Below are 922,746 nucleotides of genomic sequence, written 5' to 3'. Positions count from 1 at the left end.
CTCGTGAAACATCACCAAGTCCGAATGCATGGCTTATCGCCACTTTACCTTGCAGACCAGCCTCCTTCGTTAATTGAGCTAATCTTCTCATTGTAAAGGTACCTAATTGATCCGGGTCATGTAAATGCAAATCAACACCAGCATTTCCCTCCACAGCGAGCTCCACCATTTGTTGTAAGGATGCCTCAATATCGCCATCCACAGTAGCTGGATCAACACCACCTACTAAGCCTACGCCCATGCGAAGGGCTTCTCTTATTATATTTGTCGCCTTCGTTCGCAATAGTCCGTGCTGCGGAAAGGCTACGATTTCATATGACAACCTTCCTTCAAAAGTTTGTAAAGCCATTTGAACTTCCTCTAAATTTTTTAAGCCCACCTCGGGATACAAATCCACATGGGTACGAACATGGGTAACCCCAGACTGTACATAACGTGAAAGCAACTCTTCTGCGCGTTGTTGTGTAGTGGTATGTAAAGTAGGAAGAACCTTTTTTTCTATTTCCAGACGTTCAAAAATATTGTTCACAGGTGTGACAGCAAGCCACTGATCGCCTAAAAGTGTTTTATCCAAATGACAATGTTTTTCGATGAAAGATGGTAGCGCTAATAGTTGCTTCATATCTTTTTTAGGGAAATGATCATTCAATTGCATTTCTGCCGAAACAATATCTGAAATTTTCCCATCCTTAATGAGGAGATGTGAGCAGGCGGTTCTTGTCTGTGCAACCATACCATTTTCAACATGATAGCCTGTTTCAAGTCGTACATTGGTTAACCAAAAAGTAGCATGCATTTTAAATGTATCCTTTCTATTTTCAATTTTAAAGTTCACCAGAAACTATTTTTCCTTTAAAGAGCACTGCCACTCTTTTCGCCCTTCTAGCCACAGCTTCTGCCGAACAAGTTGCTTCAACAAAAACAATATTTGCTTCATCTCCAACATTCGGCCATATTTGATGACCATCCTTATTTAGAGGTGTAATACCACCTGTAATGTATTTTAGGCTTTGACCAAGTGAACGCTCATCACTTAAACCAAATCGTTCTGCAAGTGTTCCTGCTTTTTCTAGACTATCCCCTTTGCCGAATGGTGACCAATGGTCCGTAATACTATCATCGCCAAGTGATATGTTTACCCCTTTATGATCTAAGAGAGGAATAGGGATAGTGTGCTCAATTGGCACAGTAGAAGTAATAGCTATGCCAAGATGTGCAAGTAATTCTGCTACTTCACTCGCTTCACTAGTAGGAATATCTGCAAAAGCCATGGCATGACTAATTGTCACTCTCCCTTGCCAACCAGCTGCCTCTGTTAACGCTGCTAGTCGTTTAAACGTAAAAATGCCGAGATGGCCAGGATCATGAATATGAAGATCTACATCTGCATTTGCGTCTACCGCTAATTCCATCACGGTTTGTAATGATTTCTCAATATTTTCATCGATTGTTGCTGGATCAACACCTCCTACGAGAGATGCCCCGTTACGCAATGCTTCTCTTACTAAAGAAACCGAATCACTACGTAATAGCCCATGCTGCGGGAATGCTACAATCTCCATAGCAACTTTATCTTTGTAAGCCTCTTTTACTCTTAAGACCGCCTCTAAATTTTTCAAACCGATAAACGGGTCAATATTACAATGCGTACGAATATGTGTGGAGCCTGCATTTAATAGTAGATCTATTAGTTTTTTTGCTCTTTCCTCTGTTACAGGTAATAAACTAGGAAGGAGTAATTCTTCCTCTTTTAATCTAGTTATAAGACCCTCTGTTGGAATGGTAGGTGCCTTCCATGGCCCACCAAAATATGTTTTATCAAGATGAATATGCATATCCCTAAAAGATGGTAGCATGAGGTAGCCTTGAGCATCCAATTGAGGTAAATCCGTCTCTAGTGGTTGATTTCCACGTTTAATTTGCTGTATTATCCCCTTTTCAATTTGTACATTAAAAAGCTCGGTTTGTGTTCCAATTACAGTAGTATGATTGTAATGTAAACCTGTTTCTAGTCGTACGTTAATGAGCCAATATGCTAATGGTGTCATTATATGAACCTCCTTTATTTTTCTTCAAGCTGAACCATCTGAATATCCCTCTCTATATGTGGTAAGGACAGTTGATGATAGACATAGTCTTGGCAAGTATTGCTAGCATGAAAATAATAGACTGTTGTTAATTTGGCATAATAGATGGCACTTAAACACATCGGACAAGGTTCTGTACTTGCATACATTTCACAGCCTTCGAGATTAATTGTTTGCAAAGTATGGCAAGCTTGGCGAATCGCTTGCATTTCTGCGTGATTCGTCAAATCATTTGTTTTGGCTACCTCATTAACACCCGAACTAATAATTTGCCCATTTTTTACTACAAGCGCTCCGAATGGTGCTCCATGTTCTGATAGTGCATTTTCATTTGCTAAATCAAGCGCTTTTCTCATAAATTCGTGTTGATTCATATTCTATTCCTCCTAGTAAAAGCAGATATATCACGTTAATAGCTGTAATATAAACTGAATGATGTCCAGTAGCCAAATGCTTTTAACCTCCTTATCCTGAGTTGTGCCTATACTAACTTTTGCTCTTATAGACTAGTCATTTCAGCAATCATTAATCATTACGAGCCTTCTAGACTTAGCGTTGTGGCATCACCGTATCATAGCCAGAAGATTCAGTCTTTTTAACCAATTCTATGAGACATTAATAATGAATCTAGGTTTCCCACTTTAATTTCACATAAAAGAGTTCCTTCTTTACTTTTCCTTTATACAAATATGCTAACATGAAGACTATTATATGAATAATATAAAAAAAGTAAATTTCACTTAAGTTTTCCCTATACTAAAGTTTCTTGAATGGCAAAATAAAAAAGAGCCGCTCCTAGCGACTCTCTGTTTTAAGCATTCACTTGTTGTTCCTGTTCTCGATTCATCATCGTTCGAACCACTTGTGCAATCTCCTCTGAGTTCTCATCTTGAAATTCAACGGTTGAATGAGCCGAAGCTGCTTCTTGATTCGTGCCTTCAGGAGTAGTTTGTTCATTTTCTGCTAGTTCACCTTCAACTGCTTCCTCATCTACCTCTGGCGTATACAAAATGTATGCTATTAAAAAACGTACAATATACATGACAAGGAATACAATGATTGCTGTAACAAAAGATCCGATAATGATACGAAGGGGCGTGTAGGGCTTTAGAAATGTACTAAAAAAATAAATAGTAAAAGCCATTAATGCTCCCCATAGATTATAAAATATGGAACCAAACATTAGATTTCGCTCACTCCTTGGTTAACTGTTCGAATATGTAATGACGATGTGGCAGGATTAAATTCTATCGTTCTACCACTGTTTCCACCAGTATCCTCGGCTACTAAAGGAATTCCATGCCTTTTCAATTCATTTTTGACAGCTTCTACATTACGAGGACCGATGCGCATCGAATCTTTATCCGAAGTAAATTGAAACATCTGTGCGCCCCCAGCAATTTTTGCCTTTAGTTTAAACTTTTGAACGCCCTCTAATTTTAATAGATCAATCATTGCTGCTATTCCAGAATCCGCAAATTTTGCTACATTGATTGACTCAGATCTTCCCAAGCTTGAATCTGGTAACATCACATGGATTAAACCAGCAATTTTTTTTGACTCATCATATAAAATAACGCCAACACAAGAACCCAGACCAGAAGTTCGAATCGTGTTAGGTAGCTTTACTACATCCATTTGTGCAATTCCTACTTTAACCACTTGCCCACTACTACTGCTTAGCATCATTAGGAAACCCCTAATGCTTTAAAAATAGCATCAAATGAGTCGGGATCTGGTAATAGGAAGAAATGCCCTCTCACAGTTTCATGGTCTTCTACACCTTCTTCAAAAATGGATGTATTTATAACAATGACATTATCACTTACATGTGATAATTCTATTAAACCAATACTTATGATTGCACCAAACATATCAACGCTTAGCCCCGGTACAGTTGGATAAATTTTCAAATTAGTAAAGTCCGATAAGGCAGATAAATAGGAACCTGATAAAATATTTCCCATTTCTTGCATAGCTGATAATCCTAGTTCAGAAACAGGTCGTTTTTTAAAATCAAATGTTTCATCATAAATGAGACGACGGATAAAACGGTTTGCCTGTTCAATAGGTAGTATAAAGAACATACTTCCTTCTGCATCACCCTCAATGCGAAGGTAAATACCAACAACTACATTTTCTGATCCCCCAGCCAATTCCATCATATCGTTAAAGGACACCATTTCTACCTTTGGGACACGCATATCAATTTTTTTCCCAAGTAAATTGGAAAGTGCTGTCGCGGCATGCGCAGCACCAATATTGCCAATTTCCTTTAATACATCTAAATGTAGCGAGGTAATCTTTTGATTAAATGTCATGATCGATCCCTACTTTAGTGGATTTAATACTTTTTCTAAATGTAATAAGATTAATAATCGTTTTTCTACTTTAGCAACACCTGAAATAAATTCTTCCTCAAGGGAGCCAACAACTTCTGGTTGTGGTTCAATCGCACTTGCAGGAATATCAATTACATCGTTTGCTGAATCAACAACAAAGCCTACTTCCATATCTTCTAGTGAGATAATGATAATGCGAGTTGTTTCCTCATGTTCTGAAATAGGTAATTCAAAACGTTCACGTAAATCCACAATTGGCGTTACGACACCACGAAGATTGATAACACCTTTTACATATTTTGCCGTTTTCGGTACGCGCGTAATATGCATTAGCTTTTCTATACCTTGAACATGGGACACCGGAATAGCATATTCTTTATTCGCTAGTTGAAATACAATTACTTTAATACTTTCTTGTTCCACTGCGTTTGTCATCTTTTACACCTCTCTTATTCATTCACCTTATTTTATTAATGCGTTACAATCTACAATTAAGGCTACTTTACCATTTCCTAAAATAGTTGCACCTGAAATAGCAAAAATATTTGTTAAGTAATTTCCTAAAGACTTCAAGACAATTTCTTGTTGTCCGATGAAGGAATCTACCACTAAACCAGCAAGTTTTTCACCTTTACGAACAATCACTACTGAATGGAATTCTTCATCTTGCGACTCTTTACGAGGTACTTCAAAGATTTCCTCTAAGAATACCAATGGTACAACCTTGCCACGGAAGTCGATTACTTTTTGATTATGCGCATTCATAATCTCCGATGAACGGATAATAGATGTTTCAATAATAGATGATAATGGAATTGCATAAATTTCCTTTTCAATTTCCACGAGCATCACAGAAATAATCGATAATGTTAGTGGTAATTGGATAGAAAAGATGGAACCAACATCTTGTGTGGATTCAATTGAAATATTACCACCAAGTGATTCAATTGTTGTTTTAACAACATCTAACCCTACTCCACGGCCAGATACATCCGAAATGACATCTGCAGTCGAGAAGCCTGAAGCTAAAATAAGCTCATTGATTTGATTATCAGACATTGAATAAGACTGTTCTTGTGTCACAATGCCTTTTGCAATAGCTTTCGCTAGTACTTTATCACGATTAATTCCTGCACCATCGTCTTCTATTTCAATAAAGACATAGTTTCCACTATGGTAAGCACGTAGGACAACCGTTCCTTCTTCCGGTTTGCCTTTTGCACGACGAGATGTTGGATTTTCAATGCCATGGTCCACAGAATTTCGGATTAAGTGAACAAGTGGATCACCAATTTCATCGATAACTGTACGATCTAGTTCTGTTTCAGCACCAATGATTTCAAGATTAATTTTCTTATTTAAATCTCGTGATAGCTGACGAATCATTTTTGGGAAGCGGTTGAACACTGTTTCAACTGGCACCATGCGCATTGTTAAAATAATAGTTTGCAGGTCACCCATTACACGGCTCATTCGCTCCACAGTTTCGTTTAGCTCACCATGGTTTACTTCTGTGGCAATAGATTGTAAACGACCACGGTCAATAACAAGTTCTTCAAACAAGTTCATTAAAATATCAAGACGTTCAATATTGACACGAATCGTTTTATTCCCAACAGGCGCATGATTTTTTTCAGCCTTTGCAGGTGCGGCTGTTTTTGCAGGCTGTGCGGCTGGTTCAGGCTTAGAAGGTACAGTAGCAGGTGTAGACTCTACTTCCGCTACAGCTGATGCAGTTGCAGCTACTTCTTGCTGTGATTCATACTCTCTTTCACTAAATTTCTTTTGGTCTATTGTTGTGACAACAACTTCTTCAACCTCAGAAACTTTCATGATCTTTTTCTGCATATCTTCTGCTGATTCTTTTGTCACATAGGCTACATAAAACTGTTGATCAAATTGTTCGTCTTCTAGCTTTTCAACAGATGGGCTCGATTTAATAACTTCGCCGTCTTTTTCTAAAATCTCGAAGACCATAAATACACGTGCAGCCTTTAAAAGACAATCTTCTCGTAATTTCACTGAAATTTCATAGGCCTGGAAACCTTGTTCAGATGATTGTGCGATAACTGTTTGTTCAAAGCTATCATATTCTAAAACACTTTCCACGGCTGCTGGTTCTGCAACGGTTGCAGCCACCTGAGGTACTGCTTCCTCACCTAATTCTATGCGCTTAAGTTGAGCGACTGTTGCTGACACATCACGCTTGCCATCTCCACCATTCGCAATATCCATAACCATTTCTTCCAGATGGTCAACAGATTCAAAGACCACATCTAAAATTTCTGGTGTTACGTGGATTTTTTCATTACGAATCGCATCTAACACATTTTCCATTTTATGTGTTAAATCGGCTAAATCTTCAAAACCCATTGTGGCAGACATACCTTTTAAAGTATGGGCAGATCGGAATATTTCCCCAACAATTGCCAAATCATCTGGATTTTTTTCTAATTCTAATAAATGTTCACTACATGCTTGTAAATGCTCTTTACTTTCTTCGATAAACATCTCTAAATATTGATTGACTTCCATAAGAGGACACCCCTTTTAAGGCAAATATTTCATTATTGTTAGTGCTATATCATCTACATCGGCAACTTCATCAATTAGTTGCGTTTCTACCGCTGCTTTTGGCATACCATATACAATGCAAGTTTCTGCTGACTCAGCTATGGCCATGACATTACCGGTCTTTTTCAGTGCTTTTAGTCCATTTGAACCATCATGCCCCATACCTGTCATAATCACTGCTACTTTATCAAAATCCTTATATTGACTAACATCTTCAAACATCACATCTACAGATGGTCTATGGCCTGACCTTGGTGCTTCTTGATTATCAAGAACAATACCAAAAGTTGTCCCTACTTTCCTAAGCTTTAAGTGATAGCCACCTGGGGCAATATAGGCTACCCCATTTTGTAAAATATCGCCTTGTTCAGCCTCCTTCACAACAATTTCACTTAGCTGATCTAGACGAGTAGCGAGTGATTTCGTAAATCCAGCAGGCATATGCTGAACAATGAGAATAGGGGCTTGAATAGACTTAGGAATTTTTGTAATGACCTCCTGAAGCGCACGAGGTCCTCCTGTAGATGTACCTATTAGCACAATCTTTTTACCTGCTTTATTCCATTCTGTTTGCGCCTTTGTTACAGCTACTTTAGTAGCAGTAGCAGTCACAGGAATCGGTATTTGACCATGTTGTTGTAAATCCTTTATTACGGTACTCACTTTTGTCACTGAATCTTGTTGTCGTTTACTACCAGAAGGTTTTTTCAATTTGGATATTGGCACCATTGCAGCTTGCTCTACTTTATGGACAAGCTCACTTTGGATTTTATGTAAATCAAGAGATATTGTTCCGCTTGGCTTTGCGACAAAATCTACAGCGCCACTTTCAATAGCTGCTATAGCATTTTCTGTTCCACGCTGAGTGGTACTAGAGAGCATGATTACAGGAACTGGACATTGTATCATTATTTCTTTTAATGCATCTAGCCCATTCATTTCAGGCATCTCAATATCCATTGTCACAACTGATGGCTTCAATGATTGTATCTTTTTGATTGCATCTTTTCCATTACGTGCAGTTCCAACTACTTCCACCTTCGAGTTGCCAACAAAAAAGTCACTAATTAGCTTTCTCATAAAAGCAGAATCATCCACAACTAATAGCTTGCTTTTATGTAAAAAGTCCAATTAATCACGCCCTTTCGAAAAAATACTTCTTAGTTTCGTTAAAAATTTCTTTGCTGTCTGATCATGTGCATGTATTTCCTCCACACGATGCTCCATAAAACGAATCACTATGAGTTGTAATGTTTTAGAAATCAGTGCGTCTGGATAAGCAAGTGAAAATGGGACTTGCTCACGCACAGCCTTCCGCACAATCGAATCTTCGGGTAATGAACCGAGTATCGTGACTTCTTTGTCTAAAAAACGTTTCATGGCTAACTTTAAACGCTCGTTTGTTTCGATGCCTTCTTCTTTACTAAATGCACGGTTACAAAGGACATAAAATTGCTTATCAGCATCCCGCATATGAATATATTTCATCATCGAATAGGCATCCGTAATTGCGGTCGGCTCTGCCGTTGAAATAACGATAATTTCGTCTACTGATGTGAGTAAATCTAGCGACCAATTTGTCGCACCCGCCCCCATATCAAATAAAATATAATCATAGTTTTTCTGAAGCTGTTCAAATGCATGAATAAGCTGTTCAATCATCATCTCTGACCAATTAAAAATATTTGTCATACCCGACCCACCTGATATATACCTTAAACCATGGGGTCCCTCAAATATTACCTCATCTAGTAGTTTATTTCCTTCTAGGTAATCTTTCAAACTATTGGAAGCATTTTTCCCAATTAAAATATGGATATTTCCCATCCCAATATCCATATCTACAATGACAACTTTTTTTCCCTTTTGGGCCAAAGACAAGGCAAAATTCATCGTGAAGTTACTTTTTCCAACCCCGCCTTTGCCACTAACCACCGCAATTGCTCGACCTAAATCGCCTTGCTGTCTCATCATTTTCAAGCGTAATGTTTCAGCTTGGTCTCTCATTTCTCTTCACCTTGAAAAAACAAATTAAGCACTGCTTCTAAATCAGCTTCTTCAATATCTTCTGGTACTTCTTGACCATTCGTATAGTAAGCAAGTCCTTTATTATATTTAATCATTAAATTGAGCATTGTGCCAATAGAATTTGTTTCATCAATTTTCGTGAAGATAAATTTTTCAATTGGCAGCTGATTAAATTGGTCGATAATGTTCGCCATATCCTTTTCTTTTGTAGTCATCGCGAGTACTAAATAGGATTCTGCTTGATCATCAAATTTTATGAGACGTTGGAGATCATCTACATACTTGACCTCTTTATAATTTCGACCAGCTGTATCGATAAATACTAAGTCTAAATGCGATAATCTTTGGATAGCTTGTTCGAAATCTGTTGCGTTGTAAGCAATTTCAACAGGTGCCTGTAAAAGGCCCGCATACGTTTTTAGCTGTTCAATGGCTGCGATTCGGTACGTATCTGTCGTAATAAATCCGATCTTCTTCTTCTTTTCTAAAACTGCCCTAGCTGCCATTTTGGCGATCGTCGTTGTTTTACCCACGCCTGTAGGACCTAATACGTTGATATATTTTCTTTCATAGGACAATCCTCCGATAGGTAGGCTTTCTAATCTCTTACGTAGTAAATTTTTCGTGACCATTTTACATTGTGAGAAATTGATTTCTGACGCTTCTTTGAAATGCATAAAAAGCTCATCACCTATCGTTGTGATGAGCTCTTCATTTAGCTCTTGCTGTCTTAAGTATTCAATGAAGGGGAAGAGTTCATCGGGATATTGAGCTTGGGTAGTCTTTTTATGCATCGATTGCATTAAAGATTTTAAATCTGCAATTTCCTTCCTCAATTCTTCAGAAATGCCAGTGTCCTCATGTTTAACTACATCATGTGATGATTGATCTTGGTGAATTTTCACTTGAATCGCATTTGTAATATCTTGTAGTCTCGCATTTTCCTTAGTCGCGTTAGGTAATGCTACGGGCGTTGGTACTGGAGCCACTTGATTTGGCTCCACTCCATCTACTCCTGCAACTACCTCAAAACTTTTCTGTTTAATCATACCGAAAAATTTCTTCGTGATGACTACTTTAGAATTCAAAATAACAGCGTCCTCACCTAGTTCTGCACGCACTTGCTTCATAGCCTCTGGTATGGAGGATGCATAATATTTTTTCATTTTCATTAAACATTCACCACCCCAACACTTTGAATTTCAATAGAAGCATCCAATTCATTATATGAAAGAACTGGAATCTGCGGGAAATAACGCTCCGTCAGTTGTCGTAAATACATACGCACAGCCGGAGAACATAAAATAATAGCGGATTGTTCCATAAAGGACACACGCTCTATTTCTGCTGCAATCGTCTCTAGTACCGTTTGAGAATCTTGAGGATCCATTGCTAAATAATTTCCGTGATCTGTTTGCTGAATACTATCAGCAACCATTTTTTCTACTTTACCTGAAACTGTAATAACTTTTAATGCCGAACTATCCCCCACATATTGGGCAGTAATTTGACGAGCCAATGATTGACGAACATACTCCGTTAAAATATCTGTATCGCTAGTTACCTTCGCATAGTCTGCTAACGTTTCAAAAATAATGGGTAAATTACGAACAGAAACATTTTCTCGTAGTAGTTTACCAAGAACCTTTTGGATTTCTCCAGTTGATAAAGGTGCCGGTGTCAGCTCTTCTACTAAAATAGGATGGGTTTCACGTAAGTGATCTATTAACTGCTTCGTCTCTTGACGACCTAATAATTCGTGAGCATTCGCACGGATTATTTCAGTTAAATGCGTGGATACCACGCTTGGTGGGTCTACAACCGTGTAGCCATAAATTTCAGCATCCTCTTTCACTTGCTCAGTAATCCATTTAGCTGGTAATCCAAATGATGGCTCCACTGTATCAATTCCTTCAATAGAATCATCATCACCTGGGCTCATCGCTAAATAATGATCTAGTAAAAGCTCGCCTCTTGCCATTTCGTTCCCTTTTATTTTTATTCGATACTCATTTGGTTGAAGCTGAATATTATCTCGAATACGAACAACTGGGATGACAATTCCTAATTCTAGTGCTAACTGTCGACGAATCATAATGACACGATCTAATAAGTCCCCACCTTGAGCAGCATCGACTAACGGAATTAATCCATAACCAAATTCAAATTCGATTGGGTCCACATTTAATAAATTCACAACATTTTCAGGGCTCTTCATGCCATCTGTTGCCACTTCTTCTTCAATTTCAAGTAATTCCTCTTCATCCTCTGGTTTCTTACGTTCCATCATATAAGCCCCAACAATTAGGGAAAGACCTATTGGAAGTGTTACCCAGTTAGGGATTGGTGTAAATAGCCCTAGTAATACTATGGTACCTCCAGCTACATAGAGTAACTTTGCTTGAGCAAATAATTGTCCTGTTATATCTTGACCAAGACTTCCTTTAGAAGAGGCGCGAGTTACCACAATCCCTGTTGCTGTTGAAATAAGCAAGGCAGGAATTTGCGAAACTATACCATCCCCAACGGTTAGCTTAGAAAAATGAGTTGCTGCTTCAGCAAATGGGAGTCCCATTTGTACTACCCCGATGATGATTCCGAATAATAAGTTGATAATAACCATGACCATTGAGGCAATGGCATCCCCTTTTACGAATTTCGTGGCACCATCCATCGCTCCGTAGAAGTCCGCTTCACCGGCTACTTTTTCACGTCGTTCGCGTGCTTCCTTTTCGGAAATTACTCCTGCATTTAAATCAGCATCAATACTCATTTGTTTACCTGGCATCGCATCAAGTGTGAAACGAGCTGCTACTTCAGCTACCCGCTCTGCACCCTTTGTAATAACAATAAACTGAATTAATACTAGAATTAAAAAGACAACTAAACCTACGAGAATATTTCCCCCGACTACGAAATCACCAAATGTTTCTACGACAGAGCCCGCATCCCCAGTTGCTAAGATCGCACGGGTTGTGGAAACACTCAGTCCTAATCGGAATAAGGTTAACAGTAAAATAACCGAAGGAAAAATAGAAAAGTCTAATGCTTCCTTCATACTCATTGCTGTTAGCAGTACAATTAATCCTAATGTAATATTAATGACAATTAAGAAACTTAACATCCACGGAGGAAGAGGGATGATGAGCATCGCAACGATTAAAATAACCGCACCTAAAACCCCAATATCGCGAACTTTCATTTGTGTCCCTCCTACTAAAAAGCTTTAAATTTTACGTTTAATACGGTAAACATAAGCGAGTATTTCTGCTACTGCTTTGAAAAATTCTTCTGGTACGGGATCACCAATTTCAACTTGATCATACATGGCGCGAGCTAAAGGTCTATTTTCCACCATAATGACGTCATGCTCTTTGGCAATCAGCTTTATTTTTTGAGCGATAAAGTCTGTACCCTTTGCAATTACGCGAGGTGCATCCATATTTTCCTCGTCATATTTGAGCGCAATCGCATAGTGAGTAGGGTTGGTAATTACCACATCTGCACTTGGAATCTCTGACATCATACGACGCATCGCCATTTCGCGCTGACGTTGTTTGATTTTCGATTTTATGAGCGGGTCACCCTCACTATTTTTATATTCATCTTTAATATCTTGCTTAGACATTTTAAGATTTTTTTCATAATCAAATTTTTGATACATCCAATCCAAAATGGATACACAAAGTAAAACTAAAGATGCTGCTATGCCCATAATGCCGACTAGCTTTCCGACAGTAATGAGCGTCATCCATGGACTTTTAAAGGATAAAGCTAAAACTTCTGGCAAGTTTGTCCAGATAATAATTGTCGTTACACTACCGATAAAGCCAATCTTTAACACCGATTTCAGCAACTCAACAATTGCCTTAACCGAAAAAATCCTTTTCAACCCTTTGATAGGGTCCATCTTTTTCAAATCAAACTTCATTGGCTCCAAAGTAAATAAAAAGCCAAACTGCAAAAAGTTACCTGCAAGTGCTCCAACAACTGCTATCGCCATAATCGGTACAATAATGAAAGCCATTTGTATTAATGTTTCTATAAATAAGTGCATCACACTATCAATCGTTAGTGTTTCGATGCGTATGTTATGGATAAAGGTTTGTCTAAAAAACGCTAATAGCTCATCCCGTAAAGAACCTGCAAAGAAAATTAAGAAGATAAAGACCATCAGCATAACGATGGCACTAGTTACATCTTGACTCTTAATAACTTGTCCCTTTTTTCGAGCATCTTGACGTTTCTTTGGCGTCGCCTTCTCAGTCTTTTCACCTGAAAAAAACTGGATATCTAAATTCAGTAGTAGTTTCATATTATCCACCACCTAAAATGGCCATTAAATCACGCATGCCGTAAATCATAATAGTGATTAACTTTTGAATGACTTGAATCATTACAGCCATCATTGTAAATAACACTAAAAAACTAACGGCTATTTTAATAGGAAAACCAACAACAAATATATTTAATTGTGGTACTGTTTTCGCAGTTATTCCTAAAGCTAAATCGACTAAAAATAAGGTAGCCACAACAGGTGCAGCCATCTGAAATGCAATAGCAAAAACAGCTGTAAATGTTGTGATGATAAATTGGGGAAAGCCCTCATTTGTAAAACTAGGGAATTGATCCATAGGCAAAAACTGATAACTATAGTAAATTCCATCAAGAATCATATGATGGCCATTAATTGCTAACAATAAAAGGAATGCTAACATATTAAAAAACTGACCGATTAATGGACTTTGAGCTCCTGTTTGCGGATCAATAATATTGGCAATGGCAAAACCCATTTGAAAATCAATAAAGCTCCCTGCAATTTGAATGGCAGACATGATTATATAACCTACTAGACCGAGTAACAGCCCAACAAGTGCTTCTTTCATCACTAATAATATGTATTCATCATTGAATGCAAACGGCTCAACATCAATTGTATAATACATCATCCAAGCTAAAACCAGTGCGAGAGTAATTTTGACTTGTGGTGGTATGGTTCTATAGGAAAAAAAAGGAACCGTAACAAAAAATGCTGAAACACGCACAAGCACCAATAAGAAAACCGTTAAATGCGGAATTAATTCATTCATGGACTCACCCTATATAACGTGTTAAATTCTCAAAAATGTCTCTCGCATAGCTAGTAACTTGAGATAACATCCATGGGCCAAAGAACACTATGGCCACAAAGACGGCGATAATTTTCGGTACAAATGCCAAAGTTTGCTCTTGAATCGAAGTGGTAGCTTGAAAAATACTTACAGCCAAACCAGTGATTAAAGCTACTAATAATAACGGACCGCTTGTTAGAAGGATAATCATAATGGCACGTTCTGCAACGGAAATAACCAATTCACCTGTCATACTGTATCATCCCCTAAAAACTTTGTAGTAGCGATTTCATGACGAGATACCAGCCATCGACCAGAACAAACAATAAGATTTTGAATGGCAATGAAATCATTACTGGCGGTAACATCATCATCCCCATCGACATTAATGTACTCGCAACAATCATATCGATCACTAGGAATGGAATAAAAATCATAAAACCTATTTGAAATGCTGTTTTAATTTCACTTAAAGCAAATGCTGGCACAAGCATTGTCAGTGGGATTTCTTCCACTGATGCTGGTTTTTCTGCTTGATTGTACGATAAAAACAAGTCAAGATCTTTTTGTCTTGTATGCTTACTCATAAATTCTTTAAATGGCAAGCTTGCCCGATCATAAGCTTCATCTAAACCAATTTCTTCAGAAAATAGTGGTTGCAAAGCCTCTTTATTGACCTCTTGAAAGGTTGGTGCCATGATAAAGAACGTTAAAAATAAGGCTAAACCAACAATCACCTGATTAGGTGGCATTTGTTGTGTAGCCAGTGCTGTACGCACAAAGGATAAAACAATGACAATTCGAGCAAAGGATGTCATTAAAATTAAAATACTTGGTGCCAGTGATAAAACGGTTAATAGTAGTAAGAGCTTAACGGATGTTGAGACGTTGGTTGGATCGCTATTGGAAAAAATATTGACTAAATCATTCATTTATCATCCTTCTCCTTTTGCTTCCATCGCTCAATCTCTTCACTGCGCTCCTGTTTAATTTCGGAAATCTTTTTTTCAAAGAGTTTGCCAAATGTCTCTTGCTTTTGTTCATTTTGCAAATTCACTCTATCTTTTTTCTTAAACTTAGAAAATACTTCTGCGATATACGGTGATGTTGCTGCAAGTTCTTGCCTTTCGTTATAAAGTGCTAACAGTGCTTCTATTTCTTCAGGATCAGTAATTTCACGTAATAGCTGAACGTCTTCACCGACCCCCACTAAATACATGGTTTTCCCTACTTGTAAAAGCTGTACTGATTTTTGTGCACCTAACGATAAACCGCCTAAATTTTGTATCAGTTGATTACGTTGAAAGTTTAAATTTCGTTTATTTAAAAACTTCATTAAACCATAAAACAAAGCTACAACAAAAATAAGCGCTAAAACCATTTTTATGTATTCCCATGCAGATATATCTCCAGCTGCTGATACACTTGGTTCTTGTTTAGCAGCTGGATCGGTAGTATCTCCATAACAAGCTTCTGGGTCTTTAATGCAATCTGTCACACTATTCGTATCAGAGTCTGCATAGACCGAAGTTGGTGTCGGGTACAAAAACAGGAAGGATACAAGAAATGCAAAAATCATCGTGAAACGAAATGATTTTAACATTTTCATGCAATCATCCTAGCGCTTTTTGGATCGCTTCAATTACTCGATCTGCTTGGAAAGGCTTAACAATAAAGTCTTTCGCACCAGCTTGAATTGCATCGATTACCATTGCTTGTTGTCCCATTGCTGAACACATAATTACAGTTGCACTTGGATCTGATCCCTTAATTGCTTTAAGAGCCGCAATACCATCCATTTCTGGCATTGTGATATCCATTGTTACTAAATCTGGTTTTAATTCATTGTACTTTTCAACAGCCTGTAATCCATCTGCCGCTTCTCCAACAACCTCAAATCCATTTTTCGACAAAATATCCTTGATCATCATACGCATAAATGCAGCGTCGTCTACAATCAAAATTCTTTTAGACATGGTTAACTCCTCCAATTGAAACTATCTTAAATTATTTAAACGCTCTGCTTGACTTAAAACATCTGTAATACGTACACCAAAGTTTTCATCAATAACAACGACTTCACCTTTAGCGATTAAACGACTATTAACTAATATATCAACAGGCTCCCCTGCTAATTTATCTAACTCAATAATCGAACCACTTGATAGTTCTAAAATCTCTTTAACAGAACGTTTCGTACGTCCTAACTCTACAGTAACTTGCAATGGAATATCAAGTAGCATATTTAAATTTCTAGCTTCAGATTGAGAGATTACATTTGAATCAAAGCTAGCAAATTGTGCTTGTTGAACATTCACTGGCTGTGCAGGTCTCGCTGGTTGCGCAAACTGCTGTGGTTCCTGATAAACCGGTTGCTGCATAGTTGCTTCCGGCTGCTGATAAACAGGCTGTGCAGGCGGTGGCATAACAGGCGCTTGTTGTTGAACAGGTGGTGCTGCAATTGGCGGTGCCTCAGGTGCAATCGTTGCAGCCACAGGTTCTTCTATTGATTCAGTTTCACCTAATAGAGATTTTACGATGTTTTGACTAAATTTAAGCGGTAATAATTGCATTAAATTCGAATCAATTAAATTACCAATTCTTAATCTAAAAGATACTTTGACTAGCAAATCATCTTCAGGGATGTTTTCTCGACCTTCATTTTGAGAAATATTCATTAAATCAATTGTCGGAGGCGAAATATCCACTTTTTTGTTGAACACTGTCGACATAGATGTAGCCGCTGAGCCCATCATTTGATTCATGGCCTCTTGAACAGCACTTAACTGAATTTCTCCTAAGTCAGGTTTCGGATTTAATCCATCGCCACCTAACATAAGGTCTGCAATAATTGCAGCATCAGATTGTTTAATAACAAGTAAATTCATACCTGTTAAGCCAATCGTATATTCCACTTGTACAGCTACATAAGGATGTGGAAACTCCTCTTCTAATTTATTTCGATTAATCATTGATATACTTGGGGTAGTAATATCTACTTTTTGTCCTAATAATGCCGAAAGTGCAGTGGCAGAGCTCCCAAAGGAAATATTGCCTACCTCACCTAGTGCATCTTGTGCAAACGAATCAAGGTAATCCTCTACTCGTATATCATTTGTTTCATCAATTGAAGAAGCTTCAGTGCCGCTGTTTTTATCTTCCAACGTCTCGCCCCTTAATAGCGCTTCAATTTCTTCTTGGGAGAGCATTTCATCACTCATCTTCGTCTCCTCCTTTCAAAGGGTCGATAATCTGGATTGCTAATTTTTTGCCTTGCTTACCTGGTTGAACAGTGAATTTTGGTAATGTCCCTACCTTTAATAGAAGTGGATCATTAATTTTTTGCTCTAGCTGTATAACATCACCAACTTGCATTGTAAGGAAATCCTCGATCGTGATATCCGTTAGCCCTAATTCAACCGAAAGCGGTAATTTTGCTTGTTTTACGCGTGTTTCAAGCATTTTTGTTTGCTCTGGAGACATTTCTTTTGTATTTGTTTGCATCCAATAGCGAACAGAAAGATTGGGAACAATCGGCTCCAATACAACATGCGGAATACAAATATTGATCATACCGCTTGTTTCACCAATGATCGTATTTAATGAAATGACAACTACTGTTTCATTAGGTGAAATCATTTGTAAAAATTGTGGATTAACTTCAAGCTCCACTAAAATCGGATCAATTTCCGCTACATTTTCCCACGCCTCACGTAAATTGTCGAATGAGCGTTCAAAAAGGTTTGTCATAATTTTTGTTTCAATTTCTGTTAGATTATCTACATTACTATGACTCGCCCCACTACCGCCCATTAAACGATCTAGCATGGAATAGGCAATGTTCGGATTTATTTCCATCAATATATTACCATCTAATGGTGGCACTTCAAACACATTAATGAGCGTCATATTCGGAATCGAACGAACGAACTCTTCAAATGGTATTTGGTCTACTGATGCAACTGTAATTTGCACATAGCTTCTAAGCTGTGCAGAGAAAAAGGTTGTCAATAGTCGTGCAAAATTTTCGTGTATTCGGGTCAAACTTCGGATTTGATCTTTTGAGAATCGAAGCGCTCGTTTAAAGTCATAAACTTTAACCTTGCGTCCCTCATCCTCCTTTTTTATGTCATCTGCTGACATTTCCCCAGTCGATATAGCGGAAAGCAGCGCATCTATCTCGGATTGAGATAACACATCTCCTGCCATTTGCCCACCTCCATTTCAAGCAGTTTCTATTTTATTGAGTGATGAAGGAGGTAAAATATACTTCCTGGACTTCTCCCTCTTGCATCAATTCATTTACTCTAGTTTTTAATGATTTTTGGAAAATTTGCTTTCCTTGCTTACCTTCTAAATCTTTTTGCTCCATTTCAGAAAGTTCTTGTATAGCAATGTTTTGCACTTGGAAAACACGCTTTGTTAATTCTGCAGCAGCATCTTTGCTTGTCGTTTGAACTTTTAATGACAAGCGTACTACTCTTTTATCTGCAAGATTCGTTGTGATTTCCGGAATCTCCACTGTTGCCTCTACAATTTCATCAATGGTTGGTTCAATAGCTCCTGTCGGTTTATTAAATTGTGTAAGCAATACAAACAAAATAACCCCGATCAGTATGACTGCTACTAGCAAAATAATAATCATTGTTAACATTTTATTATTCTTCATCTTTTTCACCTCTTAGATGCGGGTTGGATAGTATTTGTATATTGTTATAAAAGGCAGTTACCTTTTGTCGCACCTCATCTTCACTCTCTAAAACAATTAATTTTGTTCCAGTTGTTAAAGTAATAGTCGTATCTGGAAATGATTCGACTGTTTCTATGTATAAAGCATTTAATGTAAATGCTTTGCCATTAAGACGTGTTAGTTCAATCATTGAATTAGGGCCGGGTCTAGCATGAGAGCCGGCCCGACCCTCCCTCATATGAAAATATGTTTGTTAAAACGTCCGTTATGAATGAAAGGACTATTCAATCATTAACGTTTTAAGTTTACTAGCTCTTGTAACACTTCATCTGATGTTGTAATAATACGAGTATTCGCTTGGAAACCACGTTGAGCAACAATCATCTCTGTAAACTCTTCAGATAAGTCAACATTCGACATTTCTACAGCTCCAGGCACTACTTTCCCCATCCCTGCTACAGTTGCTACTTGTCCATATGCAGCACCAGAGTTCGCTGTTTGTTGATAGTAGTTCCCACCACTCTTAGCAAGACCACCAGCGTTCGGGAATTTAGCCATAATCAGCTGTCCAGCCCATTTGCGCTCACCATTTAGGTCTACATATTCAATCGTGCCATTAGCTCCGATGCTAATCTCTTTAGCAGTCGTAGGGATACGAATTGGACCTACAGTTCCATCATCAGGTGTTAGTACACCATCATCATCAAATAAGTTTGCGCCTTCATCCCCTGAAGCAACTGGTGCATCATCTGGATTGATACCATCATCATCAGCTTCCATTACGATATCCTCTCCAGCAGATACACCTACTAAATATTTACCGTCAGCATTCACTAAATAGCCATTGCTATCCATATAGAAAACACCATTACGAGTAAATAGAGTATTGTTGAAGCCTTCTTCGTCTATGAAACCACTATCTGGATCAGGAGCACCATTTGCATCAGCTACCATGAAAAAGCCATCACCCTCAATTGCTAAGTCAAGACCACGTCCTGTACTTTGTAAGGAACCGCCCCCATGAATCGTATCAATGGCAGCTAATTGTGTACCCAAACCAACTTGTTGTGGATTCACACCACCTCGTGTAGCTGTTGCTGCAGATGCACCAGCTTGTGTTTGAGACATTAAATCTTTAAAAAGAACACGTCCTTTTTTAAAGCCAACAGTATTAACATTTGCAATATTGTTACCAATAACATCTAGCTTTGTTTGGAAATTTTTAAGACCTGAAATACCTGAATACATAGAACGTAACATAAGTTTTCGTTCTCCCTTCATTTTTTATTTGTGTGCTTCTATCAATCAGCATCACGAAGGCTTCCTTTCATAAGAAGGTCCAGCCTTTAAAGAACGATTGTGCCATCAATATTTGTAAATAATTGTTGTTTTGCTTCCGTGCGATCCATTGCTGTAATGACAGTAGCGTTTTTAGCACTGACAATTAAAGCTGCTTGATCCATCAAGACTAATGGCTGTTTAACACCTTTTGAGTGAGCTTCAAATACCTTATCCGAGACAACCTGCCATTCTTGTTCAGAGATGTCAATTTTACGCTCCATAATACGTTCATGCGCATGTTTGCTCACCTTCAGCTCTTGCTTTGATGCTTCCTGTAAATGGGCTTTAAAGGATTGCTGTGAATGAATGGACGTAGGTTGAGTTGCACGAATAGATGGATGCAAGGGTACACGATGAATTGAAAATTTATCCATCACTTTTCCCTACCTTTATTCGCTAATAACTGTAAAATCTTTATCCGTAAGTTTTTTATCATTATCTAATACGTAGTAAATAACGCCATCTTTATTGGAAACAGAGACGATTCTCCCTTGTAGTTCCTGCTCGCCATCTTGATATGTAACTTTTTTACCTATCAATTTACTCGCCTGAACAAGTGGCGTTTCTTGCACAGGATTATTTCCATTTGAACTTGTTCCAGAGCCAAGAATTCCAGAAATATTACCAGGCGTTATTTCCTTCCCATCTGCTAATTTGAAGACAACACTACCATCTACAAATTTCAAGGATTCAATCACACCTGATCCTTCATTTACAACTGGATCTCCTTTTTCATCTGTTTTATCTGTAATTTCATGCCATTTGACTTCTTTACCAACAAAGGTTGCATAGTTCATCATTTGTGTTTGTTGCTGTGATGCTAATAATGATTCTACTGCCTTTGTCATGTTCTGCATTTGTTCTAAAGAAGAAAACTGCGCCATTTGAGAAATGAATTCTCGGTCATTCATAGGATTTGTTGGGTCCTGATGCTGTAATTGGGTAATTAACAGTTGAAGAAAGGCATCCTTACCAAGTTCACTATTCCCAGTTTGTTTGGTTGGTTTTCTATAATTAGAATAGTAAAGATCGTCCGTTATGGATGTATTGGTTGCTTTAGATGTTGCATCCGCCATCAATTACACCTCCTCGTTTAATAAATAGTCACTAAATGACATCTCTTCATCGTCATCCTCAGTTTTTTGTTGCTGTTCTTCATCCTGTTGTTGTCTAAAGAAATTATTAAAGAAGTTTTGATCACGTTGCTGACGATCTGCATCCTGTAATGATTGGGCAATATCAAGACGGTCTACTTGAATGTTCTGCTGCACAAACGCCTGCTTTAGCTGATGTGCTTGACTATCAAGCATTTCACGTCCATGAGCTGTAGAAGCTAGTAGACGAGCTGTCAGTACACCATCATTTTGCACAAGCTCTATACGAATGGTTCCTAAATTTTCTGGATACAACTTAATCGTTAATCGTGTAATCCCCTGTGCATTAGAAATTTGAGCTCTATTGATAATGGCTTGCATTTCTTTTAATAAAGCCTCTGACTGTGCAGGTTTAGCAGTCGGTAATGTTACTTGGAACGTATCCGGTTTGGTTTGCACCGTTTGTGGTGTTACCATTTCATTAGAACTTGTCTCACTTTGCTTCGTCATTTGGACTTGCTGGAAGCCTTGTAATGACAATGTTCCTGTTGATTTGGTTGTTGTTACTTGTATTGTTTCTACTTGGGTTTGTAATGTCGTTAAAAGACTTTTAACGGTTGTTAACAAATTTTCTTGTGGAGCTGTTAAGTCCGATTTCTGTCCTACTAATTGTGCTAGCTTTAACACTTGAAGTAATTGCGTTGCTTCTTTTGGTGTTACTTGACCTTCTCCTTGTAATGCAGCACCTATTTGCGCTTGAAGAATTGGCGCTTGGGCATCTACTAAGGATAATAGCTCCCAAATATCACTAGCTTCTTTTTCTTCTCCTAATAGCTGCTGGACTATTTTTTGAAGCTGTTCATCATCAATACCTAATGCATTTAATATATTGTCCAGATCCAGCATTTCGTCCATAGACACTGCTTTACCGTCTTCTCCCAGTTGAAGGATTAACAAACCATCATCGTGGGGGATTCCTAATAAATCGAGTACCTCTTCCAATGAATCAGCGTTTAAAACCTGCTGTAAATCAGCTAGCTCATTATTTGGCGTAGTTTGAGCAGTTTGATTTGATTGAGCTGAGGAAGATAGGACTTGTCCAAAAACAGAGCCGAATTTCGATAAATTATCCTGTTTCGAAGTTCCGTTGATCTTCCCATCAGCACTACTAGCTGCTGTTGTTGGCTTTGTTGCCGCATTTTTAGTCGGTACTGATTGAGTGATCATTTTCATCATCGCTATATCCACTATTTTCACCTCCTTTCATGAACTCTATTGTTTAGCCATGAGCTCCGTATATTTTGCTGCATCTTTAGCGTCCATTTTCTCTAAAATTGCTGCTAGTTTATCAGGTTTTAAATTGGTTAAAATGCGCAGTGCTTCTGTATCACTCATATTGATTAATACAGGTGCTGCAGATTTCGGAGACATTTTATCGAAAGTCGATAGAATATCGTTGAAATCGCGCTTCACATCATCTTGCTGTCGATTTAATTTTTCAATTTCAAATTGAAGCTGCTCTTTTTCTATCGTGAGCTTCTCTTTTTCAGTTGTTGTCGTATCTAACTTTTTTTGCAGCTGTGTAATTTCTGCTTCTTTTTCTTGAATCTCTGCCTGTAAATTAACTATTTTCGAGTCATTGTTTACGACAGCATCTTTCGCTTGCTGTTCTTCTGACGGAACAAAAGGTAAACTGCCAATTGCCTTTTTACCTAAATCAAAAACATTTGTATTCATTAATGTAGCCACAACAAGTAAAACTGCTACGACAAACATAAGTGGCAGTACGATCCAAGTAAAAAACTTTAGAAAGCCTCCCGTTTTTTTCTTAGGCGGCTGTTCTACTAATTCCGCTTTCAATCGATTGTCTTTTCTCACCATGAAATCACCTGATTTCTCTCTTGTTATACGTTAATAATGAAATTTCATCTAAAAAAAGGCTTTCTATACGATCCTGCTCTTGTTTGAAAAGCTTAAAATCCTTTTCTCTCATTTTTTCAAATTTACGTACTTCCAAGTTTTTTTCTAATAATTTATCTTCGTGCCAATTCATTTTTGCACGAGCTTGTATCACTTTCTGCTGAACATCTGCAATTGTTTTTTCAAGACTATCAATAAAACGTGCGTAGTGATGAATTTCATCAATAGATGAACCAACCGTTAAACGATCCTGCTGGAAGGCAATTAAATCTTCTTTCTTTTTAAGCAAGTCATATAACTTCGTAGCCACTTCCTCAAAAGATCGGACAGATTCTTTATAGGCCATTTCAGTTTCGTTTTTTTCTTGCTCACGAATTGTTAATACTTTTTCAAAACGATACACATAGCTGACCATCTAGTTCACACCACCGTTCGATAAGGATATTAGCTCATTTACACTTTCTTCCAAGGTCACTTTGTCCAAATAGCCCTGTTTAAGATAAGTAGTAATAAGCGGTTCATAATGAATAGCTTCATCAATTTCTCTAGACGTCCCTCGTTTATAAGCGCCAATATTGATTAAATCCTCAGATTTGTCGTATGTATAATAAAGTTCTCTTAATCGTTCTGCAGCTTTTTTATGCTCTGGCTCTGCTACATGATTCATTAAACGACTAACACTTTTTAAAACGTTTATAGCAGGGTATTGACCTTTATTAGCTAAATTTCGATCAAGCACAATATGACCATCTAATATCCCTCGCACCGTATCAGCGATTGGTTCATTCATATCATCACCATCTACTAGGACCGTATAAAACGCCGTGATAGAGCCCTTTTCATTAGTACCTGTACGTTCTAATAATTTAGGTAAAATCGCAAATACAGATGGTGTATACCCCTTCTGTGCTGGTGGTTCACCTGTAGCCAGTCCAATTTCACGTTGAGCCATGGCAACACGTGTTACAGAGTCCATCATCAACATGACATTTAATCCACGATTTCTAAAATACTCGGCAATTGCTGTTGCAGTAAACGCCCCTTTTATCCTCATTAATGCTGGTTGGTCAGAAGTAGCAGCAACAACAATAGAGCGACTTAGACCTTCAGGACCTAAATCACGTTCAATAAATTCACGAACCTCACGCCCACGTTCTCCAATCAGCGCAATTACATTCAAATCTGCCTGCGTATTTCTCGCAATCATTCCAAGAAGCGTACTTTTTCCGACCCCTGAACCAGCGAATATCCCGACCCGTTGGCCATTACCAACCGTTAACATTCCATCGATAGCTTTAACGCCGACCTCAAGTCTTTCATTAATTGGCGGACGTGTTAGTGGATTTGGCGGATCTTGCTCTGTCGGAACCGTCATTAGTCCTTTTGGTAATAAGGTGCCATCAATAGGATTTCCCATTGAATCCAACACTTTTCCTATTAGCTCTGGGCCCACTTTTACTTCTAGTGGAGCCCCCGTCCCTTCAACAAGACAGCCAATAGATATTTCTCTTAAAGAAGTGAAAGGCATTAAAACAACAATTTCATCTTTAAAGCCCACCACTTCAGCTAAAATGATTTGGTGACCATTGTTTACAGTTTCCACATGAATTTTACAAACATCACCTATGGAACTATCTGGACCTTGCGACTCAATCATCAAGCCGACAACTCTAGTGACTCTACCAAACTTTTTAAAAGTTGGCATATGAGGAATATGTTCGATTAATTGAGCCGTCTTCATCTAGATCATTCCCTACTTTCTAATATTTCATGAAGCTTTAATCTTAGTTCGTTCAATTGCTCATCGATGCTCACAACTATACGTCCATGATTTGTTTCGATATAGCAATCTGTTTCATTGTTCAAATCTTCATTAACAAAAATCATGAATGGTACATCAACCGGGAACATTTCCGCTAATTCATCACGATTAGCAGTAATTAAAGCGTGATAGGTTGGCGACACATAAATTTTAATTTCTTTCATCTCTCTAGCTTCTTTTAAGCCTCTACGAACAATCGACACAAATAGATCGGGATCACGTTCTAAAGATGTGCCAATTATTCGTTCTGCTGTCGTTAGACCAAGCTCTAGCACCACAGCTTCTTGATCATCAATATATTTTTTTGCGTTTTCTTTTGCTTGATTAATGACCTCATTCGCAGTTTGAAGTGACTCGGCCATTGCTTCAGTGGATTTGTTCACACCGTCTTCATAGCCTTGGCCAAAGCCTTCATCATAGGCTTCTTGAACTCGATTCGGTCTTTCTTCTTCCCAACTTAACTTCAAATGCTCAATCTCTTGATAGTGCATGTGCTTTTCTTGCTCAAATGCTTCACGTTCTGCTTGTAAAGAAGCTCTAGCCTCTGCAAGCAAACGATCTCGCTCAGCCATTATTTCTTCTATTGTTAATTGATGTTGGGATGAAGCATCATCACCATCTTCCAAATCAAATCCTTCAAACATATCGCGAATTTGTATCTCTTTTACATTATCGCTATCGGATTGAGTGTAAATTGAACGGATGATTCTAGACAATGACGTCATCTCCTCCACCACGTGCAATAATGATTTCACCAGCATCCTCTAGGCGACGAATAACAGCAACAATTCGAGATTGGGCCTCCTCTACGTCACGTAAACGTACAGGTCCCATAATTTCCATTTCTTCTTTAAATGTTTCAGCCATACGTTGAGACATATTGCGGAAAATAATATCTTTTACTTCTTCGCTTGACACTTTCATTGAAAGCAGTAAGTCTTCGTTCTCACAATCACGAATAACACGTTGAATGGAACGATTGTCGAGTGTAACGATATCTTCGAATACAAACATGCGTTTTTTGATTTCTTCTGCAAGCTCTGGATCTTGAATTTCAAGTGCATCAAGGATCGTTTTCTCAGTTTGTCGATCAACACCATTCAGTACTTCAACGACTGCATCAATACCACCAGTTTCAGTGTAATCTTGGGTAACTGTAGATGATAATTTACGCTCTAACACCGATTCAATTTCACTAATTACTTCTGGTGAAGTCGATTCCATAACAGCTATACGTTTTGCAATGTCAGCCTGTACTTCCTGTGGTAATGAAGATAAAATCACTCCCGCTTGCCCTGCTTCTAAATAAGAAAGAATGAGGGCAATTGTTTGTGGATGTTCATTTTGAATAAAGTTAAAAATTTGTGCCGGATCAGCTCTCCGTGCAAAATCAAACGGTCGCACTTGTAACGAAGATGTCAGACGATTAATGATCGTCTGAGCTTGTTCTACACCTAGCGCTTTTTCTAATACTGTTTTCGCATAACCAATACCACCTTGCGTGATATAGTCTTGAGCTAGCGCAATATTGTGGAATTCTTCTATAATCTCTTCCTTGACGTTTGATTCTACTTTTTTAACACTTGAAATTTCTAATGTTAAACGTTCGATTTCTTCCTCTGTTAAATGTTTATAGACTGAAGCTGAAACTTCAGGTCCTAATGAAATTAACAAGAGAGCGGCCTTTTGTTTTCCGGTTAATTCCTTATCTTTCTTGGACACAGCCGAACCTCCTAGTTAGTCTTCAGCAATCCAACTACGCAGTAACTTCGCAAAATCGTCTGGCTTATCTTTTGCCATTTTTTCTAGCTGCTTACGACGCATTGTAGCTTCCGTTTCAATTTCTTCATTAATATCGTCAATCATTAAATCTTCTTGTTCTTCTAGGATACTTAGCTCTTCTTCTTCCTGCGCACGTTTACGAGAACGGATAATGAAGAATGCTAACAATACAATAACAGCTAATAAGATACCGCCAATAACCCAAACCCACCAAGGAATCATTGGTTTTTCATCAGCAACCTGTGTGGCCTTACCATATAGAGGCTGTACAGATACGGCTACTTTCTCATCAATTTGCTCTTGAGTAAGCTCAGCTGCTACGTCTTTAGAAATCGTTGTACGAACGATCGTGCTTAAAATTTTCTCAATATCTTCGCGAACACCGTCTGGTAATGACGCTGCATCTGTTGCTGTTGGTGGTTCAACAATCACTTGAATTCCAATATCTTGCACCTTATAAGGTGCTTCTTGAATATCTTTACGTATACGATTCACGTCATTGTTAATAGTTTCTTCTGTACGTTCATAATCACCGTTACCCGATGTACCTTCATTATAGGTAGTAAAGTTATCAGTAGTTGTTTCAGCTTCAGGTGTTCCAGTAGCGGCTGCCGCCCCTGTTCCAGAATATTGCTCAGTAATTCTTTGAGCACTAATGGCAATTCCTTCCATATTCTCTTCATCAACAGGTGTCACAAGATTTTCTTCGCGATTTTCCTTCTTGAAGTCAATATCCGTAGTGACAGAAACCATTACTTTATCTTGGCCCATCAACGTACCAAGCATATTTTGCACTTGACGTTGTAGATCACGTTCGACTAACTTTTTCATTTGTAATTGACCTTCAGCCGTTGCTGTAGATGTTCCATCTGTTGTGGCTGCATTCAAGTCAAAGTACTCTGAGAATTGGTTAGAGATTACGATGTTCTCAGTTTTTAAATTCGGAATACTTTTTGACACCAAATTATACATAGTTGTAATTTGCTGCTCTGTAAATTTATATCCTGGATCTGTATTTAATACGATAGATGCAGTTGCATCCTCTTTCACATCTGTTACGAAGACCCCTTCTTCAGGGACAGTAATCATTACCTTTGCATCTTTAACGCCTTCAAGGTTTCTAAAAAGCTTAGCAATTTCAGTTTCAGTGGCTGCTTTTTTTAATAGATTAAATTCGTTATCTGTCATCCCAAACCCTGAACTGTTTGCAAATGAGTAATCAATCGTACCCGTTTGTGGATATCCTTCTGATGCTAATTGCACTAATAAGGAGTCAACTTGCTCCTCAGGCACTAAAATAGATGTTCCGCCTGGCGCAATTTGATATGTTACACCTTGTGAATCCAGTGCTTCCTTTACTTGTCCAATTTCTCTTGTAGATAAATCTTTATAAAGTGGAACATATGTAGTTTTTGAAGCGAAAAACGTTACAATTGCAGCAAGAGCGATGACGCCTACCAAGGAGCCAATCATAACTATTTTTTGCTTTTTACTTCGACTTTTCCAAAATTGACTGGTGTCGTTTTTTATTTTCGTCAATCGTTCATTCATTATGAATCCTCCGGTTATAGTGAATAACCTAGCCATCAATAATTTGCGAACTTCAAGAGCCCACCATTTAGGTAGTCATTAATCTGCATTGAGAGGGGCTCTCCCCCCTCAATAAAAGATTAAACGCTCATTCGCATTATTTCTTGGTAAGCTTCAATCACCTTATTGCGAACTTCAATTGTTGCGTTTAATGTAATGCTCGCCTTTTGTGAAGCAATCATTACCTCATGCAATTCCACATTTTCACCTTTAATTAGCTTTTGAGTAAAATTATCGGATGTGATTTGCTGGTCATTAACTTTGGCTATTGCCTCTTTTAACGAGTTCGCGAAGCTTTGTTGGGCTTCATAAGGTGTCGTATTAAGTTTATTTGTTTCATTTACAACCTGAGTAGGTGTCATTAGCGAAACGGACGAAATTGTCATTATGTATCTTCCTTTCTTCTTATTTATTTACCAATCTCTAATGCCTTTGTAAGCATAGATTTATTTGCGTTAAATACTGTTACGTTTGCCTCGTAAGAACGAGTGGCTGACATTAAATCTACCATTTCTTTTAATGGGTCGACATTCGGCAAATTGACATAACCATCTGCATTTGCATCTGGATGAGTTGGGTCATAAACAAGTTTGAAAGGTGTTTCTCGGTCTTCTGCAATACGAGTTACTTTCACACCATTACCAACACCGCTTTTGGCGTCTTTCCCAAGTGCTACATTCATAAACTTTGAAAATTGTCCTTCTTGTGCTGTAAACGTTACGGACTTCCGTCGATATGGCTCCCACTCCCCATTAACTTGACGAGCTCGAGTTGTATCCATGTTTGCCATATTAGAAGAAATAACATCCATGCGTAAGCGTTGTGCAGTTAAAGCTGAGGCAGTGGTATTCATCCCATGGAAAATAGACATCTATTACTTACCTCCTTTAATAACTGTGTTTAATGTGTTTAATTTCCCGTTTACACGATCAATTAAAGCATTGTAGTAAATTTGATTTTCTGCTAATTTTGCCTGTTCAGCATCCATATCTACTGCGTTGCCATTATTTCGGTATCGTAGATTTTCTATATTATTGACACCAGGTGTAGATTGTCGAATTGTGAAATCATAATGTCTATTGTCAGTTCGATAGGCAGAAATAGAGATATCCTTTTGTTCCGCCAACATATCCTTAAAACTAACATTTTTCGCCTTATAATTAGGTGTATCGACATTCGCAATATTGTTTGCGATTGTTTTATGATTCAAAGTCGCATAGGAAAGTCCATTTTCCAAGCTACTAATAGTTCCTCCAAATAAATTCAAAACTGTTCACCTCAATTTATTAAATTCTATGTACTTGTTAATATATTCAATAATACAATTGTAATTAAGATGCTACCTAGTGTCTATTGTCTTTTGTCACTTTTTAATAGTATATACGCCCTATTTTTTTAACGTCTCAACCGGGACAATACTTCTGCATCCCTTGTAGCTCTAGGCTTCATGAAAGGTTGGTTAACATCTAGTTATTTTACACTATTTCGACAGTGTTTACGATTTTAGTATTAAATTTGCCTTTTTATGAGCTTTATCGCCTTTTAAAATGAAATTAATTTAAGGTTCCATTTTACTAGTTCGACAAATGGCTGAATATTCTAATATAGACAATTAACAGTTTATTCACCATTATTCTAAAGTATCACATATTTCATTTTTATATGCTAATTGTAGTGACAATTTTATGAACGACATTAGGATAAAAGAAACAAAAAACATCAATATTCTCCAAATTTGTATTTATACAAAAAATAACAATCAATTACATCGCTAAATATCTAGTGAAATGCATACAAAAAGGCGCCTAGTTTTACCTAGACGCCTTCATTATCTTCTTCAAGAAGAATTATTTCATTTTAATTTCAGCTAATGCATTTAAGAACTTATCATTTAACACTTTAATATAAGTTCCTTTCATACCTAGAGAGCGAGACTCAATAACACCCGCTGACTCCAGTTTACGTAATGCATTGACGATCACTGAGCGTGTAATTCCCACTCGGTCTGCAATTTTAGAGGCAACCAGTAAACCTTCGTTACCATCAAGCTCTTCAAAGATATGCTCAATAGCTTCTAATTCACTGTAAGAAAGTGAGTTTATGGCCATTTGCACAACCGCTTTGCTACGAGCTTCCTCTTCGATTTCTTCAGACTTTTCACGTAAAATCTCCATGCCAACTACTGTTGCGCCATACTCTGCAAGAATTAAATCATCATCTTCAAATTGAGAAGATAAACGTGCAAGGATTAATGTTCCTAAACGTTCACCACCACCAACGATTGGTACAATTGTTGTTAATGCGTTTTGGAAAAGATCTTTGTTTTCCACAGGGAAAGCAGTATGTTCGTTATGGATATCTAAATTAGAAGATGTTTCTGAGATTGTAAATAAGCTATGTGTGTATTCTTCAGGGAATTGTCTCTCTTCAAACATTTTTTTCATACGCTCATTTTCAATTTGTTGGTGAATTGAAATACCTAATAATTTACCTTTACGGCTTAAAATATAGACATTACTATCAATAATATCTCCTAGTGTATCAGCCATTTCCTTAAAGTTTACAGGCTTACCAGCAGAAGCTTGTAGCATTGAGTTAATTTTACGTGTTTTTCCTAATAAATTCATTATATGTTCCTCCTATAAATAATCCGAAGAGTATTCACTTAATATTCTAAAGTTTTTTACTACTGAATGATACTGATCAGCTTTATCTTACAATATAAACTGTGACAAATCTTTGTTTTTTACAATACCTGCGAGTTTTTGATCTACATAAGCTGCGTTGATCGGTATACTCGCTGGTGCAATTTCAGCTGCTTCAAACGACAGCTCTTCTAGTAAACGTTCTAAAATCGTGTGCAAACGGCGAGCTCCGATATTATCTGTTTCCTGATTAACCTCTGTGGCTATTTCCGCAATACGTTCAATGGCATCAGATGTGAAATTGATTTCCACACCTTCCGTTTCTAGCAATGCCTTATACTGCAAAATGAGCGATTGATCTGGTTCTTGTAAAATACGGACAAAATCTTGTTTTGTTAATTTTTCAAGCTCTACACGAATTGGGAAACGACCTTGCAATTCCGGAATCAAATCTGAAGGCTTCGACATATGGAACGCTCCTGCAGCTATAAATAGCATGTAATCCGTTTTCACAGCACCATACTTCGTAGTTACAGTTGAACCTTCTACTATTGGTAATATGTCTCGTTGTACACCCTCACGAGATACATTGGCAGAAGAATTTCCTTCTTTACTAGCTATTTTATCGATTTCATCAATAAAAATAATACCAGTTTGCTCCGCTCTAACAATTGACTCCTGTGCCACTTCATCTGCATCTATCAACTTATTTGCTTCTTCTATTGTTAAAATACGACGTGCATCCTTTACCTGCACACGGCGTTTTTTCTGTTTTTTAGGCATTAAGCTAGATAGCATATCTTGCATACCATTATTGGCGGACATATCCATTCCCGTGCCTTGTAATGCATCAAAAATGGATGGAGTTTGTTCTGTTACCTCAACCGTAATCCATTCATTTTCCAATTTACCATTTCGTAAATCAATAGCAATTTGTGCACGTTTAGAGCGTACTTCTGTTTCCTCAGACGACGTATCTTCCGTTGAAGTTTGTTCTTTCCCACCAAATAACATTTCGAATGGATTTTGCATGCTCTGTTTCTTACGCAATGACGGGACTAAAAGTTTCACAATCGCTTCATTTGCTAATTGCTCTGCTTGTTCCTTAACAGATTCCATCATTTCTTCTTTTACAAGACGGTGAGAAGCTTCTACTAAGTCACGGACCATTGATTCAACATCACGACCTACATAACCTACTTCAGTAAATTTTGTCGCTTCCACTTTTACAAAAGGTGCATTTGTAAGCTTCGCAATTCTTCTGGCAATTTCCGTTTTTCCGACACCAGTTGGCCCAATCATTAAGATATTTTTAGGAATAACTTCTGCCTTCATATCTTCATTTAGCAATGAACGACGATAGCGGTTTCGCAACGCAATGGCTACAGCTCGCTTAGCTTCATTTTGCCCAACAATATAACGATCTAAATGCTCAGTAATTTGTCTTGGCGTTAAATTTTTTTGCGTCATTAGCTCAGCGCCTCCACGATAATATTATGATTCGTAAATACACAGATTTCAGCAGCTGTTTCTAATGCTGCTTCAGCAATTTCACGAGCAGTCATCGTTTCACCTGCATATTTTTTTAATGCTCTACCCGCTGATAAAGCATAATTCCCACCAGAACCAATGGCTAAAATTCCATCATCAGGTTCAATGACTTCACCAGTACCAGAAACAAGTAGCAAAGTTGTTTTATCCATGACTAATAGCATCGCTTCTAATTGGCGCAGCATTTTATCTCCGCGCCATTGCTTGGCAACCTCTACTGCAGCACGTTGTAAATTACCGTTATATTCATTCAATTTGCCTTCGAACATCTCAAATAGTGTAAATGCATCTGCAACAGAGCCTGCAAAGCCTGCCAGAACCTGCCCATTAAACAGACGTCTGACCTTCTTCGCTGTACCTTTCATCACAACTGCATTTCCTAAAGTTACTTGACCATCACCAGCCATGGCACAGCCTCCGTTATGATGAACTGCAAATATCGTAGTCGCATGAATTTGTCCCATCTGCTTTCCTCCTTAACTCTATTATGCCCTTGGATGAGCATTCATATATGTTTGACGTAGGTGCTCTTTTGTTACATGTGTGTAAACCTGTGTAGAAGATAAATGCGAATGGCCTAATAACTCCTGCACCGTTCGCAAATCCGCGCCATTGTTTAATAAATGTGTTGCAAAAGTATGGCGAAGCATGTGTGGGTAAATTTTCGTATGGAGTGAGGCCTTGTCAATCATTTCGTTTAAAACATGACGTACCCCTCGTGGAGTAAGTTCCCCACCTCGCATATTGACAAACAATTGCTGATGATTAGTCTTTTTCATCAATCTAGGACGAGCCTGCTCTATGTAGTCCAGCATTGCTAAACTCGCAAATTGACCGAATGGGATAATTCGTTCTTTCCGACCTTTTCCCATAACTCGTATGATGGAATAATGAAAATCTACATCCTTAACTTGAATGGAAGTCAGCTCACTTACACGAATACCTGTCGCATATAACAGCTCTAATATAGCCATATTTCTCAATGATTTCAAATCATCCCCGGTATTCGCATCAAATAACTGCATCAATTCTTCTTCATAGAAGAAATTTGGTAAACGAGATTCTTTTTTTGGATGATAAAGAGAACGAAATGCCCCATCATCAAATCCATACTGTCTATTTAGAAAGCGGAAGAAGGAGCGTATTGAGGATATTTTTCTAGAAATAGAAGCCCTTGCTCTTTTTTCGTCGTACAACTTTGTTACATAAAGACGTGCATGTATATATTCAACACTCGCTAAATCATGAATTCCTTCCCCTTGTAAGAAGGCCAAAAAATCCAGCAGGTCTGATTCATATTCTCGCACTGTATGAACAGAGAAGTTCTTTTCAACTTGGATATAAAGCATGAACTGTTCGAGTGCATCTTGGGACGAAACTAACATAGAAAGATTCACCACCAATAATTTATTAATAATTTTCTCAAATGACTGACACTTGTAATATAACGGATAAATAATTCTTTGTCATCTCTTACAAGTTTGTATCGTAAACCATCATTAATAAACATACATATTGACACTATACCTATCTTTGTAAGATAGCAAGTGTAATTAGTTATATTTTGAGAAAATCTCCATACAAAATAATAAAACATGTCTAAGCAAGCATTTTATCTACAAAAAGAAAAAGCCTCTAAGAGTATAACAACTTTTAGAGGCTTTTGGCAATTAAATTGTTTGTGAATTCACAAAATTGTGAATTGTGCTTATTGCGCGTGTTGCATGCATTTCAGCGCGCTCTGGTTTTGAACGGCGACCAGGTGGTAATTCAGGGAAAATACCAAAGTTAACGTTCATTGGCTGGAAGTTTTTCGATTGCGCTTCTGTTATATAACGCGCCATACTTCCTAACGCCGTTTCGAATGGGAAAATGATTGGCTCATGTCCCAATGCTAAACGAGCTGCATTTATTCCAGCTATTAATCCACTTCCAGCTGATTCAACATACCCTTCAACACCTGTCATTTGACCGGCAAAGAAAATATTCTTTTGTTCACGAAGTTGGTATGTTTTTTCTAACACTTTTGGTGAATTAATAAAGGTATTTCGGTGCATAACACCATAACGTACAATTTCCACGTTCTCTAATCCTGGAATTAGCTGCAATACTTCTTTTTGAGGACCCCATTTTAGATGTGTTTGGAAGCCAACAATATTATAAAGAGTACCAGCAGCGTCATCCTGGCGAAGTTGTACTACGGCATATGGACGTTTCCCTGTTTTCGGATCTTCTAGTCCGACTGGCTTCATTGGGCCAAATAGCATTGTTTTCTCTCCACGAGCTGCCATAACTTCGATTGGCATGCAGCCCTCAAAGTAGATTTCTTTCTCGAATTCTTTTAAAGGCACTACTTCTGCTTCGATTAATGCTTGACGGAAACGATCAAACTCCTCTTTCGTCATTGGGCAGTTTAAATAAGCTGCTTCTCCCTTATCATAACGAGATTTTAAATAAACCTTATCCATATCTATACTATCTTTTTCAATAATTGGTGCAGCAGCATCATAAAAGTATAAATAATCCAGACCTGTTAAACCTTGAATTTTTTCAGCCAAAGCTTTCGAAGTTAAAGGACCTGTAGCAATAACTGTTATACCTTCAGGAATTTCTGTCACTTCTCCGTGAATAACCTCCACCAATGGATGATTTTTCACTGCCTCTGTCACATAACCTGCAAACTCATGACGGTCTACTGCTAATGCTCCTCCAGCTGGTACAGAACATTGGTCTGCTGCCTTTAAAATGACAGAATCAAAAATACGCATTTCTTCCTTAATAACACCTACAGCATTTGTTAAGCCATTTGCACGTAGCGAGTTAGAACAAACAAGCTCTGCAAATTTATCTGTATGGTGTGCAGGCGTTTGCTTTACGGGACGCATTTCATACAGTCTTACTTTCACACCGCGTTTTGCTATTTGCCAAGCTGCTTCACTACCTGCCAGGCCCGCTCCTATTACATTTACTACTTGTTCAGTCATGATTTTACCATCTTCCTATCATTGTGTTGGTGCTTCTTCATAGTCACATTTTGTACATTGAATTTGGACACCTTTTTTAATCTTTTTCTCTACTAATAATGCACTACATTTCGGACATGGTCTACTAATTGGTTTGTCCCAAGACACAAATTCACATTCCGGATATTGATTACAACCGTAGAATAGACGCTTCGTTTTACTTTTACGCTCCACAATTTCGCCTGTTTCACACGATGGACATTTTACACCAATAGGTTTCATAATAGCTTTTGTATTTCTGCAATCCGGGAAATTCGAGCAAGCCATAAATTTACCATATCGCCCTAGCTTATAGACCATTGGTGATCCACAAAGCTCACAATCTTCTCCAGCTGGCTCATCTTTTATTACTACTTTCTCCATTGCCTCGTCTGCATGTTTAACATGGACTTCAAAGTCTTTATAAAACTCTTCCACAATATTCTTCCATTGACGACTACCTTCTTCAATATCATCTAAATCTTGTTCCATTTGTGCAGTGAATTCGATATTGATGATATCAGGGAAAAATTCTAGTACGAGTTGGTGTACGATTTCGCCTAGCTCTGTTGGCATAAAGCGTTTTGCATCTAACACAACATAGCCACGGCGCTGAATTGTATCGAGGGTCGGTGCATATGTGGATGGGCGACCTATACCTAATTCTTCCATCGTTTTAACAAGTCGCGCCTCTGAATAGCGTGGTGGTGGCTGTGTAAAATGCTGCTTAGGTTCAATTTCAAGCGATTTTACTTGATCACCAATTTCCATCTCAGGTAAAAGCTTTGTCGTTTCCTCTGTTTGATCGTCGGTACCTTCGATATAAAGCTTCATAAAACCTGCAAATTTAACTTGTGAGCCGTTCGCACGGAATAAAACATCACCATTTTGAAGATCTACCGCCACAGTATCAAGTATAGCCGGAGCCATTTGACTTGCAATAAAGCGCTCCCAAATCAAGCGATATAAACGTAACTGATCACGACTAAGGACTGCCTTTAATTCCTCTGGTGATCTCATCGTACTTGTTGGACGAATTGCCTCATGGGCGTCCTGCGCATTTGAAGCCTTTTTCGTCTGCTTTATTTCTGTTGCAATATACTCTTTTCCATACTTTGACTCGATGAAAGAAACCGCTTCTGTTTTTGCCGTTTCAGAAATACGTGTGGAATCGGTACGCATATAAGTGATTAAACCGACTGTTCCCTCTTTTTTACCAATATCAATACCTTCATATAATTGCTGTGCAAGCATCATCGTCTTCTTTGCTCGGAAATTTAATTTTCGCGCTGCTTCTTGTTGTAACGAAGAAGTTGTAAAGGCTGGTGCAGCATTTCGTTTACGCTCTTTTTTAGAAACATTAACAACATTAAAGTTTGTCCCTTTAACACCTTTTAAAACGGTCTTTACTTGTTCCTCATTTGTTAGCTTAATTTTTTCTTTGCCATTTCCATAGTAAAGTGCATCAAACGATTTTTTTCCTTTTTCAAAAGTACCTTCAATCGTCCAATATTCTTCTGGTTGGAAGTTTTTAATTTCATTTTCTCGATCAATAATCATGCGCAGCGCTACTGATTGTACACGGCCTGCTGATAAACCCTTCTTCACCTTTTTCCAAAGAATTGGGCTAATGTTATAGCCAACAAGTCTATCTAATATACGTCTTGTTTGCTGCGCATCTACTAAATCCATGTTAATAGGACGTGGGTTTTTAAAAGACTCAATAATCGCATCTTTCGTAATTTCGTTAAATACAACTCGACAATCCGAGTTAATATCGATATTTAATGCAGTCGCAAGGTGCCAAGCAATCGCTTCTCCCTCGCGGTCTGGATCGGCCGCTAGATAGACTTTCTTCACTTTTTTAGCCGCAGATTTTAATTCCTGTAAAACAGGTCCTTTACCACGAATCGTAATGTATTTAGGTTCAAAGTTATTTTCCGCACTCACACCCATTTGGCTACGTGGAAGATCTCGTACATGTCCAACTGATGCTTTCACCTTATATTTTTTGCCTAAATAACGTTCAATTGTTTTTGCTTTTGCTGGTGATTCTACAATCACTAAATAATCCGCCATCTATGTCTCCCCCTTAGCGAGGTCTTTTACTAAATTTTTAAGTTACCTGTTGCAAAATGTATAACAGATTTTAAGATAATGCAACTTTTTTTCAATTTTTGTTAGAAAACAGGTCCAGTGTTTCAACGATTTGATGACCATTTATTACTGGAATTGCTCCATCCACAAGTAATTGATTGGTCCCCTTGGACTGTGTTGCATCAATAGGTCCCGGTACTACAAATACATCCTTCCCTTGCTCTAATGCAAGTTCTGTTGTAATAAGCGTACCACTTTTTAACGCTGCTTCTGTCACAACTAACGCTTGAGCTAAACCACTAATGATTCGATTACGCATTGGGAAATGCCATTTTTCGGGTTTCATATATGGAGGATACTCAGTTATTAATAACTGTTGATTAGCCATTTCCTTCGCCAATATTTGGTTTACTTTTGGATAGAGATAATTAAAACCATGCCCAAGCACAGCCATTGTGTGCCCACCCATATCGATTGTTGCCCTATGTGCCATTGTATCAGCGCCTCTAGCTAGCCCGCTTACGACCGTATACCCCCATTGAACTAGTGATGGGACAATTAGGTCTAATGCTCTTTTCGAATACGCTGTAGCCTTCCTAGAGCCTATAATAGCTATCTGTTTCTTGTTTGTTAACAGGGAATACTGACCTTTCACATACAATACAGTAGGAGGACTGGATATTTCAAATAATTGCGCCGGGAAATAAGGATGATAAAAAGGTATGGGGAAAATATTGGCCCGTGCATAGGCCTCTTCAAATGGGATTGTCATAATTTGTCGAAAGCTTCGAGAAATTTGCAATGCTTTATGTGACGATATTTGTAAAAAATTTGCGATTTCATCATAATGAGCTTCTTCAAAAGTGTTTAAAACGTTCACTGGGGACAATAATCGTTGAAGTTTTTGAAGAGGTAAAGGATATACATAATGCAAAGCTAGTAATCTCTGTGTATCAACTGCAAGGATCATTCTATAAACCTCCTTTATAATAGAAGAAAGTAAATGACCGCATGATGATTTGAACACAACTTCGTGATGTAATTTTCAATACAGTAAATAGGAAATTGTTTAATGAAGGGAGATAAACAGTGTATAAATAAGGAAAAAGATGTAGCAACTATGTGCTACATCTTCCATTTTAATGGGTTTTACACTTTTCGTATAGCCCTTTTTCTTTAATTACTTTAATCAGTGTTTCACCAATAACAGATGGTGTTTCTGCTACTTCAATGCCTGCCGCATTCATAGCTTTAATTTTCTCTGCAGCTGTTCCTTTACCACCAGAAATGATAGCACCTGCGTGCCCCATACGTTTGCCTGGAGGTGCAGTTTGTCCACCAATAAAGCCAACGACAGGTTTCGTCATATTCGCTTGAATCCATGCAGCTGCTTCTTCCTCAGCTGTACCACCGATTTCACCAATCATAACTACTGCATACGTTTCTGGGTCATTATTAAACGCTTCAAGAACATCGATGAAGTTAGTACCATTTACAGGGTCTCCACCGATCCCAACAGCTGTTGTTTGACCAATGCCAGCTTGTGTTAATTGATGTACTGCTTCATAAGTTAATGTACCAGAACGAGATACAACTCCTACATGGCCTTTTGTATGGATATAACCAGGCATAATACCGATTTTACATTCATCAGCTGTAATAACACCTGGACAGTTTGGACCTACTAGGCGAGTCTTTTTGCCTTCCATGTAACGTTTAACCTTCACCATATCAAGAACAGGAATATGTTCAGTAATACAGATTGTTAATTCTAATTCAGCATCAACAGCTTCTAAAATAGCATCTGCTGCAAATGGAGCAGGAACGTAGATAACTGAAGTTGTCGCGCCTGTTGCAGCTACAGCTTCTGCCACTGTATTGAAAACAGGAACTCCTTCGATTTCAAGTCCACCTTTACCTGGTGTTACACCTGCTACGATTTTAGTACCATACTCAAGCATTTGCTTCGTATGGAAAAGAGCTGTTTCGCCCGTAATCCCTTGTACAATTACCTTCGTATCTTTGTTAATAAATACAGCCATTGTTCTCCCTGCCTTCCTTAGCCTACTAGTCCCACAATTTTTTGTGCACCGTCAGCCATTGAATCAGCTGCAACGATGTTTAAACCAGATGCATTTAAAATTTCTTTTCCAAGTTCTACATTTGTACCTTCTAAACGTACAACTAGTGGCACAGCTAAACCGATTTCTTTAGCAGCTGTCACAACGCCTTCAGCGATAATGTTACATTTCATAATTCCGCCAAAAATGTTTACAAAAATGCCTTTTACATGTGGATCAGAAAGGATAATTTTGAAAGCTTCTGTTACTTTTTCAGCTGTTGCACCGCCCCCTACATCAAGGAAGTTGGCCGGGCTACCGCCGTAGTAGCTAATTGTGTCCATAGTCGCCATAGCAAGACCAGCACCATTAACCATACAGCCAATGTTACCATCTAAAGAAATATAGCTTAAATCATATTTTGACGCTTCAATTTCTTTTGGATCTTCTTCATCGAAATCGCGTAATTCGACAATATCTTTATGTCGGTATAATGCATTCGCATCAAAATTGAACTTAGCATCTAGTGCCACTACATCGCCTTGTCCAGTTACTACAAGTGGATTAATTTCAACAATTGATGCATCTTTGTCGATAAATGCTTGATATAAACCTAACATTAATTTAACAGCTTTCCCTACAAGGTTTGCTGGAATATTCATATTAAACGCCATACGACGTGCTTGGAAACTTGTTAATCCAACAACTGGATCAACTACTTCTTTGAAGATTTTTTCCGGATTTGTTTCCGCTACTTCTTCAATATCCATACCGCCTTCTTCAGATCCCATCATTGTTACGCGGGAAGTTGCACGGTCTAAAACTAAACTTAAATAGTATTCTTTTTGGATATCAGAACCTTCTTCAATGTACAAGCGTTTTACTTCTTTTCCCTCAGGACCTGTTTGATGAGTCACTAAAATTTTCCCTAATAATTCTTTTGCGTACGTACGTACCTCGTCAAGGTTTTTAGCGATTTTTACACCACCGGCTTTACCGCGTCCACCTGCATGAATTTGCGCCTTGACTACAGTTACATTAGAGCCAAGTTCCTTCGCTACTTTCACTGCTTCATCAGGGGAAAAAGCAACTTTTCCGTTTGGTACAGCTACACCATATTTTCTCAGAATCTCTTTCCCTTGATATTCATGGATATTCATAATACATCCTCCCATCAAACATTTGCATAAAATTGTTTTACTAACATAGTCTATTCTAACGAAACATTCTGATAAAGTCTACACTTTGTCTTTTGTTCGAATTTTCTCTATTATTATGACGCATTCTTCTAATTTGTGTACTAAAACAGCTTGTAAAAATAATCAGAATACTTCATTTTTTCTATATTTTCGCGCATGCTCTTGATCTAAACGATATATAAAAGCAAATACCTCTGCCACAGCCTGATATAATTCCTCAGGAATGGACTCATTTAAATCTAATTGACCAAGCAGATGTACAAGGTTAGGATCCTCATAAATCGGCACATTATGCTCATTTGCTCTTGCCAAAATGTTCTCGGCAATTTTCCCTTTTCCCTTTGCTACAACAGTCGGACTATCGAATTGACCGAGTTTATAAGTTAGCGCAATTGCCTCTTTACGGGTAAATTTTTCTTCGCTCATACGCGGATATCCACCCCACTCTGTTCCTCTTGCTGTTCTACTACAGGACTATTTTTGACCGCCTGGCCCTTGTCAAATTGTTTCATAAAAACGCCTGATAGTTGATAATTTTTTTCTGCCAACCCTACTTTTAATGCTGCCTTTAGTGGTTCTGCAATCGATTGAATCTCCAAATGTTCATTAAAGACCGTTACTGTAACTACTCGATTTTGAACCTGCATATCAATGACCGTTTCTTGCATGGATGCCATTTGTAAATAAAATAATACCCTCGCATAGTTGGCATCAATTTTACCATCATCTTTCATGCGACCATTCCATTGCAATGTAGCATCCATTCTCTTACCGAAAAATTCTAGCGGAACTTGCATAATCAGTTGATGTTGGTGTCCATTTTCGCCTGATGATAGCTGCATCCCATTCATTCGTGTCATTAACATTTCTGCCGCTTCCTTCAATTGCGGTGTCATATTAGTTTCCTGCAATAATGTATGAAGCTGCGGTTTTAATTGATGTGCAATCATTTGTAAATCCGCTGATTTGTTTCCGAGTGTCGCCTCATAGCTAATCCCTAAATTTTTTAACACTGTTTTCATCGCATGCTCCATTGCCTTACTATCCATCGAATTTTGTACAAGAGCGTCTGCTTGTGTCACTATTTGTTGAATGAGGGGCTGTGAAGAAGCGATGCTATTTTTTACAAGATTACGCATAAAGGCTTCATTTTGTAAGGGAGAAGCTACCTCTTGCTTCAATAAAGACAGTAGATGATCTTTTACTGACAGTCCTTTTATGTCCTGTGTAAATAAATGATTGGACGTATTTTGAGAAAAGGTTTTTAATAATTGATCCTGCATTTGTTTAGCAAAAATATCTACTGTTTGCTTTGTGACAGGTAACTGATTAAAACGATCAATTAGCTGATTAATCTGTTGCTTTTGATCATTTGTTAAAAATTGTTGATTTGTTGTCCAAGATTTAAGTTGCTCGATCAGCTGAGCGGCATTTTCAGGCTTCGTTGTTAGGATAGTCTGAACGACTTGACCCGCTTGCTGCATTTGCTGAGAAGCTTTTCCCTCGTTCATACTTGACCAATTTTGCAATGTTGCCTGATTCGGAATTATCCCCGACTCCTTTAAGATCGACAAGGCTTGCATTTTTTCACTAGTTGTAGCAGCATTATTTGTTAAACTTTCTAGAACTTTTGCAAGAACCACGCTACCTGTTTCTACTTCAAATGGCTTTGTAATTGCTTGTACTTGCTGCATTAAATTTTGTTTAAGCTGTTCAGGCAAGGCTGTATCTTTTGCTAGAAGCTGTGCAAAGTTTTCCATAATAGCCGCCATACCAGAAGTCTTTTGTCCACTCATTAGCGCTTGAAACACTTCATTAGTCATTGGCATTTTAAGCTCTATCATTTTTTGAATCGTTTGCAAAGCATCCATTTTAGATATACCCTCTGGTAATGCCTTTAACCACATTTCAGCTTGTAAAAGTTGATCTTTTGAAATTGGTAGCTCTGCCTTCATAAAATGTCCTAATAATTGCTGCATCTCTGCTGACTTAGGTAAATTCATAGACTCTAATAGCTGATTAATTTGTTGGCTTGGTGAAGTGGTTGGCGTCATCGGTCCTGACACCACTTTCAATTCTGCTTGTGGATCTGTTCCTGTTACCTGAAAAAAATGGGCATCTCCAGCTTTTAATGGAACTTCAAGTTTAGCGATAAATTTTTGATTTCCTACTTGTATCTCCGCCATTTGATCTGGGTATAATTTCTTAATCGTTCCATGAAATACTTGTCCCTGTTTTAAGGCCAGTGGCTGATTATTTGCAGTTATTGGGTTTTGTTGCATCTGGATCGGATTAAATGATGTGGCTGTCATATATATACTCCTTTCATCAATTACTCCTTCGGTAATTGGTGTTAACGTATTATTCAAACATGGATTTAACCGGCTCAAACGATTTACGATGGTGAATCGTTGGTCCGTATTCTTCTAGTGCTTTTAAATGCTGCTTTGTACCGTAGCCAGCATGTTGTGCAAAACCATACATAGGAAAATCTTTATCTAATTGTTCCATATAATCATCTCGGGCTGTTTTAGCTAGAATGGAGGCTGCTGCTATTGCTAAGCTTTTGGCATCTCCTTTAATGATGGAATCCTGAGGGATAGCCATAGGTAATGTCATGGCATCTACTAAAACATAATCTGGTTTTCTCGATAACGATTCCACACTTGCCTTCATAGATTGTTTGGTCGCCTCATAAATATTAAGCTCGTCTATTTGTTGAGCCGGTTGGAAGTGAATAAAATAACTAATTGCATGTTCTTTAATTAAAGCGGCAAAGGCATTTCGTTTATCCTTCGATAATTGCTTAGAATCATTCAAACCAACTAGAGCCTCACTATTTGTTGGCAAAATTACAGCCGCTGTAACGACTGGCCCAGCAAGAGGACCACGCCCCGCTTCATCGACACCTGCAATTAAAGCATCTATTCCCCCATAACTTAAATCAAATGCCACTTTTGCTTGATGTTCCTGAAGTAATTGGCGCCTTTTTTCTTGTTTCTTTTGCCAAGAAACCCAAGCCTTTTGTACACCTACTCGTTCATCTTCTGCAATACCTGACATCCACTCTTGCCATTCTTCCGCATCTTTTAATGCTACTGTAATTTCTTTAATACTTCTCATTTCTTACTCCTTCTTGCCTCTACTTATTAAACCTATATATCCATTTCAGTCATTATGTAGCTTCATTTTTTTCCTCTATATAATTATTATCGGTAGGAAAATTCATTCCTAAAAGAAAAACTGTCACAAAGAGGGTGTGACAGTTTCCAATACTTTTTATTGTTCTGATTCTTTTTCTAGTTGTTCATCCACAAAATCAAATGTTAATTTGCCTAATTGCAAGCCTCGAATATCTCGAACGATTAGTTGAGCTACTTGATCATAATCAATTTCTCCACCTGCACCAAACACGCGACGAAGTTTCCCAATATGGTCAAAGGTTTCAACCAAATCTTCATGGACGAATTCAAAGCCGTAACGCTCCTCCATACGCTTTGGATAATGAACGGATAAGAAACGTAAGCCGTATACTGCTAAGTCTTCCATGTTTGTGATGGTGTCTTTAATAGCTCCTGTTAAAGCTAATTTAAAGCCCACTTCTTGATCTTCAAATTTTGGCCATAAAATCCCTGGCGTATCTAATAGCTCAAGTTCTTTCCCGACCTTAATCCATTGCTGTGCCTTTGTTACACCCGGTGTATTTCCCGTTTTAGCAATATTTTTTTTCGCCAAGCGATTAATCAGTGTTGATTTCCCAACATTCGGAATACCAACAATCATTGCACGAATAGCTCGAGGCTTCATCCCTTTTGCTTTCATGCGATCAAACTTTTCTTTTAATATTTCCTGCGCTGCCTTTGTTACTTGTTGTAAGCCTTTACCCTCAAGGGAGTTAATGGCTACTGCTTTATGACCACGCTGTGCAAAATAATCTACCCATTTGCGTGTTTCTTGCTCGTCTGCCATATCCGCCTTATTCAAAATTAAAAGACGTGGTTTTTGATTAATGACTTCATCTATCATTGGATTACGAGACGATAAAGGTAAACGGGCGTCTATTAACTCAAATATAATATCAACAAGCTTTAATTTTTCTGTTACTTCACGTCGGGCCTTTGCCATATGCCCGGGAAACCATTGAATTGTCACTGCTTTGCCTCCTAAATTAAAAGAAAAAGGGAGTTCATAAACGCTCCCTTTCTTGCATTACTTTACAATTTTTATGTCATTAAACGGCCAGAAAATCAAACTTGTATTGCCGATGATTTCCTTTTGATCTACAAGACCAATATGTCGACTGTCTTTACTATTTCGTCGATTATCCCCCATGACAAAAACATACCCCTTTGGAATCTCATCTAATGAAACATCGATGTCTTTTAAGGTAAAGTCTTCTGTTAATGTTCCCCCTGCGATTTGAGCTTTATAAGCATCTAAATAGGGCTCATCAATTGGCTCACCGTTGATATATAATTGATCGTCTTTATATTCCAGTGAATCCCCTGGCAATCCAATTACACGTTTAATGTAATTTTTTTGTTCAGGCGCATGAAACACAACAATATCAAAGCGTTTCGGTTCACCTATTTTATAACCAATTTTATTCACAATCATGCGGTCGCCATCTTCAAGGGTTGGCATCATGGACTCACCATCAACTGCAATTGGTGTAAATAAAAAATATCGTATGATTGCAGCAATCGCAAATGCAATTAATAGCGCTTTTGTCCATTCCCATAATTCATTCTTTTCTTTCACCTGTTTTTCCATTGAGAAATGCCCCCTTGTCTAACACTATTTTAGTTGATAGGGAATTAAGATGACAAGCAAAAAGAAAAGGAGCTTGCGTACAAGCCCCTCACTTTTAAGTCATAATTATCGAATTTCTTTAATACGAGCAGCTTTACCACGTAGGTTACGTAGGTAGTAAAGTTTAGCACGACGTACTTTACCACGACGTACAACTTCTAAGTTAGCGATTTTTGGTGTGTGTACAGGGAATGTACGCTCAACACCTACACCGTAAGAAATTTTACGAACTGTGAAAGTTTCGCTAATACCGCCACCACGACGTTTAATTACTACACCTTCGAAAAGCTGGATACGTTCACGAGTACCCTCTACTACTTTCACGTGTACCTTAACAGTATCACCAGGACGGAAAGCAGGTAGATCAGTGCGAAGTTGAGATTTTGTAATTTCTGTAATAATGTTTGACATTGTTTTCTCTCCTTAGACAGATGCTCTTGCACGCAATCTATGCCACAGCGGAACACCGTAATTCAGTACTTCACATAGAAGTACAGATTAAATGTTATCATAAATATACTAGGCAATCAAGCATCTTGTTGATTGTTTTTAAGTTTTTCTAAATACAATTTTTGCTTGTCAGTTAAAGGATAATCATCGAGTAAATCAGGACGACGTTCAAAGGTTCTTTTCAACGATTGCTCCTCACGCCATTGCTCAATTTTTGCGTGATTGCCCGATAATAAAACATCTGGCACCTTCATTCCTCGAAATTCTGCTGGTCGAGTATAATGAGGATGCTCTAAGAGACCCGTTGAAAAGGAATCTTGTATATGTGAATCTTCTTGGCCTAATACACCTGGTAATAGGCGTACAACACTATCGATAACCGTCATTGCTCCTAGTTCTCCACCTGTTAAAACGAAATCTCCAATAGAAATTTCATCTGTTACAAGGTGCTGGCGTATACGTTCATCATAGCCTTCATAGTGACCACATAAAAAGACTAATTCCTTCTCCTGTGATAATTCTTCTGCTTTTTTTTGGGTAAATCGTTCTCCCTGAGGGCACATTAAAATGATGCGTGGTTGTTTTCCTGCACAAATTGCTTCTACAGCGCTAAACATCGGCTCAGGCTTTAAAACCATGCCTGCTCCGCCGCCATATGGATAGTCGTCCACTTGATTGTGCTTATTCCCCGAAAATGTACGGATGTCGGTTACCTCTAGCTTAACCGCATTTTTTTCTTGAGCTTTCTTTAAAATAGAAGCCCCGAAAACACCTGAGAACATATCGGGAAAAAGACTCAGCACATGAATATTCATCATAATAAACCTTCCATTACGTGAATGACAATTTTCTTCTCTACCACATCAATATCTTTCACGATATCTTCTATATAAGGGATATAATGCTCTTTCTTCGAGCCTTTAACCACCCATACATCATTAGCACCTGTTTGTAGAATATCGTTCACAACGCCAATTGTTTCGCCTTCTTCAGAAACAACTGTACAACCTATAATCTCATGGAAAAAGAATTCATTTTCTTGAAGGAGATCGTCAGTCATTTGATCTTTTGTCACTTTTAACAAACCTTCTTTAAACGGCTCGACCAAATTGATGTTATTCATACCTTCAAATGTTAATAAAATAAAGTTTTTATGACGACGCACTGATTGAATCGTTACCCAAGTTGGTTTTTTATCGTCCTTTTTAAAGGCAGCAAGCTTATTCCCTACCGCAAAACGTTCTTTTTCAAAGTCTGTTGTCGATAATATACGCACCTCTCCTCGAATACCGTGTGTATTGACAATTCGACCTACATTAAACCATTCCATTCAACTATCACCTCATTAAAAACGTACTACTCTCTCCCATTGCATTCATTCTCTTACTCAAATTCACTTTGGAAGAATGTAGGTTCAGCTAAGACAATCAATTGTCTCGTCCATATTAATATAATCAATTGTCTCTAGCTGTAATCTTTGTTGCTATATGCCCTGTTTGTCCAAAATAAAAAGAACAACTCTAGGCGAAATAAAGAAAAAAAGGAAGGAACCTACAAGCTCCCTCCTTCTTAGTCCAGATATTACGCTTCATGCTAAAGTCCACTTCGAACTCCTAAGCGACATGTAAACACACCTATCAGGACTCAATTGTACTCGTTGCAAGAGCGCGAAAATCTTTTCTATTAATCCAATATATCGACGTAGGTCTTCTTTTGATGGTGACTACCTGCCGCTGAATAAACAATTGTACGAATCGCTTTCGCTACTCGCCCCTGCTTGCCTATGACTTTCCCTCGATCCTCTGGATGAACAAAAAGTTTATAAACAATTCGATTTGCATTTTCATCCGTCTCAATACGAACTTCTTCTGGATAATCGACTAACGGTAAAACGATTGCTTCAATCAGCTGCTTCAAAGACGTCGCCCCCGATTATTTACTGAATTTTTGGTTATGGAATTTCTCCATGATACCTTGTTCTGAGAACAGGTTACGTACTGTATCTGATGGTTTTGCACCGTCAGCTAACCATTTAAGAGCTTTCTCTTCATCAATGTTTACAGTAGCTGGTTGAGTTAGTGGGTTGTAAGTACCAACTGTTTCGATTTGACGGCCGTCACGTGGTGAACGAGCGTCTGCAACTACGATACGATAGAAAGGAGATTTTTTAGCTCCCATACGTTTTAAGCGAATTTTAACTGCCATTTTAATAGCACCTCCGAATAAGTTTCACACAAGATAGTATATTATCAATGTTTAGGTTGTTTGTAAAGTGTTTTTTCTTAACACCTAAAAATTATTATTTAAACAATGAATCAAAGCCTGGTAATTTCATTTTTTTCTTGCCCTTACCACTAGCCATTCCAGTCATTTGCTTCATCATTTTTTTCATTTCATCAAATTGCTTGATCAGACGATTCACCTCTTGAATAGAAGTCCCTGAACCTTTAGAAATACGCTTTTTACGGCTACCATTAATTAATTCAGGATTCGTCTTTTCTGCAGGCGTCATCGAGTAAATAATCGCCTCTACACGTCCCATTTGCTTATCGTCAACTTTAACATTATCTAAGCCTTTGATTTTGTTTGCACCAGGGAGCATTTTTAAAATTTCATCTATAGGTCCCATTTTTTTAACTTGCTGCAATTGCTCCACGAAATCATCAAGTGTAAAGGTTTGAGTCTTGAATTTTTCTTCTAACTCTTTGGCTTTTGCTTCATCTACATTGGCTTGGGCCTTTTCGATCAGCGATAGAACGTCTCCCATACCTAAAATACGAGACGCCATACGCTCAGGATGGAAAGGTTCTAGCGCATCCATTTTCTCACCCATACCGACAAACTTAATTGGTTTCTGCGTTACAGAACGAATAGATAATGCTGCACCACCACGAGTATCACCATCAAGTTTTGTTAAGACAACCCCTGTAATACCAATAGCCTCATTAAAGCTTTCTGCTACGTTTACAGCATCTTGACCTGTCATTGCATCGACAACAAGGAAGACCTCATCTGGCTCTTTTAATGCGCGAATATCTTTTAATTCTTGCATCAAATCCTCATCGATATGCAAACGACCAGCCGTATCGATAATTACGACATCATGATGCTCTTCTTTCGCCTTTTCAATTGCCTGACGTGCAATCTCTACAGGGGAAATATCAGTGCCTAACGAAAAAACTGGTAATGAAAGTTGTTTACCTAATGTTTCTAATTGTTGAACAGCTGCTGGACGATAAACGTCGGCTGCTACTAACAATGGTTTACGATTATATTTTTTCCTTAGAACATTTGCCAATTTACCTGAAGTTGTCGTTTTCCCTGCCCCTTGGAGGCCGACCATCATAATAACAGTTGGAGGCTTCGTATTAAATTTAATTGGACTTTGCTCGCCACCCATTAATTCTGTTAATTCGTCTTGTACAATTTTAATAACTTGTTGACCGGGTGTTAAGCTTTGCATAACATCGACGCCAACAGCACGTTCACTAACCTTTTTTACAAATTCCTTGACTACTTTTAAGTTAACATCCGCCTCAATTAAAGCAAATCGGACTTCACGCATCATTTCTTTGACGTCTTGCTCCGATACTTTCCCTTTGCCCTTAATTTTTTGGATCGTTCCTTGGAGTCGTTCCGCTAATCCTTCAAAAGCCATTGCTTTCGCCTCCTAATCCCATTCTTTCAGCTGTTCGATAAGCACTAGCTGCTCTTCAGCCGTCATACTTTGTTCTGTTATCCCCATTGTTAGCTGTGAAAGCATTTGGGTACGTTGTTGAAATTTTTCAAGTAAACATAATTTTTCTTCATATTCCTCAAGCATTGCTTCTGTTCGACGAATATTATCGTAGACAGCTTGGCGTGATACACCATACGATTCAGCGATTTCACCTAGTGAGTGATCATCCAAATAGTATAGTTCCATATAACTTCTTTGCTTATCTGTTAATAATGCTTGATAAAAGTCGAAGAGAAAGTTCATGCGTGTTGTTTTTTCAAGTAGCATCGAATGTTTCTCCTCCCGCTATTTAGTCATTTGTATCATAACGAAAAGCGCCCGTCTGTGTCAAGGTAATCTCCTTGTCTAAAAGCCTAATTTACTTACTTTCGGGCAATTCTTGCCTGTAGCTAGTATGACTCTTTCCAACAAGTCAATTCAACTGATCACAGTCGAGCGTTTCTACTCCACTACACTCAGTGGATTGGTGCCACATTTCTTAAGTTAAACATCGAGAGGTTAACCTAAAATGAATGACTCATAAAAAAACAAAACAAACATTCATCCCCTCCGATACATGAAGGAGATGAATGCTAGATCAAGATAAAATGACACTGCCCATTTTACTGTTATTCTTCATTATTTTGTAATTCTTTATCTAAACCATCGGCAAATAATCCATAGACATATCGTTCTGCATCAAATGGCTGTAAATCGTCCATTTTCTCCCCAAGACCTACAAATTTCACAGGAATGTGTAATTTGTTACGGATTGCAAGTACAATACCGCCTTTAGCTGTACCGTCCAGCTTTGTTAAAACGATACCTGTCACATTCGTTGCTTCTTTAAATGTTTGTGCTTGAACAAGGGCATTTTGACCAGTTGTTGCATCTAACGCTAATAATACTTCATGTGGAGCACTTGGAATTTCACGGGAAATGACACGATGTACCTTTTCAAGCTCGTTCATTAAATTCACTTTGTTTTGTAAGCGTCCTGCTGTATCACAAATTAACACATCTGCTTTTCTGTTTTTCGCAGCACGAATTGCATCATACATAACTGCCGCTGGATCAGAGCCCTCAGATTGTTTAATAACCTCACAGCCTACACGATCTCCCCACACTTGTAATTGATCGATAGCACCTGCACGGAATGTATCACCCGCAGCTAAAACAACTGTTTTGCCTTGGGACTTGAGACGACGAGCGAGTTTACCAATTGTCGTTGTTTTCCCTACACCATTCACCCCAACAAATAGAATGACTGTCAGTTCACCATCAGGCTGCATATTTAATTCAATTAAATCATCTTCACCTTGCTCATAAATTTCTACAAGCTTTTCAGAAATTAAAGTTTGGATACCATTTGTATCTTTTATGTTTTTACGTTGTACCTCGAAACGTAATTTATCCATCAGTTCCATGACCGTTTCAAAACCAACATCGGCCTGTAATAAAAGATCCTCTAATTCCTCAAAGAAATCCTCATCCACTTTACGATAACGTGCAACAAGGTCGTTCACTTTTGATGTAAAGGAATTACGTGTTTTTTCAAGGCCCGCTTTAAATTTTTGCGTAATAGACCAAGCAGAAGGTTTTTTCTCCTCTGTTGGTTGTTCCTCAATAATTTGTACTTCTAGCTGCTCTTCTTCCTCTATTGGAGAAGGCGGCTCTAAATCCTTTGTACCTTCGATGTCCGAAGATTGTTCGGATTCTGTAGTATCTTCTATTGGTGAGAATTGCTCAGAAGGTTCTTCAACAACAGTCTCAGTAGTGGCAGGTTCACCGCCTTCTTCTAATTCCTGTGGATGAGAATCTAAATCATGTTCAATGGCTTCTAGTTTTTCTTCGTCCGCTGGATTCCCCATCAATTTATCTTTTATACGTTTAAAAAAGCTCATCCTTATTTGCTCCTTTGCTCCGCAAGTACGGGTTCGTCTTCTAATTTTACTGATACAAGTTTTGATACGCCTGACTCCTGCATAGTTATACCATACAGGACATCCGCTCCCTCCATCGTTCCTTTACGATGTGTAATGACAATGAATTGTGTTTCACCACTAAACTTCTTCAAATATTGGCTGTAGCGCACAACATTTGCTTCATCAAGGGCAGCCTCTACTTCATCGAGAATACAGAATGGGACAGGTCTTATATTTAAGATGGAGAATAATAAAGCGATCGCCGTTAGCGCACGTTCACCACCAGAAAGCAAACTTAAGTTTTGTAACTTTTTCCCTGGAGGCTGAGCAACAATGTCAATGCCTGTTTCTAGTAAATTCTGCGGATCAATTAGCACTAAATCGGCTTGCCCTCCACCAAATAATTCACGGAATACACGTTTAAATTGTTCGCGAATCGCATAGAACGTTTCGCTAAAGCGCATTGTCATTTCTTCATCCATTTCTTTAATGGCTTCATGCAATGTTTCTTGCGCCGCAAGTAGATCCTCTCGCTGTTCAGTTAAGAAAGTATGTCGTTCAAGCACTCTTTCATATTCTTCAATCGCGCCTAAATTAACAGGGCCTAGCTCTTCAATTGATTTTTTAAGCAATTTAACACGTCGACGTACAAATTCCTCATCTTCTATAGCCTGTGCTTCTTCTTCTGCCTCTTCAAATGTTAACTGATAATTCTCCTCGAGCTGAGCTGTGAAATTGTCCATTTCAAATTCAACACGATTTCGTTTCAACTCATTTGCACGTATCGCTTCAAGATACCCCTTATGGATACGTTGTAATTCCTTCAGCTGAGCCTCTAACGATGAAAGTTCATTCTGTTGCCCTACTTTTTCCTCTTTTTTCTGAGAAATTGTCTCTTGTAGCGCATCTCTTCTGTTCTTCCATGTCAACACCTGTTCATCGACCTCTTCATCACTTAAATAATTTGTCGATTCATCAGATTGAAGCCACGATATTTCCTGAGAAATATTTTCAACTTTTTGTTGAGCTTTGTTTAATTGTAGGGCTAAGTCAGCTGTAGCTATTTGAACTTGTGACATTTGTTCTTGCATAACAGCTAATTGTGAGCGTTTTTCTGCCAATTGCTCACGTAATACATCTTTCTCTGTCTCACTTTGTAGCTTAACCTTACTTAATTGCTCAACGGTTTCATTGATTTCGATTAATTCTCCTGCAAGCGCACTTAAACGTTCCTCTGCTTCTTGCTTTTGAGCCAATAATGACTCTTCACGTGTTTTAACATCCTGTGTTTCAGTCGAAGCAAAGGTTACTCTAGCCGATAAGCTTTTTTCTACAGCCTCTAGCTCACGTAAACGACCCGCCTGCTGCATCTCATCTTTTCGTAATTGCTCCCCTTCAAGCTTCAATAGCTCTACTTGATCTCGAAGTGTTGCTAGCTTTTCTTTTTCCGCTGCAACAGCCTGTTCTGCACCATAAATGGAAGCTTGCAATGTCTCTAACTTAAGAATTAAACCATCTAATTCTGCTTTTCTTGTAAAGAGTGAAGATTGCTGTTTAAGGGCACCACCCGTTAACGAGCCCCCTGCATTAACAATATCTCCATCAAGTGTAACCACTCGATAACGGAATCCACATAATCTAGCAATTTGACTTGCCCCTTCAAGATTTGCTGCAACAATGACATTGCCTAGAAGATTTTCAACAATCGTTCGATTATCTTCATTAAAAGTCACTAACGCATCCGCCATCCGAATGAATGCTGGGTGCTCAGTTGCTAATTGGATAGTCGCTAAATTAATTTTACGTGATTTCATTACGGTTTTTGGTAAAAAAGTAGCACGCCCAGCTCGCTTTTGCTTTAGCCAATGAATAGCCTGTTGGGCATGGCGTTCATTAGTTGTAACAATATGCTGAGAGGCGGCTCCTAAAGCCGTTTCTATCGCTTGTGAGTATTTCCCCTCAACCTGGATTAATTCAGCTACAGCACCCTCAATACCTTGTAATTCACCTTTATCTCGTGCAAGCAGCACTTCTTTAACCCCTTGGAAAAACCCTGAAAAGTCAGCTTCAAGCTCCGCTAACGTATCTTTTCTAGCTTTTAGTTGCTGTTGATGCTGATAAGCCTTATAAAGCATATCTTGCTTTTCAGTAAAGGTAGAATTAACATTTTTCAACTGTATTTGTAAAGCTTCATATTGTTCTAGCTTTTCTTGTAAGTCATTTGTTGTTGAAGTATGTGCAGCTATTAGCTGTTCTTTTTCAGCAACAATTTGCATAAGCTCTTGCCCGATTTCATCAGTTTGGTCGGACATTCGTGTTGCCATAGCTTTTTGTTGAGCCAACTGCTGATCGATATTTTTCAACTCATTTTTGATGGTCGCTTCTTCATTCAACGAATCGATATATCGGTTTTTTTGCTCCTCAATTTCTTGTTCGATTTCCGTTACGGAGCGATTTAAAGATTGCTCTAACTGTTTAATGCTTTGTTTGAGCACCAACACGGCTTGTTGTTTTTCAGAAAATACGTCTTTTTTCTCCTGCTCCTGCATAAACAGTGCCTCTACTTCTGCTTTGGCCTCTTGTAATGACGTATTCAGCTGCTGTAATTGATTGGACGCATTTTGACGCTTTTCAGCCATTAGCGCCTTTCGTCCATCCCAACGTTCTACCTCCATTGTGGCATTGACTAGGTCAGCTTGAGAAACATCCAAATATTCATCAAGTTCTTTTAATAGCTTGCGAATATTAGTTGTCTGTTTATCGAAAGTAGCAATATCTTGAGCTTGCTTTTGCTCTATCTCAGATAGGTTTGTGTACTCTTCTTTAAGCGCACGCAAAGATTGTGCACAATTTTTAAAATCATGCACAAGAATGGCAATATCAAAATCTTTTAGCTCAGTAGACATTTGTACATAGTCTCTTGCACTAGATGCTTGCATTTCAAGCGGTCCAAGTCGACTGTCTAATTCATGAAGAATATCTAATACACGATATAAATTCTCATCTGTCTCAACAAGCTTATGCTCTGCTTTTTTCTTTCTTATTTTATACTTTAATACGCCAGCTGCCTCTTCAAAAATCGAACGACGGTCATCAGGTCGGCTATTTAAAATTTCATCGACACGACCTTGTGAAATTATAGAAAATGCCTCTTTTCCAAGCCCTGAATCCATAAACAAGTCCGTAATATCCTTCAGGCGACACTGCTGGTTATTTAATAAATATTCACTATCACCTGAACGGTATACGCGTCTTGTTACGCTGACCTCTGTATAGGAAAAAGCAAGTTGCTCGTCGGTATTATCTAATATTAGTGTTACCTCTGCAAAGTTGAGTGGCTTCCGAGAGTCACTCCCTGCAAAAATTACATCTTCCATCTTTGATCCACGTAACGACTTTGCCGATTGCTCACCAAGTACCCAACGTATTGCATCTGTGACATTACTTTTTCCACTGCCATTTGGTCCCACAACTGCTGTAACACCGGGTACAAAATCAATACCAATGCGCTCCGCAAATGATTTAAAGCCAATCACTTCTAGTCGTTTTAGGAACATCTTTTAAGCCTCCTCTTTCGCAGCTTCTTCTCGCATCATTCGCATCGCACATTGTGCAGCTTGCTGCTCGGCTTCTTTTTTCGATTTTCCCCGACCTATACCAAGCTCTTGTCCGTTCAGTAAGACGCTTGATACAAAGGTACGATTATGTGCAGGACCTTTTTCATCAATGATTTCATAATGAAGAAGTCCATTATTCGTTTGCTGTACCATTTCTTGCAATTGGCTTTTAAAATCCATCACATGCGAAAAAGCACCGACTTCTACTTTTGGGAACACGATACGTTCTAAAAAAGACACGACCGTTTGTAAATCCTGATCTAAATATAGGGCACCTACAAATGACTCAAACACATCTGCAAGTAGTGCTGGGCGTTCCCGTCCACCTGTTAATTCTTCACCTTTTCCAAGTAAAACAAAGCGACCAAAGCCTAGTTCATTCGCAAAAATAACTAGAGATGGTTCACAAACAATGGATGCTCGTAACTTTGTTAACTCACCCTCGCTCATATTCGGGTATTTCTCAAAAAGATATTTAGAAACAGACAGTTCAAGTACTGCGTCTCCTAAAAATTCAAGACGCTCATTATCCGTAAATAACTTACGGCGATGCTCATTCACATAAGATGAATGCGTGAATGCTTGATACAATAAATTTTTATTAACAAATGTGATATTTAATTCATGCTGTAACAGCTCGAATTGATTGCGTACTTTTTCAGGAAGTACGCCAGATTTCTGCATAGTTCCTTTTCTTTTCATAGCCATTGAACAAATCTGCCTTCCTAATAGTTTCTACCGTTTTAGTGTACCTTTTTCAAAGCGTTTATGCAAAAGTATTTCGGCTTAAACACAATATTTTGGAAAATTTTTAGAAAATTTATTTCAAATTCAATAAAGCCTTGGCACATTTGCGTCCGAATCGATCTTCGGAATATAAATCCACTGTATAATTGACACAAAAAAGGGACGTCCATAGATCGTAAACCGATCTATTTCGTCCCCTTTGAATACATCTTTGTCTATTAGATCTGCTTCTTTGTAAAGAAAAGCAGTAAACTATTTCTCTTTATTCAACCAATCATAAATACGATTTGTATAATTACGATAACCATTACACCTATAAGGGTGATAAATTTCTGCTAAATAAAGTATAAACGAAATTAGTTAATTTTACTTTCGATGTATGAAATTGCAGAACCTACTGTTGAGATTTTTTCAGCATCTTCATCAGAAATTTCCATATCGAATTCGTCTTCAAGCTCCATTACAAGCTCAACTACGTCTAATGAGTCAGCACCTAAATCATCACGGAAAGAAGCTTCAAGTGTTACTTCGCTTTCTTCAACACCTAAACGGTCCACGATTACTTTTGTTACGCGTTCTAATACTGTAGACAAATGATTCACCTCCCCTCAAATGATTATACAGAAAATTAGCGCCTATGCCTAATTCAAATTACATGACCATACCACCGTCTATATGAAGTGTTTGTCCTGTCATATAGTTAGCGTCTTCAGATGCAAGGAAAACAACTGCCTTAGCAATATCTTCCGGCTGCCCTAGTTTCGCAAGTGGGATTTGTGTTAACATCCCTTGTTTAATATCTTCTGGTAACTGATCAGTCATTTCTGTTTCAATAAAGCCAGGTGCAATAGCGTTGACTAAAATATTACGTGACGCTAATTCCTTCGCAGTTGTTTTAGTTAACCCAATAACACCTGCTTTAGCTGCAACATAGTTTGCTTGGCCCGCATTTCCAGCTACGCCAACAATCGATGAAATATTGATAATACGACCGGCACGCTGCTTCATCATTTGGCGTGTTACCGCTTTGGTACATAGGAAAACACCCTTAAGATTCGTATCTAATACATCATCCCATTCATCTTCCTTCATGCGCATAAGTAAATTATCTCTTGTAATACCAGCATTATTCACTAAAATATCAAGGGAGCCAAATGTTTTCACAGCAGTATCCATTAAGGCTGTCACTTCTTCTGTTTGAGAAACGCTAGCTTGTACAGCAATTGCCTCGCCACCGCCCTCTTGAATCATAGCAACTACTTCTTCAGCTTTTGCTTGCGAGCCGCTATAGTTCACGACAACTTTTGCACCCTCGTCAGCAAGCTTTAATGCAATAGCACGACCAATTCCTCGTGAAGCTCCTGTTACAACAACTACTTTTCCTTCAAGTTTACGCATTGATTGACCACTCCTTTGACGCTTCTAAAACCGCTTCTAGTGATGCCTCATCATAGACACAATAGGCAGTAACAGAGCGATCGATTTTTTTCAAGAGACCACTTAATACTTTACCTGGGCCACATTCAATAAAGACATCCACACCTTGTGCAATCATTTCGCGCATAGAGGCCTCCCATTGTACAGCACTATAAACCTGTTCAACAAGCTCTTGTTGAATGGCTGGAACATCCGTTAACTCCTTCGCCATAACGTTCCCTACAACAGGAATTTGCGGAGCAGCTAAAGTAACATCCGCCAACACCGCTTTCAACTTCTCTGACGATGGTCGCATTAGCTCAGAATGGAATGGACCACTTACAACTAATGATATAGCACGCTTAGCCCCTGCTTCTTTTGCAGAGCTTGATGCCTTCTCAACACCCTCTTTTGTACCTGAAATAACGATTTGACCCGGACAATTAACATTGGCTACCTGCACAGGTTCCCCTGCTGCTGACACTTGCTCAGTTACTTCATTTAACGCTTCTAATTCCATGCCTAAAATGGCTGCCATAGCACCTTGTCCAGCAGGTACAGCTTCATTCATATATAGACCACGTTTATGCACAATCTTCACTGCATCTTCAAAGGACATGACACCCGCTATGACCAATGCGCCATATTCTCCAAGAGAGTGACCTGCTGCATAATGAGGTTGAATTCCTGCTGCACGTAGCTTCTCTGCTACCATTACCCCAGTAGTAAGTAGTGCTGGCTGAGCATGATATGTTAATGTTAATTCCTCTACTGGACCTTCTAACATAAGCTTAGATAGCTCCAATTCAAGAGCTTGATCTGCACGATCATAGAAGGCTCTACTTTCCGCAGCATTTTCAACAAACTCTTGCCCCATTCCTACTACTTGCGAACCTTGTCCTGGAAAAATAAATGCAATTTTCGTCATTTGAATAGTCCCCTTTGTCTAATCAATTTCTATGTGGCGTACTGTCTCTGTAATTGTCGAAATAACAGTATGTTCTACCATTGTGTTTGCTTGGCGGATAGCACTAAAAATCGCTTTCGCATTAGATGATCCATGCGCCTTTATAACGGGTGCTTGTAAGCCAAACAATCCAGCACCACCATATTCTGTATAGTCCATTTTATGTTTTAAGTCACGTAAATTATTTTTCATAAGGACAGCTGAGATCTTCGTTTTTGTTGAAGACATAAACGCCTCTTTTAACATTGAAAATAAAGCACCTGCAGTACCTTCAATTGACTTCAGCACCATATTTCCTGTAAAGCCATCCGTAACAACGACATCAGCTACTCCTTCAAGTAAATCACGTGCCTCTACATTACCAATAAAATTCAAATCCGCTTCCTTTAATAAATCAAAGGCTGCTTTTGTTAATTCATTTCCTTTTTTATCTTCTGTACCGATATTTAATAGGCCGATTCTAGGTTTTTGTAGGCCGCCAACTTTCTTCGCATAAATATCGCCCATAATAGCATATTGCACTAAATGTTCTGGACGGGCATCTGCATTTGCACCTAAATCAAGCATTAAAAAGCCCTTACCATCAAGTGTTGGTAATGTCGTAGCTAAAGCTGGTCGAGCAATTCCCTCAATACGACCTACTTTAAATAAACCGCCTGCCATTAAAGCACCTGTATTTCCTGCTGACAGGCAAGCCTCTGCTCTACCCTCATCCACTGCGTCCATCATGCGCGCCATGGAAGAATCCTTTTTTCTACGAACAGCACGTGCTGGATCGTCCGTTCCTTCAACGACTTCCTCACAATGTACGATCGTTAATCGATCATGTTGTTTTAAAAATGGCTCGAGCTTCTCTTGCTGTCCATATAATTGAATTTCTAAATTTGGAATTTGCTCTAATGCTAAGAGTGCACCTTCAATTACTGATTTTGGTGCATTGTCTCCACCCATTCCATCAAGCGCTAATTTCATTATTACTCACCCTTACCTTTCGTACGGTACATATCAAATTCACCAACAAAAACGGTTTCACCATTCACAGTAGATGTTACCTCGACTTTTGTCCGATGATTTTTATCATCTCGTCCGACAACAATCGCTTTTGTAATAACACGATTTCCAGCACGAACAGGTTTCACAAACGTAATAGTAGAATGTACTGTCAATGCTAGTTCATCGTTAATAACGGCTACCGCTAAGGAGTTTGCTTGCGCGAACAAATGATGTCCTCGTGCGATGCCGTTGCGCTGGAAAACATGTTCTTCTTTCACATCAAAAATCGAAAGTGCTCGATTATCTAATTCAATATCAACAATTTCTCCGATGATCTCATCAATCGGTAGAGATTTTACTTCATTTTCATAGTTTTTTGAAGCGACATCTTTAATACGCTCTCGTAATTCTGGTATGGATAATTCCATACGATCTAAACGAATTGTTTGAACACTTACCTGAAACTGTGTTGCTAGCTGTTCATCTGTGACGAATGGATTTTCAGCTATCGTTTCAGATAGTAGTCGCTGTCGTTCTTTTTTTGTTCGTCTCAACATCATTCGCCACCTTTTGAGTTGTTATTAGCACTTGGTACTAATATCAGTATATAGAGGTTAAAAAAAGAATGCAAGACTTGTTTTGAAATCAAGTCCTGCATTCTCCGCATGAATCATCATACAATTATTAATCGAAGCGCTCCCCTTGCAAAACGCCAGAATTTTCTAACATTTCTCTCAAGTACCGATAGTCGTCACCATGCCAAAAATCATCGGTTTCAAGCATCGTAGTAGCATCCTTTCGAGCAGTCTCAAGAATCCGGTAATCATGTACTAAATCAGCTACTTTGAAATCTGGTAGACCACTTTGCTTACGTCCAAAGAAATCCCCTGGTCCTCGCAACTCTAAGTCTTTCTCAGCTAAGCGGAAACCATCATTTGTTTCTGTCATAGACTGCATCCTCTCTTTCCCCTCGTCAGACTTAGGATCAGCCAGTAAAATACAATAGGATTGATGTTCACCTCGTCCAACACGCCCTCGTAGCTGGTGCAATTGTGCTAAACCAAAGCGTTCAGCGTCATAGACAATCATAAATGTAGCATTCGGTACATTCACCCCTACTTCAACGACTGTCGTAGAAACTAAAACCTGTATGGACCCATCACTAAAAGCACGCATAACAGCATCCTTCTCATCTGCAGATAAACGTCCATGCATTAGACCAACTTGATAGCGGCCTGTAAAATAAGTTGCTAGCTGTTCATAGATTTCAACTGCATTTTGAACATCCAGTTTATCTGATTCCTCAATAAGAGGACAAATGGCATAGGCCTGCCTTCCAGCGGCTAGCTCTCCTTCTAGTTTTGATATAACCGATCCGAATTGTTCTTTTTTCATCCAATGGGTTTCAATCTGCTTACGCCCTGCCGGCATTTCATCAATCATCGACACATCCATTTCTCCAAACGCTGTAATGGCAAGTGTTCTGGGAATTGGAGTGGCTGTCATAAAGAGCACATCCGGGTTTTCCCCTTTATCTCTCAATATGCGACGTTGTTCAACACCAAAACGATGTTGTTCATCGGTAATAACAAAACCTAGATTTTTAAAAATAACATCAGGTTGGATTAAGGCATGTGTACCAATTACAATATCGAGCTCTCCATTTGCCAAATCTGCAAGTATAACACGGCGCTCCTTCGTTTTGGTTGAACCAGATAATAAAGCCACACGAACGCCAAATGGTTGGAACCATTCTAGCAAGTTCTCCAAGTGTTGCTCTGCTAAAATTTCTGTTGGTGCCATTAACGCACCTTGATAACCTGCTGAAACTGCAGCGTATAGGCCTATAGCTGCCACCACGGTTTTCCCCGAACCTACATCACCTTGTAATAAGCGATTCATTCGATGTGGCTCCTTCAAATCTTTACAAATTTCATTGACAACACGTTTTTGAGCATTGGTTAATTCGTATGGTAATGCCGCGATAAATTCACGTAGCATATGCACATCATATTGAATGACAGTTCCTTGTTCATTTTCCTTCCGTACCTTACGTAACGCCTGCATACGTAGTTGAAAATTTAATAGCTCTTCATAAGCAAAACGTCTTCTCGCTTGTTTAGCATGTTGTGCATCTAGCGGAAAATGAATACCCTCCAAGCCTTCCTGTATAGGCACAAGCTTATAGGAATCCTGCAAATCTTGTGGAATTGCATCAGGCAAATTAGCACCATAATCGTCCAATACTTGTCTCATATATTTTCGAAATCTTTTTTGTTGAATCAAACCTTTCAGACTGTAGACAGGCTCAAAGTCTACTTGATCCGTTTTAGGACCAAATATAACAGAAGTGCCATTGATTACTTGTCTACCACGATCCCATTTACCAGTCACCGTAATAATAGAACCAGGTACAAGCTTTTGCTTTAAATAGCCCTGATTGAAAAATACGACTTTCACTAAATGTCTTCCTGCTAAAACGGTTACTTGGAGTCTTGATTTATTGCGACCTAAAAATAAAACCGTAGGCTCCCGCTCCACCTTACACTCAACTGTAACCCGTTCGTTATGTGGTGTTTGCGCTAAATCTTTTAAACGAAAATCTTCATGTCGATGTGGGAACGTCCATAATAAATCAGCTATTGTATTGATTCCTAGTGATTCAAGATGTGCTGCTGTTTCTTTCCCGACGCCTTTTAATTCATTGACGGGTCCATATAATTCAGTCATCTTATCCCACACTCCCTTCATTGCTTGTTTATGTAGTGTTATAGCCTCTCTCTCTAATGTACCATAATTTTTTTCCCTAACCCTACACATAAGCAAAAACCCTACCAATGAATGATAGGGTTAAATTTTTGATTATTTAATTTCACAAGAGAAACATGTAATTTCTTTCACATATTGCTCATCAACTTCTATACCTAATCCAGCTTTATGGCTTAACTGCAGGATGTCTTTATAGTATGTAACATTTGCCACATCTTTTACAAACATTAAAGGCCCAACCATCTCGTTTGTATGGATAATAGACTTACTGATCGCTAGGTGCGCTCCAGCCATTGTTCCGATTGCTGATTCCACCATAGAGCCTACTTGACAAGGCATCTCTGCAGCCTCAGCCAGACTTGCAAGAGCTAGAGCTGGATATATTCCACCTGATTTCATTAATTTTATATTTAGCATATCCGCAGCACGCATTTCTATGACATCGACTAAATCATAAATATTATGAACACCCTCGTCTACCATAATACTACAAGGTGAAAGGGCTCTGATTTCTTTTAACGCTCTTAAATCATGTGCTTTTACAGGTTGCTCGTACCAGTCTACATGACAAGCTGTAGTTTCTCTTATTACTTTTAGTGTCTCCATCCTATTCCAGCCTTGATTGGCATCTACCCGCAGTTGCACCTCGTCACCTATTGCTTCTCTTACCGCACGAATACGAGCAATATCTGATTCAGCATTTGTACCAACCTTAATTTTAATATTACGGAAGCCCGATTTTACAAATTCACTTGCATCTTTAGCCATTTCCTCAGGACTCTTAATACTAATCACTCTTGGCACCTGTAATTCCTCATGTGCTTTTCCACCAATTAATTGATAAACAGGTTGTCCAGTCATTTTTCCCATCAAATCATAGAGCGCAATGTCCAATGCTGCTTTTGCTGAAGGGACTCCATCAATTTTTTCATTAAACTTTTTATGAATACGCTCTACAGCAAATGGATCTTCATTAATCAATAATGGGGCTAATTCATGTTTAATAACATGATACGTACTCTCCCAAGTTTCACCAGTCACATTTTGATCAGGCACAGCTTCGCCCCAGCCAACTACACCCTCATCCGTCTCTATTCTGGTAAGAATAGTTGGCATATCATCTAAATGAACATACGAAATAACGAATGGTTCCTTTAATTGTAAACGTGCTGCAAACACTTCAATCTTTTTTATCACGACGTATAACTCCTTTTTGTATAAATAGTCTAATTATTTATGTTGCAAGATAATGTTTATAAATAGTTGAATAGCATTAGGGAAAACATCTTCATCTACATCAAATCGTGGATGATGATGTGGATATTGGCTTTTTTCACCACCCATACCTACAAAAACAAATGCTCCAGGCTTATGTTGTAAATAATAAGAAAAATCTTCTCCACCCATGACTGGTTCGACTACTTTAAATGCGGTATCTCCAAATTGTTCCCGTACAATCGATTCAATATTTCGTGATTGTGTCGGATCATTTATGAGCGGAGGTGTTCCTAAAATAAAATCGATTTTTCCCTCTGCTCCAAATGCTCGACAAATTCCTTCTGTTAAACTTACCATTTTCGTTTTAATGATTTTTATAGTGTTCGGTGTCAAAGCTCTGATCGTTCCAGTTAATTTTGCCGTATCAGGAATAATATTATAAGTGGTTCCAGCTTGAATATTACCTACTGTAATGACACCCGCATCAATAGGATTGACATTTCTACTTATAATACTTTGAAAAGCTTGCATTAAATGGCTCGCTATATAAATAGGATCAATTGTTTCATGTGGCATTGATCCATGGCCACCATATCCTTGAATTATAATTTCAAAATCATCAATAGAAGCCATCATTGGTCCATGTGTTAGACCAATCATCCCTTTCTCTAAACCTTGCCATAAGTGAATGCCAAAAATAGCCTCTACATCTTCCAACACACCTTTTTGAATTAATAAATCAGCTCCACTTGGGGTGATTTCCTCTGCCGATTGAAATATAAACTTGATATTCGGCTCGATTTTCTCTCTATTTAAGCTTATCCATGCAGCAACTGCTAATAAAATCGCAGTATGACCATCATGGCCACACATATGAGCAACACCTTGCTTGTGAGAAATATATGGTTTGTCTCCCTCTTCTTCTATAGGTAATGCATCTATATCGGCACGTAATGCAATAGTTTTTGTTCCATTTGTCCCTTTTATAAATGCCACTACACCTGGAGGTTCGTAATCTAGAATTTCTATGTCTAACTCCTCTAGTCTTTGGCGAATAAACTCACTTGTTTCGTATTCCTGACCAGAAAGCTCTGGATATTGGTGCAGATGACGGCGATCCTCTATTGCCTTTTCTGCTAATCTTTTTATATTCATTATTTCCATTGTTAAACTCCTTTAGAAAGGTCCGTATTGTATGACTTGTGCAATAATAAGCGATATTACAGCAACTGTTACTTGAATAAGCATAAACGGAAAAATCCATTTTATCCATTTACCCCAAGGAATACCCGCAATTGATAATCCCGCCATTAAAAAACCTACAGTTGGGAAAATAATATTCGACATACCATCTCCAAATTGATAGGCAAGTACTGCTGTTTGTCTTGTAACGCCAATCATATCTGATAAAGGCGCCATAATCGGCATTGTTAAGGCAGCCTGTCCACTTCCTGATGGTACTAAAAAATTTAAAAATAACTGGAAGATAAACATCCCTACTGCATTTAGTACAGGTGGAACTGAATCAAGCAATACAGACGTGTAAAATAGGATTGTATCAATCAATCCTGAGTTATTGAAAATCACTAAAATAGACTGTGCTAATCCAATGATAAGAGCGCCACCAACTAAATCACCTGCACCCTTCATAAATGAATTAGCAATATGCGAAGGTGATAGTTTGCCAATAAGTCCCATTAAAATACCAAACAATAAAAATAAACCGGCTATTTCGGTAATGTACCAACCTAGTTTTACAACCCCGTACATCAATACGATAAAATTCAAAAGAAATGTAGCCATAACAAGCTTATGTCTTATTTCCATTTTCGAATTCGCCTGTACAATACTACCTTCATTATTAAGAAAATTTCCATAAAAGCCAATTTTAGGATTATTTTTCACTTTTCTTGCATAGCGATAAACATATATTGTTGCTACTGTGTATAAGACAATAAATATTACAATTCGAAAAGCAATTCCTGAAAATAATGGCAAGCCCGCAATTTCTTGCGCTATTCCTACTGTAAACGGATTCATAACAGCTGCCGAAAATCCTACAGATGCACCTAGAATAACGATAGCAAAACCCGTAATTGCATCAAAACCTAGGGCAACAGCAAGCGGTGCAAGAATCCCTACATACACAATCGTTTCATCAGACATCCCCATTAATGACCCAGCACAGGCGAAAAACAACATCAATACTGGTATTATTAACATTTCACGTTTAGCCATTTTTACAGATAGCATGGCGATAAAGGATTCCAATGCCCCTGTGGCTGATAGTATTCCAAAGGTACCTCCTACAATCAATACGAAGAAAATAATACTTGCTCCTTGCATCATGCCAGAATGTACGCTGCTAAAAATATCTAAAAATCCAATAGGGTTCATATCTGTAAAACTAAATGTTCCTGGTTGAATTACTTGACGTCCATTAACTTCTTCTCGTTGAAATGAACCAGCTGGGATAAAATACGTTAAAATGGATGATACAACAATAAGGCAAAAGATTAACACATAAACATTAATTCCTTTTGGTTGCTCTATTTCTTTATTAGCTATAAATTTACTCATCCGTCATCCTCCTTAGTTGAATCATTGATCAAAAACAAATTTTTATTACCACTATCAATGCATATCGCATCTCTCCAACATAAAAAGCCATCCCCTTTTTTTGAAATTTCCGTCTTCTTCATTGTAATTGATTAAAAAAAAAATAAAAAATTACTATTTCGAATAGTTACTATTGATAAATTTACATATAAATTCATCGGGATACATCAAAAAAATTACAAATAAAAAGAACATTACATTCCTGCGATTTCACCAGGCTGCAACATTCTTTTCATATACAAACCATTTAAATTGTTTTCCATGTATCTTTAACTAAATCAATAAAAGTACTTACATTACTAAATGTTTTAGCATTTTGAGGAAAGATTAAATAAGTAGGTAACTTTTTAGGAAATCGGTAAAGAACCTGAAGACTCCCTTTGCTTACCTCTTTTTGAATAATAATATCACTCAGCAAGGCTAGACCTACTTGTTCCATTACTGCTCGCTTAATTGCTTCCTCGCTTCCAAATTCCACTATCGTTTGGGGCTTACACTGAATTTCTTGAAGGCAACTGACAATACAGTCATCCATACCATAGGTTATAAAGGGATAATCATCGAATATTTCCTGCACAGTACGATCCTTTATAATAAGCGGATTTCCAACCAATACCAAATCCTCTTCCTCCAATAAAATCCCCTCTACACCAGCGTAACTAGGGTATCCAGCTATAAAACCTATATCTGCTTGATTTGAACTCACAAGTTTGGCTGTTTCTTTACTATTGGCACAAAGAAGTTTTAGGTTTACCTGAGGGTACTGTTTTAAAAACGAGCCAATAATATGGGATAAATAATAGCCACAATAAAATTCTGGTGCAGCGATTGTCAAATGGCCAAATGGCTTTTCAAAATTCTTCAAATCCTGTTCCATTTCTTCAATAATCCCAAATAATTGATCTGTATGTTCCTTTACTATTTTTCCTACTTGAGAAAGAAACATTTTCTTGCCTATTCGATTAATTAAGATATGCCCTAATTCTTCTTCTAACGCTTTAATCTGTTGGCTAATTGTAGGCTGGCTATAATTTAAAATTTGAGCCGCTTTTGTAAAGTTGAGGTAAGTTGAAACAACATGAAACGTTTTCAAATTACGTAAATCCATCTCTATTCACATCCCTGCTATAAATTAAGATAAATATTTTTTCCTTATTAAAATTTAATTATACTTAAATCGACTATGTACGTAAGAGGGTTTTTCTTTTCATTAAGATATCAATCAACATAAAAACATGCTACCTATTCAGATAGCATGTTTCTTCATTTTTATTGAATTGCCTTAATACTTTGTAATCCACCATTTTCGAGAATGGCTTTACTAATTGCCTTACCTGTTGGCGTTGCTGCTAAACCACCGCGTGCCGTCTCTTTCAGGTTTGGACTCATAGATTGTCCTATGCGATACATCGCTCCAATTACTTCATCACATGGAATTCGGCTTGTCACACCTGCAAGCGCCATATCTGCTGCTACAAGAGAGTTAGCAGCGCCCATAGCATTCCGTTTAACACATGGTACTTCCACTAAGCCTGCTACTGGATCACAAACAAGGCCAAGCATATTTTTTAACGTAATCGCAAATGCTTCTGAACATTGTTGCGGTGTTCCACCAGCCATCTCAACGATAGCTGCCGCTGCCATACCTGCCGCTGAACCAACCTCTGCTTGGCAGCCACCTTCAGCACCTGAGATGGAAGCATTATTAGCCACAACAAAGCCAAATGCACCTGATGTAAATAAATAACGAATCATTTGCTCACGAGTTGGATTTAATTTATTTTTTACCGCAAAAAGTGTTCCAGGTACAACCCCAGCTGAACCTGCTGTTGGCGTTGCACAAATTGTTCCCATTGCTGCATTGACTTCATTGGTTGCAACCGCTTTACTTACTGCATCTAATAATAAATCACCTGATAGTGATTTTCCTTGTGCAATGTAATTTTGAAGTAATACGGCGTCCCCACCTGTTAAACCTGTAACAGATTGTACACCTTGTAAGCCGCGTTCTACCGCTTCTTCCATCACCGTTAGGTTTCGATCCATTTGTTGAATGATTTCTTCTCGTGTTCTGCCAGTTATCAACATTTCCTGTTCAATCATAATTTCTGATATTAATTTATCTTCCTGTTCTGCTCGTTCCACAAGCTCGCGAACATTATGAAATAAAACGTCCATCTTGGGACACCCCCTTAGTTATTAATCTTTGATACTTTTGTAATATATGGGATTAATGAAATCTGCTGTAGTACTTTGTCTTCTATATTTTGATCGACTTCAATAACCATTAAAGCCGTTAAACCTCGTTCTATACGTGATACTTCCATATGTCCAATATTAACTTCGTGCATCGCTAAGCAATTGGCTACGTTCGCTATGCAGCCAGCACGGTCATCATGTACGACAAGAATCGCTGGCATGCCACCTGTTAAACGCAATTTAAAGCCATTTACTTCACTTACTTCTATTTTACCGCCACCAATAGAAATACCGACGACAGACATTTCTCCTTCATCGTCTCCAATAACTAGACGTGCCGTATTTGGATGCTCCGTATTAGCTGTTTCTGGAATAAATTCATATTCCAACCCTGCTTTTTCTGCATCTTCAAATGCCGTTTTAATACGATCATCAAATGTATCGTAGTTCAATAAGCCCCCAATGATTGCAACATCTGTCCCATGCCCTCTATACGTTTCTGCGAACGAACCATATAAATGAATTTTCGCCCATTTAGGTTGTCTACCAAATAAATCCCTTGCAACTCGTCCGATACGAGCTGCCCCTGCCGTATGAGAGGAGGAAGGCCCAATCATGACTGGCCCAATAATATCAAAAACCGAAGTAAATTTCATACAAACACCCCTCTATTCTATTCCTATAATAATATTTATATTTACTTATATCATGCTTGATAGTTACCACAAAAGTAAAGTATTTAATTTGTCAGCTTTCAGAAAATTACCACTACTATAATTTGTAGCCAATCGTGATATGTTTTACATTGTCCATACCCTGTGCACACATAATGAAAATCATTGATATTCCAATATTTCCAATTTTTTATATCCTCTACATACGTACATTCAACTATGAATAGTACGTATGTTTCCGACTAAATATAGATAATACTCTCTTTGTAGCATAAACAAAAGCAGTACACATTTTGTGCACTGCTTTCTTTACGGAATAGCAAAGTAGCATGTAATTATTCTACCGAAATAATATATGGGTATAACCCTTGTTTTCCATTAAATAATTCAACTTCTACGTCTGGATAGTTCTTCTCAATGAATGCTACTAACTCTGTAGCATCTTGTTCAGTTGTATCCTCTCCATAAATGACTGTTACAATTTCAGCATCCTCATCAACTAAATCAACGATTACTTTTTCAGCTGCATCTTTTAAAGCTGGTGTAGAAAGGACAATTTTTCCTTCTGCTAACGCCATAAAATCATCTTTATGGATTTCAACACCATCAATAGATGTATCACGCACAGCATAAGTTACCTGACCTGTTTTTACATTTGCAAATGCATCCGTCATTGTCTTTTTATTTAAGTCTACAGCCGCTTCAGGATTAAACGCTAAAATCGCAGCCATCCCTTGCGGAATTGTCTTCGTTGGGACAACTGCTGCTTCAATTTCTAAAAGCTCAACAGCTTGCTCTGCAGCCATCACTATATTTTTATTATTAGGTAGAATTAAAACTTTTTCTGCACCAATTTCTTGTACTGCTTTAACGATATCTTCTGTTGAAGGGTTCATCGTTTGGCCACCTTCAATGACATAAGATGCACCGATCGAACGCAATAAACCTGCAACACCCTCCCCCATCGCAATTGTTACAATAGCATAGGGATGTTTTTCTAATTTTTTCGTTGTCGTAGGTGCCTTATGTTCTTCACCGACGATAGCTGAATGTTGTTCACGCATATTATCGACTTTTATTTTCATAAGACTACCATATTTTTGTCCAATTGATAAAACAGAGCCTGGTTGCTCAGAATGGATATGAACCTTGGCAATTTCTTCATCTGAAATAACAAGTAACGAATCACCTAAAGGACTTAATTCTTGACGGAATTGCTCCTCATTAAATGGCTCTTTCCCATCTTCTAAACGCACCATTATTTCTGTACAATAGCCGAATTCAATATCTTCAGTATTCATAAAGTCTTGAGCTCTATGATGCTCTGCATTGATTAAATCATCTAATGTCGCATCATTTTTTTCTGGGAGAGGCTCTCCTTTTAAAGAAGCTAAAAACCCTTCATATACAAACAATAATCCTTGGCCACCACTATCGACAACCCCTACCTCTTTTAAAACAGGTAGTAAATCCGGTGTTCGATCTAGCGATGCCTTTGCCTCTGCAGTAAAAGCTTCCATAACCGCAATGATATCGGTTTCAGTTTCTGCCACTTCTACGCCTTTTTTCGCCGCTTCTCGAGCAACCGTTAAAATAGTTCCTTCGACAGGTTTCATAACGGCTTTATATGCTGTATCTACCCCAGCTTGGAAGGCACCTGCAAAACCTTTTGCATCAATTGTTGCTTCTTTTTCAATGAATTTCCCAAATCCACGGAATAATTGTGATAGAATTACACCTGAATTTCCACGCGCACCCATTAATAAACCTTTTGATAAGGCCTGTGCCGTTTTACCAATATGCTCTGAAGCATAAAGCTCCGTTTCCTTTGCACCAGATGTCATCGATAAGTTCATATTTGTCCCTGTGTCACCATCCGGTACCGGGAAAACATTTAATGAATCTACATAATTTGCATTTTGGAATAGGTGATGCGCACCCATTTGTACCATTTCTGCAAACTTTATACCGTCTAAAGACTGCATTCGATTTAGTTCCTCCTCTTAATTCGCTACACGAACGCCCTGTACAAAGATATTGACAGATTTTACGCTCATACCCAATGTTTTATCTACTGTATATTTCACTTTCGACTGTACTTGGTAAGCAACTTCCGAAATTTTTGTCCCGTAACTAACAATAATGTACATATCAATATGTAAATCGTCGTCTTGTTGTCGAATCACAACACCTTTTGCGAAGTTTTCTTTACGTAAAATATCAGTTAGACCATCACGAATTTGATGTTTAGATGCCATGCCAACAATCCCGTAGCATTCTACAGCAGCACCACCAGCAATTTGTGCAAGTACATCTGTTGAAATATCAATTTGGCCGAATTCACTGTTTAATTCAATTGACATAGAAATGCCCCCTTGGCTCTTTTTGACTAAACTATATTGTAACACTTTCGTTGTAATTTAAGCAACCTAAGGGGGTAAAGAAAGGCTATGTAGCAACGTTTTGTGACTTTAAATCGACGTATTTATGAATTCATCAAAAATGGCGTTCTTACAATAAAATTTATTTCCGCCTAATTGTGTTATGACGTATAACGCTCGGTCAGCAAGCTCATAGCCTAATTATATATGCCCTTACATCAAAATCTTATTAGGACACATGCCTATATGGCCTCTCTTTATTAATCTTAAACATCACAGTCAATTCTAGATAAAAAAAGTTGATACTATGAAAGCATCAACTTTATATTGCATTAAATTAAACTTTTTATAAGGGTATCGATCATAACTGGCATTTCTTTAAAGGCACTATCCACATGTAATCTTTCTGTTTTTTGATGCGCATCCTTACCAAATGGTCCTACATTTAAGACCGGCCCTTGTAAAGCGGTCATTTCTTTAAATGGGATACTATACGTTTCCCCCCATACAGGTGTATTGCGTTCGAAGGCTAACCATTCATCTGATTCATCTGTATAGTTCACATAGCTTAAATCACAAATTCCATTAAAATAATGGATTTGCTCCACCGCAACATCGAATGTTTGCGCCGTTTTCTTCATTAATTCAATCGATTTTATAATAAGTGGATGATTGGATGAATTAATAGCCGGGTAATAAGGTGGAGCATATAACAGGACAGTAGCTGGTGCTAATTCCTGACAACGTATCATAAGCTGATCAACAATGCGTATTGACTTTTCACGGTCATCCCACGTACTATGCTGAAGAACTTGAGATTTGATAGAATCGACTTCGGCAGCTCCCAGTTTCCGGATGGCATGTTCTAAGAGAGCTTCATATCGCAATACTTTGACTGTCCCAACACCTTGTACTTTTTCTCGTTTACAAATTTGCACATACTGTTGATTACAAGCCGTCATTGCTTCGAATGCGACCTGTTCAAATATATCCATCACTTCTGCTGCTGTTCGTTTTAATAAAAATACATTGTAAAGAGCCGCAGCACGATATGGCGTTTGTGTAGAGTATTCCATTTTTAAATCTTTTAGCTGTAAAGAGACTGGTAGTGGTGTACTCTCTCCTAAATCTGTTTCACGGAAAAGAGGATTCCACTCCATATGCTGTGTCATATAAGAAGCAATGAAATTAGCTGTCATTCCTTTTAAAGGTTCACCGACATGTGTTTCCTTCCCATAAAACAGTGCGGCGGGCATTATCTTACCAATGGTGCCTGAATAAATATATTCATTCGTATCAGATGGTCCTTGTGAAAAAGACGGTTCACTATTTAAAAATAATTGATACGTTAAATCATACTGTTCTCGTATTCTTACAAGCTCCACTACAGCAGCTCTCATTCCCGCTGAATTTACTTCTTCATCGGGAACCGCTGTTAAAATCAGATTAATTGGCCATTGCTCGAAGCTTGCTTTTTCAATTAGCTGCATGTGTAATGCCAGTCCCATTTTCATATCCATTGTGCCACGACCAAACAAATAATTGCCTGATTCCAAATCCAATCTAGCAGCTTCTGGTAAATCCTTTTTGTACTTAGGCTCCATAAGCTTTTTAGTCAATTCCTCAGGGAAAACAGCTAGAGGCTCTAATTCTCCATATTCTTCAGTATGCACTGTATCAAAGTGACTAATTAGCACTACTGTGTTGGTTGCTGTAGGATGTTTATATAATGCTGTTACAGCGTTTCTTCCTAGACCTGCTTCATGCAATTCGATCAACTCAGGATGCTTATTAAAATATGGAAGCGCCATCAATTTATTTTTCAATTTATAGGCAAATTCATTTTCACCCTCAGTCAATGTTCTACTGTCCCAGCTGACAATTTCACATAGTAGTGCTCGCAGTTTTTCTGGTGTATTCCACATATAATTATCCATAAAAATTCTCCTTTAAATCTCATTCGTTAAAGGTTCTTAACGAATATCTAGTGACTCTTCATTTTTGGTATCTGTAGTTGCCATAGGTGCTTTTTTTAATTTCAAGCGATAAAAAATCATACAAGCAATAAAGAAGCCAATGCCATACAATAGGCCAATTCTTTGGGTTGGATCAAATGCTAAAAAAATCAAAATCACTAAACAAAAGAAAATACAAAATATAGGTATTAATGGAAATAAAGGTGTCTTAAACTTTAAATCTGCTAAATTTCCACCCGACTTAATATAACGATAGCGGAACATTAATTGAGAAGCACAAATCCCCATCCATGAAATCGTGACAGATATTCCTGCAACCGACATTAATAAAACAAATACCGCATCTGCTTCCATCACACTTGTTAGTAATGATAAGAGTGAGAAAACCATCGTAAAGATCAGTGCATTTAGAGGCACTTTATTTTTAGTAAGACGACCAAATAATTTTGGTGCCATTCCCTCATGAGACATCGAGAACAATAAACGAGTTGACGCATACAAACATGAATTACCAACGGATAGAATCGCGGTTAAAATAACAAAATTCATGATACCAGCTGCATAGGGAACACCCGCTAAATTCATCAACGTCACAAATGGACTCTCCATTAGACCAAGCTCTGATGATGGGAAGATGGCTGATAATACAATAATAGAAGCAATATAAAAAACAATAATTCTAAAAAGTATTGTCCGGATAGCTCTTGGAATATTTTTTTCTGGATTTTCGGTTTCACCGGCTGCAATTCCCACAAGCTCTGACCCCTGATAAGAGAAAATAACATTCATCATCGTCACAAAAATAATGGTAATACCTGCTGGGAATAAGCCAGAAGGTGCTAAATTTGTGAGATGAGGTGTTGGACGATCTGCTAACGGTATCATACCAAAAATAGCAGCCCCACCTATTATAATAAAGGCAATAACTGCGACTACTTTAATACTCGCAAACCAAAATTCTGCTTCAGCAAACCCCTTTGTAGTTAAAGCATTTAAGACAAATAAAAGAACCATAAATACAGCACACCATATCCAAATAGGGATATCTGGAAACCAATGCTGCATTAAAATTCCGGCAGCTGTGAACTCAACACCCGCTGTCGCTGCTGAACCGACAAAGTACATCCAGCCTAATGAAAATCCGGCTGAGGGGCTAATGAAACGTGTAGCATATGTTTGAAAGGAACCAGTAACAGGCATGTAAACAGCTAATTCCCCTAGACAGTTCATTACCATAAATAAAATTAACCCACCAAATAAATAACCAATAAGTGCTCCACCTGGACCCGCTTGATTAATGGTATAGCCTACATTTAAAAATAACCCTGTTCCGATAACCCCCCCAAGTGAAAGCATTAATAAGTGACGACTTTTCATTGAACGGTTTAATTGTTGATTGTGAACTTGATCCCCTTTATCCAACATTCATCCATCCCTCCCATATAATGTGAATATATTGAATATTCTGATATACAAATAACGAAAGCACCCAACCAATTTATTTTTTTAAAATTGATTGGGTTCAAGTAGTATTACTTAAAAACGTAATGATAAGCAGCTTAAGCCACCATCATGTTTTCTAAATTCGGACATTTCAAGTTCAATCGTTTGATAACCTAGATCGAGTAATTTACGATTTGTGTCCGGGTATCCTGCTGGAATAATAATATAATCATTGACTTGAATACAGTTAGCAGAATATTCATCTTCCTTTGGAATAATAATTTTTTCATAGGATTCAAATGCCGGATGATCTACGAACTCACCAGCTAGCACCATACGATTGTCTCCTACATAAGCAATACCCGTTTTTAAATGGAAGAATTCTTTTAATGGGATAATCGTCGCCTCATACCCCTCTTGTTCAACGATTTCCTTAAATTGTTGTGCCCCTTCTTCATTTGTACGATCTGAAATTCCTACATAAAATTTCTTTTCAGCCTGTAATATGTCCCCTCCATCAAGCGTTCCAGATCCTTTTATATAATAAATTTTATCGTAGAATTGCTTTACAGCAGGTTCGATATCTTCAATTTCCCGGTTACGGGCAGCAGCTCCTGGATTTGAAATGATAGCAAATTCTGGTGTTAAAACTGCCGTATCCTCTACAAATGTTGAGTCAGGAAATGCCTCATTCGCTGGTAATTGTGTTACTTCAACCTCACATTTTTTTAAAGCTTCTACATACTTGTCATGCTGCTCGTATAATTTCTCTAAAATCGGTTTTCCTAAATCACTAGTTGTTAAACCGTTTACAAAACTATTTCCTGGATTTTTAACAATAACATTTTTAAACATTTCTTTTCTCTCCTTTTATGCTCTTATTACAGGACAAGTCAGACATGTAGGCCCGCCTGTTCCTAACACAGAAATTTGTTGACCTTTATATTCAAATACCGTTGCACCAGCTTCGATTAGTTGCTGTTTTGTGACCGTGTTTCCTTCAGGAAGAACACAAACTCTAGGTGCAAGCGCTAACACATTACAGCCAAGTGTATCGTATTCATCCTTTGGCACTTCCACTAACTGAATACCTCTTTCCACTAGTAATTGGCGGAAAAATACAGGCATTAAACGGGAATGTACAACTGCTAAATCTTTATCAACCATACTAATGAAAGACATAAGATGTAAGCATTCAGCTTCACCTAAATCATGTGGTAGCTGTACCACTATAAATTCATCTACCATTTCAGCTGTCATTTCTTTTAGCTGACGAATGGCCTCATCATTTGTTCGATAACCTCTCCCAACAGCAAGTGTTCGATCATCTAACCAAACAATGTCTCCACCATCTGCTACTGCATCTCCAGTGAGTTCTCCGATTATGGAAATACCCTTGTCCTTTAAAAATTCTTTGTAGATGGAAGCTTCTGGCTGTCTTAATTTTTTTCCAGACTTTAATAAAATGGCACCCTTCGGCGTAAATTTGACTGGATCATGGGCATAAAGCGAGTCCAACCCTACCTCATCTGAAAGTGGTAGATAATCAATTGTGTCAACATACTTCTTAAGAATCTCAACAAATTCTGCATATTCCTTTAATGCTTCTTCAAAGTTGGGCTCAGATAAGTAGTTAAAAGTTTTCCATTCATCACTAAGATGTTTCTGACTTCGAAAAGCATCTTTTGGATGTTTTACTATTACGTGTTTTAAAGGTGTATACATCGACGAGCAATAATGCATTCCCTTCACTCCTTTTCCGTGTAGTGGAAAACGTTTCCGTTTAGAGGAAAGTTTATATGAAAAATATATGCGTTTTATGTTATACTGTCAATATATTTAGAAAACTTTTTATTTTTCATTTTCTTCTCAAACCACTCTCAGTAAGCCCTGTTGAATTAAGTCTGAATTTTTCTAAAAGGGTATTCTCTTTCTTTTTGTATTCAATGAACTCATGGTCTCAGTAAGATTGGAACTAGACGTAGATGGAGAATAAAAATAAAATAGGAGAAAAGGAGGTAGGACAAATGCAATTATTAGAGCGGGCTATGACTATTGCGAAGGTTTTAGCTTCTGAAGCAAATGACAGTAGCTTGTCCATTTCGGAGCTTTCTACAAAATGTGATTTACCTCTAAGTACTTTACATAGAATTTTAAAAGCGATGATTAATCAAGGAATGATTGAGCAAGATGAACAAACTAAACATTATCGACTCGGGACCATTTGGATGGAACTCGGCTTGCAAGTCTATGATACGATGGATTATATTAGCAAAATCCGACCAGAGCTAGAGCGATTAGCAAGAGATGTTGAGGAAAGTGTCTATTTAAGTAAGCCAGCAGGTTTAGACACGATTATTATTGAAAGAATAGATAGCGCTGCCAATCCAATTCGTATTTATGACCAGCTGGGCATTCGTATACCTCTACATATTGGAGCAGCCAATAAGGCCATTCTCGCCTCTATGTCTGACGCACAATCGAAAGAAATATTAGAACAACTAGTAACGCAAGATGAAATGCCTGAACTGGAGGAGCAACTTCGTCAAATTCGACAACAAGGTTATGCGATTAGTCACGGAGAACGAACGGCTGGTACTTCCTCCATTGCCGTTTCCGTTTTAGATGGTTTTGGTGAAGTAATAGGAGCAGTAAGCATCGGTTTTGTCAGCTTTAATGTTTCTCAAGAGCACATTCTAACACTCATTGAACGTTTGGTTAATACCGGCAAACGCGTCTCACTGAAACTCGGTTATCGAGGAAAATATTAGAAGAACTGATTCCTTCAAAGAAAATCTATTTTTGTTCATCAATTTTGCCTGTAAAGGTTTTTTTCTTGAAAGGTTATGTGAAAACTGTTGCACTGAACGCCATCGTATGTTAAATTATTATGGTATGTGAAATACCGAACTGAAATATAATAATCTTTCAGCATCAACAGTAAGGAGGGAATACAACATGCCAAAACAATGTGTAATCACTGGACGTAAAGCTCGTACTGGTAACAACCGTTCCCACGCTATGAACGCTAACAAACGTACTTGGGGTGCTAACCTTCAAAAAGTTCGTATCTTAGTTGACGGTAAACCAAAACGTGTATGGGTTTCTGCTCGTGCATTAAAATCAGGTAAAATCGAGCGCGTTTAATCGACGCTTCTAAAAAATCGATTTCGCTTTGAGCGTAAATCGATTTTTTTCTTTGGTTATAGAATGATTACTGCAGTAAAAATCTACATATAGCAAAGAATGAAAAAATCCGACTACTATTAGTCGGATTTTTTTACTTTCTTATCTTTTTTAAATAGGTTAATACACGTGCGCGTAATACTACTAACGAATTTCGGCAATTGGAACGTATATACTTTCAGGACTCTCTCCCCCTTACGCTAATCTATGCTTCTTATCATTAAACATATGCCTCTTGAGAAAGATATAGACCCTGAAGTTCCTATTATTTCATTACTTGTAAATCGGGATGTTCCTAAAGAAATTTCTTCTTTCGTCGTTTCATATTTCACTTGCCTTAATGTCACATCTTTTATCGGCTCTTCATGAGCAAAGAAGGATAAGTACCGATATCGGTTATCTGCATAAATAGGATGTGTACCCGGCAATAAAAATTGTAACATATTTGTATGATTAATAATCTTCAATACAATGTGTGGATGCTCTTTTTGTAAACGATATATAGAACGAACAGCTGCCTCATAATGATCTAGACGCCCTCCCGTAACACCTGTCAAAATAATTTCTTCTGGTGCATACGTAAATGCTTTAAGCAAGGCCAAATCCGTATCTGTTTCATTTTTCTCTTCTTGAAAACGTTGTTGATCATTTGTCCGCGCCATCACCCGCTGATATTCTTCTTCTGATAAAGAATCAAAATCTCCAACAATTGCATGTGGCGTAATCCCCTGCTCTATTAAATATAAAGCACCACGATCTGCGCCAATAAACACTACATCCTGTTGTAATTGAAACGATGTGAATGAACACAGCTCTTGTTTTGGACCACCTGCACAAACAACGACTGTCGTCATCCGTTAATCGCTGCCTCACCAGCCGCTAAAATTTCTTGAAGCGCAGCTGTTCGATCCTCTTTACTATAGATGGCTGATCCTGCCACAAAAATCGTCGCTCCTGCCTGTGCACATGGAACAATCGTTTCGGCTGTAATGCCACCGTCAATTTCAATGGCGATGTCCAATCCACGCTCTTTAATCAGTGAAGATAAAGCCTCGATTTTAGGCACAACCGAATGAATGAATTTTTGTCCGCCGAACCCTGGATTGACAGTCATTAATAAAACCATATCGATATCTTCAAGAACATGCTGGATAGATTCTATCGGTGTATGTGGATTTAAAACGACACCCGCCTTTATACCATACGAACGGATTAATTGAATTGTACGATGTAGGTGACGACAAGCTTCAACATGTACGGTAATATAGTCTGCTCCAGCTTGAGCAAACTGTTCAATATACTGATCTGGGTTTTCAATCATTAAATGTACATCTAATGGTAAATCTGTTAATGGACGGATAGCATCCAATACGATTGAGCCAAATGAAATATTCGGCACAAAATGACCATCCATCACATCTATATGAATTAGTTTTGCACCCGCTTGCTCTACTTCTTTTACTTCTTCTCCTAATTTTGCAAAATTCGCTGCTAAAATTGATGGTGCTATTTGTATCATCATTAATACCTCGGCTTTCGATCCATAATTTCTTGCATAAATTGTTCATAATGCTTGTAGCGGTAGTCACGAATTTCCCCTGTCTCTACGGACGCCTTGACTGCACATTTGGGCTCTTTCATATGTAAACAGCCTCTGAATTTACAATGATCCGCTACTCTAATCATTTCTGGAAAACATGCGCCTAATTCTTCTTTCTCAATTTCATCAAAATCAAACGAACTGAAACCAGGCGTATCTGCCAATAAACCATCACAGACCTCAATTAGCTCAACGTGACGCGTCGTATGTTTTCCACGTCCTAGGCTCTGTGAGATAATTCCTGTTTTTAAATTCAATTCAGGAATTAATGTATTTAGTAATGTTGATTTTCCAACACCAGATTGGCCTGCTAGCACAGTTGTTTTTCCCTTTAATATAGGCTGTAATCTTTCCACTAATTCTTCTTCATCTTTATAAGTTTGAAGAACGGTATAGCCCATATTTTCGTAATCAGCGATATAACGCTGTAATTCCTCATGTTCGTTATTTTCTAGTAAATCCATTTTTGTTAGACAAATAATAGGGTGTACATGGAATGATTCTAAAACAACTAAAAAGCGATCGAGTAATATCGTATTGAAATTAGGCTCTTTTACAGAAAAAACCAAGATACCCTGATCAATATTGGCAATTGGCGGCCTAACTAATTCATTTTGACGTTCTAAAATCTTTTGAATAGTGCCATCCGATCCTTCTGTTTCCAATGAATATTCTACAATATCACCGACAAGCGGGGATTCTCCACGATTGCGAAAGACCCCACGTCCTCGGCATTGAATAAGCTGATGACCATCATAAACATAATAATAACCGCTTAACGCTTTTCTTATTTGGCCTTGCGCCATCCAATTCCTCCTTAATTGACATCGTTATAATTAACTTTTTCTTCTAAGATGATTTCTGAGTCACGGATAATTCTATAACTCGCATCTTTGCCTTCTTCAATAACAAGCTGTATATTGTAAGGCGTATCATTTAAAATTTCCAGCTCCGTAACTGGTTCAGAAAATGTATGATTTTTATCTTGAATTTCAATTCGAACTTTTTGAGGTACACCCTCTTCTTTAGGTTTATACTCAATGACTACGGGCTTAAGCAGAAGTTTCTCAGGCTTTTTAGCTGGTCCCTTACTAATTATAACCGAAATAGCAGAACCTTCCTCCACCATAGTACCTGCTTTTGTCAATTGCGAAATTACACTACCAGCAGGGATCGATTCATGATAGTCTTCACGAGATACTCGCCAGCTGAGACCTACTCTATTCACATAGTTATCCATATCCGCTTTCGAATAATTCACAACATTTTCTACTCTGACCATACGAACACCTTGACTTACTTTAAAGGTAATCGTTTCCTCTTTCGCTACCACTTCCGTATCTGCCGCAATACTTTGCTCAATAATTCTACCTTCAGGTTCACGAGAAGGAACTTCCTCTTTCCTTACTTCTTTATACTTTCCTTTTATTAAAGCCTCTACTTGACTATAATTTTGTCCGACATAATTATCAACGGTCGTCGTCTCCACACCTAAACTAACAATTAGGTCAATCTCTGAGCCTTTTGCGCGCATCGAGTTTTTCTCTGGATCGGTTTCTATAACATGACCCTTTTCAATGTCCTCATGATTTCGTTCCTGATGCTCCTCACCAACAACAAATCCCTCGGCTTCTAATTTTTTTGTAGCTTCCTCTACAGTCAAATTTATTACATCTGGGACTGCCACTTTTTTCGGGCTAAATAAATCTGCTGCAAATATGAAGAATAAGAAGATGATAATTACCGCTATTAATAATCCCGCCACAATCTTAGGCCATTTTTTCTTCTTTGCTTTAACAGGAGTAGGTTTTTCTACAGGTTTTTTAGGTGGTGCCTGAGCTGGAGATTTATATTCCACAATGGGTTCAATAACCCTTGTTTTAGTTAAATCTTCATCTTTCTTTAGAGCTTCCTCTTTAATAATTGGAATGGCCTTTGTCGCATCATTATCCACTGGAATAACAAACTTTGGTTCATTTATTCGGGAAGATGATAAGACGGTTTCCAAATCATCATACATTTCTTCCACTGTATTATAGCGATGAGATGCATCTTTTGCTGTAGCCTTGAGCACCACATTTTCCAAGCTTTGCGGAATAGTTCCATCAAAAGCGCGAACTGAAGGTGTTTCCGCTTGTAAATGCTTAAGGGCAATAGAAACAGCTGACTCCCCTGAAAAAGGTAATTCACCTGTTAATAATTCATACAATACAATACCCAGTGCATAGATGTCCGATTGACTTGTAGCCGTCCCACCCCGAGCCTGCTCTGGTGATAAGTAATGCACTGTCCCTAGCACAGAATTCGTTTGAGTAAAGGATGTAGCGCTTAACGTCATGGCAATGCCAAAATCAGTTACTTTGACATTTCCCTCTGCATCCATCAAAATATTTTGTGGTTTAATATCACGGTGAATAATATGATTTTCATGGGCATTAGCAATAGCAGACGTTAATTGCTTCATAATATGCACACTTCTAGACGGAGAAATTGGTGCAAATTCTTGTATGTACTGCTTTAACGTTTTTCCTTGAACAAATTCCATTACAATATAGTGTAGATCCCCATCGTCACCTACATCATAAACACTAACAATATTAGGATGTGTAAGACTTGTGGCAGACAGTGCCTCACGTTGAAAACGTCGATGTAACTCATCCTCATTGGAAAAATCATAGCGTAATATTTTTATGGCTACATCACGATTTAATATCATATCATGAGCTAAATAAACATTGGACATACCTCCGCCACCAATGAGGTCTAATATCTTATAACGGTCACTAATTCTTTTACCTACCAGCATTCTTACACCTCCTCATCCTTTTTAGTTAGTAGCACGAGGGAGATATTATCTTCTCCCCCGCTAGCATTTGCTAATTCTACAAGTTTACGTCCTTTTTCCAATATAGGATCGGGATACGTAATGATCGAAGCCATTTCATAGACAGTTAGTTTATTGCTTAATCCATCTGAACAAATGAGTAAATACGATTTTGGTGCCAACTCTACTTCATAAAAATCTGGTTCTATTGCTTCCTCTGTACCTACAGCTTTTAAGATGAAATTTTTCTTTGGATGCGTCAATGCTTCCTCTTCACTAATTTCTCCATTTTCAACCAGTACATTCACATAAGAATGATCTTTTGTGATTTGTTGTGCACCATCTTCAAAGAAATAATACACACGACTATCTCCAACATGTGCAATGAAACAATGATGTCCTTCTATTAACACTGCAATAAACGTCGTGCCCATTCCTTTACAGTCTTCGTGTGATAAAGAATAGTCATAAATATTTTTATTCAATTGCTTTACTGTTTGTAATAACCATTCTTTCTTTGATGTTGTTGATACAAAATGATGTGCGTCTGCCTGTAAAAAAAAGGTCTCCATCTGTTTTATTGCCATATCACTTGCCACATCTCCAGCATTATGACCACCCATGCCGTCCGCCACAAGTGCTAGCGCAAGCCCGTCAGGACGTTTAAATAATGCAGCACGGTCTTCATTAATTGATCGTTTTAAACCAATATCACTTTCGACTGTGTATTCCAACACTGGTCACCTCGTTTCTTCAGATCTCTCTTGCGCACGTAATTGACCACACGCAGCCGCAATATCAGAACCCTGCTCTCGGCGGATCGTTACGTTTATCCCATTTTTCTTTAATGTTTTTTCAAACGCAAAAATTTGGCTACGAGACGTACGAACATAATCACGTTCTGGTACGTAGTTAACAGGAATTAAGTTAACGTGACATTTAATTCCTTTAATTAAAGCAGAAAGCTCTTCTGCAATTTCTACTGAATCATTTTCACCAGACATTAATCCATATTCAAAACTTACACGTCTGCCAGTCTTTTTAGTATAGTAACGAACGGCTTCCATTAACTCTTCTAATTTATAGGCACGCGCAATTGGCATAAGCTTTTGACGAGCCTCTTGATTTGGTGCATGTAAAGATACAGCAAAGTTAATTTGTAGTTGTTCATCAGCGAATTGATAAATTTTTGGAACGATACCTGATGTGGATACAGTAATGTGACGCGCTCCAATGTTTAATCCCTTTTCATGATTAATCACTTTTAAGAAGTTCATCATTGCATCATAATTATCGAAAGGTTCTCCAATACCCATAATAACAATATGTGATACTCGCTCACTTACTTCATCTAAAGTTTGCTGCACTTTTACAACTTGTTCTACAATTTCCCCAGCCAATAAATGTCGTTTCAAGCCACCTAAGGTTGAGGCACAAAATGTACATCCAATGCGGCAGCCCACCTGTGTTGTCACACAGACAGAGTTTCCATATTCATGGCGCATTAATACCGTTTCTATAGAGTAACCATCTTGCAATTGGAATAAAAACTTAATGGTACCGTCTTTAGACTCTTGCTTGATAATTGTTGACAAGGTAGATAAGGCAAAATTTGCAGCTAGCTTGTCCCGTAATCCCTTTGAAAGGTTTGACATTTCTTCAAACGTCTTAACACGTTTATTATATAACCAATCAAAAATCTGTGCTGCACGGAAAGGCTTTTCTCCGTTTTCCTTTAACCATTCTTCTAATTGATGTGGCTGGAATGAATAAATCGATTCCTTTAAATTTGGTTTTTCCTTTTTCACACGTCGAACTGGCTTTTCTTCTGCCTCTTCAACTAAATCGTTGATACGTTCATTAAATTCCTTTTGATCCAGCATTAGTTGGATTCTCCTTTTTTACGAAAGGCGGCAACGAAGAAACCGTCACTGCCAAAGTCTTGTGGAAAGACTTGAAGCATGCCATTAGCTTGCTTTTCCGCTAATTTTGTTGGTAAAGATTCTAGTTGTATCGCTTCCATTTCTGGATGCGTTGCTAAAAAGGCTTTTACTGTGCCTTCATTTTCTTGTTTATCGACGGTACAAGTACTATACACAAGCTTACCCTCTATCTTCAATACTTTTGTCGCTGCATCTAATAATGCTAGTTGGATTGTTTGAAGATTTTCTAAATCTTCTTCTCGCTTCGTATATTTAATATCTGGCTTACGTCGCATAACTCCTAGTCCACTACATGGTGCATCCACTAAAACGGCATCATAAGACTCTGCTTGTAAAAATTCAGGTGCTTTGCGACCGTCAATTGGGGCTGTTTCAATAATATCTAGCCCTAGACGTTCTGTATTATGGTCGATTAAATCTAATTTATGTGGATGAAGATCTGTTGCTAAAATAGAACCTTCATTTTTCATGATTTCAGCTAAATGCGTTGTTTTACCACCTGGTGCTGCACACATATCCAAGACACGCATACCAGGAGATGGGTTTAGAACATTGGCTGGTATCATTGAACTCTCGTCTTGAATAGTAATATGCCCCTCTTTAAATGCATGAGTACGAGCGGGTTGACCATTTGTTAAGTGTAGACATTCTGGGATGACCTCACTTTGCTTCGCTGTTAAACCTTCCGCTTCGAGTTCCGCTATCGCTTGCTCAACAGTTACCTTCGTTATGTTGACACGAACAGTTTGCATAGGTGGTACATTATTTTCATGTAACATTCCTGTAGCTACTTCTAGACCGTAATTATCAACAAAACGTTGTACTAGCCAAATCGGATGACTTGTTTCAATAGCAAGACGCTCTATTGGATTTTCAATATCAGTTATAGCAGGTACACCTTGACGCAAGACAGATCTTAAAATACCATTGACCGTCGAAGCAATACCACGATGCCCTCGGCGCTTCGCAATTTCTACTGCCTCATTAACGGCTGCATGCGCTGGGATACGCGTTAAATACTGCATTTGATACAAAGATATACGCAATAACCAACGAACCCAATGATCTATAGAGCCACGGATAAAAGGCTCTAAATAATAATCAAGGGTCATTTTATGTTGCAATGTGCCATAGGTTAATTCTGTTAATAAAGCACGGTCCTTCGCCTCTATTTTATGTCGTTTAATGGTTTCATTGAGAAGTAAATTGCTATAGGCTTGATTTTTATCAACTGCTAACAGAATAGACAATGCGGCGTCTCGCACATTTCCATCCCAAATTACTACACTTTTTTTACTCATTTAAATTGGTCCCCAATCTGTAATTTAGAACCTGTACCACGTAAATATTCCTCAGCTGTCATGCGCTTTTTACCTGCAGGTTGTACATCAAATAATGCTAAGGTTGTCCCATTGCCTGCCGCTACTTCAAAATGATCTTTTGCAATCGCTACTACAGTACCAGGAATCGTATCATGCTTGCTATTGCCAATAATTGCCCACCATACTTTAAAATTCCCATCCTCAAAAGTTGTATATGCTACAGGCCACGGATGAAGTCCGCGTACTTGATTGTAAAGAGTTGTGGCATCCTTTGTCCAATCAATACGTTCCTGTTCTCTCGAAATATTGCTCGCAAAAGTAACTTGCGTTTCATCTTGAACTGTACGGCTATTTGTTCCATTAATAATAGATGGAAGTGTGTCCTTTAATAAATCACGACCAACTATACTTAGCTTTTCAAAAAATCCACCTGTATGATCATCTTGTTCAATTGGAATAGCTCTTTGAGAAATAATATCACCTGCATCAAGTTTTTCTGCCATATACATAATTGTGACGCCAGTTTCCTTTTCACCATCCATAATAGCTTGGTGAATAGGGGCGCCTCCACGATATTTTGGTAATAACGAGGCATGGACATTAATACAGCCGAGTGCAGGAGCATCCAATAGTTCTTTCGGTAATATTTGTCCAAATGCAGCGGTAATGACTATATCTGGTTGTAACGCAAGAATCTGTTGTAGCTCATTTGATCCACGTAGCTTTTCTGGTTGGATAATAGGTAATCCTAGCTCTAATGCTGCTGCCTTGACAGGTGGTGGTGTCAATACACGTTTACGGCCTACTGGTCGATCAGGTTGTGTCACTACTGCTTTAATATCGTACCCTTCTTCATGTAGCATACGCAAAATGGGTGCAGAGAAGTCAGGTGTCCCCATAAAAATAATCGAAGTCATTTTATTCCTCCTCGTTTGCATACATTTCTTCAAGTTCTTCTGCAGTTATAACACGTTTAATTTTTGAATCAAATAGCACGCCATCTAAATGATCAATTTCATGTAAAATTGCTCTAGCATCAAAGCCCCCTGCTTCTAATTCATAAACACGTCCTTCACGGTCACATGCTTCAATTTTTACATAGCTAGGGCGTTCTACCTCACCATATAATCCTGGGAAACTCAAACAACCTTCAATATCTATTTCCGCCCCATCCGTTTCAATAACAGTTGGATTAACCATTTCTAAAATATCGCGTTCTTCACCTAGTTCTACAATCGCTACTCGTAACCCTATATCAATTTGTGGGGCTGCAATGCCAACACCATCATATTCCACCATTGTGTCATATAAATCATCCAGTAATGTAATGAGTTCATCGTTAATTTCTGTTACTTCAGCACATGGTGTTGAAAGTACTTGTGCTGGGTGTTCGATTACTTTTTTTATTGCCATTTTTATTTCCTCATTTCCGCTTTTAGCTTGAGCCATACCACTTTATTTATTTTTATGGTCTTATGCTCGTAAAACTGTGTTTATACTCTCTTATATAGTAGACGGATCTAAATCTACCGTCATTAATATTCCTTGTTTGATCCAATCTGCTCGATACATAGCGAGCAGACGCTGTAATACTGGAATAAGATTTGGTTCAATTTTATATTTTATCAAACATTGATAACGATATCTATTTTGGAGTCGAGCAATACTTGCCGTCGTTGGGCCAATAATAGCTACTTGATTCGATAAATTTCCACGGAGCCAATCTGCCATACGTCCTGCATATTCAGCAGCCATCATAACATCCTCATGAGAAATCTGAACAAGCGCCACATAGTAATATGGAGGGTAACTGGAACGACGGCGTAAAAACATCTCTCGCTCATAAAATGGCTCATAATCCTGCGTTTTAGCTAATTCAATAGCATAATGCTCAGGTGTATAGGTCTGAATAATTACCTCTCCGGGTTTATCATGTCTTCCTGCCCTCCCACTTACCTGTGTTAAAAGCTGAAATGTACGTTCTGCTGCACGATAATCTGGTAAATGTAAGGAGGTGTCGGCGCTCAGTACACCTACAAGTGTAATATTTGGAAAGTCAAGCCCTTTTGCAATCATCTGCGTGCCCAATAAAATATCTGCGTGCCCTTCACCAAAAGCAGCTAATATTTCTTCATGTGCACCTTTATGCTTTGTCGTATCTACATCCATACGTAATACCCTTGCTTCTGGGAACAGCTTATATATTTCTTCCTCCACCTTTTGTGTACCAGTACCAAAATAACGAATATGATCACTTTGACATTGTGGACATATTTGAGGAACATGTTCCTCATAACCACAGTAATGACATTTCAATTTTTCAGTTGTACGATGATAGGTTAATGAAATATCACAGTTGGGACATTGTACAACGGTCCCACAATCCCGACAGAGCACAAAAGACGAGTAGCCACGTCGATTTAAAAACAACACCATTTGCTCTTTTTTCTCTAATCTAACACGGATTGCTTCTATAAGGGATTGCGAAAACATGGATCGATTTCCTTGTCGAAGCTCCTCACGCATATCTGAAATAAAAACGGTTGGTAATGACTGATGTAAGGCTCTCAGCTTTAATGAAAGTAAGGTATAAACACCCTTTTTGGCTCTTGCAAAAGATTCTAACCCTGGTGTAGCACTACCCAAAATAACAGGGCAATTATAATATTCACTACGCCAGATAGCTACATCTCTTGCATGGTAACGTGGTGAATCTTCTTGCTTATATGTTGACTCATGCTCTTCATCCAAAATAATAAGACCTATATTTGTAAAGGGGGCAAATATTGCTGAACGAGCACCAACAACTACTCTTACTTTCCCTTGTTGGATTTTACGCCATTCATCATACTTCTCGCCCACAGACAATCCGCTATGCATAACTGCAACCATCTCTCCAAAACGACTACGAAATCGCTCCGTCATTTGAGGTGTTAAAGAGATTTCAGGTACAAGCATAATAGCTTCTTTGCCTTCGTTCAACACTTTTTGTATCGCCTGCAAATAGACCTCTGTCTTACCACTCCCTGTTACACCATGCAATAAAAATGTTTGCGCTTGTTGCTTCTCCATAGCCACGGTAATGGCTTGTAAAGCAATTTGCTGCTCATCTGTTAATTGTAAGGCTTGCGTACGTGAAACTTCTTTCGTAAACGGGTCTCGGTATACTTCTTCTTGAATAAATTGCGCCGCACCTTTGTCAATAACGCTCTCTAAAACTGAAGAAGAGACTCCTGCTTCCTCACAAATTTGCTGAGGTGACAAAACTTCTCCTAAATGCTGCCTCATCCATTCTAGTAATAGACGTTGCTTCACAGCTCTAGCTGATTGCTCAATCGCTTTTTCAATAATGCTTGGCTTTTCTATAATTTTCACCATTCGTATTTCTTTTACATGACCCTGTTGTTTCACAACATGATCAATAGTCACCATATTTTGGGCAACTAATTGCTTTAATAAAGGCAGTAAACCTGCACGTTCAAATTCTTTAAAATTAGCCTTTTGTCGTTTACCAAAAATCACTTGTACTTCACTCGGGATATTTGGATCTTCATGTAGCTTTACAATTTTTTCATATTTTGCACGTAATGCTGAAGGTAACATTACTTGTAAAGCATCTATTTCATAGCAAATCGTTTGATTCTTCAACCACTTTGCCATTTGTAGCATTTCATCAGTTAGTACCGGCTCCATATCTAAAATTTGAGCAATTGATTTTAATTTATTGAGGGGCACGTCTGTTTCAGTTTTTATGCCCACGACAAAGCCTAAAACATTTCTAGGACCAAATGGCACTTTTACACGACAGCCCATTTCTATTACATTTACCCATTCAGGTGGTACTTGATAATCGAAGGGACGATCCACATGGTAGGTCGAGACATCTACAATGACTTCCGCTATTAAAAAGCTCATTGCTCCTCACCCTTTAGTATTTGAGCCCATAACGTTCGGGCAAAGTGCTGTGGATTAGTTGTAGCAATAATCTGCCCATTTATTTGAGCTTCCTCACTGAAGTCAATCCAACGCTCCGATTGAATGCTTAGCAGAGGTTCGCCAAGCACTTCTTGTCCAAATGTGACAGCCTTGATACCCTCTACTGAAATAAGTGGTGTTTTCTCTATTGTCGGTACATTAGCTGCATGTATGAAGAGAACCTCTGGGTCCTGATTTTTATAGTTTTCCAGCTGTTGCATCAAATCATTCAAACTACTATCTTCTATTTGAATCACATGTGCTCCTAAGGTCCTGGCTTCATTAGCCAAAGCCTGTCCAATGACACCATTCGCTGGTGGTTTAATCATATGCTTTTCATCGAACGGTACATACAAAGCACCAGCTGTCACTACTACCGTTTTATTAGTAAGTGGTTTTGGTGTAGCCGTCGCTGAAAAAAAATCCTGTACAATAGTTGTTATTTTTTCAGGTTCCTCTAAGCGCCCCTTCCCAACATAGCCACATGCTAAAAATCCTTCTGAAGGCTCGATAAATTGGTAGCCATCTGCTGCTAACCTATCTAAGTTACGCTTTACTGCTGGATGGTCATACATATGTACATTCATAGCTGGAGCTATCCACACAGGCGCAGTAGTAGCAAGTAAGGTTGTTGATACCATATCATCTGCAATTCCATTGGCCAATTTCCCAATTATATTGGCAGTTGCCGGCGCAACTAAAATCAAATCAGCCCAATCCGCTAAATCAATATGGGCAATCACATTTGAATCTTTTTCATCAAATGTGTCAAAATAAACATCATTTTTGGACATCACTTGAAAGCTTAATGGATTCACAAACTGTCTAGCTGAGGCAGTCATTATCACTTTTACGTTCGCCCCTGCTTGTGATAGCTTGCTAACTAGAGCAACAGCTTTATATACGGCAATCCCGCCTGAAACACAAAGTAAAATATTTTTATTCATGCTAGGTGTCTTCCCTTCAAATGATAAGCTCCCAAAGGAGGATTCCCTGGGAGCTCTCGGCATTCTGTATAATCAAATCAACTGCTGACTAACTTGAAGTTAAATTTCGTCTTCGTACACAGTTGACTCATCCTGTGATACTTTCGTAAGTACACCTGCCGCTACTTCTTCAAGTGCTTTTCCTACGTATTTATGAGATACGTACTTGTGTAAACGTTCTGTATTTTGCTCTTCCTGCATTTGACGAGCACGTTTTGAAGCAAGGCTCACTAGTGAATATTTTGAATCGATTTCTTTTTTTAAAGCATCTACTGATGGGTATAACATTGTTTATTCTCCTCTCAACATTGACAAATATCTTTTTTCAACACGTTCTCTACGGCAATGCTCTGCTTTAATAATCGCATTAATACGATCACAGGCATTTGTCACTTCATCATTCTCTACAACATAATCGTATAAGCTCATCATTTCAAGCTCTTCACTTGCTGTAGCAATACGTTTTGCTATGATGTCCTCTGTTTCCGTCCCACGTCCAACTAAACGATCTTTTAATTCAGTTAAACTTGGAGGGGCTAAGAAAATAAATAAGGCATCTGGTGCTTTTTTACGAATCTGCGCTGCACCCTGCACTTCTATTTCTAAAAACACATCGCGACCTGCATCCAGTGTTTCATTCACGTAGGCTAATGGTGTACCATAGTAGTTTCCTACAAATTCAGCATGCTCTAATAAGCCACCCTGTTCAATTAACGTTTCAAAGTCTTCACGTTTCTTGAAAAAATAGTCTACACCATCGATTTCACCTTCGCGAGGATTTCGTGTCGTCATCGAGATGGAATACTCATAATTCGTATTCGGCTGAGAAAATAATTCTTTTCGCACTGTCCCTTTACCTACACCAGATGGGCCAGACAGAACAATTAATAATCCACGTTCTTTTATCATTTATTCTCTATATCTCCCTTAATTTATAACAGACACGTGCAAGTTATTCGATATTTTGAACTTGCTCACGCATCTTTTCTAAAATTGTTTTCGCCTGAACAACAGCAACCGCTGCTTCTGTAGATTGATTTTTCGAGCCAATCGTATTGATTTCACGATGAATCTCCTGCATTAAAAAGTCTAATTTTCGTCCAACTGAAATCGTTTCATGTAACGTTTCTTCCAATTGATTAAAATGACTATCCAATCTGTCTAATTCCTCAGAAATGTCAACGCGTTCTGCAAAAATCGCTACTTCTGCTAGTAAACGGTCATCTAACAAAGTTCCATCTGCAACCTCTGCAATCCGTTCTACTAATCGTGTACGATATTTTTCAACAGCAAGAGATGAACATGAACGTATTTGGTTCACTTGTTCTTTTAACTGTTCCTTATATTGTACAACAACTTCCTGCAATTCTTGCCCCTCACGCTCACGCATAAGTACGAGCTGCTTTATCGCTTGTGAAATCGCATGTTCAACAGCACTAAGTAAATCCTCAGGTGTTAATTGTGGTTTTTGCTGTACGAGTGCTTGCTCTAACGATAAAAGCTCCTGCATCGTCCATTTTTCCTCTAGTGGTACTTTACTTGCTAATTGCTCTTTTGCCTTACGATACGCTTCAATTAATGACCAATTAATCTCTATAGATTGCTCTACATTTTCTAAGTCCTTCACATATACCATCACATCAATTTTGCCGCGTGACAAAGCTTGAGAAATAAATTTCTTTGCAAAAATTTCAGCTTCAAGCCATTCTTTCGGAAATTTAGCGTTAATTTCTAAAAAGCGATGGTTGACCGAGCGCATTTCTACGGTTAATTGAAAGTCTCTAGTTGTTGTGACACCTCTGCCAAAACCAGTCATACTACGCACCAAGGTTCGTCACACCTTTCTTTGCATACTGGGAATATTATAACATAAGCTCTATCGAATATGACGAATCTCCAAAAAAAATTGGATCGAATAAGAGCTAATTCTACCACAATTGAAGCTATATTTTAATATTCGCCTAAAAAATGCTATGATAAACATACAATTAGTGCTCTGCTGAAGCTTGGAAATAGCGAAAGCAAGTGCAAAAAGAAAAAATACGAAAGTACCAAGATGCTTGCTATCATTGGAAAGAGGAATTCATATGGCATTTGACGGCTTATTTACTTATTCAATAACAGCCGACCTACAACAGCTTGTGACAGGTCGAATTACTAAAATACATCAACCTAACGCTCAAGAGGTTATTTTACATGTTCGTGCAAACGGGAAAAATCATAAATTGCTTTTTTCTATTCATTCTTCTTATGCACGAGTGCATCTTACGGAACAATCGATTGAAAATCCAGCAGAACCACCTATGTTTTGTATGCTGCTGCGCAAGCATTTAGAGGGTGGTTTTATTTCCTCCGTTAAACAGCTTGGATTTGACCGTATTATAATAGTAGAAATCGAAAGTAAAAATGAAATTGGCGACCCTATTGTTAGACAACTACATGCTGAAATTATGGGTAGACATAGTAATCTACTTTTAATTGATAAAGAGCAAAATAAAATTGTTGATAGTTTAAAGCACTTACCTCCATCTGTAAACAGTTTTCGTACCGTATTACCTGGCCAGCCTTACTTGGCTCCACCAACACAAAATAAATGGAATCCTCTATTAGTTACAGAGGAAGAGCTAGCAACATTTTTTGTGGAAACTAAAAATGCCAAAGATGTTGTGACACAATTTACTGGCTTTTCACCTCTTCATGCTGAGGAATTATTGTACCGCATGACATCAGCATCCAATCGAGTACAATGCTTTAAGGAATTTATAGCCAGCTTTGCTAATGGTGGAACGAGCCCTATGTATGTATTGGCTGATCATAAAACTTACTTCTCACCAATTGAATTAACTCACTTACATGGAGATATGACAGCATATCCGAATGTTCACGAGCTTCTTGATCGAGTATTCTTTGCACGTGCGGAGCGGGACCGTGTCAAGCAGCAAGCGGGTGATTTAGAAAGATGGCTACAAAATGAAATTGATAAACTGGCTTTAAAAACGAAAAAGCTAACAAAGGACTATGTGCGTGCCTCAAAGCTCGATCAATTTCAGTTATATGGTGAACTGTTAATGGCTAATATTTACTCCTTTGAAAAGGGTGTCAAGGAAGTAACGGTCATTAATTACTACAGTGAAAATAGCGAGGAGATTACGATCCCCGTCAGTGAGCGTAAAACACCTATAGAAAATGCTCAAGGCTATTATACAAAATATACTAAGGCCAAAAATGCATTAATCATGGTGCAACAACAACTTGAAAAAACAAAAGAAGAAATTACTTACTTTGAAATGCTGGCACAACAAGTGCAGCAAGCATCACCAGGAGATATTGAAGAAATTCGTGAAGAACTAGCCGAACAGGGCTACTTAAAGCTACGTCATTCTAAGAAAAAGAAAAAGCCTGTGAAACCTGAACCCGAGCGCTATATTTCTTCCACAGGTATAGCCATCTCTGTCGGCAAGAACAACAAGCAAAATGATATGTTGACATTTAAAATTGCAAAACGCACAGATATATGGTTACACACGAAGGATATTCCAGGCTCTCATGTTGTCATTCATTCTAGTGAACCCGATGAAACAACTCTACGGGAAGCAGCCACATTAGCTGCTTATTTTTCAAAGGCAAGAGAGTCTTCTTCTGTTCCAGTCGATTACACTGACATTCGTCAGGTCAAAAAACCAAATGGGGCTAAACCCGGTTTTGTGATTTACTTCGAACAAAAAACTTTGTATATCGATCCAGATGAGGCACTCATATTACAATTAAAAAAGCAGTCGTAAAGATAGAGACCGAGATAAATTTTCTCGGTTTTTTCTTTTTTTCAATTTATAGCACGTAATCCGTACTATAAATCAATGAAAACAGCCACACCTTGATTGATTCTTACAGACAATCTTCCTTATTATAATAACAATAAAAAAACATATGAATCATCTGAACTGTTTCTTACAACAGTTATTGACTTCTACCTTTTAGCAAAGCAAAATCAAAATATAAAAGATTGAATAGCATTTCGGAAAGGGCGTATCAATATGTCTGTAGGCAAAAAATTAAGTTTCGGTTTCTTTACCATTATTCTCACGTTAATCATTTCATTAATGATTATGTTCATGCTATTTTCAAACATAGAAAAAAAGATTGAAAATGCATTAGAAGTTCACGTAGCCCTTGTGGAATTAGCAGATGATATTCAATTTGAAATGGCCATGCAAGGTCTATTTATCCGCGCCATTATTATCGAAGACAATCCTGCGAATAAAGAAAGTTTTACAGAACATGCAAATTTACTCGATCAGCTAGTAGCTGAAATCAACGAAAAATCAAATTCCTCTGAAATGCATACATATGCAAACGAATTAAATACGTTTAATGATGCTTTTAATAAATCAGCTACTGAGGCACTCGCACTTTTTGAAGCAGGCGACCTAGAAGGAGCTTTACAAAAGGTTAATGGTGAAGTGCAGCAAGCTAATAAAGGCATCCAAGATATATCCAATAAAATTGCGAACTATCAAAAGGGACAACTCGAAACGGTTACACAAGAATCTAAACAAGCTGTGTTCAACTCTCAAATCATTTCAATTATTGCCATCATTATTGGTGTTGTCCTTGGCATTATTCTGATGGTTTATATACAGCGAACTATTTCTCGCCCTTTAAAATCGGTAGTCCATTCAGCAAACCAAATTGCAAACGGAGAATTATTCCATCAAGATGTCACTCACCATTCTAAAGATGAAATCGGTCAACTTTCAACGGCCTTTAATTCAATGAAAGGCAATCTGAAAAATTTATTAACCCATATTCAAGACAATGCTGAGCATTTAACAGCATCAGTAGAAGAACTTTCTGCTTCTACCGAGGAAATTACTTCCTCAGCTGATGAAATAACGGTGCGTATTAATGAAACAGCCAATGTTGCTAAAGCAGCCACAGTTGCTGCCAATGAAAGTGCTCATGCAATGGATGAAACAGCCGTAGGTGTTCAACGTATAGCAGAAGCAACGCAACAACTTCATCACAGTGCTGTAACAACGAATGAATTAGCTACAAACGGGAACAGTACCGTAGAGAATGCTCAACAACAAATGAATGTAATCAATGATTCAACACAAATAATAAATAATCTTGTTCAAAAATTAAGTAAACAATCAGAAGAGATTAGCCAAATCACTACAGTTATTACAGCCATTACCGATCAAACTAATTTATTAGCACTCAACGCTGCCATTGAAGCAGCCCGTGCTGGGGAGCATGGAAAAGGATTCGCGGTTGTCGCTGATGAGGTTCGTAAGTTAGCTGAGGAATCTAAACAATCGGCTAATCAAATTGTTGCCTTAACGCAGGAGATTCAAGAAGATACGCAAAATGTAGAGAAAGCTGTTTTAGATGGCCTCCATTCGGTTACAGATGGAGTCAAAATTATTGGACATGCAGGACAAGCATTTGAGGCAATCGTGAAAGCCATCAATGTAATGACAGATCAAATAGAAGATATATCAGCAACTTCTGAGGAAATTTCAGCTAGCGCAGAACAGGTAGCTGCTTCTGTCGCAGAAATTGCTCACGGCGCTTCAACTAGCTCAGATAGTACACAAATAGTGGCCGCTGCTAGCAAAGAACAAACAATCACGATGCAACAAATCAATCAAGTTGCCGCACATCTAAGTGAAAAGTCCTTAGATTTACAGCATCAAATTAATCAGTTTAAACTTTAATGAAGCAAATGGTGCATTCTTTATATTGGAATGCACTATTTTTTATTCATTATGTTATGTAAATCTTCTGAAGGACAAAGCACAATACCTCAAACAGGAGATTTGGCAAAGAACTTGAACGTTAAAAAAATCAGATTTTTAGTAATTATTTGCATAATCAATCCTCGCCAGTAAGACAAATGACAGCCTCAAAAAAACACTACAAATAAAATGGATTAAATTAGCAAAGGGCGTACAGAATTCAAGGTATTTATATACTTCATCTTTAATGAATAAAACTTAACCTGATTGCATATATACATAGCTAACCTCATTCCAAGGAAATTATTTCAATAGAATATATTTAACATAATCAATCTTTCATTAAATCCATTTTTTTCTTAGTATGGGTACATTTTTTCATAGATTAACTCTATTATTTCTTTTCACACTTCATAATTGGATAATCCTAGAAAATTACAAAATAAGTTTCTTATATATCATTAATAGATAGAAATATTCATATTTCGAGATCATAAATTACAAGAAATTACCTACAAATGAATGTAATTCACTTAGTTTTGCTTAGATTTTCTACAAATCTATACAATATCCTCAAAGTATTACATCTATGACTTTTGTATCATTTTTCAAATATTGATATTATTATCGAAAAAATAGGAATTTTCTATATAGTAAATCATTTTTTTATTTTTATTCTATTTTTGATATTCAGAATAGGTAAATATCAAATTTTTATTACATAAGCACTCTATTTCATTAGCGTGGTAAATCGGAAAAATTTATTATTCTCTTAACTGTCAGATAATACTATATAAATTTGAATCTTTTTTATTTTGTGCACAATGATTTTTTTGGTATATTAAATAGGAGCTTCACAAAAGGCTTAAAAATTGTATAAGGGGGATTCACATGAATAAAAACAAAAAGTTTTTATTACTAACAGTTCTTGCAGTATTTTCTTTAGTACTTGCTGCATGTGGCTTCGGTGGAGATTCGTCTGAAAAATCAAAAGACGATGGAAAAGATTCTGGTTCATCAGAAACAGCTTCTTCAGGCGGCGAATTAAATGTAGTAGTAGCTTCTGAACCACCATCACTTCATCCTGCATTAGCAACAGATACAACTTCTGGAGTTATTCTTACAAATACTTTTGAAGGATTAACAACGCTTGATGCAGACGCTCGTCCAGTTGCAGCTGCGGCTGAAAGCTGGGAAGTTAGCGAAGATCTAAAAACATACACGTTCAAATTACGTGATGCGAAATGGTCAAACGGAGATCCAGTAGTTGCTGGTGACTTCGAATATGCTTGGAAATGGGCATTAAACCCAGACAATCTTTCTGAATATGCTTCAATCCTTTACTCTATTAAAGGTGCTGCAGCATACAACAATGGTGAAGGTTCTGCTGATGACGTAGGCGTTAAAGCTGAAGATGACAAAACATTAGTAGTAACTTTAGAAAACCCAACACCTTACTTCTTAGAATTAACAGCATTCAAAACATACGCACCATTAAACCAAAAAGTAGTTGAAGGTAATGATGAGTGGTACACAGATGCTGGTGAAAACTTTGTAACAAACGGTCCATTCACATTAGGTGAGTGGAGACACAACGATACAATCGTATTAAAGAAAAACCCAGAATACTGGGATGCTGATAAAGTGGCTTTAGATACTGTTAATATCGGTATGGTTGAATCTGAAGCAACAGCAGTAACAATGTTCAAAGGTGGCGAAATTGATTACCTTGGAGCACCTTTCCAATCTGTAGCACTTGATGCTATCGATGGATTTAAAGCTGACAAATCTTTAAATATCAATGACCAAGCTTCTGTATACTGGTACAAGCTAAATACAAAAGATAAAATCACTGGAAACGCTAACATCCGTAAAGCGTTAGCATTAGCAGTTGATCGACAAGGATTAATTGATAATGTTACTAAAGGTGAACAAAAACCTGCATTAGGTATGGTTCCTACTGCGGTTCATGGCTTTGAGGAAGACCGTGGTTACTACAAAGATAATGATATCGAAGGTGCAAAAGCTGCACTTGAAGCTGGTATGAAAGAACTTGGTATTACAAACCCAGCAGATGTAAAAATTAACCTTTCTTACAACACAAGTGAAGCACACGCTGCTATCGCACAATTCGTTCAAGAGAACTGGACTAAAAACCTTGGTATCACTGTAGGTCTTGATAACTCTGAATGGCAAGTTTATTTAGAAAAGCTTAACCAATTAGACTACCAAGTTGGCCGTATGGGCTGGGTTGGTGACTACAATGATGCTTATACTTTCTTAGAAATGTATGACACTGCTGCAAACGGTAACAATGATACAGGTTGGGAAAATGCAGAATACAAAAAATTATTAGATCAATCTAATACTGAAGCAGATCCAGCGAAACGTCTTGAGCTTTTAAAACAAGCTGAAGCAATTGCTGTTTCTGAGTTCCCAGTTGTTCCAATTTACTACTACACGAACCTTTCTGTAGTACAAGATTATGTGAAAGACATGAAGGCAGACATCCTTGGTAACATCTCTCTTAAAGAGGTTAAAGTAGAGAAATAATCAACAACATTTCGCTTATTTAGCTCTACAGCGAAGAGCTGCCTCGTAGCCCCTACGGCGCGAGTCAGCTCTTTTTAAAATACGAAGGCATATATTTGTCAGACAATTGACAAATAGAAGGAGGAGTTTTATGTGATTAAATATATTTTGAAAAGGCTGATGTATATACTTCTCGCGCTTTTCGTCATCGTAACTGTTACGTTTTTCTTAATGCGTCTCGCTCCTGGTAGTCCTTTTGCGAGTGAACGTAATTTCCCACCTCAAATCGAGGAGAAGTTAAACGAAACGTATGGATTAAATAACCCTTGGTATATACAATATAAAGATTATTTAATCGATACGGCCACTTTCAATTTCGGTGAGTCAATGAAATATAAAGCGCGTTCTACAAATGATATGATTTCTGAAAGTTTCCCTGTTTCTTTAACATTAGGGATTGAGGCTATGCTATTAGCAATTGGATTCGGTGTTTTAATTGGCGTAGTTTCCGCGCTATATCATAATAAGTTCCCGGATTATTTGGCAACGTCCTTTGCGGTGCTCGGTATATCAGTACCTTCATTTATCTTAGCAGGTTTAATGCAGTATTTCTTAGCCTTTAAGCTAGGTTGGTTCCCAATCAGTGGATGGAAAGGCTTTGTTTATAGTATATTGCCAGCCCTTGCAATCGCTTTCTCACACATGGGCTTTATTGCAAAGTTAACTCGTTCAAGTATGCTAGAACAAAACAATAGTGAATATGTAAAAATGGCTCGTGCGAAAGGTATTGGTAAATGGACAATCGTATTCCGCCATACATTACGAAATGCCCTATTACCAGTTGTAACGTACATTGGTCCTTTAACAGCTGGGGTTGTTACAGGTAGTTTCATTGTAGAGCAAATTTTCGCTATTCCTGGACTTGGTAAACACTTCGTTCAAAGTATTACAAACCGTGACTATACGGTAATTATGGGTACGACAGTGTTCTATTCCATCATCCTTTTATTTGCGGTATTAATCGTTGATATTCTATATAGCGTAATTGATCCGCGTATCAAGCTGAAAGGAGCGAAAAAATAATGACACAGCAACAAATTGAAAAAGATAAGTTTAAAATTGTTGGTGGCAATCATGAAGCAACGGAAAAATTAGCTGATAAATCAGTCTCCTTTTGGAAAGAAGTATTTCTCCGTTTCTCTCATAATAAATTGGCCATTATCGGTATAATTATTTTAATCGTTGTCATTTTAATGGCAATTTTTGTACCAATTTTATCTCAATATAAAGCAAGTGATCAGCTTGGTGTATACAATGCACCACCATCTGCACAATTTTGGTTTGGAACAGATGATCTAGGTCGTGACATTTTCGTTCGTATTTGGGAAGGAGCTCGTATTTCCCTATTTATCGGAATTGCTGCGGCGGTTATTGACTTAATTATCGGTGTTATTTGGGGAAGTATTTCAGGTTTATCAGGCGGTCGCGTTGATAATATTATGATGCGTATTGCTGACGTTTTAACAGCTGTACCCTACCTTTTAGTAGTAATCGTACTTTTAGTTGTTATGCAACCAGGTTTATTCCCTATGATTATTGCCTTATCTATCACTGGATGGATTAATATGGCACGTATCGTTCGTGGTGAAGTATTATCTATTAAAAATCAAGAATACGTTCTTGCTGCCCGTACATTAGGTGCAAGTACAGGACATTTAATTATTAAACACTTAGTTCCGAATGCTCTTGGTGCCATTTTAGTAACGATGACTTTAACAATCCCATCGGCTATCTTCACTGAGTCATTCTTAAGTTATCTTGGTCTTGGGGTTCCTGCTCCAACTGCTTCATGGGGTACAATGGCTTCTGACGGTAATAAGGCTATAGCTAATGCACCATGGCGCTTGATTTTCCCAGCAGTATTTATCTCACTAACAATCTTTGCGTTTAACGCAGTTGGTGACGGCTTACGTGATGCTCTAGATCCAAAACTACGTAAATAAGGAGGTGGCCGAAATGAGTAAAACAATTCTTGAAGTAAAAGATTTAAAAATTAACTTTAAAACTTATGCTGGGCTTGTTCATGCTGTACGTGGTGTTAACTTTGATTTAAAGGAAGGTGAAACACTAGCTATAGTTGGTGAATCAGGTTCGGGTAAGAGTGTTACGAGTAATGCATTAATGAAACTAATTCCGCAGCCACCTGGTATTTATGAGTCAGGACAAATTTTATTTAATGGCCGTGATTTAGTTCCGTTAACTGATAAAGAAATGTCTAAAGTACGCGGAAATGAAATTGCGATGATTTTCCAAGATCCAATGACAAGTTTGAATCCAACTATGAAGGTCGGACGTCAAATAACTGAAGTAATTTTGCAACATAGAAAAGTTTCTAAAGTAGATGCAAAAAACCGTGCCATCGAGCTTTTAACACAGGTAGGTATCCCCTTCCCTGAGAAACGCTATAATCAATATCCACATGAGTTTTCAGGTGGTATGCGTCAACGTGTGGTTATTGCGATCGCCCTGGCGGCTGATCCTAAGCTATTGATTGCCGATGAGCCAACAACAGCTCTAGATGTTACCATTCAAGCACAAATTTTAGAGCTAATGAAGGAAATTCAAAAGAACTCGAAAACATCTATCATTTTCATTACACACGATTTAGGTGTTGTGGCGAACATTGCAGATCGTGTAGCCGTAATGTACGCTGGACAAATCGTGGAGTATGGTACTGTTAATGATATTTTCTATAATCCAAAGCACCCATACACATGGGGTCTACTAGGTTCTATGCCTGATCTAGATAATGATACAGATGAGTTATTGCGCACGATTCCTGGTTCACCACCAGATCTTACGAACCCACCTAAAGGGGATGCATTTGCAGCACGTAACGAGTTCGCAATGGCCATTGATTATGAACAAGAACCACCAATGTTCCAAGTGAGTGAAACGCATTTTGCAAAAACGTGGTTATTGCATCCTGATGCACCAAAGATTCCTCTTCCTGAAGCAGTTGCTAAACGTATTGAAGGGTATTTAGCAAAGGAGGCACAAGAAAATGACTAAAATTGGTGCTAAAAAAATTCTTGAAATTAAAAACTTAAAGCAGCATTTTGGATCACCAAGTAATCCAATCAAAGCCGTAGATGGTATTAGCTTCGATGTTTATGAAGGTGAAACACTTGGTCTTGTAGGCGAATCAGGTTGCGGAAAGTCAACAACGGGTCGTTCAATCATTCGTTTATATGATATTACAGGTGGCGAGATTATTTTCGATGGGGAAAATGTTCATGGAAAAAAATCTAAAAATGAGTTAAAGAATTTTAACCGCCAAATGCAAATGATTTTCCAAGATCCTTACGCTTCTTTAAATCCTCGTATGACAGCTGGTGAAATCATTGGTGAAGCCTTTGATATCCATGGCCTTTACAAGGAGAAAAATGAACGTCGTGCAAAAATTCAAGAGCTACTTGAAGCTGTTGGTTTAAACAAAGAGCACGCGAATCGTTACGCACATGAATTCTCTGGTGGTCAACGCCAACGTATTGGGATTGCACGTGCGCTAAGCTTAGATCCTAAATTTATCATTGCCGATGAGCCAATTTCTGCGCTTGACGTATCGATCCAGGCTCAGGTTGTTAACTTACTAAAACAACTTCAAAAAGAACGTGGCTTAACATATCTTTTCATTGCCCATGACCTTTCGATGGTAAAATACATCAGTGACCGTATTGCTGTTATGTACCGCGGTAAAATCATGGAAATAGGTAAAGCAGATGATATTTACAATCATCCTGTTCACCCGTATACAAAATCTTTATTATCAGCAATCCCACTTCCTGACCCAATGTCAGAGAAACGTCGTCAACGTATTCCGTACAAGCATACTGAAGTTGACGAAACTGCATCGTATCATGAAGTAGGCGACCAACACTATGTATATGGCACTGCTGATTTAGTTAAAACTTGGGTTAATAATCGATAAAACTAACTGTATATCCATCCATTGGTGATTTCCAATGGATGGATTTTTAATTGGGATATTAATGCCTTTTCCCCTTTTAACTTATTTTAAGCCAGATACACTTCTTTTTTTGAAAAAAACAGCCTTTCTTCTATCAAGAAAGACTGCTTCTTCGATACCAATTATTTTATTGGAGCATCTGCTGTTAATTCAATATCTTGCAGTTCTGTAGAATTTCCATATTCCACATTATAGTTTTTCACGCGTTTATTAACAGGTATAACTTCTGTACGGAAGAAAGTCGGCACTACCATTGCTTTTTCGCTCATATATTCTTGCCATGCTCTAAATGCTTTTGTACGTGTATCTTGATCCATAGCCTCTTCTGAGTCAATGGCGTCTAATAATTTTGTTAATTCAGGAGATACATAACGGCTAAAGTTAAATTCAGCACCTTCACCATATAATCCTTTTGGAGATGGATTTGTTCCAGTTCCCCATGCAGCTTGATACATATCGATTTCAGGATCATCTGCTTGAACTTTATCATAGAATGCGTTGAACTCGATAAGACGACCAGTAGTTAATTGTACGTCTAATCCTACTTCTTTCCAGTTTTGACGGAAATATTCAACAATTGCTTCATCTGTTTCTGAACCAGCCATTGAGGCTAAGCGAATAGAGAATTTCTTCCCATCTTTATCTTCACGAATTCCATCACCGTCAACATCTTTAAAGCCAGCTTTATCTAATAATTCTTTGGCTTTTTCAGGATCATAATTATAGCCTTCTAATGTTGCATCGTAGAATGATGTAAATACTGGTGGGATTAAAGAATTTCCACGCTCACGTAAGCCTTGATAGAATTTTTCTGCAACACCTTCAACATCCATTGCAAACGCAACAGCCTGACGTAATTCAATACTATTCATTTTTGATTTTTCATCAAATACGTTTACTTTATTTGTTGTATCATATTTTCCTAATTTAAAGCCGATATAAGAATATGATAATTCTGGTCGACCTAATAACGCTAAGTTTTGTAGATCCTTAATACTATCGTACTGATTAGTTGGATATGATGTTGCAAGATCATATTTCCCTGTTCTTAGTGCTTCACCAATTGAAGTTGGTGGAACAACCTCAAGTACTACTTTATCAACTTTCGGTTTACCTTTAAAATAATGTTCGTTTGCTACAAACTGTACAGATTCACCATTTACGACTTTATCAATTTTAAATGCACCAAGTGTTACTGGATTTTTACGCACTGCATCTGATGCAAGTAAGTCTTTCACTGGAATAGATTCTAATTGATGTTTAGGTTCTGCATACGCCCATAAACCGTCACCAATGGAGTAAATAGCTGGTGACACTTTTTTAAGTTGGATTTTAATACTCTTGTCATCAACTTTTGTAATACCATAAATTGTATCTGCTTTACCACTATGGTATTCTTCTGCACCTACAATGTTTTTAAAATCATCATCATAACGAACACCTGTATAATCTGGATGACCAATTAGCTCATATGGGAAAATTAGATCATCAGCTGTTAAAGGTGTACCATCTGACCATTTATAATCACCTTGAATTGTAACAGTTGCTGTTTTTGCATCAGCATCAACGTCTAATTTTGCAATACCTTTGTCTGTAACAAGGAAGTTCCCATCTTGTTCAAAAAGCACATTTGAAGCAAATGCTAAAATTTCTGAATCATAAGCATCCTCATATAGCTCCCAGTTAAAAATACCTTGGAATGGAGAGCTTGTTACAAGTCCTACGCGTAATGTACCACCTTGGATTGCGTCTCCTTCATTTGTTACCTCCATTGGTAATAATGAATCTTTCGTTTCTTCTGATTCGCCTGCTTTTTCTGTTTCACCTGATTTTTCTGTGTTATCAGTTTCCGTGCCTTTTTCAGACCCATTGCCTCCACCACTGCAGGCTGCTAAAACTAGCATGAATGCAAATAGAATGGACAAAAATAACCAATTCTTCTTCATGTGTAAATCCTCCCCTTTATCCTAATCGTTGTTTTGCGTCAGCTGCACGTCTTAACGCTTGACCGACATAATTTATACCAAGCATCAAAACTAGAATTAATAATGATGCGGGCAACCAAATCCACCATTTTGAAGATAATACTATCGGGTTTGTTGCATAGCTTACTAGCGTCCCTAAGCTAGGTGTAGATGGCGGTAAACCAAAGCCTAAGAATGATAGACCCGTTTCAATGCCCACATTTCCTGCAAAGTTTAACGTTAATTCTACTATTAGCAACGAACTTAAATTTGGTAGTATCCCTTTAAACATAATGGCAAAATCACTAGTCCCCATTGTTTTCGAGGCACTAACATAATCTCTACGCCCTTCAGATAAAGCTTTACTTCTGACGAGACGTGCAGTCCCTATCCATTGAAAGGCACTTAAAATCAAAATCAACTCAAAAACACCATATTTCGGAATAATTGTAACTAACACAATGATAATCATTAATGTCGGTAAGGTCATAAGGAAATCAATGATACGCATAAATAAATTATCGATAAAGCCGCCATAATAGCCCATTATAATGCCAAGGGCGATCCCTAAGGCATTCGCAATAAGGGTAATAGCAACTGCAATTAATATAGAATTTTTCGCACCGATAATTAGCTGTCCATACATATCACGACCAGCCTCATCAGCCCCAAGGATATATCCATTAACACCAGGCTCTGTAAAACGCTCTAATAATTTAATCCGTAATATTTCATCCTGATTCATAAAGGCGGACATAATCAATATTACAATTATAAGCAATGTTATTCCAATAAATGACAATAACGCTAATTTATCTTTTCTGAATTCACGGATCACGACTTGAATTCCTGTTGGTGGCATACTTTCAACTTTCACTACATCATTTTTTTGCTCCATTTTATTCACCTCTCCTTATGCGTTCAATGTAACTGTTAGTCTATGCGGATACGTGGATCAACAATGCTCATAATGATATCTGACAATAGACTACCTAATAACGCTAAGAAGCCATAAAGCATAACAAGAGCTGTAATAACACTATAATCGCGACTTGTTACGGAATGGATGAATAATTGACCCATGCCCGGGAAGCCAAAAATTGTCTCTATGAAAATCGAGCCGCCTAATAAACCTGTAATTGTAAAGCCAAGGAAGGCCGCAATTGGTAATAAAGAGTTACGGAAAATATGTCTTCTATAGATTTTTTTCATCGGTACGCCTTTACTACGAGCTGTCTTAACATAATCCTGTGTTTTGGCATCAATAATCTCTGAACGTAAGTATTGAATAATCGTCGTTGTCGCTAAAATGGCATACGTCATTGCAGGTAGTATTAAATGATACAAGCGATTCCAATAATACTCGAGCGTTCCAGGCTCTACACCTACATCGACTGTTCCACTCGTCGGAAACCACATTAAACGATAGCCAAAAATATATAAGAAAATTAAGCCCAATACAAAGGTTGGTATTGCATAGCTTATAAAGCTATACAGAGTAATCGACTTATCATACAAAGTATCCTGCTTACGTCCTGCTATCATTCCTAATGGGATAGCTATTAAATAAACAAGGATGGTACTAAGTAGGGCAAGCCAAAATGTGTTTAATGCACGCTCGCCAATCAATGAGGACACTGCAAGTTTATATGTATAGCTTTGTCCAAAATCACCCTGAAAGGCATTGATCACCCAATGATAATATTGTACATACCATGGATCATAATAACCCGCTTGAATTCTAAGTTCTTCTATACGTGCAGGATCTGTTTCTGGTGTAATTAACCCTGTAAAAGGATCACCTGGCATTTGTTTTGCTAAAATAAAAATAATTAAGCTTAAGACAAACATTTGAGGAATCATTAAAATTACTCTTCTAGCTATTGTTTTCCACATTTCACATTCCTCCTGACATTGCAACCATATGTGTGTCTGAAATGGATTTCAGTGGATAGACTTTTCCATGCTCATCATAATATTTATGTTGCTCTTGTTGATAATTTCCTTCTACTTGTTGTCGAACTAATTTACGTTCATTCCTAGTCTCTGGTTCGATATTTGGAATGGCTGATAAAAGTCGGTTCGTGTATATATGCTGCGGATTTTTATAAATATCATGTCTTGTGCCAGTTTCCACAAAGCGTCCTTTATACATAATAGAAATGTGATCGCACATATGTTTAACAACGCCTAAATCATGGGAAATGAATAAGTACGTTAGACCATACTCATTTTGAATATCTTTCATAAAATTCAACACTTGTGCCTGTACAGATAAATCAAGCGCTGAAACAGGTTCATCCGCAATAATCATTTTAGGGTTACAAGCAACCGCTCGCGCAATGCCCAGGCGTTGCTTTTGACCACCTGAAAATTCATGGGGATACTTTAGTAAAACATCTTCTGACATCCCAACAATAGCAAGCAACTCTTTAATGCGCTTGCGTTCCTCTTGGTCACTAAGCTTCATAAAATTACGAATAGGCTCGGCTAGTATATCGAGAACGCGTTTTCTAGGGTTCATACTGGAATGAGAGTCTTGGAAAATCATTTGAATGTCTCTGTTATAAGCAGAATCCCTTTTTCTCTGCTGATTTGTCACATTTTCACCCTCATAAAAAATTTGACCTGAGGTGATTTTTTCTAAGCCAATGATCGCTTTTCCTGTTGTTGATTTACCTGATCCTGATTCTCCGACTAACCCATATGTCTTGCCCTTTTCGAACTCCATTGTTACGCCATCCACTGCATATACTCGATCAACAACGGTATTAAAAAATCCACCACGTATTGGATAGTGAACACTTAAATCTTTAATTTGCATAAAGCTCATACAGTCCCGCCCCCTTCTTCACCTTCAAAATGAAAGTGTTTCCAGCAGGTACATCTCACAAAATGTCCTGGTGCAATTTCATGTAATTGTGGTTTTGCTTCGTGTGAAGATGTATCAATCCACGGAATACGTCCTGAAAAACGACAACCTTCTCGAGGTAAATTAATTAAGGATGGTACCATTCCTTGAATAACCTCGAGTCTTTCATTTTCGCTATGTGTTTGTGGAATTGAATTTAATAGTGAACGAGTGTAAGGGTGCCTTGGATTATTGAATAACTCCTGAACGGGCGCCTCTTCTACGACTTCACCTGCGTACATAACTACAACTCGGTCAGCCATCTCTGCTACAACACCTAAATCATGCGTAATGAGAATAATGCCTGTCTCAGTCTCAGTCTGTAATGCTTTTAACAGGTCCAGAATTTGGGCCTGTATTGTAACATCTAAAGCTGTTGTTGGTTCGTCAGCAATTAAAATAGCAGGCTTACATGATAAGGCGATTGCAATCATGACACGCTGACGCATCCCCCCCGATAGCTGATGAGGAAATTGTCTAGCTACACGTTCTGGGTTTGCAATCCCAACTTGATTTAGTAATTCTAATACTCTTTCACTTCGCTGTTGTTTTGAAAGCTTTGTATGATAGATTAACCCCTCTTCAATTTGTTCGCTAATTCTCATTAAAGGGTTAAGTGCTGAAAGTGGGTCCTGAAAAATAAATCCTATATCATTACCACGTAAGTTATTAAATTGTTGGTCATTCAATTTAGCTAGATTTTGATTATTATAAAAAATATCACCAGTAACCTTTGTATTTACTTCGTTGTGCAAGCCTACAATTGTAGTCGCTAACGTACTTTTACCACAACCGGATTCTCCAACTATTGCTAATACCTCATTTTTTTGAAGCGAAAGTGAGACATCATCTACAGCAGCGTGGTATGTATCTTTTATGCGAAAACTTGTAGTCAAATTTGTTATTGTTAGTAATTCTTTTGCTGTATTCAAACAATCTCTCCTCTATAATTCAATATTCTGAAAATACAAACGGTACTTTATATCAGAATTATATATAGTTTTTCTCTCTTCTCCTCTCCTTTTTATCTTGGCAAGCGTGATTTTAATAATTTTTTTGCCTTCCACTTGTCATCCACTGATAGAATTATCTGAAAATTAAACCGTGCTATTATTTTAGCTAGAAAACATGTATAAACGCAAGTCCCTTTTTCAAATTTTTTCAATCCGGCATATAAATTTCCACCATACATCTCCCTTTTAAAAATAGTTTTTTTATATTTTGGTTGTAAGAAATATTTTACTTCTTCTTTACAAAGTTACAATTTTCACAAATAAAAATTATTTTAATATAACAAAAATAATCATGTCATAAATTTATATTCACAAATAAAATGCTATTAATCTTAAAGAAACAAGTAATTCATAGCAAAAAATTAAAAGTTAACTTTTAGGGTAAAGTTATATTTCACACATTTTTACTTTCAATGAATAATTTCGGGCGTTGAAGTGCTAATATTTCAAATTACTTTGAGAAAACAATTTAAAGCTTTTAATTTTTGGCTATCTACCATACTTCTTAATTATTCCGAATTGACGAATTTTTATATAATATTCAATATAAAAATACTATTTAGAATATTTTTAAAGGAAATTACATGTTTTTATGTTAAAATTTCCAATGACAAAGTTTTATTATATTATTTTTTAATTTCAGCATATGGAAAGGTTGTCTGTGATGGCAAAAATTAATGATGAATGGTTTACAGTAGAAGAAATCAATAATGAAACGTATGCTATAAGTGAATATGGTCATTGGGAAAAAGTACATTCTTTTTTATTAATTGGGGAAAAACGCGCTGTTCTCATTGATACAGGTCTTGGGATCGATAATATTCAAAGGATTAGTAAACAATTAACATCTCTCCCCATTACTGTGATTACAACACATGTCCATTGGGATCATATTGGTAGTCATGGGGCGTTTCATGATATTTATGTTCATAAAGAGGAAGTTGATTGGCTAATCCATGGTATCCCTAAATTATCTATCGAACAGATTAGAACGGATGTTGGCCGTAATATTACGTTACCCACACCCAAAACGTTTAATCCATCGCACTACAAGCCTTTTCAGGGACAGCCTTCAGGTGTATTAGAAGATGGAGATGTTATAAATATAGGGAACCGAAAATTATCTATTCTCCACACGCCAGGGCACTCTCCTGGCCATATTGCGCTTTTGGACCATAAATATGGTTATTTGTTTACAGGGGACTTACTATATGATCAAGCTCCTATTTATGCATTCTTTCCAACTACTAGCCCTGAGGATTTAGTCCAATCTTTAGAGAAGATAGCTAACTTACCTTCTCTTACTAAAATTTTTGGTTCACATCATACATTAGGTCTTGACCCTTCTATCTTATTAGAGGTAAAAAAGGCAGTTATTACACTTCGAGAGAATAATCTAGTACATTTTGGGACAGGTATACATCGTTTTAATGGTTTTAGTATTCAATTTTAAATACCCTCTCCCTATTTAAATAGGAAGAAAAAAGCTGTTCTACAGGTCAAATAACCTATAGAACAGCTTTTCATTATAGCTCTCCTGCCTTTAATTTTGCATGCCACTCTTTTAAGAATGGAATATCATCTTCTTTAATCGCACCTGATTCATTTGCTGCTTCAATCAGATAATCGAAGTTAGTTAATGAGACATATTGGATGCCTGCTTCATCAAATGCTTGTTCAGCTCGTGGGAGATTATATGTGTAGACACAAACAACTCCTAGTACTTCACAACCTGCTGCACGTAATGCTTCAACTGCCGTGATCGAAGAACCACCTGTTGAGACGATATCCTCTACTACAACTACTTTTTGACCCGCTGCGTATTTTCCTTCAATTTGATTGCCACGGCCATGTTCTTTCGCTTTAGAGCGTACATAAACCATTGGTAATTCTAAAATATCACTTACCCATGCTGCATGTGGAATACCTGCTGTTGCTGTACCTGCTACTATTTCCGTCGCACCAAAATTTTCTTTAATTACAGCTGCTAAGCCATTTGCAAGTTGTTTACGAATAATAGGGTCCGAGATTGTTAAACGTGTATCACAGTATATAGGTGATTTAATACCAGATGCCCATGTAAATAATTCAGTTGGATTTAATTCTACAGCACCCACCTTTAGCATAGCGTGTGCAATTTCATTTTGTAATGTCATTATTTATGCCTCCCATAATTCACTTACGATTTTATATGCCGCTACTGGATCCTGTGCACCTGTTACAGCACGTCCAACAACAATGAGTGAAGAACCATCACGCTTTGCCCCATCCGGTGTGGCAATACGTTTTTGATCGTGTGCAGCGCCACCTGCTAAACGAATCCCAGGTGTTACACGAAGAAAATCATCACCACACACTTCAGCTATTGCCTTCGCCTCGTGTACTGAACAAACGACACCTTGTAAGCCAGCTTGTTTTGTGAGACGTGCATAATGTAGAACAGACTCCTGTAAGGATAAAGTAATTCTTTGCTCTGCCTGCATTTGCTCCTCTGTTGTGGAAGTTAATTGTGTTACGGCAATTAATGCTGGACGTTCCTTGCCAGCAGATGTTCCGGCTTCTAGACCTTCTAGGGCAGCCTCCATCATTGGACGACCACCTGCCGCATGGACATTCACTAAATTTACTCCTAGTTTTGCTAAGCCCTTCATAGCAGAGCCTACTGTATTCGGGATATCATGCAGTTTTAAATCAAGAAAAATATCATGACCTAATTCTTTTACTTTGCGAACAATATCAGGTCCTTCTTGCATATATATTTCCATACCAATTTTCACGAAAAGAGGCTCATGGAAGTGCTTTAAGAAATCGAATACTTCTTTTTCTCCTGGAAAATCTAATGCTAGTATAGGTTTAGTATTCATTAACGATGGCTCCTTCCAATAATATCTGTTATATGTTCTACTCCAAGTGCGTCAAGTTTTGCTGGTAATTCATCAATAATATTTGGGCAAACGAAGTGGTCTACAAAATTTGCTGTGCCTACTGCTACAGCCGAAGCACCTGCGGACATAAAATCAATGACATCCTGTGCTTCTGTCACACCTCCCATGCCAATAATCGGAATATTGACAGCCTTGTATACTTCATAAACCATTCGGATGGCTACGGGCTTTACAGCAGGGCCCGATAGGCCACCTGTGCCATTCGCGATGACTGGTTTCCCTGTCCGCTCATCTAAACGCATACCTACTAATGTGTTAATCATTGTTATACCATCTGCGCCACCCGCTTCCACAGCCAAAGCAATGTCTACGATATTCGTTACATTCGGTGATAGCTTCACATAAACAGGAACAGTGGATACAGCTTTAACCGCTTTAACAAGCTCTCGCGCTGTGGTAGGGTCAGTCCCAAATTGAATGCCACCACACTTAACATTTGGACAAGAAATATTCAGCTCTAGAGCTTGGACATTAGGTGCTGCCGAAATACGTCTTGCTACTTCTACATAATCCTCAGTCTCCGTTCCGGCCACATTGGCAATGATTGGCACATCGTAGCCCTCTAAAAATTTTAATTCCTCATTCATCACTTTTTCAATGCCTGGATTTTGTAGGCCAATTGCATTTAACATCCCTGCTGCTGTTTCAGCTACACGCGGCGTTGGATTACCTGCACGAGTTTCAACTGTTGTTGCTTTAATCATGATTGCCCCTAGCTTAGATAGATCGTAAAGCTGTGCATATTCACGTCCAAAGCCAAAGCAGCCGGAAGCTGGCATAATAGGGTTTTTTAAATCTAAACCTGGTAATTGAATGTTTAAACGACTCATAATGCCACCGTACCTTTCGGGAAAACTGGACCATCAGAGCATACTTTGACATAATCTTTTGCTACTTGATCGGTTGTTTTGCAGACACATGCAAAACAAGCACCAATACCGCAGCCCATACGCTCTTCAAATGATAAAAATCCTTCTTTTTCTGGATAGAAGCCTTCAAGCGCTTTTAACATTGGTAGAGGACCACAAGAATAAAAGATATCGAATTCAGGTGCTCGGGACTCTAACACATTTGTCACAAAGCCTTTTGTCCCTTTAGAGCCGTCAACCGTTACATAGTGCGTTTCTCCAAGGGCACTGAATTCTTCCTCGTAGAAGCATACATCTTCCGTTTGAAAGCCGAGCACATGTATTGTTTTAACACCACGTGCGTTTAATTGCTTGGAAAGCTCGTGTAGTGGAGGCACTCCGATTCCTCCACCAACTAGCAGGGCTGTTCCTCCCTCTTTTACTGCGTCTACTGGGAAACCATTGCCAATTGGACCAAGGACGTTGACCTGTTGACCTTCACGATTTGTCGCTAACACTTTGGTACCACGACCCTCAGCACGGTAGATCATTGTAAATTCATTGTTGTCTTTATCTATATTTGCAATACTAATCGGTCGACGTAAAAGCGGCTCCAATGAATCCGACACCTTTACATGGACAAACTGGCCAGGAGTCATATCCTGAACCAGTTGACCATGAAGTGTCAGTTCGAAAATGTTTGTCGCAATTTGCTTTTGAGAGACGACCGTCATTTTCTCTTGACGTATCATATTAGTGTACTACCTCCGCTTTTGGCATTTCCTCTGCTGTAAATGTCATAGATTCGATGACACGTACCATTGCTTCTGCTGTATCTAATGATGTGAGACAAGGTACGCCATTTTCTACAGACTCACGACGGATTCGGAAACCATCTCGAGCTGGTTGCTTACCTTTTGTTAATGTATTAACAACAAGCTGAGCTTCACCATTTTGGATCAGATCGATCAGTGTTTGTCCCTTCGCACCAATCTTGCCAACGACATCTGTGCGCACTCCAGCTTCTTCAAATGCTTTTGCTGTTCCTTCAGTCGCTACAATGCGATAGCCTACTGTTGAGAAACGTTTCGCTAATGCGATTGCTTCTTCTTTATCCTTATCAGATACTGTAAACAATACTGTTCCTTCTGTGCGAATTTCCATTCCAGCTGCAACTAAACCTTTATAAAGTGCTTTTTCTAAAGTTGCATCTTTGCCCATTACTTCCCCAGTAGATTTCATTTCAGGGCCTAATGTTATATCTACACGGCGTAATTTGGCAAATGAGAACACCGGAACTTTCACAAATACACCTTTTTGTTCAGGCGCTAACCCTGTTGGATAGCCCTGCTCGACAATTGATTTCCCTAGAATAGCTTTCGTTGCAATATTAGCCATAGGGATATTTGTAATTTTACTTAAGAATGGTACTGTACGTGATGAACGTGGATTCACCTCGATGACAAATACCTCACCTTGGGAAATTACATATTGAATGTTCATTAAGCCAACGATTCCAAGACCTTTTGCAAGACGTGTTGTATAGTCTACTAATGTATCCTTTTGATGCTGTGTTAATTTCTGTGGGGGGTAAACTGATATAGAGTCACCAGAGTGTACCCCTGCGCGCTCAATATGTTCCATAATACCTGGGATTAATACATTTTCTCCATCACAGATAGCATCTACTTCAATTTCCTGACCTGTTAGATAACGGTCCACTAAAACCGGATGATCTGGAGATGCTTCCACTGCGTTCTCCATGTAGTGCTTTAACTCTTCTTGATTGTAAACAATTTCCATCGCGCGTCCACCTAGCACATAGGAAGGACGAACAAGTACTGGGAAGCCTAGACGCTCACCAATGGCAAGTGCTTCCACTGTAGAAACCGCTGTTTCACCCTGTGGCTGTGGAATATCTAAGTCTCGTAAAGCTTGTTCGAATTTATCGCGGTTTTCTGCACGGTCGATATCCTCTAGAGAAGTTCCTAAGATTTTCACACCATTTGCAGCTAACTTATCAGCAAGATTAATCGCTGTTTGACCACCGAATTGAACAACAACTCCGATTGGCTGTTCTAAGTCGATAATATGCATAACATCCTCGATTGTTAATGGCTCGAAGTATAATTTATCAGAAATTGAGAAGTCCGTAGACACTGTTTCTGGATTTGAGTTAATAATGATTGCTTCATAGCCTGCCTCTTGAATGGCCCATACTGAATGGACAGTAGCATAGTCGAATTCTACCCCTTGCCCGATGCGAATCGGTCCTGAACCTAGTACTACTACAGACGGTTTTTCTGACTTAATCGATTCGTTTTCTTCCTCGTATGTGCCGTAGAAGTAAGGTGTTTCAGATTCAAACTCTGCTGCACATGTATCAACCATTTTATAGACAGGAATAATTCCATGCTCTTTACGATATGCGTAGATTGCTTCTTCTGTCGTGTTCCAAAGCTCAGCAATTTTCTTATCGGCAAAGCCTAAGCGTTTTGCCGTACGTAGCACTTCTTGATCATCTTTATGGTCAACTAGTGTTTGTTCCATATCTACAATGTTTTTAAATTTATTTAAGAAGAATAAGTCAATGGCTGACCATTCATGGATTTGTTCAATTGTCACACCACGGCGTAATGCTTCCCCGATGAAGAATAAACGCTCATCCCCAGCCTTGCGGATACGTTTTTCGATCCAAGAATCAGAGTTGTCTTCAGGATGCTTTAGCTCTAAGTGAACTTGACCTGTTTCAAGTGAACGAACCGCTTTTAACATCGCTTCCTCGAATGTACGGCCTAGCGCCATCACTTCACCAGTAGCCTTCATTTGCGTGCCAAGATTACGCTTAGCTGATTCGAATTTATCGAATGGCCAGCGTGGGATTTTAGCGACAATATAGTCTAGAGCAGGCTCAAAGCAAGCATATGTTGATCCTGTTACAGGGTTTTTAATTTCATCTAATGTTAAACCAACTGCAATTTTTGCTGCTAGCTTGGCAATTGGATAGCCTGTTGCTTTAGAGGCTAAAGCAGAAGAACGTGATACACGTGGATTTACTTCAATTACATAGTAGTTGAAGCTATATGGATCTAGTGCTAACTGTACGTTACAGCCACCTTCGATTTTTAACGCTCGGATAATATCTAATGAAATATTACGTAGCATTTGATTTTCACGATCTGATAGTGTTTGAGTCGGTGCTACTACAATCGAATCACCTGTGTGAATTCCTACTGGGTCAACATTTTCCATATTACATACCACAATGGCATTATCGACTGCATCGCGCATTACTTCATATTCGATCTCTTTATAGCCTGCAATTGATTTTTCTAGTAAGCATTGTGTTACGGGTGAATATTTAAGGCCTGATGTTACGATTTCCTCTAAATCCTGATCATTGTAGCAAATACCGCCTCCTGTACCACCTAGCGTAAAGGCTGGACGAACAATAACAGGGTAACCAATTTTGACTACAAACTTTTTCGCTTCGTCTAAGGAATGGATAATATCAGACTCAGGTACTGGAGCACCCAATTCGTACATTAAGTTACGGAATAAATCTCGGTCCTCTGCTTTATGAATAGCATCTAGTTTTGTTCCAAGAATTTCTATACCAAGCTCATCTAAGATGCCTGATTGATCTAATTCAATCGCCATATTCAGACCAGTTTGACCACCAAGCGTTGGCAAAATAGCATCTGGGCGTTCTTTACGTAAAATGCGAGAGACAAAATCAAGAGAAATCGGTTCGATATAAACTTTATCCGCAATTTCTGTATCAGTCATAATTGTGGCAGGGTTTGAGTTGATTAAGATAACACGGTAGCCCTCTTCTTTTAATGACAAACAAGCTTGTGTTCCTGCGTAGTCAAATTCTGCTGCTTGTCCGATGACGATAGGGCCTGAGCCGATTACTAAAATTGTTTCAATATCTGTACGTTTAGGCATGTTGTTTCCCCTTCCCTGCTTCTACTTCCATCATTTCGATAAATTCATCAAATAAGTGGTTTGAATCTTCTGGTCCTGGTGATGCTTCTGGGTGGTATTGTACTGTGAAAATTGGATATTTTTTATGACGTACACCCTCACATGTACCGTCATTTAAGGCGATATGCGTTAATTCTAAATCAGTATCTTGTAATGATTCGATATCGATAGCGTAGCCGTGATTTTGAGATGTTAAATCTGTACGACCTGTGCGTAAATCTTTTACTGGATGATTGCCACCACGGTGTCCAAATGGTAGTTTAAAGGCTTTCGCTCCACTCGCTAACGAAAAGATTTGATGACCTAAGCAAATACCGAACATTGGCACTTTTCCGATTAAGTTACGTACTGTTTCGATACCTTCTTGGACATCTTCTGGATTTCCTGGTCCGTTTGATAGCATGATGCCATCTGGATGCCAAGCTAAAATTTCTTCAGCTGACGTATTGTAAGGAACGACTAGTACATCACAATCACGTTTATTTAATTCACGAAGAATGCCGTGTTTCATGCCGTAGTCAATTAAGACCACTCGTTTACCTCGTCCAGGTGATGGATAGGCAGCTTTTGGCGATACTTCACGTACATGGTGTGTTATAGCTGGTGTCGTTTGCAATTGCGCGATAACCTCACTCACATTTACTTCTTCATCGGCTGCTGTCAAAATCGCCTTTACTGATCCTTTACTACGAATAATACGTGTTAATTTACGCGTATCAATTCCCTCAATACCAGGAATATCTTTCGATGTTAAATAGTCATCTAATGTTAAATCGCAACGGAAGTTAGAAGGCGTTTTAGCTAGTTCGCGTACCACAAATCCACGTATAGCTGGCGTGATGGACTCAAAATCATCTCGGTTAATGCCGTAGTTTCCTACCATTGGATACGTCAATGTAACAATTTGACCGTAGAATGAAGGGTCTGAAATTGTTTCTTGATACCCTGTCATACCTGTCGTAAATACAACCTCACCCTGTGAAGCACGATCACTCCCAAATGCTGTACCTGTAAATACTGTGCCATCCTCTAAAACTAGTAAACGTTTTTTCATTACTCTGCCTCCTGATATACGATATTTCCTTCAAAAATGGTTAGTACCGGCCAACCTTTTGCAACCCAACCGTTAAATGGTGTATTACGTCCTTTTGATACAAAGCCTTCCGCATCAATTGTTTGTTCTTTTTGAATATCTATTAAAATCATATCCGCTGAAGCACCAACTGCTAATGTGCCATATGGTAGATCAAAAATTTCAGCTGCTTTCACGGACATCCAGTCGATTAATTGTTTTAAAGTCCATTTTCCTGTTTCAACAAATTGTGTATAGAGTAGTGGAAAGGCTGTTTCGAAACCTACAATGCCAAATGGTGCGCCCACCATACCACAGCATTTTTCTTCCACTGTATGTGGCGCATGATCTGTCGCGATACAATCGATAGTCCCATCAAGTAGTGCGGCATGTAGCGAATCTTTGTCATCAGCCCCACGCAATGGTGGATTCATTTTCCAGTTCGCATCATCAGATGGAATATCCATTTCTTCAAGTAATAAATGATGCGGACAAACCTCAGCTGTTACACGAATTCCGGCTGCCTTTGCATCTCTTACCGCACGAACAGATTCTTTTGTTGATACGTGACAAACATGGTAGCGTGCACCTGCAGCCTCAGCAAGCAGTACATCTCGTGCAATTTGAACGGATTCGCAAATTGAAGGAATCCCTGGAAGATCAAGCTCCTTATTACGCTTTCCTTCATGCATAACCCCATCATAAATTAATGAATTGTCCTCGCAATGCGCTACAACTACCATATCGTGCTGGGCAGCATCCTTCATTTGCTCGTACATGGTTGAAGCAAGCTGAATTCCTACGCCATCATCGGAGAACGCTACAGCTCCATTCGCCTTTAACTCCTCCACATTTGTTCGAACTTCCCCAGAAATATCCTTTGTTAGCGAACCGTATGGGAGTACTCGAATAACAGCACTTTCTTTAATCAGCCCATTAATAAGCTGCATGTTTGCCACTGAATCTGGTACCGGCTTTGTATTTGGCATGGCGCAAATTGTCGTAAAGCCACCTTTTGCTGCTGAGGCAGACCCTGTTGCGATTGTTTCTTTATGTTCAAAGCCTGGCTCTCGTAAATGTGTATGCACATCGACAAAGCCTGGCGCTACAATAAAGCCTTTACCCTCAATAACCTCCGCACCTACTACCGTTACATCTTGGCCAATTGCTGTAATTATTCCTTCTGCCATGGCGATATTGACTGTTTGCAGCTCACCTTGTTCATTTAACATTTGCACATTTTGAAGTACTTTCGTCATGTTATTCTCTCCCCCTTAAAATGGTTTCCACAATGGCCATCCGTGTGTAGACTCCATTTCGTACCTGCTCGAAAATTCGAGAACGTCCACACTCTACAAGCTCAGTAGCAATTTCTACATCACGATTCACTGGTGCTGGATGCATAATAATAGCTGATTCTTTCATTTGCTTTTCTCGTTCCATTGTTAAGCCGTATTCTTGATGGTAGCCTTCTTTCGAAAAGCTTTTATTTACTTTATGACGTTCATGTTGCACACGTAATAGCATAATGACATCGCTATTCTCGATTAAATCATCCCAAGAATGATGAGCTTCAAATCCTCCTGACCATTCTTCTGGACAAAGGAAGTGAACATTTGCCCCTAAACGTTGTAATGCATGGGCATTTGATTTTGCGACTCGACTATGTGAGATATCCCCAACAATCGTAATATTCAACCCTTCAAAATAACCAAACTCTTTTTTTATCGTATATAGATCCAATAATGATTGGGATGGATGCTGACCTGCGCCGTCTCCTGCATTGATGATAGCTACATTAATACCATTTAGTAGCTCATTATAATATTCATCTTCTGCCGCTCGAATAATGACTGCATCTAAACCAATCATTTCTAAAGTTTTGACCGTATCGTACAATGTCTCCCCTTTAGTCACACTCGAAAATCCAGCGTCGAAAGGGATGATATGACAGCCAATTTTATGCTCAGCCATTTCGAAGCTTGATTTTGTCCGTGTACTTGGTTCAAAAAATAAGTTGGCAACGTTGTATGTCCGAGATAACGATGATGTTTCACCATTTTCAAACGCTTGCGCAAGATCTAGGATGTGGTTAATCTCTTCTGTTGTTAAATGTTCCATCGATAATAAGTTCTTCATCATGTGACCCCCATAAGGTTGTGTGTCATGAACGTCTATGTATGACGTTCTTTTCATAAAGTAAAAGCCCCGTTGATGTCATCAACGAGGCATAAGGAGGCGTGACAAACTACAGCAGGGAATCATCCTTACTTTAGTCTATCCACAACGTCCCTTTTTTTGCCTCTCTGGACAATTCATTAAAAGGTACTACTATGAATTTTCATTTTGATTGTATGGTACAGGTTTTTCGGCTTCTTTCTTACCTGGTAATAGGGCATTCAATAGCACACCGATGATAGCGGCTAGTGCCATTCCTTCAATACTCAATGATTCTGAAATGACGAACTTCGCTCCGCCAATCCCTATGACTAAAATCACTGAAGCAATTACTAGATTACGACTATTCCCGAAATCAATATGATTATCTACTAGCATTCGTAAACCACTAGCTGCGATAATACCGAAGAGTAAGATGGACACCCCACCTAATACTGCGGTTGGAATAGTTGCAATCACTGCCATTGCTTTCCCGAAGAATGATAGTAAGATGGCTACTATTGCAGCACCTGCGATAACGTACACACTATAAACACGAGTAATTGCTAGAACCCCAATATTTTCACCGTAAGTTGTCTTAGGGGGACCACCGATTAGCGCACTTACGAATGTGCCAAGTCCATCACCTAGTAGGGAGCGGTGTAAACCAGGTTCCTTAATGTAATCACGGTTAACTACTTTCCCTAATACAAGCTGATGACCAATATGCTCAGATATCGTTACAATCACGATTGGTACCATGACAAGTAGAATTTTTGTTGTGATTTCAAATTCATAATGGACACCGGGTAGCAAGAAGTCTGGCATAGCAAAGAATTTTGCGTTGGCAATCGGTGTATAATCTACAATGTCGACAATCATGGAGTAAACATAGCCTACGATCAAGCCCATCAAAATTGGCATTGTACTTAAAATTCCTTTAAAGAAAATCGTGAAGATAATCGCTGTAAACACTGTGACTAAAGCTGCTGAGAAGTGTAAAAAGCTATACTCCCCATTGACATTCATCGCCATATTCACGGCCGTCCCCGATAGGCCTAGTCCAATAACCATGATTACTGGTCCAACTACAATCGGTGGTAAAATTTTCATGATCCACTTATAACCACTTTTCCAAATGATTAAGGATACGATTCCGTAGGTGATTCCGACAGCCATTGCGCCAATCATGGCATTTCCTGGGTTTACACTGGAGCCATCCTCGTTCAAACCGCCTGCCGCCAATAATATGGGAGCAATAAAGGCAAAGGAGGAGCCTAAGTAAGCCGGTACCTGAAATTTTGTAATTAATAGGAAGAATATTGTTGCAATCCCACTTGTTAAAAGGGCAATTGCAGGGCTAAGACCTACTAACTGTGGCACTAAGATTGTTGAACCAAACATCGCAAACATATGCTGGAAGCTTAATGTCACTAGCTGAAGTGGGGTTGGTTTATCCTTAATATCTAATACTGCATTTGACATTTTGTTTCCTCACTTTATTGTTCGTCTTCTTTATAAATAATAACGCAATCTTCTCCATCCACATCTTGTAAGTTGACAATGATGCGCTCAGAGCCAGAAGTCGGAACATTTTTCCCTACGTAATCTGCTCTGATTGGTAGCTCTCGATGACCTCTATCAACTAGAACAGCTAGTTGAATTTGTCCAGGTCTTCCTAAATCCATGACAGCGTCTAATGCTGCGCGAACTGTTCGTCCTGTATAAAGAACATCATCGACTAAAATAATTTTTTGATTTTTCACTTCATGCTCAATGTCAACTTGCTCAACATGTGCTTGTTCATTTTCATGCTTCATTGTTAAATCATCGCGGTAAAGTGTAATATCAAGCTCGCCAGTACGAATCGGTTTACCTTCGATCTTTTCAATTCGTTGTGCCAAGCGTTTGGCTAGAAAGGCACCTCGTGTTTTAATGCCAACTAAAATACATTCATCAATTCCTTTGTTACGTTCAATAATTTCATGAGCAATACGTGTTAATGCTCGTGCCATTGAAGGACCATCTAACAATTCATTTTGAGCCAAATTCGTTTCCTCCTCTCTACCATCTAATGTGGCCATATGTCCATAAAAAAACCTCTCGAGGCGAATAGCCTGAGAGGGTTGTATACGTGTTAAAAAAGCATGTTGAAAAATTTGCAGCACAAATTTTTTGCAACACTATCACATGACCCTTCTCAGCCTCTCTGGACTGCTATTAAAGGTGAATATTTAGTTAGGTTGTTCATTCACTGTCGTTAGTATAGACTTTCTTTGCGTATACGTCAATGCTTATTTCGTAATTCATTTAATAATTGCTCATAATCAGCAGGAAGTGGTGTTTCAAACTCTAAGTATTCACCTGAAGAAGGATGATTGAAGCCTAGCGTTGCTGCATGAAGAACTTGTCCACCAAAATCAATTGTCTTTTTCGGTCCATACTTTGGATCTCCAACAAGCGGGAAGCCGATATAATTCATATGCACACGAATTTGATGTGTTCGTCCTGTTTCTAGACGACACTCTACAAGCGTATAATCACCAAAGCGCTCTACCACATGGAAATGAGTTATTGCATGTTTACCATTATCAACAATAGCCTGCTTCTGACGGTCCTTCTGATCACGACCGATTGGCGCATCAATAGTCCCTTTATCATGTGCAATATGCCCATGTACAAGAGCAATATATTTACGAGTAACAGTTTTATTGACTAGCTGATCCACTAATGATTCATGAGCTACATCGTTTTTGGCAACCATTAATAAGCCGGATGTATCTTTATCAATACGGTGGACTATACCTGGACGCATAATCCCATTGATCCCCGATAAATCTTTACATTGATACATTAACCCATTTACTAGCGTGCCTGTCAAATGCCCTGGTGCTGGATGAACGACCATACCCTTTGGTTTGTTCACAACAAGAACATCAGCATCCTCATAAACAATATCAAGTGCTAGATTTTCTGCGATTACATCAAGCGGTTCAGCTTCTGGTACATCAATAGCAATAACGTCCCCCGCTTTTACCTTATATTTTGGTTTCACAGCATCGCCATTTACTTTGATATTTCCGTCACTAACCCAGTTCCCAATCTGCGTGCGCGACCATTCAGATTGTAAGCTTGAAAGTGCTTTATCAATGCGCTCTCCTTGCTGTTGTTCTTCGATTGTATATGTTACTTGCGTCATTGTTTCACCTGTTTCTTCTCTTTTTTATCTTCCATAATTAAGCCAATCATAAGTATAACAACAGCAATCGTCAATGCAGCATCTGCCACATTAAAAATTGGGAAATCATACTTAATAATTGGAATTAAAACATCTACAAAATCGACCACTTCTCCTCTAAATATACGATCGATAAAGTTCCCTATTGCTCCACCAAGTAATAGCATTAAGCCCACTTGAAAAATTGGCTTCCCTTTTGCCTCTCTATGATAAAAATAGACAATGGCACAGATAACGGCAACTGTTACGATACTAAACAACCACATTTGCCCTTCTAGCATCCCCCATGCTGCACCTCTGTTACGATGAGACAAAATGCCAAACCATGGGTCTAATACAGCAATACGTTCACCATACTCCATATTTTTCACAATCAACCACTTTGTCCATTGGTCCAATAAGACGACAAAGGCAGCCAATCCATAATATTTATACACAAACATTCCTCCGTTCGCTCAACATCTAACCTATTCTACCATATCAGCACCATTGACAATAACTAATATCACATCAAAATATGGCGGATTCCAAATCTCTTGAAAATACAAAAAAGCTATCTCTATCACTTTTTGAGCAATAGAAATAGCCAAACTTCTAGTTTTATACTGTTTCAGATTCTTTTGAATGGACGCGCTTCATAAAATCATTGACATCAGCAGGTACCTTTCGATCTAATAGTGACACAATAATCACTGATAAGAAACCGACAGGAACCGTCACAATCCCTGGAATTTTAAACTGTAAGAAACTCGGTAAAGTTCCTGGTAAAAAAATCATCCACATGGACACAGCAAGTCCAATAAGTAATCCCGCAATGGCTCCTTTTTCTGTCATGCCTCTCCACCAAATACCTAAAATGAATATTGGCGTAAATGTACTTGCTGCGACTGTAAAGGCGAGCGCCACTAAATGACCGATAGATGCATCCTTAACAAGAAGCCCCAGGGCCCCATATAAAATACCCAATAGGACGATAGCAAATTTCCCAGCAATGACGCGCTGTTTTTGCGTAATGTCCTTTTTCATAATGTTAGCATACAAATCATGAGCAAGTGCCCCAGAGCTTGTAATAAAGAGCCCTGAAAGATTGGAGAATATAGCTGCAAATGCCCCCGCTATAACTAAGCCAAGCAACCATTTACCACCTAGAGCTAGCGCTGTAGTCGGTATCACCATGTTGTTTCCGCCCAGTACAAGATCACGCATAACCTCTTCACTCGCTGTTCCCGAAATGAAAATTGAACGACCAACAACACCCAAATAAACCGCTAATAAAAAGAATGTACTAGCAATCCCAATAGCCATCAGCGCGGATTTTCGAGCTGCTTTAGCACTTGGATTCGTATAAAAACGCAATAAAATATGAGGAAGTCCAATCGTTCCTAAAGCTAAACCAATCGTCATGCTAATCGTTTGCCAAAATGTTGGGAAATAAAAGCCTGTCCCTGTCCATGCGGCACCATCAAAAATAACATCATTCCCATCTAAAGCATATGGGGATGTGCCCGTAATAGGACCGCTAAAGGAATTAATAGCTGCAAGAATTTTATCGTAATGCAAGCCACTGTATACCGCTGCTACTAGCATCACAATAAATGCACCAAGACGAATCCACAGCTCCAAAGCTTGGTTAATGGTTGTTCCTTTCATACCACCAATACCTACATAAAAAATCATGACAACACATGTAAAGATAATACCAAATTCATAGGAAGTGCCGAAAAACATACTTAAAATTTGAGCAGCGCCTAATAGTTGCGGAGCTGCATAAAAGCCTGAAATTGCTAATACTACTGCAACCGCTACTAGTCGTGCTCGTTTACTATGAAAACGATAGCCCAAAAAATCCGCTACCGTAAATGCACCAAATCGTCTCAAAGGGCCTGCTACAAATATAGCTAATAAGGTTAAACCAATTGAGAAACAAAAAGCATAATAAGCCCCGTCATATCCTAGTTGAAATGTTAAACCCGCAATACCGAGGAATGTGGCTGCACTTAAATAATCCCCACCGATTGCAGAACCATTTGTAAACCAGCCAAAGCTTCTTCCTCCTACAAAGAAATCCGATGCAGTTGCATTTCTTTTTGTTAAATACGTAATGTATACAATCGTTCCCATTAATGCAATGGTCATTAACATCTTTGGTTCTAAAAGAGCTCCCATCATTCAACTCATCCCCCTTGTTTCAACTACTTATTGGCTAAATCATATTTTTTCAGGCGTTTTTCGTACATGGCAGTATGCACATAAGCGATAATAAATGCCATCGCCATCATGACAACAGTTGTCACAAACCAAGTTACCGTCATGCCACCCCACATTTTCTTAAAGGCAAATGCTGGTGCAAACCAATTCATAACAGGGATACTAAAAATTAATATAAAATAAAATACCGATAAGCCTAAACCCGTTGTAAATTCATCTTTCATAATTTTATTTGTCTCCGCATCTAGAGGTGGAAGATCCTTTACATCAATAGTGCCTGCCTCCACGTATTCATAATCATGACTTCCTACTTCTGCCATAGCCAACTCCCCCTTTATTTGTATCAGTAAACAATTATCTGAAATTTAAAATTATTATTCACTACAATTATTTTATTCTATTTCAGCCTCAATATAGATATAAAATATTGCTGTATTAGTACAAAAAAATGCTATTTTAAGTTAAAATATTTCTAACATTTTTATTCTTGGGGGTTGGTAGCATTTTAAAGGTGGTATGGTTTATGGAAAGCTCATTGGATAAGCAACAAATGAGAGATTGGTTAGAAGAAGTTTTACCAAACGCTTTAATGGAGTGTAAAGAGCCAAAACCAGAAGATGACACCCTTATTGTCTATGAAGTCAATCGGTTATTTGATTGGGTGAAGATTAAGCGACTAAAAAGAAATTATCCTAATAGTATAATTGTCCCAATTGTTACAGAACACCTCACCTACTCGACTGGTATAGCAATTGAATTAGTTTTACCTGCACTTCTCATCAAACCATTACAAAAATCAAAATTTTTACGAATTGTAAAAAAGTTACACACTTCCTATCAGGAGAAAAAGGGTAGCACACTTACCATGCTCGAACTGACACAACAAATTTCCCAACATCAAACTTCTCCTTTCCGAGAAGCTTTTTTAAAACGTCTGATACGCGGTGAGATCGATAATGAACAGGAAATCATACAATCTGCATCCTTTTTATCGACTAACTGTATTCCTAATATGGTGTTCTTAATACAAGGCTATATTGATGTAAATGAACAGAGAGCTCATCCACAAGATGCGTGTAGCATTATCACAACTGTTATTCAGCAGAAATTTGCCGATAAAGCGCCGTTGTCCTTTTTACATTTTGAACGCTATTTACTTCTTCTTTTGCGAATTCCAAAAGACTATAACTCATTCAAGCATTGGTCAGAGGGCAAAGCATCTTTATTAGAGGTCATCGAGACACTAAAAAAGGACCATTGTATCCACCTTTTCATGGGGGTTGGGGGAGTATTTCAGGATGCTATGCAAGTGAAGGAATCCTATACTCAGGCACGAAAAGCTCGAAGAAAACCGCCTATTGAACATTCATATACGGTATTACGAAGATTTAACGAAGCACCCACAGCTTCAAAAAGCCATTCAATTTATAGAGGAGCATTTTGACGAACAGCTTTCTATAAGTGAAGTTGCGAAATATATAAGCTTTAGCCCAACACATTTTAGCAGGCTATTTAAAAGAGAAACGGGTCGCAATTTTGTTGACTATGTTGCCTTTACACGTATTATCAAAACTTTACCCTTTTTACGAAAGTTTGATTATACGGTTGATAAAATCTCCTCTACCTGTGGGTTCAATACACCGAATTATTACAGTCTAACCTTTAAAAAATATGTTGGAATATCGCCAACAGACTACCGCAATACGAAAGAAATTTTGTTTAAATAGGATGTAGTTTTTCGAGAATCTGCAAAAACCACATGAAAAAAGCAAGCCCCTTAAAGGAGACTTGCCTATAAGCTACATAGAAAGCAGATTCTTATTATTCACTGATTCCACTTACGCGTAATATTTTTCTACTACTTCTGCACAGCGCGCACAAACTGTCGGATGTGCCTCATTCGCACCAACTGTTTCCGTAATAGACCAGCAACGTTCACACTTCTCACCTGTAGCCTTTTCAACAACAATGGATACATGTTCAAGTACCAAAGCATCTGCTGGTGCTTCTTCAATTGTAGCTACCTCAAAAGCAGAAACGATAGATAGTTGTGCAAAATCAATGTTTGCATCGTTCAATAATGATACTATATCTTCTTTTGCATATACTGTTACTTTTGCTTCAAGAGACTTACCAATCGTTTTAGCATTACGAGCTTCTTCCAATGCTTTTAAAATATCATCACGTACATCAATGATTTTTTCCCATTTTGCACGAAGATTTTCAAAATTAGCTTGTACATTTTCCATTGGGAAGTCCGTTAATTGAACAGAAGCTTCCTCTACAATACCTTGAGCATGTAAGTATGACCACATTTCATCTGTAGTATGAGGGATGATTGGTGTCATAATTTTAACTAAAGTCATTAATGTATCATAAATAACTGTTTGCATTGCTCGTCGATCTTTGTTGTCAGAACCTTCGATGTAAACTACATCTTTTGCAATATCTAAATAGAATGAAGATAACTCTACTGCTACAAAATTATTCACAACATGATAAACAGCAGCAAAATCATAACGATTATATGCAGCACGTACAGTTTTTAGGACATCCTGTAAACGCATATACACATATTGATCCATTTCACGAAGCTCTGCGTAGGCTACACGATCTTTTGTTGGATCGAAATCAGCAATATTGCCGTGTAGGAAACGGAAAGTGTTACGAATTTTACGATATACTTCTGATACTTGCTTCAACATATCCATAGAAATTCGCACGTCAGCAGTATAGTCTACAGAAGCAACCCATAGACGAAGAATATCTGCTCCATATTGATCCATTACCTTTTGTGGAATGATGACATTCCCTAATGATTTACTCATTTTACGACCTTCACCATCAAGAACGAAACCATGCGTTAAAAGTCCTTTATATGGTGCTAAGCCATTAATAGCTACTGATGTAATAAGTGAAGAGTTAAACCATCCTCGGTGTTGGTCAGAGCCTTCTAAATATAGATCAGCAGGGTATTTCATGCCACGTTCTACAAGTACACCTTGGTGTGAAGAACCTGAGTCGAACCATACGTCCATAATATCATTTTCTTTTGTAAATTCACCGTTCGGGCTACCCGGATGTGTAAAGCCTTCTGGTAACAACTCTTTTGCTGTTTTTTGGAACCAAATATTTGAGCCATGTTCACGGAATAGTGCTGAGATATGGCTAATTGTTTCAGGTGTAATAATTGGTTCACCATTTTCAGCGTAGAAAATTGGAATTGGTACGCCCCAAGCACGCTGACGAGAAATTACCCAATCTCCACGGTCACGAATCATATTGTAAAGACGTGTTTCTCCCCAAGCTGGTGTAAATGTAGTTGCTTTAACAGCCTCTAATAGCTCTCCACGGAACGCTTCAACAGACGCAAACCATTGCGGTGTAGCACGATAAATAACTGGTTTTTTTGTACGCCAATCATGTGGGTATGAGTGTGAAATGAAACCAAGACTTTCTAATGCATCTACTTCTTTTAGCTTTTCTGTCACTAGTTTATTGGCATCATTATAAAAGACACCCTCAAACCCAGGTGCTTCATCCGTATAGCAGCCACTGTTATCAAGTGGACTAAGAATGTCTAAGCCATATTGCTTACTAATATGATAATCGTCTTCCCCGTGTCCTGGAGCTGTGTGAACACAGCCAGTACCTGCGTCAGCAGTAACATGTTCCCCTACCATTACAAGTGAATCACGATCATAGAAAGGATGCTGAGCGACAATACGATCTAATGCTTCACCCTTCACTTCTTGAACAACTTCATATGCTTCCCATTCAAGAGCAGTTGCCACAGTTTCTAATAAATCTTTTGCAATGATGAATTTTTTATTTGCTACTGCAACGACAACATAAACGAACTCAGGATTTAAAGAAATCCCTAAGTTTGCTGGTAATGTCCAAGGAGTTGTTGTCCAAATAACAAATTTAGCATCTGCTGGTACAACACCTTTTGCATCTTTAATAGCAAAGCTTACATAAATGGAAGGCGATTTAATATCTTTATATTCAATTTCTGCTTCAGCAAGAGCAGATTCAGAAGACGGTGACCAATATACTGGTTTTAAACCTTTATAAATATATCCTTTTTCCGCCATCTTTCCGAATACTTCAATTTGACGAGCTTCAAACTCAGGTTTCAATGTAATATAAGGATTTTCCCAATTACCACGGATCCCTAAACGACGGAATTGATTTCGTTGATTGTCAATTTGCTCATATGCATATTCTTCACAAAGTTGACGGAAAGCTGCTACTGACATTTCTTTACGTTTGACACCTTTATTTGTCAATGCTTGTTCGATAGGTAGACCATGCGTATCCCAGCCAGGAATATAATTAACATGGTAACCAGTCATTGAACGATGACGTGTAATCATATCCTTTAATACTTTATTCAATGCATGTCCAATATGAATATCACCATTTGCATACGGAGGGCCATCATGAAGTACATATTCAGGACGACCTTCCGTACGCTCCATCTGTAATTTGTTAATATCCATCTCATTCCATTTATCTTGCATTTTTGGTTCATTTGCTGGTAAATTTCCACGCATTGGGAAATCCGTTTTTGGCATTAATAAAGTATCTTTGTATTCCACCATAAAAAAATCCTCCTTTATTTTACATCAAGCATAACGACACTCTTCTCATACGACAGTTATGGGCTAACTTTTCTGAAACAATTCGCGGACAAATAAAAAAAGCCCTCATCCACTAAGGGACGAGAAGCTTCTACTCGCGGTACCACCCTACTTGTAGCACAATCCAAATAGGTTGCACTACCTCTTTCAAGCACATTAACGTCGTGCATCACGAAATAACTTACTTTTTTCAGTTATTTAGCTCAGAAGTGATGTTCATTGTTAGTTGCTTGTTTGGGCTTCCACTATCCCCAAATCGCTTCACCACGCCTAACAAATACTGTCTTCGTCTCTGCTTCTATGCATATGTCTGTACAAAATAATTGCTATAACAAAGTATATGAAATTCAAACAATCGCGTCAAGTTTCATTTAAATTTGATCCTCTCCATGAAAAGGAGAGTTACATATCTTCTGCTTCTTGCGCTTCATCTACAGAAGCCTGAATTTCTGTTAAATCGATATCATACTGAAGCAAATGCTCCCAATCGTCAGCATTTAATAAATCAAGCTGGGCTTCAACAAGCATTTTGAAACGATTACGGAACACCTTAGATTGTTTTTTCAGTTCATCAATTTCAATTGTAACCTTACGTGCTTTCGTTAAAGCATCATTAACGATTCGATCAGCATTTTTCTCTGCTTCTTTGACAATAAGCTTTGCCTCTTTTTGAGAATTTCTACGTACTTCATCTGCAGCTTCTTGTGCAACCACAATAGACTTTTGTAATGTTTCTTCTAAAGAGCTAAAATGCCTCGCTTGCTCTAAGGCCATTTCTAGTTGCTTATCAACCTCTTTTTTTTCACGCAGCAAAATTTCATAGTCTTTAATGATTTGATCTAAAAATTCATTTACTTCATCTTCAGCATATCCTCTGAAAGCTTTTGTAAACTCCTTATTATGTATATCAATAGGTGATAATGGCATACTATCCTTCTCTCCTTTTCGTGTACATTCGTAATTCCTATTATACAATTCTTCCGACAACTTAGCAGTATAAAATAATGAAATTTACTTTTCTTTTAGCTTTTTTGAGCCAATCGACCGACTTGTAGACGGATTTTATCTTTTTTTGTACGGCCTTCTGTCATAATTATTTTCAAACGACCGCTCCCTCTTATCGATAAAATATCCCCTTCTTGTAATTCAAAAGCAACGGCATCACGCTCTGTCCAATTGACACGCACTTTTTTACCAGTAATTAAAGCTTGTGCTTTTTGACGAGACACTTTCAAAACGGTTGCAATAATAACATCTAATCGCATGGAGGTAACCGTGTGAGATTCCTCCAGCCATTCATCTTCATTAATAAGGAGAGGCTCCTGTTCTTTAAGGGATTCAACATGTACCTTTACTTTACCAATGCCTGTTAAATGTAAACGGACATATTCTGCCACTTCTTTTGCAACGACAAATTGGATTTGATGCTCACTCACGCGAATATCACCGAATTTACTACGATTTAACCCTAATGATAACAAGGCTCCTAAAACATCAGGATGGCGTAATTGTATAAATTTAACGGGATACTGAAGTGTAAAAGCTGTCAGTTGAAAGTCTTTATCTGTAGGCTCATAGTAGGCTGGATAAATGAGCATACGTTGTCTCTCCGCCTCATTAAATAACCCCGCACATAATGTATTCATTGAGTCATCCTGTCCAATAATAGATGTCACTATAAAGCGCTGTCTTGGATCAAGAAAATCAGTCAGCTTAGGTGCATAGCGATCCTCTACCTCCCGCTGCCAGCTTAATACCTGTTCAATAAAAGGTTGCTCATCTTTCCGAAAATGCTGAATCAAGTGCTCCATCTCGTTGTCTCCTCTTTCATCGTTCCTATTTGCCTCATGGATTGGATAAACATAGTATTCCCAATCATTGGTACTTTGACATCATGGCATTAAAATTTTTTCGAGTTCACTCGAATAGCCACTTTAAAATTCGCGACGTCTGCTTTTCCTCTATTTTCAATATAAATAAAAAACCCCCACTAAAACGTGAGGATTTTATATTTATACGAACATAAGAAATAATTTCTGAATGACTATCACAAGTCCTCTTTCAATAAAATTCAGCATAAAGATTGCCACAATTGGTGAAATATCAATCATACCAAGCGGTGGGATAAACTTTCGGAATATCCCCAAATAAGGCTCACACACTTTTTCAAGCATTCGTCCAATGGCTGAATTTTGAGCGGCAGGCACCCAAGACATTAAGATATATGCAATTAGCATAAATGAATAAATCCTAAATGCTAATGATACATAACCAAGTATTATAAAAAAAGTCATATAAACTACAATCCTCGCTATTAATTATCGTCTAAAATAAAGTTTGTAATTTCACCAGTCACTTCTACATTGTCTGGCGTGCAAAGGAAAATATCTTTTCCGATACGTTGTATATCCCCTGCAAGGGCATAAACTGTGCCACTTAAAAAATCAATAATGCGTTTACCTTGCTCTCGCTCAATACGTTGTAAATTGACGATAGCTGCACGTTTATTTTTTAAATGTTCCGCGATATCTTGTGCTTCTGCATAGACTCTAGGCTCTATTAAGACAACTTTTGCTCCTTTGGAACTCATCGCAGCTTGTAAGCTGACAATATTATTAGGCGTAGCTGTACTTTGCGGCACAATTTCATGGATCGATGCCTTACGTTCTTTAATTGTTTTTTTAGGCTTTACTGAATGAATCGGTTGCTGTTGTTGTACAGGTTGTTGCTGCTGAATAGGAGCTTGCGTGATTTCTTCTTCTAGTTCTTCTTCGAGGTAAAAGAAGTTTTTAATTTTATTTTTCATGCTCATCCTGTTCCCCTCTTTCATTTCCAACAAGAGCCGTTCCGACTCGAACAAAAGTAGCCCCTTCCTCTACCGCAATTTCAAAGTCATTAGACATGCCCATTGATAACTCGGTACAAGGTGCGTGTGCGAATCCTTGCTCGGCTATTTGCTGTTGACATTGTTTTAATTGCTTAAATACAGTACGAATAAGTGCTTCGTCTTCTGTGTTTGGTGCCATTGTCATTAAACCGACAACTTCGACTTTTGTAAAACTTTTCAATGATTCTACAAAAGGTAAAACTTCTTCCATGCTTAAACCATGTTTTGATTCTTCCCCTGAAACATTTACTTGTATAAAACATTTTACAGGCTTTACTGCTCTTTTTTCAATTTCTTCTGCCAAACTCAAACGATCTAATGAATGTAAATAATCAATGCTGTTAATCACTTGTTTTACTTTACGTGTTTGTAGTGACCCGATATAATGCCAATTGACATGAGCTTGAATCGCAGATAGTTTACGATTTAAACCTTCAGGTCGGTTTTCTCCTAAATGAGTCAATCCAGCTTCAATTGCTTCTTGGGTTCTTTCTACAGAAACCTCTTTCGTCACAGCTATTATTTGGACATTATTGGCTTCACGATTGACTCTTGTTTCTGCTGCTGCTATTAAATCATTTAGTTTGTTTAAATTTGCTAAAATTTTTGTCACTGTTTTTCCCAACTTTACAACAATAGTTTCTCTTATTGTAACAAGCAATGCTTGATTTATCAATGAATAGCCTGACCTATGTCAGCCTTTTAGGAAAGTGCCTTTACCAAAATAACATCCTTGCCAACGACAAGCACATCTTTCATATACACTTTTCTTACAGATTCTTCTCCTTTAAAAAAACCAAGATATTTTCGGGGCTCGGCAATTAAAAATGCTGTTACATAGCCCGTTTCTTTTGATACCTCAGCATCTACCACAAATCCTATAAATCGTCCATTTCCTGCTTCAATTACTTCTTTTTGTTGTAATAATGAGAACCGCAATGAAAAACCTCCTCTATCCATTACTCTTTCATCTAAATTATTTTTCTCTATCATCAAACTTTGCTGTCTCTTTATATTTATGTATCAATCGTTCATTGAATGAAGATAAAATGCGCACCGAATAATTCGATGCGCATTTTTTTATTTGTAATCTTTTTGCATTGTTTCAATTGCATTTTTTTCAAGACGTGAAATTTGTGCTTGTGAAATGCCTAATTCCTTAGCAATTTCAGTTTGTGTTTCACCATAATAAAAACGTTTTGCCACGATCATTTGCTGACGTTCATCTAGTTTTTGCAAGCTTTCCTTTACCGACACATAGGCAACCCATTGATCTTCTGATACATCATCATCACGTAATTGGTCCATCATATAGACAGCGTCCCCTCCATCTGAATATATGGGCTCTTGTAATGACATTGGGTCTTGAATTGCATCTAAAGCAAATAAAACATCTTCTTTTTTCATCTCGATCATGTCAGCAATTTCTTCAATCGTTGGTTCGCGCAAATTTTCGGTTATCCACTGTTCTTTTGCTTGCATTGCCTTATACGCAATATCTCTTAAAGAACGAGATACTCGTAATGCATGATGATCACGCAGATGGCGACGAATTTCACCAATGATCATTGGGACAGCATATGTTGAAAATCTCACATTATGCTTTAAATCAAAATGATCAATGGCTTTCATGAGGCCAATACAGCCTACTTGAAATAAATCATCTGCCTGTTCACCTCTATAGGCAAATCTACCAACAATACTTAGCACTAACCTTAAATTGCACATGACAAGCTCTTCTCTGATTTCAGTTTCACCAGCTTGTAAACGAATGAAGAGTTCCTTCATTTCCTCGTGCTTTAAAATTGGCAAAGTCGATGTATCTAAGCCGCAAAGATCTACTTTTGTTCGCATATTCGATTCCTCCGGATGTTATTCTCTGACTAAACCGTGACATCAGTTTGTCCGAGAGAAACAAGAATATGCACAAAAGCTATGACCAATTTTAGGTAGGTTAATTTTCCCTTTCTAAGAAATTGGCTGATTTAAATTTTCACGTAAATCCTGAATAATTTTCTTTTCTAAGCGGGAAATATATGATTGTGATATCCCTAAATGATCTGCCACTTCTTTTTGCGTCATTTCTACTTTCCCATTGAGACCAAAACGGCATTCCATAATATATCGTTCACGTGCACCTAATAAATTAATGGCATGGAACATATGCTGACGTTCAATTTTTTTCTCTACATTATCAAGAATAATGTGCTCTTCTGTACCTAAAATATCTGATAGTAATAATTCATTTCCATCTGCATCAGAGTTTAATGGTTCGTCTAATGACACTTCACCCTTCATACGACTAGTTTTTCGTAAGTGCATTAAAATTTCATTTTCAATGCATCGTGATGCGTATGTTGCAAGCTTAATATTTTTATCTGTATTGAACGTTTCAATCGCCTTTATTAACCCGATAGAACCAATGCTGATTAAATCTTCGATTGGCGTCCCCGTATTGTCAAAACGTCTAGCAATATAAACAACAAGACGTAAATTACGTTCAATTAGTGTGTCTCTAGCACGTAAATCACCTTTCATAAAGGATGCAATGACTGTAACTTCTTCTTCTCGACTTAGTGGCACTGGCAATGAATCATTTCCCCCTATATAGTACGTTTCACGACTACGAAACTTACTCCAAAATTTTTTCAAGCTAGCAAGTAGCCTAAGAAGCAATAGTTCTCCCCCTCTATGAGTTATTTGAAAGCGCTGAAAAATGTAAAATTGCTGCTGTGCTATTTGGAAAATTTTTAGCCTTTTTTGTTAAAACGATATATTCATTCGATTTCACCTGCGAAGGCTCCCCCTTTATAAGCCATTCATCAAAGCGAAAACCTAATACAACAGTTTGTTGCTGTACAGTATTGATATGAATAAATCGTATATAACGCTGATAATCTTCTGAAAACATAGATACATTGTACGGATCTGTTTCTTGCCATTCTATTAATGATTTGCGGAAATCCGCAGGTAAATGTGGACTTAAAGCTGTATATGAGACGAAATGAACGGGCTTACCTGAAAGCGGCTCAATTGCTTGGTTACCTGTATCCACAAATGCTGAAAGTGGTATTATTGCACCAAAAATTTTTAAAGTTGTTTCAAATACAAATTGTCCACTTAAACGCTCTAGCTTCACAAATCCCCATTGCTTATAGAATGCAACGAGATTTAAAACTGCGAGTACAAAACAAATCATTATAAAATGGGTGGCAGAAAGATTTTTTAAAAAAGGTTGTAGTGCTGTTAACAATCCGCCGATAACGATCGTCGCTGTTAAAACGATCGGTCCTTGCTTCTGGAAGCTCCGAATCCTAAAGCGAAAAGCTATACCTATAAGTAATATAAAACTAAGAACCGTTGTCCACAGCATTTGACCGCCAATTACAGCTACTAAACTACTACAAAACGAACTCATTAATAATCTTGAATTCTTGACTAGAACCCCTGTTACTCTTGCTGTAAACGTGAGTATCGCTAGATTAAAAAGCGTATTAATGAGCACCAGCCATTCTCCATACATAACAGCCGCCTCCTACTTACAAAGTTAGCATGTTACTCCCACAAATATTGTCAAACAATCGCATCATTTCCTTAAAATGTTTTGACAAAATACATGGTTTCCTTACACAAATGAACATCTCGACAACAAATTTAAAAAGCTCGTATTTTACATATGTAAAATACGAGCTTTTTAGAAGTTGTTTGATTTCAATTAACCACGATTTTTGCGATTACGTAAAAATGCTGGGACTTCAAGCATGTCATCCTGTGCATACTGTTGCTGATTTTGACGTGGCTGCTCTTGTTGAACATGCATTTCTTGTCGTTGTTCACGAATTGGTGCTTGTTGTTGTGGAGCAGACTGTCTATTTATATTGAGTGATGGTTTTACTGTATGACGTTGTTGTTGTAAAGCTTCTTCCGTAAAACCTGTTGCGATAACTGTCACAATGATTTCATCTTTTAGGTTTTCATTAATGACAGAACCGAAAATCATATTTACTTCTTCATCAGATGCAGAAGCTACAATATCTGCTGCTTCTTGTACTTCAAATAAGCTAAGATTAGAGCCACCTGTAATATTCATAAGAACGCCTTTAGCACCATCGATAGACGATTCTAGTAAAGGACTCGAAATGGCTTTCTTTGCTGCTTCTGAAGCACGGTTTTCACCAGTAGCAATACCGATACCCATTAATGCTGAGCCTTTGTTTGACATAATTGTTTTCACGTCTGCAAAGTCTAAGTTAATAAGACCAGGTGTTGCGATTAAATCAGAAATACCTTGGACACCTTGACGAAGTACGTTATCTGCTTCTCTGAAAGCTTCTAGCATTGGTGTTGATTTATCGACAATTTGTAATAACTTGTCGTTCGGGATAACAATTAGCGTATCCACGGCTTCTTTCATACCACCAATTCCGCCGATAGCCTGTGTTTGACGTTTACGTCCTTCAAACGTAAATGGACGTGTCACAACACCTACTGTTAGTGCTCCTAACTCACGAGCAATTTGTGCAATTACTGGCGCTGCACCAGTACCAGTGCCTCCACCCATACCGGCAGTGACGAATACCATGTCTGCGCCACGTAGAACCTCTTCTAATTGCTCACGGCTCTCTTCAGCCGCTTTTTTTCCTACTTCTGGATTAGCACCTGCCCCTAATCCACGCGTCAGTTTAGCACCAATTTGAAGCCTAACCTCTGCCTTTGATAAATTCAATGCTTGTGAATCTGTGTTAACTGCGATAAAGTCAACACCTTGTACACCATGTTCTATCATTCGATTGACAGCGTTGTTACCGCCGCCACCAACACCTATGACCTTTATTACTGCAAGTTCATCTACATTTGTATCAAATTCTAACATCTCTTTTTCCTCCCACGGTAACTCGACTCTGTATCAATCATTACGCATTCTAGTTAATCAAAAAACTTATCAAATAATTTTTTTGCTCTCCCGATTACGCTTTCTTTTGGTTCTGAAGGTGCAGAATACTCTTGCTTTTTAGGCATAGCTGCTTGAGCTCCTACAGCTGCATATTCAACAGGTTGCGTATTCGTACTTTTACCGTAAAAATCATCTTCTAAATAGGCGTAACGAATAAGTCCAACCGCTGTTGCAAATGAAGGCTCTCTAACGCCAATATAATCGGGTGTATAAATTCTTACACGCGTTTGTAGAATTTGACGTGCTAACTGGGCGATACCTTCAAGTTTAGCAACACCACCAGTTAAAACAACGCCGCCAGGTAAATCTCTAACACCTAGACGTGCTAACTCGTCAATCACTAATTCTAGTAATTCTTCTAGGCGAGCGCCAATAATTTCTGAGATATAGCGTTGGCTATATTGATCAGTAGAATCTGTTCCTACAATTGGTACTTCAAAGATTTCATCGTCAGATGCATCATCATAAAAGGCATGTCCAAATTGGTGTTTGATATTTTCAGCTTGTTCTGTTGGTGTCTTTAAAACGATGGAAATATCTTTCGTTATATGATCACCACCAACTGGTAGGACGCCTGTATGCGTTAACAATCCCTCTTCAAATACCGCGATCGTAGTAGAGCCGCCTCCTATGTCTACAAAGGCAGTTCCTTGGTTTTTTTCATCTTCAGTTAATGCAAAGTAGCCTGATGCTAATGGTTGCAAATATATTTCTCGTATACTTAAACCTGCACGCTCAACACAGCGAAGAACATTGTGTAAAAGCGTTTTGGATGTCGTTATCATTGTTGCATCCATTTCTAGACGGATGCCAATCATACCACGAGGATCTTTAATTTCATCAAGGTTGTCCACAATAAACTGTCTTGGAATGATGTTAACTAATTCACGTTCAGGAGGTATTGACATGACTTGTGCAGATTCTACCACTCTGTCTAAATCATCATCTGTAATTTCTCTGTTTTCACTATTTACAGCGACAACACCTTTAACTAGCTGTAACATCGTTTGGTTAGCAGGAACGCCTAGAACGACTTCTTGAATTTGATACCCTGTCATTCGTTCGGCTTGTTCTACTGCTTTTCGAATAGATTGAACTGTTGCATCGATGTCAACAATTGCTCCTTTTCGAACCCCATTCGATTTTACATTTCCGACGCCAATTACATGTAATTGTCCGTCACTCATTTCACCTATTAATACCTTGATAGAGGAGGATCCAATATCAAGTGAAATGTATAAATCTTGCTGATTCAATTCGCTGCACCTCCTTGAAAAATGCTCTTATTTTCATTCTATTGTAAATTTGGCATAATGTCTAAGCAAATCGAGTATTTTGGTCAATTTTTCTCTTAATCTATGGAAGTTTTTTCTTTCTTGTGACGTTTCTCATCCAAGCGAGTTAGTAATATACGCCTAATTATTGCAATATTTTGGAATAAACGTACTCCGAAAGCGAAAATAGCTGCTAAATACAAATCTATCCCTAAATTCACACCTATAAACGCTAACCCTGCTGCGAGAACTATATTAAAAAAGAATCCTGATACAAAAACTTTATCGTCGTACACTTGCTGTAATTGAGCACGGATACCACCAAATAATGTATCTAAAGCTGCTAAAACTGCTATTGACAGATAATTTTCATACATAGAGGGGATTTGTATATTTGTTAACAAGCCAAGGGCAAGTCCAAATATCAAACCTAAAAATGGTAGCCACATAAATTAATCTCCTTTTTTTACCTCTGCTAAGTAATCATTTGTCAATGGCTGATCAAATGCTGGAATTTGTAATTGATCTATTGGCTCTTCAATTACTAAATTATAATTATCTAAATAAAATGAATCTATAAACGTCGAGGCTTGAAGCGAATTATACATTTTTTGAGCTGCTTTATAGTCGCTTGTCCCAACATATATATCAAATTTAGGTGACAACAATGGTACACTATTCACCGTTGTCTTCCCATTAATGTCCCGAATGGCCGTTGTTTGAACAACACGATTGCCATCTATTGAAACACTGGTTGCATCGTTTTTAAACAGCGTATTTAATAATTGAGTTAATAAATCGGGCGATATTTCTTTAATTTCATAGCCCATCTCTATTAATTCAGGTGCTGGTTCAATCCGAAGTATGACACCAGGCCCTATCACTTCTGTTAGTCCAGCCTGTTGCTTTAAACGATTTAATGTTTCATGTAAAGCTGCTTGCTGATTTACTTTTTCAGATTGCTCATAGCGATCCACTACTTCATGAAGTGAGCGAATTTCTGCCAGTAATGCGGAATGCCTTTGCTTTTCTTGTGCTAATTCCTCTCTTATTGCCCAAATATCTCGTGTATCTCGCTCTGCTGGTTTTTGTATGGTATTGTATTGTACCGCTATCATCAAACCGATAATAAATAGCACGATCGTTATTCGGGTGTACATATTTCTTCGCAAAATAGCCCCTCCTAGACGTATCGTATGCCCCTCAGTAGTCAATGTAAAACTTCCCTAGAGGCTGAAATTAGACTTTAAACATGAACTAGGACTTGTCCTTAACTTTCTACTTTTACTCTTGGCATTGTAAGTTTCTGATGTTCTTCTAAAGACACCACAATATTGTCATTTAATAATTGATCAACGACACCGCCATTTAAATTTAAAGAAGCCATTAAAGTATCGGAATCTCCTACAGCTTCTATTACAAAAGGAGCGGGATGCTGTGTACCATCAATAGTTATTACTGGACCATTACATCTGATATAGGAATTGGCCAAGACACGTTGCCCATTAATAGCAATTGCTTGAGCACCCGAAATTTTCAATTCATTCAACAATTTAAAAACATGGCTTTCATGAACGATATAATCATTCGGATTCAAAGATTTTGGATCATAATCACCATCTTGGAGAGTAATCCGTATTCCTTTTCCATCACTCTTCAACTCACCAAGTAAGAGCCGTAAATCCTCCGCTTGTTCAACAAGCTTCTTATAGTCTTTCTCATCAGAAGCAAATGATTTCTCATACTTCCGAATTTGTTCCTGTAGGCTATTTAACTCTTCCGTTAGCTCTTTATTGCGTTCTTGCTGAGTGATCAATTCCTCACGATAAGAATCTTCTTGCTCATAAAGCTCTGAATTAATTGTACCTGCTTCGCGGTTATCTTTTGCCTGATTATATGAATAGCCGATGATAAACCCTGTTGTCACACAAACAATCAATAGTTCAAATTGTTTTCTAGAAAAAAAACTCCCTTTGCTATTCTTCTTGTTGTTCATCTTCTGTCACTTCCTGGTCAACCATTTCCCCATCTTCATTAGCTTCCATGTCGATGCTTATTTTGTTGTACTCCTCGTTAAAAGGACGATAATAGGAACCGACCTCTAAATCAATTACACCTTTTTCTAAATTTGCAATTTGTGCAACAATGGAGGGGTAATAATTTAACTTATCTGCAAGCGTCTGAATAATAGCTCGTACCTCATAGCCATCATTCATATAAAGCTTTACCGCGTTCGGATTTGTATCATTACTATTCGTGTTAACCTGAGAAATTAAAGCTAATACTTCTGGTTTTAATTGTGCTAACTGTGCAACTAGTTTTTTAATTGTTTTTTCACCAGTAATTCCAATAAAAACAGGGGCATCAATTGGAGTATCATTCCCTTTTTGCTCAAAACGTTCACCATTTTCAAGCAACGGATAATAGGTGCCGTCCCCAGCCAAATACGCAACTTTTTTCCATTCCTTCACATCTATCGTTACGCCTCGAAGCCAGTTACGTTTAACATGTGCTTCTTTTACCCATTTATCCTTTAACAGAAGATTCTCCACGTCTTCTATTTTGAACCCCCACATTGATTTACCTAGCGCAAGGGTACTTGTCTCCACATAATGTTCATTATCTACCAGCTTCGCACCATTGACTGTTATTTTATTGATGTTACTGTAAGGAGATTGAAAATAAAGGAGTACCGCTAACACAATAAAGAAAAGTAATATTAGCACGATAAATTTACGATTTGTACGCTTTTTTCGTCGCTTTTTTAGCGTAGGTATACGATCTTCTATATCAATTACTTTCTCCAAAAAGTACTCCTCCTTTATATTTATTTCGCCAATTGATAAATAATACCTATTATTAACCACATTGTGACTAAAGATGTTCCTCCATAGCTAATAAAAGGCAATGTAACACCGGTTACAGGTACTAAACCTATTACTACAGCTATATTAAGAAACGCTTGCACCATCAGCATTGTGACTAGCCCTATAATCGCATAATAGGATGTTCGATTTTTAGCCTGTACAGCAAATCGATAGCCCGCATAAATTGTCAGTACGAATAGTGCTAAAATAAAGAGACCACCAATCAAGCCGACTTCTTCCAAAATAATAGCGTAAATAAAGTCATTTTGTGGCTCAGGCAAATATAGAAACTTTTGCCGACTTTGTCCAAAACCATGACCAAAAATTCCGGCAGGACCAATCGCCATTAGTGATTGCACTGCTTGGAACCCACTTACCAAGGGATCAGCCCATGGATCGAGGAATGCTTCTATTCGCTTTAGTCGATATGGTGCAGTTGCAATTAACCCTACTAGTCCCGCTATACCAACCAACATAATCATGGCATATAGCTTTAACGGGTACCCAGCGACAAAAAACAATAAAAATACAGCCACAACAAGAATAAATACTGAACCGAAGTCAGGCTGCAACATAATCAAAGCAACAGGGATTAATAGGATTAAAGCATGGCGCCAATTAACAACGGGCGTCCCTGTTTTATGCTGCGCTAAAATATGACTCAGGTAAACAATGACAGTTATTTTCGTTAGCTCCGCTGGCTGGATTGTCAATGGACCAACCCCTATCCAGCTTTGCGAACCATTTCGAACTAGCCCAATACCAGGTATTAACACTAGAACAAGTAAAATTAACGAAAATATATAGGCCATTTTCCAAAAGGACTGCTCTCTCAAAATATTTAATCGAATTGTGATTAAAAATACAATTATGGCTACCACAAAGTATACGCTTTGCTTCATATAAAACGGCATTTTTCCACTATAATGAATGGCACTCCAATAAGTCCCCGCAGAATAGACGAAAATAATGCCGATTACTGATAGCATCAAAGTTGTGACGAGCAATAAGTAACTTTCTTTCCCTCTCAGTAATGCCATCCTTCCAAGTCAAGTATATTCTAAAATAGTTACAGGCTCATTACAGCTTCATTACAGCATCAATAAAAACATCTCCGCGTATTTCAAAGCTGTCATATTGATCCCAGCTTGCACATGCTGGAGATAATAAAATAATATCTCCCTCTGCTGACATCGGTGCTGCATAGTGTACAGCGTCCTCCACATTTTGAGCGATAACTGTTTGTTGGACACCACATGATTTTGCAAATTCAACAAAACGTAGTCCAGTTTCTCCGAATGCGACGACGCCTTTCACATGATTCATACTTGATCGAAGCTCCTCAAAAGAGTGTCCTCGATCTAAACCACCTGCTAGCAAAATAACCGGCGCTTGGAATGCGTCTAAAGCACTTTTTGTTGCTAAACAGTTTGTAGCTTTGGAGTCATTATAAATCTTCCGACCATTCCATTCGCGTACGAATTGAGTACGGTGTCTCACTCCGCCAAATGTTGCTAAAACCTCTTCCATCTTCCCTTTGTCACAGCCAACTAAAATACAGGCTGCCACTGCTGCTAGGATGTTCTCTAAATTATGCTTACCAGGCAGCGCGATATTCGCCCGGTCCATATAAGGTTCCCCTTGCCAATATATCGTTGTCTCATCTGCACTGATTCCGTTGACAGTACGTCCATTTGAACTGAATGGAATTTTTTGCGCATTTGATTGCGCTGCATATCCAACTACAATTGGTTGATCAGCATTATAAATAAAGTAATCACTTTCATCTTGATTACGCGTCACAGCAAACTTCGCTTCAGCATAATTATCAAATGTTCCATGATAGTCAAGATGGGCATCATAAAGGTTTGTTAGAATAGAAATTTTAGGCTTAAATGTTTTAGTCCCCATCAATTGGAACGATGACAGCTCCGTTACAATAATGTCATCTTCATTAGCTTCTTTAGCGACGCCACAAGCAACTGTACCAATATTTCCTGCAATCAAAGGATTTTTACTTCCGTTGTTCAACATATCGAAGATTAAAGTAGTCGTCGTTGTTTTACCATTCGAGCCTGTAATACCTATAAATGGTGCATCACTTATTAAATAAGCAAGTTCAATCTCCGTCCACACAGGAATATCGCGATGTAGAGCATCCGCTACAATGCGATTACTATAAGGAATGCCTGGGTTTTTAACGACTAATTCAAAACCTTCATCCAGTAAATCCTCAGGATGGCGGCCACAGATCACGGTAATCCCCCTTTGTAATAGCCCCTGAGCATCAGGGCTTTCATCAAATGGTTTGGAATCATTGACTGTGACAAAGGCGCCGAGCTCATGTAAAATTTCTGCAGCTGCCACACCACTTTTTGCTAGGCCTAACACAAGTACTTTTTTATGTTGTAAATCTGTATAGTTTTTCATTAAAACGCCTCCGATAAGACTGCAATCAATGCTACTGCTAGGGCAGTTGACCAGAAGACAAGCACTACTTTCCACTCTGACCAACCTGATAATTCAAAATGGTGATGGATTGGACTCATCTTAAAAATACGCTTTTTACGCAGTTTAAAGCTTCCTACCTGTAAAATAACGGATAATGTTTCGATGACAAATACCAAGCCAACTAGTAATAGTAAAAACTCTTCTTTTACTAATACCGATACCATGGCTAACGCCCCACCTAATGCTAATGAACCCGTATCACCCATAAATACTTTTGCTGGATTCGCATTAAATAATAAAAACCCTAATAATGCTCCTGTAACAGCAAAGGCAAATAAAGCAATATCAGCTTGGCTTTGGAAAAGTGCAATAACACCAAATGCCGCAAAAGCAATCGATGCAGTTCCTGCCACTAGTCCATCTAAACCATCTGTTAAATTCACCGCATTGGAGAAACCTACTAACCAAAAAATTAAAAAGGCAACATAGAAGACACCAAGATCAACTGTCCAATTTGTAAATGGAATAGCAAGTGTTGTATCAAACGATCCAACATGCAGTAGAAAATATGCAAGGATGGCGATAACAATTTGACCAATTAATTTTTGAAGAGAGGTTAACCCTAAATTCCTTTTAAATACAACCTTCAAACCATCATCCAGTAAACCTATTAAGCCAAATCCTGCTAATACTAGTAAAAGTACTACGGTCTGTGTCGTTAATAAATCTAAAAAGCTTCCTACACCAACAGTTGTTAGGACGATAGAAATTAAGAAAATTATACCGCCCATTGTTGGTGTACCAGCTTTTTTCATATGTGATTTTGGTCCCTCTTCACGAATACTTTGCCCAAACTTTAGGCGTCGAAGAAGTGGAATACTAATTGGTGCCAGGATAACTGTTACTATAAAAGCAAGAGCTAAAATGGTAAGTGTTGTTGCGAGTTTCATTGAAAAATCTCCTTTAAATCTTGTTTCACTTTCTTCGTTAGGAAAAAAGCATAAACTTTCATTTATTTATTACTACCCTTCATAATAATAGTGGTTCTTTCCCATTTTTTAAAGGTAAAGTTATTTCAGTTCTCCAAATATAAATGAATGGTACCATCTTGTTTGATAACACTATCCACTTCAGGTAACTGGTTACCAATTTTAGTCCCTTCTCCATGCCATTCTATACGGAATGGATAAAACTGCTTGGCAATATCATCCTTTGTTTGCCCGATAAAATTCGGTACCTTCACAGTAATTGGATCCCCATAACGATAATCCTTTTCGAGCTGTTCCTTCGATTTTTCAATACCTATAAACGGTGCAACATCCTCAATAATTTGCCCAACAATAGGTGCTGCTACAACGCCACCAAACTGCGTCGTCTTTTTAGGGTTGTCGACTGCTACATAGACGACAATTTGCGGATTGTCGGCTGGCGCAAAGCCAATAAATGATACGATATATTCTCCACTTTTGTAACGGCCGTTTTCAACCTTTTGTGCTGTTCCTGTTTTACCGCCAATTCGTAAACCATCTCGGAAGGCTTGTCGACCTGAACCATTCGCTACAACAGACTCCAATGCGCCCCGAACCTTTGCAGAAGTCTCCTCACGAATTACCTGATTTTTGACAACAGGTTTAGTTTCCTGTATGACTTCGCCTGTATTAGGATTAAATACTTTTTTCACAACATAAGGCGTATAAAGCTTGCCTCCATTTATTGCTGCTGCTACCGCTTGAACTTGCTGAATTGGAGTTACCGCTACCCCTTGCCCAAATGAGGTTGTTGCCTGTTCAACAGGTCCGAAGGCTTCCTTAGAAAATAATATTCCTGAAGCTTCACCAGCAATATTGGAACCAGTCTTTTGACCAAAGCCAAAATCTTTAATATATTGCAATAGTCGCTCATTACCTAACCGCTGCCCTAATTCAATAAAGCCTGGGTTACAGGAATTCTCCACAACTTCTAAAAAGGTTTCATGTCCATGCCCTTCACGCTTCCAACAACGAAGTCTTGCTCCAGCAACCATCGTATACCCTGGATCATAAAAAGTATCATGCTCTAAATCCACTAAATTTTCTTCCAATGCAGCGCTAAGGGTAATAATTTTAAAAGTAGAACCTGGCTCATATGTCATCCACACTGGTAAATTTCGATTATAAATCGCAGGCTCGACTAATTGATATTCAGCCGGATTAAAGGTTGGATAGGAGGCTAACGCTAAGATTTCTCCATTATTTGGATTCATAGCAATAGCCAATGCTTGGTCCGCTTCATAGCGCTCCATAGCCTGTGACAATTCACGTTCAACGACCTGTTGGACATCGACATCGATCGTTAGCTCAATAGTTGCCCCATCCTCGCCAGCCTTCCAAGCACTCGCGACATTCGGTAAATTATTGCCCTTTGCATCGGTAAATAGGCGAATTGCAGATGAATTAGCCTGCAAAAACTTATCATATTCATATTCGATACCAGCTAAGCCTTGTGCATCATACCCTGTAAAACCTAAAAATCGAGATAAAAGTGTCCCATATGGATAGTCTCTTGAGTAGTCGACACCACTATATAATCCTTCAATTTGTAAGCCTTGTAATTCCACAGCTTTTTCATAGGGGATATTTTTCCCCTCAGGCGCTAGCTTTACTAAATAGGCTTTTTTCTTCATCTTCTCTAAAAGTTTCTCTTTGTCCACTTCTAGAACTTGTGCAATTTTTTCAGCTGCCCCTTCAATATCTTTACTCTGGGAAGGCATAAAATATAATGTTGGTGCTAGCTTATTGGTTACAATACTCTCACCATCTCGATCAGTAATATGCCCTCGTTCATTAGCAAATGGGATTTCTCGGTCCCAGTTCTCTTCTGCCTTCGTTGTCAGTTCCTTTTGATCCAACACTTGCAAAAAGAAAAGCCTAATCACTATCGCCACCGCCGCACACATAAACAACACATATAAAATACGTAAACGCTTTTTAGAATGGATAGAAATCCACTTCATTCGACATCACACCTTGTTTTTTACAACGTATGAAATAAAGTGGACTTCTATTCAGTATTATTCATCTTCTACTTGTTCAATTTCACCCTCAGAAGCTGCCTCGACATCTTGTACAAAGCTTTCAGCAGGTGTTTTGAGCTTAACAACAATCGGTGAATTATCCGTTATAGTAGTGCCTGGAGACACACTTTGACTCGCTACAAAGCCTTCACCGAAAATCTCCATCTCTACCCCTGTCATAGATTTGAAAACAAGTAAATTTCTCAATGACCAATTCGTAAAATCTGGCAATATGATATCTCCATCTGTCTTCAAAAATACATAACTACCTTTAACTAGTTGTTTTGTATCTTTCGGATATTGATCTATGATTTTACCCCCGCTTCCAACAATAACAGGCTGTAATCCATCATTCCCTAGCTCTACCTCAATCGCCTCAGCACTTTGACCTGTATAATCCTTAATATCTACCTTATCCACATACTGTACATCACCTGGATTAATATTAAGGTGCTTTAAGCTATTTAACATAACAGGATTAAACACTTTAGATACTGGGACTGATCCAAGCTCATTATTTAACTTAGGTTTTTTCACTGAGACATACATGATGAGCTGAGGATCATCGACAGGAGCCATTCCTAAAAATGAATAGAGGAATTGGTTAGCACCCCAAGCATACGTACCATCTGCTCTCGGAATTTGTGCTGTCCCTGTCTTCCCTGCAACCTCATAATCCTCTAGAATAAAATCCTTCGCAGTACCAAATTCTGATGTTAGTGTAGAGGCAAGGATTTCTCGTACTTGTTTGGCTGTATCTGCTTTGATTGGTTGTCCTTTTTCAACAGGTTCATGGTTTTGAATAACCTTCCCTGTTGATGAATCAACAATACGGTCAATCACATAAGGCTGCATCATCTTGCCATCATTCGCAATAGCAGTCATGGCTTGGATCATTTGGATAGGCGTTACGGTTGACCCTTGTCCATATGTTGTTGTCACTCGTTGGATCGGGTATTTAGATAATATTGTACCTGTCGCTTCGTTCGGTAAATCAATTCCTGTTTTGTGGCCGAAACCAAAACGGTCTAAATATTCCACAAAGACATCATCGCCAATCAACTTTAATAAATGGGCCATGGCCGTATTCGAAGATCGTTGGAATCCTTCTAAATAGGTGATAGGGCCCCAACCGACCTGATTATGATCTCGGATAGTACGATCAAGTATAGTATAAGAACCTGATTGGTAGAATGTGTTTGGTTCCCATGTATTTGTATCAATAGCTGAAGCTAGTGTAAATGTTTTCATCGTTGAACCAGGCTCAATTGTTTCTTCAATTACCTCGTTCAGCCACTTCATATTTTGACTATCACGTGTTTCTGGGTTAAATGTAGGACGCTGGGACATCGCTAATATTTTCCCAGTCTTCGGATCTGCTACAACAGCCGTCATGGACTCAGGATTATATTCCTGTTCAACCTTTGTCATTGCTTCTTCTAAAAAGCTTTGGATGGTTTTATCGAGCGTTAAATAAATGTCGTCCCCATCTTTAGCAGGTGTCACCATCTTCTCGCTGTTCGGTAATAAATAACTGAAAGCATCTGTTTCGTATTTCATTTTACCGTTAACACCTGTCAGTTCTTTGTCATACGTATATTCTAGGCCCATTTCGCCTTTTGTAGTAACAGTTCCATCCGCATTATCCTTTTTCAGTGCATAGCCAATTAAATGGGAGGCAAAGACACCATTTGGATAATAACGTTTTAAATCACTAACAAATAGAATTCCTGGTAATTTTTCTTCCTTTATTTTACTCATAACCTCGTGACTAATACCGCGTCCAGAACTCCCAAATTCCACTTGATATAATGGTTCACCATCGCTTCTATAACGGTTATTTAGTTTTTTCAGAACTTCATCTTCTTTTCCTTGCATTGCCGGAATATACTTCGCTAAAACTTGAGCCGTTTTTTCAGCATCTACAACATGCCTAGGTTTTTTTGGATCTGTTGTAGCAGCTTCACTCACGACTGCAACTAGACGATAGCTTAACGTATCTTCTGCAATCACTTGACCGTTTTGGTCATAAATTTTTCCTCGGTTTGCTGTGATAACACTTTCCTTACCATACTTAGCAGCTGCTCTTGCTGCAAGCTCCTGTCCTTCTACTTGCCCTGTCGCCTGAATGTTCACCATTCTTGTGAATAATAGAAAAAAGAGCCCTCCATAAAAAATCATTAATAGAAAGGCTCCCCATTGGAATCGAAATCTCTTTTTTTTCATTCTCCCGGCACTACCTTTACATTTTTCTCATTTTGAGTTAAACCGAGTTCTTTCGCTTTTTTCCATATGTTATCGTATGTAGAAAGTTCACTTACACGAACCGTTAAGTCAACATTCTGTTTTGCAATCTCATCTGCTTCTGATTCGATCTTTTGAATGTCCATGCTTGTCGTTTGAATAGCTGCTTGTTTATTTAATACTAGGACTCCTAATACAGCAATAATGCTAACTAAAACAATTAGCATTGTTTTCTCAAACTTCTGGTTCGTTTTTTTACGACGTATGATAGTGGGTTGTGGACTAGGTGGTGTTATCGGTTGTTGCACTTGTTGATGTTGGTGCTGTTGCCTTACACGTACGGCTGCCATTTACTCACGCCCTTTGTCGTTAATTTTCTCCACCACTCTAAGCTTTGCTGAACGAGCCCGATTATTCACTTCTAATTCTTCATCTGATGGAAGAATTGGCTTTCGTGAAATAAGCTTTAAAGTTGGCTTCATGTCATCTGGAATTACTGGTAAATTTGGTGGTAATTCCGGTAATGATGACGCTTCCTTAAAGATTGTCTTGCATAGGCGGTCCTCCAATGAATGGAACGTAATGACACTAATGCGTCCACCTACGTTTATCATATCAATCGCATCGACTAATGAATCCTCTGCCGCGCCTAACTCGTCATTGACAGCAATTCTTATTGCTTGGAAAATGCGCTTTGCTGGATGCCCACCTTTTCGGCGTGCCGCTGCTGGAATACCCTCTTTAATAAGCTCTACAAGTTGTCCAGTTGTTTCAATTGGTGCTGACTTACGCGCCTCTTCAATTTTACGAGCAACTTGCTTTGAAAACTTTTCTTCTCCATAACGGAAAAAAATACGTACTAAATCTTCATATGCCCATTGATTGACAACTTCAAAAGCTGTAAGTGTTGCCGTTTGATCCATGCGCATATCAAGTGGTGCATCATGGTGATAGCTAAAGCCTCGTTCAGGTGTATCTAACTGAGGTGAAGATACGCCTAAGTCATATAAAATACCATCCACTTGTTCAAAACCATGAGCTAATAATTCTTCTTTTAAATACCGGAAATTCGAATGTATAAACGTGACGCGCTCAATATAAGGCGCTAATCGAATTTTCGCATTTTCGATAGCCGTCATATCTTGATCGAAACAAATTAAACGGCCTTTATCAGATAATTGTTGAACTAAATATTCACTATGGCCTGCACCACCTAACGTACAGTCCACATATACACCATCAGGATCGATGTTCAACCCATCAACAGTTTCTTTTAATAACACGGTTGTATGATCGAACATACCACTCGCTCCTTTCAGGCCTTAACCTCATGTCATCTTTGAATGGACATGCTTATCAAAAGTTAAAAATCAAAGCCAATCATATTTTCTGCAATTTCATTAAAAGATTGTTCGGACTCGCTGAAGTAAGCTTCCCATGCATCTTTAGCCCAAATCTCAATTCGATTTGAAACCCCCAACACTACACATTCCTTTACAAGATGTGCATGTTGCATAAGAGTAGCTGGAATATTAATTCGCCCCTGCTTGTCTATTTCTACCTCTGTTGCGCCAGAAAAGAAAAACCTTGCAAATGCACGTGTATCCTTTTTGGTCATCGGTAAATCTTTTAACTTTTCTTCGAGTTTTCGCCATTCATTCATAGGATAGCCAAATAGACAGTTATCGAGACCTCTTGTGACAACAAACGCTTCGCCTAAAGCTTCACGAAATTTTGCCGGCACGATTAATCGCCCTTTCGCATCAACGGAGTGTTGATATTCTCCCATGAACATACTACTCACCCCACTTTATTAAATAATGTACCACATCCCCCCACTTTCCTCCACTTTTTTTAAAAAAAACTTGACATTTTATCTCTTAATATGCAATTAGACCTTGATGGAAATTTTTGATATATGCTAAATGACACAAAGAAAGAGCTATCCTTAGGAGGATAGCTCTCTAAATACTATTTTTATAGACAAAATTCATCAAATCAATATTGTATCAAAAAATCATCTAGGTATAAAGAACCTGGCAGATAGGTTTATAAATAAAGTAAATAGTGGTGTTTGCCAATACTATAGTTTTGCTTTAACATTTCAGCAATCAACATAGGTCCAAACTCATTAAAATATTGATATGGATTATAAGTTCTTTCCTGGAAACCTTCGTTTGGATACAACTCATTTTGTAGCGTCGTAAATTTGCGGATAGTAGTTTCATGCTTGTCGAGTACAGTTTGCTCAATTTTTTGCTGCAGGTAGTCAAATTGTTTTGCATGATTTTCTTGATTTTTCACAAGGATTTTATCTAAAGTTAAATGCTGTTCCTCTAAATACGATGCAAGCTCACTGTACTTTTCTGCTAACAACTGCTCCATAGCCTGAATTTGGCGTTTAGCCTCACTATCCTGCACATCATCAATAAAACGCTCTTTCATTTCTAAAGCTTTGCCATTCCAAACATCCGTAACAGTCAATTGATGTTCACACAATAATTGCTCTACATGACGCGTCACAATCGTCATATGAAGGCGCGGGGCAAAAATAGGCATTTGTAGGTCTAGTACAGAAAATGCACTTTTTAATGTTGCCCAATAAGCTAATTCACCAGGGCCACCGACGAATGCCAGTACAGGGAACGTCATTTCCTGCATTAATGGACGGGACACCACGTTATTACTCAAGCGCTCTGGATATTTCTTGGCAATCTCTAGTAGCTCTTCACGAGTAAACTTAAGGTTTGCGGCTAAATTAATAAATAGATCATTTTTTCTTTCCAAAAGATGACGTTCTCCGTCCTCTACATAGAATAGATTAGCTGCATCTCTTGTCGCTAAAATAGGTTTACCGTAGCCCGTTTGCTCTAACAGCTCTTCCTTTTCTGTTACAACTCTAGCAATTTCTTCGCTATGCTGAATGATGTGTGCAAAATTGTCACTTTCATATTGACGGAAATTATAATCCGCTGCATCAATGAACAGTAACCCTTCATCTTTAAATAATTGGTTCATTAACCGCGCAAAGAAATCAGTAAATGTCTCACTTTCGTTTAGCACATCTACTAATTGTTTAATAAGGGCCTCTGTATACTCGGTTTCCCCAATGTCTCTAATAATGGTATTGATAAATTGTGTCATCGACTCTTTATTGAGCATTGTTGCCGATGCCATTGTTTTACGTCTAGAGCGCTCACTGTATGCTCGTTTTTTTAATAACTCTCCATGCACCGTATAAGTATGATTAATTTCTTCCAAATCATGATCTTCTCCAGCTATCCAAAAAACAGGTACGACAGATTTTTGAAGCTTCGCACTTTGTTCTTTTGCTAACACAATGACTGAAATCGCTTTATGAACGGAGTAAAGAGGGCCAGTTAAGATACCTGCTTGTTGGCCACCGATTATGACCATAGCTCCTTGTTCTAGTTGTTGTAAATGTTCATTCGCTTTTTGTGATAACCCTAGTGGCTCCATAAATTGACGGATGATGGCTGTCAGCTCTTTTTGATCTCTGGCATGTTGTGCTAAATGCTTCGCTCTTTCCTCAAAAGCCTGATCATTAAAATCGTATTCAAAAAACTGATGAATGGCAGTATTTGGCGACCAGTAATCGGCTAGCACATTATTTTTTATAGGTACTTGGATAGACTCCAGTTTCATTTAATATAAGCTCCTCTACTCACTCAATCATTATTTTACTTATAACGAGAAATTGATTCCTCACATATTATGCACTTGAGGCTGTAAATGTTTTTAGCCCATATTGCATTTCCCCCACCATGAACATAGCACTGTGCAATATTACTGAACTATTCTTTTAGCACTAGGCTTTATGACATTTAATCAGTTTCCCATCCATAAAGAATGATTTTTTATATCTACTTTATAATGCTATTATTTTAACCCTTATAGCTCCAACATGAAAAGAAAATGCTTAGGCAACCTGTAAATAGTCTACAAGGGACTGAATGACACCGATTATACAGATCACAACATACGCGGTGCTCAGTAATAAAAATAAAAAACGCCAAATTTTCTTTAATAACGGCTTCACTTCTATTTCTTTTTTTGTCCGCCATTCAATATATGTAAAAATCATAGCCATCATTATTGCAAGGATGACTAAAAGTCCCCCTACATTTACTTGCCACAGTACTCCAATGCCTAAGGGGACTGAAAAGAACAAGCAGAAGGTTGTCACATCAGACGCCGCACCAAATGCATGGGTACCACGTATTTTAACTTTCCGGCTAATTAGATAGACTATAATAAAAAGAACAATTGGGCAAAAAATAACGATACTAACAATAATATGTAAAAGGTCTTTCAACTTTGTTCACCGCTCTCCTCTATCGCAAGTACTTGGAGATATAAAGTACGCAAAGTAGGCAAATGATGACCATTTGTTAAAGCCTTATCCAAAATGGCACCAACAATTGTTTCAATCTCACTTTTTCTTCCCTGCATACGATCTGCAAGCATGGAAGATGTATTTTCGGCTGTTTGCCTACATAAGTCTACCACATCTCCAAAAGATATAGTGCGCTCAATATCTTCGAACGCAATCGTTAACTCCTGATAAATATTCTTCAAAAGGGCATACACTCGTGTATTAGTCACTAGTTCCCCGTTCTTTATTTGTAATACATAAGTTAATGGATTGATTAAGCTATTAAATATTGCTTTTTCAAATAGCATCTTCTCTGCATTATCGGCCATTTCAACAGGAAACAATGGATTTTGTAATTGTAATAACTTTAGAAAAACAGGTTGTTTCCCTCGTTCGATAGCTATTTTACAAGGACCAATCCCTCTATGTTGAACAGTTGTTTGATTCCGCAATTGTGCACCAAAAGAAACGGAGCAAAACGCGATATTTTTTTGAGGTAAACTTCGTGCCTCCTCAAAATGAGCCAAGCCATTTTGCATAAAGAGCAAAGGTATTTCATTTGATAGTGACGCTAATTGGTCATAGAGATTTTGTAAATGAACATATTTAACAGCAATCACAATTAAATCTTGAGGTGGTAATGCAGTTAAATTTGTTGTAGAAGCAATTTTTTGTACAGTTTTAGTTCCATCAATATTCATTCGCGTTAATTGATTGGTAGTTAGCTCTTCTACCTGCTTCTGTTTTCTTGTCACTAACGATACTGACATTCCCGACTCTGCTAAAAAGCTTGCTGTTAATTGACCAACCGCTCCAGCACCAATAACTGCTACCTTCATCATTTCATTTTACACCCTTTCCTCTCCACATTATGAAGCTATAAGAATAAGGTGCCTCAGAATAAATTCTAAGGCACCCCTAAGTAGGTTCTTCTATTATACAAGATTGGCTGTTTATTGACGATATACAGAAAGGGTTTTATCTCTAGGAAAGATAAATATTGTATGCTCTTCATAGTTACTGAAGTTTAATCTTTCATTAACGAATAACCTTGCTGCAGCCACTTCACTAATTTCTCATGTTCATTTTGCAACTCACGATGTCTCATTTCAAGGGTTTGATAAGCATCTGTTAATTCGTCAAAACTTGTCAATGCCAATTTCAAGTGACTTCGCATAGATTGTTGGGGTTGATTTCGTACAGCTAATAATGACTGACTATATTGACCACGTAATGTTTTATTCCAACGGAAGCCACACGCCTGCTTTGTACGGCCCAGTTCCATAGCCGCCATTTCAAAAGCCTCCAACTGCGTTTTGCCATTTTGCACATTATGCAAGACAATTTCTGCTAGTCTTTCATCGTCTTCCTTTGTCCATTGATCTTTTCTTTTTTTCAATTCCATAATCTATCACCCTCGCATTTTTTACTACTATATGCAGTAGCGAGCAAAATAGAATCATTGCATGAAAAAAGACAGTGATTATGTTTTTCTTTCATCACTGCCTTTATACATCAATTATTATTCTTCTTTGTTAAGAAATTATTAACAGCCAGATGATGCGCTTCACTTTCCCACAATTTTGCACACGTACGAACTTCCTCCATCACCCGCTCATACATATTTCGTTCTCGCCATTTACGAAGCTCGATTTCCTTATAAGCTTTATGAACAGAAGGATGAATTTTTCGCATATGTTCAATAAAATCATTTAACGCCTCATCCTTTGAGCCTTCAAAAACTCGCATTGCCCATCCAATTTCATATAGCAACTGCGCAGGATACGGCTTCGCATCCACAAGCATTTTTAATGCACGGTCATGACGTAAACCTCGTTCAAAAAGATATGTACCACCACCCCAACCACTCGTAATGGCTAAGGTTCCTTGAATAAAACCACATTTCGCATGGTTTGCCACTAAACGAAAATCACAAGCTGTGGCAATCTCACAACCTCCACCAACTGCGGTACCATTTATAAGCGCTATAGTGGGTACCGGGAGTGTTGCAAGGTCATATAATATTTTCCCCATCTTACTTAACATACCAAATGCCTCATCCTCCGTCTCCAGCGAATGAAACTCAGATAAATCCCCTCCAGAGCAAAATGATTTATCTCCAGCACCTGTCACTACTAAAAAACGCACATCCTCATGTTTTCGAATATACGTAATGACTTCCTGAAGACCATTCATAACCTCATCATTGACAGCATTACGCTTCTCTTCTCGATTAATCGTAAAAGTCATAACACCATCATGATTGTCGATTGTATAACTCACATTATTACCCCCTTTGTCTCCATGAATAAATTGTATCATACAATTATTTCACTATTATATTAAATTTCGCAATCAACGCAATATTCTGTTTTTAAGCCATCAAAAAAAGGCTAGTAAAGAGCCATGGTCTCTCTACTAGCCTTTTAAGTGAGCAAACACTGTATTATTTGCTTACTACTTCTTTACCTTTGTATTGTCCGCAAGCTTTGCAAACACGGTGTGATAATTTAGCCTCACCACAGTTAGGGCAAGTTACCATACCAGGTACAGATAATTTGAAATGCGTACGACGCTTTCTTTTTGCAGTTTTAGAAGTTCTTCTAAATGGTACAGCCATTGATGGCACCTCCTTACAGATCGTCTATTCGTCTGTTTGATCAAAATACTTAGCTAAAGCAGCTAGTCTTGGATCCACTTTTTGTTCGTCAGCTTTTTTGTGTAGCTCTACGTCTTCATCTGTTGCATAAGACCAGCTTTTACCGCCTTGCACTTGTCCTTCGGTATTTTCCTTGAACACTTGCATAGGTACCTCGAGCAGCACTAGCTCCTCAAGAACTGGTTTCATGTCGATGACTTCACCGTCAATATAGTGAATGTCTCCGTCATCGTCTCCTCGTTGATCTTCGTCAATCCAGCTGAAAATTTCAACTGTCTCAACATCGATAGGAAACTCAACATCCTCCCACGTGCGAGCACATGGTAGCGTTAACGTCGCTGTCACAGTTAACTGACATGTCATTTGCGATGCACCAAAAGTACATAGCCCTTTTACATGAACGGGCGAAATTGCTCGAATATCCTGGTTTCGCTCCATCACTTCGTCCAGTTGGACAAAGGCATCGATTGGCATCCCGTTTTGGCGGTATTTAGATAATTGATGAATTGACCATTTCATTCGTTTAATCACCTCGAGACAACAATGTTGATTATATAATGTGTAAAAATAGATGTCAAGATAATTTCTTGTCACCTCTTTAAAACCTACCTATAATTATATACTATAAGAAGTATATTTGCTCTAAACAGCTTACCATAAAACATAAATGATCAGGAGGGAAAGCATGAAAGCAGTTGGAATTGTTGTTGAATATAATCCTTTTCACAACGGACATGCCTATCATTTAACACAGGCTAAAAAAGTAGCGAAAGCAGATATTGTCATCGCTGTTATGAGTGGAACATTTTTACAACGTGGTGAACCAGCTATGGTAGATAAATGGACACGTACAAAAATGGCACTCGCAGGTGGTGTAGACATTGTCATTGAGCTACCTTATGTCTATAGTACAGCCCCTGCTACTGATTTCGCCAAGGGTGCGATTTCATTATTAACTGCTGTTGGCTGCGACTCGTTTGCTTTTGGTAGTGAAGATGGCTCTATCCAACCATTCTTGAACACGTTTGAGTTGATCGACAATAATCGTACAGAGTATGACGCACTTATTAAAGACAGCCTTAAAACAGGCGCTAGCTATCCTAAAAGCCTATATTACGCCTATGAACAGCTTACTCAGAAGTTCCCTGCTCCATACATCGATCTTGCACAACCCAATAATATTCTTGGCTTTCATTATCTAGAGGCGGCGAGAACGCTGAACAGTAACATCCAGCCACTTACCATCCCTCGTATTGCAGCAGGCTATCATGATGCACTTAAAGAGGACGCATCCATCGCAAGCGCTACGGGAATACGTAAAGCCCTAGCAACTACAAGTTCTTTACAGAGTGTTCAAAAGGTTGTTCCGGAGGCATCTTTTAATTATTTGGCAGACTGGCATAGACACTATAAAAAATTTGCTAGCTGGGAAGCATTTTGGCCACTTTTACAGTTCACGATTATGAGACACACGACTTCTGAGCTCACTCGTTATGCAGAAGTAACTGAGGGGATTGAGAATGCTATTATGAAAGCAGCCAAAAGCAGCTCATCCTTTAATAGCTTTATGGAAAAAATAAAATCGAAACGTTATACCTGGACCCGCCTTCAACGTATGATTACACATATTTATACAGGATTTACAAAGGAACAGCTACACAGCTTTGAAGCCCCATCATTTATCCGTTTACTAGGCATGAGCGAAACTGGCCAAGCTTATATAGGAAAGCGTAAAAAAGATATCGAATTACCTTTAATAAGCCGTGTTGCAGCTGCAAAAGATGCTATGCTGGCCATCGATATTCATGCAGCAGAGCTATACAATTTAAGTATAGAGCAAGGCGTTACAGCGCTAAGTCTTCCAAAAGATTATCAAACACCACCAATCCGTTATTAAAGTCATAAAAGGGATGCTAGATGGGTTCTAGCATCCCTTTATTGTTTTTTATTTTGGTTGTAGCTGCTTTAAATAATTGATGGCATCGTCCACGTTTTTCACAGGTACAATTTTCATCTTTGTCCCAATTTCCTTCGCTGTTTTTACAGCAGTCGTATAATTGGATTCTAACTCTGGATACTTCGCCTTCATTTCTGGAGAAATTTCATCATCAGGGGCAAAAAAGATTTCCATATCATCACGATCAGCTGCTATAATCTTATAGTCAATTCCGCCAATTCGGCCAACAGATCCATCAACTAGCATTTCTCCTGTACCTGCGATGGCATAACCTTTCGTTAAATCCTCATCCAGAAGTTGATCTAATATTTCAAGTGTAAACATCAATCCTGCAGAAGGACCACCAATATCCTCTGTCTTCATTGTCACCTGTGGATCGGTTTCTATCGATTTGCTTTCTGTATAAGAAATCCCTAAACCGGCTCTATGCTCCTGTGCATTTGGTATTTCTTTCAATGTAATTGTTGCCTTCTGCTGTTCTTCATTACGTATAAATTGAATCGATACTTGATCCCCGAGCTGTTTAGGCTGTAAAAGCTCAACAAGCATTTGCTGATTAGTTATTTTTTGTCCATCTACTTCAATTATTTCATCCCCAGCTTTTAAGATGCCATCTGAAGCGCCACCATCCAATACATTTAAGATAAAGACACCATTAAAATGAACTTTTGTCTCTAATCCAGCTCTTTGGAAAGCTACATATTTAGCATTAAATTGGGAATCCGACATTAATTTTAACTGTCGAACATTATATTCCTCATCATCCTCTAATGGATTTCGGACTTGTTCAATATCCATGAGCTTTTGATACTTTTGAGTTTTAGCCCATAAATATGAAAATGGTGTGGCTTGCTGCATGGCGACCGTCATCAAACTCATAGATCCTAAACTATCTGCCTCCTTGCTATCGACCGTAACAAATTTACTGACATCATAGGCACTACCAGGTTTCATAATATACGCGTCTAGTCGGTATAACATCATAGAACAAATCACGACTATTAACACCGCATAAATGCCAATTTTTCTCTTCACTTGAATACACCTCCTAGGACGCTTGCAAAACCATACGTTCATGTTTTTGCCTTTCACACATATATTAATTTTAGCATTTGCCTATGTGAATGACAAAAAGTTGAAACGAGATGATCATATGTTTGCTACAATTCAAATAGCGCTCTGCATAATTCTAATTCTCTTACTCTTGTTATTCCCACAAACCGCTCATAGTGGTACTGATTTAGGCTTATCTCTTTTCATGGAGGCGCTATTTCCGTATTTACTACCGTATTTGGTGTTAACACAATGGCTCCTGCGTTTAACAGCCCCTATGCGTACCAAAACAAAAAGAGCTTCTTTATACGTACAAGCCTACATTATTAGCGCACTTGGAGGCTATCCTACTGGAGCGACCACTATTGTTTATTTAAAAAACAGTGGACAATTACATCCTAAGGAAGCAAATTTTCTACTAGCCGTTTGTCATGCACCAAGTCCATTATTCGTGTTAGGGTTTGTAAGCCTTGATTTACTACACAGTAATACGTTTGGATGGTTGTTTTTATGTTTACTACATATGTTTAATATTTGTTGCTTAGTAACTGGTTACTTTTTATACCGCAAAACGGATTCACCAACCATCACTGTACACAACACTACACTGTACACAGCTCCCTTTTCAGAAAGTATTAAAGAAACTGCCCCAACCATTTTATTAGTGGGTACAACCATTATCTTTTTCACAACCATTCAGACTATCGTGCAACAGGGCTTAGATCAATTAATACCGAAGCTACCTTATACGATTGAACTGTCCTTAGCCGCCATCCTAGAAGTGACAAATGGTCTTAAAATGACCGTCACGGCCTTCCCTGATTTCCCGTATACCTCTTTACTAGTCGTCATTTTGTTAACGATGCAAAGTATAAGTATTCATTTACAAATTTTTGTGATTGCTAAATCCGCCAAACTTTCTGTGAGACCTTATCTAAAATTTCGCCTCCTTAGCATAATCATTGTACCAACTATTTATGCTCTATTTTTTCTGAAATAATTAGTTTTCATCGATAAAAAAGAGGATGTTCAGCGTATAGTACCGACATCCTCTTCAACCACTATTGGATAAAACCATATTTTTCTTTTAAAGCTTGTACAACACAATCTGGAACTAACTCATTGACATCACTTCCATATTTCGCAACCTCTTTTACAATACTGGAACTTAGGAATGAGTATTGATTCTTCGTCATAATGAAGAATGTTTCGATTGTTTCATCTAGGAAACGGTTCATAGAAGTAATTTGCATTTCATATTCAAAATCTGAAACTGCTCGTAAGCCACGTACAATGGCCTTAGCTTTTTTTTCTTTAGCATAGTCTATAAGAAGACCTGAAGAACTTTCTATCCGAACATTAGGTATCGCTTTCGTTACTTCAGCCATTAAAGCCATACGTTCCTCTACAGAAAACAGCGGATTTTTTGCTGAATTGTTTAATACGGCTACATAGACGATATCGAACACATCGGCTGCACGTTTAATAATATCTAAATGGCCAAATGTCACAGGGTCAAAACTTCCAGGAACTACAGCAATTTTCTCTGACAACTTATTCTCCCTCTTCCTCTGTACAGCGATAAACAGAAATAATTGTTCCGCCATATGTTTCTTGTCTTTTTAAAACAAACTCACCAAAACTTTGAGGTAATGTTATTTCTTTTGCATGTTCACATAAAATAATACCATTTTGTTGAATTTTTTCATTATCAACGAGTAATTGCACTAAGTCATAATATTCCTTTTGATGATAAGGCGGATCTAAAAAAACTAATGAAAAGGTAATATCACGTTTTAATAGCGCTTTCACAGCACGCTTTGCATCAATGCGAAACAGCTCAGTATGTTCTTCGTAACGGCATTTTTTAATATTTTCTTGCAGCACCTGAAAGGCTTTTGCATCTTTTTCAATAAAAATAGCACGCTCTGCCCCACGACTTAGTGATTCAATACCTAAACCACCGCTTCCTGCAAACAAATCAAGTGCAGTACCTCCATCAAAAAAAGGACCAATCATATTAAAAATCGATTCCTTCACCTTATCAGTTGTAGGTCTCGTCGTATTCCCAGCTATCGCCTTTAGCGGCATTCCTTTACGCTCTCCTGCTACCACTCTCATATAAGCTATCACCGTACTTTCATCCATATAAAGTATTTTTGCAGCGAAAGGAAAGCCCTCCGCTGCAAAAGTTATTGTTGCTCTTGTGTTAATACTTGAATACGTTCCTCTTTCTTTTGTAATTCAACTAAGAATAAACGCTGTAACCAAGCCTCTTCCACATAATATTGATTAGCAATTTTAATAATTGGCTCTGAAATAGTTGGATATCTTCGCTGATTAAATACATAAAAACCAGGTTCTTTAGGGAATCGGAATGTGCGATGCTCGCTATTTACATAATAGCCGTTCTTCCCTTCTCCAACTGTATACCCAAGATAAGGTAATAACGTATCTGCTGTATATAACGCTTGTCCTTCATATAGAATAACATGAACGTCTTCCTTCAATACATCATTTACATACACATCACGAGAATCCTCAAATAATAATGGGTACGTTCCGTCTTTCTGGGCTGCATTTAACGTAAAGTAAGATGTTTTAGCATCTAACACTTGTGATAAATACTCATCCATTGTTTTTGGTGATAGAGGATCATCTCCAAGTTTTTTCAACTTATCCTGCCAAGCCTGCTGTTGACTATCTGTCATGTAATCATTTAATGTCTTCACAATTTTCTTTGCTTTGTCTCCACCAATTGGATCGTTTACTAAATAGGATGCCATAACTTCAAGCAACCATTCTGGAGAGTCTACAAATGTATATTGCGATTTTATTTGGGACAAAATGACTTCCTGTTCAACAGCTTGTGCTGTAAGTGTTGGTAAAAATAATAATCTTTCATCATGAACTGGGACAGGACTTTTCTCTTGAATAATTGCAATATGTTCATCATTTAAAAACTGTAAATTCTCTAATGATTTTAGGAAATCATTCGGAATAGCCTGTTGTGCATAAATCGATAATACAGGCGTTTGTTCTTGTACTTTGAGTTTTCCTGCTTGCCAATAAAGGTCATGAACAGTGCCGTTGCCTCTAAACATCGTATAGTTAACGAGTGATAGCTGTTGTTGACCTACTAATGGCAAACCTGTAATCCATTGTCCATTAATTTTACTATCTGTAGAAATATGAACAATTGAATAGGACGCTTCACCATTTATTAGTGTAGCAAAAACATCTTGAAGGAGCATCTTATTTTTCAAGCCACCCTCAATCGGGATTATGTATGACACAGATTGTGATTTTGTTTCCCCTTTTGCAAAATAAGAGACCTCATCTGATAAACGATCACAGCTTTTTTCATTCTCAATAAAGCAACTAGGGTTTGTTGCCTTTTCTGGCCATTTAATTTTTACCTTTTGATTGGGTAAATTTTTAAAATGCTGACGAATATCTAAGCTATTTTCACGATAAACAATCTCTATTTCCTGCGAGTAATGAAAATCCCCTATGCCGGTTTCTAAATCAGATGAGTATGCATGATACTGGAAAAATAACGTTCCTGAAATAATAAGTACTAAAATAGAAAAAAAGCTTAATGCAAATTTCATGTGCTTGACCTCCCGCAGCATGATACTATGAGTATTGGAAAGGATGTGCAGTTATTATGCCACAACAATTTATAGAATTAGGAGAAGGCTATGGTGATGTATACGAGCTACTTGAAATTATTAAAACCAATCAGGAACGCTTTCATCAGGCCTTTTTACTAACATCTACAAAAGGAGATAAAAAGGTAATCTCCTTAGCCGTTGCCTTCAAACCAGTTGGCGAAAGTAAATTCATGCCCATATATATTTGTCGCGAAGGCATCCCTTATCATGATGGGGAACCAACTAAGCGACAAAAAATGTTTGAAGCACAAATTGAACAACTAGACCGAAAAGCAGTTGTTGTAGAAATAAAGCACTCATCTATATTTTCGGAATCAAAACTATTTTATCAATACTTAATCGGCATATTAAGACTAAATAACTATATACCTGCATTAGCATAATATTATAGACCTACTTTATAGTCATATTCCTTTGCTTTATCCGGCTTTGCATTTTCATATTCAGTTTTGACAAATGGACGATAAGATTCAACAACGTCTTTCACAAAAGGAAGGCGTTGTAGTTTTATTGTCAACATTTCAATATCCTCACGATTACAATACAGCGCTACGTATTTTTGTCTTCTAGAAATATAAAGAACATGACCATATTTCCGAAGAGACTTCGCATGTTTTAATTGATGGACGTAAACGATTAGCCCTTGTCGTTCGTTCATATTGGATTCCCTCATTTCTTACCTAAAAGAATACCATAGACCAGAAAATGATAGCAACAGAGTTTAGCTGACAGAACACTCGATTTTCCGTTATAATGGAAAAGCATACTACGTTAAACATCGTAGGAATTCGAATCAGTTGTTTTAAATAGCTTACATGATTATTTTTCCACGGAATCAATGTACATTTTGCTGAAGGATGATAATGCCTCATACCTCCATCATAGGAAGTATGAAAGAATCATCAATCACTTAACTAATTACTAGTTTTATAAAGCTCTCGGACGGATGTGGGAGCTAGTCATTACACAATGAATTCACCATTTACTTTAATAGGTAAAAAAATTGTTAAGGAGGACGAATATGGGGAAGAAAACTAAAATAGCAATTGCAATCGCAGCTGCAAGTGCGGCAGCTTGGGCAGGTAGTAAAGCTATTTCTAAACCACAGCAACGTGAAGGTAAACAAGCATTACAATTTGATCGCACAATCATTCTTGCACACCGAGGCGGAGCTCATTTAGCACCTGAACATACTATGATCGCCTTTGACAAAGCAGCGCAGTTAGGCGTTGATGGATTTGAAATAGACGTACGTTTAACAAAAGACGAAGAAATTATTGTTTTTCACGATGATACAGTTGAACGAACAACAGACGGCTATGGCCTTATAGCTGATATGACATTGGCAGAAATCAATGCCTTGAATCACGGCTATCATTTTGAAGATTTGGATGGAGCCTTCCCATACCGTGAGGATAAATTACAAGTTGTAACATTACGAGAGCTACTTGAGGCGTATCCACATATGTTGATCAATATTGATATTAAAGATGCCCCTGAAACTTATGAAGGAAGTCTAATGCCTTCTAAGCTTTGGCGTTTAATTGAAGAACTAGGCGCAGAGGATCGTGTCGTTGTAACAAGCTTTTACGGGGAGCAAATAGATCGCTTTAACTTATATGCTCAAAATCAGGTAGCGCTTGGTGCAGGAGAATCAGATGTGAGAAAAGCATTTGCTTCCTTCTCCAGTCAATTCGGACATTTATATCATCCAAAAGTAGATGTGTTCCAAATTCCTCCTAAATCAGGGGTTATCGCTTTAGATTCTCCAAAGTTTATTCAGTTTTTAAATAATCTTAACATTCCTGTTCATTATTGGACAATCAATGACTTAGACACAATGAAAAAATTAATTAATAACGGCGCAAAAGGAATTATCACAGATCGCCCAGATATAGCCGTAGAGCTATTTCAAACGCAAGAGTCTTATTAAATCAGTCCATGGAAGGGTTAATGCTCTAAATAAGTCCTTCCCACCTACTATAGACAAAAGCCATAGGGATTTGATCTGACCCAAAAAAGTTAGACATATTTAGTTAAGCAACTGCTAAGACCTGAGTTCGGTACTCCACCGGGCTTAGGTCTTTTAATTTCATTCGTTTGTGATTGTAGTAGTGAATATAGTCTTTGAGTTCCTGTTCAAAATGTGCCATGGATTTAAATTCTTGTAGATACAGGAGTTTTAGTGTCTAACTTTTACGGGGCAGTTCATTACTAGTTGGCTTTTGTAATATTCAAACAATACTTGCCCTGTTTTCATTGATAAACAGATTCTAAATATTGTAATACTGCATCAGTTACTTCTCGTAATGTTGCTGTTCCACCTAAATCAGGGGTTTTTATACCTTGCGTTAATGTTGATTCGATAGAGTTCAAAATGTGTGTTCCTGCTTCTTCGTAGCCAAGAAAATCAAGCATCATTTTTCCCGTCCATATTTGCCCTATTGGATTAGCAATCCCTCGCCCTGCTATATCTGGGGCAGAACCATGAACAGGCTCAAACATAGAAGGAAACACGCCTTCTGTATTTATGTTGGCTGCAGGCGCTATTCCAATACTCCCCATAATAGCACCTCCTAAATCTGTTAAAATATCCCCAAATAAATTGGAGGCAACAATGACATCAAAGTTGTCCGGCTTCATGACTAAAAAGGCCGCTAATGCATCAATATGATTGGATGTTCCCTACGTCTTCATACTCTTTCCCTATTTCCGAAAATACTTCATCCCAAAATGGCATACTGTAGGTGATACCATTTGATTTTGTGGCACTTGTCACATGTTGTCGACGGGCTTTAGCAAGCTCAAATGCATACCGCATCGCACGTTCTGTACCCTTTCTAGTAAAAATGGCATTTTGGATTGCAATTTCATCTTGCCCACTATGTATTCTCCCACCACTTTCCGCATACTCCCCTTCAGAATTTTCTCTAACAACAATAAAATCAAACCCATTAGGTTGACGTAAAGGTGAGGGTAAACCTTGTAGTAGCTTTGCAGGTCGTACGTTAATAGATTGCTGTATTTCTCGACGTATTTTTATAAGTAGCCCCATAAGGATATATGGTCTGGCACCAATTCCGGCATGCCCACCGCTCCTAAAAAAATTTGGTCATATTGCTTTAAAATCTCTATCCCATTTTCAGGCATCATACTACCCGTCTCTAAATAATAATCACAGCCCCATGGAAAGGTTGTCCATTCGAATTGAAAACGACCATCCAATAATGCCACTTTATTGAGTACATCTATGGCAGCTGGTACTACCTCTTTTCCTATCCCATCTCCTGGTATGACTGCAATCCGATATGTTTTCATGTATGTTGCCTCCTTTCATAATTGTATAGAAAAAGACTGTAAACAAACTCAGTTTTACCTTTGAGTTGTGTACAGTCTAGTAGAGATGTGTTTGAACACATCTTAATTTACGCTGAGCAAGAGCATGAACCGCCCGAGCCACATCCTCCTCCGCAAGATGAGCCAGATGCAAAGAATGGATTGCTTACAGGGACTTTTACCGCTTCAGAGACTGTTTTCCCTACAAGTAGGCTAATCTCATCAAGCAAGTCCTGAAAATCGTTTTCAGCAATTTTTAAAGCTGAAACCTTTTCATTTAAGTCGAGCGCCCTTTTCTGTTGGCGAATCGACTTCATAATTGTATGGTAGTCCGGATGATATTTTCCGAAACGTTGTACATCTTCGTACTGTTCTTTCATGCGATTAAACGCGTAAATAGCTTCTACAATTTGTGAATCACTATAAACGGCATCATACGCTTGCTGAAGCGCCATCGCTGGTTCTGAGGAAACAATCATCTCACAAAGCGCTTCCGCCTCATCTAAAATGAATACCCAGTCAGAGGTCATCATCATTTTTAATTCCCCCAATCTCTTACCCATCATAACAGATTTTATGGTAATTTTACATTATTGAGATTATTAATGAAAGAGGTTTTTCCAATTGATGACAACACCCAAAGAAAAAATCGATCTATTATTAGGGGCAATTTTACAAGATAGTACGGAGGAAGATGAAGAAGTTCTTTTACATCTTTTAACTGGGCTCCGCGAAAAACAGCAAGGTATTCATCGTCGTTATATTAACGCCGCCTTACATATGGTTGGCAAGTTTGAGCCTGAAGTCAGTGAGGTACGTATTCCAATTACACCAGTTATTCATAACACAATTAAGGTGCCACACGGGGGCATCATTGCGACGATAGCCGATGCGGCAATGGGGGGACTTGCTTCCCGTTCTGTACCAGAAGGATTTAATGTAGTAACTACAAATATGAATGTCACGTATATTGCCACAACAACAAATAAAGAATTAATTGCGCGTGGTCGTTTTGTCCATAAAGGGCGGCAAACACTAGTAATGGAATGTGATATCGAAGATGAGACAGGGCGCAAGCTAGCCATTGCTACAGGATCATTTTTTGTTATTCAGCGTCGGTAAGTAGACCTGTAAAATAGTCCTTAATACACTGTTGATCGGAAAAAGGGAATTTTTGATTTTTAATTTGCTGTGTTTGTTCATGCCCTTTTCCGGCAACAAGGACAATATCCCCTTTTTTCGCCTTCGCTAATGCTTGATGGATTGCAACTTTACGGTCTAAATAGATTTCATAGTATTGTTGCTCTGTAAAACCAGCAATAATACTTTCGTTAATAATGATCGGATCTTCATCTCGAGGATTATCCGTTGTTAAATAGATAACGTCTGCATATTTACTTGCTACAGCGCCCATAGCAAAACGTTTCGCTTTATCCCGATTCCCACCACAACTAAAGACAAGATAAATCGTTTTCGAGCGATCGAATGTTTGTAACACGGCTTGGAGGGCTTCAGCCGTATGGGCATAATCTACATACACATCAATTCCTACTGGGTTATCAATCTTCTCGAGCCTGCCTTCAGGAAGCCTTAGGGACCACATATGTTCAACTATATCATCCATTGGAGTTCCTAAGCGCCATACTGCCATCAATGCTGCAACCGTATTTTGTACATGGTACTTCCCTACAAAAGGAATTTCTATAATATGCTCACTCGCAGATGTTTGTAAGCAGAGCACTGTTTTGCCAACTGTTTCACTGACAATTTGGATATGTAAATCATTGTGATTATCAAAGCCAAATGAGCAGGATTTTTTCTTATCATAAATTCCAACAGAGCGACAAAAGTTATCATCGCCATTTAATACTAGTTTTTTAGATAAATCAGCTAATCTTTTCTTTGCCCGTTTATAGGCTTCTAATCCTCCATGATCTTCTAAATGATCTTCAGATAAGTTTAAAAACACGCCGCAATCAATGTCACAATGATCGAGTCTATGTTGCTGTAACCCCATTGAAGATGCTTCTAACACTACATGTGACACACCTTTGCGTACACATTGTTTTAATATCGGATGCAATTCTTTCGCCTGCAATGTGGTAAGTTCCTCGTAAGAAGTTTGTTGCTTTTCGCCATCAAGATAAAACCCAATTGTTCCTATAACCGCCGCTTTTTTATGTAGAGCGTTTAAAAGCTGACTGACAAAATGACTCACTGTCGTCTTTCCGTTTGTCCCCGTTATGGCAATAACACTTAATGCTTCTGCTGGAAAAGCTGCTAACTTCGCGCTTGCATACGATAGGAATAAGGCTGTATTAGGAACCCATACAAAAGGAATTTCTTTATCAATAATTGGTAAGGAAATACTTTCCTCTGAGACAATTGCTGCTGCTCCACGGGCCAATGCTTCTTTGACAAAACGACTTCCTGAAGTTTTTTTGCCTTTTCGTACAATAAAAATGTCGCCAGGTTGTACAGCCTGTGCATAATCCTCTACGCCTGTAATTTCTGTTCGAATCGATCCTCCCGTTACGCTACATGGCCAGTCTTTCAATAACTCAGCTAATTGCAAGCCTCTTCCCCCTTTCAGTTCTCTATCATATGACGGCCTTTGTAACGGTGTGACGAAAAATGTAGAAGCCACTTAGGGCAACTGGAAGCACAAAAAAAATGAAGACAAGTCCATTCAGCGAATGCTTGTCTTCATGTAAATTTATTATGTTATGGCGATTGATCGGTTTTCTCTTCCTCTACAGGTTCTTCACTTTCAGACTCTTCATTATTTGAATCCTCACTATCCATCTTCAGTGAAGCAGGTTCTATATAAATTTGTGTATAATAATCCACGAAAACGCCTGAACCAACTTGTGAATATTTATCATTTAATAGAACTTTCCGGTGTTCGGTAGAATTTGTCCAGCCATGCATTGCCTCAATCGCATCAAAATAGGCAGTTGCTAGATTTTCATTCGCATCGCTATAGTCAATGCTCTGCGCTTGTAACCTCTTTTTAAGATCTCCATATTTGGGAGATTCATGTGATAAAAAATTTTGCACCTTCATATCTTCGCTATGCATTCTCGCTGTATTTTCCAATGATTCATTCATCTCTACAGGCGGCAACCCATGATGCTCTCGCGTTACATTTAGTAAATCATCGAGCTGTTTGGCATTCGCCCTATCAATTTCCTGCTGTAAAAATGAAGAAGGCGGGGTACGTCTAACAAGCTCTCCTTGATAACTCATTTCATATGGCTGATGAAGGACAAGTGTTTTACTATTGGTATATCGTATCCCCTGTAATTCACTCGTTTCCCGGTCAATATAAAGCTGCGCGTATAGTCCATCAAATTTGATCAGTAATCTTGTTTGCATATCTTCTTCATTCATGGAGAATATGTAAATATTATCACCAACATTAGCGGCTACCTCATAATCAATAATCGTCATGCGGTAAATTTCATCTCGTTTTTGCCCAACTTTAAAAGGAAATGCATTGATATCTTGCCCTGCTATGTAAACTTGCGTGACGACGTTATTTTCAACACCAATCATAAAAAAAGTTGAAACATCTTTATTATAGACCCACCATTCATACCCAAACGAGGAGGGTTCCTTCCTTTCTGGTTCTCCATATTGTTCCAAAACGGTTTGTGTGCCTTTCCCTATTAATGTTGAAATACCCGATTGTGGACGTGTCATTGCTCCTATATCGGGCTGTTTTAGCTCTGTTTGAGGGATTATATTAGAATTGGTATTTGGGCCTTCTAGTGGTTCATTTTCCTTAGGGGTATTAAAAAACATAAAGCCGATTAATGCAATTGCACCACAAATCATTAATATGCGGAATAACGCTTTCATATAGGACTCCTTTCATCACCATTATTGTAAGTTATTATATCAATTGTAATTGGGTTGACACAATGTTGTCATTGCAACAATGTCGAATATGCTCTATTATAAAAATGAGCGTATACTTTGTACGAGAACCTAAAGGAGGATTATACATGTATTTTGAAAATACTAACCTTGAAAATTTAACCGCTGATCAAGAGCTAATTGTCAGCATTATGAAAAAACATGGTTTAGAATGTGATGGCGGTTGGGATTATGAACGTATGACATTCGATAAACGTTTCGATACTCGTGAAGGTCGTTATTACCTACGCGTTTTCGCATATGCCATTTCTGGTGATGTTGGTGCTCATGATGCCATCCTTACATTAATGAAACCAGCACTTGGTAAGTACTATTATCCACATGGTGTTGAATATGGAGAAGATGAAGTTTTCCCAGCACATATTGTGAAAAAATGTGAAGAAATCTTAAAAAAGGTTAAATTAGAATTAGATCAATTCTCAATCGAGCCTACAAATAAAAATAACTTTGAACCTGTTAACGCACGCTAATCTTTATTAATTGAAAAGTGATAGCAAGTATAGCATTAAATAGCTTCATAGTTACGAAAAGACTGGTAGTCCAGTCTTTTTTATTTTGAGTAAAAATTAGATTTCTTCTCATACTACCTATATCTAGAACAAAATGTAGGTGAGAAAATTGTTGTCATTTTTTAATCGTCCTTTTTTTCGTCATCCCATTATCGTTATCGCGATTGGGATTTTTCTCCTCTGGTTTATTTCAATATCATTGCCGATCTTACTTGCCTACTTAACTGCCTTACTTTTAGAACCTATTATAGTTCGGATGAGCAAACGTTTTCGAAAAAAGCGTAAAATAGTGGTTTCCATCTTTTTTTTATTCTTCCTAAGTATCTCTTTATTATTATGTACGCTTATTATTTATGTAAGCTGGAAACAATTTTCATCATTTATTATTGATATTCCAGATTATTTGAATCAACTTTCTGCACTATGGATTCAAATGCAATCTAAACTAAGTAACCACACCTATCATTTACCTGTAGAACTAGTTTCACAAATTCAATCCATGATTGCAAGAGCTTTAGCTTCCACTGAAAAATTTGCACATTCCTTAACAAACATCGATGTCTGGTCTGCCTTATTAACGTATATCCCTACACGATTATTTGATATTTTTGTCTATTGGATTGTCTTGTATATGTTGCTTTTGGAATTGCCGACCATCAATCAAAAAATATTAATGCCCGTCCCTTTCCACTACCATCAGAAAATTGTGTTTATTGGTGAACGAGTTAAATTAGCCTTATTTGGATTTTTGAAAGCACAATTGCTTGTCGGATTAGGTATTTTTGCTTTAGCTATCGCAGCCTTTTATTTTCTCAAAACGCCATTTCCTCTATTATTAGCATTGTTGCTTGTCGTCTTAGACTTTATTCCTTTTCTTGACTCATTTATTTTATTAGTCCCATGGGCAATCTATCAAGTTTTTGCTGGGGATTATATTTACGCCGCTGTGTTAATTGTATTAACAGTAGGTCAATTTTTAGTTCGTCGTATGATTGAGCCAAAAATAATAGGTGATAAAATTGGACTTTCTTCTCTTTCAACCTTTATTGCGATGTTTATCGGATTTAAAATTTTTGGATTTTCAGGTATTTTAATTGGACCATTACTTTTTGTAGTCGTTCTCTCATTAATTCAGCCAACGACAAAAAATCTCCCACCTACTGAAAAATAAGGTGGGAGATTTTTGTTATATGCCTAAAATGGCTTTAATAACCGATGTTGTTTCGCCCGGTTCAAATAAAATATACAATAATAAATAAACAAGGACACCTGTTATAGCGACGAAGAACCAAATAATACTTGTAATCGGTCCAATACGACGGTGTAATTTTAAATTCGTTTTAAGACCCGAAACTATACTAACTATCCCAAATACGGCCCCAGAAGTTGCCAAAATAATATGGAAAATCAAGAAGAACGTATAATAAGGTTTTAAATGTTCTCCACCACCAAAGGCAGTATTTCCAATAAACACTGTACGGGAAGCATAAATAATAAAGAAGATCAGTGCAGCAACACCTGCAGCAAGCATTACTTTTTTATGCCCTTCTACATTTCTTTTTATAATTAAGCCCCATCCTATTGCTACTAGTACAGCACTAATAACGATAAACGATGTACTAATAGTAGGCAAAATTTGTAATTCCATTATCAAAACCCCTTATACAAAGTAAATTTCTATTTTATAATTAATGTTGCTGTTGACTCTCCCATTTTTTTTGATGGGCAGCTAATGCATCAGCAGTAATTTTATCTGGATCTTTTTGTTCAGCACGATACCATTTTGTAAAGATCGCACCTAATAATATACCAAAAATCAGCTCTTGAATAATTTTCATAAGCACGCCGCCTAACTGCTGATCAGCAACCGGTTTCATATCCGTAAATAGCTCAGGTCCTGATAATGATAGTCCCGACAACGTAGAGGCCGGAACACAAAGCTCCATTGCCTTTAACCAAGCATCACCATTCGTATACGTTTCATACATAGCATTAGGTGCAAAAATGATTAATCCACAGGCGGGAGTTATTAAAACGGCATTGGCAATAATATAGCCTAATTTATGCAAGGGCTTCATTTGATCTTTACCTGGCATATTTTGAATTAAAGGCCAGTACATGAAAACAGCTGATAGAAATAAGACAAATGTATAGGTACCATGTAGTGTTTCATTTAATTTAATATAATCTAATACATCCGGTAAGTGATAGAAGGAAAATAGACCAATAAACACAAACACTGCAACTACTGGTAATGTTAGTACTTTAAATATAGTTCTAACAACTGGTGCTTCAATCGCAACCTTCCAAACCCACCAAGGTATTCCTTTAATTAAGAAAATCGGTACAAGCAATAATAAAATAGCCATCTGAACCATATGCATCGTAAACATAATATGAGCCATTAAATCAACTGGAGACCCTTTAATAATATAAATGGTAATCATTGCTAATACAAAATAAATCGCTTGTCCCTTTTTTAAAGGTTCGCTTTCTTTAAAATCCTGACGCCACTTTACTGTGACTAAAAAATAGACGATTGTTATAAAAACAAGAACCCCTATCAAATATGGGCTCCATAACGCTTGGAAACCAAATATACTAAGTGGCATATAGAACGCACTCCTTTAAACTTCAGTACTCCTATTATAAAACGCTTACAGCTATACTGCAATGAACGAAAGGTGAACAAATGTTAAGTTTGCCAGTGTTTGCTTCTTTTTGCAACCCTCACTAAAAATTAAAATACAAAAAGCACGTTCGTACAAAGTGACGAACGTGCTTTTTTTGGTGATTACCACCAAATAATTGTTAAGAATGCTAAGAAGAATGTAAATGCAATTAAGATTCCCATCCACATGAAGAATCCAATAACTCCACCGTAGTGTGTTTTTTTGTCTTCTAAGTGCATGAAAGAATACAGTTGAAGTACAACTTGAACACCCGCTAATAATAAAACGAATGGCATAATTAAGTATTTAGAAAAATCAGCTGCAACTACTGCGAATGCGATAAAAGTAAAGAAAATCATAATTGCAAAGTTGAGTACTTGTTTACGCATATGAACGGCATTATGATGACGATCATACTCATATTGTGCCTGTGATTTAGCAACTATAGGTGTATCGTGTGAAGACATTATCCGATCACTCCCATCAAGTAAACTACTGTAAAGATGAATACCCAAACAACGTCGATAAAGTGCCAATATAAAGCAGCTACGAAGAATTTAGGTGCATTGTACAAGTTTAAACCACGTTTAGCATTACGAATCATTAAAGTTGCGATCCATACAAGTCCTAAAGTTACGTGGAAACCATGTGTACCAACTAAAGAATAGAATGCAGTTGCAAATGCAGATTGGTTAAATGTAAAACCAAGATGCACATAGTGTTGGAACTCATAAATTTCAAGAGCTAAGAAACCAAGACCTAAAGCTAAAGTAATGGCTAACCATGTTTGCATCCCTTTAAAGTTAAAGTTACGCATATGGTAAATTGCATAAACAGATGTTAGTGAAGATGTTAAAAGTAACATCGTCATAGCAAATGCTAATGGTAATTCAAATAACCCTTGAGTTGTGAACTCCATGCCAGCTGGCCCTTTGTTCTTAAGCGCTAAGTAAGTAGCGAATAAACTTGCGAAAAGTACAACTTCACAGGCAAGGAAAATCCAGAAACCAACGACTTTGTTTTTACCTTCCAGCGTTGCTTGTTCAGGATGATCTGGCCAAGTATGAGGAGTAAATTTAGTATTGAAATCCATTATTTATTTCCCCCTTTGCCATAAAGTTGTTCTTCAATTTCAATAATTTCTTCTTTGTGTAAATGGAAGCCGTGATCATCTTTAACAGAACGGACAATCATTGCACCAAATGTAATTGCAAGACCAGCAATTAAAATATAGATTGACCAAGGTTTATCAGCATCAGGATTATAAAGCGCACCGAATGCTGCAATAAACATACCTAATGAAATAACGAATGGTATCGCTGAGTTATTTGGCATATGAATATCGCCTAGTGGCTCAGCAAATGTAACTTCTTTGTTGCCTTCTTGTTTCTCAATCCACCATGGATCTAAACCACGAACAAGAGGTGTTTGACGGAAGTTGTAGAATGGAATTGGTTGTGGAATTGACCATTCTAATGTACGTCCATCGCCCCATGGATCGCGACCTGCTGGTTTGCCTTTGATAGACATTAAGCAGTTGATTACCATTAAGATAACCCCTACACCCATCATTAATGCACCGATTGTAGAGATATAGTTGAATTGATCCCAACCTTGACCTTCCATGTAAGTGAATACACGACGTGGCATACCCATTAAACCAAGGAAGTGTTGAACGAAGAACGTTAAATGGAATCCGATAAAGAATACCCAGAAAGTAATTTTACCAAGCGTTTCGTTTAACATACGGTTGAAGAAAATTGGCCAGTAGAAATGTGCTGAACCAAATAATGCAGTAACGATACCACCAACGATTACATAGTGGAAGTGAGCTACGATAAAGTAAGAATCATGTAATTGGTAGTCAAGAGGTGCAGATGCTTGCATAACCCCTGTAACACCACCCGCAACGAATGACGGGATGAAACCAAGTGCATAAAGCATTGGCGTTGTAACTTTAATTGATCCGCCCCAAATTGTTAGGATCCAGTTAAATACCTTCATACCTGTTGGAACGGCAATTGCCATTGTTGCTACAGCGAAGATAGCGTTTGCTGTTGGCCCAAGACCAACTGTAAACATGTGGTGGGCCCAAACCATGAACCCTAAGAAACCGATTAAAATTGTTGCGAATACCATTGAAGAGTATCCGAATAAACGTTTACGAGAGAACGCAGGGATAATCTCAGAGAATAATCCGAACGCAGGTAATACTAAGATATAAACTTCTGGGTGTCCGAAGATCCAGAATAAGTGTTCCCAAATAACTGTGTTACCACCCATTGTATGGTCAAAGAAGTTACCACCGAACATACGGTCAAATAACATCATTAATAAACCAATTGTTAATGGAGGGAATGCGAATAAAATTAATGCACTTGATACAAGAGCTGTCCATGTGAATAATGGCATACGCATGAATGTCATACCAGGAGCACGCATCGTGATAATCGTAACGATGAAGTTAAGACCCGAAATTAAAGTACCTGCCCCTGAAATTTGTAAACCAAGAACATAGAAGTCAATACCATGTCCTGGAGAATATAAAGATAATGATGCATAAGAAGTCCAGCCCGCATCAGGAGCGCCACCCATAAAGAATGACAGGTGAAGGAATACTGCACCTAGGAAGAATAACCAGAACCCTAATGAGTTAAGGAACGGGAATGCAACGTCACGTGCACCAATTTGTAATGGTACAAGCATGTTCATAAATGCGAATAGTAATGGAGTAGCAGCTAGGAATAACATTGTTGTTCCGTGCATTGTTAATAATTCATTGAAAAAACCAGCTGACACGAAATCGTTATTTGGTTTCATTAACTGAATACGCATTAATAACGCTTCAAAACCAGCGATAGCGAAGAACAATGTACCGGCTAATAAATACATGACTGCTAACTTTTTATGGTCAACAGTAGTAATGTAATCCCAGACAGTTGCTCCAAAGCCCTTTTTCTGTGTGTATGAGCTCACAACTTTTACCTCCCTCAAAAATTTGTTACATAGAACGGAAATTATTTTTCAACTGATAAGCCCATGATATAAGTTGCAAGAGCTTCAATTTCTTCGTCAGATAAATCGCCGTATATAGGTGCAGTACCTTCAGCATTCATCATTAAGTTACCTGGTTTAAATTCCTCAGGGTTTTTAATCCAAGCTTGTAAGTTTTCTTCATTGTGTTCTAGGAAACCAGCAACACGGTTACGGTCACCAAACGTAGTTAAGTTTGGACCTGGTGTACCGCCTGCTCCTGAACCAGAGATAGCATGACAGCCCAAGCAGCTGTTAGCAAAAGTTGCTTCGCCAAGATCTGTTGAAGCTTTGTCCGCAGTTTGTCCTTCTGTTGCTTTCATCGCATCAACCCAAGCGTCAAATGCATCTGGGCTTAAAGCTTTTACTTTAAAGTCCATTAAAGCATGTGAAGGTCCACATAACTCAGCACATTTACCATAAAATACGCCATCTTTTAGATCTTTCGATTCTTTATCAAATACTAAGTAGAATTTGTTTAAGTTTTCTACGTTTGTATCCATTTTACCGCCTACAGCAGGAATCCAGAATGAGTGCTTAACATCGGCAGCTTTTAAATTAAAGTAAACCTTTTCACCTGTTGGTACTACTAGCTCTTGAGCCGTTATAATACCTTGGTTAGGATATTCGAACTCCCACCAGTACAATTTAGCTGTTACATTGATTGTTAGGGCAGTTTTATTCCCCTCTTCATCTACATCATCCATTGCAGCAACATCTGCAAATTTATAAGTAGTTGTAACAACTGGTACAGCAATAATTAATAATAAAATAATTGGTATAACTGTCCAAATCACTTCTAACGTATGACTACCCTCTACTTGCTTAGGGATAACGTTTTCACCAACGCGTGAACGACGGTATTTCAGGAATGCAATTAAATAAATAACGGATACTATTACCACTACTAGCGTCATAATTACAGTAGTTAACAGTAATAAATTTAATTGTTGTTTACCTACTTCTCCAGATGGTTTTAGTGTAGAAAGATAATCTTCACCACAACCTGAAAGGAAAACCATCATCACTGCTAGAAGTGAAAAAAGACGCCATTTTTTAAGCCCTTTCATCATAGCTTAATTAAACCCCTCTTTCTTTGTTGTATTTTCATGTGTACATAGGACATTAGTTCTGTCTATATGAATTCTTTAGAAAAAGAAAGAATTCCTAAATTTAGCTAAACACCGCAAATATTATGATGGATACAAATAGTATGGTCATATGATTCAATGAATAAATAAACATTCTATTTGCCCATTTCATATCATCTTTTGCTGTAAAGCCTTTCAGAGCTAGTATTAACCAACCCAGGTTCAATGTAGTAGCAAGAGTTAAAAAGCCAATTCCAAGCTCCGGTAAAAGGAAAGGTAACGGTAATAATAAAAGAATCCAGAATAACATTGAGTACTTTGTACGTTTAAATCCCTTTACAACAGGTAGCATTGGTATTTTAGCTGCACGGTATTCCTCTGTACGTTTCATAGCAAGCGCGTAGAAATGTGGTGGTTGCCATGCAAACATAATTAGGAATAAGGCAAGTGCTCCTGGACCTAAAGCAGGCTCGACTGCTGCAAATCCAATAATAGGAGGAATAGCCCCTGAAATGCTTCCTACAACCGTGTTACTAACATGCTTTCTCTTTGACCACATTGAATACAGAACGACATAAGCAAATATTCCTGCTAGTCCCCACATGCCGGCTGCAAACGATGCCGCAAATAACAAAATTTCACCTACAATTAAAAATGAGAGGGCAATGGTCAATACAAAATTCGGCTTGAATCTGCCAGTCACTGTCGGTCTTGCCTTCGTTCTTTTCATGATCGGATCTATATCCTGATCAATAAAGTTATTCATTGCACCTGAGCCACCAATGATTAATGCCGCACCCAGCATGGTGAATAAGATGACATCCAGCTCTTGCAAGAAGTGTCTACTAGTAAATTGAAAAGCCAGCCACATCCCTGTAAACGTTGTGACAAGATTCGAGTTTACAATGCCAATTTTTATTAGTGCTAAGAAATCTTTTACAACTGATGTTGTTTCTGGACCAGTATTTCTAGTAGCCGCCAGTGTACGACCGTTTGACATACTACCTCTCCTTTCATTTTTGTAAGCATATTCCGCTAACAATAACTATAGCGAAATTTGCGATTGATTTCTAGACATTAAGTGAAATTTAGATGAAGTTGTAAAAATTAGTTTTGTCTAGAAATATAATTAAAATCAACATATCTATAGTAAAACATTTTCTAAAATGAATTGTGAAGGTTAAAGCACGAAATTATGAACAATTTGTGAAATGGAATCGACATCTAGTACTCCCTTCCCTTTACAAGTTGTTTTTTAAACGTATTTTCGATATTATCTAGTAGCAGAAACATTACTTTCTTGTAATGTTGATAGATAAAGTAGGTGACTCATTTTATGCAACACAACAGATATTTGAAGTGGTTTGCTGTTGCCGCTACGCTAGGGATGCTCCTTATATTACTCGGTGGAGCTCTCGTTACTAAAACAGATAGTGGCTTAGGCTGTGGTCGAAACTGGCCTGATTGTAATGGATCTCTTATTCCAAAGGAGATTACACCGGAAGTCCTTATTGAATTCTCACATCGTCTTGTTACTGGAGTCGTATCTATTTCAATTCTTGTGTTAACAGTTTGGACATGGCGTAAGCTCGGACATGTTCGTGAAGTAAAGCTTTTAGGTTTCTTAGCAATGTTTTTCTTAATTGCGCAGGCTCTTATTGGAGCTGCTCAAGTACTATGGGGGCAAGGTGACTTCATCTTAGCACTTCATTTTGGTATTTCTCTTATTTCCTTTGCCGCGGTTCTGCTTCTCTCTATGATTGTATTTGAAGTTGATCGGAAATTTGATGCCGATAAAGTATTTATTGGTAAAAAGTTACGTTGGCATACAATTGCTGTCACAATTTATTCTTATTTGGTCGTTTATACTGGCGCGTTAGTTCGACATACAGATTCGAGCTTAATTTGTCCAGACTGGCCATTTTGCTATAACGAAACACCGTTAGCATCCCCAAATAACATGTACGAATGGGTGCAAATGGGACATCGTTTAGCTGTTCTTATTATTTTCATTTGGATTGCATACATAACTTGGCACGCTGTGAAAGAATATAAAAACCAACGTGTGGTTTACTATGGTTGGATTATTGCTTTTACTATAGTATGTTTACAAGTGATCGCTGGTATGTTAGTAGTCCTAACGAAGCTGAACTTAACAGTCGCTTTAATGCATTCATTATTAATTTCTCTATTGTTCGGTCTATTATGTTACATGATCATGCTCGTTGCTCGTAGTAACTACAATGAAAAAGTGAAATAGTTAAATAAAAAAGATTCGTTACCATATTGTAACGAATCTTTTTTATGCTTATCGTTGTTTCTTCATAGATTCAGTTCCTATAATTCCTACTATTAAAATAATCATAGATACTAGGGCGTAGTCTTTAAAGAATGTTGTAAATGGAATGTCAAAATATCGACAAATTGCCGTTACAAGACGGCCGCCTAATAGGATCAAACCAATGACAAACATCCAATTAAATAAAGCTTTAAGCATTGTTAGTTTCCTCTACTTTCATGGCTGACCAGATGATGTTGATGACCTCTGCACTATATTGTTCTACTTCTATAGAAAGTGGTCCCCCAATTAACATATACTCCCCAATTGCTCTTTGAATAACCTTTGCCATTACATGGACCGAAGTGATAGTAAATCTCCCTTGTTCCTTTCCCTTCGTTAATATGTTGCACAAGGCTTTTAACAAAGGATCCTCTCCATCATCTGGCAATTTATAAAAAGGAATGTCATCTGCAGTACGAGCATTAAAAACAATTTCTAGTAGCGCTATATTCTCTTCTGGGTGTGTTGCTTGATAAGCAATACTCGCCTCAATAAAATTAGCTAATTGCGAAGCTGGTTCATCCGCAGCATATGTTTTCGTCAAAATATATGTAGCCGATTGCTCAATCAGTGCTTGCAGACTTTGTTCAATTAAATCTTGTCGATCTGCGAAATGATACGAAATTAAAGCTGTGCTGATGGAAGCACGTTTTGCAATTTGGGCTAAACTCGACTTTACATAGCCAATTTCACTTAAAGTCCTTATAGTCGCATCAATAATTTGCTGTTTCCTTGCTTCCTGAATAAAGGTACTTTTATTAGCTTCCATAAACTCTCCATTTGATTATTCAAATATTTTTTTGATCACTTAATCAAATTTTATGCAATTTTTCTCATTTCCACAATAAAAAAGGTATGTAGATGTTAAAAATGCATCTACATACCCTGTTTTCACTACCAGTTATTCAATTTCAATCAGCAAATCACCAGTTGAAATAGCATCTCCTGCACTAGCATAAACCTCTTTTATAATACCATCCTTTGGTGCTTGAACAGTCGTTTCCATTTTCATTGCCTCTGTGATCAATAGGTGATCACCACGTTTGACAGGGCTTCCTTTGGACACAACGACCTTCAATACAGTACCAGGCATTGTAGCACCAATTTGATTTGGATTACTTGAATCTGCCTTTAATGATAAATTGCCATCTACCTCTACTGTCATATCTTGAATGACCAATTCACGGGATTGACCATTTAGCTCAAAGTACAGGACACGCGTTCCATTGTGTTGTGGTTCGCCGATAGAGACCAGTTTAATAATGAGCGTTTTTCCTTTTTCTATTTCAACTTCAATGATTTCGCCAAGCTTTAAGCCATAAAGGAATGTTGGCGTATCAAGAACTGAAATATTGCCAAAGGATTCTGCCGTTTTCGCATACTCTTCAAAAACTTTTGGATAAAGGGCATATGCCAATACATCCTTTTTCGACACCGGTCGATTTAATTTTTCCTCTAGCACTGCCTCCAATTGTTCAAATTGAATAGGCTCTAATAACTCACCAGGTCGAACCGTAATAGCTTTACGGTCTTTTAGCACTACTTGTTGCAATGCCTCAGGGAACCCACCGTGTGGCTGTCCTAGATAGCCTTGGAATAATTCAATAACAGAGTCTGGGAAATCAATCGTTTTGCCCCTTATTAATACAGTGTTTTCATCTAAATCATTTTGTACCATAAAGAGTGCCATATCCCCTACTACCTTTGAAGAAGGTGTTACTTTAACAATGTCCCCAAATAATAGGTTCACACGGGAATACATACGTTTGACTTCTTCCCAGCGATCGCCAAGACCAACAGCTTTTGCTTGTTGTTGTAGGTTACTATATTGTCCACCAGGCATTTCATGTACATAAATTTCAGAATGCGGGCTGATCATGCCACTTTCGAAATCCTTATAGTATTTACGCACATCTTCCCAATAATAAGATAATCTTTCCAATGCATCGATGTCTGCACGTAGCTCACGCTTACTACCCTTCATGGCATAGTAAAGTGAATTTGCACTTGGTTGAGATGTGAGACCCGCCATGGACCCTAATGCTGTATCAATGATATCAACACCTGCCTCAATGGCTTTAGCATATAAGTAAATACCATTACCACTAGTGTCATGGGTATGCAAATGGATTGGGAGACTTGTCGTCTCTTTTAACTCGGAAATTAAACGATACGCTGCTTCAGGCTTCAATAAACCAGCCATATCTTTAATAGCTAGAATATGGGCACCAGATGACTCCAGTTCTTTGGCCATGTCTTTATAATATTGCACAGAATATTTCGCACGAGTATCATCCAAAATGTCGCCTGTATAACAGATTGCCGCTTCCGCAATTTTTCCTGATTGACGGGCTGCATCTATAGCTACTTCCATTCCCTTAATCCAGTTCAGGCTATCGAAAATACGGAATACATCAATACCTGATGCAGCTGATTCTGCGATAAATTCACGGATTAAATTATCAGGATAGTTCGTGTAACCTACAGCATTAGCACCACGCAACAGCATTTGGAATAACACGTTTGGCACTTGCTCACGTAGCTTTGCTAAACGCTCCCATGGGTCCTCCTTTAAGAAGCGATACGCCACATCAAACGTAGCACCGCCCCACATTTCCAAAGAGAATAATTGATGCATCATACGAGCTGTTGCATCTGCAATTTGATACATATCATGCGAGCGTACTCGAGTAGCAAGAAGTGATTGGTGAGCATCACGGAAAGTAGTATCTGTTAATAGCACATCATCTTGGGCTAAAATCCATTGCACTAAGCCGTCTGCACCCTCGGTATCTAAAATTTGTTTCGTACCAGCTGGTGGCACAATTAAACGGTCTATTTTAGGAATATTTGGTTGAACAAAAATTGGCTTTGATTGCTTTTCCACACCAGGGAATCCGTTTAACGTCACATTACCGATATAGCTTAACAGCTTTGTCCCACGGTCCTGACGTACTGGGAAATGGAACAGCTCTGGTGTAGTGTCAATAAAGCTTGTATCAAAAGCACCAGATAAAAATTTCTCATGTGTCACAACATTATTTAAAAACGGAATATTCGTTTTGACGCCGCGAATACGGAATTCTTTTAAATTTCGGTCCATTTTCGCAGCAGCTTCTTTAAAGTTCATGCCAGATGTAGAGATTTTTACGAGTAAGGAATCGTAGTATGGTGTGACAACTGCGCCTTGGAAACCATTGCCGGCATCTAAACGGACTCCAAAGCCACCACTAGAGCGATAAACCATTAACTTTCCTGTATCCGGCATAAAGTCGTTAGCAGGATCCTCTGTTGTTACACGTGCCTGAATCGCATAGCCAATCATTGGCATATTTTCTTGCTTTGGCATATGAATTTCTTCGCTAAACAGAGCATAACCTGCTGCTACCTTAATTTGGGTATGGACAATATCTACACCTGTAATCATTTCTGTAATCGTATGTTCTACTTGAATGCGAGGGTTTACCTCGATGAAATAAAAATCGTTCCCTGCGACTAAAAATTCCACTGTCCCTGCATTTATGTACGAGACATTCTTCATTATTTTCACAGCAGCAGTACAAATACGATTTCTTAACTCTTCGGAAATCGAATGAGAAGGAGCAATCTCAACTACCTTTTGGTGACGACGTTGGATTGAACAATCACGTTCATATAAATGCACAATATTGCCCTGCTGGTCACCAATAATTTGCACTTCAATATGCTTAGGTTTAATAATGGCCTTTTCTACATACACCTCATCAGAGCCGAAAGCAGCTTTTGCTTCTGATTTTGCACGTTCATAGGCTGATGCAAGCTCCTCAGCTGCATGTACAAGACGCATACCGCGACCACCACCGCCAAGCGCTGCCTTAATCATAACTGGATAGCCAACAGTGCTAGCAAACGCCTCTACCTCTGCTAAATTGGCTACAGGGCCATCTGTACCAGGAATAACAGGAATGTCAGCCGCAATCGCCTGCGAACGTGCTTTAACCTTATCTCCAAACATATCTAAATGCTGAGAAGTTGGTCCAATAAAGATAATACCCTCTTCTTCACAGCGACGTGCAAATTCAACGTTTTCAGATAAAAAACCATACCCTGGGTGAATCGCATCAACATCTGCATCTTTTGCGATGGCAATAATACCTTCAATATCTAAGTAAGCATCAATTGGTTTCTTGCCCGCTCCCACTAAATAAGCTTCATCGGCTTTAAAGCGATGAAAAGCTCCACTATCTTCTCTTGAATAGATAGCAACAGTTTGGATATTCAGCTCCGTACAAGCACGGAAAATACGAATTGCAATTTCTCCTCGATTGGCTACAAGGATTTTGTTGATTGATTCCATAGGTATCCCCCTTTATGATTCTGTTTTTTTCCTCTCTACCTTTTCAAACATAGAAACATTGATTAATATTCCCATCGCTAAAGATAGAATGATTATAGATGTACCGCCATAGCTTATAAAAGGTAACGTTACACCGGTTAACGGGATTAACCCGGTTACACCCCCAAGATTGATAAACGATTGCCAGCCTATCCAGCTCGCAATACCAGCCGCAATCATGCGTGCCATTGGATCCTTTGTTCGCAATGCAATAGAAAAGCCTTTATATACAATAAACCCTAAACCAGTCAGGACAATGATAACTCCCCAAATGCCTAATTCTTCCATAATTATAGCCATAATAAAGTCTGTTTGTGGTTCAGGTAAATATCCTAATTTTTGAATGGATTGACCAAGCCCTCTACCTTCTAAGCCGCCTCCGCCAATTGCATAATAACTGTTGGCCACTTGGTGACCACTACCATTTTCATACTCGAACGGATTTAAATAAGATAAAATCCGCCCTTTTCGGTTCTCCGTTAATAGTTCTCCCTTGAATAACAAAAGTATACCAAGAATTGCTGCACCGAATGCTGCCAACACACCAAAAAATTTCCAAAACGTCTTAAAAGGAATGCCACTGGAAGCAACGACAGATACGGCAATTCCACATAAAATGATTACTGCCCCTAAATCTGTTTCGAATGCAACACCAGCAACTACTAGGATCCATAGAAAAATGGGATAAAAAATTTCTGTCGGTTGAAGTTTTTCAAATGTATATTTTTGTGATTTTCGATAAAATGCAGCCGCAAAATATAAAATTATAAATAGCTTTGCATATTCAGATGGCTGAAAGTTCCCTAAACCAGGCACATGTATCCAACTTTGTGACCCTACATCTTCTGCACCATGCCCTGCTATCTTTAGCCAAGTAAATAGAACAGCTAATACGATGGTTAGCAACATCATAATATTCTTATTCGCATAATGCTTATAAGGGAAAAATGCTGCCACAATAAAACCTAAAAAGGCCACTATTAAATTGGTGATTTGCTTTCGATAAAAATAATCAGGTGCTTCTCCTTCTCGTGCAATAGCGACCATCATACTTGAACTATAAATCATGATTAATCCAAATAAGCTCAATAATAGGACAGTAAAAAATAAAGGGTAATCAAAATTTTGTGCATATCGTTTTAAGTATTGTTTCATCTGAAAAACCTCGTTCTAGTAAAAAAACTCAAAGCGCAAAAAAGCGTTTGAGTTTTTCTTTTTATTTGTCTGTATACGCATCGTGTAGTACAGAAAGCTCTTTCTCGAGTGAATCGAGAATTTCCTTGCCTTTTTCACGTTCAATCAGACCTAGCTTCACAGCAAAGTCAATTTCACGAGACAGGCCGAACATTTGTGTATCTAATACTTCCTCATATAAAGGGCATTGTGGCATTGTTAAATGATCCATTTGTACTCGAATAAGGCGAGCAATCTTATCTGCATCAGCAACTAAAAGCTCCAAAGCCTTTTCTTGAAAAGAAGTTTGTGATTTCGTATCCATGAGGACGCCCCCATTATCTGATATTTCTTCGATTCTATCTTAATAAAGTTTATCTTCTAGTCGTTAAAATTGCAAGTGTCTTCATTGGAAAATACCGAATTCAAATTTTATTTCTTTATTATTTTTAGGCATTAGCGTTATACTATGTCATGGATATACAAGATTTGAGGAGGATTTCTATCATGGAAACAATAATTCCTATCAAGGGCGCTGTAACATATCAATTAACATTAGATCCCACTGTTTGGATTTTCGATGATCGTAAATTAGATTTAAAAACGTATTTCACGACACAAGATGTTAAGGAAGATTCAGACATCAAATATATGCGTGAGGTTGGTGCTCACTGGTCTCGTGAGATTATGGAGGGAGCTACATTCCCGCCTACATTAAAATCAGAGCGTAAGTTTGACCGTAAAGGAATGGAAACAGGGACATTTGGTATCGAATTAGGTCATTTTTTGAAAAATGCTGAAATTAAACCTGAAGCAACAAAAATTATCTTTGAATGTGAAACTGGTCAGGAGTATCCTTTTTCTATTGAAGAAGCATCTACACTTATTTTAAAATATAGCCAAGATGGCAAGCCACTCTTAGAGGACGGTCCCATTCATGTATTAATGAGAGATGGTTCAAATATTGATAATCCTATTAAAAACGTAATAGCCATTCGCGCTGAATAGGGGGGAATGCAATGCGCGTTAAATGCGTAATTTGCGATACGATTCAAAGTATAGACGATAATTTACCTTTAGCTAAAAAATTACGTAATCGTCCAATCCATACTTATATGTGTGAAAATTGCCATGATCGTATTAAAGAAAACACGGTTGCACGATTAGAAACAGGGAATTTCCGTTTTTATAGAACTTCACCACAAATGGATAAAGAATTTTAATATTGAATGAACCCAAAAGAGGTGCCTCCATCGGGAGACACCTCTTTTCTTTATTAGCCGTTATTTTTAATAACCGACTTTTCTATCAACTCAACCACCTGATACATGATTGTTGCAAAAAATGCAATGATGAGCAAGGACATGAGCACGAGGTTAAAATTAAACACTTGGAAGCCATAGATGATTAAATAGCCAAGACCTTTTGAGGCCACTAAAAACTCACCTACAATAACCCCAACCCACGATAATCCTACATTCACCTTTAATGTTGAAATGATAGTCGGAAAAGATGCTGGTAAGATGACTTCACGAAAGATTTGCCACCTAGATGCACCAAATGTTTGTAAGACCTTACTATAATTCGGATCGACACCTTTAAAAGCCGTATATACCACAATGGTTGTAATAATGATAGAAATTAAAGCCCCCATTGCAATAATGGAAAAATAACCTGGCCCTAGCGCAACAATAAGAATAGGCCCTAACGCAACTTTTGGCATCGCATTTAAAATAACTAAATATGGGTCCAGTACCTTCGACAGAAATGGTGACCACCACAAAAGGATAGCGATGAACGTCCCTAGTAAAGTCCCCGCAATAAAGCCAATCACCGTCTCCATTAATGTCACACCAACATGCAAAGTTAAAGTTCCATCAGTTACTTTTTCGATAAATGTATGCCAGACTTGTGTGGGTGAACTAAAAATTAAACGGTCGATCCATTCTAATCTAGAAAGCAACTCCCATCCTCCAAAGAACAGAAGCAGAATAATAAGCTGATACAGCCGTACAAAGCGTTTTTCTTTTTTTAACATTTGCTGATATTGTTTAAATAATGTGTTATCCAAGGCTCTCCAGCTCCTTCCAAATCATTTGGAATACATCTGCATAGGTAGGATGCTGTCTTACATCAAACGGTGATAATTCACGAAGTGCCTCAGGTATTTCAAACACTTTATGCAATGTCCCTGGATTGGCAGAAAATAAAAAGACACGCTCACTCATAGCTATTGCCTCTCCAATATCATGCGTCACAAGAACTGCTGTCTTTTTATAGGTCTTTAATGTTTCTACCACTAGATCCTCAAGCTTTAATTTCGATTGATAATCAAGAGCCGAAAATGGTTCATCTAACAATAAAATTTTAGGATTTACCGCTAAAGTACGAGCAAGTGCCACACGTTGTCTCATACCTCCTGATAATTCTCGTGGATAGATGTTCCCCACATGTGGTAATCCTACTTCTTGCAAAAGAGCATTGGCCGTTACTTTATGTGAATTATTGCTCCGCTCCATAATTTTCAAACCAATCGTGACGTTTTCTTCAATGGTTTTCCATGGAAATAAATAGTCCTGCTGAAGCATATAGCCAATGCTTGATTGATTATGTGCTGCTAGTTCATCACCATCAATATAGACCTTGCCTTCAGTTGATGGAAACAAACCAGCGATTATTGATAATAAGGTCGTTTTCCCACAGCCACTAGGCCCGATAAACGACACGAATTCTCCTTCACGAATGGCTAAACTAATATCACGTAATACTTCCTTTGCCTGTGTGCTTGAAAAATAACTATGGTGAATATTTTCTAGCTGTAAAAATTCCATATTACTCAGCAGCCTTTTTAGCAAAGGTTGTGTTCACAAGTTTTTCATACTCCACGCGTTGAGGAAGTTCACCTGCTTCCTCCATAATTGTTTGCAAGTTATCCCACTCCCCCTCATCGAGGATAGGGTCTGATGCATAGGAGCCTTGTGCTTTATAACGCTCGATTACTGTTTCGATAACCGCAACATCTACATTCTCAAAATAAGGTTGAATAATTTTTGCCACTTCTGCGGCACTTTCATTCTGTACAAAATCTTGTGCCCGTTGTAAGGCATTTGTAAAGGCTTGAACTGTCTTCTCATCATCCTTTAAATAACTACTTTTCGCCATATAGGACGTGTAAGGCAAATTACCAGACTCTGTACCGAAAGATGCTACAATATAGCCTTTCCCCTCTTTTTCAAATACGCTAGCAGTTGGTTCAAATAACTGTACATAATCACCAGTACCTGAAGCAAAAGCAGTGGCTATATTTGCAAAATCAATATTTTGAATAAGGGTTAAATCATGAACAGGGTCAATGCCGTGCTTCTTCAGCACAAATTCACCTGCCATTTGCGGCATCCCACCTTTACGCTGCCCTAAAAATGTAGAACCCTTCAATTGATCCCATGAAAAATTATCCGTTTTTTCCCTTGCAACTAAAAAAGTACCGTCAGTTTGAGTTAACTGAGCAAAATTCTGAATGGGATCATTCGCCCTTTGTAATGTGACGTAGATTGAAGTTTCCGAACCAACTAAAGCAATATCAATACCATCTGACAGCAATGCCGTCATGGTTTTATCGCCACCTGCTATCGTTTGTAGCTCTACAGAAAGACCTTCATCCTCGAAGAATCCTTTTTCAAGCGCTACATATTGAGGCGCATAAAATATCGAACGAGTTACTTCTCCAACTTTGACTTTTTCTAGCTCTGCTTTATTACATGCCGTCAAAGAAAGGAGTAACAAAGCAATGACACCTAATAGAAAACCTTTTGTAAGCCAACGCATTCCCTTTCCTCCTTGATGTGATGAAAATAAGCCTATCGACATTAACTTATTCACATCAGAAGAATTCGGTGCCAACCAATTTATGTTGATTTTACAATTGTGTAGGATCAGCTATGCCAAATAGGATTTTTGAAAAAGTTTTTTAGTTATATAAGAAAACAGCCTTAGCGACTATTGCGCTAAGGCTGTTTGATAAACGATAAAAGTTCTTATTATAAAATACGTACTACCTTTTATTGATTGGCAGCTTGTTGCTCTTCTCTTTTTTCACGCCATAATCTTGTTTTATAAACTATTAAAATTAAGGCGGCTACAATCAAACCTTCAATCATTGGCAAGAATAGAGCAAAGAAGGTTAGCATGATACAACCTACAAAGAGGAACGCATAAATAATAATGTTTTGAGATAGTTTTAATTTCTTGGCAAAGCCTAGCTTATAGACAATGGCAGAAAGTGCAAATACAAGAAGAAATACAACATAGCCTGCAATTTCATAGCTTGGTAAATTTTCATATAAAAATCTCGTTATACCCGCCATTCTTCCAAAAACTCTTGTTGTTTCCTCGGAACTTGTCTGTGCAGCAACTTGAATAACATTTAGTTCACCCAATAAAGCGGACTTAATATCCAAGACTCCTCTTCCTTTCATGTCAGCGAAAATTATTGTTCTGCGTTACGTAATTTTTTCGCTGCTTTCTCACGTTCATTTTTATCTAGAATTTTTTTACGCAGACGAATAGATTCTGGTGTGATTTCTAAATACTCATCATCACCTAGGTATTCAAGTGCTTCTTCTAAAGATAAAATACGTGGTTTTTTAATAACATTCGTTTGGTCTTTATTCGCTGAACGAATGTTTGTTTTTTGTTTCATTTTTGTGATGTTTACAGTGATATCAGCGTCACGAGTATTTTCTCCAACGATCATACCTTCGTAAATATCTGTACCTGGCTCTAAGAACAGTGTACCACGATCTTCAATTTGCATCATACCATAAGTTGTTGATTTACCAGTTTCCATAGAAACTAGTACACCTTGGTGACGTCCACCAATTTTACCTGGTAGTAATGGTTGGTAGCAATCAAACGTATGGTTAATAATACCAAAACCTTTTGTCATCGACATGAATTCAGTCGTATAACCGATCAAACCACGAGCTGGTACTAAGAACGTTAAACGAACTTGACCACTTCCATTATTTACCATATCAAGCATTTCACCTTTACGTGTACCAATTGATTCAATAATTGAACCAACATTTTCTTCCGGTACATCGATTTGAACGCGTTCGAATGGTTCACATTTTACGCCATCGATTTCACGCACGATTACTTGAGGTTTAGATACTTGTAATTCGAAACCTTCACGGCGCATATTTTCAATAAGGATTGATAGGTGAAGCTCACCACGACCTGAAACTGTCCAAGCATCTGGAGAATCAGTATCTTCAACACGTAAAGATACGTCCGTTTGTAATTGAGCACGTAAACGCTCTTCTACTTTACGAGAAGTAACCCATTTCCCTTCACGACCAGCGAATGGAGAGTTGTTTACTAAGAATGTCATTTGTAAAGTTGGCTCATCGATACGTAATGGTGTAAGTGCTTCTTGGTGCTCAACAGGACAAACTGTTTCACCTACGTTGATATCTTCCATACCTGAAACGGCGATTAAATCACCAGCTTTTGCTGTCTCTACTTCCTCACGTTTTAAACCGAAGAAACCAAAGATTTTCGTTACACGGAAGTTTTTCACTGTACCGTCTAACTTCATCAGTGCAACTTGTTGTCCTACAGAAATTGTTCCACGGAATACGCGACCAATTCCGATACGTCCAACGAAGTCATTATAGTCAAGTAAAGCTACTTGGAATTGTAATGGGTCTTCTGAGTTATCAACTGGTGCTGGGATAGATTCAATAACTTTTTCAAATAGACATTTCATATTTTCTTCTTGTTTAGATGGATCAGCGTCTAAAGAAGCTGTACCATTTACACCTGAAGCATAAACAACAGGGAAGTCTAATTGATCGTCATCTGCACCCAACTCGATAAATAATTCAAGTACTTCATCTACTACTTCTAGTGGACGAGCTGAATCTTTGTCTACTTTATTTACGACTACGATTGGTGTTAGACGTTGTTCTAATGCTTTTTTCAATACGAAACGTGTTTGAGGCATACAACCTTCATACGCATCGACAACTAGTAAAACGCCGTCTACCATTTTTAAAATACGTTCTACCTCACCACCGAAGTCAGCGTGTCCAGGCGTATCAAGGATGTTGATACGAGTTCCTTCATAGTTTACTGCTGTATTTTTAGCTAAAATCGTAATACCACGTTCGCGTTCAATATCATTAGAGTCCATTGCACGTTCTTCAACACGTTCGTTTGAACGGAATGTACCTGATTGTTTTAGTAATTGGTCGACTAGGGTAGTTTTACCATGGTCAACGTGGGCGATTATTGCGATATTGCGAAGATCTTGACGTAAGTTTGTCATTATTCCACTCCATATTCTTTTTTCGAATGTTTAACTGTGATATTATAGCACAAGAAGGATAGAAATGTCCTTATTAGAATTTACATCATTCTAAAAAATATATATGAATTATAATTTTTTATATAGGAGGCTAGGCTATGAATCGTGCAAAATTCGTAATGGCTATTTATGCATTAGCAGCTGTTTTAGCAATGTGCTCAATTGGCTATTCAGTGGCGGCTAGTAGTGTATTTGGTGCAATAGCAGGTATTGTGGCTACTTGTGTCATTTTCATGACAGCCTTTAAAATGAAGCGAAAACTGCGTATGCAAGGGTTACTGTAGTTAAAAAAAGGAGCTGTCTAGTAAATAGACGGCTCCTTTTTATTCATAAGGTACAATATATTTTTCCAATAATTCTTTGTGAATGGAAGGATTGGCGATAATAAAAGTATCTTGATGTAAGAAGTCAAAGCCTTCTCCGTGCAAGTTTGTGGCAATGGCCCCAACCTCTTGAGCAATAATGGTACCACCTGCTATATCCCACGGTGATAGACGCATGGAAACATAAGCATCCAACTTCCCACTAACAACAAATGCGATTTCCATGCAAGCTGAGCCATATGAACGTGTGCCCCGAACTTTGCGGACCATCTCAATGACCTTTTCGTGATGAATATGTCGATTAGGAGCTACCCAATGTGCATTGATACCAATGACTGATTCCTCCATCGTAACAGATTGAAGTTTCCGCAGTGGCGAATCGTTATACCACGCGCCTTGGCCTTCAATCGCATAAAATAAATCCTCGCGCATGACATCAAATATGTACCCTAACTTACCTACCCCATTAATAAAAATACCAATAGAAATCATAAAGTGACGATGCTGTTTAACAAAATTCATCGTGCCGTCTATAGGGTCAATAATCCAAACTACACCATCTAATGACTCTACCTTTTCCCCCATTCCTTCTTCGCCTAAAATTTTGTGGGCAGGATTAAAAGCTTTAATTTGGTCGATAAAAAATAACTCGGTCTCTCGGTCAATATTTGTTACCAGGTCATTGGCACCTGATTTTGTCTCGATCACTAAATTATACGAAAAAGCTTCTCGAATACGTCTTCCAGCTTCAAAGATTATACTTTTCGCAAATTCATCCATTTGTTGTAAATCCAATTAAAACCCACCCTTCGAATATAAGAAAAAGCCTTTACTTTCCTCACACTTTATTCATAAATTTTACCTTGTCCATTGTCTTTAATGCGATATACAACATGAACTTCAAAAAATACTGAAATTCTTTACGCTATGATATAGTATCTATTTTACCCTTTGTTACAATAAAAATCACCTGCTGTCGGAATATTCAGCAAGTGATTTTTTAAATGGGTATAAGATTTTGATTACGCATAGGCGTGGAAGCTTTCAAGTTCCATCTGGATTTCTCCAAGACGTTTTTTACTTTTTTCAATTTCAATATCATTTTTTTCATTCATCGCTGCAAAAAGCGAAGCTAATTCATAATCTAATTCTAATTGTAAAATGTGTTCATATTGCTTTTCAATGTCAACTTTACGTATAATTTTTACGATTGGTTTCATAAAAACACTTCCTTTTTTAAATTTTTTTACAAAAACTTTTCAAATTCGATAAAGTTCTTGTTATAAGATTTTTTCCCAAAATCAGCGTAAAATAAACCTTATAAAACGAAAGGAGCAAAATAAAATTGCCGAAAACAAAGTGGACAAACAAAGATTTTAATGTTTTTAAAATAGATGGTTTAGAACAAAGAATGGATGCATTAAACGATCATGTACGCCCAAAATTCCATCAGCTTGGTGATGATTTTGCTGCCTATTTCTCAAGCCAGCTAGGTGAAGAATTCTTCCCTCATGTTGCCAAACACGCTAGAAGAACTGTCAACCCTCCAAAAGATAGTTGGGTTGCCTTCGCCCCATATAAAAGAGGTTATAAATCATTGCCTCACTTTCAGATTGGTCTATGGCACTCACATTTATTCATCGTCTTAGCTATTATTTATGAAGCTCCTCAAAAAAATGTGATGGCTGAACGTTTACTCGCTCATCAATCCTTATTTGAGCAGCTACCTGGTGACTTTACTGTGTCAGGTGACCATATGTCCCCAGAGGCCATTTCACTTGAAGAAGCGAAAGAAGACAAGCTTGAGGCACTACTTTTACGTCTGCGAGATGTAAAAAAAGGTGAGTTTTTAATTGGTCGTCATATTCCAAAAGAGCAAGCAATAAAATTATCAGCCAGTGAATTCCACCAGTTAACGGAGCAAACATTCAACAGCTTACTACCTTTTTACAACGTCATTGTTGGTAAGGATTTAAAATAAGCTTTAATCTCATGTTATTTGTTGAAGTAGTGTATGCAAAATGTCGTTTTTTAACACAAAAATATAAAAAGCGGATGTGAGTTGTTCTCACATCCACTTTTTTATCGATTTTTTTTAGGGACTATTTTTATCATTGTACCATCTGCGGCTTCTTTTGTTTGCTTAACAACCGGATAGCTTATATAGCCACTCGCCTCTTCAAATTCACGAAATATTGTTTTTTCCTCCGCTTGTGAAGGAACAATTTCCTTAAAGCGACGATATTTAGCCATCATGACCTCACGCTTGATGCCCTTTTCATGAGCTTGTTCAATCCCTTCAAAAAATTGAACAACGTCCACAATCTCCTCTGTAGACCAATCTGTTGAAAACGGATAAGAATATTCCATTCGACAAAACCACCTTTACATTATTGCCCCCATTTTAACCGGATACTTTCCGCTTCTGCAACCATTCGATTGATTAATTCCTCAACAGTAGGAATATCATGAATCATCCCTGTCACTTGTCCAGCCCAACCAAAGCCTTGTTCTTGTTCACCATCATAAATAAAGCGCTTATTCACTGTACCACTTATATATTCCTTTAACGCTTCGTAGGTTGGCTCTTTTTCTTCAATTTCTAAAATTTTTGCCGTAAACTCATTACGTAAAGCACGAGCTGGTGCACCGATAGTACGTTTTATGATCGTCGTATCAGCCTCTGTGCTTGCTAATAGTGCCTCTTTATAAGCTGCGGAAGCATCAACACATTCCTTTGTTGCAATAAAACGAGTACCCATTTCAATTCCTTCAGCTCCCAGTGCATGGGCAGCCATCCAGCCTCGGCCATCGCCAATTCCACCTGAAGCAATCACTGGGATTTTCACACTATCAACAACCTGTGGGACGAGCACCATCGTACCTACATCATCCCTACCAAGATGTCCGCCACCCTCTTGTCCAACAACCATTACAGCATCTGCTCCAAGCTGTTCAGCTTTTTGCGCTTGTCTACGTGCAGCTACAAGTACCAATTTTTTAATATCTGTTTCTGCTAATAAATCAAAAATGGGTGCAGGATTACCACCAGTCATCGTTACAACAGGTACTTCTTCTTCCACTGCAACGCCAACCATTTCCTCATAGCCTGTACCATGCATACCAATAGCAAAGTTTACGCCAAAAGGCTTATCTGTTAATGTTCGTACTTTATGAATCTCCGCTCGCAATAAGTCAGGGTTTCGTAAACTCATAGCTGTGATTTGACCTAACCCTCCAGCATTCGACACAGCCGCCGCTAAATCAGCATAGGCTAAATACGCTAAACCGCCTTGAATAATTGGGTATTTCACTTGTAAAAGCTCTGTCACCCGTGTATTCCAAATCATAATACCTCCCCCTTCATTCGGTATTAATTTCTCGATATCCTTAAAAAATCCTTTTATTTTTTATGAAAAGTCTATTTTTTCGTGTCGTTAGGTGCTATAATTCATTTGTTTTCTTAGATAATTTAAAGTGAGGTGGTACCTGCGTTGTCACAACTAGAGACTCCATTGTTCGACGTATTACTTAAACATCGGAACAGACATCCTATTCAGTTCCATATTCCAGGCCATAAGAAAGGGCAAGGGATGGACCCTGCTTTCCGAGAATTCGTCGGCGACAACGTTTTATCAATTGATTTAATTAATATTGCTCCACTAGACGATTTACATTCACCAAAGGGTGCTATTAAAGAAGCGCAAAATCTTGCAGCAGAAGCTTTTGGTGCTGATCATACATTCTTTTCCGTTCAAGGTACTAGTGGCGCCATCATGACGATGATTCTGACCGTCGTTGGTCCAGGTGATAAGATTCTAGTGCCGCGGAATGTCCATAAATCTATTATGTCGGCGATAGTTTTCGCTGGTGCAATTCCAATTTTTATTCATCCTGAAGTCGATAGTGAATACGGGATTTCTCATGGCATATCCCCTGAGGCTGTCGAAAAAGCATTAAATGCTTATCCTGATACAAAAGCTGTGCTAGTTATTAATCCAACTTATTATGGCTTCACAGCAGATTTAAAACGCATTGTCGAAATCACTCATAGCCGTGATATTCCAGTAGTAGTAGATGAAGCACATGGTGTACACATTAAATTCCATGATGACCTTCCCTATTCAGCAATGGAGGCAGGTGCCGACATGGCTGCTACAAGTGTTCATAAGCTTGGTGGTTCTATGACACAAACGTCCATTTTAAATGTTCGAGAAGGACTTGTTTCAGCAAAACGCGTACAAGCTGTTTTTTCTATGCTAACAACGACATCAACATCTTATCCATTGCTCGCTTCCCTTGACACAGCTCGACGTCAATTAGCGATTCACGGATATGATTTGATTGACGATGCATTACGTTTAGCAAAGGATGCTCGTAAACGAATCAACCAAATCCCACATTTAAAATGTGCAGGCAAGGAAAAACTACATTCATCCGCTACTTATGATATGGACCCTTTGAAACTTCTTATTAGCGTCAAGGATTTGGGTATTTCTGGGCATAGAGCTGAGGAATGGTTACGTTATAACGCCAATATCGAAGTAGAATTGTCTGACCTTTACAATATTTTATGTTTAGTGACATTAGGAGATACGAAAAAAGAAATTAATCTTTTAGTCAATGCATTATCTCGTATGTCAAAAGCATTTGATTCAGAAGCGGCTATCACAGAAGCTGTCGTGAATGTCCCAGATATTCCAGCGCTAGCTATGTCACCTCGTGATGCATTTTATGCTGATACTGAGGTAGTTCCACTTGCTGAAGCAGATAACTGTATTTGTGCAGAATTTATTATGGTATATCCTCCTGGAATTCCAATTTTTATTCCCGGGGAAATAATTACTCAAGAAAATATTCATTATATTCAAATGAATATTGAGGCGGGTTTACCCGTTCAGGGACCAGAGGATTCAACATTAAAAACGATTCGTGTTATTAAAGAAAGAAAACCTATTATTTAATCTTAAAAGCTAGCTCTTCTTGAAGAGCTAGCTTTTTCATTATTTATAAAAAGCAGAGGTTAGTATCAATATAATCGGAAAAGCTACTACCAATAATGCCATAAAAAATCTCCAACTGTTTTAACGAAAGCCGTAGCTACTTTAGAAAATTTCTCTTTCACATTTAATAAAATTATCTATATCAGGATAACCTTTTCCTAACTGCCATTTAGACACAGCCTGCCTTGAAATATTATAAATACTCTACCACTTCATCCTGAGTATAGTGATGCTGTTCCCTTAATTTCTTTAAACGATTTTCAAAATCATCCGTATTATTTATTACAAAATAGATCGCAATTAAATATGCAACGAGCATTTATTAGTTGATTTTATAAGCTAAAAGTTAGAATAACAAATGCACATTATCTACAATAGAGAAAAGGAGGAATGATTCATGAATACATGGAATCAACGTTTTCTAGAATCTGAATACGTTTATGGCGAACAACCAAATGCCTTTATTAAAGATTATGTATCTTTTTTGAAAGAATCCCCTAATATCGCAGCCTATGCTGAAGGTGAAGGGCGCAATGCTGTTTTTTTAGCCTCTAAGGGCCATACTGTCACTGCCTATGATTATGCACAAAGTGGTCTTGCGAAAACAGAAGAATTAGCTCAGAAACAGCATGTGTCAGTTCAAACTAGGCTAACCGATTTACTACTGGATGAGCTTCCTGTGGAGAAATATGATGCGGCTATTATGGTTTTTGGTCATTTTCCATTGCAACAACAGCAGGCAGTCATCCAAAAGATTATCGATTCAGTGAAGCAAGGCGGACGGATTATGATGGAATTATATTCTATTTATCAGCTCGCCTATGCGTCTGGTGGTCCACAGCAGCTTGATTTTTTATATGACCCAAAAGATATCCTGCAATGGTGTGAGCCACACAAAATTATCCATTTCTTTACAGGTGAGCAAATACGCCATGAAGGAGCGTTACACACTGGACTAGCCCATACCATTCAATTCATTATTGAGAAAAAATAAATGAGTTGTCTCTAAACAGTTGAGACAACTCCTAAAGTGAAAATTTTTATAAAAATAAATACACAAATAATGGACAGAAAAATGCCCCAATAATAGCCGTTAAGCCCATTGATAATGAACCAACTGATAATTCCTGTTCTCCATATTCCCTTAATTTCACAAGTCCTACACCATGCGAGGCACTGCCCACTGCCACCCCTCTACTAACGGCCGAGTCGATTTTGCCATATTTAATAACTAAAGGACCAATAATAGCTCCTACAAACCCTGCTATCATGACAAAAACAGCTGTTAGTGGCGGAATACCCCCTATTGTTTCGCTGACCTGCATTCCAACAGGCGTCGTTAAAGATTTAGGCAAGGCTGTCAGCATCCAACTAGATTTTACACCAATCCATTTTAACAGCACGAAAATAGTCACTAATCCTGTCACCATGCCGATGAAGAGCCCTGATAAAATAGAATATTTATATTTGATAATAATAGCTCGTTGATTATAAAGAGGATAGGCAAGTGCGACTACAGCTGGCCCAAGCATTTTCTGAAGCCATTCTCCACCCACCATATATGTAGAATATGGAATATTAAATATTAGTAAAATCACTGCACTAACAACTGTAGTCGTGACTAAAGGAATCATAATAGGATGCGGAAATCGCTGATAAAGCTTCGTAAATAATATGAACATAATGATGGTGCTCAGGACAACAATTGCTTCAATCAACCGTTAACTCACCCTTTCCTTCTTCAAGAATAGACTCCGTTCCTTCCTTTTTCTTTAATTCTTTCTTCTCAATTAGTTGCGTCAGTAATCCTGTGACATAAATAGAGATTAATGTACTAGCAATAACGGCTAGAATGATAAGCAAGCCAGTGATTGACATGAGTTCTGGGTAATCAATAACGCCCACTGTTGCTGGTATGAAAAACAGCGTTAAAACGCCAATTAAAAAACTTGCACCATCTTGAATATATTCAACCTTTATGATTTTAAAAATGAGTGAAAGTACTAATAACAGTAATCCAATGACACTTCCTGGAAGCGGTATGTGTAAATAAGTAACAATTCCTACTCCCATATAATAAAAAATGGTCAGTATGCCGATTTGAACAATAATCCGAACAACTCTCAACAACAGCGCAGCAAAATTTCCGTTCAACATTTCGCTACTTTTCACCCCCTATATCGTTCATTCTACATCTGTAGGAATTTTCTGTCTATTGTAATTTTAGAAAAATAATAATCAGCATCAGAAAGAGCTAAGTTCCATATTCCCAAAAATCACATGTATACATATATAGTGTTTTCATCGATATTTAGGGTAATTTGTCACTCGGACTATTCAAATAGCGTTCTTTCCCTATTATGAATATCCACCACCTATCGCCTTTAAATTTTCATCACTAGCTAGCAAATTTCAGAAATTTTATATATAATCGAAAATTACAAAAGATACTCATTTCTCAAACAATACTATAATTTCCATAATACACAATAAGGTGGGATCTTCTATTATCCTTAAAACATTAAAACTCCAAACTCGCTTTGCTTATTACAGTAGCTTTTTAATTTTTCTTATCGTCACTTTAGCTGGTTTACTTTTTTACGTAACGATTTCTGATGCACTGCAAACACAAATTGGTAATCGAGCACTATACTTGGCGGAAACAACCGCTAGTAGGGGCGACGTTATAGAAGCCTTTCACACTGACAACCCATCAAAAAGTCTGCAAACAATTAGCGATGATATTATGGACGCTGCAAAAGCCACGTATGTTGTAATCGGTGATAAAAATGGCATTCGCTACACCCACCCTCTCGCCGATCGTATTGGCAAATCGATGGTTGGTGATGATAACGACAAAGCATTGATCAACGGTGAATCTTATATTTCAATTGCCGATGGTTCAATGGGACAATCTATTCGTGGAAAGGCGCCTATCGTTGATACGAATGGAGCCATTTTAGGAGTTGTGTCCATTGGCTATTTAACGAGTGAATTAGATAACTTATATTTTTTATACTTGGATAATATTTTTTATACGATCATTATTGCACTCACCATTGGTATTATCGGCTCCATTATTTTATCCCGGAATATTAAAAAGCAAATTTTTAATTTGGAGCCAAATGAAATTGCCAATCTATTAACAGAAAAAAATACTTTAATAGAATCCGTGCGGGAAGCTATTATTACGGTCAATGATAAAGGTGAAATTACAACGTTAAATAACGCCGCCGCCAATATCTTAAATTTACCCGATGCTGCTTCTATTATTGGCGATAATATTAAGCAACATATTCCAAATACACATTTACTGAATGTATTGATGAATGGTGAAAAACAGCTTGATAAATTGATGATTGTCAACGGTGATGAAATTATTGTCAACCGCGTTCCTATGAAGGTGAAAGGTAAAATTGTCGGTGCTGTAGCAAGTTTCCGGCTACAATCAGAAATTGAGCAAATGGCGATTGAATTATCACAAGTAAAACAATATACAGAAGCTTTACGTGCACAAACACATGAGTTTAATAATATCCTTTATACCGTTTCTGGCCTTATTCAATTAAATGCATCCGATGAGGCTTTAACAATTATTCATAAAGAGGTACAAGGACATTCCTCTTTAACACAATTTATTACAAATCGTGTTAAAGACCCATTCTTAAATGGTTTAATTATCGGATTTTTTAATCGTGCGCGTGAATTAAAGATTCAGCTGATATTTGATGAGGATAGTTATTTAGATATCTTTCCTGAAAATATAGAAAAAGGCCTTATTATTTCGATTATGGGTAATTTACTAACCAATGCTTTTGAAGAGGTCGAAAAAAATAAAGAGCAACGGCCTATAGTAAGGCTTTTTATATTTGATAATGGAGAAGAAATCATTTTTGAGGTCGAGGATTCTGGCAATGGCATAGCACAAGAAAAACTAGATGTATTGTTTTCAGAAAATATTTCAACAAAAGATAGGAAGCATCGAGGCTATGGGTTAAGGAAAGTAATTTCCAGCATCCAAGATTTAAATGGCACACTCGCTCTTGGGGAAGGCGATTTAGGAGGTGCCCTATTTATCGTATCTATTAGTAAAAGGGGGATTATTAACAATGACTAATATCGAAGTACTAGTAATTGAAGACGATGTACGTGTAGCAGATGTACATCGTCGTTTTTTAGATAAAATTGAAGGATTTACAGTAATTGCGTGTGCAAACACTGGAGAAGAAGCTTTAGATTGGCTACAATCATTTTCACCACAGCTAATATTACTCGATGTATTTTTACCAGATATATTAGGTGTGGATTTAATCGATAAAATCAATACAATTAGTCCAACTAGTAGCATTATTTTGATTACTGCTGCCACAGAGGCTCACATTGTACAAAAAGCGTATCGTAAAAATGTTACAGACTATATTTTAAAGCCATTTACATTTGATCAATTAAAAGAAAGTATAGAAAAATTCCGTTACAAACATCTACTACTCCAAAATAATGAGAAATTTACACAAGAAAAGCTTCAATACCTTTGGCCAAAAGCGACTTCATCCATCTCTGAAGATACACAGCTACTATTACCAAAAGGCATTGATTTAACAACGATGAATCATGTCATCAACTATTTAAGTACAATGAAAGGTGGTAGTACAGCTGAACTGTTAGGGAAAAATATTGGTGTAAGTCGTTCCACTGCTCGCCGTTATTTAGAATTTTTAGTCACACAAAAGCAGGCCTATATTGAGCTAACTTATGGCACAGTTGGTCGTCCTGAACGACGATACTTTATTTTCTCATAAACTTTATGCACAAAATGACGTTAATCCACAATATCACCACAATATTTTAACAATTCTGATATAAGTTATAGTTATGATAGCGCTCGATTGATAGCGCTATCATTTTATTTTTAAGGAGGATTTTTATGTGGAGAAAGATTTCAAAAGTTATGATAGCTGGCTTACTATTTACTAGTTTAGTTGGTTGTTCTTCATCAAATGGAGAAACAGCTGATGGAAAGCAAGCAAGTAATTATCCGAAAAGTAATATTACCATTGTTGCTCCATCAGGTGCGGGCGGTGGTTGGGATTTAACAGCTCGTGCAGTAGCAAAAACAATGAATGATACAGGTTTAATTAATAAATCGATTCAAGTCGAAAACAAGCCTGGTGGTGGTGGCGCTGCCTTTATGGCAACATTTGCTACAAAGGAAGCAAGCAATGATTATATGTTAATGGTTAAATCACCGCCAATTCTTATTAATCATGAAAAAGCTGAAGGAAATAGTAAATTTGGCTACAAGGACACTACGCCTTTAGCACAATTAACGCGTGACTATGGTGCAATTGTTGTTAAAGAGGATTCGCCATTCCAAACGCTTGAAGATGTATTAAATGCCCTAAAAGATTCGCCAAAAGATGTTACGTTAGCAGGTGGCTCTGCACCAGGCTCTATGGATCATCTAGTGGGGATTATCCCCGCCTATAAAGCCGGTATAGACTTAAAAACAATTAAATACGTTTCTTACGATGGTGGTGGTGAAGCTGTAACCGCATTACTAGGCGGCAACGCTGATGTCATAGCAACAGATGCTTCCACAATCGCTACTTATGTTAAATCAGGAGATGTACGCGTATTAGCCGTAAGTTCCTCTGAGCGATTAGAAGGTGAGCTAGCAGAAGTTCCTACATTTAAAGAGGCTGGTATTGATGAAGAATTTACTATATGGCGTGGTATTTTTGGTCCAAAAAATATGAGTGAAGATGCGGTTACCTACTGGTCCGAAAAATTACAAGCAATGTCTGAATCAGAAGAATGGCAAGCTGAGGTGACACGTAATGGCTGGCAAGCAGAATACCGAAATGCAGAGGAATTTACCACATATCTAGACAATCAAAATAAAATCATCGTAGAACTACTGACAGCTCTTGGTATGCAAAAGTAAAGAATAGACTGTGTTGCAAAAGAGCACAAGTATTTCCATCCAATAAGATCTACTTGTGCAACCTACATTTATTATCAACGGAGGTGTAAACGATTGAATTACACATTTGATAAAACATTTAGCATTATCCTATTAGCTGTTAGCATTTTATTTATATTTCAAGCAACGCAAATTTCTGATAGTGCTTATGGATCTACAGTCGGTCCTAAAATATTTCCACTAGGTTTAGGTATTATTTTAGGTTTATTAAGTCTTCAACTATTTTATGAATCATGGAAAAATGCTGTAAGGGAGCGAATCATAGGAGGACCCACTGCACCTTCTAAAACCTCCTCTACTGAGCTCAAGAAATTTTTAATCATTTTTGGTAGTGCGATTGCCTATGTATTCTTCCTAGAAAAAATAGGCTATGTGATCACAACGTTTTTATTTTTATGTATTAGCTTCCAAACGATGGAACGAGCAAAGCTTATTTATTCAATCATTATTGCAGCTGGATTTTCAATTGGTGTCTATTATTTATTTACAAGTTTACTAGGCGGTTCATTGCCTAGCTTCCCAACTTTTTAATGTAAAGGAGTGAACATATGTCGACATTGCAATTTTTAGCTGATGGATTTGCGATTGCTTTTCAATGGCAAAATCTTTTATTCGCTCTTGTCGGTGTCATAATTGGAACAGCGGTTGGTGTCCTTCCTGGCATAGGTCCAATGAGCGGCGTTGCTTTATTAATCCCAGTAACGGCAACCATTACAGCGGGATTACCTACGGAGGCCGCCGCTACGAGCTCAATTATCTTACTTGCAGGGGTTTACTATGGAGCCATGTATGGTGGTTCAACAACTTCGATTCTATTAAATACACCTGGTGAATCCTCATCAGTTGTTACAACATTGGATGGCTACCAAATGGCTAAGCAAGGACGTGCCGGAAGTGCTCTTTCCATTGCAGCCATTGGTTCATTTTGTGCTGGTGTTATAGCATTACTTGGTCTAATACTATTAGCGAATCCATTATCAAAATTAGCACTTAAATTTGGACCAGCAGAATACTTTTCATTAATGCTACTAGGGCTTGCTGCAGTAAGTGGACTTGCAGGCCGCTCTATTACAAAAGCTTTAATTATGACCGCCTTAGGACTGATGCTCGGGACAGTTGGTATTGATGCCGTATCTGGTATCGAACGCTTTACATTTGGTCAGCCCATGCTGTTCTCGGGTATTGAATTTTTAACAATTGCTGTTGGTTTATTCGCGTTAGGGGAAGTATTTAAAACGATTCTTGAAAGAGATGAAGAAGATGGTCAATTAGCAAAAATTAATCGTGTATTACCAACAAAGCAGGATTTAAAGGAAAGCGCTATTCCTATTGCTCGCGGTTCACTACTAGGATTTTTCATTGGCGTTTTACCTGGTGCAGGCGCAACACTTGCCTCATTCTTTTCTTATATTACCGAAAAGAAATTCAGTAAGACACCTGAGAAGTTTGGAAAAGGCCATATTGCCGGTGTTGCTGGACCTGAATCAGCGAACAATGCTGCATCAGGAGGCGCAATGATTCCATTGCTAACATTAGGTATCCCCGGTTCAGGTACAACTGCTATTTTAATGGGTGCACTTATTATGTATAATATTCAGCCAGGTCCATTATTATTTGAAGAGCATCCTCAAGTCGCTTGGGGATTAATTGCCAGTATGTTTATAGGAAACTTAATGTTATTAGCATTAAACATGCCTCTCGTTCGTATCTTTGCAAAAATCATAGAAACACCGAAAAAATATTTATTGCCCATTATTGTTGCAATTTCAATTTTTGGTGTGTATGCCGTACAATTCGCCACTTTTGATTTATTTTTATTATTAGCTTGTGGTGTGCTCGGCTATCTATTTGCCAAAAATGACTATCCAGTGGCACCTTTAGTACTTGCACTTGTACTAGGGCCAATGATTGAAAATAATATGCGTCGTGCATTAACTATATCTAATGGTGACTTTTCTATATTTGTAGCAAAGCCATTGTCATTACTATTTTTAGTAGCTGCTATTTCGTGGTTACTTATACCACTGTTCATGAAAATGCGTGGTAAAAATGTTCTGATTAATGAAGAAGGATAATCATAAAATCCACTACACATTCTATCAATGGAAGTATAGTGGATTTTTCTCTATAATGCGTGACCAGAGCCACCATCAATATTCAATGAAGTCCCCGTAACATAACTTGCTGCATCAGATACTAAAAATGTAATAACGTTGGCCGCTTCTTGCGTATCACCTACACGACCAAGTGGAATAGCTTGCCCTACTTTACGAGAATAGTCTTCCCACGATAAACTTGGATCTTCCTTTTTCCATTTCTTTTCGATTTGATCACTTCGAATAAGCCCAATACATACGGAATTGACGCGGATATTATCCTTTCCTAAATCCTTGCTCATCGCTTTAGTCAAAGCAAGTCCCGCAGCACGGCTGACAGTCGTAGGAAGCGAGCTAGCAGGAGGCGTCTTAGCCATCACCGCAGTCACATTCACGATTGCACCCCCACCAGCCTTACGCATATATGGTGCTGCATATTTTGAGCAATGTATAGCGCCAAATACCTTTAAATCTAAATCTGCTTGCCACAGCTCACTACTCACCGATTCAAAAGGATTTGCTGAAGCTGTCCCAGCATTATTAATGAGAATATCAACGTGTCCAAAATGTTCGACCGTACGCTCAATTAGATTCTTACAATCTTTTTCCTTAGTAATATCTGTTGGAACAATTAAAACATCTACACCTGTTTCATTTTTAATACACCCAGCGGCCACCTGTAGCTGTTTTTCTCCACGTGCACAAAGTACAACCTGAGCACCCTCTTTAACAAGTTGCATGGCCGTATAATAGCCAATACCTTTACTCGATCCTGTTATAATTGCTACTTTCCCCTTTAAGCCTAGTTCCATTATAATCACCCCAAATATTTTCGAATATTCTTAACAATATATTTACTTTAACAAAATTATAGATAATATACAAAAAACGGCTACAAAGCAATTCGCTTTATAGCCGTTTAAACGGTTTTACATTATTTTTTTGCTACAATGTGAATTGGGTTGCCAAGTAATACTTCAGCAGCTTCCATTGTAATTTCCCCTAATGTTGGGTGAGCATGAATTGTTAATGCGATGTCTTCAGCAGTCATTCCGCCTTCAATTGCTAAGCCCATTTCAGCGATCATATCAGATGCACCAGCACCTACGATTTGAGCACCGATTAATAAGCCATCTTCTTTACGAGCAACAAGCTTCACGAAACCTTCTGATTGGTTTAGTGCAAGAGCACGACCATTTGCTGCGAATGGGAATTTCGCTGCAGTGTACTCGATACCTTCTGCTTTTGCTTGTTCTTCGTTGTAACCAACTGTCGCCATTTCTGGATCTGTGAAACATACAGCAGGTACAGCAAGATAATCAACAACTGATTTTTCACCAGCAATTGCTTCAGCAGCAACTTTACCTTCGTAAGAAGCTTTATGTGCAAGCTGAGGACCAGCAACGATATCACCAATTGCATAGATATTTGAAATATTTGTACGACATTGTTTATCAACATTGATTAGACCGCGTTCACCGAATTCAACACCGATTTCAGCAAGGCCCATTTCATCAGTATTTGGACGACGACCTACAGTAACTAATACATAATCAGCTTCAACTTTTTTCTCTTCTCCGCCAACTTCATAAGTTACAACTACGCCGTTTTCTGTTTCTTCAACGCCTTTTGCAGATGCGTTTACTTCCATTTCAACGCCTTTCTTTTTAAGGCCTTTTTTCACGATTTGAGTCATTTGTTTTTCGAAGCCAGCTAAAATATCTTTTCCGCCTTCAATAATTGTTACTTGTGAGCCAAGGTTTGCATAAGCAGATCCTAACTCTGTACCAATGTAACCTCCACCAATTACTACTAATTTACCAGGTACTTCTTGTAAAGAAAGTGCACCAGTAGAATTTAGTACGCGCTCAGAGAATTTGAATGTAGGAATTTCAACTGGACGAGAACCTGTTGCAATAATGACATTGTTAAATGTGTAAGTTTGAGCAGATTCACCATTGATGATACGCACTGAATGAGCGTCAACGAAATAAGCTTCACCTTGTACAATTTCAACTTTGTTCCCTTTAAGTAAGCCTTCAACACCGCCAGTTAATTTTTTAACAACGCTGTCTTTAAATGCTTGTGCTTTTGAGAAGTCTAATTTCACATCAGAAGCGATGATTCCCATGTCATCTGAATGTTTAGCTTGCTCAAAACGGTGACCTACTGAAATTAATGCTTTTGATGGAATACAACCTACGTTTAAGCACACACCACCAAGTACATTTTTTTCAACGATTGTTACTTTTTGGCCAGTTTGAGCTGCACGAATTGCTGCTACATATCCTCCAGGACCTGAACCAATGACAAGAGTATCTGTTTCGATTGGGAAATCTCCTACTACCATTTTTGTTACGCCTCCATTAATAATAATTCTGGCTCACTTAACAAACGCTTCAAGTGATTTAAAGCATTTTGCGCAGTGGCTCCATCGATCATACGATGATCAAAGCTCAATGATAATGCTAACACAGGTGCGGCTACAATTTCACCATTTTTTATTACAGGTTTTTCTGAAATTCGACCAATACCTAGAATTGCTACTTCAGGATGGTTAATTACTGGTGTAAACCATTGACCTCCTGCAGAACCAATATTCGTAATAGACATAGATGCACCTTTCATTTCATGTGGCGCAAGTTTACTTTCACGGGCTTTAGTCGCTAACTCATTGATTTCATTTGACACTGCAAATACAGACTTGCGATCTGCATGCTTGATAACTGGGACAAGTAAACCTTTTTCAGTATCCGCTGCAATACCAATATTGTAGTAATGCTTTTGGATAATTTCTTGTGTTGCATCATCTAATGAGCGATTAAATTCTGGGAATTCGCGTAATGTTGAGATAAGTGCTTTTACTACATAAGGTAAGTATGTTAATTTAACACCTTTTTCAGCTGCGATATCTTTGAATTTTTTACGATGCGCTACAAGAGCTGTTACATCGACTTCATCCATTAGTGTAACATGTGGAGCCGTTTGTTTCGAGTGTACCATTGCTTTTGCAATCGCTTTTCGAATACCAGACATTTTCTCACGAGTTTCTGGGAATTCCCCTTCAAGAACAACTGGTGCTGCTGAAGTAGTAGTTTCTTGTTGAACCGCTTCTTCAACTGTCACTCCAGTTGCTGATTCAGTGTCAACAGTACCTCCACCATTTAAGAAGTTTGTAATATCTTCTTTCAAAATACGACCATTTTTGCCTGAACCTTTTACTTCACGGATGTTTACGTCGTTATCGCGTGCAAATTTGCGGACAGAAGGCATCGCAATCACACGTTTTGTTTCATCAACAACTGTTTCAGCTTTTTCAGGTGCTTGCTCTGGTGCTTTCTCCTCTTTTGCAGGAGCTTTTTCTACGTTCTGACCAGATTCAGCTGTTGCTTGAACTTGTGCTTCAGTTTTCTCTTCAGCGTGACTATCACCTTTTAGCTTTAAGTCTTCATAGCCAGGTGCATCCAATCGGATTAAAACATCGCCTACGACGGCAACTGTTCCTTCTCCTACTAAAACTTCCTCTACTGTTCCTTCAACTGGTGAAGGAATTTCTACTACTGCTTTATCATTTTGTACTTCACAAAGAATATCGTCTTCTTTTACTGTATCTCCAGCCTTGACGAACCATTTCACGATTTCGCCTTCGTGAATTCCCTCGCCAATATCCGGTAATCTGAATTCAAATGCCATGTGTACCCATCCTTTCTATTTACCGATGTTCAAGTTTAGAAGCTTCATTAGAATGTTAAAACTTTTTTTGCTGTTTCCATTACATCTTTGTAGTTTGGTAACCAAACACCTTCAGCTTGTGGGAATGGGTACACAGTATCTGGTGCAGCCACACGAAGAACAGGCGCTTCTAAGCTTAAAATTGCGCGTTCAGTAATTTCTGCTACTACATTTGCCGCGATACCTGCTTGTTTTTGTGCTTCTTGTACAACGATTGCACGACCTGTTTTTTCTACAGACGCAATAATTGTTTCGATATCAATTGGTTGAATTGTACGTAAATCAATTACTTCAACAGAGTGGCCTTCTTTTTCAAGTTCTTCCGCAGCCTTTAAGCTTTCATGAACCATTAAACCGTAAGCAACAATTGTTAAATCTTTACCTTCACGTTTTACATCCGCTTTTCCTAGTGGAATTTCGTATGCTTCTTCTGGTACTTCTTCACGGAATGAACGGTAAAGTTTTAAATGTTCTAAGAAAATAACTGGGTTGTCGTTGCGAATAGATGAAATTAGTAAACCTTTTGCATCGTAAGGTGTTGATGGTACAACTACCGTTAAACCTGGTTGTGCAGTCATTAAGCTTTCTAAGCTATCTGAGTGCATCTCAGGAGTATGCACACCACCACCGAATGGTGAGCGAATTGTTACTGGTGCGTTGTATACGCCGCCACTACGGTAGCTCATACGTGCTAATTGACCACTGATTGAATCCATTACTTCATAAACGAAGCCGAAGAATTGAATTTCAGGAACTGGACGGAATCCTTGTAGAGAAAGACCGATTGCTAAGCCACCAATACCTGATTCTGCTAACGGCGTATCAAAAACGCGGTCAACTCCGAATTCTTTTTGTAGGCCTTCTGTCGCGCGGAATACCCCACCGTTGACACCTACATCTTCCCCGAATACAAGAACGTTTTCATCATTCTTTAATTCTGTGCGAAGTGCATCTGTAATTGCTTGAATCATCGTCATTTGTGCCATAGGTTATTTCGACTCCTTCTCTTTATAGATTTCATACTGTTCTTTTAAATTAGATGGCATTTCGCCTTTATACATGTTTTCCATCAGCTCTGTTACTTTTTGTTTTGGAGCAGCATCAGCTTTTTTGATGGCTTCTTTAATTTCTTCTTTAGCACGCTCAATGACTGCTTCTTCTTTCTTCTCATCCCATAAGCCTTTTGCTTCTAGGTATTTACGGAAGCGAACAAGTGGGTCTTTTTGAGCCCATTCAGTATCTGTATCAGAAGTACGGTAACGCGTTGGGTCATCCCCAGCCATTGTATGTGGGCCATAACGGTAACACATTGTTTCAATTAACGTTGGACCTTCACCATTAACAGCTCGCTCACGTGCATCACGAGTTGCTACGTAAACTGCAAGCGCATCCATTCCATCTACTAAAATACTTGGTAAACCTGCTGCCACACCTTTTTGAGCGATTGTTTTTGCAGCAGTTTGTAGTTCACGCGGTGTAGAAATTGCATATTGGTTATTTTGTACAATGAAGATCGCTGGAGATTTAAATGCACCAGCAAAGTTAATACCTTCATAGAAGTCCCCTTGTGATGAACCACCATCACCTGTATATGTTACTGCAACAGCTTTTTTCCCACGCTTTTGAATACCTAGTGCAACACCTGCTGCTTGGATAAATTGAGCACCGATAATAATTTGTGGTGCTAGAACATTTACACCCTCAGGTACTTGGTTCCCCATAAAATGTCCACGAGAGAATAAAAACGCTTTATCTAAAGGTAGGCCATGCCACACGATTTGTGGAACATCACGATACCCTGGTAAAATCCAATCCTCTTGTTCTAATGCAAAGTGTGAAGCAAGCTGAGAAGCTTCCTGACCTGCCGTTGGTGCATAGAAACCTAAACGGCCTTGACGGTTCAGTGAGATTGAACGTTGGTCTAAAATACGTGTATAAACCATACGTGTCATTAGTTCAACTAATTCTTCATCCGATAATTTAGGATCTGCCTCATTATTTATAATTTCGCCTTCTTCATTCAAAATTTGAAACATTTCAAACTTATCTTCGATTTCAGTTAGCGTTTGTTTAGCATCAAAAATATTATTGTTTTTCTTGCTCATTTGTCACATCTCCCTTTCAGCTGTATTAAAATAAATCACCTTTTTGACTAGTACAACTTATTCTTGACACTCAGTATACTGAATAAAATACTGTCGGTCAATCATATATTACGGCTATAAACAAAGATTTTTTCTAAAATAACAATTAATCATCTCTGTCCTATACTGTATTACCAATATCGAAAATCTGTATTAGAACACCATTTTTACGCCTTGTAATTCTTAAGTTTTCCAACAGGTTTTCCAATAGTAGAATACCCCATTCTAGAAAATCTAATAGCATTCGAAAAATTTTTTAAGTATATTCAAATAAGGTCTTTTTTCATGTGATTGTTTTTAGACGTGATGTATACTTATAAATAGAGCACTACAAAGATGAAAGGAAGATTACTATATGATTTTAATGGATGATATTATCCGCGAAGGTCATCCGACTTTACGCACGAAAGCAGAGGAAGTTAAATTCCCTTTATCTGATGAAACAAGACAGCTTGCTGAAGATATGCTTCAGTACTTAATTAACAGCCAAGATCCTGAAATGGCAGAAAAATATAATTTACGCAGCGGCATCGGCTTAGCTGCCAATCAAGTAAATAGTCTACAGCGTATGTTTGCACTTCATTTGCAAGATGATGCTGGTGAACAATTAAGCTTCGTAGCCATAAACCCCAAAATTGTCAGCCATTCAGTTGAAAACACATACCTTTCTGCTGGAGAAGGTTGTCTTTCCGTTGATCGTAATGTTCCTGGATACGTCCCACGTCATGCACGCATTACAGTAAAATTTAAAACTATAGATGGGGAAGAAAAGAAAATGCGCCTTAAAGGCTTGTCTGCCATCGCCTTTCAGCATGAATTAGATCATTTGAACGGCATCATGTTTTATGACCGCATTAATGAAAAAAATCCATTTGCTGATATCCCAGAGTCCATCCCATATGAGCGTGACTAAAAGCGAATCAACAAAACAAACCTCAGCATTTACGCAGAGGTTTGTTTTTTCTATGTTCTCAATTTTTATTCGTTCATGTCATTTGCAAGCACTTCATTTATCTTATTAATTAATATAGGTAGGTCTTTCATCGTTTCAATGGTATAGTGTGCACCAGTCTTCTCAAAAATACGTTTTGTTTTTTCAATGGCTTGTTGTTGTTCATCAGCGGTTAAAGCTAAGAACTCTTCTTCAGCCAGTCCCATTTCTGAACTTCCAATAATAACACCAACAGCCCATACACCAGCATTCAAGGCTTCTTTTATATCTGAGGTTGTATCGCCAACCTTTACAACTTGCTTGGTTGATTTCGATCCCAATGCCTCCATATTTCTGAAAATCATATACGGATATGGCCGCCCCTTATCACTCACTTGTGTCGGAGTCACTAAAAAATCTGGTTGATAGCCCTTCATAGCAGCATGTTTTGTTACGACTTCCATCATAAAATCTGTGTAGCCGGTAGTAGAACCAAATCGAATACCGGCTTCTCTTAATTGCTGTACGGTCGCTGTCACATGCTGAATAGGAACTGTGTAGGTTGCCAAAGACTCCATTAATTTCGATTCAAATTGATTGTATAGAACATGTACATCTTCCTCTGAAAAATGCTGATGATGAACTCGTTTCCATTCTTCATTAATCCTTGGCATTTCAAGCATCGTACGAATATGATCAATTTTCAGCATGCCCATAGGTTTACGAGCTTCTTCAAGGGTTACTGTTACACCAGCATCTTCAAAAATCGTTAAAAAGACATTTACAGGGGCAAAGCAACCAAAATCAACTGCTGTACCTGCCCAATCCAAAATTACTGTTTCAATTTTCATTATTTTTCACCACCATATAATTTTCAATGACTTCGCATAAGGCCTGCATATCTTCTTCATATATATCACCAATATTACCAATACGGAATGTATCTACATCTGTCAGCTTACCAGGATAGATGACAAATCCCGCCTTTTTCATCTCCTGATAAAAATGTTCAAAAGAAAACTCTTTATGTGGGAACAAATAAGTTGTGATAATTGGTGATTGTAGCTCTTCAGAAATATATGCATCGAACCCTAGTACTGATAAACGAGAACGCAGTAATTGATTATTATCTGCATAACGTTGGTAACGTGCGTTTACTCCGCCTTCTTCCACTAACTCTTCTAGCGCCTTTGCAAAGGCCGCTACTACATGTGTCGGCGAAGTAAAGCGCCACTTCCCATCCTTTTTCATTACTTCCCATTGACTATATAAATCTAATGCTACACTGCGTGCTTGTCCTTTGCATTTTTCTAACACCCTTGTTTTAGCAATGACGAACCCAAAGCCAGGAACACCTTGAATACATTTATTCGCACTACTAATACAAAAATCAATATGCGAGTCAGATAAATCCATTGGTACCCCACCAAAGCTACTCATAGCATCTACGATAAATGTTTTGTTGAAAGAGCAGACAACTTCTCCGATTTCTTTAATCGGATTTAAAATACCAGTAGTCGTTTCACAGTGTACAACCGCCACATGTGTAATACTTGCATCTTTTTCAAGTAAACCTTGAACTTCTAAGGATGATGGCTGTTCATCATAAGGGACACTATAAACGACATGCGCTAACCTCAACACTTCAGCCATTTCTGCAATTCTTTCACCATAAGCGCCATTCGTTATTATTAGCAATTTATCATCTTCACCAACAGCTGTTGTCAGCACCGACTCTACAACAAAACTACCACTACCTTGCATTAGTACTGCTGTATAATCAGACTCATCGACTTGCGCTAAATTTAGGAGCTGCTTCCGAATCACTTGTGTCACATTTTTATAGTCATCATCCCATGTACAGCGATCTTTTAACATTTCCTGTTTGACTGTCTTAGTAGTTGTTAATGGTCCTGGTGTTAATAATTTATAGTTGCTCATTTTCTTTAGCTCCTTATTTTTGGGCTTCTTTAAAGAAAGCTTGGTGTTTTTCTAATAAATCTACTGTCAATGTTGTATCCCACTTTTTTAGATGCGCCGGCACATGCTCAGCCTGTACCTGCTCTTCTTCATAAAGTGCTACTGGATATTGCTCTAAAAAACCATTTCGAGCCTCTGTTGCAATTACCTTTGCCATTTCTTTGGCTAATGTTTCATCTCCCTCTTTATCTACAACAGCTACTGATTCTGTTAGCGTAAAGTTCCCTTCTGTTGGGTCAATATATTCTATTGGTAATCCTTCTTCCTTAGCATCAATTGCTTGAATACGTAAACCAAATCCAGCTGCTACTTCACCTGTCTTCACTTTTTTTATTGGTCCTGACCCAGAGCTTTCAATATGAGGTCCAGCATTGTTAATTAAATCTGCCAAAACCCTTTGCCCCTCTTGCTCACCATATTCTTTAATAATGGCTTGTACTAATAGCCAACCGGTTGAGGAGTCCATTATATTTGGGAATGAGACTAAATCTTTGAAGGCAGGGTCTGTCAAATCTTTTATCGTTTTTGGGACAGGCAAGCCCTTTTGTTGCAAAACATCCGTATTTATAAAAATGGATCCTACATTTCCTAAAATCGGCAATGCATATGTAACACCGCCATCAAGAGGTTTTAAATCCGAAGAAATATCCGCAAACATGGATTTAGAAGTTTGTGCGCTTTCTATAAAATAAGAAGCCATCGTTACGATATCCGCTTCAATATCTGTACCTTCAGCCATCATTTTTCCACCCAATTCTGAAGTACCGAACGATTGAATTAAATATTTTCCTTTATAACCTTTTTCATCTAATGTAGATTCCATTACTTCAATTGCCTCATCATCTGCATTAGAATAGATAATTACTTCATCCTTCGAACCTGCTTCTACCCCTCCACATGCAGTTAAAACTATCGCTGCCGCACTAACTGTCCCTAACATCATCACCGTTGATTTTTTCATTTTGAAATCTCCTCCACTTTTTCTTTATGTGCTGTTATATAATCACAACCTAATTTCACAATAAGGTTTGTACATAAAATGAATATCGAAAGTACGAAAATATCGGTATATTTTGCGAAATGCTGAAGCTCTTTTATTCTTGTCGATACAAGCATAGTTTTTGTGCTAACAAGGAAAATAACGCCACTGACCGTGACCATTGCATTTAAAAAATAGTAGCTTAACATTTGATAAATGGTCGGTCTAATATTCGGCAAAATGATACGTATGACTGTTTTTAACCAAGAATCCTTTAATAGCTCCGCCGTCACTTCCCAGGTTGGGTCCATCTTTTGCAATGAATTTTTAGCCATTAAATAAGGAGTTGTAAAGAAATGCACAATATTACAAGCGATAATGATGAGAAATGTACCCTTTAATGAACTTCCATTAAAGAAAAACAAATACGATAGACCAAGCACCATCCCCGGAACTGTGTTAGTGATCATTGAGGCAAGATCTAAGCTTTTTCTTCCTTTCAATGGCGTCCTCGCATTAAGAAGGGCAGACATAAATGTAATGCTTACACCTAAAACAGCTGTTAAAACCGCTACGATAAGGGAATTCACATAAACCTTTGTTAAATCTTTCTCCGCTAACACATTTCGAACATGTTCAAATGTAAAGCTGAAATCATAGGGATAACCCTTCGTAAATGGAACGATAAACATGGTTGAAAAAATGATAAATACGACTGCAACAGAGGCAATTGAATAGAGCGTAAACAGCGTGTCACGAAGACGATGTTTAACAAGTTCACTTCTCCCCGTCTGTTTATAATGAAAATTAAAGCGTTCTAATATCGTTAACATGAGGACGCCCAGTATAGCTGGGACAAGCATTAACACTGAAATAACTGCCCCACGCTCAAAATGCACGATAGAACCTAGCATAGCTTGATAAAGTTCAGTGGCAATCACCCTATAATTTCCGCCTACTGATGCAGGAATTCCGAAATCTGTAAAGCTTAAAATAAATGTTAAAATAAACGCACCACCAATTGTCCCTAACATCGGACGGAATACCGTATGATAAAAACGACGGAGCGGACGATCATGCATTAATATAGACACTAGCAAAAATCGTTTATCGATATATTGCATAGAGTTTTGCATGAGAATAAAAGCGACTGGCAATGTGTATAAGATGTAGCCTATCACCAGTCCGTTATATCCATAAATCGTGAAAAGTGGTTGTCCAGCTAATCTTGTTAGGATTCCTTGATTACCAAATGTATAAATCAATACGAAGCCATAGGTGATAGTTGGCAATAGCATAGGCAACGTAATACCTATCTGTACTAGCTTTTTTGTATGGCGATGCATCGTTGTAAAATGAACAGCGTAGGCCAAGAAAAAAGCTAAGATAGTCGTAATGACCGATGCCACAAAAGAAACTTTAAAGCTATTGAAGAAAGCATCACGAATTTCTACATTTTTTAAAGCATCTATATAATGTTGAATGGAAATCTCATTTCCTACTTTCAAGGACTGCCAAAACATATAAATCAATGGCACAACTAAAAAGAATAGGAGAAATAATAGAATTGGTAGAAAGATTAATTTCATCATTTTATTCGTTTTAAGCATATGTTTCTCCAAACAATTGATAGATGTTGTGGCGCTTAATATGAAGCTGTCTTAAAATAAAGTCCTCAATAAATGAATTTTTCGGTGCCTCTACGATTTCATGTGGTGTACCGAATTGAGCAACCGTTCCTTCATTTATGATTAAAACTTTATCCGATAAGGTTAGCGCTTCTTCTGGATCATGCGTCACAATAATCGTCGTCAAATTAAATTCACGAGCAATTGATTTAATACGTTCCTTGATAGATTCCTTAATGACTCCATCAAGTGCACTTAACGGCTCATCTAGCAAAAGTATTTTGGGTTGCATAACAAGCGTTCTAGCAATAGATACACGTTGCTTTTGGCCGCCTGATAATTCGTGAATCCTTTTATGCAGATGCGGAGTCAGTTCTAAAAAATCGATATATTCCTGTACATCTTCTTTGGACATTTGACTATTTTTATTTTTCAACCCATATACAATGTTGTCGTAGGCATTTAAATGAGGGAATAACGCAAAATCCTGAAAAACAATATTGAATCCTCTTTCTTGCATGGATTGCTTCGATATATCTTGCCCATTGTAGATCAGCTGACCACCCGTTTGCTCTGCAAGCCCTAAGATGATATTAAGCAAAGTAGTTTTACCGCAACCACTCGGCCCTAATAAAGATATAATTTCACCTGATTCGATGGTTACATTGATATCTACTAAAACTTGCTTATTTTTATAGCTTTTTGAGATATTTTTTAGTTCTAACAAATTGGTCACCTCTCTTAGTTCTTAGCTTTAGTATAGTGACCATTTGTAAAGGAAAATGCGTTTTCGTGTAAATGTTGAGTAAATTATGACCAACTGTTGACAAAGTTATGCATACTTTGAGTAAATATCTAATAGAGGTGATGAAATGTATATGATAGAAAGACAACAGCAAATATTACATTTTGTAAGACAGCATAAGGTTGTAAAATTAGTAACACTAACAAAAGAATTCAATGTCTCCATGGAAACAATTCGTCGCGATATTCAACAGCTAATGCAAGACAAGAAAATTGAGAAGTTTTATGGGGGAATTAAATATATTGAACCTGTAGAGGGACTAATTGATCAACGACTACATGAACAGCTAACAGAAAAAATCGCCATCGCTAAAGCAAGTGCTTCTCTTGTTCAAGATGGAGAATGTATTTTTATCGATAGTGGAACAACTACATATCAAATGACACCATTTTTATTGGACAAGGAAAAATTAACAGTCGTGACAAACTCATTGCCGGTAGCTTTCGATCTAATCGGTTCTAATATTGAAGTTATCCTGCTCGGTGGAAAAGTGCGTCACTCCGAAAAATCGGTGACATCGAATGAATTTCTCTTCCACTTTGAACACCTAAATATTAATAAGGCTTTTATTTGCGCTAGTGGGGTATCTCTTGAAAAGGGGATTTCTGATTTTAATCTAGAAGAAGCTATTACTAGAAAAAAAATTATATCCATCTCTCAAACGGTCTATGTCGCTACTGATTCCTCAAAATTTAACAAGGTTGTAGCCATACAAGTATGCCCCCTTGAAGAAGTAGATGTCATTATTACAGACAACGCACTGTCTAAAAAAACGATTCAACATTTTTCAGATAAAGGTATTGAAATAAAACTAGTGAATACTTCTGAAGAACACCAGTAATTTAGCAAAAAAAACAACTAGTTGCTATAATTGACAACTAGTTGTTTCTTTATTATATGATGGCAAGCTTGCGCATTATTTTAGCGAGACCATCTTCGTCTACATGATCGGCAATATGATGTGCAATAGCCTTCACTCGTTCATGACCATTTCCCATTGCAACACCTGTCCCAACCGCTTGCAGCATTTCTATATCATTAATGCCATCTCCAAAAGCAATTGCATCCTTTAGTGTGATCCCCATTTTATCCAATACTTTTTCAATTCCTACCGCCTTCGAGCCGCCCTTTGGCAAAATATCGCAAGAATACGGATGCCAACGGACAAATTGGACATTCGGAAACATTTCACAATATAAAGGTTCATCTTTTTCTTCCATAAATATAAGTGTTTGATATACGTCGTTCTGCATATAATAGGATGAATCCAATTCTGGATAAGGATATCTAAGTGTATCCAAGCTTTCTGCTACCATCATATGATCACTAACAGATGCAATCATCCGTTTGTCATCTAAAAATACTACTGGTTCATTACGTGCGTCACCAAAAGCAATAATTTTAGCTAATTCTTCTTTTTCAATACCATTCGTATAGACAACCTCACCCTTGTAAACAACATATTGCCCATTGAAAGTCACATACGTATTAATATCAAGTTCTTCTAGTAATGATTCAATCATAAAAGGTGCACGACCTGTAGCAATCGCCAATTCATAGCCATTATGGCGTGCTTCCAAAAGAGCATTTTTTGCAGATTCAGGTAATTTTTTTTCGCTGTTATAGAGAGTGCCGTCAACATCAAAAAACAAAATTTTATTCATTTTATAATCCCTTTCTATAAATATTACCCATCAAGGTGAATGACTTTACATAGACAATAATTTTTATTATAATGATCCTAAGGAGTGATGTGCCATGCTGAAGAAACTAAAACGAAAATTGTTGAAGCAACTTCGTGGCGTACTCGGAAAAAAATCAATTGCCTAACATTTGCCCTTCATTATTTGAAGGGCTTTTCTTTATTTTAGAGGAACTGCGTGATAATATAAAGGAAATGCATTTATTTGGCTATACGCAACCACTGTCTCACTACTTCCTATTCATTTTATAACATAGTGCACAACCGACGTATTGAGATACAAGGACTACAAACGTACATTTCTTCTTATAAGAAATTCGTTGTTTTCTTGTAGCACGTGTGTGGTAGTAGTCAAAGGTGCAATAAAATTGTACGCAATTAAAGGAGAGCAAACTATGATTTACAAAGTTTATTATCAAGAAAAAGCAAATGAGATTCCAGTTCGCGAAAACACTAAAAGTCTATACCTTGAAGCTGCTTCAGAACGAGAAGTACGTCAAAAGTTAAAAGACCGTAACTACAATATCGAGTTCGTTCAGCTGCTTGAAGGTAACTATTTAGAGTACGAGCAAGCAAGCCCGAACTTCATCTTGGAGGAAATTTAACAAACATGAAGTTTGTTAAAAATGACCAAGCAGCTGTTTTCGCGCTCGGCGGACTGGGCGAAATCGGCAAAAATACTTATGGCGTTCAATTTCAAGATGAAATTATTTTAATTGACGCTGGCATTAAATTTCCAGAAGATGACTTACTCGGCATTGACTATGTTATTCCTGACTATACGTATTTAGTACGTAACGTCGATAAAATCAAGGGACTATTTATTACACATGGACATGAGGATCATATTGGCGGTATTCCTTACCTTTTACGTCAAGTGAATGTCCCAGTCTATGGTGGTAAGCTCGCACTTGGCTTATTACGTAATAAATTAGAAGAACATGGCTTGCTACGTACAACTAAACTCATCGAAATTAAAGAAGATGATGTCATTAAATTTAGAAAAACATCTGTTAGCTTCTTTAGAACAACTCATAGTATTCCTGATGCTTATGGAATTGTTGTTAAAACACCACCTGGTAATATCGTTCACACAGGTGACTTTAAATTCGACTTTACACCTGTTGGCGAACCGGCCAACCTAACAAAGATGGCCGAAATTGGACGAGATGGCGTACTTTGCTTACTATCAGATAGTACAAACGCTGAAAAGCCTAATTTTACAATGTCAGAGCGTACAGTCGGCAAAAGTATCGATGAAATTTTCCGTAAAGTGGATAGCCGAATTATTTTTGCTACATTTGCGTCAAATATTCACCGTTTACAACAAGCAACAGACGCAGCTATAAAATATGGAAGAAAAATTGCTGTCTTCGGTCGCTCAATGGATAATGCGATTACAATTGGGCGTGAGCTTGGTTATATTAATGCTCCTAAAGATACATTTATTGATGCTCAAAGCATTAATCGACTTCCAGCAAATGAAGTAATGATTTTATGTACAGGCTCACAGGGTGAACCAATGGCTGCATTATCACGTATTGCCAATGGTACTCATCGTCAAATCCAAATACAACCTGGTGATACAGTTATTTTCTCTTCTTCACCGGTTCCAGGTAATACTGTGAGTGTCAATAAAATCATCAATTTATTGTTCCGTGCAGGTGCAGAAGTTATTCATGGTGCATTAAACAATATCCATACTTCTGGTCACGGCTCACAAGAAGAACAAAAATTGATGCTACGTTTAATGAAACCTAAATTCTTTATGCCTATCCATGGCGAATACCGTATGTTAAAAATGCATACACACTTAGCGGAAGATTGCGATGTACCACTTGAAAATACATTTGTTATGGAAAATGGCGATGTATTAGCATTAAGTGCCAATGAGGCACATGTGGCTGGTCGTATCCCTTCTGGTGATGTTTATATCGATGGTAATGGTATTGGAGATATCGGCAATATTGTGTTACGTGATCGTCGCATTCTTTCTGAAGAAGGCTTAGTTATCGTAGTCGTAAGTGTCGATATGGAAAATCAAAAAATTGTTTCAGGTCCTGATATCATTTCTCGTGGCTTTGTCTACATGCGCGAGTCAGGTACGATGATCAATGAAGCTCAAAAAATGCTTAATCGTCATCTGAATGAAACCATTCAAAGCAAAACTCCTCAATGGACAGAGCTTAAAAACGAAATTACAGACGTTTTAGGTCCTTACCTATTTGAAAAAACAAAACGTCGTCCAATGATTCTACCGATTATTATGGAGGTTTAGCCTCATGGAAAGAAGCTATGTACTATGTACATAGCTTCTTTCTTTTTGTTGGACAACAAAAGGTGAATTGTAAATTTACTTATTTTTTATCTTTTTTTGAAACCTCTTTTTTTATTTTTGCGTATATAGTAATAACAACATCAAAAAGGAGCGTTTTTATGCTAGATAAAATTCTTCATTCCCTACTCAATGGTAAATCCAAACGTCACTATTCTTCATCAAGCAGTCGTCGCAAATATTCTAAACGCCATAATTATTATGGGCATAAGCATTATAAACGTAGTTCTCGTAAAAGCTCACGTAGTTTTTTTAGCTCTTTAAGTTTTTTCAGTAGCTAATGTGGTGGAAACGACTTTCAGAAAAAAACTTTGATCATGCCGTAGAGCTTTTCATAGCCGAGCATCCAGATTTCATGTTTAAAAAATTTCTTGGCTTTGGCTCTTATGGTCGTGCGTACCTAATTGAAAATTGCTCATCAAAAGGTCCGTTCGTCTTAAAATGCCTGCGTCCTAAGCATCGTCATCACCAAAAAACGATACATAAATTCAGGCAGGAAATTCAAATTCTACAACAATTATCATTGCCGAATTTACCTAAAGTCCATTCGACTGGAACTATTCAAGATGTGCCTTATTTTATAATGGACTATATAGACGGCCAAACCTTTGAACAGCTTATTTTCCAAGAAGGTATTAAATTTACCGTCGCTCAGTCACTTGAAATAACAAAACAGCTTTTAGAACAAATTATCCTGCTACACAATCATGGTATTGTCCATCGGGATTTGCGTATACCTAATATCTTATTAGTTGATCAACAATTACACATTATTGATTTTGGTCTCGCAACGACATTACAAAAGGCAGTTGATCTTTCTTCCATACAAAACCCGAAGCGAGCTGAAAATCATATTAGTGATCTATATTTCGTTGGCCATTTTCTATTGTTCTTACTTTATTCAGATTTTAAACCAAGTAAAAAGAAAGAGGATGCTTGGCAACAAGAATTGAATTTACCGATTGAAGTGAAGGATTTTCTCGAACGATTATTATGGATTCAAGACCCTTTTAGTAGTGCTTTAGAGGCGTGGCGATCAATGCCCCATTTAATAACACCTTCCATGCATTCGAAAGAAAAATAAAAAATAGAATTGTTCACCCTCTAAAGTGAACAATTCTATCCTACCATTTAAATATTTAAGTATTTTGCACATACATAAGCAATCCAATGATACGCCGGATTAAGTCGTAAATTTTCTATTAGCCCCTTTACGATGGCTTTACTGTATGTTGGCTTTTCTATTTCGAGTTTTAACAGCTCCAATGATTCTTTTTCTATAGAATCCTCTATATTATCAATATTTTGTTCAATTAATTGCAGTAATATTTCCTTTGAAATGTCTTGTTCGCAAGGCTTCGCAATAAAAGTAACAAGTTCCTCTGTAATAAATGGTATCGTCGTATGACGTGCAATAATATCTGTTTTCTCTGCTAAAGATTTCGCAAGTTGTTCTAAATCAAGAGGCATATCTGAAAAGATAAACAGTTCCGCATAGCTTTTCATAAAACCTTTTATACAATACATGACATCGTATTTTGTTTTTTGTAATTTATCCTGATACAGTTGCTCCAGCATATAAATGATAGATTTAGACATCTCTGCTTCATATGCTGTTATTTTATAAAAAAGCTCTTTTTTTGTTAGAAAAACCTTTTCGTTAAAAAATACCCTAGCAGACGCAGAGTGTTCTTTGAAAGCCTTGAAGATACTTTTATAAAATTCAACCAACATCGTTTCTTTGTTATACGTCCTTCTGACTACACGGTCAACATCTGTAATGAAGTGTTGTAAATGGTAGTCAACCATAGAGATAACAAGCTCATCTTTTGTTTTGAAGGATAAGTAAAACGCACCCTTAGAAATCCCACAACGTTCTGTTATTTGCTGTACAGATGTAGCCTCAAAACCTTGTTCAGAAAACAACTCTAATGCTTTCTCCATAATTAATTGCTTTTTTAACATATTTTTGACTCTCTCCTAATGCATTTCGTTGACAAATGACCGATTAGTCATTAGTATAAATAATTGAATTTAGTTAGTCAATAAAGGGTAGGTGTGAAGGTGAAAGGTTTAGTTAATTTCGTATTGAAAAACAAATTGGCAGTGTGGTTATTAACAATTATCATCACTGTCTCTGGTATTTATTCCGGTACAAGAATGAAAATGGAATCTATACCTGATATCTCAATCCCATACTTAATTGTCATGGGCGTATATCCTGGTGCAACGCCTGAACAAGTCATGAATGATCTTTCCATCCCATTCGAGAAATCTATAGAAAGTTTAGAAGATGTGAAGGCAGTTTACTCAACATCCTCTTCCAACGTAGCACAAGTGCAAGTTGAATACGACTATGGCATTGATATGGATGAAAAAAAGCGTCAGTTAGAAGCAGCTTTAGATAATTTAAAATTACCTGAAGGTGCCCAGGAGCCAACTATTATGGCCATCAGCATGAATATGATGCCAGTAGTAGCTCTATCCGTAAGTAGTTCTAAGGAAGATATTGTCGATCTTACGTCTACAGTAGAAGATGTTTTACTTCCTAAAATTGAAAAAATTGATGGTGTTGCCTCTGCAACCATTACAGGTCAGCATATTGAACAAGTATCATTTAAATATGATGAAGAAAAAATGGCCGCATTAGGTTTAACAGAGGAATCAGTCAAGCAAATGATTCAAGCAAGCGATATGTCATTGTCACTTGGATTATATCAATTTACTGTTGGCGAACAAGCAGTTTCCGTAGACGGTAAAGTACAATCCGTAGATGAACTAAAAGATTTATTAATTCCAGTCACACCTTCAGCAACAAATCCTTCACCATTTGTTCGTCTAGGTGATATTGCAAAGATTGAAGTAGAAGGTAAAGTACAATCTGTGTCCCGCACAAACGGTCAAGATGCTATTGCAATTCAAATCGTTAAGGGTCAAGATGCTAACACTGTAACTGTTGTTAATGCCGTTAAAGACCTTATGAAAGATGAAGAAAAACGTTTAGATGGCCTAAACGTCGATATCTCTCTTGACCAAGGTGCCCCAATTGAAGATTCTGTCTTTACTATGATTGAAAAGGCAGTATTTGGTGGTGCAATTGCTGTATTAATTATCTTGTTATTCTTACGAGATTTCAAATCAACAATTATTTCGATTGTTTCAATCCCAGTTTCAGTTTTCATGGCACTACTACTGCTAAACTGGATGGATATTACATTAAATATTATGACCCTTGGTGCGATTACCGTTGCCATCGGACGTGTTATCGATGACTCGATTGTAGTTGTTGAAAATATTTATCGACGTATCCATTTAAAACAAGAAAAATTAACAGGTCGAGCATTAATTCGTGAAGCAACAATTGAAATGTTTAAACCGATTCTTTCGTCAACATTAGTGACAGTGGCTGTATTTGCTCCACTTATTTTTGTAGGTGGTATGGTTGGTGAATTATTCATGCCATTTGCACTGACAATGACGTTTGCATTAGGTGCATCATTATTAGTAGCAATTACTATTGTACCTGCATTATCTCATTTCTTATTCCGTAAAAAATTATACGGTGAGAAAAAAGAAAGCCAGCATAAAGAAGTTGGTAAACTAGCAACATGGTACAAAGGTGTTTTAGAAAAAGCTTTAAATCATAAAATTATCACGTCTCTAATTGCCATTTTCTTACTTGTAGGTTCACTAGCGTTAACTCCTTTAATTGGATTTAGCTTTATGGGATCACAGGAAGAAAAAGTTATGTACCTAACTTATACCCCTTCAACTGGTGAGCTTGCAGATGAAACTGCGGCTAATGTTGAAAAAGTAGAAAAAGAATTAATGAAACGTAAAGACATTGATATTTTACAAGTTTCCATTACAGATGCGAACAATGTCGATCCATCAGCCATGATGATGGGCGGAGGCGCTGGTGGTGCTTTAATGTACCTAATCTTTGATCCAGATATGAAAGACTTCCCTAAAGCACGTGAAGAAGTGGAAGACTATGTATTTAATATCGGTCAATCAGGAGAATGGAAATCTCAGAATTTCTCTTCAATGTCTATGTCTTCAAACGAAGTAAGCTACACACTATACAGTGATGACTTAGATAAACTACGAGATGCTGTCAATCAAGTTGAAGGTGCTTTAAAAGATGTGGATGGCCTAGAAGATATTAAATCTGATAATGAAGATCCATATGTAGAAAATGTACTAAAAGTAGAACAGAAAAATGTCCTTCAATATGGTTTAACAACGGCTCAAATTGTGATGGCTTTAAATGCCAATACATCACAAGAAGTTTTAACAAAGGTGAAAAATGATGGAAAAGATATTGATGTCATTGTTCAGCGTGATGCTAAAGCAGCCGCGACTTCGCTTGATGATGTTTTAGCAACTGAAATTAAAACAGCATTAGGCACAACGATGACTATTGGTGAGCTAGTAGATGTTGAAGAAGGTACAACTCTTAACTCACTATCTCGTTCAAAAGGTGAATACTTCGCAACTGTATCCGGTACGATTATCGGCGATGATATTTCAAAAGCAACTTCTGCTGCCGATAAGAAAATTGATAAATTAGATTTACCAAAAGGTGTAACAACAGGTGTTGCTGGTGTTGCAGCAGATATGCAAGAAACATTCACGAAGCTGGGTGTTGCTATGCTAGCGGCAATAGCGATTGTATACTTCATTTTAGTTGTTACATTCGGTGAAGGTTTAGCTCCTTTCGCTATTCTCTTCTCACTTCCATTCGCCGTAATCGGTGCATTTGTTGGTTTATTCGTAACCGGTCAAACGATTTCTGTTTCTGTTATGATGGGTCTACTGATGTTAATCGGTATCGTCGTGACCAACGCCATCGTATTAGTTGACCGTATTATTCATATGGAACATGATGGTCTAGCCATGCGTGAAGCTATTCTAGAAGCCGGTGCTACTCGTTTACGCCCGATTCTTATGACAGCCATTGCAACAATCGGTGCGATGGTTCCTATGGCACTGGGTTCTGGTGGTAGTGGATTAATATCAAAAGACTTAGCCATTACTGTAATTGGCGGTTTATTATCTTCCACTCTATTAACATTAGTTGTTGTACCAATTGTGTATGAAATGCTTTCAAAAATGTTAAAGAAAAATCGTAAAGATACGGAAGAAAATTAATAAAAAACAGCTACTCATGCGGTTTAATCACTTGAGTAGCTGTTTTATTATTTATTGAACTTCTTTCACTACAAAAGCTTCCTTGCTTTCTATACCTGTAGCAGATACAGCCGTAATGCCGTATGTATAGCTTTGCTTAGCAAGAGCTGACTTGTCCACAAATTGAGTGATGCCATCCTTATTATAAACAACATCCATTATATTTTGAGGGTCATGGTAAGAACCTTCTTTATTCCCTTTAAAACGATAAATAACATACTTACGTGGCTGTGTTTCATTATCGTCAATAATTTCAACCTTACGACCTGCTGCTTCCTTTGTCACTTCTACATAAGTCGGCTTGTTCGGCACTGTGTCATCATTCCAAGTTGTTTCTGGAGTCAATGCCGTATAATTATATAATTGTTGACTAACAATTGTTGCATAGCCTAATTTATTATTTTGAAAGCTTCTTAACGAGAAATGCATTTGCCCATCGGCTGCTACCTTTTCTGAACGATTTTCTAGTATTTGACTTGGCAATTCCATTTTATTTTTCCATGCAGCATCACTGTCATTACCAACTTTATAATCAGCCAGTCCAATGTATAGATGAACAGGGTGCGTTTTTGCATATGTTTGTACTTCGTGGCTCCACCAATTCAGCAAGGTCCCATATTTCGCAACAGACAATGTTCTGGACCAATAAATTTGTGGGGTAATATAATCAATCGTGCCATTTTGAATCCACGTTCTGACGTCTGCATATAAATCATCGTAATTATTGACACCAGCTCGTGTGTCACTTCCTGTGTTATCCAATGATTTATTACGCCATACTCCAAATGGTGAAATACCAAATTGTACATATGGCTTTGTTTCTTTAATAGCTGTATAAAGATTTTCTACAAGCTTGTTCACATTATCTCTTCGCCAATCCTCCACTTTTTTAAAGGAAGCACCATATTTTTTATAAGCTGCTTGATCCGGGAAAACCTCATTAGCGATTTTGTATGGATAAAAGTAATCATCCATATGAACGGCATCAACATCATAATTGGCTACTAGCTCACTTACTATTTCAACTAAATAGTCTTGCACCTCAGGTAAGCCAGGATTTAAGTAATATTGTTTGCCATATTTAACAACCCAGTTTGGATGTGTTCTAGCTACGTTGTCGGCAGCAAGGTCAGTTAGCTTTTGTCCAGACATTGTTACACGATAAGGATTCATCCAAGCATGCAATTCCATCCCTCGTTTATGTGACTCCTCTACTATTATCTCAAGAGGATCGTAACCGGGATTTGTACCTTGCTTTTTCCCTGTTATGTAGGACGACCATGGGGCTAGCTCAGACGCATACATTGCATCATTTGTTGGCCTTACTTGATAAATAACAGTATTGAATTTATTGGCTTTTAATTGATCCAATGTTTGGCGTGCCCAAGCCGTGTACTGCTCCTTCGTCATACCTGCTTTCATATCAAGATTAAGAACCGTTGAAATCCAGACAGCCCGCATTTCTCTTTTCGGCTGTGTCGTGCTTGCCTTCACTGTATTAGCTGGGATTGCGGATAGGCAAAACACCAAAATCATAGCGACTAAAGCAATAAGTTTCCATTTACTATTTTTCTTTCTCATATTTCCTCCATTTGCTATTTTTCTATTTTAGTATATGATAAGTTCTCGCTATATGCACGTCCCCGAAGCAACTTCTTCACTTGGTGGTTCAAGTCATGTAATCTTAATTACTCCCATTAATTTATAAGAAGCATGAAACAAATTAATTCTTTTCCAAAATCTCGACTAGATACCCCCAAAATATGTATAATTATAATCCCCTCAAAAAATAGATGACCTATATATACATGATTATTCCAAGTTTATATAATCATTGTTACAATTTCCTTATTTTAAAATTCAAGCTAATTTTTGTTTGATTCTTTCTTTACCCAGTCATGAACTGTATGCTACAATCAACACAGCTTATATAGAACGGAGGGTATTCCAAATGACAGCTTCAATTAGACTACGATTTCACATTACTAATTAAATATGCGTACACTTTGCCTGCTGTGCAAGGAAAATGGAATTAGGTCTAGTCTGTTTTAGGAATACTGGAAAAGAGGGGCTTCTACTCCCCTCTTTTTTGTTGTCTTTTTACTTTCCACACAGGCACTACTGTTAGAAAGGGATGACGAATTTGGAACATTGGAAACGTAACACAATACTTTTTTTAAGTAGTCAAACGATTTCACTTTTTGGCTCTGCTCTTGTACAATATGCCATTACATGGTATATCACGCTTACAACGCAATCAGGTAGCATGATGACCATTTCGATTATTTGTGGCTTTTTACCAACCTTCTTCTTAGCACCTATTGCTGGTGTCTGGGCAGATCGCTATAACCGAAAATGGCTTATTATCTTGGCAGATGGCCTGATCGCCTTATCCACGCTCATTTTAGCTATTTTATTTTTAATCGGCTATGATGAGCTCTGGCTACTATTTGTTATATCAGCGGTACGTGCAGTTGGTGCAGGTATTCAAACACCAGCTGTTGGCGCTATTTTACCGCAATTTGTACCTGAAGAGCATTTAATGAAAGTTAATGGTGCAAATAGTAGTATTCAAGCTTTTATTATGATTCTTGCACCTATGGCAAGTGGAGCATTATTAACGATGGCTTCAATCGAGTCTATTTTCTTTATTGATGTTACGACGGCTGCTATTGCCATCGCTATCTTCTTAATATTTCTGCACATTCCTGCCCATGCAAAAGCTAATCAGCCACAAACAACAAGTTATTTTAGTGATATGAAACAAGGCTTCATCTACATTAAAGAGCATGCTTTCTTAAAACATTTATTCTTGTTCTTTGCCTTTTTCATGCTGCTTGCTGCACCTGCTGCCTTTTTAACACCTTTACAAGTTACCCGTAGCTTTGGTAATGATGTCTGGCGTTTGACTGCCATCGAGATGGCCTTTGCCATTGGGATGTTAATGGGTGGTATTGCAATCGCAACATGGGGTGGCTTTAAAAATAAAGTGCATACGATGACATTATCTGCCTTATTATTTGGTCTTTGTACATTGGCTCTAGGAGTCATACCGTTTTTTTGGCTGTATCTTATGATCATGACCGTTACTGGAATAGCTATGCCAATCTTTAACACACCCGCAACGGTGTTATTACAAGAAAAAGTGGATAGTGATTATATGGGAAGAGTATTTGGCATTCTCAGTATGATATCTACCTCTATGATGCCTTTAGGTATGCTAATCTTCGGTCCAATTGCAGATATTATTGCTATCGAGTGGCTACTTATCGGTACAGGAATCCTCTTATTTATCCAAGGATTTTTCCTTTTGGGCAGTAAAGTCTTATTAAAAGCTGGCAGACCTACTGCTGAGCATATGGATGTTGAAACACTAGAAAAAAAGTGAAGACTTCGTATAAGAGATCATTGCTGTTGATAAAAAAATAATTAAAACTTAGCTTTTATATTTTAGACGCTAAAAAGCCTGCTTTATGCAGGGCTCAGACTGTTGACAAAAGTCATCGAGAAGTTCAGTCTAGACGGCTTTTGTCATTTTTCCTTCTTTTTTATTTTTCAATATTTGGTAAATAACTGCCATTTTCAATATATTCTTCGAGCATAGTTGCTATTTCATGGCAGCAAATGTAAGCATCGCCTGCATGGACAATTTTTCAGGACCTCTTAAGGTTGTCCATCGCATACCATGCTTTTCCTGAATACGGAGTTTTTATGTAGAAGTTGATTGGAACGGAGGGCGGTGACTCCTGCGGGAAAAGCGGGAAAGTCGAGATCCTGGACTGAGCGCAGCGAGGGAAGCAGCTCGACCCCGCCCGCGGAAAGCGTCCGCCCGTAGTGGAAATCAAAGGCGTTACTTTATTTCATTGTAAAAGAAAAAAGACTGTAGGAAAACTCAAAAATCATTGAGTTTTCCTACAGTTGAAAGCCCTGCTTTCTTGCTTCAATACCTGAATGATATCTATTCACGTAAAAAAATTATTAAGTCTACATGACTTACTTTTTCCTCTTTTGCCCGATTAACAATGTGATTTGTGCCATCGTGAATGGTAATGAAGATTTTTTCCGATAGGCTACATATTTGGGTACCCAAAAATCTGCATATTTTAACTTGAAGTTTTTTAATCCTTTAAAATGATAAAAATGCTGTCCGTGTAGAAAGATTTGCGCAGCTATTTTTTCACTTAAAAAGGAATATCTAGACTGTCCGACATTGGATAAAGGCGACATCCCCATATTAAAGTCACGATAGCCCTCCGATTTTGCCCATTCAAATAATGATAGGAAAATGAAATCCATTGTTCCAGATGGTGATCCTGGCTTAAAACGCATCAGATCTACTGACACCCTTTCGCCTTGATCATACATAGGCATAATACTAGCAAAGCCGAACGTTCCTTGCGCGCCACGTAAAACAGCAATCTTGGAAGTGCTTAAATAGTGTTCATCAAAAAAACCAAGTGAAAAACCTTTCTCTGCCCTTCCCTGCAACCATTTTGTTGAAACCTCTTTCAATTCCTTCATGACTTCCTGAGAATAAGGAGGACTCATTATTTCTACTATATAATTTTCCCGTTCAAACTTATTTCTTATCGCTCGACTGCCCTTCATTTCTTTACCCGTGAACGTAAATTTCTCTAAATCTACAAAGGCTTCCTCGCCAAGCTTAAAGAAACTATATCCATACTCGTGTAATGCAGAGAAAATTTTATTGTTAATTTCATAAAAGACAGGTGTATAGCCATGACGATCAGCCAATTCCAAAAATTCCTGGATAGCAGATAAAAAATCAGATTCATTACCAACCGGATCTCCAAGAACGATAATCTTATCTGCATAAATTTGATAAGAGAATAAAACAGTTCCTTTTTCATTCCAATGTACAAATTTATCATGCAAAAAAATCAAATGTGAATACTCCGTTCCTCCATAGGACTTCAAATGATCTTTAATAGCTTCCTCCTGCTCTTTAGATAAAAGCTTTACCATTTTTTTAGGTGTCCGTATAAAATAACCTATATAAAAAATAACAATGGCGATCAGAATGCCGATGATCGCACTATTAAAGAGGTCCTGATAATCGGTTATCATATAGTCTTGTAGGGCACTAGGAAAATGAATTTTAGCCGAGGGTAAATTGACATAGCCAATTACCACATACATCGCTGTGATAACAGTTACTACAGCAAGGTCAATTATGACAATCCCCCACGTCAAAACATAACTTTCTCGATAAAACTGCTTTTTGGACACCATTAATAACACTGCGACAATGACTAAAAAAATCGCTTCCTCATAATCAAAACCCTTAAAAATTGAAAATAGCGCCGAACTACTTAGCACCACAATCGCGAGCTGGTATGCCCTTTTTACTTTGTATTTGATTCCCCTACATAATCCTAACAGTATAAAGCCAGCTGCCACGGTCAATTGATGGGATACATTCATAATGGGCGAGGATAAAAACTCCTGAGCAATTTTTAGACGACTTAGTACCCCAGGCAAAGCTGCAGATAGCAATAAAATAATGCCAGCTATAAACACCAATATGGTTAATAGCGTATGGCTGAGTTTCTGAAAAATAATAGTAGGTAAGTCATCCCAAGATTCATTCCAACGCATCCAATATTCTTTAATAAATAAGAGTACGGAAACTAAAAATGGTAGAACAAAATAGCCGACACGGTACAAAATTAATAGAAACAGCACCTTTTCATCAGCAATTCCTATACTTTGTGTTCCCCATAAAAAAACGAGATCAAAGGAGCCAACTCCGCCAGGTATCATACTGACTATTCCTGCACTAGAAGCAATTAAAAATATGGGAATTAATGCTGATAAACCAATTGGAATCTTCACGATAAGTGTTAAAGCCCAGATCACGAAAAATACAGCTAGCCACTCTGCTACTGAAGTGATCATTAATTGAAGAGATAGTTTTGGTTTTAAAGAACTTTCCTTTTTATAGCGAATCAGATACGTCGCCCAAAAAGCTAGTACATATAGGCTGACCAGTATAACAGCAATCGATAACCATCGCTCTTCTTTGAGCAACGGAAAATCCCAAAAGAATATATACATAACCCACGTTAACAAAGAAATTCCAGTTAAATAAAACAGTGTTACCGAAGCAATACTTTTTATCATGCCTTCTTTATCTTCTTTATATTTTGAATAAAAGTAATCACGTAAGAATATACCTACTAACCCGCCAAAGCCAATAAGATTTGAAAAAGTATTGACAATAAATGAATGATTAAGCAAATTACGTTTATTGATTTTAATACCTAATATATTTACTAAAATAACATCGTAAAATATCATTGGCGTAATCGCGACAAAGGTGATCAGAAAAATTAATAAAAGCTCCCATAGCTGCAGCTCATTCACTTCTTTTTGTAGTAAATGAACATCTATCCCACTCACTGTTTGTTGAATTTCATAAATAGCAATCGCCAAAAGTATTACTGGGAATAATATTTTCAAAAATTTCAACAGTGCCTCTTTTCGAACGTTAAACATATGCCTAACCTACTTCCCATAAGCTAACTTAAAAATTTTCTTTTACCTAAACCATTTTACTTTTTAAGGTAACGGACCATTTCCATATTGTAACGTATTCTTTGCTATATGTATTGTCAAAGTAAGGTACTACTATTCATACTAGTAAATAAACTATTGCTCAATGTTACGCTCCTAAATTGCCAACAACAAAAAAGGCCATTTTCATCCCTCTATATATTAGAGAAATAAAAATGACTATATGGGCTCTATTTTTTAGAGTCACATACATGTAAAGGGGATTACTTTTCCACCTATAAATCTAGAAAACTAATGATTAAATATAATAACGATGAATAGGACGTCCTACACTTCCATATTGGATATCTACTTTTAATAGATTTTGCTTTTCTAAAAAATCAAGATAGCGTCTAGCTGTAACACGTGCTGTACCTATATAAGTAGATACCTCCTCGGCAGATACTGCCCCTCCACTTGTTTGAATATAGGCAAGTACCTTATCTAAAGTAGCTCGATTAAACCCTTTTGGTAGCTCCGCTATAATCATTGCTTCCGCTCCTGTCGTTGTAACGACAACTTGCTCCGGAAGACGTTGCTGCATAAGATGGTCTACATCATGTTGGGTTAAATCCTGCATACCGCTTATTTTTTTCCTGTAGCTTTGATAATTTTTTAAAGTTTGCTCAATCCGCTCAAATGTAAAAGGCTTCATAATATAATCATATACACCTAAGTGTAAAATACGTTGCACAGTGGGCATATCATTCGCGGCAGTTACCGCGATCACATCGACAGGAAGATGCTCCTCTCTGATTTTCCCTAACGTAATAATGCCATCTTGCTCTGGCATAAAAATGTCCATAAAGACAAGCTCAGGGGTTAATTGTTTAATTTTTTGAATTCCCTCAATACCATTACTAGCATAGCCAACTAATGAAAAACCTTGGATTTGCTCAATAAATTGCCTGTTCACTTCACGTACCATTGGATCATCTTCAATTAATAAGACATTTATTACATCCATCTATACTTCTCCTAACTCAAATAAAATTAAGAAACTTGTTCCTTTCATAAATTCACTCACTACTTCAATATCTCCATTGCCTTTTCTTACAATTTCATAGACTAAATGCAAGCCAATGCCCCGATTTTCATTAGCCTTTGACGAAAATCCATTTTCAAACATACGATCCTGTACCTCTTTGGACATGCCAATTCCATTATCGGAAACTGCTATCGCTAAGACGCCATCATGCTCATCTACAGAGATGGCTACATACTTATCTTCCTTCGAAAGGACATTTAAAGCCTCAAAAGCATTTTCGATTAAATTGCCCAGTAACACAACAAAATCATGGTGATCTAATAGAGGAGGAAAGCGTTTAAAATGGCTTTTTCGATCAATCTCAACCTCGATACCAAGCTCTTTTCCATAGCTTACTTTACTTAATAGCAAACCTGAAATATTTTCATTATGAAAGCGTTCGTTTAAAAATTTCGTCAAGGATGCTTCAATTTCAGTAGTGACTGTAACATATTCAAGCGCTTGCTTTGTATGTCCCAATTGTAATAGCCCAGCAATTGTATGAATCTTATTTTTATGCTCATGGGTTTGCACACGTAATGCTTGAACAAAGGCCTTTACACCTGTTACTTCCTCCGCAAGCTTTTTCACAGTTGTTAAATCCTTAAACATAGCAACTGCACCGACTAACTCGCCATTCACAATAATGGGTACACGATTACTTAAGATACTATGATGATTAATGTACAGCTCTTGATTATAAACAGGTGTTGCTGTTTCAACAATTTCAGGCAAACGGGTATCGGGCAAAACATCATAAATTTTTTGTCCAATACAGTCCTCTATTTTCCTAGTAACGCCTAAAATAACAGCCGCTTTCTCATTAAAAATCGTTATATTCATTTCCTTATCAACGGCTATTATTCCTTCATGCATAGCATTAAACGTTTCTGTTCTTTCCACATACATTTTTGCAATTTCATGAGGTTCAAGTCCAAACATTTGTTTTTTTATATGCCTTCCAAGTGTATATGCACCAAAAATACTGAAAATCAGCGAGATAACAATGGTAATCATAATTTCTCGCTCATAGCTTTGTAGCATTTCTAGCAAAGTTGGTAATGAATAGCCTACTACTACAATCCCCACTTGTTCCCTTTTGTCATTTATAATGGGCACAAAAGCGCGTATCATAACACCCGATTCTCCACGTGCCTTTGATACATAATAATGCTCACTAAATGCTGCATTTAAATCCTGCGACTCACTACGCTCTCCTAATTCCTTACTTACTGGATGTGATAATTTAATACGTTCCATATTCATCACAACAATATACTCTGCTTTATTAATCACCCTAATGCCATCTACTATTTTATTAATATTTTTCGCGGATTCTTTTATATTGTCATTGTTCAAATGAACACTTAACTCTGGTACATTCGATACGGTTCGTGCTACAAGCATTGCTCGCTGACCATAATCTTTTTCCTGTTCAGATAATAGGTTACCGAGTACAAAAATACCACCTAGTAAAAAAGAGAGTGCAATGATTAAAAATGTCACTAACAGTATTTTGCCGTTCACAGGCATTTTCATCATTCAATAGTTCCTTCCTTTCAAATTCGCATTCTCATTAGTAGTGACACACTTTTTATGATATGGTTTTAAGATTATCTGCAAAAAATTCTTTTGACAACACTTTAGTCTATATAAGTAGCAGAAAATATTGAATTTAATGAACAATATTATTATTTGATTATTTATAATGAACTTTATTATTACTTTATGCTTTTGTATTATAACAATAATATATTAACTATAGCGTACCATAACAGAGATAGTTATTGATTTTACTATATTTATATGTGGATATAAGGAAATGTACTTAATGAACGTTATGTTTCTTATTTTCTAAATCTCTTTTTTTATGAAGTATTCGCTATGATGATTCTAGTGAAAGCGATATCAAAGAGAAAATTTAGAAAAGAGGTAGCAAAAAATGAAGTTACTGAAAAATTTGACTGTTCAGGTTATAGTAGCTATCATCCTTGGGATTATTGTCGGAGCCATTTTCCCCGAGTTTGGTGCTAGTTTAAAAATCTTAGCAGATCTATTCATTAAATTAATTAAAATGTTAATTGCTCCAATTATCTTCCTAACAGTCGTTATTGGAATTGGCAGTATGGGAGATATGAAAAAGGTCGGGAAAATCGGAGGTAAAGCATTACTTTACTTCGAAATCGTTTCTACAATTGCCTTAGCAATCGGCATTGCTGTTGCTTTAATTGTAAGTCCTGGTACAGGTTTAGATACATCAGGTGCATCTGATGCTGATATTTCGAAATATACAACTGCTGCAGCTGAATCTGAGCAGGGCTTAGGTGCATTTATCTCTAGTATTATTCCCGAAAATGTAGTTGGCGCATTAGCAACTGGTCAACTATTGCCTGTTCTATTTTCTGCTATTTTATTTGGCTTAGCAGCTGCCTCAATCGGTGCACCTGCAAAACCAGTCATCACATTCTTTGAGCAAGTAGCAGAAATTTTCTTCAAGATTGTCAGTATGGTTATGAAAATATCACCAATCGGAGCTTTTGGTGCAATGGCCTATACAATTGGGAATTTTGGATTAAAATCTTTAGGTAATCTAGGTCTATTAATGGCTGCCGTATATATTACAATGTTTTTATTTGTTGTCTTTATTTTAGGCGGCATTGCAAAGTTCTTTGGATTTAATATCTTTAAATTTATTGCTTACATTAAAGATGAGATTTTCTTAGTAATTGGGACTTCCTCTTCTGAATCTGCTCTACCATCTATGATGCGAAAGCTTGAGAATTATGGCTGCTCGAAGCAGGTTGTAGGTTTAGTCGTTCCTACTGGGTACTCCTTCAATCTAGATGGGACTTCCATTTATCTATCAATGGCTGCCTTATTTATTGCACAAGCATATGGGATGGACCTAACTTGGATTCAAATCATTACACTACTTGGAATTTTAATGATTACTTCTAAAGGTGCAGCGGGTGTAACTGGGTCAGGATTTATTACATTAGCAGCAACTTTAGCTGCCTTCCCAATGATACCAGTGGAGGGAATAGCACTTTTAATTGGTGTCGATCGTTTTATGTCTGAGGCTCGTGCTGTTACAAATTTAATTGGTAATGGCGTAGCATGTGTTGTAGTATCAAAATCCGAAAAAGAATTTGATGTAACAATGGAAGAACGTGCCCTTCAAGGGAAGGCCACTATAGTATCCTAAGAAAAAGGGCAGTGAAACAGTCATGGCTGTTTCACTGCCCTTCTTATGTTTTTTATCCAAGGGTAGACTATGAATAACACTTATGTTTAAACTCTAGTAAAATGGTGAAAGTGTATAGTAAGAGGTGATCATAAATGACTAATAAAAAACAATCAAAAACTCGCTATACAAACAATCCCGATGTGTTGGATACAGGGAAGGAAAGTATTTTTGATAAACATGAGGATATGAAAACTGTTGATCCTATACCTGTCGAAGAACTAAATGAAAAAGTCAAAGATGAACAGCATAAAACGAAAACAAAGGACTCCTCTGCAACCGATAAGCGCTATCCGTAAAGAGAAATTTTGCCTAGAAGATGTGTCCACAGATGATAAATATCCCCTCATCTGCCTGTTAGAAAAAGTTGACCCCATTCATTCTGAGGTCAGCTTTTTTGTATACTCTAATGTTAAGGGAGGAAAACATATGCAATATACTATACCCATTTTGAAAACGGAAAGGCTACTTTTAAGACCTATTACCCAGCAGGATGTAGAGGCTATGTTCGTTTATACTTCTCGAGAAAACGTAGCCCGTTATGTTACATGGCATGCCCATACAAGTATAGAGGACACTAAAGCTTTTATGATGCTCATATTAAGTGGGTACGAACAAGAAAATCATTTACTTTGGGGTATTGAATATTCTGGGACTCTAATCGGAACCATCGACTTTGTAACGATTAATCACACACATAAATTGGGGGAAATCGGTTATGTTCTTTCGGAAGATTATTGGAATAAAGGATTAACAACGGAGGCCACAAAAAAGCTGATTGACTTTGGATTTAAAGAATTGAAAATCGTACGTATTCAAGCGAGATGCTTGGAAGAAAACATTGGTTCTCAAAAAGTGATGGAGAAATCCGGAATGCAGTTTGAAGGGCTGCTACGCAAAAGTATGTTCATTAAAGGACAATATAAAAATGTCAAAATGTACGCTATAACTGATGATGATGTAAGGAATCCATCATAAATAAAGCCTTGCCAAATTAGCAAGGCTTTGTACTTATAACCATTGTTCGATACAGTATATCTTTTTAGCTGTAGCATCTAGCCTCACTCGTTTACCGATTGCTATCGGATGCATAGGCTGTGTGTGACAAATATCCACTTCCGCCAAAATAGGTATGTTTATACCGTCCAATTGTTCTAGTAAAATATCAGATGGTTGGCGTCCGGTTCCTAGATCATCGTAACATTCATGCTTACCCAAAATAATTCCACTTATTTTGTCAAAAATTCCGTGCAATTTGAGCATCGCAAAATTCTTTTCCACGATCGCTGCATTTTTCATACAATCTTCCATTAATAAAATGTCACCTTCAGCAATGACAGGGAAATAAGGTGTCCCAATAAAACCATACATGGCATTTACATTCCCCCCCATTAGTCTTCCCTCTACAACTCCCTCTCGAACGGTTTTCCATTCATTCTTGATTACCTTTTTCTCTACTGTTTTCTCTAGCCAATTGACTGGCTCATCTGACCAATAAGGAGGCTTCTGTATTTCATAAGGGAGTGTTTGAGGCTGCAAGAAATACTCCTCAAAAAATTTGTATGTATCGTTGACTAATGGTTCAAACTCACCAAAGGATGGCACGAGCGCTGGACCATAAAATGTTGAAATACCAGTCTTCGCATAAAGTGCCAGTAGAATGGCTGTTGCATCAGAGTAACCTATAATCATTTTTGGGTTTCGTTGGAAAGCCTCATAATCAATATAAGGAAGCATACTATTGGAATTGGTACCTCCAATCGTAGACATAATAATATCCACACTAGGATTGCGGAGTAATTCATTTAATTCCTCTGCTCGTTTTTTTGGTGAGCCTGAGCGATAATAATCAGATTTGCCAGTAAGAGAACCTTCTACAATATGAAAATTTTTCTCTTCTAGAAATGCTTTTGCACGCTCAAAACGTTTCGACGCAGAAACCGTCGCTGGAGAGGAAGGTGAAAAAATACCGATAGTCGTCATCTTTTACTCCATTTCTTAGATAAGTTTTGACATGTAATATTCATTGATATATTGTCCATCCACATACAAGGAATCCCGTTTCGTTCCCTCTATCTCAAAGCCCATTTTCTTATATAAAGCAACTCCAGCCTCATTATTTTCCATAACCGTTAACTCGAGACGATGGATACCATTCTCTTTAGCCCATTGTTCTACATGATTAAATAAGGCTGATCCAATTTTTCTGCCCCTATAATGACTATGGATGCCAATGACAAGATAAGCACGATGAGCAATTCTTGTTGCTTCATTCCCTTGTGCAATTAAATAAGCCACCACCTTGTCATCTATTTCTGCTACGAATAATGCTGAATGACGGCTATGATAAAGCTTTTCTAAATAATTTGCAAATGTCTCGGGCTCCATTTTTCGCTCGCCAGGACCAAATAACATCAGATTGGATGCCTCCGCATTTGTCATAACTGCTATAATTTGAATACTATCATTTCTTGTTGCTTCTCGTATTCGCATGTAAAGTACCTCACTTCCTATTTGTTGTCTTTATCCATTAGAAAAGATTATCTAAAACCCCCAATCTCTGCTTTTAAAGCTTTAGCATGTTTGACCTGACCATAATCTTCTTCCCTTTTAATAGCATTGGATTTTAGCAACTAGTTTTTCATTGTTAAAATGAAGCGTCTCTGCATCATTCAGCGTATATGCCTGCAATGTTGCATTATTTTTTTGCCAGCTATTAAATAGCCTGCTTCGTTCAGGATCATCATAATGTGGACAAAAAGTTCCTGATAATATCCCTAGTCCGTTGTATTCCTCATAATGATTGTGTTGATTTTCACTAAAGCATTTGTCAAACCAACACATTGCCCCAGCACTCATGCCAGCTAAAATAACGCCGCTTTTATAAGCTTCCTTCAATAGCTCCCCGAATTGATAGGCATGCCATTTATCTAAAAGATGCTTGGTATTTCCTCCGCCTACATAAATAATATCCTGTGCCAATATTTTTTCTCGAATTTGTATGTCATTCATGTCCTCTTGCAAAATATGAGTAGCATCACAATGTGTAAAAGCTGAATAAAATTTATCGATATACCCCTGTGCATCATTACTTGCTGTTGGAATAAAACAAATTTTGATGCGTTCAGCTGTCTTAATTAGACTCAAAATATAATGGTCAACAAATGAAGGGATTTGCTGAGAGAATCCTCCGCCTGATATGGCAACAATTTGTCTAGTGACAGCACTCGTTTTTTTTAATTTATAGACCGCTTGCTCTCGACCAAATCTTTCAAGTACCTGTACTTTTTTCATCCCTAGCTTTTCGAGTAGTCGACAAGATGCACGATTAGCAGTTTGTGTCTCTGCCACGATAGAGGAGATATTTAAATACGTCAAACCTTCCTCAATCACTTGCGTTAGAACTTCAAATGCTAACCCCCGCCCCCAATACTCGGGTAAAAATTGATAGGAAAGTTCATACATCTCATGCTCATGATACTCATCGATGGATACAAGGCCTATAAATTCCCCTGTTTTCTTTAATGAGATATAAAAATATGTATTAGGAAATGGTGCCTCTAGCATGCCTCTAAAGGAAGCTTCGATATAGTTTTTTTGTGGAATTCCTCCAAGATACTCTCTGACGCTTTCATTTGTGTAGAGCCCTTGAATATCCATGAAATGTTTTGATTGTATACGTTCGATCACACATCGATTAGACATAAACCTCATGTATTTTACCCCCTTCTTTATGTCACAGTTTAATCGAACTGCCATACTGAAATCAAACATTTTTTCCAAATATTACTTTTCTATAAACTAAAAAATAGTGACCAGCCATACGTGCTGTGTCACTACCTTCATTAATGTTGATATTGCTCAAGTAAACGTTGAGTATTGGTTGATTGTTCTAAAACTTTTTTCTCTTGAGCCCAATAAATCATATATTGATCGTCACCGATTGGAAAAACCATTTGTTGCAATTCTTCGCTTAGCTCAGAGCTAATCGCTACCTTTAAAATGTCCACTTCATAAAGCGGTTTGTCCTTTATTTTATAAACAATATGATAGGCGGGCTCTTCTTCAAAAATTGCTCGTTCTTTTTTAGAAAGCTTCTTTACATGACTTAAAGGGTATTTTTCAATAAAGTTCTTCGCCTCGCCGTCAGACCCTCGAAATACCGTTTGTTCCCCTTGGAATAATTCGATTGAATCAATTTTTGTAGCTTCATTTAAAATAAGAGAAATCGCTTCCTGCTCATTTTTTTCACGAGATTGCATAACAAAAATTCCGATCAGTAAAATAGCCGCAAATATAATTAGTCTCCATCTTCGTTTTGTCATTGCCAATTACCCATTCAATGCCTTTTTTACAAAACGATTTATATCAACATCAGCACCAATTACAAGCATAATATCTCCCAATAAAATCTTATCACTTGCTTGAGGTGATACGATAATATCAGCACCACGCTTAATCCCTACGATGTTAATCCCATATTTAGCTCGAATATCTAAATCCATAATCGAATATCCGGCAATAGCATCATTCGCCTTTAATTCCATAATAGAGTGTTCATCTGAAAGCTCTAAATAATCTAGTACTGTATTCGATAGCATATTATTGGCAATACGAATACCCATATCTCTTTCAGGATGGACTACAAAGTCGGCACCAATTTTCCGCAATACCTTCTCATGGTAATCATTTTGAGCCTTTACTGTAATTTGCTCAACACCAATTTCTTTTAAAATAATGGTTGTTAAAATACTTGCTTGAATATCTTCACCAATTGCTACAATCACATGTTCAAAATTACGAATACCTAATGAATTTAGAACCGATTCATCTGTTGAATCTGCAATGACGGCTTGTGTAGCAATAGAAGCAAATTCGTCTACACGCTCTGAAGAATGGTCGATTGCCATCACTTGAGCACCCTGACTCATTAATTCACGAACTATACTCCCCCCAAAACGTCCAAGCCCAATGACCGCAAACTCTTTTTTCATCATAAAAAATCCCTCCGAAAACTACTATACCATCATTGTAGCGTATTCTTTGCGATATGTATTGTCAAAACAAGACGCGGTTCGTCATTGTTGGACAACGCTTCAAACATAAAAAAAGACGAGGACCTAAATCCCCGTCATCACTAACTATGATTATTCAGCGTTACGCATTTCGTCTAGTACGCGATTTACACGTTTTTCTAACATTTTCATACCGCTACCACCAGCTTGCATATGGCGCAGCTGACCATCTTTATCGAACACAAAATAAGCAGGTACATATTGATTTTCAAAAGCATCTGTTAACTTCATTTCGCTATCCACAAAGATTGGTTGCGCAATGTCATGCTCAGCCGCTACTGCCTTAATCGTCTCTAAATCAGTATCTGCTTCAGAACGTGGCATATGTACTGCTACAACATTTAGCTCATCTTTATATTGATCACGGAAATTATTAACATCTGGCATAGCTTCTTTACATAAATGACAGCTCACTGACCAGAAATGGATTAATGTTGGTTTTTTGCCTACTAGTTCTGCTTTTGTTACTTCACCATTTAACCAAGTTGTTGCGCCAACTAGCTCTGGCATTTGTTCACGAAGTTTCATGAAAAATCCTCCTCTATTAAATCGTTGTTCTTTAGATACATTAAATGTTGGGTAAAACTCCTCCCAAAAAATATTGCCATCTAAGATAAAGTAAATTAGCACTCGCCACTTCACTTAAAAGTCCCCACAAGCATGTCGTGGGGACTCTTTATTTGTTACATCATGACGCAACTCTATTTTATTATAGAGTTGCTTGACCTGGACGCCAGTTTGCTGGGCAAAGACCGCCAGTTTGTAATGCTTGAAGTACACGTAACGTTTCATCAACATCACGGCCGATGTTATTATCGAATACTGTTTGGTATTTTAATTCACCTTCTGGATTAATGATGAATAAGCCACGTAGCGCGATACCTTCTTCTTCAATTAACACACCGTAATCTTTAGAAACTTGGTGGTTTGTATCCGCAGCTAATGGATATTTTAATTCACCAAGACCATTTTGAGTGCGGTCTGTATTAATCCACGCTAAGTGAGTGTGGATTGTATCAGTAGAAACACCGATTACTTCTGCATCTAAGTCTTCGAACTCGTCATAACGATCGCTCATTGCAGTGATTTCTGTTGGACATACAAATGTGAAGTCCATTGGATAGAAGAAAAGTACTGTCCATTTATCTTGTGCTTTAATATCTTCTAATGATACTTTACCAAATGATTTGTCTGAAAGTACTGCTTCCATTGTAAAGTCAGGTGCTTGTTTACCTACCATGCGTTCTGCCATAATAAATCCCTCCGAATAAATATGTAGTTTATATATTCTATTCCATTCGCACAAGCGAACTCGTCTTCTACGATAGCAGAGTAAACGTAGTTTTTCAAACAAGTAAGCTCCGCCCCATTACCCGATTGTAGTGAGTCGACAAAAAATCGTCAAATCCAAAATTGGAATTTCTGCTACATCCTATTTATTAGCTATTTTTGACAACTATATTCTCCTTTATACAAATTTTTTCTCCACTACATTTATGACTCCTTTTTTAACATTTTACAGCGATTTTTTTCATAAAAAACGATTGCAAATTTTTATTTATTATGTATAATTGTAATGGTTTTAGTAAACTAAAAGTTTCGTTAAAGTAAACTTCATATTTCAAAAGTTTATCATTGCTAAACTTCTTCTAGGAGGGAAAAGATGCAAATAGGAGCAAAAATTAAAGCGCTTCGTTTAAAAAAAGGTCTTACCCAAGAGGAACTTGGAGAACGTACAGATTTAAGTAAGGGCTATATTTCCCAATTAGAACGTGATTTGAATTCACCTTCTATTGAAACACTTTTTTCTATATTAGAAGTGTTAGGGTCGACACCTAAGGAATTTTTTGATGATGGAACACCTGAACAAAAGGTTGTTTATACAGAGGAAGATCAGTCCATCTTTACGGATGAAGAAAAAAAATACGAAATTCAATGGCTCATCCCTACATCCAACGAAAAAGAAATGGAGCCTATTTTCTTAACATTTGAAGCCAATGGCGAATTCAAGCAATTTGAGCCATCACTCTCGGAAACATTTATTTATGTAGTGAAAGGGCGTATTCGTCTCGTTTTAGGGAATGAACAATATATCGCTAGTGAAGGCAATGCTCTTTATTTTGACGCGACAGACCATCACCAAATTTTTAATGCACATGCTGCTGAAACGAAAATTTTACTCGTTGCAACGGATTCATATTTATAGCTTAAGGAGGCGCATCAATGACAATGAATTCCATTATCCGTTTTGAAAATGTATCCAAGTCTTATAGTGACGGAACAGTTGTCTTAAAGAATATTAACTTGGAGCTTGAAAAGGGCAAATTTTATACTCTCCTTGGCCCATCTGGTTGTGGGAAAACAACCATTTTACGAATTATTGCTGGTTTCACAGAGCCTACAACAGGGGATGTGTTTTTCCATGATAAAAAAATAAATTCTGTTCCTGCCAATGAACGTCAGGTGAATACTGTTTTTCAAGATTATGCGCTGTTCCCTCATTTAAATGTATTTGAAAACGTCGCATTCGGACTACGTATTAAGAAGTTACCTGAAAAGGAAATTAAAGAACGTGTTGCGGAGGCTTTAAAATTTGTCAATTTAGCAGGCTATGGCAATCGTGAAATCTCCGAAATGTCTGGTGGTCAGCGTCAGCGTGTAGCGATTGCACGTGCTATCGTTAACGACCCTGAAGTAATTTTACTGGATGAACCACTTTCAGCATTAGACTTGAAATTACGTACAGAAATGCAATACGAATTACGTGAATTACAGCAACGTCTTGGCAAAACCTTTGTTTTCGTTACGCATGATCAGGAAGAAGCACTCGCTATGAGTGATGAAATTTTTGTTTTAAGTGAAGGACAAATTCAACAATCTGGTACACCAGTAGATATTTATGATGAACCTATTAATCGCTTCGTAGCAGATTTCATCGGTGAATCCAATATAGTGCCTGGTGTCATGATAGAAGATTTCAAGGTTGAATTTGCGGGTAAGATTTTCGAATGTGTTGACCAAGGTATGAAACCAAATGAGAAAATTGATATCGTTATACGCCCTGAGGATTTAGAAATGACGACTATTGATAAGGGGAAACTTGTTGTTAAAGTAGATACACAATTATTCCGTGGCGTCCATTATGAGCTATCTACGTATGATAAAGATGGCAATGAATGGCTAGTCCATTCGTTGAAAAAAGCTGAAGTAGGGACAGAAATTGGCTTAGACTTTGATCCAGAGGCGATTCATGTAATGCGCTTAAATGAAACAGAGGAAGAGTTCGATAAACGATTAGAATCGTACGGAGACGACGAAGATGCAAGCTAAGACAGCAAAATCAGCGTTATTTCCATATGTTTTATGGATTGCCCTTTTTGTTATCGCGCCGATTGCACTCGTTGTTTATTATTCCCTACTCGATTTACATGGCAATTTCACGCTCGATAATTATAAAGCGTTCTTCACTTCTGTTTACTTAAAAATGACATTAAGCTCGTTCTGGTATGCATTTTTAATTACATTCTTTACATTATTAATTTCATATCCAACTGCTTACTTTTTAACAAAAACGAAACACAAGCAGCTTTGGTTATTGCTTATTATTATTCCTTCATGGATTAATTTATTGTTAAAAACATATGCCTTTATCGGTATCTTTGGTTTATACGGGCCGATCAATGCATTTATCGAAGTGTTTGGCTTTGATCCAAAGCAAATGCTCTTTACAGATATTAGCTTTGTTTTTGTATCCGTGTATATTTTTATTCCGTTTATGATTTTACCGATCTTTAACTCTTTAGATCGTTTAAATCCAACACTTATTTATGCGTCTCGTGATTTAGGCGCATCTGCTTTTACAACGTTCCGTCGCGTTGTTTTGCCATTGACAATGGATGGCGTTAAATCAGGTATTCAGGTTGTCTTTATCCCTGCTCTATCACTTTTCATGATTACTCGCTTAATTGCAGGAAATCGTGTTATCACCCTTGGTACAGCGATTGAGCAGCAATTCCTTGTGACACAAAATTGGGGAATGGGTTCAACTATTGCCGTGTTCTTAATTTTATTTATGGTAATCATTATGCTTATTACGGGACAAAAAGATAAAGGAGGTCGCGTACGATGAACAAACTTTCTGCATCAGCCAAAGTCTATTTAACGATTGTTTTTATCGTTCTGTATGCACCCATTCTCTATTTAATCTTTTACTCGTTCAATAGTGGTGGCTCCATGAATAACTTTGAGTCCTTTACTTTAGAGCATTATCAGGCTGTTTTTGAAGATTCAAGGCTACTTGTTATTTTAATTAATACCGTTATCGTAGCATTACTTTCAGCTCTAATTTCTACTATTATTGGAACGTTAGGAGCAATCGGTATTGTAACAGTCAAGGATTCAAAAATGCGTAATACATTATTGTCCTTAAACAATGTTTTAATTGTCAGTCCAGATGTCATCATTGGTGCAAGCTTTTTAATCTTATTTACAATGGTGGGCATTAAATTAGGCTTTGCTTCAGTATTATTAGCACACGTAGCGTTTAGTGTACCCATTGTAGTGTTAATGGTTTTACCTAAATTGTTAGAAATGAATAAATCACTAATTGATGCGGCATTAGATTTAGGAGCAACCAAAAAGGATATTATGATGCGTGTCATTTTACCTTATATTCAGCCAGGTATTTTTGCAGGTTTCTTCCTAGCTCTTACGTATTCATTAGATGATTTTGCAGTGACATTTTTCGTAACCGGCAATGGCTTCAGTACATTATCGGTAGAAATCTACTCGATGGCTCGCGCGGGAATATCTCTAACAGTTAACGCTATTTCCGGTTTAGTATTCTTTGTAACAGTTATCGTTGTGGTTGGCTATTACTTCATTACAAGTCGCACAAGCAAAAGAACGGAGGGACAACAATGAAGTCATTAATTCAAGCGACCATCGCTATACTTGTTGTTTCTGCCCTTTTATTTTATGCTGCTGACGCCTTAAGTGCGGGTGGAGGAAAAAGTGGAAAAGACACTTTAACCATCTTTAACTGGGGAGAGTATATTGATCCTGATCTATTGAAAGAGTTTGAAAAAGAAACAGGTATTCATGTCATTTATGAAACATTTGATTCCAATGAAGCTATGATGACTAAAATACAGCAAGGTGGTACAGCGTATGATATTGCTGTCCCTTCTGAGTATATGATTGAAAAAATGAAGGAAGATAATTTATTGATTCCTTTAGACAAAGCAAAAATCCCGAATTTTAAAAATATCGATCCATACTTTTTAGATTTACCATTCGATGATAACAATCAATTTTCAGTTCCTTACTTCTGGGGAACAGTAGGAATTGTATATAATCCAAAGCTAGTTGGGAACTTAGATTTCTCCTCCTGGGACGATTTATGGGATCCTTCATTAAAAAGAAAAGTATTTTTAGTAGACGGTGCCCGCGAAGTGATTGGGATGGGTTTAAATAGTCTTGGACACTCCTTGAATTCATTGGATAACGATGAATTGCGTGAAGCAACTGACAAGCTGATTACACTTGCGCCAAACGTAAAAGCGATCATTGGGGATGAAATTACACCATTAATGATCAATAATGAAGCATCAGTGGCCCTCACTTGGTCTGGTCAGGCAGCGGACATGATGTCTGAAAATGAAGAGTTGGACTTTGCTGTTCCTGAAGAGGGCTCCAATTTATGGTTCGATAATATGGTTATACCAAAAACCTCAAAAAATATTGATGGTGCACATGCCTTTATCAATTTTATGCTAAGTGCTGAATCTGGTGCTCAAAATGCCGATTATGTTGGCTATTCGACGCCTAATATCGCTGCGATGGACTTAATGGACCCTGAAGTAGTTGCTGATGAACGCTATTACCCTTCTGAAGAGCAACGTGATACATTAGAGGTCTATAAAAACTTAGGCCCAGATTACTTAGGTAAATATAATGAGCTGTTTTTAGAATTTAAAATGAGTATTCGATAATTTATAAGAGCGAATTGGTCTAGAAACCAATTCGCCCTTTTTATGTAAGCATTCAGTTGTATTACTATATTTAGAAAGCAATTCTACTAGTAGCCTGTAGTAGTTCATCTTCGCAGCCCCCTCTCCTATAATCCCTTTGGTCTATGTTTAAGCTAACAATCATTTTCACCTCTAGATCCAAGAAAAGACCATAGATACTACGTGCCAATACATATGCCCATCATAGCTTCATCTTAAACAATATTATTCACTTTTATCACGCTATTTCATTTCAACAAAATTACTTCTAGCAAAAAGTTCATACGCTCTCCTAACTATTCATGTTTATTAATCAATTAGATACTATTACATTGTGAAGTTTTCTGAGAAAAAAACTTTTCTGGAAAACCATTCTAACGATTGGATCAGTTACAGCAATCTCAACTATTAGCCAGCCATAATTCTTTATGATAGACTGTACTATATTTGATTACATAAAGGGGGTTTTTCGATGACCCAGCAGAAGTCCAATAAGGCGGCTTTGTATATATTAATGTTTAATATGTTTATCGCAATGGGGAGTATTGGAATTATTATTCCTGTAATGCCGGAATATTTAAGAATATTTGGAGCAGCAGGACAAGTTCTAGGCATGCTTATTGCAACGTTCGCCTTGGCACAATTTGTATTTTCTCCAATTGCTGGGAATCTTTCTGACCTGTATGGGCGGAAAAATTTAATTATTTTCGGTCTTATACTAACAGGACTTGCACAAATCGGTTTTGGCCTTTCTACAGATGTTTGGATGCTCTTTTTGGCACGCTTTTTAGGTGGCCTTGGCTCTGCATTTGTTGCACCTCCTATTATGGCTTTTGTAGCAGACGTGACAACTTATGAAGAACGCGGAAAAGGAATGAGTATGTTAGGAGCTGCAATGTCGTTCGGCTTTATGATTGGCCCTGGAATTGGTGGTTTCCTCGCAAAGGTTAGCTTACATTTTCCATTTTTCATGGCGGGAGCTGCCGCCATTTTAGCGTCTATTTTATCGTACTTTTTATTACCATCTACAAAGCCAAATACTGCGCAAAATAGACAAAAGCAAGATAATCTGGTGAAACAGATGGCTCGCTCTGTACATATGCCTTATTTTGTTATGTTAATTATTATGATGGTATTCTCATTTGGGATTGCTAACTTCCAAACAACCTTATCACTATTTGTGACAGAAAAATTTAATTACTCACCTGGCGATATTGCTACCATTCTAGTGGTTGGTGGAGCATTTGGGGTAATTGTACAGATGTTTATCATAACGCCACTCTTTAAACGCTTTGGTGAAATGAAAGTAGTTTTGGTCAATTTATTTATTGCCTCCATTGCTATTTTCTTAATATTATTTGTTTCAGGTTTTGCACTAATATTAGTTGTAGCAACCATCTTCTCTACGGCAACAACATTAATTCGTCCAGCTGTTAATACACTCATCTCAAAACTTGCTGAAACAGAGCAAGGGTTTGCAGCCGGCTTGAACAATGCCTATATGAGTCTTGGAAATATGATTGGACCCGCTTTAGCTGGTTTCTTATTTGACTGGAATATGAATAGTCCTTATATTTTTGGTGCCATTATCTTATTAGCCTGCTTCTTCCTTGCCCTGATTTGGACATTGAAAAAGGCACCACAGCTTATGCATCCAGATTCACACTAATCATCAAAGCTTATTGACTATTGATTGAAGTATGTTACACTTCTAAAAAATACTTACCACTAGGGGAGTCTTTTAAAGGCTGAGACGTATATGGTTATATACGGACCCTTCGAACCTGATCTAGTTCATGCTAGCGGAGGGAAGTGGCGCTTCTTGCTATTTTCAGTGTATAAGCAAGGCCGCTTCCTGTCGTTTGAAGGAAGCGGCTTTTTTCATTTTCCTAGTGGCTAAAACGAAAAGGAGCGCACCTATCATGTCTATTCGAAAATTAACAATTATGGCTTTATTAGTAGCGATTGCCGTTGCAGGCTCTACGTTCATCTCCATTCCAACTGGGATTGCTCGTGCCTACCCTGTGCAGCACGCTATTAACGTAATAGGAGCCATTATACTTGGACCCGTACCTACAGTTGTAGTTGCCTTTGTTACGGCTATCATTCGTATCCTTACAGGAACAGGCTCACTGTTAGCCATTCCTGGTAGTATTATTGGAGCATTATGCGCAGGTCTTGCCTATAAATATAGCAGTAAAATGTGGCTAGCTGGTATGGGTGAAGTGATCGGCACTGGTCTTCTCGCATCGCTTGTAGCAGTGCCCTATGCAAAGTTACTTATGGGGACATCCGTAGCGGCCTTATTTTTCATGCCTGCCTTTTTAATATCAAGTTCAATTGGAGCAATCTTAGGTATTGTAGTAGCTAGCAGTTTGCGTAAAACCGTGCTAGTAAAATATTTTAATTCCCGCTCTTTTTATTAAATAACGTTGTTGATATAACTTAGAGGATTTGTCTCCATGCATATACAAAAAGCAGTGCGAAATAATTCGCACTGCTTTCATCTAACTAAATTATTGGCGTTTTTTCATACCCTTTAATAATTGTGCCACGTTCGTGTTTTCTGCCTGTACGGGGTGATTCTCTACAATTTGCTCCTTTTTCTTCGGCTTCGTTAGGAAATTCCAGCCAAAGCGTCTTATTGTAATATCAATAAAGAATAAGAGCATACCTGCAAGGAGAAGCCATGTCGCAATGTTTTGACGATCCGCCCCTTGCTTTGTAAAGTCACGGAACACTTCTTGTGGTTCTTTTAAAATAGCACCCCCAGTTTGTTCGGTTAATTCTTCTATTAATTTATCATTAGCAGGAAGAAGTTCATACTCAGCACTATAGGGAACACTTAATCCAGCCTGATAAATCGTTTCCTTTTCATCAGCGATACGGAAGAAGATTAATCCCGGGTCAGCTTGTACTACAGCACGCACCTGAGAGGCTGATATAGTTTCAAGCTGTGTGTCTAACTCTTCACCAGCTTCATTAACCGCAACAATATCTAAAAAGGCTGCTTCATTTGTAGGATCTGTAATCATAAAGGACCCATCTGATTCTATTCTTACATCATAGGCAACATCATTATAACTTGGGAGCATTTGTGAAATAAGCGTTTGCCAAAATGTGCCCCAGTTTTGCCATCTTGCCCAGTCGCCCGACCACTTTCCTGTTGAATCAGAAGTGAATGCGAATGTTTTGCCAAGACCGTATTGCCATTGTGCTAACACCGGATCTTCTTTTTCGCTTTCAGCCACGACGGTAGCACCCTGCTTTGCGGTTGTTCCGATATAAGCATTCATTTGTGGAACGCCATTGGCAAATAGCGTATTCCATCCCCCTGCATGATAGAGTATTGGATAAAATGGGTTATCCTCAATGTACGTACGGGAAATCATAGCTGTTTCACGAGATAAAATGGAAGGAATAGTTTGCTCATCGATAACATTGTAGAAACGTCCGCTTCCCATCTCACTCAGAGCTTCCAATAAGTTAGCATCCGCATCTTGACCAATAGCCACTGTTGATAAAGTTATTCCAGTATCTTTTCCTTGTTCAATTAAATCTTCATAATTTCCTGGCTGTGATTGTCCATCCGTTAAAAGAATAATATGCTTACGTTGCAGTTTTATATCTGCTAGGTTTTCATATGCTTTTGCAAGTGAACCATAGATTTCTGTCCCGCCTCCTGGTGTAACAGATAAAATGGTATCCACTGCCTCTTCTTTATTGTTCAGAGGACCAGTCTCTATAATTTCCCATGGTCGATCATCAAATGCTATAAATCCTAATGTATCTTCATCACGTAGCATTTCAACTGAACGTGCTGCTGCTTCCTTTGCAAGCTCTAGCTTGGATCCTGACATACTACCAGAGCGATCTAGTACAATGACAAGTCCTAATGAAGGTAATTGTTCTTTCCCCTTAATTTCCATTTCAACAGGTAATAATGTTTCAATTGGCGTTTTAAAATAACCACCTAAACCAAAGCTATTTTCTCCACCAACCATTGCAAAACCAACACCAAAGTTTTTGACTGCTTGCTCTATCACACTCATTTTCGCCTCACCGACTAAATGTCCTGGTACATTATCGAAAATAATGGCATTATATTGCAAATAACTAGAGAGTTCATTTGGTAAGCTTTCAGGTGATTTTATATCATAGGCTATTGATTGCTGACCAAGTGCCGCCGCTATTGGTGAAGCTGTTTCATAGCCATTCACAATGAGTAAATGTGGTTCGCTTTGTACCATTGTGACACTTGTTAATTTATTGTTTTCAAATATTGCGTCTTGTCCTACTTGAACAACGGCTTCATATTTCACCAGCCCTTCACCAGTCGCTGCATGTTTATAGGTAAACATATTCGTTCCTTCGGCTAGCTCGACTGCCTCACGATGAATCAGTTCATCATTTTCATATAATAATAGCTCGCCTTGTCCAGCTGTTGTTGCATGCACTTCTGTTACCAGTTGTTGTTGCTCACCCACATAGGCAACTTGTGGGGACACAAAGCTTATTAATGAAACATCATTCACAACAGGCTGACTAAAGGGCACAACATCCACACTAATATTGGAGCCTTTAAACTTCGTGGCGAAATCTAAAGCATTGCCCTTTGTCTCATTGCCGTCCGTTAAGAGCACAAAGCGTGTTGCTTTTTTCGGATCTATAATACCTGTGGCAAGTTGCAGGCTTTGTTCTATATTCGTTTGATCAGTAGCCTTTATTTCCGTAAACTTTGGTACTTCCTTTAATGTTTTAGTCATAATGGCTTCTGTTTGTAATGTTGATGAGAATGAATACAGCCCTGCAAGCTGTTCGTCTTTTTTCGATTGTAAACTATCCTGTATAAACTGTACCATCTCATCTTCAGTCCCATTCATGGAAGCTGAGCGGTCAATTAGATACACGATTTGTTCTTCTTTTATAGGTAATAAAAGATACGGCCCTGCCAATGCGAAAACTAAACAGCCTACCGCTAGCATGCGAATCATAAGTACGATAGCATGACTCTTTTTTAGTCGCTGTCGTTCTCGCCAATAGGTCCAACCAAAATAGATGAGTAATGGAAGTAATAGCAACAATATTAATGGCATATCAATTCGTAAATCCACGACGTCGTTGCACCTCCCACTCTGAAACAAGTAAAACTAAAATAATAAGAATTAGCCAAGGGACAAAAGAAGCCTTCGAAATCTCAGCCTTTCCGTTATCAGAAATATCCCCTAATGTATAGCTTGTTCCTTGTTCAATAACACGTTCTTGCGCCTGCAATTGTACAATAAAATGTTTTTCTTCATTATTAGAACGCACAAAATAGATGCCAGGTTTTGTTGGCGCAGTTAGCATACCATCCGTAACCAATGATAGAAATTCATCTTCTTGTGAATATACACTCCAGTCTTCCTGCGCTAAAGCTACTACTCTTTGTTCATTTGGTGTGAAAATACCGAGTGAACCAATGGATTCTGATAACTGCTGTTCAGTACTCCATAAGAATAACGGGAATGATGGGTGTAGTGGCCAATCCGTATCTGCAATATCTGCTAAGACGACGATATCCCCTTTAGGAGAGCGCTGTATAAACGGCTGTTCTCCAACAGTAGCGATAGTTTCATAATTTACAAATCCAGGATACAAGGCGCTAACATAAACATCCTTGAGCTCGCTAAAAGCAAATAAAGCATCACTTTTAGTACTTACTATGCCACTTACCTCTACCTTTTCGGCATCATCACGGCCAAATAACACAAGAGGTTTGTCCATCTTTTCCAGCAATTCAGCTTGATTAGTGATCACCGTGGCATCCTGATTGTCTACTACTTGTAAAGGCGGAACGATTTTCACACCCGTACTTACGGATTGAAACCCTTTTTGAATCAATTGATGCATGCCCTGATCAACCACAATTTTTGAAGTAGCTGTTTGTAGTAAAACGGTTTGTTGATTATCTACTGCATAATCATCTTGCACATCAATGATTGCTGTCATTGATTTTTCTAAAGGTAACTCCTTAAAGGTTTTTGTTATCGCTTCCATTGGAGGAACAGCGATATTCTCAGCTACTAACTCTTTACCCTCTTCATTTAGTAATGCTAGTGTGACCTTTTGCTCGATGTCTGTATCATTATGAAGCTGCACAAGCGCCATTGTAGCCTGTCCATCTGTTGTTGCAGCAAATCGAGTAATAGCAATATTTGTTAAGTCCTTCGCAGCACCTCTTATTAGCCATTTAACAGAGTCCTTGTTCATAGGTAGTTGTTTTTTATCGAGTGCATCTGTAAATACATAAATTGAAGTCGGTGTATCTCCAACAAATGCTTGTGCCACATCTAGCGCCTTATCCATTTCTGCCGTTTCATAGGTTACTTGTAAGTCTTTAATACCTTTTTCGATATCTTTAACATTTGTCTCTTGCTGCAAAATCGCTTTTGGTGCTGAACCAGTCGTAATTAACGTGACTGGTCTCCCATTTAATTCATCTATAAGCGTCAGCATTTCCTGTTTATGTGTGTCAAAGGTAGATTGCCCCTTACCAGCTAACATTGTTGCAGAAGTATCAACAATAAATATAGTTTGCTCACCAACAATCGTTGATTTTTTCACATAGGGATTCATGAGTGCCAACACAAGGAGTAGCAATGCTAGTAACTGTAAATAAAGTAGGGCATTCTTTTGCAAATGCTTTAAATACGGAGATACCCGTGTTTCCTGCATAATCTCGGACCAGAAAAGTGTTGAAGAAACCGTCTGATCTGTATATTTTTTTCGAAAGAAATAATAGAGTAGGACAATGACCGGGATGATGGCCGTCCAGCTAAATATGATTTGACTAAAGCCCAATACGGCTCACCTCACCTAATCCAATGTGCTTTTAATAATTGCTGAAAGATTGCCTGTTGCAAACCATCTTCCACCTTCAATTGTAATTTCCGAATGCCGAAACGCCGACAAATGGCTTCAAATTCTTCTTCATGTAATAAACGTCTTGCGTGATAGGTTTCTAAAACTTTTGTGGACATTGTCACATTGACTTCATTACCTGTTTCACGATCCAGAAGGCGAACATCACCCGAATAGTTTGGTGATAATTCTTCTTGCGTCACAATTTGTAAAATCCTGACATCACCAGCATAGCGTGGTAGCCTTTTTAAAAGTTGCTCCCATTCCTCGATGGACTCTAATCCATCTGTCACAATAAATAACACTGTACTGTCTTTTGGTAAAGCCTTTAAGGCACCCTGTGCAAAAGGATTCGAATAACTCGCTTCCTCTATATCTGTCACTATTTGTAAAAATGTTCGGCGATACATAGCACCCTTCCGACGAAACGGTGGCTTCGCATCATCCTGTAAAAATGAAAAAGACAAACGATCGTCTCGACCAAGTACCATAAAACCAAGGGATGCCACTATTTGACGAGCAAAAATCCACTTGGCTTCTGTCCCCATTGATTTTGTGGTATCGAGTAAAATGTGTACGCGCATTTCTTGTTCATCTAAAAATCTTTTAATAAAGTATTTATCCGTTCGGGCAAAGACGTTCCAATCCACTTGTCGTACATCATCACCTAAATGATATTCTCGAAAATCCGAAAAATCGAGGGAAGCCCCAAAGCGCTGTGAACGATGCGAGCCTTTATGCTGCCCGCGTAGTTTGGAGGCAGTCGCTATTTGAAAACGACTAATTTTTGCTAACCAGTCTTCGGGCAATAAGTAGTTGGCTGTCACTTGCTAACACCTTGCTGAATTTTTTCTAAAATAACATCAATGACATCATCTGCTGTCTTTCCTGAAGCCTCCCCTTCATAGTTCAACAGCATTCGATGACGTAATACAGGCTTAGCTACAGATTTAATATCCGCTACCGAAACATGGAACCGCCCATTCATCAGCGCTCTAGCTTTAGCTAATTTTATTAAACTTTGCAAACCACGAGGTCCACTTCCATACATGGCATATTGCTTGACCTCGTCCAGTGCATCAGCTCTTTCTGGGTGCGTTGCCACCACTAAATCAGTGGCAAATTCCAGCATTTCATCAGCAACCAGCACTTCTTTCACCATTTGCTGTGCTTCTATTAGAGCCTCAGTGTTCATCAATTTTTGTAAGCCAATTTCCTGAGCACCTGTCGTACGTTTCATAATTTCCATTAGTTCATTTTTTTCTGGATAGGGAACAAGAATTTTACAAAGGAATCGGTCCATCTGTGCTTCTGGTAACGGATATGTCCCTTCCATTTCAATAGGATTTTGCGTCGCTAACACGAAAAAGGGTCTCGCCATTTTTTTTGTATCTCCCAAAATCGTTACCGTTTTTTCTCCCATTGCTTCTAACAAAGCACTTTGAGTCTTCGGTGTAGCACGATTTATCTCATCCGCTAACACCATCTGACTAAAAATCGGACCTGGCTGAAACGTAAATTGTTGCTTCCCATCTGGGGTACGTTCAATCATACTTGTTCCAGTTATATCAGCCGGCATAAGATCTGGTGTAAATTGTATTCGTGAAAACGACAAGTCAAGTACTTCAGAAATTGTACGGATTAACATCGTCTTCCCTAAGCCTGGTAAACCTTCTAATAATGCATGACCATCTGCTAGTACAGCGTACAAAGTATAATCAATTGCATCCTCTTGTCCTACAATAAAGCGATGGATTTCATCTTTTACTTGTTGTAATTTTGTACTCATTTCTACATACTGTTGCTCTGTAAATGCCATTTCATTTCCTCCTACTGCGACTCAATTGACGTGAAATAAGATTGCACGACATTTTGTAAATCCTTCGGTAATTGTAAACGCTCTGAGCTTTCTAAATAGCTGTCTTTATAGGAGCCAATTACTTCTTCATACGGTCGAATGGTACCCTTTGTTATCGGACCATTCCCCTGTTGCTCAGAAACATGGGAACCATCTCCCAATGCTCCCCCATCTACGGATGTCTCGTTTGACCCACCTAGACGATTCGGTGTCGTCAATAAATCACGACCACCTTGACCTCTGCCTGCGCCTTGTCCCTGACCTTGACCTTGTCCTTGTCCTTGTCCTTGGCCCTGTCCTTGGCCCTGTCCTTGGCCCTGTCCTTGGCCCTGTCCTTGGCCCTGTCCTTGGCCCTGTCCTTGGCCCTGTCCTTGGCCCTGTCCTTGGCCTTGATTATTACCATTCTGTTGTTGGGAACCACTTTGAGCATTATTTTGACCAGACTGGCTTGCCTGCCCTTGCTGATTGCTTGGCTGGGAATTCCCGGATGACTGCTGACTACCTTGTTGTTGGTTATTATTTTGATTGTTAGTGCCAGCATTATTAGCACTAGCAATCGCATTTTGTAAGGAATTACTTGCTGGTTTACCAAGTTTACTCATAGCTGTTTGTGTGGCATTTGCATTTTGTGTGAGGTTTTGCTGCATTTGAGCAAGTTCTTTCAATTGTTCAACTTCTGCTTTCGATAAGCCTTGTTCGTCGGTAGCACCGTCTTGACTTGCCGTTTGCTTATCCTTTAATTGCTGCTCCTTAAGAGCAAGCTCCTTTTGCTTCTTCACCACTTCGCGCAGTGCCTCTTCAGCTGTTTCTGCTTCCTTAAGCGTGTTTTGAAGCTCTTGCAATTGCTCTTTTACTTCTTTTGTCTGTGCTTTTTTCTCCAGCTCCGCAACTTCCTTCTTCATATCGTCGATTACAGCTTGCTCATTTTCAACTTCTATCGCTTCAATTTGAGTCGCTGCTGGGAACATATAAAGGATTGCTAGGACGACTGCTGTGCCAAATAATCCAATAAACGCCTTTGGTCGAAACAAATTTTTCTTCCGAGCCTTAAAGCGTATGAAAGCCTGTTCAACATTCTGTATTGCCTTTAATAATAATGCTTGAACAAGTGGGTCCTGATCGTCTTTCAATGATAAAGCAGTCACCAACTCATTATGTGAAAAATAATGATCCAATGTATGCAAAGCTTCTTTCTCTTTAACACGTCTCCACCAGATGTAAACTATCGTTGCAATCAGAAGCGTAACAAAGACAGCCAACGCAATTTGGCGATAATAGGGCCAGACAAATAATCTTGAAATAAGAACAAGAGAAGCACACGAAAGCAATGCCAAAAACAGACCGTATTGTGCAATAGGGATGCTTTTTTCAAATGTTAAACTCGACTTTGCACGCTGAATGTATTTTCGTAATTGCTTACGACGCTCCATAATAATTCCTCCTCATCGGTTACTTTTCATGTTGGCACGTAATTTTTTTATCGCAATCGTTAAACAAAGTACAATAATCAATACATACGCAATTAAATAAGTAATCCACACAGGTAGTTCCACTCCTGAAAGCTCAGCTAACGCATTGCCCATCTCCGGTGAAATCAGCGTCAGCATTAAGGCACCTGGATTAATTGAAGCCCAAAAATAAGTCATAAAGGAGGTACTTGCACCAACGGCATTACCCATTTGATGGAAAGCCATTGTTAAAAAGAAGAAGAATGCAGTAATCCCTCCTAAAAAGATAATAGATCCATATGTGGCTATCATGGCAACTATTGTTTTTTTAGTAATCGTTGAAAACATGACGCCAATACTACCTATTGCTACAACAGTAACTAAGTAAAATAAAAATATAGAAATAAGCTGAGAAGGTGAAACTCCACCAAATAGGAACACTAAACTATATAATGGTAATCCTGCTACGAGCATTAAAACTAGAAACGACACGGACGATAATAATTTTCCAATGACAATTTGTGTAGAGCTTTGTGTCGTTGTTAGCAAAATATTTAAGGTTTGTTTTTCACGCTCACTACTGATAGCTCCTGCTGTTAAGCTTGGTGTAATGAATAGAACTAATGCCATTTGTAAAATCGTTAATACAGCAAACATCATAAAACTTGTTTCTGGTCTAAAAAATCCTTTGCCAGTAAATTCAGTTGTCAGCAATAAAAAGCCTGCAATGAAAATACAAAGTACTGCTAAGTAAAACATTAATCCTGAGAAGCTTTTAAAAGAACGGAATCGTAACTTTAACTCTTTCACAAATACTGGATTATAAAATCTTTCCATCATTGACTGTCCGCTCCCTTCGTAATCGCCATAAAGACATCCTCTAAATCTTTTTCTTCCTCACTTAACGCATAAATTGGTAAATCGGCAAGTATGGCCTTTTTCAGTAATGCCACCTGCTCTGCATCTGTTCCACGATAATTAAAGGCTATTTCAAGACGATGCTCAAGAACATCAATAGACGAAATATGGGGATCTTCTTCTAAATATGAGCGTACTTCATTTATACGATCTGTCACTTTCATTACAATACGCTTTTCTCCCTGTAGCTGTGCCTGAATGGCAGCAACATTTCCATGTGCAATTAATTTGCCATTATCAATGACGCCAATTTCATCACACATTTCAGCTAGCTCCGGCAAAATATGAGAAGAAATTAAAATGGTTTTACCCATAGACTTTAAATTTCGTAAAATATCTCGCATTTCCACACGGGCGCGAGGGTCTAATCCAGATGCTGGTTCATCTAAAATCAATACTTTAGGATCATGAATAAGTGCACGGGCAAGACATAAACGTTGCTTCATCCCACGCGATAATAAATCTACGTATTCATAACGTTTACTCGTTAAATTTACAAGTTCTAAAAGCTGTGGAATCAGCACTTGGCGTTCTGCCAGTTGTATACCATAGCTAGCTCCATAAAAATCTAAGTATTCATCTACTTTTAGCTGATCATAGACACCAAAGAAATCAGGCATATAACCAATCTGCTTGCGTACTTCTTTCGGTTCCTTGACGACACTTTTACCGTTTATCAACGCATCGCCTGATGTCGGTGACAATAATGTCGCTAAAATAGAAAATGTTGTTGATTTCCCTGCTCCATTTGCACCAACAAAGCCAAACACGATGCCTTCTTCTAAGGACAAATTTAAATGATCCAGGGCCGTAAAGGAGCCATATCTTTTCGTTAAGTCACGAATTTCAATCATTATTTTGCCACTCCCTTCAGCTCTATTTCAGGTAATTTCGTTTGTTCGCCAGTTGGATCTGGGCCATATTTTATTTCAAGTCGAACTTCACTATCTTGATTAATATAATTTTTAATGTTATTTGTAAACACTTGCTTTGTATCCACTAATGGCTCATACATATTCGTCGCATTATTCCATATCGACAGCTGCATACGCTTAACATCCTTATTAGAAATAGTTAGTTCATTAAGTGATTCCACAGCGTCCATAAATTGATCGGGCATTGCCATTGTTAATTCGTATAAACCATCAGATAGATACCAGTTATTTAATTCCTCATCAATTTTATCGAAGTATCCACTCGCCGATAGTGAGTTTAATGAGTACGTGAAATTATTACGTTTCATTGTAAAGGGTCCTGATAGTTCGACTTTCCCTTTAAACGGTTGAACAAGCATTGTAATTGGAGACATATTTGCACTTGTTTCAAGTTCAGCCCCTACAATTGCTTGATCTGTCCATGCTGTCAGTACTGGCTGTCTATCATTCTCTACAAGTGGCAATGCTAATGTTTTCATTCGTTCAACACGCATAGGATCTACCTCATCCTTCTGAGATGGGTAACTATAATTATAACTATTAAAAACAGATGGCTTTTGAAGTACTGTTGTCTTCATTTCCTTGTCTACTTGTAAGGTTCCGTTTGCTTTAATATCACCCAGTTTTACTTCTTTCACGCCAGAGATTAAAGTGACGTCTTTTAATTCAAATGGGAAATTATTTTTTATTGTTCCAGTTAGCTTCTCATTTTTCAACGTTATATCAACATCCATTTTGCCAATATTTTGAGCAGATGTTTTCCCTCCAAATGATTGAACAGACCAATAATTTAAATCACGTAATGTTAACGTTGAACCGTTGGCATTTTCCTTAATATAAGAAGATTCATGTAAATCACCCACTGAACCCGTGAAATTATTATAATTTCTCATTGCAACAGCCGTTGTGTTTTTATCCGTATTCACAATAAAATCCCCGCTACGATTCGTTAAGATTGATTCAACATAATACCCATTTAAACTACTATCCTCATTGACCTTATAAAATGCGGATTGTTGTACTTGTGGCTGAACAATTCTGTCTTTTGCTCCAACAATGAAAAGACCAATCGAAAGAACGATTGAGAACACCGGAATAATCCACCATGCATGCTCTCGCTTATCTACCTTTTTCAGGACAAAATAAAGAACTGGACCAATGATGATAATATAAAGAATAATGACGATAAGCATATAGCTTACTGAAACTTCAAAGGACGGGAATAGTTCATTTATGTTACGAAGCTCATAAGAAATTTGATCGAGTGGGGATTGTCCCTGACTCATCATTCCTTGCTGTGAAATACTTTGAATATCAATTATCTTTGCTAGGAGGGCTGCATAGCCATCCATTGAAGCGAGCGGCTGATCTCCTAAAGAAAAGGCTGTTTGAATAATTTCGCCACTGCCAATTTTTTTCTTCGAGGCTAGGACTACATTATTCTCCGTTAATACAGGTAAACTTTCTTCATGATTAGTAGCTGTATGAATCGAAATTGGCTGCGTAAAAATACCACCGCCCGATAATTTTGTTAATGTTTCTGCAGAAATAGATGTCATTTCTTGTGATAATGACATTGGTAAATAATCTTTAAAAACCCCTGCTGTGGCATCTACTTGATCAGTAGCCCCTAAAAGTAATGTACCCCCATCTTGTACCCATTTCAGCAATGCCGCTTGTTGTTTTTGTGCTAAGTCGGCTATTGCTACTTCATCTATGACGATGACGTTTGCCATGGCAAGTCCTTGTTCATCTTCTGGGAATGTATAATCCTTTAATTGATTAATATTAAATATTTCCACATTGTTTTGAGGAACAAATGATGATAAACGTAAAAGTGCAGATAGTCGATCACTTTTATCTGTTAATGTATAGACAAATGTTGATGTAGGATCTAAAAAATTGGATTGTAGGCGCTTGGTCCCCTTATAGGCAATCTTTTTTCCCTTTTCAATATTCCCTTCATAAAAGGCAAATAAATCTGCGTCCGAATATCCATTGTCAGCTAAACCATCTAGATAGAAGGTAAATGTCTTCTCTTCTCCTGCTGCAATATCAATTGGAACGACAAGTGCGGATGCTGCTTCATAAGAATTCGAAGAATTTATTGCCATATCCCCAGAAAAATCTGCACCGTTATTTTTCACTGTCACTTGTAATGGCACAACTGATTGATATTTAGCTTTCCCTGATATACCTGCTGTTGCTTTGACCTCTAATGGTGCAGCTGCTTGCGCCTGTGTGGAAGGCAGCAGAAAGCTCATCATCAGCATAACTAATAAGGTCAGTGCCGTAATTTTTGTCTTTTTCAAAAGCTCAACCCCTTTTTATGTAAGTAGATGGTTACATAATTATACGATTTAAATTGCATTTTGTTCCATTTCTTATGATATCTTCATCAATATTCATAAACTCTTAAGAAATCACCGAGCCAAACGAAAAAGACAATCCCCTAATAGACTGGAATTGCCTTATTTTTTATTTTGTATAGTCAAACAAACAACGAGCATGGTCTTGCACTACTTCTACAAATGCTTCTACCTGTCGCAATTCAAAAGATGATTCATAGCCAATGAGCCATGTATCGCGTGTAATTCCAAATTCCTTTTCATCGTTTGTTAAAGGTATTTTATGAATTTCATCATGGTCATTTAATGTAATGGATGGTAGTATAGCATACCCTATTCCATTTAAAGCCATCTGTTTACAAATTTCTATTTGATCGACTAAAATTTGTTTTCTTGGATTGGAGGCAAAGTGCTGCTGCCACCATTGTTGAATTTCCTGATAATAGTTCGAGTCACTTTTATATTGAATAAAAGGACGATCTGTTGTCAGCACATCTTCAATTGTCTTCACCTCTTTATCCACCAAATAAAGGGTGTCTCTGAAAAGGTGAATCTTTTCCCCTTTCCAATCTACCTGACCTCGTACAATTCCAATATGTGCCTCGCCCTCATAAAGGGCTTTCACAATTTCAGAACTCCAGCCCGTCATAAGTGATATTTTTGCATCGGGATATTTAGATACAAATTCCTTCAGGATTTTAGGCAACCAGTTTTGACCAACAATAGACGCACAGGCAATTTTCAAGGTTCCATTTACCTTTGTCGTTAAGGATTGAATCGTTTCAAATATTTCTTCCTTTTTGGCTAGCATTTCCTTTGCATAAGCAATAACCTGTTCACCAGCAGGTGTTGCTGTTAAACCTTTTTGTGAACGAATAAATAATTGTGCACCCCAGTCCTTTTCAATCGTTTGTAAACGTTGGGAAAGGGCTGGCTGGGATAGAAATAGACGTTCAGCCGCTTTCCGCATATTGCGTTCCTCAGCTAAAATTTTTAAAATCTCTGCCTCTGTTGCCATCAATCTGTAAACCTCCAATTACAAGCAAAGAGGGCCTCATGATTTTCATATGAGCTCCCTCTTAAACTACTACTCTTTTTGATAAATATATTTTTTCAATTGCTTTAAAATAACACGTCTTGTTAATATCCCTGCAAAAGTACCATCTTCGTCCACTACACATAAAAATGCGTGGTTAATGACTAAATCCAAAGCTCGCTGAAATGTATCTGACAACTTTAATACAGCGATCTCTTTTTCCATAATAGAGTCAACTTTAATATCAGGAAGCTTTTCATACTCAATATGCTCGAGTCCTAGAATCGATTCCGTTATCATTTTCATGCTCAGTAAACCTTGAAGTCGATATTTCAAATCTAATACAGGTATGGACGAATATCCTGTACGCGTTAGTACAAGTAGTGCGTGCTCAGCACTATTGCCACTTTGTACATGCGCAACTTTTTCAGAGGAAATGATAAAATCACTAATTGGCATTGCTAATAAGTCTTTGCTGTTAGTTGAAATCATGAACTTCTTCTCCTTTTCTGTCCTGGCTGTGCAGAACAGTCCTTCCCTTTCATCATATCACAACTTTTCTATGTCTGACCATGATCAGGACGGGAAGAGTTTTTCAGGAATAACGAATTTTTTTGAGCTATTCAACAAAAACTAAGTACACCCTCAATCAGTTAAAGTGTTTCATCTCTGATTGAGGATGAGTTATTTCTAATAGCCAGCCTTACTCCAGTAATAAAAAATCATGATCCCTAAAAAGAGTAAAAATATCAGATATACCCATACGATTGGATTGAGCATCGTTGCATACTCTTCAACCGTTTCTGAAATCGGAGTATCCTTTTCAGACTTCCGTTCAGAAGTCATCTTTGCAATTTTCAACGTGGATACAAACGAAATAACACAAATAATTATCATGGCAATTAGAGCTGGTATTAACCACATACCCATTGTCAAAACTCCTTTCTTTACCCTTAGTATGCGTCAATCCAGCTCTTCATTATGCAAACATTTTTAGAATGGATATTGATTGAGCCACTGACCACCATCCAGTGTCACACATTCTCCGTTCATATAGCTTGCCTTATTAGACATCATAAATGTAGCTAAATCAGCTATTTCCTCAGGTGTACCCGTACGTCCTAGTGGAACAGAATCTAATGTACGCGCAGCAGCTGCTTCAGATTCCCAAAGCTTATCAGCACCACCTGTTCGTTCTATTGGCCCTGGTGCTATGGCATTGACGCGAATACCATATTGCTTCCCCCATTCTACTGCTAATGTTCTCGTCAATGATAATACTCCCGCTTTTGCTGCAGCTGAATGGACCACACCAGCTCCTGCATTCCAAGCATAAGTAGCAACCATATTCAAAATAGAGCCCTCAATATTATTTTTAATCCAATATTTACCTACTGCTGAAGAACAGAAGAACGTACCATTTAACACGATATCTACTACTGCCTTCCAGCCATTAGGTGTTAAATCCTCAGCATGTACAATGAAATTACCAGCGGCATTATTAACAAGACCATCAACCTGTCCAAATTTTTCAACAGCAAATGCTAGCATCGCCTCGGCATGTTCTGGTACTCGTACATCCATTTGGAAGGTTTCAATCGTTGAGCCAGCCTCTGCAATAAACTTTTTTGCCTCTGCTAAACGTTCTTCATTGCGCCCTGTGATGACAACATTTGCTCCTTCGGCAACAAATTGCCTCGCCATATAAAGACCCATTCCACTTGATCCACCTGTAATTATAATTGTCTTCCCCTGCAACATTCCATTTCCCCCTTTGTCAAAAATGAATGGTTATTCATTAAAATTTTACTATATTTTCTCGAAACTGTCATTTTAATTCTGTCAATTGCACTTTTTATTTTCTATAAAAACATAAAAGAGCTATCCACATGAATGAATAGCTCGGAAATTTTTTAGAATTCATAAGTATAAGCTGTATGATATAACTCCATTAGTTCCTCTTTTGTTGGTATCTTTGGATTATTGCTAGGACTACCACTTGCAATTGCGTCTTCGACCATTTTAGGGATGGCCTTATAATACGCGCCTTCCTCTATCCCCCACTGTTTTAAATTTCCAATATTCATTCGTTTACACATTTCTTTAATGGAAGAAATAGCTAACTGAGCAAGGTCTTCTTGTGATAGAGTTTCATTCTTTTCATGAAAGAACTGGCCTAAAACTGCTAACCGATCTATACAAGCTTCTTTAGAAAATTCTAAAACCACTGGTAAAAGCATAGCATTGGAAATACCATGGGGCACGTGGAATAACGCACCTATTGGACGAGACATTCCATGTACTAATGCAACCGAGGCATTAGAAAAAGATAGACCTGCCTGCATGGAGCCTAATGACATAGCTTCTCTCGCATCTACATCATCCCCTTGCTCATAAACTCTCAAAATATTATGGACGATTAAATCCATGGCAGAAAGAGCAAGTACATTTGAATATGGATGGGCTAAACGGGACAAATAACTTTCAATGGCATGGCTTAAGGCATCAATCCCTGTAGCTGCAGTAATCGCAGGTGGTGATGTAATCGTTAAAATAGGATCAACAATGGCAACCGTTGGCATAAAGGCAGGCTGCTTAATCATCATTTTGACTTCACTCTTTGTATTGGTAATAACAGTGGCATCTGTTGCCTCTGAACCTGTTCCAGCTGTCGTTGGAATAGCAATATGTGGGATTGGCACTTGCTCTGCCATTTTTGCCATTTTCATATAATCTCCTATGTAGCCACCGTTTGTAGCCACCACTGCAATCGCCTTTGCTGTGTCAATACAGCTTCCACCTCCAACAGAAATGATAACATCACAACCTTCCTGCTGAAGAAGATGTAGCCCTTCCTTTACATACGTGTCATCTGGTTCAGTTACTACCCCTAAGTATGGAACCGCTTCTATTCCATATGTGTTTAACAAACTTCTACATTGCTTCACAAAGCCTAAGCTGTCCATAATTGGATCACTAATAATAAGTGCTTTAGTGCCGAGTTTTTTAGCATACTCGCCCACCTCTTCAAAGGAATCACGCCCATACACAAGCGTTCCAGGTGAATGAACGGTAAAGCTTGTTTTTGTTTGAATCATCTTTTTCCCTCCTACACTATTGAGCTGTATACCCACCATCTAAAAGAATAGCTTGACCCGTTAATCCTTTAGCTAAATCACTCGCCAAATATAATGCAAGCCCTGTAACTTCCGATACATCAAGTAAGCGTTTTTGAGGTACAAGTGGATAGAGCACCTCTTCAAGTACTTCTTCTACTTGAATTCCTCTAGTTTTCGCTAAATCTTTAAATTGATGGCGCACTAGTTCGGTATCAACATATCCTGGACAAATCGCATTTACCGTAATTCCATCCTTTGCTACTTCCAGCGCAGCTACCTTCGTTAAACCAATGACTCCATGCTTTGCCGCATTGTAACCTGCCTTACCTGCAAATCCAATCACACCATTAATGGAGGCCATATTGATAATACGACCAAATTGATTTTTCTTCATATGAGGTAATACATATTTCATCGCAATAAATGGTGCAACGACCATTACTTTTTGCATGTCTTCGAAAATTTCCGTCTTAAAGTCTTCAATAAGGGAGACATGTTGAAATCCTGCATTATTAATTAAAATATCTAACGTTGTAAAGCGATCGATTGTCCATTCAATTGCCTCTCGTATGACTTCTTCATTTGACACATCACATGTATAAGCCGTTAAGGAAGGATTGTTTTCAACGGCCTCTCTTAAAAGCTGTTCATTTTTATCCGTAATTACGACATTGGCTCCTTGTTCGGTAAATGCTTGTGCCATGGAAAGACCAATACCACGAGCTGCTCCAGTAATGAATACTGTTTTTCCTTGCATACAACATTCCTCCTACATCCCTATTGAAAATAATATAATGGCAATTATTGTACCGATGGTTGGAATCATAACCGTCAACGCTCCAAATGGCATATAGGCGTCCTTATGCTTTTCATTACAGACTGAATTAATGGTAGTGACAACATAACCACCATGTGGCAAAGAATCAAGTGATCCTGATGCAATGGCAATTGTCCGGTGCAATGCCTCTGTATCTACCCCCATATCAATATAGTGGGGTGCAAGCAAAGGCATCGCAATTGTTTGACCACCCGATGCTGAACCTGTTAAACCTGCAATGACAGCAATCGCTAGGGCTCCCCCAATTAATGGACTACCAGGAATATTTGTCATGACATCTACTGTAGCCAAAAAGGATGGCGTTGCTTTTACGACACCACCAAAGCCTACTACAGCCGCTGTATTAGCAATAGCAATAATGGCACCCATTGCTCCCGCTGCTAATGTCGCTCCAACGGATTTGGCATACTTGTAACTCACTAAATAGGCGACAATACAACCACTTGTCAAAGCGACAATTAAAGCAGAAGTTCCAAGAGAATTATGGAAAGCAAAAGAAATCACTAAAACGACTAGTAATGGTATTTGACTAAGTAGTGGACTAGGAAGCTTCTGCGTTTCATCAACCACTGGATCTGTTGAGCGTTCAATAAATATTTCCCCATTGTTCACAGCTCGTTTAATCATCCAATTCAGCCAAAGTGAACCACCAACAGCCATAAAAATAGCGACAACAATACTAACTTGCCATCCTGCATAGGGTGTCGTTCCAAGGTATTGAATTGGAATCCAATTTTGAATTTCAGGTGAGCCAGCTGACGTCATCGTAAAAGTGACCGAGCCTAGACCAAGTGCAGCGGGGATAAAGCGTCGTGGAAAGTTCGCTTGTTTGAATAAACTGATGGCCATTGGATAAACAGAAAATGCAACGATAAAAACAGAAACACCCCCATATGTGAGGACCGCTGCGGCTAATACAACCGCATATGTTGCATATTTCACCCCGATTTTTTCAACAATCCATTTAGAAACACTATCAGCTGCTCCTGTATCCTCCATAACTTTCCCGAAAATAGCACCTGCCATAAACATTAAATACCAAGAACCAACGAAACCAGTAAATCCATCCATATAGCTCGTTAGAAAATTAGCTTGATTTTCATTAGCGGTTTGTGGAAAAAACGCAAGACCATTAGTTAAAGCAGCTAACAGTGCAGTTAACGGTGCTGAAATAAGTAAATTAACGCCTCTCATTGTTAAATACACTAATAATGCTAAACTACCAAAAAGACCAATGTACGCCAACATGTACATCCCTCCCCTCCCCTTTTTTTTGGAAAAAGAGCTGTATATTGCTACAGCTCTTTGTTGGTACTAATCGTTATTGCTTGGGAATGCAAATGTTGATGCAATTGATGTATCACTTACCATCCAGCGTTCTGAAACGGTTTTTGTCTTTGTAAAAAATCGCGCCTGATCTGGACCAAACATATGCCCTTCACCAAAACGAGACCCTTTAAAACCAGCAAAATTATGGTAACCTACTGGAATAGGAATTGGTACATTCACTCCTACCATGCCGACGTCTATTTCTGTTGTGAATTTACGAGCTGCTAATCCATCATTTGTAAAGATAGTGACACCATTTCCTAGCTCATGCTTATTAATTAGTTCAATAGCCTCCTCCAGAGAATCTACGCGTACAACATTACGAGCAGGTCCAAATACTTCTTGCTCATAAATTTCCATACCTGGCTTTACATGATCTAATAATGTAGGACCTACATAGAAACCTTTTGACTCTTTAACAATATCCAACTCACGACCATCACAAATAATGGAGGCTCCCTCAGATTCTCCACGATCAATGGCAGCGAGTATTGCTTCTTTTGATTGTTGAGAAATAACTGGACCAAAGTCTGAATCTGGATTTGTATATGGACCCACCTTTAGATTAGTAATTTTTTCCTTTAAAATCGACACTAGACGATCAGCAGTATCTTTTCCTACAGGCATGATTGTGGATATCGCCATACAACGTTGAGATGCTGCTCCATAGGCTGCCCCTATAAAGGCGTTTGCAACTTGTTCAAGATCTGCATCTGGCATGACAACCATATTGTTTTTTCCACCGCCAAGTGCCGTTACACGTTTCCCATGCTTAGAACCAGTTTCATAAATATACTTGGCCACTGGTGTTGAGCCCACAAATGAAATCGCTTGCACAGCTGGGTTCTCTAAAAGTTCATTGACTGCATCTTTATCACCATTCACCACTGTCCAAATTCCATCTGGTAAGCCCGCTTTTTTCCATAGCTCACTAACATATAAAGCAGTCATTGGTACACGTTCAGATGCTTTTAAAATCACAGCATTTCCGACCGCAATGGCCATACTCGTTTGAGCTAAAGGCACCATGATCGGGAAGTTAAAGGGTGAAATGGCCGCTACCACACCAAGTGGATATTTTGCGGAATAAGCGTTTATTTGACCTCCAACATTAACGGAGTACTCACCTTTCATGAGATGTGGGGCACCGATGGCTAAATCGACAGATTCAAGACCTCGTGTAATTTCACCTTTGGCATCTTCCAACGTTTTTCCGCTTTCCTTACAAATAATTTGTAGTAGCTTTTCCATATTTTCTGTCATAAGATTGCGGAACTTTAAGACGATTTCTGCACGTTTAGCCACAGATGTATTACGCCATAATGGAAAGGCTGCTTGAGCCTGCTCGATTGCCTCTTTTGTCTCCTCTACTGTTGCCAGTGGCACTTTAGCAATGACATCACCCGTAGTTGGATTGTATACAGAGCCAAATCTGCCACTTTTCCCTTCAACTAACTGTCCACCAATAAAATGCGTTAATGTTTTTACCTCTTGAGCTGTCGTCATCATCATTTCCTCCTCTTATAATTGTTTTATTTTACATGTATCCTTTAAGCTTAAATAAGCTGCAGACATATCATTTTCACCATAGCCCTGCTGAGCAATCTCACTATAAAGTTCCACCAATTTTTCCCCAATACGTAGAGATACACCAGCTTCATCAGCCATGCCCTTTGCTAACTTCAAATCTTTCAATAATAGATTCGTTGAAAAACCAGGTGCATAATTATTATTTTTCATATATTCCACATAGTTACGCTCATAAATCCGACTTTGACCGTAGCTATTACTTAATACTTCATACAGCGTATCCGCATCAATCCCCATTTTTTCACCAAGCACAATCGTTTCAGCTACAGCCTCTGTGTAAAACCCGATCATTAGATTATTTAATAATTTAAGACGTGTACCTACACTTGAGGATAAACCTAGATGATAAATATTTTTACCGACTATTCCGAATATTTCACTTGCACTATCATAATCGTCCTTGCCACCACCGACCATTATCGTTAAGGTAGCATTTACAGCTCCTATGACCCCTCCACTTACAGGTGCCCCTAAATATCGTAATCCCAACGTACTTGCTTCTTTATGTAACGAATCATTTAAGTCAGGATTGACCGTACTAAAGTCAACCAGTAAGGCACCTTTCTTAGCATGATGTATAATGCCCTCCTCTGATAAATACACCATTTCTACAATTTGAGGAGTTGGTAGGCTAGTCATTACCACATCACATTGCTTTGCAACATCCTTTGCTGATGCAAGACCTATTCCGCCAGCTTCTGTAAATAGCTCCACTGCCTTTGCATTTGTATCAAAGCCATACACCTCATAGTTTGCCTTTAATAAGTTAATAGACATTGGTAACCCCATATTTCCTAACCCGATAAAACCTAATTTTCTATCCATATGGATATCCCCCAATTCTTGAAAATTCAGCAATAGTGCTGGATGGTCACTAGCCAACTACTGTTTTTTATCGTAACATTAATAACGAGATACCTTTAATTGACCTCGGTCAGTGACTACGGTCAATTAAATCATAATCAAAATAAATCCATCTCGTCAATTAAAAATTTTATATTTTCAGAATTTTTAATTTAGAAAATATTTTACAATACTTAATATCGGAGGTAATCTCACTATGGAATCTCTAACTAACAGGCAAAAGAAGGCATTAGAAACTCGTGATAAATTATTAAAAACATCATTAGATCTATTCAACAAATTCGGATTTGAACATGTTACTGTCGAACAAATTACAAAGGCTTGTCATGTCTCAAAGGGTACATTTTATACACATTTCCCATCTAAATATGATGTTATTTTAGAAAAATTTAAAGAACTGGATCACTTTTATAGCACTGTAGAAAAAAATATCGACCCTACATTATCGGCAAGTGAAAAAATTTTATTCGTGTATCAAGAACAAATGAAATACTTAACGAATGTTGTAGGAAAGGACCTGTTACGCACTGTGTATACTGCTGCAATGACAAATCAGGTAAAACAGGATCATTACTTAATTAATCCCGAGCGCAAGATTTTTCAAATAATGAATACATATATTGAGGAAGGGCTACAACAAGGTGAGCTAAGACATGATGTATCAGCTCATGAAGTGCAAGCCATCATACAACGTTGTATGCGTGCCAATGTTTATGATTGGTTAATTCACGGTGAAGACTTTGACTTGGCCGCTGAGATGAATCGATTTACAGCTATTGTGTTAAACGGCCTCAAAAGCGTCAAATAAAAAAAGTAGCACTTCATCCTATGATGATGAGTGCTACTTTTTTAACTAGCTGACGAAATATTTCTGTACAATTGTTTCAACGGGTAAAGGTTTATTATACAAATAACCTTGTCCCTTTTGACAATGATGACGTTTAAGGAAATCAACTTGTGTGGGCTCTTCGATTCCTTCAGCAATTACCTCTAGCCCTAGGTTATGAGACATCGAAATGATAGCTTTAATGATGGCCTCATTTTTGTCATCTTTAGCGATATCTCTAATAAACGATTGATCGATTTTTATAATATCGATTGGATAACGCTTTAGATAGCTTAATGAAGAATAGCCTGTTCCAAAGTCATCTACTGACACATAAACCCCTAATTGCTTCAATTCCGTAAGAATCGAAAATGTCTCATGAACATTTGTCATAGAGCTTTCGGTAATCTCTACCTCCAGAAGTTCTGGAGGCACCTCGTATTTCTTTAATGCCGCTTTTATTTTTCGTGCGAAGTTTTCTTTTCTGAACTGTTTTGGTGATATATTGACGGCTATTCTTACAGGACGATACCCTTTGGATTGCCATTCATTTTGATGACGACAAACCTCGTCAATAATCCAATCACCAATTTCAATAATTAATCCTGAAGCCTCCGCAATAGGTATAAATTGTGCTGGTGACACAAAACCAAATTTACGGTTATTCCATCGCAATAAAGCTTCAAAGCTATTGATGCTATTATTTGTTAGGTCCATCTGTGGCTGGAGATGCAAACTAAGTTCATTAAATTCAATAGCACGTCGTAAATGCGCTTCCATTAAAGCTTCATTCGGGAAAATTGCCGTCATATCTTCACGATAATAACGATAGTGAGATCGTCCATGCTCTTTAACAGAAAATAAAGCCTTATCAGCTTTCCTTACAAGTGTCTCTAAATCCTTGCCATCTGCTGGACTAAGGGAGATACCGATTGAAACGCTAATAAAATATTCCTGTCCTTCTATCATAAATGGCTGCTTTAAAACTTCCAAAATGGCATTAGCGGTATGTTCAATTTTTTGAATAGTCGCATCTTTTAGTACAAAGATAAACTCATCACTGTTATAACGAAAAAGGGCACATTTTGAATAGCACAGTTCATTAAGCCTTTGACTAAACATACGCATAAGCTCATCCCCCTTACTTTCACCTAGGGATTCATTAAATTTTTTAAAACGATCTATATCCACTAAAATAAGGGCTGCTTGCTTATGCTCTTGTTTTTTATCGTTTAGATGATGTAGCCAATGCTCCTTGAATGCCTTACGGTTCCAAATACCTGTTAATTCATCCATTAGCGCTAGGTAATAAAATGCCTCATGATCATTCATAAATGAATTTGCATCTTTTACAAATAAATGGACACCTATAACCTCACCATTATAATAGGTAGGGTGTGTTCTTAAGTAAAAAGGCTCTTTACTTAGCAATTGGTTCTTAAACAAGCATTTCGGCATACCAAAAGCTGAGCCTTCAATAGTTTTAGCAAATAATAATTTAAATTCTTTCATATATTTACTTTCCAATAATGAAAAAATATCTCGTCCTATTAGACATTGCTGCTCTCTAGAAAGTGCTGACGTAACGGCCATATTTTGATGAATAATTCGGCCTTGTAAATCGACCGTTAGCACAGGACTCACATGTTGTTCCACGTATTGTAAATAAGGTTTATCTTCTATCTGTGTTTCTCTCAAAATAACCGCAACCATGGATTTAGAAAAGTGTTGTACATGAATAGCAAATGCTCGTTCATAATAACCGGTACCTAATTTCAGGACATGCTGTGTATGGTCTTCTTCGTTTAGAAAATTCGACAACTGCAGCCAGCATTGCTTGGTAAAAAAACGTTCAGCGTTCGTCGCTGCTTTATCTTGCAGCTCCATAAATGATAATAACTTATCATTAAAATCAACGACCTCGAACACCTTTTTATCAACTTTTCTCAAACAAATGACTGCATCAAACGGATTCATTTGAATGAGTTGTTGATAATCTGCAAATGGCGCTACACTCTCTCTATAATTTTTCATTCTATCCCTCACTAAGTATCGTGTTTGCTCTATTCTTCGTCTAGCGTAGGCTTTAATGCATCTTGTAAGAAAATCTCCTGGCTATTCAATGGATCTTCACTACGATCAAAATCTTTATAATGATACTTACCATTGGAATCTTGAATACGAGCCTTAGCAGTATCCATTAATTGTGTATTCATTATGTCAATAATACGAGTTTTTGCTTCATTTGCATATACAGGGAATAAAATTTCTACACGTTTAATCATATTGCGTGTCATCATATCAGCTGAAGATAAATATACTCTATTCTCTCCATTATGATGGAACCAATAAATTCGGGAGTGTTCAAGGAAACGACCGACAATACTTGTTACTGTAATGTTTTCACTAATGCCAGGGATACCAGGTCTAATACAGCAAATACCACGTATGATAAGCTCTACCTTTACCCCAGCAATCGAAGCCTCATATAACTTCATCATAAGATCTTTGTCTGTCAATGAATTCATTTTAGCTCGAATAAAACCATTCCCGTATTTTTTATGACAAGCAATTTCTTCATCCATTAATCGAATAAATTCATCTCGAATATCAAAAGGTGCCACGACTAAATGATTAAATGTAGGTTTTTCTGTATAGCCACTTAAATAGTTAAAGAAGTTTGTCGCATCAATACCAAATTCTTTATCTGTCGTTATTATGCCCATATCCGTGTAAATTTTTGCAGTGGCATCATTATAATTTCCTGTGCCAAGATGAACAAAGCGTTCAATTTTGCCATTCCGACGACTAACGACTAATGTGATTTTGGAGTGTGTTTTTAAATTGTTCATCCCATAAATAACAAGACAGCCTGCTTGTTCTAGCTGTTTTGCCCAATGCACATTATTTTCTTCATCGAATCTGGCCTTTAATTCAACTAAAACTGTTACTTGTTTACCATTTTCTGCTGCCAGCTTCAGTGCTTGAATAATGGGTGAATTACCACTTACTCGATATAATGTTTGTTTGATTGCTAAGACATTGGGATTTACGGCTGCCTCAGAGATAAAATCAACGATTGGTGCAAATGATTCATATGGATGATGGAAAAAGATATCTTGTGTTAATGCTTTTTCAAAAATATTTTCATCGGATTGTAAATCTAAAGGTGGCTGTGGAATAAAACTTTCATATTCCAGATGTTCACGACCAACAGCTATACCTTTAACAAAAGAGAACATAAAGGTTAAATCTAAAGGTCCATCAATATGGAAAACGTCATTTTCTTCAATTTCAAATTCATCTAATAAGTAGAGAAGTACTTCCTCATTCATTTCTCCAACTCGAACTTCTAAACGGCTTCCTACTCCCCATTTACGTTTCTTCAATTCTTTTTCAATTTCAACGAGAAGATCCCTTGCTCCCTCTTCATGGATCGTTAAATCTGCATTCCTTGTTAAACGGAAGGCTTGTGCTGATTTTACGCTATAGCCATAAAATAATTTTTCAATATGCGCTACAATGACATCTTCCAACAATACAACGACCGTTTTACCTTCTTCAGTGGGCACTTTAATATAACGATCTAAAACAGATGGCACTTGAACGATTGCCACTTTTTCGCGACTTTCAAGATCCGATTCATCCTGCTCTAAAAGGACAAGTAAATTGAGTGTTTTCCCTAGCAATGTAGGGAATGCACGATACGCATCTACTGCTACAGGTGTTAGAACTGGGAATATAGTTTCTGCAAACATTTCATTAATAAAAGCTTTTTGTGTGCTATTTAAATCTTTCATGTCTGCAATATGTACATTATGCTGTGGTAATAAATCATAGATTAAATGGCGGTATACTTCAGTTTGTCGACGCACTAAAGCCTGTGTACGTTCTGCAATTTTAGCTAATTGTTCCTTTGGTGTTAACCCAGATTTATTCTCAGCTTTATGGAACCCTGCGCGAACTTGATCTTGTAAGCCAGCGACACGTACCATAAAAAACTCATCGAGATTTGAGCTAAATATAGCTAAAAATTTCAAACGTTCGAGCAGAGGATTATTCACATCCTCCGCTTCCTCTAATACACGTTCATTAAAAGCAAGCCAGCTTAACTCTCGATTATTATAGTATTGAGGCTTCGCAATCTCCTCTAATAATTGACTATGATTTTTTAAAAACTCTTCCTCATTCAGCTCGTTATTAGTTATTTCAGTTGTCATCCGTATTCCATCCTTCTTCAATAAAATTGATTGTCATTGGGATTTTTAATGCTCGCTCTAAATGCTTTTTATGTCGATTAGCTTGATACTTTTCAGCTGCTGCATTGTTCTTTACATAAATATTGAGCTGTACATAATCTTCCTCTGGATGCATCTCAATTGCATGTACAACATTTCGCTTTGAGACATTTAAAGCATAGACAAATTTTAATAACGCTCCAAAATCTCGTATTTTTCGATAGTCCTCACGATTCATCCAAGTGGAGAACGGGGCAGCAAATCGTTCAAAATAATCTTTGTTTTTATAAGAGGCTAGAAGGGCTAGTTTGACTCTTTCTGGGTGATTTAAACCATCAATAGATTGATTCGCAATCAAATAAAAGGTGTGTTGGCTTGCAGAGCTTAATTCGATATATTCACCGATATTAAAAACCTTCGCTGCTTTTCTTATTAACTGCAAATCTTCTACATTATATGTTAAATAGCCTAAATGACAACATTCGCGATACAATTGATCAGCTAAATGCATCAAATAATCAACCTCTTTTTCTGTTCGACCATACTGTCGTGCAAGCCTTCTGGCATTTCCTTCAAACACATTATATTTATCAAAGGCATTGCTATCTGCTTGCAAAATCTTTTTAATAATCAGTCCCTCACGTAAACCCTTCTTCGTAAGCTGAAATGACTTGGTTCCTACAGTATCCATTAACACTCTAAATACTTCTAAGGCAGGTAAAATAATATCAGCTCGGTCTGAAGACAGGCCATCTAGCTGCTTCAATTCTTGGAAGCTTAATTGACCTAAAAATAAGCTTAATTCATCTAAATTTTCTTTTGTCATTTCGTATCCATGGACACTAGCAATGGGATAATCATGTTTTTGTTGATGAATCTGTGCAATATTACGTGCACTCCCCCCAATTGCAATAATTGGTAAACCACTATTTTGAATCCATGATAATGTTTGAAATTGCTCTTTTATAAAGGCAATAAGCACCTTTCTTTCACCGCTATTCATAATGTCGCCCTTCACAAAACGTTGCTTTAAAGAAACTGTCCCGAATGGAAAGCTATGTGATTGCAGAATTTCTTTGTTTTCAAACAGCGTAATTTCGGTACTACCACCACCAATATCAATCGTAACTCCCGATTTGGTTCCACTGGAATAAGCAACAGCTACAAAGCCAAAATATGCTTCTTCTTCTTCTGATAAAAGCTCAATTTGAATACCAGTTCGTACTTTCATTTCTGCAATTATTTGGTCACGATTAGACGCTTGGCGGATAGCAGCCGTTGCCGCCGCTTTCACATCTGTCACTTCAAAATCTTCTAACATCGCTTTAAATGTTTGTAATGTCTCGGCTAACACATAGATTCCTTCTTCAGACATCTCACCAGAGGGTTGTATATATGTACGTAAACGTGCCACCGTTTTAATATTGCCTAGTTCATGGAGTCCCTCTTCATTGTTGTACTGATATAACACTAAACGAATAGTATTGGAGCCGATATCAATAATGGCTGTTTTAAGTTCATTCAAATAATCACATCCTTCAAGCATCTTCTAATTATTTTGTTCACAATATGTAGACCTATACAAAAAAGTCGGATACTTTAAAGGCATCCGACTTTACTTTCATTTATTTATACTTTCAGGATACCCATTATTAAAATTGTGAAGTATCATGTAAAGCACAACTATTACAGAATTAATTGGTCAACACGTAGGATGAGCTCTGCAATTTCTGGCTTACTAATTTGATCTTCTGCTCCTACCTGATCACCTTTATGACGAAGGTCATCCGTAATTAGACTTGAGAATATGATAACTGGAAGTTTTTGAAGATCAGGATGCTCTTTGATTTTTCTTGTCAAATGATGCCCATCCATTTGCGGCATTTCAATATCTGTTACGACTAATTGAATATGTTCTGCGATATCACTACCGCTCTTCGCAATTCCTTCTAAGTATTCATATGCATCTCGGCCATTTTCAAAGAACTCTACATTGTCATAGCCCGCTTCATTCATCGTATCAAATAATAACTTCCGTAATAATGGTGAATCCTCTGCAATTAAAATACGTTTACCGGTACGTTCACGTTTGCCCAGCTTTTTAACAGATTCCACACTTATGCCTGATTCAGGATTAATATCCACCATAATTCTTTCGAAATCGAGTAGTAGAATCATTTGCTCGTTTTGTTTAATAACACCTATAACTTGTGATGTTCCGCCTTGATACATATCTGAAGGCTTTTCAATTTGATTCCATGATATACGGTGAATTTGTGTCACGTTATCCACATGGAACACAACACGTTGCTTATTAAATTCAGCAACAATATATTTTTGTTGCGGGTTACGCTCAGTACTCTGAATTCCAAGTACCCGTAGCATATCCACAACTGGTAATACTTCACCTCGTAATTGAATGATTCCTTCTACATGCGGGTGCGCGTGTGGAATAAATGTTACTGGAATCGGTTGAATGATTTCTTTTACTTTAATTACATTGATACCAAATTTATTGTTAGCTACTTCAAATTCAACGATTTCTAGCTCATTTGTGCCACTTTCTAATAATATTCCTTTATGTTCCAATGCAACCCCGCTCCTTTCTCTACTTCAATTTATAATTCAATTGTATCATAGGCAATACATTTCTCCTACTTGCTATTTCCATTTTTATCATTAACTTTTAGATGTACCAATAGGCCAATGACTGTCATGACGATTAGCGTCGATAGTGCGACACGGCTAGCTAGTGTTCCGTAATCCTTCATCCATAATGTAACTGTTCCGTATACGGCTGGCCCAATAATGGATGATACTTTCCCAGAGAAAGCAAACAAGCCAAAGAACTGTCCACGTTTCTCATCTGGTGACAATTCAATAATATAGGTCCTAGACGTTACCCACATAGAGCCAAGTGATATACCAAAAAGACTACCTGCAAGCCAAAACATCCATTGTGCTGTCGCAAATACAGCAAACACTAAAGCGACAATCATAATGAGGGCTACCATAGTAATCGCGCGTTTAGCGCCTACTGATTTTGTAATATAGCCAAATGCCAAAGACCCAATTATCGTGGATACAGTAGAGACTAAATAAAGAATGATAAATTGACCCGAGCTAAAACCGACAATAGCCGTCGCGTAAACGGCCATCATTGCAATCGTAGTAGCGATAGCATCATTCAAAAAGAAATAAGCAATCATAAAAGTAAAGATCGCCTTATATTGCTTCATATCCTTAAAGGTTTGAATAATTTCTTTATAGCCATCTAAAAATTTTAAAGACTTCCTCTGTGCTTTTGGAATTGGCGTATCTTTATTGATCAAAAATAAAGGCAGTGAAAATAATAAATATAAAATTGCAGTAGGAATAAATGCACGATGAAAATCACTGTTGCCAACATACAAATAAACGAGAAGACCAAAAAGTGTACCCAAATACCCAATTGCAACGCCATAGCCAGATATAAGTGGCATTTCTTCTTTCGTTCCTAAATCTGCCATCATAGAATCATAGAATACTAGACTTGAATTAAAGAAGAACTTTGCAATGACAAAACTTGCCACGACTAAAAATAAACTAAGGGGTACGCCTGAGTAATGAGTGGTTATCTGTAAATCCGCAAATATCCCCATCATAAAAGTAAAAAGAATGGAAATAGAAGCAAACCAGACAATAAATCTTTTTTTATAGCCAGTATTATCAATCCACACTCCGAAAAGTGGAGAAAATACTACAAGTAATAAGCTAGCAATGGCATTCGCATACGAAATAAATGTACTAGCTACTTGTTGCATAACTTCATTTGTTCCTAATACCTCATCCATATAAAACGGGAAAAAAATGGTATTAATATTTGAAGAAAAAATTGTATTAGCAAAATCATAGAAAGCCCAAGAAAGTATTGGTAATGATAAGTAAATCGCTAACTGACTTCGATGCTGGACGTCTATTGCTGAACTCTTTTTCATAAAACCCTCCCTTACATTCTCTATAATAATCAATTAATTTCTTTCCGTAATGAAAAATTTCTTTTTTTAAAGAAAATTAATATTATTTACAATATAACAGTAAATTCATTGAAACATAACTGCTAAAAGATCGATAAATAATGCTTTCTTCAATCAAAAAAAGATATCCAAGCCCCCTCGCTTGAATATCTTTTTTATTATTCTTCTGTTATTGCTACCCATTCAGAAGACCATTGTTCAATTGCTTTTAGTACGGGTGCAAGTGCGTATCCCTTTTCAGTAAGTTCATACTCAATGACGACTGGGGTAGAAGGAATGACAGTACGTAATACAATTTCCTCGATTTCTAGCTCCTTTAATCGCTCAGTTAAGACGCGGCTGCTTATATTTAACTGATTTTTAATAACTGAATACCGCTGAGGACCATCTAATAATTGAAAAATGAGTAAAGTATTCCAGCGATGATTGACTATTTTTAGCGCCTTTTCAAATCGAGGACAAATTTTTTTTTGATCCACGTTACAAGCCTCCATTGTTAGTAGTTCATATACAACAGTATAACACTTCTTTCAATATTCAGTTCTTAAAGCACATTTAGTTACTTGACAAAAGTTGTTTTTAAAAATAAACTAGGTTACGAATTGTAAGTTAAAGAAAAGGAGATATTTTATAATGCAAAACATTGGTTCAACTATTTTACGTGTCGTTCTCGGCATTATTTTTGCGGTGCATGGTTTTCAAAAATTTCAAGGAGGCATTAGCTACACGGCAGACTTCTTTGATAGTTTAGGTATACCAGGATTTATGGCGTATATCGTTGCAATTATTGAGTTAGTGGGAGGTATTGCCCTTATTTTAGGTTTAGCAACAAGAATTTTTGGCGCATTACTAACAATGACTATGATTGTAGCCATTTTCACAGCTAAGCTAAGTATTGGCTTTATTGGAGCTGATGGTTTAGCGGGATACGAATTAGATTTAGCCTTGGGTGCAATTGCACTATACTTCACTCTAGCTGGTGCTTCTAGCTTTTCATTAGACGCCCAACTTTTTGGGAAAGAGTAACAAAAAAACCTGAAGTCTCTCCAAAATGAAGAAACTTCAGGTTCTTTTATCCAAATAGGATTTTTATTATCTATAACGTTGAAGAAGAGCCTGTGTACCATCATCACCATAGCCCTCTTCGATCAATTTTTCATACATTTCATAGGCTAACGCCAATCCTGGCAAAGTAATTCCCATTTTCTTGGATTCATCCAAAGCTATTTTCATATCCTTCACAAAATGTTTGATATAAAAACCTGGTGCAAAGTCTTCTTTGATCATGCGTGGTGCCAAATTACTTAGAGACCAAGAACCTGCCGCACCTGATGCAATGGACTGCAATACGGTTGGTAAATCTAGCCCTGCCTTGAGACCGTAAGCAAGCGATTCGCATACCCCAATCATGCCTGAAGCTATGGCAATTTGATTGCACATCTTTGCATGTTGACCAGCCCCTGCCTCACCTTGATAAACGATATTTTCTCCAAAATGCTTCATCAGCGGTAAAGCCTTATCGTAAGTTGTCAAATCGCCACCGACCATAATCGACAATGTACCATGTTGCGCACCGATATCACCACCTGATACAGGTGCATCTAAAGACTCTACACCAATAGTTTGTGCATGCTCATATATTTTCTTAGCCAAAGATGGCTCTGAAGTCGTCATATCAATGATAAGGTTGCCAGGTTCAGCTGTTTTGAAAAGACCATTATCTCCAAAATAAACCTCTTCAACATCTGAGGGGTAGCCAACCATTGTAAAAGCAATGTCTTGATGTTTAAATGCTTCTGCTGGCGAACTAGCCCATAATGCTCCTAAAGCTACTAGCGGCTCTGCTTTTTCTTTAGTACGAGTGTACACCGTCACCTCATGGTCATTTTTCAATAAGTGTTTAATAATACTTGTCCCCATTACACCAGTTCCGATAAATGCAATACGTTGCTTTTTCATATGTATATACTCCTTTGTCATAAAAGTTAGGATTCTTTCACCTACGTGACTTGATGTTTTCAGTTTAGGCGAATAAATAAAATAATTCAAACTCTTCCTATAACTTGTACTAATAATTAGATAACTTGCATATATACCGAATAAGCAAAAAAAAGAGAGCAAGTGATTGGGGGATCACTGCTCTAAAGGGGGAAATGAGAATGTTGCTGTGTTCATAGTAAGTTATTCCCCATTAAAATGCATTTTAAACATCTATTTTTTAAATGTTATTACTCTGAATACTGGAACAATCTTTTTATTCGTCTTGGTCTTTTTCTTCATCAAATGCTGTCTGTCTATAATAGGTATTCATTAACTGGTCTAATCTGCGACTCAGTTGAATGGTTTTTGCATTTTGTAACCCGTTTTCAACACCAGAGCGAATCATCAACTCACGAGTTTGTTCCATTTGTTTCAAGAGTAGATTGACCATTCATACAACCCTCCACACACAAATAATCATACCATTATTATACATTTATATTTCATTTCTTACAGCATTAACTTACGACAATGTTCGACAAATTAACTCCTAGGTATTTCGTTATAAGTATAGATAATTCGTCCATTTTGCTTGGCCTCACCTCTGAAATGTTTAAATAAAGGATGCCCTACAAGAATTTCTCGAAATTCGTAAAAATCTTCCTTTTGAATTTCAATACTTCCTATTTCCCCATTTTGTAATTGTTTAAGCATATTTTCGTATTTTTCCATTAGTTTTATTCCTTTCTTTTCATCTTTTGTGTAATAAATTATGAATTATTTAAAAAAAGCTTTACGTTTACCATTTTTTCATGCAAACTGTATATTATTAGTCGATGAAGGAGCTGACTGTCTGTGAAAATAGCTGAAGTTGGAAATATTATCGAGTTTAAAAATGGTCTCCAAGGTATTGTCGAAAAGGTAAATGAAAATTCGGTGATCGTTAACTTAACATATATGGAGAATTTTGATTCCCTTGAAATTGAAGAGAAAACGGTCGTCAATCATAAACGTTACAAAATTTTATATACGAATGAAGCTTAATAGTCTGAATAGTCCCTATTTGTCTTTATAGATGATATGGGGCTTTTTTTTTGATAAAATTAAAGCATGGAGGTCGTATATGCTAACAAATTCAAAACAAACAGTACTATTACTCCTTTCTCTATTATTCGTTTATGGCATGCTTGCCTTTACCTTTGCTAACCAGGCAGTATTTTGGTACATGTATGCATTTACTTTACTAGTATGTATTGCCATTGCCATATTAGCTGGTTCTATTGAAGATCAATTACCCACATGGCAATTTTTACTCTTTGGGATTGGATACGGTACCATCACTTATGGTATTATTCGCTTCGGTTATTGGCTTGCTCCATTTATTAATAATAACTTAGTACAATCTGTTCATAAATTTTTAACCAACTATGGACCACAAAATATTTGGCACTATGCATTACTTGTTTTTATTGTTGCCATCGGCGAAGAATTATTTTGGCGTGGTTATGTTCAGCAACAATTAAAACGATTTATGCGCCCTACTCTGGCTATCCTAGTGACGGCAGTTTTATGTGCAATCTCCATTGCCCTCAGTGGTTTTATTTTAGGCGTGGTTGCTGCACTGGTGACAAGTATTATTTGGGGCTTCTTGTATGAATGGCGGAAAAGTATGCCACTTGTTATTGTAGCTCATGTTGTTTTTGTACTATTATTATTTTTAGTGTTACCTTTAACATCATAACATTATTATTTGGAAACATTTTAGCTTTACTAACGTTTAATTTAGAAAAGGAGGGTTTTTTATGCAAAAAAAATTATTTTCAATTCTTGCATTATTATTAACAGCAGTACTAGTTGTAGGTTGTAATACCTCTGAAAAAACAGAGGATTCAGATACTCAACAAAATGAGCCGTCTGATACTGCTGCCGATCAAAAACCATCTGGCGATGATACAGCAGGTGAAGCACAAGAGGAAGAGAATACAGATACACCTGCATCAAATGAAACAAATACTGAGGATGCTTCTAAACAGCCACAACAAGATGTGACTTACAAACAAAATGGTGTAGATAAAACAGAAAAGGCAACTGAATCTAAAAGTGTTGACCAAAGCTATAAGCTACAACAACTTCCAGGATTCACATTAACGCAAGAAGAGCCAGGTAAAGATATGCTAGTATCTAATGATGATGACGAAGTGTTTATGCGTATTGAAACAATTGAAGCATCACAATCAAGCTTTACTGAAGTAAAAACAGCTATGCAAGATTATATGAATGCTGTAGGTGAAACAGTAGCTTTAACTACTGATGAATTAGCTGCATTTAAGGATGTTCAAAATATTGAAGGTTATGTTGTAGACTTTGACACAGAGAAAGTAATCGGGGTTGTTTTTGAAAATGATGGTCTCATTACAAAATTAACGATTCACGATAATGATAAGCAAGATTTAACGAATGCTATGATGAACATGGCAGCAACTATTTCTAAAAAATAATAATTTGTAATACAAGAAGGACGATAGACAAGGCATTGTCTATCGTCCTTTTATGTATATTTGAGATCTTTCTTTATCCACATGATTAAAAAAGTTGTCTCAAATGAATGAGACAACTTTTTTAATAAGATAAATCTTTAATAGAAAGGCCCATTTTCTTTAATAACGTAATAGCTTGCTCTTTTTCTTCTGAAGATAATACGCTCATTATTTCATGCAAATGCTGCTCATGCTTTGGGAATAGTTCCCCCATAAATGCTTCGCCTTCATCCGTGATTTCTGCATATGTCACACGACGATCTGAAGGACAGGATACACGCAATAAATAGCCTCTTTTTTCAAGCTTATCAATGACATACGTAATAGACCCACTGGCAAGTAAAATTTTATTGCCAATTTGCTGTAATGGCTGTCTTCCTTTATGATAAAGAAGCTCGAGAACAGCAAATTCAGTTGGGTTTAAACCATTATCCTGAAATAATTGATGTGTTGTCTCATTGATAGCTTTAAGTGCACGTGACAATACAATATATAATTTTAAAGATTGTTTTAAGTCTTCTGACGTCATATTCTTTTCCTCTCACTTCGCTCTTTATACTTGACATTATAGCGATATTAGAAAAGCATTGTCAAAAGCATTATCCGATTTAGAAGGTTATATTGTTGTTATCCAACCATTTTTACTCTCTTTATGTTACTAAATAGGCAGAATCTTTTGTGGATACTTCCATTGTATCCACTTGGTTAAATGTATAGATTGGGAACTGTAGATGGAAGCATGTCCCCTTCTGTAATTCACTATTAACACCTATAACTCCATCGTGCTCTTCGATAACTTTTTTCACGAATGCAAGGCCCAGTCCTGTCCCTGTTGATTTTGTCGTGTAAAAAGGCTGGAATAGGTTTTGAAGGGTTGTGCTATCCATTCCAACGCCTTCGTCTTTAATTGTAAGTTCAACAATCGCGCAGTCATTTGTTGTCATTTCTACAGTAATCGTACCACCGTTATTCATGGATTCCATCGCATTTTTAATGAGGTTCATTAATACTTGCTTTAAACGATTTTCACTTCCACCAATATAAACTTGATTTGGAATTGAAATGTACTGAATCATAATATTTTTCATGAGTGCATCTGGTAACATGAACTCAATGACTTGTTTTACAATATGATCTAGTTCCAATAACTCCACTTTCATAGTTGATGGCTTGGACAAAACTAAAAGCTCTGATAAAATTTGTTCCATTCGTTGAAGCTCACTATCAATGACAGAAAGGTACATGCGTGATTCATCGTCAGCATTTATTTTTAATAAATCAGTAAAACCCTTTAAAGAAGTTAATGGATTACGAATTTCATGCGCAATACTCGCAGCCATTTGTCCAACAACATTCAAAGCTTGTTGATGCTCCACTTTATGTTGAAGTTGCTTCTTCTCTGTTTCATCATTAATAACTGTGACAATAATATTATTGTATTCATCAAAAATACTGGAAATTTCATAATAACAAGTTCTACTTACTTGTGTTTCATCGACAACGTGAAGACTTGCATGTTTGTCACCCATTAATTTAGAAAGGTAGGATGTAATTTGCCCTTTTTTCAATGTAAATAGATCAAATATATGCTGATGAGCTTTATGGAGTAGCTGAGAGCTTTCTACTTTGAGAAACATTTCTGCATACTTATTAAGCCCAAGAATAATACCGCTAGCATCACTTACAATAACAGCATAAGGTAAGTAATCATATGCATTAAAAGATTGGGATCTTTCATGCTCTTGACTAACGTATAATTTATGGGCAACATCTTCATTTAATGTTGAAATTTGTGCAACAATTTCTTCTGCATTTGGGTCGTAGAAACATTTAAATGATAACATTTCGTACTCATTTCCTACTGTGCGAATGTTGAAAATTTCTTCCGATCGTAAATCCTTTTGTAGTTGTTGGACGAACTTCGCCCATTTAAATTTAGATGGCTCGTCCATAGCCAAATTGCCAATATACGTTAAATTAAGATTAAATAGTTGGATAGCAGCCTCATTGACGTTCAAAATTTTCCCTGCTTTATTGAGTATAAGTGTTGGTGACGAAGTACTTTTCATAAGATTTCCAAAACATTGATTAATATCATTTTGCTTCAACTTTCTCACCGAACCTTTCAAAAGAGTAAAAAACCTCTAAATCGAATTTTGAGCCTTTACTATACATTATGACAGCACGATTCTATTATTACAAAATTTAGTAAATTTAAGTATTTTAAATTATTTCACGAACTGTTCACAAAATAAATAGGTAAAAAGAATTATATTGTATGTCAAATACTTGACTGATACAATTAGATATTGAAAGGAAGATTATTGTATGAATACTATTTTAACTACTTTAAACGCAAAGTATATACACACAAACCTAGCATTGCGCTATTTAAAAGGTGCCGCTTCACCCGAATTTAATCCAATTATAGCAGAATATACAATTAAAGACCCTGCTTTTAATATTGTATCAGATTTGTTCCAAAAAAAACCTGATATCGTTGGATTTAGCTGTTATATTTGGAATATTGAAGAAACAATTCATGTTATTAAAATGTTAAAAACGGTCTGTCCAGATGTTAAAATTTTGCTTGGAGGTCCTGAGGTTTCTTACGATTCTCACCATTGGCTACGCCGTATACCTGAAGTAGATTTCATAGTGATGGGTGAAGGAGAAACTTCATTTAAGCAATTGTTACGTTATTTACACGGTGAGATATTACTGGAGGATGTCCCTGGAATTTGCTATTTGGAGGACGGAAAAGTTAAGATTCACGCTCAACCACCTAAGATAGATTTGCGTGAATTAGCGAGTCCGTTTCGCTTTGAAGAGGATCTTCCTCACCTTGGGAAACGTATTCAGTACATTGAAACAAGTAGAGGCTGTCCGTTTAGCTGTCAATTCTGTTTATCTTCTATAGAGGTTGGTGTTCGATACTTTAACCGGGAAAAAATTAAGGAAGATATTCGTTTCTTAATGGATAATGGCGCTAGAACTATAAAATTTGTGGATCGAACGTTTAATATAAGCCGTAGCTACGCTATGGAAATGTTCCAGTTTTTAATTGATGAACATAAACCAGGTGTTGTATTCCAGTTTGAGATTACTGCCGATATTATGCGTCCGGAAGTTATCCAATTTTTAAATGACAATGCGCCGAGAGGTTTGTTCCGCTTCGAAATTGGTGTTCAGTCTACAAACGATTTAACCAATACACTTGTACAGCGTCGCCAAAACTTTGAAAAACTAAAACGAACAGTGACAATGGTTAAAGATGGAGGAAAAATCGATCAACATTTAGACTTAATAGCAGGTTTACCTGAAGAGGATTACGCAAGCTTCCGTCAAACCTTTAATGATGTTTTTGCCATGCGACCAGAAGAACTTCAACTTGGTTTTTTAAAGCTTTTACGCGGTACCGGGCTTCGAGTGGAGGCTGAGAAGTTTGGTTATACTTACATCGATCTAGCGCCTTATGAAATCTTTTCTAATAATGTCCTCACATTTGATGACATTGTTCGCATTAAACATGCAGAGGATGTTCTGGAAAAATATTGGAATGATCATCGTATGGATCATACAATCGAATATTTAGTAACCGAGGTCTTCGATACACCATTTGATTTTTTCCAAAGCTTCGGTACGTATTGGGAAACTAAGGGATGGTCCCGTATTGGCCATCAATTAGAAGATTTATTCCGTCGTTTACTAATGTTCTTAGAAACTGTAGATGGCGCGAATTTAAATATTATACAAAGCTTAATGCAACTAGATTATCTAACGGCTCAGCAATTCCAGCCACGTAAACTATGGTGGAAGGAACGCCCAACAGTAGAGCAACAAAAAATAATCTACCAGACATTACGTGAAAATCCGGCTATCGCTGGTGAGGAATTTGCAGACTTTAAACTTACTGAGAAAGAGCTGTTTAAGCATACTTTGGTAATTCCACATGCTCTCAATTATGATGATTTCTTGAATGGCAAAATTGTACAAAAAGATGGCTATCTATTAACTTATTTCCGTCATGGTCAAGCACCTTACTTTGCAACAATCCCCACACTTTAATAACAAACGCTAGTCCTGTATGAGCGATCAGGACTAGCTTTTTTTATGTCTTAAACAATTCTTAAAGATGCACTGAAAAAGAAACGGGTGGCTGTTTTATAGCGTTTCTGCCTGCTTAATCTATTAGTCAAGTATTCATAGCCATTTTAAAAAAGTTTAGGGCAAATTTCTTAAAAACAAACAATCTATACGTTGAAAATATACCCACTTAAAATGTTCACATTCGGGAAATTAAATTTTAAATTTTCCGAATATTTTGTGACAACTTACACATTTAGGCGTTTTAGTAACAAATGGAGCCCTCTTATCCTATATCAGACATCTTATTCTGTTCATAATTTTTACATTTATTTGCTAGTTGTATTTTTTATTTTATTGGAACTACCTATTCCATTTCAATAGTTAATTTTCGTTTTCTAAAAAATGTATAGAATTAGTATAGATGTTTTTAATGTATATACAGTTGTAATGACAACTTTCGACAATTTTATCTCTTTTTACCCTATATAATAGAAGAAAGTCAATTACTCTTTATGCTATTTCTGGCTTTCGAAAAGAAGATTGTTTCATGTATGACAGTTTTAATTTATAAATGCAAGCTCACTCGGCTATGTAGCTACCAAACAAAAACATTTTTACTTAACACTTTTGACAGAAAAAAGGGGCAATATCATGATTACCCCTCAACAAATCCTTATATATCAATGTTCTGTGTTCTGTGAGCGTTACCCAATTATTACGCGTTCCTTTGGATAATGGAATTTCGATTTCTTTCCTCGTCCACCACCACCTAGCGTATACAGGAAGGATATTAAACCAACTCGACCAATGAACATTAAAATAATAATAATAATTTTACCAATAACCGATAAATCTGAAGTTATTCCTAACGACATACCACAAGTACCGAACGCAGAGGTGATTTCAAAAATAATTTGAATAAGGGATGCATGTGGCTCTGTAATAAGCAAAATAATCGTTGCAATTAAAACCATGAAAAAGGCTAATAAGATGACAACGAAGGAGCGGAAAACATCAATTAAATGAATTTCTCGCCCAAACACTTGAATATCCTCTCTCCCTCTTGCAAATGTAATTAAAAATAAAATAGCTATGGCAAAAGTGGTTGTTCGAATTCCTCCCCCCACTGAACTTGGAGAAGAACCTATGAACATGAGAAAACTCATAAAAATATCTGTCGCCTCACTAAATGTCGTCACATCGTAAGTTGTAAGCCCAGCAGATCTTGTCGATACAGAATGAAACATCGCTGAAAAAAGCGCTTCGTGCCAGGACATTTCCTTGAAAGAATGGAAAGATTCGAGAAGTAAAATGACCAGAGCACCAACAACAAATAAAATGGCATAAGTAGACGTAGTAATTTTTGTAAACAAGCTAAATCGAAAATTCGCATGACGTTTGAGTAAGAAAGTTTTTAGTTCAATTAAGACAGGGAAACCTATTGCCCCTAACACAATAAGTACCATTGTCACCAGTTGAACAAAATAATCATCATGGAATGGCAATAAGCTCATTCCCGTAATGTCAAATCCCCCATTGGTCGTAGCAGAAATTGAAGCAAATGCTCCGTGTAAGAATGCTTCTTCTAACGTATCAAAATAATTGGTAAAATGTAAAGTTAAAATAAACGTACCTGCTACCTCAATACCAATTAAGATTTTTAAGATTTCACGTATTAATTTCACAACACCAGACAAATTGTACTGGTTGTGGTCAATCATAATTAACTGACGCTCACGCATCCCTATTTTTTTCCCGACTAAGAGCCACACAAAGGTACCCAGTGACATAATACCAATTGCGCCTAACTGCAAAATAACAAGAATCATCACAAGTCCAAATGTCGTATACGTTTCAGAAATATTAATAGTTGTTAAACCAGTTACACTTACTGCACTTACTGCCGTAAATAAACTATCTAAAAAGGATACCTTTACTCCTTCTTGATGAACGCCTGGAAGCCGTAATAACAGGAAGGAAATCGCTATAGCTATAAAATAATAAGAAACAAGTACCTGAAATGGTGTGACAAGTCTATTGGAAGATTTTTTCCAAGGCACTTTAACAACCCCTCCTACATATGATGCCCAACTAGATAGATTATAGTATAGAAAAAATACAAGAAAAAAGAAAGAGGAATAGTTATTACTATACTTTTTGAAAATGGACGATATCTGAACAAAAATGCTTTTTTATTTTGGAGGTGAAGTTTTGAATAAGCGGTTAAAGGCTTGGAGTATATTTTTTTTTACAATCGGAGGATTATTAGTATTACTAATAACTAGGAGTGTTTTGCTTTTTTTGCATTTTAAGGATACATTACATCCAGATGAATCTGAAGAAGCAAAGGTACTTTTACAAGCAAACTATCCAACTATGACATACGAAATTTCTGGAGTTGAAGCAATTTGCGAAGAAAATTTTATATCTTCTATTGAGTATTTTCACTATGATTTGCCTATCGAACATACTCAGGTAAAGATTTTCTCTCACTGCAAAATGGGTTAATGAATTTAGCTCAAAAAAGCTCGAAGTATGTAGGTGGAGTGATAATGTAGAAGTTGATCGGATCGTAGGGTGGCGACTAAGTGGGAATGTCGAGATCCTGGACTGAGCGCAGCGAGGGAAGCAGCTCGGCCCCGCCAGTGGAAACGTCAGCCCGTAGTGGAGATTAACGGCTATACTTTATAAACAGTCACTCCGATTGATTCTAAGCTATTTTTTTATTGTTGAAAAGTAAATCCTTAGAGTGACAAACAATGTTGACGAAAAATCACATTCATGACGTAAGCTCTCCAAGATTTAAGCCGAAAAAGTGAGATTAGATTTAGTAGTAAAATATCATAGAAAAAGAAAATACCAAAAGCCATCGATCATATACTGAACTGCCCCGTAAAAGTTAGACATTAATCTAACTTTTACGGGGGTTTTTTTATGACAAAAGTAAGTGTTGAACAACGTATTCAAGCAGTTCAACGATATTTAAATGGAAATGAAACTTTGATCGGAATTGCGAATGATATCGGTGTGACAGCTCAGATTGTCAGTGAATGGGTTCGCCGTTATCAAAAAAATGGCGTAGAGACTTTCTTAAAGTCCTATACAAACTATTCAGCTGACTATAAAATGAATGTACTTAATTATATGAACGAGACAGGTACATCTTCGAGAGACACAGCTGCACTATTCAATATTTCATCTCCTGGCATGATTCGGAATTGGAAGTTGAAGTTTGAAGTTGGTGGTTATGATGCTCTTGTTTCTAAGAAAAAGGGGCATCTATCTATGAAAAAAGAGACAAAAAGAACAACGAAATCAACACCAGCTGAAGGATCTGTTGAGGCGTTAGAAGCACGAATCAAACAATTAGAAATGGAGAATGCGTACTTAAAAAAGTTGAATACTTTAGTTCAAATGCAAGAAAAATTACCAATCAAATCAAAGCGCAAGTAATTTATGAACTAAAGGAAATCTATGAAGTAGTGGAATTAATCAAAGTCGCTGATATTCCACGTAGTACGTATTATTACTGGGAAAAGCGTTTGAATCGTCATGATAAATACGCTGATGTGAAAGTCGCAATTCAGTCCATTTATCATGAACATAAGGGACGTTATGGTTATCGTCGGATCACCAAAGAACTAAAAAAATTTGGTATTCATCATGATCCGAAAACGATTAACTGCTTGATGAATGCCATTGGCATAAAGTGTGAAGTCCGCATGAAGAAATATCGTTCGTATAAAGGTAACGTCGGAAAAATTGCCCCAAACATATTACAACGCGATTTTACAGCGGAAAAAATGAACGAGAAATGGGTAACAGACGTGACAGAGTTCCATCTATTTGGTGAGAAACGCTATTTATCACCCGTCCTTGATCTATGTAATGGCGAAATCATTGCATACTCGGTTATGAAGCGTCCAGTGTATAAACTAGTCCATAATATGTTAGAACAAGCATTGGAGCGCCTTGAATCAAGTGATCAAGTTATTCTTCATTCAGATCAAGGTTGGCATTATCAAATGAAAAAGTATCAACAAACATTAAAGCAACATGGTATTACGCAGAGTATGTCCCGTAAGGGTAATTGTTTGGACAACGCAGTCATCGAAAATTTCTTTGGCTTATTAAAATCTGAACTCCTGTATCTACAAGAATTTGAATCTATGGCACATTTTGAACAGGAGCTCAATGACTATATTCACTACTACAATCACAAACGAATGAAAGAAAAATTAAAAGACCTAAGCCCGGTGGAGTACCGAACTCAGGTCTTAGCAGTTGCTTAACTAAATATGTCTAACTTTTTTGGGTCAGATCATACTTTCGATGGCTTTTGACTACAGCTGGATAATTCAATCTAAGCTATTTTTTATTTCGAACCCCTACTAGATAACCTACAAATGCTATGCCGAGTAAGACAATCCAGAATGTTAACTCCCATGCAGTGGAATGTGGGAATTCTGCAGGTAATATCCCTACTTTTTCGTGGGCTAATGTTAAGACAACAAGCTTCACACCTACCCAGCCTACAATTAAAAATGCAGCTGTTTCAAGTGAAGGATAATCATTTAATACTTTGACAAACCATTGGGCAGCAAAACGCATCATAATAACCCCGATAAACCCACCAAGGAGCATGACGATAAATTGTCCACCATTAATGCCACCGATATCAAAATTCCCCAAATGAGGCAATGTGACAGCGATAGCTACTGCAGCCAACATGGAATCAATAGCAAATGCAATGTCTGCAGCTTCTACTTTGAGTACCGTTAACCAGAATCCAGAACCCTTTTTCCCAGCTTTTTCACTCGTCTCTTCCTCATCATCTTTATGTTTACGTAAATCATAAATATTTTTCGCAGACATAAATAGCAGGTAAGCCGCACCTACTGCTTGTATTTGCCAATAGTTTACTAAAACTGTAATGACAAAAAGAGCAGCAAATCGAAAAATCAGGGCGCCAAATAGTCCATAAAATAACGCCTTTTTTTGTTGTTCTTGCGGTAAATGTTTGACCATTACAGCCATTACTACTGCATTATCAGCTGCTAGTAATCCCTCTAATACAACTAGGACAATTAAAACCCAGCCGTATTGTAATATTATTGCTTCCATTTATGCTAGTGCCTCCTCTAAGCTCTAAATACCCAAATGACTAGTTCCACTAAAGTACAAAAGAAAAAAACCCCTGCCTTATGTAGGCAAAGGTCTCGCTAAGTAAATTAGTACCTTATCGGTACATCAATCTACACGTCATCAGTCATCATTTTACGCATAGAGCCATTCACTATCACACCCGATGGTAAAACCATGTCTTGACGAATGTGAAACCAGGTAAAATAATTGCAAAACCTGTTAGCTACTCCCCTTTGACAAAGTGTCGAAGGTATCTTCTTTCAAACATTATAGCACTATCATTTACAGCTTACAAAAATATCTATATGGTTTTTTCATTACTTAATTTGTATCTGGTAGCTCTTATCTTCTTTATGTGCTAAATAAAAATCAATCATTCGCGGCATCGTCCGAATAAAATCAGGACATGTAATTCCACCTTTTTGTAAAATTTGCTGGGCTTCAGTCGTGTCGAATGTGGCATTCCATGTTAAATAATCTAATGTCTCCTGCTCCACCCCTAGCTTTCTCCGAATAAAAGGAATTTGCAAGGATAGCTTTGCCCACGCAAACGGTAAATGTCCCTTCGGATAAGCATTTGTTACTAGTTTCACCATAGTACGATACACTTCCTGTACAGGGTGAGGATTTGGATCTGTTAAATGAAGGGTCTTGCCTTCAGCCTCTTGTTCTGATGCCAAAAAAGTTGAGGCATTTAATATATAATCTACTGGTACTACATTGATCGTAGATGTAGACTTTCCAATATAAGGAATTATAGGTAAACATTTTAAACGTTCTACTAAATTTAAAAAGAAATAGGGGCCATCAAACTTAATAGTTTCACCCGTTTCCGAATGTCCCCTCACAATGCCAGGTCTAATAATTGTTAATGGAATTTCGGATTTTAAATCTTCTACTCGGAGCTCAGCCTCATATTTTGTCTCTTCATAATAATTTTTAAATGCGAATGGTCGAATCAGTTCATTTTCACGCAGTACCCCCTCACGTGTACCAGCCACATATGCCGTACTAAAGTACATATAGCGTTTTAAATGGGGTAAAGTGCGCACAAATTCATTCACCATTGTTGTCCCATGTACATTCACTTTCCAAGCAATATCACGGGGTACAGCTAAATCGTATATAGCTGCCAAATGCCAGAGCACTTCAATTTGAGGTACGATTTCTTCAATCACTTGATTATCTAAACCGAGGTTCGGCAAGGTAATATCACCCTCAACAATACGAATCGATCCATTAGGAAACTCCTTTAATATTTTATCTTTTTCTCGATGAGCCTTAATGGTTTCGCCAGCTAATACGATTGCTATAACCTGTTGTGTTTGTTTTTTTTGGAACAATGTCCTAATTAATTGACTTGAAATGAAACCAGGAAAACCAGTAAAAAAATGAACTTTCATCTCCCATTCCCCCTCGATTCTAACGCATCTTTCTTGTTTCCTTATCCACTAAACTATAAACAATCGGTACAATATATAGTGTTAGTAACGTGGACGTCACAAGTCCTCCAATCACTGCAATTCCCATCGGTTGATTCATCTCTGTTCCTTCCCCAATGCCAAGTGCAAGTGGAAGCAATCCTAAAATAGTCGTTAACGCGGTCATTAAGATTGGACGGAGACGATCCTGAGTAGCCAGTAAAATGGCTTCATACGCTGACATACCATTCGCTTTTTGCTGGTTAATATAATCAACTAACACAATACCGTTATTTACAACAATCCCTACAAGCACTAAAATTCCGATTACAGATGTCACACCTATTAATGTATTTGTGGCAAACATGGCAATTGCTACACCTATGATCATTAATGGCACCGTAAACATAATGACAAACGGATATTTGAATGATTCAAATTGAGCAGCCATCACAATATAAACTAATATAATTGCCAGAATAACGGCTAGTAGCATATCATCGATTGCACTATCATAAAGCTCTCGATCACCGCTAAATACAATTTGCGTAGTAGGTGATAAATGAGCACTCTCTATTGCTTTATCTACCTTTGTTGACATTCCGCCTAAAGATTCCTTCGTTTCATATTCAACAAAAAATGCCACTGCTGCAGCCTGATCAGAACGACGAATAGAGATGGGACCCTCTTCTATAGAAACTGTAGCAACATCCTCTAATTTCACAAACAAGCCCGCAGGTGAACGAAGTTGCATTGCTTTTAGTGAATTCACACTATCGTTGAAGGTCTGTCCGAAACCTGTGTAGATAGGTAACACAGCACCATCCTCTGCGATTAATTGGGACGTTAATTGTCCTCTTGTCATTTGATTGACAGACTGTGCAATTTGGGCCGGTACAAAACCATAATCTTTTGCATTCTCTCGATTGACTTCAATTTGAATTTCTTGAACAGTATTATCTAAATCTGTGGAGACTTTCGTCACTTCTTCAATCGCTTGTAGCTCTTGTTGCACTTTATTAACAGCCTGTTGGAGCCTTCCTTCATCAGAGTCAGTTAATCTAAACGTTAAAGTATGTGGTGATGAGCCAGTTGCTGTCGATACGTTAAATGTCAGCTCAGTCTTATCTCCTAACTCTCCCTGTAATTCTTGCTCTAACTCTTCGACAAATTCAAAAATTGAGCGTTCTCTATCCACTAAAGGCACTAGCTTTACATACATTTCTGCTTGGTTCGGGCTAGTTTGTCCACGTGATTGAGATTGTTGTGTGCCACCAATTAAACTAACATAAACATCTACATCTTTTTCCTGCTTTAAACGTTCCTCGATCTTCCTGACAACCTTTTCAGTTTCAGATACAGCTACACCCTTTTCAAGATTGACGCTAATGGTTGTGAATCCTTCATCGGTAGGTGGTAAAAATTCAGTACCAATTCTAGTCAATCCGAATAATGATAGGCCAAAGCAAGCTACTGTGAAAATTAGTATGAGCATACGATGCTTCAGAACCCAAACAATAGACGATTTGTATCGCTTATAAAATTGAGATTGACTACGCTGCTCGTAAACGTTAATACTTTTCATTTTTAAAAGACGACTCGCTAGCATCGGCACTACTGTAAGGGCAACTACTAAAGAGGCAATTAAGCTAAATGAAATTGTGAGAGCAAATTCTGTGAAAATTTGTCCAATCAATCCTTCGATGAACATAACAGGAATAAAGACAGCTATTGTTGTTAGTGTTGAAGCTGTGATAGCAAGAGCCACTTCCCTTGTCCCTTCCATTGCTGCTGTAATAGGATCTTTTCCTAGCCCTAAGTGTCTTTCAATATTTTCAATAACAACGATTGCATTATCCACTAGCATGCCAATACCCAAAGCTAGAGCACCTAAAGTCATAATATTGAGTGAAAAATCAGCAAAAAACATCAATACAAATGTCACTATAACTGAATAGGGGATAGCGATACCAATGATGATAGGGCTCTTTATACTGCGTAAGAACACAAAAAGGACGAACATTGCAAACAATCCTCCTAAAATTAAGGAAGAGCCGATATTACTGATAGCAACATCCACGTAGTTGCCCTGATCTACTAATATGTCTGCTGTTATTCCCCTGTATTGCTCTTTCTCTAGCAGATCATTTAAGGTTTGTTGAAACTCCTTTGACACTTCTGCAGTATTCGCACCCGACTCCTGTATGACAGACATAAGAACTGCTGCATGCTCATTGGCACGAGTTGTCGTTACAGATGGCTGTTCTGCCCTTTTAACAGAGCCGAGATTGCCAACTGTTAACGCTTCACCTGTTAAAGGATTCACAGAAACGATTAAATTGGCTATATCTTCAGGGGAGGTTAATGTACTAACAATCCGTGTTGTTAACATTTTTCCATCATTAGTTAAAACCGGATCACCAGGAAGTGATACATTGTTCGCTTGAACGATTTGAATAATATCTGCCTGTGTTAAGCCTTTTTCGACTAGCTTTCCCTCATCTAATGTAATTTGTATTTCCTCTATAAGCTTCCCCGAAACATTCACACTTGCGACACCCTCTGTCCGTCGAAGCTCTTTTTCTAAATCCTCTGCTAATAAGCGCACATCAACATTTTCATTTTCTGCGCGCAATGATAGCTGAATAATTGGAAATTGAGATGGATCAAACTTTAAAAAGCTTGGCTTGCCCGAATCATTGGGAAGAGGTGTCATATCAATTCTTTGTAAAATATCAAGTTGGACATCTTCTAGGTTGGTGGACCAATTGAACTCAAGGACGATTAAATTGCTTCCTTCTTGCGAGGTTGACTGTAGTTTCTTAATGCCTGGTAAGGTGGCTAGTGTTGCCTCTAAAGGCTTCGTTACTCTCTCATTCACCTCTGTAGGGCTTGCTCCAGGATAGGAGGTGACTACTACACCTATCGGAGGATTTAACTCCGGAATTAAAGTAATTGGTATTTTTAATAACGATACACCGCCTAATAAAATGACAAAAAGCATCGTTACAATTGTAAAGACTGGTCTTTTAATTGAAAAATTACTAATGTTCATATGATAAACTCCTTTTTCTGCCTCTTCCTTTCTATGATAGCCGAAAAGGGGATTATTTTATAAATAGGCTAATTTTCTACCATCTAGCGATGGCAATCTTAAATTTCCTAATACTTTATATATTCTACAGTCAGTGTCAAATTTCCTTGAAAAAAAACACGAATCGCAAAATTGTCGATTCGTGTTTGACTATTAAAGAAGGCTATAAAGTTTAATGTTCTCGTTTTTATCGTTAAACCAACGCATGGCAAATTCATTTTCGAATAAGAACACAAGGTTGTCAAAGCGGTCTTTCACCAGCATTGAACGACCAGAGGACATGGACTCTTTAACATCCTCTTCATTTTCAATCCAACGTGCAATTTTTGAACCAATTGGCTCCATTCTTACTTCCACATTGTATTCATTTTTCATACGATGTTCGAATACTTCAAATTGCAGTTGACCCACTGCTCCAAGAATAACTTCCTCTGTGTGCAGTGTTTTATAATATTGAATAGCACCTTCCTGTACTAATTGTAAAATACCTTTATGGAATTGCTTCGATTTCATTACATTTTTAGCCGTTACACGGACAAATAACTCTGGTGTAAACTGTGGTAATTTTTCAAATTGGAATGTTTTCTTACCACCCACAACTGTGTCTCCAATTTGATAAGTCCCCGTGTCATATAACCCGATAATATCTCCAGCAACCGCTTCATCTACAGTCTCACGATCATCAGCTAGGAATTGCGTAGATTGCGTAACTTTAAAGGATTTGCCTGTACGAGACAATGTCATATTCATGCCACGCTCAAATTTACCAGAAACAATACGTACAAAGGCAATACGGTCACGGTGCGCAGGATTCATATTAGCTTGAATTTTGAATATGAATCCTGAAAATTCTTCTTGTTCAAGCGGATCAATAAACTGCTCATCTTCCGTAATTCTAGGCTGTGGTATTGGTGCAAATTGTAAGTAAGTTTCTAGGAATGTTTGTACACCAAAGTTTGTTAAAGCTGAACCAAAGAACACTGGTGTTAATTCGCCACGACGAATTTTTTCCTCCGAATATTCATTACCAGCCTCGTCTAATAGTAAAATATCGTCCATTGCTTGAGAATAATAAGAAGTGACTTTCATTGGATGTTCTACAGCAAGTTCACCATTTTCATCTATTGGTAGAAAGCGCTCTGTCTCATCCGTACGGAACTGCTCAATACGCTTATTGTAACGATCATAAATACCAAGAAACTCTTTCCCCATACCAATCGGCCAGTTCATTGGATACGCATTAATCCCTAGTACTTCCTCAAGCTCTTCAATTAGCTCAAGCGGCTCTTTCCCTTGTCGGTCTAATTTATTAATAAAAGTGAAAATTGGAATACCGCGCATTTTACAAACCTTAAATAGCTTTAATGTCTGTGCCTCGATCCCTTTAGCAGCATCCACTACCATGACAGCACTATCTACTGCCATTAGTGTACGATACGTATCTTCTGAGAAGTCTTGGTGCCCAGGAGTATCCAAGATGTTTACACGTGAGCCATTATAGTCAAACTGCATCACGGAAGAAGTTACAGAGATACCACGTTGCTTTTCGATTTCCATCCAGTCAGATGTTGCAAACTTACCTGTTTTTTTCCCTTTTACTGTTCCTGCGTCACGAATGGCGCCACCAAAAAGTAAAAGCTTTTCTGTAATCGTCGTTTTCCCAGCATCAGGGTGACTGATAATGGCAAAAGTACGACGCGATTGTATATCTTTTTCTAAATTTGAATTCATCTCGTCATTCTCCTTTTTTCATACTTAATAATAATAAAAGAAGACTTGCCTTTCGTACAACCTTTTTACATGAAATCGCCAAAAAGAAAACCCTTTAGTACTATCTAAAAGGGTTTCCTAAGATCTTATATTCCATCAAACAAATTTCAATCGGCCAGCTTCTATTGCTATTTCTGCATCACTATGTGGAAATTTTGTATTTTCAATAATTTGATAATCCTCATGGCCTTTACCAGCAAAAATTATCATATCGCCTGGTTCAGCAACCTCAATGGCATGTCGGACTGCCTCTGCACGATCCCCGATGCAAGCAAAATTGTCATGTAACATCCCTTTGGCTAAATCACCTGTAATACTATTATAGTCCTCATAGCGTGGGTCATCTGTTGTCAGAATGACATACTCTGCTGCCGACGCCTTCTCAGCCATTGCAGGACGTTTTGATTTATCGCGGTTACCACCTGTCCCAACTAAGAAAATAAGTTTGCCCTTTTTATATGGTTGTGCTGCTTCAATCGCTTTTTCAATGGCATCAGGTGTATGTGCATAATCAACAAACATTTGAACAGGTAGGTCAGAGCATACTTTTTCCATACGACCTTTAACTGGTGGGAGTTGCTCGATTTGCTCAATAATGGCTTCCATAGTATAGCCACGACCATAAAATGCCACTATCGCTGCTAACACATTATAAATGTTAAATTCACCTAGTAAATTCATTTTCACACGATAAATTCCTTCTGACATCTCCACATCAAAGGATGTCATATAATCGTGATATTTACAGTTAATGGCACGGAAATCTGCTGTTTCATTTTTTAAACCATATGTCCACACTGGAAATGGTGTCATAGCTGCGTATCGCTCTGACCACGCATCATCGGCATTTAGCACAACAAATTTATTTTTTTCTAAATCTTGTCCAAGCTGGGAGAATAATAAACCTTTAGCATGGCCATATTCCTCCATCGTACCATGGAAATCAAGATGATCGTGCGTTAGATTTGTAAAAATAGCAATATCATAGTCAACACCTGCTAAACGTCCAAGTGCTAAGCCATGGGATGAAACCTCCATCGTCATTAAACGACAGCCTTCCATTTTTGCTCTAAAAATCATTTGTTGCGTCGATAACGCATCACTCGTTGTATTGGCAGATTCATATAGAATTCCATTTAAATTAAAGCCAATTGTGCCAGATAGGGCCGATTTTTCACCCATACCATGCATGATATTTTGAATAATACCCGTCACAGATGTTTTACCATTCGTTCCCGTTACCCCGATCATCGTTATATCTTTTGAAGGATAATCAAAAAACTTTGCGGCTAATAAGCCTACTGCACGGTCCGTGTCTTTCACAATTACTTGAGCAATAGTCTCACCTAGTGGTAATTCTCGCTCCGTTACAACAATCGTAGCCCCGCCATCTACAGCCTTTTGAGCATAATCATGTCCATCCACTGTATAACCTTTAATACAAACAAACATACTATTTGGCTGTACACTTCTTGAATCCACTACGATATCAGTTACTTGGTCTGGCAACATGCCAATTATTTTTTTCAAAGGTAATGCACTTAACAATTCCTCTGCATACATTTCATAGTCCTCCAATCAATCTCTACACTCACGTCATCATTTTTTATTATCCGACAAAAAACGACAATATGAATCCCCCCACGTTCTATTGAATTTATTTTACTACTTATTTCGTGATAAATAAAATGTCTCTGTGCTGTTTTTTCAACGAAAACGCTTACATTTGAACAAAAAACACGTTTTCTTCGAAATTTTCATAAATAATCACAAATCGGCATTTTTCGACACGTCTAGGATAGGATTTTTGGGAACATTTTTCTATACAAAGGAGGGAGTTTTTAGAATGAGGGTATCTTCATTTGAAAAAAGATCCCCCCATTTTACTATTTCATAATAGAGCGTACAATTTTCACCTTTTGATTATAGGGTGGAAAAAGTACATTCGTCTCAAGCTTAGAAGATTTCTTTAAAATGGATTTCGAATGTGTAAAGTTTTCAAAGCTCGCTTTACCATGATAGGCTTTCACACCTGAAGGACCAACACCTCCAAATGGTAAATGTAAGTTACCAACATGTGTAATAGTATCATTAATACATCCTCCACCGAATGGCAATTCCTCTAAAAAGTATTGAGTCGCTTTTTCGTGCTCTGAGAAGAAATATGCCGCTAGTGGTTTCGGCAATTGGCGAATTTGATGGATAGCTAGTGGTAAATCGTTATACATCATAACAGGTAGGATAGGACCAAAAAGCTCTTCCTGCATCGATGGACTTGTCCACTTTACATATTCGATGATTGTTGGTTCAATATATAAATCATCTCGATCTATCCGCCCGCCAAATGTTATAGCATCTCGCTCTTCCTTAATAATTTGCTGTAAACGATCAAACTGTCTAAGATTCACGATGCGTCCGTAATCAGGGCTTTTTAATGGGTTCTTCCCATAAAAAGAACGTATTGTTTCTTTTAAAATTTTCATAAAGCGATCATACACATCTTTGTGAACAAGTAAATAATCTGGTGCCACACATGTTTGCCCAGTATTTGTAAATTTACCCCATACAATCCGCTTCGCTGCTACTTCTAGGTTCGCTGTTTGATCGACAATAGCTGGACTTTTCCCTCCAAGTTCTAAAGCAATAGGAGTTAGTCGTTCTGCTGCTGCCTTAGCTACCACTTTGCCGACTGCAACACTTCCTGTAAAAAAGATATAGTCAAAGGAAGCATGGATTAAGGCAGTAACCTCATCTTTTTCCCCTTCCACTATACGTACATAGGACGGGTGGAATGTTTCTTCAATTACTTTTTTTACGATGGCTGCAGTGTGTACAGATGTTTCTGACGGTTTGACAATAGCTGTATTACCGCCAACAATAGCACCTACCAGTGGTTCCATGACCAATTGAAATGGGTAATTGAAAGGTCCAATTATTAATGTAACACCATACGGTTCACGAACAATAAAGCTCTTACCCATCTGATATTGAATAGGTGTTTTGACAGCTTCTGGCGCCATCCATTCTTCCACATGCTTCACCATATGAGAAATACTATCTAAGACAATGCCAATTTCAGTAGCATAAGCTTCAAACTCACTTTTCCGAAGGTCTAAGTATAGAGCGTTCAGAATTTCCTTTTCATATTTCAAAATGGATTTCTTTAGTTTTTTTAATTGCTCTTTTCGAAACTTGACACTTTTAGTGGCACGAGAAAAATAAAATTGACGCTGCTCTGTTATCATATTTTCCACATCTTGAGACGTAAAATTCATCAATAAAACACCCCTTTTTCAAAAATGGCATACATAGTTTTTTCATTTCGAAACAAACTATCATTGTCTATACGATACAACATCAGGAGGGAAAAATCCTCTTTCTACATCAGGGAGGATGAAATTTGAGTATATAAAATGTTTTAGTTTTTTTATCTCGGGAAATATACAACTACATATTAATTAAAACGGGGGCGTAGATGAATGACAACAACAACGACATGGTGGGAGTCTATTTTTTCAGGACCATTATCGCATGGGATTTGTGAAGAAAAATTAATGCTTTTGCAAGATGAGGCTTTCTTATATCTTTCTACAGCACCAGTAGAAACAGAAGAAGATCTTGAAGTAAATTAAAAGAAAGCGCATTATAGGATACCCCTATAATGCGCTTTTATCATATTTAATTAGCAATTAATACTCGTTGCAACTGCTTTAGCTCTGCTTCCAATCTTTTGATTGCTTCTTCTTCTATGGCAAAGCCTCCTTCATCCAGACGAATAATTTGTTTATCCACAATATAAACTGAATGTGATATTGTGGTCGCCCCGAGTACAGCTAAAACGGGCTTTAAAGCATACTCTAATGCTAATAAATGACCAATAGAACCTCCGACAGCAATAGGTAGTACGACCTTCTCATGCAGAGCTTTCTGGGGTAGTACATCTAAATAAGTCTTCAATATCCCTGTAAAGGATGCTTTGTATATTGGGGTTAAAATGATCACTATTTGTGCTTCCTCGACCCATTTATTCTCTAGCTGGATACTTTCGCTCCCAAAATTGGCTGTCATTAAATCTTTTGCTGGTAGCTCATGAACATAATTAGAATGGACTTCTACTCCTTGTGCCATTAGATGATTTACAACCTTTTCATGAATTGCCGTAACTCTAGAGCTTTTCGAGTTACTTCCATTAATAATTACTGCTTTTGTCATTTCCCCACTCCTTTTATTTTTTTAAGCCATTAAAAAAGCTTCTATTTTACAATCAAACGGAAACCGCCTTGTAAAATAGAAGCCTCTAGATGCCTAGTCAACTTCAAAACCAAGTATTCTTATAAAATTAATCTAACATATATTCCTTTAAAGTCAATAGCTTTTTTATTGGTGAATAGCTTTTCCAAAAACGGCTTTGGCTGCATCTCCAATATGCTCACATACAGTCGGATGTGGGAAAATCATTTGTGCTAATGAAAGAGCTGTACCACCTGCATTTTTTGCCGCCAATATCGCATTCAGCATTTCTGTTGCACCATCTCCTACAACACAAGCACCTAGAATTTGACCGCTACCCTCTTCTGTAATTAGCTTCACAAAGCCTTCTGTATTGCCTTCCATTAAACCTTTTGGATTTGTCTTTAAAGGCATTTTTGTCATCGTGTAAGGCACTTTTACCTGTTCTTCTAGTAAACCAAATGTGGCAATCTCAGGATGTGTATAGACACAACGTGGGATAGATGCTTGGTCAATTGATGCTGGTTGATTACCCACAATATAATCTACAGCATAGATTCCTTCTGCACTTGCTGAATGTGCTAGCTGATAACCACCGACCAAATCACCAATTGCATACAGATGGGGCTGACTCGTCTGTAAATGGTCATTGACGGCAATTAAAAGTCCTTCAAATGCTAGCCCTAAATGCTGAGCGATCTCTGTATTAGGACGACGCCCTGTGGCAAATAGAAGATTTTCATATGTATATGTACCTTTAGTTGTATGAATAGTATGGCCTTCAAATTTTTCGAATTCGAAATCTGTTACAAGTTCAATACCAAGTTTCTTCATCTTTTCTCGAATAAGAGGTCTCGACTCTGGTTCTTCCGTTTGTAAAATATCCTCACTATGATTAAGCATTGTAACTTTCGTTCCTAGAGGTGCTAAACTAAAGGCCATTTCTACTGCAATGACACCACCACCAATAATCGTTAACTGTGCTGGTAGCTCTTTAAGATTGAAAAATGTATCTGTTGTATAGTAGGTAGCAGTCTCTAAACCTTGAAATGGTGGGACAAATGGATGACTGCCTGTTGCCAATATAATATCCGTGGCTGTCAAAGTTTCATTTCCAACTGTTATCAGCAAGTCTTTAGTTAATGTGGCTTCACCACGATATAAAGTTATATCGTTGTTGATGATATAGTGCTCAATATTTGTTAGAAGCTCTTGAATAATTGTATCTTTTCTTTGCATCAATCGAGGGAAATTTATTCGCACATTGTCCGTTTCTATTCCCCAATTATTTCCTTGATTGATTGCCTGTACTAGTTTACTATGCTCCAATAAAATTTTAGATGGAATGCAGCCGACATTATAGCAGGCTCCTCCTAATTTATCTCGTTCAATCAATGCAACCCTTTTGCCATTTTTCGCCGCATGGATGGCCGCTACATAACCTCCTGGCCCTGCGCCAATAATCGCTATATCAAAATTTTCCATATTTCTCACCTCATGTAACACCTTATCATTTGGAAAAATTGAATGCAATATTATCAGGAATGTCTTAGAGAGGGTTTTTTAAAGAAATGCCCATCAAGTAGAACAATTCGAAAAGCTTAAAAATGAAAATAACAAAAGCCACCGAGAGAAAGAACTTCTCGATAGCTTTTGTCCACAGTCTAAGCCTTATACGTTTATATTTTCCTATGCTTAATAAATATTGCGTTGCCAAAATCTTTGTTGTGCAATCGCGCCTACAAATTTTTTAGCAAAATCCTTATTACCAGTTGCTAAAACAATGCCTGGTCCCACATTCGCATTTGACATATTGAAAAACGTTGTACCTGTAACAGCAAACCCAATAGGTTTATAATGGCGATATGCCTCATTAATATAATTCACGATATGTGTATTAAATTTAGCTTGATTACTTGCCTTTACCCCCACCACATATAACGTGTCAAATAAAACGGCATCGGTTGTAATAAATGTGTCGGTTGCCGTTAATTGAACACCATTATTCCCTGTTACAACACCTAGTCGATCAGAAATAATGCTGTAGCGCACACCTTGCCTTGTTAAATATTTCAATACTTCGCCTACCTCATTGGAATCGAATCCATCACCAATTAAAACACCCACCTTAAGCGTATAAGGCAATTTAATGGTATTGGCTTGACTAAGTGCAGGTGAAGAAGCTGTTACCTTGGACTGTTCCCCACTAGGAGGGTTAACACCAACATTTTCAGCCACAGTTGTAGCCATTGCTTTATCCACACGAACAAACATATCCACAACTTGTTGTCGCACCGATTTACTTTTTACTTTTCCAACCTCAAAGCTAAAAGCGTCTATAATATGCTGTTTTTCAGGTGGGGACATACTGTTCCAAAAGAGCCTAGCTTGCGAAAAGTGATCGTCAAAGGATTTACTACGTGCTCTTGTGATTCGCCCTTCAACCTTTTCTTCATAATGAACGTATCCCCCTTCCCTTGCAGTAGATGTTGCAGGCGTATTATTGGCCAATGAATTTTTATGATAGCTCACTCTACCTAGATTAATTGCCTGTCGACTAAAACCATTCCGTTGATTATTATGCACAGGACAAAGAGGGCGATTAATAGGGATTTCCGCAAAGTTTGGTCCCCCGAGACGAATTAACTGTGTATCTAAATAGGAGAAGAGTCGACCTTGTAACAGTGGATCGTTAGTAAAATCAATGCCTGGTACAACATTCCCTGGGTGGAAGGCAACTTGCTCCGTTTCAGCAAATACATTATCCACATTACGATTTAAGGTCATTTTTCCAATTTTCTTTACGGGTATTAGTTCTTCTGGCCAAAGCTTAGTGGCATCTAAAATATCAAAATCAAATTTAAATTCGTCTTCCGGTTCAAGTATTTGCACCCCTAACTCAAACTCTGGATAATCTCCAATTTCGATGGCCTCCCACAAATCCCGTCGCTGAAAATCTGTGTCTTTCCCTGCAATTATCTGTGCTTCATCCCAAACTAGTGAATGCACACCTAGTACAGGCTTCCAATGAAACTTCACAAATCTCGATCGTCCTCTGTCATTAACAAAACGGAATGTATGCACCCCGAAACCTTCCATCATACGGAAGCTTCTAGGTATTGTTCGATCAGACATATGCCACATAATCATATGTGCTATCTCCTGATTGTTCGCAACGAAATCCCAAAACGTATCATGGGCAGAGGCTGCTTGCGGCATCTCATTATGCGGCTCTGGCTTTACAGCATGAATTAAATCTGGAAACTTAATAGCATCCTGAATAAAAAAGACTGGAATATTATTGCCTACTAAATCATAATTTCCTTCATCCGTGTAAAATTTTGTTGCAAACCCCCGTACATCACGAGCTGTGTCCATCGAGCCTAAACTACCTACCACTGTCGAGAATCTAACAAACACTGGTGTTTTCTTTTTCGGGTCTTGTAAAAATTTCGCTTTCGTATACTCTCTCATTGACTCATATAATTCGAATTCACCATGCGCTGCAAAACCTCTAGCATGTACGACTCTTTCTGGAATTCGTTCGTGGTCAAAATGTGTAATTTTTTCTCGAAGGTGAAAATCCTCCATAATTGTCGGACCGCGGACTCCTGCTTTTAAGGAATCCTCATCGTTAGACACTCTAAGACCCTGATTCGTAGTCATTTTTGTGCCTTCATTCTCAACACGAAACGGCTCTAGTTGCTGATCCTTGGCATTATCCTCTATATTTTTGCGTTGATTCGAATTTGGCTTATCCACGCAATCCCCTTTCATACTATTACTGATTTCGCTCAATAGACACTATATGTTTGTTTGGAATAAACATGCATTTATTTGACAATCTATCTCCGCTAAAGTAAAAAGTAGGTTCCCTATATAACATAAAGAACCTACCAATCTTAAAATATGTATCGTATCATTTCATGTATGTTACAGTAGGGGTTGTCACGGCTCTCCGTACTACGAGGAGCCATCATGTCCGTACAATTTTTAATCGCTACCTCATGTCGTAATGCAATAGGGGCAATAAGAGACTCGTCAGCCTTATGACGGAAATATCGACTCACGCCAAGATGTTGTTCCATTTTGTCATTTAAGACAGCTCGTGGATATTTTTCCGAGCTATCCACTTCTTCAAAATGCAAAAGTAACCACAATTCAAAAGCTTCATTTGAATAAGCAATATGAATCCCTTTTTCCTCACAAAATTGATTTACTTCCTCCAATTGCTTTTCAGTTAAATCATCCTTATCAAAAACAATCCAGACCTCGTCAAAATATTGATAACTTGAATCCCGATAAGCATGTTGAGCAAGCTTAATTGCAGAACGTTTAACGTTTTTTATTTTCACACTCACCATTTTAGAGCGCTTCAAAATACGTAGCTGCTCAAAATAAATACGTTCCGTTTCACCTTCACAATAAATTAAAATAGTTTTCCGCAGTGTTCGGTTTCCTTGTTGTCGTACTCTCACTGCTCAGATACCTCCGCTTCATCTAAATATTGTTCAGATAAATATTCATTAATAACGGGAGTTGCGCCAAATTCTCCTTTTAAATAACGTTTTGCATATGAAAGGTCGCCACGCTTTTTTTGCAGGTCTGCAAAATCAAATAAAGAATAAAGCTCAGATTCATTTTTAAAGGTTTTATTAACAAACCAAATTTGATCGGACCGCAATGGCTGATCCAATAATTCTATTTCATGACTCGTCACGACAAATTGATTACTCGTATTGCGTTTACTATTCATGATTGCCATTAGAAATTCACAAATTGACACATGAAAAGCTGTATCAAATTCATCAATAAAAATAGTTTTTCCTTTATTATAAGCATCTACCATCACACAAGCTAAATGCAACATGCGCACAGTACCTTTAGAATCCATCGTCCAATTGATCGTCTCTGTCCCGATGGGGGCACCTGCTTCATCGAATGATAAATAATGCAGATCGATATCAACTTCTTGAATGATCTCAGGGGTGTCAAATTCGTAGCCAATGGTATTTTTTTCTCTGCGTTCCACACGTCTTGCTGTGACATCTTGAATCGAAAAATCGGCAATTTTAAGAAGTTTGATGACCTCTTTTTTAAAAGGCTCTTCTTCAAGTTTACGAATAAGGGGATGACTTGATAACCGATTCGCTTCATCGAGAAACAGGATTTTATGTAAAAACCAATCGAATACCTTTAACGCATCTGAATCATTAAAAACATGGAGCACTGATAAAAAGGCTGTATTATTACGTGTATATTTTGTTAATTCCTGTGCCGTCGAATGAGCTGTGTCATACGAATAGTCCACACCATCCCAACGTCGGACAAAAAGTTCTTCCTTCAAATTATTTGTTGTCTTGTGAAGGCGCTCATATAAAACTAAGGAAGCATTATACTGAATTTCATAATCATACAAAGCTCCGTCCAAAAATAGGGAAATCATAAATTCTGTTGGTTTGCCCTGCTGACTTCCTAGCTTAAATGGTTGATAAGGTAGACGTAATTGTTTAATATTGTTTAAATTTTCAAAGTTAAAAAGTAAGGACCGCAAAACCTTAATTGCGGTAAATAGATTAGATTTACCACTTCCATTTGGCCCAAAAATAAATGCACTTTTCACTACACGCAGTGAATCATCCAATTGCATGGTATGGGTATCCTTCCATTTTCGCAGACGACTTCCCGCTACCATTGAAAATAATGTATCCTCTTTATAGCTTAGACAATTGTTTACTCTAAAATCTACAAGCATATGTAAGCCTCCGTCCACATCCATTTCTTTAATGAATTATTATACTATAGACATAGAAAAAGACATATTACACAGTGTAATATGCCAAATCCTCTATATCGTTAAATTTCCGCTAATTTATCAACTTGTAAAGCATTCAGCGTACGTTCAATTCCCTCTGCAAAAGAAATTTTGGGTCTCCAACCAATTGCATTAGCTAATTTGTCATTATTTAAAAATGAATGTTCAATATCTCCTTCTCGCGCGGGGGCATATTGAATTTCAAGTGGATGATTTAAATGCTGAAGTAGCAAAATAACTTGATGAAGTGACCAGGCTTCATTTGTGGACACATTATAGATACCCTGCAATCGTGCATGGACACCGGCATAGATGGCGTCTGCAATATCATCGACGTAAATAAAGTCACGTGTCTGTTCACCATCACCATAAATCGTAAAGGGTTTTCCCTCCATACTACTTTTTAACATGCTTGGGATGACAGCAGCTTCACCTTGCATTTGTTGTCTTGGACCGAAAACATTGGCGAATCTGTAAATAAGAATAGGTAACCGATAATCCTTTTGCCATTTCTCACAATAGGTTTCTCCAATGCTCTTGTTTAATCCATACATAGATATCGGTTCACAGACATCTGTTTCTTCTAGTGGCGGGTAGTGACTATTTCCATACACAGCAGCTGAGGAGGCAAAAACAAAATGCTTTACCTTATATTTAGATGATAAAAAGAGCATTTGACTTAGCCCAACAATATTCGTCAAAATATCCTTTACTGGCTCCTGTAAGGATTGTTGAACACTTGTTTGCGCTGCACAGTGAATCACCACATCGAAATGTGTTTCTTTAAAAAGGTGCTCACAAACCTCATCTTCCACATTTAAAAGATAAGATTTATGCTCAAAGTCAACATTTCGTAAGTGACCCGTACTTAAATTATCAATAATATAAACCGATGCTCCTTCTTCAAAAAAACGCCTACCTACTGCACTGCCAATAAAACCATAGCCACCTGTCACTAATACATTCATCCTATCGCCCCCAAAAACAATATGATGATTTATATGCAGTATTTGCTAAAAATATGCAAGAAACTTATTTGGTGGGATTTTTTTGCAGAATATCATTACTAGAATATATGATAAGCACATGCCTATTTTGGGACATATAAAAAGCATGCTCGAATATTACTTCAAGCATGCAAGGAAAAATCTCTTTATTACGCTGGGTTAATTTCTAACTCAACTGATACTTTAATATCTTTACCTACAAGAACTCCACCAGTTTCTAAGGCAGCATTCCAAGTTAAACCAAAGTCTTCACGATTGATCGTTGTTTCAGCTTCAAAACCATATACTTCTTGCCCCCATGGATTTGTGCCTTTGCCGTTAAACTCCGTATCAAATGTTACTGATTTTGTTACACCTTTAATTGTTAAGTCACCTGTTACTGAATATTCATCGCTAGATTTTTTTGTAATATTTGTTGATTTAAACGTAATGGTTGGATATTGTTCAGCATCAAAGAAATCTTCTGCTTTTAAATGGTTATCACGATCTTCACTACGTGTATTAATGCTTGCTGGATCAATTGTAAAGCTGATGTTAGCAGTAGTTAAGTCTGCAAGATCTGCCGCCTCAATGTCCGCTGTGTATTTGTCAAATACACCTTTCACTTTTGATACCATCATGTGTTTTACTTGAAAGTTAATTGCTGAGTGCCCTAAATCAATATTCCATTTTGCCATTTTAAAATTCCTCCAATAAGTTGATTTTATCTCGATTTCGAGATATATTTTAAAATATGAAGCAACTACAGTAATTATGTTACCCAACATTATTTAGGATAAACATTTGTAGTTACTTATCTTTTTTTACTACTTTAGTTATAAAAAGTAATTGATTACTTTATGTAACCTACTATATATTAATAATCTAATTACGTCAAGTAATTAAATTGTTTTTTTATTTAATGTTCATGTTGAAAACTGAGATATCCTATTCCTCTGAACATGTATACGTTTTTCCATAGCCGAAGTAGCAAAAAAAGCATGACGGTAAAGAAACTTTTACAGATACTTAAAATAGTAGGTTGTTGTATAATTCTGCGAAGAACACTTGATTTCAAGGAGGTATAACATATGAAAATCAATCGAATGGATCATGTGAGTATAAACGTAAATGATCTTTCAAAGGCTAAAGCATTTTTTCTTGAGTTAGGACTTGAAGTAAAAGCAGAATGGGAATTGGAAGGAGAACAATTAAGCCGAATAGTTGGGCTTAATCATGCTAAAACGGCATGTGTAGGTTTGGGGATGCCTGATGGTCAGACATGGATAGAGCTAGTGAAATTTTATTCGCCATCAGATGACAAAGATATTCAGCAACCTCTTGCCAATACGCTAGGAATCCGACATATTTGCTTTAATGTTGAAGATATTGAAGGTATTATTGCTAAATTGAAAAAAAGGGGTACAGAAATTTTTAGTGAGATACAGCAATATGAAGATAGTTATAAATTATGTTACGTTCGTGGTCCTGAAGGAATTATTTTAGAGCTGGGAGAGAAAATCAAATAAAAAGAAACTGAAATAATGGAAACGTAGACACCTGCTTATTGAGAGTAGTCATTATGGCTTAAAAAATAAATGGAGAACCTTGACAATAATGGTTCTCCTCCATAAAAGGGTGTCGAACTTTTCGTACTTCCCTACTATTCTTATTCTCCACGTTTTACTAATTTACCCTGCACAACAAAGCGATGATCGTCACTCATCACTGAATCCTTACAAGTAGACAATGTCAGGATTTTATCACTGGCACTTATAGCGACATTCATTTGTATGGATGAGCGCTTCTGAATGTCCTCTAGAAATTGCTGATAAGCTCCGTCACTTGTAAAGTCCGTTTCAATATAATAGAAATCAATAGTTGTCTCATATGCAGCAAATACCTCGATATCATACCCTTCATATAGGGTATCTAAATAAATAATTGGATGGTCATCCGCGTAGTCTTGCTTTAAATAATTTTTTAGACTACCAAACATCGTATTGTTTTTCATAGCATGACCATATAAAATTGTATTTTGATTCATAGAAAGAATATTATTGCGATAATCCATAAAGACACTTCCTGCACGACTTTCCTCGTCTTTAAAATTATGATTTAAATAAAACTCATTATTGTCAGCTTGTAGTACTGGATTATTTAACTTTGTTCCATCCACTGAAATCCATCCCACAATTTGACGGTTCATTGCTAATAAATCTTGGAATTGAGGTCTTATCGTTGAAGGAGCTTGAGTTTCTTCCTCTTGACTTACTGGCTGATCCTCAATAGTGCTTAATGTAGCTTGATATATATCCTGCACTTCCTTCAGTGATTTTGATGTCTCATAGTACGTATATAGATACTTTGCCAGAGAAAATGCAGATAATAAAAATATCACTAAATATAGAAATGTGACTAACTTTGACGCCTTCTTTTTCATCCTATCACCAATCATATCCCTATTGGCATCATATAATAGCCAAGTTGTTTATCTTCATTAAATACCGCGTCAACTCCATAAACCTCTTTAATAACATCTTTTGTGATCACATCACGTGGAGCACCTTCTGCGAATAGTTGACCATCCTTCATTAAAATAATATGGTCACTATAGCGAATAGCTTGATTAATATCATGAAGCACCATGATAATCGTTAAGCCGTGCTGCTCGTTTAATGTTTTGACTAGCTCTAATAATTCTAATTGATAATAAATATCCAAATACGTTGTCGGCTCGTCCAAGCATAGTATTTCAGATTGTTGTGCCAAAGCCATAGCAATCCAGACACGTTGGCGCTCGCCACCTGATAACGCCTCTAAATTTGTTGTACTCTTTTGTTGTAAATTTGTACAAGCCAATGCCCATTCAATGGCTTTTGCATCTCCTTCATTGTCATTTTTCAGCAATGTTTGATGGGGAAGACGACCAAAGCCGACTAATTTTTCAATTGTTAAATCTTTCGGTATATCGTTTTGCTGATACACTATCGCTAGTTTTTTAGCGAATTCCTTAGGCTTATAGTTTAGTAAGTCTTTATTTTCTAACAGGACATTCCCTGATTTAGGTAAATGAAGACGAGAGATAACACTTAATAAAGTTGATTTCCCACAGCCATTCGGGCCAATAATTGTTGTAATTTTGCCCTTTGTAATGGATGTTGAAACGCCATTTAGATGGTTACGTGTATTATCATGCGATACAATGATGTCTTGTATATCCATGTTTGTCACTCTTTTCGTAATAAGAATATGAGGAAGGGTCCACCGATAATTGCCATAATTGTGGACGCTGGAATTTCAAGTGGTGCAACAATTGTACGTCCAATTGTATCTGCTACTAAAATTAATAAAGCTCCTGCCAGTGCTGTAAACGGAATAAGCACAGCATGATCATGACCAACCAATCTGCGAGCAATGTGAGGTACTAATAGTCCCACAAATGAAATAACACCTGCAACAACAACTGAAACGGCTGCTAATAAAACAGCCACGGCTGCAATTAATAACCGTGCTCGCGCAACTTGAAATCCTAAACTTTTAACAGTTTTGTCTTGTAATACGAGTAAATTACACCAACTATATAAAGCAAAAGCCCCTATTAATCCGATTGAACCATATGTCACAATTGTGGAAACATCTTTCCATGTTCGCATTGTTAGATTAGAACCAATCACACTAGATGCGGACATATTTAAGGAGCCACCTAAGCTAATCATAGCCTCGGTTAAGCCTGTAAACATAGCGTTAATCGCTATCCCTACTAAAATCAATTTGAGAGGGCTTAGGCCAGATTTCCAAGATAGTGCAAAGACAAGCATACAGGCTAAGGCTCCGCCCATAAATGCTAAAACGGGTGTCATAAAAAATAATGTGGGGAAAAAGGCAACAATAAATAATTGAACAAATGCTGCACCCGAAGATATTCCGATAATCCCTGCATCTGCCAATGGATTACGCATCACCGATTGTAAAAGCACCCCAGAAACTGAAAGTGCGGCACCTGCAAATAATGCGACGATGATACGTGGGAAGCGTAAATCACGGATCGCCTCCATTTGACTATTTCCTTCATCAAATAATGCCCCTATAAACTCAAAAAAGCCCATTTTAATGCTACCTGTTGTGGCTGAATAAATAACTGTCACAAGTAATAGAAAAATTACAAGTAAAAAACTGACGATTCTTTTTGTCATATCGGACTTCCTTTTTCTTTTTTTATTCCATATAGGATAAGAAAAACGCTCTATGACGAGTAAAATACTGATCATACGAGCGACATTCAAGTTACTATTTACGATAGAAAATTTCCATCAGCTGCCCTAAAGCCTGTGGTACCTGCAAGGAGGATGTCGTCCCGAATAATTCTTCCTCTAAATCATAGACTTTATCGTTTTTCACTGCTTCGAAATGTTTCCAAATATCATTTGTTTTAAATTCTTCATCAAACATTTTCACAACTTCATCGGGCATACCATGTGATAAGCGCAAAATAATATCCGGATTACTATTATGGAGATATTCCGTATTAGAAGATAGATATTCTGCATCCTGTCCTTCCATTACATTGATACCTCCTGCTCGTTTCACAAGATCCCCAGCATATGAATTTTCTGTTGCTACTAAATAACTCCCTGGTATACCTAGTAAAATTAATACCCGAGGACCTTCTTTATTCGCAGCTACACTTTGGACTGCCTCGATGTTCTTCTGTAGATCTTTTACTAATGCACCGGCTTGGGCTTCACGATCATAGCGTTCTCCTAGAGATGTTATTTCCTTCAGCATGGCATCAACGCTTTGGAAATTAAGAAAATCAACAGGAATATTAAGTTGTTTAAATTTATCCTGTAAATCGTATTCTAAAGTTGAAACGGATAATACTTCTGTCGGATTTAATGACTTAACAATTTCCATATCCGGCTCCATCGCATTACCGATTGTTGGCAGACCGTCAAAACGCTTTGCTAATTGCTTTTCTGTTTCTGGTACAGCAATTGCATCAAGCTCCAGCTTATCAAGGATATCTGCTATAACTACCGTCCCCGCAATGATACGTTGCTCACTATCTTCTGTTACCTGTTCTTTGTCAGTAACTGGCTCATTCTTTTCTGTTTGATCACTGCTACTACATGCAGCGAGAATTAGTGATAGTAATGTCAACAACAGTAACTTCAGTTTCCAATCTCTTTTCATTGTGTCATCCCCCACTTATTACTGCTCAGTCGTTTCATTTTTGGTTTTTCTAATACGCTTAATAAGTAGCCAGCCTGATACGAGACATATAACGATCAGCCCAATAATTTTTACGATGTTTAACGGTTCAATTGGCTGTTCTGCAGTCGTTTTTTTCACTACTTTATTGTCCGTAGTTTCCTCCATCGTTTGGCTATCCTCTAATGTTTCGTCTAAAGTTTCATCAGTTGGTTCATCAAGTGTACGATCAAATGTTAATTTTTCTTCCCATGGTATAAGCAATGGTGATTGAATAGCTGGTAATGTCTGTGTAGCTTTGCTAGATACACTCTCTTTACTTATTTGTGCTTGTGGCTTTTGTACCTGCTCCTTAACCGTTTCCACTGACTTGTCAGGTACAACTTGCGTAGTAGGTTTTTCGTTGATAGGTTTTTGTAAAAGCAATGCGACCTGTTTTTGATTGAATGCTAGCTGAACATAGTATTGATGATGATATGAAATGTCAGGAATATCGATTTTCACCCACATTCGTAACGGCTGTGTTAAGTCCTCAACCTCAAATTCCACAATGCGTACATTGTCTAAAAGTGAAACTTGCTTCGGTTCAATCTGATTTCCCTTATAATCTACTTGTAGACCTGTCACCCAAGCTGATTGTAAAATGGTCATTTGCGCATAGTATCTACCATCCTTTTCAATCACCTTTGCGGTTGGATTCACATAGTTATTCATAATAGAAGGTTCATTTTTACCATCCGTTAATAATACATAATCCACTGCCCATTCTTGACCCTTTGTTTCTTCTACAACTACGTTTTCAGCATCATCCGTCTTGTTTTCTTCCTGAGGAACGGTCGGTATAAGTCCCGCCATCTCAATGCGTAGCTCTTGAGTGAATGCAAAATAAGATTCCTCAGCTGCAAGCTCTATATTGCCCTTTATAACAATCGCGTCCTGTAATGCCGAAACATCAAACTGAACTAAATTTTCTATATCTTGAGTCCAAGAAATTTCATTACCAAGCTGTTCGATATGTATATCACGTACAGAATATGGCTGTTCAAGTGCCAAAGCTAATTGATACTGTCCATCCTTTACGGTGAGAGTTGCTTTATGTTTAAAAAGATTTTCTTCAAAGCCCTCAATAGGAGAAAAACTTAGTTCAACTTGATAACTACCATCTATTATGCCAAGGTTTTCAGCTTTTGCTTGCATAAAAATGGATGGAGGAAAAACAAGCAATAAAACTGCCAAAACAGCCAAAATACAAATGTGCTTTTTTATGATTGCCATTGCATAGTCTCCTCCCATTTTAAACACATAGGAACTTCCTCCCCCATAAAATATGAGAAAGGAAGTTGCTGTAAAAATTCTTATTATTTATTCATGTATTGCAAAGAGCCATTTAAAATTTTCGCCATATGTGAACGTTTTAATGGACTATTTGCATCAATAACTGTCTTACCATCAGCAGTTGGAGAGCCAGTCATTACTTTACCTGCATATAGAAGGGCAAAGGCTTTTTTTGCTTCTTCATCTTTCACTTTTGCTCCATCAGCATAGTAAGAAAGACTTGTATCACCAAAGCTCATTTCTTTTCCTGCTACATGTGTTACAGTGCGATAAATCATTACAGCTGCTTGTTGACGAGTAAGTGTATCATTTGGATTGAAGTTTGTAGCTTTTTTAACAATCCCAGCTTCAGCTAATGCATTAATAGCTTGAACAGCTTCCGCACTAAGCTTGCCTGTATCTTTAAATCCAGCATCTTTTGTAGAAGTTACGTTCAATGAACGTGCTACCATTAAAGCAAATTGAGAACGTGTAATGTTGTCATTTGGTCTAAAATTATCTTGTGCCTTCACAATACCTAAGCTGTAAAGTGATAGGATGGCATCTTTATTCGCATCTTTACTAATGTCCTTAAATGGATTAATAACTGGCTTCACTGCACCTTCCACAGCAAAGCTAAATTGTACTGTATGATTCGAATCATACTTCACACCTTGTGCTGGTTCATTTACAACGATGTGTAATTGAGCATTTACAAGTTTCTTCAAATCTGCAACTTCAAATGAATATGTGCGTGAATTTGTTGTATCATCTTGTTTCACTAAAGTTGCTTCCTTACCCTCTACAGTGAAACCTTTTACATATTGACCTTGAGGGAATGTCATTGTTACAACATTTTTACCGTCTTTTACAGTCATCCCCACTTTTGGTGCGATATACTGTTTCATCATCGACTCTTCTGTTGTACCATCTTTGTAAACAGTGACAGCTACTTCATTCACTTTCACTTCTTCTTTTACTTCTTTCACTGCTTTTAAATCAAAGTCATACCATTTATCCATATTTGCGGACGGAACGACTACATGAATTTTTGCTGATTTAACTTCATCAACAACAACAGGGAAACTGTATGTAATTGTACCGTCGTTATTTTTTACTTCTTTAGCATCTACAAATGTATCGCCTTGTTTTGTTTGCAGACCTGCAATCATTGGTGCAGATTTAGCTGTAATTGTTAATTGAGCTTCAAACTTACCGTCTTTTTCAACGATTGTTCCTTGTGGTACTAAATGAGAACTAATTGCAGGCTGTGCTTCTGTCGTACCTGTTTTAAAAATTTGGAAATTAATAACTGAATCTGTTTTAGCAGCTTTCGTTGTTTCTGCTTTCACTTCTATATTTGTTGTTGCTAATTCTGCCGCAGATGCAAAGGAAGGAACTGTAAGAGATGCTGCTAACAATGAAGCTAGTACTATTTTAGTTGCGCGTGATTGACGTTTTTTAGCCATTTTATTGACCCTCCGTTTTTGTTTGTAGTTTTTTTCTATAAAGTAAAAATGCTGACCCCACTAATGCAACGATTAATAGATAAGGTGTTGCATCATCTGTTTGTGGATTGGGCACTTGACTTTCAGTTGTAGTTGCTGAAGAAGTTGGTTGTGATTTACTGGATTCTGTTTTTTGAGTAGAAGCAGATGCTGAGCTTGCGATTGATGTGGCATCAAATACAAGTGATACACTGTATTCATGATGATAATTGATATCATCAATATCAATTTTCATCGCTGTTACTACAGGTTTTGTTAGGTCTTTAACGGTGAATTGTACAGTTCGTGTATCTGCTGCTTGATCTTCACTTACTACAGTTGCTCCACCTGGTGGTTGAAATTTCGTAATCCATGCACTGTTTTTTAATGTAATTTGTACTACTGCAGTGCCATTTTTCACCGTAACTTTCGCAGGTTTTACAAAATAATCATTAGCAATTGATGCGGAATTACTTTCAGGTTTATTGACCTGATATTTTATCGAATGAGTGCCATCAGCTAGTTGAGCAGATGCTTGTGTTAACCCGAAGTTAACGACAAAAATACTAACAAGCATGATCAACATGAGCATTTTCTTCATGTGTTGCACGCCTCCCTTAGTCATAATAAAACATCCTAATTGATAGATTCACTTCCACAAAAGCACTTTCATGTAAACGAAAATAATTCTCAATTACGATTCTACTCCCAAGAATAATCGTTACTGCCAGTCAATGTCAACCGTTAATCCAAATTCGTCCTCAATATGTCAAATTTTCCTCCTAATAAAAAGAATATCACCAAAATTTGGTGATATTCTTGCTCTTAATTTATTTAGCAAAAATCTCTAAAATACCGATCAACAATAATAGCCATCCTGAAATGGCTGTTGAATGCCTCCCAATAAACGTTTTGGAGAGCAATGCACCACATTGACTGCCTACCCCCACCGTAACAAATGAGAAGACACCAATGGAAATTACTGTCCATATTGCAGAAATGCCATTAGCACCGATGGCAATACCTCCTGCTAAGCAATTAGCTGACAATACAAATCCGAGTGCCATTGCCTCTCGAGTTGAGATGACTAAATTTTTATCTTCATCAAATAGCTCAGGATTACCTGCTATGCGTTGATTAGAAAAGTTATTGGACATCAAGGTCCATATACCAATAACACATAATAGTAAACTTCCTAATAAATTGGCAGTATGCGGTGAAATATATTCAACAACAGTGCTGCCAGCTGTTACTGCGACATATGTGACAATCATTGACATGCCAGCGATCACTGCATTCGATAAAATAGGAATTTTAACTTGCTTGACACCATAGGCTAGGCCAATCCCCAAATTATCTAGATTTGCAGCAATTCCTATTAGAATAATAGTAATCCAGTGCACACTAAGCCTCCTCAAAACCCAGTCTCCATTTTCACCTATCATATGTAATCGTGTTAAAAATCTATGGGCATTTTAGAACCCTATTCAGAACCTTTTCCGTAATGAAGCCCCCATTTTATTGCATGCGTTGCATGAATCATCAATTTGACAAAAGTAACAACTTCTATATAAAATTAAGTTGTTACTTGTTAATATTTATTAATTTTCACTAGGATGTAAGTAATTATTGAAAGGGGAATTTGATGAGGTATTTAAAAATATGGAAGATAGGATTTGCTTTATCATGCCTACTACTATTAGCTGCATGTGGTTCTGCTGATGCGGGTACAAAAGATAAAAAAGAAATTAACTTGGCGTATGTGGAATGGGATACAGAGGTTGCTTCTACCCATGTTATAGGACAAGTTTTAGAGAATTTGGGATATGATGTGACGCTCACACCATTAGACAATGGCATTATGTGGGAGGCACTTGCGAACGGTGAGGTTGACGGTATGGTATCTGCCTGGTTACCCCAAACACACGCTCCGCAAGTAGAGAAATACAAAGATAAAATTGAGAATTTAGGCGAAAACCTTACTGGTGCTAAAATTGGCTTAGTCGTTCCAAGTTATATGGACGTTAATTCCATTGAAGACTTAACAAATCAAGCCAATAAAACAATTACAGGTATTGAACCAGGAGCTAATATGATGGCCACAACAGAAAATGCCTATAAGGAATATCATAATCTAGAGGGCTGGAATGTACTAACCTCTTCTGCCGGTGCCATGACCGCAGCCCTTAGTCAAGCCATTTCAAATAATGAAGAGATCATCATTACAGGTTGGTCTCCCCACTGGATCTTTAATGCCTACGATTTAAAATATTTAGAAGACCCAAAAGGTTTATATGGTACGGAAGAATATATTGGTACATTTGCCCGTAAAGGATTAAAGGAAGATGCTTCCGAGGCATATGATGTCCTAAATCGTTTCCATTGGACTGCCGAAGATATTGAAAGTGTGATGTTTGATATTATGGAAGGTATGAGTGCCACGGACGCTGCAAAAAAATGGATTAACAATAACCAAGATAAAGTAGCTGATTGGACAAAAGATGTAAAGACACCATAAATGAAAAATATCCATTTACTAGCGATTAGTAAATGGATATTTTTCATTAACCTTCTAACTGGAAGCCTCCTTTTAGAAGTGATCATCTTGAGGCTAGTTTTTAATTTTGCACCATGCATTTTCGCTCAAGTTACTCCGTCACTGTATAACTCAACAAACTGGTCCTAAATCCAATATCTAATAGCCCTCAACAATAAATAGTAAATAGCGAACTTAGGTAAATTGATTGGAACGAAGGCGGCATCTACTCCTATAGTAAAACACAACTAAAAATTATTAGAGTTTGTCTACAACATTGAAATGTTAGACAATTTTTACATCGTTCAAACATTATTGGGATTCATGAAGAAACAATCAACTCAATAATGTTAACTATTTTTCCTCGTTTTTCACCATGTGACACGAATGAATATAAACTTTCTTTTCACTCATATGGGCCTCCACGAATTATTATCTTCATATCAGTGAATTTACTTATATTTCTTAACTTTTTTAACCTCAACATTTATGATTACTAGTAATGATAGAAAATTTTAAAGCATATTTTTGATCATCATCTTTTATGTAGCTTTTTCCCGCACAACCTTTCAGTTACATCTTTTACTATATATCGAAAGAAAAGGAGTCTTTCATGAACTTAAATCTCAAAGCATTGTTTCCTTCCTATCGTTATTTTCGTTCAAAGCCAACTCAACTATCCTATGATTCTCATATTTTTTATCATCACGAAACAAAGGAATGGTTTTCTATTTCCAAGCATGAGGTTTCACAGCGGGACTACGAATGGTTGACGGTTTTTTATACTGAAGTTACCTCTTCGCCAGTTCAGGCATCAGATTTATGGTATGAATTTATTTATTCGAATGGTGACATGCCGCCCAAATTAAAATTTAACAAAGCACGGGTTATTCAAATAACGTTTATTAATGAAAACCCTCCCTTAGAAGCTTTAAAAGAAGCGCTTTATAATTTTTTTCAGGAGGATACGGTATTCCTTCAAGTTGCTAAAAATCAATTTTTACTTATTGAACCTGAAAAACATTCAATACGTGAGAAGGAAGATTTCATTGCCCTTATCCGTACGATAGAAGCCGATTTTTATGTTCGCATCCATTTATATTTGGGAGAATTTTATACAATCAATCAAGATTTTTCGGTTAAATTCCAAAGGGAAGCACAATGGTTCAAGGAATGCTTACATTTAAGATTTGCTGAACCTTATTATTCATTTCAAACGATATTCCCTATTTTACTAACAGAACAATTGCCCACTTCTATTCTTACATTTATCGAGGAGCAAATTATTATACCTTTAAAATCTGACAAGGAATTATTGGAAACGGTTAAAACCTTTTGTGAATGTGGTTTCAATATTTCTTTGACATCAAAAAAATTACATATGCATCGTAATACGCTTACCTATCGATTATCCAAGTTCCAAGAAATCACCAATATTCATATCAAAAATTTAGATGGTGTTATTCTTGTTTACTTTGCTAGTTATCTTTGGTCATTTTTACAACATGCACAAAAATAATTAACTGAAAATTATGCACATTAAACATAGGTTTTCTTCATTACTTTATTTACACTGAATAAAAGAACAAAGGGGATTAAACATGGAGAAAATAGTACTTAATCATATTTATAAAATATATGATGGCGGTGTAACAGCTGTATCTGATTTTAATTTAACTGTTCAGGATCAAGAGTTTATAGTACTTGTTGGTCCTTCAGGTTGTGGAAAATCAACAACATTACGTATGATCGCTGGGTTAGAGGAAATTTCGGAAGGTGATTTTTTAATTGATAACAAGAAAATGAATGATGTGCCATCTAAGGAACGTGATATTGCGATGGTTTTTCAAAACTATGCTCTCTATCCACATATGACAGTTTATGACAACATGGCATTTGGCTTAAAGCTCCGTAAGTTTTCAAAACAACAAATCCAAGAACGTGTCCACAATGCTGCAGCCATACTTGATTTAGAAAAGTATTTAGATCGTAAGCCTAAAGCTTTATCAGGTGGTCAGAGACAACGAGTTGCCCTTGGTCGAGCAATCGTCCGAGATGCGAATATTTTCTTAATGGACGAACCATTGTCCAATTTAGATGCAAAACTACGGGTGCAAATGCGTGCAGAAATTACTAAGCTCCATCGACGATTAAAAACAACGACAATCTACGTAACACATGACCAAACTGAAGCCATGACAATGGCAACACGTCTTGTCGTCATGAAAGATGGTATTGTTCAACAAGTCGGTACTCCTGAAGAAGTATACGGTTTACCTGAAAATAAATTCGTTGGTGGTTTTATAGGCTCACCATCGATGAACTTTTTTAAAGGGATTTTCCATGAAGAAGGGATTCAAATAGGACCTATTTCACTAACCATTCCTGCAGAAAAATCCAAATTATTAGTAGAAAAAGGTTATTTACAAAAAGAGCTGATCTTGGGCATTCGTCCTGAACATATTTATGAAAATTCTTCTGTCAATTCAGAGCCGTTCTTCTCAGCTATTGAAGCAGATATCGATGTAACCGAATTAACAGGGGCTGAGCTGATGTTACATGCACAGTTAAATGGACAGCCTTATATCGCACGTGTAAACTCCGATACTCGAATAACTCAGGGTCAGGTAGCAAAACTACTATTTGATATGTCACGGGCTCATTTCTTTGACTTAGAATCAGAACAGCGTATTCGGTAGAGTAAAAGCTTTATTGAAAGGGATTCAGATAACAAGCCTGTTTCCCTTTTACAGTTCAACATTGGTGTTTTTTTAGCTATTTCGATTAAGTTTTAGAAGGCGAGGCAATTAGTGTTTCTTCATTGTTTGACGAAAAAAACCCAATTTCTCAATATAAGCTATATATAGAAGTTGGGTCTTTGTATGAAATTTTTATCGCTGTAATTTTCCATTTTCCTCATCACGCCACTGTTTTTGATTACTTCAATGCTGCACCATACAGTCCCGTCTCACCTTTATGAATACTACTCTCTATAATTTGCTCTTTCCCTTCAAAAGGAGTATTCAACAGGCGCTGCTGAATTCCGTCTTTAATCAGTTCAATGATTTTCGGCTGATGATTAAAAAAGCCTCCGCCTAATACTATGCAGTGTGGATCAAGCATTAAAATCATTTGATGTAACTGTTTTTCCATGCAATAAATGATTTGCTGCAATACTTTCACCATAATAGGGTCACCCTTGTAATAGAGCTCCATCATATCTTTTAATCGAATATTTGAATTTCCCAGTAATGTTCTTCCCAGCTTTTCTATAGCTGGCCCTGCGACACTTTCTTCTAAAGTTTCACCAGCTTGACCGACAATATTAAAACCTATTTCACCAGCTAATCCTGTTCCTCGTAAAAAATCACCATTAACAATGGTACAACAGGATATCCCTGTACTTAATGTTATATATACCATCGTTTCCTTCCGAAATCCTCTAGCATTATACTCTCCCCAAGTAGCCATATGCACATCGTTATCCATCATAATCTGTGCATGGGGAAAAAATTCAGTTAATCGTTCACAAATAGGAAAGTTACTCCACGGTATATTATTTTGGTAGACGGCTAGACCCTTTTGAACATCAACAATACCAGGTACACCAATACATACCTTAGAAACTTCATTAAAAGAGAGCTTCTTCTCCATACAGAGTATTTCAAAGCTATCAATTAAACAATGGAATAAAGCTTCTTTTGTGGAAATATCACTTGGTACCTCTCTTTTAATTAAAATATGCTGATGTTGGTTGAATAAAGCCGTGGCTAATTTTGTTCCACCAACATCTGCTACTAAAATATGACTCATCCTTACATCACCAGTTCTCCCCACAGAATTTATTTAAATTCAAAATTATCAGAAAGTAATAAGTGGAATAATATCTATTACTTATTGAATAGGTTTTTATTATGAAAGTTTAACGACTTGTGTTAAATTACGTGGTTTATCGGGGTTACGCCCTTTAAATATTGCATGTTGATAAGCTAAAAGTTGAAAGTAAGGGACCGCTTCAACAAGGCGATTTAAATCATCTACTTCTGCTGATAGCTTAAAAATTAAATCTGCTTCTAACTCCTCTGAAGCTATACCAATAATAACAACGAAGCCTCCAAGCTTTTGAATATCCTTCACTAATGCCTGATCATATTCCTTCGTTTCATTTTGTGTAAATATAATAACAACCGTTTCTTTATCAACAATAGAAATTGGTCCATGTCGGAATTCCAGATTTGAGTAACTTTCACATTCCGTTTGAGTCATTTCTTTTAGCTTTAATGTTGCTTCTTTAGCCAACCCATTATAAGCACCTGACCCTAAAAAGATAAAGCGCTTTTTTGAAGCATCTTCCGTCACCTGCGTTAATTGTTGTCCATTGCCTAATGCTGATTGAACAAGAGCGGGGATTTTCTCTAACTGTTCCAGTATATCCGTGCGTCCACTAATTTTCGCAGCATATAATTGCAAGGCGTATAGCATATTAGAAAATGATTGTGTCATGACCACACTTTTTTCTGATATATCATTTAAGGCAATCAATTCATTTGTTAATCTTGCCATAGGTGTGTCACTATTACATGTTACTGCCATAGTACGTATATTTTTCGCACCATTCAAATGCTCTAAGGACATAATAATTTCCGAAGTTGTCCCCGACCGGGAAATTCCAATAATCAGATACTTTTTATGCGTTAAAATAAATGTGTCTGTGTGTAAAAATAACTCAGATGCGGGTACAGCAATGGCAAACGCTCCAGTAACAGTTTGATAATAACGCGCTGCTGCAATCGCTAAATAATAGGATGTTCCACATCCTGTGAAAAGCACTACATCTACAGCATCTTCATTAAAAGTCATTAATTGCACAATATCTTTTGTTCTTTCTAACTTTTGTCCCTGTGCCATAATCTCATTGTAAGTGTACATAAACAAATCCCTACTTCTCTTTTATTTTAGTTATTTGTATCTCCTCTAAGAGTTTTTCCACTGTATCTCTTTGGACTTTTGCAATCTCTTTATGTGCTGCATTCGCTGAGCCACATGCAACAGCCCATTTATATGCCTCTGTATGGTCTGCACCATGTGAGAGCTTATAAATAAGACCTCCTAAAAAGGCATCACCACTTCCTACTGTATTGACCACATTTATCCGTGGTGCATTTACTTTGTAAATCCCTGACGGATGAACAAATAGAGCGCCTTGCTCGCCCAATGAAAAGCATACATGCTCAATGCCTAATTTTTGAAATTTTATACCCACCTGAACTAAGTCTTCATGAGTTAAAGCAGGTCTACCGATTAATTGAGTAATTTCATCCTCATTTGGCTTAATAATGAAAGGTATTGCTGTAATACCTTTTCTCAAAGCCTCGCCACTTGTATCAAGTGCGACTCTAATACCTTTTTCCTTTAATAAATGGATAATCGTTGCATATGCCGTTTTTTGTATACCTTGAGGAAGGCTCCCTGACAATACAAAATAGGTAGCATGTTCTGCTTTAGTTTCAATCCAATTTAACATGTTTATCCATTCTTGCTCATGAATGGTTGGCCCTACCTCTAACAGCTCGCTCATTTCCTTCGTTTGCTGATTAATAATCGTTAAACAAATGCGATTTTCTTCCTCTATTTGTATGAACTCTGTTTGGAGATTTTCTTCCTGTAAAAGCTCGACTATTTTACTTCCATTTAATCCACCAACGAAACCGCCAATATTCACTTCGCCACCAAGTGATGCAATTACACGAGCTACGTTAACCCCTTTCCCACCACCTTGTTGTGATTTCTGCAATACACGATTTGTTTGACCAATCATTAAAGAGTCCAGCTCATATACTTGGTCAATGGCTGCGTTTAAGGTTAATGTAGTAATCATTTTTGTAACATCACAATCTTTTGCTCTACTAATTTAATTAAAGATTCACGTGCAGGAAGGAAATACTTTCTTGGATCATTTTCTGTTGGATGATCATTAAAATATGCTCTTAATTCTTCAGCAAATAAGTCTTTAAGCTCGGTAGAAAAATTCACTTTTGCAATTCCATACTTCAAAGATTCACGTACATCCTCTTCTGGCACCCCAGAGGCTCCATGCATGACTAATGGAATATTAGTAGAGCTATGGATTTCTTGTAAAAGCTCAAATAGCAATTTTGGCTTTTGCTGATACTTACCGTGTGCTGTACCGAAAGCAGGGGCGAATGAATGAATTCCTGTTACTTTCACAAAATGCTCCGCTTGCTTTGGGTCAGTAAAGAATGCATTCTCTTCCTTTACGCTTACACTATCCTCGACACCACCAATTGTCCCAAGCTCTGCTTCAACAGGCACATTTACCGCACTTGCAGCTTCAACTACTTTTTTTACTAATAAAATATTTTCCTCATAAGGTAAGGAAGATCCATCAATCATTACAGAGGTGTAGCCTGCTCGTAAACATTCCATAACAGTATGATAAGATTCGCCATGATCCAAATGTAATGCCACCGGTACTTTTGCCTGTTCCGCTGCTGTTTTTGCCAGTGCAATTAGATAAGGCATCTCTACATATTTATACGTGCTTGAAGTTGTTTGCAAAATTACAGGTGCCCCCACTTTTTCTGCCCCAGCAATTACAGCTTTAATCACTTCTAAATTATGTGCTCCAAAAGCACCGATTGCATAATTATTTTTATAAGCGTCTTCTAACATATCTTTAGTTGTCACTAATGGCATAATAGAATTCCTCCCTCAATGGGTTGTTGGTATAATTTAAAACAAAAATAAATGCAGCAAACGATTAGATTTTAATTTAATTCCGTATAAAAACGGCAACGATCTCCTCTTACAATTGAAATACAGAATTCCACTGGTTTTCCTGAGGTATCAAACGCAGTCCTTTCTAGCAATAAAGCTGGTTTTCCAGCATCTGTTTTCAATAAAGGTGCTTCGTCTTTATTAATAAGGACCGGTTCGAAGGCTTCTCTCGCCCTTACAACAATAATGTTAAAACGTTCGGCTAATAAACTGTATAAAGATGAAGACGTTACTTCTCGTAAAATTTCAATATCCTTAATAAGGCGTAAAGGTAAAAAAGATGATTCCAAAATAATCGGCTCATTATCGGCAAATCGTAAACGCTTCATTTCTACAACTTGTTCATTTTCCTCTAATGCTAAATTCGATCTAACTTTAGTTGAGGGATACACCTTTTGTATTTCTAGTACTTCATCTTTTTGATTAAATCCTTTTTCTTGAATCATGCGACTAAAGCTATAAAACCCTCCAAGAGATTGTTCAAGTCTTGGCTTGGAAACAAAGGTTCCTTTTCCTTGAATACGATATAATTTATCTTCCTTTACTAATTCCTCGATTGCTTTTTTTACTGTATTTCGACTAACATGGAACATCTCCATCAATTGATTTTCCGAGTCAATTTTATCTCCTGGTTTCCATTCACCTGATTGAATTTTCCCAAATAAAATTTGTTTTAATTGATGATATAATGGGATTACACTAGATTGATCTAATAAATGCATCTTTTTTCCTTCCTTCTCTAGGTTTTGTAATCAATATACCATCTATATAATAGGATGCCTATTGATATATCAATCCTTTTCAAAGGCAAAATTCCCTAAGCAAAAAGTTTTTTCTACTTCTCCTTCTTCGTTCAACCAAACGATATCTGCGTCCTTTCCTAGTGCAATAGACCCTTTCCGATTGTCCATGCCTAAATGCTCTGCTTGATTTAAAGAAACAATACGTATTTGCTCAACAAGTGAAAGTGTAAGCCACTCTCCTATGTTTTTCCTTGCGGTATTCATATTTAACACACTTCCTGCTAAGGATCCCGTTTTGCGTTGAATACATTGATTATTCATGACTTCTACTTCATTACCACCTAATTGATACAAACCATCTGGCATCCCCTTTGCACGTATACCATCTGTTATGATGAGCAAACGATTTAAGCCCGTCATCTTGTAAACCATTGGTAGTAGATCTTTATGAAAATGTACATTATCTGGAATTATCTCCACATACACATCTTCCGCTAGAAGTACTGCTCCCACAACACCTGGATCACGGTGGTGTAGTCCACTCATGCCATTAAATAGGTGTGTTACATGGGTAATACCAGCTTTTATTGCATGTTGCGCTGTATCATAGTCAGCGTCAGAGTGACCAATAGATGCAATAACCCCTTTATTAGTTAATTCGTGTAGTAATTCAAAATCGGTATCTTCCTCCGGTGCAAATGTGACAAGACGAATTGAATGATGAGACTTATCATACAAATCATTAAATTGTTGAACATTTGGTTTTAAAATAAAAGCTTCGGATTGAGCCCCTTTTTTAGCTTGACTAATAAATGGACCTTCTAAATGAATTCCTAACATCTCAGGCACTGCTGTTGGTTGGTTTTTATAATAATAGGCAAGTGCCTCAACAGCAGATTCGATCTCAGACATAGGACCTGTCATCGTTGTAGCCAAAAAAGCAGTTACGCCCTCACTTGCTAAGTATTTGGCTATTTTCGAATAACAAATATGGTTCGCATCCATAAAATCATGACCTACAGCACCATGTATATGGATATCGATCATTCCAGGGATGATATAGCCTTTTTGCTGACAGTCTATTACATTCTCTCTTAAAGCGAATGAAGGGCAATTTGCCATTTGATCAATTACTGTAATTTTTCCTTCCGACATTTCTAGAAATCCGTTAGTAATAATTTTATTTTCCATTACGATATTCGCATTAATAATCCATTTTTTATTCATGAGGTGATCCCTCTCCCAGCAGAGTAATATGGTAGATTAGTATGTTCGTCTGCTTCTCTATCATTCTTAAATATATGGGATGACATCCACGTTAAAAATAAGGCAGCTAAACTAACACCGAAAAACGGTATTAAGCCTGGAAAACAGCTATATAGTTTATAAAGAATTATAAGCCCAACAATATTGCTAATCATTTGTAATGGATACGCAATACTAAATATGATGGAAGCAGCAAAGTAGCGCAATATTGGTAAATCATAATGGGCGTATAGCTGAAATATATTCACAACAATCATACCGAACAGTATACTAATAGAAATAAACACTGTGAGTAATAGTAAGCCTAGTAAGCCATGTAACGATGAAACTATTTGAAAATTAATCGTTACAAAGTAGCCAACACTCAGTAAGATCATACCTATTTTATTTGATGGAATAAATTCAACTTTATATGTATTCCAATAGATTTTGACTAATCGTTTTAAGTCATCTTCTCCTTGTAATCTTTTCCGTAAAGTAGTAAACATGGCAACAGTCGCTGGGGCTACTCCAAATAGCAAAAGTCCAAGTAAAGTTAAACCTGTCCATAGTAACTGTAATACTGCTAATAATGTGATCCATTCTACAAACCAGTATAGTTTACCTTTCCACCCTTCCAATTCCATGCCCATTACCTCCCTACGATTCACATATTACTATCTATACATTTTTTGCATTTACACTCTGCTACATCCATCAATAGAAGGTTCAACAAGCGTGCGTCACATAAGCCTAGTTGAATGGTAATCTTTCAGCTTATGTGACCTTCTACTTGTTAAGTTTGAAGAAATTGAACCTCCTTATTTGGAACGGTCATATGCCCCTTGTGCTACTTCCATATAGTCTTGCAAACCCATTTTTTCAATTGTATTCTTATAGTCATTCCATTTATCGAAGCTTTCTTTTCCTGTTATAAAGCTTGCTGTCATTTCATTTACATAGGTTTGAATGTCTGTTAAAACAGCGGACACTCGATCATTTTCTTCCACTGTGAAATTCAAGCCTGGAATAATATCTTCATCCTTCAAAGCATATGGCATGACTTGCTTGGCATTGTTAAGAGAGTTTTCCTTAGCCTCTGCCCCTTGGAAATACTTTTGCGTTACAATCCCAGGATAATAACCACCAGGCCATGTTAAATAATCACTTATTGCTTGGTCTAAATTTTTGCCATCTGGATTATTAGTAATATTGTCGATATATTGAATTGTTCCATCCTCATTTTCTTCGTAAGTGACACCTTCAAAGCCCATAAAGAACATTTTAGCTCCCTCATCACCATATAAATGGTCAATCCAACGAACCATTGCTTCAGGATTTTTTGCTTTATCTGTTACTACAAACATCCCTAGATTCCCAAGACCATTAGACATCGCAGTATATTGTCGATCCCCATTTGGCCCTTCTAACACTTGTGCACCCGTATAACCATCTAGTTTAAATAATTCTTTAGGATCTACTTCACTAAGAATGCCAAACGTTCCTTTAGCTGCTTCTGCCGCAAATTTTTGAGGCTCTGTCGTAAATACATCCTTATTAATTAAACCTTCTTTATAAAGCTTATTTAAATATTCAAGTAATTGTTTATATTCGTCGGTCGTTGGCACAAATCGGAATTCCTCAGTACCTTCTTTAAAATCTAAATTCAGATTCATCGTTCCTTGTTTGTTCAAGCCAAATGATCCTCTTAAGTAATTAATAATTTGATTCACACCATAACCAGTTCCCCAGCCTTGCTCATCTTGTAAACCATTACCATTCGGATCATTTTCTTTAAATGCTTTTAGTACTTTGTACAAATCATCTGTTGTTTCTGGTGATGGCAAGCCTAGATGATCAAGCCATTCCTGATTAATCCACGGCGCTCCAACGCGAAGTGATGAAAATTTTGGATCATAAATTGTTGGGAAGCCATAAATATTTCCATCTGCCATCGTCACACCCTGCTCGACAGATGGGTATTCTTCTAATAGCTTTTTAAAATTGGGTGCATATTGATCGATGTATTCATTCAACGGTAAAAATACACCTTGTTGACCGTATTTGATTAAATCTGTTTTTGAAAATGCCGATGCAAAAAATATTTCTGGATAATTTCCTGAAGCTAAAAGCAAGTTCTTTTTGTCCGCTAATACCTCCGTCTGAACAGTTGTCCAATTTATATGGATATTAGACATTTTCTCGTATTCTTCCCACAACATTAGTTGATTCCAGTCCTGAGATGCAAAAAACTTTGCTGCAAAACCATCTACTTCAATTTTCTCCTTTGTAATCGGCATATCGGTCGCATTCAAATTATCAATATTATCACTTTTCACTCCACCGGTTGCTTTATCATCCGAACATGCTCCTAGCAAACTTGCAGCTAACATTAGGCTTGTTACGACACCATAAACACGCTTTTTTTTCATTTCCACTTAAATCGCTCCTATTCTTTAACCTTTTAATGAACCAATCATGACACCTTTTACAAAATATCTTTGTAAGAATGGATAAAGCATTAACATTGGTAGGTTAGCAACGATTAAAACTGCGTATTTTAACCCTTCAACGCTAAGTTTTTGAGCTAAAAAGCTTTCTGACGTCGCTTGAATCATATCGTCAGCTTGTCCTTGAATTAATATTTGCCTCAGGATAAGTTGTAGTGGAAACTTATCTTGGTCTTGCAAGTAGATCAATGCCTGGAAATAAGAGTTCCAATGCCCTACAGCGTAAAATAAAACCATGACTGCCATAACAGGTAATGATAGTGGTAGAACGATACTCCATAAAATACGGAAGTTCCCTGCACCATCGATCATGGCCGATTCCTCTAACTCATAAGGAATGGATTGGAAAAATGTCCGCATAATGATGATGTTCCATACAGCTACCGCATTCGGAATAATCATGACCCAAAATGTATTTATCATACCCAAATCACGGATTAATAGATATGTAGGAATTAGTCCCCCACTGAAAAACATGGTGAATACCATAAATGCCATAATAAAGCCCTTCCCTTTTAAGTTTCTACGTGAAAGAGGATAAGCTGCACAAATGGTCATCACGATATTTAGTAATGTTCCAAAGAATGTGTATTTCAAAGTATTGATAAATCCATTAATAATATCTGGATTTTGGAATACTTTTTCGTAAGCCTCCACTGTAAATTCCTTTGGCCATAGCCATAAATCCCCTGAAATGACGTACTCGGGATTACTAAGAGAAGCACTTAAAACAAAAATAAGTGGATACAAAACAACAACTGCTACGATTGCTAAAAAAATATAATTAAAGATAGTAAATGCACGATCGCCCTTTGATTCTTTCATGTCAATCTCTCCTTTACCATAAACTTGTATCACTCACTTTTTTGGCTATTCTGTTAACCATAATAAGGAGGATAAAATTAATGATAGAGTTGAAGAAGCCCACTGCTGCTGAAAAGCTATACTGTGCTTCTAAAATTCCGCTACGATAAACAAAAGTGGATATAACATCTGATGCCGACATATTTAAGTCATTTTGCATTAAAAATACTTTCTCAAATCCAATAGCCATGACAGAACCAACATTTAAAATGAATAAAATGATAATTGTCGGCATAATCGCAGGAATATTAATATGAATAATCCTTTGAAATTTTGATGCCCCATCTATCATTGCCGCCTCATGCTGTGCCGGATCTACGGCAGCCAAAGCAGCAATATATATGATGGAACTCCATCCCATCGTTTGCCAAACATCAGACAGTACATATATGGATTTAAACCAGGCAGGTTCTGAAATAAAATCAATGGGTGTACCCCCAAACAACATAATGATTTGGTTGATCATCCCATCCGATTTTAAGAATAGTAATAGCATCCCAACTACGACTACTGTTGATAAAAAATGTGGGGCATAAATGACTGTTTGTACAAATTTCTTAAAGCGAAGACTCTTCACTTCATTTAATAGCAATGCAATAATGATTGGTACTGGAAAAGATATAAGTAACGTGAATACGCCAATCCCAATTGTATTTTTGATTAAACGCCAAAAATAATAACTATCAAAAAAACGTTCAAAATGCTTTAATCCTACCCACGGACTCCCCATAATTCCCTTTGTAGCAATAAAATCTTTAAAGGCAATTTGCAACCCATACAGTGGGTAATAATGGAAAATCAAAAAGTAAAGTATAACAGGGGCTAGTAAAAAATAAAGCTCCCAATTTTTTTTGATAGATTTTTTCCACTCTACCAGGTGATTTTTCTTTACCTTTGATTGCTTTTTGAAAAAACGTTTTGTTTTAGATGATTTTTCCTCAACAGTTGTTTTATCTAAAAGCGTCATAACTACACCCCCTATTTATCAATGTTGCAGAATGGTAGATTCCTGCTTAATCTCAATAACCTTACCTCCGTTACGAATAGATTCTGTTGCTGCACAGCCCACTGCGACACTCATACGTCCTGCAAATGGCGTTGTCAAAGGTTTTTTATCGTAGAGGATGAGTTCTACAAAATCTTGGGCAATTTTCGGGTCAGCTCCGCCATGGCTACCTTCCTCAGGCTTCATTTCGTACACAACATCACTCAATTCCTCCCAAGAATTTGATTTCCGTGTTTTTAAATAAACTTTATTATTGATATCATCATTTTCGAGACGCCCCTTCGTACCGATAAATGTATAATTTCGCGAATAGTCAGGTGTAAAGTGACATTGTAAATAAGAAGCCTTTATGCCACCTTCCAACTCCATCATGACCATATTATTATCCTCTACATCAATTTCTTCACGGAACGCACATTCCGTAAATGTATGGGCAACATATTCTGGACAAGTTTTTTTCTGATCACAGGTTGGACATGTTAACGTATTAGGTTGATTTCCACCGTAATAATCTAAGCTTCCAAATGCAGATACCTTCTGTGTATATTTCCCTGAAATCCAATGAATGACATCTAAATCGTGTGAGCCTTTTTGAAGTAGTAAGGAGGTTGTATTTTTTGAATTACCATGCCAATCGTGGTAATAGAAATAACCACCGAATCCAACAAAATGACGCACCCATATTGCCTTTAATTCTCCAATGGCCCCTGAATCAATTATGCCTTTCATCGTTTGATACATACTCATATAACGCATATTAAAGCCAACCATCAGATGCTTTCCTGATTTTTCCCAAGCATCTAATATTCGATCGCAGCCTTCCACCGTAATAGCTAATGGTTTTTCCGCATACACATGCTTACCCGCTTGTAAACAAGTAATAATATGCTCCTCATGTAAATAATCTGGCGATAAAACCGCAATGGCATCGATGTCATCTCTTGTTAATAACTCTTTATAGTCCTTTGTTAAAAATAAGGGTGTATCAAATTTTTCCTGAAATTTTTCTAAACGTTCCTGAGAAATATCGGCTAGTGCTACTATTTCTGATTCCCCATTAGGTTTATGCCAGTATTGTGCCAATCCCCCCCTTAAGCCAGCTCCAATCACACCTATTCGTATTTTCTTCATGTTAGTTCCCCCTCGTTTCATCCTTGTGCCTCTGTATTTCTTAAACATTTGCAACAAAACTTATATTACCCAAAACAACACGACTACACGTCAACACGTTGTAGGTACAAGTTAATATATAATGAATATTCAAAAAATTTAACTGGAATAAATATATAATTCCAATACTTAGTATGTCAATACCCTAGATTATGGTTGCTTGTATGCACCAACTGCTATCAACATGAGTTGACCCATCCTAAAATTTAGAACATATACCGCTTCTTCAAGAGCTCAATCTACCACTCCATTTGTTTAAATTTTTTTCTGACATGCCAAGTTCTTCGGCGGTACCCTAGCTATTTTAGATACAATCACCCCTGTTTGACCTAAGCAAAAAATTATCTGAGTTCAGGAGTTGACCTGACTCAGATATTTTAGTAGGAACATTATCTTTCATCCACCTTAAAGCCTGTATCTTGAGCTTCTTTAACTGAACGATAAAGTTAATATAATTTTTAAGCTTAAAGAAATTAAGAAGCTTGTATCAAGGACTTTACTATAAATTGAGGTATTAATTCTCGATCCCTTAGAAACTGCTGATAAATTTGAAGGAGATATTAATTTCAAAGAAGTTTATAGCCGTTTTTTTCCTTTTGATAAACCCATTCCCGCAGTCGAAGTCATAAAATTGTATTATCTAGACAAATAACACAAAAAAAGGGAGATGGTTTCTCTCAACATAGAAACCATCTTCCTTTTTTCACTTACGTTTTCCCTGGTGCTCGTTCATACTTCTTAGCGTAAACACTGAACATGCCGCTAGAAGTATGTAATGCCTGATTTTATTGCTTAGCAGGAATAAACCCAGCGGCTTTCGCTTCTTCTTCCGTACAGAACATCTCTTCTGCTATTGTATTCTCATAGTCCCGTTGCCCTGGCATATGATAAATTTTATTACCCTTGGAGTTAATATTTCCTTTGATTTCGCAACTGCCCTTGTTGTTATTGGTATTCGATTTATCCTCATCTATGTTAGACTGATTTCCATTTTTTATAGCAGCATAATATACATCTTTATCGTATCCACGATTTGTTACATAGTCTTCAACTGACCATATCCCAATAGCCGACTGTTGTGCAGTTTTTTGAATGGATTTAAACCAATCTACATGCTTCGTATTTGGATCATATATATAGGCCACTCGTGCTAATCCATTTTTCAATAACTGCTCCTGAACACTTATACCTTCTTTCGTATAAATATAGGCAAGTAGTCTTTTATATTTATCACGATAAGAAACGTCAAATTCTAAATAGACTGTATCCAGACCAGCTAATAGTTGCTTAGTAAATTCTTTAGCTTCTGGTCCGTACGGTTGCTCTCCTAATGTCTCATGATTAGTTTCCGGGGTATCCACAAGTAAAAAGCGAACTTTTTCAGAGCTACCGTTATATTTTATCCTTATTGTGTCCCCGTCAATTACACTTTCTAGTTCATATTCTTCAAACTTACTTACATCGTGTTTCTCTGCGTTTTCTATCGTTGAAGATATTAGATCTCCCATATCTCCAGTCTTAATACTATTCGTACTAGTTTCTTCTGTGCATGCACTCAGAACCCATATAGAAATGAATAAAACAAAAATAATTTTCTTCAAATTTACACTCTACTTTCTAATTTATATCCCCTACAATTAAAAATCTCCGGAGTTAACTAATTATTTTTTCATAAATGGTTTCCTTCTCCCATTGCAAGATTGCTCCTGTAACGAATGAAAAGCCTTCAGTCATTGTAACAACTGAAGACTTTTATACATATATTTATTTAAATATTAAATATAAAACAACAGCCAAAATAATTGTTCCACTAGTTATTAGCGTTTTAATATCTGATTGTTTCACTTTTATCTCCCTCAGCTATTTATTTACACTAATCATAACATGTCCTAGCCCTTTTTATATAGATTCAAAATTATTCTAAACAAAAAGATTATGTACAGTAACTACATAATCCCCTTGTAACAAATATATATTTTTCTATAATTCTTTGAATGTATTAAAAGACTTCCATTATATGCAACTACATTTTATTTATGCAAAATAAATAATGTAGATATTCCATCTAGGCTCTAATATAGTTTAATTAAAGGTTGTTCATTTTCAGCGGAAACCTGCCAAATGTCTCTATTGTACTATAATATGGCAGCCATCATGTTGAAACGGCAACCCAATGATTTGGAAAAACTTCTACAAGCTGGCTATTTTCTACCTCGTAGTGAACTTTCACGTCGTCTGTATTTTCCGCATCACTATATTTCTGCTTTTCAATCGCTGGATCGGGGATTGGTATGGACTGTAATAATGCACGTGTATAGGGATGCTGAGGATTAGCATATAGCTCCTCACTTTCAGCTAATTCTACAATTTTCCCCGCATACATAACTGCTACCCGATCACTAATATGCTTCACCATCGATAAATCATGTGCAATAAATAAATACGTCAACCCAAGATTTTGTTGTAATTCCTTTAGTAAATCCACAATCTGTTTTTGAATGGATACATCTAAGGCTGACAAAGGTTCATCACAAACTATAAAATTAGGCTCAACCGCTAATGCTCTAGCAATCCCAATACGTTGTCGTTGACCTCCTGAGAATTCATGTGGATAACGCATAGCGTGTTCTTTCTTCAAACCAACAAGCTCAAGCAGTTCCTCTACCCGTCCTAGTCTTTCACTATGTGATTTCACTAGACCATGAATATCAAGTGCTTCCCCAATAATATCTAAGATTTTTTTACGAGGATTTAACGATGAATAGGGATCTTGGAAAATTATTTGCATATGGCGACGCATCGCCTTTAACTGCTTTTTCGTTAGTCTCGTTACAGGAATCCCTTGGTATAAAACTTCTCCATTAGTAGGCTGATGAAGCTGTAGAATTGTTCGACCAGTGGTAGATTTACCTGATCCTGATTCGCCTACTAAGCCTAAAGTTTCCCCTGGGAGTATATGGAATGATAAATCATTGACAGCTCTTAATGTTTGGCCTTTTCCTAATGAAAATTCCTTTGACAGATGTGTGACTTCGATCAAAGGTTTATTTGGATCAATACCTGGTTGGATAGTAGAAATTTCTTTTGGCTGCTTTTTTTCATGTAGCTTTGGTAGCGCATTCAATAATTTTTGGGTGTATGGATGCTGCGCATTTGCAAAAATCTCTTCCGTCGTACCCTGTTCAACAATTTCTCCTTCTTTCATGACAATGAGACGATCACACATACCAGCAACGACACCTAAATCATGTGTAATTAAAATAATAGATGTGCCCATTTTCTTTTGCATATCTCGCATCAATTTCAAAATTTGGGCTTGAATAGTTACATCCAATGCTGTCGTTGGCTCATCCGCAATCAGCAGTGACGGATTACATGCAAGTGCCATAGCTATCATTACACGTTGTCGCATACCACCTGAAAATTCATGTGGATATTGTCGATAACGCTCTTCTGCATCCCGAATGCCAACAAGTTTTAATAATTCAATGGTTTGCGTATAGGCTTCCGTCTTTGACATGGATTGATGCTTGATTAAACTTTCAGCCACTTGATCTCCTATTCGTATGGTAGGGTTTGTAGATGTCATAGGATCCTGGAAAATCATGCTAATATCTTTTCCACGAATTGTTTCCATTTGTTTTTCTACTAATTCCGTTAACTCCTGACCTTTGAACTTAATAGTGCCAGATTTTAAAAATGAAGGTGGAGATGGTAATAAGCGCATAATGGAGCGTGCTGTTACACTTTTCCCACTCCCAGACTCACCTACAATTCCGAGTGTTTCACCTTTATTTAGATGGAAGCTTACATCTTTTACAGCTTCAAACTCTGTCTCCCCGGTAAGAAAGGAAACACGAAGATTATTGATTTCTAAAAGCTTTTCGCTCATTCGAATCATCCTTTTTAAAATTTGTGATTGACTTACTTTCATGTATAATCCATACTTTACAATACTGATAGGAATTATACAATATAGTGTTGAATATTTTATTAACGCTTGGAGGAAATGCATGGTTACTTCAAAAAATTATTTAAAACCAAAGGAATTTACGTTCTTTTCTATGGTTTATCAAAAAATAATGCACCAAAAGCCTTATAATATACTACTTTTTCTTTTAAGTATTTTGGTTCATCCATTTACATACTTTATCTATCGGAAAAAGAAACATTCAAATACTTATGACCAGGCTTTTGAATTGCGTAGTCAGTATTACTTGAAGAATGGTTTATTTGCCCAATGGCAGCAATCTTTTGAACAGCAAGAAATAGCAAAAGCTTCATTTTTTCAAGAAGCTGTATCATCATCGCGAATACAGCAAACTGCTAATGAATTAGCCAAGAAAAGGCTTCAACAGCAAGTAGATCGTGATTTACAAAATGAAGGTATACAACCATTAACTTATGATCAATTTTTTAATCAGCAACTGAAAAACAAATATTTTGTAGCTCTTACCTTTCTACCAGCTGTTTTATTTTATGTAGTGCTAATTTTATTTGCGAACCCGTTTTTGCAATTTATCATTGAAAGAATTTTACAAAGCTTCATTGTGATTGTTGGTGTGGCAACATTAGTGTTTACAATTTTGTATCTATCACCTTTCGATCCAGCCAGAAACTTACTTGGCGTTGAGGCGACAGCAGAGCAAATAGCCAACTTTAATCGCATTCATGGTTTGGATCAACCTTATTTATCTCAATTATGGCATTCACTATCTGGCCTATTTACTTTTGACTTAGGCACATCCTTTGCAGGTAAAGAAGATATTACGCACAGCATTACAAATAAATTTCCTGTCACACTTGAAATAGCCGTATTATCACTGTTAATGGCTATTGCTATCGCCATTCCAGTCGGTATTATTTCAGCGGTTCGTCCTAATTCGTATTTGGATTATACATTTATGTTTATTGCTTTAATTGGTTTATCCATTCCAAGCTTTTGGCAAGGTTTAATTTTTATTTTAACGTTCGCGTTAAAGCTACAATGGTTTCCAGCGACCTATAACCCCCAAAATTGGTTATCCCTTATCATGCCAGTTATCGTCTTGGGGACATCCATTACGGCATCCATAGCTAGGATGACAAGGTCTAGTATGCTTGAGGTGATCCACGAGGATTACATTATTACAGCTAAAGCAAAAGGCTTGAATGAATTTAAAGTAATTTCAAAACATGCCATTCGTAATGCCATGATTCCGATTATTACGGTGATAGGACTTCTTTTTGGAGGTATGTTGGGAGGCGCATCTGTTACAGAAAAGGTATTCAATATTAGTGGGATTGGTAGCTATATTGTTGATAAACAATTTATTCCTGATATTCCCGCAATCCTTGGAGGCGTTGTTTATATCGCTATTACGATCTCCATTGTCAATTTATTGATTGATATCATGTATGCCTTTTTTGATCCACGCATTCGCTCGAAAATGAAGAAGTCTTAAAGGAGGATCACCTGTGAAAAACATCTTACATGTCAAACTACTTTTGAAGATTACACAGGAATATGTCAATTCTCATTTTACCTTTGTCTTTTCCTTACTGTTTTCTTTATTGTTTCTAGCCTATAGCTATAATTTTTCAACCCATAGCTGGCGACCAGTTGTTCTACTATTCTTTGTTATTTATGCCATTACTGCGATCTATGTGGCTTTTGTAAATTTACGAATAAAAAGAGATTTAGCAAAGTTTGGGGAGATTCAAAGAGGTACTCGTATTTTCGGCTATCCTCTACTATTAACCGTTCTTTCTGGCAATATTTTTTCTACATCATTTGCGTTTATGCTTGTGTCCACTAGAAAGACTGCCGAATATACGTTTGCTGCCTATGCCTTTATTACGCAATTATTCATCATTGGTATTGCAGCATTAAATTTATTTAAGCCTTATGTAACAGATACCTTTTTACTGGCGATGAGTGTTTTCTTCATACTTGCGCTTATTTATATCGTGATGACCATTTTATGCGTTAAGTTTGTCACACCAACAGCGGCTCCAAGATGGATGCTTATCCCTGGTATTTTATTACTATTGGCTACTTTCACTGGTAATCTATTTGCTACATTACTAGGTTATAGCCTTATTCAAAAGGCTATAAAGGCAAACCCTTCTTCTATTGAAAAGTGGCAAAAAATATGGGAAAAGATTTTACGAAATACGATGGCTGTATTCGGATTATTTTTCATTATTTTTATGTTTTCATTGTCCGTCACAAGTACTTGGACTTTTGACTATGACTTTGCTACAGAAAATAACTACGGTGCCCTGCTGCAAACACCATCATTAGAATATCCTCTAGGCACAGATAATTACGGGCGAGATTTATTTTCCCGTATTGTATTTGGGGCACGCATTTCATTAATCGTCGGATTTTTCTCAACGATTATTCCTGCGTTAGTCGGAGGCGCGTTAGGGGCATTTTCCGGCTATTACGGAAAAACAACTGACAATGTCATCATGCGAAGCCTAGATATTTTATATGCTATTCCGGGCATTCTGTTAGCCATTGCTATTATTGCTGCATTTGGTGCTAATACGATCAATCTCATTATTGCACTTAGTGTTGGGGCAATTCCAACCTATGCACGTACAATGCGGGCGAATGTCATGCAGCTAGCAAATTTTGAATTTGTGGAATCCGCCCGAGCTTTGGGGGCATCTGATGCGGCCATTATTTTCAAGCACATTGTTCCTAATTCATTAGCACCCATGATTGTTAAGGCAACACTTACGATTGGTGGAGCTGTTATTTCAACAAGTAGTTTAAGTTTTTTAGGGCTTGGTATTGAGCCACACATTCCCGAATGGGGCAATATTTTAAAGGTTGGTAGTACGTACCTGGAAACTCATTCATATGTTGCGATTTTCCCAGGTCTTTGTATTATGCTTCTTGTCCTCTCCTTTAACTTCTTAGGAGATGGTTTACGAGATGCTTTAGATCCAAAAACAAATTAATTGGAGGTACCTATGAAGAAATTACTTGTATTATTATTCGTCGCAGTATTAGCTTTAGCTGGCTGTGTACAGACGAAAACTGACGTAGAAGGAAGTAAAGATTCAAAAGATAGTGACAAGAGCAATGGCAAAGTAGCCATTGAAGTATTAGGCATGGCAGCTTCTGAAGAAGATATGAATATTGTTCGAGACCAATTAGTAAAAAACGGCTTTGATGTAAAGCTTAATATTCAACCAGATTACGGTTCATTCTCGGCCCAAAAAGAAGCAGGCAACTACGATCTTGCCCTTTCAAGCTGGACGACAGTAACAGGAAACCCGGACTATGCTGTTCGTGGATTATTTAAAACGGGTGGAGATTACAGTGTTGTTGCAGATTCAAAATTAGATGCCCTAATCGATGAGGCGAGTACATTAACTGGTGAAGAAGCAGCGGCTAAATATAAAGATTTAGAGCAATTACTAGTATTCGATCAAGCTTATATTGCGCCTTTATATATTTCCAATAAGTATCAAGGGATCTACTCGGAGTTAGTAAATCCTAAAACTGTACATTTACCAAAATCTCGTGCGCAAGTATGGGAAAAAATCGAATTTAATGATTCTGCTAAAAATGCAACTGAACCATTAATTTTACACCAAACAATTAATTCTCTTACTTCGCTAGATCCGATTAAAGGAAATGATGGTTCCATCAACACATTAAATACAAATATGTATGTTCGTCTTGTTAATTTAACAAACACGGATGACGTTGTTTCAGATGGTTCATTATCTTATAACCATGTAATGGCAGAAGGCAATCAAGACTATTACTTTATTTTACGCGATGATATTCATTTCGCCGCAGTGAAAGATGGTGCAGCTGTTGATACAGGTGATCTAGTATCTGCTGAAGATGTGGTCTTCTCATTAAACCGTGCTAAAGATGCTAATTCAGTACCAGATCACCGTACTTATAGTATCCATGAAAATATTGAAACAGTAGAGATTGTTTCAGATTTAGCTGAATTACAAAATAAAAAAGTATCTGGCTCTGATCAAACAGTTCTGGAAGCATTATCACAAAACCTCCCTGCATCTGTAGCGCAATTAGCAAAAGACAAAGGGTCTGTTAACAATGCTTCTGGTTCATACCAAGTTGTTAAAATTACAACACCAACACCATTCCCGCAAGTGTTAAACTATTTAGCACACCAATCTGGTGGTATTGTATCTGAAAAACAAGTAACAAGTATTAATACGTATGATGTAGCTAACTATGACCCTGACAAAGATATTGCCTATGGTGATCAAGCTACAATCACTGAAGGATCAGCAACTTTCAACAATCAACTTTATGCAAGTGGTCCTTATATTTTAGTAAAGAAAAATGATTATGAAGCACAATTTGTGAAAAATCCTGCCTACCGTGTTGGTAGTGAGTATGAACCAAAAATTTCGAAAATCAATGTTCGTTTCATCTCTGATGTTGACAGTGCTTTATCAGCATTACGTAATGGAGAAATTCACGTTCTTCAAACAGTTCCAGAAACAAAACTGGATATTGTGAAATCTGACGATAAATTAACTTTAAATACTGCCGATAGCAATGCTGTTTCTTACTTACAAATGAATACATCTGGTCGCGCAGTTTCAGATTCAGCTGACTTACGTAAAGCGATTTTGTACTCCATCAACCAAGACGAGTTCATTAGCTATTACCAAGGCAATAAGAAACCTGCTATATCAACTGTATCTCCTTTAGTTGACACTGGGTTAAAACTTGAAGCCGATAGCGAAAAAGTAAAAGAATTTTTAAAAGCCTATAACGATAAAAAGTAATAAAGGGATTTTTTAAAAGAATAAAATGACAAAAGCCATTGAGAGTAAAATTGAACTGCCCCGTAAAAGTTAGACATTAATCTAACTTTTACGGGGGTTTTTTTATGACAAAAGTAAGTGTTGAACAACGTATTCAAGCAGTTCAACGATATTTAAATGGAAATGAAACTTTGATCGAAATTGCGAATGATATCGGTGTGACAGCTCAGATTGTCAGTGAATGGGTTCGCCGTTATCAAAAAAATGGCGTAGAGACTTTCTTAAAGTCCTATACAAACTATTCAGCTGACTATAAAATGAATGTACTTAATTATATGAACGAGACAGGTACATCTTCGAGAGACACAGCTGCACTATTCAATATTTCATCTCCTGGCATGATTCGGAATTGGAAGTTGAAGTTTGAAGTTGGTGGTTATGATGCTCTTGTTTCTAAGAAAAAGGGGCATCTATCTATGAAAAAAGAGACAAAAAGAACAACGAAATCAACACCAGCTGAAGGATCTGTTGAGGCGTTAGAAGCACGAATCAAACAATTAGAAATGGAGAATGCGTACTTAAAAAAGTTGAATACTTTAGTTCAAATGCAAGAAAAATTACCAATCAAATCAAAGCGCAAGTAATTTATGAACTAAAGGAAATCTATGAAGTAGTGGAATTAATCAAAGTCGCTGATATTCCACGTAGTACGTATTATTACTGGGAAAAGCGTTTGAATCGTCATGATAAATACGCTGATGTGAAAGTCGCAATTCAGTCCATTTATCATGAACATAAGGGACGTTATGGTTATCGTCGGATCACCAAAGAACTAAAAAAATTTGGTATTCATCATGATCCGAAAACGATTAACTGCTTGATGAATGCCATTGGCATAAAGTGTGAAGTCCGCATGAAGAAATATCGTTCGTATAAAGGTAACGTCGGAAAAATTGCCCCAAACATATTACAACGCGATTTTACAGCGGAAAAAATGAACGAGAAATGGGTAACAGACGTGACAGAGTTCCATCTATTTGGTGAGAAACGCTATTTATCACCCGTCCTTGATCTATGTAATGGCGAAATCATTGCATACTCGGTTATGAAGCGTCCAGTGTATAAACTAGTCCATAATATGTTAGAACAAGCATTGGAGCGCCTTGAATCAAGTGATCAAGTTATTCTTCATTCAGATCAAGGTTGGCATTATCAAATGAAAAAGTATCAACAAACATTAAAGCAACATGGTATTACGCAGAGTATGTCCCGTAAGGGTAATTGTTTGGACAACGCAGTCATCGAAAATTTCTTTGGCTTATTAAAATCTGAACTCCTGTATCTACAAGAATTTGAATCTATGGCACATTTTGAACAGGAGCTCAATGACTATATTCACTACTACAATCACAAACGAATGAAAGAAAAATTAAAAGACCTAAGCCCGGTGGAGTACCGAACTCAGGTCTTAGCAGTTGCTTAACTAAATATGTCTAACTTTTTTGGGTCAGATCAAAATTCTCGATGGCTTTGTCTATCCTTCCCCATATTTGAGAAAGTTATTTTTTATAGTAGAAACTCATTTTATATTTCATTATGTGATTTTGGCTTTGGTCCTAGCTCTTCTGGCTCGATATCCGCAAATGTCTCGCCCTCTTCCTCTAAATCACGCATACGGTGAGCAATTCGTGATGCTGCAGAAGCCGCGATACTGCCAACTAAATCATCTAAAAACGTGTTAACATGATGCCCAGGCTCAGTATCTAATTTTTTAATAATGCCAATTTTTTGCTTGTCTAAATGACCAAATGTGGTTACTGCAATGCTGCCATATGTAAAAACAGATCCTAGTGCGATTGTTTCGTCCACACCAAATAAACCTTCATCAGATTCTATAATTTGCTGTAATGGTGATGATAATAATTTTTTCTCAGCTAGCTCATCTAATTCAATTCCTACTAAAAGTGCATGTTGCACTTCTCGTTTACGCAGTACACGCTCAACCGAATGAACACAATGATCCAGTGTTAAACCTTCATTATAGGTTTTTTGCATTTCGTAAACAATTTTTGCGATATCCTCGATCGCCACACCTCTACGAATCAACGCGGCATGTGCTGCCTTCGCTACTTCATCAGAGTGCACACGAATACTTTTATTATGCATAAGCTACCCCTCATTTCGATTTTATTGCTAGTATAGTGCTAGCCCAACCTATTATACCTTTACTTTCGTAATATGGTACAATTTTGTTACAAACATAAGAAGGAGTGTCATCATTGGATAAGGGAACAGTACAGGATTTAGCATTCTATAGTGAGGCATTACAGGAAGAATTACAGCTCTATATTTATGTTCCTGCAAATTATTCTCCACTATATAAATACAACATTCTAATCGCATCAGATGGTAAAGATTATTTCCAGCTTGGTGGTATTACAAAGCTAGCTGATGAACTGATTGATGACTATGAAATCGAAAATTTAATTATTGCTTTTGTTCCATACAAAGATATTAACGATCGACGTCATAAATATATTCCTAGTGGTGAGCAGCATGAAGCTTATCTCCGCTTTTTAGCACATGAGCTAGTACCTTATTTAGATAACGAGTTTTCCACGTATCAAATGGGTATGAGTCGTGGAGTAATTGGAGATTCGATGGCTGCTACAGCTTCCTTAATGGCCGCATTAAAGTATCCCAGTATTTTTGGCAAGGTCATTCTTCAATCACCATACGTGGATGATGACGTTTTGAAGGCAGTCGAAAATTTCAAAGATCCAGCAGCCATTTCTATATACCATATAGTTGGTAAGGGTGAAGACCAAGTAGTGACTATGGATAAATCTGTGAAGGATTTTTTAACACCTAATCGTCAGCTCCATGATCTTATGATCCATAAAGGGTACTCTATATTTTATGACGAGTTTGATGGCAATCATACATGGAAATATTGGAAACCAGACCTTCGACGTGCATTAATTGAAAATTTTAATTAATGTGAGTGATTAAATTACGAAAATTGGATTTTCTGATATACTTAAATAGAAAAATTGTTTATTTACGGGAGGTAATGGACTATGAAGTACGGTATTGTGGCATTTCCATCAAAAAAATTGCAAGATTTAGCGAACACTTATCGCAAACGATATGATCCTCATTTTGCGAAGATTACACCGCATATGACGTTAAAAGACAGCTTTGATGCGTCTGAAGAAGAAATTCAAACCATCGTTAAGCAATTGGATGAGCTTGCTGCTAAATATGCGCCTTTAAACATTCATGCATCACGCATCAGTTCGTTTTTCCCTACAACCAATGCCATTTATTTCCGCATTGAACCAACTGAACAATTAGCTGCTTTCCAACATGAAATCCAAGAAAATATTTCTTATGGGGAAACGAAACATGTATTTGTACCTCATATTACAATCGCTCAAAAAATGTCGGATTCTGAGCATGACGACATCTTTGGTCAATTACGTATGACTGGTGTAGATGAAAAAGATACAATTGATCGCATTCATCTTCTATATCAATTAGAAGACGGTTCCTGGACAACATACGAAACATTCCGTTTGTCTGGAGCTGAGTGATGATTGTATAACGTTAAGATTGTTGAAACAAAGCAAGAACATGATGATGCGTTTACTGTACGAAAAAAAGTTTTTGTTGAAGAGCAAGGCGTTCCACTCCATTTGGAATGTGATGCTGAAGATGCAACTGCAACGCATTTTATTATGTATGAGGACGATGAGCCTGTAGGAGCAGCGCGTTTACGTAATATTGAAAACAATACAGCAAAAATTGAACGTGTTTGTATTTTACAATCTCAACGTGGTAAAAAATTAGGGGCTTTACTAATGAAGGAAATGGAGAAATACGCCATTTCTATCCCAAAAGAAACATTGAAGCTTCACGCGCAAAGCCATGCAATTCCATTTTACGAAAAGCTTGGCTATGCGGTAACTTCTCCAGAATTTCTGGATGCTGGTATTCCGCATCGAGCAATGGAGAAAAAAATTTAATGAAAGGGTGTTACGATATTGTTCAATGTCGTAACACCCTTTTTTAAACCAAAATCCGCTTGCCACCATTTATCTACTCTATCGTAACAAGCTGCTTTGCCAAGTAGATATGCCATGCGCTACTTCATCATTCTAGTGATTTTATCGAAATCTAGTGATGCTCCATCTTGAATAATAGATTGTACTAATTTATCTTCTAACTCTTGTGTAATCGTTCTGTTAGATATCTTAGCAACACGTCGTACGATTTTTCTTACTTGTTTTTCACTTGTAAAATCCGCATGTTGAATGGCATTGGCTAATGCGAAGATTTCATCCATCGAAACACCTGTTTTTTGCTCAATTGAATTAAATAACGAGCGATGCATGTTTTCCCTCCTATCATTAAAACTCAATTTGACCTTGCGACTTGCCCGAAGCATTCACAAATGGTGGAGGCCTTAACTTTATTTAGGTATGTGAACCCTCTAAATAAGAGTTAAAGCCTTTACAATATGTTCATCAAATTAGATGTAAGTAGCGCCAACAATAATTAAAAGAATAAATAGAACAACAATTAGAACAAATGTTGAACCATAGCCAGAGTTGTTGCCTCCACAATAACTATAGTTATTGCCTCCGCAATAGCTATTGTTCCACCCACCAACATTATTTCCATACGGTTGTGAGGACCAGCCTTGATATCCCATAAAAGCACCCCTCCCTTCTACAACCTATAATATGTTTGGGTTGTAGAAATGGGAGGGGTATTCGTCTAGTCGATATTTCCTTTAGGCTTAAAAATTAATGCACCAATAAAAGCAAAAACAATAGCAGCACTGATACCTGAGCTTGTTACTTTAAACATTCCTGTTAAGACGCCAACCAGTCCATGCTTTTCTGCCTCAGCCATTGCCCCGTGTGTTAGAGAATTACCAAAAGAGGTAATGGGTACGGTAGCTCCTGCGCCAGCAAAATTAATTAATGGCTCATATAACCCCATACCATCCAATATAGCACCGAGGACAACGAGTGTACTTAATGTATGGGCCGGTGTTAAATTACCGACATCCATTAATAATTGGCCGATGACGCAAATAATGCCTCCAACAATAAATGCAAATACAAATGTCATTACCATAATTTATGCCTCATTTCATTGTAATTTCGATGGCATGTGCCGTACATGGAATCGTCTCACCTTGTTGAAACGATAATGGAGACAATAATGCCCCAGTTGCCACTAGTAATACACGCTTATAGCTACCCGCTCGCATCTGCTGAAGAACGTAACTAAAAAAAACAGCTGCTGAACAGCCTGCACCACTTGCCCCTGATTGAAAGGATTCATCTTGCCCATAAAACTCAGCACCTGCATCGCGTAAAAGAGTTAGTTCCTCATTTTTCACACCATTTTCAACAAGCATTCCCTTCAAAAGCTTTAACCCAAGCTGACCTAAATCGCCCGTCAAAATTAAATCGTAATGATAAATTTTTTGATTTCGTTGTTGTAAATGAGATTGAATCGTTTGAAAGGCCGCAGGTGCCATTGCAGCACCCATATGGAAAGGATCATCCATGCCGTAATCCACAGATTTTCCAATTGTGGCAGCTTCGATGGAAGGATACTCTTCACGGTGTTTACCGATTAGCGCATAGCCAGCCGCTGTTACAGTCCATTGAGCAGTTTGTGGCTTTTGTGCACCGTAATTGATAGGATAACGAAATTGACGTTCTATCGCATTATGCTGACTTGACGCACCGGCTAATGAATAATTAGCAGCACCTAATTCTGTTAAAAGACAAGCAATAATGACGGAAGAAACAGAGGTGGCACACGCAGAAAATAGTCCAATAAATGGTATTTCTAAATCCCTTGCTGCAAAATTGGTCGGTGTCATTTGATTGACCAAATCTCCACCCATTAAATAATCAATATCTCCACCTTGTACGTTCATTTTCTTCATAGCCGCATCACATGCTTCTTCAATCATTTTACGATGCCCCTGTTCATTGGTTTTCATTTGCCAACGTTCATCATCATACACAGCATCAAAATACTGACTAAAAATACTTCGGTTCTCTAATGGGCCTGCTACAACTCCACCTGCTAATAGGGATGGTTTCGATTGAAAAACGATTACCATGAAACCACTCCTATCATCACGAAGATATATTTAATAAGTGCTACGAAAAACGCTGCTACTACACCAAATAAAACCACTGACCCTGCTAGCTTAAATAAATTACCGCCAACTCCTAATACTAAGCCCTCTGATCTATGCTCGATGGCTGCGGAAATAACGGCATTACCAAATCCAGTTACTGGCACTGATGAACCTGCCCCAGCAAATTGACCCATTCTTTTATATAGACCAAGCCCCGTTAGCAACATAGCAAAAAATACCATTGTAGCTACGGTTGGATTACCGGCTGTCGCTTCTGTAAAATTGAAGAATATAATATAAAAAAGGGACACAGCTTGGCCAATTGTACAAATAAGACCGCCGACAAAAAACGCCTTTGCTATATTCTTTATATATGGAGGCTTTGGTGTCACATTTTGCTCCAACTGCTGATATTGCTCTTTTTCCATTTATGTCTTCTCCTTTGCTAGCTCTTTAAGTTCTTTAATTTTATCGCTCAATTTATTATCTTCAATCTGATCCTTTTTTATTTTATTGGCTTCATAAAAAATTTTATAATCAGCTGAGACAAAAACATCTTTATTTGGATATTTCTCATCAAATTTTTTCTGCAACTTTTTCTCTAACTTAGTCTTTTTCCACTTTTCCCATGGTTTAATTTGTACTGCAACAAGCATACTATCGTCATAATGGATAACGGTTGATCGTTCCACATAGTCCTCTTCTTTTATAAGGGCTTCGACTTCACTTCCATTTTGGGATGGACCGTAGACGATAAATTTTTCTTTTTCAGCACAACCATTTAACAGCAAAACGACTAAGAGAGGTAACGTCATTCCAAGTAGCCTCAAGTTTTACCCTCCTTTTCTTTAAAGTTTCTCCACACATAAAAAAACTATTCATAGATACAATAGCCCGAGTCCAAATTTGAAAAGCACATATTGTAGAAGTAGTAACAAGGAAAGGAGGTGACAATATGGGTTGTGGTAAGCCAACAAATCCTATTGGACCAATCCATTCAGCAGGCTGCGTTTGTGACGTAGTGCGCGCTATTTTAGATATTCAAAATCAAGCGGTGCGAGATGAGTGTTCTCCATGTACAGCAAACTGTTTCTTAGAACCACTAGGCGGGATTGTTAGTCCTGCTCGCTCTCAAGCAGATACACGTGTATTTATGTTAATTACAAAAGATGGTACTCCTTTCAAAGCATTCTTTAATTCCCCAACTGCAGATCCTTGTATTTGTACATCCGTATTCTTCCGCGTTGAAGATATGTTTGATGAGTGTTGTGCGACTTTACGTGTTTTAGAACCTCTATGTACATTCGATTCTAGTGAAAGTACAGTAGATTTATTAAGTCGTGACGGCTGTTGCGTAAATATGAAGAAGATCTGTAAAGTGGATGATTGGAACTCAACAGATAGCTGTATTACTGTAGACTTATCTTGCTTCTGCGCTGTACAATGTATCGCTGATGTTGACTTAGGGATTTGTGACTAATTTCTTTCACCTTTGACACACACACATAAAAAAAAGTGTACAGCATCCTCTGCTGTACACTTTTTTTATAATGATGGTAATTGTCTTCCTCGCCAAAGGACTTGTTTTATATCTTCAAAATAAATGATTTCCTGTGTTTTTAATTCTAGTGAGGTAAGCATTAAAGAATCATTTTGTACATCTGAAGCAGAACCAGTTAATTTTCTACCATCTTTTAAACAAACTAGAAGCGGCTGATAGGCTCGCTGACGAAATGGCTTTTCTAAAAATTGAAGTTGTTTTAGTAAATGCGGATCCACTTCCACATCTTTTACAACTTCTTCTTCTTCTTCGTCAACCGTTTCATCTACATAAGTATTGTCCTTGACGTATACAGATGTACTTTCATCTAAATCAAGTTCATGCAACACCTTAGAAATATTTAAAAAATACGATGGTGATTTTATAAACAAGCGTGGTTCTTGACCCACAATACTCACTTCCCCTTTTTCCATACAATATGCGAAAGTAAGTAAATTGGTTCTTAGCCTATTTGACTTAAGAAAACTGTTGCTAAACCTAAATAAATTAAAATACTTGTAATATCATTTAAAGTTGTAATAAACGGGCCAGAGGCAACAGCTGGGTCAATTTTCAAACGGTGCATTAACAAAGGTATAAATGAACCAGCTAATGTCGCAACTAAAATCGAGCCACAAAGTGCAGCACCTACTAACATCCCAAGTACTAGTTCTTGTTTCCAAAAATAAACGATACCAATGACAATTAAGCCGCAAACAATTCCTGACATTAAGCCTGTGCCCGCTTCTCGTAGCAGTAATTTTAATTTACTATGTTCTTCTACATCACCTGTAGCAATACCTCGAATAGCTACGGCCAAAGCTTGTGTTCCACTATTCCCCGATGTTCCTGAAATCAACGGAATAAAGACTGCCAATAAGGCCACCTTATCTAAAGTATCCTCAAATTGCCCCATTAAATTGGCTGTTAGCATACCTAAAAACAGGAGTACCACCAACCATGGCAAACGTTTTCTGGCAGCTTGGAGTGGTGTGACATCAAATTTATCCATATCGGAAATACCGGCTAACTTAGAGTAATCCTCAGATGCCTCTTCATCAATAACGTCGATAATATCATCGACGGTAATAATCCCAAGTAATTCACCTTTATCATCAATAACAGGTGTCGCTAAGAAATTATAATCTTTCATTATATGTGCAACTTCCTCTTGGTCATCTCCTACATGTACCATAACGACACGTTCATTCATAATTGAACGAATAAGTGTATCCTCTTCGGCAATAATTAAATCTCTTAATGAAATAACACCCGTCAAACGGTGCTTTTCATCTACTACGAAAATATAATAAATGGTCTCAGCATCCGGTGCCTCTTTACGTAAAATGGCCATTGCTGAACGCACTGTAGAGTTTTCTGGAATAGCGACATATTCAGTTGTCATAATGGACCCAGCTGTATATTCATCATAGCTTAGTAGCTCATTAATTTCTTCAGCCGTTTCCTCATCCATCATTTCCAGATAACTTTCACGTTGTTCCATATCCAGTTCATTTAAAACATCGGCTGCATCATCTGCATACATATGAGAAAGCATTTCTGCCCCATAAGATGGATCCATTTCAGCTAGATATGCTTTATACTCATCATCTTCAATCTCGATTGCCTCAAAAATATCAGCCATTTCTGTTGGAGACAAGAACGAATAGATGATCTTCCTTATATCAGGTTCCACCTTTTCGTAAAACGTTGCCTGATCATATGGATGAAGTTCTAAAAACTCATCACGGAATGCGTCAATATTATGTGCTTCGAGCATGCCTCGTAAATGTGCTTCGTCAAATTGCACATCATCCTTTTCATTTCTATCCTCTATCATGCTTGTCCCCTCCTTCCGAGCTATCCATCATTATTACGGGCAATGCCGTAAATCTACCTTCTATATAATAGAGCGAATTATACCCTTCTGCAAACCCTTTTTTGTTTATTTCCACGAGGATTTACATGCCCTTCAATATAATGGTATTCCTTCCTAAAAAAACGTGACGTTTTCACTATACCCTATATTTGTACTTGTCAAATGAACAAGGTGTAAAGAACACTTTATTTACTATCAAAAATGATAAGGAGATGCCCGTCGTGCGAACATCTCCTTATCATAATATTAAGCGGAAGATCCTTTAAGCAAATTTTGCATATCTTCATTAAGCATACTTGTGAACTGCAAATGTTCACTTGTTAAGGGATGTGTCATATTTAAGGACACACAATGTAGTGCCTGACGGTCCATATGAAGTCGACTTCCTCCATAAAGTTCATCACCAACAAGTGGATGACCTAAAGACGACATATGTACACGAATTTGATGTGTACGTCCTGTATGCAATTTAAGAGCTACATGTGTCATCGGTTCATCCCCTAAATAAAAACGTTGGATGACGGTTACATCTGTATGAGCATATTGCCCATCCTCACGTACTTCTCGCTCAATAATGCTTGTTGCTTTACGCCCAATAGGTGCCACGATTGATTGGCTATCCTGGTCAACATGTCCGTGGACAATTGCCTCATATTGCCTTGAAATCTCCCCATTACGCTGAGCCAAGCCTGTTAAATGATGAATATGTGCATGCTTGGCAATACAGAGTAAACCTGAAGTATCTCGGTCAAGTCTCGTTACAATATGAGCAGTGGACGCTAATCCTTGCTGCTCAAAGTAGCCACAAACTAGATTGGCAACACTATTGGTTGGGTGTTCACGTGAGGGAATCGTACTTTGGTGAGCTGGTTTATTTAACACCAAGATTGTATCATCTTCATATACAATAGCCAAATCGCCATGCTCGATCATGAGCCCCTCACTCTTTTCCTCAGGAGGAAATGTCACTTCCACACAATCATCAACTTGAAGAGCATATCTCACATTACGTTCGATCCCATTCACCGTTAATAATCCCCCATCGAACTTTATAGCTGTTAATGCTCGCTTAGATATACGCCATTCTTGTAGAGCTTCTCGTAATAATTGGCCTTCTTTCTTAGCCATAAAGCGCAATGTAAATCTTGTATCCATCTTACTCATTTGCAACGAAAGATTCATGCACACGTTCCCAAAATGGGAATGGACGGAAACGTGCGAAACGTACCCTTTCATTAGCCACGTTAAATACAATTGCCTTTACATCACCCTGTGTAATTTGTAAATGGTCCACAGTCATATTAAAGTTTTGTTCATTTACTGGACGTAAAACACAATGATGGTGGGCGGGTAAAATTAATGGAGAACCAACTGTCCTAAATACACGATTATTAATCGATGCAATTTCTGTAATTTGAAGTGCTGCTAAAGTTGGATGGATGATTGCTCCTCCAAGCGCTTTATTGTAGGCTGTACTTCCAGAAGGAGTTGACACACAAAGACCATCTCCTCTGAAACGCTCGAATTGATTGCCATTTAACTCAACGTCCATTACCAGTGTGACATCTGGCGATTTAACTGTTGCCTCGTTTAAAGCTAGATACGTATTTGATTCTGCATTATGATGCTCCACCTTCACTTCTAACAGCGGATATTCCACCACATTAAAATCCTTTTTAGCAATGGACAAAACTAATTTTTCTAATTCTGAAGGCTTCCAGTCTGCATAAAAACCTAGGTGTCCTGTATGGATGCCGACAAATGCCACTTGATCTAATAAATGAGAATATCGATGAAAGGCATGTAAAAGCGTTCCATCTCCACCTATAGAGACAACAATTTCTGGTGCTTCCTCATCATACGTTAAGCCAAAATCCTGTAAGTAGGTTTTAGCTAGCTCCATTAGCTCATTGGATTGTGCATCTCGACGTGATTGAATCGCAAATTTCATTGTGAGTCACGCTCCTTCTCCGATAGTAAATTAGGATTCGATGCTTCCTTGTATTCGCTGAAATACGCCTGTGCTTCTTGAATTTCACTACGAATAGATGACATTTCCTCATCTAAGCGAAATGCCGCCTCAGCCGCACTTTGCAAGCGATTTTTTATTTCCTCTGGGAACATGCCCTTATATTTATAATTTAAAGAGTGCTCAATAGATGCCCAAAAATTCATAGCGAGTGTTCGTATTTGGATTTCGGCTAACACTACCTTTTTCCCCTGAATCGTTTCAACAGGGTATTCAACAATCATATGGTAGGAGCGATAACCACTTGGCTTATTATGTGTAATATAATCGCGTTCTTCCACTACACGCATATCTTTTCGTTGACGAATAAGCTCCGTTACTGTAGCAATATCATCAACAAATTGACACATAATTCGAAGACCGGCAATATCACCGAGTTCATCACCAAGTTGTTTAGATGGCTCAAAAGCTAACCCTTTTTCCAATGTTTTATCATATATACTTGCTAAGGGCTTTACACGACCTGTTACAAATTCGATAGGTGAATTGGCATTAACAATACCGAATTGCGAACGCATGCCCTTTAATTTTACTTTTAGTTCATCTACTGCTTGTTTATAAGGACTTAAAAATATTTCCCATTGTCCCATCACAAAAACCTCCCGACATTCGGTATCGAACACCGTCTGTTCGTTTTGTCTTTCTATTCAGCGAGAATTGCCTTGAAGTGTTGTTCCACTGTTTGGACAAATTCTGCCCCGTAATTGTAATTTCCTTCAATATTATACACGAGCATTTCCAATTCATCGTAGAAATTTGTAAGCTCGATTGCTTCTTCACTTATTCGTAGTATTGGATCTTTCTTTTTTTGTAAAATATGTACAAGATTCTCCCAACTACTCGGTGGAAAACGCAAGTAATGATAGTCTTCGCCTGCATCCAGTAGATAAATAAATGCAAAATCATCTGAATCTGCAATAAGTTGTCCAGCAGGTTTTAACTGTAAATTTACTTCATTGTCGTTTAAACTAAAATGAAGTTGATCTTGTTCAAAATTCGATGTTTCTATTGTATAAATTTTACGCACGTGCGGTTCCCCTTTTCGTTGTACTCTTCCTCTTATTTTAGCACAGAGGGTAAATAGTTGCAGTGTGTAAATGTTAAATCAAGCGAAACAGCGAATGAAAAATAAAAAAATAAATAGGTGAATATAAATGACACAAGAAATTGAAATCGAGTTTAAAAATCTCCTAACTAAACATCAATACGAGCAACTATTACAAGATTTCCACATTCGTAATAATGCTATTCATCGTCAAACAAATCATTATTTCGACACACCTACTCATGCGATTCGCAAGCTACAAAGTGGACTGCGCATTAGGCAAATCGGTGAATATTATGAATGTACACTGAAAGAAAAAAATGCTGAGCATGCTCACCTTGAAACTACGGACCCATTAACAGCAGATCAAGCTCAGAAAATGCTGGAGGGCGAAGGCTTTTTTGCTCAAGAGGTTGCCAAAAAACTTGCCCTTCATGGCATTCCCTTAGACCAATTACGGGTGTTTGGCTCACTTACTACAGATCGTGTCGAAATTCCATATAAAGAGGGGCTTCTTGTTTTTGACCATTCTTACTATTTGCAGTGCGACGATTATGAGGTAGAATATGAAGCAAAAGATGCCATAAAAGGAAAAGCAATCTTCGACGAATTTTTACAACAATATGGTATTCCAAAGCAGGAAACTGATAAGAAAATCGCCCGCTTTATGAAGGCTTTACAGCAGCAAAATTTATAATAGTATAAAAAGAAAGGTGACTAACTTCTTGGATATTCAATCACTAAGATCTTTAATGGAGATTCAAGCATTACAAACACTTGGATCGACAGATGGTTCATCCACAAACGCTTTGACAGACAATCAATCTATTTTCTCTGACATGATGAATGAATTATTAGGGGATGCTTCAACTGCCAGCAATGCCAAGCTTTCTAGCTTACTAGGTTTAGGCACAGCAAACGCTGATATCTTCAATCAGTTAGCTAATACTTCAGAAGGCACGCTTGAATCATTGTTATACAAAGGTTCTAATGCTGTGTACATTCCTGAATCCGTTAAGCAGGCATTAACAAGCTCTTATGAGCATACAAAACTTGATTCCTATGTTTCAGATAATGTGATTGGCTCAACTGCCTATGCAAACTCCTTGGCAGGAGCAGATCAATATGCTGCTATTATCGAAAAGGCCTCAGCAACCTATGGTGTACCTGAGAAGCTTATTGCAGCCGTTATAAAACAAGAATCTAATTTTAATCCATCTGTAGTTAGTCATGCAGGAGCCCAAGGCTTGATGCAATTAATGCCTCAAACAGCACAGTATCTAGGAGTTACCAATGCTTTTGATCCAGAACAAAATATTATGGCTGGGGCAAAATATTTGCGCCAAATGCTAGATAAGTTTAATAATGATCCTACACTAGCATTAGCAGCCTATAATGCTGGCGCTTCTCGTGTCACAAAATATGGAGGCATCCCTCCTTTCAAAGAAACACAGAATTATGTCAAAAAAGTAATGAATTACTTCACCGTGTAATCGCATTATTCTTACTATCTATCTATTTTCCAACAAATTTCACCCTCTGTGGTGAAATTTGTGCTTTTATAGCGAACAACAATTCGAAAGAGCTCTTTATTTGTGAAAACGAAAAGACGTTGATAGAATGAAGGTAGTCACAAGAAATTCACATTTTAATGACGGAGTATGTAAATGGTACTTTACGATATAAAGAATTAAAGGAGCATATAACTTATGAGTCGAAAATACACTGTTCCTTATGAGGAGCTGGGGGCTGAAAAACTGGCAGAGCTTATTCATGCATTCTATAAAAGAGTTGCTCAGCATCCTGATCTTATTCCAATCTTTCCAGAGGATTTAACAGAGACAGCCCGTAAGCAAATTCAATTTCAAACACAGTATTTAGGTGGACCAAATCTCTTTACTGAAGAACATGGACATCCAATGATGCGTGCACGTCATATGAATTTTCCGATTACACCAGATCGCGCACAAGCTTGGCTGGAATGTATGTCAGAAGCTATGGATGAAGTAGGTTTGGAAGGGAAGTTCCGTGAAACTTATTATCAACGTTTAGTATTAACAGCTCATCACATGGTTAATACGCCTAATGACGATGAGGGGGAATTGTTACGTGAATAATATTCAAATGCTACAAGAACCAACGCCAACGATTTCTACTGCCAATAAGCCTATTGAATTGTATATTTTCGTAGATCCACTTTGTCCTGAAGCTTTTAGTATGCAAGCTGTACTTCGTAAATTACAGCTTGAATACAACCATTACTTCACTTGGCGTTTTGTTCTAAGCACTGAGCTTACTTCTTTAAACTGCTTAAGCAAGCGTGTAAAGGGTTGTATATCAGGCATAGAGCTAGATATTAATCATCCTGTATTACCTTCTATCGCTATTAAAGCGGCCGAATTACAGGGCAAACGCGCAGGTGCACGATATTTATCGAAATTACAAGAATATGTATTACTAAGCCATCAAGATGTAAACTCCTATGCTACTCTTTTAAAGATCGCAGAGGATATTCAACTAGATATGAATGAATTTACCGTTGACTTCGGCTCAAAGGAAGCAGCACGAGCTTTCCAATGTGATTTATACATTAAACGTGAAATGGAAGTTGACGAAGTCCCAAGTATCGTATTTTTCAATGAATGTATAGAAGATGAGGGACTAAAGGTTAGTGGTAGCTATGCCTATGAAGTTTATGAACATATTTTAGAAGAAATGCTCAATGAGCAGCTTGTACGTCAGCCTTTACCATCAATAGAGGACTTATTTTCAAAATTCCATACACTTTCTACAAATGAAATAGCATTTATCTATTCATTAACAGAACAAGCAGCCGAACGTGAACTAAAGAAACGTATGCTGCAACAAAAGATTGAACGAATCCAGACAACTCACGCTACATTATGGCGTCTTAAATAATACACGTTAAGGACTTAGCTAATGATCATTAGTTGAGTCCTTATTTTATTACATAAAAACAAAGAAACGCCTCTATCCTCGACCGATAGAGACGCTTCTTTTTCACAAAGGGGATGGGAGAAATGTTCACGTTCAAACAAAGGGGTGTATGTTTGTTTTGTGATTTATTTCACAAGAATTACTCTATCATGGAATAATATAATTAGCAATGAATCCAATACTAGATTCACAAATTTGTCAAATAGAAAGCGATTTCAAACAGTATTTTTCCAAGATGCACTCTTTTAAAGTATTTATAAATCAAAAAAAGTCATTATTCTTTCCATTCAATTAAAGCTGTCTATAAAAAAAACAGGCTATAGGAATAATCCTATAGCCCAACAAATTAGTTATTCAACAATAATTTTTCTAATTCAATTAAACGCTCTTCAAATACTTTACAAGCATCCTCTATTGGTTTCGCGACGTTCATATCAACACCCGCTGCCTTTAATACTTCAATTGGGAAATCCGAGCAACCTGCTTTTAAGAAGTTATTAATATAACGTTCTACAGCCGGTTCACCCTCCTCTAAAATCTGTTTACTCAATGCTGTAGCTGCCGATTTACCTGTCGCATATTGATAAACATAGTAATTATAATAGAAGTGCGGAATACGTGCCCACTCTAAACCAATTTCCTCATCCACAACCATATCATCACCGAAGTATTTTTTATTAAGTTCATAATACACTTCAGTCAATCGATCGGCTGTCAAGGATTCACCATTCTTATCCATTTGATGAATTAGGTGTTCGAATTCAGCAAACATTGTTTGTCTGAAAACTGTACTTCTGAAACCGTCTAACCAATGATTTAGCAAGTAGATTTTTTGTTGAGGGTCATCAATGGTTTTAAGTAAATAGTCATTTAATAGCTCTTCATTACATGTCGAAGCAACCTCAGCGACAAAAATAGAGTAATCCCCATAAACAAATGGCTGATTATTTCTTGAATAATAACTATGAACACTATGACCAAATTCATGTGCCAACGTAAAGAGATTATTCACATTATCTTGCCAATTCATTAGAATATAAGGATTTGTTCCATAAGCACCGGATGAGTATGCACCACTTCGTTTCCCTTTATTCTCTAAAACATCTACCCAACGGTTATCTAGTCCGTTTTGAACAATGTTTTGATATTCCTCACCTAATGGCGCTAAAGCCTTCACTAAAATATCTTTAGCTTCGTCGTAAGTAACCTTCATTTCCACCTCTTTTACAAGAGGTGCAAATAAATCCCACATATGCAATTCATCAACACCTAAAAGCTTCTTACGTAAAGAAATATAGCGCTGCATCGCAGGTAAATGCTTATGAATCGTTTCTACTAGTTGATCGTAAACATTTTCAGGAATGAAATTATTAGACATTGCTGCCTCGCGTGCAGAGTCATAATGACGAATACGAGCACTCACATTATGTTTTTTCACATTCCCTGTTAGCGTTGACGAGAACGTATTTTTAAACTTGCCATATGTTGCGTACATGGCTTTAAAAGCACCTTCACGAACTGAGCGATCTTTGCTCTCTAAAAACTTGATATAGTTACCATGTGTAAGTTGTACTTCTTCCCCATCTTCATTTTTCACGTAAGGGAATTCCAAATCCGCATTATTTAACATGCTGAATGTATTAGAGGCAGTGCCAGTTACCTCAGACATTTGAGCGAGTAATGCTTCCTGTTCCGCTGGTAAGACATGTGGACGTGCCATTGTTATTTCTTTTAATGATTGCTTGTACAATTGTAGGTCTTGATTTTCAGCTAAATAGCTTTCGATTGTCTCTTCATTTAATGCCAAAATTTCTGGCGTTAAAAATGATAGACCAGCAGAAATACTCGTTGCTAATGTTTGAATACGGCTATTCATATCTTGATAAAAACTATTTGTCGTATCCTGGTCATAGCGCATATGAGCATATGTGTAGAGCTTCATTGCACGTTCATAAATATGATCGTGATACTGTAAAGCTGCTAATAATGCTTGTGCTCCATTATTTAAAGTACCTGCAAAACTAGATGCTTTTTTAGCAAGCTCTGCAACTTCCTTGAACTCATCTTCCCAAAGTGCATCGGATGCAAAAATATCCTCTAATCGCCATGTTAATTCTTCAGGTACTTCATTTCGTACCAAAATTTGATTACTGTTACTAGCCATGTGCATGCCAGCCCCCTTTATATGTGCTTTTTTCCCTATACTCTCATATTTTCTCAGTATATTGCGGCAATTGCAAATAATTGTGCGTACACGATCTCACAAATATCCTGTAGTTTCTGATCTTGTTCTATTCCATTCAATATGAGGCTATATTGTTGAACAGCTTTTACTGCCTGCCCGGTATATTCTAAATGAGACTGCATGAGAAAATCTTGAATATGGTGTTTTTTTAATTCATATGGCTCTAAACGTAACTGTTGACTAAAATGCAACAGCATCGTTTGCCATTCACTTGCAAATAGTGAAATTGCTGTCCCATCTTTTACCGGAATTCCGATATAAGAGGGCATTGCCGAAATAGAAAAATTCAACTCATAACAATATCGTAAAAATGTATCCTGCACGCCTTGTTTACTATGTAGGAGGCGCCTATTTGCAAATTGCTGGCAAGCATGTTTATATAGCTGCCAATACTGTTGAAATTCTTCTAAGGAAATGCAAGTTGGTAAATAAAATGGAAAGCGTTGCTTATCTAAGGGGATTTTTTGGACTTTCCCTATAAAAGTATGCCCATGCACATGAAGGAGATTCGTCCAATATTCAAAATGGGCTGTTTTGGCATTATAGGTCATTAAATAAGGAAGGCCTGTTGAAGTGGTCATGAATGACTTTTGTAGTAATGGAGGAATACTTATTTTTCGAATTCCATTGATTGCTTCGTATCTTTGAGGCGTTAAAAAGAGCCAAATGGCTTGAATGTTATTTTTTTCATAGCCTGTTGTCCGCTCCTGCCATTTATGATGAGATAGTGGGCTACATTGAAATTCCAGTGCGACGTTGTTAGTTTCTAAAGCAACAAGCAAATCTGGACGCTGAGAAAGCTCTGTTAAATAGGGCTCCAACTTCACTTTATGTCCAAGCTTTTGTAGCCATTCAAACAATTGAATTTTACCTTGTAAATGAAGTTTTGATTCACCTTCAGCAAATAATTTCGGACATTGACTTTGCGTATGATGTGCAAAATGCGGGATATTATAGGAACCAATTTTTAAATGAACTGGTTCTAGACATTGAGGACAAAAAAATGTCATCTGGCGCCTATATGTCTGCAATGCTTTTCTCGTATATTGATATGCGTGAAAAAGCTGCTGTAAATTATTATAGGCAATTAGCATATAATCAGCTCCTTTTTGGCCAACTATAGTAAAAATTATTAGCTATCACAAATTAAAAGCTGTTTTTTCTTGAAATTTATGAAATGCCACACTACTGAGCTTTTCGTATAAAAAAACTGTAGTGAATCTCGATAAATTTACCGAGTTCACTACAGTCTAAAAAATCAAGTAAACATATGCTTAAGCAAAGTATTTTCGAACTGTCTCAAAGCAATTAAATTCCATAATTTTTTCGCCGTACTCCTCTAAACGATGAATCGTAAAATTAGATGGCGTTAAAAATTCTTTGATGACCGCATTTCGATCGTGACGGTTTAACTCTTCATCTGCATTACCGAAATCAACCACTAAATAGTACCAATTTTCATATTTAAATAATGAGGAATCCACTAATTCGTCCGTCATTCGTTTTGCAACAGGGATTAACTCATCAATATCTTTAAATTTATATACATAAATGTCTGTATCCATAAATAATTCTGATTCATCCATGTCACCAAATTGAGTTAGTTGGCTAAGAAGATCGTCCCCAACTTCATCGAATGGTGCAAACATCTCTTTGTGTTCATCAAAATTCGAATGACCATCTAATGTTTCACCGTCTTTTAAGATATGTGCACGTGTGACAATGATTTCTAAGCCTACTTCAGATGCATTGATATGAATCCAAATCGGACCTTCTACATCAAAATAATCCTCCGTATTTACTTCATCAATCATATCCCAAAAAAGCTGTTCACCCTTTGCTCGATTGTACCAGATTTCTTCACGACTATAGCCGCGATCCTCTATATCATTGTACGTAATAAAGAGCTTAAGTGTATTTTCATTTACACGTTCGATGTCCACTAGACCTCATCTCCCTTCACTGTCATATGTCGAAAAACAGTTTTGTTTCATTAGTATGCTTTTATTCTTTGTTTTTAACCTTCATACTGCATTTGTTTTTCAACCTTTGACCACACCAGTAAAACCACACGAGGAACTGCAAACATTAAAATTTTTTATTTACAGTTGTCTCTAACACTATTGTATGCTGTTCTGTCATAAAATGAAAAGGATATACACCATTTCACAGAAGATATTTGAATTATTGAAATTGTAGTAAACTATTTAACTTAAATCAAGTTTAACATACTTTAACGGAAATATATGACTTTGCCCTATTAATTATTATACTTTATATAGAAGGTTTTACATAAGTAAAACATAAAAAAATAGATGTCACAATATGCATCTCACATCTGTAACATCTACTACTTATTTTATTCAGAATAGATAAAATTAATTCACCATTCTTTGTGCTTCTTGCAACTGATATGCTCGAACTTTTCGAGGTAAGAAACGACGAATTTCATCTTCGTTATAGCCAACTTGTAGACGTTTTTCATCTAGAATGATTGGTCGGCGTAATAAACCAGGATATTCCTGAATTAATTCATATAAACGTTGTAAAGGTAAACTTTCCACATCTACATTTAATTTTTGGAATATTTTAGAACGTGTAGAAATAATTTCATCTGTGCCATCTTCCGTCATACGTAAGATTTTTTTAATTTCACTAATACTTAGTGGTTCAGAAAATATATTACGTTCTGTATAGGGAATTTCGTGCTCCTCTAGCCATGCTTTCGCTTTACGGCAAGAGGTACAACTTGGTGATGTAAATAGAGTTACGATCATTCGTTCTGACACATCCTTTCATTTTGTAATCATATCTATAAACCAGTGTGTTAAATTAGAATTAATGTAATGTAAAATACACAGTACCATTATACAGCACTCCGCTGTTTTTGAATATAGTTCCAATAAAAAAAAGAATGAGCGTCTTGCTAAATTTTCTGTCTTTTTATATACCTTTTTAATGTATATACTTTTTTCACAACATTTCGAACTACTACTACTATTCCCACTTTAAGTGTATTTTAAACATCTTTTTAAGTCGCTCTGCTGTTCTCATTTACCTAAGATAAACGAGAAAATTGTCAGTTCGACGTGTACACCTCAAGTTAATTTTAATAAAAAAGTTTCATTTTATAACAAATTTACACAACAAAAAAAGCATATAATTTTTTCTCTAAAAAAAACACCGCCAAAAGTCTGACTTTACACAATGAAATCTTTATAATATAATTCAATGCAATAAAATCAATTTCATGTTAAATTGAGAAAAACGCTGACGAAGAGTAGTACATATGTTAATGACACGTTTAGAGAGTCTGTGGTTGGTGAAAACAGATCGTGGGGCATATGGAATGGACTTCCGAGTTAGCTTTGTGAACGTTTCATGAATGGAAACTACTAGCAAGGCTCGTCCCTTCACGTTACGAAGCTGAGTGGCCGTTAAGGCAAGCTGGGTGGTACCGCGGATTCAAACATCATTCGTCCCTTCATTAGAAAAAGTCTAATGAGGACGCGTGATGTTTTTTATTTGAATTCGAGGAGGAAATTTTCATGACAACCATCTTTTCTGGTGTACAGCCTACAGGAATTGTAACTTTAGGGAACTACTTAGGAGCCTTCAAGCAATTCCCTGCCCTTCAAGATGAAGGAGATGCAATCTATTGCATCGTCGATCAACACGCTATTACAGTCGCTCAAGATCCGAAGGAATTACGAGAAAGTATTCGTAAGCTTGCTGCTACTTATATTGCCACTGGCATCGATCCTAAAAAATCTACATTATTTATTCAATCTGAGGTGCCAGCACATGCTCAGGCAGGATGGATGTTACAGTGTGTTGCATCTATCGGTGAACTTGAACGTATGACACAATTTAAAGATAAATCTCATGGTAAAGAGAGTGTCTCTGCGGCTCTTTTAACATACCCACCATTGATGGCTGCAGACATTCTACTTTACAACACAAATATTGTCCCAGTAGGCGATGATCAGAAACAACATATCGAGTTAACACGTGATCTAGCAGAACGCTTTAATAAACGTTATGGTGACGTTTTAACAATTCCAGAGATTCAATTACCAAAAGCTGGTGCTCGCATTAAATCTCTACAAGAGCCAACAAAAAAAATGAGCAAATCTGATCCCAATACAAAGGCGACAATCAGATTGCTAGATACAGCAAAAGACATTGAGAAAAAAATTAAATCAGCTGTAACTGATTCTGATGGGATTGTAGCATTTGATGTAGAAAATAAACCAGGTGTTTCAAATTTATTGACGATTGAATCGGCTATTTCAGGTATTTCTATTGATGATCTAGTTAAAAAATATGAAGGCATTGGTTATGGTGGCTTCAAGCAAGGTGTAGCTACTGCTGTAATCGATCACCTGACGCCAATTCAAGAAAAATTCTATCATTTAGTAGAATCCTCTGAATTAGACGTCATCCTTGATGAAGGTGCTGAAAAAGCAAATGCAATTGCCAGTGCCACATTAAAACGTATGGAAGAGGCAATGGGCCTCGGTCGGGCACGCCGCTAATCATTTATAGCTTATCTGACGTTCGATCAAAGCCTATATCAAGAACGACAGCGCATATGATGATACAAGCACCAACCGCCATATAAAATTCCGTTGTTTGAAACATAAATTTGAACACAACTTTCCAAGAATACCCTAGCGTACGGTAATTTAAATACAATATAAGATTCCCTAATGAGAGGATCATGAGACCATAGCTTACTAAAAATAAAAAGAGACGGAACAATGTAACGGCATCCTTTCTATTTCTTCTTACTTATCATTTATTCACAAAACTATAAAAAAAGACGTCAGCCGTTTAAATTTGGCTGACGTTTTTTGAGTTTAGATGTACTATTTATGCTTCATATTTTTTAAATAGAAGACTTGCATTGTGCCCACCAAAACCAAGAGAATTACTCATTGCATATTGAATGTTTGCTTCTCTCGCTTCATTTGGAACATAATCTAAATCACAATCAGGATCTGGATCTGTTAAATTAATTGTTGGTGGTAATATACCTTCTTTAAGCGCAAGAGCGGTAAAAATAGCTTCTACGCCCCCTGCTGCCCCTAATAAGTGTCCTGTCATAGACTTTGTAGAACTCATAGCTAGGTTATAAGCATGGTCACCGAAAGCAGTTTTAACAGCTTGTGTTTCAAATAAGTCATTATATGGCGTACTAGTGCCATGTGCATTAATATAATCAACTTGAGATGCCTCTACACCAGCATCTGTCAATGCTTGCATCATTGCACGTGCCGCACCTTCACCCTCTGGAGCTGGAGCAGTAATATGATGAGCATCTCCTGTTGCACCATAACCTAATACTTCCGCATAGATTTTTGCGCCACGAGCTTTTGCATGTTCGTACTCTTCTAAGATGACAATACCTGCGCCTTCACCAATAATAAATCCATCACGATTTTTATCAAATGGACGGCATGCTTCTTGTGGATTTTGATTTAAAGATAATGCAGTATTGGCACAGAAACCTGCGACAGCCATCGTTACGATTGGTGATTCCGCACCACCTGAAATCATAACATCTGCATCCCCACGTTCAATAACTTTAAAAGCATCTCCAATTGAGTTTGTTCCAGAAGCACATGCTGTTACTGAGCAAGAGTTAATTCCCTTTGCACCAAAATGAATCGACACTTGACCTGAAGCCATATCAGGAATCATCATTGGAATGAAGAATGGGCTAACTCGTCTTGCCCCGCGCTCTTGGAATGTTAAAAACTGTTGCTCATAGGTTTCCATTCCACCAATACCCGAACCAATCCAAACACCCGCACGTGGAGCTAACTCCTCATCAATTGTTAGCTGTGCATCTTCCATAGCCATGATTGAAGCAGCTAATGCATAATGTGTAAAGCGGTCCATCTTTCGAGCTTCTTTACGATCAATATATTTTTCAATATCAAAATCTTTCACTTCTGCTGCAATTTTGGCTGCAAAAAGCTCTTTATTTAAACGTGTTAGCTCACCAATGCCAGATTTACCAGCTTTAATGTTCGTCCATGTTTCTTCGATGCTATTTCCTAGTGGTGTAACTGCGCCAATTCCTGTAATTACTACTCGTCTTTTACTCATTGTCATACTCCCCTCAAGCATTTTTCCTATTTATTTTCCCCATCTCATGGCTACGGCACCCCATGTTAAGCCGCCACCAAAACCAACAAGGACTAATAAATCATCCTCTTTAATTTTACCTGCTTCAAGCTCATCTACCAAGGAAATACCAATCGATGCTGCAGAAGTATTCCCATATTTATGAATCGTTTTTGACATTTTTTCTGGTGGTAGCTCTAATCGCTCACGAGCAGATTCCATAATACGTATATTTGCCTGATGCGGCACTAAAAAATCTACGTCTTCTTTTGTTAATCCTGCTTTATCTAACACACTTACAGCCGATTCACCCATTTGACGTACAGCAAATTTAAATACTTCACGACCATTCATGGCAATCGTGTCTTGTTTTGTTAAATAAAGATTTTTACCGCCTGTGCCATCTGCACCAAGCTCAAATGATAAAATACCTCTGCCTTCAGATACTGGCCCTACAACTGCTGCGCTCGCGCCATCACCGAATAATACTGCTGTATTACGATCATTCCAATCAATGACTTTTGACAGCTTTTCAACACCTACTACTAAGACATATTTATAAGTGTTTGCCTCTACAAAATGTTTAGCTGTCACTAAACTATATATAAATCCTGCACATGCGGCTGCTTGATCCATCGCCGCAGCATTTACTGCTCCGAGTTGTTCCTGAACCATACATGCTACACTTGGGAAAGTTTGATCCTGTGTGACAGTTGCTACAAGTATTAACCCAATCTCCTCAGGCGTAATACCCGCTTTTGCAATAGCTTCTTTAGCAGCGGCTACTGCTAAATCTGAAGTTTCCTGATCATCTGCCGCAAAATGACGTTCTTCAATGCCTGTTCGCGTACGAATCCACTCATCCGAAGTATCCATTATTTTTTCTAAATCAAAATTTGTCACGACTTTCTCAGGAACGTATTTGCCTATTCCTAAAATACCAGCGTTCATATAGCAACCCCTCAGCTTTCTTACTATCAATTATTAGTAACTGGTCATAATTATAACGCATAGTAAAGGAATGACGCAAGATGATTTAAAATTATTGTGTATGGAACGAGTCGTTTCTTTGTTATTGAAAGTAAGCTTAGGCTTATACTCCGTATAGTGTGAAGTCTATAGAGTTGCCAAATTCCCTTTTTCAGGTTTGCATACTTTGGCAAAATGAATGCCGCAAAAAATACATGAGAATTATAAAATGCAAAACCTTGTATTTGTTGTGACAAATTCGCCATGTTTCACATAAAAGATTCATTTTTTTTCGATTTATGTTATGATATGATAATGAATATGAGTAAAAACTTATGATGAAAAAAGTTCGGTTGAGGTGAAATTAATGCAATATATCGTAACGTTCGTATGGTCATTCCTACTAGTTTCAATGTTAAACTATGTAGTCAGCTCTGTACTTGGTGCACCATTTGATTTTAAGACAGGGGCAATCGTTTCAGTTGTATTCTCCATCTTAATTTTTATTATTGGAGCAATCATTCCAAACGATCCTACACCAGAGGCTGCAGACCATCATTAATTCAGCTAGAAAAAACCTGTTCCGCATTATGCGAAACAGGTTTTTTCTGTTATTTTTCCACTATACAATGGCCATCACGCATTTTTACATGCAATGTTTCTCCAGGCAATACCTCGCCTCGTAGCAGTTCCTTAGCCACAGCCGTTTCGATATGTCGTTGTACGAAGCGTTTTAGTGGTCTTGCCCCGAATTGAGCATCTGCTCCTTGTAGGACAACCCAATCAATAACTTCATGGTCGACAGCTAATGTAATTTCCTGTTCAGCCACACGGTTAATTAACTGCTCTACATACTTCCAAGCAATCGCTGTAAAGTGTTTATTTGATAGGGCATGGAAAAAAATAATATCATCCATACGGTTTAATAACTCTGGTTTGAAATGCTGTCTGAGAGCAGTCATAACCAAGTCTTCAACGGTTGGATCGTCATCTTTTGCCTCCATTAAATAACTAGAGCCGATATTCGATGTTAAAATCACTACGGTATTTGTAAAATTGACCATACGTCCTTGACTATCTGTAATTCGACCGTCATCTAAAATTTGCAATAAAATATTAGCCACATCTGGATGTGCTTTTTCAATTTCATCTAATAACACTACAGAATAAGGGTTACGACGGACAGCTTCCGTTAATTGACCGCCTTCCTCATAGCCAATGTACCCTGGAGGAGCACCAACTAAGCGAGACACACTATGCTTCTCCATATATTCGCTCATATCAATTCGAATAAAATGATCCTCTGAATCAAATAATTGAGCAGCTAGTGCCTTAGCAAGCTCTGTTTTACCAACACCTGTCGGACCTAAGAATAAAAAGCTACCAATTGGACGATGCGGATCTTTAATGCCTGCACGAGCACGCCATACAGCCTCTGTTACTAATTGAACAGCTGTATCTTGGCCAACTACGCGTTCATGTAATGTATCTTTTAAACGTAATAGTTTTTCTCGCTCGCCTTCCACTAATTTTGTCACAGGAATACCTGTCCAGCGAGAAACAATTGCTGCGATTTCTTCAGCTGTCACTTCTTCACGTAAAATACGGGACTCTGCGCCGCTTTCTAATTCTTTTTCGAGCACTTGAATGTCTTTTTCAAGTGTTGGAATTTTACCATGACGTAATTCTGCGGCTTTATTTAAATCATACTTACTTTCCGCTTCATCTAAATCACGACGGTACTTATCTAATGTCTCCCGTTTTTTCTGAATATCATGTAGCTTTTCCTTCTCTGCCTCCCATTGTTGCCGCATTCCTTCAGAGGACTCTTTTAATTTTGCCAATTCCTCTCGTAATTGCTCCAGACGCTTTTTACTTGCTTCGTCCTTTTCCTTACGCAACGCTTGTTCTTCAATTTCTAGCTGCATAATACGACGAGTCACGGCATCAAGTTCCTGTGGCATTGAATCAATTTCTGTTCGAATCATTGCACATGCCTCGTCAATTAAATCAATCGCCTTATCTGGTAAAAATCGCTCTGTAATATAACGATTGGAGAGTTCAGCTGCGGCCACAATCGCGCGGTCATGAATACGTACTGCATGATGTAATTCAAAGCGTTCTTTTAAGCCTCTTAAAATAGACACAGTATCCTCAATAGAAGGCTCACGTACAAGAACTTGCTGGAACCGGCGTTCTAAAGCAGGATCTTTTTCAATATACATACGATATTCATCTAATGTAGTAGCACCGATACAATGTAATTCACCACGAGCTAGCATGGGCTTTAACATATTTCCTGCATCCATAGCGCCATCCGTTTTGCCTGCGCCTACAATTGTATGAATTTCATCAATAAATAAAATGATTTGACCTTCTGAATCTTTCACTTCTTTTAACACGCCTTTTAAACGCTCTTCAAATTGGCCACGGTAGCTTGCACCTGCAATTAAGGCACTCATATCCAGCTCGTATAGCACGCACTCTTTCAAGCCCTCTGGTACATCACCCTTCACAATACGTTGAGCTAAACCTTCTACAATCGCTGTTTTACCAACTCCTGGCTCACCAATTAATACAGGATTATTTTTTGTTTTACGCGTTAAAATGCGAATGACATTTCGAATTTCCTCATCGCGCCCAATGACAGGATCCATTTTGCCATTTTTAACTTCTTCTATTAAATTACGGCCGAATTGCTCTAATGGCTTTTGATTATCTGTTTGTTGAAATTGCATAACTAGCACTCCTTTACTTTAATATTTCGCATAATTTTTATACCCATTCTGGTTCTTTTTAAAAGTTTGACCTTCTTTGACTAACTTTATTTTACATCACTCGACAGTTCTTCGCAAAGAAATAGCACTAAATTTTTACACTTATTCATGAAAATTTACGTTATAATAATAGTATGTTTCTATGTTTTAGTATCGAAAAATCCACTGTCCTTTTGTAATAATCGCCATTTATTACAAAAAGAAAGCGATGTGTTGGAGATATGGTTTCAATGGATAATATGTTTGAAAAAATTATGGACCTTTTTCAAAAGCATGGTGTTTTTATCAAAGTAAATAAAGGGAATAAAATTTTTCTAGAAGGTGAACGGTCAAAGGAAATATACTATATTAAGTCAGGTGTTATATCGATTAGTCAAGAAACTGAGGCTGGCAAGGAATTGACGATTCGTATATGTGGTCCTGATAGTATCATTGGAGAGGGTTCATTATTTTGTAACCTTGTCTATAACTCCATGACTGCAAAAGTTTTAGAATCTGCTACGCTATATGTTTTAAGTCGAAAGTCATTAGAACATTTACTGGAAGAACAGCCTACAATCATGGTGGAATACATGAAGTGGCTACAGACAGAAAATTTAAAGCATCAGAGTCGTTTGCGTGATTTAGTGTTAAATGGGAAAAAGGGTGCCTTGTTTTCAACACTCATTCGTCTATCTAACACGTATGGTAAACCTTTAGAGGATGGTTCCATTTTTATTGAGTTTCAACTAACAAATACGGAAATTGCCAATTTGTGTGCGACTAGTCGTGAAATGATTAATCGTATGTTGAATGATTTAAAAAAACATGACATTTTGACTTTTGACAAAGGCTTTATTACTATTCATGATTTACAATTTTTAAAAAATGAGATTGCCTGCGAAAATTGTCCATTACAAGTATGCCGTATCGATTAATTCGTTACATGCTAAATCCCTGCTTATTTTTTATAAGCAGGGATTTTTAATAGCCACTATTAGCGTACACCCAATGCCATTTTTGCATAGCGTGACATTTTATCTTTTGACCAAGGTGGATTCCATACAATGTTTACATTTGTACTTTTCACTTCTGGAAGTTCATTTAATGCTGTATTCACTTGATCCACAATTACTGGGCCAAGTGGACACCCCATCGATGTTAGCGTCATTGTAACCGTCGCTACACCTTCATCATCTAATTCTACATCATATACTAAACCTAAGTTGACGATATCAATTCCAAGCTCAGGGTCAATTACGTTTTCTAATGCACCTAACATGCTATCTTTCATATCTTGATCCATTCTCATTTCTCCTTCCATCATAGTGTTAACCTTATCATAGCAGATGCATCATATTATGCCAAATGCTCTGCAAGCCAATCTGTTGCTGCTACCATTCCGTCACGTGGTACAGCATGTCCAGCCTTTTTATTCACCATGAATGTTAAATTTTCAGGGGTTGCTTGATAGTATTCCCGTAATGTTTCATAAAATTTATAGGTTTCATGGAAAGGTACAGTTTTATCTAATTCACCGTGCCAAAAGAAAACCGGGCGTCCCGCAAATTTTTCAGGAGTTAGACTGACATCATAGGTTGCGAGGACCTCATTAATCTTTTGCACATCATCCTCTGTCATGGGCCAATTAACACCATTTTTTATAAATTGCTGCAATTGGTATTCACCCAATTTTATAAAACCAGGCGCACCCATACATATTGCAGCCGATTGAATCCAATCATAAAGCTTAAGACAGCCTGATGTCACAATACCACCCATGGACGTACCTGCTATGCCAATTTTATGATGAGCTAATAAATTTTTATTCTTTAATTCATTATATAATTGTTCCACTTCATGAATAGAATTTATAACAATGTCCCAAAAATTCAAGTTCATTTGCATCTCTGTGAGGCATTCGCTACGGTCACCATGAAATTTTGCATCTGGTAATAGGACACGCACCCCTTTATGCACCAACTGATATGCATAGTGTAAGTTATGTTCTTTTGCACTCATAAAGCCATGTAAAAAGATCACTACCGGGGTATCTTCATTCATATTGTCTGTATGTATATGTAATAAAGGAATATTTCCCCACATTTCTTTTTCTACAAACATTCTTGTCACTCCCAACTCTTGTCTCATCTTTATGTTAGCAAACTTTTTTCACTGTGACAAAATTTTGACGAATGAAAGACAAAGAGATACTATTCAAACTATAGGAAAGGGGCAACAAGCTATGAAACCGCATTTAATCGTATTGGATTTAGATGGTACTTTATTAACAGACCAACAACAAATTTCCGCAAAAACAAAAAAATCATTATTGCAGGCTAAGGAACAAGGACATCAAGTAATGATTGCAACTGGCCGTCCATACCGTGCCAGTGATATTTATTATCATGAGCTTGGGCTTACAACACCAATAGTCAATTTTAATGGAGCCTATGTGCATCACCCTAAAAATGTCTCTTGGCAGCATATGCACACTCCCATTGATTTAAGTGTTGTCCATGATGTCGTTAATTCCATTAATAGTTACGAGTATGAAAATATCATTGCTGAGGTGAAGGATGATATCTATGTACACACAGAGGATGAACGCATCTTAAATATTTTTAATATGGGTAATCCGAAAATTACACTTGGGGATTTATATACACATCTCTTAGATAATCCTACAAGTTTACTGATACAGGCAAATGAAGCCAATTCTGTCATTATTCGCGACCACTTACAGGCAGTGCACGCTGAAGTGATTGAACATCGTCGTTGGGGTGCACCTCTTCATATTATAGAGATTGTTCGACGTGGCTTAAATAAAGCAGTAGGCATTGCACACGTAGCAAAGGATTTAAGTATTCCACGTGAACGTATTATTGCTTTTGGTGATGAAGACAATGATTTAGAGATGATCGAATATGCTGGACTTGGCGTAGCGATGGGGAATGGTATATCAAGCCTTAAAAATATTGCCAATGAAATAACTACTACAAATAATGATGATGGGATTGCAAAAATACTCATCGAACGCTTGAAATTATCATAGTTACGTAGTAAGTTCAAGTTACCATACCATTTTTACCAGTTTAACTTTATTCAGTGGTACCCCTTCCGGTTGATTTAAGTGAGTACCGGCTGAATAAAGCTAAAAAGGCTTTAAAAAGTAAGTTGAAATTAGGGGGACAAGAGAATGAAGATTTTTACGGATAGTGGATGTGATCTACCAAAGTCTTACTATGAAGAAAATGATGTCGTGCTACTCCCTTTACGAGTGCAATTGAACAACAAAGAATATGAAGATGTCATTTCCATTGATTCCAAAGAGGTTTATGATGGAATCCGTCAAGGTGCCCAACCCAAAACATCTCAAGTATCGCCAGAGCTTTTTTTGAAGCACTTTGAAGATTTAGCTAAAAATGAAGAAGAAGGTATCTATATTGCCTTTTCATCAGAATTATCCGGCACATATAGTACTGCTCAAATGATTCGTAATCAAGTATTAGAACAATATCCTTCATTGAAGTTAGTCATTATCGACTCTAAATGTGCATCACTAGGACATGGTCTTGTTGTGGAAGAGGCTGTTCGGCTTAGAAATTTAGGTACCCCATTTGAAGATGTAGCGTCTAGAATTAGCGCTTTCGCTCCTCAAATAGAGCATTTATTTACAGTTGAAGATTTGGACTACCTCGCTAAAGGTGGCCGTGTCTCAAAAGCGAGTGCCTTTTTAGGTGGCCTTCTAAGCATTAAACCTATTTTAAATGTAGAAGATGGCAAACTTGTACCGATAGAAAAATCACGTGGTCGTAAAAAAGCACTTAATCGTATGCTGGATTTAATGCAGGAGCGTGGAGGTAACTTTACGAATAAAATTGTTGGTATTAGTCATAGTGATGATATGGCTTTTGCTAATGAAGCAAAAGCATCCATTCAGGAGCGTTTTTCTCCACAGGCTGTTCAAATTACGATGATTGGCTCAGCCATCGGTTCACATGTGGGGCCGGGTACTATCGCGATTTTCTTCACGAATAAAAGCTATGAAGGCTAAACTATGATAGCTTGGAATTGCCGAGCTATTGGAGCATCCGTAAATGAAAACAAAAATAGCATGTTAGGATGATTCCTAGCATGCTATTTTTTGTGTAGATATTAAGAAGCGTCTTGTTCTTGACGACGAACTTTTCCTCGTTTAATGATGATTACAACAAAGCCAATAAAGATGACCCAAACTAAACCAAGGGCAACCATATACGGCACGTTTAGCCCCTCATCATTGCGAACCTGATAAATCTCTACCATTTCTCTGTCTAAAATGACTGGATACACTTGCTTTTCATTTATACGAACTTTTTCCTCATGTAAAATCCCGTTTAGCATTTTCCCTTCACCCAGTTGTTCAGGTGTTAAGTCCACTCGCTGGGTTTTGCTCGTATTATTGACCATAATTACCCATTGCTCTTCATCCGAAGTACGTGTAAAGACAAGTAAACCATTCTCATTAGTAATGATGTTAAAATCACCATTACGTAAAGTAGCAGACTGATTTCGTAAGGATTGAACATTTTTAATATAGTCAATTAATTCTTCATCTGTTTTAAAGTTATAAAGTTGATGTGTATCAGGTTTAGCTTCCCCGTTCATCGCAATTTCTGTACCATATTGGACAACTGGAGTTCCTGGCATCATAAATAAAGCACCCATAGCCATTTTTAAACGTGTAGGTGGGAACATGTTTTCATTCGCAGAATCGAATGTAAAACGGTGTGTTTCTAAAGAATCCACCATAATTTGCGTCGGCTTTTCGCCTGAAAACGGTTCTGTCAATTTAGATGAGTCCATATCAACATTCTTAAAGATATTGCGATAAATTTCTGCTGTCGCTGGTGAGAAGGTTGCATCAAAATCAGCCTCGCTCGCTTCATTTGTTATGACATAAAGAGATGCTTTTGACTCTTTTAATGCCGCTATCATTTTATTAATAAAATCCGTATCAGCATCTGAAATATGAGTTAATCGAATTCCACCAATATCATATGTAGAAACAAAATCGATTGCAGATTGAATAAGTGCTTCTTGCACATCTGTATTCGTTAAATCCCATTGAACTTGTCCATTATTCGTAGAAGCAATCCAGTCTGCTTTCGCAGCATCCTTTGCCCATTCATGTTTAGGACTTACATCATTGAGTGGAAAATCCACCATTATAGACATATTTTTAGCTTTATAAGCCTCTACAACACTTTGGAATTCTTCTGCAGTTCCAAAATGGCGTTCAATCGTAGAATAGCTTGTTAGCATGGATCCATCATATTTCTCTGTAGAATAAATAGGTCCAATGGAAACAATCGAATAGCCCATTTCATCGATAAATTTTAATTTATCTTGTAAACCTGTAAAATCCCCTCCTGCAAATTTCGAAGGGTCTTGCGTATTTGTATCAAAATCGTTTGTGCCCGAGCCATTAAAGAAACGGTCAACGAGTAAATCATAGATGCTCTCTTCTGCAATCGATGTTGTCGCTTTTTCATCCGCATGCGCTACAGGTGTAGTACTTACGAATGTAGTAGCTAGTAAAAGTGATGCAGCTGTCGCACTTATCCACTTCTTGAATTTCACTGTTATTCCCTCTCTTTCAAACCAATCCATCGTCATTTTACCAAATATCACTGTCACGTCGCTATCTTTTCAAAAGATTTTACGAAAATGCGGAAGGAATTACGGCAAAAAGGTGTCCGTTCCCTTCCATTTCAGTATGATCGCTGTTTTTAATAAAATAAAAGCCGCGAAGCAAATACTTCACGACTTTCACCAAATATTATGCTAAGAAGTTTTGACCCATTGGTAGCTTGAAGCCTAGGAACAATGTAATCAATAAGAATACTGCAAATAAAATCCAAAACATGCCAGTTGGTTTATTTTTCTTTTGGCGTACTAAAACCATTTCCATCATACCAATTACTAGAATACCGCCTATGAATTTAAAGCCGTAAAGCATGCCCATGTTGTAATTCATGCCTTCAATGAATAATGCCCCACCTGTAATGATAATTAGTACATAAAATAGACGCAATGTCATATGTAAGCCTTTTGATTGCTTGCCCATTAGCGCAGCGATTAAAAAGATAACAATAGCTACTACCCAAGTAGTAATATGCAAATGCGTTTGGCTAGTTAAAAAACCCATGTTTGTCCCACCTCATTCATTTTTCTATCAAACTCTATCCTACCATGCGATGGAAAGGGTTTCAAACATTACAATAGTGTTCACATAATTTACACCATTTGTGACTTAGAAACTCCCTAAAAAACAACTTACACGGTAAGTATTAAAAAAATCCGCGGAGTAAAGACTCACGCGGATTCCCTATTATTATTCAAAATGGTTGACTAAAGTACCGATGCCTTGAATAGATACTTTTACCGTATCTCCAGCCTTTAAGAATTGTGGCGGGTTCATGCCTTTTCCAACTCCAGCTGGTGTACCTGTTAAAATAACATCCCCTGGCTCAAGTGTTACATGCTGAGATAGGATAGATACTAAAGTTTCAACTGAGAACATCATGTCCTTCGTCGAGCCATTTTGGCGCACTTCATCGTTTACCTTTGTGACTACTGTTAAGTCCTGAGGATTGGGAATTTCATCCTTTGTCACAAGATATGGTCCAAGCGGACAAGTGCCCTCCAAGCTTTTACCTAAGAAGAATTGTTTATGCTTCTCTTGTAAATCACGAGCTGTTATATCATTGGCAATTGTATAACCAAATACATAATCATATGCTAAGTTTTTCGGAATGTTTTTACCACGTTTTCCAATGACAATCGCAAGCTCCCCTTCATAATCCATTTTCGATGAAAGGTCCGCGTGAATGGAAAGTGTTTGTCCATCTGCCGCAATAGCCGTTGGCGATTTTGTAAATACCATTAATTCCGTTGGTGCTGCTTCTGCACCCATTTCTTTGGCATGTTCATTATAATTTTTACCTATACACATAATATTTTTGGGTGTACGTGGAATGGGTGAAAGCCACTCGATTTCTGTAAATTCACGTTTAAAACTATTAGCACGATCTGATTTTTCAGCTGCTTCTACTAATTTACGAATCTGTTCAACGAAATCAAAGCCTAGTGCAATACCATCTACAATAGAACTTGAAAAAGAAGGGAGAACTTGAAGTTCATTTTGAATAGCGAGTACATCCCATACCGCTTCTTCTTTTTTTACTTTTGGTCCAAAGCTTACATGTCCACCTAATTTGAATGATAAAATTTTCATGATTGAAAGAGCTCCTTCTTTTTTCTACATGATACAACAATATGATAGAAATTGCCTCACTTTTGCGACAATAATTTTATAAGTTGTTATATCTTCATAGATTATGCATGTGAAGCGGAATATATTATCACATTTCTACTTTTTCCTTATACGTTAATTTACGCCATAAAGCCTCTAAAGGACCTTGCTTCCATTTTGTTAACCAAATTTCGGCGATGATCATTTGCACAACAATTATTCCAATGGCAATGAGTACGCCTGTTTCTACACTTATCTTCCCATACCAGCCAAAGCCAAATTGATAGAATAAACACGTGCCGATAATGGAGTGCATAATATACATCGTTAACGACATCCGTCCGATTTTACCAAAAGGACTAAGTAGCTTGGGTACAATTGGTAACAGGCAAAGTAGCACTATGACCGCGGCATAACCCACTGAAAGGATAGGACCACCTATGTATACCTTTAAATAATCAAATAAATACGTCCGTGTAAACATGATGGGTAAACTTTTGATCGTTATACCTATAATCACCCCAGTAATCGCAAGTGCTAGCCATAGCCATTTTAATTCTTTCGCTCGCTCTACTAGTCGCCATTTTGATGCAGCTGCCCCTATTAACATATACGGTAAAATAGTAAACAATGCCGCAAACCACATTCCTATACCTGCTTGTGTCGATAAGTCTGTTAAGCGTTGCATAAAAGCATCTAGCCAGTTTCCTGTACCGTAAGCTGTAATCGCCTTCTCTACAGATACAATATCTAAATAGTCATCCACCTTCGTATTAAATTGCATAATCCCAATGACAAATAACATAAAAACTTGCATCAAACCGTTAATCATAACTGCACTAACCACTAACCAAATAGGGCTTAAACGTAGTAAAAGCACTAAAAATATCCCACAAAAGGCGTACATCATTAAAATATCGCCCCACCATATTAGCACGGCATGTATGAAACCAAAGGCAAATAATACAGAAAGTCTACGTAATCCTAGCGTATAGAAATTTTGCTCACGACTTTGTGCTTTTTGCCACTGCATGGCAAGCCCATATCCAAATAGCATCGCAAACAGTGGGTAAAAGCTACTTTGTACATAAATATCTAAATTTTTTTGCCATACGATATCGGATGGTGTTGTAAACCAAGATGCTAAATCAATATGCGGCATTGGCAAATAAAAGGTATACATATTTACGAGCAAAATGCCTACTAAACTAATACCTCGTAAAATATCTAATGTTGCTAGTCGATCCTGCAACATTGTCGGTTTGAACTCCACAAAATAGCCTCCTCTTAAATAGCAGCTATGGTTGAAGCAGAGCAAGCAAAAAATTGCATCCTCCGCTTTTCCATAACAAAAACTTATGCCTGTACAGTTTGTTCATTATCGAATAAATACAGCACTTTATCGCTTACTTTAATTTGTAAAATGGACTCAATAGCCTCACTATAAACACGAAGCTGAACAGCATAACGCCCCATTATTTCTTTTGTCAGAGCGGGCTCCTTTGCAAAATGAGGCAAAATACGGTCTGTCTTATAATCTAGCAAGACCCAGTTGCCATATTCATCCTCAAACAAACAGTCGATAATCCCTTGGACGATTTGAGTATCCCCATCTTCATCTACTCTGCTAATAGTAAATGGCATTTCTCTACGAATCTGTCTTGCTTGCTTAAAGCGTTGCCCAATTTCGGTATGAAAGAAATGAAAAACTTTCGCTATAGGGACCACTTTTCCTTCTGCCTCTGTCAGTAGCTGTTTTGCTACTAAATCTGCTACAAAGCCTTTTACAGCTCCAATATCATCAAAGCCAAACTGTGGAATATGCTGCATCACTGTATGGACAGCCGTTCCTATTTCGGCACCTGTTAGCTGTTGATCCTGTAAAAATGTTGGTCGTGGTGCAATAGAAGCTGACGTCTGCTTAGCTGGAGGTGCAAAATAATATTCTGGCTCCTCCTGACGCTGTAAGTTTTCTATACGTTTAATTTCACTAACCGATGTTTTAGAACGTTTTCTTGTTGACTTTTGATACGTATACTGCGCTTGAAAGCGTGTCGTTATTTCGGATAAAAGCGCCTCGTCCTCTTGTGTTGTAAGGAGTTGTTGTATGTCATCATCAAATGGCTGTATATCATACGAATAATGTCTCGTATCAACCGGCTGTATCCACCAATGGGATGGGCTGTCCAATTCCTTATATGAAGTGGTAGCTTGAGAGGCAAAGTCACCATGCCTTGCCACGGCTGGACCAACCCAGTCTAGATAGCTATTAGCTCTTGCCCGCAAATATTCTTGAAGTGGGGCATCACTTGATATATTTTGCGCATCCTGCCAGTTGTCTCGCGTTTTCTCCCAATTTTTCACGGAACCCACTAAAATTAGACGCTCCTTCGCGCGTGTCATGGCAACATATAAGACACGCATTTCCTCTGCACGCATTTCCAGCTCTTTCTTCTCTTTCAGCGCCAAAAACGGTAATGAAGTATAAGTAATGCGATTTTCTGGGTCAATGGCCTTTACAGCTAGTCCAAAATCTTGGTCGAATAAATAAGGATTATGAAAATCCATTTTATTAAACGGACGTCCCATCCCTGCCACAAAGACTACAGGATATTCTAATCCTTTGGAGGAGTGAATGGTCACAAGGCGTACTACATCGTCCTTTTCACCAATTGATTTAGCCGTACCTAAATCATCCCCACGTGTACGCATCCGATCAATAAAGCGTAAAAAGCGGAAAAGACCTCGAAAGGCTGTTTGCTCATACATTAATGCACGATCATGTAAAATTCGTAAATTGGCCTGACGCTGCTTACCGTTAGGCATTGCGCCAACCATTTCATAATAATGTGTATCTAAATAAATTTTCCAAATTAAATCTGATAGTGACCCACGACGTGCTAAATCTCGCCAATTTTCAAAAGCTAGCATAAAGCGTTGAAGTTTTTCAAACGTAGTTGTCTGTATCTCTTGTCCTTCACTTCGGATAAATTGTCGTAGCGCATCATAGAAAGGTACCTTTGAATCAGCTAAGCGAATTTTAGCTAATTCATTTTCTGTTAAGCCAACAAACGGTGCACGTAGTACGGAAGCTAACGGGATGTCCTGATAAGGGTTATCTACTACCTTTAGGACATTTAACATAATCATGACTTCCAGTGCATCAAAATAGCCTTTGGACGACTCTGCATAGAGTGGAATACCTGCTAGCTTAAATTCCTCCACTAAATCTGTCGACCATGTCATAGAACGCATTAAAATAACAATATCACTATACTTCAACGGCCTTTCTGTCAGTGATTTCGTATCATAAACAGTTGTTCCATCTTCCATCATTTGTCGAATACGATCAATAATAAAACGTGCTTCATATTGTGACTTTTTTAATTCCTCTAGCTCAGTCGCTTCTTCCGTCTTATCCTCTTGCTCGTCTACCACTTCCTCATCCTGTGGAGGGTGCATTACGACAAGCTCAACAGGTACTTCTTTTTCATCATAGGGCGCTGCGGGCTTTAATGACGCATTGTCATCATAAAGAATTTCGCCAACACGCTCACCCATAATTTGTGCAAAAATATAGTTCGTCGCGTTCAATACCTCTTTACGACTACGAAAGTTAGCATTTAAATCAATACGCATGCCCGTTACCTCAGGCGTTTCCAAGAACTCACTATACTTCCTCATAAAGAGCTTAGGTTCAGCTAAGCGGAAACGATAAATACTTTGTTTGACGTCTCCCACCATAAACAGATTACCATCCTGTTCTTCCCCTGACTTGACAAGTTGTAAGATCGTTTCCTGTAGCATATTTGTATCCTGGTATTCATCCACAAGTACTTCTTTAAAACGTTTTTTCAAATCAAGTGCTACGGGAGATGGCTGTAGCTCTCCATCGATCTCGACTGTTAAAATTTGCAGTGCATAATGTTCTAAATCTGAAAAATCAATAATACCCCGCTCTAATTTGGCAAGTCGGAATTGCTCACTAAAAATCGTCGTCAATTCCACTAATGTGCCAATAATTGGCGCCATTAAGCGTATTTCTTCTAGCAATCGTGCGGGGGTGCGAATAAAATAGGTTTCTTTCATTTTATTCATAATTTTTTTCGCTGCTTCTCGCTTTTTCTTTGCAAGCTCCTGTAGCTCCACGTCTACTAAAGCATCCTTGGATACTCGTTTTAATGTAGACCATTTAACGGTCGCAAAATAATCAAAGAGTTCCTGCCATGTACCTTCCTGACTTATTCGAATCCCTTCCTGAATCATAGCAAAATCAATTTCTGCCGTTTCAGCATAGGGGGCAGGTCCATCGGGTTGGAGGGTGATTGCTCGCATTTCTGAAATTAGGACGAAGGCTTCCTCCAAACTATGTCGAACAGTCAATTTAACATAGTGAGATAGCTCTAAATCATCAATCGTCACTTCCTCTGCTAATTCATAAGCTTTTGGTAAACTCCTTAGCCATCTTTGAGGCTCTGCGTGTACACGAGAAGTATCGTAAAGCTTACTAATCAGCGTTTCAATCGCTTGATCATCTCGATCCGACGTAAAGCTATCCACAAGTCGATAAATAGCTTGTACCTGTGTCTCTTCTTCAGAATCATAGGCTCCTTCTAGAACATCCGCCACTATATCATCTCTTAATAAAGCTACCTCTGCTTCATTAGCAATACGAAATCCAGGATCGATGTCGAGCATATAAGCATATTGTTTAACAATCGCTAAACAAAAAGAATGCAATGTTGATATTTGCGCCTTATTAATAAGACTCAGTTGTCTTCTTAAATGATTGGAAGTTGGATTTTCTACTATAGCCTTTTCTAGAGCTTCTGACATTCGATGGCGCATTTCAGCTGCTGAAGCATTCGTAAAGGTCACCACCAGTAGCTCATCTACATTAATGGGATTGTCAGTAGCAATAACTTTTTCAATCATACGATTAATCAGTACCGCTGTTTTCCCGGACCCCGCCGCAGCCGACACAAGTGTATCTTGCCCACTAGCGTAAATGGCCTTCCACTGATCGTCTGTCCAAGAGACATTCGCTGGCTTTATAGGAATTGTTTGGACCATGCTACTCTATCTCCTTCCGAATTTTATCAACAATTTCATTTGGTTTCGCTTGCATCAACTGACGATAGTTTTGTTTACCATCGGATGGATCAAATTGGCAAACCGCGGCAAATTGACAATAGTCACAGGCCGTTTTGGATTTTAATTTATACGGGCTGATGGCAGTATCACCAGACAAAATCCCGTTCCCTGCCTCCTGATGCTTACGACGTACGAAATGCTGGAGTCTTTTCATATCATTTACAGGCACAATGCGTGATTGCGATTCAGAAGGTGTTCCATCTTTTTTCATATAAACAGGGATAATTTTTGAGTGTCCACTACTTTCCTCTAACTGCTCGTCCATCGATAAAATGGACTCAGCATTCTCAGACAGCAGACCCTTCATTTTATATTGCTTTAACCGGTCCTCTTCTATTTTACTATCCGTCATATCCTTATCTAGTTTTAACATAGGATTATGGACATGAACATACAGTACCCCAGCTGGCTCCGTTTCCCCTGGAAGCCAATAGGAGCTATTTTCCATTGCCACATCTAAATAAGTAAGTACCTGTAAAGACAATCCATAATAAACCTCATTTAAATCTAAATCTCGAGCTGATGATTTATAATCAACAATCCGTAAATAAGAACGGTCATCTATCGAGGCACTATCGATACGATCAATACGACCTCGCATAAACATTTTTTTACCACTAGTTAAATCAATCTCAAGAGGTGGAAGCTGTTCATGTTGTCCTGGGCCAAATGATGCCTCTATCGCAATTGGCTTAAAGTGAGACACATTCGCATGTTGTGTCAATGCCATCATCGTGCGCTCCACAATTCGAATAAGCTTCCGCTGAATATAGCGATAACGCGCACTAGATAATAAAATTTGATGGGAGAAGACAGGAACAATTTGCTCTACTGCTTGACGTGCCAACTGTTTAATTTGCTGTTTTGTTAAACGAATCCAAGATAGCTGCAGTCGGTGAGTTTCCTCTGTTATCCACTTTAATGCCTCATGGAATAGATCACCCATTGCAAAGGTTTCTAATCGGTACTCCGCACGTTCCTCTAAACGTAGACCATACGTTGTGAAATGAGAAAATGGACATCTAAAATATTTCTCTATTCGAGATACACTAGATGTAAGTTTTTTCCCATATAGCTCTTGAGTTATATAGGTTTCCAATGGCTGTGCTTCATTTTTATGAGTAATCGGATAATGTACTCGATCAAAGATAAGTGCCCAGTAAGGGTCCTGCTGATAAAATTTTTGTAGCGCCAGCCATTCAGGTGCCAGTTCACGGCTATGCTCTGCCTGACGTAGTTGCACCATTAAATGGGCTAATGCAGTTCGTGGATGGCGTAAATACGGTAAAGCATTTCCATCTAATAATTCTATTGGATCCATTACAACCCGCTCCGCCTGAATCCCACTTAACAGACCAGCTGTTTGATCATTTCCGATGAATTTTTTTATATAAAGAGACGATAACAGTGCCTTTCCTTCTTCATCTGCTGTAGGATACGTCAAATAAAGCTTATCTGACGGTGTTGTGGCAGCACGATAAAATAAGTAATTTTCCTGTAATAAACGGTTAGAGGAGGTTGGTGCAAGCTCATAACCAATTTGACTAAACCATTCACGCTCCGTATCTGACAATAAACCTTCATATTCCATTCGAGTTGGATATACACCATCATTCATTCCTAAAACGAAGGCCACTTTAATATTGGATAAACGAGCTAAATCAACCGTCGCTACCATAACCTCATCTAATGTTGGTGGAATGCGAGAAAATTCTAATGTATCAAAGCCTTCATCAAGAATTTTAGCCGCTTCCTCCACTGACATCTCCTGCTCGCCAAACATATAGACAAATTGATCCAATACATTGATCCATTCATTCCACGCTTGCTCATGTTCACTCGCTGCGAGTGCATCCCCTCGCTCAAGCTCACGATCCTTCATAGCTTGAAGCTTCTCATATACTTGTAATGACTCTACTAGCTCAAATAAAGCAGTGGCAACATCCTTACCCGTTGGCGCCATACTCAGTTTGTCTTGAAACTCCTTTAAAGGCTGACGAATTTCGTCACGAATTGCCTCAATTTCTGCTTGCATTGCACGTTCCTCATCTGTTTGTACACGTGAATGGAACTCAAGCCCACGATACTTTTTATAAAACCACCGAGCCTCTTCAAACCAACGTTCACCATAGATTCCTTGCGCTAAGCAATAGTTTTCCAATCGATCAGCTCGCTCACGCCAAATAGTTAGCTCTGCTTGTAAGGGGAAAAACAAATCTGTTTTTACACTTCGAAATACGGGTTCATACTTCCAATTAGACGTCATGATTTCTAATGCCGAACGACTAAGCTCAATCAGAGGATGATGGAGCATTGTTTTTTTAGTATTTGTAAAAATAGGAATTTCATATTGTTGAAAAATACTTGTAATCAATGGGTCATAAAGTTCTGCTTGTCGATATAAAAGGACAATGTCTTGATAACGATAGCCATCTTCTCTTGTTAACTTTGTTATTTCCCGGGCAATCGCGTGAACCTCCGCTCGACGATTCGATGCTTCAAACACCATTACATCTCCAGAAGTTTTTTTCGTTTGTGGCACCATATTACCAAAATTCGCTTCCACATGTTGTAAATCTTCAGATTGAAATCTTTGAGTATAATAAAAATGTAAAGGTGCCTCGACGTCTATGCCCTCTTCATTTGCAATATCATGTAGTCGTTGATTCGTTAACGCCGCTTCATGAAAAAGAGCCTGTTCATCAAAAGCTTCGTCTATATGATCAAACGGGAGAACGACGGTTACCTGTTTAGTTACCTTAAGCAATTCTCGTACCAGCTCTAACTCTCGCACTGTGAAGGCTGTGAATCCATCAATATAAATAGTTGCTTGCTTCATTGTTTCAGCATACTTCAATTGCTCCGTTAATATCGGATAATAGCCCTCACTATCGACATATGTCGTACCAAGTCGTTCTTCTAATGCCTGCAAAACAACATGTAAATCATTCGTTTTGGCTTGTAAGGTATTTGGCGCGTCAATCGCCTTTAAGGATTCTGTTACTTCAGCTAAAACAGAGCTATTGACACTATATCGACTAAATTCTTTTAAAAGTGTTTCAATTTCCTCCGTAAAACCACGTTTTCCAGCAGCTTGTCTAAATAAGGAGAACTCACTTTTTTGTTCCTCCAAAAGTTTACGAATCAGCATTCGATAACCATAGCCATTCACTTCTTTACGAGCAATACCACCTGTCTCCTGTAAAACGAGCCATGCTAAACGCTTAAACGTCATCACTTGCGCACGAATCAAGCCCTGCAAACCATGCTTATTCGTTAGCTCATATTCCGTAGAATAAGACATCTGGTCAGGAACAATGACAAAAATAGGTTGACCGAGTGGATCAGTCTTTAGCTGTTCAACAATTTCTTGATGAATAAATACGGATTTCCCTGTTCCCGAGCGTCCCGAAACAATTCGCAATGTCATTTCGTTTCCCCTCCTCTATAAATTACTGTCTAACTATTTTGATTGCACGTTAGCATCCATTCACTAACATTTATATATAGATTATTTTTTATCGTTTCTATCACTTAACCTGATTCCATTGTCAGAGTGACGCTATAAACATCAGTGATCCTCTAGCTTAAATTCTATCGAAAATAACTAGCAAATACTATCTATCAACCTTCGATAGACAATAAAAACCAATGATTCATTTCACAAAAAAACAGCCTCTTCAACAAATCAAAGAGGCTACAACTATTTTATCTTGCATGGTGATCCTGTTTTTTCGTCAAATTTCGCGCTTGTTTTAAATCTCTTTCTACACGAGCATTCAAACGCTTCTCAATTAGTTTACCAATAAACCATAAAATAACAATCGCAACTGCCGCAATTATTAATTTCACAGGGCTTGTTAGTAACGATTTTAAATCATATCCCAATACACTCATACCTAAAATCATCACGAATTTTCCTGCTAGTAAAACGACTAAGTAAAATTTTTTATGAATATGGGATAAACCCGCCACAATGTTCACAATGACAGAAGGGGTAAAAGGGAAACATAGGAGGACAAAAAGAGGGCTTATGCCATTCATATCCACCCATCTAATAAGTTTCTGTACTTTTTTACTGCCAGTTATAAATCGCAACCTTGGATGTTTACCAAAATGTCGAACAAGCAAAAATACCACGTATGATCCAGCCGCAGAACCCAACCAAGATAATAAAAATCCAAGCCATAAACCAAATGCACTTGCATTAGCTACAACGAACACCACTAATGGTAGGAATGGTAAAAACGCTTCTAGAAAAGGTAGCAGTAAACCAATGACGGGGCCAAGTGTTCGATACTGCGCCGCAACAAGTTCAATATTTTCTACTGTAAACCATTCTTTCACTATCGACACCTCTATTTATACTGTAAAATTAAATGAAAAATTGTTAACCCTTCAGATGTATTTCGATATTCATGGGGTTGATGCCCCGAGAATACTAGTGTATCCCCTTCATCCAGTAATTCATGCATATCTCCAGCAGAAATAGCAGCTTGTCCTTTGATAATCATGACAGTTTCCTCTACCCCTTCTGTGTGGGCTTCACTCCTACTAATGGATCCAGGCTCCATTTCAACCTTGTAGAATTCCCAACCTCGTTCAGGATTATACGGAATAATCGAATAGACACGATAGCGTCCCTCATCCTCATCAACATGTGGGACATCCTTACCGCTGTAACGCATGAAATGAGCTGTTGGCGGCTGTAATAAAGAAGAAAATGAAATACGCATTCCAGCAGCTATTTTCCAAATGGTTGATACAGTAGGATTCGCTTCTCCCTTTTCTATTTGAGCGAGTTGCGCTTTACTAACGCCCGTTGCTTTGGCAACATCATCTAAGCTTAAATGACGTTGTTGTCTAATTTTCTTTAATTGAAAGGCTAAATTTCTGCTCATTTGTTCCATTTTTAATCACCAATTTTCCATTGTTTATTTTATCAGACATATGTATACTTTAATAAACATCAAGAACTATCAAACTATTCCATCAACAGTATACATGGAAATTTTTAAGAAAGGATGACCTATTTATGACAAGTACAACAGAGCTTCATCATGATCCGGCAACAAACTCTCCCAACGATAGCTTTATACAGGGCGTGAAGGATTGTGTACCTACCTTACTCGGTTATATTAGTATAGGACTTGCATTCGGTGTTGTAGGTTCCGCTTCAGGACTATCAGTACTGGAAATCGCCCTTTTAACCATATTGATTTACGCAGGCTCTGCACAATTTATTTTTTGTGCACTACTTTTAACAAGTAGTCCTGCTTCTGCTATCATTGTAACCATTTTTGTCGTCAATTTACGCCATTTATTAATGAGTTTAACATTAGCCCCTCATTTTACGCATTATTCCATGCTTAGAAATGTAGGCTTCGGTACTTTATTAACAGATGAAACCTTTGGGGTGGCTGTGACCAAGCAAATGCAAACCGGTAAATTATACGGTAAATGGATGGATGGGCTTAACTTAACAGCGTATATTTTTTGGATTTTATCTTGTGTCACGGGTGCCTTCTTAGGGCAATGGGTGGCAAATCCTGAACAATGGGGACTAGATTTCGCCTTAGTCGCTATGTTTGTCGCTCTTTTAGTTTTACAATTGAGTAGTGTCGGCAAAAGTAAAATCATGCATTATATTAAGTTAATCGGCTATATGGCTGTTATTATGTATGGTCTTTCTTATATAGTACCTTCACATGTGGCTGTTTTGCTAGCAACGGTGATCGTAGCAACTATTGGGGTGGTGACTGACAAATGACAACAACCGCTTATATGGTATGGCTGATTATTGGCTGTGCGCTTGTCACATGGCTACCACGTGTCATTCCGTTTATTTTTGTACGCAGTGTCACACTCCCGGATGTAGTGCTAAAGTGGCTTAGTTTTATTCCTGTTTGTATTTTAAGTGCTCTTGTCATCGAAAATTTAATCGATACCGAAAGTGGCAAAGTTGTGACTCTTGATTGGCCAGTCTTTATTACATTCGTGCCAACGCTAATTATTGCGCTCATTACAAAAAGTTTATCTATTACTGTCGTTGCAGGTGTTATCATAATGGCAGCTGTGCGATTTTTCATGTAAAAAGGTCAGTCCCCACGAGGACTGACCTTGTTTATTTCTTCATTTTACTTGCTAACCAAAAGCCCACCGTTAATGAAAATGCATCTATAACGAAAATAATTGGTGGGGATGTATATCCTGCATATACTGAGGCAGCGATAAGCGCAATAGCCAATAATAGAGCAACATAGCGATTATACGTAATTCTTGTGAACAATAGCACCAATAAAGCAGGTATGAAGAGCGCCAACATCATTTTCCCAAAAACGTCCATTATATATCCCTCGGCTCAGCAAGTAGTAATCCAATTCGGTAATGATCATTACTATAAATGACATGCTGCGTTAAACGAATTTCATTGTTTCGATCTAGCACTTCGAGACGACAATGAGCGGCATTCAATTGTAATGCCTCGTATAATTCACTTTCTGTAAAAATAGAAACACCATTTACTTTCCGAATACATTCCCCTGCAAGTAAGCCCATTTTCTCAGCTGGCGAATCAGGAAACACTGCTGCAATAATTGCACCCTTTGTGCTAGGTGCTACCGCATAATGATCTGTTTTATCCTGCTGAGCATAATAGATGGAGATGATGATACGGATAATTGCTCCCAACCCAAGCGTCATATAACCGATCATTGGTTCAAGATATGCAGCCAGCCCCCCTATTAAAATAAGCTGTCCAAGTATAACTACAGAACGCCCAATTTTAGGAAATACTAGGGCAGGTAAATCCCTTCTTATCAGCTTCGAAAAGCCAATTACGAGTGGGAAAAGGACCAGTGCAAAGCTAGTATCCCCTATCGTAAACTGTGGCCAGTACGGGAATACAGCAGAAATCGCATCACCAGGCATAACAAAGAAAATAGGCAGTACCCAAACATTTCTTGAACGATAGACAATCGCCTGCATACCTCGTTTTGTTTTTTCCACGCAAGGTGTTGTGACCTTCATTGCTGCACGTCGAATTAAAAGACCTTCAGCAATAACACAAAGACCTACAAGAATAGAAATGGTAACGATAGCCCCATTCTCTAAATCGACACCTGCTAGGGAAATGTTCCACCAAGTAAAGGACCAGTTGTAGTAAGACATAGCCCATATTGCTAGCGTTGCTATACCCATTGTTAAAATAGGTGACAAAGCATTTAGGAAATACAATACGAGCCCTACTACCGAGACTGCTATTACAAGGATTAAAAAAACTTTTGGAACGGTAAGCCCTGCCGCCACACTAATTAGCGAAATAAGCAATGCATAAAGCCATCCATCTTTCCATTGTCCGACTAACTCTGTCCAGCCCCAAATAATCCGTCTATTAAAATATTTACGCTCCTGCTTTACGCGACGATAACCTAATAAAATAGCAAATATGATGGCTACATACAGTAATGGGTTGAGTAAAAAGCGGCCAATCGCTGTTACAATTTCTAATAATATATCACTAACCATACGAACACCCGCCGTTTCTATCTTGAATACTATGAATTTATTGTATCAAACGACTACACTCTTGCGTAGTACAAACTCATAGAAAGCTCTGTATTATGGTATTTTTGTTCTACTAGTGAGTTTATTGTTCGATTGCGTGTAGTAAAAAACTAGTTGCCATTTGGAATTGTTGGTCGTTTTGACGGTCTACTTTATAATTTTTTAATGTTTCATTCAAGCTATTAAAGAAGGTCGTATCCATATAAAATTCATCTTCTGCTAGTTTTAATTTTTTCTGTTTTCGATAAAGGTTAACCGCTTCAGCCGTTGTATCATCCATATAACCATCTAAGCGATCAATCTGATAGCCAAGTTTCTGCAAGGCATTTTGAGAATAAGAAATTTCCTCGCTCATATCGCCCACTTTAAACTTCCCTGTCAGAGGATGTAGTTGAAAAGCGAATAATTCATTTTGCTCGATTACTAAGCTTGCCTCAATGCCTTGCCCATGAATCCATTCACGTTTTGGTGTTAGCCATTTATTCGTGGATAATTTAAGCTCTCCGCCATTCGAAAGCTCCCATGATTCCTGTACAGTTCCTTTCCCAAAGCTCTTCACCCCAACAAGAGAAGCACGCCCCCAGCTTTTTAAGGCTCCGCTCAATACTTCACTTGCAGAAGCACTTCCTTGATTTTGTAAAACAACAATCGGAATTTTGTTCATTTTTTCTAAATATTTTTCATCGATACCTTTTGTTTGTGTTTTTAATGGTTCCATAGCACCTTCAGCATTTTGCATATATGCAAATACCTTGCCACTATCTAATACTGTGCTTAGTAGCGCTGCGACGCTATGTAAATACCCCCCTGGATTATCACGAACATCAATAACAATTCCTTCAACATCTTTCCGAAGTAATTTACTTGTTTCAGCAACCCATTCATTTGCCGTCTTCTCACCAAACAGTGAAATCGAAACATAGCCAATTGCTGTATCCTCTACTTTTACAACTTCACTTGAGACAGTCTTGTTAGAGATCGCAGCCCGCTCCATTGTCATCTTAATATGCTTATCCTCACTTGGACGGTAAACAACAATGGTAACCTTCGTCCCCTTCTCCCCTTGAATTAAATGCATCAATTCGCTCATCGTTTTACCATCTACACGAACACCATCAACTTGTACAATTTCATCGAGTGAACGCATTCCAGCCTTCTCTGCTGGTGATGAACGAACAGGGGAAACTACGATAAATTTCCCTTTATTTTCTGAGAGTTCAATCCCAATACCTACTCTTTCTTCAGCTAGCATTTGTCGATGTTGCTCAGCCTCTTCCTTGGAATAATAAGTGCTGTAAGGGTCCTTAATGGCATCTGCCATACCACGAAGGGCTCCTTCCACCAAAGCATCCTTTTTTGTACTGTATACTGATTTTTCTTCAATGAGGGTTATGGCCTCACCAATTGTGTCAACCTCCGTAACAGGCTCCTTTTTATCACCAATATTAAACCAATCAAAGTAAATACCACTGCCTACCACTAAACTACTAAGTAGGACACCGACACCGGCCGTTAATTTGCGCAAATCTTCCCTCCTCCGTCTCTTTTACTGTATGACACTATTTTTTCAAACATACAAGATTAGTTTTCAAAATTATGATTTGAGGAGATACTTTCTATCACTTTGTGAGCAATCGGCATTACTCTGTGGAAATGTAAAAAAACTACTATGCATGATGAGATTCCTCATCACGGTGTCACCGTAAAATAAAAAAATCTGCTCGTTTCTACGATAGAAACTGAACAGATTTTTTATGAATTAATCTAATGCATCTACATATTCTTTTAACATATCCACGTCCATGGGTCCTTTAATGGCACGTTGAATATAGCCGTTTGAATCAATAAAATAAGTTGTCGGAATGGTGATAATTTGGTAGTCTGAGCCTGCTGAATTTTCAGGATCCAACAAAATTGGGAATGTTAGCTCAAAGCTATCTCTAAAAGTCATCACCGTATCCACTTTCGCATCCGCTGTCACATCACGCTCAGCTGATGTTAAATTGACAGCTACGATTTCTACATTTTTTTCTTTGCCATATTTATCATAGAAACTTTGCATATGGGGCATTTCTGCCTTACATGGTGGACACCATGTCGCCCAGAAATTTAATACAACCTTCTTTCCACGAAGATCACTTAATGTGATATCTTCCCCATCTAAGCTTGTTAATGTAAAATCTGGCGGTGTATCTCCATTTCCTAAACCAATTTCTCGCTCCCCTATATCCTTGCCAAGAGCAGATTTTTCAATCGCTCTGTCTTCATTAATTTGCTGTCTAACATATGTACCAATCATCGCAACTACTAAAAGCACGACAATCAGTAGTCCAATATTTTTTTTCATTCTTACCCTCCCACTTTGATTCGTTCTTCTTGTTCTAAAACTATACCAAGACAAAGCAATAATAAACTCATACCTACAGCCGTTTGCCCTATACCAAGTGGCTGGAAGAAGGCAACAATGATTAGACCAGCTGTATACAGTATTAAGCCTCGTTTTACTCCTCCCTGCATTTTCCATAGTATGAAGACAGTCAATACACTTAGTACCATTAATGTAGTAACTTCACTCGTTGTAGAGTTGTCGTTGAACAGCACTACAAGCCATTGATAAATGGATTGAGTTAAGATGATCGCCCAGCTATACGCCATTATATGATGGCCTTGTAACGAGAGATTATGTCGCTTCCGCCATACTTGCAAAGATGCAGCGATGACGCCAAGAAAAACACCAACTGTACCTCCATTGAAATAAAGTAATGAGATAGGCTGCGCCACCACTGATTTAAAGTCAGTGACAAGCAAGCTAAACTTCCACACAAGTATAAATGTAAAGGCTGCATCACTATATGCCTCAGACCACTTTTTTGAAAATTGTAAGCGCAGAATAAGCCAAACTATGAAAAATGTAATAAGTAGAGCAATTGCAGTTGCTGGTAAAGTTAGTGCTCGGATGGAGTACCAATTTGTATTGATCACTCTCTAATCCACCTCCGAAAGATACATACAGCATAGCATAGAACTTTTCAACATAAGCCAATTTCACACTGTGTTCAGAAAATCTTAAGAAATATACCCCACTACGTATATATTCATCATAACATTAAATAGAATCTGATCATAGGAAAAGGGAGGAGCTTCGCTAGTTCCACGTCCTAACAATATTGCTGTTTACCCAAATAGTTATGGTTAGCTAGTAATTCAATTTTTTCGTTGGAGCACTAAACATATTTAGGTCCTTCATAATGCTGAAGGACAAAAAAAAGCTACACACTAGATTGCTCTAATGTATAGCTGATAGTTTACAATGGAATATATTTTAGCGGGTTTACACTACCAACTGCTTGTCCTCTCCAAGGTCCAATGTGCACTTCGAAGTGTAAGTGTGGACCAGTAGAACGACCAGTGCTACCCATTGCAGCAATTTGCTGACCTTGCGTTACTTCTTGTCCTACACTCACATTAAATGAATTTAAATGTGCATAGACAGTTGTATAAATTTGCCCATCCACCGAATGCGTCAGAATGACAACATTTCCATAGGAACTTAGTGGTGCAGCGTAAGCAACTACTCCATCCGCTGCTGCCCAAATTGGTGTCCCTGTTGAATTGGCGAGATCCACACCATAATGGAATTCAGGGCCTGCTCCAAGGTTCCGCCATCCATAAGGTGATGTTAAACGACCATTCGTTGGTTTTATCCATGTGCCGTTCGATTGTGGGGCATTAACTGTACCACCTGATGAGCCGCCACCGCCATTGTTGGCAGCTGCTGCAGCCGCTGCAGCTGCGGCTGCTTTACGTTTTGCTTCTTGCTGACGAGCAATTTCAGCTAAACGTTTTTGCTCAGAAATAATTTGATCCTGTAATTCTTGGCTTACTTCCAAAGCCTCTGAATATTCTTTTTCAAGTAATACTTTTTCTGATTTTAGCTTTTCTTGCTCTTTTTCTAATTGGTCAACTAATTTATTTTTCTCAGTCTTTTGGCTATTTAAGGAAGCCTTTAATCGTTCAAGCTCCGCTCGTTGACCTTCCAACTTTTTACGTTTTTCTTCTACAATTTGCTTTTGTTCTTCTAATTTTTGCTTATCATCTTTTTGATCTTGAATAATTTGACGATCCGCTTCCATTAAGGCATTGACCGCAGAGAATCGATCAATAAAGTCTACAAAACTATTAGAACCTAATAATACGTCTAAATAGCTAACAGAGCCTCCTGCTTGAATTGCTCGAGCCCGCTCTTGTAATAAAACATCGCGCTCTTCAATTTTATGCAATAGTTCTTTAATAGACTCTTCTAGTTTTTTTATTTCTTCATTCGTTGCTTGAATTTCGGCTTGTACTTTTTTTATATCACTATTTGTTTTGTCGATTTCAGCGTTTAATGCTTGAATTTGATCTATGATTTTTTGTTGTTTTTCTTGATTCGCTGTAATGGCATTTGATTTGTTTGAAATGGATGAATTTAATTCATTTTTCTTTGTTTCAATTTGCTTTTTCTCTTCTTTTAAATCCGATAAACTTGTTGCAAACGCTGATGGAGTTTGGATAAAAAGAATTAGAGCAGATGCTACTGCAAGTGTTTTCAATGTGTTTTTCGCCTTACTTTTCACCGATTGAACTCCCCTTCGACTATTTTTCCCACACACAAATATCCGCTGTGAGTGTAAACTAAATTTTTAAAAACTTACGCACTGACATGAAGCTTCCCCAAATACCGATCAACACACCAATAAGTAACAGAAGACCGCTCACCTGATACACGAGTGGAGAAAAATCTAATACTTGAATGAGCTCACCTTGTAAACGAGGTGCAATAATTTTATATATATTGTGGTAAAGGGTTGTGACAACCGCAATCGGAATAATAGAACCTAAAATTCCGAGCCACATACCTTCCAATAGGAACGGGATACGCACGAATGAGTTCGTGGCACCTACTAGTTTCATAATTTCAATTTCATCTCGTCGAGCAATAATCGTAATTCGAATAGTATTTGAAATTAAGAAAATCGCTGTGAATAATAACCCTAAAATAAGCACGATTCCTACATTACGACTCATATTTAAGAAGTTAAATAGTTTTTCTACTTTGCCTTCACCATACATAACGTCATATGTATACTCATATTTATCAATCGCCTTCGCCACTTTTGCCGTTTGCTGAGGCTCTGTTGCTTTTACATAAATTACATTACGTAATGGGTTACTTTGCTCAAATAGCTTAAAATCGTCACCAAAATCTTTAACTAATTTGGTTAACTCATCTTCCTTAGTTGAGTAGTTCATTTCTGAGACACCGGGCAATTTTTTAACTTTCTCAATGAGCGCTTTTTCTGCCGCCTCATCTGCTGTTTCATCAATTAAGACTTTAATCTCAACGTCGTTTTCTAAATCCGATGCCACTTTATTTAAATTCATCATAATAAGCGCAAAAACACCAACTAGGATAAGTGTAACTGTGACTGCACTGACAGACGCAATCGTCATCCAGCTATTTCGTCCAAGAGACTTAATACTTTCACGGAAGTGACGCTTTACAGTACTAAATTTCATAGCCGTATTCACCTCCGTGTTCATCACGGACAATTAACCCGCCCTCAATAGCGATAACTCGACGTCGAATCGTATTCACAATCTCACGGTTATGGGTCGCCATTACAATGGTTGTCCCCCGCGCATTAATTTCTTCAAATAAATTCATAATCTCCCATGAAGTTTCAGGATCAAGGTTCCCCGTAGGTTCATCCGCAATCACAACTTTTGGTACATTGACGATAGAGCGTGCAATGGACACTCGTTGTTGCTCTCCTCCTGAGAGCTCATTCGGAAACATTCTAGCTTTATGCTTTAATCCAACAAGCTCTAAAACTTCCATAACGCGACGTCTAATCTCATCAGGTTGTTCCTCGATTACTTCTAGCGCAAACGCTACGTTCTCATAGACATTCAAACGAGGTAATAATTTAAAATCTTGGAAAACAACTCCAAGTTGACGACGCAAATATGGGACTTTCTTATTCTTTAACGTTGCTAAATCGATACCATTTACAATAATCTGCCCTGACGTTGCTTTTTCTTCACGGTACATCAATTTGATAAATGTAGATTTACCTGCACCACTTGGGCCTACTACATACACAAATTCACCCTGCTTTATGTTTACAGAAATACCATTTGTCGCAACAACGCCATTGGGGTACTTCTTCGTTACATTTTTCATTTCTATCATGATTAAACCACCTAAAACTCTCACTATGTAAGAGGTATTTCATTTACTATTATAGCACTCTATTTCTGTTTTTTTATTACAGTTTCATTTCAATCCGTGGCAGTTCCTTCTATTTCGTTCTTTCCTTGCCATAATCCTTAAAAATTTGACATAAAATAAAAACAGCAATCGACGACATCTATTGTCGATTGTTGTTTCAAAAGAAAAAAGCATCCAGGCAATCAGCCTGAATGCTTTGTATTAAACTTGCTGCTCGTCTGTTGTTGTGTAGCGAATTAAAACAGCACCTGTTTTTGATTCTCCTTCGATAAATAAGCGATTTGCATGTTCAACTTCTTTATCAAAACGAACAACTTTAGAGAGGAATTGATCCTGCGACTCCATTTTGGAAACATCATGTATACCGACGTCTACTTTCCCAAAATTCGTCACCACTTTACCACTTAATGAAATAGTTCGAGGCACGTATAATTCAACCGCTCCCGCAACCGTTTGAGCTTTTATTTTGGATGAATTTGTTGAGCATGTCGTCACCACAACATGTCCATTAACAGATTTAGCTTCTACTTCGTCCAACGCACCATCTAAATAAACACGTCCATTTAATGTTTCAGCTTCTAAATCTTTCCCGCGAACCTTTGTTAATTCAATGGAGCCATTAGAGGAATCTACTTCCGCTTTCCCAAAACTGAACTTAGTCCCTTTAATAGCACCGTTTAATGTTTTCACCTTTAATTCTTCAACATCTGTATCCTGTAATGAAACACTACCATTCATCAGTCGGACAGATAATTTTTCAAGTTTATCCTTTGGAACTAGTACCTTTGCATTGACTTGAACAAGCTTTAATTGGCTCAAAATTCGAAGTGAATGCTCATCCTCTTTCACAACAAATTGCTCTAAAAAGTGATTGCGTGTTTCTTCTTCACTATCATTCATAAGCGGTGCCTTCACCTTGCAAATAACTTGAATCGTATCTCCCTCACTGGATTCCAATGAAAAGTTACCATTCGGTAACTCAGCAATAATGCTTTCTACATTGGCAGCAGCCACTTCTTCTGTATGCGTAAACTCAAATTTATCGCCAAACGGAGAAGCTACATCAAATTCCTTCACCTTTTTGACAGCTGTATTCATCATATCCATAAAGAGAGAACCAATCTGTGTTAAATCCTTACGAAAATCTTGCATCTCATCTTGGAAATGTTTCATAAAATCTTCTTTTTTCTTGTCGCCATCTTTAGACTTTTCTTCAAATAATGACTCTTTGTCAGAAGAAAATGACTGTGACTCTTTAGACACATCATCCATAACATTTTGAGTAGATTTGCCGGTTTGCTCTAATGCTTCTAATAATGTAATCGCCTCTTGTGCCGAAATCGTACCTTTTTCTACAAGTTCTAAAATTCGTTGACGTTCATTTTGCATAACTAAATAGCCTCCCTCAGTTCGTTATACTATTTATACGATTCTTTTTTTGAAAAGTTTCACTGCAAAATTGAAATAAAATGGATTTTTTATTACAACGAAGGCTTTCCTTCTTGTCAGCTTGAAAGATGTGCTCCCATTCTTCTTTAATTCTATGGATTGAGTTGCGCTTTTCGTATTCCGATTGAAGGCCGGGATTAGGATTTAGAAGCTTGTGCTAATACTGCTTCCATTCTAAGGCGGTCACGTTCTAAAATTGGTTTTAAATATTTTCCTGTGTAAGAACCTGGCACTTCTGCCACTTCTTCAGGTGTACCTGTTGCAATAATCGTACCCCCTTTGTCTCCACCCTCTGGACCTAAATCGATAAGATAATCAGCCGTTTTGATAACATCTAGATTATGTTCAATAACTAATACGGAGTCACCATTTTCAACAAGACGTTGTAGCACTACAAGTAAACGTGCAATATCGTCTGCATGTAAGCCTGTCGTCGGTTCATCTAGAATATAGAATGATTTACCTGTTGAACGTCGATGTAATTCAGATGCTAATTTTACACGCTGCGCCTCTCCTCCAGACAAGGTTGTGGCAGGTTGTCCTAATTTCATATAACCTAATCCAACATCAACAATAGTTTGAAGCTTACGTTGAATCTTTGGAATATTTTCGAAGAATACTACTGCATTTTCAATCGTCATATCTAAAATATCTGCAATACTTTTGTCTTTATATTTCACTTCAAGTGTTTCCCGATTATAGCGTTTGCCGTGACATACTTCACAAGGAACATACACATCAGGAAGGAAATGCATTTCTATTTTAATAATTCCATCTCCACGGCATGCTTCACAGCGGCCACCCTTGACATTAAAGCTAAAGCGACCTTTTTTATAGCCACGCACCTTTGCTTCATTCGTGGTAGCAAAAACATCGCGTATATCATCAAAGACTCCCGTATAAGTAGCTGGATTCGAGCGTGGGGTACGGCCAATTGGAGATTGGTCAATATCGATGACTTTTTCAAGCTCATCCATCCCTGTTACCTCTTTATGTTCTCCCGGTTTAACCTTGGAACGATTCAGCTTCTGTGCCAATGATTTATATAAAATTTCATTAATCAGCGTGGATTTCCCTGAACCAGATACACCTGTCACTGCGACAAATAAGCCAAGTGGAACATCGACTTTGACATTGCGTAAATTATTTTCCTTGGCACCCTTAATCGAAAGCTTACGACCATTTGGTTGACGTCTTTCAACTGGCAATGGGATAAATTTTTTCCCGCTTAAATATTGTCCTGTTAAAGATTTATTATTTTCCATGACTTCCTGTGGTGTACCAGCTGCAACAATTTGGCCACCATGTACACCTGCACCTGGTCCAACGTCAATCAGATAATCAGCTGCTAGCATCGTATCCTCATCATGCTCCACCACAATCAGTGTATTACCAATATCTCGCATGTTTTGTAAGGTGCTAATCAAGCGATCATTATCACGTTGGTGTAAGCCAATCGATGGTTCATCTAAAATATATAGAACGCCTGTTAATCGTGAACCGATTTGAGTAGCAAGGCGAATACGTTGTGCTTCCCCACCAGATAATGTACCTGCTGCACGACTTAAAGTTAAATAGTCTAAACCTACATTAACAAGGAAGCCCAGTCGTTCTTCAATTTCCCGTAAAACTAGACGAGCAATTTTCATATCCTTTTCAGTGAGATCTAGCTCTTTGAAAAATGTGTCAGCTTCCTGAATTGAATATTGTGTCACCTCACCAATATGTTTGTCGGCAACTTTTACAGCTAATGTTTCTGGCTTTAAACGATAGCCTTTACAAGAAGGACAAGCCTGTTGTGCCATATATTTTTCCATTTGCTCACGAACATAATCTGAAGTTGTCTCTTTAAAACGACGCTCTACATTTCGGACAACACCTTCAAATTCAATCATTTGGTCTCGTACATTGCCAAACTCATTTTCATAATGGAAGTGAATCTTCTCTTTACCTGAGCCAAATAACACTTTGTCCATCTTGTCTCTTGGTAACTCTTTCACTGGCACATCCATTGGAATATTATAGTGATCACAAACTGCTTTTAATAATTGTGGATAGTACTGTGAACTTGTTGGCTCCCAAGGTGCAATAGCATGCTCTAATAAAGAACGATCCCAATCCGGCACCACTAAATCTAAATCCACCTCTTGCGTCGAGCCTAAGCCGTCACAGCTTGGACAAGCACCAAATGGACTATTAAATGAAAACATGCGTGGCTCTAGCTCACCAATAGAAAAACCACAAATAGGACAGGCATGATGTTCACTAAATAGTAATTCCTCATGCTCCATGACATCTACAAGCACACGACCATCGGCCAAACGAAGAGCTGTCTCTAAAGAATCACTTAAACGTGCAGCGACACCTTCCTTCATTACAACACGGTCGATCACTACCTCAATAGAGTGTTTTTTATTTTTATCAAGATCAATCGCATCATCTAAATCTCGTAAATCTCCATCAATTCGCACACGAACGAAGCCTTGCTTTTTTAAATCTTCTAGCAGTTTTACATGTGTTCCTTTACGTCCAGAAACCATTGGAGCAAGGAGTTGCATTTTGGTTCTTTCTGGATAAGTTAATAAACGGTCCACCATTTGCTCAATCGTTTGGGAAGTAATTTCTATCCCGTGATTCGGACAAATCGGCTTACCAATACGTGCATATAGTAAACGTAAGTAATCATAGATTTCTGTAACCGTCCCTACCGTAGAGCGTGGGTTACGACTCGTTGTTTTTTGGTCTATTGAAATAGCAGGCGATAATCCTTCGATTGCATCAACATCTGGTTTGTCCATCTGCCCAAGAAATTGACGCGCATAGGCGGAAAGAGACTCGACATAACGTCGTTGTCCCTCCGCATAAATCGTATCAAATGCTAATGAAGATTTACCTGATCCTGATAATCCTGTTAAAACGACTAATTGATCACGTGGAATTGTGACATTAATATTTTTTAAATTATGAGCACGTGCACCTTGCACGACAATTTCAGTATTTTTCACAAGTCATTCACCCTTCTACCTTCAATTCAAATATTGTATCTCGAAGCTCAGCTGCACGTTCGAAATCTAGCGCTTTTGCCGCTTCCTTCATTTCTATTTCTAGAGAAGCTACGAGCTGGTCTCTTTCTGCCTTTGTCAGCTTTTTGCCCTTCGTCGCCTTTGTTACATAGGATTTTTCTTCTTCTGCCACTTGTGTAGCACGAATTACTTCTGGTATTTTTTTACTAATGGTTTGAGGCGTAATACCATGCTCTTCGTTATAGGCCATTTGCAATTCACGACGACGTTTTGTTTCATCGAGCGCCTTTTTCATCGAGTCGGTTACATGATCTGCATACATGATGACATGACCGTTCGCATTACGCGCAGCTCGGCCAATCGTTTGAATGAGTGAACGTTCTGAACGTAAAAATCCTTCTTTATCCGCGTCTAATATGGCTACAAGTGATACTTCAGGAATATCAAGTCCTTCACGCAATAAGTTAATTCCAATTAGTACATCGTAAGTGCCCTTCCGTAGCTCACGAATAATCTCAATACGCTCTAATGTTTTAATCTCAGAATGCAAATACTCAACCTTTAAGCCCATTTCCTTCAAATAGGCCGTTAAATCCTCTGACATTTTCTTTGTTAGCGTTGTTACTAATACTCGCTCATCACATGCAATTCGACCTTGAATTTCATCGATTAAGTTATCTATTTGCCCTTCAATTGGGCGGACATCTATTAATGGATCCAGTAAACCAGTAGGTCGAATAATTTGCTGGATCATTTCTGGTGTATGTTCCAACTCATAGGGTCCAGGTGTGGCAGATACATAAATAGCTTGATGTACTCGATTTTCGTATTCTTCAAAACGTAATGGACGGTTATCTAGCGCAGATGGCAAACGGAAACCATGTTCTACGAGTACCCCTTTACGCGCTTGGTCACCGTTGTACATCCCTCGTACCTGTGGAAGAGTTACGTGACTTTCATCTACGACAAGCAAAAAGTCCTCAGGGAAATAATCAAGCAACGTATATGGAGTCGCACCTGCTTCACGTAAAGTTAAGTGACGTGAATAGTTCTCAATCCCTGAACAAAAGCCCATTTCACGCATCATTTCTAAATCATAACGTGTCCGTTGCTCTAGACGCTGAGCCTCTAATAATTTATCCTCGGCACGCAGTAAAGCTAGACGATCCTCTAATTCTTTTTCAATGTTTTCTATCGCTTTTCGCATTTTTTCTTCTCGTGTAACGAAGTGGGATGCTGGGAAAATAGCGACATGCTCTCGATCTGATAGTATTTCTCCAGTTAAAGCATCTACCTCACGAATGCGATCAATTTCGTCCCCAAAAAACTCGACACGAATACAATGCTCATCACGTGAGGCTGGGAAAATCTCTACTACATCTCCTCGTACCCGAAACGTCCCGCGTGTAAAACTAACATCATTGCGCTCATATTGAACATCTACAAGTTTGCGCAGTAGCTGATTACGTTCAATTTCCATACCCGTGCGGATCGAGACAACCATTTCACGATATTCTTCTGGAGAACCAAGACCGTAAATACAGGATACAGATGCAATAATAATGACATCATCACGCTCAAATAATGCAGAAGTTGCAGAGTGGCGTAGCTTATCAATTTCATCGTTAATGCTAGAATCCTTTTCTATATAAGTATCTGTCTGCGGTACATAGGCTTCTGGTTGGTAATAATCATAGTAACTAACAAAGTATTCTACAGCGTTATTTGGAAAGAACTCTTTGAACTCACTATATAATTGGCCCGCCAACGTTTTATTGTGTGCCATAATGAGTGTCGGTTTTTTAACCTGCTGGATTACATTTGAAATCGTAAATGTTTTCCCAGTTCCTGTTGCACCAAGTAATGTTTGATGACGCTTGCCTGCTTTCACACCCTCCACTAATTCCGCAATTGCCTGTGGCTGATCTCCATTAGGCTGATATGGCGCTTGTAAATCAAAAGTTTGCACACCTGTCCCCGTCCTTTCTTTCCAATTTGTACATATATTTTAGCATAGCAATATTAAAATTTCGAACATTTAACGAACGAATGTTTGTAAATTTTTTTTTCTATCCCTAAAATGGAATATGGATACTCAACCTTCTACTCTCATAATAGCCGTTTCGTCAGGTTTTCAAGCCTTATCTAGTAATGAGATGTCAATTGTAGAATGGTAGTCGTTCCTTCTCTTTTCTCATTTTTAGAGCAATACTTTTTATACATTAGGTGAATGGCACAGCCACTCTATCATCTCCAAAAAAAATCCCGCTCTCCATAGTCGCGGAGAGCGGAATTATTAATATGATTCATCTTCTGATTGCTGCAAGGAATTGAGTTCGGTTGCGTATTGATAAAATGCGTTTTCATCTTTTTCATCGAGCGCTCTATCTATTAAAACGATGAGCTGCTCTTGTCGATGCATACGCTGGATACGATTTAAAAATAAATCTAAATAAATCTCGTTTAATAATTTCTCTGCCTCATCAACTTTTTTTGACTGACCAACGGCTTTTAGAAAATCTGTGTACGAATAATATTTATCCAACGATCTCACCCCGATCCTTTTCTAAATTATATGAAAATTGAAATTAAAAAGCAATGCTTACGATTTGAAAATAACTTGGATTAACTAGTAAACTCGTGAAATTTAAAGCAAATTCTCTAAGCATTTCATTCATTTATCAACCTTGTTTCATTACTTTGTATATTTTTTGAAATTCATTTTATGTATTACACTACGGTTATCAATAGAAAAGGGAGGCACTTCCAAAATGACTAGTAAATTTGTAAATGGCTATTTAATTTCCTTTAACACTTACTTGCTCCAACCAGTTCAGCATGACACTAAAGTTTTCACTCATGTTATAGACAAACATAATGAGCTAATTGTTACTCGGAAGCCGATGCATGTACTGCGAAAATCTTGTATTTCATTAGGCTCCACCTATGAAGCAGCAAAGCAATCTGCTAAACGCTTTTTTGGTAATCAACATAAGCTACCAATCGTCGTGGCCTTTGATTATGGTTTTCCTTGCATCTTTCTACCAACCTATTCACCTAATTCCATTCATAATATATGGATAGGGCTCCATGCGATTATCAATATTACGCCGAGCGAAACAGGATGTGTGGTCACATTAAAAAACGATCAAAAGATTGAGCTACCTATTCAATATGCTTCTATTAGTAAACAGTTTGTGAATGCTTCTATGCTCTATAAACATTACATGAATGAACGAAAACAACTTAGTCAAGATTCACCCTATCATCCATTCTTTTAACTAAAAAATCCCCCAAGAAACAACTCTTGGGGGATGGCTATTAGTTAATTTTTGAACGTAAGTAAGCATTAATAAATGGATCTACATCGCCGTCCATTACCGCTCCGACATTCCCTGTTTCTTCATTCGTACGGTGATCTTTTACCATTGAGTATGGATGGAATACATACGAGCGAATTTGCGAGCCCCAGCCAATGTCCTTTTGTTCACCACGGATCTCATCAAGCTGCGCCTGTTGCTTCTCTAACTCTAATTGATATAATTTCCCTTTTAACATAGCCATCGCTTTCTCACGGTTTTTAATTTGTGAACGTTCTGCTTGGCATTGTACAACCGTACCAGTCGGGATGTGTGTAATACGAACAGCTGAATCTGTTGTATTAATATGCTGACCACCCGCACCTGTCGCACGATACGTATCAATTTTCAAATCCTCTGTACGAATATCAATTTCAATATTTTCGTCAAATTCTGGCATGACATCGCAAGAAACGAAAGAAGTATGTCGACGGCCTGATGAATCAAATGGTGAAATACGCACTAGGCGATGGACACCTTTTTCGGCTTGTAAATAGCCGAAAGCATTATGACCTTTAATTGAAATGGTTACAGATTTAATACCTGCCTCATCACCAGGAAGATAATCCATTGTTTCCACCTTAAAGCCACGCTTCTCAGCCCATCGTGTATACATACGTAGTAGCATAGAACCCCAGTCTTGTGACTCTGTTCCACCTGCTCCTGGATGCAACTCTAAAATAGCATTGTTTTGATCGTATGGACCACTCAATAATAATTGCAGCTCAAAATCAGCCATTTTTTGTTGGAATTCTACCAGTTCTTTTCCTAACTCTTCCTGCAATTCTTCGTCTGGCTCTTCACGTAAAAGCTCCAGTGTCATATCTAAGTTCTCATGTATTTCTTCTAACTCTTTATATTCATTGACGATTGCTTTTAAACCATTGCCCTCATTAATGATCACCTGTGCACCTTGCTGATCATCCCAGAATCCGGGCTCTAGCATCATTTCATCTAGCTCCTGTATACGTGCCTCTTTGTTTTCTAAGTCAAAGAGACCCCCTGAAGTCCACCAATTTTTTGGCTGTAGTGTCTAACACATTGCGTACATCTGCTAATTCAATCATTGTAAAATCCTCCGAACGTTAGTAATGGAGACTAGTGTGAAAGCTCCGATCTTACTATTATAACGTTTTTACCGAGGAAAACATACATAAAAACACTACTCTACGTCTCGTCCTCAAGCATACCAAGCGCAAAACGTTGAAATACTTTCACACGATCATATTGAACAAGTAAATGCTTCGTTCTTCGCTCTAATCTATATTTTAATAAAAATGCCCGCTGAATACGATACTCTATCGTTTTGACACTAACATCTACAATAATATCCTGACCATTCGTAAAGATTATCTTTGTACTCTTTTTATCCACAGAGAAATACTCTTCAATATGATGGACAGCAAACCATATACATTCCGGATGTAGAGGTGACTTGCTTGGAAACCATAAAATATTCCCTCGCTCATCCACAACGATTGGGTTTTTATTAAGCTTACCTAAAATCATTTTTGATCCATCAAAAGCCCCTCTTAAGCTAGAACCATAATAACGCAGATTATAGTCCATTAACTTTGTCGGCGGTATTTTAGAAATATAATCTTTACTTTTTTCCATCACCCGAGTACATAAATTTCCAAAGGAATCATACACAGGCATATACAACATAGTTTCACTACTCATAATATCCTTCTTATGCATCATTATTCCCCCTTTATGCACTTATGTTTTCAGCCTAAATAAAAAAAGAATATACCAATGTCCGTACATTCCCGATTTTTTCTACAAGTCGAAATTGCTTGGAAAACTCTATTTCCACCCACATTTCTCCCACCCCATCTTCAATCTTTTGTCACTCTTAATTCTTTGTTTTCCAACCCATCTAATTATTAGGATAATAGTAAATAATAATAGAAGTATTCTCTAAAACTAAATTCCTAATATTACAGCTATTGTATACCCACATTTTACTATTGTCTATAAATTATGACTTTTATGACAATATTTTATTTTTTTATACAAAAAAAGATCATTTCAACATACAGTTAAAATGATCTTTTCCATTTCTATTATTGAGCTGCACCATGACAGTTTTTAAACTTCTTACCACTTCCACAAGGACATAAATCATTGCGTCCAATATTTTCAGCTTTACGAACGGGTTGCTTTTTCGGAGCAGGACCGCCTTCTTCTTTCGGATTAACAGCCTGACCTTTCGCCACCTCTTCACGCTCAAGATTGCTGCGAATTTCAGCCTTCATTGCATACTTCGCAACATCCTCGCGAATGGAAGCGACCATATCTTCGAACATCGCAAAACCTTCTTGTTGATATTCACGTAGCGGATCATTTTGACCGTATGCACGCAGATGGATACCTTGACGAAGTTGATCCATAGCATCAATATGATCGATCCATTTTGTATCAATAGAACGTAATAAAATAACTTTTTCAAACTCACGCATACGCTCTGCTGTAAGCTCTTCCTCTTTTTCATCATATCGAGCGTGGACAGCTTCTGAAATCAATTGGTTAATGTCTTCTGCAGATTTGCCTTGGAAATCAGCTACTTTTAGTTGACCTTCCTCTAGCAAATTAGCAGCTACAAAGTCATCAATAGCCTTTAGATTCCAATCTTTTTGCTCACCTTGTGTATAGAGTCCGACAACATTGTCGATCGTCTCTTGAATCATCGACTCCACAAGGACGCGCATATTTTCTGTTTCTAGAACATCATAACGCTCTTTATAAATAATCTCACGTTGCTGACGGAGAACATCATCATATTGTAATAAACGCTTACGAGCATCAAAGTTATTACCTTCGACACGTTTCTGCGCTGATTCTACAGCTCTCGACACAACTTTTGATTGCAATGGCTGTGTATCGTCCATACCTAAACGCATCATCATAGCCTTCATATTATCTGAACCGAAACGACGCATTAAATCATCTTCTAGTGATAGATAAAATTGTGTCACCCCTGGATTCCCTTGACGACCAGAACGTCCACGAAGCTGGTTATCAATACGACGGGATTCATGTCGCTCAGTACCAATAACTGCTAACCCGCCAATTTCTAATACACCTTCACCAGGTTTAATGTCGGTACCACGACCCGCCATGTTTGTAGCAATCGTTACAGCACCCTTTGAACCAGCATTAGCAATAATTTCTGCTTCGCGTTCATGGTTTTTTGCATTCAGTACATTGTGAGGGATTTTATGTTTATCAAGCAATTGCGAAATAATTTCAGATGTTTCAATCGCAACCGTACCAACAAGCACAGGTTGTCCTGCCTTATGGCGCTCTGCAATATCAGCAGCCACCGCTTTATATTTTCCTTCCATAGAAGCAAAAATTAAATCTGGACGGTCATCACGAGCAATTGGCTTATTCGTAGGAATCGCAATAACGCTCATATTGTAAATATTGCGGAACTCTTCTTCTTCTGTTTTCGCTGTACCTGTCATACCTGCAAGCTTTTGGTACATACGGAAATAGTTTTGGAACGTAATAGTAGCCATTGTCATCGATTCATTTTGAATCTCAACGCCTTCTTTAGCTTCAATAGCTTGGTGAAGGCCATCCGAATATCGGCGCCCTTTCATTAAACGACCAGTAAAGCCGTCAACAATCACAATTTCGCCCTCTTGGACAACATAATCAACATCATTATGCATACTCACATGTGCCTTTAACGATTGGTTAATGGCATGATTTAAGCGGACATGTGTTAAATCAAATAAATTGTCAATGCCAAATGCCTTTTCAGCCTTTTCAACACCGGCATCCGTTAATGTAACACCTTTTGTTGACTCTTCATAGGTGTAATCTGTTTCTGCACTTAACATCCGTACAAACGCATTAGACTGTTTGTACAACTGTGCTGATTTCCCAGCCTGACCCGAAATGATTAATGGCGTTCGCGCCTCATCAATTAAAATCGAGTCAACCTCATCGATGACAGCATAGTGAAGCGGACGTTGAACACGCTCTTCTTTATAAAGCACCATATTATCACGTAAATAGTCAAATCCTAATTCATTGTTTGTACTATAAGTAATATCCGCTTCATACGCCGCACGCTTCTCTTCTTTAGACAGGCTATTTAAATTTAAACCTACTGTAAGACCTAAGAAATTGTACAGCTGTCCCATCTCAGCAGCATCACGGCTAGCCAAATATTCATTGACTGTGACAACATGCACGCCTTTACCAGTAATCGCGTTTAAATAAACCGCCATTGTCGCTGTTAACGTTTTACCTTCACCGGTCTTCATCTCTGAGATATTACCTTCATCAAGGGAAGCCGCCCCCATAACTTGAACACGGAACGGATACATCTCTAACACACGTTTCGACGCTTCGCGACAAACAGCAAAAGCCTCCGCACGAATCGAATCTAACTGCTCCCCATCCGTATAACGCTTTTTAAACTCTTCTGTTTTCGCTTGTAATTGATCATCTGAAAGCTGTTCCACTTGAGAAGCGAATCCCTCAACCTGGTCAGCGATTTTTTCTAATTTTTTTAACTCACGTTTATTGAAATCAAATAATTTATTTAATAGGTTTGCCATGAATGTTTTTCACTTCCTATATAGATTCAACTTTCATTTTACCATTGTGTAACAGTTTCATGCAAACAGTCGCCCTATTTACATAAGAAAGTCATACAAAAAAGACTCTCGCCATCGCGAGAGCCTTTGTCATCATGAAGTTTAAGTTGTTTCGATTAAGCCATATTTTCCGTCTTTACGTTTATACACAATATTTGTGCCGTTTGATTCAGCATCTGTAAAGACATAGAAATCATGCCCTAACATATTCATTTGTAATACAGCCTCTTCTTGATCCATCGGTTTTAAATCAAATTGCTTGGTACGTACAATGGAGTATTCTTCTTCATCCAATGTCGTATCAACGACTGCTTGAGTAGTAGCAAAATAAAGGCCTGCCCCTTCACGCTCACGGAATTTACGGTTTACTTTCGTTTTATGCTTACGAATCTGACGCTCTAATTTATCAACAATGAGATCAACCGCAGCATACATATCATTATGACGCTCTTCAGCACGAAGAGTTAAGTTCTTCATTGGGATTGTAACTTCCACTTTTGTTTGCTTGTCATTATAAACCTTTAAATTTACGTTAGCATTGGCGTTAACATCTTCGTTAAAATAACGTTCAACTTTTTCGATTTTATTCTCAACATACTCTCGAATAGCTGGAGTTACCTCAATATTTTCACCACGAATGTTAAAGTTTAACATGTAAACTCCTCCTTTATAACTGCTATACTATCTATTTCTACACAAGTGTGTGAAATTCCTCTAAAATAATTCTTTATTTTACAAAAAACTTTTATAAAATTAATATTGGCTTTGCTTTTTCGCTTCTGCCGCTTCCTTTTTACGTCGTAGCTTTAATTCATCTACAATCAACTCTTCAACACGCCCTTGATCATTAAAATAAACGCCATATTGCTTACCACTACCAAATGGACGACTCCAAATCACTTCACCATAGGCCCGCACCTCTTGCGTATCAAGCACAAAATGGATATCCAATGGTGGAGGATTCACACCTAAATCCACTTCCGTATACATCTTTAACCCACGCGGACTAATATCCAGCAATTCAGCCATAGCCGTCTGACCATGATTAACTCGCCCATTTTCATAAACAGCAAAAGTTATTTGAACAGGCTCCTCAAATTTAAATCGGAAACCTTCTTGACGCTTAAAAATCATATTCCCACCCCAGTATATTGTTAAACATTTATATTGCTTTGATTATGACACGACGCCCATCTTACAGCTAGGGGAATAAGTAACATATTTTACCGTTGAACAGCCTAATTTATGACTATTTAGTGATAATTTCTAGCAGATGAAAAAAGAGACCATCTTGGTTGATGATCTCTAATGGTGTCTAAATTTGTCCGCTGTTTCCCTGACCGAATTGCTGTTGTCGATTAATGCGAATAACTTCCTTCCACGTATCGCGGAATTCCGTCACCAATCCTTCTACTTCTTCAATAATGGCTACATCATTTTGAATGTTTGCTTCGACTAAACGGTGATTCATATATTCATAAAGAGGTAGCATTTGTTTCGATATCTCGATATCCATATTAAGCGTGGACATAAGCTCAGAAATGATTGCCTGTGCCTTTTGAAGATTTGTATTTTTTTCTTGGATATTTTTTTCTTGAATAGCTTGTTTCGCCTTATTCAAGAATTTCAAACATCCATTATAAAGCATTAACGTCAGCTCTCCTGGAGAAGCAGTGGTTACACTATTTTGTTTGTACGCATTTTGTGCTGTTAAATTTGCTGCCAATAAAGGACAACTCCTTTGAAAGGTTACTTATTTACTAGTTTAAACCATTTTCCGAAGAAAAGCTATTTGATCCATTACGCCCAAGCGTAATTGTGTCGGGATTTTGAATTGTGATAGCACAATTCACATACGCCGGGGCTTTATTTTCATTCAGCTTGCGGCTTCCACCACACTGAATGAAGATAAAAGGTCAATTCTTTTTGTCGTAATACATCCCGTCCATCACACGAACATTGGAGTAAGGGTTGAAATATTGCTGTTCACTTTTTTTCGTTTTTTGTAGGTTTGCCATGTCTTGTTTAACTGCATCCATAACAGCTGCTAATCGTTGTTTTATGCCCTTATCTAACTCTAACAGAGTACGATGAATACGATTTTGTTCATCAAATTGAAAACCTTCTTGTCTCAAGCCTTTTATAATTGTTTCACGCTTGTCCAACATGGTATTAATTGTTTCAATATATTCGTCACGTTCTTCACCATTTGGAATGTCACCTAAATGCTTAAAGAGATTGGCAGACACCTGTAATAGTTGATCTGTTTGATACATAATACTCTCCTATCTAATAAAGAAAGCCTTAGCCTTGCATGAACATGCTTGATTGTTGATTTGCTTTATTAATAGCTTGCTCCATTGCTGTGAATTGTTTCCAGTATCGTGCTTCTATATCCTCTAGTTTTCTTTTCCAAGTGCTGATTCGACTTTCTGTATCAACCAAATTTTTTCCAATTGCATATTGAGCGTCGGTCATCGTAGAGCGGCCTGCTTTTTTTTCAATAGTAATTTCAAAAGTTTTCATCGATTCACGAAGTTTATCTAAATAACCGCGTGTATCGACTGTTTTTCCGTCTACGACATCATCTTTTTTACCTTCACTATTTTTAAAGAGTTTTTCAACTGCATCAGGGTCTTCTTCTAATACTTTTCGTAATTTTGTTTCATCAATTTCTAAAGTACCGCCATCATTATAATTTTTTGATGTTGTAATCCCAATACTAAAGAGGGAATTATATTTTGAGTCAATACCAGAATTTGATTGGTATACTAAAGAACGCATACCTGCAAGCCCTTCACGAATAAGAGTGTCACCTCTTAATAAACCACTCTTCGCTTTTTCTTCCCAAAGCTTAATCTCACTTTCTGACATCTCTTCTCTTTGTTCACTAGTCAACGGCTTATAATCACGATATTTTGTTTCTTTAGTTTGATCATTTAAATCTTTGATAAAACCGTTATAAGTAGTGACAAATTCCTTAATTTTAGCCATGATGTCATCCACATCTGTTGTGGAAGTCATAGTGACCGCTTGTGCTTGTGGAGCAGCATTTACTTTATCCTCGTCAACTACTTTACCGCCACTACCATCATCCTTTAAAATACCTGCTGCAGTTGCATCTGCTGTTGCTGCTTTTTCGGTATTAGTAGCCTCTGTTAAACGAGTTTGAGCTGCTTTTTCTTCAGCAACTGCAGTTAAATACTCGGAACGCTTAATATTTTGATCGGCTAAATCATAAAATTGACCTTTTTTTTCTGGTGATAAGCTATTCCAAATCTCTTTTTGTTTTTCTGTTAAATCTTCAACCTTTTTAGTACCTTCTTGCAACTCTTTAATTAACGCATCGCCTAACTGACTATACTTTTGTTTGAAATCGTCAGCCTGAGCTTTTTCTTGATAAGTTTTTAAAGTTGCTGAATCTGTTGCTATTAAATTAGTTAAATCATCTTTACTTAAAGATTTTAGCGCATCTTTTACTTCCTTTGTAAACTCCGGATTATCATCTATATCTTTATGAATTTTTTCAATTGAATCACTGCTGTTATATGAGAAACGTTTTAATGCATCAATGGCATTTTGATCAAAATCTTTTAATTTTACACCATATTTTTCGTATTCCGCTTGAGCTTTAAAATCTGTAAGCTGATCTTTGTTTGAAAATAAAACATCTAACACATCATTAGATAAATCCTTTAATTTCGCTTTGCTTTCATCACTTAAAGAGCTTCCATCTAGATTATCTTTAATACCTTGTGCAGATGATTGGTTTTTAATGTAATTTATTTCATCAGTTGATAAATTTCTCCACGCATTATTCCCAAGTTTGTTATACTGCACTTGTTGTGATAAAGATAAAGTATTACCAAAGGCGTTTTTATATGCAGTTTCATGGTTAGCTGTATAACTATTAACATCACTAGCACCATAAGCATTTTGTTTTGTAATAAGATTTGCTTGTTTATTTGCTAAATTGGTAGTAGCATTTTTTAATTCTTCCACAGCAGCCTTATATTTATCTGCAATCGTTTGGAGGCCATTAAATGTATCTTTTAACGTTACATTATAGCCTGAAATAGTAAACGTATTTGTTGTTCTTTCTGTAGCTATGCCATTCACAGTGAAAATAGCATTTTTTCCTTCTGTATTTTGAACTTTATTAGGATCAGCAAACCCTAACTTGTTGAAAATATCTAAACCACCTACAACTTTGATTTCATCATCACCTTTAACATCACCAGTGTTTTTGGCAGTAAAGGAGAATCGACCATTTTCAAATACAGTACTAATTCCTGCATTACTAGAATTCACTTTACTAATAAATTGATCAACTGTCATATCAGGAGTAATTTCAATCTTTGTTGCTTCACTTGCTAATTTGCCGTTGGTTTGGATGGCTTTAAATTCTATAGTTCCTGTTGATGCAAAATCGGATATTTTCGTAGTTCCTACAGCATTAACCTGGTCACCAACTTTACGAGCTGCTGTAGCTAATTGAGAAACACCCTCAATTGACAGTGTCCCCGCAGCACTTCCTGTTGCAGTTGCAGATACTAAGTTAGAATTGGAACTAGCTGCAGTTTTAGAAATGAGACTTTTTAGTACTAGATTATCTGATATATAAGTATCAAATGTTTTTAGTTTTGTATTAACACCTCGGTACGCGTCACGTTGCCACTCGTACGTTTGTTTCTTTTGATATAACTTGTTTAACGGTGCTCTTTCCGCATTCATTAATTTTTTTACCAGTGAATCTATATCCATTCCTGAAGCTAAACCGCCGATTCTATTTACCATTATATTTCCTCCTAAATATTCTTATATTTTTTCGTCCACGATCATCCCTAATAACTTTTGCATCTCATAATATGCGTCTAAAAGTTTTTTTGGAGGGATCTCTTTTACGACTTCTTCTGTTTGGGTATCAACAACTTGTACAAAATATCGATCTAAACCGTCATGTAACACAAATTTAGAAGCATTATGATTGATTTGCAAAAATTCATTCACAGTGTCTATCGCATTTTGCAATTTTTCTTTAGATACCTCTTGACCCTCAGCAACTGGTATGTTTTCTCCTTGTAATTGCGTTATTAACTGAGATTTACTAGTAGTCATCGTAGTTTCTTCTAAACTAGCTTTCTGAGAAGATGTTGATGACGTTGCAGTGCCCATATCTTTAGATTGTCCTTGAGCTGCAATACGCATAATATGTAACCTCCCAAACATTTCTTATTCTTATATTTAATATCGGAAGTTTTTAGGAATGTTTCACTTTTTCTCTAGAAGTACTTTGATTTGTATGTATGACTTCAAAAGAAAAAGCCTCTTGATCAAATAATTCTTTCTTGAACAAGAGGCCTTCAATTCTATTTAATTTTAAATTCTCTCACTGTATTATTATTTTACGACTGTAATTTTATTGCTCTTTGAATAGTTATATCTACATATTTCTCTAATTTATCAATAAATTGTACTGATACATCGTCTAATGTTTTTAAGTCTAATAATTGCGCTTCATAATGCTCTAAATCAACTAATCCATTCTCAGTTACATTAGATTTGGTCTTAAATCTAAAAATATGTTCAGTATCTGTAATAGCAACTAAGTATGGCTGATTAGGGTGTAATGTCTCCGTTATTGCTGTATCACGCCCCTTACCTCCAAAATCTTTTAATACAACACCTTCATTACTATCTAACTTAATGTCAATAAGTTTAGCAATTGTAGGGAAAATATCAAGAACGGAACATAATTCATTACTAATTTTCCCTTCAACTTTTCTACCTGCCAACATAAATGGGACCTTACGTCTTGGTTCATGTAAGAGAAAGTCGTCTTCTTTTAAATAAGTTTGTCCATGATCAGCTACTAAAGCGACAATAATATTTTCTTTGCCAAAACTTGATTCAAGATAACTATATAGTGAGGATAAATGTAAATCTACTCGCTTTAATTCTGATTCGTACTTTTTAATTTTATTTGGGTCATAAGAAGATAATACAGAAGTTGCCCCAAGATTTTTATTTTGTCTATATTTAGCTGAAACATTGACTTGACTCATTAAATCATTATTTATTTCATCTGCGACATCATGTAAATCCATTAAGCTAATCCATAAAAAATGATTATTATTTTTAAAAGTCTCTAAATGTTCTATTGCCTCTCCAACTACTTCTCCAGCTGTAAAGCCTCCTGCATAATTTTGATATAAAATTCGATCCATTCCCTCTAAATAACCGTAGGTTGGTGTAACACGCCAGTCATTATTAATTTGAGTAGTCAAATATCCATTTTCTTGAAAATTTTTAGTGAATAGATGATTATATTTGTTTAATTCGAAATGCTTTGAAGGATGGTATAGACCGTGATGTAAGGTAGTTTTTCCAGTGTACATACTGGCAACACTAGGCAATGTCCAGTCTCCAGTAGTATAACAATTGTTATTTATATAGCCATTTGAAAAAAAGTTATATGTACGAGGCATTAAATTATGTAATTTTTCTTCTATTACACTGTTAGCTAGACCATCTACAAAAAGAGTAATTACAGCTCGAGCTGGTTTTAAAGTAGGTTTCAAATTAACTGGTTTTCCAACAAAAAAGGGTTTACTCGACGTTACTTTATATTCACCTACATCAGTAAATGTAAAATAATTAAATTGGTTTGACCTTAAAACATTTCTTGGGAAACGATAATTAATTTTTGGGCCTTCCACTACTATTTCATCATATTGTTCAAATAATGCTATTGGTAGTGTTGTTGAATTATTAATATCAAAAGCAAATGCATCAGTAGCTTTTCCTTGTAACAATTCAGTTTTAAAAAAGTAACGTGATGTTTTATCAATATCCATCACATTCAATGACTTATACATTTCTGTAAAGTATTCATTGCCGGCAGAATCTTTTACAATTTTTTTCACAAGACTTTCATTAAAGCGATTTATTGGATAAGTTCTTTCGTCTTCTTCTCGAAGAATCATTTTAGTATAATCTGTAGCTGCACGGAATTGATCAGGAGTTAATGTAGAATCTTCTTTTATTTTATCTATTACTTGATTCAAATTTTGTGTCGCTATTTCACGATCATCGTCAGAATTCGCTAATTTTACACATCTTGCAAACATCCATAAGCTATCAATATGCTCTCCAACTGCACTTTTTAAAGTAGCCAAATTAAAAATGATTTCAAACGAAAAAGGAAATTCTTTTAATGCCTCGTCCTCTAATAAAGTTATTCCTAGCTGATACTCACTAAGTAAATAATAATAGTTTGCAAATAAGGAATAATACGATTCATTTCTTATACTTATTTTATCTAATTTTTCCTTAGCTTCTGGTAATAACCCTTCATTTAAGAGCAGTGTGATTTCTTTTTCAAATTTTTTTAAAGCTGTTATTCTTGCATTTTTCAAAAATATCACCCTTTTCAGTTTTTTACACTACATACTAGTTCTTTTTAAAAATTATTCTTGCTAAAAATGGATTTTCATTTTTGTAAACAGAAAACCCTCTTCCTTTAGAGAACTCTTCAATAGAAAATCCAAGTTTTATTAATTTGGTAATTAGCAAATCTGTATCTATATACCTTCTGTAATGATCATCAAAAACTTTGTCTAATTCCTCATCTTCTTTAGTTCTGAACTCCGCTACTATTTCACATGGGATTTTAATATTCTCAAGAATGCTTTCAAAAATCAAATTTTCAGTTTCTTCTGTAATTGCATGTAAGAAAAACCTAGTATAAAACAAAATTTTTTTTTCTTGAGATATTAAAATTTCGTTAATTTTGGTCATTAATTTTTCAACTTCATTAACATCACTTAAATCAACACAGGCAAAATCAATATTTTTATTGGAATTAAAATGTTTCTTCATTATATTATTATTAATTTTTATTACTTCTTCTGATCCATCGATTCCAACAACTTCAAAACCATTTTTTGCAAAATAAAATGTATCTTTTCCAGTTCCACATCCTAAATCAATTATGATTGTGTTATTAATAGTTTTTTCATTTTTTTTTAAAATAAACTCGCCGAAGGCTGAATATTCAGTTAAATCAACTCTATCCTTATAAAATTCTTCCCAGTATTGCTTATTTATGTATCCCATCTAAAATCTCCATTCTTTAATATACTCAATTTAATCTTTTAGTTTATAGAATTTGCAATTCTATATTTTATAATCCCTCAAAATTATATGAAATCAAAATTAAAAGGTTCTCCTTTTTTTATTGAACACTTTACTTTTTTGCCTAGTAGTTGTTCATAATATTTTGGTTTAAGCCCGTTTCCTGGACGGACTATTCTAATGTTCTCTTTAGTAAGTATTTCTCCTATCTCAATATCCCTAGCAGCGTATATTGAACGTCTAAATTTTAATGAAGCTTTTTCTTTTTCTGTTGGACCATAAGTAACTTTTCCCATAGCTAACCAAGCACGTTCCGTTTCTTCTACAAGCGATTTCATTTCAGCAGGTTCCATTGAAAATGCTGCATCTACCCCACCATCAGCTCTATTTAGAGTAAAATGTTTTTCAATGACTGTCGCACCTAGTGCAACACTTGCTACAGCCACACCTATCCCGAGCGTATGGTCAGATAATCCAATTTGGACATCGTCAAATAACTGTTTCATATGAGGAATGGTTAAAATATTTGTGTTCTCAGGCGTAGCAGGATATGTACTTGTACATTTTAATAATACTAAGTCTTTACAACCAGCTTCTTTTGCTGTCCTTACTAATTCATCTAATTCCGACAATGTTGCCATACCTGTGGATACTATCATTGGCTTACCAGTTGCAGCAACTTTTTTGATAAGCTGTAAATCCGTATTTTCAAATGAAGCAATTTTATAGAGCGGAACTTCTAATTCCTCTAAAAAATCAACAGCTGTTTCATCAAATGGCGTACTAAAAGCAATCATTCCTAATTCTTTTGCCCGATCAAAAATTGGTTTATGCCACTCCCAAGGTGTGTATGCTTGCTGATACAAATTATATAGATTTTGTCCATTCCACAAACTTGTATCATCATTTATTTGGAAACCTGGATTATCTAAATTTAATGTCATTGTATCTGCTGTATATGTTTGAATTTTTAATGCATGTGCTCCTGAAGCTGCAGCAGCTTCTACTATTTTTAAAGCACGATCAAGAGATTGATTATGGTTCCCTGACATTTCTGCAATAATAAATGGTTTTGAAGATAAACCAATTTGGATATTTTCAAATAATATATTTTTCAATATCAACAATCCTCTCTTAATCTATTATTTTTCTTCCTAACATAAAAGCTTCTGCCGCTTCAACTCCAATGTTAGAACCTCTCCATCTAGATAAATGCTCTAATGCTCTTATTGATCTAGCATGTGGCCAATCGCGCATTTCATATTCATATGCCTCTAATGCTTTCAGTTTCCTATCTAAAGTCTCACTAATGTTTACATACCAATCTGGTTGAAATGAAGGTGCAGACCCGTGCGTCATCCACTCAGTACTCGAAGCAGTTTCAAAGAAAAGTAAGTCTTGTACTCTATGATTTCCTGGTATTGGCCTAACTGCTGTCAATACTGCCCGATGAATTTGTTGATGATCGACATTTACATCACCAATATGATGTGTATATATTACATCTGGTTTATATTCATTTATTATTTCCTCAACTTTCTTAACAATGTCCAACAAATCAAGCCCATCCATACGATTGTCAGGAAAATCTAATAACTGAACTTTACTTACACCTAAAATTTCATTTGCTTTAAGTGCAGCTTTATGTAATATTTCAAATTCTTCATTATGAATATCTCTATTTCTTTTTAAATCTCTACTAGTAATTCCTTCAGCCAATATTATTGAATTAACCTCGTCTCCTTGAATTACATGTCGTGCCATAGTCCCTCCACAACCTAATACCTCATCATCTGGATGCGCAGCTATTACAATAACTTTTTTCATAAATTTTCTCCTTTCTTTTTAATTCTAACATCAGCTAAAATTTCATTCCCCTTAAATGATGGTCTACTAAACTCTAACTTAAAATGATCAATTTCAATATATGCCTTCGGGTATCCTTCAGCATCTAACATTCTTATATAATCAAAAATTTTATTTAATTCTTCAATCTCCATAATATTACTGTCTTCAGGTTTCCGTCGTTTAAAAGTAGTAACTTCACCTGATTGAATAATAGGTACAGGATTATTTTTAATAATGATTTCTATCATGTCTTGTATTATATCTGCTGCACGCAAATAAATTTCTTCGGCATTACCATAAAGACTGAACGGTACTTTTAAATATATTGGTCCAGAGTCTAATTCTTCTTCACATTTTAACGCCGAAATTTTAGTACTGTATATTTCATTAGCTATCAAATTTTGTAATGGTGATCCTCCCCTTCCAAAAGGTAAATCAGTCATATGGAAAATAATACACTCATAATCTGTGTAAATCTTTTTTGGAATAATATAAGACCAATGAGGAAAAAAAATATATTTAGGCTTAATTTTTTCTAAAAATTCACAAGTTAATTGTTTTTCGTTTTCTATTTTATAAAAATTAACATCATGAATTTTATTTTTTAAATTCAACTCAATTTTTTCATAAGTTTGTTTAGAATATGCAATAACTATATTCAAATCAGAATCACTCATTTCAAATTTTTCAATAATATTTTTTTTATTACATCGCTATGTAATAACCATTTCTCTTTAGTAATACTGTATTTGTATATATCAAATTTTTCATTACCTTTAGTGAATCCACTTTCAAATCTAGCATCTAATAAAAAACCTAATTTTTCATGAAATTTCCTACTTGCAATATTATACTCAATGACTTCTGCAGTTAGTTTTTCAAAGCATTCCATTTTAAATAAATACTCTAGGGCAAGATATCCAAGAATTAATCCGTTTCCCTTTTTATTTATTGGATTTCCTATATAAAAACTCCAACTACAGGTTTTTTTATTATCAATATCGTTAAAAATTACTACACCAACAGGAATATCTTTATAATACAATACATTGGGAATACTCCTTTTAGTCTCAATAATAGTATTGTACCAGCTTAAATGTTCTTCCCATGTAATAATATCACTCTTATACATTAATCTACGTATCTCTTCTCTATTTCTCCAATCCAGTACAAGATGTAAAATTTCTGGTGTCATATCTTTTAATTTATATCCTAAAAAATTCATATAATTCACCCCTTCTGTTTAATTTTTATAAATCTTTTGAAATATTAAAAATTACGATTCATTTCATTTAGAATATTGTTATTAATAATCAATTCATATAATGACCGATAAATATTCATTGAAGAAACATTCTTTGATTCTCCAATAATTTTTATAACACCTAGTTTTTCGACATCCATCGAAACTTTTTTTTGATTTTCAGCAATAATAATGACAAGCGAGGGCAGTTTCATTAATATACGCTCCCAAGTCGTCGCTCCACCACCACCAATTGCTAAATCTGCTTGTGCCATTAATTCTGCTATATTACTCACTTGGCAATAATAATGGGTATTTTCAATTCCGTCACATAGTTGTTTGATTTTCAATTTATTTGGATTTGAATTTCCTACAACTACATCTACAACTAATTTATATTGCTCTATAATTGACTTAATTGCCAAAAGAACTTTTTCTGTCTCATTGGTTGGATCACTTCCACCGAAGAAAATAAATATACGTTCAACTTTTCCATTAAAAGGTTTGATATGCTTTTTTGCTTCTATAAATTCATCTCTTAACAAAGCATGACTTGGTCCTAGTAGCATTTTAGCGGAAGAAGGAACTAACCCTTCATACCTTGTTTCCATATCCGAATAAAAATTTTGATCCAGTAATAAATCACAATCATGTTTACGATTTGCTAAGTCATCAATAACCATTATATTCTTAACAAATGGTCGAACTAAATGTTCCCATTTAACATCAATTGAGTAATGATCAATAATCAGTTTTTTCACATTGTATTGTTTTAAAATCTCAATTGTCTCATAAGCATCTTTCTCCCAGTATTCGGTCACAAAATTCCATAATGAACCATAACAAGGAGGCAAAGTATAAACAACAAACCCTTGTTGTTCTATTAATGTTATACATTCACCCTCTGCACCTCTACAAATAAAAGCTACCTGTTGCCCATCTTTTTTTAACCTGTGCGCTAATGTTAAACAACGCATGACATGTCCAGTGCCAATTTCAACTGAGGCATCCACTCTAATAAATGTATCCATATTATCACCTATAACTTCTTTTGTTCAATATGAGCGTTAATATAAAACCAATCTGGATTAGCTTCCATTAGATTTACTGTATCATGTAGAGTAAATTGAGGATTTTTGAAAAAAAGCTTTTCAATTATATTTTTAATTAGCTGAAAATCTTCCTCTGTATCCACTGTCCATCGATATTTACTATAATCCACTTCATTTTGGACACTACCTACTTTAAAAACATCAGGATTCGTATAAAAATAAGCAGTGACATGTTCACGATCCCTTGCTAACGTAGCTTCATTGTAAGCCTTCTCTAAAGCTGCAAATGTAAATACTTCCGTATCTAAACCTCTTGGATATGTTCTTTCTACTGTATTTGATACATATTCAAAATTATTATCCATAAAATTCCATATCGTTTTATCAACCACTTGCACATCAATTATTGGACAATCAGAAGTAATTCGGACTATTACATCTGCTTTAAATGTTTTAGCTGTCTCATAATATCTAGCCAACACGTCTTCTTCTGATCCTCTAAACCACAAAATATTATTTTTTTTGCAAAACTCTACTATTAAATCATCTTTTTCATCAATGGTAGTTGCTATTACTAAATCATTTATATAATTACTTTGCTGTAAACGCTCTAGTTGATATGATAATAAAGATCTACCATTCACTTTTTTTAGGATTTTCCCAGGTAGACGAGTTGAACCCATCCTTGCTTGAATAATAGCTACGATTCTCATTTTTTCACCTTTTCTAATTCCATAATCACTGAATCGATTACATCCATTACATCCGCATTAGACATTTTAGGGAATAATGGTAAGGTAATAATTGCTTCATATAGTTCTTCTGCTTTAGGCATAGACACTTTAACATACCCTAATTCCTGATAATATGACAAAGTATGTACTGGAATATAGTGTACATTCACACCAATATTTTGAGCTAATAATGCCTCAAAAATTTCTTTTCGAGTTACACTTATATTTTCTAAATTTAATTTAATAATATAAAGATGCCAACTTGAATTACCATCTACATGCTGGATTGGTGTAAATAAACATTCATTATTCTTAAACGCTTCATTATATAATTGAGCAATTTCACAGCGACGTGCTACAAATTGATCTAGCTTCTTTAGCTGACTAATCCCAAGAGCCGCTTGAATATCTGTCATTCGATAATTGAACCCTAAAAACTGCATATCATAATACCAAGGACCATCTATTTTTGAAAGATTGCATGCATCTCTTGTTATTCCATGAGAACGAAATTGTATAAGTTTTTTATAAAGAGCTTCATTATTAGTTGTTATAACGCCACCTTCACCTGTGGTTACGTGTTTTACTGGATGAAAGCTGAACATTGTCATATCACTTAAGGCACCTATTTTTTCTCCTTTATATCTAGCTCCTAGTGCATGTGCTGCATCCTCAATGACAATTAAGTTATGTTTCTTCGCAATATCATGGATTTCTGCCAACTGCACGGGTTGACCTGTAAAATGAACAGGGATAATAGCCTTTGTATTCGGTGTAATTTTTTTTTCAATTTCCAAAGGATCAATGTTATATGTATCTTCTATAATATCCGCAAAAACAACTGTACCACCTACATAACGTACACAATTTGCACTTGCTGCAAAAGTGATTGGTGTAGTAATAACTTCATCTCCTTCTCCAATACCTGCAGCAAAGCATGCTCCGTGAAGTGCTGCCGTTCCATTTGAAAATGCTACAGCATATTTTGAACCAACATATTTTGCCACGCATTCTTCAAATTTCGAAATTGTTGGACCAGTTGTTAAGTAACTACCCTTTAATACGTTCACCACAGCTTGTATATCCTCATCATCTAACCATTGTTGTCCATACGGTAAATATGTATCTCTCATTCTTATCACTCCCCGAAAGAAAAAATGCAGTCTGAGACTACATTTCTTCTACTAAATCTTTTAATTGTTCAATAGTTAACCATTCGGTATTATTATCACTTGTGTAAGCAAATCCATCAGATAAAGCTTTCCCACCATTTAATTGTTCTTTAGCAAACCAAGCAAGTTCAGGTTGGATAACATAGTAATCATCAAACTCTAATGTATGACGAGCATCATCTTCCATAATCATTGCTTCATGTAATTTCTCACCAGGACGAATCCCGATCACTTCTATTTCACATTCAGGTCCAATCGCTTTTGCTAAATCTGTAACTTTCATACTTGGAATTTTCGGCACAAAAATTTCTCCACCATACATTCGCTCTAAATTATCTAATACAAATTGCACTCCCTGACCAAGGGTAATCCAAAAACGTGTCATACGTGCATCAGTAATAGGTAACTTACCTGTATATTTAATCTTCTTAAAGAATGGTACTACGCTACCACGACTTCCTACTACGTTGCCATAGCGTACAACAGCAAATCGTGTTTTCTTTTCTCCTACGTAAGCATTGGCTGCGACGAATAATTTATCTGATGCTAGTTTTGTCGCACCATATAAATTAACAGGGCTACATGCTTTGTCTGTAGAAAGCGCAATTACCTTCTCTACTCCACGATCAATTGCTGCTTCAATAATATTTTGAGCACCATGAATGTTCGTCTTAACCGCCTCAAATGGGTTATATTCACATGCATCGACATGTTTCATAGCTGCTGCATGGATAACAATATCCACACCATCAAATGCACGATACAAACGGTCCTTATCACGAACATCACCAATAAAGAAGCGAATGCGTTCATCTTGAAAATCTTGCTTCATTTCATATTGTTTTAGCTCATCACGACTAAAAACAATAATCTTTTTTACACCTAATGTAAGTGCTTTTCCGATAAATTTTTTACCAAAAGAGCCTGTACCCCCTGTTACTAATACCACTTTATCTTTTAAAACACTCATTGTATTTCTCCTTATCTATGTATCATATAAATATTATATCGGACAAATTTAGCGTATTTCTACATTTGAGAAATAAATATAATAATTTAATATGATGTCCATTTTTATTTATACTAATTTAATTTTTAGCCTATGTTCTTAACCATTCTTTCCATACCAAATAATTTAATTTAATAGAAAATAAGAAAAACACTTTTGAATTTTAATTGAACATTCAAAAAGTGTTTTTAATAACCTATCGCTAATTATTACTAATTTCAAGCTACTATTTTTTCAAAATATGGCAAGACTTCATATTCAAAAATATCAGCTACAAGGACAAAATCCTGTTTTTCTAAACCTTCATTGATAAGATTTAAATATTCATCCAATTGATTTCTATCTAAATTCGTATTGACCCCTTGGTCAGTTAAAATTTCTTCCATTTGTTTAATCCAAGTAATACCTTCTGAAAAATTCAGGATTTCATTTAATGCCATGGGAATTTTATCAGTTCTTAAATTATCTGCAATATATTGTATTCCTGCTGGTAGTTTTGCTACATATTTAAAATATTCATCTACAATCTCTGTTTTATTCATGTTAACACCCTCCGAATTCATCTAATGCAACTCTAGTAAATTTTAAAGATTTTTCAGTTGCCTCTAACAGATTTTCATAAAGATACATATTTTGTTTATGTATTTGTTTGAAATTATCAATTCTCTCACTTTGTTTTTTATCCGTAGTCATTCGCATTACATCCATAGTAATTGGATCAACAATTCTTTCCATTATAACTTGTGGATAATACTCCTTCAATTTTGAATCTATTTTATCTAATTTTTTTAAAGTACTAGTTGTAAAGATAGTATTATTTCTCTCTTCTTTTAAAAGATGAATTGCATCCACTAGTAATTTTTTTATTTTTAAATAGACTTGTATTTCTTGATTCATAAATTCTTTATAATTTGCTTCGTTATCATTTATATAATTCTGAAATTCCAACTTAGTAAGTTTATTTGTTATATTAATATAACTTTCACAAAATGCTACGAAATCTATTTGTGGCATACCATTAATCTTTACACCACCTTCAGTACAATTATAGATTTTATGATGATGCTGTAAGTTTTGATATAATTTTTCTAAACTTTTTCTCATACTATTAAACTGGTGATTCGTCTTTACAGTTTCACCATAGTAACCTTCTACTTCAAATGTCAGATCTTTCTTAAAAAAATCATCTGTTAACTCACTGTAATGGTTATTATTTTCTGCATGGGATTTATTATTAGTAAATGCAAGATCTTGTCCAATGATTGCTATAGGTCCCGAACTAATTTTACTTGCAATTTCTAATGCAGTAATAGCAACTGTACCACCAGTTGATAGCATTGGTAAATCTTTACCTAGACCTTCTTTAATACGTTTATGAATACTATCTTCTCCATAAAAACAAAAGCTATAGCGGTTTCCTTGAAAATCTCTTTCTATTTTCCATGCATTCCCTAATCCATAAATTAAATCAAAATCATAACATTTAATGTTTTTAAAGTGTAAATAGTTACTTTCTCCACCATCCATTGTTACTACATAGTCAGGAATAATGTCTGCGGCCAATAAAGAATTAATTGTAGAACCAGCACTTATTATCAAACATTTATCTTTAATCTTTTTTAACAATGATAATTGTTTCGTTAAGGAAGGTCCTCCCGAAGCTAGAATTACAGGGCAATCATACTTATTATAGAGTGCTTTTAAACTATTATCTTTATTAACGTAGTATAAATTCATAATGTAATTTTCTTGCCATAAATCGCCAAAAAATCTTATGGTATTTTCATTTACTATATCTTCAATTTGAACATGACGAATAAAATCTAGAAATTCTTTATATTCTCTGTCAAAAATTTTATCATAATTAGGTGAGAGTAGAATATTGACCTTACGATCAAATTCAGCAATATAATCTTCTGAACGCTTACAAAAGTCTTGTAAATCAGTAAAAATTCCTTCAATATTATCCTTATTTTTAATATTTAAACTACTAAATAAAGGATCGTAAACCAAAATACCTGTATTCCCATACTTGTTTACAATAGTATTAGCTATGTACCCTAGGCCATAGCCAAATAATATATTTAAATATCCTTCTTTATAGTTATTATTTATGTATTTTTCAGCCTCTGCTTCTGGATTGTAATTACTATGTAAAAAATATCCATTCACTTTTGCATTAGGCTTATTATTTCTTGTTTGTAAATAAATTATATCTAAATCTTCCATAAAGTCGTCTCCTTGCTTTACTTAGTAAGACTATCCTGATAAAAGCACTTTTAGTAGTATTCTTTAGAAAAATAATATACTACCTCTTTGTTTATATCGGTATAAAAAAGGATTTTTAAATTTTTTATTAAAAAAAGCTTGAACGAGGACTCGTTCAAGCTTTTAATATTATTCTAAATGTTAGTCAATTATTGTAATAATTGAAGTACACCTTGTGGTTGTTGATTAGCTTGAGCTAACATAGACTGAGCAGCTTGCATTAAGATATTGTTCTTAGTGAAGCCCATCATTTCTTTCGCCATGTCAGTGTCACGGATACGTGATTCAGCAGCTGTTAAGTTTTCAGAAGTTGCACCTAAGTTATTGATAGTGTGCTCTAAACGGTTTTGAACAGCACCTAAATCAGAACGTTGTGAAGAAACTGATTCTAAAGCGTCGTTGAAGTTTTTGATAGCTTTGTCAGCTTTTGTTTGAGTATCAATTGAACCCGTAATTTTCAGACCTTTTGTATCCATTGTACTAATTTGTAATGTAATCGCTTGTCCATCATTAGCACCGATATGGAATTTTTTACCTGAAAAAGTACCATCTAATAAGTTTTGAGTATTGAACTCAGTGTTTTTAGCGATACGGTCGATTTCTGATTTTAATGCTGTTACTTCTTTGTTAAGTGCTGTACGGTCTGCAGTTACGTTTGTATCGTTTGCAGATTGTACTGCTAATTCACGCATACGTTGTAGGATTGCGTGAGTTTCGTTAAGAGCACCCTCAGCAGTTTGGATTAAAGAGATAGAGTCTTGAGCGTTTTTAGTAGCCATATCAAGACCACGGATTTGTCCGCGCATTTTTTCAGAGATTGCTAAACCAGCAGCGTCATCGCCCGCACGGTTTACTTTGTAACCAGAAGATAATTTCTCAAGGTTTTTAGAAGCTTGAGTGTTGTTGAAAGTAAGGTTACGGTGTGTGTTTAAAGCTGAAATGTTGTGTTGAATTCTCATTTGGAATTCCTCCTTGAATGTTTGTTTTGTTATTCCACATCCGTGTGGAATTTAGGAATAGGTAGTATGTTTGTACTTCCTGCCCCTTACAAACTATATATCGTAATTAGTTGGAAATGTTTAATAGTTTTTTAGAAATTTTTTTATTTTTTTATGTAATAGTTTTAAACAACTTATATCTCTTATTTTTTCTTCAATTGCTCTAAAAAGTTTGTTGTTGAAGAAAGAGCTTCTTTATTTTGAGCTTGTATTGCTTGAAAAACTTCCGAACGATGTACTTTTACCGTTTTTGGGGCAACAATACCTAGCTTAATTTGCTCTCCTTCTACGGCTAAAATCTTTATTTCAATTTGATCACCAATCATGATTGACTCATCTTTTTTTCGCGAAAGGACTAGCATTATTTTGCACTTCCTTCCAATGACTGCATTGGGTAACGTAATGGATAGAATTTACTATCCTGAAGGACAATTTGTTTACCGCATTTTTTTTTCATATTAATGATTAAAGGTGCAAGTAAATTAATAGTTGAATCTTGGAGTGTATCCTTCATTGTTACTATAGAGTATGTTAACACATCCTCTTCCTTCTCTAAGTGTAGCTGCCCAAGATCCTCTTCACTTATATCAAAGCTATAATCTTTTTTGAAAGCGAAAGGGTATGCAACGACAAAACCAATTTCAGGCCGCTCAACTGATTGTAATATTGCTAACGGAAGGTCTGCATCAATTGGTAGCAATATAAATTTCCGCTCCTCCTCTAATCCTAGTAAGCCATGTTCAAATGTTAGGATATCCTGTTCAATAATTTCAACTTCTCCTAAAAATTTAGTAGCAATTTTCATTTTAAAACTCTCCTTTAAATGATGACATCGATGTCAACATCTGGTCTTTGTATCATTGTACCAGTTACTTTTCCTGGTGTGTATTCATGTATAGGTTTGTTCACTTTGGCGTCAATTACTGGTTCTCTTCGTTGAATATTGATATCCGTTGTACCTGGAGTGAAATTAATTTTGACGGATCCTACGGATGGTACAAATTTGACATTAAATTGTACACGATGTGGACCGTGGTTTTGCTGAGCGATATTTTGAATTACTGCACGCCCTTGATCTTTCCCTGAATTCTCCATAATTTGTCGTCCTTCTCTTGCTCTTCGTGCCATTCCTTTTAGCGCCTCTTGTTTCCCTTTTTCAGCGTAATTTGCACTTGATTCTAAGGGACCGATCATTCCTATGTCTCTTCTTGCCTGTGAGGAGTCAATCTTCAAAACACTTCTCGTTGTATTTATATCTAAAATAGCGGCTGGCTGTTCAATATGCTGTGTCGCTTTTGGTTGTTCAATATGCTGCTGAGGTTTACCAATATGAAGATCAATTTTGGCATCGATTGTACGAATTTGTATTTGTGGTAGCCTCACAATACTAGCTCTCCTTTCAAGAAAAGCGTTTGAACAAGGTGTCCAAACGCCTAAATGATATTAACGGATAAAATCCACTAGTGTTTGTTGAATAATTTTAGAACCTACTGAAAGTGCAGCCTGATGAATAGATTCATGTGTCACCATTTCAGTAATGGCCTTTGCATAGTCAACAGACTCATTATCTCTCAATTGTTTTGTTACGTTAACCTCACGTACACCCAAACGATTTTCCATCATTTCTACACGATTTTGCCGTGCCCCGATGTCTGCCTGTGCTTCTAAAACTTTATTATGCATGGCTGTAATATCATCATTTGTAGTAGATGAGGATACTCCACCTAGCATGCTAGCAATTTCTTCACCTGTTTTTGTTGGATCGCCTAATAAATCCGAAATTTTCCCCATCATATCATCTATATTATTAAATAGATCTTTCCCTGGTGTATTCACAGAAAGCTGGATACCATCATATATTTCTACTTTTACACTCTCTTGATTAGTATTTGGGTTTATGGCACCTCCTATAAACAAAGGCTCGTTTGTTCTAGTTCCACTAAATATGTAACTACCACCTATATTCGTATTCCCTACATCCTGTAATTGTTGGCGAATTTGGTCAATTTCTTTTTTTATTTTGTCTCGATCCTCAGATGTATTTGAATCAGTGGCCGCTTGAATAACCAGTTCACGAACTCGCTTCATCTGCTCACCAACCTGATTTAAAGATTCATCCGTCGAATCTAACCAGCTTCCTGCCGTAATCATATTACGAGTGTATTGCTCTACTTTAGCTAAATCTCGACGATAGCCCATACCCTTCACTGCAATAACTGGATCATCAGATGGACGAGTGATCTTTGAACCAGAATTGATTTGATCTTGGAGCTTAGACATTTTACCATAGCTGATATTTAAATTGCGTAGCATGTTACTTGATAGCATCGATTGTGTTACCCGCATGTTGTAAAAAACCTCCTTCTTGTTAGTTGGAGAAAATTGTCTCCATTAATTACTCTTTCTATTGTTATAATCCAACTCGGCCCATACCGTTAATAATTTTATCCAATGTTTCATCGACAACCGTAATCATACGTGCATTTGCATTATATGCTTGTTGGAAAGTAATCATATTTGTCATTTCTTCATCTAAAGAAACAGCACTTACAGAATCACGGCTTTTGAACACCATTTGAAGTTGGGATTCAGACGAGGCTGCTAAACGTAATGCTTCTTCACCATCTACACCAACTTTACCGACAATCGCTTGATAGAATGATTGTAAGCTTGCATTATCTATATCTGCATATAATTTATGCTGCATATTGGCAAGTTCATAAGCATTTTTACCATTTCCTTCTTCTGTCGGGTTAGACGATGCTGCTAAAAGATTAGGATTTTTTTTGATATCCTCATTAACCTTAATTCCACCAGCACCAGTTCCTTCAAAGAAAACGCCACCTGGTTTAGAAGCATTGATGATGTTTCCGTTCGCATCTTTTTCTTCAAGGGTATATCCTTTTGCATGCTGCGCATTGAATTCTTTAATAAATGCATTGGCTAATTGATCTAATTTTTGTAAAGTTTCTGGGTAGTATCCTTTAATATCGCCACCTGCACTTTGATAGCCAAAAGTATTAATTAGTGAAAGTAATTTCCCTTTTGATGCTTCAAAGTCTTGCTGTTTAATGGCTGTTTGTGTACTAGTGACAGCACCAGCTTCGTGTGCATCTAAAGATTCCAATCCTGTTAATTGTAATTCAGAGAAAGAATTTGTAATATCGTCGCCTGTCACCTTCGTGCCATTAGTACCCATTGCTGTAAATTGAGCGAAATCTTTACCGTTTACTAAATCTCTGACAACACCATCTGCGCCTTTAAATGTAATTTTTAAGCTGCCCTCTGCAACCTCTGATGCTAAACCACCAGAAGGAATACGTTCAATTGAAACCGGGATATATTCATTTAATTTATCGACTAACGTATCACGAACATCATATAAATCATTTGGTACATGTCCACTAGGTTCAACCTCTTGAATCTGTTTATTAACAGCAGCAATCTGCTTTAGGATGGTATTAATTTGGGTTGTTGAAACATTAAGTTCATTCCCAAGATTGCCCTGAATCATTTTTAATTGTTTATCAAGGTAATTAAAAGATTCAGCTAAGTGCTCCGCACGACTAATGGCTACTTGACGTGAAGCACCATCTGCAGGCTTTGTCGCAATATCTTGAAGACCCTTCCAGAACTGTTCGAAAGCTTTATCTAAACCAAATTCTGAAGGTTCATTCATAACATCCTCCATTTGGGCAATAGCATTTGTTCTAGATTCCCAATAACCTAACTTATTCGTCTCTTGACGATATTGACGGTCAATAAATTCACTGCGAATACGTTGAATTGAACTTGCTTCTACCCCAGTACCAAGATGACCTGGATAAGTTGGTTGGTTTAATCCAGCAGTAGGAAAACCAGGTGTTGCCTGCATGTTTACTCGCTGGCGTGAATAGCCTAATGTGTTGGCGTTGGAAATATTATGTCCTGTTGTGTATAAAGCTGTTTGTTGTACGAAGAGGCCACGTTTACTTGCTTCTAGCCCCATAAATGTTGAGCGCATGTTTCTTCCTCCTTTGTTAGGCTTGTGAATCGAAATATGATTTTTTTGCTATGTTATTTGTGCCGAGAACCTCGTTGCTAGAGTAATTCATTTGCTCTGTACGAGGTCTTACGGCATCTAATGTTAGGTTGACGATTTGTAGTGATTGGAACACGAGCTTTTGATTTAAGTCATTTTGTGTGCGTAGGTCATTGATAATTTGCAATAAGCGATCGCGAACTACTGATAATGTTGCTTTGTCCGTTTGTTGTTCAGCAACCTCGATGACGTCCGCAACAGTTGTTTTGTCAGTTGAAGCAAGTCCCTTTGCTTCAAGGTAGTCCGTTACCTGTTTCTGACGCTGTTGTTCGAGCTTATCGATGGCCGCTACGTGTGCCTGCTCATCCTTGAGCAATTGGTCTAGCGCTTCGATATCGCCAGCTTTAATGATCTCTGTTTTTTTGAAGGCTAGTTCAAGTAAGCTTTTATGCATTCTCTCTAGCATCGTTAATGTAGAATTAATCGCTTCTACAGACATTTCGCTATACACCCTTTCTGCTATACACTAGAAACGATAATATTTCAGCATATCCTCAGCTACTTTACGAGCATCGACTTTGTATTCTCCAGAATCAATGTCTTTTTTCAGCTGTTGAACACGGTCAGCTCGCTCCGTATTGTAGGTTGAAACGCTTTTCATGTCTTGAGCAGCTTTTGAAATTTCGATTTTATCTGCAAAAGATGTTTTGTTTGTATCGGATTTAACATTGCGAACCTGGTTTTTATAGGCGTTCACTGCATTAATTCCATAAGATGTAATTTTCATCTTGAAACCCCCCGTCTAAAAATCTTATCTTACTATTATTTCGGATTGTCTCACATAATGTTAAGTTTTCACATATAAAAAAGTGTGCTAATTTTGTTTAAAATTAACACACCTTCAATTATTAACGTTTTCGGTCTGCGTGATATGTGACACGATCGCGTTGCTCTACACTATCACGGAATTCCTTAGCCGCTTCAAAAGTACGTAAATCAGCTTTTAATTCATCCTGACATTTTGTGCAAAGCTTGCCTGTCGTCGTCAGATGACCACAGTTATCACATGGGTAGCCTAAGTTAGGAAACATAGCTGGTTGCAAGCGACCTTTACGCACCCATTTATATAATAGCTCTTCCTCTGCTCCCGTCGCTTCTACAATACGCTCCACTGTTGCAGCACGGTTCTCACGTTTACGTAGGAAGCGATATACGATTTGATACAGTTCTTCTTCTGATTGTGCACATTTATGACAAACTTCCCGTACCCCTGTATAATTAAAAAACTCATTACATTTTGGACAATTTCGAACCTCTGCCATCTACTTTTCCTCCTCTAACAAAATATCTTATCTACGCATACTAAACTCATCATCTATTATACATAATACATTGGAAAATTCATCCTTCAATTAATGTGAAGTATTGGACATTTTTTGCACCTGCTTGCATTAAAACATCTGCAGCATGCTGTAATGTAGTTCCTGTAGTTTTTATATCGTCAAATAGAAGGTAATCTTTATGCTCTACATTTGCGCCCTCCTTTAAACGAAAAAGCGGAGCTGCACGTAAGCGCTGTTCTCTATTTTTGGAGCCTTGTGCTTCTGTTGTGGTCTTTTCGAGCAGCTGAATATAGGGTATATTTGCTGCCGTTAATAATTCATTCGTATGAGAGAAGGTACGTTCCTGTTGTTTGAGGGGATGCATGGGAATCGGTAGAATCATGGCTTTTTCTTTATTGAAACGGGTATACAGCTCCTGCCGAAATACTTTTGCCAGAGCTACATCTTGTAGGAATTTAAATTGGTGTAAATAGTCTTTCATGGCCTCATTATATTGATAGAGTGCTGTAATGGACTGTGAATGCTCAAAGCGAGCAGTGCATCTTGTACATATAGTTGGAGTAAATTGCTTTATTAATAGCGTTTTCCAAGTAACTGAGGTTTTCAATAGCTGTGAGCATAATAAGCAATGCGATTCCGTTTTATTCATACGGGAAATCCTTTCTTATTATAAAAGAGGATTTTCGCACATGCCTCATCCATCTCTGTCGTGATGCCATGGTGAAAGAATATGATGTCCCCATTTGGATATTGATTATTTCGTCCGACTCGTCCAGCAATTTGAATGAGTGCACTTGCGGTAAATATGGAGGATTCTGCCCCAATAACTGCCACCTGTACATTACTAATGGTGATACCTCTCTCTAATATGGTGGTCGTTAAAAGTCCGGGTACTTCATTATTTCGTAGCATCTCTACTTTCTCTTTCCGATCCGGATCTTCTGCATGCACAGCAAGGATATTTTCATTTACTAGCTGAAATAGAGGCGCTGCTTTATGCATGAGGGCGATTGTAGGGAAAAACAGTAAGAAAGGTTCCTTTCGTTCAAGGCGTTCTTCCGTCCATTCTATTAACTTTTTAGGGATTTTTCCTTGTTTGAAGCTTTTATCGTACCCCCATAAAGCACGAAACTGAGGAACTGGTAATGGATGATTGTGAAAGCGTTTAGGGATGAAGGAATAGCTTTCATGTTGGAAGGCATTGAGTAATTTCTGTGATGGCGTTGCTGTAACAAATACGATAGGTGCCTCTTCCTTTTTGGCCTTTGTCACTGATCTTTGTAGAGTTTCATCTATAGTATAAGGAAAAGCATCTGCCTCATCTACGATCATGACATCAAAGGTGCTTTCAAATCGGTAGAGCTGATGAGTTGTGGCAATAATAAGCTGGGCATAAGCATTTTGCTTCGTTACCCCACCATATAATGCATGAATAACTGTCTTAGGGAATGCTTGTTGAAAGCGTGGATATAGCTCTAATACTACATCCGTGCGCGGTGTAGCAATACAAACACGCAAACCCCGTTTTAATGCATCATGGACAGTTGGAAAAAGCAACTCCGTTTTTCCTGCCCCACATACAGCATGAATAAGATGGGAGCGTTTTGCTTGTACACTTGCTAGCATTTCACTTGCAGCCTGCTGTTGGAGCTTTGTCAACTGCCCTGCCCACTTTAATGTATGCTTTCTCATTTTGATTACTCGAGGGCCTGTCCACAACATCAATTGCGTACAGCTACTCACCCTGCCCATACGAATACAATGTCGACAATATAAACATTGCTGCTGACATTTTGAACAATCGAATATCGTGAATAAATGTGGGTCTATATTGTGGCAACGATTGCATTTGGTGACGGGCGTCAATTCAATTCCTTCTATTATACGGAAGTAATTTTGCTTAATTGCTCGATCAGTATCTATAGTTGCAAATGGAGAATGATGCTTTAACCAAATACGGCCCTCATGAAAATCCCGTAAAGCTGGTGGTAATAGCCAACCTTTGTATCTCAAAATTCTCTCTCCTTTCATAGAAAAAAGCCTCTACAATTTCGTAGAGACTTTCATCGGTTACGTTTATTTTTTGGTCCAACCTAAGCCCATTGACCCTTCTCCTAAATGAGTACCAATAACAGGACCAAAATAGCTTAATTTAAAATTGACGTTCGGGTACGTTGCGGCTAATTGTTCTAGCCATTCTTGCGCTTCTGCTGGGCAATTGCCGTGAATGACCACAGCATCCATGGCATCATATTTTTTAGCATCCTCTGCTAGCAGTTCCTCCGCACGCTTTAAAGCTTTTTTACGTGTTCGGATTTTTTCGAAAGGAACAATTACCTTGTCCACAAAATGAAGGACAGGCTTCACTTGTAAAAGGCCACCGATTAAGGCTGCCGCAGAAGACAAACGCCCACCACGTTGTAAATGTGCTAAGTCGTCTACAATGAAGTAAGCACGAATATACTGCTGCATGTCCGCCAATGCTGCAAGTATTTCTTTGGCTGAATAGCCCTCTTTCGCCATTTCAGCTGCTCTTAAAACGTAAAAGCCTTGAACAGCACAGGATATTTCACTGTCAAAGGCATACACATCAATACCTTCCACCATTTCACCTGCCTGCACGGCACCTTGGTATGTTCCACTAATTCCACTCGATAGATGGATAGAAATAACCTCATCGTAATCCTTTGCTAGCTCATCGAAAAGAGCGACAAATTCTCCGATTGGAGGCTGTGTTGTTTTGGGGAATTCTTTGGCACCACGCACCTTATCATAAAATTCAGATGCTGTGATATCTACTTCTTCTGCAAATAATTGGCCTGAAATATTAACACTTAAAGGTATCATATGGATATTTAAGCGTGCACGTTCCTCAGCTGTATTATATGCAGTACTATCTGTTACGATTGCCGTCCTCATCTATGTCCACTCTCCTATGATTCATAGTTTACAATCTATTTCATCTTGGTGCAATTGTTGTTGGGTTTCTCACAGATTTTGAATGAAAACAAAAAAGAAATGAATGTGATGAAGGACGAACGTATATTTTACGTTTGGTCATTCGACAATGAGCTAGTAGCTAACTAGCCTCCATTTCACATTCATTTCCTATGTATAGTAGGCGTATCTTCACTCAATTCTATGTTGAATGAAGATCGCTCCTCTTAATTGCCTGTACTTGACTGTGAGTCATCGCCAATATAAAAGACGCTTGTTACTTTCCAATCATCATCTTCTTTGACAAAGACCGTTACCTGTCGTCCTGCGCTTTCATGCTCAACATTTGTTTCGAGTTGAAGAGAATGCATTTTGATATTGGCAAATACTTGAGCTTCTTCTGACCCGTATTTGGCAATCGTTACATTTTCGACGTCACGCTTTATATCAAATTGATCGAACACTTCCGTTGCATATGTTTTTTCTTCATCATATTTAAAACCCTTTGGATTTTTCGAAATCGTTTTCATATAGCGGTCGATTTCCTCCGCATTTAGGGCTGCAATATATTCATCGAAAGAAGCTAAAATAGCTTTTTCATCTGCTGCTGGTACGTTTTCTGCTTTTTCTACATTACCGCCCATCATCTCAAAGCCAACGGTACCATCCTCTATTACCTTTTCTCGATCGTCATCACTAATCTTCTCTTCTTTATTACCACATGCAGTTAAAGTGAATACAAATAAAATTAAAACTGCTAGAAAACTTTTCTTTAACATCACAAAACCTCCCGCGCATATTGTAGCATATAAATGCTGTCGTAGGAATTTTGTTGTGCTTTTTCAACATTTAGGTGCTACATCTTCCTTATGACGCATTCGGCAGTAAAATGTTGCATGATCTGACAGTTTCCATATTTAATACCTACTAACAGGACGAAGAGCAATGTTACAAATTTGTGAAAGGCAATCCAATATCTTTAACAGGCCATTCAAATAGTTACTAAAAAACAATAAAAAACTGTTTTAAAAACTACTTCTATACAAAGTAGCTTTTAAAAACAGTTTTAACAATTATCGTACTTCAACCCAACCATTTTTAATGGCTGTTACAACGGCTTGTGTACGGTCATTCACATTCATTTTTTGTAAGATGCTTGATACATGGTTTTTAACTGTTTTTTCTGAGATAAACAGTGTCTCACCAATTGTACGGTTTGATTGACCATCTGTTAATAGCTGTAATACTTCACATTCACGTTTCGTTAATAAATGGAATGGACGGCGAATTTCCGTTTGGTGGAAGTTACCTTTATTTTCGTGTTCTGAAAGTCTCTTGAACTCTGCCACTAAATTTTTTGTTACTTTTGGATGTAAGTAAGATCCACCGTTTGCAACAACTTTAATAGCCTCCACGATTTCATCTGCATCCATTTCTTTTAGCATATAGCCAAGAGCGCCTGATTTTAATGCATGTGTCACATATGTTTCATCATCATGGATGGAAAGCATAATGACCTTCGCATCTGGAAATTCATTAATTAACTCCGATGTTGCTTCTACGCCATTTTTCCCTGGCATGTTAATATCCATCAGTACTACATCTGGTTCGTTTTCAGCGTATAACGTCACCACATCAGTACCATCGTCACCTTCTGCTACTACGTCAAACGTATCTTCAAAATCTAAAATACGTTTTACTCCTTCGCGGAATAGCTGGTGATCGTCTACAATAATAATCTTTGTCATTTGTCTTTACCCCCTAAATTTCTGCAACAGTTACTTTACTTCTAACGGAATTTTAAATAACACCGTTGTACCTCGGTTGATCTCACTAGTAATAGTAATTGTACCATTTAAAATTTCAATTCGTTCTTTCATTCCTAAAATCCCAAAGGAATGATCTTTCACTACTTGTTGGTCAAAGCCTATACCATCATCTTTCACAACGATATTAACAGCATTTTTTAACCACTCAAGCTTTACCCAAATGTCTTTACATTTTCCATGCTTCATGGCATTTGTTACGCACTCTTGCACTAGTCGGAAAATGGATACTTCGTAATTGGAAGGTATACGTTTTTCTGTACTTCTCGATTGGAAATGAATGTCGACACCTGGATTATATTCAGTGACTGTTGATAAATACTTCTTTAATGTCGGAATAATTCCCAAATCATCAAGTGCCATTGGTCGTAGATCATAAATAATACGTCGCACCTCAGATAATGCGTTTCGCACCGTTTTCTTTAAATCAGCAATTTCTGCTAATGCATTTTCTATGCCTTTTTCACGATACGTTCTATCTATTAAATCAGTGCGCATTAGTACATTTGCAAGCATTTGAGCAGGTCCATCATGAATCTCTCTGGACAAACGCTTACGCTCCTCTTCTTGAGCTGCAATAATACGTATCCCAAAATCTTGCTTCATTTTTGCTTGTTCAAGCGCTAAACCAACATTTTTTAAATCTGAAGTTAAGTAATTCAAAACGACATTTACCTGATTGACAATATGATCAGCACGTTCAATCGTATCGAGTAATCCTCTTAATCTTCTCTCTAGATCATCTCTTTTATCGCGTAGCTGTTTTTCTTGCGTTCTAATAACGGAGAGCTTTACTTGAAAATCATGTGCAGTTTCATATGCTTCTCTAACTTGTTCTTCGGTATAATTATCAAAAGCTTTACTTACTAAGACAAGTCTTTGTTTAGCAAGCTGCGTACTTTTTTCCAATGCATCGCCTTCATCAATTACAATTGATATTTGTTTTCGAACAATTTCTAGCTCTTTTTGCATATCTTCAAAGCTTCTACGGCTTTGTTCGCTTATAATAAAGATATCATCCTTCGAGCTCATGATTGTATCTAACATTCGATTAAAAATGTCATCAAGCGACTTTAAATCGAAGGTATCATTTGAAAACATACTATACTCCCCAGTCTAATGTCTTATGATTACTTACTATTTTAATAGACCAAATTCTTATATTCCATAGTCTACACCTATTATAGCATTACCATGCTAAAATTTAATGCTTTTTCTTTACGAAAATTATAGAATAGAACTCTAGTTAAAAGGAGATTGATACGGATGAGAGAAAACTATTTAACAGTAAAAGGATATGGTGAAAGCGAAATTGTTATTTCTAAATCCCGCTTTCTCACTTATATAGAACGTGCAGAAACGGAAGAGGATGCAATTTCTTTTATAGATCGTATAAAAAAAATGCATCACAACGCAACACATAATTGCTCAGCCTATATAATCGGCGAACATGATAACATTCAAAAAGCGAATGATGACGGGGAACCTAGCGGTACGGCTGGCGTCCCTATGTTAGAGGTCTTAAAAAAGCAAGGCCTAAAAGATACGGTCGTCGTTGTGACTCGCTATTTTGGAGGCATTAAACTTGGCGGTGGCGGTCTTATACGTGCATACGGAAAAGCAACAACAGAAGGTCTTATTGCCGCGCAAGTAGTTGAACGCAAGCTTCATCATTTCATGAAGGTTGCCATTGATTACACATGGCTTGGGAAAGTCGAAAACGAAGTAAGAGGTTCGTCCTATTCGTTAGAGGACATCCGTTATTTAGAGGGTGTCGAAATCATCGTCTCTGTGCTAAAAGAAGAAGAGGAACAATTCCGAAGCTGGATGACAGAAATCACGAATGGACAAGCATCCATCACATTCGAAGATGCTCAATTTATAGAATTTATTGTCAAATAAATAGTTTTAATTGTCGAAACTAAATATGCATAGTATAATTTTTTTGTTAGGCTATTTTTATGGACCACACGTTTACTTCTTTAGTAATTGAATAAAATTTAGCTTTATCGCATTATTATTCCCAATAATAAGAGGAGAATATATCCAATATGAAAAAAAGATCTATTAATAAGTTCAAAAAGAGATCTTCTAAAGCTTCCTTAATTATAAAAGTTACACTACTCCTAGTTGCTAGCTTAGTGATTTGTGTTACTGCTTATGGTGTTTACCTTACAAAACAGGTAGAGCATGCGGCAAACTCAGCCCATGAAGTATTAGAAGGTCGGGAAGTTTCTAAGCTCCGTGAGGAAAAAGTAGAACCGGTACATGATAATGTTTCTATTTTATTTGTCGGAGTCGATGATAGTGATAATCGTGGACAAGGTTCTGATCATTCACGTTCTGATGCCCTTATTTTAGCAACGTTAAATAATAAAACACATACCATTAAAATGTTAAGTATCCCTCGTGATTCTTACGTTTATATTCCTAAGGTCGGTTATAAAGATAAAATCACTCATGCTCACGCGATGGGTGGAACCCTTACTACGATTGAAACAGTAGAACAATTATTCGATATCCCAATCGACTACTATGTACGTATGAACTTCAATGCTTTCATTGATGTTGTCGATGCTTTAGGCGGTGTTGAAGCAGAAGTACCGTATGCCCTACACGAATTAGACGAATTTGATAAGTTTACAATCAATTTACAGCCAGGACTACAGCATTTAAATGGTAGTGAGGCACTGGCTCTTGCAAGAACACGTAAACAAGATAGCGATATCGAACGTGGTAAACGTCAACAGGAAATTCTTTCAGCTATAATTAAAAAAGTAGCATCTGTTGGTTCCATTACAAAGTATGATGATGTGATTAAAGCACTTGGTGATAATATGAAAACAGATATGACATTTACTGAAATGAAGTCCTTCTTGTCATACTTATCAAAAGGCGCTCCACGTATCGATGCTTTAACTTTGGAAGGTACAGATGATATGTCTACTGGTATTTATTATTACCAGCTAAATCAGGATTCTGTGGAAGAAACAAAGGAAATATTTAAAAACCATCTTGGCCGAAATGAAGAATCATCAAGCCTAACATCAAGTGGTAGCAGCAATACAGGAACTGATAGTGCTGCTAGCGATGAAAATTCAGTTGTCGAATAATCAGTTCGTATAACAATAAGACCCTTCAGACCATAGACAAAATTTTGTCTATGGTCTTTTTTTCTTCCAATCAAGGTCATTTTTAGTTTATCTCTCCTTCACTTTTCCATACGCCATAATGACCATACGAGCAGATTTATAGATGTTGCTTCTTTTCCCTTTAATGCGCTACTTTAAACAGCTCTCATCTCAGTTAGTGATAACAACCAACTCACCCCCATAATAAGCATATGCATTGCAAATCAACGATTTAGTTCTCTCGTCTCATTTATATGACTCCCTTATCAACTATCAACTTCAACCATTGTCCTCATAGCTTCCTGCCATGCTCAAAGTCGAAATTCTAGGCTGAACGAAAAGAGTGAAGCAGTTCGACCTAAATCCGCCGTAGTGAAAATCAAAAAAAGACTAAAGACAAACTCAACTTTTTTGAGTGTGTCTTTAGTCTTTAGTATTTAACAAAGCTCTATTTACTAAAGCTTCGTACAAAATTCAACAATGGTTTGTAGTTTTTACCAGCAAGCCCGATAATTTCTACAAATATTTCAATGGCTGTTAGGATGACAGCGACAAGTAAAATGGCTCCCCATACTTTTGCCATTGAGAAAATAATAGCTGCTAGCCCAAACATCACGGCAATTCCGTAAATAAGAAGTACCGTTTGACGATGTGTGAAGCCCATATCCAGTAAACGATGGTGTAAGTGGGATTTATCTGGATCAGACCATTTCTTCTTCATACGAACACGACGAACAATCGCAAAGAACGTATCAGAAATCGGTACACCAAGAATAATAATTGGGATGATTAAAGAAACGAACGTAACATTTTTAAAACCAAGTAGCGCTAGCACAGAAATCATAAACCCAAGGAATAGTGCTCCTGTATCACCCATAAAGATTTTAGCTGGGTGGAAGTTATAAAATAAAAAGCCAAGTGAAGCTACAGCTAAAATGGCTGCTATCGCTAAAACAAACATATTACTCATAATAAATGCCATGACTGCTAATGTAATCAGCGCTATCGTGGAAACACCCGCCGCAAGACCATCTAAGCCATCAATTAAATTTACTGCATTTGTTATCCCGACAATCCAAATGATTGTTAATGGAATACTTAGTAAACCAAAATCTAATGTTCCTAAAAACGGTAAGTTTACCATATCGATTTGAATGCCACCTACAAAAACAATAATGAGTGCAGCACCTAGCTGACCGACCAATTTTGCTTTAGCAGAAATCTCTCGCATATCATCAACAACGCCTGTTGCAACGATAATACACGCACCAATAATAATCGCTATTAAATAATCACTATTGCCATTTTTAGTATGAATTAAATACGAATATAAAATCGTTACACCAATTATAAATGCAAGGAAAATAGCCAAACCACCAAGTCTTGGCATAATTCGAGCATGTACTTTTCGATAGTTTGGTGCATCCACTGCACCTATTCTAAACGCTAAACGTTTCACTAATGGAGTTAACAAAATGGATGCAACGAATGCTGCTATTAAAGACACGTAAATCATGTCTCTCCTCCTCAAAAAAATAATCTACATTGAAATCCAAATTGATTATAGCACGAACAAGCATTGAAATATACTTTTTCTAAACATTTTCCACGATTTCACAAATATTTTGTACATTTTAGCATTCATAGATTCCTATATAGTCAATTGTAGTCACCATAAGTAAAATTTGATAGAATAATGGTGTGTCTAGCATTTAGACAACATTAAAGGAGCGTATATTTCATGTTCTCAATTTTCAAAAGTAACAAAGAGCAAACGAGTGCTCGTCAATTAAAACGCTACTACAAAATAGTAGATCAAATTAATAATCTTGAAGAAAAGTATGTTGATAAGTCAGATGCTGAATTACGAGAAATGACTTTTATTTTCAAAAATCAATTAGAACAAGGTGAGCCTATTACATCGATCATCCCAGACGCATTTGCTGTTGTACGCGAAGCCTCAAAGCGTGTATTAGGAATGCGTCATTTTGATGTGCAGCTTATCGGTGGTCTAGTGTTAACAGAAGGTAATATTGCTGAAATGCCTACAGGAGAAGGTAAAACATTAGTTGCATCTCTTCCCTCTTATGTACGTGCATTAGAAGGTAAAGGCGTTCATGTCATTACTGTCAATGATTACCTAGCAAAACGTGACTTTGAGCTTGTTGGTCAAATTCATCGTTTCCTTGGCCTAACTGTTGGTTTAAATATTCCGATGATGGAAGCTGCTGAGAAAAAAGAAGCCTATAATGCAGATATTACATATGGTGTTGGTACTGAATTTGGTTTCGACTATTTACGGGACAATATGTCCTATAGCTTAGCAGATAAAGTACAGCGTCCTTATCATTTCGCCATTATTGATGAAGTGGATAGTGTATTAATCGATGAAGCTAAAACACCACTAATTATCGCTGGTAAAATGCCTTCAAATGATGAATTACATCGCATCGCTGCTATGTTAGCTAAACGTTTCAAAAAAGATGAAGATTATGATTTCGATGATGAAACAAAGGCTACTTCCCTAACAGATAAAGGTATTGAAAAGATTGAGGCTGCTTTCAATGTTGAAAATCTGTATGATTTAGAACATCAAACACTTTTCCATTATGTCATCCAAGCGGTACGAGCTCATGTCATGTTTAAACGTGATGTAGATTACATTGTCAAAGATGATAAAATCGAGCTTGTCGATATGTTTACTGGCCGTATTTTAGAAGGTCGTTCTCTTTCTGACGGTTTACATCAAGCAATTGAAGCCAAAGAAGGCGTCACGATTACGGATGAAAATAAATCACAAGCACAGATTACAATTCAGAACTATTTCCGTATGTATCCGAAGCTTTCTGGGATGACGGGTACAGCGAAAACACAGGAAAAAGAAATTCGAGAAGTATATGGCATGGAAGTTATACAAATTCCAACAAATCGTCCACGTCAACGTGTCGATCAGCCTGATATTATTTTTAGCACACAAGAGGCAAAATATAAGTATGTGGCAGCTGAAACTAAAAAGCGCCACGATAAAGGTCAGCCTATTTTAATTGGTACAACATCCATCTTACAGTCTGAAACAGTGGCGGACTACCTGAAAAAAGAAAAATTAACATTCCAATTACTGAATGCCAAAACCGTTGAGCAAGAGGTTGAGCTTATTTCACAGGCAGGTCAAAAAGGTCGTATTACTGTAGCGACAAATATGGCGGGCCGAGGTACGGATATCGTGCTAGGCGACGATGTTCACGAACTTGGTGGTTTATATGTCATTGGTACCGAAAAGCATGAAAGTCGCCGTGTAGATAATCAGCTTCGTGGCCGTTCTGGTCGTCAAGGTGACATAGGCGAAAGCTGCTTCATTCTCTCTATTGAAGATGATATGTTCCGACGCTACGCAAAAGAAGAAGTTGAAAAATTCTCTGCCAAAATGGTCGTTGATGAACAAGGCATTATTCAAAATAAAGAGGTTCAGGAGCTAATAGACCGTACACAGCGCATAGTCGAAGGATCTCAATATGGCATGCGTGAGTATAACTTAAAGTTAGACGATGTTATTAATGATCAACGTACTGTACTTTACGGACTACGAGACAAAATTTTAGCTGGTGGAGACTTAATGGGCGAGCTGAAAAAAATGCTCCATGAAACAATTGATTTCGCTGTGCTAGACGCTGCACCGGAGGATGTATCCACAATGGAATGGGATTATGATCGAATGGAGCATGCGCTTAACTCCCTATTTATCACACCGGTTACAATCGATCGCGAGGTAGGTAAAGTAAAACAAATTTTAGCTGATATTCAGCCTTCTGAACAAGAGCTACTCGATCATATGGAGAAATTTGCGGAAAATGAAAGAGTCATAGAGGTTCTGCCACAAATTATGCTTAGCTATATCGATAGTGGCTGGGTAAGACATTTAGAGGCAATGACGCATTTAAAAGAAGGGATCGGCTTACGTCATTATCAACAAGAAGACCCAATGCGAATTTACCAACGAGAAGGACTTGAGTTATTCGGTAAAAATTTCCAAGAACTACGTCGTTCTATTATAATAGAAATTACAGGCTTCATGAAAACAGTTGAGGCACAACAGGAGGAACAATAATGGGTTTATTTTCATTTTTTAAAAAATCGGACAAGGTTGGTCAAGAAAATACGATTGACTCTAAAGACCTGCTAGGAAATGCTACAACAAAGAAAGGTGATAACCGTGATGTTGTAACAAAACTGTCCTTTCATCCAGAATGGGATGTGCCTCAGGAGCAAAAATACATCTTTAACTTCCTTGCTAATGAGTTAGAACCATTGAAACCGAATCAATTATCACTATCTTCTATTAGTATTGAAGAGGCTCGTGCTGGAAAATGGCTCGTTCGTGCATTTTTCCGCTCTTCTTTACCACAAGCAATTGAGCTAGGTGAAATTGAACTTTTCATTTTAGATAAAGATGAAGAGCTTATTGCATCTAAAAAATTCGATTTTAAAGCATTAGGGACAATTCCAGCAGAAAGTGCTCGTCCATGGGTATTTGAATTCGAAAAATCTACCATTAAAGTAGACGAAGTTCCTGAAGATGGCTGGAAAATTGCCTTTAACCTTGTATCCCTTCGTGGTCACCAATTAGAGCTAGATCCATCATGGGAAAAGCAATTACCAGCAGCTCAAAAAGAAGAGCTTGAGAAAATCGTTAAAACATTACCGGAGCTAGGTGAAACTGAGGTAAACTTTACAGGCTTACAGGCAAAATTAGCTGACAACGGTAATCTAAACGTATCCATCTTTATCCGCAATGGTCACAATAAAGCGATCAATCTAGAGCAATTACCTTTAGAAATTATTGATTCAACAGGTAAGCAAATTGCAAGGGGTTCTTTTAAAATGGATCCAATATTAACTGTTCAACCAAACTCAACAAAGCCATGGACATTTATCTTCCCAGCAGATCTTGTTGATGCAAAAGACGCAGATCTTTCTCGTTGGACAGCACGTGTAACGCAATAACAAAAAGCCCCTCTCTCTAAAAAAAGAGGGGCTTCAGACTGTAGACAAACTCAAAAAATTTGAGAGTTTGCCTACAGTCTTTTTTCTTTTACAATGAAATAAAGTAAAGCCGTTGATTTCCACTACGGGCGGACGCTTTCCGCGGGCGGGGTCGAGCTGCTTCCCTCGCTTCGCTCAGTCCAGGATCTCGACTTTCCCGCTTTTCCCGCAGGAGTTGCCGCCCTTCGTTCCAATCAACTTCTACATAAAGAACTCCTTATTCATATGTTGATAAAAAGTAAACTTCTGATGTGAACAACCATGATGACGAAGAATCAAATCAATGAACGTGAACAATTAGAAATGTTAACAATAGACCAATTAGTTCCCAACAATCATTTAGTGCGAAAACTAGAGGCTGCTATTGATTTTTCATTTATCTATCCATTAGTAGAAAACCTTTACTCTGCTAATAGGCGTCCTAATATTGATCCTGTTGTTCTCTTTAAAATGACGTTTATTCAGTACGTTTTTGGTATTCGATCCATGCGTCAAACGATCAAAGAAATTGAAACGAATATGGCGTATCGCTTTTTTCTAGGATTTGGTTTCCATACAGAAGTCCCGCACTTCTCTACCTTCGGTAAAAATTATGTCCGTCGCTTTCAAGACACCGATATATTTGAACAGATATTCTATCGTATTTTAAAAGAGATTATGCATCAAGGACTCCTCCATGCAGACCATTTATTTATCGATTCCACGCATGTGAAAGCGAGTGCGAATAAACGGAAGTATGATAAAAAGGTTGTGCGAAAAGAAACACGGGCTTATGAAGAAAAACTTCAATTAGAGTTAAATATAGATCGTGAAGAACACGGAAAAAAGCCCTTTCCCCCGGAGAAGTTTGAAAAGGAAGAATGGAAAGAAATAAAGGAAAGTACGACAGATCCTGAAAGTGGCTATTACGTGAAGGATGAACGTACAAAACAGTTTGCATATTCCTTTCATGCTGCGACAGATGAAAAGGGCTTTGTCTTAGGTGCCATTGTGACTCCGGGAAATGTACACGATAGCCATGTATTGCAGCCACTTGTTGAAAGGGTCATTCAAAACGTTCAAAAACCATTAGCTGTTGCGGCAGATGCAGCCTATAAAACACCAGCGATTACGAACTTTTTGTTAGAGAATCAAATGTTGCCTGTTCTTCCGTATACACGTCCTAAAACGAAAGATGGATTCTTCCGAAAGCACGAGTATACATATGACGAGCACTATAATTGTTATCTTTGCCCACAAGGGCAGATATTGAAGTATGCGACAACGACGAAGGAAGGTTATCGCCAATATAAATCGAATCCTTTGATTTGTGCGAAGTGTCCAAGCCTTTCCCAATGTACAGAAAGTAAGCATCATCAAAAACTCATTCAACGTCATATTTGGGAGTCGTATGTGGAGGAAGCTGAACATTTACGCCATGCCTATGACATCAAACAGATTTATGCAAAGCGCAAAGAAACGATTGAGCGTGTCTTTGCGGATGCGATGGACAACCTTAAGAGGTCTTAAAAAATTGTCCATGCAGGCGATGCTTACTTTTGCTGCCATGAATTTAAAGAAACTGGCTACTTGGACGTGGCAGGCAACTTAAAAGAGTTTTTATGCTTGTAGAGTATGTTTAAACGGGTAGAAAATCACCATTTTTAAACATATTCATAGAAGAAAAAAAGACAAAAGGAATCGAGTGTGAATTCTCGATTCCTTTTGTCGACAGTCTGAAGCCCCTCTCTCTAAAAAGAGGGGGCTTTTCAATTTCTCACTAAACAAGCGATTTCCACCTTAGCAGAAATCGCTTGTTTTTTATTTCACACTATCAAACCGTTTATAGGCTACTAGTTTAGATGACCAGTAAGGATACGTAACATCTGATATTTCTACGCCATCCGTACCCGCATGGACAAATTTATTATCACCAAGATAAATTCCCATATGAGAAATGCCTTCTTTATACGTGTTCTCGAAGAATACTAAATCGCCAGGCACTGGATTTTGTACAGATGTTGTATTGCCATTAAAATACCCTTCACTACTTGCTCTGCCTATTTTTAAACCGCCCTGATTAAAGGCATAGAAAATAAAGCCACTGCAGTCAAGGCCTACCGGAGTATTTCCTCCATATAGATATGGTGTACCAACCAATGTATGCGCTACTTCTACTGTTTTCTTATAAATAGCTTGTCCATTAGTTGTAGGATCATTTGATGTTACATTTGATGGTGTACCCGCATCTGATGTCACATTATTATGTATCGAATCGCCCTCGGGAATGACTGCGCCTGGAGATATTTTTAACACTTGTCCAATGTAGATTGTGTCTTTCTCAAGCTTATTCCAATTCATAATATCCTTAATTGTCACATTATATTGCTTAGCAATTTTCGATAATGTATCACCTTTCGCTACCGTATGAGAAGTAGTCGTTGGCTTTGTGGATGCTGATGGGACTGACGGCTTTTTACTATCACTCGTTGCTTGCTTTTGAATGTCAAGCTGTTGAGCTACATAAATCGTATCTTTCGAGAGATTATTCCATTTCATAATATCTGCAATCGTTACTTGATGATTTTGGGCGATTTTAGATAATGTATCGCCTTTTTGTACAGTATATGTTGCAGCCTCTGCAGTTTGTAGAGTTAAAAATGAAGTGGCTAAAGTGCTTAAAACAAGAATTCTCCATTTTTTTGTTTTTTGCATACCAAAGTGCCTCCGTTCGTGCTAGAATATTTCCTTGTGTGTCTATCATACTAGATAATTATAGTATGAAAAATCGGAAATACTGACTATTTTTCAAACATTTTATCAAACTTATAGAAAACGACGAAATCCGACTATATTACAATAATATATTCGTTGCAAGATTTTGGTTCCTATGATAACATACACATCTGTATTTAAAATTTTTAGAAAGTTTTAGCTTTTCAATCTTAAAGGAGTTTTTATACTTATGAAAAACATCATGCATTTCATCAAAGGAAATTTAGCAGTAGGATTACTACTATTTGCCTTATTCTTGGGTGCTGGGAATATTATTTTTCCACCGTTATTAGGTCAGCAGGCAGGTGAAAATATCACAGTAGCTATGATTGGTTTCCTTATAACAGGTGTCGGTTTACCACTATTAGCTATCGTAGCTGTCGCCAAAGCAGGAGGCGATTTACAACTGCTCGCCAATCGTGTTAGTCCCGCTTTTGGTATACTCTTTACCTCTATTGTATATTTAGCAATTGGACCATTCTTTGCCGTACCACGAACTGGATCAGTGTCCTATGAAATTGGCATTGCCCCTTTTCTTCCAGAAGTTATGAAGGACCATTGGGCACCGCTTTTCATTACATCTATTTTGTTTTTTGCCTTAATTCTTTATTTATCCATTAACCCTTCGAAGCTTGTCGATCGAGTAGGAAAAATATTAACCCCTGCCCTGCTTCTTGTCATTTTATTGCTAGCAGTCAAAAGCTTTATTTCTCCAATGGGAGAGCCAGGGGAAGCGGCAGGAAACTATATTAGCTCCCCATTTGCTGAAGGATTTGTCCAAGGTTACTTAACAATGGATGTTCTGAGCGCACTTGTTTTCGGTATCGTTATTTTACAAGCATTACGCGATATGGGAATGAAGGATAAAAAAAAGCAAGTGAATACAACTATATTTGCTGGTGTTGTTGCAGCCATTGGTTTATCTTTTGTTTATATCTCACTTGGTCATATCGGTAATACAAGTATTACTGCCATTGGTACTTCTGCTAATGGTGGAGATATTATTGCAAAATCAGCTGAAGTACTTTTTGGAAGTCTAGGAAGTATTATTTTGTCTGCGACTATTTTACTAGCTTGTATTTCAACAGCTGTTGGTTTACTAACTGCCAACGCACAATTTTTCCATAAGTTATTCCCAAAAATATCTTACAAAACATTCTTAATCGTATTTACTATTTTTAGTACAGCCATTACGAATGTGGGACTTTCAACAATTATTAATGCCTCTCTGCCTGTGCTGTTAATCATTTATCCAATAGCAATGGTATTGATGGTACTATCATTAGCGGATCATTTCTTTAAAGGTGGACAAATTGTTTATATTTTAGCGTTAATCCCTACTTTCCTTGTCAGCCTATATGATGGCTTAAAACAAATGAAAGTTGAAATCACTTCCTATGAAAATATTCTTCAAGCATTGCCATTGTATGACCAAAACTTAGGATGGCTTGTACCTGCCATTGTCGGCGCATTCATCGGTTTTATTATTCACAAACTTATGAACAACAACCAAGCCTCGGCCTAATGGACATTATATCTTCAACGAGAATCTGCTTGCTATACAAGGCTAACAGATTCTTTTTCTATTATTAAATTCATCCACTATTTCTACCGTTCATGTATAATAAAAACTAGATACTCAACTGTAAAATGTATCCATCCACTATCTAGAAGGACTATGCATTCCTACTTTGAGTGCTAGAAAAGAGGTGTCCAATGAAAAAATTAATATGGTCGTTCGTATTTATACTAGGCTTCTTTCTCCTACCGTTAACGTCTACGCAGGCAGCTAGTCAGGAACAATCGTTAGTAAGAGAAATAAAGGAAATAATTCAGAATACGTATGTAGGGACGATCAACGGAAACTTAGAGAAGGCCACATCCATTGCAGAAATTATTGATATGCTAGATCCTTACTCCACCTATTTTACAAAACAAGAATTCGAGGATTATATGAATAGCATCAATCTTTCAACCATCGGCATTGGTGTTGTTATTGAAGAACATGAAGATGGTATTCATATTTTACAAGTAATTGAAGGCAGTGGTGCATTTGATGCAGGTTTACAGGCTGGAGATATCATTATTGCTATAAATGGTGAATCTATTATTGGTCGTTCTACACAGGAAACCTCTTCTCTCTTAACGGGGCATGAAGGTAGTCAGGTGAAAGTGACACTTAAACATAGGAATGAAACGACGACTACGAAAACCATTACACGAAAAAAATTCACATTACCAAATGTACAATCTGAATTATTGTTTGGACAGGTTGGCTATATTTCACTTGCTTCATTTTCAGAAGATGGTGCTCAGCTTGTCAAAAAAGCGCTGATTGACTTAAAAAAGAGCGGTGCCAAATCGTTTATCTTAGATTTACAAAATAATGGTGGCGGTTATGTTACAACAGCAGAAGAACTTACAGGACTATTTCCATCAGCAAAAGTTGCTTATCTATTAGAGGAAGCACATTCCTCTTATACAATACCAGCTGTTAAGCAAAATACTAAATTTCCAGTTAATACACGTATTTTAGTCAATCGTTATAGCGCTAGTGCCTCTGAAATGCTTTCTGCATCACTAAAAGATCAGAAGGCCGCTATTTTATACGGTGAAACAACTTACGGAAAGGGCGCTATGCAAGGTTTTTATATGCTCCATGATGGAAGCTACTTAAAATTAACTGTCGGCAAATTTACAGGACCCCTGCAGCAGACTATTCATGAAGTAGGTGTCAAGCCTAATATTCAAACAACATCAGCTCCTATTTTCCAGGCGCATTTTGATGCCATTAAGGAGCAATATCCTAAATATAAAAAGCTTTTAATTGGGAAAACTGCTGCCATTCAAACAGAAAAATTAACGGTGAAACTACCACCAACACTTATTTCACAAATTGATAAGGAGCATATTCAGCTTATTGCTTTAGGAGCAGACGAAGTAGTAGCAACTACTAAAGTCGAAGGGCAAACATTAATTGTTACCCCAACGAGTCCTTTATCACTCAATCAGGAATATATGCTACTCATTCATCCGAATAAGCAAAGCAAAGTACAAAAAGGTTATTATCAACATATAAAGTTTGAAAATTAAGAAAAATCCTCTCATCGATCTACATTACGATTGATGAGAGGATTTTTGTTTTATTTCTTCGGTTTTCCAAAAATATAATTGTACAATATCGTTCGCTAGTTCGGCAGGCAATCTTTTTTGCTCCAGTAAATTGGTTAATATCAGTCTCTCCATCGATCCAACTAAAGAATCTATTAAAATTTTAATATCCACACGATAACGTTGTAGGTCCTTGTCACAATCATGAAGATAAATAAGATGAATCAATTGTTGCGTTAACTGAGATTTTACTAAAAAAGCCTGCTTAGATTCTATAAAGCCAATTTTTGATAGCTTCGGATTTTCGATTATATAGAAGAATAAATTTGACAGTTTTTGTTCTAAAATCGAAATAAATGCTTCTAATCCATTCGCCACACTATCAGAGGATTTGCTATTCATCACTTCAAAAAAACCATTCTGAAATTGTATATTCAAATCATTATAAAGCGCATCCTTGCTTTTAAAGTATAAATAAAAAGTAGGCTGTGTTAGATTAGCAGCCTTCACAATATCACTAATTTTTGTATGGTGATATCCTTTATCTGAAAATAGCTCTATCGCTTTTTCAAGTAATAGTTGTTTGCTTCGTTCTCCATTCGAATTAAATTTTCTACCTCTTGCCATACTTTCCACCTTATCTTAGTTTATAGTCGCCCTAATCCCTTAGCATCATTAATAGACACACTATTCTTAATCAAAAGTAACTAAATTTCCATAACAAGTACATATTTTATTCATGATTATACTCCATTGTATTATAATACACCTTCTAAATATTTACTATAAATGATAGATTTATGATCACACTAAAAAAGTGTATATTTTATAACGAATTACCAAAACACCACAAATACCCACTTCGAAAAGTTATTTCAATATATTTATAAAGAAAGCATTCAACTTGTTTCTTTTCTCTTTTAGATTGGTCTAAACATACACGCCAGCATCCAATAACTTGCTAAAATTATTTTAAAAAACTCCTTCAAATAAAATAGCACTTCTGTTTTAAGACAAAAATTTTAACATAAAACAAAACTACTATTTTGAAAAGTCCTTTTTTTTGAAAAAATATTTTTTATGGCCATTTCAAAATTTAAAAAGTCAATTGTGCCAATAGTTTACGCCCTCAGTCTTCCGCGCAAAAATTTTTTTTCTAAAAATCATACCATTTTACTTTTCGAAAAAAGTGTTATAATCGCCAAGAATTTAAAATTTTCAATTTTGGAGGCATATAAATGGTACTACGTGATTTTTTCATTTACTTATCAGAGAACAAAATATTAAATAGCGCTGCACAAAAATATGGTCTAAAGATGGGTGCTCAAAGTGTTGTGGCAGGCACTAGCTTACCAGAAGTTGTACAATCCATTAGAGAATTAAACAAAGCCAATATTTCTTGTACAGTCGACAATCTTGGAGAGTTCGTTTATGAGAAATCAGAGGCAACTGCTGCAAAAAATAATATTTTAGCTGTTGTTCAAGCTATTCACGATGAGCAACTAGATGCTCATATTTCACTTAAACCTTCCCAATTAGGTTTAGACATTGATTACGCATTTTGCTATGAAAACTTAAAAGAGATCGTAGAGCTTGCACATCAATACAATATTTTCGTGAACTTCGATATGGAAAATTACGAGCGTTTACACAGCTCTTTTGAATTACTAGAGGAATTACACAAAGAATTTGATAATGTAGGGACAGTTATTCAAGCTTACTTCTTCGAGTCAGAAGAAAATATTGAAAAGTACCAAAACTTCCGTTTACGTATTGTAAAAGGTGCCTACAAAGAACCAGAAAGTGTAGCCTATCAATCAAAAGGTGATATCGACCGTAACTATTTGAAGCTCATTGAACATCATTTACTACATGGTAAATTTACTTCTATCGCTACGCATGACCACAATGTGATTAATCATGTGAAGCAATTCGTTAAACAACATAACGTTCCAAACGAAAAATTTGAATTCCAAATGCTATATGGTTTCCGTAAAGAAATGCAGTTAGATCTTGCACGTGAAGGCTATAATTTCTGCACATACCTACCATTTGGTAACGACTGGTACGGTTACTTTATGCGCCGTTTAGCAGAACGCCCACAAAACGTAGCACTTGTGACAAAACAAGTGTTTAACAAAAAAACAAACCTAGCAATTGGCTTAGGTGCAGCAGCATTCGCCCTTGGTCGCCTTTCAAAAAAAGGAAAATAATAGTTGAGGCAAGTGACTACCCAGCAATTTGATAGTGCTATCCATCAGTTTCGGTATCCTATCCGTCAGTTCGACTTTGCTATCCGTCACTCTACCCAAGCTATCCAAAAAAGCGAAAACATTGTTAATCAATGTTTTCGCTTTTTTTATTGAGCTTATAGTTTTTTACGCGATATTGTAAGCTTTGTCGACGAATTCCTAATGCAGCTGCAGTTTTGGAAATATTTCCTTGGTGAAAGTCTAAAGCCTTCGAAATATAATATTCCTCCACCTCTTTCATGTAGACATCTAATGGTCGAATATCTTGCTGATTTTTAATGACAAACAAATCACTTGTTGATACTTCATTTTCTGCTTCCTCACAGGTGCTTTGGATTTTCCATTTAAAATGAACTGGTAGCATATGGGATTCAACGATAGTTTCGTTGGTAATTAGTGAGGTGATCTCATCCAGCAGTACTTCTAATTCCTTTAAATTTCCTGGCCAATCATATTTCAAAAACGTCTCTTGCACTTCTTCCGAAAGACCTTGGATTGTTGAGCCAAAGCTGTCCCGATGTCTTTTGAAGTAATCATCAATAAACGGCATCATATCTTCTTTTCTTTCACGTAAAGGCGGTACATAAATCGTGATTCCAGAAAATAAGCGGTAAAGTTTTTTAGACAGCTCCTGCTTTTGAATTAAATCTATAGGGTCTTTGCCAACACTAGCAATTAAAACATGCTGATGATTTGGATGATTGTTGAAAAGCTCGACAATCTTTTCTTGGGCTTCGAGTGATAAATATTCGATGCGTTCAGCAAAAAAAGTAATTCTCTCTTTTTCAACAATGTATTTTTCAAATTGATTCAACACTGTTTGCTCATCTCGGCGGCAAATTAGAGCGATAAACATATCATTTTGCACCTTTAGATCATGATGAATACCCTCTGCAACCATATCGATTCCTGTGCCTGACTCCCCAATTAACACAACAGGCATTCTGCTCAATGCAACAATTTTTGCCTTTTCGATGACATCCTTCATGACTGCGGAAACAGCCGTAATAATATCAAACGTTAGCGGTGCACCATATCTTCTTAATGGCTGATACATCATATATTCAAGCTGCGTAATATCTCGCGCAAATTCCACGGCCCCTATTAACACACCCTCATAGTGCAACGGATAAATATTGCTTATGTAGGTCACTTCTTGATTTTTTTTATTCCAATACGTTTTTTTGACGTGTAGAACTGGCGTTTCAGAACTTAGGACTTTAAAGATATCGCTCTTTTCGATTTCGAAATCAATGATTTCTATCGCTCGCCTCTCCTCATATTCGTCCTCATTCACGCCCTCCAGTTCTCGCATTTTTTTATTGTATATGAGCAACTTGCCTTCAGTATCGACAACGCAAATTCCCATATCACCTTTTTCAATGACGTATTTATAAATACTTAGTAGTACATTATTATCCATCTTGTCCTCCTGTATTCCATTAAGCTTATTCTAACACCAATACGAAAAACAGATGCAAAAATTAAAAAAGTTTTAAAATTTGAGTTGATTAATGCCAAATTATATTGCATTATATAAATAACAAAATCTTTAAAGGTGCATAATCATTTGGCACCCTTTATCCAGGGGAGGAAACAGATATGATTCCATACAAACACGAACCATTCACAGATTTTTCACAAGAGGCAAACTACAATGCTTATGTAGAAGCTATAAAAAAAGTTGAAGGTTATTTAGGTCAAGACTACCCACTTATTATCGGTGGTGAGCGTATTACAACTGAAGATAAAATCGTTTCGTATAACCCTGCAAAGAAAACTGAAGTTATTGGCCATGTGTCAAAAGCGAGCAAAGATTTAGCTGAAAAAGCTATGCAAGCAGCAGATGAAACATTCAAAACTTGGAAAAAAGTTGATCCAGCTATTCGTGCTGATGTTCTTTTCAAAGCAGCCGCTATTATTCGTCGTCGTAAACACGAATTCTCAGCATTATTAACAAAAGAAGCAGGGAAACCATGGGCAGAGGCTGATGCAGATACAGCAGAAGCAATCGACTTCTTAGAATACTATGGTCGCCAAATGCTACGTATTAAAAACGGTCAACCAGTAGAAAGCCGTCCAGGTGAATACAACCGTTATGACTATATTCCACTAGGAATTGGTATTGTCATCTCACCTTGGAACTTCCCATTTGCGATCATGGCTGGTACAACAGTAGCTGCATTAGTAACAGGTAACACAGTATTACTAAAACCAGCTTCTACAACACCAGTAGTGGCGTATAAATTTATCGAAGTATTAGAAGAAGCAGGTCTTCCAGCAGGAGCTGTTAACTTTGTACCAGGTTCTGGTGCTGAAGTGGGTGACTATTTAGTTGATCACCCAAAAACTCGTTTCATCAGCTTCACAGGTTCACGTGATGTTGGCTTACGTATTAACCAACGTGCATCTGTCCTAAATGATGGTCAAATTTGGATCAAACGCGTAATCGCTGAAATGGGCGGTAAAGATACAATCGTTGTTGATAAAGAAGCAGATCTTGAATTAGCTGCACAATCAATCGTGAAATCAGCCTTTGGTTTCTCTGGTCAAAAATGTTCAGCATGTTCTCGTGCTGTTATCGTAGAAGATGTGTATGACCAAGTGGTAAACCGTGTAGAAGAGTTAACAAACGCTTTAACAGTTGGAGATCCAACAGATTTCAGCAACTTCATGGCAACGGTTATTGACCAAGCAGCATTCAATAAAATTACGGAATACATCGAAATCGGTAAAGGCGAAGGTCGTCTAGTAGCTGGTGGTACAGCGGATGATTCAGTAGGTTACTTCGTACAACCAACCGTATTCGCTGACGTAGAGCCTTCTGCACGTATTATGAAAGAAGAGATCTTCGGACCAGTAGTAGCGATCGCAAAAGCAAAAGATTTCGATCAAGCGATTGAAATTGCTAACGATACAGAATACGGTTTAACAGGTGCTGTCATTACGACAAACCGCGTAAACTTAGAAAAAGCACGTGAAGAATTCCATGTTGGAAACCTTTACTTCAACCGTGGCTGTACAGGTGCGATTGTTGGCTACCAACCATTTGGTGGTTTCAACATGTCAGGTACAGACTCAAAAGCTGGTGGCCCAGACTACCTACAACTTCACATGCAAGCAAAAACAACTTCAGAAATGCTATAATATTTCCCATTATAAATGCCGTACATGTTTTCTTATGTACGGCATTTTTTCATCGTTTATCTCAAACGTATATATAATAGAAGAAACTCATGTGAATATCGATTCACTTCCCTCATAGATTCCTCTTTTACTTTCTCTACATGCGCCAAAAGGATACTTTTCTCCTATAATACTCTGGTATATTTTATGGTATTTCTAACATTTGACCCTTAACTTGATTGTGGAACTTTGTTAAAATGATATCAGTTTAGGAGGGTAAAACTATGAAAAAACTATCAATTTTTATGTTATTCATGATGCTTATTAGCGTAATCATTTCGCAACCCCAAAAGGCCTATGCTGATGAGCTATCAGGACATATGCATGAAAGTGGTCTGCGTTATTTGATTTCCAAAGGAGCCTTGCTGAAAGATGCTACTGGCAGCTATCGTCCGAATGATACTGTTACACGCGGTGAATTCGCCACATACATAGCAAAGGCTTTAAACTTAGAGACAAAGGATAATAGTACGTTTACAGATGTCTCTGACACATATTTATTTGCCAATGAAATCAAGCTTGCCGCTACTGCTGGCATAATTACCGGCTACACAGATGGCACATTTAAGCCAGATGCACGTATTTCAAGAGAGCATATGGCCGTTATGTTAATTAGAGCGGTTGATTATTTAAAAATTCCAAAAGGTACTTCCTCTATTACATTTACAGACAATGCTACCATTTTCAAAGATTTCCGTCAGGACATTGCCATAGGTGCTCAATTAGGGCTTATTAAAGGAAGCTCTAACGGCATGTTTTTACCTAGAGACAATGCTACAATTGCTGAAGCATCAACATTTATACTTCGCTTAATTCTCCTTGCTGATACTGTTGAAAATAATAATGGGAATAGTGAAAACAATAGTGGTAATTCCAATAATAATGGGAACTCTGATAACGACAATAATTCAGGTAATAATAATAATACCAATGCATTTATTGTTAAAGAAATCTCAAATGGTAATCTTGTAGACAAGCAGTCTTATGCTAGTTTTGAAGCTGCTGAAAAAGCGATGACAAACAGTTCTTTAGTGGTTACTCAAAATAATAAGATTATAAAAATGTCTTCCGGTATTATTGTTACAAATAATTATGTCGCATTAAATTCCGAAACGATTAAAGATCAAATTGCCGTTGCTGCTAATACAGAAATGGAGTATCTGGGTAGTGATGCCACTCAAGTAAGAGTACGCTTAGCTGGACAAGTTGGTTCTTTAAAACAAGCAGACGTTACTTTAATCCCTTCTGCTTTAGTAAAGGGACGCGCTTATTATACAAATGAAAATGGTGAAATTAAACATACCTTATATGATTATAAAGCCAATAAGTACTCATCTAGTTACGTCTACGGCAAGGCTCCTAGCTTTATGAAGCAAGGTGAGAAGTACTTTAGCTGGGATGGTATTAATTTTACGAATGGTAACGGCTCTTCAAAGGGAGAAGGCTATAATTACTATCAATTCTTACCTGCTCGTGCTACAACACAATATACAGCTGAAGAAATTGATCAATATATTATGAAAAAACTAGCTGAAGTTGAGAGCTCAGGTGCTTCTATTTACAAAGGCGCTACGACAAAAAGTAAACTAATTGGTTTAGGTACCGTGTTAAAAGATGTCGAAGCGAATGCCCATATTAACGCCATGCTTATTTTAGCACTGGCACAGCATGAAAGTGCCTACGGGATGAGTGATCATGCTCAAAATTTGAATAACCTATTTGGTTTATATGTATATGATACAAATCCATTAAACAAAAAATTTGATAGTGTTGGCGCAAACATTAATGAGCTTGTTGAAAAGTTCTTACAGCCTAATTACATTACGCCTGGAGGACGTTATACAAATGGTTCAGTCGTTGGCTCTAAAGCAATTGGGTTTAACGTAAAATACGCCTCTGACCCTTTCTGGGGTGCCAAAATTGCTGGACACTACTATCGTGCCGAAAAAGCATTAGGCTATAAAGATGCTAGTAACCCATATAAAATTGCACTAACAACAACAGCTGGTCTAAACGTTCGTGCTGATGCATCCACACAACAAAGTCCACTATTCACCTTTAATAAAAGTAATATGCCTGTTATCGTCACAGATACAGGTGCTAATGGTTGGTATCAAGTAATTTCAGATAGATCTCACTCAGAACCTGCTTATATTAGTAAGGATTATATTAAATTCATCACTACTGTAAAGTAAAACTAAAAGGCTACCTCTCTAATAATGGAGGTAGCCTTGTTTGTTTTTTTGGAAACCGGGTACTTAATAAGTAAAGAGAAAAAACGACCCCAAAGCTAGTAAAACTTTGGCATCGTCTCTTCAACTTTTATTGTTTTTTATAGTATTGCAAAATACCATTATAAATTGATTCTGCAAATAGATTTACATATTGATCATTTGTCATTTTATTGTGATCCTCAGTATTTGTTAAGAAACCAAGCTCCACTAGAATAGATGGAATGACCATATTGCGAATTACGTAGTACTGTTCTTGTTTAACACCACGATTTTTCATATTTAAATTGTTAACAATTTGGTTATTTACAAATGTGGCTAAATCTATGTCTTCCTGATACATATCTCCTGTAGATATAGCATAATATGTTTCAGTACCTTGTGCTGACGAATTGGCAGCAGAATTGACATGGACACTAACAAAAATCTCACCGTAGTTTGCTTGTGTGAAATCTACTCGATCTTGTAATGATGGGTACGTATCACCAGTACGTGTCATATACACTTTGGCACCAGCATTCTCTAGTAATTGCTTTACTTGCGTGCTGACCTTTAATGTAATGCTCTTTTCAGAAACAGAACCTTTTACTGTCCCTGGATCTTTACCACCGTGACCTGGGTCAAGGATGATAACGCGATTTTGTAAAGGTTTAGCTGACTGATTTAATAGTTTTAAATAAGATTTATGAACATAACCTGTTTGTCCATTGTATGTGATTTCTGCCCAGTAACCGCTTATGCTATTAACTTGGACATACTCTCCTTTATTCAGCTTGAAAAGTACTGCTGACGTTGAATTACTTTGACTGCGCACATTTAGGTTAGCAACCGTTACTCTTCCTAGTACATCTCCTGAAGTAACAGGTGGTGTTCCTGGATCTGGATTAGGATTAGGCTTCTCTTCTTCAACCGTATCCGTTGTACTATTAGCTACCACATAACCTGGTAAACCATTCACTTGTGTTAAATAGTAGCCGCCTACTGTTTTATATACTGGTAATTTAACATTTGCTTTAATCGTTGAAATTACTTTTGCTGAAGAAGTTGGCTTTACATATAGGTTAACAGCATTTTTTGTCGTTACTTCTTTTTCGACTGCTCCTAACGCATTGCCATCTGCATCTAAAAATTCAGCATATTGTTTAAAAATATAAGCATAAGCACCTTTATAAGATACTTTTAACCAATTACCTTCAACTGCATATACTGATAATTTACCGCCTGTATTGACTTTACCTACAATGTTCGTAGTTGAAGCGCTATCCGTTGATTTACGAATATTTAAACCATCTGTCGTAACTTTTACTAAGCCAATAACCTGAGATGTATCAGGTACCGTTACACCTTTTACAGGCAATTCTAAACGATATTTCTCACTTTTTGCACGTGCCACAAATAATGAGAATTGTGAACGTGTCACCGTGCTGTTTGGTAAATACGTTTTACCTGTTCCGTTAGTAATACCATTATAATAGATTGTATTGATGTACTTCACATATTCGTGTGTGATTCCTACATCTGTAAATGGTGAATCGATTCCCTCATACTCACTTGTATCTAAATTAAATGCCTTTGTTAAGACATAACTCATTTCTCCACGAGTTAGAGCTTTGTTTGGCAGAAATTCACCTTTTATATTTTTGTCGAAGAAACCTAATTGTACAGCACGTTCTATATAACCTGACATTTCAGTGCCTACTGTAACATCTGAAAAGCTAGATTTATTTACGATTAATGGTTTGTTTCCGGAGGCAACGACAACCATTTTGGCTGCTTGTCCTCTCGTTACATTGTTATTTGGGCCAAAAACTCTTTTACCATTCACAAAATAGCCTTGGATAACACCCAAACTTACTAAATAATTAATTTCTTCATAGGCTGGGTGATTTTTAGTGACATCTTCAAATGTAATATTTGAGTTGGTAGCTGCACTGACACTTGCACTATGTATCGTAAACATAGAAGCCGAAATGAATAAGACGCACAAGATAAGACTAATTTTTTTGATGTTCAATGTCTTATTTCCTCCCTTCTTGTTCTCTTAACGTGTCCATTTTAACAAAATTAGCTAAATAATGCATCATACAATAGAACTGTTAAATTATATTTTCCATATCACTTCCTCTCCTAAGTAGTTATCATAAAAATAGAAGAGTCTGCGATTGCAAACCCTTCTTCCATTATACGCTATTCAAAAGATCAATTCTTGCAATCTATGACAAAATTAACTTGTAAAATTCAAGAAATTTATTGTTGAATTCTTTCAATGAAAACTTTAAGTTGTTTGATTTTTAGTAATTCATCAGTGCCAAAGCTTCCATCTCCATCGCCATTTGTAACACCATTAGAAGCGAGGATAGAAACATAATTACTAGCCCAGTTATTTTGAGGAACATCATTGAATGCTACTGTTTCTCCTTGGTTTTCAAGACCGAAAGCTAGTACTAAAACTTTAGCGATTTGTGCACGTGTAATTGGTGACGACGGGTTGAACTTACCGTTCGCATCGCCTTCAAAGATCCCCAATTTTTCAACAGCGGCAATAGCACCTGCATTTGCGTTTGTTGGTTTCACATCTACAAAATTAGTAGTTGTATTAGAAGTATCTAAGTTTAAAGCTTTTGCAATTTGTACAGCAACTTCTGCACGAGAAGCATATACTGAAAAGTCAATTGCAGCTTTTTTAACTTCAGCTTGTTGTTGCGCATCAAATGTTGCCACACGTTTAGCCCCTACATAACGAGAAGCCCAATAATATGGATCATTAACACTTGAGTAGCTAACGCCTTGACCTGTTTGAGAGTGGATCATATTACCATTACCTATGTATATACCCACATGTGAAATACCACTACCACTTGTATTGAAAAATACTAAATCGCCAACTTGTAGATCACTCTTTGCTACTGCATTACCTTGTTGGTATTGAGAGCCTGATGTACGATTTAATTGAATACCTAAGTCTGAAAATACTTTAGAAGTGAATCCAGAGCAATCAAAACCACTTGTTGTTGTACCACCGTATTTATATGGAATACCTAAATATTTAGAAGCTGTGTCAGTGACATCGTCTTTTGTCGCTGCTTCAGCAGTATTTATATGAGTTGTTGAAAATAACATGAAAGATGCAAAAATCGGTAATAACCATTTCTTATTCATACTTTTGTTATACCCCTCTCAAAACTTTTTTGCCTATAAATAGACTATCATAAAAGAAGCTCTTGTTATTTTTCATTTGTGTAACGGTTTTAGACAGCAAAAAAACGCTGTAATACCAACGTTTGGTGGTATTTCCAGCGTTAAAAGAGGGATTTTTTTATCATATTTTGAAGCTTTCGTAACATTACTGTAATATTAGAGCTCCTTTGTTACACAACAACTTATTGACTAGAAAACATTTGAACCCAATAGTAATTTTCTTTGCTATCCTGCGCTATTGCAACACCTGTATTCGTATAATGTTCTTTCAAAATGTTATCGCGATGACTAGGTGAAGCCATCCATGCCTTTACAGCAATCTCGGGCGTTTGAATATTTCTGGCGATATTTTCTCCAAAGCTCGTATAATCATAATCAAATAAAGTCGCTAAATCCCATGGGGCACCATAAAACGGCGAAACGTGTTCAAAATAATGGCGGTTCACCATATCCCGCGCTTTAATGATTGCGATTTGTGTCAATTTTGGATCATACACAACAGGTTCTAGCTTTTTCTTTTGTCTTTCAACATTAATTAACTGAATAACCTTTTTCGACCATTCGGTAGAAAGGTTGACTGTTGGAATATAATCCTTTGCCAAATAATCATAAGCCACTTCTAATTTGTTTATTTTTTGCTGAAAATAAATACTTCGTTCAACGAACACAGCAAATTGGGCGCGTGTCACTAACTGATCAGGTGCAAAGTGTTTAGTGTCTACCCCACTGATAATGCCTATATCAGCAAGCGATTCAATATAATTATGTGCCCAATGCGTCTGAGGAATATCTGCGAATTGGGTATTATTTTTGTTATCAACCTTAAATTGATACGCTAATGCTAGCATTTTTGCCACCTGCATTCGCTTTAAAGGCTCCTCAGGATGAAAGTCTTCCCCTTTTTGGATAACCCCCAGTTTAACAAGCTGACAAATCTCTTTGTAATAGGGATGACTAGCAGGGACATCCTTAAATTTTGTCGTATTTGCTATGTCTACATTGGTCTGAATAGATCGAGCAATGGCAGCAGCAGCCTCTGCCCTTGTAATTGCCTGCTCCGGTTTAAATTTGTTATCGCTATATGTAGTCATATATTGCTTTGTTAGCATATGTTGTATCGAAGCATTTGCCCAATATGCATTCGAAACATCCACAACTTTGGCAGATGCCGCTTCTACCTGACTTAAACTTGTTAAACTTCCTACGGTTGCAGCTATTGAAAGGATGATGATACTCAGAATTTTTTTCAACAGGGCTACCTCCTCAATATGTCAAATATGTAGCAAACGGCGCTTTTTCATCACTGAAGTGGAGAAACGAAAATTCACCATACATACTATATGATACGAAATTTGAATAAGATAGTTTCACTTTTTTTGGAAAATAATACATTGATTCATCATTTATCATTATAAAAGGAGTTTTCCCTTAATATTCGTTGGGAAAACTCCTTTTTTCTCATACTATTGAATCATTTTAAGATATTCTTCTAAAATACGATAGTTATACACTAATCCCTGTTGCTCTATCGACAATGAGCTGTAGTCTTTTTGAGCTGCTAATACTTTTTTCTCGAATGATGAGCTATCTGGATCGATATTGCCAATCGCTTGAACGACCTTGAGAACGGCAGCCACATCTTTTTCAGCCTGTTTGAGTAAGTCTTCATTGATGACTTGCCCCCGTACTTTAGAATCCAATGCCTGATAAGCAGCTACGGCATTGGCCACATCCTCTATATACGTTGGTGAACTTGGAGAAAGTCCTGCAATCATTTCAACGACCTTCTTGACATCGGCCATACTTTTCTCCGCCTCTAATAGAATTGAATAATTGGAGATACGCTGTTTATCTGTCGTATTCAAACTATCGTATTCTTTACGTACAGCTTCAACCATACCAAAGTAGAATTTATCCTTAGGATTTAATTTTGCAATGTTATTATAGACCTTTATCACGTTGTCTAAGGATAGTAACAATTGGTCGTTATACACATAGCGTCTTTGGTCAGCATTTAGCTTGTCGTAAGCTTTTAAAATCTTTTGATATTGACTATCCATATCCTTAGCAGTTAAGAGACGATCAATATCCTCCACAATACTTATAACGGGCTTAATCAGCTTTTCTTGGTCTTGTAATACTCTGTAGTTTTCCACAGCTCGTTGCTGATCCTTTGGTAAAGCATTATAAGCAGCACGAATTTCTTGAATACGTTTTACATACTGCTTCGGATCAACAGATGGTAATGCATCAATCATTTGCATTACATTGCCAGCTCCTAGAATACTTGACTCAGCAGCCTGCAATAAATAGTAGTTTGTCACATATTGCTGCAAATCAGCAGGTAATGCATCATATAGTGAACGGGCTCTTGCTGTATCTTGAAGGAATGTATTACTTGAAGATTTTAGTTTGCTAATCAATTCAACAACATTGGATACAGGCTCATATTTTAAGAGTACATCAATATTGTCGATGTATTTCTTCTGATCTTTCGATAGTTTGTCATATGCCTTACGGACAGAGTTAACCTTACTAACAAAGCTTTTCGATTCTGGATCAAGTTCATTAATTTGTACCATCACAGTTAAAATAGGCTTAACCTCTTTTTCACGCGTTGTTAAATCTTTAATATTCGTCACTAATTTCTTTTGGTTCGATGACAGCTTATCATAGGCAACACGTGCATTCATCAGCTTTGTTAAATAGTCTCCATCCTGCACTTCTGTTAATTTGATTAGCTCAATTACGCCCTCAGCTAACCCCTGTTCATTTTCAGCAGCTACAAGTGCATCATAGTTGATAATGGCTTGCTTCTTCTCCTCAGATAATGCATCGTAAAGCTCACGTGCCGTTTTCATATCTTGGTAGAATGTTTTACTTGTTGGCTTTAACGAAGCAATCAGGCCAATTAATGAAGCCACATCCTCGACAGCTGTAAGATTCGTATAGTTCGTCACATGTTTTTTTGAAACTTCATCAAGGGCATTATAAGCCTTCCGTGCGGCAAGTACCTTTTTTGTATAATCCTTACTCGTTGGGTCCAATGCATTGATCATTTGAATAACCTTGATAACGGCTTTATTGCTCTTTTCATAATTACTTAAAGTTTTTGCCTGCTCCACAAGCTTCTGCGCATTTTTATCTAATGCTTTATAGGCTGTAGTTAGCTCCGCTACCTTTTGGACAAATGTGTCCGGATTTTCATTCGCTAATGCAAGAACACGTTCATCGAATGCCTTTGCCATTTCGATATAGGCTTGTGCTTTTATAAGATCAGGATAATTAATAACCTGGGCTTGATCTGTTAATGCTGTATATGCATCTGTTGCTGCTTTCACATCATCCTTATACGTTTTTCTAGAAGGATTTAATGCATTAATTTTCACAATTACGTCTATTACAGGTACAACCTCTTTTAAATTCTTATAATTTTTGACATAGGTTTTATTTTTATCATCTAGCTTAGCGTAGGCTGTATAAGCTGATTTGGCTTTAGAAATATAGCTCTTAGAGGATGGATCAAGCTTTTCAAATTGTGAAATAACATTCACAACCGTTTTATATGATTTCTCTAAATCAGTTAAAACTTTAATATTCGTTACACGGCTTTTTGCCGAAGAAGGGAGTTTATCATAGGCAGCTCGAGCAGCTAAAATCTCCGTGATCATATCATTTGATTGACTTAGCTTTGATATTTGCTGAATCACACCTGCTATTACTAAATCTTCATTTAAAAGATTGGATAATTTCTCTTCAAGTTTACTTTTCATTTCAGCCAATGGAGCCGCGTCATTACCATTCCCAGCATTTAACGCCGTCACCTTTGATTGCAGTTCCGTAATTTGGGTCTTGTAATCTGGCATTGTCGGTTTAAGGGCATTGACTTGTTTCGATAAAGTCGCATATTGGTATAGAAGATTTAAGCGATCTTTATTTTGCACAAATTCCTTTTCTTCCATAGCCAATTTGTCAAAGGCCGACTGAGCAGCAAATGTTTTGCTCTCAAATGTAGAAGCTTTAGGATCAATACCGTCAATTAATTTGTCCACGCTTATAGATGCATTGTAAACCTTTTCCCACTTTGTTAGCTCAGCAAGATTATTGACAATTTTTTTGACATTTGCCGCGTTAATAGCTGTGCCAGTTGTTGCTGGTGGCACATCATAAGCAGTACGAGCAGCTTTGATAGCCTCCACTTTATCTGGAGCACTTGCAATTGCCAAAATAAGTCCTTCGATTTTTTCAGCAGAAGCAATATTTGCTACTGCTACATTTAGATCCGTTGTATTTTTTACAAGTTCTTTATCAATTGTTAATGAATCATACATCACTTTAATCGCGTTTACTTCTGTACGATATGCCGCCTCATTGGATACACGCAGTGCTGTAATTTGTTTGGAAATATCAGCAGCCTTTTTATATTGTTCAAATGTAGAATAGTTTGCCACTAACTTTTGTGAAGCTTCATCTAAAGCGTTGTAGGATTTTTCAATAGCCGTTACAGCACTAATAAAGCTTGTTGCTGACGAAAAGTCTGCTGGTTTTTTAGCTATTAATTGAGTAATACTTAGTGAAACTTTATCTATGGCTGACAGACCCGTTAAAGCATCCTTATATTTTTTAAAAGGTGTTACTGTATCATTGTTTGGATTATAGGCCTCAGCCACTTTCTTTTGATCCGCCGTTAGTAGGTTATAAGCTGCTGTAACTTTATCTAATGCTGAAGAAATAGCTGGATAATCCGTTGGGCTTTGCTTTAATACATCCACTAAAGCGTCAAGCTCTGTTGCAGTAGTTTTGACTGCTGCTGCATCATCAACTAATTTTCCAAGTTTCGCAATATCTACTCCTTTGCCTTTAAAATAGTTATTGCGATCAGCTTCTTTATAGCCATATTGTAAGACTGTTCCTCGAATGGTATTAGTAATGCTGCTAGCACTATTGGCAAACGCTGCATCGACCGCTTTCTCAAATTGCTTTTGTACGAATAAATATGATTTGTCTGCCGTTTCATTACCTAAAAAACTTTGATATTCTGTTTCTACAGCATTTACATCGTCTATAAATGTCTTACTAGTATTAGAGATTGCACTAATTTTCTTCCAAATTGCTTGTAGTTCATTTAATAGGCGACGTTGTTCCACTACATAGTCGTACTTTGCTTGAATCAGTGCCTTTTCATTGTTGTCAAATCCAAGGTCATTCGAATTTTGTACAACTTTAATATCACCATCTGCTATCACCATCTCATTAGCAGTCGAATTCTCCGATAATTTACCGAATTGGGCAATGAGCTGTTCCTTTGTCGTTGCAGCTGCCACAGCGTTGACATAGGAAACTTGCTCCGTTTGTGCTGTGACACGAGATTGTGCATCATTTTCCTGTGCATTTGCTATAGCTGTAGGTGCTAATAAAAGACTTGTTATAACACCTGCTGTCAATTTTCGATTCAATCGAATCACCCTTTCATTTTTTATGTATAAGAAAATGATGATGTTCATTTTCATTTATCCTGAAATGGCATAGGATACCTCTTTTTAAGAGAGTGCGTAATCAAGATAAAGCATCCGAAGATCATTGAGATTTATTTCGAGCAAAATCGAAAAAATCTGGACATAAATACGCAGAGACGTAAATAATTAATCATTACTTTAGTATCGGTGTAAATTACACGTTTTCAAGCCATTCTATTATATTTACAAAATAATGGACGTCAAAAGTAGTTTTTCAAAATTACTAGCTAGAAAAACAGGAAGTTATTTCAATTATACTATACAATAGATTTATCTTGATTCTTCGGATTTCCAACGTCTATTGAATCATAAGAAGTCCTCTGGCAGATACTACAGATTTTTGACGAGTAATTGTGAAAAAATGTGACACAAATCCGCCGAGGTGTAATTGATATTAGGAATGTTTTTCATCCATCGACATGTAATGACGAAATACGTTTTTTCAACGAAATTATTGGAAAAAAACAGCTATTTTCATATGTCATAATGTCTTTACAAGGTGTATACTACATCTTTGATATCCTATTTTGGAAGAAAGGACGCTGTTTATGTTTTACCATTATAAGTTTTGGCATAGCTTAAAAAACCCTACCTACTTTACAAACATCGTAGAAAAAGGTGAGATCATCGGATATAAAAAACGTGCATTAACGGTGTTCATCCTTTTCATCCTATTGTTTGCTACTCGCGAATATTGGGGAATGGGGACAGAAAATTTAACGTCCTTATTTGCAATGGATTTACAAAATGAATACTATGTGGCACGCGTACTTTCCATGCTCGGTGCCATTTTATGGGCGATCATTTATTTTTGCTTCCATTATTACGGTGTTACCTATCTATTACATCTATTAACGGACATTCCTTATACTTGGATAAAAAAAGTCCAGCTTTACGTTGTTGCCTTTCTGCTCATTGAAAAAGCAATTCTCTTTGCTGTTTTTTATGGGGTGGGCTATACAACGATGTTTTCATTCTTTTCTTTGGCTCCCGCTGCCTTACAGGTCATTAAAACTGACTTCGTGTTATTTACAATCAATCAATTGACGGTAACGACCGTTTTAATCATTATTGTGCAGTATCTATTCCTGTCGAAATGGGAGGAAGAAGCTAGTAGAAAAATGTTAGTAGTCAAATTGATTGGCTTACAACTATTTATGGCCTTATTTGTGGGCATGATTAGTGTGCTACCCATTAAAGAATGGATTGCTAGGGGGTTAGGATAATGGCATTTATCAAGGCAAGACCATGGACAAGTATAGGTATTGTGGTGGCGATGCTCATAATCGGTATAAATGCTTATTTTGTTTTCAAAGAAGATAGCACCGTGACACGATCCTACTTTATTGATGAATTTCAGAAAGCTTATATAGGTACGAATACGGAGCGTGTCAATAAGGATACCATTGTGGCACCCGCCGAGACATATACGATTACAGCTGATGCAACAAAGTTATCCGCTGTCAATGTAAAACGTGGCCAGGAAGTGATGATGAATGATTTACTCGCTACCTTTAAAACAGATGAAGTAGACGAGGAGCTTACAAAGCTTGAATCGGAACGCACTGCCTATGAAACAGAATTAAATGATTTACAAAATGCACTTGATCAAATTGAAGACGAATACGACGATTCGAATCCAAAAAGCTCTATTAATACCGATCAAATCAATGATAGATTGTCTGTTACATTAAAATTAGAGCTTGCTCAACAAAATTCGCTATCGACAGCAGTTGCCCTGTTAAATCGACATATTGCTGAAACAAATCGTCAAATTGCACTCATTGAAGCGCAAATTACACAAATAGAGTCTCGTCAAGGCATTGTCAGTCCTATAGATGGTGTAGTGTCAGTAGTGAAAGAAGAAGCTGGTGCCTTAACCTTCGAAATCTATTCGAATGAAAAAGCCATGTATGCTTATTTGTCAGAAAAAGAATGGCAAAAAGTACAGGAAGGCCAAACGGTTGATTTTAAAGTGAAACATGTCAAAGATGCATTATCTGGTATCGTTTTAGACAAGCAAATGATTGCTACAAATGATGAAACATTTTGGGCAAATGAATTAGCTAAAACAACAAACCTTCCGCATCCAACAAATTATGAAGTAGTACTGCAACAAGATGCGCCAATAGAGGAAGTACCGTTTTCAACAACTGGTAAAGCCTCCATTATTGTCAATGAAGCGTTCGATTCTTATAAAGTCGATAAATCGTGGTTAGCGACAACAAAAAGAGGAAATAAAAAGCTCCATATCATTAATCAGGATGGGAAAATCCAATTGATAGATATTAATGTCCAATTTAATACGACTCAATCAGCTATTTTCTCGGACTATCTCGATGAAGGAACACCAATGCTCTCTAATGAGAAGCGCAATATAGAAGCCTACACCTTCCGTACTTTACCTATTGAGAAATTGCATTGGAAGCAGTTTAAAGAGTTAACTTGGAAGCAATATATGAAATACATTGTTTTCTAAATGCAAAATCCGCCTCACTCTCTCTAGAGATGGGCGGACTTTTTTTATGAAAATATCCCTTGTAGCTATTACAGGGGGTATTTCATGTTTATTTTAGTGATAAGCATCTATTTAAGAAGCTTGCAAATTGAGCACGAGTAATTTGTGCATCTGGTCTAAATGTATTATCTGGGAAACCTCCTGTTAAATCATTCGCCACAAGTGCTTGGATATTGCTGTATGCCCAGTGTGTTGATTTAACATCTGTGAAGGAAACTTTACTTGTACCTGTTAATTTGTAGGCTCTTGTTAAAATCGCTGCCATCTCTGCACGTGAAAGCTGTCCGTTTGGATTGAACTTCCCTGCTTCTTGTCCTTTAATAATGCCAGCCTGCTCGACTGCTGCAATGGCACTATATGCATAATGACCTTTACTTACATCTTTAAAGCTAGAATCCTTTGTTGTTGATAGATTCAGTGCTCTGGCAATGATTGTAGCTGCCTCTGCACGTGTAATGGACGCTTCTGGCTTAAAAGTACCATTTGAGTAACCTTTAATCAGCGATTTATTGTATAAGCTTTGGATTTCAGAGAACGCCCAATGTCCTTTGTTCACATCCGTATAAACTAATTCTTCATGATTATCTTTGTAGACAGCCTGTAATTGATCGAAGTACAGCTGACCTTTCTTTTGAAGAGAAGCTGTTGGTTGAGCAACATATAAACGTTCGAATTTCAATGGTGTTGCTAGATTACTTGGAATATCAGCCGTTACGTATTTCCAGCCATTCCAGTCTAGGCCGCCCTGACTTGTGAAATCAATCGTGTGCTTAGTTCCTGATCCATCTACGACAACGCCTCTTAGCCAATGCTTACCTGCATCGCCAAATACCCAAACACCGATATTTTTAGGCTGACCTGACATAGCAATAGGTGTTTTAGCAACCATATAGGCAGCCTTTGTTCCTGTGCCCGCTACTGTAAAATCATAGTTTAATTGCATGCTAGCTGTTCCCTGTCTCGCATACTCTTTTGAGTTTGCTAATGAAGCATTCGCCTTTGCTACTTCCGTTGTCCAAGAAGACACACTATCAAAGCTATCTAGCACAATAGGCTTTTCTGCTAAATCTATTACAGAAACAGCTATGGACGTACGAATACCTCCATATTCTCCAATAATTTTCCCTTCACCCTTTTGAGTAGCTGTAAAGGTTGCACCCTCCATCTTGCCAATATTTCCTTCAACTGACCACTTCATACTTGTCGGATTGATGGTCATCGGATTTAAGTATTGATCATAAGCAGTCGCTACCTGCATATCTACAGATGAACCTTTCATGACTTGACCAACACTATTTAGCGTAATAGATTTTACATTCCCTGGTGGTGCTGTATTAACGACCTGTAAAATAGCCGATACACGACGCTCACTTCCCTCAGACGGTTTGTTCACAAGATTGGCGAAATACCCTCCTGGATTGCGCGCGACCATCGCTGTAGAACCGCCACCATCTAAGTTAATAGCCGAAGTAGCCCCCATTGAAATTAAATGTGAAGCTAAATCTGATAAGTTAACACCATTACTATGGCCACTTAAACGACCATCAATTGTAATAAGTGACACCTTTGTACCTGTAGCATCTACCGCTACTGCTGTACGAGGACTGCGTGTCGAAGCAAAGCCAGAATTTGTTGGCATCGAAATATCAACTTGACCATTGCGCACAAGCATTGGTCCTGCAGCTAAAATGAATTGAGCATCCATCCATTTTTGATCAATCGACAGGCTGACATCGATATTTGTACCTGCCGAAATATTGCTTAATTCAGCGGCTAATTCTTTATTTTGTACTGAAATAACAAAACCATCCGCTGGTACAGATGAGTTTCCTTCTGCACCATACGTCGTTACATGAGAAACTGTGCCTGAGAATTGATCACCGAAATGCAAAGTATTTGTATCTTGGCTAGCACCTGACACTACTAGTTCTAACCCCCATGCATTTGTACCAGTTGTCTTTTTTTCTGGCGTATATAAAACGTTTTTATTTGTTCCTCGTTCACTATTAATGAGATCAATAGGATATGTTTTTCCATTTACTTGAAAGGAGAGATTCGTTGTATAATAATCTGCTATCGCTTTCCCTGACTTAGATAAGCCAAATGCAACTGGCTTTTGAGTCGGGCTTTCATACGTATCTCCCAAAATACCATAATTGACAATTTCATTCTTTTCCGCTAACAAATTAGCGGGCATACCATTTCCTAAAAAGTATGAAGCGTTAACAGCTCCAACAACACGATGGCCATCATACGTGTTTTGCTTCGCCATAGCTGATGTCGTTTTTAGGGAATTAATAGGATTGGGCATCCCAATTTCTAGTTTTGTATATGTATTATTTAAATTTACATCTAAAACATTTACAAACTGACGGATAGAGCCTGAAGTATAGGTTTGCTGTAAGTGATTTACTTGTGGGGATACCTCTGTTTTCACTTCACTCACTTTATTACCAAAACCGGCTGCTTGCCCGTTGAGGGGGCTAACAGTTAACATAAGCACGAACATAACTACAACAATTGAGACTAATTTTCTTGCCAATTTCTTCACTCCGAATTAATCAAAGTATGGCACGAAGTCATGTCGTATGACCCGTGCCAGTGACTTCTTTATTTTGTTTCTACATAGATTGCTACTGGAAGATTGACACCACCAGCATGCATTAGTTCTAATTCAATCGTACCTGATGAACCTTTCATTTCGTAATCAGGCAACTCCACATATTCTTCTCCTACTCGTAAAGAAGGCACTAAATGGACCTTACCATTCACCTTAATTGCACCACTGTATAAGCCTCCGCGACCAGCAAGTTTCAGCTTAATCGTTTTTGTAGACCCAGTTGGATTTACAACAGGGATTGACACCTTGTAGTTCATACCGAAATGACCTGGATTTCCGACTGCTCCATTAATTTGTGAAAATGAATTTTCAGCTGTTTGTAAATGGTCAGTACGGCCATTCGAAATGTTATAGCCGACTTCTGGCGAATCTACTGTATAGGCTGGTAGCTCTGCTAGAATTGTAGCGCTTGGCCAAGCACCTCTTGGATGTTTCGCATACTCATCGATGGCAACCTGCTCCGATTGAATCGTTGTTAAATCACTATTGTCTTTTGTAAGCACTGTGCGAATCATATACTCTGGTTTTCCACCATTGACCGCTTGAATATCTAAATCATGTAAAAAACCAATAATATATTCATGGTGTAGATCGTATGTTTCAATGACCTTTGTTTCTCCTGGTGCAATGACAATTCCGCTACTTTCTGATTTTTTCAGCTTGTTATTTAAGGTAGCATCAGCAATTGTCAAACCAATATCATGCCCTACCCAGCTATTACCTGTCTTTTGATTAATACCTCTTGAATTTACAACTTTAATACTCTCTGTCGTAGATTTGTTTTGAACCGTAATCCCAATATTGACATCTGTGCCTAGTGTATTGTAATGCCAACCAAAGACACGATGCTTATTCGTTACTGCCGTTGAGTTCACGTCATATTGCGAAAGCGTCACATTGTTCTTTGGGACAAGCTTACGCGTTAACGTTTCAGGATTATCACTAATAAATAAATCACGATCTCCCTCTAAACGAGCAGAAGGTACAGCTGCTGGCGATGATGTAGAGCCATAAGATTTTTCAAGGAATGAACTTGTGTACATATAACGGTAAACGTAAATATACATTTCTTTTTTATCACTGATATAACGTAAATTTCCGCCTAACGCATTCACAAGAAACGTAATAGGCACATACATTTTTCCTTTTTGAATAAACGGTTTTTCTGTTAATGTTACCGTTTCGTTATTCACAAGAACCTCATTGCTATTATCTTTGAAAACAAAGCTCATCCCAGCAATTTGTAATTCAAAGGAATTGTCTGGGAGCCATGCACCCGCAGAATCATCTAAATAATCATGGATATAGCTAGCAGGTAAATAAGATCTTGAATCCTTCATAATAATAGGATCTTTCATCACGATACGTTTGTTATTGATATGTAAAATATAAGGGTCTTCCTGAGGCGTTTCAGGCAGATCATCTGACATCGTAATATCTACCGATTGTGTTTCTGGGTCCCAATGAACATTACCATCAAAGTTTTCACTAACGAAACGCAGTGGCATATAAGTACGATCTTGATGCATGAACGGTGCGACATCCATCGCCACTTCTTGTCCATCTACTAAAGCCGTCATCGAATCAATCTTTAAATCCACAATCTTCCCGTTACGAGTAGCTGACGCTGTCTGTGTTTCTTTATTCCAATCCACATTCGCACCAATCGCTTCATATAAAGCACGCATTGGCAATAATAAGAAATCCGATTTATTTAAAATAGGATCATAGACACTAATCGTCTCTCCATTAATTGTAATCGAAACATTGTTTTTTATCTGAATTCCATTGTTACTAATTGCTGTTGCAGATGCTTGTCCAGGTAAAATTGTAGCCAAAGCAACCGCTGATACAATACATGTATTCCTTAGTTTCTTAAACATGCTAATCTCCTTTTTTTCACATTCAATTGTCTTTATCATCTTAACATGAAAAAACCCCAAAATGTGGGATTCTTATCGAAAAAAGTAGAATTCGGTACTAGAGTTCTAACCTCTCTCCTTCAAAAGCTTCATATGAAGTAAATGTTATTCCAAAATGCCAGTATATTTTCTTGCAAACTATTTTCTTCCTTAATAGATCCTTATATATACCCTCCCTTGAAGCAAATTTTAAAGCAAAGATGTAGCTGCTTTCTATGCAATTCATACCGATATATATAGATAGTATTTGATAGGTAACTAGATTGGCCGATATTATTAGAACAACTAGTAAACTATTTTATTAAGTAGACTCTTTTTATTTAAAAAAGTTACATAGCCTGGAGAAAATGGTGGATTATTCTCGTGTTTTGTATTAAAAAAAGCTTTATTCCTAGAATATGGAATAAAGCTTAACCGGGGTGGACGATGGCGATATAAGGAAAGCACCCTCAACTGAGAGTGCTTATAATAGTTATTGATTTCATTGATTGCATGTTTTGACTTAAAACATAGAAAAATATATAGCATCATATGAATTATTTTAATTTCCATATCATTTCTACCCATTCCGGATGGTCGATAAATGGATTACGATTACCTTGGATTTCATAAATTCGATTGTTTCTTTTTCTTTCATAGTCGTCTACTGGATCATCCTTGTGCCACTGCAATAAGACAGAAAGTTTGCCGTGGTAAGGTGCCGATCCATTATTTACTTTATCATTTAATTCAAGATCAACCTTATCTCCTGGCTCATAACGCGTAGCCATGTAAAACAGTATTCGAGCAACATCACCTTTTACACGTTTCGGTGGTTCGAACGAATCGGAATCCCTCAGACAACCCGTACAACCAGTCACTGGACTTCCGCCATTATCGAAGTCTAAATTACCCCTAGAGCTATTAACCTGCACATCCGTTGGGCGTAAATGATGAATATCTGTTCCAGGTCCATTACTAGTTCCGAAATTACCATGGGATTTTGCCCAAGTATGCTCTCTATTCCAGTTCCCTACATTTCCGCCGCTATTTGTTTTGGAGCTAGATTTTCCAGAGTAAAATAAGATGACATTACTTGTATTATTTGGATCTTCATCTGTATATTTTATGGCGTTCCAAACTTCATTATAAGAAAGTACTTTTTGCTTCGAAATGATGTCATGAAGCGCACTTTTTAATGCCTGTCCATCTTTATTCAATGCACCAGCATAATAATCATTGGCTGCAGATACTGTCACACTGAAATTTGTAGTCACACTTTTTTTGCCATCTGAAGCCGTCACCCCAACAATATGACTGCCCTCTGTTAAATTGAGCGTGAGGATCTTTCCTTTTATAGAACCTTTTGTAGCCGTAAACGATAATTCATCACCATCTGGATCAGAGAAATGATCTGTTAATTGAATATTAATGACTTCTCCAACTGCTACCGCTTTGTTTGTAATAGGCTTTTTAATAGTAGGTTGCTTATTTTCAGACGGTAAAGAAGGATCCACAATGGGATCCCCTTTTGAATTCGTAAATTTGATTTTCTCAGGAGCCGCACCATTTATAAATTTTATTGATGGGATATCAATTTTGTCAGCCCCTCTAATTTCTTTCACATTTGAACCGTCAATCGTTATAGATTTCATAGCATTACCTTTTAGATCAATAATTGCTCCTGCTTTATCAGGATTTATGATTACATCCGTTGTCTTAAATCCTTCACCATGTAATTCAGCATAGTTGCCTTTTAAGAATATACCCTTTGTAATAACAGATTGAGCATCTAAATGTACTGCCACACTCGGTTTCGTAATCGTCAATTTATCAGTTTTAAAGTTCTTAAAATTATAGATTGTTTCAGGCTGTATTGGTTCAACACTTGAACCACTTTTCAAATCAATTTGAACCATGACTGGATCATGATCACTTGCGCGTCCTGCCATATCTGTAAAGTCTGCATTTATGTGCAAGATATCAATCTCAGTTTTATTGACTAAATTATTGGATACTAAAATATGGTCTAATACTTGTGAATTCCCTTGATATACATATGTGTAACGATCAGAGTCGTCTACTTTATTAATCATATTGGTCATTAATTGACCTTCATGAATTTTAAGAGCCTCTGCAAATTGATAGTCGTTAAAGTCACCTAAAGAGACAATATTTGCATCCTTATTGTTTGTTTTAATGTCTTTGACAAAATCATAAACAATTTGTGCAATTTTTTTGCGTTGTACCTCACTACCATTTTGAGGTGGCTGTATTGCACCAAACAATGGTGTGTCACCTGATTTTGAATTCCAATGATTTGCGATGACTACTACATCTTCCCCTTGGAATTCAAATTGAGCAGCTAATGGTTTACGGCTACTATTAAACGCTGCATTTGTTGGATCAATACGTCCTGGATTCAATGTTAATTTTCCATCTTGATAGCCCACTGCTGTAGTAGCATTACCTGTTGGCATGCCCTCCTTCAGCTTCACACGATCTGGGTTATAAAGGAAGCCCACGCGTATATTAGCGTTAGGTGCGCCACCATCCTGATTGTTAATTGGATCAATATTAACATACTGATAGTCGACGCCACCTGCTGTTTTAATAGCGTCAATTAATCTTTTATAGCTTTGATCTGCCTTCGAATCACCTACAGTTGCCCCGTTATTATCTTGTACCTCTGTTACACCAACAATATCTGGGCTTTCCATATCAATCCCGATAGCTCTTGCTAGTTTTCTCGCCTTATCATCAGTTGTGGACGATTTATTATTGGAGAAATTTTCTAGATTGTATGAAGCAATCGTTAGTTTATCATCAGCTTTTACAATTTTTGTTTTCTCAGGTGATGTAGATCCTTTTTGATGAGCTGCTTTCATTTCATCTAATGGAACATAAATTTTAAAGTTTTGATAGGAATAACCGACAATACCTGTAATAGGACCCTTAAAGGTATCACCTGTCGCTACTTCAAAATCACGTGCAGTGCCATTAGGTTCTAGACGAAATTGTATTCTATTTGGATTTGCATTACCCTCTTCAAACCGAACACCACCATGGAGAGTATTTGTTTGCTCATCTTTTAGTACCGTTACTAAATCACCATGCTCTTGTGGTGAAACAGCTTTTACATCCCCTACTTCAACACGCATACCTTCAATACTTTCCCAAAAATCAATGGCGTCGATGGTTGGGTTGAACGTTTGCAGATGATCGCTGTCAATGTTACTGAAAGACATTTTTAATGGATCGATTTTAATAGGTTCTGGTAAGGCAACACTAGTTTTTATAACATCTACTTTTCCACCCTGATCGTCCCGAACATTAATTTGTGTTGTTTTTAAATCTGTTTGCTGCCTATCATCGTATCCATCATAAGCATACTCACTTACTTGTCCTTTCACGGAAACTAAGTTACCGACGCTGAGTGGTAATTTCTTGTTTCCGCTATATAGAAGAATTCCCTCCGATGTATTCGGGTCATCATCTATCCATTCATCAGGAGTTTGAATTGTATAATAATTGTTTCCTCCTAATGCAAAGGAGTAGGTTACGATTCCCTCAATTCCTTCAACAGTTTTACCATTGAACGAAGAGGTATGACTAGCACCTTGAATATCATGAATTTGTAATTTATCAGTAAGCGTATATTCATACGTAGCCACTTCACTTAAAGTACCGTCTTTCGCTTTGACCACTGCTTTTAATATAGTAGTTTCAGTAATATCAATCGGTGCCTCATATTTTTGACTTTCAACAGTTGGATCAGAACCATCTACTGTGTAATAAATTTCCGCTTCTGCCGTAGTTGTAGTCAACGTAACGCTAGTTTTTCCAATAAATGTCCCGCTTCCAGGTGATGCGATAGCAGGTTTTAAAGTAGAGCTATCAGCGACGATATCCGCTTTTGATCTTGGAATCACTTGATAAGCTTTATCGAACTCTTGAACAATCCCCGTTATGGATTCATAGATAGTATCTTTAGTCAATCCAAGAGTATTTGTTTCATCACGCACAATAAAATTAGTACCATCACTTGCCGTAAAATTAGCAAAGCCTGGTTGTTGATTCACATCTGTTAGCGTTACATTTTTTACTGTTACTAACTGTGATTCATTCTCTTCACTCACTTGAGCACCTGTTACTAATTTGGGTATGGGTGCACCGGTATTTTCAACCTTTTCAATAATTGTAGCACTATCTAATTGTAATAACCCTCTATAGTCGGATAATTTACCTGTAAGCGTTACTTCGTCCCCAACTGTCATAGCTAGACTAGTAGGTCGAACAGCGATACCACCGGTTTCATCTTGAACAGAGATTGTATTTTTCAAGGTCGCTGCTACTTTACCTTTAATCGTTACTGTTTCCCCAATACCTTTCGCTCTTGCCTCACCAATCGACAGAGTAACCGGTACTTCAGGGTCCGTTGGGTCGACTGGCCCTGGATTTTCGGGGTCAACATTTGTATCCATTGTATGCTGTCCTAGATTTGAAAAATCATTATTGGGGAATGTCGTCCATTCTGAACCTGAATTAAACGTGTCAGAGATATTCGTATCGCCAAAAAGGACTGAGCTTTTTCTTACTAATGTGACGTCCTTTGCAAAATCTGCTGAAGATCCAACCTGTCCAATTGAGTCAATTATTTCCGAGGACTTCTTTAAGACGATTGGATCATTGCCATTAAAGTTGATAACAATCGAATTTTCAAGATTCCCTTTTGCTTTTATAGTAGCATCAGCATCTTTATGATAGACAACATACGTTGCTCCATTATCTAAAACACCTGATAGACTCATTGTTTTATCAGCGGCCTCTGCACCATTTGTATGAAGTTCTAATGTATAATTACTTAAATCCACCGGTGAGCCCGTACCATTGTAAATTTCAATTGCCTTATTAAATGAACTTCCTTCAATATACTCTGAAATAATTAAATCCTTTGCAAATGTTTCAGCTTTTACTGTAAGTGGTGCTACTGGTGCGACAACGCCTGCTACTAGTGTGGTTGCTAAAAAGACATTTACGGGTTTTTTCCAATTCTTCTTGGACATCAAGTCAATTCTCCTTTCAATTTTAGGAAGGTTTTTTGTAAAAATTAATAGCAAAGCCTCTACTCTCTGAATAGAAGGCTTTGCAAATCAACTTATAGAATTGTTTCTCCATTCACTGTGATTCCATCGAAATCCACTTTATCAACATCTATTTTGGAAAGATCTAGATTTCCTTCTACTTTTACATTTACAAATGATAATTCATTTATGACAGTACCTGTTATGATTAAATGACCCTTCACTACAGCATTTTCTAAGATTGAAATATTGTTAATATCAACTGTTACATTGCCTTCATATACTTTTGGGGTAGTAACTGTGCCGGAGAATTCAGTTTCAGCAATATTTTCGTCAGGTACTTGACTGTTGGAAACGTCTACAACTCTTCCCTCAACTTTTGGATTGACTGTGCCAAGAGACGTAATATGCTCAGCAAGGTTTTCCCAATCTGATAAACCTAAATCTGTCACACGGCCCTCTTCGTATGCTTTTTTGAAGACATCATAGCCATCTCCACCTTTAGCTGTAAACGCATTTGTAGCTATTGTATACGTGACATTATCCTGAATCTCTACATATTTCCCTTGTCCATCCATATATGAAACTTTAACAATTCGTTGACCTTTTGCTTTAGTTGAATCGAATTCAACCTTTGCACCTGAAACATGTAAGAAACCACCATTTTCAGCTGGGTATTGTCCAACACTCACTTCTAAAGCTTCTTTTAATTCTTTGCCAGTTAGGCTCATCGTCGCTAAAGTATTACCGAAAGGAAGTACCGTTATGACTTCACCCACTGTAATGGGCCCCTGATTAATACCAGCTCGAATACCCCCACCATTTTGAAGTGCCATAATGACATCATTGTTATACTGTTTAGCCTTCTTTAGCATTCCATCTGTAATTAAATTGCCTAATGGAGTTTCATTTTTTCGAACACTTGGTTTTATATTATCTCCACCTGTTCGAGGATTATCTAAGGCAATACTTGCGGTTGCCCCAGTCTCTGTATTAGAAAGCTCTTCAACTTTATCTTTAAATGGTTTTAATGTTGCAAGCGCTTGCGCATCCTCTACATAATCAGCTACTTTTAACAAAGCCCCATTATGTGCAACGACAACTCCTTTGTTATTAAAGGTAACATCTAAAGTTCCTAAATAATCATTGTACTGATAGGCTTGAACAATCAATGTAGCATCCTTTGCTTGTCCAGCAATATTTTTATCTACCACAACAGGTTTATCTAGCTGGGTATGACTATGCCCACCTACAATCACATCAATTCCTTCAACAGATTTTGCTAAAATTTGATCATTATCATACGCTGGATTATCATCATAACCAATATGCGTTAAGGCAATTATTTTATTAACACCTTTATCTTCAAAGGCTTTGACTGCTTTTTTGGCTTCTGTAATATAATCTTCAAACGCAATACTGCCTGGAGACGATATATCTTTCGTTTCAGCCGTTGTTAATCCGAAAATGCCTACTTTCTCTCCATTCATTTCTTTAATAATTCCATTGTAGATTTTTCCGTTTTGAGGCTCACTAGAGATAAGATCCGTAAATAAACCTGTGAACTTTGTGTCCTTTGAAAAATCAACGTTAGAAGAAACAAATGGGAATTGCGAGCCTTTAATGAAATCAACTAAAGCTTGATGTCCCTCAGGAGTAGCGCCTAAATCAAATTCATGATTCCCGAAAGTCATGACATCATACTTCATTAAATTCATAAACGCTAAATCAGCTTGTCCTTTAAATTCGTTAAAATATAAAGTTCCCGAGAAAACATCACCAGCATCTAATAGTAATGCGTTTGGTTTTTTAGCTCTAACCTCCTTCACAGCGGTTACCTTTCTAGCGATATTCGCTAGATTAGCATGCGTGTCGTTCGAATGCATTAACGACAAAGTAAACTGCTCATTGCCATTCCCACCTTATACCACATCTTTCTATCTGGGCTTTCGGTTTGGGCCTACACCGTACAGGCGACTTTCATCGCATACGGCGTGCTATCAATAGTCTAAATATTCAAAACTTATTTCCCCACTACAATATATATGTAAACATAGTAATGTTAATGCACTATTTTTATAGTATCTATAGTATGTAAATAAATTGTAATATTAGTAATGTAACAGCTATCATAGAAAATTTGATAAATTTTAAAAAATATTATAAATAGGTTTACAGTTCCAACATGCTGCCGGCAAAATAGATTAATAAAAAGAAGAACCTCCTAAATGAAAGTAATTTAGGGGTTCTTCTTTGGATGGGGAATATATGCAGTTTCTAAATAAACTAAAAAAGAATCACACAGGAAAGTGATAGAAAAAAGAAAAGGACCCACCCGAAGGTAAGTCCTTTCTTATGAATTGCTCTACTGAAAAAGAAAGTAAGCAAAAATAGGTTTATTCTTTTAGTGTGAAAAAGATGTATAAACAATACAAATTAACCCTCAAGAACGCTCTCAAATGAATGTTTGGAAACGCACTTAAAAACCTCAAAATGAAGTTTAGTTATTCCATTAAAGGGCGCGATTTTGGAGCAACACAGGTAGAAATAATCAAACTTATAAAACCTAACTTAAAACTGCTAAAGAAGAATCCCTTTTGATCAATCTTTTTTCAAAAGGGATTCTTCTTATTTAACGCAAAATAAAGGATTGCAAGGCATTTTTGTTCAAATTACATTTCAAAGCAACGCACTTTCTTTACAGAGCCTCTAATATAAACTTCTCGATTAAATATTGATAAACAACCTATCAGTCATTTGATAAGCTGTTTATTATATTCAATCCACTTTTCCATTTCCCTCTCAACTGCTCTATTTTGCCATTCAAACCAAATCCCTGAACATTCACTACAATGACTGTCTACCCCGTTCTTTCTATACGTATCTCTATAAGTAAATATAGTTTTTTTACGACAACTGTAGCAAAAGATTTCTTTTTCTTTATAAAATTCCATATTTAACCTACCTAATGATTTTTACTTATTCATCTCCTTTTTTCATTAAAGTTATTCAAGCATTTTTATGAGTTAAATTTTCAAGAGTTTTCTATTGCATAGTTATTAGTCTATTAAGACAAGAATTGTACTAAAAAAGCAAATAACATTGGGTAAGATAAGAAATTAAAATAAATACTACAAGGAATTTCTCTATACTAAATAAAATTAGGATTTTTCTACTTTCTACTTTCTTACATAGAATAGATACAAAATAAAAAAGAGACAATCATATAATATGATTGCCTCTGAATTTAACTTTTAAAGAAACAAATTTGGGGAAATAAGTTTCTTATAGATTTACCACTGACTGGGTTTCTTCGCTCCTGCTAGTTTTACCCTTCTCATATGTTACCATACAAGTCCAAACGGCTAGCAATCTACACTACTACAAACCCGCTGCCATCTTATTAGCCTCACTAGTGCTGACACACCTCTTCTAACAAGACTTCAAACGTTCCACTACTTCCATCCCTTATTTTGATTTCCTTAGGTTTCCACTATCCAGGAATAAGAACGACCGGTTTAACAGTCAATTCATCGATCGCCACTATAGTATTTCGACTATAGGGATGTACAGTGAGCTCCTAGCTTTATTTCGCACCATACACTAGCTTACCCTGCCTACATGGATTCGTCTGCCTAACCATAGAAATCTTTTAAAGAACCCCGCCCCGGTACCACCGGGTACGACTTCACCTGACTTCATCCCTTTTGTGTGATTCAGCACAGCACTGGATGCAGGAGGATTAGGTACTTGTAGACTGACTGTTTTACAAGAACAGGACTTTCACCTGTTAACTGGAAGTAATAGTTAGAAAGAAAACCCCATATTTATTGCTTAATGCAAAACATGGGGTTTTCACTTCCACTCATTTCACTGAATGAATTAGCTTATAGAGTAACGTTTCGTTTAGTTTTATTAAGAAGCTGTAACTGTGAAAGTACCAGTTTTAACTACTTTACCTTCAGCATTTAGTACATTAACAGTGATTACTGAAGTACCAGCAGCTACGTGTGTTACTTTAACTTTATTTCCTGAATCAACTACAGCATTCACTTTAGTTGAATCAGCAGAAATAACTTCAAGAGTTTCACCTGTAGCAAGTGCAACTGTAGTATTTGAGTCTGTGTCATTAACTGCTGCTAATGTTACATTACCTAGTGCAGGTGTAATAGCTACAACTACAGCATTATTATACTTTGTAACAGCTGCATCTAAATCTGCTTTTGCATCAGTTAATTGTTTTAATGTAGCTGTCGCTGGATTAACTGCTTTTGCAGTAGTAATAGCAGTTGTTAAAGCTGCTTTAGAACCTTCAACTTTGTTACCTACTGCTTTACCTTCAGTAGCAGGAGCAGCTGCAGTTGTATCTGCAGTAGCAATTGAAGTGTTTAAAGCTGTTTTTGCAGCTTCAAGTGTTGTTGCAGCACCTTTTGAATCTAATTCCACAGAAGTTGCTTCAATTTTAGCAATGATATTACCTGCTAAATCTTCAACAAAACGTGGGTTAGTAACTTCAACTGTAGCAGCAACTAAACTTTTCTCTAGAGTTAAGATAAGAGTTTTATTAGTAGCATCTGTTGTATCTACTTCAACTTTATCTACTTTAACGTTATTACCTGATGATTTTAGACCATCTTTTACAATGAAATCTGACTCTGGTTTACCACCAGCTGTAAGTTTAACAGCTTCATTGAAAGTAATTTTAATTTGATCGTCTCTGTTTTGAACAGCAGTAATTTTTTCAGTATCAACAGTAGCTGCAATTTTGTCAACAACAGTTGGTGATACACCACCTGTGATATTTTTACCTAAAACATCAACAGTTGAAGGAGATGCTTTAACAGCTAATGTAACTGCATTACCATCTTTTTTAGCATCTTCAGCTAAATCTGTTTTTAAAGTGAATGTTACTGTTTTACCATCAGCAGAAATTTCATTATGAGCAATTTCAGAACCAGTAATAGTGAAATCACCTTGTACTAGTGATTGAATTGGGTTAGAGAATTCTACTTCTACTTTATTTTTTGCAGTAGCTTCAACTGAGTTAATAATAGTAGTTTGTTGTCTATCAACAACTAATTCTCCCTGTAATCCCTCTAAGTAATTTCCAGCTAAATCTTTAACTAGTTGTACTTTTACTTTGTAGTTAGGGTTAAGAGGTGTTGTAACTTCAGGAATTGGATTACTGAAGTTAAGAATAACTCCTTTTGAATCTTGAGTCACATTAAATGATGCAATTGTTATTTTTTTATTATCTGGACCAGTTACAGTATATTTATCAATATCAACGATTGAACCGTCTCCACTTGTAGCCATTGCTTCATTGAATGCAACATAAATTTGTTTATTGTTTAATTGAGTAACAGATACTAATTTAGGAGCAGTTACATCTTTTACAGATAAAGTTGTAGTGTATGGAAGCATTACATTTTTCAATGTAGTGTTATCAGCTACACCATTTACACTTAAAGTGTAATCAGTATTATCTTTTAAAGAACCTAGTAATGTAATTGTAACTTCTTTATCTTTTGATACATTTACAGTACTAGAAATTGGTTGTACTTTACCATCTTTATCTTTAATCACATAGTTAGCAGCTTTTTTAGCGATATCTGTATCTAATGATTTTGTGAATTTGATAGTGATTTGTTTGTTGTTAGAATCTTTAACAAATGTAGAGCTAATTACTTCTGGACGAGTTTGATCGATTACAGGAGTTACTTGAACTTTAGTATCTTTATCAATTACGTTACCAGAGTAGTCTTTTACGTTAGTAACAAATAAATCTGTTGTATAAACAAGTTTATTGTCACCAGTAAATGTGAATTCATATTTATCATCAGCAAGTTGTTTTACAGATGCAGCTTGCTTTTTAGATCCACCTTGCATCCAATAAATGTTAGAAGCAAATACTTGTTCAACTGGCTCAGAGAATTTAAGAACTACTTTCTCAAATGAAGCACTTACAACTGATACAGTTGGAGCAGTTTTATCTTCAACAACGTTGAATTTAGTGTCAGCTTTCACTGTTTTGAAGTTGTTGTAATCTTCAGTACCTTCAGCAGTTAGAGTGTGTTCTCCATCTGTTAAAGTAGAAGATAATTTAATGATAACAGTGTTTAAGTTAGTTTGAATTGAACCAACAACTACTTTACCATCAATTTGGAATTGTGAAGTTTGAGCAGCTTTTACTGGCTCGCTGAAGTGTACGCGAATAGTTTTGTTACCTAAAGCTTCTACTTTAGCTACAGTTGGCACTGTATTATCAAGTGGCTTGAATTTTAAATCTTTAGCATTGATAACTTTATCGCCAGCTTTAATGTTGTTTACAGCTAATTTATACTCAGATTGGTTCTCAAGTTTGTCAACAACAGTTAAAGTTACAGTGCTACCATCTTCAGAAACTACTGCAGTATCAACTACAGGATCGTTAGCACCAGTAAGAGAATAGTTACCTGCTTCAGCAGCTGTAGCTGGATCAACTTTACCGTCGAACTCTACTACTACTTGTTTAAGGTTAGTTGCAGATACAGATTTAACTGCAGTAGCTGTAGTTACAACATAAGTAACTTTAGCTTTGTATTCAACATCCTTAATTTTGAAAGTAACTTCTGTTTCTTTGTTAGGCTCTAAAGCTTTTTCTAAAGTAACAGTTTCTTTAGTACCGTCAGATAAAGTAACGTTTAAAGTTTTAGCGTCAACTACTTCGATTTTGTCAACTTTTGGAGTAGCATCTACGTTTTCAATAGTACGTGAGAATACCACTGCGAAGTCTTGGCGAGTAATTGGAGCATTTGGGTTTAAGTTTGTTTTACCATTTGCTTCAGAACCTTTGATAACGCCGTTTGCAACTGCGATTTCTAGGTAAGATTTAGCCCATGGTTTAACAGTAGAAGCGTCAGCGAATTCGCTTAGATCGCCTTCACCCTCTAATTCGAAAGCATCTACTAAAATTTTAGCAGCTTCAGAACGAGTTAATTGTTTGTTTGGTGCGAATTCAGTAGCACTTACACCTTCAAAAATTCCGTTTTCTACAGTTGCTGCGATAGCATCGTAGTACCAAGCATCAGCTTTAACGTCTTTGAAGTTTACATCACCTTCTGCTTCTAATTCTAGAGCATTAGTGAAGATTGTAGCAGCTTCCGCACGTGAGATAGTTTTAAGTGGGTTGAAGTTGCCGTTAGCATCCCCTTGGATTACACCAGCGTCTACTAAAGATTGTACTGCTTCTTTAGCGTAGCCAGAGATTTTGTTGAAGTCGTTTAATTGTGCAGCAGATGCTACAGGTACGATTGCTGATGCAACTAATGCAGCTGTTGCTGATGCCGCGAAGAACTTACGGCCTTTGTTTTGCTTTGCCATTAATTTATTCCTCCCTAATATTCCTAAAAATTGATATTATTCCGATGAAAACTATAGTATCACCATAATTAGTTGCCTAAATTTATGTATTATAGCTTTCTCGAATAATTCAAAACTAAAGCAAATTTTCTTAGTAAAGTTACTAGAAAAAGAGTAGTAGAATACCATTCTAGTAAGCTTATTCACTTTCTACAATAATATAACATTATCTTTTCCGAAATTCAAGCACTGGGACATAAATTTAGATATAGAAGATTTTTTTACCATGGTATTTACTAGACGGCTATTTTCTTCCAACTAATTTTACCCTCAATTGTATTGGTAACATATAGTTCCATTTCCTATTATACCTGACTCTCCATAATAACCAAGCATTTTCTGGAATGGTTACTAAATTGTCAAAAATTAAAGATTCCCGTAATATTTTAGTTATATTTGTAAAGAAACAGAAACATAGGTAGAGTTTTTTAGCGAATTCCACCTCTTTCCTTCTCTTTTTAAGAGTTTCTTCATTATTAAATGCTAGCTAACTCTATCTGTCCCTATGTTGTAATAATAGATTACCTTTTTTTGTGTTACACTTTTGGTAGTTTGATAGAACAATTATCAGCTATTGAAGGGAGCTTGAAAAATGAAACGAAAATTTCCTCTTTACGGGGCAGTGCTTGCAGGAATGCTCTATCTTGCGCCTACTACCGCTTCAGCAGAAGATATTTCGAAGCACTGGGCCTATCATGAAATGAACTATCTTATTACGAACGATTTAATGAAGGGTGACGAGTTTGGCAATTATCGTCCAAACGATGCTGTTACTCGAGCTGAATTCGCAGCATTTCTAGTCAGAACGCTTAACTTGCCAGCTGCTTCTAGTCAAGCAACCTTCTCAGATGTAAAGAAAGGCGACTGGTACTACGGAGTAATCGAGCAAGCGAGCTATCATGGTCTGATTAAAGGTGACGAGCAGGGTAAATTCAACCCGAACGCACATATTAATCGTCAGGAAATGGCGGCTATGTTAAAAAGAGCTCTCAATTATCAAAACATCCTTACATCTTCCTCCCCTATTAACTTTAGTGACAATGCTCGTATCGCCAAATGGGCCTATGCTGATGTACAAGCTGTCGTATCATCAGGGCTACTTGTAGGGAAGCCAAGTAATCAATTTGCACCGCTTGCACAAACAACTCGTGCTGAAGCAGCGACCGTTCTCTATCGTTTAATTCATTTAGAAGCACCAGAAACTGGTGGAAAGGAATATATAACGACGAATTACTCATCTGACTATTCCTCGGTGGTTAATAAACAAACTGCCAATAATCCAAAGGTCGACGGTGCTGGCATTTTTACTGCTAGCGACGCACTAGTGTCATACTATGTACACCCAAAGAGCGTTATGCAGGAAAGCCCATCTTTTTATCAATTTTTAAAATTATCCACTGTGGTCAATAATCTGAATGCCAAGGAACTAAATGACAAGGTACTTGCTAATAAAGGAAGCTTAGCAGGTATGGCTGATGCCTTTATTAAGGCGGGTGTCGATAACAATGTAAATGCTATCTATTTGGTATCACATGCTTTACATGAAACAGCTAATGGTGCCTCTGCGCTTATGAATGGAATTGAGGTAGGCTTAGATACGGGTGGAAAGCCAGTGATGGTCACTCCTGAAAATAGAGACAATTTAACCGCTATTAAGAAAACGTATAATGCTTATGGTATTGGTGCTATTGATGCAGATGCTAATAAATTTGGTGCTGAGCGTGCTTATACAAATGGGTGGTTTACCGTGCAGGATGCAATTATCGGTGGAGCTCAATTTGTCAAGGATCAGTATATTAGTAAAGGACAAGACACGTTATATAAAATGCGCTGGAACCCTGATAATCCAACCGTCCATCAATATGCTACACATGTAATGTGGGCAGTTATTCAGGCGAAAAAGATTTATGATATTTATGAATTAGTTGGTGCACATACGACAACGAATTTAGTGTTTGATGTTCCTGCTTATCAGGGTCAGCCTTCCGCTCCATCTTTACCAAGCCCTACGAAGCAATATGCTTTAGATTCCTATATAGCTGGGGCAATCGGAAAGGCTACTACTAATCTCAATATGAGAACGTATCCAAATACTGCAGATGCTGCATCCATTATGACGAATTTACCTAAAGATACATCCTTCAAAGTACTTGGAGAAAATGGTGGTTGGTTCAAAATAAGTGTAAATGGACAAGAGGGCTGGGTGTTTGATGATTATGTTCAGCTAGAAAATGGTTTACAGATTGTTAACATGAACATCACGCTCAATGTTCGAAGCGAACCGTCAACAACAGCTGCTATACTAGGTACAGTTAAACCAAACGGCTTTATTATTGGTGCAGTAGATGATAAAGGCGAATTCATAAAGAATGGTGCCTGGTATCAGGTTATCTATAATGGCAAAACCGGCTGGGTGCACGGCGATTATATTGTAAAAAAATGATTTTCTACGATCATCTAAAAAAGAGTGCGATATTGTTTCGCACTCTTTTTGTTGTCTTCATTGCAATAATATAAAACACTATATAATAGAAGAAACTCAAATCGCCCTTTTAGGATCAACACCTTTTCCTCCTAAAAATCAGTGCATTTTTTAGTTTAATTTTCTTGTATTGTGCAATGGGATTATCCTTTTTATAACGATGAATCCCCTTTTATGCAGCCTATATCAATAGGTGAACTATTATCGAAAATTTCCTGTCAATATTGCTTTTATGGTATGATAGATTGCAGTGAAAAAGGAATTACAGAAAGGTTTGAACACTATATGAGGCATGTAACGATTATGGGCGTACCCTTTTTACATATTAGTCAGCAGGGGTTTGTAGATTTACTTGTTAATCGTATTGAACAGCAAGAAAAAACTTTCGTTGTGACAGCCAATCCTGAAGTTGTCATGCAGGCAAATGAAAATCCTACTGTGAAGGGATATTTAAATCAGGCAACCTACATTTGTGCGGATGGCATCGGTGTGGTTAAGGCTGCTCAAATCCTTGGAGATTCACTTCCAGAGCGTGTGACAGGCTATGATACCATGGTGAAACTGTTGGAGGTTGGTCAACAAAAGCGCTTTAAAATTTATTTATTGGGCGCACAAAAAGAAACAATTGAAAAGACCATTGCCAATATTCATAAGAATTATCCAAATGTTGAAGTTGTCGGCTATCATGATGGCTTCTTTGATTGGAATAACAATCATATTGCCGACGATATCGCAGCATTACAACCTGATTTGGTGTTTGTTGCTTTAGGAGTACCGAGACAGGAAAAATGGATTACTGAAAATCTGGACAAGTTTTCAAAAGGAGTATTTATTGGTGTAGGTGGCTCCTTCGATGTCATCGCTGGCACCGTGAAGCGTGCACCAGTCATTTGGCAAAAGTTAAATCTTGAGTGGCTTTATCGATTACTACGCCAGCCAAGTCGTTTTATAAGAATGCTTGTTCTTCCACGTTTTGCTTTAAAGGTTTTCTCATTAAAGCTTAGAGGGCAGGGCACAGCAAAATGAGTCAATCAACATTTGTCAAAAGTACACTCGTCTTAACCATCGCGACATTACTTTCTAAGGTAATCGGAAGTATTTTCCGTATACCCCTTCAAAATATTGCTGGTGACGAAGTACTGGGTATTTTCAGTCTTGTCTATCCTGTCTATATGGTAGCTTTGTATTTATCTGTTGCGGGTATCCCTATTGCTATTTCTAAATTGATTGCGGAGGCCAACTCAAGTAAGGATACTGCCAAAATAAAGAAAATTTATGTGACCGCAAGAATCCTTGCCCTATCATTTGGCGTCATTAGTTTTACAATCATTTACGGTTTTTCAGCACAGATAGCGAATGCACTTGGTGGACCATCAACAGAAATTGCGTTAATTATTGTGGCACTGACATTACTTGTGGCCCCTTATATGGCCGTCTATCGTGGCTTTTTCCAAGGCTTTGGAGATATGCGACCTACTGCTATCTCTCAAGTAATTGAACAGTTAGTTCGAGTTGCATTAATTCTAATTGTTGCGTACTTCCTAGTTGCGATGGATTATTCAAATGATATCGTAGCTGGTGGAATTATGGCTGGTTCTGTCCTTGGGGCACTTGGTTCACTTGTTTATTTACTCTATAAATATTTCCGTTCTTCGGTAAAAGTAACGAGCAAGGATAAATATTCTAGCAAGGATTTCTCCACATATAGTAAGACTATTTTAAAGATCTCCATTCCAATTGCAATTGGTTCTGTTACAATGGCTCTTTTTAACTTTGTGGATTCATTTACAGTCACATATGGCTTGAGAAATGCAGGAGCTGACGCAAGTGAAATTAGCTTCCTTTACGGAATATATGGTCGCGGGCTGACATTAGTTCAAATTACGACTGTATTTGCGTCTTCGATTATTTTACCGCTTGTGCCACTCATTACTACTAAGATTGCAGAACGTAAAATGGATGAAACACGCAGCATTATTGAGCGAACACATCGTATGACTCATCTAATATCATGGCCGGCTGCTATTGGACTGCTAGCCTTAACCTTGCCTTTAAATCTGGCTCTTTTCAAGGACTTAGAGGGAAGCTTAATGTTAGCGATGATTAACCTTAGCTCGGTCTTTACATCTCTGACTCTTCTCGGAACTGGTGTTTTACAGGGAATGAATGCTGCTAAAACAGGCGCTCTTATTATTTTAAGTGGCGTTGTTCTGAAGGTGTTTGCGAACATCTTCTTCATTCAAGCATTTGGTCTAGATGGTGCTGCCTATGCAACTTTATTGGTGTACTTTGTGTTATTTATTGTGAATACTGTCTTTATATATCGTATGATTCGCTTTACTGTTCTTGGAAAAGATACGGTGAAAATGATTGTGTCTTCGATCGTAATGGGAGCAGCCGTTGGTTTACCAACGCTTTGGCTTGATTTTACACATTGGTCTCGTATGTGGGCAATGGGCTATCTGACTATTGCCATCATCGTTGGAGGAGCTATATACTTCCTTTTACTTTGGGTAATGAAAGCTATTCATAAGCAAGATTTAAAGAAAATCCCTGTTATCGGAAAAAGATTTTCATAAATAAGAAAGGTAGGACACTTATGTCGAAACAGAAATGGCTTTGGGGAATTATTGTTCTTTTACTCGTCGTTTCCTCCACAGGTATTATGATGAGGTGGAATGCGGAGCAATCGAATGATTCTTATGAAATTGTGATTCCCTTTGATGAAATACAAACTGCAGATAAAAACAGTGATTTAACAATGGATGAAATCCTTTCCTCCTTAAAGGAAGCTGGGCTGACAACTGTTAGTCTAGAGCCTTTAACGTTAAAGGAAATGGAAAAACAAAATTTAATTACTGTTTATAAAGAAAACGACCTAGCAGCACAATTATTATTTACACCTTATAAAGATGCTGTTGATCGTTCAAAGAGTGGTTACTATATTCGAGTACCTGAAAATGCTGACTACCAAAAACTCATCAAAAATAGCGTAGAGCCTGAAGAAGTTCAAATAGGAGAAGAAGCTTTTTATTTCCTCCCTACTTCTAACCATAACTTTGACTTAAAAACACCAATTGGCTACGATCAACCTGCTATGGATGTCATTAGTAAGCATGGATTAGGCTATGTCTTTAAAGTGGAAAATGCCGATAATGAAGTGGCTAACGATAAATTGGTGAATCAATTACTAGCTTTAAAAGATGGTTCATCAGGTCGCTTGCTTGGGCAAGGCGATGAAGCGATTGGCTTTGGACAAGAAGACGGCCATCAATTAGTAGAAAAATTAAGTGATGCTGGCTATTACTTCTATACAATTGAAAGTAATCCATTGAAGGGCGAAAGTAAAATCGCCCAAAAGACCGATTACAAGATGATTCGCTTGCATAGTATTAACATCAACAGACAAACGAAATTAAAGTTAAATGAAAGTATTGACCGTACAACAAGAGCTGTAAAAGAGCGTAATATCCGCTCTATCTTCTACCATATTAAAACAACTGGAAATGCCAAGGAAAATGTGGAGCAAACAATTGACTACTTAAATGGAGTACATGATGCAATGCCAGATCATTTCCAACCTGGCGAGCCAAAGCTGTTTGATAAGGTAGCTGTACCAGCCTGGGTTACAGCGGCTGTATTATTAGCAGGTATTTTATTTACCTTTATCGTTTCAGAATTAGTCAAATGGATGCCTCTACGCTTTGCGGCAGCTGGATTTATGACAGTATTAGCTATTGCGTACTTTATCCTGAAAAGTACTCTATTCTTACAGGCATTTGCATTAATTATTGCCGTCCTTGCACCTACCTATGCCGTAATTAAATCGGCTCAAGGTTCTACGAAAATGTCTAAAATTCTTGTGCAATACTTGAAGGCAGTAGCGATTAGCCTTATCGGGATTGTTATTGTCATTGGCCTATTAAATGGCAATGCCTTTATGACAGGCTTTGCTACGTTCAAAGGCGTGAAGTTAGTTTATCTGATTCCAATTATGGGCGTCCTTCTATTTACATTAATTGAGATCAACCGACTAGCTGATCAAAATATTAAAAAATCTTTATCAAATACCGTAACATTGTTAAACAAAGAATTAAAATATTGGCATGTGCTTCTACTAATTGTCGTGGCGGGTATTGGTTTATTCTACATTAGCCGAACTGGTAACTCTGGCTCAGTTAGCGATTTAGAATTAGCGTTTAGACAATGGCTAGAAAATACCTTATATGTACGACCAAGAACGAAGGAATTCTTAATTGGTTTCCCATTCTTTGTTTTAGCATTATACGTAATGGGCATTAATCGCAAATGGGGTAGTATCTTACTCGTTCCAGGTGTGATCGGATTCTTATCAATCGTTAATACCTTTACACATTTACACATCCCAGTAGCTGTTTCTGTATTGCGTACCCTATACAGTGTGTCTCTTGGTTTTATTATAGGACTGGTCTTTATCCTAATTTTCAAAGTAGGTTATCGTTGGGTTTCTAAGGCAATCGCGAGGTGGTCATAATGCACATTGTTTTATCTGGCTATTATGGTTTCGATAATGTCGGCGATGATGCTATTCTGCTGTCCATTATTCAAGGTTTGAAGAAATGGCAACATGATATAGAAATCACTGTATTGTCGAATAACCCTTCTGCTACAGAGCAAACATATGGCGTGAAAGCCGTGAATCGTTGGAAAATGAAAGAAATCCACCAATTGCTTAAAACAGCTGATGGACTCATTAGTGGCGGCGGCAGTTTAATGCAGGATCAAACAGGCATGAAAACTATTCCTTACTATGCGGGCGTTATTCAAATTGCAAAATGGCTGAAAAAGCCAGTATTTGTTTACGCCCAAGGTATGGGCCCAATCAACCACACTCTTAGTAAATTTATCGTTCGTAAAACCTTTAACAAGGTCGATCAAATTACCATTAGAGATAAAGCTTCTCAAACTCTTTTAACAGAAATTGGTGTACGCAAAGAGGCTAAAATCGTGCCGGATCCTGTGATGGGGCTAAACGGTGGCGACTTTCATTGTGAATGGTTAGACCATGAATCTCTAACAGCCGAAAGCTATATATCAGTTAGTGTTCGTGACTGGCCATCTACAATAGCGTATAAAGAAAAAATTGCACATAGCCTAGACCAATTAGTGCGTCAGGGTGAGCAAATTGTTTTCTTACCCATGCATGGTGAGCATGATTTAAAAACTTCTCAGGAAGTGGCAGCACTCATGCAGGAAAAAAGCTTAATTGCTCCTTCCGATTTATCCATTGAGGAAAAAATCGCGGTTATTGGACAATCTCAATTATTAATTGGGATGCGATTACATTCCCTAATCTTTTCTGCCATTTATGCTACACCCTTTATCGCCATTTCGTATGATCCGAAAATTGATGCATTTGCTGATATTGTTGATCAACCGGTAATTGGGCATGTCGAGAAGGATGATTGGAACGGTGTCACATTGTTCGAACGAGCTATCGCCATTCTAGAATCGTATACGACCGTTCAAGAAAATATGCGTCAGGCTGTGCTGCCATTACAGCACGAAGCTACGGCAACAGCTAAATTAGCGATTGAGACTTTTTCTAAATAAACATTAAAAATGATGAATTTCAATATTAATTGAAATTCATCATTTTTTTCCGACTTCTAATAATTTTAAAACGGACTGTGCCTGCTGCATATGCATCGCCAAAACATATTGACTGGCCTGCATTAAAATCTGGGCTTTTACCATATTCATCATCTCTTTTGCAATATCAGCGTCTCGAATTCGCGACTCTGCTGCTTGTAAATTTTCTGCAGTGTTCACATTGGCATTATAGGCATGTTCCAAACGGTTTTGATAGGCACCAAGACGAGAACGTTCATTGGATACTCGTTTTAAAGCGTCTTCCATAGAAGAAATAGCCTTATCTGCCTCATCCCTCGTAGCAATCGAAACATCTTTCAAACCGAGTGCTTCTGAACCGACGCCATTGATCAACAGTTCAATGCTCTGCCCTGCATTGGCACCTGCCTGAATTTTAATCCCATTTGTTTCATAATCGCCATTCAGTAATGTTTTTGTATTAAATTCAGTATCGGTTGATATACGCTGAATTTCCTTCTTCAGCTCTTGGAACTCCAAATCCAGTTGTTTCCGATCCTCATCCGTTAATGTATCATTAGCTGCCTCCACTGCCAGTTCTCGCATACGCTGAATCATCGCATGTGTCTCATTTAATGCACCCTCTGCTGTCTGCACTAATGAGATGCCATCCTGAATATTCTTTGCCCCCATATTCAATCCGCGAATTTGAGCACGCATTTTTTCAGAAATGGCAAGACCCGCTGGATCATCTGCTGCACTATTAATTCGGTAACCTGTAGAAATACGTAGCATTGCTTTACTCATAGCACCATAATGTCGATTCATATTATTCAAAATCGACATACCCGTAGCCGACCAATTACCTAGCATTTACTCACCACCTTCTGTCACTTATATCGGTCTATCCTCCATTTTTTTAATATTTGGTTTAGGAATAGTTTCCAATATATCAGGATTTATTAACTATTTGTAGAAAAGTTATTTCTCCCCCTATACTTTTGACCTATCCGGGATAATAAAAGCACCCCTTTTTCTAGTAAGAAAAGTGGGTGCTTAATGGGCATACCATCTATTCAATTTTGAAACCTCCAAGTTGATGGTTCTTTTGCTGTAATAGATTAAAAAAGAGTAATTTATTGTTCTCTAATAATGCTTGATCGATTAAGTTATCTAGATTTTTATTTTCAATCTCTGCAATAAGTTGATCAATTTCGCCTACAGTCACAGTCGAAACAAGCGGAAGTTGTTGCTTCGGTGTTGCGCTTTCAAGTATAGGTGCCAGATGATCATGGACATTCGTAATAAGGAGTAGCTGATAAAGTGGTAATCGAATAAATCGATTGCCCTTTTGGAAAACAAACACCTCAGATAAATTTTCAATTTGCTGTGTCTTCATGTTGATAATCATCTCTTTACCTTCTATGGGAATGAAATGGAAAATCTCATTCTCTTTTAAAATAGAGAAATATTGATAAGCAAATACGAGACGTAATTTGTCTCCAGTAATCTTTGTATAAAACGGCTTCATGTATTGAACTTGCATCATCCTTCATCCCTCCCGATTATCTGATTATTCAGATTTTAACATAAATCAAAAGTCTTGTTAACTATCTTTGAATCAATTTCTTTCTTTCTGATCATTCAGCTTATCATTGCCGCATTTTAATCGTATAATGGAAGGACAGTCTTTTTTCCTTTACTACAATTAATCCATATTAAACATAGCCATATATGAAGAAAGGAGTGAGGTGATGGCATTGTCAATATCGCAATTGGCTAAAGAACATCAAGAATTCGTGTTAACTAAATTAAAAGAAGCTGAACATGATTTACATCCTTCCTCTACGGAAGATGAAGAACTAGTCCGTCGTGCTGTCTTTTCGGTTAGAAATAAGTCCATTATTTTTGACCGTTTTAATGGAGCCAGTTCTATATTATATGCAACTGTCCAGGATGTCAGACCCGCTTCTGTTGAAATTGATTTCGCCAAGGAAGAGCTACGCTGTAGCTGTCCTCAGCAAAAATGGTGTCGACATCAGGTAGGTACTTTACTTGCTCTCTACCAGTACTTTGATTCAGTTCAAAATTGGTCGAGTGCTTGGCGTGCTCAAAAATCTGTCCAGTTAAAATCATTAGCTGATGAACGTAGCCCACAAAGTTGGTCCATGATGGTTGAGGAAGTAATGAAACGATTATTGCCACCAGGTCGCGTTTTAGAAGGCTATGGCCTTTCTGCTATAAGGACTGATGCCTTGGAGCGTCTTCGTCGACATATGCCCTTTGAGCGTGAATGGCAACCTCTTTATAAACTGTATATGGAGTTAGCTATTTTCAATACAATTTGGCGACATTTAAATGAAACACCTGGTCATTCATTGGATTCACCTTATATGAAATACTTTATTGATCAAAGCAGTCAATCTTTTGAAACCATACTTACAGAGCTGACTAATCGGTCTCGACTTTTCGCGACTGACCCGTTTTATGATGCTCTTCAAGAGGAAGTACGGACGTTTTTATTAGAACGACATGGATTATTTCAAAATCGACTTCGCCTGTACATGCTACTTTGGGCGGTGCTTTTTTATGAAAAGCCTCGACGTGAGCAGGAATTAGATTATATAAATAATCTTGAAAACCCTTCAGCAGAAATATCCTTAGAATCATTAAGGTTATTATTTTATGTACTCTTACAAAAAGAGGACTTACTGCTTGAAAATTTGAAACATATTAAATTGCAACATATCCAAGATCTATTTGAACTCGCTACTTTTGCTCAACGTGCTGGCGAATCACATGCGATGGCTATTATTTTACGAGCAATACTGCCAATGACAGAGGCCTTTTTACAGGAAGTCGTACCAGTTGTACAACGGGCTCAGTATGTTCGTCAATTTCAGCTTTTATTTGATGAAATACAGCTTACCGAGGAAGAGGAAGCTATTCTATACAGCGCCTTTGGAGTTTACGGCCTTCAACCATTCTCTTCGTTCTTAATTAAAAAAGGACGTTATCGAGATTGGGCAGCTCTTCATCAATTAAATCCTTCTTCACTATCTTATTTAGAGATGTGTGGATTAAAGGATGTGTTACAAGTTGAACCAGCTACGGTTTTACCTTTATATCATGTATATGCAATGGCGGAAATTGCCCAAAAATCACGCATGAATTATAAACAGGCGGTGCGCATTTGGAAAAGTATGCGTAGTGCCGCAAAACGCGCTGGTAAAATGCCTTATTTTGAAACGTATATACAAACAATTCGTTCAGAATATAAGCGACTCCGTGCGTTACAGGAAGAAATCGAGAAAGGAAACTTAGTATGATGACAATAAATACCAATGCTCCTTCCCCTTTTTCTAAAACTCAACAGCTTCGTATTGATGTAGCTCGGGAAGGATATTTTACGTTGCGGGGCTATACTGCAAATGGTACAACAATCGACGTAGAAACATTCAAATCTTCATTGTTCTTTACGTATGAGGCAAATATCTACGGCTTACTAACCAACCAGGCTGATTTAACAATTGAGGTGTCCACTGCTGAGCTTCTTGATATTTTTTCAACAAGCTATCAACATCCCTTTATCAGCTGGGTTGGTGTAAATGAAGATAGTAAAGAATGGCTAGGTAAAGTATTGGCGTTACAAGATTATTGGCAGGAGCCCTCTCTTTGGTCACATGCTGTCATTGCAGAGGATTTTTCTTCACTATCCTTTCCTATAGATGATATAGATTCTGCATTATTAGAAATGGCGGTGCAGCAAAAGCTTTCACAAGTAGGCCTAATACTTTCTGATTTACCAAAGCTATTGCCCTTTTTCTTGCGAGGTGGCTGGCCATTAGATCAAGCTCGCCAAATTGGTGCCATTACAGTCTCTTTACGATTAAGTGAACCAGAAGAAGATTCAGATGTTTGGCTATTAGAAACGGTCCTTAGTACCCCTACTACAAAAAATTACTGGACACCTGCCATTCGTAAGCAGTCATTACTTATCGAAGATGCTCTACCTACAAAATGGCGAATGTTTGCAACTGAGATTGAGCAGCAACAACAACAAATAGTCGATCTACTATCTAAAGATGCGATCAGTAGCGAAACCTTTATTCGTATGACACTTGAAGACATGGAGGTACGATCTTTTTTACGTGAGGATCTTGCCAGATTACAGGCACTTGGCTTTGATGTGGTACTTCCTGCCTGGCTAAAGGATTTAAAACAATCCAAATTCCGTGTCCGTGTCACAACTAGTAATGCATCCACAAAAAAAGTCGCTGGATTAGATGATATTTTAACGTTCAAGTGGCAATTTTCGATGAATGGACAGATGATTTCACCTGAGCAATTTAAAAAGTTGGTGGAAGAAAAGCGTGAATTTATTCGAATAGGAACAGAATGGTTCCGTGTTGACGCTAACTGGATGCAAGAAATGCGTGCTCTAATGCAGCAGGCAGAAGATGAGAGCTGGACTGTCCGAGAATTATTATTCAGAGAATTGCCCGAAGATTTATCTGCACCTCTTGAAGAAGAGGATGCTGACGATGCGCTTAGGGATGATCCTATCTTTGCATTGGAGATACAACAATCGTTAAAGGCTTATATGGAACAACTCTTAGATAAAAAGGGTTTACCTACTGTGCCAATTCCAGAGTCATTACAAACAGAATTACGTCCTTATCAAATTGAAGGCTTTGAATGGCTAGTCTTTATGCGTCAGCAAGGTTTCGGTGCGTGCCTAGCCGATGATATGGGTCTTGGTAAAACGGTACAGATGATAGCCTATTTACTTCATATATATGAAGCAGTAGCTGATTATACAAAACCATCCATTATTATTTGCCCAACCTCAGTGCTTGGTAACTGGCAGAAGGAGCTTGCTCGATTCGCTCCTTCACTAATTGTCCATACTCATTACCAAACTAACCGTGCAAAAGATGATGATTTCAAAAAAATGATATCGATTGATAAGCCACATGTCATTTTATCAACCTATGGTACTGTGTCACAGGATACTGAATTTTTACAGGATATTGATTGGGCAACTGTTGTATTAGATGAAGCTCAAAATATTAAAAACATGCAGACCTTACAATCAAAAGCCATTCGTAAATTACTGGGTGATCATCACATTGCCCTGACTGGCACGCCTGTAGAAAACCGTCTATCTGAGCTTTGGGCTATCTTTGATTTTATTCATAAAGGCTATTTAGGCAGCTTTGGTCGCTTTAATGAAGAATTTATATTGCCCATTGAACGAGATGAATCTGAATCCCATAAACAAAAGCTACGTACGAAAATTCAACCGTTCTTATTACGTAGGACAAAACGTGATCCGCATTTGCAGCTGAACTTGCCAGATAAGCTAGAATCAAATGAGTATTGCCCATTAACAGCCGAGCAAGCTTCTCTTTATGAAGGTTATATTTTAGAGACGCTTGATCAGCTAGAAGAGTTAACAGGCTTTCAAAAAAAGGGACGCGTCTTAAAAATGCTCAGTAAATTAAAGCAACTATGTAATCATCCTGCCCTATATTTAAAGGAACCTTTCGAGGATGCCGAAACAATGCTTGCACGTTCGGCAAAGCTAGAGCGCATTGTGCAAATGGCGGCTGAAATTGTGGACAATGGCGAGCAATGTCTGATTTTTACACAGTATATTGGAATGGGACAATTGCTACAGCATTGCTTAAGTGAATTATACAATGTAGATGCACCTTTTTTAACCGGTGCCATGCCTAAGCAGCAACGAGACCGCTTAGTAGAGGCGTTTCAGGCAGGAGATTTCCCGATATTTATTCTCTCCTTAAAAGCAGGTGGAACAGGACTTAATTTAACAGCTGCTAATCATGTCTTACATGCAGATCGCTGGTGGAATCCCGCTGTCGAAAATCAAGCAACCGATCGTGCTTATCGCATCGGGCAAACACAATTTGTGCAAGTCCATAAATTTGTAACACTTGGCACAATTGAAGAAAAGATAGATAAAATGCTAGCGCAAAAATCAGCACTATCAGAAGAACTTATTCAATCAAGCCAGTGGTTGACTGAATTAGAGGATCAAGAACTTCGTGACCTCATTTCATTAGATATATATTAATGACAAGCGCCAAGGGCAAAAGTTCTTGGCGCTTTTCAGTGGAACCATGTTTACTTCTCTTCTCTTCCCTACTTACTTCATAAACATATTCAGTTGTGTTAAAAATTTCATTGCTGTGCGGTCTACAGCAACTCTTCAGTAAATGTTAGTCCACATCATTCCTTTCTGTTACAACGGTGCAAGAAGATTAAGGAGAATGGCGGATCAGACAATAATTTTTCCTGCGCCGTATGTAGCATGCTATGGTAATACAAAGTCTTTTAAGTCTTCCTGTTCATTCGGAGGAGGTGGCGTCACAATAGAAGCTTCGTCACTGTCCCTTTGTTTAAGCTGATAAAATCGAACATCTTCGACCACTACCTCTGTCATAAAAATTTTAGTGTTTTCTTCATTTACAAATGACCTTGTTTGAATACGGCCGTTTGCACCAATTAATGAGCCTTTCCCGCAATACTTGACAATATGTTCTGCAAGCCTTCCCCAAACTGTACAGAATATGAAATCTGTATCTACTTCCCCATGACTATTTTTGAAATTGCGATTAATGGCAAGTGAAAAATGAGTCTGCACACGATTTCCAGATAAGTAGCGTAATACCGGATCTTTCGTAAACCTTCCGACCAGTCCGACTTGATTCATTCATTCACCTCCTTTGCTTTGGATTGCTCTCATCTTACAAAACGACTCCAATATTAGCAAAATCAGAAAGTGATAATTTGCATCAATTCTTCAGCATAAAATAGGTAAATAACCTGTTTTATTTTTCTTTTATTTCTTATTTTTTCACCAGAATGCTTTAGGCAGTAATGGCAAATGCTATTTCATGAAATCAGTAATTTCGCATTTATTGAAATTAACGAGCAGGTGCGTATGACCAACAACCGTAGCCGTATGTGTTATACTAAAAGAATGACAGACTTAGGAGGAATATACATAATGAAAACATTTAAAATGCTTTCCTTTGACCTTGTCACAAAAGATGGCGTGCAACCATTCCCTTTAGTCGATGGCATTATTATTAATCAGGAAAATAGCCATCAGTCTTGGGTACTCGAATTGTTTATGGAAAAACAATATCGCTCAACCTTTGATGAGCTCTTAGCGAATGCTACTATTTTTAATGTACGTGCCGTTATTTCATTTCCCGATAATGAACCCGCTCCTTTCCAGGTAATCGTACATACTGTTCAAGAAATCGGTGACCATGTATCCGTACTTTTAAAAGGTACACTCAAGATAAAACGCTCTAAATATGCTGAACAATTGCTTTCTGAACTACTAGCTGAAGGTGTTTCTTTAGAACATTTACTGGAACGCTTTACAAAAGATATGAAACAGCGACCAAAATTAAAGAATGACTGACGATGCAAAATTTTTGCATCGTTTTTTATAAGAAACAATTGCAATATCTTGGAGATTTTTCTGTTAGATGAGGGCTTGTAGACACCAGTCTTTAGTGAGCAAGATCATGAATAGCGTAAAATATTATATTTCTATAGTTACTCCGCTTCCCTGACTCATAAAAAAAGAGTGTTTTCCATGTAGGAAACACTCTTTTGATATTATCGGTTGTTCATACCGTCACGATACTTCTCAGTGTCGTTGGCTTTTTCATCCACCATGTTGTCATTACGCTCAACACCGTTTACGCCATTCGCATTTGGTACGTTGTCATAGCCATTTGTGCCGTTAATATCAGCATTTGAACCAGGTGTTGTTGCTTCAGGTAATGTTGTATTTTCATTTACAGTACCTCGTTCAACACCATTTACATTTCGATCGTATGCATCGTCTCGTCTATTCGGATCTAATGCATCCTCGACACGATCAACACCATTACGAACATCAGTCTCTGCGTTTCTCATAGGATGATCTTCAACTGCTTTATTTCCCCAGTTACATCCTCCAAGGAATACAGTAGCAAGAATAATGGTTAAAAATGACATTTTCCACATAGCAAAAAACCTCCTTTCTTGGTACTATGTCATCAAATACATCATGTGTATTTGTGATCTAACATAGATTGCCCGAGAAAGGAGGGAACTATCCGATTTTTGATCAAACTATTTTTGTTTTTCTTTTAATAACTGTTCAATATATGCTGCTTCTGCTTTACAGTCATAGCTATAGTCTGTGCCTAGCTCTTTTTGCAATGCCTCGATTGTTTCAACTTGCTGTGCTGTTGGTTCTTCATTTAAAATTTTGGCAATGACCTCATCAATTTTTTGTGCCATCTCTTCATGAAACTCTGCACTCATCAATATTTCGGCTGGAATTTTTTCGATCCATGCTGCATTCTCTTGGAAATAAGTCTGCCAGCTTGCAATGAAGTCTTCCATAGAAAAGCGCTCTTCATCCCAACCAATACTTGCTAAGTATGTTTCAAAAGATGTTGAAATAGAACGAGTAATGCTAATTTTAATACCTGAAGACAATTCCTTATACATCTTAATAATCCTCCTACGTTTGTAAAACCTAAAAATTACATCTATTTCAATTCACAATCGCTTAATCGCCATCGCAATTTAAGAACCTACTAGTCTCAATTTTTTTGACTTGACTTTATCTATTTTATATCTTGTGGTCTATAAATGCAAATTATGCTTGCTTTGGCTGCTCAGGTCCAATTGCAAATAGAATATCGGCTTCACATACAAGTTCTCCATCTACAGTTGCTATTCCATGTCCTTTACCCATCGAACCACGAAGTTTTACAAACTCCACTTCCAATTTAAGTTGGTCTCCAGGTACTACTTGACGTTTGAAACGACAGTTATCAACACCCGTTAAAAATGCCAAACGTCCTTTAAATTCTTCTGCATTCAAAAGAGCTACTCCACCTACTTGTGCTAATGCCTCTACAATTAGCACACCTGGCATTACTGGATATCCTGGGAAGTGCCCATTAAAGAAATCCTCATTCATAGAAACATTCTTTAAGCCTACTGCACGTTTTCCTTCTTCTAATTCAATAATGCGATCTACAAATAAAAATGGATAGCGGTGTGGTAAAATTGCTTGAATTTGCTCTGCTGTTAACATGTCATATCCCCCTCAAAATAAAGTATGTATACACAAAGTAAGGTAAAGAATAAAATTATTCTTTACCATGCATAATATCAAATATATGTTGCCATGTTTCTCTTTTGAAAATATCCATAGCATTTCCTTCTCCAATAACACTAAAGCCAACCATTGCGCCTAATGTTGCGGCAGCAACAACTAAGATGAGAACAATTACAATGCGTAACCAAATCGGAATCAGTCGGATTTGCACCCATCGAACCTCGCGTTGCTCTCCATTTGAGCGGCGTTCTTTCTTTTCTGGTTGCGTATCGGTTTCTTGTGTCGGCACAGAACGTCGACGTGAATCGTTTGTCATAAATTGTACTCCTCTTCATTCCTTGCTTTTTAGGATGACTTCCTATCGAATACCATTAATAAGACCAAGCATTTGGTCTGCTAATGTAACCGTTCTTGCATTGAATTGATAGGAACGTTGTGTTTGAATTAGTTCTGTCATTTCCTTCGAAAGGTTAACGTTGGACATTTCTAAAGTACCACCTTGCATGCCAATTTGCTGACGATTAGCACCTACTAGCTCTGTTAGAACCTCAGCTTGTGTAAAGCCAAGTTCAGCAAGGTTGTCTGGTAATCCAACATAAGAACCTGAAACATGTTCCATTAGTTGCGGTTTTTGGAATTCAGTAACCGCTAAATCCGTACGAATGATATCGCCATTTGGATAAGATGCTTCTAGTATACCACCATCTCGTACTGAAAATCCTTGCACATTATCTGGTAATGTAATAGCTTGTCCAGCAGCATTTGCCACTGGGTATCCCTCAGCAGTTACTAGCATAACTGTTCCATTATTTAGCGGCGATAAATAAAAGTCACCTTGTCGAGTATACACTGTTTCAGTCCCATTTTCACCATTTGGCATTAAAATATTGAAATATTGTTTTGCTGTTGTAAAGGCTAAGTCCAAATCTCGATTAGTCGTTTGCAAAGAACCTTGCTTTTGATTGGATTTAATTTGACCAAGCATTGCGCCTGATCCATAGCGAATACCAACAGGCGTTTGTCGCTCAGCACGATCCAGTTTGTCATTATTAAACTGTTGATAGAGTAACTCATTGAAAGATGCTTCCTTCGCTTTAAAGCCTGTCGTATTGCTATTGGCGATGTTATTACTAATCGTATCAAGTTTATTTTGTAATTGGCCCATTGTATTAGTTGCTGTAATCATTGTACGTAGCATTTATAAAAAGCCTCCTGTTCTGTTTCGTCCATTAAATTTTACCGATTTCATTAACAGCCTTTTCCATGCTGCGATCATAAGCTTGTAATACTTTTTGATTGGCTTCAAATGCTCGGTACGCTGTCATTAAATCTGTCATGGCACGACCAGAATCTACGTTTGATCCCTCTAAGAAGTTTTGACGTAGTGTAAAGGAAACACCATTCGCCCCATAGGCTGATGGCAGGTTTACGCCATTTTCTGTCCGAATAAGACCGTTATCTTGTTTCTGTAGCATATTCGGATTGGCAGCATACGATACGCCTACTCGCGCTACTTGCTGATTATTAACGTAAATGGCGCCACTTTCATCGAGGCGAAAATCATCATTAGGTAACTGGATTCGTTGTCCAGCATCATTTAACACGTAAAGGCCTTGCCCATTTACTAAATAACCTTGGCCATCCAAAGTAAAATTACCATTACGTGTATAGGCTTCTCCACCATCTGGATGTGCGAGTCTGAAGAATATTGAGCCAGATACACCATCTTCATTTTGTGGTAAGTTTCCATCAATCAATGCCATATCTGTTGTAAAATCAGTGCTATAGATTTGGCCCTGTATGTAATTTGGTAATGTTTCTTGTAAATATGTCCCCGTATTTAAAGCGCCTACTTGATTCATATATTCGGCACCTGCTTGTTGATTGGCAGGCGCATTTGTTTTTCCGATGCTAGACATCAGCATATCTGGGAATGAACGAATCGTTGATTGGTCTGCCTTAAATCCCGGTGTATTCGCATTAGCTAAATTGTTGGATAGTAATTCTGTTCTTCTTTGTTGCGTGATCATACCGGTTGCAACTGTATAAAAACCTTTAAACAAAGAGATCACCTCATTTTAATTTTATAAGGACGCTGGTACACGATCTATATTTTCAAGCATAATGCCTGTTCCAATAGCTACACAATCCATTGGTCTTTCAGCAATGAAGACAGGTACCTTTAATTCTTCAATTAATAGTTGGTCCATACCATGTAAAAGTGCACCGCCACCAGTAATAATAACGCCGCGATCGATGATATCAGCCGATAGCTCCGGTGGTGTTTTTTCTAAAACATTTTTTGCAGATTGAACGATCATTGCTACAGATTCGTGTAATGCACGTTCGATCTCTTCAGAATGAATAGAAATTGTACGTGGTAAACCTGTCACCATGTCACGACCTCGGATATCCATTGTATCATTACGACTACCTTTGAAAACTGTTCCGATTGTCATTTTGATGGCTTCTGCTGTGCGTTCACCAATTAGCAATTTATATTCTTTTTTAATATATTGTAAAATATCGTTATCAAACACATCTCCTGCCACTTTAATGGATTCACTTGTGACAATATCACCCATTGAAAGAACAGCAATATCTGTTGTTCCACCGCCGATATCAACTACCATATTCCCGCTTGGTTGGAAGATGTCCATGCCTGCACCAATCGCTGCTACTTTTGGCTCTTCCTCTAAATATACTTTTTTACCGCCTGATTTCTCTGCCGCTTCACGAATTGCCTTTTGCTCAACACTTGTAATATTCGTTGGACAACAAATTAGAATACGTGGCTTTGCTAAAAATCCTTTGACATTTAATTTATTGATGAAATGTCTTAACATCGCTTCAGTCACATCAAAATCTGCAATGACTCCATCTCTAAGTGGGCGAATTGCTGTAATATTACCTGGCGTTCTCCCTACCATTTGGCGAGCTTCTTCCCCTACCGCTAATACTTTATTTGTCTTTTTATCAATAGCCACTACAGATGGTTCATTAAGGACAATCCCCTTACCTTTAACGTGGATTAATACGTTCGCAGTACCTAAGTCAATGCCGATATCTTTCGAAAACATTTTATAATTTCTCCTTCCCGCCAGTTCAAACTACATAACGTTCATTTTATCTCTTTATCTAGAATATTTTATCATATTCTATTGGTAATTTCACCCTGTATTTAATGATTAAGACTGTTTTCTTTTCACGTTCTGAACGGCAATAATATAGTATTACTTTACCTTAAACAAACTTATTATATGCCTGTTCACACAACAAAAAAGAACGAATCAATCTTGACTCGCTCTTTCTTTCCACTTGTTTTTCGTTGCTTCTCCTCCGCGAATATGACGTACGGCCTTATGGTAGGCGAGTATTTCTTTCACTTGGTCAGCTAATCCTTCATGAATTGTTGGTAATCGCTCTGTTAAATCCTTGTGCACCGTACTTTTTGAATAACCAGTCATTTTCGCGAGGACTCGCACAGTCTCACGCGTCTCAATCAGTAATTCACCGAGGCGTATGCAGCGCTTCCGAATGTGCTCATGCACGTTCTTCGTCCTTTCCACACAATTTCACAAAATGCTTTGGCAATCAGATGCACATTTGCGCATTTCTTCACCTTATGTGAGGACAAAGCTATTCAGAACACGTTTTGCATTTTCCTAATAAAATGCTGATTTTTTATGCGTTACTAGCTTTTAGAATTAAAAAGCTAGTAATTTTTTCGGATTAATATATTTTCCGTCTTCAACTACTTCGAAATGCATGTGGACGCCAGCCGCTTGATTCCACTCGTTATCAGTCGCTTTTCCTAAAGCTTGACCTTGAGTAACCTCATCGCCTTCTTTTACAGCGATATCTTTTACAGAGCTATAATGTGTTTGCATGCCATTTGGATGCTCGATGACAATTTTATTGCCTGTAAATGCGTCTAGTTTTACTTCTAGTACTTTACCAGTCATAGCAGCTAGTACTTCAAATTCTTCACCATTCATAGCAATAGAGATACCAGAAGACGTTGTAAATGTTTGATTAAATACCATTAGTGCATTTTCACGAGACTCTTCATTCGCTTCTAGCTCATAAAACTCTTGTAAGATTTGTACTTTACTAAGGCTCTCTTCTTTGAATGGATACATCATGTTTTCAGTACGTGCATTTGTTTCTACAACAGGACCTGAATCAACTTCTGCTAAATCTGGTAACGGTGCATCTTCTACTTTAGATACGAGACTATTGTAACCAAATAACAATCCTGCTAGAACCAGTGCACCACCTGTGTAAACTACTGGCCAAAACCATGGTTTCTTTTGTAACTGACCATTTTCCTTTTGATTTGGATTCTGGTTTTGAGAAGCTTTATTATTTTTATCCTCTCTCATTTTCATCACCTCTAGTTGCAGTGTGAACAACTAGAAGTTATTTTAAACATGCATCTATTTTTTTTATTTCAATATCTTTATAATAATAGTGTAAAATTTCAGCAGCCGTTTTCCCTTCATTTGCCATAGCCTCTGCTCCATATTGACTCATTCCTACTCCATGACCATATCCTTTAGTTTTCACATGAACCTTTCTAGTATTATCATTATAAACAATTGAAAAGTCAGTGGATGGTATTCCAAGAAACGTTCGAACCTCTCTCCCTGTCCAAACATTATTCCCTAACTGTAGACGCTCCACACGCCCTGAGTCATTGTAAAATAGCTGTATACGATTAAAATCACTAGCTTGCCATTGTATTGGCCATAATTTATTCCATTGTGCTAGTGACCACTCTTGCTCTGCCTCAAATTTCGGAGATGTTTGATCTGAAACACTTGCAACACTTTGCAAATATGGAATATTATTTCCACTATAGCCGTAGGCACTTTCTGTTTGTCCATTACTTGTTGAATGAAACATAGCTGTAATTAAATCATTATTATAAAGAAGAACTTGTCCTTTCGTTTCATTGATGGCTTCGACAATTTTCTTTTCATTTCCCAGGAAATTGCTAGCCCAATTCGCTTTTCTTTGACTCTCATCATAGAAAACTTGCTTTGCTACAGTCGGTGCGATTGCTTTTTTACCGTAATTTGTCGTTTTTAACGCATAAGTACGTGCTGCAATAGCCTGTGCCTTCAATGCCTCCTTTTTAAAAGAAACAGGCATTTCTGCCGCTACTACCCCGGTTATATACGTCTCTAAAGGAATTTTTTCCTTTTGTCCCTCCACTTCTATAAATAGTTCACAAGCTTTTTCATCTGCTGTTGGAGGTTGCACTTCCTCCCGTCTTTCGCTTAATCCTAAAACAGGAAGCACATATAACGCCCCCAATAAACAAAGGACACCTATACTAATCATCCATTTTTTCATAAGGAATAATATGCTTAATACTATTTAGTTATGAGAAATAAAAAACCCTCTGCTTCTGTAAGCAAAGGGTTTTAACATCATATTAGTTTGTAGGTAATTCAACAGAAATGTCTTCAGTCGTCACAACTTCTTCATCCGTAATACGTTCAATATTTGCCCCAAGAGAAGCCAATTTACCATGGAAATCAACATATCCACGATCTAAATGGTGAAGCTTTGTAACACGTGTAATTCCTTCTGATACTAAACCTGCTAAAATCAGTGCAGCCGCAGCTCGTAAATCCGTTGCCATTACTTCAGCCCCCTGAAGCTGTACTGGCCCCTCAATAAACACAGAGCGTCCTTCTATTTTAGCACCCGCATTCATGCGACGGAACTCCTCAACATGCATAAAACGATTTTCAAATACTGTCTCTGTAATGATACTCGTACCTTCTGCAGTCAACATTAAGGCCATCATTTGTGATTGCATATCTGTCGGGAAGCCTGGATGTGGCATTGTTTTAATATCCACAGCTTTTAATGTCTGAGGAACACGTACACGAATACCTTCATCCAATTCTATAATTTCTACGCCCATTTCGCGCATCTTCGCAATCAAAGCTGTCATATGCTCTGGAACTGCGTTTTCGATGACCACATCACCCTTAGTAATAGCTGCTGCTACCATAAATGTACCAGCCTCAATGCGGTCGGGAATAATATGATGCTCTACTCCATATAATGTATCGACTCCTTCGATACGAATCGTATTTGTACCAGCACCAATTACACGACCACCCATACTATTAATGAAGTTAGCAAGGTCAACGATTTCAGGCTCCTTTGCAGCATTTTCGATCACAGTTGTCCCTTCTGCTAGAGATGCTGCTGTCATAATATTTTCAGTTGCCCCAACACTTGGGAAGTCTAAATATACATTTGCTCCTTTTAAACGACCCTCTGTCTTTGCCTCTACATAGCCATGACCAAATGAAATCTTCGCCCCCATTGCTTCGAAACCTTTTAAGTGTAATTCAATTGGGCGAGAACCGATTGCACATCCTCCTGGTAACGCAACACGAGCATAGCCATTACGCGCAAGCAATGATCCCATTACTAAAATAGATGCACGCATTTTACTAACAAACTCAAACTGTGCTTCACTAGAAAGTTCTTTTGTTGCATCTATATATACGGCATTATCTTCAGGTATATATGTAACTGCTGCGTTTAAACTTTTAAGTACTTCGTTTATTGTAAAGACGTCTGCTAAGTTAGGGACTTCTTTAATTACATTTTCTCCCTTTGAAGCAAGTAAAGCTGCTGCCAGGATTGGTAACACTGCATTTTTTGCGCCCTCTACACGTACTTTTCCCTGTAGTTTTTGGCCGCCAGTCACTATTATTTTATCCACCCTATGTCCCTCCGAATTCAATCTATTAACCTACCGAATTTTTATTTTAATAAAGAAGTATAATGTCATAATCAGTAAACAAACAACTCTATAGTACAACTTTTTTAACGCCCATTCAAGCGTCCAAATCACTATTTTAAGGCATTATTAGATATTTTGCTATTTATTTATTGTACGCTATCAATTTTTTTTTGTGAATGACCAATAACCAGTTCGCTTCTAATACATACCCAAAGATGTATGAACAAAAAACAACTTTTAGAAGTTTTTTTATACATAGTTCAAAGGGCCACATAAATGTTATTATAAAGTCCTTTGAAGTATGTAGTGTTAAGGTGCAAGATTCGAATTGATATTGTCGAGGCTTTAAAATAAGTATGGAAGTTTCCCAGACCAGTTAGATATTTGTAGAAAGAAATTGGATACCGCAGAACCAATTGTAATACTCAATAAAATATAAATAAGTTGAATCTGAAATACTCTATTCTTCTTGAATAATTTTTCTGTCATAAAAGCCTGTAATGCGTAAAATGTAATAGCTATAAAAAACAAATGCGATAATATGCCTAATAAAGCTTCTTGTCCTATTGCTTCATAAAGCTCCATTTTTCCCCCTCCAACTGTCCTATAATTTAAGCACTTTAAAAAACGGGCAGATGCTATATCTGCCCGTTAAAAATGAATTAGATATTACCCTCATGAACGTTGATACGATTCAACGCACGTTTTAATGCTAGGTCAGCACGTTTGAAATCAATGTTGTCTTGTTTACCTTGAAGACGTCCTTCAGCACGTTTAACGGCTTCTTTTGCACGTTGAACATCAATATTTACAGCAACTTCAGCAGAAGGCGCTAAAATAGAGATCTTTTCTGGACGAACTTCAATGAAACCACCGCTAACAGCAACAATGTCAGTAGAACCGTCTGCTTTTTTAAGCTTCACTGCACCAATTGCAAGTGGAGCAACCATTGGAATATGGCCTGCAAGAACACCGATTTCTCCTGAAGTTGTTTTAGCGATTACCATTGATACTTCAGAATCGTATACCGGGCCGTCGGGAGTGACAATATTGACTAGAACTGTCTTCATATTTTTTCCTCCTCGTCCCTAGTATTAAACCTCTACGCCCATGCTTTTCGCTTTTTCAACTACTTCATCAATTGAACCAACTAGACGGAAAGCATCTTCTGGTAGGTGATCCCATTTGCCATCAAGGATTTCCTTGAATGAACGAACAGTTTCTTTTACAGGTACATAAGAACCTTTTTGACCAGTGAATTGTTCCGCTACGTGGAAGTTTTGTGATAAGAAGAATTGAATACGACGAGCACGTTCTACTGTTTGTTTATCTTCATCAGATAACTCATCCATACCTAAAATGGCAATGATATCTTGTAATTCACGGTAACGTTGGATTGTACGTTGTACACCAGTAGCAATTGCATAGTGCTCAGCGCCTACGATTTCAGGTGATAATGCACGTGAAGTCGAAGCTAATGGGTCAACCGCAGGGTAGATACCCATTTCTGATAATTTACGCTCAAGGTTAGTAGTTGCATCTAAGTGGGCGAAAGTTGTAGCTGGAGCCGGGTCAGTATAGTCATCGGCTGGTACATAGATCGCTTGGATAGAAGTTACAGATCCTTTGTTCGTAGACGTAATACGCTCTTGTAGTTTACCCATTTCTGTAGCAAGTGTTGGTTGGTAACCTACCGCTGAAGGCATACGACCTAATAGGGCAGAAACCTCAGAACCTGCTTGCGTGAAACGGAAGATATTGTCGATGAATAAAAGTACGTCAGCACCTTGCTCATCACGGAAGTACTCTGCCATTGTAAGACCAGTTAAAGCTACACGCATACGTGCACCTGGTGGCTCGTTCATTTGACCGAATACCATCGCTGTTTGCTTGATAACGCCTGAATCGCTCATCTCGAAGAATAAGTCGTTCCCTTCACGAGTACGCTCACCTACACCAGCGAATACAGAGATACCAGAGTGCTCTTGTGCGATGTTATTGATTAATTCTTGGATTAATACTGTTTTACCTACGCCGGCACCACCGAAGAGACCGATTTTACCACCTTTGATGTATGGTGCTAATAAGTCTACTACTTTGATACCTGTTTCAAGAATTTCAACTGTAGTTGAAAGTTCTTCGAATGTTGGTGCTTCGCGGTGAATTGAATCACGACGAGCGTCAGCTGGAATCTCTTCACCTAAGTCGATTACTTCACCTAGTACGTTGAATACACGACCTAAAGTAACTTCACCAACTGGTACTGAGATAGCTTTTCCTGAGTCTGTTACTTCTGCTCCACGTTGTAAGCCATCAGTAGATGACATTGCAATTGTACGAACAGAATCATCACCTAAATGAAGCGCAACTTCTAATGCAAGAATTGTTGGTTCTTCATTAGGACGTTCAATCTTAACTGTTAGTGAGTTATAGATTGCTGGTAATTGGCCATTGTTAAATTTTACGTCAACAACTGGACCCATTACTTGAATAACATGTCCTTTATTCATTACTGTGTATCCTCCTATCGTATTCTTATACGACATTGGGAAGCTGGCCTATTCTAAGGCTGCAGCTCCACCAACGATTTCTGTAATTTCTTGTGTAATCGCCGCTTGACGCGCACGGTTATATTGCAATGAAAGGTCTGAAATAAGATCAGATGCGTTATCAGTTGCATTTTTCATAGCCGTCATACGAGAAGCATGTTCACTTGCTTTTCCATCTAATAATGCGCCATAAACTAAGCTTTCCGCGTATTGTGGAAGTAACACTTCAAGAATTGCTTCACCAGATGGCTCAAATTCGTAAGAAGCATTGCTGCTAGCAGGTGCAAGATCTGTTAATGGAAGAAGTTTTTTCTCTGTCACTTCGTTAGCAATAGCGCTGACAAAGTGATTATAGTACATATAAAGTTGATCATACGTACCGTCAATGAACATACCAACAGCATTACGAGCGATTTCTTTAATATCAGCAAATGTAGGTTGGTCCGGAAGACCGACAACATCACTGATGACATTATGATCACGTTTCACAAAGTAGTCACGTACAACACGACCGATTGCTAAAATCACGTATTCGTCTTTAGATTTATGACGCTCGTCAATTGTACGTTGTACTTGACGTAGGATACTTGAGTTGTAAGCACCTGCAAGACCACGGTCAGAACCAATGACTAAGTAAGCTGTTTTCTTAACAGGACGAGCAGTTAACATTGGGTGTCCACTGTCTTTTGTTCCTGAAGCGATCGCGCCAACTACGTCCTGAATTTTTTCCATGTAAGGAACGTACGCTTTAGCGTTTTGCTCTGCACGACGTAACTTAGAAGAAGAAACCATCTGCATCGCTTTCGTAATTTGTTTCGTACTCTTTGTAGAATTAATACGACCTTTAATTTCGCGTAAGTTTACCACTGGTATTTCACCACCTTTTGTTTTTTAATCAAGTGACTAGCTCGAACTTATTCTGATTTAGCGAAAGTTTTTTTGAACTCCGTTAAAGCTGCTACGTAATCAGCATCAGGAGCAAGCTCTTTTGTAGTACGAACGTGATCTAAAACGTTTGTGTGGTTTGAATCTAACCAGCTTAAGAATTCACTTTCAAAGCGAACGATATCTTGTACTGGAATATCATCTAAGTGGCCTTTAGTTAATGCATAAAGGATTGCAACTTGCTTTTCAACTTTAAGTGGTTTGTTTAGGTCTTGTTTAAGAACTTCAACCGTACGTTTACCACGCTCAAGTTTAGCTAGTGTAATTTTATCTAAATCTGAACCAAATTGAGCAAATGATTCAAGCTCACGGAATGCAGCTAAGTCAAGACGTAGTGTACCCGCAACTTTTTTCATCGCTTTAATTTGAGCAGATCCACCTACACGTGATACAGAAAGACCGGCGTTAATCGCTGGACGTACACCTGAGTTGAATAAGTCAGATTGTAAGAATATTTGACCATCAGTAATCGAGATAACGTTAGTTGGGATGTATGCAGAGATATCCCCAGCTTGTGTCTCTACGAATGGAAGTGCTGTAATAGAACCATTTTGATATGTTTCATTTAACTTCGCAGCACGTTCAAGTAAGCGGCTGTGCAAGTAGAAAACGTCACCAGGGTAAGCTTCACGACCTGGAGGACGGCGTAGAAGAAGTGAAAGTTCACGGTAAGCTGATGCTTGTTTAGAAAGATCATCATACACGATTAATACGTGCTTACCTTGTAACATGAATTCTTCTGCCATAGAAACACCAGCAAATGGTGCTAAGAATAGTAATGGAGCTGGTTGAGATGCAGCAGCAGTTACTACGATTGTATAATCTAATGCACCGTGCTTACGGAAAGTTTCAACTACACCACGTACAGTTGATTCTTTTTGACCGATTGCAACATAGATACAAATCATATTTTCGCCATCTTGGTTTAAGATTGTATCGATTGCTACAGATGTTTTACCTACTTGACGGTCACCGATGATTAACTCACGTTGACCACGACCAATTGGTACTAAAGCGTCAATTGCTTTGATACCAGTTTGTAATGGTTCATGTACTGATTTACGAGCCATTACACCGAAAGCAGGACTTTCGATTGGACGAGATTTAGTTGTGTTGATTGGACCTTGTCCATCCACTGGTTGACCAAGTGGGTTTACAACACGGCCAATTAGTTCTTCACCAACTGGTACTTCCATGATACGACCTGTACGACGAACTTCATCGCCTTCTTTGATGTCTGTGTATGGACCTAAGATTACGATACCAACGTTACCTTCTTCTAGGTTTTGAGCCATACCCATAACACCATTAGAGAACTCAAGAAGTTCTCCAGCCATGGCGTTGTCGAGGCCATGAGCAAGAGCGATACCGTCACCAATACGGATAACTGTACCAACTTCGCTTACTTTAAGTTCAGATTCATAATTCTCAATCTGTTGTTTAATCAGACTGCTGATTTCTTCAGCCTTGATGCCCATGTATGTCACCTCTCACATTTCTAAATTATTAACCGATTAATTCACGTTTTAGGCGCTCAAGTTTGTTCGCTACTGAGCTATCGTAAATATGATTACCGATTTGAACACGAATACCACCAAGTAGTGATGGATCAATTTCGTTTGTAATGTTTAATGATTGTTTCCCTACAAGCTTCGCAAATGTTGTAGAAATATTAGCGCTTTCTTCAGCAGAAAGTGCACGCGTAGAGAATACTGTTGCATCTGCAGTACCTTGTGCCTTTGCAGCAAGCTCAGCATATGCATTCGCAATAAGCTTCACTTCGTTTACACGTTTTTTCTCAACTAATAGTTGAACTGCGCGTAAAACCTCTGGAGTTGCACCTGCAAAGATTTCAGCTACCATTTGTTTCTTACGTCCGATAGAGAACTTTGGAGCATTTAAAAGCGTTAATAAATCCGGAGATTCTTTAACAATCTTTGTTAGCTCGTTTAAGTCTGCTCCAACTTCAGCAAGAATATTTTTTTGTTGCGCTAATTCAAAAAGCGCTTGAGCGTAACGTTTTGCTACAGCTGAATTACTCATCGAGCTTCCCCTGCCTTCGCAATCGTCTCTTCAATTAGAGCACGGTTGTCTGCCTCAGAAATCTCTTTGCTAAGGACTTTAGATGCTGCAAGTACAGATAATGAAACGACTTCATCACGTACAGCTGCAATAGCTTTTTCTTTTTCAGACTCAATTTCACGTAAAGCCGATTCTTTCAAGCGGTTTGCTTCATTACGAGCTGCAGTAAGAATTTCATCTTTTTGTAGTTCGCCTTGCTTCTTAGCGCCTTCAACAATCGATTGTGCTTCCGTACGAGCTTCTTTAAGAAGGCTCTTTTGTTCTTCTAAAAATTGGTGCGAATCTTTACGCGCTTTTTCAGCTGCTTCGATCTCACTCGCTACTAACTCTTCACGTTGTTGCATGATGCCCATAAGTGGACCCCAAGCGACTTTCTTAAGTAAGAACATTAATACTAAAAAGATAACTAATGTTGCGATGATGTCTCCGCTGTTGAACTGACCAGCGCCAGCACCTAGTACAAGATTATCTAAAAACACGATTGTTTCACTCCCTTCAAGAGCTTTAACTTCAACATAATTTATGGACTTAAAAAACTACCTATTTTAAAAAGCTATATTTACACATAGCTTTTATCTGTTCCAAAATGAAGGGCGAAGTTTCATCTGGAGAATCCTGCTTCGCCACTAGTAAAATTCAGTGTTCAACTGAATTATTTGTTCATTACGATGAATGCTACTACTACTGCGATGATCGGTAGGGCTTCAACTAATGCAACCCCGATGAACATTGTAGTTTGAAGAACGCCACGAGCTTCTGGTTGACGAGCGATACCTTCTACTGTTTTTGATACGATAAGACCGTTACCGATACCTGCACCAAGTGCACCTAAACCGATTGCGATTGCTGCTGCTAATAAACCTAATGAACCTGTCATTTGAAAATTTCCTCCTTGGAATTGTTTGTTTTTTTGTGGTTCAAGCATATGATATATGCTTTATATTAATGGTCATCGCTCACTTTATGAGCCATGTAAACCATTGTTAACATTGTGAAGATAAAGGCTTGGATAAAGCCGATGAAAATTGAGAAACCTTGCCATGCCATCATTGGAACGATTGCTCCGATGAATCCCACAGCACCTGATGATGCTAAACCGGCTAATAAGCCAAGTAAAATCTCACCCGCGTAAATGTTACCGTAAAGACGTAAACCTAACGTTAATGTATTTGCAAATTCCTCTACTATTTTAAGTGGGAACATGAAAGACATTGGTTTAAAGAATGTACCAGCATAATGGCCTGTACCCTTCATTTTTACACCATAGAAATGCGATAAAACTAAAATCATCGTTGCTAACGTCATCGTTACAGTTGGGTCAGCTGTTGGTGATTTCCACCATAGTTCATGACCATAAGCGATTGAGAATGGAAGACCTAATAAGTTAGATACTGCGATAAACATAATTAGCGTAATACCTAGAATGTGGAATCGACCACCAGTTTTCCAGTCCATGTTGCTTTTGATGATGTTCTTAACGAAGTCCATAATCCATTCCATGAAGTTTTGCATACCAGTTGGTTTTAGTTTTAAGCTTCTAGTTGAAATAAAGGCAATTAAAAATACGATAATTGCAGCAACTAGTAACATCATAACTGTCGATTTATTAAAAGTTAAAAAACCGACTTCTAGTAACGGAGCTTCATGAGTCATTGTTATTTTTCACCTCTCTTTCTAATTTAAAGCACATTAGCGGTTCCTTACATGTGACACAATTCTCTCGACAAAGAGAAAAACGTACGGAATCATTAGCCCTATGACCGTGCTAATTAAGTGAAAATAGTTTGGCAACGAAATGGCTATTGCGACTGCCGCAACACCTGATCCAAAGCGAAGTGCTGTACCAAGTGAGCCTATTTTCTTCCCTTCACTAATGGACCTGTCAAACTTCTCCATACGGCGAACTAGAATCCAAAAATTATACGTACCAAAGAATGCACCGACTGCGATGCCCGCAAATACAGTTTGAAAGGAAGTGAATCCCCAGCCTAATGCGCAGAGTGCAAGCAAAAAAAATAACGCCCTCTTCTGCACAGCAAAAATGTGATGCAAATCTAGCATTGGTTGTAATCTCCTGAATCAAATTTTCGAGTATTGAAAGCGTTTGCTGACCACCATGTGAAATCAGAAAAGAGCAGTGAAAGGCACTACTCACAGCGGAATAGTAATGGGAGAGTCATTTCAATTACAGGTGTAAATACCCAAAAAATAACTTACACCCCTTACCAACTCGGTAAAAACCGAAACGCACAAAACGTTGCAAATCGACAGTTTTATTTTGAACTGTCAATTTAGTAGAAAGTTGATATAACAAGTGTTTCAACGTCCTAATTATGACTGAAACCCTTATCATTCTTACCCTTTGTAAGCATACAATAGGTGATATTTGAAGTCAATTGGTAATAGAGAAAAACTTCACAACCTATATACTCTTGTCAAATTGTTGACAAATTTGTGTATGAAATTTCATAGTTTCAAATGTTCTTATTTTCTTGGCTCATAGAAAAAGCTAATTTACGACATAATTATGCTCATAAATTAGCTTACCCAATTCAACAGGTACATTAGACTTATTTTTCAATTTAATTATAGTACATTAATTAGTTTTTTGTAAAAAACCTAGCAACGCTTCTACAATTCGTTTAGATGCATGTCCATCACCATATGGATTTGATGCTTGTGCCATCGCCTCATAAGCCTTTTTATCTGTTAACAATTCTTTAGCTAAGGCGTAAATTGTATCTTCTTCAGTTCCTGCTAGCTTTAGTGTTCCAGCTGCAATTCCTTCAGGGCGCTCTGTTGTGTCTCTAAGGACAAGAACTGGCTTCCCTAATGATGGTGCCTCTTCTTGGACGCCACCTGAGTCCGTTAAAATCATGTAAGAGCTCGCCGCGAAGTTATGGAAGTCAAATACTTCAAGAGGCTCTATTAAATGTACTCGTTCATTGTCACCTAAAATTTCATTCGCGATTTCTCTTACAGCAGGATTCATATGGACCGGATATACCACTTGAACATCATCATGCTCAGCTAAAATTCTAGTGATTGCTTTGAACATGTGACGCATTGGTTCACCAAGATTTTCGCGACGATGTGCCGTTAATAAAATCATGCGATCTTCGCCAATTTTGTCTAATACAGGATGCGTGTAATGTTCGCTAACAGTTGTAGCTAATGCGTCAATAGCCGTATTACCTGTTACAAATATTGTATCAGCGTTTTTATTTTCATCTAAAAGATTCTTTTTAGATACTTCTGTTGGTGCGAAATGTAAATCAGCCATTACACCTGTTAACTGGCGATTCATTTCCTCCGGGTATGGTGAATACTTATTCCAAGTTCGCAGTCCTGCTTCAACATGCCCAATTGCGATTTGGTTATAAAACGCCGCCAAGCTTGCAATGAAAGTCGTTGCTGTATCACCGTGTACCAAAACGATATCCGGCTGTGCTTCCTTCATTACTTTATCTAAACCTTGCAATGCGTTTGTCGTCACATCAATTAATGTTTGACGATCTTTCATTATATTTAAATCATAGTTCGGTGTTATTTCAAATGTCTCTAGTACTTGATCTAGCATTTGGCGATGTTGTGCTGTTACTGTTACAATAGATTCTATTTGATCAGGATACTTTTGTAACTCCAAAACAAGAGGAGCCATTTTAATTGCTTCTGGTCTTGTACCAAAAATTGTCATTACTTTCCATTTTTTCATCAAAACGATCTGCACCGTCCTTTTTGTTATTGTATGAAAAGGACACCACACCAGTTGAAGTCCAACATGAGGAGTACTTACCTAGACATACTATGAAACGCCCTTCAAATTTGAAGGACGCTTTCACAAATTATTAGTTTCCTAAATGAGGAAATTCATAACAACATTTTTATTTTGTGCCGAATAGGCGGTCTCCGGCATCACCTAGACCAGGTACAATATAGCCATGATCGTTTAGCTTTTCATCCAAAGCAGCAATGTAAATATCTACATCTGAATGTTCTTCTTGAATAGCTTTGACACCCTCTGGTGCAGCGATTAAGCACATGAATTTAATGTTTTTAGCTCCACGTTTTTTCAATGAGTTGATAGCTTCCACTGCTGAACCACCAGTTGCTAACATTGGATCTACAATAATGAAATCACGTTCTTCCACATCTGCTGGAAGCTTTGCGTAATATTCAACTGGTTTTAATGTTTCAGGGTCGCGATAAAGACCAATATGGCCAACTTTTGCTGCTGGGATAAGCTTTAGTACGCCATCTACCATACCAATTCCTGCACGAAGAATCGGTACAATCGCTAGCTTTTTACCAGAAAGTACTTTTGTTTTAGCAATCGTTACAGGTGTTTCAATTTCAATTTCTTCCACCGGCATATCACGTGTAATTTCAAATGCCATAAGTGTTGCTACTTCGTCTACTAGCTCACGAAATTCTTTTGTACCTGTATTCTTGTCGCGAATATAAGTTAATTTGTGTTGGATTAGTGGATGATCAAATACATAGACTTTGCTCAAAGGGATTCTCTCCTAACCGTTCGGATTTCATTTTTATCTCAACTAGTATAACAGAAAAAAGGAGCCGCCTCAAAAATAAATTTAAGGCAACTCCTTTTATTATATTTTCTTTTGACCAAGTGAGTTATTGATCAAGAATTAAATCTAACTCTTCTATTGCCATTGGTTTAAAATAGAAAAATCCTTGTCCAACTGTACAACCTAACGCACGGAGTATTTCAACCTGTTCTTCTGTTTCAATTCCCTCTGCCACAGAAATCATTCCTAAGTTTAACGCCAATTGTATAATCGAGCGTACAATAGCAAGCGTTGCAGGATCCTCTAACGCATTAATAAAGCTTCGATCAATCTTTAATTCAGTGAATGGTAATTGTTGCAGATAGCTCAATGAAGAAAATCCTGTCCCGAAATCATCCACGGATGTTTTGAAACCATAGCCTTTTAATTCTTGAATAATTTTATAGGCAGATTGGAAATCTACTAAACCTATATTTTCTGTTACTTCTAATATAATATTACTTGGATCTATACCATACTGCCGAACGAGCTTTAGCGTATCTTGAACAAAATGCGTATAGTAAAAATGATCAGGTGAAATATTGACTGCTATTTTCACTAATTTCTTTCCTAACTTTTGCCGTTCTGCCAGCCATGAAAGCACAGTTTCTAAAACTAAAACGTCAATTTCTCTAACCTTTCCTGCACTTTCCGCTACTGGAATAAAGATTGCTGGTGACACAAAGCCTAGCTTTGGGGATATCCAGCGTGCAAGAGCCTCTATACTTTGAATCTCTCCATTCCGTAAATCTACTTTTGGCTGTAAATGAACTGTAATTTCTTTATTTTTGATTGCCTGTGACAAATGATTTAAAACAGTCATTTGCTGTACAAGAACGTCATTTTTTTCTGTCGTAAAAATTTCAGTATGTGTACCTGGTTTATCGGTAGCAAAGGAGAGCGCATTATCAGCAAACCGAATTGCATCATTAATCTTTATGTCATCATTAAAAGAAGCAATGCCTGTTTTTAACGTGATGTAGATTTGTTTTCCTCCTATTATAAATGGCTGCCGAATTGTCTCTTTTATACGCCATTCATAATTATTTAAATTTTCATCGAAAGTCATGGTGGATAAAATTAGACTAGAGCTAGTAAATCTAGCAATATATTCGCGATCCGCTGGTTTGTCTTGCTCTAGTCGTTTGGCGAGCTGCCTTAATAATTCATCGCCAAATTCTCGCCCATACAATTCAACCACTTGATGAAATTCGCTTGGCTTTACAATTTTGATATAACCATTTTGTCCACGTTCAACCTCTTTTTCGAGGAAATTCACAAAGCTATGACGATTAGGTAGACCTGTTGTAATGTCAGTATAGGCTAAATCCCATATTTTTCTTTGTGTTCTTGCGTACGTAAACGCTAAGGCAACAAGTGCACCAATTTTACGAAACATACTTTTAAAATATGAGGAGTCATTTTGTGCTTGCTCATAATATATTGAAAAGAGCCCTATGACTTGCCGCTGTTGATTGCGTATAGGTATAAATAATCCATACGGTTTGTGAGATGAGGCAGCAAACTGTTTATGTTCATCTGGGATATATACCTCATCCAAGTTTTCAATGAAAATAGAGGTTTCTGATTGCATAACCTTCGTAAAAAAATCATTATTTTCACAGCATCTCGGTACATCTTTTTTTCGACAATTATCTGTAAAAGCCTGTAATAGATTGCTCTCTGTTTTGATGAGAACCATACTTGAAGTATTCGGCATAAAAAACTCATCAAGTCCATGACAAATAATATGCATCTTTTGCTCAAAAGAGCTATCTCTCTCTATCGCCTTATACATATCATTTTCTAAACGCATTAAGAAATCTTCTGTATGATAATACGTAACATCCTTTATAAGGACCAACACATATTGCGTAATATTTGTATCATTCCGAAATGGTAGTGCTTGTATTTCTGCCCAAAATAGGGGTTTATTGATACCTTTATGATGTAGCTTCGCTTGCACCATGATACCGTTATGTATTTTTTCTTTGATCATTTTAATGGTTGTCATTTTTTCATCTGATAGCCATGCAAAATAATTAGTTTTTAGGATTTGTGACCTCGAAGCATTTGTAAGGTTACAAAAAGATTCATTACACTCTACTATAATATGATGATTTGTTGCATCAAAAATTACATAGCTTTCCTTAGAATTATCCCCTAATTTAAGAATACTATTTAATAAAACATCATTATCTACATCTAACGATTTAGTGACCATCCAACCCCTCCGTCTCTATCACTTCATCCCATTTCCATTGTACATAATATTTAATTAAATTTTCACTTTTATTAAAAAAAACTTCTTTTCTTGGACACAATCTGTCCTCAGCCTACTATAATATATCGCTCTCTACTGATTATATGTAAATTTATTCAAAATAAAGAGGATTATTCTACTTAATTAAAAAAATATGTATTTTATTGTTTTGAAATAAAAAACTGTGTTTAAAGTGAAATTTTCACTCTAAACACAGTCTATACAATTAAGCGTATAATGGATGTTTATCTGTTAATGCTTTGACGCGATCTTTTGCGTCCGCTTGAACCGCTTCATCTTCAGGGTTTTTAAGAACAGCTGCAATAATTGCACCCACTTCTTTCATATCTTCCTCTTTAAAGCCACGAGATGTAACGGCTGGTGTACCGATACGAATACCTGAAGTAACAAATGGAGACTCCGTATCGTAAGGGATTGTATTTTTGTTAGTTGTAATGCCCACTTCGTCTAATGCATGCTCTGCTACTTTACCTGTTAGACCAAGAGATTTAACGTTTAATAGTAATAAGTGGTTATCTGTACCACCAGATACAATTTCAACGCCCTCTTCAATAAGTACTTCAGCTAAAGCTTTTGCATTTAATTTTATTTGTTTTGCATAGTCTTTAAATTCTGGTTGTAACACTTCGCCAAATGCAACAGCTTTAGCAGCAATGACATGCATTAATGGTCCACCCTGAATTCCTGGGAATACAGATTTGTTTAATTTTTGCTCCCATTCTTTTGAAGCAAGAATTAATCCACCACGTGGTCCACGTAATGTTTTATGTGTAGTTGATGTAACAAAGTCTGCATACGGCACTGGAGATTGATGCTCGCCAACAGCTACAAGACCAGCAATATGTGCCATATCCACCATGAAGTATGCACCTACTTCATCTGCGATTTCACGGAATTTAGAGAAGTCGATTTCACGTGGGTATGCAGAAGCACCCGCAACAATAAGTTTTGGCTTATGCTCTAATGCTTTTTGACGCACATCTTCATAATCGATAACTTGTGTGTCTTTTGTTACACCATATTCCACAAAATTATAAAGAATACCCGAGAAATTTACAGGAGATCCATGCGTTAAGTGACCTCCATGTGAAAGGTTCATACCAAGAACCGTGTCACCTGGTTCTAAAATTGTGTGGTATACAGCCATATTCGCTTGCGCACCAGAGTGTGGTTGCACGTTTGCGTATTCTGCTCCGAATATTTCTTTCACACGATCACGTGCAATATCTTCAACTACGTCTACATGTTCACAGCCACCATAGTAGCGTTTACCTGGATAACCTTCTGCGTATTTATTTGTCAGTACAGAACCTTGAGCTTCCATAACTGCTTCTGAAACAAAGTTTTCAGATGCAATCAATTCGATATTTGCTTGTTGACGTTTTTTTTCTGCAAGAATTCCTTCTAATACTGCTTTGTCTTGTACTGCTAATTTTTCATATGCCATGTTAGAAAAAGCCTCCTAGTATCCTCTATTATTTATATACAGCACGTTCCCCGCCAATTAGCTTTGGACGTGTTGTTGCAATCGTCACCACTGCTTCTCCCACCATTTTCACTGATGTGCGAACTGGGACAGCTACTGCTTTCAAATGCATACCAATTAATGTTTGTCCAATATCAATACCTGCATGTGCCTGAATGGTTTCAACAACCACAGGGTTAGCAAAACGCGTATAGGCATATGCGGACATAGAGCCACCCGCAGTACGTACTGGAACTACCGCCACTGGATCGTAGCCAAACCGTTCAGCTGTTGATGCCTCCATTGTAATAGCACGATTAATATGCTCACAGCCTTGAAATGCTAAATGTAGCTCGTGTTTCATTGCAAATTCTTGTAACGGCTCAAAAATCGCTTCCCCTATCTCCAATGCGCCTGCTGTGCCAATTTTCTGACCAATCACTTCAGATGTAGAGCATCCTACGACAAAAATAGTATGAGGTCGTAATGTTACCTGCTCTTCAAATTCACTGAGTAACTGAGTCAAATGCGTTCGTATTTGTTTTACAACCATTAAGCTCAGCTCCTTCATCTATATCCATTAAAATCATGCCATATATGACAGCCTTGATGAATGCCATATATGGAATAACAATCATTTATTGCTCAAGTTCAGTAATTTTTTCGATGCGTCGTGTATGACGACCACCTTCAAACTCAGTTTCTAGCCACGTTTGGACAATTTCACGTGCAAGACCTGGGCCAATAACACGTTCCCCCATAGCTAAAACATTAGAGTCATTATGGCATCGCGTTGCCTTCGCACTAAATACATCATGTACTAGCGCACAACGAATACCGTTCACCTTATTTGCAGCAATCGACATACCAATTCCCGTGCCACAAATTAAAATGCCTTTATCAAATTTTCCGTTTGCTACACCATCAGAAACTGGCTTTGCGTAATCCGGATAGTCTACTGAATCCGCAGATTGTGGACCAAAATCTTCGTAGCTAATATGAAGCTCATCTAGTAGCTGCATGATCTCACGACGTAGGTTGTTGCCTCCGTGATCAGAAGAAATTGCTATTCTCACTGGGTTCCCTCTTTTCGAATTATAGTCAACCTTAGTGTACCACTTCTTTCTGAAGAATAACACGATTTTTCTTGTATTTTTATGCTGATTTCTCCTAAAAGACGAACATTTATTGTTAACAAGCTAAAAATCATTCACTTTTAAGTTGTTTTTTCTGTGGATAGTGTGAATATCATGTTAATAAATTCGGATAACGGTCTTTTGTTGTAATATTCTATCTACTAAAGTTTTTTTCACATTTTATATACAGTGGACAAACTATATCACTATTTCTTCCAAAAATAAAAAAACTGTCTATAAATCCGATTTTTCATCGCATTTATAAACAGCCTTTCAGGACTAAGCCTGTCGATCAAATTGTTGAATCACTTTATGCAAAGCTTCTGATTGCTTTTTTAAACTTTGTGCTAGGTGCTCTACCTGTTCAATAGCATAGGCTTGCTCTTCAGCCGCACTACGAACTTCTTGTGCACCTGCTGATGTTTCTTCTGCAATTGCAGCCACTTCTTGTGATTGACGAGCAGTTGTCTCAATATTGTGCATTTGCTGTTCAATTAGTGAAGATATCTCTACAATTGCTGTTGCCATTTCATGTACATTAGATGACATACCTTCTACAGCTGTCGTTGTTTCAGATACTCGATCTGCTTCCTTCGTTGCAAAGGCTACCTGTTCATTCATTTGTTTAACTACGACCTCAACATTTTGCTGCATAGACTGGATCAAAGCAGTAATCCCTTGGACAGCTTTTGCACTTTCATCTGCTAAACCACGAACTTCCTCCGCAACTACAGCGAAGCCTTTTCCATGTTCTCCTGCACGAGCTGCTTCAATAGATGCATTTAAAGCTAGTAAATTTGTTTGTGCCGCAATATCACCAACTAAGCCTATAATGCGCTCAACTTGACCCGCATTTTCTTCTAAAGCATGAATGCTTTTTAAGGCCTCATTGTTACCCGTAGCTATTTGCTGAATACTATTAACTAATGTTTCGATTGCATTGGTTGTTGTCGATAAATTATGTAATATCTCTGTAGATTGTGATGCAGATGCTTCTGCTCTACTATTTACTTCTGTCGCAAGAGCTCGTACATCCTCAATTGCCTCAGCGGTATCTTGTACAGCTGTCGCAGATGCTTCAGCTCCTGCCGAAATATGCTTAACGGTTGACGCAATGCCTTCTGCTTTTCGAGTAGCGACTCCCGCTTCATCTGAGAGCTGAATGATCGATTGATTGGTCTGTTGGAAATTTTGATCGATACTTTCGACCATTTGACGTAAATTTAGCACCATTTGTTGGAATGCCTCTGCAACCGAACGTATCTCATCGTTTGTTTTAGGCATTTGAACATCCTGTCCAATTTTCCCCTCTGCTACTAGAGTTGCGGAATGCTCAAGTTGTTGTAAAGGTTTAATTAAAATTACGCTAAAAATGGCAGCCAATATGCCTGACCATGTGATTCCTAATGCATAAGTCACCACTTGAAACACTTTTCCATTAATACTCGGGAAGAAGGTCGGTTGTAAATATTCAATAAATATAAAACTGATACTGTAAGTAATTAATGCTAGCACGCTCACAAATAACACCAATTTAAGTCGTAAACCAAATTGTTTTTTCATAGGGCTCCTCAATTCTATTGTAGTTTTTGTATTAATTGATCAACCAATTCATGTAATTCCGCAAATGTTGCTTCGTATATTGCTCTATTACCACCGTAAGGATCGACTACATTCTCCAGGCTGCCTTCATTCGTATACTCTTTCAATGTAAATACTTTATGATCAGTTCCTGGGAAACTTGAAATAACAGTGTCTTTGTGAGCGGTAGTCATCGTTAGGACTAAATCTGCCCAGTCTATTTCTACCATGGATAATTGTGTTGCAGAATGCTGATGAGACATTCCGGCATCATTTAACACTTGTTGCGCATGTGCTGACATTTGGGCATTAGGCATAGCATAAATACCTGCAGAACGTACTTCTAAATTGTCTATTTGTTTATGTTTTAATATGACTTCTGCCATTGGACTGCGACAAGTATTGCCTGTACAAACAAATAATATTTTCACACTTATCACTCTCCATTTTTATATGAATTATTGCCGAATAGCTAGGATACTCATGATAATAAAAATAATGCCAGCAACGATTTGAATTTTATTCCCAAAAAAGACTTGGCTCCTACGTGCAATGACTAATGACCCATAGGCGCATATCAAGGCACTCAAGCCTGCACTCATAATAAAAATTGTTTTTTCTAAGTTTAGCATACCAAAAGAAACACTAACTGAAAAGGTATCTAGGCTTGCAGTCACGGCTAAAAGTACGGGGGAAATTGTAACTTTTTCATCCCGATGAGAGAATAATAGTAAATGCACGCCAATGCAAAATAACAAAATACTCGATATCCATTGTCCCCATTCTAATAGAAAACGAACTAAATAGTTTCCTAATTCAAATCCCAATAAAGGAAAAATCATATGCAACGCAGCCGTCCATAATGATAAAAATAAGCGATATCTAACATTCGGCAGCAATACATATAGACCAATAACATCAACAGACGTTAATATACCTGCAAGAATTCCCTGCAAGAATGCACTCCTTCTCTCCCTAATATTTTATCATTTTATGCTCGAAAATACATTATTATCATATTTGTCCACATAAGATTTTCCTTTTTATAAATATGATCCATGCACATAAAAAAAGACAAAAGACATGTGAATTTTCAATGTCTTTTGTCACTCAACTTTATTTACAATGAGTACCATTTGCCACCAGAGGCCTTTTCAAGTCTATTCATAATAGCTGCCCCTACGCCTTCCGCCGAAGTCGTCGTAGCTAAAATAACGGTAGCTGTTGTTTTATCACATGCTCTAAGTGCATGGTATAATGAAGCACCCATTTCTTCTTTACTTCCCTCTGCACCTACTGAAAAGTAAAAATCAGCTTTACTATGTTGGAAATTTTCAGGTGCAAGAAGTGCTACGGCATGTCCTTGCTGCTGTAATTGTTGAACAGCTTCGCTTACTTCCCCATCATGACAATTAATTAAATATACCGGTGCATTTGGTGCATAATGTGTATATTTCATGCCCGGAGCCTTTGGAGTCTCTTCTAGTTTCTGCTCTATTTTAGTTGGTTGAATAACCGGACCAATTTTAGCTTCAAGCATCTCCTTCGTAATGCCACCTGGACGTAAAATTACTGGAGGCTCATGTGTCACATCTAATACAGTGGACTCTAGCCCAATACCTGTGGAACCTCCATCTAAAATATAAGGTATGTACCCTCCCAAATCATCTAAAACATGGATAGCTTCCGTTGGACTCGGCTTACCACTACGATTAGCACTTGGCGCAGCAAGCGGTTTTTGAAGCTGCTGTAATAAGGCAAGTGCTACTGGATGATCTGGCATCCGAATACCCACAGTCGATAATCCAGCCGTTACACTTTGAGCCAGCACATTTGGTTTAGCAGGCATCACAAGCGTTAACGGTCCTGGCCAAAATAAATCCATGCATTGCTTGGCAATTTCAGAAATATGTTCTATATAATTCGTTACTTCCTCTTTTGTACCAACATGAACAATTAAAGGGTTATCTGAAGGGCGGCCCTTCGCTTCAAATATCTTCTTCACTGCCACATCATTTGTTGCAACAGCTCCTAGCCCATAAACCGTTTCTGTCGGAAATGCTACTACCTCTCCCGCATTTAAGATATCCACAGCTTGTGTATAATTAATTTGACTATTCACATTACTGTCCACAACCTTGCAAACGGTTTCCATGATTAAAACCTACCTTCACTTATTGATTCTTACTGAATTATCCACATATTGTTTATAACTTCTTAAAAAATGTGCATAAGTTATCTGAATTTGTGAACAATTCATGCAAAAAGCCCTTTCACCCATTCCCAAATAAAGAATGTTACTTGCTCTTCCTCTTCTGGCTCTTCTGCTTTTACTTCTTCTTTTTCAGGCTCGCAAATGGATGGGAATATACTGCACCACCAGTTATCGCCACGCGCATCACCAATTTTAACTACAATGGAGTGATACACATTTTGTGGATATAATACCGCTCCCTGTCTTTTAGGCGGAAATAAGTTATCCCCAACCACTACCTGTGTATCAATCTGTGGATAGTTTTCGCTTAATTCTGTTTCAATTTGTTGCTTTAATGTTTGAGTTTGCTCATTCCCCGCAACTCCTGCAGTTACTACTTGCATAAAATAGGGCTTTAATTCTTCCACAAGCTGCTCTTTCTCATATTGATCTTGTGCTGTATTGCTGTTAGCAATTACACGAATTCTAAAATCGTTTTCTTGTTCTTGATTAGTAGCCTCTTTTGCAAAACCTACTAATGATGGAATATATAACACACATAGCTGTAAGGCAATGGCCACTACTACTAATCTAGCAAACGCTAGAAAAATATTTTGTTTAGGTAATCTAATAAACTTGTATTCATTTAACATATAAATCCCTCCTTGCTCAACATTGTTGGCAAGATGAAGACACTTTATACATGAATCTCACAAAAAATCATTCGCGGTTTCCCATTAATATCTTTTTCTATCGAAATCGTAGCCTGTGGAAAACTATCTTGAAAGAATTTTGCTACTTTTTCACCTTGTGTATAACCGATTTCTAATCCAATTAATGCAGGTCTATTCATATACATTGGCAATTGCTCTGCTAATTGTCGATATAAAATAAGACCATCTTCCTCCGCAAATAGTGCGCTATGGGGCTCATGCTTTAGTACAACATCTGACATAGCCTCAGCCTCATCAAACGCGATATATGGAGGATTCGATAAAATAATATCAAATTTTTCACCCGCGAGCGGAGCAGTTAAATCTCCCAACCTAAAATCAATATCAGCCTCTAATCTCTGTGCATTTTTTTGTGCTGTCGCTAATGCATCCTCGGATAAATCAGTTGCTACGACCGATAACGCAGGACATTCCAGCTTCATTGAAATGGCAATAGCCCCACTACCCGTACCTATATCAGCTACCTTCAATGCTTGATGTTGAAATAGTTTAGTCATACGATTAATAGTGCCAAGAATTAGTTCTTCCGTTTCCGGTCGAGGAATTAAAACTGATTCATTGACGATAAATGAACGACCATAAAACTCCTCACTTCCCACACAATACTGAACTGGGCGACCATTGACATGTTCTTCTATAAGAGCTATAAATTTTACTTGCTGTTCTTCTGTTAATTTATCCTGTAAATGTAGCATAACCTCTGAATAACTTGTACCAAGTATATGCTGCATAACAATACGTGCCGCAGTTTGCTCCCGACCATTATCCACTAAAAAAGAAGAAGCCCACTCAAGGGCCTCCATCACATTTTTATAAGTCATCATTTAAGCGCTCTAACTTCGATGCTTGTTCTTCTAAAATAAGCGTATCGATAATTTCGTCCAATCTACCTTCGACGATTTGATCTAGCTTTTGAATCGTTAACCCAATACGGTGGTCTGTTACACGGTTTTGTGGATAATTGTATGTGCGAATTCGCTCTGAACGATCACCAGAACCCACAGCTGACTTACGTGTGGCATCGATTTCTTTTTGCGCTTCTTGCATATACATATCTGCTACACGAGCGCGTAAAATTTTCATTGCCTTTTCACGGTTTTTAATTTGAGAACGCTCATCCTGCATGGAAACTACAACACCTGTTGGTAAATGGGTCATACGAACCGCAGACATCGTTGTATTTACCGATTGACCACCCGCACCAGAAGATGCAAATGTGTCTACACGAATATCTTTTTCATGAATTTCAACATCTACTTCCTCTACCTCAGGTAAACATGCTACTGTTGCTGTTGATGTATGGATACGTCCTTGTGATTCGGTAGCTGGTACACGTTGTACACGGTGTGCACCATTTTCAAATTTGAACTTTGAATAAGCACCTTGACCGTTAATCATAAAGATCACTTCTTTATAGCCGCCCATTGGGTTTGGAGTGGCTTCCATAATATCAATTTTCCAGCCTTGTGTTTCTGCATAACGAGAATACATGCGGAATAAATCACCAGCAAAAATATTTGCCTCGTCTCCACCAGCCGCTCCACGAATTTCCATAATAACGTTCTTATTATCATTAGGATCTTTGGGAATTAATAAAATACGTAAACGTTCCTCAAGTTCTTCCTGCTGTGCTTTTAATAGGTTAAATTCTTCCTTTACCATTTCATGCATATCAGGATCTTTTTCGCTATCTAACATTTCACGTGTATCTACTAATTGCTCTTTGACATTTTTATATTCACGATACGAATCCACAGTTTCTTGGATATCTGACTGTTCCTTCGAATATTCACGTAATTTCTTACTATCATTAACAATATCCGGGTCGCTTAAAAGCTCTGTCAGCCTTTCATAGCGATCCTCCACTGCCTGTAATCGATCAAACATGGATTTCACCTCTATTTAGTTTCTTAAATTGCTCCTATTTACCAAGAGCTCTCCATTAAAATTATGCTAAAGCATAATGGTTATTTACAATGTGTATGTCCACTACTTAGTATAAAAAACTTTTCGCATATACGCCACTTTTTCTTAGTGCTTCATACTGTGACCTTCCATTATAGCGAAGGATGAGCATGACATTTTCGGCATACTGGATAATAGGAATCATTTCCACCAATTTGAATTTGATCTCCTGTATATACAGGCTGTCCATTTCCATCTACTCGTAAATTCATCGTTGCTTTTTTATGGCAGAACCAACAAATGGTTTTCATTTCTTCAATTTTATCTGCATATGTAAGCATGTATTGGCTGCCTTCAAACAGTTCATTTTGAAAATCATTTTTTAAGCCAAAGCCCATGACTGGAATATCTAATTCATCCACAATGTTAGCTAGTTGTAAAACATGCGCTTTTTTTAAAAATTGAACTTCATCCACAAGTACACAATATGGTTTAACCGAATTGTTTCGCACAAGTTCAAAAATATTTGTATCTTCATAAACAGGGATGGCTTGCTGTCTTAGACCTACTCGACTGGAAACAAAACCAACCTCATCACGTGTATCTAATCCTGATGTAAACATCATTACAGGTTTCTGTTGTTCTTCATAATTATGGGCAACTTTTAAAATCTCTATTGATTTTCCACTATTCATTGCACCATGTTTAAAATATAGCTGCGCCATACTGTCTTCTCCCTTTCTTTTGGTCGATCTGTATTTTGAAAAGACTTGCATCAACGTATCATATTTACTGAAAAAAATACCTGCCAAGCACATGCTTGGCAGGTATTAAACTAACATTAGTTTTTAAGACCGTATTTTTTGTTGAAACGATCCACGCGACCATCAGCAGACGCGAATTTTTGACGGCCAGTATAGAATGGGTGACATTCGTTGCAGAACTCGACAACGATGTTTTCTTTTACTGAACCAGTTTTGAAAGTGTTCCCACAAGAGCAAGTTACTGTTGCTTCTTTGTAGTCTGGATGAATTCCTTGTTTCATATTCGTTTTCTCCTCTCGCCCTGAACCATCTGGAACAGAGTATTATCGAACTGTACCTTACATAGCCCGAATATGAGTGAAACCATCAGCTATATATGTACACGTTGCATACTTATGAAGTATAGCATAGGCATTTTATTATTTTCAAGAAAAAAATATCAAAAGAAAGATTTCAATAGTTTTTATCCACGAACCTCACGATAATCATTATCTTGTAACCCTATTTTTTCATTTCGCTCTTTGAAACGGATATTATGGGAAGAAACATAAGCAACTTTTGGTGCATCAGGTTCTATTAATAGTTTTGCACTATTTAACGCTAATACGCCATCTGTAAAGGCACCTGCTATTAGCCTAACTTTACTTGGATGATCAATAAAATCACCCGCCCCATAGATTCCTTCTATATTAGTTTCTCTCTTTTCATTGACGAGTGCTACGCCATCTTCTATATGTAATCCCCATTCTTCTAGTGCACCATAATCACATTTTAAGCCATGGTTCACAATAACGGCATCTACTTCAACTCGCTCTATCTCTTCCGTCTCTTTATTCATAATCGATACAGACTGGATTAAATCTCCATCACTATGTAATTGCACTACTTCAAATGGCGTTTTTACACATACGGAGGATTCCTTCATCCGTAAAACGTTCTTTTCATGACCCCCGAAGTCCTCTCGACGATGAACGATCGTAACACTCGCTGCAATTGGCTCTAACTCATTCGCCCAATCGACGGCTGAATTACCACCGCCTGAAATTAAAACATGTTTATCCCGGAAAATCTCTAATTCCTGTACAGTGTAGTGTAAATTAGTTACTTCATAGCGATCTGCTCCTTCTATTTCAAGCTTTTGCATCGTTAGAACTCCATAACCCACTGCCAAAATCACTGTTTTAGAATAATGCTTTTCCCCCGTCGAGGAAGTTAATATAAATGTTCCATCTGGTTGTTTTTCTAATCCTTCTATCTTTTGATTTAAAACAATTGTCGGATCAAAAGTTTGAGCTTGTTCAACAAGCTGGTTGATAAGCTGTCCGCCTAAAATAGGTGTAACTCCACCAACGTCCCAAATCATTTTTTCAGGATAAATTAACATACGACCACCGAGCTGAGAGCTATACTCGATAATTTTCGTTTTTAAATCTCGCATGCCACTATAAAAGGCTGTATAGAGACCTGCTGGACCACCGCCAACAATCGTTACATCATATAGTTCTTTCACCATTATTAGATTCCATCCCCTTCATGCTAATTCCGAGAATTATGATAGGTACTCGGCTACCCCACCTTTATTGTTCACAAAAATACTTTCACTATCTATTCCTTTAATCGTGCTAATAAATACAAGAAATAAGGAGCGCCTATAACGGCAACGACGATCCCCGCTGGAATTTCTGAAGGCTCGAGTATAGAACGACCAATCGTATCAGCCATTAATACGAGAAAACCCCCTAATAATGCCGCCGCAGGAAGTAAAAATTGATGCTTTGCCCCAACCAGTTGGCGAGCTAAATGTGGAGCGATGAGCCCTACGAAGCCAATGCCACCACTTACAGAAACACTAGCGCCTGCTAAGCCAACTGCTGCGGCTAATAACCAACGCCGCTCTTTTTCAATCGAGGCCCCTAATCCGACAGCTGTTAATTCGCCTAAATTCAAAATGTTTAATACCCGAGATTTCGCATAAACAAATGGTAACAAGATCACTAACCATGGTAATAATGAAAGAACAAATCTCCAATTCGAACCCCATATGCTCCCTGCCAGCCATGTTGCCACAAACTGATAATTTTCAGGTGATAGGCGTAGTGTTAGCACAATCATTGCTGAGCTAATACCTGCTGCTACAGCTACCCCTGTTAAAATTAAACGCATGGGTGTAATACCTTCATGTCGTTTATAAGAAAGTGAATAAATCAGAATTGCCGTTAAGCCTGCTCCTATAAAGGCAAGTACTGGCAGTAAATAGACAGGTGCCGCCTTCGTTGTTGGAAAAAATGAAATATACAGCATAACTGCAAGACCAGCACCCGCATTAATCCCTAAAATACCTGGGTCTGCTAAAGCATTTTTAGAAACACCTTGTAAAATAGCACCTGAAATAGCTAAACCCATTCCCACTAATACAGCTATCACGATTCGTGGAAGCCTAAATTCAAATAGGATTAATTGTTGCTGTGCATCTCCTTGTCCAAAAAGAGTCTTAAAAACCTCCATTGGTGTTAGCTTAATCACCCCAGTATTCATACTAATCACAAAGGTAATGAAGATTAACACAAGCAATGTAGCAATAATGATAAAATTTTTCTTTTTTGTCTTCTGCTGACTTGGCGTTAAATAGCTGTTACTCATAGCTCTTTCCCTCCTTTACGTGCTAAATACAGGAAGAAAGGAACACCAATAAAGGCAATTAAAGCACCAATCGGCGTTTCATAAGGAGGATTGATAATGCGTGCTACTAAATCAGCTAACACCACGAGCAACGCTCCATATACTAACGAACAAACGATAATCCAGCGATAATCATGACCAACTATGTATCTCGTTAAATGGGGAATTATTAAGCCTACAAAACCAACTGCTCCTACAACAGAAACTGCCGCACCCGCTAAAATTAACACAATGATCATTCCCCATACTTTTACAACACCCGTACGTTGTCCGAGCCCAACAGCAATTTCCTCCCCTAAGCTCAGTACAGTGATTGAACGTGATAAAATAAGAGCTCCTATCATCGCAATAAGTATCCAAGGTGATAATATTTGTAGATGGCTCCATTTTGTTCCCGAAACACCGCCCGCATACCAAAAGGCAAGGTCTTGACCAATACGGTAATAAAGAGCAATCCCTTCTCCTAGCGCTCCAAGCAATGCACTAACAGCCGCACCAGCCAAAACAAGTCGCATCGGTGTTAAACCACCTTTAGACAGCGACCCAATACCATAAACAATGGCTACCCCAAGACCTGCTCCAATAAAGGACCATAAAATTAAAAACATATAAGGCATACCAGGGAAAAAGGCAAAGCACACTGCCAACATAAATGCGGCTCCAGAGTTCAAGCCTAACAATCCTGAATCTGCTAATGGGTTACGTGTCATACCTTGCATAATCGCCCCCGCTACTGCAAAGCTTGCTCCTACTAGAGCTGCCCCGAGTACTCGCGGTAAGCGGATATCATGAATAATTTGATGTGTAGTTAATTCTGGTGAAAAATGGGTAACTGCTGTCCAAACAGTACCCAGTGAAATATCTGCTGCACCAAAAGAGATCGATAAGCCAATAGCTAAAATTAATCCAATTACTCCTACAATTAAAGCTACTACTCCACGGATCGGATGAGATCGTTTCTGTAGCTCCTCTAAATCGTTGAGCTCTCCTACTCCTGTCGACGTAGTCATTTTATTTCCTCCTTATAAACTTCCCAATAAACATACAGACTAGATTTTATTTCTTCATATCGTATAGCTGATAGGATAGGCAGATTGGATTTTTACTATATGGACAAACAGCCATTTCAGCATCAATATTGAACACTCTTTGTAAATTTTCCTTTGTCATCACTTCTTCTGGACTTCCATCCACTATTAAATTCCCGTCTCTCATGGCCATGATAAAGTGGGAGAAGCGTGATGCATGATTCAAATCATGTAATACCATGATTATTGTTCGACCTTCTTCTTTATTTAACTTTTGTAAAAGCAATAAAATATCTAGCTGATGGGCTAAATCTAAATATGTGGTTGGTTCATCCAGTACTAGAATATCAGTGCCTTGTGCTAATGCCATGGCAATCCAAACCCTTTGACGTTGGCCACCTGACAATGCTTCAATTGGTCGATCACTAAATTCCCTTAATCCCGTCACATCAATAGCCCAATGGATATACTCATAGTCTTCCTTGCGCAATGTACCAAACCCCACTTGGTGAGGAAAGCGGCCATATGATACTAGCTCAAAAACAGTTAAGCCTCCTGGGGCTGTTGCCGTTTGAGGCAAAATAGCCATTCTTTTGGCTACTTCCTTGGTCTTCAATTGGTGAATTGCTTTACCATCTAAATAAACCGCCCCATTTTGAGTCTGAAGTACACGGGCCACTGCCTTTAATAAAGTAGATTTCCCACAACCATTTGGACCGATAATTGTGGAAATCTGCCCTTTTGGAATTTCCACGCTTAAATCATTGACTATGAGCGTCGAGGAATAACCAATCGCCACACGATCTATTTCTAGTACTGACATAATTAACTTCCTTTCATTTTTGAGAGTGCTTTGAACCAACCTTATATTTGTAGACCAAATTGAGCTGTATACAACCCATAATAAGCATGTTTTCGTTCCATTAATTGCTCATGTGTTCCTTCTTCAATAATGCCTTTTTTCGATACAACAACAATTCTATCTGCATCCTTGATTGTTGCTAAACGATGGGCAATTACCAACGTCGTACGACCAATAGAAAGTTCATTTAATGCTTGTTGAATAGCTTGTTCCGTTTCAGTGTCCAATGCCGATGTTGCTTCATCAAGTATTAAAATTTTTGGGTTTTTCAGGAAAATCCGTGCGATGGATAGTCTTTGTTTTTGACCTCCTGATAACTTCACACCTCGCTCACCAATTAATGTATCCATTCCCTCTGGGAGTGCTTTAATGACATCGGTCAGCTGTGCACGCTGAGCTGCGTACCAAATATCTTCTTCACTAGCATTCAGATTGCCGTAAGCGATATTATCACGAATAGTGCCATCAAATAAAAAGACATCTTGTTGAACAATCCCAATATGACCACGCAATGATTGCAATTTGAAATCGCGTATATCCACACCATCAATTTTAATGGAGCCTTCATTGACATCATAAAAACGTGGCAGCAAACTGCAAATTGTTGATTTTCCTGCTCCTGATGGACCCACTAGTGCCACTGTTTCACCAGGGCGAACCTGTAAATTAATGTGATGTAAAGCACGATTCGCATCTGAGTAGCCAAACGATACATCCGTGAATGTGATTTCGCCATCAATTTCATCGATGTCTTTCGCTTCTGGTCGATCCGCTATCTCAGGCTCTGTTTCAAGAAATTCAATATAGCGTCTAAATCCTGCCATACCTTTTGGATAGCTTTCTATAAACATGTTGATTTTATTAATAGGGCCAAGCAGAATCCCTGAAAGTAAAATAAATGCGATAAAGTCTCCATTAGATAGATCGCCATTTAACACAAAATAAGCTCCAACAAATAATGTAAATAATGACAATACCTTTGTTAGAATACCTGAAATGGCTTCATTCCAAGCCATGACCTTATAAGAGAACAATTTAGTCATTCGGAATCTTTCATTGTTTACCTTAAAGCGTTTAATTTCATGATCCTCATTTGTAAATGCCTGTACAACACGAATACCGCTGACATTGTTTTCAACGCGAGCATTAAAATCAGCAATATCTCCAAACATTTGACGAAATGCTTTTGACATTAATTTTCCGAAAATAATCGTCAGAACTAGGATGATCGGCACAAGTAGGAAAATAAGAATTGTAAAGGTTGGATCTATGTAGAACATCACACCAAATGTCCCTATAATGGTCATTGCTGCAATAAAAATATCTTCAGGACCGTGGTGGGCAAGCTCACCGATATCCATTAAATCGTTCGTTAATCGGGAAACAAGATGTCCCGTTTTATTATTATCAAAATATCTAAAAGAAAGTTTTTGTACATGGCTAAAGGATTCCTTTCTCATATCCGTTTCAATATTAATCCCTAGCATATGTCCCCAATACGACACGATGAAATGGAGAATGGAGTTAAAAATATATAAGACAAATAACAATAAACTCGCCATAATAATCCACTTTAGTTCGCCATCTGGCAAAATATCATCAATTACTTTATTTAAAACAAGTGGAAACGCTAATTCGATTAATGCTACTAAAATGGCGCAGCTAAAATCTAAAATAAATAAGCGTTTATATGGTTTGTAATATGAGAAAAATCGCTGTAATAACATGGTTGTAGCCTCCTATTGCAATATCAATCTTCATATCTACTAATGTATTTTTGTTGAGTCTTCGTAAACTCTACTATTTTGTCAGCCAGCTCTTCAGCTTGATGGAGACCCGAAAGTGGATCAGAGGCAAAATAATATTCAGATGGAAGCTCTATAATTTGATTATTTTTTACGACATCTAAGTTTGTCCAAGTCCCTGGCAACTTCCCATCTTTGTTAAAGAAGTTAATCATGAAGTTATAATCAGCTACAAAATCACTTACTACCTCGTAGGAAATCTCATAACGTCCGCCACTCGCCTCTTTTGCATCATATAACTCCTGCACTTTTTCTTGAGGCTTCAGACCCAAAATTTGATAGATTGCTCTACCACCCGATACGCTTGAATTTCCAACAATCGTTGCATTTTTTTCAAACATTTCATAAATAGTAAATGTTGCTCCGTCTGGAACCACATCATTTATTTTTTCCTTAGCTGTAGCTATCCGATCTTCAAACTCATTAACAAATGCTTCAGCTTCTTTTTGTCTTCCTAAATAACTTCCCATCGCCTTAATTTCCTCTATTGCTGATGAATGAGCATCTTCAGCAAAGACAATTGTAGGTGCAATTTTCTCATATTTCCCTACATCTTCTGGATTCCATGTAATGATTAAATCTGGCTTTAGCTCTAGAATTTTTTCCAATGATACCTTCCCATCAGTACCAATATTCGTAATTTCCCCATCCTTGTAGTGTTGTTTTAAAAACGTAGCATAATCGAGGTTAGCTGTTACCCCTCCTACTGGTACAACATCTAACGCTAAAATTTGGCCAAGATACCAGTCTGTGATAACTCTTTTTGCTCTCACTGGAATTTCTACTTCACGGCCACTGTCATCTGTCACCATTCTTGTCTCTATAGTATCTGGAGTAGTTTGTTCCTCTACCTTTGATGAGACCGATTCTTCATTACATGCAGTTAATAAAACAAACAGGCTCAGAAAAAAAGGCAGTCTTATATGTTGAATCACCTTTTGCATCATGATTTCATTTTCTCCGTTCTCAAATCGGTTTGCTTGCGCGAGCTGATTCTCATTGTATTGAAAATGATTCTCATTTGTAATGGCCATTTCGGACATATAAGATGTATATTTCAGCCTAAAATTACTTGGTGCCATATTTGTAGCCTTTTTAAAGGCACGACTAAAATAGTATTCATCTTCATAGCCAAGTGAAATAGCAATTTCCTTTATACCAAATTGATTTTCCAACAAATATTGTTGTGCCTGCTCAATTCTTAATTGCTGTAAATAAATTTGTGGTCCTACCCCATAGCGTGCTTTAAAAATTCGTAATAAATGACGTGTACTAATATGAAGCGTATCTGCCAATGTTTGTATAGATAATGGTTGATGAAGATGCCGATGAATATATAGCCGTGCTACTTCTGCCTTATCCATTTCATGCGGGTTCCCCTGCCCATCTGCTAATTCTTGAAACACACGATAAACAAATTCATACAAAGAGGCTTTAACTGAAAAATGATCTTGAATTGAGCCCGACATCCATTTGCTATACATATCTTGAAGTATGTTGTGAATGGCTATTGGATTAGCAGGCACACAAGAGAAATTTATTTGAAAAGGTTGATATTGCATCTGTAAATGCTGCATAAAGGCATCCTTATAGATGACATCTCCTTCATAACGTATGAGGAAGTAGCTAACACTATGCTGTGCATTAATTTGTAAACTTTGAGATTTACCAATGTGAAAAATACTGAAACGCTGTACATAATAAGGCTGTTCATCAATGATAATTTGCGCCTCTCCTGCTGTTATGATAATGAACGAACTATTAGTTACTATCTTTGAAATTTGAACTTTTGATTTATTTACGTAATTAATATGCTTCATTTGAACATAGGCATTTTGCCAAAGCAGCATGTAGGCATCATAGTTCATCCGAATCTCCTTCAAAAAGATATTTATTAACTTCATTATATTGATAATGATTATCAATTTCAATAAACATTTATTCATTTAAACATATACAAAAAAATCACCATTGACAATTATTTGTCAATGGTGATGGCTGTTCTATAATAAACCTTTACCTTTAGTTGCTTTCTTCATATCTTCGTTCAGTTTTTCAAAAAATTCTTCGTTCGATTTTGTTGTACGAAGTTTTTTCAGGAAGCGTTCCGCAAAATCAGGCGCATCTGAAAATGTTTTACGAATCGCCCATAGTTTTTCAAGTTGTTCGGGCTCAAGCAATAACTCTTCCTTACGTGTACCCGAACGGCGAATATCAAGCGCAGGGAAAATTCGGCGCTCTGCCAACTGGCGATCTAAATGAAGCTCTAAATTACCTGTCCCCTTAAATTCTTCGTAAATAACCTCGTCCATACGTGAACCAGTATCTACTAAAGCAGTCGCTAATATCGTTAAGCTACCGCCTTCTTCAATATTTCGAGCCGATCCAAAGAAGCGTTTAGGTCTATGGAAGGCAGCTGGATCGATCCCCCCTGAAAGCGTGCGTCCACTTGGAGGAATGACAAGGTTAAATGCACGCGCCAAACGTGTGATAGAATCCATTAAAATAATGACATCACGTTTATGTTCCACTAAACGGCGTGCACGCTCTAAAACGATTTCTGCCACTTTGACATGATTTTCTGGAACTTCATCAAACGTTGAGCTAACAACATCTGCATTTACAGACCGCTCAATATCTGTTACTTCCTCAGGACGTTCATCTATCAGTAAGACAATTAGCTCTGCTTCTGGATGATTTGTCGTAATAGCGTTTGCAATTTCTTTTAATAAAGATGTTTTCCCCGCTTTCGGCGGTGCAACGATTAATCCACGCTGACCAAATCCTACAGGTGCCACTAAATCCATAATACGTGTTGATAAATTACGCTGAGTTGTCTCCAATTTAATTTGTCTGTCTGGATATAGTGGAGTTAATGCAGGGAAATGCACACGTTCCTTTGCAACTTCAGGATCCTCGCCATTGACGGCATCAACTTGTAATAAGCCGTAATAACGTTCATTTTCCTTGGGTGGTCGCACCTTCCCAGATACCTTGTCCCCATTACGAAGATCAAAGCGACGAATTTGAGATGCAGAAATATAAATATCTTCTTTACTTGGAGAGTAGTTTATTGGTCGAAGGAAGCCAAAGCCCTCTTGCGAAACAATTTCAAGTACACCTTCCATAAAGAAATAGCCTTCTTGCTCTGAACGCGTTTTCAAAATAGCAAATATTAATTCTTTTTTCGTTAGCTTGCTATAATATGAAATTTTATATTGGCGTGCAAGAGCGTAAAGCTCTTTTAACGTCATGTTTTCTAATTGAGCGATTGTCAATGCAGACATATGCACAACTCCAGTCTTTTTCAAAATATAATACAATTATTGGGGTTATCATCGAAGATTTTTTACGAACGAATGGCTCTGTTCCCACTATACGGTTACCTCAGTAGGTCAATAACAAATACATAGTCCACCATATGATGAAACATTGCCTTACAAACTACGGGATGGTTTATTTAAAGAAGAAGGTACCTAGCACAATAGATGTACTAGGTATATTTTAGAAGAAAATATCATTAATATCTAGGTTTTTTCTCAAGTGCGTGACGGCCTTCTACAAAGCGAACTGTACCAGACTTAGCACGCATAACTACTGAGTGTGTTAAAGCGTAAGCACCTTTATATTGAACACCCTTTAAAAGCTCACAATCTGTCACAGCTGTTGCTGCAAAAATAGCATCGTCACCTTTTACTAGATCATCTAAATAAAGAACTTTATCAACATCTACACCCATTTTATGGCAGCGTTCTAATTGCTCTTCATCTTCTGGTACTAACTTTGCTTGGAAGTCCCCACCTAGGCATTTTAAGGCTACAGCCGAAATAACACCCTCTGGTGCGCCACCTGTTCCAAACATAATATCAATACCTGTTTCATCAAAGGCAGTATTAATCGCTGCACCAACATCGCCATCTTGGATAAACTTAATACGTGCACCAGCTTCGCGAATTTCATCAACAATTGCTTGGTGACGTGGACGATCTAATAAAGTAGCAACTACATCTGAAATATCTTTATTTTTTGCTTTTGCTACTTGTAATAAGTTATAAGTAACAGAAGCATTGATATCTACTTTACCAGCTGCTTCTGGCCCTACAGCAATTTTCTCCATGTACATATCTGGTGCATTTAATAGATTACCTTTATCTGCAATTGCAAGGACTGTCATTGCACCATTCGTACCTTTTGCTACAATATTTGTACCTTCTAATGGATCCACAGCAATATCTACTTTTGGACCACCACTACGTAAGCCAAGTTCTTCACCAATATAAAGCATTGGTGCTTCATCCATTTCGCCTTCACCAATTACTACTGTAGCATGCATTGGAATTGTATCGAACATTTTGCGCATCGCTGTTGTTGCTGCATCATCTGCCTCAATTTTTAAACCGCGTCCCATCCATTTCCCGGATGCAATTGCTGCTGCTTCTGTTACTCGTACTACTTCCATCGATAAACTACGTTCCATTGTTGCTTTGCCTCCCGTTATCGGTCATTTTTCATACCGAAACATTCAAATTACCTCTATTGTAACATAATTGAGTGAAAACTTTTAGCTCTCATTATTCCTTTGTCTCAGCTACGCGTGCCAGGATTGTTTCACGTCGAATATCAGCGCCTAAATCACGTAATTTCTCAATAAGTGAGCTATAGCCACGTTCGATATGATAAATATCTTGTACTTCCGTTTCGCCTTCAGCTAGAAGACCGGCTAAAACTAATGCTGCACCTGCGCGTAGATCCGTAGCTGTTACTGTTGAGCCATGTAGTCTGCTTGGCCCTTTAATAATAGCCGTGTTGCCTTCTACACGAGCATCAGCATTCATACGACGAAGCTCATCAATATGTTTAAATCGAGCTGTATAAATAGTATCTGTTACTTTTGAGGAACCGAATGCCTGTGACATTAACACAGCAAGTGGTTGCTGAATATCGGTTGGGAAACCAGGATACACCAATGTTTTTACATCAACAGCTTGCAAAGTGGAGAAGTCTGTTTTTGGTACATAGATACTTTCTTCACCAATTTCAATCTTCACACCCATTTCACGAAGCTTCGCTATAATTGCTTCTAAATGCAGTGGAATTACATTATCAATTGTAATACCATCACCTACTGCTGCAGCCATTATCATAAATGTCGCAGCTTCAATGCGATCTGGTATAATCGTATGCTCTGTACCATGTAGTTCTTCTACCCCTTCAATGCGGATGACACTTGTACCTGCCCCTTTAATATTGGCCCCCATATTTGTTAGAAGTGTAGCTACATCAATAATTTCAGGTTCCTTCGCTGCATTTTCGATAACTGTACGGCCCTTCGCGAGGACAGCAGCTAACATTATGTTAATTGTTGCACCGACACTTGCGACATCTAAATAAATTTTTGCCCCAATTAATTCATCTGCACGTAAATAAATCGCGCCATGCTCATTCGTAATTTTAGCGCCTAATGCTTCAAAGCCCTTTATATGCTGATCAATTGGTCGGGGACCCAAGAAACAACCACCTGGTAAACCAATGACCGCTTTCTTGAAACGTCCTAGCATTGCCCCCATTAAATAATAGGAAGCGCGTAACTTTTTAACATTGCCGTTCGGTAATGGTAAGGCAATCATATCTGTTGGATCGATTGTCATCTTCCCATCCTCAAACGATACTTCCCCACCAATTTCCTCTAATAAAGCCTTTAACGTCCATGCATCTGAAATTTCTGGTATCCCTCCAATTGTCACTGGAGAGTTCGCCAAAATTGATGCAGGAATTAAGGCGACTGCACTATTTTTTGCACCACTAACTTTAATTGTACCTTGTAGACGATTTTCGCCAGTAATTTTATAAACATCCATTTTGCGTTCTCCCTCATGATTGGAAAGTAGTATTTTTTGCAATTGGCTCACTGTATATTCTTATTATTCGCCTTTTCTCTTATTCCAATCCGCTAAAAATCCTTCAATTCCTTTTTCCGTTAATGGATGGTGGAAAAGTTGTTTTAAAACTTTAAATGGAGTTGTTGAAATATGCGCGCCAGCTAAAGCTGCAGCCGTAACGTGCTGAGGGTGACGAACAGAGGCAGCGATAATTTGTGTATCAATATTATGAATTGTAAAAATGTCAGCAATTGTTTCAATTAGCTCTACACCATTTTGACCAATGTCATCCAAACGGCCGATAAATGGTGATACATATGTAGCACCTGCACGCGCAGCCATTAATGCTTGGTTTGCACTAAAAATTAATGTTACGTTTGTTTTAATTCCTTTGTTTGCAAAGAAACGACAAGCTTCTAATCCCGCTGGTGTCATTGGAAGTTTCACTGTAATGTTAGGAGCAATAGCAGCTAATTCCAAACCTTCCTTAATCATTCCTTCTGCATCTAGTGCAATAACTTCTCCACTTACGGAGCCATCGACAAGCTCTGCGATTTCACGAAGACGATCATGGAAAGAAACATTTTCTTCTTTAGCCACTAGTGATGGGTTTGTTGTGACTCCTGATAAAATACCCCATGCATGTGCCTCTTTAATCTCTTCAAAATTTGCAGTATCAATAAAAAATTTCATATTATATTTCCTCCTGATCATTTTTCTTATATTATTAAATATTTTCCAAAATTTCTTTATTTCAAAAACAAGAGAAGGTCGATTGAAAGCATCAACACTTCTCTTATTATGTGTATTTATCTATGCTTTTGTAACATATTAAATGCAAAAATTATGCTTTTTGTGCACTACCAAATTCGCGAATTTTACCAACAACTGTTGCTTTAATCGCTTCACGTGCAGGACCAAGGAATTTACGAGGATCGTAAACAACTTTGTCGTTGTCAAGAATCTCACGAATTGCTTTTGTTGCTTCAATTTGATTTTCAGTATTAACGTTAATTTTTGCAGTACCTAATGCAATAGAACGTTGTATATCTTTTGTTGGGATACCTGTACCACCATGTAATACTAGTGGAAGATCTGCCAATTTAGAGATTTCTTCCATTTCTTTGAAGCCTAGGTTTGGTTCTCCTTTGTAAGGACCATGTACAGAGCCAAGTGCTGGCGCTAAGCAGTCGATATCTGTTAGCTCAACCATTTTACGGCATTCTTCTGGATCAGCGTAAATAATACCACCGATTACACCATCTTCATCTCCGCCAACTGTTCCTAATTCCGCTTCTACAGAAACGCCTTTAGCATGTGCGTATTCTACTACTTCTGAAGTAATTTTCACATTTTCCTCAAATGGATGGTGTGAAGCATCAATCATCACAGAAGTAAAGCCTGCATCAATTGCCTCTTTACATTTTGCAAAGCTAGAACCATGGTCAAGATGAATGGCTACTGGAACTGTAGTACCGTAAGATTCCATTAAACCTTTTACCATATGAACAACAGAAATAAATCCGCCCATATATTTACCTGCACCTTCAGAAACACCAAGAATCACTGGAGATTTTTCTTCTTCAGCTGCTTGTAAAATTGCTTGTGTCCACTCTAGGTTGTTAATGTTGAATTGACCAACAGCATAACCCTCTGCTTTTGCTTTAATTAACATCTCTTTCATAGATACTAATGCCATACTAAAAATCCTCCTCTTAGGACTATTCTTTCTACATAAATATGCTCCTCAATCATAGCAAAAATAATAGCCCCTGAAAAGCAGAGGCTATTATTTTCTACACGAAAGCGTAGTGCAACGTAGCGGCAGTGTCGACAAAGTGTAGGGCAACGTAACGGCGGCGCTTGAACCTGAAAAGCAGAGGCTATTATTTTCTACACGAAAGCGTAGTGTAACGTAGCGGCAGTGTCGACAAAGTGTAGGGCAACGTAACGGCGGCGCTTGAACCTGAAAAGCAGGGGCTATTATTTTCTACACGAAAGCGTAGTGTAACGTAGCGGCAGTGTCGACAAAGTGCAGAGCAATAACGGCGGCGCTAAGAAAATATGTACTCCTTTTTTAAACTTGTAACGCTTTATTAACTTCGTCACGCACTTCAAAAATATCAAAAGGTTTCGTAAAGTAACGGATTGCTCCCAAATTTAAAGCTTCTTGTACAACATCTAGCTCTCCATACGCTGTCATCATAAATACAGGAAGTTTTGGGAACTTTTCTTTTAAACGTCTTAAAATTTCGATACCATCCATTCCGGGTATCTTCATATCTAGTAATACGCAATCCATGTCTTGTTCATCTGCATACTTTAATGCCTCTAAACCATTGGCTGCTAAATATGTAACATATCCTTCCTTTTTCAGCACTTCGTTTAAAAGCAAACGAATTCCCTGCTGATCATCGACAATTAGTAATCGTTTCACATTCCATTCCGCCCTTTTTATTTTTTATTCTTACACAAAAACATTCTTTATTATGTATAATTCTACTTTTTCAGCTTAATACCTTCTAGTATTATAAATTATCTGCTTTTGCTTTCTATCTTTTTCACCCCTATAATATGGGTAGAGGTGGGATCATGTCAAAAATTCTAACAACACAATTAAGTGGATTATTACAAAGAATTACACAAAATGAAGAGGATGCTATCGAGGAGACTGCAAGGTTATTGGCACAAGCTGCAATTGGCGAAGGTAATGTCTATTTTGCTTGCTTTGGAGAAATGCAGACAGTGGAATTAAATGCACTGCAAGCAGTAGAACCATTTAGCAAGTTAGCACCTTGGACTTTGGATACAAGCTTAACAGAAGCCGATCGAGTTTGCATTTTTACTCGTAGTGCGCACGATGAAGAAGCACTAGCTTTAGCTCAGAAATTAAATACTCAATTTATTCCCTTCGCTGCTGTTGCTAGTGAACCAGCAAGTACAGAAAATCCTCTTGCCGACTTAGCCTATACGTATATTTCTACTCGTATTAAAGGTGGTTTATTGCCAAATGATTTAGGTCAACGGGTAGTTGTACCACATGCACTTGCAGGGCTTTTTGTTTATGAAGCTGTCAAAATGGCCTATGATGATATGCTTGGTTTTGATGAGGAAGAATTGTAATAATCCAATTAAAAAGAGTTGTCTCATATTTCGAGACAACTCTTTTTGTTTATTTAAATGTTGCGCCGATAAAGTCACGGAACAGTGGTTGTGGACGATTTGGTCGTGACACTAACTCTGGGTGGAATTGACATGCTACAAAGAAATTATTCTCTGGTAGCTCAATAATTTCAACCAGCTTACCGTCAGGGCTTGTACCTGAGAAGACAAGACCAGCTGCTTCCATTGCTTCACGATATTCATTGTTAAATTCATAACGATGACGATGACGCTCATAAACAAGCTCTTTGCCATATGCTTCACTTGCTTTAGAACCGTCTTTTAATTTACATGGGTATAGGCCTAAACGTAATGTCCCGCCAATATCTACGCTATCATTTTGATCTGGTAAGAAGTCGATAATTGGGTACTCTGTGTTTGCATCAAGTTCGGTAGAATGAGCACCTTTTAATCCTAACACATTACGTGCATATTCAATTGTCGCAAGCTGCATACCTAAGCAAATTCCTAAGAAAGGTACATTATTTTCACGCGCAAATTGCGTAGCTAAAATTTTACCTTCCACACCACGATCACCGAAGCCACCTGGTACTAAAATCGCATCAGCATCTTTTAATAGTGCAGTTACATTATCAGCATTGACATGTTCTGCATTAATCCAGTCAATTTCAATATCAGAATTATAAACATAGCCTGCATGCTTTAATGCTTCTACCACTGAAATATAAGCATCTTGAAGTTCTACATATTTCCCTACTAATGCTACTTTTCTTTTGTTTGGTAAGTTTTTCACTTTGTCTACAAGCTCGCGCCATTCTTCCATATCCGCTTCTGGAGCTTCCATACCAAAGTGGTCAAGAACGATATCATCAATATCTTGTGCATGTAGGTTTAATGGTACTTCATATAAATGCTCCGCATCACGAGATTCAATAATTTCATGTGGTTGAACATCACAGAATAAAGCTAATTTCTCTTTCATATCTTGTGGTACCTCTTGTTCAGTACGCACAACGATAATATTTGGTTGAATACCTAAAGAACGTAACTCTTTTACAGAATGCTGAGTTGGTTTTGTTTTTAATTCACCAGCTGCTTTAATATAAGGAATCAATGTACAGTGGATATACATGACATTATTATGCCCTAAATTAGTTTTCATTTGACGGATAGCTTCTAGGAAAGGTAATGATTCAATATCCCCTACTGTTCCACCTACTTCTGTAATAACAACGTCTGCATTTGTCTCACGACCAGCGCGTTGGATACGATCTTTAATTTCATTTGTAATATGAGGAATAACTTGTACTGTACCACCGTTGTAATCGCCACGACGTTCCTTCTGTAATACCGATTGATACACACGACCTGAAGTTACTGTAGAATGCTTTCCTAGGTTAATATCGATAAAACGCTCATAATGCCCTAAATCTAAGTCAGCCTCAGCACCATCATCTGTTACAAAAACCTCACCATGTTGATAAGGACTCATTGTACCTGGGTCGATATTAATATATGGGTCAAATTTTTGAATCGTAACTTCTAAACCGCGGTTTTTTAATAAACGGCCTAGAGATGCTGCAACAATCCCTTTTCCAAGTGATGATACAACCCCACCTGTTACAAAAATATACTTCGTCATGAAAAAATTCCTCCTTTAGAATTGCTAGATAAGTTGTTTTGTTAGGGATTAGAACATCTGACAGTCAAACACCCTAAAAAAAGAAAAGCCGAGAATGTCTACAAAATTGTAGTCGATTCGAAGCTGTCATCGTTTCTATCTCTTTTCCACTTTCCTTTAAACCTTAAAACTTTAACAATTATTCAGTCACCGTTTACTATACATCATGAATACTTTAAAACATTTATATTCATATCTGCACAAAAAGTATGGGAGAGCTGGTCTGAATAAAGTTAAAAACAAAAAAACGCTCCTCCTGCATAGGTCTGCAGGGGGAGCGTATTATATACACGGTCTTTCTCCTTTTTTTAAGGAGCCCAAGTAAAAGATTAAACGTAACCGTGATAGAAGTCAAGAATTTTTACATCAAGCGTAAAAGTAAGAAAATTCTAAGAGCAAGGTTTTAGATTTCTTCCTCTTCTTCTTCGAACTCTTCTTCATCTTCGTCTTCATCAATAAACTCTTCGTCGATTTCTTCAATGTCTTCTAAATCTTCGTCTTCATCAAAATCAATATCTTCTTTATCTTCATCTTCTTCGTCTATCTCTTCTTCTTCTACGAATTCTTCATAGTCCTCGTCGAAGTCGATATCTTCTTCATCCAAATCGATATCTTCTTCTAGATCATCATCTTCATCCACAGAAGCTTTAGTTTTTTTCTTTTGAGTTTTAACAGATGGTGCTGTTTCTTCCTCAATCTGCTCTACTTTAAACCATTCACGTAAGCCCCAGCCTGTTTCTTGGTTATATAAGAAGCGGCCATCTACATTAAGATCTGTGTAAAATTGTAGTAGGCGGGATTTTATTTCTTCATCACTGTAGCCTACAAGCTCTTGAATTATTTTTAACAAATCATTAAAAGTTACTGAGGCACGTTTTTCATTTAAAATTACATACGCTAAGTTAATTAACGACTCTTCAGTTAATTGTTCCTTTGTCATTTCACGAAAATTCAATTCGTGCACTTCCTTTCCCTCATCACAATGGACGTTTTAAATTTACATGGTGCTTTATTTTCCAAGCGCAGCAAAAATGGCCACGCAAAAGGTACTTTCCATACAATAAGCATAATACCCATTATATACAAAGTTTTAGCCCCTTTGCTAGCTTCAATTACTGTTTTTTATATTACGCATTTTTTTTATGCCAAGATAAAACAAATAGACAGATAATAGTAGTAAAGGAATAGCGCCAATTTGCTTATTATACAGGAAAATGGCTCCCAATACTAAAGCTAATACAATTATGTAGTGAATAGCTGATTTCATCCTCTACCGCGCCTCCCCTTTTTTTTACATTTCTATTATAGCGAAAAAAAAAAGAAGTGCCTAATCCTAAGACTAGACACTAAAAACTAGAGAAGCTTATTACATAAATTAGAAAGAAATGTCAGTAAACTAGTGAGATTGTCTATCTCTGTTTACATATTACGACGATATTGTCCACCAACTTCATACAGAGCCTTCGTAATTTGTCCCAAACTAGCTACTTTAACAGTTTCCATTAATTCAGCAAAAATATTTCCGTTATGGACAGCTACCTCTTGTAATCGGTTAATAGCTGCCTCGCTTTTAGCTTCATTGGCCTTCCAGAAATCTTGTAAATTGTGAATTTGAGTTTCCTTCTCTTCCGTCGATGCACGAGCAATCTCCATATTATCAATATCAGCATCAGAAGCTGGGTTTGGGTTCAGGTAAGTATTAACACCAATAATCGGTAACTCCCCTGAATGTTTTAGCATTTCATAATGCATCGATTCCTCTTGAATTTTCCCTCGTTGGTATTGTGTCTCCATCGCTCCTAACACGCCACCACGATCATTGATACGATCAAATTCTTCGAGGACAGCTTCTTCCACAAGATCTGTCAGCTCTTCCACAATAAATGCACCTTGAAGTGGATTTTCATTTTTCGCTAAGCCATGCTCTTTTGTAATAATCATTTGAATAGCCATTGCACGACGTACAGATTCCTCAGTAGGCGTTGTAATTGCCTCATCATAGGCATTTGTATGCAAGGAGTTACAGTTATCCTGTAAGGCCATCAAAGCCTGTAATGTTGTACGAATATCATTAAAATCAATCTCCTGCGCATGTAGACTACGACCTGAAGTTTGAATATGATATTTTAACTTTTGGGCACGCTCATTTGCGCCATATTTATCGCGCATCACAATCGCCCAAATACGACGAGCTACACGTCCGATTACTGTATATTCTGGGTCAAGTCCATTAGAGAAGAAGAATGATAAGTTAGGCGCGAAGTCATTAATATTCATGCCTCGGCTTAAATAATATTCTACATACGTAAAGCCATTCGCTAATGTGAAGGCTAATTGCGAAATAGGATTTGCTCCCGCCTCTGCAATATGATAGCCAGAAATTGAAACAGAGTAGTAATTACGCACCTTATGGTCAATAAAGTATTGCTGAATATCGCCCATCATACGTAAGGCAAATTCTGTAGAGAAAATACATGTATTTTGACCTTGGTCTTCTTTCAGGATATCCGCTTGTACTGTTCCACGTACGACCTGAAGTGTTTTCTCCCGTGTCTCTGTAAATTCTTCAACTGTCAAAGTACGTCCTAACTCTTGCTCACGTAATTTTATTTGCTGATCAATCGCTGTATTCATGAACATAGCCAAAATGATAGGTGCTGGACCATTAATTGTCATCGATACAGATGTAGAGGGTGCACATAAATCAAAGCCTGCATATAGTTTTTTCATATCCTCTAATGTACAGATAGATACACCTGATTCCCCAACTTTACCATAAATATCTGGTCGGTAATCTGGGTCCTCCCCGTACAATGTTACAGAATCAAATGCTGTAGATAAACGTTTCGCGTCATCATCCTTCGATAAATAGTGGAAGCGTTTATTTGTACGCTCTGGCGTCCCCTCACCAGCAAATTGGCGCTTTGGATCTTCTCCCTCTCGTTTGAATTGGAAAACACCCGCTGTATATGGGAATTCGCCTGGTACATTTTCTCTATAAACCCAGCGCAAAATTTCACCGTAGTCCTCAAACTTTGGTAATACAACCTTTGGAATTTTTGTACCTGAAAGACTTATTGTCTTTAAAATTGTGCGAATTTCTTTATCGCGAACTTTCGTCACAAATTCATCCCCAGCATATGCTTCCTTTAAAGCTTGCCAATTGTCTAATATACGCTTGGATTCAGCCGTTAATTCGTCTCGGACACCTTCTGCTAAAGAATTAAGTGATGTGATAAGTGCATCATCCGGTGCTTTTTCCTTAACTGCAGTGAGTGCCCCTTCTAATTGGAAAAGACGACGAGCAAATGCCACCTGCTGTTCTGTTTTTTTATGATAGCCACGGACTGTATCAGTAAGCTCTCGTAAATAATAACGACGATCATTCGGAATAATTACATCTTGCTTTTGCGTTTTAGCAAATTGCTCATAGCTCGTTTCCCAATCGCTACCAGCTTTTTGGTTAATGATTTGCACTAACGCGGCAAATAAAGCATTTGTTCCTTTATCATTAAATTGGCTAGCGATTGTACCGTAAACCGGCATATTATCAAGTGATTCATCCCAAAGTTCGCGCGAGCGCTGATATTGTTTTTGGACCTGACGTAGTGCATCCTCAGAACCTTTACGCTCAAACTTATTAATAGCAATAACATCCGCAAAATCAATCATATCAATCTTCTCAAGCTGTGTTGGTGCACCAAACTCACTTGTCATAACATACATTGATAAATCGGTATATTTGGTAATCTCGGCATCACCCTGACCAATACCACTTGTTTCAACGATAATTAAATCATAGCCAGCTACTCGTACTACATCTATTACGTCCCCAATGGATGCGGTTAATTCCGTACGAGAGCCTCGTGTAGCTAAGCTACGCATATAGACGCGGTTATTAAAGATGGCATTCATACGAATTCGATCCCCAAGTAATGCCCCACCCGTTTTTTGCTTTGTTGGATCGACGGACAGAATTGCCACATGCTTTTCTGGGAATTCTTTTAAGAAACGGCGAATTAGTTCATCCGTTAACGAAGATTTCCCCGCGCCACCTGTTCCGGTAATACCCATAACAGGTGTTCCTTTTGAACGCTTCCGTGCTTCCTCCAGCATTTTATTCGTTTCTTCATCGTCATTTGACTCGGCTGCTGTAATTAAATTAGCTAAAATTTCAGGAGTCTCTGTTGTTAAAGACTCTAATTTTTCTAAATAGCTACCAGTTGCAGTAGGAAAATCGGTTCCTTTAATTTGCTCATTAATCATTCCCTGAAGCCCTAAAACGCGGCCATCCTCTGGTGAAAATATTCCCGCAATGCCGTAAGAATGCAGCTCTTTAATTTCACGTGGTAAAATTACTCCACCACCACCGCCATATATTTTTATATGTGGTGCCCCTTTTTCACGCAGTAAATCATACATATATTTAAAGTATTCCATATGCCCGCCTTGATAAGAAGAAATAGCAATACCTTGTGCATCCTCTTGTATCGCAGCATTTACGACTTCTTCCACAGAACGGTTATGACCTAAATGGATTACTTCCACACCGCTCGATTGCAAAATGCGTCGCATAATATTGACCGAAGCATCATGTCCATCAAAAAGACTTGATGCTGTCACAAAACGTACGTGATTTTTTGGACGATATACTTCTACCTTTGTCATATGAAATCCCCACTCTCTCCCCTTAATGAATAAAAAAAGCCGGCAATTGCAATGTCGCTCTATGCAATTACCGACAAACCCCTAACGAAATATTAAAACCCCTTTATGCCTGAAATGAACAATGTGATTTGCATGTCAATAAACTCATCAATTGAATGTTGGCGATGTAATGCCCATTTGCGGAATGCCCAACTTTGGCCAGACACTACTAAATTATTGGCTGCTAAATGAATTTGCTTGTCTGTCATTGTTATGTCACCAGATTGTACACAGCGCTTTAGCAATCTTTCAAACGTAGCAACCATTTCAAACTCTTTACTAAAGACATAACGTTGCGCTTCTTTTGACAATGATTTTGTTTCTTGATACATGATTGTAAGCTCATCAACCATGCTATCGATTTGCAGGAAATATTCTCGGATCATTTCCTTTAGCTCTTCGATTGTCCCTGCTTTAATCTCGTAACTTGAAAGTCGCTCCATTGCATGATGATAGATACTATCACATACGAGGTAAAGAACATCTTCTTTTGTTCGAATGTACTCATATAAAGTACCGATACTAAAGCCTGCAGCTTTTGCGATTTCTCTCGTTGTGGCCCGATGGTAGCCTTTTTCTTTGAATAACTTAATTGCTCCCTGAATCATTTGCTCACGACGAATGGCGATTAAATTTTCATCTTTTACAGTTGACTGTACTTGGGGCCTTTTATCTTTTTCTGTCATCAATTATTTAGTTAACATACGCGAGATAACGAGACGTTGAATCTCTTGCGTACCTTCATAAATTTGTGTAATTTTCGCATCACGCATAAAGCGTTCTACTGGATAATCTTTTGTATAACCGTAACCACCAAATACTTGAATCGCCTCCGTCGTTACACTCATCGCCGTATCGCCAGCCATTAATTTCGCCATTGCTGATGCCTTACCATATGGTAGGTTATTAGATTCTAACCAAGCCGCTTGATATGTAAGAAGTCGAGATGCCTCAATTTGAGTGGCCATATCCGCTAGCTTAAAGGATACACCTTGATTTGCAGTAATGGGTTTACCAAATTGTACACGTTCTTTCGCATAGTCTACTGCTGCATCAAGTGCTCCTTGTGCAATTCCTACAGCTTGAGCCGCAATACCATTTCGTCCACCATCTAGTGTCGTCATCGCAATCTTAAAGCCTTCCCCTTCAGCTCCAAGCAAGTTTTCTTTTGGAACACGACAGTTGTCGAAAATAATTTCTGTCGTAGGAGATGAACGAATTCCTAATTTCTTCTCCTTCTTACCTACAGAGAAACCTTCATATCCCGCTTCAACGATAAATGCGGATGTACCGTTTTTGGCTTCAGGATCTGTTACGGCAAATACAATATATGTATCTGCTACTCCACCATTTGTAATGAAGATTTTTGAGCCATTTAAAATATAATCATTGCCATCACGTTTTGCGTAAGTTTTCATGCCACCCGCATCAGAACCTGATCCTGGTTCTGTTAAACCGTAAGCCCCAATATGCTTTCCTTCAGCCATTGGACGCAGATACTTTTGTTTCTGTTCTTCTGTACCGAACTTATACAGCGGCCAGCCTGCCAGTGATGTATGTGCAGATAATGTTACTCCTGTTGATGCACACACGCGTGATAATTCCTCGACAGCAATGACATATGCCAGATAATCAAATCCAGCTCCACCATATTCCTCTGGCCAAGGAATACCTGTTAAACCAAGCTCAGCCATTTTATCGAAAATGGCACGGTCAAATTCTTCATTTTCATCACGTTCTGCCGCTGTTGGAGCCACTTCATTCATAGCGAAATCTCGAATCATTTCACGTAATTGCTCATGCTCTTCTGTTAACTGAAAGTTCATTGTCCATTTCCCCTTTTTATTAGACTCTGTTCTGTGTAATGGTAAGTTGGATTCAGCGTTTCATTTAGTGATTTTCTTACTATATCCAACGGTTCCCATCCTCTTTATAAGCTACAACCAACACCTTACACCAGGTTTTATTTCAGTAAATGTTTACTAATGACTAGTCTTTGTATTTCACTTGTTCCTTCATATATTTCAGTTACCTTAGCATCTCGGAAATATCGCTCTACTGGGTAATCTTCTGTATAACCATAGCCACCAAATACTTGAACAGCCTCTATTGCTGTTTGGACAGCTGTTCGTGATGCAAAAAGTTTTGCCATTGAAGCTTCAGCGCCACACGGTAAACCTTTCGCACGTAAATTTGCAGCACGGTAGACTAGTAGTTTGGATGATTCAACAGCTGTTGCCATGTCAGCAAGTTTAAAGCTAACACCTTGTTGGGCAACAATCGGTTTGCCAAATTGAACACGTTCTTTAGCATAAGCAGTAGCTGCTTCAAGTGCTGCTTCAGCTATTCCTAAAGATTGTGCAGCAATACCAATGCGTCCCACATCTAAATTAGCCATCGCTATTTTGAAGCCTTCTCCCTCTTCCCCTAAAAGGTTGTCGGCTGGGATACGGCAATTATCGAATGTTAGCTGAACAGTGCGAGAGCCATGCAAGCCCATTTTATGCTCGTCTTTTCCAATAATTAAGCCAGGTGTTCCCTTTTCAACGATAAAGGCAGAAATACCTTTTGTTTTTTCAGCAGGATCCGTTGATGCGAATACAATGTATACATCCGCCTCCCCACCATTAGTAATAAATACTTTGGAGCCATTAATGACATATTCATCACCATCACGGACTGCCTTCGATTGAAGAGAGCCAGCATCTGAACCAGCACCTGGTTCTGTTAAACAAAAGGCACCTAAATATTCACCCGCTGCAAGTTTAGGTACATAACGTTTCTTTTGTTCTTCATTCCCAAAGTAAATGATTGGATTCGTTCCAACCGATGTATGCACCGATAAAATAACTCCCATTACAGCGCTTACCTTTGATAATTCATGAATCGCAATAATATACGATGTAAAATCCATGCCAGAGCCTCCAAGCTCTTCAGGTGTTGTGATACCCATTAAACCAAGTTCACCCATCTGCTGAAGCAGCTCACGTGGAAACTCCCCTGCTTCCATTCGCTCTACCCATGGTTGGATTTTTTCTTGAGCAAAATTACGAACCATATCGCGCATCATAATTTGCTCATCTGTAAATTGCAAATGCATCTATTATGTCACCCCTCTAAGTTGTCCTGTAGCACTTCTATAACCCCATCCCCATAGGATTATTCGTACATGTAAAAGCCTCTTCCAGATTTCTTTCCTAGCCAACCCGCTGCAACATATTTACGAAGCAGTGGACAAGGTCGATATTTACTATCTCCTAGGCCCTCATGTAAAATCTCCATAATGGAGAGACATGTATCTAAACCAATGAAATCCGCCAATGTTAACGGCCCCATTGGATGGTTCATACCAAGCTTCATGACATCGTCAATCGCTTCTTTCGATGCTACCCCTTCATATAAAGCATAAATAGCTTCATTAATCATCGGAAGTAAAATTCGGTTTGAAATAAATCCTGGGAAGTCATTCACTTCAACTGGCGTTTTCGCTAACTTGACAGTCATCTCTTCTACCGCTTTATACACTTCATCAGTTGTAGCTAAACCACGGATAATTTCTACAAGCTTCATAACAGGTACAGGATTCATAAAGTGCATGCCAATAACTTGCTCTGGTCGATTTGTTACAGCGGCAATTTCTGTAATAGGTAGTGAAGAGGTATTCGTAGCTAAAATAGCATGTGACTGTGCAATTCCATCAAGCTGTTTAAAAATGGATTGCTTCACTTCCATATTTTCTACAGCTGCCTCAATGATAATATCTACATCACTAGCATCCTGTAAATCTAGCGACATCGTAATGCGACCTAGAATTGCAGCCTTTTCTTCTTCTGTTTTACGACCCTTTTCTACATCGCGTGATAAATTTTTAGTCATAACACTTAATCCACGCTCGTAAAACTCTTGTTTTATATCGTTCAATTTCACGTCAAAGCCTGCTTGTGCGCAAACCTGTGCAATGCCAGAGCCCATTTGCCCTGCACCAATGACCATTACCTTTTGAATTCCCATCATTTCAGTCCCCCTGTTTTCGGTACTTCAATCATGATTGCATCGCCTTGCCCACCACCTGAACAAATGGCGGCAATGCCGATACCACCGCCTCGACGCTTTAATTCCTGAGCAAGCGTTAAAATAATTCGTGCTCCTGAAGCTCCGATTGGATGTCCTAAAGCAACTGCGCCACCATTAACATTAACCTTTTCTGCATCTAGATCAGCTAACTGCTTACTCACTAAAGCTACCGCTGCAAAGGCTTCATTAATTTCAAACAAATCAATATCTGCTAATGACTTATTCGTCTTTTTTAGCAGCTTATTAATGACCAGTCCTGGTGTTTGAGGGAAATTTTCTGGCTCAATCGCTAGCTCTTCATGACCTATAATTATTGCCAATGGTTCTCTACCTTCGCGTGTCGCACGTTCCTCATTCATGATTACGAGCGCACATGCTCCGTCATTTACGCCAGGTGCATTACCTGCAGTAATGGTACCGTCCTTATCAAAGGCTGGTTTGAGCTTTGCCAGTATTTCTAAAGAAGTGCCTGCTCTTGGTGCCTCATCCGTATTCACAACTAGTGGCTCACCTTTTCGTTGAGGAATCTCAACAGGAACGATTTCTTCTGCAAAATATCCTTTGTCCATCGCCGCTAGTGCACGTTCATGGCTACGAACTGACCAAGCATCCTGTTCCTCACGACTTAGCGAGAATTCTTTAGCTGTCGAGTTACCATAGCTGCCCATATGTGGTCTTGCTGGATCAAAAGCACATGTTAGACCGTCATAAAGCATGCCATCAACCATCGTTGAATCACCCATTCGTAAGCCCGTTCGACCATTTAACAAATAATATGGTGCATTAGACATGGACTCCATTCCACCAGCTACAATTACCTCTTCGTCCCCTAAACGAATCAGTTGATCTGCTAATGTCACTGCACGCATCCCCGACGCACAGACTTTATTAATCGTTTCTGTTTTTACCCCTATTGGCAAATTAGCCTTTATGGCTGCTTGTCGAGAAGGAATTTGTCCCTGTCCCCCTTGTAAAACCGAGCCTAAAATTACCTCATCGACTTCATCAAGTCCCATATTGGCTTTCTCTAATGCACCCTTAATTGCAATGGCGCCTAAATCACTTGCATGTACTGCCGATAAAGAACCACCAAATTTACCAAATGCCGTTCTTGCTCCTGCTAAAATTACAGCTCTATTCAAGTAAAACACCCCTTTTGTTTTACGTTCTCAATGAAGTAGTGAAGCATTTTATTGACTGAACGCTCGCTCGACTTCTATCGATGAAAAATGGGAGTTTTCATTTCAACTCCCATTTCCATTTAATCTTATTCTACAAAACAATTTTTTATTGTGCAATTTATATTTTTCAGATAACTAAAATATTTCTACAATAGCAATCATTTTTCTGCGCTTATTTCACTATTCTCGTTTTTACTTGCATTTTCTACTGTCATCACAACTTCTTCCATAGTTTCTTCTACTTCCTCAGGAGAGTTGTCGACAACCTTTACTTTTTCCCCAAATACTGAACGCTCCAATAACTCTGCTACATCGAATGTGCCAATCGAGTCTTCCACTTCTTTAGCCTTTGTACCATCCTCCAGCATTGTTAAGCAGTAAGGACAGCCAGATGAAATAACTGATGCATTAGTTGCTAAAGCCTGTTCTGTACGAGCTACGTTAATGCGATTGCCGACATGCTCTTCCATCCACATGAGACCGCCACCGGCACCACAGCACATGGCTGTTTCTCGATTACGTTCCATTTCGACTAACTTCACTCCTGGGATGCCACGCAAAATTTCTCGTGGTGCATCATAGACATCATTGTAACGACCTAAATAACATGAATCATGGAAAACAATTGTTTCATGTACCTCGTAATTTAATGCTAGACGATTTTCTTCAATTAACTGGTTTAATAATTCAGTATGATGATATACTTCGCCTTTCCAACCAAAATCTTGGTACTCATTTTTAAAGATATTGTATGCATGAGGATCAATTGTAACAATTTTTTTCACGTCATTTTTAACGAACTCATCAATATTTGCTGTAGCAAGCTCTTGGAATAAAAATTCATTTCCTAAACGACGTGGCGTATCCCCAGAGTTCTTCTCTTTATTTCCTAAAATTGCAAACTTCACACCGGCTTCGTTTAACAGTCGACAGAATGCTAATGCAATTTTTTGAGATCGGTTATCAAATGCTCCCATTGACCCAACCCATAAAAGGTATTCCATTTCCTCGCCAGACTTTTTCAATTCTTTTACTGTTGGGATATGGATTGTTGGGTCTAAATCACGCCAATTTTCTTTTTCTTTACGATTTAATCCCCAGGGATTTCCTTGTCTCTCGATATTTGTCATCGCACGTTGCGCATCAGGATTTACTTTCCCCTCTGTCATTGTTAAATAACGACGTAAATCAATAATTTTATCAACATGCTCGTTCATTACTGGACATTGATCTTCACAGTTACGACAAGTCGTACAAGCCCAAATCTCTTCCTCTGTAATCACATCACCAATTAAAGATGGACTGTAGATATCTTCAATCACTGCACCTTCAGCCCCAGCTGCCAGCGCAAGCTGATTACCCTTTGTATTGGCAAAGAATTGATAAGGTACCCAAGGCTTTTGCTTTGTGACAACAGCTCCTGTAAATGTTAAATGATCTCGTAATTTCACGATTAAATCCATAGGAGACAGCATTTTTCCTGTCCCTGTAGCTGGACACATGTTTGTACAACGTCCACATTCTACACAAGAATACAGATCGAGCATTTGTTTTTGTGTGAAGTCCTGTATGCGTCCCACCCCAATAGAAGGCATATCGTCTTCACTTTCAGCATTTTCTAATGCCTCAAAATCAATGGGTGTTAAAGTGCCTGTTCGGTCTAAACGATTCATGTAAACATTAAGCGGGCTTACAATTAAATGGAAATGTTTAGATTGTGGTACATACACAAGGAATGTTAATAGAATTAATAAATGTGCCCACCACATGACATAAAACACACCAGCAGCTACTGACGCAGGTAGGAAACCAAAAATAGTAGCAATACTAGAAGCTACTGGTTCTGTATAGGTTAATCCCTCTCCATGCCAAATTAATCCCATACCATTCGCAAGTAACGTCGATACCATTAAGCCACCAATGAAAATTAATACAAGACCGTTTTTCCATCCACGTTTTAAACGTACTAGCTTTTCAACATAGCGGCGGTAAAATGCCCAGACAACCGCTACCAAAATCATTAAGACCACAAGTTCTTGGAAGAATGTAAAGACACCATAGAAAATACCCAGCGGTAAATGTGTGCCTGGTGCTAATCCTTTCCAAATTAAATCAATCGCCCCTAGCTGTACCATTAAAAATCCATAGAAAAACATTACATGGATTAAACCACTCTTTGGATCTTTTAATAGCTTGTTTTGGCCAAATACATTGACCATAATATAGCGAAGACGTTCTTTTACACTTTCATCAAACTCAACCTTTTTCCCCAATTGCACATACTTATAGCGTGTTTTCAACAGATAGAAGAACAATCCTACTGCATAAAGTACAACCACGACTGTTAAGACAATGTTAGCAATTAATAATGGACTCATGGTTGGTCCCCCCTTGTTTGTCGTAATTTTTCTCTCTTTGTGATAAATTTGCTAGCTCATACGGAAATGTTCATCACATCGATATTATATTCCTATTCTAATAAATGAGTGAGCATTCAGTCAACATAAAACGGAAATATTTCTGATAATTTTATATTCTTACATTTTACAAGAAAAAAAGCCACCCTGAATTTTTTCAAAGTAGCGTTTTTTACTTTCTGTAGAAAACTAAATTTTACTTTTTAAAAACATTCCCACTGCGAATATATTCAACATCCGCAACATGTAATCGAGCATTTACTACTCGTGCAGCTGCAAATAAATAATCTGATAATCGATTTAAATATTTTTGTACAACTTTTGGCACATCTTCAACTTCTTTCATAAGTGTCACCATTTCACGCTCTGCTCGCCGAGCAACCGTACGCGCAATGTGTAAAGTTGCAGCTGCTGGTGCCCCTCCTGGCAAAATAAAACGTTGTAATGGTGGCGCTTCATCTGAAAGTGCATCAATACGAGCCTCTAGCACCTCAATTGGTTGTTCAGTTAGCTTATAATGCCGTTCTTTCATCACGTTGGCTAGATCACCACCGGCATCGAATAGTTCATGTTGAATAGTTTCTAAATCCGTTAAAATATCCTTGAAAAGTGCTGGATCTAATTCACTTACAGCTTTACCAATAAAAGAATTTAATTCATCAATAGCCCCATACGTTTCAACACGTAAACTATCTTTATCAACGCGTCCTCCTATAAGACTTGTTTTACCCGTATCCCCTGTTTTTGTGTACAGCTTCATTTCGCTCATCTCCTAAAATTGATTTTTGTAATTTCTGATAGCCTGAACCGTAGTTTCAAAAACACCCTTTGCAATCATTTTACCAACTTCCGTAATGGGACCACCATATAACATTTCTGTCCCTTTTTGAGTTGCTGCAATTAAAAGGCTATCTGTAGCAGTACCTGTAGCAATTGTTCCACTACGCTCATCACGAATATTTTCTGATTGCATAGCCTTCGTTTTCGCTTCTGTAGCTGTCATCATGGCCTGAAAAAATGCTTCCTCCGATAAACAGCCGTTGATAATTACCCATGTATTAATAGTACCAATATATGGTTCATCCTGCCTTTCGTGCACACGAGATACATCTACTGCATTCCCTACACCAGCAGTAACAGCTACTATCACACTGCCAAATGGTGCAGGTAACTCATTGATCGCCACAAGAGCTGTTGGCACTGCTGTCAGCATGACAACTGTATTCGTAGGCGAAAAATGGCCTCTTTGCAAAAATTCATTAACCTCTCTCTTTACATCACTAATCACATAATCACTAGGAACAGAGCGGTTTAACAAGCAATTATGCCACCCAATTCCAGGGTTATGGACAGCAGAGGATACAGTTTTTATAGGAATCTCTGACTGGAGCTGAATAAACTGTTCCGTTATTATAAAATGTTCTTTTTTTATTACAGCGCGCTGTTGATAGTCGCTTGCTGCAGGCATCATCGTAATTTGTGGTTTAGGTATTTCTGGATGAGCATAAGTAGCTACTCGTGCTTGATAAATTTCTTCTATCTGAGAAGCAATTAATACTTCATGTGGTGCCCCAAAAGCTCTCATTTGTCCACTTTCCATGAGCAATAATTCATCACAATAGAGAGAGGCTAAATTCATATCATGTAATACCATCACTACCGTTAAACCACACTCTACAGCTTCCTTCCGCACCATATCTAAAATTTGCCGCTGATGGGCAATGTCTAAATGATTTGTCGGCTCATCTAGCAGTAAAATTTCCGCAGTTTGAGCAAGGGCCTGTGCAACAAAAACTCTTTGCTGTTCGCCACCCGATAAAAATTCCATCGGTGTATGCTCATAACGTTTTATGCCTGTTTGTAGCATTGCATGTTGAACCGCTTGCTCATCTTGCTCAGACCAACTTGAAAAAAAACCTGATTGATGTGGATAACGTCCAAGCGAAATAGCCTCTCTAACACTGTTTGAAAAAGCATTCGCATGGAGCTGTGGTAAAACAGCCATTTTTTTTGCTAAAGCACGGGCATTGTAGGAAAGAATGCTTTGTCCATCAATAGAAATCGTGCCCTCAACTGCTGGTAGAATACCACTCATTACCTTTAATAATGTTGATTTCCCACTACCATTTGGCCCTAAAATGCCAAGAATCTTTCCTTTTTCAACTGTAAAGCTTATATCCTTGACGATCGGTACGTCTTCATAACCACCTGATAGATGTTCAACAACAATCACGCCCGTACCCCCTTGCCTCTTCGTTGCTTATAAAAAATATAGGAAAAAACAGGCGCTCCAATAAATGCCGTAATGACACCAATGGGCAGTTCCCTTGGCAAGATGATGGTTCTTGCAACTAAATCACAAATAATAAGTAATGTTGCCCCATTAAAAAAAGATAATGGGAGTAAATGACGGTGATCAGAGCCCCAAATCATTCTTGTCATATGTGGTACAACTAACCCTACAAAGCCAATTGTGCCTGAAACAGCAACTGCTGCTCCAGTTAGCATGGAGCCACCTACTAAAATCAAATACTTACTTTTCTTTACATTGACACCTAAATGCTTCGCTCTTTCTTCCCCATATAACAGAACATTAAGCTCACGTCTCTGAGTCCACAGCATAAGGGAACCAACAATGACAAATGGAATAATCATTTGAACATATGGCCAACCACGCATAGAAACAGAACCGAGTAGCCAGCCGATTACTTGGCGTAGCTCCTCTCCCGATAAAGCAATCATTAACGAGATTAACGATCCTAAAAATGAACTAAAGATAACTCCTGTTAAAATCAGTGTTTCCATCTTTAAAGAACGGTCTACTACTCTAGCAAAGCTCATCACAATCACCATTGTAATAATTGCGCCTATCATGCTAAAGGTAGGTAAGGCATACAAGCCTACAACAGGTATAGAAATATTTAAAAAAATTGTCATGACTGCGCCGACAGAAGCACCAGATGAAATACCTAATGTATATGGATCTGCTAATGGATTTTTGAGCAAGCCTTGGAAAGCCGCTCCCGCAATGGCGAGAGAAGCTCCTACTAGCCCCGCTAAAAGCACACGGGGCAACCGAATTTTCCAAAAGATATTGGCAGCTGTTTCATCAACTGACTGATTCCACAGCACTTCTATCGGAATATGAACAGAGCCTATAGCTACGCCACACCAGATGCTAATGATAAGAAGCGTATATGTTAATACATAGGCTGTTGCTATTTTTTTCACTTAAATACCTCAGGGTAGATAGCTTTTGCTAATTCCTCAAGGCCATCCGCTAAACGTGGTCCCTGACGGCTTGTTGTGCTTTCATCTACTTGCACAATAGCATTATTTTTCACTGCATTAATTGTATCGAAACCAGCACGCTTTGGTATTTTTGTTAAAATATCAGGTACATAACTATATGTCACCACGATGACATCTGGATTTTTTGTGATAATTTGTTCTGCACCAATTTCATACCAATTATCACCGTCTGCTGCTACATTTTTTGCATGGATCATCTCCAGCATTGCGTTCATAAATGTGCCTTGACCAGCTGTATAAATATTAGGTTCATCAGAGGCTTCTACAAAAACGTTCTTAGGTTCAACGTCTTTCACTTTCCCCTGAACCTCTTCCACTTTCGCCTTCATGTCAGCAATGATTTTTTCAGCTTCTGGTAATTTCCCTGTAGCACGCCCAAGCTGTTCAATCGTTGTATAGGTTTCATTAAAATCTTGGGCATTTTTTACAACAAATACTTTCACGCCCGCAGATTCTAGCTGTGCTATGGCTGATTCCGAAAGAGACATGCTAGATTCATGTGCAAAAACGATATCTGGCTTTAAGGCAATAATTTGTTCAATATTGTACTCCATGCCACCAACCTTATCCTTTTCAACTACCTCTGGTGGATAATCGTCGTTGTCTGTAACCCCTACGATTTCATCCTTTAAACCTAGGCCAAACAATATTTCTGTATTACTTGGAATAAGTGACACTATTTTCTTAGGAGGAGCCTCTAGTGTAATATCCTTCCCAATAGCATCCGTTATAGTCATAGGGAATGTTGCTTCTTCCGCCTTAGATGTTTCTTGTTGTGTTTGCTCTTCTGTAGGTGTGGAATTGTCTTTTTGCGCCTCTTGTCCACAAGCTGCTAGCAACCCTATCGTTAAAAATGCCGATACCCCTATTTTCCAAAATTTCTTCATGTGAATCCTCCTTCGTTGATTTGTGCGTTCATGTGTTAGAAGTATTCCTCCATCAAAATAAGACCCCTCATCTTCGAATGATGAGGGGTCAAAATCGCACCAAAAAACTGATACAAAATCCACCATCCTATCCTCGTAGGCTGTAATGTCTATGCTATAAAGGCAGGTCTCCTGGCTTGTGCTCAGTACGTTTTTTCAAGCCTTCCCGAAATCTTCAGTGGCATCATTTGAAAAAACTCACACTTACAGTGGCGGGACCGCATCGGAATTACACCGATTTCCCTTTTCACTTTACTTAAGTAAAGAACCTTTATAATATTCAGTTGATTTTATTATACATGAAATTAAAAAAAGTCGCCTCTATATCAAGGCGACTCCAAAGGTTATTAGACGATTTCAGCAAAATACTGTACGGTTTTCATCGGAGCACCGATCGTTCGTAATGACCAAGTTTGCTCTAAATAAACATCCGCTAGTTTATCATATTTCCCACCAAACTTTTGTGCCCACTCAACGGCTATGACACTTTCATATAATTGAGCCATTTTTTTGGCAACATCCTTTGCTTCAAACGTTTTTGTCGCTTCATCGAGAGTACTAAAAATTTGTAAGGTTGCCGATAGTTTAGTCAATTGCTCTTGAACGATTTTCACTAATGAATGGTCTGTTAATACTTCTAATCGCTTGCTCATCACTTGAACAAACAATTCATGTGCCCTGTATTTATCCACTAAGCGAATAAGCTCCAAAGCTAGTATATTAGCCGTACCCTCCCATACCGTCAGCACTTGCGCATCTCTCAGTAAGCGTGGTGTTACAAAGTCCTCAATATAGCCATTCCCGCCATGTAGCTCAATTGCTTCACTTGCATAATGGACCGCCTGCTCTGCCGTTTCCTTTTTCATAATGGCAATATATAAACGGTTCATGATGATGTCTTGCTCTGTTCCCTGACCACCTGTCACTTTATCGTATAATTGAATAAGATCAAAAATCGTGGCTACTTCTACATGCAGCTTAGCGGCATATTTACCCAATGTATCCTGGATCATAGGATACTGTGTTAAAGGTTTACCAAAGGTATATCGATTTGACACATAATGCTTCGCCTCTAAGAAGCCACGGCGCATAATACCAATGGATGCCACAGCATTACAAATTCTTGATAAATTAAGCGCCTCCAGCATATAATAAATCCCTTTATTTTGATCACCAACTACATAAGCGAGTGCTCCATCAAACTCAACCTCACCAGATGGAACGGCTTTCACACCTAATTTATCTTTTAGTCGTCGAATACGAAGTTGGTTAGCCGATCCATCTTCATTACGCCATGGAACTGCAAATAGAGTTAATCCTTTAGAGCCTGCTTGTGCACCCTCTATTCGTGCCAATACCATTGCAACCCCACACATCCCTGCATTGGAGGCGAAATACTTTTCACCATAGAGGCGGTATTCATTCCCCACAAGTTTTGCTTCTACTACATTCGCACCAACATCTGAGCCTCCTTGTCGCTCTGTTAAAAATGTCGCTCCCTCATATAGCTCCATATCGCCTGTTGCACAAACATGCGGTAAGAAGCGCTGCTTAACTCCTTCCTCTGCATAATGGTCTAATAAATAGGCAGTAGCCATCGTTAACGTCACAGGGCAATAAAAACCGGGCTCCGCATGTGACAGTAAATAACCTTGCGCAAAACTATAGACATAATTCCCTTTGTGACCTAGTTGGGGAATATCTTTATGCACATAGCCAACAATCCCCGTATTATATGTCTCCTCAATTGTTTTTTTGTAGCCGTCATTGACCCATACCTCTGAAACCTCTTCGCCATAGGCATTATACCTTTGAAGGCGAGGCTCTCCTTGTCGATCAGTATGTTTCGCCCTCACATCTATTGCACCCGCACATAGCTCACCAAAGTCCGTCAATTCCCGATGCGCATAAGATGAAAATTCTTTATCGAGCATCATTTCCAACACTTTTTGAAGCGTATCATCATCTGTAAAGAAATTGCTTGTGCCTGCTATTTCCTGTTGTAAAACTTTCATGCTATCTCACCTCTTGTCCTTTCAAAGATTGTTTTAAAATTTTGCCTGACGCATTCCTTGGTAGCGCTTCCACTTTTTCGAAAATTCGCGGTATTTTATACTTAGCAAGCTGCCCCTCTAAATAATCTTTTAGAGCCTCTTCATCAATATCCTGTTTAGCGGAATAAACAGCCTTCACTGTCTCTCCCCATTGTGGATGTGGAACACCAACCACTGCCGCTTCAAATATCCCCTCAAAGCTTAAAAGGCAATCTTCAATTTCTTTCGGATAAATATTGACTCCTCCCGAAATAATCACATCTTTTTTTCGATCAACAATCCAAATAAAGCCGTCTTCATCCTTACGAGCTAGATCACCTGTTTTTAACCAACTGTCTATAAAGGCCGCATTGGTTGCCGCTTCATCTCTGTAGTAGCCAAGCATATTACCCTCACCAAATAAAACGATTTCCCCTACTTCTCCTGCTGGTACATCTTCGCCACTGTCGTTAACAATACGTATCTCTGTACCTAAAGGTGCTCGCTGTCCAATACTCCCAGCCTTTCCTTCATGCTCCTTGCCAAATAGCAATGATCCACTTGGCCCCGCCTCTGTTAATCCATATACGCATGTTAAATTAGTTGTGCGGAATGACTGTTGAATGAAACGAACTTCGTTTTCAGATAAAGGTGCACCTCCATATACCCACCATTTCATGGAGGACAAATCAGCTGATTGCAATCTCGGCATCTGTGCTGTTAATAAATAAGCAACAGGTGCGCCAAAGAAATGAGTCGTTTTTTCCTGTTCAATGGAATCCATTAATAAATCTGGTGTAAAAGTTGGCGTTAACACATTTGTAGAGCCTACAAATACACCTGCCATTAAAAATAAATGCAATGGAGCCGAATGAGTTAATGGCATCATTAGCAATATACGGCTTTCAGGCTTGACCTCCATTTCAACTGCAATCATTTGTGCAACCGTTAAAATATTACGATAGCTAAACAATACGCCCTTTGGTTTCCCAGTCGTACCTGATGTGTACAAAATGGTCGAAGCATCATCTTCGTTTAACTGACATTCAATCGTTTGGGAACTGGCACTTTGAATCATTGTTTCATAATGAAGCCAGCCTGCTACTTGTTGGCCTGTTTTAATTTTTAACGGGATTACGGCAATATGCTGGACTGCCGCAAAAATGGCTTCATGTGCAATAATCACCTTTGCCTCAGCATGCTGTGCCACATACTCTACTTCTTGTAATGTAAACTTAGCATTGACTGGGACGACAATAGCACCCATTCGCTGAATAGCAAAATAGCTCACGACAAACTCTACAACGTTAGGCATAAAAATCAGAACTTTATCTCCCTGCCTTACACCCTGTTCTAATAATGCATGACTAAAACGGGTCACTTGCTCATCTAAATCATGATAGGTCACTCTTCTACCATGACAAATAACGGCTTCCTTTGTTGGATACTTACGGGCATTACGTGCTAATAAATCGGAACTATTCATCGTGCATCTCTCCCCTTAAAGTCGTTAATTTCTCATTAAACATGCCATGCATTTGTTGTAATTCATTTCTCATTTGCGTAAGCTCAGCTATTTTCCTATCAATCTCCTGTATCTTTTGCTCTCCGTATTCAACGGTTCGCTCCAATTGCTGAATTCCTGAGCGATCAAAATCAAAAAGTAACACCATTTCCTTGATCTCCTCCAGTGAAAAGCCGTAACGCTTTCCTCTGAAAATAAGCTTGAGCTTCGCAGATTCTTTTTTCGAAAAGGTTCGTTGATTCGTAGATGAACGTTGAGGACAAAGAAGCCCAAGCTCCTCATAATAACGAATTGTACGTGTGGACACATCGAACTCCTTAGCCACCTCTTGAATCGTCTTCATAATCGTCTCCCCCTCCTGATTGGCAACAGTATACCATTGACGTTAACGTAAACTTCAACAAAATTTTCGAAATTAACAGAAAAATATAGTTCGAAGCAGAAATTTTAATGATTAGCCATTACTCTCGTATCACTAACTACCATAATTTAATGTGTTAACTTGCTTTCTATCCATAAAAAAACCCCTAACACTTTTCCTGTTAGGGGCTAAGATAGACTATTACATTTTTTCTGGTGCTGACACGCCGATTAAACGAAGCGCATTAGCAATTGTTGTACGAACTGCAGTAATTAATGCTAAGCGAGCTTCTGTTAGCTCTTTGTTTGAAGCATCTAATACTTTTTCTGCATTATAGAAACTATGGAAAGCAGCCGCTGTTTCTTGAATATAATTTGCGATACGGTGTGGTGTACGATGTTTAGCCGCGTCAGCTACCACTTGTGGGAAATCGCCTATTTTTTTCAATAAATCAATTTCCTTTTCAGCTGTTAATAGGTTTAGGTTTTCACTTGTAGCAGCAAAACCTTGTTCATTGGCAGAGCGTAAAATTGATGAAATACGTGCATGTGCATATTGTGCATAATACACTGGGTTTTCATTAGATTGCGATACGGCAAGGTCAAGGTCAAAATCCATATGAGAATCGCCTGCTGTTTTTACGAAGAAGTAGCGAACTGCATCTAAACCAACTTCTTCCACAAGCTCGCGCATTGTTACCGCATTGCCTGTACGTTTAGACATTTTGAATTTTTCACCGTTTTTATAAAGCTGAACCATTTGAATTACTTCTACTTCTAATGTATCACGATCATAGCCTAATGCTTGAATGGCAGCCTTCATACGTGGAATATAGCCGTGATGGTCTGCTCCCCAAATATTGATTAATTTATCAAAGCCACGGACAATTTTATCCTCATGATAGGCGATATCTGGCGTTAAATATGTGAACGAACCATCGTTTTTAATTAATACACGGTCTTTATCATCACCAAAAGTTGTTGAGCGGAACCAAGTAGCACCATCCTCTTCAAACACATGACCATTTGCTTTTAATTTATCTAATGCCACTTCAATTTTTCCGTTTTCATATAGAGACGTTTCAGAATACCAAACATCAAAGTTTACACGGAAGTTTGCTAGGTCTGTTTTTAATTTATCTAATTCTAACGCTAAACCATGCTGACGGAAGAATGCAAAACGCTCTTCATCTGATTTAGTTAGGATTGCATCACCATGCTCTATTGCTAGCTTGCCAGCAATTTCAATAATATCTGGGCCGTGGTAGCCGTCTTCTGGCATTTCGGCATCCAATCCTAATGCCTGCTTATAACGTGCTTCTAATGAGTTTGCAAGGTTATTAATTTGGTTCCCTGCATCATTAATATAGTACTCACGAGAGACACTGTAGCCAGCCATATCTAATACATTACATAATGAATCTCCAACAGATGCCCCACGCGCATGTCCTAAATGAAGATCTCCTGTAGGGTTAGCCGAAACGAACTCTATTTGAACCTTCTCCCCTGCGCCTGCATTTGAACGACCATAGTCTGCGCCTTGCTCGATAACCTGTGTAACTACCCCTGTTAGGAAATCTTTACGCACTGTGATATTCATGAAACCAGGACCAGCAATATCAATTTTCTCAATATCTGTTCCTTCAGTATCCAGATTTTCTAAAATAGCTTCCGCAATTGCACGAGGTGGCTTCTTCGCTAACTTTGTTAATTGCATAGCAATGTTTGTTGCATAGTCACCATTTGCTTTGTCCTTTGGTGTTTCCAAGTGAATTGTTAATTCTGTGTCAGCCTCCACTAAGCCTGCTTTTTTCACGGCTTGAGCCAACGCTGCTTTTATAGCCTGTTGTACTTGTTCTACTGCGTTCATCATTGTACCTCCGTAAATGTAATATCTAATGTATAATTGCCAACAGATTGCCCACCCATTAGTAAATCGTACTGTACATGGAAATCTCCGCTTACTGCCCTGTTCGTAAATGACATTTTCTTCGTGTCGATAACGAGTGGCATGGAGCCAAACTCACCTTCATAATGCCCTTTTTGCTGTTCAATTATGTTCAGTGGTAACCGCATACTGACAGCACCAGCACGCATAATAAGCGCCTTCTCATGGCCTAACTTCATAGTCGTGCGGATGGTTTTATCCTCCTGCACCTCATCATATTTCAAATACAAGCTTCCTGCTTTTTCAAGTAGCTGCCCTTTGAGCCGCATTTCATAACTTTCGGATTCTCCATCACTTGGGCGAATCGTAGAAATGAGCGTAATGTTTACTTGCGATCTTACTTCGTTCGCCATAACGGACGCTCCCTTTTTAGTCTTTTACTATAACCTTTTTATTATAGGATGAATGCCATTGTTTTTTCAAGATAGAAGTCAACTAGAGCGCAACTACTACGGATAATTGAGCAATAAAAAAATCCTCCCTTCTAATGAAGAGAGGATTTATGCAATTTATCTATACCATTTTTTAATAATTAATTGCTGAACCGTTAATAATAAAGCACTTACTGTCCAATATATTGGAATAATCGCTGGATTAAACAAACTAAAAATAAGGATCATGATGGGATTAATGAACATCATAATCTTCATATTTATTGGTTGATTTTTATCTAACGAGAGCCAACTTTGCATGAAGTAGATGACACAAGCTATTATTGAAATCCCGATATCCACTGTGCCCAAATTCATCCAAAGGAAATTTTCACTGGCAATCACTGTATCTAGCTTAATCGCATAGTACAGTGAAAATAACACAGGCAATTGAATGATGATTGGTAAACAACCTAATAATGAGCTTTTCAATGAATCTGAAGTTAATTCTTGTATTTTTTGTTGAACCATTATTTTTTCAGATTCATCATGACTATTCTTCAATTTAGCAGTAAGCTCATCTAGTTCAGGTTTAATGGATGTCATTAAATCTTTTGAATGTTTTTGGTGCTTGGCCGATTTAATAAAAAGCGGCATAAGTATTGCTCTCACTGCAATCGTGATACTAATAACACCTATTGCATAGCTTCCTGTAAAAGAATGGATAAAATGAATGAAATAAATAATAGGTTGCGTTAAAAAAGTAAACAATGATTCTCCTCCTAGTTTTAAAGTTTACATCAAACTAGGAGACACACTTTCTTCCTCATTGTTTTCTGACGTTCTTATACAGAGAACGAACCACGTTAGCAAAGGTGGAGTCCAAGTATTAGTGATGTCATAATCTACTTCAATTTCTTCATCTTGTATGTCTTGAACCATGAATTTATTGGCGAAATATAGCTGTAAATTAACACAGAGAACTGTTAAAACGAACGAAGCCAATAGCCAAAAATATTCCATTGTACTCATAAAAATAAATATATCATTCATGAGAAGAGACCAAATCACAATACCCCTCCTTCCCTTTTTATATACAAAAAATTATATTCGTATTGTGAATATTGAGTCAAATAATACCTTTACTTTTTTGAAACGACTAAAAAAAATGGGGCTAGCCATAGCTACCCCCATCTAATCATAATTATTTTACCCAGCCTAAAATCATTTCACGCAATAACTTAGAAGCTGTGTTAGCTGTCATTTCAGATGTGTCATAAATAGGTGCTACTTCCACTAGATCAAAGCCTACAACATTTACGCCGCTTGCTGCAATGGCATGAATGGAAGCTAGTAATTCTTTCGCAGTAATACCACCGCAATCAACTGTGCCAGTTCCCGGTGCATGAGCTGGATCTAACACGTCAATATCGATCGTTACGTAAACATTACGCCCCTCCAGCGTTGGAAGAACTTCCTTTAACGGCTCTAGTACTTCAAATTTAGAAATATGCATACCGTTTTCCTTCGCCCATTCAAATTCCTCTTTCATTCCTGAACGAATACCAAATGAATATACATTTTTAGGTCCGATATGTTCGGCAATTTTACGAATTGGTGTTGAGTGTGATAGTGGCTCTCCCTCATACTCTACTCGTAAATCTGTGTGAGCATCAAAGTGTATGATAGCTAGGTCATCATATTTAGCAGATACTGCTTTCATGACAGGCCAAGACACTAAATGTTCTCCTCCCATACCAACAGGGATTTTGCCATCAGCTAGTAATTTTTCAATAAATTTTTCAATTTCATCTAATGAACGTTGTGCATTCCCAAATGGTAGTGGAATGTCACCTGCATCAAAATACTTTACTTCCTCAAGCTCACGATCTAAATATGGGCTGTACTCTTCAAGACCGATAGATACCTCACGGATACGTTGTGGGCCGAATCGTGAACCTGGACGGTAACTAACTGTCCAATCCATCGGCATACCATAAATAACTGCCTGAGCATCCTCATATGTAGGATGACTTTTTATAAATACATTTCCTGAATACGCTTCATCAAATCTCATTGCTAGACCTCCGTTATAAATAAAATATTATTTTGAAAAACAACTTATCTTAAAGTCCGACTATGATGGCTTACAGGATTGTAATGAAACCTGTATCCTTTTATCCTCGTATACATTATTGGAACCTCTAGCAAATTTCGATTAAAATCTACAAAGTATGATTTTCTTGTCGAATGCCAGCGTTTCAAGTAGTACAAAAAAAGTATAGATGTTTTTGAATAAAGTGCAATAGTTTTTAGGTAGAATTTCGATTAAAGATGAATGTTCGAACACATACTAACGTTAAGTTCGAAGTTGTGAGAAAACGAGGTGAAAGTCGGATGAAACGAAAAAGCTATCATCGAAAGCAAAAGCGTGTAAAGCGCACACGGAAATCACTTACTTATTTTGTCGCCTTTGCAACTGCAATTGTCGTAGCATTTGTAGCACTACGCATCTATGTTCAAGTGGCTGGTGCACCGCCTTTAACCGTACCGAAAGCCTCAATTTTCTTAGATGAAAATGAGAACCAAATTGGAGACCACTTTACAAATCAGAGACGTTATTGGGTTGGTCTCGATGAGATGTCACCTTTTTTAAAAGAAGCAGTAGTAGCTGTTGAAGATAAAGATTTTTATAAACATGGTGGCTTTGACTATTCACGTATTGCTGGTGCGATTTTAGTGGATATTAAAGCTGGAGGAAAGGTACAAGGAGCTAGTACAATTACCCAGCAATATGCTCGTAACCTTTATCTTTCTCATGAGAAATCTTGGACACGTAAATTAAATGAAGCTCTGTATGCTTATAGATTAGAAGTTTTTTATGATAAGGATGAAATATTAGAAGGTTATTTAAATACGGTTTATTACGGTCATGGCATGTACGGGGTTGAAGCGGCCAGTCGATTTTACTTTGGCAAGTCTGCTCGTGATTTAACGCTAGCAGAGGCAGCCATGTTAACCGGTGTACCAAAGGGTCCAAGTATCTATTCGCCAATTGCTAATTTGGACAAAGCTACAAATCGCCAACATGTTATTTTAAAGCTTATGGCAGATCAAGGAGCTATTTCACAAGAAGAAAAAACACGTGCAGAAAATGAACAACTTGTATTGAAAAATGACAGTTGGGTAGCAACCAAATCTGTTGCCCCTTATTTCCTAGATGTTGCTTGGCAAGAAGCGAGTGAAATTTTAAAATCAAAAAATTTGGATATTAGTGAGGGTGGCTGGACGATTCAAACGACCTTGAATCTTGAACATCAAAAAGCAGCCGAGGAAGCAGTGGCAAAAAACATGCCTGCTGATGATCTTCAAACAGCCTTTGTTAGTATGGAATCTAAAACAGGTGCTGTAACAGCATTAGTAGGTGGTCGTGACTATGCAGTAAGTTCATTTAACCGTGTGACACAGGCAAAACGTCAGCCAGGGTCTACCATCAAGCCTATTTTATATGCGGCGGCTTTAGAAAATGGGTACACTCCGCTTACTTTTTTAGATGTAGGTGAAACAACTTTTACCTATGATAATGGACGAGGGACGTATGCCCCTAAAAATGTAAATGGGCAGTTTGCTGATCACGATATGACTATGGCGCAAGCTATTGCTATCTCGGATAATATTTATGCTGTAAAGACTTTAGAAGACATTGGCTTCAAGGAATTTCACGATATGGCGAACCGTTTTAATGTAGGCATTGGTGCAAAGGATAATTTATCAATTGCACTTGGCACGATCGAAACTACGCTTTATGAAATGACAAATGCTTATAATGTTTTAGCATCACAAGGGCAGCAAACGACTCCGACGGCAATTGTATCCATAAAAAATGCTAATGGAGACGTCATTTATGAAAACAAAGGTGTGACGAAAAAAACGGAGACAGCTATTTCCAAAGAGAATGCATTTATCTTAACAGAAATGATGACAGGTATTTTTGACCCAGTTTTCAGCGATTATTCACCTGCAACTGGAATAAGCATTCGCTCACGCATGACCCATACTTATGCAGCAAAATCAGGGTCTACCAATAGTGACCAGTGGCTTATCGGTTTTACACCAAGTCTAACTGCTGGTGTCTGGAACGGCTATGACCAAGGGAAAAACCTAACGACAAAAGAAGATACTGCAGCGACAAAGCAAATATGGATAGACTTTATGGAGACTGTTAATAAAGGGACAAAAAATGAAGATTTCAAAAAGCCAAAAGCTGTTGAAGGTGTTGTTATCGATATCGAAACAGGTAAATTAGCGACTGACGCTTGTCCAAAACAACGACTTGTCTATATGGAATCTAAGGATGTACCAACTGAGAAATGTACAAACTTTGACATTCTTGACAGTAATACATGGGGAGAATTTTGGAATATGCTACCGTTCTCCATATTTAAAGACTAAAAAATAAACAAACAATCATCCGGAAACCTTTTTAAGCCTAATACGTTTTAAGTTATGAAGGCTCTCGACAAAGTAACAGATAGATATACGAAAAATAAGAAAAGCTTTCTCTTCCCCGGAGACGTGTCCGTGGGAACAGAAAGCTTTTCTTTTTATGGTTAGCGAAGTATGAGCATCATGGGGCATTTGGCTTGGGTTGTTCAAATGCCGCATAGCGCTCATAACTTTCGCGAAACCAAGTGTCCTAGCTTACTAAAATGTAAGCTCTGCCTCAAGTTTACTTTGTTTCAAACTCACTTTCAACCTAATATCGAAAACGATTGCAAAATGTCACAGTTTGTTCAATCATTAAAGGTCTATTCGACAAATAAGTCTTGACGCAATTGCTCGCTACTTCGCTCCCACAGGTCTGGATTAAGTTGTTCTAGGAAAGCAGCTAACACTTTTTTAGACGGCGTATCCATATGCTCTACGATAATATGACGTTTCATGGATTTATCCATTTTATTCACATGATCAGCCAAAATTTTATAGCCACGGCGTTTTTCACGGTTCACTACCATTTCACAAGCTGTTATTCCCGCATAGTAAGGTCCATCCTCTTTATGATCGATTGTCACCCATACTAGCCAATATGGCTTTCCACCCTCTGAATCAGCACGATTCGTTGTAAATTTAATTCCGCGTTCCACATCGCTACGTGCATGCATAGCACCAATCTCAACAGATGCTGTTCCCTCTTCCACATCTAAAATGACTGGCGATACATTTTCTAACGAAAGCGAGCCAATCCCAAAACCCTTATGTCCATCAGTTGGATCATTTTTTATAATCGTAAAGCCCATTTTTTGTTTTGGTTTTTCTTCATTTGCCATACTTAAATACCCTCCATTCTGCTATTATAAAAGGAAGCATATTGCCACAATTATCATGGCACGTATGCCTCAACGCAAGTAAGAAGTTTATACTACTTTCTTATAAACTAACTATACAACATTATTCTATAAAGGAGGCAATATTATGCCATACGTAACAGTTAAAATGCTTGAAGGTCGTACAGAGGAACAAAAACGCGCCCTTGTAAAAGAAGTAACAGAAGCCGTTTCACGCACAGTGAATGCACCTGCAGAAAATGTAACAGTTTTTATTGAAGAAATGTCTAAAAACCATTACGGCGTTGCTGGCGTTCGTTTGAGTGATAAATAAATTGAACTTGGGTAGAGCCGCCTAACGCTCTACCCATTTTTAAACGTTTCAGTATTTCGTTACTATCGCTAGGATGTGATCAAAGATTAATGAAAAGGAATAAACTTAAACTGGCCTTACTTCTATGTGTGCTTATCATCGGCTTGTTACTAATATTTATCACACCTATTCAAAACGTGTTGATTGCACGTATGAGTGACCAATTCAACGCAGTAGAGTACAGCACTGACGATATTAAAAGGAACAACCAACTAGATGCGGATTTTGAGTTCGAAGCCGTGCAATCACTGTCCATCGCCGAGGTTCTCCAAGCGCAAATAAAGGCTAGCAAAATGCCTGTTATCGGCAGTATTGCCGTGCCTAGTGTCCATATGCAGCTTCCTATTTTAAAGGGAGTAGGTAATGCTGTTCTTGCTATTGGAGCGGGTACGATGAAGCCTAATCAGCAGCTCGGTCAAGGAAACTATGCTTTGGCAGGTCATTATTTTGAAGAGAAAGATATTTTATTCAGTCCCCTCTATCAAGCACAAATTGGCGATATTATTTATGTCACAGACATGAGTAATGTGTACGAGTATCAATTAGCGACTAAAAAAATCATTGCAGCAACAGATGTTTACATCGTGGATGATATCCCCAATCAGACGACGTTAACCTTAATTACCTGCGCGGAAAAAGGCTCCAAACGACTCGCCTTACAAGCAGATTTTGTGCAAAGCTATTCTTTAGAAAATGCCAAAGGAACCTTTTAAATCACACAAAAAGCGCCATCCCTAAAAGATGGCGCTTTTTTGATTATATCTCTGTTGTACGGCGACGCATGAACCATATTGACCCAGCTACAAGAAGTAAGCCAACAAATACAAGAGCTGTTTGATTGGCTCCATCTGTTTGTGGTAATTTACCTTGTGCTCTTAGCTGTGCTTCTAAGCGCTCTGCATCCGCTTTGATTTTATTAATATCAATAGCTTGAGCCACCTCAGTCTGCTCATCTTTTGATAGTTTACTATATTTTTTCAGGAAATCTTTATAAGCATCCAACGTATCTTTAGTTACGTTTGATGGATTATACGGTGGTAATTGTTTCCCTTGATCAATAACATTTTGTACTGATGTGCCACCATTACCAGGAGTTGTAGGTTTGTTAGTATCTGGTTTTGGTTTATTTGGTTCAACTGGTTTGTTTGGATCTGGATTTGGTTTATTAGGACCAACTGGTTTCCCAGGATCCGGATTTGGTTTGTTTGGATCAACTGGCTTCTCTGGATCCGGATTTGGTTTGTTTGGATCAATCGGCTTCTCTGGATCTGGATTTGGTTTGTTTGGATCAACCGGCTGCCCTGGCTCTGATGTGGGATTATCAGGATCAGTTGGATTTGTTACAGGTGGTGTAGGCTGAATTTTAGCCTCACACGTATTACCTACTGTTACTGTACCAAGGATTGTAATACCATTCTCTTTGACAATATATTTACCAGGCCTAATTAATGAATTACTTATAGTAATTTGACCTATATTATTTGTTGTAAATTCTGTTGAACCATTCTCTTCTATTACTACACCAGCTTCATCTGTGAATGTTACTTTGACACCTTCACGAGGCTGACCATACATATTGTTAATCGTTAATGTAAAGTTTGGACACGCAGGGGCAATTGATAAGTCTACTTTACAAATTTGTTTGTAAGAAACTACAATTTCTCCTAAATAAACTTTATTGTCATAAACGTCATACTTACCTGCGGGTACATCTTTAGAAACAAATGTCATACTACCATCCGCTTCTAGAACTGTTGAAATAACGTTACCTTGTTTATCTTTAATAACAACGTCTTTCCCCGCCTTAATTAGGACATTATTTTCATCCTTTAACTCTACAGTAAAGCGCTCGCAGGCTGGTGTTTGTTGAACTTCTGCTTGGCAATTAATATTGCTGGAGAATTCCCCAATTTTATTACCATCCTTATCAAATACACTATAAACACCTGGCTCTAAATCTTTTAATTCTACTTTACCGTCTTTTGTTTCTTCAGTAGCTACCGTTTTGCCATCTAAATCTTTAATCGTTACTTTCGTTTTATCTTCTATTAATTCTCCATCAACATCTTTGACCGTTAGTTCGAACGTTTCACATTTTGGTGCTTGTATAATTGTAAATTCATAACCACAGTTTTTCTTGTATGTCAGTGTAACTGTACCCAAAAATTGGTTACCCTCGTATATTGTGTATTCACCTGGTTTTACACCAGTAATAGGATCATTTGAATGAACAATAAACTTACCTACTGCGTCAGGAGATACCTTTGTCACTACTGTAGTCCCTTGTTTTAATGTTAATTCTAAAATATTTGTACGAATATTACCTTGACCATCTTTCACTACAATTGTGTAGTTTTCACATTTTGGCACTGGTTGAACTACAGCTTTACATCCACCATCATATTTCACTGTTACCTTTCCTAATTCACCTTCAACTGAATGAGTTACTGTATACTCACCAGCAGTAAAATAATTAGGTAATGTCACATTGCCATTTGTTACTTTGTATGGTGCTGTTTCTGTACCATTGGGATCCTTTAATGTAACTGTACCTGTAGTAATGGAATGACCATCAATATCCTTAATCGCTAATTCGAATTGTGTACAACTACCACCAACTATTGGTGTCGTATTGACAAGTTTTGTTATTAAGTCTGGCTGCTTATTTAGTGTCGTGTTTTCATCTAACTTAAATTTAAAATCAGACATTTTAGTATAACCAGTTGGTGGTGCTACTTCACGGATGAGATAGTCATTGTACGGCACATTTTCAAATGTGAATTCACCATTTGCATCTGTAGTAGCTGTTTGTATGATATATTCATTTGGTTTTGCAGTTTTTTTAATTAGTTGGAATTCAACACCAGCTAAATTTTCTTTAAATTGACCTGTAGCTGAATCGATGCCAATTTTTTTGAATTTGGCACTGCCTCGTGTTGACGAAAAATCTGATTCAGAGCTACTAAAGCTAAATTTACCCTTATAGTCACTCTCAGTTTTTTGATTAGCCTTTGTTTGCCCCGTATAATGCAATGTTGCTGTATTTTCTAATGCATCACCGATTTGGCCAAAGCCTATTGTTTTATACTGTACTTGATACCCTTTTCGATTTAAATCAGGGAATTCGAGGCTAAAGCCACCTTGAGTATCAAACTTGACAGTTACCCCTAATTGCAGAGGTGTTTTCCAGGTAGATCCATTTTGAATACCTGTTTTAGATACTGTGTATGGTGCTAATAGAATACTACTTTCCAATAACATTAAATTATTACCTGGTAAATCTGTTAAGATGACATTTTGACCTAAATCAGAATGAGATTTATTCACATCCAATGTCCAAGTAATTGTTTCTTTACTCGCGTTTTGTTGTGGTTTATTTTTTGTCACTAAATTGTTCGCTACATTCTCATCAATTTTTACTGGCGTTGATTCCAGCGTAAATTCTTGCGTACCTTTTGTTTTAAATGTGGCATCATTCGTATATACATTCCCTCTATCAGTAGACGTATCAGAACCAATACCTAAAATATGATCGTCATCCATTGTGTTATAACGAACAACATATGCTTGGTAGTTTATGTCTCCTGATAAGGAATCACTGAATGTTAATGTAAAGCCTTTATCTGTTTCCGCTGAAATTGTGTAATTATTCGAGTCAATCGGTGTAGTACCAATAGTTCCGCCTGTATCACTACCACCTAAATTAGTTAAAGGTAACACTTCAATTGTTCCCGGTAAATACTTATGTCCCACACCAACTGTATCAATTAAAATAGCTCCATTAATATCCTTTTTATTGATATTCACTTTTACATCCCATGTAAATTGCTGCGTGGAGTAGTTGAACGTTCCCGATTTACTGCCATTATTAACAGTAGTTGATTGTGGAATATAGCTCGCAGAAGCTGATTTTTCATATAATTTACCGCCACTTGTCCACTCTGTAGCAGCTGTATTTCCATACCCTTGCTTTTGTACAGTACCCTCATCACCAATTGCGAAGCTCGTTTGATAAGTGATAGTTGATGTACTACCTGCTGGTACGTTAATACCTGAAATTGTAAAGCCTTTTTTCTTATCTCCGGCAATTAGAGTATAAGAAGTTGCTATACCATTAAGCTTTACAGTGTTATCTATTAACTCATGCACCCCATCTGCAGCACCGGCTGTAAATGTATCTGTTAGTGTTAGGTTGTTAATTGGTTTAGTTGGATTATCAGATACAATGTTGATTGTCCATGTAATTACTTTTTTATCAAAATCAACTGTATATGATTTTTGTAATAGGTTTTCAGTAAGTACATAGTTTATATTCTTCTCTTTACCTGAACCGCTTGTCACACTATTATTAAACGGCCCTGCTTCATGTTCATAAAAATCCTGTTTACTATATTTCGCATCATACACAATTGTATAGGCATCTGAAATATCGTTATCAAAGGTTAATGTAAAGCTTTTAGCATTTCCAGTTGTAGGATTAATAGTAAATCCATTTGTTACTCTATTAGCTTCCGAAACTGTTGTCGCCACATTGCCAGCTGCATCATTCATTTTATAAACCTTAATGCTTGATGCATCGATTTCGTGAGGACCTTTAATTGTATCTATAACATATGCATCAGTTTGATCGATACTTAACAAATTATGATTGTAATCAATATGCCACTTTGTTTCGTAGTTTGTATTTTTATCTAACTTTTTATCTAGCGCTTTTCCATACGTAATGGTGTGCGTTGCCGTATTAGAAGATTCTATTTGTCCATCATTAGTAAATAGTACCTTGTTATTAAAGTTAACTACACCATCACGTTTATCCGCCTCTAATGTTACAGACGTTTTATACGTAATTTTATAGGCATACTTACCAGTCAGCGTACTTTCAATATCGCTCCAACTACCATTTGTCAGAACAATGTTTTCTGTACTTGTTCTCACACCATTAAGACCGACCTCATATTGATAAACATTTACGGAATTAGCCATAATTTCATGTGATGTTGGCTCGTCTGTTAAAGTTGGATTACTTAATAATTTACCTGCTTCATTAACCCATACCTGCCATTCCATTTCATGGTTACCATTTGCTGCAGGTGTAGGAGTCCCTAGTTTCTCCTTACTTACCTTTTTGTTGCTCGTTGAAGGTAAAAAAGTAAATTTAACTTTAATTATCTCACTACCGCCTGTGGCTGCAGGAATTTCCAGATCCTGCTCAATGTCGTCAGAAAGGTTATTAAAACCAGAATTGAATGTAATGGTTAAATCCTCTGGTTGAGAGCTTCCTGAGCCGGGCTCCATACCACTTAACTCTACACGAACTTTATTATCCGTAGTTACATAATTATATGTGATACCGTTTACTGTTTTGCTACCGGCGAATGCCCCGTCAAAATCAATTAACGACTGCGGCAATTGGAATTCAAACCAACTCCCGTCTCCCCAAGCTTCTGCTTGACTATCTTGCATTGGCACGGAAAATTTAACCGTGAAATTAGCTGTTGTATTTGGATCTAACTCTGTACCAAATTCACCTGCTCCAACTGTTTTTTCACCTATTTTCATTACAAATGATAATAGTGAAGCTGGAATTTCTTGAGGAACCAATGGTGAATTATCCACTGGCAATGTTTTAGCGGGTTCATCAACCACTTTTTCTTCTTCAGGAGCTTGGCCCTCAGCATCTTGCTCCTTGTTTTCATTTTCTTGCGGTGTTGTAGAAAGCTCTTCTTCACCTATGTTATCTTCTGAAAAATCTGTGTCATCGCTCACTGGTGTAGATGGATTTTTTTCCATTTCATCATCCGAACCATTGTCATTCACGACTGGTGGTGTCGAAAGGTCTTCAGATGCAAATACTGACAGTGGGCTGAGTAGTGTTTGGAACACTAACAACATGGTCAGCATAGCAATGTTCAATTTTTTTCTCATGACACTCCTCTTTTCTAATAGATAGAGAGCTTGATTGTTTACTACGACGATAGCTTTCTTTCATTTTCAGTTAAAGCCTGCCACAAACAATGGTGTCTCTCCTCCCTGAAATTAACTTGTCATTCTTGTGAATAAAAGCCAAATTGTATCCTAACATAGGACATAGGAATTAACAAATTATAGACTTTCCTGTATTTCATTTTAGTTGCATTACTTTTGCGACGTATAAAACAACATACATCACCACCTTTCATCATTTTTGATACATTATAACTACAAGCACTGAACAGATTCTAAACAATCATCTAAACATACAAAAAAAACAGTAAACATCGCTCCTTTGAACGTGTTTACTGCTTTCTATTTCATATTTTATTTACTGTCTCTTCTCAACAAAGTTAATATTCTCTGTTTAATGGTTGAATGCGTTGAATCATCTTCTAAAAAATCTAAAGGAAAATATATTTTATGGTCACGCTTCATCCGACCTGAAATGGAATCAACAATAATTGATTCACGTGAAAGCTCACGTAGTTCACCATTTTTCATTTCTAGGAAAATCGGCACGCGCACTTCCTCTTCACCAGGTCTGTAAAAATCATACGGCAGATCTGCCGTTGTATCATGAACAAGATAATAGTCTGGGTTCAAGTCTGCCTCTTTGAAAAGTTCCTGTAGTTTTTGATATTTATCAAGCTCTACTCCTGGATCTAAATCAATGTATTGGAATAGCTTACGATTAACAAAGCGACGACTTAAATCACTTAGAATAGTATCTTCCTCTTGCATCCATAGTTGAAAATATGTAAAAAGAATACTCTCATCTAAGGCAAGATAATCCTCGAGCGTAATTGCGTTACGGAAAAATGCTAGGAAGTGTGTAGGTTCATGCTTAAATATATAGCCTTCCAAGCTCAATTGTTTTACTCGTTTTAAAATTTTATTTAAAATCACCTCTGCACTTCGTGACACAGGATGGAAGTAAATTTGTAAGTACATTTGATAGCGACTCATAATATAATCTTCTACTGCATGCATACCAGTAGCTTTTATGACCACTTGGTTTTTTCGAGGACGCATTACTCTTAAGATCCGCTCCATATCAAAGTGACCATAACTAACGCCAGTAAAATAAGCATCACGTTGTAGATAATCCATACGATCCGCATCAATTTGGCTTGAAATTAAGCTAATGACTTGTTTGTTTGGATATGTCTTTTCGATTACTTGTGATACCTTTTCAGGAAAATCAGCTGCCACTTTTTTCAACACAGCATTGACTTCCGTATCACCCAATAAAATTTCTCTCGTATAATATTCATGATCCAGCTCAAAGACATTTTCAAATGCATGTGAGAATGGCCCATGTCCTAAATCATGTAGGAGTGCCGCACATAGCACTAAAAGTCGTTCACCCTCATCCCAATCTGGACGACCAACAAAGATATCATCCACTATACGGCGTACTATTTCATAAACACCAAGCGAATGGCTAAAGCGGCTGTGTTCCGCCCCATGAAAGACTAAAAATGTGGTACCAAGCTGACGAATTCTACGTAAACGCTGAAATTCTCTTGTACCTACTAAATCCCATATCACTTGGTCTCGAACATGTACATAACGGTGAACAGGGTCTTTAAATACCTTTTCTTCTTGTAATTTAGCGTTTGCATATGTCATTTGTATAGCACCCCCATTTTGTTATAGTTCTATTATATGCGATAAATCTAGGACTAGCATACTTATTCACTTTTTTCTATAGATACTAACAACCTTTTTCAATCATATTCACAATTATTCTAAATTTCTATTGAATAAATGAACAAAAAGCTTTCTCCAACCAAGTAGAGACAGCTTTTTGTTTTACTTATTCTTTAATTTTGTTAAAACCTTTTCCATTAGTTCTTCTTCTGTTAACGCAGCAACAGGGCGGCTATTTACGAAGGTAAATGTTTTTTTGCGTCCTGGACCACAATAAGAATGACAGCCAATTTCGATGGTTGCATCAGGATCGATTTCCTTTAATTTTGGAATTAACGTTTTTAAGTTAACGGCCTGACATTCATCGCAAACTTTAAACTCGTTTGCCATCTTGTCAACAACCCTTTCTATATAGTATTTTTCAAACAAAAACCGCTCGCTCTATGGAACGTATGACCTTCACATATTTAAGTATGCAGCATACGTACAAACCTACAACGGGTATTGTATCGTACTTTTCCCCTTCTATTCAAGCATAATTCCTTTCACATGGATGAATAAAAGGTTAAAAGATTGGTCATGCTAGTCTTAAATAATAAGTTCCAAAAAAGGTGGAGGTTTTTAATATGAGTAAAATCAGACAAGATGCTTGGTTAGAAGAAAATGATGAATTATTAGCAGAGGCGGTCATTCGTCACGTAACGGAGGGAAGCACACAGCTAAACGCTTTTGAAGAAGCTGGTGATGCGTTAAATCGTACGGCTGCAGCCTGTGGTTTCCGTTGGAATGCTGTTGTTCGGAAAGAATATGAAGAACAATTGGCAGAGGCTAAAAAAGAAAGAAAAGAAAGAATGCGAGTGTTAGGAGCTCCTGCAAGACGTCGCACTTCTAGTATGTTTACAGTAAATAGTAGTGCAGCAGAAGGAAAATCAATTCCGCTATCTGCTCTTTCTCTTGATATTGTTATAGCTTATTTACTACGTTTACAGCATTCTGGTGAAGTAGGCAATGAATCTTCAAAATGGAGACAACTTGTTCATGTAACATCAGAGAAAAATAAAAAACTAGAGAAAACAATTACAAAGCTCGAAGAAGAAAACCGAGCAATCCGCAAAGATTACGAACAATTCGTTCAAATTATGAATCGTGCTAGACGACTTGTTACATTAGATGAAGAGGAAGAACGTGTTGCACCAGTTTTTAAAATGGAGAAAAACGGAAATCTCGTAGTAAGTAGTTCTAATTTCCAGCCTGAAAATGGCGATGCGCTTAATTAGCAGCATCGCCTTTTTTTTATGTGTGTTCATAGTAGTCTCTATTCATGTCGTTCTAGCATTTTGGCATTACGCTCAAAAACACGCTTTAAATAGAAACCGTATAATGTTAATTCTTCGTCATGAAAAGATTCTGGATGTACATTTCCACCTAAGTGATGAAGGTATTGCTGTAGACGAATAACGACTGCCTCTACTGTTAAATGTGGATCGACAAGCTCCGATAATGATGCCATGACTTCAGGAACGATTTGTGGATAAGTAAATTTCGTCTCTTCCTGCTGTAAGCTTTCCTCGTAAAAATCTCGAATAAGGGCAGCACGCTGTGAGCCGCTACCTTCTATACATAAATAGATTTGTACAGCTACACCTTGGCGTAAACGCCTTTGTGAAATCCCTGCAAACTTTTTCCCTTCAATACTTAGATCATACGAACCGGGGCAATATGAGCCTACTATTTCATAGGCTTCAATCTTCTCAGCCACCTCTGGAAATAAACCTTTGACGAGGTCGACCATCACATCATAGCCATCATTTATGCTTAAAGAATTCATTTGCTCAGATAATACAATGGAAATGTTTAGAACCCCTTCATCAAGGACAACAGCTAATCCACCTGAATTCCGAACGATAGGTTGATAACCTCTCGATTTCAGTAAATCCATTCCCTGCTGTACATATGGTAAACGATGATCTTGGATGCCAAGCACAACAGATGCCTCGTGAACCCATGTCCGAACAGTTGGTGGTGATACTAATTGTCCAACTAGCTGGCACAACGTATCATCGGTTGCAAAGGATTCTAACGGAGATCGCTGCTTTGCGCTAATTGATTGATCATAATAACGCCAATTTGGCTGCTGTAAAATACTTTTCATATTGGTACTCCTCTAATTCCATCTCTTCTCTTTAGCATACATCATCTAAAGTTGGTGTCAAATTCGTGAAAACCATTCATGAACTTAGGGATTTTGCACAAACTATGATAAACTAATTTTGAATAGTATTCACTTATAAAGGAGTGTTTTCAATAATGAATGAAGCAGCAATTACGTTAGATGGATGGTACGCTTTACATGATTTTCGCTCAATTGATTGGGCTTCATGGAAGCTCGTTTCTGCTGAAGAACGTCAAGCAGCAGTAGAAGAATTTCTTGCTTATTTAGAGAAATTAAATGAAGCAGATCTCGCTAAAACAGGTGCTCATGCCTTCTATGCAATCGTTGGTCAAAAGGCTGACTTTATGATTATGACATTGCGTGAAACAATGGATGAGCTACAAGAGCTTGAAGCAGAATTTAATAAATTAGCCATTGCTGATTTTACAATTCCTACATACTCTTATGTATCTGTTGTTGAGCTTTCAAACTATTTAGCTGGTGAATCAAATGAAGATCCATACCAAAATCCACATGTACGTGCACGTCTATACCCTGAGCTTCCTCGTTCTAAATATGTGTGCTTCTACCCTATGGATAAACGCCGTCAAGGGAATGATAACTGGTACATGCTTTCAATGGATGAGCGTAAATCATTAATGCGTTCTCATGGTATGATTGGTCGCGGTTATGCTGGTAAAGTAAAGCAAATTATTACAGGCTCTGTTGGCTTTGATGATCACGAGTGGGGCGTTACATTATTTGCTGATGACGTTTTACAATTCAAAAAATTAGTGTATGAAATGCGCTTTGATGAAGTATCTGCTCGCTATGGTGAGTTTGGTGCATTCTTCGTCGGAAATCTACTTGATAACGATAAATTAGTTACATTCTTAACGGTTTAATACGTACATTAAAAAATGCGGGTCCCTAGTGAGGACTCGCATTTTTTAAATTTCGTTTTCTTCCGCATTCTCAGCTTCAAATATTAAGATGATTGTATGAATAAAAAATCCGGTAAGAATCATCAGAAAGACCAAATACCAATTATACGGCTGATGATAGTATTCTGCTATCCCGACTGCCATAAAGGCACTAATAATTATTGCTACAAACATACTAAAAATACGCATTGTAACGCTCCTTCATGAAAGCAAAAATAAATTCAACCTTAGTATGTCTCTGAATATCGTTACTATACTGGCTAAGCAAAATTATCTATAAAATAAAAAAGTGCCATCCCTCTGCGATGACACTTCCTTAATCATTGAATTTACTTTTTTTCATATTTCCTCAAGAGCTTTCGTCCTTTACTTTTAAAATTAAGATGATCGTTTGAATAAAAAAACCAATCACTATTATTAAAATAAATAGATACCAATGGAGCGGCTGTCCATAATACTCCCCTAGTAAAAAGGCCAGCACCGCACTTAGTAATATCCCAAACCATACCCCTATTTCCATAAGTAATCACCTCACATGTACGGCCTACACATGCAATTTATTGATCTCCTATTCCCCTATTTATACCTTTTTCTATTTACCCAATTTTTCATAAACGTTATCTAATATGAATGGCTTTTAGATTATTTTTTACGGACTTGTCGTTATTATTACTATATGCGTAGTACCTTTGTTGTGTGAATTTCTTTCTTCACAAAATTGAACATGTCTACAATACCATCATGCATATACTGACAGCGAGGAGGTATGAAAATCGCTGTTATTAAGACGAATGATGCCCAGACAGCCCTGCTAGCAAGGCTTATGCGTGCCGAGGCAGAAGGCGAAGGTGAGTTAGGCATGCTGATGGTTGGGAATGTTGGCGTTAATCGTGTAAGGGGTGATTGTTTAGATTTTGGTGATATTCGAACAATTGAACAGATGGTTTATCAGCGTCCAGGTGGCTTTGAAGCAACTCAAAAAAGTTATTTTTATCAACGAGCACGTGATCAAGATATCCGGTTAGCCAAAAGGGTGATTCAAGGCGAAAGATTTCATCCAGCTAACCGTTCCTTGTGGTTTTTCATGCCGGCGGGCGATTGTCCTGCACAATGGTATGGCCAATGGAATACAGGCAGATACAAATCTCATTGCTTCTTCTCGCCAACTGAAGAAGATTGTCCTCAAATTTAAAAAGAAAGTAGGTTGATTATTGATGATGCCTTATTATTGGACACCAACAACGCAACAACAAATGACTCCTCCTCCAGTCACAATCCCGACCGGACGACCACCAGGCCGCGAAGAGTCCTATATAGAAAATATTTTACGGTTGAATCGCGGAAAACCAGCTACCTTCCATTTTTCTTTTGAGCATGCAGTGGAACAAGGCAAAAACACAAAAACTGTGCGTGGTGTAGTAGAGGCTGCTGGACGAGATCATGTTATCATTCGTGAACTTAAATCCAATCATCGCTTCTTATTCCCAATGATTTACTTCGATTTTGCTGAATATGATGAAGAAATGGCTTATTTTAATCAAAATCCATAATCGCTATATTGTATCTTAAAAATCCGCAATACTCTCACTGACAACAGTCGATGAGAGTATGCGGATTTTTAACTTGCGCTAGATTAATATTCTTTTAAATATTCCAATGTAGCTTTTCCTAAAGTTTTAGCAGCTATTAGCATTGCACGTTCATCAAAATTAAAGCGCGCGTGATGATGTGGATAAGCTGTTTCCCATTCTGGACTTTTCGCACCTGTGAAGAAGAATGTACCAGGTACTTTTTCTAAATAATATGCAAAATCCTCTCCAACCATAAACGGTGGACAAGTTTTCACTTGCTCTACACCTGGGACAGTTGACGCTAACTGTGCTACAAACTCCGTTTCCTTCTGATGGTTATACACAGGTGGATAACCTCTTGTATAACGGTATTCATAGCTTGCTCCAAAGGCTAGACAAGTGGCGTTTAGAACGGCTTCTAGCTCCTGCTCCATCTGTGTGCGCACATCTTCCTCAAAGGTGCGAATTGTGCCTGCCAATTTAACACGATCAGCAATCACATTAAACGGATTAATTGCCTCGAAATGACCAATTGTTAAAACGGCTGACTTTAATGGATCAATACGTCTTGAGATAAGTTGTTGTGCGCTGATTACAAACTGCGAGGCAAGAGTAACTGCATCAATGGAGTGATGTGGTTCGGCACCATGGCCACCCTTCCCTTGAATAGCAATTTCTACTTTGTCTGCAGCTGCCATAATGGCGCCGTCTTTCACTAAAATTTCCCCTATCGGAGTGGGAGCCCAGAGATGTGTACCAAAAATAACATCTACACCATCTAAACACCCATCCTCTATCATCGACTTGGCCCCACCTGGTGCCACCTCTTCAGCGTGCTGATGAATAAATATAATATTTCCTGTGATTTCAGATTTCATTTTATTGAGTGCCTTAGCTAATCCTAGTAATGTTGCTGTATGACCATCATGCCCGCAAGCATGCATTTTACCCGCGACCTTTGATTTATAAGGTAAATCATTTTCCTCCTGGATCGCTAATGCATCAAAATCAGCCCGTAACGCCACTGTTTTTCCTGGCCTTGCACCACGTAGCACGGCAACTACACCTCTTCCACCTACCCCTTCACGAACCTCATGACCCAATTCTTTATGATAGGCAGCTATATAGGCTGGTGTCTCCACTTCTTCAAAGGATAATTCAGGATATTCGTGCAAGTGACGACGAATCCCTACCATCTCTTCATAATTCTCATCTATTAAAGTAAATAGCTTTTCCATCCTACACAACCTCTCTTTTTGTATTTTCGAAATATTGCAAGTAATAGTAGTAGTGTACTATAAATTCTTACAAAAAGAATAGGATTTAAATCGTAATCTTACAAAATAAAGAAAAAACCCTCCTACAAATCATGTAAGAGAGTCCTAATTTTAAATTAACGAGCATGTTTTAAAGCCGATAAAATAATAAGTATCCATCCAATTAAAAATAGTACACCACCAATTGGTGTAATCGCGCCCAATACTTTAATACCACTAATCGCTAATACGTATAAGCTACCAGAAAAGAAGACAATCCCAAAATTAAAGAAAATTCCTGCCAAATTCAATTGCTTCACTTCACCAAATAATTTAGAACTCATTAATAGTCCGATTACTAACAAACCAGTAGCATGGAACATTTGATATTGAACAGCCGTCTCCCAAATACCTTGACTATAATCATCTAAAATTTCCTTTAAAGCGTGTGCACCAAATGCACCAAAGGCTACTGCTAATAGGCCATGGAGAGCCCCTGTCACGATAAATTTTTTCATTGCGCGTTACCCTACCTTTAATATTGATTAAAAATCAAAAATTGAATCACCATTGGCTCCATCTTCTTCAATTTTGGATGTAGATAAACTAGATGGCTTCATCTCTGATACAAGCATTTGTGGTAAATGCTTAGAAGGTGTTGTGATAGATGGCGTATTACTAGGAGAATCTAACACCACATCACATAATGCTCGAATTGCTGTAAGAGCTTCGCGGATCTGCTGATCATTCCCTGCATTTTTTGCACCAGATAATTGTTTTTCAAGTTGTTGTATAACGGCTTGATAAGGAATCATTGCATTCTCCTACTTTCTACTTTTGGTACAAATTTTAAACATTCCATACCTGAGGATTGTTTCACGACAACGGATGGAATTTGTTTTGTTTTAAAGCCATATGCGACACAGGCACGTGGAGTCTGAGGGTCCCAGGTTACTTTAAAAAAATGACATTGAAAACAATTCGTCTTCATCGTTGTCCCTCTCTTTCATCTATCTTAACTGTATCACGATTTATGTAGTGTATAAAGTAAACGATTTGTGCCAATCTATGCTAAACACCAATCAATTGGTTGTTTACCCCATTCTACTAATTGTTGATTAATCTTTGAATAAGGTTTACTCCCAAAGAATCCTCGATAAGCACTTAATGGGCTAGGATGTGGTGCTTCTAATATGACATGTGGCGTGTCATATTTGCGTATCAACTGTTTTTTTCGTTGCGCAGGCTTACCCCACAGTACAAAAATAAGTGGTTCCTCTCTTGCAGCTAGCTTATCGATAACCGCATCAGTGAACTGCTCCCAACCTTGATCTTTATGGGAATTTGCCTGTCCAGCTCGCACGGTAAGAACTGTGTTCAAAAGCATAACACCTTGTTCTGCCCACTTCGTCAAAGTTCCATCTTTAGGAATTGAACAGCCGAGATCATCTTGTAGCTCTTGTAGCATATTTCGTAAGCTAGGTGGATGGGGAATACCTGGCTTGACAGAAAAGCTTAACCCATGCGCTTGATTAGGGCCATGATATGGGTCTTGTCCTAAAATAATGACCTTCACATGTTGATATGCTGTTGTATAAAATGCATTCATTACATCCTGCATAGGAGGATAAATAGTGTGCGTTGAATATTCATTAGCAATAAATTGACGTAATGTGTGATAGTATGGTTTTTCTAACTCTGCTGCAAGTATTTCTTGCCAATCATTCGGGAATACTTGTTTCATCGTCCTTTAAGCCCCTTTCTTTTCTTACAACGGTACAAAAAATCATCCATGAATTCAAGTCTCAGCACAAACTGACCATATAAAAATATCAAATTCTGACTATTTTTATAGAATCAGAATAAGACTATACTAAATGGTAATTTTAACACTCTTAACAATAAAGGAGATCTTTTCATGACTCTAAAAAAAACATTAACAATTGCTGGTTCTGATACATCCGGCGGCGCAGGTATGCAGGCCGATCTTAAAACATTTCAAGAGCACGGTACATACGGTATGGTGGCTTTAACAGTTGTCGTAACAATGGACCCAAATGGTTGGACACATAATGTCACACCATTACCAACTGAACTTCTACAAAAACAAATTGATACTGCCCTTTCAACAGGAATTGATGCTATTAAAACAGGCATGCTATCTACGGAAGAGATTATTCGTCTTGCTGGAGAGGCTATTGCAAAATCAGGGACGACAAATGTTGTCATTGATCCTGTGATGGTTTGTAAAGGGGACGATGAAGTCCTAAACCCTGGCAACACAGATGCTATGGTACAACATCTTCTACCATTAGCAGCAGTCACAACACCTAATCTTTTTGAAGCTGGCCAATTGGCTGGGACAGGTACGCCCAAAACGATTGATGAGATGAAAACAGCCGCACGAAAAATCCACGAGCTTGGGGCTAAGGCTGTAGTCATTAAAGGTGGAAAAGCATTAGCTACAGAAAAAGCAACAGACCTATTCTTCGATGGAGAAGCATTTTACTTATTAGAATCCGAAAAAGTTGCTTCCACTAATAACCACGGTGCAGGCTGCACTTTTGCAGCTTCTATTACTGCAAATCTCGCAAATGGATTGTCTGTTATGGATTCTGTTATTGAAGCAAAAGAGTTTGTATCCGCAGCCATTGCACATGGTTGGGCTCTTAACGACTATGTTGGTCCCGTCATGCATGGAGCAAAATCCCGCTTTGGTGCTCCACAAATAACAGTCACTGAAATTTAACATTGAAAGGGATGTCTCTAAGATTATGGAGACATCCCTCTTTTACATATCATCCAATGGATCAGTCATGAATATAAGTTTGCCCAGAGCCACTCCTCTATTCCTGCACAAGGGGGGAATCAACAGAGGTTTCTTGTTTTCATTTAATACTACGAAGGTTACTATCGTAGTCACCTCAATCATGTTACATCCACGCTCCCTCAAAAATTATCCCTATCATCCTGAGTCAAAAAATGAGTTTAATACCTAAATATTACATACAAATAATGCGTTAATTTCTAGAAATCCCGCTGAATAAAGATAAAAAAATGGACAAGATACGTTAGGACTTCATCCCCCATATATTAGCTTTAGATGGGAGGGGAAAAGATGAAAAAACAAAAGGCAGAGGACTTAACTGAGGAATCAGGTTTATTAGCTGGAGAAATAACCTCTTCAAAAGTAGAAGTACTAGCTTCCATTGTCTTAACACTCGGCTACTCATTGTCCACCCTCGCCACAATAATGGCACTCCAGGAGGAAGAGGAACTAGCACAAGAAAAAAAGACCAAAAATGAAGATCAAAATCTTTATATGAGACAAATGTTTAAACAATTGCAAAGTGTCAATAATCGTTTAGAAACAATCGAAAGAAAGCTTAATCGATACTAAAAAATACATAGCCTATCCATAAACTTAATAAAAAACCGCGCTTCTCCGTCATAAAGAGAAACGCGGTTTTTTATTATACTATGATAATGAGCTTCATTCTTCTCCCTTTTACACACAGCACGATGTAAGATGCTGGAGGAACGTCATCTATTGTACCAAGATAGAATTCGTTTTCACCTAGTTTTACCATCCTTCAGCATTTAGTGCTGTCTACACACGATTTTGGAAGAAGCTATGGTTACAATATCTTTTCAGGTGTGAAACCGTATACAAAATGACACATTTTGTACATATATTTTCACACCCCTTATATTGATACATTACAATAATTTTTTCAAGAATATTGCTCGGAAAGTCGTCATAGATTAATAGTTAATGATTCACCCTTCCATGATTTAGTAGAAGATTGCCTACTCTAGAAGGTAGTGGATGAATCTGGATAAGCCTCTGTCGGAAGACAAAGATTTTGAGTAGTCGTGGCAATGAAGCTCTTAAAAATCTTGGTGGCCTTATGTGAAGGTATAAGTTTTACAACTCATTAATTTGTACGTATGAAGCAATCAATTTCCCTTTGCTAATTTTTTTTACTATACTTAAAGGAGAAATGATCGAGAGGAGTGTTAAGATGCAAGAAGTACAAGTAGAGACGTTGCAAGAATTACTAAATTCTTTCGCCAACAAAGACGTTTATATTCATCTTGAGACGACAAACGGATCTTATGCAGCACACTATGATGAAAAGTTCTTTAATGCAGGTGCCTTTATACGCAACGCAAAAATTAATTATGAACTTGCTAAAGTTGTAGACAAGACACCTCATCGTGTTGGGTTAAAATTACCTCATGGCTGGGTTTATGCGCAAGGCATTACTCATTATGAATTAGATGATTTAGGCCGTTTATTAATGGCTGGTTTAGATTACTCTGGAAAATTGGCGATTGCACTTGAAATAAGTGAAGCGCCATTTACTTACTAAGGGGGACGACTCTTTGAATTTACAACCACAACGTCATATTTTAATTGTGTACCCTCACCCAGATGATGAGGCTTTTTCAGTGGCTGGCACGACTGCCTACTATACAAAAAAAATGAATACACCTGTTACATATGCCTGCTTAACATTAGGTGAAATGGGCCGTAATTTAGGTAATCCCCCGTTTGCTACACGCGAATCATTACCAGAAATACGTCGTAAAGAATTAATTGCAGCCGCAGAAGCAATGGGTATTCAAGATTTACGTATGATGGGTCTTCGTGATAAAACAATCGAATTTGAAGACGATGAGAAGATGGTAAAGCTGGTAGAAGGTTTAATTGAAGAGCTAATGCCTTCATTAATTATTACGTTCTTACCTGGTTTTGCGGTACATCCAGACCATGAAGCAACCGCGCGTGCTGTCGTTGAGGCTGTACGTCGTATGCCTAAGGCTGCACGTCCGCAAGTATTTGGCTGTGCCTTCGCAAACGATACTATTGAAAAAAATGGTGAGCCTCATGTGGTCTATGATATTCGCGAAATGCGAATGGATAAATTACAAGCATTACAGGCACACGCATCACAAACTGGTTGGATGATGCAAGAAACAGAAAAACGCATTGATGATGGAGAACCGATGAGCGAAAGCTGGCTAAATGTTGAAAGATTCTACATTGTTGATCCTGATAAATATGTAAAATAAATAAAAGGTTCTGTCCTCTCATGATTGGAGAACAGAGCCTCTTTTAATTAGGTAGATTTTACTTTATTTAGTTTATGCACGATAAACGTGATCGAAAAGGCAATCAATAAAAACAGGAAGAAAAAATAATGAGGTATATGAATATTAACAACACTTACTAACATTTTTAACCCTATAACCCCAATAATGATGAAAGCAGTCGCTTCTAGCTCAGGAATTTTTTCGATCATAATTAAAAATACACCCGCTATTGTCCTCATCATTAGGATTCCTAACATACCTCCAATTAGAAGCACCCATACTTGATCTGAAATAGCAAAGGCGGCAAATATTGAATCAATGGAAAAAGCAATATCCATCAGCTCTACGGAAATAACCGTTGCCCAAAAGGTCCCAAAGAAACGAACCATCAATCCTGATTTTTTTACCACCTTCACACTATCCTCATTTCCAAGTTGAAGGAAATGAGCGATACAGAGCCATCCTAAATACAACGCACCTAACACTTTAATAAACCAAAACTCTACAAGATAAACTCCTATTCCAATAAATAAAAATCTGAAAAAATAAGCTCCTAGCATCCCATACATTAAAGCTCGTTTTCGTTGCTTATCTGGCAAATGTTTGACAAGTACTGCTAATACAAGTGCATTATCTGCTGACAACAATCCTTCTATAATAATTAATGAAAATATTAGTCCCCATGATACAGGATCCACTAATACTTCCTGCCACATTGCCCAATCGAAAAATTGGCTATATGTAGATAGAATTCCTTGAATGATTTCCACTGCTTACCCTCCCACTTGTCCTAAGCTAATCTAGTATATGCTTGACCCATTTTGATATGAAAGTTGTATTTTTTTGATCAATGATGCCTCCGTATAATCGCGGCTAGGCCTCTAAAAAAACGATTTCCTTTACACCTGGAAATGGTCCATAAAAGTGGGACTTACCTATGTTTACCGCTTCATTTTCCATACAAAAAGTAAGGTAAATAAAGATAAAACGCTTACATTATAAAATAGACACGGAAAATTTAGAATTTACTAAAAATTAAGTCCAAAAAGCACAAAAAGTGTGCTATCATAGATAAATGTTTTAAACGTAAAACGGAGGATGAATACTATGGAAGTTGCTGATACTAGAACCGTGCAAGTGGAGAATGTCCTCATTGCACACCATTTTTTAAAAGACGTAGTTGTGCATACACCTCTACAAAGAAACGACTATTTATCAGAAAAATATGGCGCAAATATTTATTTTAAACGTGAGGATTTACAACATGTACGCTCATTCAAGCTTCGTGGCGCCTATTATAAAATCAAAAAAATCGAGGATGAAGCGCGCAATGTTGGCGTTGTTTGTGCCAGCGCAGGCAACCACGCACAAGGTGTAGCTTATGCCTGTGCCCAATTAAAAATCCAAGCTAGCATTTTTATGCCTCAAACTACACCGAAGCAAAAAATAGACCAAGTGCGTATGTTTGGTCGTGAGTATGTGGAGATTATTTTAGCAGGTGACACGTTCGATGACTCTGCTGAAAGTGCACTAAGTTTCTGTGAAGAACAAGGGAAAATCTTCATTCACCCATTTGATGATTTCGATGTTATTGCTGGGCAAGGAACTGTGGCGGTAGAAATCATGAATGATATGGAAGAGCCAATCGACTACGTATTTGGCAGTATCGGTGGTGGTGGCTTAATGTCTGGTGTTTCTGCCTATATTAAAAACCTTTCCCCATCTAGCAAAATTATTGGTGTAGAGCCTGCAGGTGCTGGCAGTATGAAGGCTGCTTTTGCTGAAGGTGGCACAGTTGCTCTTGATTGGATTGACAAATTCGTCGATGGAGCTGCCGTAAAGTGTGTCGGTCATCATACTTATGATGTTTGTCGCCGTTATTTAGACGACATTATTCTTGTACCTGAGGGAAAAGTATGTACAACCATTTTAGATTTGTACAATAAACATGCGATTATTGCTGAGCCTGCTGGTGCATTGTCAGTTGCAGCTCTTGATTTTTATAAAGAAGAAATCAAAGGAAAGTCTGTTGTCGTTATCATCAGTGGTGGGAATAACGATATTGGACGTATGCAGGAAATTAAAGAAAAGTCTCTTATTCATGAAGGCTTACTTTACTACTTCATCGTCAGCTTCCCCCAACGGGCAGGTGCTCTTCGTCAATTCCTAACTAGCGTACTAGGACCTAATGATGATATTACAACCTTTGAATATACTAAGAAAAACAATAAAGAAAGCGGTCCTGCTCTAGTCGGCATCGAGCTTGGTGATCGATCAGATTACGAGGGGTTACTAGCGAGAATGAACGAATTTGGCTTCAAATACAAAGAAGTTAACAATGATATTCAGCTATTTGGCCTACTCGTGTAAATGAAAGAGTCTCACTTTTATCAAGTGAGGCTTTTTCTATGTTTAAATATTTGAGAGTCACCTCAACAGCATCTTTCTCAACCATTTATATAGATGAACGGAGCAAGGGAGGCAGCTCGACCCTCACATCATTGTAAATGAAAAAACTATAGGCAAACCCAAATGTCATTGAGTTTGCCTATAGTCTGACACTCATACGAATGTATGAACGATATACCTTTATCCTAATAAAGCACGGTCCGAATTCATTTTCTCACCACGAATGCGTTCAAATTCAGCCATTAAATCAGGTATCGTTAATTCATGCTTACGATCTTCCCCAACTTCTAAAATAATTTGACCTTTATCCATCATAATTAGGCGATTCCCTAAATCTAAAGCTTGTTGCATATTATGTGTAACCATCAATGTCGTTAACTGATCTTTTTCTACTAAATACTTTGTAATACGGGTGATCAATTCAGCACGTGATGGATCAAGCGCAGCCGTATGCTCATCTAACAATAATATAGATGGTTTTGTAAAAGTGGCCATTAACAGAGACAAAGCTTGACGTTCCCCTCCAGAAAGTAAGCCAACCTTTGCAGAAAGTCGGTTTTCTAAATTTAATCCAAGCATCTCTAACGATTCAATAAAAAACTCACGACGTTTTTTGTCTACACCTCTTCGCAATCCTCTACTCTTATTACGGGAATAGGCTAGTGCTAAATTTTCCTCAATCGTCATAGCAGGTGCTGTCCCCGCCATTGGATCCTGGAAAACACGACCTATAAATTGCGAGCGCTTATACTCAGGCAAATGAGTAACATTGTTACCATCAATCGAAACCGTGCCGAAATCTGGTGTTAGGGCGCCAGAAATCATATTCATCATCGTTGATTTACCTGCCCCATTACTCCCAATAATAGTAACAAAATCACCAGGCTTTAAATGTAGGTTAATTTCTGCTAGAGCGATCTTTTCATCCGGTGTCCCTTCATTGAACACCTTATTTATACCGTGTAATTTAAGCAAGGCCTTTTCCTCCTTGCTCTACTTGTTTGATTTGCGTAAGTTCAGCAGCCCGTTTAGCCTTACGTTTACGTTCCTTACGTTTGTTAATAAATTGAGGCAAGATCAACGCCAAAATGACGATGATAGCTGTAATTAATTTCATATCTCCTGAATCCAGGAAGTCTACACGTAAAGCTAACGCTAAAATAATACGATAAATAATAGCTCCAGCGATGACTGCAAAAGTGGTACGAATAATGGTCTTTGTACCAAAAATAGCTTCCCCGATAATGACAGATGCAAGCCCGATCACAATCATACCAATCCCCATACTTACATCAGCAAACTTCGAATATTGTGCGATTAAAGCTCCAGAAAATGCGACAAGTGCGTTGGAAAGTCCTAGCCCTAAAATAATGAGTGTATCTGTATTGGCTGAGAAGCTGCGAATCATTCGTTTATTATCACCAGTAGCCCGAATAGCAAGCCCAACCTCTGTTTTTAAGAACCAATCTGCCACTAATTTTATTAAAATTGTAATCATTACAATGACAATTAGTACACTCCAAGTACCTGGTACTTGCTGAATCCCCATACCTTTTAATAGGCTGTTGAGAGCATCATCTATCCCTAAATTACTCCAAAACGCTTGAAACTTTGAAAATATCGTTTCAGAGTTTAGTAATGGAATATTTGGACGACCTATCGTATTTTCTGCAGTTAACCCCATGATCCGTAGGTTAATCGAATATAAGGCAATCATCATTAAAATCCCTGATAATAGTGGGTTTATCTTCCCTTTTGTGTGAAGGATTCCTGTCATACATCCAGCAATAAATCCAGCAACAATTGCCACTAAAGTCGCTAAGATTGGGTGGTAGCCAAGCAAAACCATCGTTGCTGCTGTCGCCGCCCCTGTTACAAAGCTTCCATCAACCGTTAAATCCGGAAAATCTAACACCCGAAATGTTAAATACACACCAAGTGCCATAATTGCATAGATGATTCCTTGCTCCACTGCGCCAAATAATGCTAAAAACATCGTTGAATCATCTCCTAAATCTCTTTATTATTCTACTGCTGGTAAATGAAGATAAAGCGGGGATGGTTCCCCCGCTTCAAGTTATTTTTCTAGAAGTTCTGCACCCCAAGAATCTTTAATTTCAATCCCTAAATCATCTGCTACTTTTTTATTAATTAATAGCTTTAGATTTTGTGGATATTGCGCTGGCGTTTCAGCAGGTGTTGCTTCACCTTTTAAAATTTTCACTGCCATTTGCCCAGCCTCATACCCAATGTCAGAATATTCAAAACCATACGCAGCCAAACCACCTCGCGCCACAGAGTCAAGCTCCCCTACTATTAAAGGCAATTTATTGGCATTTGCTACATCGATGACAGACTCTAAAGCAGAGACTACTGTATTGTCCGTAATAATATAGAATGCATCGACTTTACCGATTAAAGATTCAGTTGCTTGTTTTACCTCTGCAGAAGTTGCAGCTGAAGCCTCTTTAACCTCAAGACCTTGCTCAGCCATTACTTTTTTTACTTCCTTCACCTGTGCTACAGAGTTTTGCTCACCAGCGTTGTAGACCATACCAATGTTTTTAGCACCTAGCTCTTTTAAAAATGCAACCGTTTTAGAAATCGTTTCAGGATGTAAATCGATAGTACCTGTAACATTTTTCCCTGGCTTCTCCATCGATTCTATGAGCTGAGCACCTACAGCATCTGTTACAGAAGTAAAGATAATTGGAATATCACTTGTTGCTGTTGCCGCGGCCTGTGCAGAAGGTGTAGAGTTAGCAAATATTAAATCTACGTTTGCACTTACTAGATTGTTAGCAATCGTTGTGTTAAGACTATTATCGCCTTGTGCGATTTGTGGATCATACTCAACTTTTAAACCTGCATCTTCAATCGCCTTTTTAAAGCCTTCCGTCGCTGCATTTAAAGAAGGGTGCTCTACAATTTGCGTAATTCCGATTTTATATGTTTTATCATCTGTGTTCCCGCTGTCACTTGCGTTATTCGTTTCGTTCCCTTTTGATTCTGTTGAACTAGTCCCACCACTACCACAAGCTGCAAGTAGTAATACTAATCCAAAGAGTAGGAATGAAAGCTTTTTGACATTGCTCTTCACCATTAATCCCCCCGATTAAGTTCTCGAATATCTACCACACTTTATCCAAACAAAGTGTGAATGTATCGCTATATTATCGTTATTATTGAGCTCCGTCAACAACATTATGAATGTTCTGACTTTTATATTTCAAAAAAAAATTTAGCATTTCATTTAATTTGGCGCTTTAAACCGCTAAACTACGCTATTTACGTTATTGGATTCCTTTTTAAAAAATAGTAAAAAATATTTATGACAATTTTGCGAATTTAGTCAAGTAAGCAAAAAAGGAAATCGAAAAGCATCGATTTCCCTTTTATCTTGAATATTAGCTAGTTTTGTCCCAGCCTTTTTCAATAAAAATATTCAATTTAAGCTTCTTCATAAGCATTTTTCATTCCGTGATATAGTTTACTATCTTTAAAATCATCTTTATTAATGTGAAGTTGTACACTTACCTCATACAGAAAGTAAAGCCATTCCGTATCATTTTCCTCAACAGCTTTAGCACAAGCATTTTCTATATAAATACTATTCACATGACGTTCTAGACCCTTTAAATAATCTAAGGCTTTTGATGCTCCTGGCCAATTCAAATCCTTAAATAATTCATATAAACTAGGCAAGGCCACTTTATTATTTGGATACCCGATAGATATGACGACATCGACTGCGTTCTCCCAACATTCTTTTGAATATTTTTGAAATATAAGTGGCAATTGTTCATTGTTAATTTGACAAAGAAATGCTTTTGCTTCGTTTTGAATTGTCTTTGGTAAATTCCAATTCAAATTATAGGAATAATAAATCACTAAATTATCTTCCATAAAAATTCATACCTTTCATAGAAATGTTGCTTATTTAACTTTCACAGAAATTCCCTGTAGAATCCTAGTGTATTTATGCGGTTTGTCATTTGCATTGTCTCGACTATCAATCCAACCTTTCATTTCTGATGCCTTATCTGTTTTTACAGAAACATGATTACCACCATCTTTAATAGCTTTTAATGACCCTGTTTTATTTACAGCTTCTATGGTAGTTGCTGTAAACGAACCACTAGGCATTTTTAAGTTATAAGAAAGCCCTCCAGTATCTTGAGGTCTTGGAGTTAAATTTGTGCCATTTCCACTACCACTGCGATAAATAATTGTTGGATTTTTGTCTTTCAATCTCGAAATCAGTTCAGGTTTTACTTGATCCTTCGCAACTACTACTACAGTAACTAATGATGCTGCAATAATCATAGCAAGTAAGGTGTCAAATGCCCAAGCCGCAACAGGGATTAAAGGAAGAGCAATCCTGGGTTGAATCCAATTATCAGAAATGTCACTACTCACAACTTCTCCGTTTTGTAGTTGTTGCTCTTTTAATTGTTCAATGTCTAATTCTTCACCACTATTTAAATCAATAGCTTTTGTTGAAAATAATTCTGTCTCTGTATCATATGTTAATTCATATACTATTTCGTTTAAAGTTAGTGTATATGTTTCTAAATTGCCATTTATACTATATTTTGCGTTATTTTCGGCATAATTATCTAAATATTGTGTACTTAACTCAATATTACTATCCTCTAATGAACTCTCTGCTTTTGCAACAGCATTATTAAATTGAAATACATTAAAAAATGCTATTGTAAAAACTATTGTTAACACCAAAAATTTCTTTAACATTTAATCATTCCACCTTTATTATCTTCAAAATATAAATGAGCATATTCACAAACAAGTGGATAGAGCTTTTCCCTGGGAGTATAGTGTCGACGCTATAAGCTCTTTCTAGTAGTATTTTTTGCTCATTTAGGTTAACAATGTTAATAATAACATATTTTACTATATTAACTAATTTTTTAAATAATAGTACTATTTATAAAATAAAGGTAATTTTGAGCTAATAATCTCCTAAATGTGATGGATTTGTAGTATAAGAGTAATGAATTTTAACATAAAAAAATCCACCCCTACAAGATGGAATTTTCGGATTTCAGGAATCATGTGTTTTGCTATCTATATAAAACAATAAAACTCTTAATAAATTAATAATAAACCTCGCCTCATTTTCCTCTATTATATCTTCGTTAGGGTGAGAGAAACCATGATTATTTCTAATATCATTCATGTTCTCTAAAAACTTGCCAATAGCGTTGACTGTTTGATTAATAGGTTTGTGATGATCTTTTACATTAATATTGAATTTTGGATGGGATATTTTCAACCTTCCCCACATATCTTGAATTTTTATATTCTGTTCATCAAAGGTAATATTCTGTTCATCACATATTGCTTTTAAATATCCATGTAGTGCTGTGTGAGCACGATCTACGGCACTACTAAAAGAATGTTTATCGATCAAAGTATCTGCTTGCAACAATACTTCTTTTACAAACTCAATATCATGCTTAAGTTCTCCATATTCAATTAGTTCTCCCTTTAATTGTGTAATCCACTGTGTTATTTTTCCATGTAACTTCTCTTTATTAGAAAATTCAACTTGTTTTAGTAATGCATTCTCTAGTCTTTCTTCGAAAATCTCTAATGGATACTTTTCTAGAACACCTATTAGAATTTTAGATTGAATTAGCGAGTGTATTGAATGTTTCTCCTGCTCACCTAATGGGTTGGGATACACCAATTACAACTAACAACATAATTGCTTTTTCTCCTGCTACTGTACAAGTCCCAATTTTGGGTAAAATCGCATGTGGCGACCCGATTACGGCAGATGAAAACTTAACTGGTTACAGATATGAGTCACCTGACAACTTACCAAGTGGAAATCTATTCTATTTACAAGCAAAAGGCGATAGCATGGAGCCTACTATTCCGAATGGATCATACGTCTTAATACGGGAACAACCAGAGGTTGAGAACGGTGAAATTGCTGCCGTCTTAGTTAATGGGGATACAGAGGCTACTCTTAAAAGAGTAAAAAGACAAGCTGAGACAGTATTTTTAATGCCCGATAACCCAAGACATGAAAAGCACATTAACTATACAGAAAGCAAGTTGTTGTCCGGTTATCTAATGGAATCACTAAAAATAGATAATAGACCTGTATACTACATTATTTTATTAGCTTTGAAATCAGGGATGCGCTTTGCTGAAATAATCGCACTTACTAGAAAAGATTTTAATTTCAAAGACAACACCATCAACATTAACAAAACATGGGGATATACAAGTTCTTATGATGAGGGTAAGAAAAAGACCAAAAAGAAAAGTTCAAACCGCATAATTAAAATAGACAAGGTAACGATGAGTCTGTTCAATCATTTTTTTGAAGTGACACCTGAAAATATTCATAAGTTAGTGTTTTATAATCCCGCTTCTAAATACAAAGTTTTCAGCAATACAGGTGTTAATAAAGCATTTTAAAAAATACTTCGTGAATTACAGATTGGAGAAATTTCAATTCATGGTTTACGCCATTCTCACGCTAGTATTTTATTTTACAAACAGTTCAGTATATTTCCGACCGACTTGGACATGCAGATGTAGATACAACAATTCGAATTTACACACACCTCATTAAAGAACTTCGAGAAGAAGATGAAAATAATATGGTCAATATTCTAGCCGCTTTATAATTTTACACATTATTTACACATAGTTATTTACAAACCCGCATGAATACTGATATGATTGCACTTGCTCTACGTGGTTCGTAACCATCCCACGAAAAAAAACTAAGGAGAAATGAATATGAAAATAAAATTTTTAGCAGCAAGTGGTATTATTGCAGCTCTTTACATTGCTGTGACGATGCTTGTTGCACCATTTGGTTTTACAGAGGTGCAGTTCCGTGTATCTGAAATTTTCAACCATTTAGTGGCCTTTAATCCACGCTTTGCCGTTGGTATCATAATAGGGGTATTTATTTCTAATATCTTTTCACCACTCGGTATCTACGACTTAGTATTTGGTGTTGGACATTCTATGATTACATTGGGTTTGTTCATTTTGATTTGTAAATTTGTTAAACATATTTGGGCACGTTTAATCATCAATACATTTTTATTTACATGCACAATGTTTATAATCGCCTTTGAATTGAATTTAGCCCTAGAGCTACCATTCTTTTGGACTTGGCTCACGGTGGCGGCAGGTGAATTCGTTGTCTTAGCGGTTGGTGCACCTATTATGTATATACTCAATAAACGCCTTCACTTTAAAGAGATGATTGAATAGACGAGTCTTACAAGATTCGTCTTTTTTTCTTGACAATATTCTGAAAACATTCTACAATTCTTTCTAATAAATGCGAAGAAGAAGAATAGTAGCAAGCATCGTTACTTAAAGAGAGCTGGTGGTCGGTGTAAACCAGTAGTACGTACTTGTGAATGGACTTCAGAGCAGCCTTAATCCAATGTAAGGCCGATTTGCTCCCCGTTATCGGAGTTAGAAAGCGCGCATCAATTGCGAATAAAGGTGGCACCACGGTTACTCGTCCTTTTTACAGAGGATTGGAGTGGCTTTTTTTTATGAAAAAATGAGCGTAGAGGAGTCGAGGAAAGATGAGTACAGTAGCAGAGAATAAAGGATATTTCGGAGAATTTGGTGGAAGCTTCGTTCCAGAGGAGCTTCAGCATGTATTAACTATTTTGGATGAAAATTTCCAAAAATTCAAAGAAGATGCAGACTTTAATACAGAATTGAATTATTATTTCCATGAATATGTCGGTCGCAAATCCCCCCTTTATTTTGCAGAAAATTTAACAAAGCAATTGGCTGGCGCAAAAATTTATTTAAAGCGTGAGGATCTTAACCATACGGGCTCACATAAGATCAATAATGTATTGGGTCAAATTTTATTAGCAAAACGTATGGGAGCAAATCGCGTTATTGCTGAAACTGGTGCAGGACAACACGGTGTGGCAACCGCTACTGCCTGTGCCATGTTCGGGATGGATTGTACTATTTATATGGGGTTAGAGGATACTAAACGTCAGGCATTAAATGTATTTCGAATGGAGCTTCTTGGAGCAAAGGTAGTAGCTGTTGATAAGGGGCAAGGACGTTTAAAGGATGCCGTTGATGAAGCATTCGCTGATTTGGTGGCAAACTACGAAACGACATTTTATTTATTGGGCTCTGCTGTTGGGCCGCACCCATTCCCCTCAATGGTTAAACATTTCCAATCAGTTATTAGCCGCGAAAGCCGCGAACAAATTTTGGAGAAAGAAGGAAAACTACCAACCGCTGTCCTAGCCTGTGTTGGCGGTGGAAGTAATGCTATAGGGGCATTCGCAGAGTTTATTGCTGATAAAAATGTTCGTCTTATCGGAATAGAGCCAGATCAAGCTGCTACACTTAACGAAGGAACACCTGGAGAACTACACGGCTTCAAATGCTTAGTGCTACAGGACGCAGAGGGAAACCCTCTACCAACATACTCGATTGCCGCAGGGTTAGATTACCCAGGTGCGGGACCTGAGCACAGTCACTTAAAAACAATTGGTCGTGCAGAGTATGTTACCGTGACAAATGAAGAAGTCCTAGAGGCATTTCAGGTGCTCTCGAAGGTAGAAGGTATTATTCCTGCACTCGAAAGCTCTCATGCAGTTGCCCATGCACTAAAACTAGCGCCTACTCTTACAACTGATGAAATTATTATTATTAATATCTCAGGTCGTGGCGATAAGGACGTTGAGCAAGTTTTTCATATGTTAAATAAATAATTTAAACCTGAAAGAGCGATTTCCTAAACTGGAAATCGCTCTTCAACTTACACTAATGATGTAATGTCTGCTGATCTTGAAACACAAGTATAAACGAAACTATTCCAATAAGAATATATATCCCCCATTTATTTCATAAAAAAAACGGATGAAGTCTATCACATCATCCGCTCAGTCGCTATTATGAAATCGCTCTTTTATGCAGTTTAATTTTTAGCTTTTCTAACATATCTACCGTCATTTTTGACAAATCGTACTCTGCTTTAAAGCCCCACTCTTTTTGTGCCGCTTCAATATTTATTGAGTTTGGCCAGCTATCTGCTATTGCCTGACGAACTGGGTCAACCTGATAGTTCATTGTAAAGTTCGGTAAATGTTTTTTTATTTCAGCTGCAATTTGCGATGGTTCAAAACTCATTGCTGTTATATTAAAAGCATTACGGTGAACAAGCTTACTACCATCGGCTTCCATTAAATCAACAATTGCCTGTAAAGCATCTGGCATGTACATCATATCCATATACGTACCTTCTTGAATATAAGATGTATACTTACCTTGTTCAATCGCTTCGTAGAAAATCTCTACCGCATAATCAGTTGTACCACCACCAGGAGGTGTTACATAAGAAATTAAACCTGGGAAACGGACACCACGTGTATCTACTCCAAAACGGCTGAAGTAATAATCACATAATAATTCGCCAGCCACTTTATTAACACCATACATAGTTGTCGGGCGTTGCAATGTATCCTGAGGTGTGTCTTCCTTCGGTGTAGATGGTCCGAATGCCCCTATTGAGCTTGGTGTGAAGAATTGCATATTTAACTCTCGTGAAACTTCCAAAGCATTCATTAATCCACCCATATTTAAATTCCAAGCCAACAAAGGATTTCTTTCAGCTGTAGCTGATAATAGTGCTGCTAAATGCATCATTGTATCAGCACCAAAGTCCTTTGCTAAATCATGCATTCTTTGTCCATCTGTAACGTCCAATATCTCAAACGGGCCCTCAGTATGGTCAAGCTTTCTAATGTCAGTAGCAAGTATATTGTCCTCTCCATAAATACTACGAAGTTTTTCTACAAGCTCAGAACCAATTTGACCAAGTGCTCCGGTAACCATAATTTTTTTCATTTCTCAAAACCTCCACATGTGAACAATTGTACTTACAGAAAGTACAAAAATATATTAATAAACATTGATTTAATAACACTTTCAATGAAATTCATTATAATGTGTTCGTTTTGAAAATACAACAATTATATTAAAAATATTCATAAAAGAAACATACTATCCCTTACTTCTCAGTATATGAACATTTTAAATTATTGTGCTACAAAAATATATCAAATACATTTGTACATTCATAGAGGACACATATTGAAACTCCCATCCAACAAGTTATTAGAGCAAATAAAAAAGAATCTCCTTTGCTAACTTTGCAAAGAAGATTCTATAGCCATTAAAATATGAAGGACTAAATTATATTGAAAAACGTTTAACGGCTATTTGTAGCACTTTCGATACCTTTCGTAATTCTTTAATATAATTGTGGAATTGTTGCTGTGCTGTTAATTGATCGGCTGTTAAAGCAGCAACATGCTTCGTCGATACAGTATTCGTATCAGATAACGATGTCAGCATAACCGCATCCTCACTAACCGTTTTTGTATGATTGGCAATTTCTTGGACTGTAGAAGAGACTTCCATAATATAAGGCTTGATTGTATGTACTTTTTCTAAAATCTGATCAAAACTAGAGGCCGTTTGTCCTGTTACAGCAACTCCTTTTTCGGTTGCCATAAGCACACCCTCCATCATCTGTACTGCATAGCTTGAATCTAGATGAATGTTTTGTACAATGGACGTAATAGTTTGCGTTGAATGAACAGTTTGCTCTGCAAGCTTGCGTACCTCGTTCGCTACTACCGCAAATCCCTTGCCATGCTCGCCCGCTCTTGCCGCTTCAATCGATGCATTTAACGCTAATAGATTTGTTTGTGCTGTTATTTTTTCAATGACCTCAATCATTTGATCGATTGATGATGCTCGTTCGACTAAATTAAAGATGGCTGTATTGGATTTCTCTACAGCTTGCTTAATTGTCTGCATTTGTGCTAAATTGGCTTGCACAATTTCAGTTCCGCTTTCCGCATCTCGAGCTGTTTTATGAGCGAAGTTTTCTACAATTTGAATTTTTTCTAATATAACTTGTACATCATTTAAAACTTCTTCTAAAGATGATGTATTGGAAGCCAATTTATCAGTAGACGCTGCCGTTGAATCTGAAATAGATTGCACATCTTTTGCTATTTTCAATGTCGTTGTTGAAGATTCCTCCGAGGACTCCTGCAATTTCCCGGTCATTTCCTCCACTTCGTAGGCACTGTCCGTAACTGTATGGAGCAAACGTTTCACTTCTGTGACCATTTGATTGTAAGATAGCACTACCTCACCAAGCTCATCATGGGCCACATAACTTGCATTGGCAGTGAAATCACCCTGTTCAGCCTGTTTTAATAATGATTTTAATTGCCGTGTAGGGACATTGACCGCTTTTGTTGCTATAAATCCTATAATAATAACTAGCATCACAACTGTTAAACACACACCACCAAGCAACCAATAACCAAATTGAACATCTTCTTGATAGGACTGTTGTTGGTCTTTTGCTCGTTGAATAAGATAGTTTTGTGTTTCTTCTAATAATGTATGAATTTCCTGACTTAATGGTAGAAACGTCTGCGAATAAAATTTCTCTTGTTCACTTTGGGTCAATTGCTGGTAGCCCTCAATCAATTCTCTCTGCTTCCCTAGTAAGGACTTATACTTATTAATTTGATGACTCATTTTTTTATCAATTTCTTGGCTTTTTAAATGGTCTAACGGCTTATCCACGTCTTTTAAAATGGAAGACATTCCTGTATAATTGCCATCAGAATCGACGATAAAATCTAACTGACGTTGCGATTCTTCCAGCTCATTTAGCCACCCAATTGGAACAAGCCCCTGTTTGTAACTCTCACTTGCATGCCACGACATTTTCCTTAAATAATCCACACTAAATACACCTAGCAATACATTCGATAATACACAAACAATCATAAGTACAAGTAACTTGTCCTTCACCTTTATGAAACGAAAAAAATGCATGTTCTCTGGCTCCTCCTCCAACTCTTACCAATAATGATAGTATGAAGATATAAAGCCAGTGTTATGTTTTTGTAAAGATTAGACGAAGAATTAAGAAATTATGCCCATTCACCAGCCCCAAATAGGTAATTTACAGCACAAATTGATTCATACCATCATCCCTTATTTACATCATACAAATAGTTGCAACCTTCCACACATTACCAGCGTTTATAGTAGTAACTATAGAAAGAAGGTGTTACATTTGTCGCAGCTTAAGAAATTGGATGGAAGTTTAGTTGTGAGCCTCTTTTTACTTGGAGGTTTTAGCTGCCTTTTTGTCCATTCTAGCAGTGTCAATTTCGGACAATATGCCAGTTCCTTCATTGTTAAGCAATTTATCTTTTATCTTATTGGATTTATAATCATGTTTGGGATTTCTTTACTTGATATTGAACAATTAAAAAAGATTGGATGGCCATTTTATGGATTAGCGGTAGCGTTAACTGCTGGACTCATAGTAGCACCAGAGAGTATTGCACGGACGATAAACGAGGCTAAATCTTGGTATCAAATACCCTTTCTAGGTTCTCTTCAGCCATCGGAGTTTTTAAAATTTGCCTTTTTAATTGTTGTGAGTAAAATCATTATCTCTCATCAAGAGAAAAATGCACGTCCTTCCTATCTAGCTGATTTATGGCTATTTGTGAAAATTGGACTTATTGTCCTTCCCCCTTCGCTCCTTGTTTATAAACAACCCGACACAGGCATGGTTATGTTATACATGGCAATGATTCTACCCATGTTATTTTTTTCAGGCATACATAGGAAATTACTGATTGTATTTACGGCCATACCTCTAGTTTTAATCAGTACAGTTGTAGTACTTTATGTCAGATTTAATGATTTTTTTACAGAAAAAATTTTAGGTGCCCTATCAGGACATCAAGTATCTCGTATTTATGGGTGGCTACAGCCTTATGATTACATAGATTCTTCGTTTCAGGTTCGCCAAGGCTTTTTAGCCATCGGGTCGGGGGAATTTTTCGGGAAGGGCTATCTGAATAATAATGTTTATGTGCCAGAGAAGCATACTGATTTTATTTTTTCTGCAATTGCCGAGGAATTAGGGTTTGCTGGCGGGGCATTTGTCATTGCTTTACTGTTTTTTGTCATCTACAGAATTGTTCTTATTTCTGTTGAAGCAAAAGACCCTTTTATGACATTAATGGGCGCAGGGATATCAAGCTTATTAGCCTTCCAAATTACTCAAAATATTGGCATGACACTTGGACTTTTACCAGTCACTGGAGTTACTTTACCTTTCTTAAGCTATGGGGGTAGTTCACTATTGTCAAATTTCATGCTAATGGGAATTGTCATGATTATTCATAAATCCTATAAGGGGTATATGTTTAAAAGAGGAGATTAACTAAATGCAAGTAGAGAAGGATATTCTCTACTTGCTGGGGGATTCATCTTCATTTAAAAACTCATGAATACTCTCATTATATTGATCTATAAATATTTCAGCTTCCTTACTAGGTAATTTTAATGCGGCTAACGCGGCACCACCTACCGGTAAGCTGGAAGCACCCATAAAGTCATATTGATTGCTATACTTTTTATCCAGCACAGCTAGTTTTTCAATAAATAATGGCAATTCCTTAAAAACTCCACCTGCTAACACGACTTTTACACGTTCAGCGAAGAATGGATTTTTTTTGTAACAAGCATCGATACTTTGATAAAAAATATGGCACACTTCATCTATAATAGTATTTGCTACTATATCTCCACGTTTTGTGCACTCTATCGCTACTTTACTTAACGGAGCAATTATATCTCGTGGATGCCCTTCACCATATACAATTTCAATGATTTGTGGCACAGATTGCACTTGAAAATAGGCTAATACAGCGCCCGTTAATATCGTTTCTGGACCTCTTTTATCAAATTCTTTAAAAATCGCCTTTAATGTTCGAATACCTATATCATAGCCACTGCCCTCATCATCAAATATATAACCCCATCCTGCTGTCCGCTCAATTCTTCCAGTTGAATCTATACTTAATGTAATCGCACCTGTACCCGATATTTGAACAATGCCAGGTTGACCTAATGTCCCTGCATACAGTGCATTCAATCCATCATTTGATAAAGTTAATTGACAGCCCTTTGGTAAAAGCGACGTTAATAATGTCTGTGTAATGTCCTCATTATTATTTTCTGTCACACCAGAAAGTCCTGCATGGCATTTTGTTAGTTGATGAAAATGGAGAGGTTGTTGACTCTTCAATTGATTTATAAGTTCTGTTATCGTCTGCGTAAATTGCTCGATGTTCATGGATGTAGGGTTACTTTTACCCGTTTTTGCGAGGGCTATTACTTGCCCACTGAATGTAGAGATGGTAGCAATTGTCTTCGTTCCACCACCGTCAATTGCCAAAACATACAAGTGCCTTCACCTCTATACGATTTTAATTGTGGAAACGATTTCGCCTACCTCATGCCCTGCGTCATTTCGCACAAAGGAAGGCGATAATGCTTTTATTCGCTCAATTGTTTCAACATTTGAATACTGAATTTGTTCTAACACAGAAGCAATTACATTTGGCCATGGACTTTCTGAGCCATTCATAATTTTCAGGGCAAAGCTTACCCCTTCGTTTCGTAGAGCAAAACAATATACACCCTGAGCTCCACCCTTTGCTACAATATTAGGATCTTTTAATAATGCTGTACAAATAAAATTTTCAGCTGCGATAATTTGATTTTCTTGATTCATAACTGTCGTAAGCTTTTTTACCACCTCACGAACTTGATCATCATCAATCAATTCTGGCCGTGCTAGCTTTAAATAGGCTATCGCCATATTTTTTAGTGGAATCGCAAAAACAGGTGCGCCACAACCGTCTATTCCTGTGCGAATTTTTCCCTCATCATAGTCACTTAAATAAGCAATGTATTTTTTTATCATTTGCTGTAATGGATGATCTGGATGACAATACTGTTGAAAATTATAGCCATTCGCCAGACAAGCAGTTAAAAATCCTAAATGCTTACCTGCGCAATTATGAAGTAGCTTCCTTTTTTGGAATCCTTGTTGAATATAGAGTGTTTTTGGTTCTTCGTTAAGCGGATATGACGCTGCACAAATTAGATCATTTTCACCAACAGGAATTTTCTCCAGCAAAGAGGTCAATGCCTCTTGATGGTATATTTCACCTCTTTGCGATGCCAAAAATAATGCACTTTCCGTTGAAGTTATCTCATACTTTTCTATAAAATCAGTCATGAAAATTGGAATGGCTTGAAATGGTTTTGCTGCAGAACGAAAATACACAGGCTCATAATCTTGACCAACTGAAACGAATTCTTCCTTCGCTAGATTCACAGCACTCATTTGTCCATAATGCACATTTTCCATTAATCCTGAACGGTACTCTTTCAAAAATTCTGAGTAAGCCACGAATCAACCAACCTTTCTTTAAACAGACAGCAGTTGCTTTTGTGCCTGTAATGCTGCTCCTTTGACCACGCCCTCTTTTAATTGGTTTGAAAACTGTAAAACAAAATGAGGTTGTAGTTCTTTCCATATATATTGTTTGCATTTTTCACTAAGAAGTTTTTGAAATGTTACATTGTGCTCAATAATTTCACCGCTAACAATAACGGCTTCCGGTTCATATAAACACACCAAATTATTGATAGCAATGGCTAGATATGTAGCTACATCTTGTTGAATGTCCACTGCCCATTGTTCGCCTCGATCCACACACTGTAAAACATCTTCTATTGATTGAATATTTAGATTTTTAGGCGTTCTATTGAGTAAGGTCATTTCTGAAATATACATCGACAAGCACCCTCGTTTTCCACAGTGACACATTTCACCAAAGGGATTAATCGTTATATGACTTATTTCTCCCGCTTTGTTTTGAATGCCACGATACACTTCTCCGTTTAGTAATATCGATGCTCCGACGCCCGTTCCCATCCCTACTAAAATACAATTTGAATAAAGAGGCGTATAGATATCACCAATTTCTGCAATGATTTGCATTTTCAATTCATTATCTACGATGACTTCACAATCAAAAACACCATTTAGGTCCTCTCCTATACGGCAGTTTTCCCACTTTAATTGCTCAGAAGAAACTATAATCCCTTCTTCGTTATTAATGACACCTGGTACCCCTATTCCAATGCCTAATAATTTCTCCTGAGCAATCTGATATTCTGACATAATAGTCGCTATGGAGCTTTTTAATAGATGGATTGCTTCCTCATAACGATGCTTTATGCTGCATTTGATTTCCTGAAAAGCGATCAGTTTTCCTAAAAAATCTAATATACCAAGTCGAATTGTAAAGCAATCTATCTCGATCCCTATAGTATATAAAGCATCTTCACGCATATGAATTAATGTTGGCCGTCTACCAATGGCAGTTTCCTCTGAAATCCCTTCAAGTATAAAGCCTTCCGCTTCTAGCTCCTGCACAATACGAGTAATAGTCGTAGGACTCATTTTTGTATACTTTGATAATTGAATTCTTGAAATCGGTGCCATCTGCCTAATTGCGTCAAGCACAATATACTTATTTTGTCTTCTCATTTGTACTTGATCTTGCTTTTTCAAATTAGATTCATCCCCTATTTAAACATTTCTATGAATTGTACAGCCTCTCTGATGTCTTTTTCGGGATTTGATCTCACTTCTCGTTCAATAGTTAAATAGCCATTGTATCCGATTTCTTGTAAAGCTGAAAAATAAAGCTCGAAATTGACATCTCCCTGACCTAGTGGAAGCTCTCTAAAGAAATCCCCATTTTCCACCATTTCTTCTATCTTATCATGAGATGTTCCAGAATCGTATCCTAAGTACCCATACACGTCTTTTGGATTCGTTTGCTGTAATTGAATGCCATCCTTCACATGTGTATGTACAATATAATTTCTTAAAAGCTTCACTCCCGCCACAGGATCATCCTTGGTTACCATTACCATATTGGCAGGATCAAAATTAACTGATACACCATCCGTGGATAGTTTATCTAAAAATTTCTTTAATGTTTGACTCGTCTCTGGTCCTGTTTCAATTGCAAAATAAGCATCTAGTGATGTAGCAAATTGCCCTAATTCTTCACATGCTTCTAGCATAGTTTGATAGATTGGATCATTCTCATCTTCAGGAATGATCCCAATATGAGTCGTAACAATCGATGTACCAAGATCTTTTGCCAATTGCATAATATCCTTCGATTTTTTTATTTTCCATTTATTTTCATGTTTATCTTGAAAGCCATGTCCTCCCAAATCTCCACATAATGCTGAAATTTCGAGCCCTAAATCTACAATATATCGCTTCAATTCAGCTCTTTGTATAGCATTTAAATGGTCCGGATCTAGCTCACCTGAAACTGCGTACATTTGAACACCTTGTGCACCGACCTCTTTCGCTTTTAGCAATCCCTCACGAATAGGCAATCTAAAGCTGTCTACAATCACACCAATTCTATTGTTCAATTTCACCATTTTAATATACGACTTCCTTTCCTTGTCTTGCAGAAATATAAATCCCCTCTAAAATCTTCATAATTTCTACCCCATCCTCAACAGGTGCCACTGAATTATATTGGTGAAGACAGCAATCAACAAACGTATTGATTTCATTCTGAAAGGCTGTTACAAAATCAAAGGATAGATCATTAATTTGAGGATGAATATTTAAAATGGTATTATGCTCCTCGCTGACAATTTTCAGCTCAGGCTCTAGCTCTGCTCCCCCATTTGTGCCATATAACTTAATGCTCATTTCATCTTTTATAGCATGTAGCGTATAGGAAACATCCACCATTAATGAAGCCCCGTTCTCAAATGTTATAAGGGCGTTAGCTAAGTCCTCAACTGTATTTTTAGTAGCATCATAGTCTGCCGCTTTATAAAAAGATAAATGTTCAATATGATTTCTATTTCCTAATTGATTATAGGTGTGACCTGTTACACGCTTCACTTTCGGCCTCCCCATTAAGTACCAGCATATATCAATAACATGGACACCTAAATCTATTAATGGGCCACCACCAGATTTATCGATTTCTGCAAACCAACCTCCTGGATTACCTAATCTTCTTAAGCAAGAAGCTTTCGCATAATAAATATCCCCTAATTTATTATCATCTATGAACTGTTTCAGCACCTTTGTGTTCGTTGCAAAACGTCTTACATAGCCGACCTGAAATACTTTACGATGTTTTCCGGCAACCTTTTGGATGTTTAATGCCTCCGCATAAGTCATAGATAAGGGTTTTTCAATAAGTACATGTAAATCATTTTCTAAAGCGAGAATGGCTAGCTCTGCATGTGTATTATTCCATGTACAAATACTGACAGCTTCTACATTTTTATCTGCAAATAATGCCTCTTTAGAAGAGAAAACATGAGTGGCTCCAAATTGAGCAGCTTTTGCTTTCCCCCTCTCAATAGAAGTATCATACACACCATATAACTCAACTGATGGATTTTTCATATAAGAGCCTAAATGATAATCCGAAATAGAGCCTGTTCCGATTACACAAACTTTTAATTTGTCCATGTTCTTCCCTCCTTAAAGCTTACATTCATCCCATAAACGACGAACATTATCCATTCCTATTTTTGAACCAACCTGACAATCCTCCATACCTTCAAACTCCACTGTAATATAACCATCGTATCCATAGCCTTTGACAAGCTTTATAATTTCTCGAATATTAATATCACCATGTCCGACAATTGCTCCTCGGATGTAATTGTTATGAACTGTACGGAACCATTCGCCATCACCGGGATTTTCAAAATAAGGGCGAATATAAAAATCTTTAAAATGCACGGTAGCGGCATAGGATATATTTTTCATAACACCAATAAGAGGCTCTTCATCTATACATAAAAAATTCCCGATATCTAATGTAGTTTTAAAATTATCTCTGTTAACGGCTTGAATTAATTGTTGTACACGATCACTTGTTTGAACATTAAAGCCATGATTTTCAATAGTTGTGGTGATATTGAATTGTTTCGCATAATCTGCAAGCAATTGACAGCCCCTTACCATTTCATCTAAATGTTCATTGTAATAATGAATGGTTGTTTGCTCCTTTGGTAAAGTAAAAAGTGTAACGTCATGGCGCATAATTTTGATACCCATACGATGTACAACATCTACGTGTTTCTTTAAGCGCTCCACTTCTTCAAAAAAGGCTTCCTCAGTCTCATGAATAAAGTTTGCGGGTAATGAGTAGGCAGATAACTCCAATCCTAGTTCAGTAGCTTTCTCTTTTATTTGAGTGGCGAGCTCATCATTATCTACTACTGTGAATTCATAGGGCACTAACTCTACATGCTGACCACCATTATCCGCTACCCATTGCAAAACATCCAGAACACTCATTTCGCCCTGCTTCATTTTTTTGACCATACTGTATGTGCTTAAGCCTACTTTCATTTAAAACATCTCTCCTTTTCAATTGACAAAGTGACAAGCTACACTTTGCTCTTCGTTAATTTTTTTCATTTCCGGAATCTTTTGCTTACATATATCTGCTGCAAAGGGACATCTTGTATGGAAGGTACAACCGCTTGGTGGATTTTTAGGATTTGGAATATCACCTATCAACACTTTCTTTTTCTTTCTTAACATTGGGTCTGCAATCGGTACAGAGGCAATAAGGGCTTGTGTATACGGATGCTTAGGATCATTAAAGATCGCTTCTTTTTTTCCGATTTCTACGATTGTTCCTAAATACATGACACCAATATAATGACTAATATGCTCTACAACACTTAAATCATGTGAAATAAAAAGATAGGATATTTTATATTCTTGCTGCAATTGCTTTAATAGATTCAAAATTTGTGATTGTATAGAAACATCCAGTGCAGACACAGGCTCATCAGCAATAATGATTTTAGGTTTTGTAATTAAAGCACGTGCAATCCCTAAACGCTGTCTTTGTCCACCACTAAATTCATGTGCATAACGATCAGCATGATCAGCATTCAAGCCAACTACTTCAAGCATTTCGAGTACTAGCTTTTCACGCTCGGCTTTTGATAGCTTTGTATGAATTTCTAGCGGTTCACCAACTAATTCTTTTACTTTCATTCTTGGATTTAAGGAGGCATAAGGATCTTGAAAAATCATTTGGACAGTTTGTCTTAGATGCTTTAATTCAGATTGCTTGGCAGTAGCCACTTCTTTTCCATCGACAACGATACTTCCACTTGATGGCTCTATTAATCTAGTGATTAGCCTGCCAGTTGTTGATTTCCCGCAACCACTCTCTCCAACTAAACTAAATGTTGTCCCTTCTTCTATTTCAAAGGAAACATCTATTACAGCATTAACATGTTGTCTCTTTTGAAATAACCCACCCGCAATTTGAAAGCTCTTTTTTAAATTCTCCACTTTTAATATACTGTTAGGCATTGATTTCCACATCCTTTTTCACATATAGCCAGCAGCTACATTGGCGAGTAGCTGAAATTTCCACTGTCGGTGGACATTCCTGATGACATATAGACATCACTTGATGACAGCGCGGAGCAAATTTACAACCAATCGGCATATGTTGCGGAGATGGTACATGACCACTGATAGAATCTAATACTTCCTTTTTTTCACCAATTTTTGGCACAGATGCAATTAAGCCTTTCGTATAAGGATGCTTAGGGCTTGCAAACAATTCAAAGACATCTGCTTCCTCTACAACCTGCCCTGCGTACATCACGACCACTTTATCGCACATTTCGGCCACAACGCCTAAATCATGTGTGATTAATAAAATAGCTGTTTCATTTTCTTCCTTTAACTTTTTCATTAACTCTAAAATTTGCGCTTGTATCGTAACATCTAGTGCAGTAGTTGGTTCGTCAGCAATAAGTAGATTGGGGTGGCAGGCCATCGCCATAGCAATCATCACTCTCTGCCGCATCCCCCCTGATAGCTGATGTGGATATTCATGAATGATTTCTTCGGCTCTTCCTATTCCTACACTCTTTAACATTTGAATGGCATGATGTTTACTTTCACCTTTTGGCAGCTTCAAATGCATCTCAATTGCTTCCATTAACTGCTTACCAATTTTTAAAACGGGATTTAAAGAGGTCATAGGCTCTTGAAAGATCATCGCCATTTGTTTTCCACGAATTTTCCGAATATCGGATTCAGACATTTTGGTCAAATCTTCCCCATTAAAATGAATAGAGCCATTGACAATTTTGCCTGTAGTTCCATGAAATAATTGCATAATAGATAAAGACGTTAAGCTTTTCCCACTGCCTGATTCTCCAACTAAGCCCAATATCTCGCCTTTACGAATCGAAAAATTGACACCTCTTAATATCTTGATCTCTGTTTTATCACGCATAAAGGACGTTTCTAAATCTGTTACTCGTAATACATGTTCTGTCATAGGCATTCTCCTTAATTATTTTTAATTTTCGGATCTAATACATCTCGTAATCCATCGCCTATTAAGTTAAATGCTAGTACGGTTAAAAATATAGCTATTCCTGGCATGATGACTACATGAGAAGATGTTCCTAAGTAGTCGCGTCCACTACTTAACATTACTCCCCACTCGGGCATTTCAGGACTCGCACCTAAGCCTAAAAAACTTAAGCCAGAAGCTGCTAAAATAGCTGTTCCTATACGCATTGTGACAAAAATAATTAGTTCACTAATCGTTTCAGGGAAAATATGCTTCCACAGCACTCTTACATGGGAGGCCCCCATTGATTGTGCGGCTTCTACATATACATTTTCTTTCGCATTCAATGTAGCGCCACGTACTAAGCGTGCAAAGGATGGCACACTAAAAATCATGACAGCGATGATCACATTATTAATCCCAGGACCAAGTAATGCGACAATGGCAATGGCTAGCAATAAATCAGGAAATGAAAACAATACATCACAGCTACGCATAATAACTTTGTCTATCCAACCACCAAAGTAACCGCTAATTAAACCTAAAATAGTCCCTAGTATTAAGCCCAAAAATACCGCGCTAAAGCTTACCATTAAGGAGATTTTTGCCCCTACAATTAAACGACTAAAAATATCCCGACCATATTCGTCTGTTCCCGCTAAATGACTGGCACTTGGTCCTTCTAATAAGGCATCATAGTTTGGTTCAAACGGATCATAGGGTGCAATATATGGACCAATGATAGCGATTACAATTAGCAACCCTATAAAGATGCTTGCTAACAATGCAGCCTTTTGCTTTTTAAAAGACTTCCAAAATTCCTTAAGAGGAGAGTATTTCCTTTGTGTTTTTTGCACTTGGCTATTTTGCACCGTAGTTGGTGAAGTCATCCTGTTCCCTCCCTTAAGAATCTAATTGAATTTTAGGATTTAACACTGTATAAAGCACATCTACGATTAAATTTACTAAAATAAATTCAAACGCAAATAATAATAGAGCTGACTGAATAACAGGATAGTCTCGGAATGCAATCGAGTCGATTAGAAGACGCCCCATCCCCGGAAAGCTAAAAACGGTCTCGACTACCACTGAACCCCCTAGTAGAAAACCAAATTGTAGGCCGGCGACCGTCACTACAGAAATTAAAGAATTTCGTAAAGCATGGGTCACTATGACAGAGTGTTCCTTCAGACCTTTTGCTCTCCCAGTTCTTATAAAATCAGCCTGTAACGTTTCGAGCATAGAAGATCGAGTAAATCGTGCAATCATTGACATAATACCTGCCCCTAAAGTTAGGGAAGGTAAAATATAACTAGAGAAACCATCTAACCCTCCTGTTGGGAATAGCCCTAGCTGTACTGAAAATAATTGAATTAGTAATAGTCCCAACCAAAATCCAGGAATCGATATGCCAGAAACCGCTGTTACCATTCCGAAATAATCAGGCCATTTATTTTTATTGATGGCAGAAAAAACGCCAATCATTAAACCTATTAATGTAGCCCAAAACATCGAGAGAAAGGTAAGCTGAAGAGAGGGCATAAACCTTGTTTTAAACATATCAATCACAGGTAGACCTGTTGTTAAGGACGTGCCAAGTTCACCCGTCATTAGATTTTTCATATAGTCTACATACTGTTTTAAAATAGGCTTATCAAGACCCAATTCATGACGTACGTTTTCAACATCCTCGATCGTGGCATCCTTACCCGCTACTAATCGCGCAGGATCTCCTGGTATGAAATGAATAAATAAAAACGTTAATATTGAAATAACAATTAAAATCGGTATCATTTCAACAATTCTTCTTGCTGTATATTTCCACATGACGAGCTCCTCCTTTCTATTTTGTAGAAAAGGAATTGACCTATATCAATTCCTTTTATATTGAGTAGCTTTACTCAATTTTTGCATTCTTCACATCGAGCCCACCTGTTGGATTTACTAATACACCGCTGATATTTGAACGTACACCATATACAACCTCATCTACCCCTAAGAAAATCCAAGGTGTATCTTGGTAAACGATTTCCTGTATTTTTTCATAGAGCTCAGCTTGGCGGTCTACATCTGAAATGGAGTTAGCCTCATCCATTATTTGATCTGCCTCAGTGTTATGATAATAGGCTGTGTTCGCACCATTTGGCGGGAATGATACACTATGGAAAAGTGGTTTTGTCGCATTTGTTATATCAGAAGCATAGGCTGACCAGCTCACATACCACATTTGTAATTTTGCATCATCTGGTGTTTGAGCCCCGTAAATCTCATCTGACAAAGTACCCTCTTCCATAGATTTAATCGCAACTTTGACACCGATTTGTCCTAACTGCTGTTGGATAAACTGCATTCCCTTCATCGTATCCGAGTTCGTATTTCCCCAGATTTCAATATCGAAGCCATCAGGATATCCAGCCTCATCCAACAAGGCCTTTGCTTTTTCTATATTGTGCTCATACATTTTTTGCTGTTTATAATAAACTGTTTTGGAAGGAATAATGGAGTCTAGCGGTAAGCCTAGACCTGCATTAACAACCTTTAAATAAGCTTCTTTGTCCACCGCATAATTAAATGCTTGTCGAACCTTACTATCATTCAACGGTTTTTTATACGTATTTAAGGAAACATAATGAGCAATTGTTGAAGGAACTTTATTAACTTCTACATCTTTATGGTTAGAAAGCTCATCGATATTTTGAGCAGGTACAGGATAGATAACCTGTGCATCCCCAGCTTTTAACATCGCCACCCGAGATCCGTTTTCTGGGACTGGTTTATACGTAATTTTAGATACACGGTCACCGCCACCCCAATAGCCATCAAATTTTTCAATGGTTAAATGATCTCCTTGTACCCATTCAACAAATTGATAAGGACCTGTTCCGACAGGCTGCTTAGGAATATCTGCTACATTTTCTTTAATCATTTTGGGACTAATCATTTTGGCCACTCCGAATCGTGTAATCATCGGTCCATACGGTTCTTTTAAAGTCACTTTAATGTCATAGTCTCCTAGTATTTCAACATGACTGATTAAGCTAAAACCACGTGAATAGAGGCGTAAGCTTTCATCATTCATAATTCGTTCAATATTGGCTTTTACAGCCTCTGCATTAAACTGCTCCCCGTCATGGAAAGTGACCCCTTCTTGCAGCTTAAATGTATACTCCAGTGCGTCTTCACTGATTGTATAATCTTCTGCAAGCACCTTAATTATTTGTCCATCCGCATCGAAGCCCAGTAACCCCTCTAACATCGTCTCCTGCACTGAACCCGAATTGGTATCTCCTGTGTTATGTGGATCCATAGAAATAAAGTTTTCATTTACAGCGATGACCAATTCATTTTTTGAACTAGCTTTACCTGAATCTGTAGTAGATTTTTCCCCAGTGTTTGATGCGTTAGAATTGTCTTTCTCTGCGCATGCTGCTAAAAGCAACGTACATAGAATTACAAAAACCAATTTTTTAACATAATTCATCTCATCTACTCCCTTTGTAAAAATATATAATAATACCTCCTAATGGCTTCATTAAGAAATATAATTACTAAAATTATTTATTTTCTCCACTGATGAAAATAAATAGGCAAAAAAATAAACTATACTTTCATTACGATAAGACAATTCAAAGGAAGACATTGCTTTCTCAACTTCACAATTGCTTTTCATCAGAAACTATAGTTCAACCGACAAGATTTATTTATTCCACTGCTGAAAATAAGTAATTAAAAAAATATCCCCTTCCAGGATCAAGGACACTTTCGATGCGTAATTATCAGAAAATTTATTATTTTTTAACAACTATAAACTACAGTTCACTTTTTTTCCAGCATTATTTTTATAAATTTAATAATTATTTTTACCGAGCATTCATTTCTAGTTGTTTAAAAAGGTTCTAAAAGCCCTTCCTTCAAGGCCTTTAGAACCAACATCATGTATTACAGCTTTCTTATACTCTCTACGACCACATCAAGTATACGCTGAAGATCCTCTTGAATAATATTAAGTGGTGGTGATAGTGTCAGAACATTATTAAAGCCCGCTACTGTTGCCCCATTTTTCCCAATGATCACCCCTTGTTCTTTGCATGCGGCAATAACAGCATTTACCTTCTCCACTGGTAAAGGTTCTTTCGAGACTTTATCTACTACTAATTCAATCCCAATTAATAAACCTCTGCCCCGCACATCTCCTACATTCTGATGATGCTGTAAATTTTCTTGCAAAGTTTGTAAAGTGGCCTTCCCCATTTCCTTGGAGCGGTCGAACAACGCTTCTTGCTCTAGAATCTCAATATTTTTTAATGCAACTGCACATGCTACTGGAGAACCCCCAAAAGTATTGACATGGCGGAAATAGCCATAGGCATCTGTGCCAGTGAAAGCCTCATAAATCTCACGTTTAACGGCAGTTGCTGATAATGGTAAGTATGCGCTCGTAATCCCTTTAGCCATTGTAATAATATCTGGTTTCACACCATAATTCATAAATCCAAATGGCTTGCCTGTTCGACCAAAGCCACAAATAACTTCATCCACTATCATTAAAGCTCCATGCTTTTTGCACACTTCCTCTATGCCTTTTAAATAGTTTTCGGGAGGCATGATGACACCGCCACCTGTAATAATTGGCTCTAAAATCATGGCTGCAATCGTATCACTCAGTTCCCATGTCATCGTTTTATCGACAGCCCTTACGCTCGCTAAATCTAATGGCGCAACAGCATCATCTTCATGTTCACGGTATTGATCAGGCGGTGCAACATGGATAAAGCCGGGAGATAGTGGCTCGTATTTATATTTCCGTTCCGCTTGCCCTGTTGCTGCTAATGCCCCAAAGGAATTTCCATGGTAGGCGCGGTAGCGAGAGACAATCTTATAGCGGGAGCTTTGCCCTTTTTGCTGGTGATATTGTCGCGCTATTTTAAAAGCTGTTTCATTCGCTTCTGATCCGCTATTAGAGAAGAAAATAACGTACTCCCCACCAAGCAAGTTATTTAGTTTTTCAGCTAGCTGTACGGCTGGTAAATGTCCCTGCGATAATGGTGCATAGGCATTTTTCATCATTTGCTCATGTGCGGCATCTGCCAGTTCCTTACGTCCATAACCGACATTTACACACCATAGCCCAGCCATGGCATCAATATATTCGACGCCATCCGTATCTATTATTCTTGCACCATCTGATTTTTCCACTACATATGTTGCTTGTGGATTGTAGGGTTTCATTGAATGCCATACATATCGCTCATCCTTTGTTAAAACATCACTTTTAAGATTGGTCTGTGTCATTGCTGAACACCCTCTCATTTATTTTTTAGTAGGTTAGCTTTTTGTTGCATCGTTATTACTTGGGAAGGCAAAGGAGCTTGTTGCATCTTCCGTTTCATCCGGCCAACGCTCCGAGATTGTTTTCGCCTTTGTAAAGAATCTCGCTTGATCTGGACCAAACATATACCCTTCACCAAACTTAGAACGCTTCCACCCGCCGAAATTATGGTAGCCGACAGGAATTGGAATTGGTACGTTAACCCCTACCATGCCCACTTCAATCTCTTCTTGGAATTTACGAGCTGCTGCACCACTGCTTGTAAACATCGTTACACCATTACCAAGTTCATGGTCATTAATTAAATCAATAGCTTCTTGTAATGTCTCCACGCGCACTACTATACGTGCTGGACCAAAGACCTCCTCTTTAAAGATGGTCATATCAGGCGTAATATTATTGAGGAGTGTTGGCCCAATATAAAAACCATTAGATGTTTCACATACTTTAGGGTTTCGTCCGTCAATGACAAGATTTGCCCCTTCAGTAACAGCACCATCAATATAGCTGATAATCGTTTCTTTCGATTGTTGGGTAATAACTGGGCCGAAATCGACATCTTCTTCTGTATAAGGACCTACCTTTAGCTGTGAAATCTTATGCTTCAATATGTCTGTAAAACGTTGCTCTGTATCTTGACCAACAACAAGCGCTCCAGAAATCGCCATACAGCGCTGTGATGCTGCCCCGTACGCCGCACCTAAAAAGGCGTTCGCAGTTTGTTCCAAGTTGGCATCTGGCATAACAATCATAAAGTTCTTACCACCACCAAAAGCAGCCACACGTTTATTATGCTTTGTTCCCGTTTGATAAATATATTCGGCTACTGGCGTAGAGCCTACAAAGGAAATGGCTTGAATCTCTTTGTTTTCTAGAAGCTCATTGACCGCTTCTTTATCGCCATTCACTACTGTCCAAATACCATCAGGAAGTCCCGCCTCTTTCCATAATTGACTTAAAAATAATGCAGAATGAGGAACACGTTCAGATGGTTTTAAAATAACAGCATTCCCTACTGCCACAGCCATACTTGTAATAGCTAAAGGGACCATAACAGGGAAATTAAAAGGCGCAATCGTTGCCACTACACCGAGTGGCGATTTGGCAGAAAAAGCATTAATATTGCCACCTACATTGACGGAATACTCCCCTTTTAGCAATTGTGGGGCACTAATCGCCATATCTACCGATTCAATCCCTCGAATAATTTCGCCCTTGGCATCCTCTTTAGTTTTCCCGCTTTCCTGACAAATCACTTCAATAAGTTCTTCCTGTTTTGTTACTAACAATTGACGGAATCGATGTAAAACCTCAACCCTCTTCCCAATGGACACCTTTTTCCATGCAGGAAAGGCTTCCTTAGCATGTTGAATGGCCTGCTGTACTTCGTCTTTTGAAGCAAGTGGGACTCTCGCTATCGTTTCACCTGTTGTTGGATTATACACATCTGAAAATCTTCCACTAGTACCAGCTACCTCTTCCCCCTTGATAAAATGTGTTAGCGTTTTCATTTTTTGTTGTACTGTCATCATTTAACCTCTCCTTACATGGGATTATTGTTCAAAATCAAATTCGTCTTTGCTAAAAATAGAGCTTGATTCATCGACCTGTTTTATCACCTTATTCCTTTGCGTAAGTAAATAAAAAATCATTACCACGGCAACGACAACATATGTAAATAGAATTTGTGAGCGCATAGACTCAATAAAGAACATGGCTATTAATAAGGCAGTTGTAGCTACTATTGTGAAATACGTTAGATACGGGAATAGCCACATCTTCACCTTTAATAGCTCAGGATTTTCGCGTTCAATCTTTCTACGCATTCTCAATTGTGAAAAGGCGATAATTAAATAAAGAATTAAAGTAATAGCACTACAAGAGCTTAGTAAAAACATAAATACTTTATCTGGTGAAACATAATTCATAATAACGGCAATATAAGAGAAAAATGTTGCGGCTAAAATAGCATTCACAGGTGCACCATTTTTATTTAATTTCAAAAAGGCTTTTGGTGCCTCGCCCTTCTCTGCTAAAGAAAATACCATTCGTGATGTTGCATAAAGTGCAGAATTTAAACACGATAACACAGCTGTTAAAACAACAAAATTCATGATTTGTGCGGCGGCAGGAATACCAATATAATCTAACACTGCTACATAAGGACTTGTTAAAATATCAGAGGAGTGCCAAGGCAATAACGTCACAACAACAGCTATTGAACCCACATAGAAAATTAAAATGCGCCAAGTAATCGAATTGGTAGCTTTTGTTACAGCTGCTAACGGTTCGTCTGACTCACCAGCAGCGATAGCGACAATCTCTGTCCCCATAAAGGAAAAAATAACAATGACAACACCCATTAGTACAGCGCCAAAGCCGTTTGGTAAAAATCCACCCTGCTCAACTAGATTTGTCAGACCGACAGCGTTAAAGTTTGGGGCTATACCAAAAATAATGAACGCGCCTAAACCTAAAAAAACTACTATACTTGCAACCTTAATAAGAGAGAACCAATATTCAAATTCGCCAAAGGCTTTTACAGAAAGAACATTTGTTAAAGTGAGTGCTACGGTTAAAAGTAAACTTAAGAGCCATAAAGGAATTCCGTCATACCAATATTGAATAATGGCCGCTGCTGCCGTCGCCTCTAATGCAATAGCTATGACCCAGAAAAACCAATACAGCCAGCCAATCATAAAGCCTGCCCATGGACCAATTGCTTCATGGGCATAATGTGCAAACGACCCACTCGTTGGATTGACAGCCGCCATCTCACCTAGCATACGCATCACTAAGATGACGATAATTCCTGCAAATATATACGATAAAATTGCTCCTGGACCCGCCAAGTTAATGACTGAGCCACTGCCCATAAATAAGCCAGCCCCAATTACACCCGCTATTGCGATCATCGTCATATGCCGTTTCTTTAATCCTCTTTGTAAATGCGTTTGTTGCTCCATATCTGACACCTCTTTTATTAGATTGGATTATCGCTTACAAAAATCTTACATGTTTCATATCGTTGAAGTAATAGACAAACTGTAAATTTCTATACAATTGTTTTAAACATAATGTAAAATAGACTAAATATTCTTAAAATATTACTTTATTCAGTTTTCTAGCTATTTAATAACACTAAACAGCAATAATAGATACAACAGTCATAGAAGATGTTTCAAAAGGAGGAGCTATATTGAGCCAATTCCAACTTAAAGTACTTCATGTGTTAGAAAATAAATACTTTCAGAATGCAGAGGTAGTTGCAGGTCATGAGGGGTTATTAAGAATCGTAAAGTGGGCACATGTTCTTGAAATAGTCCATGTAGATAATTTTTTAGTTGGAGAAGAGCTGGTGTTAACGACGGGGATCAGTCTTCAACATGGCATTGAAGATTTTATGACGTTTATTGAATCCTTAATTGAAAAAAATTGTGCTGCCCTTTGTATTGAGTATGGCTCTTCTATTCAAGCAGTTCCAGAAGCAATACTTGCTATTGCAAATCGTCATCAGTTCCCGATTATTGTTTTTCATGAAGCGGTTCCTTTTGTTCGCATTACACAGGATTTACACAGTCAAATTATTAATCAGCAATATTTAATGGTTTCGACACTAGAATCCTACTCACAAACTTTAAATAAAAATACGGTCTTAGGACAAAACACGGATGATATTTTACAAAATATGTATAACGAATTGAAAACACAAATTATGTTTTCCATTAAGGGACGGGAACCTATCTTTTTTCCCAACATGACAAAAAGTAACCGTCAGCAATTATTAGCTTTGAATAAATATGCTCAGCAATTTAAACATGAGCCCATCTTTATTTTTGATCAACATTATGCAGATTTAACGATTTTTCGTGAAGATGGCCTATTCTCAGAGTTTGAATTGTTAATTTTAGACCGTACAGCAACAGCATTAGCGCAATTATTAATGCGAGAGTTCTATATTGAGGAGAAAAAGAATATTGAGGACGCTTCGATTTTAGCTGATTGGATCGACCAAAAACTGAACAAGGAGGAAATCTATAAATTTATCGTTTCTCACTATACTAACTATTCACAATCTAGTGGGGCTGTCTTTGTTTTGGCCACTCCCAATACAGTAATGAAAGCGCAGGAGGATATTGTCTATAGTAAACTTTATTATCGTAATCTCTTTGAACAGCATGGCTTTATCCCATTTTTATTCGAAAGAAAAAGCTATGTCATTTTTATTTTACTTCATACAAAAGATTGTCGAGCGATTCGAGAAATACTAAATAGCATCTTTACCTCACTGCCCAAAACTGATTTTTATAAAAAACAGCAAACTCAAGGGTTTCAAATAGCAGTTGGTAAAGTTGTAGCTGATGTACAAGAAATCTCCAAAAGCTATCAAACTGCATTAGAAACATTATATATTTGCCGCAAAGTGCAAACTTCCTCGTTCTTTTATGATGATTTGCATTTGTATCATTTAATCTATAAATTACAAATGCAGGTGAATTTAAAGGAAGTTATAAACGACTATTTACAGCCAGTTATTGAGTACGATGAAAAATATAACAGCAAGCTTCTTGAAACCTTACAAGTCTATTTACAATCAAATGGCTCCAAGCAGCAAACGGCTAATCAATTGTTTATCGTTCGTCAAACACTGTATCACCGCTTAAAAAAGCTTGAAAATTTACTCGGGGAAAATTTCATGAAGGGTCATAATCGCATTACACTGGAATTTATGCTCCTTGCAAATTCCTTAATTGATGACAAGAGTTAAAAAATAGGCACGTTCAAGAGCTCTCCCCCTTCAACGTGCCATCTCATTATCCTTTCACCACAACATCTTGATAAAGTCCTGGTCGACGATCATCGTATACAGGAATTCTTCCACGTACTTCATCAACAATGGAGAAATCCACATCAATTACTGCTATTTCCTCTTCTTCAGCACCAACCCAAAGCACTTCACCCCATGGCTGAATAATCATCGATTGCCCATTAAAGTTTTCTACTTTTCTCGAAATACGGTTAACTGCTATAACAAAGCATTGGTTTTCAATCGCTCGTGCTTGCAGCAATGTTTTCCAATGATCAATTCTAGGCGTCGGCCATTGAGCTGGTACAAACAGCACCTTCGCTCCTCGGAGGGCATGCGCACGTAACCATTCAGGGAAACGAATATCATAGCAAATGACACCAGCCGCCTCAATAGGTCCTAGCGCGAATCGATTCATATCATCTCCAGCTTCTAAGTAAAGATGCTCGTCCATTAAACGGAAAAGATGGGCTTTGTTATATTCCCCAACAAGTAATCCATTGTTATCAAATGTATACATCGTATTGTAAAACTTGTCGTCCTTTTTTATTGAAACGGAGCCACCGACAATATGTACACTAAGTTCCTTCGCTAAGTTAGCTAAAAATGCCTTTGTACGCTCACCGTTAACATCCGCCAATTCTGGTAGCTTCTCTAGTGCGTAGCCCGTATTCCACATTTCTGGAAGCACAATAATTTCTGCCCCTAGTTTTGCGGCTTCACGAATCTTGTCCTCTGCCCGTATAAAATTTTCTTCTACTTTGCCGAAGCCAACGTTTAACTGAATACAACCGATTTTCATATTCATTCCTCCTCTAGACAATTAACAAAAAAAGTACTACTATTTGCTTCATATTCTTCAATAATAATTATTATATTCTGAAAAAGGTGATCATGCATGGAATTCTCTAAAAAACTACAGCAATTACCCACTCAATTTTTTGCAGCGCTTGTCCAAAAAGTAAACAATGCCCTGGAAGAAGGTCGTGATGTGATTAATCTCGGGCAAGGAAATCCCGACCAACCTACGCCTACTCATATCATTCAAGCATTGCAGGAAGCAGCTGAAAATCCTCAAAACCACAAATATTCACCTTTTCGTGGTATCGCCGAATTACGTCAAGCGGCTGCCGACTTTTATAAACGGGAATATGATGTGGAGATTGATCCTGATACTGAAGTAGCGATTCTTGGTGGCACAAAAATTGGTCTTGTTGAGCTACCTTTGGCTGTGTTAAATCCAGGCGATACTATGCTATTACCAGACCCGGGCTATCCAGACTACTTATCTGGTGTTGTATTAGGTGATGTTAATTTTGAAGTGATGCCACTTTTTGCTGAAAATAATTTCTTACCTGATTATGATGCCCTATCTAAAGAAGTTAAGGAGAAAGCAAAGTTACTTTACTTAAATTACCCAAATAATCCTACGGGTGGTACAGCTACACTTGAATTTTTTGAAGAAACCATTCGTTTTGCTAAAGAGCATAATATCATCGTATCACATGATTTTGCTTATGGTGCAATTGGATTTGATGGCAATAAACCTATTAGTTTCTTACAGTCCAATGGTGCAAAAGAAGTTGGAATCGAAATGTACACATTATCAAAGACTTATAATATGGCAGGTTGGCGCATAGGCTTTGCTGTTGGTAATGCTGATTTGATTGCCGCGATTAATCTTATTCAAGATCATTTGTTTTGTAGTCAATTTCCTGCTATTCAACAAGCAGCAGCTGTTGCCCTTACATCTTCACAGGAATGTGCAGATGAGCTAAGAGCTACCTATGAGCGTCGTCGAAATGTTCTAATCGAAGAAGCTCATAGAATCGGATGGCAAGTAACGGCACCAAAGGGCACCTTCTTTGCCTGGCTCTCTGTCCCATTAGGTTTTACTAGTGAACAATTTGCCGATATTTTGCTCGACAAAGCTGATATTGCGGTAGCCGCAGGAAATGGCTTTGGTCAATATGGGGAAGGCTATGTGCGCATTGGCTTGCTTGTAAGCGAGGAACGGTTACGAGAAGCCATGCATAGAATTGAGCAATTAAAATTATTTTAAACATGGAACAAAATGGAGTCCTGTAGCTTTACTAGCTACAGGACTTACTATTTTTCAATTTTCCTTGGAAGATCTAACCCATGTTCTAATGGATAAAATTGTACGTGACCTGTTTCATCATCCAACTGACGTATATGCTGAATGCCTTGAACTTCTGCCAGCACTACATCTGCTGTTATGACGATATTTCCGCCCTTTATAAAATGACCGCCTGAAACCACTCCCCATTGATCGCTCATGGAACCATGGAAATGCGTTTCATATTGTGCATCACGCTTACAAACAACTCCTGAACCTTGGATAAACTCGAGTGGCCCCTCTTTCTCAACCACATCACTAAATCGAACTTTAATGTGGGAAGTTTCATCAGGTACTAAATAAACAAAGCTACTTTTTTGAAAACTACCAATACAACTAATAATGGTTGCTGATTCAATTTTATTCTCTTCACAAAGTGCCTCAATTCCTTCAATGATGTCTGTTCCCATGAGAAGACGTGCACTAATCACCTTACCAAATGAACCTATGCCATAATTAACTCTTACGGACAATCTTCTCCCTCCTTCACGACAAAATATTATAACAATATAAAAAATTTCAAAAATATTTATTGACTTACTATACCCTATAAATTATATTAGTTCTATCGGAAATACAAAAATATAATATGAATCTCTTATCAAGAGTAGCTGAGGGACTGGCCCTATGAAGCTCGGCAACCTCCTTTTATAAAGGAAGGTGCTAAATCCTGCAAACGAAATTCGTTTGATAGATAAGAGAGGACTTTTTTCATGAGCCTCTCTTAATTTGTAAGAGAGTTTTTTTTATTTTCAAAAACCGATAAAACAATTTTTGGAGGTAGTTTTCATGAAGAAGAAAAATAAATTTTTAGTAGGTTTAGCAAGTCTTACATTAGTAGCAGCACTAGCGGGCTGTGGCTCTAAAGATGATAGCAAAGGAAAAGGCGAAGCTATCGATGAAAATAAAATTGTTGTGGGTGTCACTTCAGGACCTCATGAGCAAATTGCAGAGGTAGCTGCTAAAGTTGCAAAGGAAAAAGGTCTAGAAGTAGAACTAAAATCATTTTCTGATTATGTTTTACCAAATACATCCTTAGCAGAAGGAGATCTTGATGCAAACAGCTATCAGCATAAGCCTTTCCTGGATACATTTAATAAAGATCACGATACAGATTTAGTACCGGTTGGCAAAACAATTTTAAATCCAATGGGTATTTACTCTGAAAAATATAAATCATTGGATGATGTTCCTGAAGGCGCAACATTTGGCTTACCGAATGACCCAACAAATGGAGCGCGTGCTCTCTTTGTTTTACAAGAGGCAGGCTATATTAAATTAAAAGATGGAGCGGACTTAACAGCATCTGTTCGTGACGTGGAAGAAAACAAAAAGAATTTAAAATTCATAGAATTAGAAGCTGCACAAATTCCTAAGCAGCTTAGTGAAGTAGATGTAGCTGCTATTAATACTAACTTTGCGCTGGAAGCTGGCATTAATCCGCAAGAGGACTCTATTCTTTTAGAATCTACTGACTCTCCATATGTGAACTACATTGTCGTTCGTGCAGAAAATGAAAACGACCCAACGATTAAAAAGTTCATTGAGGCCTATCAATCTGATGAAGTGCGCCAATTCATTGAAGAGGAATTCAAAGGTTCTGTAATCCCTAGCTGGTAATACGTGCGATAAGCTAAAGAATCTGCCAAATTTCCACTATGGAAACCGCGCAGATTCTTGCTTTTTAGAAGTTAAGAAAGGAGCAATCAATCTGATGATTCAATTACAAAATATTTCAAAAGAATATAAGACAAAAAAAGGCAGTATTAAGGCTGTGGATGGAATCAATCTTCATGTAAAAAAAGGGCAAATTCATGGTGTAATTGGGTATAGTGGTGCCGGTAAAAGTACGCTGATTCGTTGTGTTAATTTACTAGAGCGTCCTTCAGCAGGCAAAGTCTTGATTGACAATGTGGATATTACTACCCTTTCACTTCATGACTTACGTCAAACACGACAAAAGATTGGTATGATTTTTCAACATTTTAATCTCTTAAAGACAGCAACTGTTTATAACAATATTGCAGTTCCCTTAAAGCTACTTGGTTATAACGAAACAGAAGTCAAAAATCGTGTGGCTAAATATGCCGAAATTGTAGGTTTAACAGAAAAGCTAGATAGCTACCCTAATCAGCTTTCAGGTGGACAAAAGCAACGTGTCGCAATTGCACGCGCTCTAGCGCAAGAGCCAGAAATTTTACTTAGTGATGAAGCAACAAGTGCGCTTGATCCTGAGACTACAGAGGCTATTCTTGAACTATTGTTAAAAATTAATCGTGAATTAGGAATTACAATCCTACTGATTACACATGAAATGAATGTCATTCAGAAAATTTGTGATGAGGTATCTGTTCTAGAGGCAGGGAAAGTAGTTGAATTTGGTACGGCTATTGAGCTCTTTGCAAAACCACAACACCCTACTACAAGAAAGTTCTTAAGTACTATTTCACAACGTAACTTAACTCCTTCTCTTATTGAGCAGTTAAATGTTTCAGGTAGCGTCATTCGTTTAACATTTCTTGGAGAAAGTACTGGTAAGCCATTATTAGCTGAAGTGAGCAAAGTATATGATGTACAACCAAACATTTTAACAGCCAATATTATTGAATTAAAAAACGGCATTGTTGGTAATATTGTGGTGCATTTAAACGGAGAGCCCAACATTGTTCAAAAGGCGCTAACCTATTTTGCAGAGAATGGCGTTACTGTGGAAGAGTTAGGAGGAGAGATCCATGAATAATTTCTTTAATGATTGGTCAGAGGTTATTGGCAAAGCAATTATCGAAACATTTCAAATGGTCGGAATTTCATTATTCTTTTCGATTTTAATTGGAATACCTTTAGGCCTTTTAATTGTTTTAACACGACCTGGTCAATCCTTTGAAAATAAATTTTTCTATCAATTTTTTAATCTAGTCATCAATATTATCCGTTCAGTGCCATTCATCATCTTACTATTCTTCATTTTACCTTTTACAAAGGTTATCGTCGGTACAACGATTGGCGTTAAAGGCGTTATTGTTCCGCTTGTAGTTTATACGGCTCCTTATATTGCACGACTGATGGAGTCAGCGCTTTTAGAAGTTGATTCGGGCGTTGTCGAAGCCTACACAGCTATGGGTATTAAACGTCGCCATATCATTTGGCATGTATTATTACGCGAAGCACGCCCATCCATTATTTTAGGCTTAACAATCGCTACAATTGGATTGATTGGCGCAACAGCAATGGCGGGAATGGTTGGTGCTGGTGGATTAGGTGACCTAGCTTACCGTTATGGTCATTTACGCTATGAGGTAGATGTCATGTATGCAACGGTGTTTATTTTAATCATCCTTGTACAAAGCATACAATCCATAGGTAACCGCATTTCAGCCAAATTGAAGAAAGACTAGGAGGAGGATATCCATGTCAACTGAGATTTATGTAGAAAAAAACGGCTATATCGCAACGCTAGTGTTAAACCGTCCTGACAAACGAAATTCTTTATCGAGGGCAATGTTCCAAGCGATCATAGACGAGCTAGAACAGTTACGTACAGATATGTCTATCAAGCTATTAATTGTGCGCGGTGTCAATGAAGTCGCCTTTTCCTCAGGTGCTGATATTAGTGAGTTTTTAGATATTCGTTATGCTGCGGATAATGCTAAAGCCTATAATGATCTAGCTTTAAAGGCTATTGATGCCCTCTATAAATTCCCACATCCTACGATTGCCATGATTCAGGGCTTAGCGATTGGCGGCGGCTTAGAGTTAGCCAATGCTTGTGACTTTAGATTGGCGACACCAAAGAGTAAGCTTGGCATTACCGCTGCCAACATTGGGATTGTCTATAATCTTGAAAGCACTAAACGTCTTATTAATATTGTTGGTGTCGCGAAGGCTAAAGAGATTTTATACACAGCAAACATTTTTACAGCAGAGGAAGGCAAAAGCATTGGTTTGATTACTGCCCTTCATGAGCCGCAGGAAATTGAAAATGCCACTATGCAATTTGCTGAGCATCTTTTAAGTAAATCATCTATTGCCAATGCAGGTAGTAAAAAAATAATTCAAGCTATAATGGATGGAGAAAATGCAGAGAGTGATGAGCTGGCTCAATTGATTCTCGATTCATTTAGTTCTGATGATTATAACGAAGGTATTCAAGCTTTTTTAAATAAAAGAAAGCCTATTTTCAATAAATAAGTGAGGTAGTAACGATGACAAATACAACTGATGGTGACCTACTCTTAAAAAATATCACTGCCCAAGCCCCCTTCCCCATTTGCTTTGCTGATTTAGAAAAAGCAGTAGCGGAAAAAATTCCAGCTGGGCCATTCGGCTACATTCGCTCAGGTGCTGGCGGTGAACAAACATTACGTAATAATCGTTCAGCTTTTGAAAAATACTCCATTGTTCCCCGCTTCTTAAATGATGTTTCAAACGTTCATACAACCATTAATTTGTTCGGGAAAACATACCCAACGCCATTGCTCTTTGCCCCTGTCGGCATGAACGGAATGGTTCACGAGGAAGGTGAACTTGCCGCTGTACGCGCTGCCCAGCAATTAAATATGCCATATATTCAAAGCACAGTCTCCACCTATGCACTCGAAGATGTTGCCGAAGCTGCCCCTTCAGCAACAAAATGGTTTCAATTGTATTGGTCTACAAATGAAGAAATTGCATTTAGTATGGCCGCACGAGCAGAGTCAGCAGGCTTTGAAGCTATTGTTTTAACAGTCGATACAGTAATGCTTGGATGGCGAGAAGAAGATGTACGCAATCAATTTTCACCATTAAAGCTAGGCTACGCAAAAGGAAATTACATAAATGATCCTGTCTTTATGGCTTCTTTGCCTAATGATTCATTTGAATCGTATGTACAAGGCGTCTTGCAAAATGTCTTCCACCCTACACTCAATTGGGAACATGTTCGTGAATTAAAACGGCGTACAAATCTTCCTATATTACTAAAGGGAATTTTACATCCTGAAGATGCAAAGCTAGCCCTTGAAAATGGGATTGACGGTATTATCGTATCGAACCATGGCGGCCGACAATTAGATGGTGTTATTGGTTCACTTGATGCCCTTCCCCCCATCGTGAGTGCTGTCAATGGACAAATCCCTATTATTTTAGATAGTGGTGTATATCGCGGGATGGATGCCTTAAAAGCACTTGCTTTAGGAGCAGATGCTGTAGCAATTGGGCGTCCCTTCGTCTATGGCCTAGCCCTTGAGGGACAACAAGGTGCCGAAAAAGTAATGACAAATATCTATGATGAATTAAAGGTTTCCATTGCACTAGCAGGGACAACCTCCGTTGAAGGGTTACGTACGATTACATTAGTCAAAAATGATGGGACTGAGGTTAAATGAAACAGGCATTAGAGGGATTAAAAGTTGTTGATTTATCACAAGTATTAGCGGGCCCTTATTGCACAATGGTCTTAGCGGATATGGGCGCAGAAGTTATTAAAATCGAGAAATATCCAAATGGAGACGACACCCGAGCAATGGGCCCGTTCATTCATGAAGAAAGTCATATGTATATGATGGTTAATCGCAATAAAAAGGGTGTATGTCTAAATTTAAAAACGCCAGAGGGCTTGGCTTTATTCAAAGAGCTTATCCAATCTGTTGATGTGCTTGTGGAAAACTATAGACCAGGTGTTACGAAAAAGCTAGGGATTGATTATGATACTTTAAAAACCCTTAATCCTGGACTCATTTACTGCTCTATTTCTGGCTATGGACAAACGGGTCCTTATAGCCAGAAAGGTGGCTATGATATTATGGCACAGGGTCTAAGTGGCTTAATGCATATGACTGGTGAACCACAGGGCCGACCTGTAAAAGTTGGCTTTGCAGTCAATGATATTGCCGCTGCCCAAACGGCCTTACAATCTATTTTAATGGCCTATATTTATAAGCTGCGCAGTGGTGAGGGGCAATATATCGATGTTTCTTTAGTAGAGTCTGGGCTTGCTTGGACTGTTTGGGAGGCCGCTGCCTACTTTGGTCAGGGCGAATTACCCGAGCGAACAGGAACTGCCCATCGAGTTTCCGCACCGTATCAAGGCTTTAAAACACAGGATGACTATATTTTAATAGGTGCTGGCAATCAAAAGCTATGGGAAATTTTTGCGACAAAAGTTGTCAAACGACCTGATTGGTTAGACAATCCCCTCTTTATTACTAACTATTCACGTGCTCAGCATGTAAAGGCGTTAGAGGCAGAAATTGAAAGTGAATTAGCGAAACATCCAGCAACCTACTGGCTGGAGCTTTTAGATGAACACGGCGTACCTTCCAGCCCTATCTATTCCTATGACCAAACCTTAAATGATCCCCATATTTTAGAGCGTGGCATGGTCTTGTCCTATGACCATCCAACTGCTGGGCCCATGAGAACACTAGGTTTCCCAGCAAAATTCTCACACACGCCGGGTCAATTAACTAGTGCAGCGCCAACTTTAGGACAGCATAATGAAGAAATTTTGCAGGCATTAAACATCACTGATCATGAAGTCCAGCAGCTAAAAAAAGCGAATGTAATACGCTCAAAATAAGAAGCCCTTTATTTTGACGAGCTATCGATCACTTTGGGCGGGCTACCCGTCACTTTCCTTAGGCTATCCGCCACTTTGCCGCGCTATCCGTCACTCTGCTCTGGCTATCCGTCACTTTACTCTGGCTATCCGCCACTTTGCTCGCGCTATCCGTCACTCTGCTCGCGCTATCCGTCACTTCATAGAATTTGATTGGAAAGAAGCACCCGTTTTCATTGTAAGCAAAAAGGCTACTTCCACAACGGAGGTAGCCTTTTCGTATTATTGAATTACACCTAATTCACGACCAACTTTCTCGTAAATGGCTAACGCATCATCAAGCATTTCTTTTGTATGAGCTGCTGTTGGCATATTACGAACGCGACCTGTGCCTTTAGGAACGGTTGGGAATACGATTGATTTTGCATAAACGCCTTCTTCAAATAAGCGTTTTGAAAATTCTTGTGTCAGCTTTTCATCTCCAATAATACAAGGAGTAATTGGTGTTTCTGATTCACCAATATTAAAGCCAAGCTTCGCTAATCCCGCTTTTAAATAGTTACCATTATCCCACAGTTTATCGTGAAGCTCTGTAGAATCAATTAGCATTTGTACAGCAGCTGTAATGGCTGCCACATCACCTGGTGGTAAAGCTGTTGAGAACAAGAATGGACGTGAACGAACTTTTAACCAATCAATTAAGTTCTTCTTCCCAGCTACATAGCCACCCACGACACCAATTGCTTTTGATAGTGTACCAATTTGGAAATCAATCTCTTTTTCTAGTCCAAAGTGCTTCACAGTTCCTTTGCCTTTACCTGTTACACCTGAACCATGTGCATCATCAACATAAGTAATTAAATCAAATTCCTTGGCGATTTCCACAATTTCTGGCAATTTAGCAATATCGCCATCCATTGAGAATACACCATCCGTAATAACCATCACTTTATTGTATAATCCAGATTCTTTTGCCGCTTTTGCCTTAGCACGTAAATCATCCATATCTGAGTGATTAAACGGAATGATTTTCGCCTTTGATAAACGACAACCGTCAATAATAGAGGCATGGTTTAATTGATCAGAAAGAATTGCATCGTTTTTATCCATAACAGCAGAAATAGCTGCCATATTACAATTAAAGCCAGATTGATAAGAAATAGCTGCTTCTGTTCCTTTAAATTCAGCAAGCTTTTCCTCTAATTTAATGTGTAAGTCAAGCGTCCCGTTAATAGTACGTACAGCACCTGCTCCAACACCGTATTTTTCAATCGTTTCTTTGGCAATACGCTTTAATTCTTCATTAGTTGCTAAGCCTAGATAATTGTTAGAAGATAAGTTAACAAGATTTTTGCCACGTACCTGAATAATCGGGCCATTCGCACCCTCTACTGGATCAATTTCATTGTATAAGCCTTGTTCATGTAAGGCTTGTAGGTTTTCGTCTAAAAATGCATTCAATACTTTTGACAAGCGTATCATCCTTTCCTAGGAAAACAGTTCTAGCTCCTAGTTTAGCACAAGCAAGCCTTTAGCTAAATTATTTTGTTAATCTTTCGAATAATGACGCTGTTTTTTCTCGCCATAAAGAGGCGGATAGGCAATGATCCAATAAACGTCGCACTGTATATTCTGCTTCTGCATAACGCTTTGAATAGCCCATCGCATCTTGCATGGCTTCTTTATAGCGTTCTCGTACTTCCGCTATTGCTAATTCCGCCTCTTTCGTAAGCGCACAATGTTGTCCAATATCAAATATCTTATCGCCTAATCGACCATCCTGTGGATCAAAAATATGAGGTTCCGTACTATCAAAAATACAGAAATTTAGTTCTGGAATAATGACCATATCGACAGATCCTGCATCTAAGCCACACCATACAATTTGGGCATCCAGTCCTCTTGCATTCGCCTCATCTGCTAAGCCTTTCATCAAGGAGGATTTGCCCGTACCCGGTTTGCCTTTAATCATTAATCTTGTCGATATATTTTTTGTGATGCTTTCAACTGTATTTTCTGCCCCTCTAGGCGTTAACGTTCCAAGTAAACGATGTGTTCGTTCGCCCGTTTTATTTAAAACTATAGATTGGAAGACTTCCGATTTTAAATTTTCCACCTGTTCATTTAATGCCTGCCAATTCATACAGCTTTGCGTCACAACCTCCCAATCATCGTGGAGCTTGATAGCATGGTTTAGCTTGGCAATACATTTATCACGCCAAGCTGTACGTTCCTGTACTGCATTTGCCAGTTGCTCTCCAACTTTCTCAAGCTGAGCATCCTCCAAGCAATCATAAAAAGACATAACACGATGCTTCGTCCCAAGTAATGTTGGCTCTATATCCCATTCTGATGCCCAGACATACAGTCTATTACAACCCTTTACATAAACAGCCTCGACTACTTCCTCTAATAACGCGTGCTTAAACCATTCGACAGCAAAGCCTTGTTTAACATAAAAATAACCCAGCTCCTTCAACAGCTCTGATCCTTTAGATGTAGAGGCACCTTGTAAAAAATAAACTAGCTCCGCTTCCTCCATCATTTCTTTATATAAATGTTTCACACCTTGCCCAGTCAATGCGTGTCCAAAATAATACGTCACATTTCCGTTCAAATGTCGTTCCTCCTTTTGTTTCTGCCTTGCATTATATGAAGGAACACTAAAAAAGATGAAAAGCTACCCCTATCCTTAACAGATAAAAGTAGCTTTATAGTTTAATAAAAAGGTCTCATGTCTTCTATATGGCCAATACATTTCATTAATACTTTGCGGCAATAAGGTAATGAATATTGCACAATATATCCTGAGGTTAATGCAATTAATACTGTTCCTACTCCAACTGGCCCACCTAGTAGCCACCCTACAATGGTCACTAGAACTTCGATACCCATTCTCGCAGTTTTAATAGATCCGCCAAATTTTCCGACGAGTATCATCATTAATGTATCACGAGGGCCTGCTCCCATATTTGGAGCAATATACATACCACAGCCAAAGCTTAAGACAAATAAACCAATAATAAAATATGTAATTTGTAGACCATATACATCTGTTGAAGGCAATAACCAGTTAAATACATCGATGAATGAACCGATTAGTAGCATGTTCAGCCATGTACCTATTTTGGGCCATGTTCGTAAAACAATCGATGTTGATGCGACAATAAAAAGACCCGTTAATATAGACCATGTACCAATCGTTAATCCGAAGTTTTGAAATAATCCTACATGCAAGACATCCCAAGGACTTGTTCCAACTATTTTCCCTTTAATGGACATCGTAATTCCCAGTGACATCACAATCAAGCCACCAATAAAAAATGTCCAGCGCCACCCCATTATTTTGCGCATTTCCTAGCCCTCTCTCTATGTTTGATAATGCTCTTACTGTATCATATTTTCTGAAAATATCGTGAAATCGTGTTTATGAATGGAAGGATAAATGACCGTATTCTATGAAAATAAAAAACTACCCGATTTTACTAATGGGTAGTTGTAATTGGCGCAAGCTGGGCCTTTGTAATATTCTTCAAATCATTAAGCTGAACATGCATTTGCATGCCTATTTTTCCTGCACTTACAATGATACTGCCTTGTTGTTGAGCAGTTTCATCGATTACCGTAGGATATAATTTTTTCATGCCTACCGGCGAGCATCCACCACGGACATATCCTGTATAACTAAGTAAATCTTTTACAGGTAGCATATCAATCTTCTTTTCTCCAACTACCTTTGCGGCAGCCTTTAAATCCAGTTCGTCAGCCACTGGAATAACAAATACAAAGAGCTTGTGGGCACTTGCCCTTGCTACTAATGTTTTAAAAACACGAGCAACCGGCTGCCCAATTTTTTCGGCAACAGACACACCGTCCACTTGACCGTCGCCAATTTCATATTCAATCACATCGAATTTGATTTTTTGCTGCTCTAATAATCTTATCGCATTTGTTTTGGCATGCTTTGCCTTCGCCATAACCGTAATCTCCTATCTACAACATTAGGCTATCAAAGAGAACATAGAATCATTGCCTGGACGATAGCCATTTTTCGTCATTTGAACATGTGCTGCATACTTTTCAGTTGCCTGTTTGAAGGCTCTCAATTTTAAAGCAGCGTCATGGCTCTTACCGAAAATTGTATCTGCAAATGGGTCCAATTTCAATTCCTTTGAGAAACGTTCAGGAACCTTTACTGTAGTCACTTCATTGTCAAAAGGTTGGTTTTGTTCATCTATTGCGTCAACGGTAGAGTTGGCTTCATGTAAAATATGCTGAATTTGAGCATCCACGTTTTCTGCTAAACGTATATCTTGAGCAGAAGGCTTTGACGGTGATAATGCTGCATTTCGCACCTGCTCTAAAACCTGTAATGTATCATTCATATCTGGATTATTTACAACAGGTGATCCGTCATGATGACCAATTGCCCATTTATAAGCTTGCTCATGTGCATGAACATTCTTTGAAGTTTGCTGTAAATCTTCCATAATGGCCTGCTGTTGGGGTGTTACTACTTCTGCATCTTCTTGTTGTTGCTCATATAAATCTTGATCTGTGCGTCCTAATAGTAGGTTTTCAAGCTCAAGCAATAATGGATTTTTCTTTGGTTGAAAATACATTGCATTTTTTCGATATGCATCTCCCGCTTCTTTGCGCTGCAAGAACTTTTTTCGATTAAATGGTGATGATAATCTATCTTGCTCCATTGAATTATATATTTTCATAGTTTTCACCTCATCCTTCTATCTTCATATGCTATTTTGTTACTAGATATGAACATTTTTTATCACTATATCTATTCCTTCGAAACAGCTTCTGTACACTTATTATCGGAATTTTCATTATTAAATTCAAGTATAAATGACTACTAACCACCTAAAGGGGTACAAATTAATATCATTTTTAGATATAAATACCTAATTTCAAAGGATATATGCTTCAGTCCTTTAGTACTTTCATTTCGATTTCAATAAAATTTACTACCATTCGCACAAAATAAATAGTGTTAATAAATAAAAAAAACAGCCTCTATATAAACCGGCTGCTTTCCTATTTTTTCGGTGTAATCAATAGACCCTTATAAGCTAAATAACCGAGCCATGCACCAATAGTATTTAAAATTAAATCATCAATATCCGCAGATCCTACTGTAAAAATAAATTGGATCGTTTCCACACTAAGGCTGGCAAAAAAGCCTAAGCAAAGTATAACGCCTGCTTTGCGGAATCTCTTCGAGAGTAATGGCAGTAAAAAGCCCATAGGGGTGAAAATTAATAAATTACCAAGTAAGTTAATAATTATCGTATCCCAATTAAAATATTGAGAGTAGTTTATATAACGGAAAATCGTTTCAAAGGGTATAAAATTAGTAGTTAATCGCCAACTACTGTAATCAAACAGCCCTAAGTCACCGACGGAATAATCACCTTCCCATAACACAACGACTACATTAACTAAACGATCGATGACCAATTTATAAAAAGCCAAACAAGAATAGATGCTAAATAACATCCAACCCACTATTTTTATTGGTAAATAATATGTATCAATAACATCTCGATATGGTAATGGGAGCTTGGCATTACCTTGAACATCCGTTATGTTGTTTTTTGACATGCTAAACACCCGCTTCCCTTTATTCCTTCCCATATTTTAATATGCTCCTTAAGACCATGCAAGTAGCTGTTAACTATTTATCGACTAAAAAGGGCTGCCTCCTGAAAGAGAGACAGCCTTCCCATAAGTATTTATACTGGATTTACCCCATGCTTACGTTGTGAGAAAAGTAAGTATTTTGACATGTAAAGCTCTAAACGATTTTCAAGCACCTTCCGTAAATCATTTGGCTCAATTACATCATCAATAATTAATTCTGATGCTAATCGATACACATCAATTTCTTCTTGGTACTCTTTTCGTTTTTCAGCTATAAAGCTTGCTTGCTCCTCTTTCGGAAGCTCGGCAATTTTATTTGCATAAACTGCATTGACTGCAGCTTCTGGACCCATTACTGCAATTTGAGCATTTGATAATGCGATACAGCAGTCTGGCTCAAAGGCAGGACCAGCCATGGCATATAAGCCAGCACCATATGCTTTACGAACAATTACCGTTAGCTTTGGAACAGTTGCTTCACTCATTGCAAAGATCATTTTTGCGCCATGACGGATAATACCAGCTTTTTCGACCTGTGTGCCGATCATAAAGCCTGGAACATCCGCCAAGAATAGAAGGGGTATATTGAAAGCATCACAAAGAGAAATGAACTTGGCCGCTTTATCAGCAGAATCGTGGAATAATACGCCTCCCTTAACGCGAGGTTGATTCGCGATAATCCCTACTGATTGCCCCTTAATACGTGCAAGACCAGTAATTAATTCCGGTGCGAATAATTTCTTCACTTCACAAAACGAATCTTCATCAATGATACGTTCAATTAACTTATACATATCAAAAGGAACGTTTTGGTTTTGTGGTATCAATTCCTCAATCGATTTATCGAATGTAGCTGGTGGTTTAGGTGCCTCTACTTTGCACCGTTCTGCATAGTTATTAGGGAAATAGCTTAAATATTTACGAGCATAGGCAATGGCCTCTTGTTCTGTTTTGGCTAGCACATCTCCACAACCGGAAACTGAACAGTGCATTTTTGCGCCACCCATCGTTTCTAAATCTACTTTCTCTCCAATAACCATTTCAGCCATACGAGGAGATCCTAAATACATAGATGCGTTCCCTTCAACCATGACAACGATATCACAAAATGCAGGGATGTAGGCACCACCTGCCGCAGACGGTCCGAATAGTAGACAAATTTGTGGTACTTTACCTGATAACTTGACTTGGTTGTAGAAAATGCGACCCGCGCCCCTTCTACCTGGGAACATTTCTAGCTGATCTGTAATACGTGCACCTGCTGAATCAACTAAATATAGTAACGGACAGTTAAGTTTTTCTGCAGTTTCTTGAATACGGATCATCTTTTCAACCGTACGCTTTCCCCATGACCCTGCTTTAATCGTTGAGTCATTAGCTAAAACACAAACGGTACGACCATGAATTTTACCAATTCCTGTGACAACACCATCAGCAGGTAAATCGCCTGCCAAACAATTTGCATAAAGGCCATCCTCTGATTGAAGACCATCATCTAATAATAATTCAAGACGTTCACGTACAAATAGCTTCCCTTGCTGTGCATTTTTGTCATGATATTTTGGTAAACCACCAGAAAGAATTTTACCTTTCATTGTAGGTGGCGTGTTTTCTGTTGAAATATTGCTCATGTTTAATTCCTCCCTTTGCCCATTCAATTACGCCAAATTATTTTTTAGCGCCCCTATTCCCCTTTGTCAATGCGCCAAAAAATCAATGAGAATGCGCTTAGATTTCCGTCAGTGTGATTAATCTGATTGGATTCTTTCTTTATTTTCCTGAATATTGTGGTGCTCGCTTCTCTTGGAAGGCTAGTAGCCCCTCTAATCGGTCCTCTGTAGGGATCAGTGCACTATATGCAAGTGACTCAATTTTTAAACCAGTAGCTAAATCTACCTCAACACCCTGATTCATAGCCACTTTAGCCTGTACTAGCGATAATGGTGCATTTTTTGCCATTTCTAGAGCAAGCTGCTGTGCCCTTTCCATTATCTCATGTGCCTCATGAACATATTCAACGATGCCATAATTTTTAGCTTCCTCAGCATTTAAGCGACGCGCTGTATAAATTAATTCCTTTGCCTTCCCAAGACCAATTAGTCGAGGAAGTCGTTGCGTTCCTCCTGCCCCCGGAATAATACCGAGAGAGGTTTCAGTGAGACCTAACTTAACATGTGCTGCTGCGACACGTAAATCGCAAGCTAAAGCTAATTCTAGACCGCCACCAAAGGCTACTCCATTTAGCACCGCAATGACAGGCTGAGCGAGTGTCTCCACTTTTGCCACTGTGGCACCAATCAACTGTACGATTTGCTTCACTTGTCGATCGGACATACCTTTGCGTTCTTTTAAATCAGCCCCAGCACAGAATGCTTTTTCTCCAGCACCTGTTAGTAAGACTACTCGCACTGTCGGATCTCCGTTGATTTGATCAAGCGTATCAGATAGCTCTCGCAGTAACTGTACAGACATCGCGTTCGCAGCCTCTGGTCTTAAAAGGGTAATAAGTCCAATACTTCCCTCCAGTAATTCAAAGCGAACAAGTTGAGTCATAATGGATTCGCACTCCTTTCATTACGGACAATCGCCATTTGCTTTGAAGCTACAGCTTTGCCTAATTTCTGTTCAATAAAGAGTGCAGCCTCTAATATTTTTTGTCGATCTACACCGGTTTGAATGCCCATTTCATCAAATAAATATAATAAATCTTCGGTGGCTACATTACCTGAAGCCCCCTTGGCATATGGACAGCCACCTAGACCGCCAAGCGCACTATCAAATTTGGTTACGCCCATCTCTAAAGATTTCATAATGTTAGCCAGCGCCGTGCCACGTGTATCATGAAAATGCATAGCAAAATTATTTGCGGAATATCTTTTTAATAGTTCCTCTAAAAGATGCTCAACTTGAGTGGGTACACCAACGCCAATCGTGTCACCAAGTGAGATCTCTGTTACACCCATTTCCAATAATTTATCTGTAACACGCAGTACTTTATCAGGATGTATATATCCTTCATAGGGACAGCCAAGAACTGTGGAGATATAGCCTCGAACCTTTTTCTTTGACGCTTTAGCTCCTAATACTACTTCCTCTAAAATAGGAAATGTTTCGTCTATGGTTTTGTTAATATTACTTTGGTTATGACTTTCACTAGCAGACATAAATATACTTACTTCATCTACTTCAGCCTGTAACGCCCTTTCTAGCCCTCGCATATTAGGTACAAGTGCTGCATAAGTAATATCCTTGTTCCTTTTAATGGCTTGAAGAACCTCGACAGCATCCGCCAACTGTGGAATCCATTTCGGATGTACAAATGAAGTCACCTCGATGTAATTTAATCCAGTTTGGCTTAACAAATTCACTAATTGTATTTTATCTGCTGTTGTAATATGTGTTTTTTCATTTTGTAAACCATCACGGGGACCGACTTCTTTCATTACGACATGCTTAGGTAGCTGCATTAAGAGGCCTCCTCTTATTCAATTTCTAAAATATCATCATCAACGTTAATGAAATCTCCTTCATTGGCGATAATTTTTGTTACCACGCCATCTTCTTCTGCTGCAATCGGAATTTCCATTTTCATTGATTCTAAAATTGCTACATCTTGACCTGCCGTTACTTTCTCACCTTCTGCTACGACGATTTTCCATACTGTACCTGCCATGCTTGCTTTTACTGTTGCCATCATCATTCACTCCTACTTTTAAATTAATTATGCATTCGCCCTCTATATGAAGGGCGAATGCTCTTCAATACTTACTTTGACTCTGCTAATTGTGGTAAATAAAATTGTTCGACAAATTTTGTAGTCGTATAGCCTTTTAAAAACTGTTCATGTGTAACAGTTTTTAGCAGCATCGGAATATTCGTTTGAATACCCTCCACTTTATATGCTTTCAGTGCTTGGATTAATCTTTCACAGGCAATGTCCCTTGTTTCTCCCCACACTACCAATTTACTAATCATTGGATCATAAAATGGTGTAACTGCTGAACCTGTCTCTACACCACACTCATGTCGAACCCCTTCGCCTGTTGGTAATTCTAGAGCTGTGATTGTACCAGGAGACGGGAAAAATGTAGAAGGATTTTCAGCGTATATACGCACTTCAATCGCATGACCCTGTTTCGTAATACTTTCTTTTGTATATGAAAGGGGTTGCTGTGCAGCGATTTTTAATTGCTCCTCTACTAAATCAAGTTTTGTAATTTCCTCTGTCACAGGATGCTCTACTTGTAATCTTGTATTCATTTCTAAGAAATAAAAGTTTTGATCCTCATCTACCAAATACTCAATCGTTCCAGCGTTGACATAGCCAATATGCTTCGCTGCCTTCACTGACGCTTCTAGCATCTTATCTCTTGTCTCCTGTGAAATGAATGGTGAGGGTGCTTCTTCTACTACTTTTTGATTTCTTCGTTGAATCGAACATTCACGTTCAAATAACGGAACCACATTGCCTTGATGATCGGCAATAATTTGTACTTCAACATGGTGAGGGTTAGCAATAAATCTCTCCATGTACATCGTGCCATCACCGAAAAATGACTGTGCACGTTTTTGATTTCCCTCAAATGCTTTTGCTAGCTCCTCTGTATTTTCAACAAGTTGCATACCGATACCGCCACCGCCTGCCGATGCCTTTAACATAATAGGATAGCCTAAACGTTCAGCGATTTCAGTAGCTTCTTCTGCATCCTTTACAGGTGTCTCTACACCCTCTACAATGGGAACACCTGCAGCTTTCATTGTTTTACGTGCCTCTAATTTACTTCCCATTGATGCAATAACATCAGCACTTGGTCCAATAAAAATTAGACCTTCCTCTTCACAGCGCTTTGCAAACTCTGTATTTTCTGATAGTAGTCCATAGCCAGGATGAACAGCCTCGACGCCATTTTCTAGTGCAATTTCTAGAATACGTTCTATATTTAAATAGCTTTGTGCTACAGGTGGTTTCCCTACACAGTACGCCTCATCTGCATCCTTCACATGTAAGCTTTCAGCATCTGCCTCAGAATAAATAGCAACCGTATGAATATTTAGGCGCCTGCATGTTCTGATAATACGTCTAGCAATCTCCCCACGATTTGCAATTAATACTTTATTGAACATATTCACTGCCCCTCCTTATCTGACGGTCATGACAAAATCTTCTCGTAATTTATATTTTTGAACCTTTCCTGAAGCAGTCATTGGATAATGATCGATAAAGAAAATATGTTTTGGGATTTTATGTCTAGAGATTTTATCCCGACAATATTCTCGAATCTCCTCTTCTGTTGCCTGCTCACCTTCTCGTAAAATAATCCAAGCTGCCGCTTCCTCCCCATACACAGGATCAGGAACGCCAGCAACCTGAACATCTGATATTTTCGGATGTGTATAAAGAAACTCCTCCATTTCACGAGGATATAAATTTTCACCACCGCGAATAATCATATCTTTTAAACGACCGGTTACACGGACATAGCCCGCTTCATCCATCGTTGCCAAATCACCCGTATGCAGCCAGCCATCTTGATCAATGGCAAGATCGGTTTCCTCTTGGTTTTTATAGTAGCCTTTCATTACATGGTAGCCTCTTGTACATAGCTCGCCTTGTTCATTTGTAGGTGCTTCCTCATTTGTCCCAGGAACTACAATTTTCGCCTCTAAGTTTGGTAAGGCACGGCCAACCGTCTCCACCTTTAGTGCTAACGGGTCATCCGTTCTCGTTTGCGTAATAACTGGGGATGATTCTGTTTGACCATAGCAAATCGTAATATCTGTCATACCCATTTTCTCAATCACTGCTTTCATTACCTCTATCGGACAATTAGAGCCCGCCATGACTCCTGTCCGTAGAGTTGAAAGATTGAAAGACTCAAAATTCGGTAAATTAAGCTCACTAATGAACATCGTTGGTACGCCATGTAATGCTGTGCACTTTTCTTGCTGAACCGTCCTTAGCACCTCTTCAGGTGAAAATTCTTGTACTGGCACCATCGTTCCACCACTAGTTGTAATTGCTAATGTTCCAATAACACAGCCAAAACAATGGAAAAATGGAACAGGTATGCAGAGGCGATCCTCTGCTGTTAACCGCATACACTCTGCAATGTTGACCGCGTTGTTCACTAAGTTAAAATGTGTAAGCATCACACCTTTAGGAAAACCTGTTGTACCAGACGTATATTGAATATTAATCACATCATCATAATGAAGAGATTGCTCTCTTTGTTCTAATTGTTCCTCGGTCACCTGATCAGCCGCTGCTACTACATCGGACCAATTTAATACACCGGGATACTTAGTCTCGCCGATTAAAATAACATTTTTTAATAAAGGTAGTCGCTTTGATTGCAAATTACCTGGTTCACAATGTTCAAGCTCCGGACATAACTCTTGAAGTGTATGGATAAAAGAATGGTCTCGATAATTTTCAATTAAAAATATCGTTTTGGCATCAGACTGCTTTAATAAATACTCCAACTCACTAGCTCGATAATTAGTGTTTACCGTAACGATTGGAGCTCCCATTTTCCCTGTACCAAATTGAAGCTGTACCCACTCAGGAACATTGGTCGTCCATACAGCAATATGGTCTCCTTTTTCAATTCCTAAAGCCATTAAGCCCCTTGCTACCAATCGCGCTTGACGATTTAGCTGCTCATAAGTCATTCGGAAATTTCTATCAGCATAGACCAAAGCCTCGTTCTGCGGGTACTTTTTAGATTGTTCATCTAGCAATTGACCAATTGTTTGATACACAAGCTCTGCCATGAAGATCCCCCTTGTTTATGCTATTAAACTTCTTTCAGCAATGAGATGAATGCGGATTTAAGCTACTTTTCAGCAGGTGTCTCGGTATCAGAAAGAAGTGCTCTATGCAGCACAAAGCTGATCCCAGACACAATGAGTTGAAAATCATTAACAGCCAATTAAACGAGAAATAACAAGACGTTGAATTTCAGATGTTCCTTCACCAATTTCCATTAATTTAATATCACGTAAATGACGTTCTACATCGTATTCTTTCATATATCCAGAACCGCCATGAATTTGAATGGCTTGATTACACGTACGGAAGCCCATTTCAGAAGCAAATAATTTAGCCATTGCTGCTTCTTTACCAAATGGTTTCTTTTGATCTTTTAGCCATGCCGCTTTATGTACAAGCGTACGAGCAAGCTCTATTTCCATCGCCATATCTGCTAATTTAAATTGAATGGCCTGTAGCTTCGAAATAGGTGCACCAAATTGCTCGCGTTCTTTTGCGAACTTCAGTGCCTTCTCATAAGCCGCCTGTGCAATTCCGACAGAAAGAGCTGCAATTGAAATACGACCACCATCTAAAGTGTTTAAAAACTGGCTAAATCCTCGCTTTTCATCGCCTAATAGATTGGTTCTAGGAACGCGAACATTTTGTAAAACAATCTCACATGTATTAGAACCTCGGACACCCATTTTGTCGTAGTTACAATTAATCGTTACACCTGGAGTATTCGTTGGCACAATAATAGAAGAAATAATCTTTTTGCCATCCTCACGTTTACCAGTCACCGCAGTTACAATAATTTGTCGAGCGTATCCTGCATTGGTAATCCAGCATTTTTCTCCATTAATAACGTAATCATCTCCATCAATGACGGCTGTAGTGCGTGTACCGCCTGCATCTGAACCTGCATTAGGCTCTGTTAAACCGAATGATCCTAATGTCTCACCCTTTGCCAATGGAACAAGAAATTCCTGCTTTTGCTCCTCCGTACCAAAGTTGTAAATTGGCGAAGCTCCTAAGCTAACAGCAGCTGCATAACTTAAGCCCGTGCCCCCACATGCACGGCCAATTTCCTCTACAGCTAAAGCGTAGGACACCGTATCACCACCTGAGCCACCATATTCTTCAGGAAATGGGATACCCAATAAGCCTAGTTCTGCCATCTTTTTAAAGCTTTCTATTCTCATCGTCGATGTCTCATCAACCTCACGAGCATACGGTTTAATCTCTTTCTCAGCAAAATCACGTACCATGTCTCGAATCATCACTTGCTCTTTTGTTAATTCAAAATTCATCCCTAATCCCCCTAATGTCAAATTTGCCATAGTAGATTTAGCTCAAAGATAATTTACTTCAAGTAAATACCGACTAGTCGGTTTGTAAAAGCAAATAATAAAACCAGTGTTTTCTACTGGCTACCCCTTTATCATAAATTGCTTTGCTTCATCCATTGCTTGTTCTGTCACAATCGCACGCAATACCATGTCGGTAAAAACATCTGTAATTTGCTCCATAGTTAATGGCCCAGATTGCTTAAACCATTTATATGTCCAGTTAATCATCCCCACAATCGCCATCGTAACAATGGTACAAGGCAATTCTGTACGAAAAACTTTCGTTTCTTGGCCTTCTGCTATCACTTTTTGCAAGATGTCCCGATAATGATCTCGTTTTTTATGAATAATCTCACTATACTCCTCTGAGAGTGAACGACTTTCTTCATAAAAGATTGTAATATGCGCTTGATACATATCAAATACTTGTGTCAGCGTTTGTAGCATCGCACATAACCGTGTAATGGGCGTGCCGTATTTGTCATATGCATCCTGTGATTGTTGAATAACATACGAAATAAAGACATCATGAATTTCATACAGCAATTCATCTTTTGATTTAAAATTATGATAAAATCCACCCTTTGATGCCCCTATATATTCAACGATACGATCAACAGTTACATTGTGATAACCATCCTGCTGAAACAGCTCAACTGAAGCCTCTACAATTCTTTGCTTTAATGTTTTCTTTACCATAGGCCCTATCATCCTTCATCTAGCTCTATACTCCATCACTCCTTATAATCAGGAAAAACAACTCTCTTTCATAAAAGTATTCTTTTTTTTCCTAATTATAAAAATACTATGACAATATAAATATAGCATTCTCAAAATTTGGTGTCTAGCAACAAATAGATTTTTCCTTTTAAAACGAGCATAAAAATAACATTAAACAGAATTTAAAGAACCACAAACACATACATACCATATGTGATCCAACTCAAATTCATGACAATTTTTTATATCCGCTTTTCTTTATCCATTAAAACCATTTTCCACTGCTGTTCAACTGCTAACCCCCTCAACCTATGCTATATTTATTAACATGGAACTATGAAAGGGTGTTAACAATGGCAAAAAGCGTAGTAATTGCTGAAAAGCCTTCTGTAGCACGTGATATTGCGCGTGTACTGAAGTGTAATAAAAAGGGAAATGGCTTCCTTGAAGGAGATAAATACATTGTTACTTGGGCGCTTGGACATCTTGTCACACTAGCTGACCCAGAGAGTTATGATGTGAAATATAAAACGTGGAATCTTGAAGATTTACCCATGCTACCTGAACGCTTAAAGCTGTCGATCATTAAACAAACAGGAAAGCAATTTAATGCGGTCAAAAGCCAGCTTATTCGCAACGATGTTCATAATATCATTATTGCTACTGATGCCGGACGTGAGGGTGAATTAGTAGCTCGTTGGATTATTGATAAAGTAAAAATCAAAAAGCCACTTCAACGTTTATGGATTTCATCTGTAACTGATAAAGCGATTAAAGATGGCTTTGCTAATCTAAAACCAGGGAAGGCTTATGATAATCTTTATGCTTCGGCTGTAGCCCGCTCTGAGGCAGATTGGTATATTGGACTGAATGCTACACGTGCTTTAACTACCCGTTTTAATGCACAATTGAACTGTGGTCGTGTACAAACACCAACAGTAGCGATGATTGCCTCTCGTGAAGATGAAATTAAAAACTTTAAAGCTCAAACTTATTATGGTATAGAAGCTCAAACAACGGATCATTTAAAGCTTACTTGGCAGGATCGAAATGGTAATAGCCGCAGCTTTGATAAAGAAAAAATAGAAACATTAGTGAGAAAGCTTGGGAATAGCAATGCTACCGTAGCAGACATTGAAAAAAAACCTAAGAAATCATATGCACCAAGCCTTTATGATTTAACAGAGCTGCAGCGTGATGCCAATAAAATCTTTAGCTACTCTGCGAAGGAAACATTGAATATTATGCAAAAGCTTTACGAACAACATAAAGTGTTAACTTATCCACGTACGGATTCCCGCTTTATTTCTCAGGATATCGTTGCTACTATACCTGAACGTTTAAAGGCATGTGGTATTGGTGAGTATCGCCCAATCGCTAATAAATTACTAGCTAAACCGATAAAACCAACAAAAGCCTTTGTTGATGATAGTAAGGTTTCTGATCACCATGCAATCATTCCAACAGAGGGCTATGTGAATCTTTCTGCATTCTCAGATAAGGAACGTAAAATTTATGACCTTGTCGTGAAACGCTTCCTAGCTGTGTTACTTCCTGCTTTCGAATATGAGCAACTAACGCTGCGTGCAAAGATTGGTGATGAAAGCTTTATTGCTCGTGGGAAAACAATTTTATCCGCTGGTTGGAAGGAAGTATATGAACATCGCTTTGATGATGAGGACACAGCAGATGATGTGAAGGAGCAAATACTTCCACGCATTGATAAGGGAGATGTGCTAAAAGTTAAACTGCTTGCTGAAACATCTGGTCAAACAAAACCACCAGCTCGTTTTAATGAAGCAACATTATTATCAGCCATGGAAAATCCGACAAAATATATGGCGACTAATGATAAAAAGTTAGCAGATACATTAAAATCTACTGGTGGGCTTGGTACAGTGGCAACACGCGCTGACATTATTGATAAGCTTTTCAATTCATTCTTAATTGAGAAACGCGGTGGCAAGGATATTTATATTACTTCTAAAGGCCGTCAATTACTGGATTTAGTGCCAGAGGAATTAAAATCCCCTGCCCTCACAGCAGAGTGGGAGCAAAAGCTTGAACTTATTGCAAAGGGCAAGCTCAATAAAGATGTATTTATTAATGAAATGAAAAACTATACAAAAGAAATTGTCACGGAAATTAAGGGCAGTGATAAAAAATATAAACATGACAATATTTCTACTAAGTCTTGTCCAGATTGCGGTAAACCAATGCTCGAGGTAAATGGCAAAAAAGGTAAAATGCTTGTCTGCCAGGATCGCGAATGTGGCCATCGTAAAAATGTGTCACGTACTACTAATGCACGCTGTCCGCAATGTAAGAAGAAATTAGAATTACGTGGTGAAGGGGATGGCCAAATTTTTGTATGTAAATGTGGCTATCGTGAAAAACTTTCTGCCTTTGAAGCAAGACGGAAAAAAGAAGGCGGAGGCAAGGTTGATAAACGTTCCGTACAAAAATACTTAAAGCAGCAAAATAATGAGGAACCTGTAAACAATGCACTTGCGGAAGCCTTAAAAGGTTTAAAGTTAGATTAACAATAAAGAGCAAATTCACACCGAATGTGAATTTGCTCTTTTATTATGCATACTCAAATCCACTAAACATATCTTGAATTAACAGAATATTCTATATATAAAAGGAGGTTTTTAATGGAAGCAAAAAATTTTAGGCCTCGTAATGTGATTTTTATGACGATTGTTGTTGGTGTATCTGTGTTAATTGGTCAAGCTATTTATGTCTTGTTTATTGATGTACCATTCCCTTAATAGAGATTTATATCTTTAAGCGACTGAGTAGATATTTTTCATTTTCTTTGATTTCTGAATGATTGGGTTTCCACTTTCGTGCCTCTAGGTTATGTTGATAGGCATTTTCGAATAACCGTAATTCCCTATATAACAGACTTAGTTGTAAATGAGGTAGCCATGTTGAGTAAGCTCGTTTTTGAATAGTCATTGAATCGACGGAAGCTTGTTGCAAAGCTTGGGAGTACCAATAGATAGCTTCTTTATGTTTTGATTGCTCCATAAAAAATTGGCCCATTCGGCAACATGCTTCTGGCTTTGGTCGATCATACAAAAAAGATTGTAAAATAGCTTGTTGAGCGTGATGATCATCCTGTAACAATCGATAGCATTCCCCTATATGCAAACATGCTTCAATGCGATCATCTGTAGCACCTAATTCGCTATCTAGAAATGTATTGTATTGATTTATGGCTTCTAAATAACGGTTATGCAGCTTTAATTCATTTGCATAATGAAATGAATCCCTTGCTGAAAGAGTATGTCCCTTTTGAATTAAACCTTCGTAGATACATAAGTTGCGATGAATATCCTTTGTTAACGGTAAATGTGTGACAGCTATATCACTGTGAAGGTGCTGACCAGATACCTTTAAATATTCATGGACAGCGCCCTGCCATTGAAAGTGATTGCCTCTTTTTACTAGACGATACTTTCGCTCACTGCACTCCACTACCCCATCGTCATCTAGTACTAGGTAATGATCCATAGTGACGGTATCAACCGTTGGATACAATGATTGCTTTAGTAGTAATAATTTATGTTGGTTTTCCTTTGTCATAATATCGTCTGCGTCTAGCCATAAAATATAATCATTTGTTGCCTGCTGAAAGGAAAAATTGCGTGCATTTGCAAAATGATCACACCATGGAAAATCAAAAATGCGAGAGGTATAATTTTGGACAATATCTTTTGTACGATCAGTTGAGCCTGTATCAATAATATTCATCTCATCCACTATATGCCGAACCGAATCTAAGCATCTTTCAATCGTACATTGTGCATTTTTAACAATCATACATAAACTAATCGATACCATCTGTCCCCTCCTTATCATGTAGTAATATACTATGCTAGTTCATCCATTTATCAAAACAATTTTTCGATATCATCTCACTTTTAGGGCTGACATGGGAAATAAAAAAAACGAACGCTATCCACGCTCGTTTTTTCGTTCTATAAATATTGCTCACGCCACATCAATTGTTCTTTATCAGTAAGTTGTTGTTCTAGACAGTGGTCCCATTGATTTAATAACATATTCCACACACGAACAAATAGTATATCTTGCTCCTTATCGTAAAGGATAAATTCTAAGCATGGACTATCATTAATTTGTTGGGCTTCTACTTCAACAACTCTTGCGATTATTCTTTGTGAGTTGCCTGTGTCTTCTTTATCCACTTCTTGTAAGGCAGCTATAATGAGTGATTCATCAAATTGCTCCTGTTGTTCAGCTTCCTTATCTACATAACGATAAAGCTCTGGTAACTCATCGTATTCATCATTATTTACATCACTAGTCAAAAATGATTGATGACAAGGACTAAAGTAAAGAGTGGATGCTTCTACCTCAAGCTCCTCTTCAAAGATACCTTGTTCAAGCTGTTGCTGTCCTTTTTCTGTTAGCTTAAAGAAGCCTTCCTCATTTTTCATAAGACCTACGCGAATCATTAAAGACATCAGGTCTTCGATAAATAATGGATCTACAAGCAATAATTCGCTCAATTCTTCCACATTTCCAAAATCCGCCTCTTGAATGCTCAGTAGCAGCATGGTCATTAAGACATCCATCGTGGAACGGCGAACTGGCTCGTACGTTACATCCACTGTACGAATTGGAATACACCATTCAGCAGTTTTGACAATTTTTATATTGCGATTTTGTTGCAGCTCACGCATTAATCGTTGCTGTAATTTTGACACTCTACATCACCAATCCTTCATGATTACGCAAGCCTTCGTAGGATTTTACAGTATTTAATAACTGGGCATACATATCTCTTGTATCTTGATGTTTTGCACGTTTCGCAAACATGTCTGCACTTCCTACAAGTAGTAGTAACTCCCGAGCACGGGATAGAGCTACATTTAAGCGACGATAATCTCTTGCAAAGCCAATATCTCCACCTTTTGGTGTATTACGAACCATACTGACGAGAATTACGTCCATCTCCATACCTTGGAATTTATCAACTGTCCCCGTTCTAAATTGTAAATGCGGCAACTGTAGCTCCTGCTGTAGGAGACGATTTATTTTCTTCACTTGCTCACCGTAGAAGCTAATGACTCCAACACTTTTCAAGGCATCCTGTGGCATACGCCCTGCTTCTTTTGCTGCCTTCACTGCATCATTTAGATCTAGCAAAATACGACGAATTATTTGTAATTCCCCTTCATTATAACGGCTTGTGCCTCCCTTTACCTGTTCCTCTAAATAAGGTTTTTCAGTTGGAATATCAATCCATAATAAATGGTCATCACGTTTGACAAATTGTCCCTCTAATCCATGATCTCTCGCCGAATCTGAGTCTGGCAAGCCACATTGCAAGCCATTTTCTTCTTGCGCGTAAAATGGGGTAATACTTTGCATAATTTTTTCATGCATGCGGTATTGAAGAGCTAGCATTTGCTTATGGGTTTGAGGCAGATTATTGAATAAGCGCTCAAATAATGATTCACGTAGTAAACTTTTCAATTCTTGTGCGCCTTCAAAATTTGGATTTTCTTCTAGCATCGCCTTCAATGTTTCCTCCAATGTATCGTCACCAAGTAGGGGTGGTAGCTGGTGATGATCCCCTACCAAAATAACCTTTTTCCCCTTCAGCATTGGTAATAATAATTCTGGCGGTGTTGCCTTTGAGACTTCATCAATAATGACAACATCAAAGGTTGGGTAATTTTCCATAAACTCTTTACTCGCCGAAGCTACACATGTGGTACCAATAACATTTGCATGTCGTACATACAATTTTCTAATTTCATCTAAATCATATTCAGTAGCGTTTTGTAGTTTTTCTCGCCATTGCTCTTGCAATTTTTTTCGAAGCGGTAGTTGTTTTTCCTGACGCTGTAAATCTTCAATAGCTTGCTTTGAAGTTTGAATAGCTACTCTAACCTCTTCTGCTGTTCGCTCTGGTGTCGACTGCAATAGCTTTGTGAATGTGGCCAATTGCTTTTCTTTTTTCAATCCCGCAACATTGATTTCCTTTAACCGCTCTTCCATCTGTGATAGCAGTAGGTCTACTTCCTCCAAGCTAGCTTGTACGGTTTGAAGTGAAGCTTGTTTTGGTACTAATTGAACTCTAGCCTTTTCAACTCGTTCTAGTTGCTGATTGGCTTCCTGAAGAGACTCTCGTAATTGTCCCATAAGAATTTTTAAATATTCAACGGATTCCTCTGGTACTTCTTCTAATAGGAAGTTGCTTGCTAGCTGTTGTAATCGCTCTGTATGCTGTATAAATGGCTGCAATTGCCGCTGAATGCTTTGTACATCAAAGCTTGTAATAGCACACTCTTGATGCAGTAAACTAACAAGATTTTTTCGGAATGACTCGTATTCTTCGTCTTTATGGTCTTGTTGCTGTTTTAGTGCCATTCCTTTTTGCCATACAAAATCACGACGCATATAGAGCCCCAGCAAATAGCTTTCAATTTCATGAATGGCAGGCGTTTGCTCGTCTTGAAACGCCTTGTTTAATTGAGCAAATACACCTGTAAGGTTTTGTAAAGAAAAAGATTGCACAGGCTGTAATCTTGTTTTTGCTTGCGCTTGCTCCTTCACCTCATCCGTCACTAACGCCTCTAGCTTTGCAATGGCTTTTTGGAGACGACTATTAATGGTAGACCATGCCTCTAAATCTTTTGCATCCTCTAGATGTTGTATTCGATTCATTTGCTGCGAAAGGACATGAGAAGGACGAATTTGATAATGCTGTAAATATCGTTGGATACGCTCATAGGACGTCAATGTATGGACATACTTTTGCGCTTCCTTCATGATGATGAGACGATTATTTTCTGTTTCATATTTTTCTTGTATATCTTGGAATTGAACTGTTAATTGCTGTTTTTGCTCCAGCAATTCTTTATATTGAACAGCTGCCTCTAATTGCTCCACTTTTTGTGAAGTCTCTTGAATGGTAAGCTGTAGATTTTCAATTGAAGGATGATCAGCAAGTGTCTGTTCAAGCTGCTGTATAATGGGCTCTATTTGTGCGAGCTGCTTCTCATAATGTTCTTTTTGAGCTTCATATGTCTGTTGCTCTGTTTTGGCAGCTTTTAAGTCTTTTTTTAACGCTTGAATTTCCTGCTGTAAAATTGGTTCTTCAATAGCAGCCTGCTCTTTAGCGGCCATTTCCTGCGTCAATTCCTCAAGCCATAACTCTAATTTTTCAAGCTCAGCTATTGCTTTGGTCAAATTGTCCTTGAACGTCTGCTCACGTTCAGGAAAGACCAAGATTGCTTCTTCAATTGCTGTCAATGTTTGCTCACGCCACTGCAGAGCTACATTTTCTTCAATAAATTTTTTTCCCTCCTCCTCAATACTTTCCGTTCTACCATAGCGTAAAATTCGAATTTCTTGATTGGAAAGAAGCCGTCCTAAAGCATTATCTACCGCTAGATTTGACTGAGATGCAACAAGTGTTTTTAAACCAGCTTTCACATTTTGCTGACAAATCTCTGAAATGACAGTTGTTTTCCCTGTACCAGGTGGACCTTGTATGACAAATAAATCTTCAACGGATAAAGCGCCTAAAACCGCTCGTCTTTGATATTCATTTAAATTATTATGAAATTCAATATCTTCTTGTAGCTTCGATGCTCGTACAGAAGGACGTTTTTCAAATAGGATCGTCTCTAAATTAGGATTAACAGCCTCACCCTTTTCTAACTTGGTAAAGCCATTACGTAATCTTCTAATTTGACTTAATGTTGCAAAGTTGCTGAAGCTCGCTTGTTTCGAACGAAGATTAAGCTGATCCTTGCGAGCTAATTCTTGTGTAAAAGGCTTTAAATCAATTTCAACTGTTTGCTTTCCAGCATGAGTCTTCAACACTTGTCCTATTTCACCACGGACACCTTGAATACTAACACTCAAGCCTTCTAATTGCTTCCATTCCTTATTCTTTATGTAGGGACAAACAAGCGTTAAGCGTGTAAAGTCTTCATTGAAATAGCTTTGCTTAAATTCACTATGAATATCGTCAATAGTCGCATCGCGTTCTTGTATTTTTAAATAACCTTCCCAGCTAGCAACACGTTTTTTTACATATTCAGTCCGTTCTTCCGCAATCGGTAGCTGTCTAATTTTCGTATGAAGCTCAAGTGGAACGCCTGCTCCGTTATTAGGCTTTGTAACAAATTCCAGTGCTGCTGCTAAACGGCGATTTGTGTTAATCGGCCCTCGCATATGCACAAAACGAATATTTGTCGCTAGCAACCCTTCCAGCTTTAATACACAGTCCATAATCACCGTTTTCTCGGAAATACTATCACTTAATTTTTCATTGTCTTCAGCATTAAAATAGATAGATAAAAATATTTCACCCACTGTTTTTGCTTTGCGTTTTTCAATGTAGACTGTAAAAGATCTTTGTAACGCAAAAAAGGCATGCTCGTTTGCTGAGCATTCCTCTACCGCTTCCTTTGCCTTATTAGTCAAAATAAGACAACAGCGTTGTTTTTCTAGTAAAGCGATGTCCTGCATGAGCAGCCCTCCTTCCAGTGTCACTAAAGTTTTATTTTATCACATACTAAAAGAATACTTACAAAGAAAAATCCCCTGCACAGTGATTTCTTACCACAGTGCAAGGGTACTATTAATGTTGATCGATTGTTTCCTTCGGCAAGTTCTTGCTCATCTCACAGTATTGAACAAATACACGCGCTAATTCACGTAAGCGGCTATGAACATCCTCATCCACAATATGATTATCTGCATCAAAATGGGATGTATGTGTATACACATAGTTCGGTGTAACAAGAGCACGGAAGTAGTCTAAAATAGGTTTTAATTGATTTTCTACAACAAGGTGGTGTTGATATGTGCCGCCATTTGCAACTATAGATACAGGTTTATAGCGCATTGTTTTAGGGTGTAGGAAGTCAAATGCATTCTTCAAAACGCCCGGAATTGATGCTTGGAAAATTGGCGTTGCAATAATATAAGCATCCGCTTCCTCAAATTGTTGGATCATTTTCTTCATATCCTCATTTAATGGTGAGCCATCAACAATTTGATGTTTATATTCACTAAAATGCATCATTTCTAAATCGAAACTAGCATCTAATTCTTTAATATATTGTTCCACTTGCTCTAAAATAGCACCGGTTTTTCGACCAAACATCGTGCCATCAACGAGTAAAATTTTCATCTTTACTTTGCCTCCACATTCATCTTCTACAATAATATTGTAACAAATGAAAAGTGGCTCGGAAAGAATAGGAATGAGGAAAGCAAGAAATTCAGTCTTTAGGCGGAAAGCAAGAAAAATTACTCTTTATCATATGGTCGAAAACGAACTTCTTCATCGACAACCTTATCGTGGATAGTATATTTCTCACGATCAATCACTACATTGCGATTAACCTTATCCTCTTCATGAAGCGAATCTGCTTTTTTAATTTTATCCCAATTAAATAATGTCTCCCTCGAAACATCTTCTTCTACCGTTTCCGGAAATGCCAATATTGCTAATTCATGAGAAGGATAAATTGTCACTGGTTGTTGCTTACCGTGTAGCGCAATAATCATCATTGCCTTTGCTACTTGAGAGGCTTCAATGGCTCTAAATCGCTTTAGTGGTCCTATTAACAATGGCTTGGCTAGTTTTAATACCTTTTCTCCTACCTTCTCCCCTAAACGAAATTCATTCCGTTCTCCTACTAAGAGTGAAGGTCGAATAATAGAAAGCTGCTGTAAGCCCAACTCCATTAAATCATGTTCTAGCTTTCCTTTAACTCGGTTATAGTAAAAAGGAGAACTCTCTTTAGCACCCATTGCAGTGATGACAAGAAAATGGGGAATCCCACGCTTCTTCGCCAATGAAGCAATCGCTAAAGGATATTCAAAATCTACCTTTTCGAACACCTTTCGAGAACCTGCCTTTTTTATAGTTGTGCCTAAACAGCAATATAGTTCATGCGCAAATGCTATATCTTGTTCCTCTAACCTATCAAAATCACAAATTTTCACTTCTAGCTTGGGATGCTTAAAAGTTGGTTTTCTTCTCGCGATTACTGTCACGGATACATATTCATCATTTTCACATAATTGCTCTACTAGAGAGGAGCCCGTTAATCCTGTTGCTCCAACTACAATTGCAGCACGCATACCCATATTTCTTCCCTCCTTTCATCATCACCATCTTTGTTATGTATCTTAATAAACTCACTATATATATCGACCACTTTTTTAATGATTAAAAGTTATTTATCGTACCTATAAGATAGCTATTTGAAAGATTTATTTAAAAAGATCATTGATCAAATCCTAAATTTTACACATACTTGCTCTTTCTTCGCCATAATTTAAAGAGACAGAGAAAGGGTGGGATACATTTGCAAAACGAAACGCAAGCAATAGTACCGAAAAAAACGATTGTTTTCATTATTGAAAGCTGTATTGATAAAGGGCTGTATCCTTTTGAACGGGTTTCAACATTAGCTAAACTACTGACGAATGAGAAGGTTTTTATATTTGTAAAAACTCCTTCAAATGACGGGATTCAAATTTTAATGAATGAGGGTCTAACCCCCGTTTTATTTGATCATTTTAATGAACTTCCTAAGCAAATGAAAGGCATTCAGCCAGATTTAATTGTCAGAGATGGCCGCAATTCCGAGGCTTTACAAGTACAGGATTTACGACCTTTCTGCAAAACGATTATTCACTTTGATGATTTTGGTGAAGGTGGTCAAGCCTGTGACTGTGTACTACTAGCACTCTATCACGAGGTAAAAGATTATTTACCGTCTCATTATATTGGCGGGAGCTTTGTTTTTGCACTACCCGAAGACTATCAAAACTTTAGCGATAGACCTGAAAGCAAAACACCTGAAAATCCTCCCCATATCGTTGTAGCTTTTGAAGATGGGGACGAGCATAATTTAACCTATCGTACACTTCGACACTTAACACAGCTCCAAATTCCACTACAAATTACAGTTATGATTGACGACAGCTACCGCCATGCTATAGACGACTTGCAAATGATGGTTTTAAGTCGTCGCAACACAGCCATCCTTCGTGATAAAAACGCACTTCTCAAACTTTTACCAAAAGCAGATGTTATTATTTGCAATGCCAATTATACGCCTTACAAAATTGCCTCTTATGGTGTGCCATGCATTACGCTTGCACAATCGGAGGCAGAGCTATTACATGCTTTCCCAAGAGAACAGAACGGTTTTATTCATCTAGGGCTAGGTCGTAAAATGAAACAATCACAAATACAAAATGCTGTTATGGAGTTTCTTTTACATGAAGCACGCAGTGAACGTGCCGTAAAAAAACAACGCCAGCTCAATCTCGTTAGTAATAATGAAACACTCTTAGAACTACTTTTAGACTTTGCTTATGATCGTCATAATATCGCTTCTACTTAGTGCTACTTCAAAGACGATTATGATACAATATATAAGAAATTTTCACTTTAGCATCTCATCTTATAAAAGTTGGGACTTATGTAAGTTCAAATTTTTTCAGTTCCCGATTGATTTTAATGACTAAGCGGTGGGGGATCAATAAAACCCCCATCGCTTTTTACACGCATTCGCTATACAAATATTCTTAAAAAAGGAGCAACCATCATGCCAACCAAAAATGATTTAGAATATCAAATTAAAGAATTAAAAATGGACTATATCAATTTACAAGGCGATATTGAAAAACTTGAGTCTACAGGACACAACGATCAAGTAGCACAGGCAGAGCAACGTCTTGCAAATATGGAATCGAAGCTTGCAGAGCTGAATAAGCAACTTGCAGAACTATAAAATGTAAACTTGAAAGACAGTTGGAGGAACATATATGGCAATTTTAACAGTAGAAAATTTAGGTCATTCATTCGGAGATCGTACACTTTTTAAAGATGTATCGTTTCGTTTAGTAGAGGGTGATCATATTGGACTCGTTGGGGCAAATGGTGTAGGTAAATCAACTTTAATGGGCATTATCACTGGTCAAACAATTCATGATGAGGGAAAAGTGGAATGGCTCCCTGGTACACATTATGGTTATTTAGATCAACATACAGTACTCACAGCTGGTAGAACGATGCGCGATGTATTGCGTGACGCTTTTCTACCCTTGTATAAAAAAGAAGAGGAACTCAATGAAATTACAGGTAAGATGGCTGAAGCTACACCTGAAGAATTAGAAGTTCTATTAGAGCAAATGGCTGAAGTTCAAGATGCGTTAGATGCAGGTGACTTCTATTCACTCGATATGAAAATTGAAGAAGTTGCGCGCGGGCTTGGGCTCGATGCTATTGGCTTGGAGCGAGATGTGGCTGCTCTTTCTGGTGGTCAACGTACAAAGGTTTTACTAGCTAAGCTGTTATTAGAAAAACCAAAAGTTCTATTATTAGACGAGCCTACAAACTATCTTGATGAAGAACATATTACATGGCTAAAAAACTATTTAAAGAACTATCCATATGCCTTCTTATTAATTTCGCATGATACAGAATTTATGAACGAGACGGTGGATGTCATCTTCCAACTTGAATTTTCAAAGCTAACTCGTTATACAGCAACATACGAAAAATTCTTAGAGCTTGCTGAAATCAATAAGCGTCAGCATATTGACGCGTATGAAAAACAACAAGAATTCATCAAGAAGCAAGAGGATTTTATTGCCAAAAATAAAGCGCGATACTCTACTACTGGCCGTGCTAAATCTCGTGCCAAGCAGCTTGACCGTTTAGAGCGAATTGATCGCCCAGAAACTGCTGTAAAGCCTGAGTTCGGTTTTAAAGAAGCACGTTCATCAAGTCGCTATGTTGTAGAGGCTGAAAATTTGGTGATTGGTTATGATAAGGACAAGCCATTACTTCCCCCACTCACTTTTGCTATTGAACGAGGAGAGAAGATCGCTTTAGTCGGCATGAATGGTGTAGGTAAATCAACATTATTGAAAACAATGCTTGGTAAAATTAATCCTCTAAATGGCAAAGTGATTCGAGGAGATTACCTTTATCCATCTTACTTCGAACAAGAAGTAAAAGCGGAAAAAATCACACCAATTGATGATGTGTGGAATGCCTTCCCTTCAATGGAACAAGCACAAGTACGTGCTGCCTTAGCGAAGGCTGGCTTAAAGACTGATCACATTACACGTCCACTGAATTCATTATCGGGTGGAGAGCAAGCGAAAGTTCGTTTATGTAAATTAATGATGGAAGAGGCAAACTGGCTTCTTTTTGACGAACCAACGAACCATTTAGATGTGGATGCAAAAAATGAATTAAAACGTGCGATGAAAGAATTTAAAGGCACTATTGTAATCGTAAGTCACGAACCTGATTTCTATGAAGGTCTCGCTACGAAGGTCTGGGATGTCCAAGATTGGTTCACATCTGGACAACAAGGATAAATCTAAAAGGGTAGTCTCAAATATCATTTGGGACCACCCTTTTTTCTATTTACGAAAATCCACAAATAATTTTAAGCTTTTATGTATAATTCTGCTCATTTAAACATACTATAATTAGTGGACTGATATTTTTTAGCTTGTCATTTCTCTCCTCTTGGACAAGCCTATGCTTCATGTAGTCCCTACTCAATTTCCCTAAACTTACATCATTGTAAGCTGTGAAAATGAAACTTTTTTATGATGATCTTCGTATATGTTAATATACCTGAAAAAAATCATGGTGTTATAGATATTTTTTTAAATAGCTATTGATTTATATATAGCTTACTATTAAGATATATATAAACAATTTACCTTACTAATAAGATATTTATAAAATATAATCTAAAAAAGAAAGCGAGGAATGAAGAATGACAGTTACAATTTACTCACAAGCGAGCTGTTCTTCATCCAGAAAAGCACTTAAATGGTTAAAAGATCACAATATTGAGTATAAAGAAAAACGTATCACTTCTCATCCACTTACACTTGCAGAGTTTAAAGAAATTTTAAGCATGACTGAAGATGGAACAGATGAAATTATTGCAACAAATTCGAATGATTTTAAAAACTTAAATATCGATATCGACCAACTTTCTATTCAGGAGCTATTTGCTATTATTCAAGCACATCCAAGAATGTTACGTAGCCCTATTTTAATAGATGAAAAACGTATTCAAGTTGGTTACAATGAGATGGACATCCGCCGTTTTATCCCGCGCAAAGTACGTGCTTACGAATTAAATGCGATGACAAGATTGGCACAAGAAAGTTAAAACAGTTTTGGAGATGACCTTCTATGGATCAAGAAAAACAAAAAGCCATTACCTCGTTGTTTGAAGTTGTTTCATCTATTGAGCGTAAGTGGGCGAACGAGTGGAATAATCATAATGCGCTCGGCTTTTCAAAATCCCATATTTTAATTTTAGACTACTTATCGCAGGAGGGCCCGAAACGCCCTTCTGCTATTGCTGAGCGGTTAAAGGTAACGACAGGTGGCGTCACCGTTTTAACAACGAAGCTTATCAATGCTGGCTTTATTGAAAAAACACAGCACGCTACAGATCGACGAGCATCACAGCTCGTTATTACTTCTGAGGGCGAGAGCATCTTAAAAGAGTCTCGCCAACAAGTGAGTGAAATTATCAACAATATGTTTGGAATGCTCACTGCTGAAGAACTGCAAACATTGCGCACTATTTTTTCAAAATGTCTATTGGATGTTGAATCCAATCGTCCAGAATAAAGTCTTAACAACAAAAAGATGCATCGCAATTATATGCGAATGCATCTTTTTTTAGATTAGTCGACTGAATACTTCCGTCTAAGTACGTATGGTGTGCGACCAATCAGCTTTAATCATGCTGGTAGCACAGATTCCACAATGGCCGTATCTGACATAAGCATTTCTTTTAATCGAGCCTTTGCACGGAATAAACGGGATTTCACAGTACCAATGGAAACTTTCATAATCGTAGAAATTTCTGCAAGTGAATATTGGTCTATGTAGAAATACCATAAAGTCTTTCTATAAATGCCATCTAATTGCTCCATTTTATCTTGTACGAGTTTTGTGACAATATCCTTTTCAACCTTTTCTTCTGTCGAAATTTCATTATTGGGAACCAAATCTAATATCGGTACGTCTAATGTTTCAGGTTGGTTCATCATATATTTACTGCGACGAACCTTTTTACGATAGCGATCTCTGAAAGTATTCATTGTAATAGTTGTAAGCCAAGCCTTAATATGCTCTACTTCAGCTACGCTGTCTTCATAGCGCACGACCTTTACCCAAACTTCTTGCATTAAATCTTCAGCCTCTACATTATTGCGAGTTAGTTTTAAACATAAGTGATATATATAACGATTGTATTCCTCGTATACGCCTTCTAATTTTTCATTCATTGTGTATGCCTCCGCTTCTTGTTCTTGCTTCTATACACATTCTCGCAAAATAATGTATTACACTCTATCGTATTGGCTTTCAATTTCATTACAATCGTGTAAGCTTAAACGCTTTTGCTTGTAATATTCGTAAAAAATGTTTTACTACTATATTACTCAGCCTGTAAAACACGGCTCTATAACATTAAACCTCTATTTTGATTGCTATATTTTAAATAATAATTATTATCAGAAAATTAAAAATCTGCCACTTTAACAATGACTTTTAAAGTAAGCAGATATATTTCATATAACGGATTACATATTTATTTCCCTTGGCTAACTTAATAGCCCTAAACGAAAAGCGGAAGCAACGACCTGTGTTCGATTTTTAGCTTTGAGCTTTGTCATTAAACTACTTACATAATCTCTTACCGTATGCTCACTTAGAAATAGTAATCCCCCAATTTTTTTATTGTCATATCCCTCTGCAAGCAAACCTAAAATCATGGACTCCCTTTCTGTTAAGTGAAGTTCTGTATTCTTTTCAACCTTCTCACCCTTACGTGATAAAAATAACCCCAACCGCTTCCCTACCTCTTCAAGTAACAATAACTCATCCTTTGTACAATCAAATTCTTCACCTAGCTGATCAAATGTCAGCCAACCAAATAATTGATCCTGTTGAATAATTGGGATAAATATAATCGACGATAAATTAAATAATTGTATATGTTCTTCCTTCACATAATTTTTGGGGTTTTTTAAATAGATAGGTTTTCTTGAGCCAAGGACTGTATTTTCACCGGTCAGCTCCCCTTTCATGCTTTGAACCTTTGGAAGCTCTGCACCAATAACCCCGTAAAATTGATTGGACCATGGCACATAGGCATAAAATACACATCTTTTATAACTAAAATACTCTTCACATTTCTTTAAGATATAAGCTAAATCCTGATAACCAGAGGAACTGATAAGCAATTTATCAAGTTTATCCAACAATTGCAGCCGTCTCAACTCTTCATTTTCAGGGGTAGTTCTACGACTATTTTTATGATCTACTTCGGCATCACAATAAAGCTGTACTAAAAATGTAAAAATCGATAATACATACATTAGTATGGCATTCATTCGACTAATTTTCTGCTGAATCATAAAAGTGATCAATGATTTCTCTAAAATCAATTGGAATAGAAGAAAGCTTCTCGTATCGATAATGGATAACTGTGATTGAAGCCATGTCTTAAAAAAACTTCTAAAATCATCATGAAGCTCTTCGATATTCGTATGCGTCATTAAACGTAGAAACGAATCCAGTAGCATTGCCACTCTTTCTCGATCGGCTTCAGCAATAGAAGGTTCTAGATTGAGGTAAATATTCGTATTCTCTTCAATTTGTTTACTATGAATTTTGATGAATAACACAAATTCTTGAAGTGTCATTTCTTCAAAGGATTGAAATGAGTGTGTCATAGGAAATTCCTCTCCTTCATACTAAAAGTACCCCTATAAATGGAGGATACTCACTCACTATATTATACAGCATCTTATAGGATAGTATTTCAAATTGAAAGGAGTAAGATGAAGGTATCGCTAAAATAAAGCGAATACTTTTATATCCTAAGGTAACCATATAACTAGAAATAATGGAAGGTGCGTGCTTGAAATGAGATTGGAAAATAAAGTAGCCGTTATTACAGGCGGAGGTACAGGCATCGGGAAAGAAACTGCACTATTATTTGCGAAAGAAGGAGCAAAAATAGTCATTACTGATATAAATGAACAATCTGGGAACGAAACCGTTAGCGATATCCAAGCAATTGGAGGCGAAGCATTATTTGTACGTCATGATGTTAGCAATGAAGACGATTGGAAAAAAGTAGCAGATGAAGCGATTCATACATTTAGTAAAGTTGATATCCTTTTCAACAATGCAGGCATTTATATAATTAAACCACTAGCGGAAATTGAACTTTCTGACTGGAATCGCTTAATGTCCATCAATGTAACTGGTGTTTTCCTTGGTATGAAACATATCATGCCGCTTATGGCTAAACAAAATAAAGGCTCTGTCATTAATGCATCTTCCATTGCAGGCTTAACAGGTGCTGCTGGACATGTTTTATATGGCGCTAGTAAAGGTGCTGTGCGCATTATGACAAAAGATGCAGCAATGGAATATGCCCCATATGGCGTACGCGTAAACTCTATTCACCCTGGCTATATCGATACAGGAATGGCCGATTATGCATCTGCAACAACTGGAAGCTCTAAAGATGAATTAGGAAAAAACTTATTCCCATTAGGACGTTTAGGTTCTGTAAAAGAAGTGGCTCAAACAGTGCTGTTCTTAGCTTCTGATGAATCTTCCTTCTCAACAGGTGCCGAATTTGTTATTGATGGTGGAGCAACAGCAAAATAAATATTAAGGTGGTCATTGACATGAAATTAACAGATAAAGTAGCAATCGTCACAGGTGGCGCTAGCGGTATCGGTGAGGCAACAGTTCGCCTCTTCGCCCAAGAAGGTGCACAAGTAGTCATTGCCGATTTTTCAGAGCGCGGACAAAACATCTCTGAACAATTAAATAACGATGGTTATGATACCCTCTTCGTAAAAACAGATGTAACAAGCGAAGAAGATATTAAAAACATGATAAAGGAAACTATTAATAAATACGGAAAACTTGATATTATGTATGCGAATGCAGGTGTAGCTGACGATGCACCCGCTCACGAGTTATCTTTTGAAAAATGGAAAAGAACCATTGATATTAATTTATCCGGTGTATTTCTTTCTGATAAATATGCCATCGAACAATTCCTTGCGCAAGGCACAGGTGGCGTCATTGTTAATGCTGGCTCTATCCATAGTTTTGTTGCCTTACCAAATCCAACAGCCTATTCATCTGCAAAAGGTGGTGTAAAACTATTAACACAAAACCTTTGCACAGCTTATGCAAAACAAGGCATTCGCGTAAATGCTGTATGTCCTGGCTATATCGACACACCTTTATTAGCTGAAGTAGACGCTCAAAAGAAAGAGTATTTAGCTTCCCTTCATCCACAAGGTCGACTTGGTAAACCAGAAGAGATTGCCAAAGCTGTTTTATTCTTAGCAAGCGATGATGCAAGCTTTGTTAATGGTACAACACTCCTTGTTGATGGAGGCTATACTGCTCACTAATAAAAAATTTACTGGTCTGAATTCGGTATTGTTCCGGAATCAGACTCTTTTTATTTGATTAAAATTCTCCCAGTGCAAATCGGTCTAGATCCTAACAAGAAGCAGTAAGCTTTAAAAGCTGTCGTATTTTATGGTAAAACAATATAAGATTATTTAATTGCAACTCCACATGCAGGTATTTTTTCTATAATATAAATATTAATATATTTTAAAGCTAAAAGAGTTGCTATTACATGAAATGCTTTGTACTTTTATTACATCAGTTATTATGAAATTGAGGGGTGTTTTACAATGAGTTTAAATGATTGGCTAAATGAAAAGGTCCCAGAAATTACAAGTTCATTAAGTGATATTAACCGACAGTATGTTGATATTGAAAATTCAATTGGCTTTGTTGGGCGCAATCAAATTTATAAAATCTTAGATAATTTTCATGAAGTACTGTTCCCAGGTATTCATACTGCTCCGCCGATCGATACTACACGCGTCAATATTGTAAGTAGTAATAAACTGCGTGAAACGGCATTGGATTTACGTGATATTATCGAAAAAGTTTTAATTTACAATTTGGAGTACAACAGCAATCTTGAAAACTGTACTTGTCAAGCGGATGCAGATCGTATTGTGATGGATTTAATTTCACAATTCCCAAAAATTCGTAAAATCTTGCAAACAGATATTCAGGCAGCGTACAACGGAGATCCTGCTGCCCTTTCTACAGAAGAAATTTTACTAAGTTATCCATCAATTGTTGCGGTATACATTCACCGTATTGCACATGAATTATATGAAGTGGGCGTACCAATTGTCCCACGTATTATGTCTGAATATGCACATAGTTTAACAGGAATCGATATTCACCCAGGAGCGACAATTGGTGAATCCTTCTTTATCGATCACGGCACAGGTGTCGTAATCGGTGAGACATGTATAATCGGCAATAATGTTAAAATATACCAAAGTGTAACATTAGGGGCATTAAGCTTCCCTCTTGATGAAAATGGCAATCCAATTAAAGGAATTAAACGTCATCCGAATATTGAAGATAATGTTGTTATTTATGCAGGTGCAACCATTTTAGGTGGCGAAACGACAATTGGTCACGATTCGGTGCTAGGCAGTAACATTTGGCTAATGAATTCAATACCACCATATTCCCGTGTGTACAACTCACCACCAACACCTAACATCAGTAGTAGTAAATCGAAAAATGTTTAATACACACACTCTTTAAGTAAGATAAAAATTGCCCTCACTTATAGACGACTATCGAAAGACACTGTAAAGAATTTTTTTACAGTGTCTTTCATTTTTCCCTACATATATTCGTCCGTTACAAGCTAAAGACATTCAAACACAACCATTGGCCTTGTTATAAAAATAGTTGATGTCCTCCTATTAGAGCTTATTTATTTATAAACCCATGTTAATACTTTCTAGTTTTGATATGCTATACTATTTCTATTATCGAAATATATTAGAAAGAGGGATGCTAGATGACTAATTTACAGCAAATTGATGCTTATTTTGCTGAACATCGTGAGGCTCATTTAAACGAATTGAAAGAATTTTTACAAATTCCAAGTATTAGTTCTTTATCTGAGCATAAGGAAGATATCCAGCATGCTGCACAATGGCTTGCTAATGCATTTGAAAAATTAAATCTTGAGAATATCTCAATTACACAAACTGCAGGTCACCCAGTTGTCTATGCCGATTGGTTACATGCAGAAGGCAAACCAACTGTATTATTTTATGGTCACTACGATGTACAACCTGTTGATCCCCTAAATTTATGGGAGAGTGAACCGTTCAATCCTACCATTCGTGACAATAAATTATTCGCTCGTGGTGCTAGTGATGATAAAGGGCAAGTATTTATGCACTTAAAAATGATTGAAGCTTTATTTGCAACAACAGGAACTTTACCTGTGAACGTTAAATTTATTTATGAAGGTGAAGAAGAAATCGGTAGTCCGCATCTACCTTCCTTTGTTGAGGAATATAAAGAAAAATTAGCGTCGGATCTCATTTTAATTTCTGATACTGGACTTTATGGCCCTGGTAAACCTGCAGTATGCTATGGCTTACGTGGTTTAGCAGGCATTCAAATTGATGTGCGTGGAGCTAAAGGAGATTTACACTCAGGTCTCTATGGTGGAGGCGTGCAAAATGCCATCCACGCATTAGCTGAAATATTAGCATCCTTCCGTGACGAGCATGGCACCATTCAAGTGGAAGGTTTCTACGATAATGTATTACCTTTAACAGAGGAAGAACGTGAAGCTTATCGTGCGCTTGGTTTTGATGAGGAGTCAGTAAAACAAGAGGTCGGTGTAAAAGAACTATTTGGTGAGCAAGGGTTTACCTACCTTGAACGTACTTGGGCTCGTCCAACATTAGAGGTTAATGGGGTCTTTGGTGGTTTCTCGGGAGAAGGCATCAAAACGGTATTACCTGCTGAAGCAGGCGCTAAAATTACATGCCGTCTCGTTCCAAATCAAGAGCCGGACGAAATCGTTGCGCTATTAAAAGCCCACGTTGAAAAGCATAAACCTGCTGGAGTGGAAATTAACATTTCGGAGTTCGATAAAGGCCCTGCATTCTTAACACCATTTGATCATCCATTCATTCAGGCAGCTGGACGTTCTTATGAAAAGGTTTATCGTGTACCTACTGCTTACACACGTGGTGGAGGTTCTATCCCTATCGTGGCTGCATTTGATGAAATTTTAGAAATTCCTGTAGTATTAATGGGCTTCGGTTTATCTAGTGAAAACTTCCATGCACCTAATGAGCATTTCCATTTAGAAAACTTTGATAAAGGTTTACGCGTTTTAAGTGATTATTTATATGAAGTTTCGGAATTACAAAAATAATTTTCTATTCCATAACAAATCCCCTCACCTACTTCAGTGAGGGGATTTTCTTTGCTTTTTAGGCGATTACTCGCCAAAAACTGTCACTATTTCAGCCGATTTTTTACGATCTTTCCCTTTTGGTACTTCATCAAAATAACCGACTTGTAGCATTGCAATAACACGTTCACCAGGCTGTACCTTTAAGGCTTCGCGGAACTTCGGATTATCTAAAAAGCCTGGTGTTTTCCAGCAAGAGCCTATCCCTCTATCCCATGCTAACAGTTGCATATTTTGAATAAAGATACTTGCTGCTCCGTAATCCTCTAAACGTTCTTTTTGACGTGCATCCTCCGGTACGATAACAAAGGCATAGCCGCCGGGTAACGTAAATTTCAACATCTGCTTCGCCAAGTCTTCACTTAAAAGCTCTTGCCATTTTGGAATCGTCAGGTCGCGTAATAAATGATGTAGATTTTCTAATTCCTTACCACAGGCTACTACTAAACGCCAAGGCTCACGGTTACCGTGGTTGGGTGCCCAAACTGCATCGTCGATAATGGCCAATAAATCATCACGATCTACAGGCTGACCATTAAATTTTTTAATGGAACGACGTTGAATAATTGCATCTCTAACCGATAAAAATTGTTCGCTCATATATCCATTCTCCTTCTACCACAAGACAACTTTTAAGTTTATCTCTTCTACCTTCACATTATCATAAAATGATATGCTTTAAAACTACCTCATCTTAAGCAAAGCTATCCTCTATATGATAGAAAAAGTAAGTCATGCTGGGCGTAAAAGCAGTGGAGTCTTCATACAAATACGGTCGATTAATACTATCTGATGTATGAGCATTTACATAAGGAATGCCGTTTTGAATACTTGTAACAATAACAGAGTGATCGATTCTCCCATTTCCTTGAAAATCATAAAAAATAACATCCCCCAGCTCTAACTCTTCGGCGGTTTGCACACGTGTCCCCTTCAACCCTGTCGTTGAGCCTTCTAAATACCATCTTAAAGAATGTGCAACAGACCAGCTAAAGCTCCAATTTCCTTGTTGAATCCACCAGCCCTTATCTCTACTTGGTGCCCCTCGCATTGGTGCCCCACCAGCTAATAAACATTGAGATATATAGTTTGTACAGTCTACATCAAAGTTAGGAAAAGCTGGATTGCGTCTATTCCACCATAAATTGGCATACTGTACAGCAGCTTGCCTATTATACATCTTTGCCATACATCCCCTCCTCATGCCATCATATGTCTCTTCAAGTATTTCTATTAGTTAGGTCCTTACTCATATTATTGTCGAAAATAGGTATAATCAGTATGTTCCTTTCCATTTTCAAGATCATTTTTGCTACAATAAGATTAAAAGAAATGCATGATTTTATTTTATGACCAGAAGGGATGTTAAATGTGAAGCAGCATGCTGAGAAAGAAATTTTACAGCCTACTCTTTTATGCGATAAAAAGGGGAATTTAAATCCAGCAGCCATCGGATTTGCACGTAAACCACTTATCAACAGCAATTTAAGCGGCCATCTCATGCGCAAAAAGAAATGGAACTATTGGTGTGTCTACGGTGATGAAATCTTATTTTCCGCTACGATTAGTCATCTAGATTATGCAGCAGTCTGCTTCGTCTATTTCCTTGAATATGAAACGCAGCGTTATTTCGAAAAAACGATTACCATTCCCTTAGGCGGCAAATTGAAAATGCCTACACAAGTTTTAGAGTCCGTATCGTTTAAAAATAGTGAAATGATGATTGATATACTATATGTACAAAATGAAACACATCTATCCGTTTCTATTCCAAATTTTGATGGCGATATTTTACGTGCAAAGCTCATCATTCAGCATCCCGCTACAGACGAAACCTTAAATGTTGTCATCCCTTGGAATCGTAAAACATTTCAATTTACAGGTAAGCATCATACACTCCCTACTTCAGGTGTGGTCACAATTGGTACTCGTCGTTATAATTTCTCGGCAGAAGAAAATTTTGCTGTCTTAGATTACGGTCGAGGTGTCTGGCCGCGTGAAGCCGTATGGAATTGGGGAATGGCCTCTCAACGGGTCCGTGGAAGAAGAATTGGACTTAATTTAGGAGGAAAATGGACAGATGGCACAGGCATGACCGAAAATGCTGTTTTCGTTGATGGCAAAATGACAAAAATACATGAGGATTTATTGTTTGATTATGATTCCGAAGATTATATGCAGCGCTGGAAAGTAAAATCAAAATTCTCTCATCAAGTGTCACTAACCTTCTCTCCGTTTTTTGAACGTGTAGCCTATACAAATGCAAAACTAGTAAAATCAGAAGTACATCAATTATTTGGTTATTATGACGGTTCCATTTTGCTCGACAATGGTGAAACATTAGTTATTCGACAAATGCTTGGATGCATTGAGGAGCATCAGGCAAAGTGGTAAAGAATCTTATAAAAGACGCCGCGTTCCGTGGGCATTACTTCATTAATCATTCCACGGAATTCGAGCGCCCCCCTCTCATTGCTCTAAGTAAGGGCTTTTAATATTTTCTCTGGGTCATCAGTAAATATTGCTTGTATTCCAAGCTGCTGTAAATATCGAGCATCCTGCTCCTCGTTGACTGTATAAACACGTACTGTTGCCCCTTCAGCGAGCGCTAGTTTTACTGATTTGCGATACGCTGTAGGCAAACTAACATGCAAGCCTTTAGCAGGAATAAGTGCAACATAAGTCGTAAAGTCTACTAAAACTTCAGCAAACAATGCAGCACTTTCAATATATGGTGCGATTAGTGCGACTGTTTGCAAAGATTCATGATTAAAAGAAGAGATAATAACTCTCTCTGTCATTTGTTGGGCAGCTACTTCCTTTAGAACTAATGACTCGATCCCTTCATAGGCAAACACATCTGTTTTTAGCTCAATGTTAATGCGATGGTTTGTACCTGCAAATAGTTCTAAAACTTCCCCTAATGTCGGAATCACTTCTCCACTATAATCCAATGAGTACCATGAGCCAAAATCAAATGTACGTAATTGCTGTAATGTAAAATCCTTTACATAGCCTGAACCATTGGAGGTACGGTTAATGGTTTCATCATGAATAACAACTACCTCTTTATCTGCTGTTAAATGAACATCTAGCTCAATTCCAGCGATAGGAAGCTTAGATGCCGCTTGGAATGCAGCAATTGTATTTTCCGGGTAGCTTGCAGAAACACCTCTGTGTGCAAAAATATCCAAAATAATGAACCTCCTCTTTTATTAACATTCATTCAAATCCTCTACGTAATAGTAACATATTCAGCTTTTAAGCTTTCACTTGATGGTAAATATTATATATAGTAGTATGATAATCTACTTTGAAATTGTAAGTACCTAGGAGGTGCTAAAAAATGACTGTAAAACATCCAGATTTTCAGACTGAAGTAGAGCGATTAGCGTATACCCAAAGTTATATGCAGCAAATTTTAAATGAGTCACAAAGAGATTTAAAATCCGCTCAAGAGAATATTCGGAAGTCGATGGCAGATCTTGATTACTTAGATTCTAGTTTGAGTTATTTAAACATCTTAACCAATGCCCGATTCTTTGAAATGGCCCGTAATCAAAAGGAAGGGCTAGAAGCCGTTCAAAAGAAGCCTTATTTTGCTAGAATCCATTTTCAAAAGACAGGTGACCCTGAAGAACTTCTTTACATTGGAAAAACCTCGTTATTTCATCGTGAAACACATGAGCCGATTATTGTCGATTGGCGCTCACCAGTAGCGAATGTCTATTATGATGGCCGTCTTGGTGATATGGAGTACGATGTCCGCGGAGAAATTCATAAAGGACATCTATTTGCTAAGCGACAATATAAAATTGAAAATGGCGATTTGCTCGATATACGTGATATTGACTTAACTACGAACGATGAACTGTTACAAGAAGCATTGGCTGGTAAAGCTGATGTTCGTCTAACGGAAATTGTCTCGACAATCCAAAAAGAGCAGAATGAAATTATTCGCGCACATCTTCGTCAACCAATTATTGTCCAAGGAGCAGCAGGCAGTGGAAAAACCACCATCGCCCTACACCGAATATCCTATTTCCTCTACACAATGGGTGAGCATTTTAATCCTGAGCAGCTCATGATTTTAGCACCGAATAAGTTATTTATTGATTATATTGGAGATGTCTTACCAGAACTAGGCGTCGATAAAATATGCCAAACTACTTTTACCGATTACGTACTATCCGCCACTAAATTAAAATTAAAGCTTCAAAATCCAAATGAGCAATTAGAATCGCTTGTGGCCGGAGGAAATTCTCAGCCATCTGCTTGGATTGCTGAAATGAAAGGCTCTCTTTATTATCGTGATGTTATCGAACGCTATATTCGAAAACTGGAGCAAGATATTGCAGAGCAATTTGAAGATGTTTATATTGAAAGATACTGTATCATGCGGGCTTCTCACCTTAAGAAGCTATTTTTATATGAATTTTCTTATATGCCAATCGAAAAACGACTGGCACATATTAAAAAGGTGTTAGCTAGCCATGTTCGTCAGAAGAAGCAGTCTGTTTTAGCTACACTCCATAAAAAATATGATGAAGCACTTGGAAAGGCATTAAATGGTATTCGAGATGATGAAAAACGGCGACGTGTCGTAACAAAATTTATCGATGAACGCGATGAGCGAATTCCTGCTATTGAAAAAGAAGCCAAATCAACAGCAGCTGCTTATATGCGCCGCTTTACCAAACACAATATTAAAACTCTTTATCGTTCACTTCTCACCAATGCAGAGCTGTTAGCAGAACTGGCTCCTGAATGGCATTATCTCGAACAACAGCAATTTTTACAATCACATCTCAAGGAACAATGGGCACTTGAAGATTTAGCTGCACTTTATTATTTACAGGCGCGCTTAAAAGGCATTCCTGATGAATGGAAAATGCGCGTTGTCTTTATCGATGAGGTTCAAGACTATAGTCTATTTCAGCTTGCCGCTTTAAAAACAGGTTTGGATACTGATATGTTTACAATGGTTGGTGACTTAGCTCAAGGAATTCATAGCTATCGTTCATTAACTGCTTGGGAGCCTGTCCAAAGTTTATTCCCACGAGCAAGCTTTCGAACTTTGCAAAAAAGCTATCGTACAACCATTGAAATTATGGAAGTCGCTAATGAAATTTTAGCGCAAATGGATGAACAACTTCCGTTAGTGGAGCCTGTTGTTCGTCATGGCAACGTGCCAAGCTTTATTCAAGCGGATCAATTCGACGCCTTACAAATTAAAGAAATTTTTGAAACGATTCGTCAACATGGACATCGATCCATTGCTTTAATATGCAAAACAACTGCTGAAGCAATGATGATGCAAAAAGATTTAAAAGCTCACCAACTACCTGCACAGCTACTAACTGAAAATGATTCTATTAATCAGGAAATGTTGCTCGTTGTTCCAAGCCATCTAGCGAAAGGACTTGAATTTGATGCGGTTATAGTAGCTGCGTTTGATACGCCCTTTTACGACACGCCCATTGATCGAAAGCTACTCTATGTAGCACTCACACGGGCAATGCATGAACTTTACTTAATAGGTCCCTCTAAAAATACATTTTTATTAGAAAATTAAAAAGTCGCTATAAGGCGACTTTTTTATACCTCATCAATTTCTCGGTGGTAATCGATAGAACTTTCCTTTCGATAGATAGGCCTTAACCACTTTCCACCACGAACTAGGTGCTTCCTTCGGAGGAGACTTCTTTTTAGGCAATGCCGGCATGCGCATAATCACGACTCCTTTCATAAGGCTTATTAATACTATATGAAGATAGTACGCAATTATGATAAAAAGGGCGATGAGTTAAAATCACTCCTCGCCCTTTTTGCTATTGTTTTACATAATAATCAATTTGCTGCGCCTTCATAAAGCCAGCCTTTTCATAGACAGATATTGCTTTTTTATTGTCTATTTCAACATCTAACATGACGAAAGTGGCACCGGTTTTACTCGCATAATCCTTTGAAAAGGACAATAAAGCCGTCCCAATACCTTGTCCTTCACAATTTGGGTGGACTGCAAGGGCTGTTACCCATTGTATTTCATTTTCCTGAGCTGTCGTCACCGTGCCAACAACTCCTCCATCTCGATAAGCAATCCATAGCTTTCTTCCATTAGTGGACGTATTAAAGGCGATGAGCTCTGTTGATTCTTCTGGTAAATCACCAAATGCTTCACTATAAATAGCAATTAGCTCAGCCTGTTCGCCATTATAGGGAAGAATAGTAATATCGCTTCGTAATGCTACAGGTTCCGCCTTTGTTTCTAAGGTTGCTTCTGAAAAGCTGTAAACATAATTTTTATTTTCAATAAATGTGTGTCCATGTGGGGAACCATCAATAACAACAGCTAACTGACCCTCTGCCCCTCGCTCTTTTAGCCCAACTTGTATGCCTTCAACTAATGCAGTCCCAATCCCCTTTTGGCGATATGCAGGTGTCACCACTAGTGACCACTCATACGTATGGAGTCCCATCAAATCAATGGCACTTGCAACACCAACTAACAAATCCTGATCATCCTCATACGCCAATACCATAAAGCCCTTAGATTCAAAAGAGCTAGCCATTGGCACATTCAAAATAGTTTCGTATACTCGATAATCATGAATTGTCGCTTCTTCACATAATAATTTTACTTCCTTCAATGTTTCTCCATCCAATGGGAAAGACACTGTCATCACTGAAATATTCATTGTTTACTCCGTTCCTGTATCAGACTATTGCCCTATTGTAGCAAGAATGAAAATAAGCTGGCAACTAAATATATTATCACCATCTATTAATCAGAATTTTACTTCAAATAATCCAATAATAAAAGGATTTTTACTATAAAAGTTCACGAAAACGACTAAAATTTACTATGAATTCTAGATATATAATAACCTAACAAACTCATAAAATTGTCACTATTAACTCTTTTCATTTAGTTACTTTCAAACTATATACTATTCCCTACTTATTTATATTAATTATACTATTTATTCAAATTAATTACATTTGTTAATATGATTAAAAAAAGAGTAATTTCAAATGAAATTACTCTTTTCATAGTTGTCAATGGCTATTCTTCTAAATGATGGGAGGATGAATGAAGCATTTGAGCATATAAACCGCCCGATTCAATTAGTTTTTGCTGTGGACCAGCTTCCACTAGCTCACCTTTATGCATAACTAACACCATGTCTGCATTATGCACTGTATTTAATCGATGTGCAATAACAAAGCTAGTGCGGCCTTGCATTAATGTATCAAGTGCCTCTTGAATCGCCATTTCTGTTACTGTGTCGATACTGCTTGTCGCTTCATCTAACAATAAAATTTTCGGGTCCGCAATAAGTGCACGTGCTATTGATAGTAATTGTTTTTGGCCTTGTGAAATTTCTCGTCCATCTGCAGCAAGAATCGTATCGTATCCATCCTTAAGCTTCATGATAAAATCATGTGCATTAGCACGCTTTGCTGCTTCCTCAATATCAGCATCACTTGCATCTAATTGACCATATCGAATATTTTCACGAACCGTTGCCTCAAATAAAAATGGATCCTGCAATACAAAAGCCATTTGGGAACGCAAGGATGGACGATCAATTTCCTGAACATTAATGCCATCAAATAACACTTCGCCCTTTGTCACTTCATAGAATCTTGCAATAAGCTGAAGGATTGTCGTTTTCCCTGCTCCTGTAGCTCCTACAAGCGCTACCGTCTGCCCAGGCTCCACTTTAAAATCAACATTTTTTAATGTGTAAGATTCCTGGTCTTGTTCATATTTAAAATACACCTGCTTAAAAGCTACATGTCCCAATAGCTGATGTTTTTTCGCTGAGGTAGATTCTCCTTCTGGTTGTTCGTCCAGTAACGCAAATACTCTCTCAGCACCAGCAATAGCTGATAGCACTGTATTAAATTGGTTGGCTAAATCATTTAATGGGCGTGTAAATTGCCGAGCATATTCTGTAAATATAACGATAACCCCTATTGACACATGCCCATACAAAGCAAGTAAGCCCCCGATACCCGCGACAATAGTAAAGCTCATATTATTTAAAAAGTTCATGACCTTTGGAATATAGCCAGAATATGTCTGTGCCCAAAATCCCGTTCTTCTTAACCGCAAGCTTTTTTCCTGAAACTCTGCCTTCATTCGTTCCTCTTGGGAAAAAGCCTTCACAATGCGCTGTCCAGATATGGTTTCTTCTATCATGCCGTTCAGAGCCCCAATAGCTGCTTGTTGCTCCTTAAATAAAGGAGCAGTTCGACGTGTAATCCAACGCATTGCCCAAAACATAATGGGAATAATGGTCATAGTTAAAATGGTTAGTAATGGACTTAAGCTCAGCATAATAATAATCGTTCCTCCAAGCGTTAGTACACTTGAAAACACCTGAATAAAGGAGCTATTCAGCGTTGAGCTGACAGCTTCTATATCATTCGTCATACGGCTCATTAATTCGCCATGCTGACGACGATCAAAGAAGGCAATCGGCAGTCGTTGAAAATGACCAAATACAGTTGTTCTTAGCCTATAAATCGTTTGCTGAGCAATACCAATCATCCAATAATTTTGTAGGAACAGGGAGACGGCCAGCAACAAATAAATGCAGATCAATAATACAATCCCCTTGCCTAAGCCAGCTAGCTCTCCATGCATAACATAGTGATCAATCATTTGTCCAATTACATAGGGACCTATCAAAGCCAAAATTGAACTAGTCATCACTAGTAAAAGAACTACAATTAGGAGTGCTCGTTGCTCATCGACAATTTTCCATAACCGTAGCAATGTACTTTTCCAATCACTTGCTCGTGGCCCTTTCTTTTTCTTCACAGCCTTCTGAAGATCATCTTTAGTCAAAATCGGCTCATAGCCAAAAGGTTTTTGGAAAAATCCCATTATTCCTCCACCTCCTGTTGAGAGACTGCAATTTTTTTATAAAGTGAGGAACATTGTAAAAGCTCTTCATGGGTTCCATAGGCAACTACTTTTCCAGCATCAATCAGTAAAATACGGTCTGCACCTTTAGCGGTACGAATTTTTTGCGTGACCACAAGCATCGTAGCATGTTCTTCGCTCAGTGCCTCCCAAAGTGCCTGTTCTGTTTTAACATCCAATGCACTTGTACTATCATCGAGCATTAATATATGTCCCTTTCTCAAGAGTGCTCTCGCAATGGATAGCCTTTGTTTTTGCCCTCCTGATAAGTTGACCCCTTTTTGCCCAACCTTTGTATCATAACCATTTGGAAAATCCTCAACGGATGCATGTATTTGAGCCTGCATCGTAGCCTGTAGTACAGCGTCCATTTCAGCATGCGTATCTCCCCAACGCACATTATCTGCAATACTGCCTGTAAATAATAAGGACTGCTGAGGGACATACCCAATGACTTCACGTAATTCTTGTAAATCCCACTGTTGAACATCCTGTCCTTCTACTAGTATTCTTCCTTCTGTTACTTCATAAAAACGCGGAATAAGCTGTAATAAAGTGGATTTACCAGCACCGGTTGCCCCCATAATCGCTAATTTTTCACCCGATTTAACTTGGAAATTGACGTCTGATAGGACTGACACCTCTCCGCCTGGATACGTAAAACTAACATGTTCAAACGTTAATTCACCATAATGTTTACTACGGCTGATTTCCTCTGAAAATGAAACATCTTCAACCTCATTTTCTGTAGAAAGAACTTCTGCCATACGCTCAGCTGAAGCCTTTGCACGCGCATAAAAAATAATAATAAAAGCGAACATTGAAAACGAGCCTGTCATACGCATCGCATAGTTAACAATCGCTACAATATCTCCAAGTGGTGTTGTCCCTGCCGCAACTTGTTTTGTACCAAACCATAGGACGGCGAGCAGACTCATATTCATAATGAATAAAAGAGCTGGCATAATGTACTCCATTATGCGTAAAGCCTTGACAGTATCGAATTTCAAACGAGATGCAACTTCATCAAAGCGTGAAGCCTCATATGTCCCCCGTAAGTATGCTTTTACTAAACGTATGGCCTGTAAATTCTCCTGCAAAACCCTATTTAAACGGTCGACTCTTTTCTGCACCCGTCCAAAATAAGATACGCCCTTTGCGACCATAAAAATAAGGAAAATTAAAATGATAGGTGCACCTATGACTAAAAATAAGGCTAATTTTGCATTCACAATAAAAGCCATTACTATGCTTCCTATCACAGCAAGAGGTGCCCGAAGCATAATACGTAAGCTCATAAACAGCACCGTTTGCACTTGTGTGACATCATTCGTTAATCTCGTAATGAGAGATGCCGTAGAAAATTTTTGATAGGTTGCCAGTGTAAAGGATTGGATTTTATCAAACATGGCATTTCGTAGATCATAAGAAAAGCTTTGAGCAGTATGAGATGAAAAGTAAGAATTTACGATACCCGCCATAAAGGCAACAAATGAAAGTACGAGTAAAACAGCACCCCATTGCATAATCATTTCGTGATTTTGAGCTCTTACCCCGTCATCAATGATTTTGGCCATAATAAGTGGCTGTACAAGCTCTACAAACAACTCTAACAACATTAAACATAAAGCAAAAATAGCTGTCCATTTATAAGGTCTTACATAGGAAAAAATTTCTTTCACATTCTTTCCCCCTTGTCCTAAGATGAAATTTATAGCTAGTTAAAAATTACTACCACAATAGTATATTTATGCTTTCTCACCTGCGATTGAAAGCCATGTTACACACACAAGCATAACGAATACCCCTACTAATTGCCAGAATCCTAAAGAAGTACCAAAGACAATAACTGAAATAATCATAGCCGTTAATGGTTCAATGCTGGAGAGGATACTCGTCTCTACAGCTGTTATATATTTCATACTACTTAAAAACAATATGAAAGCGACTGTTCCAAAAAATATTAAAGCAACCATTAAAAGTAGTGTTTTAAAATCAGTAAAAACGACCCATTGGTTAGACAGCCATACCCGACTCACTATACCTAATGTGAGCCCACCTATTAGCATCCCCCAGCCAACTACTAACAACACATTCCACTCTCTCATTAAACGCGCAGGATATAATGTGTAAAAAGCAAAGGTTAAACCTACTGCTACACCCCATAGCAATGCTTTTGGACTAATAAGCAAACTTTCAAATGATGCGTTCGTTAGTAGTAGAAATAACCCCATAAGGGTACCAATAATTCCTATTACTTGATATTTTGGTGGCCATTTCTTTAAACTAAGAGAGACATATGCCACAACAAATATTGGCGCTAGAAACTGGAGTAAGGTCGCTAGCACTGCATTACTTTCATGAATCGCTGCTACAAATGCAAATTGAACACCTAGCATACCTACAATACCAAAGACAATGAGCTGTCTACCCCATAGTTTGTGCTGCCAAATACCAAAAATATTTTTTCCCGTTAACAGTAAATATGTAATTAGTATCATACCTGCAACCGATAAACGGATTGTTAACATAAAGGAAACAGTCAATGATGTATGGTTCAGTAACCACTCCATCAAGGGGCCAGTCGCTCCCCATAACATAGCACCCGAAACGATAAATATTATTCCTTTTAAACGTTGCATACCAATCCTGCTTCCTATATACGTACTAAAAAATGTTACTTTTCTTCAAATCTTTTCTTAAATATCATTAGAAAAGTCCTAATTCTTTTCATTATCAAATATTTACAAATATATTCATAATGACTAATTCCATATAATTATCTATAATATTAGTATATATTGATTACCCAAGGAGATCGAAAACTCATGAGTCATATGCATAAATCATTTACGATTGATGAACATTATTTAAATTCACTTCCTTTTCCTGCAATTATCTTAAATCAAGATGGACAAGCCACTATCTGGGGAAAGAGCGCTGAACATCTGATTGGTTTATCAACTAATGATATTACAGGAAATACTACTCCATCTATACACGAAAATCTACTACGTCAGCTTCCTGGAGAAACTTTTCAAGCTATCCTCCAAAGCGAGGAAAGTACGTATATAGAAAAAATTCAAATTCACACCTCTTTAAAAACAGAAATGTCGACAGCACTGCTTGCTAAACCTTATACAGAGCAAGGAGAACGTTTGATTCTCATGATTTTTATGCTGCCAGAATTAATGACTAATGCCGTCTCTCATTGCAGTACATTTGTAGACCTTAAACAAGGATTGAATGCTACATTTATGACTGTAACACTTGACCACGATGGTTTCATCTTAGAATGTAATAATGAATTTCTAAAAACAAGCCAATGGACGCCAAAGCGTGTTATCGGCAAAACATTTTGGCAGTTGTTCCCAGATAATGATCGTAGTGAAAAAGTGACAAATATTATCTGGCGTAATTTAAACAACGGGCACACATGGCAAGGTGAAGTTGAAAAAATCACCAAAGCGGGACAATCCTATTGGGTATTACTAACGGCTATCCCAACCTTTAATCTGGAAACAGGTGAACAACAATTTTTCTTAATTGAAAAGGATATTACTAAATCAAAAACTATCCAACACCAACTTGAGAAAATAGCTTATATCGACACGGAAACTGGGCTGATGAATGCCCACCGACTTGAAAAGGTCATTAGCAATATGATTGAGGATGACAGACACTTTTCATTTGTTTATTTAAGTATTGATAAATTTTATACTTTAAAAGAACTACACGATCAACAAATCGATCAAAGCCTAATTATTGAATTTACAAATCGTATTAAGATGTATTTCCAAGATAGCACGATGGCGCGTATCAATGAAAATGATTTTGTAGTCATCACACCTTTAAGTGAATGGTTTATTCAAGGCTTTTTATCATACTTACAACAGCACCCTATTTACAGTGGCAATATTGCTGTGCCAATCTCTATTAGTGGTGGTATCACTAGATATCCTGAAGATCAAACAACATTTTCTCAGCTTATGAAAGCGTCTATTGCTACTATTTCAACTGTGCGTGAAGCTGGGGGAGATAAAATTGTGTCACTATCAACAGCGACACATAAAGCTTTAAATCGAAAAGCGTTAATTGAAAAGCGATTACTACAAGCGCTTGATCAAAAGAATTTAAAGGTCCTATATCAGCCACAAATCGATGTTTATTCTGGAAAAATTACAGCTGTTGAGGCACTTGTACGTTGGGAAGATGAAGTGATTGGTGTGGTTTCACCTGATGAATTAATTCCAATTGCGGAAGAAACAGGACTAATTAATAATATCGGTTCCTTTATGCTAGAGAGAGCGTGTGAACAGGCGTTAATTTGGAAAAAAGCTGGCCATGATTTAAAAGTATCCATCAACTCTTCTGTACGAGAGTTCCGTGATAAAAATATGGCTAAGTCCATTCTTGAAATGATTGCTAAAACAGGCTGTCCAGCAAACCTCCTGCAAATTGAAATCACTGAAAAATTCGCGTTAGAGGCAGAAGCTGCAACATCTATTGCTCAGCAAATGCGCAAATTAGAAAACGAAGGCATTTCCTTTATATTAGATGATTTCGGTACGGGCTATGGATCATTTAGATATATGCAAATTTTACCAATAGATACAGTAAAAATCGATAAAACATTTACTAATTCTCTGTTAAAATCCGAAAAGAGCCAAAAGCTTATGAACGGTATGGTACAGCTAGGTAAATCCATGGAACTTAAAGTAGTAGCTGAAGGTGTCGAAACGGCGGAACAGGCTGATTTGTTAATTACTTATGGTTGCGATGCTATTCAAGGCTACTATATTAGTAAGCCTGTAACATCAGATGAAATCGAAGCATTGCTTGTAAAAAAATAATACAATAAATAGGAGGCTGCGTAGCATACATGCAGCCTCCTATTTTTATTTTTTATAGACCTTTTGGAATTTTACCTTACTTGAACGGACTGAACGGAAAATGAGTTGAATAATTACTTCTGCAAAGACAAGTCCAATAACAATTGCCCCTGTTATTAAAAATGCCTTTAAACCATATTGTAAGCCTTGTAAATAATCATCCTCTACAACATTTCTCATGGCATTATAGGCCATGCCTCCTGGCACTAACGGAATGATTCCACCAACAATAAAAATAATCATCGGTATTTTAAATCGACGCGCATATAGATGAGCCACGATGGCAATGACAAACGAACCAAAGAAAGAGGCTTTAACAACATCCATTCCTTGCTCTGTTAAAATATAATAAATAATCCAGCCAATTACCCCAACAAGACCACAATGAAGTAGCGTCTTTCTAGGTACATTAAAAATGATGGCAATCCCAGCTGTAGCAAAAAAACTAACAATTAATTGTATGATAATGTCCATTGTGTGCATGCTAGTCGCCTCCTAAAATCCTAGGGTGACGGCAATAGCTGCCCCTATGGCAAAGGCAGTTAAAAAGGCTTCTGCTCCTTTTGCCATCCCTGACATAAAATGACCTGCCATTAAATCACGAACTGCATTCGTAATCAAAATTCCTGGTACGAGCGGCATAACAGAACTAATGATGATTTTATCTAGCTCTGTCCCGTAACCATACTTTACTGCGAAGAAGGCAACAAAGCCGAGAACGAGTGATGCTGTAAATTCAGAAAAAAATTTAACTTTTGTTAAATGATTCGTTATTACAAGCATTAGGAAGCCTAACCCCCCTGCTAAAACAGCGATAGGAAAATCGGACCACCCACCCTTAAACATAATAAGGAAACAACCACTTGCAAAAGCGGCCGCAATAACTTGTAAATAGGTTGGTAAAAAATAATTTGTTTTTTGTATCGACTTTAGCTCGTCATAAGCTTCTTCTAATGTTATCATGTGAGATGTGAGTCTCCGAGATACTGAATTTACCAAGGCTATTTTTTGTAAATCTGTAACCCTGCTGGAAATTGATGAAATTCTCGTTGGCTGTGTCTTGCCTAACGAAAAAATGATTCCAGTCGGTGTGGCATAACATTGAGCATTCGGCATATTTTGAGAATGTGCCATCCTCAGCATCGTATCCTCCACACGGTATGTTTCTGCACCACTTTCAATCATAATACGCCCTGCAAGCAACAAACAGTCAATCGTAAGTTCATTATCCGCTTCTTGTAAGACCATTGCAGCTATCTGCCTCCTTCAAAATGTTCCTTGCCAATAGTATCGAACTGCCATTAAAAACACAACTGAAAATTTCAGCCAAAAGATTGGGTTTTTTCAATTTAATTTTACATAATTGATCTTTGGTTGTTCTATTTTTAGTAAGGATTTTTTATCCACTAATACAGTAGTATAACCACGTTCGATATACTACTTCAAGAAGGAAAAATGGCTAGCATTAATTTCTATAAATTAACAATAAAAGTTTATAGATTTGTATAACTTTTTTCATGATTGGCACGTCTGATTGTATAGAAAATAAAATTGAGGGGAGCGTATCCAACACCATGCAGGAACGCAGAAAAAAACGCGGCCCAATAATAGATTTTTTATTACTTGGCCTCATTGTAGCTTTAACAACTATTATACTCGTTATTATCCTATCTAAGGATGAATTTAAGTTTCAAAAAATTAGTGCTTCAAAAGAAACCGATACAGAATCGGTTAATAGTAATATATCAACGGAAAGTTCTGCGTTTCCAGGGATACGAATTGTAACAGATGTTTCTAATGATAAACGTACACCTTTTGCCATTCATTACCCACAAACAGATAACGAAGTTTTTAATGATGCCGTATTACAATACATAACGGATTCAAAAGAAAACTATCTAGCCTCTATGAAAAAAGATAAAGAAGTTATGGGTGAATTAAATATTAGTCTTGAAACATTTCCGTACCGAGAGCATTACTATTCATTTGTGCTAACAAAGATGCTTTACGTAGGTGGAGCTAACCATGAGGTCACAACGAAAACATTCTTTATTAATAACGAAACTGGCGAGCAAATAACTATTCAAACATTATTACAAAATGACGAGAATAATTTATCGACGTTAGCCGCAAATGTGCGAAAAGATTTGCAGAAGAATCTCCAAATAAAGGATGAGCTTTTAAAGGATGAATTATTAAAAGCTACTGAACCAAAATGGTCCAACTTCACTCGCTTTGCAATTGCAGACGATTCGTTGCAATTCTATTTCGATGAATATGAGATTGCTAGCGGGTCAGCAGGTGCCCCAATAGTGAAACTACCACTTTCGCTCATTAACCCATTGTTAGCCTCTGATTTTCAAATTGCTATGGAAAATGTAAAACCAATTACACCACCACCTACTGGTGATCCAAATAAAAAACGAATTGCGCTGACATTTGATGATGGTCCACACCCAAAAGTGACGGAGCAGATATTAAACATTCTCGATAAATATCATGCAAAAGCAACCTTCTTTATGCTTGGTAGTCGTGTACAATATTATCCTGATATTGCAAGAGATGTACTTGCACGTGGGCATGAAATCGGAAATCACTCATGGAATCACCCGGTTTTAACGAAACTTACGCAAGAACAAGTGATGAAAGAGTATAATACAACAGCCTCTGAAATAGAGAAGGCTATTAATCACGGTGCCACTGTTTTCAGACCACCTTATGGAGCAACTAATGACACGATTGACGCTGAGATTCCTGTTCCAGTCGTGCTTTGGACAATTGATACATTAGATTGGAAGCATCGCAATGCACAGCAATTATTGCCAAATGTAAAAAATAATCTACACAATAATGCAATAGTACTAATGCATGATATCCATCAATCTACTGCAGATGGCCTCGATGCTGTTCTTGCTTATTTACAAGGTCAGGGCTATGAATTTGTAACAGTTTCTGAGATTTTGCCCTACCGTCAAAAGTAAGATCCACCACAAAGAAAAGTCCAATGAATTCTAATTGAATTCATCGGACTTTTTTTGTCATTTAATGATTAGTGTATCTAGAGGTTTAAAGTCTTTTAACTGATAGCTCTTCACTTCATTACGCGCTACTGTATAAAGAGCGTCCTCTATATAAACAACCCTTTGTACGACCTGCTCCCAATTCTCATATGGCTCACCGTTCGTAGCATTCATAATATTCCCTTTTAGAGTAATGCCTTTATCTGCAGTAATTTCATAAATTTGAGCACCCTGACCTTTATAAACAATGTTGTCTCCTTTACCCGCTTCATATTGGACAACTGGGAAGCCAAAGTAGTTGTATTCCTTATTTCGGAATAGCGCTTTTGGATTGTATTGAACTTCAGAATAGGATCCCTTTCCGCCAATTTTCACGGTGGATTGTTCTTTTGGATTTTTGAAGTCTGATACATCAAATAATGACATCTTCATATTCGTCGTCACCGTAAAATTGCGCTTCGTATACGAATCATAGCGTTGTTCTGTATCATAGCCGATACCAATTAAATGTGTTTCATCTAATGGATGCAGGTAATTACTAAAGCCCGGAATTTTTAACTCCCCTAGGACCGCTGGTTTTTTCGGATTTGCTACATCAATGACAAACAGTGGATCGACTTCTTTAAATGTCACCACATATGCCTTATCTCCCATAAAACGAGCAGAATAAATCTTTTCCCCAGGTGCCATATTTTTCACTGTACCTAAAGCTTTTAAATGTTCATCTAAAATAAAGAGGTGGTTATAGGAGGTACTTTTCTCATCCCACGTATTACCTTCTGTTGTAAAGATTCGTAAGTTACCCTTATATTCATCCATAGAATATTGATTTAAAACAGTCCCCTTTACTTCAGTACTACCAGTGAAATTCAATGTTGTTCCATCTATATTCCATTTGAAAATTTGCGTGTCAGCCGCTCTCGGCATCCATATCATATCCATAGCGCGTTTTTCTAATGGTATGGCGTTATTACCTTCATAAATTGGTGTCGTTAAATATAGTGCATTCTCTGACATATAAAGTCCACTACTGCCGCCCAAGTACCCTTTTGTATTAGCCGTTGTTTTGGCACCATTTTTTAAATCGATAGCTGTAATTAAACTATAGGTACCATCCATTGTATTAGGCAAAATCGAAATTTTTTCTAAAGGTAGACTTTCGAACTTTTCTCCTGTCAAGCTATCATATGTTTTTGGTTTTAAATCTGCTTTTTGCTCTTGTTGTAATACCCAATAGTTCGGATACATATTACCAATTAAATAGAGTGTGTCTTTTGCAATACGGATATCCTTTAGATATCCTTCTTGCCCCACATCGCGTATATGTTTTGGCTTGTTTGGATTGGAAATGTCATAAAATGAAGCTGTGACCATTCCCGTGCCTGCTTTTTCAATATATTGATCCCCAATTGCTATTAATAAATTATCATATAGCGCAAGCTTTGAAATATATTGCGACTCTTTCAGCTTAATATTTGCAGCCTGTTTTAAATGCTGCGGGTCTTTAGCGTTCACAACTGTAATGCTTTGATCTTTTGCAGTAAAAATAAAACCGTCTTTGACAACAACAATATCGCCTTCTTCTACACCTTCCACTTGATTATTAGTTGTAGACTCGTTATTCGCTGTTGCTTTATCTTCACTTTTTGCACTTTGAGACATCTCTTCTTCTCTAATTTCACCTCTAGGAGCCTTTAACAAATTCTTAAAATATTGTTCTAATTCTTTTTCTGATTGAACGGATGTTAACGTTTCAATAATTGTAAATGGAATAACTTGCGAAGCTACATTAAGTCCTCCCTGTGCAAAGGCTTCTTTTTTTACATGTAATTGATAACTGCCTGGTACAAGTTCCTTTACAACTAATGTTTTTTGATCTTCTAACAATGCAATCGTTGCAGGTACTTTTTTCCCTTTTTCTGTCATTACATACACATTGTCCTCAGTAATTTTACTTTTCTTTAAGCTTACAGAGAATGATGCCTGCCAACTTTGGGTAGCCATACCCACACTTGCAGCCTTGGCAGTGACCTCTGTATTCATTGCCCATGTTAAAATACCAGGCACGATTGCTATAACAGCTATCAACATGAATGCCAGCCATTTACTTTTCATTATTTTACCTCTCCTTCATATACTTGTTTATCCATTAGACTAAGAAAAAGATGGAAAGTTACATTATTCTGAAATTTTTTTAAGGTGTGGTTACCCCTACACAAAAAAACGAAAGGGAATAATATCCCCCTCGTTTATTCTTCAAACGGCCATTTTGGCAGCCTATTAGCTAATGGCTTATCTTGGCGTCTGCCTAATACATAATCTGCCTGCATAATGGTATGAATTTCTCGCGTACCTTCATATATAACAGGTGCTTTGGAATTCCGCAGATAGCGCGCAACTGGATATTCATCTGAATAGCCATATGCACCATGAATTTGTACTGCATCATCCGCAGCCTTATTGGCAAAATCGCACGCCTGCCATTTTGCTAAAGATGTTTCTCTAGTATTACGAACACCTTTATTTTTCAACTCACCAACACGATAGACCAATAGACGGCTCATCTGGTAACCAGCCTCCATATTAGCGATCATTTGTCCGACAAGCTGATGCTCTCCTATAGGCTTACCAAAGGTTTCTCGTTCATGACAATATTTCACACTAGCCTCAAGACACGCTTGGATCAAGCCGACAGCCCCCGCAGCTACAGTGAAACGTCCATTATCTAGGGCAGACATGGCTATTTTAAAGCCTTCTCCCTCTACACCGAGACGATTTTCTACTGGCACACGTAAATCTTCAAAGAAGAGCTCACCTGTATTACCTGCACGAATCCCGTATTTCCCTTTGATAGCCTTTGATGTAAAGCCTGCCATTGAACGTTCAACAATGAATGCACTAATACCATGATGTCTCTTGGACTTATCTGTATAGGCAAAAACGATAAAGTGATCAGCTATATCACATAAGGAAATCCATGTTTTCTGTCCATTGATGACATAATGATCCCCATCACGGACAGCTGTAGTAGACATAGCTGCCACATCAGAGCCAGCACCCGGCTCAGTAAGACCAAATGCACCAATTCGTACTCCTTTTGCCTGTGGAATAAGATAGCGCTGCTTTTGATCTTCAGTACCCCATTGCATTAATGTCATGCTATTCAGACCCGTGTGAACGGATACCGCTGTTCGGAATGCTGTATCTCCACGCTCCAGCTCCTCGCACACAATAGCAAGGGAGTTATAATCCATTCCACTCCCACCATACTGCTCTGGCACACAAACGCCCATTAGCCCAAGCTCCGCAAGCCTCGACCAAATTTTAGCATCAAAGCCCCCTTCAGCATCCCACTTTGCAATATAGGGAATAATTTCTTCATCAACAAATTGCCTTACCGTTTTTCGTAGCATTTCATGCTCCGTGGACATGTCAAAATTCATGGTCAGCACCTACCATTTCACAATCATAGCAGACTTATGAGACGTCTCTTTTATTACTACACCACGTTTGGCCATTTCTTCAATATACGTATCGCCAGGGACCACTGATTCAGGCGGGAAAACACCGTGCTCTTTAATAACACCCGCACCTATCATCTGAGCTACAACCGAAATAGTATTAGCTGTAGCACGGGCCATCGCTGTTTCATTGATAGTCATATCCTTACGCACAACCATTTCATATTCATATGTCAATTGCTGTTGCGCTTTTTCACCAGCAACAATGACACGTAATAGAACCGCATCTGGTTTTGTTCCCAGCTCCAGTTTCTTTTTAAGCGCCTCACGAACTACAGAACGAACAGGCACCTCTTGATTATCAACCTCTACCTTATTCGCTGAATCAAGGAAGCCTAAATCTGCTAATAGCTTAAACTTCTCTGCATGCCCCTTATAACGAATTGTTTTATACTCTAATGTGCGGACATTTGGGAATGTTTTATACAATGTAGAGATGCCTCCAGATGTATAAAATGCCTCAAGCACACCGAAATCATCAAAATAAATAGGTTCAACACCTGAAAGGGAAGGAACTTCTTGTAATTTGCCCTTTTGAATCGTTTTTGAAGGCTCAGTATAATGATCAAAAACACCATCTAAAGAAAATACGCGTGTATAATGAAGCGGAGGCTTTGGTTCAGTTGGAATGCCACCAACAAATAGTTTAATAGACTCAACATCATCTAATTTAGAGGCACCATAGCCCGCTAGAATATTGATCATACCTGGAGCAACACCTAAGTCAGGGATAATTGTGACACCTTTTGCTTTTGCTTCCTCATGCAGATCTAATATATTTTCGGTAACACCACCTATATGGCCACCTAAATCTACAGAATGTACACCCGCTTCAATAGCTGCTCTCGCAACGCGCTCGTTGAAGGAATAAAATAATGCATTGATCACAACATCACCTTTTGAGATGACCTTCATTAACGAATCATCTTGCTCTGCATGAAGCTCTACAACTTCAACCCTATCTGTATTTAAAGTATCCACAAAGTCCTGTGCCACTTTTACATCGATATCACCTAAAAATACACGATCGACTTTATCATTTTTTATTAAATCACGAGCTACCTCTTTACCCATTAAACCTGCACCTAATACAACAACTTTCATCAAGAACATCCCCTTTCGTTGATCTGTTACTCTGTATCGATTTGTGCTCTTTGTAATTTACCGCTGTAGTCTACGTAAATGCTCTTCCACTCCGTATATACATCTAGGGCTGCAACACCTGAATCTCGATGTCCATTGCCAGTTCCTTTTGTACCGCCAAATGGTAAATGGATTTCAGCACCTGTTGTGCCGGCATTTATATAAACAATACCCGTGTCTAAATCACGCTGTGCGCGGAAAATAGTATTAACATTTTGTGAGAAAATTGAGCTTGATAAGCCAAATTTCACGCCATTATTTACTTCAATTGCTTCCTCTAAGCTTGCTACCTCAATTAGAGAAACGACAGGACCAAAAATCTCTTCTTGGGCAATAATCATGTCAGGCTTCACGTTCGTAAACAATGTAGGCTCGTAATAAAACCCATTGTCATATGGTGGCTCATTTAAAATTCTACCACCAGCTAGTAACGTGGCACCTTCCTGCTTGCCTATTTGTACATAGTGATTAATTTTTTCCAATGCAGCTTTATTAATCACCGGCCCAATTTTAACTCCTTCGTCTAGACCATTCCCGATTGTGAGTTTTTGCATTTCATCTAAGAGACGATTTTCTAATTGCTCTTTAACATCTTTATGCACAATTACTCGGCTACATGCTGTACATCTTTGACCAGCGGTACCAAAGGCACTCCAAAGTATACCCTCTGTAGCCAGTTGAAGATCTGCGTCATCCATAACAATGACAGCATTTTTTCCACCCATCTCTAAGGAAATCTTTTTCAAATGTTTACCGCCAAGCTCCGCTACTTTACTGCCTGTTGTCGTCGACCCAGTAAAGGAAATGACCTTTACATCAGGGTGTTCAATGAGCGCAGTCCCTACAGTCGGTCCTGTACCAAACACAATATTTGCTACTCCATCAGGTAAACCAACTTCTTCAAAAATTTTACCCATTTCACAAGCCATCATAGGTGTCTCATTTGATGGTTTCCAAATGAATGTATTACCCGCCACAATAGCAGGGAAAGATTTCCACGTGGCGATCGCAACAGGGAAGTTCCACGGCGTAATAAGCGCTACGACTCCAATTGGTGCCCTTACACTCATTGCAAACTTATTGGCCAATTCAGACGGAGTTGTTTCACCAAACAACCTACGACCCTCTCCTGCCATATAATAGGCCATATCAATTCCTTCTTGCACTTCTCCTCTTGCTTCTTCAATTACCTTACCCATCTCTTTTGTTAAAACGGTCGCCAAATATTCCTTTTTTTCTTTCATTTTTTGACCGATGGCATATAAAAATTCTGCACGCTTTGGCGCAGGCACAAGTGCCCAGCTCTTTTGTGCTTGTTTGGCTGCTACTACAGCCTCATCTACCTCATTAGAAGTAGATAGTGGTATGGTAGCAAGTTGCTCACCATTTGCAGGGTTCGTCACTGCTATACTTTGTAAATGTGAATGTGTGCTCCATTTACCACCAATATAGTTTTTAATCTCCACTACATACACCCCCTGAAATACTCTATGATGCCTCAGCTATTGTAACCAGTTGTATTCCTCAGGTACAAAATCTATGAATCTTAATAGAATAAAATACTTCAATATTCCGAATTTTCAAGATGTGATATACCCTGTCATACTATGATTATCAGTGACAATTGCCAGAGGCTTTATTTTCACTTAACTGCTTCCCCTCTATTAGAGAATACTCCAAAAGGAGGAATCGCTTAAGGTTATGTATATTCATAACACCCTTAGTTATATGAAAATAAATAATACACATTCTAGTTTTTTATATTCGCCATTTTCTATTTAATTCCCTTTTTTTCTAAATTATTTAATTTCTTATTGAAACCAAAGTGTTTTATAATCGTATAGAATATCAATAAATTTACTTTTGGAGGAATCCCTTATGAATAATCATGAAATTGACTACAAGTTATTTGGTGACGACATGCAATATGTGCAAGTTGAGCTTGATCCACAAGAAACAGTTGTGGCGGAAGCAGGCGCTTTAATGATGATGGATGACTCCATCCATATGGAAACTATTTTTGGCGATGGTTCAAAAGGCGGCTCACAAAGTGGTCTAATGGGCAAATTATTAGGTGCTGGTAAACGTTTAGTAACAGGTGAAAGCTTATTCATGACGACATTCACAAATGTTGGCTCAGGTAAGAAGCATGTTTATTTCGCTTCCCCGTACCCAGGTAAGATTATTCCGATGGATTTAAGTCAATTAAACGGGAAAATTATTTGTCAAAAAGATGCGTTCTTAGCTGCAGCTAAAGGTGTTTCTGTGGGCGTAGAATTCCAGAAAAAAATCGGTGTAGGCTTCTTCGGTGGTGAAGGCTTCATTATGCAAAAGCTTGAAGGCGATGGTATGGCATTTGTACATGCAGGAGGAGCCATTCATGAAAAAACATTACAGCCTGGGGAAGTTTTACGTGTAGATACAGGATGTTTAGTTGCGATGACTTCAAATGTAGATTACGATATTGAACTTGTTGGAGGCGTAAAAACTGCATTGTTTGGCGGTGAAGGGATTTTCTTCGCTACATTACGTGGACCAGGAACTGTCTGGGTGCAATCATTACCATTCAGCCGTTTAGCAAGTCGTGTCTTTGCAGCGGCACCAATTTCACAAGGCGGTGGCGGCCAGTCAAAAGGTGAAGGCGGTATTGGTGGTATATTCGATTTATTCAATAGATAAAATAAAAGGAGCATATCTATCAGTGATATGCTCCTTTTTTTAATCAATTCGATTTGAAATAGCCTTGCCCTGTCCATAAGCAGCCAATGCTTTCACATTTAACATGAGCATAGCTGTTCTCGTTTCTAAGGACGCACTACCGATATGCGGCAGTGCCACTACATTCGGGAGTGTCAACAATGGATGATCCATAGCAACAGGCTCTTGTTCAAAGACATCCAGCCCTGCTGCCCATAACTTGCCACTTTTCAGGACATCGTATAGAGCTGCCTCATCAATAATTCCACCGCGAGAAGCATTTATTAAGACAGCATCCTCTTTCATTAACGCTAATTCATGTGCACCAATGAGACCCTCAGTATCACTATTATAAGGTGTCATAATTACAACAAAATCAGATTGTTGTAAGAGGTCCTCTAATGATACATAGCGAAAGCCATACATCTCTTCCGCCTCATGTCGACGTCTTCGGTTATTATATAAAATTTTCATATCAAAACCTTTTGCTCGTCTAGCAACAGCCTGACCAATTCGGCCCATCCCTATTATTCCAATCGTCGCCCCTGATACGTCTTTACCAACCAGCTGCATCGGGTACCAGCTTTTCCATTTTCCCTCTCGTAAATATCTCTCACTTTCCGGAATTCTACGAGCCGTTGCAAGCAGTAAGCCAAATACTAAATCAGCCGTTGTATTCGTTAAGACACCAGGCGTATTTGTCGCCATAATACCTCTTTTTCGTAAAGCCTTCACATCAATATTGTTAAAACCAACTGCTAAATTTGTTACTAGCTTTAGGTTTGGTGCTTGCGAAAGTAATTCCTCATCCACTTGATCTGCAATTGTTACCCACAACACTTCACAATCAGCGACAGATGCAAGTAGTTTATCGCGAGGGATGACAATCTCCTCCTCTTCCCACTGAGAAACTTCATAAAACTCTTTTAATGGCTCAACAATATGTGCAGGAAACTTACGTGTAATAAATAATTTCTTTTTCATGTTCCAAACACCTCTCTACTCATTTCCCTAATTCGCCTATAGCGTAACACTTAAGGGAAGCATTTTCTAGAGGTTTCTAGTTTGCAACCTTCTATAATAATCGCTAATTTCCCTTTTCATCAGCCTAAAGACTTTGTTTATCCGTGAAATCAATCATTTTATCCACTTTGTAAGCATAAAAAAACTATGCATAAGCTGTATGCATAGTTACATCTCATTTAAAATTCTCTGATGGTCGTATTCAAACGATTGGCAACTCTCTCTAATTCATCAGAGGATTCACCTATCGTCTCAATAATATTTGCTAAATCTGATATTTGCTTCCCTACGTTTTGGAAATTTGAAATGGAATCCTCTACGGAGGTAGATATTGCATCAAATGCCTTTAAGGACTCGGCATTCTGTTTGATACTATTATTTACGAGCTCTTGTATATCCTGTATAGCTTGAACTACTTGTGTGGTAATTCCATTAGACATCTGAATTAAATCAGCAATCTGCTCAACTGAACTTTTCGTCTGATCCGCAAGCTTACGTACTTCATTGGCAACAACCGCAAAACCTTTGCCATGCTCCCCAGCACGCGCCGCCTCAATTGCCGAGTTTAATGCCAATAAGTTTGTTTGACCCGAAATACTTTTAACCATTTCAACCACTGCATTGATTTTTGAAGAGGATTCATCCAACTGCTCCACCATATTTGCCATTTCAAATGTCTTATGATGAATTTTCCCTGTTTGTTCATTAATAGAAACAATTTTGGCATAGCCTTCACTTGAAACCTTTTGCATCGATTCTGCCTCATGAATGCTATCCTTCAATGAATCGTTCACCTTTTGGGCACTATTAACAAGCTCTGTCACTGTATCCGATGTATTTTGTGATTGAGCCTCTATGTGAGTAGAAATCCCACCAATTACATCCTTGACATGCTCTCGAACGTTATTGCGCTGTTCCTCAATCAATGTATTTGCATAGTTATCGTATTCCTCTAAAACAATTTGCTGTTCAAAATTACATATTTTACTGATGGCATCGCAAAATTTTTCTTCCTCCCCCTTAGACAAACGAAGTTCAAAAATTATCTTACGTAAAGATTTTTCAAGAATTTGAAAGGCTGCTAAATACCACTTCGGATATAAGTTAATTTTCACATGCATTTTTGCCACACGTCTACGCTTTTCAAGGAAAGCTTCATCTATTCTCCCCTCAAACATTTCAATAATATGATGGCGTAATGTTTGACGTAGGCGCTCACTGGAACTATGCCTTTGAATAACCTCACGTAATGCTGGCACACTTTCAATTGCATGATAAAATGCCGCAACAACCTCCACAACGTTTCTTTCCACATATGGCTTTAAACTATTAATTAATTGAAGATCATATACGCTTAATTCCACAAGATTCAATTGCAATAAACGATCAGGATTTTTAATAAAAATGCCTATATTAGCTTCATTACTTATTTCAATTGTATTTTTCTTAGATCTACTTACAATTTGAAACATTTTATCCACCTCATATTATAATCATATACCGAGCTAAGTCTATTATCCTACATGCTATTAAAAAACAACAAATAAGTAGATACTTTATGTATCAATTATAATCTCAAACCTACCAAATGAACAATATATGGGTAAATGTTGTCTGTATTTATTAAATACAATAACACATTTACTCTAAAACAAATACTATATACCTAATTTTATTCATTTTATTTGAAAGATGGATTGAAAAAGCAATAAATTTAAGGCAAAAAAGCCACCGCTTCTTGTGAAAGAAGAGTGACTTTTTGTTTACATGAAAATAATTACGCAAAGAACTGCTGCTAAAACTAAACGATAAATTGCGAAAGGCATTAATTTCACTTTTGAAATAAGTGCTAAGAAAAACTTGATTGATAGTAACGCAAAGATAAATGAACTAATAAATCCGACAGCGTAGAATCCGAAATAATCCATTGATAATGTGTCCCAGTTTTTCAAAACAGATACTAAACTAGCTCCTGCCATGATAGGTACCGCCATAATGAATGTAAAATCGGCTGCCACACGGTGACTCATACCGAATAATACCCCACCAGAAATAGTCGCACCTGATCGTGAAAATCCTGGCCATAAAGATAAACATTGAACTAGCCCAACCTTAAAGGCTAAACCATATGAAATCTTATCTAAAGAATCTACTTTTGGTTTTCTTGGTGCCAATTTATCGGCTGCAATCATTAGGATAGCCCCTGCTACTAGTGCATAAACAACGTGCTCTACTTTAAATAGATGATCGTCAATAAAATCCTTAAATGCAAACCCTAAGACAACTGCTGGTAGCATACCGACAATAACATGCAATAAGTTAAAACGTCTATTAATGGACTGAGACTGACCATCAATTTTGTATAAGCCAACTAGGCTTAACATACGCTTCCACATCACCACGATAACAGCTAAAATGGAGCCCAATTGAACGACAATTTTAAATGTATTGGCAGGATATTTACCTAAAAACTCCTCTGTTTTTAACCACATATCGTCAACAATAATCATATGGCCAGTTGAAGATACTGGGGCAAATTCTGTCATACCTTCAACAAAGCCTAAAATCAGTGCTTTTAATAACTCTATAATTTCCACCTTGTCACCTTACCTTTATTAATCAAATACTCACTTATTATAAATTACTCCATTTTCATATACTACTGCTATTTCACCTATAAGTCACCCACAGCTGTAGCCATTAACGAAATTTCATATCCACTATCCAAAGTTCTGACCTACTACCGATTCTCATTGGCGGACCCCAGAAGCCATAGCCTGATGAAACAAGTGTATGCATTTGATCTTTCAACTTATAACCATAATCCAGTTCAAACACTCGAGCGGTAATATACTGATTTGGCCACAGTTGACCTTTATGCGTATGACCTGACATGTGTAAGTCCACCCCCAGTTTCGAAGGAGTTAACAAATCGTCAGGCGTATGATTCATTACGAGCCATGGTAAGCTTTCGGAAGACTTTAACTCTGCTAGTGACTTTCTATCTTTATTCGTCCTGTCCTCTTGCCCTGTTAATATAAACGCATCATCTATACGAATTGTTTCATCAAGTAGTATATTTACATTGGCATTTTTCATTTCTTTTATAAATTCAGGAATCTTTTTACCATAATATTCGTGATTCCCCAATATACCATAAGTTCCATATGTAGATGTTAACTGTTTCATGACATCTGCCATTTCCCCTTGAACAAACCATTTTGGATCATCATCGACAATATCTCCAGCTAGCAACACAATATCCGGCTGTGCTTCATTCGATAAGTCAACAAAACGTTGTAAATGCCTTTTATGCGATAAAACACCTAAATGAAAATCAGATGCCACAACAGCTCTCAATGACTTCAGTTCACTATCCTTCTTATCAACAGTTATTTCTAAATGACGAACGACTGGAGAATAGGCTAAATAAGAGCCGATAATACTTAGCATAAATAATACAGCAATTGCTATACTACCAATTATTTGTACATTTTTAAAGGGTGTTAGCCAAATAATCAATTGTGCTGCTAAACATAGCAATAAACCGTATTCAAAAATAAACATCCAGTAATTACCAATAACTGAAAAGAATCGTAAGGACTCATGCAATCTTCCAATAATAATACTGAAAGCGACAAGATACAGTACTAACCAAAATAAGATTGGGTAACGGAACCATCCCATAGCCCCTAGCCACTGCTTTACTCCCCACCCCAAATAGAAAGTCAACGCACTATAAATACTAATTAAAAGTATACCTCCAATTACTTTTGGCATATCTTCGTCCTCTACTTTCCTATATATTTAGTTGATTATATCATTTATATGTAACAGTCATATGGGATGAAGTACTTGAATAATCTTCTAAAGAAAATAGGAACTAAATGCTTTAACCCTACATTGTAAGCATAGCTCATTATTTCGTATCATTCTTTTGTTTTACATGACATTTCACTGGACATAAATTACAATTTCGTCATTTTAGTATAAAAAGCTACTATTATTTTCACAAATATTCCAGTAACATAATAGATGATAGAGAAGATTTACGTATTTACGAGCAAAAAGGGGTGCTAGTTCAAATGACACGTTATAAATTTGAAACAACAGAGCATGAGTTATTTCGTAAAACCTTTCGTAAGTTTTTAGCAGAAGAAGCCGAGCCACATTATGCGCAATGGGAAAAAGATCATCTTATCCCGCTTACATTTTGGCGAAGACTTGGTGATATGGGCTATCTTTGCCCTCAAGTAGAAGAGCAATATGGTGGACTAGGTCTTGATTTTAGTTTTGGTGTTATTATTCAAGAAGAGCTTGAGCGTATAGGCTCAAGTCTTATTGGGATCGGCCTGCATAATGATATTGTCGTACCTTATATTGAATCCTTCGGTACACATGAACAAAAATTACGGTGGCTGACAAAATGTATTTCAGGCGACTATATTACAGCGATCGCCATGACTGAGCCAGGTACAGGTTCAGACTTAGCAAATATTCAAACAACAGCTATTCGTGATGGAGACCATTATATTGTAAATGGCCAAAAGACCTTTATTACAAACGGAATTCATACCAACTTAGCGGTTGTCGCCGTGAAAACAAATCCATCCGCTGAAAAAAAACACCAAGGTATTAGTCTACTTGTTATTGAAGAAGGTACACCAGGCTTTACAAAAGGGAGGAAGCTGGAAAAGGTCGGTATGCATGCTCAAGATACAGCTGAGCTATTTTTTGAAGATTGCCGAGTGCCAGTACAAAACCTACTTGGTGAAGAAGGTAAGGGCTTTGTTTATATGATGGAAAAACTTCAACAAGAGCGGTTAGCTGTGGCAATTGCAGCACAAACAGCAACTGAGGATATGCTTGCCTTAACACTAAACTATGTAAAATCACGCCAAGCATTTGGCAAGTCCATTGGAGACTTTCAAAATACACAATTTAAAATAGCTGAAATGGCTACTAAAATGGAGATCGGTAAATCATTTCTGGAATCATTGATTGAAGAGCATCTCGCAGGAAAAGATGTGGTAACGAAAGTATCCATGGCAAAATACTGGATAACTGAAAATGCCCGTGAGATAGCCACGCAATGCATGCAGCTTCATGGTGGCTATGGCTATATGGAGGAATATAAGATTGCACGAAGGTACAGAGACATTCCTGTTATGTCCATCTATGCAGGCACGAATGAAGTCATGAAAGTAATTATCGCGAAGAACTTAGGCTTATAATGAAAAAAAGATGGTGGCAATCCTCTGCCACCACCTTTTCCTCATACTGCTGAAATTCGAACTGTCACTTTAAATAAATCGCCATCCACATCAATTGTCATGCGAGCTCCATGCAAATCTACAATAGATTGCGCAATGGCTAATCCAAGTCCAGATCCCTCTGTATGACGTGAAGCATCTGCACGTTTGAAACGTTCAAATAGTTCATCAGCGTCTTCATTAATTTCATACTTCGCAACATTTTTTACCGTTAATTCAGCATCACCATCTGCTGTTCGTTTTAACGTCACATAGACGCGGGTACCCTCTAACGCATATTTCAATACATTAACAATTAAATTATCTATGAGTCTCCACCATTTTTGACCATCTACATAGGCATAAATAGGCTCATGAGGCATCGTCATTCGTAAATCTAAACGCGACTGTAATAAATCTTCCTTATGCTCCCCTACCGCCTGCTGAATAAGTTGTGTCAAATCTACACGACTTCGTTGAAGCTCAATATTACCACTTGCCATTTTCGATACTTCAAAGAGATCTTCAATCAATACTTTTAAACGTTCTGATTTTTTATCGAGAATATGAATGTATTGTTGACGTTCTTCCTCTGTAAGATTAGATTTTTTCAAAAGATCCGTATACGTAATAATCGAAGTTAACGGAGTTCGTAAATCATGACTCACATTGGTAATAAGCTCTGTTTTTAAACGTTCACTTTTAGCCTGCTCATGCATAGATGTTCGAACGCCTTCTCGTAAATGATTAAGATTTTCAGCATGACTAGCGAGTGGGGACTTCCCTTTCACTTTCACGTCACGATTCAGTCGCCCATTGGCCATATCTTTTGTATCCTTCATAATACGGTTTAAGTAACCCATTCTTGATAAGAAAACAATCAAGGTTGGAAACCCTACAAACATACACACACCTAGAACAAGAACTGGGAAAGCTCCTCCTCTTAACATAGAAGCGACAAGGCTACCTCCTCCAAAGAAGGCTGCCCCTAACATGAACAGTGCGTGCATCGCTATAGAGCGATTAATAAATAAATCCGTAATTGAATCCCCGAGTGACCATAAATAACTGGATTTCACATTTTGCTCTAACTTTTTCAACGTATCTATTCTTGTATAAAGCCAAATTAATTGAATAAAGAAAGCAATTCCTATGATAATTAACACACCTAATTTAAAGGCGAAATCTAGTATAGAGCGTACATAATTATATTGGAAATTGTAATCGTAAGTGTATTCAATCGACTCAAAAACAATTTGAGATGAAATAAGATACATAAACCCTGTGATCAACACTAAAACAACTTGAAAATCGAATTTCACCTTATTTAAAACGTCTTTTTCCTTCATTCCTTTAACAGTTTGCAGTACATCCTTACGACCTCTCCAAGCAAAAATTGCCGTTATTATGCTAGTGAGCCATATAAAGAAGTAGGTATATTGATTACGGTGAAAACGATTATAATCCTGCATAACACCTAATGATTGAACTGCTTTTTTAGAGATGGTTAAGACACCTATATATTCAGTTGTTTCATAAAGATTATCGACATCCACATAAGTTTCTGTACGGTAAAAAATATCCCTTACATTATTACTAATATTCCCCACATACAATGGATTTCGCTCAGAATACTTTATTTTATAGGCACTACTTTCTGAAACATCACCTGCACGGTATGTTTCTCCTGTTTCCGTATTCGTCAACTCATAAGACCAGTAATCATAAGACTTTTTAAAGCTTTTAGCTTCACTCTGTGCTGCTTTTATATATTTATCGATGAGTGCTTCTTCCCCAGCAAGAATCTTCTTTCTTACATGTTCATCGTTTTCGAAATTTGCCGTAATGTCTTTAATTTTATTATCTCGTTCAGTCTCTAACTTTATTTGTAATTCTCCCGCATTGGCATCCATTGCTTCCTGAATTCGCTGTTCGTATTGTTGTTTAATATTATCGATTTGCTGTCCTAATGTACCATAATAATTTCGATGATCTTCTATTTGAGACTGCGTAATCTCTATTTTCCCTTTTAAGTCTTCAGCCTTCGGTAAATTTATTACTAACGGCCCGAGTTCTGAAGTAAAATTATCGATTTCATGTTGGAAATTTTCTGATTCGAAATAGGACTTACCAATATACTGATAGCCTACATGCCAAAAAGTAAAGATGCCGAAAATAGTCCAAATGAGACTCATTAACACCAGTAGGGATTTCCATTTTTTTATCATACCACTAACACTCCTCTAAAAAATTCTTTCTAGTAACTGTAAAACCTCTGAGGAGCGAGAATCGACGATTTGATAAGCATAAACGCCAAAATAAATAAGTCCAACAACACCTGCAATGAATCCTGCAATAGTCATATACTTCTCTATTTTATTTTTCCATTTTATAGCCAACGCCCCATACCACCTTTAGATAGCGTGGGTTTTTTGGGTCCGCTTCAATTTTTTCACGAATTTTTCGAATGTGCACAGCTACAATATTTTCAGCATTGTAGGCTTCCTCATTCCAAACTCGTTCATAAATTTCACGAATCGAAAAAACACGCCCTGCATTTTTCATTAATAATTCCGTAATTTTATATTCTATTGGAGTTAGTCGAACTGGTTCTCCTTCTAAAATGATTTCTTTAGCATCTTCATCAAGAGTAAGCCCGTCAATTTCTACTTTTGTTGCACCTTCACTATACGTTCCTAGTTGTACATAGCGTCTAAGCTGTGATTTCACTCGTGCTAATAGCTCTAATGGATGGAATGGCTTTGTTACATAATCATCCGCGCCTACCGATAATCCATGAATTTTATCTCCATCTTCTGCCTTTGCACTAAGCATAATAATAGGGATATTGCGCTCTGCTCTAATTTTAAATGTCGCAGTAATCCCATCCATATTTGGCATCATTATATCTAAAATAATTAAATGTACTTCATTATTTTCTAGCTTGTCTATTGCATCTAAGCCATCTGCTGCTTTTATAACATTATAGCCTTCATTTTTTAAATAAATTTCAATACCATCACGAATATCTTGATCGTCGTCTGTAACAAGAACTGTTAGTTTCGTCATGATAGACACCTCGCTCTCAAATATAAGTGTACCTTTCAAATCTTAAAATCCAGCTAGTAAAAAAATGAAGAATTTCTTAAGGTTTTAGCTTATTATGAAGCCTTTCTTGCCTCCCACCTATCGTCAACACAACAATGCTGCCTAATAGCATTGCTACACCTAGCCAGGACACGCCACTTAACTGTTCTCCGACTAGAAAAACGCCAAGTATTGCGGCTGTCAATGGCTCAGCTAAGGATAGAGTTACAGCTGTTGATGAATTTATTTTTTGCAAACCGTTTAAGAACAGTAAATAAGCTACGCTAGTACACATAATTCCCATAAATAGTATCGTCCATAAATTTTGCATATTTTCTAACCAAGCAAAACCATTAGACAGTGAAAACGGTAGTAAAAATAAAGTACAGAGCGAAAACGTCATAGCAACTGCTGGTAAAGCATCTTCCTGCACCATTAATTTCTTACTAATATTTGTATAAAAGGCAAAAGATAACCCTGCACAGAGCGCTAAACCAAAGCCACCCATTTGTACAGCTTCTTCCCCATTATTGATAAACAATAAAAGACAGCCCATGATCGCTATCAATGTAGCTAGCCCCCAAATAATAGATGGTCGGTTTCTCCATATAATCCATTCAATAATGCCTGAAAATACCGGTGCACTTCCAATGGTCGCAACAGTTCCAATTGCTACACCTGTTAGACGTATTGATGAAAAGAAAAGACCTTGAAAAAGAGCAATACTAGCCGCAGCTAAAATCATCCATTTCCACGACCAATGTAGAAAATTAATTTTTCGCCAAAAAATTGTAATAGCTAAGAGGATTCCACCACCAATGGCAGAACGAATAATGGCGACTGCAATCGGAGATACATTATTATCTAAAAACGTTTGGGCAGTTCCTGTCATCCCCCATAAAATAGCTGCTAACCATACAAATAACAGATTTAACATGTAGACCCCCTCCGCCTTCTTCCTTCCAATACTAATCATACATATTTATCCAAAATCAAACAATTATCATTTTTACTTTTTCTTTCATCCACTCCAGTATGCATTCGGTTAAATGGACGTTATAATGAATACAGTTAAAGGAGCGAGTTGTATGTACAAAACAATTGAAGAGACAGCAATTGAACTAGGTATGCCTGAAGAACAAATAATACGCCTAGTCTATGAGGGACGCATCCGTTCCGTTTTCGATGGAAATATGATACTCATAAATAGTGGACAATTTAGTACGTATTTTAATCAATTGGAACGTATTAAAGAGGAAATTGAAATATGGAGATCTACCCCGATACCAGAGGATATTGACGTAAAAGACGAGGATTAAAAAGCCCACCATTCAATCAATAGATCATTGTTGAATGGCGGGTTACCTTTATAAAATAATAATGATTAAATCGTTACAACAAATCCTGCCCTTTTCCCGATGATTTCAGCATAATCTTCTACCATCACACTTGCTGTTGGGTACATTCCAGCACCAGGACCTACTAAGGTTAAAGTACCAATATAATTTGTTTCTAATGCAACTGCATTGAACACATCATCGACTGGATAAAGTGGATGTTCTTTATCAACCAGTTGTGGTCCAACCTTTGCTACAATTTTCCCATTAGCTAGTTTTTCCACCTCAGCTACATGACGGTAACGTAAACCCTTTTCACATGCCTCATGGACCTGCGAAGCTGAAATACTATCTATGCCGATAACTTCTACATCCGCCCAATCAGGTTGCTCTCCAAATGCTAGGGCGCTTAAAATCATTAACTTTTTAAAGGCATCCTGACCAGAAACATCATTATACGGATCTGCCTCAGCGTAGCCTAAACTTTGCGCTTCTTTTAAAGCTGTATCAAATGACCAGCCCTCTGCTCGCATTTTAGTTAAAATATAATTACAAGTACCATTTAAAACACCTTGTATACGACTAACATCATTAACAAGTAATATATTTTTCATCGTTTTAATAACAGGTACTCCTCCAGCAGTAGTCGCCTCAAAGCCTACAAAGACACCATTTGCTTTTGCAAGTTCTTGTAACTCTAACCCACGCTTTGCAAACATGACTTTGTTGGCAGTAATAACATGACATTTATTCTCTACCGCTCTCTTTAAATAGCTATATGCAGGCTCTTCATTCACAATGGCTTCAAATATTACTTGCATGCCTGGTTCAGCCAATACATCATCCATGCTTGTAGTCATCAAATGTGCTGTGCCTGGTACACGTTCGCGGCTAGCATCTGTTACTAAAATTTTCGCTACTTCCAACTCAATGCCTAATTTATTTTTAAGATCTTCCCGCTTTTCATTTAATATATGATAGATCCCTTGACCTACCGTTCCAAATCCTAAAATCGCTGCCTTTATAGTTGCCATTCTTATTATTCCCTCCAACTTACATTCCGCAGTTTCATCAAGCCAAACTCTCCGTGGGGTTGTGCCAAATCATTTGACACCAACCGCAGGCCTTAGCCAACCCTTAATTTTGGATAAATTTTGATATTCAGTACATGTTAGATCATATACAAATTCAAATAATTCGAAATTTAACTTAAAGAAAATTGTAACGCATATATATACTTTACACAAGAAAAATCTTTCTAGGAAGGACATTTGTTTTCCCTAGACGTGCAAAAGAAATCGGTTTCATTCCTTTTACTATACGTTTTTTTAGTTTATCCATAAAATTCGAACAAATATTGACTCTTTACTCTCAAATAATGATGTCTTTCTTCTATTATATATGTATGTTCAGACACCCATAAACCAGCTAAATAATTAAACTACTATAAAAAAGGCTCATTCCCTGTAGCAGCAGAGAATGAGCCTAAATATATGAGGGATTATTTAGCTCGCTTTTGAAAGCAATTGAAAACGATATTGTGTTAAAGCTTGTTGAACAATACTAATTTCTTCTTCTGTAAAATTTGGTATTGCATACGTACGTTCTACTAATTGAAATGTACCGTATTTCAAATAAAATTCTGTTGCTGGAAGCTGGATGTGGCTCACACCATACTTCTCATATGTCTCATAAATTTCCTTAATCGTATAGCCAATATCATCTGCGCAAACCTGTTCCTGATATGCTGAATGACCAAAAATTTGCTGCCATTTATGTTCCACTAATGTAAGGATGTGTTGAATGGATTGATTGTTAACAAATACATGCCCTTCATTTAGTTCATAAATTAGATAAGATGCAATGTTTTGCGCACTATAGAGATTACCCATTTTAAACACTCCTTTATCATCAGTTTTTTTGAAGAGTAGCCACTGGCTATGTAACTACTCTCCTATCTATTCAAAAGTGGGGGGAGCACTTATGAAAACATTTACCTTTTCAACGAGGTTTTTCCGAACACTTAACTTAATTCCAAGTATATAACAAGGTTTTAACAAAGTCAATAATACATATAAAATTACTTGGTATTATTTTTTAAAAGGTTCTGATAATTACCGGATGAGGTAATTGGTTAATGTAGCAACGTTTGACGTATACCAAATGAGGCTATTCGAATGAGAAAATACGTAAACGCTACAACACTCGCCTGTCATTCTATATTACGCTTCTACTGTTTGTTCAGTTGTTGCTGTTGCCTGAGTAATAGCCTGCTCTAAATCTGCAATGATGTCCTCCACTGCCTCTAAACCGATTGATAAGCGAATGAGCGATTCGGTTACGCCAGCTTGAATTAGTTCATCTGCTGATAATTGTTGGTGTGTAGTAGATGCTGGATGGATAATTAGCGACTTAGCATCCCCTACATTTGCCACATGTGAAAACAGCTTTACATGATCAATAAGCTTTCGTCCTGCTTCACGTCCACCTTTAATGCCAAATGTAAGCACTGAGCCGAAGCCATTTTTTAAATACTTTTTCGCCAACTCATGTGTTGGAAAATCTTCCAGGCCATTATAATTTACATACTCCACAGATGGGTGGTTACGTAAATATTCAGCCACAGCTAAAGCATTTTCATTGTGTTTAGGGATACGCAAATGAAGCGTCTCTAAACCTTGTAATAGATTGAAAGCTGCATCTGCACTTAACGTTGGTCCAAAATCACGTAACAGCTGTACACGCAGCTTTGTAGCAAATGCTGCAGAAGCTGTATCTATTCCATAGCGTAAACCATGGTAAGAAGCATCCGGCTCTGTAAAGCCTGGGAATCGCCCACTAGTCCAATCAAACTTACCAGCGTCTACAACAACACCGCCTAGAGTTGTCCCATGGCCACCTATCCATTTAGTTGCTGAGTGAACTACCACATCTGCACCGTAGTCAATTGGTGTAGAACCATAAGGAGAAGCAAATGTACTATCGATAATTAATGGTAAGCTGTTGTCATGTGCAATCTTAGCTACAGCTTCAATATCTAAAACCTTTAAGCTTGGATTACCGTAAACTTCTGCGAAGACAGCTTTTGTTTTATCAGTAATGGCAGCCTTAAAATTCTCTGGGTTTGTTTCATCTACAAAAATCGTTTTAATACCATAGTTTGGTAATGTATTAGCGAATAAATTATACGTACCACCATATAAAGAACTGGCTGCTACAATTTCATCTCCTGCTCCAGCTAGATTTAAAATAGAAAATGCAATAGCTGCTGCACCAGATGAAAGTGCTACTGCTGCCGTCCCACCTTCTAATAAAGCCACACGCTTTTCAAAAACATCCACTGTCGGATTCGTAATTCGCGTGTAAATGTTTCCCGCTTCCTCTAAGGCAAAAAGACGTTGCGCATGAGCAGTGTCTTTAAAAACGAAAGCAGTTGAACGGTAAACAGGAACTGTTCTAGAACCCGTCACTGGGTCTGGTTCTTGACCGCCATGTAACAGCAGTGTTTCTGGTTTAAAATTTGTCATTGTGTACCTCCATTTGGTTATTTTTTTACGATGGTACCGGAGATGAGGAGGATTTTTCTGTAGAAAACAAAAACCCTCTTCAGCTAAGAAGAGGGTTGCGGTTGCAAGTTTTCCTCCCCTTATCTGCCAGATCCAAGTAAGAATCTGTAGGAATTAGCACCTTAGTAAGTTCATCACCTACTGGTTGCCGGGCATCATAGGGCCTATCCCTCCGCCGCTCTTGATAAGAGTATGAGATTCAATTTCCATCGTTGTTACAAAGTATAAGCATAGAGTTTTTTTCTGTCAACATCTAAATTTTATTTTTTCCGAAACTTCTGTCTGCTCTTTTACGTAGTAAGAACGCATACACTATTTTAAAAAAAATTTGAAAGGAGTATTTTTATGGTAAAAGCCGTGATCTGTTTTCTAGTTGTTGGCTATTTGATTGGCTGTATTCACGGCTCTAAAGTGGCACAATTTTTATCCGGGGTTGATTTAAAAAAAGCTGGCCATGGCAATGCTGGTGCCTCTAATGCTACGCTTTCACTCGGCTGGAAATATGGCGTTTTAGTAGCTCTTATCGATATTGGCAAAGGCGTCGTAGCCATCGTCGGTGCACATTTTTATTTAACAGATGCAACACATTTAACAGCAGAACAAACATGGCTCCTCACCTATTTGATAGCTGCAGGGGTTATTTTGGGGCATAATTTCCCTTTTTATATGGGCTTCAATGGTGGAAAAGGGACTGCCTCTATCATTGGAATTTTACTTGCGGTTGATTGGAAGATTGGTTTATTTGCACTTATTCTATTTATTATTTTATCTTTTGCAACGAACTATTTAATTGTTGGGGTATTAGAGTTTTACCTCATTTTTTGTACCGCTACTTATTTATGGATTCCTGGGCTTGGCCCGACCATTATTGCCATTCTACTTTTTGCTATTGCTATTATTTTGCACATTGAAAATATTCAACGTTTAATCAATGGAACCGAACCTAAAGTTACTTCTGCCTTCAAGAAAAAGAAATAATATTTTTTAGGAGATATTTGTATTTTTTATGACCATAAATTATCTCTTTAATTACTATTAAAGCTGTAAAACAGACATATTTCGCTTCTTTTCATTCTATACAACAAATGGACGAATTCTTATCTTAAAAAAACATTATACTGACCGATGTTATGGATAATAACCGTCATTTTTACGTAGACGTAGAAGGGATGAGAAAATATGTCTTCACCTAAACAAACAACAACGAAGCGTAATTTAAAGCCTTTATGGATTGGGTTGGCTTTTGCTTTATTAATTATCATTATTTTTTTACCTAATAACGGTGAGCTACCTGTATCCGGACAGCGCGCTTTAGCCATTTTAGCTTTCGCGGTTATCCTGTGGGTAACAGAGGCCGTTTCATATCCTGTTAGCTCTGCAATGATTATCGCACTCGTCACTGTTTTACTAGGACTTGCACCATCCATGGATGATCCAACAACACAACTAGGTACTGCTAGCGCCTTAAAACTATCATTAAGTGGTTTTAGTAACTCTGCCGTGGCCCTAGTAGCAGCGGCTCTTTTTCTAGCAGCAGCCATGCAAATTACCAATTTGCATAAACGACTTGCTCTTTGGATTCTTTCACTTGTAGGAACAAAAACAAAAGCCATAGTTTTCGGTGCAATATTAGTTTCAATTGCCCTTGCATTTTTTGTTCCTTCAGCTACTGCACGTGCTGGCGCAGTAGTCCCTATTCTTCTTGGAATGGTCGCAGCATTCGGTTTACCACGTGATAGTCGACTTGCTGCTTTACTCGTTATTACTTCTGTACAAGCCGTCTCCATTTGGAATATCGGTATTAAAACTGCGGCAGCGCAAAATATGGTTGCTTTGAATTTCATCCAAGAGCAATTTAATGTGAATATTTCATGGGGTGCTTGGTTACTTTATGCTGCCCCATTCTCGATTATTATGTCAGTAGCCTTATTTTTCATTATGATTACGCTTATTAAGCCTGAGACGAGCAATATTGATGGTGGTAAAGAAGTCATCAAGAAACAATTGGCTGAGCTTGGGCCGTTAAAAGCACCTGAGATTCGGTTGATCGTTACATCATTAGTTTTACTATTTTTCTGGGCAACGGAAGGCAAGCTCCATCCATTTGATACAACAACGGTTACAATTATCGCCATTGCTGTACTACTAATGCCTAAAATCGGCGTTTATTCATGGAAGGAAGTTGAACCTCATATCCCTTGGGGAACAATCATTGTCTTTGCAGTAGGTATTATGCTCGGAACTATTTTGCTGAATACAAAAGGTGCATCATGGTTATCAGATAAAGTTTTTGGTTCACTCGGTCTAGATACTATGCCAATTCTTGCTACGATTGCTATCGTAACATTATTTAATATTCTTATTCATTTAGGTTTTGCTAGTGCAACAAGCTTAGCCTCTGCACTTATACCAGTGTTTATCGTGTTAGCTTCCACATTAACAGCTAATGTTGATCAGGTTGGTTTTGTTATTGTACAACAATTTGTTATTAGCTTTGGTTTCCTATTACCAATTAGTGCACCACAAAATATGCTTGCCTATGGTACAGGAGCGTTTACAACAAAGGATTTCCTGAAATCAGGTATCCCACTAACGATTCTCGGCTTCCTCCTAATTTTGCTGTTCTCTGCAACTTATTGGAAATGGATTGGCCTACTTTAAACTCTAATCGTCTTAGATAAACTTATACAACAAAAGGCCTTGAGGGAGCAGCTGTCCTTCAAGGCCTTTTTATTAGAATTCTATTTTGATAAAGCTGGGTCTTTCATTGTCCCACTTTTTGCGTAATTGACATGCCATGACAGCGCTTTTTCAAGATCATGTGGCGTATGATGTCCACCAGTTGCCTCATTAGCGTCGTTAAAATATTGCCATAGCTGCTCACGATAGTCAGGGTGAGCACAATGATCAATAATTAGACCTACACGTTCTCTCGGAGCAAGCCCGCGTAAATCAGCCACTCCCTGCTCTGTTACGATAACATCAACATCATGCTCTGTATGATCCACATGCGATACCATTGGGACAATGCTCGAAATATTCCCACCCTTAGCATAGGATTTAGTCACAAAAATACCTAAACGCGCATTGCGGGCGAAGTCACCCGATCCCCCGATACCATTCATCATTTTAGTGCCAGAAACATGTGTAGAATTAACATTTCCGTAAATATCAACTTCTAATGCCGTATTTACTGAAATCAAACCGAGTCGACGAATAATTTCTGGTTGGTTAGAAATTTCTTGTGGACGCAGTACTAATTTATCCGCATACTTGTCAAAATTCCCATAAACACGGTTTCCTACTTGTTCAGAGAGGGTAATGGAAGTAGCAGAAGCAAAATTCACTTTTCCTGCATCGATTAATTCAAATACTGCATCTTGAAGTACTTCTGAGAATACTTCTAGGTTCTCAAACTCAGAATCTTTAAAACCAAGTAACACTGCGTTCGCCACTGATCCAACCCCAGATTGAATTGGACGCAAGCTTGTTGTTAAACGTCCAACTTTAATCTCTTCTCGTAGGAAGTTTAACAGATGATTAGCCATAATATCCGTTTCCTCATCAGCAGGAACGATCGTTGATGGCGCATCTAAAATATCAGAAACTACGATACCTTTTACTTTATCTAAATCTAACGGAATACCAATTGTACCGAGACGATCAGACACATTTTGCAAAGGGATTGGGTCCCGTTTCCCCTGTTGTGCAGGAACGAAAATATCATGAACACCTTCTAATGCATCAAGTTGTGCTATGTTTAATTCAATGATGATTTGATCTGCCTCTTGCACAAAAATCGGAGAGTTACCAACTGAAGTTGTAGGAATTAATAAGCCATCTTCTGTAATAGCAGCCGCTTCAATAATTGCAAAATCAATAGGTCCTATAATGCCTTGGCGAACCAACTCCGCATTATGAGATAAATGTGCATCTACAAATGTGATATCACCACTATTAATTTTATTGCGAATACCAGCATCTGCCTGGAAAGGTCCTCGCTTGCGAATAACGCCAGCCTCCGCTAGGTATTGGTCTACCTCAGGGCCTAGAGATGCTCCTGTATATATATCTACCTGGAAGCTCTCTTTTTTAGCTTTCTCTACAAGAGCAAGAGGTACAACTTTTACATCTCCAGCACGAGTGAAACCACTCATCCCTAATACCATGCCATCCTTAATCCAAGATGCTGCTTCTTCTGCTGTTACAACCTTGCCTCGTAATTGCTCATGACGAAGCTTTTTCGCTAACTTTTCTTCCATTCCTTATTCCTCCATCCCACTTTATTTTTGTTCAACTAGTATTTGGTTCCATTATCTCTGTCATCAAAATTACCTCTGCTTCAAACAAATAGGCAGGAGGCTTTATCCTTAATTAAAAGAGCTAACCCCACTCCTCTTCTGCATAAGAATAATCTAATTTTTGGTAGCACAACCAAATAAAAAGCCGATTATATAATTTTATACTATTTAGAATATTTAATCTATATCAAATGAAATATTTAACTTTCCGAGATAATTTCTACATTTCCAAACTATTTAAATATAATTATCTACCCCTCTTTAATCGATTTTGATTGGAAAGCGTGCTATGCTCTTGATATATAAGTGACAAAGGAGAGTAGACAAATGGTTAAAGAATTATTACGAAACCATTCTTCAGTAAGAATCTATGATGGAAACCCGATTTCAAAAGAAATTATTGAAGAATTAATCGCAACAGCCCAAATGGCTGCCACGTCACATTTTGTGCAAGCCTATAGTGTTATATGGGTAACAGATGCAGACAAAAAAGAGAAATTAGGATTACTCTCTGGGAATCCCCGTCAGTATGAAACTTCTGGTGGAGCCTTTGTTTTTTGCGTTGATTTCAAACGCCTACAAATGGCAGGTAAGTTAGAGGGAGTAGATATCGTGGCAGATTCAGCCGAAAATGTCCTTGTTGGAGTTGCTGATGTATCATTGTTTGCACAAAACTTTGTTATTGCAGCAGAATCAATGGGATATGGCATTTGCTATATTGGAGGAGTGCGCAATAACCCTTCAGAAATAAGCGATTTATTTAATTTACCTGATCACGTTTTCCCGTTGTTCGGTCTAACAATTGGTGTACCTGTTCGTCGTAATGAGGTAAAACCACGTTTGCCTGTGTCTGCCGTATTACATGAAAATGAATACAATGCCGAGAAGTATGATGAACTTTTACCAGCATATAATGAGACAATGGAAGCCTATTATAATAGTCGATCATCTAACAGAAAAATCGATAATTGGACAAAGCAAATGGCTGATTTTTTAATTGAGCAACGTCGTCCTCATATAAAAGATTTTTTAGCTACGAAAGGATTTAACTGGAAATAAACAACTTTTTTCTAAAATGGGGTTACTATCGAATGATAATAACCCCATTTTTTTCATAATATCGATACTAATTTGTATAAACTCTAGTCATTATGTCTCGATATATCTATTAAGTACAATAATAAATTAAACGTAAAGACTCTTCCATTTTCAAACAATTCCATTCATATTAATAAATGATTACTTATTTACGAAGGGAGTTATACAAGCAATGTCCTATATCAATAAACATCTTGCTCGTACCTTAGAACAACAACATAAGAGAAGTGTAAGAGGTTTATTTTTAAAAATTGAAGAACTAAATGCTGCTTGCACTCAACTAAGAAAACGACTTGAGCCTGAAACAGATATAGCCGTTTATAAATATGCGATAGATTATGTCAATCAATTTGTTGCCCATACCTCTATCCTCAATTTAAAATTTATTACTAATACTCAAAATTTAGAAGTGTTAGTATTACACGCTCTTCTACTATCCTTTATTTTAGAAAATGAGGACAACCAGTCTTTTGCCTACGAGGAAAAATTGCTAAAAGGATACTTACAAGACACTTTCACATTAAATGATCATGCAAAAACACTCTTTATAAACCATAGAGAAAAAATGCTCAGCTTTATTGAAAACGAAGGAACATAAAAAAGACGCTCTTGATATAACGAACAAGATCGTCTTTTACTTTTTTATTGTAAGCCTTTAATAATTAAAGAACGGACTGGCAGGAATTGCTCCCCTGTGTCACCATATTTGATAATAACCTCGTCACCTTCTTGTAAATAAATAGCTAAAGGTTCTGTTTCGGCACTTACTAAGTAATTTTCACCATTGCTTAATAAGAAAGAAATCGTCGTAAAATCACCAAGTCGTTCCTTGTAAACTCGGACAACTTTTCCGCTAGCCTGTTTCTCTTCTGCATTTGAACTACCATCTACCGTATTTCCTCCACGACTTAAAGCAGTTTTATACAGCTTCAGTGCTTCTCTTGGAGTGGTAGCGTAAACAGAAATTTCAGGATTGGCTGCTGAAACAATGAAATAGTTTTGTAAAAATCCATTTGAATCAAGCACCGCTGTCAGCCAGCTAGCTTCTCCATAAAAATTATATAATACAGGCATTTCACCAGCCCATTTTTTCTCAATAAATTTCTTTTCGATAATTTGCAAATTCCCCTGTGAGTCCATATAGCTTGAATCTAGATTACCTGTGTAATAGGTTGCTTCGCCTGTTCTTGCATTCGTTAAGGAATAACCTAACATGGAATCTACGCCTTCTTTAGGACTTGTAAAATCGGTAAAGTAATACATATCGCCTTTTTCATCAAAAATAGGACTGACATTCGATTCTGTACCTTCGTCCGAAGGAATTTTCACATCTTTCTTACCAAACATACTGTTCCAAAAACCATGAACATAATTACCGAAATAACTGTTCTGTAAGCTTACAGTCTCAGGTGAAACTGCACCATCAATAAATTCAGGTATAGCATCAAGCTTAACTACTTCTGACTTCCCTGTAAGTGCATCGACCAAGACAATACCTTTTACATCAAAGCCATTACGCCCAGAAATAAATTCACCATATGAGCGAATGTAATAAGGCTTCCCTTCATCATCTACTTCAAGTTGTACATCTCCGTAGAATATAAGGAATGGATGTTGTAAACGAATATGACGTTCTAAATTGGTATTTAAATAGGCTGAAGGAACATATTTCATTTCCTCTTTTACAAATTTAGGATTATCTGCTGAATCTGTAGCACTCATAATAAAGTAACCAGGTGTCGTATCACCATTCATCCATTTAAAGAATCCCGAAAATTCAACTGGTGCGATATAAACATATTCACCTTTTACTTTTTGAATTTGTAAACGACCTAATTCATAATAGCTTGTATTCGGTACTTGCCCGAATGCCTTTTTCATTTTATTACGAGCAAATTTTGGTGGAACACTTGCAGGTGTCTGTGTCTCATCAAACGGCTTTAGCTCCACTTCTTCCTTCATTTCTGAAGACTTAAATTTCTCATTCGCATTCCATAATGGTGCTGATAGAACATAGACTGCAACACCTAGGCTCGCTAAAAATAAAACACCTTTTATTTTTCGTTCAATGCCACTTGCAAGCATTGCACCAATTAACGTTAATAAAATAATAGCTGGCCAGAAAACAAGCCAATTGACGTCAATTTTTGTTACATACAAAGTGATTCCTGTTGCTAAAAACCCTAGCACAAAGACACCAATAAAAAAGTATCCTATCACCTTTCTAGATTTTCCATCTTCTCGCTTCTTAGTAATAAGCGGTGTTACTAACACACTCGCGATTAATGCAATGACTGCAGAAGCTATTAGTAGCTTAGTCATTTGGTTCATCCTCTCTTAAAGCTTTCTGTCTTCTTATTTACGGTTACATACTAAAAAAGTTTCATACATAAGGTATATTAAATTACATGTAGGCGTCTTTATGTCCAGGTATTTTTAAAGTCTATAACATCTGATGGTGATTTTCGCCATCAAAATGTTGGACCACCGGAATATCCAAAGGACGTATTGTTTTGCATATCCTTTATTTCAATATCGTTTAGATTCACTCTCCCTGTCGACTCGTTACTTAAAGAGGTGAGTCCCCGCTCTTCACTATCAGATAAAAAATGTTGGCTGCATAGATAAATAAAGGAATTCTATCATAAAGAAAGAATTTCATAATAGAAAAGGAGCTGAAAATAGTGTTTAAAAAAATATTAATTGCTTTCATTATTTTATTTGGGTTGTATTACATTTTTCTTTTTTCTCATATTCCAGAAAGCTTACAACTAATCTTTAAGGTCATCCCGATGTTGTTGATGATTATTTTAGCGGCCATTCAGAAACCCGTACATAAAAAAAAATATCAACTATTGATTATTATAGGTCTAGTATTTTGTATGATTGGCGACTATACATTGCAATGGTTTTTAATTGGGCTAACTAGTTTTCTAATCGGCCATATCTTTTATATTTTTGCCTTCTCATCTGCAAACGAGGAACCAGTACCAATATGGGCAAAAATAATCTTATTACTGTACGGAGCAGGAATGGCCATTTGGATTGCAGGATCCGTTTTCAAAACTGGTGAAACGATTTTAGCTATTGCAGTGATCGCCTATATTGCAGTCATTTTAACGATGGGATGGACAGCAATTAAAACTGGCTCTAAATTCGCAACAATAGGTGCTTTGTTATTTATCGCCTCAGATTCCTATTTATCTATTAATAAATTTGTAATGCCATTAGCTTTTTCACATGAAGTCATTATGCTGACTTATTATAGTGCCCAATTACTCATAGCTTTAAGTATTCTTCAATATTCCGAAATCCGAAGTAAAGTGTTACAATAATTACACATACACATTAGGGGGCCATACTTATGAAAGAACAAGTAATTGAGCGATTAATACGTTATGCAAAAATTGATACACAATCAGATTTCACAAGCGAAACTACTCCTTCTACACCAAAACAATTTGATCTGTTACATGTTTTGAAAGATGAACTTGCTACTGTAGGCTTAACAGACATTACATTAGATGAAAATGGCTATTTATTTGCGACACTAGAAGCAAATACAGACAAAGATATTCCAACTATCGGCTTTTTAGCACATGTGGACACAACTACGGATTTTACGGGAACAAATGTTAACCCGCAGCGCTTAGATAATTATGAAGGTGGAGATATTCAGCTAAACAAAAACTTAGTGATGTCACCAACTGATTTCCCTGAGCTTCAAAATTACATTGGTCAAACACTTATTACGACAGATGGTACGACATTGTTAGGAGCAGATGATAAGGCTGGTATTGCTGAAATTATAACAGCTATGGAATACCTTATCCAAAACCCAAGTATTAAGCATGGTAAATTACGCGTGGCGTTTACACCTGATGAGGAAATCGGCCGTGGCCCACATAAATTTGATGTGGCTGCATTTGGAGCAGACTATGCCTATACAATGGATGGTGGACCATTAGGTGAGCTACAATACGAAAGCTTCAATGCTGCTGGCGTAAAGGTAGTCACAAAAGGAACAAGCGTCCATCCTGGATCTGCAAAAAATAAAATGGTCAATGCCATTACAATGGCTATTGCCTTCCAAAATGAAATGCCTACAGAAGCAGTTCCTGAAAAGACTGAAGGTTATGAAGGTTTCATTCATTTAATGGGCTTTAAAGGGGCTATCGAGCATGCAGAGCTATCGTATATCGTTCGTGACCATGATCGTCAAAAATTCGAAGAGAAAAAACAGTTAATGCAAGATGCTGCAGCCAAAATTCAAGCGCAATTTGGTGAGAATGCTTTAAGCATTACTATCGAGGATCAATACTATAATATGGGCGAAAAAATCGAACCTGTAAAAGAAATTGTGGACATCGCTCGTGAGGCTATGGAAAAATTAGATATTACACCAATTACCCTACCTATACGCGGTGGTACTGACGGCTCACAATTATCTTATATGGGCTTACCAACACCAAATATTTTTGCTGGCGGCGAAAATATGCATGGTAAATTTGAATATGTATCTGCTGAAACAATGGAAAAGGCAACACAAGTCATCATTGAAATCGTTCAGCTATTTGAACAACGTGCAGAATAGTTTATCTTGTGCCAAAGTAGTTCTTTAAGGGACTTGAAATATAACGGAGAAAGGTTAGTTCCTTTCTTCGTCGTTTTTTCTATATTAATTACTGAATATTCTAATTACATAAAGAATTTGAGTGATGAACTCAAATCGAGGTGATCATAATGAAAGAAATTGCTATAGGCATAGTAGCTTCCCTTTTTTTTGCTGTAACATTTATTTTAAATCATGCCATGGAAATGCAAGGTGGTAGCTGGCTATGGAGCGCGTCATTACGCTATTTCTTCATGCTACCTTTTTTACTTATCATTGTGTTTTATCGCAGAGGCTTTTCACAATTATCTAATGAGATAAAAGTACAGCCTACAGCTTGGCTTCTTTGGAGCTTTGTAGGATTTGTCTTATTCTATGCACCGTTAACCTATGCCGCTGCATTTGGCCCAGGCTGGTTAGTTTCTGGCACTTGGCAATTTACCATTGTTGCTGGCGTATTATTAGCTCCACTCTTTATGACAGTTATTGCTGGCAAAAAAGTGCGTCAAAAAATACCATTCATTTCCCTTCTAATCTCATGTGTCATTTTAGTAGGTATTTTACTAATCCAAATACCTCAGGCACAATCGGTTTCATTTAAAAGTTTAATGCTAGGGATTTTGCCTGTCATCGTCGCTGCATTTGCTTACCCTCTCGGCAATCGTAAAATGATGGACGTCTGTGGAGGGCGTATCGATACCTTCCAACGTGTTCTTGGTATGACAATCGCTTCGATGCCAGCATGGATTATCATGGCTATTTATGCCCTGTTCACAGTTGGCCTACCTTCAACAGGCCAGTTATTCCAATCATTACTTGTGGGTATTAGCTCAGGCGTCATAGCAACTATTTTATTTTTCATTGCAACAGATCGTGTAAAAGATCATCAGGGCAAACTAGCAGCGGTTGAAGCGACACAGTCAACAGAAATTCTTTTTGTCATTATTAGTGAGGTAATATTATTAGGTATTCCATTCCCTAACTCGATTGCCCTGGCAGGTCTAGGTGTCATTATTGTCGGAATGCTACTGCACAGTTACTACACAATGATTCTTGGGAGAAAAAGTACTGCCCAACAAACGCTGTCTTCCTAACAGCTCATTTGGAGGGCTGTTTTTTTCTTGGCAGTATGAAAATTGAAACGTCTGCCCCACAGATAAATTCAAAAAAAGACGACTCCATTCTATAATAGAAAGAGTCGTCTGAGATTTTCACGTTCCCAAAAAATGAGGGGGGTTTTAGGAGCGTAATCATGAACTAGCAAACTTCTGGAGAAAAGTAGCTAAAGTTCATCCTCTCTACACTGTATTGTAGTGGAGGAATAATCTTTATACGATAATGATAATCATTATCAATTAAATTGTCAACAATAATCTAATAATTTTTTAAAAAGATTTTTTTAACGAACGGCGGTACTGCCATTGCTTCAATTGAAAATGTAAAAAGCAACCTATACAAAAACCTGCTATAGCAATGGAAGAAGCTATTGCTACCATTGCCGTAAAGATATGACCTACTACCTGCCAATTTAATAGATAACCTAACAAGCCACCCGTTAAACAAAAGCTAGCTATACTCGAATTAAATTTTTGTTGCTGTGCATCCTCTGGTATATAGGTAGATGGAGCTTTTTTGAGAAACAAACTCCCAAACCGAATAATGGGGTTATAGTTAAAGAAGACACCCAATAAATTCGCAACCAATGGAATGGCTAAAATCCATATAATTCCTGTAATCCATGTGGCGATCACACTTAATAGTATCGTCCATTGATTAAGTCGTACCAGTGGTCTAGGAATTGCATGAGGCAATTACACTTTAAAACCCACTTTTCTTATATGTTTAATGTATTTTACTATATGGCATTCCATTTGTGAAGCAAAAATGATTACTTTATAATTGAATTACGAAAGCTCTTAAGAAAAGGGGATCATCATGCCAGCTTTAACGATGGATCAAGTTCAACAATTAAACTCCTATAGTATTTATACAACGGAACCAAAGCGAACGTTATTTACTTTAGCTGATATACATAAAGACTTTTACCATCCTGATTTTTTAAATCTCATGATGGGTATCACGGACGCCGCTACGGAAACTGCCGCGATTTCTCACTTCGCACGCCGCTATGGGATGTTTTTTGCTATGCAGCTTTATATGCTCGCCGCTTATGACGAGGTGTGGGATGGAAAGCCAATTGAATTACGCTTCGATGCTGCCAAGGAATTCAACAGCTTTACAGTCGCTATGTTTGTTAATCCTAATGATTGGCGCTATGTTGAGGAGAATGAACGTCAGGTGGTCATTGAAAAAATTCTATACGATGGTCATGTGATTGTTCAACAACTTCGAAAAGTAACTTCAATCTCCCCTCTTACTATATGGGAAAATTTCTTTGGCTATTTACTATGGCATTATCATATTTTACTATCGAACCCTGGCTTAGCCGATCAAGCTATGGACGATATAGAAATATTGGAGGACCCTAAAACATGGGCACGCTTCTCTAATAAATCTTGGTGGGCACAATATACAGGGGGTCTAAGTCCAACAAATTTAGTCAATGTCCCTGTCCGTAAATCGTGTTGTTTTTCGAAAGATATACCGGGATTAATGGCATGCGGATTTTGTCCAATGAAGAAATAATAGCAAGACAAAAAAAGCCTTAACTTCCACAAATACATGTGAAAGCTAAGGCTTTGTATGTTATTTTTCGTATACTACAAACCAATCATTATTTTCCGCATACATAGACGTACCAAGAAAGCCTTGCTTCAAAAGCTGCTGTTGTGCCGCTGTATCTTTCATGTTGATTACTTGTTTTTCTGTCAATAAAGGGAGCTCTTGACGTAAATCCTTAAAGAATATATAACGTAGTTTGTCTACATATTTAATTTTTAATCCTTTAATAACAAGGTCTTGAGCGAACTTATCCTTTAAGCTCGGAATATTTAATGGCTTGACTGTTGAACATACATAATCGTATTTTTCCACATCGATGTTACTCATCACTATTGTCGCTAATGTTTTTTGTAAGCCGTAGCCACGGTACTTTGGTGAAACATTAGAAATCTCCTGATATAAAACTCGATTAAATTCGCTCTCAGGAATTCCACAATCATACCCAAGATGTTCCTCATCAATAGGAGGATTTAATAGGGCACGGAAGGCAATCAATTTCTCACCTGCATAGGCGCCTATCATCATACCTTGTCCATTTAGAATAAATTCGAATTCCTCGGTGCTCAATGGCTGTAAGATGCTTTTATCAGCTAAAGCTTCATAAACCTCCACCTGCAAGTCTTCGATTTGTTGTAAATGTTGAATTGTTAACTCTGTGACAAAGTATGGAGTCTCTCCTAGCATACCTTCATATATTTTTTCCATGTTTCGCCTCCTTAGGCTGTGACAACAGTTGAAAACTTACACAATTCCTTCATAACAGCTTCGTCTACATCAATACCGAGACCCGGTTGTTCATTTAAACAGATAAAAGGAACATCATAATGAAGATTACCCACATCTTTTGAGAACTTCAATGGCCCTGTCAATTCAACACTTGTCATAATTTTTTTAGAAAATGCTACATGGAAACCTGCCGCAGAGCCAACAGAGGACTCTACCATGGAACCAACTTGACATTCAATACCAGCCATTTCTGCCATAACTGCTAGCTTCATTGCAGGATAGATGCCTCCACATTTCATTAATTTTATATTTACTTTATCTGCAGCACGCTTGGCGATGATTTCACGCATTTCACGTACTCCTCGAATCCCTTCATCAATCATTAGAGGTACATCAGATTTTGACTTAATCTCAACCATTCCATCGATATCTTCACTATCAACGGGTTGCTCTAACCAATCAATATTTAAATCCTTCATTGCACGTAAGCCCTGTAATGTAGTTGCAGCATTCTCCCACCCTTGGTTGACATCTACTCGGATGGCGATATCTTCACCTACTTGCTGTCTTACTGCTTTAATACGAGCAACATCACGGGTTACCTCTGTACCTACCTTCATTTTAAATGAACGATACCCCATCTCTACACGCTTCGCAGCCTCTTCAGCCATTGCCTCGGGCGTTCCAATACTTAACACATGTGTAATAGGGAATTTTTCATGATAACGCCCACCTAAAAGCTGATATACTGGAACTCCCAATGCTTTCCCAGCAATATCAAAGCAAGCAATATCAATAGCTGCCTTTGCTGCCGGAACATCTTTTACAATCTTATTCATTTTATCGTGCAATTTTTCAAAGGCCATGGGATCTTCACCAATAACAGCAGGTGCAAGATGATGTTGAAGCACAGCATATGTACTTTCCCATGTTTCACCCGTTACATGTTCATCAGGAACCGCTTCACCATAACCTACAATACCAGTATCAGTTGTTACTTTTAAAATAATAGAAGGCATTGTATCATATGTAGCATAACTAATGATAAATGGATCAATTAGCGGTAAATGTATAGCATAAATTTCTACTTGTTGGATTTTCATAATAATCAGTCTCCTTCGTCGTTATATACGTCGCTAATACGTCGCTAAATATTTAAAAAAATAGAAAAGGAACGATGCCCATGTCTACGAAAATAGCGATTATTTGTTCTAAAGCATTTATGAAGCGTATTATTAGTATCGCACAAAATATAGACAATATTCAATTAGAATTTTATCTATACAACCACCCCTCTGAGGCGCCAATTTTAATGAAGCAAATTAAACCATGTGATGCTCTTTTATTCGGAGGTACATTACCCTTTTTACATGCTCAATCTCTCCTACCGAAAATACCAATACCTTGGAATTATATAAAACAAGATGAAACAACTATCTCTACAACTCTGTTATCACTAGTAGCTAAACATGCTATACCAATCAATAGAATTTCAATTGATGTAATGAATCCAGCATTTGTTGATAATGTTTTAACAGAAATTGACTATAAGGGTCCGAAGCCACATATTCAACATATTTCTATTACAGAACCCACAGAACATATTCTAAAGCGTCACATTGCGCTGTGGAATACCAAAAGCATAGATTTCGTGATTACAAGTATCCACAGTGTTTTTGATACATTACAAGCACATCAAATACCTGCCATGCGCATGATAGATGCCACGAATTCTATTATTCAATGTCTCGAAGAAACCAAATCAAAATCACTTTTAACAAAATCCGAATCATTTAAGGCCGTAGTTGGATTTTTAGAATTCCCTACTGATTCTTCCATTGATTCAGCTATTTTAAATCAAATTGCGAAGGCTACCTTTTCAACATATAAACAAATTTCATCACAAACCTTTGAGCTTTATACAACTGCTGGCCATTTACAAAATGCACTTGTAAAGGAAACTTTAAAAGAGCTTATTAAACAAATTGAAATACCAATTAAACTAGCCTTCGGGTATGGTCACTCCATGTTAGAAGCCACCCGAAATGCTCAGCATGCTTTAACATTTTCGAAACCATTTGAGATTTATATTCTGGATGAACATAAAAACCTTTTAGGTCCCTTTCCCAAATCAGAAGGTAAATTATCTTTAAAAACAGATGATCCTTATGTATTACAAATGGCCAAACTCACAAGCTTAAGTCCATTAAATATTTCTAAAATCATCAATTTTAGTCATGAAAGGCAATCCGCACAATTTACATCGCAGAATCTTTCAGAATACCTACAGGTTACTAGACGTACAACTGAGCGTATTATAAAAAAATTAGTAGATCAAGGTTACGCTAAGGTCGTTGGCGAAGAAATGACACATCAACAGGGTCGACCTCGCACCATTTATGAATTAAATTTCGCCACCTATTAACCAATTATATAAAAGGAATTCTCGTAAATGCTAAGCATCTACGAGAATTCATATGATTAATCAACCATTACCATATTATCAGTGTTTTCCATTTCTTGTTCCTTTTTACGTTTCTCTGCTTCCGCCATTTCTTCTGGCGTTAATTTAACAATAGCAAAACCAATATATCCATAGATGATGGAAATAATAGGTACCATGAAATTAAGAATGGCATATGGTGCATACTCCATAGCGCCTACACCCAATGTCGCTAAAATAAACACACCACAAGTATTCCATGGGAAGAAAACAGATGTTAATGTTCCCCCATCTTCTAAAGCACGAGATAGATTTTTAGAATGTAGGCCTCGTTGCTGATAGACACCTGCAAACATCCGTGAAGGGACTACAATTGAAATGTATTGCTCTGAACACGTTGCATTCGTTGTGACACACGCTGCAATTGTTGAAGCAATAAGGCTCCCCGTAGATTTAGCAAACTTCATGATTACATTCATAAGGGCTTTCAACATCCCTGAATATTCTAGAATACCACCAAATGTCATCGCCACAATGGTCATTGAAACCGTATTCATCATAGAATCTAAACCACCACGGTTAAATAAATCATCTACCATGTGATTGCCTGTCGAGATTTCAAATCCGGCTTGTAATGCTTGTACAGCACTTGCAGCCGAACCGCCTTGTACAAAAATTTGTAGTAAGAAACCTGATACAATCCCAATAATTAAAGCTGGAATTGCTGGTACTTTCTTAGCTACTAAAACAATAACACCCACTGGTACAAGTAATAGTAAAGGAGAAATAACAAAGCTTTCTTCCATCACTTTTAACGTTGTTAAAATTTCTTCTGATTTCATCGAAACATCTGCAAATTTTCTACCCAAAAATCCGAAAACAACAAGTGAAATAATTAACGCTGGAATCGTTGTATAAAGCATATGCTTAATATGTTCAAATAAATTTGTACCTGTTAAACCAGCTGCCAGATTCGTTGTATCTGATAATGGTGACATTTTATCTCCAAAGTAAGAACCTGAAATAACCGCACCGGCAATCATAGCTGCTGGAATACCCATACTTAAACCAATACCCATGCCTGCGACACCGATTGTCGCCATCGTCGACCACGAACTACCAATAGCTAATGACACGATGGAACATAAGAGCATAATTGTTACTAAAAACCACGCTGGAGATATTAGCTTTAAGCCATAGAAAATCATCGTTGCTACGACCCCGCCGCCAATCCATGCTCCAATTGTCAAACCTACTAAAATAATAATGACAATGGCAGGTAATGCCAAACGTATCCCCTTATACATCATTTCTTCAATTTCAGACCATTTGTATCCATGCATTTTGGCAACAATTGCTGCTACAGTTGTGCCGACAAGAAGAGGTACGTGAGGACTTTGCTCTAAAACAACTACTGTAATCAACATTGTAATAATCATAATTGCAAAAGTTAGTAGTGCCCAGCCCGCATTTATATCCTTTTTCATTTTTCCATCCCCTTTTTTTGCACCAAATCCCTTTTCGGTTTTTCAAAGACGCAAATAATTTTTTACGTTTTTTAGCTTAATATTCAAAAAATTAAAAGTCAACGCAAAAAAATTATGCTTCTCTAGCAAATCCCTTTGTTTTAGGGCAATAAAACGCTTTCAAGTAGCAATAAAAAGCTCCGCAAACCCTTGAATATCCATGCATTTAAAGAAATGTTCATGCATTTAAAGAAATGTTCATGCAAAAAAAGCTATATGAAAAAATTATTGCATTTTTCATATAGCTAAAAAAATATTTTTTTATTCAGGTTTTTTTTCTAATACGCAGGCAAGTACTTTGGCAGCATCCATTAATGCGCTACGATCAAATGTCATTTTAGGATGGTGCAATCCTGGTGTTAAGTTTGCCCCAATTCCAATCATTGCCGCTTTTAATTCTGGCTTCTTCACGGTATAAAAATGGAAATCATCACTGCCTGGAGTCGTTATTTCATCTGCTAAATATTCCTCGCCCAATGCTTGAACAATTGCCTCTTTCGCCATTTTTGCAGCAATTGTTGACACCTCCGCGCCTGGTGTGAAATCAAGCCACTTCCAATTCATATCAATTTCAAATTGTTGCTGAATTGATTTTAAGCCAGACTCAATTTTGTTACGAAGTAATTCAAGTTGTTGATTATGCTGTGCTCGAATGTCCATCGAGAAACTAGCATTCCCTGGAATAATATTTGTACTACCGCCATCCGCTATAATTTTTGTTAACTTGGCAGAATGTGGCTCAAAAGGCGATAGATGAATACTGTTTAGCATTTGTTGAACAGCCATAATGACATCAATAGCATTTTTCCCTTGGTGCGGTCTCGCCCCATGAGCGTCAATTCCCTGAATAGTCCCATCTAGGAAATAGGCAGCACCATGATGAATAGCTGGTGAAACTTTACCAAGGGGTAGCTCTTCAATAGGTCTTAAATGTACACCAAATAAATGTGATACTCCCTCAACAGCTCCTCGATCAAAAGCAGCGACTGCACCATTCCCTAATTCCTCGGCAGGCTGGAAAATAAAACGGACGCGATGTTGCAATGGTTGATCTTTAAGTAGTAATAATGCGCCAAGCACCATAGTCATATTAGCATCATGTCCACAAGAATGATTTGCCTGCCACTTCCCATCTACTTCTTGCCATAAAGCATCAATATCAGCACGTACCGCAACAACTTCTTCACCTGCTCCAATTTCTGCAATTAATCCAGGTACATCCCCAAGCAAGCGATAAGAAACATTCAATTCGTCTAAGATTGACGCTAATTTTTTTGTCGTCTCGAACTCCTTCCAGCTCACTTCAGGGTATTTGTGAAAATGTTCAAACCATTGATGCATTGTTTCTTCTAATGTTATAGCTTTTGACATAACGACACCTCTATACGCATTTTTGTTTCTCATTATACATGAATCTATTTTATAAAAGTATATACGCAGTAAGACCCATTAATATGAAGTAGCTTAATAAATTTATATGCCACTTAAAATTGCAAGGACACAAAAAAATGGACTATGTTAAAAGTTATTATCTCTTTCAACATAGCCATCAAGTATTTATTATAAACTTGTAAAAAATCCTTCTGGATATTCCTCATATTGCACGATTGCTAATGACTCCTCATTTCTTTCTTCCTCTTCCTTACGGTCAAATTCTTGATCCATTAAGTATGTCTCAAATTTAGAATTTAACAATTTACCCATTGTATCACCCCTCTTTTATTTAATTGAATTTTCTGATAAAAGAATTATACAATAGGACTTCGATAAAACGCAACAAATTATACTCATTATGCATTATTAATATAAAATCAATCTCATTTTTAGAACAATCGAGATACAAATTATTCCTTTTAATTCCAAATAATAAAAAAAGTCTGCCTATTAGCACCTGACTGAAACCGTGGGCCAGCTATTATTAGAGCAGACTACTATTGTATTACATCAAAAATTTACGATACAGTCACATCCGTTTTGTCATTTGTATGATCATTGTGACTACCCTTTTTATGGGATAATACTTGAATCACAAACATGACAATAAAGATGCCTAAACCTACCCAATCCGAGAACTTCTCTGGATAAATAAGTAATAAACCAGCAACTAAAACAATTATTCTTTCAAACCAGTACAGTTTACGGTACCAATACCCAATAACACCCGAACCGATGGCAACCATTCCTGTAATAGCAGTAAATACAACCCATATTATTTGTGGTACTGTCGTATCAATCATTAATAAAGACGGTGAAAAGACAATCATATACGGTATAATAAATGCCGCAATAGCAAGCTTTGCTGAATTCACACCTGTTTTAATAGGATCGCCACCTGAAATACCTGATGCTGCAAAGGCGGCTAACGCTACAGGTGGTGTAATGTCTGCAATAATACCAAAATAGAACACAAAGAAGTGAGCCGATAGTAATACAACTAATGGTACTAACTCTTGCGGTGTATTCGGCGATAATAATGCTACAATCGCTGGAGCTGCGATTGTCGATGTAATCACATAATTTGCGGTAGTTGGTGCACCCATACCAAGTATAAGTGAAGCAATCATCACAAATATTAATGTCAAGATAATACTACCACCAGCCAAAGCTACTAAACTATTGGCTAGACTTAAACCAAGTCCTGTTTTTACAACAACCCCTACAATAATCCCTGCACAAGCTGTTGCTGCCACTACACCTAACGCAGTACGAGCACCTTCGACCAATGCCTCTATCACGTCCATCGGTTTAAGCCGTGTATCCTTATTAAACATAGCAACCCCTATGGAAATAATGATTCCATACAATGCAGCATGCATAACAGGTGTCCCCGTTAACATTAGTACGATAATCGCAACAATCGGTAATAAAAGATAGATTTTCTTAAATACTTCCTTTCGATTAGGCATTTGATCGTCTCTAAGACCTTTTAAACCAACTCGTTTTGCTTCAAAGTGCGTCATAATCCAAATACCTGTAAAGTATAGAAGGGCTGGAATAGCTGCCGCCTTTGCTATATCCCAATACGTAATGCCACGACCAATAAACTCTACCATTAGGAAAGCCGCCGCCCCCATAATTGGTGGCATTAGCTGACCACCAGTTGACGCTGCCGCTTCAACTGCACCTGCAAATTCTTTACGATAGCCTAGTTTTTTCATCATCGGAATCGTATAGGAGCCTGATGTTACGACATTGGCTACAGAGCTACCCGAAATGGTACCTTGTAGAGCACTAGAAAAGACTGCTACTTTTGCTGGGCCGCCTATTAATTTACCTGCCAACGAAACGGCTAGATCATTAAAATACTGACCGACCCCTGTTTTCACTAGAAAGGCTCCAAAGAGTAAAAATACGAATATAAAAGTGGCTGACACACTAATTGGGGTGCCGAATATCCCGTCTGTTGTAAAATACATAAGGTTTACAATACTCTCTAAATCCTGTCCTCTATGTGCCATAAATGCCGGAAAATACGGACCATAATAAGCATAGATTAAAAAACATGCTGCAATAATCGTAATTGGAAGCCCGACTGCGCGACGAGCGGCCTCAAGCACTAATAAAACAGCAATAAGACCTACAATAAAATCCATTTGTGTTATAGAGCCATTGCGATTCACAAGCTCAGTATAGTTCATAGACCAGTACGACCCTACCCCTATTGAAAGCAAAGCCAATAAATAATCAAACCATGCAATTTTGTGCTTTGGTGCTTTTTTACGAGCAGGGAATAGTAGAAAAATAAGTGTCAAACCAAAGCCTAAATGGATAGTACGTTGGATTTGTGCTGGGAATTGCCCGAAAATGGCTGTATAAAGTTGAAACAAAGAGAATGCTAAAAGACCATAGAAAATGACATGCCTCATAATACCTGTTACAGTTCTTACGTTGGATTCAATATCATATTTTTCAAGTATAGCTTGTTGCTCTTCAGCAGAAATTTGCTCGAATTCTTCTACTCTTTCTTTCTTTGCTTTTTCCTGTGTTGTCATTTCATCCTTACTCCTTTCCACTGTTCATAAAGAGATAATTGCCTTATTTCAAATAAATAGGATTTTCCCCTTTGTAAATCTTTTTTTAAATCATATTCCACGCCTTCATAGTTGAATACCAAATCTACATCCAAATCGCCAATTAAAATGGTAAAATTGTCAATGACTCGATGATCATCAAATTGAAGAACATATTTGCCGTCCCTTTCTATAAATGTTTGGCCCTCCTCGGCATAGCCTGGCATACCTATTGCTAAATCTTCATATTCCATCTCTAACATCTTAATACGATTTCCCTTTACATGTTGATAGGATTCGAATACATCTGAATTATGTATGGAATGGGTATATCTAATTTGAAATTTTTCATTTTCAGTAATTGGTATGTAGTATACTCTCGGATTTGCCGTGCGCGTTTCTGTAAAGGTGAATACCTTTTGAAATGGAAGAATAACTACACTAATTAAGCAGAAGATTACTAAAATGACTGCAATACTAACTTTCCTCTGTTGCATTTTATCCTTCTCCCTACTTTAAAAGCTACTCGCCTATACTCACACCTTATAGTAGGAAAAAGACTCGAAGCTTTACGCAATTCGAGCCCCTTCATATTTTAGTGATAGTTTAGACTATTTCTTCTCATCAAAGTATTTTTGAGCACCTGGATGAATGTCAATACTTATACCATCTAAGCCTGTTTCAGCTTTTATAAATTTACCTTTATCATGAGAAATCTTATCAGTATTATCATAGATAGCTTTTGTCATAGCATAGACAACATCCTCTGGTAGTTCTTTTTTCACTGCTAGCATAGCAAGAACTGAAACCGTTTCTGTATCTTCTGCAATACCATAAGTCCCTGCTTTTACTGTATCCTTTGCATAATAAGGATATTTAGCAATTAATTCATCCGCTTTACCTGCATCTACACCAACTATATTTACTTTCGTTGTAGCATTTAACGCTTCAACTGCACCTGTTGGTGTACCTGCAGTAATAAATGCCGCATCAATTTGACCTGATTGAAGTCCATCTGTCGACTCCCCAAAATCTAAATTTTGAGCTTTAATATCATCCATTGTTAAGCCATGAATCTCTAGTAATTGCTCGGCATTCGCATAAGTACCAGAACCAGGTGCCCCTACAGACACTTTTTTCCCTTTTAAATCCGCATAAGTCTTAATACCTGTTGCTTCTGTAGTAACTAATTGGACTGTTTCAGGATAAAGGGCACCTAAAGCTGAAATTGTATCAATTTTCTTTCCATCGAACATAAGCTTTCCTTCCGTAGCATAGTAAGCAATATCCGTTTGAACAAATGCAATTTCGCCTTTACCTTCTTGCAAAGCAGTCATATTGGCAGCAGATGCCTGAGACACCTCAGCAGTTGTTTTAATATCTGTTTCTTTCGTAATGAGATCAGCAAATGTACCTCCAAGTGCATAATAAGTACCTTGTGTTCCACCTGTTAATAGACTTAAAAACTTGGGCTTTTCGGATGACTCCGAAGCATTCTCGTCCGTATCCTTAGAGCCACTTCCGCCATCTGTCCCACATGCTGCTAAAATCATAAGTGCAAACGCACTTAATAAAAGCAACCATCTAAATTGTTTCTTCTCCATCGTTCTCCCCCTCATTGAGTATAATAATTACAATCTATATAAAATTAGCAAATTAAGTATTATTGTGTCAATTATTTTATAGTAAATTCTGAATATTATATTTATACAACTGTTGATCATTACTATTAATTTTCAAAAATAGTTTATTATTTAATTAACCTTTTTTTACCTATAAAAAACATATAATTTCTAAATTCAAAACCGTATAAAAAGTGCATATAAATAACGAAAACTAAAAAACTGCATCCAATGATGATTGGATACAGTTTCTATTCTATTGAATAACGCCACAAGCAATTCTTGCACCAGAGTTACCTGCTGGATCTGTTTTATAGTCATCTGCTGATTCATGAATAACAATTGAACTTCCGTCACTGTCTAACAACGAATTTGGTTGATCTTTTTGTAATGTTAGCCCTTCTGCTAAGAAATTCAAATCGACATTGCCATCGTCACCAACCTCTAGATTGGGTAAATCCCCTAAATGATAACCATTTGGATTTAACTTACCATGCTCTTTTTTGGTCGGATTAAAGTGCGCACCAGCCGATTCAAACTTAGGGGGCTCACATTTCCCTACTTCATGAATGTGAATTCCATGTGTACCTGGTGGTAGGCCTGATAATGCCAGGGTCATCATTACACCATTATCTTCTTCCTGAAAATACGCGTTCCCATAACTTTCGTTATTTGCACCAATGACTTTTGCAGTAGCTGTTAATGGGGATGATGCATTTACTTGTACTTTTTCTTCTTTCTTATCAAAGAAACTACAACCACCAACTAAAACTAATAAAGAAAGGCTAATTAAGCTAATTTTTTTCATAAAAATACCTCCTCTATTTCTGATGGTTTCCAAGTTAATCAATACTTATGCACTTTTTATTAATTTTACCGAGGTCGTTACATGCACAAAAGGGATCTCTCCTATGAGAAATCCCTTCATGTTTTAGTCTAGAATTTTGACGGTTACTGTTTTGACGCCCCATTGAAGAGCTTGTCCCTCGGTAGGAATAAAGACATCAATTTTATTTCCTTTAATAGCTCCGCCCGTGTCAGCTGCAATCGCCTCACCATATCCTTCTACCCATACCTTTGAGCCAAGCGGGATGACACGAGGGTCAACCGCAATTACCTTTAAATTTGGATTAGATCGAATATCCGTTCCATTCGCTGTTATTCCCGAGCATCCTTCACAATAGGCTGTATAGGCTGTAGCACGCATTGTTAACGTTCTACCAGATCCACTTGATGGAGCGCTCGCAGGTTTCGTTTTTGCTGTTGAAGCCACCACCCTTGTCGAAACTGCTTCTGATGTTTTAGGTTTTGGTTTAGCTGCCGAAGCTTTTATAGCTAAAGATTCACCAGCAAAAATCAAATCTGTACCAAGGTTATTCCATGCTTTTAATTCATCAACTGTTATATCGTTTTTACGTGCGATTGAAAATAATGTGTCACCGCCTTTAATGACATATTCATCTTCCAATGTTTTTTCTGTATTTGATGTGTCCTTCACTAAATCTTGCTCTGGATAAAACCAAAACGAATCCATTTCTGCCAATTGTTGAAATTCTCCAACGGTTAAATTATAAATTTGAGGGAGTGCCCATAGAATATTGCCGGAATTGTCTTTCGCAGAGGAAGGACTGGCATATAGGCTCAAACCAACGGTCAATGTTACTGCTAAAGCTAAAGCTTTCTTCTTCATGTTTAGTAATACCTCCAATATTTTATTATTTTTTGCAAGTCTGCTGTTAGCACGCTAGAGTCAAATAATCTAGTATGCAAGCAACAATAAGCTTACAAATTAATAACTCAGGACTGTCTGCCTGATATTAGGAATTATTACTATAAAAACGGAAAATTATACAATTTCGATTATTTTTTTAACAAATCGTCCAATTAGATGGAAAAATCATCGTTTAGACTAGTATTTTTTATATTAGATATTTACTATTTACGGGCAATAAAAGAAGAAATAGATGACATAAAAAATTGAGAATTCATCCAAAACCATTTTCAAATCGTGAGGTAAACATGGCAACATGCATGGAAATTAAATATGTCTGCTGAGGTAAATTACTGAGCATTTACCTCAGCAGCAAATCCTAACACATCCATACAAAGGATAGATATCTCAATCTAATAACCTCTAAACTGAAATGAAAGGTCGTGTTTTTTATTTTGATTCGGACGATATTGTTGGACGACGAGCCTTTAGCACTTATTAGTATGGAGAAACACTTGCAAAAATTTGATAGGTTTGAGGTTATTAAAACTTTTACATCTGTAAAAGATCTACTTATAGAGGGACCGAGCTTGGACTTTCAAGTAGCATTTCTAGATATTGAAATGAAAAGTATGAATGGATTAGACATTGCCGTACTATTAAAATCGTGGAATGAGAGCATCTATATTGTTTTGTTACAGCCTACCGAGACTGTGCTGTTCAAGCCTTTGAACTACATTCAATGATTACCTGTTAAAGCCCGTTTCAACATCTCGCTTAGCGACGACTATTCAAAGGGTTGAGGATCTTCTTGAGCCAAAAATAACGTCATTGCCAACATGATTTCATTCAGAGCCATTGCTAAAAATAAAATGCTTCTGAGAATTTGTTGTTTCCTATGAAGGAAAACCTCTCATTGGCGGACTATTAAAACGAAAGAATTGTTTGCACTACTTTTTTTACATCTCAATACCCCTGTGCCTCGTGACACTATTATTGATAATCTATGGAGTTATTATACTGATTTTAATAAAGCAAGGCTTCAACTGCATACCACCGTCTCATACCTTCGCTCCTCCCTTTCAGCATAGGGCTTTTTAGAGGTAATCGATTATACAAACGGGTGTTATATTTTAACATTAGACCATATTCAATGTGACGCTAATGATTTAGAGATTATTTTGAATAAAAAAGAACAAACCGGAAAATTGGATATCGAAAGGGCTGAAGCACTTCTTCAAGACTATCGTGGAGAATTTATGGCTACGATGGCCTACCCGATTGCTAGTAAAGCAAATTTGATGAATAAATTATTTACTCAATTACTGAAAGAACTAGCCCATTATTATGAACAAGTTCAGGATGTCAAAAACCTAGAACGTTCGTTACTTATAGATTTAAAGTTAAATCCATATTCCGATCAAGCTGTCCAGCAATTAATCAAGCACTATGCTAATATTGGGAACCGAGCAGAGGCTATAAAAATTTACCGTTCTTTTAAACGTACTCTATTGTCTAAGTTAAATGTTTTGCCTATGAAGGAAACAACAACCAAGAGTGACGACAAAAAAGCATGCTGGTGTAGAAAGCCAGCATGCTTTTACTCATGATTTAATAATCATTTGTCTCATATTCCGTACTACACATAAACAATTTCTCCCTGACTGTTTTGCTTTATACAGAGCATGATCTGCAATTTCTATCAATTGATTTGGGCTCTGTACATTTGGTGTAAAAGCAGTAATTCCGGCGGACATTGTAACAGGTCTACCACACGCAGTTTCCTGTAAGGCCTGTTTAACCCGCAAGCTTTCTGCAAGTTCTACCGCTTCATCTATACTCCTTGAAGGCAAAATAATCATAAACTCTTCTCCGCCATACCTGAAGCACATACCTTGCTCCTCCATATTTAGCTGCATATGATGAGCGAAAGCTTTTAATACTTCATCCCCCACGGTATGACCATACGTATCGTTTATACTTTTAAAATCATCTAGATCAATTAAGATAACTGAATGCGGAACTTTATTAATAATTAATTCATGGAGAGTTTGATCCATTATTCTGCGATTCGGAATACCTGTTAATGAGTCTAAATTTAATTGATCCGTTAAATCAGTAATTTTACTTTCTGCGCAAATCATCATATTTTGTACGTTTTTTTTCAGCAACTTTGCTTCATCATACCAATCAGCAATATGTTCTTTCCCCTGCCCGTTTTCGCCAGCTTCTATCATGGTCGAAAGCTCATTTAGGGGGCGTACTATTTTTAATGCTAGCCATATAGCGAGCACCACTACTATAGCAATGACTAAAACGATAGGGACAAAAACCTTTTTAAGAAACAGGCTAAAAGGAATAATCTTTTCATTTGAAGCTACCTGTTCCAAAAATGGTTCTAATGTAATATCTTCCTTCATCGAGTCCTCTAGATAGCCGTCTTTAATTGCAGAAGATCCCTTTACGTATGTATCTTGCATAAAATGTTCCATCAAAATTTCGTTAAAACTTTGATAGCTACTCCAAATACTAACACCAGATGTCGCCAGTACAACCATTATTGTCATACAAACAATAAGAAATGATAACTTTAACTTGAATTTACCCACAATAGATCATTTCTCCCATTGAGATGATTTTTTCGTTAAATCTTATCTATGTTTTAACTTAAAATTTAATATATCTATTCAATCATCATACGTCATACTTCTTAAAGAAAACTTAACAGCTGGGTATTTTTTACTTTATTGAGTAAAGCGCTTGAATTCAAAGAAAGCATACATCTCGATTAGTTCTTTCTGTTCACACTTAAAGTATTCTTTATAATTCTAAAGGTCTAACAGGGAATTTATTTAAAAATAGCTTCAAGTAAGTTTGTGGTAGCTCTTTTTTGATGTTCCAAGGTACAATTCTTCTATAGATTTATGGTAAAAGGGTACATTATAAAGTAAAGAGCGAAGGAAGGGTCGATAGATATGTACAAAATATACATAATAGAGGACGATAGCAATATAGCTTCACTGATTGTCGAACATTTATCGAAATATCAGTTTGAATGCCATACAGTGCAACAGTTTCAGCACATCATAGAAGAGTTCAATGACATCCAACCACATTTAGTCATTATGGATATCAATCTCCCGACCTTTGATGGATATTTTTGGTCACGTAAAATTCGTCAGCTTTCCACTTGTCCAATCATCATTGTCTCAGCTAGAGTCAATGATATCGATCAAGTATATGGTATTGAAAATGGTGCTGATGACTTTATTACTAAACCATTTTCACTAGATGTCTTTATGGCAAAAGTGAATGGTTTACTTCGGCGTACATATGGTGAGTATGCTTCCTTTGATACATCCACCATTACAATAGCCAATACCACATTAAACCCAGACACAGTCCGTCTCCAAACAGATAGCAATGAGAGCCTGCTAACTTTAAAAGAAATGCAGCTCAGTAAACTACTGTTCGAAGCCTATCCAAATGTTGTAGCTCGCCAAAAACTATTAAGTGCTATTTGGGATGATGAAACCTTTGTGGAGGAAAACACATTATCTGTGAACATTGGTCGTCTACGAAGAAAATTCGAAGCTATCCACTCTCAGCTTGAAATTAAAACCATTCGCGGCCTAGGTTATCAACTTGTGGAGGAAGAAAAATGAAGCTGTTTTTTAAAGATCATATGAGTATTATTATTCTTTATGGTATCAGCTTCCTACTCTTACCTTGGATGATTCAAGCATTAGATGATTTAACAGCGCATTATTTTTATTTTATTTTTCTCGTTAGCTTTCTATTTATCCTTTGGCTTGTTGGCCGTTATTACCGAAGGAGACGACTATATACACACTTAGAAAAAGAAGATCTATCGAGGGACGACCTTCATCTGTATGAGCCCCAAGCTTCAATCGAACAAGCCTATAGTGAAAAACTAAGACAAATGCAATATTTACATTTAACGCAACAGCAACAATTAGAGGAGCAAGCGGAGGAAAAGCATCTCGTATTATCACATTTTGCACATCAAATGAAAACACCGCTATCTGTTATTCAATTACTTACACAATCAGCGTCCACCATGACTTCTAACGAATTACAGCAATGGCAAACCATTAGTAAAGAATGTGATAAGCTGACATTTACACTCAATCAGCTATTAACGTATGAGCGTAGTTCAAACTTAGTAGCTGATTTAAAAATTGAGCCTATTCTTTTAAAAGAGCTTGTAAAAGAAGTCGTGAATGATTTGAAAGATTATTTTATTACAAAAGAGGTTTTCCCAAAATTAACGCTGGCAGAAGATCAAATGATATACTCCGATCGTAAATGGTTAAAGGTTGTTCTTTATCAAGTATTAAATAATGCTGTCAAATACAGTGAAGTTGCAAGCACTGTCCATATTGATTATGACAACGACTTTTTGCATATCGATAACCGTGGTGAGACAATCCCTACTAACGAAATTTCTCGTGTCTTTGATTTGTTTTATACGGGCAAAAAAGGACGAACAAATGGAGAAGCAACAGGCATAGGATTATTTTTAGTGAAAAAGGTTTTAACTATACTAGACCATCCCTTCACCTTGCAATCCTCACATGATCACACTAAGTTTTCCATCAATTTCTCAAGCAGTCTTATAAAATGAATATGACAACTTTGTCATATTCCCGTCATCAAGTGAAATGGGTTATTGATCGCTCCTTTTTTATACTATAGCTATCAAATTAATTTAAAGGAGTTGTTCCAAGTTGGGAAACATCATTCTTCAAGTGACCAATTTGCAAAAAGAATATATCGGGGAGATTACCTACAAGGCATTAAAAGGCATTGATTTCCAGTTACAGCAACAGGAGTTTGTAGCAGTCATGGGGCCCTCCGGAAGTGGGAAAACAACATTTTTAAATAGTGTATCCACCATTGATCGCCCCACTGCTGGAGATATTGTTATTAATAATAGAAATCCCTATGTTTTAAATGATGAGGACCTTGCAAAATTTAGACGTTCTGAATTAGGCTTTGTTTTTCAGGATTTTAACCTTGTTCATACGTTAACGGTAAAGGAAAATATTTTATTGCCGCTAACATTAGATAGCATACCTAGCGCCAAAATGCGTCAACGTTTAAAGCATGTAGCGCAATTTCTTGGAATTGAGGAGCTATTACCGAAACGGATTTATGAAATTTCAGGTGGGCAAAAGCAACGAGTAGCTATTGCTCGTGCTGTTATCCATGAACCTAGCTTATTGTTAGCAGATGAGCCTACAGGGAATCTGGACTCAAAAGCCGTCAATGATGTGATGGACTTATTTACCTCCATCAATCAAGAACTACAAACTGCCATTCTCATGGTGACACATGATCCTTACGTAGCAAGCTTTGCCAATCGTATTATATTTATCAAGGATGGAAAATTATATAATGAAATACATCGGGGCAACAATCGCAAGCAATTTTATCAAGAAATTATGGACACTCTTGCTTTTCTAGGTGGTGGGCAACATGACCTTTAACCACATTGTTATCCAAAATATTTTACGAGATAAATGGACTTATGTGTCTTATTTTCTAAGCAGTATGTTTTCCATCATTATATTCTTTTTATTTTCTGTAATCGTCTTTCATCCCAGCTTAAAAAGCCTAGATCCTGACTCAACACTTGGCATTTCATTAATGCTAGCTAGTATGCTTGTTTATTTATTTTCATTTATTTATATCATCTATTCGATCATGGCATTTTTACGCAAAAAGTCTAAAACTCTTGGCATTTTTATGATTACAGGGGCTTCCATGAAACAAGTACGAAAGTTAATATTCCGCGAAAACCTATTCATTGGAATTATGGCGATTATTGCAGCAATCGTTCTCGGTCTTGTCATGACTCCCCTGTTCTTGATGGCCGCTAAAGTAGTGTTAAAAGCAGAAACATTTAGTATGTATATACCTCTGCAGGCAATTGGTTTAACAATAGGTTTATTTTTAATCTTATTTATGGTAATTTCCAAAATCGTCACTAAATTGATTAATAAGGAAGCCTCCATACAGCTTTTAAAAAGTGATACTGTTATCGAAAAATCAATTCAACCACATTATATTTTATTAGCTGCTAGCATAGTAATGACCGCCCTTTTAGCTTATTTACTAAATATTGAGCATGCCATTGTAGAGTCTTTAAGTGTTTTCTTTTATTTATTATTTTTCGCTAGCATTATTAGCACGATTTATTTAGTCATTGCTCAAGGCTTACGTCTATTTCTGGAAATATTTGAGAAGTCTCCCGCTTACCTTCGCAAAACAAATATGCTTTTAGCGTCAAATTTAAATGCAAAAATGAAATCCCATGCCAATATGCTATTTCTAATTACCATATTGTTAAGTGGCGTATTCCTATGTACAAGCATTTTGTTTAGCTCTTATTACAATGTTCAGAAAGATAGTGAAGGAAATTATCCGTATAGCTTTCAATATATCGCGGACCCAAAAGCTGAAGACAGTTTAATAAAGGAGGATTTAGACAAACTTGAAACGAAGCTAGCAACAGTAAAAGCAAACAAGTATTTTATTGAATTTAAATCAGATGAAAATCAACGCCTTGGCTATATGTCATTATCTGATTACAATCTGCTACAACAAAAGAAATTCAGCCTTAATGAAAATGAATTTATCGCCGTTGCTGGGAATCATGGTATAGCACCGATAACCAACAATGCTAGTGACCGTTATATAAAATCATTCAAACTCGCTGAAATTAACGAAAAGAACCTACTATCTACAGGGTTTCAGGAAACTTACTTCATTGTGCCAGATTCTATTTATCAGTCGATTGATTACCCTGTTTATAAAACCTATATTTATGAATTAGAAAATTGGACAGCTCATACAGAATTAGCAAAGACCATTACCGAAGATATACCATCCTTACCTGGTGAACGTTACGTTACATCCAAAATCAACTTATATGATTCGGAAATGTTTGTTAAAAGCGTTATGTTCTTCATTGGCTCTATGTTAAGTTTAATTTTCTTAAGTGCAGCCATGAGTATACTTTACTTCTATTTACAAACAACATTGTTACAGGAAAAAGAAAAATATATGGGCATTCGTAAGCTAGGACTGTCTAAAAAAGAATTAGCCTCTGTTATTGCAAAGGAATTGGCCATTCTTATATTTGTACCGTTCACAATAGCAATTTTGCTATTACTTACTATTTTATTAGCTATGCGTACAATGGTCTCTACAGCATTTTTACAAGTTTCCATTGCCAGTTCTTGTTGTTTCTTTGTGCTGTTCCTCATCAGTTATTTATGGATAAGAAAAAGCTATTTCAAACGTTTAGTAAACTAAAAAATCGCACTCCTCGGGGTGCGATTTTTCAATAATAAAGGACTCGTTACCAAACAATTGGCTTTGCCACCATTAGCCATAACATAATGAGCAATAGCAAAATGTACATCCACGTCTTACGCTGCAATAGAGCAACAAATCGTTGGTGATTATATGCTGGTGTATTAAAAGTCCGTAATGTTGGTTTAAACGCTCTGGCTAAAAATACTATGGATGCAAGCATCACGAGGAAAGTGAGAACAATCCACGAAGTACCCCAATGGTAACCGGCATGCCACATTAGTAAAATACCTGATACTACAAGTACATGTCCTGAATGTTTGACAATGGCAATAGCCCCTTTAAAAGATTCTATATATGGTGGCATTTCACCATTTGAAGCTGTACGCATTTTTTTTACAATCGTTAACACAACGAACAATGGCCCAATCGAAAGAACCGCACTTAAAATATGTATATAAAGAAGAAGCGTATAAATGGAAAACATGATGTGTACTCCCCTTTTCATCAGTCCCCTACATTATAGCATTCAACCTTCGTCTGCTTATTCAATAATTGTGAATCCTTTGTAAACACAAATTGAATCATTGTTAAATTGTTTGAAAATCTTACAAAGAGGGTATTGTTTATAGTAACATGCACTTATAGAACAAAAGGAGTGATTTTTATAGGAATTCATCAATTTTTTACAAGCCTCAATGATTTAGAACGAATTATTCGTTGCCCTGGGCGATTTAAATTTGAAGAACATAATGTGGCAGCACATTCTTGGAAAGTGTCACAATATGCGATGTTTTTCGCGACATTAGAAGAAATGAATGGCGTACAGATTGATTGGAAATCTTTATATGAAAAAACAATTAATCATGACTTTGCTGAAGTTTTTATTGGTGACATTAAAACCCCAGTAAAACATGCTAGCCCCGAGCTCAAGCAAATGCTAGCACATGTGGAAGAAAAGATGATGGAAAAGTTTATTAGCAATGAAATCCCAGAGGAATTTCAAGCCATTTTCTTTGAGCGCATGAAAGAAGGCAAGGATAGTACGATAGAAGGGCGTCTACTTGAATTTGCGGATAAGCTGGACCAATTCTATGAAGCTTTTGCAGAATTAAAGCGAGGTAATACTGACAAAGAATTCGTCTATATGTATCAAAATGCCTTATCGAAGCTTTTAGCCATTCCACTTGAAGCAACTGTCCAATATTTCCGCACTGAAATATTAAAAGACGCCGTACAGGAAAAAACCCATATTGATATTCAAGCATTAACAAATGAAGTACTAACAGCCAAATAGTCAGGTGCATGTACAAGTTTTCCGAATGAAAAGTTCAGGAAGGCTTTTTTTATTTCCTCTAAAAAAATCGTATAATGAAAGGTAATTGAATGGAGGGAGAGTTTTGTCAGAAGATTGCCCAATTGTAGAAGATTTATTACCGTTATATAAGAAACAAATGCTCCAAGCACCAACATTAATATATGTAGAGCAGCATTTAGCAAGTTGTTCGCACTGTCAGCAGCTCTTTAGCTCAAAACCAATTCAAAAAGAATACATACCGATGAAAAAAACGTTATCTTTTTTTCATCTTATATTTATTGTACTTTCTTTCATGTTTGCCATTAATTCATCGTTACTTGGCAATCAAATGGGCTTTGTCATTTCGTATGCCATTTTCGGTTGTCTGTCTTACCTTTTCTATAAAAACATTTGGATTGTTTTTATCATTAGCTCTGTGCCTGTATTTGTTTGGGCGATTATCGACAACCTTACGAATGAGCTCTATATTACCACCTACTCCTTAACAGAATTTGGGGCACTTTTGATGGGAGCAGGCTATATCGCTCTCTTACATACGATTTTTGCCTTAGTAGGTGCGGCCTTTGCCATTTTATTACGCAAAATTTTTAAAATAAATACTAATAAAAAAAGCGTCTAAACATTCGTGTGAGTTTAGACGCTTTTTCAATTCACTATGCTTTTTTCACAAATTCTGACTTTAATTTCATAGCGCCAAAGCCATCAATTTTACAGTCAATATTATGATCCCCTTCTACAAGGCGAATGCTTTTTACCTTCGTTCCTATTTTTAAAGTGGAAGAACTCCCCTTTACCTTTAGGTCCTTAATAACCGTAACTGAATCACCATCAGCTAACAGATTACCATTTGCATCTTTGACAACAAGTGCATCTGTTTCTGATTCCGTTGCGTCCATGCTCCACTCATGCGCACATTCAGGACATACATAATTCGTTCCATCCTCATATGTGTATTCAGAATTACATTTTGGACAATTTGGATAAGCTGCCATTTCTGCTTCCTCCTTTTACTTTTTGCTAGATAAATCCTCTATATGCTCCTATCTTTACATAGTCGTCCATAATAAGCAAAGGTTGTTCGTATTTTTTGTTCGTATTTGTGAAAATAATATGAAGCTCCAGTTCCTTTCTAAAGGTATTTGTCGTTACGTATTGCATAATTTGGGACACCTGCCCATTGACTTATTTCAAGCAATCATCTTACTTGCATGTTTGTCGATCATGCTTTAATATATCCATAAAGGCTGCATTGTTCGTATAATATTAAGTTTTAACCTTTAAGCTGTAAAAGGGAGTTTTATTATTGGAGTTGGAATGACGGGCCTCACACTACGGTGCATGAGGATAAGCAGGAAAACTTCTGCGAACACCCACTTTGAGGAGTGGTGGTTTAAAACTTTCTATAATAACTACGGCATACGCGGCTTTTTATATTACATTTACTTTTACAGCACCTTAGCCAATGTGGTTAAGGTGCTTTTTTATGTTTGAAAAATGTATCTAAATCCCACATACGCATTTGCCCTAAAGCACCTGCTATATCTTCAATTTTAAATATCCTATTTCTAAACCCCTCAAAAAGGACATGTTCATCTACCGTTTTAAATCCTAGTTTTAAAAAGTGCATACAACCTTCTCATATTTTGTATAATTCCCTTCCAATTTGCGCATATATGGAGTAACAAGGGAGGTAATGATATTGAAAAAGTTAATGTATGTAATGGTATTTGCTTCACTGCTTCTAACAGCTTGCGGAAAGAGTGACGATCCAAAAGAGGTCGCAGTAGATCAAAATACTTCCGTTGAAGATATTGTCGGAGCAATTGTTAAAAATGAGTTCACGGTTGAAGAATCCAAAGGTGTTGTCACAATATCTATACAAGATACGGATGTGACAGAAGGTTCGAAAAGTCAGATGCTGAAGGACTCCACTAAAATTTTTGCTGATTTGTCCAAGCTGAAAGATGTGAAGACACCTGCTGTTACTTGGTATGCTCCACTTACTGAACCAAATGGAGATAAAACCATGACAGAAGTATTGAATATTTATTTTAGTGAAGAGGATTATCATAAAGTAGATTGGGCCAATTATTTACAGGTTGATATCGAGTCAACTGCAACGAATTATCATGAAAGTGAAGCTTTAGAGGATTAATTTTATTGAAACAAAAGATACCCCCCCATGTATGAAGGGGTATCTTTTGTTTATTTCACATATAGGCTAAGTCCCTCCGCTAAAAGAGACTGTTTTATTTTGTAGTGGGTTGCTTGCCAAATTCCTTTACCACCCTGCAAAATTATAAACTGTGGTGATTCGTGCTTTACCTGTAGATCACGTTCTATGGCGTTGGAAACATCACGTTCCTTTTGGACAATGACTACATATTTAGGTAATTCTGTCGCTAATGCTTTGAACTCCTTTAAAGCTGAAATGCTACTTATACATGTCAGACTAAATTTTAAGACAAGACATGGCATTTCGTGAGATTGTTCTAACACTTCTTTCCAACTATCCAAAGTTTTAATTCGTTGCATATATAAATACCCCCCTTATAAATTATATACTATATAGGGTATTTATTTTGACAAAAAAAACACGAGACTACGATTATAGCTCGTGCATTCCTTCTTCTGTTTAAATGCCCTCTGTATTCATTAATACAAGGCGCCAGCCATCAGGGTCCTCAATAGTAATACCCTTCTGCATCCAATATGGATTTTCAGGCTCTACTTCAGGGTACCCCATTCGTGATAAGCGTTTAGTAATGCTATGAATGGTTTCTTTGTTTGGAATATAGAGCACTAACAGATTATCCTTACTTGGAGCAGGACAAGGGCTCCCTTCAACATGTTCTGTAAATTCCAAATGATAGTGTGCATTTGGAAGACCAACCATTATTCCTGTATAGCCACGATGCCCAGAAAAAGACCCAATTTTCTTTAAACCTATACCCTCACAATAAAATCGTTCAATTTCTTTTAATTGATCTGTTGGCCTTGCTACTCTGACCTGTGCAACTGCTAGTTCATTTGTCCATTTTTGGTCCATCCGAAACTCTCCCTTTTTAAACGAGTATAGGATGATACAACCACGTTGAAAACAGTCCTAAGTCTGAAATTATTGTGCTAAAGCTATATGAAACGAAGCCGCAGTCTTTGCTTTTACTTCCTCTACAGTAACGCCTTCTGCTAATTCAATAAGCTGCATCCCATCTTTAGTAAAATCAAATACAGCTAAGTCTGTAATTAACCGGTGGACAACACCTTTACCTGTTAATGGGAGTTCACATTGTTTTTTTATTTTGGATTCACCGTTTTTATTAACATGTTCCATAACGACGATGACTCTTTTTGCTCCTACTACAAGGTCCATGGCGCCTCCCATTCCTTTGACCATTTTCCCTGGAATCATCCAATTTGCCAGATCCCCGTTCTCTGAAACTTCCATACCGCCTAAAATAGCAAGGTCAATATGGCCACCGCGAATCATAGCAAATGATTCTGCACTATCAAAAAATGAGGCACCTGGCATAGCTGTCACGGTTTCTTTCCCAGCATTAATTAAATCGGGATCTACGTCATCTTCAACTGGATAAGGACCGATGCCAAGTAATCCGTTCTCTGATTGTAAAAGTACTTCATAATCGGCTGGAATAGCATTGGCAACTAAAGTTGGAATACCAATACCTAAATTTACATTCATGCCATTTTGAATTTCTTTTACTGCTCTATTTACGATTCTTTGTCTTGTATCAGCCATCACGCTTCCCCCTTTTTCACTGTTAAACGCTCAATACGTTTCTCATAATTTTCACCCAATAAAACGCGTTGAACGAAAACTCCTGGTGTATGGATATGATCTGGGTCTAACTCGCCAACTTCTACAATTTCTTCAACCTCAGCAATGGTAATTTTACCTGCCATTGCAGCTAGCGGATTAAAGTTACGTGATGTTTTTCTATACACTAAATTACCTATCTTATCTGCTTTCCATGCTTTAACTAGAGCAAAATCAGCAGTAATTCCTTTTTCTAATATATAGTCTTTCCCATCAAAAACCTTTACTTCTTTGCCTTCAGCAATGGGCGTACCAACTCCAGTAGCTGTATAAAACCCTGGAATCCCTGCTCCTCCTGCACGTAGGCGCTCAGCAAGTGTTCCTTGAGGCGTTAACTCTACCTCTAACTCACCACTTAAAAATTGTTGCTCAAAAATTTTATTCTCACCTACATAAGAGGCAACCATTTTTTTTATTTGCTTATTCGCTAATAGTAAGCCTAAGCCCCAATCATCTACACCGCAGTTATTACTGACTACTGTTAAATCCTTGGTGCCCTTTTGCACTAAAGCTGCAATAGCCTTTTCTGGTATACCACATAGACCAAATCCTCCTACTGCTAACATATCTCCATCCTTAATATCAGCAACCGCCTCTTCAAATGAACCCCACACTTTCCCATCCTTCATCTCGAAACCCCCTAAAATTGCTCGTTTATTAAGAAAAATTCTACCTTATTAACATTTTACAAGTAAAGGAATTAATTAGAATACCACTTATTCCAAAATAGAATAAATCGCTATATTTCTTACTTACGTATCGTATTAAGTAACTGTTTTAAGGCATACGATTGATATGTATTTTTTTTGGTGATAATCCCCAAACGCCAAGGCATGTCAAAATTAGCTAAGGGAATCATTTTGACATTATTATTTGTTTGCTTAGTAGCAATAGAATATGGCAGTAATGTTATTCCTAAATTTGATGAGACCAGTTCAACTATCAAATCCCACTGCGAACTTTTATAGCCTATATTTGGTGAAAATCCAACACTTTCACATGATTTAATCACATAATCATGTAAAGCGAACTCCTCAGCAAAAATAATAAAGGTTTCATTTTTTAAATCCTGCAATTGTATTTCGTTAAACTGAGCTAATGGGTGTAGTTCATTTATAAATACATAAAATTGATCTTCTACAAATGGCTGAACCGAAAACTTCCTTTCATCGGTCGGTAGTACAACAATCCCCATATCAACATCACCGTTTTCTACTAACGTACCCACCGTTTTTGCACCTCGTTCAACAAGCTCCAAATGCACGTCAGGATATTGTTGATGAAATTCTCTAGCCATTTTCGGAAAAAATAATGTCCCAATTAAAGGTGGAATCCCTAGCTTGATGGAGCCTTTCTTTATATTTAATAAATCATCTAGTAAAATGTGCAGGTCTTGAACGGAACGCATGATTTTTTGCCCCTGTTTAAAAACAATACTACCTGCATCTGTTAGCTCGACATTGCGTGTAGATCTATTCAATAGTTTTACATGCAATGTATCTTCTAATTTTTTTATGCTTTTACTTAATGAAGGCTGAGATACAAATGTTTCATTCGCAGCCTTCGTAAAGCTACCATGCTCGACAACAGACATAAATGCTTTTAAATCTCGTAATTCCATAAATATCTTCCCCATTTATTCTTTTTGATGAAAGTCTCAGCAAAATTCTCTTATAGTAATTAATTCTTCTTCATCTATGGTAATCCTTCTAGAAAAAATAAGTGCACGGAAACTACAACTATCATCCAGAAGATATTCCTTGATTTTCCACACACCTCTTCAACAAAAAAATACACCACCTATCATTAGATTTTTACATCTAAATATAGTGGTGTATTGACTATTAGTGGGCCTTTTCCAATGCTAATTTAATGCCGAATCCTATTAACACAGCACCTGTCAATCCTTCGATTACTGCCTTAGTAGTTGGCCTTTTCATAAATGCACTAATGCGATCTAATAGATAGACATAAAATACAAACCATAACATCGTTAAAGCTGTATATATTAATCCCATCATTAAAAACGGTAGGAATGTTCCACTCGTTCCATCCACAAATTGAGGAAGAAATGTTAGGAAAAATACAGCCACCTTCGGATTCGTCACATTAGTGAGGAACCCTTGCTTAAAGCATGATTGATGTGAGTACTTATGATCCATATTAGCTTCATCCTGCACTTCGGGTGATTGTGCACGAATTGTCCGTAAGGTCCACAATGTTTTAATACCTAAATAACATAAGTAAACTGCACCAATATACTTTAATGCAGCAAACACATAAGCTGATTTCACAATAATAGCGGAAAGCCCAATGACAGCTGCGCACGTATGAATCAATAAACCACCGCAAGACCCTAAAATAGTCTGCAAGCCACCTTTTCTACTTACAATCAAGGTATTCTTTGTCGCAATAGCTGTATCTGGACCAGGTAAAATTATGAGTAAAATGCACATAACTAAGAAAACAGAGATGTTAACCATTTTGCTCCCCTACTTTCTGTCAGAAAATTATAAAAATAATTGTAGCATATGTACTTCCTTACAGAAAGATACTAAATTTTTTCTTTTAACATTGACATACAACCATTAGGTGTTATATATTCATAACACCTAATGGTTACATTTTATCTATAAAGGAGATTGACACATGAGCGGAAAATTACCCGATATTGTTAAAACAATTACACTTAATGCACCTATAGAAAAGGTGTGGGATACTGTAGCAACTGCAGAAAAAATTGCTGCTTGGTTTATGCCCAATGATTTTCAACCTATTGAGGGACATGAATTTACGATTCAATCGCCGTTTGGTCCTTCACCCTGTAAAGTTGAACGTGTAGATGCGCCACATTTTCTAAGATTTGCTTGGGATGAGGATGGTTGGTTCGTTACTTTTGAGCTAAAAGAAGTTGGAGAACAAACAGAATTTACCTTAACACATGGTGGCTGGAAGGAAGCTTCACATATTATTCCTAAAGCTAACGCTGCTACTGAAGCCATTCGCACAAAAATGGATGGCGGCTGGACAATGATCATCCACCATAAATTAAAAGAAATTGCAGAAGCCTAATGATCCAAGAAGCAATTAAATATGACGTTTTTCAGGCAATTGCAGATCCGACAAGAAGAAATGTTTTAAAGCTACTTGCATCTAGTGATAGACCTATCTCTAATATTTCAGAGCATTTTGCGATTAGTCGAACAGCTGTTGTGAAGCACTTAAAAATTTTAGAACAGGCAGAGCTTGTGTCTGCTCAAAAAAAAGGTCGCGAAAAGATCTACACTTTGCATAGTGAGCGTTTAAAGGAAATTGAGGATTGGCTCCAATACTTTCATTTATTCTGGGACAATAAATTGGCGCAGCTACAAAGCCTGGTGGAAGACAATTAAAATATGGAGCTGTCTTATTAGGGACAGCTCCTCATTTAAAAGAGATAAAATAATCCTCCATTAATAATGTCAATTTTAATTTTAGATTCGTATTGCTCCTCTAATGCTTTTCTTTCAATTTCATAGCATTCCGGTTTATCCTCTACATCCTCATAAAAATAATCCAATACTCGTTGATCACGTTGCCATCTCTTTTGCGCTTCAATGGCCCACGAATGATCATCCTTTTCAATAATGGATTCCACTGCTGCATTTAATCTTTCAAGAGCACGTACTGGTTTTATTATATATTGCACATGAAAAACATTCTCTGCTGGTTCGGAGTCATAATCTGAGGCATAAATCGATTCATGAAAATTCTCTTTGATAACACCCGTTAATAAATTAATACCAAATGAATACATCATTTCTTTTGTCCGATCACAGCAATAGGAAACTTTAAAATTAACGCCTAGCCATGGAGTAAGGATAACCTGCCCCATTGCATGATCAACTTTTTCAAATAATTGGACATAGGCACCTAGTTCTCCTGTCGCATGAAAAAGCTGATTTAACCGTGGTGAGCCATAATGAATAACTTCACCAAACAAGTTACCGGCCATAGCTGTCTGATCTGTAATAAAGGTCACTTGAGCTGGGTTTGGTTCACTATTAGTTGCCTCTATATATTGCCAATAAAATGGTCTATTCATAATCCTTTTATCAATATCTACCGTCAACTGCACGGTCAAAGAATGATTCTCTTCCCCTAAAATAGGGCATTCATTTTCGGCGAAAAATCCCTTTAAATACTCATGAACTTGCTGCGGATACATAGTTTCCCTCCTTACCTCATACTGATTTTTTTAAGTTTGTTAAAATGGCATCTAAATCACCAACCACTTTTTCAAACACATCGATTTTGGTATGAAGTAATTCTAAGATTTTTTCTTCAATGGTATTTTCAATAGCAAGATTATATATGTGAACATCATGCTCCTGCCCCAAACGATGGACACGACCAATTCGTTGCTCTAGCTTCATAGGATTCCATGGTAAATCATAATTGATGACATGATGACAAAATTGAAGATTTATTCCCTCTCCACCAGCCTCTGTGGCAATGAGTACTTGTGCTCTTTCTTTGAATAAATGCTTCATATAATCTCGTTTACTTTTATTAAATTTACCGTTAAACAATACACTTGTAATACCTTTTGAATGTAAATACCATTGTAAGTAGATTTGAGTTGCACGGTATTCTGTAAAAATAATAACCTTATCCTTCGCCTGTTCAATAATCTCAATCGTCTTTTCTGCTTTAGAATTCACTTCTAACGCCATTAGTTTGGCTAAAATGTCTTCCATTTCTTGTGATTGTCCATGCTCCTTCAGCATATTTGTTAATGTTAATGCTGTTGCTTCCTTGCTACTGCACATTTCCTTCTGCAAAGTAATTAATGCAAAAGATCCTTTGTTTTCAAGTGAGCCAAGGAGATCGTAAACTTCTCTTTCTTCTTCCGTAAAGGTAATCGGCACAATTTGAACGCAACGATTGGTCCATTCAATACCTGTATCTTCTCTTCGATTTCTCACCATCACCTGATTGACCAATTCTTTCAAATAATCATCATGTTCTAGATGATGCTTACTGGCTGAAAAGGCCGATTGGAAGGTATCATAGTTCCCCAGATGTCCTGGTTTTAATAAGGAAATTAAATAATATAATTCGAAAACATCATTTTGTATAGGAGTGGCAGTTAATAATAAGCAAAACTTTTTCTTTAATCCTTGGACGAACTCATAAATTTGTGTTTTATTATTTTTTAATTTATGGGCCTCGTCAATAATAATCATATCGTAATCCTGCTCATAAATACGCTCCCTATGAGGGCTCTTTTTCGCCGTATCCATACTCATGATAATGACGTCATAGCGCTCTATTGGACAATTTTTTTTATAAGCAATAGCAGGTATATGAAATTTTAAATTTAACTCTTCAATCCATTGATTAATAAGGGAAGCTGGCGCTAATATTAATGCCTTCTTCACAAGGCCCCTTAACAGATATTCCTTTAAAATCAAACCCGCTTCAATTGTTTTACCAAGACCTACTTCATCTGCTAAAATGGCTTTTCCATTCATGCGTTCAATGACTGTTTCAGCTGCTTCTAGCTGATGTGCAAGAGGTTTTAAATTTGGTAAATACTTTGTAGCTTGTAGACCTTTGAAATCAGGGATTAATTTCATTTTGACAATATCATAGTTCATCTTATATAATGTCCAGCTATGCCATTGTTCAAGATCATTGACGCGATTGATAAAGCCTTCTTCCCATTCTGACGACCTCTCTATTTTCATGATCATCACCCCACCATGTCAGTATTTCTCCTTAGGTTGTCCAAAAAAGAGAAAGCTATGTTCGATCTATACAAAAAACACCCAATGAATGTAATTTTTTCATCGAGTGTTTGTTAATTCATCTGTTTGCGGAAAATACTAGGTGATAAACCTGTCACCTTTTTAAAGACACGACTAAAATAAAAATAATCCGTATAACCTACTCGATCAGCTATTTCCTTTATAGAAAAATCAGATGACCTTAATAGCATTTTGGATTTTTGAATACGTAAATCAGTTAAATAAACATGGGGACTGACACCCATTCTTTTTTCAAATACATAGCTCAATTTTTTACGGTCCCAATTACATTCATTAGCTATATCGCTCACAGTAATATTCTTTGTAAAATTTTCTTGTATACGTCAAAATGGATGCTATGTTTTGATAATCTTTCACCTTCATCAATAAAATTATTTCCTCTAAAATATTTAAAAAGAGTACTTTGGATTGAAGAAATGATAAATGACTACCCTTTTGATTTGTTGCGATTAATTGCTGCACTATGTTCATTAATTTCATGTGCTCTACAACCTGTAAAGGAAAATGACTATTATAAAGAGGAAGTTTCGCCTGTTCTTCATCAGATAGGTGAAAGTAAATGACTACATATTCTAATTTGGCCTCATTAACAGCTAAGAATCGACTGGGGAAATTGGGACCAACATGGGGGATTCGTCCTTTTTTTATGTGATAATTAGTGCCTTCTATTTTAACGTCACCTATCCCATTGATTGGGAAGATAAGTCTAGCTACATTTTCCTTTGTCTCGCTAGTCTCAGCAACCGTTTCAGAAGAAATCTGATCAGTAGTGACAGACGTAAATGTTAAAGGTGCCATTGTATAGAATTCTATAATTTCTTGCGTATTTATACTGAATAGCTCCCTTCCTATAGCATGTTTTAAAACAACAAGAAAGGAACACCTAAAATGCATGAGTGCTCCTAAGATTGATTATTTTAAGCTTTCCTGTAATAGCTTGCGATTACGTTGTTTGAAAATATCATTATGTGAGGATACAATACCGCCATCAGAAGCATCTGGCTGAATATACTTCTTCGCACTATTAACTGCGTGCAATGAATCATGAAAAGCTGCTGCAATTAAATGGATTTTGCCATCATGGTGCAAAATATCTCCTGCCGCATAAAGACCCGGAATAGATGATTCACTATTTATAGTACCAGCTATGAAATAGTCGTTTTTACGTTCAATTGCTAATGGACTATTATCTAAAAGTTCCTTATCACGTACATAGCCATGACTGATGACAACTTCATCGATAGGAATTTCCGTCACAGTACCTGTTTCATGGTTTGTTAAAGCAATTGCTTTAATCATTCCTTCTTGATCATCTGCAATTAATTTTGTAATTTCAGAATTATAATGGCATTCAATCGCACTATTCGTAAGCTCCGTAATTTGAGCCTCATGTGCAGACAATTGATCTTTTCGATACGTTAAATAGACCTTTGACGCCACTTCCATTAACTCTAGTGCCCAATCTACAGCTGTATTACCGCCACCAGAAATAATGACCGCTTTATTTTTAAATTTTTCATAGGATTTGATAGTATAGTTTAAATTAGATACCTCAAATCGTTCAGCTCCCTCAATCTCTATTTTTTGAGGATTAAGGATGCCACCACCAATAGCAACTATGACCGTTCTTGAATAGTGAATATTCCCAGACTCGGCTGTAATAACGAAAATACCCTCTTCGTTTTTAGCAATTGATAATACCTTTTCATCTGTATAAATAGAAGGATTAAATGTTAAGGCTTGCTCTACTAACTGCTTAATGAGTTGGCCACCTGAAATTGGCGTAACGCCCCCAATGTCCCAAATCATTTTCTCTGGGTAAACGTGGATTTTTCCCCCAAGCTGCGACTGAGATTCAATTAGCTTCGTCTTCATTTCACGTAAGCCACAATAAAAGCTAGAATATAAACCTGCTGGTCCTCCACCAATGATCGTTACATCATACAATTCTTGTTCAAACAATACTTAACACACCTTTCGTTTATGTTTATTTCCTATCTCAACAATTGGGCTGCGGCATCAGCTGAACTACAACCCCTACTGTATACTTTTCATCTTATAAAAATGCTTATTATTTCCTTCCTCCCCTATTATACGATAATGATAATCATTATCAAGTAAAACTTCCCCTTTTCAAAGCTATTTTGTCATTTCTTACTATTATTTAAATCATTTTTATATCGTAATTCCATCGACCATGCACTCTCAAACTAACATTAATTGCTAGTTTTAATATGTATGAAGTATAAAGTAATAGCTGTCCTAGCAGCAGGCTCCTCCTTAGCTATACGAGCTTTGCTCCAATAAGAGATAGAGCCCTTTTTCTGTTGAGACTAACGGTGCAGGTTAGTTTAAGAGTGTTGTTTAACTTGTGTTCAACAATCGGGCCATATTATTGAATAACATTTTTATATGACACGTACCAAACGACGCTTTGGGAAGGTTACTGTTTGAAAGCCCTTGATACTGAAGAGGATCAGCGGACAAAACGCGGATATTATACGCTAAGGGATAACCAAAATTCATACCAAAATCAAGATACTAAAATATACAGTAGATATCCTTTTTTGTTAAATGCAATCAAATACATGATATATCTAGTGTTTCAGCCTTTACGTATAAAATATGTGTTTTGACGGTGCTATCCCGTATATAACTTTTAGGGGGACGAAATGGGAACAACGCAAATAAAAGAAGTAGCGAGAATGAAAGATGAATTTTCCTCTTAAACAAAATTAAACAGCCAATTCCGGTAAAATACCGTGAACTGGCTGTACAAATAAAGCTATTTGTTAGATTGTTTTCGAGAAAATTTAAACTTAAAATGATTTTTTCATTTTAATAAAGTGAATACTCATACGATAAATTTATGTTTTTACGAGCATAGTATTTGCTGCCGAAGCCCCCTGATATACTGAAACCAGCCTTCTCGAACCCTGCTGTCATATCTTGAGTAGTTTCAGCAGCAAGAGTTGTAGCTCCGCTTATGTTTACTTGAGTTGTTGGGAATTTGCCTGTTGTAGAAATGCCATTTGAATTTTGTTGTTCGATATTTGAAAATGAACTACCTATTTCCCACCAAGTTCCTTGAATTCCTTTGATTTCACGGAAAGATTGCGATGAATAAATTTCTAATCGAGCCTTTAAGTATGCTTTACCATAACCTGTACCAGTCGATTGTGAAACTTCTCTTTGAACATAATTTCTAGCCGAAGAAAGTTTTCCTTGAGCAGAAATTTCAGTAATCGATTCATTAGTTTCTACTTCTTGAACAGAAATTTCAGTAATCAATTCATTAGTATCTTTGTCATAGACATTTATTTGTTCAATACTCGGGTCATTAGTTTCTACTTCTTGAACATAAACTTCACTTTTTGCATAAGGGATTTTAACGAAAAGGTCACCCACCTCTTCTTTAAAAGAATCTGTTTCAGATGCACTTGCTGTTTCTGTAAAACTGAACAATCCACCAATTAATAGTACTGCTGCTAATGAGAAAAGAGATTTTGACTTTTTCATTTTTTCCTCCTAAATTATGATTTACTACAGTTGTGAACCGCAATTTCCCTTGCTTAGTGCTTACCTTATAATAGTTTAATTTTTTACCTATTATGGATTTTATTATACATAAAATCCATAATAAGTCAATTTTAATAATATTAAAAACTACCAGTAGCGTCGATTTTTGATAACGGGATTAGTCTGCAATCTGCTGGGATAGATACTCATTTAAAGCATGGAATATAGTTTGCTGTGGTAGAATATTTTCAAAGGAAGTGTTTATATGAAGGGATTTCTAAAGTATTTAAGTGTCCTATTCTGTTTAGTTTTATTAGGGGGGTGTAGCGAGCAGGTCAAGGAGGTGGACGGTGAATTTTTATTAGGGCAATTAGGTACTGATTGGAAAAAAGAAACCTTTTATTTGGTAGCACCAATTCGATGGACAGGTGATTCACCGATAACGCTAAAATCGATTGAATTCGTTAAAGATTATCCAGACCCGCTTACTACATACGAAGAAGATGGTATAAAATGCGAGAATGAAAGATGAATTTTCCTCTTAAACAAAATTAAACAGCCAATTCCGGTAAAATACCGTGAACTGGCTGTACAAATAAAGCTATTTGCTAAATTGTTTTCGAGAAAATTTAAACTTAAAATGATTTTTTCATTTTAATAAAGTGAATACTCATACGATAAATTTATGTTTTTACGAGCATACCATTTGCCGTCGATGCCCCCTGATACACTGAAACCAGCCTTCTCGAACCCTACTTTCATACCTTGAGTAGTTTCAGCAGCAAGAGTTGTAGCTCCGCTTATGTTTACTTGAGTTGTTGGGAATTTGCCTGTTGTAGATATGCCATTTGAATTCTGTTGTTCGATATATGAATTTGAACTACCTATTTCCCACCAAGTTCCTTGAATTCCTTTGATTTCACGGAAAGATTGCGATGAATAAATTTCTAATCGAGCCTTTAAGTATGCTTTACCATAACCTGTACCAGTCGATTGTGAAACTTCTCTTTGAACATAATTTCTAGCCGAAGAAAGTTTTCCTTGAGCAGAAATTTCAGTAATCGATTCATTAGTTTCTACTTCTTGAACAGAAATTTCAGTAATCAATTCATTAGTATCTTTGTCATAGACATTTATTTGTTCAATACTCGGGTCATTAGTTTCTACTTCTTGAACATAAACTTCACTTTTTGCATAAGGGATTTTAACGAAAAGGTCACCCACCTCTTCTTTAAAAGAATCTGTTTCAGATGCACTTGCTATTTCTGTAAAACTGAACAATCCACCAATTAATAATACTGCTGCTAATGAGAAAAGAGATTTTGACTTTTTCATTTTTTCCTCCTAAATTATGATTTACTACTGTTGTGAACCGCAATTTCCCTTGCTTAGTGCTTACCTTATAATAGTTTAATTTTTACCTATTATGGATTTTATGATACAATAAATACATAATAAGTCAATTTTAATAATATTAAAAACTACCAGTAGCGTCGACTTTTGATAACGGTTTTAGTCTGCAATCTGCTGGGATAGATACTCATTTAAAGCATGGAATATAGTTTGCTGTGGTAGAATATTTTCAAAGGAAGTGTTTATATGAAGGGATTTCTAAAGTATTTAAGTGTCCTATTCTGTTTAGTTTTATTAGGCGGGTGTAGCGAGCAGGTCAAGGAGGTGGACGGTGAATTTTTATTAGGGCAATTCGGTACTGATTGGAAAAAAGAAACTTATCATGTGGTAGTACCAATTCAATGGACGGGTGATTCACCGATAACGTTAAAATCGATTGAATTCGTTAAAGATTATCCAGACCCGCTTACTACATACGAAGAAGATGGTATAAAGTATGAGATTTTTGGAGCAGACCCATTAAGGAGAACTGGTATACACGGCGAAACATATGATAGGGAGTTAAAAAATATAAACGGTTTAGAAATTAATGGTGAAGGAAAAATTGTGATAAAACTTTCGCTGGGTGATGTAAAAGCAGATAAAGCACGGAGGTTGAAAATTAAATTTGATAGTGACGGAGAAGAAGTTGAAAAAATTGTTGTATGGAAAACACTTGAACAAATAACAACGGAAAATCGTTAAAAATTTATATGTTTTGTTATCAGAAATCATTAAGTTTCAGAGATTATAATATATACAAACTAAATCTTAATAACGTTCCCAAATCAAAGTTGGGCAGACGCAAAGGGCTAAGAAACGCTGAAAAACAAACGTTTCTTGGCTTTTTCTTTGGATATTGGTTATACAGCTTTTTATACAAAGGTATATAAAGATAGCCACAATAAGACTTTTCGATACTTTGCAGAAAACGTTGTAGGGGGTATTATCTGAATAAAAAACTGCATATAGAGATGTTGTAAATCTTTATTTTTCTCAATCCTATACTTTAATTGCTGGGGATTTAGATGAAACAATATTCAACAATCGGGCACATTAGTTGAATAAGAAACTAAATAAAGGACCACACATATTAGATATATCTAAATTGTGTGGCCCTTTATTTTCAACACTTTTCCCCATCTAACCTAAATATAAATTATTCTAGTAAAATAAAAAAACCCAATCCATTAATTACTAAAATATACGTAAACGTTAGTTTTTGTTACACTATTGGAAAAAGCGAAAAGAGGTCGTCATGAAAAGAAAAATATTTATATTACATGAAATATACGGCATCAATCAATTTATCAAAGAACAAGCCCAATCCTACCTTGACGAGTATACCTCCGTTTGCTGTGTTTCACTTTATCCAGAAGGAAAATCCTTTTCATACAAACAGGCACAACAAGCTTATGATTATTTCTTACATACAGTCGGCTTTGACGCACCTCTTGAGATGTTATCCAAAAAACTACTAAAGGCATGTGAAAAATATGATGAAGTAGTGCTAATTGGATATAGTGTAGGTGCCACATTAGCCTGGAGATTATCAACTCTTCCCTTACATCGAGTTATTTGTGTTTATGGCTCACGAATACGACAATTCTTAGATGTCCAACCATCATGTCCAACTTTGGTCATTTTACCTAGCTATGAAAGTAGCTTTGATGTGAATGCATTAAAACAGGAACTCAGACATAAATCCAATGTTCAAATGGAGCAATATCAAGGATATCACGGTTTTATAGATACTTATAATTCCAATTTTTGTCCAGCTAGCTACATGCAAGCACACGCAAAAATCTTAAACTTTTTACGAGTAGAACAACATTAGGAGGAACAAACAATGGAACAACATATAGATATTTTGGTTGACCCTTATATTGAGGGAGGTAATGTGATATATCCGAGCTTTCCTATATCCTTACAACCCGGCATGATTATCGGCATCTACACGGATGTTTCTAAAATACATACTTTAATGCAATGGTTTATGAAACGAGATCATACATTTACATATTTCCGCGAAAGTGCACTCTATGAACGCCTTACTGTTCGTGAGCATATACGTTTTTATTTAAAATTATTCAAACGTCCAACTAATGAGGTTGAGGATTTATTAAAGATATTTAGCTTAACTGATCAAAGAAACATTCGAATTAGTAAGCTTTCTACTAGTGAAAAACAGCGATTAAAGCTATTGGGTACATATCTTCAGGAAGTGTCTCTTCTTGTATTAGAAGAACCCTTTCAAAATATCGATGAGTTTTCCAAGCAAAATGTCCAACAAATACTAAAAACACTCACAAAAAGGCAAAAAAGCATCATTTTACTTTCTAATAATCTAGAAGACTTAATGATTGCAAGTACCGCTATACATAGATTAGATGGGGCCGGCTTACATACCTTGGATGTTAAAGCGGAAGAATTAGAGCAAACACCACCTCCCCAACTTGAAAATTCACCGATTCGCATTGATAAAATTCCAACAAAGAAAAATGACAAGATCATTTTATTCAATCCGCCAGAGATTGATTATATTGAAAGTGTGGAAGGTATCGTTTCTGTTAATGTTGCAGGTGAAGCCTACCCATGTACACTATCACTGAATGAGCTAGAGCAAAAACTGACACCATTCGGCTTTTTCAGAAGCCACCGTTCATACATTGTTAACCTACAAAAGGTTCGAGAGATCATTACATGGACACGCAATAGCTATAGCCTTGCACTCAACAGTACTGATAAAACCGTTGTGCCTTTGTCGAAAAATAAACTAGCAGATTTAAAGGAAATACTCGGAATTTAGTAGATTTCCCAGGAAATAAACGACTCCTGTCACCTTCCATATTGTTTCGTTGATGTTCTTTTTTCCGCCTCTCATCTAATTTTTGCTGTGAACCTTTCACTTGTTGTTTATAGTTTAGACATCAACAACAAACAGGAGGCTTACACATGAACGCAGTAATTGATGTACAGCATTTGAAAAAAATCTTTAATAAAGAAACCGCCCTACAAGATGTTTCCTTTACTATACAAAAAGGAGAAATATTTGGTTTCCTTGGTCCGAGTGGCTCTGGAAAAACAACTACTATTAAAATATTGACTGCGCAAACTGAAAAAACGGCTGGAAATGTTCTATTATTTGGACAGCCAGCAGCTGACATGAAACAAAGTCAAAATCGTAAACGTTTTGGCATATTAACAGATAATAGCGGTTTGTATACTAGGTTATCTATTGAGGAGAATTTATTACTCTATAGTAAGTTATATGAGCTGTCAGTCACTGCCGTTAAAGAAGCTCTTGATTTTGTGAACTTATATGCTGATCGTAAAAAGAAGATTAGTCAGCTATCAAAGGGAATGATACAGCGGGTTACACTGGCTAGAGCTATTATGCATAAGCCCGAATTATTATTTTTAGATGAGCCTACTTCTGCCCTTGATCCTGTAAATACAGAACATATCTATAATGGTTTACGAAAACTGAATGCCATGGGGACAACGATATTTTTAACAACACATGACATGAGCGAAGCCGAAATACTTTGTGACCGAGTTGCTTTTCTGCATAAAGGGAAAATTCGAGCAATTGGTGCTCCAAGCGACTTGAAGCAGGAATTTGGCACCGATTCTCTGACTGTTGGGCTTACAGATGGTACACAAGAAGTTATTCAAAACGGCGCTCAAGATGCTGAGAAGCTGTATCAATGGATGAAAGCCAATGTCGTTACTCGAATCCATACAAATGAACCAACATTAGGCGATATTTTTATGCAAATAACAGGGAGTGATTTAGTATGAATATTTCAATGACAAGAATTCAAGCTATATTAATGAAAGATTATAAGGAATTTTCACGTAACTATGCTGTATCTTCGATGGTACTCTTACCGATAATTTTGGCATTTTTATATAACCAATCCGGTGCATCCTCTATCAACGCTTATCTCTTACCTATTAATATGACATTTTCAATGGTAACGGCTTATATACAATGCTGTTTAATTGCGGAGGAGAAGGAGAAAAATACATTACGCAGCCTGATGCTCTCCCCTGCCTCACTAGGAGATATATTAATTGGTAAAAGCTTATTTGTTCTTATCGTAACGATGATCGTGGTAGCTATGTCTATTTTTATTGTCGGATATAATCCATCTAACCTACTCATTTTAGCGATTTCATTAGTACTTTCTACTGTATTTTATATTGCACTTGGAACGATTTGTGGACTATTTTCTAAGTCTATTATGGAAGGTTCCATCATTGTTTTACCGGTTATCATAATTTTCTCTTTTGGCCCAATCGCCCTAAATTTTGCTTCTACTTATCCAATCCTAAAGATTGCAGAATGGTTACCAAGCTCACAATTATTACTGTTAGCAGAAGCATTAGAAGGTAAATATTCAATGTCAGATGTATTCATTCCTATGATTACGATAGTTGTATGGTCTCTACTTTCTTGGTTTCTCGCTGCATTTATTTATAAAAAAAGAATGGTCGATTAATGACCATTCTTTTTTTACTATAATAGTTCCTGCTCAAGTTTTTCAATCTCGCTAAGTTGATCGGCATACCATATTCCAACGAATCTAGAGGGAACAGGTTCATCGAAATAATCCCCGTCATAAAATGATAACGGAAATAATATTTTCTGTTCAACAAACTTCTTAATGGTTTGAAAGAAAACTTCATTTTCCTGTGGACTTTGTGCAACATAGGAGGCAAATTTATTGATAGGCTTACCTAAAGTATCATGAAACATTAGCATAGAGGTGGAGCCATTTTGGCGGAAATTCAAATCAATAGCCTGAACATCACCAGCCTCTGTGACAATTAAATCAAACCCTGCCACACCAACGAATCCTTCTGCAACGCCTTGCTCCATAATATGTCTTCCTACTTCGATGACCTTTTCAGGAACTTCATCTACTATTATATTACCGTGATAAATACCGTTTTCATCGGTAATTTGTTGAGAGGCTCCTAAATATTGAATACCTAGCTCCTCGGAGTAGACAAATTGACAGCTATAATTGTCCTTTGTCTGTAATAACTCCTCAATAATTATGCTCTCCGTTCCAGTCATTCGGAATTGCCGCAGACCTTCCGTCAGTTCCTCTTTATTATGGCAAATGATGACTCCATATCCTCCAGAGGTTGGGGAATCATCGCCCGGCTTAAGGACCACAGGCGGTTGCCAATTTTTGATGGCATCTGAGAGCCTATAGGTTTCAACATTTAAACGACTCGGAACAAATTTGCTATCGATTAAATGATCAATATATGCCTTTGAATTCAATTCATTAAATTTCTCGGCATCCATCCAATAGCATTGACGGTCCATATGATCCAAGTCATGTATATATTGACAAACAATCGTTTTGTCGTCTTCACACCAAGAACGAATATGAGCTAAATACTCCTCCTGTGTGTCATAACTAAAAGGCTGTTCGACCCATGGTAAACCTGTTAATCGATGTAGTTCCTGAGCTTTTCCAGTTTGGGTAGCTCGGTGCACTAATACAGGAATATCAGCAATTGCTACTTCTCTAGAGGTTAGGGCATCCAGTTTATGAGGATCGTCCATCATCCATGGATTATCACTAAACGGCGTTCTTGGTGTATAAACTGCATTCTCACCATAGATTTGTCTTAGCGTGTATTTTGGTTTCAAGTAGATTACCCTCTTTCAATTTTTAAGTACTCTACCCTTCCCCTTATTTTTTGACACTTTTTAATAGAAAAAAAAGTCTTAGCGGCCAATAAAAATCCATTAAAACCCAAATATTAAATAGATTCGCCTAATAATTGATTTAAGTGAATTTTCACCTGCGGCCACTCCTCTAACGTCATACTATACATGACTGTATGGCGAGTGGTTCCATCTTTACGAATCATATGATTCCGTAATACACCTTCCTTTGTCGCTCCTATACGCTCAATAGCTTTCTGAGATTGAATATTTTCATGATCAGTTTTGATTTGAACTCGCTGTAAAAGAAGGATTTCAAAACAGTATTGTAATAATAGGTATTTACAATTTGTATTAATAGCGGTACGCCAGTAGGCTGGTGTCAGCCATGTTGTTCCTATTTCAACCCGCTGATGTGTATCATCTATATCCATAAACCGTGTAGACCCTATGATCTCTCCCGTCTTTTTATCCACAATAACGAAAGGAAATTCTGTTTTATTACGCCTCATTAATAAAGCATTTTCCACAAAGTTATTCACATCCACGATTTTTTCAATCGTTGTGGACATATGTGACCATATTTCTGGATAACTCGCCGCCTCTAGTATCCCCGATAAATCATTTAACTCTAAAGGCTTTAGTTTAACTATTTCATTTTCTAATGCAATAAATTCCATGATGTATCACTCCTTTTTTAATTATTTAACGGTAAAATTGATAGGATGGAAAGTACCAATTATTAAAAACCAGACCATATCAGAGGAGGTTATCTTGTGGAGCTATCCATTTCATTGACAGGAGATTCAGCCAAATACATTCAGATTTACGAAGAAATTAGACAGTCTATTTTATCTAAAAGGCTATTAGGTCATGAGCAATTACCCTCTAAGCGAGCCCTTGCACGAACTCTCGATGTAAGTGTACATACTGTGAAGGAGGCTTATGAACAATTACTGGCAGAAGGTTATGTTTATAGTAAAGAACGGTCGGGTTATTTTATTGCTCCCTTTGAATTTGATTGGGTACAAGATGAACAGCAGCATGAGGTTCCTCTAAGGACAATCATATCCAATGACATTCAGTATGATTTTCATAACGGGCATGTGGATAACGAGGCTTTTCCCTATTCACTTTGGCATAAGCTCCTGAAAAAACATGTAAACAGGAATAATTTATCCACAAGTCCTTGGGCAGGAGAAGACGTTTTACGATCTGAAATTGCGCGCTATGTACAACGTTCACGTGGCGTTGTTTGTGATGCCTCACAAGTGTTTGTTTATGGTGGAACACAAAGTCAACTTCAAGCCCTTAGTCTCTTTTTAGGTCCCCAGAGTAAGGTCGGAGTAGAAGAACCGGGTTTTAAACGGGCACATACTACTTTACGACAATGCGGTTTGTCTACAAAGGCCATCCCTGTGGATAAAGCCGGTATAACTCTTCCTTCAAAAACAATTCACATGTTATACACAACACCAGCTCATCAATTTCCTTTGGGCATGATTATGACCGTAGAGAGAAGAGCCGCCTTGTTGCAATGGGCAAATTTGAATGAGGCATACATTATTGAAGATGACTATGACTCAGAATTTCGTTATAAAGGGCTGCCAATCCCCTCTTTAGCAAAAATGGATCAGCTTCAGCGAGTTATTTATTTTGGAACATTTTCTAAAACGTTGCTGCCTTCTTTGCGAATCAGTTATATGATTTTACCAAAGTCATTAATTGCATCGTTTAATGCCTTTAACCATGATCAAAAATCAGTTGTCTCCAGAGTAGAGCAACTTGTTTTAGCTGATTTCATTGGACAAGGTCAATTTGATAAACATTTAGCGAAAATGCGGACAGTTTATCGTAAAAAACAACAAGCTCTACTAACTGCTATCTCCACTCATTTTTCGGAGGAATTTCAAATCATCGGTGAAAAATCTGGGCTACATATCGTGATGAAGTTACCTAATAGACTCTCTGAGAAAAATGCGATTCAACTTGCTCAAAACATTGGAATTCTTGTCTATCCATGTTCTACTTCCTATCAGCATGGTACAGAGGATACTTTAATCATTTTAGGCTATGGGGGACTGACACTTCAGCAAATAGATGAAGGTATTGCACTCCTTGCTTCCATCTGGCAATAACATATCATTTTATTAGATGGTCGGAGTCCATTTGTACTTGAACCTTTATTTTCGACACAAAAAATATACAGATGAATCAAGACAAGGCGAAACCTTATACTATTTTTTTCGTATGTAAAGTAAAAGAACACATAAGGGGATAGACAATAATGGAGAACCGTCAGCTATTAGAGCAGCACTTGCAGGAAATTCAGGTTTGGGAAAAGGATCAAAAGGATTTATGGTTTTGGGAGAAACTAGGTAGAATACCGTTTAAGTTGTTAGATAAAATGACGCCTACTTTTATTCAAAATAAAATTGCATTATTAGTCGATGAATTAGGGAACTACATACAATCCGGTGGAAAATATTTAATCAATGAACAAGCCATGATTCAAAAAATCCGTAACCATTCTTCCACAGAGCATATTTTGGGCATTTCAGATATTGGTCAAATCCCATTAGAGGATATGATTACTCTTAGTGATAAATTGCAAAATGAGCGTGTAAAGTTTGCGACTGTTCAAGGGGCTTCTACTGGATTTGGCGGAATATTTACCTTGGCTATTGATATACCTGTTATTTTAGGAACCGCACTGAAGACATTGCAAGAAATTGCTATTATACATGGCTATGACCCTAACGATAAAATGGAGCGAATTTTTATTGTGAAATGCCTGCAATTCACATCAGCAGATATCGTCGGTAAGGAAGCCATCCTACAGGAGCTTTCCACTATGAATAGTACTAATAAAGCTACTGATAATATGATTTCCCAGCTACAAGGCTGGCAGGAGGTATTTTATACGTATCGGGACCAGATGGGCTGGAAAAAACTGTTTCAAATGATACCTATTGCTGGTATGATCTTCGGCGCATACGCAAATAAAGGCATGATTCAAGATGTTGCTGAAACGGGTATTATGCTATATCGAAAAAGACGTATATATGAAAAACTAAATGAATTAGACCGTTGATAAAGAGAGATGGCGCTCTTCCTATGAGCGTCACTCTCCCCTTGTTTCTATATTTTTATTACTATTTTTCCCTGATGCTGACGACTTTCCATCAGTTCATGAGCCTTCGGCATATCCTCTAATGAAAATTCTTTAGCAATGGGCACTTGAAAACTATCCTCTTTTAATAAAGTAAAAATATGTTGAGCAACCTGTTGTAACATTTCCGGTCTTAAGTCCCTAGTCGTACCAAGACTAAATCCTTTTACATTACGACAGCTACTATGTAAATTCGATGTTTTAATAATTCCTGCCTTGCCTCCACTATTGCCGAATTGTACAAGTGTGCCATATGGTGCTAGGCAAGTTAAGCTTTCCTCTGTTATAGCTCCCGCAATGGAATCAAAGACAATATCGGCACCAAGACCTCCAGTAAAGCCTCTTACATGTTCACTAAATTGATCGTATGTAAGAACAAGATCTGCCCCAAGCTGATAAGCTATCGATGCCTTCTCCAAAGTACTTACAGTTCCAATAATTTGTTTAGCGCCTAGCTTTTTGGCCATTTGAATAAGCATTGTTCCTACCCCACCAGATGCAGCATGAATTAATACCGAATCATTCTGACTAATAGGTGCTATCTGATGTGTTAAGATGTACGATAAAAACGATACAGTTGGCACAGCTGCTACCTTCTTTAGCGGTACATCATAGGGGACTTTAAAAACCAATTGTTCCTTTGCTACGACATACTCTGCATATGCACCATTTATCGGAAATGCAATGACCTGGTCCCCCTTCTGAAAATTGCTTTTCTCATTAAAAACCTCTTCTACAATACCAGCAACATCTAACCCAAGAATCATTGGAAAATTTCCTTTAGCCTTATTACCTGTACGGTTTTTAATATCTGCATAGTTCACACTCGTATAGATTGTACGTATTAGGATTTCTCCTGTAGAGATTGTAGGCTTTGGATATTCCGTATATGTTAATACATCAGACGTACCAAATTCATTTATTACTATAGCCTTCATTTTTTTCTCCCTCCTTGTTATAGTCGAATTATAAACTAAATTTCCAAAGACTGGAGATATCTTTATGAAAATTAAACCTATGCAAGAGAATTGTAATGGAATACCCTATGATTTTTTTGATCAAAACAGCAATAGCATATGCTTTATGTTATCTGGTACAGGCTATAGCTACGAAAAACCTGTTCTTTATTATTCACGATTACTACTGTTAGAGCTTGGATATGATGTTATCCAAATCAATTATTCGTTTGAACAACAACTGTTTGAGCAGGAACCACAGGCCATTTCAAATATGGTCTATAGCGTTGTCAATCCTATTGTAGAACATTGCTCAAGAACAAAGCCTTATACAAATGCCGTTTATATAGGCAAATCATTAGGAACCTTACCTATAATAGATTTTTATATGCAACAGTCGTCTTTAATACCTACTCGATATATACTCTTAACACCTCTATTGTCACTAGACCATACAATGGCTAATCTATTAGATAAACAAGCATTTTTGGCGATTGGCACAGCAGATCCACATTTTTCACAGGAAAAAATAGCTCAACTTACTACTCTCGATCTCGCTGTTTTTGATGGTCTTAATCATTCCCTTGAGGATGCTTCCAATATGATTCATACTATCCAGTTTTGCGAGTCGCTTTTCATGCAACTGAAAGCTTACATTCAAAAAAATGGACCATCTATTTCAATGTAGCGCTTTACCAAAATTAACTATATATGCTACACTATCCAAAATACAGTGAAGAGAAGAGTAAATAAGGCTGTTCTTCCCAGAGAGCTCCGGTTGCTGAAAACGAGCAAGAACTAATTATTGAAACAAGCCTCAGAGTTGCGCATTGGATTTCTATTAGAATGATGGTGCGACGGGTACTCCCGTTATAGAGTTACAGTATAAGCATTCATTCATGCCGTACTGAAAAGGCTATTATGGCAACATACTAGTGAACTAGGGTGGCACCACGTGAGCATAAATTCTTCCGTCTCGTCCCTAAGACTACTGTCTTGGGGGTGGGATTTTTTATTTTGCAAGATCACTTTTGCTGAAGGAGGAATTTATATGAAAAAATCTTTAAAATCGTGGCGCTATCCAATTATCCTTTTAAGTAGTATTGGTATTTCTAGTATCGGTGAATGGATTTATTTTATTGCTTTGAACCTTACTGTACTCAATCTGACGGAATCAGCACTTGCTGTTTCTGGCTTGTATATTGTAAGGGCCCTCTCCACATTGTTTACTAATTTTTGGTCTGGTAGTTTAATAGACCGCTTTAATAAAAAACACCTGATGATTCTATTGAATCTTTGCCGGTCCATATTGATTGTCGCACTTCCCAGCTTTTCGAGCATAGGATGGATTTATATTTTAGTCTTTATCATTACAGCTACTAGTTCTATGTATCATCCTACCTCTATGACTTATATCACTAAATTGATACCGATAGAGCAAAGAAAACGCTTTAACTCATTACGTAGTTTGCTTGATTCTGGGGCCTTCCTAACAGGTCCAGCTATAGCAGGCTTTCTATTTACAATAGGCACACCGAATATGGCTATATACTTAAATGCTATTGCTTTATTTTTATCTGCCTGCATAACTATAAAGATGCCAGACGTTGAAGGACATGTACAATTAGGCTTTGCTCATCGTACAGAAAATGCAACACTTTATAAAATATGGCTCCATGATTGGAAATTGGTCATCCATTTTAGCTTAAAAAATGCCTATGTGATGGCAGTCTATTTATTATTTAGTGCTACCATTGTATTGATGACAGCGACTGATTCTTTAGAGGCTGCTTTTGCCACTCAAGTACTTGCTTTATCAGAGGGAGAATATGGGGTTTTAGTCAGTATTGCAGGTGTCGGTGTATTAATTGGCTCTCTAACCAATTCAGCCTTTGTTGAAAAAACCTCTACTGCTTGGTTAATCGGCATGGGGTCTATAATGACGGCCTTCGGTTATTTACTGTTTACTTCTTCCTATACTTTTTTTATGGCAGCTTTAGGTTGCTTTCTCTTATCATTCGCAACAGCTTTTGCGAATACAGGTTTCTATACTTTTTACCAAAATAATATCCCTGCTGAAAGCATGGGACGTATAGGGAGTATTTATGGTTTTTTTGAAGCCCTTTTCATCATAATTCTGACTGCTGCATTTGGAATGACTGCTGAATTTATTTCTATACGATTTGTTATAGTAAGTGCTTCATTTGTCATGGTGATGGTAGCTTTCATTTTATTTATTTTAACGATACGCCCGTCTAAAGCGACTTTGTATCAAAGTACTTCTCCTAGGTAAACAAAAAAATAGGGCTTTTCCTTACGTGGAAAAGACCTATTTACATATGACCTAGCTCTTGTGAAAGTAGGTGAGCAGCTCTTGTGACTTCCTTTGCAATACTTTCTAATTTTTCAGTATCTGTATCATACTCAAAACACTCTGCGCTAATAGCTGCAATTGGTTCTTTATTTAAATCAAAAACAGGTGCCGCCACCGATACTGTTCCCTTTGTTTTTTCTCCATAGCTAATGGAGTATCCCTTATCTTTGATGACATTTAATTGTTCCATTAACTCTATTTTTTCAAGATCATTTATATTTTTTAGAAAGCCTGCATGCATTTCCTTCTCTGAGAATGCAAGTAATACCTTATTCGCTGCTCCAATCGGATAGGGGATTTTTTCACCTATCATATCAATGATACGTACATTTTTTGGGCTATCTACACGATCAATAATAATAGAATTATTTAGTTTTGGAATATTTAAATATGTTGTTTCCCGCACATTAATGGCAAGCTCTTCTAATAAAGGATGGGCTTTTTCTCGGATATTTGTATGGTGGTACATTTTCATGCCGAGCTGTAACCATGTATACCCTAAACGAAATTCCTTTTTTTCCTCATTTCTTTCTACTAAATCAAAGTTTTCTAATGTATACAATAAACGATAAATTGTACTGCTAGGTAAGTCTGTTTCATTATATATATCTTGAACAGAAAAGAATCGTTTAGGATTCTTGGCTAGTACATGAATAATCATCATTGCTCTTTCAATGGATTGAATCATTGCTCATCCTCCTTTTATTCATTTTAACGAATTTTTACTCATTTATATAGACTTGCAACCGAATAAATTAATAAAAAGAAACAGAATTTTATAAAAATTAAAATTGACGTTTACGATTTTTTCTTATATGATGAATTATATTCCACAATGCGGATTTATTTTCATATAACGAAACAATTAAGTAAATATAGTTGCTATTTTGAATGATATCTAATCGAACAAAAAAGGAGCAATATACATGTATTCACAACTAAGACAGTTACCCATCGCAAAGCAAATTGAAGAGCTTACAAATGAGTTAGTAACTATTAATAGTATTAATGGTACTCAAGGTGAAGGGAAAATTATCGAGTATATCTATGAGAAAATGAAGGAATTCCCTTACTATCAAGAAAACCCTGCATTTCTTTGGACTTTAAACGTAAAACAGGACCCCATTGGCCGAAAAAATCTTTTTGCCTTCGTAAAAAGTCTTCATGCAACAAAAAAGACAATTATTTATCACGCTCATTTAGATACAGTGGATATAGAAGATTATGGTCATTTAAAAGAGTTTGCTTTTTCTCCTACCAAGCTTGAGGATTTCTTTAAAACCTATGAAGGAAATACGGATGTACAGAAGGATGCTCAAAGTGGCGACTGGATGTTTGGGCGTGGAGCTGTAGATATGAAAAGCGGAGCTGCAGTCCATATTGCCAATATTCAATATTTCACCAATCATCTTCATGAATTAGAAGGAAATATATTACTTATTTTAAACGGTGGCGAAGAAGCAGAGCATAATGGAATTATTGATGCATTAGATGAGCTTAATCGTTTAAAAATGGAACAAGCACTAGATTTTCTAATGGCGATTAATACTGACTTTACAACTCCTTTATATGGTGAAGATCCTCACCGTTATATTTATACTGGTGTTGCAGGAAAGTTACTACCCTCCTTCCACATTTATGGGCGGGAAGTACATGTGGGAGATACATTAAGTGGTATAGATCCCAATTATGTGGCAGCTAAAATAACAGAGCGTATTCATAATAATTTAGCATTAACGGAGGCAATTGCAGGAGAAACTATCCTTCCACCTACATGCTTATACCAACGTGACACCAAAGAATCCTATACGGTACAAACGGCGTCTACTAGCCACATTTATTTTAACTATTTTTTATATGAAGAGTCACCAGATCATGTTGTTAAGAAACTTAAGTCTGTCGCACAACAGGCATGTCTTGAGGCAGAACAATATTTACAGCTTCAGTATGAGAAATATATTGAACGCTCCAACGTACCTAAGCGTTCATTATCATGGCATATAGAGGTTGTTACTTATGATGAGCTTATTGTTTATTTAAACGGAAAGGGTATTCAAACCGAGCCTATTATTGCTGATGTCTTGAGAAAAAATGCAGGCAAGGAATTACGCCAACAGTCGTTTGCAATCGTTGATGCCCTGCAAAAGGCAGATCCAGAGCATAAGCCTCGAGTTGTGCTATTCTTTGCACCACCATTCCTACCCCATAATTATTTAAAGGAAAATGTGGTAAGAGATCAGTTATTAAAGCAGACCATATCACAAGTCGTTGATGAGGTAGCGTATGAAACAGGCGAAGTATTTCAAGTTAAGCGCTTTTTCCCTTACTTAGCGGATGGAAGCTTCTTATCTATTCATGCTACCCAAGAGGAACTTCAAGAGTTGCTCAATAACTTCCCAAAATGGGATACACTCTATCCCCTACCATTTGAGAAAATAAAGGAAATGAATATCCCTTCTATTACTATGGGTGTATACGGAAAAGATGGACACAAATGGACTGAGAGAGTTTATAAGCCTTATTCCTTCGGCGTGCTACCAAAGCTAATACAGAAAGCTACAAAAGAAATATTCAAATCCAAACTTTAGTATCGAAAAAGCACCATTCTAATCATTTTTAGAACGGTGCTTTTTTATGTATCAAGTAAAACTATAGTTAAATTGAATGAGGGAAACCCTTCACCTTTTCAACTGCTTCTAGTAATTTTTTTGTGACCATATCTGATTCATCAATATGGTCAGTTAAAACTTTATTTGTTTCATCAAAAAGTACTGTTGTTGTTTTAAATTTACTCATGACATCTTCAGTCGAAATTTTTTGGCTATCTATATAGTGAAGTAATTCCTTCACTTCACCTTGGACATTCATAATGATTTGGAGTAATACGTTAATTTGCTCAGACGTATCCGTGCTCTTTTGAAGTCCCTCTGTCACCAGTTGCATATTATTTTTATTATCCTCATATGCCTCAGATATTTGATCCTCAATTTTTTTCGTAAGATTCACAATATCCTCTGTACTTGATTTGGTATTTTCAGCAAGCTTTCGTACTTCTTCTGCAACGACTGAAAACCCTTTGCCATGCTCCCCTGCTCTCGCTGCTTCAATAGATGCATTCAATGCTAGTAAATTGGTTTGATTAGAAATCTCACTGATGACTTTGACGATATCTGTTATTTGCTTTGAACGTTCACTTAAATGGTTCATACTATTTGTTGTTTTTCTTGATTGCTCACCAAGCTCATCAATAACATGCTGAACTTCTTTTACAGCTTGTTTACTATCAATCGATAAAGAAACCATTTCATCTGAAGAAAGAATTAAAGAGTTTCCTTTTTCTAGAGCATGGCCAGATATGATATTGGATTCAATGGTGCTGTTTTCTACACGATTAAACTCGTTTAAAATAGTAGTAACCATTTCACCCAAAATGACATGTTGATGATTAACTATATCGTGCTGTCCAATCGTCGAAATTAATTCCTTATGTAATTCATTGAGAAAAATTTGTAATTCATGGTCCTTCTTATCTAGCTTTGCATTCAACTCATCAATTTTATCCTTAAATTGCTCTATATCTTCTCTTTTTGATTGAAATATCGTTAACACATGTCATCACTCCAGTAACTAGATTTGTATTAATTTTACTCTCTTTGAAGTAATTAATAAACAAATATCGTAAGAGCAAACTTTCCATAAAAAAGTCCCACCTCCTAATGGAAGTGGGATAATAATTTTTAGTAAGCTAAACCGAATAGAGCTTTAATATGTGTTAAATAACGAATATTTGAAGCTTCTTTCATTAATGTTGCAGGAAGACCTTTAAGTTCTGTGTTGCTTGCACCAATTGTAGCAACCGCATCTTTACGGCCAAGGCTTGCAAGTGTACCAGAGTTCACTGCAGAGAATGTTTTCATCTCTTGATTTTTATATTGTGCAAAGACGTTATAACCAGCAAGCTCACCCATTTGCCACGCAACTTGCGCAGTTGGTGCGTAAAGTGGACGACCACCATCAGCTGGTAATGCTACAGATGCGTCACCAATAACAAATACATCTTCGTGAGATGTAGATTGTAGGAATTCATTAATTGTTGCTTTACCGCGATCAGCTGCAAGGCCTGATTCACCTACTAGTGGAAGTGGTGCTACCCCACCTGTCCATACAAGTGTGTTTGCAATAATTGGTTCACGGTCTTTTAGAGAAATAACGTTGCCGTCAACACCAGTTACAGGTGTTCCAGTAATAAATTCTACACCGCGTTTTGTTAAGCTTTCAGTAGCTCGTTGGATAAGTGTATCCGGAAGTACTGGTAAGATTTTTGGACCAGCTTCAACAAGTTTAATTTTAAGATCCGCAAAGTTAACACCGTGTTTTGCAGCGATTTTCGGGAAGTTGTCCACGATTTCACCAACAAGCTCAACACCTGTTAAACCGCCACCACCGATAACAATTGTTGCATCTGCTTCATCTTTAGATTGTGCATATGCTTTAATGCGATCTTCGATATGTTTGTTAATTTTATTGGCATCATTTACTGATTTAAGAACCATTGAGTTTTCTTCTAATCCAGGGATACCGAAGAAACCAGTTTGGCTTCCTAAAGATACTACAAGCGTATCGTACGTTAATGTATAGCCATTATCTAAATCCACTTTTTTATTATCTACATTGAATTTCGTTACTTTTGCAATGTGTAGATCGATGTCTAAACCTTTAAAGATTTTTTTAAGTGGTAATGCAACAGCACCCTCTGCAATTGTACCACCTGCTAAACGGTGAAGTTCAGTGATAATTTGGTGTGTTGGGAATTGGTTTACTACAGTAATTTTAGCTTCATCAGCTGATAGATACTTACGTGCTGTTAATGCAGTTAAAACGCCAGCGTAACCTGCACCTAAGATGACGATTTCTTTTGACATGATTAATTAATCCTCCGTCCTTACGAATTGAATTTACCTTAAGTCTTATTTAGCTTTGCGTTCTGAGCTTACTTGTAAGAAAGCATTAACAAAACGGAATACATTTTGAACTTGAGGGTCTTTTAACATTTTCACAAGACCGAATAAACCAATTACTTCGTGGCTTTCAGATGCTCGGTCTTTCGCTTCAATTGCAGTTGCTGCTAGGTTTTTCGCAGAGCCTACTACAGGTCCAGCGATTTCTGTTACTGCACCAACAGTATCATTTTTGAGCACTTCATCTGTTGCAACAGCTTGAGCAAACTCGTATGATTTCGTTAATAAAGTCATCATTTCAGTTAACTTTGGTAATTGCTCAACTAAAGTTGTAAGTGATTCTTGAACTTCAGGTTTTAGTAATTGATCTAGTACATCTAATTGCTCTTTACTCACAGTTACTTGTTCAGCCTGTGTTTGGTTATTCGTTTCTGACATTTTGAACTCTCCTTTGCCATCACTAGTACTATTTTTTATTGCTTACATGTAAAAAAGACCATTAAGGTAAAACTTAACAGTCGTTACAGCGTATATCCTACACAATCACCAGTCACAAGGGCTGGATAGCGATTCGTATGACTTGTTATTACAATGTTAACTTTAAGTCGCAAAAAGCGCATCATAATACCATCCTTATCTTGTCTTGGTGACATTACAACCTTCATTATAAGACTGTTTGTACATTATTTCAATGCGCTAAATCACAATTTCGACAATCTTTTCAAAATTCATTGATTTTATCAACTATTAACTGCCTTACTATCATAAATTTTCTAATGCATCAAATTTTTTTATGATCATTCACTTTCTTGTCGTTTTTAGAACCCTTTTTTGAAATATAACAATGAAAGGAGTTATCTCTAATTTAATGAGATAACTCCTTTCAAAGCTTTATTTATTTTGAACAGACAGCCAAAAGAAATTTGTTACTTCTTTTGCTGTTACATCTACTGAACCTAACAAAGTTTTTCCATCGCCATCTTTAAAATACCCTACTGTCATCAATGCCATAAAGTTATGAGCAAAAAACTTGGCATTCCCTTTTCGAATCGTGCCCTTCTCCATCTCCATTTGCATAGCCTGCTCAATCGTTTGATACATTTCATTTTCGGATGCTTGTACTTGTCTCAACTGAGATTCCGATAAATTGATGGAGGCCTCCCGCATAAAATTATTCATATCAATATCAATAGTTGCTGATAAATGAACTTCAACGAGCTGTTCAAGACGTTCTTTAAATGGTTTTTGTTGCTCCAAAATTTGTAGAATGGATAGCCTGATGCGATCCATCATAGCAATGAGTGCCGATGTATACAATTCGCCTTTAGTTGGGTAGTAGTAATAGATAGTCGCCTTTGTTACGTTACAAGCTTTCGCTACATCATCCATCGAAATATTTTTGTAGCCTTCTTTAATAAAAAGTTTTGTAGCCGTCTCAAGGACTAGATCTTTTGTCGGTTTCGCATTTTCATCATGGCGAGGTCTTCCAAGCATACGCGGTGACTGTTTCAACAAGTTCACCTCCTTTATAAATAAGCAGTCTTTTTACTCATATTATAACATATCAGTATTTCTAGATTGATTAATTAACCTTCTAGTATATATAATTAAATCACTTACATGAAATGGAGGTCTTCTCATGAAAAAACATCCACTTGAGCAATGGGGCTCAATGGTTGCAAGTAAAAAAGGGCGCTTATTAGCACTAGCCTTTTGGGTATTATTAGTCATTGTATTGTCTTTTGCTTGGCCACAAATTAATAGCATCGAAAGTGAGTCAGGCAAAAACCTACCTGACACGGAAATGTCTGAACAGGCCGCGGCAATGATTGCCGAACAATTCCCTAATGATGCCGGTACACCATTATTATTAGTTTGGTACCGAGACAGCGGTCTAACGACTGAAGACTATTCGGCTATACAAAGTATATACAGTGAGCTTCAAGCTAAACCATTAGCTCATCAAACGATGGTTCCACCATTTGATAAAATGCCACCGCAGGCTCTATCAGCCGCTGCTTCAGAAAATGGCACAACCATTGTTACACCTGTGTTTTTTGAAAAAGGTGTCGCTACAGATGCCCTACAAGGTAGTTTAGATAAACTTACAAAAGTAATGGAGAGTAACAAAGTTCAATTAGATAAGAAACTTTCGAATGACATGCTTCATGTACGTTATTCAGGGCCAGTTGGAATCGCTACTGATGCTGTTAGTTTATTCTCCCAAGCAGATGTGAAGCTATTAATTGCAACCGTATTGCTTGTTTTAGTATTACTTATTATCATATATCGTTCGCCATTACTGGCTATTATTCCTTTACTAGTTGTAGGTCTTGCCTATGGAGTGATCAGCCCAACATTAGGCTTCTTTGCGGATCAAGGATGGATTGATAAAGATTCGCAGGCTGTCTCTATTATGACGGTATTGCTTTTTGGCGCAGGTACGGATTATTGTTTATTCCTGATTTCTAAATACCGAGAAGTTCTCTTCCATGTTGAGGATAAAACTGTCGCAATGAAACTCGCTGTGAAAGAATCAGGTGGTGCTATTTTAATGAGTGCCCTGACGGTGGTCATTGGCCTAGCTACCCTTAGTCTTGCTCATTACGGCGCATTCCAACGCTTTGCAGTACCATTCAGCTTTGGTGTACTTGTAATGGGAATTGCAGCTCTCGTTGTCCTCCCTGCTATTCTTGTTATCATTGGTCGTGTAGCCTTCTTTCCATTTGTTCCACGTACAGAAGAAATGGCACTTAGCAAAGGGAAGAAACAACATAAGCCGTCACATAAGATTAGTCATAAAATCGGACATTTCGTTACGCATAAGCCATGGATAGTTATTACTGTAACTGTTATTTTACTTGGTGGATTAGCGGCATTCGTTCCACGTATTCAATATACGTTTGATCTACTTTCATCCTTCCCAAAAGACATGCCGTCAAGAGAAGGCTTCACTTTAATAGAAGAGAATTTTTCGCCTGGAGAATTAGCACCTGTACAATTAGTGATTGATACAGAGGAAAATGAAATTAATTTACAGCAACAGCTTTCAACAATTTCTTATATTGATAGCGTGGCAGATGTGCAAATAGGTGAAAAAAATAACGCTATTCAGTTATATGAGCTATCTTTAAATGCCAACCCCTATGCAAAGGAATCATTGGCTCATATTCCTGAGTTAAAGGCAGAAGTTGTCGAAATGCTGGAGCAAAGTGGGCTTAAAAATGCTGATAAGCATGTTTGGATCGGTGGAGAAACTGCTAGTCAGTATGATACCCAACAAATAACTAAGCGTGATGAAACGGTTATTATGCCAACTATGATTGCTTTAATAGCATTATTATTATTTGTTTATTTACGTTCCATTACGGCCACTGTTTATTTATTAGCAACCGTGATCATCTCTTACTTTGGAGCATTAGGGGCAGGTTGGCTGATTTTACATCATATCATGGGGGCAGAAGCCATTTCTGGAGCTATCCCGTTGTATGCATTCGTGTTCTTAGTAGCGCTCGGCGAAGATTATAATATCTTTATGATTTCAGAGATTTGGAAAAAACGTAAAACAACGGATCATTTAACAGCTGTAGAAGAAGGAGTTGTCCGTACGGGAAGTGTCATAACATCCGCTGGTCTCATTTTAGCAGGGACTTTCGCTGTTCTGGCAACATTACCAATTCAAGTACTTGTTCAATTCGGTGTCGTCACTGCAATCGGTGTCCTTCTGGATACATTCATTGTTCGACCATTGCTTGTACCAGCCATTACAACGGTTCTAGGCAAATACGCCTTTTGGCCAGGAAAACTATTCAAAAAAGAAGTCTAGCCTATTTTAAATAACACGGTCATTAGCAACTCTACTTGCTAATATCCGTGTTATTTTTTGTATGAATACTAGAAAGAGCTGCTACAAATCTTTTCTGGCCCTATTGCTTTGCCTTTGGATACTACAGTGGATGTAACTGAATTACTTGGAGCTAGTAATCTTTCTCCCATGTTTAGTTTTTTGATCCTGCTGTATCAACACTCCATTTGTGACAGAGCAATAAAAACGAAGACGATGCTAAGAAATCGTCTTCGTTCTACTTTATTTTTCTTTTAGCAACTTTTTTATGCAGTCCTTGAATAACCGTTCGTGTCTCATCTAAATAATCAATTGTCTGATTATAGGCACTGGTCACTACTCCCATAAATAAAATATCAATGACAAGAAGCTGGGCAAGACGAGAGGAAGTGGCACCGCTTCTAAAGGTCGCTTCGACATTCGGTGACACATATAAACAAATATCGGCTAAACTCGATACTAATGAATTACCGTAACGCGTTAAACTTATGGTAGTAGCAGGAGTTTGGCCCGCTATTTCAAGGATTTTGGCCACTTCGTGCGTTTCCCCAGAGAAGGATATCCCGACTACCACATCCCCCTCCTGTGCATTGACGACCGCTGTAGCTCCTAAATGTAAATCCATGAATACTTTACTATGCTTATTAATTCTTAAAAACTTTTGATCTGCGTCCATAGCAGTAATTCCAGAAGCACCTACGCCAAAAAATATAATTCTTCTAGCCTTTGCTAAAGCTGATACAGCACGTTCTAATTCAGCCTTATCTATTAAATTAGCCGTTTGTGTCAAAATTTCACTACTTTGCAAGGTCACCTTCTCTACAATTGATTGTAACGGCTCATTTGCCTCTATATCTCTGTCGTCGGTGTTATTACGCTGTAAATCACCAGCAATACGCAATTTTAATTCCTGAACGCCGCTGACATGCAGAGATTTGCATAATCGTATAACAGCTGCACTGCTTGTCTGACTTGCCTCTCCCAACTCTACAGCGGTCATTTTAATCGCCTGAGTGGGATGCTCTAAAATAAAGCTCGCCACCTTTTTCTCGGAAGGGGGCAGCTTCTCACGCATTTCTGATAGCATAATTAAACCGGCATTTATTTTTTCCATACGTCCATCCCCACCTCTAGTATGTAGCCTTCAGGGAAAAGTGAATGGAGCAGTTCCATCCACCTCTTTCTTCAAAGCTTACGTAATTCTACTGCTCTACGGACATGCCCTTCGGATTGGGCGAGTAATGCTGTCGCTTCTTCTAACACTGTATTTGTTAGTAACATGACAATAGCCAGTTTTACTTGATAATTGGTTTGCTCTAAAACTTGCTCAGCTTGAATATACGATACTCCTGTCACTTCACAAACAATTTGCTTGGCACGTTCTCGCAATTTAAAATTACTAGCATGAACATCCACCATTAAATTTTTATAGACTTTACCAAGCTTGACCATAGTTGCGGTTGTAATCATATTGAGTATTTGTTTATGGGCGGTTGCAGCCTTTAGTCTAGTGGAACCAGTTAGAATTTCTGGACCAGTAATAACCTCAATAGCTATATCTACATTTTCGCTAATGGTGGAACGAGCGTTACTGACCAAGCTAATCGTTTTGGCTCCCATTTGCTGAGCATAATTTAAAGCTCCTTTGACAAAAGGCGTTCTACCACTTGCCGCAATACCAATGACTATATCTAGATTTGTTAAGCGTTGGTTCTCCAATTCTTGCCGACCTAAAGATAAATCATCTTCTGCCCCTTCTATGGCGATCATTACTGCCTCTGAGCCACCCGCTAATATGGCTTGCACTAGTTTAGGCGAAGTACTAAATGTGGGTGGACATTCAACAGCATCTAACAGCCCTATTCTCCCACTTGTCCCTGCCCCTACATAAAACAATCTACCGCCATTTTTTAGCGCATGTACAACAGCCATAATAGCCTGTTCTATTTCAGGTAATACTTTGGCAATAGCCTGTGGAATTTTTTGATCCTCTTCATGCATTAGCCTTACAATTTCAGCAATGGACATTAAATCCAAATTGGTTGTGTCTGGATGATAATCCTCAGTCGTCAGTTTTGTCATTCGCTCCATCGAAATCAAATCACTCCATTCGATTTTTTTACACTCATCCAAGTTTCCTTTACTGTTTGTTGTAAAGCCTTTGTCATTGGAATTCCTTCACTAAAGAGCCCATTTATAAAAGCACCAATAGCAGGTGGTACTTCAGGCTGAATAATTTGATTATCAATAGTAGATTGTTGCAATTTTGCTTGAAAGCATTGAACAAAGTATTGATTTTCGAATAATCCTCCACAAGTAACAATTGGAAATTTTTTCACCTGTGGTTCTTTTCTATACATCATTTGGAGAAGTTGAACTAAATGGGTAACTGCACGGTCAACAATCCTCTTCGCTATCTCATTATTTTGGGTAGCTAAAAGTAATACCGTCCTAGCAATAGAGGAAATACATATGCGTGGCTGCGAATGCTCATAAATTAGTGTAATAATTTCCGTAGGATCTGTTAGTGCTAGATGCTCTAAAATGGCTTTAGAAAAGGCATCTTCATTTAAACCATAAGCATCATATTGACGAGTAATGGTACGCAATGCCTCTTGTCCAATATAGTAGCCACTTCCTTCATCTCCCAATAGATAACCCCATCCCCCCATACGACTAATTGAATTTTGTTGAACCGCATAAACAATTGAGCCCGTTCCCGCTATAACTACTAACCCTTCCTGTGTAAACGTCCCACTAGTAAGTGCCGCGACTGCATCATTGGTGACAGTAACTTTACAGGAAGTAGAAGGGAACATAGGAGCTATCCACGCCTTCCAGCGTTTTATATCCTCCTGACGATCCCCTCCTGCTACGCATAAGAAAATCGTTGAAACATCGTATTTTGTAGCGCTTATTTTTTGCACTAGACTCTCCAGTAAATGTTCAATATGTTGCCTTACCTCATGGGCTGGAGTTGATTTTATATTCGTACCGTGTCCATCCATAAAGGCGAGAATATTTCCTTCTTTTGTACCGATTATGGCACGGGTTTTCGTTCCACCACCATCGACTCCAATAATATATTGCTTATTTAATGGCACCTGCCGTCAGCCCCTCCATAAATTGCTTTGAAGCAATAAAGAATAATAGAATCATTGGTAATGATGCTAATGTCAGTCCAGCAAATAGTGAGCCCCAATCAGCCGAATGCTCCCCAAACAGCGACATCATTCCGACCGGGATTGTCCGTTTCATCTTTTCCGTAATAAAAATAAGCGGGAAGAAAAAATCATTCCATGCTGCGATAAAATTGATAATCACGACTGTTCCTAGTGCAGGTCGCATTAATGGCAAAACAACATACCAAAGGACCCTTAGATTACCTGCTCCATCCATACGGGCAGCCTCTTCCAATTCAGACGGCATCGTTTTAAAAAAGCCTGTTAGTATGAGTATGGATAAAGGTATACCTGTCGCTGTATTCATTAAAATTAAAGACCATAAAGAATTAATTAGTCCTAAATCACGCATTAAAATGAAAAGAGGGACAATCCCCAATTTTATTGGGATCATCATGCCTAATAAGAAAATGAAGAATAAGGCATGATTCCAAGAAAATTTAAAGCGTGCAATATAAAAGGATGCCAATGAACAAACAACAACAATCAGTACAACAGATACAACACTGACAAATAGGCTATTCAAAAAATATGTGGTAAATGGAATTTTAGACAATAATGTGCGGTAAGTATCTAAGCTAAAGCTAGATGGAAAGCCTAATGGATCCTTATAAATGTCCACACTTTTCTTAAAGGAGGACAAGATCATTAACAATATAGGATATAAGCTGATTGTCGCCACTGTAAACACAACAAGATAATAGAATGGTCGAAACCAAATGGCCCCTTGCTTCATATACTTCCCCCTTACATTTGGACGTCTTTTTTATTGGCCAAGCGTAAAAATAGCGTTGTACAAATTAATATAAATAGGAACAGTACTGTCGCTAGCGCAGACCCTAAGCCAATAGCTGTCGCACCAGAAGCTGTAGAACTACCAAATGCTAAGCGATAGAAAAACACGGCTAATGTATCTGTAGAATAATAAGGCTCTCCCATCGAACCTTGCATGGCATAAACAAGTTCAAATGCCTCAAAGGATTGAATAAATGTTAAAATGCCCATGATCATTATCGATGGCACCATTAAAGGTAAATAAATCGTACGTAATAAGGTGAAGCCCTTTGCACCGTCTAGTCTTGCAGCCTCAATTAATTCATTGGGGATGCCCTGAAACCCAGCTAAAAAAATTAAGACGCCAAATCCTAGTCCAAACCAACAATTGACTAAAATAATTGCAATCAAAGCTGTTCCAGGATCACCGAGCCAAGCCTTTTGTAACGTCTCTAAACCTAATTTCTCTAAAAGGACATTTAAGGTTCCGAAATTGGGGTTTAAAATAAGCTTCCATAAAAAACCTACGACAATTACAGATAAGACTCGCGGGAGAAAAAAGGCTGCCTTGAAAAACTCAGCACCTTTAATTTTTTGGTAGATAATAAATGCTAAAAAGAAAGCTACACCATTCATGACCACCATTTGCATAATAAAATAAAGAACATTATGTTTGAAGGCATTCCAAAACATGGAGCCATAAGGTTCTGTTGTGAAAAGCGTCACAAAGTTTTGGAAGCCAATAAAGTCCCCTCGTGCCATCCCTTTCCATTCAAAAAAACTATAGGATAAGGCCGCTAGAATTGGATAAAGCACAAACATTCCATAAATTATAATTGCAGGGATAGGGAAAAGGTGGATAGACCACCCTGCCCATGATTTTCTTTTTGATAACGGTGAAGCTGTAGGTTCTCTCATGATGAACAGCCCCCTTTAAATTTTTGAAAAAGGAAGATTCCTTGTAGGAGCATTATTTATTTTTGAAATGGCGTATACCAAGTTTTAGCATTGTCTTGTACTTTTGCAGCGACCTCTTCAGGCGTTACCTGACCTAGATACATACCTTGTAATTCACTTTCAAGTAAACTTTTTGTTGTTGGGTCCCCACCTGTAAAATTAGTCACCCACATGTATGGTATCGCTTCATTTGCAGTGGATTTACTAATCTCATTTAATAGGGCATCGTCAGAGGTAATATCAGGTATAGCACTGATCATGGAAAACTCCTTCACAAACAACTCACCAAATTCCTTTGTTGTTAAAAACTCTAAAAATACTTTGGCGGCCTCTATATTTTTCGAATTTGCATTAATAGCAAATGAGCCATCCACCCAAGTCGTCACTGTTTTCTGACCCCCTTTAGATGGAATAGGAAAATACCCTAACTCTAAATCTGGATTCATTTCTAATACAACAGGAATTTCCCAGCTACCTAACGGGAACATAGCAGCGTCCTCTAATGCAAACAAAGTACGAATATCATCCATTCCTAAGCCTTCTGAATTTGCAGGAAAATACTTCTTTAAGTCATTCATTACTTGTATCGATTCTATAAATTGAGCATCTGTAAAATCCTTTTCTCCAGCGAGCACTGCTTGGTAGAAATCATTCCCTTCGTAAATCGCTGGTCCAACAATCCCGTGCAGTAATGACAATAGCCACCCTTCCTTAGTACCCATTGCTATCGGGGTAATGCCCTTTTCAAGCAATTGATCATTTAATGCTATAAACTCCTCCCAAGTAGTCGGTATTTCGAGGTTATTATCCTTGAAGATTTTTTTATTATAGAAAAATTGCGTGGAGCTCAAATTGATCGGTACCCCATATTGATTTCCATCTTCATCACGTGAAGCTAGTAATGCCTCTTCAGGAAACGAAGCTAAACCGTTTAAGCCATTTATTTTCTCTACATATCCTGCTTCAGCAAGCTTTAATCCTGCTGCATAAGGTCGTAAGTGGAAAATATCTGGGCCTTCCCCAGCCTGTAGTGCTGTATTGAGAACAGTGTTATACTCTGTATTTTTAGTCGGATTAAAGGAAATGTGTATTTCGGGATGTTGTTCATTAAATAAAGCAATCACTTTTTCATATTTTGCCACATCTTCAGTACGCCAACTTCCTATCGTGAGAGAAATCTCTTCCGTTTTCTCCCCTTCTTCCTTATCAGGTGTTGTTGAAACCGTTGTTTTCTCTTTTGAGGTACACCCCACTAAAGCTACAACGATTAATAATGGAAACAGCCATAACCATTTACTCTTTTGTTTCATATCAACTAATCCACCCTTCATATAAGTAATTTTTCATAGATCAACGTATGAAGCTTTTCCCGAATACTTCTCATATTTGTATTCCTTCCATAATGAACTGCATTCGTCAGGAAAATAACAAAGGCCTTTTCAACAGGGTCCATCCAAATACTTGTGCCTGTAAAGCCTGAATGACCAAATGACCCCTTACTCCACCTCCTAGCAAAACAAGATGATGAGTAGTCTCCGTTCCATACTTCAAAACCAAGCCCCCTATTCCGAAATGTCTTCGTATGAGCAAGTTCTAGCCACTCATATGGAAGAACATCTTGTTGTGTAAAACCTAACCATATTTCTGCAAACTTCGCTAAATCTTCCGCACATGAAAATAGACCAGCACTACCAGCCACACCTTCCAACAGCAGGGACTTTTCATCATGGACAATTCCTTGAACAAATTTTCCATCCACCATTTCTGTGGATGCCGCTAGTGCCTGTTGATGGTCCGGTAATTGAAAGCGAGTATGCTTCATCCCCCAAGGCTTCAATATTTCCTGTTCAACGAATTGGCTAAGTGACCTTCCTGATACTTTTTCAATTACTTTCCCTAATAAAATCATACCTAAATCACTGTAGAGTACTTGCTTGCCTGGCTGAAACACTACTTTACTGGAAAATATCTCTGTCATGATGTCGCGTTGATGATGCCTCTTCACTACTGGCATTAAGTCTGCTGGTAACCCTGAATTATGCTGTAATAAATGTTGAATGGTTATATTGGCATACTTAAAATTCGGTAAATATGTTTGAACTTTATCGTCCACAGTCATTTGCTGTCGACTCAAGAGCAGTAAAGTAGCTGGTAGCGTTGCCACTACTTTTGTTAATGACGCTACATCGAATAATGTATGGCTCAAAATGAGTTGTTTGCTGCCATCCTGCGCTGTAAAAGCCCCGTAACTACGAGACAAAATTCTTTTATGATGTTGTTGAACAATCAATACTGCACCTGGAATTTCCTTTTTCCGCACTAATTCATTTATATAGGCATCTACCAAATGAACACCCCACAATTATAACTATCTAAATTTTCTGTAAATTAGTATTATCATATAAAATAAAATGATAAAAAATTACTCCAATCTTAAAATTTTTTTTCACATAAAAAAACTCCCCATCAAGTAATTTCTTACTTAACAGAGAGTTTTTCCCATCATTTAGTTGGTTTTTTCAAATCCATTGAAGCTGCTGCGCTTTCAACCTTTACGCGTTTTAAGAAGAATGCAAGCACGACTGCAATCACTGTTATACCAGCTGCAATTAAGAATGAGTGTGTAATCCCATCTAATAAAGCAGTTTGCATAATTTGATCTTGCATTTGTTGCATTTGCTCTGCGGTAGGTGCTGCACCTGCTTGTGCCGCATTTGCTTTCGCCTCGACAATTAATTCTTCAGCTTTGGCTTTTGTACGATTATTCATGAATGTAACTAAAATCGCACTACCAATTGCTCCTGATACTTGCTGTAATGTGTTGTTAATAGCTGTACCATGTGGATTCATAATTTGTGGTAATTGGTTTAAACCGTTTGTCATAATAGGCATCATTACCATCGACATACCGAACATACGAATTGTATACATCGATACGATAAATGTATAGCTTGAATCAATTTCTAATTTTGTTAAACCGAATGTAGCGATTGTTGTAATCGTTAATCCGATAATGGCCAATATACGTGGACCAAACTTATCGAAAAGCTTACCAGTAATTGGTGACATAATCCCCATTACAAGCGCTCCTGGAAGCATCATTAAGCCAGCTTCAAATGGTTCAATACCGCGAATAGATTGTACGTAAGCCGGTGTTAAAATCATCCCTGAGAACATTGCCATCGAAACAATAACAGAGATAACAGACCCTAATGCAAACATTGGGTATTTATAAATACGTAATTCCAATAATGGTTGATCCATTTTTAATTGTTTAATGATGAAAATAATTAAGGCAATAAAGCCAATTGAAATTGTGCCATATACCCAAGGACTTGACCAGCCTTTATCTCCTGCTGTACTGAAGCCGTATAAAATACCGCCGAATGCAACTGTTGATAAAAGTACTGATAGGAAATCTAAGTGGACTTCACGTGTCTCCATCACGTTTCTTAATTTCCAAACACCAAATAATAAACTAATAATCGCAAATGGAATAATCATTTGGAAAAGCATACGCCAATCATGGTGCTCAACAATATAACCTGATAATGTCGGTCCAATTGCTGGAGCCATAATCATAACTAAACCAAAGATCCCCATTGCTGCCCCACGCTTCTCTTTCGGGAAGCTAGTTAACATAACATTCATTAACAATGGTGACATACTAGATGCTCCGGCTGCTTGCACCATACGACCTGCTAATAGCATGTCAAAATTAGGAGCGAAGCCTGCCATAATTGTACCAATAGTAAAGATGGACATTGCCGCAATAAATAAATGTCTATTTTTAAAGCGTGTCACAAAAAATGCTGAAGCAGGAACTAAAATACCGCTTACTAGCATATAACCTGTTGCGAGCCATTGTACTTTTGAATATGTGATCCCAAAATCTTTCATGATTGTTGGTAGTGCCACATTCAACAATGTGTTGTTAAGAAAAGCAACAAAAGCACCCACAAATAATATAGCTATCATGCCATAAGGGGGCTTCTTCATTGTCTGCTCACTATTCATTTATATCCCTCAATTCTTTCTTGTGTTTTTCGATAAAACTTATTTTATACTCGTAGTCTACTTTTTTCAACAAATAAGTTTATATTTTTTATAAACGTTGATATATCAGCGTTTTTAGTGTAGAATAAGAGTATAATATTTTAAAAAAGGTGAGGTCATGAACAAAAGAAAAAGACAGATTATTACAGCTGCACGCGCACTTTTTATTGAAAAAGGATTTTTAGATACATCGATTAACGACATTATCCATGATGCTAAAATTTCAAAGGGGACGTTTTACAATCATTTTTCTTCGAAGAACGAATGCTTAATCGCAATTTTAGATGAAGGACGTGAGGAAGCAAGTAATCGTCGACATGAACTTATTTACGGGAAAGATCCTACAGATTTAGAAGTATTAACGCAGCAAGTCGCTGTTCTCATGTACGTCAATCGTGAACATAATTTAATTCAAATTTTTGAATCAATCTTCCATTCAAGAGATAAAGAACTGAAAAAAATTATTATTAACTACCACCTACAGGAATTAGAATGGTTAGCTAATCGACTTGTTCAAGTCTTTGGTGAAGAAATTAGCCCAATAAGCTATGAATGTGCTGTGCAAACACTTGGAATGATTAACCTCACATTGCGCGCAGTTTTTATTGCTGATTATAATAAATATATCAATCGAGAAGCCATTGTACGTGTAGCATTGCGCAATATTAGCGTTATTATACCTACGATGCTTGAATCGAAAGAAATCATCGTTAGCGTTGAAATGATCAATACAATTCAAAATGTAGTGAATTATAAAACCGTTACAAAAGATATGGTCATTGATCAATTACATGGCTTTGCCAAAGGATTAACGAACAATGAAACAGTGGAAGGCTTGGAGTATGCGGAATTCTTATTAGAAGAGCTTCAACGCGAAAATCCAAAGCTCTTTATTATCGAATCACTTCTTACACCTTTCCGTAAAGCATTCGTTGGAACAGAACATGTCGCAGAAGCCCGCGATATCGCTAATAGCCTATGGCGTTATGTAAAAATTGAGCGCCCAGCTGAGCGGTGCAATAAAAATAGACAATAATAAAAGAGGTATCAAAGTGAATTTTGATACCTCTTTTTAATGACATTGAAATTTTAAAATAAATACCGTACCGGCACGATCTGAACGTACACTTATGGTGCCATTGTGGAGATCAATGAGCTGTTTCGTAATGGCTAGTCCTAACCCTGTCCCTGCTGTATCATCTGTAGTGTTAGTTCCACGATAATAACGTTCGAATAGGTTATCGAGCTCTTCCTGAGGAATGCCAGGACCATGGTCAGCAATAGTTAGCATCACTTCTTTACCAGTATGTTGCGCTTCCACCATCACCTTCGTGCCTACAGGTGTATATTTCTTTGCATTGGTTATTAAATTATCCATAATCCGCTTGAGTAAAAGTTCATCTGCTTGCAGCATCACATCACCATAAACCTTTACGCTTACCTGTTCATCTGCAAATTGTGTTAACCATGTTGTCAAAGGCAGTAATACCTTATCCAGCTGTATAGCTTTATTTTTCAACTGATACGTATACGTTAAATCTTGTATAAGCGCATCCATATACGTTGCCTTTTCCTGCATCGTTTGTGCAAAAATACGCATCTCTTCCTTTGTCCACTCATAATCCTCCGAGGCAAGCATTGTGGAATAGCCATAAATAGAACTTAAAGGCGTTTTTAAATCATGCGATAAGCCTGTAATCCACTCCTCACGTAACTGCTCTGATTGCTTAATTTGCCTTTCATTTGAATCAAGCCGCTCAGATAAATGGTTTAGGGACTCCTCTACAGGCTGAAATAATTTAAATTTCCGTTTCAATTTCCCTGTTTTCTTATGATGGATTTTCTTATCACTTATATCACTGTAATCAAATTGGGTAAGTCGCTCAATACGTGATATGACATAAACAAGTGGTCGTACAAATTGTCGCGAAATACTTATCGATAAAAAGATAACGCCCAGTAATAAAATAATATGCCCACCAAAGAAAATAGAAACAAATAAAATCATTGCCTTATTGAAAGGCTCTTCGAACGGTTTATAGGATGGATTCGGCATGCGGACAACAAATGTGGAATCATCCGCTAAGGTCGTGCTTTGCTTAAGTTCCTCATGCTCAAAAATATCGTATTTCTCCTCAACCAGTTGCGGCTTCTTCAGCTCTTCGTAACGCTTTCCTACAATGTCTGTTCGGTTCCATTCCGTATCATAAATTTCAACACTAGCTTTATGTTCCTTTAAACGCTGTAGTGTCACTTCTGAAATCGCTCCTGTGGCTAACCAATTATCAAGAGCCTCCTCAAATAGTGGCTGAACAGGAGAAATAGGTAGAAATAACAAATAATTTTTTGGGAGTTCCCATGTATGCATACCCGGCTGCTTTAATGCAAAAATTTCGCTATCAGGCATTCCACATAGTTCACATCTTTCCCCTGTATAATCTACAATGGTCATCGACTGATCAAATAAGTAAAGTTGTCCTGCATTTTCCTCAGCACGTTTTACTAAATAATCGGCAATTTTAATGGATTCTCCTTTTTCGACGACAGCATCATCCTCAATTTCAAAGGAGCTCATGACATGAATGTTGTCTCCTACACGATCATTAATAAAGATCGCAAAAAATACCAAGCTCATAATAAAGCCTGAAATAATTAATAAATAGAATATGATGAAATAAGATACAAAACGAAGCGTTAATTTCCCTGCTGGCTTCATGGAGAAACATCCCCAACAAGCTTATAGCCAATACCTCTGACCGTTATAATACAGGTAGGCTTTCCAGGATTCTTTTCAATTTTTTCTCGCAGTTTTCGAATATGTACCATTACTGTATTATCATCAAATAAACAATCTCCCCATACACGCTCGTAAATTTGTTCCTTAGATAAAACTTGCCCCGCATTATCACATAAATATTTCAATAAATGAAACAAACGGCCACTAATGATTTCCCTTACGCCATCCACAGTGATTTCTGCAGCATCAATATCGAATGTAAAACGGCTACATGTAAAAAGATGATTTTCTGTGACTTGCTTTTTCTTCATATAACGTGCTAGCTGTACCTTCACCCTTGCAACAAGTTCCAGTGGGTTAAATGGTTTTGTAATATAATCATCTGCACCATTCATAAAACCCCGAAGTTTATCGGCGTCACTGCTTTTAGCTGTTAAATAAAAAATAGGAGCATCGCTTTTTTCCCGAATAATATGAGCCACTTCTAATCCACTACCATCTGGCAGCATAATATCTAAAAGATAAAAATCAAATGTTTTAGCATAAATCTCGGATTTCGCTGCTTCTATCGTGTTACATACTGTAATACTTGTCATTCCTTCTTTTCTTAAAATGATATCAATCATTTCAGCTATCGCGCGTTCATCCTCTAATACTAATATGGATGCTTTCTGCATATCCTCACCTACTTTTAAGATTACTTTAAGGTAGTCATTATTTCACCATAAGCTTCCTCAACTATTCTATGTATAAGATAACCAATTAAGGAGATAAAACGCAATGACAACTAATCGTATTACTTTCATTGATACAATGCGTGGGTTTAGTTTATTTGGCATCTTAATGGCGAATTTGCTGATATTCCAATTTGGGATGTATGGCAAAGATGAATTAAAAAATCTTTCTACCTTAGATAATGGAGCTTTATATTTTGTAAAGATTGTGATTGAAGGCTCCTTTATGCCAATCTTCACTATTTTATTCGGCTTCTCGCTTATTAAATTAATTGAATCCATTCGAAGAAAAAAAAATAAAAGCCGCTTGTCTGTATTACGTCGGGCAACTGGTTTAATTGCCCTCGGTTTACTCCATTCCATTTTTTTATGGGAAGGCGATATTCTTTTTTCTTATGGCTGTATGACTTTATTTTTAATTCCCTTTATTAATCGTAAACCCAAAACTTTGTTTATATGGGCGGGTATTCTATTTGTCCTTACAACGGCTTTAACATACGATTCTATGGAGGCAACTAAAAAGGAACAAAAGGAATTAGATACTTACATTGAACAAGCAAATGATGTCTATGCTAATGGAAGCTACTTAGAAATTTTTGATTTCCGAGCAAATGCAGAAGTACCTGGAATGGAGGACCCTTCCTTCATCTTTATTGTATTAATTTTTGCGCCAATGTTTTATGCTCCCTTATTCCTCTTCGGTATGGCACTCGCTAAAAAGCAAGCCTTTACGAAAATGGACGAGGAAGTAAAGTGGTATAAGCTAGGGGCACTCCTAGTTCCTATAGGACTCGCATGTAAAAGTGTAAGTTTTATAGAAAGTGATTTTTCTTCCATCTTATTGATGGGCGGATCTCAACTATTAGCACTTGGCTATGTCAGCCTTGCAGCTTTACTCTATAAAACACGCCCTGTACAACTCCTTGCTCCTGCATTCGAGAGCGTGGGAAAATTATCTTTAACCAATTATTTACTACAAACTATTATTTGTACAACTGTTTTTTACGGTTATGGTCTCGGATTATATGGCAAGTTAGGTGTCTTTGGCGGTATTTTATTCGGTATCATTGTTTACAGCCTACAATGTGTCCTCAGCCTTGCCTATTTAAAGAAATTTAAACGTGGCCCATTTGAAACAGTCTTACGTGTATGGACGAATTGGTCGTGGACCGGTCAGGTGAAGTAAGACTCCTACAAACTACTATATACGAAAGGAATTATTTCATATGAATAGTGACTCTAAAGAAGACTTTACAGACTCGTGGTGGTTTTTAGGTATTTGTGCGGCTGTAGCAGTAATTTTAACACTATTGCATTTTAATCGATAATATCGGCATTCGTTTTCCTTGCCCCCTACTGTATACTATTACTACAACCATACAGCTTAGGGGGCATTTTCTTGTTAACGCGTATAATGATTACAGGCTATAAGCCACATGAACTTGGTATTTTTAACGATAAACATCCTGGGATTAGTATCATTAAAAAGGCATTGGAAAACCGTCTACGTCTTCTACTTGATGAAGGGCTCGAATGGGTGATTATTAGCGGCCAACAAGGTGTAGAATCTTGGAGTGCTGAAGTTGTATGGACGCTAAAAAAGGAATTTCCTCATTTAAAATATGCAGTTATCACACCCTTTTTAGAACAAGAGAAAAATTGGCAGGACCATAAAAAGGAAAAATATCAAACCATAATTGCCCGAGCAGATTTCGTCACAAGCATTACGAAAAAACCGTACGAAGCTCCTTGGCAATTTATTGAGAAGGATAAATTTATTATTCAAAATACAGATGGTCTATTATTAATTTATGATGAAGAAAATGAAGGCTCTCCAAAATATATCAAACGTCTGGCAGAAAAATTTATGGAGTCTCATGACTATTCACTTTTGACAATCAATGCCTATGATTTACAAATAATAGCAGAGGAAATACAGCAACAAGATTGGTAGATATTAATTGCTATAATTTTCCGACAATTATATACTAGTATTATGAATTAGGTTGTCTGTAGCTAACTTTTTGATCACATTTCGAAAGGAGCTGTCACATTTGAAGAAACAAATCGAAGTAATTTTTGAAGCTTCTCCGATAAATATTGCTCATGATACGTATCGCCGAGAGTGTAGCTATACGCGTGGCATTCATATCGAAGAACAAGAATTTCTAGCCATTTTAAGGACTATGAGTAGGGATTCCCGCTTATATTTTGATTTTCATAACCCTCGTAAGGAGATTAAAAAAGGAACATATTTAAATGGACACTCCGGTTTAGCCTACAATATTTTTGAGTACTATAAAGAAAACTTTAATATTGAAATTACTGAAATAATCAATGGTAAAGATTTTTATGTAAAGATCATATAAAAACAACCCCCTTTAAAGTTTCACCTTTAAAGGGGGTTCTTCTATCTTATAGGTCTGCTACTTGAGCACCTAACTCTTTATTATTATACATTTCTGTATCCAATTCTTTCGTAACACGTGCTGTTGTAACACCAGCTGTCATTGAACCACTTACATTTAAAGCTGTACGTCCCATATCAATTAAAGGCTCAACTGAGATTAATACACCTGCAAGGGCAACTGGTAAATCAAGAGCTGATAATACAAGGATCGCTGCAAATGTTGCACCACCACCAACACCTGCTACACCAAATGAGCTAACTGCTACTACTGCAATAACTGTAATAATGAACACAGGATCAAGTGGATTAATACCGACTGTAGGTGCGATCATAATTGCTAGCATGGCAGGATATACACCAGCACAGCCATTTTGACCAATTGATAAACCAAATGAACCTGAGAAATTGGCGATACCTTCAGATACCCCAAGACGACCTGTTTGCGTTTTAATATTCATCGGTAAAGTACCCGCACTTGAACGTGAAGTAAAGGCGAATAATAATGTTTCCGCAGACTTTTTCACATACGTAATTGGGTTTAATCCGCTTAATGTCAAGATTAACAAGTGTACTAAAAATACAATTATTAAAGCTGCATAAGAGGCAATCACAAACTTACCTAAATTATAGATGGCACCGAAATCAGATGTTGCGACAGTACGAGCCATAATAGCTAAAATTCCGTACGGTGTTAAACGTAAAATAATTGTTACAACACCCATGACAAGGGCATAAATAGCATCTAACCCTTTTTTAATTGTTGCTGCTGTTCCTTCATCTTTACGTGCTACACGTAAATAAGCAAAGCCAAGGAATGCTGAGAAAATTACGACAGCAATTGTTGAAGTTGAACGAGCTCCTGTTAAATCCAAGAATGGATTGGCTGGGAATAACTCAACAATTTGTGTTGGTAAATCAGGTGCTGCTAAGCCAGTCGTTTTTTCCTCAAGGTATTGGCCACGTGCTGTCTCCGCTTCACCTTGTAAAATGTGTGTTGCATCTAAATCAAATACTGTTGCAGAAAGAATACCTACTGCTGCCGAAACAGCTGTCGTACCAATTAAAATAGCTAAAATAAGAGCAGCCATTTTCCCAAAATTTTTACCAATTTTCATTTTTGTAAAGGCAATGAGAATAGATATAAATACTAATGGCATCGCTACCATTTGTAATAATTTAACATACCCAGTACCTATAATATTGTACCAAGATGTTGTTTTAGCTAAAACTTCAGAATCAATACCGTAGATAAAATGAAGTCCAAGACCAAGCAAAATCCCTAAACCTAGACCTGCAAAAACACGATTCGAAAACTTGACGTGTTTTTTATTCATCACATATAAAATTCCAACGAACACAAGCAGAACTGCTACGTTAAGAATGATTTGTAAATTCGACAATGGAATGCCTCCTAAGGTGTTTTATAATAATGTAATCGAATTATATACCTATAATCCCTATAATTCAAGTATGTTTTATTAAGATTAATAATTTCATAAAATAAAAACGATTTGTCGCTATTCATTATGCCCTCAAAACGTAAAACGATCATTTTAAAGAGACTTCTTTAAAATATTTTAGTCTCCCATGCTTCAATTGGTGACAACATCATCACTTTAATGGGTTACGATCCCTGTGATTACAAAATTAATACCCCAAAATCCCCCAACATTAACAAAAACCTACATCGTTTAATGAACGAAGTAGGTTTCTTGTGTATTAATCAAATAACAGCTTCCAGTAATTTTTTTACACTGTTTTTTCACGTGTGTCACCGCATTAGATAATTGTTCTACGGAGCCAAAATATTGAAATTTATTCGTAATAACTGCAACGGATAAAGTAGTGCATGTTAATGGCTCCAGTTTTCCAATTCTATTGGCTACCTGCACATATTCAAGATCCTCTAATTCATAAAAACTCAAAATATTAGCATCAAAATCATCAATAATTCTTTGGCAAATCGAAGCAGCATCATAATAGGGCAAAATCGCTACAAAGTCATCGCCACCAATATGCCCTAAAAAATCATCTACCTCACATATATGTCTTTTAAGTATATCTGTTAAATATAGTAGGATTTTATCGCCTTTATTAAAGCCATAGGTGTCATTATAGGATTTAAAATGATCTAAATCGAAATATATTAAACTATATTGTGGAAGTTTTAAGGCTTCCTCAAGCTTTTCATTGATTAATTTATTACCTGGTAAACTACTTAGTGGATTCAAAAAGCTAGCAATGGCCACCTGTGTATCGACGAGCTTTAACAGAAGCTCCCTTATACTAACCATTCCATAATATAGGTCTTTTTTAGTGACAATCACATCATCATATAAATCCTCCGGAGGTCTAGACATTGCTTGAGTACTAACCTCAGTAATCGGTATATTCCGATCTACAATTAAAGGATTCTCTTTAATGATTAATTGATTTTGCCGTCCCATAAATAAATGATAGCCATATTGAGTACCTATTTTTTGATAGAAATGTGTACGTGTAATATGCCCAATAGGTTTTTCATCACGAACTACCACAACACTACGTAATGAAGGATTACTCGTAAAAAGTACATCTACTTCTTTATTTTTCACATATTCATCAATACATGGAACCTTTTCAATGACTTCCCCAATCTTCATGGTCACCCACCCTTATTTTTCCTAAATGTATTTCCTTTGCGGGCTTTCCTATCGCATAACCTTGCGCATAGTGAATACCGATACGATGTAGATACTCAAGCTCTTCCTGTCTCTCAATTCCCTCAGCAATAATTTTAGTTTTGGCCTGCTCGGCATATTTCATTAGCAATGTAACAAGCTGCTGCTGCTCACTAATCTGATCAATACTTTGAATTAATGAACGGTCTAGTTTAATAAATTCTGGCTTTAAATAAATAAGTGTTTTCAAGTGTTTTCAAGCTATTGTAGCCTGAGCCAACATCGTCTACCGCAATACGATAGCCCTGCGATCTATAATGTGATAATACACGTTCAAACTCAACAAAATCTATAACAGCACTACGCTCCGTTAATTCAAAAACTACTTGTTGTGGCTTAATGCCGAGTTCCTTTAATAATTGTAGCGTTTCCCCACTATGATATTTTTTATCTAATAATACATTCGGATGTATATTAAGAAATACTAAAAGGTTTTTATCCACCAAATCATTGGGCATACGTTCCTTGAAACGTTGTAAAGAAAGATTTCTACAAAAACATTCAAATAAAAATACACAATCTGTTTGTCCAACAAACTCATAAAACTGGTCGACACTTGTAAACAATTCAGAGGGTGCTGGACGGTTTAAAGCTTCAAATCCAATTGTTTGCGCTGTCTGTAAATCCACAATAGGTTGAAAGTATGTATGTAAAGAACCTTGTTGAATAATTTGCTTTAATGCTTTTAAACGTTTTATATATAACGTATTTTGTTGATGTTGCCTGTATAAATATTTTAATAAAGAAAAAACATTATTCGTTTTTATATTTTGTTCCACAGCTGACTCCATGCTTGCACCTCTTCAATTGGTTATTATGGTTCATTGTACGCTTTGATTGTAAATAGACTGTGAATCGCATGTAAAAAGAGCAAGCGCTAGCACTAGATTTCAGGATATCTCTTTCCGAGTAGTAAGCTTTTATTCATATCTATTACATAGTTCTTATTTCACAATATTCATTCTATTGCAAATTATTTATTTGATATAAACTATCGTTAGTGTATGATTGTAATAATAGGATTATCTTACCTATTATAATTATTTGTGATTGACGATATTGGTCTTTATGGGGAAACCTATTTAGATAATAAAACTATTCAAGGGAGGATCTAGTTAATGAGCTTGTCTATTCAACAATTATTGGAGAACAAAGGAATTACACCGAAACCTGAACACCTTGAACGATTAAAAGTACGCTGGGAAGGTATGCAGTCACTACGTAACCACCTAGAAGGTATTGTGATTGATGACGCGGATATCGCTGTACGTAGCATTCCTGGAGGTGATCACATTGACAACTGATTTACATTTAAAATCTGTTGAAGAGCTGGCACCTTTACTACAATCGAAGGCTTTATCACCTGTGGAACTTACGAAGGCTATTCTAGACTTTGCTGAGGAAAGCCAGCCTAAAATTAATGCCTATATGGCCTTTTATCGAGAAGAAGCATTGTCTCAAGCAAATGAAATAGAAAAAGAGATTCTCCAAGGGCAATATAAAGGAATGTATCACGGAATTCCGATGGCCCTAAAGGATAACTTATATTTTAAAGATAAAATTACAACGATGTCCTCCAAAATTCATAAGGACTTCGTTTCAGATTATGATGCAACAGTAGTAGAGAAACTTCGTGACGCTGGTGTTATTTTCACTGGAAAATTAAGCATGCATGAATATGCTTGGGGAATTACTAATAATAACCCTCATTACGGACCCGTTCGCAACCCTTGGGATTTAGATAAGATTCCAGGTGGTTCTAGTGGTGGCTCTGGTGCCGCTGTTGCGGCAGGCGCAAGTGTCGCCTCACTAGGAACGGATACAGCAGGCTCGATTCGAATCCCTTCTTCTGCCTGTGGTATCGTTGGCTTAAAGCCTACGCATGGTCGTGTAAGTAAATATGGCTGTTACCCACTTGCTTGGAGCTTAGACCATATCGGCCCAATGACAAAGACAGTAAAGGATGCAGCAGGCTTGCTGGAAGTCATTTCTGGTTTTGATCATCGAGACCCTACTTGCATAGATGTACCTACTGACAATTACGTGCAGCAACTTTCAGGTAATAGTAAGGATTTAGTCATCGGCATTAATGAGGACTACTTCTTTAAAGACGTAGATGCTGACATAGAAAAGGCTGTTCGAGCGAGCATTCAAAGTTTAGTAGATCAAGGTGCTAAAGTGGAAGTAGTGCGAATTCCATCCTTACAATATGCAGAATGGGCAGAGCTTGTAACATCCCTTTCAGAGGCAGCAGCTATACACCATTCTGATTTACAAAAGAGACCTCAAGATTTCGGAGACGATATCCGGTTATTATTTGAGCTAGGGGAACTGCCTTCTGCAGTTGATTACTTACAGGCACAGCAAGTACGTCGTCAAATTAAGCAGGAGTTTAACGAAATTTTTAATCAAGTAGATGTGCTTATTACCCCTACTCTACCTGTGGTGGCAAATACCATTGGTGATGATTTCGCTGAGCTAAATGGCAAAAAAGTAGATTTAATTGATAATATTATTCGTTTTACAGGTCCAAGTAATTTAACAGGCTTACCTGCCCTTTCCGTTCCTTGCGGCTTTAAAGGAAATTTACCAATAGGTCTTCAAATTATTGGTCCTGCCTTTAAAGAAGGTCGAATTTTAAATGTTGGGTATGCTATCGAACAAACAAACCCATTAAGAAATAGAAAGCCTAATATTTTTTCTACTATTTAATCGATAAATAACGTTGAAAAATCTGCTCACCAGGAGCAGATTTTTTTATTGTATGTATAATCTTTTCAAACTAATGGTTTTTTATTAAGACGTACTTTTATAATAGAAGATAATAGCTTACTACAAGAAAGGCAATGATCCATTCATGAATGTAGAGAACTTTTTACAATTACCCATTACAAAAGAATTTACCGTTATTGCTGGTCACAGCGGTTTGCATAAAGCTGTTCACAACGTAGAAATACTCGACTTTGAATTCTCCCCAGATATACATCATGTGCGAGATACAATATTCACTCCTAACAGTGTTGTGTTAAGTAGCTTATTATTTGCAAAGCAAAAGCCTGAGTATTTATTAAATGCCGTCAAAAGCTTGATCGAGCTTGGAGCAAGTGCCTTAGCCTATAAGCCTGTTATTTATAAAGATTTACCTAAAGAGGTTTTAACTTATGCGGAAGAACGTAATTTTCCTATCCTTCGATTTGGTGGAGATGAGTTTTTTGAAAAAATCATTTTAGAAACGATGGCTTATGCTAAAACACAGGATTACTCGTTCTTTTTAGAAACAATTGTACGAAGATTAATGGAGGAGGATCTTGCAGAGGAGCAGCTGAAGTCGATATTACAGCAAATTGATAGACCCTTTGACAAGTATGTATTTGTCGCTAATCTACGGGGAAGGGGTTTATCTCAAAGTGATTGGCAACAGAACTTTTTATCAATGGAGCCTTTATTAAAATCTGGTTTACTTTGTTCCTATAAGCAAAGTCATTTTATAATTATCACTCACCCATCTCAGCAGTTTCAGGCTGAGAGGTTTATACATGAATGGCTAACATTAAGTGCTATCCCTACCGAAGCATTCACCTTTGGCTATAGCAATTGGTACGACACACAAACAGGCATCTCTACTGCTTTACGAGAAGCCTTTTTTGCTAGTGTTTTTGCTGAAATTGATAAGGTACTAAGCTGCCATTATAAGTCCCTTGCATCAGATCGTTTATTAATAGAGCTGTATCGTAAAAATCCTACATTTGCGATGGATTATGTTACTTCCTTTTTAGCGCCTTTACTCGATGATAAGGCAGATCCAGATTTATTGGAAACGGCCAAAACCTATATTACAAAAAAAGGAAACATTAAAGAAGTAGCTGTTGACCATTATTGTCATCCCAATACCGTCCGCTATCGTATGGCAAAAATCCGTCAGTTAGTAGTACCTATAGATAATGACTATGTATTTTATGAGCGTCTAGCTGCAGCCGTTAAATTGTACTTATTACATAGCAAATTGAGTGATGAATAATCGCTTTGGAATAAGTACAAAAAAACGCCTGAATATTTAGAAATAAAATCAAATTATTTTCTTCTCTCTTATGCTATCCTAATTGAAGTTAGGAGGAAGAATTTCATGAAAACTTACATAGCGGATGGCATGCTACTCGTTACAGCCATTGTTTGGGGCAGTGGGTTTGTTATAACAGCCATTGCCTTAGAATATTTAACGGCTTATCAAGTTATGGCTGGTAGATTTTTATTAGCTTCAATTATATTAACTGTTTTATTTGGTTCCCGATTAAAAAAAGCGTCAAAATCGGTCATATGGAAAGGTGCTTTATTAGGTACCATATTGTATATAGCATTTGCTCTTCAAACGGTTGGACTTCAATATACAACACCATCGAAAAATGCCTTTTTAACCGCAGTTAATGTCGTTATTGTTCCGTTAATCGCCTATGCGGTTTATAAGCGTCGTATTGATGGGTATGAAATTATTGGGTCCTTAATAGCCATTATTGGAATTGGCTTTTTATCGTTACAAGGTTCATTGACGATGAATATTGGTGATGCCCTTTCGTTAGCTTGTGCCGTTGCTTTTGCCTTTGATATATTTTGTACAAATCTTTTTGTTCAAAAGGAAGATGCCATTGCACTAACTATCATTCAATTTCTTACCGCTTCCTTTATAGGTATTCTTGTGGTCATTAGCCAAGGAGAAATCCCTACGTCACTAGAAAAAGAAGCTATTTATTCGATTATTTACTTAGGAATTTTTTCAACAACGATTGCTTACCTTTTTCAAAATGTGGCGAATCAATATACAACTGCTACAAAGGCTGCGATTATTCTATCAACGGAATCTTTTTTCGGCATGATCTTATCGGTTATCTTCCTGCACGAAATTTTAACGAGCCGTATGGTTGTAGGAGCTGTTCTTATATTACTCGCCATACTCATTGCAGAGGTCAAACCAGCACATCCTAAAAAGAAGCTTATGAAAACACTCGACAATCAAACGCCAAAATAGTTTCAGTCTCTTACTGGAGCTATTTTTTTATGCGACACGCTCAGGAGTAAACGAATGTTATGAAGCACGACTCGTAATGATGCTCGTCGTTATGCCTACTACTAGAACCGTAATAATAGACAATAAAAAAGTAGTGGAGGATAACAGGAAGCCGCCCACAACAATAACGATAGAATCAATGAAAAATATTAATATCCCTACATTAATACTTGTTTTATCACTAATAAATTGCGCAATGAGGTCTGTCCCTCCTGTGCTTGTCTGAAAACGAAGCATTAAGCCGATTCCAAAGCCTACGAGAATCCCCCCAAGTATAGCACTGTAAAGAGCATCTATATGAACGAGATTTCTGACTGGCTTTAACAAGTCTATAGTCAAGGAAGAGGTAATTAAGCCATGAATACTATTGTAAAAATAAGCTCTATATTTAAACCAGGCAATAATAAAAATAGGGATACTAATGATAATAATCATTAGACCAATCTTTAACTTATATAAATAATGTAAAATCAGCGCTAATCCTACTACTCCCCCATCTAATATTTCATAGGGCGTTAAGAATAAGTTAATTCCTAACGACAAAGAAATACTCCCTACTATAATGACAAGGCTTTTCGTCAAAAAATACATATAACCCCCCTCCGTAACTGAGCATGTCTTATAGTATGAAAATAGGTGATTGAACATGTTACGAAATAACCCTAGATCCTAAGCCATTTTTATCGAGCCCTTTTGATAAATTTCTTCGAAACCTATTCCTTTATTTTTCGTATATACATGTAACCTAAAGGGGGTTTTTAGATGAAGCATGCATTATTGGAACAGGTGAAACATACAAGAGTTTTTTTAAGAAGGGAGCTATTAAATACCATCTTTGAGGAGTTTGATGCTCAACGAATGAAGTTAACTGAGGCACAGCGTTTGGAGAAGTATCAGAAAATGCTTGAAAGTCCATTCCGCTTTTTCCGAGGAAGTGCTTATCTATTTTATTTTGACATGACAAAAACTTCCTCCATTTTCCATACGCCTACTCTCAAACCGACTTGGATTCAAGGAGACATGCATATGGATAACTTCGGTGCCTTTCAAAATGAAGACGGCACGATTGTCTTTGATGTCAATGATTTTGATGAGGGTTATGTTGGTTCTTATTTATATGATATTGTTCGTATGAGTGTAAGTATTGCGCTTTATTTAGAAGAACAAGGCATACATAAGGCTGCTCAGGAAACGGCCATTCAACATCTGCTCAATAGCTATATAGATCAGCTTAAACGATTTCAGCGTAAACAGGATGATCCTCTAACGCTCGTATTTACGAAAGACAACACAAAAGGACCCGCCAAAAAATTATTGAAAAAGCTAGAGAAACGTCAACGCTCCCAGTTTTTACAGGATATTTCCTATGTCGATGAAGACGGGCAACGCCTATTTATTAGCAATGATGAAATTAAGCCCGTTACTGCCGAGGAATATAATGCAATTTCGAGTGCACTTCCTGCTTACAAGATTAAGGACATTGCTTACAAGCATGGCTCAGGTACTGCTTCAATCGGATTAAAACGTTACTATATTTTAGTGGAAGACAAAAAAGATGCATCGGGAGTAGACGATTTAGTATTAGAAATGAAAGAGGTCCGTACAGCGATCCCTGCCTATTTCCTTCCTTACAATCATGAATTTTGGAAGCATTATGAGCATCAAGGTGCGAGAGTAGTTGGGACACAAAAAGCTATGCACCATTTAGAGGACCCTCATTTACACTATATCACCATGAATGAGCAGGAATTTTACATTCGAGAGCGTTCCCCTTATAAAAAGAAAGTAAAGCCTAAAAACTATAAAAATGTCGACGATTACTATACAACAACCTCGATTATGGGACAAATTGCCGCTAAAATACATGCACGAGCGGATATCGATTATTCTCCTGTTTTCACCTATCATAGTGAGGATGAGATACTAAAAACGATTGGGAAAGATCGACATGTATTTGTTGAACAAGTAATTTTACAGTCTATGAACTACAAAGATACAGTCTACTCAGATTATCACCTCTTTAAAAACTGGATGGATGCAAAGTTTAAATAGCAACGAAAAGGACCTCAGCTAGTAGCTAAGGTCCTATTATTTTTGCCTAGCCTTCATACGAGCTAGTAAAAAACCGCCTTTAAATGACTTTGGCTCGTAGGAAATTATAAATGCATTCGGTTCAAATTGCTCTACTATTTGAAAGAGTTCTGCCTCTCGATTTCTCTTTGTTAAAATTTCATATTTATAGCGATTACTATCTCGCCCCTCACCAACATAAATCGTAACAGCAAATCCCTCATTACGGAGAAACCTCACAAGCTCTTCATTTTTATTTTGAGTATTAATGGTTGCATAAACATAGCCAATCGCCAGCTTCCGTTCAATTTTGGCTCCTAAAAAAATACCTAAGCCAAAACCAATTGCATAAACGACCATAGCTAACATACTTTGTTTCCCGCTAAAAACAAGCGAAAGGCCAAATACATACACGAGCATCTCTAGCATACCGAATATGGCAGCAAGGAAAGTAATATTTTTCACCAAAAATATTGTACGTAAAGTTAAAAAGGGTACATATACTAATTGAAGTATTAAAATCAAAACGATACTTTGCATTTATACTAGACCTTTCTAAGAGTAGTTATATAAGTGTATGTTGAAATAGAGAATTACATTCTATTAAAAATACCTTATTTATAAATTCCCTCGCCACTCAATTCTAAACATTCACGCCTAAAACAAGCTGTGTACTAAAAAAAGCCGTTCGATTATTCCAACGACTTTAAAGGAAAACAACAAGCTATTTCCCCACTATTTAAACGAAGTTAACATATTGCGGTCATTTTCAAATTAATTCCTTTGATTTATTTTTCCCAAAGCTCGATACGTCTTCCTTCTGGATCTTCAATCCAAATAAATTTTCCAAACTCATGAATTGTCTTGTCCATTGCAAGGGGCACACCTATTTTTTCAAGATGTTTGATACTGTCTTCTAGATTTTCCACTTGAAAGTTTAGCATCACTTGCTGATCTGTTGGAAAATAGCTGTCATGCTCAGAGAAGAAGGAAAAGATCGTTTCATTGCCTGACTGTGGTGTAATCATGGTACCATTCCAACTTTCAATTTCCATGTTTAGAACTTTGCTATACCACTGTTTAATTTCTTCTAGATTTTCAGTCCTCCAAAAGACTCCTCCCAATCCCTTTACTTTCATAAAGATCTCCCTCCTACCAATTAGTTATGAATTTAAATTCTAGTTTTAAATGTGAATACCTTCTTTCGTTAACATACCCATACCAGTTGAATAGTAAAAAGCTTTTATGCAAGACAATCATATTTTTTCTTGCGGATCTCTTGATAAAGGGACATATTAAAAAACGTTCTACAGCCGAACGTTTTTAGAAATTTTTACCTTTTATGTAAATGTGATAGCTTTTATATCATCTCAACAAACATTCGTTACTTCATTAAGAATTCCTCACTAAAAAGCCTCATTGATAAATGAAAATAGCCAATCCTTAAATAGAATATTGTAAAGAAATTACAGAATTACTTTGAATGCATCCGTTTGAAAGCATTATATTTCTCATTGGAATATTGTCAACTCGGGTCATCCCTAAATAAGACATAGCTTTAAATTCATTTTTCAATCTATATAGGCCTATTAAATGTAAGTCCTTACCTAATCCTGTCCCCATAAAATTAGGATGAATACCAATCCAAAGCATACGACCTTCATTATTTGTATTTGGTTCTATATGAGGGAAAACTACACCAACAGGTTCACTGTTAACAATATATACTGTATACATATTGTTGACTTGCGATGGGAGTTCCGTCCTCATTTCCGTCAGAAATTTCTCTGCATCTATAACACTTGTACTCATCATTTCAGATAAAAAAAAGATAGACTTTTTCTCAGAGCATGACCATATTTCATAATCTAGTTCTGAAATAGTTAATGGTGTCAGTAAAGATCTCTTAAATGCTATTCTTTTATCAACAATTTCCATTTTAGTTCTTGTACAATTCAAGCTATCTAAAAGAACTTTCGGACATTCAAACCTAACTTTTTCTAAACCACTCTGTAAGTTATCTAAAAGCTCATTTATTAACACATCTATCTCAGCGGCAAAATCAAGTCTATCCTCTAAAATCTCTAGCAGCATTACACTATCACTTTTTAGGTAATGTACGCCAACACTTCGGAAATGTTGTAGCAGATTATCCATATGTTTTCACCTCTTATGATTTATACTATTCTTCTCCTTTCAACCATTTCCCTCTTAATTGGTCAAAGAAGTATTTTTACCAAGTTTCTAATCATACATTGATCAGACACATAATAAACAAGAAACTTGCTTATTACTACCTAATGTTTTTCTTCGAACATTTTCTGCCCTTTTTTCGCATAAAAAAATGCCACCTCCTCCAATCTAAATCAATAGATAAAAGTAGGTGACATTGTTCTTTATATGTTTGAATTCTGATACATGCTATTGAATGATCTCTTTATGCTTCTCCATGCATCGGGTCTTTTTTATGCTTCGGCCCAATCATGTTGAATAAAATATTAAGGATAATTGCTGTGACTGAACCACAAACGATACCGTTAGATGTTAAAATTGACACTTTTTCTGGTAGTGCATCAAAAATGCCAGGAACGACTGATACACCGACCCCTAAACTTACCGCAATCGCAGCAATCATCGCATTTTCTGCTGATTCGTTCATTACTGGTACAAGCATACCCATACCCTGTGTGATTACCATACCGAACATCGCAAGCATTGCTGCACCTAGTACAGACGTTGGAATAATCGTTGTTAATGCTGCGATTTTCGGTAGGAAGCCAAGTGCTACTAGTAAACCACCTGTGATGTAAATGACTTTACGGTCCTTAACACCTGACATACGCGTTAGACCCACGTTTTGTGAGAATGTAGTGTACGGAAAGGCATTGAAAATTCCACCGATTACAGATGCAAGACCTTCTGAGCGATAACCACGAGCCAAATCTTTTGAATCTAATTTTTTATTACATATATCACTTAGTGCAAAATAAACACCAGATGATTCAACTAAAGATACCATTGCTACAAGCGTCATTGTAATAATAGCCGTTACATCAAATGTTGGCATTCCAAAGTAGAATGGTTGTACCATATGGAATACATCCGCTTCTGCTACTGGGTCGAAATTAACCTTGCCCATGAATGCCCCTAAAATTGTACCAGCTACTAACCCAACTAGAATGGAAATAGCACGGATGAAGCCTGTAGAAAAACGATAGACGATTAAAATAATGACTAGTGTAATAAATGCTAATGCAATATTTGAGCCGGATGCAAAATCCTCTGCCCCTTGTCCACCTGCCATATTATTTAAAGCTACTGGCAGTAAAGAAATACCGATAATAGAAACGACAGATCCTGTTACTACTGGTGGGAAAAATTTCACTAGCTTCCCGAAGAAGCCCGCAATAATCACGACAATCAAACCAGATGCAATAATGGAACCATAAATATCTGTGATACCTTGCTCTGGGTTTGTACCTATAGCAATAATTGGACTTACCGCTGTAAATGTACAACCAAGTACTACAGGTAAGCCAATACCAATAAATTTACCTGAGTAAACTTGTAAAAGTGTTGCGATCCCGCACATCATAATATCAATCGCCACTAAATACGTCATTTGTGTTGAATTAAAGCCAATTGCCCCTCCAATAATAAGTGGCACTAGGATGGCTCCAGCATACATCGCAAGTAAATGTTGAATTGCTAGCGTCGTTGATTTAAAGGTATTCATTACGCGCGAGCCTCCGTAGCAAATGTCACTTTGCCATCTTCAAGAGAATCTACAATCGCTAATGATTCCACGCGAACACCTTGCTCACGTAATAATTTTCCCCCATCTTGGAAGCCTTTTTCAATAACAATGCCAACTCCTACAACATTAGCACCTGCTTGAGCTGCAATATCAAGTAAACCCTTTACAGCTTCTCCGTTTGCTAAGAAATCGTCAACAATTAAAATATTGTCGTCTTCACTTAAAAAATTACGTGATACAGAGATATCATTTGTTTCATTTTTAGTAAATGAATGTACTTTTGATGTGTAAAGGTTATCTGAAAGTGTTAATGATTTACGTTTACGAGCGAACACTACCGGTGCACCGATTTCTAGCCCTAACATGACAGAAGGAGCGATGCCTGAAGATTCTATTGTTAAAATCTTTGTAATTACTTGGTCAGCAAATCGGTTTGCGAATTCATGACCAATTTCCTTCATTAACAATGGGTCAATTTGATGGTTTAAAAATGAATCTACTTTTAATACTGAAGATGATAGAACTTTACCCTCTTGCATAATTTTGTCGTGTAATAACTTCATTTCTGTCATATCCTTCTTTCTTAAATATTAATAAAAAAAGCTGAACACCTTGGTCCCATTCAGCTACGAGTGGAGCAAAGCATTCAGCGTTAAAACGTCGAAAGGAATAGAAAACATCATGAAAGAAGTTCTCTAAAAGCATTGCTACCCATAGTCGATTTATTTACGGTAAATCGGTAGAAACTTGCAAGCCATATCCTCGCTATTATATGAGTAAAATTGTATGAATCTATCAGAATACCCAATTTAACACTTTATTCGGTAGAAGCCTATTTCTCCTACTGAAAAATGTTTAATTTTTCGGAATTTAATGGTATTCTGCGACTTTTTAATTGTAAACGTTCGTGTTTTCAATCAACGTACTGATTATAACAGACAATTTTCTAGCATGCTAGCATTATTTTGATAAATGAAAGGGTACTGTCATAATCACGACATTTCTGTGAAATAACAATGTTGTACGTATTAATAAGCTAGATTGATTGTGAAGCATATGATGCCAGCCTTTTTTAGGTAAAAATTGAGGGATGACAACCGTTACTTTATGACCTGTTTTCGCACATTGATGGTCCACTTTATCTATAAATTTGATCAATGGCTGTGTGATGCTACGATATGCTGAATAATAGGTTACTAGTCGAATATCTGGTTGCCAAGCCTGCCATTTTTCTTCGAAGGCTTTTGCATCCGCTTGATCGAAAGCCACATAAAAGGCAATAATTTTATCAACCTTTAGTGATTTCGCATAATGAAGGGAATTTTCAACCACCTTCGTTATACCAGCTACTGGTACGATGAATACATTTCCTTCAATAGTAGCGACTTCCTCTTTACTCAATCTCAGCTGTTCCCCAACGGCTTGATAATGAAGCTTGATCCGATGAAATACAAAAATGATAATTGGTAAAAATACAAACACTGGCCATACCTGAGGCAACTTCGTTACAAAAAACATCATCGCTACAATAAACGAAATGGCTGCACCAATTGTGTTAATCGTAAATTTTGTCATCCAGCCAGTAGGTTTTTCGCGCCACCATTTTCGCATCATTCCCGTTTGTGCTAATGTAAACGGAATAAATACCCCAACAGCATAGAGTGGAATCAAATGCTCTGTTGCCCCATCAAATAAGATGATTAAAACAATGGCTGCTAGTCCTAGCATCATAATGCCATTAGAATACCCTAGGCGATCCCCACGCATTTGAAATATTCTTGGAATAAAACCGTCTTTTGATAAATTGACAGCAAGTAGAGGAAATGCTGAATAGCCTGTATTTGCTGCAAGTACCAAAATCATCGCTGTTGTACCCTGTACTATATAATAAAAGAAATTTCGACCAACACTTGCTTCTGCTAGTTGGGAAACGACTGTCGCTTCCGAAGTTGGCGCAATTCCGTAAAAATAAGCTAAACTAACAATACCGATAAATAAAACCGCTAAGATTCCGCCCATTGCTAACAATGTTTTAGCAGCATTATTAGGAGCTGGATTTCTAAAATTAGGGATCGCATTCGATATAGCTTCTACCCCTGTTAAGGCTGAGCTCCCTGACGCAAATGCCTTTAATAATATAAATAAACTAATCCCTGCGACGGGTGTACCTATCTTTGGATGCAGCTCTGCTGGCACCTGACCTGTTGCAACATTATAGAGCCCCATCCCAATCAACACTAACATAACGACTACAAACAGGTAGACAGGGTATGCCAAAACCGAGGCGGACTCTGTTACACCACGTAAGTTCAAGACCGTTAAAAAAATCACAAAGATAATAGCAATTGGCACATTGTATGGATGCAGACTTGGAAATGCCGATGTAATAGCATCTGTCCCTGCTGATACACTTACCGCTACCGTTAAAATATAATCAACGAGCAATGAGCCACCTGCTACAAGACCCGCGTTCACACCTAAATTTTCCCTAGATACTACATAAGCGCCGCCCCCGTGTGGATAGGCGAATATAACCTGACGATATGATAAAGTCAGTGCCACCAATAGGACAACAACCCCTGCCGCAATCGGTAAAGAATACCAAAATGCTAATGTTCCCACAGTCATCAGGACAATTAAAATTTGTTCCGGTCCATAAGCTACGGAAGACAAAGCATCGGACGATAATATGGCCAATGCCTTTGTTTTACTAAGTTTTTGCTCCCCTAACGCATCGGATCTTAATGGTTTGCCGATTACATAACGTTTAAATGAGGATTTCATCAATAAACACCTTCTAGTTTCTTAGATTGTGTTTCGCCTTCCTAAATGAGATCAAAAAACGCCTACAAGTCATCACTAAATAAGACTTGTAGACGCTCATCTGTCTGCCAAGCTCCAACTTATCTGCTCTTAACGCTTACGAGGTTAGCTGTCGGATTCGGGCCTGAGTAGCCCTACCCTTCAAAAGAAGAGATTCACCCCAAGGATTGCTTATGCACTCCGTCTAAAATGGGTCCCCCGCGTCTAGTTTGCTTCAGCGATTTAGAAATTTGAAACTTTAATAATGATGTCATATTACGCCTGGCGATTAAAAAAGTAAAGAAGAAAATTTTTATTTTTTACAAGTGAAATACATAGACTTTTTGAAATACATTGTTAATATCCATGGTAGAAATTAATTTATCCGCGAATACCTAATTTAAAGGCATTTTACAACAAAAAAACCTTAAAAGTATGCTCTACTTTTAAGGCAACAACTATTATTAGTCTTCCATATCTTGTTCAAAATCAACAATTTCTCCTGTAATCGAATCAACATCAACATCATATTCATATTGCCCATTTTTTAACTCGATTTCATAAATACCATCATCTAATTTAATTTTTGTGACTGTACCCTTTGCTTTTGTTAGAGCCGCTTCAATAGCCTTTTCTTTACTTATAAGGTTAGTAGCAGTATTAGCGTTAACCCATTCATTATCATCGTCATCTTGACGCTCTTTCTTCTGCTTAAGTAATTTTCCAGTATAGGCATCGAATTTTAAATCATACTCTTCTTTATCAGCATGCACCTCTACCTCATAAACAGAGCGGTAGCGATTTTGATCTAGTTCAATATCTGCTACTGTCCCATCCACTACTGCTAATGCTTTCTTTTCGATTTCTTGCATGGATAGAATCTTTTTTTCTTGTGCACTTCCTGATAATAAAGTTGTTGAACCAATTGCCGCTCCAACACCAAGAGTCACCACTAATGCGGGAATCATAATTATTTTTTTCATGTTCATCTCTCCTTTGTTTTATCTGCTTTTAGCTTACCAAGCAAAGATGATAGAACTATAAGAGGAACATTAGAATTTCATGAGAAAACTCGTTTAATCGTCCCATGAAACAGAAAGGACCCTTCCAGATACAGCATGAATTTGGAACGTGGCTTCTTCATGCTCTGTTTCAATTTCAACTAAATAATAACCGCCCTCCGCCGTATCTTCAAAATCTACAGAATCCACTTTCCCAGTTAATTGTTGCAGCGCTATATCAACGGCTTGCTGTTCGGTAATAATATGGGGTTTTTCAGGCTGATTTAGTGGTTCTACATCTTTTTCAGATAACACTTCACCCGAATAGCCATCTACCGTTATATCTTTTTGCTTATGTTCCTTTTCAACACGTGCGGTATAAATAGTTTCCGTGAGCATGACGTTTTCTACCTCACCATATTTTTCTTTCACCATTTTTCTTATTTGATTTTCCGTTAACAATAATTTACTTTGCCCTTTTTGTAACGTTAGATCAGAAACCTGCTGTGTTGTAGCATCAAGCATGGCTGTATATTTCAAATTCTCACGTGTAAATTGAATTTCAAATGAATTTCCACGCTTTTTTACTTCTGAAACTTGACCTTTATAAATAGCTTCGATATGGCGTATGGCCTCCTCTTCACTGAGAGGCTCCTTTTGAAAATAGCGATTTTGAATAAACCAAAGCACTCCGCTACAAAGAAGGACAATCACAATAAGTATTAAAGCCCACTTTTTCATTGCTGCCCCTCCTTTGGTATACACAAGGTAAAACTTGAACCTTCTCCAACTGTACTTTCCACATCTATGGTGATGCCCAATTGTCCCGCAAGTTCATGTGCAATCGCAAGCCCTAAGCCAGAACCGCCTGTTTTACGATTACGATCCTCTGTGACACGGTAAAAACGCTCAAACAAATGTGGAACATGCTCTGCAGGAATACCGACGCCAAAATCCTGAATCGTCATTCGTACATGCGTAGTAGTTTCAGCTGTGGAAATATGAACATCATCCTCACTATATTTCCTAGCATTATCAAGCAAAATAAAGAGTAATTGCTTCAAAATTTTTTCATCACTGTCCATAAATTGTGGTGCTTCTGCATCGACTATAAAATTCCGATGGTATGCCTGCTGCATTTGCGCAGCCACTTTATTAAGGAAGGGAGCCAGCTCTAGCTGTTCAATATGAATATCCATATGCTCATTATTTTTGGCTAGCTCTAATAATTGCAATACCATTTCATGCATACGAGAAGATTCATTTGCAATAGCCTGCAGCGATTCCTGCGCTACTTCACGATTGTCAAGGCCTCTTCGTAAGAGCAACTTTGCATAGCTTTCGATGACAGTAATGGGCGTCTTTAATTCGTGAGAAGCATTTGAAACGAATTCCTGTTGCTTTTGATAGTGCTGTTCAAGCTTCACCATCATCATATTGAACGTTCGATTAATTTTTGCTAATTCATCCCCACCTTTAGCTGGGATGTCCATTTTTTCATATTTCCCCGTCAATGCACTTTTGCGCATTGTCGCATTTAAGCGTTCTAGTGGTAACAAAATTAGGCGACCGAGTGCCAAGCTCGCTAAAAAGATTGGAATGGTGGCAATAATGGACACAACGATCAAAATAGCCTTTAATAAATCCAGTGTACTTTCTACTTCCTCCATTGATTGCTGTAAGGTGATGTCCACAATTGTCCCATCAATCCAAATAGTAGGCATTGTATAGGTAATGGAAGTAACATCTGGCATGTCTAGAGTGGCCTGAACCTTCGTCTTCAAATTTTCTCCATCATAAACATAGATAGCACCACCAGCTGGCATATATGCTCTTAATACTTGCTGTAGGTTGGTTTGTGCATTTAACTGACTTAATGTTGAGCTTAAATCATTCGCTCGTGTATGAAGTTGACTATATTCCGTATTATAGGCAAATTTCTCGTACAAAAAGTAAATTCCACTATTAGTTGCCACTAAAATTACTAGCATTAATAAAGTGGTAAGTAGATGAATTTTTGTTTTTAGCTTCATGATTTATTTTCCTTCAGCACATAACCTACACCGCGAACTGTTTGAATAATGGGTGTTACATTAGCGATTTCAAGCTTTTGGCGCACATAGCGAATATAGACATCCACAACATTTGTATCTCCGTAGTAATCAAAGCCCCATACAGTCTCTAATATTTGTTCCCTTGTGAGCACCTGCTTAGGATGCTTCATTAGATATAGCAATAAATCGTATTCTCTAGGAGTCAGTTGGATCTCCTTACCATAATAAATAACTTCTCTTGTCTGCTCATTGATCGATAACTGTCCAAACGACACACCAACCTTTGTTGGACTAGCCTTTTGAGAAAACCGTAGAGCATTACGGATACGGGCCAGTAATTCTTCAATTTCAAAGGGCTTTGTCACATAATCATTAGCTCCCAAATCCAATCCCTTTACCTTATCCTCCACCTCACTTTTAGCAGTCAGCATAATAACTGGGGTCTGTGATTCTGTTGCGCGAATACGCTTTAGCACATCTATGCCACTCATTTCGGGTAACATAATATCCAGTAAGATTAAATCCCATTGCTGCTCACGATATTGCAATAAACCATCTGCTCCTGTATGGGCCATCACCGCTTCATAGCCTTCAAACTGAAGCTCTAACTGGAGCACTCTCGCAATATTTTCCTCATCTTCTATAATTAAAATTCGATTGCTCATGTCGAATCAGTCCTTCACCTTTTCTTTCATCGTAAACGATACAGGTAAGGAAAGTCTAATTAGAAATTGATGAGAAATGTGCATACTTATTTTTTTAAAATTTTAAGCAAAGCGCTTCCCTTTTTCTAATCCTAGCGTTAGAATACTATTATCTCATTTTCCTCTAGGAAACTTTATTTCACGAACGATACTTTTTGAAATGAGGGAACAAATATGGTATACAAACAAGTCACAAAATCGTCTGCTGAGGCGGTTTTAGATGGAGATATAAAAGGTTGGCGACGGTTTTTACCTTTTCTTGGGCCTGCATTCATTGCAGCGGTCGCCTATATTGACCCTGGCAATTTTGCCACAAATATTACAGCTGGCTCTCAATATGGTTACTTACTCCTTTGGGTAATAGCCTTTTCTAATTTAATGGCGGTGCTCATCCAATCCTTATCTGCCAAGCTTGGTATTGCGACAGGAAAAAATTTACCTGAGGTGGCACGTGAACATTTTTCTAAAAAGACATCTATATTTCTTTGGATTCAGGCTGAATTAGTCATTATTGCTACCGACCTTGCTGAATTTATCGGGGCCGCATTAGGGCTTTATTTGTTATTTAATATCCCTATGCTTCCAGCAGCTATCATTACAGCAGTCGGATCATTTGCTATTCTAGAGCTTCAAAGAAGAGGGTTCAGAGCCTTCGAGGCAGGCATTTCTGGCATGGTTTTAATTGTCGTATTAGCATTTGCCTTCCAAACATTTTTAGCACAGCCAGAATGGGGCGAAGTAGCGTTTGGTATGTTTACGCCTCAATTTGAAGGGGTGGACTCATTACTATTAGCAACAGGTATTTTAGGTGCGACCGTCATGCCCCATGCTATTTACTTACATTCTTCTTTAACACAAAGTCGTATTATCGGTCGTAATGAAGAAGAAAAAAGAAGAATTTTCCGTTTTGAATTTATTGATATTATCATCGCAATGATCATTGCTGGAGCCATCAATATGAGTATGCTCATTATCGCGGCAGCAGTATTTCACACACAGGGGATTGTAGTAGAGGATTTAGATGTTGCCTATAACGGCCTAAAGGATGCTCTCGGCCCAATGGCTGCCATTTCCTTTGGTCTTGGTTTACTAATTGCAGGGCTAGCTAGCTCCTCTGTAGGGACATTAGCAGGTGACGTAGTAATGCAAGGCTTCATTCAACGAAAAATACCACTTTATTTACGGAGAGCCATTACAATGGTGCCTCCTTTAGCGATTATTGCATCCGGTGTAAACGCAACCCATGCGCTCGTTCTTAGTCAGGTTGTGTTATCTTTCGGTATTGCATTTGCCCTCGTCCCTCTCGTTATGTTTACAAGCAAACGAGACATTATGGGTGGCTTAGTGAACCACCGTATTACTACTATTTTAGGATGGTTTGTAGTTGTCATCGTTGTGGCATTAAATATTTACTTACTAGGTGAAACAATATTTGGGTAAAATAGTGAATTAATAGACTAACAAAAGGCATCGAGAAGAAAAATCTCGATGCCTTTTTGTTGATAATCTAAAGGTGACAATTATAAACAAATTTACTACCATTGGATCATACATGATCCGATGCTCTAGTAGGTTAGCTAAAGCAGTGCAGAAGTTACGTTGATAATAAAGCAACAATGGTTGCAATTCTTAATTTCCTCATTGAAATCACCTTTAAATAAATATAAGATTGATAAAACATATATTTCCTTTTTTATCATTTTTAATATAGGAGGTTTTTCCATACAATTTTATATACCTATACTTATTATTGTATTAATAGTTATACAATGCCATCATGCCAAAAAAGGAAATCTTTTATTTACTATTTTATTGGCCATCTCTTTTTCTATTTTAATTAAATTTCTATTATGGGAATCTAATTACTTATTTTTATTGCTTTACGTTAATTTATTTCTATATTTAATAAGTTTAGTTACCTATTTTACAAGACCAACTATGTGAGTGTAACAAACGATCGAATTGCTATCATCATCGTTCGATATCAACAAAACTTATGAGTACCTGGCTCTTTCATTAAACATCAACCTTCTCAATATTGCGGATAGCTAGATAGGCAATACTAATACCTATAATTGCTAACGAGATTGGAATAATAATGATGTCATTTAATGTGAAGTTACCTGTATTGGATGAAGTCACTGATACGATTAGAATAGAAGAAATAATTGTTGCTGGAATAGAGTATTTTCTCATACCGAAATACAACGGAATTAAGGCCATCCCTGAGGCAGCAATTGCATTCATGAGTACAGATGGTATATGTTGCATGATTAAAGTATTAGATAATATATCAGGAATTAAATCAAATTTATCGCTTACGATGCAAAAGATGGTTGTAATCAAGACATTGGAAACGATGATTACACTAAAGGTAAACAGCATGACAATCGCAAGCTTAGCAGCGATTAATTTCTTTCGGCTTATAGGATACATAAAGGCCAATGTGATTGTTTTAAACTTATATTCTCCGATGATCAGCTTAGCTATTAATGTAGCTGCAAAAATAATAAATACCGCTCTGACAAATGAATCAATGACACTTAAAGCCATTTCATAATTTTCAATACCAACTTCCCCTTCTACTTTAGAAATAAATAAAATCATAAACATAAATCCTAAAATAATAAAGTTAGCAAACAAAGCACTTTTAACATAGGAGCCTAAATGATATTTTTTCATTTCTAAACGCATTAAATTAAGCATGAACAATCCCTCCATTTATTAGCTTAAGGAAGTAATCCTCTAATGTGCTTGTTTTCTTGCTAATCTCCTCTATTTCAATGTCATGTTCAATCAATGTTTTTGTTAGAACTTTTTGAGATACTGTCAAATCATAAATTCGTATAGAATTATCATCCATTAGTTTGAAATTAGCCATTTTTAATTTACTTTCTAAAATAAAGGCTGCTTTTTTGCCATCGTTTACGATCACTTCAATATAGTCGGCTTGATTACGATTAATCGTATCCATCGTTACTTCAGTAATGAGTCTACCTTCCTTGATGACACCAATTGTATCGGCCAATTGTTCAATTTCCCCTAATATATGACTAGAGATAATGATTGTAATGCCATACTCCGTACAGAGCATTTTGAAAAGCTCTCTCAATTCTTTAATCCCAATAGGGTCTAGTCCATTAATTGGCTCATCTAAAATAAGGAGCTCTGGCTTTGTAATAATAGCGCGTGCAATACCTAGTCTCTGTTTCATCCCTAATGAGAAATCTTTTACCCTCTTCTCCTCTGTATTTGTCAATTTTACAAGGTTAAGGACATGAGCAATTTCCTGCTTATTGTAATAGCCCATATATTCGCAATGTAGTTCTAACGTTTCTCTAGCCGTTAATTTTTCATAGAAAATAGGATATTCAATAATCGTTCCCATTCTTTTTAATAGTTCATACGATCGATCGGTCAACCTCTCACCAAATATTTCAACATCTCCACTTGTTGGCTTCGTCAGATTCGTTAGCATCTTCATAACTGTCGTTTTACCCGCTCCGTTAGGGCCTAAAAAGCCATAAATCTCTCCCTTCTTCACGTTCATATTGACAGCAGAAACCACTTCTTTTCCTTCGTACACTTTCGTAAGCTGGTTTGTTTTCACAATGTATGTCATGTCAATCTCTCCCTCAAATGTGGCTATTATCATTATAAAAAATGAAACTCTCTAATTTATTACTGGATTCTTACAAATTTCTTAAGAGCATAAGAAAAGCCTGTAAAGCACAATAAAAGCTCCACAAGCTGTGATTTCAATACATCATTCGTTTTAATGCAATGGTAAAAATGGTCTTTTTATAGGGGATACTTGATAACTGGATGGAACCGTCCATCATTTCCACTAATCGCTTTGTAATCGTTAAACCTAAGCCACTCCCCTGGAAGGATTTATTGCGAGAGTCCTCTAGCGTGTACATTCTCTCAAAAACACTATCAATATGGTATTCATCGATTCCTTTACCACAATCCCATACATCTATATAAATAGTCGTTTCATCATTTCTTACGGTTAAGCCAATTACATTACCATCCGCCCCATAGGCAAGAGCATTGGATAAAAGATTGTTGAGAACCCTATCTAACGCTTCTTCATTGCCAAGGGCATACATAGGTGTTTCAGGGATTGTAATAGTAATATTCAGTCCCATCGACGTGACCATATCGTAAAATGATAATATATTTTTACGGCTAATTTCACAGACATTGATTTTAGTGATTGGATAATCTGTGTCCCCTGCCTCTAATTTGGCAAGATCGAAAAATGTATGGATAATTTTTAATACTTCTAGTGTTTTAGCATGTACGCCCGCTAATAGTCTTTGACGTTCCCCTTCACTAGCTGAGCCTTGAAGCTGAAGCATTTCAATATAGCCTAACACAACCGTTAAGGGCGTTTTTAAATCATGTGAAATATTCGCCAGCATTTTTTTCATGGAATCTTCCATTTTGCGATGTGTCGCCTGAACTTTTTGGTGATGGTCCAGCCAAGCGTTTATCGAAATAAGTAACTGTTGAATTTGTGAGTTGCTTGTAGTTACCAAAATCTTTTCGTTACTTTTTTCTTGAACAATGCCTTGGAGTTTTTCATTCATATATTGGATCGTCTGATTTTGTTCTTTTTTTGTTTTCCATTGAAAAATAACTATTCCTATAAGCACCACAATTATGATTAATAGAATGATTATCATATTTGTTATCCTTCAAACTTATAGCCAATTCCCCACAGCGTCTTAATATACTGGGGGGTGGATGGATCATCTTCAATTTTTTCGCGTAGCCTTCGAATATGTACATTAATAATATTTTCATCACCGTAATATGCATCTTTCCATATTAGCTGATAAATTTGCTCTTTGGTAAAAACTCGGTTACGGTTTGTTACAAATAGCTTTAAGATGGCAAATTCCTTTGATGTTAGCTTCACTTCTTGTCCACTTTTATTTATTGAAAAATTAACAATATCTATCTTTAAATCGCCTATGACTACTACATCTTGTTTGTGATCTGTTTGGCCAGCGTATTTTGTAGCTCTTCTAATAACGGCCTTTACGCGAGCAGAGAATTCCAGCATAGAAAATGGCTTAGCAATATAATCGTCTGCCCCTAATCCCAAGCCAAGCGCTTTATCTACATCACTATCCTTTGCGGACATAATGATGATAGGAAGTGCTGCCTGTTCTCGAATGACTTTTAAAACTTCTAATCCATTAAGCTTAGGAATCATAATATCTAGGATGACTAAATCAAAGGTTTGATTTAAACAATATTGCAATGCCTCTTCACCATTATTGGCAGTGGTGACTTCGAAGCCTTCCAATAATAAAAAATTCGCTACCATTTCGCGAATAGCCTCATCATCTTCCACTAGTAAAATATGTTTTTGCATTTTCATGCACCTCTCTCTACTAGAAAGTCAAAAATCACACTTCCATATCTATAGTATACTACCATATATATGATATTAATTTAGTAATAATTTTAAAGGTCTCTATATAAAAAAAGCTGTTCCATCAACCATTATACAGCGGTTTATAGAACAGCTCTTCTATTTAATTTTCCACTTTTAAATCACAATCTTTAAGAGGAAGCATTTTTGTTTTATGTTTAATTTTGTACCCTAGCCATAGCAATAGGAACAGTGGAATACCAATATAGGAAACAAGGATACCATACCAATCGATTGTACCTCCGATAAACGCTGTGTAATTCTGTCCAATTACAACAATCATACAAATAGTAAAGGCGAATAGTGGACCGAATGGGTATAGCTTTGCTTTATACGGTAATAGCTTTGGATCTAAGCCCTGTGCCTCGAAAGCACGACGGAAACGATAATGACTAAATGCAATACCTAGCCAAGCAATAAAACCTGACATCCCAGAGGCATTTAATAGCCAGATATAAACAACCCCATCACCAAAGAATGATGCTAAAAACGCTACACAGCCTACAGCTAATGTTGCGATCAATGCATAAATCGGAATACCTCGACGACTTAGCTTTGCAAAGAATTTAGGAGCATGACCATCCACTGCTAATTGCCATAGCATACGTGAAGATGCATACAGTCCAGAATTACCTGCTGATAGCATAGCCGTTAAAATAATGGCATTCATTAAGGAGGCAGCAAAAGCAATACCTAAACGATCAAACACGAGAGTAAATGGAGATACAGCGATATCCTCCGATAATAAGCGTTCATCTGTGAATGGAATTAACATCCCTATAGCAGCAATAGCTAAAATATAAAATAAAATAATACGCCAAAACACCGATTTTACTGCCTTCGGTATATTTTTTCCAGGATCATCTGTTTCCCCTGCTGTTACCCCAAGTAGCTCTGTTCCTTGGAATGAAAATCCTGCTGCAAGGAAAATACCAAATGTAGCAAGGAAGCCACCATGGAATGGTCCATCACTAATAAAGAAATTTGTAAAACCTACAGGTGCCTGTCCACCTAAAATACCAAAAATCATTAATATGCTAATAATAATAAATACAATGACCGTAGCCACTTTAATCATCGCAAACCAATATTCACTTTCACCATAGCTCTTTACAGACAATAAATTAAATGTCAGTACAATTACAATAAATAATACTGTCCAAAGTGCTGATGAGCTATCTGGGAACCAATATTTCATAATTAATGACACTGCCGCAATTTCGGCTGCAATCGTAATTGCCCAGTTATACCAATAGTTCCAGCCTAGTGCAAAGCCTAGAGCGGGATCTACAAATTTTGTCGCATACGTACTAAAAGAACCCGAGGATGGCATATAGGCAGCCATTTCCCCTAAACTTGTCATTAAAAAATATACCATAATACCGATTAAGGCATAGGCAAGCAATGCGCCTCCCGGTCCTGCTTGTGCAATGGCACCACCACTGGCTAAAAATAGCCCTGTACCAATTGTACCGCCTAAAGAAATCATTGTGATATGACGGCTTTTTAATTCTTTTTTCAGCTTCGGTGCATTATGGCCGAGCTGATTTACTTTTATTTCACTCACGATATAGCTTCCTTCCTATTTATGAGGCAAAAAAATGCCATCACATGAACAATGTGATGGCTAAGTTAATCCTCAGTTTTTCCTAAACGATAGCTCAACACGTTGTACAAACGTGACAGTTCTGTTCCTTTCGGAGACAGCCCCAGCATGAGGTTTTCAAGTCCCCTCACACTTCGGCAATATTTCCTTTCAGCTAATCTCTTCAATGCTTGTCATTTCAATAAGCTTACTTATAAATATCGCGACCTCTACCTCATTACAAACATGAGGCATATAATTATTAAATTTATGATATTTACTATACTAACATAAGACCTAAGACATTTCAATATAACCATTAATGTTTTGTATTTTGTGAATTTTCCACTATTTTTAATAGTGTAATAAAGTGTTATAGTAGTTCAATTAGAATGGTAATAACGGGGGGAATAATTTTGACTTTACATGATCATTCCGCCAGCTACACGAATAGAAAAATTAGCTGGAAGGGAACAACCTTATTATTAGTTTTTGGAATAATATTTATAGCGTCTACATTACGAATGCCACTAACTGTTGTGGGTCCAATTGTATCCTTTATCCGTGACGATCTTGGTATTTCCAATGTTCTAGCCGGTTTTTTGACAACTATTCCATTGCTTGCTTTTGCCACTATATCACCATTCGCACCAGTTGTAGCACGAAAACTTGGGCTTGAGCTAACCTTATTTTTATCCACGATTTTATTGGCCTTAGGAATTGTACTACGCTCCCTCGGTACAACAGGGTTACTTGTATTTGGCACAGTGCTCATTGGCGTAGCCATATCATTTGGAAATGTGTTGATTCCAGGTTTATTAAAATTAAAATTTCCATACCATGTAGGGTTACTAATGGCATTTTTTACTATGTCGATGAACTTAACGGCTGGACTTGGAGCAGGTATTAGTTATCCAATAGCTAATTCTTCACTAGGTTGGCAGGGAGCATTGGCTGTGGCGCTTATATTAGTCGTATTAACGATTTTAATTTGGATACCTCAATTGAAATTGAATAAGCCAGAACCAGCTACTACGGCCAAAAAAACAGGTAAACCCCTTTGGAAATCACCTGTTACATGGGCAGTAACAGGTGCAATGGGCTTACAATCTTTATTATTTTATACGACAGCAGCTTGGATTCCTGAAATTTATATTGCGCAGGGATTGGCTCCTGATAAAGCTGGTTGGATGTTTTCCATTATGCAATTCTCACAAGTCCCCATGGCATTGGCTGTCCCCATTATTGCTGGTAAAATGACTTCACAAAGACCACTTGTCCTTATGTTTACATCGTTCTATTTAGTAGGATTTGTCGGCGTTGTAATGGAATGGACAACGTTGGGGATATTATGGATGATCCTTCTAGGTTTAGCAGGTGGAGCTTCATTCGCATTAGCAATGATGTTCTTTACACTTCGCACACGTACAGCATTTGAAGCCGCTGATCTATCAGGGTTTGCACAATCATTGGGCTATTTATTCGCTGCCATTGGGCCGATTCTTTTCGGATACCTCCATGATTTATTTGGTGGTTGGAATATTGCCGGCTGGCTCTTTGTTGTTGTTGCTATGACACTCTTCTTATGTTCCATGCGAGCCTCTAAAGATGAATATGTCCATTAAATTTAAGCAGTTGGGGAAGTGATCTGACCCCATCTGCTTTTTGTCTATATCCATTTCTTTTTTTGATGTTTTAGTAAGGCTAGCAGTTCCTCAAGTTCCTCTGTTGTGCTCTTGGTATGTGCCTTAATAGCAGTAAAAACAGGGATTGCCTCTTGAAGGAGTAAAAAACTAAAATAATAATAGCCTAAAAAAGCTTCTGGTTCATAGCCTCTAGGTGTATCTTCCTCCCATTCCAGCTCATCATCCTCTTCATTTTCCACCCATAAATATTTCGTATCCAAAAGCTCTTGCATCGTTGAAACGTTATGTGTTGAATCTTGATAATCCTCAGTTATTGCATGAGCCACAGCTAAATAAAGCTCTATTTCTGCTAAGGAGACTTCCTTCACATTTTTACTTGAAAGCTTTTTTAAAAGAATAAGCAAAACCCATGGCGTCACCTGCCAAAGTGTTCCTTGATGTTCGATTAGTTCAGTCAGCTCTTGATATTGTTCCTGTTCAATTAGGCGAGGAATGTCTGTTCCTCTGCCATAAGGTGTCGTCAATTGTTGCCAAGGGATATTCGAAATATTTTGGTTCAACATCTTGAATTGCCTCTCTCCTAAAAAGGTACTTAGGAGCTGTTCGTTTATGAACAACTCCTTTAAAGTTAATAACATGGTTTCTGATAAAAATAATTGGGCGTATGGTAGGTATTTACATAAGGCTTATGGAATATATGAGTGGTCGCAGGGGAAAGTGGTGGGATTAACCATGTCCAGTTACCCGTAACTTCTCGCCCTGCTGATTCCTCAGCTTCCTCAAATAATTTAAACTGCTGAGCAGCAGTATGATGATCTACAATGCTCACACCATTCTCTTTAAAAGAATGAAGGACAGCTATATTGAGCTCCACTAATGCTCGGTCACGCCAAAGAGAAGCTTGTTTGGTTGTATCCAGATTAAATATATCCGCAATAGCTGGGAGCATATTATAACGCTCATGATCGGCTAAATTGCGTGCCCCAATTTCAGTCCCCATATACCAGCCATTAAATGGAGCTGCTTGAAAATCAATGCCAGCCATTTGAAAACGCATACTCGAAATAATAGGAACAGCATACCATTTCAATTCTAATTTCTCTACAGCTTCCGATTCCGGATGACGTATTGGAACCTCTAAAATATACTCGGTAGGAATCGTAAATAGTTGGGGAGCATGTCCATCTACCTGTATGACAAGTGGTAATACATCAAACGGCGTACGCTCGCCTTTCCAGCCCATCGATTCACATACTTTTGTAAAAATGATGGAATGTGCATCTCCAATAATGCCTTCTTCTGTTTCGTAGCCTGCATAACGAATTAGCTGATGATTCCAAATCCGTACTCTGTCAGTTGCAAACACTGTTATAGTTGGACGAATTTTCCCATGATTAGTGGCATACTCAATATGCTCTAGTAACTTTTGAAAAATGCCCTGTTCATCTAAAACTTCTCGTGCATCTACTACATGCAATGATTGCCAAAACAACCGTCCAATACATTTATTGCTATTACGCCATGCAACTCGTGCGCCAAAAACTAGCTCCTCTGTTGTAGGCTTATATTCCCCTGCACTTTTAATCAGTTGTAATCTATTTTCTAACCAAAGTTTGGATTCATTTTGTTCCAGCTGGTATTGATTTAAAAAACATTGTATCTCCTGTATATTCATATCGATTCCTCCACTTATCCTCATATTAGAGGAACGAGGCAATAAGCACCATGAAAATAGCTAGTGAAAAAACATACATATTGCATATATGAAATAGTTTGTTCAAATTTACTATAAAGCATCGTTCCAAGTAGTAATTGAATTATAGTACTCCTTTAAACGAGCCTATAAAAAGAGAGGGATTATGAGCATTTGGTAGAAGGAAATGTTTAGACCTAACATTAAAAAGCTACAAAACCTTGTCAAAGGATTTATAGCTTTGATACCTGTTTATGCAAAGATAAAAAAAGCATGTAGCACACAACTGTGCTACATGCTTGATGACCCGTACGGGATTCGAACCCGTGTTACCGCCGTGAAAGGGCGGTGTCTTAACCACTTGACCAACGGGCCGTGGCTCCGAAGGCAGGACTCGAACCTGCGACAACCTGATTAACAGTCAGGTGCTACTACCAACTGAGCTACTTCGGAATAATGATGGGCCTAAATGGACTCGAACCATCGACCTCACGCTTATCAGGCGTGCGCTCTAACCAGCTGAGCTATAGGCCCATTTTGGAGCGGGTGATGAGAATCGAACTCACGACATCAGCTTGGAAGGCTGAGGTTTTACCATTAAACTACACCCGCAAATAATGGTGGGTCAGGACGGAATCGAACCGCCGACACTTAGAGCTTCAATCTAATGCTCTACCAACTGAGCTACTGACCCGAAATGGAGGAGGTAGAGGGATTCGAACCCCCGCGCGGTGTTACCCGCCTGTCGGTTTTCAAGACCGATCCCTTCAGCCAGACTTGGGTATACCTCCAAAAATATTAAAATGGTGGAGCCTAGCGGGATCGAACCGCTGACCTCCTGCGTGCAAGGCAGGCGCTCTCCCAGCTGAGCTAAGGCCCCATTTATAGATGATCGGAATGACAGGATTCGAACCTACGACCCCTTGGTCCCAAACCAAGTGCTCTACCAAGCTGAGCTACATTCCGAAAACATGAATAAATTGGCGCGCCCGACAGGAGTCGAACCCATAACCTTCTGATCCGTAGTCAGACGCTCTATCCAATTGAGCTACGGGCGCAAAATTAATAAAAAATGATGAGCCATGAAGGACTCGAACCTTCGACCCTCTGATTAAAAGTCAGATGCTCTACCAACTGAGCTAATGGCTCGTAAAATAAAAAATGGCTGGGGTACTAGGATTCGAACCTAGGCATGACGGAATCAAAATCCGTTGCCTTACCGCTTGGCTATACCCCAATTTTAAAATGGGGCGACTGATGGGAATCGAACCCACGAATGTCGGAACCACAATCCGATGCGTTAACCACTTCGCCACAACCGCCACTATATAATAACAGCCATATATGAACGAGTACCTCAATACCTGGCAGGGGCAGTAGGAATCGAACCCACACCAAAGGTTTTGGAGACCTCTATTCTACCGTTGAACTATGCCCCTAAAATGGTGGAGGGGGACGGATTCGAACCGCCGAACCCTAAGGAGCGGATTTACAGTCCGCCGCGTTTAGCCACTTCGCTACCCCTCCAAGGGAATAATGGTGCCGGCGATAGGAGTCGAACCCACGACCTACTGATTACAAGTCAGTTGCTCTACCAACTGAGCTACACCGGCAATAAAAAAATAACGGTCCCGACCGGGATCGAACCGGCGATCTCCTGCGTGACAGGCAGGCATGTTAACCGCTACACCACGGGACCAAAATGGTGGAGGATGACGGGCTCGAACCGCCGACCCCCTGCTTGTAAGGCAGGTGCTCTCCCAACTGAGCTAATCCTCCATAAAAAATAAGCGAAGCGACGTCCTACTCTCACAGGGGGAAGCCCCCAACTACCATCGGCGCTAAAGAGCTTAACTTCCGTGTTCGGTATGGGAACGGGTGTGACCTCTTTGCCATCATCACTTCACTTATTCAATTGAAAGCTTATTCTTTCAAAACTGGATAAACGGTTCATTGAAGGTTTCAAACTTTTTTGGTTAAGTCCTCGATCGATTAGTATTCGTCAGCTCCATGTGTCACCACACTTCCACCTCGAACCTATCTACCTCATCGTCTTTGAGGGATCTTACTTACTTGCGTAATGGGAAATCTCATCTTGAGGGGGGCTTCATGCTTAGATGCTTTCAGCACTTATCCCGTCCACACATAGCTACCCAGCGATGCCTTTGGCAAGACAACTGGTACACCAGCGGTGTGTCCATCCCGGTCCTCTCGTACTAAGGACAGCTCCTCTCAAATTTCCTACGCCCACGACGGATAGGGACCGAACTGTCTCACGACGTTCTGAACCCAGCTCGCGTACCGCTTTAATGGGCGAACAGCCCAACCCTTGGGACCGACTACAGCCCCAGGATGCGATGAGCCGACATCGAGGTGCCAAACCTCCCCGTCGATGTGGACTCTTGGGGGAGATAAGCCTGTTATCCCCGGGGTAGCTTTTATCCGTTGAGCGATGGCCCTTCCATGCGGAACCACCGGATCACTAAGCCCGTCTTTCGACCCTGCTCGACTTGTAGGTCTCGCAGTCAAGCTCCCTTGTGCCTTTACACTCTACGAATGATTTCCAACCATTCTGAGGGAACCTTTGGGCGCCTCCGTTACCTTTTAGGAGGCGACCGCCCCAGTCAAACTGTCCGCCTGACACTGTCTCCTGCCCCGCTAAGGGGCATGGGTTAGAATTTCAATACAACCAGGGTAGTATCCCACCGACGCCTCCTTCGAAGCTGGCGCTCCGAGATCTCTGGCTCCTACCTATCCTGTACAAGTTGTACCAAAATTCAATATCAGGCTACAGTAAAGCTCCACGGGGTCTTTCCGTCCTGTCGCGGGTAACCTGCATCTTCACAGGTACTATAATTTCACCGAGTCTCTCGTTGAGACAGTGCCCAGATCGTTACGCCTTTCGTGCGGGTCGGAACTTACCCGACAAGGAATTTCGCTACCTTAGGACCGTTATAGTTACGGCCGCCGTTTACTGGGGCTTCAATTCGCAGCTTCGCTTGCGCTAACCACTCCTCTTAACCTTCCAGCACCGGGCAGGCGTCAGCCCCTATACGTCACCTTACGGTTTTGCAGAGACCTGTGTTTTTGCTAAACAGTCGCCTGGGCCTATTCACTGCGGCTCTCATGCGCTTGCACGCTCAAGAGCACCCCTTCTCCCGAAGTTACGGGGTCATTTTGCCGAGTTCCTTAACGAGAGTTCTCTCGCACACCTTAGGATTCTCTCCTCGACTACCTGTGTCGGTTTGCGGTACGGGCACCTCTCACCTCGATAGAGGCTTTTCTTGGCAGTGTGAAATCAGGAACTTCGTCCATACGGACTCGCCATCACAGCTCAACGTTACAGTGTGCGGATTTGCCTACACACACGCCTTACTGCTTGGACGCGCATAACCAACAGCGCGCTTGCCCTATCCTACTGCGTCCCCCCATTTCTCAAACGGTGAGGAGGTGGTACAGGAATATCAACCTGTTGTCCATCGCCTACGCCTATCGGCCTCGGCTTAGGTCCCGACTAACCCTGAGCGGACGAGCCTTCCTCAGGAAACCTTAGTCATACGGTGGACGGGATTCTCACCCGTCTTTCGCTACTCATACCGGCATTCTCACTTCTAAGCGCTCCACCAGTCCTTCCGGTCTGACTTCAACGCACTTAGAACGCTCTCCTACCACTGACATCGTAGATGTCAATCCACAGCTTCGGTGAATCGTTTAGCCCCGATACATTTTCGGCGCAGCGTCACTCGACCAGTGAGCTATTACGCACTCTTTAAATGATGGCTGCTTCTAAGCCAACATCCTGGTTGTCTGTGCAACGCCACATCCTTTTCCACTTAACGATTACTTTGGGACCTTAGCTGGTGGTCTGGGCTGTTTCCCTTTTGACTACGGATCTTATCACTCGCAGTCTGACTCCCGTGTATAAATATCTGGCATTCGGAGTTTGTCTGAATTCGGTAAACCGGGATGGCCCCCTAGTCCAAACAGTGCTCTACCTCCAGTATTCTCATCACGAGGCTAGCCCTAAAGCTATTTCGGAGAGAACCAGCTATCTCCAAGTTCGATTGGAATTTCTCCGCTACCCACACCTCATCCCCGCACTTTTCAACGTGCGTGGGTTCGGGCCTCCAGTAAGTGTTACCTTACCTTCACCCTGGACATGGGTAGATCACCTGGTTTCGGGTCTACGACCACGTACTATTTCGCCCTATTCAGACTCGCTTTCGCTGCGGCTCCGCCTTCTAAAGCTTAACCTCGCACGTAATCGTAACTCGCCGGTTCATTCTACAAAAGGCACGCTATCACCCATTAACGGGCTCTAACTACTTGTAGGCACACGGTTTCAGGATCTCTTTCACTCCCCTTCCGGGGTGCTTTTCACCTTTCCCTCACGGTACTGGTTCACTATCGGTCACTAGGTAGTATTTAGCCTTGGGAGATGGTCCTCCCGGATTCCGACGGAATTTCACGTGTTCCGCCGTACTCAGGATCCACTCAGGAGGGAACGAACTTTCGACTACAGGGCTTTTACCTGCTCTGGCGGACCTTTCCAAGTCGCTTCATCTAACTCGCTCTTTTGTAACTCCGTATTGAGTGTCCTACAACCCCAAGAGGCAAGCCTCTTGGTTTGGGCTCTTCCCGTTTCGCTCGCCGCTACTCAGGGAATCGATTTTTCTTTCTCTTCCTCCAGGTACTTAGATGTTTCAGTTCCCTGGGTCTGCCTTCAAGACGCTATGTATTCACGTCAAGATACTACGCGATTAAACGTAGTGGGTTCCCCCATTCGGAAATCTCCGGATCAAAGCTCACTTACAGCTCCCCGAAGCATATCGGTGTTAGTGCCGTCCTTCTTCGGCTCCTAGTGCCAAGGCATTCGCCGTGCGCCCTTAATAACTTAACCTATCAGCTTCCAATACACATCGCATTTAACTGCTCGTGTCTTGAAACCTTTTAATGTTATTAAGCCTATAAAAAACTTAAAAAAATAAATGTGTTTGTTACTATTTCAATGTCGTTTTATCCAGTTTTCAAAGAACAAGTTTTGAAGTATTTCATTCAGAAGAATGAACCTTCAAAACTGAACGCAAAACGTAATCTTACAAACCCAAGGTTTGTATTCCGAAAATATCCTTAGAAAGGAGGTGATCCAGCCGCACCTTCCGATACGGCTACCTTGTTACGACTTCACCCCAATCATCTATCCCACCTTCGGCGGCTGGCTCCAAAAGGTTACCTCACCGACTTCGGGTGTTACAAACTCTCGTGGTGTGACGGGCGGTGTGTACAAGGCCCGGGAACGTATTCACCGCGGCATGCTGATCCGCGATTACTAGCGATTCCGGCTTCATGTAGGCGAGTTGCAGCCTACAATCCGAACTGAGAACGACTTTATCGGATTAGCTCCCTCTCGCGAGTTGGCAACCGTTTGTATCGTCCATTGTAGCACGTGTGTAGCCCAGGTCATAAGGGGCATGATGATTTGACGTCATCCCCACCTTCCTCCGGTTTGTCACCGGCAGTCACCTTAGAGTGCCCAACTAAATGATGGCAACTAAGATCAAGGGTTGCGCTCGTTGCGGGACTTAACCCAACATCTCACGACACGAGCTGACGACAACCATGCACCACCTGTCACCGTTGCCCCCGAAGGGGAAACTATATCTCTACAGTGGTCAACGGGATGTCAAGACCTGGTAAGGTTCTTCGCGTTGCTTCGAATTAAACCACATGCTCCACCGCTTGTGCGGGCCCCCGTCAATTCCTTTGAGTTTCAGTCTTGCGACCGTACTCCCCAGGCGGAGTGCTTAATGCGTTAGCTGCAGCACTAAGGGGCGGAAACCCCCTAACACTTAGCACTCATCGTTTACGGCGTGGACTACCAGGGTATCTAATCCTGTTTGCTCCCCACGCTTTCGCGCCTCAGTGTCAGTTACAGACCAGATAGTCGCCTTCGCCACTGGTGTTCCTCCAAATCTCTACGCATTTCACCGCTACACTTGGAATTCCACTATCCTCTTCTGCACTCAAGTCTCCCAGTTTCCAATGACCCTCCACGGTTGAGCCGTGGGCTTTCACATCAGACTTAAGAAACCACCTGCGCGCGCTTTACGCCCAATAATTCCGGACAACGCTTGCCACCTACGTATTACCGCGGCTGCTGGCACGTAGTTAGCCGTGGCTTTCTAATAAGGTACCGTCAAGGTACAGCCAGTTACTACTGTACTTGTTCTTCCCTTACAACAGAGTTTTACGAACCGAAATCCTTCTTCACTCACGCGGCGTTGCTCCATCAGGCTTTCGCCCATTGTGGAAGATTCCCTACTGCTGCCTCCCGTAGGAGTCTGGGCCGTGTCTCAGTCCCAGTGTGGCCGATCACCCTCTCAGGTCGGCTACGCATCGTCGCCTTGGTGAGCCGTTACCTCACCAACTAGCTAATGCGCCGCGGGCCCATCCTATAGCGACAGCCGAAACCGTCTTTCAGTGTTTCACCATGAGGTGAAACAGATTATTCGGTATTAGCCCCGGTTTCCCGGAGTTATCCCAAACTATAAGGTAGGTTGCCCACGTGTTACTCACCCGTCCGCCGCTAACGTCGAAGGAGCAAGCTCCTTCTCTGTTCGCTCGACTTGCATGTATTAGGCACGCCGCCAGCGTTCGTCCTGAGCCAGGATCAAACTCTCCATAAAAGAAATTTGATTAGCTCAAATTGTTTTGCTGGCATCAATTTTGATGTCCAAAATTTTGTTTTGTTCACTAGCTAAGCTAGTTACTTAAAACTTTATTGATTACGTTTTGCTTGTTCAGTTTTCAAGGTTCATGTTTTGCTTTGTTTTAGCGTGTCACCGTGGCGACTTGTATAATACTACACCCTTATTTTTAAAAGGTCAACACTTTTTCAAAAAAAGTTTAACTTTTTTTCTCGACATAGAATTACTTCCTATATTAATAATCAAAATAAACCTTTGACTACAAATAATATTTTCACCCTTAAGGTTTATGTTATACCACTAATTAAAATATAATTTTATCATATCTTACAAGAAAAAATTAATAGATTTTTTTTGATAGCAGGAAAAAAATCGATATTAAACCGATCTTTCAGTATGTAGATGCAGTTTTTTATATAAAGGTGAACTGGAATGAGGGGCACTACACTCCTAAATGGAGTCAACGACTTTACTTGATTTCAAAAAAGACTATAGATAAACTCAAAAGTTTGAGTTTATCTATAGTCTTAAACTGAATTTTATAATGGGAAAAAGAATGGGATAGTTATCATCATGACAATAAACATAACAATTTGTAACGGTATCCCTATTCTTACAAAGTCCATAAATTTATAGCCCCCAGCTGTCATTACCAGCGCATTAGTTGGGGATGCAATTGGTGTGGCAAACGCCATACTCGCGGCTACTGCTACTGCAATCATAAATGTTGTAGGATTAACCTCCATTGCTATTGCAGCACTCATAGCTATTGGTGCAAACAATACAGCCGTCGCCGTATTACTAATAAATTGTCCAAAGACAGCTGTCAAAATATAAACACCTATGAGGACACCATAGGGACCATAGTCACCAAGAACTTTAATAATCCCGTCAGATAATATAGCCATGCCTCCTGTTTTTTCTAACGCTGTCGCCATTGGTAGCATAGCGGCCACTAGCACTATACTTTCAAAATTCATATTGCTATACGCATCTTCCATGTTCCGTAAGCAACCAGTTAATATCATTAAAACGGCACCAATCATAACAGAAATAACAGCAGGGAAAATTTCAAATGCCATTAACATAATCATAAACAGCATAATAATCCCCGCAATACCAGCTTTTCCTGTTGCCGCTGCTACACTCGCGTGTTCTTTTGGCTGACCCACAACCACAACATCTTGGGTCTCTCTCGCTAATAAAAGAATTTCATCCCAAGCTCCTTGCACTAAAATAGCGTCTCCAAATTTCAACTTATGCGAAACCATGTCTTGGAGTTTATAACCACCCTTACGATTAATACCAATTATATTTAGATTGTATTTTTCTCTAAACCCTAACGAACTAACTGTTTCATTGATAAAGCTTGAATTTGGCGTAAGCAATACCTCTGCAATACCGAGGTGCTTCGAAACCAATTCATCAGCTTCCCCTTCTACTAATCCTTGCATCTCGAGGTGATAATCCTCAACAAAGTGACGAATATCCGCTTCTTCCCCTTGAACATACAGCTCGTCCTTTGCATGAATCACACTTGTGGGACCAGCCATTTCTTGATACGTCATAGGTAGTAAATTGATACCTTCTTGTGACTTGCGATGAATTTTCATCATACAGAGCGTGTACTTGGCTGGTAGCTTTAACTCTGCTAACGACGTTTCAATAATAGGTGATTCTTCTGGAACAGAAATTTTGAATAGTCGATTATTTAAATCATATTGCTTTATGATTTTCTTGGGTGAAAGCTTATAGCCCTCATTTGTTTGCGTACGATGTTGATCTTTCGGTAACAGAATATTGCGCACAAGTACTAGATAAGCAATTCCTGCAATCATACCCACTATACCAATTGGAGTTATCTCAAAAAATCCAAGTTTGCTATATCCTCTATCTACCAATAACTGACTGACAATTAAATTGGTTGGGGACGCAATCAACGTCATAAGACCCGATAGACTAGCTACGTATGAGAGTGGCAATAAAAATTTAGAAGGGCTGACCTTCATACTAATCGCTATACTTACAACTATTGGCATCATTAATGCGACAGTACCTGTATTGCTCATAAATGCACCGACAGATCCAACAATGATGAGTAGTAATACAAATAGTTTCAACTCACTATTGCCCGACCATTTAAGTAATAACTGTCCTGCCATTCCCGCAAGACCTGTGCGTAATATTCCTGCACCCACGACGAAAAGCCCTGCAATCATTAAAACTACAGAGTTTGAAAATCCAGCTAATGCCTCTGTGGGCGTTAGAATATCTGTAATAACAAATGCTAAAAGTGACACAATTGCTACAAGATCTGCTCGTATTTTATTGGTCACAAATGCGAAAATTGTTGCACCTAAAATAAGAAATGTTAATGTAAGCTGCACATTCATGAATTCCTTTCTAACATTAATCATTAAAATTTTTGACAGCAAAAAAGCCGTCACCATTGCTATTTCTATTATAGCTTACGAATGGCTAGAAATAGTAAAAGTCACCATCTTTTCAAAATTAAAATAAGTGTGGCATGCAACCACACTTTTATTTCTTATATAGATGATGTTCTTTAATATAGTCATAACAAGCATTGGGCAAAAGATATCTTGGCTCTCCACCCATCGCAAATTCTTCCCGAATATAGGTAGAGCTAATTTCCATGGCTAAGCCCTTATCAATAAGATGAAATCTCCCATCATCATTATTTCTTAAAATCGGGGATCGGCTAATTGTTGATAGCATATCAACCCCATGCCTCGCCATAACTATGAATTTATTTTCGGTAACTAATGCGTCTCCCTTTTTCCATAGTCCTGCTCCAATGTCTACTAATAAATCTGCGCCCATAATAAAGTGGATTTCATCTTCTGGATGTTTTTCCCTAAAGTATTTCATCGTGTCATACGTGTAAATATTCCATCCCTCTTGATCCATCTCATAGGAATCTGCTATAAAACGATCATCCTTAGCAATTGCTAAATGTAGCATATTCCACCGATGCTTATCTTCTGTTTTTATAGTTTTATCTTTTCGCTTATTTGAACAGGGTAAAAATATGACCTTATCTAATTTACAACGGTGTGCAACCGTGCTAGCAGTCCAAAGATGAACATTGGTGATAGGATCAAAGGATGAACCATAAATACCTATTCTCGCCATCGTATCTTCCTCCTGTCATTTTTTATCTAGTATCCATCTTCTTCGAAATTTTTTCTTTAATATCATGAATAATAGCTCTCTTGTGATCCCAGCAAGCCTGACTCAAATCAACTGGGTACTCTTCCGGGTTCATCGTTCGTTTGTACTCACACCATAATAATTTTAAATTTTTCTTTGCATATGCTTGTGTCTCTTGAATTGTAGGTTCCTCAAATACTACTTTCCCATTTTCTACAATGCTTTCATGTAACTCGATCGCTGTAAAATTCGTCACAAACTTAGTTATATACGTATGAACAGGGTGGAACATCTTTAATCGTTCTGTTTGCTGAATATTTTCCTCATCAAGGGCAATATAGTCACCTTCAGCATGACCATTCTCATTATTAACAATACGATAGACTCGTTTGCGCCCAGGAGTCGTCACCTTTTCTGGATTCGCAGAGATTTTTATAGTATCAACCATTTCCCCATTTTCATTTTCAATAGAGACTAACTTGTATACTCCACCTAAAGCAGCTTGATCGTAGGCTGTAATTAGCTTCGTGCCGATTCCCCAAGCATCAATTTTCGCCCCTTGAGATTTTAAATGCATAATAGTATATTCGTCTAAATCATTGGATGCTATAATTTTTGTTTCCTTAAAGCCTGCATCATCTAGCATTTTTCTTGCTACCTTTGATAAATAGGCTAAATCACCACTGTCTAAACGGATACCAATAAAATTAATTTGATCTCCCAATTCCTTCGCTACTTTGATGGCATTCGGAACACCTGACCGTAACGTATCATAAGTATCTACTAAGAATACACAGTCTTTATGTGCAGCTGCATATTTTTTAAACGCAGTATATTCATCTCTATAGGTTTGAATCATAGCATGCGCATGTGTTCCTGAAACTGGAATACCAAATAATTTACCTGCACGCACATTACTTGTTGCAGAAAAGCCACCGATATAAGCAGCACGAGTTCCCCAAATTGCCGCATCGAATTCGTGAGCACGACGGGTTCCAAACTCCATCACAACATCCTCACCCGTCACTTCTTTAATACGCGAAGCTTTCGTCGCGATTAGCGTTTGGAAATTAACAATATTTAGCAAGGGGGTTTCTATTAATTGCGCTTCAGCCAATGGTGCCTCGATTCGCAAAATAGGTTCATTGGCAAAAACCAACTCTCCTTCTCTCATCCCCCTTATAGTTCCTGTAAACTTTAGATTCTGGAGATAGTGGAGAAATTCCTCTGGATAGTTCCCTTCTTCACGCAAATATTCAATATCACTTTGAGAAAAACCAAAGTTATTAATAAACTCCATTACTTTTTTTAAGCCAGCGAATATCGCATAACCATTGCCAAATGGAAGTTTTCTAAAATACAGCTCAAAAACAGCCTTTCGTTGATGAACCGCGTCCTTCCAATAGGTCTGAACCATATTTATTTGGTATAAATCGGTGTGTAACATGAAACTATCATCTGCGTATTTCACGTCATTTCCCTCCATTCTTTACTATCAAATAACAGAGGCACCAAGTGTATGCTCAAAATGACTTAAAGCCCACTCATGTCCTGTTTGATTAAAGGATGCGACAGCGTTTTTATGAATGACAAGATCGAACCCTTTATTATAAGCATCTACAGCCGTATGAAGAACACAGATGTCTGTACAAACACCAATTAAATGAAGCTCTGTAATTCCTCTTTCACGCAATTTCAACTCCAAATCTGTCCCTGCAAAGGCCGAGTAACGAGTTTTATCTATATAATAGACATGTTCCAATTCTTGCTTACCTTCGTACAATGTTTTTAAAGCCCCGTATAAATCTCGCCCTTTGGTATGACGAATATTATGTGGAGGAAATAGCTTTGTTTCAGGATGATAAACATCTTCTTGCTCATGAACATCTATAGCGAATACTGTGAACTCATTATTTGAGATAAATTCACTTGTTAAATTAACAATCGCCTGCTCAAGCTGTTGTCCCGGCTCCCCACAAGTTAGAGCTCCATCAGTTGCAACAAAATCAACAGTGTAATCAATATTAATTAATGCTCTCTTTTTCATCGTTTTATCACTCCAATTTTTAATTAGTAATACTTAAATTACAAATTACTGTTTTTAAAGTTATCAGGAAAGACGAATCTTTCCTAATGATAAATCGATTCCACTACTTCAAAATCATTAAAAGTATACAGCTGTGATGGCCTAAACGAATTACGCTTTGTTTTCTTCGGTTTTCCTTCCACATCCACTACTTTTTCGATAAAAGGTAGTTTAGGTGCTTTTGTAAAAAATACAGAATCATTAGCGATTCGTGGATCGTCTTCAACTGTCAGTAGTACCCGTTGTAATTCTGATAAGGTAAACTCTTGTGGTAAAAAATTTTTAGCAACGGTTGTTTGCACCATGTCTTTTTTAATAAATTCGAGTGCATCTGCAATGATTTTACGATGATCAAAGGCTAGTTGAAGTGTAAATACATTTTCAATATCAAATAACTCTACATCATCTGCATCATCATTTGCTTGTCGCTGTTCCATATGCTCCTCAGGAACAATCGCATAAAAAGCATTTGAAATCATCCAGCCACGAGGATCTCGGTTGATATCATCGTAAACACCAAAGTGCTGAACATGTAACCCTTCTACATTCGTCTCTTCTTTTAACTCTCTTTTTGCTGCAATATAGGCTGATTCCTTTTGATGAGCATCTACAAACCCACCCGGAAGCGCCCATTTTCCACCTTCAATATTGGCATTTCCATCAGCATCTTTAGCAGCACGCTTAATTAACATAATTTTAAGTGTCATGTTCGGCGGTGCCTTTTCTTCTGTTTTCTCCGAAGTAATCGTAAAAATTGCGATATCTGCTGTGTATCCATCAGGTGTTTTATATTTTGAAGAATCATAATGCGCTAGCATTTCTTCTTCCGTCCGAAATTTTGACATCATATAACCCCTTTAATCATTACAAGGTTTCAGTAATTTGTAATCAATGAATTACTATTTAATTGAATTATAAACCCCTACCGAAAAAAATGCAACCTATTTATTTAGTACCTCAAAGAGCTATTATCATCAGATTTTTTTAATCAAAATAAAAAAGCATAAATAAAGCTTTTATGCCTTATTTATGCCCATTTACTTTATTGTTCTTTCAGCAAAATTCCATTTTGTACAACAACTTGCCCATTTTTAATAACTGTATTTGTATGGTTCATGCCATAGAAGTATTGTAATTGCTTATAATTAGCAACATCTAAAATAATAACATCCGCTTTTTTATCCACTTCAAGGGAACCTATTTGTTCGCCTCGATTCACTGCATACGCAGCATTAATTGTTGTTGCCGTTAGTACCTCCTCTAGTGTCATTCCCATATGCATGCAAGCTAAATTCATTATAAATGGTAGACTCATAGTCGGAGATGATCCTGGATTAAAGTCCGTTGAAATGGCTACAGGTACCCCTTCATCAATCATTAGACGGCCTCTTGCGAACGGAGCACGTAAAAAGAATGCAGTTCCTGGCAGCAAGACAGCAATTGTACCCGCTTCAGCCATTTTTTGAATACCTTCATCAGAGGCTACTAACAAATGCTCTGCCGAAATGGCTCCCACTTCTGCAGCAAGTTCAGCACCTTTATAAGGCTCAATTTCATCGGCATGTATTTTCGGTGTTAATCCAAGGGCTTTCCCAGCCTCTAAAATACGCTCAGATTGTTCTGGTGTAAAGACACCTTTTTCACAAAATACATCATTAAATTCAGCCAGTTCTAACTCTGCAACTTTTGGTAGCATTTCATGAATCAAAACATCCACAAACTCATCCTCACGCCCTTTATAGTCGCGAGGTACTGCATGTGCACCCATAAAAGTACTAATAACATCCATATCATGCGTTGCTTGCAACTTTTTCGCTACTTCAAGCTGCTTCTTTTCCGTCTCCCAATCCAATCCATAGCCTGATTTGGCTTCAACGGTTGTGACTCCATGCTTTAAAAATATATCTAAGTGCTTCCTTGTTTTTTCATACAACTCATCAAAGCTAGTTTCTCGTGTACGCTTTGTTGTAGCGTGAATGCCACCACCCGTATTCATAATTTCCATATAGGTAGAACCATTGAGCCGCATATTAAACTCTTCTTCACGGGTTCCTCCATGTACGAGATGTGTATGACAGTCCACTAACCCTGGCATAACGACCTTACCAGAAGCATCAATTGTAGTAGCCTTCTTCACTAGTTCAGGAAAATCTACCTCTAATTGCTCTAAAGCACCTACAGCAACAATTCGATCTTCTTCAATAAGAACACTACCATTTTCCACTATAGCAATTTCTTGCATTTGCTCCTTTGTGCGAGGTCCTCGTACATTATTTTTTAATGTAATCACTTCATTAGCATTTTTAATTAAGACAGTCACTTTACATCATCCTTTAACATTGGTATTTGCACACCTTTGTTTTTAGCTGTCCGAATAGCAATGTCATAGCCTGCATCTGCGTGACGAGCCACACCCATACCAGGGTCTGAAATTAATACGCGTGCAATTTTCTCTGCTGCTAGCTCCGATCCGTCCGCTACTAACACTTGCCCTGCATGCTGTGAATAGCCCATACCTACGCCACCACCATGGTGAACACTTACCCAGCTGGCGCCGCTTGCTGTATTAACTAGCGCATTTAAAATCGGCCAATCCGATACTGCATCTGAACCATCCAACATCCCTTCTGTTTCACGGTTTGGCGAAGCAACAGAACCTGAATCAAGATGATCACGACCAAAAACAATTGGAGCTGATAACTCACCATTCGCTACCATTTCATTTACTTTTAACGCAAAGCGATGACGGTCGCCATAGCCTAGCCAACAAATACGTGCAGGTAATCCTTGCCATTTAACCATTTTTTGTGCCATATCGATCCAATTAACTAGACCTTCATCTTCAGCGAACATCTCTTTCGCAAGTGCATCCGTTTTATAAATATCCTCAGGGTCTCCCGAAAGCGCAGCCCAGCGGAATGGCCCTTTCCCTTCACAGAACAACGGACGAATATAGGCTGGTACGAAGCCCGGGAAATCAAAAGCATTGGTTACGCCCATTTCTTTAGCATAGGCGCGAATATTATTGCCATAATCAAACACCTCTGCACCAGCCTCTTGGAACTCTAGCATTGTACGAACATGCTCTGCCATAGTTTCCTTAGCTCTTCGTTCATATGTTTTTACATCTGATTTACGAAGTGCTAATGCTTCCTCAAATGTCATGTTATTCGGTATATAGCCATTTATCGGGTCATGTGCAGAGGTTTGGTCTGTGACAAAGTCTGGAATGATCCCTCGATTCAACAGTTCACGATTGACGTCTGCACAATTTCCAACAAGGCCAATCGAGGCTGGTTCTTTTTGGTCACGTAATTTATTTACTAATGCAACCGCTTCATCCACAGTTTCTACAAGATAATCACAATAGCCCTCTTTTATTTTACGTTCAATGCGGGCACGCTCTACTTCTACAACTAGAATGACAGCGCCAGCCATTTTCCCCGCTAGAGGTTGTGCACCACTCATCCCACCCATACCACCTGTAAGGATGAATTTACCGCGTAAATCTGCAGAGCCAAATACTTTTTTCCCTGCTTCTACGAAGGATAAATAAGTACCTTGTAAAATACCTTGTGCGCCGATATAAATCCAGCTTCCAGCAGTCATTTGACCATACATCATTAAATCTCGATCTTCTAATTCATAGAAATGGTCCCAATTAGCCCACGCTGGTACAAGATTGGAATTGGCAATTAAAACACGCGGAGAATGTTCATGTGTACGGAATACAGCTACGGGCTTCCCTGATTGGATCAATAATGTCTCATCATTCTCTAGTTTTTTTAATGAAGCAATAATTTGCTCATAACTTTCCCAATTACGAGCTGCCTTTCCAATACCTCCGTAAACAATCAGCTCATCTGGATTCTCCGCTACTTCAGGATCAAGATTGTTCATCAGCATGCGCATCGCTGCTTCCTGTGTCCATCCTTTACAAGTTAGTTGATTCCCATGTGGTGCACGAATACTTGTTTTAAATACCATAAAAAAACACGCTCCTTTAAAATAATAAATACATTAATAATAAATAAAACTGAATATTCAGACATCAAAACGAATAATCCCTTATAAAGCAGAGGCGACTTAGAAAACCAAGTCTCGCCTCAGCTCTTCCAACTTAAAATCTTTTAAGCAACTTTACATATATTCCTTTACTAGAGCATCACTAGTTAATAAATACTCCGCCAACGCCTCAATTTCATCACCGATCGGCTGATCTGCTAATAGCGGTGGACAAAACTCACGAACTTTCTCTAAATACTTTCGTGTGGTTGGTGATAATTGTTCCTCCGCTTTATCTAAATAAATAGCCTGTGATGCACAAATCATTTCTATCGCTATAACTAGGGCAGCATTTCGGACAATCTGACGTACTTGACGAGCAGAAGTTGTCCCCATACTTACATGGTCTTCCTGATTCCCTGATGTAGGAATTGAATCTACACTAGAAGGATGAGCCAACACTTTATTTTCTGAGACAATGGATGCTGCTGTATATTGAGCAATCATCAGACCGCACTCAATCCCGGGGTTTGTCGCTAAAAATGGTGGTAACCCTTCATTTAATTGAGGATTCACCATTCGCTCTGTACGGCGTTCTGAAATATTAGCCCATTCACTTACCCCAATTTTTAAAAAGTCCATCGCTAAAGCAATTGGTTGACCATGAAAATGGCCACCCGATAGTACTTCACCGTTTTCTAAAACAATCGGATTATCGGTCGTGGCGTTCATTTCAGTTTGTACTCGGTTCTCCGCGTAAAAGAAAGACTGCCAGGAAGCACCGTGCACTTGTGGAATACAGCGCAGTGAATATGCATCCTGCATACGAATTTCTCCTTGCTTTGTCACTCGCTTACTTCCCTCAAGCCACTTACGAATACGACCGCCAACAAGCTCTAACTCAGGATGTGGCCTTACCGCTAAAAGGGCTGGGTCAAACGCAGATGTGATTCCCTTCAATGCTTCTAGTGTTAAACTAGCAGCCATATCCGCCGCAAGCCCAATTCTTTCAGCCTCATTAACGGTTAAGACACCGATTCCTGTCATAGCCTGTGTACCGTTTACAAGTGCCAGCCCCTCTTTAGCTTGTAGTCGAACAGGTGATAACCCCGCTTGCTGTAACGCCTCACTACCACTCATCACTTCTCCATTAAACTCAGCCTTACCTTCTCCCACTAGGACTAAAGCTAAATGTGATAATGGCGCTAAATCTCCACTTGCTCCAACCGAACCTTGTGACGGGACAATTGGGTGTACGCCTTTATTAATAAAATCTAATAAAAGCTGTACCGTTTCCTCACGAATACCTGAAAATCCACGAGCTAAGGCATTTGCACGTAAAACCATCATGGCACGTACAACATCAGTAGGAAACGGATGGCCCACACCTGTTGCATCCGATCGTAATAAGTTCAGTTGCAATAGCTCAATATCGTCTTCCTCAATTTTTATATTGCTTAGTTTGCCAAAACCTGTATTCACACCATAAATCGTTTGTCCCTCCGCTAAGCGCTTTTCGATCCGTTCCCTACTTAAACGAATACGTTCTATACTATCTGTAGCAAGTGCAACTGTTGCATGCCCTTTAGCGATTTCCTCAATTTGTTGTCTTGTTAATGTATTGCCATCAAGCTCGATGATCGACTTCACATGACATCCCCCTATTCCCTTTATGGCTTATGTAAAATTCATTTTAACGTAATCACTAAAACATCCGCATTCAACTACTTTAAGCGTTTACATTGTAAATGAGTGTCCTGCTGAATGATGGTTAATTACTCTATTTCCATTGTACTAACTACCTTTTTCAGAATATAGAGAATTTTAAAAGAGAAAACATGATTTTTTTCAGATTCCTATGTTATTTTTAATAATATAATCGTATTTTTATATGAAACTAGAATATTATAAGCGAGGTTAGATGTTATGAAGCTGTTATTAATCGATCGAGACCCCACTGAACTAGCAGGCATTAAGTGGTTTTTACATACCTATTTTCCAGGCGATGTTCTCATTGACATGTGCACGACTATTTCAGATGTACCTCAATACATCCGTCAATTTGAACCGGATGCCATACTGTTAAATATCGACATGATCCCTAATAATCGCTTAACTTCTCTTTATCGAGATCTACAAAAACTTGCAGGTGCTATTTTAGCCGTAACAACAGAACCCTTATTTAAAAACGCATTGAAAGCCATTGATTTACAGGTAGCTCATCTGTTTGTAAAGCCCATTGATTTAGAAGTATTAAAGCAAAAACTGACAGGCATTTCCTTGCGCTCACCACAAAATACAGATTATGCCCAGGAGGCTGCAAATGAATCATTTTATAATCATTTATTTTTGGATACGAAATCAAACTCTATTGAAACTGGCATTTACTTTACAATAATTGAACCTGAGCACACTGAAACCTATAACAAGCTTTACAATTGGCTTCAACAAACATCTATTCACTTCCATATGAAAACCTATCCTTTATCGAATAGAATCGTCTGCCTTTTTCAAACGCAAGACATAAAGCTGGTAGAGAAGGATGTACGTACTCTTATGAAGGAATGGCGTTTGTTTAGCAATAGTTCTTTAAATATCGGGATATATGATGGACCGACTACAAGCATTAAAAATATGTATACATTAACAAAGCGTACACTTCATCAAAGTTTTTACGAAGGATTCGGGCATATTTTTTACGCAAGTAAACAATTTGAAATACACCCCTTTGATCCATTACTAACACCAGAGGAACAACAATTATTAATAAGTAGCCTGGAGGAGGGTAATCTCGAAGCCGTAAAAACATTTTTATATCGACTTTCTAATGAAGGCATCTATTACGAGCAGGATGACCTACGCATCCATCTAACAAGTGTGTTAGCACAAATTCGGCGCTTTATGTTGAAATATAAACTACACGAAAAAGCAGTCATTGAACAAAACTACCGCCAGCTATTCCATTTAATTATTGAGCATCCTATTTTTTATACGATTCTCAATGGCATTATTTCTTTCACACAGAGATTAATAGAGCTAGCCCGTGAAGCCCGCATGGAGAAAAGAGCCGATTATGTTGAGCTCGCTTTAGAAATTATTGATCAGCAATTTAAAGATAGTTCCTTGTCTCTTCCCTTTGTCGCCCGTAAGCTTGGCATCAGCCCCAATTATTTAAGTACGATTTTTTCGAAGAAACAGGGCTTGCCATTTAAGCGCTATATACAGCAAGTTAGAATTCAAAACGCTAGTAAGATGCTAGTAGAAACAGATTTTTCAATTAGTGAGATTGCTCATTTAAACGGTTTTGATGATCCAAATTATTTTATTAAAATATTTAAACAACAAATCGGTATGACTCCCCATCGATACCGAAAAAACTAAAAAGAATGTTGCATATAATTTTCAATTAGTTATTTTCATTTTCAATAAAGGCTTGTGTTATGGGTGTTAATTCTTTTACTTCTTTTCTTTTACAGTATAAATACTGTTTATATATAGTTTATTTAACAAGAAATTTAGGACGAGGATTAAGCATAAATAGGCTCTTCGGTGCATATATTTATATTTTATATCTTACTATAAAAATTCTTTAACGATAATTATTATAATGTACTAGCAATTCTATTTTATATTTGTTATAGTTATAGACGAAGAGTTTGACTTACATTATTTTCAGGAGGTAACTAATATGACAAACGCAAATGATCGTAGCCGTCGTTTTACAACAGCAGGTGGTGCTCCAGTAGTAAGTAACCATGACTCTATGTCAGCAGGTCCACGCGGCCCTCTATTACTTCAAGATGTATGGCTAGTTGAAAAATTAGCAAACTTCAATCGTGAAGTAATCCCTGAACGTCGTATGCATGCGAAAGGTTCAGGTGCATTTGGTACTTTTACTGTAACGCACGATATAACTCAATATACAAAAGCTAAAATCTTCTCAGAAGTGGGCCAGAAAACTGATATGTTCGCACGATTCTCCACAGTTGCTGGTGAGCGTGGTGCAGCAGATGCTGAGCGCGATATCCGCGGCTTTGCCCTTAAGTTCTATACTGAAGAAGGCAACTGGGATTTAGTAGGAAACAATACACCAGTATTTTTCTTCCGTGATCCACTACACTTTACAGATTTAAACCACGTGGTCAAACGTGATCCACGTACAAATATGAAAAACGCTAATTCTAACTGGGATTTCTGGACTCTATTACCAGAAGCACTTCACCAAGTTACAATTGTAATGTCCGACCGTGGTATTCCAACTGGTTACCGTAATATGCACGGATTTGGTTCTCACACATATAGCTTTATCAATGCTGATAATGAGCGTGTTTGGGTTAAATTCCACTTCCGTACAGAACAAGGCATTAAAAATTTAACAGGTGATGAAGCAACTGAGGTAATCGGTCAAGACCGTGAATCTTCACAACGTGATTTATATGAAGCCATCGAAAAAGGCGATTTCCCTAAATGGAAAATGTATATTCAGGTTATGACAGAGGAGCAAGCTCGTGAGCTACCATACAACCCATTCGATTTAACAAAAGTATGGTATAAAAAAGATTTCCCATTAATTCCTGTAGGTGAGTTTGAGTTAAATAAAAACCCGGACAACTACTTTGCAGAAGTGGAACAAGCTGCCTTTGCACCATCTAACATCGTCCCTGGTATTAGCTTCTCACCAGATAAAATGTTACAAGGTCGTATCTTTGCCTATGCGGATGCACAACGCTACCGTTTAGGTGTAAACCACTATATGCTTCCTGTTAACGCACCAAAATGTCCATTCCGTACTTTCCACCGAGATGGCTCTATGCGTTTTGACGGCAACCTTGGATCAACACTAGGCTATGAACCAAATAGCTATGGTGAATGGGAACATAATTTAGACCATAAAGAGCCTGAGTTACACATCGATGGTCATGCAGGAATTCATGATTTCCGTGAAGACGATAGTAATTACTTCGAGCAACCAGGTAAACTTTTCCGCCTAATGACTGCGAAAGAACAACAACGTCTATTTGAAAATACGGCTAATGATATGGCTTCTGTTGAGGAATTCATCAAACGCCGTCACATTCTTCACTGCTATTTAGCTGATCCAGCATATGGTGAAGGTGTTGCAAAAGCAATGGGTCTTTCATTAGAAGGTATGGATCTTACAAATCCATACGTAAAACAACCAACAAACGTTTAATATTCCACTTATTATTGATATCCAAATCCAACTTTTACTCCATGTGAATGTATAATTCACGTGGAGCTTTTTTGTATTCGTCTAGGTTCAAGCGTTCACTTCTATTTGCAAATGCATATATTCATCTCCCCTATTAAGTTGTGAAACCAACATAAAAAAAAGGCTTGTGTCTAGTAAATAAACACAAGCCTCGCACTATTATTATTGATAGATTTGACTACCTGCCTTTTTAAACTCCGCTGACTTTTCCCTCATACCTTCATGGATGGCTTCTGTTGTATTTAAATCCTTTTCTTTAGCATAATTACGAATATCCTGGGAAATTCTCATGCTACAAAATTTAGGCCCGCACATTGAACAAAAATGAGCCGTTTTGGCTCCTTCTGCTGGCAATGTTTCATCATGATATTCTACTGCACGCTCTGGATCAAGAGAAAGGTTAAATTGATCGCGCCAGCGGAACTCAAAACGCGCTTTTGACAGTGCATCATCCCGTTGCTGTGCACCTGGGTGACCCTTTGCTAAATCTGCAGCATGTGCAGCAATTTTATAAGTAATAACCCCTACTCGAACATCCTCCCTATTAGGTAAACCTAAATGTTCCTTCGGTGTCACGTAGCAGAGCATAGCAGTTCCAAACCAACCAATCATCGCCGCTCCAATAGCAGATGTAATATGGTCATAACCTGGCGCAATATCTGTTGTCAATGGACCTAATGTATAGAAGGGAGCTTCCTTACAAACCTCTAATTGCTTGTCCATATTTTCTTTAATCAAATGCATTGGAACATGACCTGGCCCTTCCACCATTACTTGAACATCATGCTTCCATGCGATTTGCGTTAATTCGCCTAATGTTTCCAGCTCCGCGAATTGTGCTTCATCGTTAGCATCCGCGATTGACCCTGGGCGTAAGCCATCTCCTAATGAGAAGGCTACATCATAAGCTTTCATAATTTCGCATATTTCCTCAAAATGAGTATAGAGGAAGTTCTCTTGATGATGGTATAAGCACCACTGCGCCATAATGGACCCACCCCGAGACACAATACCCGTTACACGGTTTGCGGTAAGAGGGACATAACGTAAAAGGACACCTGCATGAATAGTGAAATAATCTACCCCTTGCTCCGCTTGTTCAATAAGCGTATCACGGTACACCTCCCACGTTAAATCCTCAGCCACACCATTCACTTTTTCTAATGCCTGATAAATTGGTACTGTCCCAACGGGTACTGCAGCATTTCGAATAATCCATTCTCTCGTTGTATGAATATGCTTGCCAGTTGATAGATCCATAATATTATCAGCGCCCCAGCGTGTAGCCCATGTCATTTTTTCGACCTCCTCTGCAATCGAGGATGATACGGCTGAATTTCCAATGTTCGCATTAATTTTCACATGGAAATTACGACCGATAATCATTGGCTCTGCCTCTGGATGATTAATATTGGAAGGCATAATAGCTCGGCCTGCTGCAATCTCTGAACGTACGAAATCTGGGTCCATATTTTCGCGTATCGCTACAAATTCCATCTCAGGTGTAATAATTCCCTTTCTAGCATAATGAAGCTGTGTGACATTTCTACCCTTCTTTGCACGTAAAGGCTTTCTCACCAATTCCGGAAAGACATTTTCATGGATACGTGGATCATCAGCACGACGAAAACCATTATCCTCAGGTTTAATCGTACGTCCTCCGTATTCCTCAACATCCCCTCGCTCTTGTATCCAAGGACTTCTTAAAGCAGGTAAGCCTTTTGTAATATCCACACGAAAGGAAGGATCTGTATATGGTCCACTCGTATCATACACTCGAATCGGGGCATTTTCTTCATCTCCAAAGCTACCAGTCGTCGGACTTAATGCAATTTCACGCATTGGTACTAATATATCTGGACGAGATCCTTCCACATAAACCTTTTTACTTCCTTCAAAGTTAGACATAATCGTAATGTTCTTTTCACTAATTGCTGACATGAGCTACTTCTCTCCCTTAAATATATTTTAGGCAAGGACCGAATCTAGCTCACCCAACAATCAAATAAAATAAATAAAGGCCGAATCCAAAATAATAATTGGATCCGGCCATGAATGTAAAGGGTCTATTGATTGCACGTAATAGGCAATAGCTTCTTAACTTTCCCACGCTGGTATGAGCCAGATCAGGTCCAAAGGGTCAAGAAACCTCTATGCGTTTCCCTCTCAGCCTGACTCATCAGACCCCCCTAGTTAATACTATTCAGTTTGATGCTAGTGTAGCAGATATTGCTAAGAGATGGAAGTTATCATTTAAATATTTTCTATTAGGTAAACAATACATCCGCAATATAAATCACAATCGTGACCGTTATACAACTCACAATGGTTGAGAATAAAACGGTTTGTGCAGCTGTTGACGACTCTACATCATACTCTAATGCTAGACTTGAACTGTTGCGGGATGTGGGAAAAGCACTTGCTATAAATAATGATTGTGCCACAACCCCATCTAAACCCAGCGCATAGATAATGACTAAAGCCACGGCTGGTCCGATAAATAATCGCGTGAAGCAGCTGACGAATACTGTTTTATTAAACATCGTTTTGATCTCCATCTGAGACAATTGGGCGCCTAGCGTGATTAATGCAACGGCAATAAAACCATCTGCTACATGGTCTATTGGTATTTTAATAAACTGCGGAATGCCAATATCAAAATAATTCATGGCCACACCGATTATTAAAGCGTGAATAATAGGCATTTTTATAAAGTCCTTAAAAATCGTCATGCCCGATTTAGTAGAGGAAATTAAATTATATAAACCATACGTATACGTTGTCATGTTTTGAAAGATAACGAGTATAACCTGGATGGCTACACCAATAGGTTGAGTGGCAAAAATCATTTGAGCTACCGGAATCCCATAGTTCCCAGAGTTAATGAGTACTACACTATTTTTAAAAACAGCCGCCTCAGTTTTGGCGAGGCCAAGCCCTTTCGCTAAAAAGTGACTAAGCAGCATTTGACTACCGATAAAAAGTACAACAAACAATCCGACTTCTCCTAGAACAGACAGCTTTATATTCGTCTCATATAAATTAATAAATACAGCGGCTGGCATAAAACAATATGTAATAAGCTGTGATAATGCTTTTAAATTAAAGCGAAATTTCTTTTGTAGAATAGCACCTAGTACAAGTAATACTAAAATAGGTGCGACAATTTGAAAGAAAATCATTCCAAGATACACCATATTGATGTCCCCCCTCCCTTTTAATAGTAGTGTCGATCATGCACTTGGTCAATGACACTTACTTTCATAATTAAAACCGTTGATTTCCACTACGGACGGGGCGCGCCTTGTTCCTATGGTTGAAAAGATTCAAAAAATCAAATCAATGAACGAGAACAATGTACACAATGTAAGAATTACCAAAACTCATTCATTTAGGGCCATGTATGATTAGGCAGCAAAGAATTATTTTTCATGAAGTAAAAATGAAAAAGGAATCGAGCATGAACTTCTCGATTCCTTTTATCAACAGTCTGAGCTACCTTTAGATTTTAGGTAGCCTTTTTCTTTACGCAAGCTTAAATAGATTAACTACCTCTTGCAGTTCATTAGAGATATCATTCATATTTTGCATAGACTCTGCCACTTTTTGCAATTCTGCTTGTTGGTCCATTGCAGAGGCACTTACTTGCTCAGCAGAGGCCGCTGTTTCCTCTGATATAGCCGATATACTTTGAATGGACATAATCGCTTGATTTTTATGCTCTAACATAGTAGACAACTGTGTCATTAGTTCACTAATAGAAGTTGCAATTGCACGTGACAAATCACTATTATCTTTAAAGGCCAATTGCGTGCTTTGTACGGACTCATTTTGAGATTGCATTAAGTCTGCATTTGATGCAATGACTGCAACTGTTTGCTGAGAATTTTCTAAAATACTTTCTACCGTGCTTTTAATAATTTCTGTTTCAGTTTTTGATTGCTCTGCCAACTTTCTTACTTCTTCCGCCACGACAGCAAAACCTTTTCCATGCTCACCAGCTCGTGCAGCCTCAATACTTGCATTTAAAGCTAATAGATTAGTTTGCTCCGTAATGCTTTGAATGGAGGCAATAATTTGATTAATATTGGCAATATTAGAAGCTAGCGATTCCATTTGCTGCTGAATACGGCTGTTCATCTCATTCGTCTCTATATTATGTTCATGTAAACTTAGAACCTCTTGCATGCCTTTTTCTGTTGTCACATTTGTCTTGTTGGATAAATCGTCCATTTCATTCGAAAGCGCAGTAATAGCGTCTATTTGATCCGATAAATCCATCATACGATAGTTCGTTTCTTCAGTATCCTCTGATTGCTTCGATGCACCCTGTGCAATTTCATTAATGGCTACTGATACCTCTTGACTAGAGGACACGATTTCATTAAACGCCTCATGTACCTGGTTAGAAGATTGGTTCAATAGAGTCGTGGAGTTTAACACCGCTTTAATAGCACTATTAGTTTTATCCAACATATTATTATAGGCCAATGCGACTGCCCCAATTTCATCTAGTTTAATATATTTATCCTCTACCTTTTGTGTTAAATCACCTGCTGCTGCTGTTTCAATTGAAGCACGTAAAAACTTGAGCGGCTTTAACTGTTTGTAAATAAATAGTACACTTGCAGCAGTCATCAAGGCTACCATTATAATGGATGCTATAATCGTATATATAAATACATGGTTATATGTTTCTAAAATTTTTGATTCAGCTAATACGATTTGAACGGTCCAAGTTTCGTCAATGTCCTCTAAAATCATTGGAGCAAACACATTATAAGCTTGATCCTTTAGTTCATTAGACTCTATGTACATACTTGTTAGCTCGCCGTTTTCCATTGTCTTACTTATGCTTGTCCAAGCAGGGTCGTCTTGCATATTTTGCCCATCCAGCTCTTTACCGAAGCTGTTAGCTGTTAGTACACCGTTATTTGTAATAATTGCCGCATAGCCGCCTTCCGGAGCAACAGACTTTGTCAGCTCATTTAAATAATCAATCGATACATCCGCCGTCAATACACCAAAAAACTTCCCTGAAGCATTGACTAATGGTACAGAAATTGTGGTCATTAGTACGGTTTGACCGTTTACACTATAGTCATAGGGCTCCGTTAAAACGGTCCGTCCCTCTTCTTTTGGCACCCAGTACCATTGGGATACATTTTTATCATCTACACCTTCAATAAGAGTGGTCGTTATTTCATTACCATTTTTACTTAAGTATGGTCCAAAACGTTTTTTGGAATCTACCAATGTAGCCTCATCATTTGGGTTTACAATAAGAGAATTCTGTTCAAAGATAGCTCCTACCCCTAATAAATCATCATTATTGGCTAAATTATTTTCCATGATGTCTAAAACACCTTTGGTAGATAGCGTCTTATTCTTCTCCATACTTTCAACGATCCGTTTCGTTGTTTGTAATGTTGTATTGGCTTTTTTAAAGCGCTCGCTCATAATAGCCGCTGATGATTCAGCCGTTTGCAATGTTCCATACTCTGCATCTTTAACACTTTGCTTTTTTATAATCATCCCCGTTGTCACTGTATAGGATAAAAATAATACTAGAAACAATCCTATTATTAGGGAAGATAGTTTCAATGCAATTCCTCTTGATTTCTTCATCACAAACACCCCCACTTTTATAAATAATCATAATGGATGGAAGGTCGTATCTCAATAAAATATTTAGCGAATAAAGTAGAAATTTACATAATTATAGATAAAAATACAGGCATATTAATAGATTTTTCTTATATATTTCAAAGTACTTATGACTCATTCAAGTTGCAACAATTAGTAAAACATACACTTAAAATACTAAATTATAGTAAAATATGCTATATTATCTATTAGATAAAATGATTGGAGTGACTTGCATGACAAATAAAGCGCTATCAACATTAATAGCCACGGCTATGACAGCGACACTAGTATTACCAGTGGCTACTGCACAAGCCTCTTCTTCCCTAAATCAATCAAGCTTATATGAAGCACAGTTTCAAGTTGCAGCAACAAAAAAAGTGGTCGGCAATGCCGTAACGATTAAAAACATTACAAATGATACGGTCATTACAACAAACGGTACATTTAGAATCCACAATGATTTAAAGCCCCTTTTTGATCATTCAAACAAAACAGCATTAACGAATGCATCGGCCACCATTGTCGTAAAAAACAAGCAAATTATTGATGTGACATCATTAACATTAAATAAAGCTGGTACGAGTAAAAAATCAGTATATTTTGATGGGGGTGACGCTCATGTTTCTGGTGATGTTACTGTGAACGCAGATTATGTAAACATACAAGACATTACGATTGATGGTCAGCTAATCATTACAAACAGAGTAAAAAAAGCTATTACACTTGATGACGTTTCTGTGAGCGATACGATTACACTAAAACCACTAATTATAAAGAAGAATGACTGGCTGTATGTTACGCTAAGAGATATGAAATCATCTACTATCAATGTAGCACGTACGAAGGTGAATATATCTTCTGACCAAGCGCTTTCTAAAATTGATATAGGAGGTAAAGTTCCTACTTTTGAGTTGAAGGCAAATGTGGAAAAGCTAACGATCAATGTAGAGGAAAACTTCAACCTTTTCGGCGAGGGCAAAATTGAACAAATCATTGTCAAAGGCGGAACAAAAGTAGCATTAAATTCTGGACACCAGGTGGGTAAAGTACAAGTAGACAATAAAAGCGTATCCGTTACCCTACCTGTTATTGATAAAAAAGAGCTAACTACGCTACTAGCATCCCCCCCTTACGTACAGGTTTCTATAAATGGATACGATATTTTAACAACTGACAAATGGACAATGCAGGTTGATCGTAATATTTTTGATTCTGCTGTGGCCAGCGCCAAAGCTGTAGCAAACAACAATAGCGCCTCACAAGAACAAGTAAAGAATGCTATTACACAATACAGAAATGCTTTATCCGTCTATCAAACTGCTCAAAAGTACGGCTTAAAATATGGCTATGGCTACGGCAATAGCGATAAAGCTACTCTTCAATCTTTAATCAATTCAATTCAGTATGTAACGGTTTCGTGGGGCTCAGATGTTTACCATAATAATCCATGGACAACGCAAGCTGAGAGGAACGCTATAGATTCCGCAGTTTCAGCTGCTCAAGCAGTTGTTAATAATTATTACGCTACTCAAACTGATATTACGAGTGCTATCAATAACTTAAACAATGCTATTTGGACTTATAAGAGTGCTTATAAGTATAATAATAATTATTATTATGGTAATAAATACAGCTTACAAACGCTTGTTAATCAGGCAAAAGGGATGTATGTGACTGTTTCAGAGGATGGATCAGGTTTATCATCTAATACCAATTGGACAACGTATATGGAATGGTACATTTTCGACTCGGCCGTATCATACGCTGAAACGTTTTTATCTAATAATTATTTCTCTGACTACGAAGTCTCATATGTCATTAATTATTTAAACACCGCTATTTCAACCTATAAAGGCCAGTATAAAAAAGGGAAAGATTAAATTCTTTCAGCTTGAAATAAAACAATGATGCTGACAAAACAAATCAATGAATATAACGTTTGATCAATGAGTTTCATAAACCTGTTAGGACGAAAACTAGGAACAACTATATCATCGAGCTTGCGTTAACTTCTCAATGGCTTTTTTTTCAATCTAGGGACTCTGCAAACTGCAAGAGTCCTTTTTATAATCATTATTCTATATAGTTAAACATTCATGTGCGTTAGCGCATTGGTCTGCTTCCATCTTTTATACCAATTCTCAATTTCCTCACTTGGTTCCACCGCCAAATGCTCCTGAAGCGCTTTTTTTAACAGTAAGTATTGCTCCTCAACAGCCGCTACATTATTCAGTAAATCGTAAAGTTTCATCAGGATGAAATAGTTTTCCTCTTCACCTGCAAAAAGAGCTTGAACTGTTTCCTGTACCTTAATAGCAGCTGAATAGTTTTCATTTGTTATATAAAATTCACTAAGCTGATGGGCATGATGTAACCATAGTCGCCTTAAACGCTCTTTCTCACTTTCTGCCCATAGATAATCACAATCGCCTAAATAATCACCAGTATACATTTGGAATACTTGTTCATGCTGATCCACGGTTGACTTTTCTAGTGAAGGTAAAGCTTTCAAGCTAGACAGCCATTGTTCTACATCTACAACAGTTTGTTCCAACAAAAGTTTATAGCCTGAATTGAGCAATGGACTTGAAATTTGCACACCTTCCAGCCCATAGTTTTTTAATGTTTGACGTATTGTATAAATGGCCGTATAAAGTTGTTTCGATGCTTTATCTCTATCAGACTCTGGCCAAAATAACTCTAAAATGGTATCACGATATATAATTTCATCACGGTGATTAAGTAAGTAAGCAAATAACTCTTTCGCTTTGGATGTTCGCCATTTTAAAATTTGTGTTTGGCCGTCTGGCGATACGACATGGAGCCCGCCAAATAGATTAATAATTGTAGAGTTCATTGAACTTTTTTTGTGTTTATTATTGATCTGTTCAAGACGATCCAATGTCTTTTCTAAACGTGAAATTTGTATGGGTTTCAATAAATAATCAACAGCATGTAAATTAAAGGCATCTAAAGCATATTGATCGAACCCTGTTGTAAAAACAATCTCTACATCTGGCAATAATTCTTGAATTTTCTCCCCCAGTGCTAAACCATCCATATCCGGCATGACTATATCTAAAAATACAACACTTGGTTGTATACTCTGTATCTCATCCATCGCTTTTAGAGAATCGGTGTATTCTCCAACTACTTCTATCCCTGGAACCTTACTTTCTTCAAGCAAGGTTTTTAATCTCGTTATTGATAAATATTCATCATCTACTAGCACGATTCTCATTATTACTCCTCCTTAAAAACTACTCCTTTACTTATTATCGTTTATTTTTCTAAAAAATTGAGAGATAGCATTACTTTTGAAGGATAAATAATCCAATTTGTAGACATCTACTGATATAGGATAAAAAAGAGCACGCCTCCTAAAAAACCATATTTTAACTATTAACAACTTCTATTATTTACCATAAAAAAATTAAAATAAACTGGCCTAACCGCTCATTTTTATATTCTCTCTGTCAGATGATTTTCGGTCATTACAGCCCATTATTATCCGGTAGTACTTGTCCCACAACAAAACAATTCTTTTTTGATGCCGTTTAAATAGGTACTGAAGTTATATACTCTCACTAAAAACACATAACCAATCTACCTATTCGGCCAAAAAATGCATAAAAAAATCCCAGGCTATGATAAAATTGATACAACCCCATATATTGGATAGATTTCCGTTTCGAATAATATAATTAGGAGGCATCTCATAGTATGAAAAATAAAAAAAAATTAGCTCTGCTGTCTTTAGTGGCGGTCCCATCGCTCCTTTATAGTGCACCAGCATCTGCTGCTAATGTGACTGGACAACCAAGCGTGGCATACATATACAGCACTTCTTACTACAATTCTAACGTGTCAAATGTTATACAATTGATTAACAATATTAACTACACAACCTCTACCTTCCAAGTAAATTTGGAGGCAGCACTTAAGGCCTACAATGCACTAACAGAGCTGGAAAAACAGTATGTAACAAACTATTCCACATTGTCAGCACATCAACAGACAAGGATTTCTTACCGTAAACTGGCAGCACAAATTGAGGAAAAGTTATATTCAGTAGAATCTACAGCTGTTAATTATTATCAAAATGTCATGGAAACAAGAGATTGGTATAATACCTTAAATGCAGCACAAAAAACTTTTGTAAGTGCAGCCGCGCAAAAAATATTAACATCATATATTGCGCCTAATACATCAGTTGATAAAGTAGTAAATAAAATTCAACTAATTAATTCATCTCGTCCAACTTTCCATAAAGATGTAGCTGATGCTCGAGCAGAGCTATATGCCTTACGTAGGTTTTCATATGTTTCTTTACCTACTGGGGTTGAACAACTTCTACTTGACGCTGAACAACTTGTATTGAAGGATAAGGCTGCTGCTAAGGCTGTAGAAAGTGCCATTGCAGCTCTATCACCAAAAACCTCTACTCCGCAGGATGTACAAGAAGTAAAGACGGCTTTTGAAGCTCTAACACCTGTACAGCAGCAACTCGTGCCAAATGTTTGGACTTTGGTTGATTTTGTCCAAGGGAAATATACACTCCCTTCAAAAGGGAACGTCCCTAAAACACCTGTACTATCAGATATGGTAGCTATACCAGGTAAAACAACGGCTATGACGAAAAGCAAGAATATTTATAAAGCCAAAATAAATGTTTCTGATTCCGAGATTGATACAGAACGCTTTATTTTAACAACAAAGGATAAAATAACAATTATCATTCCGCCACTTTATACATTAATCAATGAAGATGAAGGTGTAATCGACATTCAAGTAACAAAAAGGGGAGATCGCATTACTCTTCAGGCTACATTAAATAAAAAGCAAGTTACATTCGATGCGAACATGGAGATTATTATTGAAGGTTTATCAGCAAACTCATCGATCAACCACTTAAATGACTTTGGCAAGCAAGTACCAGCCGACTATATCGTTAGTGGAAACCGTCATATTATCCCAACAATGACACCTGGGACATTCCAAATCATTAGAAATTAAACATTTTAAAGCACTAAAGATACCCATTTCAAAGGTTTCTTTAGTGCTTTCTTAAAGCGCCCCCTTAACCTGTTGTCCATTTATGAGGCACCATTTATTTAATTTACTGTAGCTAATAGACGATTTACAATGAAATCAAGCTGTTTAGTTAATGAATATATATCATTGTAGTAACAAAAACCAAAATCAATTTCCACAAGTCTGCCTTCTTTAACAGCTGGAATAGCGGACCAAACTGGATGGTCAGTTAAATCTACCATCCCTTCATACGATGAACGAAAAACATAATCTCCTGCATACTCCGTTAATACTTCTAAGGATACATCTATCGCCTCCTGAGTATTATTCTTATCATCTATTTTCTGTTGAATAATTTCTGGCGCACGCATTCCTAAATATTCATACAATGCTTGAGAACCACGTCCAAAGGTATAACTTGTTACAACTGACATTTTCCCTTTGCCGCCTTCCATAATACTAACTGTTTTATCTAATACACCCACCGCTTTTAGCTGTTCTTTACTGTCTTCTACTTTTGTATAAAAATTAGTCAAAAGATCTTTTGCTTCTTTCTCTTTCCCCAGCACTTCACCAATTTTTTCTAAACGTTGATCTAAAGATGTTGTGGCGTCATCTATCACAATAGTTGGAGCTATTTTTTTCATCTGGCCATATAGTTCTTCATTCTTTGGAATAATGATGACATCCGGCTTTAATTGAATCACTGCCTCAACATTCGGCTCAAACCATTCACCTAAACTTTCGACTGTTTTTAATTCCTCCTCAAATGCAGCGCCCTCCTGTATCTTAGAAGAACCCACAGGTGTTACACCAAATGCTAGGACGTCACCAGTATAATACATCACAACTACTCGCTCAGGATTAACGGGTATTTCAACGTCCCCTTTAATAGTGGATACAACCTTTGTTTGTGATTTAATTGCTGTTTGTGCAACAGAGGTCTTATTTCCCTCGCCCCCCGTATTCGTAGATGTTCCGTTGCTACAAGCGCTTAATAAAAGTGTTAAGCATAGAAAAAGTGTTGCAATAGTTGATACTCCTCTTTTATTCATTGATTCATACTTCCTCCCTTTATATTGATAACCATTCTCAATATAATCTTGGAAGTTCCAATCGACAATGGAGTATCTTTCAGACATTGAAGGACTATCTTTTACTAGACGATCTATTTGTTCTTTTTGACGAAACTTTATGGGTGAGATCCCTACTCTTTTTTTGAATAGTCTACTAAAATAATAAACATCATGATAGCCGACGCTCATAGCTATATCACGTAAGCTAGCATCTGTCTCCACAAGCAAAGTGGACGCCTTTCCGATTCTTAGCTGAATTAAATACTCAATAGGACTACAGCCTATCTGTTGCTTGAATTGAATAGATAAATGTGATGGACTATAACGTAATGCCTTGGCAATTGTGTCTAACGTCAATGGTTTTGCGAAGTTTTCTTCTATGTATGCTTGAATTTGATAAGAGACATTCAACTTTGGGATGTCGAGACTCTCTTGATCTAACTGTATAAAAATTTCATTTAAAAATTGATAAAATAGTGATTTAACTGTAAATTTATCTAGATTACCGGCATTTCTCCATTTACTATACATTTGATGTGTTTTTTCGAACATAGTAACAGGTGAGCTTGGTACAAAACCGTATTGATATTTGAAAGGATTATTTCTATACATGGCCGCTACTACCCTTTTATTAGAAGTTAAAGGAATAAAGGCTCGATAGAATACCATATAGTATTCAAACCCTTTATCTTTAGCCATGATTTGCAGAGTAGAGCCCTTCCCACTGTGGATAAGATGAAAGCCCTCTAGTGTATATTTGTTTAAGTCTATATAGATATCTGCACTACCTCCTGTAGCATAAAGAAACATATTAGCAGGTAATTTATACAATTTACCAATTTCCTCAGGTTTGAATAGCTCATAACGTATATCTAGTATTTTTGTCGTGGCATGATTCCAAAGAAATAGAAACTCCTCATCAGGTAGCATTCTTTATCATTCCTTTCCATTCAGCTACTCCAAGTTTATTATAATTGATAATAGTTCTCAATTATATTTTTTAATAAATAGATATTAATAGAAAAATCACTCTGGCAATACAAGGCTAGAGTGATTTTGAACTTATCTTTAATTTCTTTTAACTTGTTGGACTATCATTTCCGTTACTTCTTCGATTTGCCCAAGTATAGAAATTGGATCTGAAAACCAGAAACTCCATCCATCTATTTCGAAAATTTGATCATTTTGTACAGCATCAAGTGTTTTCCAAACAGGTTCACTTTTATAATCATATGTTTCTGTTGCTTTATCAACTGCCATAAAAATATAATCACCTGCATATTCTGTAAGTAATTCAGGGGATAATTGCAACCAAGGCTTTTCAGGATCAATATCATCTATTACTTTTGATGGCGGCGTTAGTCCAAGCCCATCATAAAATGACCGCCCTGTATAACCATTACCGTATAATGTTATATCATTTTTTGCCCCGCCAGCTAAAATAGTAACAGTTTGATTCTTGCTTATAATATTTTGAACGGTTTGTTTGGCTTTTGCTACTCTTTGATGATAGTCATCTAACCATGCCTTCACTTCTTCCTCTTTATCTAATATTCTACTAAACTCCTCCAATGTCTCATCCATTTCTAAAGTAAACGGTATTAAAACAGTAGGGGCTATTTTAGAAAAGGCTTCATATTTCTTTTCATCACCTGTAATAATAAGGTCTGGCTTCAAATCTACTACGGCTTCAAGGGAATCCTCAAAATAAGTAATTCCTTCGTTATGGTCTTTTAAATAAGGGCTTTTCATATAAAGCTCCTGTGTACCTACTGGTTTTATGCCCAAGGTCAATAAAAAACCAGGGTACGTATCCGTTACGACACGTTTCGGGTCAACTGGAATTTCTACATCCCCTTTCACAGTAGAAACGATTTTCGTTGTGGACTGCACTTCCGCAGCCTGATTGGTTGCCGCCTTTGTCTCCACATTATTGGTAGTATTCATAGCACTACCAGAACATGCACTTAGCAATAAAGTGAAGCATAGCAATAAAGTCGTCATCATAGAGGACTTTGTCTTTTTATTCATCAGTAAATCTCCTTTTTGTTTATATTGATAATAATTATCATTATCAATATAATGTTGTATCCACTTTTTATCATTAGACAAAGAAAGCCGATACATAGGACGATACGATTTATGTTGTTTTGGTTGCTGCTTAAATTTCATGGGGGTTAGACCACTGTGCTTTTTAAAAATACGGATAAAATAAGAAACATCTTCATAGCCAACACTCGAAGCAACCTCTTGCAAGCTTAAAGTTGTATGTATTAATAACTGCCGCGCTTTTTGAATTCTTATTTGAATAAGATAATCAATAATACTTCTACCCGTCTTTTGTTTAAATTGCTTAGCTATATAGGGCACACTATAATTCAACATTTGGGCAAGTGATTCTCGAGTAATCGGTAGATTGTAATATTCGTCTATATAATTTTGAATTTGCTCCACAGGATCTGGCTGTTGAACATTGACATGCTGTTGATGTAATTGCTGCAAAAGTTCATAAATAATTTGGTAGAAAAGTGATTTGACATGGAAATGCCCTATATTGTTCTGTTTGAGCCACTCTCGATGCATAGTTTCTATTTTTTCCTGTAATGTGAGTGCATTTGTAACTTGAAAAGCATATTGAAGCTGAACAGGTTTTTCCCTTTCCCATAGCGCTAGCATGCCTTTTCTAGATGTAATAGGCAACGTCGCTTTGTAGAGAATTAAGTAGTACTCTAAACTATCTTCTACAGCACTAATATGTAGGCAGCTTCCTTTGCCAGCATGCGCTATATTAAAACTTTCTATCATATAAGATTTATTGTCTAATATTACATTAGCTTTCCCTTTGATAGCGTACAGGAAACCGCTAGCTGGTAAACGAAATGAGCTAGGCTGCTCATCACCATGTATCTTGATATACCGTATATCAAACACTTGGATAGTAGCAGACTTCCACAGAAGGATATGATCATCTATATTCACTGTTTGTATACACACCTTTCAAGTCAAATAATAGAATGGCCCCCTTGTAAATATTATAAATGATAAACATTCTCAATAATATCTAAAAATGTAATAATAAAAAGAAGCATCTTCACTAGGAAAGATGCTTCTATAAGTTTCTTAATTGAGACGGTTAAACTAAATAATCAATCACCATTTTCTACTATTTTTTATTCGTTAGCCAATTTGTTAATTCCTCAACTTGCGCCAAGACTGCTGTTGGGTCATAATACCATGAACGTTCCTCAGGCCAAACATAAAGATTATCATTTTTTACAGCTGGCAGGCTGCCCCATATTGGATCTTTCTTAAAATCTTCAACAGTTCTATCATTTGAAGTTAAAATAATGTAGTCTCCTGCATAATCTGCTAGTATCTCTTCGGAAATCTCAGCCCACTGCTTTTCCATAATTTCTTCTGCTACATTTGCAGGTGGCTTTCGACCAAATGACTGATAAACTGGCTGTCCTCCACGTCCAAAGTTGTCACCATAAACATAAATAGATTTGCCTGCATCTTCAATAATGGAAAAACTCGCTTCCTCTGGAATAATCGCATCTACCTGTGCTTTTGCATCGGCAATTTTTTGATCATATTGGGAGAGCCAATCCTTTGCTTCTTGCTCTTTTCCAAGTAACTCACCGAAATATGTAAGCTCCTCATGTGCATTTTTCAATTCCCCGTATGGGATAACTACAGTTGGAGCAATTTTACTTAAAGCATCATAGTTTTCTCCATTACCAGTAATAATCAAATCCGGTTTGAGTCCTAAAATCCTCTCAGTCGACGGTTTCCCATATACACCGATATCTTCTACACCTTTCAATGCTTCCTTTAAATAATAGTTTTTAAGAGCTAGCCCAGGGGCTCCCACTGGTTTGACGTCCAATACAAGTAAACTCGCAATATATTCCTCTGCTACAATACGTTGTGGATTAGTCGGAATAACAATCTCACCATTTGTCGTCTGAATCGTTTTTGTCTCTGCTTCTTTAGTATCTTGTTCTGTAGCTGGACTAGCGGTCTTTTCCTTTTCTCCACAAGCCGTTAACAGTAGAAGTAATAGAAGAAACAGTGGCGTTAAGAATTTTCTATTTTGTTTAAGCATTTTTTCCCTCCATACACATTAATTGATAATCATTCTCAATAATTGTAGAAGAATGACAAATATCTGTCTATGCATGAAAGTGATGTATTGCCCTGTAATTTTATGATGTCAGTACTTCCATCAGTTTTTGCAATTGAGCTGCTGTAGATAAAGGGTCATATCCATAAAATAATTCATACTGATTAATAAAATACACCTGCTTCTTTTGCACAGCCGCAAGTGACTGCCATTTTTCTGAGTGTAATACAGTTAATAGACACTCTTTTCCGAAATCTTTTGTAGGAAGAGCCGTTACAAATATATAATCAGCTGGAAAATGAACGATTTCTTCAATATCTACTGTTAAATACCCTGTTTTTTCTATATTATGTGTGACAATCTCATCTGGTCTACTAAACCCTAAATCTTCGTATAATATATGACTCCCCCTTCCATGACTGCTATTTAGACAATAAGCTGCTTGACTACCTATTTCCCAAACAATAGCAGTACCCCTTGCCCCAAGCTGTCGATCAAGAAGTTGATTGCATTGAGCTACCTGGTCATCATATTGCTGAAGCCAATGATTATACACTTCTCGTCTATCTACTAAATTGGCAATAAGCTCAAATTGCTCTCGCCAACTTAACTGTCTACATGGCAGCTCGAATATAGGGGCTAAAGACAGTAAAGATTGTTTTTCTTTGCCACCACTGTAGTTAATAATGACATCTGGACATGCTACGGCTATCTCTTTATAATTTGAAGTAATATCATACTCATAGCCCTTCAATTTCTGTGAGGAAGGAACAGACTTGATATTCTCTAAAAATGGGGAGTACACCCCTAACACTGGCGTAATACCTAATGCCAGTAAGCAGGCAGTATGATTGGCATTGAGTACAATGAGACGCTTCGATTTTTGATAATAAACTGTAGGCGATACACCGACAATTTCTTTAAATTTCCGGCTTAAATAGGTCCCCTCTCTGTAGCCTACTACTTGGGCTAAATCATCTAATTTTGGCATCCCTAATAATAGTTTTTTCTGAGATTCCCTTATTCTTAATAATGTTAAATATTCGCTATACGTATATCCAGTGTGCTTATGAAACGTACGAGAAAAATGTTCGGGACTTACCTGTGCTTTTTCAGCCATTTGCTCTCTTGTTAAGTCTTCATTGAAATGTAGATTCATATAATTAAGTACCCTATCAATCCACAAATCTTCTTGTTGTTTGTGAGTACGTAAATGGTGGTACAGTTCTTCTAACATTTCACCAAATAGTTTTTGTAAACGAAACGGATTACTTTCAACTGTAATTTTCGCTTCTCTTTCTATCTCCTTGACTAAATCCATGAGACGATATGAGCAATGTTCCATTAAAGTGGTGTCTTGTAATAAACTAACCAATTTGGGGCCATAGGCACGATATTGAATGACAACCCCTATACTTCCGCTTGCTTTAAGTAGATGGAAATCGTCCACATCATCCACAAACATAACAGAATTTGAGCTAAGCTGAAGCTTCCTACCTTGTAGCGTACACAAGGCATTACCCTCATAAAGTACAATGATAAAAGGGTATGCCGACTGATCTTTTTTGGCACAAAATAGTTCTTCTAATTTCATAATTTGAATAGGTTGATAAAAAACATGGGACAGTAACTGATTATCATTATACATTCTAGTTCTATCTCCTAAGCTCTTAATTGATATTGATTATCATTTTCATTATAATGGAATAGAATAATAGAAATCAATTGAATTGGGAGGCTTTTAGCTTTGACAAATTTTTTTAAAAAGAATTCCTTATTCACAGGTATTCTCCTTTTTTCGATGCTCTTAGCTGCATGTGGAAATCAATCATCTCCCTCAGCAGATAAGGCTAAAGTTAATCATTCAAATCGCGTGTTAACAGATTCTTTAGGTCATGAAGTAACGGTCTCCGAAAGTCCTCAACGTATCATTGCTCCCTATCTAGAAGATCACCTCGTGGCTTTAGGCATTAAGCCAGTAGCACAATGGTCAGTAAAAGGTGGGACATCTATTCAAGACTACCTTCAGGAATCATTAAAGGACATTCCAACAATTGAGTTTGATCTTCCCTTTGAAGCTGTTACAAGCTTTAATCCAGATTTAATTGTAATTGGTTCATCTGAAATCGCAGAAGGTGAAAAATACGAGCAATATAGGAAAATTGCGCCTACATATGTAATGGGAACAGAAGATAACAATTGGCGTAACAAGCTTCTGAAAGTGGGAGAAATTTTCGATCAAACAGATAAAGCAAAGGAAGTTCTTACAGATTATGATCAATTTGCTAAAGAGGCAAAAGAGGATATTCACAAAAAGGTGGGGAACCCTTCAGCCACTGTCATCTGGAATATTAACAATACAATTTATATGGTAAGTGATACAGCCTCGAGTGGTATTGTTCTTTATGAGGATCTTGGGCTGAAAACACCTAGCCTAGTGAAAGAAGTATCCGCCTCTGCTGCTGGTGATTGGTCACAAGTATCTTTAGAAAAATTCGTACAAATAGATGCTGACTATCTCTTTGTTATTAACAGTGATCGGGCAGGCAGCTCTACATTACTAAATGATCCTCTCCTAGCAAATATACCTGCCATTAAAAATGGCCATGTTTATGAGTTTGACCAAAGCTCAAGCTGGTTATATTCTGGGGCCATTGCTAATCGCCAAATCATTGAAAATGTGTTAAATAGTATCGCTAAGTAAAAATACCCCTTCAGCTACCTTACATGCTGAAGGGTTTTATTGTGTTCGATATTTTAAAAAGTCTCGAGGGTTCACCCCATATTTCTCCTTAAACACCTCAGCAAAATGACTTGGATTAGAATAGCCCACTGCATTAGCTACTTCCATAACATTCATGGTTCCGTTTTGTAATAATAAACTTGCCTGCTCCAAACGCTTCTCACGTAAATAGCCAAACACTGTTGTACCATACATCTCTTTAAAGCCTTTTTTCAGCTTAAAATCATTTAAACCAATTAAACGAGACAGCTCCATTAAAGAAGGAGGATTCATCATATTCTCAACCATGATAGCTTGTGCTTGAAAAAGTTTGTTTCTATCGTCACGTGAGAATTCCACCGGGTTTATGGATTGAGGGAAAAAGGACTGAAATGTACTTGTTAAAAGCTGTAAAGCTATGCTTTCTAATTGCAAATTAGTTATCTGATTAGCTGCTATCGCTTCTAGAAGCTGTTTCACCATAAGCAAGTCTGGTGGGTTTATTTTCTCTTGAAACAAGCGATAAGGAGACCCACGAAGAATCCTTGAAAATCTGCTGGAAGCACCATCATACTCATTGATTTTTTTCATGTAATGGTTAAACGTTGTTACAGGTATACCAATACTGACCATCTGATAAGACTCATCTTTATTAAATAAAAAATTTGCCTCTATAGATTCCATCAATTGCAGTGTGCATGTCCCTGCCTTTACCCTATATTCACAATTAGAAATGTGAACTCTTCGTGTTCCCTGCAAGCAGTAGCTTATTTCTACCATTGGCTTCGTTGTTAAAATATTCATTTGATAGTCTTGATGAAATGAATAATCTGATATAACCACTTCTAAATCTGTACGGGGCAAGAAACGATGAATTGCCCCTTCCTTCATTGTTGATTGGAATTCCATATAATGTATGGACGTTTCCTGTGGCTTTAGTACATTTAATGCCTGAAAAAATTGAGTGAAATTTTGATGAAAGTCCACATTCATAGAGTTCACCATCTCCTTAGCACTTCAATTGAGAATTATTATCATTAATTATCTAAAGTATAACCTAAGTCCAATCTTTAAGCTATGACATTATACCTCTTCATTCTGTTTTTCAACCAATGTACATACGAGTACTATACATAAAAAGAAAATAATCGCTCCAAAGCCATATGCAACTGAAAATCCACCAAAATACTCAATCAACCAGCCAGCTAAGCCTGGTCCTATCATTTGACCCACTGCATAAAAAATAGAAATAAAACCAATAGCCGATGCAACATTCTGAGGAGACACTTCTTGACTGGCTTTCATTTGTATTAACACCAGCACACCACCAAGTGATGATCCCCAAATTATAGAGGATACTATAAATCCTCTAATGTTAACTAACATAATAGGCAATAAATCTCCAACGACCGATAATAGTAATGCTATTATTAATGCCTTTTTAACACCCATTTTATCTGCTAGCATTCCCCAGAACGGTGCACCTCCAATCGAAACAATCCCTGCAATGGCATACACAGTACCTGCCGTTGCACTGGACATACCAAGATTCAACATATAGCTTGTTTGATATATATTTGGTATGAGATAGACAAGACCTACTGCAAAATAAATTCCTGCTATTATATACAGCCCTTTACTGCGCCATACCGCAATGTGTTCCTGTGTAATATCCTTTTTAGAAGTATGCGGTTGCTTTATGGTCCAAAAAGCCAGCAACATTACAATCACCGTCAAAAACGCGAATATTAGCCAAGTTCCACGCCAACCTGATACAGGAAAATGCTGTAGCATAAATGGTACGAGTAAACCGGATAATAGCATCCCAATACCAGCGCCGCTCATTAACAGCCCCATCACTATCCCTCGTTTCTTGGGATATAAACTAACAGCTATCGATAATAATGGTGTATACACAAGTGCACTTCCTGCTCCGACAAAAAACAGTGAAATAGCAGCCCACCCAAAATTAGTGACGAACACTAGACTCGTTAACCCTAAAACGACACAGCCCCCTCCTACTAATAGAACTTTTTTTGCACCAATACGCATTGTAAGTATTCCTGACATACCTACAGTAAATAAATAACCTAAAAATAATATCGTACCTAGAGAACCAGATTGAGAGGTTGTGAAGCTCATTTCTTCCTGCATAAAAGGCAAAATAATACCATATGACATACGAGCAAATCCTGTAGTCGTGACGATTAATAACATACCTGTTATGACGAACACCCAAAATTTTTTCATCCTTAAACCCCTTTCATTGTTGAATCATAGTGTAATAAAAGGTTAACTTTCTACCGATTAAAGGATGATAATACGGTCAAACGGATTTTAATTTCTGTCGTAAAACATCATCAATGCGATTTTTGGATAAACCTCAATGACCTATATTTAGTTTGTCCATTGTTCTAAGATAAGGTTTAAATTATGCTAACTTATGATAATGATTATCAATTACGGAGGAAAAGATATGAAAAAATTAAACCGACATATGCTCATTTGTAGCCTCTTACTACTGGTTGGAGTCCTATTGGCTGCTTGTGGTTCTAACAATGAAGAGACTAATCGAAAAGAGACAGCAACGGCAGAACCGACAACACGTATTTATAAGGATTATTTAGGTCATGAGGTAGAAATCCCTGTGAATCCTGAGAGAGTAGTTTATCATGGCGAAGGATACGGGGATGTGCTTGCATTAAATATCAAAACAGTTGGTGCAGGATTCTCATGGATTACTGATTATGCTTGGGAAGATCGTGTAAAAGATGTAGAGGACGTTGGTTTTCCGATTAATGTAGAGCAAACATTATCATTAAAGCCAGACCTTATTATTATTGGTACATCTGATGAAAAGACATATTCCCAGCTTTCTAAAATCGCTCCAACTATAGTGTTTGATACGTTCGCCCCATTGAACCAACGTTTAACGGAACTGGGCGATATACTTAATAAAAAAGAAGAAGCAGCTCAATGGATAGAGGATTATACTGATAAGGCGGATAAAATGTGGGAGTCGCTTGTGGCTGTTGGGACTGTTAAACCAGATGAAACTGCATCTGTATTAACATACTACCCAGGAGATCGATTATTTGTAATGGCACGTGCAGGGCTTTCTCAAGTTTTATACGATTCAAATGTTCTTAAGCCTGGTGATAAGATTCAAAAAATACTTGATGATGGAACAGGCTTTGCTGAAATCTCTACAGAGCTTCTTCCTGAATATGCTGGCGATCGAATTTTCATCCTAACGCCAGTAACTGATGAAGCGAAACAATCGACAAAAGAAATGATGGACAGCCCTATTTGGAAAAGCTTACCTGCGGTTAAAAATGGGCATGTATACACGATTGATATTCAGAAAAGTGATAGCGATGCCTCAACTAGAGAATGGTTATTAACAGAATTACCTACTATGTTAAAAAAATAGATTTAAAGAGACATTTCATCTTTGTTGAAATGTCTCTTTACTTTTTATACAATAAAGTTAATTGATAATCATTTTCATTTAGCAAGGACGTGAATAAATGGAAGACAATCATTCTTTTAGTCATAATTTATTATTTCATTTAGTAGATATTGACTGTATTTCACAGAGCTACCCTTTTATTTGCCCATCACACCATACGATGATACTTTTTACGGATGGCTGTGGGACATTAACGATAGATGACAATCCCTATTTGGTGACCAAAGGAAAGATTTTTCTTATACAACCTCATTCCATGATCGATTTATCGGCTCTAACAAATGAATTCTGTTTCTATAAAATAACCTTTACAGCTTTCCAGCTACAACAGGAGCTACCTTCTCCTTATCTAGGGCCTATTTTTTCTGCTGAAGTGGAGCATACCGTTTATCCGAATACACGGTTTATCCGTCTTACAGAAGATCTATATCAATTAAAGACCAAATCGGATTATTTTAAACAGCAAGGCGTTTTATATGAACTATTACATTTATTATTTGAACATCAGCTTCATAGAAATGTCCAATTAACTATGACGAAGGCAGTCGAGGAAACGATCAACTATATACATAAATATTATCAACAGCCTTTAACAGTTAAGATGCTAGCTGAACTTGCTCATATCGCCCAATGGCAATATAGTACAATCTTTCAAACTTTAACAGGGAAGAAGCCGCTAGATTATATTACAGAATTACGTCTTACAAACGCAAAGGAATTATTACTACAAACTAATGAGCCATTAAAGGATATTGCACAACAAGTTGGATTTGATGATGAATATTATTTTAATCGCCGCTTCCGACAGGTGATCGGTATTCCGCCAAAACAGTTTGCACGACAATATAGGCGACGAACAGTGGTAAAAGATTGGACTGGACATGAAGTCATGATCCCATCCGCCCCCCACCGGATTATTTATCACGGAGAAACGTTTGGGGATATGCTGATCTTTGATGTTCAGCCAATAGGCGGTGACAAGAAGTCTATTAGTAAATCCTTTTATAAAAACCATGTTCCTTCTATTCAAGATGTGGCCTTTCCCATTAATCTTGAAAAATCTTCGAAGCTAAATCCAGATTTAATTATCTTTACAAATAATGATGAGCAGCAATATCAAGCACTATCATCAATTGCTCCAACTATTACCTTAAATTCTTGGGATTCGTTAGAGGAACGCATCCTTCTATTAGGACAATGGCTTAGCCAACAACAACGAGCAGAAGATTGGCTAGCCCGCTATAAAGTCCAAGAAAAATCAATGTGGCAAAAGCTCCAATCAGTCATAGACCCGGGCGAAACAGCAACGGTCTTGACCTTTGATCATGGTAAACGCCTTTATGTCATGGGCTGTACAGGTCTATCCCCTGCTCTTTTTCATCCAGATGGATTTCAGCCTCACCAGCAAGTTAAAAAATTGCTTCAATCAGGCAATGGATATAAAGAAATACCGATAGATCACTTACCAAAGTATGTTGGTGATCGAATTTTCCTGCTCTTATCGGATAAACCCGACTCGCAAATGGCCACGATGGAATTAATGAATAGCGATATTTGGAAGGATCTCAAGGCTGTACAGAAAAACCACGTATATTTAGTAGATGCAACAAAGTGGAATTATAGCGATGCCTTTACGAGAGAAAAGTTACTTGGCGCATTACCGAGATTATTAATTACTACAAAGTAATATAAATTCAAGGGGTGACATTTTACATGAAAACAGAAAGTATGACAGATAGAATGACGACGCAAATATCATTAAAGGATATACGTGATTATATTGCTAAAAACCATCATCAGCCTCTCACGATTGAGCATCTCGCAATCATTTCTGGTCTAAGCTCTAGCTACTTTGGAGAGGCCTTTAAAAGGGCATTTGGGCTAAGTGCCACAGATTATTTAACAGAGCTGCGTATTGGACATGCCAAACAATTATTGCGTGATACCGACCTATTACTGCGTGATATTGCTAGAGAAGTTGGCTACAGTGATGAATTTTATTTTAGCCGTAAATTTAAAAAGGAGGTGGGGGTTTCACCTTCTGCTTTCAGTAAATTAGCGCGCCAGCGTATTTCTACCTTCTCTGTGTCTACTATCGGAAATTTATTAGCTCTTGGCATCATTCCCGTTGCGGCTCCACTGAATGCTAAATGGAGTCCTTATTATTACAATCATTATCAGGACAAAATCCAAGTGCATGTGAATATATTTGATGCAGAATCAGAGGATAATTTTAGAAAATTAGCCTCAGCCAAGCCTGATATTCATATTTTTCAAGAAGAGCCCTCTCTTTCCATGCTTGATTGGCTTCAAACAATTGGCATTAAAAGTGTTTATATAGAAGCTAAGGATTGGCGAACACAACTAAGAGAAATAGCCGTTGCTGTCAAAAGGCAAAGCGTGTGTGAGTATTTCATACAGTCCTACGAACAAAAGGTATTAGAGGCTAAGCAAGAAATTAAACAAGTGACCAAGGAAGATAGTTTTGCCATTCTACGATTATGTGGCGATCAATTATTTTTATATTGCAATAAAGGGATTCAGGATGTCCTATTTACAGATTTGCAGCTCTACCCTATTGATGGGCAACAACAAACATGTAACGAGCTAATTACGCTTGATCAGTTAGTAGACATAAACCCAGATCGTTTACTATTTATCGTTTGTCCAGATTCTCAGACTCGAAATTATTGGCTTACTTTACAATACCTTGATCGTTGGAAAGAGCTCCAGGCTGTAAAAAATGGACATGTCTATGTTTTGCCATCAAATCCTTGGTTTGAATACTCTGCTATTGCGATAAATCGAATGCTAGATGAAATGTTGCTCATGTTTACCGGAAAAAATCCAAACTCTTTTCCTGTCCCCGTCCATGGTATCGTATCCGATAGTGAATTATAATTCCATTTGAGAATGATTATCAACGGAAGGAGACATTGAACTACAATGAAACACAATGGTCGTAATCAAGCGATTATAAAAGCTGTCTATATTCTGGCCACTTTAATGCTAGCTATTGGATTACTTTCTGCCTGCAATGCCCAATCAAGCAATAACGAAGAAAAGGTAGAAACACAGGTAAACTCAAACAATATTAAGGAGCAAAGAGCTTATCCATTAACCATAAAGGATGAGGCTGGCAATGAAGTAACATTACCAGCTAAGCCCACTAAAATATTCGCACCTGTTTTGGAGGATTCCTTACTAGCTCTTGGTATTAAGCCTACTATGCAATGGTCGAATGGCGTTAAACCGCAGCTCTATTTACAGGATCAGCTACAAGGTGTACCTGAAATTAGCTTTGCAAGCGGCCCCCCATCTCCTGAAACGATTATGGCAGATAAGCCAGACTTAATTGTTTTGCATAATTCGTTTTATATTGAAAATGGCACATATGAAAAATACGCAAAAATTGCACCAACCTATGTGTTCAAAAATGCAGCAACTGATATAAAAGGTTCAATTAAAGTGTTAGGGCAATTACTAGACGAGCCCGCTAAAGCACAGCAAGCTATACAGAATTATCAAGAAAAGGTGGATGTAGCAAAATCAAAGCTGGCTTCCAAAACGGAAGGCAAAAAAGTAGCGTTAATTCGCTTTAACGCCAAAGGGATGTTTTTCATGACAGATGAATATTTCAGTGGGTATGTATTAACACACGAATTAGGGTTCGAGCAAAGTAGCTACGTGAAAAATGGTGCGTTTGAAGTATCTTTGGAAATTCTACCTGAGCTAGATGCCGATTATATTTTCCTGATCAATGATGGCAATCTTGGAAATCCATTTATCAATGAACTGAAGGACAGTACTATCTGGCAAAGTACAGATGCCTTCAAAAGTAATCAGGTATTTGAAACATCTGAGGATTATTGGCTAAATGGTGGTATCCATGCACAAGGGAAAGTGATAGACGATGTATTGGAGTTTTTAGCGCCATGACAACAATGACAAAAAAACCATATGTATCAGAAACTTATTTTGAATATACCATGACATCCCACAACCAGTTAGACTATCGACTATTAATTGCAAACCCGACAGATGCACCACCAGCAGATGGTTATGCGGTTATTTATGTACTAGATGGAGATGCTCTTTTCCCAACGCTTGCAGAGGCGGTAAAATTACAAACGCGCAAACCAAAAGGCTATGAGCCCATTCTTGTTATTGGTATTGGCTATCCCTCTAAGGAACCCTTTGATATGGAACGACGCTGCAATGATTTTACCCTGCCTGTTAGTGACGGAAAGCTGCCAGCACGTCCAGATGGAACTCCTTGGCCACCAAACGGCAAAGCCAATGAGTTTCTAGACTTTATTGAACATGAACTAATGCCTGCTGTCGAAAAAGAATGGCCCATCAACAAAAAGAAACAAGCGGTTGTTGGTCATTCCTTAGGAGGTCTTTTCACACTATATGCTTTATGTGCAAGACCTCATTTATTCAGTCATATTGTAGCTGGCAGTCCCTCTGTTTGGTGGGCTGACAATGCGGTACTAAAAGTAATAGACCAATTTTCTGAAGATTGGAACGGTCAGCATGCTATTAATCTCTTACTCACAATCGGTGCTAACGAGTTGCCTGATATGTTAGAGGGAGCTGATTTAGCGGCTGAACGACTGAAGCGTTTAAGTGACCAAAACATTTATACTAATTATGTGAAGTTTGATGAGGAGGACCATGTGAGCGTCCTATCTTGTATGCTTGGTCGACTTCCACGATTTTTAGATACTTAACTAATAAAAAAGCCAAGTAGTTTTTACAAATCTACTTGGCTTTTTGATAATTATTGAATGGAAGGATCTTTATAACCAACCTTCGCATAGAACTTGTGGAAATTACCATATTTATCTTCTAATACAATTGTCACCCAATCACCATTGAAGAATTTAGCTGGATGTGTAAGTTCTTTTGTAACACGAGCTACATTTGTCGCAACTGTTCCTGTTCCCTTTGATAAAGAACTGTTTGAACCATGTAAGACTGCTTGAATCACTTGTGCAGGAGTTCTACCTGTAATAACTGAAGCATCTGTTCCAGTAGTATCAGATAAATAATAATACTTCAGTAATTCACCATTTTCATAGAATTGCGAATCAGAGCCAAGTAAATCAAATGTTGCCTGTACTTTTCTATCGTCGCCTGGTGAAGTCAAATAGGTTAGTTTTATTTCCATAAACTTCGCATCCAATGTTCTGTATAAATATTGGCCAGTATTGACAAACTTATGGCCTTCATAGCCTGGAATCATGAAGTCTCGAGTTTCCTCTTTCATTGTAACTTTTATCGTTTGATTTGCATCACTTAATGTTTTTGGTTTAATAATGAGCTTACTCTCTTTAGTGGTATCTGTCCCAACAGTATAAGTAACTGACTCGTATTTAGCTGTCACATCTACCTCATTACCATTGATATCCTTTGAGGTAATTGTCAAAATATCTGCTAAATCAACACCTGGATTTTCAAGTTTGGACTTACCATTTTCATCACGCATTATTGTTTCATTAAACGTGATTGTAAATGTATCATCGCTATTACGATAGATAAGTCCTGGGTATTGTTTATTGTCCATTGGAGAAACCATTCCAATGCTTGGTGGTGTACCATCCGAATAGAAGTTATGCTTCATCAAGCCATCAGATGTTCGATCATGGTCATTATATGAATCATTCGCCTTATAGATTGTGAAATTGCCAGGAGTGTCCTCTACACCTACATAAACGACATATTCTGTATGTGGTTTAAGGGATACACCTCTCGCATCCAATGTCCCTGAAAGACCTTTCCCAATTTTTTCAACCGATGGGCTAGCTTTAAGTTTTGATTCTAAATATTTTTCATCTGCGGGTGCAGTTAGATTGGCATCCGGATTATCAATTAGATTGCCATCCTTATCTTTAATTCTTCTTTCAACAAACCAGTAATGAACTTTTGCTGTTTCATTTGTTTCGAAGCTAATAGTAGCCTTTGTATCATCTTTTTCTTTTGCTTTAATCTCTATATTACGTAGTAAAGGAGCTTTAGTATCTTCAAATACTGTCTTAGGACCCGCGATTTTAGAAAGTTCTCCACCACGATCTCTTAGCACCATATAAATAGTATAACTATTAAACGGATCAAGTTTATTTTGTTCAATAGAGACAGGGAATTTTTGTGTAGCTGTTTCCAAATCTGCAGTACCTGAACCTCGTTGGATATAAATATCCTTTCCACCAATCTGGAAATAACCAGATTTACTAGAATCATTCCCAAATTCATTAATAAAGTCACGTTCTGTAATTTTATGATCTGTTAAATATTGTTGGAAAGTCTTCGTTTCACCATTATCTACTACTGTACTTGGTAGTATCATATAATAATATGTCCCGGCCTTATTCGGTTTAAATTCGATTTCAGCTCGTCGGAAACCATCAGATTCATCTGTTTTATTAATTGTATTTACAATTGTTACTACTGGCATTACAGTATCTTCATGTCTATACTCAGCATAATTACGAATAGGGTCACCTGGCTTCACCGTATTCGTGTTTTCAAATGCATTATCTGCTAAGTCTTTGACACCTGGTAAAACCGTTACACGTAATGTATCACCATTAACAAAACCTGTATCAGATGGAATTGTTAATAATACTTTTTTATCCCCTGCTTTATACTCAACAGCTGAAGGTTTAATTCCTTTTTCTCCAGTTACATTTACAATAACTGTACCCGTTAATAAGTAATTATTAATATCGTTAGCACTTGCAGGATCTAATGCCTCACTCACAGTCAATTCAAACTGATTATTGCTCTTTCTAACTAATTTACCTTGTTCAACATATGGATTAATATTATCAAGCTCACCAGTTTTAAAATCCTTTACAACAGCAGGATCTACAGAGTAGTTTCCTGAATCGTCCTTCATTACGACATAGAGCTGATAATCTGTCTCCGGATCAAGTCCTGTTAAGATTCCAGTTATGCCAAGTTCACCAGCTTTTGCTTTCCCTTGACCTGTTGGGTTAGCGACGATGTCTGCCGTTGTCGGGTCAGCTGCTGTTGTTTTCTTACGAACATAGTAGTAATAATCTCCAGGTTCACTTGCTGCAAATTTGAATTCAGCTCTTGTGCCTCCGTGTAAAGGTGTAACTTGTAAAGATTTCACTACTGGCGGTGATGCATCTTTCATCTGGAATGATTGTGACACAATATCAGATGCATTTTTCGAGCCGTCTACCACCATGATGTAGATGACATATTCTTTTTTCTCACCTAGATTGGATACTTTAACGGAGTTTGTACCTTTTACAGCGGCACCACTTCCATAAGCTACGTTTTCATTTGAAAGGTGATTAACCATTTCACGTTTATTTGGTACTTCGGCACCTTTTTCACGGACAATATAATAGTACGTACCGACTTCATCGGATGTGAAGTCCGCCTGAATCTCACTGCCATTTAGCACTTTGACATTTGTAATGCTAACGATAGGTTTTGTTTTATCATCAGGGTTTTGATTCTCGTTTTCATCTTTATCAATTGGTTTGCCATCTGGATCAGTAATACTGCCTATATTATCTTTATCATCAAGGAAATCGTCGAAGATATTATTCGGTGAACCATCCTTAGGTAAGATGACCTTATCGATATACGTGTAATCTCCAATATCGATTTTACCGTATAAATTATCCACAAATAATGTGCCAATTCGACCGTAGATATATAATTCAAGATCTGTGCGGCTATTGTAGTTGATCCAATCAATATTTCCTGAACCATAAATTGTTAGCGGTGTTTCTGTAGTAAGATTTAACGTACCAATATAGCCTTCAATTTCAAATTCGCGCACACTTCCTATAATGTCTACACGTGGTAATTTCATATTGGATTCGATTTTTGTACCTGTTTGAGATACTACTAGTCTCGAAACAGTACTGTTATAAAATTCAAGATGCTTTTCAACATTTTTCATTTCCTGTTTTTCGTTAGACCAGTTGACAAAAGGCTTATCTTTTTCAGGTTTTTGATTCGTCCAATTCTGAAGATCGTTTGTTGAATTGTTAATAGATGAATCCTCACCCTTAGTATTATCAGGATCTGACCAGTTGATAAATGATATATTGTTACTTGCCACACGTCCAATTGATAAAGGCTGATTATAAGTAGTAGCCCCTAAATGTAATGGTGGACGAACTGTTTCATTGACAAACATAGTACCAGTCATCTTCAGATTATTAAATTCAATATAATTACCATTAACTTCGATAGTAGCACCTAATGAACCATGATCCCCATCGAAATCAAGGAAATCCTTGCTTGTACCACTAGCATTTATAGTTAATTTAGAAATGGATAGAATCTTCTTACTAGAAAGAGTCCCTTCAATATAAGCACCCTTTAAAACTGGAGCATTATAGTCGTTAAAAATATGTGAAAGGTTTTCTGCTTTATAAGCCTTTCCATTTATATAAACGGCATCATCATCGACACTTGTAATTTTGTAAGATGTTTCATTATTTTTCTTTTCTTGTGAACGGACAACAAAAGAAGCAAATTGTCCACGATTTACAGGATCAAACGGTGAAAATGTTACAGGTGTCGTTCCTTCCGTAATGTTCAAATCGATTAGTGTTTGAATATAGATTGCATTGCTTGATTTGCTATCTACATCTTTAAAAATGTTGTTGTAACTAGGAGAAACCTCCAGATGGAATGCTAACACTAATATTTTAGCTAATTCGCCGCGAGTCATTACTTCATTGGGCATAAATGTGCCATTTGAATAACCAGACATAATGCCTGCATTTTGCAGTGCCGCTACAGATTTATAAAAATCGCTCCCCTTCGGAACATCTTTATAATAAGGGTCTTGGACATTTCTAGTATCCAATTTTAATGCCGTAGCCAGCATTTTTGCTACTTGTCCACGAGTTACATTGACATCTGGACGGAAGGTATTATCGGCAAACCCGTTAATTACGCCCTGAGAATACAATTTTAATATATCGTTATAATGAACCGAGTATTGATCTATGTCTGTAAAGGGAGAAGTAGCCGCTGCCGCCTTTTGTGGTGAAGGTACTACAACAGCAATCCCACTTGAAGCAAATACTGTTGCTATCAAGGCTTTATTTACTTTTTGGATTTTAGATTTATCCATTCCACTCTTCCTTTCACTTATGTATTTTGATACGTACAAATATCATTTTCATCATACCCTTTATATCGACCAAGAGCAGGCGAATCTTCATAGATAAATGTAAAATAGTCCAGTAAATTTATTGATAAATATAGCACTACGAGACTACTCGTACAGCCAAAAACTTCTATCGCATTTTACAACAACAAAAAAAGCCAAGGAGCATCGGTGCTCACTTGACTTTCACGATTTATAGGCATACATCTAGTCGTACTTGTGATGTCATAAGGGAAAGGGGGATAACCTTACGTCTTGTCAAGTCGATCGAGAGATGTGACCCGAATTACATATCATTTGAACATAGTTAATGGTCATTTGGCGAATGACTTACAAATAGCTTGCCCAAATGATGTTTCCATTAATCAATTACCCCAAAAATCAAAAATATAAGCTTATTTTAATTAATTTTTACTTTATTTTTTGTACGGCAATCTTAACTTGATTTCGTCCAGCTTGTTTCGCCTCATATAAGGCTCCATCAGCCGCTTCAATTAACGCCTCTGTTGTAGCAGCCATTTCTGGATATAGGGCTATCCCTGCTGATAATGTTACGGGTCTACCACATGGACTTTCCGTTTCAGCCAATTTTCCCCTCAATTGTTCCGCCACTTGCTCCGCCTCTTTGGCAGTTGTATTCGGCAGAAGCATCACAAATTCCTCGCCACCATAACGACAGCATACATCCCCTTCTCGCCCTACAGATTGCATATGTTTGGCTAAAAACTGCAGGACTTTATCACCAACAGCATGACCAAATGTGTCGTTCACGCTTTTAAAGTGATCTAAATCTAGCAAAATAATGGCATGAGGCACCTTATTTTCTAACCACTCCGCCAGCATAGCATCCATCGTTCGTCGATTGGTAACACCCGTCAATGGATCTACGGTTGATTGATCCTTGAAAAATGTAACCTGTCCATGTAAAAACGATAGACTTCGAATTAAGACATTCTTCAACGAATGGGCTTCAAAGTACCAGTCACTGACTGACTTTAAGCCTTCTACATTTTTCTTATCTAGACTTTCTTCTGTTAACGTCGCTAATTGTTGTAAAGGATTAGCAATGCGAGTCGCTGCCCAAAGCACAATAACAATTGAAACAATCATAAGCGGTACAGATTTAATAATAACTTCTTGTACTCTATCGAATGAAGGTGCCAGTGCTACTTCTAAAGGCTTTTGGGCGACAACTCCCCAACCTGTGGAAGGCACTGTACTAAAACCGGCAAGCATTTTCACTCCTTTTGTGTTGTCAACGATTTGAATCCCACTCTTACCGGACATCACAGCCTGAACGACTTTATTTTTTGTGACAACATCATTGATACGGCTTGGGTCCTGATGATAGATCACACGTCCATCTGAATCTACAACATATACGTAGGAGCCATCCTTACTATAATGTTCTCCTAATAACGTTTTAAAGGCGTTTGGTTCTTTTAGATAAATTGTTCCCGCTACCATCCCTAAGTACTCGTTAGATGCCGAAAAGATAGGTTGGGATATAAAAATAATGAGGCGTCCTGTCATCGCCTCGTAAGGCTTAGAAACTAGTGGTATTTTTTTGGCTAATGCCTCTTGTGCGCCAAGAGAAGTTAAAACCTCACCTTTAATTTCAATGGAGGGTGGTGATACAGATAAAACAAGCCCCTTTGCATTTGTTATGATTACTGAATTGAACATTTCATTTTGTAATCTTAGACGGTCTGTTTCTCTATTTAAAATTTGCTCATCATCCAAATTTTCACTCACTTGATTGGCGCTATAACTTAAAATTTGAAAGGCTTCATGAAGATAGGCGTCTGCTGTTGAAGCCAATTTCTGTGCATACACTCGATTTGTTTCAAGTGTATTTTCCTTTATGGAGTCAACATTCATTCTGTATCCGCCCCAAACACTTCCTATGCTTGTAAAGAAGAATGCAGCCATAGCTACTCCCATAATTAAATGCTTTAATTTTAACTGATGTGATTTCATTACTTCCCACCTATATATGTTAGTATGTTTATAATTTTTAACAATTAGTGCCTATTATAAGCAACAGCACTTCAATAGAAAAGGAATCTTCTGAAGAGACTCCTTCCGTTAAACGCTAGAACATATCTCTAGGATTGTATCAATAAAGAGGGTTGAATAATATGGCTATCCAGTAAACTTTCTCTTTCCAATAAGCTCTTTATTTCTCACTGAATTTTCTAATATTTGACAACAGTTGTCAGAAAGTTGATGCAGAATCTAAATTCTAAATTTTTTTACTTTTATTGTTATTCTGACATATAAAAGTAGCATTATTTATTCTATAATAAAATTAACATAGGCAAGGAAAGATTCATTCTGTTATAATACTGATTAAAATTAAATATTCTGTATTATTACAGTTTTGCACAACGCTTTTCGCACAATGGGGATTATGAGAAAAGCGCTACTCAACCATCCTTGATGGTCGTGTAGCCTACACAAAAAGGGGTTGAAAGATTTGGGTATTTTAGAGGGGTTAAAAATTCTCGATTTTTCTGCATTACTACCAGGGCCAATGGCAACAATGATTTTTGCTGATTTAGGAGCCGATGTCATACATGTTGAATCTTCCAAACGCGTCGATTTAACAAGAATTATGCCTCCTTACGATGATGATCATGAAGCATATATCCATCAACATTTAAATCGTTCTAAAAAATCGATCACGTTAAATTTGAAATCACCAGAAGCTATTGAAATTGTAAAATCTCTTGTACAAGAATATGACGTAATAATTGAAGGTTTCCGACCTGGGGTTATGCAAAGGCTCGGGATTGGCTACGAAGCTCTTAAAGAAATAAATCCACGGGTAATTTATTGTGCGATTACAGGCTATGGACAAACGGGACCATATAGCAATCGACCTGGGCATGATAATAACTACCTTTCATTAGCCGGTGTCCTTGATTATTCTCGCCATAAAGATAAAAAGCCTGTCTCCATGGGAATTCAGCTAGCTGATATTGCAGGTGGAACGATGCATGCTGCGATTGGGGTACTAGCCGCTGCCCTTCATCGTGAGAAAACAGGTGATGGTCAATTCATTGATATTAGTATGACGGATGCTGTATTTTCACTAAATGCTATGTATGGCTCAGCCTTTATTGGAGGTGGACGTGTACCACAGCCAGAACAGGAAATTTTAAACGGTGGTAGTTACTATGATTTTTATAAAACAAAGGATGGCCGCTTCTTCTCTGTCGGTAGTTTAGAGCCTCAATTTCGAAAATTACTTTGTGAAGCACTCGATATTCCTGAATTGATTGATAATACGTTCAATGATTCCTACTACACACAAATTCGTTTTAAAGAAGCTGTTCACGATGCTTTTTTATCGAAAACGTATGAGGAATGGCTAAGAGTATTTAATGAAGATTTTGAAGGTTGTGTGGAGCCTGTTCTCACATTCCCAGAAGCCTGTGAGCATCCACAGCTAAAAGCAAGAGAAATGATTGTTGCGATTCCTAAAGGGGATGGCACATTACAACAACAAATTGCTTCTCCTTTTAAATTTGATGGCTCTGCACCAGAATACAAGCATGTTGGTGCTAAGCTAGGTGAGCATAATGAGGAAATACTAAGTTCATTAGGCTACGATACTGAACAAATCAAGGCTTTAAAAGATAAAGGCGTTTTGGAATAAAAAAAGTGTCTAATACTGTCGATGAAGGACGTATTAGACACTTTTTTATACATAGGCACTAATAAATACTCGAAGATTTTCAAAATGATCATCAATTAATAAATATTTTTTATAGATTTCCATTAATTTCTCAAAAAGCTCGAATTGCTCCGTTACAAATAACACCCGTAAAATATTTAACATATGCAAGGAAGCACTCTGTGCCACGATATAGTAAGGGACATCCGGTTGACGATAATTTTGTCGCCACTCTTCTACTGACAAACCAATATGCTGTAGTGAGTTGTTCACCTGTAGAGCAATATCCTGTTGAACGTATGCCTCAATAGCAATTAGCTGTTCACTGCTATAGTTTTTTTGTACTAAAGAAGTATTTATTTTTTTGTTAGACGCTAATACATGTTCCTTTAAAAGCAGTAAGCCATCTTCATAACGTGTCGCTTTTACATAATGATCAAGTAAAATAGCATATAAGTTTTCTAAATAATTTAGTTGATAATTTTTTATAATTGCAGGTGGTGTAGGTTTCCGATTTGGCAAAAGATCTTTATATTCCAATAAAATTTCGATAGCATAATTATTTAAGCGCTCATCCTCTAATAAATATTCACCATAATGTATAACTTTTTCACTTTGCAGTTCTCTATTTGCTATATGAAATAAAATATAGGCAATTAACACTTTTTCCTTCTCTGTTAGAGCGTACATGGAGTATCGCCATTCCGCTTCAAACGAAGTTATAAAGTCTTTGACGCGATGATAGTCACCCTCCGATAAGCAATAATGTGTAACAATTTGGTAAAGTCGTAGCTGTTTCTTTGCCAAACAGCTAGATTTATTTTTATCCACATGAGTTATACACTTATCCAGTATCAGTTTATAGTTATTCACAAAGTTATCCACATGTTCACAGCTCATTTTCATAGAATGCTCGAAATGTCCCATTATTTCATAAAGAAATGTGAATTGTTCTAATGGTCTGTGGATAAAAAGTGAATAAACTTTTTTTGTGAACAGCCAATGCCAAAAAGATGTATGTTCCTTATACATCATATGCACTAAATACTCATCCTGAAATTTATATAACATAATTGTCTGTAGCTCATTCACTGGCATTTCCATCTGCATTCTTTTCCCAAAAACCAGCCAAATTAATCGTTCTAGGTCTATTGTATGTTGGGCAAAGAGCTGCTCAAAGAAAGTTTCTTTTCCTTTTTGCGTATAAAAAAAGGCATTGAGCCGATCATTCACAAATTTTGCATCTAAACCATATTTGTCAAAATACATTTGCATTTCTGTTGATGCACGGCCCCAATATTTACGTGCTGTGGAAAAGGCAATATTCATAGCCATTTCTTCGTTTACTAAAAATCGTTTGGGTAAGAGCGAAGTACCAAGTATTTTTGGATCTTCTTGCAGATCTACCTCTGCCTCTAGCCATGTTGCAAGTAAATTTTCAGCACCCTCTACATTACCTTGTTTATATGTCATGAATAATTGCTCATCACAGTCCAACAGCATACAATTGGAGCCTCCCATCAAGTTCGACCAACAAAGATCTACCCCTATCTTTAAAATTCATGTTTTTAACACTCTTTCTTCAATATAACAAATCTTACCTAACATATGCTAAAAAAATAGTGGTATGCCTATCAAAAATGCATGCGAATAAAAAAATCCATCTATGAAGTGAATACTTCGCAGATGGCATCTTGATCACCAAAATTGTGGATATTTTCGTGTTTCTCTTAAATTATTTATTAACAGACCAAAGAAAACAATAATGACTGCCCCTATTAATACAGGCATAATTAAGTAACTCCAGCTATAGCCTCCTAAAATAATAATGATAGGATTGGCGCCCGCAGGTGGATGAATAATGCCTAACAAGGCCATGAAAAATATAGTTAACCCAACACCAAGGCTGATGGACAACATACTCGAACCTAATGTTGAATACAATACTAGACCAATACATGCAGAAACCAAATGACCACCGATAATATTTCGAGGCTGAGACAATGGCGCATTCCAAACGACAAATACAAGAACGCAGCTCCCGCCAAGAGATGCCATTAACCAAGGTGCATTTGTATAATTTGTTAACAAAAGCAACACAAAAATACAGATTAGACCACCTATCGCTCCAGTAAAGGCATCAGCAAAATTTGTCCGAGAGGGCGCATGTCCGCCTCCCTTCATCTTTAAAATAAAGGGCTTTATGATATTCTTTTTTTCAATTTTATTTCCTACTCGCACTAATTCTGACATTCAGCACCGACTTTGCTATTTCTCTATTTTTTATACTTATATATTAATGGATATTAAACTTTTATCATTATATCAATCCATCATAACATTTCAATTCTAACTTCAAATTTCCGACAAATAATCACTTTTTCCACTCACAACTCCTACAAAAAAAGCAAACCTTTGAAAGTTTGCTTTCCTACAAATTGATTTGTTAATCGTATTGTTTTTTCACCGTTTTATAAATTCGGACCTTTTTCAGTATCGTTTTAGGTACTTGGAAAGTAGCTGTGACCATCCCTGGATGACGACCAATTTCTATAGAGCCTGTGATGGTTGCTCTATTTAATACCTCTGGTTCAGGTAACTCGAATAGCTTGGAAGCACGACGAATAGCATTATCAGTTGCCTCATTTAATGTTTTGCCAGAACCAACGATCGATACAGGGAATGCCTCTTCAACCTGCTTTACCCCAAATTCCTCTGCTAGTTCACGAGCACGACGCTTTTCTTCCTTTGTAAAAGGCTTTGCTGTATACGGTAAATCTTCCTCATTTGGTAGTAATATGGGACCTTCCAATGCTACTTTCTTCAAGACACTAACTTGAAGCTGTACAATTCCTGCTACATCAGTTGTATGTCCTGCAATCTCACCATCTCCCTGCATGGCATGCATATCTCCAATGTATACGCCACCGCCAGGAACCTTTACAGGACAAATAATCGTTGCACCTTCACGAACTCTGCTAATATCCATATGTCCATCAGTACGATGTAAATCCAATTCATCCTGTGTAAAGGCATATTCATGTGGTGCCCCAATTAAAAATGAACCAAAATCACCCGCATTATGAGAATCTGGCATTGCCTTTGAAGGGGTTGTACCAAGCTGACCTAAAAATGGGCGCATTCTGGCCATGACACCTATTATGTCACTTGGTGCTAGTGCAACAACGGGATTTTGAGTAGAGTTTTCAGGTGTTCTCATGTAATTTTTGGCATCAAGGGCAATACGACGGGCACCCTCTCGTCCAACCGTTACACCTATTTGCCCTTTATGATCAAACGTCATTGTGTAGCCATTCGTCATTTTGAATGGTGCTGTCTCTGTGTCACATGTCGAACAGCGAATTGCTTGAGGACCTATACCTTTAACAACTGTGCTTGGGTGGAGCTTGCCACAGCCTGGGCATTTTACGGAAACAAATGGATCACCAATGAATCGATCTGTAATCGCCTCATCATGACCAGAGGAAGTGGCCAGTGAAGTAACCTGAATAGACTTAATTTTAATGACGATGGCGTCCCCCACCTCAGCCCCCTCCACAAAAACAGGCTTCGTTACTTCATGTCCACCCCGTATAGTTGGTGTTAGCATGGGCCCCCAGCAGCCAGGTGTGGTATTGGCAATAATTGTTCCTCCATCTTTAACTGGCCCAAGCATTTCTTGTGAAGGGTCCAAAATACCATCTATGAACTCATTTACGAACAATGTCTCAGCGGCTTGCGGTTGCTGTATAAAGTCACTTTCTAGTCCCTCTTTGTCAAGCACTTGCAATTCGTTTGTCATTTTTCGTCACGCTCCTAGTTTGTCTTTTTATGTATGAGATTATATGTAAAAAAACGCTCTCCACATACGCAGAGAGCTATTTTTTTCTATCATGAGCAGCCTAAACTACTTGGCACAATTAATTATTCATATATAAATCAAAAATATGTGAGAAATCTTCTTTTTTGTACTGATCTTTATGATCAATCATCCAAGTATTCGCAAAGCGGGTAATTGCCTCAAATGATGCTGATGGAGAAATATTATCATTGCCAATTCGTCCAAGTGATGAAGAAGCAATATGTAAGCTTTTTTCTGCTACTTCTAACTTATAGGCATTGTTCTTTTGTTCGTAGCTAATCGCATGTAGTGCTTTATATAAATCTTTAATGTCATCAATAAAGCGTTTATGAATGTCGATGGAAAGTGGAGAATTACCGATTGTAAACTTAATTTCGACATCAAGGTCAATTGTTCCTGCTGTTTCGAGAAAAACATCTGTAATAGCGTACATAGAATAGTCATAGCGACGTAGTAATCGTTTTTTACTCATAGCGCTTTCGCCATCTACATGGAGAATGGCACGGTTTGTAAAGCAGTATTCATCTGCCTTCGTTTTAATTAAAAAGTAAATTTTCTCATCAATTTCATGTAGTATAAAATCATCTGCATCTGTTTTATCATAATCCTCTCGTTGAACGACTACTCCAATATCAGATAATCCTAATGCATCCGCAGCTATTTTTTTAAACATTGCCATTCCTCCTCATTCGTTTATACTCTTTTTACGTTTAATAGCTGTAAAGGTTTCATTCCCCCAACTTCATTTTTAATAATTGTGAACGTAAGTATACAAAGTCTTTTCTTAGTAATACTTCATTTACTCTTTTCAGTACATTTCATTTATAATGATGTTCATAACATATAAAGATTCTTTCAAAAAGAAAGTATTCATTAAAAGAAAGGTTGTGTGAATAAATGCAAGAGCCAACCATATTAGTAGTCGATGATGAGGTAGATTTAGCTAATCTTCTAAAGGTAAGTCTGCAAAAAGAAGGCTATAAACAAATTTATACAGCTGGCTCCATTCAGGATGCTTGGACAAGCTTTCAGCAAACAAGTCCCGATATTGTGCTTCTAGATGTCATGCTTCCTGATGGGGAAGGCTATGATTTATGTAGACGAATCCGCGAAGTATCGCATGTACCCGTGCTCTTCATGTCTGCTAAAAATGAAGAAATTGATAAAATTTTAGGACTTGCCATTGGAGGCGATGATTATATTACAAAACCCTTTAGCCCTAAGGAAGTTGCCTACCGTGTAAAGGCACAGTTACGTAGAGCTGGCTATCAAACACACGATACAATTTTGAGCATTTCAGAAAAAACGATACAAGTTGGACCCTTCCAGCTTAACGCTGATGAAACTGAAGTACACAAGGATGGGGTTTTATTGGAGTTAACGGCTAAGGAAATTGGTTTAATGGCATGTTTTATGAACAACCCTAATCGCATTTTAAGTAAAGAGACTCTTTTTGAGCGTGTCTGGGGAGAGGATTTTTTCGGTTCTGATAATACAGTCATGGTGCATATTCGACGTCTGCGTGAAAAAATTGAGCAGGATGCCTCTAAACCTTTTTTTATCACAACTGTAAAAGGCCTTGGGTATAAGTTCGTCATACCAAAAGAGGCGCAAGGATGAAGTGGAAATTGACCGCACGCTTCCTCTTTTCTGTTCTATCCATTGTGATCATCGTTATTTTCGTCAATACAGCCATTCTCATGGGGCTCCTGTCATATAGACTTATTAATGATTCTCATGGAGCTACTGAATCGAAAGAAGAAGACTTCGTACGGAATTTTCAGCAGTACATTGAAATAGGAAATGGAGCAGCTTCTATAAGTACAGAAGGACTCGAACAGTTGCATCAGCGAAATGCTTGGATTCAATTACTTGATATGAATGGTCAAGTCATTGGTTCTCAATTTGCTCCAGATGAAGCACCTTCCCATTACAAACCCATTGATTTGATACAAGTGTACAAATATAAAGAATTTGATGCTGATACGACAGTTTATGTTGGTGTCAAAGATGAGGTTAGTTATCTTGTTGGCATTAAAGGGAGTAATGTTGCAAGATTAGTCATGCATATTTCTGGCCCTTCTTTGTTGCAGTTTGCTGGTAAATTCGGATTATTCATTGTTATTGCTGATTTAATAGTCGCTGCATTGGTTGGCTGGCTATTTGGTCGTACGCTAACGACGCCTCTCTATGCCTTGATAGAACGCATTCGTCATTTAAAAAACCATGAGCATCAGTCAGTTAAAACACCTGGTGGTGTATATAAAACTGTTTTTGAAAATTTAAATGAAGTATCTAGAGAACTAGCTTTACATGAGCAGGAACGCAAACGTCTTGAAGTGATGCGTGAGGAATGGATTAGCAATGTCTCTCATGATATGAAAACACCGCTTGCCTCTATTCGTGGCTATGCAGAGCTTTTAGACGACGAGACACTCACCTCTCAAGAACAGGCCGAGTATGCTCAGATTATCGAGAAACAGTCATTGCATATGCAAGAGTTGCTCGATGACTTAAATTTAACGATGCGCTTAAGACATCAGCAACTACCGCTCACTCTACAAGACGTCAACATGGTACCGTTTATTCGTGAGATTGTGATTGATACATTAAATACCCCACAGTTTGAACTTGCCAATATAGAGTTTGAAGCAACCTCAGAAAACTATCACCATCTCATTGACGAACATTTTATGCGCAGAGCTATCATGAACTTTTTACACAACGCCCTACTTCACAACACGCCTGATGTATCTGTCCATGTATCTATCGATAAAGACTCCATTACGATAGCGGATAATGGCAAAGGGATCTCTGCGGAGGATTTAGATCATATTTTTGAGCGCTATTACCGCGGTACAAATACGGATAATACAGTTGGTACCGGCTTAGGCACCGCCATTGCTAGAGATATTATTGAAGCCCATGGAGGTACTGTTACTATTACTTCAGAAGAAGGTAAGGGTACCACCGTTACCATTTATTTAAAAAAGGAGCAGCCCTAGTTTGACTAGTGGATGCTCCTTTTTGCTATTTCATTTGATCTTGCGCTTTATTCGGTAACTCGTGGAATTTCACCTCATCATAGGAAGAGACTTCTGTTTCTTTTTTGACATAAAGCTTTAAATAAGCATCATGGCGTAAATTTTTGTGAGCGGAGAATTTTAATGTTTTTTCTTCCCCATTTTTATTGTAGGCAGGCAGCTCATACCAATACATTTTAAAAATTTCACCATTACTTGCCTTATACTCCTCTACCTCACCATCAGCCGTAATATGGACATAATAAGTGTCTTTATTTAAACGGTTAAAGTCTACAGTCATCAATACAACTAACCCTGCTACGAATAAGATAAGCAATGCACCTATTCCGAAAAATACTTTTTTCATATTAATTCCCCTGTCTTACAATTTTGTAGAACGAACGTACAGTAAATATATAATAGATGAAATAAATAGCAGAATACGCAATCATCCATAATATGACTGGCTTCGTAATATTCATACCAAATAACTGTGAAAATGCTAGTAACGCAAATGCACTATGCACAATACCTACGATCAGTGGTGCACTAAAGATGACAGCCACTTGTCCGGCTACAGTCTTTAAGATTTGCTTACTGTTTACACCAATTTTATTTAAAATCGCATATTTCGCCTGATCTTCCTCGGCTTCCGTTAAGATTTTGAAATAAATGATACTTCCTGTTGCCGCTAGGAAAACTAGTCCAAGGAAGCTACCAACAAACAGTAATGCACCTACTGTGGCTATACTATCCTCATAGCTTTGTGGAACACTAGAGAAAGATTCTTGTTGTTCTGTCGACAATTGCTTGACTATGTCTTTTGACACGGCCTGTTGTTTCAAATCATTGTCTAAACCAATAGCCTGCATCTTTACCTCTTCTGCATTAGTCGCAGCAAACTCTTGATCATTCACGACAAGTACAGTCCCCGCCGGAATAAAGTTAAGAACGCTCTCTGTGTACATTTTTTCCACATGGAAGGAATCACCATTTTTTAGTTTGAAATCTTCCCCAGTAAAGTCATGTGAAAATCGTTCATCATAAGCTGCGTCCAGCAGCACGGCCGATCCATCAGCAATATGCAGGTTTTGATCCTTACCTTGTAATTTTGCTAAACGATTATAATCAGATTCCTTAAGTAATGTATATTCGAAAAATGAAAATTCATTATCGACACGTAAATTCTTCACAGACAGTGATTCATGATAGATAACGTCTTTCTGTGAAAACTCGACGGGATCGCCTTTCCACATAAATGTATTGGGCAGCATCTGACGTACAGATGCTTCTGCATTATAATACATACCAAAGACGCCACCGCCTGCTGTAATTGTCGTTGCACTTAAAATGGCAATAATCGACAATGACTTAGCATTTGCGCGGATACGATACAATAACTGGGAAACTCCGATTAAATTTAACCCTTTCCATGACCAAGATGTCGCTCTTTTTAAAGCTGTTAACACAAAGACACTTACACTATGGAATAAAAGATATGTCCCTACGATAGTTACGCCGATGACCATTAGTGGCGTGCCTAGAACCGTAAAGAATCGCCAAATTTCACTCGTAAACATATCAGAGGAAGCTGTATAATAACCAAATGCGATAAGCGCCGTTCCTAAAACAGCAGCTACTAAAGAGGCACGTGGAATTTGCTCACCCTGTTTTTCTGCATGAAATAAGTCAATCAATTTAAATTGGTAAATAACACGATAGCCCTGTAACGACGTAAATAAAAACAGTATTGTAAAAATGACTGCTGTATTCAACAGTGCCTCTACCGAAAATGTTAGGCTTCCAACAATTTCATACCCCATTAAGCGGACTAATATCATTAATAATCCTTGAGACATAAAGAATCCTAAACCGATGCCCAATACTAGAGAAACTAACCCTATGACTAGATTCTCGAAAAACAGCATGAGACCAATCTTTTGCTTACGCACACCTAATAGTGAATAGAGTGCTACTTCCTTTTTCCGTTTCTTCATAAAAAATGAATTAGAATAGGCCATAAAGATGACAATGAAGAACAATAAAACAACAGATGATGCACTCATCAATCCTTTAATTTGCTGAGAGGATTGTTTTAAGGCTGAAAGATCATCATTATATTTCAGTGTCACAAATGTAAAGTAAATGACGATACTGAATACCATTGAGGCAATATATAAAAAATAGTTGGATAGATTACGTTGAATATTTTTACGCGCTAAACTAAATAACGTCATTTACTCCACCCCCGATGCTTGACAGCACCTGTAGAATCTCTTGGAAAAATTGTTTCCTTGTTAGAGTCCCACGATGAATTTCCTTGGATAACTGCCCGTCCTGAATAAATAGTATGCGCTGACAGAAGCTCGCTGCAAAAGCGTCATGAGTAACCATCATAATGGTTGCCGCCTGTGTTTGATTTAAATCACTTAAACTTTCCAGCAAATCGGTTGCTGATTTTGAATCAAGTGCACCTGTAGGCTCATCCGCAAAGATTAATTTCGGTTCTGTCACTAAAGCTCGTGACGATGCTGTACGCTGCTTTTGCCCGCCCGATATTTGATAAGGATATTTATCCAATAAATCACTAATGCCGAACAATGAGGCAATACGATCAACTCTAGCGCTAATAGCCTTTGTTGGCATTTTTGCAATAGCCAACGGCAAGACTATATTTTCACGTACCGTTAAAGAATCAAGTAAGTTATAGTCTTGGAATATAAATCCTAAGTTATCACGACGAAAATCAGCCAATTCAGCATCTTTCATACGCGCTAAGTTCGTATCACCAATTATGATTTCACCAGTCGTCGGTGTATCAATCGTAGCTAATACATTAAGAAGCGTAGATTTCCCAGCCCCTGAAGGACCCATTACGCCCACAAATTCACCTTTATTTACTTCAAATGATATATTAGATAACGCTGTAAAAGTATTAGCGCCCTTGCCGTAAGTTTTCTCAACGTTTTGTACCTGTAATAATGGCGTCATATACGCTCCTCCTCTTCTTTCTGACTTTAGTATACGCCCCCAAACTTACAGTAAAATTGTCGCAAGCTTACAGCAACCTTAAATCATCTATTCTCAATAAATTAATATGTGTTATCCAAATACATTGCCTTTTTTGCTTAATTGATAAAAAAAAGATTCATACACAGTCTGTGCATGAATCCCTCTAACTATTAGGCTAAAACTTTTTTAATATCATCTTCAAAACTACTTGGTTTATCTGCCGATGCGTAGCGTCCAACAACCTCGCCATCTCGATTCACTAAGAATTTAGTAAAATTCCATTTAATGCTGTTGCCTAAAAAACCTTTAGAATGTGAAGTGAGATAATCAAAAATCGGATGTGCTTCCTTACCATTCACCTTAACGATTTTATGCATTGGGAAGGTTACCCCATATTCCAGTCGGCATTGTGAAGCGGCTTCTTCAGCAGTTGCCAGCTCTTGCTTGAATTGATTGGACGGGAAACCTAGTACAACAAGACCTTCTTCCTGATACTTTTCAAAGAGACCTTCTAATTCCTCGAATTGAGGTGTAAAGCCACATTTTGAGGCAGTATTGACAATTAACATCGGCTTTCCTTTATAACGCTCTAGGCTATAGTCAGTACCATCTTCTAACGTCACGTTAATATCATAAATACTCATTGCTCTCTACCTCCTATTTATAAACGTCCATTCATTCTTGCCACCTGTTGTAAAGGATCCCATACGCCATTAAATGGCGGTGCATAAGCTAAATCTAAATCTAGCAAATCTGGTAATGTCATTTTACTATACAATGCGGTTGCAAACACATCAATACGCTTATCAACACCCGCTGGCCCAACAATTTGTGCACCTAATAGCAACTGATCTCGTTTACGTACAACTACCTTAATGTACATACGTTGTGCACCTGGATAATAGCCTGCAATATGGCGAGCTGATAATTTAAAGGCCTCGTAATCAAAGCCAAGCTCTTTCGCATGGCTTTCATTTATACCAGTGGTAGCAATTGTTAAGTTGAAAAATTTTAAAATAGATGTCCCCACAATGCCTCTGAACGGTGCAAACTTTCCTGACATATTAAGACCCGCAAGACGGCCCTGTTTATTGGCAGTTGTCCCCAAAGGTATATAATCTATGCGCTCCTTCACAATATTAAAATGAGTGGCACAATCTCCTGCCGCATAAACATTCTCCACCGAAGTTTCTAAATGTCGATTGACGATAATAGCCCCATTTTTTGCAAAAGCTATACCAGTACCTTCTAAAAACTTTGTATTGGGTCTAATACCTGAAGCAACGATGACTAAATCTGTTTCCAAGACACCATTATTTGTGATGACCCTTTCCACTCGTTTATTCCCTTCAAAAGCTTCTACATCTGTATTTAATAATAGCTCTACATTGTTCTTTTTTGCTTCTTCATGAACATGTTGGGCAAGCTCTTCATCTAAAATTTTTGCCACATGGCTTCCTCGTTGGACAAGTCTTACCTTTTTCCCACAGGCATGTAATGTTTCTGCCATCTCTAAGCCGATATAGCCGCCACCAATAATAGTTACCTGTTCAATATCAGGCGTTAAATCAGCCATTAAGTCTTCTAATTGAGGAATTGTTTTTACGGTGTGGATACCTTCTAGTTCGACACCTTTTTTAACAGGTACAACTGGATCTGCCCCTGTTGCAATAAGAAGCTTATCATAGGAAATTTCAAATACTTCGCCATTTGCCTGTATCCCCGAAACAACCTGCTTCTCTACATCTACCTTTTCTACCTCATAGCCAACTCGTGCATCGATGCCATATTTACCTCGAAAAGTTTCAACATCTCTTGCAATCAATCGTTTGGTTGATGAAATACGACCATCTACAACATATGGCAATCCACATTGTCCATATGAATAAATAAAGCCACGTTCTAAAGTAGTTATTTCCGCTCCTGGTACATTACGATAGATTTCCATAGCTGCAGACATCCCTGCAGCATCTCCCCCAATGATGACGTATTTCATTCCACTTGCCCCCTTATTTTTTCCTTGTTGCCATTAAATCTGCGTAATGGTCGATATACAAACGACGCTTTCCTCCGCTAACAATGACACGTATAACATGAATAGCTATTATCATTGTAAGTGCAAAACCTCCTAATGAGGCTAGTAAAGAAATGACAATTTGCAGAACATAAAATGGTGAATCCATATCTAATTGAATATCACCAACTGTTGAAATGGCCTCTAATAGACATACGGTCGCAACAATCGCTACACAGCGTCTCCATGATTGCCTTACTATACTTTTGCCCTTCTTATTGACCATGGTAAAGCGCATAATTTTCATACCTACTGTTGCGCCATTCATTATACTTGGTATGAAGCCAAAGATAGTCATGTATAGTGCAATGACAACTAAGAACTCAAAAGTGCCACTATAACCCGTTAGAGCGCCGATAATGAACAAAATTACTTGTACGATAAATAAATCAATAACCAATGCTAGTAAAATGGATATTGGTTTTACAATATCCTTTTTTTCCATTTCCGCAGCTTTAGCCTCGACCTCTTCATGAGAAGGAAATAGTGCCCACACGATAGGAGCTAAAAAGAAGCCTAATAATGCACCTACACTGTTTAGCAATAAATCATCCACATCAAATATGCGGTAGGCACAATTAAAAATGCCATAAATACCTGTTCTTTGTGTGATCTCATAAAACAATGTTAGCAAAAAGCTTATTATAAATGCACGTTTCCAGTACCTTCTTTCTTGAAGAAAATAACGCAAGTATACACCGAATGGCATTAATAATAGGAAATTAAAAAATGCTTGATAAAATGCTTGCTGTTTTGTGATAGCAAGCCATGTCGATGGATTGCTTAAGACAACGCCACTGTCCTTTAAAATATCCTCGACAAATTGAAATAGTCGTAAATTTGTATGGACTGTATCTGGCGATTGAAGTGAGCAAGTATCCCTTGTAGAAGGGAATGGCAGTAATACTAAACAGAGTGCAGATAAAAAGTAAAAAATAAAGGAGAACATAATAATGGTTTTCGACATAGACAAGTAACTATATTTTCGATACGTATAAATTAGCCATGGAATAAAAAGAACAAATGATAAAATAATGGTTATGAAAAATGCAATAAGAATGGATTGCGTGTAAGTTGACATATATAAGCACCTCTCTATTTAAACTGCCCGAATTAATGAAACCTAAAACTCAGTTTAATCCACACACTCTACGCGAATATGTCATTAAGCTTACATGATCCTTAAGTCCATCCATTCACCCCAGATTTTTGAGCAATGCGATGCTGATCAAGCCGACATAAATCCCTTGCTCATAAAGCGCTCCTGTAGGTAGCAGACTTCTACATCATCAAAATAAAAAAACAGGTAAAGAATATACTCTCTACCTGTTTCGTTTTATGACTTTGTTATTTCCTCTTTACAAAATACTAAAATTTCCTCTAGTTCATCATCCTCTAAAGCAAAATCTAAGTATTCACCCTCTGCCTTTTCCATGATGAAGTAATTTAAAATATATGGCTCATCTGCCTTTTCACCAATAAGAACACGAATTTCAATACCTGCTTCGTGAAATAGCTCATCTTCTTCATCAATTTCAATATCTAAAATAAATTCGTAACGCTTCCCTTCTATAATATTGGTTGGGTCTAAAATTTCTTCCATTGAGAATTGTGTAATTTCCATAATGCTAGCTCCTTTATCTTTAGCTGTTCCTTTCTATATTAAATCAATTTCAGCATGGGTCAACAAGAAAAGCCATATACACTTGTAAGTAATTATGCCAAAATAAAGTAGAATCTACCCTAGCGTAAACTGTACCTACATAAAAAGGAGGCTTTTACTTGAAAGATTTATTATATTATCAGGACGTTATGTTACGTGAGTTTGATGCTCATATTCTTAGTAAAGAAACCGACGAATTTGGTCGTCATTATGTTGTGTTATCTAATACTGCATTTTATCCAACTGGCGGAGGACAACCCCATGATACTGGCACATTGAATGGGATTGAAGTGATAGATGTAGAGAAAGTCGGAGAAGAGATTCGCCATTATATGCAGGGTAATGTATCAGAATTGGAAGGCTTCGTGCACGGTACGTTAAATTGGCCTAGGCGATTCGACCATATGCAGCAACATGCTGGTCAGCATATTTTAACAGCGGCATTTGTAGAACTTTTTGATGCTCAGACGGTTAGTTTTCATCTAGGAAGTGAGCATGTCACAATTGATATTGCTGTCGATACTTTGACAGAACAACAGCTCACAGCAGCCGAAATACGAGCTAATGAAATTATTTTAGAAAACCGTCCGATAGAAACTACGTGGATTACAGAAAAAGAACTGTCCGATTTTAATCTTCGGAAAGAAGTTGCTGTAACTGGAGATATTCGACTTGTCATCATTCCAGACTATGATAACAACGGCTGTGGTGGCACTCATCCAACATCTACTGGGCAGGTCAATGCCATAAAAATTCTAGGTACTGAAAAAATGAAGGGCAATGTGCGCGTCTCATTCGTTTGTGGTCAACGTGTTTTAAACGAACTTGCTATGCGTAAAAAAGTATTAGGTGATGTGGCACGCCAGCTAAGCGTTCCTGAGGTAGAAGCGGCTACAGCCCTCGCTAAAATACTAAGCGCTCAGAAACATACCGAAAAAACACTTGTTGCAGCCAAAGAGGAGCTCCTAACATACGAAGCAAAAGCGCTCGTTTCAAATAGCTCAGGTCTTGTTGCTGCTGCTTTTCAACAACGAACTATGCAAGAACTACAAAAATTAGCTCGCACGATTGTTTCTGAACAAGAAGATATGGTCACTTTGCTTGTTTCTGAAAGTGAAGGCAAGCTACAGTTCGTTGCAGCTAGAGGGAAAAATGTATCTAAAAGCATGAAGGCTATTGCCGAAAAGACATTACCGCTCATTAATGGTAAGGGTGGCGGAAGTGATCAAATGGTGCAAGGTGGCGGCGAATGTATTATTTCTAAAGAAGAACTTCTAGAAGCTATGCAAAACGTTTAATAAGGCTAACAAAAGAGGAGCTGTCCAATTATGACAGCTCCTCTTTCTTTAATATTTAAATTTTTGAATGGCCCCATATAAACGTTTGGCCATTGCTGATAGTTTTTCAGTTTGATCATTCATCGTTGTAACTGTATTTAACTGTTCTGTTGTAGCATCTGTTACCTCATGCACATAATCACTTGCAGCATGTGCTGTGGCAGCCATTTCTTCCATAGACGCTGAAACTTCCTCTGTATTGGCAGACATTTGTTCAGCAGAGGCATTCATTTCTTCAACTTGGCCAGCTATTTCTCCAACAGCTTGAACTATTTCCTCAAAGCGTTCGCCCACTGCCTCAATGGATGCTAATCCTCGTTCCACATTATCTTCACCTAATTCTGCTGCCTTCACCACCTCTAATGTGTACGATTGAACTCGCTCAATTAACACATTAATTTTAGTAGCAGACTCGGCTGTTTGCTCTGATAACTTGCGAACCTCTTCTGCCACAACGGCAAAGCCTTTACCAGCATCTCCGGCTCGTGCAGCTTCAATAGATGCATTGAGTGCTAATAAATTTGTTTGATCAGAAATAGCTGCAATCATATTAGAAATTAAGTTAATTTCCTCCGACTCTTTTTCTAATTTATGAATAATCATCAGCTCAGCCTTTGTCCCTTCCTGAATCTCATTCATGCGACGGATTGATTGATGGACAGCATCATTACTTTCACTAATTTTCTGGGAAATAAAATCTGTATTTGAGGCAATAGTTGAAGCTACTTCAGCTACATTTTGTATACCTAATGCCATTTGCTCCATAGCAGAAGCACTTTCCTCTGCCATCACAGTTTGGCTTTGTGCTCCTCTATCTATTTCATTGATAGCGCCTGCTATTTGTTTAGAATGTTTTGTTACAGCCATTACATCTCCCATTAAATCACATGAAGCTTCATTCACAGTTGTCGCTTCATGGCTCACTTTTGCTATCATTTCTCGCATATTTACAGTCATGCGATCCAATGCACGCGACATTGTCCCCATCTCATCAATACGTTTCAAATACTTCTCAGGAATCTCTTGTGTAAAGTCACCCTCTGATAAGCCTTCGCTAATACGGAGAACATGACGAAGTGGTCTACTAACAGATCGTGAAATAGCAAATGAGATAAATAGCCCTAGTAACGAAACAATAATAGTTGTGACTATAAAATTAGTCTTGAGCTTAGAAAGTCCTGAAAACATCTCATTTTCTAAAGCAATAACGCCCATTTTCCAACCATTATCAAGTGTATGGTAGCCCATTAAGTTTGTACCTGCATCCTCTGTTTCAAATGAAAAATAACCGCTTTTATGTGCAATCATCTCTTTTGCAGCCAATGCTCTCTCTGTCATTACACCTGTTTCTTCTGCTTCCTTGATGGGGTTATTTTGCTCTTTCACATAGGAATGATTATTATGGCCAATGATGGTTCCTTTAGCGTCTAACATAAATGCATACCCACTGTTTCCAACTTTAATATCCTCTACAATATTGGACAAATAATAGCCATCCATACGAGCTAGTAGTAATGCTTTCTCACCTGATACTGTGTCGATTGGAGAGACAATTAAAATAACAGGCTCCCCGGTTACGCGGCTAATCGTAATTTCGGACATAACGGATTTACCCGTAAAGCCCTCCTTTACATAATCACGATCACCTAAATCCGCAGTAGTATCATCCAAATAATGAGCGATTCCGTCAGCTTTAATAATGCCAAACCCAAGATAATTTTTATTATCCGCAAGACGTTTCGATAAATATTGTTTTTGCTTGTCAAAATCCATACTACGTACTGCCTCTTGCTCTGCTATTGCCTCAACCTCTACTAACGTTAATTGAAAGTGTTCTTCTATGTATTGTGAAACATCCTCAGCTCTAGATACCAAGTTTGATTCCACTTGCTCATTCATTGCCTTGGTACTATTTATCCAAGTAGACAGTCCCAGTGTCCCACATGTCACAAATACAAGAGCTATAATGGCAACGACTAATTTACCGCCAATTCCTTTTATCCACATTCCTTTTACTCACTTCTTCCATTTTTAGCTATAAAATTCAGTTATTTATGCATTACTTTCAGAGTAAAGTCAGCAAAAGGAGAAGTCAATAAAACTTTTCCAATAAGATTAATTAATGTATAATAATACCATTTACCCTATCGCTATAGTGCTAACAATTTTCTACATTTTTTTAACTTATCGGTATCTTTTGCTATAGGTAGACAAAATTCATTGGCTTTAATGGATGAAATTAAAACTTTTCCCAACAAAAATTGATTATAATTCACATTTTTTGCTGATTATTAGAAATAGGATAGATTCAAAACATTTTGAGGGGAGGATTACGATGAGTTCAGATAAGAACAATGTTTCACGTCGTGACTTTTTAAAGACAACTGGTATTGCTGCTGGTACATTAGTCGGCGGTGGATTAATTGGAGGACTAGTAGGCTACAACATCAATGGTAAAGGTACTTCTACTCTGGAGCATGATGGACACGGTACTACAAATGAGGCTCTTGGTTCGCCAAAAGCAAAAATGTTTTTTAGAAATGAAAGAGATTTCAGTATTTTATCAAAGGCTACAGAACGCATTTTTCCTGAAGATGATTTAGGGCCAGGTGCTATAGGATTGGATGTCCCTTATTTTATCGATCATCAATTAGCAGGAAATTACGGAAGTAATTCTAAGGAATATATGCAAGGCCCTTTTGATGTAGGTTCCCCTACTCAAGGCTATCAAAGCCGCCTAACGCGAGCTGAAATTTTCAGACAGGGCATTCAAAAAATGGACGATGAGGCGCAAAAACGTTTTAAGAAGAGCTTTAACGATTTGGATGGTAAACAGATCGATGAAATTTTAACAGCCTTTCAAAAGGGTGAAGTTGAAATGGTTGGTGTACAATCAGCATTCTTCTTTACACTGTTACGAGCCGCTACATTAGAGGGTGCTTATTCTGACCCAATGTATGGAGGGAATCGTAATATGGATGGCTGGCGCATGAAGAACTTCCCTGGCCACCAAATGGCTTATATATCACAAATTGAAGATAAGAAATTCCAAAAAATTGAGCCTAAATCTTTGGGCAACCACTAAGGGGGTTAAAACATGGCCAAAACATTACCAAGTGTAGACGTTGTAACAGTTGGTGTAGGGTGGACAGGTGGTATCGTTGCTGCTGAATGTGCAAAAGCCGGTTTAAAGGTAGTTGGTTTAGAGCGAGGGCAAAAGCGTGGTACTGAAGATTATTTAAACGTTCATGATGAATACCGTTATGCCATTCGTTATGATTTAATGCAAAATCTATCCAAAGAAACGGTTACTTTTCGCAATGATCGTAATATGAAGGCATTACCGATGCGCCAGTTAGGTTCCTTCTTACTCGGAGAGGGGCTAGGAGGATCAGGAACACATTGGAACGGAATGACGTATCGTTTTTTACCCTATGATTTCCAAATAAAAACGCTAACCGATAAACGTTATGGTCCAAACAAACTTGGGCCAGATTATCTCATTCAGGATTGGGGATTAACATACGATCAACTTGAGCCTTATATGGACAAGTTTGAAAAAACAGCTGGTATTTCTGGAGATGATAAAAATACATTTAGCGGAAAACGTTCAAACCCTTATCCAACCGGACCTATGAAGAAAACGCCGATGCTTATGCAATTTGAAAAGGCGGCACAGGACTTAAAGCTAACACCTTATATGGTGCCATCAGCAAACGTCTCTGAGGTTTATAAAAACCCAGATGGTGAAACAATTAATGCTTGCCAATATTGTGGCTTCTGCGAACGTTTTGGTTGCGAATATGGCGCAAAATCCTCTGCAGAAATTACAGTTGTCCCCACTGCATTAAAAACAGGTAATTTTGATTTACGCTACAATTCCAATGTTGTTGAAATTTTAAAACAAGGCAATAAGGTTACGGGTGTAAGATATATCGATACCGTATCAGGAGAAGAATTTATTCAGCCTGCCAACGCTGTCGTTTTAACGAGTTACGTCTTTAACAATGCCAAGCTATTAATGGTCTCTGACATAGGTGAAAGATATGATCCTACTACTGGTAAAGGGACACTTGGACGAAATTATTGCTATCAAATCTTACCTGGGGCTGCTGGTTTCTTTGATGAACAATATAACACATTTATGGGGGCAGGCTCTTTAGGCATGTGTGTAGACGACTATAATGGCGACAATTTTGACCATAGTGAATTAGATTTTATTCATGGTGGAAACATCGCTCTTACACAAACAGGGACCCGACCAATTGGGTCAAATCCAACCCCTCCTGATACACCTACATGGGGACCAGAATTTAAAAAGCAATCTATTCATTACTATACACGTTCATTTGGGATTGGTGCGCAAGGTGCATCCATGCCACATAAGCAGAATTATTTAACATTAGATCCAACCTACAAGGATGCATATGGGCTTCCATTAATGCAACTAACGTACAATTTTACGGATCAGGATCGTGCGCTTCATAAATTTATCTCAGCGCGTGCAGCAGACCTTATGAAGCAAATGGGCGCAAAAACAATCGTCCCAAATGCTGAAATTACCGATTATAATATCGTGCCCTACCAAACAACCCATAACACAGGTGGGACTGTTATGAGTTTAACGCCAGAGCAAGGTGTCGTGAATAACTACTTGCAGCACTGGGATGTTGATAATCTCTTTGCTGTAAGCGCTGGAAACTTTGCACATAATAGCGGCTACAATCCAACTGGAACGTTGGGAGCACTAGCCTATCGTTGTGCAGAAGGTGTCATAAAGTATAGTCAATCAGGTGGCTCTTTAGTATAAAAAAATCATTCTAAAGGAGGCAAGACTTATGGGAGGTCTAGGAGCAATTGGTGTACCTGGGTTAATTATTATTTTAGTTATTGTATTAATTGTATTTGGCCCAAAAAAATTACCAGAAATCGGTGGAGCAGTTGGTAAAACGTTTGCAGAATTTAAAAAGTCCACTAAGGGACTTATAGACGATGATGATGATTCGGTGAAAAAGGTCGAAAAAAAATCTGATGCTTCGTAGGAGGGTTTCCTATGGATCCTTATGAGGATGGAAAAAGAAAGTTTTTAAGCCCTCTTGATAAACCACAAGCTGAGCCTCCGTTACCTATGGAGGCTTTAGTTGAAATACAAGCGAAAAAAATGGAAGAGCAGCATATAGCAGATGAACCTCTTATACCGGTTAACTCGTTATTAGAACATCTTTCAGAACTACGTAAACAAATAATAAAAGGGCTAACGGTCTTTATCTTATTTTTTATTGTTGTTTTTTCTACTATTAATATATGGTTCCCCTTTGTAACTCGTGGTCATTCTCTCATTATTTTAGGACCGCTTGAGGTCGTTAAATTTTATATGACTATTTCAACTACCTTATCATTTGGTCTTGCTATGCCATTTCTTGTTCATTTTTTGTGGAGTTTTGTAAAACCAGGGCTAAAGGAAGCGGAAAGTCGATTTTTAGGACTCTATGCACCCGTTATGCTGGCACTGTTCTTATTGGGAATCGCTTTTGGCTATTTTGTTGTAAACCCTCTAAGCTATTCATTTTTAGTCGGCATAGGTGCTACCAATTTTGATGTCATGGTATCCGCTAGTGAATATATGCATTTTTTAATTATGACTACAGTACCGCTAGGACTATTATTCGAATTACCCATCGTTGCCCTGTTTTTATCAGCTATTGGAGTACTGACCGCTGAATCCATGAAAAAAATACGAGGCTGGTCATATATCGGAATGGGTGTAGGCTCCGCTGTCATAACACCGCCCGATTTTATTAGTCAACTCCTCGTATTAATACCTATGATTATTTTGTATGAAATAAGTATCTATCTTGTCAAACGCATAGAACGAAAACAAATTGAAAGCACTGCGTAAATTTTACGCAGTGCTTATTTTTTCTTTAAATCCATGACAATAATTTCTGGTAGATTAAAAATGCGGTATGGTACCGAGCTATTGCCCAGACCACGACTAACCACCATCTTAGTCGTTCCTTCATCATAGACACCAGCCGTATATTTCGGAAATAGCCCCTGTCCAGGTGCAACAAGTCCTCCAAGACCTGGAATACGAACTTGCCCACCATGTGCATGCCCAGAAAATACTAAGTCTATGCCATCATTTACATACGTATTAAACACTTCAGGTCGATGTGCCAGTAACATCTTAAACATATCATCTGGTAAATAAGCTGTAGCCAACTCCAACATTTCTTCTGTTGATCTACCCATTAACGGATCTTCAATTCCAACAATCGCCAAGCGCTCCCCGTCGCGCTCTAACACGGTCGATTCATTGGCCATTATATGTACTCCTAACGATGATAGCGCCTCATAAATTTCACTTACCTTATTCGTCGCCACTTCATGGTTTCCTAGTACATAATAAACATCCGTTATTTCAACTAGTCCCTTCACTGCCTGTAGACTTTGTTTTAAATCATAGCGATTGCTATCAATCACATCACCTGTGATAAAAATATAGTCAGGATTTGTTTCCTTAACTTTAGCAATCAGTTTTTTCTGATTGTTACCAAAGAGGGCATCATGTAAATCCGATACTTGTACAATGCGTAGCCCATCAAAGCTGGCAGGTACCTTTTCTGATTCGAATACATGCTTACTAACGACTAGCCAGTGATTGTTTACGTACAAAAAAATGACTATAAAAACAACGAAAAAAACACCATATAATAATTTTTTCAATCGCAATCGCTCACTTTGCGGCTACTTTTTTTCAGAAAAAAATTCTGACTTCCCTATTATAAGCAAAAAACAAATTGATTGTAAGTATATGCACTTTAATTACATAAAATGCACAAAATTCAACTATACCCCTCCCCCCCTTTATAGGAAATCATGCGCATTTTATCTATTCGTAGTCAGCTTTCACATGATATAATATGGGTATAATTTCATAATTATGTACATTCAAAAATTTTAACTATCTGTACCTTCCAATTTGACAAGAATGAGAGAACAAAGATGAGAAAGCTATTACTTATTTTTATTGTTATTAGTATTGTAGCGATTGGGTTAACAACTCAATTTCTTAATAATGAAAGCCCAAATGCGCCTAAAGCAGTTGCAGGTGTAATCGATCTTAGGCAGTATGACTTGCACGAAAACACTGTAAGTTTGGATGGAGAATGGGATTTCATTCCTAATAAATTATTGAATTATTCCGAAATTGACACCTATCATTCTTATTTAGTAAATGTCCCTTCACTATGGTCTAGGTATAAGCTGGATGATCAAACTTTCACTTCACTTGGTAGCGGTACCTATCGTTTAAAAGTTCTTATTAATCATACGGATGCTATATTGGGCATAAAAACAGGTAATATTCGAATGTCAAATGCCATTTACATAAATGAAAAACGTATTGGACAAAGTGGAGAACCTGCCGAGGATTCGACATATGTACAACAAAATGTACCGTATGTTGCTTATTTTTCGCCTGACAAGGATGAACTGGAAATCATCATTCATGTCGCTAACTTTGATTATGCATCAGGCGGAGGAATTATTGGTTCCGTTTTTATCGGAGATCAAGAGAGTATTGGTAAATTAAGAGAAAGCTCACTTTTCTACGATTTAATTACTATTGCTGCCTTTTTTACAATGTTTATTTATTTTGCTGGTTCCTACTTATATGCCAAGCTTGAAATTGAGCAGCTTTATTTTTCTTTATTCTGCTTTATGGTTGGTTTATACAGTATATCTCATGGAGAAAAAGTATTAATGGAATTACTCCCTATCACCTATGAATCCCTGATACGAGTCCAAATCATTTCAAGTATCGGCTCAGGTATCTTCATGCTGCTGTATTTTTACCATGCCCTCCAGCAAATTGCCTATAAAAGGTTCGTGAAAGTACTTTGTATGATTGGCATTGTCTTATCAGCTACGGTGATGCTCCCCATATCCATTAGCTCATACTTACAAGCCGTCTATTCTATATATATTTTAATCAATATCTTTTACTTGCTTTATATTCAAACGATCGCAATCTTTAAACGTTTAGTAGGCGCTATTTATTTATGGTTTAGTACTATGGCAATTCTTATCTATATGGTTGTAGCTACATTAAATCTCAATATTAATTTAGAAATCTACTCTTTACCTCCTTTGCTTCCCTTTATTTGTTTAACGATGCTCTCTCTTTATATTTCACATCGTTTTACAGATTCCTACTTGGAAAAAGGAAGATTAACAAATGCTTTACTCCGGGTGGATAAATTAAAAGATGAATTTCTCGCAAAAACGTCACATGAGTTTCGCACGCCATTACACGGTGTAATTGCAATTTCTCAGTCCATGCTAGAGCCCCCTGAGAGCTCAACACTAACGATGGAACAAAAGGAAAAAATATCACTTATATTTAATATTACAGAAAAGTTATCACATCTTGTTAATGACATAGTAGATTTTTCAAAGTTAAAAGAGGGTGAGCTAAAGTTACGCCTGGCTAATGTAGACCTTTATTCTGTCACCCATGTTATCGTTGAAATATTGTCGTACATCGGCAATAAGGACGTAAAGATTTACAACTACATTGAACGAGGAAAATTTATTGTTGCAGACGAGGATAGACTGCGACAAATTCTTTATAACATTATTGAAAATGCTGTTAAATATACTAGGCATGGAAAAGTGGAGATATCCTGCTATGAAGAGCAGGGGTTCCTTACTATTGAAGTAAGTGACACTGGTCGAGGTATTGCCCCAGAGCATTTAGAGTCGATCTTTGAGCCCTTCCGACAACTAGAGGATGCAAGTAAAGGGGCTGGACTTGGTCTAAATGTAACAAAAGAACTTGTCAATTTGCATGGCGGGGAAATCACTGTCCATTCAGTGGTTGATCAAGGAACAACTTTCTGCGTCAAACTACCAGTGGAGCCAATTAAGCAAGATCAACAAGAAAAGCAACAGCAAAATAAAATTATATTAACAAAAGACTATTTACCAATAACATTCCCCTATTTTAAGGAAAGAACATCGGGTAAGAAAATATTGATTGCAGATGATGATCATATTAACCTCAAAGTACTAATCGATATTCTTGCAAAGGAGAACTACGCAATCATTGCTGTTGATGATAGTCGGCAAGTTTTTGAACAATTAACATTGCATCCAGATATAGACTTATTGATTTTAGATATTATGATGCCCAACCTTTCTGGATATGAAGTTTGCCAACAAATCAGAAAAAACTATTCTTCGGCGGAATTACCAATTCTAATGCTTACAGCAGCCATTAGACCAGAGGATTTACTTGCAGCATTCCAATCTGGAGCAAATGATTTTCTCCATAAACCATTAGATACTGCTGAATTGAAGACAAGAGTGCGAAATCTTATTTTATTAAAGGAATCAGCAGAAACTGCCATTAAAATGGAAACAGCGTTTTTGCAGGCACAAATAAAACCACATTTTATTTATAACGTTTTAAATTCAATTTTATCGCTAAGCTATTTAGACTTGGATAAGGCCCGTATTATGATAACTGACTTTGCTACGTTCTTAAGAAGCAGCCTTGCTTTTGAGAATACAAATAGCCTTATTCCTCTAGAACAGGAGCTTCTGCTAATTCAAGCTTACGTCAATATTCACCAGACGAGATATCCTGATCAACTTGAATGGGAAATTCAGATGGAGGAGCCATTACCTATACTGATTCCCCCTCTGCTACTTCAACCGTTAGTAGAAAACGCTCTTTTTCACGGTTTAAAAAACAAGCGAGCAAATGGAAAAGTATTAATGACTATTCAGAAAGATCAACAAATGATTGATATTCAAATTGAGGATAACGGTAACGGAATGACACAAGATTTAGTTGAAAAAGTTTTATCAGAGGAGCCCTCCGTTCACCAGAGCGTCGGAATCCGCAATATTACCAAACGTCTAAGAAAATATGAAAAGACCACTTTCCATATCGAAAGTATTGTCAATAAAGGAACGACTGTAAAATTAAGATTCCCACTATTTTTGGATGAAAAGAGGTGAAAGAATGTTAAAAGCTATCATTGTGGACGATGAAATTTTAGCAATCAATTTATTAGAAGCTATGTTAAAGGACAATGGAGCGATTGATGTGATTGGAAAATTTCTCAATCCTTTAGAAGCTATAGCAAACATTCCTACGCTCAAACCCGATATTCTTTTTCTAGATATTGAAATGGCTGAGATGAGTGGTATTGATTTCGCTAGTAAGATAGAAGAATTAACGCATGTTCTGGACATCGTGTTTGTGACTGCCTACGAGCATTATGCGATTGAGGCGTTTTCTGTTCAGGCTATTGACTATATTTTAAAGCCTATTGAAAAAGCCCGTTTAATGAAAACAATAGAGAGGATTTCTATACGAAGGGGGAAAGTTCAGCAACTATCAGATGGAAGTATACGAAATGAAGATGTTCAAGTCATCGAAAATTTCCACTTCCACCTACATTCAGGAAAGATGTACATCGATGGAGTGGCTTTAACCTTATCCACTAAAGAGTTTCATATTCTATATTTTCTAGCACAGCGACCAGGGCAAATTTTTCATCCATCTGACCTATATAAGCTCATTTGGGCAGAAGATAGTTTAGGACAAACACAGGCATTAAAAGTTCACATAAGCAATTTACGAAAAAAGCTGGAGTCCATCCCCGGCCATCAAGCTAACATTGTAACGGTAAGAGGTTCTGGTTATCAATTCCTCTTTACATAAAGACAAAAAGGCACGACGATTAGTTAATGAAATCGTCGTGCCTCGTTTTATTTTTTTGCCGCTTCTTGAATGTCATAAAATGCCCAATGCACGCTTGGGACATCCTTAAATATTGGCTTTTGATGTTCTGTCGTTACTTGACGAGCAAACAAACGATTTAGTACTTTTACTGCTTGCGCACGTGTTAAATAACCATCTGGATTAAATGTTAATGCCGTCGTACCCGTCATAATACCACATTCATTGACAGTATGAATCGATTTAACAGCCCAATGATTGACGCTCACATCTTTAAATATTGCACTTTGTGAGGGCGGTTTACAAAAGTCGCCATTTGGACGATTTGCATATTGCTTTTCTATCCAGCGGGCAGCCACTGTTGCCATTTGTGCACGGGTAATCAAGCCATTTGGATTAAAGTTGGTTACTGTAACCCCTTCAAACAGACCCTTCTCCTTCACAAATTCTATTGCATATTTAGCATCATGTTGTATTGTATCTGTATAGTTTGCCTTCGCTTGTGGAATTGTATTATCTGTTAATTGACGAGCAAACATCATGGCCATTTGTGCTCGTGTAACAGGGGCATTGGGACGGAAGGTACCATCTACATAGCCTTGAATATACGCTGTATGTGTAATGTCAATCGTAGGCTCCTCCACATCTTCATCTTTTGGTAAATAAAGAATGGAAAAGGTAGAGAATTTTTGAACCTCAAATTGTAAACCTAACATATCTTTTTGATAATCTATAACTTTCCCACGTAAAAATTCTTTGGTACCATCGCTATGCTCGATATAGATAGCTAGGTTATTAAGCTGTTCTTCGGATAAATCTTTAGGTAAAGGTAAGGTTAAAGTTACTGGGCGATTTTGCATATTAGTCTCAATTTTCATGGGCCGCCCTACTACCTTACTAAATGAACTACCCGTTATCTTTTGATCTATGAATTCACGCTTCACCCGCTCTTCGATTTTTAATCGATCTTTTTCCTCACTTAACGGGATTAGACGGAAATATAAATTGTCATTAAATGTCGCCAATGAATATTTAGATACATCGATTTTCACATTGTAGGCCGAAATATTTACATTCAATTGATTGTTTTTTAACAGAGTAACAATATTATTAGGCATTGATATATCAATTTGTTTTACTCTATCCTGTGAATCTGGAATTACGATACGTGCTTGATCTGAACCTTCCTCTTTTAGTTTAGTAATAGCTTCCGACATATTCTTTTCGGTTAAAATTACTTCATCTCTCATTGATCCATCTGTATCTTTTAATCGTTTAATAGTCGTTTTAGAAACCGTTTCTCCACTACTTGATTCTATATTTATAGTAATAATTTCTGGAGAAAGAGTTTCTGCATATTCAGAGAAAGTTGTATCCTTACTATTACTTGGAGCATTTTCTCTCGTAACTAAAATTGTATATTCCCTTTGACTACCATCTTCAGCAGTTACAAAAATCTTTATTGTATTTACACCTGTTACAAGCTTTATTGCTTCGGTACTTGCCTTACCATTTATTGTTACTATAGCTTTTTCATCCTCAGCTATTGGTTTTAAATATATACGATCTACTGTACTTGGAACATGGGTTGTATAAGACAATGTATTTTTGTTAAATGGTGTATTTAAAGTACCATATGAAATTGTTAACTCCTTTAAAAATGCATTTTGATTAGGAGAAAATGCTTTAACATGAATAGAGAAAACTTTAGTTTCCACATATTCACCTATAGTAATTTTAGCAGTCAATGTAACCATTTGATTTCCTTTGTCTGCAGATGGACGTATAACGGTTCCATTATCTTTCACTACTTCGGGCTTGTCAGATACCCAAGTAATTGTCGCACCATTTTCTCCAATAATCGGTAGAACAAGATTTTTAGTTACATTTTCTGAAGAGTCATCTTGAGAATAGACAATAGTAAGTGCATCTTTATCAAGTTGTACTTTTTGTTTTAAAATACTATTAACTTTACTATCCAACACAGATTGTAAAGTTTCTATTGCAGCATAACCTTGATTAGGACGTGCCATCATAATTTGCTGACAGACACTATCTTGATCTTCAATCGTAAGGAGATTAAAATGACTATAATTTAAATGATCATCATCAATAAAAATGGTCCAAAGTGTAAGTTCATCTGTCGCATTGTTAACATTTATAAGGTATGAACGATCATTAACTGCATTTAAATAAACTTGTCGCAATGTACTTGTAGATTGATACCCTGTCTGTGGACGTTCGACTAGTAATTTATTTGCCAAATAATTCTGATCGGCTAATTTAAAATTTTGAAATAATTCATTTCCTTTATAAGAGTAATGTAATACATGCCAATCCGTAGTCATGGCCAATTTCATTTCTTCGTTATTAGTTGCTGCATTAAATGAATAATAATTACTTTTTGCTGCTACAGGAGATATAGGTATCATATAAATTACTAAAATAGTTAGCAGCATTACATTCATTACTTTTCTTTTAGAGTTTCGAATAACAATCACCCTCTCTTTTTTAGAATCAAGTTTTAATAGCGACCGATTGTAGAATAGTCATCTTTAGGCAATAATAGCCACTCTGAATGATTAAAATTTGAAGTACCCGATTGTAGCCTTTTATCTCTTATATAGCCACCGCTACTTTGCAATATAGAGACGCTCGAATCCCTAGCTCCTAACATATCTATAACATTGCCATTACTGTCTTTTAACGTAATTGACACTGTTATTTTAGTTGCATCTCTGAAAACAAATTCCTCATTGAAATATGGCGAAACGGTCATATCAAAAAAATCATAAAAATAAGAATGGATGACTACAAAATTAGTATTTGGATGTATTAAAGGTATATTTAGTGTTTGGACCGTATGTTGTTTAAAAATTAAGTTATACTGCTGTATTTCTACTTTATAATTTGATAGTGGAACCATTGTTGCATTATATATTTCTAGGACATCATTATATTCTCCGTTTTGCACAAAGTCTGATATAAAAAATCCTGGGGCATCTACACTGGCTATAAAGCTTGTAGATACTTGTCCTCCTTTTCCATCATCTGCTGTAATAGTTATAATGCTTGTCCCCAATGAATGTTGAGTAATTTTAAGTGACGTGCCATTCAGACTAGCAGTTACCACTCCACTATTACTTGAGCTTACAGTCAAGGTTAATGGGTCGTTATCATCATCTGAAAATATATCATCCACTAAGACATTCCAACTATCGCCACCCATTGTTGCTCTCTGATTACTAATGGTCTTAGCTACTTTTGGGGAATGATTTACAGTAGGAGTTGTTACAGTAACTAAAAAGCTTGTAGATACTTGCCCTCCTTTTCCATCATCCGCTTGGACTGTAATTGTACTTACGCCAGCAGCAATCGGCAGAACAGTAATGGTTTGCGCATTTATTTGAACAGTAGCAATGGATTCATCACTGGAAGAAACGTTTACTGTGAGAACATCATTGTCAGCATCTGAAAAAATACCACTTCCATCTATAGTGATTACATCACCCACAATACCTAGTTGGTTACTTATAGGTTGCGCAACTACAGGAGGTTGGTTTGGTGGACTCGTTACGGTAACCTCAAATGTTGTCGTTTCGCTCCCTCCGTTACCATCATCCGCTTGTACTGAAATGACACTCTTACCTATGCCTACTAGCTCGATACTTATCATTTGAGAATTCAGTTGCGCTGTAGCAACAGATTCATCATTGGAGCTTACTGACAATGTTAAAGGATCATTATCTTCATCCGTAAATACATTACTTGCATCAATCAGAATTGGCGGATCACCAACATGCCCAGTTTGATCATTTATTAATTGCGTTACTATCGGTATATTATTCGACTTAGGTAAAACTTCTATTTCAAAACTACTGCTTGCTCTCCCTAACTTTCTATCATCAGCACTAATCTTTATTTTTGTCTTTCCAGGGGATAGCGCCTCAAGTGTTAATAAATTTGAACTTACCTCGGTTGTAACAATGCCCACGGTTTCAGTAATAGCTTTAAGTATTAAAGGATCATTATCAGCATCATAAAATAACTTACTTAAATCAATGACAATTTTCTCTTGACCAAGTGTCATGGATTGCTTTGGAATTATTTCAGAAGCTACAACAATCGGTGGTCGATTAACAGGTGCTGCATAGGCTACTTTTTCTTGAAAACAAAAACTACAGATTAAAGTTAGTAAAATGGCTATCACAAGACATTTTCTTTTTGGATACAAAGTGACCCCTCCTATTTTTGAAATTATGTAAATACAAAAGTTTGCAAATTCTCTCCTTTATCATGACTTTTAACTCATTTTTTATTATATACCAGTACTAAAAACCTAACTACAGAATATTATAATGACAAAAGTTAATTTTTCTTAACCTTTATTTGATATACCAAAGACGATTTTGTATTCTTTACTATCAGGTCGGATTTTTATGAAGTAACAAAAAGAAAACCCAAACTCTTACAAACTCAAACTGAGAGTTTTGTAAAATTGTTCGGGTTTTCATTGGCTAAAGTACACACATTACATAGCCTTTTAGCTAATTTTCGTTATTTACTATGAATATGTTTTACTGCCGCTTCTTGAATCTCATTAAATGCCCAATGATCACTTGGGACATCTTTAAATATTGGAATTTTATGTTCCGTTGTTACTTGACGCTCAAATAAGTGATTAAGTATCTTCACTGCTTGCGCCCGTGTTAAATAACCCTCGGGGTCAAATGTGTCTGCCGTTGTACCAGTCATAATATCCCTCGCATTAACAGTATGAATGGCTTGAACAGCCCAATGATTATTACTAACATCCTTGAAAACTTTACTTTGTGAAGTTGGTTTACAAAAATCTGCGTTTGGATTGTTTACGCAATGCTTTTCTATCCAACGAGCCGCTACTACAGCCATTTGGGCACGTGAAATGAAACCATTTGGTTGATAGCTTGCCTCCGTAACGCCGTTAAATAAACCCGTATGTTTCACAAATTCAATTGCATCTTTGGCGTCATGCTGAACAGTATCTGTAAATGTTGCCTTCGACGTAGGAATTGCATTAACTGTTAGTTGTCTAGCAAACATACTTGCCATTTGGGCGCGAGTTACAAAAGCATTCGGTCTGAATGTCCCATCTGCATTGCCGCGAATATAGGCTATATGTGTTGTTGGTTCCTCCACATTTTCAGGCAAATAGAGCATAGAGAAGGTAGAGAATTTCTGAACTTCAAATTGCAAACCTTGCATATCTTTTTGATAATCTACGACTTTCCCACGCACTAACTCTTTTGTGCCATCGCTATGCTCGATAAAAATAGCTAAATGATCAAGTTGTTCTTGAGTGACATTTTTTGGTAATGGCAGTGTTAAAGTAACAGGACGATTTTGCATATTCGTTTCAATTGTCATCGGACGACCAATTAAATGCACTTTTTCACTTTGTATTGAATTCTTAATTATATCTTCTTCTACTATTCTTTCTTCCACTCGATGTTGCTGTTCCGATGTCTTAATAGGAACTAAGCGGAAGTATAAATCATCGTAAAAGTTCAATAAATTTGGGATAGAAATCACTACATTCGCAGTAGCCATTTCTAACTTTATGTTTCCAGAACTTAATTGCGCTATTGAAGATTTGGGAATCTCAATGACAATTTCACTAACTTTATCATTTGTATCAGGAATAATAATCCGAGCAATATCATTCCGCAATTGTTTCGCTTTTTCTATTGTTTCCTTAGCAATATCCTCTGACATGGAAACATGATCCTTTATAACGCCATCTGGCATCGTTGTACGAATAATCGGTGTTTTAGATAAATTTATCCCATCTTCTCCTTCAACCTCTACAATAATACGTTCTGTGTTTGTTGTAGGAGTAGAGCTTCCACTGGTACTACTACTATTATTGCTGGTAGGTGGTGATACATTACTGATCCACATGGCATAAATAGTCATGTTTCTTGTAATAGAACCACTTTCGAAGTCAAATAGTTTTTCCAGTGTATTGCTTGAGTACCAACCTCCAAATGTGTAGCCTGCTTTCGTTGGCACTGTCGTTGGTTTATTTGCTTTTCCTCCATGGGCTACAGATTGTTGGGATACTGCACTTCCTCCATCCGTGTTAAAACTTACGGTATACGTCTGTGCGTTCCACTTGGCGTAAATTGTCGTGTTTTCTGTAATGACATTAGTAAAATCATAGACTTGTGTGCGGCCAGCATCTGTATACCAGCCTTCAAATGTGTAGCCTGCTTTTGTCGGTGCTGGGGTTGGCGCACTCGCTTTTTCACCATAGGCTACGGATTGGTCGGATACTGTACTTCCTCCATCCGTATTAAAACTTACGGTATACGTCTGTGCGTTCCACTTGGCGTAAATTGTCGTGTTTTCTGTGATGACATTAGTAAAATCATAGACTTGTGTATGAGCAGCATCTGTATACCAGCCTTCAAATGTGTAGCCTGCTTTTGTCGGTGCTGGGGTTGGCGCACTCGCTTTTTCACCATAGGCTACGGATTGGTCGGATACTGTACTTCCTCCATCCGTATTAAAACTTACGGTATACGTCTGTGCGTTCCACTTGGCGTAAATTGTCGTGTTTTCTGTGATGACATTAGTAAAATCATAGACTTGTGTATGACCAGCATCTGTATACCAGCCTTCAAATGTGTAACCCGCTTTTGTCGGTGCTGGGGTTGGCGCACTCGCTTTTTCACCATAGGCTACGGATTGGTCGGATACTGCACTTCCTCCATCCGTGTTAAAACTCACGGTATACGTCTGTGCTTTCCACTTGGCGTAAATTGTCGTGTTTTCTGTGATGACATTAGTAAAATCATAGACTTGTGTATGACCAGCATCTGTATACCAGCCTTCAAATGTGTAACCCGCTTTTGTCGGTGCTGGGGTTGGCGCACTCACTTTTTCACCATAGGCTACGGATTGGTCGGATACTGCACTTCCCCCATCCGTATTAAAACTCACGGTATACATCTGCGCATTCCATTTAGCATAAATTTTTATGTTACCTGTGATGTTACTATTAAAATCATAAGTCTGTGTATAACTAGCATCTGTATACCAGCCTCCAAATGTATAGCCTGCTTTCGTTGGCTCTATCTGTGGCATCGTTGCCTTTCCACCGTGCGCTACGGATTGATCCGATACTGCACTTCCTCCGTCCACTTCAAAACTCACGGTATACGTCTGTGCATTCCACTTGGCGTAAATTGTCGTAGCCTCAGTGATAACACTAGTAAAATCATAGACTTGTGTATGGCCGGCATCTGTATACCAGCCGCCAAATGTATAGCCTGCTTTCGTTGGCTCTACATGCGGCATCGTTGCCTTTCCTCCGTGCGCAACGGATTGATGGGATATGGCACTTCCTCCGTCCACTTCAAAACTCACGGTATGCATCTGCGCATTCCACTTGGCGTAAATTGTCGTAGCCTCAGTGATAACACTAGTAAAATCATAGGTCTGTGTATAACCAACGTCTTTATACCAGCCTCCAAATGTATAGCCCGCTTTCGTCGGCTCTATCTCCGGCATCGTTGACATACTGCCATTAACAACCGTTTGACTTGGTACCGCACTTCCTCCATCTGTTTCAAAACTGACTGTATGTTTCACTTGAGGTGAGGTGTTAAAATCGACTAATGAAATGTTGTTAAAAACAGCATAGTCATCTTTCATATTAGGTGAGGAAAGAATTAGAGTAATAATATTACTATTACTTATATCATTAATATTCTGTTCGGTAAGTAAATCACCGATAGGTAATAAAATAGGGTAATCGAAATTATTAAAACTATAAGCTGGTTTTGAAAAATCCTTCTCAATCCCTACATTACTTGGTAAATCAGCTAGAGAATATGTATTCCCATCAGTAAATGTCCAATCGTCCGAGCTACCAATATTAATTGTCAAATTGGATATATCTCCACCACTATCCGAACCAGGAATAGGTGTAAGACTTAATTTCGCATTAGAATAATCATAGT

Annotated in this window: 819 protein-coding genes, 17 tRNA genes, 3 rRNA genes, 1 other RNA gene, 4 pseudogenes, 9 riboswitches and 4 other annotated features (2 of these 857 cut by a window edge); of the genes and pseudogenes, 209 read left to right on the top strand and 635 right to left on the bottom strand. The window is 37.6% G+C overall.

Annotation, left to right across the window (positions count from 1 at the left end; translation table 11 throughout):
- The 77 genes from MKY80_RS05115 to MKY80_RS04735 all read right to left on the bottom strand — a co-directional run.
- Positions 1–796 carry the 5' portion of an amidohydrolase gene (locus tag MKY80_RS05115; RefSeq protein ID WP_043990756.1) on the bottom strand. The gene continues 425 nt to the left of window position 1, outside the view, so the window shows 796 of its 1,221 coding nt (coding positions 1–796); its start codon is at positions 794–796; its stop codon lies beyond the left edge, outside the window.
- Between the two features lie 28 nt (positions 797–824).
- On the bottom strand, positions 825–2,048 hold the full coding sequence (locus tag MKY80_RS05110; RefSeq protein WP_089985338.1) for an amidohydrolase: 1,224 nt from the start codon (positions 2,046–2,048) through the stop codon (positions 825–827).
- A gap of 14 nt (positions 2,049–2,062) precedes the next feature.
- A complete protein-coding gene (locus MKY80_RS05105) occupies positions 2,063–2,461 on the bottom strand; it encodes a nucleoside deaminase (protein WP_089985336.1) in 399 nt (132 codons plus the stop codon).
- Between the two features lie 437 nt (positions 2,462–2,898).
- On the bottom strand, positions 2,899–3,270 hold the full coding sequence (locus tag MKY80_RS05100) for a hypothetical protein (RefSeq protein WP_089985334.1): 372 nt from the start codon (positions 3,268–3,270) through the stop codon (positions 2,899–2,901).
- Positions 3,270–3,773, bottom strand: coding sequence for a chemotaxis protein CheD (locus MKY80_RS05095; RefSeq protein WP_025113952.1), 504 nt, complete (start codon positions 3,771–3,773; stop codon positions 3,270–3,272). The genes MKY80_RS05100 and MKY80_RS05095 overlap by 1 nt, the downstream gene beginning before the upstream one ends.
- A gap of 2 nt (positions 3,774–3,775) precedes the next feature.
- Positions 3,776–4,408, bottom strand: a complete 633-nt coding sequence (locus tag MKY80_RS05090; RefSeq protein WP_008180732.1) for a chemotaxis protein CheC — start codon at positions 4,406–4,408, stop codon at positions 3,776–3,778.
- A gap of 9 nt (positions 4,409–4,417) precedes the next feature.
- The gene (locus tag MKY80_RS05085) at positions 4,418–4,864 is read right to left on the bottom strand and encodes a chemotaxis protein CheW (RefSeq protein WP_008180734.1); all 447 of its coding nucleotides are present in this window, start codon (positions 4,862–4,864) and stop codon (positions 4,418–4,420) included.
- Between the two features lie 27 nt (positions 4,865–4,891).
- A complete protein-coding gene (locus MKY80_RS05080; RefSeq protein WP_008180736.1) occupies positions 4,892–6,964 on the bottom strand; it encodes a chemotaxis protein CheA in 2,073 nt (690 codons plus the stop codon).
- A 15-nt stretch (positions 6,965–6,979) separates the two neighbouring features.
- Complete coding sequence (locus MKY80_RS05075; protein ID WP_008180738.1) at positions 6,980–8,134, bottom strand: chemotaxis response regulator protein-glutamate methylesterase; 1,155 nt, start codon at positions 8,132–8,134, stop codon at positions 6,980–6,982.
- Positions 8,135–9,010: a MinD/ParA family protein gene (locus MKY80_RS05070; protein ID WP_342532295.1), complete on the bottom strand. Its 876-nt coding sequence runs from the start codon at positions 9,008–9,010 to the stop codon at positions 8,135–8,137. It abuts the gene before it with no gap.
- On the bottom strand, positions 9,007–10,203 hold the full coding sequence (gene flhF / locus MKY80_RS05065; RefSeq protein WP_008180741.1) for a flagellar biosynthesis protein FlhF: 1,197 nt from the start codon (positions 10,201–10,203) through the stop codon (positions 9,007–9,009). The genes MKY80_RS05070 and flhF overlap by 4 nt, the downstream gene beginning before the upstream one ends.
- Positions 10,203–12,233: a flagellar biosynthesis protein FlhA gene (gene flhA / locus MKY80_RS05060; protein ID WP_008180742.1), complete on the bottom strand. Its 2,031-nt coding sequence runs from the start codon at positions 12,231–12,233 to the stop codon at positions 10,203–10,205. Before flhA ends, flhF begins: the two co-directional genes overlap by 1 nt.
- A 24-nt stretch (positions 12,234–12,257) precedes the next feature.
- Complete coding sequence (gene flhB / locus MKY80_RS05055; protein WP_036123995.1) at positions 12,258–13,346, bottom strand: flagellar biosynthesis protein FlhB; 1,089 nt, start codon at positions 13,344–13,346, stop codon at positions 12,258–12,260.
- A 1-nt stretch (position 13,347) separates the two neighbouring features.
- A complete protein-coding gene (gene fliR, locus MKY80_RS05050) occupies positions 13,348–14,121 on the bottom strand; it encodes a flagellar biosynthetic protein FliR (protein WP_008180748.1) in 774 nt (257 codons plus the stop codon).
- Between the two features lie 4 nt (positions 14,122–14,125).
- Positions 14,126–14,395, bottom strand: a complete 270-nt coding sequence (gene fliQ / locus MKY80_RS05045; RefSeq protein WP_008180750.1) for a flagellar biosynthesis protein FliQ — start codon at positions 14,393–14,395, stop codon at positions 14,126–14,128.
- A 13-nt stretch (positions 14,396–14,408) separates the two neighbouring features.
- Positions 14,409–15,074 carry a flagellar type III secretion system pore protein FliP gene (fliP, locus tag MKY80_RS05040; protein WP_008180752.1) on the bottom strand — a complete coding sequence of 222 codons (666 nt, stop codon included), beginning with the start codon at positions 15,072–15,074 and terminating at the stop codon, positions 14,409–14,411.
- Positions 15,071–15,745 carry a flagellar biosynthetic protein FliO gene (locus MKY80_RS05035; protein ID WP_237068723.1) on the bottom strand — a complete coding sequence of 225 codons (675 nt, stop codon included), beginning with the start codon at positions 15,743–15,745 and terminating at the stop codon, positions 15,071–15,073. The genes fliP and MKY80_RS05035 overlap by 4 nt, the downstream gene beginning before the upstream one ends.
- A 10-nt stretch (positions 15,746–15,755) precedes the next feature.
- Positions 15,756–16,118, bottom strand: coding sequence for a response regulator (locus MKY80_RS05030; RefSeq protein ID WP_008180756.1), 363 nt, complete (start codon positions 16,116–16,118; stop codon positions 15,756–15,758).
- Positions 16,119–16,139: 21 nt separating this feature from the next.
- Positions 16,140–17,363 carry a flagellar motor switch phosphatase FliY gene (gene fliY, locus MKY80_RS05025; protein ID WP_008180757.1) on the bottom strand — a complete coding sequence of 408 codons (1,224 nt, stop codon included), beginning with the start codon at positions 17,361–17,363 and terminating at the stop codon, positions 16,140–16,142.
- Positions 17,356–18,351, bottom strand: a complete 996-nt coding sequence (fliM, locus tag MKY80_RS05020) for a flagellar motor switch protein FliM (RefSeq protein ID WP_008180759.1) — start codon at positions 18,349–18,351, stop codon at positions 17,356–17,358. The genes fliY and fliM overlap by 8 nt, the downstream gene beginning before the upstream one ends.
- A 31-nt stretch (positions 18,352–18,382) precedes the next feature.
- Positions 18,383–18,811 (bottom strand): flagellar basal body-associated protein FliL, encoded by a 429-nt coding sequence (gene fliL, locus MKY80_RS05015; RefSeq protein ID WP_008180761.1) that lies wholly within the window; start codon positions 18,809–18,811, stop codon positions 18,383–18,385.
- Positions 18,801–19,022 carry a flagellar FlbD family protein gene (locus MKY80_RS05010; RefSeq protein ID WP_008180764.1) on the bottom strand — a complete coding sequence of 74 codons (222 nt, stop codon included), beginning with the start codon at positions 19,020–19,022 and terminating at the stop codon, positions 18,801–18,803. Before MKY80_RS05010 ends, fliL begins: the two co-directional genes overlap by 11 nt.
- 101 nt (positions 19,023–19,123) lie before the next feature.
- Complete coding sequence (gene flgG / locus MKY80_RS05005; RefSeq protein WP_043990752.1) at positions 19,124–20,092, bottom strand: flagellar basal body rod protein FlgG; 969 nt, start codon at positions 20,090–20,092, stop codon at positions 19,124–19,126.
- Positions 20,093–20,178: 86 nt separating this feature from the next.
- Positions 20,179–20,547 carry a TIGR02530 family flagellar biosynthesis protein gene (locus tag MKY80_RS05000; RefSeq protein WP_008180768.1) on the bottom strand — a complete coding sequence of 123 codons (369 nt, stop codon included), beginning with the start codon at positions 20,545–20,547 and terminating at the stop codon, positions 20,179–20,181.
- A gap of 15 nt (positions 20,548–20,562) precedes the next feature.
- Positions 20,563–21,249 (bottom strand): flagellar hook assembly protein FlgD, encoded by a 687-nt coding sequence (gene flgD, locus MKY80_RS04995; RefSeq protein ID WP_043990753.1) that lies wholly within the window; start codon positions 21,247–21,249, stop codon positions 20,563–20,565.
- A 3-nt stretch (positions 21,250–21,252) separates the two neighbouring features.
- Positions 21,253–22,515: a flagellar hook-length control protein FliK gene (locus MKY80_RS04990; protein WP_089985329.1), complete on the bottom strand. Its 1,263-nt coding sequence runs from the start codon at positions 22,513–22,515 to the stop codon at positions 21,253–21,255.
- Between the two features lie 24 nt (positions 22,516–22,539).
- Entirely contained in the window at positions 22,540–23,148 is a 609-nt protein-coding gene (locus MKY80_RS04985) for a hypothetical protein (protein ID WP_008180774.1), read from the bottom strand.
- Positions 23,149–23,152: 4 nt separating this feature from the next.
- Positions 23,153–23,602, bottom strand: coding sequence for a flagellar export protein FliJ (fliJ, locus tag MKY80_RS04980; RefSeq protein ID WP_089985328.1), 450 nt, complete (start codon positions 23,600–23,602; stop codon positions 23,153–23,155).
- Positions 23,603–24,928: a flagellar protein export ATPase FliI gene (gene fliI, locus MKY80_RS04975; protein WP_008180778.1), complete on the bottom strand. Its 1,326-nt coding sequence runs from the start codon at positions 24,926–24,928 to the stop codon at positions 23,603–23,605.
- A gap of 5 nt (positions 24,929–24,933) precedes the next feature.
- Positions 24,934–25,725, bottom strand: a complete 792-nt coding sequence (gene fliH, locus MKY80_RS04970; protein WP_043990755.1) for a flagellar assembly protein FliH — start codon at positions 25,723–25,725, stop codon at positions 24,934–24,936.
- On the bottom strand, positions 25,718–26,731 hold the full coding sequence (gene fliG, locus MKY80_RS04965) for a flagellar motor switch protein FliG (protein ID WP_008180783.1): 1,014 nt from the start codon (positions 26,729–26,731) through the stop codon (positions 25,718–25,720). The genes fliH and fliG overlap by 8 nt, the downstream gene beginning before the upstream one ends.
- A 15-nt stretch (positions 26,732–26,746) precedes the next feature.
- Positions 26,747–28,342, bottom strand: a complete 1,596-nt coding sequence (gene fliF, locus MKY80_RS04960; protein ID WP_036123974.1) for a flagellar basal-body MS-ring/collar protein FliF — start codon at positions 28,340–28,342, stop codon at positions 26,747–26,749.
- A gap of 119 nt (positions 28,343–28,461) precedes the next feature.
- Entirely contained in the window at positions 28,462–28,767 is a 306-nt protein-coding gene (gene fliE / locus MKY80_RS04955; RefSeq protein WP_025113930.1) for a flagellar hook-basal body complex protein FliE, read from the bottom strand.
- Between the two features lie 23 nt (positions 28,768–28,790).
- Positions 28,791–29,252: a flagellar basal body rod protein FlgC gene (gene flgC / locus MKY80_RS04950; protein WP_008180788.1), complete on the bottom strand. Its 462-nt coding sequence runs from the start codon at positions 29,250–29,252 to the stop codon at positions 28,791–28,793.
- A gap of 3 nt (positions 29,253–29,255) precedes the next feature.
- Complete coding sequence (gene flgB / locus MKY80_RS04945; RefSeq protein ID WP_008180790.1) at positions 29,256–29,648, bottom strand: flagellar basal body rod protein FlgB; 393 nt, start codon at positions 29,646–29,648, stop codon at positions 29,256–29,258.
- A gap of 580 nt (positions 29,649–30,228) precedes the next feature.
- Positions 30,229–31,008: a GTP-sensing pleiotropic transcriptional regulator CodY gene (codY, locus tag MKY80_RS04940; RefSeq protein WP_025113928.1), complete on the bottom strand. Its 780-nt coding sequence runs from the start codon at positions 31,006–31,008 to the stop codon at positions 30,229–30,231.
- An 87-nt stretch (positions 31,009–31,095) separates the two neighbouring features.
- A complete protein-coding gene (gene hslU, locus MKY80_RS04935) occupies positions 31,096–32,496 on the bottom strand; it encodes an ATP-dependent protease ATPase subunit HslU (protein ID WP_342532277.1) in 1,401 nt (466 codons plus the stop codon).
- Positions 32,496–33,041 (bottom strand): ATP-dependent protease subunit HslV, encoded by a 546-nt coding sequence (gene hslV / locus MKY80_RS04930; protein WP_008181271.1) that lies wholly within the window; start codon positions 33,039–33,041, stop codon positions 32,496–32,498. Before hslV ends, hslU begins: the two co-directional genes overlap by 1 nt.
- Before the next feature lie 21 nt (positions 33,042–33,062).
- Positions 33,063–33,962: a tyrosine recombinase XerC gene (gene xerC, locus MKY80_RS04925; RefSeq protein WP_008181273.1), complete on the bottom strand. Its 900-nt coding sequence runs from the start codon at positions 33,960–33,962 to the stop codon at positions 33,063–33,065.
- Between the two features lie 285 nt (positions 33,963–34,247).
- Positions 34,248–35,561, bottom strand: coding sequence for an FADH(2)-oxidizing methylenetetrahydrofolate--tRNA-(uracil(54)-C(5))-methyltransferase TrmFO (gene trmFO, locus MKY80_RS04920; RefSeq protein ID WP_008181275.1), 1,314 nt, complete (start codon positions 35,559–35,561; stop codon positions 34,248–34,250).
- 18 nt (positions 35,562–35,579) lie between these two features.
- Complete coding sequence (gene topA, locus MKY80_RS04915; protein WP_008181277.1) at positions 35,580–37,658, bottom strand: type I DNA topoisomerase; 2,079 nt, start codon at positions 37,656–37,658, stop codon at positions 35,580–35,582.
- Between the two features lie 91 nt (positions 37,659–37,749).
- Positions 37,750–38,646: a DNA-processing protein DprA gene (gene dprA / locus MKY80_RS04910; protein ID WP_342532272.1), complete on the bottom strand. Its 897-nt coding sequence runs from the start codon at positions 38,644–38,646 to the stop codon at positions 37,750–37,752.
- A gap of 169 nt (positions 38,647–38,815) precedes the next feature.
- Complete coding sequence (gene sucD, locus MKY80_RS04905) at positions 38,816–39,718, bottom strand: succinate--CoA ligase subunit alpha (protein ID WP_008181281.1); 903 nt, start codon at positions 39,716–39,718, stop codon at positions 38,816–38,818.
- A gap of 17 nt (positions 39,719–39,735) precedes the next feature.
- Positions 39,736–40,896 carry an ADP-forming succinate--CoA ligase subunit beta gene (gene sucC, locus MKY80_RS04900; RefSeq protein ID WP_008181283.1) on the bottom strand — a complete coding sequence of 387 codons (1,161 nt, stop codon included), beginning with the start codon at positions 40,894–40,896 and terminating at the stop codon, positions 39,736–39,738.
- 162 nt (positions 40,897–41,058) lie between these two features.
- The gene (locus MKY80_RS04895; RefSeq protein ID WP_008181284.1) at positions 41,059–41,361 is read right to left on the bottom strand and encodes an EscU/YscU/HrcU family type III secretion system export apparatus switch protein; all 303 of its coding nucleotides are present in this window, start codon (positions 41,359–41,361) and stop codon (positions 41,059–41,061) included.
- On the bottom strand, positions 41,358–43,247 hold the full coding sequence (locus tag MKY80_RS04890; RefSeq protein ID WP_342532269.1) for a hypothetical protein: 1,890 nt from the start codon (positions 43,245–43,247) through the stop codon (positions 41,358–41,360). Before MKY80_RS04890 ends, MKY80_RS04895 begins: the two co-directional genes overlap by 4 nt.
- A 49-nt stretch (positions 43,248–43,296) precedes the next feature.
- Positions 43,297–44,058: a ribonuclease HII gene (locus MKY80_RS04885; protein ID WP_008181288.1), complete on the bottom strand. Its 762-nt coding sequence runs from the start codon at positions 44,056–44,058 to the stop codon at positions 43,297–43,299.
- Positions 44,059–44,214: 156 nt separating this feature from the next.
- Positions 44,215–45,087, bottom strand: a complete 873-nt coding sequence (ylqF, locus tag MKY80_RS04880; protein WP_025113918.1) for a ribosome biogenesis GTPase YlqF — start codon at positions 45,085–45,087, stop codon at positions 44,215–44,217.
- A gap of 57 nt (positions 45,088–45,144) precedes the next feature.
- A complete protein-coding gene (gene lepB, locus MKY80_RS04875; protein WP_008181292.1) occupies positions 45,145–45,708 on the bottom strand; it encodes a signal peptidase I in 564 nt (187 codons plus the stop codon).
- Positions 45,709–45,813: 105 nt separating this feature from the next.
- Positions 45,814–46,158, bottom strand: coding sequence for a 50S ribosomal protein L19 (rplS, locus tag MKY80_RS04870; RefSeq protein ID WP_008181294.1), 345 nt, complete (start codon positions 46,156–46,158; stop codon positions 45,814–45,816).
- Between the two features lie 116 nt (positions 46,159–46,274).
- On the bottom strand, positions 46,275–47,012 hold the full coding sequence (gene trmD, locus MKY80_RS04865; RefSeq protein ID WP_089985545.1) for a tRNA (guanosine(37)-N1)-methyltransferase TrmD: 738 nt from the start codon (positions 47,010–47,012) through the stop codon (positions 46,275–46,277).
- Complete coding sequence (rimM, locus tag MKY80_RS04860) at positions 47,012–47,527, bottom strand: ribosome maturation factor RimM (protein WP_089985320.1); 516 nt, start codon at positions 47,525–47,527, stop codon at positions 47,012–47,014. Before rimM ends, trmD begins: the two co-directional genes overlap by 1 nt.
- A 353-nt stretch (positions 47,528–47,880) precedes the next feature.
- The gene (locus tag MKY80_RS04855; protein WP_004269410.1) at positions 47,881–48,114 is read right to left on the bottom strand and encodes a KH domain-containing protein; all 234 of its coding nucleotides are present in this window, start codon (positions 48,112–48,114) and stop codon (positions 47,881–47,883) included.
- Between the two features lie 15 nt (positions 48,115–48,129).
- Entirely contained in the window at positions 48,130–48,402 is a 273-nt protein-coding gene (gene rpsP / locus MKY80_RS04850) for a 30S ribosomal protein S16 (RefSeq protein ID WP_004269411.1), read from the bottom strand.
- A gap of 94 nt (positions 48,403–48,496) precedes the next feature.
- Complete coding sequence (ffh, locus tag MKY80_RS04845) at positions 48,497–49,855, bottom strand: signal recognition particle protein (RefSeq protein ID WP_089985319.1); 1,359 nt, start codon at positions 49,853–49,855, stop codon at positions 48,497–48,499.
- A 12-nt stretch (positions 49,856–49,867) separates the two neighbouring features.
- On the bottom strand, positions 49,868–50,203 hold the full coding sequence (locus MKY80_RS04840; protein WP_008181685.1) for a putative DNA-binding protein: 336 nt from the start codon (positions 50,201–50,203) through the stop codon (positions 49,868–49,870).
- A gap of 341 nt (positions 50,204–50,544) precedes the next feature.
- Entirely contained in the window at positions 50,545–51,819 is a 1,275-nt protein-coding gene (gene ftsY, locus MKY80_RS04835) for a signal recognition particle-docking protein FtsY (protein WP_089985317.1), read from the bottom strand.
- A gap of 2 nt (positions 51,820–51,821) precedes the next feature.
- Positions 51,822–55,397: a chromosome segregation protein SMC gene (gene smc, locus MKY80_RS04830; RefSeq protein WP_239354272.1), complete on the bottom strand. Its 3,576-nt coding sequence runs from the start codon at positions 55,395–55,397 to the stop codon at positions 51,822–51,824.
- A gap of 3 nt (positions 55,398–55,400) precedes the next feature.
- Complete coding sequence (rnc, locus tag MKY80_RS04825; RefSeq protein WP_008181680.1) at positions 55,401–56,165, bottom strand: ribonuclease III; 765 nt, start codon at positions 56,163–56,165, stop codon at positions 55,401–55,403.
- A 395-nt stretch (positions 56,166–56,560) separates the two neighbouring features.
- The gene (acpP, locus tag MKY80_RS04820; RefSeq protein ID WP_008181678.1) at positions 56,561–56,797 is read right to left on the bottom strand and encodes an acyl carrier protein; all 237 of its coding nucleotides are present in this window, start codon (positions 56,795–56,797) and stop codon (positions 56,561–56,563) included.
- Between the two features lie 58 nt (positions 56,798–56,855).
- Positions 56,856–57,602, bottom strand: coding sequence for a 3-oxoacyl-[acyl-carrier-protein] reductase (gene fabG, locus MKY80_RS04815; RefSeq protein WP_008181677.1), 747 nt, complete (start codon positions 57,600–57,602; stop codon positions 56,856–56,858).
- A complete protein-coding gene (gene fabD, locus MKY80_RS04810) occupies positions 57,595–58,548 on the bottom strand; it encodes an ACP S-malonyltransferase (RefSeq protein ID WP_239354270.1) in 954 nt (317 codons plus the stop codon). The genes fabG and fabD overlap by 8 nt, the downstream gene beginning before the upstream one ends.
- An 18-nt stretch (positions 58,549–58,566) precedes the next feature.
- The gene (gene plsX, locus MKY80_RS04805) at positions 58,567–59,559 is read right to left on the bottom strand and encodes a phosphate acyltransferase PlsX (RefSeq protein ID WP_089985313.1); all 993 of its coding nucleotides are present in this window, start codon (positions 59,557–59,559) and stop codon (positions 58,567–58,569) included.
- Between the two features lie 2 nt (positions 59,560–59,561).
- Positions 59,562–60,134, bottom strand: a complete 573-nt coding sequence (gene fapR, locus MKY80_RS04800; protein ID WP_025113910.1) for a transcription factor FapR — start codon at positions 60,132–60,134, stop codon at positions 59,562–59,564.
- Positions 60,135–60,264: 130 nt separating this feature from the next.
- Complete coding sequence (gene recG, locus MKY80_RS04795; RefSeq protein WP_089985542.1) at positions 60,265–62,331, bottom strand: ATP-dependent DNA helicase RecG; 2,067 nt, start codon at positions 62,329–62,331, stop codon at positions 60,265–60,267.
- A 111-nt stretch (positions 62,332–62,442) separates the two neighbouring features.
- Complete coding sequence (locus MKY80_RS04790; RefSeq protein WP_008173727.1) at positions 62,443–63,546, bottom strand: dipeptide epimerase; 1,104 nt, start codon at positions 63,544–63,546, stop codon at positions 62,443–62,445.
- Positions 63,547–63,579: 33 nt separating this feature from the next.
- A complete protein-coding gene (locus tag MKY80_RS04785) occupies positions 63,580–64,731 on the bottom strand; it encodes an amidohydrolase (RefSeq protein WP_342532255.1) in 1,152 nt (383 codons plus the stop codon).
- Between the two features lie 12 nt (positions 64,732–64,743).
- Entirely contained in the window at positions 64,744–66,147 is a 1,404-nt protein-coding gene (locus MKY80_RS04780; protein WP_342532253.1) for a C4-dicarboxylate ABC transporter permease, read from the bottom strand.
- A gap of 286 nt (positions 66,148–66,433) precedes the next feature.
- Positions 66,434–67,294, bottom strand: a complete 861-nt coding sequence (locus MKY80_RS04775) for a LysR family transcriptional regulator (RefSeq protein ID WP_089985308.1) — start codon at positions 67,292–67,294, stop codon at positions 66,434–66,436.
- A 161-nt stretch (positions 67,295–67,455) separates the two neighbouring features.
- Positions 67,456–68,364 (bottom strand): L-serine ammonia-lyase, iron-sulfur-dependent, subunit alpha, encoded by a 909-nt coding sequence (sdaAA, locus tag MKY80_RS04770; protein ID WP_008173736.1) that lies wholly within the window; start codon positions 68,362–68,364, stop codon positions 67,456–67,458.
- Positions 68,365–68,378: 14 nt separating this feature from the next.
- Positions 68,379–69,041 carry an L-serine ammonia-lyase, iron-sulfur-dependent subunit beta gene (gene sdaAB, locus MKY80_RS04765; protein WP_008173738.1) on the bottom strand — a complete coding sequence of 221 codons (663 nt, stop codon included), beginning with the start codon at positions 69,039–69,041 and terminating at the stop codon, positions 68,379–68,381.
- 353 nt (positions 69,042–69,394) lie between these two features.
- The gene (locus tag MKY80_RS04760) at positions 69,395–71,044 is read right to left on the bottom strand and encodes a DAK2 domain-containing protein (protein WP_089985306.1); all 1,650 of its coding nucleotides are present in this window, start codon (positions 71,042–71,044) and stop codon (positions 69,395–69,397) included.
- An 18-nt stretch (positions 71,045–71,062) separates the two neighbouring features.
- The gene (locus MKY80_RS04755) at positions 71,063–71,422 is read right to left on the bottom strand and encodes an Asp23/Gls24 family envelope stress response protein (RefSeq protein WP_008173742.1); all 360 of its coding nucleotides are present in this window, start codon (positions 71,420–71,422) and stop codon (positions 71,063–71,065) included.
- Positions 71,423–71,772: 350 nt separating this feature from the next.
- Positions 71,773–73,377, bottom strand: a complete 1,605-nt coding sequence (locus MKY80_RS04750) for a M20/M25/M40 family metallo-hydrolase (RefSeq protein ID WP_342532249.1) — start codon at positions 73,375–73,377, stop codon at positions 71,773–71,775.
- A 36-nt stretch (positions 73,378–73,413) separates the two neighbouring features.
- A complete protein-coding gene (locus MKY80_RS04745) occupies positions 73,414–74,841 on the bottom strand; it encodes an amino acid permease (RefSeq protein ID WP_008173745.1) in 1,428 nt (475 codons plus the stop codon).
- A 111-nt stretch (positions 74,842–74,952) separates the two neighbouring features.
- Positions 74,953–75,714, bottom strand: a complete 762-nt coding sequence (locus MKY80_RS04740; protein ID WP_008173746.1) for an arginine deiminase family protein — start codon at positions 75,712–75,714, stop codon at positions 74,953–74,955.
- A gap of 15 nt (positions 75,715–75,729) precedes the next feature.
- Positions 75,730–76,602: an arginine deiminase family protein gene (locus MKY80_RS04735; RefSeq protein WP_089985303.1), complete on the bottom strand. Its 873-nt coding sequence runs from the start codon at positions 76,600–76,602 to the stop codon at positions 75,730–75,732.
- Positions 76,603–76,886: 284 nt separating this feature from the next.
- Here MKY80_RS04735 and MKY80_RS04730 point away from each other — a divergent pair, with 284 nt between their 5' ends.
- Positions 76,887–77,630, top strand: a complete 744-nt coding sequence (locus tag MKY80_RS04730; protein WP_043989654.1) for an IclR family transcriptional regulator — start codon at positions 76,887–76,889, stop codon at positions 77,628–77,630.
- Between the two features lie 187 nt (positions 77,631–77,817).
- The gene (rpmB, locus tag MKY80_RS04725) at positions 77,818–78,006 is read left to right on the top strand and encodes a 50S ribosomal protein L28 (protein ID WP_004227417.1); all 189 of its coding nucleotides are present in this window, start codon (positions 77,818–77,820) and stop codon (positions 78,004–78,006) included.
- Positions 78,007–78,125: 119 nt separating this feature from the next.
- On the opposite strand, the gene spoVM is transcribed toward rpmB, so the two are convergent.
- The 15 genes from spoVM to MKY80_RS04650 all read right to left on the bottom strand — a co-directional run bounded on the left by spoVM (position 78,126) and on the right by MKY80_RS04650 (position 92,511).
- Positions 78,126–78,227 carry a stage V sporulation protein SpoVM gene (gene spoVM / locus MKY80_RS04720; protein WP_099805045.1) on the bottom strand — a complete coding sequence of 34 codons (102 nt, stop codon included), beginning with the start codon at positions 78,225–78,227 and terminating at the stop codon, positions 78,126–78,128.
- Between the two features lie 18 nt (positions 78,228–78,245).
- A complete protein-coding gene (locus MKY80_RS04715; protein ID WP_008173760.1) occupies positions 78,246–78,899 on the bottom strand; it encodes a thiamine diphosphokinase in 654 nt (217 codons plus the stop codon).
- The gene (gene rpe, locus MKY80_RS04710) at positions 78,896–79,564 is read right to left on the bottom strand and encodes a ribulose-phosphate 3-epimerase (protein ID WP_043989656.1); all 669 of its coding nucleotides are present in this window, start codon (positions 79,562–79,564) and stop codon (positions 78,896–78,898) included. Before rpe ends, MKY80_RS04715 begins: the two co-directional genes overlap by 4 nt.
- Before the next feature lie 2 nt (positions 79,565–79,566).
- On the bottom strand, positions 79,567–80,451 hold the full coding sequence (rsgA, locus tag MKY80_RS04705; RefSeq protein WP_008173764.1) for a ribosome small subunit-dependent GTPase A: 885 nt from the start codon (positions 80,449–80,451) through the stop codon (positions 79,567–79,569).
- Positions 80,452–80,462: 11 nt separating this feature from the next.
- A complete protein-coding gene (gene pknB, locus MKY80_RS04700; RefSeq protein ID WP_008173766.1) occupies positions 80,463–82,451 on the bottom strand; it encodes a Stk1 family PASTA domain-containing Ser/Thr kinase in 1,989 nt (662 codons plus the stop codon).
- A gap of 2 nt (positions 82,452–82,453) precedes the next feature.
- Positions 82,454–83,203, bottom strand: coding sequence for a Stp1/IreP family PP2C-type Ser/Thr phosphatase (locus MKY80_RS04695; protein ID WP_008173768.1), 750 nt, complete (start codon positions 83,201–83,203; stop codon positions 82,454–82,456).
- 6 nt (positions 83,204–83,209) lie between these two features.
- Positions 83,210–84,352 (bottom strand): 23S rRNA (adenine(2503)-C(2))-methyltransferase RlmN, encoded by a 1,143-nt coding sequence (gene rlmN / locus MKY80_RS04690; protein WP_008173770.1) that lies wholly within the window; start codon positions 84,350–84,352, stop codon positions 83,210–83,212.
- Complete coding sequence (gene rsmB / locus MKY80_RS04685; RefSeq protein ID WP_342532241.1) at positions 84,352–85,713, bottom strand: 16S rRNA (cytosine(967)-C(5))-methyltransferase RsmB; 1,362 nt, start codon at positions 85,711–85,713, stop codon at positions 84,352–84,354. Before rsmB ends, rlmN begins: the two co-directional genes overlap by 1 nt.
- Complete coding sequence (gene fmt, locus MKY80_RS04680) at positions 85,710–86,651, bottom strand: methionyl-tRNA formyltransferase (RefSeq protein ID WP_008173774.1); 942 nt, start codon at positions 86,649–86,651, stop codon at positions 85,710–85,712. The genes rsmB and fmt overlap by 4 nt, the downstream gene beginning before the upstream one ends.
- A 1-nt stretch (position 86,652) precedes the next feature.
- Positions 86,653–87,147: a peptide deformylase gene (def, locus tag MKY80_RS04675; RefSeq protein ID WP_043989715.1), complete on the bottom strand. Its 495-nt coding sequence runs from the start codon at positions 87,145–87,147 to the stop codon at positions 86,653–86,655.
- 90 nt (positions 87,148–87,237) lie between these two features.
- Positions 87,238–89,649 carry a primosomal protein N' gene (gene priA, locus MKY80_RS04670; protein ID WP_090001912.1) on the bottom strand — a complete coding sequence of 804 codons (2,412 nt, stop codon included), beginning with the start codon at positions 89,647–89,649 and terminating at the stop codon, positions 87,238–87,240.
- Positions 89,646–90,656, bottom strand: a complete 1,011-nt coding sequence (gene coaBC, locus MKY80_RS04665; RefSeq protein WP_043989657.1) for a bifunctional phosphopantothenoylcysteine decarboxylase/phosphopantothenate--cysteine ligase CoaBC — start codon at positions 90,654–90,656, stop codon at positions 89,646–89,648. The genes priA and coaBC overlap by 4 nt, the downstream gene beginning before the upstream one ends.
- A 99-nt stretch (positions 90,657–90,755) precedes the next feature.
- Complete coding sequence (gene rpoZ, locus MKY80_RS04660; RefSeq protein WP_008173785.1) at positions 90,756–90,983, bottom strand: DNA-directed RNA polymerase subunit omega; 228 nt, start codon at positions 90,981–90,983, stop codon at positions 90,756–90,758.
- Between the two features lie 3 nt (positions 90,984–90,986).
- The gene (gene gmk / locus MKY80_RS04655) at positions 90,987–91,604 is read right to left on the bottom strand and encodes a guanylate kinase (protein ID WP_008173787.1); all 618 of its coding nucleotides are present in this window, start codon (positions 91,602–91,604) and stop codon (positions 90,987–90,989) included.
- A gap of 43 nt (positions 91,605–91,647) precedes the next feature.
- Positions 91,648–92,511 (bottom strand): YicC/YloC family endoribonuclease, encoded by an 864-nt coding sequence (locus tag MKY80_RS04650; RefSeq protein WP_008173789.1) that lies wholly within the window; start codon positions 92,509–92,511, stop codon positions 91,648–91,650.
- Between the two features lie 271 nt (positions 92,512–92,782).
- On the opposite strand from MKY80_RS04650, the gene MKY80_RS04645 reads away from it, so the two are divergent.
- From MKY80_RS04645 to MKY80_RS04615, 7 genes are all read left to right on the top strand, one after another.
- Complete coding sequence (locus MKY80_RS04645; RefSeq protein WP_043989659.1) at positions 92,783–94,477, top strand: NFACT RNA binding domain-containing protein; 1,695 nt, start codon at positions 92,783–92,785, stop codon at positions 94,475–94,477.
- A 252-nt stretch (positions 94,478–94,729) separates the two neighbouring features.
- Positions 94,730–96,415, top strand: coding sequence for a methyl-accepting chemotaxis protein (locus tag MKY80_RS04640; protein ID WP_089985298.1), 1,686 nt, complete (start codon positions 94,730–94,732; stop codon positions 96,413–96,415).
- 912 nt (positions 96,416–97,327) lie between these two features.
- Positions 97,328–98,989, top strand: coding sequence for a peptide ABC transporter substrate-binding protein (locus tag MKY80_RS04635; protein ID WP_008173795.1), 1,662 nt, complete (start codon positions 97,328–97,330; stop codon positions 98,987–98,989).
- A 132-nt stretch (positions 98,990–99,121) separates the two neighbouring features.
- On the top strand, positions 99,122–100,051 hold the full coding sequence (locus tag MKY80_RS04630; RefSeq protein WP_043989660.1) for an ABC transporter permease: 930 nt from the start codon (positions 99,122–99,124) through the stop codon (positions 100,049–100,051).
- On the top strand, positions 100,051–100,971 hold the full coding sequence (locus tag MKY80_RS04625; protein ID WP_008173799.1) for an ABC transporter permease: 921 nt from the start codon (positions 100,051–100,053) through the stop codon (positions 100,969–100,971). The genes MKY80_RS04630 and MKY80_RS04625 overlap by 1 nt, the downstream gene beginning before the upstream one ends.
- 13 nt (positions 100,972–100,984) lie before the next feature.
- Positions 100,985–102,040 carry an ABC transporter ATP-binding protein gene (locus tag MKY80_RS04620; protein ID WP_090001915.1) on the top strand — a complete coding sequence of 352 codons (1,056 nt, stop codon included), beginning with the start codon at positions 100,985–100,987 and terminating at the stop codon, positions 102,038–102,040.
- Positions 102,033–102,959: an ATP-binding cassette domain-containing protein gene (locus MKY80_RS04615; RefSeq protein WP_342532230.1), complete on the top strand. Its 927-nt coding sequence runs from the start codon at positions 102,033–102,035 to the stop codon at positions 102,957–102,959. The genes MKY80_RS04620 and MKY80_RS04615 overlap by 8 nt, the downstream gene beginning before the upstream one ends.
- A gap of 161 nt (positions 102,960–103,120) precedes the next feature.
- Here MKY80_RS04615 and MKY80_RS04610 read toward each other — a convergent pair whose 3' ends face one another.
- The 5 genes from MKY80_RS04610 to MKY80_RS04590 are packed head-to-tail and all read right to left on the bottom strand — an operon-like array spanning position 103,121 to position 108,805.
- The gene (locus MKY80_RS04610) at positions 103,121–104,944 is read right to left on the bottom strand and encodes an oligopeptide ABC transporter substrate-binding protein (protein ID WP_342532229.1); all 1,824 of its coding nucleotides are present in this window, start codon (positions 104,942–104,944) and stop codon (positions 103,121–103,123) included.
- Positions 104,945–104,960: 16 nt separating this feature from the next.
- Positions 104,961–105,860: an ABC transporter permease gene (locus MKY80_RS04605; protein WP_008173808.1), complete on the bottom strand. Its 900-nt coding sequence runs from the start codon at positions 105,858–105,860 to the stop codon at positions 104,961–104,963.
- A gap of 35 nt (positions 105,861–105,895) precedes the next feature.
- Complete coding sequence (gene opp4B / locus MKY80_RS04600) at positions 105,896–106,858, bottom strand: oligopeptide ABC transporter permease (RefSeq protein ID WP_008173810.1); 963 nt, start codon at positions 106,856–106,858, stop codon at positions 105,896–105,898.
- Between the two features lies 1 nt (position 106,859).
- Positions 106,860–107,795 (bottom strand): ATP-binding cassette domain-containing protein, encoded by a 936-nt coding sequence (locus tag MKY80_RS04595; protein WP_008173813.1) that lies wholly within the window; start codon positions 107,793–107,795, stop codon positions 106,860–106,862.
- On the bottom strand, positions 107,792–108,805 hold the full coding sequence (locus MKY80_RS04590) for an ABC transporter ATP-binding protein (RefSeq protein ID WP_036226357.1): 1,014 nt from the start codon (positions 108,803–108,805) through the stop codon (positions 107,792–107,794). Before MKY80_RS04590 ends, MKY80_RS04595 begins: the two co-directional genes overlap by 4 nt.
- A 745-nt stretch (positions 108,806–109,550) precedes the next feature.
- On the opposite strand from MKY80_RS04590, the gene MKY80_RS04585 reads away from it, so the two are divergent.
- On the top strand, positions 109,551–110,339 hold the full coding sequence (locus MKY80_RS04585) for an MBL fold metallo-hydrolase (protein ID WP_090001919.1): 789 nt from the start codon (positions 109,551–109,553) through the stop codon (positions 110,337–110,339).
- Between the two features lie 73 nt (positions 110,340–110,412).
- Here the strand turns inward: MKY80_RS04585 and pyrE are convergent, their stop codons facing one another.
- From pyrE to MKY80_RS04515, 14 genes are all read right to left on the bottom strand, one after another.
- Positions 110,413–111,042: an orotate phosphoribosyltransferase gene (gene pyrE, locus MKY80_RS04580; RefSeq protein ID WP_008173819.1), complete on the bottom strand. Its 630-nt coding sequence runs from the start codon at positions 111,040–111,042 to the stop codon at positions 110,413–110,415.
- 3 nt (positions 111,043–111,045) lie between these two features.
- The gene (pyrF, locus tag MKY80_RS04575; protein WP_239354253.1) at positions 111,046–111,750 is read right to left on the bottom strand and encodes an orotidine-5'-phosphate decarboxylase; all 705 of its coding nucleotides are present in this window, start codon (positions 111,748–111,750) and stop codon (positions 111,046–111,048) included.
- The gene (locus MKY80_RS04570) at positions 111,750–112,661 is read right to left on the bottom strand and encodes a dihydroorotate dehydrogenase (RefSeq protein ID WP_096363706.1); all 912 of its coding nucleotides are present in this window, start codon (positions 112,659–112,661) and stop codon (positions 111,750–111,752) included. The genes pyrF and MKY80_RS04570 overlap by 1 nt, the downstream gene beginning before the upstream one ends.
- Positions 112,658–113,431: a dihydroorotate dehydrogenase electron transfer subunit gene (locus MKY80_RS04565; RefSeq protein ID WP_008173824.1), complete on the bottom strand. Its 774-nt coding sequence runs from the start codon at positions 113,429–113,431 to the stop codon at positions 112,658–112,660. The genes MKY80_RS04570 and MKY80_RS04565 overlap by 4 nt, the downstream gene beginning before the upstream one ends.
- Position 113,432: 1 nt before the next feature.
- On the bottom strand, positions 113,433–116,630 hold the full coding sequence (gene carB / locus MKY80_RS04560; protein WP_008173826.1) for a carbamoyl-phosphate synthase large subunit: 3,198 nt from the start codon (positions 116,628–116,630) through the stop codon (positions 113,433–113,435).
- Positions 116,623–117,723, bottom strand: coding sequence for a carbamoyl phosphate synthase small subunit (locus MKY80_RS04555; RefSeq protein WP_008173828.1), 1,101 nt, complete (start codon positions 117,721–117,723; stop codon positions 116,623–116,625). Before MKY80_RS04555 ends, carB begins: the two co-directional genes overlap by 8 nt.
- The gene (locus MKY80_RS04550) at positions 117,723–119,000 is read right to left on the bottom strand and encodes a dihydroorotase (RefSeq protein WP_342532218.1); all 1,278 of its coding nucleotides are present in this window, start codon (positions 118,998–119,000) and stop codon (positions 117,723–117,725) included. The genes MKY80_RS04555 and MKY80_RS04550 overlap by 1 nt, the downstream gene beginning before the upstream one ends.
- A gap of 1 nt (position 119,001) precedes the next feature.
- Positions 119,002–119,880, bottom strand: a complete 879-nt coding sequence (locus MKY80_RS04545; protein WP_342532994.1) for an aspartate carbamoyltransferase catalytic subunit — start codon at positions 119,878–119,880, stop codon at positions 119,002–119,004.
- A gap of 192 nt (positions 119,881–120,072) precedes the next feature.
- Positions 120,073–121,383 carry a solute carrier family 23 protein gene (locus MKY80_RS04540; RefSeq protein WP_090001931.1) on the bottom strand — a complete coding sequence of 437 codons (1,311 nt, stop codon included), beginning with the start codon at positions 121,381–121,383 and terminating at the stop codon, positions 120,073–120,075.
- A gap of 14 nt (positions 121,384–121,397) precedes the next feature.
- Positions 121,398–121,982 (bottom strand): bifunctional pyr operon transcriptional regulator/uracil phosphoribosyltransferase PyrR, encoded by a 585-nt coding sequence (gene pyrR, locus MKY80_RS04535; RefSeq protein ID WP_051582350.1) that lies wholly within the window; start codon positions 121,980–121,982, stop codon positions 121,398–121,400.
- A 203-nt stretch (positions 121,983–122,185) separates the two neighbouring features.
- Complete coding sequence (locus MKY80_RS04530) at positions 122,186–123,097, bottom strand: RluA family pseudouridine synthase (protein WP_342532215.1); 912 nt, start codon at positions 123,095–123,097, stop codon at positions 122,186–122,188.
- Complete coding sequence (lspA, locus tag MKY80_RS04525) at positions 123,094–123,573, bottom strand: signal peptidase II (RefSeq protein ID WP_025113863.1); 480 nt, start codon at positions 123,571–123,573, stop codon at positions 123,094–123,096. The genes MKY80_RS04530 and lspA overlap by 4 nt, the downstream gene beginning before the upstream one ends.
- A gap of 163 nt (positions 123,574–123,736) precedes the next feature.
- On the bottom strand, positions 123,737–125,305 hold the full coding sequence (locus MKY80_RS04520; protein ID WP_342532213.1) for a cation acetate symporter: 1,569 nt from the start codon (positions 125,303–125,305) through the stop codon (positions 123,737–123,739).
- Between the two features lie 23 nt (positions 125,306–125,328).
- Positions 125,329–125,664: a hypothetical protein gene (locus MKY80_RS04515; protein WP_036123805.1), complete on the bottom strand. Its 336-nt coding sequence runs from the start codon at positions 125,662–125,664 to the stop codon at positions 125,329–125,331.
- A 203-nt stretch (positions 125,665–125,867) separates the two neighbouring features.
- On the opposite strand from MKY80_RS04515, the gene MKY80_RS04510 reads away from it, so the two are divergent.
- Both MKY80_RS04510 and MKY80_RS04505 read left to right on the top strand, forming a co-directional pair.
- Positions 125,868–126,788, top strand: a complete 921-nt coding sequence (locus MKY80_RS04510; protein ID WP_342532209.1) for an AraC family transcriptional regulator — start codon at positions 125,868–125,870, stop codon at positions 126,786–126,788.
- Positions 126,703–127,071, top strand: coding sequence for an AraC family transcriptional regulator (locus MKY80_RS04505; protein WP_342532207.1), 369 nt, complete (start codon positions 126,703–126,705; stop codon positions 127,069–127,071). The genes MKY80_RS04510 and MKY80_RS04505 overlap by 86 nt, the downstream gene beginning before the upstream one ends.
- Before the next feature lie 111 nt (positions 127,072–127,182).
- Here MKY80_RS04505 and ileS read toward each other — a convergent pair whose 3' ends face one another.
- From ileS to MKY80_RS04350, 31 genes are all read right to left on the bottom strand, one after another.
- Positions 127,183–129,951: an isoleucine--tRNA ligase gene (gene ileS, locus MKY80_RS04500; RefSeq protein ID WP_342532205.1), complete on the bottom strand. Its 2,769-nt coding sequence runs from the start codon at positions 129,949–129,951 to the stop codon at positions 127,183–127,185.
- Positions 129,952–130,063: 112 nt separating this feature from the next.
- Positions 130,064–130,292: a binding site (T-box leader), on the bottom strand.
- Positions 130,293–130,392: 100 nt separating this feature from the next.
- Positions 130,393–130,917, bottom strand: coding sequence for a DivIVA domain-containing protein (locus MKY80_RS04495; protein ID WP_008173848.1), 525 nt, complete (start codon positions 130,915–130,917; stop codon positions 130,393–130,395).
- Between the two features lie 95 nt (positions 130,918–131,012).
- Positions 131,013–131,801 carry an RNA-binding protein gene (locus tag MKY80_RS04490; RefSeq protein WP_342532203.1) on the bottom strand — a complete coding sequence of 263 codons (789 nt, stop codon included), beginning with the start codon at positions 131,799–131,801 and terminating at the stop codon, positions 131,013–131,015.
- A 201-nt stretch (positions 131,802–132,002) separates the two neighbouring features.
- A complete protein-coding gene (locus MKY80_RS04485) occupies positions 132,003–132,284 on the bottom strand; it encodes a YggT family protein (RefSeq protein ID WP_008173852.1) in 282 nt (93 codons plus the stop codon).
- A gap of 20 nt (positions 132,285–132,304) precedes the next feature.
- On the bottom strand, positions 132,305–132,802 hold the full coding sequence (locus MKY80_RS04480) for a cell division protein SepF (protein ID WP_031418927.1): 498 nt from the start codon (positions 132,800–132,802) through the stop codon (positions 132,305–132,307).
- Positions 132,786–133,490: a YggS family pyridoxal phosphate-dependent enzyme gene (locus MKY80_RS04475; protein ID WP_043989717.1), complete on the bottom strand. Its 705-nt coding sequence runs from the start codon at positions 133,488–133,490 to the stop codon at positions 132,786–132,788. The genes MKY80_RS04480 and MKY80_RS04475 overlap by 17 nt, the downstream gene beginning before the upstream one ends.
- Positions 133,491–133,579: 89 nt before the next feature.
- Positions 133,580–133,816, bottom strand: coding sequence for a YlmC/YmxH family sporulation protein (locus MKY80_RS04470; protein ID WP_025113853.1), 237 nt, complete (start codon positions 133,814–133,816; stop codon positions 133,580–133,582).
- Between the two features lie 141 nt (positions 133,817–133,957).
- The gene (gene sigG, locus MKY80_RS04465; protein ID WP_025113852.1) at positions 133,958–134,731 is read right to left on the bottom strand and encodes an RNA polymerase sporulation sigma factor SigG; all 774 of its coding nucleotides are present in this window, start codon (positions 134,729–134,731) and stop codon (positions 133,958–133,960) included.
- A gap of 114 nt (positions 134,732–134,845) precedes the next feature.
- Positions 134,846–135,553, bottom strand: a complete 708-nt coding sequence (gene sigE / locus MKY80_RS04460; protein ID WP_025113851.1) for an RNA polymerase sporulation sigma factor SigE — start codon at positions 135,551–135,553, stop codon at positions 134,846–134,848.
- Positions 135,554–135,566: 13 nt separating this feature from the next.
- Positions 135,567–136,400 carry a sigma-E processing peptidase SpoIIGA gene (locus MKY80_RS04455; RefSeq protein ID WP_342532196.1) on the bottom strand — a complete coding sequence of 278 codons (834 nt, stop codon included), beginning with the start codon at positions 136,398–136,400 and terminating at the stop codon, positions 135,567–135,569.
- 192 nt (positions 136,401–136,592) lie between these two features.
- The gene (gene ftsZ, locus MKY80_RS04450) at positions 136,593–137,750 is read right to left on the bottom strand and encodes a cell division protein FtsZ (protein WP_008173868.1); all 1,158 of its coding nucleotides are present in this window, start codon (positions 137,748–137,750) and stop codon (positions 136,593–136,595) included.
- Between the two features lie 53 nt (positions 137,751–137,803).
- Complete coding sequence (gene ftsA / locus MKY80_RS04445; RefSeq protein WP_008173870.1) at positions 137,804–139,087, bottom strand: cell division protein FtsA; 1,284 nt, start codon at positions 139,085–139,087, stop codon at positions 137,804–137,806.
- A gap of 95 nt (positions 139,088–139,182) precedes the next feature.
- On the bottom strand, positions 139,183–139,554 hold the full coding sequence (locus MKY80_RS04440) for a small basic family protein (RefSeq protein ID WP_008173872.1): 372 nt from the start codon (positions 139,552–139,554) through the stop codon (positions 139,183–139,185).
- A 3-nt stretch (positions 139,555–139,557) separates the two neighbouring features.
- Positions 139,558–140,277 carry a DUF881 domain-containing protein gene (locus MKY80_RS04435; RefSeq protein ID WP_090001944.1) on the bottom strand — a complete coding sequence of 240 codons (720 nt, stop codon included), beginning with the start codon at positions 140,275–140,277 and terminating at the stop codon, positions 139,558–139,560.
- Positions 140,278–140,375: 98 nt separating this feature from the next.
- Positions 140,376–141,101 carry a DUF881 domain-containing protein gene (locus tag MKY80_RS04430; RefSeq protein WP_008173876.1) on the bottom strand — a complete coding sequence of 242 codons (726 nt, stop codon included), beginning with the start codon at positions 141,099–141,101 and terminating at the stop codon, positions 140,376–140,378.
- A complete protein-coding gene (locus tag MKY80_RS04425) occupies positions 141,082–141,912 on the bottom strand; it encodes a cell division protein FtsQ/DivIB (protein ID WP_008173878.1) in 831 nt (276 codons plus the stop codon). Before MKY80_RS04425 ends, MKY80_RS04430 begins: the two co-directional genes overlap by 20 nt.
- A gap of 20 nt (positions 141,913–141,932) precedes the next feature.
- Positions 141,933–143,012, bottom strand: coding sequence for a putative lipid II flippase FtsW (gene ftsW, locus MKY80_RS04420; protein WP_008173880.1), 1,080 nt, complete (start codon positions 143,010–143,012; stop codon positions 141,933–141,935).
- A 40-nt stretch (positions 143,013–143,052) separates the two neighbouring features.
- Entirely contained in the window at positions 143,053–144,402 is a 1,350-nt protein-coding gene (murD, locus tag MKY80_RS04415; protein WP_008173881.1) for a UDP-N-acetylmuramoyl-L-alanine--D-glutamate ligase, read from the bottom strand.
- On the bottom strand, positions 144,402–145,373 hold the full coding sequence (gene mraY / locus MKY80_RS04410) for a phospho-N-acetylmuramoyl-pentapeptide-transferase (protein WP_036123778.1): 972 nt from the start codon (positions 145,371–145,373) through the stop codon (positions 144,402–144,404). Before mraY ends, murD begins: the two co-directional genes overlap by 1 nt.
- Positions 145,374–145,498: 125 nt before the next feature.
- Complete coding sequence (locus tag MKY80_RS04405) at positions 145,499–147,415, bottom strand: stage V sporulation protein D (RefSeq protein ID WP_008173886.1); 1,917 nt, start codon at positions 147,413–147,415, stop codon at positions 145,499–145,501.
- A 57-nt stretch (positions 147,416–147,472) separates the two neighbouring features.
- Positions 147,473–149,701, bottom strand: coding sequence for a penicillin-binding protein (locus MKY80_RS04400; protein ID WP_171365304.1), 2,229 nt, complete (start codon positions 149,699–149,701; stop codon positions 147,473–147,475).
- Entirely contained in the window at positions 149,698–150,069 is a 372-nt protein-coding gene (locus tag MKY80_RS04395) for a septum formation initiator family protein (protein WP_008173890.1), read from the bottom strand. The genes MKY80_RS04400 and MKY80_RS04395 overlap by 4 nt, the downstream gene beginning before the upstream one ends.
- Positions 150,070–151,020, bottom strand: coding sequence for a 16S rRNA (cytosine(1402)-N(4))-methyltransferase RsmH (rsmH, locus tag MKY80_RS04390; protein WP_036123772.1), 951 nt, complete (start codon positions 151,018–151,020; stop codon positions 150,070–150,072).
- A gap of 62 nt (positions 151,021–151,082) precedes the next feature.
- Positions 151,083–151,514, bottom strand: coding sequence for a division/cell wall cluster transcriptional repressor MraZ (gene mraZ, locus MKY80_RS04385; RefSeq protein WP_008173894.1), 432 nt, complete (start codon positions 151,512–151,514; stop codon positions 151,083–151,085).
- A 254-nt stretch (positions 151,515–151,768) separates the two neighbouring features.
- Positions 151,769–153,385, bottom strand: coding sequence for a bacillithiol biosynthesis cysteine-adding enzyme BshC (gene bshC, locus MKY80_RS04380; protein ID WP_089985273.1), 1,617 nt, complete (start codon positions 153,383–153,385; stop codon positions 151,769–151,771).
- A 274-nt stretch (positions 153,386–153,659) separates the two neighbouring features.
- Positions 153,660–154,055, bottom strand: coding sequence for a DUF3397 domain-containing protein (locus MKY80_RS04375; protein WP_008173897.1), 396 nt, complete (start codon positions 154,053–154,055; stop codon positions 153,660–153,662).
- Positions 154,052–154,957 (bottom strand): 2-dehydropantoate 2-reductase, encoded by a 906-nt coding sequence (locus MKY80_RS04370; RefSeq protein WP_008173899.1) that lies wholly within the window; start codon positions 154,955–154,957, stop codon positions 154,052–154,054. Before MKY80_RS04370 ends, MKY80_RS04375 begins: the two co-directional genes overlap by 4 nt.
- A 185-nt stretch (positions 154,958–155,142) precedes the next feature.
- Positions 155,143–155,520, bottom strand: a complete 378-nt coding sequence (locus tag MKY80_RS04365; protein WP_008173900.1) for a transcriptional regulator — start codon at positions 155,518–155,520, stop codon at positions 155,143–155,145.
- Between the two features lie 110 nt (positions 155,521–155,630).
- Positions 155,631–156,398 carry an enoyl-CoA hydratase/isomerase family protein gene (locus MKY80_RS04360; RefSeq protein ID WP_089985271.1) on the bottom strand — a complete coding sequence of 256 codons (768 nt, stop codon included), beginning with the start codon at positions 156,396–156,398 and terminating at the stop codon, positions 155,631–155,633.
- 163 nt (positions 156,399–156,561) lie between these two features.
- On the bottom strand, positions 156,562–156,735 hold the full coding sequence (gene rpmF, locus MKY80_RS04355) for a 50S ribosomal protein L32 (protein WP_004224819.1): 174 nt from the start codon (positions 156,733–156,735) through the stop codon (positions 156,562–156,564).
- A 24-nt stretch (positions 156,736–156,759) separates the two neighbouring features.
- Positions 156,760–157,293, bottom strand: a complete 534-nt coding sequence (locus tag MKY80_RS04350) for a YceD family protein (protein ID WP_008173911.1) — start codon at positions 157,291–157,293, stop codon at positions 156,760–156,762.
- Positions 157,294–157,459: 166 nt separating this feature from the next.
- Between MKY80_RS04350 and MKY80_RS04345 the strand changes: the two genes are divergently transcribed.
- Positions 157,460–158,671, top strand: a complete 1,212-nt coding sequence (locus MKY80_RS04345) for a nucleotidyltransferase (RefSeq protein ID WP_239354239.1) — start codon at positions 157,460–157,462, stop codon at positions 158,669–158,671.
- Between the two features lie 48 nt (positions 158,672–158,719).
- Here MKY80_RS04345 and MKY80_RS04340 read toward each other — a convergent pair whose 3' ends face one another.
- The gene (locus MKY80_RS04340) at positions 158,720–159,766 is read right to left on the bottom strand and encodes a SepM family pheromone-processing serine protease (protein WP_083796468.1); all 1,047 of its coding nucleotides are present in this window, start codon (positions 159,764–159,766) and stop codon (positions 158,720–158,722) included.
- 40 nt (positions 159,767–159,806) lie between these two features.
- Here MKY80_RS04340 and MKY80_RS04335 point away from each other — a divergent pair, with 40 nt between their 5' ends.
- Entirely contained in the window at positions 159,807–160,784 is a 978-nt protein-coding gene (locus MKY80_RS04335; protein WP_008173918.1) for a hypothetical protein, read from the top strand.
- A gap of 61 nt (positions 160,785–160,845) precedes the next feature.
- Here MKY80_RS04335 and coaD read toward each other — a convergent pair whose 3' ends face one another.
- From coaD to MKY80_RS04320, 3 genes are all read right to left on the bottom strand, one after another.
- A complete protein-coding gene (coaD, locus tag MKY80_RS04330) occupies positions 160,846–161,337 on the bottom strand; it encodes a pantetheine-phosphate adenylyltransferase (protein ID WP_008173919.1) in 492 nt (163 codons plus the stop codon).
- A gap of 1 nt (position 161,338) precedes the next feature.
- Entirely contained in the window at positions 161,339–161,905 is a 567-nt protein-coding gene (gene rsmD / locus MKY80_RS04325; RefSeq protein ID WP_043989719.1) for a 16S rRNA (guanine(966)-N(2))-methyltransferase RsmD, read from the bottom strand.
- Between the two features lie 71 nt (positions 161,906–161,976).
- Positions 161,977–163,398: a hypothetical protein gene (locus MKY80_RS04320; protein ID WP_008173923.1), complete on the bottom strand. Its 1,422-nt coding sequence runs from the start codon at positions 163,396–163,398 to the stop codon at positions 161,977–161,979.
- A 56-nt stretch (positions 163,399–163,454) separates the two neighbouring features.
- On the opposite strand from MKY80_RS04320, the gene MKY80_RS04315 reads away from it, so the two are divergent.
- On the top strand, positions 163,455–163,844 hold the full coding sequence (locus MKY80_RS04315; RefSeq protein WP_008173925.1) for a hypothetical protein: 390 nt from the start codon (positions 163,455–163,457) through the stop codon (positions 163,842–163,844).
- A gap of 2 nt (positions 163,845–163,846) precedes the next feature.
- Here MKY80_RS04315 and MKY80_RS04310 read toward each other — a convergent pair whose 3' ends face one another.
- A complete protein-coding gene (locus MKY80_RS04310) occupies positions 163,847–164,119 on the bottom strand; it encodes a YlbG family protein (RefSeq protein ID WP_008173927.1) in 273 nt (90 codons plus the stop codon).
- A 363-nt stretch (positions 164,120–164,482) separates the two neighbouring features.
- On the opposite strand from MKY80_RS04310, the gene MKY80_RS04305 reads away from it, so the two are divergent.
- Positions 164,483–165,394 (top strand): glycerophosphodiester phosphodiesterase, encoded by a 912-nt coding sequence (locus MKY80_RS04305; RefSeq protein WP_342532174.1) that lies wholly within the window; start codon positions 164,483–164,485, stop codon positions 165,392–165,394.
- A 103-nt stretch (positions 165,395–165,497) separates the two neighbouring features.
- Here MKY80_RS04305 and MKY80_RS04300 read toward each other — a convergent pair.
- The 3 genes and pseudogenes from MKY80_RS04300 to MKY80_RS04290 all read right to left on the bottom strand — a co-directional run.
- A pseudogene (locus tag MKY80_RS04300) lies at positions 165,498–165,644 on the bottom strand (IS3 family transposase); the annotation flags it as partial.
- A 73-nt stretch (positions 165,645–165,717) separates the two neighbouring features.
- Positions 165,718–166,779: pseudogene (locus MKY80_RS04295) on the bottom strand (tartrate dehydrogenase).
- Between the two features lie 107 nt (positions 166,780–166,886).
- Positions 166,887–167,333, bottom strand: coding sequence for a YlbF family regulator (locus MKY80_RS04290; protein ID WP_043989672.1), 447 nt, complete (start codon positions 167,331–167,333; stop codon positions 166,887–166,889).
- Between the two features lie 91 nt (positions 167,334–167,424).
- Here MKY80_RS04290 and MKY80_RS04285 point away from each other — a divergent pair, with 91 nt between their 5' ends.
- A complete protein-coding gene (locus tag MKY80_RS04285; RefSeq protein ID WP_008173935.1) occupies positions 167,425–167,919 on the top strand; it encodes a PaaI family thioesterase in 495 nt (164 codons plus the stop codon).
- On the opposite strand, the gene MKY80_RS04280 is transcribed toward MKY80_RS04285, so the two are convergent.
- Complete coding sequence (locus MKY80_RS04280; RefSeq protein ID WP_090001954.1) at positions 167,903–169,372, bottom strand: UDP-N-acetylmuramoyl-L-alanyl-D-glutamate--2,6-diaminopimelate ligase; 1,470 nt, start codon at positions 169,370–169,372, stop codon at positions 167,903–167,905. The genes MKY80_RS04285 and MKY80_RS04280 overlap by 17 nt on opposite strands.
- A gap of 149 nt (positions 169,373–169,521) precedes the next feature.
- Entirely contained in the window at positions 169,522–170,661 is a 1,140-nt protein-coding gene (locus MKY80_RS04275; RefSeq protein WP_008173938.1) for a CAP domain-containing protein, read from the bottom strand.
- Between the two features lie 146 nt (positions 170,662–170,807).
- On the opposite strand from MKY80_RS04275, the gene MKY80_RS04270 reads away from it, so the two are divergent.
- A complete protein-coding gene (locus MKY80_RS04270; protein ID WP_042737480.1) occupies positions 170,808–171,209 on the top strand; it encodes a YugN family protein in 402 nt (133 codons plus the stop codon).
- A 151-nt stretch (positions 171,210–171,360) separates the two neighbouring features.
- A complete protein-coding gene (gene ytvI, locus MKY80_RS04265; RefSeq protein WP_225316250.1) occupies positions 171,361–172,419 on the top strand; it encodes a sporulation integral membrane protein YtvI in 1,059 nt (352 codons plus the stop codon).
- A gap of 15 nt (positions 172,420–172,434) precedes the next feature.
- Here the strand turns inward: ytvI and MKY80_RS04260 are convergent, their stop codons facing one another.
- The 7 genes from MKY80_RS04260 to cyoE all read right to left on the bottom strand — a co-directional run bounded on the left by MKY80_RS04260 (position 172,435) and on the right by cyoE (position 179,044).
- The gene (locus MKY80_RS04260; protein WP_008173945.1) at positions 172,435–172,896 is read right to left on the bottom strand and encodes a DUF420 domain-containing protein; all 462 of its coding nucleotides are present in this window, start codon (positions 172,894–172,896) and stop codon (positions 172,435–172,437) included.
- 40 nt (positions 172,897–172,936) lie between these two features.
- Entirely contained in the window at positions 172,937–173,860 is a 924-nt protein-coding gene (gene ctaG, locus MKY80_RS04255) for a cytochrome c oxidase assembly factor CtaG (protein WP_008173948.1), read from the bottom strand.
- Between the two features lie 182 nt (positions 173,861–174,042).
- Positions 174,043–174,387 (bottom strand): cytochrome C oxidase subunit IV family protein, encoded by a 345-nt coding sequence (locus MKY80_RS04250; protein WP_008173949.1) that lies wholly within the window; start codon positions 174,385–174,387, stop codon positions 174,043–174,045.
- The gene (locus tag MKY80_RS04245; protein WP_008173951.1) at positions 174,387–175,013 is read right to left on the bottom strand and encodes a cytochrome c oxidase subunit 3; all 627 of its coding nucleotides are present in this window, start codon (positions 175,011–175,013) and stop codon (positions 174,387–174,389) included. Before MKY80_RS04245 ends, MKY80_RS04250 begins: the two co-directional genes overlap by 1 nt.
- Positions 175,013–176,896 (bottom strand): cytochrome c oxidase subunit I, encoded by a 1,884-nt coding sequence (gene ctaD / locus MKY80_RS04240; protein WP_008173953.1) that lies wholly within the window; start codon positions 176,894–176,896, stop codon positions 175,013–175,015. Before ctaD ends, MKY80_RS04245 begins: the two co-directional genes overlap by 1 nt.
- 41 nt (positions 176,897–176,937) lie before the next feature.
- Positions 176,938–178,026, bottom strand: coding sequence for a cytochrome c oxidase subunit II (gene coxB / locus MKY80_RS04235; protein WP_008173955.1), 1,089 nt, complete (start codon positions 178,024–178,026; stop codon positions 176,938–176,940).
- 100 nt (positions 178,027–178,126) lie between these two features.
- Entirely contained in the window at positions 178,127–179,044 is a 918-nt protein-coding gene (gene cyoE, locus MKY80_RS04230) for a heme o synthase (protein WP_008173957.1), read from the bottom strand.
- Positions 179,045–179,380: 336 nt separating this feature from the next.
- On the opposite strand from cyoE, the gene MKY80_RS04225 reads away from it, so the two are divergent.
- Positions 179,381–180,304 carry a heme A synthase gene (locus MKY80_RS04225; protein WP_043989675.1) on the top strand — a complete coding sequence of 308 codons (924 nt, stop codon included), beginning with the start codon at positions 179,381–179,383 and terminating at the stop codon, positions 180,302–180,304.
- A gap of 48 nt (positions 180,305–180,352) precedes the next feature.
- Here MKY80_RS04225 and MKY80_RS04220 read toward each other — a convergent pair whose 3' ends face one another.
- The 5 genes from MKY80_RS04220 to MKY80_RS04200 all read right to left on the bottom strand — a co-directional run bounded on the left by MKY80_RS04220 (position 180,353) and on the right by MKY80_RS04200 (position 186,258).
- Positions 180,353–180,541 carry a hypothetical protein gene (locus tag MKY80_RS04220; RefSeq protein ID WP_008173961.1) on the bottom strand — a complete coding sequence of 63 codons (189 nt, stop codon included), beginning with the start codon at positions 180,539–180,541 and terminating at the stop codon, positions 180,353–180,355.
- Positions 180,534–181,154 (bottom strand): TetR/AcrR family transcriptional regulator, encoded by a 621-nt coding sequence (locus MKY80_RS04215; RefSeq protein WP_342532160.1) that lies wholly within the window; start codon positions 181,152–181,154, stop codon positions 180,534–180,536. The genes MKY80_RS04220 and MKY80_RS04215 overlap by 8 nt, the downstream gene beginning before the upstream one ends.
- A 132-nt stretch (positions 181,155–181,286) precedes the next feature.
- Positions 181,287–184,721 carry a pyruvate carboxylase gene (pyc, locus tag MKY80_RS04210; RefSeq protein WP_089985262.1) on the bottom strand — a complete coding sequence of 1,145 codons (3,435 nt, stop codon included), beginning with the start codon at positions 184,719–184,721 and terminating at the stop codon, positions 181,287–181,289.
- A 12-nt stretch (positions 184,722–184,733) separates the two neighbouring features.
- A complete protein-coding gene (locus MKY80_RS04205; RefSeq protein WP_008173966.1) occupies positions 184,734–185,915 on the bottom strand; it encodes an FtsW/RodA/SpoVE family cell cycle protein in 1,182 nt (393 codons plus the stop codon).
- Between the two features lie 61 nt (positions 185,916–185,976).
- Positions 185,977–186,258, bottom strand: coding sequence for a YlaN family protein (locus MKY80_RS04200; protein ID WP_004224778.1), 282 nt, complete (start codon positions 186,256–186,258; stop codon positions 185,977–185,979).
- Positions 186,259–186,440: 182 nt separating this feature from the next.
- On the opposite strand from MKY80_RS04200, the gene MKY80_RS04195 reads away from it, so the two are divergent.
- Positions 186,441–186,941: a hypothetical protein gene (locus MKY80_RS04195; protein ID WP_008173970.1), complete on the top strand. Its 501-nt coding sequence runs from the start codon at positions 186,441–186,443 to the stop codon at positions 186,939–186,941.
- Positions 186,942–186,952: 11 nt separating this feature from the next.
- Complete coding sequence (locus MKY80_RS04190; RefSeq protein ID WP_008173973.1) at positions 186,953–187,156, top strand: YlaI family protein; 204 nt, start codon at positions 186,953–186,955, stop codon at positions 187,154–187,156.
- A 53-nt stretch (positions 187,157–187,209) separates the two neighbouring features.
- On the opposite strand, the gene MKY80_RS04185 is transcribed toward MKY80_RS04190, so the two are convergent.
- The 5 genes from MKY80_RS04185 to typA all read right to left on the bottom strand — a co-directional run bounded on the left by MKY80_RS04185 (position 187,210) and on the right by typA (position 192,264).
- Entirely contained in the window at positions 187,210–188,004 is a 795-nt protein-coding gene (locus MKY80_RS04185) for an ABC transporter permease (RefSeq protein WP_036123716.1), read from the bottom strand.
- Complete coding sequence (locus MKY80_RS04180; protein WP_342532156.1) at positions 187,997–188,764, bottom strand: ABC transporter ATP-binding protein; 768 nt, start codon at positions 188,762–188,764, stop codon at positions 187,997–187,999. The genes MKY80_RS04185 and MKY80_RS04180 overlap by 8 nt, the downstream gene beginning before the upstream one ends.
- A gap of 1 nt (position 188,765) precedes the next feature.
- Positions 188,766–189,758: an ABC transporter substrate-binding protein gene (locus MKY80_RS04175; RefSeq protein WP_043989678.1), complete on the bottom strand. Its 993-nt coding sequence runs from the start codon at positions 189,756–189,758 to the stop codon at positions 188,766–188,768.
- A 233-nt stretch (positions 189,759–189,991) separates the two neighbouring features.
- Positions 189,992–190,390: a YlaH-like family protein gene (locus tag MKY80_RS04170; RefSeq protein ID WP_025113802.1), complete on the bottom strand. Its 399-nt coding sequence runs from the start codon at positions 190,388–190,390 to the stop codon at positions 189,992–189,994.
- Positions 190,391–190,419: 29 nt separating this feature from the next.
- Entirely contained in the window at positions 190,420–192,264 is a 1,845-nt protein-coding gene (gene typA, locus MKY80_RS04165; RefSeq protein ID WP_008173982.1) for a translational GTPase TypA, read from the bottom strand.
- A gap of 137 nt (positions 192,265–192,401) precedes the next feature.
- On the opposite strand from typA, the gene MKY80_RS04160 reads away from it, so the two are divergent.
- Positions 192,402–192,587 carry a DUF5325 family protein gene (locus tag MKY80_RS04160; protein WP_008173985.1) on the top strand — a complete coding sequence of 62 codons (186 nt, stop codon included), beginning with the start codon at positions 192,402–192,404 and terminating at the stop codon, positions 192,585–192,587.
- Positions 192,588–192,626: 39 nt separating this feature from the next.
- On the opposite strand, the gene MKY80_RS04155 is transcribed toward MKY80_RS04160, so the two are convergent.
- Positions 192,627–193,421 (bottom strand): inositol monophosphatase family protein, encoded by a 795-nt coding sequence (locus MKY80_RS04155; protein ID WP_008173986.1) that lies wholly within the window; start codon positions 193,419–193,421, stop codon positions 192,627–192,629.
- Positions 193,422–193,648: 227 nt separating this feature from the next.
- Entirely contained in the window at positions 193,649–193,846 is a 198-nt protein-coding gene (locus MKY80_RS04150) for a hypothetical protein (protein ID WP_008173987.1), read from the bottom strand.
- A 125-nt stretch (positions 193,847–193,971) separates the two neighbouring features.
- Between MKY80_RS04150 and MKY80_RS04145 the strand changes: the two genes are divergently transcribed.
- Positions 193,972–194,607, top strand: coding sequence for a DUF1054 domain-containing protein (locus tag MKY80_RS04145; RefSeq protein WP_342532151.1), 636 nt, complete (start codon positions 193,972–193,974; stop codon positions 194,605–194,607).
- Positions 194,608–194,708: 101 nt separating this feature from the next.
- Here MKY80_RS04145 and MKY80_RS04140 read toward each other — a convergent pair whose 3' ends face one another.
- Both MKY80_RS04140 and MKY80_RS04135 read right to left on the bottom strand, forming a co-directional pair.
- Positions 194,709–194,996 carry a UPF0223 family protein gene (locus tag MKY80_RS04140; protein WP_008173990.1) on the bottom strand — a complete coding sequence of 96 codons (288 nt, stop codon included), beginning with the start codon at positions 194,994–194,996 and terminating at the stop codon, positions 194,709–194,711.
- Positions 194,997–195,016: 20 nt separating this feature from the next.
- Positions 195,017–195,976, bottom strand: a complete 960-nt coding sequence (locus tag MKY80_RS04135; RefSeq protein ID WP_342532149.1) for a nitronate monooxygenase family protein — start codon at positions 195,974–195,976, stop codon at positions 195,017–195,019.
- Between the two features lie 144 nt (positions 195,977–196,120).
- Between MKY80_RS04135 and MKY80_RS04130 the strand changes: the two genes are divergently transcribed.
- Both MKY80_RS04130 and MKY80_RS04125 read left to right on the top strand, forming a co-directional pair.
- On the top strand, positions 196,121–197,590 hold the full coding sequence (locus MKY80_RS04130; RefSeq protein WP_036123694.1) for an aminotransferase class I/II-fold pyridoxal phosphate-dependent enzyme: 1,470 nt from the start codon (positions 196,121–196,123) through the stop codon (positions 197,588–197,590).
- Positions 197,591–198,026: 436 nt separating this feature from the next.
- Positions 198,027–198,623 (top strand): class I SAM-dependent methyltransferase, encoded by a 597-nt coding sequence (locus tag MKY80_RS04125; protein WP_089985257.1) that lies wholly within the window; start codon positions 198,027–198,029, stop codon positions 198,621–198,623.
- 46 nt (positions 198,624–198,669) lie between these two features.
- Here the strand turns inward: MKY80_RS04125 and MKY80_RS04120 are convergent, their stop codons facing one another.
- A complete protein-coding gene (locus MKY80_RS04120) occupies positions 198,670–199,347 on the bottom strand; it encodes an LrgB family protein (protein ID WP_008173999.1) in 678 nt (225 codons plus the stop codon).
- A complete protein-coding gene (locus MKY80_RS04115) occupies positions 199,340–199,786 on the bottom strand; it encodes a CidA/LrgA family holin-like protein (protein WP_089985255.1) in 447 nt (148 codons plus the stop codon). Before MKY80_RS04115 ends, MKY80_RS04120 begins: the two co-directional genes overlap by 8 nt.
- Before the next feature lie 337 nt (positions 199,787–200,123).
- Between MKY80_RS04115 and MKY80_RS04110 the strand changes: the two genes are divergently transcribed.
- From MKY80_RS04110 to MKY80_RS04090, 5 genes are all read left to right on the top strand, one after another.
- Positions 200,124–201,746, top strand: coding sequence for a sensor histidine kinase (locus MKY80_RS04110; protein ID WP_170844069.1), 1,623 nt, complete (start codon positions 200,124–200,126; stop codon positions 201,744–201,746).
- Entirely contained in the window at positions 201,739–202,428 is a 690-nt protein-coding gene (locus MKY80_RS04105; protein ID WP_008174005.1) for a response regulator, read from the top strand. The genes MKY80_RS04110 and MKY80_RS04105 overlap by 8 nt, the downstream gene beginning before the upstream one ends.
- A gap of 125 nt (positions 202,429–202,553) precedes the next feature.
- Positions 202,554–203,573 carry a tripartite tricarboxylate transporter substrate binding protein gene (locus MKY80_RS04100; RefSeq protein WP_089985253.1) on the top strand — a complete coding sequence of 340 codons (1,020 nt, stop codon included), beginning with the start codon at positions 202,554–202,556 and terminating at the stop codon, positions 203,571–203,573.
- Between the two features lie 93 nt (positions 203,574–203,666).
- Complete coding sequence (locus MKY80_RS04095) at positions 203,667–204,143, top strand: tripartite tricarboxylate transporter TctB family protein (RefSeq protein ID WP_089985251.1); 477 nt, start codon at positions 203,667–203,669, stop codon at positions 204,141–204,143.
- 17 nt (positions 204,144–204,160) lie between these two features.
- The gene (locus tag MKY80_RS04090; protein ID WP_089985249.1) at positions 204,161–205,687 is read left to right on the top strand and encodes a tripartite tricarboxylate transporter permease; all 1,527 of its coding nucleotides are present in this window, start codon (positions 204,161–204,163) and stop codon (positions 205,685–205,687) included.
- A 50-nt stretch (positions 205,688–205,737) separates the two neighbouring features.
- Here the strand turns inward: MKY80_RS04090 and MKY80_RS04085 are convergent, their stop codons facing one another.
- The 5 genes from MKY80_RS04085 to pdhA all read right to left on the bottom strand — a co-directional run bounded on the left by MKY80_RS04085 (position 205,738) and on the right by pdhA (position 211,545).
- Complete coding sequence (locus MKY80_RS04085) at positions 205,738–206,520, bottom strand: SDR family oxidoreductase (protein ID WP_036123669.1); 783 nt, start codon at positions 206,518–206,520, stop codon at positions 205,738–205,740.
- A 122-nt stretch (positions 206,521–206,642) separates the two neighbouring features.
- The gene (lpdA, locus tag MKY80_RS04080; protein WP_089985247.1) at positions 206,643–208,058 is read right to left on the bottom strand and encodes a dihydrolipoyl dehydrogenase; all 1,416 of its coding nucleotides are present in this window, start codon (positions 208,056–208,058) and stop codon (positions 206,643–206,645) included.
- A 5-nt stretch (positions 208,059–208,063) separates the two neighbouring features.
- Entirely contained in the window at positions 208,064–209,401 is a 1,338-nt protein-coding gene (locus tag MKY80_RS04075; RefSeq protein WP_089985246.1) for a dihydrolipoamide acetyltransferase family protein, read from the bottom strand.
- 47 nt (positions 209,402–209,448) lie between these two features.
- Positions 209,449–210,426, bottom strand: coding sequence for an alpha-ketoacid dehydrogenase subunit beta (locus tag MKY80_RS04070; protein ID WP_008174017.1), 978 nt, complete (start codon positions 210,424–210,426; stop codon positions 209,449–209,451).
- A gap of 3 nt (positions 210,427–210,429) precedes the next feature.
- Entirely contained in the window at positions 210,430–211,545 is a 1,116-nt protein-coding gene (gene pdhA / locus MKY80_RS04065; RefSeq protein WP_008174019.1) for a pyruvate dehydrogenase (acetyl-transferring) E1 component subunit alpha, read from the bottom strand.
- A 394-nt stretch (positions 211,546–211,939) separates the two neighbouring features.
- On the opposite strand from pdhA, the gene def (MKY80_RS04060) reads away from it, so the two are divergent.
- The gene (gene def, locus MKY80_RS04060; protein ID WP_008174021.1) at positions 211,940–212,497 is read left to right on the top strand and encodes a peptide deformylase; all 558 of its coding nucleotides are present in this window, start codon (positions 211,940–211,942) and stop codon (positions 212,495–212,497) included.
- A 65-nt stretch (positions 212,498–212,562) separates the two neighbouring features.
- Here def (MKY80_RS04060) and phnX read toward each other — a convergent pair whose 3' ends face one another.
- From phnX to MKY80_RS04035, 5 genes are read right to left on the bottom strand one after another with little or no spacing between them, the layout of a single operon-like run.
- Positions 212,563–213,366: a phosphonoacetaldehyde hydrolase gene (phnX, locus tag MKY80_RS04055; RefSeq protein ID WP_008174022.1), complete on the bottom strand. Its 804-nt coding sequence runs from the start codon at positions 213,364–213,366 to the stop codon at positions 212,563–212,565.
- Positions 213,356–214,456, bottom strand: a complete 1,101-nt coding sequence (gene phnW / locus MKY80_RS04050; RefSeq protein WP_089985244.1) for a 2-aminoethylphosphonate--pyruvate transaminase — start codon at positions 214,454–214,456, stop codon at positions 213,356–213,358. Before phnW ends, phnX begins: the two co-directional genes overlap by 11 nt.
- Positions 214,457–214,469: 13 nt before the next feature.
- A complete protein-coding gene (locus MKY80_RS04045; RefSeq protein WP_008174027.1) occupies positions 214,470–215,456 on the bottom strand; it encodes an extracellular solute-binding protein in 987 nt (328 codons plus the stop codon).
- Positions 215,453–217,084 (bottom strand): ABC transporter permease subunit, encoded by a 1,632-nt coding sequence (locus MKY80_RS04040; RefSeq protein ID WP_090001972.1) that lies wholly within the window; start codon positions 217,082–217,084, stop codon positions 215,453–215,455. Before MKY80_RS04040 ends, MKY80_RS04045 begins: the two co-directional genes overlap by 4 nt.
- On the bottom strand, positions 217,077–217,829 hold the full coding sequence (locus MKY80_RS04035) for an ABC transporter ATP-binding protein (protein WP_089985241.1): 753 nt from the start codon (positions 217,827–217,829) through the stop codon (positions 217,077–217,079). The genes MKY80_RS04040 and MKY80_RS04035 overlap by 8 nt, the downstream gene beginning before the upstream one ends.
- Before the next feature lie 145 nt (positions 217,830–217,974).
- Between MKY80_RS04035 and MKY80_RS04030 the strand changes: the two genes are divergently transcribed.
- On the top strand, positions 217,975–218,748 hold the full coding sequence (locus MKY80_RS04030; protein WP_342532135.1) for a DeoR/GlpR family DNA-binding transcription regulator: 774 nt from the start codon (positions 217,975–217,977) through the stop codon (positions 218,746–218,748).
- Between the two features lie 52 nt (positions 218,749–218,800).
- Here MKY80_RS04030 and MKY80_RS04025 read toward each other — a convergent pair whose 3' ends face one another.
- Positions 218,801–219,571: a Cof-type HAD-IIB family hydrolase gene (locus MKY80_RS04025; RefSeq protein ID WP_008174033.1), complete on the bottom strand. Its 771-nt coding sequence runs from the start codon at positions 219,569–219,571 to the stop codon at positions 218,801–218,803.
- 433 nt (positions 219,572–220,004) lie between these two features.
- Here MKY80_RS04025 and MKY80_RS04020 point away from each other — a divergent pair, with 433 nt between their 5' ends.
- The 3 genes from MKY80_RS04020 (at position 220,005) to MKY80_RS04010 (ending at position 223,028) form a co-directional block, all read left to right on the top strand.
- Positions 220,005–220,214 (top strand): DNA-directed RNA polymerase subunit epsilon, encoded by a 210-nt coding sequence (locus tag MKY80_RS04020; protein WP_008174035.1) that lies wholly within the window; start codon positions 220,005–220,007, stop codon positions 220,212–220,214.
- A 5-nt stretch (positions 220,215–220,219) separates the two neighbouring features.
- Positions 220,220–221,887, top strand: coding sequence for a ribonuclease J1 (rnjA, locus tag MKY80_RS04015; RefSeq protein WP_036123644.1), 1,668 nt, complete (start codon positions 220,220–220,222; stop codon positions 221,885–221,887).
- A 412-nt stretch (positions 221,888–222,299) separates the two neighbouring features.
- On the top strand, positions 222,300–223,028 hold the full coding sequence (locus tag MKY80_RS04010; protein ID WP_258955928.1) for a protein kinase: 729 nt from the start codon (positions 222,300–222,302) through the stop codon (positions 223,026–223,028).
- 47 nt (positions 223,029–223,075) lie between these two features.
- On the opposite strand, the gene MKY80_RS04005 is transcribed toward MKY80_RS04010, so the two are convergent.
- On the bottom strand, positions 223,076–223,909 hold the full coding sequence (locus tag MKY80_RS04005; RefSeq protein ID WP_089985236.1) for a TetR/AcrR family transcriptional regulator: 834 nt from the start codon (positions 223,907–223,909) through the stop codon (positions 223,076–223,078).
- 99 nt (positions 223,910–224,008) lie between these two features.
- Between MKY80_RS04005 and MKY80_RS04000 the strand changes: the two genes are divergently transcribed.
- Positions 224,009–227,098 (top strand): efflux RND transporter permease subunit, encoded by a 3,090-nt coding sequence (locus tag MKY80_RS04000; protein WP_043989684.1) that lies wholly within the window; start codon positions 224,009–224,011, stop codon positions 227,096–227,098.
- Positions 227,099–227,149: 51 nt separating this feature from the next.
- Here the strand turns inward: MKY80_RS04000 and MKY80_RS03995 are convergent, their stop codons facing one another.
- Positions 227,150–228,718 carry a family 10 glycosylhydrolase gene (locus MKY80_RS03995; RefSeq protein WP_008174048.1) on the bottom strand — a complete coding sequence of 523 codons (1,569 nt, stop codon included), beginning with the start codon at positions 228,716–228,718 and terminating at the stop codon, positions 227,150–227,152.
- A gap of 553 nt (positions 228,719–229,271) precedes the next feature.
- On the opposite strand from MKY80_RS03995, the gene MKY80_RS03990 reads away from it, so the two are divergent.
- A complete protein-coding gene (locus MKY80_RS03990; protein WP_239354232.1) occupies positions 229,272–230,525 on the top strand; it encodes an MFS transporter in 1,254 nt (417 codons plus the stop codon).
- Positions 230,526–231,130: 605 nt separating this feature from the next.
- On the opposite strand, the gene mprF is transcribed toward MKY80_RS03990, so the two are convergent.
- The 3 genes from mprF to MKY80_RS03975 form a co-directional block, all read right to left on the bottom strand.
- A complete protein-coding gene (mprF, locus tag MKY80_RS03985; protein WP_342532123.1) occupies positions 231,131–233,656 on the bottom strand; it encodes a bifunctional lysylphosphatidylglycerol flippase/synthetase MprF in 2,526 nt (841 codons plus the stop codon).
- Between the two features lie 316 nt (positions 233,657–233,972).
- The gene (locus MKY80_RS03980; RefSeq protein WP_008174055.1) at positions 233,973–234,680 is read right to left on the bottom strand and encodes a response regulator; all 708 of its coding nucleotides are present in this window, start codon (positions 234,678–234,680) and stop codon (positions 233,973–233,975) included.
- Positions 234,681–236,282, bottom strand: a complete 1,602-nt coding sequence (locus MKY80_RS03975) for a sensor histidine kinase (RefSeq protein WP_089985231.1) — start codon at positions 236,280–236,282, stop codon at positions 234,681–234,683. It abuts the gene before it with no gap.
- Between the two features lie 400 nt (positions 236,283–236,682).
- On the opposite strand from MKY80_RS03975, the gene MKY80_RS03970 reads away from it, so the two are divergent.
- The 3 genes from MKY80_RS03970 to MKY80_RS03960 all read left to right on the top strand — a co-directional run bounded on the left by MKY80_RS03970 (position 236,683) and on the right by MKY80_RS03960 (position 238,962).
- Positions 236,683–237,945: a dicarboxylate/amino acid:cation symporter gene (locus MKY80_RS03970; RefSeq protein WP_036123616.1), complete on the top strand. Its 1,263-nt coding sequence runs from the start codon at positions 236,683–236,685 to the stop codon at positions 237,943–237,945.
- A 134-nt stretch (positions 237,946–238,079) separates the two neighbouring features.
- A complete protein-coding gene (locus tag MKY80_RS03965) occupies positions 238,080–238,283 on the top strand; it encodes a hypothetical protein (RefSeq protein WP_012293071.1) in 204 nt (67 codons plus the stop codon).
- A 130-nt stretch (positions 238,284–238,413) separates the two neighbouring features.
- Entirely contained in the window at positions 238,414–238,962 is a 549-nt protein-coding gene (locus MKY80_RS03960; RefSeq protein ID WP_342532119.1) for a GNAT family protein, read from the top strand.
- 33 nt (positions 238,963–238,995) lie between these two features.
- On the opposite strand, the gene MKY80_RS03955 is transcribed toward MKY80_RS03960, so the two are convergent.
- From MKY80_RS03955 to MKY80_RS03925, 7 genes are all read right to left on the bottom strand, one after another.
- Entirely contained in the window at positions 238,996–239,967 is a 972-nt protein-coding gene (locus tag MKY80_RS03955; protein ID WP_089985226.1) for a S66 peptidase family protein, read from the bottom strand.
- 15 nt (positions 239,968–239,982) lie between these two features.
- On the bottom strand, positions 239,983–240,477 hold the full coding sequence (locus MKY80_RS03950) for a GNAT family N-acetyltransferase (RefSeq protein ID WP_107921540.1): 495 nt from the start codon (positions 240,475–240,477) through the stop codon (positions 239,983–239,985).
- Positions 240,478–240,594: 117 nt separating this feature from the next.
- Positions 240,595–241,698 (bottom strand): GNAT family N-acetyltransferase, encoded by a 1,104-nt coding sequence (locus tag MKY80_RS03945; RefSeq protein ID WP_107921541.1) that lies wholly within the window; start codon positions 241,696–241,698, stop codon positions 240,595–240,597.
- A 131-nt stretch (positions 241,699–241,829) separates the two neighbouring features.
- Entirely contained in the window at positions 241,830–242,309 is a 480-nt protein-coding gene (locus MKY80_RS03940; protein ID WP_043989686.1) for a hypothetical protein, read from the bottom strand.
- A gap of 6 nt (positions 242,310–242,315) precedes the next feature.
- On the bottom strand, positions 242,316–242,978 hold the full coding sequence (locus tag MKY80_RS03935) for a TrkA family potassium uptake protein (protein ID WP_004224679.1): 663 nt from the start codon (positions 242,976–242,978) through the stop codon (positions 242,316–242,318).
- A 153-nt stretch (positions 242,979–243,131) separates the two neighbouring features.
- Positions 243,132–243,587: a TlpA disulfide reductase family protein gene (locus MKY80_RS03930; RefSeq protein ID WP_025113759.1), complete on the bottom strand. Its 456-nt coding sequence runs from the start codon at positions 243,585–243,587 to the stop codon at positions 243,132–243,134.
- 181 nt (positions 243,588–243,768) lie between these two features.
- Positions 243,769–244,311: a peroxiredoxin gene (locus MKY80_RS03925; protein ID WP_008174083.1), complete on the bottom strand. Its 543-nt coding sequence runs from the start codon at positions 244,309–244,311 to the stop codon at positions 243,769–243,771.
- 411 nt (positions 244,312–244,722) lie between these two features.
- Here MKY80_RS03925 and MKY80_RS03920 point away from each other — a divergent pair, with 411 nt between their 5' ends.
- From MKY80_RS03920 to thiW, 7 genes are all read left to right on the top strand, one after another.
- The gene (locus MKY80_RS03920) at positions 244,723–245,265 is read left to right on the top strand and encodes an XRE family transcriptional regulator (protein ID WP_008174085.1); all 543 of its coding nucleotides are present in this window, start codon (positions 244,723–244,725) and stop codon (positions 245,263–245,265) included.
- A gap of 17 nt (positions 245,266–245,282) precedes the next feature.
- Complete coding sequence (locus tag MKY80_RS03915) at positions 245,283–246,389, top strand: ABC transporter ATP-binding protein (RefSeq protein WP_043989687.1); 1,107 nt, start codon at positions 245,283–245,285, stop codon at positions 246,387–246,389.
- Positions 246,379–247,188, top strand: a complete 810-nt coding sequence (locus tag MKY80_RS03910) for an ABC transporter permease (protein WP_089985219.1) — start codon at positions 246,379–246,381, stop codon at positions 247,186–247,188. Before MKY80_RS03915 ends, MKY80_RS03910 begins: the two co-directional genes overlap by 11 nt.
- Positions 247,185–247,982, top strand: coding sequence for an ABC transporter permease (locus tag MKY80_RS03905; protein WP_008174089.1), 798 nt, complete (start codon positions 247,185–247,187; stop codon positions 247,980–247,982). The genes MKY80_RS03910 and MKY80_RS03905 overlap by 4 nt, the downstream gene beginning before the upstream one ends.
- On the top strand, positions 247,979–249,052 hold the full coding sequence (locus MKY80_RS03900; protein ID WP_008174091.1) for a spermidine/putrescine ABC transporter substrate-binding protein: 1,074 nt from the start codon (positions 247,979–247,981) through the stop codon (positions 249,050–249,052). Before MKY80_RS03905 ends, MKY80_RS03900 begins: the two co-directional genes overlap by 4 nt.
- Positions 249,053–249,542: 490 nt before the next feature.
- Entirely contained in the window at positions 249,543–250,739 is a 1,197-nt protein-coding gene (locus tag MKY80_RS03895) for a tetracycline resistance MFS efflux pump (protein WP_043989688.1), read from the top strand.
- Between the two features lie 51 nt (positions 250,740–250,790).
- Positions 250,791–250,898: riboswitch (TPP riboswitch) on the top strand.
- A 94-nt stretch (positions 250,899–250,992) separates the two neighbouring features.
- The gene (thiW, locus tag MKY80_RS03890) at positions 250,993–251,496 is read left to right on the top strand and encodes an energy coupling factor transporter S component ThiW (protein WP_043989689.1); all 504 of its coding nucleotides are present in this window, start codon (positions 250,993–250,995) and stop codon (positions 251,494–251,496) included.
- Positions 251,497–251,586: 90 nt separating this feature from the next.
- Here thiW and MKY80_RS03885 read toward each other — a convergent pair whose 3' ends face one another.
- From MKY80_RS03885 to MKY80_RS03805, 17 genes are all read right to left on the bottom strand, one after another.
- A complete protein-coding gene (locus MKY80_RS03885) occupies positions 251,587–254,184 on the bottom strand; it encodes a VWA domain-containing protein (RefSeq protein ID WP_342532106.1) in 2,598 nt (865 codons plus the stop codon).
- A complete protein-coding gene (locus MKY80_RS03880) occupies positions 254,168–255,913 on the bottom strand; it encodes a BatA and WFA domain-containing protein (RefSeq protein WP_342532104.1) in 1,746 nt (581 codons plus the stop codon). The genes MKY80_RS03885 and MKY80_RS03880 overlap by 17 nt, the downstream gene beginning before the upstream one ends.
- Before the next feature lie 11 nt (positions 255,914–255,924).
- Positions 255,925–256,800 carry a DUF58 domain-containing protein gene (locus MKY80_RS03875; RefSeq protein WP_008174101.1) on the bottom strand — a complete coding sequence of 292 codons (876 nt, stop codon included), beginning with the start codon at positions 256,798–256,800 and terminating at the stop codon, positions 255,925–255,927.
- A complete protein-coding gene (locus tag MKY80_RS03870) occupies positions 256,797–257,792 on the bottom strand; it encodes a MoxR family ATPase (protein WP_008174103.1) in 996 nt (331 codons plus the stop codon). The genes MKY80_RS03875 and MKY80_RS03870 overlap by 4 nt, the downstream gene beginning before the upstream one ends.
- 11 nt (positions 257,793–257,803) lie before the next feature.
- On the bottom strand, positions 257,804–259,261 hold the full coding sequence (locus tag MKY80_RS03865; protein ID WP_342532101.1) for a hypothetical protein: 1,458 nt from the start codon (positions 259,259–259,261) through the stop codon (positions 257,804–257,806).
- Between the two features lie 12 nt (positions 259,262–259,273).
- Positions 259,274–260,119, bottom strand: coding sequence for an ABC transporter permease subunit (locus MKY80_RS03860; RefSeq protein WP_008174107.1), 846 nt, complete (start codon positions 260,117–260,119; stop codon positions 259,274–259,276).
- Positions 260,116–261,051 (bottom strand): ABC transporter ATP-binding protein, encoded by a 936-nt coding sequence (locus tag MKY80_RS03855; RefSeq protein WP_008174109.1) that lies wholly within the window; start codon positions 261,049–261,051, stop codon positions 260,116–260,118. Before MKY80_RS03855 ends, MKY80_RS03860 begins: the two co-directional genes overlap by 4 nt.
- Entirely contained in the window at positions 261,051–263,444 is a 2,394-nt protein-coding gene (locus MKY80_RS03850) for a hypothetical protein (protein ID WP_089985212.1), read from the bottom strand. The genes MKY80_RS03855 and MKY80_RS03850 overlap by 1 nt, the downstream gene beginning before the upstream one ends.
- A 166-nt stretch (positions 263,445–263,610) precedes the next feature.
- Complete coding sequence (locus MKY80_RS03845) at positions 263,611–264,498, bottom strand: LysR family transcriptional regulator (protein ID WP_008174113.1); 888 nt, start codon at positions 264,496–264,498, stop codon at positions 263,611–263,613.
- 69 nt (positions 264,499–264,567) lie between these two features.
- A complete protein-coding gene (gene cbpB, locus MKY80_RS03840; RefSeq protein ID WP_008174114.1) occupies positions 264,568–265,008 on the bottom strand; it encodes a cyclic-di-AMP-binding protein CbpB in 441 nt (146 codons plus the stop codon).
- 198 nt (positions 265,009–265,206) lie between these two features.
- A complete protein-coding gene (locus MKY80_RS03835) occupies positions 265,207–265,446 on the bottom strand; it encodes a hypothetical protein (RefSeq protein WP_008174117.1) in 240 nt (79 codons plus the stop codon).
- A gap of 63 nt (positions 265,447–265,509) precedes the next feature.
- Positions 265,510–266,277: a 2,4-dienoyl-CoA reductase gene (gene fadH / locus MKY80_RS03830; protein WP_342532097.1), complete on the bottom strand. Its 768-nt coding sequence runs from the start codon at positions 266,275–266,277 to the stop codon at positions 265,510–265,512.
- A 152-nt stretch (positions 266,278–266,429) separates the two neighbouring features.
- A complete protein-coding gene (locus MKY80_RS03825; RefSeq protein ID WP_107921548.1) occupies positions 266,430–267,614 on the bottom strand; it encodes an iron-containing alcohol dehydrogenase in 1,185 nt (394 codons plus the stop codon).
- 16 nt (positions 267,615–267,630) lie between these two features.
- Entirely contained in the window at positions 267,631–268,392 is a 762-nt protein-coding gene (locus tag MKY80_RS03820) for a 3-hydroxybutyrate dehydrogenase (protein WP_089985208.1), read from the bottom strand.
- A gap of 12 nt (positions 268,393–268,404) precedes the next feature.
- Positions 268,405–269,721 (bottom strand): Na+/H+ antiporter NhaC family protein, encoded by a 1,317-nt coding sequence (locus MKY80_RS03815; protein ID WP_342532092.1) that lies wholly within the window; start codon positions 269,719–269,721, stop codon positions 268,405–268,407.
- A gap of 66 nt (positions 269,722–269,787) precedes the next feature.
- Positions 269,788–271,308, bottom strand: a complete 1,521-nt coding sequence (locus tag MKY80_RS03810; RefSeq protein WP_342532993.1) for a CoA-acylating methylmalonate-semialdehyde dehydrogenase — start codon at positions 271,306–271,308, stop codon at positions 269,788–269,790.
- Positions 271,309–271,323: 15 nt separating this feature from the next.
- Positions 271,324–272,217 carry an NAD(P)-dependent oxidoreductase gene (locus tag MKY80_RS03805; protein ID WP_090002009.1) on the bottom strand — a complete coding sequence of 298 codons (894 nt, stop codon included), beginning with the start codon at positions 272,215–272,217 and terminating at the stop codon, positions 271,324–271,326.
- A 235-nt stretch (positions 272,218–272,452) separates the two neighbouring features.
- Here MKY80_RS03805 and MKY80_RS03800 point away from each other — a divergent pair, with 235 nt between their 5' ends.
- Positions 272,453–273,064, top strand: coding sequence for a TetR/AcrR family transcriptional regulator (locus tag MKY80_RS03800; RefSeq protein WP_342532086.1), 612 nt, complete (start codon positions 272,453–272,455; stop codon positions 273,062–273,064).
- 45 nt (positions 273,065–273,109) lie between these two features.
- Here the strand turns inward: MKY80_RS03800 and MKY80_RS03795 are convergent, their stop codons facing one another.
- From MKY80_RS03795 to MKY80_RS03770, 6 genes are all read right to left on the bottom strand, one after another.
- Positions 273,110–275,116, bottom strand: a complete 2,007-nt coding sequence (locus tag MKY80_RS03795; RefSeq protein ID WP_008174133.1) for a bifunctional diguanylate cyclase/phosphodiesterase — start codon at positions 275,114–275,116, stop codon at positions 273,110–273,112.
- 29 nt (positions 275,117–275,145) lie between these two features.
- A complete protein-coding gene (locus tag MKY80_RS03790) occupies positions 275,146–277,302 on the bottom strand; it encodes an RNA degradosome polyphosphate kinase (RefSeq protein ID WP_008174135.1) in 2,157 nt (718 codons plus the stop codon).
- Entirely contained in the window at positions 277,292–278,845 is a 1,554-nt protein-coding gene (locus tag MKY80_RS03785) for a Ppx/GppA family phosphatase (protein ID WP_239354224.1), read from the bottom strand. The genes MKY80_RS03790 and MKY80_RS03785 overlap by 11 nt, the downstream gene beginning before the upstream one ends.
- A gap of 161 nt (positions 278,846–279,006) precedes the next feature.
- Positions 279,007–279,909: a chemotaxis protein gene (locus tag MKY80_RS03780; protein WP_008174137.1), complete on the bottom strand. Its 903-nt coding sequence runs from the start codon at positions 279,907–279,909 to the stop codon at positions 279,007–279,009.
- Between the two features lie 65 nt (positions 279,910–279,974).
- A complete protein-coding gene (locus MKY80_RS03775; protein WP_008174138.1) occupies positions 279,975–281,297 on the bottom strand; it encodes an MFS transporter in 1,323 nt (440 codons plus the stop codon).
- A 197-nt stretch (positions 281,298–281,494) separates the two neighbouring features.
- The gene (locus tag MKY80_RS03770) at positions 281,495–281,815 is read right to left on the bottom strand and encodes a helix-turn-helix domain-containing protein (RefSeq protein ID WP_043989697.1); all 321 of its coding nucleotides are present in this window, start codon (positions 281,813–281,815) and stop codon (positions 281,495–281,497) included.
- A 154-nt stretch (positions 281,816–281,969) separates the two neighbouring features.
- Between MKY80_RS03770 and MKY80_RS03765 the strand changes: the two genes are divergently transcribed.
- Positions 281,970–282,362, top strand: coding sequence for a DoxX family protein (locus MKY80_RS03765; RefSeq protein ID WP_008174140.1), 393 nt, complete (start codon positions 281,970–281,972; stop codon positions 282,360–282,362).
- 66 nt (positions 282,363–282,428) lie between these two features.
- On the opposite strand, the gene MKY80_RS03760 is transcribed toward MKY80_RS03765, so the two are convergent.
- The 3 genes from MKY80_RS03760 to MKY80_RS03750 all read right to left on the bottom strand — a co-directional run bounded on the left by MKY80_RS03760 (position 282,429) and on the right by MKY80_RS03750 (position 284,048).
- The gene (locus MKY80_RS03760) at positions 282,429–283,295 is read right to left on the bottom strand and encodes an NAD(P)-dependent oxidoreductase (protein ID WP_342532080.1); all 867 of its coding nucleotides are present in this window, start codon (positions 283,293–283,295) and stop codon (positions 282,429–282,431) included.
- Positions 283,296–283,590: 295 nt separating this feature from the next.
- Positions 283,591–283,767 (bottom strand): aspartyl-phosphate phosphatase Spo0E family protein, encoded by a 177-nt coding sequence (locus MKY80_RS03755; RefSeq protein ID WP_008174142.1) that lies wholly within the window; start codon positions 283,765–283,767, stop codon positions 283,591–283,593.
- A 92-nt stretch (positions 283,768–283,859) separates the two neighbouring features.
- The gene (locus MKY80_RS03750) at positions 283,860–284,048 is read right to left on the bottom strand and encodes a hypothetical protein (RefSeq protein ID WP_008174143.1); all 189 of its coding nucleotides are present in this window, start codon (positions 284,046–284,048) and stop codon (positions 283,860–283,862) included.
- 123 nt (positions 284,049–284,171) lie between these two features.
- Between MKY80_RS03750 and MKY80_RS03745 the strand changes: the two genes are divergently transcribed.
- From MKY80_RS03745 to MKY80_RS03735, 3 genes are all read left to right on the top strand, one after another.
- Entirely contained in the window at positions 284,172–284,360 is a 189-nt protein-coding gene (locus tag MKY80_RS03745) for a DUF2187 family protein (RefSeq protein ID WP_004224583.1), read from the top strand.
- Between the two features lie 79 nt (positions 284,361–284,439).
- Positions 284,440–285,057, top strand: a complete 618-nt coding sequence (locus MKY80_RS03740; protein WP_043989700.1) for a CPBP family intramembrane glutamic endopeptidase — start codon at positions 284,440–284,442, stop codon at positions 285,055–285,057.
- Positions 285,058–285,118: 61 nt separating this feature from the next.
- Positions 285,119–285,814, top strand: coding sequence for a hypothetical protein (locus MKY80_RS03735; RefSeq protein WP_089985192.1), 696 nt, complete (start codon positions 285,119–285,121; stop codon positions 285,812–285,814).
- Between the two features lie 121 nt (positions 285,815–285,935).
- On the opposite strand, the gene MKY80_RS03730 is transcribed toward MKY80_RS03735, so the two are convergent.
- A complete protein-coding gene (locus MKY80_RS03730) occupies positions 285,936–286,382 on the bottom strand; it encodes a MarR family transcriptional regulator (RefSeq protein WP_008174146.1) in 447 nt (148 codons plus the stop codon).
- A 121-nt stretch (positions 286,383–286,503) separates the two neighbouring features.
- Positions 286,504–287,871 (bottom strand): ATP-binding protein, encoded by a 1,368-nt coding sequence (locus MKY80_RS03725; RefSeq protein WP_237068727.1) that lies wholly within the window; start codon positions 287,869–287,871, stop codon positions 286,504–286,506.
- A gap of 310 nt (positions 287,872–288,181) precedes the next feature.
- Between MKY80_RS03725 and MKY80_RS03720 the strand changes: the two genes are divergently transcribed.
- Complete coding sequence (locus tag MKY80_RS03720) at positions 288,182–289,921, top strand: B12-binding domain-containing radical SAM protein (protein WP_008174148.1); 1,740 nt, start codon at positions 288,182–288,184, stop codon at positions 289,919–289,921.
- 725 nt (positions 289,922–290,646) lie between these two features.
- Here the strand turns inward: MKY80_RS03720 and MKY80_RS03715 are convergent.
- Positions 290,647–292,002, bottom strand: a complete 1,356-nt coding sequence (locus MKY80_RS03715; protein ID WP_089985187.1) for a potassium transporter TrkG — start codon at positions 292,000–292,002, stop codon at positions 290,647–290,649.
- A 151-nt stretch (positions 292,003–292,153) separates the two neighbouring features.
- On the opposite strand from MKY80_RS03715, the gene MKY80_RS03710 reads away from it, so the two are divergent.
- Positions 292,154–292,450, top strand: coding sequence for a hypothetical protein (locus MKY80_RS03710; RefSeq protein WP_342532071.1), 297 nt, complete (start codon positions 292,154–292,156; stop codon positions 292,448–292,450).
- A 426-nt stretch (positions 292,451–292,876) separates the two neighbouring features.
- Positions 292,877–294,234 (top strand): IS3 family transposase gene (locus MKY80_RS03705; protein WP_342529695.1). Its coding sequence is split into 2 segments (ribosomal slippage): positions 292,877–293,330 and positions 293,330–294,234, totalling 1,359 coding nucleotides; the frame shifts between segments, so codons are not numbered across the junction.
- Positions 294,235–294,310: 76 nt separating this feature from the next.
- On the opposite strand, the gene MKY80_RS03700 is transcribed toward MKY80_RS03705, so the two are convergent.
- The 6 genes from MKY80_RS03700 to MKY80_RS03675 all read right to left on the bottom strand — a co-directional run bounded on the left by MKY80_RS03700 (position 294,311) and on the right by MKY80_RS03675 (position 304,647).
- Positions 294,311–295,066, bottom strand: coding sequence for a TerC family protein (locus tag MKY80_RS03700; protein ID WP_008174164.1), 756 nt, complete (start codon positions 295,064–295,066; stop codon positions 294,311–294,313).
- Between the two features lie 338 nt (positions 295,067–295,404).
- Entirely contained in the window at positions 295,405–296,490 is a 1,086-nt protein-coding gene (locus MKY80_RS03695) for an SDR family oxidoreductase (RefSeq protein ID WP_008174165.1), read from the bottom strand.
- A gap of 19 nt (positions 296,491–296,509) precedes the next feature.
- Entirely contained in the window at positions 296,510–299,563 is a 3,054-nt protein-coding gene (locus MKY80_RS03690; protein ID WP_090003284.1) for an efflux RND transporter permease subunit, read from the bottom strand.
- 192 nt (positions 299,564–299,755) lie between these two features.
- Positions 299,756–301,333, bottom strand: a complete 1,578-nt coding sequence (locus MKY80_RS03685; protein WP_008174169.1) for a peptide chain release factor 3 — start codon at positions 301,331–301,333, stop codon at positions 299,756–299,758.
- Between the two features lie 135 nt (positions 301,334–301,468).
- Positions 301,469–302,935, bottom strand: a complete 1,467-nt coding sequence (locus MKY80_RS03680; RefSeq protein ID WP_090003285.1) for a UDP-N-acetylmuramoyl-L-alanyl-D-glutamate--2,6-diaminopimelate ligase — start codon at positions 302,933–302,935, stop codon at positions 301,469–301,471.
- A 323-nt stretch (positions 302,936–303,258) separates the two neighbouring features.
- Positions 303,259–304,647, bottom strand: a complete 1,389-nt coding sequence (locus MKY80_RS03675) for an aldehyde dehydrogenase (RefSeq protein WP_008174173.1) — start codon at positions 304,645–304,647, stop codon at positions 303,259–303,261.
- 204 nt (positions 304,648–304,851) lie between these two features.
- Here MKY80_RS03675 and MKY80_RS03670 point away from each other — a divergent pair, with 204 nt between their 5' ends.
- The gene (locus MKY80_RS03670; protein ID WP_170844193.1) at positions 304,852–305,004 is read left to right on the top strand and encodes a hypothetical protein; all 153 of its coding nucleotides are present in this window, start codon (positions 304,852–304,854) and stop codon (positions 305,002–305,004) included.
- Between the two features lie 46 nt (positions 305,005–305,050).
- Here MKY80_RS03670 and ssuE read toward each other — a convergent pair whose 3' ends face one another.
- The 7 genes from ssuE to MKY80_RS03635 form a co-directional block, all read right to left on the bottom strand.
- Positions 305,051–305,584, bottom strand: coding sequence for an NADPH-dependent FMN reductase (ssuE, locus tag MKY80_RS03665; protein WP_090003286.1), 534 nt, complete (start codon positions 305,582–305,584; stop codon positions 305,051–305,053).
- A 165-nt stretch (positions 305,585–305,749) separates the two neighbouring features.
- On the bottom strand, positions 305,750–307,087 hold the full coding sequence (gene lpdA, locus MKY80_RS03660) for a dihydrolipoyl dehydrogenase (protein ID WP_090003287.1): 1,338 nt from the start codon (positions 307,085–307,087) through the stop codon (positions 305,750–305,752).
- A 210-nt stretch (positions 307,088–307,297) separates the two neighbouring features.
- The gene (locus tag MKY80_RS03655; RefSeq protein WP_175445572.1) at positions 307,298–309,379 is read right to left on the bottom strand and encodes a catalase; all 2,082 of its coding nucleotides are present in this window, start codon (positions 309,377–309,379) and stop codon (positions 307,298–307,300) included.
- 125 nt (positions 309,380–309,504) lie between these two features.
- Positions 309,505–310,080 carry an RloB family protein gene (locus MKY80_RS03650; RefSeq protein WP_342532063.1) on the bottom strand — a complete coding sequence of 192 codons (576 nt, stop codon included), beginning with the start codon at positions 310,078–310,080 and terminating at the stop codon, positions 309,505–309,507.
- A complete protein-coding gene (locus MKY80_RS03645) occupies positions 310,077–311,357 on the bottom strand; it encodes an ATP-binding protein (protein ID WP_043989705.1) in 1,281 nt (426 codons plus the stop codon). The genes MKY80_RS03650 and MKY80_RS03645 overlap by 4 nt, the downstream gene beginning before the upstream one ends.
- A 101-nt stretch (positions 311,358–311,458) precedes the next feature.
- A complete protein-coding gene (locus MKY80_RS03640) occupies positions 311,459–312,385 on the bottom strand; it encodes an NAD-dependent epimerase/dehydratase family protein (protein WP_008174188.1) in 927 nt (308 codons plus the stop codon).
- Positions 312,386–312,573: 188 nt separating this feature from the next.
- Entirely contained in the window at positions 312,574–313,101 is a 528-nt protein-coding gene (locus tag MKY80_RS03635) for a YceI family protein (protein WP_008174190.1), read from the bottom strand.
- 393 nt (positions 313,102–313,494) lie between these two features.
- Between MKY80_RS03635 and MKY80_RS03630 the strand changes: the two genes are divergently transcribed.
- Positions 313,495–313,932 (top strand): VOC family protein, encoded by a 438-nt coding sequence (locus MKY80_RS03630; RefSeq protein ID WP_089987214.1) that lies wholly within the window; start codon positions 313,495–313,497, stop codon positions 313,930–313,932.
- 140 nt (positions 313,933–314,072) lie between these two features.
- On the opposite strand, the gene srtB is transcribed toward MKY80_RS03630, so the two are convergent.
- The 8 genes from srtB to MKY80_RS03590 form a co-directional block, all read right to left on the bottom strand.
- Positions 314,073–314,846 (bottom strand): class B sortase, encoded by a 774-nt coding sequence (gene srtB, locus MKY80_RS03625; RefSeq protein WP_253734936.1) that lies wholly within the window; start codon positions 314,844–314,846, stop codon positions 314,073–314,075.
- Positions 314,847–314,857: 11 nt separating this feature from the next.
- Positions 314,858–315,628 carry an ABC transporter ATP-binding protein gene (locus MKY80_RS03620; RefSeq protein WP_342532056.1) on the bottom strand — a complete coding sequence of 257 codons (771 nt, stop codon included), beginning with the start codon at positions 315,626–315,628 and terminating at the stop codon, positions 314,858–314,860.
- Positions 315,629–315,633: 5 nt separating this feature from the next.
- Entirely contained in the window at positions 315,634–316,599 is a 966-nt protein-coding gene (locus tag MKY80_RS03615) for an iron ABC transporter permease (protein WP_089987217.1), read from the bottom strand.
- A gap of 94 nt (positions 316,600–316,693) precedes the next feature.
- Positions 316,694–317,599 carry a heme ABC transporter substrate-binding protein IsdE gene (gene isdE, locus MKY80_RS03610; protein ID WP_164908763.1) on the bottom strand — a complete coding sequence of 302 codons (906 nt, stop codon included), beginning with the start codon at positions 317,597–317,599 and terminating at the stop codon, positions 316,694–316,696.
- A gap of 18 nt (positions 317,600–317,617) precedes the next feature.
- On the bottom strand, positions 317,618–318,892 hold the full coding sequence (locus tag MKY80_RS03605) for an NEAT domain-containing protein (protein WP_342532050.1): 1,275 nt from the start codon (positions 318,890–318,892) through the stop codon (positions 317,618–317,620).
- Positions 318,893–318,975: 83 nt separating this feature from the next.
- Positions 318,976–320,400, bottom strand: coding sequence for an NEAT domain-containing protein (locus MKY80_RS03600; RefSeq protein WP_090003292.1), 1,425 nt, complete (start codon positions 320,398–320,400; stop codon positions 318,976–318,978).
- A gap of 1 nt (position 320,401) precedes the next feature.
- Positions 320,402–321,019, bottom strand: coding sequence for a heme uptake protein IsdC (gene isdC, locus MKY80_RS03595; protein WP_237068730.1), 618 nt, complete (start codon positions 321,017–321,019; stop codon positions 320,402–320,404).
- A gap of 229 nt (positions 321,020–321,248) precedes the next feature.
- A complete protein-coding gene (locus tag MKY80_RS03590; protein WP_036147235.1) occupies positions 321,249–321,821 on the bottom strand; it encodes a manganese efflux pump in 573 nt (190 codons plus the stop codon).
- 242 nt (positions 321,822–322,063) lie between these two features.
- Here MKY80_RS03590 and MKY80_RS03585 point away from each other — a divergent pair, with 242 nt between their 5' ends.
- From MKY80_RS03585 to ugpC, 3 genes are all read left to right on the top strand, one after another.
- The gene (locus MKY80_RS03585; protein ID WP_090003293.1) at positions 322,064–322,936 is read left to right on the top strand and encodes a glycine betaine ABC transporter substrate-binding protein; all 873 of its coding nucleotides are present in this window, start codon (positions 322,064–322,066) and stop codon (positions 322,934–322,936) included.
- A gap of 631 nt (positions 322,937–323,567) precedes the next feature.
- On the top strand, positions 323,568–324,473 hold the full coding sequence (locus MKY80_RS03580; RefSeq protein ID WP_008174212.1) for a helix-turn-helix domain-containing protein: 906 nt from the start codon (positions 323,568–323,570) through the stop codon (positions 324,471–324,473).
- Positions 324,474–324,555: 82 nt separating this feature from the next.
- Positions 324,556–325,653 (top strand): sn-glycerol-3-phosphate ABC transporter ATP-binding protein UgpC, encoded by a 1,098-nt coding sequence (ugpC, locus tag MKY80_RS03575; RefSeq protein WP_090003294.1) that lies wholly within the window; start codon positions 324,556–324,558, stop codon positions 325,651–325,653.
- Between the two features lie 238 nt (positions 325,654–325,891).
- Here the strand turns inward: ugpC and MKY80_RS03570 are convergent, their stop codons facing one another.
- The 13 genes from MKY80_RS03570 to MKY80_RS03510 form a co-directional block, all read right to left on the bottom strand.
- Positions 325,892–326,767, bottom strand: a complete 876-nt coding sequence (locus MKY80_RS03570; RefSeq protein ID WP_090003295.1) for an ROK family protein — start codon at positions 326,765–326,767, stop codon at positions 325,892–325,894.
- Positions 326,768–326,866: 99 nt separating this feature from the next.
- Positions 326,867–327,883 (bottom strand): SIS domain-containing protein, encoded by a 1,017-nt coding sequence (locus tag MKY80_RS03565; RefSeq protein ID WP_239354212.1) that lies wholly within the window; start codon positions 327,881–327,883, stop codon positions 326,867–326,869.
- Positions 327,884–327,893: 10 nt separating this feature from the next.
- On the bottom strand, positions 327,894–328,832 hold the full coding sequence (pfkB, locus tag MKY80_RS03560; protein ID WP_089987223.1) for a 1-phosphofructokinase: 939 nt from the start codon (positions 328,830–328,832) through the stop codon (positions 327,894–327,896).
- A complete protein-coding gene (locus tag MKY80_RS03555) occupies positions 328,829–329,671 on the bottom strand; it encodes a class II fructose-bisphosphate aldolase (protein WP_008174227.1) in 843 nt (280 codons plus the stop codon). The genes pfkB and MKY80_RS03555 overlap by 4 nt, the downstream gene beginning before the upstream one ends.
- 71 nt (positions 329,672–329,742) lie before the next feature.
- Positions 329,743–330,474 carry a GntR family transcriptional regulator gene (locus tag MKY80_RS03550; protein ID WP_008174229.1) on the bottom strand — a complete coding sequence of 244 codons (732 nt, stop codon included), beginning with the start codon at positions 330,472–330,474 and terminating at the stop codon, positions 329,743–329,745.
- 69 nt (positions 330,475–330,543) lie between these two features.
- Complete coding sequence (gene nagA / locus MKY80_RS03545; RefSeq protein ID WP_008174231.1) at positions 330,544–331,722, bottom strand: N-acetylglucosamine-6-phosphate deacetylase; 1,179 nt, start codon at positions 331,720–331,722, stop codon at positions 330,544–330,546.
- Positions 331,719–332,387: a DUF624 domain-containing protein gene (locus tag MKY80_RS03540; RefSeq protein WP_237068732.1), complete on the bottom strand. Its 669-nt coding sequence runs from the start codon at positions 332,385–332,387 to the stop codon at positions 331,719–331,721. The genes nagA and MKY80_RS03540 overlap by 4 nt, the downstream gene beginning before the upstream one ends.
- A 174-nt stretch (positions 332,388–332,561) precedes the next feature.
- Positions 332,562–334,172 carry an extracellular solute-binding protein gene (locus tag MKY80_RS03535; protein WP_089987233.1) on the bottom strand — a complete coding sequence of 537 codons (1,611 nt, stop codon included), beginning with the start codon at positions 334,170–334,172 and terminating at the stop codon, positions 332,562–332,564.
- Positions 334,173–334,196: 24 nt separating this feature from the next.
- On the bottom strand, positions 334,197–335,075 hold the full coding sequence (locus MKY80_RS03530) for a carbohydrate ABC transporter permease (RefSeq protein WP_036226084.1): 879 nt from the start codon (positions 335,073–335,075) through the stop codon (positions 334,197–334,199).
- Between the two features lie 13 nt (positions 335,076–335,088).
- A complete protein-coding gene (locus MKY80_RS03525; protein ID WP_089987225.1) occupies positions 335,089–336,081 on the bottom strand; it encodes an ABC transporter permease subunit in 993 nt (330 codons plus the stop codon).
- An 18-nt stretch (positions 336,082–336,099) separates the two neighbouring features.
- Positions 336,100–337,251 carry a Gfo/Idh/MocA family oxidoreductase gene (locus MKY80_RS03520; RefSeq protein ID WP_043989712.1) on the bottom strand — a complete coding sequence of 384 codons (1,152 nt, stop codon included), beginning with the start codon at positions 337,249–337,251 and terminating at the stop codon, positions 336,100–336,102.
- A gap of 824 nt (positions 337,252–338,075) precedes the next feature.
- Positions 338,076–338,891, bottom strand: coding sequence for a thermonuclease family protein (locus MKY80_RS03515; protein ID WP_089987226.1), 816 nt, complete (start codon positions 338,889–338,891; stop codon positions 338,076–338,078).
- A gap of 551 nt (positions 338,892–339,442) precedes the next feature.
- On the bottom strand, positions 339,443–341,191 hold the full coding sequence (locus tag MKY80_RS03510; RefSeq protein ID WP_276526275.1) for an ABC transporter ATP-binding protein: 1,749 nt from the start codon (positions 341,189–341,191) through the stop codon (positions 339,443–339,445).
- A 112-nt stretch (positions 341,192–341,303) separates the two neighbouring features.
- Here MKY80_RS03510 and MKY80_RS03505 point away from each other — a divergent pair, with 112 nt between their 5' ends.
- From MKY80_RS03505 to MKY80_RS03490, 4 genes are all read left to right on the top strand, one after another.
- Complete coding sequence (locus MKY80_RS03505) at positions 341,304–342,734, top strand: ABC transporter permease (protein ID WP_089987228.1); 1,431 nt, start codon at positions 341,304–341,306, stop codon at positions 342,732–342,734.
- 13 nt (positions 342,735–342,747) lie between these two features.
- A complete protein-coding gene (locus tag MKY80_RS03500; protein ID WP_089987229.1) occupies positions 342,748–344,244 on the top strand; it encodes an ABC transporter permease in 1,497 nt (498 codons plus the stop codon).
- A gap of 12 nt (positions 344,245–344,256) precedes the next feature.
- Positions 344,257–346,068, top strand: a complete 1,812-nt coding sequence (locus tag MKY80_RS03495) for an ABC transporter substrate-binding protein (protein ID WP_089987230.1) — start codon at positions 344,257–344,259, stop codon at positions 346,066–346,068.
- A gap of 104 nt (positions 346,069–346,172) precedes the next feature.
- Positions 346,173–347,530 (top strand): IS3 family transposase gene (locus tag MKY80_RS03490; RefSeq protein WP_085961709.1). Its coding sequence is split into 2 segments (ribosomal slippage): positions 346,173–346,626 and positions 346,626–347,530, totalling 1,359 coding nucleotides; the frame shifts between segments, so codons are not numbered across the junction.
- Positions 347,531–347,631: 101 nt separating this feature from the next.
- Here the strand turns inward: MKY80_RS03490 and MKY80_RS03485 are convergent.
- Positions 347,632–348,213, bottom strand: a complete 582-nt coding sequence (locus tag MKY80_RS03485) for a phosphatidylglycerophosphatase A (protein WP_008174245.1) — start codon at positions 348,211–348,213, stop codon at positions 347,632–347,634.
- A 113-nt stretch (positions 348,214–348,326) separates the two neighbouring features.
- Between MKY80_RS03485 and MKY80_RS03480 the strand changes: the two genes are divergently transcribed.
- The 3 genes from MKY80_RS03480 (at position 348,327) to MKY80_RS03470 (ending at position 350,075) form a co-directional block, all read left to right on the top strand.
- Positions 348,327–349,046, top strand: a complete 720-nt coding sequence (locus tag MKY80_RS03480; protein WP_089986711.1) for an alpha/beta hydrolase-fold protein — start codon at positions 348,327–348,329, stop codon at positions 349,044–349,046.
- A gap of 81 nt (positions 349,047–349,127) precedes the next feature.
- A complete protein-coding gene (locus MKY80_RS03475) occupies positions 349,128–349,643 on the top strand; it encodes a YjcG family protein (RefSeq protein ID WP_008174247.1) in 516 nt (171 codons plus the stop codon).
- A 3-nt stretch (positions 349,644–349,646) separates the two neighbouring features.
- The gene (locus MKY80_RS03470; protein ID WP_089986712.1) at positions 349,647–350,075 is read left to right on the top strand and encodes a GNAT family N-acetyltransferase; all 429 of its coding nucleotides are present in this window, start codon (positions 349,647–349,649) and stop codon (positions 350,073–350,075) included.
- A gap of 119 nt (positions 350,076–350,194) precedes the next feature.
- Here the strand turns inward: MKY80_RS03470 and MKY80_RS03465 are convergent, their stop codons facing one another.
- The 6 genes from MKY80_RS03465 to MKY80_RS03440 form a co-directional block, all read right to left on the bottom strand.
- Entirely contained in the window at positions 350,195–350,443 is a 249-nt protein-coding gene (locus tag MKY80_RS03465; RefSeq protein WP_008174251.1) for a stage VI sporulation protein F, read from the bottom strand.
- 138 nt (positions 350,444–350,581) lie between these two features.
- Positions 350,582–350,764, bottom strand: a complete 183-nt coding sequence (locus MKY80_RS03460) for a YjcZ family sporulation protein (protein WP_012292972.1) — start codon at positions 350,762–350,764, stop codon at positions 350,582–350,584.
- Between the two features lie 65 nt (positions 350,765–350,829).
- Entirely contained in the window at positions 350,830–351,189 is a 360-nt protein-coding gene (gene spoVAE, locus MKY80_RS03455; RefSeq protein ID WP_008174255.1) for a stage V sporulation protein AE, read from the bottom strand.
- Positions 351,190–351,205: 16 nt separating this feature from the next.
- Positions 351,206–352,201 carry a stage V sporulation protein AD gene (locus MKY80_RS03450; protein ID WP_008174258.1) on the bottom strand — a complete coding sequence of 332 codons (996 nt, stop codon included), beginning with the start codon at positions 352,199–352,201 and terminating at the stop codon, positions 351,206–351,208.
- On the bottom strand, positions 352,195–352,650 hold the full coding sequence (gene spoVAC, locus MKY80_RS03445) for a stage V sporulation protein AC (RefSeq protein ID WP_008174259.1): 456 nt from the start codon (positions 352,648–352,650) through the stop codon (positions 352,195–352,197). Before spoVAC ends, MKY80_RS03450 begins: the two co-directional genes overlap by 7 nt.
- Entirely contained in the window at positions 352,651–353,052 is a 402-nt protein-coding gene (locus MKY80_RS03440; RefSeq protein WP_225316259.1) for a YhcN/YlaJ family sporulation lipoprotein, read from the bottom strand.
- A 125-nt stretch (positions 353,053–353,177) separates the two neighbouring features.
- Here MKY80_RS03440 and MKY80_RS03435 point away from each other — a divergent pair, with 125 nt between their 5' ends.
- Positions 353,178–353,702, top strand: a complete 525-nt coding sequence (locus MKY80_RS03435; protein WP_008174263.1) for a CotY/CotZ family spore coat protein — start codon at positions 353,178–353,180, stop codon at positions 353,700–353,702.
- 65 nt (positions 353,703–353,767) lie between these two features.
- Here MKY80_RS03435 and MKY80_RS03430 read toward each other — a convergent pair whose 3' ends face one another.
- The 6 genes from MKY80_RS03430 to MKY80_RS03405 all read right to left on the bottom strand — a co-directional run bounded on the left by MKY80_RS03430 (position 353,768) and on the right by MKY80_RS03405 (position 358,697).
- Positions 353,768–354,172 carry a hypothetical protein gene (locus tag MKY80_RS03430; protein WP_258954813.1) on the bottom strand — a complete coding sequence of 135 codons (405 nt, stop codon included), beginning with the start codon at positions 354,170–354,172 and terminating at the stop codon, positions 353,768–353,770.
- A gap of 53 nt (positions 354,173–354,225) precedes the next feature.
- Positions 354,226–355,602, bottom strand: a complete 1,377-nt coding sequence (gene mgtE / locus MKY80_RS03425; RefSeq protein ID WP_089986713.1) for a magnesium transporter — start codon at positions 355,600–355,602, stop codon at positions 354,226–354,228.
- Between the two features lie 285 nt (positions 355,603–355,887).
- Positions 355,888–356,796: an RluA family pseudouridine synthase gene (locus MKY80_RS03420; protein WP_303622088.1), complete on the bottom strand. Its 909-nt coding sequence runs from the start codon at positions 356,794–356,796 to the stop codon at positions 355,888–355,890.
- A 1-nt stretch (position 356,797) separates the two neighbouring features.
- Positions 356,798–357,592, bottom strand: coding sequence for an NAD kinase (locus MKY80_RS03415; RefSeq protein WP_025116813.1), 795 nt, complete (start codon positions 357,590–357,592; stop codon positions 356,798–356,800).
- Entirely contained in the window at positions 357,589–358,260 is a 672-nt protein-coding gene (locus tag MKY80_RS03410; protein ID WP_008181494.1) for a GTP pyrophosphokinase family protein, read from the bottom strand. Before MKY80_RS03410 ends, MKY80_RS03415 begins: the two co-directional genes overlap by 4 nt.
- A 53-nt stretch (positions 358,261–358,313) precedes the next feature.
- Positions 358,314–358,697: a hypothetical protein gene (locus MKY80_RS03405; RefSeq protein WP_036123426.1), complete on the bottom strand. Its 384-nt coding sequence runs from the start codon at positions 358,695–358,697 to the stop codon at positions 358,314–358,316.
- 127 nt (positions 358,698–358,824) lie between these two features.
- Between MKY80_RS03405 and MKY80_RS03400 the strand changes: the two genes are divergently transcribed.
- From MKY80_RS03400 to MKY80_RS03385, 4 genes are all read left to right on the top strand, one after another.
- Entirely contained in the window at positions 358,825–359,412 is a 588-nt protein-coding gene (locus MKY80_RS03400; RefSeq protein WP_008181498.1) for a CYTH domain-containing protein, read from the top strand.
- A 28-nt stretch (positions 359,413–359,440) separates the two neighbouring features.
- Positions 359,441–360,208, top strand: a complete 768-nt coding sequence (locus MKY80_RS03395; protein WP_253734931.1) for a lytic transglycosylase domain-containing protein — start codon at positions 359,441–359,443, stop codon at positions 360,206–360,208.
- Positions 360,209–360,424: 216 nt separating this feature from the next.
- Complete coding sequence (locus tag MKY80_RS03390) at positions 360,425–360,832, top strand: hypothetical protein (protein ID WP_008181502.1); 408 nt, start codon at positions 360,425–360,427, stop codon at positions 360,830–360,832.
- Positions 360,825–361,634: a DsbA family protein gene (locus MKY80_RS03385; RefSeq protein WP_008181503.1), complete on the top strand. Its 810-nt coding sequence runs from the start codon at positions 360,825–360,827 to the stop codon at positions 361,632–361,634. Before MKY80_RS03390 ends, MKY80_RS03385 begins: the two co-directional genes overlap by 8 nt.
- 385 nt (positions 361,635–362,019) lie before the next feature.
- Here the strand turns inward: MKY80_RS03385 and pepF are convergent, their stop codons facing one another.
- The 4 genes from pepF to spxA all read right to left on the bottom strand — a co-directional run bounded on the left by pepF (position 362,020) and on the right by spxA (position 366,692).
- On the bottom strand, positions 362,020–363,837 hold the full coding sequence (gene pepF, locus MKY80_RS03380) for an oligoendopeptidase F (protein ID WP_089986716.1): 1,818 nt from the start codon (positions 363,835–363,837) through the stop codon (positions 362,020–362,022).
- A 53-nt stretch (positions 363,838–363,890) separates the two neighbouring features.
- The gene (locus MKY80_RS03375; protein ID WP_090003094.1) at positions 363,891–365,012 is read right to left on the bottom strand and encodes a competence protein CoiA family protein; all 1,122 of its coding nucleotides are present in this window, start codon (positions 365,010–365,012) and stop codon (positions 363,891–363,893) included.
- A gap of 180 nt (positions 365,013–365,192) precedes the next feature.
- Positions 365,193–365,861 (bottom strand): adaptor protein MecA, encoded by a 669-nt coding sequence (gene mecA / locus MKY80_RS03370; RefSeq protein WP_008181512.1) that lies wholly within the window; start codon positions 365,859–365,861, stop codon positions 365,193–365,195.
- 435 nt (positions 365,862–366,296) lie between these two features.
- The gene (spxA, locus tag MKY80_RS03365) at positions 366,297–366,692 is read right to left on the bottom strand and encodes a transcriptional regulator SpxA (protein WP_025116803.1); all 396 of its coding nucleotides are present in this window, start codon (positions 366,690–366,692) and stop codon (positions 366,297–366,299) included.
- 487 nt (positions 366,693–367,179) lie between these two features.
- Positions 367,180–367,405, top strand: a binding site (T-box leader).
- Between the two features lie 61 nt (positions 367,406–367,466).
- On the opposite strand from spxA, the gene trpS reads away from it, so the two are divergent.
- Complete coding sequence (gene trpS, locus MKY80_RS03360) at positions 367,467–368,456, top strand: tryptophan--tRNA ligase (protein WP_008181516.1); 990 nt, start codon at positions 367,467–367,469, stop codon at positions 368,454–368,456.
- Positions 368,457–368,793: 337 nt separating this feature from the next.
- Here trpS and fabF read toward each other — a convergent pair whose 3' ends face one another.
- On the bottom strand, positions 368,794–370,035 hold the full coding sequence (fabF, locus tag MKY80_RS03355; RefSeq protein WP_090003095.1) for a beta-ketoacyl-ACP synthase II: 1,242 nt from the start codon (positions 370,033–370,035) through the stop codon (positions 368,794–368,796).
- A 30-nt stretch (positions 370,036–370,065) separates the two neighbouring features.
- Positions 370,066–371,004, bottom strand: coding sequence for a beta-ketoacyl-ACP synthase III (locus MKY80_RS03350; protein ID WP_008181752.1), 939 nt, complete (start codon positions 371,002–371,004; stop codon positions 370,066–370,068).
- A gap of 385 nt (positions 371,005–371,389) precedes the next feature.
- Here MKY80_RS03350 and MKY80_RS03345 point away from each other — a divergent pair, with 385 nt between their 5' ends.
- Positions 371,390–371,584 (top strand): YjzD family protein, encoded by a 195-nt coding sequence (locus tag MKY80_RS03345; protein ID WP_025116798.1) that lies wholly within the window; start codon positions 371,390–371,392, stop codon positions 371,582–371,584.
- 49 nt (positions 371,585–371,633) lie between these two features.
- On the opposite strand, the gene MKY80_RS03340 is transcribed toward MKY80_RS03345, so the two are convergent.
- Complete coding sequence (locus MKY80_RS03340; protein WP_107921572.1) at positions 371,634–373,760, bottom strand: AAA family ATPase; 2,127 nt, start codon at positions 373,758–373,760, stop codon at positions 371,634–371,636.
- A gap of 278 nt (positions 373,761–374,038) precedes the next feature.
- Between MKY80_RS03340 and MKY80_RS03335 the strand changes: the two genes are divergently transcribed.
- Positions 374,039–374,716 (top strand): Crp/Fnr family transcriptional regulator, encoded by a 678-nt coding sequence (locus MKY80_RS03335; protein WP_249663306.1) that lies wholly within the window; start codon positions 374,039–374,041, stop codon positions 374,714–374,716.
- 59 nt (positions 374,717–374,775) lie between these two features.
- Here the strand turns inward: MKY80_RS03335 and MKY80_RS03330 are convergent, their stop codons facing one another.
- Entirely contained in the window at positions 374,776–375,084 is a 309-nt protein-coding gene (locus tag MKY80_RS03330; RefSeq protein WP_036123413.1) for a metal-sulfur cluster assembly factor, read from the bottom strand.
- 53 nt (positions 375,085–375,137) lie between these two features.
- Entirely contained in the window at positions 375,138–375,902 is a 765-nt protein-coding gene (locus MKY80_RS03325) for a prolyl oligopeptidase family serine peptidase (protein WP_342532008.1), read from the bottom strand.
- A 121-nt stretch (positions 375,903–376,023) separates the two neighbouring features.
- Here MKY80_RS03325 and MKY80_RS03320 point away from each other — a divergent pair, with 121 nt between their 5' ends.
- Positions 376,024–376,833, top strand: coding sequence for a Cof-type HAD-IIB family hydrolase (locus MKY80_RS03320; RefSeq protein WP_342532006.1), 810 nt, complete (start codon positions 376,024–376,026; stop codon positions 376,831–376,833).
- A gap of 144 nt (positions 376,834–376,977) precedes the next feature.
- Positions 376,978–377,835: a DegV family protein gene (locus MKY80_RS03315; RefSeq protein WP_090003096.1), complete on the top strand. Its 858-nt coding sequence runs from the start codon at positions 376,978–376,980 to the stop codon at positions 377,833–377,835.
- Positions 377,836–377,936: 101 nt separating this feature from the next.
- Here MKY80_RS03315 and MKY80_RS03310 read toward each other — a convergent pair whose 3' ends face one another.
- The 8 genes from MKY80_RS03310 to MKY80_RS03275 form a co-directional block, all read right to left on the bottom strand.
- The gene (locus MKY80_RS03310) at positions 377,937–379,460 is read right to left on the bottom strand and encodes an alpha-amylase family glycosyl hydrolase (protein ID WP_342532003.1); all 1,524 of its coding nucleotides are present in this window, start codon (positions 379,458–379,460) and stop codon (positions 377,937–377,939) included.
- A 142-nt stretch (positions 379,461–379,602) separates the two neighbouring features.
- Positions 379,603–379,971 (bottom strand): YisL family protein, encoded by a 369-nt coding sequence (locus MKY80_RS03305; RefSeq protein WP_012292941.1) that lies wholly within the window; start codon positions 379,969–379,971, stop codon positions 379,603–379,605.
- A 186-nt stretch (positions 379,972–380,157) separates the two neighbouring features.
- On the bottom strand, positions 380,158–381,060 hold the full coding sequence (locus MKY80_RS03300) for a fumarylacetoacetate hydrolase family protein (RefSeq protein WP_025116790.1): 903 nt from the start codon (positions 381,058–381,060) through the stop codon (positions 380,158–380,160).
- A 127-nt stretch (positions 381,061–381,187) separates the two neighbouring features.
- Positions 381,188–382,351 carry a DUF418 domain-containing protein gene (locus MKY80_RS03295; protein WP_089986726.1) on the bottom strand — a complete coding sequence of 388 codons (1,164 nt, stop codon included), beginning with the start codon at positions 382,349–382,351 and terminating at the stop codon, positions 381,188–381,190.
- A gap of 83 nt (positions 382,352–382,434) precedes the next feature.
- On the bottom strand, positions 382,435–386,151 hold the full coding sequence (gene addA, locus MKY80_RS03290) for a helicase-exonuclease AddAB subunit AddA (RefSeq protein WP_342531997.1): 3,717 nt from the start codon (positions 386,149–386,151) through the stop codon (positions 382,435–382,437).
- Position 386,152: 1 nt separating this feature from the next.
- Positions 386,153–389,662, bottom strand: a complete 3,510-nt coding sequence (addB, locus tag MKY80_RS03285; RefSeq protein WP_342531995.1) for a helicase-exonuclease AddAB subunit AddB — start codon at positions 389,660–389,662, stop codon at positions 386,153–386,155.
- A 278-nt stretch (positions 389,663–389,940) separates the two neighbouring features.
- A complete protein-coding gene (locus MKY80_RS03280; RefSeq protein ID WP_342531993.1) occupies positions 389,941–390,579 on the bottom strand; it encodes a TVP38/TMEM64 family protein in 639 nt (212 codons plus the stop codon).
- Between the two features lie 11 nt (positions 390,580–390,590).
- Positions 390,591–391,142 (bottom strand): XRE family transcriptional regulator, encoded by a 552-nt coding sequence (locus tag MKY80_RS03275; RefSeq protein ID WP_342531992.1) that lies wholly within the window; start codon positions 391,140–391,142, stop codon positions 390,591–390,593.
- Between the two features lie 125 nt (positions 391,143–391,267).
- On the opposite strand from MKY80_RS03275, the gene MKY80_RS03270 reads away from it, so the two are divergent.
- Positions 391,268–392,002, top strand: coding sequence for an AzlC family ABC transporter permease (locus MKY80_RS03270; protein WP_008178782.1), 735 nt, complete (start codon positions 391,268–391,270; stop codon positions 392,000–392,002).
- Positions 391,999–392,325: an AzlD domain-containing protein gene (locus MKY80_RS03265; protein WP_008178784.1), complete on the top strand. Its 327-nt coding sequence runs from the start codon at positions 391,999–392,001 to the stop codon at positions 392,323–392,325. The genes MKY80_RS03270 and MKY80_RS03265 overlap by 4 nt, the downstream gene beginning before the upstream one ends.
- A gap of 31 nt (positions 392,326–392,356) precedes the next feature.
- Here the strand turns inward: MKY80_RS03265 and MKY80_RS03260 are convergent, their stop codons facing one another.
- The 12 genes from MKY80_RS03260 to MKY80_RS03205 form a co-directional block, all read right to left on the bottom strand.
- The gene (locus MKY80_RS03260) at positions 392,357–392,578 is read right to left on the bottom strand and encodes a DUF2198 family protein (protein WP_008178785.1); all 222 of its coding nucleotides are present in this window, start codon (positions 392,576–392,578) and stop codon (positions 392,357–392,359) included.
- Complete coding sequence (locus MKY80_RS03255; protein ID WP_008178787.1) at positions 392,578–393,759, bottom strand: PDZ domain-containing protein; 1,182 nt, start codon at positions 393,757–393,759, stop codon at positions 392,578–392,580. Before MKY80_RS03255 ends, MKY80_RS03260 begins: the two co-directional genes overlap by 1 nt.
- Before the next feature lie 121 nt (positions 393,760–393,880).
- Positions 393,881–395,323 (bottom strand): S41 family peptidase, encoded by a 1,443-nt coding sequence (locus MKY80_RS03250; protein ID WP_036123391.1) that lies wholly within the window; start codon positions 395,321–395,323, stop codon positions 393,881–393,883.
- A 234-nt stretch (positions 395,324–395,557) separates the two neighbouring features.
- The gene (locus MKY80_RS03245) at positions 395,558–396,145 is read right to left on the bottom strand and encodes a redoxin domain-containing protein (protein ID WP_008178790.1); all 588 of its coding nucleotides are present in this window, start codon (positions 396,143–396,145) and stop codon (positions 395,558–395,560) included.
- Positions 396,146–396,147: 2 nt separating this feature from the next.
- Positions 396,148–396,780, bottom strand: coding sequence for a hypothetical protein (locus MKY80_RS03240; protein ID WP_171365797.1), 633 nt, complete (start codon positions 396,778–396,780; stop codon positions 396,148–396,150).
- Between the two features lie 323 nt (positions 396,781–397,103).
- Positions 397,104–398,414, bottom strand: coding sequence for a M23 family metallopeptidase (locus MKY80_RS03235; protein ID WP_008178793.1), 1,311 nt, complete (start codon positions 398,412–398,414; stop codon positions 397,104–397,106).
- Positions 398,415–398,472: 58 nt separating this feature from the next.
- Positions 398,473–399,357 (bottom strand): permease-like cell division protein FtsX, encoded by an 885-nt coding sequence (ftsX, locus tag MKY80_RS03230; RefSeq protein ID WP_008178795.1) that lies wholly within the window; start codon positions 399,355–399,357, stop codon positions 398,473–398,475.
- Positions 399,347–400,033 (bottom strand): cell division ATP-binding protein FtsE, encoded by a 687-nt coding sequence (ftsE, locus tag MKY80_RS03225; RefSeq protein WP_008178797.1) that lies wholly within the window; start codon positions 400,031–400,033, stop codon positions 399,347–399,349. The genes ftsX and ftsE overlap by 11 nt, the downstream gene beginning before the upstream one ends.
- Positions 400,034–400,273: 240 nt before the next feature.
- Positions 400,274–401,461 (bottom strand): DUF4097 family beta strand repeat-containing protein, encoded by a 1,188-nt coding sequence (locus MKY80_RS03220; protein WP_089986733.1) that lies wholly within the window; start codon positions 401,459–401,461, stop codon positions 400,274–400,276.
- Between the two features lie 197 nt (positions 401,462–401,658).
- Positions 401,659–404,526 (bottom strand): excinuclease ABC subunit UvrA, encoded by a 2,868-nt coding sequence (gene uvrA, locus MKY80_RS03215; RefSeq protein WP_089986734.1) that lies wholly within the window; start codon positions 404,524–404,526, stop codon positions 401,659–401,661.
- A gap of 7 nt (positions 404,527–404,533) precedes the next feature.
- Complete coding sequence (gene uvrB, locus MKY80_RS03210) at positions 404,534–406,513, bottom strand: excinuclease ABC subunit UvrB (protein ID WP_342531982.1); 1,980 nt, start codon at positions 406,511–406,513, stop codon at positions 404,534–404,536.
- Positions 406,514–406,840: 327 nt separating this feature from the next.
- Positions 406,841–407,089: an IDEAL domain-containing protein gene (locus MKY80_RS03205; protein ID WP_036123367.1), complete on the bottom strand. Its 249-nt coding sequence runs from the start codon at positions 407,087–407,089 to the stop codon at positions 406,841–406,843.
- Between the two features lie 226 nt (positions 407,090–407,315).
- Between MKY80_RS03205 and MKY80_RS03200 the strand changes: the two genes are divergently transcribed.
- A complete protein-coding gene (locus MKY80_RS03200) occupies positions 407,316–407,825 on the top strand; it encodes a competence protein ComK (protein WP_036123364.1) in 510 nt (169 codons plus the stop codon).
- Positions 407,826–407,865: 40 nt separating this feature from the next.
- Here MKY80_RS03200 and prfB read toward each other — a convergent pair.
- From prfB to MKY80_RS03020, 36 genes are all read right to left on the bottom strand, one after another.
- Positions 407,866–408,967, bottom strand: a protein-coding gene (gene prfB / locus MKY80_RS03195) for a peptide chain release factor 2 (RefSeq protein ID WP_096364703.1) whose coding sequence is annotated in 2 segments (ribosomal slippage) — positions 407,866–408,894 and positions 408,896–408,967 — 1,101 coding nt in all. Because the reading frame shifts where the segments join, the coding sequence is not laid out codon by codon here.
- Between the two features lie 103 nt (positions 408,968–409,070).
- Positions 409,071–409,607 (bottom strand): competence protein ComK, encoded by a 537-nt coding sequence (locus MKY80_RS03190; protein WP_258954981.1) that lies wholly within the window; start codon positions 409,605–409,607, stop codon positions 409,071–409,073.
- A 365-nt stretch (positions 409,608–409,972) separates the two neighbouring features.
- Positions 409,973–412,483 (bottom strand): preprotein translocase subunit SecA, encoded by a 2,511-nt coding sequence (gene secA / locus MKY80_RS03185; protein ID WP_008178811.1) that lies wholly within the window; start codon positions 412,481–412,483, stop codon positions 409,973–409,975.
- Positions 412,484–412,624: 141 nt separating this feature from the next.
- Positions 412,625–413,176, bottom strand: coding sequence for a ribosome-associated translation inhibitor RaiA (gene raiA / locus MKY80_RS03180; RefSeq protein ID WP_008178812.1), 552 nt, complete (start codon positions 413,174–413,176; stop codon positions 412,625–412,627).
- 99 nt (positions 413,177–413,275) lie between these two features.
- Positions 413,276–413,656: a PilZ domain-containing protein gene (locus MKY80_RS03175; RefSeq protein WP_008178814.1), complete on the bottom strand. Its 381-nt coding sequence runs from the start codon at positions 413,654–413,656 to the stop codon at positions 413,276–413,278.
- Positions 413,657–413,837: 181 nt separating this feature from the next.
- Positions 413,838–414,248: a flagellar export chaperone FliS gene (gene fliS / locus MKY80_RS03170; RefSeq protein ID WP_342531978.1), complete on the bottom strand. Its 411-nt coding sequence runs from the start codon at positions 414,246–414,248 to the stop codon at positions 413,838–413,840.
- Between the two features lie 190 nt (positions 414,249–414,438).
- Entirely contained in the window at positions 414,439–414,798 is a 360-nt protein-coding gene (locus MKY80_RS03165) for a flagellar protein FliT (protein ID WP_099804995.1), read from the bottom strand.
- 28 nt (positions 414,799–414,826) lie between these two features.
- A complete protein-coding gene (gene fliD, locus MKY80_RS03160) occupies positions 414,827–417,319 on the bottom strand; it encodes a flagellar filament capping protein FliD (RefSeq protein WP_342531973.1) in 2,493 nt (830 codons plus the stop codon).
- Between the two features lie 21 nt (positions 417,320–417,340).
- Positions 417,341–417,730: a flagellar protein FlaG gene (gene flaG / locus MKY80_RS03155; protein ID WP_342531971.1), complete on the bottom strand. Its 390-nt coding sequence runs from the start codon at positions 417,728–417,730 to the stop codon at positions 417,341–417,343.
- Between the two features lie 197 nt (positions 417,731–417,927).
- On the bottom strand, positions 417,928–419,949 hold the full coding sequence (locus MKY80_RS03150) for a sulfatase-like hydrolase/transferase (RefSeq protein ID WP_342531969.1): 2,022 nt from the start codon (positions 419,947–419,949) through the stop codon (positions 417,928–417,930).
- 25 nt (positions 419,950–419,974) lie between these two features.
- The gene (locus MKY80_RS03145; RefSeq protein WP_342531967.1) at positions 419,975–420,640 is read right to left on the bottom strand and encodes a class I SAM-dependent methyltransferase; all 666 of its coding nucleotides are present in this window, start codon (positions 420,638–420,640) and stop codon (positions 419,975–419,977) included.
- An 83-nt stretch (positions 420,641–420,723) separates the two neighbouring features.
- Positions 420,724–421,776, bottom strand: coding sequence for a pseudaminic acid synthase (gene pseI / locus MKY80_RS03140; protein ID WP_342531965.1), 1,053 nt, complete (start codon positions 421,774–421,776; stop codon positions 420,724–420,726).
- A gap of 16 nt (positions 421,777–421,792) precedes the next feature.
- Complete coding sequence (locus MKY80_RS03135; protein ID WP_342531963.1) at positions 421,793–422,485, bottom strand: PIG-L family deacetylase; 693 nt, start codon at positions 422,483–422,485, stop codon at positions 421,793–421,795.
- Positions 422,482–423,183: a methionyl-tRNA formyltransferase gene (locus tag MKY80_RS03130; RefSeq protein ID WP_342531961.1), complete on the bottom strand. Its 702-nt coding sequence runs from the start codon at positions 423,181–423,183 to the stop codon at positions 422,482–422,484. Before MKY80_RS03130 ends, MKY80_RS03135 begins: the two co-directional genes overlap by 4 nt.
- Complete coding sequence (gene pseH, locus MKY80_RS03125; RefSeq protein WP_342531959.1) at positions 423,180–423,731, bottom strand: UDP-4-amino-4,6-dideoxy-N-acetyl-beta-L-altrosamine N-acetyltransferase; 552 nt, start codon at positions 423,729–423,731, stop codon at positions 423,180–423,182. Before pseH ends, MKY80_RS03130 begins: the two co-directional genes overlap by 4 nt.
- Positions 423,732–423,775: 44 nt before the next feature.
- Entirely contained in the window at positions 423,776–424,780 is a 1,005-nt protein-coding gene (gene pseG / locus MKY80_RS03120) for a UDP-2,4-diacetamido-2,4,6-trideoxy-beta-L-altropyranose hydrolase (protein ID WP_342531957.1), read from the bottom strand.
- 8 nt (positions 424,781–424,788) lie between these two features.
- Complete coding sequence (locus MKY80_RS03115) at positions 424,789–425,514, bottom strand: glycosyltransferase family protein (RefSeq protein ID WP_342531955.1); 726 nt, start codon at positions 425,512–425,514, stop codon at positions 424,789–424,791.
- A complete protein-coding gene (pseC, locus tag MKY80_RS03110) occupies positions 425,511–426,668 on the bottom strand; it encodes a UDP-4-amino-4,6-dideoxy-N-acetyl-beta-L-altrosamine transaminase (RefSeq protein ID WP_342531953.1) in 1,158 nt (385 codons plus the stop codon). The genes MKY80_RS03115 and pseC overlap by 4 nt, the downstream gene beginning before the upstream one ends.
- A gap of 37 nt (positions 426,669–426,705) precedes the next feature.
- Entirely contained in the window at positions 426,706–427,677 is a 972-nt protein-coding gene (pseB, locus tag MKY80_RS03105; protein WP_342531951.1) for a UDP-N-acetylglucosamine 4,6-dehydratase (inverting), read from the bottom strand.
- 257 nt (positions 427,678–427,934) lie between these two features.
- Positions 427,935–428,258: a hypothetical protein gene (locus MKY80_RS03100; RefSeq protein WP_342531948.1), complete on the bottom strand. Its 324-nt coding sequence runs from the start codon at positions 428,256–428,258 to the stop codon at positions 427,935–427,937.
- 1 nt (position 428,259) lies between these two features.
- Positions 428,260–429,945 carry a 6-hydroxymethylpterin diphosphokinase MptE-like protein gene (locus MKY80_RS03095; protein WP_342531946.1) on the bottom strand — a complete coding sequence of 562 codons (1,686 nt, stop codon included), beginning with the start codon at positions 429,943–429,945 and terminating at the stop codon, positions 428,260–428,262.
- 188 nt (positions 429,946–430,133) lie between these two features.
- Positions 430,134–430,943 (bottom strand): flagellin, encoded by an 810-nt coding sequence (locus MKY80_RS03090; protein WP_342531944.1) that lies wholly within the window; start codon positions 430,941–430,943, stop codon positions 430,134–430,136.
- Between the two features lie 182 nt (positions 430,944–431,125).
- On the bottom strand, positions 431,126–431,344 hold the full coding sequence (gene csrA, locus MKY80_RS03085) for a carbon storage regulator CsrA (protein ID WP_036225876.1): 219 nt from the start codon (positions 431,342–431,344) through the stop codon (positions 431,126–431,128).
- Entirely contained in the window at positions 431,344–431,787 is a 444-nt protein-coding gene (gene fliW / locus MKY80_RS03080; RefSeq protein ID WP_342531941.1) for a flagellar assembly protein FliW, read from the bottom strand. The genes csrA and fliW overlap by 1 nt, the downstream gene beginning before the upstream one ends.
- Before the next feature lie 14 nt (positions 431,788–431,801).
- Positions 431,802–432,365, bottom strand: coding sequence for a DUF6470 family protein (locus MKY80_RS03075; protein WP_328203278.1), 564 nt, complete (start codon positions 432,363–432,365; stop codon positions 431,802–431,804).
- Positions 432,366–432,425: 60 nt separating this feature from the next.
- Positions 432,426–433,328 carry a flagellar hook-associated protein FlgL gene (gene flgL, locus MKY80_RS03070; RefSeq protein WP_036167117.1) on the bottom strand — a complete coding sequence of 301 codons (903 nt, stop codon included), beginning with the start codon at positions 433,326–433,328 and terminating at the stop codon, positions 432,426–432,428.
- Between the two features lie 64 nt (positions 433,329–433,392).
- Complete coding sequence (gene flgK / locus MKY80_RS03065; RefSeq protein WP_036225865.1) at positions 433,393–434,985, bottom strand: flagellar hook-associated protein FlgK; 1,593 nt, start codon at positions 434,983–434,985, stop codon at positions 433,393–433,395.
- 16 nt (positions 434,986–435,001) lie between these two features.
- Positions 435,002–435,502, bottom strand: a complete 501-nt coding sequence (locus tag MKY80_RS03060) for a flagellar protein FlgN (RefSeq protein WP_342531932.1) — start codon at positions 435,500–435,502, stop codon at positions 435,002–435,004.
- Between the two features lie 27 nt (positions 435,503–435,529).
- Positions 435,530–435,790 carry a flagellar biosynthesis anti-sigma factor FlgM gene (gene flgM / locus MKY80_RS03055; protein WP_036123292.1) on the bottom strand — a complete coding sequence of 87 codons (261 nt, stop codon included), beginning with the start codon at positions 435,788–435,790 and terminating at the stop codon, positions 435,530–435,532.
- A gap of 121 nt (positions 435,791–435,911) precedes the next feature.
- Positions 435,912–436,325, bottom strand: a complete 414-nt coding sequence (locus MKY80_RS03050; RefSeq protein ID WP_008178864.1) for a TIGR03826 family flagellar region protein — start codon at positions 436,323–436,325, stop codon at positions 435,912–435,914.
- Between the two features lie 79 nt (positions 436,326–436,404).
- On the bottom strand, positions 436,405–436,995 hold the full coding sequence (locus MKY80_RS03045; protein ID WP_008178866.1) for a ComF family protein: 591 nt from the start codon (positions 436,993–436,995) through the stop codon (positions 436,405–436,407).
- Complete coding sequence (locus MKY80_RS03040) at positions 436,992–438,377, bottom strand: DEAD/DEAH box helicase (protein ID WP_342531928.1); 1,386 nt, start codon at positions 438,375–438,377, stop codon at positions 436,992–436,994. The genes MKY80_RS03045 and MKY80_RS03040 overlap by 4 nt, the downstream gene beginning before the upstream one ends.
- Before the next feature lie 45 nt (positions 438,378–438,422).
- A complete protein-coding gene (locus MKY80_RS03035; protein ID WP_008178870.1) occupies positions 438,423–439,265 on the bottom strand; it encodes a DegV family protein in 843 nt (280 codons plus the stop codon).
- A gap of 245 nt (positions 439,266–439,510) precedes the next feature.
- Complete coding sequence (locus MKY80_RS03030; protein ID WP_342531926.1) at positions 439,511–440,062, bottom strand: DUF3225 domain-containing protein; 552 nt, start codon at positions 440,060–440,062, stop codon at positions 439,511–439,513.
- 294 nt (positions 440,063–440,356) lie between these two features.
- Positions 440,357–441,031, bottom strand: a complete 675-nt coding sequence (locus MKY80_RS03025) for a response regulator transcription factor (RefSeq protein ID WP_008178876.1) — start codon at positions 441,029–441,031, stop codon at positions 440,357–440,359.
- Between the two features lie 30 nt (positions 441,032–441,061).
- Entirely contained in the window at positions 441,062–442,210 is a 1,149-nt protein-coding gene (locus MKY80_RS03020; protein ID WP_008178877.1) for a sensor histidine kinase, read from the bottom strand.
- 165 nt (positions 442,211–442,375) lie between these two features.
- On the opposite strand from MKY80_RS03020, the gene MKY80_RS03015 reads away from it, so the two are divergent.
- Positions 442,376–443,011, top strand: coding sequence for a YigZ family protein (locus tag MKY80_RS03015; protein WP_069480059.1), 636 nt, complete (start codon positions 442,376–442,378; stop codon positions 443,009–443,011).
- A 149-nt stretch (positions 443,012–443,160) separates the two neighbouring features.
- Positions 443,161–444,222 carry an LCP family protein gene (locus MKY80_RS03010; RefSeq protein ID WP_008178879.1) on the top strand — a complete coding sequence of 354 codons (1,062 nt, stop codon included), beginning with the start codon at positions 443,161–443,163 and terminating at the stop codon, positions 444,220–444,222.
- A gap of 466 nt (positions 444,223–444,688) precedes the next feature.
- On the opposite strand, the gene MKY80_RS03005 is transcribed toward MKY80_RS03010, so the two are convergent.
- Complete coding sequence (locus MKY80_RS03005; protein WP_239354184.1) at positions 444,689–445,756, bottom strand: MraY family glycosyltransferase; 1,068 nt, start codon at positions 445,754–445,756, stop codon at positions 444,689–444,691.
- Between the two features lie 225 nt (positions 445,757–445,981).
- Here MKY80_RS03005 and secA2 point away from each other — a divergent pair, with 225 nt between their 5' ends.
- The 3 genes and pseudogenes from secA2 to MKY80_RS02990 all read left to right on the top strand — a co-directional run bounded on the left by secA2 (position 445,982) and on the right by MKY80_RS02990 (position 450,871).
- Entirely contained in the window at positions 445,982–448,345 is a 2,364-nt protein-coding gene (gene secA2 / locus MKY80_RS03000) for an accessory Sec system translocase SecA2 (RefSeq protein ID WP_036147114.1), read from the top strand.
- Entirely contained in the window at positions 448,345–449,241 is an 897-nt protein-coding gene (locus MKY80_RS02995) for an accessory Sec system S-layer assembly protein (protein ID WP_096363538.1), read from the top strand. The genes secA2 and MKY80_RS02995 overlap by 1 nt, the downstream gene beginning before the upstream one ends.
- 300 nt (positions 449,242–449,541) lie before the next feature.
- Positions 449,542–450,871 (top strand): annotated as a pseudogene (locus MKY80_RS02990) (IS1182 family transposase).
- A gap of 209 nt (positions 450,872–451,080) precedes the next feature.
- Here the strand turns inward: MKY80_RS02990 and MKY80_RS02985 are convergent.
- Complete coding sequence (locus tag MKY80_RS02985) at positions 451,081–451,974, bottom strand: C40 family peptidase (protein WP_090003135.1); 894 nt, start codon at positions 451,972–451,974, stop codon at positions 451,081–451,083.
- A 250-nt stretch (positions 451,975–452,224) separates the two neighbouring features.
- On the opposite strand from MKY80_RS02985, the gene brnQ reads away from it, so the two are divergent.
- Positions 452,225–453,559 (top strand): branched-chain amino acid transport system II carrier protein, encoded by a 1,335-nt coding sequence (brnQ, locus tag MKY80_RS02980; RefSeq protein ID WP_089986780.1) that lies wholly within the window; start codon positions 452,225–452,227, stop codon positions 453,557–453,559.
- 191 nt (positions 453,560–453,750) lie between these two features.
- The gene (locus MKY80_RS02975; RefSeq protein WP_342531913.1) at positions 453,751–455,127 is read left to right on the top strand and encodes a S41 family peptidase; all 1,377 of its coding nucleotides are present in this window, start codon (positions 453,751–453,753) and stop codon (positions 455,125–455,127) included.
- 24 nt (positions 455,128–455,151) lie between these two features.
- Here MKY80_RS02975 and MKY80_RS02970 read toward each other — a convergent pair whose 3' ends face one another.
- Positions 455,152–455,772: a TetR/AcrR family transcriptional regulator gene (locus MKY80_RS02970; protein WP_089986782.1), complete on the bottom strand. Its 621-nt coding sequence runs from the start codon at positions 455,770–455,772 to the stop codon at positions 455,152–455,154.
- Between the two features lie 611 nt (positions 455,773–456,383).
- Between MKY80_RS02970 and MKY80_RS02965 the strand changes: the two genes are divergently transcribed.
- Entirely contained in the window at positions 456,384–457,358 is a 975-nt protein-coding gene (locus MKY80_RS02965) for a proline dehydrogenase family protein (RefSeq protein ID WP_008181796.1), read from the top strand.
- Between the two features lie 124 nt (positions 457,359–457,482).
- On the opposite strand, the gene MKY80_RS02960 is transcribed toward MKY80_RS02965, so the two are convergent.
- The gene (locus tag MKY80_RS02960; RefSeq protein WP_089986784.1) at positions 457,483–458,820 is read right to left on the bottom strand and encodes a helix-turn-helix domain-containing protein; all 1,338 of its coding nucleotides are present in this window, start codon (positions 458,818–458,820) and stop codon (positions 457,483–457,485) included.
- A 179-nt stretch (positions 458,821–458,999) separates the two neighbouring features.
- On the opposite strand from MKY80_RS02960, the gene pruA reads away from it, so the two are divergent.
- The gene (gene pruA, locus MKY80_RS02955) at positions 459,000–460,544 is read left to right on the top strand and encodes an L-glutamate gamma-semialdehyde dehydrogenase (protein ID WP_342531908.1); all 1,545 of its coding nucleotides are present in this window, start codon (positions 459,000–459,002) and stop codon (positions 460,542–460,544) included.
- Positions 460,545–460,807: 263 nt separating this feature from the next.
- A complete protein-coding gene (locus tag MKY80_RS02950) occupies positions 460,808–462,778 on the top strand; it encodes an S-layer homology domain-containing protein (protein ID WP_107921604.1) in 1,971 nt (656 codons plus the stop codon).
- A gap of 127 nt (positions 462,779–462,905) precedes the next feature.
- On the opposite strand, the gene MKY80_RS02945 is transcribed toward MKY80_RS02950, so the two are convergent.
- The 4 genes from MKY80_RS02945 to MKY80_RS02930 form a co-directional block, all read right to left on the bottom strand.
- A complete protein-coding gene (locus MKY80_RS02945; protein ID WP_170844175.1) occupies positions 462,906–464,828 on the bottom strand; it encodes an N-acetylmuramoyl-L-alanine amidase in 1,923 nt (640 codons plus the stop codon).
- 233 nt (positions 464,829–465,061) lie between these two features.
- The gene (locus MKY80_RS02940; protein WP_008180868.1) at positions 465,062–465,973 is read right to left on the bottom strand and encodes a C40 family peptidase; all 912 of its coding nucleotides are present in this window, start codon (positions 465,971–465,973) and stop codon (positions 465,062–465,064) included.
- Between the two features lie 221 nt (positions 465,974–466,194).
- Positions 466,195–467,262 carry an S-layer homology domain-containing protein gene (locus tag MKY80_RS02935; protein ID WP_342531903.1) on the bottom strand — a complete coding sequence of 356 codons (1,068 nt, stop codon included), beginning with the start codon at positions 467,260–467,262 and terminating at the stop codon, positions 466,195–466,197.
- A 213-nt stretch (positions 467,263–467,475) separates the two neighbouring features.
- On the bottom strand, positions 467,476–471,477 hold the full coding sequence (locus MKY80_RS02930) for a cell wall-binding protein (RefSeq protein ID WP_239354301.1): 4,002 nt from the start codon (positions 471,475–471,477) through the stop codon (positions 467,476–467,478).
- Positions 471,478–472,076: 599 nt separating this feature from the next.
- Between MKY80_RS02930 and MKY80_RS02925 the strand changes: the two genes are divergently transcribed.
- On the top strand, positions 472,077–472,754 hold the full coding sequence (locus MKY80_RS02925) for a hypothetical protein (protein WP_008180873.1): 678 nt from the start codon (positions 472,077–472,079) through the stop codon (positions 472,752–472,754).
- Entirely contained in the window at positions 472,754–474,007 is a 1,254-nt protein-coding gene (locus MKY80_RS02920; protein ID WP_342531900.1) for an HlyD family secretion protein, read from the top strand. Before MKY80_RS02925 ends, MKY80_RS02920 begins: the two co-directional genes overlap by 1 nt.
- A gap of 88 nt (positions 474,008–474,095) precedes the next feature.
- On the opposite strand, the gene MKY80_RS02915 is transcribed toward MKY80_RS02920, so the two are convergent.
- The 6 genes from MKY80_RS02915 to MKY80_RS02890 form a co-directional block, all read right to left on the bottom strand.
- Positions 474,096–476,597 carry an S-layer homology domain-containing protein gene (locus tag MKY80_RS02915; protein ID WP_255250261.1) on the bottom strand — a complete coding sequence of 834 codons (2,502 nt, stop codon included), beginning with the start codon at positions 476,595–476,597 and terminating at the stop codon, positions 474,096–474,098.
- 59 nt (positions 476,598–476,656) lie between these two features.
- Complete coding sequence (locus MKY80_RS02910) at positions 476,657–478,549, bottom strand: stalk domain-containing protein (RefSeq protein WP_043990767.1); 1,893 nt, start codon at positions 478,547–478,549, stop codon at positions 476,657–476,659.
- A 575-nt stretch (positions 478,550–479,124) separates the two neighbouring features.
- Complete coding sequence (locus tag MKY80_RS02905) at positions 479,125–483,633, bottom strand: endonuclease (protein ID WP_342531894.1); 4,509 nt, start codon at positions 483,631–483,633, stop codon at positions 479,125–479,127.
- 92 nt (positions 483,634–483,725) lie between these two features.
- Positions 483,726–485,537 carry a 5'-nucleotidase C-terminal domain-containing protein gene (locus MKY80_RS02900; protein ID WP_342532988.1) on the bottom strand — a complete coding sequence of 604 codons (1,812 nt, stop codon included), beginning with the start codon at positions 485,535–485,537 and terminating at the stop codon, positions 483,726–483,728.
- Positions 485,538–486,404: 867 nt separating this feature from the next.
- Positions 486,405–486,605, bottom strand: coding sequence for a hypothetical protein (locus tag MKY80_RS02895; protein ID WP_008180885.1), 201 nt, complete (start codon positions 486,603–486,605; stop codon positions 486,405–486,407).
- Between the two features lie 961 nt (positions 486,606–487,566).
- Positions 487,567–491,013, bottom strand: a complete 3,447-nt coding sequence (locus MKY80_RS02890) for an S-layer homology domain-containing protein (protein WP_342531890.1) — start codon at positions 491,011–491,013, stop codon at positions 487,567–487,569.
- 631 nt (positions 491,014–491,644) lie between these two features.
- On the opposite strand from MKY80_RS02890, the gene MKY80_RS02885 reads away from it, so the two are divergent.
- The 5 genes from MKY80_RS02885 (at position 491,645) to csaB (ending at position 499,126) form a co-directional block, all read left to right on the top strand.
- Positions 491,645–493,495: an S-layer homology domain-containing protein gene (locus MKY80_RS02885; protein ID WP_089986963.1), complete on the top strand. Its 1,851-nt coding sequence runs from the start codon at positions 491,645–491,647 to the stop codon at positions 493,493–493,495.
- 324 nt (positions 493,496–493,819) lie between these two features.
- Positions 493,820–494,560, top strand: a complete 741-nt coding sequence (locus tag MKY80_RS02880) for a WecB/TagA/CpsF family glycosyltransferase (protein WP_036127576.1) — start codon at positions 493,820–493,822, stop codon at positions 494,558–494,560.
- A complete protein-coding gene (locus tag MKY80_RS02875) occupies positions 494,557–496,113 on the top strand; it encodes a polysaccharide biosynthesis protein (protein ID WP_008181376.1) in 1,557 nt (518 codons plus the stop codon). Before MKY80_RS02880 ends, MKY80_RS02875 begins: the two co-directional genes overlap by 4 nt.
- Positions 496,114–496,133: 20 nt before the next feature.
- The gene (locus MKY80_RS02870) at positions 496,134–498,047 is read left to right on the top strand and encodes a DUF5693 family protein (protein WP_107921613.1); all 1,914 of its coding nucleotides are present in this window, start codon (positions 496,134–496,136) and stop codon (positions 498,045–498,047) included.
- Positions 498,047–499,126 (top strand): polysaccharide pyruvyl transferase CsaB, encoded by a 1,080-nt coding sequence (csaB, locus tag MKY80_RS02865; protein ID WP_107921614.1) that lies wholly within the window; start codon positions 498,047–498,049, stop codon positions 499,124–499,126. The genes MKY80_RS02870 and csaB overlap by 1 nt, the downstream gene beginning before the upstream one ends.
- A gap of 39 nt (positions 499,127–499,165) precedes the next feature.
- Here csaB and MKY80_RS02860 read toward each other — a convergent pair whose 3' ends face one another.
- Positions 499,166–499,996, bottom strand: a complete 831-nt coding sequence (locus MKY80_RS02860; RefSeq protein WP_008181370.1) for a flagellin — start codon at positions 499,994–499,996, stop codon at positions 499,166–499,168.
- Positions 499,997–500,195: 199 nt separating this feature from the next.
- A complete protein-coding gene (locus MKY80_RS02855; protein ID WP_008181368.1) occupies positions 500,196–500,672 on the bottom strand; it encodes a hypothetical protein in 477 nt (158 codons plus the stop codon).
- A 205-nt stretch (positions 500,673–500,877) separates the two neighbouring features.
- On the opposite strand from MKY80_RS02855, the gene MKY80_RS02850 reads away from it, so the two are divergent.
- Together MKY80_RS02850 and MKY80_RS02845 are read left to right on the top strand one after the other, a co-directional pair.
- A complete protein-coding gene (locus tag MKY80_RS02850) occupies positions 500,878–502,452 on the top strand; it encodes a hypothetical protein (protein ID WP_107921615.1) in 1,575 nt (524 codons plus the stop codon).
- Complete coding sequence (locus MKY80_RS02845) at positions 502,449–505,223, top strand: DEAD/DEAH box helicase (RefSeq protein ID WP_107921616.1); 2,775 nt, start codon at positions 502,449–502,451, stop codon at positions 505,221–505,223. The genes MKY80_RS02850 and MKY80_RS02845 overlap by 4 nt, the downstream gene beginning before the upstream one ends.
- Positions 505,224–505,463: 240 nt before the next feature.
- Here MKY80_RS02845 and ssb read toward each other — a convergent pair whose 3' ends face one another.
- The gene (ssb, locus tag MKY80_RS02840; RefSeq protein ID WP_008181361.1) at positions 505,464–505,862 is read right to left on the bottom strand and encodes a single-stranded DNA-binding protein; all 399 of its coding nucleotides are present in this window, start codon (positions 505,860–505,862) and stop codon (positions 505,464–505,466) included.
- Between the two features lie 297 nt (positions 505,863–506,159).
- On the opposite strand from ssb, the gene MKY80_RS02835 reads away from it, so the two are divergent.
- Complete coding sequence (locus MKY80_RS02835; protein WP_025114753.1) at positions 506,160–506,585, top strand: YwpF family protein; 426 nt, start codon at positions 506,160–506,162, stop codon at positions 506,583–506,585.
- 200 nt (positions 506,586–506,785) lie between these two features.
- Here MKY80_RS02835 and MKY80_RS02830 read toward each other — a convergent pair whose 3' ends face one another.
- The 48 genes from MKY80_RS02830 to MKY80_RS02595 form a co-directional block, all read right to left on the bottom strand.
- The gene (locus MKY80_RS02830) at positions 506,786–507,178 is read right to left on the bottom strand and encodes a hypothetical protein (RefSeq protein ID WP_342531882.1); all 393 of its coding nucleotides are present in this window, start codon (positions 507,176–507,178) and stop codon (positions 506,786–506,788) included.
- A gap of 108 nt (positions 507,179–507,286) precedes the next feature.
- Positions 507,287–507,670, bottom strand: a complete 384-nt coding sequence (locus MKY80_RS02825) for a hypothetical protein (RefSeq protein ID WP_008181355.1) — start codon at positions 507,668–507,670, stop codon at positions 507,287–507,289.
- Positions 507,671–507,821: 151 nt separating this feature from the next.
- The gene (gene fabZ / locus MKY80_RS02820; RefSeq protein ID WP_036123078.1) at positions 507,822–508,265 is read right to left on the bottom strand and encodes a 3-hydroxyacyl-ACP dehydratase FabZ; all 444 of its coding nucleotides are present in this window, start codon (positions 508,263–508,265) and stop codon (positions 507,822–507,824) included.
- A gap of 55 nt (positions 508,266–508,320) precedes the next feature.
- Positions 508,321–508,605, bottom strand: a complete 285-nt coding sequence (locus MKY80_RS02815) for a DNA-directed RNA polymerase subunit beta (RefSeq protein WP_025114757.1) — start codon at positions 508,603–508,605, stop codon at positions 508,321–508,323.
- A 42-nt stretch (positions 508,606–508,647) separates the two neighbouring features.
- Positions 508,648–509,487 carry a flagellar hook-basal body protein gene (locus MKY80_RS02810; protein ID WP_036123074.1) on the bottom strand — a complete coding sequence of 280 codons (840 nt, stop codon included), beginning with the start codon at positions 509,485–509,487 and terminating at the stop codon, positions 508,648–508,650.
- A 31-nt stretch (positions 509,488–509,518) separates the two neighbouring features.
- Positions 509,519–510,352 carry a flagellar hook-basal body protein gene (locus MKY80_RS02805; protein WP_089986954.1) on the bottom strand — a complete coding sequence of 278 codons (834 nt, stop codon included), beginning with the start codon at positions 510,350–510,352 and terminating at the stop codon, positions 509,519–509,521.
- 21 nt (positions 510,353–510,373) lie between these two features.
- The gene (locus MKY80_RS02800; RefSeq protein ID WP_008180529.1) at positions 510,374–511,369 is read right to left on the bottom strand and encodes a rod shape-determining protein; all 996 of its coding nucleotides are present in this window, start codon (positions 511,367–511,369) and stop codon (positions 510,374–510,376) included.
- Between the two features lie 210 nt (positions 511,370–511,579).
- A complete protein-coding gene (locus tag MKY80_RS02795; protein ID WP_025114760.1) occupies positions 511,580–511,840 on the bottom strand; it encodes a sporulation transcriptional regulator SpoIIID in 261 nt (86 codons plus the stop codon).
- Positions 511,841–511,996: 156 nt separating this feature from the next.
- On the bottom strand, positions 511,997–512,674 hold the full coding sequence (locus MKY80_RS02790) for a M23 family metallopeptidase (protein WP_089986953.1): 678 nt from the start codon (positions 512,672–512,674) through the stop codon (positions 511,997–511,999).
- 37 nt (positions 512,675–512,711) lie between these two features.
- Positions 512,712–513,650, bottom strand: a complete 939-nt coding sequence (gene spoIID / locus MKY80_RS02785) for a stage II sporulation protein D (RefSeq protein ID WP_008180534.1) — start codon at positions 513,648–513,650, stop codon at positions 512,712–512,714.
- Between the two features lie 82 nt (positions 513,651–513,732).
- On the bottom strand, positions 513,733–515,046 hold the full coding sequence (murA, locus tag MKY80_RS02780) for a UDP-N-acetylglucosamine 1-carboxyvinyltransferase (protein ID WP_069480000.1): 1,314 nt from the start codon (positions 515,044–515,046) through the stop codon (positions 513,733–513,735).
- Between the two features lie 366 nt (positions 515,047–515,412).
- Positions 515,413–515,652 (bottom strand): DUF1146 family protein, encoded by a 240-nt coding sequence (locus MKY80_RS02775; RefSeq protein WP_008180537.1) that lies wholly within the window; start codon positions 515,650–515,652, stop codon positions 515,413–515,415.
- 77 nt (positions 515,653–515,729) lie between these two features.
- Entirely contained in the window at positions 515,730–516,137 is a 408-nt protein-coding gene (locus tag MKY80_RS02770) for a F0F1 ATP synthase subunit epsilon (protein ID WP_025114765.1), read from the bottom strand.
- Positions 516,138–516,161: 24 nt separating this feature from the next.
- The gene (atpD, locus tag MKY80_RS02765; protein ID WP_008180540.1) at positions 516,162–517,577 is read right to left on the bottom strand and encodes a F0F1 ATP synthase subunit beta; all 1,416 of its coding nucleotides are present in this window, start codon (positions 517,575–517,577) and stop codon (positions 516,162–516,164) included.
- Positions 517,578–517,625: 48 nt separating this feature from the next.
- Positions 517,626–518,483, bottom strand: coding sequence for an ATP synthase F1 subunit gamma (gene atpG / locus MKY80_RS02760; protein WP_008180542.1), 858 nt, complete (start codon positions 518,481–518,483; stop codon positions 517,626–517,628).
- A gap of 47 nt (positions 518,484–518,530) precedes the next feature.
- Complete coding sequence (atpA, locus tag MKY80_RS02755) at positions 518,531–520,039, bottom strand: F0F1 ATP synthase subunit alpha (RefSeq protein WP_008180544.1); 1,509 nt, start codon at positions 520,037–520,039, stop codon at positions 518,531–518,533.
- Positions 520,040–520,067: 28 nt separating this feature from the next.
- On the bottom strand, positions 520,068–520,604 hold the full coding sequence (locus MKY80_RS02750; RefSeq protein ID WP_090002949.1) for a F0F1 ATP synthase subunit delta: 537 nt from the start codon (positions 520,602–520,604) through the stop codon (positions 520,068–520,070).
- The gene (gene atpF, locus MKY80_RS02745) at positions 520,601–521,122 is read right to left on the bottom strand and encodes a F0F1 ATP synthase subunit B (protein ID WP_008180548.1); all 522 of its coding nucleotides are present in this window, start codon (positions 521,120–521,122) and stop codon (positions 520,601–520,603) included. The genes MKY80_RS02750 and atpF overlap by 4 nt, the downstream gene beginning before the upstream one ends.
- Before the next feature lie 173 nt (positions 521,123–521,295).
- Positions 521,296–521,520, bottom strand: coding sequence for a F0F1 ATP synthase subunit C (atpE, locus tag MKY80_RS02740; RefSeq protein WP_004269474.1), 225 nt, complete (start codon positions 521,518–521,520; stop codon positions 521,296–521,298).
- 65 nt (positions 521,521–521,585) lie between these two features.
- Positions 521,586–522,296 (bottom strand): F0F1 ATP synthase subunit A, encoded by a 711-nt coding sequence (gene atpB / locus MKY80_RS02735; RefSeq protein ID WP_008180551.1) that lies wholly within the window; start codon positions 522,294–522,296, stop codon positions 521,586–521,588.
- A gap of 36 nt (positions 522,297–522,332) precedes the next feature.
- Positions 522,333–522,704, bottom strand: coding sequence for an ATP synthase subunit I (locus tag MKY80_RS02730; RefSeq protein WP_008180553.1), 372 nt, complete (start codon positions 522,702–522,704; stop codon positions 522,333–522,335).
- A gap of 535 nt (positions 522,705–523,239) precedes the next feature.
- Positions 523,240–524,361, bottom strand: a complete 1,122-nt coding sequence (gene wecB, locus MKY80_RS02725) for a UDP-N-acetylglucosamine 2-epimerase (non-hydrolyzing) (RefSeq protein ID WP_043990740.1) — start codon at positions 524,359–524,361, stop codon at positions 523,240–523,242.
- Positions 524,362–524,527: 166 nt separating this feature from the next.
- Complete coding sequence (gene upp, locus MKY80_RS02720) at positions 524,528–525,157, bottom strand: uracil phosphoribosyltransferase (RefSeq protein WP_008180557.1); 630 nt, start codon at positions 525,155–525,157, stop codon at positions 524,528–524,530.
- Between the two features lie 124 nt (positions 525,158–525,281).
- Positions 525,282–527,438, bottom strand: a complete 2,157-nt coding sequence (locus MKY80_RS02715) for an EAL domain-containing protein (RefSeq protein WP_107921617.1) — start codon at positions 527,436–527,438, stop codon at positions 525,282–525,284.
- Positions 527,439–527,703: 265 nt separating this feature from the next.
- A complete protein-coding gene (glyA, locus tag MKY80_RS02710) occupies positions 527,704–528,945 on the bottom strand; it encodes a serine hydroxymethyltransferase (RefSeq protein ID WP_008180561.1) in 1,242 nt (413 codons plus the stop codon).
- A 28-nt stretch (positions 528,946–528,973) separates the two neighbouring features.
- Positions 528,974–529,516 (bottom strand): TIGR01440 family protein, encoded by a 543-nt coding sequence (locus MKY80_RS02705; RefSeq protein WP_089986948.1) that lies wholly within the window; start codon positions 529,514–529,516, stop codon positions 528,974–528,976.
- A gap of 85 nt (positions 529,517–529,601) precedes the next feature.
- Positions 529,602–530,039 (bottom strand): ribose 5-phosphate isomerase B, encoded by a 438-nt coding sequence (gene rpiB / locus MKY80_RS02700; protein WP_008180565.1) that lies wholly within the window; start codon positions 530,037–530,039, stop codon positions 529,602–529,604.
- Positions 530,040–530,378: 339 nt separating this feature from the next.
- Positions 530,379–531,662: a HAMP domain-containing methyl-accepting chemotaxis protein gene (locus MKY80_RS02695; protein WP_036123044.1), complete on the bottom strand. Its 1,284-nt coding sequence runs from the start codon at positions 531,660–531,662 to the stop codon at positions 530,379–530,381.
- Positions 531,663–531,676: 14 nt separating this feature from the next.
- Entirely contained in the window at positions 531,677–532,111 is a 435-nt protein-coding gene (locus MKY80_RS02690; RefSeq protein WP_090002947.1) for a low molecular weight protein arginine phosphatase, read from the bottom strand.
- Between the two features lie 27 nt (positions 532,112–532,138).
- Positions 532,139–532,636, bottom strand: coding sequence for a manganese efflux pump (locus tag MKY80_RS02685; protein ID WP_090002946.1), 498 nt, complete (start codon positions 532,634–532,636; stop codon positions 532,139–532,141).
- A gap of 164 nt (positions 532,637–532,800) precedes the next feature.
- Positions 532,801–533,835 carry an L-threonylcarbamoyladenylate synthase gene (locus tag MKY80_RS02680; protein WP_008180571.1) on the bottom strand — a complete coding sequence of 345 codons (1,035 nt, stop codon included), beginning with the start codon at positions 533,833–533,835 and terminating at the stop codon, positions 532,801–532,803.
- Positions 533,836–533,936: 101 nt separating this feature from the next.
- The gene (locus MKY80_RS02675; RefSeq protein ID WP_008180573.1) at positions 533,937–534,527 is read right to left on the bottom strand and encodes a stage II sporulation protein R; all 591 of its coding nucleotides are present in this window, start codon (positions 534,525–534,527) and stop codon (positions 533,937–533,939) included.
- A gap of 44 nt (positions 534,528–534,571) precedes the next feature.
- The gene (gene prmC / locus MKY80_RS02670; RefSeq protein WP_342531860.1) at positions 534,572–535,432 is read right to left on the bottom strand and encodes a peptide chain release factor N(5)-glutamine methyltransferase; all 861 of its coding nucleotides are present in this window, start codon (positions 535,430–535,432) and stop codon (positions 534,572–534,574) included.
- On the bottom strand, positions 535,419–536,495 hold the full coding sequence (prfA, locus tag MKY80_RS02665) for a peptide chain release factor 1 (protein ID WP_008180577.1): 1,077 nt from the start codon (positions 536,493–536,495) through the stop codon (positions 535,419–535,421). The genes prmC and prfA overlap by 14 nt, the downstream gene beginning before the upstream one ends.
- A gap of 170 nt (positions 536,496–536,665) precedes the next feature.
- The gene (locus MKY80_RS02660) at positions 536,666–537,238 is read right to left on the bottom strand and encodes a thymidine kinase (RefSeq protein WP_025114779.1); all 573 of its coding nucleotides are present in this window, start codon (positions 537,236–537,238) and stop codon (positions 536,666–536,668) included.
- Positions 537,239–537,354: 116 nt separating this feature from the next.
- Entirely contained in the window at positions 537,355–537,558 is a 204-nt protein-coding gene (gene rpmE / locus MKY80_RS02655; protein ID WP_004269457.1) for a 50S ribosomal protein L31, read from the bottom strand.
- Positions 537,559–537,740: 182 nt separating this feature from the next.
- On the bottom strand, positions 537,741–538,790 hold the full coding sequence (locus tag MKY80_RS02650; RefSeq protein ID WP_342531855.1) for an NAD(P)/FAD-dependent oxidoreductase: 1,050 nt from the start codon (positions 538,788–538,790) through the stop codon (positions 537,741–537,743).
- A gap of 92 nt (positions 538,791–538,882) precedes the next feature.
- Positions 538,883–539,917: an iron ABC transporter permease gene (locus MKY80_RS02645; RefSeq protein ID WP_089986943.1), complete on the bottom strand. Its 1,035-nt coding sequence runs from the start codon at positions 539,915–539,917 to the stop codon at positions 538,883–538,885.
- A complete protein-coding gene (locus MKY80_RS02640) occupies positions 539,914–540,966 on the bottom strand; it encodes an iron ABC transporter permease (RefSeq protein WP_107921620.1) in 1,053 nt (350 codons plus the stop codon). The genes MKY80_RS02645 and MKY80_RS02640 overlap by 4 nt, the downstream gene beginning before the upstream one ends.
- A gap of 46 nt (positions 540,967–541,012) precedes the next feature.
- Complete coding sequence (locus MKY80_RS02635) at positions 541,013–541,807, bottom strand: ABC transporter ATP-binding protein (RefSeq protein WP_239354147.1); 795 nt, start codon at positions 541,805–541,807, stop codon at positions 541,013–541,015.
- Positions 541,808–541,848: 41 nt separating this feature from the next.
- Positions 541,849–543,573, bottom strand: a complete 1,725-nt coding sequence (locus tag MKY80_RS02630) for an ABC transporter ATP-binding protein (protein WP_342531850.1) — start codon at positions 543,571–543,573, stop codon at positions 541,849–541,851.
- A 23-nt stretch (positions 543,574–543,596) separates the two neighbouring features.
- The gene (locus MKY80_RS02625; protein WP_342531848.1) at positions 543,597–545,519 is read right to left on the bottom strand and encodes an AraC family transcriptional regulator; all 1,923 of its coding nucleotides are present in this window, start codon (positions 545,517–545,519) and stop codon (positions 543,597–543,599) included.
- 135 nt (positions 545,520–545,654) lie between these two features.
- Positions 545,655–546,938 (bottom strand): transcription termination factor Rho, encoded by a 1,284-nt coding sequence (gene rho / locus MKY80_RS02620; RefSeq protein WP_008179008.1) that lies wholly within the window; start codon positions 546,936–546,938, stop codon positions 545,655–545,657.
- 233 nt (positions 546,939–547,171) lie between these two features.
- Positions 547,172–548,128 (bottom strand): class II fructose-bisphosphatase, encoded by a 957-nt coding sequence (gene glpX, locus MKY80_RS02615; RefSeq protein WP_008179010.1) that lies wholly within the window; start codon positions 548,126–548,128, stop codon positions 547,172–547,174.
- Positions 548,129–548,222: 94 nt separating this feature from the next.
- Positions 548,223–549,509 (bottom strand): UDP-N-acetylglucosamine 1-carboxyvinyltransferase, encoded by a 1,287-nt coding sequence (locus tag MKY80_RS02610; RefSeq protein WP_089986058.1) that lies wholly within the window; start codon positions 549,507–549,509, stop codon positions 548,223–548,225.
- A 63-nt stretch (positions 549,510–549,572) separates the two neighbouring features.
- The gene (gene fsa / locus MKY80_RS02605; protein ID WP_004269447.1) at positions 549,573–550,223 is read right to left on the bottom strand and encodes a fructose-6-phosphate aldolase; all 651 of its coding nucleotides are present in this window, start codon (positions 550,221–550,223) and stop codon (positions 549,573–549,575) included.
- A 151-nt stretch (positions 550,224–550,374) separates the two neighbouring features.
- On the bottom strand, positions 550,375–551,229 hold the full coding sequence (locus MKY80_RS02600; protein ID WP_090002939.1) for a class II fructose-bisphosphate aldolase: 855 nt from the start codon (positions 551,227–551,229) through the stop codon (positions 550,375–550,377).
- Between the two features lie 378 nt (positions 551,230–551,607).
- Positions 551,608–551,967: a response regulator gene (locus MKY80_RS02595; protein WP_008179021.1), complete on the bottom strand. Its 360-nt coding sequence runs from the start codon at positions 551,965–551,967 to the stop codon at positions 551,608–551,610.
- A gap of 155 nt (positions 551,968–552,122) precedes the next feature.
- On the opposite strand from MKY80_RS02595, the gene MKY80_RS02590 reads away from it, so the two are divergent.
- Positions 552,123–552,653, top strand: a complete 531-nt coding sequence (locus MKY80_RS02590; protein ID WP_043990551.1) for a DUF2529 family protein — start codon at positions 552,123–552,125, stop codon at positions 552,651–552,653.
- 49 nt (positions 552,654–552,702) lie between these two features.
- Here the strand turns inward: MKY80_RS02590 and MKY80_RS02585 are convergent, their stop codons facing one another.
- The 22 genes from MKY80_RS02585 to speB all read right to left on the bottom strand — a co-directional run bounded on the left by MKY80_RS02585 (position 552,703) and on the right by speB (position 579,265).
- The gene (locus MKY80_RS02585) at positions 552,703–554,295 is read right to left on the bottom strand and encodes a CTP synthase (RefSeq protein ID WP_008179025.1); all 1,593 of its coding nucleotides are present in this window, start codon (positions 554,293–554,295) and stop codon (positions 552,703–552,705) included.
- A gap of 442 nt (positions 554,296–554,737) precedes the next feature.
- Entirely contained in the window at positions 554,738–555,289 is a 552-nt protein-coding gene (rpoE, locus tag MKY80_RS02580; RefSeq protein ID WP_170844108.1) for a DNA-directed RNA polymerase subunit delta, read from the bottom strand.
- A 153-nt stretch (positions 555,290–555,442) separates the two neighbouring features.
- Positions 555,443–555,601, bottom strand: coding sequence for a hypothetical protein (locus MKY80_RS02575; protein WP_012292732.1), 159 nt, complete (start codon positions 555,599–555,601; stop codon positions 555,443–555,445).
- A 152-nt stretch (positions 555,602–555,753) separates the two neighbouring features.
- Positions 555,754–559,002 (bottom strand): fused isobutyryl-CoA mutase/GTPase IcmF, encoded by a 3,249-nt coding sequence (icmF, locus tag MKY80_RS02570; protein WP_342531840.1) that lies wholly within the window; start codon positions 559,000–559,002, stop codon positions 555,754–555,756.
- A gap of 92 nt (positions 559,003–559,094) precedes the next feature.
- A complete protein-coding gene (locus MKY80_RS02565; protein ID WP_025114794.1) occupies positions 559,095–559,727 on the bottom strand; it encodes a TetR/AcrR family transcriptional regulator in 633 nt (210 codons plus the stop codon).
- Between the two features lie 3 nt (positions 559,728–559,730).
- Positions 559,731–560,867 carry an acyl-CoA dehydrogenase gene (locus MKY80_RS02560; RefSeq protein WP_342531837.1) on the bottom strand — a complete coding sequence of 379 codons (1,137 nt, stop codon included), beginning with the start codon at positions 560,865–560,867 and terminating at the stop codon, positions 559,731–559,733.
- 137 nt (positions 560,868–561,004) lie between these two features.
- A complete protein-coding gene (locus MKY80_RS02555; RefSeq protein WP_008179034.1) occupies positions 561,005–562,141 on the bottom strand; it encodes an acyl-CoA dehydrogenase in 1,137 nt (378 codons plus the stop codon).
- A 59-nt stretch (positions 562,142–562,200) separates the two neighbouring features.
- Positions 562,201–563,052: a 3-hydroxybutyryl-CoA dehydrogenase gene (locus MKY80_RS02550; protein ID WP_008179037.1), complete on the bottom strand. Its 852-nt coding sequence runs from the start codon at positions 563,050–563,052 to the stop codon at positions 562,201–562,203.
- Positions 563,052–564,257, bottom strand: a complete 1,206-nt coding sequence (locus tag MKY80_RS02545) for an acetyl-CoA C-acetyltransferase (RefSeq protein WP_008179039.1) — start codon at positions 564,255–564,257, stop codon at positions 563,052–563,054. The genes MKY80_RS02550 and MKY80_RS02545 overlap by 1 nt, the downstream gene beginning before the upstream one ends.
- A 197-nt stretch (positions 564,258–564,454) precedes the next feature.
- Positions 564,455–566,674 carry a heterodisulfide reductase-related iron-sulfur binding cluster gene (locus MKY80_RS02540; protein ID WP_342531834.1) on the bottom strand — a complete coding sequence of 740 codons (2,220 nt, stop codon included), beginning with the start codon at positions 566,672–566,674 and terminating at the stop codon, positions 564,455–564,457.
- Positions 566,675–566,909: 235 nt separating this feature from the next.
- Positions 566,910–567,473, bottom strand: a complete 564-nt coding sequence (locus tag MKY80_RS02535) for a cob(I)yrinic acid a,c-diamide adenosyltransferase (RefSeq protein WP_043990553.1) — start codon at positions 567,471–567,473, stop codon at positions 566,910–566,912.
- A 12-nt stretch (positions 567,474–567,485) separates the two neighbouring features.
- Positions 567,486–568,946 carry an adenosylcobinamide amidohydrolase gene (locus tag MKY80_RS02530; protein WP_089986054.1) on the bottom strand — a complete coding sequence of 487 codons (1,461 nt, stop codon included), beginning with the start codon at positions 568,944–568,946 and terminating at the stop codon, positions 567,486–567,488.
- The gene (locus tag MKY80_RS02525) at positions 568,943–569,944 is read right to left on the bottom strand and encodes an iron ABC transporter permease (RefSeq protein WP_342531829.1); all 1,002 of its coding nucleotides are present in this window, start codon (positions 569,942–569,944) and stop codon (positions 568,943–568,945) included. Before MKY80_RS02525 ends, MKY80_RS02530 begins: the two co-directional genes overlap by 4 nt.
- Positions 569,941–570,912, bottom strand: a complete 972-nt coding sequence (locus MKY80_RS02520; RefSeq protein WP_043990554.1) for an ABC transporter substrate-binding protein — start codon at positions 570,910–570,912, stop codon at positions 569,941–569,943. Before MKY80_RS02520 ends, MKY80_RS02525 begins: the two co-directional genes overlap by 4 nt.
- 143 nt (positions 570,913–571,055) lie before the next feature.
- Positions 571,056–571,239: riboswitch (cobalamin riboswitch) on the bottom strand.
- 59 nt (positions 571,240–571,298) lie between these two features.
- Positions 571,299–572,966 (bottom strand): acyl-CoA dehydrogenase family protein, encoded by a 1,668-nt coding sequence (locus MKY80_RS02515; protein WP_090002933.1) that lies wholly within the window; start codon positions 572,964–572,966, stop codon positions 571,299–571,301.
- Position 572,967: 1 nt separating this feature from the next.
- Positions 572,968–574,470 (bottom strand): long-chain-fatty-acid--CoA ligase, encoded by a 1,503-nt coding sequence (locus tag MKY80_RS02510; protein WP_008179048.1) that lies wholly within the window; start codon positions 574,468–574,470, stop codon positions 572,968–572,970.
- Positions 574,463–574,852 (bottom strand): MerR family transcriptional regulator, encoded by a 390-nt coding sequence (locus MKY80_RS02505; protein WP_089986052.1) that lies wholly within the window; start codon positions 574,850–574,852, stop codon positions 574,463–574,465. The genes MKY80_RS02510 and MKY80_RS02505 overlap by 8 nt, the downstream gene beginning before the upstream one ends.
- Positions 574,853–575,071: 219 nt before the next feature.
- The gene (gene argS / locus MKY80_RS02500; RefSeq protein WP_008179053.1) at positions 575,072–576,739 is read right to left on the bottom strand and encodes an arginine--tRNA ligase; all 1,668 of its coding nucleotides are present in this window, start codon (positions 576,737–576,739) and stop codon (positions 575,072–575,074) included.
- Positions 576,739–577,170 (bottom strand): DUF1934 domain-containing protein, encoded by a 432-nt coding sequence (locus tag MKY80_RS02495; RefSeq protein WP_008179055.1) that lies wholly within the window; start codon positions 577,168–577,170, stop codon positions 576,739–576,741. The genes argS and MKY80_RS02495 overlap by 1 nt, the downstream gene beginning before the upstream one ends.
- A gap of 156 nt (positions 577,171–577,326) precedes the next feature.
- Positions 577,327–577,959, bottom strand: coding sequence for a membrane protein insertase YidC (yidC, locus tag MKY80_RS02490; protein ID WP_089986050.1), 633 nt, complete (start codon positions 577,957–577,959; stop codon positions 577,327–577,329).
- A gap of 24 nt (positions 577,960–577,983) precedes the next feature.
- Positions 577,984–578,259 carry a hypothetical protein gene (locus MKY80_RS02485; protein ID WP_089986049.1) on the bottom strand — a complete coding sequence of 92 codons (276 nt, stop codon included), beginning with the start codon at positions 578,257–578,259 and terminating at the stop codon, positions 577,984–577,986.
- A gap of 133 nt (positions 578,260–578,392) precedes the next feature.
- Complete coding sequence (gene speB / locus MKY80_RS02480) at positions 578,393–579,265, bottom strand: agmatinase (RefSeq protein ID WP_036122947.1); 873 nt, start codon at positions 579,263–579,265, stop codon at positions 578,393–578,395.
- A 320-nt stretch (positions 579,266–579,585) separates the two neighbouring features.
- Here speB and MKY80_RS02475 point away from each other — a divergent pair, with 320 nt between their 5' ends.
- On the top strand, positions 579,586–581,640 hold the full coding sequence (locus MKY80_RS02475) for a PBP1A family penicillin-binding protein (protein WP_036122944.1): 2,055 nt from the start codon (positions 579,586–579,588) through the stop codon (positions 581,638–581,640).
- A 356-nt stretch (positions 581,641–581,996) separates the two neighbouring features.
- Here the strand turns inward: MKY80_RS02475 and MKY80_RS02470 are convergent, their stop codons facing one another.
- The gene (locus MKY80_RS02470; protein WP_008179119.1) at positions 581,997–582,515 is read right to left on the bottom strand and encodes a YwhD family protein; all 519 of its coding nucleotides are present in this window, start codon (positions 582,513–582,515) and stop codon (positions 581,997–581,999) included.
- 145 nt (positions 582,516–582,660) lie between these two features.
- Here MKY80_RS02470 and MKY80_RS02465 point away from each other — a divergent pair, with 145 nt between their 5' ends.
- Entirely contained in the window at positions 582,661–582,846 is a 186-nt protein-coding gene (locus MKY80_RS02465) for a 2-hydroxymuconate tautomerase (RefSeq protein ID WP_012292709.1), read from the top strand.
- A 143-nt stretch (positions 582,847–582,989) separates the two neighbouring features.
- Complete coding sequence (locus MKY80_RS02460; RefSeq protein WP_237068736.1) at positions 582,990–583,598, top strand: class A sortase; 609 nt, start codon at positions 582,990–582,992, stop codon at positions 583,596–583,598.
- Between the two features lie 43 nt (positions 583,599–583,641).
- On the opposite strand, the gene MKY80_RS02455 is transcribed toward MKY80_RS02460, so the two are convergent.
- From MKY80_RS02455 to MKY80_RS02445, 3 genes are all read right to left on the bottom strand, one after another.
- Positions 583,642–588,810 carry a collagen binding domain-containing protein gene (locus tag MKY80_RS02455; RefSeq protein ID WP_342531817.1) on the bottom strand — a complete coding sequence of 1,723 codons (5,169 nt, stop codon included), beginning with the start codon at positions 588,808–588,810 and terminating at the stop codon, positions 583,642–583,644.
- Positions 588,811–589,182: 372 nt separating this feature from the next.
- Positions 589,183–590,490 carry an HD domain-containing protein gene (locus tag MKY80_RS02450; RefSeq protein WP_342531815.1) on the bottom strand — a complete coding sequence of 436 codons (1,308 nt, stop codon included), beginning with the start codon at positions 590,488–590,490 and terminating at the stop codon, positions 589,183–589,185.
- A 183-nt stretch (positions 590,491–590,673) separates the two neighbouring features.
- Positions 590,674–590,901 carry a DUF1450 domain-containing protein gene (locus MKY80_RS02445; protein WP_008179127.1) on the bottom strand — a complete coding sequence of 76 codons (228 nt, stop codon included), beginning with the start codon at positions 590,899–590,901 and terminating at the stop codon, positions 590,674–590,676.
- 236 nt (positions 590,902–591,137) lie between these two features.
- On the opposite strand from MKY80_RS02445, the gene MKY80_RS02440 reads away from it, so the two are divergent.
- The gene (locus tag MKY80_RS02440; protein WP_025115432.1) at positions 591,138–591,788 is read left to right on the top strand and encodes an RsfA family transcriptional regulator; all 651 of its coding nucleotides are present in this window, start codon (positions 591,138–591,140) and stop codon (positions 591,786–591,788) included.
- Positions 591,789–591,826: 38 nt separating this feature from the next.
- On the opposite strand, the gene MKY80_RS02435 is transcribed toward MKY80_RS02440, so the two are convergent.
- Positions 591,827–592,663, bottom strand: coding sequence for a lipoate--protein ligase family protein (locus MKY80_RS02435; protein ID WP_089986045.1), 837 nt, complete (start codon positions 592,661–592,663; stop codon positions 591,827–591,829).
- A 155-nt stretch (positions 592,664–592,818) separates the two neighbouring features.
- Here MKY80_RS02435 and hemQ point away from each other — a divergent pair, with 155 nt between their 5' ends.
- Entirely contained in the window at positions 592,819–593,568 is a 750-nt protein-coding gene (gene hemQ, locus MKY80_RS02430) for a hydrogen peroxide-dependent heme synthase (protein ID WP_089986044.1), read from the top strand.
- Positions 593,569–593,613: 45 nt separating this feature from the next.
- Here hemQ and MKY80_RS02425 read toward each other — a convergent pair whose 3' ends face one another.
- On the bottom strand, positions 593,614–593,781 hold the full coding sequence (locus MKY80_RS02425; RefSeq protein WP_253734867.1) for a hypothetical protein: 168 nt from the start codon (positions 593,779–593,781) through the stop codon (positions 593,614–593,616).
- A gap of 175 nt (positions 593,782–593,956) precedes the next feature.
- Positions 593,957–594,127, bottom strand: a complete 171-nt coding sequence (locus MKY80_RS02420; RefSeq protein WP_008176015.1) for a hypothetical protein — start codon at positions 594,125–594,127, stop codon at positions 593,957–593,959.
- A 246-nt stretch (positions 594,128–594,373) separates the two neighbouring features.
- On the opposite strand from MKY80_RS02420, the gene MKY80_RS02415 reads away from it, so the two are divergent.
- On the top strand, positions 594,374–594,799 hold the full coding sequence (locus tag MKY80_RS02415) for a cell wall hydrolase (protein WP_008176016.1): 426 nt from the start codon (positions 594,374–594,376) through the stop codon (positions 594,797–594,799).
- A gap of 22 nt (positions 594,800–594,821) precedes the next feature.
- Positions 594,822–595,157: a spore coat protein GerQ gene (gene gerQ, locus MKY80_RS02410; protein ID WP_008176019.1), complete on the top strand. Its 336-nt coding sequence runs from the start codon at positions 594,822–594,824 to the stop codon at positions 595,155–595,157.
- An 83-nt stretch (positions 595,158–595,240) separates the two neighbouring features.
- Here the strand turns inward: gerQ and MKY80_RS02405 are convergent, their stop codons facing one another.
- The 5 genes from MKY80_RS02405 to MKY80_RS02385 all read right to left on the bottom strand — a co-directional run bounded on the left by MKY80_RS02405 (position 595,241) and on the right by MKY80_RS02385 (position 598,178).
- Positions 595,241–596,416: an amidohydrolase gene (locus MKY80_RS02405; protein ID WP_090002927.1), complete on the bottom strand. Its 1,176-nt coding sequence runs from the start codon at positions 596,414–596,416 to the stop codon at positions 595,241–595,243.
- 155 nt (positions 596,417–596,571) lie between these two features.
- Positions 596,572–596,952: a DUF423 domain-containing protein gene (locus MKY80_RS02400; RefSeq protein ID WP_008176022.1), complete on the bottom strand. Its 381-nt coding sequence runs from the start codon at positions 596,950–596,952 to the stop codon at positions 596,572–596,574.
- A 27-nt stretch (positions 596,953–596,979) separates the two neighbouring features.
- Positions 596,980–597,249 (bottom strand): YwdI family protein, encoded by a 270-nt coding sequence (locus MKY80_RS02395; protein WP_008176024.1) that lies wholly within the window; start codon positions 597,247–597,249, stop codon positions 596,980–596,982.
- Complete coding sequence (locus MKY80_RS02390) at positions 597,246–597,425, bottom strand: uracil-DNA glycosylase (protein ID WP_089986041.1); 180 nt, start codon at positions 597,423–597,425, stop codon at positions 597,246–597,248. The genes MKY80_RS02395 and MKY80_RS02390 overlap by 4 nt, the downstream gene beginning before the upstream one ends.
- 75 nt (positions 597,426–597,500) lie before the next feature.
- Positions 597,501–598,178, bottom strand: a complete 678-nt coding sequence (locus MKY80_RS02385; RefSeq protein ID WP_008176027.1) for a uracil-DNA glycosylase — start codon at positions 598,176–598,178, stop codon at positions 597,501–597,503.
- Between the two features lie 174 nt (positions 598,179–598,352).
- Here MKY80_RS02385 and thiD point away from each other — a divergent pair, with 174 nt between their 5' ends.
- The 4 genes from thiD to bshB2 all read left to right on the top strand — a co-directional run bounded on the left by thiD (position 598,353) and on the right by bshB2 (position 601,513).
- Positions 598,353–599,183, top strand: coding sequence for a bifunctional hydroxymethylpyrimidine kinase/phosphomethylpyrimidine kinase (gene thiD, locus MKY80_RS02380; protein ID WP_089986039.1), 831 nt, complete (start codon positions 598,353–598,355; stop codon positions 599,181–599,183).
- A 369-nt stretch (positions 599,184–599,552) separates the two neighbouring features.
- Entirely contained in the window at positions 599,553–599,834 is a 282-nt protein-coding gene (locus MKY80_RS02375; RefSeq protein ID WP_089986038.1) for a hypothetical protein, read from the top strand.
- 625 nt (positions 599,835–600,459) lie between these two features.
- Positions 600,460–600,810 (top strand): YojF family protein, encoded by a 351-nt coding sequence (locus tag MKY80_RS02370; RefSeq protein WP_089986037.1) that lies wholly within the window; start codon positions 600,460–600,462, stop codon positions 600,808–600,810.
- A 13-nt stretch (positions 600,811–600,823) separates the two neighbouring features.
- Positions 600,824–601,513: a bacillithiol biosynthesis deacetylase BshB2 gene (gene bshB2, locus MKY80_RS02365; protein WP_008176035.1), complete on the top strand. Its 690-nt coding sequence runs from the start codon at positions 600,824–600,826 to the stop codon at positions 601,511–601,513.
- A gap of 47 nt (positions 601,514–601,560) precedes the next feature.
- On the opposite strand, the gene MKY80_RS02360 is transcribed toward bshB2, so the two are convergent.
- On the bottom strand, positions 601,561–602,304 hold the full coding sequence (locus MKY80_RS02360) for a TerC family protein (RefSeq protein ID WP_008176037.1): 744 nt from the start codon (positions 602,302–602,304) through the stop codon (positions 601,561–601,563).
- Between the two features lie 337 nt (positions 602,305–602,641).
- Here MKY80_RS02360 and ilvA point away from each other — a divergent pair, with 337 nt between their 5' ends.
- The gene (ilvA, locus tag MKY80_RS02355) at positions 602,642–603,904 is read left to right on the top strand and encodes a threonine ammonia-lyase IlvA (RefSeq protein WP_043990070.1); all 1,263 of its coding nucleotides are present in this window, start codon (positions 602,642–602,644) and stop codon (positions 603,902–603,904) included.
- A 219-nt stretch (positions 603,905–604,123) separates the two neighbouring features.
- Here ilvA and MKY80_RS02350 read toward each other — a convergent pair whose 3' ends face one another.
- From MKY80_RS02350 to MKY80_RS02325, 6 genes are all read right to left on the bottom strand, one after another.
- Positions 604,124–604,918, bottom strand: a complete 795-nt coding sequence (locus MKY80_RS02350; protein WP_008176041.1) for an ABC transporter ATP-binding protein — start codon at positions 604,916–604,918, stop codon at positions 604,124–604,126.
- Entirely contained in the window at positions 604,911–605,939 is a 1,029-nt protein-coding gene (locus MKY80_RS02345) for an ABC transporter permease (protein WP_342531804.1), read from the bottom strand. Before MKY80_RS02345 ends, MKY80_RS02350 begins: the two co-directional genes overlap by 8 nt.
- Before the next feature lie 81 nt (positions 605,940–606,020).
- Positions 606,021–607,043, bottom strand: a complete 1,023-nt coding sequence (locus MKY80_RS02340) for an ABC transporter substrate-binding protein (RefSeq protein WP_043990112.1) — start codon at positions 607,041–607,043, stop codon at positions 606,021–606,023.
- A gap of 350 nt (positions 607,044–607,393) precedes the next feature.
- Positions 607,394–607,849 carry a hypothetical protein gene (locus MKY80_RS02335; RefSeq protein WP_096363490.1) on the bottom strand — a complete coding sequence of 152 codons (456 nt, stop codon included), beginning with the start codon at positions 607,847–607,849 and terminating at the stop codon, positions 607,394–607,396.
- Positions 607,850–607,879: 30 nt separating this feature from the next.
- Entirely contained in the window at positions 607,880–608,698 is an 819-nt protein-coding gene (locus MKY80_RS02330) for a hypothetical protein (RefSeq protein ID WP_342531801.1), read from the bottom strand.
- Between the two features lie 310 nt (positions 608,699–609,008).
- Complete coding sequence (locus MKY80_RS02325; protein ID WP_342531799.1) at positions 609,009–609,653, bottom strand: abortive infection family protein; 645 nt, start codon at positions 609,651–609,653, stop codon at positions 609,009–609,011.
- A gap of 38 nt (positions 609,654–609,691) precedes the next feature.
- Between MKY80_RS02325 and MKY80_RS02320 the strand changes: the two are divergent.
- The 4 genes and pseudogenes from MKY80_RS02320 to trpB form a co-directional block, all read left to right on the top strand.
- Positions 609,692–609,994 (top strand): annotated as a pseudogene (locus tag MKY80_RS02320) (S24 family peptidase); the annotation flags it as partial.
- On the top strand, positions 609,980–610,399 hold the full coding sequence (locus tag MKY80_RS02315; RefSeq protein ID WP_342532986.1) for a tyrosine-type recombinase/integrase: 420 nt from the start codon (positions 609,980–609,982) through the stop codon (positions 610,397–610,399). The pseudogene MKY80_RS02320 and the gene MKY80_RS02315, both read left to right, overlap by 15 nt.
- Positions 610,400–610,675: 276 nt before the next feature.
- Positions 610,676–610,720, top strand: a riboswitch (PreQ1 riboswitch).
- Positions 610,721–610,726: 6 nt separating this feature from the next.
- Complete coding sequence (locus tag MKY80_RS02310; RefSeq protein WP_008176048.1) at positions 610,727–611,212, top strand: QueT transporter family protein; 486 nt, start codon at positions 610,727–610,729, stop codon at positions 611,210–611,212.
- 66 nt (positions 611,213–611,278) lie between these two features.
- Positions 611,279–611,479: a binding site (T-box leader), on the top strand.
- A gap of 59 nt (positions 611,480–611,538) precedes the next feature.
- Positions 611,539–612,702: a tryptophan synthase subunit beta gene (gene trpB / locus MKY80_RS02305; protein ID WP_008176051.1), complete on the top strand. Its 1,164-nt coding sequence runs from the start codon at positions 611,539–611,541 to the stop codon at positions 612,700–612,702.
- 181 nt (positions 612,703–612,883) lie between these two features.
- On the opposite strand, the gene MKY80_RS02300 is transcribed toward trpB, so the two are convergent.
- Together MKY80_RS02300 and MKY80_RS02295 are read right to left on the bottom strand one after the other, a co-directional pair.
- Positions 612,884–613,837: an L-threonine 3-dehydrogenase gene (locus MKY80_RS02300; RefSeq protein ID WP_008176053.1), complete on the bottom strand. Its 954-nt coding sequence runs from the start codon at positions 613,835–613,837 to the stop codon at positions 612,884–612,886.
- A 348-nt stretch (positions 613,838–614,185) separates the two neighbouring features.
- Positions 614,186–615,856 (bottom strand): methyl-accepting chemotaxis protein, encoded by a 1,671-nt coding sequence (locus MKY80_RS02295; protein WP_090002477.1) that lies wholly within the window; start codon positions 615,854–615,856, stop codon positions 614,186–614,188.
- A 244-nt stretch (positions 615,857–616,100) separates the two neighbouring features.
- Between MKY80_RS02295 and MKY80_RS02290 the strand changes: the two genes are divergently transcribed.
- Positions 616,101–617,267 carry an FtsW/RodA/SpoVE family cell cycle protein gene (locus MKY80_RS02290; protein ID WP_043990073.1) on the top strand — a complete coding sequence of 389 codons (1,167 nt, stop codon included), beginning with the start codon at positions 616,101–616,103 and terminating at the stop codon, positions 617,265–617,267.
- A 27-nt stretch (positions 617,268–617,294) separates the two neighbouring features.
- Here the strand turns inward: MKY80_RS02290 and MKY80_RS02285 are convergent, their stop codons facing one another.
- The 14 genes from MKY80_RS02285 to MKY80_RS02220 all read right to left on the bottom strand — a co-directional run bounded on the left by MKY80_RS02285 (position 617,295) and on the right by MKY80_RS02220 (position 633,606).
- Positions 617,295–618,293: a BadF/BadG/BcrA/BcrD ATPase family protein gene (locus MKY80_RS02285; RefSeq protein WP_090002473.1), complete on the bottom strand. Its 999-nt coding sequence runs from the start codon at positions 618,291–618,293 to the stop codon at positions 617,295–617,297.
- A 12-nt stretch (positions 618,294–618,305) separates the two neighbouring features.
- Positions 618,306–619,307, bottom strand: coding sequence for an asparaginase (locus tag MKY80_RS02280; protein WP_342531795.1), 1,002 nt, complete (start codon positions 619,305–619,307; stop codon positions 618,306–618,308).
- A gap of 18 nt (positions 619,308–619,325) precedes the next feature.
- The gene (locus MKY80_RS02275) at positions 619,326–620,477 is read right to left on the bottom strand and encodes an ROK family transcriptional regulator (RefSeq protein WP_239354120.1); all 1,152 of its coding nucleotides are present in this window, start codon (positions 620,475–620,477) and stop codon (positions 619,326–619,328) included.
- A 14-nt stretch (positions 620,478–620,491) separates the two neighbouring features.
- A complete protein-coding gene (locus MKY80_RS02270) occupies positions 620,492–621,373 on the bottom strand; it encodes a sugar phosphate isomerase/epimerase family protein (RefSeq protein WP_096363484.1) in 882 nt (293 codons plus the stop codon).
- Between the two features lies 1 nt (position 621,374).
- The gene (locus tag MKY80_RS02265; RefSeq protein ID WP_096363483.1) at positions 621,375–622,433 is read right to left on the bottom strand and encodes a Gfo/Idh/MocA family oxidoreductase; all 1,059 of its coding nucleotides are present in this window, start codon (positions 622,431–622,433) and stop codon (positions 621,375–621,377) included.
- A 12-nt stretch (positions 622,434–622,445) separates the two neighbouring features.
- On the bottom strand, positions 622,446–623,324 hold the full coding sequence (locus MKY80_RS02260) for a sugar phosphate isomerase/epimerase family protein (protein WP_239354119.1): 879 nt from the start codon (positions 623,322–623,324) through the stop codon (positions 622,446–622,448).
- 18 nt (positions 623,325–623,342) lie between these two features.
- Positions 623,343–624,308 carry a dipeptide ABC transporter ATP-binding protein gene (locus tag MKY80_RS02255; RefSeq protein ID WP_089985982.1) on the bottom strand — a complete coding sequence of 322 codons (966 nt, stop codon included), beginning with the start codon at positions 624,306–624,308 and terminating at the stop codon, positions 623,343–623,345.
- Positions 624,301–625,293 (bottom strand): ABC transporter ATP-binding protein, encoded by a 993-nt coding sequence (locus tag MKY80_RS02250; RefSeq protein WP_043990077.1) that lies wholly within the window; start codon positions 625,291–625,293, stop codon positions 624,301–624,303. Before MKY80_RS02250 ends, MKY80_RS02255 begins: the two co-directional genes overlap by 8 nt.
- Positions 625,294–625,304: 11 nt before the next feature.
- The gene (locus tag MKY80_RS02245; protein ID WP_008176071.1) at positions 625,305–626,201 is read right to left on the bottom strand and encodes an ABC transporter permease subunit; all 897 of its coding nucleotides are present in this window, start codon (positions 626,199–626,201) and stop codon (positions 625,305–625,307) included.
- Positions 626,202–626,214: 13 nt separating this feature from the next.
- Positions 626,215–627,138, bottom strand: coding sequence for a nickel ABC transporter permease (nikB, locus tag MKY80_RS02240; protein WP_036145195.1), 924 nt, complete (start codon positions 627,136–627,138; stop codon positions 626,215–626,217).
- Between the two features lie 70 nt (positions 627,139–627,208).
- Positions 627,209–628,792, bottom strand: coding sequence for a glutathione ABC transporter substrate-binding protein (locus MKY80_RS02235; RefSeq protein WP_239354117.1), 1,584 nt, complete (start codon positions 628,790–628,792; stop codon positions 627,209–627,211).
- A 458-nt stretch (positions 628,793–629,250) separates the two neighbouring features.
- A complete protein-coding gene (locus MKY80_RS02230; RefSeq protein WP_239354115.1) occupies positions 629,251–630,603 on the bottom strand; it encodes an aspartate aminotransferase family protein in 1,353 nt (450 codons plus the stop codon).
- 33 nt (positions 630,604–630,636) lie between these two features.
- Positions 630,637–632,169: a CoA-acylating methylmalonate-semialdehyde dehydrogenase gene (locus MKY80_RS02225; RefSeq protein WP_043990114.1), complete on the bottom strand. Its 1,533-nt coding sequence runs from the start codon at positions 632,167–632,169 to the stop codon at positions 630,637–630,639.
- 24 nt (positions 632,170–632,193) lie between these two features.
- Positions 632,194–633,606, bottom strand: coding sequence for an amino acid permease (locus MKY80_RS02220; protein WP_342531780.1), 1,413 nt, complete (start codon positions 633,604–633,606; stop codon positions 632,194–632,196).
- A gap of 233 nt (positions 633,607–633,839) precedes the next feature.
- On the opposite strand from MKY80_RS02220, the gene MKY80_RS02215 reads away from it, so the two are divergent.
- The gene (locus MKY80_RS02215; RefSeq protein ID WP_342531777.1) at positions 633,840–635,408 is read left to right on the top strand and encodes a PucR family transcriptional regulator ligand-binding domain-containing protein; all 1,569 of its coding nucleotides are present in this window, start codon (positions 633,840–633,842) and stop codon (positions 635,406–635,408) included.
- 46 nt (positions 635,409–635,454) lie between these two features.
- Here the strand turns inward: MKY80_RS02215 and MKY80_RS02210 are convergent, their stop codons facing one another.
- Positions 635,455–636,249 carry a carbon-nitrogen family hydrolase gene (locus MKY80_RS02210; RefSeq protein ID WP_089985977.1) on the bottom strand — a complete coding sequence of 265 codons (795 nt, stop codon included), beginning with the start codon at positions 636,247–636,249 and terminating at the stop codon, positions 635,455–635,457.
- A 96-nt stretch (positions 636,250–636,345) separates the two neighbouring features.
- Here MKY80_RS02210 and MKY80_RS02205 point away from each other — a divergent pair, with 96 nt between their 5' ends.
- The gene (locus MKY80_RS02205; RefSeq protein ID WP_342531775.1) at positions 636,346–637,509 is read left to right on the top strand and encodes a pyridoxal phosphate-dependent aminotransferase; all 1,164 of its coding nucleotides are present in this window, start codon (positions 636,346–636,348) and stop codon (positions 637,507–637,509) included.
- A gap of 47 nt (positions 637,510–637,556) precedes the next feature.
- Here the strand turns inward: MKY80_RS02205 and MKY80_RS02200 are convergent, their stop codons facing one another.
- Entirely contained in the window at positions 637,557–638,060 is a 504-nt protein-coding gene (locus MKY80_RS02200) for a PPC domain-containing DNA-binding protein (RefSeq protein ID WP_089985976.1), read from the bottom strand.
- Between the two features lie 122 nt (positions 638,061–638,182).
- A riboswitch (SAM riboswitch) is annotated at positions 638,183–638,288 on the top strand.
- 88 nt (positions 638,289–638,376) lie between these two features.
- On the opposite strand from MKY80_RS02200, the gene MKY80_RS02195 reads away from it, so the two are divergent.
- The 7 genes from MKY80_RS02195 (at position 638,377) to MKY80_RS02165 (ending at position 644,411) form a co-directional block, all read left to right on the top strand.
- A complete protein-coding gene (locus tag MKY80_RS02195; RefSeq protein WP_089985975.1) occupies positions 638,377–639,207 on the top strand; it encodes a MetQ/NlpA family ABC transporter substrate-binding protein in 831 nt (276 codons plus the stop codon).
- Positions 639,208–639,301: 94 nt separating this feature from the next.
- On the top strand, positions 639,302–640,327 hold the full coding sequence (locus MKY80_RS02190) for an ATP-binding cassette domain-containing protein (RefSeq protein ID WP_008176093.1): 1,026 nt from the start codon (positions 639,302–639,304) through the stop codon (positions 640,325–640,327).
- Complete coding sequence (locus MKY80_RS02185) at positions 640,320–640,982, top strand: methionine ABC transporter permease (protein ID WP_008176095.1); 663 nt, start codon at positions 640,320–640,322, stop codon at positions 640,980–640,982. The genes MKY80_RS02190 and MKY80_RS02185 overlap by 8 nt, the downstream gene beginning before the upstream one ends.
- A 13-nt stretch (positions 640,983–640,995) precedes the next feature.
- Positions 640,996–641,775 carry an enoyl-CoA hydratase-related protein gene (locus MKY80_RS02180; RefSeq protein ID WP_239354113.1) on the top strand — a complete coding sequence of 260 codons (780 nt, stop codon included), beginning with the start codon at positions 640,996–640,998 and terminating at the stop codon, positions 641,773–641,775.
- A 14-nt stretch (positions 641,776–641,789) separates the two neighbouring features.
- Positions 641,790–642,950, top strand: coding sequence for an alpha-hydroxy acid oxidase (locus MKY80_RS02175; protein ID WP_043990080.1), 1,161 nt, complete (start codon positions 641,790–641,792; stop codon positions 642,948–642,950).
- On the top strand, positions 642,947–644,143 hold the full coding sequence (locus tag MKY80_RS02170; protein WP_008176101.1) for a CoA transferase: 1,197 nt from the start codon (positions 642,947–642,949) through the stop codon (positions 644,141–644,143). The genes MKY80_RS02175 and MKY80_RS02170 overlap by 4 nt, the downstream gene beginning before the upstream one ends.
- 13 nt (positions 644,144–644,156) lie before the next feature.
- Positions 644,157–644,411, top strand: a complete 255-nt coding sequence (locus MKY80_RS02165; protein WP_342531767.1) for a hypothetical protein — start codon at positions 644,157–644,159, stop codon at positions 644,409–644,411.
- On the opposite strand, the gene MKY80_RS02160 is transcribed toward MKY80_RS02165, so the two are convergent.
- The 14 genes from MKY80_RS02160 to MKY80_RS02095 form a co-directional block, all read right to left on the bottom strand.
- Entirely contained in the window at positions 644,405–645,604 is a 1,200-nt protein-coding gene (locus MKY80_RS02160) for a glycine C-acetyltransferase (RefSeq protein WP_170844100.1), read from the bottom strand. The two genes, MKY80_RS02165 and MKY80_RS02160, sit on opposite strands and share 7 nt — an antisense overlap.
- Positions 645,605–645,662: 58 nt before the next feature.
- Positions 645,663–646,739, bottom strand: coding sequence for a hypothetical protein (locus tag MKY80_RS02155; protein WP_008176106.1), 1,077 nt, complete (start codon positions 646,737–646,739; stop codon positions 645,663–645,665).
- Between the two features lie 101 nt (positions 646,740–646,840).
- Positions 646,841–647,476, bottom strand: a complete 636-nt coding sequence (locus tag MKY80_RS02150; protein ID WP_089985972.1) for a hypothetical protein — start codon at positions 647,474–647,476, stop codon at positions 646,841–646,843.
- Positions 647,477–647,607: 131 nt separating this feature from the next.
- Positions 647,608–648,099, bottom strand: a complete 492-nt coding sequence (gene ybaK / locus MKY80_RS02145; protein ID WP_008176110.1) for a Cys-tRNA(Pro) deacylase — start codon at positions 648,097–648,099, stop codon at positions 647,608–647,610.
- 24 nt (positions 648,100–648,123) lie between these two features.
- A complete protein-coding gene (locus MKY80_RS02140) occupies positions 648,124–648,849 on the bottom strand; it encodes a hypothetical protein (protein WP_043990083.1) in 726 nt (241 codons plus the stop codon).
- A 325-nt stretch (positions 648,850–649,174) separates the two neighbouring features.
- On the bottom strand, positions 649,175–649,741 hold the full coding sequence (locus MKY80_RS02135) for a VanZ family protein (RefSeq protein WP_237068739.1): 567 nt from the start codon (positions 649,739–649,741) through the stop codon (positions 649,175–649,177).
- A 131-nt stretch (positions 649,742–649,872) separates the two neighbouring features.
- Entirely contained in the window at positions 649,873–651,411 is a 1,539-nt protein-coding gene (locus MKY80_RS02130) for an acyl-CoA carboxylase subunit beta (protein WP_342531763.1), read from the bottom strand.
- Between the two features lie 139 nt (positions 651,412–651,550).
- Positions 651,551–652,333: an enoyl-CoA hydratase gene (locus MKY80_RS02125; RefSeq protein WP_090002456.1), complete on the bottom strand. Its 783-nt coding sequence runs from the start codon at positions 652,331–652,333 to the stop codon at positions 651,551–651,553.
- Positions 652,330–653,247 (bottom strand): hydroxymethylglutaryl-CoA lyase, encoded by a 918-nt coding sequence (locus MKY80_RS02120; protein WP_008176118.1) that lies wholly within the window; start codon positions 653,245–653,247, stop codon positions 652,330–652,332. Before MKY80_RS02120 ends, MKY80_RS02125 begins: the two co-directional genes overlap by 4 nt.
- A gap of 14 nt (positions 653,248–653,261) precedes the next feature.
- Positions 653,262–653,474: an acetyl-CoA carboxylase biotin carboxyl carrier protein subunit gene (locus MKY80_RS02115; RefSeq protein ID WP_031418413.1), complete on the bottom strand. Its 213-nt coding sequence runs from the start codon at positions 653,472–653,474 to the stop codon at positions 653,262–653,264.
- 71 nt (positions 653,475–653,545) lie between these two features.
- Positions 653,546–654,904, bottom strand: coding sequence for an acetyl-CoA carboxylase biotin carboxylase subunit (locus MKY80_RS02110; RefSeq protein ID WP_342531759.1), 1,359 nt, complete (start codon positions 654,902–654,904; stop codon positions 653,546–653,548).
- A gap of 15 nt (positions 654,905–654,919) precedes the next feature.
- The gene (locus tag MKY80_RS02105; RefSeq protein WP_096363475.1) at positions 654,920–656,554 is read right to left on the bottom strand and encodes an AMP-binding protein; all 1,635 of its coding nucleotides are present in this window, start codon (positions 656,552–656,554) and stop codon (positions 654,920–654,922) included.
- A 147-nt stretch (positions 656,555–656,701) separates the two neighbouring features.
- Positions 656,702–657,844, bottom strand: coding sequence for an acyl-CoA dehydrogenase (locus MKY80_RS02100; RefSeq protein WP_008176128.1), 1,143 nt, complete (start codon positions 657,842–657,844; stop codon positions 656,702–656,704).
- 120 nt (positions 657,845–657,964) lie between these two features.
- Positions 657,965–658,582, bottom strand: a complete 618-nt coding sequence (locus MKY80_RS02095; RefSeq protein WP_043990086.1) for a TetR/AcrR family transcriptional regulator — start codon at positions 658,580–658,582, stop codon at positions 657,965–657,967.
- A 374-nt stretch (positions 658,583–658,956) separates the two neighbouring features.
- Between MKY80_RS02095 and MKY80_RS02090 the strand changes: the two genes are divergently transcribed.
- Positions 658,957–661,146: a DNA topoisomerase III gene (locus MKY80_RS02090; protein WP_096363472.1), complete on the top strand. Its 2,190-nt coding sequence runs from the start codon at positions 658,957–658,959 to the stop codon at positions 661,144–661,146.
- Between the two features lie 238 nt (positions 661,147–661,384).
- Here MKY80_RS02090 and MKY80_RS02085 read toward each other — a convergent pair whose 3' ends face one another.
- From MKY80_RS02085 to MKY80_RS02065, 5 genes are all read right to left on the bottom strand, one after another.
- Positions 661,385–662,455 (bottom strand): glycosyltransferase, encoded by a 1,071-nt coding sequence (locus MKY80_RS02085; protein ID WP_239354108.1) that lies wholly within the window; start codon positions 662,453–662,455, stop codon positions 661,385–661,387.
- Positions 662,456–662,592: 137 nt separating this feature from the next.
- On the bottom strand, positions 662,593–663,342 hold the full coding sequence (locus MKY80_RS02080) for a hypothetical protein (RefSeq protein WP_008176137.1): 750 nt from the start codon (positions 663,340–663,342) through the stop codon (positions 662,593–662,595).
- A gap of 1 nt (position 663,343) precedes the next feature.
- Positions 663,344–667,126, bottom strand: a complete 3,783-nt coding sequence (locus MKY80_RS02075) for an AAA domain-containing protein (protein ID WP_239354106.1) — start codon at positions 667,124–667,126, stop codon at positions 663,344–663,346.
- A 112-nt stretch (positions 667,127–667,238) separates the two neighbouring features.
- Positions 667,239–667,793, bottom strand: a complete 555-nt coding sequence (locus tag MKY80_RS02070) for an NADPH-dependent FMN reductase (RefSeq protein ID WP_008176141.1) — start codon at positions 667,791–667,793, stop codon at positions 667,239–667,241.
- Positions 667,794–667,912: 119 nt separating this feature from the next.
- Complete coding sequence (locus MKY80_RS02065; protein WP_089985963.1) at positions 667,913–668,758, bottom strand: oxidoreductase; 846 nt, start codon at positions 668,756–668,758, stop codon at positions 667,913–667,915.
- Positions 668,759–668,979: 221 nt separating this feature from the next.
- Between MKY80_RS02065 and MKY80_RS02060 the strand changes: the two genes are divergently transcribed.
- From MKY80_RS02060 to MKY80_RS02040, 5 genes are all read left to right on the top strand, one after another.
- Positions 668,980–670,026, top strand: coding sequence for a hypothetical protein (locus tag MKY80_RS02060; protein WP_008176144.1), 1,047 nt, complete (start codon positions 668,980–668,982; stop codon positions 670,024–670,026).
- Positions 670,027–670,230: 204 nt separating this feature from the next.
- Positions 670,231–670,416: an SE1832 family protein gene (locus tag MKY80_RS02055; protein ID WP_008176146.1), complete on the top strand. Its 186-nt coding sequence runs from the start codon at positions 670,231–670,233 to the stop codon at positions 670,414–670,416.
- Between the two features lie 34 nt (positions 670,417–670,450).
- Complete coding sequence (locus MKY80_RS02050) at positions 670,451–672,016, top strand: ABC-F family ATP-binding cassette domain-containing protein (protein WP_008176147.1); 1,566 nt, start codon at positions 670,451–670,453, stop codon at positions 672,014–672,016.
- A 410-nt stretch (positions 672,017–672,426) separates the two neighbouring features.
- A complete protein-coding gene (gene spx / locus MKY80_RS02045) occupies positions 672,427–672,831 on the top strand; it encodes a transcriptional regulator Spx (RefSeq protein WP_008176149.1) in 405 nt (134 codons plus the stop codon).
- A 23-nt stretch (positions 672,832–672,854) separates the two neighbouring features.
- Positions 672,855–673,301, top strand: a complete 447-nt coding sequence (locus tag MKY80_RS02040; RefSeq protein ID WP_008176151.1) for a MarR family transcriptional regulator — start codon at positions 672,855–672,857, stop codon at positions 673,299–673,301.
- A 113-nt stretch (positions 673,302–673,414) separates the two neighbouring features.
- Here the strand turns inward: MKY80_RS02040 and MKY80_RS02035 are convergent, their stop codons facing one another.
- Together MKY80_RS02035 and MKY80_RS02030 are read right to left on the bottom strand one after the other, a co-directional pair.
- The gene (locus MKY80_RS02035; protein ID WP_008176154.1) at positions 673,415–673,963 is read right to left on the bottom strand and encodes an RNA polymerase sigma factor; all 549 of its coding nucleotides are present in this window, start codon (positions 673,961–673,963) and stop codon (positions 673,415–673,417) included.
- Positions 673,964–674,281: 318 nt separating this feature from the next.
- Positions 674,282–675,415, bottom strand: a complete 1,134-nt coding sequence (locus MKY80_RS02030; protein WP_089985962.1) for a LuxR C-terminal-related transcriptional regulator — start codon at positions 675,413–675,415, stop codon at positions 674,282–674,284.
- A 193-nt stretch (positions 675,416–675,608) separates the two neighbouring features.
- On the opposite strand from MKY80_RS02030, the gene MKY80_RS02025 reads away from it, so the two are divergent.
- The 4 genes from MKY80_RS02025 to MKY80_RS02010 all read left to right on the top strand — a co-directional run bounded on the left by MKY80_RS02025 (position 675,609) and on the right by MKY80_RS02010 (position 680,007).
- Positions 675,609–676,364, top strand: coding sequence for a glucose 1-dehydrogenase (locus MKY80_RS02025; protein WP_089985961.1), 756 nt, complete (start codon positions 675,609–675,611; stop codon positions 676,362–676,364).
- Positions 676,365–676,384: 20 nt separating this feature from the next.
- Positions 676,385–677,128, top strand: coding sequence for a glucose 1-dehydrogenase (locus MKY80_RS02020; protein ID WP_036222705.1), 744 nt, complete (start codon positions 676,385–676,387; stop codon positions 677,126–677,128).
- A 291-nt stretch (positions 677,129–677,419) separates the two neighbouring features.
- Entirely contained in the window at positions 677,420–678,346 is a 927-nt protein-coding gene (gene epsC / locus MKY80_RS02015; protein ID WP_008176160.1) for a serine O-acetyltransferase EpsC, read from the top strand.
- Between the two features lie 278 nt (positions 678,347–678,624).
- Positions 678,625–680,007 (top strand): dipeptidase, encoded by a 1,383-nt coding sequence (locus MKY80_RS02010; protein WP_089985960.1) that lies wholly within the window; start codon positions 678,625–678,627, stop codon positions 680,005–680,007.
- Positions 680,008–680,073: 66 nt separating this feature from the next.
- Here MKY80_RS02010 and MKY80_RS02005 read toward each other — a convergent pair whose 3' ends face one another.
- On the bottom strand, positions 680,074–680,646 hold the full coding sequence (locus MKY80_RS02005) for a nitroreductase (protein WP_008176164.1): 573 nt from the start codon (positions 680,644–680,646) through the stop codon (positions 680,074–680,076).
- Between the two features lie 94 nt (positions 680,647–680,740).
- Entirely contained in the window at positions 680,741–681,235 is a 495-nt protein-coding gene (locus tag MKY80_RS02000; RefSeq protein ID WP_008176165.1) for an amidase domain-containing protein, read from the bottom strand.
- Positions 681,236–681,417: 182 nt separating this feature from the next.
- Between MKY80_RS02000 and MKY80_RS01995 the strand changes: the two genes are divergently transcribed.
- A complete protein-coding gene (locus MKY80_RS01995; protein ID WP_036127564.1) occupies positions 681,418–682,440 on the top strand; it encodes a DUF2804 domain-containing protein in 1,023 nt (340 codons plus the stop codon).
- An 83-nt stretch (positions 682,441–682,523) separates the two neighbouring features.
- Here MKY80_RS01995 and MKY80_RS01990 read toward each other — a convergent pair whose 3' ends face one another.
- Positions 682,524–683,240 carry a glycerophosphodiester phosphodiesterase gene (locus MKY80_RS01990; RefSeq protein ID WP_089985959.1) on the bottom strand — a complete coding sequence of 239 codons (717 nt, stop codon included), beginning with the start codon at positions 683,238–683,240 and terminating at the stop codon, positions 682,524–682,526.
- 152 nt (positions 683,241–683,392) lie between these two features.
- Between MKY80_RS01990 and helD the strand changes: the two genes are divergently transcribed.
- A complete protein-coding gene (gene helD / locus MKY80_RS01985) occupies positions 683,393–685,621 on the top strand; it encodes an RNA polymerase recycling motor HelD (protein ID WP_107921716.1) in 2,229 nt (742 codons plus the stop codon).
- A gap of 256 nt (positions 685,622–685,877) precedes the next feature.
- Here the strand turns inward: helD and MKY80_RS01980 are convergent, their stop codons facing one another.
- The 4 genes from MKY80_RS01980 to MKY80_RS01965 form a co-directional block, all read right to left on the bottom strand.
- Complete coding sequence (locus tag MKY80_RS01980; protein WP_008176173.1) at positions 685,878–686,744, bottom strand: GNAT family N-acetyltransferase; 867 nt, start codon at positions 686,742–686,744, stop codon at positions 685,878–685,880.
- A 368-nt stretch (positions 686,745–687,112) separates the two neighbouring features.
- Positions 687,113–688,945: an ABC transporter ATP-binding protein gene (locus MKY80_RS01975; protein WP_008176175.1), complete on the bottom strand. Its 1,833-nt coding sequence runs from the start codon at positions 688,943–688,945 to the stop codon at positions 687,113–687,115.
- Positions 688,945–690,666 (bottom strand): ABC transporter ATP-binding protein, encoded by a 1,722-nt coding sequence (locus MKY80_RS01970; RefSeq protein ID WP_089985958.1) that lies wholly within the window; start codon positions 690,664–690,666, stop codon positions 688,945–688,947. Before MKY80_RS01970 ends, MKY80_RS01975 begins: the two co-directional genes overlap by 1 nt.
- Positions 690,667–690,732: 66 nt before the next feature.
- Positions 690,733–691,626: a DMT family transporter gene (locus MKY80_RS01965; protein ID WP_089985957.1), complete on the bottom strand. Its 894-nt coding sequence runs from the start codon at positions 691,624–691,626 to the stop codon at positions 690,733–690,735.
- A 186-nt stretch (positions 691,627–691,812) separates the two neighbouring features.
- Here MKY80_RS01965 and MKY80_RS01960 point away from each other — a divergent pair, with 186 nt between their 5' ends.
- Positions 691,813–693,837, top strand: coding sequence for an EAL domain-containing protein (locus MKY80_RS01960; RefSeq protein WP_089985956.1), 2,025 nt, complete (start codon positions 691,813–691,815; stop codon positions 693,835–693,837).
- Between the two features lie 45 nt (positions 693,838–693,882).
- Here the strand turns inward: MKY80_RS01960 and MKY80_RS01955 are convergent, their stop codons facing one another.
- Together MKY80_RS01955 and MKY80_RS01950 are read right to left on the bottom strand one after the other, a co-directional pair.
- On the bottom strand, positions 693,883–694,359 hold the full coding sequence (locus tag MKY80_RS01955) for a threonine/serine exporter family protein (protein WP_089985955.1): 477 nt from the start codon (positions 694,357–694,359) through the stop codon (positions 693,883–693,885).
- Between the two features lie 12 nt (positions 694,360–694,371).
- Positions 694,372–695,124, bottom strand: a complete 753-nt coding sequence (locus MKY80_RS01950) for a threonine/serine exporter family protein (protein WP_025115515.1) — start codon at positions 695,122–695,124, stop codon at positions 694,372–694,374.
- A 326-nt stretch (positions 695,125–695,450) separates the two neighbouring features.
- Between MKY80_RS01950 and MKY80_RS01945 the strand changes: the two genes are divergently transcribed.
- Entirely contained in the window at positions 695,451–696,857 is a 1,407-nt protein-coding gene (locus MKY80_RS01945; RefSeq protein WP_043990091.1) for a polysaccharide deacetylase family protein, read from the top strand.
- Positions 696,858–696,914: 57 nt separating this feature from the next.
- Here MKY80_RS01945 and MKY80_RS01940 read toward each other — a convergent pair whose 3' ends face one another.
- The 4 genes from MKY80_RS01940 to MKY80_RS01925 all read right to left on the bottom strand — a co-directional run bounded on the left by MKY80_RS01940 (position 696,915) and on the right by MKY80_RS01925 (position 703,026).
- Positions 696,915–699,011 (bottom strand): beta-propeller domain-containing protein, encoded by a 2,097-nt coding sequence (locus MKY80_RS01940; protein ID WP_089985954.1) that lies wholly within the window; start codon positions 699,009–699,011, stop codon positions 696,915–696,917.
- A 134-nt stretch (positions 699,012–699,145) separates the two neighbouring features.
- Positions 699,146–700,339, bottom strand: coding sequence for an acyl-CoA dehydrogenase family protein (locus tag MKY80_RS01935; protein WP_089985953.1), 1,194 nt, complete (start codon positions 700,337–700,339; stop codon positions 699,146–699,148).
- A gap of 9 nt (positions 700,340–700,348) precedes the next feature.
- Complete coding sequence (locus tag MKY80_RS01930) at positions 700,349–701,521, bottom strand: saccharopine dehydrogenase C-terminal domain-containing protein (RefSeq protein WP_089985952.1); 1,173 nt, start codon at positions 701,519–701,521, stop codon at positions 700,349–700,351.
- A 26-nt stretch (positions 701,522–701,547) separates the two neighbouring features.
- Positions 701,548–703,026, bottom strand: a complete 1,479-nt coding sequence (locus tag MKY80_RS01925) for an aldehyde dehydrogenase family protein (RefSeq protein WP_043990092.1) — start codon at positions 703,024–703,026, stop codon at positions 701,548–701,550.
- 412 nt (positions 703,027–703,438) lie between these two features.
- Between MKY80_RS01925 and MKY80_RS01920 the strand changes: the two genes are divergently transcribed.
- Positions 703,439–704,239, top strand: coding sequence for a TIGR00266 family protein (locus MKY80_RS01920; RefSeq protein WP_008176191.1), 801 nt, complete (start codon positions 703,439–703,441; stop codon positions 704,237–704,239).
- A 39-nt stretch (positions 704,240–704,278) separates the two neighbouring features.
- Here the strand turns inward: MKY80_RS01920 and MKY80_RS01915 are convergent, their stop codons facing one another.
- The 4 genes from MKY80_RS01915 to MKY80_RS01900 form a co-directional block, all read right to left on the bottom strand.
- Complete coding sequence (locus tag MKY80_RS01915; RefSeq protein ID WP_239354086.1) at positions 704,279–705,241, bottom strand: D-glycerate dehydrogenase; 963 nt, start codon at positions 705,239–705,241, stop codon at positions 704,279–704,281.
- Positions 705,242–705,459: 218 nt separating this feature from the next.
- Positions 705,460–706,752: a globin-coupled sensor protein gene (locus MKY80_RS01910; RefSeq protein ID WP_008176197.1), complete on the bottom strand. Its 1,293-nt coding sequence runs from the start codon at positions 706,750–706,752 to the stop codon at positions 705,460–705,462.
- Between the two features lie 291 nt (positions 706,753–707,043).
- The gene (locus MKY80_RS01905; protein ID WP_012292617.1) at positions 707,044–707,877 is read right to left on the bottom strand and encodes an undecaprenyl-diphosphate phosphatase; all 834 of its coding nucleotides are present in this window, start codon (positions 707,875–707,877) and stop codon (positions 707,044–707,046) included.
- Positions 707,878–707,980: 103 nt separating this feature from the next.
- Positions 707,981–709,060, bottom strand: a complete 1,080-nt coding sequence (locus MKY80_RS01900) for a metallophosphoesterase (protein WP_089985950.1) — start codon at positions 709,058–709,060, stop codon at positions 707,981–707,983.
- Between the two features lie 305 nt (positions 709,061–709,365).
- Between MKY80_RS01900 and MKY80_RS01895 the strand changes: the two genes are divergently transcribed.
- Positions 709,366–710,514, top strand: a complete 1,149-nt coding sequence (locus MKY80_RS01895) for an acyl-CoA dehydrogenase family protein (protein WP_342531721.1) — start codon at positions 709,366–709,368, stop codon at positions 710,512–710,514.
- A 41-nt stretch (positions 710,515–710,555) separates the two neighbouring features.
- Here MKY80_RS01895 and MKY80_RS01890 read toward each other — a convergent pair whose 3' ends face one another.
- The 4 genes from MKY80_RS01890 to MKY80_RS01875 all read right to left on the bottom strand — a co-directional run bounded on the left by MKY80_RS01890 (position 710,556) and on the right by MKY80_RS01875 (position 714,556).
- Positions 710,556–712,760: an MFS domain-containing histidine kinase gene (locus tag MKY80_RS01890; RefSeq protein WP_089985948.1), complete on the bottom strand. Its 2,205-nt coding sequence runs from the start codon at positions 712,758–712,760 to the stop codon at positions 710,556–710,558.
- Between the two features lie 15 nt (positions 712,761–712,775).
- The gene (locus MKY80_RS01885) at positions 712,776–712,931 is read right to left on the bottom strand and encodes a hypothetical protein (protein WP_008176206.1); all 156 of its coding nucleotides are present in this window, start codon (positions 712,929–712,931) and stop codon (positions 712,776–712,778) included.
- The gene (locus MKY80_RS01880; RefSeq protein WP_008176208.1) at positions 712,909–713,601 is read right to left on the bottom strand and encodes a response regulator transcription factor; all 693 of its coding nucleotides are present in this window, start codon (positions 713,599–713,601) and stop codon (positions 712,909–712,911) included. The genes MKY80_RS01885 and MKY80_RS01880 overlap by 23 nt, the downstream gene beginning before the upstream one ends.
- A 76-nt stretch (positions 713,602–713,677) precedes the next feature.
- Entirely contained in the window at positions 713,678–714,556 is an 879-nt protein-coding gene (locus tag MKY80_RS01875) for an EamA family transporter (RefSeq protein ID WP_342531716.1), read from the bottom strand.
- Between the two features lie 151 nt (positions 714,557–714,707).
- Here MKY80_RS01875 and MKY80_RS01870 point away from each other — a divergent pair, with 151 nt between their 5' ends.
- Positions 714,708–714,938: an excisionase gene (locus MKY80_RS01870; protein ID WP_036122699.1), complete on the top strand. Its 231-nt coding sequence runs from the start codon at positions 714,708–714,710 to the stop codon at positions 714,936–714,938.
- A 65-nt stretch (positions 714,939–715,003) separates the two neighbouring features.
- Here MKY80_RS01870 and MKY80_RS01865 read toward each other — a convergent pair whose 3' ends face one another.
- The 3 genes from MKY80_RS01865 to MKY80_RS01855 all read right to left on the bottom strand — a co-directional run bounded on the left by MKY80_RS01865 (position 715,004) and on the right by MKY80_RS01855 (position 718,483).
- Complete coding sequence (locus MKY80_RS01865; protein WP_090002430.1) at positions 715,004–715,990, bottom strand: homoserine dehydrogenase; 987 nt, start codon at positions 715,988–715,990, stop codon at positions 715,004–715,006.
- 471 nt (positions 715,991–716,461) lie between these two features.
- Positions 716,462–716,848, bottom strand: coding sequence for a hypothetical protein (locus MKY80_RS01860; protein WP_342531713.1), 387 nt, complete (start codon positions 716,846–716,848; stop codon positions 716,462–716,464).
- Positions 716,849–717,178: 330 nt separating this feature from the next.
- On the bottom strand, positions 717,179–718,483 hold the full coding sequence (locus tag MKY80_RS01855) for an O-acetylhomoserine aminocarboxypropyltransferase/cysteine synthase family protein (protein ID WP_089985945.1): 1,305 nt from the start codon (positions 718,481–718,483) through the stop codon (positions 717,179–717,181).
- Between the two features lie 116 nt (positions 718,484–718,599).
- A riboswitch (SAM riboswitch) is annotated at positions 718,600–718,713 on the bottom strand.
- Between the two features lie 154 nt (positions 718,714–718,867).
- Between MKY80_RS01855 and MKY80_RS01850 the strand changes: the two genes are divergently transcribed.
- Positions 718,868–719,500 carry a glycerol-3-phosphate acyltransferase gene (locus tag MKY80_RS01850; RefSeq protein WP_342531710.1) on the top strand — a complete coding sequence of 211 codons (633 nt, stop codon included), beginning with the start codon at positions 718,868–718,870 and terminating at the stop codon, positions 719,498–719,500.
- Between the two features lie 201 nt (positions 719,501–719,701).
- The gene (locus MKY80_RS01845) at positions 719,702–721,183 is read left to right on the top strand and encodes a DASS family sodium-coupled anion symporter (protein WP_342531708.1); all 1,482 of its coding nucleotides are present in this window, start codon (positions 719,702–719,704) and stop codon (positions 721,181–721,183) included.
- An 80-nt stretch (positions 721,184–721,263) separates the two neighbouring features.
- On the opposite strand, the gene MKY80_RS01840 is transcribed toward MKY80_RS01845, so the two are convergent.
- Positions 721,264–722,784, bottom strand: coding sequence for a succinate CoA transferase (locus MKY80_RS01840; RefSeq protein WP_008176221.1), 1,521 nt, complete (start codon positions 722,782–722,784; stop codon positions 721,264–721,266).
- A 366-nt stretch (positions 722,785–723,150) separates the two neighbouring features.
- Here MKY80_RS01840 and chrR point away from each other — a divergent pair, with 366 nt between their 5' ends.
- The gene (chrR, locus tag MKY80_RS01835; RefSeq protein WP_008176223.1) at positions 723,151–723,882 is read left to right on the top strand and encodes a class II chromate reductase ChrR; all 732 of its coding nucleotides are present in this window, start codon (positions 723,151–723,153) and stop codon (positions 723,880–723,882) included.
- 211 nt (positions 723,883–724,093) lie between these two features.
- Positions 724,094–724,519, top strand: coding sequence for a hypothetical protein (locus MKY80_RS01830; protein WP_008176226.1), 426 nt, complete (start codon positions 724,094–724,096; stop codon positions 724,517–724,519).
- 44 nt (positions 724,520–724,563) lie between these two features.
- On the opposite strand, the gene MKY80_RS01825 is transcribed toward MKY80_RS01830, so the two are convergent.
- Positions 724,564–726,243 carry a tripartite tricarboxylate transporter TctB family protein gene (locus MKY80_RS01825; protein ID WP_043990097.1) on the bottom strand — a complete coding sequence of 560 codons (1,680 nt, stop codon included), beginning with the start codon at positions 726,241–726,243 and terminating at the stop codon, positions 724,564–724,566.
- Positions 726,244–726,605: 362 nt separating this feature from the next.
- Here MKY80_RS01825 and MKY80_RS01820 point away from each other — a divergent pair, with 362 nt between their 5' ends.
- The 3 genes from MKY80_RS01820 to MKY80_RS01810 all read left to right on the top strand — a co-directional run bounded on the left by MKY80_RS01820 (position 726,606) and on the right by MKY80_RS01810 (position 729,627).
- Positions 726,606–727,256 (top strand): lysoplasmalogenase, encoded by a 651-nt coding sequence (locus MKY80_RS01820; protein ID WP_089985943.1) that lies wholly within the window; start codon positions 726,606–726,608, stop codon positions 727,254–727,256.
- Between the two features lie 29 nt (positions 727,257–727,285).
- Positions 727,286–728,515 (top strand): peptidase T, encoded by a 1,230-nt coding sequence (gene pepT / locus MKY80_RS01815; protein ID WP_008176232.1) that lies wholly within the window; start codon positions 727,286–727,288, stop codon positions 728,513–728,515.
- A 149-nt stretch (positions 728,516–728,664) separates the two neighbouring features.
- Entirely contained in the window at positions 728,665–729,627 is a 963-nt protein-coding gene (locus MKY80_RS01810; protein ID WP_342531702.1) for a multidrug resistance efflux transporter family protein, read from the top strand.
- Positions 729,628–729,918: 291 nt separating this feature from the next.
- Here MKY80_RS01810 and MKY80_RS01805 read toward each other — a convergent pair whose 3' ends face one another.
- Entirely contained in the window at positions 729,919–730,344 is a 426-nt protein-coding gene (locus MKY80_RS01805; RefSeq protein WP_342531700.1) for a DUF4395 domain-containing protein, read from the bottom strand.
- Between the two features lie 124 nt (positions 730,345–730,468).
- On the opposite strand from MKY80_RS01805, the gene MKY80_RS01800 reads away from it, so the two are divergent.
- Entirely contained in the window at positions 730,469–731,179 is a 711-nt protein-coding gene (locus MKY80_RS01800) for a hypothetical protein (protein WP_008176238.1), read from the top strand.
- 60 nt (positions 731,180–731,239) lie between these two features.
- On the opposite strand, the gene MKY80_RS01795 is transcribed toward MKY80_RS01800, so the two are convergent.
- Together MKY80_RS01795 and MKY80_RS01790 are read right to left on the bottom strand one after the other, a co-directional pair.
- A complete protein-coding gene (locus MKY80_RS01795) occupies positions 731,240–731,920 on the bottom strand; it encodes an N-acetyltransferase (RefSeq protein WP_090002422.1) in 681 nt (226 codons plus the stop codon).
- A gap of 11 nt (positions 731,921–731,931) precedes the next feature.
- The gene (locus MKY80_RS01790) at positions 731,932–733,044 is read right to left on the bottom strand and encodes a dipeptide epimerase (RefSeq protein ID WP_090002420.1); all 1,113 of its coding nucleotides are present in this window, start codon (positions 733,042–733,044) and stop codon (positions 731,932–731,934) included.
- An 80-nt stretch (positions 733,045–733,124) separates the two neighbouring features.
- On the opposite strand from MKY80_RS01790, the gene MKY80_RS01785 reads away from it, so the two are divergent.
- Positions 733,125–734,366: a hypothetical protein gene (locus MKY80_RS01785; protein WP_342531694.1), complete on the top strand. Its 1,242-nt coding sequence runs from the start codon at positions 733,125–733,127 to the stop codon at positions 734,364–734,366.
- 56 nt (positions 734,367–734,422) lie between these two features.
- Here the strand turns inward: MKY80_RS01785 and nhaC are convergent, their stop codons facing one another.
- From nhaC to MKY80_RS01745, 8 genes are all read right to left on the bottom strand, one after another.
- The gene (gene nhaC / locus MKY80_RS01780; RefSeq protein ID WP_008176244.1) at positions 734,423–735,871 is read right to left on the bottom strand and encodes a Na+/H+ antiporter NhaC; all 1,449 of its coding nucleotides are present in this window, start codon (positions 735,869–735,871) and stop codon (positions 734,423–734,425) included.
- Positions 735,872–736,171: 300 nt separating this feature from the next.
- On the bottom strand, positions 736,172–737,281 hold the full coding sequence (locus MKY80_RS01775) for an amidohydrolase (RefSeq protein ID WP_342531691.1): 1,110 nt from the start codon (positions 737,279–737,281) through the stop codon (positions 736,172–736,174).
- Between the two features lie 189 nt (positions 737,282–737,470).
- A complete protein-coding gene (locus MKY80_RS01770; protein WP_008176247.1) occupies positions 737,471–737,614 on the bottom strand; it encodes a hypothetical protein in 144 nt (47 codons plus the stop codon).
- A gap of 248 nt (positions 737,615–737,862) precedes the next feature.
- Positions 737,863–739,902, bottom strand: coding sequence for a TRAP transporter permease (locus MKY80_RS01765; RefSeq protein WP_008176249.1), 2,040 nt, complete (start codon positions 739,900–739,902; stop codon positions 737,863–737,865).
- Positions 739,899–740,417 (bottom strand): DUF1850 domain-containing protein, encoded by a 519-nt coding sequence (locus MKY80_RS01760; RefSeq protein ID WP_089985936.1) that lies wholly within the window; start codon positions 740,415–740,417, stop codon positions 739,899–739,901. The genes MKY80_RS01765 and MKY80_RS01760 overlap by 4 nt, the downstream gene beginning before the upstream one ends.
- 114 nt (positions 740,418–740,531) lie before the next feature.
- Positions 740,532–741,524: a TAXI family TRAP transporter solute-binding subunit gene (locus tag MKY80_RS01755; RefSeq protein WP_089985935.1), complete on the bottom strand. Its 993-nt coding sequence runs from the start codon at positions 741,522–741,524 to the stop codon at positions 740,532–740,534.
- A 274-nt stretch (positions 741,525–741,798) separates the two neighbouring features.
- The gene (locus MKY80_RS01750; protein WP_008176255.1) at positions 741,799–742,350 is read right to left on the bottom strand and encodes a superoxide dismutase family protein; all 552 of its coding nucleotides are present in this window, start codon (positions 742,348–742,350) and stop codon (positions 741,799–741,801) included.
- Positions 742,351–742,473: 123 nt separating this feature from the next.
- Positions 742,474–743,232, bottom strand: a complete 759-nt coding sequence (locus MKY80_RS01745; RefSeq protein WP_008176257.1) for a 3D domain-containing protein — start codon at positions 743,230–743,232, stop codon at positions 742,474–742,476.
- 494 nt (positions 743,233–743,726) lie between these two features.
- Here MKY80_RS01745 and MKY80_RS01740 point away from each other — a divergent pair, with 494 nt between their 5' ends.
- Positions 743,727–743,999, top strand: coding sequence for a response regulator (locus MKY80_RS01740; RefSeq protein WP_008176258.1), 273 nt, complete (start codon positions 743,727–743,729; stop codon positions 743,997–743,999).
- Between the two features lie 435 nt (positions 744,000–744,434).
- A complete protein-coding gene (locus MKY80_RS01735) occupies positions 744,435–744,863 on the top strand; it encodes a bacterial transcriptional activator domain-containing protein (RefSeq protein WP_253734871.1) in 429 nt (142 codons plus the stop codon).
- Here the strand turns inward: MKY80_RS01735 and MKY80_RS01730 are convergent.
- Positions 744,858–745,820, bottom strand: coding sequence for a GGDEF domain-containing protein (locus MKY80_RS01730; RefSeq protein WP_253734875.1), 963 nt, complete (start codon positions 745,818–745,820; stop codon positions 744,858–744,860). The two genes, MKY80_RS01735 and MKY80_RS01730, sit on opposite strands and share 6 nt — an antisense overlap.
- A 408-nt stretch (positions 745,821–746,228) precedes the next feature.
- Between MKY80_RS01730 and MKY80_RS01725 the strand changes: the two genes are divergently transcribed.
- The 4 genes from MKY80_RS01725 (at position 746,229) to MKY80_RS01710 (ending at position 750,597) form a co-directional block, all read left to right on the top strand.
- Positions 746,229–746,918: a response regulator transcription factor gene (locus MKY80_RS01725; RefSeq protein ID WP_090002413.1), complete on the top strand. Its 690-nt coding sequence runs from the start codon at positions 746,229–746,231 to the stop codon at positions 746,916–746,918.
- Positions 746,915–747,901: a HAMP domain-containing sensor histidine kinase gene (locus tag MKY80_RS01720; protein WP_090002411.1), complete on the top strand. Its 987-nt coding sequence runs from the start codon at positions 746,915–746,917 to the stop codon at positions 747,899–747,901. The genes MKY80_RS01725 and MKY80_RS01720 overlap by 4 nt, the downstream gene beginning before the upstream one ends.
- 103 nt (positions 747,902–748,004) lie before the next feature.
- Positions 748,005–748,766: an ATP-binding cassette domain-containing protein gene (locus MKY80_RS01715; RefSeq protein WP_008176267.1), complete on the top strand. Its 762-nt coding sequence runs from the start codon at positions 748,005–748,007 to the stop codon at positions 748,764–748,766.
- Complete coding sequence (locus MKY80_RS01710; protein WP_090002409.1) at positions 748,756–750,597, top strand: FtsX-like permease family protein; 1,842 nt, start codon at positions 748,756–748,758, stop codon at positions 750,595–750,597. The genes MKY80_RS01715 and MKY80_RS01710 overlap by 11 nt, the downstream gene beginning before the upstream one ends.
- Before the next feature lie 46 nt (positions 750,598–750,643).
- Here MKY80_RS01710 and MKY80_RS01705 read toward each other — a convergent pair whose 3' ends face one another.
- Entirely contained in the window at positions 750,644–751,084 is a 441-nt protein-coding gene (locus MKY80_RS01705; RefSeq protein WP_107921725.1) for a DUF2269 family protein, read from the bottom strand.
- A gap of 171 nt (positions 751,085–751,255) precedes the next feature.
- Between MKY80_RS01705 and MKY80_RS01700 the strand changes: the two genes are divergently transcribed.
- Both MKY80_RS01700 and MKY80_RS01695 read left to right on the top strand, forming a co-directional pair.
- Positions 751,256–751,894: a YfbR-like 5'-deoxynucleotidase gene (locus MKY80_RS01700; protein ID WP_008176273.1), complete on the top strand. Its 639-nt coding sequence runs from the start codon at positions 751,256–751,258 to the stop codon at positions 751,892–751,894.
- 103 nt (positions 751,895–751,997) lie between these two features.
- Entirely contained in the window at positions 751,998–752,534 is a 537-nt protein-coding gene (locus MKY80_RS01695) for a zf-HC2 domain-containing protein (protein WP_036222825.1), read from the top strand.
- A 34-nt stretch (positions 752,535–752,568) separates the two neighbouring features.
- Here the strand turns inward: MKY80_RS01695 and MKY80_RS01690 are convergent, their stop codons facing one another.
- Entirely contained in the window at positions 752,569–752,907 is a 339-nt protein-coding gene (locus tag MKY80_RS01690; RefSeq protein WP_008176276.1) for a zinc ribbon domain-containing protein YjdM, read from the bottom strand.
- 246 nt (positions 752,908–753,153) lie between these two features.
- Between MKY80_RS01690 and ssrS the strand changes: the two genes are divergently transcribed.
- A non-coding RNA gene (gene ssrS / locus MKY80_RS01685) (6S RNA) lies at positions 753,154–753,346 on the top strand.
- Between the two features lie 37 nt (positions 753,347–753,383).
- Here ssrS and MKY80_RS01680 read toward each other — a convergent pair.
- Positions 753,384–753,542: a hypothetical protein gene (locus MKY80_RS01680; RefSeq protein ID WP_008176280.1), complete on the bottom strand. Its 159-nt coding sequence runs from the start codon at positions 753,540–753,542 to the stop codon at positions 753,384–753,386.
- Between the two features lie 66 nt (positions 753,543–753,608).
- On the opposite strand from MKY80_RS01680, the gene MKY80_RS01675 reads away from it, so the two are divergent.
- A complete protein-coding gene (locus MKY80_RS01675; RefSeq protein WP_237068742.1) occupies positions 753,609–754,070 on the top strand; it encodes a hypothetical protein in 462 nt (153 codons plus the stop codon).
- Between the two features lie 50 nt (positions 754,071–754,120).
- Here MKY80_RS01675 and ytxJ read toward each other — a convergent pair whose 3' ends face one another.
- The 6 genes from ytxJ to MKY80_RS01645 all read right to left on the bottom strand — a co-directional run bounded on the left by ytxJ (position 754,121) and on the right by MKY80_RS01645 (position 758,236).
- The gene (ytxJ, locus tag MKY80_RS01670) at positions 754,121–754,450 is read right to left on the bottom strand and encodes a bacillithiol system redox-active protein YtxJ (RefSeq protein WP_008176284.1); all 330 of its coding nucleotides are present in this window, start codon (positions 754,448–754,450) and stop codon (positions 754,121–754,123) included.
- Positions 754,451–754,550: 100 nt separating this feature from the next.
- Positions 754,551–754,964, bottom strand: a complete 414-nt coding sequence (locus tag MKY80_RS01665; RefSeq protein WP_089985926.1) for a VOC family protein — start codon at positions 754,962–754,964, stop codon at positions 754,551–754,553.
- Positions 754,965–755,033: 69 nt separating this feature from the next.
- Positions 755,034–755,675, bottom strand: a complete 642-nt coding sequence (locus MKY80_RS01660; RefSeq protein WP_342531667.1) for a 3-oxoacid CoA-transferase subunit B — start codon at positions 755,673–755,675, stop codon at positions 755,034–755,036.
- Positions 755,675–756,382, bottom strand: coding sequence for a CoA transferase subunit A (locus MKY80_RS01655; protein ID WP_342531665.1), 708 nt, complete (start codon positions 756,380–756,382; stop codon positions 755,675–755,677). The genes MKY80_RS01660 and MKY80_RS01655 overlap by 1 nt, the downstream gene beginning before the upstream one ends.
- 119 nt (positions 756,383–756,501) lie before the next feature.
- Positions 756,502–757,374 (bottom strand): LysR family transcriptional regulator, encoded by an 873-nt coding sequence (locus tag MKY80_RS01650; protein WP_342531663.1) that lies wholly within the window; start codon positions 757,372–757,374, stop codon positions 756,502–756,504.
- 223 nt (positions 757,375–757,597) lie between these two features.
- A complete protein-coding gene (locus MKY80_RS01645) occupies positions 757,598–758,236 on the bottom strand; it encodes a LysE family translocator (protein WP_008176294.1) in 639 nt (212 codons plus the stop codon).
- A 166-nt stretch (positions 758,237–758,402) separates the two neighbouring features.
- Between MKY80_RS01645 and MKY80_RS01640 the strand changes: the two genes are divergently transcribed.
- Positions 758,403–758,825 (top strand): SRPBCC domain-containing protein, encoded by a 423-nt coding sequence (locus MKY80_RS01640; protein WP_008176296.1) that lies wholly within the window; start codon positions 758,403–758,405, stop codon positions 758,823–758,825.
- A complete protein-coding gene (locus MKY80_RS01635; protein WP_036222843.1) occupies positions 758,825–759,145 on the top strand; it encodes a metalloregulator ArsR/SmtB family transcription factor in 321 nt (106 codons plus the stop codon). The genes MKY80_RS01640 and MKY80_RS01635 overlap by 1 nt, the downstream gene beginning before the upstream one ends.
- Before the next feature lie 35 nt (positions 759,146–759,180).
- Here MKY80_RS01635 and MKY80_RS01630 read toward each other — a convergent pair whose 3' ends face one another.
- The 6 genes from MKY80_RS01630 to MKY80_RS01605 all read right to left on the bottom strand — a co-directional run bounded on the left by MKY80_RS01630 (position 759,181) and on the right by MKY80_RS01605 (position 765,085).
- Positions 759,181–759,960, bottom strand: a complete 780-nt coding sequence (locus MKY80_RS01630) for a YqhG family protein (RefSeq protein WP_008176300.1) — start codon at positions 759,958–759,960, stop codon at positions 759,181–759,183.
- A 16-nt stretch (positions 759,961–759,976) separates the two neighbouring features.
- Positions 759,977–761,491, bottom strand: a complete 1,515-nt coding sequence (locus tag MKY80_RS01625) for an SNF2-related protein (protein ID WP_171365369.1) — start codon at positions 761,489–761,491, stop codon at positions 759,977–759,979.
- 107 nt (positions 761,492–761,598) lie between these two features.
- Complete coding sequence (locus tag MKY80_RS01620; protein WP_342531656.1) at positions 761,599–761,856, bottom strand: AraC family transcriptional regulator; 258 nt, start codon at positions 761,854–761,856, stop codon at positions 761,599–761,601.
- Complete coding sequence (locus MKY80_RS01615) at positions 761,840–762,460, bottom strand: hypothetical protein (protein WP_342531654.1); 621 nt, start codon at positions 762,458–762,460, stop codon at positions 761,840–761,842. Before MKY80_RS01615 ends, MKY80_RS01620 begins: the two co-directional genes overlap by 17 nt.
- Positions 762,461–762,478: 18 nt before the next feature.
- Positions 762,479–763,528, bottom strand: a complete 1,050-nt coding sequence (locus MKY80_RS01610; protein WP_171365371.1) for an NAD(P)/FAD-dependent oxidoreductase — start codon at positions 763,526–763,528, stop codon at positions 762,479–762,481.
- 876 nt (positions 763,529–764,404) lie between these two features.
- Positions 764,405–765,085, bottom strand: a complete 681-nt coding sequence (locus MKY80_RS01605) for a hypothetical protein (RefSeq protein ID WP_342531652.1) — start codon at positions 765,083–765,085, stop codon at positions 764,405–764,407.
- Between the two features lie 343 nt (positions 765,086–765,428).
- Between MKY80_RS01605 and MKY80_RS01600 the strand changes: the two genes are divergently transcribed.
- Complete coding sequence (locus MKY80_RS01600) at positions 765,429–765,617, top strand: hypothetical protein (RefSeq protein WP_342531650.1); 189 nt, start codon at positions 765,429–765,431, stop codon at positions 765,615–765,617.
- A 122-nt stretch (positions 765,618–765,739) separates the two neighbouring features.
- Here MKY80_RS01600 and MKY80_RS01595 read toward each other — a convergent pair whose 3' ends face one another.
- Positions 765,740–766,420 (bottom strand): hypothetical protein, encoded by a 681-nt coding sequence (locus MKY80_RS01595; RefSeq protein ID WP_342531648.1) that lies wholly within the window; start codon positions 766,418–766,420, stop codon positions 765,740–765,742.
- 342 nt (positions 766,421–766,762) lie between these two features.
- On the opposite strand from MKY80_RS01595, the gene MKY80_RS01590 reads away from it, so the two are divergent.
- The 5 genes from MKY80_RS01590 (at position 766,763) to MKY80_RS01570 (ending at position 770,985) form a co-directional block, all read left to right on the top strand.
- The gene (locus MKY80_RS01590) at positions 766,763–767,182 is read left to right on the top strand and encodes a hypothetical protein (RefSeq protein WP_342531646.1); all 420 of its coding nucleotides are present in this window, start codon (positions 766,763–766,765) and stop codon (positions 767,180–767,182) included.
- Positions 767,183–767,735: 553 nt separating this feature from the next.
- Positions 767,736–768,314, top strand: a complete 579-nt coding sequence (locus tag MKY80_RS01585) for a dienelactone hydrolase family protein (RefSeq protein WP_043990110.1) — start codon at positions 767,736–767,738, stop codon at positions 768,312–768,314.
- Positions 768,315–768,326: 12 nt separating this feature from the next.
- Positions 768,327–769,286 (top strand): LytTR family transcriptional regulator DNA-binding domain-containing protein, encoded by a 960-nt coding sequence (locus MKY80_RS01580; protein WP_008176314.1) that lies wholly within the window; start codon positions 768,327–768,329, stop codon positions 769,284–769,286.
- Between the two features lie 146 nt (positions 769,287–769,432).
- Complete coding sequence (locus MKY80_RS01575; protein WP_090002401.1) at positions 769,433–770,281, top strand: ABC transporter ATP-binding protein; 849 nt, start codon at positions 769,433–769,435, stop codon at positions 770,279–770,281.
- Positions 770,278–770,985, top strand: a complete 708-nt coding sequence (locus MKY80_RS01570) for an ABC transporter permease (protein ID WP_090002399.1) — start codon at positions 770,278–770,280, stop codon at positions 770,983–770,985. Before MKY80_RS01575 ends, MKY80_RS01570 begins: the two co-directional genes overlap by 4 nt.
- Before the next feature lie 17 nt (positions 770,986–771,002).
- On the opposite strand, the gene MKY80_RS01565 is transcribed toward MKY80_RS01570, so the two are convergent.
- Together MKY80_RS01565 and MKY80_RS01560 are read right to left on the bottom strand one after the other, a co-directional pair.
- Positions 771,003–772,154 carry an ATP-grasp domain-containing protein gene (locus MKY80_RS01565; protein WP_089987087.1) on the bottom strand — a complete coding sequence of 384 codons (1,152 nt, stop codon included), beginning with the start codon at positions 772,152–772,154 and terminating at the stop codon, positions 771,003–771,005.
- Between the two features lie 113 nt (positions 772,155–772,267).
- The gene (locus MKY80_RS01560; RefSeq protein ID WP_008176321.1) at positions 772,268–772,852 is read right to left on the bottom strand and encodes a GNAT family protein; all 585 of its coding nucleotides are present in this window, start codon (positions 772,850–772,852) and stop codon (positions 772,268–772,270) included.
- Positions 772,853–772,948: 96 nt separating this feature from the next.
- Between MKY80_RS01560 and MKY80_RS01555 the strand changes: the two genes are divergently transcribed.
- Together MKY80_RS01555 and MKY80_RS01550 are read left to right on the top strand one after the other, a co-directional pair.
- The gene (locus MKY80_RS01555; RefSeq protein WP_089987085.1) at positions 772,949–774,310 is read left to right on the top strand and encodes a PLP-dependent aminotransferase family protein; all 1,362 of its coding nucleotides are present in this window, start codon (positions 772,949–772,951) and stop codon (positions 774,308–774,310) included.
- A 149-nt stretch (positions 774,311–774,459) separates the two neighbouring features.
- The gene (locus tag MKY80_RS01550) at positions 774,460–775,266 is read left to right on the top strand and encodes an EcsC family protein (protein WP_008176324.1); all 807 of its coding nucleotides are present in this window, start codon (positions 774,460–774,462) and stop codon (positions 775,264–775,266) included.
- 47 nt (positions 775,267–775,313) lie between these two features.
- On the opposite strand, the gene MKY80_RS01545 is transcribed toward MKY80_RS01550, so the two are convergent.
- On the bottom strand, positions 775,314–776,282 hold the full coding sequence (locus tag MKY80_RS01545) for a zinc-binding dehydrogenase (RefSeq protein WP_089987084.1): 969 nt from the start codon (positions 776,280–776,282) through the stop codon (positions 775,314–775,316).
- A 64-nt stretch (positions 776,283–776,346) separates the two neighbouring features.
- Here MKY80_RS01545 and MKY80_RS01540 point away from each other — a divergent pair, with 64 nt between their 5' ends.
- Together MKY80_RS01540 and MKY80_RS01535 are read left to right on the top strand one after the other, a co-directional pair.
- On the top strand, positions 776,347–776,988 hold the full coding sequence (locus tag MKY80_RS01540; protein WP_342531639.1) for a hypothetical protein: 642 nt from the start codon (positions 776,347–776,349) through the stop codon (positions 776,986–776,988).
- A gap of 36 nt (positions 776,989–777,024) precedes the next feature.
- Positions 777,025–777,287 (top strand) — a binding site (T-box leader).
- Positions 777,288–777,351: 64 nt separating this feature from the next.
- Positions 777,352–778,593: an MFS transporter gene (locus MKY80_RS01535; protein ID WP_342531637.1), complete on the top strand. Its 1,242-nt coding sequence runs from the start codon at positions 777,352–777,354 to the stop codon at positions 778,591–778,593.
- Between the two features lie 40 nt (positions 778,594–778,633).
- Here the strand turns inward: MKY80_RS01535 and MKY80_RS01530 are convergent, their stop codons facing one another.
- The gene (locus MKY80_RS01530; RefSeq protein WP_008176332.1) at positions 778,634–779,362 is read right to left on the bottom strand and encodes an IclR family transcriptional regulator; all 729 of its coding nucleotides are present in this window, start codon (positions 779,360–779,362) and stop codon (positions 778,634–778,636) included.
- 238 nt (positions 779,363–779,600) lie between these two features.
- On the opposite strand from MKY80_RS01530, the gene MKY80_RS01525 reads away from it, so the two are divergent.
- On the top strand, positions 779,601–781,262 hold the full coding sequence (locus tag MKY80_RS01525) for a M20/M25/M40 family metallo-hydrolase (protein WP_090002389.1): 1,662 nt from the start codon (positions 779,601–779,603) through the stop codon (positions 781,260–781,262).
- Positions 781,263–781,329: 67 nt separating this feature from the next.
- Here the strand turns inward: MKY80_RS01525 and MKY80_RS01520 are convergent, their stop codons facing one another.
- The 5 genes from MKY80_RS01520 to MKY80_RS01500 all read right to left on the bottom strand — a co-directional run bounded on the left by MKY80_RS01520 (position 781,330) and on the right by MKY80_RS01500 (position 785,153).
- Positions 781,330–782,283 (bottom strand): methyl-accepting chemotaxis protein, encoded by a 954-nt coding sequence (locus tag MKY80_RS01520; protein ID WP_089987080.1) that lies wholly within the window; start codon positions 782,281–782,283, stop codon positions 781,330–781,332.
- A gap of 128 nt (positions 782,284–782,411) precedes the next feature.
- Complete coding sequence (locus MKY80_RS01515) at positions 782,412–783,596, bottom strand: NAD(P)/FAD-dependent oxidoreductase (RefSeq protein ID WP_008176337.1); 1,185 nt, start codon at positions 783,594–783,596, stop codon at positions 782,412–782,414.
- Between the two features lie 45 nt (positions 783,597–783,641).
- Entirely contained in the window at positions 783,642–784,070 is a 429-nt protein-coding gene (locus MKY80_RS01510) for a DUF1641 domain-containing protein (RefSeq protein WP_004227758.1), read from the bottom strand.
- Positions 784,071–784,153: 83 nt separating this feature from the next.
- Positions 784,154–784,285: a hypothetical protein gene (locus MKY80_RS01505; RefSeq protein WP_255319038.1), complete on the bottom strand. Its 132-nt coding sequence runs from the start codon at positions 784,283–784,285 to the stop codon at positions 784,154–784,156.
- 238 nt (positions 784,286–784,523) lie between these two features.
- Positions 784,524–785,153 carry a TetR/AcrR family transcriptional regulator gene (locus MKY80_RS01500; protein WP_237068896.1) on the bottom strand — a complete coding sequence of 210 codons (630 nt, stop codon included), beginning with the start codon at positions 785,151–785,153 and terminating at the stop codon, positions 784,524–784,526.
- A gap of 118 nt (positions 785,154–785,271) precedes the next feature.
- Between MKY80_RS01500 and MKY80_RS01495 the strand changes: the two genes are divergently transcribed.
- The gene (locus MKY80_RS01495; RefSeq protein ID WP_089987079.1) at positions 785,272–787,458 is read left to right on the top strand and encodes an MMPL family transporter; all 2,187 of its coding nucleotides are present in this window, start codon (positions 785,272–785,274) and stop codon (positions 787,456–787,458) included.
- A gap of 256 nt (positions 787,459–787,714) precedes the next feature.
- Here MKY80_RS01495 and MKY80_RS01490 read toward each other — a convergent pair whose 3' ends face one another.
- The 8 genes from MKY80_RS01490 to MKY80_RS01455 all read right to left on the bottom strand — a co-directional run bounded on the left by MKY80_RS01490 (position 787,715) and on the right by MKY80_RS01455 (position 796,406).
- Positions 787,715–788,590 (bottom strand): MurR/RpiR family transcriptional regulator, encoded by an 876-nt coding sequence (locus tag MKY80_RS01490; protein ID WP_089987078.1) that lies wholly within the window; start codon positions 788,588–788,590, stop codon positions 787,715–787,717.
- 71 nt (positions 788,591–788,661) lie between these two features.
- The gene (gene murQ / locus MKY80_RS01485; protein WP_089987077.1) at positions 788,662–789,567 is read right to left on the bottom strand and encodes an N-acetylmuramic acid 6-phosphate etherase; all 906 of its coding nucleotides are present in this window, start codon (positions 789,565–789,567) and stop codon (positions 788,662–788,664) included.
- A 5-nt stretch (positions 789,568–789,572) separates the two neighbouring features.
- Positions 789,573–790,580 carry a BadF/BadG/BcrA/BcrD ATPase family protein gene (locus MKY80_RS01480; RefSeq protein WP_089987076.1) on the bottom strand — a complete coding sequence of 336 codons (1,008 nt, stop codon included), beginning with the start codon at positions 790,578–790,580 and terminating at the stop codon, positions 789,573–789,575.
- Complete coding sequence (locus MKY80_RS01475; RefSeq protein WP_008179553.1) at positions 790,567–791,394, bottom strand: carbohydrate ABC transporter permease; 828 nt, start codon at positions 791,392–791,394, stop codon at positions 790,567–790,569. Before MKY80_RS01475 ends, MKY80_RS01480 begins: the two co-directional genes overlap by 14 nt.
- Before the next feature lie 11 nt (positions 791,395–791,405).
- Complete coding sequence (locus MKY80_RS01470; protein ID WP_008179555.1) at positions 791,406–792,350, bottom strand: sugar ABC transporter permease; 945 nt, start codon at positions 792,348–792,350, stop codon at positions 791,406–791,408.
- A gap of 56 nt (positions 792,351–792,406) precedes the next feature.
- The gene (locus tag MKY80_RS01465) at positions 792,407–793,720 is read right to left on the bottom strand and encodes an extracellular solute-binding protein (protein ID WP_008179556.1); all 1,314 of its coding nucleotides are present in this window, start codon (positions 793,718–793,720) and stop codon (positions 792,407–792,409) included.
- Positions 793,717–794,736, bottom strand: coding sequence for a serine hydrolase domain-containing protein (locus tag MKY80_RS01460; RefSeq protein ID WP_090002381.1), 1,020 nt, complete (start codon positions 794,734–794,736; stop codon positions 793,717–793,719). The genes MKY80_RS01465 and MKY80_RS01460 overlap by 4 nt, the downstream gene beginning before the upstream one ends.
- A gap of 155 nt (positions 794,737–794,891) precedes the next feature.
- Entirely contained in the window at positions 794,892–796,406 is a 1,515-nt protein-coding gene (locus MKY80_RS01455; protein WP_008179562.1) for a DHA2 family efflux MFS transporter permease subunit, read from the bottom strand.
- Positions 796,407–796,563: 157 nt separating this feature from the next.
- Here MKY80_RS01455 and MKY80_RS01450 point away from each other — a divergent pair, with 157 nt between their 5' ends.
- Positions 796,564–797,481: a TetR/AcrR family transcriptional regulator gene (locus tag MKY80_RS01450; RefSeq protein ID WP_008179565.1), complete on the top strand. Its 918-nt coding sequence runs from the start codon at positions 796,564–796,566 to the stop codon at positions 797,479–797,481.
- A 36-nt stretch (positions 797,482–797,517) separates the two neighbouring features.
- Here MKY80_RS01450 and MKY80_RS01445 read toward each other — a convergent pair whose 3' ends face one another.
- Both MKY80_RS01445 and MKY80_RS01440 read right to left on the bottom strand, forming a co-directional pair.
- Positions 797,518–799,161 carry a HAMP domain-containing sensor histidine kinase gene (locus MKY80_RS01445; protein ID WP_089987073.1) on the bottom strand — a complete coding sequence of 548 codons (1,644 nt, stop codon included), beginning with the start codon at positions 799,159–799,161 and terminating at the stop codon, positions 797,518–797,520.
- Entirely contained in the window at positions 799,158–799,859 is a 702-nt protein-coding gene (locus tag MKY80_RS01440; RefSeq protein WP_008179568.1) for a response regulator transcription factor, read from the bottom strand. Before MKY80_RS01440 ends, MKY80_RS01445 begins: the two co-directional genes overlap by 4 nt.
- 103 nt (positions 799,860–799,962) lie before the next feature.
- Between MKY80_RS01440 and MKY80_RS01435 the strand changes: the two genes are divergently transcribed.
- The 3 genes from MKY80_RS01435 (at position 799,963) to MKY80_RS01425 (ending at position 802,285) form a co-directional block, all read left to right on the top strand.
- Positions 799,963–801,102, top strand: coding sequence for a DUF418 domain-containing protein (locus MKY80_RS01435; RefSeq protein ID WP_342531623.1), 1,140 nt, complete (start codon positions 799,963–799,965; stop codon positions 801,100–801,102).
- A gap of 213 nt (positions 801,103–801,315) precedes the next feature.
- Positions 801,316–801,870, top strand: a complete 555-nt coding sequence (locus MKY80_RS01430; RefSeq protein ID WP_089987071.1) for a DUF1273 domain-containing protein — start codon at positions 801,316–801,318, stop codon at positions 801,868–801,870.
- 100 nt (positions 801,871–801,970) lie between these two features.
- Positions 801,971–802,285, top strand: a complete 315-nt coding sequence (locus tag MKY80_RS01425; RefSeq protein ID WP_036222931.1) for a hypothetical protein — start codon at positions 801,971–801,973, stop codon at positions 802,283–802,285.
- Between the two features lie 46 nt (positions 802,286–802,331).
- Here the strand turns inward: MKY80_RS01425 and MKY80_RS01420 are convergent, their stop codons facing one another.
- The 4 genes from MKY80_RS01420 to MKY80_RS01405 all read right to left on the bottom strand — a co-directional run bounded on the left by MKY80_RS01420 (position 802,332) and on the right by MKY80_RS01405 (position 805,837).
- Entirely contained in the window at positions 802,332–803,726 is a 1,395-nt protein-coding gene (locus MKY80_RS01420; protein WP_008179575.1) for an L-cystine transporter, read from the bottom strand.
- A gap of 291 nt (positions 803,727–804,017) precedes the next feature.
- Entirely contained in the window at positions 804,018–804,968 is a 951-nt protein-coding gene (locus MKY80_RS01415; protein WP_008179576.1) for a GGDEF domain-containing protein, read from the bottom strand.
- On the bottom strand, positions 804,946–805,236 hold the full coding sequence (locus MKY80_RS01410; RefSeq protein WP_342531617.1) for an EAL domain-containing protein: 291 nt from the start codon (positions 805,234–805,236) through the stop codon (positions 804,946–804,948). Before MKY80_RS01410 ends, MKY80_RS01415 begins: the two co-directional genes overlap by 23 nt.
- Positions 805,199–805,837 carry an EAL domain-containing protein gene (locus MKY80_RS01405; protein ID WP_342531615.1) on the bottom strand — a complete coding sequence of 213 codons (639 nt, stop codon included), beginning with the start codon at positions 805,835–805,837 and terminating at the stop codon, positions 805,199–805,201. Before MKY80_RS01405 ends, MKY80_RS01410 begins: the two co-directional genes overlap by 38 nt.
- 327 nt (positions 805,838–806,164) lie before the next feature.
- On the opposite strand from MKY80_RS01405, the gene MKY80_RS01400 reads away from it, so the two are divergent.
- From MKY80_RS01400 to MKY80_RS01385, 4 genes are all read left to right on the top strand, one after another.
- Positions 806,165–806,350 carry a hypothetical protein gene (locus MKY80_RS01400; protein ID WP_342531613.1) on the top strand — a complete coding sequence of 62 codons (186 nt, stop codon included), beginning with the start codon at positions 806,165–806,167 and terminating at the stop codon, positions 806,348–806,350.
- Entirely contained in the window at positions 806,340–807,758 is a 1,419-nt protein-coding gene (locus MKY80_RS01395) for an amidase (protein ID WP_089987069.1), read from the top strand. The genes MKY80_RS01400 and MKY80_RS01395 overlap by 11 nt, the downstream gene beginning before the upstream one ends.
- Before the next feature lie 145 nt (positions 807,759–807,903).
- Positions 807,904–809,064, top strand: coding sequence for a PucR family transcriptional regulator (locus MKY80_RS01390; protein WP_008179585.1), 1,161 nt, complete (start codon positions 807,904–807,906; stop codon positions 809,062–809,064).
- A gap of 105 nt (positions 809,065–809,169) precedes the next feature.
- Positions 809,170–810,066 (top strand): DMT family transporter, encoded by an 897-nt coding sequence (locus MKY80_RS01385; RefSeq protein ID WP_008179586.1) that lies wholly within the window; start codon positions 809,170–809,172, stop codon positions 810,064–810,066.
- A 57-nt stretch (positions 810,067–810,123) separates the two neighbouring features.
- On the opposite strand, the gene MKY80_RS01380 is transcribed toward MKY80_RS01385, so the two are convergent.
- On the bottom strand, positions 810,124–810,696 hold the full coding sequence (locus MKY80_RS01380; protein WP_008179588.1) for a YitT family protein: 573 nt from the start codon (positions 810,694–810,696) through the stop codon (positions 810,124–810,126).
- Positions 810,697–810,867: 171 nt separating this feature from the next.
- On the opposite strand from MKY80_RS01380, the gene MKY80_RS01375 reads away from it, so the two are divergent.
- Positions 810,868–812,157, top strand: a complete 1,290-nt coding sequence (locus MKY80_RS01375; RefSeq protein ID WP_089987067.1) for a DUF2252 family protein — start codon at positions 810,868–810,870, stop codon at positions 812,155–812,157.
- A gap of 36 nt (positions 812,158–812,193) precedes the next feature.
- Here MKY80_RS01375 and MKY80_RS01370 read toward each other — a convergent pair whose 3' ends face one another.
- From MKY80_RS01370 to MKY80_RS01325, 10 genes are all read right to left on the bottom strand, one after another.
- Positions 812,194–812,715, bottom strand: coding sequence for a DUF2179 domain-containing protein (locus MKY80_RS01370; protein ID WP_008179593.1), 522 nt, complete (start codon positions 812,713–812,715; stop codon positions 812,194–812,196).
- A gap of 248 nt (positions 812,716–812,963) precedes the next feature.
- Positions 812,964–813,314, bottom strand: a complete 351-nt coding sequence (locus MKY80_RS01365) for a VOC family protein (RefSeq protein WP_089987066.1) — start codon at positions 813,312–813,314, stop codon at positions 812,964–812,966.
- Positions 813,315–813,618: 304 nt separating this feature from the next.
- On the bottom strand, positions 813,619–814,332 hold the full coding sequence (locus MKY80_RS01360) for a GNAT family N-acetyltransferase (RefSeq protein WP_342531605.1): 714 nt from the start codon (positions 814,330–814,332) through the stop codon (positions 813,619–813,621).
- A 280-nt stretch (positions 814,333–814,612) separates the two neighbouring features.
- Entirely contained in the window at positions 814,613–815,911 is a 1,299-nt protein-coding gene (locus MKY80_RS01355; protein WP_036122372.1) for a nucleobase:cation symporter-2 family protein, read from the bottom strand.
- Positions 815,911–816,495, bottom strand: coding sequence for a xanthine phosphoribosyltransferase (locus MKY80_RS01350; protein ID WP_036145342.1), 585 nt, complete (start codon positions 816,493–816,495; stop codon positions 815,911–815,913). Before MKY80_RS01350 ends, MKY80_RS01355 begins: the two co-directional genes overlap by 1 nt.
- Before the next feature lie 131 nt (positions 816,496–816,626).
- A riboswitch (purine riboswitch) is annotated at positions 816,627–816,728 on the bottom strand.
- Between the two features lie 164 nt (positions 816,729–816,892).
- On the bottom strand, positions 816,893–818,716 hold the full coding sequence (locus MKY80_RS01345) for an APC family permease (protein WP_089987064.1): 1,824 nt from the start codon (positions 818,714–818,716) through the stop codon (positions 816,893–816,895).
- Positions 818,717–818,835: 119 nt separating this feature from the next.
- Positions 818,836–818,985: riboswitch (cyclic di-AMP (ydaO/yuaA leader) on the bottom strand.
- A gap of 213 nt (positions 818,986–819,198) precedes the next feature.
- On the bottom strand, positions 819,199–819,717 hold the full coding sequence (locus MKY80_RS01340; protein WP_069479786.1) for a PepSY domain-containing protein: 519 nt from the start codon (positions 819,715–819,717) through the stop codon (positions 819,199–819,201).
- Between the two features lie 93 nt (positions 819,718–819,810).
- Positions 819,811–820,476, bottom strand: coding sequence for a PepSY domain-containing protein (locus MKY80_RS01335; RefSeq protein ID WP_089987063.1), 666 nt, complete (start codon positions 820,474–820,476; stop codon positions 819,811–819,813).
- On the bottom strand, positions 820,473–821,768 hold the full coding sequence (locus MKY80_RS01330; protein WP_089987062.1) for a HAMP domain-containing sensor histidine kinase: 1,296 nt from the start codon (positions 821,766–821,768) through the stop codon (positions 820,473–820,475). The genes MKY80_RS01335 and MKY80_RS01330 overlap by 4 nt, the downstream gene beginning before the upstream one ends.
- On the bottom strand, positions 821,765–822,454 hold the full coding sequence (locus MKY80_RS01325) for a response regulator transcription factor (RefSeq protein WP_008179612.1): 690 nt from the start codon (positions 822,452–822,454) through the stop codon (positions 821,765–821,767). The genes MKY80_RS01330 and MKY80_RS01325 overlap by 4 nt, the downstream gene beginning before the upstream one ends.
- Positions 822,455–822,667: 213 nt before the next feature.
- Here MKY80_RS01325 and MKY80_RS01320 point away from each other — a divergent pair, with 213 nt between their 5' ends.
- The gene (locus tag MKY80_RS01320; RefSeq protein ID WP_008179614.1) at positions 822,668–823,933 is read left to right on the top strand and encodes an Nramp family divalent metal transporter; all 1,266 of its coding nucleotides are present in this window, start codon (positions 822,668–822,670) and stop codon (positions 823,931–823,933) included.
- Positions 823,934–824,509: 576 nt separating this feature from the next.
- Here the strand turns inward: MKY80_RS01320 and MKY80_RS01315 are convergent.
- The 5 genes from MKY80_RS01315 to MKY80_RS01295 form a co-directional block, all read right to left on the bottom strand.
- A complete protein-coding gene (locus MKY80_RS01315; RefSeq protein ID WP_008179615.1) occupies positions 824,510–825,199 on the bottom strand; it encodes an ABC transporter permease in 690 nt (229 codons plus the stop codon).
- Positions 825,192–826,115, bottom strand: coding sequence for an ABC transporter ATP-binding protein (locus MKY80_RS01310; RefSeq protein ID WP_008179617.1), 924 nt, complete (start codon positions 826,113–826,115; stop codon positions 825,192–825,194). Before MKY80_RS01310 ends, MKY80_RS01315 begins: the two co-directional genes overlap by 8 nt.
- A 136-nt stretch (positions 826,116–826,251) precedes the next feature.
- Entirely contained in the window at positions 826,252–827,187 is a 936-nt protein-coding gene (locus tag MKY80_RS01305) for a sensor histidine kinase (RefSeq protein ID WP_008179619.1), read from the bottom strand.
- Positions 827,188–827,192: 5 nt separating this feature from the next.
- Positions 827,193–827,885 carry a response regulator transcription factor gene (locus MKY80_RS01300; protein WP_089987061.1) on the bottom strand — a complete coding sequence of 231 codons (693 nt, stop codon included), beginning with the start codon at positions 827,883–827,885 and terminating at the stop codon, positions 827,193–827,195.
- A gap of 163 nt (positions 827,886–828,048) precedes the next feature.
- Complete coding sequence (locus tag MKY80_RS01295) at positions 828,049–829,512, bottom strand: amino acid permease (RefSeq protein ID WP_008179624.1); 1,464 nt, start codon at positions 829,510–829,512, stop codon at positions 828,049–828,051.
- An 82-nt stretch (positions 829,513–829,594) separates the two neighbouring features.
- Positions 829,595–829,771: riboswitch (Lysine riboswitch) on the bottom strand.
- 151 nt (positions 829,772–829,922) lie between these two features.
- Between MKY80_RS01295 and MKY80_RS01290 the strand changes: the two genes are divergently transcribed.
- Entirely contained in the window at positions 829,923–831,155 is a 1,233-nt protein-coding gene (locus MKY80_RS01290) for an MFS transporter (RefSeq protein WP_008179626.1), read from the top strand.
- A 44-nt stretch (positions 831,156–831,199) separates the two neighbouring features.
- Here MKY80_RS01290 and MKY80_RS01285 read toward each other — a convergent pair whose 3' ends face one another.
- The 30 genes from MKY80_RS01285 to hutH all read right to left on the bottom strand — a co-directional run bounded on the left by MKY80_RS01285 (position 831,200) and on the right by hutH (position 850,491).
- A complete protein-coding gene (locus MKY80_RS01285) occupies positions 831,200–831,739 on the bottom strand; it encodes a hypothetical protein (protein WP_342531590.1) in 540 nt (179 codons plus the stop codon).
- A 65-nt stretch (positions 831,740–831,804) separates the two neighbouring features.
- On the bottom strand, positions 831,805–832,851 hold the full coding sequence (locus MKY80_RS01280; protein ID WP_342531588.1) for a nitric oxide synthase oxygenase: 1,047 nt from the start codon (positions 832,849–832,851) through the stop codon (positions 831,805–831,807).
- A 321-nt stretch (positions 832,852–833,172) separates the two neighbouring features.
- A tRNA-Glu gene (locus MKY80_RS01275) sits at positions 833,173–833,244 on the bottom strand.
- A gap of 1 nt (position 833,245) precedes the next feature.
- Positions 833,246–833,322 (bottom strand) — tRNA-Asn (locus tag MKY80_RS01270).
- A 7-nt stretch (positions 833,323–833,329) separates the two neighbouring features.
- Positions 833,330–833,403, bottom strand: a tRNA-Ile gene (locus MKY80_RS01265).
- A gap of 4 nt (positions 833,404–833,407) precedes the next feature.
- Positions 833,408–833,481: transfer RNA gene (locus MKY80_RS01260), tRNA-Gly, on the bottom strand.
- A 6-nt stretch (positions 833,482–833,487) separates the two neighbouring features.
- Positions 833,488–833,563, bottom strand: a tRNA-Phe gene (locus MKY80_RS01255).
- Positions 833,564–833,567: 4 nt separating this feature from the next.
- Positions 833,568–833,660 (bottom strand) — tRNA-Ser (locus MKY80_RS01250).
- A gap of 13 nt (positions 833,661–833,673) precedes the next feature.
- Positions 833,674–833,749, bottom strand: a tRNA-Ala gene (locus MKY80_RS01245).
- Positions 833,750–833,761: 12 nt separating this feature from the next.
- Positions 833,762–833,835: transfer RNA gene (locus MKY80_RS01240), tRNA-Pro, on the bottom strand.
- Between the two features lie 15 nt (positions 833,836–833,850).
- Positions 833,851–833,927 (bottom strand) — tRNA-Arg (locus tag MKY80_RS01235).
- 18 nt (positions 833,928–833,945) lie between these two features.
- Positions 833,946–834,018: transfer RNA gene (locus MKY80_RS01230), tRNA-Lys, on the bottom strand.
- A gap of 13 nt (positions 834,019–834,031) precedes the next feature.
- Positions 834,032–834,106: transfer RNA gene (locus MKY80_RS01225), tRNA-Gln, on the bottom strand.
- A gap of 9 nt (positions 834,107–834,115) precedes the next feature.
- Positions 834,116–834,191 (bottom strand) — tRNA-His (locus MKY80_RS01220).
- Positions 834,192–834,234: 43 nt separating this feature from the next.
- Positions 834,235–834,308: transfer RNA gene (locus MKY80_RS01215), tRNA-Trp, on the bottom strand.
- A 4-nt stretch (positions 834,309–834,312) separates the two neighbouring features.
- Positions 834,313–834,396, bottom strand: a tRNA-Tyr gene (locus MKY80_RS01210).
- Between the two features lie 10 nt (positions 834,397–834,406).
- Positions 834,407–834,482 (bottom strand) — tRNA-Thr (locus tag MKY80_RS01205).
- A 13-nt stretch (positions 834,483–834,495) separates the two neighbouring features.
- Positions 834,496–834,568, bottom strand: a tRNA-Asp gene (locus MKY80_RS01200).
- Between the two features lie 4 nt (positions 834,569–834,572).
- A tRNA-Val gene (locus tag MKY80_RS01195) sits at positions 834,573–834,648 on the bottom strand.
- An 11-nt stretch (positions 834,649–834,659) separates the two neighbouring features.
- Positions 834,660–834,775 (bottom strand): 5S ribosomal RNA (rrf, locus tag MKY80_RS01190).
- A gap of 66 nt (positions 834,776–834,841) precedes the next feature.
- Positions 834,842–837,769: ribosomal RNA gene (locus MKY80_RS01185) — 23S ribosomal RNA — on the bottom strand.
- A gap of 234 nt (positions 837,770–838,003) precedes the next feature.
- A 16S ribosomal RNA gene (locus MKY80_RS01180) occupies positions 838,004–839,555 on the bottom strand.
- The 16S, 23S and 5S rRNA genes sit together here with 17 tRNA genes alongside, the layout of an rRNA operon.
- A gap of 560 nt (positions 839,556–840,115) precedes the next feature.
- Positions 840,116–841,969 carry an SLC13 family permease gene (locus tag MKY80_RS01175; protein ID WP_089986939.1) on the bottom strand — a complete coding sequence of 618 codons (1,854 nt, stop codon included), beginning with the start codon at positions 841,967–841,969 and terminating at the stop codon, positions 840,116–840,118.
- Positions 841,970–842,117: 148 nt separating this feature from the next.
- A complete protein-coding gene (gene nadD / locus MKY80_RS01170) occupies positions 842,118–842,732 on the bottom strand; it encodes a nicotinate-nucleotide adenylyltransferase (protein WP_089986936.1) in 615 nt (204 codons plus the stop codon).
- Positions 842,733–842,754: 22 nt separating this feature from the next.
- Positions 842,755–844,236: a nicotinate phosphoribosyltransferase gene (locus MKY80_RS01165; protein WP_342531586.1), complete on the bottom strand. Its 1,482-nt coding sequence runs from the start codon at positions 844,234–844,236 to the stop codon at positions 842,755–842,757.
- A gap of 9 nt (positions 844,237–844,245) precedes the next feature.
- The gene (locus tag MKY80_RS01160; RefSeq protein ID WP_036220239.1) at positions 844,246–844,797 is read right to left on the bottom strand and encodes an isochorismatase family cysteine hydrolase; all 552 of its coding nucleotides are present in this window, start codon (positions 844,795–844,797) and stop codon (positions 844,246–844,248) included.
- Positions 844,798–844,880: 83 nt separating this feature from the next.
- Positions 844,881–845,681 (bottom strand): NUDIX domain-containing protein, encoded by an 801-nt coding sequence (locus MKY80_RS01155; protein ID WP_089986934.1) that lies wholly within the window; start codon positions 845,679–845,681, stop codon positions 844,881–844,883.
- A gap of 197 nt (positions 845,682–845,878) precedes the next feature.
- Positions 845,879–847,156, bottom strand: coding sequence for an imidazolonepropionase (gene hutI / locus MKY80_RS01150; RefSeq protein WP_089986933.1), 1,278 nt, complete (start codon positions 847,154–847,156; stop codon positions 845,879–845,881).
- Positions 847,153–848,823 carry a urocanate hydratase gene (gene hutU / locus MKY80_RS01145; protein WP_089986932.1) on the bottom strand — a complete coding sequence of 557 codons (1,671 nt, stop codon included), beginning with the start codon at positions 848,821–848,823 and terminating at the stop codon, positions 847,153–847,155. Before hutU ends, hutI begins: the two co-directional genes overlap by 4 nt.
- Positions 848,824–848,976: 153 nt before the next feature.
- Positions 848,977–850,491, bottom strand: coding sequence for a histidine ammonia-lyase (gene hutH, locus MKY80_RS01140; RefSeq protein ID WP_107922580.1), 1,515 nt, complete (start codon positions 850,489–850,491; stop codon positions 848,977–848,979).
- 276 nt (positions 850,492–850,767) lie between these two features.
- Between hutH and MKY80_RS01135 the strand changes: the two genes are divergently transcribed.
- Positions 850,768–852,222 carry a response regulator transcription factor gene (locus MKY80_RS01135; protein ID WP_107922581.1) on the top strand — a complete coding sequence of 485 codons (1,455 nt, stop codon included), beginning with the start codon at positions 850,768–850,770 and terminating at the stop codon, positions 852,220–852,222.
- A gap of 307 nt (positions 852,223–852,529) precedes the next feature.
- The gene (locus tag MKY80_RS01130) at positions 852,530–854,035 is read left to right on the top strand and encodes a catalase (protein WP_239355356.1); all 1,506 of its coding nucleotides are present in this window, start codon (positions 852,530–852,532) and stop codon (positions 854,033–854,035) included.
- A 201-nt stretch (positions 854,036–854,236) separates the two neighbouring features.
- On the opposite strand, the gene thiC is transcribed toward MKY80_RS01130, so the two are convergent.
- The 3 genes from thiC to MKY80_RS01115 all read right to left on the bottom strand — a co-directional run bounded on the left by thiC (position 854,237) and on the right by MKY80_RS01115 (position 859,702).
- Entirely contained in the window at positions 854,237–856,015 is a 1,779-nt protein-coding gene (thiC, locus tag MKY80_RS01125) for a phosphomethylpyrimidine synthase ThiC (RefSeq protein ID WP_107922583.1), read from the bottom strand.
- 145 nt (positions 856,016–856,160) lie between these two features.
- Positions 856,161–856,275, bottom strand: a riboswitch (TPP riboswitch).
- 66 nt (positions 856,276–856,341) lie between these two features.
- Positions 856,342–857,271 (bottom strand): AEC family transporter, encoded by a 930-nt coding sequence (locus MKY80_RS01120; RefSeq protein ID WP_089986927.1) that lies wholly within the window; start codon positions 857,269–857,271, stop codon positions 856,342–856,344.
- Positions 857,272–857,599: 328 nt separating this feature from the next.
- Positions 857,600–859,702 carry a methyl-accepting chemotaxis protein gene (locus MKY80_RS01115; protein WP_089986926.1) on the bottom strand — a complete coding sequence of 701 codons (2,103 nt, stop codon included), beginning with the start codon at positions 859,700–859,702 and terminating at the stop codon, positions 857,600–857,602.
- A gap of 254 nt (positions 859,703–859,956) precedes the next feature.
- Here MKY80_RS01115 and MKY80_RS01110 point away from each other — a divergent pair, with 254 nt between their 5' ends.
- Positions 859,957–861,603, top strand: coding sequence for an S-layer protein (locus MKY80_RS01110; RefSeq protein WP_253734949.1), 1,647 nt, complete (start codon positions 859,957–859,959; stop codon positions 861,601–861,603).
- A gap of 206 nt (positions 861,604–861,809) precedes the next feature.
- Here MKY80_RS01110 and MKY80_RS01105 read toward each other — a convergent pair whose 3' ends face one another.
- Positions 861,810–862,964: a response regulator gene (locus MKY80_RS01105; RefSeq protein ID WP_089986924.1), complete on the bottom strand. Its 1,155-nt coding sequence runs from the start codon at positions 862,962–862,964 to the stop codon at positions 861,810–861,812.
- Positions 862,965–863,446: 482 nt separating this feature from the next.
- On the opposite strand from MKY80_RS01105, the gene MKY80_RS01100 reads away from it, so the two are divergent.
- Positions 863,447–864,739, top strand: coding sequence for a hypothetical protein (locus MKY80_RS01100; RefSeq protein ID WP_089986923.1), 1,293 nt, complete (start codon positions 863,447–863,449; stop codon positions 864,737–864,739).
- A 98-nt stretch (positions 864,740–864,837) separates the two neighbouring features.
- On the opposite strand, the gene MKY80_RS01095 is transcribed toward MKY80_RS01100, so the two are convergent.
- The 4 genes from MKY80_RS01095 to MKY80_RS01080 all read right to left on the bottom strand — a co-directional run bounded on the left by MKY80_RS01095 (position 864,838) and on the right by MKY80_RS01080 (position 871,607).
- Positions 864,838–866,763, bottom strand: coding sequence for an AraC family transcriptional regulator (locus MKY80_RS01095; protein ID WP_089986922.1), 1,926 nt, complete (start codon positions 866,761–866,763; stop codon positions 864,838–864,840).
- A gap of 138 nt (positions 866,764–866,901) precedes the next feature.
- A complete protein-coding gene (locus MKY80_RS01090; RefSeq protein WP_139207552.1) occupies positions 866,902–868,812 on the bottom strand; it encodes an AraC family transcriptional regulator in 1,911 nt (636 codons plus the stop codon).
- Between the two features lie 184 nt (positions 868,813–868,996).
- On the bottom strand, positions 868,997–869,941 hold the full coding sequence (locus MKY80_RS01085) for an ABC transporter substrate-binding protein (protein WP_089986920.1): 945 nt from the start codon (positions 869,939–869,941) through the stop codon (positions 868,997–868,999).
- Between the two features lie 100 nt (positions 869,942–870,041).
- The gene (locus MKY80_RS01080) at positions 870,042–871,607 is read right to left on the bottom strand and encodes an AraC family transcriptional regulator (RefSeq protein WP_089986919.1); all 1,566 of its coding nucleotides are present in this window, start codon (positions 871,605–871,607) and stop codon (positions 870,042–870,044) included.
- A gap of 99 nt (positions 871,608–871,706) precedes the next feature.
- Between MKY80_RS01080 and MKY80_RS01075 the strand changes: the two genes are divergently transcribed.
- On the top strand, positions 871,707–872,663 hold the full coding sequence (locus tag MKY80_RS01075) for an ABC transporter substrate-binding protein (protein ID WP_342531571.1): 957 nt from the start codon (positions 871,707–871,709) through the stop codon (positions 872,661–872,663).
- Positions 872,664–872,699: 36 nt separating this feature from the next.
- Here the strand turns inward: MKY80_RS01075 and MKY80_RS01070 are convergent, their stop codons facing one another.
- Together MKY80_RS01070 and MKY80_RS01065 are read right to left on the bottom strand one after the other, a co-directional pair.
- Positions 872,700–873,674 carry an AraC family transcriptional regulator gene (locus tag MKY80_RS01070; RefSeq protein ID WP_342531569.1) on the bottom strand — a complete coding sequence of 325 codons (975 nt, stop codon included), beginning with the start codon at positions 873,672–873,674 and terminating at the stop codon, positions 872,700–872,702.
- Positions 873,675–873,764: 90 nt separating this feature from the next.
- Positions 873,765–874,931: an MFS transporter gene (locus tag MKY80_RS01065; RefSeq protein ID WP_342531567.1), complete on the bottom strand. Its 1,167-nt coding sequence runs from the start codon at positions 874,929–874,931 to the stop codon at positions 873,765–873,767.
- 226 nt (positions 874,932–875,157) lie between these two features.
- Here MKY80_RS01065 and MKY80_RS01060 point away from each other — a divergent pair, with 226 nt between their 5' ends.
- The 5 genes from MKY80_RS01060 to MKY80_RS01040 all read left to right on the top strand — a co-directional run bounded on the left by MKY80_RS01060 (position 875,158) and on the right by MKY80_RS01040 (position 880,889).
- Entirely contained in the window at positions 875,158–876,114 is a 957-nt protein-coding gene (locus tag MKY80_RS01060) for an ABC transporter substrate-binding protein (RefSeq protein ID WP_107922587.1), read from the top strand.
- A 97-nt stretch (positions 876,115–876,211) separates the two neighbouring features.
- The gene (locus tag MKY80_RS01055; protein ID WP_089986915.1) at positions 876,212–877,840 is read left to right on the top strand and encodes an ABC transporter substrate-binding protein; all 1,629 of its coding nucleotides are present in this window, start codon (positions 876,212–876,214) and stop codon (positions 877,838–877,840) included.
- A gap of 26 nt (positions 877,841–877,866) precedes the next feature.
- On the top strand, positions 877,867–879,054 hold the full coding sequence (locus MKY80_RS01050) for an AraC family transcriptional regulator (RefSeq protein WP_328038443.1): 1,188 nt from the start codon (positions 877,867–877,869) through the stop codon (positions 879,052–879,054).
- 45 nt (positions 879,055–879,099) lie between these two features.
- Entirely contained in the window at positions 879,100–880,092 is a 993-nt protein-coding gene (locus MKY80_RS01045) for an ABC transporter substrate-binding protein (protein ID WP_089986913.1), read from the top strand.
- The gene (locus MKY80_RS01040) at positions 880,089–880,889 is read left to right on the top strand and encodes an alpha/beta hydrolase-fold protein (RefSeq protein ID WP_342531559.1); all 801 of its coding nucleotides are present in this window, start codon (positions 880,089–880,091) and stop codon (positions 880,887–880,889) included. The genes MKY80_RS01045 and MKY80_RS01040 overlap by 4 nt, the downstream gene beginning before the upstream one ends.
- A gap of 50 nt (positions 880,890–880,939) precedes the next feature.
- Here MKY80_RS01040 and MKY80_RS01035 read toward each other — a convergent pair whose 3' ends face one another.
- Together MKY80_RS01035 and MKY80_RS01030 are read right to left on the bottom strand one after the other, a co-directional pair.
- Positions 880,940–885,292: an S-layer homology domain-containing protein gene (locus tag MKY80_RS01035; RefSeq protein ID WP_171365889.1), complete on the bottom strand. Its 4,353-nt coding sequence runs from the start codon at positions 885,290–885,292 to the stop codon at positions 880,940–880,942.
- Positions 885,293–885,739: 447 nt separating this feature from the next.
- Positions 885,740–887,308, bottom strand: a complete 1,569-nt coding sequence (locus MKY80_RS01030; RefSeq protein WP_089986910.1) for a sensor domain-containing diguanylate cyclase — start codon at positions 887,306–887,308, stop codon at positions 885,740–885,742.
- A gap of 499 nt (positions 887,309–887,807) precedes the next feature.
- Here MKY80_RS01030 and MKY80_RS01025 point away from each other — a divergent pair, with 499 nt between their 5' ends.
- Positions 887,808–888,992, top strand: a complete 1,185-nt coding sequence (locus MKY80_RS01025; RefSeq protein ID WP_089986909.1) for a CaiB/BaiF CoA-transferase family protein — start codon at positions 887,808–887,810, stop codon at positions 888,990–888,992.
- 45 nt (positions 888,993–889,037) lie between these two features.
- Here the strand turns inward: MKY80_RS01025 and MKY80_RS01020 are convergent, their stop codons facing one another.
- The 4 genes from MKY80_RS01020 to MKY80_RS01005 all read right to left on the bottom strand — a co-directional run bounded on the left by MKY80_RS01020 (position 889,038) and on the right by MKY80_RS01005 (position 893,545).
- Positions 889,038–890,483 (bottom strand): hypothetical protein, encoded by a 1,446-nt coding sequence (locus tag MKY80_RS01020; RefSeq protein ID WP_241652838.1) that lies wholly within the window; start codon positions 890,481–890,483, stop codon positions 889,038–889,040.
- Positions 890,484–890,708: 225 nt separating this feature from the next.
- Positions 890,709–891,263: an HPP family protein gene (locus tag MKY80_RS01015; protein ID WP_089986907.1), complete on the bottom strand. Its 555-nt coding sequence runs from the start codon at positions 891,261–891,263 to the stop codon at positions 890,709–890,711.
- A 193-nt stretch (positions 891,264–891,456) separates the two neighbouring features.
- A complete protein-coding gene (locus tag MKY80_RS01010; RefSeq protein WP_090003021.1) occupies positions 891,457–892,812 on the bottom strand; it encodes an acetamidase/formamidase family protein in 1,356 nt (451 codons plus the stop codon).
- A gap of 118 nt (positions 892,813–892,930) precedes the next feature.
- Complete coding sequence (locus MKY80_RS01005) at positions 892,931–893,545, bottom strand: PH domain-containing protein (protein WP_036122248.1); 615 nt, start codon at positions 893,543–893,545, stop codon at positions 892,931–892,933.
- Positions 893,546–893,769: 224 nt separating this feature from the next.
- Here MKY80_RS01005 and MKY80_RS01000 point away from each other — a divergent pair, with 224 nt between their 5' ends.
- Positions 893,770–894,492 carry a response regulator transcription factor gene (locus MKY80_RS01000; RefSeq protein ID WP_089986905.1) on the top strand — a complete coding sequence of 241 codons (723 nt, stop codon included), beginning with the start codon at positions 893,770–893,772 and terminating at the stop codon, positions 894,490–894,492.
- Positions 894,489–895,877, top strand: coding sequence for a HAMP domain-containing sensor histidine kinase (locus MKY80_RS00995; RefSeq protein ID WP_342531550.1), 1,389 nt, complete (start codon positions 894,489–894,491; stop codon positions 895,875–895,877). The genes MKY80_RS01000 and MKY80_RS00995 overlap by 4 nt, the downstream gene beginning before the upstream one ends.
- Positions 895,878–895,902: 25 nt before the next feature.
- Here the strand turns inward: MKY80_RS00995 and MKY80_RS00990 are convergent, their stop codons facing one another.
- From MKY80_RS00990 to MKY80_RS00960, 7 genes are all read right to left on the bottom strand, one after another.
- Complete coding sequence (locus MKY80_RS00990; RefSeq protein ID WP_089986903.1) at positions 895,903–896,262, bottom strand: YxeA family protein; 360 nt, start codon at positions 896,260–896,262, stop codon at positions 895,903–895,905.
- Between the two features lies 1 nt (position 896,263).
- The gene (locus MKY80_RS00985) at positions 896,264–898,132 is read right to left on the bottom strand and encodes an FtsX-like permease family protein (RefSeq protein ID WP_342531548.1); all 1,869 of its coding nucleotides are present in this window, start codon (positions 898,130–898,132) and stop codon (positions 896,264–896,266) included.
- Positions 898,119–898,886: an ABC transporter ATP-binding protein gene (locus MKY80_RS00980; RefSeq protein ID WP_036122233.1), complete on the bottom strand. Its 768-nt coding sequence runs from the start codon at positions 898,884–898,886 to the stop codon at positions 898,119–898,121. Before MKY80_RS00980 ends, MKY80_RS00985 begins: the two co-directional genes overlap by 14 nt.
- 191 nt (positions 898,887–899,077) lie before the next feature.
- The gene (locus tag MKY80_RS00975) at positions 899,078–899,551 is read right to left on the bottom strand and encodes a glutathione peroxidase (RefSeq protein ID WP_069479737.1); all 474 of its coding nucleotides are present in this window, start codon (positions 899,549–899,551) and stop codon (positions 899,078–899,080) included.
- Positions 899,552–899,568: 17 nt separating this feature from the next.
- Positions 899,569–900,903, bottom strand: coding sequence for an FAD-dependent oxidoreductase (locus tag MKY80_RS00970; RefSeq protein WP_089986900.1), 1,335 nt, complete (start codon positions 900,901–900,903; stop codon positions 899,569–899,571).
- Positions 900,904–900,916: 13 nt separating this feature from the next.
- Positions 900,917–902,062 (bottom strand): VanZ family protein, encoded by a 1,146-nt coding sequence (locus tag MKY80_RS00965; RefSeq protein WP_089986899.1) that lies wholly within the window; start codon positions 902,060–902,062, stop codon positions 900,917–900,919.
- Between the two features lie 255 nt (positions 902,063–902,317).
- Positions 902,318–902,605 carry a DUF6509 family protein gene (locus MKY80_RS00960; RefSeq protein WP_342531540.1) on the bottom strand — a complete coding sequence of 96 codons (288 nt, stop codon included), beginning with the start codon at positions 902,603–902,605 and terminating at the stop codon, positions 902,318–902,320.
- 158 nt (positions 902,606–902,763) lie between these two features.
- On the opposite strand from MKY80_RS00960, the gene MKY80_RS00955 reads away from it, so the two are divergent.
- The gene (locus tag MKY80_RS00955; RefSeq protein ID WP_342531538.1) at positions 902,764–903,942 is read left to right on the top strand and encodes a DHHA1 domain-containing protein; all 1,179 of its coding nucleotides are present in this window, start codon (positions 902,764–902,766) and stop codon (positions 903,940–903,942) included.
- 48 nt (positions 903,943–903,990) lie between these two features.
- Here MKY80_RS00955 and MKY80_RS00950 read toward each other — a convergent pair whose 3' ends face one another.
- Positions 903,991–905,988, bottom strand: coding sequence for a methyl-accepting chemotaxis protein (locus MKY80_RS00950; RefSeq protein ID WP_342531536.1), 1,998 nt, complete (start codon positions 905,986–905,988; stop codon positions 903,991–903,993).
- Positions 905,989–906,316: 328 nt separating this feature from the next.
- On the opposite strand from MKY80_RS00950, the gene MKY80_RS00945 reads away from it, so the two are divergent.
- From MKY80_RS00945 to tatC, 4 genes are read left to right on the top strand one after another with little or no spacing between them, the layout of a single operon-like run.
- Positions 906,317–907,066 (top strand): gluconate 2-dehydrogenase subunit 3 family protein, encoded by a 750-nt coding sequence (locus tag MKY80_RS00945; RefSeq protein ID WP_036148186.1) that lies wholly within the window; start codon positions 906,317–906,319, stop codon positions 907,064–907,066.
- Between the two features lie 12 nt (positions 907,067–907,078).
- Positions 907,079–908,791, top strand: coding sequence for a GMC family oxidoreductase (locus tag MKY80_RS00940; protein WP_036220295.1), 1,713 nt, complete (start codon positions 907,079–907,081; stop codon positions 908,789–908,791).
- Positions 908,792–908,819: 28 nt separating this feature from the next.
- Entirely contained in the window at positions 908,820–909,023 is a 204-nt protein-coding gene (gene tatA, locus MKY80_RS00935; protein WP_036122204.1) for a twin-arginine translocase TatA/TatE family subunit, read from the top strand.
- Positions 909,024–909,034: 11 nt separating this feature from the next.
- Entirely contained in the window at positions 909,035–909,880 is an 846-nt protein-coding gene (tatC, locus tag MKY80_RS00930; protein ID WP_089986895.1) for a twin-arginine translocase subunit TatC, read from the top strand.
- A gap of 14 nt (positions 909,881–909,894) precedes the next feature.
- On the opposite strand, the gene MKY80_RS00925 is transcribed toward tatC, so the two are convergent.
- Complete coding sequence (locus tag MKY80_RS00925) at positions 909,895–910,710, bottom strand: metallophosphoesterase (protein ID WP_089986894.1); 816 nt, start codon at positions 910,708–910,710, stop codon at positions 909,895–909,897.
- 279 nt (positions 910,711–910,989) lie between these two features.
- Between MKY80_RS00925 and MKY80_RS00920 the strand changes: the two genes are divergently transcribed.
- Entirely contained in the window at positions 910,990–914,013 is a 3,024-nt protein-coding gene (locus MKY80_RS00920; protein ID WP_342531528.1) for an ATP-binding protein, read from the top strand.
- Between the two features lie 4 nt (positions 914,014–914,017).
- A complete protein-coding gene (locus tag MKY80_RS00915; RefSeq protein WP_089986892.1) occupies positions 914,018–914,722 on the top strand; it encodes a DNA-binding response regulator in 705 nt (234 codons plus the stop codon).
- A 47-nt stretch (positions 914,723–914,769) separates the two neighbouring features.
- Here MKY80_RS00915 and MKY80_RS00910 read toward each other — a convergent pair whose 3' ends face one another.
- The 3 genes from MKY80_RS00910 to MKY80_RS00900 all read right to left on the bottom strand — a co-directional run.
- Positions 914,770–917,208, bottom strand: coding sequence for an S-layer homology domain-containing protein (locus MKY80_RS00910; RefSeq protein WP_342531524.1), 2,439 nt, complete (start codon positions 917,206–917,208; stop codon positions 914,770–914,772).
- Positions 917,209–917,264: 56 nt separating this feature from the next.
- Positions 917,265–918,974: an RTX toxin gene (locus tag MKY80_RS00905; protein ID WP_342531522.1), complete on the bottom strand. Its 1,710-nt coding sequence runs from the start codon at positions 918,972–918,974 to the stop codon at positions 917,265–917,267.
- A gap of 323 nt (positions 918,975–919,297) precedes the next feature.
- A protein-coding gene (locus MKY80_RS00900; protein WP_342531520.1) for an InlB B-repeat-containing protein crosses the window boundary here: on the bottom strand, positions 919,298–922,746 show its 3' portion. Its footprint extends 253 nt past the window's final position; only the last 3,449 of its 3,702 coding nucleotides appear in the window; its start codon lies beyond the right edge, outside the window; the stop codon is at positions 919,298–919,300.

The sequence above is a fragment of the Lysinibacillus sp. FSL R5-0849 genome, from assembly GCF_038595075.1.
In the GTDB taxonomy this organism is placed as follows: Bacteria; Bacillota; Bacilli; order Bacillales_A; family Planococcaceae; genus Lysinibacillus; species Lysinibacillus fusiformis.
This window is presented reverse-complemented; position numbering and strand designations above follow the sequence as displayed.

Bases quoted from the DNA above. Each gene is read 5' to 3' on its own strand.
- nikB (WP_036145195.1), bottom strand. From the start codon at position 627,138: ATGTGGAAATATACAGCAAGAAGAATTGTTGAAATGATACCGATTTTA.
- bshC (WP_089985273.1), bottom strand. From the start codon at position 153,385: ATGAAACTGGAGTCTATCCAAGTACCTATAAAAAATAATGTGCTAGCC.
- MKY80_RS01665 (WP_089985926.1), bottom strand. From the start codon at position 754,964: ATGGACCAAAAATGGACAAATGAACTAGCAGTTGCACAGGTCAGAGTA.
- MKY80_RS03270 (WP_008178782.1), top strand. From the start codon at position 391,268: ATGACAAGTACAACAGAGCTTCATCATGATCCGGCAACAAACTCTCCC.
- MKY80_RS03805 (WP_090002009.1), bottom strand. From the start codon at position 272,217: ATGGATAGAAAATTAGGTTTTATCGGGTTAGGAAATATGGGGTTACCA.
- MKY80_RS03845 (WP_008174113.1), bottom strand. From the start codon at position 264,498: ATGGCAACAGAGGCAGAGATTTTAAAAATTTTAGCTGAGGAACGCAAT.
- pseH (WP_342531959.1), bottom strand. From the start codon at position 423,731: ATGAATTTTTTAGGATATAAATTAAAAGATATGACACCAGAAATTTTA.
- MKY80_RS01585 (WP_043990110.1), top strand. From the start codon at position 767,736: ATGAAAAGAAAAATATTTATATTACATGAAATATACGGCATCAATCAA.
- secA (WP_008178811.1), bottom strand. From the start codon at position 412,483: ATGGCAAACCTATTAAATAAATTATTTGATTTCAATAAACGTGAGTTA.
- flgK (WP_036225865.1), bottom strand. From the start codon at position 434,985: ATGCGCTCAACATTTATGGGGCTAGAAGCAAGTAAACGTGGCCTCTTC.
- ftsY (WP_089985317.1), bottom strand. From the start codon at position 51,819: ATGAGCTTTTTTAAACGTATAAAAGATAAATTGATGGGGAATCCAGCG.
- MKY80_RS01345 (WP_089987064.1), bottom strand. From the start codon at position 818,716: ATGAAATCCTCATTTAAACGTTATGTAATCGGCAAACCATTAAGATCC.
- MKY80_RS02520 (WP_043990554.1), bottom strand. From the start codon at position 570,912: ATGAAGAAATTTTGGAAAATAGGGGTATCGGCATTTTTAACGATAGGG.
- pfkB (WP_089987223.1), bottom strand. From the start codon at position 328,832: ATGATTACTACATTAACCTTAAACGCAGCCATTGACCAAGTATATGAG.
- MKY80_RS03390 (WP_008181502.1), top strand. From the start codon at position 360,425: ATGAGTCGAAAATACACTGTTCCTTATGAGGAGCTGGGGGCTGAAAAA.
- MKY80_RS01035 (WP_171365889.1), bottom strand. From the start codon at position 885,292: ATGGATAAATCTAAAATCCAAAAAGTAAATAAAGCCTTGATAGCAACA.
- MKY80_RS03675 (WP_008174173.1), bottom strand. From the start codon at position 304,647: ATGAATTTTACGTCTCAAGATGTGGAAAATATGATAACAGAGCAGCGT.
- MKY80_RS02435 (WP_089986045.1), bottom strand. From the start codon at position 592,663: ATGAAAAGTATTTTACAGCAGCCAAATTGGCGTTATTATGATCAATCA.
- MKY80_RS03895 (WP_043989688.1), top strand. From the start codon at position 249,543: ATGACCCAGCAGAAGTCCAATAAGGCGGCTTTGTATATATTAATGTTT.
- MKY80_RS01510 (WP_004227758.1), bottom strand. From the start codon at position 784,070: ATGTCAGAAACGAATAACCAAACACAGGCTGAACAAGTAACTGTGAGT.
- MKY80_RS03100 (WP_342531948.1), bottom strand. From the start codon at position 428,258: ATGAATAAAACAGAGATTGTAGATGAATATTTTAAATATGTAGCAAAA.
- MKY80_RS02870 (WP_107921613.1), top strand. From the start codon at position 496,134: ATGTCGAAACAGAAATGGCTTTGGGGAATTATTGTTCTTTTACTCGTC.
- MKY80_RS01660 (WP_342531667.1), bottom strand. From the start codon at position 755,675: ATGGCTGATACAAGACAAAGAATCGTAAATAGAGCAGTAAAAGAAATT.
- MKY80_RS04555 (WP_008173828.1), bottom strand. From the start codon at position 117,723: ATGAAAAAACGTTTACTAGTTTTAGAGGATGGCACAGTATTTACAGGT.
- rpmB (WP_004227417.1), top strand. From the start codon at position 77,818: ATGCCAAAACAATGTGTAATCACTGGACGTAAAGCTCGTACTGGTAAC.
- MKY80_RS00965 (WP_089986899.1), bottom strand. From the start codon at position 902,062: ATGTCAACTTACACGCAATCCATTCTTATTGCATTTTTCATAACCATT.
- MKY80_RS03800 (WP_342532086.1), top strand. From the start codon at position 272,453: ATGGAATCTCTAACTAACAGGCAAAAGAAGGCATTAGAAACTCGTGAT.
- MKY80_RS01010 (WP_090003021.1), bottom strand. From the start codon at position 892,812: ATGACAAACGAATTGCAAGTGCTTGACAAAGAGGGACTAGAAAGTGAC.
- MKY80_RS02265 (WP_096363483.1), bottom strand. From the start codon at position 622,433: ATGGACAAATTAAAAGTTTGTGTAATCGGAACAGGCTCTATTTCGGAT.
- MKY80_RS01350 (WP_036145342.1), bottom strand. From the start codon at position 816,495: ATGAAGTTATTACACGACAAAATTATGCAAGAGGGTAAAGTTCTATCA.
- priA (WP_090001912.1), bottom strand. From the start codon at position 89,649: ATGAGCTTTTTAATAGCGGAAGTCATTGTAGATGTCTCGACCTACCAT.
- MKY80_RS00990 (WP_089986903.1), bottom strand. From the start codon at position 896,262: ATGAAAAAAGTATTTTTCGGAATAGGTGCATTGCTTATCTTATTCGTA.
- MKY80_RS04370 (WP_008173899.1), bottom strand. From the start codon at position 154,957: ATGATGAAGGTAGCAGTTATTGGTGCTGGAGCGGTTGGTCAATTAACA.
- MKY80_RS01465 (WP_008179556.1), bottom strand. From the start codon at position 793,720: ATGAAGGGTGGATTAGTTGATATGAAACAAAAGAGTAAATGGTTATGG.
- MKY80_RS04635 (WP_008173795.1), top strand. From the start codon at position 97,328: ATGAATAAAAACAAAAAGTTTTTATTACTAACAGTTCTTGCAGTATTT.
- pdhA (WP_008174019.1), bottom strand. From the start codon at position 211,545: ATGAGCAAGAAAAACAATAATATTTTTGATGCTAAACAAACGCTAACT.
- MKY80_RS03975 (WP_089985231.1), bottom strand. From the start codon at position 236,282: ATGATGAAAATGCCTGTGAACGGCAAAATACTGTTAGTGACATTTTTA.
- MKY80_RS01875 (WP_342531716.1), bottom strand. From the start codon at position 714,556: ATGTTAAATCTGTTATTTGTATGGTTAGCAGCTATTTTATGGGGGATG.
- fliF (WP_036123974.1), bottom strand. From the start codon at position 28,342: ATGAATGAACGATTGACGAAAATAAAAAACGACACCAGTCAATTTTGG.
- MKY80_RS01650 (WP_342531663.1), bottom strand. From the start codon at position 757,374: ATGGAATTACGAGATTTAAAAGCATTTATGTCTGTTGTCGAGCATGGT.
- MKY80_RS03775 (WP_008174138.1), bottom strand. From the start codon at position 281,297: ATGAAAAAGAGTTCAGCAATAGACGTCCAGCATCGAAGTCAGTTAGCG.
- MKY80_RS02850 (WP_107921615.1), top strand. From the start codon at position 500,878: ATGGCATTGTCAATATCGCAATTGGCTAAAGAACATCAAGAATTCGTG.
- MKY80_RS02125 (WP_090002456.1), bottom strand. From the start codon at position 652,333: ATGACTCAACTTGTTCGCTTTGAATTACTGGAGGGAAGTATTGGACTT.
- MKY80_RS04275 (WP_008173938.1), bottom strand. From the start codon at position 170,661: ATGAAAGCGTTATTCCGCATATTAATGATTTGTGGTGCAATTGCATTA.
- MKY80_RS03115 (WP_342531955.1), bottom strand. From the start codon at position 425,514: ATGAGAATCGTAGCTATTATTCAAGCAAGGATGGGTTCAACTCGTCTA.
- MKY80_RS04215 (WP_342532160.1), bottom strand. From the start codon at position 181,154: ATGGAAGCTAATAAAAGTACCTTTATTCAGGAAGCAAGGAAACAGCAA.
- MKY80_RS02540 (WP_342531834.1), bottom strand. From the start codon at position 566,674: ATGAGTCCATTATTAATTGCTAACATTGTCTTAACAGTCGTGGTTGTA.
- MKY80_RS01490 (WP_089987078.1), bottom strand. From the start codon at position 788,590: ATGGAAAAAATAAATGCCGGTTTAATTATGCTATCAGAAATGCGTGAG.
- MKY80_RS03475 (WP_008174247.1), top strand. From the start codon at position 349,128: ATGAAGTACGGTATTGTGGCATTTCCATCAAAAAAATTGCAAGATTTA.
- MKY80_RS03020 (WP_008178877.1), bottom strand. From the start codon at position 442,210: ATGTTTTCAAATGATACCTTCGATTTAAAGTCGCTTGATGACATTTTT.
- MKY80_RS01765 (WP_008176249.1), bottom strand. From the start codon at position 739,902: ATGACAACACAGGAAAAAGCAAAGAAAGAAAGAGTAGAAGAATTCGAG.
- MKY80_RS02090 (WP_096363472.1), top strand. From the start codon at position 658,957: ATGGCAAAAAGCGTAGTAATTGCTGAAAAGCCTTCTGTAGCACGTGAT.
- MKY80_RS03495 (WP_089987230.1), top strand. From the start codon at position 344,257: ATGAAGAAATTACTTGTATTATTATTCGTCGCAGTATTAGCTTTAGCT.
- MKY80_RS02835 (WP_025114753.1), top strand. From the start codon at position 506,160: ATGAAAACATTTAAAATGCTTTCCTTTGACCTTGTCACAAAAGATGGC.
- MKY80_RS01860 (WP_342531713.1), bottom strand. From the start codon at position 716,848: ATGGGTAATCTCTATAGTGCGCAAAACATTGCATCTTATCTAATTTAT.
- MKY80_RS02475 (WP_036122944.1), top strand. From the start codon at position 579,586: ATGAAACGAAAAAGCTATCATCGAAAGCAAAAGCGTGTAAAGCGCACA.
- flaG (WP_342531971.1), bottom strand. From the start codon at position 417,730: ATGCGTATTGCAGCTCAAGGACAATCTAAAGATATGGGCACTGCAACG.
- brnQ (WP_089986780.1), top strand. From the start codon at position 452,225: ATGAAAAACATCATGCATTTCATCAAAGGAAATTTAGCAGTAGGATTA.
- MKY80_RS02715 (WP_107921617.1), bottom strand. From the start codon at position 527,438: ATGGTCACTAAATCGTTAGATGTAGATAATGATGTTTTATTAAATAGT.
- MKY80_RS01645 (WP_008176294.1), bottom strand. From the start codon at position 758,236: ATGGTTAACATCTCTGTTTTCTTAGTTATGTGCATTTTACTCATAATT.
- MKY80_RS02895 (WP_008180885.1), bottom strand. From the start codon at position 486,605: ATGGAATTTTATAAAGAAAAAGAAATCTTTTGCTACAGTTGTCGTAAA.
- trmD (WP_089985545.1), bottom strand. From the start codon at position 47,012: ATGAATATTCATGTGCTGAGTCTTTTTCCCGATATGTTCTCAGGTGTT.
- MKY80_RS03960 (WP_342532119.1), top strand. From the start codon at position 238,414: ATGCAATATACTATACCCATTTTGAAAACGGAAAGGCTACTTTTAAGA.
- MKY80_RS01825 (WP_043990097.1), bottom strand. From the start codon at position 726,243: ATGACTAAGCTACTAATAGCTTCTGCAGTCATTGCATTAATCGCGAGT.
- MKY80_RS01850 (WP_342531710.1), top strand. From the start codon at position 718,868: ATGGTAAAAGCCGTGATCTGTTTTCTAGTTGTTGGCTATTTGATTGGC.
- MKY80_RS01795 (WP_090002422.1), bottom strand. From the start codon at position 731,920: ATGGAAAAAATATATGAAGGTATGCTAGGAGAGACTCCATACTTTGTC.
- MKY80_RS02085 (WP_239354108.1), bottom strand. From the start codon at position 662,455: ATGGTATCGATTAGTTTATGTATGATTGTTAAAAATGCACAATGTACG.
- MKY80_RS02950 (WP_107921604.1), top strand. From the start codon at position 460,808: ATGAAAAAACTATCAATTTTTATGTTATTCATGATGCTTATTAGCGTA.
- MKY80_RS04285 (WP_008173935.1), top strand. From the start codon at position 167,425: ATGACAACACCCAAAGAAAAAATCGATCTATTATTAGGGGCAATTTTA.
- MKY80_RS01785 (WP_342531694.1), top strand. From the start codon at position 733,125: ATGTCTACGAAAATAGCGATTATTTGTTCTAAAGCATTTATGAAGCGT.
- MKY80_RS03345 (WP_025116798.1), top strand. From the start codon at position 371,390: ATGCAATATATCGTAACGTTCGTATGGTCATTCCTACTAGTTTCAATG.
- MKY80_RS04245 (WP_008173951.1), bottom strand. From the start codon at position 175,013: ATGGATTTCAATACTAAATTTACTCCTCATACTTGGCCAGATCATCCT.
- fabD (WP_239354270.1), bottom strand. From the start codon at position 58,548: ATGACGAAAATTGCATTTATTTTTCCAGGACAAGGTTCGCAAGTAGTA.
- MKY80_RS03565 (WP_239354212.1), bottom strand. From the start codon at position 327,883: ATGTACACTTACAATGAGATTATGGCACAGGGACAAAAGTTAGAAAGA.
- recG (WP_089985542.1), bottom strand. From the start codon at position 62,331: ATGAAGGGAGTGTGGGATAAGATGACTGAATTATATGGACCCGTCAAT.
- MKY80_RS01940 (WP_089985954.1), bottom strand. From the start codon at position 699,011: ATGAAAAGTAAATGGCTGGCATTCATGTTGATAGCTGTTATAGCAATC.
- MKY80_RS04115 (WP_089985255.1), bottom strand. From the start codon at position 199,786: ATGTTGAACGGAAATTTTGCTGCGCTGTTGTTGAGAGTTGTTCGGATT.
- MKY80_RS04625 (WP_008173799.1), top strand. From the start codon at position 100,051: ATGACACAGCAACAAATTGAAAAAGATAAGTTTAAAATTGTTGGTGGC.
- MKY80_RS01760 (WP_089985936.1), bottom strand. From the start codon at position 740,417: ATGCAACAGAGGAAAGTTAGTATTGCAGTCATTTTAGTAATCTTCTGC.
- ffh (WP_089985319.1), bottom strand. From the start codon at position 49,855: ATGGCTTTTGAAGGATTAGCGGAACGACTCCAAGGAACGATCCAAAAA.
- MKY80_RS04530 (WP_342532215.1), bottom strand. From the start codon at position 123,097: ATGACGCAAGTAACATATACAATCGAAGAACAACAGCAAGGAGAGCGC.
- isdC (WP_237068730.1), bottom strand. From the start codon at position 321,019: ATGAAGAAAATGCTCATGTTGATCATGCTTGTTAGTATTTTTGTCGTT.
- rnjA (WP_036123644.1), top strand. From the start codon at position 220,220: ATGAAGTTTGTTAAAAATGACCAAGCAGCTGTTTTCGCGCTCGGCGGA.
- MKY80_RS01130 (WP_239355356.1), top strand. From the start codon at position 852,530: ATGACAAACGCAAATGATCGTAGCCGTCGTTTTACAACAGCAGGTGGT.
- MKY80_RS02880 (WP_036127576.1), top strand. From the start codon at position 493,820: ATGAGGCATGTAACGATTATGGGCGTACCCTTTTTACATATTAGTCAG.
- MKY80_RS02635 (WP_239354147.1), bottom strand. From the start codon at position 541,807: ATGTCAGTACTAGAAATAGATCGTGTGGCGATTGGTTATTCCTCGACG.
- MKY80_RS04550 (WP_342532218.1), bottom strand. From the start codon at position 119,000: ATGACGAAAGTACTTCAAAATGTGCAAATGTTAAATGAACAAGGTGAG.
- MKY80_RS05010 (WP_008180764.1), bottom strand. From the start codon at position 19,022: ATGATTGAACTAACACGTCTTAATGGCAAAGCATTTACATTAAATGCT.
- MKY80_RS01710 (WP_090002409.1), top strand. From the start codon at position 748,756: ATGACCTTTAACCACATTGTTATCCAAAATATTTTACGAGATAAATGG.
- MKY80_RS03410 (WP_008181494.1), bottom strand. From the start codon at position 358,260: ATGGGACAATGGGAAATATTTTTAAGTCCTTATAAACAAGCAGTAGAT.
- MKY80_RS02255 (WP_089985982.1), bottom strand. From the start codon at position 624,308: ATGCCTAACAGTATATTAAAAGTGGAGAATTTAAAAAAGAGCTTTCAA.
- MKY80_RS03695 (WP_008174165.1), bottom strand. From the start codon at position 296,490: ATGAAAGTTCATTTTTTTACTGGTTTTCCTGGTTTCATTTCAAGTCAA.
- MKY80_RS01110 (WP_253734949.1), top strand. From the start codon at position 859,957: ATGACAAATAAAGCGCTATCAACATTAATAGCCACGGCTATGACAGCG.
- MKY80_RS03415 (WP_025116813.1), bottom strand. From the start codon at position 357,592: ATGAAATTTGCGATTCAATCACGTCGAGATGCACAATCCAATGAGCTA.
- MKY80_RS01615 (WP_342531654.1), bottom strand. From the start codon at position 762,460: ATGCATTTTAGGTGTTCCTTTCTTGTTGTTTTAAAACATGCTATAGGA.
- opp4B (WP_008173810.1), bottom strand. From the start codon at position 106,858: ATGTGGAAAACAATAGCTAGAAGAGTAATTTTAATGATTCCTCAAATG.
- MKY80_RS02975 (WP_342531913.1), top strand. From the start codon at position 453,751: ATGAAAAAATTAATATGGTCGTTCGTATTTATACTAGGCTTCTTTCTC.
- nadD (WP_089986936.1), bottom strand. From the start codon at position 842,732: ATGGCGAGAATAGGTATTTATGGTTCATCCTTTGATCCTATCACCAAT.
- argS (WP_008179053.1), bottom strand. From the start codon at position 576,739: ATGAACGCAGTAGAACAAGTACAACAGGCTATAAAAGCAGCGTTGGCT.
- MKY80_RS03585 (WP_090003293.1), top strand. From the start codon at position 322,064: ATGAGGTATTTAAAAATATGGAAGATAGGATTTGCTTTATCATGCCTA.
- MKY80_RS03615 (WP_089987217.1), bottom strand. From the start codon at position 316,599: ATGACAAAAAGAATCGTCAGTTTTTTACTTGTAATTTTTCTATTACTT.
- MKY80_RS02395 (WP_008176024.1), bottom strand. From the start codon at position 597,249: ATGATTCCTTATCAAGCCGTTATACAACAACTTGAAAAACAATTATCT.
- gerQ (WP_008176019.1), top strand. From the start codon at position 594,822: ATGATGCCTTATTATTGGACACCAACAACGCAACAACAAATGACTCCT.
- MKY80_RS01930 (WP_089985952.1), bottom strand. From the start codon at position 701,521: ATGAAAGTTGTTGTATTAGGTGCAGGTTTAATGGGTAAAGAGGTAGCT.
- MKY80_RS02160 (WP_170844100.1), bottom strand. From the start codon at position 645,604: ATGATACGCTTGTCAAAAGTATTGAATGCATTTTTAGACGAAAACCTA.
- MKY80_RS04545 (WP_342532994.1), bottom strand. From the start codon at position 119,880: ATGAAGAACTTATTATCGATGGAACATTTAACAACAGAAGAGATTAAC.
- flhF (WP_008180741.1), bottom strand. From the start codon at position 10,203: ATGAAAATGAAAAAATATTATGCATCCTCCATACCAGAGGCTATGAAG.
- MKY80_RS03420 (WP_303622088.1), bottom strand. From the start codon at position 356,796: ATGGATACAAGATTTACATTGCGCTTTATGGCTAAGAAAGAAGGCCAA.
- MKY80_RS02120 (WP_008176118.1), bottom strand. From the start codon at position 653,247: ATGCAGCTACCTAAGCATGTCGTAATGAAAGAAGTCGGTCCCCGTGAT.
- carB (WP_008173826.1), bottom strand. From the start codon at position 116,630: ATGCCTAAACGTACAGATATTGAAACAATTTTAGTAATCGGCTCAGGC.
- MKY80_RS03550 (WP_008174229.1), bottom strand. From the start codon at position 330,474: ATGCATTTATTAGATCAATCTAGTGTAATCCCATTATATCATCAATTA.
- MKY80_RS03340 (WP_107921572.1), bottom strand. From the start codon at position 373,760: ATGCAATTTCAACAAACAGATAATCAAAAGCCATTAGAGCAATTCGGC.
- MKY80_RS04220 (WP_008173961.1), bottom strand. From the start codon at position 180,541: ATGCTTAAAGCTTTATTTAATTGGATGTTTGTCATTGGTTTGATCCTA.
- MKY80_RS01175 (WP_089986939.1), bottom strand. From the start codon at position 841,969: ATGAATGTGCAGCTTACATTAACATTTCTTATTTTAGGTGCAACAATT.
- pseG (WP_342531957.1), bottom strand. From the start codon at position 424,780: ATGGATACATTTATTAGAGTGGATGCCTCAGTTGAAATTGGCACTGGA.
- isdE (WP_164908763.1), bottom strand. From the start codon at position 317,599: ATGAAAAGAGATTGGAAACTGAAGTTACTGTTGTTGACATTACTATCA.
- MKY80_RS04320 (WP_008173923.1), bottom strand. From the start codon at position 163,398: ATGAAATTTGCATTAAGCTTTTTTTCTATTTTAGTACTTATTATTTCA.
- MKY80_RS01050 (WP_328038443.1), top strand. From the start codon at position 877,867: ATGAAAACAGAAAGTATGACAGATAGAATGACGACGCAAATATCATTA.
- MKY80_RS03605 (WP_342532050.1), bottom strand. From the start codon at position 318,892: ATGGCAATCATAAAAAAGCACATTTGTATTTTGGCTGTTTTGGCAGTT.
- fliW (WP_342531941.1), bottom strand. From the start codon at position 431,787: ATGAAAATTGCTACTAAATTTTTAGGAGAAGTTGAAATTATTGAACAG.
- hslV (WP_008181271.1), bottom strand. From the start codon at position 33,041: ATGGGACAAATTCATGCGACTACGATATTTGCAGTTCATCATAACGGA.
- MKY80_RS02075 (WP_239354106.1), bottom strand. From the start codon at position 667,126: ATGCAGGACATCGCTTTACTAGAAAAACAACGCTGTTGTCTTATTTTG.
- MKY80_RS04615 (WP_342532230.1), top strand. From the start codon at position 102,033: ATGACTAAAATTGGTGCTAAAAAAATTCTTGAAATTAAAAACTTAAAG.
- MKY80_RS01285 (WP_342531590.1), bottom strand. From the start codon at position 831,739: ATGTTGAACCAAAATATTTCGAATATCCCTTGGCAACAATTGACGACA.
- MKY80_RS03635 (WP_008174190.1), bottom strand. From the start codon at position 313,101: ATGGCAAAATGGAATATTGATTTAGGGCACTCAGCAATTAACTTTCAA.
- lpdA (WP_090003287.1), bottom strand. From the start codon at position 307,087: ATGGAAAATTTTGATATAGCGATTATTGGCGCAGGGCCAGGAGGTTAT.
- thiC (WP_107922583.1), bottom strand. From the start codon at position 856,015: ATGTCAGCAATTAGTGAAAAGAACATTACGATTATGTCTAACTTTGAA.
- MKY80_RS01160 (WP_036220239.1), bottom strand. From the start codon at position 844,797: ATGAAAAAGAGAGCATTAATTAATATTGATTACACTGTTGATTTTGTT.
- pepF (WP_089986716.1), bottom strand. From the start codon at position 363,837: ATGGCTAGTAACAGTAATCAAATTTTGGTACGAAATGAAGTACCTGAA.
- tatC (WP_089986895.1), top strand. From the start codon at position 909,035: ATGGATCCTTATGAGGATGGAAAAAGAAAGTTTTTAAGCCCTCTTGAT.
- MKY80_RS01730 (WP_253734875.1), bottom strand. From the start codon at position 745,820: ATGACAATAATGGTTGTACTGGCGACATCTGGTGTTAGTATTTGGAGT.
- MKY80_RS01960 (WP_089985956.1), top strand. From the start codon at position 691,813: ATGAGTCATATGCATAAATCATTTACGATTGATGAACATTATTTAAAT.
- MKY80_RS02790 (WP_089986953.1), bottom strand. From the start codon at position 512,674: ATGAGAGAGGATAAAAATAATAAAGCTTCTCAAAACCAGAATCCAAAT.
- MKY80_RS03970 (WP_036123616.1), top strand. From the start codon at position 236,683: ATGAAGTTACTGAAAAATTTGACTGTTCAGGTTATAGTAGCTATCATC.
- phnW (WP_089985244.1), bottom strand. From the start codon at position 214,456: ATGAGCAACTATAAATTATTAACACCAGGACCATTAACAACTACTAAG.
- pruA (WP_342531908.1), top strand. From the start codon at position 459,000: ATGATTCCATACAAACACGAACCATTCACAGATTTTTCACAAGAGGCA.
- epsC (WP_008176160.1), top strand. From the start codon at position 677,420: ATGAGTTTAAATGATTGGCTAAATGAAAAGGTCCCAGAAATTACAAGT.
- MKY80_RS04760 (WP_089985306.1), bottom strand. From the start codon at position 71,044: ATGCAGTCTTTAGACGGTATAAAGTTTGCAGAAATGGTACAAATGGGT.
- MKY80_RS01095 (WP_089986922.1), bottom strand. From the start codon at position 866,763: ATGCTACCTGATGAGGAGTTTCTATTTCTTTGGAATCATGCCACGACA.
- MKY80_RS02450 (WP_342531815.1), bottom strand. From the start codon at position 590,490: ATGACATATGCAAACGCTAAATTACAAGAAGAAAAGGTATTTAAAGAC.
- MKY80_RS01440 (WP_008179568.1), bottom strand. From the start codon at position 799,859: ATGCAGAAAGCATCCATATTAGTATTAGAGGATGAACGCGCGATAGCT.
- ybaK (WP_008176110.1), bottom strand. From the start codon at position 648,099: ATGGCGAAGGCAAAGCATGCCAAAACAAATGCGATAAGATTATTAGAG.
- MKY80_RS02585 (WP_008179025.1), bottom strand. From the start codon at position 554,295: ATGACGAAGTATATTTTTGTAACAGGTGGGGTTGTATCATCACTTGGA.
- thiW (WP_043989689.1), top strand. From the start codon at position 250,993: ATGTCTATTCGAAAATTAACAATTATGGCTTTATTAGTAGCGATTGCC.
- addB (WP_342531995.1), bottom strand. From the start codon at position 389,662: ATGACATTGCGAATTGTTTCGGGACGCTCGGGAACAGGGAAATCCGTA.
- MKY80_RS01505 (WP_255319038.1), bottom strand. From the start codon at position 784,285: ATGTCACCAAGACAAGATAAGGATGGTATTATGATGCGCTTTTTGCGA.
- MKY80_RS01495 (WP_089987079.1), top strand. From the start codon at position 785,272: ATGAAAAAACATCCACTTGAGCAATGGGGCTCAATGGTTGCAAGTAAA.
- nhaC (WP_008176244.1), bottom strand. From the start codon at position 735,871: ATGAAAAAGGATATAAATGCGGGCTGGGCACTACTAACTTTTGCAATT.
- MKY80_RS02830 (WP_342531882.1), bottom strand. From the start codon at position 507,178: ATGTGGAAAATGTCATTTTTAACCATTATTCTTGCTACTGTATTCCTT.
- MKY80_RS02375 (WP_089986038.1), top strand. From the start codon at position 599,553: ATGAAAAAACAAAAGGCAGAGGACTTAACTGAGGAATCAGGTTTATTA.
- MKY80_RS03135 (WP_342531963.1), bottom strand. From the start codon at position 422,485: ATGAAAAAAGTTATTGTAATAGCTGCGCATCCAGATGATGAGGTATTA.
- chrR (WP_008176223.1), top strand. From the start codon at position 723,151: ATGGTTAAAGAATTATTACGAAACCATTCTTCAGTAAGAATCTATGAT.
- MKY80_RS04350 (WP_008173911.1), bottom strand. From the start codon at position 157,293: ATGAAATGGTCAATTCATCAATTATCTAAATACCGCCAAAACGGGATG.
- MKY80_RS01890 (WP_089985948.1), bottom strand. From the start codon at position 712,760: ATGATAAAAAAATGGAAATCCCTACTGGTGTTAATGAGTCTCATTTGG.
- MKY80_RS03910 (WP_089985219.1), top strand. From the start codon at position 246,379: ATGCAAGCTAAGACAGCAAAATCAGCGTTATTTCCATATGTTTTATGG.
- MKY80_RS01945 (WP_043990091.1), top strand. From the start codon at position 695,451: ATGCAGGAACGCAGAAAAAAACGCGGCCCAATAATAGATTTTTTATTA.
- MKY80_RS01030 (WP_089986910.1), bottom strand. From the start codon at position 887,308: ATGAAATCACATCAGTTAAAATTAAAGCATTTAATTATGGGAGTAGCT.
- MKY80_RS02310 (WP_008176048.1), top strand. From the start codon at position 610,727: ATGAAAATAAAATTTTTAGCAGCAAGTGGTATTATTGCAGCTCTTTAC.
- MKY80_RS01390 (WP_008179585.1), top strand. From the start codon at position 807,904: ATGAATGTAGAGAACTTTTTACAATTACCCATTACAAAAGAATTTACC.
- typA (WP_008173982.1), bottom strand. From the start codon at position 192,264: ATGACAAACTTACGTCAAGATCTTCGCAATATCGCAATAATCGCCCAC.
- MKY80_RS02920 (WP_342531900.1), top strand. From the start codon at position 472,754: ATGGCATTTATCAAGGCAAGACCATGGACAAGTATAGGTATTGTGGTG.
- MKY80_RS02205 (WP_342531775.1), top strand. From the start codon at position 636,346: ATGGAATTCTCTAAAAAACTACAGCAATTACCCACTCAATTTTTTGCA.
- MKY80_RS04785 (WP_342532255.1), bottom strand. From the start codon at position 64,731: ATGGAAATAATGAATATAAAAAGATTAGCAGAAAAGGCAATAGAGGAT.
- MKY80_RS02440 (WP_025115432.1), top strand. From the start codon at position 591,138: ATGAGTAAAATCAGACAAGATGCTTGGTTAGAAGAAAATGATGAATTA.
- MKY80_RS03505 (WP_089987228.1), top strand. From the start codon at position 341,304: ATGGTTACTTCAAAAAATTATTTAAAACCAAAGGAATTTACGTTCTTT.
- MKY80_RS03320 (WP_342532006.1), top strand. From the start codon at position 376,024: ATGAAACCGCATTTAATCGTATTGGATTTAGATGGTACTTTATTAACA.
- MKY80_RS03090 (WP_342531944.1), bottom strand. From the start codon at position 430,943: ATGAGAATTCAACACAACATTTCAGCTTTAAACACACACCGTAACCTT.
- mraY (WP_036123778.1), bottom strand. From the start codon at position 145,373: ATGAAACTCGCAACAACACTTACCATTTTAGCTCTTGCTTTTATAGTA.
- MKY80_RS05100 (WP_089985334.1), bottom strand. From the start codon at position 3,270: ATGTTTGGTTCCATATTTTATAATCTATGGGGAGCATTAATGGCTTTT.
- MKY80_RS01290 (WP_008179626.1), top strand. From the start codon at position 829,923: ATGGTAATAACGGGGGGAATAATTTTGACTTTACATGATCATTCCGCC.
- pyrF (WP_239354253.1), bottom strand. From the start codon at position 111,750: ATGAATACTAAACCTATACTAGCATTAGATTTTCCAGGAGAAAAAGAA.
- MKY80_RS02115 (WP_031418413.1), bottom strand. From the start codon at position 653,474: ATGGCAACAGTAAAAGCAAGCATGGCAGGTACAGTATGGAAAATCGTC.
- sucC (WP_008181283.1), bottom strand. From the start codon at position 40,896: ATGAATATCCATGAATATCAAGGGAAAGAGATTCTGAGAAAATATGGT.
- helD (WP_107921716.1), top strand. From the start codon at position 683,393: ATGACTGTAAAACATCCAGATTTTCAGACTGAAGTAGAGCGATTAGCG.
- MKY80_RS01280 (WP_342531588.1), bottom strand. From the start codon at position 832,851: ATGAATATACAGGAGATACAATGTTTTTTAAATCAATACCAGCTGGAA.
- MKY80_RS03450 (WP_008174258.1), bottom strand. From the start codon at position 352,201: ATGGTAATCGTTTTTCAATCGAAACCATCCCTATTAGCAGGTGGAGTT.
- MKY80_RS01165 (WP_342531586.1), bottom strand. From the start codon at position 844,236: ATGGAGGGAAATGACGTGAAATACGCAGATGATAGTTTCATGTTACAC.
- MKY80_RS03945 (WP_107921541.1), bottom strand. From the start codon at position 241,698: ATGAGGTTTATGTCTAATCGATGTGTGATCGAACGTATACAATCAAAA.
- MKY80_RS02405 (WP_090002927.1), bottom strand. From the start codon at position 596,416: ATGGAAAAGCTATTTACTTTAATAGATGAGAATTATGAAGAGATGGTA.
- MKY80_RS04645 (WP_043989659.1), top strand. From the start codon at position 92,783: ATGGCATTTGACGGCTTATTTACTTATTCAATAACAGCCGACCTACAA.
- MKY80_RS01375 (WP_089987067.1), top strand. From the start codon at position 810,868: ATGAAGCATGCATTATTGGAACAGGTGAAACATACAAGAGTTTTTTTA.
- MKY80_RS01635 (WP_036222843.1), top strand. From the start codon at position 758,825: ATGATCCAAGAAGCAATTAAATATGACGTTTTTCAGGCAATTGCAGAT.
- MKY80_RS01975 (WP_008176175.1), bottom strand. From the start codon at position 688,945: ATGGGATTTTTCCAAAAACCTTTTGGCTATGAGCCGATTTTGACTAAA.
- MKY80_RS02960 (WP_089986784.1), bottom strand. From the start codon at position 458,820: ATGGATAATAATGTACTACTAAGTATTTATAAATACGTCATTGAAAAA.
- MKY80_RS04090 (WP_089985249.1), top strand. From the start codon at position 204,161: ATGTCGACATTGCAATTTTTAGCTGATGGATTTGCGATTGCTTTTCAA.
- MKY80_RS03255 (WP_008178787.1), bottom strand. From the start codon at position 393,759: ATGGTTAGTGATATATTATTAGAAATTGTAACAGCGATTGGCCGCTTT.
- cbpB (WP_008174114.1), bottom strand. From the start codon at position 265,008: ATGATTTCAACTAACAGCAAAGACTTATTAGCAATGCCAATTAGTGAT.
- MKY80_RS01470 (WP_008179555.1), bottom strand. From the start codon at position 792,350: ATGAGAGAACCTACAGCTTCACCGTTATCAAAAAGAAAATCATGGGCA.
- MKY80_RS04885 (WP_008181288.1), bottom strand. From the start codon at position 44,058: ATGAGAAGTATTAAAGAAATTACAGTAGCATTAAAAGATGCGGAAGAA.
- flgG (WP_043990752.1), bottom strand. From the start codon at position 20,092: ATGTTACGTTCTATGTATTCAGGTATTTCAGGTCTTAAAAATTTCCAA.
- MKY80_RS02750 (WP_090002949.1), bottom strand. From the start codon at position 520,604: ATGAGTAATTCAGCTGTAGCAAAACGTTACGCTCAAGCGCTTTTTGAA.
- MKY80_RS04260 (WP_008173945.1), bottom strand. From the start codon at position 172,896: ATGGAATTACAAATTTTGCCTACTATTAGTACATCGTTTATCGTTATT.
- MKY80_RS03165 (WP_099804995.1), bottom strand. From the start codon at position 414,798: ATGTATCAAACAGATCAACTATTACAGGTGTCTGCCAATCTCTTTAAG.
- MKY80_RS03760 (WP_342532080.1), bottom strand. From the start codon at position 283,295: ATGAAAAAGCAACGTATTGCATTTATCGGAACTGGTGTAATGGGGACA.
- MKY80_RS03520 (WP_043989712.1), bottom strand. From the start codon at position 337,251: ATGAAGAAAATACGAATAGGTGTGATTGGAGCTGGCTTAAGGGGGGGA.
- rpmF (WP_004224819.1), bottom strand. From the start codon at position 156,735: ATGGCTGTACCATTTAGAAGAACTTCTAAAACTGCAAAAAGAAAGCGT.
- MKY80_RS01895 (WP_342531721.1), top strand. From the start codon at position 709,366: ATGACACGTTATAAATTTGAAACAACAGAGCATGAGTTATTTCGTAAA.
- ftsX (WP_008178795.1), bottom strand. From the start codon at position 399,357: ATGAAATTTAGTACTGTAAAGCGTCACTTCCGTGAAAGTATTAAGTCT.
- ilvA (WP_043990070.1), top strand. From the start codon at position 602,642: ATGGAAGTTGCTGATACTAGAACCGTGCAAGTGGAGAATGTCCTCATT.
- MKY80_RS03600 (WP_090003292.1), bottom strand. From the start codon at position 320,400: ATGGCTAAAAAACGTCAATCACGCGCAACTAAAATAGTACTAGCTTCA.
- fliP (WP_008180752.1), bottom strand. From the start codon at position 15,074: ATGAATGATTTAGTCAATATTTTTTCCAATAGCGATCCAACCAACGTC.
- MKY80_RS03740 (WP_043989700.1), top strand. From the start codon at position 284,440: ATGCTAACAAATTCAAAACAAACAGTACTATTACTCCTTTCTCTATTA.
- MKY80_RS01935 (WP_089985953.1), bottom strand. From the start codon at position 700,339: ATGAATTTTGACATGTCCACGGAGCATGAAATGCTACGAAAAACGGTA.
- MKY80_RS04205 (WP_008173966.1), bottom strand. From the start codon at position 185,915: ATGAAACAATACTTAAAACGATATGCACAAAATTTTGATTACCCTTTA.
- MKY80_RS04895 (WP_008181284.1), bottom strand. From the start codon at position 41,361: ATGAGCGAAGAAAAATTTACCCGTAAAGAGGCAATTGCGCTAACTTAT.
- MKY80_RS04510 (WP_342532209.1), top strand. From the start codon at position 125,868: ATGGAAAGCTCATTGGATAAGCAACAAATGAGAGATTGGTTAGAAGAA.
- MKY80_RS03990 (WP_239354232.1), top strand. From the start codon at position 229,272: ATGACGAATTTGGAACATTGGAAACGTAACACAATACTTTTTTTAAGT.
- MKY80_RS03965 (WP_012293071.1), top strand. From the start codon at position 238,080: ATGACTAATAAAAAACAATCAAAAACTCGCTATACAAACAATCCCGAT.
- MKY80_RS01900 (WP_089985950.1), bottom strand. From the start codon at position 709,060: ATGCCAAAAGTAATTGGAGGTATACTTTTAATTAGTATTTATAGTGCG.
- MKY80_RS02645 (WP_089986943.1), bottom strand. From the start codon at position 539,917: ATGAGTAACAGCTATTTAACGCCAAGTCAGCAGAAGACAAAAAAGAAA.
- MKY80_RS02025 (WP_089985961.1), top strand. From the start codon at position 675,609: ATGAGATTGGAAAATAAAGTAGCCGTTATTACAGGCGGAGGTACAGGC.
- MKY80_RS04085 (WP_036123669.1), bottom strand. From the start codon at position 206,520: ATGGAACTAGGCTTAAAGGGGAAAGTAGCAATTATAACAGGATCGAGT.
- MKY80_RS02495 (WP_008179055.1), bottom strand. From the start codon at position 577,170: ATGGCGAACGAAGTAAGATCGCAAGTAAACATTACGCTCATTTCTACG.
- MKY80_RS01910 (WP_008176197.1), bottom strand. From the start codon at position 706,752: ATGTTTCAAATTGTAAGTAGATCTAAGAAAAATACAATTGAAATAAGT.
- MKY80_RS01560 (WP_008176321.1), bottom strand. From the start codon at position 772,852: ATGGAATTTATTGCATTAGAAAATGAAATAGTTAAACTAAAGCCTTTA.
- MKY80_RS02900 (WP_342532988.1), bottom strand. From the start codon at position 485,537: ATGCATTCGAACGACACGCATGCTAATCTAGCGAATATCGCTAGAAAG.
- MKY80_RS02965 (WP_008181796.1), top strand. From the start codon at position 456,384: ATGGTACTACGTGATTTTTTCATTTACTTATCAGAGAACAAAATATTA.
- MKY80_RS02610 (WP_089986058.1), bottom strand. From the start codon at position 549,509: ATGGATGTTTATAAAATTACTGGCGAAAATCGTCTACAAGGTACAATT.
- rlmN (WP_008173770.1), bottom strand. From the start codon at position 84,352: ATGCTGGATCAAAAGGAATTTAATGAACGTATCAACGATTTAGTTGAA.
- hutU (WP_089986932.1), bottom strand. From the start codon at position 848,823: ATGGTATTTAAAACAAGTATTCGTGCACCACATGGGAATCAACTAACT.
- MKY80_RS03700 (WP_008174164.1), bottom strand. From the start codon at position 295,066: ATGGAAGCAATAATATTACAATACGGCTGGGTTTTAATTGTCCTAGTT.
- MKY80_RS01015 (WP_089986907.1), bottom strand. From the start codon at position 891,263: ATGTCAGAATTAGTGCGAGTAGGAAATAAAATTGAAAAAAAGAATATC.
- MKY80_RS01065 (WP_342531567.1), bottom strand. From the start codon at position 874,931: ATGAAAAAATTTTGGGTGTTCGTCATAACAGGTATGTTATTAATCGTC.
- flgM (WP_036123292.1), bottom strand. From the start codon at position 435,790: ATGAAAATTACATCTTATGGAATTAATGCAGTGAACGCCTATAAAAAC.
- MKY80_RS02095 (WP_043990086.1), bottom strand. From the start codon at position 658,582: ATGGTAAAGAAAACATTAAAGCAAAGAATTGTAGAGGCTTCAGTTGAG.
- sigG (WP_025113852.1), bottom strand. From the start codon at position 134,731: ATGCGAACAAAAGTAGATCTTTGCGGCTTAGATACATCGACTTTGCCA.
- MKY80_RS01005 (WP_036122248.1), bottom strand. From the start codon at position 893,545: ATGTTTAAAAAAATAGCTGCGGATGCATTAGGATTATCTGATATTGGA.
- MKY80_RS00915 (WP_089986892.1), top strand. From the start codon at position 914,018: ATGTTAAAAGCTATCATTGTGGACGATGAAATTTTAGCAATCAATTTA.
- MKY80_RS04270 (WP_042737480.1), top strand. From the start codon at position 170,808: ATGTATTTTGAAAATACTAACCTTGAAAATTTAACCGCTGATCAAGAG.
- MKY80_RS02195 (WP_089985975.1), top strand. From the start codon at position 638,377: ATGAAGAAGAAAAATAAATTTTTAGTAGGTTTAGCAAGTCTTACATTA.
- MKY80_RS02035 (WP_008176154.1), bottom strand. From the start codon at position 673,963: ATGAATGAAAAATTAGAAGGCGTATACGAGGAATACAATCGTTATATA.
- MKY80_RS02150 (WP_089985972.1), bottom strand. From the start codon at position 647,476: ATGCGCAAAATAATGGGGTGGCGCTGGACATTTTTTATTGGTGGCTTG.
- prfA (WP_008180577.1), bottom strand. From the start codon at position 536,495: ATGTTTGATCGATTACAGGCAGTGGAGGATCGCTATGAAAGGCTGACA.
- MKY80_RS03060 (WP_342531932.1), bottom strand. From the start codon at position 435,502: ATGTCTGTAGAAGCGATTAATTCTACATTAACGATGCTAGAGAGAATG.
- MKY80_RS01570 (WP_090002399.1), top strand. From the start codon at position 770,278: ATGAATATTTCAATGACAAGAATTCAAGCTATATTAATGAAAGATTAT.
- MKY80_RS04495 (WP_008173848.1), bottom strand. From the start codon at position 130,917: ATGCCATTATCACCTATTGATATACATAATAAGGAGTTTACAAAAGCT.
- fliR (WP_008180748.1), bottom strand. From the start codon at position 14,121: ATGAATGAATTAATTCCGCATTTAACGGTTTTCTTATTGGTGCTTGTG.
- MKY80_RS03640 (WP_008174188.1), bottom strand. From the start codon at position 312,385: ATGAATGTATTAGTGACAGGTGGCTATGGTTTTATTGGCAGTGCAGTA.
- MKY80_RS04755 (WP_008173742.1), bottom strand. From the start codon at position 71,422: ATGTCAATTGAATTAAACAGTGAATTCGGCCAAATTGATATTTCAACA.
- raiA (WP_008178812.1), bottom strand. From the start codon at position 413,176: ATGTTAAACTTTAACATTCGTGGTGAAAATATTGAGGTAACTCCAGCT.
- rho (WP_008179008.1), bottom strand. From the start codon at position 546,938: ATGTCTGCATTGACAATCGCTCAATTAGAAAACATGACGTTAAAAGAG.
- MKY80_RS01545 (WP_089987084.1), bottom strand. From the start codon at position 776,282: ATGAAGGCTATAGTAATAAATGAATTTGGTACGTCTGATGTATTAACA.
- MKY80_RS01745 (WP_008176257.1), bottom strand. From the start codon at position 743,232: ATGAAGAAGAAAGCTTTAGCTTTAGCAGTAACATTGACCGTTGGTTTG.
- MKY80_RS02210 (WP_089985977.1), bottom strand. From the start codon at position 636,249: ATGAAAATCGGTTGTATTCAGTTAAACGTTGGCTTCGGCAAAGTAGAA.
- MKY80_RS04105 (WP_008174005.1), top strand. From the start codon at position 201,739: ATGACTAATATCGAAGTACTAGTAATTGAAGACGATGTACGTGTAGCA.
- MKY80_RS01770 (WP_008176247.1), bottom strand. From the start codon at position 737,614: ATGGGTAAATTGTTAAATTCTAAATTTGAGACATACTTAATGGATCAA.
- MKY80_RS04025 (WP_008174033.1), bottom strand. From the start codon at position 219,571: ATGAATAAAATTTTGTTTTTTGATGTTGACGGCACTCTCTATAACAGC.
- pyrE (WP_008173819.1), bottom strand. From the start codon at position 111,042: ATGACATTACAAAATGAAATTGCACACGCTATGCTAAAGGTGGGTGCT.
- MKY80_RS01435 (WP_342531623.1), top strand. From the start codon at position 799,963: ATGACAACTAATCGTATTACTTTCATTGATACAATGCGTGGGTTTAGT.
- MKY80_RS01450 (WP_008179565.1), top strand. From the start codon at position 796,564: ATGAACAAAAGAAAAAGACAGATTATTACAGCTGCACGCGCACTTTTT.
- rsgA (WP_008173764.1), bottom strand. From the start codon at position 80,451: ATGGCGCAAGGCCAAATAAGAAAAGCGTTAAGCGGTTATTATTATGTT.
- MKY80_RS03005 (WP_239354184.1), bottom strand. From the start codon at position 445,756: ATGATTTACGTGTCTTTAATAGCAGCATTCGTTGCATCCATTTTGTTA.
- MKY80_RS02065 (WP_089985963.1), bottom strand. From the start codon at position 668,758: ATGGGTATGCGTGCTGCAATTGTAGTTGGAGCAACAGGATTAACGGGC.
- MKY80_RS04290 (WP_043989672.1), bottom strand. From the start codon at position 167,333: ATGATGATGACCTCTGACTGGGTATTCATTTTAGATGAGGCGGAAGCG.
- MKY80_RS02170 (WP_008176101.1), top strand. From the start codon at position 642,947: ATGAAACAGGCATTAGAGGGATTAAAAGTTGTTGATTTATCACAAGTA.
- flhB (WP_036123995.1), bottom strand. From the start codon at position 13,346: ATGAAACTACTACTGAATTTAGATATCCAGTTTTTTTCAGGTGAAAAG.
- ileS (WP_342532205.1), bottom strand. From the start codon at position 129,951: ATGGTGGAATACAAAGATACTTTATTAATGCCAAAAACGGATTTCCCA.
- MKY80_RS04745 (WP_008173745.1), bottom strand. From the start codon at position 74,841: ATGTTGGATAAAGGGGATCAAGTTCACAATCAACAATTAAACCGTTCA.
- sdaAB (WP_008173738.1), bottom strand. From the start codon at position 69,041: ATGAAATTTACTTCGGTTTTTGATATTATTGGGCCAGTCATGATTGGG.
- MKY80_RS03275 (WP_342531992.1), bottom strand. From the start codon at position 391,142: ATGGAACAAATGAGCAGAAATTTAGCCTTTCAATTAAAGAAAATTAGA.
- glyA (WP_008180561.1), bottom strand. From the start codon at position 528,945: ATGGCATATGAAAAATTAGCAGTACAAGACAAAGCAGTATTAGAAGGA.
- MKY80_RS02295 (WP_090002477.1), bottom strand. From the start codon at position 615,856: ATGCATTTTTTTCGTTTCATAAAGGTGAAGGACAAGTTACTTGTACTT.
- MKY80_RS01535 (WP_342531637.1), top strand. From the start codon at position 777,352: ATGAAAAAATCTTTAAAATCGTGGCGCTATCCAATTATCCTTTTAAGT.
- MKY80_RS02885 (WP_089986963.1), top strand. From the start codon at position 491,645: ATGAAACGAAAATTTCCTCTTTACGGGGCAGTGCTTGCAGGAATGCTC.
- atpD (WP_008180540.1), bottom strand. From the start codon at position 517,577: ATGAATAAAGGACATGTTATTCAAGTAATGGGTCCAGTTGTTGACGTA.
- rsmD (WP_043989719.1), bottom strand. From the start codon at position 161,905: ATGAGAGTGGTAGCAGGAGAGCGTAAAGGAATGCCGCTAAAGGCGATA.
- MKY80_RS02315 (WP_342532986.1), top strand. From the start codon at position 609,980: ATGCCCGATAACCCAAGACATGAAAAGCACATTAACTATACAGAAAGC.
- MKY80_RS02810 (WP_036123074.1), bottom strand. From the start codon at position 509,487: ATGCTACGTACAATGATTACAGCAACTAATACAATGGGCCAATTACAA.
- fsa (WP_004269447.1), bottom strand. From the start codon at position 550,223: ATGAAATTTTTTATTGATACTGCAAATTTTGAAGAGATTAAAGAGGCA.
- MKY80_RS03865 (WP_342532101.1), bottom strand. From the start codon at position 259,261: ATGGAGCGTCGTAAGCAATTACGAAAATACATTCAGCGTGCAAAGTCG.
- MKY80_RS03900 (WP_008174091.1), top strand. From the start codon at position 247,979: ATGAAGTCATTAATTCAAGCGACCATCGCTATACTTGTTGTTTCTGCC.
- MKY80_RS01680 (WP_008176280.1), bottom strand. From the start codon at position 753,542: ATGCACTTTTTAAAACTAGGATTTAAAACGGTAGATGAACATGTCCTT.
- trpB (WP_008176051.1), top strand. From the start codon at position 611,539: ATGAGTACAGTAGCAGAGAATAAAGGATATTTCGGAGAATTTGGTGGA.
- MKY80_RS00920 (WP_342531528.1), top strand. From the start codon at position 910,990: ATGAGAAAGCTATTACTTATTTTTATTGTTATTAGTATTGTAGCGATT.
- MKY80_RS04570 (WP_096363706.1), bottom strand. From the start codon at position 112,661: ATGAGTCGTTTAAACATTCAATTACCAGGTTTAGATTTAAAAAACCCT.
- MKY80_RS01980 (WP_008176173.1), bottom strand. From the start codon at position 686,744: ATGAATATTTCAGTGATGACAGTGTCTTTCCCATTGGATGGAGAAACA.
- sucD (WP_008181281.1), bottom strand. From the start codon at position 39,718: ATGGCTGTATTTATTAACAAAGATACGAAGGTAATTGTACAAGGGATT.
- MKY80_RS03335 (WP_249663306.1), top strand. From the start codon at position 374,039: ATGTTTGAAAAAATTATGGACCTTTTTCAAAAGCATGGTGTTTTTATC.
- MKY80_RS01105 (WP_089986924.1), bottom strand. From the start codon at position 862,964: ATGAGAATCGTGCTAGTAGATGATGAATATTTATCAATAACGAGATTA.
- MKY80_RS03620 (WP_342532056.1), bottom strand. From the start codon at position 315,628: ATGGATATACAAGACATCATTGTATCGCATGATAATACACGTAACCAT.
- MKY80_RS01790 (WP_090002420.1), bottom strand. From the start codon at position 733,044: ATGAAAATCCAACAAGTAGAAATTTATGCTATACATTTACCGCTAATT.
- MKY80_RS01455 (WP_008179562.1), bottom strand. From the start codon at position 796,406: ATGAATAGTGAGCAGACAATGAAGAAGCCCCCTTATGGCATGATAGCT.
- coxB (WP_008173955.1), bottom strand. From the start codon at position 178,026: ATGATGAAAGGGCTTAAAAAATGGCGTCTTTTTTCACTTCTAGCAGTG.
- MKY80_RS01800 (WP_008176238.1), top strand. From the start codon at position 730,469: ATGCCAGCTTTAACGATGGATCAAGTTCAACAATTAAACTCCTATAGT.
- MKY80_RS02910 (WP_043990767.1), bottom strand. From the start codon at position 478,549: ATGTTTAAGAAACTAAGGAATACATGTATTGTATCAGCGGTTGCTTTG.
- MKY80_RS04250 (WP_008173949.1), bottom strand. From the start codon at position 174,387: ATGTCTTCACACGATACACCTATAGTTGCTAAATCACAGGCACAATAT.
- MKY80_RS01840 (WP_008176221.1), bottom strand. From the start codon at position 722,784: ATGGAAGAAAAGTTAGCGAAAAAGCTTCGTCATGAGCAATTACGAGGC.
- MKY80_RS04200 (WP_004224778.1), bottom strand. From the start codon at position 186,258: ATGGATACGAAATCACAAACTTCTTTTCAAGAAAAGGCTTTGGAGCTT.
- MKY80_RS02180 (WP_239354113.1), top strand. From the start codon at position 640,996: ATGTCAACTGAGATTTATGTAGAAAAAAACGGCTATATCGCAACGCTA.
- MKY80_RS03950 (WP_107921540.1), bottom strand. From the start codon at position 240,477: ATGCGAATACGAGAAGCAACAAGAAATGATAGTATTCAAATTATAGCA.
- MKY80_RS02875 (WP_008181376.1), top strand. From the start codon at position 494,557: ATGAGTCAATCAACATTTGTCAAAAGTACACTCGTCTTAACCATCGCG.
- MKY80_RS02055 (WP_008176146.1), top strand. From the start codon at position 670,231: ATGCCAACCAAAAATGATTTAGAATATCAAATTAAAGAATTAAAAATG.
- prmC (WP_342531860.1), bottom strand. From the start codon at position 535,432: ATGATGACTTATAAAAATGTGATGGAGGCCCTTGAGTGGGCTTCTTCT.
- MKY80_RS02905 (WP_342531894.1), bottom strand. From the start codon at position 483,633: ATGTCCAAGAAGAATTGGAAAAAACCCGTAAATGTCTTTTTAGCAACC.
- MKY80_RS03245 (WP_008178790.1), bottom strand. From the start codon at position 396,145: ATGAAAAAAAATATTGGACTACTGATTGTCGTGCTTTTAGTAGTTGCG.
- MKY80_RS01595 (WP_342531648.1), bottom strand. From the start codon at position 766,420: ATGAAAAAGTCAAAATCTCTTTTCTCATTAGCAGCAGTATTATTAATT.
- MKY80_RS03200 (WP_036123364.1), top strand. From the start codon at position 407,316: ATGACTAGTAAATTTGTAAATGGCTATTTAATTTCCTTTAACACTTAC.
- MKY80_RS01655 (WP_342531665.1), bottom strand. From the start codon at position 756,382: ATGAAGGATGGGAAAGTGTGGGGTTCATTTGAAGAGGCGGTTGCTGAT.
- MKY80_RS02855 (WP_008181368.1), bottom strand. From the start codon at position 500,672: ATGATGCAAGTTCAATACATGAAGCCGTTTTATACAAAGATTACTGGA.
- MKY80_RS01445 (WP_089987073.1), bottom strand. From the start codon at position 799,161: ATGAAGCCAGCAGGGAAATTAACGCTTCGTTTTGTATCTTATTTCATC.
- MKY80_RS03555 (WP_008174227.1), bottom strand. From the start codon at position 329,671: ATGCCATTAGTGACAACTAAAGATATGTTAGAAGACGCTTATAAAAAT.
- MKY80_RS03010 (WP_008178879.1), top strand. From the start codon at position 443,161: ATGAAAAAAAGATCTATTAATAAGTTCAAAAAGAGATCTTCTAAAGCT.
- addA (WP_342531997.1), bottom strand. From the start codon at position 386,151: ATGGTCCAAACAATTCCTATAAAGCCAGCGAATGTCTCTTGGACAGAC.
- MKY80_RS05035 (WP_237068723.1), bottom strand. From the start codon at position 15,745: ATGTTAAAATCATTTCGTTTCACGATGATTTTTGCATTTCTTGTATCC.
- MKY80_RS04075 (WP_089985246.1), bottom strand. From the start codon at position 209,401: ATGGCATTTGAATTCAGATTACCGGATATTGGCGAGGGAATTCACGAA.
- MKY80_RS03645 (WP_043989705.1), bottom strand. From the start codon at position 311,357: ATGCTTGTAGATTTTAGAGTAAACAATTGTCTAAGCTATAAAGAGGAT.
- MKY80_RS02220 (WP_342531780.1), bottom strand. From the start codon at position 633,606: ATGGAGCAACAAACGCATTTACAAAGAGGATTAAAGAAACGGCATATG.
- MKY80_RS02550 (WP_008179037.1), bottom strand. From the start codon at position 563,052: ATGGGAATTCAAAAGGTAATGGTCATTGGTGCAGGGCAAATGGGCTCT.
- MKY80_RS01755 (WP_089985935.1), bottom strand. From the start codon at position 741,524: ATGGAGAAGAAACAATTTAGATGGTTGCTTTTATTAAGTGCGTTTGCA.
- MKY80_RS00945 (WP_036148186.1), top strand. From the start codon at position 906,317: ATGAGTTCAGATAAGAACAATGTTTCACGTCGTGACTTTTTAAAGACA.
- plsX (WP_089985313.1), bottom strand. From the start codon at position 59,559: ATGAAATTAGCGCTTGATGGAATGGGTGGAGACAATGCACCAAAATCA.
- fliE (WP_025113930.1), bottom strand. From the start codon at position 28,767: ATGACAATTTCGTCCGTTTCGCTAATGACACCTACTCAGGTTGTAAAT.
- MKY80_RS03720 (WP_008174148.1), top strand. From the start codon at position 288,182: ATGAATACTATTTTAACTACTTTAAACGCAAAGTATATACACACAAAC.
- MKY80_RS04010 (WP_258955928.1), top strand. From the start codon at position 222,300: ATGTTTAAAAAATTTCTTGGCTTTGGCTCTTATGGTCGTGCGTACCTA.
- MKY80_RS01605 (WP_342531652.1), bottom strand. From the start codon at position 765,085: ATGAAAAAGTCAAAATCTCTTTTCTCATTAGCAGCAGTACTATTAATT.
- MKY80_RS01155 (WP_089986934.1), bottom strand. From the start codon at position 845,681: ATGTCAAAATTTCGGACGGAAGAAGAAATGCTAGCGCATTATGATTCT.
- MKY80_RS01705 (WP_107921725.1), bottom strand. From the start codon at position 751,084: ATGTTTTCCATTTATACGCTTCTTCTTTATATACATATTTTAAGTGCG.
- MKY80_RS03765 (WP_008174140.1), top strand. From the start codon at position 281,970: ATGCAAAACATTGGTTCAACTATTTTACGTGTCGTTCTCGGCATTATT.
- MKY80_RS02630 (WP_342531850.1), bottom strand. From the start codon at position 543,573: ATGTTATTACAGCGATTTTTCTCATATTACAAACCATATAAACGCTTA.
- MKY80_RS03690 (WP_090003284.1), bottom strand. From the start codon at position 299,563: ATGAACATTAGTAATTTTTCAATTAAAAGACCAGTCTTTACAATTGTA.
- MKY80_RS01865 (WP_090002430.1), bottom strand. From the start codon at position 715,990: ATGGCAACTATAAAGGCAGCGATTTTAGGATTTGGAACGGTAGGTCAA.
- MKY80_RS04020 (WP_008174035.1), top strand. From the start codon at position 220,005: ATGATTTACAAAGTTTATTATCAAGAAAAAGCAAATGAGATTCCAGTT.
- MKY80_RS03305 (WP_012292941.1), bottom strand. From the start codon at position 379,971: ATGGGTTTTTTAACTAGCCAAACGCATTTGCATATTACTACTTGGGTA.
- tatA (WP_036122204.1), top strand. From the start codon at position 908,820: ATGGGAGGTCTAGGAGCAATTGGTGTACCTGGGTTAATTATTATTTTA.
- MKY80_RS04650 (WP_008173789.1), bottom strand. From the start codon at position 92,511: ATGACTGGTTTTGGCAGAGGTGTCACAACAACTAGAGACTTTCAATTA.
- MKY80_RS01115 (WP_089986926.1), bottom strand. From the start codon at position 859,702: ATGAAGAAATCAAGAGGAATTGCATTGAAACTATCTTCCCTAATAATA.
- MKY80_RS03330 (WP_036123413.1), bottom strand. From the start codon at position 375,084: ATGGATCAAGATATGAAAGATAGCATGTTAGGTGCATTAGAAAACGTA.
- MKY80_RS02535 (WP_043990553.1), bottom strand. From the start codon at position 567,473: ATGAAGCTGTACACAAAAACAGGGGATACGGGTAAAACAAGTCTTATA.
- MKY80_RS01085 (WP_089986920.1), bottom strand. From the start codon at position 869,941: ATGCTTAAACAAAATAGAAAATTCTTAACGCCACTGTTTCTTCTATTA.
- MKY80_RS04135 (WP_342532149.1), bottom strand. From the start codon at position 195,976: ATGATTTGGAATACACGGGTGACAGAGCTTTTACAAGTGAAATACCCA.
- MKY80_RS05085 (WP_008180734.1), bottom strand. From the start codon at position 4,864: ATGACAAACGCAGTGGAACAAGAAAGTATTAAAGTAATTGTATTTCAA.
- MKY80_RS04620 (WP_090001915.1), top strand. From the start codon at position 100,985: ATGAGTAAAACAATTCTTGAAGTAAAAGATTTAAAAATTAACTTTAAA.
- MKY80_RS02800 (WP_008180529.1), bottom strand. From the start codon at position 511,369: ATGTTTTCGAAAGATATCGGCATTGACTTAGGTACTGCGAACGTATTA.
- MKY80_RS01045 (WP_089986913.1), top strand. From the start codon at position 879,100: ATGAAACACAATGGTCGTAATCAAGCGATTATAAAAGCTGTCTATATT.
- MKY80_RS03400 (WP_008181498.1), top strand. From the start codon at position 358,825: ATGACACAAGAAATTGAAATCGAGTTTAAAAATCTCCTAACTAAACAT.
- MKY80_RS02415 (WP_008176016.1), top strand. From the start codon at position 594,374: ATGAAAATCGCTGTTATTAAGACGAATGATGCCCAGACAGCCCTGCTA.
- MKY80_RS02400 (WP_008176022.1), bottom strand. From the start codon at position 596,952: ATGAAAAAATTTATCGTGACAGGGGCTCTCCATGGCCTATTAGCAGTA.
- MKY80_RS04005 (WP_089985236.1), bottom strand. From the start codon at position 223,909: ATGTTAAAAAAGCAATTAATTATGGAGAAAGCATTAGAGTTGTTTTCT.
- MKY80_RS03670 (WP_170844193.1), top strand. From the start codon at position 304,852: ATGACAACAACAACGACATGGTGGGAGTCTATTTTTTCAGGACCATTA.
- MKY80_RS01525 (WP_090002389.1), top strand. From the start codon at position 779,601: ATGTATTCACAACTAAGACAGTTACCCATCGCAAAGCAAATTGAAGAG.
- trpS (WP_008181516.1), top strand. From the start codon at position 367,467: ATGACAACCATCTTTTCTGGTGTACAGCCTACAGGAATTGTAACTTTA.
- MKY80_RS02705 (WP_089986948.1), bottom strand. From the start codon at position 529,516: ATGGTTGTAAAACAAATACGAACGCATTTGACTCAGTTACTCAGTGAA.
- rpsP (WP_004269411.1), bottom strand. From the start codon at position 48,402: ATGGCAGTTAAAATTCGCTTAAAACGTATGGGAGCTAAAAAATCTCCT.
- MKY80_RS02040 (WP_008176151.1), top strand. From the start codon at position 672,855: ATGGATCAAGAAAAACAAAAAGCCATTACCTCGTTGTTTGAAGTTGTT.
- MKY80_RS03980 (WP_008174055.1), bottom strand. From the start codon at position 234,680: ATGGATGTAATAAATGTCTTATTAATTGAAGATGATCCAATGGTACGT.
- MKY80_RS04485 (WP_008173852.1), bottom strand. From the start codon at position 132,284: ATGACTTTTTTTATAATACTTGGTTATGTATCATTAGCATTTAGGATT.
- MKY80_RS01855 (WP_089985945.1), bottom strand. From the start codon at position 718,483: ATGACAAATTTTAAACCAGAAACACTGCTGTTACATGGCGGTCAAGAA.
- MKY80_RS02190 (WP_008176093.1), top strand. From the start codon at position 639,302: ATGATTCAATTACAAAATATTTCAAAAGAATATAAGACAAAAAAAGGC.
- fabF (WP_090003095.1), bottom strand. From the start codon at position 370,035: ATGAGTAAAAGACGAGTAGTAATTACAGGAATTGGCGCAGTTACACCA.
- MKY80_RS04780 (WP_342532253.1), bottom strand. From the start codon at position 66,147: ATGAGTAAATTTATAGCTAATAAAGAAATAGAGCAACCAAAAGGAATT.
- rsmH (WP_036123772.1), bottom strand. From the start codon at position 151,020: ATGTTCGATCATACAACCGTGTTATTAAAAGAAACTGTTGATGGGTTG.
- icmF (WP_342531840.1), bottom strand. From the start codon at position 559,002: ATGACAAAGGTAGAAGTATATCGTCCAAAAAATCACGTACGTTTTGTG.
- MKY80_RS02845 (WP_107921616.1), top strand. From the start codon at position 502,449: ATGATGACAATAAATACCAATGCTCCTTCCCCTTTTTCTAAAACTCAA.
- MKY80_RS02175 (WP_043990080.1), top strand. From the start codon at position 641,790: ATGACAAATACAACTGATGGTGACCTACTCTTAAAAAATATCACTGCC.
- MKY80_RS01575 (WP_090002401.1), top strand. From the start codon at position 769,433: ATGAACGCAGTAATTGATGTACAGCATTTGAAAAAAATCTTTAATAAA.
- MKY80_RS00970 (WP_089986900.1), bottom strand. From the start codon at position 900,903: ATGAAATACGTCATCATTGGGGGAGATGCTGCAGGGATGTCTGCAGCT.
- srtB (WP_253734936.1), bottom strand. From the start codon at position 314,846: ATGAAAAAGAAGGCGTCAAAGTTAGTCACATTTCTATATTTAGTGATA.
- ftsE (WP_008178797.1), bottom strand. From the start codon at position 400,033: ATGATAGAAATGAAAAATGTAACGAAGAAGTACCCCAATGGCGTTGTT.
- MKY80_RS01070 (WP_342531569.1), bottom strand. From the start codon at position 873,674: ATGAATGTGGACTTTCATCAAAATTTCACTCAATTTTTTCAGGCATTA.
- MKY80_RS01810 (WP_342531702.1), top strand. From the start codon at position 728,665: ATGAAAGAAATTGCTATAGGCATAGTAGCTTCCCTTTTTTTTGCTGTA.
- MKY80_RS02860 (WP_008181370.1), bottom strand. From the start codon at position 499,996: ATGCTAGGTAATTGGTCGGCTACGGGTATGTCGATTTTGAATAATATG.
- MKY80_RS02775 (WP_008180537.1), bottom strand. From the start codon at position 515,652: ATGGAGCTTTATGAAGCAATAGGACAAGAAGCTTTATTAGGCATATTA.
- MKY80_RS03790 (WP_008174135.1), bottom strand. From the start codon at position 277,302: ATGACAACTGAAATAACTAATAACGAGCTGAATGAGGAAGAGTTTTTA.
- MKY80_RS04775 (WP_089985308.1), bottom strand. From the start codon at position 67,294: ATGGATTTACGTAATTTGAAAACGTTTCATGTTGTTTCAACTTACCTC.
- fabG (WP_008181677.1), bottom strand. From the start codon at position 57,602: ATGCGTAAACTTGAAGGAAAAGTAGTTGTTGTAACAGGAGCTTCACGA.
- MKY80_RS04610 (WP_342532229.1), bottom strand. From the start codon at position 104,944: ATGAAGAAGAATTGGTTATTTTTGTCCATTCTATTTGCATTCATGCTA.
- MKY80_RS01380 (WP_008179588.1), bottom strand. From the start codon at position 810,696: ATGTATTTTTTGACGAAAAGCCTTGTCATTATAGTAGGGAGTATTTCT.
- def (WP_043989715.1), bottom strand. From the start codon at position 87,147: ATGGCAATAAAAAAAGTAATCGAACACCCAGCACAAGTACTTTCAACA.
- MKY80_RS02130 (WP_342531763.1), bottom strand. From the start codon at position 651,411: ATGAGCAATATTTCAACAGAAAACACGCCACCTACAATGAAAGGTAAA.
- MKY80_RS02695 (WP_036123044.1), bottom strand. From the start codon at position 531,662: ATGAAAAAACAATTTGGTTTACGACTTAAATTGGTGTTATTTGTGAGC.
- MKY80_RS03685 (WP_008174169.1), bottom strand. From the start codon at position 301,333: ATGAATTCAAATTTAGAAAAAGATATACAATCGCGTCGTACTTTTGCC.
- MKY80_RS02135 (WP_237068739.1), bottom strand. From the start codon at position 649,741: ATGTCAAAAAACAACATAACGGATGTTCAAGGTAATGCCAAGCTCCCA.
- coaBC (WP_043989657.1), bottom strand. From the start codon at position 90,656: ATGAATAAAAATATTTTACTTTGTGTTTCAGGCGGGATTGCCGTATAT.
- MKY80_RS01950 (WP_025115515.1), bottom strand. From the start codon at position 695,124: ATGGTCTTACAAGAAGCGGATAATGAACTTACGATTGACTGTTTGTTG.
- MKY80_RS05095 (WP_025113952.1), bottom strand. From the start codon at position 3,773: ATGCTAAGCAGTAGTAGTGGGCAAGTGGTTAAAGTAGGAATTGCACAA.
- MKY80_RS04840 (WP_008181685.1), bottom strand. From the start codon at position 50,203: ATGCTACTTGAAAAAACAACACGCATGAACTTTCTCTTCGACTTTTAT.
- pseB (WP_342531951.1), bottom strand. From the start codon at position 427,677: ATGAGTGTTTTAAAAGATAAAGTGGTATTAGTAACAGGGGGTACAGGC.
- MKY80_RS03460 (WP_012292972.1), bottom strand. From the start codon at position 350,764: ATGGGATATCAAGGCTGGTCCTCACAACCGTATGGAAATAATGTTGGT.
- MKY80_RS04440 (WP_008173872.1), bottom strand. From the start codon at position 139,554: ATGTGGCTACCATTTTTAGGTTTGATATTTGGACTTGCCCTTGGCTTG.
- MKY80_RS02050 (WP_008176147.1), top strand. From the start codon at position 670,451: ATGGCAATTTTAACAGTAGAAAATTTAGGTCATTCATTCGGAGATCGT.
- ssuE (WP_090003286.1), bottom strand. From the start codon at position 305,584: ATGACAAAAGCAGTAATTATTAATGGAAGTAACTCGAAAAGCTCTAGA.
- MKY80_RS02815 (WP_025114757.1), bottom strand. From the start codon at position 508,605: ATGACAAACGATTCACGTCGACGTTCTGTGCCGACACAAGAAACCGAT.
- MKY80_RS03435 (WP_008174263.1), top strand. From the start codon at position 353,178: ATGGGTTGTGGTAAGCCAACAAATCCTATTGGACCAATCCATTCAGCA.
- MKY80_RS02420 (WP_008176015.1), bottom strand. From the start codon at position 594,127: ATGGAAATAGGGGTATGGTTTGGGATATTACTAAGTGCGGTGCTGGCC.
- MKY80_RS01540 (WP_342531639.1), top strand. From the start codon at position 776,347: ATGAAAATTAAACCTATGCAAGAGAATTGTAATGGAATACCCTATGAT.
- MKY80_RS02235 (WP_239354117.1), bottom strand. From the start codon at position 628,792: ATGAATTATGTTAAAAAATTGGTTTTTGTAATTCTATGTACGTTGCTT.
- MKY80_RS04735 (WP_089985303.1), bottom strand. From the start codon at position 76,602: ATGCATTATTGCTCGTCGATGTATACACCTTTAAAACACGTAATAGTA.
- MKY80_RS03795 (WP_008174133.1), bottom strand. From the start codon at position 275,116: ATGAAAAATTATAGAGAGAGTGTAGCGCCATTTGCAGATTATCAACAA.
- MKY80_RS02940 (WP_008180868.1), bottom strand. From the start codon at position 465,973: ATGAATAAGAAATGGTTATTACCGATTTTTGCATCTTTCATGTTATTT.
- MKY80_RS03630 (WP_089987214.1), top strand. From the start codon at position 313,495: ATGAAAATCAATCGAATGGATCATGTGAGTATAAACGTAAATGATCTT.
- MKY80_RS01100 (WP_089986923.1), top strand. From the start codon at position 863,447: ATGAAAAATAAAAAAAAATTAGCTCTGCTGTCTTTAGTGGCGGTCCCA.
- MKY80_RS01515 (WP_008176337.1), bottom strand. From the start codon at position 783,596: ATGTCAAAAGAAATCGTCATCTTAGGTGCAGGTTACGCTGGCGTTTTA.
- mgtE (WP_089986713.1), bottom strand. From the start codon at position 355,602: ATGATAGAGGATAGAAATGAAAAGGATGATGTGCAATTTGACGAAGCA.
- MKY80_RS03465 (WP_008174251.1), bottom strand. From the start codon at position 350,443: ATGCATCGCTCGTTATTTAATTCAATTGAGCAAAAAACAGGTGTTTCG.
- MKY80_RS02030 (WP_089985962.1), bottom strand. From the start codon at position 675,415: ATGACACACTCATTTCAATCCTTTGAAGAAATGACACTTCAAGAATTT.
- MKY80_RS04225 (WP_043989675.1), top strand. From the start codon at position 179,381: ATGCAACACAACAGATATTTGAAGTGGTTTGCTGTTGCCGCTACGCTA.
- ssb (WP_008181361.1), bottom strand. From the start codon at position 505,862: ATGAATCAAGTCGGACTGGTCGGAAGGTTTACGAAAGATCCGGTATTA.
- MKY80_RS02680 (WP_008180571.1), bottom strand. From the start codon at position 533,835: ATGGAAACCGTTTGCAAGGTTGTGGACAGTAATGTGAATAGTCAAATT.
- atpE (WP_004269474.1), bottom strand. From the start codon at position 521,520: ATGACAGGTTCATTAGGTTTATTAGCAGCAGCAATCGCAATCGGTTTA.
- MKY80_RS01135 (WP_107922581.1), top strand. From the start codon at position 850,768: ATGAAGCTGTTATTAATCGATCGAGACCCCACTGAACTAGCAGGCATT.
- MKY80_RS01385 (WP_008179586.1), top strand. From the start codon at position 809,170: ATGAAAACTTACATAGCGGATGGCATGCTACTCGTTACAGCCATTGTT.
- MKY80_RS01340 (WP_069479786.1), bottom strand. From the start codon at position 819,717: ATGAAAAAAATAATTATGATTCCCGCATTAGTGGTGACTCTTGGTGTT.
- csaB (WP_107921614.1), top strand. From the start codon at position 498,047: ATGCACATTGTTTTATCTGGCTATTATGGTTTCGATAATGTCGGCGAT.
- MKY80_RS02110 (WP_342531759.1), bottom strand. From the start codon at position 654,904: ATGTTCAATAAAGTATTAATTGCAAATCGTGGGGAGATTGCTAGACGT.
- MKY80_RS01080 (WP_089986919.1), bottom strand. From the start codon at position 871,607: ATGTATAATGATAATCAGTTACTGTCCCATGTTTTTTATCAACCTATT.
- MKY80_RS03835 (WP_008174117.1), bottom strand. From the start codon at position 265,446: ATGGGTATGTGGTTAATACCAGCTCTAATTGCCATGATAATTATTTGT.
- spx (WP_008176149.1), top strand. From the start codon at position 672,427: ATGACAGTTACAATTTACTCACAAGCGAGCTGTTCTTCATCCAGAAAA.
- MKY80_RS05090 (WP_008180732.1), bottom strand. From the start codon at position 4,408: ATGACATTTAATCAAAAGATTACCTCGCTACATTTAGATGTATTAAAG.
- MKY80_RS03810 (WP_342532993.1), bottom strand. From the start codon at position 271,308: ATGACGACAGCTCAAGAGGTAAAAACATTAACGCATTTTATTGGTGGA.
- MKY80_RS01400 (WP_342531613.1), top strand. From the start codon at position 806,165: ATGAGCTTGTCTATTCAACAATTATTGGAGAACAAAGGAATTACACCG.
- MKY80_RS04030 (WP_342532135.1), top strand. From the start codon at position 217,975: ATGTATATGATAGAAAGACAACAGCAAATATTACATTTTGTAAGACAG.
- MKY80_RS01055 (WP_089986915.1), top strand. From the start codon at position 876,212: ATGGAAGACAATCATTCTTTTAGTCATAATTTATTATTTCATTTAGTA.
- rpmE (WP_004269457.1), bottom strand. From the start codon at position 537,558: ATGAAACAAGGAATTCATCCAGACTACAAAGAAGCAACAGTAACTTGC.
- pknB (WP_008173766.1), bottom strand. From the start codon at position 82,451: ATGCTGGTAGGTAAAAGAATTAGTGACCGTTATAAGATATTAGACCTC.
- MKY80_RS03925 (WP_008174083.1), bottom strand. From the start codon at position 244,311: ATGGCAGAACGCATGGTAGGTAAACAAGCACCTGACTTTACAATGGAA.
- fliJ (WP_089985328.1), bottom strand. From the start codon at position 23,602: ATGGTCAGCTATGTGTATCGTTTTGAAAAAGTATTAACAATTCGTGAG.
- MKY80_RS04045 (WP_008174027.1), bottom strand. From the start codon at position 215,456: ATGAAAAAATCAACGGTGATGATGTTAGGGACAGTTAGTGCGGCAGCG.
- MKY80_RS03265 (WP_008178784.1), top strand. From the start codon at position 391,999: ATGACAACAACCGCTTATATGGTATGGCTGATTATTGGCTGTGCGCTT.
- murD (WP_008173881.1), bottom strand. From the start codon at position 144,402: ATGAAAAACTATACAGATTTACAACATAAAAAAGTACTTGTGTTAGGC.
- mraZ (WP_008173894.1), bottom strand. From the start codon at position 151,514: ATGTTCATGGGAGAATATCAACACTCCGTTGATGCGAAAGGGCGATTA.
- MKY80_RS02465 (WP_012292709.1), top strand. From the start codon at position 582,661: ATGCCATACGTAACAGTTAAAATGCTTGAAGGTCGTACAGAGGAACAA.
- MKY80_RS01355 (WP_036122372.1), bottom strand. From the start codon at position 815,911: ATGAATACCTTTAAATCAACGACGCTAGCAATTCAACATTTACTTGCG.
- MKY80_RS00960 (WP_342531540.1), bottom strand. From the start codon at position 902,605: ATGGAAATTACACAATTCTCAATGGAAGAAATTTTAGACCCAACCAAT.
- phnX (WP_008174022.1), bottom strand. From the start codon at position 213,366: ATGAAAATTGAAACAGTAATTTTGGATTGGGCAGGTACAGCAGTTGAT.
- MKY80_RS02675 (WP_008180573.1), bottom strand. From the start codon at position 534,527: ATGTTAAATGAATACAAGTTTATTAGATTACCTAAACAAAATATTTTT.
- MKY80_RS03485 (WP_008174245.1), bottom strand. From the start codon at position 348,213: ATGCATAATAAAAGTATTCGTGTGCACTCTGATGAAGTAGCGAAGGCA.
- MKY80_RS03300 (WP_025116790.1), bottom strand. From the start codon at position 381,060: ATGAAAATTTTATCATTCAAATTAGGTGGACATGTAAGCTTTGGACCA.
- gmk (WP_008173787.1), bottom strand. From the start codon at position 91,604: ATGATAAAAGAACGTGGATTATTAATTGTTCTGTCTGGCCCATCTGGT.
- MKY80_RS03220 (WP_089986733.1), bottom strand. From the start codon at position 401,461: ATGCAAAATGAACGTCAACGAATTTTAGAACTTGTAGAAAAAGGTACG.
- atpA (WP_008180544.1), bottom strand. From the start codon at position 520,039: ATGGGCATCAAGGCTGAAGAAATCAGCAGTCTGATTAAACAACAGATT.
- MKY80_RS04405 (WP_008173886.1), bottom strand. From the start codon at position 147,415: ATGAAGTGGATTTCTATCCATTCTAAAAAGCGTTTACGTATTTTATAT.
- dprA (WP_342532272.1), bottom strand. From the start codon at position 38,646: ATGATCCTTGCAGTTGATACACAGAGATTACTAGCTTTGCATTATGTA.
- MKY80_RS03145 (WP_342531967.1), bottom strand. From the start codon at position 420,640: ATGGGATACATAAATAAGCAATACTGGGAAGAATTTTATAAGGATAGA.
- MKY80_RS01040 (WP_342531559.1), top strand. From the start codon at position 880,089: ATGACAACAATGACAAAAAAACCATATGTATCAGAAACTTATTTTGAA.
- MKY80_RS01880 (WP_008176208.1), bottom strand. From the start codon at position 713,601: ATGACGAAACTAACAGTTCTTGTTACAGACGACGATCAAGATATTCGT.
- MKY80_RS02625 (WP_342531848.1), bottom strand. From the start codon at position 545,519: ATGAACTATGATGCCTACATGCTGCTTTGGCAAAATGCCTATGTTCAA.
- MKY80_RS03655 (WP_175445572.1), bottom strand. From the start codon at position 309,379: ATGAAAGGGGATTGCGTGGATAAGCCAAATTCGAATCAACGCAAAAAT.
- MKY80_RS03915 (WP_043989687.1), top strand. From the start codon at position 245,283: ATGACAATGAATTCCATTATCCGTTTTGAAAATGTATCCAAGTCTTAT.
- fmt (WP_008173774.1), bottom strand. From the start codon at position 86,651: ATGACTTCGATTATTTTTATGGGGACACCTGACTTCTCTGCACCCATT.
- MKY80_RS01965 (WP_089985957.1), bottom strand. From the start codon at position 691,626: ATGCAACGTTTAAAAGGAATAATATTTATCGTTTCGGGTGCTATGTTA.
- MKY80_RS01920 (WP_008176191.1), top strand. From the start codon at position 703,439: ATGAATAATCATGAAATTGACTACAAGTTATTTGGTGACGACATGCAA.
- rsmB (WP_342532241.1), bottom strand. From the start codon at position 85,713: ATGAGTAAAAAAAGTGTAGTAATTTGGGATGGAAATGTGCGAGACGCC.
- flhA (WP_008180742.1), bottom strand. From the start codon at position 12,233: ATGAAAGTTCGCGATATTGGGGTTTTAGGTGCGGTTATTTTAATCGTT.
- MKY80_RS00995 (WP_342531550.1), top strand. From the start codon at position 894,489: ATGAAGTGGAAATTGACCGCACGCTTCCTCTTTTCTGTTCTATCCATT.
- MKY80_RS05110 (WP_089985338.1), bottom strand. From the start codon at position 2,048: ATGACACCATTAGCATATTGGCTCATTAACGTACGACTAGAAACAGGT.
- MKY80_RS01300 (WP_089987061.1), bottom strand. From the start codon at position 827,885: ATGCAAAAACATATTTTACTAGTGGAAGATGATGAGGCTATTCGCGAA.
- MKY80_RS04335 (WP_008173918.1), top strand. From the start codon at position 159,807: ATGTTTTTGCCTTTCACACATATATTAATTTTAGCATTTGCCTATGTG.
- fabZ (WP_036123078.1), bottom strand. From the start codon at position 508,265: ATGTTAACAGCAGAGCAAATTCAAGCAATTTTACCACACCGCTATCCA.
- MKY80_RS01335 (WP_089987063.1), bottom strand. From the start codon at position 820,476: ATGAAAAAGTGGGCTTTAATACTTATTGTGATTGTCCTTCTTTGTAGC.
- MKY80_RS04540 (WP_090001931.1), bottom strand. From the start codon at position 121,383: ATGTCAAATGCAGTATTAGATATTAAGGATAAACCAACCCCACTTCAG.
- MKY80_RS04595 (WP_008173813.1), bottom strand. From the start codon at position 107,795: ATGAGCTTTATGCAAATTAAAGATTTAAGTGTTCACTATCCAATACGT.
- ftsZ (WP_008173868.1), bottom strand. From the start codon at position 137,750: ATGTTAGAATTTGATACAAATGTAGATGAACTTGCAGTAATAAAGGTC.
- MKY80_RS01360 (WP_342531605.1), bottom strand. From the start codon at position 814,332: ATGGATAATCTGCTACAACATTTCCGAAGTGTTGGCGTACATTACCTA.
- MKY80_RS02300 (WP_008176053.1), bottom strand. From the start codon at position 613,837: ATGAAAAAAATTATGGTTACCGGAGCACTTGGTCAAATTGGTTCTGAG.
- speB (WP_036122947.1), bottom strand. From the start codon at position 579,265: ATGAGATTTGATGAAGCGTATTCAGGAAATGTATTTATAAAAAGTCAT.
- MKY80_RS02345 (WP_342531804.1), bottom strand. From the start codon at position 605,939: ATGTTTTTAGCATTATTTGGCGCAGTGGAGCAAGGAATCATCTATGCA.
- MKY80_RS02330 (WP_342531801.1), bottom strand. From the start codon at position 608,698: ATGTTAAAGAAATTTTTGGTGTTAACAATAGTTTTTACAATAGCATTT.
- MKY80_RS02970 (WP_089986782.1), bottom strand. From the start codon at position 455,772: ATGGCAAGAGGTAGAAAATTTAATTCGAATGGAGAACGAAGCAAACAA.
- MKY80_RS03045 (WP_008178866.1), bottom strand. From the start codon at position 436,995: ATGAATAAAACGGAATCGCATTGCTTATTATGCTCACAGCTATTGAAA.
- MKY80_RS04190 (WP_008173973.1), top strand. From the start codon at position 186,953: ATGCGCGTTAAATGCGTAATTTGCGATACGATTCAAAGTATAGACGAT.
- MKY80_RS00985 (WP_342531548.1), bottom strand. From the start codon at position 898,132: ATGACGTTATTTAGTTTAGCGCGTAAAAATATTCAACGTAATCTATCC.
- MKY80_RS03015 (WP_069480059.1), top strand. From the start codon at position 442,376: ATGAGAGAAAACTATTTAACAGTAAAAGGATATGGTGAAAGCGAAATT.
- MKY80_RS02185 (WP_008176095.1), top strand. From the start codon at position 640,320: ATGAATAATTTCTTTAATGATTGGTCAGAGGTTATTGGCAAAGCAATT.
- MKY80_RS00910 (WP_342531524.1), bottom strand. From the start codon at position 917,208: ATGAATGTAATGCTGCTAACTATTTTAGTAATTTATATGATACCTATA.
- MKY80_RS03580 (WP_008174212.1), top strand. From the start codon at position 323,568: ATGAACTTAAATCTCAAAGCATTGTTTCCTTCCTATCGTTATTTTCGT.
- MKY80_RS04430 (WP_008173876.1), bottom strand. From the start codon at position 141,101: ATGAACAACAAGAAGAATAGCAAAGGGAGTTTTTTTTCTAGAAAACAA.
- MKY80_RS02000 (WP_008176165.1), bottom strand. From the start codon at position 681,235: ATGGCAAAGATGTATAATAGGCAAGCTGCTGTACAGTATGCCAATTTA.
- pyc (WP_089985262.1), bottom strand. From the start codon at position 184,721: ATGGAATCAATCAACAAAATCCTTGTAGCCAATCGAGGAGAAATTGCA.
- flgD (WP_043990753.1), bottom strand. From the start codon at position 21,249: ATGGCGGATGCAACATCTAAAGCAACCAATACATCCATAACGGACGAT.
- MKY80_RS02560 (WP_342531837.1), bottom strand. From the start codon at position 560,867: ATGAACTTTCAGTTAACAGAAGAGCATGAGCAATTACGTGAAATGATT.
- MKY80_RS02925 (WP_008180873.1), top strand. From the start codon at position 472,077: ATGTTTTACCATTATAAGTTTTGGCATAGCTTAAAAAACCCTACCTAC.
- MKY80_RS00950 (WP_342531536.1), bottom strand. From the start codon at position 905,988: ATGTGGATAAAAGGAATTGGCGGTAAATTAGTCGTTGCCATTATAGCT.
- MKY80_RS04305 (WP_342532174.1), top strand. From the start codon at position 164,483: ATGGGGAAGAAAACTAAAATAGCAATTGCAATCGCAGCTGCAAGTGCG.
- rpe (WP_043989656.1), bottom strand. From the start codon at position 79,564: ATGATACAAATAGCACCATCAATTTTAGCAGCGAATTTTGCAAAATTA.
- MKY80_RS00975 (WP_069479737.1), bottom strand. From the start codon at position 899,551: ATGAGTATTTATGATATTAACGTGACGTTAGAAGATGGTACTGACTAT.
- MKY80_RS04345 (WP_239354239.1), top strand. From the start codon at position 157,460: ATGAAAGCAGTTGGAATTGTTGTTGAATATAATCCTTTTCACAACGGA.
- MKY80_RS01870 (WP_036122699.1), top strand. From the start codon at position 714,708: ATGTACAAAACAATTGAAGAGACAGCAATTGAACTAGGTATGCCTGAA.
- def (WP_008174021.1), top strand. From the start codon at position 211,940: ATGATTTTAATGGATGATATTATCCGCGAAGGTCATCCGACTTTACGC.
- MKY80_RS04310 (WP_008173927.1), bottom strand. From the start codon at position 164,119: ATGAACGAACGACAAGGGCTAATCGTTTACGTCCATCAATTAAAACAT.
- xerC (WP_008181273.1), bottom strand. From the start codon at position 33,962: ATGTTAGTTTCGTCCCAAGATGCACTCGAACAGTTCATGCTTTATATC.
- fadH (WP_342532097.1), bottom strand. From the start codon at position 266,277: ATGTTGCAGGGGAAGACAATTATAATTACAGGTGGATCAAGTGGAATG.
- MKY80_RS03820 (WP_089985208.1), bottom strand. From the start codon at position 268,392: ATGCAAGGAAAAACAGTATTCATTACTGGAGCAGCTCGTGGTATTGGT.
- MKY80_RS03030 (WP_342531926.1), bottom strand. From the start codon at position 440,062: ATGTTAAAGAAAAGTTTTCTAGCAGTTTTAATTTTATTTGTATTCACT.
- MKY80_RS03040 (WP_342531928.1), bottom strand. From the start codon at position 438,377: ATGAAAGGAGAGAGAATTTTGAGATACAAAGGTTGGCTATTACCACCA.
- MKY80_RS02890 (WP_342531890.1), bottom strand. From the start codon at position 491,013: ATGGCAAAGCAAAACAAAGGCCGTAAGTTCTTCGCGGCATCAGCAACA.
- MKY80_RS03260 (WP_008178785.1), bottom strand. From the start codon at position 392,578: ATGGACGTTTTTGGGAAAATGATGTTGGCGCTCTTCATACCTGCTTTA.
- spoVAC (WP_008174259.1), bottom strand. From the start codon at position 352,650: ATGGAAAAAGAGCAATATCAGCAGTTGGAGCAAAATGTGACACCAAAG.
- MKY80_RS03510 (WP_276526275.1), bottom strand. From the start codon at position 341,191: ATGATTCGAATGAGCGAAAAGCTTTTAGAAATCAATAATCTTCGTGTT.
- MKY80_RS04315 (WP_008173925.1), top strand. From the start codon at position 163,455: ATGCCACAACAATTTATAGAATTAGGAGAAGGCTATGGTGATGTATAC.
- MKY80_RS02270 (WP_096363484.1), bottom strand. From the start codon at position 621,373: ATGGTGAAATTGAACAATAGAATTGGTGTGATTGTAGACAGCTTTAGA.
- MKY80_RS01120 (WP_089986927.1), bottom strand. From the start codon at position 857,271: ATGGTGTATCTTGGAATGATTTTCTTTCAAATTGTCGCACCTATTTTA.
- thiD (WP_089986039.1), top strand. From the start codon at position 598,353: ATGACTCTAAAAAAAACATTAACAATTGCTGGTTCTGATACATCCGGC.
- rimM (WP_089985320.1), bottom strand. From the start codon at position 47,527: ATGGAATGGTTTAATGTAGGTCGAATTGTCAATACACACGGTATTCGA.
- flgL (WP_036167117.1), bottom strand. From the start codon at position 433,328: ATGCGGGTAACACAATCGATGCTATCAAGTAACATGCTACGCAATTTA.
- MKY80_RS03860 (WP_008174107.1), bottom strand. From the start codon at position 260,119: ATGATGGAAAGATTTTATAATCCAGTATTTGTGAAAGAGTTAAAGTTA.
- MKY80_RS02555 (WP_008179034.1), bottom strand. From the start codon at position 562,141: ATGCATTTGCAATTTACAGATGAGCAAATTATGATGCGCGATATGGTT.
- MKY80_RS03175 (WP_008178814.1), bottom strand. From the start codon at position 413,656: ATGATTTTTAAGCGTCAAGAAGGTTTCCGATTTAAATTTGAGGAGCCT.
- MKY80_RS02590 (WP_043990551.1), top strand. From the start codon at position 552,123: ATGTCAAAAATTCTAACAACACAATTAAGTGGATTATTACAAAGAATT.
- fliY (WP_008180757.1), bottom strand. From the start codon at position 17,363: ATGAGTGATGAAATGCTCTCCCAAGAAGAAATTGAAGCGCTATTAAGG.
- MKY80_RS04605 (WP_008173808.1), bottom strand. From the start codon at position 105,860: ATGGAGCAAAAAAATGATGTAGTGAAAGTTGAAAGTATGCCACCAACA.
- MKY80_RS04890 (WP_342532269.1), bottom strand. From the start codon at position 43,247: ATGACAGCCACATCATTTAATCCGATCCAGATGCAACAAAACCCAATA.
- MKY80_RS01775 (WP_342531691.1), bottom strand. From the start codon at position 737,281: ATGTCAAAAGCTATAACATTAGAAGAAACAATGCATCAATGGTTTGAA.
- MKY80_RS02385 (WP_008176027.1), bottom strand. From the start codon at position 598,178: ATGAAACAAGTATTCCCGAATGATTGGCAAGAAATACTTGCAGCAGAG.
- MKY80_RS04985 (WP_008180774.1), bottom strand. From the start codon at position 23,148: ATGGTGAGAAAAGACAATCGATTGAAAGCGGAATTAGTAGAACAGCCG.
- MKY80_RS02825 (WP_008181355.1), bottom strand. From the start codon at position 507,670: ATGTATAAGGAATTGTCTTCAGGTATTAAAATTAGCATTACTCGTTCT.
- MKY80_RS01020 (WP_241652838.1), bottom strand. From the start codon at position 890,483: ATGACATATAAACAAGGTAATGTAGAGGGTGCTGAAAATTTACTTGCA.
- MKY80_RS03535 (WP_089987233.1), bottom strand. From the start codon at position 334,172: ATGAAAAAAAAGCGTGTTTATGGTGTCGTAACAAGCCTAATGTTAGCT.
- MKY80_RS02390 (WP_089986041.1), bottom strand. From the start codon at position 597,425: ATGAAGACGAATTGTTTTCAATGTCATTTTTTTAAAGTAACCTGGGAC.
- glpX (WP_008179010.1), bottom strand. From the start codon at position 548,128: ATGGAACGTAGTTTATCGATGGAAGTAGTACGAGTAACAGAAGCAGCA.
- ytxJ (WP_008176284.1), bottom strand. From the start codon at position 754,450: ATGCAACGAATTAAAACTTTGGATAGTTGGAAAGAAGTGTTAGAACAA.
- MKY80_RS01060 (WP_107922587.1), top strand. From the start codon at position 875,158: ATGAAAAAATTAAACCGACATATGCTCATTTGTAGCCTCTTACTACTG.
- MKY80_RS02640 (WP_107921620.1), bottom strand. From the start codon at position 540,966: ATGACTACGTCGACAGGAGTAGGAGAGCTCAACGATTTAGAGGAGCTA.
- MKY80_RS03095 (WP_342531946.1), bottom strand. From the start codon at position 429,945: ATGGAAGATTTAGATATAATTTATTTACAAACAAGAAATAATAAGCCT.
- MKY80_RS05070 (WP_342532295.1), bottom strand. From the start codon at position 9,010: ATGAGAGACCAAGCTGAAACATTACGCTTGAAAATGATGAGACAGCAA.
- MKY80_RS02140 (WP_043990083.1), bottom strand. From the start codon at position 648,849: ATGAAAATATATAATTCAATGGAGCAAGATAGATTATCATCACCATTT.
- MKY80_RS02245 (WP_008176071.1), bottom strand. From the start codon at position 626,201: ATGACTTCACCAACTACGGTGCAAAATAGCCAAGTGCAAAAAACACAA.
- topA (WP_008181277.1), bottom strand. From the start codon at position 37,658: ATGGCGGATTATTTAGTGATTGTAGAATCACCAGCAAAAGCAAAAACA.
- MKY80_RS02425 (WP_253734867.1), bottom strand. From the start codon at position 593,781: ATGTTTGTAGCAATAATTATTAGTGCCTTTATGGCAGTCGGGATAGCA.
- secA2 (WP_036147114.1), top strand. From the start codon at position 445,982: ATGTTCTCAATTTTCAAAAGTAACAAAGAGCAAACGAGTGCTCGTCAA.
- lepB (WP_008181292.1), bottom strand. From the start codon at position 45,708: ATGGAAAAACAGGTGAAAGAAAAGAATGAATTATGGGAATGGACAAAA.
- MKY80_RS05030 (WP_008180756.1), bottom strand. From the start codon at position 16,118: ATGTCTAAAAGAATTTTGATTGTAGACGACGCTGCATTTATGCGTATG.
- MKY80_RS04365 (WP_008173900.1), bottom strand. From the start codon at position 155,520: ATGGAATTGAAAAAAAGAAAAGATCAATGGACAAAGGAAGACGATGAA.
- pyrR (WP_051582350.1), bottom strand. From the start codon at position 121,982: ATGGCCACATTAGATGGTAGAGAGGAGGAAACGAATTTGGCTCAAAAT.
- MKY80_RS03825 (WP_107921548.1), bottom strand. From the start codon at position 267,614: ATGATTCAAACAAAAACAAGCTTTACCGTTCATTCACCTGGAACGCTT.
- MKY80_RS01750 (WP_008176255.1), bottom strand. From the start codon at position 742,350: ATGAAAAAAATTAGCTTAATTAGCCTTTCTTTATTAGTTTTAGTTGGT.
- MKY80_RS02455 (WP_342531817.1), bottom strand. From the start codon at position 588,810: ATGAGAAAAAAATTGAACATTGCTATGCTGACCATGTTGTTAGTGTTC.
- MKY80_RS02510 (WP_008179048.1), bottom strand. From the start codon at position 574,470: ATGAATAGTTCCGATTTATTAGCACGTAATGCCCGTAAGTATCCAACA.
- MKY80_RS01315 (WP_008179615.1), bottom strand. From the start codon at position 825,199: ATGCTTAATTTAATGCGTTTAGAAATGAAAAAATATCATTTAGGCTCC.
- MKY80_RS03935 (WP_004224679.1), bottom strand. From the start codon at position 242,978: ATGAAAAAAGAGTTTGCGGTCATTGGGCTTGGACGTTTTGGGGGGAGT.
- MKY80_RS03930 (WP_025113759.1), bottom strand. From the start codon at position 243,587: ATGAAACTTCGTGAACAAATGCCAGAGCTAGTTGGCGCAACAACTTGG.
- hemQ (WP_089986044.1), top strand. From the start codon at position 592,819: ATGAATGAAGCAGCAATTACGTTAGATGGATGGTACGCTTTACATGAT.
- spoVAE (WP_008174255.1), bottom strand. From the start codon at position 351,189: ATGACATTTGTATTTGCATTTATTGTTGGAGGCATTATTTGCGTCATC.
- flgC (WP_008180788.1), bottom strand. From the start codon at position 29,252: ATGTCTATTTTCCATGGGATGAATACCACTGCCTCAGCTTTAACTGCA.
- MKY80_RS05080 (WP_008180736.1), bottom strand. From the start codon at position 6,964: ATGGAAGTCAATCAATATTTAGAGATGTTTATCGAAGAAAGTAAAGAG.
- MKY80_RS02600 (WP_090002939.1), bottom strand. From the start codon at position 551,229: ATGGCATTAGTATCTATGAAAGAGATGTTAATTAAAGCAAAAGCAGAG.
- MKY80_RS04715 (WP_008173760.1), bottom strand. From the start codon at position 78,899: ATGACGACAGTCGTTGTTTGTGCAGGTGGTCCAAAACAAGAGCTGTGT.
- MKY80_RS01325 (WP_008179612.1), bottom strand. From the start codon at position 822,454: ATGAGCAATCGAATTTTAATTATAGAAGATGAGGAAAATATTGCGAGA.
- MKY80_RS05105 (WP_089985336.1), bottom strand. From the start codon at position 2,461: ATGAATCAACACGAATTTATGAGAAAAGCGCTTGATTTAGCAAATGAA.
- MKY80_RS01000 (WP_089986905.1), top strand. From the start codon at position 893,770: ATGCAAGAGCCAACCATATTAGTAGTCGATGATGAGGTAGATTTAGCT.
- MKY80_RS02770 (WP_025114765.1), bottom strand. From the start codon at position 516,137: ATGAAGACAGTTCTAGTCAATATTGTCACTCCCGACGGCCCGGTATAC.
- MKY80_RS02565 (WP_025114794.1), bottom strand. From the start codon at position 559,727: ATGACAGAAAAAGATAAAAGGCCCCAAGTACAGTCAACTGTAAAAGAT.
- csrA (WP_036225876.1), bottom strand. From the start codon at position 431,344: ATGCTAGTCCTTTCGCGAAAAAAAGATGAGTCAATCATGATTGGTGAT.
- MKY80_RS04195 (WP_008173970.1), top strand. From the start codon at position 186,441: ATGGAAACAATAATTCCTATCAAGGGCGCTGTAACATATCAATTAACA.
- MKY80_RS02505 (WP_089986052.1), bottom strand. From the start codon at position 574,852: ATGAAGACGATTCAAGAGGTGGCTAAGGAGTTCGATGTGTCCACACGT.
- MKY80_RS03955 (WP_089985226.1), bottom strand. From the start codon at position 239,967: ATGACGACTATCGGTATTTTTTCACCTTCCTCTCCAGCGACGGTTTCT.
- MKY80_RS03750 (WP_008174143.1), bottom strand. From the start codon at position 284,048: ATGGAAAAATACGAAAATATGCTTAAACAATTACAAAATGGGGAAATA.
- hslU (WP_342532277.1), bottom strand. From the start codon at position 32,496: ATGACGCAAAAAAATTTAACGCCAAGACAAATTACTGAGCATTTAGAT.
- fliQ (WP_008180750.1), bottom strand. From the start codon at position 14,395: ATGACAGGTGAATTGGTTATTTCCGTTGCAGAACGTGCCATTATGATT.
- MKY80_RS01365 (WP_089987066.1), bottom strand. From the start codon at position 813,314: ATGAAAGTAAAGGGATTGGGAGGAGTCTTTTGGAGGACTGAAAATCTA.
- MKY80_RS03325 (WP_342532008.1), bottom strand. From the start codon at position 375,902: ATGTTTGTAGAAAAAGAAATGTGGGGAAATATTCCTTTATTACATATA.
- MKY80_RS04750 (WP_342532249.1), bottom strand. From the start codon at position 73,377: ATGGATAATTATATGTGGAATACACCAGAAAAACTGCGAGCACTACTA.
- MKY80_RS02225 (WP_043990114.1), bottom strand. From the start codon at position 632,169: ATGACAGTACAACAAAAAATGAAAACGCTAACACATTTTATCAAGGGG.
- MKY80_RS03855 (WP_008174109.1), bottom strand. From the start codon at position 261,051: ATGATTGAAATTCGTGACTTAACGAAAAGATATGGCTCCTTTACGGCC.
- fliL (WP_008180761.1), bottom strand. From the start codon at position 18,811: ATGAAGAATAATAAAATGTTAACAATGATTATTATTTTGCTAGTAGCA.
- MKY80_RS01720 (WP_090002411.1), top strand. From the start codon at position 746,915: ATGAAGCTGTTTTTTAAAGATCATATGAGTATTATTATTCTTTATGGT.
- MKY80_RS01725 (WP_090002413.1), top strand. From the start codon at position 746,229: ATGTACAAAATATACATAATAGAGGACGATAGCAATATAGCTTCACTG.
- MKY80_RS03730 (WP_008174146.1), bottom strand. From the start codon at position 286,382: ATGACGTCAGAAGACTTAAAACAATCTTTAAAATTATATATTGTATTG.
- MKY80_RS03940 (WP_043989686.1), bottom strand. From the start codon at position 242,309: ATGACAAAACGAAGATGGAGACTAATTATATTTGCGGCTATTTTACTG.
- MKY80_RS01630 (WP_008176300.1), bottom strand. From the start codon at position 759,960: ATGTATCCGCAGCAAGTTCATGAGTATTTAAAGGGATTTTTCGCCGAA.
- MKY80_RS01955 (WP_089985955.1), bottom strand. From the start codon at position 694,359: ATGCACACAATGGACATTATCATACAATTAATTGTTAGTTTTTTTGCT.
- MKY80_RS01530 (WP_008176332.1), bottom strand. From the start codon at position 779,362: ATGATTCAATCCATTGAAAGAGCAATGATGATTATTCATGTACTAGCC.
- fliD (WP_342531973.1), bottom strand. From the start codon at position 417,319: ATGGTAAATAGAATCGGCGGTTTAGCTTCAGGAATGGATATAGATTCA.
- pseC (WP_342531953.1), bottom strand. From the start codon at position 426,668: ATGAGAGATACATATTTACCGTATGGACAACAATGGTTAGATGATGAG.
- MKY80_RS02660 (WP_025114779.1), bottom strand. From the start codon at position 537,238: ATGGCGCAGCTATATTTTAAACATGGTGCAATGAATAGTGGAAAATCA.
- MKY80_RS00980 (WP_036122233.1), bottom strand. From the start codon at position 898,886: ATGACGCCATTATTACAGGTACAAAACGTTGAGAAAACTTACGGCAAG.
- MKY80_RS02005 (WP_008176164.1), bottom strand. From the start codon at position 680,646: ATGAGCGAACAATTTTTATCGGTTAGAGATGCAATTATTCAACGTCGT.
- MKY80_RS01550 (WP_008176324.1), top strand. From the start codon at position 774,460: ATGGAGAACCGTCAGCTATTAGAGCAGCACTTGCAGGAAATTCAGGTT.
- MKY80_RS03540 (WP_237068732.1), bottom strand. From the start codon at position 332,387: ATGGAATTGGAAGGGTGGAAAGGTAAACTATACTGGTTTGTAGAATGG.
- MKY80_RS01690 (WP_008176276.1), bottom strand. From the start codon at position 752,907: ATGGCAGCTTATCCAAATTGTCCAAAATGTAATTCTGAATACACATAT.
- MKY80_RS03920 (WP_008174085.1), top strand. From the start codon at position 244,723: ATGCAAATAGGAGCAAAAATTAAAGCGCTTCGTTTAAAAAAAGGTCTT.
- MKY80_RS02650 (WP_342531855.1), bottom strand. From the start codon at position 538,790: ATGGTGAAAGAACTATATGATGTAACGATTGTTGGCGGTGGTCCAGCA.
- MKY80_RS02575 (WP_012292732.1), bottom strand. From the start codon at position 555,601: ATGAAATCAGCTATTCACTACATAATTGTATTAGCTTTAGTATTGGGA.
- MKY80_RS02105 (WP_096363475.1), bottom strand. From the start codon at position 656,554: ATGGCAGAGCTTGTGTATCAAACAATTGGTCAATTGCTAGATGAACAA.
- MKY80_RS03995 (WP_008174048.1), bottom strand. From the start codon at position 228,718: ATGAGAAAGAAAAATAGTAAATGGAAACTTATTGCTTTAGTCGCTATG.
- MKY80_RS02370 (WP_089986037.1), top strand. From the start codon at position 600,460: ATGCAAGAAGTACAAGTAGAGACGTTGCAAGAATTACTAAATTCTTTC.
- MKY80_RS01305 (WP_008179619.1), bottom strand. From the start codon at position 827,187: ATGATAATCATTCTATTAATCATAATTGTGGTGCTTATAGGAATAGTT.
- MKY80_RS01625 (WP_171365369.1), bottom strand. From the start codon at position 761,491: ATGATCATGAAAATAGAGAGGTCGTCAGAATGGGAAGAAGGCTTTATC.
- rplS (WP_008181294.1), bottom strand. From the start codon at position 46,158: ATGTCAAACATTATTACAGAAATTACAAAATCTCAACTTCGCACTGAT.
- smc (WP_239354272.1), bottom strand. From the start codon at position 55,397: ATGTTCCTAAAACGACTAGAAGTGATTGGCTTTAAATCATTTGCGGAG.
- MKY80_RS02230 (WP_239354115.1), bottom strand. From the start codon at position 630,603: ATGACACAGACCAATCTTAAAAGTGATGTTTTAACAAAGGATGAGCGA.
- MKY80_RS03190 (WP_258954981.1), bottom strand. From the start codon at position 409,607: ATGATGCATAAGAAGGATATTATGAGTAGTGAAACTATGTTGTATATG.
- MKY80_RS02470 (WP_008179119.1), bottom strand. From the start codon at position 582,515: ATGGCAAATGAAGAAAAACCAAAACAAAAAATGGGCTTTACGATTATA.
- sdaAA (WP_008173736.1), bottom strand. From the start codon at position 68,364: ATGGACGTTTTATTTCATAATGTTCGCGAGCTTGTGGAACGAGCAGAA.
- MKY80_RS03525 (WP_089987225.1), bottom strand. From the start codon at position 336,081: ATGACGCTTTTAGATAAAACAACTGTTGAGGAAAAATCATCTAAAACA.
- MKY80_RS03375 (WP_090003094.1), bottom strand. From the start codon at position 365,012: ATGCTAATTGCCTATAATAATTTACAGCAGCTTTTTCACGCATATCAA.
- MKY80_RS02010 (WP_089985960.1), top strand. From the start codon at position 678,625: ATGACTAATTTACAGCAAATTGATGCTTATTTTGCTGAACATCGTGAG.
- MKY80_RS04565 (WP_008173824.1), bottom strand. From the start codon at position 113,431: ATGATACGTCAAGAGAAAATGACGGTCGTCTCTCAAAAGCAAATTGCG.
- MKY80_RS03755 (WP_008174142.1), bottom strand. From the start codon at position 283,767: ATGGTCAATCTACTCTTGAAACAAATGGAACAAACTCGTGAGTTGATG.
- spoIID (WP_008180534.1), bottom strand. From the start codon at position 513,650: ATGAAAAAATGGATGATTAGTATAGGTGTCCTTTGTTTATTGGGGGCG.
- MKY80_RS04100 (WP_089985253.1), top strand. From the start codon at position 202,554: ATGTGGAGAAAGATTTCAAAAGTTATGATAGCTGGCTTACTATTTACT.
- MKY80_RS03130 (WP_342531961.1), bottom strand. From the start codon at position 423,183: ATGAGTGATTCTGATTTGAATATAGTTATTGCATATTCTAAACAAACT.
- MKY80_RS04640 (WP_089985298.1), top strand. From the start codon at position 94,730: ATGTCTGTAGGCAAAAAATTAAGTTTCGGTTTCTTTACCATTATTCTC.
- MKY80_RS04400 (WP_171365304.1), bottom strand. From the start codon at position 149,701: ATGAAAAAAAAGAGATTTCGATTCCAATGGGGAGCCTTTCTATTAATG.
- fliM (WP_008180759.1), bottom strand. From the start codon at position 18,351: ATGGCAGGAGATGTGTTATCTCAATCCGAGATAGATGCGCTGCTTTCC.
- MKY80_RS04395 (WP_008173890.1), bottom strand. From the start codon at position 150,069: ATGGCAGCCGTACGTGTAAGGCAACAGCACCAACATCAACAAGTGCAA.
- MKY80_RS02070 (WP_008176141.1), bottom strand. From the start codon at position 667,793: ATGAAAATTTTACTCGTTGATGGCACGATGTTTGGTCGAAAAACCGGT.
- MKY80_RS01475 (WP_008179553.1), bottom strand. From the start codon at position 791,394: ATGAAGCAAGGGGCCATTTGGTTTCGACCATTCTATTATCTTGTTGTG.
- MKY80_RS03025 (WP_008178876.1), bottom strand. From the start codon at position 441,031: ATGACAAAGATTATTATTGTAGACGATCACCAGCTATTCCGCGAAGGA.
- rnc (WP_008181680.1), bottom strand. From the start codon at position 56,165: ATGGCTATGAAAAGAAAAGGAACTATGCAGAAATCTGGCGTACTTCCT.
- MKY80_RS01830 (WP_008176226.1), top strand. From the start codon at position 724,094: ATGTCCTATATCAATAAACATCTTGCTCGTACCTTAGAACAACAACAT.
- ftsW (WP_008173880.1), bottom strand. From the start codon at position 143,012: ATGGCATTACTGAGAGGGAAAGAAAGTTACTTATTGCTCGTCACAACT.
- MKY80_RS02730 (WP_008180553.1), bottom strand. From the start codon at position 522,704: ATGCTAGATTTGCATCACATTTTTGCTGTGCAGAAGAGGGCGTTATTT.
- MKY80_RS03530 (WP_036226084.1), bottom strand. From the start codon at position 335,075: ATGAAAGAATCAAAGGGCGATCGTGCATTTACTATCTTTAATTATATT.
- MKY80_RS05000 (WP_008180768.1), bottom strand. From the start codon at position 20,547: ATGGATAAATTTTCAATTCATCGTGTACCCTTGCATCCATCTATTCGT.
- MKY80_RS01370 (WP_008179593.1), bottom strand. From the start codon at position 812,715: ATGCAAAGTATCGTTTTGATTTTAATACTTCAATTAGTATATGTACCC.
- MKY80_RS02515 (WP_090002933.1), bottom strand. From the start codon at position 572,966: ATGAAAGTTTTACAACAGGAAATAGCAGGCACAAGCAATTTCTTTACA.
- mprF (WP_342532123.1), bottom strand. From the start codon at position 233,656: ATGTTTAACGTTCGAAAAGAGGCACTGTTGAAATTTTTGAAAATATTA.
- pepT (WP_008176232.1), top strand. From the start codon at position 727,286: ATGAAAGAACAAGTAATTGAGCGATTAATACGTTATGCAAAAATTGAT.
- MKY80_RS03035 (WP_008178870.1), bottom strand. From the start codon at position 439,265: ATGAGGACGGCAATCGTAACAGATAGTACTGCATATAATACAGCTGAG.
- trmFO (WP_008181275.1), bottom strand. From the start codon at position 35,561: ATGACTGAACAAGTAGTAAATGTAATAGGAGCGGGCCTGGCAGGTAGT.
- MKY80_RS01640 (WP_008176296.1), top strand. From the start codon at position 758,403: ATGAGCGGAAAATTACCCGATATTGTTAAAACAATTACACTTAATGCA.
- MKY80_RS04455 (WP_342532196.1), bottom strand. From the start codon at position 136,400: ATGTATGGAGAATGGCTGGTGCTCATTAATACGCTTTTTAATCTAGCG.
- nagA (WP_008174231.1), bottom strand. From the start codon at position 331,722: ATGAATAAAAAATGGATTATTAATGCGAATATCGTAATGGAAAATAAA.
- MKY80_RS02250 (WP_043990077.1), bottom strand. From the start codon at position 625,293: ATGACAGAACATGTATTACGAGTAACAGATTTAGAAACGTCCTTTATG.
- MKY80_RS02335 (WP_096363490.1), bottom strand. From the start codon at position 607,849: ATGGAAGATAATTTAGTGATTTATTATTCCTATAATTTGAATTGGAAT.
- MKY80_RS01405 (WP_342531615.1), bottom strand. From the start codon at position 805,837: ATGGAGTCAGCTGTGGAACAAAATATAAAAACGAATAATGTTTTTTCT.
- codY (WP_025113928.1), bottom strand. From the start codon at position 31,008: ATGAATTTATTAGGAAAAACACGTAAAATTAACTCAATGCTACAAGCT.
- MKY80_RS02260 (WP_239354119.1), bottom strand. From the start codon at position 623,324: ATGAAAGTAGGCTTAAGCACATACAGTATGGTCAAAAAAATGAAGCAG.
- MKY80_RS04730 (WP_043989654.1), top strand. From the start codon at position 76,887: ATGCAATTATTAGAGCGGGCTATGACTATTGCGAAGGTTTTAGCTTCT.
- MKY80_RS03870 (WP_008174103.1), bottom strand. From the start codon at position 257,792: ATGGCATTTACAGAGCAACAGTATGTAGAAATGAGTACAAAATTACAA.
- lpdA (WP_089985247.1), bottom strand. From the start codon at position 208,058: ATGGTAGTAGGAGATTTCCCAATCGAAACAGATACTCTTGTCATTGGT.
- MKY80_RS02985 (WP_090003135.1), bottom strand. From the start codon at position 451,974: ATGCAAAAAACAAAAAAATGGAGAATTCTTGTTTTAAGCACTTTAGCC.
- MKY80_RS04585 (WP_090001919.1), top strand. From the start codon at position 109,551: ATGGCAAAAATTAATGATGAATGGTTTACAGTAGAAGAAATCAATAAT.
- ctaG (WP_008173948.1), bottom strand. From the start codon at position 173,860: ATGCCACTTAGTATATTTGGTTTCCAAGCGTTATGGAGCCCATATTTG.
- MKY80_RS04520 (WP_342532213.1), bottom strand. From the start codon at position 125,305: ATGATGGGAGCTCTTTTAGAACCAAAGATGTTAATGACCATTGCATTA.
- MKY80_RS03315 (WP_090003096.1), top strand. From the start codon at position 376,978: ATGAAGATTTTTACGGATAGTGGATGTGATCTACCAAAGTCTTACTAT.
- MKY80_RS04040 (WP_090001972.1), bottom strand. From the start codon at position 217,084: ATGCTTAAAACGAATAAAATGATGAAATTAATCTTTCTACCAATTCTA.
- MKY80_RS04125 (WP_089985257.1), top strand. From the start codon at position 198,027: ATGAATACATGGAATCAACGTTTTCTAGAATCTGAATACGTTTATGGC.
- MKY80_RS04070 (WP_008174017.1), bottom strand. From the start codon at position 210,426: ATGGCACAAATGACGATGATTCAAGCAATTACAGATGCACTTCGCACA.
- MKY80_RS01310 (WP_008179617.1), bottom strand. From the start codon at position 826,115: ATGACATACATTGTGAAAACAAACCAGCTTACGAAAGTGTACGAAGGA.
- MKY80_RS03905 (WP_008174089.1), top strand. From the start codon at position 247,185: ATGAACAAACTTTCTGCATCAGCCAAAGTCTATTTAACGATTGTTTTT.
- MKY80_RS03735 (WP_089985192.1), top strand. From the start codon at position 285,119: ATGCAAAAAAAATTATTTTCAATTCTTGCATTATTATTAACAGCAGTA.
- MKY80_RS02100 (WP_008176128.1), bottom strand. From the start codon at position 657,844: ATGAATTTTGAATTAACAAAAGAGCAAGTGATGATTCGAGACATGGTA.
- MKY80_RS02020 (WP_036222705.1), top strand. From the start codon at position 676,385: ATGAAATTAACAGATAAAGTAGCAATCGTCACAGGTGGCGCTAGCGGT.
- MKY80_RS01845 (WP_342531708.1), top strand. From the start codon at position 719,702: ATGTCTTCACCTAAACAAACAACAACGAAGCGTAATTTAAAGCCTTTA.
- MKY80_RS04480 (WP_031418927.1), bottom strand. From the start codon at position 132,802: ATGAGCATGAAAAATAAAATTAAAAACTTCTTTTACCTCGAAGAAGAA.
- MKY80_RS02445 (WP_008179127.1), bottom strand. From the start codon at position 590,901: ATGGCAAACGAGTTTAAAGTTTGCGATGAATGTCAGGCCGTTAACTTA.
- MKY80_RS01915 (WP_239354086.1), bottom strand. From the start codon at position 705,241: ATGAAAAAGAAATTATTTATTACACGTAAGTTTCCTGCACATATTGTT.
- MKY80_RS03350 (WP_008181752.1), bottom strand. From the start codon at position 371,004: ATGAACGCTGGTATTTTAGGAATAGGCAAATACGTTCCTGAGAAAGTC.
- MKY80_RS01330 (WP_089987062.1), bottom strand. From the start codon at position 821,768: ATGAAGCTAAAAACAAAAATTCATCTACTTACCACTTTATTAATGCTA.
- MKY80_RS03680 (WP_090003285.1), bottom strand. From the start codon at position 302,935: ATGTATGCAGAGGAATTGTTAAGTGCATTACCTTTGAAAAAAATAATT.
- ugpC (WP_090003294.1), top strand. From the start codon at position 324,556: ATGGAGAAAATAGTACTTAATCATATTTATAAAATATATGATGGCGGT.
- rpoZ (WP_008173785.1), bottom strand. From the start codon at position 90,983: ATGTTATACCCATCAGTAGATGCTTTAAAAAAAGAAATCGATTCAAAA.
- fliI (WP_008180778.1), bottom strand. From the start codon at position 24,928: ATGAAGACGGCTCAATTAATCGAACATATTCCTCATATGCCAACTTTT.
- MKY80_RS03815 (WP_342532092.1), bottom strand. From the start codon at position 269,721: ATGTTGGCGTACATTGGTCTTTTTGGTAGTTTAGCATTATTAGTGTAT.
- MKY80_RS03570 (WP_090003295.1), bottom strand. From the start codon at position 326,767: ATGAGTCATATTTTAGTAGCAGATGTTGGTGGAACAAAATTAGCCACG.
- MKY80_RS01675 (WP_237068742.1), top strand. From the start codon at position 753,609: ATGATATTGAAAAAGTTAATGTATGTAATGGTATTTGCTTCACTGCTT.
- MKY80_RS04175 (WP_043989678.1), bottom strand. From the start codon at position 189,758: ATGCGTTGGCTTACAAAAGGTTTTCTATTAGGTGTCATTGCTTTGTTA.
- MKY80_RS04180 (WP_342532156.1), bottom strand. From the start codon at position 188,764: ATGGAATTTTTACAGCTAGAAAATATTCACCATAGTTATTTTTCAAGC.
- MKY80_RS03050 (WP_008178864.1), bottom strand. From the start codon at position 436,325: ATGGCAGAGGTTCGAAATTGTCCAAAATGTAATGAGTTTTTTAATTAT.
- MKY80_RS04160 (WP_008173985.1), top strand. From the start codon at position 192,402: ATGAATCGTGCAAAATTCGTAATGGCTATTTATGCATTAGCAGCTGTT.
- MKY80_RS01580 (WP_008176314.1), top strand. From the start codon at position 768,327: ATGGAACAACATATAGATATTTTGGTTGACCCTTATATTGAGGGAGGT.
- MKY80_RS02995 (WP_096363538.1), top strand. From the start codon at position 448,345: ATGGGTTTATTTTCATTTTTTAAAAAATCGGACAAGGTTGGTCAAGAA.
- MKY80_RS04740 (WP_008173746.1), bottom strand. From the start codon at position 75,714: ATGTTTAAAAATGTTATTGTTAAAAATCCAGGAAATAGTTTTGTAAAC.
- atpB (WP_008180551.1), bottom strand. From the start codon at position 522,296: ATGACTCATGAAGCTCCGTTACTAGAAGTCGGTTTTTTAACTTTTAAT.
- MKY80_RS01320 (WP_008179614.1), top strand. From the start codon at position 822,668: ATGGTATACAAACAAGTCACAAAATCGTCTGCTGAGGCGGTTTTAGAT.
- MKY80_RS04490 (WP_342532203.1), bottom strand. From the start codon at position 131,801: ATGGAGCACTTGATTCAGCATTTTCGGAAAGATGAGCAACCTTTTATT.
- MKY80_RS04515 (WP_036123805.1), bottom strand. From the start codon at position 125,664: ATGGCAGAAGTAGGAAGTCATGATTATGAATACGTGGAGGCAGGCACT.
- MKY80_RS04150 (WP_008173987.1), bottom strand. From the start codon at position 193,846: ATGAAACCAATCGTAAAAATTATACGTAAAGTTGACATTGAAAAGCAA.
- cyoE (WP_008173957.1), bottom strand. From the start codon at position 179,044: ATGTCAAACGGTCGTACACTGGCGGCTACTAGAAATACTGGTCCAGAA.
- MKY80_RS04140 (WP_008173990.1), bottom strand. From the start codon at position 194,996: ATGGAATATTCTTATCCGTTTTCAACAGATTGGTCTACAGAGGAGATT.
- murQ (WP_089987077.1), bottom strand. From the start codon at position 789,567: ATGGAGCGAATGACAAAACTGACGACTGAGGATTATCATCCAGACACA.
- MKY80_RS01415 (WP_008179576.1), bottom strand. From the start codon at position 804,968: ATGAAGATTGGGGAAGTCATTGAAAAGGTTCCATGTATTGATGAATAT.
- MKY80_RS00940 (WP_036220295.1), top strand. From the start codon at position 907,079: ATGGCCAAAACATTACCAAGTGTAGACGTTGTAACAGTTGGTGTAGGG.